General features: G+C 50.7%; 590 protein-coding genes, 8 tRNA genes, 3 pseudogenes and 2 riboswitches. Of the genes and pseudogenes, 275 read left to right on the plus strand and 326 right to left on the minus strand.

Going from position 1 to position 679,493, the window contains the following annotated elements; all coding sequences use genetic code 11:
• Positions 1-477 precede the first annotated feature (477 nt).
• Positions 478-1,122 (minus strand): hypothetical protein, encoded by a 645-nt coding sequence (locus C8E01_RS00005; RefSeq protein ID WP_133242692.1) that lies wholly within the window; start codon positions 1,120-1,122, stop codon positions 478-480.
• Positions 1,123-1,173: 51 nt separating this feature from the next.
• Entirely contained in the window at positions 1,174-1,677 is a 504-nt protein-coding gene (locus C8E01_RS00010) for a helix-turn-helix domain-containing protein (RefSeq protein WP_116541337.1), read from the minus strand.
• Positions 1,678-2,303: 626 nt separating this feature from the next.
• Here C8E01_RS00010 and C8E01_RS00015 point away from each other — a divergent pair.
• From C8E01_RS00015 to C8E01_RS00030, 4 genes are all read left to right on the plus strand, one after another.
• Positions 2,304-2,672, plus strand: a complete 369-nt coding sequence (locus tag C8E01_RS00015) for a hypothetical protein (protein WP_116541338.1) — start codon at positions 2,304-2,306, stop codon at positions 2,670-2,672.
• Positions 2,673-3,163: 491 nt separating this feature from the next.
• Positions 3,164-4,474, plus strand: a complete 1,311-nt coding sequence (locus C8E01_RS00020; RefSeq protein ID WP_116541339.1) for a redoxin domain-containing protein — start codon at positions 3,164-3,166, stop codon at positions 4,472-4,474.
• 29 nt (positions 4,475-4,503) lie between these two features.
• Positions 4,504-7,695 (plus strand): SusC/RagA family TonB-linked outer membrane protein, encoded by a 3,192-nt coding sequence (locus tag C8E01_RS00025; RefSeq protein WP_116541340.1) that lies wholly within the window; start codon positions 4,504-4,506, stop codon positions 7,693-7,695.
• Positions 7,696-7,713: 18 nt separating this feature from the next.
• Positions 7,714-9,069 (plus strand): RagB/SusD family nutrient uptake outer membrane protein, encoded by a 1,356-nt coding sequence (locus C8E01_RS00030; RefSeq protein WP_116541341.1) that lies wholly within the window; start codon positions 7,714-7,716, stop codon positions 9,067-9,069.
• A 66-nt stretch (positions 9,070-9,135) separates the two neighbouring features.
• On the opposite strand, the gene C8E01_RS00035 is transcribed toward C8E01_RS00030, so the two are convergent.
• Both C8E01_RS00035 and C8E01_RS00040 read right to left on the minus strand, forming a co-directional pair.
• Positions 9,136-9,432: a hypothetical protein gene (locus C8E01_RS00035; protein ID WP_116541342.1), complete on the minus strand. Its 297-nt coding sequence runs from the start codon at positions 9,430-9,432 to the stop codon at positions 9,136-9,138.
• 143 nt (positions 9,433-9,575) lie between these two features.
• Positions 9,576-10,055, minus strand: a complete 480-nt coding sequence (locus tag C8E01_RS00040; RefSeq protein ID WP_116541343.1) for a MauE/DoxX family redox-associated membrane protein — start codon at positions 10,053-10,055, stop codon at positions 9,576-9,578.
• Positions 10,056-10,694: 639 nt separating this feature from the next.
• Here C8E01_RS00040 and C8E01_RS00045 point away from each other — a divergent pair.
• Positions 10,695-11,165: a JAB domain-containing protein gene (locus C8E01_RS00045; RefSeq protein ID WP_116541344.1), complete on the plus strand. Its 471-nt coding sequence runs from the start codon at positions 10,695-10,697 to the stop codon at positions 11,163-11,165.
• 116 nt (positions 11,166-11,281) lie between these two features.
• On the opposite strand, the gene C8E01_RS00050 is transcribed toward C8E01_RS00045, so the two are convergent.
• On the minus strand, positions 11,282-12,289 hold the full coding sequence (locus C8E01_RS00050; RefSeq protein ID WP_116541345.1) for a helix-turn-helix transcriptional regulator: 1,008 nt from the start codon (positions 12,287-12,289) through the stop codon (positions 11,282-11,284).
• A gap of 185 nt (positions 12,290-12,474) precedes the next feature.
• Here C8E01_RS00050 and C8E01_RS00055 point away from each other — a divergent pair, with 185 nt between their 5' ends.
• From C8E01_RS00055 to C8E01_RS00065, 3 genes are read left to right on the plus strand one after another with little or no spacing between them, the layout of a single operon-like run.
• A complete protein-coding gene (locus C8E01_RS00055) occupies positions 12,475-12,918 on the plus strand; it encodes a YegP family protein (RefSeq protein WP_116541346.1) in 444 nt (147 codons plus the stop codon).
• An 11-nt stretch (positions 12,919-12,929) separates the two neighbouring features.
• On the plus strand, positions 12,930-14,741 hold the full coding sequence (locus C8E01_RS21805) for a ThiF family adenylyltransferase (RefSeq protein ID WP_116541347.1): 1,812 nt from the start codon (positions 12,930-12,932) through the stop codon (positions 14,739-14,741).
• On the plus strand, positions 14,738-15,223 hold the full coding sequence (locus C8E01_RS00065) for a Mov34/MPN/PAD-1 family protein (RefSeq protein WP_116541348.1): 486 nt from the start codon (positions 14,738-14,740) through the stop codon (positions 15,221-15,223). The genes C8E01_RS21805 and C8E01_RS00065 overlap by 4 nt, the downstream gene beginning before the upstream one ends.
• Before the next feature lie 22 nt (positions 15,224-15,245).
• Here C8E01_RS00065 and C8E01_RS00070 read toward each other — a convergent pair whose 3' ends face one another.
• Positions 15,246-16,853, minus strand: a complete 1,608-nt coding sequence (locus tag C8E01_RS00070; protein WP_116541349.1) for a PDDEXK nuclease domain-containing protein — start codon at positions 16,851-16,853, stop codon at positions 15,246-15,248.
• 633 nt (positions 16,854-17,486) lie between these two features.
• Between C8E01_RS00070 and C8E01_RS21810 the strand changes: the two genes are divergently transcribed.
• The 6 genes from C8E01_RS21810 (at position 17,487) to C8E01_RS00100 (ending at position 21,815) form a co-directional block, all read left to right on the plus strand.
• The gene (locus C8E01_RS21810; protein WP_116541350.1) at positions 17,487-18,440 is read left to right on the plus strand and encodes a hypothetical protein; all 954 of its coding nucleotides are present in this window, start codon (positions 17,487-17,489) and stop codon (positions 18,438-18,440) included.
• A 92-nt stretch (positions 18,441-18,532) separates the two neighbouring features.
• Positions 18,533-18,865, plus strand: a complete 333-nt coding sequence (locus C8E01_RS00080; protein WP_116541351.1) for a helix-turn-helix domain-containing protein — start codon at positions 18,533-18,535, stop codon at positions 18,863-18,865.
• A gap of 86 nt (positions 18,866-18,951) precedes the next feature.
• Entirely contained in the window at positions 18,952-19,908 is a 957-nt protein-coding gene (locus C8E01_RS00085) for a toprim domain-containing protein (protein WP_165820519.1), read from the plus strand.
• Between the two features lie 107 nt (positions 19,909-20,015).
• A complete protein-coding gene (locus C8E01_RS00090) occupies positions 20,016-20,411 on the plus strand; it encodes a plasmid mobilization protein (RefSeq protein WP_116541353.1) in 396 nt (131 codons plus the stop codon).
• Positions 20,386-21,333, plus strand: coding sequence for a relaxase/mobilization nuclease domain-containing protein (locus C8E01_RS00095; protein ID WP_116541354.1), 948 nt, complete (start codon positions 20,386-20,388; stop codon positions 21,331-21,333). Before C8E01_RS00090 ends, C8E01_RS00095 begins: the two co-directional genes overlap by 26 nt.
• Positions 21,330-21,815 (plus strand): hypothetical protein, encoded by a 486-nt coding sequence (locus C8E01_RS00100; RefSeq protein WP_116541355.1) that lies wholly within the window; start codon positions 21,330-21,332, stop codon positions 21,813-21,815. Before C8E01_RS00095 ends, C8E01_RS00100 begins: the two co-directional genes overlap by 4 nt.
• 190 nt (positions 21,816-22,005) lie before the next feature.
• Here C8E01_RS00100 and C8E01_RS00105 read toward each other — a convergent pair whose 3' ends face one another.
• The 9 genes from C8E01_RS00105 to C8E01_RS00145 all read right to left on the minus strand — a co-directional run bounded on the left by C8E01_RS00105 (position 22,006) and on the right by C8E01_RS00145 (position 32,520).
• Positions 22,006-24,018, minus strand: a complete 2,013-nt coding sequence (locus tag C8E01_RS00105) for a heavy metal translocating P-type ATPase (RefSeq protein ID WP_116541356.1) — start codon at positions 24,016-24,018, stop codon at positions 22,006-22,008.
• An 11-nt stretch (positions 24,019-24,029) separates the two neighbouring features.
• Complete coding sequence (locus C8E01_RS00110; RefSeq protein ID WP_116541357.1) at positions 24,030-24,401, minus strand: DUF3703 domain-containing protein; 372 nt, start codon at positions 24,399-24,401, stop codon at positions 24,030-24,032.
• 29 nt (positions 24,402-24,430) lie between these two features.
• Positions 24,431-24,877 (minus strand): Fur family transcriptional regulator, encoded by a 447-nt coding sequence (locus tag C8E01_RS00115; RefSeq protein WP_116541358.1) that lies wholly within the window; start codon positions 24,875-24,877, stop codon positions 24,431-24,433.
• A gap of 10 nt (positions 24,878-24,887) precedes the next feature.
• The gene (locus C8E01_RS00120; protein WP_116541359.1) at positions 24,888-26,072 is read right to left on the minus strand and encodes an efflux RND transporter periplasmic adaptor subunit; all 1,185 of its coding nucleotides are present in this window, start codon (positions 26,070-26,072) and stop codon (positions 24,888-24,890) included.
• Between the two features lie 25 nt (positions 26,073-26,097).
• The gene (locus tag C8E01_RS00125; RefSeq protein WP_116541360.1) at positions 26,098-30,489 is read right to left on the minus strand and encodes a CusA/CzcA family heavy metal efflux RND transporter; all 4,392 of its coding nucleotides are present in this window, start codon (positions 30,487-30,489) and stop codon (positions 26,098-26,100) included.
• Positions 30,490-30,857: 368 nt separating this feature from the next.
• The gene (locus tag C8E01_RS21420; RefSeq protein ID WP_133242694.1) at positions 30,858-31,178 is read right to left on the minus strand and encodes a DUF6660 family protein; all 321 of its coding nucleotides are present in this window, start codon (positions 31,176-31,178) and stop codon (positions 30,858-30,860) included.
• Positions 31,179-31,406: 228 nt separating this feature from the next.
• Positions 31,407-31,616: a GDCCVxC domain-containing (seleno)protein gene (locus C8E01_RS21855; protein WP_116541362.1), complete on the minus strand. Its 210-nt coding sequence runs from the start codon at positions 31,614-31,616 to the stop codon at positions 31,407-31,409.
• A gap of 2 nt (positions 31,617-31,618) precedes the next feature.
• Complete coding sequence (gene merTP / locus C8E01_RS00140; protein ID WP_116541363.1) at positions 31,619-32,224, minus strand: mercuric transport protein MerTP; 606 nt, start codon at positions 32,222-32,224, stop codon at positions 31,619-31,621.
• Positions 32,225-32,229: 5 nt separating this feature from the next.
• On the minus strand, positions 32,230-32,520 hold the full coding sequence (locus tag C8E01_RS00145) for an ArsR/SmtB family transcription factor (RefSeq protein WP_243409352.1): 291 nt from the start codon (positions 32,518-32,520) through the stop codon (positions 32,230-32,232).
• A 267-nt stretch (positions 32,521-32,787) separates the two neighbouring features.
• Here C8E01_RS00145 and C8E01_RS00150 point away from each other — a divergent pair, with 267 nt between their 5' ends.
• The 6 genes from C8E01_RS00150 to C8E01_RS00175 all read left to right on the plus strand — a co-directional run bounded on the left by C8E01_RS00150 (position 32,788) and on the right by C8E01_RS00175 (position 42,768).
• A complete protein-coding gene (locus C8E01_RS00150; protein WP_133242695.1) occupies positions 32,788-34,632 on the plus strand; it encodes a DUF6035 family protein in 1,845 nt (614 codons plus the stop codon).
• 125 nt (positions 34,633-34,757) lie between these two features.
• A complete protein-coding gene (locus C8E01_RS00155; RefSeq protein ID WP_207774842.1) occupies positions 34,758-35,474 on the plus strand; it encodes a type IV toxin-antitoxin system AbiEi family antitoxin domain-containing protein in 717 nt (238 codons plus the stop codon).
• Positions 35,471-36,445, plus strand: coding sequence for a nucleotidyl transferase AbiEii/AbiGii toxin family protein (locus tag C8E01_RS00160; protein ID WP_116541367.1), 975 nt, complete (start codon positions 35,471-35,473; stop codon positions 36,443-36,445). The genes C8E01_RS00155 and C8E01_RS00160 overlap by 4 nt, the downstream gene beginning before the upstream one ends.
• A gap of 317 nt (positions 36,446-36,762) precedes the next feature.
• A complete protein-coding gene (locus C8E01_RS00165; protein ID WP_116541368.1) occupies positions 36,763-39,516 on the plus strand; it encodes a class I SAM-dependent DNA methyltransferase in 2,754 nt (917 codons plus the stop codon).
• Entirely contained in the window at positions 39,513-41,564 is a 2,052-nt protein-coding gene (locus C8E01_RS00170) for a DEAD/DEAH box helicase (RefSeq protein WP_116541369.1), read from the plus strand. The genes C8E01_RS00165 and C8E01_RS00170 overlap by 4 nt, the downstream gene beginning before the upstream one ends.
• Entirely contained in the window at positions 41,557-42,768 is a 1,212-nt protein-coding gene (locus C8E01_RS00175; protein ID WP_116541370.1) for a GIY-YIG nuclease family protein, read from the plus strand. The genes C8E01_RS00170 and C8E01_RS00175 overlap by 8 nt, the downstream gene beginning before the upstream one ends.
• A 102-nt stretch (positions 42,769-42,870) precedes the next feature.
• Here C8E01_RS00175 and C8E01_RS00180 read toward each other — a convergent pair whose 3' ends face one another.
• Positions 42,871-44,439, minus strand: a complete 1,569-nt coding sequence (locus C8E01_RS00180) for an RNA-binding domain-containing protein (RefSeq protein ID WP_116541371.1) — start codon at positions 44,437-44,439, stop codon at positions 42,871-42,873.
• A 385-nt stretch (positions 44,440-44,824) separates the two neighbouring features.
• Here C8E01_RS00180 and C8E01_RS00185 point away from each other — a divergent pair, with 385 nt between their 5' ends.
• On the plus strand, positions 44,825-47,578 hold the full coding sequence (locus C8E01_RS00185) for an ATP-binding protein (RefSeq protein ID WP_116541372.1): 2,754 nt from the start codon (positions 44,825-44,827) through the stop codon (positions 47,576-47,578).
• Positions 47,579-47,602: 24 nt separating this feature from the next.
• A complete protein-coding gene (locus C8E01_RS00190; protein WP_116541373.1) occupies positions 47,603-49,084 on the plus strand; it encodes an argonaute/piwi family protein in 1,482 nt (493 codons plus the stop codon).
• A 633-nt stretch (positions 49,085-49,717) separates the two neighbouring features.
• On the opposite strand, the gene C8E01_RS00195 is transcribed toward C8E01_RS00190, so the two are convergent.
• Entirely contained in the window at positions 49,718-49,927 is a 210-nt protein-coding gene (locus C8E01_RS00195; RefSeq protein ID WP_116541841.1) for a heavy-metal-associated domain-containing protein, read from the minus strand.
• A gap of 113 nt (positions 49,928-50,040) precedes the next feature.
• On the minus strand, positions 50,041-52,308 hold the full coding sequence (locus C8E01_RS00200; RefSeq protein WP_165820520.1) for a heavy metal translocating P-type ATPase: 2,268 nt from the start codon (positions 52,306-52,308) through the stop codon (positions 50,041-50,043).
• Positions 52,309-52,742: 434 nt separating this feature from the next.
• Between C8E01_RS00200 and C8E01_RS00205 the strand changes: the two genes are divergently transcribed.
• The 14 genes and pseudogenes from C8E01_RS00205 to C8E01_RS00280 all read left to right on the plus strand — a co-directional run bounded on the left by C8E01_RS00205 (position 52,743) and on the right by C8E01_RS00280 (position 71,014).
• Positions 52,743-53,147, plus strand: a complete 405-nt coding sequence (locus C8E01_RS00205) for an HYC_CC_PP family protein (protein WP_165820521.1) — start codon at positions 52,743-52,745, stop codon at positions 53,145-53,147.
• A 152-nt stretch (positions 53,148-53,299) separates the two neighbouring features.
• Positions 53,300-56,506 (plus strand): annotated as a pseudogene (locus C8E01_RS21860) (efflux RND transporter permease subunit).
• On the plus strand, positions 56,493-57,755 hold the full coding sequence (locus tag C8E01_RS00220; protein ID WP_116541376.1) for a TolC family protein: 1,263 nt from the start codon (positions 56,493-56,495) through the stop codon (positions 57,753-57,755). The pseudogene C8E01_RS21860 and the gene C8E01_RS00220 overlap by 14 nt, the downstream one beginning before the upstream one ends.
• A gap of 73 nt (positions 57,756-57,828) precedes the next feature.
• On the plus strand, positions 57,829-59,142 hold the full coding sequence (locus tag C8E01_RS00225; protein ID WP_116541377.1) for an efflux RND transporter periplasmic adaptor subunit: 1,314 nt from the start codon (positions 57,829-57,831) through the stop codon (positions 59,140-59,142).
• A 67-nt stretch (positions 59,143-59,209) separates the two neighbouring features.
• Positions 59,210-60,409 carry an efflux RND transporter periplasmic adaptor subunit gene (locus C8E01_RS00230; RefSeq protein WP_116541378.1) on the plus strand — a complete coding sequence of 400 codons (1,200 nt, stop codon included), beginning with the start codon at positions 59,210-59,212 and terminating at the stop codon, positions 60,407-60,409.
• Between the two features lie 153 nt (positions 60,410-60,562).
• Positions 60,563-61,021, plus strand: a complete 459-nt coding sequence (locus C8E01_RS00235; RefSeq protein ID WP_116541379.1) for a hypothetical protein — start codon at positions 60,563-60,565, stop codon at positions 61,019-61,021.
• A 111-nt stretch (positions 61,022-61,132) separates the two neighbouring features.
• Complete coding sequence (locus tag C8E01_RS00240) at positions 61,133-61,762, plus strand: DUF3347 domain-containing protein (RefSeq protein ID WP_116541380.1); 630 nt, start codon at positions 61,133-61,135, stop codon at positions 61,760-61,762.
• 93 nt (positions 61,763-61,855) lie between these two features.
• Positions 61,856-62,905, plus strand: a complete 1,050-nt coding sequence (locus C8E01_RS00245) for a YncE family protein (protein WP_116541381.1) — start codon at positions 61,856-61,858, stop codon at positions 62,903-62,905.
• An 816-nt stretch (positions 62,906-63,721) separates the two neighbouring features.
• Positions 63,722-64,309: a helix-turn-helix domain-containing protein gene (locus tag C8E01_RS00255; protein WP_116541383.1), complete on the plus strand. Its 588-nt coding sequence runs from the start codon at positions 63,722-63,724 to the stop codon at positions 64,307-64,309.
• Between the two features lie 188 nt (positions 64,310-64,497).
• Complete coding sequence (locus C8E01_RS00260) at positions 64,498-65,205, plus strand: hypothetical protein (protein WP_116541384.1); 708 nt, start codon at positions 64,498-64,500, stop codon at positions 65,203-65,205.
• A 791-nt stretch (positions 65,206-65,996) separates the two neighbouring features.
• Positions 65,997-67,055: a hypothetical protein gene (locus C8E01_RS00265; protein ID WP_317046885.1), complete on the plus strand. Its 1,059-nt coding sequence runs from the start codon at positions 65,997-65,999 to the stop codon at positions 67,053-67,055.
• A gap of 95 nt (positions 67,056-67,150) precedes the next feature.
• The gene (locus C8E01_RS00270) at positions 67,151-67,624 is read left to right on the plus strand and encodes a nuclear transport factor 2 family protein (protein ID WP_243409353.1); all 474 of its coding nucleotides are present in this window, start codon (positions 67,151-67,153) and stop codon (positions 67,622-67,624) included.
• Positions 67,625-68,068: 444 nt separating this feature from the next.
• Positions 68,069-70,213: a copper-translocating P-type ATPase gene (locus C8E01_RS00275; RefSeq protein ID WP_394342099.1), complete on the plus strand. Its 2,145-nt coding sequence runs from the start codon at positions 68,069-68,071 to the stop codon at positions 70,211-70,213.
• A 96-nt stretch (positions 70,214-70,309) separates the two neighbouring features.
• Positions 70,310-71,014, plus strand: coding sequence for a DUF305 domain-containing protein (locus tag C8E01_RS00280; RefSeq protein ID WP_116541385.1), 705 nt, complete (start codon positions 70,310-70,312; stop codon positions 71,012-71,014).
• Positions 71,015-71,096: 82 nt separating this feature from the next.
• Here C8E01_RS00280 and C8E01_RS21425 read toward each other — a convergent pair whose 3' ends face one another.
• The 8 genes from C8E01_RS21425 to C8E01_RS00320 all read right to left on the minus strand — a co-directional run bounded on the left by C8E01_RS21425 (position 71,097) and on the right by C8E01_RS00320 (position 80,883).
• Entirely contained in the window at positions 71,097-71,276 is a 180-nt protein-coding gene (locus C8E01_RS21425) for a hypothetical protein (protein WP_133242697.1), read from the minus strand.
• Between the two features lie 91 nt (positions 71,277-71,367).
• Positions 71,368-73,944, minus strand: coding sequence for a multicopper oxidase domain-containing protein (locus C8E01_RS00285; RefSeq protein WP_116541386.1), 2,577 nt, complete (start codon positions 73,942-73,944; stop codon positions 71,368-71,370).
• A 503-nt stretch (positions 73,945-74,447) separates the two neighbouring features.
• On the minus strand, positions 74,448-75,887 hold the full coding sequence (locus C8E01_RS00290; protein ID WP_116541387.1) for an MATE family efflux transporter: 1,440 nt from the start codon (positions 75,885-75,887) through the stop codon (positions 74,448-74,450).
• 39 nt (positions 75,888-75,926) lie between these two features.
• The gene (locus C8E01_RS00295) at positions 75,927-76,568 is read right to left on the minus strand and encodes a hypothetical protein (protein WP_133242698.1); all 642 of its coding nucleotides are present in this window, start codon (positions 76,566-76,568) and stop codon (positions 75,927-75,929) included.
• A 936-nt stretch (positions 76,569-77,504) separates the two neighbouring features.
• Entirely contained in the window at positions 77,505-78,299 is a 795-nt protein-coding gene (locus C8E01_RS00305) for a DsbA family protein (protein WP_116541389.1), read from the minus strand.
• Positions 78,300-78,318: 19 nt separating this feature from the next.
• The gene (locus C8E01_RS00310) at positions 78,319-79,263 is read right to left on the minus strand and encodes a manganese catalase family protein (protein WP_116541390.1); all 945 of its coding nucleotides are present in this window, start codon (positions 79,261-79,263) and stop codon (positions 78,319-78,321) included.
• Between the two features lie 409 nt (positions 79,264-79,672).
• Complete coding sequence (locus C8E01_RS00315; RefSeq protein ID WP_116541391.1) at positions 79,673-80,383, minus strand: DUF305 domain-containing protein; 711 nt, start codon at positions 80,381-80,383, stop codon at positions 79,673-79,675.
• A gap of 185 nt (positions 80,384-80,568) precedes the next feature.
• Positions 80,569-80,883 carry a four-helix bundle copper-binding protein gene (locus C8E01_RS00320; RefSeq protein WP_116541392.1) on the minus strand — a complete coding sequence of 105 codons (315 nt, stop codon included), beginning with the start codon at positions 80,881-80,883 and terminating at the stop codon, positions 80,569-80,571.
• A 210-nt stretch (positions 80,884-81,093) separates the two neighbouring features.
• On the opposite strand from C8E01_RS00320, the gene C8E01_RS00325 reads away from it, so the two are divergent.
• Complete coding sequence (locus C8E01_RS00325) at positions 81,094-82,146, plus strand: potassium channel family protein (RefSeq protein ID WP_243409354.1); 1,053 nt, start codon at positions 81,094-81,096, stop codon at positions 82,144-82,146.
• Between the two features lie 202 nt (positions 82,147-82,348).
• Here C8E01_RS00325 and C8E01_RS00330 read toward each other — a convergent pair whose 3' ends face one another.
• The gene (locus C8E01_RS00330; protein ID WP_116541393.1) at positions 82,349-82,588 is read right to left on the minus strand and encodes a copper chaperone; all 240 of its coding nucleotides are present in this window, start codon (positions 82,586-82,588) and stop codon (positions 82,349-82,351) included.
• Positions 82,589-82,794: 206 nt separating this feature from the next.
• On the opposite strand from C8E01_RS00330, the gene C8E01_RS00335 reads away from it, so the two are divergent.
• Positions 82,795-83,823 carry a hypothetical protein gene (locus C8E01_RS00335; protein ID WP_243409355.1) on the plus strand — a complete coding sequence of 343 codons (1,029 nt, stop codon included), beginning with the start codon at positions 82,795-82,797 and terminating at the stop codon, positions 83,821-83,823.
• Positions 83,824-83,972: 149 nt separating this feature from the next.
• Here the strand turns inward: C8E01_RS00335 and C8E01_RS22085 are convergent, their stop codons facing one another.
• The 7 genes from C8E01_RS22085 to C8E01_RS00370 all read right to left on the minus strand — a co-directional run bounded on the left by C8E01_RS22085 (position 83,973) and on the right by C8E01_RS00370 (position 93,066).
• On the minus strand, positions 83,973-84,167 hold the full coding sequence (locus C8E01_RS22085; RefSeq protein ID WP_317046886.1) for a DUF305 domain-containing protein: 195 nt from the start codon (positions 84,165-84,167) through the stop codon (positions 83,973-83,975).
• A 428-nt stretch (positions 84,168-84,595) separates the two neighbouring features.
• Positions 84,596-85,225 (minus strand): DUF2911 domain-containing protein, encoded by a 630-nt coding sequence (locus C8E01_RS00345; RefSeq protein ID WP_116541394.1) that lies wholly within the window; start codon positions 85,223-85,225, stop codon positions 84,596-84,598.
• Positions 85,226-85,411: 186 nt separating this feature from the next.
• Positions 85,412-85,984, minus strand: a complete 573-nt coding sequence (locus C8E01_RS00350) for a DUF305 domain-containing protein (RefSeq protein ID WP_366915786.1) — start codon at positions 85,982-85,984, stop codon at positions 85,412-85,414.
• Positions 85,985-86,299: 315 nt separating this feature from the next.
• On the minus strand, positions 86,300-86,614 hold the full coding sequence (locus C8E01_RS00355; RefSeq protein WP_229733913.1) for a four-helix bundle copper-binding protein: 315 nt from the start codon (positions 86,612-86,614) through the stop codon (positions 86,300-86,302).
• A gap of 818 nt (positions 86,615-87,432) precedes the next feature.
• The gene (locus tag C8E01_RS00360; RefSeq protein WP_116541397.1) at positions 87,433-88,740 is read right to left on the minus strand and encodes a site-specific integrase; all 1,308 of its coding nucleotides are present in this window, start codon (positions 88,738-88,740) and stop codon (positions 87,433-87,435) included.
• Positions 88,741-89,206: 466 nt separating this feature from the next.
• Positions 89,207-91,597 carry a glycoside hydrolase family 95 protein gene (locus tag C8E01_RS00365; RefSeq protein WP_116541398.1) on the minus strand — a complete coding sequence of 797 codons (2,391 nt, stop codon included), beginning with the start codon at positions 91,595-91,597 and terminating at the stop codon, positions 89,207-89,209.
• A gap of 71 nt (positions 91,598-91,668) precedes the next feature.
• A complete protein-coding gene (locus C8E01_RS00370) occupies positions 91,669-93,066 on the minus strand; it encodes an arylsulfatase (RefSeq protein WP_207774843.1) in 1,398 nt (465 codons plus the stop codon).
• A 328-nt stretch (positions 93,067-93,394) separates the two neighbouring features.
• On the opposite strand from C8E01_RS00370, the gene C8E01_RS00375 reads away from it, so the two are divergent.
• The 7 genes from C8E01_RS00375 (at position 93,395) to C8E01_RS00405 (ending at position 105,054) form a co-directional block, all read left to right on the plus strand.
• Positions 93,395-96,553, plus strand: coding sequence for a glycoside hydrolase family 2 TIM barrel-domain containing protein (locus C8E01_RS00375; RefSeq protein ID WP_116541400.1), 3,159 nt, complete (start codon positions 93,395-93,397; stop codon positions 96,551-96,553).
• Positions 96,554-96,725: 172 nt separating this feature from the next.
• Complete coding sequence (locus tag C8E01_RS00380; RefSeq protein WP_116541401.1) at positions 96,726-97,856, plus strand: formylglycine-generating enzyme family protein; 1,131 nt, start codon at positions 96,726-96,728, stop codon at positions 97,854-97,856.
• Between the two features lie 224 nt (positions 97,857-98,080).
• The gene (locus C8E01_RS00385; protein ID WP_116541402.1) at positions 98,081-99,124 is read left to right on the plus strand and encodes a LacI family DNA-binding transcriptional regulator; all 1,044 of its coding nucleotides are present in this window, start codon (positions 98,081-98,083) and stop codon (positions 99,122-99,124) included.
• Between the two features lie 348 nt (positions 99,125-99,472).
• Positions 99,473-101,548, plus strand: coding sequence for a phosphotransferase (locus C8E01_RS21815; RefSeq protein ID WP_207774844.1), 2,076 nt, complete (start codon positions 99,473-99,475; stop codon positions 101,546-101,548).
• Positions 101,549-101,552: 4 nt separating this feature from the next.
• The gene (locus C8E01_RS00395) at positions 101,553-102,248 is read left to right on the plus strand and encodes a carbohydrate-binding family 9-like protein (RefSeq protein WP_116541403.1); all 696 of its coding nucleotides are present in this window, start codon (positions 101,553-101,555) and stop codon (positions 102,246-102,248) included.
• A 47-nt stretch (positions 102,249-102,295) separates the two neighbouring features.
• On the plus strand, positions 102,296-103,729 hold the full coding sequence (locus C8E01_RS00400; RefSeq protein WP_116541404.1) for a Gfo/Idh/MocA family protein: 1,434 nt from the start codon (positions 102,296-102,298) through the stop codon (positions 103,727-103,729).
• A gap of 257 nt (positions 103,730-103,986) precedes the next feature.
• The gene (locus tag C8E01_RS00405) at positions 103,987-105,054 is read left to right on the plus strand and encodes a LacI family DNA-binding transcriptional regulator (RefSeq protein ID WP_116541847.1); all 1,068 of its coding nucleotides are present in this window, start codon (positions 103,987-103,989) and stop codon (positions 105,052-105,054) included.
• Positions 105,055-105,069: 15 nt separating this feature from the next.
• Here the strand turns inward: C8E01_RS00405 and C8E01_RS00410 are convergent, their stop codons facing one another.
• From C8E01_RS00410 to fucP, 9 genes are all read right to left on the minus strand, one after another.
• Positions 105,070-107,673, minus strand: coding sequence for a family 20 glycosylhydrolase (locus C8E01_RS00410; RefSeq protein WP_116541405.1), 2,604 nt, complete (start codon positions 107,671-107,673; stop codon positions 105,070-105,072).
• Between the two features lie 257 nt (positions 107,674-107,930).
• A complete protein-coding gene (locus C8E01_RS00415; protein ID WP_116541406.1) occupies positions 107,931-110,219 on the minus strand; it encodes a GH92 family glycosyl hydrolase in 2,289 nt (762 codons plus the stop codon).
• A gap of 135 nt (positions 110,220-110,354) precedes the next feature.
• Entirely contained in the window at positions 110,355-111,134 is a 780-nt protein-coding gene (locus C8E01_RS00420; protein ID WP_116541407.1) for an L-fucose dehydrogenase, read from the minus strand.
• A gap of 12 nt (positions 111,135-111,146) precedes the next feature.
• A complete protein-coding gene (locus C8E01_RS00425) occupies positions 111,147-111,980 on the minus strand; it encodes an amidohydrolase family protein (protein WP_116541408.1) in 834 nt (277 codons plus the stop codon).
• Complete coding sequence (locus C8E01_RS00430) at positions 111,973-112,824, minus strand: fumarylacetoacetate hydrolase family protein (protein WP_116541409.1); 852 nt, start codon at positions 112,822-112,824, stop codon at positions 111,973-111,975. The genes C8E01_RS00425 and C8E01_RS00430 overlap by 8 nt, the downstream gene beginning before the upstream one ends.
• Before the next feature lie 326 nt (positions 112,825-113,150).
• The gene (locus C8E01_RS00435) at positions 113,151-113,915 is read right to left on the minus strand and encodes an SDR family NAD(P)-dependent oxidoreductase (protein WP_116541410.1); all 765 of its coding nucleotides are present in this window, start codon (positions 113,913-113,915) and stop codon (positions 113,151-113,153) included.
• A gap of 129 nt (positions 113,916-114,044) precedes the next feature.
• On the minus strand, positions 114,045-115,703 hold the full coding sequence (locus tag C8E01_RS00440; RefSeq protein ID WP_116541411.1) for a UxaA family hydrolase: 1,659 nt from the start codon (positions 115,701-115,703) through the stop codon (positions 114,045-114,047).
• 5 nt (positions 115,704-115,708) lie between these two features.
• On the minus strand, positions 115,709-116,038 hold the full coding sequence (locus tag C8E01_RS00445) for an L-rhamnose mutarotase (protein ID WP_116541412.1): 330 nt from the start codon (positions 116,036-116,038) through the stop codon (positions 115,709-115,711).
• A 29-nt stretch (positions 116,039-116,067) separates the two neighbouring features.
• Positions 116,068-117,396, minus strand: a complete 1,329-nt coding sequence (gene fucP, locus C8E01_RS00450; protein WP_116541413.1) for an L-fucose:H+ symporter permease — start codon at positions 117,394-117,396, stop codon at positions 116,068-116,070.
• Positions 117,397-117,686: 290 nt separating this feature from the next.
• Between fucP and C8E01_RS00455 the strand changes: the two genes are divergently transcribed.
• The 4 genes from C8E01_RS00455 to C8E01_RS00470 all read left to right on the plus strand — a co-directional run bounded on the left by C8E01_RS00455 (position 117,687) and on the right by C8E01_RS00470 (position 126,568).
• A complete protein-coding gene (locus C8E01_RS00455) occupies positions 117,687-118,559 on the plus strand; it encodes an AraC family transcriptional regulator (protein ID WP_116541414.1) in 873 nt (290 codons plus the stop codon).
• Between the two features lie 340 nt (positions 118,560-118,899).
• Positions 118,900-121,254, plus strand: a complete 2,355-nt coding sequence (locus C8E01_RS00460) for a glycoside hydrolase family 20 protein (RefSeq protein ID WP_165820522.1) — start codon at positions 118,900-118,902, stop codon at positions 121,252-121,254.
• Between the two features lie 166 nt (positions 121,255-121,420).
• Positions 121,421-124,102 carry a glycoside hydrolase family 2 protein gene (locus tag C8E01_RS00465; RefSeq protein WP_116541415.1) on the plus strand — a complete coding sequence of 894 codons (2,682 nt, stop codon included), beginning with the start codon at positions 121,421-121,423 and terminating at the stop codon, positions 124,100-124,102.
• Positions 124,103-124,267: 165 nt separating this feature from the next.
• Positions 124,268-126,568, plus strand: coding sequence for a GH92 family glycosyl hydrolase (locus C8E01_RS00470; RefSeq protein ID WP_116541416.1), 2,301 nt, complete (start codon positions 124,268-124,270; stop codon positions 126,566-126,568).
• 83 nt (positions 126,569-126,651) lie between these two features.
• Here the strand turns inward: C8E01_RS00470 and C8E01_RS00475 are convergent, their stop codons facing one another.
• The 33 genes from C8E01_RS00475 to C8E01_RS00635 all read right to left on the minus strand — a co-directional run bounded on the left by C8E01_RS00475 (position 126,652) and on the right by C8E01_RS00635 (position 188,137).
• Positions 126,652-127,749, minus strand: a complete 1,098-nt coding sequence (locus C8E01_RS00475; RefSeq protein ID WP_116541417.1) for a family 10 glycosylhydrolase — start codon at positions 127,747-127,749, stop codon at positions 126,652-126,654.
• Positions 127,746-128,909 (minus strand): carbohydrate-binding family 9-like protein, encoded by a 1,164-nt coding sequence (locus C8E01_RS00480; protein WP_116541418.1) that lies wholly within the window; start codon positions 128,907-128,909, stop codon positions 127,746-127,748. Before C8E01_RS00480 ends, C8E01_RS00475 begins: the two co-directional genes overlap by 4 nt.
• A 55-nt stretch (positions 128,910-128,964) precedes the next feature.
• On the minus strand, positions 128,965-131,271 hold the full coding sequence (locus C8E01_RS00485) for a family 20 glycosylhydrolase (RefSeq protein WP_116541419.1): 2,307 nt from the start codon (positions 131,269-131,271) through the stop codon (positions 128,965-128,967).
• Between the two features lie 58 nt (positions 131,272-131,329).
• On the minus strand, positions 131,330-133,183 hold the full coding sequence (locus C8E01_RS00490; protein ID WP_116541420.1) for an alpha-L-fucosidase: 1,854 nt from the start codon (positions 133,181-133,183) through the stop codon (positions 131,330-131,332).
• Between the two features lie 43 nt (positions 133,184-133,226).
• Positions 133,227-134,003 carry a copper homeostasis protein CutC gene (locus C8E01_RS00495; RefSeq protein WP_207774845.1) on the minus strand — a complete coding sequence of 259 codons (777 nt, stop codon included), beginning with the start codon at positions 134,001-134,003 and terminating at the stop codon, positions 133,227-133,229.
• Positions 133,984-134,958 carry an isoaspartyl peptidase/L-asparaginase family protein gene (locus C8E01_RS00500; protein ID WP_116541422.1) on the minus strand — a complete coding sequence of 325 codons (975 nt, stop codon included), beginning with the start codon at positions 134,956-134,958 and terminating at the stop codon, positions 133,984-133,986. The genes C8E01_RS00495 and C8E01_RS00500 overlap by 20 nt, the downstream gene beginning before the upstream one ends.
• Positions 134,959-135,028: 70 nt before the next feature.
• Positions 135,029-136,465, minus strand: a complete 1,437-nt coding sequence (locus tag C8E01_RS00505) for a glycoside hydrolase family 125 protein (protein WP_116541423.1) — start codon at positions 136,463-136,465, stop codon at positions 135,029-135,031.
• Between the two features lie 70 nt (positions 136,466-136,535).
• Positions 136,536-138,848 (minus strand): glycoside hydrolase family 20 protein, encoded by a 2,313-nt coding sequence (locus tag C8E01_RS00510; RefSeq protein WP_116541424.1) that lies wholly within the window; start codon positions 138,846-138,848, stop codon positions 136,536-136,538.
• Positions 138,849-138,901: 53 nt separating this feature from the next.
• Positions 138,902-140,443, minus strand: coding sequence for an alpha-L-fucosidase (locus tag C8E01_RS00515; RefSeq protein ID WP_243409357.1), 1,542 nt, complete (start codon positions 140,441-140,443; stop codon positions 138,902-138,904).
• Between the two features lie 55 nt (positions 140,444-140,498).
• On the minus strand, positions 140,499-142,022 hold the full coding sequence (locus C8E01_RS00520) for a sulfatase (protein WP_116541425.1): 1,524 nt from the start codon (positions 142,020-142,022) through the stop codon (positions 140,499-140,501).
• A gap of 145 nt (positions 142,023-142,167) precedes the next feature.
• Positions 142,168-143,865, minus strand: coding sequence for a beta-N-acetylhexosaminidase (locus C8E01_RS00525; RefSeq protein ID WP_207774846.1), 1,698 nt, complete (start codon positions 143,863-143,865; stop codon positions 142,168-142,170).
• A 123-nt stretch (positions 143,866-143,988) separates the two neighbouring features.
• The gene (locus tag C8E01_RS00530) at positions 143,989-145,623 is read right to left on the minus strand and encodes a beta-N-acetylhexosaminidase (RefSeq protein WP_116541426.1); all 1,635 of its coding nucleotides are present in this window, start codon (positions 145,621-145,623) and stop codon (positions 143,989-143,991) included.
• 63 nt (positions 145,624-145,686) lie between these two features.
• The gene (locus tag C8E01_RS00535; RefSeq protein ID WP_116541427.1) at positions 145,687-148,227 is read right to left on the minus strand and encodes a beta-N-acetylhexosaminidase family protein; all 2,541 of its coding nucleotides are present in this window, start codon (positions 148,225-148,227) and stop codon (positions 145,687-145,689) included.
• Positions 148,228-148,311: 84 nt separating this feature from the next.
• On the minus strand, positions 148,312-149,853 hold the full coding sequence (locus C8E01_RS00540) for a sulfatase family protein (RefSeq protein ID WP_116541428.1): 1,542 nt from the start codon (positions 149,851-149,853) through the stop codon (positions 148,312-148,314).
• 52 nt (positions 149,854-149,905) lie between these two features.
• Positions 149,906-150,718 (minus strand): glycoside hydrolase family 16 protein, encoded by an 813-nt coding sequence (locus C8E01_RS00545; protein ID WP_116541429.1) that lies wholly within the window; start codon positions 150,716-150,718, stop codon positions 149,906-149,908.
• Positions 150,719-150,928: 210 nt separating this feature from the next.
• Positions 150,929-152,920: a RagB/SusD family nutrient uptake outer membrane protein gene (locus tag C8E01_RS00550; protein WP_116541430.1), complete on the minus strand. Its 1,992-nt coding sequence runs from the start codon at positions 152,918-152,920 to the stop codon at positions 150,929-150,931.
• Between the two features lie 10 nt (positions 152,921-152,930).
• Positions 152,931-156,182 carry a SusC/RagA family TonB-linked outer membrane protein gene (locus tag C8E01_RS00555; protein ID WP_116541431.1) on the minus strand — a complete coding sequence of 1,084 codons (3,252 nt, stop codon included), beginning with the start codon at positions 156,180-156,182 and terminating at the stop codon, positions 152,931-152,933.
• 526 nt (positions 156,183-156,708) lie between these two features.
• Positions 156,709-158,610, minus strand: a complete 1,902-nt coding sequence (locus C8E01_RS00560) for a SusD/RagB family nutrient-binding outer membrane lipoprotein (protein WP_116541432.1) — start codon at positions 158,608-158,610, stop codon at positions 156,709-156,711.
• A gap of 20 nt (positions 158,611-158,630) precedes the next feature.
• On the minus strand, positions 158,631-161,759 hold the full coding sequence (locus C8E01_RS00565; protein WP_116541433.1) for a SusC/RagA family TonB-linked outer membrane protein: 3,129 nt from the start codon (positions 161,757-161,759) through the stop codon (positions 158,631-158,633).
• A 61-nt stretch (positions 161,760-161,820) separates the two neighbouring features.
• Positions 161,821-163,038 carry an ROK family protein gene (locus C8E01_RS00570; protein ID WP_116541434.1) on the minus strand — a complete coding sequence of 406 codons (1,218 nt, stop codon included), beginning with the start codon at positions 163,036-163,038 and terminating at the stop codon, positions 161,821-161,823.
• A 257-nt stretch (positions 163,039-163,295) separates the two neighbouring features.
• Positions 163,296-165,233: a peptide-N-glycosidase F-related protein gene (locus tag C8E01_RS00575; protein ID WP_116541435.1), complete on the minus strand. Its 1,938-nt coding sequence runs from the start codon at positions 165,231-165,233 to the stop codon at positions 163,296-163,298.
• Positions 165,234-165,326: 93 nt separating this feature from the next.
• Entirely contained in the window at positions 165,327-166,562 is a 1,236-nt protein-coding gene (locus C8E01_RS00580) for a glycoside hydrolase family 27 protein (RefSeq protein WP_207774847.1), read from the minus strand.
• A gap of 189 nt (positions 166,563-166,751) precedes the next feature.
• Entirely contained in the window at positions 166,752-169,880 is a 3,129-nt protein-coding gene (locus C8E01_RS00585; protein ID WP_116541437.1) for a glycoside hydrolase family 2 TIM barrel-domain containing protein, read from the minus strand.
• A 109-nt stretch (positions 169,881-169,989) separates the two neighbouring features.
• Positions 169,990-171,198: a glycoside hydrolase family 27 protein gene (locus C8E01_RS00590; protein WP_207774848.1), complete on the minus strand. Its 1,209-nt coding sequence runs from the start codon at positions 171,196-171,198 to the stop codon at positions 169,990-169,992.
• An 87-nt stretch (positions 171,199-171,285) separates the two neighbouring features.
• Positions 171,286-172,962, minus strand: a complete 1,677-nt coding sequence (locus C8E01_RS00595) for a DUF4091 domain-containing protein (RefSeq protein ID WP_207774849.1) — start codon at positions 172,960-172,962, stop codon at positions 171,286-171,288.
• Positions 172,963-173,254: 292 nt separating this feature from the next.
• Positions 173,255-174,418 (minus strand): sialidase family protein, encoded by a 1,164-nt coding sequence (locus tag C8E01_RS00600; protein ID WP_116541439.1) that lies wholly within the window; start codon positions 174,416-174,418, stop codon positions 173,255-173,257.
• Positions 174,419-174,517: 99 nt separating this feature from the next.
• The gene (locus C8E01_RS00605) at positions 174,518-175,720 is read right to left on the minus strand and encodes an AGE family epimerase/isomerase (RefSeq protein ID WP_207774850.1); all 1,203 of its coding nucleotides are present in this window, start codon (positions 175,718-175,720) and stop codon (positions 174,518-174,520) included.
• Positions 175,717-177,804, minus strand: a complete 2,088-nt coding sequence (locus C8E01_RS00610; RefSeq protein WP_116541441.1) for a GDSL-type esterase/lipase family protein — start codon at positions 177,802-177,804, stop codon at positions 175,717-175,719. The genes C8E01_RS00605 and C8E01_RS00610 overlap by 4 nt, the downstream gene beginning before the upstream one ends.
• Before the next feature lie 81 nt (positions 177,805-177,885).
• Complete coding sequence (locus tag C8E01_RS00615) at positions 177,886-179,451, minus strand: sialidase family protein (protein ID WP_207774851.1); 1,566 nt, start codon at positions 179,449-179,451, stop codon at positions 177,886-177,888.
• A gap of 51 nt (positions 179,452-179,502) precedes the next feature.
• Entirely contained in the window at positions 179,503-182,202 is a 2,700-nt protein-coding gene (locus tag C8E01_RS00620) for a sodium:solute symporter family transporter (protein WP_243409358.1), read from the minus strand.
• 9 nt (positions 182,203-182,211) lie between these two features.
• A complete protein-coding gene (locus C8E01_RS00625) occupies positions 182,212-183,153 on the minus strand; it encodes a dihydrodipicolinate synthase family protein (RefSeq protein WP_116541442.1) in 942 nt (313 codons plus the stop codon).
• A 120-nt stretch (positions 183,154-183,273) separates the two neighbouring features.
• Positions 183,274-184,797, minus strand: a complete 1,524-nt coding sequence (locus C8E01_RS00630) for a RagB/SusD family nutrient uptake outer membrane protein (RefSeq protein ID WP_116541443.1) — start codon at positions 184,795-184,797, stop codon at positions 183,274-183,276.
• 22 nt (positions 184,798-184,819) lie between these two features.
• Positions 184,820-188,137, minus strand: a complete 3,318-nt coding sequence (locus tag C8E01_RS00635) for a SusC/RagA family TonB-linked outer membrane protein (RefSeq protein WP_116541444.1) — start codon at positions 188,135-188,137, stop codon at positions 184,820-184,822.
• Positions 188,138-188,299: 162 nt separating this feature from the next.
• On the opposite strand from C8E01_RS00635, the gene C8E01_RS00640 reads away from it, so the two are divergent.
• A complete protein-coding gene (locus C8E01_RS00640; protein WP_116541445.1) occupies positions 188,300-189,001 on the plus strand; it encodes a FadR/GntR family transcriptional regulator in 702 nt (233 codons plus the stop codon).
• A gap of 66 nt (positions 189,002-189,067) precedes the next feature.
• Here the strand turns inward: C8E01_RS00640 and C8E01_RS00645 are convergent, their stop codons facing one another.
• On the minus strand, positions 189,068-189,391 hold the full coding sequence (locus C8E01_RS00645; RefSeq protein ID WP_243409360.1) for a hypothetical protein: 324 nt from the start codon (positions 189,389-189,391) through the stop codon (positions 189,068-189,070).
• Positions 189,392-189,690: 299 nt separating this feature from the next.
• Here C8E01_RS00645 and C8E01_RS00650 point away from each other — a divergent pair, with 299 nt between their 5' ends.
• On the plus strand, positions 189,691-190,107 hold the full coding sequence (locus C8E01_RS00650; protein ID WP_116541447.1) for a BrxA/BrxB family bacilliredoxin: 417 nt from the start codon (positions 189,691-189,693) through the stop codon (positions 190,105-190,107).
• Positions 190,108-190,182: 75 nt separating this feature from the next.
• Here the strand turns inward: C8E01_RS00650 and purD are convergent, their stop codons facing one another.
• Complete coding sequence (gene purD, locus C8E01_RS00655) at positions 190,183-191,475, minus strand: phosphoribosylamine--glycine ligase (RefSeq protein ID WP_116541448.1); 1,293 nt, start codon at positions 191,473-191,475, stop codon at positions 190,183-190,185.
• Positions 191,476-191,708: 233 nt separating this feature from the next.
• Entirely contained in the window at positions 191,709-193,889 is a 2,181-nt protein-coding gene (gene recQ, locus C8E01_RS00660; protein ID WP_116541449.1) for a DNA helicase RecQ, read from the minus strand.
• A 68-nt stretch (positions 193,890-193,957) separates the two neighbouring features.
• Between recQ and C8E01_RS00665 the strand changes: the two genes are divergently transcribed.
• Complete coding sequence (locus tag C8E01_RS00665) at positions 193,958-194,929, plus strand: KpsF/GutQ family sugar-phosphate isomerase (protein WP_116541450.1); 972 nt, start codon at positions 193,958-193,960, stop codon at positions 194,927-194,929.
• A gap of 2 nt (positions 194,930-194,931) precedes the next feature.
• Complete coding sequence (locus C8E01_RS00670) at positions 194,932-196,008, plus strand: mannose-1-phosphate guanylyltransferase (protein WP_116541451.1); 1,077 nt, start codon at positions 194,932-194,934, stop codon at positions 196,006-196,008.
• A gap of 104 nt (positions 196,009-196,112) precedes the next feature.
• On the opposite strand, the gene rlmB is transcribed toward C8E01_RS00670, so the two are convergent.
• From rlmB to C8E01_RS00690, 4 genes are all read right to left on the minus strand, one after another.
• Complete coding sequence (rlmB, locus tag C8E01_RS00675; RefSeq protein ID WP_116541452.1) at positions 196,113-196,958, minus strand: 23S rRNA (guanosine(2251)-2'-O)-methyltransferase RlmB; 846 nt, start codon at positions 196,956-196,958, stop codon at positions 196,113-196,115.
• The gene (locus C8E01_RS00680; protein WP_243409361.1) at positions 196,931-198,193 is read right to left on the minus strand and encodes a GWxTD domain-containing protein; all 1,263 of its coding nucleotides are present in this window, start codon (positions 198,191-198,193) and stop codon (positions 196,931-196,933) included. The genes rlmB and C8E01_RS00680 overlap by 28 nt, the downstream gene beginning before the upstream one ends.
• Positions 198,194-198,283: 90 nt before the next feature.
• On the minus strand, positions 198,284-201,238 hold the full coding sequence (locus C8E01_RS00685) for a glycosyltransferase family 117 protein (protein ID WP_116541453.1): 2,955 nt from the start codon (positions 201,236-201,238) through the stop codon (positions 198,284-198,286).
• A gap of 129 nt (positions 201,239-201,367) precedes the next feature.
• Entirely contained in the window at positions 201,368-201,946 is a 579-nt protein-coding gene (locus C8E01_RS00690) for a T9SS type A sorting domain-containing protein (RefSeq protein ID WP_116541454.1), read from the minus strand.
• A gap of 792 nt (positions 201,947-202,738) precedes the next feature.
• Here C8E01_RS00690 and C8E01_RS00695 point away from each other — a divergent pair.
• Positions 202,739-203,332: a YceI family protein gene (locus tag C8E01_RS00695; protein WP_116541455.1), complete on the plus strand. Its 594-nt coding sequence runs from the start codon at positions 202,739-202,741 to the stop codon at positions 203,330-203,332.
• Here the strand turns inward: C8E01_RS00695 and C8E01_RS00700 are convergent.
• The gene (locus C8E01_RS00700) at positions 203,319-204,074 is read right to left on the minus strand and encodes a biotin--[acetyl-CoA-carboxylase] ligase (RefSeq protein ID WP_116541456.1); all 756 of its coding nucleotides are present in this window, start codon (positions 204,072-204,074) and stop codon (positions 203,319-203,321) included. The two genes, C8E01_RS00695 and C8E01_RS00700, sit on opposite strands and share 14 nt — an antisense overlap.
• Positions 204,075-204,123: 49 nt before the next feature.
• Here C8E01_RS00700 and rsfS point away from each other — a divergent pair, with 49 nt between their 5' ends.
• The 5 genes from rsfS to C8E01_RS00725 all read left to right on the plus strand — a co-directional run bounded on the left by rsfS (position 204,124) and on the right by C8E01_RS00725 (position 208,950).
• Positions 204,124-204,498 (plus strand): ribosome silencing factor, encoded by a 375-nt coding sequence (gene rsfS / locus C8E01_RS00705; protein ID WP_116541457.1) that lies wholly within the window; start codon positions 204,124-204,126, stop codon positions 204,496-204,498.
• Positions 204,499-204,566: 68 nt separating this feature from the next.
• Complete coding sequence (ftsH, locus tag C8E01_RS00710; RefSeq protein WP_116541458.1) at positions 204,567-206,705, plus strand: ATP-dependent zinc metalloprotease FtsH; 2,139 nt, start codon at positions 204,567-204,569, stop codon at positions 206,703-206,705.
• Positions 206,706-206,716: 11 nt separating this feature from the next.
• Positions 206,717-207,367 carry a LutC/YkgG family protein gene (locus tag C8E01_RS00715; protein WP_116541459.1) on the plus strand — a complete coding sequence of 217 codons (651 nt, stop codon included), beginning with the start codon at positions 206,717-206,719 and terminating at the stop codon, positions 207,365-207,367.
• Positions 207,351-208,121 (plus strand): UDP-2,3-diacylglucosamine diphosphatase, encoded by a 771-nt coding sequence (locus C8E01_RS00720; protein ID WP_116541460.1) that lies wholly within the window; start codon positions 207,351-207,353, stop codon positions 208,119-208,121. The genes C8E01_RS00715 and C8E01_RS00720 overlap by 17 nt, the downstream gene beginning before the upstream one ends.
• Complete coding sequence (locus C8E01_RS00725) at positions 208,084-208,950, plus strand: hypothetical protein (protein WP_243409362.1); 867 nt, start codon at positions 208,084-208,086, stop codon at positions 208,948-208,950. Before C8E01_RS00720 ends, C8E01_RS00725 begins: the two co-directional genes overlap by 38 nt.
• Here the strand turns inward: C8E01_RS00725 and C8E01_RS00730 are convergent.
• On the minus strand, positions 208,947-209,276 hold the full coding sequence (locus tag C8E01_RS00730) for a DMT family transporter (RefSeq protein ID WP_116541462.1): 330 nt from the start codon (positions 209,274-209,276) through the stop codon (positions 208,947-208,949). The two genes, C8E01_RS00725 and C8E01_RS00730, sit on opposite strands and share 4 nt — an antisense overlap.
• Before the next feature lie 82 nt (positions 209,277-209,358).
• Entirely contained in the window at positions 209,359-210,237 is an 879-nt protein-coding gene (locus tag C8E01_RS00735) for a GNAT family N-acetyltransferase (protein ID WP_116541463.1), read from the minus strand.
• A 157-nt stretch (positions 210,238-210,394) separates the two neighbouring features.
• Here C8E01_RS00735 and C8E01_RS00740 point away from each other — a divergent pair, with 157 nt between their 5' ends.
• Positions 210,395-211,558: a zinc-dependent alcohol dehydrogenase gene (locus tag C8E01_RS00740; protein ID WP_116541464.1), complete on the plus strand. Its 1,164-nt coding sequence runs from the start codon at positions 210,395-210,397 to the stop codon at positions 211,556-211,558.
• 99 nt (positions 211,559-211,657) lie between these two features.
• Here the strand turns inward: C8E01_RS00740 and C8E01_RS00745 are convergent, their stop codons facing one another.
• On the minus strand, positions 211,658-213,073 hold the full coding sequence (locus tag C8E01_RS00745; protein WP_116541465.1) for a lipopolysaccharide biosynthesis protein: 1,416 nt from the start codon (positions 213,071-213,073) through the stop codon (positions 211,658-211,660).
• A gap of 361 nt (positions 213,074-213,434) precedes the next feature.
• Between C8E01_RS00745 and ricT the strand changes: the two genes are divergently transcribed.
• From ricT to C8E01_RS00760, 3 genes are all read left to right on the plus strand, one after another.
• The gene (ricT, locus tag C8E01_RS00750; RefSeq protein ID WP_243409363.1) at positions 213,435-214,979 is read left to right on the plus strand and encodes a regulatory iron-sulfur-containing complex subunit RicT; all 1,545 of its coding nucleotides are present in this window, start codon (positions 213,435-213,437) and stop codon (positions 214,977-214,979) included.
• On the plus strand, positions 214,972-215,448 hold the full coding sequence (locus C8E01_RS00755) for a gliding motility lipoprotein GldH (RefSeq protein ID WP_116541467.1): 477 nt from the start codon (positions 214,972-214,974) through the stop codon (positions 215,446-215,448). The genes ricT and C8E01_RS00755 overlap by 8 nt, the downstream gene beginning before the upstream one ends.
• A 198-nt stretch (positions 215,449-215,646) precedes the next feature.
• A complete protein-coding gene (locus C8E01_RS00760; RefSeq protein ID WP_116541468.1) occupies positions 215,647-216,732 on the plus strand; it encodes an endonuclease/exonuclease/phosphatase family protein in 1,086 nt (361 codons plus the stop codon).
• A gap of 87 nt (positions 216,733-216,819) precedes the next feature.
• Here the strand turns inward: C8E01_RS00760 and C8E01_RS00765 are convergent, their stop codons facing one another.
• Positions 216,820-217,011: a cold-shock protein gene (locus tag C8E01_RS00765; RefSeq protein ID WP_116541469.1), complete on the minus strand. Its 192-nt coding sequence runs from the start codon at positions 217,009-217,011 to the stop codon at positions 216,820-216,822.
• Positions 217,012-217,415: 404 nt separating this feature from the next.
• On the opposite strand from C8E01_RS00765, the gene C8E01_RS00775 reads away from it, so the two are divergent.
• Positions 217,416-219,305, plus strand: a complete 1,890-nt coding sequence (locus tag C8E01_RS00775; protein WP_243409364.1) for a hypothetical protein — start codon at positions 217,416-217,418, stop codon at positions 219,303-219,305.
• A gap of 84 nt (positions 219,306-219,389) precedes the next feature.
• Here C8E01_RS00775 and C8E01_RS00780 read toward each other — a convergent pair whose 3' ends face one another.
• From C8E01_RS00780 to C8E01_RS00790, 3 genes are all read right to left on the minus strand, one after another.
• Positions 219,390-220,256, minus strand: a complete 867-nt coding sequence (locus tag C8E01_RS00780) for an SDR family oxidoreductase (protein WP_165820523.1) — start codon at positions 220,254-220,256, stop codon at positions 219,390-219,392.
• A 117-nt stretch (positions 220,257-220,373) separates the two neighbouring features.
• Positions 220,374-221,231 carry a hypothetical protein gene (locus tag C8E01_RS00785; protein ID WP_116541472.1) on the minus strand — a complete coding sequence of 286 codons (858 nt, stop codon included), beginning with the start codon at positions 221,229-221,231 and terminating at the stop codon, positions 220,374-220,376.
• 178 nt (positions 221,232-221,409) lie between these two features.
• Positions 221,410-225,366: an AAA domain-containing protein gene (locus C8E01_RS00790; RefSeq protein WP_165820524.1), complete on the minus strand. Its 3,957-nt coding sequence runs from the start codon at positions 225,364-225,366 to the stop codon at positions 221,410-221,412.
• Positions 225,367-225,584: 218 nt separating this feature from the next.
• Between C8E01_RS00790 and C8E01_RS00795 the strand changes: the two genes are divergently transcribed.
• From C8E01_RS00795 to C8E01_RS00805, 3 genes are all read left to right on the plus strand, one after another.
• Positions 225,585-226,322: a hypothetical protein gene (locus C8E01_RS00795; RefSeq protein ID WP_116541474.1), complete on the plus strand. Its 738-nt coding sequence runs from the start codon at positions 225,585-225,587 to the stop codon at positions 226,320-226,322.
• A gap of 202 nt (positions 226,323-226,524) precedes the next feature.
• Entirely contained in the window at positions 226,525-227,616 is a 1,092-nt protein-coding gene (locus C8E01_RS00800; RefSeq protein WP_116541475.1) for an alpha/beta hydrolase family protein, read from the plus strand.
• Positions 227,617-227,643: 27 nt separating this feature from the next.
• Positions 227,644-228,126, plus strand: a complete 483-nt coding sequence (locus C8E01_RS00805; RefSeq protein WP_116541476.1) for an NUDIX hydrolase — start codon at positions 227,644-227,646, stop codon at positions 228,124-228,126.
• A gap of 10 nt (positions 228,127-228,136) precedes the next feature.
• Here C8E01_RS00805 and C8E01_RS00810 read toward each other — a convergent pair whose 3' ends face one another.
• The 5 genes from C8E01_RS00810 to C8E01_RS00825 all read right to left on the minus strand — a co-directional run bounded on the left by C8E01_RS00810 (position 228,137) and on the right by C8E01_RS00825 (position 232,748).
• Complete coding sequence (locus C8E01_RS00810) at positions 228,137-229,096, minus strand: ComEA family DNA-binding protein (RefSeq protein WP_116541477.1); 960 nt, start codon at positions 229,094-229,096, stop codon at positions 228,137-228,139.
• Positions 229,097-229,103: 7 nt separating this feature from the next.
• Positions 229,104-229,265 (minus strand): hypothetical protein, encoded by a 162-nt coding sequence (locus tag C8E01_RS21530; protein ID WP_165820525.1) that lies wholly within the window; start codon positions 229,263-229,265, stop codon positions 229,104-229,106.
• 6 nt (positions 229,266-229,271) lie between these two features.
• Positions 229,272-230,927: a sodium-dependent transporter gene (locus C8E01_RS00815; protein ID WP_116541478.1), complete on the minus strand. Its 1,656-nt coding sequence runs from the start codon at positions 230,925-230,927 to the stop codon at positions 229,272-229,274.
• A gap of 121 nt (positions 230,928-231,048) precedes the next feature.
• Complete coding sequence (locus C8E01_RS00820) at positions 231,049-231,957, minus strand: SDR family oxidoreductase (protein WP_116541479.1); 909 nt, start codon at positions 231,955-231,957, stop codon at positions 231,049-231,051.
• 152 nt (positions 231,958-232,109) lie between these two features.
• Positions 232,110-232,748 carry a peptidylprolyl isomerase gene (locus C8E01_RS00825; protein WP_116541480.1) on the minus strand — a complete coding sequence of 213 codons (639 nt, stop codon included), beginning with the start codon at positions 232,746-232,748 and terminating at the stop codon, positions 232,110-232,112.
• A 294-nt stretch (positions 232,749-233,042) separates the two neighbouring features.
• Here C8E01_RS00825 and C8E01_RS00830 point away from each other — a divergent pair, with 294 nt between their 5' ends.
• Positions 233,043-234,602: an alanine/glycine:cation symporter family protein gene (locus C8E01_RS00830; protein ID WP_116541481.1), complete on the plus strand. Its 1,560-nt coding sequence runs from the start codon at positions 233,043-233,045 to the stop codon at positions 234,600-234,602.
• Between the two features lie 83 nt (positions 234,603-234,685).
• Here C8E01_RS00830 and hemC read toward each other — a convergent pair whose 3' ends face one another.
• From hemC to C8E01_RS00855, 5 genes are all read right to left on the minus strand, one after another.
• On the minus strand, positions 234,686-235,636 hold the full coding sequence (hemC, locus tag C8E01_RS00835; protein ID WP_116541482.1) for a hydroxymethylbilane synthase: 951 nt from the start codon (positions 235,634-235,636) through the stop codon (positions 234,686-234,688).
• A 9-nt stretch (positions 235,637-235,645) separates the two neighbouring features.
• Complete coding sequence (locus C8E01_RS00840; RefSeq protein WP_116541483.1) at positions 235,646-236,773, minus strand: DNA polymerase III subunit; 1,128 nt, start codon at positions 236,771-236,773, stop codon at positions 235,646-235,648.
• Positions 236,774-236,883: 110 nt separating this feature from the next.
• The gene (locus C8E01_RS00845) at positions 236,884-238,089 is read right to left on the minus strand and encodes a GlmU family protein (RefSeq protein WP_116541484.1); all 1,206 of its coding nucleotides are present in this window, start codon (positions 238,087-238,089) and stop codon (positions 236,884-236,886) included.
• 70 nt (positions 238,090-238,159) lie between these two features.
• The gene (locus C8E01_RS00850; protein WP_116541485.1) at positions 238,160-238,603 is read right to left on the minus strand and encodes a hypothetical protein; all 444 of its coding nucleotides are present in this window, start codon (positions 238,601-238,603) and stop codon (positions 238,160-238,162) included.
• Positions 238,604-238,749: 146 nt separating this feature from the next.
• Positions 238,750-238,995 (minus strand): type B 50S ribosomal protein L31, encoded by a 246-nt coding sequence (locus C8E01_RS00855; protein ID WP_101444000.1) that lies wholly within the window; start codon positions 238,993-238,995, stop codon positions 238,750-238,752.
• A 177-nt stretch (positions 238,996-239,172) separates the two neighbouring features.
• On the opposite strand from C8E01_RS00855, the gene C8E01_RS00860 reads away from it, so the two are divergent.
• The 7 genes from C8E01_RS00860 to secDF all read left to right on the plus strand — a co-directional run bounded on the left by C8E01_RS00860 (position 239,173) and on the right by secDF (position 245,771).
• Complete coding sequence (locus tag C8E01_RS00860) at positions 239,173-239,682, plus strand: phosphoribosyltransferase family protein (protein ID WP_116541486.1); 510 nt, start codon at positions 239,173-239,175, stop codon at positions 239,680-239,682.
• A gap of 22 nt (positions 239,683-239,704) precedes the next feature.
• The gene (locus C8E01_RS00865) at positions 239,705-240,061 is read left to right on the plus strand and encodes a hypothetical protein (protein WP_116541487.1); all 357 of its coding nucleotides are present in this window, start codon (positions 239,705-239,707) and stop codon (positions 240,059-240,061) included.
• Between the two features lie 122 nt (positions 240,062-240,183).
• Positions 240,184-240,762 (plus strand): non-canonical purine NTP diphosphatase, encoded by a 579-nt coding sequence (locus tag C8E01_RS00870; RefSeq protein WP_116541856.1) that lies wholly within the window; start codon positions 240,184-240,186, stop codon positions 240,760-240,762.
• An 85-nt stretch (positions 240,763-240,847) separates the two neighbouring features.
• Positions 240,848-241,462, plus strand: coding sequence for a uridine kinase (gene udk / locus C8E01_RS00875; protein ID WP_116541488.1), 615 nt, complete (start codon positions 240,848-240,850; stop codon positions 241,460-241,462).
• A gap of 2 nt (positions 241,463-241,464) precedes the next feature.
• Positions 241,465-242,157 carry a potassium channel family protein gene (locus tag C8E01_RS00880; RefSeq protein ID WP_116541489.1) on the plus strand — a complete coding sequence of 231 codons (693 nt, stop codon included), beginning with the start codon at positions 241,465-241,467 and terminating at the stop codon, positions 242,155-242,157.
• Between the two features lie 88 nt (positions 242,158-242,245).
• The gene (locus C8E01_RS00885) at positions 242,246-242,572 is read left to right on the plus strand and encodes an RNA methyltransferase (RefSeq protein WP_243409365.1); all 327 of its coding nucleotides are present in this window, start codon (positions 242,246-242,248) and stop codon (positions 242,570-242,572) included.
• Between the two features lie 172 nt (positions 242,573-242,744).
• Entirely contained in the window at positions 242,745-245,771 is a 3,027-nt protein-coding gene (gene secDF, locus C8E01_RS00890; protein WP_116541491.1) for a protein translocase subunit SecDF, read from the plus strand.
• A gap of 141 nt (positions 245,772-245,912) precedes the next feature.
• Here secDF and C8E01_RS00895 read toward each other — a convergent pair whose 3' ends face one another.
• A complete protein-coding gene (locus tag C8E01_RS00895) occupies positions 245,913-246,527 on the minus strand; it encodes a NifU family protein (RefSeq protein ID WP_116541492.1) in 615 nt (204 codons plus the stop codon).
• A 263-nt stretch (positions 246,528-246,790) separates the two neighbouring features.
• Between C8E01_RS00895 and C8E01_RS00900 the strand changes: the two genes are divergently transcribed.
• Both C8E01_RS00900 and C8E01_RS00905 read left to right on the plus strand, forming a co-directional pair.
• Positions 246,791-248,182 (plus strand): sodium:proton antiporter, encoded by a 1,392-nt coding sequence (locus C8E01_RS00900; RefSeq protein ID WP_116541493.1) that lies wholly within the window; start codon positions 246,791-246,793, stop codon positions 248,180-248,182.
• A gap of 252 nt (positions 248,183-248,434) precedes the next feature.
• Positions 248,435-249,937: a potassium/proton antiporter gene (locus tag C8E01_RS00905; protein ID WP_116541494.1), complete on the plus strand. Its 1,503-nt coding sequence runs from the start codon at positions 248,435-248,437 to the stop codon at positions 249,935-249,937.
• A 27-nt stretch (positions 249,938-249,964) separates the two neighbouring features.
• Here the strand turns inward: C8E01_RS00905 and C8E01_RS00910 are convergent, their stop codons facing one another.
• The 3 genes from C8E01_RS00910 to C8E01_RS00925 form a co-directional block, all read right to left on the minus strand.
• Entirely contained in the window at positions 249,965-250,723 is a 759-nt protein-coding gene (locus C8E01_RS00910; protein WP_116541495.1) for a hypothetical protein, read from the minus strand.
• 999 nt (positions 250,724-251,722) lie between these two features.
• Positions 251,723-252,808, minus strand: coding sequence for a chorismate synthase (aroC, locus tag C8E01_RS00920; RefSeq protein WP_116541497.1), 1,086 nt, complete (start codon positions 252,806-252,808; stop codon positions 251,723-251,725).
• Positions 252,805-254,244: a BatD family protein gene (locus tag C8E01_RS00925; protein ID WP_116541498.1), complete on the minus strand. Its 1,440-nt coding sequence runs from the start codon at positions 254,242-254,244 to the stop codon at positions 252,805-252,807. The genes aroC and C8E01_RS00925 overlap by 4 nt, the downstream gene beginning before the upstream one ends.
• A gap of 290 nt (positions 254,245-254,534) precedes the next feature.
• On the opposite strand from C8E01_RS00925, the gene C8E01_RS00930 reads away from it, so the two are divergent.
• Complete coding sequence (locus C8E01_RS00930) at positions 254,535-254,726, plus strand: hypothetical protein (protein WP_076669372.1); 192 nt, start codon at positions 254,535-254,537, stop codon at positions 254,724-254,726.
• Here the strand turns inward: C8E01_RS00930 and queG are convergent.
• On the minus strand, positions 254,717-255,676 hold the full coding sequence (queG, locus tag C8E01_RS00935) for a tRNA epoxyqueuosine(34) reductase QueG (protein WP_394342100.1): 960 nt from the start codon (positions 255,674-255,676) through the stop codon (positions 254,717-254,719). The two genes, C8E01_RS00930 and queG, sit on opposite strands and share 10 nt — an antisense overlap.
• 257 nt (positions 255,677-255,933) lie before the next feature.
• Between queG and C8E01_RS21535 the strand changes: the two genes are divergently transcribed.
• Together C8E01_RS21535 and C8E01_RS00945 are read left to right on the plus strand one after the other, a co-directional pair.
• Positions 255,934-256,380, plus strand: coding sequence for a RidA family protein (locus tag C8E01_RS21535; RefSeq protein WP_165820526.1), 447 nt, complete (start codon positions 255,934-255,936; stop codon positions 256,378-256,380).
• A gap of 172 nt (positions 256,381-256,552) precedes the next feature.
• Positions 256,553-257,599 (plus strand): amidohydrolase family protein, encoded by a 1,047-nt coding sequence (locus tag C8E01_RS00945; RefSeq protein ID WP_165820527.1) that lies wholly within the window; start codon positions 256,553-256,555, stop codon positions 257,597-257,599.
• 98 nt (positions 257,600-257,697) lie between these two features.
• Here the strand turns inward: C8E01_RS00945 and ruvB are convergent, their stop codons facing one another.
• The 3 genes from ruvB to C8E01_RS00960 all read right to left on the minus strand — a co-directional run bounded on the left by ruvB (position 257,698) and on the right by C8E01_RS00960 (position 262,833).
• Positions 257,698-258,741: a Holliday junction branch migration DNA helicase RuvB gene (gene ruvB / locus C8E01_RS00950; protein WP_116541501.1), complete on the minus strand. Its 1,044-nt coding sequence runs from the start codon at positions 258,739-258,741 to the stop codon at positions 257,698-257,700.
• A 216-nt stretch (positions 258,742-258,957) separates the two neighbouring features.
• Positions 258,958-260,136 (minus strand): acyl-CoA dehydrogenase family protein, encoded by a 1,179-nt coding sequence (locus C8E01_RS00955; protein WP_116541502.1) that lies wholly within the window; start codon positions 260,134-260,136, stop codon positions 258,958-258,960.
• A gap of 189 nt (positions 260,137-260,325) precedes the next feature.
• Entirely contained in the window at positions 260,326-262,833 is a 2,508-nt protein-coding gene (locus tag C8E01_RS00960) for a TonB-dependent receptor (protein WP_116541858.1), read from the minus strand.
• A 61-nt stretch (positions 262,834-262,894) separates the two neighbouring features.
• A riboswitch (TPP riboswitch) is annotated at positions 262,895-262,992 on the minus strand.
• 236 nt (positions 262,993-263,228) lie between these two features.
• Here C8E01_RS00960 and C8E01_RS00965 point away from each other — a divergent pair.
• The gene (locus C8E01_RS00965; protein ID WP_007654857.1) at positions 263,229-263,477 is read left to right on the plus strand and encodes a hypothetical protein; all 249 of its coding nucleotides are present in this window, start codon (positions 263,229-263,231) and stop codon (positions 263,475-263,477) included.
• 74 nt (positions 263,478-263,551) lie between these two features.
• Here C8E01_RS00965 and C8E01_RS00970 read toward each other — a convergent pair whose 3' ends face one another.
• The 4 genes from C8E01_RS00970 to pnuC all read right to left on the minus strand — a co-directional run bounded on the left by C8E01_RS00970 (position 263,552) and on the right by pnuC (position 266,336).
• Positions 263,552-264,427: an aldose 1-epimerase family protein gene (locus C8E01_RS00970; protein ID WP_116541503.1), complete on the minus strand. Its 876-nt coding sequence runs from the start codon at positions 264,425-264,427 to the stop codon at positions 263,552-263,554.
• 15 nt (positions 264,428-264,442) lie between these two features.
• A complete protein-coding gene (locus C8E01_RS00975) occupies positions 264,443-264,964 on the minus strand; it encodes an AAA family ATPase (protein ID WP_116541504.1) in 522 nt (173 codons plus the stop codon).
• 425 nt (positions 264,965-265,389) lie between these two features.
• Entirely contained in the window at positions 265,390-265,566 is a 177-nt protein-coding gene (locus C8E01_RS21540) for a hypothetical protein (RefSeq protein ID WP_165820528.1), read from the minus strand.
• 146 nt (positions 265,567-265,712) lie between these two features.
• Positions 265,713-266,336, minus strand: a complete 624-nt coding sequence (gene pnuC, locus C8E01_RS00980) for a nicotinamide riboside transporter PnuC (RefSeq protein ID WP_116541505.1) — start codon at positions 266,334-266,336, stop codon at positions 265,713-265,715.
• 107 nt (positions 266,337-266,443) lie between these two features.
• On the opposite strand from pnuC, the gene C8E01_RS00985 reads away from it, so the two are divergent.
• The 9 genes from C8E01_RS00985 to C8E01_RS01030 all read left to right on the plus strand — a co-directional run bounded on the left by C8E01_RS00985 (position 266,444) and on the right by C8E01_RS01030 (position 277,055).
• Complete coding sequence (locus C8E01_RS00985; protein WP_116541506.1) at positions 266,444-266,761, plus strand: rhodanese-like domain-containing protein; 318 nt, start codon at positions 266,444-266,446, stop codon at positions 266,759-266,761.
• Positions 266,762-266,977: 216 nt separating this feature from the next.
• Positions 266,978-268,447, plus strand: coding sequence for an IMP dehydrogenase (gene guaB, locus C8E01_RS00990; protein ID WP_116541507.1), 1,470 nt, complete (start codon positions 266,978-266,980; stop codon positions 268,445-268,447).
• A gap of 204 nt (positions 268,448-268,651) precedes the next feature.
• Positions 268,652-270,727: a GAF domain-containing SpoIIE family protein phosphatase gene (locus tag C8E01_RS00995; protein WP_243409366.1), complete on the plus strand. Its 2,076-nt coding sequence runs from the start codon at positions 268,652-268,654 to the stop codon at positions 270,725-270,727.
• 19 nt (positions 270,728-270,746) lie between these two features.
• Complete coding sequence (locus tag C8E01_RS01000) at positions 270,747-271,085, plus strand: STAS domain-containing protein (protein ID WP_040574303.1); 339 nt, start codon at positions 270,747-270,749, stop codon at positions 271,083-271,085.
• Positions 271,078-271,488 carry an ATP-binding protein gene (locus tag C8E01_RS01005; RefSeq protein ID WP_116541509.1) on the plus strand — a complete coding sequence of 137 codons (411 nt, stop codon included), beginning with the start codon at positions 271,078-271,080 and terminating at the stop codon, positions 271,486-271,488. Before C8E01_RS01000 ends, C8E01_RS01005 begins: the two co-directional genes overlap by 8 nt.
• Positions 271,489-271,652: 164 nt before the next feature.
• The gene (locus C8E01_RS01010) at positions 271,653-273,962 is read left to right on the plus strand and encodes a peptidylprolyl isomerase (protein WP_243409367.1); all 2,310 of its coding nucleotides are present in this window, start codon (positions 271,653-271,655) and stop codon (positions 273,960-273,962) included.
• 36 nt (positions 273,963-273,998) lie between these two features.
• Entirely contained in the window at positions 273,999-275,372 is a 1,374-nt protein-coding gene (locus C8E01_RS01015) for a peptidylprolyl isomerase (protein ID WP_116541510.1), read from the plus strand.
• An 8-nt stretch (positions 275,373-275,380) separates the two neighbouring features.
• Positions 275,381-276,346, plus strand: coding sequence for an AAA family ATPase (locus C8E01_RS01020; RefSeq protein ID WP_116541511.1), 966 nt, complete (start codon positions 275,381-275,383; stop codon positions 276,344-276,346).
• Between the two features lie 277 nt (positions 276,347-276,623).
• Entirely contained in the window at positions 276,624-277,055 is a 432-nt protein-coding gene (locus C8E01_RS01030; RefSeq protein ID WP_116541513.1) for a hypothetical protein, read from the plus strand.
• Between the two features lie 79 nt (positions 277,056-277,134).
• Here the strand turns inward: C8E01_RS01030 and C8E01_RS01035 are convergent, their stop codons facing one another.
• A complete protein-coding gene (locus C8E01_RS01035; RefSeq protein WP_116541514.1) occupies positions 277,135-278,001 on the minus strand; it encodes an SDR family NAD(P)-dependent oxidoreductase in 867 nt (288 codons plus the stop codon).
• Between the two features lie 180 nt (positions 278,002-278,181).
• Here C8E01_RS01035 and C8E01_RS01040 point away from each other — a divergent pair, with 180 nt between their 5' ends.
• Positions 278,182-278,811, plus strand: coding sequence for a GNAT family N-acetyltransferase (locus C8E01_RS01040; RefSeq protein WP_116541515.1), 630 nt, complete (start codon positions 278,182-278,184; stop codon positions 278,809-278,811).
• Between the two features lie 6 nt (positions 278,812-278,817).
• Here the strand turns inward: C8E01_RS01040 and C8E01_RS01045 are convergent, their stop codons facing one another.
• Positions 278,818-279,966 carry a hypothetical protein gene (locus C8E01_RS01045; RefSeq protein WP_243409368.1) on the minus strand — a complete coding sequence of 383 codons (1,149 nt, stop codon included), beginning with the start codon at positions 279,964-279,966 and terminating at the stop codon, positions 278,818-278,820.
• A 160-nt stretch (positions 279,967-280,126) separates the two neighbouring features.
• Here C8E01_RS01045 and recA point away from each other — a divergent pair, with 160 nt between their 5' ends.
• The 5 genes from recA to C8E01_RS01070 all read left to right on the plus strand — a co-directional run bounded on the left by recA (position 280,127) and on the right by C8E01_RS01070 (position 285,093).
• Positions 280,127-281,170 (plus strand): recombinase RecA, encoded by a 1,044-nt coding sequence (gene recA, locus C8E01_RS01050; protein WP_116541516.1) that lies wholly within the window; start codon positions 280,127-280,129, stop codon positions 281,168-281,170.
• A 175-nt stretch (positions 281,171-281,345) separates the two neighbouring features.
• Positions 281,346-282,158: a DUF3108 domain-containing protein gene (locus tag C8E01_RS01055; protein ID WP_116541517.1), complete on the plus strand. Its 813-nt coding sequence runs from the start codon at positions 281,346-281,348 to the stop codon at positions 282,156-282,158.
• A gap of 197 nt (positions 282,159-282,355) precedes the next feature.
• Positions 282,356-283,051, plus strand: a complete 696-nt coding sequence (locus tag C8E01_RS01060; RefSeq protein ID WP_116541518.1) for a response regulator transcription factor — start codon at positions 282,356-282,358, stop codon at positions 283,049-283,051.
• A 3-nt stretch (positions 283,052-283,054) separates the two neighbouring features.
• A complete protein-coding gene (locus tag C8E01_RS01065; protein ID WP_116541519.1) occupies positions 283,055-284,098 on the plus strand; it encodes a sensor histidine kinase in 1,044 nt (347 codons plus the stop codon).
• A gap of 281 nt (positions 284,099-284,379) precedes the next feature.
• Positions 284,380-285,093: an RluA family pseudouridine synthase gene (locus tag C8E01_RS01070; RefSeq protein WP_116541520.1), complete on the plus strand. Its 714-nt coding sequence runs from the start codon at positions 284,380-284,382 to the stop codon at positions 285,091-285,093.
• Between the two features lie 65 nt (positions 285,094-285,158).
• Here C8E01_RS01070 and C8E01_RS01075 read toward each other — a convergent pair whose 3' ends face one another.
• Entirely contained in the window at positions 285,159-286,139 is a 981-nt protein-coding gene (locus C8E01_RS01075; RefSeq protein WP_116541521.1) for an NAD(P)H-quinone oxidoreductase, read from the minus strand.
• Positions 286,140-286,339: 200 nt separating this feature from the next.
• On the opposite strand from C8E01_RS01075, the gene C8E01_RS01080 reads away from it, so the two are divergent.
• The 7 genes from C8E01_RS01080 to tsf all read left to right on the plus strand — a co-directional run bounded on the left by C8E01_RS01080 (position 286,340) and on the right by tsf (position 292,987).
• Entirely contained in the window at positions 286,340-286,705 is a 366-nt protein-coding gene (locus C8E01_RS01080; protein ID WP_116541522.1) for a BlaI/MecI/CopY family transcriptional regulator, read from the plus strand.
• 1 nt (position 286,706) lies between these two features.
• Positions 286,707-289,214, plus strand: a complete 2,508-nt coding sequence (locus C8E01_RS22020) for a M56 family metallopeptidase (protein ID WP_116541523.1) — start codon at positions 286,707-286,709, stop codon at positions 289,212-289,214.
• 33 nt (positions 289,215-289,247) lie between these two features.
• Positions 289,248-290,036: a TlpA family protein disulfide reductase gene (locus C8E01_RS01090; protein ID WP_165820529.1), complete on the plus strand. Its 789-nt coding sequence runs from the start codon at positions 289,248-289,250 to the stop codon at positions 290,034-290,036.
• A gap of 263 nt (positions 290,037-290,299) precedes the next feature.
• Positions 290,300-290,749: a 50S ribosomal protein L13 gene (gene rplM, locus C8E01_RS01095; RefSeq protein WP_116541525.1), complete on the plus strand. Its 450-nt coding sequence runs from the start codon at positions 290,300-290,302 to the stop codon at positions 290,747-290,749.
• A 6-nt stretch (positions 290,750-290,755) separates the two neighbouring features.
• Complete coding sequence (gene rpsI / locus C8E01_RS01100; RefSeq protein ID WP_116541526.1) at positions 290,756-291,142, plus strand: 30S ribosomal protein S9; 387 nt, start codon at positions 290,756-290,758, stop codon at positions 291,140-291,142.
• Positions 291,143-291,163: 21 nt separating this feature from the next.
• Positions 291,164-291,931: a 30S ribosomal protein S2 gene (gene rpsB / locus C8E01_RS01105; protein WP_116541527.1), complete on the plus strand. Its 768-nt coding sequence runs from the start codon at positions 291,164-291,166 to the stop codon at positions 291,929-291,931.
• 222 nt (positions 291,932-292,153) lie between these two features.
• Positions 292,154-292,987 carry a translation elongation factor Ts gene (gene tsf / locus C8E01_RS01110; protein ID WP_116541528.1) on the plus strand — a complete coding sequence of 278 codons (834 nt, stop codon included), beginning with the start codon at positions 292,154-292,156 and terminating at the stop codon, positions 292,985-292,987.
• Between the two features lie 84 nt (positions 292,988-293,071).
• Here tsf and C8E01_RS01115 read toward each other — a convergent pair whose 3' ends face one another.
• The 17 genes from C8E01_RS01115 to dapF form a co-directional block, all read right to left on the minus strand.
• The gene (locus tag C8E01_RS01115; protein ID WP_116541529.1) at positions 293,072-293,389 is read right to left on the minus strand and encodes a hypothetical protein; all 318 of its coding nucleotides are present in this window, start codon (positions 293,387-293,389) and stop codon (positions 293,072-293,074) included.
• A gap of 117 nt (positions 293,390-293,506) precedes the next feature.
• Positions 293,507-293,749, minus strand: a complete 243-nt coding sequence (locus tag C8E01_RS01120; RefSeq protein ID WP_116541530.1) for a hypothetical protein — start codon at positions 293,747-293,749, stop codon at positions 293,507-293,509.
• A 67-nt stretch (positions 293,750-293,816) separates the two neighbouring features.
• Complete coding sequence (locus C8E01_RS01125) at positions 293,817-295,637, minus strand: MutS-related protein (protein WP_116541531.1); 1,821 nt, start codon at positions 295,635-295,637, stop codon at positions 293,817-293,819.
• A gap of 28 nt (positions 295,638-295,665) precedes the next feature.
• Positions 295,666-296,091 carry a RidA family protein gene (locus C8E01_RS01130; protein WP_076669329.1) on the minus strand — a complete coding sequence of 142 codons (426 nt, stop codon included), beginning with the start codon at positions 296,089-296,091 and terminating at the stop codon, positions 295,666-295,668.
• A gap of 158 nt (positions 296,092-296,249) precedes the next feature.
• On the minus strand, positions 296,250-297,371 hold the full coding sequence (locus tag C8E01_RS01135) for a DUF4097 family beta strand repeat-containing protein (RefSeq protein WP_243409369.1): 1,122 nt from the start codon (positions 297,369-297,371) through the stop codon (positions 296,250-296,252).
• A complete protein-coding gene (locus C8E01_RS01140; RefSeq protein ID WP_116541532.1) occupies positions 297,352-298,017 on the minus strand; it encodes a hypothetical protein in 666 nt (221 codons plus the stop codon). Before C8E01_RS01140 ends, C8E01_RS01135 begins: the two co-directional genes overlap by 20 nt.
• Before the next feature lie 27 nt (positions 298,018-298,044).
• A complete protein-coding gene (locus C8E01_RS01145; protein ID WP_116541533.1) occupies positions 298,045-298,602 on the minus strand; it encodes an RNA polymerase sigma factor in 558 nt (185 codons plus the stop codon).
• A gap of 382 nt (positions 298,603-298,984) precedes the next feature.
• On the minus strand, positions 298,985-300,562 hold the full coding sequence (amaB, locus tag C8E01_RS01150; protein WP_207774853.1) for an L-piperidine-6-carboxylate dehydrogenase: 1,578 nt from the start codon (positions 300,560-300,562) through the stop codon (positions 298,985-298,987).
• A 165-nt stretch (positions 300,563-300,727) separates the two neighbouring features.
• On the minus strand, positions 300,728-302,221 hold the full coding sequence (locus tag C8E01_RS01155; protein ID WP_116541534.1) for a Do family serine endopeptidase: 1,494 nt from the start codon (positions 302,219-302,221) through the stop codon (positions 300,728-300,730).
• 184 nt (positions 302,222-302,405) lie between these two features.
• A complete protein-coding gene (locus C8E01_RS01160; protein WP_116541535.1) occupies positions 302,406-302,900 on the minus strand; it encodes an Hsp20/alpha crystallin family protein in 495 nt (164 codons plus the stop codon).
• Positions 302,901-303,044: 144 nt separating this feature from the next.
• Positions 303,045-303,821 (minus strand): DUF2490 domain-containing protein, encoded by a 777-nt coding sequence (locus C8E01_RS01165; RefSeq protein ID WP_116541536.1) that lies wholly within the window; start codon positions 303,819-303,821, stop codon positions 303,045-303,047.
• A gap of 6 nt (positions 303,822-303,827) precedes the next feature.
• Positions 303,828-305,030 (minus strand): M20 metallopeptidase family protein, encoded by a 1,203-nt coding sequence (locus C8E01_RS01170; protein WP_116541537.1) that lies wholly within the window; start codon positions 305,028-305,030, stop codon positions 303,828-303,830.
• Between the two features lie 120 nt (positions 305,031-305,150).
• Entirely contained in the window at positions 305,151-305,657 is a 507-nt protein-coding gene (locus tag C8E01_RS01175; RefSeq protein WP_116541538.1) for a sporulation protein, read from the minus strand.
• Positions 305,641-306,312: a deoxyribose-phosphate aldolase gene (gene deoC, locus C8E01_RS01180; RefSeq protein ID WP_116541539.1), complete on the minus strand. Its 672-nt coding sequence runs from the start codon at positions 306,310-306,312 to the stop codon at positions 305,641-305,643. The genes C8E01_RS01175 and deoC overlap by 17 nt, the downstream gene beginning before the upstream one ends.
• Before the next feature lie 138 nt (positions 306,313-306,450).
• Positions 306,451-309,816 (minus strand): preprotein translocase subunit SecA, encoded by a 3,366-nt coding sequence (secA, locus tag C8E01_RS01185; protein WP_116541540.1) that lies wholly within the window; start codon positions 309,814-309,816, stop codon positions 306,451-306,453.
• A 926-nt stretch (positions 309,817-310,742) separates the two neighbouring features.
• Positions 310,743-311,267: a GNAT family N-acetyltransferase gene (locus C8E01_RS01190; RefSeq protein WP_116541541.1), complete on the minus strand. Its 525-nt coding sequence runs from the start codon at positions 311,265-311,267 to the stop codon at positions 310,743-310,745.
• A gap of 3 nt (positions 311,268-311,270) precedes the next feature.
• Positions 311,271-312,056, minus strand: a complete 786-nt coding sequence (gene dapF, locus C8E01_RS01195) for a diaminopimelate epimerase (protein WP_116541542.1) — start codon at positions 312,054-312,056, stop codon at positions 311,271-311,273.
• Between the two features lie 102 nt (positions 312,057-312,158).
• Between dapF and C8E01_RS01200 the strand changes: the two genes are divergently transcribed.
• From C8E01_RS01200 to C8E01_RS01210, 3 genes are all read left to right on the plus strand, one after another.
• Positions 312,159-313,049 (plus strand): class I SAM-dependent methyltransferase, encoded by an 891-nt coding sequence (locus tag C8E01_RS01200; RefSeq protein WP_116541543.1) that lies wholly within the window; start codon positions 312,159-312,161, stop codon positions 313,047-313,049.
• A 91-nt stretch (positions 313,050-313,140) separates the two neighbouring features.
• The gene (locus tag C8E01_RS01205) at positions 313,141-314,019 is read left to right on the plus strand and encodes a hypothetical protein (RefSeq protein WP_116541544.1); all 879 of its coding nucleotides are present in this window, start codon (positions 313,141-313,143) and stop codon (positions 314,017-314,019) included.
• Between the two features lie 62 nt (positions 314,020-314,081).
• The gene (locus C8E01_RS01210; RefSeq protein WP_116541545.1) at positions 314,082-315,020 is read left to right on the plus strand and encodes a Ppx/GppA phosphatase family protein; all 939 of its coding nucleotides are present in this window, start codon (positions 314,082-314,084) and stop codon (positions 315,018-315,020) included.
• Positions 315,021-315,089: 69 nt separating this feature from the next.
• Here C8E01_RS01210 and C8E01_RS01215 read toward each other — a convergent pair whose 3' ends face one another.
• Positions 315,090-317,477: a hypothetical protein gene (locus C8E01_RS01215; protein WP_243409370.1), complete on the minus strand. Its 2,388-nt coding sequence runs from the start codon at positions 317,475-317,477 to the stop codon at positions 315,090-315,092.
• Between the two features lie 189 nt (positions 317,478-317,666).
• Here C8E01_RS01215 and C8E01_RS01220 point away from each other — a divergent pair, with 189 nt between their 5' ends.
• On the plus strand, positions 317,667-318,734 hold the full coding sequence (locus C8E01_RS01220; RefSeq protein ID WP_116541547.1) for an Ldh family oxidoreductase: 1,068 nt from the start codon (positions 317,667-317,669) through the stop codon (positions 318,732-318,734).
• A gap of 3 nt (positions 318,735-318,737) precedes the next feature.
• Positions 318,738-319,076, plus strand: coding sequence for a hypothetical protein (locus C8E01_RS01225; RefSeq protein ID WP_116541548.1), 339 nt, complete (start codon positions 318,738-318,740; stop codon positions 319,074-319,076).
• Positions 319,077-319,160: 84 nt separating this feature from the next.
• Here the strand turns inward: C8E01_RS01225 and hscA are convergent, their stop codons facing one another.
• The 53 genes from hscA to C8E01_RS01490 all read right to left on the minus strand — a co-directional run bounded on the left by hscA (position 319,161) and on the right by C8E01_RS01490 (position 358,920).
• Complete coding sequence (hscA, locus tag C8E01_RS01230; RefSeq protein ID WP_116541549.1) at positions 319,161-321,023, minus strand: Fe-S protein assembly chaperone HscA; 1,863 nt, start codon at positions 321,021-321,023, stop codon at positions 319,161-319,163.
• Positions 321,024-321,134: 111 nt separating this feature from the next.
• Positions 321,135-321,701 carry a helix-turn-helix domain-containing protein gene (locus tag C8E01_RS01235; protein WP_116541863.1) on the minus strand — a complete coding sequence of 189 codons (567 nt, stop codon included), beginning with the start codon at positions 321,699-321,701 and terminating at the stop codon, positions 321,135-321,137.
• A 172-nt stretch (positions 321,702-321,873) separates the two neighbouring features.
• Positions 321,874-322,173 (minus strand): FtsB family cell division protein, encoded by a 300-nt coding sequence (locus C8E01_RS01240; RefSeq protein WP_116541550.1) that lies wholly within the window; start codon positions 322,171-322,173, stop codon positions 321,874-321,876.
• 101 nt (positions 322,174-322,274) lie between these two features.
• Complete coding sequence (gene eno, locus C8E01_RS01245; protein ID WP_116541551.1) at positions 322,275-323,552, minus strand: phosphopyruvate hydratase; 1,278 nt, start codon at positions 323,550-323,552, stop codon at positions 322,275-322,277.
• A gap of 20 nt (positions 323,553-323,572) precedes the next feature.
• Positions 323,573-324,679, minus strand: coding sequence for a glutamine-hydrolyzing carbamoyl-phosphate synthase small subunit (gene carA / locus C8E01_RS01250; protein WP_116541552.1), 1,107 nt, complete (start codon positions 324,677-324,679; stop codon positions 323,573-323,575).
• A 76-nt stretch (positions 324,680-324,755) separates the two neighbouring features.
• Positions 324,756-325,268 (minus strand): 50S ribosomal protein L17, encoded by a 513-nt coding sequence (rplQ, locus tag C8E01_RS01255; protein ID WP_116541553.1) that lies wholly within the window; start codon positions 325,266-325,268, stop codon positions 324,756-324,758.
• Positions 325,269-325,338: 70 nt separating this feature from the next.
• The gene (locus tag C8E01_RS01260; protein ID WP_116541554.1) at positions 325,339-326,328 is read right to left on the minus strand and encodes a DNA-directed RNA polymerase subunit alpha; all 990 of its coding nucleotides are present in this window, start codon (positions 326,326-326,328) and stop codon (positions 325,339-325,341) included.
• Positions 326,329-326,365: 37 nt separating this feature from the next.
• A complete protein-coding gene (gene rpsD / locus C8E01_RS01265; protein WP_076669294.1) occupies positions 326,366-326,971 on the minus strand; it encodes a 30S ribosomal protein S4 in 606 nt (201 codons plus the stop codon).
• Between the two features lie 22 nt (positions 326,972-326,993).
• Complete coding sequence (gene rpsK / locus C8E01_RS01270) at positions 326,994-327,386, minus strand: 30S ribosomal protein S11 (RefSeq protein ID WP_116541555.1); 393 nt, start codon at positions 327,384-327,386, stop codon at positions 326,994-326,996.
• A gap of 9 nt (positions 327,387-327,395) precedes the next feature.
• The gene (rpsM, locus tag C8E01_RS01275) at positions 327,396-327,773 is read right to left on the minus strand and encodes a 30S ribosomal protein S13 (RefSeq protein ID WP_076669293.1); all 378 of its coding nucleotides are present in this window, start codon (positions 327,771-327,773) and stop codon (positions 327,396-327,398) included.
• A gap of 9 nt (positions 327,774-327,782) precedes the next feature.
• On the minus strand, positions 327,783-327,899 hold the full coding sequence (rpmJ, locus tag C8E01_RS01280) for a 50S ribosomal protein L36 (protein WP_045688470.1): 117 nt from the start codon (positions 327,897-327,899) through the stop codon (positions 327,783-327,785).
• A 5-nt stretch (positions 327,900-327,904) separates the two neighbouring features.
• Positions 327,905-328,123, minus strand: a complete 219-nt coding sequence (gene infA, locus C8E01_RS01285; protein ID WP_007654265.1) for a translation initiation factor IF-1 — start codon at positions 328,121-328,123, stop codon at positions 327,905-327,907.
• Positions 328,124-328,897, minus strand: a complete 774-nt coding sequence (map, locus tag C8E01_RS01290; RefSeq protein ID WP_116541556.1) for a type I methionyl aminopeptidase — start codon at positions 328,895-328,897, stop codon at positions 328,124-328,126. It lies immediately after the preceding gene.
• A 3-nt stretch (positions 328,898-328,900) separates the two neighbouring features.
• Positions 328,901-330,217 (minus strand): preprotein translocase subunit SecY, encoded by a 1,317-nt coding sequence (secY, locus tag C8E01_RS01295; RefSeq protein WP_116541557.1) that lies wholly within the window; start codon positions 330,215-330,217, stop codon positions 328,901-328,903.
• 5 nt (positions 330,218-330,222) lie between these two features.
• Positions 330,223-330,669, minus strand: a complete 447-nt coding sequence (rplO, locus tag C8E01_RS01300) for a 50S ribosomal protein L15 (protein ID WP_116541558.1) — start codon at positions 330,667-330,669, stop codon at positions 330,223-330,225.
• 1 nt (position 330,670) lies between these two features.
• Positions 330,671-330,850: a 50S ribosomal protein L30 gene (rpmD, locus tag C8E01_RS01305; RefSeq protein ID WP_116541559.1), complete on the minus strand. Its 180-nt coding sequence runs from the start codon at positions 330,848-330,850 to the stop codon at positions 330,671-330,673.
• Positions 330,851-330,855: 5 nt separating this feature from the next.
• On the minus strand, positions 330,856-331,374 hold the full coding sequence (gene rpsE / locus C8E01_RS01310; RefSeq protein WP_101444070.1) for a 30S ribosomal protein S5: 519 nt from the start codon (positions 331,372-331,374) through the stop codon (positions 330,856-330,858).
• A 5-nt stretch (positions 331,375-331,379) separates the two neighbouring features.
• Positions 331,380-331,730: a 50S ribosomal protein L18 gene (gene rplR, locus C8E01_RS01315; protein ID WP_076669284.1), complete on the minus strand. Its 351-nt coding sequence runs from the start codon at positions 331,728-331,730 to the stop codon at positions 331,380-331,382.
• 8 nt (positions 331,731-331,738) lie between these two features.
• A complete protein-coding gene (rplF, locus tag C8E01_RS01320) occupies positions 331,739-332,293 on the minus strand; it encodes a 50S ribosomal protein L6 (RefSeq protein WP_116541560.1) in 555 nt (184 codons plus the stop codon).
• Between the two features lie 14 nt (positions 332,294-332,307).
• Entirely contained in the window at positions 332,308-332,706 is a 399-nt protein-coding gene (gene rpsH / locus C8E01_RS01325; RefSeq protein ID WP_101444073.1) for a 30S ribosomal protein S8, read from the minus strand.
• Positions 332,707-332,795: 89 nt separating this feature from the next.
• The gene (rpsN, locus tag C8E01_RS01330) at positions 332,796-333,065 is read right to left on the minus strand and encodes a 30S ribosomal protein S14 (protein ID WP_007654283.1); all 270 of its coding nucleotides are present in this window, start codon (positions 333,063-333,065) and stop codon (positions 332,796-332,798) included.
• 5 nt (positions 333,066-333,070) lie between these two features.
• Entirely contained in the window at positions 333,071-333,625 is a 555-nt protein-coding gene (rplE, locus tag C8E01_RS01335; RefSeq protein ID WP_116541561.1) for a 50S ribosomal protein L5, read from the minus strand.
• 1 nt (position 333,626) lies between these two features.
• Positions 333,627-333,950, minus strand: a complete 324-nt coding sequence (gene rplX, locus C8E01_RS01340; RefSeq protein WP_116541562.1) for a 50S ribosomal protein L24 — start codon at positions 333,948-333,950, stop codon at positions 333,627-333,629.
• A gap of 20 nt (positions 333,951-333,970) precedes the next feature.
• Complete coding sequence (gene rplN, locus C8E01_RS01345) at positions 333,971-334,339, minus strand: 50S ribosomal protein L14 (RefSeq protein ID WP_076420876.1); 369 nt, start codon at positions 334,337-334,339, stop codon at positions 333,971-333,973.
• Position 334,340: 1 nt separating this feature from the next.
• On the minus strand, positions 334,341-334,598 hold the full coding sequence (gene rpsQ / locus C8E01_RS01350; RefSeq protein WP_007654288.1) for a 30S ribosomal protein S17: 258 nt from the start codon (positions 334,596-334,598) through the stop codon (positions 334,341-334,343).
• A 15-nt stretch (positions 334,599-334,613) separates the two neighbouring features.
• A complete protein-coding gene (gene rpmC, locus C8E01_RS01355) occupies positions 334,614-334,814 on the minus strand; it encodes a 50S ribosomal protein L29 (RefSeq protein ID WP_076669271.1) in 201 nt (66 codons plus the stop codon).
• A gap of 3 nt (positions 334,815-334,817) precedes the next feature.
• Entirely contained in the window at positions 334,818-335,240 is a 423-nt protein-coding gene (gene rplP, locus C8E01_RS01360) for a 50S ribosomal protein L16 (RefSeq protein WP_116541563.1), read from the minus strand.
• A 30-nt stretch (positions 335,241-335,270) separates the two neighbouring features.
• The gene (gene rpsC, locus C8E01_RS01365) at positions 335,271-336,047 is read right to left on the minus strand and encodes a 30S ribosomal protein S3 (RefSeq protein ID WP_116541564.1); all 777 of its coding nucleotides are present in this window, start codon (positions 336,045-336,047) and stop codon (positions 335,271-335,273) included.
• Positions 336,048-336,051: 4 nt separating this feature from the next.
• The gene (rplV, locus tag C8E01_RS01370; protein WP_116541565.1) at positions 336,052-336,447 is read right to left on the minus strand and encodes a 50S ribosomal protein L22; all 396 of its coding nucleotides are present in this window, start codon (positions 336,445-336,447) and stop codon (positions 336,052-336,054) included.
• Complete coding sequence (gene rpsS / locus C8E01_RS01375) at positions 336,448-336,726, minus strand: 30S ribosomal protein S19 (RefSeq protein WP_018476843.1); 279 nt, start codon at positions 336,724-336,726, stop codon at positions 336,448-336,450.
• A 3-nt stretch (positions 336,727-336,729) separates the two neighbouring features.
• Complete coding sequence (gene rplB / locus C8E01_RS01380; protein ID WP_116541566.1) at positions 336,730-337,554, minus strand: 50S ribosomal protein L2; 825 nt, start codon at positions 337,552-337,554, stop codon at positions 336,730-336,732.
• Positions 337,555-337,564: 10 nt separating this feature from the next.
• Positions 337,565-337,852 carry a 50S ribosomal protein L23 gene (gene rplW / locus C8E01_RS01385; protein WP_040573765.1) on the minus strand — a complete coding sequence of 96 codons (288 nt, stop codon included), beginning with the start codon at positions 337,850-337,852 and terminating at the stop codon, positions 337,565-337,567.
• A gap of 1 nt (position 337,853) precedes the next feature.
• Entirely contained in the window at positions 337,854-338,480 is a 627-nt protein-coding gene (rplD, locus tag C8E01_RS01390; protein WP_116541567.1) for a 50S ribosomal protein L4, read from the minus strand.
• A 1-nt stretch (position 338,481) separates the two neighbouring features.
• Positions 338,482-339,099, minus strand: coding sequence for a 50S ribosomal protein L3 (gene rplC / locus C8E01_RS01395; RefSeq protein WP_116541568.1), 618 nt, complete (start codon positions 339,097-339,099; stop codon positions 338,482-338,484).
• A 174-nt stretch (positions 339,100-339,273) separates the two neighbouring features.
• Positions 339,274-339,579 carry a 30S ribosomal protein S10 gene (rpsJ, locus tag C8E01_RS01400; RefSeq protein WP_007654312.1) on the minus strand — a complete coding sequence of 102 codons (306 nt, stop codon included), beginning with the start codon at positions 339,577-339,579 and terminating at the stop codon, positions 339,274-339,276.
• Positions 339,580-339,591: 12 nt separating this feature from the next.
• On the minus strand, positions 339,592-341,694 hold the full coding sequence (gene fusA, locus C8E01_RS01405; RefSeq protein ID WP_116541569.1) for an elongation factor G: 2,103 nt from the start codon (positions 341,692-341,694) through the stop codon (positions 339,592-339,594).
• Positions 341,695-341,697: 3 nt separating this feature from the next.
• Complete coding sequence (gene rpsG / locus C8E01_RS01410; protein WP_076669252.1) at positions 341,698-342,165, minus strand: 30S ribosomal protein S7; 468 nt, start codon at positions 342,163-342,165, stop codon at positions 341,698-341,700.
• A gap of 19 nt (positions 342,166-342,184) precedes the next feature.
• Positions 342,185-342,601 (minus strand): 30S ribosomal protein S12, encoded by a 417-nt coding sequence (rpsL, locus tag C8E01_RS01415; protein ID WP_076669251.1) that lies wholly within the window; start codon positions 342,599-342,601, stop codon positions 342,185-342,187.
• 105 nt (positions 342,602-342,706) lie between these two features.
• Positions 342,707-343,024 carry a DUF3467 domain-containing protein gene (locus C8E01_RS01420; protein WP_116541570.1) on the minus strand — a complete coding sequence of 106 codons (318 nt, stop codon included), beginning with the start codon at positions 343,022-343,024 and terminating at the stop codon, positions 342,707-342,709.
• A 6-nt stretch (positions 343,025-343,030) separates the two neighbouring features.
• Positions 343,031-347,356, minus strand: coding sequence for a DNA-directed RNA polymerase subunit beta' (rpoC, locus tag C8E01_RS01425; protein ID WP_116541571.1), 4,326 nt, complete (start codon positions 347,354-347,356; stop codon positions 343,031-343,033).
• Positions 347,357-347,458: 102 nt separating this feature from the next.
• Positions 347,459-351,337, minus strand: a complete 3,879-nt coding sequence (gene rpoB / locus C8E01_RS01430; RefSeq protein ID WP_116541572.1) for a DNA-directed RNA polymerase subunit beta — start codon at positions 351,335-351,337, stop codon at positions 347,459-347,461.
• A gap of 151 nt (positions 351,338-351,488) precedes the next feature.
• Positions 351,489-351,869: a 50S ribosomal protein L7/L12 gene (gene rplL, locus C8E01_RS01435; RefSeq protein ID WP_007654319.1), complete on the minus strand. Its 381-nt coding sequence runs from the start codon at positions 351,867-351,869 to the stop codon at positions 351,489-351,491.
• A 41-nt stretch (positions 351,870-351,910) separates the two neighbouring features.
• Positions 351,911-352,435, minus strand: coding sequence for a 50S ribosomal protein L10 (gene rplJ, locus C8E01_RS01440; protein ID WP_116541573.1), 525 nt, complete (start codon positions 352,433-352,435; stop codon positions 351,911-351,913).
• Positions 352,436-352,439: 4 nt separating this feature from the next.
• Positions 352,440-353,132: a 50S ribosomal protein L1 gene (gene rplA / locus C8E01_RS01445; RefSeq protein ID WP_007654321.1), complete on the minus strand. Its 693-nt coding sequence runs from the start codon at positions 353,130-353,132 to the stop codon at positions 352,440-352,442.
• A gap of 16 nt (positions 353,133-353,148) precedes the next feature.
• A complete protein-coding gene (gene rplK / locus C8E01_RS01450) occupies positions 353,149-353,592 on the minus strand; it encodes a 50S ribosomal protein L11 (protein WP_007654322.1) in 444 nt (147 codons plus the stop codon).
• Between the two features lie 12 nt (positions 353,593-353,604).
• The gene (nusG, locus tag C8E01_RS01455; RefSeq protein WP_116541574.1) at positions 353,605-354,162 is read right to left on the minus strand and encodes a transcription termination/antitermination protein NusG; all 558 of its coding nucleotides are present in this window, start codon (positions 354,160-354,162) and stop codon (positions 353,605-353,607) included.
• Positions 354,163-354,171: 9 nt separating this feature from the next.
• Positions 354,172-354,363 (minus strand): preprotein translocase subunit SecE, encoded by a 192-nt coding sequence (secE, locus tag C8E01_RS01460; protein ID WP_116541575.1) that lies wholly within the window; start codon positions 354,361-354,363, stop codon positions 354,172-354,174.
• Positions 354,364-354,391: 28 nt separating this feature from the next.
• A tRNA-Trp gene (locus tag C8E01_RS01465) sits at positions 354,392-354,464 on the minus strand.
• Positions 354,465-354,572: 108 nt separating this feature from the next.
• Positions 354,573-355,760: an elongation factor Tu gene (gene tuf, locus C8E01_RS01470; RefSeq protein WP_116541576.1), complete on the minus strand. Its 1,188-nt coding sequence runs from the start codon at positions 355,758-355,760 to the stop codon at positions 354,573-354,575.
• A gap of 69 nt (positions 355,761-355,829) precedes the next feature.
• Positions 355,830-355,901: transfer RNA gene (locus tag C8E01_RS01475), tRNA-Thr, on the minus strand.
• 112 nt (positions 355,902-356,013) lie between these two features.
• Positions 356,014-356,086, minus strand: a tRNA-Gly gene (locus C8E01_RS01480).
• Positions 356,087-356,126: 40 nt separating this feature from the next.
• Positions 356,127-356,209, minus strand: a tRNA-Tyr gene (locus tag C8E01_RS01485).
• Positions 356,210-356,364: 155 nt separating this feature from the next.
• Positions 356,365-358,920 carry a M1 family aminopeptidase gene (locus tag C8E01_RS01490; protein ID WP_116541577.1) on the minus strand — a complete coding sequence of 852 codons (2,556 nt, stop codon included), beginning with the start codon at positions 358,918-358,920 and terminating at the stop codon, positions 356,365-356,367.
• Between the two features lie 87 nt (positions 358,921-359,007).
• Between C8E01_RS01490 and C8E01_RS01495 the strand changes: the two genes are divergently transcribed.
• The 3 genes from C8E01_RS01495 (at position 359,008) to frr (ending at position 360,991) form a co-directional block, all read left to right on the plus strand.
• Entirely contained in the window at positions 359,008-359,505 is a 498-nt protein-coding gene (locus C8E01_RS01495; protein WP_116541578.1) for a biotin/lipoyl-containing protein, read from the plus strand.
• Positions 359,506-359,589: 84 nt separating this feature from the next.
• On the plus strand, positions 359,590-360,375 hold the full coding sequence (gene pyrH / locus C8E01_RS01500) for a UMP kinase (protein WP_116541579.1): 786 nt from the start codon (positions 359,590-359,592) through the stop codon (positions 360,373-360,375).
• Positions 360,376-360,427: 52 nt separating this feature from the next.
• A complete protein-coding gene (gene frr, locus C8E01_RS01505) occupies positions 360,428-360,991 on the plus strand; it encodes a ribosome recycling factor (protein ID WP_116541580.1) in 564 nt (187 codons plus the stop codon).
• 86 nt (positions 360,992-361,077) lie between these two features.
• On the opposite strand, the gene nadD is transcribed toward frr, so the two are convergent.
• Genes nadD through C8E01_RS01525 form a run of 4 tightly spaced genes read right to left on the minus strand, consistent with a single transcriptional unit; the run spans position 361,078 to position 363,138 of the window.
• The gene (nadD, locus tag C8E01_RS01510) at positions 361,078-361,650 is read right to left on the minus strand and encodes a nicotinate (nicotinamide) nucleotide adenylyltransferase (protein ID WP_116541581.1); all 573 of its coding nucleotides are present in this window, start codon (positions 361,648-361,650) and stop codon (positions 361,078-361,080) included.
• Positions 361,647-362,231: a guanylate kinase gene (gmk, locus tag C8E01_RS01515; protein WP_116541582.1), complete on the minus strand. Its 585-nt coding sequence runs from the start codon at positions 362,229-362,231 to the stop codon at positions 361,647-361,649. The genes nadD and gmk overlap by 4 nt, the downstream gene beginning before the upstream one ends.
• A 6-nt stretch (positions 362,232-362,237) precedes the next feature.
• Positions 362,238-362,519 (minus strand): zf-HC2 domain-containing protein, encoded by a 282-nt coding sequence (locus tag C8E01_RS01520; RefSeq protein ID WP_116541583.1) that lies wholly within the window; start codon positions 362,517-362,519, stop codon positions 362,238-362,240.
• 25 nt (positions 362,520-362,544) lie between these two features.
• On the minus strand, positions 362,545-363,138 hold the full coding sequence (locus C8E01_RS01525; RefSeq protein WP_007653448.1) for a sigma-70 family RNA polymerase sigma factor: 594 nt from the start codon (positions 363,136-363,138) through the stop codon (positions 362,545-362,547).
• Positions 363,139-363,403: 265 nt separating this feature from the next.
• On the opposite strand from C8E01_RS01525, the gene C8E01_RS01530 reads away from it, so the two are divergent.
• From C8E01_RS01530 to C8E01_RS01545, 4 genes are all read left to right on the plus strand, one after another.
• Entirely contained in the window at positions 363,404-364,942 is a 1,539-nt protein-coding gene (locus C8E01_RS01530) for a glycosyltransferase family 2 protein (RefSeq protein ID WP_116541584.1), read from the plus strand.
• A gap of 228 nt (positions 364,943-365,170) precedes the next feature.
• Positions 365,171-368,143, plus strand: coding sequence for a two-component regulator propeller domain-containing protein (locus C8E01_RS01535; protein WP_116541585.1), 2,973 nt, complete (start codon positions 365,171-365,173; stop codon positions 368,141-368,143).
• 30 nt (positions 368,144-368,173) lie between these two features.
• Complete coding sequence (locus tag C8E01_RS01540; RefSeq protein WP_116541586.1) at positions 368,174-368,914, plus strand: LytR/AlgR family response regulator transcription factor; 741 nt, start codon at positions 368,174-368,176, stop codon at positions 368,912-368,914.
• A gap of 114 nt (positions 368,915-369,028) precedes the next feature.
• Positions 369,029-369,763 (plus strand): glycosyltransferase family 2 protein, encoded by a 735-nt coding sequence (locus C8E01_RS01545; RefSeq protein WP_116541587.1) that lies wholly within the window; start codon positions 369,029-369,031, stop codon positions 369,761-369,763.
• A 54-nt stretch (positions 369,764-369,817) separates the two neighbouring features.
• Here the strand turns inward: C8E01_RS01545 and ahcY are convergent, their stop codons facing one another.
• Both ahcY and C8E01_RS01555 read right to left on the minus strand, forming a co-directional pair.
• Positions 369,818-371,125, minus strand: coding sequence for an adenosylhomocysteinase (gene ahcY, locus C8E01_RS01550; protein WP_116541588.1), 1,308 nt, complete (start codon positions 371,123-371,125; stop codon positions 369,818-369,820).
• A 161-nt stretch (positions 371,126-371,286) separates the two neighbouring features.
• On the minus strand, positions 371,287-371,976 hold the full coding sequence (locus tag C8E01_RS01555) for a DUF4397 domain-containing protein (RefSeq protein WP_116541589.1): 690 nt from the start codon (positions 371,974-371,976) through the stop codon (positions 371,287-371,289).
• Between the two features lie 137 nt (positions 371,977-372,113).
• Here C8E01_RS01555 and C8E01_RS01560 point away from each other — a divergent pair, with 137 nt between their 5' ends.
• From C8E01_RS01560 to C8E01_RS21545, 3 genes are all read left to right on the plus strand, one after another.
• Positions 372,114-373,310: a THUMP-like domain-containing protein gene (locus C8E01_RS01560; RefSeq protein ID WP_116541590.1), complete on the plus strand. Its 1,197-nt coding sequence runs from the start codon at positions 372,114-372,116 to the stop codon at positions 373,308-373,310.
• A 292-nt stretch (positions 373,311-373,602) separates the two neighbouring features.
• A complete protein-coding gene (locus tag C8E01_RS01565; RefSeq protein ID WP_116541591.1) occupies positions 373,603-374,118 on the plus strand; it encodes a hypothetical protein in 516 nt (171 codons plus the stop codon).
• Positions 374,119-374,254: 136 nt separating this feature from the next.
• Entirely contained in the window at positions 374,255-374,428 is a 174-nt protein-coding gene (locus C8E01_RS21545) for a hypothetical protein (protein WP_165820530.1), read from the plus strand.
• Positions 374,429-374,505: 77 nt separating this feature from the next.
• Here the strand turns inward: C8E01_RS21545 and C8E01_RS01570 are convergent, their stop codons facing one another.
• Positions 374,506-375,105, minus strand: coding sequence for a DNA-3-methyladenine glycosylase (locus tag C8E01_RS01570; RefSeq protein ID WP_116541592.1), 600 nt, complete (start codon positions 375,103-375,105; stop codon positions 374,506-374,508).
• Positions 375,106-375,395: 290 nt separating this feature from the next.
• A riboswitch (cobalamin riboswitch) is annotated at positions 375,396-375,598 on the plus strand.
• A gap of 103 nt (positions 375,599-375,701) precedes the next feature.
• Between C8E01_RS01570 and C8E01_RS01575 the strand changes: the two genes are divergently transcribed.
• Both C8E01_RS01575 and C8E01_RS01580 read left to right on the plus strand, forming a co-directional pair.
• The gene (locus tag C8E01_RS01575; RefSeq protein WP_133242700.1) at positions 375,702-377,615 is read left to right on the plus strand and encodes a TonB-dependent receptor plug domain-containing protein; all 1,914 of its coding nucleotides are present in this window, start codon (positions 375,702-375,704) and stop codon (positions 377,613-377,615) included.
• A gap of 23 nt (positions 377,616-377,638) precedes the next feature.
• On the plus strand, positions 377,639-378,766 hold the full coding sequence (locus tag C8E01_RS01580; protein WP_116541594.1) for a YncE family protein: 1,128 nt from the start codon (positions 377,639-377,641) through the stop codon (positions 378,764-378,766).
• An 87-nt stretch (positions 378,767-378,853) separates the two neighbouring features.
• Here C8E01_RS01580 and C8E01_RS01585 read toward each other — a convergent pair whose 3' ends face one another.
• Positions 378,854-379,138, minus strand: a complete 285-nt coding sequence (locus C8E01_RS01585; protein WP_116541595.1) for a hypothetical protein — start codon at positions 379,136-379,138, stop codon at positions 378,854-378,856.
• A gap of 143 nt (positions 379,139-379,281) precedes the next feature.
• On the opposite strand from C8E01_RS01585, the gene C8E01_RS21550 reads away from it, so the two are divergent.
• From C8E01_RS21550 to C8E01_RS01595, 3 genes are all read left to right on the plus strand, one after another.
• Positions 379,282-379,458: a hypothetical protein gene (locus C8E01_RS21550; protein WP_165820531.1), complete on the plus strand. Its 177-nt coding sequence runs from the start codon at positions 379,282-379,284 to the stop codon at positions 379,456-379,458.
• Positions 379,459-379,509: 51 nt separating this feature from the next.
• Positions 379,510-379,743, plus strand: a complete 234-nt coding sequence (locus C8E01_RS01590) for a DUF2798 domain-containing protein (protein ID WP_116541596.1) — start codon at positions 379,510-379,512, stop codon at positions 379,741-379,743.
• A 416-nt stretch (positions 379,744-380,159) separates the two neighbouring features.
• Positions 380,160-382,364, plus strand: coding sequence for a B12-binding domain-containing radical SAM protein (locus C8E01_RS01595; RefSeq protein ID WP_116541597.1), 2,205 nt, complete (start codon positions 380,160-380,162; stop codon positions 382,362-382,364).
• Positions 382,365-382,545: 181 nt separating this feature from the next.
• Here the strand turns inward: C8E01_RS01595 and C8E01_RS01600 are convergent, their stop codons facing one another.
• From C8E01_RS01600 to C8E01_RS01660, 14 genes and pseudogenes are all read right to left on the minus strand, one after another.
• Entirely contained in the window at positions 382,546-384,216 is a 1,671-nt protein-coding gene (locus tag C8E01_RS01600) for a M28 family metallopeptidase (protein ID WP_116541598.1), read from the minus strand.
• 305 nt (positions 384,217-384,521) lie between these two features.
• Entirely contained in the window at positions 384,522-386,549 is a 2,028-nt protein-coding gene (uvrB, locus tag C8E01_RS01605; protein ID WP_116541599.1) for an excinuclease ABC subunit UvrB, read from the minus strand.
• 189 nt (positions 386,550-386,738) lie between these two features.
• Positions 386,739-387,107 (minus strand): hypothetical protein, encoded by a 369-nt coding sequence (locus C8E01_RS01610; RefSeq protein ID WP_116541600.1) that lies wholly within the window; start codon positions 387,105-387,107, stop codon positions 386,739-386,741.
• Between the two features lie 122 nt (positions 387,108-387,229).
• Positions 387,230-387,688 carry a hypothetical protein gene (locus tag C8E01_RS01615; protein ID WP_116541601.1) on the minus strand — a complete coding sequence of 153 codons (459 nt, stop codon included), beginning with the start codon at positions 387,686-387,688 and terminating at the stop codon, positions 387,230-387,232.
• Between the two features lie 17 nt (positions 387,689-387,705).
• Positions 387,706-387,867, minus strand: coding sequence for a hypothetical protein (locus C8E01_RS21555; RefSeq protein WP_165820532.1), 162 nt, complete (start codon positions 387,865-387,867; stop codon positions 387,706-387,708).
• A gap of 99 nt (positions 387,868-387,966) precedes the next feature.
• Complete coding sequence (locus C8E01_RS01620; protein WP_116541602.1) at positions 387,967-389,676, minus strand: outer membrane beta-barrel protein; 1,710 nt, start codon at positions 389,674-389,676, stop codon at positions 387,967-387,969.
• On the minus strand, positions 389,660-390,238 hold the full coding sequence (locus C8E01_RS01625; protein WP_116541603.1) for an RNA polymerase sigma factor: 579 nt from the start codon (positions 390,236-390,238) through the stop codon (positions 389,660-389,662). The genes C8E01_RS01620 and C8E01_RS01625 overlap by 17 nt, the downstream gene beginning before the upstream one ends.
• A 413-nt stretch (positions 390,239-390,651) precedes the next feature.
• Positions 390,652-390,814: pseudogene (locus C8E01_RS22115) on the minus strand (YkvA family protein); the annotation flags it as partial.
• Positions 390,815-390,960: 146 nt separating this feature from the next.
• Positions 390,961-391,707 (minus strand): shikimate dehydrogenase family protein, encoded by a 747-nt coding sequence (locus tag C8E01_RS01635; protein ID WP_116541605.1) that lies wholly within the window; start codon positions 391,705-391,707, stop codon positions 390,961-390,963.
• A gap of 20 nt (positions 391,708-391,727) precedes the next feature.
• Positions 391,728-392,672 (minus strand): DUF368 domain-containing protein, encoded by a 945-nt coding sequence (locus C8E01_RS01640; protein ID WP_243409372.1) that lies wholly within the window; start codon positions 392,670-392,672, stop codon positions 391,728-391,730.
• An 86-nt stretch (positions 392,673-392,758) separates the two neighbouring features.
• Positions 392,759-393,547, minus strand: coding sequence for a phosphosulfolactate synthase (locus tag C8E01_RS01645; protein WP_116541607.1), 789 nt, complete (start codon positions 393,545-393,547; stop codon positions 392,759-392,761).
• A complete protein-coding gene (locus C8E01_RS01650; protein ID WP_116541608.1) occupies positions 393,547-394,944 on the minus strand; it encodes a tetratricopeptide repeat protein in 1,398 nt (465 codons plus the stop codon). Before C8E01_RS01650 ends, C8E01_RS01645 begins: the two co-directional genes overlap by 1 nt.
• A gap of 68 nt (positions 394,945-395,012) precedes the next feature.
• On the minus strand, positions 395,013-396,023 hold the full coding sequence (locus C8E01_RS01655; protein ID WP_243409373.1) for an NAD-dependent epimerase/dehydratase family protein: 1,011 nt from the start codon (positions 396,021-396,023) through the stop codon (positions 395,013-395,015).
• 22 nt (positions 396,024-396,045) lie between these two features.
• Entirely contained in the window at positions 396,046-396,792 is a 747-nt protein-coding gene (locus tag C8E01_RS01660; protein ID WP_116541610.1) for a tyrosine-protein phosphatase, read from the minus strand.
• A gap of 327 nt (positions 396,793-397,119) precedes the next feature.
• On the opposite strand from C8E01_RS01660, the gene C8E01_RS01665 reads away from it, so the two are divergent.
• The 4 genes from C8E01_RS01665 (at position 397,120) to hpf (ending at position 399,894) form a co-directional block, all read left to right on the plus strand.
• Positions 397,120-398,259: an acyl-CoA dehydrogenase gene (locus tag C8E01_RS01665; RefSeq protein WP_116541611.1), complete on the plus strand. Its 1,140-nt coding sequence runs from the start codon at positions 397,120-397,122 to the stop codon at positions 398,257-398,259.
• A gap of 160 nt (positions 398,260-398,419) precedes the next feature.
• Entirely contained in the window at positions 398,420-398,614 is a 195-nt protein-coding gene (gene rpsU, locus C8E01_RS01670) for a 30S ribosomal protein S21 (protein WP_007653500.1), read from the plus strand.
• 74 nt (positions 398,615-398,688) lie between these two features.
• The gene (locus tag C8E01_RS01675; RefSeq protein ID WP_116541612.1) at positions 398,689-399,567 is read left to right on the plus strand and encodes a tyrosine-type recombinase/integrase; all 879 of its coding nucleotides are present in this window, start codon (positions 398,689-398,691) and stop codon (positions 399,565-399,567) included.
• Between the two features lie 24 nt (positions 399,568-399,591).
• On the plus strand, positions 399,592-399,894 hold the full coding sequence (gene hpf / locus C8E01_RS01680; protein ID WP_116541613.1) for a ribosome hibernation-promoting factor, HPF/YfiA family: 303 nt from the start codon (positions 399,592-399,594) through the stop codon (positions 399,892-399,894).
• A 95-nt stretch (positions 399,895-399,989) separates the two neighbouring features.
• Here hpf and metK read toward each other — a convergent pair whose 3' ends face one another.
• A complete protein-coding gene (metK, locus tag C8E01_RS01685; RefSeq protein WP_116541614.1) occupies positions 399,990-401,294 on the minus strand; it encodes a methionine adenosyltransferase in 1,305 nt (434 codons plus the stop codon).
• Between the two features lie 344 nt (positions 401,295-401,638).
• Between metK and C8E01_RS01690 the strand changes: the two genes are divergently transcribed.
• Positions 401,639-402,421, plus strand: coding sequence for a phosphatase PAP2 family protein (locus C8E01_RS01690; RefSeq protein WP_243409374.1), 783 nt, complete (start codon positions 401,639-401,641; stop codon positions 402,419-402,421).
• Between the two features lie 201 nt (positions 402,422-402,622).
• On the opposite strand, the gene C8E01_RS01695 is transcribed toward C8E01_RS01690, so the two are convergent.
• The 6 genes from C8E01_RS01695 to C8E01_RS01720 all read right to left on the minus strand — a co-directional run bounded on the left by C8E01_RS01695 (position 402,623) and on the right by C8E01_RS01720 (position 412,633).
• Positions 402,623-404,995, minus strand: coding sequence for a prolyl oligopeptidase family serine peptidase (locus tag C8E01_RS01695; protein WP_243409375.1), 2,373 nt, complete (start codon positions 404,993-404,995; stop codon positions 402,623-402,625).
• A 133-nt stretch (positions 404,996-405,128) separates the two neighbouring features.
• Positions 405,129-406,799, minus strand: a complete 1,671-nt coding sequence (locus tag C8E01_RS01700) for an amidase (RefSeq protein WP_116541617.1) — start codon at positions 406,797-406,799, stop codon at positions 405,129-405,131.
• 141 nt (positions 406,800-406,940) lie between these two features.
• On the minus strand, positions 406,941-408,416 hold the full coding sequence (locus C8E01_RS01705; protein WP_116541618.1) for a RagB/SusD family nutrient uptake outer membrane protein: 1,476 nt from the start codon (positions 408,414-408,416) through the stop codon (positions 406,941-406,943).
• A 17-nt stretch (positions 408,417-408,433) separates the two neighbouring features.
• On the minus strand, positions 408,434-411,583 hold the full coding sequence (locus tag C8E01_RS01710) for a SusC/RagA family TonB-linked outer membrane protein (protein ID WP_116541619.1): 3,150 nt from the start codon (positions 411,581-411,583) through the stop codon (positions 408,434-408,436).
• 330 nt (positions 411,584-411,913) lie between these two features.
• The gene (locus C8E01_RS01715) at positions 411,914-412,300 is read right to left on the minus strand and encodes a TM2 domain-containing protein (protein ID WP_116541620.1); all 387 of its coding nucleotides are present in this window, start codon (positions 412,298-412,300) and stop codon (positions 411,914-411,916) included.
• 3 nt (positions 412,301-412,303) lie between these two features.
• Positions 412,304-412,633: a DUF2752 domain-containing protein gene (locus C8E01_RS01720; protein WP_243409376.1), complete on the minus strand. Its 330-nt coding sequence runs from the start codon at positions 412,631-412,633 to the stop codon at positions 412,304-412,306.
• A gap of 113 nt (positions 412,634-412,746) precedes the next feature.
• Here C8E01_RS01720 and C8E01_RS01725 point away from each other — a divergent pair, with 113 nt between their 5' ends.
• Entirely contained in the window at positions 412,747-412,962 is a 216-nt protein-coding gene (locus C8E01_RS01725) for a YgaP family membrane protein (protein WP_116541864.1), read from the plus strand.
• Positions 412,963-413,016: 54 nt separating this feature from the next.
• Positions 413,017-413,550 (plus strand): dihydrofolate reductase family protein, encoded by a 534-nt coding sequence (locus C8E01_RS01730; protein ID WP_116541622.1) that lies wholly within the window; start codon positions 413,017-413,019, stop codon positions 413,548-413,550.
• A gap of 118 nt (positions 413,551-413,668) precedes the next feature.
• Here C8E01_RS01730 and C8E01_RS01735 read toward each other — a convergent pair whose 3' ends face one another.
• The gene (locus C8E01_RS01735) at positions 413,669-414,934 is read right to left on the minus strand and encodes a DEAD/DEAH box helicase (protein ID WP_116541623.1); all 1,266 of its coding nucleotides are present in this window, start codon (positions 414,932-414,934) and stop codon (positions 413,669-413,671) included.
• Positions 414,935-415,355: 421 nt separating this feature from the next.
• Between C8E01_RS01735 and C8E01_RS01740 the strand changes: the two genes are divergently transcribed.
• Genes C8E01_RS01740 through C8E01_RS01755 form a run of 4 tightly spaced genes read left to right on the plus strand, consistent with a single transcriptional unit; the run spans position 415,356 to position 420,590 of the window.
• On the plus strand, positions 415,356-416,042 hold the full coding sequence (locus C8E01_RS01740; protein ID WP_116541624.1) for a TetR/AcrR family transcriptional regulator: 687 nt from the start codon (positions 415,356-415,358) through the stop codon (positions 416,040-416,042).
• 9 nt (positions 416,043-416,051) lie between these two features.
• Complete coding sequence (locus C8E01_RS01745; protein WP_243409377.1) at positions 416,052-417,791, plus strand: peptidase domain-containing ABC transporter; 1,740 nt, start codon at positions 416,052-416,054, stop codon at positions 417,789-417,791.
• Between the two features lie 2 nt (positions 417,792-417,793).
• Positions 417,794-419,149 carry an HlyD family secretion protein gene (locus C8E01_RS01750; RefSeq protein WP_116541625.1) on the plus strand — a complete coding sequence of 452 codons (1,356 nt, stop codon included), beginning with the start codon at positions 417,794-417,796 and terminating at the stop codon, positions 419,147-419,149.
• A 4-nt stretch (positions 419,150-419,153) separates the two neighbouring features.
• Positions 419,154-420,590, plus strand: coding sequence for a TolC family protein (locus C8E01_RS01755; RefSeq protein ID WP_165820533.1), 1,437 nt, complete (start codon positions 419,154-419,156; stop codon positions 420,588-420,590).
• A gap of 1 nt (position 420,591) precedes the next feature.
• Here C8E01_RS01755 and C8E01_RS01760 read toward each other — a convergent pair whose 3' ends face one another.
• Both C8E01_RS01760 and C8E01_RS01765 read right to left on the minus strand, forming a co-directional pair.
• Entirely contained in the window at positions 420,592-421,413 is an 822-nt protein-coding gene (locus tag C8E01_RS01760; protein ID WP_116541627.1) for a sulfite exporter TauE/SafE family protein, read from the minus strand.
• A 239-nt stretch (positions 421,414-421,652) separates the two neighbouring features.
• The gene (locus tag C8E01_RS01765) at positions 421,653-424,313 is read right to left on the minus strand and encodes a lamin tail domain-containing protein (protein ID WP_116541866.1); all 2,661 of its coding nucleotides are present in this window, start codon (positions 424,311-424,313) and stop codon (positions 421,653-421,655) included.
• 464 nt (positions 424,314-424,777) lie between these two features.
• On the opposite strand from C8E01_RS01765, the gene C8E01_RS01770 reads away from it, so the two are divergent.
• From C8E01_RS01770 to C8E01_RS01785, 6 genes and pseudogenes are all read left to right on the plus strand, one after another.
• Positions 424,778-425,767 (plus strand): aspartate-semialdehyde dehydrogenase, encoded by a 990-nt coding sequence (locus C8E01_RS01770; protein ID WP_116541628.1) that lies wholly within the window; start codon positions 424,778-424,780, stop codon positions 425,765-425,767.
• A 179-nt stretch (positions 425,768-425,946) separates the two neighbouring features.
• The gene (locus C8E01_RS22025; protein ID WP_262509632.1) at positions 425,947-426,069 is read left to right on the plus strand and encodes a hypothetical protein; all 123 of its coding nucleotides are present in this window, start codon (positions 425,947-425,949) and stop codon (positions 426,067-426,069) included.
• 12 nt (positions 426,070-426,081) lie between these two features.
• Positions 426,082-426,195 (plus strand): annotated as a pseudogene (locus C8E01_RS21870) (restriction endonuclease); the annotation flags it as partial.
• 186 nt (positions 426,196-426,381) lie between these two features.
• Positions 426,382-426,804 (plus strand): restriction endonuclease, encoded by a 423-nt coding sequence (locus tag C8E01_RS21875; protein WP_243409403.1) that lies wholly within the window; start codon positions 426,382-426,384, stop codon positions 426,802-426,804.
• Between the two features lie 55 nt (positions 426,805-426,859).
• Complete coding sequence (locus C8E01_RS01780) at positions 426,860-427,252, plus strand: DUF302 domain-containing protein (protein ID WP_116541629.1); 393 nt, start codon at positions 426,860-426,862, stop codon at positions 427,250-427,252.
• Between the two features lie 98 nt (positions 427,253-427,350).
• Complete coding sequence (locus C8E01_RS01785) at positions 427,351-427,875, plus strand: GNAT family N-acetyltransferase (RefSeq protein WP_116541630.1); 525 nt, start codon at positions 427,351-427,353, stop codon at positions 427,873-427,875.
• A gap of 14 nt (positions 427,876-427,889) precedes the next feature.
• Here the strand turns inward: C8E01_RS01785 and C8E01_RS01790 are convergent, their stop codons facing one another.
• The 3 genes from C8E01_RS01790 to C8E01_RS01800 all read right to left on the minus strand — a co-directional run bounded on the left by C8E01_RS01790 (position 427,890) and on the right by C8E01_RS01800 (position 430,997).
• On the minus strand, positions 427,890-429,032 hold the full coding sequence (locus C8E01_RS01790) for an FAD-dependent monooxygenase (protein ID WP_116541631.1): 1,143 nt from the start codon (positions 429,030-429,032) through the stop codon (positions 427,890-427,892).
• A 13-nt stretch (positions 429,033-429,045) separates the two neighbouring features.
• Positions 429,046-430,107, minus strand: a complete 1,062-nt coding sequence (locus C8E01_RS01795) for a lysylphosphatidylglycerol synthase transmembrane domain-containing protein (RefSeq protein WP_116541632.1) — start codon at positions 430,105-430,107, stop codon at positions 429,046-429,048.
• Positions 430,108-430,226: 119 nt separating this feature from the next.
• Positions 430,227-430,997 carry a segregation and condensation protein A gene (locus tag C8E01_RS01800; RefSeq protein WP_243409378.1) on the minus strand — a complete coding sequence of 257 codons (771 nt, stop codon included), beginning with the start codon at positions 430,995-430,997 and terminating at the stop codon, positions 430,227-430,229.
• 388 nt (positions 430,998-431,385) lie between these two features.
• Between C8E01_RS01800 and dxs the strand changes: the two genes are divergently transcribed.
• The 3 genes from dxs to C8E01_RS01815 all read left to right on the plus strand — a co-directional run bounded on the left by dxs (position 431,386) and on the right by C8E01_RS01815 (position 435,878).
• A complete protein-coding gene (dxs, locus tag C8E01_RS01805) occupies positions 431,386-433,302 on the plus strand; it encodes a 1-deoxy-D-xylulose-5-phosphate synthase (RefSeq protein WP_116541634.1) in 1,917 nt (638 codons plus the stop codon).
• Between the two features lie 309 nt (positions 433,303-433,611).
• Positions 433,612-434,391: an alpha/beta fold hydrolase gene (locus C8E01_RS01810; RefSeq protein WP_116541635.1), complete on the plus strand. Its 780-nt coding sequence runs from the start codon at positions 433,612-433,614 to the stop codon at positions 434,389-434,391.
• Between the two features lie 311 nt (positions 434,392-434,702).
• Positions 434,703-435,878, plus strand: coding sequence for an MFS transporter (locus C8E01_RS01815; protein WP_116541636.1), 1,176 nt, complete (start codon positions 434,703-434,705; stop codon positions 435,876-435,878).
• 129 nt (positions 435,879-436,007) lie between these two features.
• Here C8E01_RS01815 and C8E01_RS01820 read toward each other — a convergent pair whose 3' ends face one another.
• Positions 436,008-436,439 carry a lipocalin-like domain-containing protein gene (locus tag C8E01_RS01820; protein WP_116541637.1) on the minus strand — a complete coding sequence of 144 codons (432 nt, stop codon included), beginning with the start codon at positions 436,437-436,439 and terminating at the stop codon, positions 436,008-436,010.
• Between the two features lie 209 nt (positions 436,440-436,648).
• Between C8E01_RS01820 and C8E01_RS01825 the strand changes: the two genes are divergently transcribed.
• Positions 436,649-436,954, plus strand: a complete 306-nt coding sequence (locus C8E01_RS01825) for a LysM peptidoglycan-binding domain-containing protein (RefSeq protein WP_116541638.1) — start codon at positions 436,649-436,651, stop codon at positions 436,952-436,954.
• 67 nt (positions 436,955-437,021) lie between these two features.
• Here C8E01_RS01825 and C8E01_RS01830 read toward each other — a convergent pair whose 3' ends face one another.
• Positions 437,022-438,278, minus strand: coding sequence for an energy transducer TonB (locus C8E01_RS01830; protein WP_116541639.1), 1,257 nt, complete (start codon positions 438,276-438,278; stop codon positions 437,022-437,024).
• A gap of 99 nt (positions 438,279-438,377) precedes the next feature.
• Positions 438,378-438,797, minus strand: a complete 420-nt coding sequence (locus C8E01_RS01835; protein ID WP_116541640.1) for a nucleoside-diphosphate kinase — start codon at positions 438,795-438,797, stop codon at positions 438,378-438,380.
• Between the two features lie 259 nt (positions 438,798-439,056).
• Here C8E01_RS01835 and C8E01_RS01840 point away from each other — a divergent pair, with 259 nt between their 5' ends.
• The 3 genes from C8E01_RS01840 to C8E01_RS01850 are packed head-to-tail and all read left to right on the plus strand — an operon-like array spanning position 439,057 to position 441,634.
• A complete protein-coding gene (locus tag C8E01_RS01840) occupies positions 439,057-440,073 on the plus strand; it encodes a DHH family phosphoesterase (protein WP_116541641.1) in 1,017 nt (338 codons plus the stop codon).
• 30 nt (positions 440,074-440,103) lie between these two features.
• Positions 440,104-441,066: an FKBP-type peptidyl-prolyl cis-trans isomerase gene (locus C8E01_RS01845; protein ID WP_116541642.1), complete on the plus strand. Its 963-nt coding sequence runs from the start codon at positions 440,104-440,106 to the stop codon at positions 441,064-441,066.
• Positions 441,067-441,094: 28 nt separating this feature from the next.
• A complete protein-coding gene (locus tag C8E01_RS01850; protein ID WP_116541643.1) occupies positions 441,095-441,634 on the plus strand; it encodes an FKBP-type peptidyl-prolyl cis-trans isomerase in 540 nt (179 codons plus the stop codon).
• Positions 441,635-441,691: 57 nt separating this feature from the next.
• Here C8E01_RS01850 and recO read toward each other — a convergent pair whose 3' ends face one another.
• The 4 genes from recO to C8E01_RS01870 form a co-directional block, all read right to left on the minus strand.
• Positions 441,692-442,402 carry a DNA repair protein RecO gene (recO, locus tag C8E01_RS01855; protein WP_116541644.1) on the minus strand — a complete coding sequence of 237 codons (711 nt, stop codon included), beginning with the start codon at positions 442,400-442,402 and terminating at the stop codon, positions 441,692-441,694.
• Positions 442,403-444,709: a type IX secretion system anionic LPS delivery protein PorZ gene (porZ, locus tag C8E01_RS01860; RefSeq protein WP_116541645.1), complete on the minus strand. Its 2,307-nt coding sequence runs from the start codon at positions 444,707-444,709 to the stop codon at positions 442,403-442,405.
• A 95-nt stretch (positions 444,710-444,804) separates the two neighbouring features.
• Positions 444,805-445,398: a thymidine kinase gene (locus C8E01_RS01865; RefSeq protein ID WP_116541646.1), complete on the minus strand. Its 594-nt coding sequence runs from the start codon at positions 445,396-445,398 to the stop codon at positions 444,805-444,807.
• A 294-nt stretch (positions 445,399-445,692) separates the two neighbouring features.
• A complete protein-coding gene (locus C8E01_RS01870) occupies positions 445,693-446,016 on the minus strand; it encodes a 2Fe-2S iron-sulfur cluster-binding protein (RefSeq protein WP_116541647.1) in 324 nt (107 codons plus the stop codon).
• A 35-nt stretch (positions 446,017-446,051) separates the two neighbouring features.
• On the opposite strand from C8E01_RS01870, the gene C8E01_RS01875 reads away from it, so the two are divergent.
• The 40 genes from C8E01_RS01875 to C8E01_RS02075 all read left to right on the plus strand — a co-directional run bounded on the left by C8E01_RS01875 (position 446,052) and on the right by C8E01_RS02075 (position 486,230).
• A complete protein-coding gene (locus tag C8E01_RS01875) occupies positions 446,052-447,188 on the plus strand; it encodes a hypothetical protein (protein WP_116541648.1) in 1,137 nt (378 codons plus the stop codon).
• Between the two features lie 305 nt (positions 447,189-447,493).
• Entirely contained in the window at positions 447,494-447,880 is a 387-nt protein-coding gene (locus tag C8E01_RS01880) for a hypothetical protein (protein ID WP_116541649.1), read from the plus strand.
• Between the two features lie 371 nt (positions 447,881-448,251).
• The gene (locus C8E01_RS01885) at positions 448,252-448,716 is read left to right on the plus strand and encodes a hypothetical protein (protein ID WP_116541650.1); all 465 of its coding nucleotides are present in this window, start codon (positions 448,252-448,254) and stop codon (positions 448,714-448,716) included.
• 111 nt (positions 448,717-448,827) lie between these two features.
• Positions 448,828-449,820: an AAA family ATPase gene (locus tag C8E01_RS01890; protein ID WP_116541651.1), complete on the plus strand. Its 993-nt coding sequence runs from the start codon at positions 448,828-448,830 to the stop codon at positions 449,818-449,820.
• 164 nt (positions 449,821-449,984) lie between these two features.
• Positions 449,985-450,173: a hypothetical protein gene (locus C8E01_RS01895; protein WP_116541652.1), complete on the plus strand. Its 189-nt coding sequence runs from the start codon at positions 449,985-449,987 to the stop codon at positions 450,171-450,173.
• A gap of 449 nt (positions 450,174-450,622) precedes the next feature.
• Positions 450,623-453,346: a TonB-dependent receptor gene (locus tag C8E01_RS01900; RefSeq protein WP_116541653.1), complete on the plus strand. Its 2,724-nt coding sequence runs from the start codon at positions 450,623-450,625 to the stop codon at positions 453,344-453,346.
• A gap of 69 nt (positions 453,347-453,415) precedes the next feature.
• Positions 453,416-454,546, plus strand: a complete 1,131-nt coding sequence (locus C8E01_RS01905) for a hypothetical protein (protein WP_116541654.1) — start codon at positions 453,416-453,418, stop codon at positions 454,544-454,546.
• A 531-nt stretch (positions 454,547-455,077) separates the two neighbouring features.
• Complete coding sequence (locus C8E01_RS01910) at positions 455,078-456,361, plus strand: porin (protein ID WP_116541655.1); 1,284 nt, start codon at positions 455,078-455,080, stop codon at positions 456,359-456,361.
• Between the two features lie 444 nt (positions 456,362-456,805).
• A complete protein-coding gene (locus tag C8E01_RS01920) occupies positions 456,806-457,993 on the plus strand; it encodes a porin (protein ID WP_116541657.1) in 1,188 nt (395 codons plus the stop codon).
• A 95-nt stretch (positions 457,994-458,088) separates the two neighbouring features.
• Entirely contained in the window at positions 458,089-459,069 is a 981-nt protein-coding gene (locus tag C8E01_RS01925; RefSeq protein WP_116541658.1) for a PstS family phosphate ABC transporter substrate-binding protein, read from the plus strand.
• A 72-nt stretch (positions 459,070-459,141) separates the two neighbouring features.
• Positions 459,142-460,017: a phosphate ABC transporter permease subunit PstC gene (gene pstC, locus C8E01_RS01930; RefSeq protein WP_116541659.1), complete on the plus strand. Its 876-nt coding sequence runs from the start codon at positions 459,142-459,144 to the stop codon at positions 460,015-460,017.
• The gene (gene pstA / locus C8E01_RS01935; protein WP_116541660.1) at positions 460,010-460,867 is read left to right on the plus strand and encodes a phosphate ABC transporter permease PstA; all 858 of its coding nucleotides are present in this window, start codon (positions 460,010-460,012) and stop codon (positions 460,865-460,867) included. The genes pstC and pstA overlap by 8 nt, the downstream gene beginning before the upstream one ends.
• A 10-nt stretch (positions 460,868-460,877) precedes the next feature.
• Positions 460,878-461,642: a phosphate ABC transporter ATP-binding protein PstB gene (pstB, locus tag C8E01_RS01940; protein WP_116541661.1), complete on the plus strand. Its 765-nt coding sequence runs from the start codon at positions 460,878-460,880 to the stop codon at positions 461,640-461,642.
• Between the two features lie 60 nt (positions 461,643-461,702).
• A complete protein-coding gene (gene phoU / locus C8E01_RS01945; RefSeq protein ID WP_116541662.1) occupies positions 461,703-462,377 on the plus strand; it encodes a phosphate signaling complex protein PhoU in 675 nt (224 codons plus the stop codon).
• Positions 462,378-463,048: 671 nt separating this feature from the next.
• On the plus strand, positions 463,049-463,690 hold the full coding sequence (locus C8E01_RS01950; protein ID WP_116541867.1) for a heme exporter protein CcmB: 642 nt from the start codon (positions 463,049-463,051) through the stop codon (positions 463,688-463,690).
• 180 nt (positions 463,691-463,870) lie between these two features.
• On the plus strand, positions 463,871-464,536 hold the full coding sequence (locus C8E01_RS01955; RefSeq protein ID WP_116541663.1) for a cytochrome c biogenesis protein: 666 nt from the start codon (positions 463,871-463,873) through the stop codon (positions 464,534-464,536).
• Positions 464,529-464,798, plus strand: coding sequence for a CcmD family protein (locus tag C8E01_RS01960; RefSeq protein ID WP_116541664.1), 270 nt, complete (start codon positions 464,529-464,531; stop codon positions 464,796-464,798). Before C8E01_RS01955 ends, C8E01_RS01960 begins: the two co-directional genes overlap by 8 nt.
• A gap of 106 nt (positions 464,799-464,904) precedes the next feature.
• On the plus strand, positions 464,905-465,330 hold the full coding sequence (locus tag C8E01_RS01965) for a cytochrome c maturation protein CcmE domain-containing protein (RefSeq protein ID WP_116541665.1): 426 nt from the start codon (positions 464,905-464,907) through the stop codon (positions 465,328-465,330).
• Between the two features lie 90 nt (positions 465,331-465,420).
• Positions 465,421-468,018 (plus strand): cytochrome c biogenesis protein CcsA, encoded by a 2,598-nt coding sequence (ccsA, locus tag C8E01_RS01970; RefSeq protein ID WP_116541666.1) that lies wholly within the window; start codon positions 465,421-465,423, stop codon positions 468,016-468,018.
• A gap of 101 nt (positions 468,019-468,119) precedes the next feature.
• The gene (locus C8E01_RS01975; protein WP_116541667.1) at positions 468,120-469,337 is read left to right on the plus strand and encodes a glycosyltransferase family 4 protein; all 1,218 of its coding nucleotides are present in this window, start codon (positions 468,120-468,122) and stop codon (positions 469,335-469,337) included.
• Positions 469,334-470,113 carry a Rossmann-like and DUF2520 domain-containing protein gene (locus tag C8E01_RS01980; RefSeq protein WP_116541668.1) on the plus strand — a complete coding sequence of 260 codons (780 nt, stop codon included), beginning with the start codon at positions 469,334-469,336 and terminating at the stop codon, positions 470,111-470,113. The genes C8E01_RS01975 and C8E01_RS01980 overlap by 4 nt, the downstream gene beginning before the upstream one ends.
• 116 nt (positions 470,114-470,229) lie before the next feature.
• Positions 470,230-470,559, plus strand: coding sequence for a 2Fe-2S iron-sulfur cluster-binding protein (locus tag C8E01_RS01985; RefSeq protein ID WP_116541669.1), 330 nt, complete (start codon positions 470,230-470,232; stop codon positions 470,557-470,559).
• Positions 470,560-470,603: 44 nt separating this feature from the next.
• Complete coding sequence (gene iscX, locus C8E01_RS01990) at positions 470,604-470,846, plus strand: Fe-S cluster assembly protein IscX (RefSeq protein WP_116541670.1); 243 nt, start codon at positions 470,604-470,606, stop codon at positions 470,844-470,846.
• A gap of 91 nt (positions 470,847-470,937) precedes the next feature.
• A complete protein-coding gene (locus C8E01_RS01995; protein WP_116541671.1) occupies positions 470,938-471,435 on the plus strand; it encodes a KdsC family phosphatase in 498 nt (165 codons plus the stop codon).
• A 117-nt stretch (positions 471,436-471,552) separates the two neighbouring features.
• On the plus strand, positions 471,553-471,747 hold the full coding sequence (locus tag C8E01_RS02000) for a cold-shock protein (protein ID WP_076669063.1): 195 nt from the start codon (positions 471,553-471,555) through the stop codon (positions 471,745-471,747).
• A 112-nt stretch (positions 471,748-471,859) separates the two neighbouring features.
• Positions 471,860-472,705, plus strand: a complete 846-nt coding sequence (locus tag C8E01_RS02005) for a geranylgeranylglycerol-phosphate geranylgeranyltransferase (RefSeq protein WP_116541672.1) — start codon at positions 471,860-471,862, stop codon at positions 472,703-472,705.
• A gap of 394 nt (positions 472,706-473,099) precedes the next feature.
• The gene (locus C8E01_RS02010) at positions 473,100-473,543 is read left to right on the plus strand and encodes a Fur family transcriptional regulator (protein WP_116541673.1); all 444 of its coding nucleotides are present in this window, start codon (positions 473,100-473,102) and stop codon (positions 473,541-473,543) included.
• A 60-nt stretch (positions 473,544-473,603) separates the two neighbouring features.
• A complete protein-coding gene (locus tag C8E01_RS02015) occupies positions 473,604-474,107 on the plus strand; it encodes a PaaI family thioesterase (protein ID WP_243409379.1) in 504 nt (167 codons plus the stop codon).
• Between the two features lie 85 nt (positions 474,108-474,192).
• Positions 474,193-474,609, plus strand: a complete 417-nt coding sequence (locus C8E01_RS02020; RefSeq protein ID WP_116541675.1) for a hypothetical protein — start codon at positions 474,193-474,195, stop codon at positions 474,607-474,609.
• Between the two features lie 120 nt (positions 474,610-474,729).
• Entirely contained in the window at positions 474,730-475,269 is a 540-nt protein-coding gene (locus tag C8E01_RS02025) for a DUF1697 domain-containing protein (RefSeq protein WP_116541676.1), read from the plus strand.
• 157 nt (positions 475,270-475,426) lie between these two features.
• Entirely contained in the window at positions 475,427-475,882 is a 456-nt protein-coding gene (locus C8E01_RS02030; protein WP_116541677.1) for a DUF1801 domain-containing protein, read from the plus strand.
• Between the two features lie 303 nt (positions 475,883-476,185).
• Positions 476,186-477,370 carry a hypothetical protein gene (locus tag C8E01_RS02035; protein ID WP_116541678.1) on the plus strand — a complete coding sequence of 395 codons (1,185 nt, stop codon included), beginning with the start codon at positions 476,186-476,188 and terminating at the stop codon, positions 477,368-477,370.
• Between the two features lie 77 nt (positions 477,371-477,447).
• Positions 477,448-478,035: a phosphoribosylglycinamide formyltransferase gene (gene purN / locus C8E01_RS02040; RefSeq protein WP_116541679.1), complete on the plus strand. Its 588-nt coding sequence runs from the start codon at positions 477,448-477,450 to the stop codon at positions 478,033-478,035.
• Between the two features lie 60 nt (positions 478,036-478,095).
• Positions 478,096-479,619 carry a bifunctional phosphoribosylaminoimidazolecarboxamide formyltransferase/IMP cyclohydrolase gene (gene purH / locus C8E01_RS02045; protein WP_116541680.1) on the plus strand — a complete coding sequence of 508 codons (1,524 nt, stop codon included), beginning with the start codon at positions 478,096-478,098 and terminating at the stop codon, positions 479,617-479,619.
• Positions 479,620-480,082: 463 nt separating this feature from the next.
• The gene (locus C8E01_RS02050; protein WP_007652384.1) at positions 480,083-481,108 is read left to right on the plus strand and encodes a rod shape-determining protein; all 1,026 of its coding nucleotides are present in this window, start codon (positions 480,083-480,085) and stop codon (positions 481,106-481,108) included.
• 9 nt (positions 481,109-481,117) lie between these two features.
• Positions 481,118-481,981 carry a rod shape-determining protein MreC gene (gene mreC / locus C8E01_RS02055; protein ID WP_116541681.1) on the plus strand — a complete coding sequence of 288 codons (864 nt, stop codon included), beginning with the start codon at positions 481,118-481,120 and terminating at the stop codon, positions 481,979-481,981.
• Complete coding sequence (locus tag C8E01_RS02060; protein WP_116541682.1) at positions 481,974-482,498, plus strand: hypothetical protein; 525 nt, start codon at positions 481,974-481,976, stop codon at positions 482,496-482,498. The genes mreC and C8E01_RS02060 overlap by 8 nt, the downstream gene beginning before the upstream one ends.
• Positions 482,495-484,324 (plus strand): penicillin-binding protein 2, encoded by a 1,830-nt coding sequence (mrdA, locus tag C8E01_RS02065; protein WP_116541683.1) that lies wholly within the window; start codon positions 482,495-482,497, stop codon positions 484,322-484,324. The genes C8E01_RS02060 and mrdA overlap by 4 nt, the downstream gene beginning before the upstream one ends.
• 3 nt (positions 484,325-484,327) lie before the next feature.
• Complete coding sequence (gene rodA, locus C8E01_RS02070) at positions 484,328-485,653, plus strand: rod shape-determining protein RodA (protein ID WP_116541684.1); 1,326 nt, start codon at positions 484,328-484,330, stop codon at positions 485,651-485,653.
• 295 nt (positions 485,654-485,948) lie between these two features.
• Positions 485,949-486,230 carry a DUF4242 domain-containing protein gene (locus C8E01_RS02075; protein WP_116541685.1) on the plus strand — a complete coding sequence of 94 codons (282 nt, stop codon included), beginning with the start codon at positions 485,949-485,951 and terminating at the stop codon, positions 486,228-486,230.
• 135 nt (positions 486,231-486,365) lie between these two features.
• Here C8E01_RS02075 and C8E01_RS02080 read toward each other — a convergent pair whose 3' ends face one another.
• From C8E01_RS02080 to mutS, 4 genes are all read right to left on the minus strand, one after another.
• Positions 486,366-487,484, minus strand: coding sequence for a class I SAM-dependent methyltransferase (locus tag C8E01_RS02080; RefSeq protein WP_243409380.1), 1,119 nt, complete (start codon positions 487,482-487,484; stop codon positions 486,366-486,368).
• A gap of 138 nt (positions 487,485-487,622) precedes the next feature.
• Positions 487,623-487,706: transfer RNA gene (locus C8E01_RS02085), tRNA-Leu, on the minus strand.
• An 85-nt stretch (positions 487,707-487,791) separates the two neighbouring features.
• Positions 487,792-487,864 (minus strand) — tRNA-Gly (locus C8E01_RS02090).
• A 156-nt stretch (positions 487,865-488,020) separates the two neighbouring features.
• Positions 488,021-490,651, minus strand: coding sequence for a DNA mismatch repair protein MutS (mutS, locus tag C8E01_RS02095; protein ID WP_116541686.1), 2,631 nt, complete (start codon positions 490,649-490,651; stop codon positions 488,021-488,023).
• Positions 490,652-491,278: 627 nt separating this feature from the next.
• Between mutS and C8E01_RS02105 the strand changes: the two genes are divergently transcribed.
• The 5 genes from C8E01_RS02105 (at position 491,279) to C8E01_RS02125 (ending at position 497,052) form a co-directional block, all read left to right on the plus strand.
• A complete protein-coding gene (locus C8E01_RS02105) occupies positions 491,279-491,809 on the plus strand; it encodes an RNA methyltransferase (protein WP_116541688.1) in 531 nt (176 codons plus the stop codon).
• Between the two features lie 245 nt (positions 491,810-492,054).
• Positions 492,055-494,541, plus strand: a complete 2,487-nt coding sequence (locus C8E01_RS02110) for an outer membrane beta-barrel family protein (protein WP_116541689.1) — start codon at positions 492,055-492,057, stop codon at positions 494,539-494,541.
• 397 nt (positions 494,542-494,938) lie between these two features.
• Positions 494,939-495,928: a dipeptidase gene (locus C8E01_RS02115; RefSeq protein WP_243409381.1), complete on the plus strand. Its 990-nt coding sequence runs from the start codon at positions 494,939-494,941 to the stop codon at positions 495,926-495,928.
• 179 nt (positions 495,929-496,107) lie between these two features.
• A complete protein-coding gene (locus tag C8E01_RS02120) occupies positions 496,108-496,293 on the plus strand; it encodes a hypothetical protein (protein WP_116541691.1) in 186 nt (61 codons plus the stop codon).
• A gap of 90 nt (positions 496,294-496,383) precedes the next feature.
• Entirely contained in the window at positions 496,384-497,052 is a 669-nt protein-coding gene (locus C8E01_RS02125) for a hypothetical protein (RefSeq protein WP_116541692.1), read from the plus strand.
• An 18-nt stretch (positions 497,053-497,070) separates the two neighbouring features.
• Here the strand turns inward: C8E01_RS02125 and C8E01_RS02130 are convergent, their stop codons facing one another.
• From C8E01_RS02130 to C8E01_RS02150, 4 genes are all read right to left on the minus strand, one after another.
• On the minus strand, positions 497,071-497,625 hold the full coding sequence (locus tag C8E01_RS02130; RefSeq protein ID WP_116541693.1) for a DUF4142 domain-containing protein: 555 nt from the start codon (positions 497,623-497,625) through the stop codon (positions 497,071-497,073).
• A 103-nt stretch (positions 497,626-497,728) separates the two neighbouring features.
• Positions 497,729-500,044 carry a M20/M25/M40 family metallo-hydrolase gene (locus C8E01_RS02135; RefSeq protein WP_116541694.1) on the minus strand — a complete coding sequence of 772 codons (2,316 nt, stop codon included), beginning with the start codon at positions 500,042-500,044 and terminating at the stop codon, positions 497,729-497,731.
• A gap of 236 nt (positions 500,045-500,280) precedes the next feature.
• Complete coding sequence (locus C8E01_RS02145; protein WP_116541696.1) at positions 500,281-501,060, minus strand: TerC family protein; 780 nt, start codon at positions 501,058-501,060, stop codon at positions 500,281-500,283.
• An 86-nt stretch (positions 501,061-501,146) separates the two neighbouring features.
• Positions 501,147-501,644: a YajQ family cyclic di-GMP-binding protein gene (locus tag C8E01_RS02150; RefSeq protein ID WP_116541697.1), complete on the minus strand. Its 498-nt coding sequence runs from the start codon at positions 501,642-501,644 to the stop codon at positions 501,147-501,149.
• A gap of 774 nt (positions 501,645-502,418) precedes the next feature.
• Here C8E01_RS02150 and C8E01_RS02155 point away from each other — a divergent pair.
• Positions 502,419-502,850: a GNAT family N-acetyltransferase gene (locus C8E01_RS02155; protein WP_116541698.1), complete on the plus strand. Its 432-nt coding sequence runs from the start codon at positions 502,419-502,421 to the stop codon at positions 502,848-502,850.
• A 12-nt stretch (positions 502,851-502,862) separates the two neighbouring features.
• Complete coding sequence (locus C8E01_RS02160) at positions 502,863-503,411, plus strand: lipocalin family protein (RefSeq protein ID WP_116541699.1); 549 nt, start codon at positions 502,863-502,865, stop codon at positions 503,409-503,411.
• A 31-nt stretch (positions 503,412-503,442) separates the two neighbouring features.
• Here C8E01_RS02160 and C8E01_RS02165 read toward each other — a convergent pair whose 3' ends face one another.
• Both C8E01_RS02165 and C8E01_RS02170 read right to left on the minus strand, forming a co-directional pair.
• Positions 503,443-504,066 (minus strand): hypothetical protein, encoded by a 624-nt coding sequence (locus C8E01_RS02165; protein ID WP_116541700.1) that lies wholly within the window; start codon positions 504,064-504,066, stop codon positions 503,443-503,445.
• A gap of 10 nt (positions 504,067-504,076) precedes the next feature.
• A complete protein-coding gene (locus tag C8E01_RS02170; protein ID WP_243409382.1) occupies positions 504,077-504,505 on the minus strand; it encodes a DUF4174 domain-containing protein in 429 nt (142 codons plus the stop codon).
• A gap of 194 nt (positions 504,506-504,699) precedes the next feature.
• On the opposite strand from C8E01_RS02170, the gene C8E01_RS02175 reads away from it, so the two are divergent.
• Positions 504,700-505,224, plus strand: a complete 525-nt coding sequence (locus C8E01_RS02175; RefSeq protein WP_116541701.1) for a YfiT family bacillithiol transferase — start codon at positions 504,700-504,702, stop codon at positions 505,222-505,224.
• 6 nt (positions 505,225-505,230) lie between these two features.
• Here the strand turns inward: C8E01_RS02175 and C8E01_RS02180 are convergent, their stop codons facing one another.
• The 8 genes from C8E01_RS02180 to C8E01_RS02215 form a co-directional block, all read right to left on the minus strand.
• Positions 505,231-505,674, minus strand: a complete 444-nt coding sequence (locus C8E01_RS02180) for a hypothetical protein (protein WP_116541702.1) — start codon at positions 505,672-505,674, stop codon at positions 505,231-505,233.
• Positions 505,675-505,677: 3 nt separating this feature from the next.
• Positions 505,678-506,166, minus strand: a complete 489-nt coding sequence (locus C8E01_RS02185) for a hypothetical protein (RefSeq protein WP_133242701.1) — start codon at positions 506,164-506,166, stop codon at positions 505,678-505,680.
• A 30-nt stretch (positions 506,167-506,196) separates the two neighbouring features.
• The gene (locus tag C8E01_RS02190; protein WP_116541704.1) at positions 506,197-506,712 is read right to left on the minus strand and encodes a GDYXXLXY domain-containing protein; all 516 of its coding nucleotides are present in this window, start codon (positions 506,710-506,712) and stop codon (positions 506,197-506,199) included.
• Positions 506,702-507,778, minus strand: coding sequence for a DUF4401 domain-containing protein (locus C8E01_RS02195; protein WP_116541705.1), 1,077 nt, complete (start codon positions 507,776-507,778; stop codon positions 506,702-506,704). Before C8E01_RS02195 ends, C8E01_RS02190 begins: the two co-directional genes overlap by 11 nt.
• Positions 507,768-508,733: a DUF2157 domain-containing protein gene (locus C8E01_RS02200; protein ID WP_116541706.1), complete on the minus strand. Its 966-nt coding sequence runs from the start codon at positions 508,731-508,733 to the stop codon at positions 507,768-507,770. The genes C8E01_RS02195 and C8E01_RS02200 overlap by 11 nt, the downstream gene beginning before the upstream one ends.
• 72 nt (positions 508,734-508,805) lie before the next feature.
• Positions 508,806-509,228 carry an inner membrane protein YiaA gene (gene yiaA, locus C8E01_RS02205; RefSeq protein WP_116541707.1) on the minus strand — a complete coding sequence of 141 codons (423 nt, stop codon included), beginning with the start codon at positions 509,226-509,228 and terminating at the stop codon, positions 508,806-508,808.
• Positions 509,229-509,310: 82 nt separating this feature from the next.
• Entirely contained in the window at positions 509,311-509,877 is a 567-nt protein-coding gene (locus tag C8E01_RS02210; RefSeq protein ID WP_243409383.1) for a Crp/Fnr family transcriptional regulator, read from the minus strand.
• Between the two features lie 138 nt (positions 509,878-510,015).
• Positions 510,016-510,801 (minus strand): HNH endonuclease, encoded by a 786-nt coding sequence (locus C8E01_RS02215; protein WP_116541708.1) that lies wholly within the window; start codon positions 510,799-510,801, stop codon positions 510,016-510,018.
• A gap of 174 nt (positions 510,802-510,975) precedes the next feature.
• On the opposite strand from C8E01_RS02215, the gene C8E01_RS02220 reads away from it, so the two are divergent.
• Positions 510,976-511,893 (plus strand): glutamate--tRNA ligase family protein, encoded by a 918-nt coding sequence (locus tag C8E01_RS02220; RefSeq protein WP_116541871.1) that lies wholly within the window; start codon positions 510,976-510,978, stop codon positions 511,891-511,893.
• 86 nt (positions 511,894-511,979) lie between these two features.
• Here the strand turns inward: C8E01_RS02220 and C8E01_RS02225 are convergent, their stop codons facing one another.
• Positions 511,980-512,507, minus strand: coding sequence for a DUF2911 domain-containing protein (locus C8E01_RS02225; protein WP_116541709.1), 528 nt, complete (start codon positions 512,505-512,507; stop codon positions 511,980-511,982).
• A 208-nt stretch (positions 512,508-512,715) separates the two neighbouring features.
• Here C8E01_RS02225 and C8E01_RS02230 point away from each other — a divergent pair, with 208 nt between their 5' ends.
• The 5 genes from C8E01_RS02230 to C8E01_RS02250 all read left to right on the plus strand — a co-directional run bounded on the left by C8E01_RS02230 (position 512,716) and on the right by C8E01_RS02250 (position 518,876).
• Positions 512,716-514,062 (plus strand): mechanosensitive ion channel family protein, encoded by a 1,347-nt coding sequence (locus C8E01_RS02230; RefSeq protein ID WP_207774854.1) that lies wholly within the window; start codon positions 512,716-512,718, stop codon positions 514,060-514,062.
• A 117-nt stretch (positions 514,063-514,179) separates the two neighbouring features.
• Positions 514,180-514,626 (plus strand): PepSY-like domain-containing protein, encoded by a 447-nt coding sequence (locus tag C8E01_RS02235; RefSeq protein ID WP_116541711.1) that lies wholly within the window; start codon positions 514,180-514,182, stop codon positions 514,624-514,626.
• 182 nt (positions 514,627-514,808) lie between these two features.
• Positions 514,809-516,566 (plus strand): ABC transporter ATP-binding protein, encoded by a 1,758-nt coding sequence (locus C8E01_RS02240; protein WP_116541712.1) that lies wholly within the window; start codon positions 514,809-514,811, stop codon positions 516,564-516,566.
• A 537-nt stretch (positions 516,567-517,103) separates the two neighbouring features.
• Positions 517,104-517,733, plus strand: a complete 630-nt coding sequence (locus tag C8E01_RS02245) for a hypothetical protein (RefSeq protein WP_116541872.1) — start codon at positions 517,104-517,106, stop codon at positions 517,731-517,733.
• Between the two features lie 66 nt (positions 517,734-517,799).
• Positions 517,800-518,876, plus strand: a complete 1,077-nt coding sequence (locus C8E01_RS02250; RefSeq protein WP_116541713.1) for a J domain-containing protein — start codon at positions 517,800-517,802, stop codon at positions 518,874-518,876.
• Between the two features lie 54 nt (positions 518,877-518,930).
• On the opposite strand, the gene C8E01_RS02255 is transcribed toward C8E01_RS02250, so the two are convergent.
• The 4 genes from C8E01_RS02255 to C8E01_RS02270 form a co-directional block, all read right to left on the minus strand.
• Positions 518,931-520,328 (minus strand): CPBP family glutamic-type intramembrane protease, encoded by a 1,398-nt coding sequence (locus C8E01_RS02255; protein ID WP_116541714.1) that lies wholly within the window; start codon positions 520,326-520,328, stop codon positions 518,931-518,933.
• Positions 520,329-520,430: 102 nt separating this feature from the next.
• Positions 520,431-521,225, minus strand: a complete 795-nt coding sequence (locus C8E01_RS02260) for an alpha/beta fold hydrolase (protein ID WP_116541715.1) — start codon at positions 521,223-521,225, stop codon at positions 520,431-520,433.
• Between the two features lie 243 nt (positions 521,226-521,468).
• A complete protein-coding gene (locus tag C8E01_RS02265; RefSeq protein ID WP_116541716.1) occupies positions 521,469-521,954 on the minus strand; it encodes a hypothetical protein in 486 nt (161 codons plus the stop codon).
• Positions 521,955-522,065: 111 nt separating this feature from the next.
• Positions 522,066-522,863 carry a hypothetical protein gene (locus tag C8E01_RS02270; protein ID WP_116541717.1) on the minus strand — a complete coding sequence of 266 codons (798 nt, stop codon included), beginning with the start codon at positions 522,861-522,863 and terminating at the stop codon, positions 522,066-522,068.
• Positions 522,864-522,958: 95 nt separating this feature from the next.
• Here C8E01_RS02270 and mfd point away from each other — a divergent pair, with 95 nt between their 5' ends.
• The 5 genes from mfd to C8E01_RS02295 all read left to right on the plus strand — a co-directional run bounded on the left by mfd (position 522,959) and on the right by C8E01_RS02295 (position 530,249).
• Positions 522,959-526,330: a transcription-repair coupling factor gene (gene mfd / locus C8E01_RS02275; protein WP_116541718.1), complete on the plus strand. Its 3,372-nt coding sequence runs from the start codon at positions 522,959-522,961 to the stop codon at positions 526,328-526,330.
• A 210-nt stretch (positions 526,331-526,540) separates the two neighbouring features.
• Entirely contained in the window at positions 526,541-528,112 is a 1,572-nt protein-coding gene (locus tag C8E01_RS02280) for a PAS domain-containing protein (RefSeq protein ID WP_116541719.1), read from the plus strand.
• 70 nt (positions 528,113-528,182) lie between these two features.
• On the plus strand, positions 528,183-528,590 hold the full coding sequence (locus C8E01_RS02285; protein WP_116541720.1) for a response regulator: 408 nt from the start codon (positions 528,183-528,185) through the stop codon (positions 528,588-528,590).
• Positions 528,591-528,745: 155 nt separating this feature from the next.
• Positions 528,746-529,573 (plus strand): hypothetical protein, encoded by an 828-nt coding sequence (locus tag C8E01_RS02290; RefSeq protein WP_116541721.1) that lies wholly within the window; start codon positions 528,746-528,748, stop codon positions 529,571-529,573.
• Positions 529,574-529,808: 235 nt separating this feature from the next.
• Positions 529,809-530,249 (plus strand): acyltransferase, encoded by a 441-nt coding sequence (locus C8E01_RS02295; protein ID WP_116541722.1) that lies wholly within the window; start codon positions 529,809-529,811, stop codon positions 530,247-530,249.
• A gap of 18 nt (positions 530,250-530,267) precedes the next feature.
• Here C8E01_RS02295 and C8E01_RS02300 read toward each other — a convergent pair whose 3' ends face one another.
• Positions 530,268-530,855: a hypothetical protein gene (locus tag C8E01_RS02300; RefSeq protein WP_243409384.1), complete on the minus strand. Its 588-nt coding sequence runs from the start codon at positions 530,853-530,855 to the stop codon at positions 530,268-530,270.
• 64 nt (positions 530,856-530,919) lie between these two features.
• On the opposite strand from C8E01_RS02300, the gene C8E01_RS02305 reads away from it, so the two are divergent.
• The 3 genes from C8E01_RS02305 (at position 530,920) to C8E01_RS02315 (ending at position 534,022) form a co-directional block, all read left to right on the plus strand.
• Positions 530,920-531,504 carry a uracil-DNA glycosylase family protein gene (locus C8E01_RS02305; protein WP_116541723.1) on the plus strand — a complete coding sequence of 195 codons (585 nt, stop codon included), beginning with the start codon at positions 530,920-530,922 and terminating at the stop codon, positions 531,502-531,504.
• Positions 531,505-531,564: 60 nt separating this feature from the next.
• Positions 531,565-532,713, plus strand: coding sequence for a methionine aminotransferase (locus C8E01_RS02310; RefSeq protein WP_116541724.1), 1,149 nt, complete (start codon positions 531,565-531,567; stop codon positions 532,711-532,713).
• Positions 532,714-533,245: 532 nt separating this feature from the next.
• The gene (locus tag C8E01_RS02315; protein ID WP_116541725.1) at positions 533,246-534,022 is read left to right on the plus strand and encodes an amidohydrolase; all 777 of its coding nucleotides are present in this window, start codon (positions 533,246-533,248) and stop codon (positions 534,020-534,022) included.
• Here the strand turns inward: C8E01_RS02315 and C8E01_RS02320 are convergent.
• Entirely contained in the window at positions 534,014-534,391 is a 378-nt protein-coding gene (locus C8E01_RS02320; protein ID WP_116541726.1) for a hypothetical protein, read from the minus strand. The genes C8E01_RS02315 and C8E01_RS02320 overlap by 9 nt on opposite strands.
• The gene (locus tag C8E01_RS02325) at positions 534,391-536,649 is read right to left on the minus strand and encodes a T9SS type A sorting domain-containing protein (protein ID WP_165820534.1); all 2,259 of its coding nucleotides are present in this window, start codon (positions 536,647-536,649) and stop codon (positions 534,391-534,393) included. The genes C8E01_RS02320 and C8E01_RS02325 overlap by 1 nt, the downstream gene beginning before the upstream one ends.
• Before the next feature lie 107 nt (positions 536,650-536,756).
• Between C8E01_RS02325 and C8E01_RS02330 the strand changes: the two genes are divergently transcribed.
• Complete coding sequence (locus tag C8E01_RS02330; protein WP_116541728.1) at positions 536,757-538,043, plus strand: UDP-N-acetylmuramoyl-tripeptide--D-alanyl-D-alanine ligase; 1,287 nt, start codon at positions 536,757-536,759, stop codon at positions 538,041-538,043.
• 124 nt (positions 538,044-538,167) lie between these two features.
• Here the strand turns inward: C8E01_RS02330 and rfbC are convergent, their stop codons facing one another.
• Positions 538,168-538,710, minus strand: a complete 543-nt coding sequence (rfbC, locus tag C8E01_RS02335) for a dTDP-4-dehydrorhamnose 3,5-epimerase (protein WP_116541729.1) — start codon at positions 538,708-538,710, stop codon at positions 538,168-538,170.
• A gap of 212 nt (positions 538,711-538,922) precedes the next feature.
• Between rfbC and hflX the strand changes: the two genes are divergently transcribed.
• The 4 genes from hflX (at position 538,923) to ppk1 (ending at position 543,066) form a co-directional block, all read left to right on the plus strand.
• Positions 538,923-540,128: a GTPase HflX gene (gene hflX, locus C8E01_RS02340; RefSeq protein ID WP_116541730.1), complete on the plus strand. Its 1,206-nt coding sequence runs from the start codon at positions 538,923-538,925 to the stop codon at positions 540,126-540,128.
• A gap of 13 nt (positions 540,129-540,141) precedes the next feature.
• Positions 540,142-540,303: a hypothetical protein gene (locus tag C8E01_RS21560; RefSeq protein ID WP_165820535.1), complete on the plus strand. Its 162-nt coding sequence runs from the start codon at positions 540,142-540,144 to the stop codon at positions 540,301-540,303.
• Positions 540,304-540,371: 68 nt separating this feature from the next.
• Positions 540,372-540,866 carry a SixA phosphatase family protein gene (locus C8E01_RS02345; RefSeq protein ID WP_116541731.1) on the plus strand — a complete coding sequence of 165 codons (495 nt, stop codon included), beginning with the start codon at positions 540,372-540,374 and terminating at the stop codon, positions 540,864-540,866.
• A 94-nt stretch (positions 540,867-540,960) separates the two neighbouring features.
• On the plus strand, positions 540,961-543,066 hold the full coding sequence (ppk1, locus tag C8E01_RS02350; RefSeq protein ID WP_116541732.1) for a polyphosphate kinase 1: 2,106 nt from the start codon (positions 540,961-540,963) through the stop codon (positions 543,064-543,066).
• 76 nt (positions 543,067-543,142) lie between these two features.
• Here ppk1 and C8E01_RS02355 read toward each other — a convergent pair whose 3' ends face one another.
• Entirely contained in the window at positions 543,143-544,192 is a 1,050-nt protein-coding gene (locus tag C8E01_RS02355; protein ID WP_133242702.1) for a DUF6268 family outer membrane beta-barrel protein, read from the minus strand.
• 80 nt (positions 544,193-544,272) lie between these two features.
• On the minus strand, positions 544,273-548,082 hold the full coding sequence (locus C8E01_RS02360) for a metallophosphoesterase (RefSeq protein WP_243409385.1): 3,810 nt from the start codon (positions 548,080-548,082) through the stop codon (positions 544,273-544,275).
• Between the two features lie 366 nt (positions 548,083-548,448).
• On the opposite strand from C8E01_RS02360, the gene C8E01_RS02365 reads away from it, so the two are divergent.
• The 3 genes from C8E01_RS02365 (at position 548,449) to C8E01_RS02375 (ending at position 550,359) form a co-directional block, all read left to right on the plus strand.
• Positions 548,449-549,714 carry a Pycsar system effector family protein gene (locus C8E01_RS02365; protein WP_116541873.1) on the plus strand — a complete coding sequence of 422 codons (1,266 nt, stop codon included), beginning with the start codon at positions 548,449-548,451 and terminating at the stop codon, positions 549,712-549,714.
• An 87-nt stretch (positions 549,715-549,801) separates the two neighbouring features.
• Positions 549,802-549,873: transfer RNA gene (locus C8E01_RS02370), tRNA-Arg, on the plus strand.
• Between the two features lie 150 nt (positions 549,874-550,023).
• Positions 550,024-550,359 (plus strand): hypothetical protein, encoded by a 336-nt coding sequence (locus C8E01_RS02375; RefSeq protein WP_116541735.1) that lies wholly within the window; start codon positions 550,024-550,026, stop codon positions 550,357-550,359.
• A gap of 72 nt (positions 550,360-550,431) precedes the next feature.
• On the opposite strand, the gene C8E01_RS02380 is transcribed toward C8E01_RS02375, so the two are convergent.
• Complete coding sequence (locus tag C8E01_RS02380; RefSeq protein ID WP_116541736.1) at positions 550,432-550,767, minus strand: T9SS type A sorting domain-containing protein; 336 nt, start codon at positions 550,765-550,767, stop codon at positions 550,432-550,434.
• Between the two features lie 194 nt (positions 550,768-550,961).
• On the opposite strand from C8E01_RS02380, the gene C8E01_RS02385 reads away from it, so the two are divergent.
• The 5 genes from C8E01_RS02385 to C8E01_RS02400 all read left to right on the plus strand — a co-directional run bounded on the left by C8E01_RS02385 (position 550,962) and on the right by C8E01_RS02400 (position 554,509).
• Complete coding sequence (locus C8E01_RS02385) at positions 550,962-552,071, plus strand: NAD(P)/FAD-dependent oxidoreductase (protein ID WP_116541737.1); 1,110 nt, start codon at positions 550,962-550,964, stop codon at positions 552,069-552,071.
• Positions 552,072-552,253: 182 nt separating this feature from the next.
• Positions 552,254-553,375, plus strand: a complete 1,122-nt coding sequence (locus C8E01_RS02390) for a type III polyketide synthase (RefSeq protein ID WP_116541738.1) — start codon at positions 552,254-552,256, stop codon at positions 553,373-553,375.
• The gene (locus C8E01_RS02395) at positions 553,356-554,057 is read left to right on the plus strand and encodes a methyltransferase domain-containing protein (RefSeq protein ID WP_116541739.1); all 702 of its coding nucleotides are present in this window, start codon (positions 553,356-553,358) and stop codon (positions 554,055-554,057) included. Before C8E01_RS02390 ends, C8E01_RS02395 begins: the two co-directional genes overlap by 20 nt.
• A 39-nt stretch (positions 554,058-554,096) precedes the next feature.
• Positions 554,097-554,273: a hypothetical protein gene (locus tag C8E01_RS21565; protein ID WP_165820536.1), complete on the plus strand. Its 177-nt coding sequence runs from the start codon at positions 554,097-554,099 to the stop codon at positions 554,271-554,273.
• 23 nt (positions 554,274-554,296) lie between these two features.
• The gene (locus C8E01_RS02400) at positions 554,297-554,509 is read left to right on the plus strand and encodes a hypothetical protein (RefSeq protein ID WP_116541740.1); all 213 of its coding nucleotides are present in this window, start codon (positions 554,297-554,299) and stop codon (positions 554,507-554,509) included.
• Positions 554,510-554,511: 2 nt separating this feature from the next.
• On the opposite strand, the gene C8E01_RS02405 is transcribed toward C8E01_RS02400, so the two are convergent.
• Positions 554,512-555,414, minus strand: coding sequence for a histone deacetylase family protein (locus C8E01_RS02405; RefSeq protein ID WP_116541741.1), 903 nt, complete (start codon positions 555,412-555,414; stop codon positions 554,512-554,514).
• Positions 555,415-555,976: 562 nt separating this feature from the next.
• Here C8E01_RS02405 and C8E01_RS02410 point away from each other — a divergent pair.
• From C8E01_RS02410 to C8E01_RS02420, 3 genes are all read left to right on the plus strand, one after another.
• Positions 555,977-556,606, plus strand: coding sequence for a porin family protein (locus C8E01_RS02410; protein ID WP_116541742.1), 630 nt, complete (start codon positions 555,977-555,979; stop codon positions 556,604-556,606).
• Positions 556,607-556,785: 179 nt separating this feature from the next.
• Entirely contained in the window at positions 556,786-557,508 is a 723-nt protein-coding gene (locus C8E01_RS02415) for a YceI family protein (protein WP_165820537.1), read from the plus strand.
• Between the two features lie 124 nt (positions 557,509-557,632).
• Entirely contained in the window at positions 557,633-558,181 is a 549-nt protein-coding gene (locus tag C8E01_RS02420) for a DUF6992 family protein (RefSeq protein WP_243409386.1), read from the plus strand.
• Positions 558,182-558,259: 78 nt separating this feature from the next.
• Here the strand turns inward: C8E01_RS02420 and C8E01_RS02425 are convergent, their stop codons facing one another.
• On the minus strand, positions 558,260-558,817 hold the full coding sequence (locus tag C8E01_RS02425; RefSeq protein ID WP_116541744.1) for a type 1 glutamine amidotransferase domain-containing protein: 558 nt from the start codon (positions 558,815-558,817) through the stop codon (positions 558,260-558,262).
• A gap of 118 nt (positions 558,818-558,935) precedes the next feature.
• On the opposite strand from C8E01_RS02425, the gene C8E01_RS02430 reads away from it, so the two are divergent.
• The gene (locus C8E01_RS02430) at positions 558,936-559,433 is read left to right on the plus strand and encodes a TlpA disulfide reductase family protein (RefSeq protein WP_116541745.1); all 498 of its coding nucleotides are present in this window, start codon (positions 558,936-558,938) and stop codon (positions 559,431-559,433) included.
• Between the two features lie 9 nt (positions 559,434-559,442).
• The gene (locus C8E01_RS02435; protein ID WP_116541746.1) at positions 559,443-560,078 is read left to right on the plus strand and encodes a thioredoxin family protein; all 636 of its coding nucleotides are present in this window, start codon (positions 559,443-559,445) and stop codon (positions 560,076-560,078) included.
• Position 560,079: 1 nt separating this feature from the next.
• On the opposite strand, the gene C8E01_RS02440 is transcribed toward C8E01_RS02435, so the two are convergent.
• Positions 560,080-560,457, minus strand: a complete 378-nt coding sequence (locus tag C8E01_RS02440; protein ID WP_116541747.1) for a hypothetical protein — start codon at positions 560,455-560,457, stop codon at positions 560,080-560,082.
• Positions 560,458-560,735: 278 nt separating this feature from the next.
• Here C8E01_RS02440 and C8E01_RS02445 point away from each other — a divergent pair, with 278 nt between their 5' ends.
• From C8E01_RS02445 to C8E01_RS02455, 3 genes are all read left to right on the plus strand, one after another.
• The gene (locus C8E01_RS02445; RefSeq protein ID WP_165820538.1) at positions 560,736-561,359 is read left to right on the plus strand and encodes a C40 family peptidase; all 624 of its coding nucleotides are present in this window, start codon (positions 560,736-560,738) and stop codon (positions 561,357-561,359) included.
• A 179-nt stretch (positions 561,360-561,538) separates the two neighbouring features.
• Positions 561,539-562,231: a YkvA family protein gene (locus C8E01_RS02450; protein ID WP_116541748.1), complete on the plus strand. Its 693-nt coding sequence runs from the start codon at positions 561,539-561,541 to the stop codon at positions 562,229-562,231.
• A 264-nt stretch (positions 562,232-562,495) separates the two neighbouring features.
• A complete protein-coding gene (locus C8E01_RS02455) occupies positions 562,496-563,236 on the plus strand; it encodes a M48 family metallopeptidase (protein WP_116541749.1) in 741 nt (246 codons plus the stop codon).
• A 168-nt stretch (positions 563,237-563,404) separates the two neighbouring features.
• Here the strand turns inward: C8E01_RS02455 and C8E01_RS02460 are convergent, their stop codons facing one another.
• The 8 genes from C8E01_RS02460 to C8E01_RS02495 form a co-directional block, all read right to left on the minus strand.
• Complete coding sequence (locus C8E01_RS02460) at positions 563,405-563,662, minus strand: acyl carrier protein (RefSeq protein WP_116541750.1); 258 nt, start codon at positions 563,660-563,662, stop codon at positions 563,405-563,407.
• A 3-nt stretch (positions 563,663-563,665) separates the two neighbouring features.
• Positions 563,666-567,100: an efflux RND transporter permease subunit gene (locus C8E01_RS02465; RefSeq protein ID WP_116541751.1), complete on the minus strand. Its 3,435-nt coding sequence runs from the start codon at positions 567,098-567,100 to the stop codon at positions 563,666-563,668.
• A gap of 18 nt (positions 567,101-567,118) precedes the next feature.
• Positions 567,119-568,267, minus strand: a complete 1,149-nt coding sequence (locus tag C8E01_RS02470) for an efflux RND transporter periplasmic adaptor subunit (protein ID WP_116541752.1) — start codon at positions 568,265-568,267, stop codon at positions 567,119-567,121.
• 31 nt (positions 568,268-568,298) lie between these two features.
• On the minus strand, positions 568,299-569,669 hold the full coding sequence (locus C8E01_RS02475) for a TolC family protein (protein WP_116541753.1): 1,371 nt from the start codon (positions 569,667-569,669) through the stop codon (positions 568,299-568,301).
• Between the two features lie 18 nt (positions 569,670-569,687).
• Positions 569,688-570,320: a TetR/AcrR family transcriptional regulator gene (locus tag C8E01_RS02480; RefSeq protein WP_243409387.1), complete on the minus strand. Its 633-nt coding sequence runs from the start codon at positions 570,318-570,320 to the stop codon at positions 569,688-569,690.
• A gap of 267 nt (positions 570,321-570,587) precedes the next feature.
• The gene (locus C8E01_RS02485) at positions 570,588-571,331 is read right to left on the minus strand and encodes a LytR/AlgR family response regulator transcription factor (RefSeq protein WP_116541755.1); all 744 of its coding nucleotides are present in this window, start codon (positions 571,329-571,331) and stop codon (positions 570,588-570,590) included.
• A complete protein-coding gene (locus tag C8E01_RS02490) occupies positions 571,306-572,364 on the minus strand; it encodes a sensor histidine kinase (RefSeq protein WP_116541756.1) in 1,059 nt (352 codons plus the stop codon). Before C8E01_RS02490 ends, C8E01_RS02485 begins: the two co-directional genes overlap by 26 nt.
• Positions 572,364-573,212 carry a LiaF transmembrane domain-containing protein gene (locus tag C8E01_RS02495; protein WP_116541757.1) on the minus strand — a complete coding sequence of 283 codons (849 nt, stop codon included), beginning with the start codon at positions 573,210-573,212 and terminating at the stop codon, positions 572,364-572,366. Before C8E01_RS02495 ends, C8E01_RS02490 begins: the two co-directional genes overlap by 1 nt.
• A gap of 426 nt (positions 573,213-573,638) precedes the next feature.
• On the opposite strand from C8E01_RS02495, the gene pheS reads away from it, so the two are divergent.
• The 5 genes from pheS to C8E01_RS21570 all read left to right on the plus strand — a co-directional run bounded on the left by pheS (position 573,639) and on the right by C8E01_RS21570 (position 576,643).
• Positions 573,639-574,667, plus strand: coding sequence for a phenylalanine--tRNA ligase subunit alpha (gene pheS / locus C8E01_RS02500; protein ID WP_116541758.1), 1,029 nt, complete (start codon positions 573,639-573,641; stop codon positions 574,665-574,667).
• A 126-nt stretch (positions 574,668-574,793) separates the two neighbouring features.
• Positions 574,794-575,651 carry a 3-hydroxyacyl-CoA dehydrogenase family protein gene (locus C8E01_RS02505; protein ID WP_116541759.1) on the plus strand — a complete coding sequence of 286 codons (858 nt, stop codon included), beginning with the start codon at positions 574,794-574,796 and terminating at the stop codon, positions 575,649-575,651.
• Positions 575,554-576,063 (plus strand): Rieske (2Fe-2S) protein, encoded by a 510-nt coding sequence (locus C8E01_RS02510; protein ID WP_243409388.1) that lies wholly within the window; start codon positions 575,554-575,556, stop codon positions 576,061-576,063. Before C8E01_RS02505 ends, C8E01_RS02510 begins: the two co-directional genes overlap by 98 nt.
• Before the next feature lie 133 nt (positions 576,064-576,196).
• Positions 576,197-576,270, plus strand: a tRNA-Asn gene (locus C8E01_RS02515).
• 202 nt (positions 576,271-576,472) lie between these two features.
• A complete protein-coding gene (locus tag C8E01_RS21570) occupies positions 576,473-576,643 on the plus strand; it encodes a hypothetical protein (RefSeq protein WP_165820516.1) in 171 nt (56 codons plus the stop codon).
• A gap of 63 nt (positions 576,644-576,706) precedes the next feature.
• On the opposite strand, the gene C8E01_RS02520 is transcribed toward C8E01_RS21570, so the two are convergent.
• The 5 genes from C8E01_RS02520 to C8E01_RS02540 all read right to left on the minus strand — a co-directional run bounded on the left by C8E01_RS02520 (position 576,707) and on the right by C8E01_RS02540 (position 580,656).
• Complete coding sequence (locus tag C8E01_RS02520; protein ID WP_116541761.1) at positions 576,707-577,321, minus strand: sterol desaturase family protein; 615 nt, start codon at positions 577,319-577,321, stop codon at positions 576,707-576,709.
• Between the two features lie 107 nt (positions 577,322-577,428).
• Positions 577,429-577,944 carry a shikimate kinase gene (locus tag C8E01_RS02525; protein WP_116541762.1) on the minus strand — a complete coding sequence of 172 codons (516 nt, stop codon included), beginning with the start codon at positions 577,942-577,944 and terminating at the stop codon, positions 577,429-577,431.
• A 21-nt stretch (positions 577,945-577,965) separates the two neighbouring features.
• Entirely contained in the window at positions 577,966-579,057 is a 1,092-nt protein-coding gene (locus tag C8E01_RS02530; protein ID WP_116541763.1) for a BT_3928 family protein, read from the minus strand.
• Between the two features lie 103 nt (positions 579,058-579,160).
• Entirely contained in the window at positions 579,161-579,994 is an 834-nt protein-coding gene (locus tag C8E01_RS02535; RefSeq protein ID WP_116541764.1) for an alpha/beta hydrolase family protein, read from the minus strand.
• A 107-nt stretch (positions 579,995-580,101) separates the two neighbouring features.
• Positions 580,102-580,656: a DUF1599 domain-containing protein gene (locus C8E01_RS02540; RefSeq protein ID WP_116541765.1), complete on the minus strand. Its 555-nt coding sequence runs from the start codon at positions 580,654-580,656 to the stop codon at positions 580,102-580,104.
• 42 nt (positions 580,657-580,698) lie between these two features.
• Between C8E01_RS02540 and folP the strand changes: the two genes are divergently transcribed.
• The 3 genes from folP to C8E01_RS02555 all read left to right on the plus strand — a co-directional run bounded on the left by folP (position 580,699) and on the right by C8E01_RS02555 (position 583,038).
• Complete coding sequence (gene folP, locus C8E01_RS02545) at positions 580,699-581,556, plus strand: dihydropteroate synthase (RefSeq protein ID WP_116541766.1); 858 nt, start codon at positions 580,699-580,701, stop codon at positions 581,554-581,556.
• The gene (gene cdaA / locus C8E01_RS02550; protein WP_116541767.1) at positions 581,553-582,401 is read left to right on the plus strand and encodes a diadenylate cyclase CdaA; all 849 of its coding nucleotides are present in this window, start codon (positions 581,553-581,555) and stop codon (positions 582,399-582,401) included. Before folP ends, cdaA begins: the two co-directional genes overlap by 4 nt.
• A gap of 292 nt (positions 582,402-582,693) precedes the next feature.
• Positions 582,694-583,038, plus strand: a complete 345-nt coding sequence (locus tag C8E01_RS02555) for a hypothetical protein (protein WP_116541768.1) — start codon at positions 582,694-582,696, stop codon at positions 583,036-583,038.
• A gap of 69 nt (positions 583,039-583,107) precedes the next feature.
• Here C8E01_RS02555 and C8E01_RS02560 read toward each other — a convergent pair whose 3' ends face one another.
• The 4 genes from C8E01_RS02560 to C8E01_RS02575 form a co-directional block, all read right to left on the minus strand.
• Positions 583,108-583,326 carry a PLDc N-terminal domain-containing protein gene (locus C8E01_RS02560; RefSeq protein ID WP_116541769.1) on the minus strand — a complete coding sequence of 73 codons (219 nt, stop codon included), beginning with the start codon at positions 583,324-583,326 and terminating at the stop codon, positions 583,108-583,110.
• Between the two features lie 25 nt (positions 583,327-583,351).
• Positions 583,352-583,642, minus strand: a complete 291-nt coding sequence (locus tag C8E01_RS02565; protein ID WP_116541770.1) for a hypothetical protein — start codon at positions 583,640-583,642, stop codon at positions 583,352-583,354.
• Positions 583,643-583,745: 103 nt separating this feature from the next.
• Positions 583,746-584,942 (minus strand): glycine C-acetyltransferase, encoded by a 1,197-nt coding sequence (kbl, locus tag C8E01_RS02570; RefSeq protein ID WP_116541771.1) that lies wholly within the window; start codon positions 584,940-584,942, stop codon positions 583,746-583,748.
• 58 nt (positions 584,943-585,000) lie between these two features.
• Positions 585,001-586,431 (minus strand): hypothetical protein, encoded by a 1,431-nt coding sequence (locus tag C8E01_RS02575; protein WP_133242703.1) that lies wholly within the window; start codon positions 586,429-586,431, stop codon positions 585,001-585,003.
• Between the two features lie 346 nt (positions 586,432-586,777).
• Between C8E01_RS02575 and C8E01_RS02580 the strand changes: the two genes are divergently transcribed.
• The 4 genes from C8E01_RS02580 to C8E01_RS02595 all read left to right on the plus strand — a co-directional run bounded on the left by C8E01_RS02580 (position 586,778) and on the right by C8E01_RS02595 (position 590,717).
• Positions 586,778-587,755, plus strand: coding sequence for an NAD-dependent epimerase/dehydratase family protein (locus tag C8E01_RS02580; protein ID WP_116541773.1), 978 nt, complete (start codon positions 586,778-586,780; stop codon positions 587,753-587,755).
• A 268-nt stretch (positions 587,756-588,023) separates the two neighbouring features.
• Positions 588,024-588,695 carry an opacity family porin gene (locus C8E01_RS02585; RefSeq protein ID WP_116541774.1) on the plus strand — a complete coding sequence of 224 codons (672 nt, stop codon included), beginning with the start codon at positions 588,024-588,026 and terminating at the stop codon, positions 588,693-588,695.
• Between the two features lie 153 nt (positions 588,696-588,848).
• On the plus strand, positions 588,849-589,187 hold the full coding sequence (locus tag C8E01_RS02590) for a thioredoxin family protein (protein ID WP_116541775.1): 339 nt from the start codon (positions 588,849-588,851) through the stop codon (positions 589,185-589,187).
• 75 nt (positions 589,188-589,262) lie between these two features.
• Entirely contained in the window at positions 589,263-590,717 is a 1,455-nt protein-coding gene (locus C8E01_RS02595) for a DUF4403 family protein (protein WP_243409389.1), read from the plus strand.
• Between the two features lie 124 nt (positions 590,718-590,841).
• On the opposite strand, the gene C8E01_RS02600 is transcribed toward C8E01_RS02595, so the two are convergent.
• On the minus strand, positions 590,842-591,570 hold the full coding sequence (locus C8E01_RS02600; protein WP_116541776.1) for a hypothetical protein: 729 nt from the start codon (positions 591,568-591,570) through the stop codon (positions 590,842-590,844).
• 25 nt (positions 591,571-591,595) lie between these two features.
• Between C8E01_RS02600 and C8E01_RS21575 the strand changes: the two genes are divergently transcribed.
• The gene (locus tag C8E01_RS21575; protein ID WP_165820539.1) at positions 591,596-591,751 is read left to right on the plus strand and encodes a hypothetical protein; all 156 of its coding nucleotides are present in this window, start codon (positions 591,596-591,598) and stop codon (positions 591,749-591,751) included.
• 62 nt (positions 591,752-591,813) lie between these two features.
• A complete protein-coding gene (locus tag C8E01_RS02605) occupies positions 591,814-592,803 on the plus strand; it encodes a YihY/virulence factor BrkB family protein (protein WP_243409390.1) in 990 nt (329 codons plus the stop codon).
• A 74-nt stretch (positions 592,804-592,877) separates the two neighbouring features.
• On the opposite strand, the gene rlmN is transcribed toward C8E01_RS02605, so the two are convergent.
• Together rlmN and C8E01_RS02615 are read right to left on the minus strand one after the other, a co-directional pair.
• Positions 592,878-593,954, minus strand: coding sequence for a 23S rRNA (adenine(2503)-C(2))-methyltransferase RlmN (gene rlmN, locus C8E01_RS02610; protein WP_116541778.1), 1,077 nt, complete (start codon positions 593,952-593,954; stop codon positions 592,878-592,880).
• A 21-nt stretch (positions 593,955-593,975) separates the two neighbouring features.
• Positions 593,976-594,404 (minus strand): thioesterase family protein, encoded by a 429-nt coding sequence (locus C8E01_RS02615; RefSeq protein ID WP_116541779.1) that lies wholly within the window; start codon positions 594,402-594,404, stop codon positions 593,976-593,978.
• 320 nt (positions 594,405-594,724) lie between these two features.
• Between C8E01_RS02615 and mnmD the strand changes: the two genes are divergently transcribed.
• The 4 genes from mnmD to C8E01_RS02635 all read left to right on the plus strand — a co-directional run bounded on the left by mnmD (position 594,725) and on the right by C8E01_RS02635 (position 597,856).
• The gene (gene mnmD / locus C8E01_RS02620) at positions 594,725-595,402 is read left to right on the plus strand and encodes a tRNA (5-methylaminomethyl-2-thiouridine)(34)-methyltransferase MnmD (protein ID WP_116541780.1); all 678 of its coding nucleotides are present in this window, start codon (positions 594,725-594,727) and stop codon (positions 595,400-595,402) included.
• Between the two features lie 54 nt (positions 595,403-595,456).
• A complete protein-coding gene (locus C8E01_RS02625) occupies positions 595,457-595,996 on the plus strand; it encodes a glutathione peroxidase (RefSeq protein ID WP_116541781.1) in 540 nt (179 codons plus the stop codon).
• 271 nt (positions 595,997-596,267) lie between these two features.
• Positions 596,268-596,585, plus strand: coding sequence for a hypothetical protein (locus C8E01_RS02630; protein WP_116541782.1), 318 nt, complete (start codon positions 596,268-596,270; stop codon positions 596,583-596,585).
• Positions 596,586-596,767: 182 nt separating this feature from the next.
• Complete coding sequence (locus C8E01_RS02635) at positions 596,768-597,856, plus strand: endonuclease/exonuclease/phosphatase family protein (RefSeq protein WP_116541783.1); 1,089 nt, start codon at positions 596,768-596,770, stop codon at positions 597,854-597,856.
• On the opposite strand, the gene C8E01_RS02640 is transcribed toward C8E01_RS02635, so the two are convergent.
• Positions 597,853-598,434, minus strand: a complete 582-nt coding sequence (locus C8E01_RS02640; RefSeq protein ID WP_116541784.1) for a 5-formyltetrahydrofolate cyclo-ligase — start codon at positions 598,432-598,434, stop codon at positions 597,853-597,855. The two genes, C8E01_RS02635 and C8E01_RS02640, sit on opposite strands and share 4 nt — an antisense overlap.
• Positions 598,434-600,011: a bacillithiol biosynthesis cysteine-adding enzyme BshC gene (bshC, locus tag C8E01_RS02645; protein WP_116541785.1), complete on the minus strand. Its 1,578-nt coding sequence runs from the start codon at positions 600,009-600,011 to the stop codon at positions 598,434-598,436. Before bshC ends, C8E01_RS02640 begins: the two co-directional genes overlap by 1 nt.
• Positions 600,012-600,267: 256 nt before the next feature.
• On the opposite strand from bshC, the gene C8E01_RS02650 reads away from it, so the two are divergent.
• Positions 600,268-600,648: a PH domain-containing protein gene (locus C8E01_RS02650; RefSeq protein WP_243409392.1), complete on the plus strand. Its 381-nt coding sequence runs from the start codon at positions 600,268-600,270 to the stop codon at positions 600,646-600,648.
• Position 600,649: 1 nt separating this feature from the next.
• Here the strand turns inward: C8E01_RS02650 and C8E01_RS02655 are convergent, their stop codons facing one another.
• The 11 genes from C8E01_RS02655 to C8E01_RS21580 form a co-directional block, all read right to left on the minus strand.
• A complete protein-coding gene (locus tag C8E01_RS02655) occupies positions 600,650-601,045 on the minus strand; it encodes a hypothetical protein (RefSeq protein WP_116541786.1) in 396 nt (131 codons plus the stop codon).
• Positions 601,046-601,350: 305 nt separating this feature from the next.
• Positions 601,351-602,664: a 30S ribosomal protein S12 methylthiotransferase RimO gene (gene rimO / locus C8E01_RS02660; RefSeq protein ID WP_116541787.1), complete on the minus strand. Its 1,314-nt coding sequence runs from the start codon at positions 602,662-602,664 to the stop codon at positions 601,351-601,353.
• 354 nt (positions 602,665-603,018) lie between these two features.
• On the minus strand, positions 603,019-603,453 hold the full coding sequence (locus tag C8E01_RS02665) for a hypothetical protein (RefSeq protein ID WP_116541788.1): 435 nt from the start codon (positions 603,451-603,453) through the stop codon (positions 603,019-603,021).
• Between the two features lie 163 nt (positions 603,454-603,616).
• Entirely contained in the window at positions 603,617-604,132 is a 516-nt protein-coding gene (locus C8E01_RS02670) for a peptidase associated/transthyretin-like domain-containing protein (RefSeq protein WP_116541789.1), read from the minus strand.
• Positions 604,133-604,150: 18 nt separating this feature from the next.
• A complete protein-coding gene (gene ftsY, locus C8E01_RS02675) occupies positions 604,151-605,110 on the minus strand; it encodes a signal recognition particle-docking protein FtsY (RefSeq protein WP_116541790.1) in 960 nt (319 codons plus the stop codon).
• A gap of 114 nt (positions 605,111-605,224) precedes the next feature.
• Positions 605,225-605,377: a DUF4295 domain-containing protein gene (locus tag C8E01_RS02680; RefSeq protein WP_007652248.1), complete on the minus strand. Its 153-nt coding sequence runs from the start codon at positions 605,375-605,377 to the stop codon at positions 605,225-605,227.
• Positions 605,378-605,379: 2 nt separating this feature from the next.
• The gene (gene rpmG, locus C8E01_RS02685; RefSeq protein WP_007652246.1) at positions 605,380-605,568 is read right to left on the minus strand and encodes a 50S ribosomal protein L33; all 189 of its coding nucleotides are present in this window, start codon (positions 605,566-605,568) and stop codon (positions 605,380-605,382) included.
• Between the two features lie 122 nt (positions 605,569-605,690).
• The gene (locus C8E01_RS02690; RefSeq protein ID WP_116541791.1) at positions 605,691-605,903 is read right to left on the minus strand and encodes a PLDc N-terminal domain-containing protein; all 213 of its coding nucleotides are present in this window, start codon (positions 605,901-605,903) and stop codon (positions 605,691-605,693) included.
• Between the two features lie 53 nt (positions 605,904-605,956).
• On the minus strand, positions 605,957-607,576 hold the full coding sequence (locus C8E01_RS02695) for an aminopeptidase P family protein (protein WP_116541792.1): 1,620 nt from the start codon (positions 607,574-607,576) through the stop codon (positions 605,957-605,959).
• Positions 607,576-607,815: a 50S ribosomal protein L28 gene (gene rpmB, locus C8E01_RS02700; protein WP_018476578.1), complete on the minus strand. Its 240-nt coding sequence runs from the start codon at positions 607,813-607,815 to the stop codon at positions 607,576-607,578. The genes C8E01_RS02695 and rpmB overlap by 1 nt, the downstream gene beginning before the upstream one ends.
• A gap of 133 nt (positions 607,816-607,948) precedes the next feature.
• Positions 607,949-608,122 carry a DUF5522 domain-containing protein gene (locus C8E01_RS21580; RefSeq protein ID WP_317046892.1) on the minus strand — a complete coding sequence of 58 codons (174 nt, stop codon included), beginning with the start codon at positions 608,120-608,122 and terminating at the stop codon, positions 607,949-607,951.
• 144 nt (positions 608,123-608,266) lie between these two features.
• On the opposite strand from C8E01_RS21580, the gene C8E01_RS02705 reads away from it, so the two are divergent.
• The 7 genes from C8E01_RS02705 to C8E01_RS02735 all read left to right on the plus strand — a co-directional run bounded on the left by C8E01_RS02705 (position 608,267) and on the right by C8E01_RS02735 (position 616,762).
• Complete coding sequence (locus C8E01_RS02705; RefSeq protein WP_116541793.1) at positions 608,267-608,581, plus strand: hypothetical protein; 315 nt, start codon at positions 608,267-608,269, stop codon at positions 608,579-608,581.
• A gap of 150 nt (positions 608,582-608,731) precedes the next feature.
• Positions 608,732-609,973 (plus strand): ornithine--oxo-acid transaminase, encoded by a 1,242-nt coding sequence (gene rocD / locus C8E01_RS02710; protein ID WP_116541794.1) that lies wholly within the window; start codon positions 608,732-608,734, stop codon positions 609,971-609,973.
• A gap of 151 nt (positions 609,974-610,124) precedes the next feature.
• Positions 610,125-610,505 carry a hypothetical protein gene (locus C8E01_RS02715; protein WP_116541795.1) on the plus strand — a complete coding sequence of 127 codons (381 nt, stop codon included), beginning with the start codon at positions 610,125-610,127 and terminating at the stop codon, positions 610,503-610,505.
• A gap of 81 nt (positions 610,506-610,586) precedes the next feature.
• Complete coding sequence (locus tag C8E01_RS02720) at positions 610,587-610,850, plus strand: putative signal transducing protein (protein ID WP_116541796.1); 264 nt, start codon at positions 610,587-610,589, stop codon at positions 610,848-610,850.
• 145 nt (positions 610,851-610,995) lie between these two features.
• A complete protein-coding gene (gene hemB, locus C8E01_RS02725; RefSeq protein WP_116541797.1) occupies positions 610,996-611,970 on the plus strand; it encodes a porphobilinogen synthase in 975 nt (324 codons plus the stop codon).
• A 203-nt stretch (positions 611,971-612,173) separates the two neighbouring features.
• On the plus strand, positions 612,174-615,935 hold the full coding sequence (locus C8E01_RS02730; protein ID WP_116541798.1) for a S8 family serine peptidase: 3,762 nt from the start codon (positions 612,174-612,176) through the stop codon (positions 615,933-615,935).
• A 209-nt stretch (positions 615,936-616,144) separates the two neighbouring features.
• Positions 616,145-616,762, plus strand: coding sequence for a SadB/YajI family lipoprotein (locus tag C8E01_RS02735; RefSeq protein WP_116541799.1), 618 nt, complete (start codon positions 616,145-616,147; stop codon positions 616,760-616,762).
• Between the two features lie 80 nt (positions 616,763-616,842).
• Here C8E01_RS02735 and C8E01_RS02740 read toward each other — a convergent pair whose 3' ends face one another.
• From C8E01_RS02740 to C8E01_RS02760, 5 genes are all read right to left on the minus strand, one after another.
• On the minus strand, positions 616,843-619,410 hold the full coding sequence (locus C8E01_RS02740; RefSeq protein WP_133242704.1) for a DUF5916 domain-containing protein: 2,568 nt from the start codon (positions 619,408-619,410) through the stop codon (positions 616,843-616,845).
• A gap of 175 nt (positions 619,411-619,585) precedes the next feature.
• Entirely contained in the window at positions 619,586-619,966 is a 381-nt protein-coding gene (locus tag C8E01_RS02745; RefSeq protein ID WP_116541878.1) for a co-chaperone GroES, read from the minus strand.
• 17 nt (positions 619,967-619,983) lie between these two features.
• Positions 619,984-620,511: a hypothetical protein gene (locus tag C8E01_RS02750; protein ID WP_116541801.1), complete on the minus strand. Its 528-nt coding sequence runs from the start codon at positions 620,509-620,511 to the stop codon at positions 619,984-619,986.
• 143 nt (positions 620,512-620,654) lie between these two features.
• A complete protein-coding gene (locus tag C8E01_RS02755) occupies positions 620,655-621,854 on the minus strand; it encodes a homogentisate 1,2-dioxygenase (protein WP_116541879.1) in 1,200 nt (399 codons plus the stop codon).
• Positions 621,855-621,932: 78 nt separating this feature from the next.
• Positions 621,933-623,618 (minus strand): S41 family peptidase, encoded by a 1,686-nt coding sequence (locus C8E01_RS02760; protein ID WP_116541802.1) that lies wholly within the window; start codon positions 623,616-623,618, stop codon positions 621,933-621,935.
• A gap of 362 nt (positions 623,619-623,980) precedes the next feature.
• Between C8E01_RS02760 and ruvX the strand changes: the two genes are divergently transcribed.
• From ruvX to C8E01_RS02775, 3 genes are all read left to right on the plus strand, one after another.
• Positions 623,981-624,397, plus strand: coding sequence for a Holliday junction resolvase RuvX (gene ruvX / locus C8E01_RS02765; RefSeq protein WP_116541803.1), 417 nt, complete (start codon positions 623,981-623,983; stop codon positions 624,395-624,397).
• Positions 624,394-624,954 carry a peptide deformylase gene (def, locus tag C8E01_RS02770; protein ID WP_116541804.1) on the plus strand — a complete coding sequence of 187 codons (561 nt, stop codon included), beginning with the start codon at positions 624,394-624,396 and terminating at the stop codon, positions 624,952-624,954. Before ruvX ends, def begins: the two co-directional genes overlap by 4 nt.
• A gap of 65 nt (positions 624,955-625,019) precedes the next feature.
• Positions 625,020-625,808 (plus strand): alpha/beta fold hydrolase, encoded by a 789-nt coding sequence (locus tag C8E01_RS02775; RefSeq protein ID WP_116541805.1) that lies wholly within the window; start codon positions 625,020-625,022, stop codon positions 625,806-625,808.
• 527 nt (positions 625,809-626,335) lie between these two features.
• Here C8E01_RS02775 and lepB read toward each other — a convergent pair.
• The 3 genes from lepB to C8E01_RS02795 form a co-directional block, all read right to left on the minus strand.
• Positions 626,336-627,418, minus strand: coding sequence for a signal peptidase I (lepB, locus tag C8E01_RS02785; RefSeq protein WP_116541807.1), 1,083 nt, complete (start codon positions 627,416-627,418; stop codon positions 626,336-626,338).
• 227 nt (positions 627,419-627,645) lie between these two features.
• Entirely contained in the window at positions 627,646-628,071 is a 426-nt protein-coding gene (locus tag C8E01_RS02790) for a DUF1810 domain-containing protein (RefSeq protein ID WP_116541808.1), read from the minus strand.
• Positions 628,072-628,094: 23 nt separating this feature from the next.
• Positions 628,095-629,135: a patatin-like phospholipase family protein gene (locus tag C8E01_RS02795; protein ID WP_116541809.1), complete on the minus strand. Its 1,041-nt coding sequence runs from the start codon at positions 629,133-629,135 to the stop codon at positions 628,095-628,097.
• Positions 629,136-629,304: 169 nt separating this feature from the next.
• On the opposite strand from C8E01_RS02795, the gene C8E01_RS02800 reads away from it, so the two are divergent.
• Complete coding sequence (locus tag C8E01_RS02800; protein WP_116541810.1) at positions 629,305-630,318, plus strand: zinc dependent phospholipase C family protein; 1,014 nt, start codon at positions 629,305-629,307, stop codon at positions 630,316-630,318.
• A gap of 84 nt (positions 630,319-630,402) precedes the next feature.
• Positions 630,403-632,001 (plus strand): serine hydrolase, encoded by a 1,599-nt coding sequence (locus tag C8E01_RS02805; protein ID WP_243409393.1) that lies wholly within the window; start codon positions 630,403-630,405, stop codon positions 631,999-632,001.
• Between the two features lie 991 nt (positions 632,002-632,992).
• Here the strand turns inward: C8E01_RS02805 and ettA are convergent.
• On the minus strand, positions 632,993-634,663 hold the full coding sequence (gene ettA, locus C8E01_RS02810) for an energy-dependent translational throttle protein EttA (protein WP_116541881.1): 1,671 nt from the start codon (positions 634,661-634,663) through the stop codon (positions 632,993-632,995).
• Positions 634,664-635,029: 366 nt separating this feature from the next.
• Between ettA and C8E01_RS02815 the strand changes: the two genes are divergently transcribed.
• The 3 genes from C8E01_RS02815 (at position 635,030) to C8E01_RS02825 (ending at position 637,643) form a co-directional block, all read left to right on the plus strand.
• The gene (locus tag C8E01_RS02815; protein WP_116541811.1) at positions 635,030-636,343 is read left to right on the plus strand and encodes a DUF349 domain-containing protein; all 1,314 of its coding nucleotides are present in this window, start codon (positions 635,030-635,032) and stop codon (positions 636,341-636,343) included.
• A gap of 277 nt (positions 636,344-636,620) precedes the next feature.
• On the plus strand, positions 636,621-636,842 hold the full coding sequence (locus C8E01_RS02820; RefSeq protein WP_007652164.1) for a DUF2795 domain-containing protein: 222 nt from the start codon (positions 636,621-636,623) through the stop codon (positions 636,840-636,842).
• A 72-nt stretch (positions 636,843-636,914) separates the two neighbouring features.
• On the plus strand, positions 636,915-637,643 hold the full coding sequence (locus tag C8E01_RS02825; RefSeq protein WP_116541812.1) for an ABC transporter ATP-binding protein: 729 nt from the start codon (positions 636,915-636,917) through the stop codon (positions 637,641-637,643).
• Here the strand turns inward: C8E01_RS02825 and C8E01_RS02830 are convergent.
• Positions 637,640-638,332 (minus strand): 2-C-methyl-D-erythritol 4-phosphate cytidylyltransferase, encoded by a 693-nt coding sequence (locus C8E01_RS02830; RefSeq protein ID WP_116541813.1) that lies wholly within the window; start codon positions 638,330-638,332, stop codon positions 637,640-637,642. The genes C8E01_RS02825 and C8E01_RS02830 overlap by 4 nt on opposite strands.
• A gap of 152 nt (positions 638,333-638,484) precedes the next feature.
• Positions 638,485-639,531, minus strand: a complete 1,047-nt coding sequence (queA, locus tag C8E01_RS02835; RefSeq protein WP_116541814.1) for a tRNA preQ1(34) S-adenosylmethionine ribosyltransferase-isomerase QueA — start codon at positions 639,529-639,531, stop codon at positions 638,485-638,487.
• Between the two features lie 182 nt (positions 639,532-639,713).
• Between queA and C8E01_RS02840 the strand changes: the two genes are divergently transcribed.
• Both C8E01_RS02840 and C8E01_RS02845 read left to right on the plus strand, forming a co-directional pair.
• On the plus strand, positions 639,714-640,961 hold the full coding sequence (locus C8E01_RS02840) for an ABC transporter permease (protein ID WP_116541815.1): 1,248 nt from the start codon (positions 639,714-639,716) through the stop codon (positions 640,959-640,961).
• Between the two features lie 142 nt (positions 640,962-641,103).
• Positions 641,104-641,967: an LOG family protein gene (locus tag C8E01_RS02845; protein WP_243409394.1), complete on the plus strand. Its 864-nt coding sequence runs from the start codon at positions 641,104-641,106 to the stop codon at positions 641,965-641,967.
• Positions 641,968-642,069: 102 nt separating this feature from the next.
• Here the strand turns inward: C8E01_RS02845 and C8E01_RS02850 are convergent, their stop codons facing one another.
• The 4 genes from C8E01_RS02850 to C8E01_RS02865 are packed head-to-tail and all read right to left on the minus strand — an operon-like array spanning position 642,070 to position 649,011.
• Positions 642,070-644,163 carry a hypothetical protein gene (locus C8E01_RS02850; protein WP_207774855.1) on the minus strand — a complete coding sequence of 698 codons (2,094 nt, stop codon included), beginning with the start codon at positions 644,161-644,163 and terminating at the stop codon, positions 642,070-642,072.
• Positions 644,164-644,177: 14 nt separating this feature from the next.
• Positions 644,178-645,275 carry a DUF4249 domain-containing protein gene (locus tag C8E01_RS02855; protein ID WP_243409395.1) on the minus strand — a complete coding sequence of 366 codons (1,098 nt, stop codon included), beginning with the start codon at positions 645,273-645,275 and terminating at the stop codon, positions 644,178-644,180.
• Positions 645,272-646,330, minus strand: coding sequence for a DUF4249 domain-containing protein (locus C8E01_RS02860; protein WP_116541816.1), 1,059 nt, complete (start codon positions 646,328-646,330; stop codon positions 645,272-645,274). Before C8E01_RS02860 ends, C8E01_RS02855 begins: the two co-directional genes overlap by 4 nt.
• Positions 646,327-649,011, minus strand: coding sequence for a TonB-dependent receptor (locus C8E01_RS02865; protein WP_165820540.1), 2,685 nt, complete (start codon positions 649,009-649,011; stop codon positions 646,327-646,329). Before C8E01_RS02865 ends, C8E01_RS02860 begins: the two co-directional genes overlap by 4 nt.
• A 185-nt stretch (positions 649,012-649,196) precedes the next feature.
• Between C8E01_RS02865 and C8E01_RS02870 the strand changes: the two genes are divergently transcribed.
• From C8E01_RS02870 to uvrA, 3 genes are all read left to right on the plus strand, one after another.
• Entirely contained in the window at positions 649,197-649,592 is a 396-nt protein-coding gene (locus C8E01_RS02870; protein WP_116541818.1) for a DUF202 domain-containing protein, read from the plus strand.
• Between the two features lie 65 nt (positions 649,593-649,657).
• A complete protein-coding gene (locus tag C8E01_RS02875) occupies positions 649,658-650,074 on the plus strand; it encodes a YidH family protein (RefSeq protein WP_243409396.1) in 417 nt (138 codons plus the stop codon).
• Positions 650,075-650,205: 131 nt separating this feature from the next.
• Entirely contained in the window at positions 650,206-653,100 is a 2,895-nt protein-coding gene (gene uvrA / locus C8E01_RS02880) for an excinuclease ABC subunit UvrA (RefSeq protein ID WP_116541820.1), read from the plus strand.
• Between the two features lie 57 nt (positions 653,101-653,157).
• On the opposite strand, the gene C8E01_RS02885 is transcribed toward uvrA, so the two are convergent.
• Both C8E01_RS02885 and C8E01_RS02890 read right to left on the minus strand, forming a co-directional pair.
• Complete coding sequence (locus tag C8E01_RS02885) at positions 653,158-653,730, minus strand: DUF4142 domain-containing protein (RefSeq protein WP_116541821.1); 573 nt, start codon at positions 653,728-653,730, stop codon at positions 653,158-653,160.
• Positions 653,731-653,829: 99 nt separating this feature from the next.
• Positions 653,830-654,411, minus strand: coding sequence for a DUF4142 domain-containing protein (locus C8E01_RS02890; protein ID WP_243409397.1), 582 nt, complete (start codon positions 654,409-654,411; stop codon positions 653,830-653,832).
• 235 nt (positions 654,412-654,646) lie between these two features.
• Here C8E01_RS02890 and C8E01_RS02895 point away from each other — a divergent pair, with 235 nt between their 5' ends.
• The gene (locus tag C8E01_RS02895) at positions 654,647-655,357 is read left to right on the plus strand and encodes an ABC transporter ATP-binding protein (RefSeq protein WP_243409398.1); all 711 of its coding nucleotides are present in this window, start codon (positions 654,647-654,649) and stop codon (positions 655,355-655,357) included.
• On the opposite strand, the gene C8E01_RS02900 is transcribed toward C8E01_RS02895, so the two are convergent.
• From C8E01_RS02900 to rpoN, 4 genes are all read right to left on the minus strand, one after another.
• Positions 655,358-656,083 (minus strand): TapB family protein, encoded by a 726-nt coding sequence (locus C8E01_RS02900; protein ID WP_133242705.1) that lies wholly within the window; start codon positions 656,081-656,083, stop codon positions 655,358-655,360.
• Positions 656,084-656,262: 179 nt separating this feature from the next.
• Positions 656,263-657,045 (minus strand): enoyl-CoA hydratase-related protein, encoded by a 783-nt coding sequence (locus C8E01_RS02905; RefSeq protein ID WP_116541825.1) that lies wholly within the window; start codon positions 657,043-657,045, stop codon positions 656,263-656,265.
• Between the two features lie 67 nt (positions 657,046-657,112).
• On the minus strand, positions 657,113-657,733 hold the full coding sequence (locus C8E01_RS02910) for a hypothetical protein (RefSeq protein ID WP_116541826.1): 621 nt from the start codon (positions 657,731-657,733) through the stop codon (positions 657,113-657,115).
• A gap of 207 nt (positions 657,734-657,940) precedes the next feature.
• Positions 657,941-659,386: an RNA polymerase factor sigma-54 gene (rpoN, locus tag C8E01_RS02915; RefSeq protein WP_116541827.1), complete on the minus strand. Its 1,446-nt coding sequence runs from the start codon at positions 659,384-659,386 to the stop codon at positions 657,941-657,943.
• Positions 659,387-659,673: 287 nt separating this feature from the next.
• Between rpoN and asnS the strand changes: the two genes are divergently transcribed.
• Both asnS and C8E01_RS02925 read left to right on the plus strand, forming a co-directional pair.
• Positions 659,674-661,113: an asparagine--tRNA ligase gene (gene asnS, locus C8E01_RS02920; RefSeq protein WP_116541828.1), complete on the plus strand. Its 1,440-nt coding sequence runs from the start codon at positions 659,674-659,676 to the stop codon at positions 661,111-661,113.
• 108 nt (positions 661,114-661,221) lie between these two features.
• Positions 661,222-662,757 carry a hypothetical protein gene (locus tag C8E01_RS02925; RefSeq protein ID WP_243409399.1) on the plus strand — a complete coding sequence of 512 codons (1,536 nt, stop codon included), beginning with the start codon at positions 661,222-661,224 and terminating at the stop codon, positions 662,755-662,757.
• 62 nt (positions 662,758-662,819) lie between these two features.
• Here C8E01_RS02925 and C8E01_RS02930 read toward each other — a convergent pair whose 3' ends face one another.
• Positions 662,820-663,314, minus strand: a complete 495-nt coding sequence (locus C8E01_RS02930) for a DUF4168 domain-containing protein (protein WP_116541829.1) — start codon at positions 663,312-663,314, stop codon at positions 662,820-662,822.
• A gap of 262 nt (positions 663,315-663,576) precedes the next feature.
• On the opposite strand from C8E01_RS02930, the gene C8E01_RS02935 reads away from it, so the two are divergent.
• Together C8E01_RS02935 and C8E01_RS02940 are read left to right on the plus strand one after the other, a co-directional pair.
• On the plus strand, positions 663,577-664,842 hold the full coding sequence (locus C8E01_RS02935; RefSeq protein ID WP_116541830.1) for an outer membrane beta-barrel protein: 1,266 nt from the start codon (positions 663,577-663,579) through the stop codon (positions 664,840-664,842).
• A gap of 98 nt (positions 664,843-664,940) precedes the next feature.
• Positions 664,941-666,212, plus strand: a complete 1,272-nt coding sequence (locus C8E01_RS02940) for an outer membrane beta-barrel protein (RefSeq protein WP_116541831.1) — start codon at positions 664,941-664,943, stop codon at positions 666,210-666,212.
• A 148-nt stretch (positions 666,213-666,360) separates the two neighbouring features.
• Here C8E01_RS02940 and C8E01_RS02945 read toward each other — a convergent pair whose 3' ends face one another.
• The 3 genes from C8E01_RS02945 to C8E01_RS02955 all read right to left on the minus strand — a co-directional run bounded on the left by C8E01_RS02945 (position 666,361) and on the right by C8E01_RS02955 (position 670,119).
• The gene (locus tag C8E01_RS02945; RefSeq protein ID WP_116541832.1) at positions 666,361-667,746 is read right to left on the minus strand and encodes an FAD-dependent oxidoreductase; all 1,386 of its coding nucleotides are present in this window, start codon (positions 667,744-667,746) and stop codon (positions 666,361-666,363) included.
• Between the two features lie 77 nt (positions 667,747-667,823).
• Complete coding sequence (locus C8E01_RS02950) at positions 667,824-668,417, minus strand: alpha-ketoglutarate-dependent dioxygenase AlkB family protein (RefSeq protein ID WP_116541833.1); 594 nt, start codon at positions 668,415-668,417, stop codon at positions 667,824-667,826.
• Positions 668,407-670,119, minus strand: a complete 1,713-nt coding sequence (locus C8E01_RS02955) for a cation:proton antiporter (RefSeq protein ID WP_116541834.1) — start codon at positions 670,117-670,119, stop codon at positions 668,407-668,409. The genes C8E01_RS02950 and C8E01_RS02955 overlap by 11 nt, the downstream gene beginning before the upstream one ends.
• A gap of 243 nt (positions 670,120-670,362) precedes the next feature.
• Between C8E01_RS02955 and C8E01_RS02960 the strand changes: the two genes are divergently transcribed.
• Positions 670,363-671,751, plus strand: coding sequence for an alanine/glycine:cation symporter family protein (locus C8E01_RS02960; protein WP_116541835.1), 1,389 nt, complete (start codon positions 670,363-670,365; stop codon positions 671,749-671,751).
• Positions 671,752-671,878: 127 nt separating this feature from the next.
• Here the strand turns inward: C8E01_RS02960 and C8E01_RS02965 are convergent, their stop codons facing one another.
• The 6 genes from C8E01_RS02965 to C8E01_RS02990 form a co-directional block, all read right to left on the minus strand.
• Positions 671,879-672,820, minus strand: a complete 942-nt coding sequence (locus tag C8E01_RS02965; protein WP_116541836.1) for a mechanosensitive ion channel family protein — start codon at positions 672,818-672,820, stop codon at positions 671,879-671,881.
• Positions 672,821-673,150: 330 nt separating this feature from the next.
• The gene (locus tag C8E01_RS02970; RefSeq protein ID WP_116541885.1) at positions 673,151-674,476 is read right to left on the minus strand and encodes a mechanosensitive ion channel family protein; all 1,326 of its coding nucleotides are present in this window, start codon (positions 674,474-674,476) and stop codon (positions 673,151-673,153) included.
• 131 nt (positions 674,477-674,607) lie between these two features.
• Positions 674,608-674,994, minus strand: coding sequence for a hypothetical protein (locus tag C8E01_RS02975; RefSeq protein WP_116541837.1), 387 nt, complete (start codon positions 674,992-674,994; stop codon positions 674,608-674,610).
• A gap of 66 nt (positions 674,995-675,060) precedes the next feature.
• Complete coding sequence (locus C8E01_RS02980; RefSeq protein WP_116541838.1) at positions 675,061-676,530, minus strand: potassium/proton antiporter; 1,470 nt, start codon at positions 676,528-676,530, stop codon at positions 675,061-675,063.
• A 215-nt stretch (positions 676,531-676,745) separates the two neighbouring features.
• Positions 676,746-678,023 carry a kynureninase gene (kynU, locus tag C8E01_RS02985; protein WP_116541839.1) on the minus strand — a complete coding sequence of 426 codons (1,278 nt, stop codon included), beginning with the start codon at positions 678,021-678,023 and terminating at the stop codon, positions 676,746-676,748.
• Between the two features lie 118 nt (positions 678,024-678,141).
• On the minus strand, positions 678,142-679,044 hold the full coding sequence (locus tag C8E01_RS02990) for a hypothetical protein (protein ID WP_133242706.1): 903 nt from the start codon (positions 679,042-679,044) through the stop codon (positions 678,142-678,144).
• Positions 679,045-679,493: the final 449 nt, after the last annotated feature.

Genomic DNA, 679,493 nt, shown 5'->3' on the forward strand with positions numbered 1-679,493 from the left:
CCAGGAACTGGCGCTTGATCTTGTCCAGATCCAAGCCGGTGTTTTCTTCCATGTTTTTCTGTGTTAAAGGTAATACTCAATTAACCTTGACACAGGTGACATTACACCCTCCCTAATTATGAATTAAATCCTTACGCAAACAAACAACATTAATGAGCGGGCAGAAATAGTATTAGATGTTTCACCTTTTCACTTAAATTTTTACGTTTTATCGCAGATAGTTACAAAGTCGTAGAAGTATTTTGAGCCAATGACGATTTCTTCCTAGAAGTGTAAGCGTATTTCGCATCCCATCCGCTGTTCGCTGGTATTAAGCCCTGCCACTGCACCCTTTTGAACGCAATGGCCTATATATTATCTCCGAAATCACTGCTTATACATTTCTGAAGCACAACAGCAGATTTAAACTAGCCAGAATTAATACCTAATTCCAAAGTCTACGTTAATTTTATTGAAAGATGAGACTACCTTACCTGTTCACTCTTTTATAAACACCTCCCTCGAACTAACGTTCTTCCTCATTACCAACCTAGGAGCTTTCCGTTTCCCGGTATATAACCTTAATGCGTTAGCAACAAATACAGGCTTCAAAGGAAATCCAAGTTTTTCCTGACACAGCTTGAATACCTCCAGCCCTGTTCGCGGCTTATCAAAATAACCATTCCTAAACAGCCCATCCACAAACTGCTGCACTTCTTCCTGGGTAGCCACACTTTTCAACGGCAATTCAAAACTGGCAGGCTCCTCCTCAAAGGTTAAAAAATGCTCTTTCCCTTCTTCTTTCAGAATGGATATGGTATAGCTCTTGTTATTTGACTTAGGATTATGTCCTTGCTCTATCTGAATCTGGTAAAAAGGCTCCTCGATTTTACCCGGCATCAGGTCAGACAACGGGCAATCAAAAATCTGCCGCAGGTAGTTGGTCTCGGCAGCGTTGTACTTCTTTGTGGAGGTCGGGTCTTCCAGGTTCCTTACATACAAGGGATGATAGCCTAACAGAAACGAAAGCTCTCGGGCGGTGTAGCCCATTGTGAGCCGCTTCTTCCTTACACGGTAGGTTTTATCGAACTCAATCGATGATACAGGCATTGTTAAGATTGCTGTTGGCTTTTCTTTTTTCACATCCCTAATTACGGCATTTCAGGATGTTTTTGAAAGCATAACTTTAAACAGCTATACCTGCTGGTACTGCACGTTACCACTATCGAGCTCCACCTTCTTCAAGCCTCCCTTTTCAACTGCCCTTTCCAAAATAGCGGTGTAGTCCGTCACAGGCCTGCTTTCTTTGTAGTATTCATTACAGTAATCGGTAGTCTCCCTGATTGTCTGCGGTACACTAAAGAACTTACCCTCCTCAAGCAAAGCATTGATGATACCCGTTGGCCCCAGCCCTTTGGGGATTGTCACTCTGGTCTTCACTTGGGGCGTGTCATCCAGAATATTCGCTGGATAGAAATCATAGACCGTACAGCCGAAGTAGTTGGCGATTAGATTGAGTTGATGATCGGTATACTTATTACTTCTTTTAACGCTCTCAATATTGCTAACAATAGAAAGGTCTGAGCTGGGGCTAATGATGTTTGAAAGCTCCCTTTGTGTTATGCCAGCTTCGAGCCTTAACCTTCTGACCGCATCTATTATATACTGTGCTGTGGGTGAAATCTTTATGTCTTCCATCGGAAGACAATAGACTAAAAGCAAATTTTATACATTGAATGTAAAATAATTTGATTTATTATTCAACTTTTACTACCTTAGTGACTGAATCTAATATGAAACACTGATACCTATTAACATACGTTAAAAGGACATATTATTTAGATATCCAAGCATCTGGATTCTGAATCTTGCGCGGAAAATGTAGGAAACTTTCTGTGAACGCAAGATGCAGGAGTCGATGCCCATTTACTATCTTTGTGATGGTGATGGGCCCGCTCTTGTATGTTGTTCACAACCCTCCTACAGGTTTCCGCAATGTACGGAGTGGGCTCCATTGCTATCGTTTCTTTCTGTTAGCGATTCCCCTCTTCTAAGATTCATTATTCAACTGCACTTTATAGCCAGAGTAATGAATCAGAAATTCAACAGCACCATACAGCGCGTATCTGCACTCCGGAGTCCTTCCTCCGGCTGGGTGCTCCTCATTTCACCTCCTGAGTGAGTTGATACCTTCCCGTTGCTGCCTCGCTAACACCAGCTAGCACGTGTTACAGGCCAGCCATTTCCCTTTCCCTCCTCGGCATGACCAGCTCCTGTTTTGCAGCTGGCAGGAACCTTATTCCCCAAACTTTAACCGATGACCTATGGAAACTATGCCCTACACCTTACCTGAATTCAAACTCTCCGAGCCCGACCAGGCCCTGCTGGACTTCTGCGCCCGCTACCCGCAGCACGAGGCGCAGCGCCGCCTCTGGAAATGGTTTATCCTGGCCTTGAAAGACAGCAAGTCCTCCTGTATTCACAACACTGAACTGATTACCTTTTATGAAGATCTTAAAACGCTTGTTTCAGCTCTATATCAACTGCATGACATGCCCAAGAAAACCTGCTCCACGCCGCAGCTAAGCACCACACCTGACTGTCCAGAAAAAGCCTCGCTGGCCGAGGCTCTGAAATCCCTGCACACCAACGTGTCGGCCAACTGGATGTTGCTCGTCTGCCCGCCTGATTAGAAAGTTTCCTACAGATCCACCCGCACTAGCGGCTAACTATTTGTCACATCCTGATCTATACATATATGAAACCAGAAAACTGGCTTCCCAGGCTTCCTTTGCCTATAATTTTCCTGTGTACTGCCTTCCAATCAGTTTCTGGCAGCCTGCAGGCATACCACTTGGTACGGTTTGCTAACTCAGTCGCCGCTTCAGAAGAGGCTATACCCTGCCGCTCCTGTCGCGACCCAATGATATACTAGGAGAGGCCGGGGCGCCCGGCACTGTCCGGCTGTGCAGGGGGCGGCTGCTCCATAAGTTAAAGAATAGTTTTAAGGTGAGTACCTGCAGCCGCCCGTGAGCGAAACTCTCCGTCCCTCGCTCACGCCGGTCGCCCCCGCCTCTCCTCTTCCAGCTCCCTGTCAGCTACCTTCTCTCAGGCCGCTAGGCTGAGAAAAGCCCAGTGGCCACCTGTGACCTTACACATCAATTAAACCTTTAAACACTAATACATGCCGTTAATAAAACAGTTTTTAAATAGGATATCTCTTCATAGCTCGTGTTGCCTGGCTTTCACTTTGATCGCACTGTTGCTATTCCAGACCGTCCGGGGGCAGGCACAGGAGCACCCTGCCGCTGAACTGGAAACAGGGGAGCAGGTACCCGAGGTGGCCCTCAGTACCCTGCTTCACTATCCGTCCGCCACGGCCAGCCTTTCCGACTTCCGAGGCAGGGTCCTGCTGCTGCAGTTCTGGGCCACCACGTGCGGCTCCAGCCTGCTGGCGCTCCCGAAGCTGGAGGCCCTGCAACAAACCTTTGGCGACAGCCTGCAGGTGCTCACCATCACCTCCCAGAAGCGGGAAGAGGTGGAAGCCTTTCTAGCCAGTAACCCCATCGGGCGGCGCATGAAGCTGCCGATCGTGCTCAACAACCGGCAGCTGGAGGAGCTCTTCCCCTACAATGCCGTTCCCCACCTGGTGTGGATCAGCCCGAAGGGCAGGCTGCTTGCCCAGACCGGTCCTTACGACGCAACGCCCGCAACGATACGCCGCCTCCTGCGGGGCCAGGAAGGCAACTTCAAGGACCACAAGAAAGACATCATGGATCATGATCACACGAAACCGCTCTTCCACGAAGGAAATGGCGGCTCCCCTTTCCCCAGCTACCGCTCCATCCTCACTCCCTATGTGCCGGGGCTGGGTGGCGGGTCTGGCAAGGTGAAGACGGACTCTACCCTGCGCCTGCAGATCGTTAACGCCTCCGTGGCGCAACTCCTCCGGGCTTCCTGCGGTCTGCCCTCCTATTTCCCGGAGAAGCAGATTTTCCTGGCCAGCGAAAAGGCCCGCGCCCACCAGGTGCACAACCTGGTAGAGGAGCGCCAGCACAAAAACTATTGCTATGAAATGCTGCTGCCCGCCGCCCTGTCTGACAAGCTCTACACCTTCATGAGGCAGGATCTGGAGCGGCTCTTCGGCCTGCAGGCCAGCGTCCGCAAAAAGCGCATCGACTGTTGGGAACTGACCCTGCTGTACCGCGCGGCGGTGCCGCGGTCTGCGGGGGGTGAGCCCGGCCACAACTTCACCGACGTCAGCGATCCGGACAAGTACATGCGCAATGAGCCGGTCAACAGGCTGGTGGTTTTTCTCAACAAGCATATCCCGGACCTTCTGGTGCTCGACAAAACAGGCATCACCTATCCCCTCGATCTCCAGCTGTCGGAAGGGGACCTGCAGGACATCAGCCGGCTGAACGCCAGACTGGCCGCTTATGGCCTCCAACTGCAGAAGAAAAAGCGCCCGCTCCAGGTGCTCATCATCCAATAAGTATTTCCAAACCTAAAAAACAATCCCGTATGCAACCAAAACTACTCATCGCCTTCCTGCTCTTCTGCAGCACACTCCCCGCTCTGGGGCAGGAGCGGCTGCAGGGCCGTGTGGTCGCCTCTCCCGGCAACCACCCACTACCCGGCGCCACGGTGCGCCTGCTGGGCGCCAACGCCGCCACCGCCACTGACCCCGAGGGGCGCTTTAATCTAGCCCCACCCCAGGCTGCCGACACCCTGGAGATCTCGTTTCTAGGCTACATCACACAGCAGGTACCGCTAAAACAACCTTTACGCGATGAAATAACCATCACCCTGCGTGAAAACACACAGTCCCTCGGGGAGGTGCTTGTCTCCACCGGCTACGAGCGACTGGCTCCCGAGCGGGTGACGGGCTCCTTTACGCAGGTGGACCGGGAACTGCTCGACCGCTCCGTCAGTCCAAGTATCCTGGACCGGCTTAAGGGCGTCACCTCCGGGCTTAATTTTGACGAGCGTGTCCGCAACAACCCGAAGGTCAACATCCGGGGCATCAGCACGATCTACGGCAATGCCGAGCCGCTCATTATCCTGGACAACTTCCCCTACGAGGGCAATCTGGACGCCATCAACCCCAACGACGTGGAGAGCATTACGGTGCTCAAGGACGCAGCGGCAGCTTCGATCTGGGGCGCCCGCGCCGGCAACGGCGTGATCGTGATTACCACGAAAAAAGGACGACTGCAACAGCCCATGCGTGTGAACTTCAACGCTAACGTCAGCATATTGCAGAAGCCGGACTTCAGCCAGGTGCCCATGATGAACCCCGCTGACTTCATTGGGGTGGAGCGCTTTCTCTTCGGAAAAGGCTTTTACAACAGCCAGGAGAACAGTCCCGCCCGCACGCTGCTTTCGCCCGCCGTGGAGTACCTGATCCTTCACCGAAAGGGGCAGCTCACAGACGCGCAGTTGGAAGAGGCCCTGCAGGGCCTGGCCGCCCATGACGTGCGGGACGATTTCCGGCGTTATCTCTACGATACCGGGGTAAACCAGCAGTACGCCCTTAACCTGAGCGGCGGAGGCGAGCGCATGTCCTATTACCTGGCAGGTGGTTATGATGCCGCCACCGGCCAGCTGGGTAATCCCAACCACCGCGTGAGCCTGCGCGCCGACAATAGCTACACCCCCACCAAGCGGTTGACACTGCACACGGGCATCAACCTAACGCAGGGAATCAGGCGGTTCGGGCGTCCCGGCTTCAGTGACATCAGCCTGGACCAGTCCAAAAGACTCTACCCCTACGCCCGCCTGGCGGACGAGGAGGGTAACCCGGCGGTCCTGCCCCGAGACTACCGGCAGGGCTATGCCGCCTCTGCCCCATCCAACGGTCTGCTCAACTGGGAGTATGTACCGCTGCGGGATGCTGACGGGAACGACCACACAATCGAACAGCAGCAGGCCATCGTCACGGCGGGGGTGGACATCGATTTGTTCAAAGGCCTGACTTTTATAGGGAAGTACCAGTATGCCCACAACCAGGACCTGAACACCAACCTGCAGACTACTGAGTCTTACGGGGCGCGTAACCTGATCAACCGGTTCACCCAGGTGAACCCGGACGGAACGCTGAGCTTCCCAGTTCCCCCGGGCAGCATCATCGACACCTGGCACAGCCAGTTCAAGTCCCACAACGGCCGGGGCCAGCTCCGGTACGACCTGTCAGGCGGTCAGCATGAATTGTCGGCCATGGCCGGTGCCGAAGGGCAGGCACAGCGCAGCACCGGCCAGCAGTTCCGGGCCTATGGCTACGATGAACGCGTGGGCACCTCCGTACCCGTTGACTACATGACACAGTTTCCCCTCTCCTTCAACCCGGCCGCCAGGGGGCGCATTCAAAACAACACCGGCTTCTCGGAGCGGAACCTGCGTTTTACCTCTTACTACGCCAACGCCACTTATACCTTCGACGGCCGTTATGTCGCGACCGCGAGCGCCCGCAAGGACGCCTCCAACCTCTTCGGGGTGAACAGCAACCAGCGCGGCGTTCCCCTCTGGTCGGCCGGTTTGGCCTGGAACGCCCACCGGGAGGAATTTTTTTCCCTTCCCTGGCTGGAATACCTGAAAGCCAGGACTTCGTTTGGTTATAACGGCAACCTGGACAACAACCTCACCGCTCTGGCCACCATCAGCTCCGTCTCGGGCAACCTGAACGGCAGCCCTTACGCTGTGGTGCGCACCTACCCTAACCCGGACCTGCGCTGGGAAAAAGCAGCCACTTGGAACTTGGGCTTGGATTTTCGCCTGAAAAATGAACGCCTGCACGGTACACTGGACTATTATGTCAAAAAGGGCACAGACCTGATCGGTGACGCCCTCGTGGACCCGACGGCCGGTGTGATAAGCGGCAGGGTCCGTCGAAACGTCGCCTCCATGAAAGGCAGTGGCGTGGACCTCTCACTGACCGGAAAGCTGCTGGACAGGGGCCTGAACTGGAGCAGCACGCTGCTCTTCAACTACAACAGGAGCGAGGTCACCCGGTATGAAAGCACCACAGCCAGCGGCAGCACCTTCATCAATTCCGGCCTGTCCGTCACGCCGGTTGAGGGGCGCCCCCCGCATAGCATTTACAGCTACGCCTGGCAGGGGCTAGACCCGCAGACGGGGGATCCGCAGGGTCTTGTCGAGGGGGAGCTCAGCAAAGACTACACGGCCATCACCCGGCGTACGCAGTTGGAGGAACTGGTCTACCATGGCCCGGCTCTCCCTCCTGTTTTCGGATCCTTTCTGAACACCTTCCGCTACAAGGGCATCACGCTGTCCGGAAATATCAGCTACCGCTTCGGGTATTACTTCAGGCGCCCCTCCATCCACTACAACAACCTGTTCCTGGGCTGGGTCAGCCACCCGGACTTTGCCCGCCGCTGGCAGCAGCCTGGAGACGAGCGGCACACCTCTGTTCCGTCCATGGTCTACCCGGGCAACGTGAACCGCGACACCTTTTACACCAACTCCGCCGCCCTGGTGGTGAAAGGGGACCATATACGCCTACAGGACATCAACCTGACGGTGGACGTCCTGCAGCCGTCCAGTTCCAGGCGTATGGTGCAGCACGTTCAGCTCTACGCCGTAGCGCGGGACCTGGGCATCCTGTGGCGTGCCAACAAGCACGGCCTTGACCCTGACCATGCCAGTTACATGACACTACCCCCAACCCTGGCCATGGGATTCCGGATTGGATTCTAACTCTAAAAGACCTATACCATGAAAAAGATAAAATGCATTTTCACCCTGCTCCTGGCGGTTTTCCTTTCATCCTGCGAGCATTTCCTGGACGTAAAGCCCGACAAGTCGCTGGCGATCCCGACTGACAGGCTCGAAAACCTCCTGCGCCTACTCGACAACACCTACGTGCTGAACCAGGAAACCCCTTTCACCGGCGAAGTTGCCGCTGACAACCTCTACATCAGGCCTGCAGACTGGAACGCCCTCTCCAGTCTGACGGTCAGGAACGTCTATGCCTGGGAGCGGGATGTCTACAATGACAGTGACCGCAACGACTGGTCTCTTTCTTACAATGCGGTGCTGTATGCCAACCTGGTGCTGGGGGGCACAGAGAAACTGGAGCCTGCCCCTCACCAGCAAAGCGAGTGGGACATGATCAGGGGGAGCGCGCTTTTCTACCGGGCAAACGCCTTCTACAACCTGCTGCAGGTCTATGCGGTGCCATACAGTGAAGCTACGGCAGCCCAGGACCCTGGCATTGTGCTCAAACTGAGCCCTGACATCAACGAGCGAGCTGGCAGGGCATCTGTGCAGGAAAGTTACGACCAGGTGCTGGCAGACCTGAAAACGGCCGCAGAGCTGCTGCCGGAAGTGCCAGCCTACAAGACCCGGCCTTCCAAGCCGGCCGCCTTCGCGCTGCTCGCCCGCATCCTGTTGCAGATGGAGCGCTATGCTGAGGCCCTCTCGTATGCGGACAGGGCCATCAGCTTCCATGACCGGCTCCTGGACTATAACCTGCTGGATCTGAGTGCAGCGAACCCGATCCCGGGCATGAACGAGGAGGTAATTTTCCATACCACCATGTTCATGCTCTCCGGCACTTACTACCCGGCGGGAAAAGTGAACCCCGACCTGTACGCGCTCTATGGGGAGGATGATCTGCGCCGGGAGGTCTTCTACCGCGTGTACGATCCCGGCAATATTGGCTTCCGGGGAAGTTACTCCGGCTCCATTCTCCTCTTCACCGGGCTCGCCACCGACGAGCTGTACCTCATCCGCGCCGAATGCCTTGCCCGGCAGGGTCAGGCGGGACCGGCCATGGCCACGCTCAATGCCCTGTTGGAAAAACGATGGAAGACCGGGGCCTTCAATGCCCGGGAGGCTGCTGATGCCACCCAGGCATTGGACATCATCCTGGAGGAACGCAGAAAAGAACTGGCCTTCCGTAGCCTACGCTGGTCTGACCTGCGCCGCCTCAACCAGGACAGCCGCTACGCCGTTTCCCTGTCCCGGGAGCTGCCGGAGGGTACACGCACGCTTCCCCCGGGGGATCCCCGCTACGTTTTCCCGCTACCGCAGAAAGTGGTTGATATTAGTGGCTTACAGCAGAACTGAGCAGACACCAAAAAGCCTGATGTGTATACGCATCAGGCTTTTTTAATCAGAAAAGCGCCTCCTTACCTATTGTTGGCTGCGGAACACTTCCCTCGCAGGATCATCCACACCATCCTGCGTCGGTTTACCTGGTTTCGTGGCATCCTCCTCCGCTAGAATAGCGCAGCGGTGGTCGCCCACCACGCAGTTGGACGGTGATCCACCGGTGATGGTGTAGTCATTCGGATCGGAGGGATCGCCTCCCATCTGCAGCAGGAACCACTGCTCCTGTTGCGCTTCCGGCTGCGAGTTCCCCTCGACTCCGGCAACCGCCAGTGCTGTCCCCAGCAAAATGGCGAGCATACTTAAATTGATCTTTTTCATGGTATTTAAAATTTAATGTTGCCTGAGATTGGCAGGCCCAGGCCATCACCTGCTCCGACTGGCTCCCGAGCCCATGACCAGTCGGAGAATTTATTCTGTCGCTTCCCTTGCAGCGGGGCTCTCCTGCTGCGCTGTTTCCATGCCTACTCCCTGCCGCTTCCCTCCTTTCCATTAAACAGCCCAGCCGTAGTCTGCACATGCAACGCCTGCTGGTCTGATCGTTTATGTAATATTGTCGCTGTTATCGCTAAAGCCAGAAAAACCACGTTGAAGACCAAGTGCGTCTCCCAGTTCATCCGCTCCAAAACACCCCCGCAACTGCAGGGGATATAGCCGAAAGCGCGCGTAAGGACCAGGGCAACATACAAGGTGAAAACCGACATCAGGAGCGACGCCAGGTAGAGACCCTGCAGCCGCGTCCGCGGAAAGAAAAGCAGGGTGCAGGCCAGTAGCTCCGTCAGGGGCAGCGCCCACAGCAGCACACTTTCCCATCCGGCAGGGAAAGGCTGCAGCACCAGCTGCCCCCGGAAAGCCTGCAAATCCAGCAGTTTGCTCAGCGCCGTGTAAAGAAACAGCAGGATCAGCAGTGCTGTGATGCCCTCTATGACCAGCTTTTTATTCATGTCCCTTTTCCCTTTTGGTGTAGTATAAAGGTAGAGGAAGACTTTTTGGAAAATTCTGTTCCAGAACAGAAGAATGGGCTATTTTCTTGAAACCTGATGCGCTTACTCTCGTAGTTGGGTGGCCTATATGGTATGGCTAGATAAGAGAGGAGGTGGATGACGGTTTAGCATAGCAGCTCTTTCTGAGTGCCAGCACCTGCCTATAACCATCTTGATTGGAGTTAGAAGAGGGCTGATCAGTATTTATCTTGCTATGGAGCCTGACGAAGAACTTGGTAAACTACAGTCAGGAGTTGTTGAGCGACTTAAATACCCGACAAATTCATCTAATTTGTCTTTAAAACAAGACATGAGTTTTCAGAACCTGCAAATAGAAGCAATTGCCTTAGTAGGAAGTCCAAATAAAAGACAATCCTGTAAGAACACTACTTAGGACACTTCAAAGCAAAAGTCCACTGTCATTCATTTCGGCGCAAAGGTAGCCTTGCGGCCCGGACACGGGACAAGGTAGTCCTGAAAAAATGGGTATCCCTGAAAGGAGCCCTCCGCATTTTTACAGGCTCCACCTATGCCCTCAGTCCGATCCCGGAGGCAGTGAGGGCACCATAATCAATTCCTCATACTTAAAAGAACAAGATTATGGAAAAGCTGACTAAAAAATCCGGATTAAACAGAGTAGCAGAAATCAAGCTGACTTACCGCTCCAAAGTAAAACCATCCGAGCGTCCACAGGTAACCAGTTCCACTGACAGCGCAGCGGTGCTCCGCCAAAGCTGGGATACAGGAAAGATAGAGTTTGTGGAGCAGTTCAAGGTAATGCTTCTCAACAGGGCCAACAGGGTGCTGGGCATTTACGAGCTTTCAACCGGAGGCGTGGCAGGCACGGTGGCTGACCCGAAGCTTATCTTCGCTGCAGCGCTTAAAGCTTGCGCCAGCTCCATCATCCTCTGCCACAACCACCCCTCCGGCAACACCAAGCCGAGTGCGGCAGACTTACAATTGACAAAGAAAATGAAGCAAGGCGGAGAACTGCTCGACATTGTTGTACTGGATCACATTATCCTCACCAGCGAGACCTATTATTCCATGGCAGATGAAGGGCTCTTGTAGGGTCCATTTATCACATTAAGAAAATTCATCACTTCAGACAAGCATTAGTTGATACCTAGATTATGTGATTAAGGGTGGTTATAATTAATACTACTAAATCCTAAAATGAGTAGTCTCTAATAAAGTTGAAGACAACTCTTTAAGTTATCGATTACTTTTTGCTTCAAAACTGCAGGTTCAATAACCTTAACAGCCATTCCAAAACTTAGAATAGTAGAAATAAGCTCATAGTTAATCACCACCTTTAGCCTTACTCTTAGCTCTGTTTTGTCATCAATTAGAATTTCCTGAGAGCTATGAAGATACTGTGTCTTTATGTAATTCCCGTCATGTGGAGTAAAAGATAGAGTTACGTCCTCTACTGTTTCTTCTTCCAAAGAAATACCAATGGCATTTTTAAAATGAAGTTGAGGGTTGAACCCATAGTTATCCATAAACACAGTATCCCGAGTAGGCTCAAGACTACAGATTCTGTCTAATGCAAATTTTCTCAGGCTGCCTGTCTCATGTTGTAATCCTACTAAATACCACCTGTTGCGGTACTCCTTGAGCAAATATGGACTAACTGTACGTGGTTTGGGTCTGGCAGCATCAAATTTCTTATATATCAGTCTAACTGGGTATTTATGCCTGGTTGCATCAATAAGTATGTCTAAATGCTCATTGCCTACAGAATACGGAGCTTCCTCAAAGTCCATGAACTTCAAACCGGTTTCCGACCTTTGATATTCTATGTGCTGTACAAGGTTGATTACCTTATCTACTGTTGAGGCAAATTCCCGAAAGACAGATATGTGCTTAAACTGGTTTAGTGTTGCAGCAGCCGTTGCAAGTGCGTTAAACTCAATTTCGTTTAAGGGCAGATTGGCTATGGAGAAGTTAGAATCTGAGTAAAAGTAGCCGTTTTCTTTCTTCGAGTACCCTATTGGAGCATTGTAGTTGAGCTGAGAACAGTTACGCATCAAGTAGATATCATAATCGAGGGTTCTTTCGCTTATCTTAATGTCTTTTGTGTTACTAATTTTTTCAATTAAGTCAGTCTTTGACCAATACTTCCTGATCTTGCTTCTCAAGCAATCATCAATTACCCTCATTCGCACATATGCTTGCTTATTCTGCGGCATACCAAATTATTTTTCAACAATTTACATTTTTTTACTTGAACGCAAATAGGTTGCGTTCAAGAGCTATAGCTTTGTATAGAACAAAAGAGAATAAAGTAAATTAAATAGGCGTCTGAAAATTAATGATAAAAAGAGTCTATCATCAGCTTTTAACATTCCATATTTTATAACATTTAACTCAACACATGAAAGGATTCAATTTTTATCAAGACAAAAGTCTTGAATGGCGCTGGCGCCTAAAGGATGACAACGGCGCAATTGTGGCTGACTCAGGAGAAGGTTACAACGACCGTAAGGACTGCGAGAAAGGAGCGGCCCTGTTCACAACATTGGGGCCAAATGCCCCAGAGCGAAAAGTGTCCCGAGATGAAGAGTCCGGTCACGGGCCGGAATGGGAGTATTTCGAAGACAAAGCAGGTGAGTGGCGCTGGCGCTTCCAGGCTAAGAACAACAAAGTTCTGGCCGACGGCTCGGAAGGCTATGCCAGTGAGTACAATGTAACGCGGGCTATTCAAAACGTTAAGGCCTTGCTTCGCGAGATCGGTAAACAGAACAGCAGCGGCAACAGTGGAGGCGGTTATATTCCTCCAAGCCAAGGCGGGTCTACCGGTGGAGGGCGATTCGCATAATCTTCTGCCTTATGAATGAGCTTGACCAATTGGCTTTGGGCCAAAGCAGTGTCTTGATGTCAGGAATGAGAGGTATTGAGCTCCTGGGAGACTGGGAGCCAATCCCCTCAAGCAATGCTTGGATACTGCGTATCCGCTTAGAGATGCTCGGTACAAAGCCGACGAAGGACGTTTACCGTTTCACAGAGTGGGGAATCATCGTTGACTTCAGCGTTGACCCCTGGGGAAAAGTACAAGTGCATCCTTCCAACGGGCAGGAAGGAGTAACCGCGACTTTTGAGCATCAGCAGTACAATGGAGGAGTACACCCTCTGTGGCCGGTACGCAACGGACATATCTGTAGCCTAAGCGAAACCCATGGGTTTGCCGCTTCACGTAATGCGATGGAGACTGAGCCCACCTCAACCGTGCACCGTGTGGTTTGGCATGCGGCGAGGGCGCTGGAATGGCTGCAATGCGCTGCTACAGACACCTTAGCAGTCGCGGGGGATCACTTTGAGCTACCTGACTTTGACACAGGCTTTAGGTATACAGCAACTGAGTCTAAGAACAAGGTATTTACATTGGCTTATTATGAAGATGAGGTTTCTTTTTCTCACTGGAAGCAGAGTCCTTTTTACGCTGGCACTGCGGCTGTATCCTATTTGAACCATGTTGCCATAGTGCAGGAGTTCAAGGACCATAGAGGTGACAAAACAGTATATGAACCTTCTTGGGGAACAGCTATTGATCAATTGCCTAGCCATCAAGATGCTTTGTGGGTTCGCCTGGATGAGGTCCCAGTAATTAACCGCTGGCAAGTGCCTGCGACCATGAAGGAACTTACTGACGCTGTGGCCAGTCAAGGAAAATCGCTTATCGATTTACTTAGACCTTCCTTGGCTAAGCTCAGGACCCACAACGAGCTTCTTCTTTTTGTAGGCATGCCGATTCCAAGCAAAGTAAAAGAAGAACCCTACAGGTATCACTGGCAAGCCCTTGTTTTGTCGCCAAAAACCAATGCTTCTGCCAAGGCTCGCATTTCTTTGGTAGAAAATACGCTTCGAAGCTCCTCGCCTGTCCGATGGGTGAGCAGAGCAGAAAACTGGCATCCAAATGATTTGCAAAGCAGAGGTAGGATTTCACTCCCTTTACGTAAGGCGAATGTGCTTTTGATAGGGGCAGGGGCTCTGGGCGCTCATTTGGCTGAGCAGTTGGTCCGTATGGGGGTTACTGACATGACCATAGTGGATCCAGACTTACTGGAGGCTGGCAATCTGGTCCGGCACCCGTTGAACCTGCCACAGCTAAACAGGAACAAGGCTATTTCCGTCGCCTACGGTTTGAACCATGCTAACCCCTCGGCCAGCGTGGTGGGGCTTGCGGTTTCAGCTACTTCAAAAGATAAGGCCTTGGAAGAAGCAGTGAATGCTGCCACACTTGTCATTGATGCTACAGCCTCAGACACGGTGTTGCGGGAGCTGCCGTTTCTTGGCATTGCGGGCCAGGTGCCGATTATCAGCCTCTCGCTGGGTCTTCATGCGCAGCGCTTGTTTTTCTATTCGGATTCTGCTTCCAGTTTCGACGCCGATGCTTTTCATGAGTGGTTTGAACCTTTCAGGGTTGAAGAGCACTTGGCTGCTTTAAAAGAAGATATGCCCCGTGGTGTAGGGTGCTGGCATCCATTGACTCCTGCCCGCCTTAATAGAATTACTGGACTTGCTGGTATAGCTGTGGAACTTATCGAGCAGGTGTATGAAAGACAAGTCTCATTGCCTGTCGGACATTGTCACTCATGGCAAGTTCCAAAGCTTGAAAGAGTGATCAGGGGATCTTTGGCATGAACCCTTTATTCTGCTCCTCCGACGGGAAATACTGTGCCCACTTCCTAGATGAGGCACTCGCTGTTATCAAGGATGATATTTCCCGATATCATCCCTTAGAAACGGGTGGTATCCTGATAGGTCGTTACGATGGTAACCTTCGCATGGCAACAATTTCCATCGCGACCGCTGCTCCAGTCGACTCAAAGCACGGTCGCACCTCTTTTTTGAGAGGAACCGAGGGTATATTCAAAGCCTTGGCAGCCGCCAAAAAGAAAGACCCTCTATTGCACTATGTAGGCGAGTGGCACAGTCACCCTGCATCCTCTCCTCAGGCGAGTGCTGTCGATTTAAAGCAAATGCAGGATTTTGCTTTAGGACGCCTACATGGTGCTTGTACGCCTTTGCTTCTGATTATTGGTGGTTCTCCTTTAGAAGGTTTACATGGAGAAGTATATCTTCATCGTGCAAAAAAAGCTCATACTGTTCTGTCGGCATTCTAGAATTTGCAGGGTAATGCTGTCGTTACTGTATGCTTTCAAGCCGCTGCGTAATGTGTTCTACCACTTCCTCGCACCATCTGTCTGACAGATTCTGAAGATCTTCGTCCGTCCAATCCTGATGATATAGCTTTTCCAGCCATGCATGATGCCTGTCGGCCCCTACCTCATACTTATAAGCCTCTAGTGTGAATACCAAGTCTTTTGATAATCCGAATACTTTTGTACCAGCCTTTTTGAAGCCCTCTAGGCGTATTGCTAACCCGATTTGATGAACGTTTTCACGCTGTAGGATCTCTTCCAGCTCCTCTTTGGTATAGTTGACTTTGGAGGTATGATTTATAGACTTCATCAACCAAAAGTCACTGAACAGAGGCGTTACTTCTTTCAGTCCTTTAGTTATTCTGGTAGCTAATTCCGGCAGCACCTTTTCAAACAGCGAAACGACAGACTCCCTGTCCTTGCCTTTCTTTACCTCCTCTCTATCTACTGATTTGAGCAAATCCTTTAGCTTCTTGAGCTTTTGATCCAATGGCCTTTCAGGAGTTTGTATCTCCTTCTCCAGCTCCTGCTCTAGGGCCTCTATGGTTGGCAGCTCTCCCTTCAGGCCCTCCGGAACTGCTTGCAGCACCTGGTATTCGGCCACTCCTAGGGGGGCAGACATATTCTTAAGAGAGTATTCTACCACCACCTTGTTGGGGGTTTTGCAAAGCAAGATGCCGATGCTTGGGTTGTCGGCCGGCTGCCGCAGTTGCGCATCTACCGCATTGAGGTAGAAGTTCAGCTTTCCTGCAAACTCCGGCTGGAACTCCGTCACCTTCAGTTCCACTACAACGTGGCAGCGCAGCTTAGTGTGGTAGAGCAGTATGTCCAGATAGAAATCATCTCCATCGATGTTTAAGCGGTATTGCCTGCCCATGTAGGCAAACCCTTGCCCTAGCTCCAGCAGAAACTTGGTTATCTGGTTGGCCAGCGCATTCTCCAAATCCCTTTCACGTGCTTCCGGCCCCAGGGTTAGGAAATCGAAGTTATAGGGGTTCTTGAGCGTTTCGATGGCTAAATCGGCTTGTGGCTTGGGAAGCGTTAATGCGAAATTGTTCAGGGTCTGGCCCTGCCTCTGATACAGCCTGCTCGCCAACTGGTGCAGCAACATCGCGCGTGACCAGCCATGGCGGATTGTCTCGCTGACGTAAAAGAGCGCTTCCTTGACGCTAGAGCACTTAGTGACGATTTCACGATTATGCCCCCAAGGAATTAGTCCCACAAGTTGTGGGACTAATTCCTGTGTAGCGTCTAGATGAGGAATGTCGCGAAATTGGCCGACAAGTTGGGACACTAAGCCTCGCTCACGGCTGTAGAACAGGTACCACTTCTTGATGTAGAAGAGATTGGTTCGGGAAAATCCTTTCATCTCTGGAAACGCACTGCTAAGATCGCTGGATAGCTGCTCAATCAGGGTGTCTCCCCAGCTGGCCTCCTGCTGCTTCTGCACAATAGCCTCTCCAAGCTGCCAGTATACTAGAATAAGCTCCGTGTTAACTCTTACCGCCGCCTTAAGCTGCGCAGTCTGTATCTTACTCTTCAGCTCAGCAAACCAGGATCGGTAAGTACCGCTAAGTTCAATGTCCTTCATGCTTAATATTACACCGATGCATAGATAGCTGCAAGAAATATTATCAAAATTTCTTGCAGCTACAGAGGGCCCGGCTCCAGTTTCTTTAGGAGTAGAAGGAATCTACTGCCTTTGTTGATGCTTCAGCATCTTTCACCTCTCTGTTATAATATATTGCTGTAAAGGACCGCTGGGTCGATTCTTAATAGTTCGTTCCAACAAACCCTCGGCTATCAAAGGGTCGATATAGCGCCGTACGTTGTCCGTATGAGTTGCCAAGCCTAATACGTCCTCTCTAAAATGTCTTTCCGTTTAGCTGGTTTCAAAGCATACTGTAGGAACTTTATATGCTCTGGTGCCAGTCCCTTCGCAAGTTCTTCTTCAGCTTGGTCGTTAGCCTGGTCGCTGTCGACTAAGCTAGCCTCCAGAAAGGGAGGGAGCCAGAGGCGGCAATACCTTGTGTATATATTTCTAAATGCTTATATTAAATTTCAAAATTCGTGGTGCCCATTTCTTATTATTCGATACTTGCAGGGAGAGCCTTTACTTGTAAGAATGAGGTTAAGCTGAGTCTCCCATAAGTTAATTGTTGAAACAGCAGTCCTCTTAGGAGGCTGAATAATGCCGTACCAAATTACCTAAAAAACTCACGTCATGAAGCACCTGAAGCAATTCCTGACCCGCCTGCAGACCTTTGAGCTTAGGCTTATCCATAGGAAAGAGGCTGTAGGCCCTCTGGGCCTCCGAGAGGTGAGCACCTACGACATCAGGCACGAGACGCCCTACGACGAGGCGGCCGTTTTCGAGAGCGAGCTCAGGCTCCTTGCCCAGATGGCGGCATTGGATCTGCTCCCCCTTCGCCACCCGCAGCTGCAGCTCGTCCTGGAGCAGATCACCGGGATAGAAGACCGCTTCAGGGCCTTCTGGGTCAGCTTCCACAACCATGCCCCGGACTACGGGCGAGCCTACCCGGCCGGCCACCTCCACCAGCTCAGCCTGCCGGAGCTGTTTGTCCTGCGCAACCTGCAGCCCATCGAGGCCGGCATCGCGGTCCGGGAGGAGCTGGTGGATGACCTGGGCGAGTCGGTCAAGCTGCGGGAATCTTTGCTGGCCCATCTCATCCGGCACGTGCAGGCGCTGCTTCCCACCCCGCAGGAGGCAGCCACGGAAAATACCGTTCCTGCCAGGCCTGTCACAGGCCATCCCCGGTTTGTGGACGGGGTGCGGGAGAGGCTCTTTGAAGTCCTAAAGGGCTACTTCACCCCGGGGGATCAGCAGCAGCTGCTGGCCCTCCTCGAGGGAAACCATTCCCCGGCCTCTCCCCTGCTCTTCCACGGGAATGGCAACCAGCTGGCCGACGCCTTCAAGCAGCTCTATGAGGCCAACCTGATCGTGGGCTGCCTGAAAGGCGAACTGGAGTCGTGGATAGCGGCCCACTTTGCCTATGTCTACCGCAAACAGCAAAGAACCCTGCCGCCCAACTACCTAGCCGCCATCATCTCCTCCAACGCCAAGCCCTGCCAGTCCCCTATCCTAGACGTGCGGAAACAACCGGACGGAACTTATGCTGTTTACCCGGTGCTCCGCACACAGAAAAACTATAACTAACGGTAGGAAACAGGCAGGATGCAGGACTACCCACTTGCAGCCTTGCAAACATAGTCATTACCATTGTAGCACAAACCAAACAGAACGCTGCCATGGAAAACCTCACCTTCGACCAACTCCCCCGCGCCGTCAGCCTGCTGCACGAGAAGATGGGCCGCATCGAGCGGCTGCTACTCGAACAACGCCCCCACCAGGAGGCAGCGGCCATCCTCAACGTCCAGGAGGCCGCCACCCTCCTCCACCTCTCCGTGGCCACGCTCTACACTAAGGTCAGCTGCCGGGAGGTGCCCTTCAGCAAGCGGGGCAAGCGCCTGTATTTTCACCGAAGTGAGCTGGAGGAATGGGTCCGACAGGGCCGCAGGAAGACTGTCTCCGAGATCCGCGAGGAGGCGGTCCAGCTTGCAGCCGGCAGAAAAAGAAAATAGCGCCTTCCAGGAAAAAGAATGCCTGCCACGGGAAAAAGCGCTTCCCGCCCCGATCATTTCCACTCTCGCCTCTGAAGGGAAAACCGATGAACATCCAGCAGATCAACAGCGAAATCTCCATCACGGATTACCTGGCCAGCCAGGGCATCCAGCCTGCCTACAGGAGGGGCTGTGACTGGTGGTACATCTCCCCGGTGCGGATGGCCGAGCGCTCGCCCTCCTTCAAGGTCAACACGCGCCTGAACCGCTGGTACGACCACGGCACAGGGGAGGGCGGCAAGGTCATCGACCTGGCGCTGCGCCTCCACCGCACCGCCTCGATCCGGGAGGTCATCCGGCTCCTCTCCGGGCAGACTATTGCTTCAGCAGCAACATCTAGCCACGGTATACAATCAACCGGGAAACAAGCAGAGGGAGAAGTTCCCCCTCTCTCGCCAGCGCCCTTCAATAGTATCAAAGTGCTGGCGGCAAAGCCGCTGGAGGAGAACAGCCCGCTGGCAAACTACCTGCTACAGCGGGGCATCAGCCTTCATACGGCAGGCCCCTTTTGCCAAGAGGTCAGCTTCTCTATCGGCTCCAGGCGCTATGAAGCCATCGGCTTTCAAAATCGCTCGGGCGGCTACGAGCTGCGCAACGCCTGGTTCAAGGGCTCCTCCTCCCCCAAGGACATCACATTCGTGGACAACGGCGCGGGCACCGTCTGCCTGGTGGAGGGCTTCATGGATTTCCTCTCCCTCCTCGAGCTTCGCCCCCGCCTCACAACCAGCTCCAGCTTTCTGGTCCTCAACTCCCTTGCACTGGTTAATAGAAGTCTGGACGTGCTTGGCCGGCACCGGCAAGTGCTGCTTTTCCTGGATCATGATCAGGCGGGCAGGAAGGTGACGGAGCGGCTCCTCAGGTCGGGGCTGAACTGCCGGGACCGCTCCTCCCTTTACCAGAACTACAAGGATGTGAACGAGCTGCTGGTGGCCAGGCGGGGGAAGCCCAAGAAGCTTCGGCCAGGCTTCGGACACCGGAAGGGGGCCAGGGGAAGGAGCCTCTGAAAGTGGGGAGCAAGTTTGTGTTTTTGTCATACAAAAACTCCTGCCGGCACCGCTGCTCCCGGTGGTCGCAGCAGGGGATTCTTCTTACAACGTGAAGCAACAAGAGCATGGAAAAAGAGACAGCACAGCGGCAGCAGAGCCACGAGGGAAAGAAGGGCGGCCGCCCGCTCAAGCGGGTGAAGCGCAGCCATACCCTGGTGGTGCGGGTGACCGATACGGAGCGGCTCCTGATCTCAGGTAAGGCGCGGGAGGCGGGCCTGAGCGTCTCGGCCTGGTTTCGGGCGGCGGCCAAGAAGGCAATAGTCGTGGCGCGCCTCCGGCCCGAGGAGGCGGCCTCGCTGCGCATGCTCTCGGGTATGGCCAACAACCTCAACCAGCTGGTCCGGCTGGCCCACCGCCAGGGGCTGCTGACCCTGCAGGGCAGGTGCCGCCAGCTCCTTAATGACATTCATAACAAACTTCAGCAAATAGGCAGAGATGATCGGAAAGGTGATGACCGGTAAGAGCTTCTCGGGCTGCGTGCGCTACGTGGTCCAGAAAGCAGGAGCGGAGGTGCTGGACTGGGAGGGCGTCCGCACGGACACTGTCGCCTCGATGGCGGCCGACTTCAACCTGCAGCGCAAGCTCAACCCCGGGCTGGAGAAGGCCGTGGGGCACATCGCCCTGAACTGGAGCGTGCATGACAGGTCAAAACTGAGTCCTCAGGTGATGGCAGAGCGGGCAAAAGAGTACATGGCCCAGATGCAGATCCAGAACACGCAGTACCTCATTGTCCTGCACCGGGACCGGGAGCACCCCCACCTGCACATCGTCTACAACCGGGTCAACTATGAAGGGAAAACGATTTCGGACAGGTTCCAGCACCGGCGCAACGCCAGGGTGTGCCGGGAAATCACCCAAAGGCACGGCTACTACCTGGCCCCGGACAAGGGGCAGGTGAACCGCCAGCGATTGAAAGGGGCCGACAAGGCCAAATACGAGCTGCATGACGCGGTCCGACAGGCGCTGCCAAAGGCCAGGACCTGGCAGGAGCTGGAACACTTGCTCCTGGGCAAGGGCATCTTGATCGACTATAAATACAAGAGGGGAACGGAACAGGTGCAGGGAATCAGCTTCCGTATGGGGGAGCTCAGTTTCAAGGGTTCCAGCATCGACAGAAGCCTGAGCTACCGGGCCATCAACAAACAGCTGGAACAGCACAGTAGACTGGCGCAGCTGACGCCACAGGTCTCCGGGCAACACAGCGCACTTGGTCATACAGGGGCATCCTTCCCTGGCATTACCACGGGCAGGGATGCGGCACCCCATCCTGCTACTACCCCGATTGAGGGCCTGCTGGCTCCCACCACCGGGCAGGCAGCGGACACGAATGACTATTCCTTCAGGAAAAGGAAACGCAAAAAGAAAAAGAGAATCCGCTTATGAAAACAGAAGAACTGGAGGAGCGCCTCCTGGACGTGGAGCGCGTGCTGGCCCTGCAGGACAAGCGGCTGGAGAAGCTCGAGGAAGGGACTGCGCCGCATCCCCCGCAGGATGCCCAGGCACCTGACTGCAGCAGCCAGTTTGAGGAGCTGAAGGCGCTCCTCAAGCGGCATGACCTGAGCGTGCAGGCCCTGCAGATCTATGCCCTGATCGCTTCACTTCAGGAAAAGATCACCAAGCTGCCCAAGTTGTTGCCTGTGCGGCATTACCACCATTTCGAGGACAGGTCCAGGGGCTTTTTGATCGGGGGCATGGTGTGTTTGTTGACAACTGCCATCTTCGTAGGGCTGTGCTTCAGCCTGTACCAGGAGAACGGCAGACTGCAGGAGAATAACATGAAGTACAGGATAATCCGGCAGGCTTACCCCGATGCGGCGCACTGGGCAGATTCAACTTATTTGCATGATCCGAATTTACAGTTATGAGCTTGCGCAAAGGCAATAGCCAAGGGTGCCGTTTTGCCGAAGGGGTGTTTGCCGATCCTCCAATTTATTCAGAGACAGTTTCGATCTGAAGAAGATCGAAACTGTCTTTTGCTTCCATTTTGCTGCGCTAAAGGTAATACTCAATTTCCTTTGACACATTTATTTTACAGCCTCAAGCGGGATCCCCGGTTCAGTCAAAATGCATCCGCTGAATGCGCACGGCATTCAGAATAGCTAGCAACGCCACCCCCACATCGGCAAAGACCGCCTCCCACATGGTCGCCAACCCTCCGGCACCGAGAATCAGCACGATGGCTTTGACCCCGAAAGCCAGCGCGATGTTCTGCCACACAATCTGCTTGGTCTTCTCGCCGATGTTGATGGCGGTGGCGATTTTGGAGGGGTGGTCTGTCTGAATCACCACGTCCGCCGTCTCTATGGCCGCGTCTGAACCCAGGCCACCCATGGCCATGCCCACGTCGGCCAGCGTAATCACGGGCGCATCGTTGATACCGTCGCCCACGAATGCAACGGTCCTGCCCTCAGCCTTCAGTTTCTCCACATGGGTCACCTTGTCCTGCGGGAGCAGTCCACCGTAGGCCGCGTCCAACTTCAGTTCAGCTGCCACTTTCTGAACGATGGAGTCTTTGTCGCCGGAGAGCATCACCAGCTGTTTCACCCCCAGCTCCCGCATTTTCCTTACGGCAAGCGGAGCATCCTCCTTCGTCTTGTCAGCGATGGTGATGTAGCCTGCGTAGGTTCCGTCCACGGCCACTATGACAATCGTTTCCACGATTTCCTTGAGGCTAGAGTCATACTGCACATTGTACTTATCCAGCAGCCTGGCATTACCAACCAGTAGAAGCCTGCCGTCGACACTCCCTTTTAGCCCGTGGCCTGAGATTTCCTCCACCTCACTGACCACGTGCTGCTGGTGCGCCTGCCCCGCCTCCGAGACGATGGCCTGTGCGATAGGATGTGTGGACTTGCTCTCCAGCGCAGCCACAGCCGACAGGAACCACTCATTGTCAGGTAGCACCGTCTCCACGCGCTGCACCTGGAACACACCCTCGGTCAACGTGCCCGTCTTATCCATCACCACCGTGTCTACCTGTGTCATCAGGTCCAGGAAATTAGCCCCCTTGAACAGGAGCCCGTTGCGCGAGGCAGCCCCGATGCCGCCGAAGTAGCCGAGCGGGATGGAGATAACCAGGGCGCAGGGACAGGAGATTACCAGAAAAATCAGCGCCCGGTAGAGCCACTGGTTGAAGTCATAGCTCTCTACAAAGAAGTAGGGAATAAAGACAAGGCCAATGGCGAGGAAGAAGACAATCGGCGTATATACTTTGGCAAACTTCGTGATGAACTGCTGCGTCTTGGCCTTGCGGCTGCCTGCTTCCTCTACCAGCTGGAGTATTTTGGAAAGGGCGCTGTTCTCATACGCAGAGGTTACCCTCAGTTCAATGACGCGGTCCAGGTTAATCATGCCTGCCAGTACCGTCTCTCCCTTCTTTTTCGTGTCAGGTTTTGACTCGCCTGTCAGTGCTGCTGTATTGAAGGAGGACTTCTCGGTGAGCAGCTCTCCGTCCAGCGCCACTTTCTCACCCGCCTTCACCTGCACCACATCGCCCATCCGCACCTCTTTCGCCCTCACGGTGACGATGCCGCTCTCGGTTACCAGCCCCACTTCGTCGGGCCTGTTGTCGATGAGCGCCTTGATGGAACGGCGGGAGCGCAGCACGGCCGCCTCCTGAAAATGCTCCCCAACCACATAGAACAGCATCACGGCAACGCCCTCGGCATACTCCCCGATGTAGAAGGCCCCCAGCGTGGCCATGCTCATCAGGAAGAACTCGTTGAAGAAACTGCTCCTAAGGCTCCTAACCGCATGCCATACCACGCGCCAGCCAACCAACACGTAGGCTATGCCATAGGTTATAAGCCGCACATACCCGGAGAACCAGGATGTGTCGAGATTATCCAGCAGAATGCCTCCCAGCAGCAGCACAAGGCTGATGGCCGTAGGAACGTAGGAGGACTTTGCCTCCTCTTCAGCGTGCTCGTGCTCCATAGCACCAGCTTGCCTGGCCTTACCGTCCGCACCGATATTTGGACCGGGAGCCTCCGCAGTTCTAGGCGAGGTAATCTCCAGTGGTTTGAAATCCTCTTCTATGTTTTTGGGTGTAGTCTTGCTCTTATTCATTCTCTTATGTCTTAATGGTTTTCAGCAGGTGCTATGATTCGCTTTAAGTCATCCGGGATTGGCATTGGCCGGAGCGGCGGAACATTGGACCCGCCTGTGTTGCCCACTGGTATCTTTCCGGCCCAGGACTTAACCCCACCTACCAACAGGCGGGGAAGCTGTCCAATCACCTCTTTCGTATTCTTCGTTTTGAACCCGAATCTGAGCATCTTCCAGTGTACGGCCGTATGCTCCAGCGGGTATGGCTGCCCCAGGATATGCGCTCTCTCTAAATGCCTCCAGGCAGCGAGACGGTTGCCCTCTCTCCAGCAGGTATGGTAAGCGGTCAGTTCCTGTTGGTAAAAGGGCCTGAGCTTGGCGGGCATGTTCCAGTTGAGTTTCATATTGTGCTCCTTTGTTCATTTATGTAAAGCTACGCCTCATCCCCCTGCAATCGCATTGCATTTTTGGCGGCGCAACTGCCGCAGAGGCCCTTCACCACCAGGCTAGCCTCCTCCATGGTAAAGTTGTCAGGCAGCGGAATCTTCGGGATGCGGGACATCGGGAGGCAAAACGTTTCCTGGCATTTGCTGCAGGAAAAATGAACATGCAGGTCCTCAGGTGCACATGCACAGCCTTCTTCGCAAAGCGCATACTTCGTAGAACCTGTTCCGTCCTCTATACTATGTACAATCCCCTTATCCTCAAAAGTTTTAAGAGTACGATACAAGGTAATCCGGTCCGAGCGAAGGAAATGGGCCTCCAGGTCATTCAGGCTCACTGCCGAAGACTGGCCTTGCAGGAAGTCAAGCACCAACAGACGCATGGCCGTCGGGCGGACGCCCTTCTCTTGCAGGATACGTTCTAAGTTTTGCAGCATAGGGAATTGTTTAATGATGGCCTTCTTCTTCCGCATTTCGCATCTTGGAAAGCAAAGAGTAAGCACCTTTGGTTACAAAATTGGCGGCAGCGGTATCAATCCCGGCAGGAAGCGCCACCTGCACGTAGCCTCCTTCCTCGGTCCCTCGCTCCACGGGCACCATGCGGAAACGCTTCAGCACCGTCTCGCCCTCTTTTTCATCGCCTGTGTAAAGGAAGATATAGTTGTTGCCATTCTCATGCACCACAGCCGCCTGGGGCAGAGCCAGTACTTCCTGGCCGTTCAGTGCCACCCGCGCCTGCACGTACATGCCCGGCACGAGGTCTTTGTCTTCCTCCTCCATGTGGGCGTGCACCTGCACCGTCCGCTCCGGGCTTATCTCTTTTCCAATCAGGTAGACGGTGGCCTCGTGCCTTGCCTCCGTCTCATTGGGCAGGGAGTACAATACCTTTTGCCCCTTTTTCAGTGTCGGCACGTCCTTCTCAAACACCGTCAGCTCCACGTGCAGGTGGTCGGTATCAGCGATGCGGAACAGTACGTCCGTCGGGTTCACAAACTGCCCAACGCTGGCGTTGATGTAAGTCACGAAGCCCTCAATCGGGGCATGGATGGGGAGGATGCGGCTGATGTTGCCTTCCCGCAAAGAAGCGGGGTTGACGCCAATGATGCGCAGCCGCTCCCCCAGCCCCTCGACCTGTGCCCTTACAGACTTGTACTCGGAAGCAGTCCGCTGATACGTCTTGGCAGAGGTGACCTGCTCAGCGGACAGCTCTTTCTGCCTTTCGTACTCCAGCTCCAAAAACCCAAGGCGGCTTCTGGCATCCAGGTAATCCTGCTGCAGTGTCACAAACTCTGGGTTCTCAATCTTTGCAATCAACTGCCCTCTCTTTACACGCATACCTTCCAACAACACCGTGCTCTTCACATAGCCGCCCAGGGGAGCGCTCACAGCGGCCATGTTCTGGGGCGGCAGGTCCAGCTTGCCTGTCAGCGTCAGGGTATTGCTCAGGTTGCGCATCTCAGGCTTGCCCAAGGCTATGCCCGCCACCTGGTACTGCTGCTCGGTCAGCTCTGCCTCGTTGGGGTTCTCTTCGCCATGCTCCTCCGTAGCCACTTTCGTCGGTTCAGACTCACTGCCGCAGGATAAAAAGAGCAATGCACCTGTTAGGTAAAATATATGGATAATCCTTTTCATATGGGATAGATTCTGCTTTTGTTGGTTACTGTTGGTTTTCTGTCATGTAGTGGAGTTCTATGACAGCCCTGTCATAGGCGTAGAGTGTTTCCAGATAGTTCGCCTGGATGCTCAATGCCCTGCTTAGGCTCAGGATATAGTCCTGGTAGTTGATTTCCCCTACCCGGTAGGCTTTGGTGGCGTGGTCTATGATGAGCCGCGCCTGCGGCAGTGCCGTGCGTTCATAGTAATCCAGGCTGCCCTGCAGCTTGAGCGCCTGCTGAAGCGCGGCCGCTGCATCAGCCCGCAGCTCGTTGCGAGTACCCTCTAGGTCCTTCTGAGCTACGTCCGCCTGTAACTTAGCCGCCTCCATACGGCTCCTCTGTGGCTTTGCCCACAGTGGGATGGCCACGCCGAAGGACACCTCCTGGGGCGCCTCGAACTCCTCTCCCCCCCTTTTTCCATGATTCCCGGCAATGGTTCGGTTCGTATAGCCCAGCTGTAGGTCCGGCAGTAGCCTGGACCGCTCCAATTTGGTTTCCGCCTGCCGCACCTCGACCTGTTGGCGGGCCAGTCGGAGCCGCGGATTCCGCTCCAGCATTTCCTCGGTTATGCCTGGCAGGGGCAAGCGGCTGAGTACCGTGTCTGCCGTGGCTACCAGCGTGTCGGTTGCCAGCAAGGCCTGCAGGCGCTCCTGGAACACGGCCCTGTCGGCCTCCGCCTGAAAGACGCTGTTGCGCACTTCCGACAGCTGCGTCTCGGCCGTCACCTGCTCCAGCAGGTGAGTCTCACCGGTCCGGAGCCTGACCTGGGCGGCCCGGAGGAAAGCTGTGTACAGGCTATCCTGATAGGTGAGCAAGCTGAGTCGGGAGCGTGCATAGACTATTCCGTAGTAGTTGAGCCTCACGTCGCGGACGACTTCCCGCTGGCGCTGGGTCAGGCCGATCCTGCTTGCCTGGGTGAGTTCCCCGGCAAGCTTTGCCTGTCTGGCATAAAGAGTCGGAAAGGCAAACGTCTGCAACACAGAAACCTCAGTGTCATACTCTCCAGACTGTAGCTTACCGGTGGAGTACTGCAGCTGCGTCTTATTGATGTCCCAGGCTGCCCCTTTGAGCGACTGGCTCCTCTTGACGCCAAGCCTGGCGGCCTCTACGGAGGGGTTTCGGTTAATTGCCTTGGCAACGGCCTCATCGAGCGTGTACACTTCTACCGGATGCTGCTGCTGGGCCTGTGCCGGCTGCGCCCTGCCCATAAGCAGGGCAACCGTGGCCAAAACCGTCACTATCGCGGTTGCCGGAAATCCACTGTCACTTGCTTTGCGTTGCTTTCTGCTGGAGAGATACCCTTCGATGAGAATATAAAGCACGGGCAGCACCACCAGCGTCAGCATGGTGGAGGTGATAAGCCCTCCGATCACTACCGTGGCCAGTGGTTTTTGCACCTCAGCCCCTGCCGTGTTGGAGAGCGCCATCGGCAAAAAGCCAAGGGAGGCCACCGCAGCCGTCATCAGCACGGGGCGAAGACGTGTGGAGGTGCCGTTGAGCACCACATCCCGCAGGCTCAGGCTATTGTGCTCCTTGCGCTGTCGGTTGAATTCAGCGATGAGCACAATACCGTTTAACACTGCCACCCCGAACAAGGCAATGAAACCCACACCGGCCGATATGCTGAAGGGCATATCCCTCAGCCACAGGGCCAGTACGCCCCCGATGGCCGACAGCGGTATGGCAGTGAAGATGAGCAGCGAGTGGCGCACGGAGCCGAAGGTGAAATACAACAGTAGGAATATCAGCGCCAAGGCAGCCGGAACAGCCACCGAGAGCCGCTTGTTGGCTTCCTGCAGGTTCTCAAACTGCCCCCCATACGTGACAAAGTAGCCCGTGGGAAGCTGCACCTGCCGGTCTATTTTCTGCTGCACCTCCTCCACCACGCTGGCGACATCCCGCCCCCGGACGTTAAACCCCACGATGATGCGGCGCTTGGCGTCCTCGCGCTGTATCTGGTTTGGCCCTTGCCGAAACACAATGTCTGCCACTTGCTCTAGGGGCACCTGTACCCCATTCGGTGTAGTGACAAAGAGCTGCCGCACATCGGCTATGTCCTGTCTGTTCTCGTGCGTGAGCCGCACGACCAGGTCGAAGCGGCGGTCTCCCTCGTAGACCATCCCGGCGCTTTGGCCGGCAAAGGCCGCGTTGATGGCTTGGTTCACCGTCTCCACGTCCAAGCCGAACCTGGCTATCTGATCCCGTTTGATGTCCACCACGATCTGCGGCAGGCCGGACACCTGCTCCAGGTACAGGTCCTCGGCCCCCTGCACGGTGGACACGATGCTGCCAACCTCTTGGGACAGCCGGGTCAGCTCCTGCAGGTCCTCTCCAAAGATCTTGATGCCCACGTCCTGGCGCACCCCGGAGATCAGCTCGTTGGAGCGCAGCTGGATTGGCTGTGAAACGCCAAAGGTAACTCCCGGTATGGCCTCCAGCGCCTCTGTCATTTTGTTGGCCAGCTCCTCCCGTGTCTCCGCACTGGTCCACTCCTCCTTGTCTTTTAAGGTAATGGTCACGTCGGCGGACTCCATCGGCATGGGGTCTGTCGGTATCTCTGCCGCGCCGATTTTGCTGATCACATCTTTAACCTCAGGAAACTGCTCTTTCAGGATACGGGAAGCCAAGGTTACTTTTTCAATCGTCTCAGACAAAGAGCTCCCGGTCAGCAGCCTTGTCTCCAGCGCAAAATCGCCCTCCTCCAGGGTGGGGATAAACTCGCTGCCCATGCGGGAGAAAAGCACCAGGCTCAGGGCAAACAAACCTACGGCTATGGCCAAAACAAGTGCCTTGAAGCGAAGCGCTCCATGGATGATCGGAGTATAGAGCCGCTGGAAGAAATCCATCATGCGGTCGGAGATGGTGCGCTTGTGTGTAATGTTCTTGTTCAGCAGCAGTGCCGACATCATGGGCACGTAGGTGAGCGAGAGGATGAAGGCCCCGAGTATGGCAAAGGAAACAGTCAGCGCCATGGGCCTAAACATCTTGCCCTCTATACCAACCAGCGCGAGTATCGGCAGGTACACGATCAAAATGATGATCTCGCCAAAAGCAGCGGCGGAGCGGATTTTCCGCGCCGATTCGTACACCTCCTCATCCATTTGCGCCTGCGTCAGCCTGCCTTTGCTGCGCAGCCCCAGGTGGTGCATGGTCGCCTCCACGATGATGACGGCCCCGTCGACGATAAGGCCAAAGTCGATGGCTCCCAGGCTCATCAGGTTACCTGTCACGCCGAACAGGTTCATCAGGATGATGGCAAAGAGCATGGCCAGCGGAATGACAGAGGCTACCACCAACCCTGCGCGGAAGTTTCCCAGGAAGAGCACCAGCACGAAAATTACGATCAATGCCCCTTCAATCAGGTTTTTCTCCACTGTGCCGATGGCGCGCCCGATCAGCTCGCTCCGGTCGAGAAACGCCTGGATCTCCACGCCCTCGGGCAGTGACTTCCTTATCTGTTCGAGCCGCTCTTTGACCCGGTCCACCACCTGGTTGGTGTTCTCGCCCTTGAGCAGCATCACAATACCGCCCACGGCCTCCCCTGTGGCGTCCGTAAGGGCACCGTAGCGGTTGGCACTGCCGAAGCGTACCTGGGCAATGTCAGAGATTAGCACAGGAGTTCCATTGGCAGTGTTAGTGACCACGACCTTCTTGACCTCATCCAGGCTGCTGATAAGCCCCTCGCTGCGGATAAAGTAGGCGTTGGGTTTTTTGTCGATGTAAGCCCCACCCGTGTTCTGGTTGTTGCGCTCCATCGCAGCCAACACGTCACTGATGCTCAGGTTATAGCTGCGGAGCCTGGCAGGGTCGATGGCCACTTCATACTGCTTCACAAAGCCCCCGAAGCTGTTAACCTCCGCCACGCCGGGCGTTCCGAGAAGCTGCCGTCTGATGATCCAGTCCTGGATGGTACGCAGCTCCATCGCGTCATACTGCTTCTCATAACCAGGCTTGGGATGCACGACGTACTGGTAGATCTCGCCCAAGCCTGTGGAAATGGGGGCCATCTCCGGGCTGCCTATGGCTGGGGGTATGATGTTTTTGGCCTCCACGAGCCGCTCGCTCACCTGCTGGCGGGCCCAGTAAATGTCCACATTGTCTTCAAACACAATGGTCACCACCGAGAGGCCGAAGCGGGAAATGGAGCGCACCTCCTCAATATCGGCGATGGTGGACATGGTCTGCTCCACCGGGAAGCTGATGAGGCGCTCTACTTCTTGGGCTGCCAGGGAGGGGCTGGTGGTAATCACCTGCACTTGGTTGTTGGTGATGTCGGGTACGGCATCGATGGGCAGCTGCGTGACGGAATAGCTGCCCCAGACAACAAGCGCAAGGGTGAAGATACCGATGATGAACTTGTTGTAAATGGAGAAATGTATAATGCGGTCAAGCATAATTAAAGTTTTTAAATCAAAATTCTGTTAGGTTATTTTAAATGAACAGAGAAGAAATGGTAAGCCTTGGCGATGACGGCTAAAGCGCCCAGGAGGGTGGCAGCAATCAGGACGGCCATTTTTAGCCGCCTCTGCCACTTAGGTTGCCGCCCCCGCCAGTTGTGTTGCCTATTTCTCTGCCCTGGTTTCCTTCTCTTATTGGCTTTTTTCTTGCTTACTTTTTTCAATTCCGATTGGCAAAATGTTTTAGAATGCTCTCGTCGGGTTACTGCGTTCTGAATTCGAAGGAATAAACAGGAACAGAAGGACACGTACATACCAGTGCCGGTTATGTACAGGTCTGTTCACAAAAAAGAAAGGGAAACGGGTTAGGCTACCTTCGGCGGTTGCCAGATGGAATAGGAAAGGAAGGGGATAAAACTACTCTTGTACAGATCCACCTTCTGAATTGCCTGCTGTGGGGAGGTGTGCTCGATTACGGCTGTGCTTTGTGCCTGAAAATGGGTATGGCAGCAATGGCAGGAGCAAAATGGGGAGCATCCATCCGCAATATTATCCTGATGGTCCTGATGTGTGCCAGCCATAGCCACTGCCTGCCGTTCACTCGAAACCGCACTTGCCCTGTCCATGCATGGTTTCAGGGAAAGCGTGAGCAATAGCAGAATCAATATGGAGAGTATAAACCTCATTCAGTGCAAAGGTAAGAGAAAAAATAATGCAATGGCATTGCGGATGTTGAAATTATTCCTATAATGATCCCTTGAAAGGGCCAATATAATGTTACGTTAGTTTACGCCTTTAAGATGGTACTTGCTAAAAGATTAAGAGTTAGCTGGTGCTAATCTATAGCTCGAGCGTTCTACGCTGCAAATTCTGCTGGTTTACACTATCCAATGATAAAAATAGTGATAAACAACCTAGCAGCAGCTTCTGCTTTGCTGAATAGGCGGGCAAGGGACTGTGCCGTAGGAGCAGTACACGCAGCAGTCCCCTGGCCTCGGTTTCAGAAGCTTCTTGCACTTTTCACACGCATAAAAGTACTGGCAGGCATCTGTGGGCATCTGCTCTTCCTTTCGATGCCCGCACTCCGGACAGGTGATAACTGAGCTTAGACTAGTCTCTCCCATGCTTACTTCTTCTTAGCTACCTCCACTGTATAGCCCGTCTTTTTAGCCGCCTGTAGGATATCCAAGGGCTTCACCCTTGTGCTGTCGTAGGAGATGGTGGCGCTTCCAGCCTTGTACGAGGTGCTCACATGAAAGACTCCCGGCACCTCGCCTATCACCTGGCTCACCTGCGCCTCACAGCCCGCACAGGTCATTCCCTCCACTTTCAGTTCCATTGTCTGCTTAATGTCGCCCTCGGCACCGTTGGCTATCGGATTTGTTTGCCCATAGAAAGCACCTGCATAATTTGGGAAGGTAAGCAGAAGCAACGCAAGGCAACTCACCAATAGCAACACCCTGTTCGACTTCCAGAATGAGAACTTATCATTTTGCTCACAGTCGCAGCTAGAGGCTGACCTGCCCGGTTTCAGACGTTGATACCACGCCAAGCCCAGGACTGCGATGGTAATGCCTATCAGATACGGCCTGAGTGGTTCAACCCAGTCAAAAGAAGAAGCAACCCCTGTGGCACCTACCATTACGGCCAGCAGCGGTGTGATGCAGCAAAGAGAGGCCGTAAATGCAGCCACTATGCTGCTACCCGCAAGCTTAGATGAAGTATTTCTCATATCACTTAGTTTGTTTTTATTTCTATTTCCCTACTGATAAGCTCCAACAGGGGCTTTATTACTTCCTGGCGCTCCTGCTTTAGGGAATAGAACACGGTCTGCCCTACCTTCTTACTTTGGATGATGTTAGCATCCTTGAGCTTGCGCAGGTGCTGCGAGACAGCGGGCATGGTCATTTGCAGCACGTCGCTTAGATCACAGACGCACAGCGATTCCTCCTGCTCCAACAGGTATAGAAGCTTAAGCCTTGTCTCACTCCCTGCCAGGCTAAAGACCTGGCTCAGGGTCTGTATCATACCGGCTGCAGTCTCCAGCCGATCAGAGCATAGTTGCAGTCTTTCTTTATTGGTGTAAACCCGAATACATAACTTCTCTTCTTCCATAGCAATTTCTGTCAAGCAAATTTAATAAATGATAAGTATTTAAGCAAGTACTTAAATACTTGCAAATGTTACTCAATGGTACAACCGCAGATGGTATCAGTATTGCCACTATTTTCAGCACTAGAGGATTTAACACAACTTCATAAATTTTATGTTCTACTCCCTCATCAACTGAGGCTTATGAGACAAGTAGGAAAACTGACCATTGAAGATGTCCTGAATTATGAAACAGGAGAGCAAGTGAGCGCATATATTTTTTTTAAAAAGCCTTTAGATGAAATCACAGAGCACCGCTCAGAGTTACAGAAAGCTATTCAAGGTTACCGGGAGCCGCTGTACGTCTGCTATTACTGCAAGCAGCTGATCAGGATCAGGGGTGGGAATTTTAACAGCGGAAAAAGTAAAAAGGACAGCTTCCACTTCGCTCATCTAAAAGATAGCGCAGCCTGCCATATAAAAACCAACCATGTATACACACGGGAGGAGGTTGACCGCATCAAATACAATGGTGCCAAAGAGAGCGCACTGCACATTCACCTCAAGGAACAGATCGCTGCTTACCTGAACAAAAACAGGTTGTTTAAAAAGGGGGTATCCTCTGTTGAGATAGAAAAGGTTGTTAAAAGCAAGCTCATTGAAAAGGAGTGGCGTAAGCCTGACATCAATGCCTCTTTCCAGGATAAGCGCGTGGCTATTGAGTTGCAGCTTTCCACCACCTGGCTGAGTGTGATTACCGGCAGGCAGCATTTCTATCAGGAAGAGGGCAGCTATATACCCTGGGTGTTTCATAAGTTCAGCCTGGATGATGATGTCAGAAAGCTAACCTATAATGATGTGATCTTTACCAATCACCATAATGCTTATGTTTTCGACGAGGAATGTAGCAGGAAATCAGATCTTGAGAACGATCTGGTGCTGAAGTGCTACTACAAGAAGTATTACCGGCAGGGGCTTGAGATAATGGATACCTGGGAAATGACTTATGTTACCCTTTCCGACCTGACCTTTGATACCGTAAGCTATAAAGTCTACTTTCACGATGCGAAGAAGGAGAAGAGAGAAGTGGAACTCGCCGTTGCCCGGGAAAGAAACAGAAGAGCCCTCCTTGAAAGGGAACAAGAAAATGAAGCCGAAAAACGCAGGGCCGCACAGGCCAGAATCCTGGAGCAAAGAAAGGCTGAAGAGAAAAGAAGAATAGCTGCTCATACCGAGTTAAAAGAAAACCTGTCAAAATTAACCCAGCAGCTTCACGGGCTCCAACAGGAGAAAGATAGTGCGGAGAGGAAAGCACAACGATTACAGGAAAGAGTAGAGAACAGGATGCAAATCCTAACAAATCTTATAGCTTTTGCTGATAAAACTTATGACCTCATAACTGGTAAAAGCCGCTCAAACCCTTTCCACAGGAACTTCGAATACGGCCATTATGAAATGGTGAACACACTGCGTGCAGAGTTCCTGGAGACTGGCAAAGAGTTAGAGGCAAGCTTTGCGCGGGCATTCGTAGAGAAAGGTTACTGGCTGAAGAAGCAGGCCGACCTTCCTACACTGGGGCAAATAACAATAGCGGGAGTAAGTTACCAAATTCTACCTGAGGTAGATCAATACTTCCAGCTGATAAGACCTCATTATGCTCGAGTGAAATATATACCGAAGTCAGCTGTGGGAACGCTTTTCGAGGGGGCTGAGCTTCGGTCTGTGCTTTCTGAAACTAACCTATTGGAGGTCTTTACCAAGAGCAGCTTATTTCTCTTGGTTGAACATGGTCAGGATGTATTGACCTTTTCTGATAAAGTAGAGGCTTGCCAGAGATCTATTTCGCGCATTGACGAGATGCAAGTAGAGTTAAAGATTCAATTGCAAGATAGGATAAAGCAAACTTTTGAAGCGGAGATAGCTGACTCTAAACTCGAAAAATCGAATATTGAAATCAGTAGTGAAGCATTAGATGGTGAGATAAGCGTTTTGCAAGCAGAGGTGGTAAGCTTGAAAAGCGTCCTGGATGATTTAAGAGGCTCCTTTTAAAGCACTTTCTTTTATTTTGTCAAGTTTAATAACAAAAAAACTTGACATGTAATAGCTAAGCTACTACCTTTATAGAACCATTAGGCTAAACCAGTGCACAACTTAGAAAGGAAGTGATGAGCATTATGCAGAAAGTCCGGGAAAGAATCGAGCAGGCACAGCCCGGGCAGCTGCTGACTTACGCCGATTTTCAGGTAAGCGACAGCCAGCTGGAGGCCCTGGCAGCGGCACTCAGCCGCCTGACCAGGCAGGGGGTGATCAACCGGCTGGCGAAAGGCCGTTACTACAAGCCAAAGGAAACTGTTTTCGGGAAAGTGAGACCATCCGAAAAAGAGATCATCAAGAGTCTTAGCACCTCCAAAGGCAAAGTCAAAGGTTACGAGAGCGGTTTGGGGCTTTACAACCAGCTGGGTCTGACCACGCAGGTCCCCCGGGAGGTGACGCTGGTGACCCGCAAGCAGCGGCGGGTGGCCAGCGTCGGGAAGACCAAGATCCGTTATGTCCAAAGCCCCACCAGCTTCAAGGAGTCCGACATAGACAAGCTTCAAATCCTGGACGCCCTGCGCGGTTACAAGAAGATTCCGGACCGTAACAACAAAAAGACCATCCTCATTTTACTGGAGTACATCAGGAAGCTGACTGAGCGTGACACATCACGTCTTATAGAGCTGGCGCTGGACTACAACCCAGCTACCCGTGCCCTGCTGGGAGCCCTGCTGGAGCAGCTGGGATATGCTAAGGAGGCAGACAGGCTAAAGCAGTCACTCAACCCGCTGACTAAATACAAACTGGGCATTAGCGAGAGCATTTTGCCCAACAGAAAAGACTGGAATATTATATGAACCTGCACCAAAACCCGGAGGTATTCCGGGATGCCATTACGGCCACGGCAGAGGCCTTGCAGATCAGGGATGTGTATGTGGAGAAAGACTACTGGGTGACGCTGGTGCTTTACCGCCTGGCCCACTCCCCCTACGTGGAGCAAGCCATCTTCAAGGGCGGCACCTCCCTATCCAAAGCCTACAACCTGATCGAGCGTTTTTCCGAGGACATCGACCTGGCCATCAACGCCGACGAGGGCATGACAAACAACCAGGTCATGCAGCTGATCCGCAAAATCTCAAAAGAGATCACAAAGGACATGGTTGAAGTAGATGACCCGCACCGGACCAGCAAAGGCTCCCGCTTCCGCAAAACACTGCACGACTACGGAGCCTCCGTGCAGGGAGACTACGGACAAGCAACTGACAAGATTCTGGTCGAGATCAACTCCTTTGCCAGCCCTAATCCACACCAGCTGATGCCGATCAAGACCTATATCAGCCAGTTTATGGCTCAACGTGGTTTGCTGGAAATGATCCGCCAGTACGAGCTAGAGCCTTTTGAGGTAAATGTGGTGAGCCTAGAGCGCACCTTCACAGAGAAAGTACTGGCCCTAGTGCGGGCTTCTTATGCCGAAAACCCAGTAGATGAATTAGGTAGCAAGATCCGCCATGTATACGACCTGCACGCCATGCTAAAAGCACCTGCAGTGACCGCCTTTCTGCACAGCGAGGACTTCTCTCAAATGATCAAGGCCGTGCAGGCCGATGATACCCGCAACAGCGAGTTTCAGGGGCACTGGGCTCTGCAGCCGCTGGATGCCTGCCTGCTGTTCGCCGACGTGAGAGGAGCCTGGAATTCTTTAGAGACGGCCTACCAGCAGGAATTCCGTTCCCTCGTGTATGGTACGCTGCCTGACGCGGAGGAGATTGTTACCGTCTTGGGAATAGTCGCTGCACGCCTTAAGGCATTCGGAGACAGGAAGAGTTGATATGGACCTAATGTAGCTGTTAGACCCTGCATAAGAAGTACGGTATATAATCTATTCCTTAAATGTGCTAATCCATGCCCTAATGGATAGAATCACGGTAGTCAAAATGAGAAGTTTTAAGGCCAGTATCTTATGGGATAGCCTTAAAACTTCTCTTAGCACTCATCCATATTGATATATACTTTATCATATTTTAGGTAAATTGCTAACCCTGTTAACAAATAAACCAGTCACTCTAACTCAGATCACGGTAGTTTTAGAATAACAATTCTAAAGCTGTGCCTTCTTCTGTAGTTTGATCATATAAGAAGTAAGAAATGAACGCAGTTGAGATTGAAGAAGCTATTTCATTACTGGCAGAACAGCCTTTTAATCCTGATGAGTTTCCCTATGCTTTTCTGGAAGCTTTTGGTAATAAAGCTACGACTATTAGACGCCTGCAAACCGGTAATAACAACAAATCTGATGTTGAAGGCGGTGTTCTCCAACGCAATAATATCCATATTGCGGTATGCGAGAAAGGCGCGGTTTTGGAAACGCTGAACCGTTTGCGTGAAAGCCCAGCAACCTCAAAAGCTAAGGCCAAATTTATACTGGCTACAGATGGTAAAGAATTTCAGGCCGAAGATATGAGTAGCGGTGAGACTGTTGCTTGCGACTACCAACAATTCAACGAGCATTTTGGCTTCTTTCTGCCTCTGGCAGGTATCAGTACCGTAAAGCAAATACGAGAAAATGCCTTTGATATAAGGGCTACGGCGCGCCTTAATAAACTCTATGTAGAACTCTTGCGCCATAACCCAGACTGGGATACAGAAGAGCGGCGGCACGACATGAACCATTTCCTGGCTCGGCTGATCTTTTGCTTTTTTGCTGAGGATACCGGCATTTTTAGCGGGAACAATCCGTTTGTGGATACCATTCAGCGAACTAGCGCCTCTGATGCTTCCGATACACACGAGGTGATGAGCGAGATCTTTCGGGCAATGGATACGAAGCGCGAAGACCGAAAAGCCAAGAACATACGTAGTTGGGCTATTGGTTTTCCTTACGTTAACGGAGAGCTATTTTCCGGCTCTACCGAATGCCCGAAGTTTACCAAGATTGCTCGTTCTTACCTGCTGCACATTGGAAACTTGGACTGGAAGAAAATCAACCCAGATATTTTCGGCTCCATGATTCAGGCGGTGGCCGATGAAGACGAACGTAGTGCCCTGGGTATGCATTATACTTCCGTACCAAATATCTTGAAAGTACTCAATCCGCTGTTTCTTGATGATCTGCGCGCGCAACTAGAGGAAGCAGGCGATAACGGGCGTAAGTTGCTTAACCTGCGTAAACGCCTGGCTCGCATCCGGGTGTTTGATCCTGCCTGCGGCTCTGGCAATTTTTTAGTGATTGCTTACAAGCAAATGAGGGAGATTGAGGCGGAGATCAACAAACGTCGGGGTGAAGGAGACAGGCCTACGGAAATACCGCTAACCAATTTCCGTGGCATAGAACTTCGCGACTTTTCATGTGAGATAGCACGTCTTGCTCTTATTATTGCTGAGTATCAGTGCGATGTGATTTACCGTGGGCATAAACTGGCAATCGCAGATTTTCTGCCGCTGAGCAAAGAAAACTGGATCACTCGTGGCAATGCCCTGCAGCTAGAGTGGCTCTCTGTTTGTCCACCGACCGGAACAGGTGTAAGGCTTCACAGCAACGATCTCTTTTCTACTCCTTTACATCAATCTGAAATTGATTTTGAAAACGAAGGAGGCGAAACCTATATCTGCGGAAACCCACCTTACCTAGGGTCAACCTGGCAATCCAAAGAACAAAAATCCGATTTACAAGCTATCTTCAAAGACCTAACCAAATCATGGAAGTCGCTTGACTATGTAGCAGGTTGGTTTATGAAAGCTGCCCAATACGGCAGGCATACCAATGCTGCATCGGCTTTTGTGTCTACCAATTCCATTTGCCAAGGCCAACAAGTACCTATTCTCTGGCCGCTCATATTTAACACCAGCCATGAAATAAGTTTTGCTCATACCTCATTTAAATGGAATAATCTTGCCAGCCATAATGCCGGAGTAACTGTTGTAATCGTCGGTATTTCAAATCGCTCAAGTGCAGTCAAACGCTTGTTTTCTGCTGGAGAAAATGGTGAAATAATAGAAAAGAAGGCTAGTAAAGTTAATCCCTATCTAATCGCATCGGAAAATATTATTGTAAACAAAAGCTCTAAACCTAAATGTGATATCTCGGAAATGAAATTTGGTAATAAGTCTGTAGATGGAGGAAATCTGCTTCTTACAATTAGTGAGTTGAATACGTTGAATCTAGACAAAGCACAAAGACAAAAGATTGTAAGGCGTTTTTATGGTTCGTCTGAGTTTATAAGAGGTAATGAAAGATATGCACTCTGGATAGAAGATAAGAATCTTCAAGAGGCTCTCCTTAATAAGGAGATAGAAAAGCGCATTCACAATGTAAAGGATATGCGTCTTTCTAGTACAGACAAGGGTGCAAATGAAATGGCAAAAAAACCTTATCAATTCAGAGAAATGAATTACGGCCACACAAGTACTCTTATTGTACCTCGTGTCAGCTCTGAAACAAGATTTTATTTACCTGTAGGGTTATTGAACAATCAATCTGTTGTTGGAGATAGTGCATTTGCTCTGTTTGATGCTCCACTTTGGAATTTGGCATTAATTGCATCACGTGTTCATCTGGTATGGATCGCAACAGTATGTGGTAAGTTAAAAACAGACTTTAGATATTCTAACACACTTGGCTGGAATACCTTTCCAGTTCCTACCTTAACCGCCAAAAACAAAGAAGACTTAACTCGTAGCGCCGAAGAAATTTTGATAGCACGGGAACGACATTTTCCTGCCACTATCGCCGATCTCTATGATTCGAAGGCCATGCCCGAAGATCTCCGCCATGCCCATGATCGCAACGATGAAGTGCTGGAACGTATTTACATTGGCCGCCGGTTCAAAAACGACACTGAGCGCCTGGAAAAACTTTTCGATCTTTATACACAAATGACTACTAAAGCCAAGAATTCATGAGCGAAAAAAAAGCCGTACCCTCCGTTACTGTTAATTATAAAAGCACGGGAAGTTCTACCAACTCAAATGAACTTGGCATGCGCGCCATGCAAGAGCGCGCCTATGAAAAGCGTGGTGAGCAGTATTTGCTAATCAAATCGCCACCAGCCTCTGGGAAAAGTAGGGCACTTATGTTTATTGCGCTGGATAAGCTGAACAACCAAGGCGTTAAACAAGCTATTATCGCGGTTCCGGAAAAGTCTATTGGCTCAAGCTTTGCCAATGAACCACTTAGCAAATTTGGTTATCATTTTGACTGGCATGTAGAACCAAAATGGAACCTCTGTAATGCCCCAGGGGAAGATGGCAGCAAGGTTAATGCCGTTGGGTCTTTCCTGAGCAGCGAAGACAAGGTACTGGTTTGCACCCATGCCACGTTTCGCTTTGCCGTAGAGCGATTCGGAGTAGAGGCTTTTGACAATCGACTTATTGCCATTGATGAATTCCATCATGTGAGTGCCGATGAAGGTAATGTTCTCGGTTCACAAATCAGGCAACTGGTAGAACGCGATAAGACACATATTGTGGCCATGACAGGCTCCTATTTTCGTGGGGATGCCAATCCTGTTCTACTGCCTGAAGATGAGGCTAAATTCGATACTGTTACTTATACTTACTATGAGCAACTTAACGGCTATGAATACCTTAAAACCTTGCATGTTGGTTATTACTTCTATAGTGAGGCCTATGCTGACGAAATTTTGAATGTTCTCAACCCTAATGAAAAAACGATCATCCATATACCAAACGTTAATTCGCGCGAGAGTATGGGGGATAAGATCAAGGAGGTGGAGCATATTTTGTTTGAGCTTGGCGAGTGGCTGGGTACTGACCCAAGTACCGGCTTTCATTTAGTTAAAACGCCAGAGGGTAAAGTTTTAAAAATTGCTGATCTAGTTGAAGATGATTCTGCAAAGCGCTCAAGAGTACTAGCCGCGCTGAGAATGCCGGAAGCCAAAAAGGATCGCGACCACGTGGATATTATTATCGCGCTGGGAATGGCCAAAGAAGGTTTCGACTGGATATGGTGTGAACATGCACTCACAGTAGGCTACCGCTCTAGCCTAACCGAGATTGTACAAATTATCGGGCGCGCCACACGGGATGCACCCAATAAAACCCAGGCCCGCTTTACCAACCTCATCGCCGAACCCGATGCTGCAGAAGAGGCCGTTACCGATGCGGTTAATGATACACTCAAGGCAATTTCAGCCAGCCTGTTAATGGAGCAGGTGCTGGCCCCTAAGTTTAACTTTGTGCCAAAGCAAAAAGACTCAGGACCAGTTGAAGGAATGCACTATGGGGAAGGCGGCTATGATCCAGATAAAGAGAATATTGGCGTTAATGAGGAGACGGGCCAATACCACATTGAGATAAAAGGCCTTTCTGCGCCCAAAAGCAAAGACGCCCAGCGTATTTGCCAGGAGGATTTGAATGAGGTTATCGCCGCATTTGTTCAGGACAAGCAGACTATCGAACGCGGCCTGTTTGACGAAGAGGTAGTGCCCCAGGAGCTCACCCAAATCCGCATGGGGAAGATAATCAAAGAAAGGTACCCAGAGCTAGACGATGAGGATGTAGAAGCTGTGCGCCAGCATGCTGTTGCTGCGTTGAACCTGACGCAGAAGGCAAAAGAAGCCATCAACAATGACAGTGAATTATCTAGCCGCGCCAATACAGCTTTGATTGACGGGGTGCGTAAATTTGCCATGGATGTGCGCGAGCTGGATGTAGACTGGATTGACAGCATTAACCCATTTAGTGAAGCCTACTCTATATTAGCTAAGGCTATGACGGAGAAAAGCTTGAAGGCTATGGCAGAAGTTATTTCAGCCAAAAAGCCCAATATATCAATAGAAGAAGCACGTGACCTTGCCAAACGGGCTTTGAAATTCAAAAAAGAGCGAGGCAGGTTACCAGATATAAAATCTGCCGACCCCTGGGAGCAACGTATGGCACAAGGAATAGCGTATTTGGCTCGTTTAAAAGCAGAGGAGAGAAATGGCTAAACAACAGAAACTGACCGAAGAAGATGACGCGCTTTTAGCAGAACTCGGCATAGAGGTAGAAGCCAAAAAAGCCGTTAAGTACTCGCCCAGAGAAGAGCGAATTATCGCTGGCTTTGAGGAGATACAAAAGTTCGTGGAAGAGCATAATCGATTGCCCGAACACGGTGAGGACAGAGATATTTTTGAAAGGCTGTATGCCGTAAGGCTTGAACAAATCCGCAGGCAGGAAGAGTGCAGAAATCTTCTTAAAGAGCTGGATCATCAAAATCTTCTGGATAGCGAAAGTAAACCTGGTGCAGACATTTCAGAGGACTTGGATGACGAGGAATTGCTGGCGCAGCTTGGCGTGGATGTTAATAACGAGGATTCAATCACAAACCTAAAACATGTAAAGCCTCGCGTAGAGAAAAAGGCAGCAGAAGAAATTGCCAACCGTACCCGCTGCGAAGATTTCGACAACTTCAAACCATTGTTTGCGGCGGTTAAAAGAGATATCGATACTGGTTTCAGGAAAACTATTCGTTTCAGAAAAGACGCCGGCTTCACCAAGACAAGCCTTAAGAAAGCTCAGTTTATTATTGTAGGGGGGCAAATGGCGTATATAGCCGAGATTGGAGAAACGTTTAAAGCTCCCAATGGTGAAGAAGATGCCCGCTTGCGGGTTATTTATGCCAACGGTACGGAAAGCAATATTTTGCTCAGGTCTCTGATTCGGGCCATGTACAAGGACGAAACCAGTAGGTTTATCACTGACGCCGACTCAGGGCCTCTATTCTCTGGCGAGAACAGTGAAGATGATCAGGAGAGCGGTACAATTTACGTACTGCGTAGCCTATCCAATCATCCTACTATCAAAGAGAACAGAGAGATCGTCCATAAAATTGGAGTGACGGGTGGAGCTGTTGAGAAACGGCTTGTGAACGCCAAAAATGATCCAACCTTTCTTATGGCCGATGTAGAAGTAGTAGCCACTTACAAACTAGCGAACATCAACAGGACGAAACTTGAGAATATAATTCACAAGTTTTTCGGTGCAGCAAAGTTGGATATTGAATTAATGGACCGTTTTGGAAAGCCGGTAAAAGCACGAGAATGGTTTTTGGTTCCGATCTTCATTATTGATGAAATGGTAGAAAAAATCAAAGATGGCACTGTCAGCGCTTATTATTATGATCCCGCTTCTGCAGAGTTAAAGAAGCATTAGGATAGGTAGCCTTTTGAAGTAAAGACTTTCATTGTAATCACTGTCAAACGTTGCTGGGAATGGTAGTTCGGAAGTCAAAATAGTAAGGTGCTGTTAACAGGTCTACTGCTTTAGCTGCTGCTTCAGCAACTCTCGTCCCTTCTCTGTTGTAATATACTGCTGCAAGGGGCTGCTGGGCCGGTCTTTGATAGTCTGGTCTAATAGCCCCTTCTCTAATAAAGGATTTACATAGCGTCTCACGTTGTCTGTGTGGTTAGCCAGGCCCACCCCCTTCTCCAGGATGTCTTTACGCTTAGCTGGTTTAAGCGCATAACTCAGAATCTTCATATGCTCTGGTTCCAATTCCCTTGCCAGCTCTTCTTCAACTTGGTCGCTAACTTGGTCGCTAACTTGGTCGTTATCGACTAAGCTATCTTCTATAAAGGCAGGATGGCAGAAAAGCTCTACTTCGAAAAAGGTGCGGTCTTCATCTGTTCTAAAAGTAGGTGCAGGAGACCCGTTGTTTTCCAGTACCCTTTTGATGGTAGGGATGCCAGTGGCCCTGCCCTCCGTCAAGTCCAGTTCCTTTAGAAAATCGCCCAGGCGGCGGTTACGGTAGCGGCGTGGCCTGATGCGCCCGCTATTCAGATCCTCCTGCCGGATAGAGCGGTCCGGCCCGCCGTAGTTAAGAATCACAATGGAGTCTGGTGTCATCCGAATCTCCACCTGTTCCCGGACTAGGTAGTCCCGGTGGTACAAGGCATTGGCTACGGCTTCCTCCAGGGCCGCGTAAGGGTAATTCCACACGCGCACGGCCTCCGCCTTTCCTGGCTGCTTTATGACCTTTTCCCTTAGGAAATTGGTCTGCAGCAAATCCAGCGTCTTCCGGATCATGTCAGGTACCGGGCCTGTGATTTTGGGAAACTCTGTAAATTCTGAGTGCCCCTCCCCCTTCGGGAAATACACTACGTCTACCCAGGAGGCGGGGAAGAACTTTTCCGGATGCTCATTGAACATCATCAGCGCCACGTTGCGTGGGAATCGGTGCTCTGCAGGGCCCTCCACCAGTAGCATCTGCTCCAGTACTTCCGCTTTGGAACGCTGTTCTGTCCATTCAAACAGTCTACTCTCCACTTTTCGTAGGTGGTCCTGCACCAGTACCATGGACACATCGTCTAAGCTTGCATGGGTGTTTGGGCGGTCATCGAAGGGCACCTGGTTAGCCAGACTGATGAGCTCCTGCTGGGTCTCCTGGTCCGCCTTGACAGAGTTAGCGTAGCGGCGGACGTAGTAGAAGTGTCTTTTCTGATTGGCCGTAATCTGCTCCGGCACCTCATAGGGACGGTTAGAGCCGCCCGGCGCCCAAATCACCAGGATCTGCTGCCCGTCCACCTCTTCAAGAAAGACCTTTGGGCTGTAAAGAGGCCTGATCAGGTTGTTGAAGCCGATCATCTTCCTTTGGATTTCGGCGATCTCTGTTACAGAAAGTCCTTTTACTGGTCGCTTGGCCACTCCATCTTCCTCTATTATACCAACGATGATATATCCACCACCTGTGTTCTCAAAATCATTAGCGAAGGCGCAAATAGATCGATAAATAGCATCAGGGTTCCATCCCTCTTTAAATTCAATCCGATCTGACTCTACGGAACGATGATGTAATAGGTCTTCAATATTAATATGTAGTGGCATAAGGTAAAAATAATACTGCAGGTCGGTACTAACAAAATTGAATAAATATAGAATGATTCTTGGACTGTAACAGTAGCTACTAATTCTTTACAGGCAGCCACTGAAGTAACAGATATGCGTGGGTATTTCAGAGAGAAAAGCCTGTTCTTCCAATGCTGCGAGAATCTTTTCGTAACACCTTTAAGTAAAGTAATCCTTTAATTAAATGTTTAAGAAGCTTTTTTCTATTTCCGCAGTATAAGTATAGAAAATTTCATTCTCTATTTTGTTATTAAAACTTATCTCTAAACATTTATCTTAAAAATTTCACAATTCACTACTATCATAGTATTTTGCTTACGGTCTATCACATTAGCAGGAAACTGTACTACTGTATATTTAAGTTATGGTGAATCTCACTCCCGCCAGCCCAGGTAATATTCTTTCTTTGTTTCATGAACCTGTAAAGCCAGTGTTTCTTTTAGGTGCTGGCGCGTCCAAAACCTCTGGTATACCTCTTGCTGGGGAGGTGACGGAGAAAATTATTCGAACGGCCTACTGTAGAGATCAGGGTTACCCTACTAATTACCCTATGGTGCAAAGAAGCGACTGGGTTCCTTGGGTAAAGGAATTTCCCTGGTATAATACATCTGTATCAGCAACGGAAAACTATCCTATTGTTGTTGATGAACTTCTACGCCCTCAAAGTGTAAGGAGAGAGTTTTTTCTTGAACTCGTTAATCCTTCTGGAATTAGCCCTAGTATTGGATATGATGCTCTAGCAGAAATGCTACAAAACAAGCTTGTTGATATTGTTTTGACAACAAACTTCGACAACTGCCTTGGTAATGCAATGACATATAAAAAACAAATATTAATTCCAATTAAAACGAATAATGACTATGTCCAGTTTTCTTTAACACCAAAATTTCCCTTAGAAATATACCTTCATGGATCGGTAGAACATTATTCTGACAAGAATATAGTAGAAGAAGTACAGTCTCTTTCAGCTGATACTGTTGAAAAAATGCAACCTTTGTTAAGAGACCATCCTTTAGTTGTTGTTGGATACAGAGGCGGCGAACCTTCTATTACTAAAAGTCTTTTAATAGATAGTTTAGAATATACTAATAATTTTAAAAATGGAATATGGTGGTGCTTACTTAAGCAAGAAAAACCAGAGAACTGCCCACCATTGGTATTAGAATTAGCAGAAAAATGCGGCGGAAATTTTCGTTTCGTTCATATAGATGGATTTGATCAATTATTATATAAGGATTTGTGGCAGCGGCTTAAGCCTTCCCTTAATAGGATTGCATTAAAACCAACTTTGATAACTCATAATAGCTCTGGCAACTCATCTCCAACTTTTGATACCCAACCTGTTGTTAAAGCAACTGAAGAGGAGTTGGAGTGGTCATTAATTCAAGAAAGAATAATAGAATACAGCAATAGGCTTGATATCTATTTGCCAAGCTCTTTAGGAAAAGAAAGATTAAGGCAGGAAATGCTTAATAGACATCTTGCTGTGTATCAAGAAGGGGTTTTCAAGCTCACTTCTGCTGGGTGTCTCTTATACACATCCTTACCTCAATATCATTTCCCTGATGCAGTAGTACTTTTTTCTCTAACAGGGCCCGATGGCTGGAAAAGGGAAATCTCGGCAAAGCTTTTAGATGATGATGATTCAGAAGTTCAAAACTTTCAAAGAATGATAAAGGGCAACCTTTGGAGGCAGCTAAATGAAGTGATGGATTCTCTTGCCCTTATTAACAGAGCCTATCGCTTAAAGGGTGAATCATCCGAAACAGTATATCCTTACCCTCCTTTAGCGATTAAGGAAATTATAGTTAATGCTCTAGTTCATAGAGACTATTCAAAGTCAGGTAAAGTAGAAATAGAAGTAACTCCTCATTACATAAAGGTAATTAGCCCTGGAGGATTAACTGAGGAGGTAAAGCTTCAAGTTGCTTCAAATTCCATCGAAGATGAAATTGTAAAGAATGGTCGTAGAGGTATAAAGGGTTATAGGAACCCTATTCTAGCTGATATATTCTATGGCTCTGGAGCGATGGATAAAGCTGGCTCCGGATTATCAGACGTTTATCGTTGGATGAATGAGAATGAAAGTACAGTTACTTTTGGGCCTTCTCAGGATAACGAAACCTTCGAGGTTACACTCTATGGACGCCAAGACATAGTTGATAGTTTAACTAAAACTGCATCCCCACTCAAGACTACTACAGTTAAGTATGCAGCCAATATTTTAGAGTTAGTGAACATACCACAACAAATTTGGTCTGCTTCTAGCACTTGTTCAAGTAAAAAAGAAATATGGAAGGCTCTTTCTGATAAATGGCACCCGCAGTTTGTTTACTACGGTGGCAGAGTTTGGACATTTTTTGATTTAAATCAACGCAATAGTCCTTTGAAGTCTGTTATAGATTTTGGAACAGTTGAAGTTTATGACCTTGAGGATTTTATATCAATTGAAAACGGAAAACTTTTCACTCAACTTGTCAACTTAAATATTGAGGAGCATTTTAGCTCATTAGGTCTTAGAATTGATAAAAAGCGACATAGAGCGTACTTCCCAAGATTGAAGGAGGAAGGATCTCGTACCCAAAGCTATCAAGCAAGGTTTAAAAAAGCGACTAGAACTGTCGCTAAGCCTCGGACATCACTCTCAACAGGAAAAATACTGTATTGGGAGCACCAAGCTATAAGTTATAAGTTTGAAAAATTTGGCCATTCATATGGCCTGTTTATAAACCCTAGCTATGTTTTCACAATAGAAGGTTGGAAAAAACTTCTTGCTTCTGATAAAGTTAACAAACTATCTACAAAAAAAGCCGCCCGGGATTATAATATGACTGTACTTAATGCACTCATATTTTGGTCAAGGTTTATTGCTGGTAATGAAGATTCTTACTCTTTCGAATTAAAGCCTAATATTAGAAGGTTTGGAGATGATTCTTCGAGATATTCTCTTCCTCGTTTAGGATTTTCAGCTATACTACCTGTTACAAGTATTAATGATGTTTCGATTGAAGGCCATGACTTTATAGAACCCGAAGAGAATAGTAACCTCCTAGAAGCGGTAGATCAAGAGCTGGAAAACTTGCTTAAAGAGTTTCTTGACACCGATGATAACCTTTAGCACAAACACTATAACAACTTATCAATGTCTATAAGCGTCCGTTTACACGAGTTGCCAGAACCATTACTAGAGTTTGGTGGCGCAGGTGAGTTTACTGATCCTAAAGTTGGTTTAAGAGAGGCAGGACCATATGACCTAAGATTCGGAAATGCAGCCAGAAATACAAATATAAGATTAGGCTTAGTTGGCCCACAGGCAATGCTTCTGAAAGCTAGGAACTGGTTTAGCACTTGTATGGGGCATATTGAATCAACTATGAAGAATATAGATCAATATCCCCACTATCCTGGCTTTGAATCAGTATTTAGATGTTCTTTATCTCTAAGCTCTAGATGGGAGAATACTATCAGTGAAACATCCCTTAAAGAAGCTATTTCAGAAAAAGTGGATGCGTTAGCTTTTGAAAAAGTTCTGCAGTTATATAGTGACGCCATTAAACGTTTAGCTTCTCAGGAGTTTTCTAAACCTCATGTAATTATTTGCTGCTTACCTGAGGAAGTTATAAACAGATGCTGGAGTATTAAGAATCAAGTTGTTAAACATACTAGCAAAGCAAAAAAAATAAGTCAGCAGCTGAATTTATTTGAAGTATTACCAGAAGTAGAAGAAACAGCAGAAGACTTACTAAATCGAGACTTTAGACGAGCACTAAAAGCAAAGGCAATGGAATGTCAAATTCCAATACAGATTGGAAGGGACAGGCTATTTGTAGGTGTTGAGAGAGGTGGACAGGATGCTGCTACTAGAGCTTGGCATAGCAGCATTGCCATATATTATAAAGCTGGAGGAATACCTTGGCGACTCAGAAGCAATGGGCCAGAAACCTGTTATGTAGGAATAAGTTTTCACCATTTGTACACTACTACAAATCGCCACTTAGTACGATCATGTATTGCTCAGGCTTTTTCATCCGATGGAGAGGGATTTGCTATTAGAGGAGCAAATATTCCTTGGGATGCTAAGCAAGATCGGAATGTTCATTTAACAGAAAAACAAGCATATGAGATGGGAGAGAAAATTCTGGAAAACTATAGTGACAGGACAGGAATGACTCCTCAAAGAGTTGTGATACATAAAACATCAGCATTTAATGAGGACGAGACAGAAGGTTTCAGAACAGCCCTAGCTAATATTCCTATTGTTGAGCTAATCAACCTTGCTCCAACAGATCTAAGACTTGTAAGACATGGGGAGTATCCTCCCAAAAGAGGAACATTATGCATAGTAAATGAAGCAAATTCCTATTTATTTACGACAGGGTTTATGCCTTCTTTGGGAACTTACCCTGGTCCACATATCCCGGCACCGCTACAAATAAAGTCTGACCAGCCTATAGATGTCGAGAAGGTCGCGATAGATGTTTTAAGTTTGGCTAGAATGAACTGGAATACATCCAGTACAACAAGTGGCTTTCCAGTAACTCTTTTTTTTGCAAGGCAAGTTGGCGGAATTATGGCAGAATACGGAGACAGAGAACCTCATACCTCTTTTAGATACTACATTTGAAGCAAGAGGTGCTTACTCTGGGAATTCAGGACTAGAAGGAATTACCCTGTCTCAGAGCCGCTTGAAAGATGGGTATGTAACGTAATCTTTATCTTTTTACATATTTAATAATTGCGGATTCCTGCTTCCTGTCTTCCCTACTTTTTCAATTCGCGCTTCATGGAGCAAAGCATAAGTTAGTGAAGTGGCAGGTATAACTATATGTATATCTAAAGTCAAGGTGCACCTCCTTTGATCTCTTGGTGTTTGCAGGATTGTCGTAACCTTGCTCTTTTGCTAGAACACTGGATGTTCCACGGGCAAAATGCGAGCAATGAAAAAAGCTAGAACGTCCCAGCTAGTATTTTTCACAAAAGCCTCCCTCCTGCTCATCACTTCGCACGAAAAGGGACAATAGTTAGTGAATCAGGAGACAACGCCAGGTGCAGTTTCACACTTTTGTGTACCTATAACGTTTTACAAACGCACCTTTGTAAAAAGAAGCAACAATACCGTTGGACGATTCTGGTACAGGTATTACTAGAGAAAGCACATGCTCTGTTCTATACATCTAAAATTGCTTCAAAAAGGAGAGGCACCTCATTTAAAAGTGCCTCCCCTTACTTACAAGCTAACTATTTGGCTACAGATATGTTAAATAGGCTGTGCTTTAAAGCCAGCTCTCTCTACAGTGGCGATAATCTCACTGGCAGAGAGGGACTCTGTTTTCACGGTTAGAACTTTGTCTTTGTTGGCTGTATCTACATTCCATTCACAAACACCTTCGGCGGCATTAAGTACTGGAGTTACTTTAGAAACACAGCCTCCACAGTTTATGTTAGTTTTAAACTTTAGGTCTTTCATAATCACTCTATTTTTAGTTACACTACTTAAATTGAACATTACAAAAATACGCGCGCTCAAAGCCGCACTTGTTACATAATGTTCCTTATCTATTACATATTTATTGAAGCATGTTACAGCTTCTGTACTTTCAGCCTCAAGCTGTTTGTTACAACCGACACGGAGCTTAAGGCCATGGCCGCGCCTGCGATCATAGGATCCAGCAGGAAGCCATACAGCGGATAAAGCACCCCTGCCGCAATCGGAATACCTATCAGGTTATAGATAAAGGCCCAGAATAAATTCTGTTTGATTGCCCGTACTGTTTGCTTTGACAGCTTTAGTGCTTTAGGAACCTGCTGCAGGTCTGAGGAAATCAAAGTCATCTTAGCCACATCAATGGCTATGTCTGATCCCTTGCCCATCGCAATACTTACATTAGCCTGTGCCAGGGCATGTGAATCATTGATACCATCCCCTACCATGGCTACGATCTTGCCTTGCGCTTGCAATTCTTTTACAAAAGCCGCTTTATCAGATGGCAAAACCTCGGCTCTGTAACTCTTTATACCTACCTGCGCTGCCACACTTGCGGCTGTTTGCTGGTTATCACCAGTGAGCATATACACCTCAACCCCTTGCGCCTGCAATGCCTGTATGGCAGCCGCTGAACTTGGCTTAACTTGGTCTGCAATGGCTATCAAAGCTACAGCATTCTGACTCTCTGTAAAGAAGATAACCGTTTTGGCTTCAGCCCTCAAAGCATCTGCGAGCTGGACCAACTTAGGTTCAACATGTACCCCTTCTTCTTCTAAGAGCTTGTGGTTACCCGCTAAATACTGGGTGCCGTGTAGGGAGGCTTTAACTCCGCGCCCTGTTATACTATCAAACGCATCCAGTTCCAGTGACTTTACCTCCAGGTTTTTCAGATGCCGCACCACTGCCTCAGCAAGCGGGTGCTCTGACTGCATTTCCAACGACAATAGCACGGTTTGTAGGTTTTGTTTGTGGGCACTCGCTTCATCAGCCCACACCACATCCGTCACCACCGGTTTGCCCTCTGTGATGGTGCCTGTCTTATCGAGAACGACAGCATTTACTTTATGTGCCTGCTCCAGGCTTTCCGCATCCTTTATCAGAATGCCGTTTTCAGCACCTTTGCCTACGCCCACCATAATAGCAGTTGGTGTTGCCAAGCCCAGAGCACATGGGCAGGCAATAACAAGGACAGTCACCAGAGCCAGTAGGGCCTGAGTCAGCGCATTGTCGCCGCCGAGTACAAACCAAGCGGTAAAGCTAACCAGCGCTATCACCAGCACTACCGGTACAAATATACCAGCGATCTTATCAACCAGTTTTTGTACGGGAGCCTTAGAGCCTTGTGCTTCCTGTACCATCCTGATGATCTGAGCCAACATGGTCTCACTTCCCACGCGCTCAGCCACAAACTGAAAGCTACCTTTCTGATTGATGGTTCCTGCATACACTTTGTCTCCTTGCTGCTTGGCAACCGGTACGGGTTCCCCTGAAATCATGGATTCGTCAACATAGGAAGTACCCCTCGCCACTTCTCCGTCCACAGGTATCTTCTCTCCGGCGCGTACCAGCAGCAGGTCTCCTTTCTGCACTTCAGAAACAGGCACCTCCCGCTCTTGGTCGCCCTCTACCAACCAAACAGTTTTGGGCTGTAGGCCTATCAGCTTCTTAATGGCGGTGGAGGTATTGGATTTGGCCCTCTCCTCCAACAGCTTGCCCAGCATAATGAACACGATTACGACAGCAGCAGCCTCAAAGTATACGTGCGGATGTAGTCCCCGTGTATGCCAGAACTCAGGGAAGAAGGTGTTAAACATGCTGAAGAGGAAGGCAATGCCTGTGCTCAACGACACCAGCGTGTCCATGTTCGCCTTCCCGTTTTTCGCTTGCTTGAAAGCATTGATAAAGAAGTTTCGGCCAAAGTAAAACAGTACCGGCGCGCTAAGCACCATCATGATCCAGTTTCCGTAAGGCATGTCCATAAAGAACATCCCGATGATAAACACCGGCAGGGTAAGTATTGCCGCTGCGATAGTTCTCTTCTTCAGCGCCTGGTAACGGTTATACTGCTCCTCTTCCTGCTTTTCCTGGGCATTTTCCTGATCAATGATCAAGTCAAAGCCTATTTCCTGCACATTCTTCTGTATATCGGTAAGAGCAATCTGGTCAGGGTCATAAGACACCTGCAGTGTCTGGGAGGCGAAGTTCACTGCCGCTTGTGATACGCCTGGCTGTGCACCCACCATGGACTCCACACTTAAGGCACAGGAGGCACAACTCATACCTGTAACAGGGAGAGACGCCTTCTGCAGCTTTACAGCATGTTGGCTTGCGGATTTATCAGAGATCAGCACTTTATTCTCCATATTCCATTCGTTTTATCTTTCTTGATGGTACAAAGGTACATGCTGCCTTTACCCAGGCTGTTATACAATTTCAGCTAAGATTTACAGATTTTATCAAACAGGCCCTTGGAAAGCCAGTAGAGTTCTAGAAGGTATAGTTGCCCATGCAACACACCATCTTCTGTAAGTTCGACTCACAGCCACGGTACTCATCTGTTGTTTTACGAAGACAGCGTTATTTTATTACTGGAGTAAGGGAACCATAAACCGTTCGTCCTGTTCTACAGGAAGGGTGCAAACCTGTTTTTCCGCTTTCGCGGCTTGGGTAGCTGTAAGGCTTGGCAAGCGTGCACGAAAAATATGTAAAAAAAATAGCTAATTATATAACATACCCAGTTGCCCCTGTTGTACCTTTGTGGTAAGGTACCATTATGAAAACTCTTCACCGGATCATATTGCTAACGTTAGCCCTGCTGGTGCTTGTCTCCTCGACAGGTGTTACAGTAGGTATGCATCTATGTGCCGGGGAGATACGTGATTTAAGTTTCTACGGGCAGGCTGAAGATTGCCCGATGGAGCAGATGAAAGAAACGCTGCCTCCTTGCCACATTCCTCAAGATACCAAAGAAAAAAGCTGCTGTGAAGACCACCAGTTTGTGGTAGAGCGCCTGGATATAGCCTCTGACACAAAGGCGCTTGCGCTCAATAAAACACTGGATCTTAAATTCATCGCCGCTGTGAAAGTGGTGATCCTGCAGCTTTTTGCACTTCAGGATGAGTTAAAACCTGCTTACGCACTTTATACTTCCCCTCCCATTGCCCGGGACATACCTGTTCTGGTGCAGTCCTTCCTTATATAACCTTACAGGCTTGTAAGTACCTTTACAATAGGCGCAGTTGTGACCTTGTGACACTGCGTTGGTAGCAACGCTACCCTGTTCTTTGGTACTGTCCCCCTTTTCAGCCGTTTCAAGCGGCTGCTAGTCATTTCTATTAAGGTTATTTTAATTCCATGATCGAAAAGTTAATTTCCTTTTCGCTCCGCAACCGCATAATGGTGTTGCTCATTGCAGCATCGCTGTTTGGCTGGGGCCTTTATTCTGTACAGACAAACAAAGTGGATGCCATTCCCGATTTGTCTGAAAACCAGGTGATTGTCTTTACTGAGTGGATGGGCCGAAGCCCTCAGCTGGTGGAAGACCAGATTACCTATCCGCTTGTTACGAATTTGCAGGGCCTGCCCGAGGTAAAATATGTGCGGGGAACCTCCATGTTCGGCATGAGTTTTATCTATGTCATCTTTGAGGATGAGACAGACGTGTACTGGGCCCGCACACGGGTATTGGAACGCCTGAATTCTGTGGGTAATATGCTGCCTCAAGATGCCACGCCCACCCTGGGGCCAGATGGCACCGGTGTAGGGCATATCCTGTGGTATACGTTGGAGGCCCCTGGCATGGACCTGGGCGAGCAGCGTGCCGTGCAGGACTGGTATGTGAAATTCGCACTGCAAAACGTGGCAGGGGTCAGTGAGGTGGCTTCTTTCGGTGGCTTCCAAAAGCAGTACCAGCTCACTCTTGACCCTAACAAGTTAACCTATTACAACCTCTCCGTTCCACAGGTGATACAAGCCGTGCGGGCTAATAACAACGAAGCAGGTGGCCGCAAGTTTGAACTATCCGACATCGGCTATATCATAAAAACAACCGGTTACCTGGAGTCTGCCCAAGAGATAGAGAACATTTCTGTTGCTACCAACAATACCATCCCGGTACGGGTGAAAGATGTAGCTTCGGTGCAGATGACAGGCGAGAGCCGCCTGGGCATCTTTGACCTAAATGGGGAAGGTGAGGCCGTTGGTGGTATCATCGTGATGCGCTACGGTGAGAATGCAGAGGAGGTAATCCAGAATGTCAAGGTGAAGATGGAAGAAGTAGCCAAAGGCCTGCCTGAAGGCATGAAGTTCAAGATTGTCTACGACCGCAGCGGGCTTATCAATGAAAGCATAGACTCTGTTCGGAATACCCTGATTGAGGAAATGATTGTAGCCTCGCTCGTGGTGCTCCTTTTTCTCTTCCACTGGCGCAGCGCCCTGGTGATTATGATCCAGTTGCCCCTCTCCGTTGCCATTGGCTTTATCCTGCTCAACGCCTTCGGAATCTCCTCCAACATCATGTCCCTGACAGGCATTGCCCTCTCCATTGGTGTGATTGTGGATGACGCCATCGTGATGGTGGAAAACGCATACCGGCACCTGGCCGATGCGACGAAAGGCAAACCGTGGGAGGATTAATAATCTGCATTCAAAAACAGAATGAACATGAAGTTATCAAAAGAAGATAGAATTCGAATCATAGAGAAGTCCAGCAGGCAGGTTGGGCCCAGCGTGTTCTGGAGCACGGTAATCATCATTGCCTCCTTTTTGCCGGTGTTCCTGCTCACCGGGCAGGAAGGCAAGCTGTTCGGACCACTGGCCTGGACAAAAACCTTTATATTGGTAGTGGACGCCGTGGTGGCCATCACGCTTACGCCCGTCCTGATCTCATTTTTCCTGAAAGGAAAGTTTAAGGAGGAGAGTGCGAACCCTATTAACCGAGGGCTGGAGAAGGTGTATGGCCCTATATTGAAATGGTGCCTGAAGTGGCGTAAAACGACACTAGGTGTTAATATCCTGGCGCTTGCGGTCTCTATTCCGATGTTGTTTAGCTTGGGCACAGAGTTCATGCCGCCGTTGGATGAGGGCTCTATCCTTTTCATGCCCGTCACGCTGCCGGATATTTCCAACGCAGAGGCCAAACGAATCCTGCAGGTACAGGACAAGATCATCAAGTCCGTGCCCGAAGTGGAAAGTGTGTTGGGTAAGGCCGGACGAGCCAGCACCGCTACAGATAACTCCCCTATCAGCATGATTGAGACCATCATCATGCTAAAGCCGGAGTCGGAATGGCGCGAAGGTATCACCAAGCAGGATATCATCCAGGAGCTGGATGCCAAGCTGCAGATACCGGGCGTGGTGAACGGCTGGACCCAGCCCATTATCAACCGCATCAACATGTTGGCTACTGGTATCCGCACCGATGTGGGCGTGAAAGTGTACGGCCAGAACCTGGACTCTATCGCGGCAGTATCTGAAAAGGTGAGGACAGCGCTAAATGGGATCCCGGGTGTAAACGACCTGTACGTGGAGCCGATTACGGGCGGTAAGTACCTGGAGATTGACATTAACCGCGAAGCCCTAGGCCGCTATGGGCTGACGGTGGACGATGTGAACATGATTGTGGAGTCCGCCTTAGGTGGCACGCCTATCGGCAACACCATTGAGGGGCGCGAGCGTTTCTCCATTAACGTGCGGCTGGCACAGGAGTACCGTAACAGTGTAGAGCGGATCGGGCGGATCCCGATCCAGACTTCGTCGGCTGGTACTGTGCCTTTGTCCTCTGTGGCAACTGTCCGGTTTACAGACGGGCCGCCCATGATTAACTCTGAGAATGCACAGCTGCGCGGGGCGGTGTTGTTTAACGTGCGCGACCGTGACCTGGGCAGCACCGTACAGGAAGCCATCGAAAAAATCAATACCGAGGTAACGGGCATACCGGATGGCTACTATCTGGAGTGGAGCGGCCAATGGGAGAACCAGGTGCGCGCTAACAACACGCTCAAGATCATCATTCCGCTGGTGCTGGTGATCATCCTGCTCATTCTCTATTTCTCCTTTAAGTCCATGAAGGAGGCCCTCATCAACCTGGGGACCATTCCGTTTGCCCTGATCGGTGGAGTCTACATCGTCTACTTTTATGGCGTGAACTTGTCGGTGGCCGTGGCCGTGGGCTTTATCGCCCTGTTTGGCTTGGCGATGGAGACCAGCATGCTGATGATCGTGTACCTGAACGAGGCGATGCAACAGCTGGTGGCTATCAAAGGCAACTCTTCAGACACCATCACCAAGCAGGATATCCGTGACTATGTGTTCATGGGGGCCGCCAAGCGTCTTCGTCCGAAGATTATGACGGTGTCGGTGTCCTTGTTCGGCCTTGTTCCAGTGCTCTGGGCCACGGGTGTAGGTTCTGATATCATGCTTCCCATTGTGCTCCCACTGATCGGGGGGGTGTTCACCTCTTCCATCCATATCCTGCTGGTAACGCCGGTAGTGTTTGAGATGACAAAAGAATATGAATTAAGAAAACACGGCAAGTTAGAGATATACGATGTTAAGCATTAAGAAAATAAGTTGGTTGTTTGTGTTTGTAATGCTGTTGGCCAGCACTCCGGTGCTGGCCCAACAGCAGCCAACCATGAACCTGGATAGTGTGCTGCAGCGCATTAGCAACAATAATCCGATGTTGCAGATGTACGAAAGCAGGTCCAAAGCCATGGATGCCTATGCTGAAGGGGCAAAAAGCTGGATGGCTCCTATGGTGGGAGGCGGTGTGTTCATGGCTCCGTATCCTGGTGCTGAAGTAATGGAAGACCGTGATAAAGGCTCTCTTATGGTTTCGGCCGAGCAGGATATTCCAAACCCGATAAAGCTGCGTGCCAAGGAGAAGTACATGAAGTCCAAAGCAGGCATTGAGCAGGCAGCCCGAGATGTGACCTATAATGAGCTGCGTGCGCAGGCCAAGACAGCGTACTACAATTGGGTGGTGCTGGAAAAACAAATGGATGTGCTACAGGAAAATGAGCGTATCATGGAATACATGCTGAAGCTAGCCCGCATACGCTACCCCTATAGCCAAGGTAAACTAGGGGGTGTTTACAAAGCAGAAGCCAGGCTGCATGAAGTGCAGAACATGCAGGTGATGACGGCTTCGCAGATTGAGCAACAGAACGTGCAGCTCAATATCCTCATGAACCTGCCCAAGGACCAGAAGTACAAGATCGACACCACGGTGTTTGTACCTGAGCCTGCCTTACTTGCCGTTGATACCACCTACCTGACTGATGCCCGCAGCGACGTACGTCAGCTCGACAGGACGATTGAATCCATGCAGCTAAATGTGCAAATGGAAAAGCTGGAGCGCCTGCCGGACTTTAAACTGCGCTTCGACCATATGTACCCGCGCGATGCGATGATGCCGCAACAGTTCACAGCGATGGGCATGATCTCGATTCCGATAGCGCCATGGTCGTCGAAAATGTACAAGGCCAACACCAAAGCCATGAACCTGGAGATACAGAGCATGCAGCGCGAGCGCGAAGCTATTCTGAATGAGGCGCAGGGTATGGCCCGTAACATGGCACTAGAGCTGAACACGATGCGACAGCAGGTGGAAAACTACGAGAAAAGGATCATCCCGGCTTTCAAGAAGAACTATGATGTGACCATGCTGGCCTACGAGCAGAATAATGAAGAACTCCCTTTGGTTATTGACGCGTGGGAATCGCTGAACATGGCGCAGATGGAATACCTCAAGATCCTGCAGTCGCTCTTCCAGATGGCAGTGAATTATGAAAAAGAGATAGAGAGATAAATTGTGAATGAGCGAATGTGTGAATCAAAACTCTTACGCACACATTCACTCAATCACGCAATCAAAATTAAACATGAAACGATACCTGAACATACTTTTCCTGGCGCTGGCTGTACTAGTGGCGGCCTGCAAGGGGGAAGACCATAAGCATGCCGAGGGCGATACGGAATATACCTGCCCAATGCACCCGCAGATCGTGCAGAACAAGCCGGGCACCTGCCCTATTTGTGGCATGGACCTGGTGCCTAAATCGGCACACGGCGATGGCGTTGAGATCAACGAAGACCTGGCTTTCCTGCTGAAACCGACCAACAGCACTGTGATAGCCAGCATTGCAACTACCAAACCGGAGCAAAAGACGGCAGAGGCAAGCATAAAAATGGATGGCATTATCACCTACGATCCGCGTCGTGTTTACTCGGTGCCGGCGCGGGTGGGCGGGCGCATTGAGAAGCTGTTCGTGAAGTATAACTTCCAGCCGATCCGCAAAGGCCAAAAGTTGATGGAAGTATACAGCCCAGAGCTGATCACGGCACAGAAGGAACTTCTATACCTGGTGCAGTCAGCTCCGGAGGACAAGCAGCTGGTACAGGCTGCCAGGCAAAAGCTGCAGTACTTGGGTGCTACCAGTGAACAAATCAACCGCCTTATAAGCCGCGGCGAAGAAAGCTATACTTTTGCCCTCTACAGTCCTTACGACGGTTACGTAATCGACCTGAACGCAACCGCTCCGGCAGCCACGGCAAGTATGGCCGCAGCGCCTGCAGCCAGCGCCGGCGGCGGCATGGACGCGATGGGCGGAGGCAGTGCAGCCACAGCCGCTGCACCAGCCACAGCCGCCGCAACTCCGGCCGGACAAGCCATTCAGTTACGCGAAGGCATGTATGTAACAGTTGGACAACCGCTGGTGCGCGTAGTAAACGCAGAGCAGCTTTGGGCGGAGTTTAATGTACCTGCCGGCGAGATGAGCTCACTGGCAAAGGGCTCTCCTGTCCTGATTACTTTCCCGCAGCTTCCCGGCGAAAAACTGAAGGCAAAAGTAGATTTCTTCCAGCCATTTTTTGATGAAGGAGAGAGTTTTGCGAAGGTGCGCGTTTATCTGCCACGAGACAACAGACAGGTGATGGTAGGTCAGCTGGTTAGTGCCGAAGCTACCTATACACCCGAAGCAGCGTTGTGGGTGCCCAAAGCAGCCGTACTCGATATCGGTACAAAAACAGTTGCCTTCAGAAAAGTGAATGGTGTGTTTGAGCCTGTTGCCGTTACCACAGGTGCTGTAGCAGGTGATCAGATCCAGATAAAATCCGGCTTAACACAAGCTGATGTGATCGCCACTAACGCACAGTTTATGGTAGATAGCGAAAGCTTTATCAAAGTCAGTAATTAAAATTGTGACTGAGTGAATCTAAAGCACTTACTCACACATTCACTCAATCACTCATTCAAAAATAGATATGAGACGATATTTGAACATACTATTTCTGCTGACGGCTATACTTGTAGCGGCCTGCTCCGTGGAAGAAAAATCACATGCAGAAGGTGAAAAGGCAACCTATACCTGCCCTATGCACCCGCAGATCGTGCAGGATAAGCCCGGCACCTGCCCTATCTGCTTTATGGACCTGGTACCGGTGTCGCAGTCGGGTAAGGAGAACGGTGAACTTATGCTGAGCGAGAGCCAGATCGCGCTGGGCAACATCAAAACCAAACGCGTTAAGTCGGGCTCGGTGGGCAGCAACGCTATACTTACCGGTAAGCTCGTGCTCGACGAAACCCAGACCGATGTTATCAGCAGCCGTGCCGCCGGGCGAATAGAAAAACTATACCTGAAAGAAAGCGGGCAAACTATAAAGAAAGGCCAGCCGCTGTACGAACTGTATTCCGAAGAACTCCTGACGCTGCAGCGCGAGTACCTGCTGGCCCTGGCGCAAAACCGGGAGCTAGGCCAGGAGAATCCCCGCTTTTCTTCGTTTCTGGAGGCAGCCAAAAAGAAGCTTATACTTTATGGCTTAACAGAAGGCCAGATCCGCAATCTTGCCCAGTCAGGTGAGGTTAGTTCGCGCATTACTTTTGTAGCCCCTGCCGGTGGTGTGGTTACGGAAGTAGCCGCTGCCGAAGGCCAGTATGTGGCAGAAGGTGGCGTGCTGTATCGCTCGGGTAAACTGGGTAAGATATGGGTAGAGGCTGAACTGTACCCGCAGGAAGTTGGCAATGTAAAAGAGGGTGACCCGATACAGGTTAGTATAGAAGGTTTTGGCCGGGAGGCGGTAACGGCAAAAGTAACCTTCATCAGCCCTGAATTCAGGGCAGGTAGCCAGGTCGCTATACTTCGCGCCGAACTCCCTAACGCAAACGACCAGTACCTGCCGGGCATGCAGGCCAACGTTATACTTCCTAACCAGAATAACTCTACCCTGACCCTGCCAACCGACGCTGTTATCCGCGACGAGAAAGGTGCTCACGTGTGGGTGCAGTTGGGTAAAGATACCTTTAAGGCACGCATGGTAAAAGTTGGCGAAGAAAGTGCTGATAATGTAGCTATACTTTCAGGTCTTAAGGAAAACGACAAGGTTGTAGTATCCGGTGCTTACCTGCTTTACAGTGAGTTTGTATTGAAGAAAGGTGCTGACCCGATGGCCGGCCACCAGCATTGATTTAAAAGCAACATGAAAGAGTGTTGCAGAACCGGCGACGAACAGCCGCCTAAAAGAAGGAACACTTGGTTTAAATGGCTCCTTTACCTGGTTATATTACTGGCGCTGGGCTTTGTTATACTTGAACAGATTACTATTTAATTTAACTGAATAATGAAAAAGAACCTGATGTATATTGCCGTATTAGGCACCTTTACACTGGCCTCCTGCTCTTCAGAAAAGGCACCTCAGGCAGAGGCTAACACGACCACAGAAACTACTGCAGAAGCTCCCGCTGCCGACCACATAAGCCACATGGCAAGCACTGCTACACCTGCCGACTTGATGACCGCAGATGGCTTACCAAAAGACCTGGTATGTATGGTAAACAATGCCTACATGGGCGGTAAAAAGCAGTTCCCGGTGGAGTTTGAGGATAAGATGTACTATGGCTGCTGCGAAATGTGTGTTAAAACGATACAAAATGAACGCCAGGTACGTTACGCCGCTGATCCGGTGACAGGTGAAGAAGTAGACAAGTCAAAGGCCTTTATCGCCCTGAAGCCGGGCAGCGCTAATGGCGAAGTTTTATACTTTGCTTCTGAAGAGAACTATAAGAAGTACAAGCTATAATAAAGCGGCAGTACAGCCCAGAACGGGTGTAAAGTCTTACCCATTTTTGCTATCCTGCTCTACAACAAGTTGAATTCAAATTAAAACTATAACCTATAACTATTGAAACCAATGATGAAAAGAACCCTTGTAGCCGCTGCTCTGGCAGCCTTCATGTTTACCTCCTGCTCAGAAAGCAAAAAGGAAACTACTGCCGAAACTGAAAACCATGAACACCACGAAGGAATGGCTCACGGTGATAATATGCCGGCTGAAGGCAAAGTAGTGGTAGAAACGCCGGATTATACTTCGGTGGCTGGCCCGGTAAAAGAACAGATAGCAGCAATAGTAGACAGCTACCTGAATCTGAAGGACAACCTGGTGGCTTCTGACGCTGCTAAGGCACAGGCTGATGCCAAAGCTGTGGTAGCTGCTGCTGAGAAAGTAGACGTATCTGCGCTGCAGGGAGAGCAGAAAGCCTTTGCGGAAGAAAGATTGGGTGAGGTAAAACAAACTGCCTCTAAAATGGCAGCATCTACAGATCTGGCTGCTCAGCGTGCTCAGCTGGAGTTGCTGTCTGAAGCTACTTTTGCTTTGACTAAAGCCTTCGGTACTTCTGATCAAACGCTCTACTACCAGTACTGCCCGATGGCCAACAACGACCAGGGAGCTTACTGGCTGAGCTCTAATGAAGAAATCCGTAACCCGTACTTTGGTGAACAGATGCTCAAATGCGGCAGTACAGAGGAAATCATTATTTAATCCTTATGTGGAAGCAGTATGGCCATACTGCTTCCACAATTGTAACCTCACAGATCAGAAGCTAAATAGGTATAACCTCTAATTTTTAAAATAATGGTAAAATTTAAATCATTTATTTGCGTAGTAGCACTTGCTGTCGGACTGACCTCCTGCAACAAAGATGAAGAGCATGATGAGCATGAAGTGGCTTTGAATATAGACTATCCAGCTGCTTATGTAGTAAATGGGCAGGACAACAATGTTTCTGTTATTAAGCTTGAGGACAATCAGATTACGGAAACAGTAGCACTTAAAGATGCTCTCGCACCCCACCATATTTCCTTGAGCCCTGATAAAAGCTTATTGGCAGTAGCTATTACCTCAACTGACCTAAGTGGTGGGCATGGCGGAGCACATGGAAATGGTTCCAGCTTTAAAGTCACTATCTTAGACGCTGTGACTGGCTTAACTAAGAAAACAATAGATCTGCCAAAAATGCCACATAATGCTGCTTTTAATGCCGAGGGTACGGAGCTATGGATTGGGCAGGCAGAAAGCAATTCGGGTACAGTAGCTGTTTATAGTACATCAGACTGGACGCTTAAAAATACAATCCCTGTAGGAAAGGGCCCTTCAGAGGTGACTTTTTCATCCAATGGTGATTTGGCGTTTGTGGCCAATACCGGGGCAGCAACAGTTTCAGTCATAGATCCTGTTAACAAGCTTGTTAAAAAAACGCTAGGTGTTGGAGAGGATCCTGTGGGCGCCTGGCCTGCAACGAACGGAAAGATGTATGTCGACAACGAAACATCACAAACTGTTAGCGTAATAGATGTGGCAACGGAGTCTGTTACTGAGACGCTTGCACTTGGTTTTAAACCAGGTTATGTTGCTTTCCAGGATAAAACAAACGAACTGTGGGTAAGCGACGCAACAAACGGCAAGGTTATCATATATCAACAAGATGGAGCTACCTGGGCTAAAAAGGCCGAAGTGCTGACAGGAAATGATGCCCATGCCATTGCTTTCAATGCCGAAAGAAGCTTGGCCTATATTACGAATCAGGGAGCCAACACCGTGACAGTATTGGATGCAACAACGTTTGGGAAGATAAAAGAACTGTCTGTGGGCAGAATGCCGAATGGCATAGTCATAAGGCAGTAATTTTTAAATAACCAATCCACTAAGTCTGGCAAATAAGGCACTTGGCATAGGGGCAGGTTTTTCTTATCCTTATGTACATCCAGAGTTTGGTGTATTTTTACTACATTTACCTATTTCGTATTGGTTGGCCTCTAACCGAAATGCTTGTTAGCTTAATGAAAAAAACCACGTGTAACAAGACTGTTAACTTTGCGGGGCTGCTTTTACTGGCAGTCTTCGTAAACCTGTACCTTGTTCAGCTGGTTTGTAATCTGCCGCACCTGGTAGAGCGCCTGCAGCCTACAATTCAAAGCCAACATCACGCAGGGCATAGTGATCATCATCACGGGACAGAGAGTGGGACCTCTACTAGCGGGCATCACCATGGCGAAGAACAGCATGATTCTTCGCCCGAAGATGGCGGCTGTTGTTCGGAGTTCGCTTATGCTCCTTTGTTTAAAAGCTCTCCTTCCGTGGAGTTGTCCTCACTTGTAAAAGAACAACTCAACTTCATGGGTAGCCTGTACCAGGCTGTACTGTGGTTTTTGCACAAAGTTCTAATCCTAGCGGTGTCGCAAGCGCCGCCCGACGTCCCTCCGAAAATACCGGATATCAGAATATTCCTGTGCTCTCTTACAATTTGATACACAAACCTGCTCCTGCCTGCCCCCGGGAAAGCTATGCCCTTTCAGGAGCAGTGTAGTTAACATTGTGCCCCTGCCCTGCATTAATTTCCAAGTATTCAGGTAGGCATAGTGCAAGCTTAAAAGTTTATGTGTCATATTAGGCGGTTTCATACTCATAAAGTACAAATCGCCATAATTCTATTTGTAAAAAATGAGCACAGAGAGCCCGCATCAAAGGGTGCTTCATATTAAAAACATGGTGTGCCCTCGCTGCATCATGGTAGTGCGCGAGGAACTTGAAAAACTGGGCCTGCATGTACTGGAGGTAAAGCTAGGTACGGCTGTTGTAGTTGAAAGCGACGAAGTAGACGAAACAGCTATAAATGCAGCCATGACAAGCAAAGGTTTTGAGCTGCTACACGATAAGCTAGAAGAGCTTGTAGAAAGTATTAAAGTAGCTGTCTTAAACTTAATCTACAGCGACGAGATCTCATCCCTTGCTACTAATTTGTCTACATATCTGGCTGAGAAATTAGGGAAGGATTATTCTACAATCAGCACCGCTTTCAAAGCATCTGAAGGAATAGCCTTAAACAGATACATTGTGCTACAGAAAGTGGAGCGCGTCAAAGAGCTGCTTACTTACAATGAACTTCCTCTCAGCGCGATTGCGACCAAACTAGGATATAAGAGTCTGCAACATTTGTCAAGGCAGTTCAAGGAGGTCACAGGTACAACCCTTAACAAATACAAGAACCAAGGTGGTGCAGACCGCCACCCCATCGATAACCTATACTAAACTGGTTGTATTCCATTGATACATAATTATGCTCCAGAATCCTATAAAGCCTCTTTAATTGCGCATGCCTTTAAAGATTTGTTGCTCACACAATGCAGGCAGCAGGGTTTAAGAGTAGATGTAGTAGTTAGGTGTCGTGGAAATGTACCAGTCCATTACTGTATAACCCTTAACTAATATTTTATAAAATGAAAAACACCTATTTACTAACTCTATTGATGTTGATTTTCTGTGTTGCTACAGTAAGAATCTCCTATGCACACGGTGGCGAGAAGCACGAAAAGAAAAAAACTGAAACCACTGTAGTAAAGGCAGAAACTGCTGATACAGCTCAAGTACCTCAAACAGCACAAGATACCGCCAAGGCACAACCACATGCACCAGCTGCAACCGAGCATACGGAGGCACATGAGCATACCCCCAGCGAAGTGCATGCCTCGCTCAGTGATTTTCCGAACACACACCCGCTGATCGTGCATTTCCCTATCATGCTGCTGATGGTAGCTGCAGCTGTGCTGCTTGTCAACATCCGATTCCTGAGTAAAGAGCTGAATTGGGTTGCCACCGTTGCTACCTTGATAGGGTTTGGCACTGCTTATCTGGCTGCTAATTATAACCACCCCCACACAAGCGGGCTGACAGCACATGCCCAGCTGGTGCTGGACCAGCACGACCTGTATGCTGAGTGGACTGTGTACTTGGGTGCTGTCGGTGTGGTGGTGCAGTTACTGAGCCACTTCCTTTTTAAGGGTAAACGCTGGAGTGTGGCCGTGGCTGCACTTGTTTTAACTGGTTCGGCGTATGCGGTATCTATGGCAGGGCATTATGGCGCGCAGCTTGTGCACATAGAAGGCGTAGGCCCACAAGGCAAGTACCTGGAAGAGCATCACCATTAGTATGCCGCCCTAGAAAGTGAGTAGCTTACTCTGCAACATAAACAAGAGGTTTCTTAATAATGCTTGAAAGCTTTAAGAAGCCTCTTGCTTTTTGACACGTATTGACAGTAGCAGGTAGGACTTAAGGTGAATGTTTGCAGTACCATGTACTCTGCTTCTATAAAGACGCATAAACGATTTGCTCTTTTACCAAGGTGTGCTAAGGAAATTAAGGGTCCTACTCAAAACAGTCACCTAAGTTATTTACTTAATAAATTAGCGCAAGAAGCATACTTGATCCTTATACTATTAGGCACAGTTTCATTAGCATGCACAGATTGTAATAACAGGGGATTTTCAGGTGCATACCGATAAGGAGAATGAAGCAGGTTTCCGCTTTAGGTTCAACCGTTTCTTTTCGTTAAGTACCAGCTATGACAGCAATTACAAAGAGGTGCTGGTTTAACTTGTCATTATTAGTAAAAAATTGTAAATGTTTAATAAGAACATTATAAATTTTATATACTGCTATTATTAATTTAGTATCTAGCTTTTTATAATTTCAGTTAACTCAATAAGTCTTTGTAGTTGTTTCCATGTATCAAGAAAAAATCGCCTCAGAAGAGACCCTCTTACAGCTTGTCAACCGCTATAAAACAGACGCAGAATCTGTCTATAACACGTGGTTTATCAACAACGATGACAGATTAAAAGCTTTCAGGACCATACGCCGGGGCGTCCACCAGGTAATTGCCGACATCAAGGCTGGCACCTTCGGGAACGATTTCAAAGGCTCTTCGCTTGAGTTTGTCTTGAGCTGCATTGCCGAGCAAAAACAGGTCTTTGTAGGGATTGCCCATCCTTTTTATTGGAAACCAAAGCTGAGAATACCTGATATTTATGAAAATGAGGCTAACAAAAGGGCTTTTGGCCAATTCTTGCAAGCTTGTCTAACTGCAACAAAAGAAGAACAGCTTTTACGCGAAATAATCTTACTTGACCAGAAGAAGATTAAAGGGCTCGGGCCTGCTGTAGCAAGCATCCTTTATTTCCTGCATCCTACTCTCATACCTCCTTTTAACACTGCCATTGTCAATGGTTTCAATAAACTGTTTGGAGAGAATATCAAGCTTGGTTCCTGGAAAGAGTATCTCCGCATGCGAGAGCTTATCCTGCAAGTCAATAATAAGTTCCGACCTCACCTGTCTACTGATCTGGGAGCTATCGGGGGATTGTTATTTGATATTGGGGATATGAAAATACTTGCCACTGGGCAGCAGGCTATAGCAACAGAAGATATACTAAAGATAGAGCGGCAGCTCGCCAAAAGGCATAAGGAAGTGATGGATGAACAGCTGGAGGACAATCTTCACACCGAGATGCAGTATCATCTACTGAAAGTTGGGAGAGCCCTTGGCTATGATGTGTCATGCGCAAGCAATGACAAGAGCAAAAAGTTTCAGGATGATGCCTTTTCGTTCCTTTGCATGGGTACTATACCTGATTTGGGTATAGATAAAGAGACACAGACTACAATCGGGCTGATTGACGTGCTTTGGTTTGAAAAGCACACAAATAAAGTTGCGGCTGCCTTTGAGGTGGAAAAAAGCACGTCGATTTACTCGGGTATACTGAGGCTAACAGATTTGCACTATAGCCTCGGACACCACGTTACATCCCTTTACCTGATTGTGCCTGATAATCGGGAGAAAGAAGTTCGTTTACAACTCAGCAGGCCTTCCATTAGGAGCAGCTCTGCCTCATTCCACTACATCCTCTTCTCTGAGTTAAGGACACATTGCGATGCTATTTGTAAGTTTGGAGTAGACAAAGGGAGCCTGGTAAAGATTGCCTCCTCACTTGATTTTTAACTTGGTGAACTGACACTGCACTGCAGTTACTACAAACACATTAGTGGCAGCATGTATGACAACAACTTTTTATTCTTCTAAACCTTAATATTTTAATGATGAGAAAAAATACTTTTACCCTACTTCTGGCATTTGTAATGCTGCTCTTTATTAAACAATCATTTGCCCAGGCTACAGGCAATCCTGAATCTGAACAGGTAAAAAAAGTGCTAAGCTCTTACAAAGCAGCTATTGAGGCCTTGGACGTCTCTAACACTACCCATCTCTTCGCAAAGGACTCTAAAGTATTTGAATCAGGCGGCGTAGAGGGGACCTATTCGCACTACCTGGACCACCACTTAGGACCTGAACTTAAAGTGTTCAAGTCTTTTAACTACAGTGACTACAAGGTAGATGTGCAAGTAGATGGGCTTTACGCTTTTGCAACGGAGACTTACATCTATACTATAGTGTTGGCAAAAGACGGTAGTACCATTAAAAAGAAAGGGGTGGCTACCTCTACGTTAAAAAATAACAATGGAAAATGGGAGATTGTAAGCTTACACAGCTCCTCCAGAAACACAAAATAAATTCTAAAGCATTGTTCTAGTTTCCGATATTTAGCTTAAGCAATGCAAGAGGCGCTCAAAGAAGCTAAGTGGTTTGTCAGAAGTAAATAAAGAAAACTGAGTTTGCACATTTCCGTTACGAACACGAATAGCTCAGATAAGAAAGCAGTCTTCCATTGCGTAAGTCCCTGTCCCATAGCAGGGACTTACTTTTTTATCCATACCAGGAGCAAGTTTGATGAATCAGCCAGCTGAGTAACCGGTTTGGACAATTGACTTGAAGAAACTGCATCTGTGGAAAGGAGCTGCTTATTGTGATATATGTGGGCCTGCTGCTTTGTCACCCAAAATTAAGAAATTGAGCAACAGAACAGCATCTTGAAAACGGAGTGTTACCAATATGAGTATAAATAGAAATGCAAGCCTTGACTGCGCATTCTCATTCAATAATAGCCACGAATCGTTATGAACCTCGACCCTCACTCTAATCAGAATAATAGGCAGAGACACCACCATCACTCGCACCACGGGACACCTCAACGCCAGGAGGCCATGCAGCAAAAAGACCAGATAACGGAACGGCTGGAGGAGAAGACGCTGCACGGGCACGAGCACGCCATGCACGAAGACACCACCGGTCATCCACCGCACGGGGAGCACGGCCACGACCATCATCGCATGATGATCGCTGATTTTCGTAAAAGATTCTGGATATCGCTGGTGTTGTCTATCCCTGTGATCCTCCTGAGCCACATGGTGCAAAACATTCTGGGATATTCATTGCAGGTGCCGTATAGCCTACACATTTCTTTCATTCTTTCTTCCATCATCTACTTCTACGGCGGCTGGCCTTTCCTGACGGGGCTGGCCGAAGAAGTAAAGAAAAGCTCCCCGGGGATGATGACCCTAATCGGCGTCGCCATCACAGTAGCTTACCTCTACAGTACTGCCATTGTGTTTGGGCTGGAGGGCATGGACTTCTTCTGGGAACTGGCCACGCTGATCGTGATCATGTTGCTAGGGCACTGGATCGAGATGCGCTCGGTGCTCGGCGCCTCTAAGGCATTGGAGTTGCTGGTAAGCATGATGCCTGCCGACGCCATGCTCATCAGGGATGGGGAAACCGTGCAGGTGCGGATCGAGGAGTTGCAGAAAGGCGACCTGATCCTGGTGAAGCCCGGCGAAAAGGTACCAGCCGATGGCGTGGTGGAAGACGGCGAAAGCTACCTCAACGAGAGTATGCTCACCGGCGAGAGCAAGCCGGTAAAAAAGAACAACAACGCCAAAGTGATCGGTGGATCCATTAACGGTAACGGGGCGCTACGGGTGCGGGTGGAATACACCGGCAAGGAAAGCTACCTCAACAAGGTGATTAAGCTGGTGCAGGACGCGCAGAAGACCAAATCGGAGACGCAGCGCTTGGCCGACCGCGCGGCCAAATGGCTCACCTACATTGCCCTCTTCGCCGGCTTTGGTACCCTGGCGGTTTGGCTGCTGCTGGGTCAGGAGTTTGCCTTTGCCCTAGAACGAATGGTAACGGTGATGGTGATCTCCTGTCCGCATGCGCTGGGGCTGGCGGTGCCTTTGGTCGTGGCGATCTCCACGGCTGTCTCGGCCAACAACGGCCTGCTCATCCGCAACCGCACAGCATTCGAGAACTCCCGCCTCATCACCACCATCATCTTCGACAAGACCGGCACCCTCACCCAAGGCTCCCACGAGATAGCCTCGGTGGTCACATTCGACAAAGCTGTAGACAAGCAGGAAATGTTACGCTTAGCGGCTGGCGTGGAGCAGAACTCCGAGCACTTCATCTCGCAGAGCATACTCCGGAGAGTGAAAGAAGAAGGTATAGCGGTGCCTCCTTCCCAATCATTCAATTACCTGCCTGGCAAAGGACTCGAAGGTATGGTGGAGGGCAAAGATGTGAAAGTAGTGGGGCCCAACTACATCAAAGAATTTAACATACAAGTACCTTCAAGTGAGGCCGAAGAAGGCGTGGAAACGGTAGTCTATACCTTGGTTGACGGCCAGCCGGTGGGTTATATCACCATGCGCGACCAGATCCGCGAGGAGTCTGCCGAAGCCATACGGGTGCTGAAAGAGAACGGCATTAAAAACCTGCTGCTGACCGGCGACAACGAGCGGGTAGCCAAAAGTGTCAGCGACAAGCTGCAGATGGACGGCTACCTGGCCAACGTACTGCCGCACCAGAAACAGGAAAAAGTAAAAGAGCTGCAGGACAAGGGCGAGTTTGTGGCCATGACGGGCGACGGTGTGAACGATGCCCCTGCCCTGGCCCAGGCCGATGTTGGGATTGCCGTCGGCTCCGGCACCGATGTGGCCGCCGAGACAGCCGACATCATCCTGGTGAACAGTAACCCGCAGGACATCGCCTCGCTCATCCTCTTCGGCAAGGCCACCTATCGCAAAATGATCCAGAATCTGATCTGGGCTACCGGCTACAACGTCATCGCGCTGCCCCTGGCTGCAGGTGTGCTATACCAGCAAGGTATTATGGTTTCACCAGCAGTGGGTGCCGCCCTAATGAGCCTAAGCACGGTGATTGTAGCCATCAACGCGCAGTTACTCAGGAGACAGATAAGATAGAATATGTGAGTTAGTGCACACTACCGATTAAAAACAGCCACATTTATTACTTGTTTCTTTCAACAATCAGATGTAAAACAAAATAAACTCAGAACTATGGAAAAGATAAATAAGCAATTACCAATAAAAATGCTGTTTATAGGAGTAGTCCTCCTTCTTGCAGCCTGTAGCCAGGAAAGCAAGAGAGCAGAGACTGCCACAGCTACCGACGCCAAATCAGATACGAGGCTGGGTGAAGATCACACCCAGCACACTATGCAAGGGGGCGAGATGGCGGGCATGATGGCTCATATGCACCGGAATATGGAGGAAATGCAGGGCATGAGAAGTAAAGTCACAGGCGATCCTGACTATGACTTTGCTCAGATGATGAGCATGCACCACGAGGGAGCCATTCGCATGGCAGAAGAGGAAATAGCGAATGGCACAGATAGTGAGATGAAGGAAATGGCCCAGAAGACCAAAGAAATGAATCAGGCTGATATACAAAAGCTGCAGGACTTTTTAGGAAGACATGCACCTACTGCAGGCGACACCACCACTACTATGCGCATGATGAAGCCGATGAAGTCTATGATGGATGACATGCACCAGAACATGGGGCGCATGAATGGTAAGAACACTGACCAACACTTTGCCCAAATGATGATCTACCACCATGAAATGGGCAATGAGATGGCAAGTGAGTTTCTGAAGATGGGAAAGACTCAGGAAATGAAACAGATGGCTCAGAAAACCATTAACGAACAGGAAAAAGAAATTCAGGAACTAAAGAGTTGGCTGGATCAGAACAAAGAGTAAGTTTTGTGGCTTTCCAGATCATGGTGGTGACCCAGATCATGGTGGTGACGCGGCCTGTTAAAGGAGCAGACGTGCCGTCAACCTATACGTTACTGTCTACGAGCCCATAGCCGCTTTCTATACAATGCCCCATCAGCGCACAGGCTGTACTGTGTTCTTTGGCCGCTTCTCCTGTCTGGGCCGACGGAATGGTGCGGAGACAGGAGATGGCCACCACATTCCCTTCCAACGTTTCTTTTAAATGATCTGGTTTTGTTTCCATAGCTGTTCTTTGTTAATCCTGACTCAATTCTTTTGTTGAAGAAGTGGTGGCTGATAAACGCAGAACTAAGCCACCAATGTAACAACAAGGCTTAGAACCTTACTGTCAGGCCACCGCCTGCCCCGAAGCGATTGTCGTAGCTGCCCATGAGCGAGAAAGCTTTTGACATGAGGTACTCCAGCCCTACGTTCCAAGTCGTTTCGCTTCGGTAGTTGTCTACTCTGCCCGTGCCTTCCTCCGGAGCGAAATCGTTTACCCAGCCGAAGTCCGCCTGGTACTCATACTCCCCGAACAGGAAGGTGCGCGGAAAAATCAGCACCTCGCGGCTTAGGCTGACCTGTGGTCGCAGTTTGTTGTCAAGGCGCACATCGAGGTTGAACATGTAGGGCGTGAGGTATCGGATACCGGCAATGGCTGTCGTTTCCACCTTCTCCATGCTGTCCTCCTTCTCGTTCTCCACGTTCACACCGACAAATACGTTCAGGTAATCGTACAGGAACCTGCCGTAGGTAAACTCTGCCTCCAGGTTCTTGTTCCAGCCATACTCTGTCGACAAGGTAAACTGGTTGCGCAAATTCGACAGCACCATCCTTGTCTCACCCATATGCGAGGCAGCGTCCACGGCACCCCAGAAAAAGAAATGGTTGCTTTTGTTCGTCAGGATGCGGAGCGGGTAGCCTTTCAGCCGTGGGTCGCGGATCGTATCATAGCTGAAGATGCGGGCCATACCGGCATCGAGATGGTAGAGGATGTGGCAATGGAAAAACCAGTCGCCGTACTCGTTGGCGTCAAACTCGATCACCACCTTCTGCATCGGCGCCACGTTCACCGTGTGCTTTAGCGGCGAGTACTCCCCATGCTCGTTTATTACCCGGAAAAAGTGCCCGTGCAGGTGCATGGGGTGGTGCATCATGGTCAGGTTGTTGAGCGTGATGCGAGCCACCTCGCCCTGCCTGATCTTGATCTTATCCGCTTCCTTCAGGGGCACACCGTTCATACTCCAGATGTAGCGCACCATGTTCCCTGTTAGGTTCAGCAGTATCTCCCTGGCAGGCTTTCCTTCGGCAAAGTCAGTTGGCTCGGGGGCTTTCAGGTAGTCATAGTTGTACTCCGCAAACATGTCCATGCCGGGCATTCCCTCATGCTGCATCCCTATCCCCTTGCTGGCCTCCGGCTGATTCATCTGCGGCTTATCAGCAGCTTTATCATGCTTGCTATGGTCCATTTTAGAATGATCCGTTTCCATGGCTGCGGCGGTGTCTTTTGGCATTTCCTTGCCGTGCATGGTTTGGTCCATTTTGGTGTGATCCATACCCTTTGCAGCAGTGGTGTCTTTTGCCATCTGCATCTCCCTTTTCTGCTCTTCCATCTGGTGGTTCATTTTGGAATGATCCATCTTTTCAGCACCCGCCGTATCCTGCTTCATCTCCATGCCATGCGGGTGCATGTTCTGCTCTTCATGCTGTGGCTTGCCTTCTTTACCTTCCCCGTGCTCCGTATGGGTGCTGTCTCCCCCCATCTGCATCTCACCGTCCATCTGCATGCCCCATTCCTTCATCATCTCATGAGGCTCCTCTTCGCTGGGGTTGAACTTGGTGGCCGGTGCACCCATCTTCATATCCATGGCTGCCATCTGTTGCATCATGGCTATCTTATCAGGACGGGGCACATCGGGTGCAGGTATAACAGGTCCCTGGCCAAGCAGAGTAGAAGAATAGCCGGAGCCGTCCTGCGCGGTGGCTTTCATTTCCAGCTTCCCGTTCTGCGGAATGGTTACGATGAAGTCATACGTCTCGGCTACCGCGATAAAGGTCTTGTCGCGCCTGACGGGTACCACGTCCGGTCCATCGGCGGCGACCAGCAGTGGCGTGTCACCGCCAAAGGTCAGCCAGAACTGGCTGGAGGCGGCAGCGTTGATAACCCGCAGCCTTATCTTCTGCCCCGGCTTGAACTCCGGGTACTCCCGGACAGGCTGTCCGTTGCTCAGGAAAGCCGGATAATAGACATCGGCAATGTCGGCACCCTCCATGCGTTGCTTCCAGAAGTTGAGCTGCGCTCCCAGTGCTCCCCTGGCAATGACCCTGTTGAGCGGCACCGAGGTTCCCTTCTGGACATCGTATATTTCCAGCCCCCGCTTCAGCGTCTTCAGCACGTTTGTCGGCTTCTCGTGGGTCCAGTCCGAAAGCACCACCACCAGGTCGAAGTCATAGTCCAACTTTTGCTCCCTGTCCTCCACCACAATCGAGCCGTACACCCCCGACTGCTCCTGCAGGCCGGTATGCGAGTGATACCAGTAGGTACCGGTGTGCTTCATCTCAAACTCATACCTGAAGGTGGTGCCCGGCGCAACGGGCGGCGTGGTCAGGTAAGGCACCCCGTCAAAAAAGTTCGGCAGCAGGATGCCGTGCCAATGGATAGAGGTCTCCTCATCCATGTTGTTGGTCACGTTTATCACCGCGTAGTCGCCCACCTGAAACCGAAGGGTCGGGCCTGGTATGGTGCCGTTGATGGTCATGCCCATGCTTTTCTTCCCGGCTATCTTCACCTGCTCCTGGTCAATGGTAATATTATAAACAACAGTATCGGGTTGTGCTGTAGTCTCATTGGGGAAGTATAAAAGAAGTGCGGTTATGATTAGAATAAGTATGTTGACGTGTGGATTTTTCATAATGTTTATCTCCTATATATTTGTCTTAAACTATTTTAGTACAAGGTTTTCGGAACCTCATAATTATCAAGCGGTCAGGTCAACTTATACTCTTATACTTATTGGACTTACCACATGTTCTGAATCAAAGAAAATGTGGCTGAGGCTACATTCAAGGCTCTACGTCTATAGTAGTACAGTAGTACAGATACAGAACCTCACATAAGGCCTCCTAAGCCTGTCTACCCGTTTATATGAAAAGAAAAATTTTACTCTGTAAACTACCAATACTTGGTTCTGGGAGTTCTGCTTAATATGTTGACTATAATGGATCTGATCAAGATAACCTTTCTCCTCCAAAGACGGCGTCAGGATAACTAGTAGAGTCTCCAAGGTACCTGAGAACTGTTTTCTGTTGCTTGGGTAAGAACGGCAAATCGAGGTAACTTCGCGACACAAGCCCTACTGTGCTGATCTTCATGCTCCTGGTACGGATCACCGGACTTTGGAGGCACTTGAGTTACTCAATAATTGTTAATGCAGTCAGACATGGTCTCTTTAATGGACTGCGGGTGACATTGTGATTCCACCTCTGCTTCCTTTTCCAGATTCATCCATGTACCCTTAGCAAACTTATAGGCCAAGACCCCTGCACGGGTCACAATGTCAATACCAATGGCGATCCAGACACCAATAAGGCCCCAGCCCAGGGTGATTCCAAGGTAGTAGACCAGAACGGTGCGGATGGCCCACATACCAGCCGCCGTCAGGTACATGGGGAACTTCGTATTATTGGCAGCCTGGTACGCGCCTGTAAGCGTTAATAGGGCTGCCAGAAAAGGCTGAAACGCACCCGAAACCTTCAGGGCGTTCCCTATTTTAGAGATTACCTCCGGGTCTTCGGAGAACAGACTGCCTGCCCACTCTCCCAGGAAGAAGAGCAGTAAGCCCAGCACTCCCATAATGCCTACAGCCATCCAGGCCCCTATTTTTGTAAAAGAAATCGCCTCCTCTATTCTTCCTGCACCTATCTGCTGTCCGGCCAGTATAGTAACTGCTGTGGCAAAGCCATAACCTGCCATATAGGAGATTACCTCCACATTACCGGCAATCTGATGGGCGGCGAAGACGTTGGTTCCCAGCGAAACGATGAACCCGAAGTAGACGATCTGCCCTGCCCGCATAATGAGCACCTCACCGGCCGCAGGGCTGCCTAATGTAGCAAGCTCCTTCTGATGGCCCCAGTCAACAGACCAGAAGTCCTTCCGGAAGGCCAGCACCTCCGATCGCTGGATGTAGTAGACCAACAGAAGGGTCCCAAGTACACGGGAAGCAACTGTAGCCAAAGCAGCACCAGTAACTCCCATTTCAGGAAAAATCCAGAAACCGAAAATAAGGGCATAGCCCAGGAGCGCATGGAAAATGTTGATGATAATGCTGACTTTCATGGGGGCCCGTGTATTACCTGAGCCCCGTAAATTGGCACTAAGCGCAAACATGAGCGACATAAATACGGATGGGATACCCACAACCCGGAAATAGTCCTCCCCAATATCCAGCACCTGCTCTTCCAGACCCATGAGCGTGAGCAGGGGGCGTGCAAAAAATAGCGTTACGATACCTGTTAGTATGCCAAAAAGGATGGAGAGGATGATGGCCTGCTGCGCGATATGCCGGGCCCTTTCGACTTGGTTCGCTCCCAAGGCATTTGCCACCCTTACGTTTGCTGCCACCCCGATAGCCATAAAGACGGCAAAGTAGATAGCCAGTACAGCATTAGTGGCCCCTATGGCAGAAACCTCCGCTAGGCCTATCTTTGAGACGAAATAGACATCCACAAAGCCAATGAATGTCTGAAAGAAGTTCTCTACTACTGCCGGAAAAGCAAGGAGCAGGACAATCTTCATTTTATCGCGAAGAGTGGCAGTAACCGGTATGTCTACTTGCTCTTTGTTAGCTTCCATAGGCAACATTGCGGTTTCTAAAGATTTATCCTGTTGCGTCTAGTGATGGTGCCCATGAAGCCCCTGCCCAGGAAGCTCAGCTACTTGCACAACATAATCCAGGGTATACAGTAGCCCGTTCAGCAGGAATTGAATCCACACCCGGTATAATCCCGTGGCAGTAAAAGCAGAGTGCAGCACCAACACCTCCTCGTGCACCATGGGGTGGACATGAAGGTATTCTTTTGTATCCACATTGATCATGACTACATGGGCCTTGGCACCCAGAAAATCACCTAATAAAGAGACCGGTATGGCAGCCTCACCCTGTTTCATAGTAACGCGTATGGCATTAAGGTCCTGCACATCCAGTTGCACGCTTATATTGTCAACCGTTTTACTGAGCACATCCTGCTGGTAGCGCTGCACGTCTCTGCTATCACCGGCAACGTCCACCGATTTTCGGATAACAGCCGGTGCCGTATTCAGGGGCTTTACATCGCAGTAAAGCAGGAATTTGCCCCCAAAGGGAAATATGAAGTCAACAGAGTATTCCTTGCCTGCCTTTTCCGGGTGCTCGTGGGCAAAGAAAGAAAGGTCTTCTGATACTATGATGAGGTGAATGTCCTTGGTATGTACCTCTTCCAGTACAAGGGGAACACCGGAGGCCTCCTGGTTAACAGGTGTGAGAAGTAGTGTCACCTTTTCCTGTGCGCTTATAGCGGAAGGCTGAGAGCTTATTAAAACGTCAAACATCAATTAAGTTATTTAAATTGTTGTGCCCTGTAGGAGTTCATAGCCCCACTACAGCCTCAGAGCTATACGCTACATAAGTGACCACCTACCTCTCCAATATGGAAGGATATACCGTGTGCAGGCCGGCTTTATGAAGCGTACTAGTTACAATCTGCTGCACATACTGCTTAAGCATTTATCAAGGCACTGTTTCTATACTTAATGCTTACATAAGTCTTATGAAAGCGTGCTTGGTTATACCTTTCCGTGCACCCTTCTGTTTTATATATTCATGAGTTGTTTTTATATAAATTAGCTTTTAGCACTAGCTTGAGTCCCTCTAAAACAGGCAACATCTACCCTGACAGTGATTCCAAGTCTAAACTTGCCGGGCTTCCTGACTCTGCCAGCCCTATGCTTTTTAACTCCTTATTTGTTATTGCGTTTAGAAGAACGTGCTAACTATTCGATAGTGTCTGCTTGGCTTTAGATGGTAAGCACTCCTAATGGTAAGCAAGTCTAAAAAATCCCAACAATTCCGACTATCGATTTTCAAGTCCTTGCCACCGATGCCTACAACCCATATGATTTCAGCCTTGAATCCTGCTTGCTGCACCACATTTTCGATCCTGTGGGGATCAAGGTCTGTACCGGATACGCTTAACAGCTTGTCTTTACGTTCCGTATCAACGTGCCAGCGGCTTATACTTTCTTCTTTATCCAAGTAAGAAGCCACCTTTGTCAAGGCCTACTCGCTTTCGATGTTAGTTTTAAACTTGATTATTTCTATACAAATAAGAACTAAGGTCCAAACTCATTGCTCCTTACACTTTTGCACAAAACAGCTGCAGACAACCATGTGAGAGCAGAGAAAGTTACCACCTTTTGCTATTACGTGCGGCTTCAGGATACGGTACCTTTCAGCACTTCCTCCAGTTCGCGCTCCGTTATACTTCCCCAGTACCTCCTGTATTCCGACTCGTCAGTTGTATGCTGCACCGGTTCTAATTCAGGAGCCACCTGATAAAGTGCCGTCCGGAGCGCTACATAAGGTCTGTACCCGATGAGCAGCACGCCGTGGTCCCCTCCCTCGCGCCGGATGGTAAGGGTTGGAAAACGGGTAATACCATGCAAGCGCACCTGTCTGAGGTCTTCCTCAAAAGCCTTACGCGCCTCTTCTCCTCCCAAGTCACGTTCAAACACTTCTGCATTAAACACATCAGGTTGCGCCTCGGCTAAGCTACGTCCCACCTGCCGCAAAACATCCCGCCCGCCAATGTTCTGCCCCTGCAGCATTACAGCTTCACGCACTTTACGCAGGTATGCTTCCGAGGCTACCGGCGACTGCAGCCCGGCAGCCTTAACAGCAATACATGCAGGAAAAGAAGACGCAGGCGGGTTTTCGTACCAGATTTTATCCCGTATGGGCATACCGGAAACATACTTTGCTTCCATCCAGAGCGGCCCCATCTGCAGCGGACGATTAACTACGTTCATCGGGTCGTTAAAGCTTTCCCAGTTGGCAATAAGCCCGCCCATGCGGTAGCGCCATTTTACCTTGCCGCTGTACTCAAAGCGTAGACGCCGCCATTGGGGCTCCAGAGACCAGCTCCAGCAACAAAGAGGGTCGGTGTAGTATTCTATCTCCACCGACCCTGCTTCCTTTTTATTATCTCGTTTGTTTTCTCTTTCAACCATTCTCAATTGTTTCTCCTGCTTACAGGCTAATCTGAGGGTACTTGCACCACTGGTTCTCCCCTTTAGGTACTGCCGCTTTGACTTTTTTGCTTCGTTCCTGGCTCAACGCCTTGTCCATTTTATCAACAGATTTCATTGTACGGTCAGTACCATTTGTTTTGTGGTCAATCATGCCGTTGGTTTCCACCACGTGCCGGAAGGGCTCTTCCACGTACTGCCAGGTCTCCCCAAGGCCGGGGCTCTTGCCTTCGTTCCAGGGCCCTTTTACATCAGGTCCATTCGACATGTTAAAGTAGTTGTTGCTGTAACGCGGATCGCCCTGCAGTACACCTGGCGGGAAGTTTGGCTGTATCGTTTCCAGTGCCGCCTCAAACATCTGGAAGTGCGCCACCTCACGTGTCATCAGAAAACTCAGGGTTTCCTTTACATAAGGGTCATCTGTGAACTGCATCAGGTACTCGTATACAATTTTGGCCCTGGACTCAGCTGCTATGTTAGACCGGAGGTCAACGGTAGGATCTCCATTGGCATCCACATAAGAGCCATTCCACGGCACACCCTGGCTGTTGGTCAAAGTAGGGCCGCCGCCACTCAGCACGAAGAACTGCGGGTTGACCATGGCATTGTGGATGAAATCCTCTTTCTTCGCCTTCCCCTGTAGCAACTGCATGATCTCTGCCTCCTCGGCCGCGTTCTTTAACTCACCGTTGATCGGCCCCAGTAGCATCTGGATAGTAGCTCCGACAATTTCGAGGTGACTGAATTCCTCTGTGGCAATATCCATCAGCATATCATACTGGTCCGGATAGGGTTGACGCACACTAAATGCCTGCACAAAATACTGCATCGCGGCTTTCAGCTCTCCGTTAGCACCCCCAAACTGTTCCAGCAGCAGGCTGGCAAAGGCTGGGTCAGGTTTCGATACACGCGCATTAAACTGTAGCTCCTTTACGTGATAAAACATTTGTCCTCCTTTCTTAAATAAAACAAAAAATTGTCTTTTCTAAAACGGAGAGCAGAAAGGAGAGTTTGTAAAAATAAATTTTAATTATCTAGAATTTAATACTTTAGAAACGAACCTATACTGCCAGATAAGAACAGGTGTACGTAACTGAAGTGTAAAGGCAGGCTAGCAACAGGCACCCGAACTGTATATCAGAAACCTGAAACTTCCTATAGTACGGGTGTAAAACTGATCTTAGTAAAGTGAATATTACCTTTTGTTTCGTGCGGAAAAAACATAAGGCTGCAATGTTTACACTTTTGAAAAAAGGTATTAAGACAGGAAGCCTGGCTGCTAACACTGTTAGCAGCCAGGCTTTTAAATCTTCATTCGGTACAAAGCATACTACTACATATTACAAAGCATATTACTACATATTATGATGTTTGGTAGGTATACCGTGTTCATTCAGGAAAGCTGCCAGTTCCATTATTTCCTGCGACTGCTCTTCAATGATTAATCTGGCTTCTTCTAATGCCATTGCATCATCTCCCCACTTCAGCTCAGTTTCTGACATGGCTATCGCTCCCTGGTGGTGGCAGATCATGAGCTGGGCAAAGTCAACATCCGGATCAGGCGTATCCTTTACAGAACGCATGCAGTGCATCATAGCCATCATGTCTTCCCGCATCTCCATCATAAACATCTTGCACTCTTCTTTTGAGAGCGGCTCTGCGCCCGGGTGTGAAGCTAAAAAAGCCTGCAATCTTTCTTTGCTTTCCATGTTGCCTATCTTCGTTTTCTCGGCCAACGCAAGCGCTTCCGGCTCATGCCCATATTGCAGTTCCAAGTCGGCCATTTTAATTCCCATCTCGTGGTGCATGATCATCATGCTGGCAAAATCGATGTCGGGGTCGCAGGTCATCTCCATCTGGTTCATCATCTTCATCATGGAGTTGATGATATGCTGCATTTCCTTGTCAAAGGCTTTGTCATCTTCCCAGTAAGGACCCTTCGCAGCTTGCTCTGCAGTAGCACTTAATGGGGTTACAACATCCTGGTCCTTTTCGCAGCTACTGAACATAAAGACAGCAACTACCATAAGAGCAAAGCTCTTGATACTGATAAAACTAGTTTTCATACATGATGGATTAAGTGGTTAAAAGTTGTGATCAGAAAAACAACTTACCTGCCTCTTTTTCTTACAGAAGCTTCTTTTTCTGCATTGTAATTGGGCTCAAGCAAAAACCACCCTGACCGCTCTATCAGGTATAGAACAATCAGGGTGGTTCTTAGGTCTTGCATTGGGTCAGCACAGAGTAACAACTACGCCTGCTGGCAAGCCTGCTCGCAACGGCGACAAGCCTCAGCGCACGTACGGCAGTGCTCCATGTGCGAATGCTTCTCACACTCTGCACCACATTCTCTACACACTCTGGCACACAGATCCAGCACTTCTCTGGAGAAGGTAGAATCCCGTGATACATAGTCCAGTGCCATTTTACAGATGGCTGCGCAATCCAAGTCAAGTCGGATGCAGCGTTCCATCATTTTCACATCATCTTCCTGCAGGCAGGAAACTGCACAGTAGTTACAGGCTGCTGCACACTCAGCTAATGCGGTTATTAAGTCTTTATTCATAATTATCTGGATTTTAATGAAACATATGCTTGGTTATACCCATCCGAAGCCCCTTCCGTTTTATATATTCTTGAACTATAATTATATATTTTTGGTGGCGGTACTACCTTAGGTGCTCTTTAAAACAGGTAAAATCAGCCCTAGCAGTGGCTGCAAGCTTACATTTGCCAGGGTCTGTCACCTCTATGCTGTTTAACTCCCTACCTGTTATTGCGTTTAGAAGAACGTGCTAACGATGCGATGTACTTTATGAATTTGCTGTATCTCTTCTTGGGAGCTCTTATTTTTACCTTAATTGCACTGGATATCATTAAGACCACCTTTTCTTCTAGCGGAGGCGGTCGGATTACGGAATTAGTGTCTAGGGCGGTGTGGAAGACTTTCTTCTCTGTCTCAGGTAAAGAGGGGAAATCAAAATTGCTTGAGTATGCGGGACCATCTATCCTTACCTGCACGCTTCTGACCTGGGTCCTTGGGCTATGGGCAGGACTGTTCCTGCTGCTGCTCTCTGATCCAGACTCTGTTATAAACAGCACTACCTTATCCAGTGCCAGCCCTTTGGAGAAGCTCTACTATGCCGGCTTTACACTTTCCACTTTGGGAGTGGGAGACTATGTGGCATCGAATGATGTGTGGCGGATTATTACGAGTGTCACAGCTTTCTCAGGCTTAGCTTTCATCACTGCCTCCCTCACCTATTTTGTACAGGTACTATCTGCCGTAGGCTTGCAGAGCAAGCTCAGTCTTTACATTAACAGCATGGGTAAAACGCCACAGCAGATTCTGGTTAACAGCTGGGACGGGAAAGGCTTCTCCTCCTTTTTTGATAATGTGTCAGATATTTGCCAGATGCTCATGCAGCATACTGTTAACCACCATTCCTTTCCTGTGATTCATTACTTTCATAACTGTCAACCAAAGTTGTCTGTCGCGCCCGCCGTTGTGCTGCTGGATGAGGCACATCAGCTCCTGGAGCAAGCCGTTTCGCAGGATGTTATAAAGAGCGAAGTTAAAATGACAATGCTACAAACGGCACTGGATTCGTATCTGGAGATGGTGAAAGGAAGTTTCCTGAAAAACACTTCTCCCCAGGAAGCTGCTCCTATACCTGATATAGGGAAAATGGAGGAGAAAGGAGTTCCAATTAAAAACAGGGAAGAAGTAGAACAAACTTTTAAACAGAACCTGAAGGACCGCCGGAGACTGCTATCTTCCCTTTTGGAAATGGACGGCTGGCCCTGGAAGGAAGTGTATCAATCGTAAGTCGAGCACTTTCACAACCTTGTGTAAGATTTTAGATTTTAGATGGAGGTGCACTATTATTTATCTCTGCTTGGCTGAATTTAGGTTCCCGGATTAATTTAACACTAGTATCTCTTTCTATCAGCTGGGGTTTTACTAAAATCATTTTAGTGTATGCCTGGTTTTAAATGGTAAGCACTCCTAACAGTTTCTGCTATCGGCTTTACAAGTCCTTGCCACCGATGCCTATAACCCGGATGATTTCAGCTTTGAATCCTGCTTCCTGCTCCACATTTTCAATCCTTTGGGGATCAAGATCTGTACCGGAGACACTTAAAATATTTTCTGTGCTTCCAGTTTCCAGCTTCCACCTGCTGATACTTTCTTCTTTGTCCGGGTAAGGCGCTACCCTGGATATAGCTTCCTCATTCTCCACATTGGTTTTGAACTTGATTACTTCCATAGCAACATGTGTTTTTGCTTAAAATGAACGCGACAGTTTACACCAGGTTGTGCAACGGCTACGCTTTACGGCCTGTATGTATTCATCAGGCATGTTCGCTTACCTGCCTTCAAGCGGAATCTTTCCAAAAATTCTCTTATCTTACAGTATACTTTGTCTTAAACTTGTAAAGAATGAGGGCACCATTACAGCTTCTAACGTTTGTCTTGTTTCTGATTTTAAATACCTCCTGTAGCAAAACAGAACAAGAAACGACAAACACCCTGCTCCTGGCAGGTCGTCAGCCACAGATCGCAGTAGATACAAAAGGGAATACCAGGGTAGTGTATGGCTTGGAAGACAGAATTTATTGCGTCACGTCCAAAGATAACGGACAAACCTTCTCAGAACCTCTACTGGTGGGGCAGCTGAAGGGCTTGTACCTGGGCATGTCCATGGGGCCTCAGATTGCCAGCTCCATGAATTACTCGGTGGTAACCGCCATAGATAAGCAGGGTAATATCCATACCTACAGTCTGGACCATGATACAAATAAGTGGATAAAGGCAGCTGGTGTGAATGACATACCGGGCTCAGTGCCAGAAGGCCTGATGAGTATCGCCTCCGATGAACAAGACACCTTCTATGCTGTGTGGCTGGATGTAAGAAACACCAAACAAAACAAGATCGTGTTTGCCTCCACTACAGGAAACGCCGCCGCATGGTCAGAAAACAAGATAGTATACGTATCGCCAGACAGCACCGTGTGCGAATGCTGTAAGCCAAGTATAGATGTGGAAGGCAAACAGGTAATCCTGATGTTCAGAAACTGGGTAGATGGCTCCAGAGATTTTTACCTGACCAAATCAACTGACAACGGACAACACTTTTCTCAGCCACAGAAACTAGGGAATGGCACCTGGGAACTGGAAGGATGTCCCATGGACGGCGGGGGCATTGTACTGGATAGTAAGAATACGATTCACACTTCCTGGCAACGGGAAGGGAATATCTTCTATGCAAAGCCTGGCCAACAGGAAGTGCAAATTGGCAGAGGCCGGAACTGCCGCATCAGCGGAAAAACAAATCCGGTTATTGCCTGGAAAGATGGTTCAGATCTAAAACTAAAATTCCTGAATGCAGATACGGAAACTGTGGTAGGGAAAGGCAGCTATATTGAAACTGCTGAAATGCCGGATAAAAAAACGCTTTGTGTCTGGGAAGATGAAAACAAGATCCATTTCAGGAAAATATAACAGTAAAAACTTAACAGGTCTAAACTATTCTTTGGTTGTAAAATAGTCCACCTTATTATCAAACGAAGCCGCCCCTCGGTAAAGAGGCGGCTTCGTTTTTATACATGCATCACCAAGAATAAGATCCGGCCATGGATACAGTATAAGATTTACCTCATTCTGGTTAGGATTGCCTTCATTTCTGCTATTTCTTTTTCCTGAGATTCTATGATCTGCTCCGTTAGCCTCTTCACTTCGGGATCTTTTATGTTTGCTTCCTGGCTTACCAGAATGGCTGAAGAGTGATGCGGAATCATGGATTTTAGAAACTGTTTATCATCCACTAAGGCCTGTTTCCTTAGCATGAACAGTGAGCCGGCAAAAGCTACTACACCAACAGCTACAATGATACTTCAGCTTCTTATTTGTATACATTCCCGACATAAACCCTAACATAACAAGCGCCATAGGCGCCACCATCAATAGGGCCATGTACAGCCTGTTCAGGTTCAGGTACACATGATCAAACTTATCGGCATTCAAATACATCACCCCGTACATGATCACAAACGATACGGCTAGCATCAACAAAAACTTCATATAATTTCCCTTTTCCATTTTTTTTAACTGTTAAAGTATAATTGTTTGCCTATAAGTCTTTTCAAGTAAGCAACGTTGCTTCTTGTTCAGGTATATCCATATGGCTATACTCAGGTTCATCTATAAATTCATAAAGCCACTCCAACAGCTGTCGGAGTGGCTTTATGAATAAAAATATGCTTCTTGGCTACACCTAAATAGCAACGGGTACTGTTACTTTCAACTTGTCCCAGCTTATGTTAATGGCTCCTTTGCTATCAGCCTCTGACACGATCTGGTAACGAAGTCGCTCCTGTGGCTGCGCTGCTGCTTCAGGTTTTACGGTAACGCGCAATACGTCTTCCTTCTCCGTGTAATCGTCGGTCAGGTGCTGCTCCCAGTTTTTGTTGATGATGATAGTCCACTCCTCCTTTCCAGGAATGGTGAACAAGGCATACTTGCCTGCTGGCAGTAGCTTTTCTTCTATGGTGATATCTTTATCCGTTGTCAGGCTGGTGGCTGAGTGCGCTCCTGTCACCCATACCTGGTCGTAAGCTACCAGGCCGCCCCAGATGTTGCGTCCGCGCACGGCTGGTGAATGGTAATTGATGGTCAGGTGCGCATTGCCTACCATACCATGGGCTTCTGCTTTCAGACTGCCTCTTAATGTATCAGGTTCCGGTTGATCCTGTATAATGACAGCGCCTTCGCTCATTTTAGGGGTATGATTGGCGTGCTGTGTTTCTTCTGCTGGTACTTCCAGTTCTTTAGCGGTTTGATTGCAATAGGACAGGGAGGCGCAAAATATAAGAGCAAAAAAGCTGTTTGTAATTTTGGGGTTCATGGTGTAAGGGTTGTAGTATGGGTATTAAACCGGCTTTGACAAGGTAAGCAATACCTATTGTTTGATGTAAATGAAGGCTAAAACTACAAATTTTATACTCCGGATGAAACGGCATTTAACTAAAGAGCCCGGCTGACGTTTCCAGTAGCCGGGCTTGTAAATCTTAAGTCAGATCATGCTGACTTACTACATGTTATGGTGCTTGGTCGGTATACCGTGCTCATTTAAGAATGCGGCTAGCTCCATTATTTCCTGCGCTTGCTCTTCAATGATCATTTCAGCCTCCTCCAAGGCCATTTCATCATCCCCCCACTTCAATTCTGTGTTTGACATGGCAAGGGCTCCTTCGTGATGACAGATCATCAGCTGGGCAAAATCAACATCCGGATCAGGTGTGTCCATTACAGAACGCATGCAGTGCATCATAGCCATCATGTCCTCTCGCATCTCCATCATAAACATCTTGCACTCCTCCTTCGAGAGTGGTTCCGCCCCTGGATGCGATGCCAGCAATGCTTCAAGACGTACTTTACTTTCCATGTTGCCTATCTTCGTTTTCTCGGCCAGTTCCAGTGCCTCGGGCTCATGCCCATACTGGAGTTCCAGGTCGGCCATTTTAATACCCATTTCGTGGTGCATGATCATCATGTTGGCAAAATCAATGTCGGGGTCGCAGGTCATCTCCATCTGGTTCATCATCTTCATCATGGAGTTGATGATCTGCTGCATTTCCTTGTCAAATGCTTTGTCGCCCCCCAGTAAGGACCTTTCGTCGCTTTCTCTGCGCTGGTACTTAACGGGCTAACAACATCTTGGTCATTTTCGCAGCTGCTGAACACAAAGACGGCAATTAGCATAAGAGCAAAGCTTCTGATACTGATAAAATTTTTTTCATAGATTATGTGGTTAAAAAATGTGACCAAAATTCACTTACTAAGCCTCTTAATTTTATGGGGACTTCTATCGGTGCACTGTAATTCACGTCCACGCCAAAAAACACCCTGACCGCTCTAGCAGGTATAGAACAATCAGGGTGTTTCTTAGGTCTTGCATTTGACCAACTTGTAATAACAACTACGCCTGCTGGCAAGCCTGCTCGCAACGACGGCAAGCCTCAGCGCACATACGGCAGTGCTCCATGTGCGAATGCTTTTCACATTCCGCACCGCACTCGCGACACACTCTGGCGCACAGGTCCAGCACGTCTCGCTTCATAGTCGAATCACGGGATACATAATCCAGCGCCATTTTACAGATAGCGGCACAGTCCAGATCGAGGCGGATACAGCGCTCCATCATTTTCACATCGTCTTCCTGCAGACAGGAGACAGCACAGTAGTTACAGGCTGCGGCACATTCTGCCAACACTGAAACTAGTTCTCTATTCATCGTTATGTTCATAGTTTGTTTTGTTTGGTTATAAGTCCTTAGTTATACCCATCCCTTACCGTGATAGTTTTATACATTCCCAGCTGATTTTTATATAATTATGAATACCCCTTGTTGGTTGCCTGAGCAATACAGTGTTTTAATAATTATATTTATAGGGTATATTTGCAGGAATATACTAATGCTTGGGCTGCAGGGCGCCATTGTTAGGAAGAGTCTAATGCTCAAGGCTTCTACTCCATTACTGGAACTGCTTCACAAAAACTTTTAATGCGGGGCTCTTAAGTTAGAATGCGCAAAATATTGGCCTTGCCAATATGGGTATATACCTCACATGCCTCTCCGGTATATTCAGTTGTCGCGACAATCATAGAAAATTTTCCAGGACTATGGACCTACACTACAAGTTAAAGGCATAAACACCTCGTGACGATAATAGAGGATTAAAGGCCAATCTCAATTACGCTGTATGTAAATTGGGCTGCTACCATGAAGATGATCTCTTCCTTACATAAAAATGTAAGGAAATAAAAAAAGTCACCTGACGACCTTACTCAAAAGAAGCTGATCCTAAAGCTAGATTACCTGAAATTGAACTAGACTCCTACTCATTATGAGACTTAATGTACCTAAATTTAGAGTATTTGAACCGCCTTTGCCCTGTACTCTACAATAGTAGTCAGCTTATTGTCAAGGCCAGTCAAATACATGACAACCTTCCCTCCAATATTCATCGCTATCTATTATTATAGGCGCATAGTGTATTATGGTCCCTTGTTTATTTCCACAGCAGAATCGTATTAACTATTAATTAAACCTCACTCGCTAATCATATTAAATGCTGTTAACCGTGCAGCGTACTGCTTCTTCACGTCGTTTTCAAAGCTATCCAAGTAGCTTTCGGTCGTCTTCAGGTTAGAGTGCCCAAGGGATTCAGATATAAGCTCTATCGGTGCCCCTGCTCGCTTGAGGACTGTAGAGAAGGAATGCCGGGCCGTGTACGTGCTTATATTCTTTTCAATGCCAACCGCGGAGGCAACACGCTTGATGTACTTGTTTATAGTCTTGGTGGCATGCTGAATCTTTGCCCGTTCTCTTTCCGCAGACAACCCTGGTTCAAGCAAGGGGAACACATAATCTTCACTGTAAGCGGGTTTATTACCCCATCTCTCGATGATCTCATCAATTTCCTGCGTCCGCATGGCCGTAATGACCTTGATATTCTGGCGGCTGGTCCGCTCCGTCTTGGCCCTGACAAAGGTGATCCTCTCCTGGTCAAGCTGCTTGTACTTCAGACGGGCGATGTCCTTCACGTTTATCCCGTTGCACAGGTAGGAGAAGATCCACAGGTCCCGCGCACGCCCTTCGTTCTCGGTGGCAGGCTTATAGGAGAATATCTTTTCAATGTCTGCCAGCGTCAGGGCTTTCTTCACATTCCGGCCGGAGGGTATCTGGTACTTTCTCTTGCCGAACGGGTAGAGGTCGGCGTTCACCTCCCCTGCCGCGATGGCGTTGTTGTAGATGGCGCGAAGCGCCCGCAGGTAGATGCCTATGGTGGTGATCGAGTGGCCGTGCTGAAGCATCCATTTCTCGTACCCCATCAGGAAATCAACAGTTATAGCGGCATAAGCCAGAGGCTTGCGTTTCTTCAGCAGGTTTTCCCTCTTCTCGGTTGCTTTAGCTCTAGATAAGCCCTTATTTCTGGTAAGGGGTTCTTTCTGAATAAAGGATAGCAAGGAGAGGCTGGCGCTCTCGTAGCTGCTGGCCGTGCCTACCCTGCCTTCCTCAACCAGTCTTGTGACTTGCTGCTCAAATGCTGTAAAGACATCGTTCTTAACTGCAGTGTTCAGGTACTTCTTCTCGAACTGCTCAAAAGTGAAGGTTTCAAGGTTACGGATGATGCCTATAGCCTTCTGCTCTATTGCCTGAAAAGCTATCTGAAGCTCTTTGTACTTTCCTTTCGGCTTTTCCGCTTGAACCTTAAAGAATTCTGCCTCGCTCAAAGAGTAGCTCGTATTATAGTATTTGCGCTGTCTTTGGAAGGTGAGCCTCAACCTTACCGGGAATGAGCCATCTTTCAGAGCCCTTCTGGTATCCAGCATGACGGAAGTAAGTACGGGTATCATGTGTGTGCAAATTATTTCCTGTACACACAATTTGCACACAAACCGTCAAAAAGTCAAGTAATATTACTAAACAAGGAGAAACAAAAATTGCTTAATTTGGCTAAAAAGACGGTTTTTACTAATATATAATACTAGCAATAAAGGCTATCGTCATGACTACGAATCAGAAGGTTAGGGGTTCGACTCCCTTCGCGACCACTTAAAAAAAGCCACTTACGAGTAAAATCGTAAAGTGGCTTTTTTGTTTGCATACAATTTGCATTTTTTAGCCGCTTCTTCATTCAAGGAAATACCGCCTTTGCGTGTCTTTAGTCTGGCCTGATACTCACCTTAATGTCTTTTCGAAGTTCAACCTGGCTGTAAAACAATAGAGTGGTTTTTGCTTTGCAGTATTAATAGCCAAGTCGCTTTGTATTAATATCTGTTTAAGAATTGTCAAATCAATGATGTTGGTATGAGGAGTTTGTCATTCCTTGTTCGCGAACTTGCTTATGTTAACAGTAACTGTTTGGCCGGCCACAACGGGGATTGTCCGTATTTCTCCGTTGTAGGAGATAATGCATTCCCCTGTGCTATCTGCTTTGATGATAGCCCTCTTCAGCCTTCCCTCTTTCCATATCACGTCTACCGTGTAGCCTCCTCTGGCACGCAACCCCTTTACCTCTCCCGTCAACCACACCGATGGCAAAGCAGGCAACAGCTCCAGAAAGCCGGCATGTGACTGCAGCAGCATCTCGGCCACTCCTGCGGTAGCTCCCATGTTGCCATCCAACTGAAAGGGCGGGTGCGCGTCCAGCAGATTGGCATAAGAGCCGGAGCCATTGGTGAAGGACTCTGCATTCGATTTTCCTCCAGCTGGCTTTAGCACCATCCTGTAAAGTTTGTGCGCCCGGTCCCCGTCCCGCAAACGTGACCAGAAATTAATTTTCCAGGCCAGTGACCAGCCGGTGCCCTCATCGCCACGAGCCTCAAGACTCACCTGCGCCGCTCTGGCCAGTTCGGGTGTTTCGTGAGGAGAAATTTGACTGCCCGGATGCAGGGCAAACAGGTGAGAAACGTGTCGGTGCCTGCTCTCAGGGTCATCCACGTCTTCTTTCCACTCTTGCAGCTGTCCCCAGCGCCCAATTTGCGGCGGCATGATCTTATCACGAACCTGCCGGGCTTCTGACGCAAAAGCTTCGTCAATCCCCAATACTTCGGCGGCCTTAATACAATTGTTTAGCACGTCCCAGGCAAGCTGGTGGTCCATGGAGCTGCCTCCCGATATGCCACCATGCTCTGGTGAGTACGAGGGAGAGGACACCAGAAAGCCGCTGCTGTCGGGTGTAAGATAGTCCATCCAGAACAGGGCGGCCTCTCTCATGACAGGGTAAGCCTGTAGCGAGAGGTAGCTCTTATCTTGCGAAAAGGCATAATGCTCCCAGAGGTGTTGTGCCAGCCACGCTGCTCCCCCCGGAAAGAAGCCCCAGGGCACCTCCCAGCCGGGCGCTGTATAGCCGTAGGCATTGTTCATGGTATTCACTATCCAGCCACGGGCGTTGAAAAACTCCTTTGCGCTCTGTCTGCCGGGTGCTACCAAAGCGGAAGTATAATCCAATAAGGGCGTATGGCACTCGGACAGATTTGTTACCTCTGCAGGCCAGTAAAGCATTTGCAGGTTGATGTTGGTGTGGTAGTCTGCGGCCCAGGGTGGGCTAGTGCTATTGTTCCATTTGCCCTGCAGGTGCATGGGCAAAGTGCCGGGCCGCGAAGCCGAGATCATCAGGTAGCGGCCATATTGGAAGTAAAGCACCTCCAGCCCCTGGTCCTCTGCGCCCGAGAAGTAATTATGCTGCCGCATGTTGGTTGGCAGGTTGTGTAAGCTGTTCCCAGACAGCTTTAGTGTTACGCGGTTGAATAGTGCAGTATAGTCCCGGGTATGTTCTTTCAGAAGCTTGTTCAAGTTCAGGGGTTTAACCGCTTCAAGGCGCTGGGCGACAATCGCTTTGTAATCATTGCCCCTGTATGTGGGGTAATCCCAAAGATAATCGGTGGCGGCAGTATGCACCAGCTGCACATACGTGGCACCGCTGACCTGCATGGTTCCCCCGCTATACCTGAGTTGGCCATCAGTGCTGATGCGGTAGGCCATTTCAAACTCCTGCCCATTGTCGCTGACATGCCCTCCAAACGAATACACCCCGTTTTCAAAGCGCTCGTAATCTTTTGCGTGAGGCGTTTTGTAGACAATGGTATAATTTTCGGGACGGCTCGAGCTAAAGCTATAGACCATAACCCCTTTGGGGTAATTGCCAAAGTAGAGACGCTTATATTTTGTGCTACCAATCTGATAGCTTACGCTCCCGGTGCCATTGTTTAAGTTTAATTCGCGGCGGTAGTTTTGCGGGGTTACTTCTCCGTGCCCAAGCGCGACATACAGGTCACCCATGGTTTGCTGCGCACCGTAGTCACCCCAATCGGTACTGTTTTCCAGTTTTGCAGGCGCTTTGCCCGTCAGGTGACGCTGCACCAGCCTGTCAGCCTCCCTGAGCTTCCCTTCGCTAATCAACTGCCTGATTTGGGGCAGGTACTGCCAGGCGCCTGCTTTGTTTCCGTAGGTATAGGCCGGAGTTGAATGCGGACCGCCTGACCACAGCGAACCCTCCGAGAACTGCAGCTGCTCCTCCCCCACACCACCGAAAAACATCACGCCCATGTAGCCGTTGCCGATCGGCAGCGCCTCCCGCATCCAGTCAGTTGCCGGCTTGTCATACCACAGGGCCAGCGCCTGGTCCTGTGCTTTTGCGGGCAGCAGCTGTACCAGGAGAAAAAATACCAGGAGAGGATACTTCTTCAGAATCGGGATCGGGCATAACATATCAGTGCGGTGGTTATAGATGGGAATCAGGTATAGGAAAGCCTGGCGCTATGCTCTCTCTCGCAAAATCATTATTGGATACGGAATAAGGGGTGTTCAGACGGGCTGCGCATCCGGTCCATCAACTGCTCCAGCTCCTCCACTTTCGCGGGATCCTCGGCAACCAGATCATTTTTCTCACCGGGGTCTTTGTCAAGCCGGTAAAGCTCTGTGCGTTCAGGCTTCCCTTTCCTGTAAAACCGGATGGCCTTCCAATCCCCTTTTCTGACCGCCTGTTTGAACCCTCCTTCGCCGAACTCCCAGTACAGGGCCTCATGCTGCTCCTGCCCATCCTGGCTGAGCAGGTCGGGTCTGAAGGACAGCCCGTCTATACCTGCAGGTGTGTCAGCTTCGGCCAAAACTGCAAAGGTGGGCAGGATGTCCCAGAAGGCACCGATATGGTTGCTTGTTGTGCCAGGCTTTATCTGCCCTTTCCAATAGGCGATGAACGGCACCCGAATGCCACCCTCATAGAGGTCTCGTTTCACCCCGCGCAATGTTCCACTGCTCTGGTGCACCTCCAGGGCATCGGCAAGTTTTCTGCCGCCCTCTAGGTGCGTGCCATTGTCGCTGGCAAAGATCACAAGGGTGTTTTCAGCCAGCCCCTGCTCCTCCAGTTTTCGCATAATCTGCCCCACATAGTCGTCTATCGCTGTTACCATGCCTGCGTAGGCTGCTTTCGGGTAGGGCTGCGGACGGTACCAGCTGCCATCTGGCTGTGCAGTCTCAGGGGCAAAAATGCTTTCGCCCTCCTCGGTAAGGTATGGCTGCATGTACTTGTCCTGCACTTTCAGATCAGCGTGCGGCAGGGTATAGGACACGTAGAGGAAGAACGGATTCTGCCTTTGATTCTGAATAAAAGACAAGGCTTCCTGTGTAAAGATGTCGTTCAAGAAACTGCCTTGCGGCACCGGCATTCTGGTGCTTTCGCCGTTGGCCAGCCGCCACAAAGAGTCACCCTGTTGCCTGTGCCCTTCCAGATGGTGCAGGTGCCCGGTAAAGAAGTCCCACCCCTGTCTTTCAGGAATACCGGTGGTGCCTTGCAGCCCCAGCCCCCATTTGCCCACCATACCGGTGGTATAGCCGTTCTGCTGCAAGAGCTTCGCCAGCGAGGTATCAGTGGCGCGCATCGGTACTTCGCCATTGCCCCTGATGTAGGTATGGCCCGTGTGCTGACCGGTCATCAGGGCAGCTCTGGAAGGAGCGCAAACTGTGGAACCTGCGTAGAACTGCGTATAGCGCCTCCCCTGCCCTGCCATTGCAGTAAGGTGGGGCGTCTGGATTTTGGTCTGCCCGTATGGCGCAATGTCCCCGTAGCCCAGGTCATCGGCCAGGATAAAGACAATGTTCGGTTTAGCAGCGACTGCATTCCCTTTCTGCTCCCCATCTGTCGCCTTACAGGAGAAGGTGAGGAACAGTAGAAGAAGCATGGTATTCCGTTTCAGTTTCATGGGATAAGGAGACAGAGGTTGAAGAAAAGCTACAGCATGTTGAGCGCAGTAGCTACGGGTAAAATCTTTGAGCAGGTTGGGAGGCTCGCCCAATGATACTGAAATATAGGAAGACTGGGAAAGAGAATAAAATCAGAAAGCAACACAAACGTTTGCACTAAATTATTCTTTAGAAACCATCCCGTTTTTTTATACTTTCATCTGCCAGACAGGAAAAATGATCGCTACAGCTACCTGTTTTCTAATTTTAAACACGACAATTTCCTTCGCATTATTTTAAGAAAGTGCTCTACGCACCCTGAACACCATGCATAAAACCATCGCCCTCATTTACACCCTGCTTCTTGTTTTTTCGGCTCAGGCCCAGCAACTTCCCAGCGAGCTGCTCACACCCCAGGTAGTGGAACTCAATCGCATGCCCATGCGGGCAGTGTCGTTCGCCTACGAAAACAGGGCCCTGGCCGAGCAGCAGCAAAAAGAGAAGTCGCAGTACTTTCTCTCGCTGAACGGCACCTGGAAGTTCAACTGGGTGCAGGACCCGAGAAAGCGCCCGACAGACTTCTACAAAACTGACTTTAACGACACAGGTTGGGACAACTTTAAGGTGCCGGCCAACTGGGAAGTGAACGGCTACGGACTGCCGATCTATGTAAACCACCCCTACGAGTTTACCGGTCACGCCAAGAAAGGCGCCAAACTCAACCCGCCACACGACATTCCGGAGGACAACAACCCGGTGGGTTCTTACCGCAAAAAATTCACCCTGCCTGAGAGCTGGGACGGGCGTCAGGTGTTCATCCACCTGGGCGCGGTAAAGTCTGCCTTCTATATATGGGTGAACGGGGAGAAAGTTGGCTACAACGAGGACAGCAAACTGGCCGCAGAATTTGATATAACACCTTACGTGAAACCGGGCGAGAACCTGGTGGCGCTGCAGGTATACCGCTGGAGCACTGGCAGCTACCTGGAGGCACAGGACATGTGGCGTATCTCGGGCATTGAGCGGGATGTATACCTCTACTCCACGCCCAAGCTCGACATCCGTGACTTTAAGGTAATGGCCACGCTGGACGAGAGTTACACCAACGGTGTGTTTGACCTGACTGCTGAGATCAGCAGCTACAAGATCGACCAGAAAACACTGCACAGCAGGCCCGACACATTCGCCATCGAGATTGAACTGGTAGATGCCGCCGGCAAAACCGTTTTCACCGACAAGACGCAGGACGTGCAACGTGTGCTGGGCAATTACAAAAAGGAGGTGAAGTTCCAGAAGTCCGTCCCGAACGTGAGAACCTGGTCGGCTGAGATACCCTACCTCTATACCCTGTACATCGCCCTGAAAGACAAAGACGGCAAGACGCTGGAAGTGGTGCCGCAACGTGTCGGCTTCCGCTCGGTAGAGATAAACGACAAGAATTTCCTGGTGAACGGCAAGCGGGTGTTTCTGAAAGGAGTGAACCGCCATGAGCACAACGCCACCAAGGGCCACGTGCTGAGCAAGGAAGACATGCGCAAGGATATGGAGATGATGAAGAAGCTGAACGTGAACGCCGTGCGCCACTCCCACTACCCGCCTGACCCCTACTGGCTGGAGCTTTGCGACGAGTATGGCCTGTATGTGGTGGAGGAGGCCAACATTGAGTCGCATGGCCGGGGCTACGACCTGGCCTATACCTTCGGCAACGACAAAGTATGGCGCAACCCACACTTCGACCGCATCCAGCGCATGTATGAGCGCAGCAAAAACTATACATCGGTCGTGACTTGGTCGCTGGGCAACGAGGCTGGTAACGGCACTAACTTCTACGAAGCGTACGACTGGATGAAAACCCAGGACTTCCGCCCGGTGCAGTATGAGCGGGCCGAATGGGACTACAACACCGACATCATCGTACCGCAGTACCCGCACCCTAACTGGCTGAAAAAATATGCAGCGGGCAACCCGGACCGTCCTCTGATTATGAGCGAGTACGCCCACATCATGGGTAACAGCCTGGGCAACTTCCAGGAGTACTGGGATGTGATCGAGACGCAGCCATACCTGCAGGGCGGCTTCATCTGGGAATGGATCGACCAGGCCATCGACACGGTGAAAAACGGCAAGCGCATCATGGCATACGGAGGCGACTTCCCACTGGAAGGACCTGTTGACCACAACATCAGCGACAACAACTTCAACATCAAGGGAGTGGTAACAGCGTACCGCGGTCTGACACCTATGGCCATTGAGGTAAAGAAGGTATACCAGCACATCAAGAGCAGGTATAGCGGCAACAACAACCTGGAGGTGCGCAATGGCTACTTCTTCCGCGACCTGGCCAACTACCAGCTGAACTGGGAAGTACTGGAAAACGGCAAAGTGGTAGAGAAAGGAATTATAAAAGATCTGAACGTGGCGCCACAGCAAAGTATAGCAGTGACCTTACCGATCAAAAAGCAACAAAAAGCGGGCAACGAGTATTTCCTGAACGTGCGCTATACCCTGAAGGAGGCAGAGCCTTTCCTGGCAAAAGGCTACGAGATCGCCAACGAGCAGTTTGCACTGAGTCCGGCAATACAGCCAACCACCGTGGCCGCCGGCGGAAAAGGCTCCCTGAAAGTAAGTGATAACGGAGACAAACTGGTGCTGACCGGCAAGGACTTTACCGTGAGCTTTGACAAGAAGAACGGCATCCTGAGCGGCTATACCCTGAAAGGTGAAATGATGCTGCAGCAGGGCCCTAAACCGAGCTTCTGGCGTGCCCCAACCGACAACGACATCGGGGCAGGCTACAACAAGTCGAAACGCATGTGGCGCGAGGCTTACGACTCTGGCAAACTGACCAATGCCAGGCATAGCCAGACAGCCAACGGCTACGAGGTGAGGTTTGAGAAGGAGCTGGTGAACGGCGACGCTGCCACCTCGCAGGTGTTCACGGTATACAACGACGGCACATTGAAGGTAGACAACAGCATCAAGCCGATCAAAGGTGACCACAAGATACTGTTGCGCGTGGGCAATGACCTGCAACTAAGCAAGTCGCTGGACAACATCGCGTATTATGGCCGTGGTCCCTGGGAAAACTACTGGGACCGCAAGACTGCTTCTTTTATAGGCCTTTACAAGCAGAAGCTGGATGAGCAGTACTTCCCGTACGCCCGTCCGCAGGAAAGCGGCAACAAGTCGGATGTGCGCTGGGTAAACCTGACCAACAGAAAAGGCAAGGGCCTGCGCTTTGAGTTTGCCGACAGCCTGCTAAGCTTCGCTGCCCTGCCTTACAGCCTGGACGACCTGGATCCGGAGCAGGACAAAAAGCAGTACCATTCTGGCGAGCTCGAAGAGCGCGACCGTATTTACCTGCACGTAGACCTGCAGCAAACCGGCATGCAAGGTATGGACAGCTGGGGCAGTCAGCCACTGGAGCAGTACCGTATACCTTACAAAGAGCAGCAGTACAGTTACTGGATCAGGCCGCTCAGATAAGCTCTGAATTGCCTCCAAACAACAAGAGCCGAAGCATGGGACCATGCTTCGGCTCTTGTTGTTTGGAGACCACCTTTTGCCAATACAGCAACCAGATTCAAACGTTTGCGCATGGATTGCACGCAATAAAGTTGTAAGTTCGACTTATCAGCGTCCAGCAAAAAATTCCCGTATGAAGTACCTCTCTTTACCAATACTTACCGTTATAGCAGCGCTATCCTGCTGCACCCAGAAGAACGACGACATTTCCTCAGACGCCAAGAACACTGCAAGGCAAAGCGAAGAACTGGCTTCCTGCTGCACATCAGCTATTCCTTCCCGGTTTGCCGCCACCGATACACAGGCTACAGTGCAGCCATCGGAAAACCTGCAACACGAGGGCATGGTTTGGATAGAGGGCGGAACCTTTATGATGGGGGCGAGCGATCAGCAAGCCCGGCCGGACGAGCTGCCGAAACACAAGGTAACTGTAGATGGCTTTTGGATGGACGCGACAGAGGTAACGAACGCCGAATTTGCCAGATTTGTAGAGGCTACCGGCTATGTGACCACCGCTGAGAAAAAGCCTGACTGGGCGGAGCTAAAAAAACAATTGCCACCTGGCACCCCAAAACCGGACGAGAGTGTACTTGTACCTGCCTCACTGGTATTTCAGCCTCCCGCAGGCCGGGTCAATATACAGGACTTTACCAGTTGGTGGACCTGGAAAGAAGGCGCTAACTGGCGACAGCCTCAAGGCCCTGGCAGCAGCATAGCGGGGAAAGAGGATCACCCGGTGGTGCATATTTCCTGGTACGATGCACAAGCGTATTGTACGTGGGCAGGCAAAAGGCTGCCTACGGAAGCGGAGTGGGAATGGGCCGCACGAGGCGGGCTGGAAGACAAAACCTATCCTTGGGGCAATGAACCCATCAACTCCAGCAAAGCCAACACCTGGCAGGGAAGTTTCCCGACACGAAACACCGAACAGGACGGCTTTTACCGTACCGCCCCGGTCAGGTCTTTTGCTCCGAATGGCTACGGCTTGTATGATATGGCTGGCAATGTGTGGGAATGGTGCTCCGACTTCTACCACAACCGCTACTATAGCATGAGCCATGCTGCTGGGGGTATCAGGAATCCTGCCGGACCAACAGTAAGCCACGATCCGGATGAGCCTCTTGCAAAGAAAAGGGTGATCAGGGGCGGTTCATTCCTCTGCAATGACAGTTACTGCTCTGGTTTCAGGGTATCGAGCAAAATGAAAAGCACCGAAGATAGCGGCATGGAGCACGTGGGATTCAGGTGCTTGAAAAATGAATAAAAAAATTGCCTCTGCAAATGCAGAGGCAATTACTTACCTAAATCAATCTACTATAATCTATTTACAACGCGCTTACTTACTTCAAATATACTAAATGTGTTCGAACACACAAGAAAATTCATCTTTTTTTCTATTTTTGGTATCATAAACCCCTGCACGGTTTGTAATCTTTTAAATATCTGTACATTATCTGTCTTTCTATAAGACATCAATGCTGCTGCCATATGACAGGAAAGCCGATCACCATCAAGGAAATTGCAAAGATCTTAAACATATCCCCATCCACTGTTTCCAGGGCGCTGCATGGCCATCCTAGTATAGGTATAGCTACTAGCCAACGCGTTAAACAGCTGGCAAAGGAATTAAACTACGAGCGAAACCAAACCGCTGTCTTCTTTCAGCAGGGCAAAACCTACACCATAGGGGTTATACTTCCTGAACTTTCAGAAGCTTTCTTCTCCTCAGCCATCAGTGCCATTGAGGACACCGCCTACAAAAGGAATTACACGGTACTTTTGGCACAATCGCATGATGATGAGCAAAAAGAAAGGCAGCTGGTAGAAAAAATGAAGCATCACCGGGTTGACGGCCTGCTGGTCTCCGTGGCCAAAACTACCTCGTCCTTTGAGCATTTCAGCAGTCTCAGCCAATATAATATACCTGTTGTGTTCTTTGACCGCATTCCACACTTGACCGACATCCACTCCGTTTCCTGTACCATGACCACCGGAACCGTGGACGCTGTCACCTATCTTCTCAAAAGGGGGCATCGGGCCATTGGCATGATCAATGGCCCTGAAACGCTCTATGCCAGCACTGAGAGGAGGGAAGGTTACATCAAAGCCATACTGAAAAACAGACTGAAGTTTGACCCTACTCTGGTCGTTAACTGCGATTTAACAGAGGCAGGCTCTCAGGCGGCACTGGAGAAGCTATTGGCCAACAAGCGTAAGGTAACGGCCATCGTCACCTTCAACGACTACGTATGGCTCTATACTTTAAAACACGCCAGGCGCCTTAGAAGTAGTGCCGAAGAAGAGCTAGAGTTTGTAAGCTATGCCAATCTTCCCATGCTGGAATACATGAACCACATGCCGCTGGCTTCTGTCGAGCAGTTTCCTTACGAGCAGGGACAGAAAGCCACTGAGATACTCCTGGACATTTTAAATTCAAGAGACCTGAAAGGCCAGGACAAACAGGCATATTATAAAGTCACAGTAGATTCGCAGCTGATAGAAAATCACCCGAGCTGTAGCAACAGCCATTAAGTGAGGCCGGTTTGGCTGCCCCTACCCCTATACATGTTGGGCTCAGCTGGACGCATACCCCCTCTGATGGTGTATGATTCCGTCGCTTCAAGCAACGCACAAACCTGGAGCATAGTCTCATAAAAGCTTGCGTGTTCGTAAACATTAATACGCTGTTTTCTTGTTTCATAATTTTCATGTCTCTATTTTTAACAACCATTGCCTGCTTTCTGCTTCACTTAACATTGTTTTACAGGGACACATACGTGTTTAACCATCGAAAAACATGTAAAGCTACCTGTGGCAGAAGCTCCACAGCAATTGTGACCATTTTTGATATAAGACGCCATCAGTATCAATATTTAAAGTATGCATAAAAACCCGACCCTTTTGGTCCTGGCAGCAGGCATGGCCACACGCTATGGCAGCCTGAAACAGCTGGATGGCTTTGGCCCTAATGGCGAAACAATTATTGAGTACTCTGTCCACGACGCGGTAAAAGCTGGTTTTGGCAAAGTTGTTTTCGTGGTGCGGGAGGAGATCCTGGCGGACTTTACAGCGGCCATGCAGGGCCGGCTGCCTGACTCTGTGGAAGTTGACTATGTAGCGCAGGAACTGGATATGCTTCCTGCAGGGTATAAAGTACCGGCAGGAAGAACAAAGCCCTGGGGAACAGGGCATGCGGTATGGGTGGCCTCAGCCAAAATAAACGAGCCTTTTGCGGTTATCAATGCCGACGACTTTTACGGGTATGCATCCTTCAAACTGGCAGCTGATTTTTTAAAGTCCAGCTCCGATGACAGTGAATCCGGCCTGGTAGGCTTCGAACTGGCCAATACCCTCTCTGAGCACGGCAGTGTATCCCGCGGTATCTGCGCATTCGACGAGGCACAAACCCTCCTTTCGTTAACAGAACTTACCAAAATTGTGCGTACCGACAGCGGTGACATTCTGGTACAGGATGAAGAGGTGCAGCACACCCACCTCGATGGTAAGGAGGTTGTATCCATGAACCTGATGGCCTTTAAACCAACCGTATTTCCCTACTTTGAGAAGTACCTGAAGGAGTTTCTGTCCAGAAATCAACACGAATTGAAGGCTGAGTTTTATCTGCCAACTGTGGTGAATGAAATGATAGCGGCCGGAGAGACCAGCGTGAAGGTGATGCAGACCCCAGAAAAATGGTTTGGCGTGACATATCCAGAAGACAAAGCAACTGCCATACAACGTATTGATGACCTGATAAAGGGAAATAGTTACCCCAAAAACTTACAAAGCCTGACTGGTCCGGAAGACATTGAAACGACTGCCCACAAGGCGCAGGATATCCAGGAGATTGTCTCGCACTTTGCCATTCAGGGCCATACCGCAGGGGGAACACCATATGGTTCCGGCCACATACATGATACTTACTATATAAAGAACCTGCAGGCGGACTGCCCCGATTACCTGTTGCAGCGCATCAACCACCAGGTTTTCAAAAACGTGCCCCTGCTGATGGAGAATATTGAGCAGGTCACGGCGCACCTTCGCTCCAAGCTGGAAAATATACCCGGAGCTGAACCGGATAAGGAAGTCCTGACTTTAGTGCCAACGCGACACCAGGCCAGCTATTACCAGGACGAAGCGGGCAACTTCTGGCGGCTATACCTGCTGCTGCAAGGCACACGGAGTTACGACCTGGTAGAAAGCCCGCAACAGGCCTATGAAGGCGGAAAAGCCTTTGGCAGATTTCAGGCGCTTCTGGCAGACATGGATGCCTCGCTGCTGCACGAGTCTATACCTGATTTCCATAACGTAGAACACCGCCTGAGGCAATTTACACAGGCGATAAAGCACAACCAGAAGGATAGGGTGAAGCACGTGCAGCCTGAAATAGACTTTGTGATGCAACGCGCTCAACTTATGTCCACGATCTGCCGCTTGGGCCGTGAAGGGAAACTACCGCTCCGGATCACGCACAACGACACAAAGTTCAACAACGTGCTACTCGACAGCCAGGATAAGGCGCAATGCGTGATTGACCTGGACACTGTGATGCCGGGATATGTGGCCTACGACTACGGTGATGCCATTCGCACCACAGCCGCTACCGCAGCCGAAGATGAGAAAGACCTAAGTAAAATAGATATTGACCTGAACTTGTTCAGAGGTTTCACCCAGGGATTTCTGGAAGAGACTTGCGCCTCGCTGACAGATGAGGAGATCGGTTCCCTGTCACTTGGGATTACCCTGCTGCCCTTTATCATGGGACTCCGCTTCCTGACCGATTACATAGACGGCGACCATTACTACAAGATTCATTTCCCGGAGCATAACCTGCAGCGGGCACAGGCCCAGTTCCGGCTGGTAGAAGTGCTTGAAGACAAGCTCGAGTTGCTGCAGGGCATTATCGAAGAGATATCGGCAGCCTGCCATCAAGCTACTACAAAGCAAACAAAATAAAACTATGCGTCATTTAGAACTCCCCCTCCTGCCCCATGTTAAGAAAGACAGTCCTTTCCTGCTTATCGACAGTGAACTGGATAAACTGCCTACGCAGCTGATCAGCAATGCTCCCTGGGCTACAACGCAGGAAAAACCGGAAGTTGAGTTTGTGATGGCACACAGCGGCGACTGCCTGTTTTTGAAATACTATGTCACAGAGCAGCATGTACTGGCCCGGTACCGCCAACCTAATGACCCGGTTTACAAAGACAGTTGCGTAGAGCTTTTTATTTCCTTTCAGAATGACCCAGCTTACTACAATATTGAGTTCAACTGCCTGGGCACCTGCCGCATCGGATTTGGGCCTGAACGACACAACCGGAAACTCCTGCCGCCAGCTACTATAGCCAAGATCAGAAGCTCAGGTACTCTTCGGGCAGGCAACAGTGCGTCTCACAAAAAAGCCTGGCAGCTCACACTGGTCATACCTATCAGTATATTTTCGGAGCATCAGCTCGCAAGCTTAGAATCAGAAGAACACGCCAGGGTAAATTTCTGTAAGTGCGGCGACGAATTGCCGGAGCCCCATTTTCTTACATGGAATATGATCCAGGCTCCTGAGCCCAATTTCCATTTGCCAGAATTCTTTGGAACTGTAAAATTCCTCTCTTCCCGTCCACAGCCAGCAGAGCATGCCTCTGTCGGCCATTCACGCTAAAACCTTGAACTCCATATAACTCACCTTCCAGACTTAACTAATTCGCCATGAGCAACAATCGAAGAGATTTCCTGAAACTTACCGGCCTGGCTGGTATTAGCCTGGCCGGAACCGGGCTCCTGAGCAGCTGCACAACTGCAGCTACGCAAGCCACTACTGACCAAACGCAGAAGCAGGCAGCTCGCTCCTACACACAGCAGTTCAACATGTCAGGCTACCGGGCCCCCAGGCTTGACAAGGTGCGCGTAGGCTACATTGGCCTGGGCATGCGGGGCCCAGGAGCGGTTATGCGCATGAACCGCATAGAGGGTGTTGAAATAAAAGGCCTCTGCGACCTGGTGCCTGCAAAAGCACAGGCAGTAGAAAAGAAGTTGGCTGAAGCCAACCCAGAGCACAAGCCCACCTTGTACACAGACAGTGAGGATGCCTGGAAGAAAATGTGCGAACGCGATGACATTGACCTCATCTACATCGCAACACCATGGTCTACGCATGCCCCTATGGCCATCTATGCCATGGAGCATGGCAAGCATGTTGCCGTTGAGGTGCCGGCCGCCAGTACCATAGAAGAATGCTGGCAGCTGGTCGAGACCTCTGAGCGCACGAAAAAGCATTGCATGATGCTGGAGAACTGCTGCTATGACTTCTTTGAGATGCTCACCCTGAACATGGCACGCCAGGGCTTCTTCGGAGAGATCATTCACGGGGAGGGCGCCTATATACACCAGTTGCTTGACCTGAACTTCGACAAAAACGGCTATGAGGGCATGTGGCGCCTGAAGGAAAACATGACCCGCAATGGCAGCCTGTACCCCACGCACGGTTTGGGCCCTATTTGCCAGATTATGAACATCAACCGGGGCGACCTGATGGATTACCTGGTGTCGGTGTCTACCAACGACTTCCAGATGTACGAAGAAGCCAAGCGACTGGCAGCAACTGATTCCTTCTACAAGCCTTTCGTGCAGGAGACGTACCGCGGCAACATGAACACAACCACCATCCGCACCAAAAAAGGCAAAACCATCATGATCCAGCATGATGTCACTACTCCACGACCTTACTCCCGCATCCACCTGGTGAGCGGCACAAAAGCCATTGCCCGGAAATGGCCGGAAAGAAAGATCGCTACCAGCCACAACGGCTGGCTCAAGCCAGAGGAGTTTAAGGCTGTGGAAGAGCAATACACACCTGAGATCATTAAAAAACTGGGCGAAATGGCCAAGAAGATTGGAGGGCACGGCGGCATGGACTTCCTGATGGAGTGGCGCCTGATCGACTGCCTGCGCAACGGCCTGCCGCTGGACCAGGATGTGTACGACGCAGCCTCCTGGACTTCTGTGGGCCTCCTTAGTGAATGGTCAGTAGCGAACCGATCCAATTCCATCGATGTGCCTGATTTCACAGCGGGTGCGTGGCAAAAGAACGCCCCTGTTGATATCTCACTGCAGGGTGCCGGCACAACCAATGTCAGAATCTAGTATCCTGATGACCCGGTCTGCAGATTAACTCATGCTACAAAATAGATAGACGCCAATGCCCCGCTCTTAAGGAGTCGGGGCATTGGAGTTCTGGGTGCTTTCTTCTCCAAGATTTTTTTAACTATCCCGGCAACCCAACATACACGTAGTATTAGATTTAATTAATATTTTTGGAATCCCCCAGTTACATAGAGCGCCTGGGCATTGTAATACAGAAATTAAGTCGCGGTAGATCGGGCTACGAGATAGAGAACAACGTGAATAAACAGATAGTCAGAATAAAAGATATAGCGGAGAAAGCCAACGTGTCGGCAGGAACAGTGGACAGGGTACTGCATAACCGGGGACGTGTGGCGGAAGACGTGCGCCAACGGGTACTAAAGATTGCGGAAGAGCTGAATTACACCCCCAACATCCTGGCGAGGGCCCTGGTAACCAACAAGGTGTACAATATAGCGGCTTTGATACCGGACCCGACAGCAGACCAGTACTGGCAGGCGCCAAAAGCAGGTATAGAGAAGGCCGAGGCAGAGCTCAGGCAGTACGGCATACGGGTCACCCAGTATATATTCGACCCCTTCCATGCAGCCTCTTTTCAAAAAGAAGCGGACAAGGTGGCGGCTATCAAGTATGATGGTATTCTGATAGCCCCGATCTTTTACCGGCAGTCCTTGTCCTTCTTCACCAAGTGGCGAAGGGATGGCATACCTTTCGTGCTCTTTAACACCCACATACCGGACTACGAACCGCTTATGTACATTGGCCAGGACTCTTACCAGAGTGGCATGCTCGCAGCCAAGCTAATGCACTATGGCTGCAGAGAAGAAGCCACTTTTGTAGTTGCCCACGTGGAGGAAGACATTCAGAACTCCTCTCACCTGATCCACAAAGAGCAGGGCTTTGTAGACTATTTTTCCAGAAATAACCTGGATGGCTACTACAACATCATCCAGAAAGACCTGCAAAGCAGTTCCCAGGTTTCCATGGTGCAGCAACTGGATCAGCTGTTCGAAGAGACACCTGGCATCAAAGGTATTTTTGTCACAAACTCAAAGTCAAACATCATAGCCGAATACATGCAGCAGAAAAAAATGCAGCATATTAACCTGATAGGCTATGACCTCCTGGAGAAGAACCTCCATTACCTCAACAATGGCGTGATCGATTTCCTTATCAACCAGAACCCAAAAGGACAGGGATACTGGGGTATACAGGGCTTGGCAGATCACCTGGTGTTTCAGAAGAAAAACAACCCGATCAAATACCTGCCACTGGACATTATCACGAAAGAAAACCTGCACTACTACATAGAGGCTGACCAGTGATTTGCAGGCGGCGGCCTACTGGAGGGTGCCGCCTGAATCTATCCTGTTGTTGTCCTGGCTTTCCACAGTAATCGGCACAAAGGTGAACATCCATTTTGTCGGGTTCTGCCAGTCTTTCCCTTTGAAGCTACCTACCGGCAGCTTCACCAGAACCGTGTTCCATCCTTTGCGAACGGGCATCGCTACGGGTGTTCTGTACTCGTACCCTTCATCGAGAAGCGGAATCTCGGAATTGCCTTTCTGGCCGGCCCGCTTCCACTTGGGTGGTGCTACCAGCTGCCCGTTCAGGTATACGGCGCTGCCCCTGTCGTCCCAGGTGCCGGGCGCGGGGGAGTCGGAATTGTAAGAACGCGACAGGTTCTGAAAACCGGTCCAGAAATGACCGGTGGTATCCGCATCGCTCCAGAATTGGGTGGTGGCATACCAGGTAGTGTTCTCTTGCGGGTTCGGCAGTACGCCTTTTGCCAGCGGATGCCAGAAGTGGCGTAACACTACGGTGCCGCCCACTACCTCCATGGCCGGTTTGCTGGTTTTGAAGTTTTTCTTCTCAGGTGCAAAGGAAGCCTTCAAATCTCCCTTGTTTTTATACGGACCGAACAGTTTCCATTTTATACCTGCCTGTGCGACATACGGAAAGGGAAGCCCCTCAAAGTCCAGCTTTTGCTGATCCAGCAGGCGGTTCTCAAACTCCTGAAACTCCTGCAGTCGTTCGGGCTGGTTGGCCGGGATGTTCGTGAGCCAGCCATCGTGACCGCCGCCCTTCCAGCTGCGTTCTGCGAAGGCCAGTATACCCGGGTATACCGGATTCATGTGCAGCACGTCCTCCTGCCGCAGCACATTGCGGTCGTGCCACAGGCAAAGGGTAGCACCCATTACGCTACTGTCACCCTTCACCCGGTCACCGATGCGACGGCTGAAAATAGTATTCACAGCCTCCAGCGGATCCATGTGGTTAAGGTACAGGTGCCGCGACTCAATGTATTTGGATTTGGGATTGACAGCCCCGTCTTTCATCCAGAGTTGACGGATCGTGGCTTCATCCAGGTTCCCTCCGGGGTCCCAGCCGATCGTCTTTTTGCCTCTGTCGTGCAGCCACTGGGTAACCTTGGGCAGAAACTTCTCGTTCGTGATCTCCACTTCATCCCCCCCGATATGCACGTAGGGCACATCGTAAGTGTCAGCGAAATCAGACAGGATGTTCTTTAGTATAGCCAGCCCCTCTTCGCTCTGCATATCCACTCCCATGGCCCGGGTGAAAGCGGCGCTGTGCCCCGGCATATCGATCTCAGGCACTAAGGTGATGTGGCGGTCCTTGCAATACTGGATGAGCTCCTGCATTTCGGACACGGTGTAGTAGGCGCCTTTGTTGCGCGTCATGTGCTCTGGCGCCGTCAGTTGCGGGTACCGGGGCACCTCCAGCCGCCAGGCAATGTCTTCGGTCAGGTGGAAATGAAAAATGTTGAGCTTATACTTTGCCATCACATCGATCTGCTGCCTAAGCATGTCCATCGACTGATAATTTCTGCCTACATCCACCATGTAGCCTCTCCAGCCAAAGGCGGGCCAGTCACGGATTTCGCAACCAGGTATAAACACCCCATCGCGCATCAGCTGGTCGAGCGTCTGCACGGCATTGAAGATGCCATGCGCCGTGTTAGCCTTAAGCTGTACTCTGTTCCCGTTCACTGATAAGGTATAGGCTTCGTCGGTATGCTGGGGCGCGTCTGTCTTTTCCAGCGCCAGTGTGAAGTGTGGCTCGTTTTGCGCCGCCTTTTCTTTTATTTGCACCGCCAGCCCTTTCCGGGCAAGTAGCTGCCTGAGGCGTACTGCCTCCGCTCTCAAAGCGGGATCACGTACTACAATTGCTTTTGCCTGGTAAAGCGGGAATGCATCATGCTTCCACTCCAATTGCTGGGGCACAGGCAGGATGGCAGGCTTTTGCTGCAGGTCAAATACTTTGTCGTAGATCAGATGTTTCCAGAAGGTATAGCCGTCTCCGTTCAGGTGCAGGCCATCGTTGGTATACCTGGCGTCGAGCCTGCCGGTATGATCTGAAAAAGGGGTGTGCAGGTCAAGATAGGTATAGGCCTGCTTCGCAGCATTTTCCCGCAGCTGCTCGTTCACTTTTTTGATAAGTTCGGCCTTGCTGGTGTGGCCTCCAAACTTATTGAACTGCTCATTTACCGGCAGAATGCTCTGCACATACAGTTGTGTCGACGGGGACTTTGCCTTCAGATAGGTTGCTATCCAGGACATGTTCTTCAGCAGGCTGTCTGCCGATATGTTTTGGGCCAGGTCATTGGTGCCAATCAGCAGAAAAACCTTTGCTGGCTTCCGCTGCGCCACCTCTTCAATGCGATGCATCACACCAGCAGAAATATCTCCGCTTATGCCCCGATTTTTTAGCCTGCTGTCGGCAAACAGCTCACTCCATTCCCCTCCGTCGCTGATGCTATTGCCCAGAAAGATGATGTCGCCGTTGGTGTGTGGCAAATTCTTAAACAAGCTTGCCCGCTGGTGATAATAGGTAGAAAACAGATTGTCTGCCAGTTGCACCGGCTTTACCTGGGCAGTTGCGGTACTGATCAGGAACATCAACAGGAGCGTGAGTCTTGTCATATCTATAAAGTAAATCTCTTATGCCAAAGCACAAAGTACAGGGTACGGTTAATCACACCCAATGTATTAGGTATGACATATACTTATAAAGATAGCTATTTAAGTCAGGAACAACCAAATCTCTTACCACTAAATATCACCAGTTTTAGGAGGGGAAGGCATAAAATGAGGTAGGTGACCAACTCAGGCTGGCACACCTACCTCCTAAATCCGGTTGATTGATCCTCAGCCGTACATAAACTCAATTGTGTATCAGCTTATTTCTCCCTGGACAGGGAGTAAGGATAGGCTCCTTCTTTTGTACCTCTTTGCTTATTCGGGCTATTCGTCATTTGAAAATCGATTGCTGCTCCTTTTAAGAGCTCACTGTGGCTCAGCCAGTTCTTGTCGTAGGATTTGCCGTTGAGGCGCATGCTGTTAATGTACTTATTATCGGCACTGTTCTCCGGTGCGCTGATGACCAGTTGCTTTCCGTTTTCCAGCTGCAGCGTCGCTTTCTTGAACAAAGGGGCTCCCAGTACATACTGGTCTGTGGCCGGGGTGACCGGATAGAATCCGAGCGCAGAGAATACATACCAGGCGGAGGTCTGCCCATTGTCTTCGTCGCCACAGTAGCCGTCCGGTGCAGGCGTATACATGCGGTCCATGGTTTCGCGCACCCAATACTGCGCCTTCCAGGGCTCTCCGGCATAATTGTAAAGGTAGATCATGTGCTGGATGGGCTGGTTACCGTGTGCATACTGGCCCATGTTGGCAATCTGCATTTCGCGTATCTCATGGATCACGGCGCCATAATAGCTCTCATCATACACAGGAGGCAGGGTAAACACAGAATCCAGCTTGGCAGTGAAGTTGGTTTTGCCGCCCATCAGGTCGATCAGCCCCTGCACATCATGGAACACAGACCAGCTGTAGTGCCAGCTGTTGCCCTCCGTAAAGGCATCGCCCCACTTAAAGGGATTGAACGGCGACTGAAAGGTTCCGTCCTGATTCTTGCCGCGCATCAGTCCGGTGGCAGGGTCGTATAGGTTGCGGTAATTGAGCGCCCGTTTCGCGTACAGGTTAATCTCTTTCTTAGGACGCTTCAGGGCCTTGGCCAGCTGGTAAATGGCAAAGTCATCGTAGGCGTATTCGAGCGTACGGGCGGCATTCTCGTTAATCTTCACATCATAGGGCACATAACCCAGTTTGTTGTAATAGGCTGCACCGGCACGGCCCACTGCCGTCAGCGGCCCTTCGTTGTTGGCCCCCTTGAGCACGCCTTCGTAAAGCGCTTTAATATCCTGCCCCCGCACCCCTTTCAGGTAGGCGTCTGCCACGACCGAGGCAGAGTTGTTGCCCACCATCACGTTGCGATAGCCCGGACTCGCCCACTCCGGCAGCCATCCTCCTTCCTTGTAAGTGTTCGCCAGCCCCTCCTGGATTTCAGCGTTCACGGACGGGTACATCAGGTTCAGGAAAGGAAAGAGCGCCCGGAACGTATCCCAGAAGCCGGTGTCGGTGTACATAAATCCCGGTAACACCTTGCCGTTGTAGGGGCTGTAATGCATCACGTTCCCTGCCGCGTCTAATTCATAGAACTTGCGGGGGAAGAGCAGGGTACGGTAGAGACAGGAGTAGAAAGTGCGCATCTGCTCTGGGGTGCCGCCCTCCACGGCAATGCGGCTTAGCTCTTTATTCCATGCCTGTTTCCCTTTTTCCTTTACCGTTTCAAAGTCATCGTTGCCGATCTCTTTCAGGTTCAATTCGGCTTGTTCGGGGCTGATGAAAGAAGAGGCAACGCGGGCGTGCACCTGCTCTCCCTTGCGGGTCTTAAAACCGACTGCAGCGCCAACGTGATTATCCTGCAGCTCCAGCACCTTTGCCTGCAGCTTATCCCCGCTCCAGGTCGCCGTGCTTGCGAAGGGCTTGTCAAAGACGATCACAAAGTAGTTTTTAAAGTTCTCTGGCACGCCGCCACTGTTTTTGGTGGTGTAGCCGATGATCTTGTTTTCGTTGGGTATGATCTTGATGTATGAGCCTTTGTCAAACGCGTCGATCACCACATAAGCGCTCTCAGTTTCAGGAAACGTAAAGCGGAAACTGGCAGCGCGTTCGGTAGGGGCCAGTTCGGTGGTTACGTCGTGGTCGGCCAGGTATACGCTGTAGTAGTAGGGTTTGGCCACTTCGGATTTGTGGGAAAACCAGCTGGCACGGTCCTCTTCGTTGAACTTCAGCTTTCCTGTCACAGGCATGATGGCAAATTGCCCGTAGTCGTTCATCCAGGGCGAAGGCTGGTGGGTCTGTTTGAAGCCCCGGATCTTGTCGGCGCTGTACAAGTAGCCCCAGCCGTCCCCCATCTTGCCGGTCTGTGGCATCCAGAAGTTCATCCCCCAGGGCAGTGCGACAGCCGGATAGGTATTGCCATTGGAAAGGCTGTGCTTTGAATCAGTGCCCATCAGCGGATTCACCCACTCTACCGGGTCTGTTACTTTATCAACCAGTACGGTTTGCCCGGATACAGAGAGCGTAGCAAAGGCAAAAAAAAGGAGTAAGAGTTTTTTCATAATTGGCTTTGGAACTAGGTGATAGCGTATGCTGCGCTGCTCTATACAGCGGCATTTTTACCATGCTTCAAGTATACAATTTTTTATATAAAGGAAAAGAAAAAACTACTCTCCCCGAACAGGCCATTATACCTGTTACAGCGCCCGATCCAGGTGCACATAGCCTCCATCCACATGCACGAGCTGTCCGGTGGTGTGGCTGGATCTTGGGGAGAGCAGAAACGCCACCGTATTGGCGATCTCGGCGGTAGTGGTCATGCGCTGCTCCAGCGGGATCTTCTGCGTGATGGCTTCCAGCTTGCGCTCCGGTTCTTCAAAGGTACTGATCCAGGAAGCATACAGTGGCGTCCAGGCTTCGGCCACGATCACGGCATTAACCCGAATGCTATAAGGCAGCAACTCGACGGCCCACTCCCGCGTGAGGGCATTGCGTGCTCCGTTGGCGGCAGCATAGGCGGATGTGCCACCCTGCCCGGTTTCGGCTGTTTTGGACCCGATGTTCACAATGGCGCCTTTCGAGGCTTTCAAGGCTGGCAGAGAATGGTGCGCCATCAGGTAATAATGCACCACGTTTTTGTGAAGCGAAGCCATGAATGCTTCGTAGCTACCCTGTTCCAGGCCCACGCCATCGTTCACGCCGGCATTGTTCACCAGGCCATCGATCCGCCCATACTGCTGCATGACCGCCTGCACCGCTTGCTCGCATGCTGCCGGTTCTGTCAGTTCGGCGACTACCTGGAATGCCTGCCCTCCGGCAGCTTCTACCTCTGCCACAGTTTTCTGGTTGTCCTCCCCAGACCTGCCCACAATGACAGGTATAGCACCCTCGGCAGCCAGCACTTTCACGATACCTTCTCCTATACCTTTGGCACCGCCCGTCACAATGATCACTTTATCTCTTAGCTCTAAATCCATTGTAGCTTTGATTTAAGTCAGGTTGTAAAATTTGGCTGCGTTCCCTCCAAAAAAAGCCGCCTGTTCTGTCTTGCTGAAAGAAGAGAAGTACTCCTCCACAATGCCCAGCATGTCGGCATAGCTGGCCGCCACCAGGCACACCGGCCAGTCGGAGCCAAATAGAATGCGGTCTGTTCCGAAGGCTTCTACCGCAGTGTCCAGATAAGGTTTAAAGTCTTCTTTTTTCCAGTTATCCCAGTCTGCTTCCGTCACCATGCCCGATAGTTTGCAGTATGTATTTTCATGAACGGCCAACGCTTTTATATCTTTCTGCCAAGCGTTTAACCCCTGGTTTCGGATATCCGGTTTGGCCAGGTGGTCGAGCACGAAAGGCTGACCCGGAAAACGGGCTACCAGCTGCTCCGCATATGCAAGCTGGTCCGGGTAAATCAGGATATCATAGGTATAGCCATACCGGGCGAGCTTGCCAATACCCCGCATAAAGTCAGGCCGGAGCATCAGGGCCTTGTCTGGCTGCCCCTGCAAAATGTACCGGAAACCCTTTAATTTCGGAAACTGCCTGTAATAATCCAGCCGTTCATCCAGGCTTTCGTCCTGCAGCTCTACCCAGCCCACTACTCCTTTTACAAAGTCATGCGCCTGTGCCTGCTCCAACAGAAACCGGTTCTCCGTTTCAGGTTGCGCCGACTGCACCAGTACACAGCCATCAAAGCCATGCTGCCGTAACGGCGGTTCCAGATCCGATGGCAGAAAATCCCTTCTAATCACTGCCATTTCATCGGTAATCCAGTTGTCACGCTCCGGGCTATACTGCCAGAAGTGCTGGTGCGCGTCTATTTTAAGCATAGGCTCTTACGGTCTGTTTAGACGAGCCCAAGCCGTCTATACCTAACTCCACCACATCGCCTTCCTGCAGGTATACCTGCGGATTCATACCTAAGCCGACACCGGCGGGAGTGCCTGTCGTAATCATATCGCCGGGCAGCAGCGTCATGAATTGGCTCAGGTAAGAGACAAGGAAAGGTATCTTGAAGATCAGGTTGGCTGTGGTACCGTCCTGCATGGTTTTACCGTTCACGGTCAGCCAGAGGCGCAGGTTATTTATGTCGCCCACTTCATCGGTCGTGGCCAGAAATGGGCCGACCGGTGCGAAGGTGTCGTTGCTTTTGCCTTTCACCCACTGTCCGCCACGCTCGAGCTGAAACTCGCGCTCGCTGTAGTCGTTGTGCAAGGTATAGCCCGCCACAAAATCCAGCGCTTCGGACTCCGGCACATAGCTGGCTTTTTTGCCGATCACTACGGCCAGTTCCACTTCCCAGTCCAGTTTTTTTGAGTTCTTCGGTATTACCACGTCATCGTTAGGCCCGCAGAGTGCCGTAGTCGCTTTAAAGAAAACGATCGGTTCCTGCGGTATGGCAGCGTTTGTCTCCCGGGCATGGTCGGCATAGTTCAGGCCAATGCAGACGATCTTGGAGGGACGGGCAATCGCCGAGCCGAACCGCACACCGTCTGGTATCAGGGGCAGTTTCCCCTCGTTCTGCTGTACAAATGCTTTTAACCGTTCAAGGCCATTGCGTTCAAAGAACTGTTCGTTGTAATCTTCTCCAAAGGCGGATACATCATATTTTACATCGTTCAAAATCACGCCGGCTTTCTCCTGGCCCGGCTCTCCGAATCTGAATAGTTTCATGGTAATTGCTTGTAAGTATAAATTTCGCTCCGCGCTTGTGCTGGAGCGGTTCATTTTAGATTTAGAGCGTGTACCCCCGATCGGGGCGGCTCGGTTCTTTTTATTTCTTTGTCATCCTGTAAGGATCCTGGCAGCAAATAAAATGGGCTAATCCTCCCGGGGGTTGGGGCCACTCTTTCTCAACCAGGATCCTTAACAGAATGACAGGGGAATCCCAAACTTATATTCTCGGAATCAATCAGCTCTATCATAGAATGAAAAAGGTCCTCTGTCGAGTATCATGCCCCTACCACCCCCGATGGGGGACTTCTCTCAGAGTTGTTTCTCTAGTTGTTCAGTTTGATAAAACCCCCGTCGATCGGATAGTCGCAGCCGGTAATAAAACCTGCTTCGTCGGAGCACAGGAAAAGGGCGAGCGCCGCTACCTCCTCCGGTCTGGCCATCCGTCCGATAGGCTGGGTTTTGGAGAGTTTCTCAAACATCTCCTCCTCCCTGCCCGGATAGTTCTTCGCTATAAAGCCATCTACAAAAGGGGTATGGACGCGGGCCGGGGATACGCTGTTGCACCTGATGTTGGCACCCAGATAATCCTTTGCGACAGACAAAGTCATGGCATGTACGGCCCCTTTGCTCATGGAATAGGCGAACCGGTCTGGTATGCCGACGTGGGCAACAATAGACGCCAGGTTCAGGATCGCCCCTCCCCCCTTTTTCTTCATCTGGATGACAGCAGCCTGCAGGCAGTTATAAGCACCCTTCACGTTTACCTGGTAGATTCTGTCCAGGTCAGCTTCGGAAGTATTTTCCAGGTTGCCCACATGCGCTATACCTGCATTGTTCACCAGAATGTCTACCTCCCCAATGGCTTCGAATACTTCGTTCACCTGGTCCTGCCGGCTCACATCGCAGCTATGAATAAGGGCGCGACCACCAGCGGCTTCAATTTCTGCTACTGTTTCATGGGCCGCCGCTTCGTGCAGTTCCACCACGTGCACCTCGGCACCTTGTCTTGCAAATACCAGTGCGATGGCTTTCCCGATGCCACTTCCGCCGCCGGTCACAACCGCTTTCTTTCCTGCTAACTTAAACATTTCGTTTGTTGATTGTTAGTTGTTACTTGTTTTGGGTGGTAGATGGTCAGGCTGGCTATGTTAATCGCGATGTTTCAAAAAAAACAGTCATAAAAACAATCGACTTTCAGCAATTAACAACCTACATCTTTAGAGCGATACGCCGCGTTTCCAGAAGATAAAATCATCCTGCCCCAGTTCCATTGCCCGGGTATCGTATTCCCCGCTGGCCAGCCCAATAATGTATTCCAACATCTCCTCGCCCAATTCTTCGATCGTTTTTTCCCCACTGATCACAGGGCCGGCGTCCAGATCAATCATGTCGGGCAGCCTTCTGGCGAGATTGGTATTGCTGGCAATTTTAACCACAGGAGAAACAGGATTTCCGGTTGGAGTGCCCAGGCCTGTGGTGAACAGCTGCACCGTACAGCCTGCCCCTGCCATGGCTGTTGTGCTTTCCACATCATTACCCGGCGTACACAGCAGTGTCAGTCCGCTTTTGCGCACGTACTGCCCATACCCGAGTACATCCCTCACCGGTGAGGTACCACCTTTTTTGGCAGCCCCTGCCGACTTGATGGCGTCTGTGATCAGGCCGTCGCGGATGTTGCCCGGCGAGGGATTCATATCAAAGCCTGAACCTACCGCCTCTGCACGGGCAGCGTAATCCCGCATAAGCCTTACAAAACGCTCCGCTGTTTCTTCGTCTGCACACCTGTTTATCAGTTCCTGTTCTACGCCGCACAGCTCCGGAAATTCGCTCAGCACGATCTTACCGCCCAGAGCCGCTACCAGATCTGCCGTATAGCCCACCACCGGGTTAGCCGATATACCTGAGAAACCATCCGAGCCACCGCATTCCACCCCGATCACCAGTTTGTCAAGCGTGGCCGGCTGTCGTTCGCAGCGGTTGGCCTCAGCCATACCTTTAAAAGTCTGCAAAATGGCCTCCGACAGCATGGCAGACTCTGAGGCGGCTTTCTGTTGTTCGAAAACCAGCAGCGGTTTGGCAAAAGCCGGGTTCCGCTCCCGGATCTTTTCCTGCAAAATGTCGACCTGCGCATGCTGGCAACCTAGGCTCAGCACCGTAATACCGGCCACATTCGGGTTGACACAGTAGCCGGCCAGCAGCGCGCACAGGTTGTCCGAGTCTTCGCGGGTACCGCCGCAGCCACCGTCGTGCGCAATAAACTTGATCCCATCCAAATTGGGGAAGAGGCGGTTTTGAGAAGAATAAACAGGCATCTCGGCCAGGTCAATTTCCCGCAGGTCTTTGCCCTGGCGGTAAAGATTGGCGAGCTCCCGCACCTGCGCCTGGTATCTGTCCGGCGCGGCATAACCCAACTCTTTCAGGAAGGCGTGCTTCAGCGTCTCTATGTTCCGGTTCTCGCAGAACACCAGCGGCAGTACCAGCCAGTAGTTGCGGGTGCCCACCTGCCTGTCGGCGCGGTGGTAGCCCCTGAACGTGCGCTGCTTCCACTTGCTCACATTCGGTCCCTGCCAGGTATACGTCACGTTTTTCTGCGAAAACCCTTCTGCGGCGTGTTTTAAATTTTCGGTCGTAAGCAAACTCCCCACCGGCAGAAAACAGGTCGTTTTACCGACCAGCACACCGTACATGTATATCTCAGCTCCGGCGGCCAAGTCCGTTATGGTGAACTTGTGCTTGGCTGGCACGGGATCTTTCAAGGTAAGCTCCAGCCCATCAAAGAAAATACGGTTGCCCGCCTGCTGGTCCTGCAGGGCCACCAGCACATTGTCTTTGGGGTGGATCCGGAGGTATGTTTGTCTGTTTGTCTTTTTCATCATCGTGCTTACAAAGCAAATAGCTTATTCATCGGCTGCCACTTCTCACCGGCTGCTGCGCCGGGCAATCTCTGCTGGTATTTCCACATTAGTTCTTCCCACTCCTGCACTTTGGGATTGGCAGCATCCATAGCTGCTTTCCGCTCAAAGCAAAACGTATCCTTCACTTCAATGATCATAAACAGCCGGTTCGCCCACCGGTATATCTCCATATGGTCTATACCCGCATACCGGATACTGGCGATGATCTCGGGCCATACTTTCCTATGCCAGGCTTCGTATTCGGCGATTAGGGTTGGGTCATCTTTCAGGTCGAGCGTAAAACAGTGGCGAGGCATAAAATTGGCTTAAGGTTGAATGGGAAAAGCTAAAGGGCACTTGTTACAGGTTGCGTTACCAACGCAGCACCGTCTTTTTTATGGGTTGCTATTTCCGGCTTCTCAGCCACAAAGGCATACAGCGCAATCACCAGAAAACACAGGAGTGGCACATAAAACGCCAGCCCAACATCTCCCGTCAGATCAGAGACATAACCCTGAACGGAAGTCAGGATTGCGCCGCCCAGTATGGCCATGATCAGGCCTGAGCCGCCAATCTTTGCATCTTCTCCCAGGCCCCTTATACCTAATCCGTAAATGGTGGGGAACATCAGGGACATACATCCGGATATACCGATGAGCGCATATACTCCTGCCAGGCCGCTACCGTAGATCACGACAAGGGTAAGCGCCGCTGCGGTTATGGCCGTAACCAACAGCAGGGTCTTCGGCTTAATGTACTTCATCAGGACTGTGAACACGAACCTGCTTGCCATGAAGAGCACCAGTGAGGCCATGTAGTAAGTGGAGGCATCGCTTTCGTTCAGCCTGAGTTCCTGCATGACGTAGCGGATCGTAAAAGACCATACGCCGATCTGCGCCCCCACATAAAAGAACTGCGCCACGACAGCCCAAACATAGTTAGGCGTTTTGGCCAACCTGCTGAACGTTGCAGACAGATCTACCTTCGAATCGGTGTCGGAGGCTTTCGGCATTTTTGTAAAATAGAGTACTCCCCACAGCAGAACCAGGAAAAGGGCGATTCCCACGTAAGGGCCCATCACAGCGGTCAGTTCCTCAGATTGCACAGCCGCCAGCTCGTCGGTGTTCAGCACAGCCCGCTCATCCGCGTTCAGCTGGTTGAGTTGCGACAGGATAAATACTTTGCTGAGCAGCACTCCCGAAATAGACCCGATCGGGTTAAAAGACTGGGCCAGGTTCAGGCGCCTTGTCCCGGATTCCTCTGGCCCCATAGCCACGATATATGGGTTGGCTGCCGTTTCCAGAATGGATAGTCCGCCGGCCAGCACATAGAGCGCCACAAGGAAGTAACCGTAGGACAGCGTGAGGCTGGCCGGATAGAACAGCAGTGCCCCCAGGATAAACAACCCCAATCCTACCAGTATACCTGTCTTATAGGTGTATTTTTTTATCAGGATAGCAGCAGGCAAGGCCAGGCAGAAATAGGCTCCATAAAAAGCCATCTGGATCCAGGAGGTCTGGAAGTCAGACATGCTCATGATTCGCTTGAAGGCAGCCAGCAGGGTGTCTGTCATGTTATTGGCCAGCCCCCATAAGAAAAACAGGCTTGTGACAAGGATAAAGGGTGCTAAAGTGCCCGGTGCTAAAAGAAAACGTTTTTTGGGAGCTGTATGCATGATCTTGGCTAGTTAGACAAAAACGGATGTTCGTAAGAAATTGCAGGTACAGGAACTCTCTGATAGGGTAAGTGACCTTCCCGGAAGCCGCCGCACCACTTATTCACAGGCTAAAACCACGGTGCTATTTCAGGCAACTACTACAAAGTAAATCAATTACACTTACCGGAACAGTCATGAGATTAACCAATTAATAAACTATTTTGGCATAATTACTACCTACTATTGCTAAATTCCAACCAACATAACATATTAGATGTGTCTATACCGCACCTGCTGTTTCCATCACCATGAAGTCACACCTGGTAAAAATTTCGACTACCCCAACGCAGTCCTTCAGCACCCGGCAGGATAAGGTGCCCTTCATCAATAACAGGTGGCACTACCACCCGGAACTGGAATTGATTCACATTAAGCAGGGAGAAGGTTTGCAATTCGTAGGGGATAGTATTCAGCGCTTCTCCTCCGGCGACCTGCTGCTTATTGGCTCAAACTTATCGCACTACTGGCGCTTTGATGATGTTTATTTCGGTGATGCCCCAACAGTAAGAGCGGATGTGCGCGTGACGCACTTCTGTGAAAACTTCTGGGGAGAGACGTTTATCAACCTACCAGAAAACAAGCTTATTAAAGCGACACTGGAGAAAGCGAAGCTGGGGATGCAGATAACAGGCCAGACAAGGCAAACGGTAGGCCACTTGCTGGACGAAAGCCTCCGGGCAGAAGGCGCCAGAAGGATCATTCTGCTTCTGGAAATACTGGATCTGATATCCAGAAGTGACCAAACGCAGGTACTTTCTTCCATAGGCTTCAAGATGAAACATGAAAAGGCAGAAGAGGAACGGATCGGCAGGATATACGAATATTCCCTGGCCAACTTCAGGAGCAAGATAGAACTTCAAGAGATCGCGGCTGTCGCATACCTGAGCCATAACTCCTTCTGCCGCTATTTTAAATCAAAAACCAGAAAGACTTACTCTCAGTTTCTGATTGAAATCAGAGTAGGGCAGGCCTGTAAACTTATCATGGAAAACAGTCTCGACATGAAGCAGGTCTGTTATGAAAGCGGCTTCAACAACTTAACCAGTTTTTATAAATGCTTTAAAAAGATAACCGGTAAAAGCCCCCTGCTCTATCAAAAAGAATTCCTGCATAGCAGGTAACACAGCCAGGTGCTTTCAGAGCGGCTTATACATTTTAAACATAAATAATATTTTGAGTTATCTGAGCGCAAACGTTTGATATGCTTTATCCTGATACCTACCTGCCGGGGGCCGGTTCAGACAAGCATTTTTTTACTAACTTAAGCCTGTTAAATGTAAATCATACGCCTGATCAGGCATCTTTTTTGGGCCATTGGCAGTGTTGAAAGGATCCGGCGCCAGCCTATTACTTATACCTGCAGCACTATAAAATTAACAGCTTGAACTGAATTTGAACCGGCCATGTGTCGTCTAAATAAATAATACATAATACATCTCTAAAGCACTAATACAGTTTGATATGAATCTACGCTTCAGGAAGAAAATTGTCAGTATTGCCGCCGCATGCGCCCTGGCAGGTATGGCTGCCCCGTTTACAGTCGCCCAGGGTCAGCAGAAAACAAGCTCACAACAGACCGTCTCGATCATTCCGCAGCCGGTAAAAATGACTCAACAAAGTGGCAGCTTTGCGCTGGGGAAAGACACCCGAATTTTTGTCGACCCCAAAAATGACGAGCTCCGCAAAATCGGGGAATATCTGGCCAAGAGCCTGCAGGAAACGACTGGCCTACAGCCGGCCGTGCTCCAGAAAGCGCCCGACAAAAACAGTGGCAATCACATCTACCTGACGCTTTCAAGCCCAGTGGACACACTGGGCGCGGAGGGCTATACCCTTAAAGTGCAGCCGACACAGGTGGTGCTGGCTGCCAAAGAACCAAATGGCCTTTTCCTGGGCACGCAAACGATCCGGCAGCTACTCCCGACTTCCAAGACAACCGCTCCGGTTACCCTACCTGCACTGGAGATCGTGGACAAGCCCCGTTACCAATGGCGCGGCATGCACCTCGACATCGCCCGTCACTTCCAGCCCGTGGAGTTTGTGAAGCAGTACATCGACTACCTGGCCATGCACAAGATGAACAACTTTCACTGGCACCTCACCGACGACCAGGGCTGGCGCATCGAGATCAAGAAATACCCAAAATTGACAGAAGAAGGCGCTTGGCGAAACGGTACTCTGATCGGTCACTACAGTGACCAGCCACACCAATTCACCAACGAGCGCCACGGCGGTTACTATACCCAGGAGCAGATCAAAGATGTAGTGAAATACGCGCAGGAGCGCTATATCAACGTGGTGCCGGAAATAGAGATGCCGGGCCATGCGTTAGCCGCACTCACGGCTTATCCGGAGCTCTCCTGCACCGGCGGTCCGTTTGAGGTAGAGAAAAAGTGGGGTGTGTTTGACGATGTGTTCTGTGCCGGCAACGAGCAGACCTTTTCTTTTTTGGAAGACGTGATGACGGAAGTCATGGCTTTGTTTCCGAGCAAAATCCTGCACATTGGTGGCGACGAATCCCCGAAGACCCGCTGGGAAAAATGCCCGAAATGCCAGAAGCGCATTGCCAATGAAGGCCTGAAGGACGAGCACGAGCTTCAGAGCTATTTTATCCAGCGCATGGAGAAATTCCTGAACGCCAAAGGCCGCACCATCATCGGCTGGGACGAAATATTGGAAGGCGGCCTGGCACCGAACGCTTATGTGATGTCATGGCGCGGTACCGAGGGCGGAATTGCGGCAGCCAAGCAGCATCATTACGTAGTGATGACGCCGGGTTCACACGTGTACTTCGACCACTACCAGGGCGAGCCTAGTCTGGAACCAACCGCCATCGGCGGCCTGACCACACTACAAAAAGTGTATTCGTTTGAACCGACGCCAGCAGAGTTGTCGGCTGAAGAGAAAAAATACATTCTGGGAGCGCAGGCCAACGTCTGGACTGAGTACATACACACCACTGAACATATAGAGTACATGGTCTTCCCGCGTATTTCCGCTTTGTCGGAAGTGCTGTGGACACCTGCCGCCCAGAAGGACTGGAACGACTTTCAGGTTCGCATGCAGCAGCAGTACAAGCGCTACGACGCCATGGGCATCAATTACGCCCGCAGCACCTTTAACGTGAAACAGCAGATACAGGTAGACCCAGCCAAAAGCGTGGCTAACGTGAACCTGAGCACCGGCGCCAAAGGCACGCAAATCTTTTACACCCTGGACGGCTCAGAACCGACAACTGCGTCACAGGCTTACCAGGGCCCTGTTCAACTGACCAACTCTGCCGTGATAAAGGCCGCCTCCTTTGACGAAAAAGGAGAGCAGTTGAGTAAGGTAAGTACAAAAGAACTGGACGTACACAAAGCCTTTGCGCAAACTGTGGAGTTGAAGAACCCGTCGCACCGTAACTATACCGCCGCCGGTCCTACCACGCTGGTAGACGGGCAGCTGGCCACCAACAGCTTTACCAATGGGCAGTGGCTTGGCTTCCTGGGTACGGACATGGAAGCGGTGATCGACTTGAAAAAGAAGCAGCGGATCAACAGCATCACCAGCTCTTACCTGCAAACCAAAAACGATGGCATCCATCTGCCGGAACAGGTGGAATTTGCGATCTCAAATGATGGCAAGAAGTACAAAACCGTGAAGGTTGTTACAGAAATAACCGATAAACCAGGTGTGTTTAAAGAAGTGCTGACAGCGGAGGTGCCGAATAAAAAAGCCCGCTATATAAAAGTAACAGCCAAAAATCCCCGTCCGGGATCAAAGCCGGAAGACAGAAGAGCCTGGCTCTTTGCAGACGAAATTATTGTAAAATAGCAGAATTCGCCTGCCGTAAGCTTAAAAGGCAGGCCTTATCATTAGCGCATAAGGCCTGCCTTCTTTATATGCATGGAACGGCTTGCAAATCGCTTATTTCTGCTTTATTTTCATCCACCTGATACGTATGTCCTCACCCGTAAATCCCCTTGAAAGCTTCCCGATCATGAAGTATAGACTACAGTTCCTACTCTCGTTCATCCTCTGTACGCTCCTTAGCCATACGCTGCTTGCTCAAAACCAGTACGAGCTGAACGCCGGGTGGAAGAGCAGGCCCATCTCCGACATAAAAGAAAAAGGCGAGGTCATCTCCACCCCCTCTTACTCTACAGCAGGCTGGGCCGCTGCGGTGGTGCCAGGCACCGTGCTCACCACACAGCTACAGAACAAGCAGATTCCCGACCCCTTCTACGGGATGAACAACGAGCGCATACCTGACATCTACGATACGGGCAGAGAATACTATACCTATTGGTTTGCGAAAGACTTCCAGGAAAGTGCCCCACAAAAAGGAGAACAGGTATGGCTGCACCTGCGCGGCGTCAACTACAGCAGCGATGTATACCTGAACGGCCAGAGGCTGAACGAGAAAACGCACCACGGTATGTTCCTGCGCCAGACCTACAACATCACCCCATACCTGGCCAAAGACGGCAACAACCGTCTGGCTGTGATAGTATACCCGCCGGACCCGGTGGGCAAGCCGAACGGCGGGCAGGGCGGTGACGGAACCATCGCCAAAAACGTAACGCACCAGTATGTGGCCGGCTGGGACTGGATTCAGCCCATACGTGACCGCAACACCGGCATCTGGGACAAGGTAATCATTGAGAAAACAAGACAGGTAAACCTGAAGAACCCGCATGTAGTTACACGCGTGCCGGGCAAGCGCAAGCCGGAAGGGCCACAGCAACCAGCCACTGTTAAGGTATCGGCTGAGTTAGAAAACCCTACTTCAGAAAAAATAAGAGGCGTTCTAAGGTATACCCTCGATGGCCAGACCGTTTCAAAGAAAGTAACGCTAGCGGCCAATAGCACGCAAAAGGTTGCCTTGGATGACTTTGTACTACAAAACCCCAAACTCTGGTGGCCACACATGTACGGTCCGCAGAACCTGTACCAACTCAAACTGCAGTTCCTGGTAAACGGCAAAACTGTGTCAGACGAAGAGAATGTGCAGGTGGGTCTACGTGAGATTCAGACCGTGTGGAACGAGCGTACCCGCAGCATGCAGATAGATGTGAACGGTCAGCCTATTTTTATCAAGGGTGGTAACTGGATTATCTCTGATGCCATGCTTCGTTTTACTGATGCCCGCTACGATGCCGAGGTGCGCTACCATCGCGACATGAACCTGAATCTCATACGTATCTGGGGTGGTGCCCTTGTGGAGCGGCCTGAGTTTTACGAGGCCTGCGACAAGTATGGCCTGCTCGTGATACAGGATTTCTGGATGACCGGCGATGCCAATGGCCGCTGGGTAGACCCGCTGAAAGCAGACGACCAGTGGACGCGCCGCAAGTACCCCGATGACCACGGCTTGTTCCTGCGCTCCGCCGCTGACCAGGTGAAAATGATTCGCAACTACCCGTCGCTGGCCATGTGGTGCGGCGGCAACGAAATCACTCCGCCCGCCGGTATCCTCAATGCCCTCCAGGACTCTATACTTCCGGAGCTGGACGGCACCCGCTGGTTTATCCCTTACTCCAACGCCGACAGCATGTCGTTCAATACTATTGGCGGTAACGGTGACGGACCTTATACCATACAACCGATCAGCCAGTTCTGGGCCTACCGCACCTGGCCATTTAACTCAGAAGTAGGCTCGGTAGGCGTAGGCGATTTGGAATCGCTGGAGCGCTTTATCCCGAAAGAAAACCTGGTGGCCCCGCAGTATCTGGGAAAAGACCACAAGCCGTCGGAAAAAGTGGACTCGGTGTGGACCTACCATACCTACACCGGAGTGGGCTACGAGCAGCACATCCTACCTTACGGAGCCCCTACCGATATCAAAGACTTTACCCGCAAGGCGCAGCTCGTGAACTATGACCAGTACCGGGCTCTGATGGAGGGCTTCAGTTCGCACATGTGGGATTGGTATACCGGCACTATCATCTGGAAAACACAGAACCCCTGGACCTCTATGCGCGGCCAGATGTACGACTACTATCTCGACCCGAACGCTGCTCTCTTTGGTTTGCGCAACGGGGGCGAGCCGCTCCACGTGATGTTCGACCCGGTGGACAGCATGGTGATGGCCGTGAACAACAGTTTTGAGATGAAGCGCGACATGATGCTGGTCGCTACCGCCTACGACATGGCAGGCAAGAGCACGTCGCTGGGGCAGTTGATAGTGGAGATTAACCCATCCACGGCAAAAAAATACTTCCCCCTGAAGGGTAACCTCAGGCGCCTCGGAAGTGACAAAGGCGTCTTCCTCTCCCTTCGTTTGCTCGACCTGGACCAGAACGTAATCAGCAATAACTTTTACTGGCTACCAAACGCAGCAGGCAATTATACTGGCCTGAACGAACTGGCGCAGGCGAAGGTGCAGGTAGAGGCAAAGCAGATCGGTGCCGGGAAAGTGGAGGTGACGCTCAGCAACCCGGCTACCAACACAGTCGCTTTCTTCAACCGCGTTTCGCTGGTGGACCCAAAAACGGACGAGCGCATCCTGCCCGCTTTCTACAGCGACAACTACATCTCTGTGCCCCCGGGAGAGAAGCAGACTATCACAATAGAGTATACCCCTGCCGATGGTGCGGCCACACCGGTCATCACCGTGGAAGGCTGGAACGTGGAAAAGCTGACACAGCCTGTGACTACTACTGGTTCAGCAGGCCGCTGATCCAGTAACCGCTACGCCTTTATACTGCCATCCGGAGAGTCGCAAATGCTGAACTTGTTTGGAGAACTTGTAGAAGAAACGATGGCGGCAATACGTTTCGCCCGCTATACTGCCGGGGTAAAATAAAATTTATACTTTAACGACCTTATCCATAAAACGAACCTGATGTACCTGAAAGCTTTCTCCAAACTCAAAGCAGCGCTCGTGCTGCTGGCGTGCATCTCCGCAGCTTGCACAACCACCCACCAGCAGGACAATCCCGCTGCCACCGCTTCCCTCACCCGGTTCGTGGACCCTTACATTGGCAGCAGTTACCACGGGCACGTGTTTGTGGGCGCCAATGTGCCGTTTGGAGCAGTGCAACTGGGCCCGACCAACATCACACAGGGCTGGGACTGGTGCTCCGGCTACCACTACTCCGACTCCACCATCGTGGGCTTTGCGCACACCCACCTGAGCGGCACCGGCATCGGTGACCTCGGCGACATTGCGGTGATGCCTGTTACCGGGCAGGTGGAGCTGGTAAAGGGAAGCATCAAAAACCCGGGCAGCGGCTACTATTCCCTGTTCTCGCATGACGAGGAAACCGTGCGGCCCGGCTACTACGCCGTTAGGTTGAAGCGCTACGACATTGCCGCCGAACTGACCGCCACCGAGCGTGTGGGATTCCACCAGTATACCTTCCCGGCTTCAGAGGAGGCGGGCATCATCATCGACCTGAAGGAGGGCATTGGCTGGGACGCCCCTACCGAAACTTTTATCGAGCAGATAAACGACAGCACGCTGGCCGGCTACCGTTTTTCCAAAGGCTGGGCCAACGACCAGCGCGTCTACTTCGCTGCTGTGTTCTCCAAGCCAATCGACAAGTTTGAGAGCTTCCAGGTATACGACACGGCTGCTACTTCGCCAACGCCTGCCTCCAAAGGCAACCGCATCAAGGGAATAGCCCGCTTCCAGACGCAACAGGGTGAAAAGATAAAGCTGAAAGTAGGACTCTCACCAGTGAGCGCCGAAAATGCGCTGGCAAACATACAGGCCGAGTTACCGCACTGGAACTTTGATAAGGTCGTGACGGATGCCGATGCCGCCTGGAACAGGGAGCTGCAAAAAGTGCGTATCGAAGCCCTGGATTCAGCGCAGCTCCGCACCTTCTATACCGCTCTCTACCATACTCTGATTGCCCCGTCTATCTTCAACGACCACAACGGCGACTACCGCGGTACCGACAAAAAGGTATACAGAAACGCTGCCTTCACCAACCTCACCACCTTCTCACTTTGGGACACCTACCGTGCCGCGCACCCGCTGTACACTATCCTGCAGGCTGACCGTGTGAACGATATGATTAACTCCATGCTGGCCATCTACCAGCAGCAGGGCAAACTGCCTGTCTGGCACCTGATGGGCAACGAAACCAACACCATGGTGGGCTACAGCGGCGTACAAGTGGTGGCCGATGCCGTCCTGAAGGGCTTCGACGGGTTTGACCACGCCCTCGCCTACGAGGCCATGAAAGCCACCGCCATGGGCGACGAGTTCGGGCTAACCTGGGTAAAGAAGCAGGGCTTTATACCTGCCGATGAGGAGGTGGAGAGCGTGGCTAAGGGGCTGGAATACGCCATCGCTGACTGGAGCATTGCGCAGGTAGCCAAAAAGATGGGTAAAGAAGAGGACTATCAATACTTCAGCAAGCGGGGCAAGTATTACGAGAACTACTTTGACAAGCAGACCGGATTTATGCGCGGCAGAGTATCCCAGAACGAATGGCGCACGCCCTTTGACCCGTTCAGGTCCGAGCACCGGAAAGACGACTACGCAGAAGGCAACGCCTGGCAGTATACCTGGCTGGTACCGCAGGATGTGGAGGGATTAATCAATTTGCTGGGTGGAGAAGAAGCCTTCGCCCACAAACTGGACTCGCTCTTCACGGTAGAGGGCGATATGGGCGAAGAAGCCTCCAGCGACATCACCGGCCTGATTGGGCAGTACGCCCACGGCAACGAGCCGAGCCACCACATTACGTACATGTACCCGTATGTGGGCCAACCCTGGAAAACGGCCGACAAAGTGCGTTTTATTGTAAAGAACATGTACACTGACAAACCGGACGGCCTGATTGGTAACGAGGACGTGGGCCAGATGTCTGCCTGGTACATCTTCTCTACGCTCGGCTTTTATCCGCAGAACCCTGTAAACGGTGCCTACGTGTTTGGGAGTCCGGCTGTGAAGCAGGCGACACTCTCCCTGCCAAACGGAAAGGTGCTGGAAGTAGAGGCTCTCAAAAACAGCCCTGAAAACAAGTATATCCAGAAGGTAACGCTCAACGGCAAACCTTACACCAAAACCTACATTATGCACAAAGACCTGATGCAGGGAGGCAAGCTGGTGTTTGAGATGGGAAGCCAGCCTAGCCCGACCTGGGGAGTAGCCAAAGAAGATTGGCCCCGTTCAACGCCGGTTGAGTAGGTATACCACTAAAAACGAATCCCCTGCTCAGGATTGCCTGGGCAGGGGATTTATATATTCATGGGGGTAGCAGCACCTCTTTGTTACTGCCTCTCCTGCCGTTTAGTCGAAGCCCGTTCCAGCGCCAGCAGCACTTGCTCGTTCACATCCCCGAAGATAGAGATACCCGCCGCACCGTTTGCCAGGGCGAGCGCCATACCTTGCTGCAGCTCTTCGTTGCTTTTGAAATCAGGCAGGTATAAGCCGGCGTAAAGCGGGAACTTTCCGCTCAGAAAATGCATCCCTTCTGCCACGGCGTCCCCAATCCAGCGAACGTCCTCTTTGTAGAAGCCATGGTAAATCATAGGGTATACGGCGTTTAGGTTCCAGTTTGTCCAGTCCTGGCGCACGATACGGCGGGCAACCTCCGGTGTGGGGAAAACGGCTGCGGTAATGGGTTTCTTTTTCTCCTTTGCTACCTCTGCCAGGTGATTCACAATGCTATTGACTGCGTTGTAACGGAAAAGCCGCCAGGAAAGACTAGCCTCCGGGTACTCCAGGTCCTCTATGTCCTGCCCTCGCCAAGCTTTAAATTTGGTGCGGCACACACTACAGTAGCAGTAGTCATACTCAGGAAGCTCTTTCGTCTGCTCTATTTTATAATCGTCCCACAAGTTTACCGGTAGGATCACATCGCAAAACCGAACGTAGTCCAGATGGATGCCGTCGATGTAATCTTTGCTGAGGATGCTGCGCACATCCTCGGCCAAATACTGCTTTACCTCCTCCCGGGATGGGCAAAGCCAGCGGTAGTAATTCACGTACGGTGGCTTGTCGGCGCAGGACTCTCCTTTCCGGTTAATGGCATACCACTCTGGGTGTTTCTGTAGCAGTTCCTTCTCGCCGCGGTTCATGGTCCACATCCAGCGGTGCGCTTCCAACTTGTTGGCCTTCGCTATGCGGTAATGCTTTTCACTGTCGGCTTCGAAGAAAATGCCTCGGATGCCTGCTTCGTAAAACCGCCTGTATTGCTGCTGCAGGTCCGCCTCTTTATCGGACTGGTTCGGCCTGGTCCATACCCAGTGCTTGAGCTGTTTTTTCTTCGCTACAGGAGCAGTCAAATCCGCAAATGCTGTGGCCGGTATACCTGCGGCCAGGCCTGCCAGCGCACCGGCCTTCAGGAAAGTTCGTCTTGTTTTCATCGTAAGCCTTTTATGGTCTGTACCAATCCGTTTTCATTAATGCTCCATACCTTATTATCCGGCCCCTGTATGGTGGCCATGAACTGCAGCGTGCCCGCTTCCAGCTTCAGCTGATTTGGCTGTCCCTCCACCTCTAATGCAGCGTTGCTGAGTCCTAGTTCCTCCAGCGAGTTACTGTAATGCCCGTGTTCCCCGTGGAAAGCCTTCTGCCGGTAATACACCAGCCACAGGTATTGTTTTTGCTTTTCAGAATAAGGCATGGTGAACGCAACACCAGGCCTTGTAACCGGTTGCTTGCTAAAGTATAAATAGCCCCACCTCTCCGGCAAGTGCATGTTAACAACGCCCTGCGGCGACCATACCCAGTTATGCTCCGGCAGTGGTTTTCCGTCTTCGCTTTTGCGTTTCACATACCTGCCATTCACCACGTCCACATCCCATTGCACCCGAGAGAAGTTGATGCGCCACAGGGTCCCCTCTTCGGGTACTTTGGTATGATTCCCAATCGTGACTGAGCGGAAAGGGATCGCCATTTCCACCGTCCAGCCCTCATCGGTATCGGTGGGATCATTTAGCGTGCCCTGCACCTGCACCGCAGACTGTAAGCCATGCAGATCCCAGGCGATCAGGGCGCCGTTGTTGTTGCGGTAGGGCTTTGAGAGGAACAGATCGAATATGGTGTTAAGGGCGTTGACCTCAACCTCAAAATACTGGTGCGTGTCGTTGTCAGGGTCCAAGAATACCTCAAAGTCATTGTCGTGGAAAATAACAGCATCGTGCTGTGTGATGTTTGCCCACACATGCGGCTCTTTCAGTTCGGCAGCGATATAGAGATGCTCGTCGTCCCAGGTCATCTTGACTCTGGTAGGATACAATGGTGCCGGCTTTTTGTCACCTTCAATATCGGTGAACAACTCCGTCCAGGCGACCTGCTGCCATACCTCCTCCTTAATGTTCCCGTCTATCGTAGGTGCTTTCTCTGTAAAATATGTCACGTAATGCCGGGGCTCGGTAAAGAGATGCTCCAGTCCCTCAAAAGAGGGAACCGTTTCACTTTGCTTGCCGGCATCAGTAAATTCATTTGCCGAAACGGAAGAAGTTACCTGTGCGCAGGCCGAAACCATATACATCAGGCACAAGACTAGACCGTATTTTGTCATGTTTCAGGTATTACATGGACAGTTCCTATGCGGATCTGCATCTCTTACATGCGAATTAATGTTTCAGCCAGTTCTGCGGCACTTCCTGCAACTGGCTGCCGTCTTTGCTGTAAAGGAGCTTTAAGGTATAACCTCCGCCGCCCTCTATAAAGTCGAGTTCGAAAGGTTGAAGTCCTTTTTCCAGCGCTACCTGTCCGCTTTTTTCTATAGGCGGATGAAGTCCGTCGTTGTCAACGACCAGGCGATCGGCAATCCGAAGCACACCTCCGTCGTCGCAGGTCAGGAAGAAACTGTAAATACCTGTTTCCGGCACCTCCAGGTAGCCTCTGAACTGGACCCCGAAGCTGGGTGCTTTTGCCTCCTGAGGCACCTGCAGGCGCTCCACCACCGTACTTCCTGCTGGCGTGGCACTCTGCATACCCTTGGTGGTTCGAAAGGCACCCTTGTAGTACATACTCTGCAAACCAGCCTTCGCGTTTGCCACCTTAGCTGGCCTGGCATACGCCTGTTTTTCATAGAGGAGGGTATACGTATCCCCTTTCAAACCTCCCGGCGTGAAGGCTGCCAGTTTGATAGTAGTTGATTCTGTAATTATAAGCGGCTTGTCTAATACCTTGGAGGATGCACCGGGTTGGCTTCCGTCTGTGGTATAGCGGATAATGAGGTTATCGAGCGGCTTTTGCAGGTTCAGCGTGGTCTTGTCAGTAAACACGTTCACATCCATGAAGCCCTCGAGGTCTGGCAAGCGGTAACGCACGTTCAGCGCGTCAAGCCGCTTGTAGTGGCTTTGCAGGCGCTGCAGGTAAGACGCATAATCGCGCTGCTTCGACCACACCACTTCTGACAGTGCCGTCATGCGGGGCATGTACATGTACTCGGCCCTGTTTTCGGAAGGAATGTATTCCGTCCAGATATTTGCCTGGGCACCCAAAATATTCCTGGCTTCAGCGCTGTTCAGCCCCTTCGGTACCACATTGAAGTGGTACACATTATAAACAGCGTTCTTGTCTGGCAGTGCATCAAAGTACAGCGGACTGTTAGGCGTCATAATTACCTCGTTGCCGTTTCTTGCGGCTCGTACAGGTGCATCAGGTACCCAGCTGCGCCAGTACATGACTGTTGCCTCAGGACTGATGCCGCCATCCAGTACTTCATCCCAGCCTATCAGCTTCTTGCCTTTCGACTGGAAAAATTTCTGCATACGGTGTATAAAATAGCTTTGCAGCTCATCCACATCTTTCAAGCCCTCGCGCTGCATCAGTTGCTGACAGGCCGGTGAGTTTGCCCAGGTGGTTTTCTCCACTTCATCGGCTCCGAGGTGTATGTACTGGCTGGGGAACAGGTCTATTATCTCACCGAACACATTCTCGGCAAACTCATAGGTACTCTCGTTGCAGGGGCAAACCGGCACCGAAAAGGTCTCTCCCCACCCCGCTTCACCACAGGTCAGAAACGGATAGGAATCAATGGCCGCTTTCATGTGCCCGGGCATATCAATTTCAGGAATAATCTCTACATGACGGGCCGAGGCATAGGCAATAATATCGCGCATTTCAGCCTGGGTATAGAAACCGCCATACATCGTTTTCCCATTCTTCTGTACAATGTGTCGCTCGTCCAGCGCGAAATCAGGATTCTCCACTGACATTTTGATCGCAACAGAATCGTGGTTGTTGAACGTACGCCATGCTCCCTCTTCGGTCAGCTTTGGGTACTTCTTAATCTCGATGCGCCAGCCCTGATCGTCAGTGAGGTGCAGGTGCAGTTTATTAAACTTGTAGAGTGCCAGCAGGTCAATAAACTTCTTCAGGTAATCAGTCGAGAAAAAATGCCGCGACACATCCAGGTGCATGCCACGCCAGCCAAAAGCCGGTTCGTCCTGAATCTGCAAGGCTGGCAACGCCAACTGCGTATCAGGAGCGCTCTTCTTCTGCTCTATACTTACAGGTAGCAATTGGCGAAGTGTTTGCACCGCCCTGAACATACCTGCTGGCTCCCGAGCTGACAGCTTTACCTGCTGCGGCGTAATGGTCAGGCTATACCCTTCGGCAGCAGTTATACCTTTATCATACTGCAACACAATGGTGTTGGAGGTTCCTTTCTTTGCTTGCTTGAGTGGTTTGCCGAGGCTGCCGGCAAGGAGGTACTGCAGCTGCTCTGCCTCGTTACTGAATACACCGCTCTTTTTTGGCAACACCAGCTTTGTCTGCCTCGTGATGGTGAAACTTCCCTCCCCGCTCGTTAAGGAAGTAGGGTAAGGAATCAAAGCATATTTTGTATCTATCGTCTGGGCCGCCGCTAAAGCAGGAATCCAGAGAAAAATAAGGGCGCAAAGAAAAGTACTGAAATAGTGTTTAAACATAGTTCCGTGTATAAATAGCTCAGCCCTGGTTATGCCAGACTGGTGCAGGTGTAGTGAATTAATTACTCTCGATCGGCTTGATTTCTTCGCGGTACAGTTCTACCGGCTTGTCCAGCAGCACAGCGATCACGGTCAGGTCTTTGTCCAGCTGGTCTTCCGGCACATCTATGTATACAATGCCGGGTATTTCGCTCCAGTACTGCTTGTTAAAGATCTCGTGCCCGAGTAAAGTGCCGTTGCCTACGATCCGGATGCGGTGTAGTTTGTTCTTCAGCCCTTTGATGGCAATAGGTCCTGTTGGTTTGCCCTCCACAAACAGGTACAGCGTCTGCTTGTCTTCCGATAAGGCGGTAGCTCCTTCGTAGTGACCGGCAGGAAGGCCGGGATTGGATTTGTATAGGGTCTCGGCATGCTTTCGCACCCAACGCTCCACACCAACATCAACCAATTTCAGCTGTTTTACATCAGCCCCATCCGGCTGCAGCGCGGTATTCTGGAAAGGATTATACCCTGCCTGCAGGTTGTCGGCCAGTTGACGGATAGTGCGGTTTCGCTGCACGTCATCCAGCTTTCCTGATTTCTGCAGCGATGCCAGCGCTACTTTATCAGGTTCAGCAGAAGTCAGCTTCAAGGGTTCATCAAAATTCAGGGCCAGTACGGTCAGCTGCTCATCGTAAGCATTGGCAGGTACCTGTATGTAAATGGCGTTGCCCTGCTTTTCATACTTGGCTGTGGCGTTGCCACCCACCACTTGTATACTTTTAACCGCTGATGACAGCCCCTGCACGCGTACCGACTCTGCTCCCTGATTCTCTACGAACAGGTATAAGGTTTTGCGGTCTTTGGACAAAGTGGAGTTACCGTAGAAGTGCCCGTCAGGTATACCTGCCACGGTTCCATAGATAGCCCCTGCATGCTTCTTTGTCCAACGGCCCAGCTCTTTCAGGATCGCCACCTGCTCCTCTGGTATGGTGCCGTCCGGCTTGGGGCCGATGTCGAGCAACAGGTTGCCGCCGTTGCTGATGCAGTCGGCAAAAATACGGATGATCTGGTTGGGGCTTTTGTAATGCCGGTCGTGGGGTGTGTAGCCCCATGCGTCGTTCATGGTCAGGCACAGCTCCCAGTAGGGGTCCTGCGGTCTTACTACCGGTACCCCCTGCTCTGGTGTGGCGTAGTCGCCGTAATGGTTGAGGCGGGAGTTGATGATGACGTTCTTGTTATACCCCAGCAGCATGTCCCGCACCTTGGCCGACTCCCACTCTTCGGCATTGTGCTCCCAGTCACCGTCAAACCAGTACAGGTCCGGGTTATACATTTTGGAAAGTTCGCGAAGCTGCCCTTGGTAGTAGTTCAGGTACTTCTTCCAGCGACGCGGCTCTTCGGCCAGGGTATAGCGTTTCTTTGCGCGGGTAAACACGTCGTAGTCTGTATAGCTCCAGTCCGGAAGCGAGAAATAAAGGCCGGTTTTCAAGTCCTCCTTCCGCAACGCCTCTACAAACGGTGTGAGCACATCCCGTTTGGCCGGTGTATGCTTTCTGGTGTTGATGCCACCCATCTTGCTGTCCCAGAGCGCCACCCCGTCGTGGTGCTTGGTGGTGATCACGGCATAACGCGCGCCGGATTCTTTTATGAGTTTTGCCCACTCTTCAGGCTGGTAATTGGCAGCCGTGAAACCATCCAGCTGCTTCATGTAGTCCTCGTGGCTGATGTAGTTGTTAAAGAAAGACCAGGACTCCGGGATTCCATTCACCGCATAGATGCCCCAGTGGATAAAAATACCCAGCTTGGCATCGCCAAACCACTGCATCTTGTCTGCATCCTGCGGTGCTGCTGTTTTTTTGGCTTGCGCAAAACCTGCCGACCCGTGAAGAGCCAGCAGCATCAGAAATAAGAAACTCAATCTGTACGTCATCTTACTTGTCTTTTTTTGTTTTTGAGGTTTGCTGGAGACACGGCTATACCTGAAAAGTCTCCCGCATGGCCCTGATCTGTGACACATCGGCCACCAACTGCTCGAATTCTGAAAGCACTCGGTTGCTGGACATGGGTGGATAGTCTTTGCGAAAGGTCATACCGCTTTCCAAAGATCTACGCACCGAGGCATGTACTTCTCGTGCACCTGTTCTGCTTACCAGCGCCTGCACGTTGGCTGGAGTTACGCCACCGCCGGGCATCACAATCAGCTTCCCGGCAGCCCGTTCGTTTAGCTCCCGGATCAGCTCCACACCCTGTAGGGCCGTTTCCTGCTGACCTGAGGTGAGCAGTCGGTCTACTTTTAGCTGTAGCAGTTCGTCGAGCGCCCTGAGCGGGTCTGGCGTCAGGTCGAAGGCTCTGTGAAAAGTAATGCTGAGCGGTCCGGCCACCTCTATCAGTTCCTGTGTCCGGGCTGTGTCAATGCTCCCCTCTTTGGCCAGCATCCCGATCACTACACCGTCTGCGCCTAGCTCACGGCATACCTGAATGTCACGCTTCATCACTTCGAATTCTGGCTCAGAGTAGAGAAAATCTCCCCGACGGGGACGGATCAACACGTGCAGGCCTATGCTGATCCGCTCTCTGACAAGCGCGATCATACCGGCGCTGGGCGTAGTGCCGCCGCCCGCCAGGTAATCGCACAGTTCCACCCGCTGGGCTCCTCCCTGCTCAGCGGCCAGGGCAGACGCCACCGAATCGATGCAGATCTCCAGCGTAAGTCCACCCGGAGAAAGCATGCTAGAACTTGCTCTTTCCATCGAGTAGTTTTGTGCCTGATTTGTCCTGTATGGCGTAGTTAAAGCCCTTGTGGATACAGTAGCCGCCATACTCTCCGTTCTTATTCAGCGCAATAAAGCCGACCTGCAGGTCCTTCACATCTTTGTGCTTGGCTATGATCCGCTCCACGGCCAACCGGCAGGCATCTTCCGGCGAGTTGCCCTGCCGCATCAGTTCCACTACCAGGTGACTGCCCACCATCCGGATCACGGCTTCGCCCAGTCCGGTGGCTGTGGCGGCTCCTATCTCATTGTCGACAAACAGGCCAGCCCCGATGATAGGCGAATCGCCTACCCGGCCATGCATTTTATAAGCGGCACCACTGGTCGTACAGGCGCCAGCCAGGTCGCCGTTCGCGTCCAGGGCCAGCATACCGATCGTATCGTGGTTCTCGATGTTGATGACCGGCTTGTACTTGGATTCTTTCAGCCAGTTCTTCCAGTCTTTCTCGGAGGCGGGAGTTAGCAGCTTTTCTTTTTTGAATCCTTTTGACAGGGCAAAGCGCAGGGCACCTTCCCCCACCAGCATCACGTGCGGGGTGTCTTCCATTACTTTGCGGGCCACCGAGATCGGGTGTTTGATATGCTGCAGGAAGGCCACCGCACCACAGTTGCTGTCCTTGTCCATGATGCAGGCATCGAGCGTCACTTTACCTTCCCGGTCAGGGTAGCCGCCGTAGCCTACTGTCCGCACATTCAGGTCAGCTTCCGGCACCCGTACGCCGGCTTCCACAGCATCCAGCGCTGTTCCGTTTTTAGACAAAATCTTCCAGGCTGCCTCATTGGCTGCCATGCCATGGTCCCAGGTCGATATCACGACAGGCTTGTTGCTGGCCGGACTCAGGGAACCGCTAAAAGCTTTTACAACCTGGAAACCTCCTCCCAGGAACGTCGCGCCCAGAGCGGATAATTTTATAAATTTACGTCTGCTACTCATTGGTTTTATTTTTGTTATTTTCAGGACTTTCAATCGATCATCCAGTTGAGTCTACTCCCCAATCCTGGCGCTATACATTCCCTTTCAGCAAATGCGGCCGCTCGGCGTGCAGCTTCAGGATCAGTTCGCCAAACAGCGTGTTTGCCCAGGCAAACCACTCCCTTGTAAACTTGGCTGCATCATCCTTGTGAAAGGTTTCGTGCATAAAGCCTGTGCCGGCGTGTGTCGTTTTAAGTATGCGCAGGCAGTCCTTTATCTCCTGGTCAGACTGGCTTGTCATCGCCTGCATGATAATACTCATAGGCCAGATCATCTCCGGGCCAACATGCGGGCCACCTATACCCTGTCCCGCTTTCCCTTTAAAGAACCAGGGGTTGTTATCGCTCAGCACAAATTTTCGGGTATTCTGGTAGACCGGATCGTTTACAGGACAGCACCCCAGGTATGGCAAAGCCAGCAAACTGGGAATGTTGGCATCATCCATAAACAGTTTGTTGCCAAAGCCGTCTACCTCAAAAGGGTGAACTTTTCCAAAATTTAAATGATCGGCAACGGCATATTGCTGCAGGGCTTTCTCTACCTCATCAGCCAGCGCCTTGCATTCAGCGGCGAACTTGGCGTCCTTTCTAATCTGCTGGCTCATCTCGGCTAACTGCCGCAGCGAAACAACGGCAAAATAATTTGAGGGCACCAGGAACAGGTAAATCGTGGCATCATCAGAAGGACGGAAGGTAGAGCAAATTAACCCAACCGGGTTGATCGGGTAGCCGAAGCCCGCACCGGCAACGGTATCTGTCTGCTTGGGCGTAACACGCTGAAACTCGTAAGGGCCTTTGCCCTCCTTGCGCTGCTGCTCTTTAAACGTTTTCAGGACCAGCTTCATGGCTTTGTCCCATTCAGCGTCAAAGGGATCCGTATCGCCGGAGGTCTTCCAGTAATGGTAACCCAGTCTGATCGGGTAGCAGAGTGAGTCTATTTCCCACTTGCGCTCATGCACGCCTGGCTGCATAGCCGTTAGATCGTCTGCCCACTCCCCTTTTCTGTTAGGGTCGTCATAGAAAGCATTGGCGTAAGGATCTTTCAGGATGTAGCTGGTCTGCCGGTTAACCACGCCTGCTACCATCCGCTGCAGCGGCTTGTCACTTTTCATAAGCGGGAGGTAAGGCCATACCTGGGCGGAGCTGTCGCGCAGCCACATGGCGTCAATATCGCCGGTGATCACATACGTGTCAGGTCTGCCGTTTTTTTCCTGGTAGGTAACCGTGGTATCCAATGTGCTGGGTAGGCAGTTCTCAAATATCCAGGCCAGTTCCTTATCTCCTATTGCCTTCTTCACCTCGGCTATTTTTTTCTCAACCGCTTTGCTTGTGAAGTTCCGCTTGCCGGGAACCGGGCGCTGGCTCGTAAAAGCCTGTTTGGAGTTGAATGACATAAAAGAGAACCCGGTGGAGGCAACACCTAAGGCTGCGATACTGCTAGTTTTAACAAAATCTCTGCGTGTGGTCATATTTTTATCTTGTGTGGATCGTCACTAAAAGACTATTCTTCAATATATAAAAAAGAGCTTATATACAGGCTTAATTCACCATAATCTCGTCTGCAAACAGCCAGGCAGGTTGCCCTTCGCCATTATGGCCTTCCGGACAGGCGGGCAGTCTGTTTGCCGTGACACGCACATACTTTGCCTTCTGGGCAGGAAAACTCGCCTTAAAATCGTGGATAGTCGATTGCTGTTCTTGCACGGAAATGGGGTTACACACAGTTTGCACTTCCCTGAAATTCTTTCCGTCAGCCGATACCTCAAACTTCACGGAAACAGGCAGGAATATCCAGTCGCGGTAGTGCTGCAGACAGCCAATGGAAATGCTACTGATCGACTTCTCCTCTCCCAGATCGATCGTTGCGATCAGGTCTTTGCCGTTGAAGCCATGCCAGTATTTCCCTACGGCATGTTTGGCCCGCACACCATCGCTTAACGAGTTGGGTCCATCCGCCATGTAGTGCCTGTTCACCGGATTTTCGTATACCACATCCCGCCCCACGGCTTTGTGCATGCTAAAGGCCTGTTCCGCCGGCCTCAAGCCCATTACCTTGCCGTTTACAACCGTGACCGCCTTCACTACGACAGACGAATCTATCCGGATAGGCTGCTGGTACTTTTTGCTACTGGTAGTCGGCTCCGATCCGTCGGTGGTGTAGTATACCTCTCCGTTTAGTGCCTCGGTAAAGAGACTCACCAACAGTTTTCCGTTCTCAGACGATGGCTTGATATCAACTGTAAAATTGCCGGGAGCGTAATGCAGGCCGCGCTGCTCAAAGCCTCGAAAGTGGCGCTGCAACCTGTTGTTGAAACTTGTCCAGTCTTTGCTTTCCCTGGGTGACCACACCACTTCGGCAAGCGCCAGCATGCGGGGCAGCACCATGTATTCCAGGTGTTCAGCAGTTGTGATATACTCAGTCCACACATTGGCCTGGGCGCCGAGCACATAGCCTGCTTCCTCCTGGCTCAGCTCTTTGGGGATCGGTTCGTAATCATACACCCGCTTCAGGGAGTTGAAACCGCCAATGGCCAATGGCTCGCCTTCCGGGCCGGCCTGGTAGTGGTCGAAGTAGACGGGGTTGCCCGGCGTCATGATCACATTGTGCTTCATCTTTGCCGCTTCTATCCCGCCGGCTTCACCGCGCCAGCTCATCACCGTAGCCTGTGGCGCCAGACCGCCTTCCAATATTTCATCCCAACCAATGATGCTGCGGTTTTTGGTGAGCAGGTACCGCTCCATCCGCTTGATGAAGTAGCTCTGCAACTCCTCCACGTTCTTCAGTCCTTCAGCCGTCATGCGAGCCTGGCAACGCGCACATTTCTTCCAGCCGGATTTATCTACTTCATCGCCCCCAATGTGCACGTACCGGGATGGAAACAGGGCCACCACTTCGTCCAGCACATCTTCCAGAAAGGTATACACTTCCTCATTGCCCGGGCAGTAGTTGGACGACATATCCGTATAATCCCCCCCTGTGAGCGGCAGTTGCGGCTTTTGGGCGCAGCTCAGGTGCGGGTATGCGGCAACGGCAGAGGCTACATGCCCCGGCATCTCGATCTCGGGCACCACTGTCACATTTCGCAGGGCGGCATACGCTACAATATCCTTGATCTGGTCTTGTGTATAATATCCCCCGTAGGTAGGTTTTTCGCCTGCTTTGGCCTGTGGCCGACTGTCCCATGCCTTGTCTGTCTGGTCTACCCGCCAGGCGCCTACCTCGGTCAGCTTCGGATATTTTTTGATCTCGATGCGCCAGCCAGTGTCATCCACCAGGTGCCAGTGAAAGGTATTCATCTTGTAGCTGGCCATCAGGTCGATGTACTGCTTCACTACTTCTGGCGAAAAGAAATGGCGGCTCACATCCAGATGCATGCCGCGCCATTTAAAACGAGGATAATCCGTTATTTTCATACTCGGAACCTCCAGTGCAGCATTGGTGCGCACCTGTGGCAGGGTCTGCATCAGCGACTGCATACCATACACAATGCCCGCCTTGGTGTTGGCCCGGATGCTGATGCCTGCCGGTGTTACTTCCAATTGGTAGCCTTCATCTCCTATACCGTCTATTTCTGCGATAGCCAGTTGTATGCTTTTTCCTTTTCGTTTTTTGATGGGCAGTTCATGCCCTGATACCTGTTTGATATAGGCCGTCAGGAATTCGGCGGCAGGCTTTAGCTCTTTCTTTTCATTGTCAATTCGGATAAATGTCTCTCCGTCAATCACAAAACTCCCATTAGTAAGCTGCAAGCTGACAGGCTGCGGGATGATGCTGATCTTGTGCTGGGCGAACGCCATCAGCGGAAAGAAAAGCATTAAGAGTAGGGCGATCTTTTTTGTTGTGGTATTCATATTGTGACTTTTTAAGTCTGCAGGTATAGTTGGCTCCTTGCAGCACAGGTAAACTATTGGATAGTAGCTGAGGTAAGTGCATTCTTGTAGAGTCCGATCTCCGACAACGTGGGATTAAGCCGTGAGGACTCGATGAGAAGCCTTACTTTACTGGCCGTGACCGGGTCGAAGCGCAGCAGCCTTTTATACCCGACTGTGGTTCCTTCGGTGGCTTTGTGCCATTGGCCATTTTTCCAATATTCGAACGTGAATTTTTCGATACGCTGGCCCACACTAATGTTCTCCTGTAGCAGCAGCACATCAAAGGTATGCTCGCCTTTCAGCTGCAGTTCTACCACGGCGGTGGTGTCTTTTTCTGATTTGGTGGTATAGTGCGTGTCGTATTTGCCATCCAGTATGGCCTGCTTGTTTTTGCCGCCTGACACTTTCACCTTGGCTTTCGCTGCCAGATTTGTGGTGAAGGTATTATCCCGCAGCTTTTTCCATTCCTGCAGAGCCTTCACATCGCTTTCATGGATCAGGCCCCTTTTATCCGGCGGTATGTTGAGCAGCAAGACTCCGTTGCGGCCTACCGAACTGTAGTAAATGTCCAGCAGCTTCTCCGGCGTTTTCACTTTGTCATCTTCTTCCGGATGATAGAACCAGCCCGGCCTGATCGAAACGTCCGTTTCGGCCGGATACCATACCAGCCCGGTTGCATTCCGGATCTTGTCGCGGCTGCCCAGGTCATCGCCCCGCATATCGCCCTGCGGTTTGAAGGCCAGTCCCTGCTGTGAGTTGGCCGCCGTAGCAGACTGGTCCAGGTTGTTGGCCGGCACCACGCTCCATTCCGTCTCGCGACCATATCCTGTTTCGGTGCCTACCCACCGAACATCCGGCCCCATAATGGCAATGGTAGCCGTAGGCTGCAGCTTGCGAATGTGCTGGTACCACCTGTCAAAGTCGTATACCTGCTTTTTGCCGTTCGGACCTTCCCCGTTGGCTCCGTCAAACCATACTTCGTCGATCTGCCCATACTGTGTGAGCAGCTCCGTGAGTTGGTCGATGAAAAGGTCGTTGTAGGCATCGGTACCGTATACCGGCGAGTTCATATCCCAAGGCGATAGGTATACGCCGAAGCCGATCCCGTACTCTTTGCAGGCCTCTGCTACTTCCCGCATCACATCGCCCTGCCCGTTCTTCCAGGGGCTGTTTTTCACCGAGTGTTCCGTAGTAGCAGTGGACCACAGACAGAAACCATCGTGGTGTTTGGCCGTCAGGATCACTTGCTTTATACCTGCCTCTTTGGCCACACGCACCCACTGGCGCGCGTCGAGCTGCGTGGGGTTGAAAATCTTAGGATCTTCCTTGCCGGTGCCCCACTCGCGATTGGTAAAGGTGTTGACACCGATGTGAAAGAAGGCCGTGAGTTCCAGCTGCTGCCACCTGAGTTGCCGAAGCGAGGGCACTACATTGGCAGCCTTCCGGACGATATTCGCCTCAGATTCACCTGGCTGTATGATCACGTAGTTTTTCTGGTCGCTCACCTGCTGGGCAAAAGTGGGGCCTGTTGCTGCCAGGCAAAGGGAAAGAAGGCCTGCGGTTATTTTTTTCATTTTCATGTATGGGTAAAGGGTAGTCAAGATTTTATAGGCGGTATCGGTATACACTTTATAGCACTTCATCCAGTAGCGGAACTGGCTTGCCTGTGTTTTTAAATAATGGCATCGGGGCTTCCCACTGCCGTAGTTGCTGGCTCAATTTCAGCGCCAAAGCTTTCACACGTTTGGGATATCTGGCCGCCAGATCGGTTGTCTCACCAAGGTCGGACTTCAGGTTGTAGAGCTCCATTTTACCGTCGCGCATGTGGTAGATCAGTTTCCAGTCACCTTCTCGGATGGCACTTTTATAGTTAATACCCGGTCCGTCCTGCTCTGTCCATTTGTTAGGCAGGTGCCAGATCAGGGCTCGGTCTGCAATCTTTTTATCTGTGGATTTAAGCAAAGGCACGAAGCTCAGGCCATCTGTTTTTTGTACGGTGTTATACCTCTCTACCCGAGCCATCTCCAGAATCGAGGGGAAGAAATCTTCGATGATGACGGGCGTATGGTTGACCGTGGCAGGCTTCACCACGCCCGGCCATTTCACCAGCATCGGCACCCGGATACCGCCTTCGTATACGGATCCCTTGCCAGCTCTGAGCGGCAGGTTCTGCGTGTGGGCCTCACCCCGTCCGGCATATGCCAGGCTCAGACCGCCGTTGTCGCTCATAAAGATAAACACTGTGTTGTTGGCCACGCCCTTTTTCTCCAGGTAATCTAGGATATCGCCCAGGCTCTTGTCCATCCCCTCCACCATGCTGGCGTAGATCGCGTCAGTCTGTGGTAGGCCGGCATCAAGGTACTTCTGCATATAGCGTTTATCTGGATCGTAAGGGTCGTGCAGGGCAAAGTGCGCCATGTGTAGGAAAAACGGCTGACCGTTTCGGATCGGTGCCTCCAGGGTTTTTAACGCCTCCCTTGTGATGGCTTCCGTGAGGTATGTATCCGAGCCAAAGTACTCGGCCATGTCTGGCACCGCGTGGATATTGTAGGGTTTGCCCTGCATGTTGCCATAGTTCTGCTCGCCCAGGTAACTGAGCGGGCGCCCCGCCACGTGCCCGGCCACGTTCACCACAAAGCCCAGGTTGTACGGATTGGCACCCGGCGTGCCCGGCGTGGCCCAGTGTCCCTTGCCCACGTGGATGGTCATGTAGCCTGCCTCATTGAGGAGTTGCGGAAGCACTGTGGCATGCGCCGTATGCGGCACGCCCTTTACAGGGCTTAACCCATACATGTTCCAGGGGGCAAAGTCGAGCTGCTCATCCGGCGTATCGGAGTTGCGATCCTTAAAGGGCATGGTCCAGTTGGTTACGCCGTGGTGGGCCGCGTTCATCCCCGTCAGCATACTTACCCGCGAAGGGGAGCAGACAGGTGTGGCGTATGCATGGGTGAATTTCATACCTTCACGGGCCAGGCGCTCCATGTGGGGCGTTTGGTAGCGCTTGTTCAGGGGGTATACTTTATCGGCGAAAGGCACGGACGTATCCATCCATCCCATGTCGTCCACCAGGAACACCACGATATTAGGCCGTTGCTGCGCCTGTATGGCCAGGGCAGAAAGTATAAATATGATGAATACGAAGAGTCTCTTCATGTTGATTTGTAAAAGTATAGCCGCAGCATGTTTCACTAACTCAGTTCATCCATTATTCTGTTACCTCGATCTCTCTTTGACTTCGGGGTACATTTCTCCTATCGTTGAGGCAGCAGCTAAAGTATAAATAGGCTCAAGGCCTGTTCTAATTCACTGGTTTCAGCTCTACCTCCCGGTTCCCTTCATGCGAGCGGCTCTGGTAGTATTGCAGGTGGAAACGGAGTCCTCTTGCCTCCCAGCCCTGGAAATGCCCGCTATTGAGGCGGCTTATAAAACTGTTGAAATCCTTTTCCTCCAGCGGTGTCCAGAGAGCTTCGGCCAGGGCAGGCATACGGGGCAGGAGCATGTATTGCAGGTGCGACGGAGATGAAATAAACTCGGTCCAGATATTGGCCTGTGCGCCCAGCACGTGCTTGCGTTCCAACATATTCAGCGCCTCCGGGTGAGGGTTATACTTGTACACACGTTCCAGTGTATTGATCGAGTAACTGGCCGCATAGGGCTCGCCATCCGGGCCAGTCTGGTGCCGGTTAAAGTAAAGCGGATCACCCGGCGTCATCACCACATCGTGCCCCATCTTTGCTGCAGCGATACCGCCCTTCTCGCCACGCCAACTCATGACGGTAGCCGTAGGCGCCAGCCCTCCTTCCAGGATCTCGTCCCAGCCCAGGAGCTTTTTGTTGTGCGCCAGCAGGTATTTTTCCATGCGCCTGATGAAGTAGCTCTGCAGCTCCTCTTCATTCTTTAATCCTTCTGCCGCCATTCTTGCCTGGCAGCGTGGGCACTTCTTCCAGTACGACTTGTCAACCTCGTCGCCGCCGATATGTATGTACTCGGAGGGGAAAATGGCCATGACCTCCTGTAGCACATCCTGCAAAAACAGGAAGGAGCTGTCGTTGCCGGCGCAGTAGATCAGATTAACTTTTGTGGGATCTGTCACGCCGTTCCAGAGGGACGAGCTGGGCGCCTGCTGCTGGTGGCGCTCGCAGGAGAACTCCGGGTATGCCGTCAGTGCCGCGCCGGAGTGGCCGGGAACATCAATCTCAGGCACCACCGTGATATTGCGGGCCCGGGCATAGGCCACTACCTCTCTGGCCTGCTCCTGGGTATAGTAGCCGCCGTAGGTATAGGGCTTACCGGTAAGCGGCTCTTTGTATGTAGAGTCGGGTTTGTAGTACACACTGCCGGGAATTTCCTGGCGCCAGGCCCCAACGGAGGTCAGTTTCGGGTACTTTTTAATTTCCAACCGCCAGCCTTCATTATCAGTCAGGTGCCAGTGAAAGGTATTCATCTTGTAGAGAGCCAATAGGTCGATGAATTCCTTCACGTCCTCTACCGTGTAAAAATGACGGCTTACATCCAGCAACATAGCACGCCAGCCGAAACGTGGCTCATCCTTGATTTCCATCCCCGGCACCAGAAGCACTTGGTTGGTGCGTATGGCAGGCAGCGTCTGAATCAGCGACTGTAAACCGTAAAACACTCCGGCTCTGGTGTTGCCCCGGATACGGATGGCCTCCGGCATAACGCTCAGCCTGTATCCTTCCGGACCCAGGTCTGCCATGCTCTCCAGGGAGAGTTCAATGGTTTTCGCTTTCTTTTTGTTAAGCGGCAAGGTATAGCCTGCTACATTTTTTACATGGTTCGCCAGATACTGTGCCAGGGCAGCCAGCTCTTTGTTAGTGCGTTTAAACTGAATGGAGGTATGCGCATCAAGTACAAAACCTTCCCCTTTCATTTCCAGGCTAACCGGCTGCGGAATAATGGGTGCATGTTGCGCCTGCGCCGGGAGTATAATCCCCAGGAACAAGTATAAAATGAGTAAGTTGTATCTGTTTTTCATGCGATGCACTGTCAAACTAATAAGTGGCAGCAGGGTCCTTTTGAAGTATAAACATCACTGTAAATCATGTTTATACTTCAGATGGCTGCTTTATTCTGCCAAAAAAGCCTTATCAGAATCCCCTTACTGGTTTTTCTTCTGTTCTTCAGCGTCTGAAAGCGGGGCGAAATGAATGTCTCGGTCCTCCCATACCTTCAGTAGCGGCAATAGTCCTTTTCTGAACTGCTCGTAGTTCTTGTTCTCTGGCTGGGTCCAGCCCACTTCGGCGTATGCGGCCAGGCGCGGGAACACCTGGTAGTGCATCTCGCCCCGGGTCGGAATCCACTCGCTCCACATCTGGGAGCCGGTACCAATAATGTTCTGGTGGTATTCTTTTGGTAGCTCCTGCGGCACCGGGTCGAAGCTGTAGGCTTTTTGCAGCGGGATAGAACTGTAATTATAGTCTAGGTAAGTCATCGAGTGCAGCGAGTTTACCAACTGGTAGCCCTTGGAGGCGGCCTGCGTGATCAGCTTCACATCGCCTTTCCAGAAATGCACCACCACGTTTTTGGCCAGCTCGGTCTCGGCATTCGCGTCTGCTTTTTTCTCTTCAAAATCCGGGTGAATGTTGATGCCCATGATCTCATTCCAGCCCATCATGCGGCGTCCGTTCTGCTCGATATACCTGGAGATGTTGTTGGTGAAATGCACCTGCAGGTCGGCATAGGTCTTCAGACCATGCTCCTTCATGTAGGCATTCACTTGCTTTGATTTCTCCCAGGCCTCATAGCCCACTTCATCCCCACCAATGTGGATGACCTGCGATGGGAAAAGTGTGAATACCTCTTGCAACACGTCGTGCAGAAACTCCTGCACTTTCGGGCTGGTCACATCGTAGATGTCGTAGAAGCGGCCGAACTTTACAGGAACCTCAATTTTCTGATTATCAGTGCCCAGCCAGGGGTAAGCGGCGATGGCAGCGCTGGCATGCCCCGGCATCTCGATCTCCGGTACCACATTGATGTGGCGCTCGGCTGCATAAGCTACAAGCTCTTTAATCTCCTCCTGGGTATAAAAACCACTGTGTGGCTCTCCGGACTGTTTGTTGCTGTTCCACTTCTTCTCCCCTACGGCGGTGCTTTTTCTAACCGATCCAATTTCCGTCAGCTTCGGGTATTTCTTGATCTCGATGCGCCAGCCCTGATCATCCACCAGGTGCCAGTGAAAGGTATTCATCTTCAGGCGGGCCATCTCATCGAGGAGCAACTTCACCTCTTCTTTTCCCTTAAAGTGCCGGGCCTCATCCAAATGCAAGCCGCGCCACTCGAAACGCGGCGTATCCTCAATGGCGACCGCTGGCAAGGTATAGCTATCACCCGAAGTATGCACGGCTTGCAGCAAGCTTTGGATACCGTAGTGGATACCTGCTGCCGTAGCTGCCCTGATCGTCACCTGGGTCGGCGTTGAGGTTAATCTATACCCTTCTTTGCCCAGGTCTTTTGCCAGCTTCTTATCCAGCTCCAGACTGATCGTGTTCTTTTTTCCCTTGCCGGCATTAGTCTGAAGTGAGAGGTTGTACCTCTCCTGCAGGGCTTTTTTCAGGAAGGCAGCTTCCTTCTCTGCTTCGGGGGCATACTGGATGGCTTTGGCATCGCCGAGCGCAAACTGCCCTTTCGCCAGCTCTATTTTATTGGGTCTCGGCAAGATGTTTATTTCCTGCGCGACTGCCTCAAAAGCGACCAGGCAAATCAGGAGGAACAGGTATAAGGACTTTTTCATAAGAGATGGTTTAATGTGTATAGCATTGCGTTGATTATGAATCAAGTTCTACCAGTCTATACCTCAGCTGGCAGGCTGCTGCTTCACCAGTTCATAAATCCTTACCGGCTGGTTACTTCCCGTCGAGAATGTTAGCTCGGTAACACCTTTCAACTTGCTGCTGTCAAGCTGGATGTAGCTTTCTCTGCCGCTGTAAAGGGTTTGTCTTTTCCCTTTTGCAGCGGGCGCGGTAATGGAGTAAGAGGCTCCTTCGGTTTTCAGCAAAACCACAAGCCCGGTTCCCTTCAGTTCCTGTGGCAGCGTGACTGTAACTGGCTGCTGACTGGTGAGTGTTTGGTAAGTACTTATGCTTTTGTCATGTGCAAACACCGACTCGTTTTTACCGGCAACCGGCTTTACCTCCAATCGGAATTCTTTCAGGTAAAAGTTCTGTCGTTTGTCAGATGAGTTGCGGAGGCGCACATACTTTATAGCTGGGTCATTGAATACTATGCTTCCTTTGCCGTGCTCGGTGGTTGGGTCTGCTTTTGTCCATACTTGTCCGTCTTTGGAGGTTTCAAAAGCGCCCCAGGTAAGCAGGTTGTTGTTGCTCAAATTAAAGTGTAAAGCCGTAGCCTGTAATGCTTCCGAGGGCTTGAAGCCGATGTACTCCCCGCTGTCGAGAAAGGCTACTTCCAGCATCGGAGAGTAAGCGATGTCTTTGTTATTTTGCAGCAGGGGCTGACTCCCTAGTTTCTGGGATTTGCCGTACGCAGTGCTGATGGCGGTACCTCCGGCTATACCTGCCTGGCTCTGCCTTTCAGCCAGACCCAGAAAGTAGTTGCCTGTCTGTTTAAAGATGTCTTCTATAAAAGGCGTCAGCACCAGCGAGCCTGTTCTCACACCCGGCTGGTATGGGTTCTGGTTGAACGTGGCATTCACAGTGGCCATGCTATCCAACGTTGCCTCCAGTTGCAGGTAATCCGCCCAGGCGGCTGCATGGCTCGCCTTCACACGGTTTTCTGCCATCGCCATAACATGACTCCCGGCTTTGCCCAGGAATTCGAAATGCAGCAACCACGGCGAAATTTGCTCTACCAGGCGCTTGTTCCGGCTCTTACTCCTGATTTCGGCAGGAGCCTTGGCTATACCTGCAAATTCCTCGTTTATTCTGGCTGCTGCCTCTGATTTGTACTTTCCGTTGTTATAAGCTTCCAGGAAAGTATGGATGTAGGGTTTGATCTCTACTGATTCATCGCGGCGGTAGTGGTGCCCGTTCGGACCAGGGTCGCTGTTATGGGCATTGAAGATGCGGAAGGCTTCCGGTGCCTCTGGCATCACATACCTGTTGGCTGCCTCCCAGGCCAGCTGCGGATCGTACGCCTGCATGTTCCAACTGTACAGAGCCACACTGAAGATGGCCGGCTTGGAAGCCTCGGCCTTATCCATCGGGTTTGACACGAAGCCCGACATATCTTGTGCCGCTTTGGTATCGATGCCGTAGGATGGCCCCATGAGCAAGTGGTTGCGCACGTAGTCGCTCACCGGGAAATTCCACCACACATAGGCCGGGCGCTGTATGCGTTTGTTCACCCACTCCAACCCTTCCTTGGTGATGTCGTGCACGACGGTGTTGCCCGTCCACATCACGTGGATAGCCGGGTCGAGCTGCTCACCCAGGATGTCGAGGTAGGTACCCGGTTCCTTGTTCGCCCAGCCCTTGTTGTACTCGGTGGGACACATGATGAGCGGTGCCACGTCTCTTTTCTGGTTGATGAACTGGCGCTGGATGTAGTTGAGTAGGTTAGCCTGCATTTTGGCGTCCGTTCCAACCCCGGTGATGTCATCGAAGAAAACTGCAAAGGCGCGCACACCCAGGTCGTACATTTGGTTAAACTTCGTGATGATGGCGCTGCTGTCGGCTTGGCTCCATTGTATGTCCTTACCAGGGTGGATTGCCCACACGAAGTCCACCTTGTTGTTTTTTGCCTCTTGTGTCAGCTGCCGGATTTGCTGTGCCTCCATGGCAGGGTAAGGATCGCGCCAGTGCGGAGACGAGTGGTAGGGATCGTCCTTCGGACCATAGATATAAGTATTGAGTTTCAGCTTGCCATAAAAGCGCAGCTGCTCCAGCCGATCCTGGTGGCTCCAGGGATCTCCGTAAAAGCCTTCCACCGTGCCCCGGTAGGCCACATCCGGATAGTCAGTGATGCTAGCCTCTGGCAAGGTAATGTTCCCGTTCCGCTCTTTCTGCACTAACTGCGACAACGTCTGCGCGGCATAGAAAACAGAGCGGTTGTCATAAGCTTCTATACCTATCCCTTTGGGTGATATGTCAAGTTTATAAGCACCAGAGCGCTGCAACTTCGCATCACCCTTCTTTAGTTTCTTTATTTTCAGAGGTAGTGTTTTGCCTTTGCTTGCTACCGGCAAAACGGATTGAAACAGGGCATAGGTAGCCTGTTCTCCGGCATCAAGCCCGCTCACTTTATAAGCATGTGCTGGTACAAAGCGCTGCTCACTTATAGTTGCTTCCTGGGGTTGGGGTACCACTACCTGCGCCGAGCTTGTTTGAGGTATAAAAAACAAAAGGGCTACTACACTGCGCTTGAGAAACGTAAACATTTGGTTTGGCTTTTTTTAAAAACTTCGTCCCTTTTAAAGAAAGAGATGATTCTTCATTGTAACTATTGTAAATCAGAAAGTCCGTTACAAACTACCGCCCTCTTTGGCCAGCAACTCCTTTGCCCCATCATCCTCGTACTTCTGGATCAGACCTTCCAGCTGTTTCCTGAGTTTGGCTGTTACTTTCTCGTATCCTTTCCTGCCGTAGAGGTTATGCATCTCTTTGGGATCTTTTTCCAGGTCGTACAGTTCCCACGACTCCACCCGCTTGTAAAAGCGGATCAGTTTGTAGCGTTCAGTCTTGATACCAAAGTGCGGCGACACCGAATGCTCGCCGTTCTCATAGTAATGGTAGTACATGGCCTCGCGCCCCTTTGCTTTCTTATCCCGCAACAAAGGAAGTATGGACTCTCCCTGCATGTCTTTGGGGATAGGTATACCGGCGGCATCCAGCATAGTCGGCGCAATGTCCAGGTTCATCACAAAGTGCTCTGACTTGGTACCCGGCTTTACCATACCCGGATAGCGCATCACCATAGGCGTGCGGAAAGACTCCTCATACATGAAGCGCTTGTCGAACCAACCGTGCTCGCCCATGTAAAAGCCCTGATCTGACACATAAATCACGATGGTATTGTCGGCAAGCCCGTTTTTGTCCAGGTAATCCAGGGTGCGGCCAATGCTGCGATCCAGTGCCGCGGCAGTAGCCAGGTAATCGCGCATGTAGCGCTGGTACTTCCACTCCACGAGTTCCTTGCCCTGCAGATTGCGTGCCATCAGATCATCATAGATCGGCTTGTAGTAGGCTGTGAATCTGGCTTTCTGATCGGCATTCATCCGGGTAATGTTTCCTTCTTTGATGTTATCATAGTCCGGGTACATTTTCAGGTCATAGCCCATGATCATGGTCTGGTCGATGGTCATGTCCTGCACCCTGGCCGCCTCGCGGTTCGTGTAATTGTCGTAGAAGTTGGCCGGCAGCGGGAACGTTTTACCATCAAACATGCCCATATCATCTAGATCCGGCATCCAGGTACGGTGTGTGGCTTTGTGGCCGATCACGAGGGCGAATGGTTTGCTTTTGTCACGCTTATCGAGCCACTCCTCTGCCACGTCCTCGGTCACGTCTGACACATAGCCTTCCACTCTTTCCCGGCTGCCATCCATCATAATAAAATCCGGGTTGTAGTAGTGTCCCTGCCCGGGGAGTATCTGCCAGTAGTCGAAACCCTGTGGATTACTTTCCAGATGCCACTTGCCTACCCAGGCGGTCTGGTAGCCGCCTTCACGCAGTTCCTTGATAAAGCTGTTCTGGCTGCCATCGAAATGTGAATTTTCATTATCCTTGAACCCGTTCTTGTGACTGTACTTACCAGTCAGGATCACGGCCCGGCTTGGTCCGCAAATGGAATTCGTGACATAGGCCTTATTAAAGATAGCCCCTTCGTTGGCAATGCGGTCGATGTTAGGTGTTTGCATCAGGTTGCCATCATAGGCACTAATGGCTTGAAACGCATGGTCATCGGACACAATAATGACAATATTGGGCTGCTTTTTTTTCTGCTGTGCGAGAGCTGAAAGACTTATAACCAGCCCTGCCAGTATCAGATATACAAATTTCTTCATGGTGTTCAGGTATAAGTGAATGATCGTTATATCAGGAGATAGTGGCCTTGCTCTATAAATTTGCTTTCTGCTGGTCCTTTTTCTGGTAAACCCTTACCCAATCTACCAGCATCTGAACAGGCAGGTCTTCGTCCTTGATGGTTCCTACCCAGTTTCCCCCAAGCGCCTGATTCAGGATGATATAGTATTCCTGGTCGAAAGGCCATTGGCGAAAATCAGCATTTTCTATTTTGGGGTAAGAAAAGGTCTTCTTATGGTTTACAAAAAAATCCAGCCGGTCCGGGTACCATTCTAAGCCGAAGATGTTGTATTCACCTTCCTGAAATGGCGCAGTGGCAAAGTATACCGGATCTGTTTTCTGATTCTGTTTGTCAATGTAGTGACTGTGCAGGGTCTGGTAGAAAACGGTATCGTAGTTGAGATGCTCCATGATATCGATCTCGCCGGAATCTGGCCAGCCGCCATACGTAGCATCCTGTGGCATGAGCCAGATGGCGGGCCAGGAACCTTTGCCTTTGGCAAGTTTTGCCCTCACTTCCACTTTCCCATACCTGAAAGCGAACTTGTTTTTGGTGTGGATACAGGCGGTTTGATACCTGGCTGTGTCCGCGGGATCTTCATTTAACTTAGCACGCAGGTATAGCTGACCATCTTTTACAAAGGTGGTGGCGGGGTTGTCAGCACAATAGCAGGCCCAATCCGGAGATCTCCTACCCGCAAAACTCCATTTAGCGGAATCAGGTGCTCCGTCCTTGTCAAATTCTTCCTCCCACAGCAACACCCAGTCAGCGGCCTTTTCTTTCCGGGGTAGAGAAGTGCAGCTCATGCAGATGATCAGCAGGAAAGGGAGGATTTGCTTTATCATTCTTTTAACTGTGTAAAAGGGGTAAAAGGGACTGCACAATCCTAGCGGAATGGCAATCCCTTCTTCACCTAAATCAAACTCAATCTATTTACTCTAATCTAATCCTTACTTAATTGCCGTCATTTATCCTCGTAGCTCCGCCCATACTCTTTTAACACAGCATGGAAGCACCCAATAATCATGACTGGCATTGCGAGTATTGTATCTATTTTACTCTATTGCACCTGCATTAGCCTGAAGTGGCCAGCCTGGGTTCTGGTAGATCGCGGAGGCTCCAGCATCGCCGGCATTACCGGTTATGATAAAGTGCTGAACTGCGATTGGCTCCAGATAATGTGCATAAGCCCAGCTATAACCTTCCCTGATCGGGTTGCTTGTTGTGAGATTAACCTGGTAAGGACGCAGGTACTCGCTGTCTGATCTTTTCGAAACATTGGCTGTTTTTCCTGGTGTTCCAGCTTCAATTAATTTGGAAGTACCATCGCTGTTCTTATACCATTCCTCCATAGGGCCCCAAACTTTGAAACCCTCCACGATATAAGGGTTGGTCTTGAGCTGGTCAAGGGCTCTCCAACGCTTGAGGTCAAAGAATCTCAACCCTTCTGCTACCAGTTCGAGGCGACGTTCGCGGCGAATGTTATACAAGGTCATATCAGACAGCAGATTACCGGCAGAGTAGGCTGCAAAATCATTTTTAGCCTCCTCACGGATATTAGTGGCATTGATGGTTAATTCAAAATCCGGATTAACACCTGCACGTTCCCGGATAGCTCTCCAATACTGGGCAGCCTTACCGTTGATGGCCTTCTCTTTCAGATAAGATGCCTCCATGTAATTCAGATAAGCCTCTACAGCTCTGAAGACGATACTGCCGGTAGAGCCCATGCTCCCCTGGGAATTGGACCACAGGTAAGAGAACCCCTTCTTTATGGCATAGCCGGTCACATAACGTGTCTCTGCCAGGCCTATAATATCCGGATTGCCCTCTAGTATCGGGCTGCCGTCGGAATTTGTTCTGTCCGTATACCTTAGTTCACCTGGAGCTTTCATAAAGAGCTGCAAACGGTTATCACGTTCTGCCTTCACGGTTGCGATGTAATCATCTCCTTGGTATTCTGAACCAGCGGCATAAATAGGAAGACCATTTTTCATCAGGAAATTATCTACCAGACCTCTTGTAAAGCCAGTGTTGCCACCATTCTGGTTGATATAGTGGTTCACGTTATGGTTTATACCCTGACTTGGGTCATACTTGCGCCACAACAGAACTTCAGAGTACTTGGTCATGTCCGCATCCGCAAACATTGTTACATATGGGTTCTGAGAAGAGTTATACCCATTGTCTTTCGTGTTGTTAACCAACGGAACGGCATCTGCCACCTTTTCAGATGCATCCATGGCTTGTGTCAGGAAATAATCAATCTCTGAGTCGATACTGATGTTGAAGTTCTCCACCTTGCCGGCACCCGGCCAGTTCGGGCCGCCCGGCACATGGGCAGTGCCTTTGTGGTATAATAGCCAGGTGGCTTCGTGCAGCGCAACGCGGGACTTAAGAAGCAATGCCGCATGCTGCGATATGCGGTTTTTCCCTCCTGGAGGTGACACTCTTAGCAACTGAATGGCCGAGTCCAGGTCAGCGATGATAAAACGCGCCACTTCGTTTCGCGGTCTGCGTTTTGATGCTGCAACCAGTGCCTCCATCTGATCGGGTAGCGTTTTCTTAATGATCGGGAAATCTCCGAGCGCCTGCACTTTGTTGAAATACTCGTAAGCCCTCAGGAAATAACCTTCGCCAATGTAGTGGGAAACATTGACAGCATTGCCCGTGATCTTATTTTGCTTCCAGCGTGGTACAGCTACCTCCAGGAAGTAGTTTGTCTGTCGGATTTGACCAAAATCCCAGCTTCCACCTGACTGCGGGACACGCCACTCGCCGGGTACCCAGCGGGTAGCAAAACCACTTGACATTTGGTTGTCAGTATGATTGTCGTTGCCGTGTGTGCCTACGTTAAAGCCACCGTGTGTAGGAAAGTTGTAACGACCGATGGTATAGGCCGCCAAGTCTTCCTCACTCCACAGATAATTGGAAGGGGTTACGTTCGACAGCGGCTCCCGGTCCAGGAATTCGTTGCAGCTGGTTATTCCCAGAAATCCCAGGAAGGCGAGTGCTGCATATAGTTTATTGGATAGAGATCTTTTCATCACAAATCAATTAAAAGTTAACACTAAGGCCAAACGAGTACACTTTTGCCAGTGGATAGGTCTTGCCATCATTCCAGCCACTCAAAGCCACTGTTTCTGGATCGAAAATGCTGATCATTTTAGTGAAAGTCAGCAGGTTTTCCCCTGAAACATAGACCCGCGCACGGGAAACACCTGCTATAGAAGTAAATCTATGCGGTATTGTGTAGCCGATCTGGAGGTTTTTCAACCTCATATAGGCTGCATTCTGCAAGTAACGGGTTTGTGTCTGCTGGTTTTTACCAGTGTTGAAGTATGGCTTAGGGAAGTAAGAATCCTTGTTCACTCCAGCCACACCTGCTTCAACCATTCCTGAATTTTCATCTCTAAAGAAATCCATGTGCTCGGTAAAGCCTGCAGACTGCCACATACCACCGCTAGCTCCCCAGAAATAAGGCCCGTTTGGCATATAATCTCTCTTACCTACACCCTGCAGGAAAACCCTTACATCGAATCCTTTCCACTCGCCTGTGAAGTCCATGCTATACCTGTATCTGGCTGCACTGTTACCAATAATAGATCGGTCACCAGTATCTTCCAATATTCCGGCGCCACCATTGATTTTCCCATCTCCGTTCAAATCAGCATACATGATATCACCTGCACCCCAGTTATTACCCATGCCGTTCTGGTTAGCAACGGCCAGGTGGGCCTCCATCTCTTCTTTGGTTTTAGCTATGCCCACTGTCGTGTAGCCCCAGATCTCGCCTACTTTTCTACCAGCATACCACTGTGAGATATTGCCTGTAGGGTTTGGATAGTTGGTTACTCTCTGCTGGTCATCAGATAATACAGCACGGATTCCATACCCGAATTCGCCAATACGGTCCTGCCACTTCGCCTCAATCTCAAAACCGTAGGACTCCATGTCTGCATTGTTGATCTGCGGAACGGCTGTGCCCAAAACAACAGGAAGTTCAGGAGCCGGCCCTACCATATCAAATGTCTTGCGCTCGAAATAATCTGCGTTAATAAACAGTCGGTTACGTAGCAAACTCAGGTCAATACCAGCATTCCAGCTTGTCACCCGCTCCCAGGTTAACAAAGAACTCACTAAACCAGGCGCACTGGCGGTATTGGGTCTCTGCCCATTAACCAGCCAGCCTCCATTGTTAACGCCAACCGGCATAGTCGGATAGAAAGGATACCAGTTCGAGGTATTTTGATTGCCCAGTTCACCATAAGACCCTCTTATTTTGAACATTTGGATAACATCATCAAACACCCAGAAACTCTCTTCTGCTATGTTCCAGCCTGCTGAAACAGACGGGAATAAATTCCAGCGCTTGTCTCTCGTGAAGCGGGAAGTGCCGTCGTAGCGGGCATTCAACTCCAACAGATAGCGCCCCTTATAATCGTAATTCAGGCGACTGAAGAAACCGGCCGTTGCCCAGTGTTGGTACTGACCTTCGGTAGCTCTGCTATCATTGGTTGCTGTACTGATCGTAGGTAGAGAAGGAGTGATCAGACCAGTCCGGGAAGCACCGATCGTACGGTACTTCATTAACTCTGAGTTAAATCCACCCAGAATTTTGAACTGATGGCTATCTCGGATATTAAATTGATAATCTGAATAAATATTGGTCGTCAGGAAGTTATCCTTACGTGCATACTCATACACAGAGCTAAATCCTGCTGAATTCCACCCCACTGATACAGGATATGGATTCTGATTGACATCATAACTATAAGCGGGTGTAACATCGCTATGGTAATTGCTGTTCATGATGCGATAGTTAGCATTCGCTACTACATTCCAACCTTTGGCAGGGGTAATTCTCAACTCGCCCTGCTGATAAAGCCAGTCCGTCTGGTCGTTCACACGCCCCCCATCAACCAGTTGTGCGATCTCGCTCGGATCTGTGAAGTGACCGTTTGGGTCTCTGGCAGGAACTGTAGGCCAGCGGCGGGCCACATTGTGGTAAAATAAGTCCGTCAGGTGAGTCGCTTTGGTATAGTCTTCGCGTATATACCTCGAAGTGTAATTGAATTTAGCATACTTACTCAGTGTAGTACTGATCTTACCGGTAAGCGTGTACCGCTGAAACTCATCACCTCCATAACGGGACAAGCCTTCCTGGTCCAGGTAGCCTGCAGAAGCAAAAAACTGGGTGTTTTCTGTACCGCCGTTCACACTGACAGCATGATCCTGTGAAAAGGCAGAACTCTTGTATTGCTCCTTAAACCAGTCTGTGTTTGCATGCGATCCGGCATAGTACTCATACCTGTCTCCATTTGCATTTGGCACCGTACCATAGCCTATTTCACCCCTCTGAAACTTCACAATCCGGTCAAGCACTTCATCAGAAAACTTTGGTCCTTCCCCGTCATTGGCTGCCGCTTCATTCCAGTACAGGGCAAATGTGTGGGAGTCCATCATGGTAGGCAATCCAATCGGGCTCGTAGAGCGGAAGTTATTTGTGTATCCGACACTCGTTTTACCTGCTTTTCCTTTTTTAGTAGTTATTAGAATAACGCCAAAAGGAGCACGTGATCCATAAATAGAGGCCGCAGCTGCGTCTTTTAGAACTGTAATTGTCTCAATATCCTGTGGGTTGATCGCATTGAGGTTCCCTTCCATTCCATCGATTAAAACCAGTGGACTGGATGTAGAACCTGCTCCGATCGTCCCGGCACCTCTAATATTAAAATTTAAGGTCTGGTTGAGTTCGCCCCCTAAACCGGCAGTCTGCAGATTCAAGCCAGGTACAAGCCCTTGTAGTGCCTGGCCAACATTCTGCACAGGCCGTGAGTCAAGCGCTTTTGAATCTACTGTGGAGACGGCTCCCGTTAGATTTGCTTTCTTTTGTGTGCCGTAGCCTACCACTACCACCTCTTCCAGCGCCTTTGCGTCTTCCTGCAACACTACATTGATCGTGGCCTTCCCTTCTATCGGCACTTCCTGCCTTACATAACCTATATAGGCAAAAACAAGTGTACCTGAAGTATTAGGCAGATTAAGTTTATAGTTGCCGTCCTGGTCTGTAGAGGCACCTATTGAGGTTCCTTTTAAAATTACTGATACTCCAGGTAGTGATTCTCCTTTATCAGATGTTACCTTCCCCTGAACGACAGACGCTTGCCTGTAGGACTTGGGGGTGGTCCGTTCTACCTGTCTCTCCGGATTACTTACCCGAAGGTCAGCCAAAACCTGACCATATACCGGCACGCTCATAGAAGCAGCCAGCAAGAACAGGATGGGTAGTTTTGTAGATCTTTTCATATAGGCACTTTCATTAAGATAATAATAGTTTAAGATTAGTTGATTCCGTTTGACGAAGCCTTATTACACCACCTTCTATGGCAGATATGATGAAGGATAAAGTATATTAATGTGCGCTTTACATTAATCGCTCACATTACATTCTATCTGGGAGAGAATCCAAAAAGGCATCTGAAAAATAAGGACGTACACGCAATGCAACTTTCAGGTATATGCCTATATGACTAGCTAAACATACTATTATATATTTTCAAAAGCAATATAAATGATTTAAAAATGTGCACGTACACACAAATTTATTTTTGTGTACGCGCAGTTTACTTTTTGACTAATAAAGTTTGAGACCGTCAACCTCAATACCAAAGAATCCAATTCAAGAATATAAGTCAGCATCCTGGTAAAATGACGTGGGTAAGCGCAAAAAAAAACCGGCCTCCCACGGAATAATTCTTTATCCCATAGAAAGCCGATTTTAACAAACCTCAATTAAAGCCTTAAATCAACAGAGCTGGTCTGCAGATTTTTATTATTTCTTTGCCCACCAGAGTGGAGTAGTCACTTCGTCTGCACCCCCTAAAAACTCAACAGCCTGCCTGTAGCCATTCGTGTTTGTATTCGGCAAACTGGAAGGGTAACGCAGTCGCTGCGGAAAGAACTCCTTTTTGCTCTCCATATAGTTGGAGGAAGTCAGGGCAGGAAGATTTGGAAGCGGGTTCTCCACAGCAGGGTTTTCGAAGAACGGCAGACCAAGTCTTCTGTGGTCGCTCCAGGCCTCCAGTGGCAGCCAAGGGAACTGTGCAATGTACTTCTGGGTGATGATTTTGGTCAGATGGTCATTTTTTACACTTCCATTTTTGTACTGGTGGTTATCAGGATACTTGATCATAGCCACATCCTGTGCACCTGTATACCCATTCTCGTATTGCATCGGATAGGTGGATGGCGGCTCGGCAGTATGGTCCCAACTGACAGAGGTGCCGTTTCGGTTATACTCATTAGAGCTAAGGTAGGCTCCCATCGGCACGCTCCAGTAAGTAAAGTTACTGGCGATCCCTGCTTCATAAGCTTCCTTCGCTGTCATGGGTGTGTTCCAACCACGCAGAGCCGCTTCTGCTATCAGGAAGTAGGTCTCCCAGGGGCCAAAGAAAATACGCTCGCTCTGACTTGCTCTAAACTGCTGCGACATACGCGGTATGGTACCAGGGTAAGAATAAACCCTGTTTTTTGCTCCTTTGGCACCCCACGAGCCATTGCCAGCTGAGTTCCAGGTATTTGTCGCGTCAATCTCTTTCACCACGCCGCCATTGTCATCCACTAACTGACGCTTTGTGTTTCTGGCATCGGTTGTCCAGGATGGATAGTTGCTGAAATTAGGATTAGTGAAATCACCCGGTATAGTAAACGCCTTGTATGCACGAGGGTCAATCGCATGCGGCAGACCATTGAACCAGTATCCGGCTGACGGGTTATTGGTCAGGGTAGCGAAATGATTCTCAAACTTCTGCCCCATCCAGTTTTTAGGCTTGATAGCAGCATGGTAGGAGCTTCCCAACTGGTTCACGGACTCTACGCCACCCAGGTTAAAGTAGGTATTGAACAGCGTTTGAGACAAATACTGCATGTTCCACTCACGGCTCATCACACCCGTAAGCGCATCCCAGCCCGGCTTTTCCTGCACTTTGAAAATATCGCTCATGTTCAGGAGAAGGTCACTGGAGGCTGCCGCCTCCTCAAATTCGGCTTTGGCCTTAGCGGGGTCAGCTTCAGAAAGCCTCATGGCCAGGCGCAGGCGCAGGGAATTAGCGTACTTCCTCCACTTCGCGTAATCATAAGCGTAAGCAGGGTCCAGCACTTTTAGCCTATCCGGGTTTGTCACCGATGGGTCTAGCTTGGCGCTTGCATCCTTCAACTCCGCCAAAATAAAATAGTAAACGTCTTTTTCACTCGAAAAATCAGGATTCTCCCCCTGAAAGGCATTGATCGGAATAGGGCCAAAGTTATCAGACATCTCACTCATGAGGTAGGCTCTCCAGATACGGGCCACCTGCAGCAGGTTCTCCGTATAGGGCTGCTTTTTATCTGAACTAATGTGTCCGTTAGCCACATCAATAGCTGTGTTAGCGGCATTGAGCCAACTGGCTACCTGATTGTAATAAGCGGTGGTCCAGCCATCGTTGTATCCACCGGCAGACAGGCTCGAACCCTCCTGATAGTGAGCGGCCACTTTCCAGTATAGGATGAAAGATCGCTCCGCTACATCCGGGTTCATTTGTGCGCTGATGATGGAGTTGTTGATGAAATACTCCACCTGCACCTGATCTCCACTGGCCGCTACGGGGTTCACATTTAATTCTTCAAAATCGTTGCATGAGGTTAGCAACAGCCCTGCTGCCAGCAACCCCCATGATTTTCTCAGTATATTTTTCATAATCGTAATGCAGTTGATGGTTAGAAGCCCAGCGTAAGATTGAACAGAATAGAACGGGTCGTCGGCATACTGGCGTTCTCGAAGCCGGTTGCGTTGGTGCCTGTCGCAAAAACAGACTCAGGATCCAGCCCTTTCATGTGGCTGGAAATCAGCCATACGTTGGTGGCGGTCACTCCAACCCGGGCTCTCTGGAGTGGTGTTTTGGATAGCAATCCACCTGGCAATGCGTAGTTGAGCTGCACGTTGCGCAGGCGCACATTGGTGGCATCGTACAAGTTCGCCTCCGTGATACCCAGGTTACCCACACCTGCCACCGCGTTCCAATAGTTCTGAGGCGTTACCTGTGTGGTGTTCACCTCATACGCACCGGTAGTGGGGTTTTCTATCACCCCTTCTACTACGAAACTTTCACGGCCGCCATTTCTGACAGTGCTGGCACCTGTACCGTTCTGCTGCATATCGGCAAGCGTGGCGGAGAATATCTCACCCCCAATGCGGGCGTCCACTTGGAAGGAAAGGCCCAGATTCTTGTATCTTAGTGTATTGGTCACACCTACCAAAGCGTCCGCCTGCTGGTTGCCCAGTTTCACGCCCTGCTCTCCTACAGCCGGCAGACCATCGTTGGTCAGCAACAGCTGCCCATGGTACGGACTCTCAGGTTCGTCCACTCTTCTAAAGGTGCTGCCGTAGATCTCACCGTACTTACCGCCTACCTCTGCATACACGCGCACATTATCAAAACCGCCCAACTGATAGAGCTCAATGTCTTCATACAAGTCCTCAATAGTGTTTCTGTTTCTGGCAAAGTTGCCGCTGATGTTCCAGTTAAAACCGGAAGGGTTTCTGAAAATATCAGCATCTACCATTAACTCCACTCCTTTGTTCTGGATATCACCTGCGTTAATCTTTCTGGAGCTATAACCGCTCAGCGGGTCCATTGGCAGGTTAATGAGCTGGCGTGTGGCATTTGATTTGTACCAGGCCACATCGAAACCAATCCGGTTATCAAAAAAGCGTACCTCTAAGCCCGCCTCATATGCTTTGATAAGTTCGCTGCGCAGGTTCTCATTGTAAAGCACACTATTTCTGCCAGCAGTTGTGTGGTTGTTCGGGTCTTTACCGATCCAGTAGGTATTATACAGCTCGTATGGACCAAGGCTATTGCCTACTTCTGCATAAGAGGCTCTCAATTTACCGAGGCTCAGCCAGGTAGGAACTGTTGCTCCGGTAGTCTCCAGCATATCGGTGAACACATAAGAGGCGCTCACGGACGGATAGAAGAATGAACGGTTCGCCTTACTGAGGGTAGAAGACCAGTCGTTGCGGAAGGTAGCATCCAGAAACAGGTACCCATCCCAGTTAAACTGCACGGAGCCATACACCGAATTGATCTTATGCTCCCGTAAGTCCTGCCCTATAGTTGGGTTCGAGATACTGTTGTTGATAGAGAAAAGGTTGGGAACTTCCAGTTCGCCGGCATTGCCGCTGAGAGAGCTGAACTTCTGCGCCATCAGATTACCGCCCAGTGTCACCATACCTCCCAGTCTTCCAATCACGTTGTCTTGTCTCGCCGTGATAAGCGAACTGAAGTTAGTCTCTGAAAAGTTTTGTTTGCCCAGGCCGTATCTGCCGGAAGGTGTCTGCGGGCTACCGCCGTAAAGTTTACTCTCGGAGTTGGTACTGTGCAGGTCTGCACCACCCTTCACCTCAGCACTCAGCCAGTTTGTAAAGTCATATTTCACTGAGCCGTTCATAATGAACCTGTCCCGAACATCCTGGTTGAGGTTATACCTGCTGTTCCAGTAGGGGTTCATCTGGCTACCGGTCCCATACCAGGTCATTTTACCCTCAACATCTACCGGCGGATTAAAATCACGGACGTCTATGGAGCGGGGTAGCATAAACAGCGTACCAAAAGAGTTGTTGGGGTTGTTACCGCCAATCGGTCTGTTTCGGGCATCTGACTGGGTGTATTGCACTTTGGTGTCTGTAGTCCAGCGATCAGATTTGCCGAAAGTTGTAATGGCTCTGGCCATCAGGTTCGTTCTGCTCAGCTTCACCCCTGGCGCTACACCTTCATTATCAAACCGGTTGAACGAGGTATAAACCGAGGTTGAGTTGAACTGCTGCTGGAACGAGATGTTCTGACTCGAGTGCAGACCTTTGCGGAAGAAGTTCTCTATGTTGTCATTGGTACGAAGCGGCACGTTCTCGCCGTTCCAGTTCACCACTGACTGCCCCTCAGCTCTTGGGCCCCAGCTCAAACCAGACTGTGGATCAAAACTCCCTTCAGAACCTTGCCCGAAACTGTTTTGCAGTTCCGGATAGGTGAATATCTCGTCATAGCCAAGGGTAGAGGAGATCGTGATTCCCAAGCCCTCCTGTGGCCTCCCGGATTTTGTAGTGATCAGGATAACGCCATTGCCTGCTCTCGACCCATAAAGTGCCGCAGCAGAAGGTCCTTTCAGTACTGATATGCTTTCGATATCCTCGGCATTTATGTCTGCCAAGCCATTACCCATGTCCAGACCGGGGTTCCAGTAGTCGTTGTTGTTTCTGCCGGTAAAGTTGTCGATCGGGATACCATCCACCACAATCAGCGGTTGGTTGTCGCCGACCAGCGAGTTATTACCGCGAAGCACAATTTTGGAAGAGCCCGCCGGACCGTTGCTGGAGCGTGTGATCTGCAGGCCTGCCACCTTACCGGTAAGTGCATTGGCCAGGTTGGCCTCACGCGCCTCCACCAGGCTTTCGCCTTTCACTTCCTGCACGGCATAGCCAAGTGACTTTTTCTCACGCTCAATGCCCAGGGCTGTCACGACCACCTCACCAAGCGCTTTGCTACTGCTCTCCAGCACTACCTGTATGGAATTGCCTTCTCCAACAGTTACTTCTTTGGGATTAAAACCAAGGGAGTTAACCCGCAGCACAGTTCCTGTACCATCCACGGCTATGGTGAAGGCTCCCTCCATATCGGTTGTACTGCCGGTAGTTGTTCCTTTTACCTGAACTGACGCAAAGGGTATGGGAGCACCCTTCTCATCCTTTACAGTCCCGGAAATGGTTCGCTTTTGCTGTGCGTATGCCAAGCCTGTGAGTAAGCTAAGCAGCATACAAAGCACGAACTGCTTCGTAAACAAGTTTTTCATAGAAATTTAATTTATAGTACAATTTTAGAATACACAATTTTTGCTTGCCGAGGCCAATCGGCTACGAGACGATAAGACTGCTTTTTGCCTTTCCGCTTATTGGCTTAATCGTATCATAGTGCTCCATCACCAGCGCTGCCGCACCGATTATTTCCGCCAGATAACCAAAAGAGGAGATTTCAATCTCTGTATTTTCCGCAATCTTAGGAATACAATGTTCATTGAGGGCCTGCTGAATGGGCGCCAGCCAAAGCCGCCCTGCCAGGGAACCTCTGCCGCTTAGTACAATCAGCTCAGGATTAAGTAAATGAATCAGAATTGCTACCCCGCGACCAATGTTATAGGCAGTCTCATGGAATAATTCTACAGCAAACCTGTCGCCCTTCAGGGCCGCCTCCATGATGGCGTTCGACGCTTCCTCTACATTATCCAGCGACAGGCCTTGCAGCATGGACAGCTTCCCCTCCTGCATTCCCCTGATAGCTTTCTCCACCACAACCAGTAACGATGTTTCGGTTTCCAGACAGCCGCTCTTACCGCAGCTGCACAATTTATTATTCGTAAAGAGCGGGATGTGACTAAACTCCCCTGCAAACCCATTATGCCCCCGGAACAGGGTGCCGTTCAGAATCATACCAAGGCCTATCCCCCAGCCAATGCTCAACACCATCACGTTCTGCTTATCGCTCGCTGCACCCAATTTCTGTTCAGCCAGGGCAACCAGGCTTGAGTCGTTATCTATCAACACCGGAATACCCAGGGCCGACTCGACATAGCTCACAATACTTCCCTGATCTGTTTTCAGGAAGGAATGGTTAACGCCTTTAATCACATCCACGAAACCGGGCATTCCTATACCTATTCCCACAATATTTTCTATAGGGATAGCCGTTCTGCTTATAAAATCAGCTATGTGATGAGTCAACTGCTGGAGCGCTTCAGGATTATTACCCAGAGGCAGCTCAACCCTTTCGATCTCGCCTACATAATTGTTGTGCATATCCAGTAGGGTGATCCGGGTGATTAGCTGGTCCATTGCTACTGACACTACATACATTAGGTCAGGTTTTAGGGAAAACACCTGCGGCCTTCTTCCACCAGTCGACAGGGCATACCCCTTTTCGATGACAACTCCTTCTGCAATCAGTTCATTCAGCACCCTTGAGGTAAGAGGTACGCTCTTTTGGGTAAGAGCACTCAAATCAGCACAAGATAGTTCCCGAGCAAAGTATAGATGCTTTACAATACTTCTCTTGTACCTTGTCTGTTTATCAAACATCAAGTATTAATTTGGATTATACTCAACTAATGTTACGTAATTATTAACAAGTTGATTAATCTTTTTAATAATTAAAAATACTTTATTAATTATTTTAAAAAGTATTTCAAACTTTTAGAATATCTTGATCCTAATTACTACGGTTGTCTGTAATTTTCGGCACACAACAAAAAGGGTTAAACTGCCTCGGTATTAAAAAAAACACCCGTTAACTGCCTTGTTCAGGCAATCAACGGGTGTTTTTTTCTACTAGGCTTTTATTCTTTCAACCTGATCCGCTTTTTAAACTTTTCTTCTCCATCAATCAACACTTTAAAGTAGAAACGTCCTTTCGGATGATGGCTTAGGTCGTAGGTAAATACGCCTTCCTTCAATTGTTTATAAGTTTGCTCTTCCACCACGGTGTCACCCGGATCAGTTACGATCTGAACCACGACATCTTGCGGAAAATTGGAATAGTAGTCAAAAGTAGTCTTGTCATTGGTACGGGTGGGGTATAGGCCCAAAGACGTGAGGTCCGATACTGGCGCCGCCTGCCCGCCAACCTCGAAGGCGTAGCGCACCGAAGAGCCAAAGTCAGACTCAAAATCCTGGAGCATGGCACCATCCTTATTGAGCAGCCGCACCTTTCCCCTGCCACCACGTGGATTGGCCCAGAACTCCAGCCCGTTGCCGCCGCTGTCGGAGAGCACAAACTCGTAATTGCCTTTTGCCAATTGTATGGTGTCCCGGTACAGGGTGTTTGCTTTCAGCGACCCGGATGTTCGCTCCTTTATCACCTTTCCTTCGCTGTTTTTCAACAAATAGCTGTTTTGCTCCGGCTGGCTATTGGTCATTAGGTATACAACCAGTATACTGTCCTGCCGGGGAACAGCTTCAAACGAGCTACTCATTTTATTATCTGCCCTATACTCGTCCTTCTTTCCATTTGGTTTCAGCAGTTCCACTTCAAACTGGTTTATTCCGGCCTGGCTCTCTATGGTACTCGGCAGGGCAATGGAAGTAGTTACTGCAGGCTGCAGCATTCCTTTCCAGCTATACTCCTTTTCAAGAAAACCTTTGGTACCATAGCGGATAGTCAGGTGCGAGAGTGGTTTGGCCCCCATATTCCTGACGAGGATCTGCGGCTGCATACCGGCAGGGTTCAGGCGTCGGTGGGCGTCTTTTGCAGAAGGAGCGACAATTTCTACTACAGCTACATCGTGTTTTGCGGCGGGCTTTTTGTATTGGACCAGGTAGGCGGTAATATAGGCATCAGCGCTTGGGTTGGAGGAAACATAATGCTCCATGTTAATGTCTACTGTATGCTGCCTGCCGGGCTGCACTTTCAGGTCGTAGAGGTCGGGCTGCATCAGGTCTCCCGGGCACCAGTTGGCCCGGTCATACACCCAGGTACCTGCCTGTGGGTATAGCGGGTTGTCTCCGCACTTCTTCCAGATATCCTTTTTATCGATCAGTTTTCCGTCATACCAGATCTCCCGGTACTTGCTGCAGAACTCGGCGCAGTTGTCCGGCTTGTCCATACCATGGCCGGTCTGTACCACGCGCAGCCGCGCAAAAGCTGCCTGTTTGCCTGCCTTGAAAGAAACCGGTTTCAGCGCCTGCTCAATACTGTTGGTACTGTCACCGTAGCGGTAAGCCCCGTCATAAATCTTGTGAATGGAGACAGGCTCCCAGGCCGGCTTTCCTTTCACGATCTCAAATTCCAGGGTCACGGTCCAGCCGCGATCCTCGTTAGGCTCCCAGCCGGTGTGGTTATACTCTATCTCCACACTGTCGCGCAGCAGCAAGCTGAAGTCCGTCACGTCTACCTCCCAGTCAAAAGTCCAGTCCTTCCCGAAAGCGCCACCATAGGGCGTCAGCATACGCCCGACTTCGAAATCCTGGGAGGCGCCTTTCATTCCGCCGGTACGCCGGATGGTGATATGGTCTTTGTAGTCCCAATCAGCGCAGCGCATATCATCGGGGCACCCCATACGCACCTTCAGCTTTATACTCCGGATATCCTCTTTCACGGAAGGGAACACTCCCCAGGCCTTGTACAGGTTTATACCCTGGCTCGGGTCTGTTACCACCGTCACACGATTGTGGGTCACAACGCGCAGTGTGTCGGAGGCGTGGGTTTTAAGGGTGATGAGGGCAAGGATAGCGATGAGGCTATAGCGCCATCCTTTACTTATAATCTTATGCTTCATAATTGGCAGATATATACTTTATCTCTTTTGTCTTATGTCAAATATTCTTTTGTAAAGCAGTCCCCACTTTTCCCTATACTTCAGACTACTATCTTACTTGTACTGGAAAACATTATAAGGCCTGGAAACACCCTGTAGCTTCAGCACGACCACACCGTGCGGCGGAACGTGAAAGCTTACTTCTTTCTTTGTCGAGATGGCATACTCTTTCTTCGCCCATAAATCGCGCATCGTGTAGCCTTTAGCGGCATCCAACCCCACAGAATCAGGGTTAAAAGCGATAGCGGCTGTTTTCTCTGACCTGTTCAGCAGGGCCACGGCCACCTGTCCGCTCATGGTCGTCTGCAGCGGCTTTGCCCATACTTCCACGTCGCCTTTATCCACCAGGCGGCGGGCCTGATACACCAACTTATCCTGGTTAATGGCAATCAGTTCTTTGTTGGTTAGGATGCTGATGGTTTCCGGGCTCATCTGGCGCAGGTCGTTGCCAGCCAGCAGCGGGGAGCTCATCATGCACCACATCGAGAAGTGTGTCTTGTCTTCTTCGTAGCTCATGCCTCGCCCTACCTGCAGCATGTCCATGTCGTTTACGTGGCCCGGTGAGGCATGCCGCCACAGGTCGGCGTTCAGGTCCACGATGTGCATCACCGAGGCAAAGTTGTTGTCGATGTCGCCGGAGATGCGCCAGGAGTCCGCCAGCGGAACAACCCACTCGCCGGGAAACTTCCAGCGGCATACGTTGTACACCGCATCAGGCCGTAACTGACGGATCAGGTGGCCGATCTGGGTATAGCGGGCCTGCTCGTCGAGGCCCAGCCAGTCGCCGCCACACCAGTCTACTTTAATAAAATCGTAGTTCCACTCCTGCAGCATCAACTGCAGGTCCTGCGCATCGTGCCCGTAAAGGCCCATACCTACGCCCACGGTGTCTTTGTCCCAGTACGAGGCACAGGTGTTGATGCCGGCGTCCGAGTAAATTCCCGCCTTCAAGCCCTTGGAGTGAAGGTAGTCGCTTAGGGCCCGCATGCCGTTTGGGAACCGTTCCGGATGGGCCATTATACCTCCATCCTCATTGCGACCGCCGAAAAAGCCGTCATCGATGTTGATATAAGTATAACCAGCCTCCTGCATCCCCGTCGACACCATGTAATTGGCCTGCGCCTTGATGATGTCCTCGTTGATGTTGGCCCGAAAGTTATTCCAGCTCGACCAGCCCATGATCGGCGTTCGGGGGCGCTCTGCCACCGCTGCCGTTTTACTTGCCGCTGGTGCGGAGCTGGTCACTACACTGTTCGGCTGGCTACGGCAGGCAAGCAGCGCAAGAAGCAAAAAACAGGGAATGAGCTTTCTTAACATGAAGTACGTATGAACATAAAGTTTAACCCCTCTCCACAGGCAGAACACCATCGCTTCCCCTACCTTTGCTTTTACCACTATACCTTGGCAACAGGTGCTCAAGAGCAAACGGAGCGACACAAGAATGTACTTGTTGCCGCTCCGTTAAAAAACCAATCAAATCTACTTTTTCACCGGCACGATGCGGTACTCGTAATAGTAAGGCTTGTTGAGGAACAGTTTATACTTGTCCATTGGCAGCAAGCCCCAGCTGTTGTTGCCGCCTATGCCGAGTTGCTGTAGGTCCACATGCAGGTGAATGTTTTTATCCGGCTCCAGCGAACCCGAGTGCGTCTGGTGCTTGTCGAAGCCGGGGAACAACTGGTCCGGGCTATACGGCAGGGCACTCACGTTCAGCAGCGTATCGATGTGCTGGATGATGATACCGGAGCCGTCTTTGCGGCTGATCTTTGCCCAGCGCACATCCGATTTGTTGCCGCTCTCCTGCGGACGCACGTACGGGTGGTACTGCTCGGAAATGCTGCCTTTGTACTGGCCCACAAGGGCGGAGGTCTTTCTGTCCCAGTAGCTCTCCCACGGGCCACGGCCATACCATTCGATGTTTTTGAAGTCGGTCGGAAGCGTCATGTGGTTGCCCACTTTAAAGGTCATCATCTTCAGCTCCTTCAGTGGCTGCACGTTGTTTTTCACCGTCAGGGCGCCTTTTCCGTCGGCAATCAGGGTCTGCTCATACTTCAGGCCCCCATCCAGCAGCTCCTTTTCGATGCTTACCTGCACCTGCCCGTCAGCCAGCGTTTCTACGCTTACCTTTTTCACCACGGCCTTGTCGTCAGCGTCTTTCAAAGCTCTTAAGCGCTTCTGCAGGTTAGCCCCAAAGTCGTTGTCGGTGCCGGGACGCCAGAAGTTGATGCGCGGGCCGCTCTCCAGGATCGTCTTGCCGTTGGCTTTGTAGGAAGTGATGTTGCCGGTTTTCTTATCCACTGCCAGGCTGAAGCTCTTGTTGCCCAGCTCAATAGCGGAGGCTCCGTTCGTTACGTTGATCTTGTCGTTGCTCGCGGCATAGGCAGGGGGCACAGGCTTGCTCAGGGCAAACTCCTCAAAGGCCAGCTCGGTGCCGGCTTTCAGCACGCCCTCATCGGTTTTAAGTACCGCTTTTACCTGCAGGTAGTATTCGTTGGTAGTATCCGTTTTAATAGCCTCATCCGGCAGGGTAAGCCTTACGGATTGCCCTGGCTGCACGGTCAGCTCATTAATTGTCCCGGATTTGACTGCTTTGCCATCGCGCAGCAGCGTCCAGTTGAGCTTGAAGTTATCCAGGGTACGGAAGAAGTACTTACTGCGCACGCCCAGCTGGTTTTTGTTCAGCGTGAAGGCGATCTCCTGGTATACCTTGCGCACCTCGTAAGAGTGCGGGTGGAAAGTACGGTCCGCGCCAATCACGCCATTGATCAGGAAGTTGTTATCACTCGGCGTGTTCTTGTCGCCCCAGTCGCCGCCGTAGCCCAGGATCTTCTTACCATCCTTCATGCGGTACACGCCCTGGTCTACCCAATCCCAGATAAAGCCGCCCTGCAGCACCGGGTAGGATTCGAAAATATCCCAGTACTCTTTAAAGTTACCGATGCTGTTGCCCATGGCGTGGGCGTACTCGCACAGCAGGTAGGGCTGCGTCGGGTTGCTCTGCGCATAGGCGATCACCTCCTCCGGCGTGCGGTACATTTTAGAGTAGATGTCGGTATTCCAGTCGCCGGAGGCCAGCTCATAATGCACCGGGATGGAAGGGTCCAGGCTCTTGGCCAGCTCGTAGCCACGGTAGAAGTTCCAGCCGTTGCCGGCCTCGTTGCCCAGGCTCCAGGAGAAGATGCTCGGGTGGTTGCGGTCGCGGCGGATCATGCGGCCGATGCGCGTCAGGTGCGCCAGCTCCCACTCCGGCTCGTTGGCCAGCGTGCGACCCAGATCATAGTGCATGCCGTGCGACTCCACGTTGGCTTCGTCCATCACGTACAGGCCGTATAAATCGCACAGCTCATAGAAGTAGGAATCGTTCGGGTAGTGGCTGGTGCGCACGGCATTCACGTTCAGCTGCTTCATCAGCTTCACTTCCTCCAGCATGGCCTCGCGACTCACCACCTGGCCTGTTTCCGGGTGCGTCTCGTGGCGGTTCACACCCTTGAACATCACCGGCTTCCCGTTTACCAGGATCTGCGTGTTCTTGATCTCCACGGTTCGGAAGCCCATGTTGCGGCTGATCACTTCCTGCACTTTGCCGTCGGCGTCAGATAACGTGACCTCCAGACGGTAGAGGTGCGGGGTTTCAGCGCTCCAGGCTTTGGCGTTGGCAACGGTGGCATTAAAGCGAAGCTCGGTTTTGCCCTGCTTCATCTTCAGGCCCCATGCGTTCTGCTGGGCGCTCCATACTTTCCTGCCGTCGGCATCGTAAAGAGCCGCCCCTACACTGTATCGTTCCTTATTTTCGTCGGTGTTGTTCCAGGCGGTTACGTGCAGGTTCATCACCCCGTCGCGGTAGCCATTGGCCAGCGAGGCGTTGGTTACATAATCATAGAGGTGCACGTTGGGGCGGGTGTAAAGGTAGGTATCTCTGCTGATGCCCGACACGCGCCACATGTCCTGCGCCTCCAGGTAGCTACCGTCGTTCCAGCGGCGCACCTCCAGGGCAATCAGGTTCTGGCCCGGCTGCACATAAGGCGTGATATCGAACTCCGACTCCAGTTTGCTGTCTTTACCTAGGCCTACGTACTTGCCGTTCACATACAGTTTAAAGGCTGATTTCACGGCACCCAGGTGGATGAATACGCGCTGGTTGTTCCAGTTGGCGGGCAGGGTCACCACCCGGCGGTAGGCACCGGCCGGCTGGTCGATGTGATCGGGAATGTCCGGCGGCTGTGGGTTCTTCATGTTGAACTCGTAGAACGGGTTCACATAGATCGGCACGCCATAGCCGTTAAACTCCCAGTTAGCCGGCACCGGAAACTCCTTCCAGCTCTTGTCGCTGAAGTTGGTGGCATAGAAGTTCTGCGGCAGCTGCTTGTAGTCCTCTACCCAGTGGAACTTCCACATCCCGTTCAGCGACATAAAGCGCGAGGACTTGGCCTTGTCGCCGGCAGCGGCTTTGGCGGCATCCTCAAAAGGGAAATAGGAGGCCCGCATGGGCAGGCGGTTTTCTTCCTGTATCGCCGGGTTCTCGTAAACAGGGTCCAGGTAGGGCTGCTGGGCAAGCGCCGGGGATAGGGCCGCCGCCAGCAGGCACAAAAGCAATAAGAGTTTATTCATGACGTAAGGTATGTATTGAATCGCATTTAGCGCTATCCCGCAAGACAGGCTACTGGCAGACAGGATAGCTGTTTTGACCGGCTCAGGTATAAGGCCTATACCTGCCGCGCTAGATTTTCCGGAGGCGGAAAAGTTTGGTCTCGTGAGACTGCACACGTCCCTTCCAGCCTTTTCCTTTGCCTGCGGTTTTGTGTTCCCACAGGTCCCGCACCTCATACCTGCCGCCAAGGCCCAGCGCTGACCAATCTATACTGTAGTTCTGCGTTTTGTCCGCTCTGTTCAGGATCGCCACGGCATAGTCTCCGTTTTCCAGCGCCTTCACAAACACGTTCCAGGTACCGTCGTTTATTTTCCGTTCGGCTTGCTTGCCCAGCGGGTCCTGGTTCACAGCAATCACTTCTTTGTTGAGCAGAATGCGTCTGGTGGCCTCGTTCATGTTGCGCACATCGTTTGTAGCGATCAGCGGAGAGGCCATGATACTCCACAGGCTCATCTGGCTCTGGTACTCGGTGTCTGTCATACCTACGCCTCCCATGTCTCCTGATGGACCGGGCTTGCCATAAAGCCCCACTACCAGCATGTCGGCATCGTTCCAGCGTCCCGGTCCGGCATAGGCATGTAGGTCGGCATTAATATCCAGGATGTCTATGATCCCTTCGGCATTTTCCTGGTCGCCCAGGTTTTTCCATTTGTCGCGCACATCATAGGTGGTGCGCCACAGCTGCCCGCCTGCCTCCGCTGCCCAGTGCCAGGGCTTCAGCTGTCCCCACTCACAAACGCCGTACACGATCTCGCGGCCGCTCTTGCGCAGGGCTTCACCCATTTTGGTATACCGGGCCACTGCCGTGGCCGAGTCTTTGGGTGCATGGCAGTAGTCATACTTGAGGTAGTCGATTCCCCATGAGGCAAAGGTCTTTGCATCCTGCTCCTCAAAACCAAGACTGGCCGTGTAGCCCGCACAGGTCAGCGGCGCAGCGTCGGAGTAAATACCGAGTTTCATGCCCTTGCTGTGCACGTAATCAGCCAGGGCTTTTATGCCAGAGGGAAACTTCGCCGGGTCGGGAATCATGTTGTTTCGGTTGTCGCGACCGCCCTGCCAGCCATCATCGATGAAGATGTAATTATAGCCGGCCTCTACCATTCCCAAGGCTACCATCGCGTCCGCCATCTCGCGGATGTCCTTTTCATGTATATTGTCAGCAAAGAAGTTCCATGTCATCCAGCCCATAGGAGGCGTGGGCGCCAAATCCTTCTGCTGCTGCCCGGAAGCAGAAGCCACAGAAAGGCCAAAAAAGAAAAGCAGGAATAATTTTCTCATAAGGTTGATAGAGCTCAGTTAAACAGGTATCAGTATTCAGTATGACTAATTTTCAGCGCATGGTCTGGAAAGTAGTGCTTGCATTTCTCACAGCTGGTGAAGGGAAGCTTTCGCCCTGCTGACCATCGTTGCAGCTGACGTGTTATCTAACTTCTCCAGCTCAAAGGCACTAAGTATGGCATCCAGCTCTTGCAGCCCGGCATGGTTGCCGGTACGCGAGAACTCCTCTCGCAGCAGGCGGATCTTTTCAAAATCCTGTATACCCTCTATCAGTTTTTCAAAACGAATGGAAGAGAGCGGTCCGGGATATACCTGGTAGGTGTCCCCTGCCGGCCAGGTTCTGAACCGGCTGTCCTGCGCGGGGTTTTCCACCCAGCTGTTGTAAGCCCAGCGCAGGTAGCCTGTGAAGCCCTGCGCCGCGGCATACCACCCGATCCAGGTATGCTCAGCCGGGGGCGAAAAAGTGAAGCCGTTCGGACGGGCCTCCTCACAGCTGGTATAGAACGTGCTGGGCATGCTGTTAGCCCTGCGACGCTGCAGCACCTGCTCTCCAAACTTCCATTTAGAGGCAATGCTGTAGTCATAAATATCCTCCTCGATCTCAGGGTGATAAATACCGGCCAAGGTAATCTTCCAATCCGGATCTGTTTCTTTCAGAAGGCTGATTACGGCCTGCATGTCGGCCAACGGGCGCTCGTCCATGGCGATGGCGGTGATAGAAAACCAGCCCTTCTTTTTCAAATGCCCTGCAAAATCACGAAGGAAGGTCCCCCAAAAGGCGTTATAAGCCGGAGTACCAGCCTTACCTGTAAACACGGTGTCCTTACCGGTACTTTCGTCGAAGTAGGTGAAGGCCATCTTCCAGGGCACCATCGTGTAGCAGTTGATCCGTGCCGTAATTCCGCAAGACATGACAAAGGAGACATACTTGTCGAAGAGACTGTAGTCGTAGGCCCAGGCCCCGTCCTTTTTCCGGGTCCATTTTATCAGGCTGGGGAAATCGTCGTAGGTCTGGTGGTTCCAGGGCTCATCAATGATACTGGCGGTGATACTTTTCTGGCCTGCAGCAGCCAACATAGTGTAATAAGGCCTCATGCGGGCATAATGCTCCTCGCTCCAGAGCGGCACCTGGTGTACCCGTGCAATAGCGGCAGGGTGCTGCCACAGGTCTAGGTCGAAGGCCCACTGATCAGGAGCAGGCAGTTCGCGCTCCTGCACTGTTACGGTGATCCGCAGTTTGTAAAGCTTTCCGGCATGCACCGTTACATTCCCATTGTAAGTACCGGCAGGAGTGCCACGGGGCACAGCCATGCTTAACCAGATAGGCTGTACGGTTTGGGGAGCGACAGAAGTCTCTGCGGCTGCGTCAATAAGGTCCGCTACCAGCGAGGAGTCAAAATCCATTGGCTTGCGATGACCGCAGCCCTGCCCGAACTCATCCGTAATCACATAGCGCACAAAACCGATTGAGATGTTATCGCTTGGGATACGGTTTCCTTTTCTGTCCTTTAATTCTGATAAGCTGATGCGGAGCCGCGGAATCTCACGGCTCGACCATACCAGCAGTTGCGTGTGCACCTTTTCGCCTTTCCAGGCTACTGCCTCCCACCTGGACTGCATGGGCACTTGTGGCACCTGGTCCTGCGCATAACGTGTATCACTGTTGGCAAAGCTTACGTTTACAGGCTTTTTCACACTACCCCAAGCCGCTTGCTCCTGCTGCTGGGCGCAAAGGGGGAGTGTAGTCAGTAGCAAGCTCAGCATGGTTAATGCGAATAAAAATACTCTCATCCCAATTATATTACAAGTCAAAGGCGATCACTAGGTTACTTCTCTATCGGACTTTTGCTATTGCGTTAACGTAAACGCACATATTTACTCCTATTATCCTCCGAGAACATTCCATTACTACTCTTGCTTTAACTGGGATAATTCATCTGGCCCGTAGTACCTTCTATTGGCATGGGCTCTAGGAGTAATTATGGGGTAAGATACATAACGTTTTCGTAAACGCAAACAGAAGAATAGGCTTTTAGGATTTAGTAGAGTGGGGATACTACCGCCATTTTACCACCTTGAACACGATTTCCTGGTATCCGTTCTTTTCATACAGCACGCCAACATCCTTCTTTCCTACCTTTACCAGGTCGGAGTACGCCGCATAGTCTTTTTCATTGTTCGGGCTTTTGGCAACCAGATGCTGCTCGGCCCAGGTCTTTCCTTCGTCGTAACTGATGCGCAGGGTCAGGTTATCACGGCGTTGCGGGTCGGCGGCATTGCAGAAAGCCAGGATGGTTTTGCCTCTCTTCTTACCAAGCGCCAGAATACTACCCTGGTTCACAGGGTCAGGCAATTGTTTGTCGAAGTAGGTGGTGTCCCAGGTAGCTCCGCCGTCGCTGCTGATACTAATGATGCGCGCACGCACATCGCCCTGCTGATTGCGGATATTCATCATCAATCTGCCATTTGTGAGTTCCACAGCCATCGCCTCATTGCCTCCCGGTTCTGGCACCGTCTGGCTTATTTTGAAAGTTTTGCCGTGGTCATCTGTATAATAGCCGTGCGCGAAATAGTCCTCTGCTGTATTTTTAGGCTTGCCTTCGGAGTGGTTGGCGGCTACGTAAATGCGGCCTTTATACTTTCCATTCGCAAACTGGATAGCGTGTCCCGGTGTGTTCGCATAGGCGCGCCAGTCTTCTTTAAAGGTATAGGCCGGATTTGCGGCCGGCATGTTCGGGCGATGCACTTGCATGGTGATGTTCACAGGCTCTGACCAGGTCTGCCCGTTATCGGTGGAGGTAATGTACCAGGCTTCACGATAGCCTTTGGCACTGCGCACTTCGTACTCGTGGGCGTTGCCGGTGTTATAAAAAAGGAAGATTCTTCCTTTCGGGTAAGCCGGGTCCGTCAGGTCTACCACAGGGGCGGCGTTGCCGGCCTGCAGCGTATCATAATCCACCACCGTCTGCAGCAGAGACCAGGTTTTGCCTTTGTCGGAGCTGCGTTTCATCACAATATTCACATCGCCAAAATCCGCTGCACCGTGTACCCTGCCCTCAGCAAAGGCCAGCAGGTCGCCGTTTGGCAAATCAATAATGGCAGGTATACGGTAGGATTTGTGCCCCTCAGCACCGGAACTGAATACTGGCACATCTGCCGTTTGGGCCTGCACTTGCAAAGCAGCGCAGAAAAGGGTGAAGGTAAGTAGTAGACGAAACATAATTAAGTTAGAAAGTTAGAGAATTAGAAAGTTAGAAAGTTGAGTGGGTTACGTAAGTCAAAATCGCGCAGTATCTTTTTCACACATTCAACAATTGGATTAAGCACTGTGGTCCTCCAGCGCCTGCCAGCAATACCACTCCTGGCGTGGCAGGTGGAATGGGCCCTTGAACAGGTTGCCTTTGATGGTGGAGGACAGGCGGCCATCGCGGTGCAGGTAACCGAACCATTCGCCGTTTTCCTTGTCATGAAAGTGGCCATAGGCATAATCGTGTACTTGCTTATGCCAGTCGGCGTACTTCTGGTTTCCCGTCATCAGGTAGGCCAGCAGGGTCGCTATAATGGTCTCATTTTGCGGCCACCAGAACTTCATGTCGTGCCAGTACTCCTGCACCGGCTTGCCATACACATCCCGGAAGTATAAAATGCCACCGTATTTTTTATCCCAGCCCCGCTCCCACATGTAGTCGAGCATGCGGCAGCCGAGGTCGATCAGTTTGGGGTCGTTGTGGCGGTACCTGGCTTCGTGGAGTATAAACCAAGCTCCTTCTATGGCATGGCCGGGGTTGAGGGTTCTACCGTCAAAATGGTCGATGATGCTCCCGTCCGGGCTCACCTGCTCCATCACGCAACGGATGTCATCCTTTACAAAATCCCTTTCTATTTCGGCGATCCATTTCGCTATCCATTCGTCACAGCGATCATCCCCGATGGTCTCACGCAATTGCTGCGCCGTGTTCATCATGATCATCGGCACACCAATGCCTTTAGCCGGGCGCGTGCCCGTAAATTTGGGAGGCAGCAGCCCAGGGGTGGTAGCATATTCAATACACTTCCCGAATAATCTTCTGGCTTCGCCGGCCACTTCTTCGTCGCCGCTGGCCTTGGCGTAGGCGGCAAAGGCGATCACGGCAAAGGTTTCGGAGAAAAAGTAGCGGCGCTTGCGGATCGGTTTGCCGTCGCGGGTTACGTGGAAAAACATCTGCCCGTCTTCATCAAAGCAATGGCGACGCAGAAACTCTATTCCTTTTCGTGCACCCTCCAGCCACTCCGGTTTCTGCTCAACCGTGTTGTAAAGGGTGGCCAGCAGCCAGGCGGCCCTGCCCTGAATCCAAACGGCCTTGTCATCGTCGAGCAGGCTCCCATCGGCATCCCGCATCAGGAGATATCCGCCGTGTTCTTCGTCTATGGAGCGCGGAAACCAAAAAGGCACCGTGTCCTGCAGCAACTGCTTTTTATAAAAATCTTTGTAATAAGGTAGCGTTGAGGTGTAATCTGTCTCCATGTCGGATGGTAATTTCAATTAGTGGAAGTGGTATAGCTTGTAAATGTAGAAGCAGGGAGTCCCGCTGCATTGGTCAGGTTGGCGCGGGTATAAGGTTCCCAGGCATAGCGCACATACTTCGGCTCGGGAACCTGTTCTGAAGATACCAGCACTTTGCTGCCGCGTATCCTGGCCGAGGCCTTTCTAAAAATCAGGTCGCTGCCCGCTATTTCGAAGCCCCGCAGCACTTGCTTGTCGCTGGTTTGCAACCCCTTACCAGCGTAAAAAGTACAGACAGCCTGGTTGCCGGAAAACTGAGCACCCCGGAACAAGGGGCCGCTGTGCTCCTGCCGTTGCCGGTATGTTTTGGCCAGAGCCCAGGCAGCCAGCCGTTCTCCCACCTGCCGTTTCTGGGTCGGGTGTACATCCAGCGAATCACCCAGGTCACTGGTTACGGCCATGCCCACATTCTCCAGTTGCGAGAGCATCCTGCGCTGACTGTCCCGGAAGTGCGGCCAGCTCGGACGGTTTATGCTGGATAGCTGGGTATAGTAGAACGGGAAATCATACCCCCACTTTTCGCGCCAGCTGCTCACCAGCGTTCTAAACAGTTCTTCGTGCAGCTCGATGTTGTGCGCATTGCTCTCTCCCTGATACCAGATCACACCTTTGATGGGAAACAAGGTGAGCGGCGCAAGGCCCGCCTCGTAATTATAGGCCGGCTCATAGGGATGGCGTTGCTTTGCCACCTTCGAATCAAGGATGTTTACCCCGGCCCGCTCCCGGGCCCAGCCCATTACCAGGTCGGAACTGCGCCAATTGTGCAGGATGTCCACCAACTGCGGATGGTGCTCCAAGGTATGGCGGTCAATCCATGACTCGGTTGTAGACCCTCCAACGGCCACTTGTATCAGCCCAATAGGTACCTTGAGTTGCTGCTGCAGTTGTTTCCCAAAGTAGTAGGCCACGGCAGAAAAATCTTTCGCAGAGGCGGAATCACAGCGCTGCCAGGAACCCGTATAATACTGCAGTTGATTTACTTCTTGCAGCGTGACTGAGTCCCAGGCGGCATTAGCGGTTTCTGCTATTGGCTTCAGTTGCATCAGCCGGATATCAGCAGCCTGCTGGGCGAACTGCATTTCGTTTTTAGCACCCTGCTCTGCCTTCAGCGGAAATTCCATGTTCGACTGCCCGGAGCACAGCCATACTTCGCCTACCAGGATGTCCTGCACTTTTATATTTTTTACAGTTGTGCTCACCTCCAGTTCGTAGGGGCCTCCCGCCTTCTTGGGAGAAAGTGTGGCTTCCCAGCGCCCCTGAGTGTTTGCTTTTGTCTTTATGCTTTCACCTCCCAGGCTTACCGTCACCTCTTCGCCAGCATCGGCTGTACCCTGCACCGGGATGGGCATCTTCTGCTGTAGCACCATGTGATTTGAGAAAACAGGGGCTAATCGGAGCCCGCCATACCTGCCAGTCAATTGCCCGGCAACAGTAGCCGCGATAATACCGGCTCCTTCGGCTGTCGGGTGCAGCTCGTCCGGAAACAGGTCAGGCCGATTGTACAAGGGCGTGTGCAGGTCTATCAGCTCCACGTTTCTGTTCGCTGCAATCACAGGTATAAGCGCCTGGATCTGCCAGTACCAGTCGCGGGTGCCGGACTTGAAGCGGGGATGTCCTGAAAAAATGGGCGTCAGCCGGGAGATCAGGATGCGCACCTTCGGGTTAACGGCTCGCAGGGTGTCGATCAGATGGTAATAATCCGCGGCAAACTCATCGCGGAAATTCGGCCAGTTGCGCGGATCGGTGTCATTGAGCCCCAGATGGATGATGGCAATATCCGGCCTGTAGGCGATCGCATCCCGGTACTGCTGTGTTTTCGTGTAGGGCCGGTGGCCTTTGCGCAATAGCGTAGCCCCGCTCAGCCCGAAATTGGCCACTTCATACGTTGAGCCGATCAGATGTTGGAGCTGCGCCGGATAGGCGTGTTTTTCCCGGTCCGCTATACCATAGCCGTAGGTAACTGAGTTTCCGATACAGGCCACCTTTAGCTTTACCTGACCTTGTTGGGACCAGGCAGGTATAGCAAGCAGACAGGTAAACAGCAGCAGGAATAATCGGGTCATGGTAAAAGAAATAAAGCGCGCCCCAGGCTCAGATACCTATTGAGCGTGGCGCTTTAACTATTTATGTGTCACTTCAGCTATTTATTGAATAACCTCCTGTACAGGTACACGCACAAAATACAGGTCTTTCACACCCTCATACAGAATGCCGATGGTGTTGTCGTCGATCTTTGTCAGAGCGGAATAACCATAAGTGCCGCGCTCATCCAGGAGCAATTGCCTGGCAGGCTGCCAGGTTTCCCCCAAATCCATACTGGCTTTCAGTGTGATGTCGTAGCGGCCGGAGGGGGTATTGGGGTTGCTGAAAAAGAGTACTTCATGCTGTCCGTCTTTGGTGTTCACCTTCGCCTTGATCAGACTGCCCATGCACACCGGATCAGGCAAGGCGCTGTAGGAGGTATGGTGCTCTACCCAACTGCTTCCCAGATCAGTGGTGGTGGCTACAGAACGGAAGCGCCCACGGTTATCGCGCATGTTGAGCATCAGTGTACCGGGGGTGGTTTCCACGACCTGGCTTTCAGTGGTGTTGGCCTTGGCCCCAATGCCGCTCTTCCAGGTAGCACCCCGGTCATCGCTGTAAATGATGGAGGAGTGCGGCATCCCTTTATCATCCCAGTACTGCGAGGGGAATACAAGGGTACCATTCTGCATGACAATGCCATTACCGGGCCCGTTGAAGTAGATGTTCCAGGCCGGGTTCTTGATCTGCTCCGTGATGCTGTATGGTTCAGTCCAGGTTTGCCCGTCGTCGTCGCTGCTCACCAGCACAAACTGCCCCGTTTCGTCAGGCGAAAGCCCGGGCTTTGAGCCGGCGATGGACCGGTTTCCCTTGCTCCACAGCGCCGCTACCCATATCTTCTTGGTCACCGGGTCGAACAGGACTGAAGGATCGCCGACACCGTTGTTTTTATGTGGTTCCCCCATGTCCATGATGATCTTCATGGGCTCCCAGGTTTTGCCGCCATCCGTGCTGCGGCTCATGCCCACGTCAATGTTTCCAGGCAAGTCCCGGGAATTATCATAGCGGATATCATACACAGCTATCAGCGTGCCCTTGTCAGTTGTGGCAATGCCCGGAATGCGATAGGTGTCCACGCCATCGTCTCCGGCTTTGCGCAGGGCAATTCCTATCCGTTTGGCATACACGGAGTTGTCTTCTGTTATAGCCCAGGCTTTGCCGTCTGCATCCACCAGTTGCGAGCAGTGCAGCGCTATCCTGTTATCGGGATTGGCGCTCTCTTTTAAAGTCACGCTCAGCCAGATGTACTGCTTGCCGGGTTTCATCCGGATGTTGACAGGTATGGTAAAGGTTTCTGCAGCAGGGCGAATGGTAGCAACAGGGGCTTCTGCCTTGAACAAAGGCTCCGAGCCAGTAAAGTATACCTCCAGCTTCTCGACATCCTGCAGCGCCGTTTTATTCAGCCTGCTCTGTATACCCTGATACGTCACAGCGTCCCCACCTGCCGGCACATAGACCGTAATGCGGAGCAGCGGGTTAGCCGCCACCCCTTTGAGCACAGGTATAGCCGGAGCAGTACTGGAGATCTGTGCCCCATCATGAGCTGCTGTGTATACCTTACTGGCACAACCCATACTGGTGAGCATCACCAGCAACAAGCAGTACAGTAAATATGGATTTTTCTTCATGTTTCTATCTTTTCCACAAAAGTCAATTAAGATTCTTCCGAAGTACTGTTATCAGAATACCTCTTCGCCGACCTTGTTCTTATTCGTGTTTTTACTTTTCAGGTGATCTTCCCGGTACATGGTTAGATCATCGATATCTTTTTTGTCCTTGCCAAACAGCAGGCTGAACACATAGCCGAACACAACGCAGGAAACCAGCCCGGTGAAGGCGTAGAGGAGCAGGTTGATGTTCGTGTACTGGCTGATGTAAAACTGCACCATACCACTGAGCAAAAGGCCAGTGATCGCTCCCTTCGAATTGGCGCGTTTCGTAAAGATGCCAAGCACAAACAAACCGCCCAGGCCACCCGTGAAAAGACCCAGGATCATATTAAACTGGTCCCAGAGTGAAGAGATGCCCCACTGCGCCATGACCAGTGCCAGAGATGTGCCGAGGATTCCGATCGTCATGGTGAGCGCCTTTGCTGCCGTCAGGTAGTTCTTCTCCGACTTGCGTGGGTAGAACCTTCTGTAGAAATCTGTGATCAAAGCGGTAGTCACGGAGTTCATGCTGCTGCTCAGTGTAGACATGGCCGCGGCAAAAACAGCCGCAATCAACAAGCCTGTAATACCGGCGGGCAGTTCCCGCACGATATACCACGGGAAAATAGCATCCTGGCTTTGCAGCTGATAATTTACTTTTTCAGGGTGCTCCTTGAAGAACAGGTATAGCAAGGTCCCGATCGAAAAGAAGATCAAGGCAGAGGGCAGTGCCATCCAGGCGCCCAGGCGCATGCTTCGCTTGGCTCCTGCTTCGTCGCGGGTAGTGATGTAGCGCTGCACCACCGACTGATCGGTGCCGTATGAGATCACATTGATGGCTAATCCGCCCAGCAGTACTACCCAAAGCGTCGGCTCGTTGAAGGTGAAGGTCGTGTTCAGGATATCCAGTTTATCGTTGTCCTGGATCGTCTGCCAGATAGTGGCCGCATCGCCTTCCAGCTGCAGCGGGATCATGACCAGGCAAACCAGTGCGCCACCCAGCAGGATGACCACCTGCGCTACGTCGGTCCAGATCACGGCTTCAATTCCGCCTTTCATGGTATAAAAGATCGTGATTGCGCCCATCAGTACAATGCAGAGGTTCACGTTAATTCCAGTTACCAGTGTCAGCGCCAGGCTTGGTAGCAGCAGCACAATAGCCAGTCTCCCCATCTGCAACATAATGTACAGGAGTGACGCCATCGCACGGGCCGCGTAGTTAAAGCGCTGCTCGAGGTACTCATAAGCCGAGGTTATCTGCAACCTCCGGTAGAAAGGTATAAAATAGGTTGTAATGACCGGGATTACCAGGATGATGGTGATCTGCAGGATGAAGTAGTTCCAGTTGGTAGCGTAGGTTTTGGCCGGAATCGACATAAAGGTGATGGCGCTCAGCTGTGTACCGTAAATACTTAGCCCTGCCGCCCAGGCCGGAATGCGCTGCCCGCCCCGGAAATAGTCATCGGTGGTATCCTGGTGCCTGGAAGTCCAGAGGCCGATACCAACCATCAGCAGCAGGTATAGCACTACCACCACATAATCCAGCCAGCCGAAATACTGTTGCGACTCCAGGCTTCCCTTCAGAATATCTGGCGTGCGAACACCTGGCCTGATCTCACCGGATGGGATCAGTACATCGTTATCCCACCTGGCTGCAAACGTGGTGACCGGCGCATAAGGGAGCTGGTCAGTTTTTGTCCAGGAGTCGGTAACGGTATTGTAGAGGTATACGTCTCTGCTGAAACCATCGTGCACTGTCTGCAGCCTGAGCTTGCTCGCCTGTAACTGCTGCTTTTCGGCTTCATCGGTCGCTTTGGGGATGGCCGCATTCAGTTGCTCGATCTGAGTGAAAATATTCCCTTTGTCGCCCCCGAGTACCAGAATGTAGTTGGCCCCGGTAGGCAAGCCGGTTGCAGCAGATAGCGTAGTTTCATTCCCTTTGCCATCTGATAGGGTGCTGAGCTGTTTCCACTCGTTTTTCTTAGGATCAAAGCGAAAAGTAGTGCCATGCAGCTCGCTGACGCCAGTCGGGGATTGGGCCCTGCCGCCAATCAGGTATAGCACCGGATACTCTCCGTTGGACTGCGCCACTGCTACCGCATGCGACAGCGCGGTTGGCAGGTCCGGCAGTTTCTCCCAGCCCCTGGCTGGGACTGCCATGTCCAGCCGGTACAATGCCTTGGAAGCTTGGCCTGTGGTTTCGCCGCCGGCTACGTATACCTGGTTCCCAATCAGGGTCGCCGCCGCATTGGTAAGCGGCAGTGGCAGGTCAGGCATTGGCGTCACGGTTACTTCTTTACTTCCGGGGTTCCACTGCAGCAGCTGTACGGTACTCTGGATGCCCTGTTCGTTTTCTCCCCCTATGCTCAGGATGCCTTTGCCGGTGGTAACGCTGGCGCTGTAGCCCAAAGGCTCGGGCAGTTTGAACGACTGAGAATGCCAGGCATAGTCCCCTTTTTCATCTTTGAGCAAAACGAATATATCCTGCCAATACTTCTTTCTGCCTCCCTCCCAGGGCAAGCCTTCCGGGAAATTGGCACCGCCGGCTATTAGCAGGGCGCTGTTATGTACGCCCCCTGCTGCTCCGGCCAATCCGGGTTGCAGAGGCTGCCCCGTCGCTGCTGGCAAGCTGGCTGCCACGGACCATTTCATGCTGTTCTGCATTGGCTGCCAGGCTTTGCTCTCTGTCACAGCCAATAGGGCCAGAAGTAGGGTCAGGATACGCTTCATCAGACTATATTATACTTTTTTCAACTCAGTGGACCGCGAACAATACTCACGGAATCCCAACGCAGCTACATCCTCGCTAAAAGCCTGAAACTGTGCCTTACTCATATTGCGTACCGGCAGGCGGAATTCACCGCAGTCCAGCCCTATCAATTTCATATAAGCCTTGCCGGTGGCGATGCCGCCATACTTACCCAGCAACCGGATCATATCGATTGACTGCTGCTGCAGACTGCGGGCAGCTTCCTGATTTCCCAGGTTATAGGCCTCGATAAGGGCCGTGTACAAGGGGGCCGCGTAGTTATAGGTACTCCCTACGCCGCCTTTCGCTCCCAGCACCAGCGCAGAAAGCAGGTTCTCGTCCCTTCCCCACAGCATATCATACCGGCCGTTCTCAAACTGGAGGCAGGACAGAAAATCCATAAAATCCTCGTGTGTATATTTGATCCCGGCAAAATTCGGGATCTGCCCGCTCACTTCGCGCAGCAGGTCGGTCATCTGGAAGTTAACCCCCGTCAGCACCGGGATGTGGTAGTAGTAAAAAGGCATACCAGGCACAGCATTTGCCACTACCTGACAGCACGCGGCCAGCACCTGCACACTGGCCGGCTTGAAGTAAGACGGGGCCGTGAACGAGACGGCGTGCAAGCCAATGTGCTGCGCATGCTGTGCCAGTTCAATGGCATCCTGCAGGCAGGTGCCTCCCACGAGCGTAATTACCTTAAAGTCTGTATCTCCTTTGGTAGCGGCGGCCCAGGCCTCTGCTACCTTTTTCTTTTCCTCAATAGTTAGCGACACCCCCTCTCCTGTTGACCCGCAGATAAAGGCGCCGGTATTCCCGTTTGTTTTCAACAAGCTGTAGTAAGATGGTATCACCGCCAGGTTCAGGCTCCCATCTGGGTGCATCGGAGTAAAAGGAGCTGCTATAAGCCCCTGTATGTGTTCGATGTTCATTCAGGTAAATTTAAGCAAATGTATGTTGTAAGGTATATTCGATTAGCTCAAAAAAATCCAGTTCTTCCGGGTGGGCCAGACCACCCGGAAGAACTGAACAATTTGACAGAAAATGATTTATTAATATCCTGGTGTCTGCGTCAACTTCGGATCGGAGTTCAGCATGCCAACTGAGATAGGCAGCAGGAATTTATACTCCTGACCAGGCGCCAGGTATACAGGGTCCACGTAGTTAAACACCCATTCGTTGCCTGCTCTTCTGAGCGACCACCAGCGCTTGCCTTCACCCACGAACTCTCTCAGGTCCTCTTCGAGAATTGCGCGCATATCTTCCTGCTGGCTACCCTTGGTATAAGGTGTATAGTCATTGCCGTAGGCTCTCTGGCGAATCAGGTTTATTTCAGCTGACGGATCGCCCCCTAGCTTGGTCTTAGCCTCGGCCAGCATCAATAGCACATCGGCAAACCGGTAAATCGGAAAATCGACGTCATAGAGTTGCATTCCCGCGTCCACTCTGCCCACAAACTTAGTTAACAGCACCGCGGCAATCGGGTATGTCGGGGGGGTGTTGCGGTACATTACTTGAAAGGTAGCGGCTGCACGCGTATCATTCGGGTCATTGAGTTTTTCAATCATTGCGGCCGACATGCCGACTCTGCTGGCACCAGCTACAAAAGGATACACCTGCGATACAGGTCTGGGATTCGTAAACGGATCCAGTACCAGCGTGCTGGCCTGGGTAGTATTGACCATAAAACTGCCATACACCCCCATGGTCGCTTCGTTCTTCTCGTAGCTGATCGCAAATATCTTCTCTTTGTTATTTGCCTCCATGGTTGCGTTGAAGATGTCAGCGTAGTTCTCCCGTAGCCCCAGGCCGGCTATCATGGTCACTTCCTCCAGCGACTGTTGCGCAATGGCCAGATCGGCACTGCCGCCTCCCATATGCGTTCCTGACCAGATGTGAACATCGCCTTTCAGCGTTAGTGTAGCCGCCCTGTTCCAGAAAATGCGCTTTGCTGACATGTTGTTATCACTTCCAAACAATGTCAGCGACTGCTCAAGATCAGCCTTGATCTGTGCCATTACCGCTTCCGGCGTAGCCCGCTCTTTATACAAGTCGGCCAGGTTCTTTACTTCTGTCACAGGCTCTGTAGTCAGCGGAACACCTCCCCAGGTTTTGAGCATGGTATAGTAGATATAAGCACGCAAACCGTATGCCTCAGCCAGCGCGCGGTTACGCTGTTCCTCTGGCACAAGTGTCATCGGGAATAGTGTAATTACGGTATTCACTTTGTCCAGCAGACCGTAGAACCCTGCCCAGTTACCGAACGGTACTACGTTGGCGCTTATATTATGGGCATGAAGGTTTCTTAACCCACCATCTTCCGATTCTGTAAAGAGGCCGTCGGCCCATATTTCAGAGCGCATTTCCCCGAGTTGGAAAAAGGTGCCATGGTAATTCCTGAATGAACTGTAGACTCCATAGTACAAGGTCATGGCTGCATTCGGGTCTTTCAGGATCAAATCCCTGTTCAGGGCTGTCTGCGGCTGTACCTCATCCAGCTTGTCAGAACACCCCGTTGCACTCAGCGCCAGTGAAAGTACCAGTACATATTTTAGTTTAGATAGATAACGTTTCATATCTGATATTTTAAAATTCTGCTTAGAGTGTCACATTTAATCCTGTTGTAACGGTGCGGGCCAGCGGAAATCTTCCGACATCGTTGCCACCCACTTCAGGGAAAGTACCGCTATACCCTGTAAAATACATCAGGTTTGTACCTGTCAGGTGCAGGCGGAGTCCCTGAATCTTGTCTTTCAGGATGTTCTGCAAGAAGGACTCAGGCACCTGGTAGCTAAGTGTCATTTCCCTTACAGCCAGATAATCACCCTTTTCATAGAAATTAGCAAAAGATGTAGTACCGCCACCAGCATCCTGGAAATAGTTTCTGCCATAGTTGGCCCAGTAGTAGCGTGGCAGCGTACCCTCCGGATTGTCAGGGTGCCAGGTATTTTTCACATCCACCGGACCATTCTGCGATCCCTGCACCTGTGACAGGCCTCTGAGTTTGGCTTGGTTCAGGATCATGAACCCGAGTGCGTAGTCGAACTGTGCGTAAAGGTTGAAGCCCTTCCAGCCAAAATTGGTGGCAAAGCCGCCCTGCACAGTAGGAATTGTTCTGCCCACATATACTCTATCACGGAAATCGATTGTGTCATTTCCGTCAACATCGCGCCAGCGGGCATCACCCAGCAGCTTCACTCTCTTATCCCGATATGGCAGGTAGGCGTTATACAGGTTAGCATCCTTGTCCAGGTCACCCTGGTTTAAGTAAATACCATCATAAATCGGAGCCCAGATTTCATCGATCCCTACACGCTTGCCCTCCTGCAGGCCACCCACGTGCACGAGTCTTCCTGTCACCGGATCCCATACCTGGAATGTGCCCTGTCTGTTTCCTTCCAGGCCATTATCAGGTAGCCGCTTCACATAATTCTTCACATGGTAGAAGCTGCCGCTTACGTCCCAGCTAAGGCCACTCGGCCCTGATGGTCGCAGCACACTTGCTTTAAGCTCCAATTCCACCCCTCGGTTCTGCAGCTGTCCCAGGTTTGTGGTAAAGCTGCTGTAACCTGTCCATACAGGTATATTCAAAGAAGTGATCTTATCATAGATATCACGGACGAAGTAATCACCGATCAACGTGATCCTATTGTTAAACAGGCCCAGGTCCAAACCGAAGTTCAGAGAAGAAGCGCGCTCCCATTTAAGTGCCGTGTTCAGCAGAAAGTTAGGTGCAAAGCCGGCATTACCGCCATAGATACCAGCACCGCCATAGGTGGCAGCGGTGGCAAAGTCGCCAAGCGGATCAATGCTGCCGTTCTGCCCCCAGCTCAATCTTGGTTTGAATGTGCTGACATACTGGCTTATGCCCGTTTCCGTAAAGAAGGCTTCATTGTGCATATTCCAGCCTGCCGAAATACCGGGGAACAGACCATAGCGGTTATCAGCCAGTCGGGAAGTACCGTCGTAGCGCATGTTCACATTCAGCAGGAAGCGTGAGTCATAATCATAGGTAAAGCGCCCGATACCAGACACCAGACGGTGCCAGGATGAGAAAGCAGACCAAGGTATACCCACCGCCTCTGTTGAAGCAGAGAGGTAAGGAATGAAGTCGGTTGGCGCATTTCTGCCGGCGCCGTAGTAGCCAGAGCCGCGCGACTCAAAAAACTCGCCACCGCCCATCACACTGATCGTGTGCTTGTCAAAGCTGTTGTCATAGCGAAGGAAGCCATTGTAAGAATGCTGATTGGCCTGAGGCAGCGAGAATGATGCATTCCGGGTTGTAATAAATGCTCCTCCGGTGCCATTCTGGTAGGCCTTTGTAAAGCTCTCTGAAGCAGTATAGCGCATAAAGCCGGATGCAGAACCCATAAATCTCAGGGTAGGCAGTATGGTGTATTCCAGGTTCAGTCCACCAGAGTAGCGCTGCTCCCGCGTCTCATTGACAAACTTGTCTTGCAGGTATAGCGGATTACCCAGGGTGCCGCCATCTACGCCGGGTAGGATATCCCCCGTATTGTCATGTGTCAGTCGTACAGTAGGTGCGATGGCTCCGAATCGCTGGATCAAACCTCCGGTTAAGCCACCCCCTGCGTCTGCTGTGAGGTAGGTAGGAGTATTCTTATCATTATATGTCGCCAGGTTCAGGTTGACTCTCAGGTTTTCGTTCACGTTCAGCCCCCCGTTGAAGTTCAGGTTATACCGCTTCAGGGAAGATCCGACTACCATACCTACATCTTTAACTGTACCCACGCCCAGAGAGAAGGTGCCTTTGTCACTCCCGCCAGAAAAATTAATGTAATGTTCCTGCAAGGTACTCTCCTGCAGGATCAGATCCTCCAGTTCACGCTGTGACATGGAACGGTACAGGATACTATCCTGCTTTGTAGGATCGAAAGGGTTCTTATCGACCAGAAGATTCCACTGCGGATCGTTGATCAGGCTTCTGTTATTGCTATTTACAAGCTGGGTAGAGTATTTGCCATCAGGCGACGCCCAGGCAGAATTCAGTCCCCAGCCCCAGGCACCGGTCAGCTGGTTGCGTGTGTTGTTGGCCTCAGCGATATTGTTGTCTTTCAGAGCCGCCTCATACCTGCTTGCAAGCCCTCTTCTGTTCCAGATAATATAATCCTCAGCACCCATGTACTCCATCGGATTTCTACGAACAAAATTCCGGGCAGTCTTCATACTGTAAGTTACCTGTGAGCGGCCTTTCTTACCCTTTTTCGTGGTAATCAGGATGACACCGTTTGCAGCCCTGGCACCATAGATAGCTGTAGAGGCAGCATCCTTCAGCACGTTAATGGTTTCAACATCCTCGGAGTTGATGCCGTACATTGAAGGCAGTATCACACCGTCTACGATTACTAGCGGAGAGCCGCTTCCGTTGAAGTTTGTACCCCCGCGAAAGGAAATTGCAGGCGTAGCGCCAGGCTGACCTGTCGTCTGCTGCACTCGCAGACCGGCTACCGTACCCTGCAATGCCGTAGCCACGTTAGTTCGTGGAGCGGACTGTAGCACCTTCTCGTCCACCGTTGATACAGCCCCTGTTAAGGTATGCCTGCTTTGCTCGCCATACCCAACCACTACTACCTCATTAAGCTTTGCAGTAGCAGGCTCCAAGGCTATCACCAGTTCATTTGCCACATCGGTTATGGCAACTTCCCGGGTTTCAAAGCCCAGATACCGCACAAGCAGTATATCGCCCGGAGCTGCCCTCAGGGAGAACTTACCCTCCACATCGGTTTGGGTACCGCGGTCCGTACCTTTAACATTCAGACTCACACCAATAAGTGGTTGTTTGTTCTCAGCCGAGGTAACATACCCATTGACGTTTGTTGTCTGCGCATAGAGTGCATGGCTTGGCAACAAGCACAGCCATAGAAAAATAAAGGTGAGTAAACATTTACATTTCATAAAGGATACATTAAGAGTTGCATTATGTATGACATAATAAATGTATCAAACGCTTTTATTATTTCCTAACATATTCTTAATATTTGCTATTTACTTGCTGAGTATTAAATAATAATTTTGTATATTAAACTATTATAGCCCTATAGGTCATACATAATAAGAATGGAAAATCTCTTCGATAAGATAAAGACAATAGACACGAGCTCTCTGGTGGACCGGGTGGAGACAAATCTGATTGAGCTGCTGCTTCACCAGAACTTTAAGGTGGGAGACGCAATCCCCAAGGAGGTGGAACTGGCAAGCAGTTTAGGCGTTAGCCGCACCGTGGTGCGGGAAGCACTGCTCAGACTCCGAATGATTGGTCTGATCGAGTCTAAGAGGCATAGGGGCGCCGTGATTACTAATCCGGACTTGCTGGCATTGCTTGAAAAACGGATGATTCCGCAGGTGCTGGATAATGCGACGTTACGCGAAGTTTTTGAATTGCGTCTGGTCTTGGAGATCGGGATGGCCGACTTTATTATGGAGCGGGTAACAAAAGAAGATATCGAGGAGCTTAAAGCCATAGTGGCCAATGAGCCTGACCTGTCCGACACCATGCATTTCCAGATTCAGCATGAGATTAATTTTCATGGCAAATTATACGACATCTCTGGAAACACAACGCTTAGAAAATTCCAGAACATGCTCCTGCCTGTGTTTGACTATGCCCATAGCAGCGGCATCCTGAAAAAAGATGTCGCCGTCAAAAAGTTTGTCTCACATAAAGGGTTGGTCGACATCATTGAGCACGGCTCTGCTGAGATGTTTCGAAATGGCATGCGCAACCACCTCGACAACCATTTTGCCAGAATCTTAGCTTAGGACTGAAGGGGATTACCGGCAGCCTCACTTGGTTGAGGGGATTAAGCCTTGGTAAGTGGGGACTTGCTACGCCGCTATACTTTCTGATAATGGGAACCTTTGCTTAAACCGCTCTAGTTCCTTCATTACTTTTCCACTCGCTTTGTAGCGCACATGGTCTTCGTAGAGTTCGTCCCAGTGCACGAAAATTTGCCATACCTGACCGTTACCAAAGCTCTGGATTTCTGCCTCTGACATGTTGCGCACAAAAAAGGCATCCAGCGTGACATCCTCTTCCCGCATGGGCACGTGGATAAAGGTTGTGTCGCAATTCAGTATCTGGATAAGCTCAGCAGGCCGCTCATCGCTGGCGGGCATGTAAAAGTAAGCTACCCGATGGAGCGTTTTCATGCTTAAAGGTTGTGGGTGAGGGCGTGCTTGCATAGTCAGGTCTTAAGCCAGGATACCGCAAAATCTCTGTTTGCCATGTATGCCGCATCAGGTCATAAACACAGCAAACCGGAATAAGGGTATATACCCTACTTCTGCCCCTTCTGTTTAGCTAAAACGCATATTCTCAAAACTATACAAATAGATATATTTTAAGTTAACTATTCAATGTTGCCTCTATGATCTTTAGCCTTTCTGCAGAATTATGATTAATTTTGCAGTGTCAATTATCTTTTAATTTTAAGCTGATAATCATGGGAATGTATCCTGAATATATGGTCGCCCCGATCCGCGAAGACCTCACCTCTGCAGGCTTCGAACAACTGATGACCGCTGAAGAAGTAGAGCAGGCGCTTTCGTCTAAAGAAGGCACTGTGCTGGTTGCGGTAAACTCTGTTTGCGGTTGCGCTGCTTCCAAGGCGCGCCCTGCTCTTAAGATGGCTGTTGCCTCTTCTGAGAAGCGTCCTTCTAAAATGATCACTGTGTTTGCAGGTATGGAGCAGGACGCTGTGGCCAAGGCGCGTGAATACATGCTGCCTTACCCGCCATCGTCTCCTTCCATCGCTTTGTTTAAGGACGGCGAACTGGTGCACATGATCGAGCGCTACCACATCGAGGGCAACGAGCTTAACCGCATTGTAGACAACCTGCAAGGCGCTTTCGAAGCCTACTGCTAAGCTTCAGGCTTACAGCAACAAAAAGGCCGGTGTTTTTCGAAACACCGGCCTTTTTTCTTTAAAGGTATAGTCAGCTTAGCGCATCGGCTGTTTCTTCAAATCAAAACCAATGTCACGGCGATAGTAACGGTCGGTCCAGGTAATCGCTTCGGCTGCTTTGTTGGCCTTGGCCAGTGCTTCTTCCATGGTATCGCCTAACCCGGTTACCGCAATCACGCGGCCGCCATTGTTCACAATTTTATCGTCCACACGCTTTGTACCGGCATGGAACACCAGGGTATCAGCGTTCACCTGCTCCAAGCCTGCTATCTCCTTGCCTTTGTCAAAGCCTTCGGGGTAGCCGCCAGACACCAGGAACACCGTAGCAGCAGTGCGCGGGTCTATGTCGAGTTTGAAATCGCCGAGTTTGTGGTCGTGCAGGGCCAGGAACAGCTCAAACAGATCTGACTTAATGCGTGGCAGGATAGCCTCTGTTTCCGGATCGCCCAGGCGCACGTTGTATTCGATCACATAAGGGTCGCCGTTTACGTTCATCAGACCGATGAACAGGAAGCCGGTATAATCCAGGCTGTCAGCTTGCATACCCCGTATGGTTGGTTCAATCACTCGCTCGCGTACCTTCTCCATAAAGACGTCATCCGCAAAAGGCACTGGTGAAATAGCGCCCATACCTCCTGTGTTCAGACCTGCATCGCCTTCGCCTATGCGCTTGTAGTCTTTTGCCTCCGGCAGCAGCACATACTCTTTGCCGTCTGTCAAAATAAACACCGACACCTCTATACCTTGTAGGTACTCCTCGATTACCACTTTGCTGCCTGCCTTGCCAAACTTGTGGTTCCGCAGCATGGCCTCGAGGCTGTCGATGGCCTCTTCGAACGTTTGTGCGATGATCACACCTTTGCCGGCAGCCAAACCATCGGCTTTGAGAACCACAGGGTAACTGTGGGTGCGCAGGTACTCTACGGCATCACGGTAGTTTGCTTCGGTAAACGTCTCGTAGCGTGCCGTCGGGATATTGTTCTTCTGCAGAAAGGCCTTGCAGAAATCTTTGCTGCCCTCCAGCATCGCACCCAGCTTTTTAGGGCCTACCACCAGCACGTCGCGCAGAAAATCTTTCTCCTGGAAGTAATCATGTATACCCTCTACCAGGGTGTTTTCGGGGCCGACTACTACCATCATGATATTGAAGTCTGTCACGAACTTGGCAACCTCATCGAAATTGTGGATATCGATGGCACAGCTTGTATGAAATTCGTCTGTGCCTGCGTTTCCGGGTGCGACAAATATCTGCTGGGCATAGGGGCTCTGGCTTAGTTTCCAGGCAAGCGCATGCTCTCTCGCGCCAGAACCTATTATCAGTACGTTCATAATCTAATTTGCTTATTGCTGATTGTTGTTCCGTGCTCTCAGCGTTACCAAAAGCGTCGTTGCGAAGTTATAAATTTATAATCCTCAGTGCAGCAAAAATCACAGTTTTTACTTTTAGGCCAGGTATGGTTTCAAAACAAAAAGAGACCGCTGCACTGTTACAACGGTCTCTCCATACTAATTATTCCTATTGCTGATCGCCACCAAAAATTCCTCAATGGGCAATCAACAATTTAATTTGCATACTCCGACAGGAACTTGATACGCATCAGGCGCACGTCCTCTTCACTATAGTCATCCGTGCCGAGTTCTTTGAGGGCCACCGCAATGTTATCAGTACTGGCGCTCATGAAGTAATCGTATATCTCGTCCTGGCGCTCATCATCCAGTATGTTGTCGATGTAGTAATTCAGGTTCAGCTTCGTGCCCGAGTAGCAAATGTGCTCAATCTCTTCGATCAGCTCCTGCATGGTCAGGTCTTTGGAGGATGCGATCTCCTCCAAATCTACTTTCTTGTCGATCTGCTGAATGATGTAGATCTTGATCTTGGACTTGTTGACAGTGGTCTTTACCACCACATCAGCAGCCGTTACAATGTCATTCTCCTCTACGTACTTGCTGATCAGGTCCAGGAAAGGCTTACCGAATTTCTGCACCTTGCCCATACCTACACCGGCTATGTGGGCCAGCTCTTCGCGGGTAGTAGGGTATACAGTAGCCATCTCCTTTAAGGACGGATCCTGGAACAGCACGTAAGGCGGCAGGTTTTTCTCCTTCGCCAACTTCTTGCGCAGGTTTTTGAGCAAGTCAAAAAGCACTTCATCGTGGCCGGCAGAGGCTTGTGTCTCCTCTTTCTCCTCGTCCGCCTTTACCTCCTGCTCATAATCATGGTCTTTGGTTAGCTGGATCGGATGCGGATTAGCTATAAAGTCAAGCCCTTTTTGTGTAAGCTTCACAATGCCAAACTGCTCGATGTCCTTCTCCAGGTACTCTGATAACAACACCTGCCGCAGCACCGAGCTCCAGAACTGAGCGTCATACGCTTTGCCGGCGCCAAACACTTCCAGCTGATCGTGCTCGTAGCTTGTAACGTGCTGGTTGCGCAGGCCTGTCAGCACCGCTGTGTTGTGCTCGATGCTGAAGCGCTCCCCTGTCTGCTGAATTGTTTTAAGGGCCAGCTGTACCTCGTTCTGTGCCTCAAAACGCTCTTTCGGATGCAGACAGTTGTCGCAGAAGCCGCAGTCTTTCTCGTAAGCCTCACCAAAGTAGTGCAGTAGCTGCTTGCGTCGGCACACGGCCGAGTCAGCATAGGCGGCCATCTCCTGCAGCAGCAGTTTGGAGTTGTCACGCTCTGTTACCGGCTTGTCCTTGTTGAACTTCTCCAGCTTGATAATGTCATCGTAGCTGTAGAACATGATGCAGTTGCCTTCCAGGCCATCACGACCGGCGCGGCCTGTTTCCTGGTAATAGCCCTCTATGGACTTCGGTGTGTCGTAGTGGATCACAAAACGCACATCCGGCTTGTCGATGCCCATCCCGAAGGCAATGGTTGCCACAATCACGTCGGCCTCTTCGTTCAGGAAGGCATCCTGGTTGGCCATGCGGATGTTGGAGTCCAGACCGGCGTGGTAAGGCAGTGCTTTGATATCGTTCACGCGGAGCAGTTCCGCAATCTCTTCTACTTTTTTGCGGCTCAGGCAGTAGATAACACCGCTTTTGCCTTTGTGCTTCTTCACATACTGGATTACCTGCTTCTTGGTGTTGTGCTTGGGGCGCACCTCGTAGTACAGGTTCGTACGGTTAAAGGACGACTTAAACACAGAGGCCTCGTCCATCTGCAGGTTGCGCTGGATGTCGAGCTGTACCTTGGGCGTGGCTGTGGCTGTAAGCGCGATGATGGGCAGGTTGCCGATCTGATCAATGATGCCACGAATACGACGGTACTCCGGACGGAAGTCATGCCCCCACTCCGAGATACAGTGTGCCTCGTCTATGGCCACAAAGGAGATATTAGACGCACGCATAAACTCAACCGTTTCCTCTTTGGTCAGCGATTCCGGTGCTACGTAGAGCAGCTTCACTTCCCCGGCCAAGGTTTCCTTTTTCACTTTGTTGATCTCCGACTTAGAAAGCGTGGAGTTCAGGAACTGGGCGTTTACTCCAAAAGCGTTCAGTTGGTCCACCTGATTTTTCATCAGGGCGATAAGCGGTGAAATAACGATGGCAGTTCCCGGCAGCGACAGGGCAGGCAGTTGGTAGCACAACGACTTGCCAGCTCCGGTAGGCATAATCACAAAGGTGTTCTTTCCGTTGATAATGTTGTTTATTATCAACTCCTGATTCCCCCTAAATTGATTATACCCAAAAACTTCCTTTAATTTGTTTTTGAGATTGATCTCCTGTTTGGTAGACATGTAATAAATCAGAAATTTAACTGTACAGCAACGTATCCCTCATAGGATACCTTTAACACAAATTTAAATTGAATCTTCTTAATAATATAGCCCTTACGGCAAAAAAAGTATTAACCGACGAAGCCGAGGCAATCGCCAGACTGGCCGATTTTATCGACGAAAGCTTCGAAGATTGTGTCAAAGCTATTTTGAACATCAAAGGCCGGGTCGTGGTGACAGGTATAGGCAAGAGCGCTAACATCGCCACCAAAATTGTCGCCACCCTCAACTCGACGGGAACGCCTGCCCTTTTTATGCACGCGGCCGACGCCATCCACGGCGACCTTGGCATGATCCAGCCCGAGGATTTTGTGATCTGCATTTCCAAGAGTGGTAACACGCCTGAGATAAAGGTACTTGTTCCTTTGCTCAAACGCAAAGGCGCCCAGCTGGCGGCACTGGTCTCGAGCACTGACTCATACCTGGCCCAGAGCGCAGACTTTGTCCTCAATGCCTCGATAGAGCGCGAAGCTTGTCCGCATAACCTGGCCCCTACCACCAGCACCACGGCTGCCCTGGCGCTCGGCGACGCCCTGGCTGTCAGCCTGCTGGAGGCACGCGGCTTCAGCAGCGCCGACTTTGCCACGCTGCATCCGGGCGGCTCGCTGGGTAAGCGCCTATACCTGAAGGTGGATGATATCTTCCGCCAGAACATGGCTCCTCGTGTTTCGGAAAACGCCGCGCTGAAGGATATTATTATCGAAATCTCCTCTAAAAGGCTGGGCGCTACCGCCGTGGTGAAGGATGGAACAGAAGAATTGGTGGGAATTATAACTGATGGCGATTTACGCCGTATGCTGAACAAATATGACTCAATAGACAGCATACGCGCTTCAGATATCATGACGGCATCTCCTCTCTCCATAGAGCCCGAAACCTATGCAGCTGAAGCACTGGCTATTATGCAGCAGAAAAACATCACCCAACTTATTGTCACCAAAGCAGGCAAATTTGAGGGCTTTGTTCACCTCCACGATTTGCTGAAAGAAGGACTTATATAGACATGAACGAAAACACCTATGTGGTAATTATGGCCGGCGGCATCGGAAGCCGCTTCTGGCCATTCAGCCGTACTGATTTCCCGAAGCAGTTTCATGATGTACTGGGCGTAGGCGAGAGCATGCTCCAGATGACCATGAATCGTTTTAAGGACATCTGCCCACCCGAGAACGTATATGTGGTGACCAACCGCGACTACGAAAACCTGGTAAAAGAGCAACTGCCGCAGCTGAGCGACAACCAGATCCTGCTGGAGCCGATCGGTCGCAACACAGCGCCCTGTATTGCCTACGCGTCATACAAGATCGCACAGATCAACCCGAACGCCAACTTGATCGTGACGCCTTCCGACCACGTGGTGCTGAAGCAGGACGCCTTCACCCAGGTTATCAAAAAAGCGGTGGAAGCTGCCGATAGCGACGATGTGCTGATCACGCTCGGCATCACCCCAAGCCGCCCTGACACGGGTTATGGGTACATCCAGTACATCGACGACGAGTCAAACACGATTAAGAAGGTTAAGACATTTACTGAGAAGCCGAACCTGGAACTGGCACAGATGTTCCTCAACAGCGGCGACTTCGTGTGGAACTCCGGCATTTTCATCTGGAATGTACAGAGCATCACGAGGGCCTTCAAGCAGTACCTGCCTGAAATAAGCGAGATCTTTGAGGAGGGCGCTTCCAGCATGCACACGCCTCAAGAGTCGAACTTTATTGTGAAAGCTTACTCCCACTGCCGCAACATTTCCATCGACTATGGCATTATGGAGAAGGTGGACAACGTGTACGTGGTGCTGGCTGACATTGGCTGGTCTGACCTGGGTACCTGGAATTCGCTCTACACCATCAACCAAAAAGACGAAGCCGGTAACGTGGTAGGTGGCAATGTGATGCTGTACGACACCAAAGACTGCATTATCAAGACCCCGAAAGAACGTTTAGTGGTTGTGCAGGGGCTCGAAGGGTACATTGTGGCCGAGCACGACAACGTACTGATGATCTGCCGCCTGGACGAGGAGCAAAAAGTGAAAGAGTTTATGTCGGATGCCAAGTCTAAAAAAGGCGCTGAATACATATAGTACACCTACTGCTATACCTGTTGAGGTATAGTTTATAGAACAAAAAAGGGGGAACGCTGCTGTCAGCGTTCCCCCTTTTCTATTGCCTTCGGGTAAGTTATACCTTATCTCGGTTCAAAAGTATTCAGGCTGGAGTAACCGCTCTCGCGCAGACGGTGGCTCATGGCTTCATACAGGATGATGCCGGTGGCCACTGACACATTGAGTGATCCAATCTGGCCTATTAGCGGAATACGCAGCGTGGCATCGGCTCGCTTGAGGTACTCCGGAGAAATGCCGTCTTCCTCACTGCCCATGATAATGGCAGTCGGGCCGACGAAATCCACAGTATTGTCATTCAGGTTATGCTCTGTCTTTTCGGTACAGGCTACAATCTGCACACCATAGTCCTTCAGATAATCGATCGTATTTTTCAAATTCGGCTCGCGGCAAACAGGCACCAGGTGCAGGGCCCCGGCCGAGGTTTTAATCGCATCCGCATTGATCTGGGCACCGCCTCTGCTTGGTATAACGATGGCGTCTACGCCCATACACTCCGCGTTACGCGCAATCGAACCAAAGTTGCGCACGTCTGTGATGCGGTCAAGTATAAGCAGCAGCGGACTCTTGCCTTTCTCAAAAAGTGAGGTTACAATCTCATCCAGCGGCATGTAGGTGATCGCTGAGATCAAGGCAACAGCACCCTGGTGATTTTTGCGGGTCAGGTTATTAAGCTTCTCAATCGGTACGCTGGCAACAGGCACGTCATGCTTTTTAGCCAGGTCAAGCAGTTCATCCACACTGGCGTTGCGGGCGCCCTTCTGTACAAAGATCTTCTCCAGCACCTTGCCAGCCAGCATAGCCTCTATGATCGGTCTGAGGCCGAAGATCATTTCCATTTTATCCTCCTTCGGAGTTCTGGGGCCGCTATAGCGGTTACCGCCTACAAATTTGTTATTCCTGCTCTCCATCTTGCTACAGTGCTGTACCAGTTTTCCTCGTATTCACGATTCCGTACCAGCTCAAAGTGATTTTCGGTAAAGGTATTCTCTTTTTTCGTAAATACGAACTTGACATAGGGCGTCGACTCGGATTCACGGTAGATCCAGGTTTCAGCATCGGGGCTGACGCTCACATTGTGCGGCTTGCCATAGATGATGTGGATCATGCCGCGATCGGTGGCCCAGCCAGGTTTAAATGAGGTATACAGTTTGTTCGCCGTCTCGACGCGGGTATAGTAGGTCCGGATCAGCTCACGGGCCAGTTTCTTGTCTTTGGCTATTTTCAACCAGAAGCCGTCAACGGCTGCCTTCTGATCCTGTGTATTGTATAGTGCCTCCCGCTCAGCCGAAGTAGTTAAATAAATCAGCGGGGTAATCATATCCTGCACGCGGGTGATGAGTGGAAACGTACCGCCTTGCACCACCAAACCCTGCGTGGCGCCTGATGCGGTGCGCAACAGGTATAGCCCCTCCTGCTCTAAACGAAAGGTATCCAAAACGGCCAGAGACAGCGTGTCCCCGGTAGCTTGCGGCACTTCAGGCAAACTCTCCTGCCGCGTTGACATTGGGGGCAAGGCGGGCTGCAACGTGTAGTCTACCTGCTTCATTCTGAAATTGGTGGTACCGCTGGTGTCGCTTGGCTGCCACAGGTATAGGCTGTCAGTAGTGGTCGCAAAACCACGTAGTACCGGCGCATTTGTGCGCACATGCAGCAGCATAAAGTCCTTCCGCAGCATGTTGGGGCTTAGTGCCAGTCGATGGGACACGCCGAGTCGTTCCTGCCCGGCCAGTTTCATCCAGAGCCTTACCTGCATGGTATTGCCAGCCGCTACATACCTGGCTGGTACTGTCACGGGTATTTCCAGTGTACCGTTCGATGCTACCCTGTACTGGGGCAGTACCTGCACGGTGTCGCGCAGCAGGAGCATGTCCCGCTCGGTGCTACCCGACCGGATAGTAAAGTCCACACGGTCGGCGGCCTGTGTCAGGTCGAGCAGTTGCCGGAGCTCTTCAAAGCGGAGGATCAGGTGCAGACTGTCGGGTGTGCTGTAGAAGCCGTGCTGCAACACCACCTCGGGCTGCTCCGATCTGGTGGCAACAGGCGCAGTGTCGCGGTACATTGGCGCATAGGCAATGTCTGAACTACCGCATGACGAAAGCAGTAGCAGTATTGACAGGCAGGTAAGAAGGCTTATCTGTTTCATTAGATTGAAGATATAGCAGGCACCCGAAAATAGCAAAAGCCGAACACAGAAACGGGTTCGGCTTTTGTACTGTTTAACTCTCTATTTTGTTTAACGCCGCATGCGCTGCAGATATTGCACAAACACATCCTGCAGTTCTTTTGCCTTCTGCTCTTCGCCGATGGCCTGCGCCTCACCGATCAGCTGCTGCATGATAAACAGGTTCGTTTGTATCTCCATGTCAAACAGGGCGCCTTTTTCCAGGTAGTAGTCTACTGCCTCTCGTGAGTTTCTGGCCATATCCTCCCACAGGTTTTTGGCACGCTCCTCTTCCCCTAAATCAGCCATAATAGATATAAACTGTGGCGTATAGTAGTCGTAAGGCACAGTGCTTGGCGGCAGTTGCTCAAAGCAGTGGTCCACAATCTCCTTGGCACGGGCATTGTCACCACTCATCAGGTACTCAGCAGCCAGCTTGCCAAACTTGTCGCGAGCATTGGCGGCGAAACGGAAGTAGTTTTCGTCGTAGAAAATGCTCGGGTCGTTGAAGTTGCGGAAGCTGAAGTTCATCATGTTCTTGTACATCAGCTCCTTGTTCAGGAAGCCCGGCGCCTCCTCGCTGCTTACCTTCACAGGCACTACGCGGTAGGCAAGTCCCTCAAGCTGGAAATACTCTGACAACCCCATAAAGTCGGCGCTGTTCACGGTAGTGGAGAAGTACACCGGACGGTCCCACTCGTTTGTGGCCAGCAGGTCGAGGATGATCATGTGCTTCTTCTCGAGCATCGATTTGTTGATGGTCCACTGCATCCGGCCCGCGATCTGGTCCTGGTAGTCGCTGGCAACAAAGCCTGCCTGCGCTACTTTGGCCTGGTCAACATCCAGGAAGAAGTTCTTGGTCGGGAAACTTAGTAGGGTAGTGCCGCTTCCCGCCTGCACTTGCAACGCCGGATGGTTCTGGCGGATCAGACTGACAAACTGCTTCAGGTCTATACCTGCTGCCACCTGCTGACGCTCTACGTAAGGCAGGTAGTCGTTGGTTCCCTGGCGGTAGTTTTCATTCTCAAGTGTCAGCGGCCACGGATCGGACTCGTAAGCCTGTCGCTTCATTTGGTCGATGTACCAGTCAGTGTTCAAGTAGCTGAGTACGGCTACGCGCACATCCGTCCGGTAACCTTCTACCTCTTGCGCATACCACAGCGGGAAAGTATCGTTATCGCCGTTGGTGAACAGGATGCCGTTTGGCGCCACTGAATCCAGCAGGTTTTTAGCGGAGTCTACAGAGTGGTAGCGGTTAGAGCGGTCGTGGTCGTCCCAGCCTTCAGCAGCCAGTATACCTGGCACGGCCAGACCAATAACGGTAGCAATGGCCCCACTGGTCGTGACGTTGCGCAGGCCGCGGTTGAGCAGCTCGGCTATACCCAGCACGCCCAAGCCAATCCAGATAGAGAAGGCGTAGAAGGACCCCGCGAAGGTATAGTCACGCTCGCGCGGCTCTATTGGGGGCTGGTTCAGGTATAGGGCAATGGCTATACCTGTAAAGAAGAAGAGCAGACCCACAATAAAGGCATCACGCTCGTTCTTGCGTATTTGGAAGATCAATCCGATGATACCGAAAACAAGTGGCAGCAGGTAGAAGGTGTTACGGGCTTTGCTGTTGGCCACCCGGTCAGGGACGCCGTCGGTTGGTTTGCCAAACCATAGCACGCCTGCCTGTTGCACGTCGCTCTCACGGCCTGCAAAGTTCCAGAGGAAATAGCGCCAGTACATGTGGCCCAGCTGGTAGCGGAGCAGGAAGCTCAGGTTCTGGCCGAACGTCGGCGCCTGCCCTTCCCGTAAGTCTACCCATTTTTTGTACTCCTGCAGGTGCTGCGGATTGTCACTGTAGATGCGCGGCAGCAGGGTTTTGTCCTTGCTATCGTATATCGTTTCCAGCTTGCGGCCTGTCATGACGTATTTATCCTTGCCTTTCACGTAGCGGGGTGCTCCCTCTTCCTGCGCTACTGGCTGCGCATTGTATTGCGGCCCGTAAAGCAGCGGGCGGTCACCGTACTGCTCGCGCTTCAGGTATGACACAAAGCTCAGGATATCATCCGGATTGTTTTCGTCGATGGTTGGGTTGTAAGAAGAGCGGATCGGGATAATCATGTAAGAAGAGTAACCGATCAGGATGAAGGTAAAGCACAGAACAGCCGTGTTCAGCACCCGGAGGTTGCGCTGGATAGAGTAACGTATACCATAGATGATGGCTACCACCAGCAGGATCACGAAGAAAATGATACCCGAACCGAAAGGCAGACCCAGTGAATTCACGAAGAACACCTCTACATTGCCGGCAAGCGACGGCAGGCCAGGTATAATGCCCCACAGAATGGCGACCACGATGACAGCACTGATCAGGAACGCGATCAGGCCGCCTTTCCAGCTTGGTCTGTATAGACGGAAATAGTAGATAAAAGCCAGCGCAGGTATGGACACGAGGTTCAGCAAGTGGGCACCAATCGAAAGGCCGATAAGGTAGGCGATCAAGATCAGCCACTTGTCTGACAGCGACTCCCCTACCTTAGACTCCCAGCGCAGCATGGCCCAGAACACAATGGCGGTGAAGAAAGACGACATGGCGTATACCTCAGCCTCTACTGCTGAGAACCAGGCCGAGTCTGTGAAGGTATAGGCGAGTGCACCCACGGCACCGGCTCCCATGATTAGTACAGTCTGGCCTTTGGTAGGCGCTACACCCTCCTCCTTCACCAGCAGGCGACGGGACAGGATGGTAACCGACCAGAACAGGAACAATACCGTAAATGAGCTACAGAGCGCAGAAAGAAGGTTCACCCACCAGGCCACCTGGGTTGGATCGCCTGCAAACATGGAGAACATACGGCCTACCAGCAGGTAGAACGGTGCCCCCGGAGGGTGTGGCACCAGGAGCTTGTAAGAACAGGCGATGAATTCGCCCGCGTCCCAAAAGCTGGCGGTAGGTTCCAGCGTCAATACATACACGGCGGTCGCGATCAAAAACACGAGCCAGCCTACGAGGTTGTTTATCTTGCGATAATCCGTCATAGCAATTTACAAATATTCAGCGTCGAAAATACTAAATAAATCGGTGCCTGCGCACCTTTGGCGAGTCAGTCATAAAAAAAAGCCAGTCTCTCAACTGGCTTTCGCTCTAGTAACGGGTATAGCTCCCTATTATTTCTGAAGGATCAAACGCTTTGTTTCCACGGTCTTATCGTTCACCAGCAGGCTGTAAAAATACACGCCGGCCGGGTATCCCGTCATATCGAGGATAAACACGTTAGAATGCGTTACCGGCAGTTCATGTGTCTCCATCACCTTGCCGATCGTGTTCGATATCTTCAGCTTATAGTTCTCGGTCATACCCACCTGCGACAGCGACACGCGGGTAATACCACGCGAAGGGTTCGGATAGGCATTGATAGACGGTGTCTGGCGCTCCGGCGCTGGCATAAAAGCCATGTAAGAGCTGATCACGAACTGTGAAGAACCGGCATAAGCCGTCTCGGTCAGGTATAAGCCTCTGTTCTTGTTTGCAGTGTAATTTTTAACCCAGGAAGCTGTTCTGGCATTTTCGGCACGCACATTGGCTTCTGCTTTCTTTTCAGGCACGGCTTTCCAGGCTGAGCTACCGCCGGCATTTGGGGGAATTACGCCGGCCTCCTTTAAGCGACCATCGGCCATAACACTGTATGCCGCCAAATGCGAAACCGCAAACGCAGCCACTAATATCATTCTTGTAAAAGTTCTCATATATCACACCTCGCTTTTCTAAAGGTCCTGGCCACTAGTTAGGCAGGAATTCAAAGATATACCAAAATATAGTAAATAGAAAAAATCTAATTAAAAATACAGGATACTATAGTAATAGCCATACCTGCAATTTTTACTGTTTCTGGCCACGTCCAGACTTTATCAAGAACCATGCCTGTCAGCACCCTTTGCACAACCATGACCCTATGCTGCTGAAAAGGGTTGCATTCAATCGAGCCAGATTGCCTTAAGTAACCCTATGTTATAATCCCGAAAATTGAACTCAGCCTTCAAATCCAGAAGACCAGAAACACTTCTTCAATATTAGTTTCATTCTATGTACAACACTCCATTTACATAACCTGCGACTTCCTGTTTTGTTTTCACAACATCCTCAAACAAATCCAATAGAGGCTAAACTGAATTTATAAGGATAAAAAGAATGTAATTGAACTATAGCGCTATATATAAAAATTGTGCAACTCATAAAAGAGCACCCCGTTACATTGAAAACAAGCAGTTTATTGGACTAAACTTTTGGACAGGAATGCACACGTTAGACCAATATTTAAAAAAAAATAGTTTGAGGCAACAACGTTTCTGCCAGGGGCTAGGCCAAATTGATGCCTATACCTGCACTGATAGCATAAAGAATGCGCAGCGATTGGGCTTGCTAAAGAGCGAAATATTCTGAAGCGGCTTATTATTTTTAGTAAACGGATTCAACTATCTCTGCTTAAATGAGTTAAATAAATAGAAGGAAAGCTTAACCGTAGAGAAGGCGAGGCATGTATGAAAAAGCTACTCCTATTCGTATGCAGCCTTTACTGGCTAATCCCACAGGCCCAGGCCCAGACAGGCACCTATAAGGGCATCGGCACCATTGTGTTTGAGGCCGGTGCACCGCTTAGCCTGATCAAGGGCACTTCGGAGTCCGCTAACGGGATGATTGATCTGGAGACAGGCAAATTCCGGTTTGATGTTCCCATCACTTCTTTCCAGTTCCTAAACTCCCTCATGCAGGAGCGCTTCAACGACAAGTACATGCAGAGCAGCCGCTTCCAAAAAGCGACTTTCGTAGGCAAAATCACTGAAAAAGGGCCGGTCTCGGCAAAGGGAGAGGCAAAAGTGACAGCTTCAGGTATACTGACCATCCACGGCGTTGCTAAGAAGAGAACCATTTCGGGCATTCTTGTGAAGAAAGGAAACACCTGGCAACTTGTAACCGACTTCCCGGTCGAACTGGCTGACCACCACATCCAAGCGCCCCGGCTGAGCTCGGGCTATGGCGCCAGCACCATGCACGTTTCACTCAAAATGCCGCTTACGCCCACTGACCCCGAACCGCAGCAGATCGTGGCCGCCAAAAAGTTCAGCTTCCGATAAGGTATGAGATTTCTTTAAATGCGAAGTAACGCAATCCACCATCAATTTCTAGAGCCAGCCTGCCGCCTTCGTCCACTCCCATAATGCGCCCCCGTACCTGTTCCGAACCAATCTGGTACCCATGCTCCTCCTGATAACGGTACAGCGCCTGCAGGTATTCATACTTCAACTTATCGATTCTTCCGCTGCGAAGCTCCAGATAGCGTTTTTCGAGCAGCTCCAGCAGCCTGTTCACCAATCTTTTCACGTCGAGTTGCGTACCTACCTCGGTTGCCAGCGAAGTGGCCGTGCCGATTCCGAAATGAAGCTGATTTACGTTTAAACCAATCCCCACGATACTGTGTTGTATGGATTGACTGGTAACTGTGTTTTCTATCAGAATCCCGCCAAGCTTCCTGTCCCCGAAATAAAGGTCGTTGGGCCACTTGACACGGGCCTGCCCCAGCCCCTGTTCGCGCAACAGGTCATGCACCGCCAATGAAACCGCCATATTGAGGTGAAACTGGTGCCTGACAGCCAGAAAAACAGGTGACAGAATTACAGAAAGGGTGATGTTTTTACCGGGCGCCGCCTCCCACGTATTGCCCCGCTGACCACGGCCATGCGTCTGCTCGTCAGTAAGCACCACACAGCCCTCTGTGGCTTCATTTTTGAGGAGTAGCTGCTGGGCCTCTGAGTTGGTGGATTTACAAACCGGCAGAAAAAACAGCTGCTGGCCCATAAACAGCGTATTAGGCAACATAGATTAAACAGAATTTAGTACTTTTGTAAATCAAATTTAAGTAGTACAAATGAAAGAAACCAAGGCTGAGGCCAATTCAGACATATTGGCAGAGCTTGTAGTAAAAGGCATGCAGGAAAAGAAAGCCAGCAATATTGTCGTTCTTAACCTGAAGTCACTCAAAAATGCCGTATCTGATTACTTCGTGATCGCATCTGCATCATCCGACTCGCAGCTTGATGCGATTGCGTCTTCCATAGAAGAAGAAATATTCAAAGCCGTCCGCCAGAATCCCTGGCAGAGCGAAGGCCGCACCAACAAGGAGTGGGTGCTGCTCGACTACGTAGACGTAGTGGCGCACGTGTTTCTGAAAGACAAGCGCGAATTCTATGCGCTTGAGGAACTATGGGGTGATGCCAACATCAAGCGTATAGAGGATGCTTAACCCAAAGAGGGAATCCTGAACAAAGCGGGGTTCCTTCCTGTATTTCATGTATCTGAAACAACACATTCATGGCTGAAAAGAATAATAAAGGAAATAATAATAACAAAAAGAAGAAGCCGATGATACCGGCTACGCCACCGCGCCCTACGATGCAGCTGTGGATGCTGGCGGTACTCATCCTACTTATTTTCGGACTCACCTGGCTTAACAAGAGCAATGCTTCTGTAGAAACCACCCAGCAGAACTTTGAAGAGATGCTGGTCAGTAACGATGTGAAGAAACTGACCATCGTGAACGGCAAAATCGTGGAGGTATACCTGAAGGATGAAGCCCTGAAGAATGAAAAGTATAGCCGCGAGCTGTCAAGCCGTGGCACTTTGGGCAGTGTAGACCAGGGTCCGCACTACCACTTCACGATCATCACAGCAGAGTCTTTTAAGGAAGACTACGAAAAGCTGCAGGCAGAAATCCCGCGCGAGAACCGGGTGCCTTACACCATTGAGACACGCACTGGCTTTGCTGACTTCTTTTTCCAGTGGGGCTTCCTGATCTTGTTGCTGTTTGGTTTCTGGTTCCTGATGCGCCGCGTAACAGCGGGTGGTGCAGGCGGTCAGATCTTCAACATCGGCAAGTCCAAAGCTGCTCTGTTCGACGCTGAAAACAAGGTAAAGATCACGTTTAAAGATGTGGCTGGCCTGGAAGAGGCAAAAGAAGAGATTCAGGAGATTGTAGAATTCCTCAAAAACCCAAGCAAATTCACGATCCTGGGAGGTAAGATCCCGAAAGGCGCTCTCCTGGTAGGCCCTCCGGGCACGGGTAAAACCTTGCTTGCCAAGGCTGTAGCCGGTGAAGCCGACGTGCCGTTCTTCTCGCTGTCAGGTTCTGACTTCGTGGAGATGTTCGTAGGTGTGGGTGCCGCCCGTGTGCGTGACCTGTTTAAGCAGGCCAAAGCTAAAGCACCTTGTATCATCTTTATTGACGAGATCGACGCCATTGGCCGTCACCGTAGCCGTGGCGCTACGCCGGGTGGCAATGACGAACGTGAGAACACCCTGAACTCCCTGCTGGTAGAAATGGACGGTTTCGCAACTGACTCAGGTGTGATTATCCTGGCAGCCACCAACCGCCCTGACACACTGGACTCAGCCTTACTTCGTCCGGGACGGTTCGACCGTCAGATCAGTATCGACAAGCCGGACATTAACGGCCGTACCGAAATATTTGATGTGCACTTGAAGCCACTGACCCTGGCTCCTGATGTGGATGCCCGTAAGCTGGCAGCCCAGACGCCAGGCTTTGCCGGTGCCGAAATTGCCAACGTGTGCAACGAGGCCGCCCTGATCGCTGCCCGCCGTAACAAGAAGGCAGTTGACCAACAGGACTTCAATGACGCGATTGACCGTGTGATTGGTGGTCTGGAGAAGAAGAACAAGATCATCTCCCCTGGAGAGAAGAAGATCGTGGCTTACCACGAAGCTGGTCACGCCATAGCAGGCTGGTTCCTGGAGCACGCCGATCCGTTGGTAAAAGTGAGTATTGTTCCACGTGGCGTTGCCGCGCTGGGTTATGCGCAGTACCTCCCGAAGGAGCAGTTCCTGTACACCACCGAGCAGCTGATCGACGAGATGTGCATGGCCCTTGGTGGACGTGCCGCTGAGGAGCTGGTATTTGGAAAGATCTCAACAGGCGCTTTGAGTGACCTGGAGCGGATCACTAAAATGGCTTACAGCATCGTGACGATGTATGGTATGAATGCGAAAATCGGCAATGTGTCGTTCTACGATTCGAAGCAGACGGATATGACCTTCAACAAGCCTTACTCTGAAGCCACCGCCGAAACCATCGATAACGAAGTGCGCAACATCATCGAGACTGCTTATATCCGCACCAAGCAATTGCTAACCGATAAGTCAAGAGAACTGGAGATAGTAGCGCAGGAGTTGCTGCAGAAAGAGATTCTGTTCCAGAGTGATCTGGAGCGACTGGTTGGCAAACGTCCTTTTGATGAGCTCACGACTTACCAGGCACACACGGCCGGTACGGATCGCAGCAAAACGAAGAGCGAAGTAAGCCAGGAGCAGCATCCGGTAGAAATTGGACAGACAGAGCACCCTGAACAAAATGGACAGGGCAGCGCGCCAGGCACACCCATTCAGAACGATGCGTCTGCTGACCCGAACGATACTATAAATACCAGAACAGCTTGATAAACCCAGGCATGTACGAAGCAAAATCGAAAGAAATTGTATTGAGAAGAGTAAGAGAGGCGCTGGCTAAGTCAGCGCCTTTTCTGCCTCCCACCCCTGACTTCAGCTCCCCGATCCATTTGCCAATGGCTGAAGATCAATCCATTGCCTTTGCACAGGCGTTTATCGCCAACAGCGGCCTGTTTGTGTACTGCGAAGATGAGGAGGACTTCTTTGATCAGCTTTTCAATTTGAAAAGAGAGCAGCAGATCGAGTTCCTGCACGTCTGGGAGCCTACCCTGCAGAACATCCTCTACCAGGCAGGTATAGATTTCACTTCTACAGAAGAGGACTTCATTCAAAAAGCACAGGCCAGCCTCACCACCTGCGAAGCGCTGGTGACACGCACCGGCAGTATCCTGGTGAGCTCTGGCAATGCCGGCGGTAGACGCTTGAGCATCTATCCTGAAACGCACATGGTGGTGGCAAAGGCCAGCCAGTTGGTGCCTGACATAAAAGACGGTCTGCAGCGGGTACGCGACAAGTATAAGGAGAACTTCCCTTCCATGGTATCGCTGGTGAGTGGCCCGAGCCGCACGGCCGATATCGAAAAAACATTGGTAATGGGCGCTCACGGCCCAAAACAGCTTGTACTTTTCCTGATAGATGACCTTCCGCATTGACCAACTGGCTCCCGGCCAAAAAGTGTATTTTGCCTCTGATTTTCACTTGGGTGTGCCCAACGCCGAGCAGAGCCGCGCCCGCGAGAAAAAGATCGTGCGCTGGCTCGACACCGTAAAGCACAACGCGGCGGCCATTCTGCTGCTGGGCGACATATTCGACTTCTGGTTCGAGTACCGGCATGCTATACCTAAAGGATTTATCCGGCTTCAGGGCAAACTGGCCGAACTAACCGATGCAGGTATACCGGTGCTCTTTTTCACGGGGAACCACGACATGTGGATGTTCGACTACTTTCCGGAAGAGCTCAACATCCCCATCATTCGGGAGCCCATTTCGACCAATTTCGGTGGGCATAAATTCTACATTGGGCACGGCGATGGCTTGGGCCCGGGCGACCACACCTACAAAGTTCTCAAGAAGGTGTTCAATAACAAAGCCTGTCAGTGGATGTTTGGCTGGCTGCACCCCAACGCAGGTATAGGCATCGCCAACATGTGGTCGCGAAGGAGCCGCATCAGCAATACCAAGGACGATGAAAAGTTTTTTGGGGAGGATGAGTGGCTGGTGCAGTACTGCAAAGAAGTGGAAAATGAGCAGCACCACGATTTCTACGTGTTTGGTCACCGTCACCTGCCCCTTGACATGCCGATTAACGGGGACAGCAGGTATTTGAACCTGGGAGAATGGGTCAATTTTTGCTCTTACGGCGTATACGATGGCAAAGACCTTAAACTCGAGTATTTTGAACAGTAGGCTATACCTGCGCGCAGTGCTATACCTGCTCCTGGCGGTGCTGGCTATACCTGCATCCGCGCAGCAGCCGGACTCCTCAGTTACGCTCACTTTTAGCCACAGCTTTGCCATCTCCTCTCCTGCCACAGTCTCTATTGCCCGAAACGGCAGCGTATACCTGATGGATACGGGCCAGAACCTGTTCGTGCTCGACACACTGGGCAAGCCTATTAACACTTTTTCGCCGCCCAGCCGCGGCCGTATTACAGCGGTAGAAGCCTGGAACCCGATGAAGGTCTTTATTTTTTACGAGGACCGTCAGGAGCTCACCTTGCTCGATCGTTTTATGCGCCCCATTGCCAACACCCGCCTGACGGACCTGGGCTACATGGGCAACGTGCAGGCAGCCACCCTCACCTCCGACGATAGCTTCTGGCTCTTCAACGAATCGGATTTTACACTTAGCAAACTGGATCTTCGTTACCAGAAGCCCATCATTGAAACCCCGCTCAACCTCATTCTGGACAAGGCCCGATTTGATGTGCGCTTTATCCGGGAGTACCAGAACATGGTATACCTATTGGACTATAACAGTGGCATCTACGTGTTCGATAACCTGGGCAACTACAAGAAGAAGCTGCCTTTTACGGGTGTATCCTATATCGCTTTCAAGGGGAACGAACTATACTTTGTGAAAGACAACGCGCTGCACTTTTTCGATCTGTACAAGCTGCAAGAGCGTACCCTGCCCCTTCCGGCCGACAAAAACTACCTCTCCGCCCTGATCAGCAACAACACGCTATACCTGTTTTCCAGAGAGCAGGCCGATGTGTTCCGGCTGAGCCGCTAATTGCTCTCGGCAAAGAATTTCAGCCCCACCACACCGGCCACGATCATCAGCAGACACAGAATTCGCATCAGGTCTTTGGGCTCGTTTAGGAAGACCATACCCAGAATGGCGGTGCCCGCAGCGCCTATACCTGTCCAGATGGCATAAGCAGTGCCCAGCGGCAGCGTTTTCATGGCCTGCGCCAACAGTATAAAGCTCAGGATCATAACGATAACCGTCACAATGCTTATCAACGGTTTCGAAAAGCCCTCGCTGTATTTCAGCCCAAAGGCCCATCCAATTTCGCATATACCTGCCAATATCAGGTAAAACCACGCAGTGCTCATATGATAAAGTTTTGAAGAGCTTTGAACCCCAATTGATAAAATACAGGCTGCAAATTAGGCAGATTAAAGTGGATCGCCATACCTACTGCAGGCTTAGGAGCATCTCGTGCTGTGTCAGAAAATGTTTGAGATGAATACGCTCTATAAAAGTCGCCACCGTAGTGTTTGTTTGATCGACGTTCAGGAGCAAGAGCGCCGGCACCTGGGCCCGCTTTATCGCTTCTTTCAACAGGGTCTTCGCTATACCTCGGTTGCGGTTTTCCCCATGCACCGCCAGCTGTGCAATAGCGCCCGTACGAGGGAAGAAAGCCACATATCCCACCGGCACTTCTTCTACAAGGGCTTCCAGCACCAGTTTCTGATCGGGACTTTTGCAAAAAGCTTCCTTGGTATTTTGCCAGCTCGGCCTGACATCGCAAAAATCGGCATAGGCTTTCCAATTTGGCTTAGCTACCTGCCGGATTTCCACCGTGTGCTCGGGCTCTTTGCTTGAGAGCACCAACTCCCCAACCGGACTCCTGTAGCACTTCAGCGTGCGGACTACCCCGAAGCCTATGGAACGGTATACCTTAAAGGCAGCCGCATTGCCGTTGATGACCTCCAGCAAACATTGTTCAATACCACTTTCGCGCAACTTGGGTAGCAGAAACGCATAGAGCCGTTTGGTTAGCTGATGCCCCCGATGCTCGGGTAAAACCCCCGTACCCGCGTTGTATGCGGTGGGTATGCCCTGCCACTCCCCCAATCCCGTCAATATGAAGCCGACCAACTGCCCGCCGTGGAAAGCGCCTGCACAAAAGCTCGGCTCTACCCCCTCCCGCCTGATCTTTATGGCGAACTCCTCCCTGCTTATTTTGATAGGGATGACATAGTCATCGAAGGCGGCCACGAAGGTATCGTAAAGAGCAGGAATATCGTGTTCGCGCAAAAACGAGAAAGTATAAGAAGCCTGGGTTTGCATGAGGTATAGATTTGAAACACACGAACTAAGCACAGCCGGCATGGAGGTTAATAACACGCTTCCTTAAATAACCCACCTTCACTGCTTGCCGTTAAACTGAAGTACTGAAAAATACAAAAGCTTATAGAAGCTAATACGAAAACCTAAAAAATAAACTATGAAAGCAGCAGTATTCCACAAAATGAAAGACATACAGGTAGAGACCATCAATGACCCCAGAATAGAGGACGCGCGCGACTGTATACTACGCGTAACCTCCACGGCCATTTGCGGCTCCGACCTGCACATTTACAACGGCATGGTGCCCCAGGCCCGCGACATGGTCATGGGGCACGAGTTTATGGGCATTGTTGAGGAAGTGGGCGCCGGCGTGAAAAACCTGAAGAAAGGTGATCGTGTGGTGGTGCCCTTCCCCATCTCTTGCGGCACCTGCCATTACTGCAACATGCAGCTGCCCACGCACTGCGAAAACTCCAATCCAGAAAACTATGGTCCTGAAGGCGAGATTGTGATGGCAAAGGGAGCCGGTGCCGGCATTTTTGGCTATACTGACATTTACGGAGGGTATAACGGCGGACAGGCAGAGTTCGTGCGCGTGCCTTACGCCGACTACGGCCCGCGCAAGGTGCCTGATAACTTCACTGACGAACAGGTCCTTTTCCTGACAGATATCTTCCCGACCGGCTGGGCCGCCATTGACTGGGCCGAGCTGAAAGGCGGTGAGACCGTGGCCGTATGGGGTTGCGGACCGGTAGGCATCATGGCCATGAAATCGGCCTGGCTGCAGGGCGCCAAACGGGTAATAGGTATAGACATACAGCCTTACCGCCTCGAAAAAGCCCGCACCACGGCGAATGCCGAAGTAATAAACGCTTCGGAAGTAGATGCCGTGCAGGTAATACGCGATATGACAGGTGGCTATGGCGCCGATGTATGTGTGGACGCCGTGGGGATGGAGGCCGACCGTACCGTACTGGAAAAAGCCATGAATGTGGTGCAGATGGAGAAGGGCTCCATGAAAGTACTCGAAAAGTGCATGGATTCTGTGCGACGAGCCGGTACTGTGACGGTGGTGGGTGTATACGGTTCGCCTTACAACAACTTTCCGCTCTACAAGTGGTTCGACAAGGGCCTGACCCTGCGTGGCGGCCAGGCCTGGGTGCACCGCTACATCGATCACCTTATCTCACTGGTGCAGGATGGCAAAGTCAAGCTGGAAGACATCATTACCCATACCGTGCCGCTGGCAGAAGCCTCCCGCATGTACGACATCTTCAACAAAAAAGAAGACAACTGCCTGAAGGTAGTAATGAAGCCATAACCTGGAGACCACTTAAGCAGAAAACCAGCAGCAGGCCTATACCTTGCTGCTGGTTTTTTGCTTTATGAATATCTGCACACGTTTGCTATAGTTATAATCTTAAAACGGCGACTTGCTCCTGTATTTCCAGAAAGCAGCCATACCTGCACCCAGGCTCAGAAGCGTAATCACAGTTTTTTGCCATACCTCCACTTCCCGCAACTGGTAGGCCAGCACTAACAACGCAACTGTTGCCAGCAGCCACCAAATGGCATGGTAGCGCACCAGAGTCAATTCTTTATATGCCTTTAAGTAAAACCCCGCGTAGCCCATGTACATCAGTGCAGCGAAAGTGGTGTAGGCAGCCATCTCAAAACCGTAGAGCGGCACCAAAATCAGGTTAAGCACTATGTTGCCTATACCTGCCACGGTGGAAATGCGCCAGAGCTTGTTTGTTTTTTCATGGAAAGTGAGCAGGTTAATCACAGCCATGTACATCGGCCTGAAATTGTACCCCATCAGAATGACGATAGCCAGCGGATATGCCTGTTGCAGTTCCTCGTTGCGGATTAAGAAACCAAAAATTTCCTTCATCCAAAGACTTGCAGTAAACGTGCCGATAAAAAAAAGCAGTTGCAGGGTATAAGTCATATAGCGGGCCTGGGCCGCTGCTTCTATGCTTTTTGTCTGCGCATAGAGCTTCATGTACAATGGTGTTGCCGCCTGCACCACCGCGAAACTGGCCGATGAGAAATAAATTCCGAAGTTCGACGCCACATTGTAAAGGCCTATCCGCCCGACAGGCGTACCAAGCACATCCAGCACCAGGCGGTCAGAAGTGTCGAGCATGAAAAAGGAAAAACCGTGCGGCACAGCGGGTAGTGAAACTTTGAGACTGTGCCTGATCCGATGCCATTTAAAATTAAAGATAGGCCAGAGTTTCTGACTGGCTATAATGTAGATGCTCACTACAAAGCCCACCGCCGCCGAAATAGTACTGGCATAAAACCAACCCATATACCCCATCTTAAGCTCAGCAATAAAATAGATGGTCAGGATAACGTTTACGCCCCCCATCAGGAAGGATCGCAGCGCAATAGGCAAAGGCCGTTGCGTGTGCAGGCAAAACATACCACCAAATAAATCGGTGACAACAAAAAAAAGCATGGGAATCCCGACAAGCAGCGCAATCTGCACCCGATCCTCCTGTGCATCGGCAGGTACCGCCAAATAGATTATACCCATACACAGCAGCCCATAAAGCACTGACCAGCTGGTCAGAAAACCATAGAGCTGGCGCCAGATCCATTGGAAGCGGCTGGGATGCCGTGCAAAGCTGTTCTCCATCACCACTGTGAAGCCCAGCGACATCAATACCAAAAGGGCACTGTAATAAGCTGTTACCACTCCCGCCACCCCATAGTCAACCGGGGAGAGGTGCTGCGTGATCAGCGGCAGGGCTAGCACACCCGCCAAACGAGGTATCTGAGCTGAAAAGCCATAGATCGCAGCATGTGACAGGAGTTTCCGAAGCATCCTCTAAAATTAGGTGATAATACCTTCACAGCCATACCCGCCAGATTGCATTTTCAAAAATCGCTTTGTCCCACGCTGTCTAAACTCCCGTAAAAGCACTAATTTATGCCCCGTACTGTTAAAGACCGCGGTCACAAAAGCTGACATTTGAGCAAAAGCTCAAAAAATTAGTATATTTGTTAATTCAGACAATAAGAAAACAAGAAGCCTCACGGCTATATAGGAGATATAAATAGTGGGATGTAGTTCATGTTCTAGTGGCGGATGCAGCACCGGCGAAAAACCAGGCGGCTGCAAAAGCAACGGCGGTTGTAGCACAGGAGGCTGCAATCGTTTAAACGTGTTCGACTGGCTCAGCGATATGGAAATACCAACCGCGTTTGAGGAGTTCGACATCGTAGAAATAAGATTCAAGGGAGGACGCAAAGATTTCTTCCGCAACATAAACAGACTCGACCTGACCACCGGCGACCCAGTGGTAGTAGACGTACCGAACGGGCATCACATCGGCACCGTATCGCTGAAAGGTGAACTCGTACGCCTGCAGATGCTCAAGAAAAAGGTAGACAACAACGAGGAGATCCGCACCATCTACCGCATCGCCAATGAGCGTGATCTGGAGAAACTGCGCGAAGTGCAGGAGCAGGAAGCTGCCACCATGTACCGTTCCCGCGAGATCATCCAGCAGACAGGACTTCGCATGAAACTCTCGGACGTAGAGTTCCAGGCTGACCGCTCCAAAGCAACGTTCTACTACTCTGCCGATGACCGCGTGGATTTCCGTGACCTGATCAAGAAGCTGGCCGAGGAGTTTAAGGTACGCATCGAGATGCGTCAGATCAGTCTGCGCCACGAGGCCGGCCGCCTAGGCGGCATAGGTTCCTGCGGGCGTGAATTGTGCTGCTCAACCTGGCTCACCGATTTCAAGAGCGTGTCGACTACAGCGGCCCGCTACCAGAACCTGTCGCTTAACCCGAGCAAGCTGTCAGGACAGTGCGGACGCCTAAAGTGCTGCCTCAACTACGAGCTGGAAACTTATATGGAGGCACTCAAGGATATACCTACTGTGTCACGCCCATTGCAGACCAAGCAGGGCGATGCTATGCTGCAAAAAACCGACATCTTTAAAAAAATGATGTGGTTTGGCTACAGAGGCGACAACAACTGGTACCCGGTGCCGGTAGAGCGTGTGCACGAGATCCTGAAAATGAACAGCCAGGGCTTTGTTCCTGAGACACTGGTAGAGGAGCCTGTACAGGAGACGAAGCAGAATGAATTTGTAGCGCAGGTGGAGGGTAGCCTGGAACGACTCGACGACAAATACAAGAGCAAGAAAAAGAAGAAAAAGAAGAAAAAGTCAGCTGGCGACAAGGCAGAAGGCTCACTTGGAAATCGCACGCAGGAAACGGAAGCACGTGAGCAACGGGAGCCGCGTGCGCCTCGGGAAGATAGAGGGCCACGTGAAGACCGAGGTCCTCGCGAAGACAGGGGACCGCGCGAAGGCAGAGGCCAGCGGGACGGCCGTGGTCGTGACAGAGGTCCACGTGAAGCAAGAGCTGTTGATCAGCAGCAGGCGAAAGCGGCAATGCCTGATGCAGGAATTGACGGAGCAGCAGCTGAACAGGGCCAGCGCCCCAAAAAGCAGCGCCCGCCACGCAACCGTGGCAACCGCGAAGGACGTGAAAACAGGGAGGATAGACTGCCAAGAGGAGACGAACGGCAGCCACGCGAGCCCAGACCCGAACGGGAAGCTGGAGCGCCTAGGCCGCCACGTGGAGAGGGAAAGTCGGATGCCCAGCAACCGCAGGGCGATGGCGCCCCGCAGCAGCCCAGACGACAGAAGTCACGCAGACCGAACCGAGGCCAAAAACCAAACCAACCTAAATCACCTTCGCCTGATGCGTAACCTGATGCTAACGCTGGCAGTAGCGGGCACCCTGCTACTGTCGGCTTGCGACCCCTCGCGGGTATATGAGCAGAACGTAGAGCTGCCCGAAAAAAACTGGACAGTGGACAATGCGCCTGTTTTTGAGTTTGCCATTGAGGATACCACCAAGCGGTTCAATGTGTACTTCAATGTGCGCTACTCTTTGGCTTACGACTACTATAACCTATATCTGCAGCACCGCCTGACGGCTCCGGATAGCAGCCAGGTATCGTCGTCGCTACACGAACTGCATTTGATGGATGCCAAAACAGGTAAGCCTGAAGGAAAAGGATCGAGTGACATTTACGATATGCAGTCGCTTGCGCTGGAGGGTGTTGCCTTCCCACAGGTGGGCACTTACCGCCTGCAGTTAACGCAGTACATGCGCCGCGACCCGCTTCCAAATATTCTGGCAGTGGGGGTGCGAGTGGAAGAAGTTGCCAATTAGAAAGAATCACAATCAAGGAAAAAACGGCCGGAGCTAGAACATAGCCTCGGCCGTTTTTCTTTTTAGCACGTTTCAGCTCTATACTTTACAACGAACGCATTATACCCTGACAAGAAACCACAGGCTCCTACAACAAAAAATTAGTGTTGAAAGTATGCAGTATATCTTACTGTCCTATACCTAATTGCTTGCAATTACATGAAGCTCACCCTCCAGATAGCCGGATTCGTTCTGACGCTATTTTCTTTCCTGCCACTCATCAAGTCCCCCCTATGGTGGATCCGGGTACTTGACTTTCCCCGCCTGCACGTGGCGATACTGCTAACGGGCGTACTGGTGGCATACACTGTGCTTTATGGTGTTACTGGTGAAGCAGGCGAGATGACGATGCTCTCGCTTTGGGTGCTGGCTATTGTGAATGAATTGCGCTATGTGTATTTCTTTACGCCACTTGCTCCGATAGAAGCCCTGCGAACGGAAGTAGAAGCGCCGGCCAACTGTGTCACGCTGATGGTTTCGAACGTGCGCATGACCAACAAGAAGTATGAGAAGTTCCTGCAGCTCGTCCTGCGCACCGACCCCGACATCGTGCTGATCAACGAACCTAACCAGGCATGGCACGATCACTTGCAGCCCGAACTGGACAAACGCTTCCCCTATGCCATCAAAAAGCCATTGGAGAATACCTATGGCATGTTGCTCTACAGCAAATTCAAGCTTCTGGACAGTGAGGTTCGCTTTATGGTGGAAGACGATATACCTTCGTTTTTCACGGTTGTGGAACTGCCGAGCGGTCTCAAGTTCGACTTGTATACGGTGCATCCACAGCCCCCCCGGCTAATGCAAAACACCGAAACCCGCGAAGCGGAACTTCTGATCGCGGCAAAAGTCGTGAAGAAATCACCGCACCCTTCCATAGTAGCCGGCGACCTGAACGATGTAGCCTGGTCAAGCACCACCAAACTGTTCAAGCAGATAAGCGGCATGCTGGACCCACGGGTAGGGCGCGGCTTTTACAACACATACAATGCCTACATACCACTGTTCCGCTACCCCCTGGACCATATCTTTTATGATCCCTCATTCCGGTTGGTGCACATGGAGCGACTGCCAAAGTTCGGATCCGATCACTTTCCTATTCTGATCACGCTGAACTACGAGCCTAAGCGCGAACAAGAGCAGCAGCCTCCTAAGGCCGATGTAGAGGATCATCAGGAGGCCAATGAGTTGATACAGGAAGGGCTGGAAAAGGGCGAGGAACGCAACGGGGAAAAGAAGACCTAGAACGGTATTAAATAAAAAACCCGCTCAGAAAACTGAGCGGGTCAAAATAGATGAATGCCCTGCCTAAAGGGCTATATGTTCGTTAACTTAGATACGCTCTACGTTAATTGCATTCAATCCTTTTTTGCCATCTTTCACTTCGAAAGAAACACGGTCATTCTCACGGATTTCGTGAACTAGACCAGTCTGGTGAACGAAGATGTCTTGGTTTGTATCGTCAGCTACGATGAAGCCGAAGCCCTTAGATACGTTGTAGAATTTTACTTTACCTGTTTGCATGATAAATAATTGTTAATAATAGAAGCAAAGGTAAAAAATAAGTTCTTATAAATAACCAAATTCACAAAAATATAATGTGACATTCTGAATCAGAAAAAGGTCATCTAAATCAGAGACATAGCCTCCATTCCGCATCTCCTTTAAGCATCATGTTGTGAACGGTTCCGGCACTTACCATCACGCTGTTTCCTGATGTGTGCTTAATAACCCTCCAACGTGAGGTTCGTATAGCTAAAACGTTCAGTTACACTAACTAAATGGGTATAATCACCATTTTTTGATGTGGCTTGAACAGGTCATTGCCAGTGTTCCGGCACATTGTGCTGCGCAGTGGCGATGTCACATTTAAACGGACCTTTACTATTCCAATTAATCTATAACTATAAACTGAGGAGATCAGAACTATGAAAGAAAACGAAAAAAATCAGTCATCCAATCAGTCTGGAAACATGTCGAGTGGGTCATCATCGGGTAGCTCCAACCAAAGCGGTTCTAACCCAAGTGGCTCTAGCCAAAGTGGTTCCAGTCTAAGTGGTTCAAATATGGGCTCTATGAGCCAGGGAAGTTCCGGCATCGGATCATCATCTTCTTCCAGCTCTACTCCTTCCTCGAAGAGTAGCAGCAAATCAACTTCTTCTGATAGCAAGTCGACAGGCACAAAAGCAAAGTCAGGTACTAAAACCTCTGCTAAGTCTTCTGATTCGAAATCAGGCAAATCTTCTACTTCTTCCAGAGGCAGCAAAGACAAAGACTCTGATAGCAACCTAATGGGCAGCAGCGACCAGAACTATGGCAGCCAGAGCGGCTCACAGGGATACGGAAGCCAGCAACAAGGTGGCATGGGCGGCTACGGCTCGCAGCTGGGTGGCCAGGGTTACGGTGACAGCCAGCAGGGCTATGGCTCGCAGGGCGGCTATGGTTATGGCTCGCAGAACAGCGGTGGCTACGGCGGCCAGAGTGGCTATGGTTATCAGGGCGACTATGGTTCCTCGCAGCAGGGCGGTGGCATGCAGCGTGGCTACGGCGACAGCAGCGGTTACAGCTCATCTTCTCAAGGTGGTTACGGTTCGTCTTCACAAGGCAACTACGGTGGCTCGCAGGGAGGCTATAACTATGGCAACCAGGGCGGCATGGAAGGCAACCGCACCCGCCACCAGGATCAGGACTACGGTGCCTCGAGAGGTGGTATGCAGGGCGGCATGCAGGACAGAGAAGGCGATAACATCGGTGGCCAGAGCTACGGTGGATCTCAAGGCTCTTTCGGTATGCAGGGCAGCGGCTCTAACCAGGGCGGCTACGGCAGCTACGACAGTGGCCGTGGTGGCTACGAACAAGGCGGCTATCGCAGCAGCGGCAGCCAAGGCAACTATGGCGGCTCATCTCAGGGTGGTTACGGTAGCCAGGGCAGCTATCAGCAGGGATACGGACAAGGCGATTATGGCCAGCGTGGTTCCCAGGGTAGCTACGGTTCATCGCAAGGCAGCGGCATGCAGCGTGGCTATGGCGACAGCAGCGGCTATGGCTCTTCCTCACAGGGAGGTTACGGCTCTATGAGCGGCCGCAGTGGCTCGCAGGGTGGCTACGGTTCTTCTTCCCAAGGAGGTTATGGCTCACAAGGCAGTTACGGCGACCGTGACCGCTACGGCTCCATGGGCTATGGTTCATCCAGAGGTATGAGTGAGTACGATCGCGATGACTATGGTTCACAAAGAGGCTACAGCTCACAGAGCTCTATGCAGGGTGGCTATGGTTCGCAGGGCGGCTATGGCTCACGCGGTGGTTCTTACAACGATGAGTACCGTTCGTCTCAGGACCGCGGCCGCGGCGGAAGCTCTTACGGCGACAACTACGGCTCACAGAGCAGCTACGGCGGTTCTTCCCGCCAGGGCTCACAAGGTAGCGGCTATGGCTCTTCCTCACAAGGTGATTATGGCTCTATGAGCAGCCGCAGTGGCTCGCAAGGGGGCTATGGTTCATCTCAAGGTGGCTACGGCTCTATGAGTAGTGGCGGCTATGGCGGATCCGAAAGAAGCGGCGGCATGAGTGGCTACGGCCAGAGTGGTTACCGTGAAGGTGGCTACGGCCAGGGCGGAAGAGGAGGCGACCAGAGTCGTTATGGCTCTATGGACAGCGGCACCTCTTACTACAGTGATAACCAGGGTTCGTCTTCCCGCGAAAATTACCGCAGTGGCATGGGCGACCAGGACTATTCACAGCGCGGACGCTCCAGCTATGGTGACGATAGCAGCAGCTTCGAAACAAGACGAAGCGATCGCTACCGCGACCTGGACTAATCTGAATTGATCTAAAGCAAGAGGGCCTTTCCTGAATCAGGAAAGGCCCTCTTTTTTGTATATCTCCTGGCTATACCTGACGGTTCAAAAGCACTCGTGGTAATCGCTGGCGAACTGCCGGAAACTATGGGGCGGACGACCAGTCAGCTCCTGTACCGCCTCCGTTACCTCGGCAGATTTTCCAGCTTTGTAAGCAGCATACAGTTCCAGGATTGCCTCAACTATTGGCGCTGGTGTGTGATGCGCTAACAGAGACTCCCGGGCTGCATCTTCCGGCACATCCACAAAGTCTATTTTCTTGCCGGTTGCCTCACCCAACTGCATGGCCATTTCCTGATGCGAAAGCGCCTCCGGGCCGGTCAGTTCGTAGGTCTTTCCCTGATGCTCCTCAGACAAAAGCACCTCTACGGCTACAGCTGCAATATCACGGGTGTCGATGTAGCTGACCTCGCCCTCTCCCACTGGCATATAGAATTTGCTTTCCTGCTTAATGGATTCAGCACAGTAGTTCACGATGTTTTGCATAAAGCCTGCAGGTCGTAAGATAGTATAAGGGATGCCGCTCTCCTCCACATATTTTTCCATCTCCCGATGCCAGCGTCCCAGCTGTATACCTGGCTCCGCTCCGGCCCCCAGTGCTGATAGCCTTACAATGTACTTTACCCTTTGCTTCTTTGCCTCTTCCACTAGGTTGCGGGCCATCTGCAATTGATTCTCGGAGAGTGGCGTGATGAGCACAAGCCGGTCTACGTGCGTGAAGGCGGCATGCAGTGAATCAGGATCATTGAAGTCGATCTCCACTATCTCCACACCGGGTAGTCGTTTCAGGTTTTCACCAGTGATGACAGAATGCACACCTGCCCGCACCGTGACATCCTGCATAGAAAGCTGTTTTACAATCTCTCGGCCTACGTTACCCGTAGCACCCGTTACCAATATCGTTTGTCGCATAGTTTTATCTGTTATGGGGTCTGTTAGCCATACGTGCACAGCATCGATGCTGTGTCGTACAACGGCTATACCTATAAACTGATAAGTCCGGAGATAGGTTAAGGGAGAGGGTAAGCGTTACTGTTTTAATTCAAAGCTGACCAGGTATAGTTTCCCTTTTTCGTTGCTAATGAGCAGTTCTGTGGGTGACAGGTATAGCATTGCCTCCGCCTGACCGGTGCGGCCCAATGGCAGGCAGTAGCGCTTGCCGGAAAAATGCACCTGCTCGTTTTCAGGTTCGAACAGGTATAGTCGCCCATACCCGAGCAGGGCAAAATCTTTCCCGTTCGGTGCGCTGTCGGCGGCCGTGATGGCGGAGCTGACGCGCAGCTCTTCCTGCGGCGGCAAGGTATAGGCACCCGCTTTGGCAGGTAAGGTATAGCGACGGGTGATGCCTTTGCGGGCGCGGCTTTTCGTGAATAGATGCAGGCTGTCGGAGCGGTAAAAGAACGCTTCCAGGTCAAAGTGCTTGTCAGATGCTGGCGGTGGAAAATCCTGCTGATCGGCAAAGTTGAATAGTATGGTATCCTGCACGATCATCCTCTCCTCCTGTACCTTGAAGACCCGCAGGTCGCGACGGGCGTTGACGTTGTTGCCGAAGTCGCCAATGTAAAGATTACCTTTATCGTCCTGCGCCAGTTCTTCCCAGTCACGGTTAGGTATAGGCAGTGGCACGGTTCGCAACAGTTCGCCATTCAGGTTGAACAGGTATAGCTCGGCGGGCAAGCCACTGTCGGGGTGCGTCCAGAAAGTGCTATCGGAGGCATGGGCGAGTCCGGAACTTTCCCTGATGCGGGTGTCCAGGCGGCCGATGCGCTGTACCTTCACCTCATAGTCCTTGCGCAGTCGCTCAAAGTCGCTGTTGCGCCTGTCCGGTCCGCAGCCACACAAAGCCGTTTGCAGGTATACATACAGGGTGAAGAGTTTGATGAGCATTTTTGGGTTGAATGGTTAAATTGTTGAATGGTTAAATTGTTGGGTGCACTATTCAGACAGGTCTGCAGCTGTTTACCACCCCTACACAACGTTACGGTGTAACGTCGCTACATACCAACTTTCTGACCTTCCACTTTTCAACTTTCTACCTTCTCAAACTCCTAAATTCTCAAACCCATTAATTCCCCAACTCTCTAACTCCCAACCCTTTTAACTTTCTCACCAACGCATCTTTGTTGGCCCAAAACTGTCGGCTGTAGATTCTTTGGAAAGGCCAGTTCCGCTGATTGAGCAATTTGGGGATGTCGGCGTGGGCGTGGCGCACAGAAAGGTTGTTGAAGTACAGATCATCATCCGTCAGCACGACGCTGCTATAGTTCCCCTCCTCCACTACGGTCAGGTCAGCAAAAGGCACTGCGGCTTGCAGAGCAGGCACTAGCTTGGTCAGCTGCTCTTTTAGCATCGGCACCTGCGTCGGCATGGGCAGCACCTGCGGCTCGTATTTGAAATAGCGACGGCTGACTTGCTGAGCGTAGTGCAGGTAATCGCGCAGCAGCTTCGGGCCGGCATGCTGGGAGTTCTCTACCTGCAACTGCTCACTCCGGATACTGCTCACCACGATCACCATTTGCCGGGCACGGGTGATGGCCACATTCAATCGGTTCTCGCCACCGGCCTGGTTCAGGCTGCCGAACTGCATCACCATTTTTCCTTTCGCATCCGGCGCATACCCTACCGATAAGATTACTACTTCTTTTTCATCGCCCTGCATGTTCTCGATGTTTTTGACCGTTACGGTTGGCGGCAATGCTATACCTTGTACTTGGGCTTTTTCTTCCATCAGGTCCTGCACCAGCATTTGCTGGTTATAGTTGAAGGTGATCACGCCTACATCCTCTACCCCGTTCTGCACAAGCTGCCATACCTGTTCCACCACTTTTTCAGCTTCGGGGAGGTTGCTGTTTTGCTGCCACAGGCCCTGCACTTTCACAAACTGGATGGCGGGTTGGCGGGCATTCACGTCCTGCAACTCAGGTATAAGCTCCAGCCGGTTACGGTAGAAGTGGCGGTTCGAGAAATCGATTAACTCCGGGAAGCGGCTGCGATAGTGTTGGGTGAGCATGGTCTGCGGCAGGTATAGCACACAAAGTTGCAGCAGCGATTCCGCAGTCAGTTCCTCCGGCTCTTCGTTGCCGTTGCCGCCCCAGCGGGAACGGTACAGGTCCGATGGACGCAGCTGCTGTTCGTCGCCGGCCACAACCACCTGCTGACCGCGCAGCATGGCGGGTATACCTGTCTCAGCGAAGCACTGGCTGGCCTCGTCGAAAATCACCAGATCAAAGCAGCGCTCCAGCGGGAACACCGCCGACACTGTTTCAGGTGAGGCCAGCCAGCAAGGTGCCAGGTTCAGAATCTCTTCACTGAAAAGCTCAAACAATTTGCGGATCGGGTACAGACTACGCTTTTTACTCACCTGCGCATGCAATCGTCGATACGTCACAGCATTACCGAGTCGATTAAACTCCATGTCACGGTAAGTTTGCTCCCGCAGTCGCGACAGCACGATCTCCTGACTCAGGTCCTGCTTTTGCTGCAGCAGGTTCTGGAGGTCGGTTTCTACCCGGTCCAACTCGCCGCTGTCGGGCATGCGCAGTTCGGGCCACTGGCTTTCGATTCCGTGCAGCCAGGCCAGGTATAGACTGTTTAAAAACAGCGCCTCGCCTAGCTGGGCGCTGGCTATACCTTCGCGCAGCACCTGCTTGCATACTTCCTGCTCAGCTACCGTGAGCGTGCTGCGCAACTCATCATACGCCACGAGCTGCTCAAAATATTGCCGCAGGCCTTCCAGCAAACCTTTGCTGTAGCCTTCCTGTTCTGCCAGTTTTTCGATGTGTGTTTTTGGAAGCCATTGCTCCCACTCCCCGTAACGCTGCTCAAACACCTGCAGGGCCTGCGCCAGGGCTTGCAAGTGGCTTGGCAGGTTGGTCTCCAGCCACATTTTTTCGTGCAGCACCCGCTCCCGGTGCAGCTGTTTCAGCAGTTGGTGCGCCTCCAGGGTTTGCTCCACTACCTCCAGCTTTTGCAGCATCGGGGTTGGGTTGTCTTCGAGGCGCAAGGTATAGCTGATGCTCTTGTTGATGGCTTTAATCAATTCCTGTGCCTGCTCCCGCAGTTCAATGCGCCGCTGCAGTTCGCCCACTCCCTTAGGAGTCAGCTCGAGCTTGTACTTAGCCAGTGCTTGCTGCAGTACCTTCTTGTCCTGCGAAAAGTACCAGCCTAGCCCTTTAAAGAAATCCTGTTTCTTCGCCTCAAAGGCCGTGATCGCTGACTTTACCAGCGTCAGTTGCTCGACAGGTATGGCGGCGTCCGGGGCGGGACACACCAGGTATAGTCCTTTGAGTTGGCGCACCAGTTTTTTCAGCTCTGATGCCTTGGCCTCTTTGCGAAGCAGTGGTCGCAGCACTTCGGCTACGCCTTCCCGCTCAAGCAGATGCTGCAGTTCGTCCAGGGTGTCGTAGGCCGTGCGAAAATGCTCCAGGCTACTCAGTTCGAAATCGGCACCGCTCAATTGGCTGATCCCGTGCTGCATGTCCTGATACTGCTCAGGCAGTGCCTCGATGGTACGCTCCATTTCCTGCCGTTGCGGCCACCCGAAGCCCCGCATGGTGTGTCGCTCTTTCCAGATAAAATCGGGTTGCTCCAGCACAATGCCCTGCTGCAGACAGGCACGCAAGCGAGGCAAAAAATCATTAACGGTATCCGCTTTAAACTGCTTAAACACTTCTGACAGCTGCACATGGGGCTGCTGCAGGCTGCTGCGCAGGTACAGCTCTTTGGGTGACCAGCCACAGCGGCTACTGTCGAAGAGGGCGGTACGGAAACTCTCCAGCTTTTGCAGGCACTGGTTGATGCCACGGCTCACTTCCAGGAAAGTGCGGTCGGTGTAAATGCTGTTGAGGGCGTGGTTCTGCTTCTTGTATTCTTCCAGTTGGTCTATCTGCAGGAGCAGTTGCTGGTAGATGCTTTTGCGGTCGGCGTTGATGTCGTGCACCAAGGCAGCAAACGGACCGAGACCTGCTGAAGCCAGGCGCTGGTGCACCACGTCGAGGGCGGCACGTTTCTGACTCACCACCAGCACCCGTTTGCCCCGGGCCGTAAAGTCCGACACGAGGTTACAGATTAGCTGCGATTTGCCAGTGCCCGGAGGCCCCTGCACCACGAGCGAACGCCCCTGCTTTACCTGCTGCAGGGCCGCCTCCTGCGACGCATCCATGGCGAAAGCGGTGAAGGTATGTTGCGCCTGCGGGGTTGCCTGTGGTATACCTGCATCAGGTCCTGTGAACAGGTCTTCCATCTCCTGCAAGCCGCTACGCTGTAGCAGTTCGTCGTAGTCATTCAGCAAATAAGACGCAGCCTGCGGGTATAGCCCCAGCACGGCTTCCTGCTCCAGGTATAGCTGTCCGGGCTTCAGGTCGGCTTCGTAATCGGCTTTGCGGAAATCGTGGAACGGCTTGAGTTTATCGGTAAAGAATTCACGGCCGGCGTGCACCGTCAGCTGGCTCTCTTTCAGTAACTCGTATACCTGCGTGCGAAACTCCAGCGGGTGGGTGGGCAATGTGCCCAGGTCGAGCTCCAGCAAGGGCTCTGCCAGCGGTGTGCCCATGTAGTGGGCGTAGGCCAGCACAAAACTCTGGTTGAACTGCGCCGGCTGTGATGTGTCAGGTAGAAGCTCCCACTCCTGCCTGCCGTTAACCTGCAGCTGCACCGGGAAAAACAGCAGCGGGCAGCGCACCGTGGTGCCATCGGCGAACTGGCCATGCACAAAAGGCCAACCCAGGTATAGCTCCCGGCTGCCGCGCTCCTCCACAATCATGTCGGCTTTGCGGCGGATCAGGCGCAGTCGCTGGCTGACGGGCGTTACCGGGGCATAGCGACTGTCGGCGAAAGGCGCCAGCACAGCGGTTTTGCCGCTGATCACCTTCTCCAGCACATGGAAAGCAGGCTTGTTGTTGATAAAATCCAGCTCGTTTACATCCAGGTGCAGCTCACGCGAAAGCCGCAACAGCAACAGGGCCCTGTTGCCGGCGCTCAGGTTAAGCAGACGATGGCGGTAGCTTTTTAGAATGGATTTCATAAAGTGCGTTGTTCCGAAAACGGATGGAATTGCAGAATAGTCTGTAGCTATACGGCAAGTCGGCAGCATTACGGCAAGTTAACATGAATTTAGTGGACTTGGAAATGACAAGACGGCCATCGTTCTGATACACCATCCGTAAAATTATCTGTAAAGTATTGTTTTTTAACCAGATACAACATCAGCAAGATCTATACCTGCGCACAGCTCCTTTATCGATGAATCCGATCAGAAAATTAAGATCACTCAGTTTATTTCTTCCTGCTGCCGGGGAGCGCATAGGAACTGTCACCATAGGTAAAATTGCTTTGTTGGGTACTTTTTTCTATACCCTAACCCTGGTGCACGTTTTAATCGGTATCGCGTTCTATTTTCAGGACAAAGCCCGCTTCTACCAATACACCACAGAAGACGGGTATATCGAATACTTTACTTCCTTTTTTTTACTGGCCACTTCGCTGTATTGCCTTTACAAGGCGCCCAGAATGTACGGTAAATGGGCAAGGGCTTTTCACTATGTGGCGGCGGCTGTTTTTCTCTTTGGCTTTGGCGAGGAGATTTCCTGGGGACAACGCATCCTGGGCTTTGAAGTACCGGATAACCTGGAGAAGATCAATCCGCAAAGCGAGCTCACCTTACACAACATCCACCTGAATGGGGTAAACCTGAACAAGCTTATTTTCGGCAAAATGCTATACCTGGGGGTGTTCGTTTACTTTTTGGGCTTCCCGGTACTCTACCAGCGCAAGCAGTGGTTCAGGCAGCTGGTCGATAAAAGCGGGCTTCCATTGCCAACCCCGTTGCAAGCGCTGCTCTATGTGCTGTTCTTCATCAGCCTGTTGCTCATCAGCGATGGAAAAAAATGGGAGATACAGGAATTTGTGCTCGTTAGCTTTATTTTTTACGCCTTCTTGATGCCCTACAACAAGAGCAGTTCACACCCGGCTCAGGTATAGCCCTCCTTTTTACCTGAAGGCTGTGTAACCCCAAAAGGCACGCCGACAGTCTAACCTATCGGGCCTGTTTAATCGTATGGAGTAAAAATTTCCTGTCAAGCTTTATTGTGCTCCGCTATACCTGACAACATTTTAAGCCGTACAGCAGTTGTATTATCACGCACACGCTGTAGCTTGCATCCTGTTTGCACCGACGTTTACTATGAAAAAGCCTATCAATCTGATCCTTTTCCTTGGGCTGATCCTCACCCTGCTAGCCTCCTGCCGCAAAGAGCGTGTAGAGAAAGAAGTAGAACGCATGGACGAGTTCACCACCTCCAAAAAGTACCCCTTTAAGTTTACGGACGAGAGCCTGGAGAAATGGAAAGAGCAAGTTCCGGAGATACAGAAAGTCAGCATTAAGTCCACGGTTGACGGCGCCAGGCAGCCGGCCCTGTTCTATACCTCTAAAACTACCGGCCCAAGACCGCTGCTGGTCATGCTGCACAGCTGGAGCAGCGAGTACCTGCAGGTAAAAAGCATCCCGTACGCACTATGGAGTGAGGAATACGACTGGGCTTTCATCCACCCTAACTACCGCGGCAAGTTCGACAACCCGGACGCCATGGCCTCTGACCTGGCCATACAGGACATAGTAGATGCCGTGAATTACGCCAAACAGCACACAGAGATTGACACGAACCGCATCTATATCCTCGGTTCTTCTGGCGGAGCCATGACGGCCCTGGTGGCAGCCGGTCGTCACCCCGAGATCTGGGCTGGCGTGGTCGCCTGGGTTCCCGTTTTCGATCTGGTGGACTGGTACGCCTTCAGCCAGAACTACCCGCACCGCGACTACAACCGCCACGTGGTGGCTGCCTGTGGGGGCGAGCCATTGCCGGGCACTCCCGCCGCCGAAGAATGCAAACGCCGCAGCCCCAGCACCTACATCCACCAAGCCAAAGACGTCCCGATTTACCTGGCACATGGCACCGTAGATGTGCTGGTTCCGCCGGACCACTCCATCCGGGCCTACAACATACTGGCCAGCCCAGGCGATACCATTTCGCAGCAGGACATCGATTACCTTCTGGAGGAACAGGTGTTGCCCGAGGAGTTGGCCAAAACTTCCGAAGAGAACAAGTACTTCAGCGCTTCAGATCCGGAGGTCGTGTTTGTGCGGCAGTCTGATAATGTTCGCCTGGTGCTTTTTGTGGGGCAGCACGACATGGCCTACAACCCCGGCCTGTTATGGCTGAACGAACAGCGGAGGAAAACCGCAGCTCCTATCCCTGAACCTGTCGCGGGGCAATAATTAATCTTCCTCTTGTAGATTGAGCCTATGCCTGAAGCTTCCAAAAACGATGAGCACGCCAAACCCGCTATACCTACGCTGGAGCAGGTATCCTCCGGCGGCGTGGTGTTCCGGCAGGGCGTTTCAGGTATTGAAGTCGCACTGATATCGGTTGGCAAACCCGAGCGTTGGCAACTGCCCAAAGGTATAGTAGACCCCGGCGAGACACCCGAGGTAACGGCGTTGCGTGAAGTGCAGGAAGAGACTGGCGTAACCGCTCGTCTGGTCGAAAAAATAGACACGATTGAGTACTGGTACGTGGGTAACAAGGCGGGGCAGCGGGTCCGTTTCCACAAGTTTGTGCACTTCTTTTTGCTCGCTTACCAGTCAGGCACGATTGGCCAGCATGACTGGGAGGTGAACGAAGCCCGCTGGGTTGATTTGCATGCAGCCAAAGAGTTGCTGTCGTTTAAGAGCGAACGGCAGGCGCTGGAAAAGGCAGAACAGTTTATCAAAGCCCTCAAAAAGTAACCCACTATACCTACAACTCCAGGTATGGACTGATCTTCTCAAACAGCTCTGCCGTTACGATCTTTATCTGCCGGATATCCTCTACTTTCCTGAAATCACCATGCTGCTCCCGGTAGGCCACAATGGCGCGTGCTACATTAGAGCTGATGTAAGGGTGCGCTCTCAACTGCTCGGCATTGGCCTGATTTAGTGACAGCTGTTGCAAGGTGTTGGCTTTCGGCACGAAGGTATACTTGTGCAGACTGTCGACTACGGCTGGCGGCAGGGCGTATACCTCCTGTACCTGTGCCATGCTATGGAAGCCACCCAGGCCATCTCTGTACTTCACAATTCTTGCCGAAAGCTTGCTGCCAATCCCCCTGATCTGCTTCAGGGCGGTGGTATCGGCGGTGTTGATGTTGAATGGTGCGAGGATGAAACGCTCACGCGGTCGCGGGTTGCTGGCCCAGTTTGGATTGGGTGTCGTCCGGGAATTGGCGGCTATACCTTGGTTGCGGCTATACCTGTCGGGTTTGGTTTCGGGGAGTTGGATGTAAGGGTATAGCGTCTGGAAAACCGAATCGGGGAGACCGTAGATTGTGCCGAGCTGTGCTTTGTAAGTAAAGTCGCCGACTTTTTTGCGGTAGTTGAGAATGCGCTGTGCCATGTATTTAGGCATGCCCAGCTCCTGCCACTGTGCTTCTGTCAGGTGGTTGGGATTGAAAGGCTGCAGCGCCACCGGTATTTGGTATACCTGTTTTCGGCCTGTTGGCTCTGGCTGCCTGGCCTCGAGCTGCGCTACCAGGCTGTCGAGCAACTGCTTGTCGGCTATGCTGCTCTCTATGGGATCAGTTTCAGGTTTCGTAAACCATTTAAACAGCAATGGTGCTGCCGTCAGCAGCACCATTGCTCCTATCAGTACCAGAAACCCGTTTACCTCGCGCTGCGAAAAGCCAAAGTTGCGTCGAATCCAGTACCTCAGTTTCTTCATAAATCGTTTAAGCCCGTGGCGCCTGTCGCTCTATTTCGTCGTCATTGTCGAGAAAAGAGTCTGGCTCCGGTTTGGGGGGCGTGTTAAGCACCCTGTAAAAAAAGTAACCCATAGCGCCAGTTACCAATAACATGGTGCTGAGCATGACAACAAGTGCAGATGTATTCATAGTTTCCTAAATTCTTCCTTCTCTAACTCTTTTTTTATACGCTATATACACCAGCGCTGCAATACTCAGGAACACCACTACTAACAAAATGCGGGAAGCGTTCACAAAGAACAGGGTGTCTTGCAGCTGCTCAATCACCGCCGGGTCAGTGGCTTCGGCCAGCTGGCGCTTCAGGTTCGAGTTCTTTATCTTGTTGATGATGGAGCTGTCGTCCAGTTCCCAGCCGTTGCTGAGCGCGCCTGCCCAATCGCCGCCCTTCGGTGTGATAAGCGAGCCGATGAACACCCACAGCAACAGCAGCGGGGTTACGAATTTGATGATGAATTTGTAAATGCCCGGCACCTTGATGTCAGCACCAGAAGTGATTTCTCTCCAGCCTTTGTTCATACCGAATACCCAGGCAAATAGGATGGACTCAAACAAGGCGAACACCACCAGCGATACGGTGCCTGCCCAGTAGTCATACTCGTCGAATACGCCATACTTAAAGAACAGTACCGTTGGCATACCCAGCACCAGCACGATAAGGCCAAAAGACCAGGCAGCCGGTCTGCGGCGCCAGTTAAACTCGTCCTGCAGGAAACCGATCCACGGCGTACCCATGGCCAGCGACGAGGTGATGCCTGCAAAGAACAGCAAGCCAAACCACATCACACCGGCTACAGCACCCAGCACATCACCCCACTGGTAGAACAGGTATGGCAACGTACGGAAGCCGAGCCCAAGGCCACCTTGCTTGTTTACGAGGTCCACCACGCCATCTATACCCAGGTAACCAATCGAAATCGGGATAAGGATAGAAGCACCCAGCACCACTTCCACGAACTCGTTCATCCAACCGGCCGACATGGCATTGAGGGCAATATCGTCCTTGGAGCGCACATAGGAAGCATAGCAGTGGATGGTACCCATACCTACTGAAAGCGTGAAGAAGATCTGACCGGCAGCAGCCAGCCATACTGTAGGCGACCAAAGCTCATCGAAGTTCGGCGTCCACAGGAAGTTAAGGCCAACCGAGCTGTCGTTGATGGCACCGTTCTCGCCGGCTGTGATGGTAAAGCCTTTGTAGGCCAGGAACATACCGAAAACAATTAGGAGCGGCATACCGATTTTGGCTACACGCTCCACCCCTTTTGCAAGCCCCTGGGAGAGAATCCAGGTGTTGAGCAGCAAGCAGATGACAAAGAAGAAGATAGGCTCGTAAGGAATGCCAAAGGTTGACTCACCCAGGCTCACATACTCGTCAAAGAAGTTTGAGACACCAATCTGATCAAGCCCACTGAAAGTGCCGCCCAGTGAGTGGAATACGTAAGAAAGTGTCCAGGACTCCAGGTAGCAGTAATAAGAAGCCACCGCGATGTTGGTCCAGATACCGAACACGCCGATGTACTTCCAAAGGCGGTTTTTGTGCATGGTATCCACGATAAAAGGTGTGGAGTGGTGACCGAACTTACCACCGAAGCGGCCCATAGACCATTCGATCCAGAGGAGCGGGATACCCATTACAAGAAAGCAGATCAGGTATGGAATAATGAAGGCTCCACCGCCGTTCTGCACCGCCTGCACCGGGAAACGGAGGAAGTTCCCCAGGCCCACCGCGTTGCCGGCCATGGCCAGAATGAGACCCACCCGGGAGCCCCATGATTCTTTGTTAGCACTCATAAAAAGGGTAAAGGTTGGTTAGTTTAGATTAGTTGGTTTAGTGTAAAGGCACGGATAATCAGGATTTAAAGCTTACAATTTAAACAATGGTTCTGATTGCACCATATTAAATTCAATATTTTTAATACATATCAGCCTGTTCTGCCACCATCGCAATGCCCTCCTCAAAAGTATGCGGCTTGTAGCCCAACTCTTTTTCGGCTTTGGTGATGATAAAGCCCGTGCGCGCCGGGCGCCGGGCCGGCTGCGTAAAGGTGCTGCCGTCAGCTTTATCGATCAGCGATTTGTCCAGCTCAAAATAGTCGGCCACCAGCAGAGCCATGTCGTATGGTGTGTACATCTCCTTACCTGAAATGTTGTAAATGCCCTCGGCGTCGTGCTGCACGGCCAGCCAGCAGCCCATGGCCAGGTCTTCGGCCAATGTTGGGGTGCGGAACTGGTCCGTTACCACCTTGATCACTTTACCGGCCCGCAGGCTATCGCGCACCCACAGCACAATGTTGGTGCGGCCGTAGTCGTGCACCACGCCATATACCAACACGGTTCGAAGTATGGCCCACTTACACTTAGCTTGTTTCACGATCTCCTCGGCCATCAGTTTGGTTTCGCCATAAAAGCTGATCGGGTTGCCTGCTGCCTCCTCGTCATAAGGACCGTCTTCGCCATCAAAAATAAAGTCGGTGGAGAGGTGAACCAGGTGTACGTTGTGCTTTTCGCAGGCCGCTACCACGTAGGCCACCGCATCGCGGTTAAGCTTCAGTGCGCCTTCGCGGTCCGATTCGCACTGGTCCACGTTGGTCATGGCAGCGGTATGGATCAGGTGCGTCGGTTTAAAGTCGGCAACTACCTTTTCTACTTCTTCGCGGTTGGTCACATCCATCGAAGCAAAGGCAAGCGTCGGGAAGACCTCAGCCAGTTTGTTTTCGCCACGGCTGGTCGCCAGCAGTTCCACATCAGTACGGGGAAGTAATAAAGCAGCCAGTTTCTGGCCCAGCAGACCATTGGAGCCTGTAATCAGTATTTTTTTCATTTGTGTTGTAATGAGTTCAGGTATAAGTTCGGGCGGCGCCAGGTTTCCGTGAGCATTCCTAAGCACATCAGTACTTGCCGCCCGGATATAAAATCAGATTTGCTATACCTGTGTCAGGCAGCAGGTATAGCTTGAGCATATGTTGCAATGCCTTACTCCTGCGGGTAAGTATACTTGTACTTTTTGGCTATTTTCTTCTTTTTCACATCCTCTACCTTCACCGTCATTTTCACATCAGAAAGCGGGCGGTTGCGGCCGTCTACAGCCTGCTCGGCTATCTTATCGATCACATCCAGGCCATCAACTACCTGACCGAACACGGTATAGGCTTCATCTAACTGAGGCGTGCCCTGGTGGTTTTCCACGATATAGAACTGTGAGCCGCTAGATTCTTTTTTGGGATTTACCTGGTCGCCCATACGCGCGGCAGCAAGGGCACCCCGCACATGCTTGTATTTCGGCTTGATTTCGGCCGGAATGGTATAGCCGGGGTTGCCCGAGCCATCGTTGCGCGGGTCGTCGTCTTTACTATTGGGATCACCGCCCTGTATCATAAAACCATCGATAACCCGGTGAAACGTGGTGCCATCGTAATAACCATCTCGGGTCAGTTTCAGGAAGTTTTCCTTATGCAGGGGTGTGTCGTTGTAAAGTACCAGTTTCATGTCCCCATGAGGTGTGGAGATAGTGACCAATTGATCTTTGCCTTTGGGTGCCTTTTGAGCCATTACGGCCATCGGGCAAAAGGCCAGCACTATCATAAAAGCAGTTATCTTTCTAAGCAGATTCATGTTAAAGAGGTAAATTTTGGGTTTAAATTCAGGTCCAGATGTCAAATTTAAGCCTTTTTAGTTCCTTTTCACGATCTGGGTGCATTTTCTGTCAGCTTCAGCAAATTCTCCTATTTCAACATAATGTCTACAGGTATAGCGGCATGTGAAGAAGGCCCCTGCGTATAACAGGTATAGCTTGCACTTTAAGAACTTTATGCTGTACCTGTAGAAGCAATTTAAAGGTTAATTTCCTATTCCCGTCAAATAAAATTATATTCATGCATGCTGACTAAATTTACCTACCCTTATTTAATGAAAAAAACACTACTCATGACAGGCATTGGCCTTGCTGTTTCGGCTAACGTACAGGCACAAATGCTGGAGCCCACCATTGATGAAAAAATTGAGGCAGCCGTAGCACCTACCGCCCAGTTTATTTCCGATATCATCTTTTATGAAGTGCAGGTCGCCGGCGCAGGTATACCGCTTATCCTGGTTTGGCTGCTGGTAGGAGCCCTTTTCTTTACCGTATATTTGGGCTTTATCAACGTCAGAGGCTTTAAGTATGCGCTTGACATTGTGCGCGGCAAGTATAACCAGCCTGGTGCCCCTGGCGAGTTGTCACATTTTCAGGCGCTGACGGCGGCCGTGTCGGGCACAGTAGGCCTCGGAAACATTGCAGGCGTGGCCATTGCCATTTCGCTCGGCGGACCAGGCGCTACCTTCTGGATGATCATGGCAGGCCTGCTGGGTATGTCGACTAAGTTTGTATCCTGCACCCTTGGCGTGAAATACCGCGACGTGCATGCTGACGGCACGGTTTCAGGCGGCCCGATGCACTACCTGAAAAAGGGCCTGGCAGAGCGTGGCATGACAGGTTTAGGCAAGTTTCTGGCGGCATTTTTTGCCGTGATGTGCATCGGTGGAGCCTTGGGAGCGGGAAATATGTTCCAAATCAATCAGGCTACGCAGCAGTTTATATCCGTTACTGGCGGTGCAGAGGCTTCTTTCTTTGGGGGCGGCAATGCCTGGCTGTTCGGCTTGATCATGGCTGTACTGGTGGCGCTGGTTATTTTGGGCGGCGTGAAGAGCATTGCCCGTGTAACCGAGAAAATAGTGCCCCTGATGTGTGGCATCTACATCATGGCTGGCATTATAGTGCTGACCGTCAACTTCTCGCAAATACCGGCTGCATTCGGGGCCATCATTGAAGGCGCTTTCAGTACGACGGCCATTGGCGGCGGTTTGGTTGGGGTTATGATCCAGGGTTTGCGCCGCGGTATTTTCTCCAACGAAGCAGGTATAGGATCCGCTTCCATTGCCCACTCCGCCGTAAAAACCAACATGCCCGTAACGGAAGGTTTCGTGGCCTCGCTTGAGCCATTTATCGATACCGTGATCGTATGCACGATGACAGCCCTGGTGATTGTGGTGACAGGCGCCTATACCCAGGACACAGGCGACGGGATAGCGCTTACCTCCTCTGCCTTCGCTACGGTAATCGACTGGTTCCCGCTCGTTCTGGCAGCAGCCGTTATCCTATTTGCCTTCTCTACCATGATCACCTGGTCTTACTACGGCCTCAAGTCCTGGACTTACCTGTTTGGCAATTCCAATTCATCCAAAATTTCTTTCAAAGTAATGTTCTGCGCTTTCGTGGTGCTGGGCGCTCCCATTCAGCTTATTAGTGTGGTTGCCTTTTCTGATGCCATGCTGTTTGCCATGAGTATACCCAATCTGATCGGTTTGTTTATTTTGGCTCCGGTGGTAAAAAGCGAGATGCAGGCTTTCCTGACGTACGCACGCTCCAGCACAAAACGACCGCTCACGCAGAAGTCAGTAGAAGCTGCGCAATTAGAAGCGGAGGTATAGGTATAGCTATAACAGCAACGGGCCGCTTGCTTTGCGCAGGCGGCCCGTTTTTGTTTGCTTAATACTGAATCCCTTGCAGGTTGTTAGCCTCTTTCAGATCTGATATCCTTCAGGATTTGGTCTCCTCCCTGCTCCAGGATGGTTTGGGCCAGTCGAACACCCAGCGCTTCCGCTTCCTCTCTGCCTCCTTCAAATATCTCTGAAAGGTGCTGTTGCCCGTCGAGACTCACGATACCGCCCTGGATGCGCACGTTTCCCTCTGCTGTTAGTTTGGCCAGCGCAAAGGAAGGGATGCTGCAACCGCCTTCCATGGTGCGTAGGAAAGCGCGTTCTGCTATCAGACACACATGGGTATCAGCGTGGTCGATCGCATCCTTCAGTAGCTGCTTTAGCTCCGGATCCAGGTCGCGGGCACACTCCACAGCCACACTGCCCTGGCCGGCGGCAGGCACAAATTCATTGTCCGGAAAGGTATGCACGATCAGGTCGTCGTAGCCCATGCGGGTCACACCGGCATAGGCCAGAATGAGCGCTTCAAATGGACCGTCCTTAAGTTTCTGCAGACGCGTTTGCAAGTTGCCGCGCGACTCGGCGGTACTCACGTTCGGGTAGTATTTTCGGAGCAAAGCCCTGCGGCGGGTAGAAGACGTACCGATCATCACCTTGCTGTCACGCTCGAGTTTGAAATCCGGGTTGAAGGACAGAACCACATCATTCACCACTTCGCGCTCCATGAAGGCCACTAGTTCCAGGTCTTCAGGTATAGACGACTGCACATCTTTGGCACTGTGCACGGCAATCTCAATGCTACCTTCCCGCAGGCCCACTTCCAATTCTTCAGTAAACACGCCCTTCGAACCCAATTTGTCAAGGGAGCGGTCGAGGATCTGGTCGCCTTTGGTACTGATGATGACGATTTCGGTATCGAGGCCGGCAGCCTGCAGTTTGTCGGCCACGGCGTTTGCCTGCCAAAGGGCCAGCTTGCTGCCGCGTGTTCCGATTCGGATGGTTTTTACTATTGTAATATTTTCCATGATATCTTCTTAATTAGCATTGCGCAGGTACTGGGCAATCTGAATCGAGCTGTCCACGAACACCATTTTCGGGTTGGCATTCCGCTCTATGTGGTAATGCGCCTCGTTCAGTTCCTGCGCCAGTTTACCGGCATTGTTTTCAGTAATCAATTTCGAGAACTTCTGTACGAAATCAAGTTCGTTTGGGGGCAGGTAGGCAATCAGCGACTCATCCACGCCATAGAGCATCACCTTCCGGAACAGGTTGAGCGCATAGAGCAAAAAGTTCTTCTGGTTCTCGCGGCCCAGCTTCTGGAAGTCCTCACTGGCATCCACCACCTTGTCAAACTTGTAGCTGTAGCAGTTGCGCATCCAGTCGGTGAAGAAGGTGAAGTAGTCGCTGCTGACCTCGCTGGTGAGTTTGGTCGCGGCATTGAGACTTCCTTCTGCCAGCTGCGCCACCTGGTAGGCGGCCGTGTTGTCGAGTCCGTGCTTTTCCTGCAGGTAGCTGATCACTTCCTCTTCGGTAAAAGCCCGTACCTGCACAATCTGGGTACGCGAGGTGATGGTGGCCAGCAGCTTCTCGGCCGACTGCGACACCAAGAGGAAAAGCGTTTTGGCGGGCGGTTCTTCGAGCAGTTTGAGCAGGGCATTGGCCGCAAAGGGGTGCATCAATTCCGGCAGCCAGATCAGCACGATCTTGTAATCGCCCTCAAAGGCTTTGAGCGAGACCAGCTTCACCAGTTGGCGACTTTCTTCTTTGGAGATATTGCCCTGCTTGTTCTCGGCGCCAATGTGTTGCATCCACTCGTTGAGTCCCTGGTATGGGTTAGCCAGCACAAACTCGCGCCAATCAGTCAGAAACTTCTGGCTCAGCACGTCCTTGGTGATGGACTTGGTGCTCGTCACAGGCATCACGAAGTTGAAGTCGGGGTGCACCAGCTTGTTCATTTTCACGCAGCTGCTGCACGTTCCACATGAATCATCAGCTTGCCTGTCCTCGCAGTTGATGTACGTGGCATAGGCCAGGGCCAAAGCCAGATTGGCACTCCCCTCCTGCCCCAGAAACAGCTGGGCATGCGCCACATGGTTCTGCCGCACCGAGTTAACGAGCAAGGCTTTCGTCTCCTGATGCCCTATTATTTGAGAGAAATGCAATTTGATGAATTGTTAAATGGTTGGATGGCTGAAGTGTTAAACTGTTATAAAGCACTCAAAGAATTCACATTCCACGAAGTTAACAATTTAACCATTAAACAATTTAGCCATTACCCCTTCCTATCCCACACCCTGTATTCCTGGGTCTGATCGAATACTTCTGCGAAGATAGCCTTTTCTGTGTCATCGAAGGGCAAATTGCGCCGTCCCATTACTTTTTCGGCTACTTCACTGGCCTTGCGTAGCTGAAAGGTCTCGAAACCGGAGGCGCCCCCCCAGGCAAAGGAAGGTATAAAGTTGCGCGGATAGCCGGCCCCAAAGATGTTGGCGCTCACGCCGACCACCGTGCCCGTGTTGAACATGGTGTTAATGCCGCTTTTGCTATGGTCGCCCATGATGAGCCCACAGAACTGCTGCCCTGTGCTCTTGAAGCCGCCTTTGGCATAGCTCCATATCTTTACCTCTGCGTAGTTGTTTTTCAGATTCGAGGTGTTGGTGTCGGCACCCAGGTTGCACCACTCGCCCAGCACCGAATTTCCGAGGTAGCCTTCGTGGCCTTTGTTAGTGTGGCCGAATATCACGGAAGCCGCCACTTCACCGCCTACTTTGCAGAAAGGGCCGATGGTTACGTCGCCGCGCATTTTGCCGCCAACATTTACGTTGCTGCCCTCACAGATCGCAAACGGCCCTTTAATAATGGCGCCTTCGTGTATCTGAGCGTTTTTACCAATGTAGATCGGTCCGTTTTCAGCGTTGAGGATGGCTGCGCGTATTTTCACTCCCGCTTCCAGGAAGATATTCTCCTCATTATACACCATGGTGTACTTATCATCAATGGGCTGGCTCTTGCGTCCGGCAGTCAGCACTTCAAAATCGCGCCGGATCTGGTCTCCGTTCTGCACAAAGATTTCCCACACTTCCCGAATGATGTTCTCAGGCAGGCACTCTATCTTTTTAGAAGAGGAGTGCATCACCAACTCGGCAGCGTCGTGCAGGTCTAAATTGTCGGCATTGAGCGCAATCAGCGTGCCTTCGCAGTACAGTCCTTCTCCTACCTTCAGGCTTCTCACCTGCTCTACTAGTTTAGCATCAGGACACACCGCACCATTTACAAACACGTTGTGCGTCTCGTAATTCGCCGGGTACTTGTGCTGGAGGTATTTTTCAGTCAGGAACGACACGCTGGCTCCTGCATAGGTTTGCCATTTTTCGGCAATGGTCATTATACCTACCCGTATGCAGGCCACTGGTCTGGTAAATGTCAGCGGCAACAGCGACTGACGAATGACCGGTTCATCGAAGAGAATGATATTCATAGCTACAAAAATAGAAAAGTCTTCCCGAAATAATTCAGGAAGACTTGGATAATTAGGTATAATCTTTTCACTAATAAATGGTCAGCTGGAACGTCTTCTCCACCTGGTCAGTTGGAAAGGTTTGGTTTTTGCCGAAAGACTCCTGCCTATAGCTATAACTTGTGCCGATATACACGTCCTCTTGAGCATCACGCACCGCGGGCACTGTTTTGTGAATGGCCATGCTGTTTGCCCGCACAGGAACATCCTTTAAGGCCATGGTAAAGGTGCTGTCGAACACTGTGGTCTCTATCGCATCAACTGCTTCCTTGTTCTTACGGGTGATCACCAACTGTATGGTGACCTCCTCCTCGCCATAGCGGCTGTAAGAGAAATCCTGATTGCCAAACACCTGGAATGCGACCGTTTTGTCGACTGCCTCTGGCTCAGGTATAACTTCTTCGGTTTTGTCGCATGACGTGAAAGCAAAAAGCGACAACAAGGCGAAGGGCAGGTAAACGGCTTTTAATTTCATAGTGGTGGGGGTTGGTGAGCGTCTATATAAGTTTTGGCTATAACATAAACCGAGCCAGCAACTTGATGGGCCAGAAACAAAAAAGTCTTCCAGATTTCTCGGGAAGACTTTTTTGTTCAAACGTTTTAACCAGGTAGTATACCTGACTATTTTTTCTTGTAACGTGTGTTGAAACGCTCCACACGACCCGCAGTATCCACGAAGATGTTTTTACCAGTGTAGAAAGGGTGTGACGCAGAAGAAACTTCCACTTTGATTACTGGATATTCTTTGCCGTCTTCCATGGTGATTGTCTCGCTAGAGTTCATCGTAGAACGTGTGATGAATTTGAAATCACTCGTCATATCCTGGAAAACCACCTCTCTGTATTCTGGGTGAATGCCTTTTTTCATTATTATAAACGTTAATTAACCTTAATTTCTGAATCGGACTGCAAATTTAAGAAGTATTTTTGAATTTAAAATGCTACTAACCAAATTATTTTACTCGTTTACCATAGTGTGCTGTAGCTATCGATATTTATTTAAATTTGTCTCAGGCACAGCGCCCTACCTTATACCTATACCTAGATGACACACCCACAACAAAACCTGATACTCGACCAAGGCCAGATCCAGCAGAAGATCACCCGCATGGCTTACGAGGTATACGAGCAAAACTTTGAGGAACAGACGCTTGTGCTGGCAGGTATACACCGCAACGGCTACACCCTGGCAGGCATGCTGGCGCAGGAATTGGAGAAGATTTCTCCGATCAAAATAACGCTGCTGCAGGTCACGCTCGACAAAACGGCGCCGCTGCAGACCCCTGTCGTTATCTCCCCCGAAACCGCCTCCATTGAGAAAGCCGTGGTGATTATTGTGGACGATGTGCTGAACACGGGCAAAACGCTCGCCTATACCTTGAACGCCTTATTGCCGCAAAACCCCAAAAAAGTGGAGATCGCGACGTTGGTGAACCGCCACCATACCTTGTTCCCGGTATCGGCCACCTATACCGGCTACTCCCTGGCCACTACTTTGCGCGAGCGCGTGGACGTGGTGCTGCAGGAAAATGAAGTAGCGGCCTATCTGCATTAAGAGTATAACCCCATCTTAAAATATGCACCTTAACAAAGAAGAGACAAAATTCATCAGCAGATGGGCCCGGACCAAAGAGCGCGGCCAGTGGCACTACTACCTGACACGCGGTTTGCTGTGGGGCGCACTGGTTAGTATCTTTTCCAATCTTTTTCAGTCATGGGATGCGCTAAAGGATGGGGATACTGTTGCGCTTTCCGACGCCTTTATCACTTCCGACTTCTTGGTCAGGTTGCTTATTTACAGCGCGATTGGCGTTGGCCTGCATGCCTACCACTGGAATTTCAATACCAAAAGGTATAACCAGCTGAAAAACATCGAGCGCCGCTCACAAGCCACAGCAAATGCCTCTAAAGGCTATTCTGAGACCACCAACTAATCCTATTATACCTCAGTTCGTACTATTCAGCCTGGGACCGGGACATTACTTATGTGTTCCATTTCAATCCTTTAGGAATCCTGAATATGCTTTTTAATCCTGAGAATCCTGATTCAGACAACATGAAAGAACTCTGCTTCGCCACTAACAACAAGAATAAAGTAGCCGAGGTAAGCCGCATGCTCGAAGGCAAGTATAAACTACTCACTTTGGGGGACATTGGCTGCCACGAAGAACTGGCTGAGGACCAGGACACGCTGGAGGGCAATTCCCGTCAGAAGGCCCAGTACGTGTGGGAAAAGTTTAAGGTCAACTGCTTCGCAGACGACACCGGGCTGGAGGTGGACGCCATCTGTGGGGAGCCTGGGGTATACTCCGCCCGCTATGCCGGGCCACAGCGCAACGATGCCGATAACATACGCCACCTCCTCAAGAACCTCGAAGGCCACGACATTCGCCGTGCCCGCTTTCGCACCTCTATCACGTTATACCTGGATGGGCAGGAGTACCAGTTCGAAGGCATCGTGAACGGACAGATCACTACCGAATGGAAAGGCGACAAGGGCTTTGGCTACGATCCTGTGTTCGTACCGGATAGCCACGACCGCACCTTTGCCGAGATGACGCCGGAAGAAAAAAATGCCATCAGTCATCGTGGGGAGGCCATCCGCAAGCTGGTGGAATTTTTGAAGGCACAGTAGCGTTTGGGAGGTAAAATAATTAGCTCAGGCTGTAGCCACATTGCCCTTAAAAGACTAATTTTGTAGCCTGAAACTATAATCTCCAATGCAAAAGCCATTTATCGTCGGAATTACAGGAGGTAGTGCTTCAGGGAAAACCACTTTTTTGAATAGACTACTTGCTTCTTTCTCTCCTGAGCACATCTGTCTTATCTCTCAGGACAACTACTACAAAGACCGCGAGCACCAGACCCGCGACCTCAACGGGGTCGTCAACTTCGACCTCCCCTCCTGCATCGACGACGAAGCTTACGCACAGGACATCCTGAAGCTAAGCCGGGGCGAAACCGTTTACCGCAAAGAGTACACCTTCAACAACCCCAACGTAGTACCCAGGCAACTGGAGTTTAAACCGGCTCCTATTGTGGTGGTAGAGGGTATTTTCGTTTTCTACTTTGAGGAAATTGCCAAACTGCTCGATCTCAAGGTATACATTGACGCCAAAGAGTACATTAAGCTGCAGCGCCGCATCGTACGTGACAAAGTAGAGCGCGGCTACGACCTCGATGATGTGCTGTACCGCTACACGCACCATGTGGCACCCACTTACGAGAAATACATCAAGCCATATAAAAACGACGCAGACATCATCATCCCGAACAACGAGAAGTTTGACCGCGGACTGGAGGTGCTGACTACATTTCTTAACTCCAAAATATAAGGATGCGACACAAGTTTGCAGTAATAGGATTGGGTAGGTTCGGCAACTCCATCGCCCGCACGCTCGCAGAACGCGGCGCAGAGGTGCTCGCCGTCGACAACAACGAAGACCATGTAGAGGACATAAAGGAGGACGTGGCCTACGCCGTAGCCCTGGACGCAACGGATATCCGGGCACTGGAGGCGCAAAACGTACAGGACATGGACGCGGCCATCGTGGCCATCGGCGAGGACTTTGAGGCCTTGCTCATAACAACGGCCAACCTGCAGGAACTCAACATCAAGCGAATCATCACACGTGCCGCCAATAAGCAGCAGCGCCGCATTCTGGAGAAAATGGGGATACAGGAAATTCTGTCACCGGAGGGGGAAGTTGGCAAAACGGTGGCCGAGCGCCTGCTGCAGCCGAACATCCGCACCTTCCTGCCGCTGCCCGACAACTACGAGATCGTGGAAATCAATACCCCGCGTGGTATCGCTAATAAGAGCCTGGCCAAGATATCGCTGCGTGAGAAGTATAACCTCAACATGATCACGATCAAGCGCTTTTTCGAGGAGATACAGGACGGCAAACCGACCCAGGTAGAGCACATCATCGGTGTACCGAAGGCCGACACCATTATCTATCCTTCTGACATTCTGATTCTTATCGGAAAAAAGCACGACATCAAACGATTTATTGATATAAACCGCTAACAGGTTTTAATTTTTCATAGAAAGCCTTACATTTGCTTTCTGTATGCCACACGCAGCCAACATATTGCCACACTTACGTCATCTTCTGATGACTGTAACCCTGCTTTGGGCGCTTATGCTCAATGGGCAGGAGGTCGTGGCGTATACCTACACGGCGCAAGGCACTCCTGTGAAGTCGGCCTCGCAACTGGCCACGGCCCCACAGGAAAAAACGGTTGTCAAGCAAAAGGTGATGTTGGAGGCAACGACCTCCTTTGTGGTACTCAATCTGGAGCAGAACGCACTGGAGCCAACACCTATACCTGCTTTTGCCAAAGCCACTGACGAAGCGCTGCCTGCCTATGCGGCCAGAGCGCCCGGAGCCGGCTTTGTCGCCCGCTTCTTCCCTATTTCCATTCAACCCAACGCTCCCTAAGCGTATTCCTTTCCCCGCAGGCCCACACTCGGGCCTGATCCGTTGCGCATACCTAAATTTCAAGGTATAGCGGAACAGCTTCACAGCATTTCTTGGTTTACTTAAGATGACACCGCTGTGATTTCCAGAGTATTACCATTATTTCAACTATACTTTTTTTATCAACCAACCCATGCGGAATAAGAATTTCATCATCATTATGACCGTGATAGTATCGGCACTCTGCCTGTACTACCTGTCATTCTCGTTCGTTGCCCGCAGTGTGCAAAAAGACGCTGAGGCCTACGCCACAGATGCACAAGGCAACGTAGACCACGCCAAGCAGCAGTCGTACCTCGACTCGGTGTGGAGAGAGCCTGTTTACAATTTTCTTGGTGCTGAGTATACCTACCAGGAAGTAAAAGAGAACGAATTGGGCCTCGGCCTTGACCTTCGTGGCGGTATGCACGTGGTGCTGGAGGTATCTCCGGTAGAGATTGTGAAGTCGCTTGCCGGCAACAGCAAAGACCCTAACTTCCTCAAAGCCCTTGCCCGCGCGCAGGAAATGCAGCGCAACAGCCAGGAGCGTTTCCCGAATTTGTTTGCCGAGGCTTACCGCGAAATCGAGCCGGATGGACGTCTGAGCCGTATCTTCTCGAACACCGTTACCCGTGGCAAGATCAGCTACGAGTCTAGCAACGCCGAGGTGGTGGACGTGATTAACCAGGAAGTAGAGGAAGCCATTGAGCGCTCGTTCAACATCCTGCGTACCCGCGTTGACAAATTCGGTGTGAACCAGCCAAACATTCAGCGCCTGGGCCGCAGTGGTCGTATCCAGATCGAATTGCCAGGCGTAGACAACCCTGACCGTGTGCGCAAGCTCCTGCAAGGTATGGCTAACCTGGAGTTCTGGGAAGTATGGACACCGGAAGAAGTATCACCTTATTTCACACAGCTGAGCGACCACCTTAACAAAGAAGAAAAAGCCGGTCGTCTGAACATTCGCAGTTCTTCTGCACAAGCAGCTCCAACAACTGCCGGAACTACGCCGTCTGCCGTACAGGATGCCGCCGCTGACGACGTGCTGGCGCAGGCTGCCGCTACTTCTAACGACACAGCTGCCGCTGCTAACGACACCACAGCACTTGCTTCTGCTGATCAGGCCAAGGCTGACTCTGCTGATGCGCTTCAGGCGCTGCAGGAAGAGCAGATGGGCGTAATGGGCCGTTTGTTCACCATGATGCCAGGTGGTATCGGTGCCAACGTGCGCGACACCGCCAAAATCAACGAGATTTTCAACAGACCTGACGTACGTGCTATCTTCCCTCCTAACATGAAGTTCCTGTGGGGTGTGAAGCCGCTGCAAGGCGAAAACCGTCAGGAGTTTGTAGAGTTCTACTCTGTGAAGAAAGGTCGTGACGGCAAAGCGCCAATGACCGGTGATGCCGTGAACGACGCTCGTCAGGACTTTGACCAGAACGGTCGCCCTGAGATCAACATGACCATGACGCCAACCGGTGCCAAGCGCTGGGCAAACCTGACAGGCAACAACGTCGGCCGCCAGGTGGCGATTGTGCTTGACAACTATGTATACTCTGCGCCAGTAGTGCAGGGCGAGATTACAGGCGGTAACTCTTCTATCACAGGTAACTTTACCATTGAAGAAGCAAAAGACCTTGCCAACATCCTGAAGGCCGGTAAAATGCCAGCTCCTACCCGTATCGTGGAAGAAGCCATCGTGGGTCCTTCATTGGGTCAGGAGGCCATCAACCAGGGTCTGATCTCTACTGTGGCTGGTCTGGTACTGGTTATCCTCTTCATGATTGCCTACTATGCGCGCGGCGGCTTTATCGCTGACCTTGCCTTGTTGTTCAACGTGTTCTTTATCCTGGGCGTGCTGGCTCAGTTTGGAGCGGCACTCACCTTGCCTGGTATCGCCGGTATCGTGCTCACACTGGGTATGGCCGTGGATGCGAACGTACTGATATTTGAACGTATGCGCGAGGAAGCCGCTAAAGGCCTGAGCATTCGGGATGTTATCAATAAGGGTTACGAGAAGGCGTTCAGCTCTATTTTGGATGCGAACGTGACAACGTTCCTGGTTGGCTTCATTCTTTACTTCTTCGGTTCTGGTCCGGTAAAAGGCTTTGCCATTACCCTGATGATAGGTATTGTTACGTCGTTCTTCACATCGGTATTTATCTCCAGAATCCTGGTTGAGCGTAGCTTCAAGAGAAGCGGAAAGCTTTCCTTCTCGACTTCGATTGCAGACAGAATGTTCCGCAACGTGAAGTTTGATGTAATGAAGATCAGAAAACCTGCCTACGCCTTCTCGCTGAGCGTAATTGTGCTCGGATTTGTAGCCATGTTCATCAACGGTGGCCCTAACCTGGGCGTTGACTTCAAAGGTGGCCGCTCTTACGTAGTGGAGTTTGACCAGGCTATACCTGCACCAGACCTGCGCTCTGCCCTGTTAGACGATTTTGAGTCTGCTGGTACGGAAGTGAAGACATTTGGTGCCTCTAACCGTGTGAAGATCACCACCAGCTGGCTGGCGGAAGATGAAAGCACACAGGCCGATGGGCGTGTAATGGATGCCCTGATGCAGGGACTTGACCAGTACGGCAACCAAAATCCGGAAATTCTGAGCTCTTCTAAAGTAGGTGCTACGATGGCCGACGATATCCAGAAAACAGCTCTCTTGGCTGTGCTGCTTTCATTGGCAGGTATCTTTATCTACGTGATGCTCCGCTTCAGCAAGTGGCAGTTCTCACTGGGTGGTGTTATCGCCTTGCTGCACGACGCACTCATGATTATTGCGGTGTTCTCTATTCTGGAGCTAATGGGCATTTCTTATGAAATTGACCAGGTGTTTGTAGCCGCTATCCTGACCATCATAGGTTTCTCCATCAACGATACCGTGGTAATCTTTGACCGTGTGCGTGAGTATATCAACGATAATCCGAACAAGCACATCAGAGACCTGGTTAACCCGGCGCTGATCAGCACCTTCAGCCGTACTATGATCACCTCACTCACCTTGCTGGTTGTGGTAGTAGTACTGTTCATCTTTGGTGGTGAAGTACTGCGCGGCTTCTCACTGGCCATGATCATTGGTGTACTGGCAGGTAGCTACTCCTCCCTGTTCATTGCGACACCAATCGTAATCGACACCATGAAAAAGAAGGAAACTCCGGTAGCTTCCGCTAAAATGGCCTAATCGACGGTTAGGTATAAACTAAAAACTCCCGCCTCTGCAAAGGGCGGGAGTTTTTTATTGAGAAAGGTATAGCTATACCTAAAAACAAAAGGGCCGGCTCTCCATTCAGAGCCGGCCCTTTTATTTATTGATAATGATAGCTTAGATGGTCACACCGTCGGCAACTACTTCTGTTACTTCAGGCACCATACGCTTCAACAGGTTCTCGATACCGGCTTTTAGCGTTACAGTAGCCGATGGGCAGCCACTGCAAGAACCCTGCAGGTGCACAGTCACCACACCATCTTTGTAAGACTTAAAGCTGATGTTACCACCATCCTGCTCAACGGCCGGGCGTACATAGTTTTCCAACAGGTCAGTTACTTTCTTCGCGATGGCAGCATCGTCTGCAGACACCTCACCGTTCGCTTCGGTGTTCGGAGCTGGTTTATTCGCCTGGAAACCTTCTACAAAAATCGGCCCGCCCGCCTCTACATACGACTTCAGGAAAGTGCGCAGCTCAGGTATAAGCTTCACCCACTCGATGTTGGCAGCTTTTGTCACTGTCACGAAGTTGCTGGCAATAAACACACGCGTAACGTAATCGAAGTTAAAGAGCTCCTGCGCCAAAGGCGAATCAGCGGCACTCTCTAAGTTCGGGTAGTCTACGCTCTGGCCGTCTGGCAGAAGGCCTACGTTCATCACAAACTTCATGGACTCGGGGTTCGGGTTGGCCTCGGCGTATACCGAAACCGTCTTTTCTCTATTTTCTAACATGGATATCAGCGTTTTAAATTAAAACCTAGGCCTTCGCCTTAAAGTTTCCAAAATTACTCAATTATTCTGACAAGTGATAGTGCTCTACAGGTGGTGTTAATCTTCAGAAGCGCATAAAGCTTACTTTCTTTTCAGGTAGTTGGGCGGGCAAAGTGACAAATCAGTGGTGTCTATACAACAATTTGGCTAGCTATTTAGCCCAGAAAATGTATCTTTGTAACGCAGTTAAATTTTTGACCTGAAAAACACTCCGCACATTTAACATGCTTTATAACTACATTCTGCTGGCGCAAGCGCAGCAAGCCGTTCCTGGTTTCCTGATTATTCCCTTCTTACTCCTGATTGGCCTTATCGCCAGTGGTCCTATTTTCTTCGGCCATTTTTGGGAGCATAATTACAAAAAAATAGCTGTCATCCTGGGGCTTACCGTACTGGCCTACTACCTGTTTGTGTTAGGCGATGTGCACATGCCAGCCCATACCCTGGCAGAGTACTTCACTTTTGCTGTGTTGCTCAGCTCCCTTTACATTGCGGCCGGCGGCATCTACCTGAACGTGAATGCCAAAGCTACCCCACTGATAAACGTAGCGCTGGTGGCCGTTGGCGCCATTTTAGCCAACTTTATCGGTACCACAGGTGCCTCTTTGCTATTGATTCGCCCGTTCATGCGCCTGAATGCGCACCGGCTTCAGCCTTATCAGATCGTATTCTTCATTTTTATCGTGAGTAATGCGGGAGGCCTGTTAACCCCGCTGGGCGATCCGCCGCTGTTCATCGGTTTCATTAAAGGAGTGCCATTCTTCTGGACATTGCAGCATCTGTTTATTCCATGGGTGCTATCTATCGGACTGCTTTGCTTCCTGTTCTACTTCGTGGATAGACGCAACAAGGGCAACGACATTGTAGCTGAGCTCGATGTAGTGGAGCCGAGCTCCGGCAAAACAGAATTCAGCTTCAGCGGCCGTCGCAACCTGTTCTGGCTGGCCATCATCATTGGTGCCGTGTTCCTCGACCCGAACGTAATCGATGCGCTGCCACACATTTACTATGACGGCAACAAGTTCTCATACCTGCGCGAAATCATACAGTTGGGTGCCGCCTTTATGTGTTTCCGCTTTTCAAACAAAGAAGCCTTGGCAGGCAACCAATTCAACTTCCACCCGATTCTGGAAGTCGTGTTCCTGTTCTTCGGTATCTTCTTTACCATGATGCCTGCCCTGCAGCTATCTGCCGAAATCGCTTCTTCACCAGCTTACGCTCACTTCATTACGCCTAACTTCCTTTACTGGGCCACGGGTTCGCTTTCAGGCTTCCTGGACAATGCACCTACCTATGCGAACTTCCTGTCGCTGGCGATGGCTAAGTTTGACCTGGCCCAGAACAACGTGGAAGATGTAAGGCAATTTGCCGCCGGCACCTCTGCTGCAGGTATGGAGACATTGATACAGCTCGAAGCCATCTCTCTGGCTGCCGTACTGTTTGGAGCCTTTACCTACATCGGCAACGGACCAAACTTTATGGTGAAGGCGATTGCAGAAAGCGCCGGTGTGAAAATGCCTTCTTTCTTCGGTTACGTACTGCGTTACTCTATCCCGTTCCTGTTGCCGATCTTCCTGCTGATCTGGTTCCTGGTCGTGCATCTGAGGCTATTCTAGACCGTATGCTATAACAATATGAGAAGAGCCGTTCCTTTCAGTAAGGAACGGCTCTTTTTCTTTTGTGTCCTGGTTTATTCATTAAGATGAAATCTATCTGTTTCTCTAATCAGGATATGAAAATAAAGGTGTTTGACTGCCCCATAAGCACTTTAAGCGCCTTAAAACTAGGTTTTTTCGTTATATTTGTCTTAAGCTGAAATCAAGCTGCACAAATCCTTATATACCTACCTTATCCCATAATCTTAGTGTATGGAGAATATAAATGTCGAATTAATATTATTTTCTATTGCTATCCTATTTTTCCTGAGTATCCTGGCCGGTAAAGCAGGACATAGATTCGGTGTTCCAGCCTTATTGCTATTTCTGTCGGTGGGTATGATCTCGGGCACCGATGGCATCGGCATTCAATTCGAAAATATACAAATTGCACAAATCATCGGTACGGTGGCCCTCTGTATCATTCTGTTCTCGGGCGGTATGGACACCAAAATTGCCGACATCCGGCCGGTCATGGCGCAGGGGGTTGTATTGGCGACCGTGGGTGTGTTTCTCACCGCTGTATTGACGGGTTTTGCCATTTGGTGGGTGCTGGGCATGACGGTTGAGTCCGCAGGTATAGGCCTGACAACTTCATTGCTTTTAGCGGCCACCATGTCCTCCACCGACTCCGCGTCCGTTTTCTCGATTCTCCGGTCTAAAAGAATGCAGCTCAAAAACAACCTCCGCCCTATGCTGGAGTTGGAAAGCGGCAGTAACGACCCGATGGCTTACATTCTGACTATTACGCTCATTGAAATTGTGCTGATGGAAAGCGGGGTGAATTACTGGGCCGCAGGAGGCATGCTGGTAATGCAGCTTGTTGTTGGAGGTGCTGCAGGCTTCATTTTTGGCAAGCTGGCTGTGCGCCTGATTAACCGGGTTGACATCGACAACGGCTCCCTTTACCCGATACTGGTTTTCACTTGCTGTATCTTCATCTTCTCGGCCACCTACTTTATCAAGGGCAACGGTTTTCTGGCAGTATACATTGGCGGCCTCGTTATCGGCAACTCTAAGTTTGTGCACAAGCGCTCGTCCCTCAACTTCTTCGATGGCATGGCCTGGATGAGCCAGTTGCTGATGTTCCTTACCCTGGGCCTATTAGTGAATCCGCGCGAACTGGTTCCCATTATTATCCCAGGTCTGATCATCAGCTTCCTGATGATTTTCATCACCCGTCCGCTGAGTGTATTCCTATGCCTGATGCCCTTCCGCAAAATGGGTGTCAAAGACAAAGCCTACATTTCGTGGGTAGGCTTGCGGGGAGCAGTGCCTATTATCTTTGCCATTTTGCCGCTGGCTGCAGACGTACCACATGCCCGCCTCATGTTTAACATCGTGTTTTTCTGTACGCTGGTTTCGCTGGTGGTGCAGGGTACGTCACTTTCAAGGATGGCCGTTTGGTTGGGGCTGGCAGAGCAACCGCGTGAGCTTGAAAAACTAAAAGATTTCGACATTGAGTTTTCTGATGAAATTAAATCCATTACGACAGAGATCAACATCACGGCGCACGCGCTTATTAATGGGAACCACCTGATGGATTTGCCACTGCCAGACAAGACACTTGCCGTTATGGTGAAACGCGATGACAAGTATTTTGTACCGAAAGGCAAAACGGTTTTGCAGGAAGATGACAAGCTCCTCATTATTACAGACGACCACGAAGCCCTGATGCAAACCATGCAAAACCTGGGAGCTGCAAGCAAACTGTAACCTACCCGTAAAGGGAAGCCCTGTTATTTACGTGTACTGCAACTGCTCCCTGACCTCTAAAATATTTTCTGCAGGTATAGCTGTCTGAATTGATAGCTCTCCCCTAATTGGGCGGACATCATAACCATTAGCCTCATCCAGCATTTGGTCTAGCATGAATTTGGCCAGTTCCGCCACCTGGCTGTCAGTTGCATCTGCTATTTGAACGCGGCAGGTTATGACAACAGGTATTCCCAAACGTTTGAGAGGCGGATAGAATTTATAGCGTTTCCTAACTAAGGCGGCCCGCAATGCACGGCCTCCATAAAAATCTACCAGATCCTGGCAATCATACTGCTCTGTTTCTGCCTCTGTCAGGTATACCCACACAAACCCCTGCCTGTTTTTGAAAGCATCACTTCTCACAAAATCCTTTAGCTCCTCTTCCGCTTCTATCCTATCCTCAGGCATTTCGAGGAAAGTGGCAAGATTTGATAGCCCTGCCGTCAGTGTTTTTTTACCCAGTAGCAACAAGCCTGTCTTGTAAATCTTTTCGGGGGTAAGTAGCCTGGTGCAGTGATACGATTTAATGGCATAACTCCGCAGCATAATAGCCAGCTGTTTCTGGGCCTGCACATAGAGAGAGTCAGGTATAGCCGAAAGCCAGCTTTTTCCCTCCAAATTTTTAGTAAGTTCCAACTCCCGCTCCTGGCCGATTCGGGCGATGTTTGGGGCTACATAGTCAATGATATCCTGTGGCCAAGTTGTTTTGTCTTCTAGTATGATTAAAGTTGCGTTGTTACTCATGTTATCAAGAGCATTAAGAATTTTTAAAATAATACAGTCGCTTCACAGCGGATGAGCAGGACATATGGAGAACCTATTAGCTAGCCCACGATCTTCATATCTTCTTTAGAACATGTGTAACTAACCAATTAGCAATCCTCCTTGTCTTTGATTTCACAGATGCCACCCCGGGCCCCCTGGCTAGCTCATGTATGTGGCTGGTTTTGAAAGAAAGTGGAATGTCAAAAATGGAAAGCAACTTGGCTTATCCGAGCCTCCCTGCTTAAAAACAGATGAAGTAGCCATGGGGGAAAGCAGTATTCCTTAGTAGCCAATGGTATGCAAAGACAGAGAACTTGCTTGGGCAAGTCACAAACAGGGCTACTCAGGATCGGTATTTCCCGGCGCATACAAATCCACAAATTATAAGTCAGACCACATGCCTGAAATTGGATAATTTCAGGCATGTGCGTTAGCAGAACCTAATAAGGACGCTTTTTAGCTGGTTGCGCGCAAGACAGCAAAGGGCACAGCCCTGACCGATGAGGGGAGCTTGCTTTTGTAGAAATCGGGTACAAGTTGCTGGGGTAGCCTACTAAGGGGCCTGGGGTCGAATGGAGAGGTAAAAGTACTTGATAAAGCAGCCCCTGCCGGAAGCTTTGTCCGCATAAGGTGGAATGACCTCATCACTGGGGGCAATAAAAGTAAAGTGCTTAAGTGGAATTTCAGCTTTCTGTAAGCCGTAATAAACACCGGAAGGCGGAGCAGCATCCTGAGCAAGACGCTGCTTCCCCTGTGAGAGGGTGGAACCCGTTTCGTCTGGTGCGTGCGTAACAGATTCGGATAGAACAGGGATTTGAAATGTAGTGCCATAGCCTGATGCCGCATACCCGTGACAAAGCAAGATGACCAGCAACAGGACGGCCATCCTTAAAGGCCTGATACAGTTCGATATGTTTACGCCGCTTAACATCACTACTAACAAATATAAGCATTTTAAGCGAGAGTGGCCCTATCATTTCAGGGCGTCAGCCTATTCATGCGCTGCCGGAGCAGGAAATCGGCCAGCACGAGCGCAGCCATGGCGTCGACAATAGGTACGGCACGCGGCAGTACGCAAGGGTCGTGGCGACCTTTGCCCTGCAGGGTAATCTCCTCACCGGTATCGTTTATCGTTTGCTGCGGCTGCAGGATAGTAGCAACGGGCTTAAAGGCTACACTGAAATAGATGTCCTGCCCGTTGCTGATGCCGCCCTGTATACCGCCTGAGTAGTTCGTGCGGGTGCGTACGTTGCCCTGTTCATCAGTATAGAACTGGTCGTTGTGCTCCGAGCCGCGTAGTTTTACTCCTTCGAAACCACTGCCGTACTCAAATCCCTTCACGGCATTGATGCTCAGCATGGCTTTGCCCAACTCCGCATGCAGCTTGTCGAAAACCGGCTCGCCCAGCCCCACTGGTACACCCTGCACCACGCAGCTCACTACGCCACCAATGGTATCCAGACTGTCACGTGCATCTTCTATCAGGCCGATCATGCGGGCGGCTGTTGTACCATCAGGGCAGCGAACTTTGTTGCTGTCGATCTGCGACAGGTCGAGTTTGGAGTAATGCTTACGCACTTTTAAGCCTCCCACCTGCGACACATATGAGCGCACCGTAATGCCATGGTGCTGCAACAACTTGGCTGCCAAAGCACCCGCTGCCACACGGGCCACTGTTTCGCGGGCAGAGCTGCGGCCGCCGCCGCGGTGGTCGCGCAAACCATACTTTACAGTGTAGGTATAGTCGGCGTGCGAAGGCCGGAAGGCTTGCGCTACATGCGAGTAGTCGTGGCTTGCCTGGTCTTTGTTGCCGACAACCATCGCAATGGGCGTGCCTGTGGTCTTGCCTTCAAACACACCAGAGAGTATCGTTACCCTGTCCTCTTCCTTGCGGGGAGTCGTGATATCGGACTGTCCGGGCCGGCGGCGGTCCAAGGCAAGCTGTATCTCCTCTCTTGTGATTTCCAGTCCTGCAGGGCAGCCATCCACAATCACGCCCACTGCCACGCCATGGGACTCGCCAAAGGTGGTTATTTTGAAAATCTTACCGTATGTGTTGCTCATTTGATGTTCCGATATTTTAAAAAGATAAACCCTGACAAGGCCAGCAGCACCAGCAGGATGATATTAGTATAGCGCTTAATGACTTTTTCCTGTGATAGGCTGACCAGAGTATGGTCCTCGTTTTCGATGATCTTGTAGAAAGGGCCCAGATCGCGGGCCAGCACCATGGTACCCGCTTCGGCTATACCTGTCACCGTCACGCTCAGCTCTGACCGAAGCGTGTCATACGTGGCAGTAACCGGATTGAAGTAGATCCACTGGAAGTCATTGGCCATGTTGTAGGTGCCCGGCACACGGCCCAGCACGGAATAGGTGAAGCGCTTCACTCCTTGCACACGACCGGCACGCAACGTAATATCCTGCCGCATATCGGGCGGATAGAAGTCGAGTGTACCGGTAGTAGTCGGGCTTGGAGGCATGATTGCGGCCAGGTTGCCCTCTCCTTCCAGCTCAAACATGTACCGGAAACTTCTGTTAAGCGGCACTGACTGGCTTGACAGGCCCTCCCGCAGGGTATATTCTCCAACTGGCACCATATCGCGCAATGGGTGGGGTGGCAACTCTTTGACAGGTATAATGTGCTCCCGGGCAAAAAAGGTTTTATACCCTTCCAGCCTGTCTTCGAGCAGCGTCGGGTTAACGGCCACTTTGTACTTGAGCATGCGCAGCGACAGCTTCGGAAAGTGCAGCGGCTCGGTGGTGAGGGGGTATAGTACGGCTTCATACAACCTGAAGCGCAGGTATGGCTCCCCCTGCACTACCACCTGCTCAGGGGTTACTTCGTCTATCTCGAATACTTCCTCCCAGGCATTGGGTTGTTTCAGCTGGCGTAGGATGCCTGTTATCTGGTTGCCGAAGTCATGAAAGTCCAGCAGCCGCTGGTCTGCCTCGGCCAGGTAAAAGTACAGCACAATGTTGAGGCCTTCGCCTACGTATACTTCCTTCTTATCGGTGTAGAGTGTCAGGAATGCATTGTCTTCCTGATCCACGTACTCCTGGGGCTGCGCTTCGCCCTGTTCGGGCTGCTGCGGAATGACCAGATCCGGTGCCTGGGGACTGACGGTAGCCATTGGCCCCACTTTGATCTTCATGCCGGCCGACTTCAAGACCTGTCCGTTTACAGTCATGTTGAATGGCTTGAGCTCGAAGTCTCCTTCGGCCAAGGCGGCATAATTCTGGGTAACGGTGAGTACGGTGGTAGTTTTGCCTCCTGCTATAACCGTTTTGGTGGACGAAAAACGATTGCTTTTTTTGAAGCCCTCTATCTCCGGAAAAGGAGAATAATCCTTGAGTTGCTGATCCTGCAGCCGTATGGAAACCGTGAAGTAGGTGTTGATGGACAGTGGACTTTTCCCCAGCTCAATGCGGGCCTGCTGCCCAAAAGCGGGCACCAACACCAACAGGTATAGCAGCACAAGTAGAAAAGTCAGGCGCATAATTCTGGTATAATAGCAAATTTACAAATTCTTGTCGCTATACCCCCGAATATTATAGTCCAATTTTCAGGAATCTGCCCTTTTACTCTGCCTCAGGTTGATTAGCCGTTTCTATAAAATAGAGGCCTTTCTTAAGCGTTCTACCACTAGATGATTTACAGAAAATGGCTCAGGATTAACGTTCATAATCAGTTAATTAAATAAGAATTTTACAAATTAATCAAACCTGAATGAACTTTTTAGACTATTTTCGTATATCAGAATAGAATACCAAAATACCACAAACGATAATGCTGGAGTACGTTAAAACGATCTTGTTGAAGGTGAGCTTTGACAAAATGCTGTTTGAAAAAGAATTGAGAAAAGCCTTTAAAGTGCTGATTCCCGAAGAACTCAAGCAGCTGAAACAATGGTGCTATGAAAAATTTTCGGAGATGTACCTTTATGTGCTCAACAAGGTATTCTCCAGGGCTCAGGTCTGAGGATCGGGGCTTTGCTCAACAAAGCGGATATTACGCAGTAGGCCATTGTAACCTGTTCGTTTCACAGCTGATTTCTTGAACAGCTGCGCAAAGACCTCCTGTGTGATTTCCTCCCAGTCCGACTTCTTCATTTCCTTCAGCTGCGGTTGCGGCTCAAAGGTCGGCTCCTGGTGCGGCTTGCTAAACCGGTTCCAGGGGCACACATCCTGGCAGATGTCGCAGCCAAAAATCCAGTTACCGAACTTCCCGTTCATTTCCTGCGGCAGTTGGTCTTTCAGCTCGATGGTGAAGTAGGAGATGCATTTGCTCCCGTCTACCACATAAGGCGCCACGATCGCATCCGTCGGGCAGGCGTCCAGGCAGCGGGTACAGGAGCCGCAGTAGTCTTTGATCGGGCCATCATATTCCAGTTCCAGATCGATGATCAGTTCGGCGACAAAATGAAAACTTCCTGCTTGCGGCGTGATCAGGAGGGTATGTTTACCAACCCAGCCCAGTCCGCTTTTCGAGGCCCAGGCCTTGTCCAGCACCGGGGCCGAATCCACGAAGCAGCGACCGCCTACCTCCCCTATTTCCTCATTTATGTAATTGAGCAGCGTCTTCAGCTTGTCTTTGATGACAAAGTGATAGTCGGTACCGTAGGCATACTTCGACACTTTATAGGTATCCTCGCCGGCCTGCTGATTTTCTTTTTCGGGGTAGTAGTTGAGCAGCAGCGATACCACCGATTTTGCCCCTTCCACCAACAGACGCGGGTCGAGCCGCTTGTCGAAGTGGTTTTCCATGTAGTGCATCTGCCCGTGCATATTCTGCTTCAGCCAGTTCTCCAGCCGCGGCGCCTCCTCCTCTAGAAATTCCGCTTTAGAAATGCCGCAGTACATGAAGCCCAGTTCCTGTGCCTTCTGCTTGATGAGGTATGTGTAGTCGGATTTGTTCAAAATAAATGTCACTCAGGTATAGCTATACCTGGAGAAGAACAAATTTACGGAGAAATAAGTCCGGATTCGAACCTAAGTTTGCTTCGTTATACCTGAGTTCTACAATCCTCACTCCCCAGGTTGTCCGTTTGTGGACAGAGTTGTACTATTTAGAACACATTCAGAACTTGACCACAGCTCTGAAAATGCCTTTAAACCTATTTGAAGGCGCTTTATGGATTTGGCATACGCTTGGGTATAGAACCAGTAACTATAATAACCTCACAACTATGAAAAATCACTGCATTCTACTCATCGCCTTTCTGATCGGCTTCACCTTTAACGTGCAGGCACAAGGACAAAAATTACAGAACGGGAAAATCTTTCATCTGCACCCAGCAGGGGAACAGGACTGGAATTACGCGCAGGCTTACCGGAGTGGCAATATGCTATACCTGTCAGGCACCGTCGGGAAAGGCGACATGGACCAGGCGATGGAACGCGTCTACAAAACCATTGAACTAACGCTGAAGCAATACGGACTCGACTTGACACATGCAGTTAAAGAGAACCTGTATGCCACAGACATTGAGGCAGCCAAGAAAAGCCAGCCCATACGCAAGAAATATTATGGCACCCACACACCAGCTGCCACCTGGGTTCAGGTCTCGAGGCTGTTTGAAGAAGATACTGTTCTGGAAGTGGAGGTGATCGCAGAGATTAAGAAGACGGAGTAGCATTTGTATGCAGCTATTCTCAGAATAGTATACATTTGTCTTGTTCTGTCAGTTATCTACCATGCTTTTCCGAGCCCTCGTGCATACCTTCAAAATTACAGCGCTCCTCTGCTGCCTATTATTTTATGGATGTGGCAACAGCAGTCAGCTTGTGCTGATAAAGCAGGTTAGATTGTATGACGGCTCAACAATCAGGGAGCAGGTGGATGTACTGATTTCGGATGGCGTAATTATATCGATTGGGGAACATATAACTGATGCGGCCGCTACCATAGTGGATGGGAAAGGCAAAACCATCATACCGCTATTGGTAAACGCGCACGCTCATGTGCATGAACCGCTACATCTAAAAGAAAGCCTGTCGCAGGGTATAGGCACTGTACTCGACCTCTATACATCCAGTGAAAAGGCAAGGCAACTCCGAATCTACAACGATTCAACACTTTACGCTACTTACTATACCTCTGGACCAGGCGCTACAGCTCCGGGTGGACACGGCACGCAACTAGGTTATGCTGTACCCACTGTCTCCCATCCTAGTGAGGCAAGCCTGTTTATTAGGAATAGGGTCGATGATGGAGTCGATTATATCAAAATAATCAGGGAGCCCTTGCGAACTACACTAGACTTTAAAACTATTGGAGCACTTATAGAAGCCGCTCATCAAAACGACAAATTAGCCCTGGCGCATATTTCTACTTTGGACGATGCGCTTGCAGTCAGCGAGTTAAAGGTTGATGGATTTGCGCATATTTGGTTTGACAGCGCAATGGATGAAGAGCAACTGGCTCAACTGGCCACACAAAAACCTTTCGTCATACCAACTTTATATGTCACGAAGAAACTCCTGCAATACGTTGACCAAAAGGAGCTGGCCCTGCAACACCTGCACTTTGATGAGCTACAGCAGGAAGTGTATAGATTACACCAAAAACAAATACTCTTACTAGCCGGAACAGATGCGCCTAATCTAGGTATAAACTACCATGATGGCTTGTTGGAGGAATTGAGGTTACTAAAGGCATCTGGCCTTAGCGATTTTGAAGTACTGAAAACTGCCACCATCAACCCGGCAATCGCTTTCAATTTTTTGGAGAACCAGCTTATCAAAGAGAATAATAAAGCTAACTTTTTACTGATTAATGGCGACCCAACTAGTGACATTGAGTCCATTACCAAAATCATGGGAATTTGGAAAAGCGGGACGAGGATAAAATAAAGCTCTTCTGGTAAAACAAGGTATCAGAGAGGTTATACCTGCTAAAGCAAAAACGGCAGGCCTAAGGCCTGCCCTTTTCAAAATATCACAAACAATTATTACTCAGCCTGATCAAACAACCCGCCAGCCACTACCTGCTGCGGAGGAATTTTACCTAAGTGGCGGTACGCAGCTTCTGTCGCTTCACGTCCACGGGCGGTGCGCTTGATGTAGCCTTCCTGGATCAGGAACGGTTCGTATACCTCCTCAATCGTCTCGGCTTCTTCGCCGCAGGCTGTCGCAATGGTAGATAGGCCTACCGGACCGCCCTTGTACTTGTCGATGATGCAGGACAGGATACGCTTGTCCATGTCATCGAGACCGTTATGATCTACATCCAGAGCAGCCAGGGCGAAACGCGCGATCTCCACATCGATGGTACCGTTACTTTTTACCTGCGCAAAGTCGCGGGTACGGCGCAACAGGTTGTTAGCGATACGCGGTGTACCACGGCTACGACGGGCAATCTCGAAAGCGGCATCCTCATGTATAGGAGCACCCAATAAAGCAGAGGAGCGCTTCACAATCGAAGTCAGCAACTCGGCATCATAGTACTCCAGGCGTGAGTTAATACTGAAACGGGCCCGCAGCGGAGCCGTCAGCAAGCCGGAACGCGTCGTGGCACCGATCAGCGTAAACGGATTCAGGCTGATCTGCACTGAGCGGGCATTCGGACCAGAGTCGAGCATAATGTCGATCTTGTAATCCTCCATCGCCGAGTACAGGTACTCTTCCACAATCGGGTTAAGGCGGTGGATCTCGTCGATGAAGAGCACATCGTTCGGATCGAGGTTGGTGAGCAAACCTGCCAGATCGCTGGGCTTGTCCAGTACCGGTCCGGAGGTCATTTTTATACCTGCGTCCAGCTCTGAGGCGATAATGTGCGACAGTGTGGTTTTACCCAGGCCGGGAGGTCCGTGCAGCAGCACGTGGTCTAACGCCTCGCCACGGTTCTTGGCCGCCAGCACAAATATTTTGAGGTTCTCCACCACTTTGGCCTGCCCTGTAAAGTCGGCAAAGCTCAGCGGGCGAAGCGCCTTGTCTATGTCTTTTTCGACCGGCGACATGTAGTCGTTACTGCCAGTCAGGTAATCTTCTCTCATAAAATGCTATCTGATTTAGCGCTTTCTGCTATACCTAAAGGTAACAGTTTCAGCGTTGCTTTCGCTCCATTTCTGCAGACGAATTTACTAAATTTTGCTAATTATATTATAGCAATTCACCATAAATCTAATCTGATTAGCAAAACAAAAGGCAGCCACTCCTGCAGCTGCCTTTCTTATACATATGGCCTGCCCTGTTTCTAGGCAGAGTTGGGTCTATTTAAACGCAGGTATACCTGTGATATCAGCACCTGTGATAAGCAAGTGAATATCGTGGGTACCCTCGTAGGTGATCACTGATTCCAGGTTCATCATGTGGCGCATGATCGGATAATCGCCCGTAATGCCCATGCCGCCGTGAATCTGGCGTGCTTCGCGAGCGATGTGTAGGGCCATGTCCACGTTGTTGCGCTTGGCCATCGAGATTTGCTGCGTGGTAGCTTTGCCTTCGTTTTTCAAGGTACCCAGTCTCCAGGCCAACAGCTGCGCCTTCGTAATCTCGGTCAGCATCTCAGCCAGTTTCTTCTGCGTGAGCTGGAAAGCGCCGATCGGCTTATCGAACTGGATGCGTTCCATGGCGTACTTGCGCGCCGACTCGTAGCAGTCGATGGCCACACCAATCGCACCCCAGGCAATGCCGTAGCGGGCAGAATCGAGGCAACCGAGCGGACCGCGCAGACCTTCTATATTTGGAAGCAGGTTCTCTTTCGGCACTTTTACATTGTCGAATACCAGCTCGCCGGTGCAGCTGGCGCGCAGGCTCCACTTGTTATGTATCTCCGGTGTAGAGAAGCCTTCCATGCCGCGCTCCACGATCAGGCCTTTGATACGGCCTTCTTCGTTTTTAGCCCACACCACTGCCACCTGACTCTCCGGTGAGTTGGAAATCCACATCTTAGCGCCATTGAGCAGGTAATGGTCGCCCATGTCTTTGATGTTGGTCGTCATACCCCCCGGGTTTGAACCATGGTCAGGCTCGGTTAAGCCGAAGCAGCCCAGCCACTCCCCGCTTGCCAGTTTCGGCAGGTACTTTTTACGCTGCTCTTCCGAGCCGTAGGCATAGATCGGGTACATTACCAGCGAGCCCTGCACAGAAGCCGTAGAGCGCATACCGGAGTCACCACGCTCGATCTCCTGCATGATGATGCCGTAGCTAATGTAGTCCAGTCCGCCGCCGCCGTACTCGGCAGGTATAGTCGGGCCGAAAGCACCCACATCACCGAATTTCTTCACGATCTCAGAAGGGAAATGCGCGTCCTGCGTCCACTGCTCGATGTTCGGAGAAATCTCGCGCTTCACAAATTCACGCAAGGACTGGCGTATGAGGATATGCTCCTCAGTCAGTAAGTCGTCAATGTTATAGTAGTCAGGAGCTCCTGATGATTCGTAGGCCATAGCTTATTTCGTTGTTTTAAGGAAAGGGTAATACGCAAATATAACAAGTTTTCTGAATCAGGGTTTGTTGGGTGGTGAAATTGCTAAACGGCTGAATAGTTAGATGGCTAAATGGGTCGATATAAACCCAGATCATAAAAAAGCCCCACCTATTGGCGGGGCCTTTCCAAAAAAAAATCTCAATCTATGTTAAAATCTTAAACCTACTGAGGCCAGGAAATTGCGTGTGGCCTGCGGGTAGTAGAAGTTCTCTGTCACCTGTTCGCCACCCGCTATGTAGCTATAGGTATAGCCATTGGCAGCGTAGCGTTCGTTGAAGATGTTATTGACCAGCAAGCCGAGCTCCAGCCCTTTCAACACACCGGTAAAACCGGTGGTGTAGCGCAGCCGCAGGTCGCCCACCTGGTAGGCAGGTATAATGCGGCTTTCATTTTGGGTATTGTCCAGGTACTGCTTGCTCACCGTTTTGTAAAGAAAGGCAGCTTTCAGGCCTTTCAGTACTTCCACCTCCAGCTGCGTAGCCGACACAAAATCTGGGGAGAAGGCAATAGTGGCTTCGTTATAGGTGTTTTTGGCCTGTCCACCTTCGTCATAGTCGTCGATGTACTCTTCGAAGTCACGCACCTTGTTCTGGCTGTAGCTCAGGTTGCTGCTCAGGCTTGCAAAAGTGCCCAAACGCAACGCTCCGGCCAGCTCTATACCCTGGCGGTAGCTGCGATCAATGTTGGTACGGGTATAAGCACCCACATCGTTTATCTCGCCAGTCAGCACCAATTGGTTTTGGTAGTCCATAAAGAAGTAGTTCGCTTCCAGACTTGCACCCAGTTCACGACCAACCAACTCACCCAGCGCCAGCTGACCGCGGTAGCCAGCCTCCAGATTGCGCAGCGTTTCGTGCTTCGGACGGCTATCAGCGGTAGACTCCGTAAAGTCTTTGCGCACAGGCTCCCGGTTGCCAATGGCATAAGAAGCGTATAGCTGATGGCCCGGCTTAAACTCGTAGCTTATACCTGCCTTGGGATTGTAGAAGGTATAATCCACCTCCTGCTCCAGGTTTTCAAAATTTCTGTCTATCCCCTCGAAGGTATAATTGATCGCACGCACCTGCATGTCTCCAAACAGGTTCAGCTGCTCTGTCAGACTGTAAGTCACCTTACCAAAGACATTGAAGTCCGTCTTCACTGCATTGTTGTCGTAATAGCGGTCGCGGATGTTGGACGTGGAGGCATAGCGGGCCCAGATAACCTCACCGAAGTGGTCGCCGTCATACCGGTTCCAGGCGCCACCCAATGTCGCATTGAGGCGTGGCGTCGGGTTGTATTGCAAGGCATAAGTGGCGCCAAAAAAATGGTTGTCGAGCCAGCGGCGGCGGATCAGGTCAGTTCTGCTGATTACCTCGTCACCAATCTGCACGTTCGGCAGCGCGTAGTTCGACAGGCGGTCGTTCTTTCTGAACTGCTCGTAGTAACCGCGGCCATAGGTATAGTGGAGTGCGCCAGAGAAAGTAAGCTCCGGAGAGAAATCATGCGACAGGTGCAACTGGTAGTGATCCTGCTGGTAGTTGTCGGTTTCGTTGTCGTAGGTATAGTAGTTGTACCGGCGACCGGCGGTGCGCAGGTTCTGGATCTGCTCTATGTCATTTGCACTATACTGGCCATAATCGTCCGGGTAATAATTGCGGTCGATGTAGGCCTGCAGGTCGGCGTCGTTGCCGTACACCAGCGCCTCTGGGGTGCCATACCAGGCCTGGTAGGTCTGCTCCTGGCCCGAGAAGGTCACAAATTTCACTGTTGTTTTGTCGCCATAATAGCCACCCGAGAAATACATGGATTTCAGGTCGGAGAAGGCACGGTCGATGTAGCCGTCGGACTTGATGCGCGACAAACGGCCGTCGAAAGCGAATTTGCCGTTTATCAGACCAGTGCCGAAGCGCACGTTGTTTTTCCAGGTGTTGAATGAGCCGTAGCTGTTGTCAGTTTCGGCATAGGCCTCGCGGCGTACTTTTTGGGTCTGGATGTTAATACTTGCTCCAAAAGCACCGGCTCCGTTAGTCGACGTGCCCACACCGCGTTGCACCTGCATGTCTTCTACTGAAGAGGCAAAATCCGGCATGTTCACAAAAAAAGTACCATGACTTTCGGAGTCGTTAACAGGTATACCGTTCACGGTCACGTTGATGCGGGTGATATCGGAGCCACGAATGCGGATACCGGTATAGCCCACGCCAGCGCCGGCATCAGAGTTTACCACCACCGAGGGCGTTTGCTCCAGCAGGTATGGCAGGTCCTGCCCGAAATTGCGCTCGGCGATCTCTTCGCGCGTCACGTTCGTGAAAGTCGTGCCGGTTCGTTCGTTGGCACGGGTAGACGATATCAATACCTCTTCTGTGCTCACACTGACAGGCTGCAGCACCAGGCGCAGTTCGGTATCGGCGTTGAGTTGTACCTGTCTGCTCAACTGGCCGTAGCCCAGGTAAGACACCCGCAAGGTATAGCTGCCAGCCGACAGGTTCTGGAATTGAAAGCGGCCATCTGGGCCAGATACGGTGGCTTGGTTGCTGCCAGCAAGTACTACGGTGGCTCCCGCCAGCGCTTCGTTCTGGACTGCATCGGTTACGTAGCCGCTCAGACTGTACTGAGCGAGCAACTGCAATGGCAACAGTACAACGACCGCCATCACAATCAGTAATTTTTTCATGGAAGTGTAAAAAAGAATAAGTTGAAACATACAGACCTGCCTGGGGCCGGCAGCCTGCTACATTGTTTCCCCGCGTTTTTCCCTTCGCCGGCATTACCCGGATCAGGTTCAATGGGTATGATCTCAGCCCGTTGTTATAAGGCACCCCTAAACTGCTACAAAGGTAGACCCGTTTTTTGATCAAAACAAAGTCCTATGGTGCAAAGAATGGCTAATCCACTGTATCAAGCAGTTAAGTGCAATTTTATTTTAACAAAAGCCGATAACCACTTACGGGCAAACTACGTTGAAAACAATACAAGGCATGTTTTCAGGCATCCGCTCTGACAAAGCAGTGTTTGCTGGGAGAACAGGCTGGCTGAACTAATTTTAGAGAGAGTTTAAGAAGAAATGTGATGATGATCAGCTTACTGTATACTTTAGCACTGCTAACGATACTGGCATATTACGCTTTCGCTCCACGCAAAAAATTCAGAGGGTCTTCCTCTACTGATAACGATGACGATGGAGGCGAGCCACTAGGCGACGATCTGCCAGATCTGGACCTGCCACCCGGCATATCATTGCCCATCAATGACTATGAACCGCAATATGACCTGAGACGCATCAAGGTTCCCAAGTTTCCAGAGCCTTCCCTGCAATGAAACACAATGAAACCAAAAAGTCCCCTGCTCGACCATTCGACAGGGGACTTTTTGGTTTAAAGGCTATACTTCTGCTATAGCACTTCCATGGTAAAGGTGCGTTCGAACACATGCATCGGACTGAGCAGGTTGATTCCCTCCTTTTTTTCCAACTCGCCGGACTCCCCGTCACGACCCGCTATACCACACCAGGGCTCAATGCATACGTAAGGCGATGGTCCCGGCTTTGCCCAGATGCCCAGGTATGGAAAACCCGGAAAGGTCATTTCAATGCGGCGTTGGTTAGTGCGGCTGCCCAACGAGAGTTTGTCTGAGTTCAGGTTTTTGAACACCAGGGCATCCTTGTCGAAATAACTGTGCTTCAGGGGCAACACCCGATCGTGTTCCAGCACCTTTTCCGTGTCGCCGCTTTGCAGCCCTTCGTCCGTGAGCAGGTAGCGGTGAAGGGTTTCCTCTTTCTCAAACTCGATGAAATAGTCTTCGTAGTGCTCGCCTCCATAAAACGGCACGTTAAAGCCCGGATGGCCCCCGATGGAAAAGTACATGCCCTTCTTGTCGCGGTTGAGTACCTGGTAAGTCACCGACAGCTTGTTGTTCTCGAGTTTGTACGCAACCAGGAGCCTGAACTTAAACGGGTATACCTGCAGGGTTTCTTCGTCGTCCTCTAGCTCAAATACCAGTTTGTCATCTTCCTCCTCTATTAGCTTAAACTCCTTGTGCCGTGCAAAACCATGGCGTTTCAGAGCAAATATTTCGTCTTCGTAGGTATAGGTTCCCTCAGGCAGTTCCCCTACAATCGGGAAAAGGTTGGGCGCATGGCTTGCCCATATCTCCGGGTTAGCCTGCCAAATAAACTCCAGCCCCTCGTCTAGCTTTACGAAGTGCTGCAACTCGGCGCCTTTGCTCTCGACGCCCACCTTAAAGTTATAGTTCTGTAAATGGTATAGCATAGCAAGGTTATGGTTTTAGGTATGTTGCAGGAGCATCGCGTCGATGTACGCAGTGGCCTTACTGAAACGGTCTTCGTGCTGTCCGCTGATCTCCAGATAGGGCACCTGCAGCGCTTCCAGTTCACGCTTGTACCAGTCATAAAAGTACTGGCGCAAGTGCGGATGCTCCCGTTGCGGATCAGGCTCCCACGGCAAATCAACGCCCATCAGCAGGTAAAGGTTGTAGTCCTGTTGCTTTAGTTTTTGCAGCACCCAGTCGGGGCATTCACCGAAGGCATGCTCACTCCATATTTTGATCACCAGCAGGTCGGTGTCTGAGAAGAGTAAGCGCTCAGCCTGTGACTCCATCTGGGCTTCCAGTGCCAGTTGTCCTCTGGCAATCTGCTCTAGGTCCTGCAAGGTATAGGGCCTGTCGAGCGTTTCGATATAGGTGCGGGCATACTCGGGTACCCACACCGTGTTATAGTGCACGGCCAACTGCTGCGACAGCGTGGATTTGCCCGTGGATTCAGGCCCTGTGATGGCGACTTTCAACATATCGCAAAGGTAGGTCAATTCTGCTGAAAGTCGCCATCACAGGGAGAGCCAAAAAAAGCTGCCGTCAGCAGGTTTCCCCACCAGCGGCAGCCTTATTTAACAGCCTCCTACTGTTTATACCAACACATTTCTTCGCAACCGATGCACCTAGCTGCATTCAATAAAGGTAACGTCAGTTTGTTAGGGCACCACCCTACTGCTATACTTAATTTCAAAATGAACCTGCTGCAATTAATTATACCTGATCTAATATAATTAATCTAACAAATTTTCAGATATACAGCAGATAAACACTATGCCTTGGCAAACGCTACCTGATAGTGGGTAAAGCAATGCGGTGGTCTAGAAAAAAGCGGGGACACATTCCTTAAAATGTGTCCCCGCTGTACTTTCGTCTCCGTCAGGTTGGTTGAGACGGGCATTTCTTAATTCTCGGTGAAGCTATAATCATAAAAATTATAGACTTCTACTTCTTTGGGGTGCCGGTCGCCATACTGACAGAGCAGCAGGCGTTTGGGGCTTTCGTCCGGGGACTCATAGCCCCATTTCATACGGTTCTCGTACTTTAGTTCATCTGGCAATTCAATCTTGCGGTTCATCATACATAGTGTCGTTGTAGCGTGGAACATAGGTACTCGCATACTTTGGCGCACTAAAATTCAACGATTGCCTCAGTTACACTCATGTACGGCACATACCATGCCACGACTGCATAAGATAGAAACATAAAACAGGATATTTCCAATAATCACTTTGTAACAGGAGATACAGCTTCCTTTTCCATATCCCGTTTCCAGTCCAGGTAGCCCATGGTAGCCAGTATGAGGAAGATAAAATACAGAAGAGCCGTCAGGTATAACTCCTTATAAGTGAACACCCCGATGTATACCACATCCACGGCCAGCCATACCAGCCAGTTTTCAAGGCGCTTCTTAGCCATCATCCAGTAGGCCATCAGACTCACAGCGGTGGTAGCCGAGTCGGTATACGACAGGTCGGCATCGGTGTAGTTGTCCAGGAAATAGCCGAGACTAGCCGAGAACACCGCTACAAGCGCAATCATGACCCATAACTCCCGCTGCCCCACTCTGGTGACTTTCCGCTCGGTGTGTCCTTTCCCACCGTACAGCCACTCATACCAGCCATAAAAACTCGTGATGATATAAAAGGCGTTCAGCCCCATGTCGGCATACAGGCGGGCGTCGTAGAACACAAACACGTAAGCCGTCACGCTCACCACACTGATGGGCCAGGTCCAGATGTGCTGCCGGGCTGCCAGCCATACCCCGGCTATACCCGTAATCACGCCAACTACCTCGACCAGGCTCATGGCCTGCAGCGCCTCTGTTATGCTATTGTAAAAATCTGTCATCTATACCTGTGCAAGCCCATGCTTCGGACTAATTTTGTTGCTAAGTTTGTAAATCGAAACCAAAACACCAAAGCCTAAGGTATAGCACAGGCAGGAGCTCTACAACTATGGACGAGATTACAGCGCAGGAACTGAAAGAGAGACTAGGCAACAGCGCCGAACTGCAGATTGTGGATGTGCGCGAACCGGAGGAGTTTGCGATCTGCAACCTGGGCGGCGAACTTATACCTTTGGATGATCTCCCTAAGCAGGTCAACCGCATTCGCCGCGACGTACCCGTGGTCATGGTATGCCACCACGGCTTCCGCAGCGCACAGGCCATCCTCTACCTCAGCCAGCGCCTCGGTTACGACAACCTCCTCAACCTGAAGGGAGGCATCCACGCCTGGGCCACGCAAGTTGACCCTACGATGCGGGTATACTAGGTATACAGCCCCTGGTTCATTCCTGAATCGTAAGCTTTCATCCCCTTTTTATAATATTTCGCCTCATGCAATCCTAAAGGACATTTAAGGCTAATAATTGCTAGTAACAGAAGCTCCGTAGCATTGTCCGAATAATTTTCTCACACCTCTTGCTATATTATCCGGATTAATTTATGTAATTTTACGCGGCAAATAAGGACCCCTAATTTATTTGCCATGATCGCAGATCAATCCAAAATAGTATTTGAGGCACTCACCTACGACGACGTGCTTCTGCTCCCGGCCTACTCCGAGGTGCTCCCCCACAACACTGATACTTCCACACAGCTTACACGCAATATCCGCATTAACATTCCGCTGCTTTCTGCGGCTATGGACACTGTAACCGAGACCGAACTGGCCATTTCGATGGCACAGGAAGGGGGCATCGGCATCATCCATAAAAACATGTCGATCAAGAAGCAGGCGGAGCAGGTGCGCAAAGTGAAACGCTCCGAAAGTGGCATGATCCTCGATCCGATCACCCTGCAGGAAGACGCCACGCTCGGCGATGCCATTCGCATTATGTCCGAGAATAAGATTGGTGGTATACCTATTACCAACGGACACGGCAAGCTTACCGGCATCCTCACCAACCGCGACCTGCGTTTCGAGAAGAACATGTCCCTGCCTGTAAGAGACGTGATGACGACCGAAAACCTGATCACGGCCGCGAAAGGAACCGACCTGGCCAAAGCCGAAGACATCCTGCAGGAGTACAAGATCGAGAAACTGCCCGTGGTGGATGAAGAAGGCAACCTGGTAGGTTTGATCACTTACAAAGACATCCTCAAAAAGAAAGACCGCCCGAACGCCTGCAAAGATGAGTACGGCCGTCTGCGTGTAGGTGCTGCCGTGGGCGTGACGCCTGACGTGATGGACCGCATCAAGGCGCTGGTAGAAGCCGGCGTGGACGTGATCAGCGTGGACACAGCGCACGGCCATTCCAAAGGCGTGCTCGACGTGGTGCGCAAGATTAAAGAGAACTTCCCGAACCTGGAGGTGATCGCCGGCAACGTAGCCACTGCCGATGGCGCAAAGGCCCTGGCAGATGCGGGTGCCGATGCCGTGAAAGTGGGCGTTGGTCCAGGCAGTATCTGCACTACCCGCGTGATTGCAGGTATAGGCATGCCCCAGCTATCTGCCGTAATGGAAGCCGCCAGAGGTCTGCAGGGCACCGGCGTACCGGTTATTGCCGATGGTGGTATCAAATTCTCAGGCGACATTGTGAAGGCACTGGCCGGAGGGGCAAGCACTGTGATGGTGGGTTCGCTGCTGGCTGGTACTGAAGAGGCGCCTGGTGAGATGATCATTTACGAAGGCCGTAAGTTCAAGACGTACCGCGGCATGGGTTCTATTGAGGCGATGGAGGAAGGCTCGAAAGACCGTTACTTCCAGGGCAACGAAAAAGACAGCAAGAAACTGGTACCGGAAGGTATAGTGGGTCGCGTGGCTTACAAAGGTCTGGTGTCGGAAGTGATCTACCAACTGGTAGGCGGTATTCGTGCCGGCATGGGCTATTGCGGCACGCCGACTATACCTACACTGCAGGAAGCCAAGATGGTGAAGATAACAGGGGCTGGCCTGCGCGAAAGTCACCCGCACGATGTACACATCATGCGTGAGGCGCCGAACTACAGCCGCTAGTCATTCCATTGATAGCGTGAAAGAAGAAGTAGGTTGGCCTTTTGTTAACCTACTTCTTCTTTTTTACGTTATGCAAGTTGTTCTTTCAAAACTCACCTCGACAACTTGGCCAAAGAGCAAAAATTTTTCTTACCTTACAAACTGATAAAGTCTCGGGCAAGCCATTTTGTGTCGCCAATAAAACTAAGCACGGTTTTCCGTTTTATGCTTTATAGAACCAACGCCAAATCCCTATTTATTACCGCGGCCCTGATCAGCTGGTCACTCCTGCTGGCTAACGTGTTGTTGGCGGCCGAGAGTATGCACCGGGAAAGCTCCAATGCACTGGACCTGCCTTTCGTCAACAACTTCCTGATCGTTGTATTCATCATTTCGGTGTTCGGCTTCCAACGCCTGAGCGCTGAAAATCTCAAAGGAATAGACTTTATTGGCTACCTCTGGAACATCTTTGCCAAAGGAGGTGTAGCCGCTTACCTGAGCGTAGCGCTATACATGGTGTATCGCATGGTCACTAACTACTCCAGCGTACAGTCGCCGCTGCTGCTACACATGGTCTACCAGGTAAACTTTGGTCTGCTGGTGCTGTTCCTGGCTAAAGCCTTTTATGTGTGGCGCCAGCTGCTGCTCTACCATAAGAACAAGTTTCTTCAGATCGCCTGGGACTGGTACGAGATCCTGCTTTTTGCCACACTGATTCTCACGCTGCTCAACTTCAATTACAGTAGCCTTATTTTCATGCCCTTGCTGGGCCTTATTGGCCTCTACACCTTATTCCTATGCACTAACCTGAAGTGGGTTGCTTACCTCACGTTCAACAAGAAAGGCCGGTCGCTTATTCTGCTTGTGGCCATTCTGCTGGCCTGCTACATCTTCTTTGACTTCTTTTACGACTTTGCGGACAGCCCGCTGTTGGTGATCGACTATTCTGACGTGGGCTTCCTGTTGCTGGCCATGTTCTTTGTGGCCCTGTATACCCTGGCATCTTTTCTGGTGGCGCTCTTCAGTCTCCCTACTTCCAGCGTGTTTGAGCAGAAGAGCGAGGACCTGCTCAACTTCCAGCGTCTGAGCCAGTCCATACAGCAGGGACAGAGCGAGAAACAGGTATACGACATGCTTTTCGAGAGTACCGTGAAGGCATCGGATGCAAGCGCCGCCTGGCTGGAGATATTCAAGGGCGAGAAAAAGGATGAAATAGAACTGTGCCACCAGCTTACTATAGAAGAAGAGCAGATCAAACGCATCCGCCACCTGCTGCTGGCCTACAACATCCAGCACATCGACTACATCAACAACAACCTCGACCGCAACCCCGGCTTCCGTGACCTCACGCTGCCCTGGAAGTCGCTCATCATCCTGCCCATCAAATCCAAGAAGCACCTGTTTGGCGTGCTATACCTGTTGAAGGACATTGAGCAGGGATTTGACAGGGAAACAGTGAACGTACTGCGCACTTTCACCAACCAGACCATCCTCACGATCGAGAACCTGCGTCTGGTGCACGAGTCGCTGCAGAACGAGCGCTACAAAGAGGAACTCAAGATCGCCTCGGTGGTGCAGGACAGCCTGATCCCGAAAAAATTCCCGAGCGACAGCTGGTTCGAGATCTCGACCTATGCCAAAGCCGCCAAAGAAGTGGGCGGTGACTTCTACGACTTCTTGCAACTGAGCGAGTCGCGCATTGCCATCATCATCGGCGACGTGTCGGGCAAAGGTATTTCGGCGGCCTTCCACATGGCGCAGATGAAGGGCATTTTCCACGGCCTGATGCAGCAGGATATGCCACCAAGCGAATTCATGAAACAGGCCAACAGTGCCCTGAGCCGCTGCCTTGAGAAAACCTCTTTTATCACTTCTGCGCTATACATCATTGATTATCGCATGAAGGGCTTTATGTTTGCACGTGCGGGCCATTGCCATACCCTGTATTACAACTCCATGATGGATGACACCTTCTATTTTCAGACGGATGGACTGGGGCTAGGCATTATTCGAGACAAGAGCTACAACAACCATGTGCGGGAGATGTACTACGACTACAACCCGACCGACGTAATGGTGATCTACACGGATGGCATTGTAGAGGCCCGCAATCCGCAGAATGACGAGTATGGGGAGGAAAGGCTGCGCTACATGCTCACCCAAACCTACCATCTGGAGGCAGAGGATATAAAATACGCCATTATCAACGATCTGGAGGATTTTACCGGTCCGACAGAAAACATATACGATGACCAGACGCTGCTTGTCATCAAATTTAAGCCGACCCAACCTAGTGAATAGTTATACGTAAAGGATGCCGATGAAAATTACAAACCAAATCAAAGACACAACGATCATCATCACCCTAGATGGTGAACTGGATGCAAGCTCATCAGTAATGCTCGATGAAGCGCTTTCCGACCCTGAGATCATGACTTACAGCAAGATACTGGTAGACTGCAAGGACCTGAACTACATTTCGTCTGCCGGCCTCGGGGTATTTATTTCGCACCTGCAGCGCTTTGAGGATGCACAGATCAAACTCATTTTTTACAACATGCAGGACAAAGTGCGCAACGTATTCGAAATCCTGGGCCTCGACCTGCTCATGACCATCGTTTCGGATTACGAGGAAGCCATGACCATTGCTGATGAATAATAAAATTACAGTTAGCTGTACTAAAAAAAATCTGAAGCAAATACGGGACTTCGTCACGGAGTATCTGGCAGCTTATACACTGACAGACATCCAGATGAACCAGATCGTATTGGCCGTGGATGAGATATGCGCCAACCTCATCATCCACGCCAACAGCGAAGACCCGTCCAAAAGCATTTCCCTCTCCATCACAGAGAAGGCCGGCATGCTCAAATTTGAGATCGTCGACAACGGGGTGGCCTTCCGCCGCTCTGAGTATAAAGAGCCAAATATCGAAGAGCACATCCGGGTCGGTAAAAAAGGGGGTGTCGGCATCGCCCTGGTCAACCGCATCATGGACCGGGTGGAATTTGAGACAAGCGACAGGCAGAACACCTGCTTCCTGTACAAAAAAATTAAATAGGGCTGAACTGCACACTTTTAGCGCCCCGCGTCCGTTATCCGGAACGAAATCGCATGCAATAGGATTATAGTGGTACTTTTTGACTAATCTGTCAGAAAAATTAACTAAAATTGCATGATCTGACCTCGTCAGGGCAAAACCAAGCGTTAGTTTATCATCTATTTATGCGCAGCAATCAACTACTTGTTGCGGCAGCGGCCCTCCTTATGGCTGGCTGTACCGCAACTAAGAAGAATGACAAGCAGGAACCTATCATTGCGACCATTGGATCTCAACCTATCTACACATCCGAGTTTCAGTATGTGTATGAGAAGAACAACGGGGGCAATGAAGACGCCTATACCCGCCAGAGTGTAAGCGAGTACCTCGACCTTTATACCCGATTCAAACTGAAGGTGATGGAAGGCGAGAGCCGTGGCCTGGACACCACCGCCGCTTTTAAGCGCGAACTGGAAGGCTACAAAGAACAGCTTGCACAACCATACCTCACAGAAAAGAGTGTAACCGACCAGCTGGTGCGGGAAGCTTACGAGCGCCTGAAACAGGAGGTGAACGCATCGCACATCCTGCTGGGTCTGCCGAACGACCCAAGCCCGCAAGACACCCTGGCTGCCTACAACCAGGCACTGGAGCTGCGCAAGCGACTCGAGGCAGGTGAGGCGTTCGATAAGCTGGCCAGAGAGTTCTCACAAGACCCCTCCGCGAGCGAAAACGGCGGTAACCTCGGCTATTTCACGGCCATGCAGATGGTATACCGCTTCGAAGATGCCGCCTACAAAACACCAGTCGGCCAGATCTCGCCGCCGGTTCGCTCCCGTTTTGGCTATCACCTGATCAAAGTAAACGACAAGCGTACTGCGCAGGGCGAAGTGAAAGTAGCCCATATCATGGTGCGCGCTACGCCGGGCATGCCGAAAGCAGATTCGCTTGCAGCCAAGCAGCGCGTGGACGCTATTTACAAGCGTGTGCAGCGCAACGAGAACTGGGATCGCCTGGCTGCCGAGTTTTCAGAGGACGCCAACTCTGCTGCCAATGGTGGTGAACTGCCTTGGTTTGGCACCGGCCGTATGATCCCTTCGTTTGAGGAAGTAGCGTTTGGCCTAAAGAAAGAGGGCGAAGTAGCCCCTCCTGTCCTGACGCCTTATGGCTGGCATATCATTAAACTGATAGGCAAGCAACCGCTTCCTTCGTTCGAGGACATGGAGCAAAACCTGCGCAACAAGATCGCAAAAGACTCCCGTTCTGAGCTTAACAAAGCAGCCTTCCTGAAGCGCATCAAATCTGAAAACAACTTCACCGAAGACGCTACTGTCAAAGCAGCTGCTTTGGGCAAAGGAACAGATGACCTGCTGCAAGGCAAGTGGGATTTCGATGCTGCAGACAAAACACTGAAGAATACCCTGTTCACGATACAAGGCAAGCCTTATACCGTAGCCGACTTCTATACCTACGTGAAGGCTGAGCAGCGCCCACGTATGGCCGGCACTCCGCAACACCACATGAACTCGCTTTACGACAACTTTGTGCAGAAAAGCCTGCTGGCGTATGAGCGTGCGAACCTGGAAAACAAGTACCCCGACTACCGCATGCTGGTACGCGAGTACCACGACGGTATCCTGCTGTTCCAGTTGATGGACGAGAAGGTATGGTCGAAGGCGGTGGAAGATACAGTTGGCTTGAAGGCTTTCTTTGATCAGAACCGCGACAAGTACCAGTGGAAAGAGCGTGCACACGCCACCGTGATCAGCGCTGCCAATGCGGAGTTACTCGCTAAGGCCCAGCAGCAGCTGAGCGAGCGCCGTTACGAAGTACGCAACGGCAAACCAGCCGATATCACATTTGAAACAAACAGCGCCACGCCAGACCAGGCAAGCATAGCCCGGCTAAGCGAACTGGCAGACCGCCTGAGCAACAACCCGAATCTGACCCTGGAAGTGAACGGCCATGCCGACGCACGTGAGGCAGCCGGCAAGCGTGACCTTTCGGCAGAGCGTTCCAAAGCCATTGTAGCCTTCCTGACAGGCCGTGGAGTAGCAACCGACCAACTTAGCGCTAAAGCTCTGGGCAAAACCAAGCAGGCTGCCGCTGACAACACCGAAACCGGTCGCCGCCGCAACAGACGCGTATCCTTCACGCTTTACTCATCTGAACTAAGCGCACTGGCCGAAAACCTGAATGCCGGCAACCCACTGGGTGTGCAGATCACAGAGAAGCGGTTCCAGAAAGGCGAAAACAAAGCTGTAGACGCTGTGAAGTGGGAAAAGGGCACTTACAACACTGAACTGAACGGACGCCAGTACCTGGTGATCGTGCACGACGTGCTGGCTCCCGCTCCGAAGCAGCTTTCAGAAGTAAGAGGCCAGGTAACAGCCGACTACCAGAACTACCTGGATGAGCAATGGGTAAAGCAGCTGCAGGAAAAAAATCCGGTTAGCGTTAATCAGACAGAGGTCGATAAAATCATCAGAAAATAAAGCGGGTCCAAAACAAGAGAACCGATAGAAGCCAACATGCACAACACAATCTATAAAACGAAAACCCTGGCCCTGCTGCTGCTCTGCCTGATCACAGCCTTTACAGCTACGGCACAGGCACCCACCCAGAAGAAACTGGATGGCATCATAGCCAAGGTAGACAACCACGTGATCCTGCGCTCAGAGCTTGAGTTCAGCTACCTGCAGTTCCTGGCACAGAACAAACAGCAGCCAAGCGCCCAGACAGAGCCAATGAAGTGCGAGATACTGAAGTCGATGGTGCAGGAAAAGCTGTTGCTGGCCCGCGCCGAGATTGACTCTGTTGTAGTGGAAGAAGCTGCCGTAACCGGCGAACTGAACCGCAGGATTGATTACCTGGCTTCGCAGGTAGGTGGCACGGAGCGATTGGAGCAATACTATAATAAGAGCGTGAAGCAGCTGCGCGACGAACTGCGCCGCTCTGTTCGCAACCAGATGGTATCTGAAAAGATGCAGCGCGAGATTACCGATAAAGTAACCGTAACCCCGAAAGAGGTGCGCCGCTATTTCAACCAGATTCCTGCCGACAGCTTGCCTTACTTTTCAAGCGAGGTGCAGTTGAGCCACATTGTAAAGTATGCCGAGGTAAGCCGCCAGCAGAAGCAGGCCGCCCGCCAGAAACTGGAAGCATTGCGTGAGCGCATTGTAGCCGGCGAAGACTTCGCCACACTGGCCCGTGAGCACTCACAAGATCCCGGCTCTGCAGAAGCAGGCGGAGAACTTGGTTTCTTCAAAAAGAAAGAACTGGTACCGGAATACGAAGCTGCAGCACTGCGCCTCGAGCCTGGACAGATGTCGAATGTAGTAGAGTCAATGTTCGGCTTTCACCTGATCCAGCTGATCGAGCGCAAAGGACAGGAATTCAATACACGTCATATCCTCATCAAGCCTGCCACTGCCCGTGTGGATGTGCAGGATGCTATCGCCGCACTGGACAGTGTGCGCACCCTTATTGTGAACGACAGCATCAGCTTTGCAAAGGCCGCTAAAGATTTTTCGGATGATAAGAACACAAAGGACAACGGTGGTACCATCATCAGTCGTATGACTGGTAATTCATACATCCCGATGGATGAAGTGGAGCCAGGCATTTTCTTTGTGATCGACACCATGAAAGTGGGCGACGTATCGAAGCCGGTTAACTTTACCACACCTGACGGCAGGGAGGCAGCCCGTATTATCCAGCTTCGCTACAAATCGTCTCCTCACATGGCCAACATGCGCGACGACTACCAGAAAATAGCCGCTGCCGCTCTGGCGCAGAAAAGAGACAAAGCTGTGGATGAGTGGTTCCGAAAAAACATAGACACCGTATTCATTGAGATCGACCCCGAGTACGACCAATGCAAAGTGCTTGACTTAACGCAATAGACATACACATGAAGCAGTATACCTCTGACAAAGAAGCAGCCGACGCGCTGTACCGCTCTTACCAGGACCTCACTTCCGAAATCTCAAAAGTGATTGTGGGGCAGGAAGAAGTCGTGCGACTGGTGCTCACAGCCGTTTTTTGTCAAGGGCACTGCCTCCTGGTAGGTGTTCCGGGACTTGCCAAAACCCTCCTCATCCAGACCATCGCCTCATCGCTCGACATGTCTTTTAGCCGGGTGCAGTTTACCCCGGACCTGATGCCGAGCGATATTGTGGGAGCCGAGACACTGGACAAGGACCGTAATTTCAACTTCGTGACGGGCCCTATCTTCGCCAACATTATTCTGGCCGATGAGATCAACCGCACACCACCGAAAACACAGGCAGCACTGCTGGAGGCTATGCAGGAGTATGCGGTAACTGTTGCCGGCAAGCGCTACGAACTGCCACGACCTTTCTTTGTGCTCGCCACCCAAAACCCGATTGAACAGGAAGGCACCTATCCCCTGCCCGAAGCACAGCTCGACCGCTTTATGTTCAACATCACGCTGGGCTATCCAAGCTACGAGTCGGAACTGCAGATCGTTAAGAACACAACGGGCGCCGCCCGTGTAGCGCTCGACAAGATCCTGCACGCAGATGACATCCTGGCTTTCCAGCAACTGGTGCGCCGCGTACCCGTGGTAGATAATGTGGTGGAGTATGCCGTAAAGCTGGTGCACAAAACCCGCCCCAATACAGCGATGGGTTCTGAGCGGGCCAGCCAATACCTGGAGTGGGGTGCCGGGCCGCGTGCTTCGCAGCACCTGATCATCGGGGCGAAATGCAACGCCTTACTCAATGGCAAGTATTCTCCTGATATAGAAGACGTACAAGCCGTCGCACTGCCCATCCTCCGTCACCGCATTGTGCGCAACTTCAAAGCCGAGGCCGAGGGTATAACGGTAGAGCAACTGATCGGGGAATTACTATAAATTGCTAAATTGTTGATGGTTAAATTGTTTAGAGCTGATAAGGTATAGCTTCAGTTAGCTGAATACAGTTGAAGTTTAAACAGAGACCTGCCTTATTCAATTTTTCGGATACACAGAGTTTCAACAATTTAGCAATTGAATAATTTAACCATCCAACAGTCAACAATTTAACAATGCAGCCATTTAGCAATTTAACCTCCAAACAATTTAGCAATCTAAGCTTATTGGTGTAATTTTGCGGCTGTATTGATTTTTTTGACACATTACCCTGAAACATATGGAAGCGGCAGCGCTATACGTTCGCTTTAAAGACAACCTGGCCACGATCATCGGAGCCCTGAACAGCAAACTGGAGGTTCGCTCCATGCCTTACAATGTATCTATTCCACTGGAGGTAGACCTGCTGGCAGATATTCTGCGTCTGCATGGCCTGGAGTTCAAATCTGAAACAGCCGGGGCAGCCCGTCTGGAGGATTTCACCCGCTGGTTTGAACAGAACGAAAATGCGGTGATGGACACTTTACAGCGTGTCATGGAAGACAAGAGAGCATACATGAAAACGGCAGGTGGTGTCATCTTGCAGAAAGAAATGCTGATCCGTCGATTGGAGTATTTCAACGAAACGGCCCATACCCTGCAGGTAATGATGCGCCAACAGCAGCTCAACAGCCCAAAACACTTCAGATATCCTTTCCTCCTGAATCAATAGCCAACGGCTATACCTGATAAAAACAAAGCGCCCGCAGTCTTATACCTGCGGGCGCTTTGTTTATTATACCCGAGAGAGCTTACTTATTCCGGATGGAGGTATGGCCCTCCTTTGAATGCTCCAGGTCCAATTCACCTTGGGGCTCTTTCTTCATACTGGAGTCGGCCTCCTCACCTACCGGGCCTTTTGCCACCGTGATGCCGCCATCTACCATATAGAGCGCACCTGTCACATATGAGGCTTCGTCTGAGGCCAGGAAGCAGTAAACGTTCGCCACCTCTTCCGGGCTTCCTCTACGTCCCATAGGTGTGGCAGCCTTCATGGTCTTCACCATTTTGCCATCCATCGGACCGGTGCTTGCATGCGTCCAGGCGGTGTCAATTGGTCCCGGGCCTACAATGTTCACCCGCACCCCGAACTGCGCCTGCTCCACGGCTAGTCCTTTCATGAAGGCATGTATAAAACCTTTCGTACCGCCATAAGGTGTGTTTTGCGCTATACCGATCACACCAGCCTCTGATCCGGCGGACACGATGTTTCCCTTGGTTTTGTGCAGCTCAGGCAGCGCGGCCTTGCTCATGGCAAAGGCCGTTTTGATGTTGTTCTTGATCATGTAGTCCAGGGCTTCTTCGGAGTAGTCCTGCAATAGGTTTACCTCCGGAAATACGCCCGCATTGTTGACCAGAATGTCGAGCTGACCATATTGCTTTACGGCTAATTCCACACATGCCTTTGCATTGGCTTCTGTCGAAAGATCGCCGCTATAGGCAATCGCTTCTCCTCCCTGCTTTTGGATTTCCTTTACTACATCTTCCACGGGGTCTTCCGGGAAGCCGGCAACCACTACGCGTGCTCCTTCCTGCGCAAATTTCTTGCAGATGGCCTCTCCTATACCTGTTGCGCCGCCTGTCACGACGGCGACTTTGCCTTCCAGTCTGTTTTTCATAGATCAATGGTTAAAATTTTTAGCACTCATACTGTACTAACATTTAACGTCCGAAACTCCTGGTCGGTTAGTGCCTGGCAGAGCCCTGAAGATTATACTTACATTTTCAGCTGAATAGCGTATGACAGACAAAGCAGGAAAGCGACGATCCATCTGTTCCATTAAAACGACATTATACCTATGAGTTTTTTATACAATACCCTGCCCGATGCTTTTGATGAACAACTGAAGACAGACCACCTGGTGCTTAGGCCCTATGCAGAGGGAGACGAACAGGAGTTCATGCGCGTTATCCAGGAGGACACATCTGCCTTGAGTCCCGCCTTTACAGGAAGAGTGGCCCGTGTACGTGCCCTGGAAGACGCCCGCATACAGCTGGCTCAATTGCGCAGTGACTGGGATAACCGAAAGCAGTTCGATTTTGGCGTATGGCTGCGCGAAAGCAACACCTACATTGGCGACATCACACTCAAGAACATAGACCGGTCCGTGCCAAAAGCGGAGGCGGCTTTGTACTTCACCAGTTGGTCCGATGTGCCGGACCTGGCGCAGGAGGCCTTTAGAGCAGTGCTGCACTTTGCATTTGAGGACGTGAAACTCAACAAGGTATACATGCGCTGCACGCAGTATAATAATGCGTGTGCCCAGCTAGCCGAGAACTGCGGCTTTGTGAAAGAAGGGGTGCTGCGAAGTGATTTCCGGGGCGTCGACTCAGAAGAGCTGCTGGACCTAAGTTATTACGGCATGACGCGCGACGATTATGAACAGGCCACTCAGCTCAAAGAGCGCGACTCCCAGGCAGCGGTATAAGCAGTTTTACTTGCGCGGCTTTGCGACAAAAAAGTCTGTATCGAATGTCAGGTAGAGCGCGTTCGAAAACTCCAGCTTCGGATCATCCAGATCGATCACGGGCTCCAGGCGCAGCGTCAGGTATAGGTCGTCGAGTATCTCAATATCCTTCATCAGGCGAAGAATCAGCAGGTGTCGGTCTTCCTGCACGTAATCCGGGTTTTTGTAGGTTGTGGAAGCCGACTGAAATAGTTTGCCGCCCAGTTCTGTGATGTACCCGTCACCACGCCAATAGCTGAGCATCACATCCTGGTACTTGGTGTCTATACCCGCATTCAGGTATACGGCACCACCTTTTGTGAAAGGCAGTTGAAACGTATTAGAGAAGTCATTGAATCCCAGCAGATAGTTTTTTGTGTATACCCGGTGGAGTATACGATTTGGCAGCTGTCGCTCTAATTCAAAGCCTACGGCGGCATTAAACACGGTAAGCAAGGGCAAAGGCGAACTATCGATCTGCCCTCCTTTGTGCTGCGCCGTGAACTGCACAGGTATAGCCAGGCGCAAGGTATCACCCTCCACCTTGCCGGGTTTGTTAAGCATGCGTATGGCGGAACTGATGCCACCGGCCACTTCCTCCCGCACCGGGTCAGCCGGGTAGATCATTTTGCTCCAGTCAATCCAGGCATCCAGTTTAACACGGTGGGTATTGAGCAAAAACTGCAGGCCATTTTCGAGTCGGTCGTTGATCACCCGCTCAAAATCGTACAGCGGCTCTACATAGCCATGGCTGAGATTACCTTCCAAAGTACCGAACACAAAAGCCCAGTTTTCCTGTTGCCACTTCACGGTAAAGGTCGGTTGGAAGTCCTGGTAACCTGCGCTGCCAAAGTCCTTCCAGAGGAACGCACCCGCATCGATTCGCACGGAGGCAGACGGATAATAACTCACGCGTGGTAGCAGATGGTAGCCAAACAAGGTATAGCCATCGGCTATCTTGTTGAAGTACTCGTTGTTTTTAGAGAAGCCAAAGGCATGCAGGCCAATTCTAATCTGGTTAGCATTTTCAGGTTTGACAGGTATAGCCAGCTTCAGTGCGTCGTTGTTTAGCTGGCCATAGGCTAAATGGCTGTACAGCACGGCAAACACACAAAATAAAAGCCTGAAATATCTCATAAAAAAGCACGTAAGATGGCACAAAACCCTGTCCGTATATGTTGTAACAAGACGGCCATAATCAACTAAAATATTTAGCAAAATACCTGCTACTTTTTTTGCAAATTGATTTTGAACGTCGTAATTTCACATCAATATAAAGCTATTTAATTAAACACACATGAGCGTAAGCAACGAAAAACTAAAAGCCCTGCAGCTGACGATAGACAAGCTTGACAAGACTTACGGTAAAGGTACTGTAATGAAGTTGAGCGATAACAAAGTGGAAGACATTCCGGCTATCTCTACCGGCTCGCTTGGACTTGACATTGCTTTAGGAATTGGCGGCTTACCGCGCGGCCGTGTCATTGAGATCTACGGCCCTGAATCGTCTGGTAAAACCACGCTTACCATGCATGCTATCGCAGAGGCGCAGCGTGCCGGTGGCCTGGCCGCCTTTATTGACGCAGAGCACGCATTTGACAAGGCATACGCCGAAAAACTTGGAATAGACACTGAAAACCTTTTGATCTCACAGCCTGACAACGGTGAGCAGGCCCTGGAGATCGCTGATCACCTGATCCGTTCAGGCGCGATCGATATTATTGTAATTGACTCTGTGGCCGCCCTCGTACCGAAAGGTGAACTGGAAGGCGACATGGGTGACAGCAAAATGGGTCTTCAGGCTCGTTTGATGTCGCAGGCATTGCGTAAACTGACCGGCACGATCAACAAAACCGGCTGCTGCTGTATCTTCATCAACCAGCTTCGTGAGAAGATCGGTGTGATGTTCGGTAACCCGGAAACAACTACAGGTGGTAACGCGCTGAAGTTCTACGCCTCTGTGCGTCTGGACATCCGTCGTATTGGCCAGATCAAGGAGTCTGCCGACAACATCACAGGTAACCGTACCCGTGTGAAGGTGGTGAAAAACAAAGTGGCGCCTCCGTTCAAAGTGGTAGAGTTCGACATCATGTATGGTGAGGGCATCTCCAAAGTAGGCGAAATCCTGGACCTTGGCGTTGAGCTGGGTGTGGTGCAGAAGTCTGGCTCTTGGTTCTCTTACAACGGCGACAAGCTGGGTCAGGGCCGCGACGGTGTGAAGCAGATTCTGCTTGACAACCCGGAGCTGCAGGAGGAGATCGAAGCTAAGATCAGAGCGATCGTGAAAGGTGAGCCTGAAAAAGTGGCCGCTGCATTGGAAGACCTAAGCGGTGCGGAATGAACATTGTTCCCATCTAACAAGTAATCAAAAAGGTGCTATGCTACATAGCACCTTTTTGCATTTTAAGTTGTTGGTAGTGTGAAGACAACCTATTATCTTTAGAGTAAAGACCCGCAGTTGGTATAATAGTTGATATTGGAGATGCTATAAAAACACTGTAAGTCTGAAACTGCATATGAAGAAGATTTTTCCAGCGATAATATTGGCCATTTTGGTGCTCTCTGGCTTTGCGGCAAAAGAAAGCCTGCGCACCATACCTAACGAAAGCTTTAGTGCAGGCGAACTGCTCAAGTATAAAGTGCATTATGGCCCTATAACAGCAGCAGAAGCCGTGATTGACATCGCTCCCAACCTGCACCGCATCAACGACAGGCCAACTTATAAAGCCACCGTGTATGGCAAGACCAGCAATTCGTTCGATCTCTTCATCAAGATTCGCGATACCTGGCAGTCATACATTGACACAGCTGCTATACTGCCGCAGCGCTCTTTCCGCAACATTGAGGAGGGTAGCTACCGCAAGCGCGAAACCGTGGACTTTAACCACTTCACGAATACCGCCCAGGTGGAGATGAAGAAAAAGAACAGGGATAAGAAGAAAAGCACCCATAAGATACCTTCCGGCGCTCAGGATATTGTGAGCGGGTTTTATTATCTGCGCACCCTCGATTACGATCGCTATAAGCCGGGCGACAAGTTTACGATCAAGGGATTTTTCGACGAGGAGGCATTCGACATGGTGGTCACCTACCAGGGCCGCGAAACGGTCAGCACCAAAGCCGGCTCATTTAGAGCAATTAAGCTGGTACCACGTATGCCGAAAAACAAGCTGTTTAATGGTGAGGATGCCATTACCGTATACCTGTCTGATGACAAAAACAAGATACCGGTACTGATCTCAGCTAATATGTTTGTGGGGTCTGTGAAAGTTGACTTGTACGAACACAGGAATCTGAAACATAAACCTGCCCTTGTGGCACAGAAATAAAAGAAAAGCCAGCCCACACCGCTGGTTTTTTCTTTTGCTGAAAAGCCAATGTTAAGAAACTATTATGATTTGACTACCTACTCCTTCCATACCTTGCGAAGTGGTATATTTGTATTGAAATGGATGCCATGAAAAGGCTCCTGACAATACCTATACCTGCCTGTTAACTGCCGGTAGGAAAACCTAATCATAGACACGTGCAGACACCAAATCAAGCCCATTACAAAATACTGGTAGTTGACGACGATCCGGATATCCTGGAGCTGCTACAGTATAATCTGGTACGCGAAGGCTACGATGTAGCCCAGGCCGAGAACGGCAAAAAAGCGATAGAGGTAGCGCATACCTTTAAGCCGAATGTGATTCTGATGGACGTGATGATGCCGGTGCTGGATGGAATAGCTGCCTGCCGCCAACTGCGCGAAGAGCAGGATTTCCGTCATACGCACATCATTTTCCTGACTGCCCGATCAGAGGAGTTCTCAGAAGTGGCCGCTTTCGACGCCGGCGCTGACGACTTCATCACAAAGCCCATTAAGCCCCGCGCTCTCCTTAGCCGTTTGGCCGCCTATGCCCGCCGTGATGCACAGCAGGAAGAACAGGAGCAGGTAACTGAAATCGGAGGACTGCGAATAGACCGCACCAGCTTTGCCGTGTACAAGGGCGAAGAGAAAATCACGCTCCCGAAAAAAGAATTCGAACTACTGGCCTTTCTGGCAGCTACCCCCAACAAAGTGTTCACTCGTGAAGAGCTGCTCAACAACGTATGGGGCAGCGACGTGTATGTGATCGCCCGCACGGTGGATGTGCACATCCGGAAGGTGCGTGAGAAGATAGGGGAAGACCAGATCAGGACAATCAAGGGTGTAGGCTACAAGTTTAACACCGACTAAAACATGAATTTAAACTCCCGTACGCTTGCCCTCTTAGTATCCCTGGCAGTGGCCCTTGTGCTCACTGCCTTTTTGGCTTTAGCCAGCTACTTTTCCTCCAGGGGATTGATGGCAGCACTTGTACTGGTATTTATATGTTGCTTTCTGCTGATCTATTTCTCCTACGAGGCACTGGTGTTTCGCGAGATCAAAAACGTGTACTCCAGCCTCGAGAAAATAAAGAAGCAGGAGTACCGCAAAGCAGAGGGCCGCTCTATGTTCACGGCCGACCCACTCCGAAAAATAAAAGACGACATCTTCCTGATTGCCGAGCGCAAGCAGCAGGAAATCGACGAACTAAGACACCTGCAGGTAATGCGTCGCGAGTTTCTGGCCGACGTATCTCACGAGCTTAAGACCCCGATCTTCGCCGCGCAGGGCTTCATCCATACCTTGCTGGACGGCGCCATGGACGACCCCAATGTGCGAGACAAGTTTTTACAGAAAGCGGCCAACAGCCTCGACGGCCTTGACACCCTGGTGCAGGACCTGATCAGCATCTCGCAGTTTGAGAAAGGCGTTGTAAGAATGGAGAAGCAGGACTTTGACGCTGTGCAGCTGGTGCAGGAAGTTTTTGAGCAGCTGGAGCAAAAAGCCAATAGCAGCCAGACAAAACTGCACCTGGTGGATGTGAATCCTGGCGAGAAAGTGATGCTCCACGCCGACCCTAATCGTATCCGTCAGGTGTTCATCAACCTGGTGGACAATGCCATCAAATACGGCCATACGGGCGGCAACATCTGGGTTTCGTTCACGGAAGGCCGTAAGCGCTATACCATCACGGTGAAAGACGATGGCCCAGGTATAGCACAAGAGCACATCAACCGCATATTCGAGCGCTTCTACCGCATCGACAAAAGCCGCTCCCGCGACAAAGGCGGCTCAGGTCTCGGCCTTGCCATCTCCAAGCACATCGTCGAGGCCCATCGCTCCTTCATCGCCGTCAAAAGCGAACTCGACAAGGGCACCATGTTGCGTTTTAAATTGCTAAAGGCGAAGGTTAGTTGATGGCTGAATTGTTAAATTGTTGATGGTTGAATTGTTGTTATCCCAAAACGATTAGGGGAGTATAACTTTGGATAATGTGCTTGATTGAAAAGAAAAGCGAAGACTATACCTTAATTACGGTCAAACAATCAACAACCAGCAATCAACAATTCACCAAACAATTTAACCATTTAACAATTCAACCATTTAGATTCCCAACAATTAACACCCCACCAAAAATGCGTATCTTTGCGGGCTGTGTGGCTAAGGTATAGCTGCGCGCATTAACGATACAGTACAGCATGAAATACCCGGTTTTTAAAGACCTGATTATATTTGAGAACGAGGACTTTCTGGTGGTGAACAAGCCTCCTTTTCTGGCTACGCTCGAAGACCGCACTCCGAACACTACCAACCTGCTCAAACTCGCCAAGCAGCACGACCCGAATCTGCAAGCCTGCCACCGCCTCGACAAAGACACATCGGGCTGCCTGGTGTTTGCCAAAAACCCGGAGGCCTACCGCCACGTGTCGATGCAATTTGAGCACCGCGAGGTATACAAGGTATACCATGCGGTGGCCTGGGGCACACACAAGTTCGAAGACCAACTGGTAAACCGCTCGATATTGGCCGGCGCAAAGGGCGTGGCTAAACTTACACCACAGGGCAAACCGGCCGAAACCTATTTCACGACGCTGGAGAACTACAGTCGCCATACCTTGCTGGAGTGTATGCCCGTAACGGGCCGTTTGCATCAGATTCGCATACATTTGGCGTTTTTGGGCGCTCCGATAGTGGGCGACGAGCTGTATGGCGGAGAGCCGCTATACCTGAGCACTTTAAAGCGCAAGTTCAACCTGAAGCAGCAGACCGAAGAGCAACCGCTGATCAAGCGCTTTGCGCTGCACTCGCATACGATCGGCTTTAAACTCATGGACGAGGAGCCAGTTAAAATTGAAGCGCCTTACCCGAAAGACATGGCCGTGCTGATCAAGCAACTTCGCCAATACAACTAGCGTAAAAAACAAAGGGGCCTGATGCGACATCAGTCCCCTTTTTGCTTTTTTAAGGTATAGCCATTCTAGCTTACACGCAGCACAATCTTCCCAATGTTTTTGTTGGCCTCCATGTAACGGTGTGCCTCGGCGGCATCGGCCCAATCGAACACCGAATCGATAACAGGCTTTATCGTGCCGTTTGTAAACAAAGGCATGGCAAAGCTGGCCATATCTTGCGTGAGTTTCATCTGGTAGTCGCGGGTGCGCGAGCGTAACGTGGAGCCGATTACCTGCAGACGCTTAACAAGTATTTGGCGGAGGTCAAAGTCTCCCACCTTGCCACCACCTAAACTCGCCAGCAGCACCATCCTGCCATCCAGACGCAGGCACTCAATATTCTGCTTGAAATAAGGCCCCGCGATAAAGTCCACAATCACATCCACGCCCTCGGAATTGGTATAAGCCAACACCTCGTCCTCAAAAGGCACTTCTTTGTAATTGATGGCTTTGTGGGCTCCGAGATCAAGACAGGCTTGCACCTTTTTCTCAGAAGCTGTTACCAACACCTCGGCTTTGAGGGCGCGGGCCAGCTGTATACCTGCTGTGCCTACACCACTGGCGCCGGCGTGGATAAGTATACGCTCACCAGGCTGCAGTTTGCCCAGCCAGGAGATCGCCTGCCAGGCCGTCAGGAACACCTCAGGTATGGCGGCGGCCTCTTCCATGCTTAGGTTTTCAGGTATAGCCATGGCCATCTCTTCGTGTATCACGGCATACTCGGCGTAGCCACCGCCCGGCAACAGGCCCATCACTTTGTCACCTTTCTTGAAACGGGTGCAGGCTATACCTGCCTCCACTACCTCCCCGGCCATCTCCAGGCCCAACAGCGGACTTTCGCCTTTGGGTGGTGGGTATTTGCCTTGCCGCTGCAAGGTGTCGGCACGGTTGAGCGCAGTGGCCTGCACACGCACCAGCAGTTCGTACGGTTTGGGCAGCGGCTGTTCGTATTCGCCCAGCACCAGTTGCTCTGGTCCGCCGGGTTGCTTTACAAGTATGGCTTTCATATCAGTCGGCTAGGAATTGTCTGTGGCTATACCTTTAGACGCCAGCTAAAATTAGATGTTTCCGCATTATTGCCAAAACCGCTTCTATTGGCAGCATTCGCATTTTTCGGCCCTGTGAGAAAAAATATTCAAAGAATTATTACACAAACACTTGACCTTATTACGAAAATTTCGTAACTATACGAAAACATCGTAGAAATATGGAAAAGCTCACACAACAAGAAGAGGAAGCTATGCAGGCAATTTGGTCGCTGGATGGCGGCTTCATCAAAGAATTTCTAGAGCGACTGGATGAGCCAAAACCGCCCTATACCACGCTGGCCTCTACGGTGAAGAACCTGGAGAAGAAAGGCTTTCTGCAGAGTGAAAAGTTTGGCAACACCTACCGCTATACGCCGCTCATCAAAGAAGAGGACTACAAAAAGCGCTTCATGAAAGGTTTTGTGGGCGACTACTTCAAGAACTCTTACAAAGAGCTGGTAGCCTTTTTTGCAAAGGAAAAGCAGATCAGCGCCGAGGAACTGAAGGAGATTATTGATATGATCGAGAACAAAAAATCAAAATAGTATGCCTGAGCTGCTCCTATACCTGCTGAAAGCGAACGTGGCCCTGGTGCTGTTTTACCTGGCTTACCACCTGGTGCTGCGCAAGCTCACGTTCTACCACCTCAACCGGCTTTTCCTGGTGTTCGGCATCGTGTTCTCCACGGTATACCCCCTGGTAGACCTCACCGAACTATTTAGCCGGCACGAAGAGTTGGCTGCTGTGCAAATCTACGCCGTGGTTATACCTGCCTGGACACCAACGGCTATACCTGAACAGACTGTATTCGATTACTGGCTTATACCTGTTGGGCTGTTCTGGCTCGGCTGCGGATTGATGCTGCTTCGGCTGGTCATGCAGTTTGCCTCGCTCTATAGGATACATCGCGCCTCGGTGCCCGCCTCTTACCAGGGAGTGGACTTCCGCAAGGTACAAGGCATCAGCGAAGCCTTTTCATTCTGGAAGACTATCTACCTGAACCCGGCACAGCATCAATCGCCCGAGTTGGAGTCGATACTGCGGCACGAGCAGATTCACGTAAACGGCTGGCATACCCTGGATGTGCTGCTGGCTGAGTTGAGCACCGTGTTTTACTGGTTCAACCCGGGTGTTTGGCTCATGAAAAAGGCCATGAAAGAAAACCTTGAATTTATAGCCGACCAGCATGTTGTAAATGCTGGCGTCGACCGAGTAGCATACCAATACCTCTTACTGAAAGTTGTAGGCGCCACACAACCTCAGATTGCCAATCAGTTTAATTTCCCCTCACTTAAACGACGAATTGCCATGATGAATAAAATGCCCACAAGCAAAGCAAACCGGCTCCGACTGCTGGTTGTGCTGCCCCTCGTAACGGTACTGCTGGTTGCTTTCCGGAGCGCCTCGCAGGATAATATAACCACCTTAGCAGAAACTATACTCCCAGGAGAATTAACTCAGAACCCTGCCTATTCAGCAGAAGAATATGAACAATTTTTGAAGCGAAACCCAAGTGTTAAACGCGTGTACTGGGTACCAGCCGAAGAATCAGGCAAAGAAAACCAAGGTGACCGCATGGTATTTGAGCTTAAGTCGGGCGGCCTTGAAAGTTACAGGATCGCTTATAATAACGAAGTAGCCGCTGCGGAGAAAAAGTATGGCAAACTGCCTGTGAAGCCTACAAGTCCGCCGATGTTTGACGATTCAGATTTACCTGCTCCTCCAGCGCCTTATAATCCGGATCAGGATGAAAGAGCTAAGAAGGTAGCTGAAGAGCACAAAGCTTTCTATGCCCGCAACCCACAGGTAAGAAAGATCGAATGGATGTCCGGCAATGAGATCAGAGTGCGCCTTGAATCAACAGAGGAGATTTACAACATGGCTGACAAGAAAAGTCGTGCTGCGGCTGAGAAGAAGTATGGTCCCTTTCCATCAAGTCCTGGTGCTGCACAAGTTGTATCCAGAGCAGAATTTGAATCTCAGAAAAATAATGCTGTACAACAACAGAACGGGGAGCGCATCTTCTCACCAACGGATATTGGCTACTACCAGGACCGCAACAACCTGCCAGTGGAGTATACCAACTTCCTCAAAAGAAACCCGACCATTGACAAAGTTGGCTGGAAAGTCCATCCGGAAAAAGGCCCGCAAGCCGTCGTGCTTTTCCTAAAATCAGGTACCACCGAAATGTATAACCTGAATGATCAAAAGAGTCTGGCGAAAGCCAAGAGCAAGTATGGCGAGTTTCCTGGCTTGTTACCTCCCCCACCGCCTGTTATGATACAGGATACGACAACCAAACGCTTTTCACCTCCGCTTATCATAAACAGAGAACAGTCAAGTCTTCCAGACGCTGCATTATATTACATTGATGGGGTAAAGTCCAGTAAAGCGTCTGTGCAGAAAATCGACCCAAAGACCATCCATAGCATAAATATAGTTAAAGGAGAGACCGCAGAAGAGACATTTGGCAAAGAAGGTACTGAAGGCGTAATCTCTATTATTACGATACAGAATAAGGACTCCCGCCAGGTACGGGAGTTCAATAAAAGACTGCAACTTCCGCCGCCGCCAGCACCACCTGCCCCAGAAGCGCCAGGCACACCACCCCCACCTCCTGTGCCTGGTAAAGAAGCAATGCCTCCCGTACCCCCTGCACCAGCGGGAGAACAGCTTCCTCCACCACCACCGCCTGGCAAATACGAAGGCCCGGCTATACCTAAGGCAGGCGGTGCTCGCTTGGTAGAGAATGAAGATTACGTAGTGTATACCTTATGGCCTGAGGAAATAACTAAGCGGGAACTTGAAGTGGCACAGCAGGCATTTAAGTCCAGCGGCTTCGATCTGAAATTCACAGAAAAGTACGACGGCGGCAAAATAAACAGCTTGAGCATTGACTTGGCGTCTAAAAAGAACGGCAACAATGCCCGCGCTACTCATACTTACAGTGCCGAAGCATTGAAAAGTGTGCGAGACGCTGACAACATCGTGATGGTGATCGGCAACAAGAAAACCGGAGAAGTCAGGATTGCCACTACGCTTGCACCGAGATAGCAAATGGTTTTGTACATCATAAAGAAACCTCATATGAAGCTTAAACTGTTGGTACTACTGTTTTTGTCATTCGTTAGCCTGGCACAAGCACAAGAAAGTAAAGAGATACAAAAGCCACAAAGAGTCTATATCTTAAATGACAGCAGCATAGTTACGGAAAGTGAGGTAAAAGAAATTGCGCAGAGCGGATACGTGAAAAACTTGGTTTCTGGAGCTACTGACGAGGAAAGGAAAAGGTACCAGGAAAAATTCGGTGATGTTATTGGAGATAATTTTATAGCCAGAATCTATACCTTGACGGAGGCAGAAAAAAAGGAGAAGGAAGGGAGAAGCAAGGAGGCGATAGTTGAAAAACCTGCTGGAGCTTCAAAGAATTCGCATGCCCTTAAAGTAAATGACAAGGCAAAGGAATTTAAAGTAGAGTTAGTGGACGGGACCTTCGTAAAGATGTCTGATTTGAAAGGCAAGGTTGTCATGCTGAACTTCTGGGCCACCTGGTGCCAACCCTGTATCATGGAGTTTTATGAATTGCCTGAAAAAATCCTGCAAAAGTACGACCCGAAGGATTTCGTCTTCCTGACCATTTCAAGAGGGGAACCCAAGGAGAAAGTGCAGAAAACATTAGCTAAGCTGAAAGAAAAAGGCATTGACTTTAACTCAGGCATTGACCCCAACGAAGAGATTTGGAAACTGTATGGGGAGGAAGGAATTCCGCTGAACTTTATCATTGACAGACAAGGCGTAATCAGACATGTGTCTATTGGGTATGGTGAAACACAGCTAGATGAGATGTCGGAGAAAATCAGAAAGCTGATAAATTAAAACGCCGAAAAGATATGAGGCATCCGCAGAACGCTCTCCCTGCCTTCTATCTTACTACCTGAAAGGTTTGATAATAGATTAGCTTACAGGCAGCGGCGCAGCTTTGTGCCGCTGCCTGTCTTTTTACACTATTCCCCTGTGTCACAGCATATTTCTGCACCAAGTATTGCATATCAAATAAAGAGTTTCTATCTTTGTGACCATTTTTCAAGAACCCTCGAGAAGAAATTAATTGTTAAATAAATCGCTTACAACCACCAAAAATGGATCATTTAAGTTATAAGACCCTTACTGTCAATAAGAAGACAGCCAACAAAGGCTGGGTGATTATTGATGCAGGGCAAGGAAGCTTGGGTCGCGTGGCGTCTGAAATCGCCAAGATCCTGAGAGGCAAGAACAAGCCTTCGTACACGCCAAACGCTGACTGCGGCGACAACGTGATCGTTATCAATGCTGATGACACGCGTTTCACTGGTCGCAAGTGGGATCAGAAGTACTACCTGTCGCACACTGGTTACCCAGGTGGTCAGCGCAAGACTTCTCCACGTGAGCTGAAGGCTAAATCATCAACGCTGCTCGTAGAGCGCGCTGTTCGTGGCATGTTGCCTAAGGGCCCACTAGGCCGCGAGCTATTCCGTAATCTTCATGTTTTTGCAGGAAGCGAGCATCCTTTCGGAGCTCAGCAGCCTAAAGAATTAACCCTCAACATCTAATAATTAATGGAAGTTATCAATACATCTGGTAGAAGAAAAACCTCGGTGGCTCGTATCTACATGACGGCCGGGCAAGGGAATATCACTATTAACGGTAAAGATATCAAGGCGTACTTCCCTGACGAAGTACTGCAAACTATTGTGAATCAGCCGTTTCAAACCTTAGAGCTAATTGGCAAGTACGATGTTACTGCTAATCTAAAAGGTGGTGGTGTAAGCGGCCAGGCTGAAGCACTTAGACTTGCTATATCTAAAGCACTGGTAGTAGAAAACGCCGAGACAAAATCTGCACTCCGCAAAGAAGGATTCGTAACCAGAGATCCTCGCATGGTGGAGCGTAAGAAGTTCGGTAAGCGCAAAGCGCGTCGTTCATTCCAGTTCAGTAAACGTTAATATTAAAGGTGTATCAACAACATGGCAAGTACTAATTATAAAGAATTACTTGAGGCAGGTGTTCACTTCGGTCACCTTACCCGCAAGTGGGATCCGAAAATGGCTCCGTACATCTTCATGGAGAAGAACGGAATCCACATCATTGACCTGAACAAGACACTGGTTGCGCTTGACGAAGCTACTTCAGCTATCAAGAACATCGCCAAGTCTGGTCGTAAAATCCTTTTCGTAGCTACCAAGAAGCAGGCCCAGGACATCGTTGCAGAAGAAGCACGTCGTCTGAAAATGCCTTATGTAACCGACCGTTGGTTGGGTGGTATGCTGACGAACTTCGCCACTGTGCGTAAGTCGCTTAAGAAAATGTCTACTATCGACAAGATGGTGAAGGACAACACCGCTTATGCAGCTATTGCAAAGCGTGAGCGTTTGATGCTTTCTCGTGAGCGTGAGAAACTGGAGCGTGTACTGGGTGGTATTGCCGACCTGTCTCGCCTGCCAGCTGCTCTGTTCATTGTGGACGTGAAGCGTGAGCACATTGCCGTGAAGGAAGCACAGAAGTTGAACCTGCCTGTATTCGCAGTTTGCGATACAAACTCTAACCCAGAGACGGTTGACTTCCCAATTCCAGCAAACGACGATGCTTCTAAGTCTATCGCACTTATCGTGTCTATCATTGGTAAGGCAATCGAAGAAGGTCTGTCTGAGCGTAAAGTAGACAAAGAAGAGACTGAGCGTAAGCGTTCTGAAGAAGAAGGCATCAAAGCCAAGCAGGAAGCTGACGAGCAATAATCTCGCATGCATATAGCATAGTCAATAAACTGAACATTGGGCCCTTAAGCTTCAATGTTCAGTTTGTTTTAGGGCAAATCGGAAGGAAACAGGCTTTTTGACAAAAGCAATTTTGAAAAAAGACAAAGACGGAAATACTACGTTGCCGTTCTATACCTTCCTACAAGGCCCTTCCCAAACTGAATACAACATTTATAATTCTTAATTCTTAATTATAAAAAGATGGCTATTACAGCACAAGACGTTAACAGACTTCGCCAGGAAACTGGTGCAGGTATGATGGATTGCAAAAAAGCACTTACGGAAGCCAACGGTGACTTCGAAGCTGCTAAAGATATTCTGCGTAAGCAAGGCCAGAAGATTGCCAGCAAGCGTGCTGACAATGCTACTTCTGAAGGTATCGTATTGACAGACGTGAGCGCAGACGGTTCAACTGGCCGCGTAGTGGCGTTGGCTTGCGAAACTGAGCCAGTATCTAAAGTGGAAGACTTCAAGAACCTGGCTAACACTGTTCTGGAGACTGCTGTTTCTACTAACGCTTCTTCAAAAGAAGAATTGCTGGCCGCTCCTCAGGCTGACGGTCGTTCACTTCAGGACCACATCACAGACCTGATGGGTAAAATCGGTGAGAAAATCGACGTGGTTTCTTACGAAACTGTGAAGGCTGAGAAAGTTGTAGCTTACAACCACTCTAATGGTAAGTTGGGTGTACTGGTAGGTATGAACAACACCAGCGGTACAGACGTGACGGAAGTTGGTAAGGACATTGCGATGCAGATTGCTGCCATGAAGCCAATCGCGCTGGACAAAGACGGCGTTGATGCTGCTACTATCGAGCGTGAGATCGAGATCGGCAAAGAGCAAGCGCGTCAGGAAGGCAAACCAGAGCAAATGCTGGAGAAAATCGCTCAAGGTAAACTGAACAAGTTCTACAAAGAAAGCACGCTGTTGAACCAGGAGTTCGTAAAAGACTCTTCTCTTACAATATCTCAGTTGCTTGAGAAAACAAGCAAAGGTTTGACTGTAACTGAGTTCAAGCGTGTAGCTATCGGCTAGTTCGCTTTGCGACTATAATAGAAAAGGCTCTGAGGAATCAGAGCCTTTTTTGTTTGTTATACCTGCAGGTATAAGCGCATATCACTAAAACAGATTTTGCAAAAAAGCTGGTGTTTTGATGATACCTGTCACCATCATAATAGCAACAATGGCTAAAGCTACTGCTACCCGAAACAGATAACCTTCAAAAACTGGCTCTCCAGCCCGTTGCTCGTGATAGATACGCAGGGCACCGCCAATAAGCATTAAACTCAGCCCTGCATACAAAAAAACAGGGCTGAAATCATTTTCAAAATTAACAATACCCACTATTCGCAGCGCGGCAGGCCACATAATGAGCGCCATCCCACCATAAATCAGCAGTTGGGTCGCCAAGGTGTTTTGTAGGATTAGTTTTTTCATCGAGCGGTTAAGGTTAACTAATGTGTCAGGTATAGCCGAAGAATACGCTTTCGTGAATATACTTTTAATGCAGTTAATTTCAAACCTATAGGGTACAGTTCTCATCCTTGCTATACCTTAGCCATTCCTCCTCACCGTGCTTACAAAAGCGTCTCGCATATCCTGAAAGCGGTTGACAACTGCCTCGATAAAATCCTCGTCCAGCAGGGCAATCGCCCCTTCGTCTCCTGACACTTCGGTTTCCTCTATTTTATAAATCTGCTCCAGGTTTGCTTTCTCTAACTTCAGGATATACTTGCCGTTATAGGAATGCAGCGTGATTTTCACGTGTGGGTTAGGGATGTCGGCTACTACTCTCATAAGTTTATTTGCTGATTGTTTATGTGTGTTGCTATACTAACGTAAATCTGGGGCTTAGGTAAATACCCTATCCTGCCGCATCAGTCCGCTCCATCTCAATCCCCATCAGCTGCATCAGCTTGCTGGCGTTGAAACTGCGGCAGATGCCCCGGTGCAAGGTATAATCGAACAATATCCTGTCGCCCTCGATGGTGCTGTTGAAGCTGAAGTTCTCTACGCTACTGGGCAACTCCTGCTCCATAGCGCCCAGCTCCAGGTCGTGCGTGGAGATAAGGCCGGAGGCATTGCGGCGGTGTAGTTGCCGGATCAGGGCCATGGCACCGGCGTGACGGTCGCGGGAGTTGGTGCCTTTGAGTATCTCGTCTAGGAGGTAGAAAACCGGTTCCTCCCCTTCTGTCATGTTGAGGAGAATGCGCAGGCGTTTGAGCTCAGCGTAGAAGGAAGAGGTGTTCTCGGCCAGGTTATCAGCGGTGCGCATGGCAGTGTATACCTGTGTCGGGGCTACTTTCAGGCGACGGGCACATACAGGAGCCCCCATAAAGGCCAGCACCATGTTGATGCCCACCGTGCGCAGGAAGGTCGTTTTGCCGGACATATTGGAGCCCGTTACCACGATGGTCTTACCCGCTCCCTGCATCTGGAAATCGTTGGCGATGCGCTCCACCGAGAAAATCAGCGGATGCGCCAATTGCTCAGCATCAAACTCGAAAGGTATAGCGCTTATCTCAGGTATAGCATAATGCGGTTGGGCATATTGGAAAGCCGCCATACTGGCCAGTGCTTCGAAATCAGCCAGCAAAACGAGGCTGTTCTCTACCTGTTCCAGATGATCCGCTTTCCAGGACTCGATCCGGTAGATCCATACGAAATCCCACATCAGGATGGTGTTCAGGAAAAAGCTCATCAGGGTGCTGAGTCGCCAGGAGAAATAATCGATGATGGTGGCTACTTTGCCGATGGCTGTAGAAGCAGGTGTGTTGCCTTTGAAGAGTTGCGTCCTGATCTCATCCAGAAGCGGTGCTTTAAAGGTATGTGCTTCCAGGTGCCGCAGCTGGTCGGTATAGCTTTGCGTGGCCTCATACATGCCGATGCTTTTCTCGTAGTAATCGTCGCGTTGCTTCTGGAACTTGAGGCCCAGCAGGTATTGGATAGCCAAAAAGCCGACCGCGATGTAGCCGGAGTAGCCATACAACCAGGCCGCAATCGACGCTAAGGTCAGAACAGGCAGCACAAACACCAGGAGCTTCAGCCAGGGATGCGCTTTGTACAAATCCTGTGCACGTAGCCAATCAAAGAACTCCTGTGTATTTGCCTCGGTGTGCTTGTAGTGCATGGGCTTCACGATTGCCTGCTGCAGCCATTCCTGCTGGTCGGGCTGCGCCAGTTCTGCCACTGCCACCTGTCTGCGCAATACTTCCGGAGTTGGTGCTGCCTGCCGGAACCACTGGGCCAGCCGCAGCTTGCCAATGCTCGTCACAGAGCGGTTCATCAGTTGGAAGAGCGAGTCCGGGCCGAAAATATCCAGGTCGGAGGTATAGGGATGCTGATCGTCTTTGAAGGCGACGTCTCCGTCGAAGGTATGGAGTTTACCCTGCAGCCTATCGATCTCCTGCAGGTTGAGCTTGCTGAGCAACTGCAGCTGCTTATACCTGTAATCGAGCCGGCTGTGCCAGCGCATCACCAATATGAAAAGGATGTAAAACCCAACGATGCTGATGATGCCTGCGCTGATGTTACCGTCCCTGAAAAAGAGCCAGGCCGTAATAGCACCTGCAACAAACACCACCACTCTTAACCACGACACCGACTTCGATTTGCCGGCTGCTTTTTGTTCCTGTTCAGCATAGGCCGCTGCCCGCTGCTTAAATTCGTTTTCTCTGCTGTTCACGTATAGCTGTTCTGTTTGCAGGTATAGCCTAGTCGATCGTGGCAATGCACTTCAACTCGATGGCAATGGGCGTTGGTAATTTATTTATCTCCACGGTGGTGCGACAAGGCTGGTTGTCCTTGAAGTACTCGGCATAGATGCGGTTGTAGGTCGCAAAGTCGTCTTTCATATTCGTCAGGTATACGGTCACGTCTACCAGGTTTGCCCAGCTCGAGCCGGCGTCTTCCAGTATGTAACGCACATTCTGGAATACGGAGCGGCACTGCGTCTCAATGTCGTACGAGGTGATGTTGCCTGCCTCGTCCAGTTCCACACCCGGGATCTTTTTGGTGCCCCGCTCCCTTGGTCCAACGCCAGACAGGAACAAAAGATTGCCCACGCGACGGGCATGCGGGTATAGCCCCACGGGCTCCGGGGCTTTCGATGAATTGAGAAGCTCTTTATCGTTTGTCATACTCAAATATAAAACATTCTGGCCAGCATTGTGCTTTGAGTCCTGCCATCTATCTCACCATAACAGAGAAGCCGGCCCTAAAACAGGCCGGCTTCTCTTACCTTAAACAAACTCTATTATTTAACCCGATCGGGGCTAATATGTTTAAACACAAAGGATTATTTTGTGAACCTCACATCGTTATACTTTGAAGTGATGCTGAGAGTGCCTTTAGATGAAGCATTTCCATACCTGCCTTTATACTCCGCCGAGGTATGGCCTTTCTCCAGTGTCGTGAACTTCACGAGGTTTCGGTCCACTTTAAAGTCGGCGAATTGCACGTTGACGTCGAAGTCAAAGGCCGAATCGCTCTCGAAGTTGAGCAGGATTGGAGCGTAGCCTCCGGTTACATTTATAGACTTGAAATTCTTCTTCACGTTATCTACACTAAATGTGCCGTACTTCACATCCATCTGCAGTGCTTCGGAAAGATTTCCTATTTTAATATCAGTATATTTTGACGTGCCATTCACACCATTTGTCCCGCCTAGATTTAAATTTGAATACGCCAACTCTATATTGCCCTTGTTCAGGAAGCCGATGGTATTGGAAGTTCTGTCACAGAACGAAGCTTTGATGTTGTTGGAGGCGTTCGCCAGATTACCCACTTTAAAAGCACCATGGCGCACGTTCAAATCCACTTTGCCCTTCATGTCTGGCAGGTATACGTTACCGAAGCTGTTCTTCACGATCAAGTGGTTATCTTCGGGCATATTGATGGTATAGTTGATCTCAAAACTCTGGTGACCACTCTTGGAGTTCATAGAACCCATTTCGGTCTTAACGGAGATGGTGCTGCCGCTTCGGCTGTCGGCCACGTTGATCTTATTCAGCATTTCCTGCGCCACTTGCTCTGAGTTGGCGCGGCTGATGATGTCGACTTTTACCTGTATCTCGTTGCGGTTCCAGGTGTTCACATGCACGTTGCCGAACTTGTTGTCGATGTTCAGCACATCCGACTTGCTTACTTTGTAAGTCTTGTCGAAGGTCTTGCGCTTCTCTGAACTGTAGGTATAAACTTCGGCTTCCTTACAATCCGTCTGGTGTGGCAGCACAGGAGGCGCCGGTGGAATCGGAGGGGCGGGCGGTTGTGTCTGCTGCACGACAGGGGTTGGTGGTGCAGGGAGCGTTTGGCTTGGGCAAGGCTCCGGCGCATAAGGCTGTGCCAGGGCCAGGGCGGGCAGTATAACCAAAAGCGTGGCTATGTGGTAGCGCAGTGTTTTAAATAGTAGTAGTTTCATTGTTCTGTGGTTCAGTAGTATCCTGTTCTTTAATAGCTTCTATTTTCTTAAGCACTTCCAGCTGGCGGTTCAGCACTTCGATCCGGATCTGCAGGTTCCTGATCATGGCCGCCATCACCTGGTCGGTATTCGGAGTAGTTTGTAATTGATCTTTGAGTCGGGTATAGCTGCTGTCGAGTCGGGCCAGTTCGCTGTCTATCTCGCGCGTTTCGTCCAGACCGAGCACCTTCAGGTCGTATTCGCTCAGCTCTTCGCGTTTGCTGTTGATCTGGCTGGTATAGTATACCTCCACCTCAGCAAGTTCGGGCGCCATTTGGTACACCGATGCCTGTTCTCCTGTCTCGGTAGTAGCGGCAAGGGTGTTGGTGACTGCCGGGTTGTTTTTTTTCACCGTCCAGAGCGTGATGCCACATGCCAGCAGGAGCACGATGGTAGCGGCCACGCGCATAAACATGAAGTCGGCGGCGAAGTTGAGGCGATCCCCGAAGTTGATGCTGATCACCTTGGCTTCTTTGCGTGGCTTCTCTTTCTGTGCCTGCTGCGTCTTCAGCTCGGTACAGATCTCCTGCCACAGCTCCGGTCTGGGTTCGAACATGTCGAAGTCTTCCCGGTTTTCACTCACAAAATCCTTTAATCTGTCTTTCATCTTTCTCTTCTTTATCATTGACCACGGCTAGGCCATGGAATGTGTGTCTTTCATAATCTCCAGGAGCTTCTTGCGGGCCCTGCTGTACTGCGACTTCGAAGTAGACTCGCTTATACCCAACACCTCTCCTATTTCAGCATGGTCGAGGCCTTCCAGCAGGTATAGGCTGAGCACTACTCTGTAGCCGTCAGGCAAGCGCTGTATGGCGCGGCGCACCTGCTCTACCTGCCATTCGGTATCATCGTCGTAGTCCTCGTCTGCTATGTCGCCTGCCATCCGGTCTTCGAGCGGCACCAGTTCTGAGCGGCGCTTGCGCACGGCGTTAACCGATGCATTGATCACGATCCGTTTGAGCCAGCTCCCGAATGAAGCTTCTGCTTTGTAAGAATGTAAGTTTTTAAAGGCGCTGATGAAGGCTTCCTGCAGCACGTCCTCGGACTCGGCATAGTCGTTGGTGATGCGCATGCTCACGTTAAACATGGCTTTGGAGTATAGCTTATACAGCTCGTACTGGGCACGGTTATCCCCTTCCCTGCAGCGCTGCACTACCTGTGCGTTTACATCCTGAAAAGTGCCTTTTTCCAAAATCGCCTCGTTTATCGTTCTATTAGCCTCGTTAGTCGACCTATTCTCTTACTTCATCTTAATTTCACTCCTCCCTTCATTCTATCTGCACTAAAGACACAGGCAAAAGCGTTGGGTTGCATCAAGTTGCAAAATATTTTTAAAAATTATCCGTTGCTCACTGCGCCCGGGTGCCGTTTTACTCATTTATCAGGTATAGCCACAAAAAAAAGCCAGCCCCGGGTGGAGCTGGCTTTGCCTGAATCAGGATTTTCGGATTATGAAATAAACAGGATAAAGGATACCAGGCAGGATGTGCGCTTTAAAATTTTGAGTGTGCTATACCTACTGGAAAAGGTAATCAAAACTTATAAAACCTTTCTCATCCTGAAAGTCCAGTTCTTTAATCCATAATATCAAACTTGATGCCCTGTGCCAATGGCAGTTCGCGGCTGTAGTTGATGGTGTTGGTCTGGCGACGCATGTAGATCCTCCAGGCATCGGAACCGGACTCGCGGCCTCCGCCTGTATCTTTCTCACCCCCAAAGGCACCACCGATCTCGGCACCGGACGTACCGATGTTCACGTTGGCTATACCACAGTCTGAGCCCCAGTGGGTCAGGAAGGCTTCTGTTTCGAGCAGATTTGTTGAGAAGATGGACGAAGACAAACCTTGCTTCACCCCGTTCTGAATGTCGATGGCGTTCTCCACGTCACCGCTATACCTGATCAGGTATAGGATTGGAGCAAAGGTCTCTTCCTGCACCATGTGGTAATGGTTCTCGGCCTCCACGATGGCTGGCGTCACGTAGGTACCGGTTGCGTATTGCTCGCCTTCCAGCACCTCACCACCGATCAACAGCTTGCCACCTTCGCCCTGTACCTCTTCCAGCGCGTTCTGGAAAGCCTTCACAGCATCCTTATCGATCAGCGGACCAACCAGTGTGGTGTCGCTCAGCGGGTGACCGATCGGCAGGTTCGGGTAGATCTTGAGCAAGCGGTCGCGCACCTGATCGAATACATTCTCGTGCACGATCAGGCGGCGGGTAGAGGTACAGCGCTGTCCGCAGGTACCTACGGCGCCGAATACCACGGCACGAAGCGCCATTTCGATGTCAGCATTTTCGGTGATGATGATGGCATTGTTGCCGCCCAGTTCCAACAAGGACTTGCCCAGACGGGCACCAACGGCCTCGCCTACTTTCTTGCCCATGCGGGTAGAGCCTGTAGCGGACACAAGAGGCACACGGGTGTCATGCGCCATCAGGCTGCCGATCTCGGCATCACCGATGATTACGTTGAAAATCCCCTCCGGCAGCTCGTTGTCGGCCAGCACGTCGCGGATAATGTGCTGACAGGCGATGGCCGTGAGCGGTGTTTTTTCAGATGGCTTCCAGATGGTCACGTCGCCGCAAACGGCTGCCAGCATGGCGTTCCAACTCCAAACCGCCACCGGGAAGTTAAAGGCTGAGATAACACCCACAATGCCCAACGGATGGTACTGCTCGTACATGCGGTGCTGTGGACGCTCGGAGTGCATGGTATACCCGTGCAACTGACGCGACAGGCCTACTGCAAAGTCGCAGATATCGATCATCTCCTGCACTTCGCCTAGGCCCTCCTGCAGGATCTTGCCCATTTCGTAGCTCACCAGTTTGCCCAGAGCCTCTTTGTTCTCACGCAGCTTGTTGCCGATCTGACGCACGATCTCGCCACGCTTTGGAGCCGGCACGGTGCGCCATACCTTAAACGCATCCTGGGCGGTCTTCACCACTTGCTCATAATCCTCGGCAGAAGCCATACTTACGCCGGCAATCAGGTTGCCATCGGCTGGTGAATAGATCTCGCGGGTTGTTTTGTTGTTTTCGCCGCCCCAGTTCAGACCGGTGCTGTAGGATGGGTTTTGTTCTTTTATACCTAGTTGCTGCAATACATCGGCAATCGCTTTTGTCATTGGCATTTCATCTATGGCTTGTTTCATAATTCTATCTGTATTTTTCGGATTTTGGGTGTTTAAACATCTTCTGAGCAATGTACCTGCACGCAGGAAGCTATGCAGCATGAAGTTAACCCTTTTTTCTCTTCTATTAAAACAAAAAAGCTCCTGCCGTGTGTGGCAGAAGCTTTTCTGTTGAATGTTTAATAACTAGCGTTTCCCGATCGGGTAGTAAGCCTTCAGACCGTCAGGATAAACACCTTCGATGTAAACGATGCCGGTTTCGAAGTTCTTCAGGTGGCGCTCCACATCGGCTGGCACATTCACCGCATACTTGTCTATGCGTGTGATGATGAATCCATCTTTCATACCGGTGTCACGGAACTTGCTCTTGTCCACATTGGAGATCTTAGCGCCGCCGTCTATACCTAGTTTGTTCATTTCCTGTTTGCTTACCGCTTCAAAAGAAGCACCGTCAAACGTCACCGAGCTGGCATTGCTACGCTTCGAAATCTCGGTGCTGTTGTTCAGGTTTTTGAGCGTTACGTTGGCATTTCGTGTCTTGCCATCGCGCAGGTACTCTACCTTTACCTTATCGCCAGGGCGGTAGCGTGCCACCTGCTCCAGCAACTGCGAAGAGCGGGCTACTTTCACATCGTTGATAGCTGTGATCACGTCGCCAGTACGAAGGCCGGCCTCTTTCGCACCACCTTCTTCCACTTCGGCCAGGTACACACCATTCAGCGTACTCAGATTTTTCTCTTTTGCCAGGGCAGCATCAATTTCCTGGATGCGGGCACCCAGCAAAGCACGCTGCACTTCACCGTACTTCAGCAAGTCGTCTACCACCTTGCTCACAATGGCAGATGGCACGGCAAAAGAATAGCCGGCAAAAGATCCTGTTTGTGAAGCGATGGCTGTGTTGATGCCTACGAGGTCACCGTTCAGGTTTACCAGGGCGCCACCACTGTTACCAGGGTTTACGGCCGCATCTGTCTGAATGAACGACTCAATGCTAAGATCGCGGTTCTGGCTGGTGCGCAAAATGTTGATGTTACGGCCTTTGGCGCTCACGATACCCGCTGTTACCGTAGAGGTCAGGTTCATCGGGTTACCCACGGCCAGCACCCACTCCCCTACCTGCAGGTCATCGGAGTTGCCGTAGCGGATTACAGGCAGTTTATCGGCGTTGATTTTTAGCAGGGCCAGGTCAGTGGTAGGGTCGGTGCCTACGAGCGTAGCTTCAAACTTGCGCTTATCGTCCAGTGTCACTTCTATCTTGTCGGCACGGTCGATCACGTGGTTGTTGGTAACGATGTAGCCGTTAGAGGCGATGATCACACCCGAGCCGGAGCCCATCTGCGGACCGCGTGGTACACGTTCTCCAAAGCCATCGCCAAAGAATTCGCGCAGGAACGGATCCATGGGTGTGTTGGATCGCTGCGCCGAGCGCACGCTATACTCTGTCATCACGTGCACAACGGCAGGCGTGGTTACCTGTGCGGCCTTTATAAAATTAAGCCCTTCCGGCACAATCACGTTGCTGCTGCGCATGTCGCTTGTGTAGCGTACGGTCGGGTACTGCTGTTGAGCCTCTACTCCCTGCGGACTATCATTCTCCAGCAACTTATAGCTGCCTACTGCCACACCGCCGCCCATTAGCGCCGAAAGTGTGAGGCCAACAATAAACTGTTTCGTCTTCATGTATTGAACTCCTTCTGATTGATGGGTTTTAAATATTAAGAATTATATATATAACAAACCTTTAACGCTAATATACTATACGACAGTATACCTAGTCAAGGCAATTTGCACTCTTTAACATTTTTATAACAAAAAGGAGGCCAGTTTTGGTGGCCTCCTTTTTGTCAATTTACATTCCTAATTGTTATTTACCATTCTCAGAAGCAGTCACGCGTTTTTGCTTGGCGTTCTGTTTGGCTTCCTCGCCACCTGCAATCGTGATCTGACGCTTCATGGTTTTGTGCTCGTCTTTTGGCACGTTTACCAACAGCACGCCGTCCTGCAATTGGGCCGAGATCTTGTCCGGGTTTACGTTGTCAGGCAGGTAGAAAGAGCGGGAGAATGTACCGTACTGGGTTTCCAGCATCTGGTAGCGGCGACCTTCCTCTTTCTTCTCGAAACGGCGCTCACCTGAAATGGTCAGCTTGCCTTCCTGAAAATCGATGGCAACGTCCTCTTTGCGAATGCCGGGCAGGGCTACTTCGATCTCGTAACCATTTTCGGTTTCGCAGGCATCCACATGTGGCGTAAAGCCGGAGAAACCTCTTGAGTTTACAGACTCGTTGAAGAACCTGTCCAGCATGGAGCTGAAAGTCTGCGGCACGTCATTCTGCATGCCATTATATTTTCTGAGTACCATAGCTACCTCCTTTTTTAAGTTGTTGTTTTCAATACAAAAAGGGTAAAGCGAATAGCCTGCCAGTCGGATTATTTTATCGAATCATGAAATAATGTCATTTATAACCATGGTATAAACCGGCCTTTCCTGTCAATTTTTCAGGAATTAGTAGGTATAGCTGGCTGTAGAGATGGCTCTGTTGAAGGTATACTTCAGTTCGAGGCCAAATACAGGCGAGATGCGGTTGCGCTTCGTGGTATAGCCCTGTTCAAGCAGCACCCCGTCTTCATCATATTTCGGACTCACTTCCACAAAATAGTAGTCGGTCTGGCGCAGGAAGTAGGGGGTGATACGGATCTTGTCGCTGATCTCGTAAGTGGCTTCCACTCTGAGGCGGGTGCGGTCGATGGTGCGTACCAGCAGCTCGTTCGTTTCTTCCCCAAAATCCTTAACCACCAGCAGCTCATACGACAGGGACGGTGTGATAAAGCGTTCCCCTAACGGTATACGCTTGCCTAGTTCCGCCCCTAGTCTGAACCGCGCAAATGGATCGCGGCGCTCCTGGTTCACGTAATCGAGCGTCAGCTGTTTGTTGAAGTATAAGCCTTTGATGGTGCCGGCATGGCGGAGGAAAGCCGACGTGAAATTGCTCGAAGGCATGTCTTCCTTGGCGTAGCGGAACATAGCACCTGCTACCCAGTGCTCCGTAAAGGTGTGCTCGTAGCCCAGCGTGAACTCGATGCGCTCGAAGCTGCCCACCCCATTGTAGCGGCCGTCGGTGTTGATGCGGTACTGATTCTGCAGAAACAACAGGCCACTTTCGCCCAGGCCGTAGCTCAGTTGCAGTTCGGGCCAGAGGGCGGTCGGTGCACTCACTTTGCTCTGGGCGTGGCTCAAAAGCGGCAACACAGCCAGTAAGAGAATCAGGTATAGTTTTTTCATTTTCGGTTATCCTACTGTTTGAGCTTCCAATTCCTGTACGGCAATCCAGGCCATCAGCCCGCTGCCGGTTTCCAGCGCGGCTTCGTCAATGTCGAACGTTGGGGTATGCACACCAGAGGTGATGCCGCGCGCCTCGTTGCGGGTACCCAAGCGATAGAAGCAGGCAGCCACTTCCTGCGAGTAATAGGCAAAATCCTCGGCTCCCATCCACAGGTCAAGGTCCACTACATTCTCCTCCCCAAGGTATAGCGCTGCCGCCTCGCGGGCACGGCCGGTCAGGTCAGGGTCGTTCTTCAGGAAAGGGTAGCCAAACTTGATGTCGATGTCGCAGCTGCCGCCCATGCTCTCACAGAGTCCTTCAGCCAGTTTGCGTATACGGCGGTGCGCCTCTTTACGCCATACCTCATCCATGGTCCGGAAAGTGCCTTCCACCTTCACTTCATTCGGGATCACATTGGTGGCACCCAAGGCTTCTACTTTTCCAAAGGAGAGCACCGTGGGCACTTTTGGGCTGGCATGCCGGCTCACGATCTGCTGCAGCGCCACGATCAGATGCGATGTGATCAGCACCGGATCTACGTTAAGCTCCGGCAGGGCAGCGTGACCGCCTTTGCCTTTTACTGTAATGTAGATCTCGTCGGCGCTGGCCATGTACATACCTGACCGGAAACCGACCTTGCCGGCTGGCAGCATCGGAAACACATGCTGGCCGATGATACTTGATGGGGCCGGTTGCTGCAGCACCCCCTCTTTTATCATAATGGAAGCACCACCCGGAAACTTCTCCTCCCCTGGCTGGAACACCAGTTTCACGGTGCCTTCAAACTCTCCGCGCACTTCCTGCAGAATGCGCGCCGCGCCCAGCAAAGAGGCTGTATGCACATCGTGCCCGCAGGCATGCATTACACCCTCGTTCTTCGACTTGTAGTCTACAGCGTTTTGCTCTGTAATCGGCAGGGCATCCAGGTCGGCACGCAGTGCGATGGTCTGACTTTCCGGGTTTCGTCCTTTAACCAGGGCTACCACACCTGTATTGGCCATACGCACTGTTTCCAAGCCATAGCTTTGCAGCACCTGCTCTACATAAGCAGCCGTGTTATGCTCTTCGAAGGAAAGCTCCGGATTGGCGTGCAAATGCCGGCGTATACCTATTGAATCCTGGGTGTAGGTCTTGGCCAACTCTTTTATTCTCTGCGCTAATTGATTCATGTAAGTATTTAAATGACAAGGCACTACGCACCTTATTAAAAGCTGTCAAATATAAAAAGAAAAACGTTGCAGCCGCCTGAGCAACTGCAACGCTGTATACCTATAGCGGACTGCTATACCTTATTGCTTTGGTATGTTGATCTGCTCCTGCACAATATGGGCGTTGGGGATCAGGTCGCTGATCTGGTTTAGCACCTGCTGCGCCTCTATGCGGCTGAAATAGTCACCTATCTTCAGGCGGAAGTTTGGCTGCTGGTAAGTCAGGTAATCCTTTTGCTCTGGCACGCGGGCAATGATGGCTTTTCGCAGGTCCATTACGGTTTGGCGCTCCGAGCCATTATAGGCCAGTATGCGGTAGCCTTGCGCATACCGAATGTTCTTGTTGACGCGAGCCACCGAATCCATCAGCACAGCTACCCTGGCATTTGCGTGGTTTGTGGGCTCTACTCTGGCAGTTGCCGGTGCATTGGCATCATCGGCTGGGTAAGTGGGTCGGTATACGCTGATGTCGTCCACTACGCGGGCACTGGTTCTGTCTGGCGAACTGGTGCGTGCTTCTGCCGCGGGCTTGCAGGCCGACGACACCACCAAAGCTAAAATAAAAAGAAAACTAAGCGCTCTGTTCATGCTTTACAATTTGAATACTGGCAGAGCAACCTAAGCGGTCGGCTCCCGCCTCAATTAACGCGAGGGCATCGGCGTATGTTTTAATGCCACCAGACGCTTTTATTTTGATGTGGCTTGGCAGTACGCGGCGCATTAGCAGCACATCTTCCACCCGGGCTCCACCTGAAGCAAAACCCGTCGACGTTTTGGCAAAGTCTACTCCGGCATCACTGCAGATTTCACATGCTTTGGCTATCTCATCCTGCGAAAGCAGCGCCGTCTCGATGATCACCTTCAGTTCCGCCTCTTTCAGGTGACAGAAGTTCGCCAAATCACTCAGCTCTTTTTTTATCTCGCTGTACCTGCCCGACTTGAAGAACGAAACATTCATGACCACGTCAATTTCGTTGGCCCCGTCGGCTATGGCCTGGTGCGTTTCCAGAATCTTTACCTTGGGGTGCTGGTAACCCAGTGGGAAACCAATGACAGTGGCCACTTTTACCATAGCTCCCGGCCCCAAGCGCTCTGTAGCTGCCTGCACGTAGCAAGGTGGCACGCACACTGCCGCAAAGCCGTAGTCACGGGCCTCATCACACAGTTGCATCACCTGCTCAGCTGTCGCATCTGGGCGCAGGATGGTGTGGTCTATATAGGAAGCAAGTTCTTCTCCTGACATATTTTTTAACAAAAGATGTTTTAAACAAAAGGAAAGGATATAAAGACTGGCTTTGGCACCCGCTTTTATATCCTTTGCTTTTAGATGATCATATAAAAAGTATAACCGCCAGGCTTTTCAGAAGGCGGCTATCTGGTATTAGTCTTCAATCAGTACGCAACGGTTGTGGAGCAAATCGTCTTCCACCGTCTTGAATTTCACGTCTTTCAACACGCGGCCATCGTTGTACTGCACACTTACGCGATCGTTGCGTCCGGCCACTTTCTGTGAGTGGGCAGGCATGATCTTTTCCGGCTCCGGGGCATGCATCGGGCCACTGTTATGTTCCAGCGATGAATGCACTTCCTCTTTCTGCTCGTGCAATACGGGCGGCTTTGGCATTTGCGGCACACGCGGCTCCTGCACCTGCTCTGGCGCCTGCACCGGAATGAAGGCATGGAACAGGAACGAAACCGTTTCCTCGTTCACCTTGCCAATCATACGTTTAAACAGCTCAAATGACTCAAACTTGTAGATCAAGAGCGGGTCTTTCTGCTCGTATACCGCATTTTGCACCACTTGCTTCAGGTCGTCCATTTGGCGCAGGTGATCGGTCCATGCTTGGTCGATCGTGCCCAGCGTAATGATCTTCTCCATGGCACGGATCAGCTCCATACCGTGACTCTCATACGTCTTGGTCAGGTTGGCTACGGCGGCCAATTGGCGCTTGCCATCTGTGAACGGCACGGCCACGTTCTCGATCATCGGTCCACGGTTCAGGTGGATGTTCTCGATAATCGGGTACGCCTGTTCCGCGATTTGCTTGTTCTTGGCCAGGTAGTGGTTCAGTGCCTCGTTGTACAGACGTTCTACCAATGCATTAGGCTGACCAGATTTAAACTCGTCTTCCGTGATCGTGGTATTGATACCGAATACACGGATGATGTTCAGCTGGAAGTTATCGTAGTCAACCGTGTTTTTGTAGTTCACCACCATGTCCTCGCTGATATCATAGATCATGTTCCAGATATCAAGCTCCAGACGCTCGCCATACAGGGCGTTGCGGCGGCGCTTGTACACCACTTCACGCTGGGCGTTCATCACGTCGTCGTACTCGAGCAGGCGCTTACGCTGTCCGAAGTTGTTTTCCTCCACTTTCTTCTGCGCACGCTCAATCGAGTTCGTAATCATCGAGTGCTGAATCACCTCGCCTTCTTCCAGACCCATGCGGTCCATCAGACGGGCGATACGGTCAGAACCAAACAGACGCATCAGGTTATCCTCAAGCGACACGAAGAACTGTGAAGAACCCGGGTCACCCTGACGACCGGCACGACCACGCAACTGGCGGTCCACACGGCGGGACTCGTGGCGTTCCGTACCAATGATGGCTAGACCACCTGAACCCTTCGACTCTGGTGTCAGCTTAATGTCGGTACCACGACCGGCCATGTTTGTCGCGATGGTCACTGTGCCCGGCTTACCAGCTTCAGCCACAATTTCGGCTTCTTTCTGGTGCATTTTGGCGTTCAGTACCTGGTGCTTGATCTTACGCAACGTCAGCATGCGGCTTAGGAGCTCCGAGATCTCTACCGAAGTAGTACCTACCAGCACCGGACGGCCTTTCTCTGTTAGCTGCACAATTTCGTCGGCCACAGCATTGTATTTCTCACGCGTGGTTTTGTATACCTTGTCGTGCTCATCTCGTCTCGAGATTGGACGGTTGGTAGGTATAACCACCACATCCAGTTTGTAGATATCCCAGAATTCGCCCGCTTCAGTCTCGGCTGTACCCGTCATACCTGACAACTTGTGGTACATACGGAAGTAGTTCTGCAGTGTAACTGTGGCGTAAGTCTGCGTGGCATCCTCCACTTTCACGTTCTCTTTCGCCTCGATGGCCTGGTGCAGACCGTCCGAATAGCGGCGGCCTTCCATCACACGACCCGTTTGCTCATCCACGATCTTCACTTTGTTGTCCGGGGTCACGATGTACTCGGTGTCCTTCTCGAACAAGGTATAGGCCTTGAGCAACTGGTTGATGGTGTGCACACGCTTGGTCTTCTCTTGGAAGTCAGCGATCAGTTTCTCCTTGGCGTGAAGCGTCTCCTCTTCGTTAAGGGATGTGTTGTTTTCGATGTTGGCGATCTCTGTGCCGATATCTGGCAAGATAAACAGCTGCGGATCTTCACCCTGTCCCGTGATCAGGTCAATGCCTTTTTCGGTCAGTTCGATCTGGTTGTGCTTTTCGTCGATGGTAAAGTAAAGTGGCTCATCGGCCTCCGGCATCATGCGTGAGTTATCCTGCAGGTAGTGGTTTTCCACCTTCTGCATGATGGCGCGGTTACCCGTCTCACTCAGGAACTTGATCAACGGCTTGCTCTTTGGCAAACCACGGTAGGCTCTGAAAAGCGATAGACCGCCCTCTTGTGTGTTTCCTTCCTTGATCAGGCGTTTGGCCTCTGTCAGGAAGTTCATCACCACTTTGCGCTGCGCATCCACCAGCATGGCAATGCGTGGCTTCAGTTGGTAGAACTCGTGCTCATCGCCACGGGGCACCGGACCAGAGATGATCAGTGGCGTACGGGCGTCGTCGATCAACACGGAGTCCACTTCATCAACCATGGCGTAATGATGCTTGCGCTGTACCAGGTCCTTGGTTTCGCGTGACATGTTGTCGCGCAGGTAGTCGAAGCCGAACTCGTTGTTGGTACCATAGGTGATATCCGCACGATAGGCATTGCGACGGCCCTCGGAGTTAGGCTGGTGCTTGTCGATGCAGTCGATGGTGATGCCGTGGAACTCGAACAACGGCGCCATCCATTCGGAGTCACGTCGGGCGAGGTAGTCGTTTACGGTTACCACATGCACGCCGCGCTTCGAAAGGGCGTTCAGGAAGGCAGGCAGCGTTGCCACCAAGGTCTTACCCTCACCTGTGGCCATCTCCGCAATCTTGCCCTGGTGCAGCACAACACCACCGATCAGCTGCACATCGTAGTGCAACATGTCCCAGGTGATTTCGTTGCCTGCAGCCATCCACTTGTTCGCCCAAATGGCTTTATCACCATCAATTTGAACGTTTGGTTTGCGGGCAGCCAGCTGGCGGTCCATGTCGTTGGCCGTTACGACCAGCTGACCGTTCTCTTTCCATCGGCGGGCTGTTTCTTTTACAACTGCAAAACCTACAGGCAGCACTTCCATCAGCACGACCTCCAGCTCTTTGTTGCGTTCTTTCTCCAGTTCATCGATCTCTGAGAAGATGTTCTCTTTCTGAACGATGTTCAGTTCCGGCTCATCGACTACACGCTGGTGCAGGGCGGCTATTTTTTCGTCAGTAGGCTTCAGGCGCTCATCAATGATGCCTTTTATTTCGATTGTTTTCTGACGAAGCTGGTCATCAGTCAGGCTGGTAAGCCTCGCGTATTCCTCGTTAATTTTGGATACGTAAGGCACTACCTCCTTTATATCTCTGTCGGACTTGGTTCCGAATAGTTTCGCAACGGTTTTACCGAAAAAATCAAACATCTGTATTGGTTGTTCTTAAATGAAATTCTGCGTTCGCAATATCGTCAAAAATAAAGTGTTTTTCTGACATATCTAAGGCAATGCACTAAAACAATACCAGAATGATAGCTGCATAGGCTATCTGCCATATTTGCCGATAGGCTGAACTTATTTTCTCAACAAAGCTTAGGCTGCGTAAATTCCTGTGTCATAAAGGGAAAACCTGGGGATGGGCTGTGGCATTGTGACATAGTGGGGTTGTTTGTTCCTGTGGGCTGAATTTGGTGTACAGGTATAGCACAAATGGCGCGAGCGTCCTCGCTCGTGTCTGGTATAGAGGGGCTTCTGGCCCAAGTATAGGTATCGCTTGCTTTGCTTTATAGCAATTGCTATTGTAGCAACTTGCTTTGCCTTGTGGCTTGCCCTGGCCGGGCGGGCCTCACTTTTTTCCTTGATGAAAAAAGTGAGCAAAAAAATCAAGACGCTCCAAACTCGCTGAACGCTCGAACAGTGGAGCGTCATTTGGTGCACCTGGCTGATGTAATCAATTCCATAGCTTACGGGGCAAGTTAGTCTTGCTATACCTGCCAGCAGTAGTTCGCAACAGTGCTTATACCTACTGAATGGTAGTTACAGGTTCCCCGCCTTAGAAAAGGAGGGGTTAGGGGTGGTTGGACCCGGTAGAGCCAATGAACTGCAGCAACCACATAGCCTATACTACAAATTAACCAATGACAGAAAATCCACTCTTGAGAGGGGCAGGAGTGTGTTATAGCGACTGCCTGACCTCCCTTCGACCAAGATCCTTTTAGGATGACAGAACGGGAAAGCATAAGCTGAAAGTCCCCCTTGGGGATAGGGGGCCTCGACAAGGAAGGGGGCAGGGGATGACAATCGTGCACGTGAATCCTGTAAATCCTTGGAGGTAGGGACCCTATATTGAAGACTCAGACAGAGAACACCCGCTGCATCTCCACTACATCATCCCAACCGCCATCAGACTTGCGCAGCCATTCGCGGCGCATACCGACTTCCTCGAAGCCGGTATTTTTGAAAAGCCTGATGCTGGTGTGGTTGGTGGCCGTGATGCTGCAGTATACCTGGTGTAGTTGCAAGGTATGCTGACAGTAATTTAGCAGAAGATGCAGCGCCTCGGCTGCGTGCCCCTGGCCACGGTATGCGGCTGAAACAACAATGCCTATACCTGCGCGACGGTGCAACGGGTCGAAGTCAAAAAGGTCGATGGCGCCGATGGCTTCTTGTGCCTGGTTGCAGATGACCAGGCGGAGTTGCTTGATGGTGTAGATATCGAGGACGGCGTTCTCGAGGTACTGCTCCAGCACAAACCTGGAATAAGGTGTGAGCGTGTTGCCGACATGCCACACTGAGGTATCATTCTCTAAGGTGTACAGAAAGTCCAGATCAGTGGGCTCGAGGGCCCGCAGGTAGGTATGGTCGCCTTTCAGGAACATGGGCTATACCTTCTCCGGGAGTGGCACTGTGCCCGTAAACACCAGTCTGGCAGGGCCCGTCAGGTATACGTACCGGAAGCCGTCACCGTGCTGTTCGAAGCTTACCTGCAGGTTGCCTCCGGGGGTTTTTACGCGCACCGGGCTTTCCATGCCGCGCATACCTGCTACCAGGGCGCAAGCCGTCACGCCGGTTCCGCACGATAGCGTTTCGTCTTCCACGCCGCGCTCGTAGGTGCGCACGTAAATGGTGTCTTCAGAGAGGCGCTCCACAAAATTCACATTGGTTCCTTTGGCCACGAAGCGGTCGTTGTAGCGCACCGCACGGCCCTCGGCGTACACATCCAGGTCGCGCACATTGTCTACAAAGCGCACGTAGTGAGGCGAGCCGGTATTCAGGTAGAAGTCCTGCCCGATACGCTCCACACCCGCCACATCACCCATTTTCAGCTGGATTTCCTCGCGCTCGATGGTGGCCTGGTGCTCGCCGTCGGCTGCCAGAAAGTAGGCCACATCTTCGATCACGCCGAGTTGCTTGGCGAAACGTACCGTGCAGCGGGCCCCGTTTCCGCACATAGAGCCCAAGCGGCCGTCTGCGTTAAAGTATACCATCTCGAAGTCGTAATCGTCATGGTCCTGCAACAGAATAAGGCCATCAGCACCGATGCCGGTCCGGCGGTCGCACAAATGTTTGATCATCTGCTCGTCCTCTGCCGGGAAGTTCAACTTCCGGTTGTCGATCATGACGAAGTCGTTGCCTGTACCCTGGTATTTATAGAAGCTTAGTGGCATACTTTAGAAACATTTAAAACAGCTGATACGTGCAATTTTCAGGCACGGCATATAATTCGTAATTTGCCGCTATTACGCAAGCCGGATATAAACAGCAAATATATGTATTCCTTTTTAACAACAGAAAACTGGGCTGACTACGAACTCGTTGACTCTGGAGATTTTGAAAAACTGGAGCGCTTCGGGCAGTACTATGTGGCCCGACCTGAGCCGCAGGCCATTTGGGACAAGCATTTGCCCGAATCGGAGTGGCAGCGCATGGCCAACGCCGTGTTCACCCGCGACAAAGGCAGCCAGGAAAGAGGCCAGTGGAAACTTCAAAAAGGAATGCCGGAGCAATGGTTTATAAACTACCAGTACAACGACCTGAAACTGCGCTTCCGCTTGGGTCTGTCTTCGTTCAAACATGTGGGCCTGTTCCCGGAGCAGGACAGCAACTGGAAATTCATCTTCGACAAAACCCGCTCGCTCAAGACTAAAACGCCGAAGGTACTCAACATGTTTGCCTATACCGGTGCTGCCACCCTGGCCGCCAAAGCCGCTGGAGCAGACGTAACGCACCTCGACTCGGTGAAGCAAGTCAACTTCTGGGCGCGCGACAACATGGAAGCCAGTGGTCTGGACAATGTGCGCTGGATCGTGGAAGACGCCATGAAATACGCCCGCCGCGAAGTGAAGCGCGGCAACACCTACAACGGCATCATCCTGGACCCTCCCGCCTACGGCCGTGGCCCGAACGGTGAGAAATGGCAACTGGAAAACGAGCTGAACGAACTCATCAAGCTCTGCCACCAGATGCTCGATAAAACCGACTACTTCCTGGTAATCAACCTCTATTCCCTCGGCTTCTCTGCCCTGATTCTGGACAATTTGATGCGCCTGACCTTTGGGGAGCAGATCAGGAATGAGGAGTTAGGTGAGATATACCTGCACGACCGTGGTGAGCGGAAGTTGCCGTTGGGTACTTTCTTTCGGTTTAGTTCGAAGGGCTAGGTAGTAGCTTGAATTTATTTTATAATCTCACTGTTCAGCAGTCTAAATTCAACCAAATCTTAGCCACAGCTAAGTAAATCCTTAAAAATAAATGGGACGGAAAATGGGGATGTTATTAATGGTAATTGGAGTGTTATGCTTCATAACAGGATTTGTATTCTATTCTAAATCGCAGAATGCTACTGATACAGCAAACCAATTTGTAGAGAAAGATAGCGCGATTTACCCTTCAAAAGATACAGATTATCCTTCAATAGAAGTAGACGACGTCCCACCTTCTTCTTCTATAGCAGGCACAGATAACACATTAAGCTCCTCCAATTCTAGCAATTCATCACCTAACTCAAATGAGCTAGCTAGAGTAGTTGATATGGCTATTGCTGATGGTGTGCTTACTCCTAATGAGCGAAGTCTTATCAAGGAAATAGCAAACTCAAATGACCTCGATTATAATGCTATCATACAAGATGTTGAGAAAAGGATTGCGGAATCAGGAACATCTGAAACTGAGATTATAGATGTTAATAAAAGGAGCGGTGATAATTTTGAAAAATATGTTGTGCAGAAGTTCAGTAATAAATACTATAGAATCAAAGAGTGGGCTGGAGATAAATACGTCAAAGGTACTTATGCTGAAACCACACAGAATCCTGATCTATTAATAGAACTTAAATCTCCAGTTACTGAATTTTCAGTGGAATGTAAGTGGAAGAGCAATCTTTTCAAAGGAGGAGTAGAATTTGCTAGCCTAGAGCAATTAAAACGTTATAAAGATTTTGAAAAGACCCGAAAAATTCCTGTTTTTATAGCTATTGGACTTGGTGGAACTGGCGAAAACCCTGAGCAACTTTTCATATTACCTCTAAATAAAGTTACTTCAAACTTTATACATATTAATGAATTGAAAAACTTCAAAAAAGACATTAGCAAAAAGTTCTACTTCCATGCTGAATCTAATTCGTTAAGGTAAACGCAAAGAGCAAACTCCCTATCCAGACCATATTTAACTATAATTTTGTTAGATACTCCCCTATGACCGAACGCCTTGCACTCATCGACATGGGCACCAACACCTTCCACCTCCTTATCACGGAAGTAGATGAAAAGGGCCAGCGCACCGACTTCGTAAAAACCAAGTTGCCGGTTCGGCTCGGACAGGGTGGCATCAGCAAGGGGGCTATTGCGCCGGAGGCTTACGAACGGGCACTGAAAACACTGAAAGATTTCCGCAGACAGATCGATGAATACGATGTGGAGACGGTGCGGGCCATGGCAACCAGTATGGTGCGCAACGCCAGCAACGGCGAGGACTTCATTAAAGACATTTACAAGCAAACTGACATTCAGGTAGAGATTATCGACGGCGATCGTGAAGCAGAGCTAATCTATTACGGCGTGCGTTCTGCCGGTGTGCTCGATCAGCAGACGTCCCTGATCATGGACATTGGTGGGGGAAGTGTGGAGTTTATCCTGTGTAACAATCGGGAGATTTTCTGGAAACGTAGCTTTGAAGTGGGTGCCCAACGCCTGATGGACAGGTTCTTTTCCACCGACCCTATACCTGATGCAGAGGTATCGGCCGAAAAAAGCTTCCTGGCAGAGCAACTGCAGCCGCTCACTGAAGCTGTGGAAAGGTATAAGCCCGTTCGACTAATAGGCGCATCTGGCACCTTCGATACCCTCTGCGACATTGACGCCCTGAGCCGTGGAGACAATTCACGCCAACTTTCACAGCCTGCCGCTTCTGCCCTGGAGGTAGCAGACTATTACAAAATACACCAGGAATTGCTGCACAAAACGCACGATGAACGCCTGGCTATACCTGGCATGCTGGAGATGCGGGTCGATATGATCGTGCTGGCGAGTATACTGGTGGACTTCGTACTGGATACTTATCAACTGCAGGAGATTCGGGTGTCGGCTTATGCGCTGAAAGAAGGTGTGCTGGCGCAGGCGCTTGAAAAAATGTAGTCGCTATACTACCTTAAGTAAACATAAAAGCCTGTCCCAACGGATAGGCTTTTATGTTTGTAGGGGTTCTTATCCTTTCGCCAATTTCTTACGCTCCTTTTCGTAGGCTTTGCCCAGATGCTTCAGTTTCTTATCGCCCTGGGTATAGCTGGCCACCATTACCTTGGCAGTTTCAGTCTGGCCGCTACTCACATCTTTTATAGCCAGCTGTATACCTAGCTGTTGCTGCGCCTTCTTGGTTTTGCCCTTGGCATAGCCCTTGTTGAGCAAGTTGGTCAGAAGTTGCAGGGCGGCTTTCTCCTGATGAATGCTGGTGAAGTGATCTACCACAGTCGCTGTAAAGGCTAGCTTGCTTTGCGCGTGGGCGAAGTTATAAAGCGAAATATGATCCAGCCCAAAGCGAGCGATCGACTTGCTAAGGTAGTGCTGCTCGGCATCGTTGTAGCGTTGTATGGCATCCGTATAACGGCCAGTCGCCACCATGCGGTTGGCCTCTTCCAGCATGCGCTGGTAGGCAGTGGCGTCGGCAATGGTAGCACGTCCGTCTTCTGCTGTGAACGTAGCGATGGTGCAAGTCGCTTTTGATCCTGCCGCATTTAAGGCAGCCTGATAGGCCTGGTCGGCGGCGATGAATTTCTTCTCCTTTACAAGCAACTGCGCAGCGGCATAATGGCGGTCGTAGTCAGCTTGCACATTCAGGCACTCCTGCGTGAAGATGCGATCACGTAACTCGATATACTTGGCTAGCACCTCGTTGTCACGCTCCAGGGCATAACGACTGCGCATGTTCTCAGCTGAACTGGCTACTGCTCTGGCATCGGCGAGCCTGTTGCTCATGGCCAGGGTATAACCCTCTGCAAGCTTACTCAGCAGCACCGGTTTGGCAGCCTGCTGTAGCAAGTTGCTCAGTTCACGCACGGGCTGGAAGGTATAGCCTTGCTCCAAGGCTAATGCCGACTCAAACTGCTCCAGCGCATAGCGGTAATCTTTTACCTTCATGGCCTGGCGCCCTTTGTCGATGTGCTGCACATAGTACTGGTACTTCACTTGCCCCTGCAGCTCGGCCGCCTCCGGCGCGTCATGCAACAGGTAGTCGTACTGGCGCTGGAAGGTATAGGCTTCGTCGGCCATTTGCTCAGCCTGTGCCAGATCGCCTCTGCTCAAAGAACGCTTGCCCTCCTCTACCATGCTGCGATAATAGCCATACACGGCACGTCCTTCGCCATCGTTCAGGGCTGGCATGTTGCAACGCAATCCGCCCAGGGTGCTGCACAGGGCGCGGGCATCGGCATAGGCGGCTACGGCACTGCGGTAGTCACCGCGGCTGTTGTGGGCATGTCCTTCTGCCATGAATGAACTGTAAATGTCATGCGCCAGCCCCAAAGCCATCTGCTGGGTTTCAGGGTCTACACGCATTTGGGTGAGGATGTCGCGCGTACGGCCGGCCGCTTCGTGCACATTGCCGCTCATAAAATCCAGACGGGCTAACTGCAAATGCGCAGGTGCAAAACGAGGGTTCACTTCCAGCGATTTCACAAAGTATGTGCTGGCAGCCGCCAGGTTGTTGCGGGCCATCAAGTTGATACCACGGTTATAAAACTGCTGGTCGAGTGTAGCCAGGGTATGGTTCACGGCTTTGCGGCGCTCTTTCAGTAGCTGGTTCAGTTGGTTGGACTTGGCTACATAGCGCTGCGGGTCGTACTGATTCAGGCTCAGCTTGTCAGAGAATTGTTTATCCTGCAGCTTCTTCAGCATTTCTTCCATATCGCGCAGGCGCTGGTTCTGCTGTTTGATGCGGTCCACATCGTCATGCTTGATCAGCACCACGTCCTGCAACATCTTGTTCAGGGTGGCATCGGCGGCATAGTAGTCTTTGATCAGGCCGATACGCTCCTCCAGTTCCTGCACATCAGCCTGGGTATACACCAGTTCCAAACCATCCACTTTCAGGGTATAGCCCTCGCTTTTGGCGGTGTCTGGCACGGTGGTTTCCAGCGCCACGATGCCGTTCGGTTTCAGGTTCATGGCAGGCAGGCTAAAGCGCTTCACTTCTTTCTGCTGGCTGTTGAGCAAACGTACCGTCATTTTGGCCTGCTCTGGCAGGAGTACACTGCCCAGGTCGAAGCCGCGGTAATGCACATCGCCGCTCACGCCAATTTGCTGCAACTGCACTTTGATCTGCAACTGATCGCCGGCTTTGGCAATGCGGGCCTGCTGTTCCAGGCGCACCACAAACTCAGACTTGCGGCTCGGACGACCGCCGGTTTTGCTAGTAGTCGTGCCGCTTTCGGTTAGCAACTGTATCAGCTTGTTGCTGTTTACCTGACTGCTGTTGCCAGCCGCTTCCTGCTTGATCAGGAAAGAAACAGGTATAGCTTCGTTAAACACAAGCCGGCTCTGTGCCTGTACCGCGACAGCCGCTGTGAGTATCCAGGTCAGAAGTAATGCTCTCTTCATAGTCGTATCGTTTAAGCCTGCTTTGGCCAAGTCAAATTCTATTCCAGTTTTCTACCAAACTCCGAAAGTATAGAAAAAAGGGTATATAAATGGTAATCAGCGGCATTATTTCCGTGGAAGACAATCGCTTTAGGAATTGCAAGGCATTGGTTTGATAATTTTTTAATTTGCGGCCCTAACCCGATTACTATGTACCCATACCGACACCTCTTTGACTTCACCCGCGAGATATTCCTTAACATAGGCTGCTCCCTGGAAGATGCCCAGCTAGCGACCCAGGTTTTGTTGGAGGCCGACCTGCGCGGCGTAGACTCCCACGGCGTGGCCCGGTTAAGCGGCTATATTCGCCTATATGAAGCAGGACGCATCAACCCAAAGCCTACCATTACAATAGTGCACGAAACGCCTAGCACTGCCACAGTGGACGGCGACGGCGGACTTGGCCTGGTAGTAGCGCCACGCGCTATGGAGATTGCCATGGAGAAAGCAGAAAACGTAGGCTCAGGCTGGGTGTCGGTGCGGAACTCGAATCACTTCGGTATAGCCGGTTACCACGCTATGCAGGCTCTGCAGCGCGACATGATCGGGATGGCCATGACCAACGCCAGTCCGTTGGTGGCACCAACCCACTCGACGCAGCGCATGCTGGGCACCAATCCAATTGCGGTAGCCGTACCTGCTAACGAGCAGCCGCCTTTTGTGGCCGACCTGGCCACTACCACTGCCGCTAACGGCAAGCTGGAAATCCTGCAGCGCAAGCAAAAGAAGACCCCGAGCGGCTGGGTGCAAACGGCCACTGGCCTGGGTTCAACCAACGCTTTCGAAGTACAGTCCGGTGGTGCCTTGCTTCCGCTGGGTAGTACCAAAAACCGCGGCAGCCACAAAGGCTATGCACTCGGCTCTATTGTCGATATTTTCTCGGGTGTGCTGTCGGGTGCCAACTATGGCCCGTGGGTGCCGCCTTTCGTGAGCTTCCTGGCTCCTCCCGCCGACCCGGTGGGGCAAGGTATAGGGCACTTCTTCGGCGCTATGCGTATCGATGCCTTCCGCCCTGCCGATGAGTTCAAGCACCACATGGATAACTGGATCACTGCTTTCCGCAACGCCCATGTAAAACGCGGAGAAAAAGCTGTGCTAATACCGGGTGACCCGGAACGCATCATGACGGCCAAGCGCCTGCAGAAAGGTATACCGCTGTTGCCGCCGGTTGAGAAAGACCTCGCAGAAGTTGGCAAGAAGTTCGGTGTGAAATTCTAAGGTATGGCGACGGACAAAGGTATAACCCTTTTACGGCTTTTAGGCCTGGGCTCCACACGGCGCAGCATTATGATGCTGGTGCTTTCCTGGATCCTGAATGTGGCCTGGCTCGGATTCAACTATTTCTGGAGGCTCGTTCCGGAGTCGGTGCTGATTGCTATACCTGTGCTCCTGCTGCTCTACGGTCTGCTCGCCCTGGTTGCCTATGTATACTGGGGAGTGAGAGGCGTGCGCGAACAGGACGAGCCTTACACCAACATCATGGTCGGGGTGATCGTCGCGATCACCCTGCTATACCTGAACTATACCTTGCTCGACGCGCTGCTTTCCCTTAGTCGCTAACATCTTTTTAGCATCTCGTAAAAGAGAAGAGCTGACCCTGATGGCCAGCTCTTCTCTTTTTTAGGTATAAGCAGCAGGCGTACCCTACTCGATTTTCTTGCCTGCCATCGCCTGCTTGATGGAGATCTGCATGACACGCTCCGCAAACGGGCTGGTCTGCTCTTCCAGATTATCCACCGCTTTCAGGATCTGGTCTTTGTCGCCGCTCGGCAGCACGTCGCGCAGCTTCTGCAAATTCTCACGCGTCAGGTTTACTTCGTCCTCGGTCAGGTGCTGGCCGTTTTTCTCCAGAAAGCGCTCCACCTGGTAGAGCATCTGCTCAGCCGTGGTGCGAGCTTCGATCACCATACGCGCCGACACGTCTTCGCGGGCGTGGGTAATGGAGTCCATCAGCATCTGCTCTACCTGCGAATCGGTCAGGCCGTACTGTGGCTTCACCTCTACCTCCTGGCGCACGCCGGAGCGCAGTTCAATCGCCTCTACTTTCAGAATGCCGTCGGCGTTCAGGATAAAGTTCACGTCCACTTTCGGGAAACCGGCAGGCATAGCAGGTATACCTTTCAGGTCGAACTCTGCCAATTTGCGGTTCTCTTGCACCAAATCTCGCTCACCCTGGTAAACGGAGATCTTCATGTTCACCTGTCCGTCGATGGAGGTCGTGTATTGGCGGCCGGCTTTGGTGGGTATCTTTGAGTTGCGCGGGATGATCGAGTCCATCAGTCCGCCCATGGTTTCGATGCCTAGCGTGAGCGGTGTCACGTCCAACAAGAGGATGTCTTTGCGGTTGCCCGATAGGATATCGGCCTGAATAGCCGCGCCCAGGGAAACCACTTCATCAGGGTTGAGGGAGATGTTCGCGGGCTTTCCGAAGAACTCCGATACCGTTTCGTATACCAGCGGCACACGGGTAGAGCCACCTACCATGATCACGGCATCAATCTGCTCCGGCTTCAGTTTGGCATCGCCCATCGCCTGTCGGCAGCTTTCGATGGTCTTGGCCACGATCGGGGCAATGAGTTCCTCGAACTTGTGCCGCGTAATGCCGCATTCTATTGTGTCGTTCACTCTGCTGGTATAGATCTGCTGCTGGCTCAGCGCCTTTTTGGCCTCTTCGGCTTTCAGGCGCAGTGCCTGCTGCAGTTTCTTATCCTCGTTGATGGTATCGGCCACCAGTTGGTTTTCCTGTATCCAGTAGTTGATAATGGCGCGGTCCATGTCGTCGCCGCCCAGGTAGGTGTCGCCGTGCGTGGAGAGCACCTCAAAAATCCCCTGGTGCAGGCTCAGGATAGAGATATCGAACGTACCGCCGCCAAGGTCGTACACGGCAATCGTTTTTTCTTCGGAGGGGTCTATACCTATACCGTAGGCAAGGGAGGCCGCCGTTGGTTCGTTTACGATGCGCAGCACTTCGAGTCCGGCCAGTTTGCCGGCATCGCGGGTGGCCTGGCGCTGGGAGTCGTTGAAGTAAGCGGGCACCGTGATCACGGCTCTGTTCACCGGCGTTTTCAGGGCATGCTCGGCTCGCTCGCGCAACTCTTTCAATATCTCCGCCGACAGTTCGATTGGCGAGTAGAACCTGTCCCCTACCCTGATCTTCACCAGGCCTTCGCTGTCGTCATCGATGATCTTGTAGCCGAAGTAGTCTTTGTGCTCGCCCAGGTCTTTGTAGGATTTGCCCAGCAGGCGCTTGACAGAGTAAATGGTGTTGGCAGGGTCGGTGGTCAGGTAGTCTTTCGCCTCCGTGCCGACAATTGTCTCACCGCTCTGCGTGAAATGCACAATAGACGGCACAATGGTACCACGACCCAGGTCGTTGATGGCTACCGGCTTTTTGGTTTCGGGATGTATGTAGGCTACCAAGCTGTTGGTAGTCCCAAGATCTATACCCACAATCACCTCTTCCTGCTGAAGGGCTCCTGTAGAAAGGTTTATCGCAACTTTTGCCATGTTTGTATACGTTAGTGAGTCCACCCTATACGTGGGCAGCGCTATACGCAAAGTTACGAAAAAATCAGGGGAGGTGTCGGGATGTCGGCGCTTTATACCTGATCCCCGGGCTTATGCCTTCAATAAGTTGAACGAAACCGGGTATGGATCGTGCGACGCGTCTTTGCTGACCAGCCAACACACTCTGATGACGTAGAGCGCATTGAGGAAGTAAAGCACCAGATAGGCGGCGAACACATACCACGAACCCGGGTAGTGCATGATCTTCATCCAGGCAAAAAGCATAACCAGCGGATAAGTAACCAGAGACCAGGTGATCTGAAAGTTCAACAGGCTGATACCTTGCTCGTGCACATGGAGCACTTTCTTTTTCTGCGTTATCCAGATGATCAGCGGGAAAACGAGGTTGCCGAGCGGCATCAGCAAATACGAAAGCACGGACAGGTGCATCAGCAACAGAACACTTTTGTCTGGCTCCTTGCCATAGTCGTATACCTCCTCCACGTCCACTCCCAGTGCCTGGCAGATTGATTTTAAGGTATAGCCCCGCGGCTCTGTGTCCCCTTTCTCTATCCGTTGCAAAGTCCGCAAGCTTATACCTGCCATCTCTGACAGTTCTTCCTGGCTCAAGCCTTTTCTCTTTCTTATCTCGAGAATCCTGTTTCCTAACTCATTCATGGTGTTGTCTTTAGGTTCGTTTCTCAATACTACAGTAAAAGTGTCATCCAGGCTTGCGGTATTTCTACGTAATTCCTATGACTTTGATGACTTTTGGGCTTTGAGAGGCTATAAATGCAGAAAGCTGTTCTTATAAAACAGCTTTCTGCACATCCATCTATGGACTTATACCTTACTTTTCTTTTTTTGGCACAACGATGAACACATCCTCACCCGGACGCTTCATCAGGTATTTTTCCCTAGCGAACTTCTCGAGCAGTTCCGGATTGCCCATCAGTTCCTCGCGGTCCTGCTGCACCTCGGCCATTTTCTCGAGGTAGTACTCCTTGTCTTTCTCTTTATTGCTCAGCTCCCTGCTCATGCGGTACTGCGTGATAAAGTCGTTGGAGTCAAAAAATAACATCCAAACCAAAAACAGCATACCTGTTACGAAATAGAAACTGCGAACAAACTTAGGTATACGGTTGAGCATATATAGAAAACTATAGATATTATTCTGAGGGCTTTACACAAAAATAAGGCTGTGAGTCATAAACCCACAGCCTTATGCCTAAAATATTTTCAGGATACTCGTTAGAACTTCTTTCCAGGATAATAAGCCACTTCTCCGAGCTCCTCCTCAATGCGGAGCAGCTGGTTGTACTTGGCCATACGGTCAGAGCGGGAAGCCGAACCTGTCTTGATCTGGCCTGTGTTAAGGGCAACTGCCAGGTCAGCGATCGTATTGTCTTCTGTCTCACCCGAGCGGTGCGACATCACACTCTTATACCCGTGGCGCAAGCCCAGGTTAATCGCATTGATCGTCTCCGTCAGCGTACCTATCTGGTTCACTTTGATCAGGATGGAGTTGGCTACACCTTGGTCTATACCTTGCTGCAGACGCTTCACGTTCGTCACGAACAAGTCGTCGCCTACCAACTGTACTTTGTGGCCAATGGTTTCAGTCAGTTCTTTCCAGCCTTTCCAGTCGTCTTCGTCCATACCGTCTTCAATCGAAGCTATCGGGTACTTCTCCGTCCACTCTTTCCAGTAGCTTACCATTTCTGAAGACGTCAGCTTATCGCCAGTAGACTTCTTAAAGGTATACAGACCAGTAGACTTGTCATAGAACTCAGAGCTGGCTGCGTCCATGGCGATCATCATGTCGTCGCCTGGCTTGTAGCCAGCTGCCTCAATCGCCTGGAGTACCACCTCAATTGCCTCTACGTTAGAGGCAATGTTCGGAGCGAAACCACCCTCGTCGCCTACGTTCGTAGAAAGCCCCTTCTTCTTGAGTACATTCTTCAGGTGATGGAACACTTCAGAGCCCATACGCAGCGCTTCAGAGAAAGAAGGCGCTCCTACCGGCATGATCATAAACTCCTGGAAGTCGATAGCGTTGTCAGCATGGCTACCACCGTTCAGGATGTTCATCATCGGTACAGGCAAGGTATTAGCATTGACACCACCTACGTAGCGGTACAGTGGCATACCCAGTTCCTGCGCAGCAGCACGTGCAATTGCCAGAGAAACACCCAGTATTGCGTTCGCACCCAGGTTGCCTTTGTTCTCCGTGCCGTCAAGCTCAATCATAATCTTGTCAAGCAGATTCTGCTCGAACACCGGGAATCCGACAAGCTCTTCCGCTATTTTCTCGTTTACATTTTGAACGGCCTGCAGTACACCTTTACCCATGTACTTGCCTTTGTCACCGTCGCGAAGTTCTACCGCCTCGTGCACACCGGTGGAAGCACCAGAAGGCACAGCAGCACGGCCTAGTACGCCACTCTCTGTAAACACATCAACTTCTACTGTTGGGTTGCCTCTTGAATCGAAGATCTGGCGTGCTTTAATATCTGTAATTAAGCTCATCGGTTTGTTTTTATATAGTTTTACTTGTTTTGCTCTAACAGGGCAATAAAATCGTCGAACAGGTAAACGGAATCATGTGGGCCCGGAGAAGACTCAGGGTGATACTGTACCGAGAATGCAGGCTTCGTCTTCATACGTATACCTTCCACCGTGTTATCATTCAGGTTGATATGCGTCACTTCTACGTCCGGGTGGTTCTTCAGTTGTTCTGAATCAACTACAAAGCCGTGGTTTTGGGAAGTGATCTCGCTTAGACCTGTTAGGAGGTTCTTCACAGGATGGTTTAGGCCTCTGTGGCCATTGTGCATTTTATAGGTAGCAATACCATTGGCCTGCGCCAGCATTTGATGCCCCATGCAGATACCAAACATCGGTCTGCTCTTATCCAGTATTTGTTTTACACTGTTAATGGCAACGGTGGTGGCCGCAGGATCACCAGGGCCATTCGATATGAAGTAACCATCCGGGTTCCACTTCTCCATCTCTTCAAATGGTGTATCGTACGGGAACACCTTCACTTCACAACCACGGGCAACCAGGTTATTCAAACTGTTACGTTTCACTCCGAGGTCCAATACAGCCACTTTATACTTCACTTCTTCAGGCTTCATGCCATATACCTCTGAAGTACTCACATGCGACGAAAGCTCAAGACCAGCCATAGATGGCACTTCGCCAAGCTTGCGCTTCAGCTCAACCACATCAGCTGTTTCAGAAGAGATAATACCGTTCATAGCGCCTTTGTCGCGGATATGACGCACCAGGGCACGCGTGTCAATTTCACAGATACCCACTATAGCTGCTTTTTCAAAGTAATCCTGTAGAGAACCCTCCGCTTGCTTACGGGAAAAGAAATGTGAAAACTCCTTACATACAAGACCATTGATCTGTACTTTATTCGATTCTACTTCATCAGCCAGCACACCATAATTGCCTATGTGCGAAAACGTAGTGACAACTAACTGACCATAATAAGATGGATCCGTGAAGATCTCCTGATAGCCTGTCATACCTGTGTTAAAGCATAACTCACCGCCTGTCGTGCCAATGCGCCCCAGACTCTTGCCTGTGAATACGGTACCATCCTGTAATAAAAGAATAGCTTCGGAAGTTGTGTGTTTCTTCATCTTGATAATTTAATACAAAAATAAAAAAGGGACACGACTAATGTCATGTCCCTTTACAATATTTCACAAATGAAGCTTATTCAGCATCTTTTGTTTCATCTTTAGTACCTTCTGCTTCTGGAGCTGCAGGAGTTGAAGCCTCAGTAGACTCAGCACCTTTTTTCTTAGAAGAAGTACGACGACGAGTCTTCTTAGCACCACCGGCAGTACCAGTTGTAGTCAGCATGTCCTCGTTGTAGTCAACAAGCTCGATAACACACATTTCAGCGTTGTCACCAAGTCTGTAACCAGTCTTCAGGATACGCGTGTAACCACCAGGTCTGTTAGCGATCTTTACAGATACTTCGTCAAACAACTCTTTCACAGATTCCTTGTCTTGCAGGTAAGCAAAAACTGTTCTTCTGGAGTGAGTTGTGTCGTTTTTGGATTTTGTCAGTAGAGGCTCCACATACTTGCGTAGTGCTTTTGCTTTGGCTACTGTAGTAGAAAGACGCTTGTGCAGGATAAGCGAAGCAGCCATGTTAGACAGCATTGCTTTACGGTGCGAAGCGGTTCTTCCTAAGTGATTAAATTTTTTACCGTGTCTCATTATTTTGAATTGTGCACGTGCATACCGTCGATCAACCCACTCGGGGATCGGGAATTATGCCGCAGGATGATTAATCTTCTTCTAATTTATACTTAGAAAGGTCCATGCCAAAAGTCAGGCCTTTCTCTTGCACCAGGTTCTCAAGCTCTGTCAAAGACTTCTTGCCAAAGTTACGGAACTTCATCATGTCAGAAATGTCAAGCTGCACCAGGTCACCAAGTGTTTTAATGTCGGCGGCCTTAAGGCAATTGTAAGCTCTAACAGAGAGGTCCATATCCTGAAGCGAAGTCTTCAGTACTTTACGCATATGCAACAGCTCTTCGTCCACTGCTTCTTCTTCTTCAGGCTTAGCTGTTTCAAAAGTCATCGTGTTATCAGAGAAGAGCATGAAGTGCTGAATCAGAATGTTGGCAGCACCTTTCAAAGCGTCTTCCGGATGAATAGAACCATCAGTCTGTAAGTCAAGCACTAACTTTTCATAGTCAGTTTTCTGCTCAACACGTGTATTTTCTACACTGAACTTTACATTTTTGATTGGCGTGAAGATGGCGTCGATCGGAATAAGGCCAAATACTTGGTCTGCCGGCTTGTTCTCCTCAGCAGGAACGTATCCACGTCCCTTTTGAATAGTCAGCTCAACTTCCAGTGTCATGTTCTTATCCAGGTTGCAGATAACCAACTCTGGGTTTAGTACCTCAAAGCTTGTAGAAAACTTGCTAATATCGCCAGCTACAAACTTATCCTGTCCTGAAATAGATACAGTAACCTTATCATCGATAACTTCACTGATCTTCTTAAAACGAACCATCTTCAGGTTGAGGATAATATCAGATACATCCTCCACTACGCCTTCAACAGACGAGAACTCATGCAGTACACCAGGTATGCGAACGCTAGTTATTGCGTATCCTTCAAGAGAAGAAAGCAAAATTCTTCGCAGAGCATTACCGATGGTTACTCCGTAACCTTTTTCAAGCGGCTTGAATTCAAATAAACCATGAAAGTCGTCGGCTTTTTCCATCACAACTTTCTCTGGCATTTGAAATGCTAATATTGACATACTTGCAGTGTTAAAGGTTAAAATTTGATTAAGCGGCTTACTTAGAATAGAACTCGACGATCAGCTGCTCCTGAATTTTCTCAGGGATCTGGTCACGCTGAGGCGCAGACACAAATTTACCAACCATCTCAGCTCCATCCCACTCTAACCAGCTGAAAGCACGCGCATTGCGAACGCTCAAGCTAGTAGTAATTGCTTCTAGAGATTTAGACTTCTCTCTAACAGCTACCGTATCACCAACTTTTAAGCTATATGAAGGTATGTTTACAATCTCACCGTTAACAGTGATGTGCTTGTGCAATACTAGCTGACGAGCAGCTCTTCTTGTCGGAGCGATTCCTAATCTGTAAACTGTGTTGTCAAGTCTAGACTCGAGGAGAGTCAGGAATTGTTCACCAGTAACACCGCCTTTACGGGCAGCCTTCTCGAACAGATTTGCGAACTGCTTTTCAAGCATGCCATAGATAAACTTGGCTTTCTGCTTTTCAGTTAACTGCAGTGCATACTCAGACTGCTTTTTACGACGGCCACGGCCGTGCTGTCCCGGAGGATAGCTTTTCTTTTTTAATGCTTTGCTTGGGCCGAAAATCTCCTCGTTGAACTTTCTGGAGATTTTGCTTTTAGGACCAGTATATCTTGCCATTGTATTTAATCTGAATTACTAATTAAACTCTTCTGCGTTTAGGAGGACGACATCCGTTGTGAGGAAGTGGCGTAACATCTTTGATAGTTGTTACTTCGATGCCAGTGTTCTGTACAGTACGGATGGCGGACTCTCTACCTGCACCAGGACCTTTAACGAAAACCTCAGCTTTACGCATACCCAGGTCATAAGCAACCTTTGCGCAATCTGAAGCTGCCATTTGTGCAGCGTAAGGAGTGTTCTTTTTAGAACCTTTAAAACCCATTTTACCAGCAGAAGCCCAAGAGATAACTTGTCCTGCGTTATTGGTTACTGAGATAATGATATTGTTGAAAGAAGCTTTGATGTGTACCTGGCCTGTTGATTCAACAATTACAACACGCTTCTTAGCTTTGTCTTTTCTTTTCTGAGCCATGATCAAAAATTATTTAGAAGCTTTCTTCTTGTTTGCTACTGTCTTACGCTTACCTTTTCTTGTGCGCGAGTTATTCTTCGTGCGCTGACCTCGTACAGGTAGACCTTTACGGTGTCTCAAACCACGGTAGCAGCCAATATCAAGAAGACGCTTAATATGCAATTGCACTTCTGATCTCAGAACACCTTCTGTTTTGATCTCAGCCGCAATGATATTTCTGATCTCATTAGCTTCATCTTCGGTCCAATCTTTAACCTTTTTGTCAAGATCCACCCCGGCTTTGTTAAGGATTTGCACAGAGAGATTACGACCTATACCAAAAATGTAAGTCAAAGAGATCTCTCCTCTTTTGTTGTCCGGAATATCAACTCCTGCTATTCTTGCCATAATTAATAATTATCCTTGTCTTTGTTTATATCTTGGATTCTTTTTGTTGATAACGTAGAGCTTACCCTTTCTTCGGATAATCTTACAGTCAACACTTCTCTTTTTTACTGATGCTTTGACTTTCATTGTAGTTATTTATAACGATAAACAATTCTTCCTTTAGTTAAATCATATGGAGACATCTCCAACTTAACACGGTCACCTGGTAATATCTTGATGTAGTTCATTCTCATTTTACCTGAGATATGTGCGATCACCTGATGACCATTTTCTAACTCTACCCGGAACATTGCATTTGATAATGCTTCGATGATAGTACCGTCTTGCTCGATAGAGGACTGCTTCGCCATTTATTGTTGTTTAGCTTTATCTATATAATCAAAAGTTGTTAATACTTCTGCTTTATTATTTCTTATGACTACTGTATGCTCAAAGTGAGCAGAAGGTTTATTATCACGGGTGCGGATCGTCCATCCATCCTCTTCCTGAATAATATACCTGGTACCGAGATTAACCATAGGCTCAATCGCAAGTACCAAACCATTCTGAAGCTTCAAACCCTGACCACGCTTTCCGTAATTAGGGACTTCAGGAGCTTCATGCAAATTCCGACCTATACCATGTCCCACTAACTCTCGTACAACGCCATACTTAGCGGTTTCGGCATGGGACTGTATGGCATGGCTCACATCACCAAGTCTGTTGCCAACAACTGCCTTCTCAATACCCTTATATAAGGACTCCTTTGTAACTTCTAGCAGCTGTGCTACCTCTTCCGTAACATTTCCTACAGCATGTGTATAAGCACAGTCGCTATGGAAGCCATTGTAATAGACACCACAGTCAACAGAAATTACGTCTCCATCGTTCAAAACGTAATTGCTTGGCATCCCATGCACTACAGTTGAGTTTACCGAGATACAAAGGCTAAAAGGAAACCCATTATAGTTTTTAAAAGATGGGACAGCACCATGATCTTTGATGAACTCTTCAGCTCTTTTATCCAGTGTAAGGGTGGATACCCCTGCTTTTATAAGAAGAGCTATTTCGCCATGTGCTTTACTTAATATGAAAGCACTCTGGCGAATTAGCTCTATTTCTTCTTCAGTCTTGTAAAAAACCATTTATTAGGACACCATGGCGATATTTTCTGTTCGGCCTCTGAGCTTTCCAGATTTCATCATGCCATCGTAATGACGCATTAGTAAATAACTTTCAATTTGCTGCAGCGTGTCAAGCACTACACCCACCATAATGATAAGTGATGTGCCACCATAGAACTGAGCGAATTCTCTTGTCACGCCAAATAACATGGCAATGGCAGGAAAGATTGCAACAAGGGCCAAATAAATAGCGCCAGGAAGCGTAATCTTGGTGAGAATATTGTCGATGTACTCAGAAGTAGCACGACCAGGTTTAACACCGGGCACAAAGCCACCGCTACGCTTCAGATCATCAGCTATCTGGTTTGGATTAACAGTGATCGCAGTGTAGAAATAGGTGAACACCAAGATCATTAACCCAAATACCACATTGTACTGCCAAGACGTAAAGTCAGAGAAAGTAGCTCCAATATAGCTTGCTGTTTCATTTGAATCAGCCCAGATGGAGGCAATCATAGACGGCAAAAACATCAGTGACTGAGCAAATATGATTGGCATTACACCTGCAGCGTTCACTTTCAATGGAATGAATTGACGTTGCCCACTGTATAAAGAGCTGCCACCTACTTGCTTAGCATATTGAACTGGAATTCTTCTAATAGCCTGTGTAAGCATTACAACAGACATTACTACAAAGAATAGCACAATTAATTCGAAGATAAACAGCAAGGCACCATTCAACTCTTTCGACAGTGCTTCTGCAACAATGGCTCCAGGAAAACGAGAGATAATGCCTATCATGATAAGCATCGATATACCGTTACCTATACCTTTGTCTGTAATCCTTTCTCCCAGCCACATACAGAATATGGTACCAGATGTCAGGACAATCATTGAACTGATTGTAAACAACGTTGTATTCACAACAATCGCCTCGCTGTTAATGGTGGCGACAAAGCCAACCGCCTGCGCAAGGGTAATGATAATGGTAAGAACTCGGGTGATTTGGTTGATTTTCTTTCTACCAGACTCACCCTCCTTCTGCATTTTCTGAAAATAGGGTACGGCTATAGTAAGTAGCTGTAATACGATAGAAGCTGAAATATATGGCATGATACCTAACGCAAAGATGGAAGCATTGCTAAATGCTCCACCTAAGAACGTATCCAACAGGCCGAATATACCTTCCGTGTTGGCCTTAAGCTGGTTAGGATCTATACCAGGAAGAACAACATAAGAACCTAATCTAAAAATAGCTATAAAACCCAAGGTATTGAGTATGCGTACCCTTAGATCATCAATAGCAAAAATGTTCTTAATTGTTGTTATAAACTTCTTCATAAAAATTAAAGGGCTACTGTTTTACCGCCTGCTTTTTCGATGGATGAAATGGCAGTCTGAGAAAAAGCGTGAGCATGTACTTCTACAGCCTTCGAGATCTCTCCTCTACCTAAGATTTTAACTTTGTCATTCTTGGACACTAAACCGTGTGCCTTGAAGAAATCAAAGTTAAAAACTTTTTCATTAGTATCTGCAGCCAATGACTCCAGAACATCTAAATTAATTCCTTTATACTCTACTCTGTTGAAGTTTTTGAAACCAAACTTAGGAACACGTCTCTGAAGTGGCATCTGTCCACCTTCAAAACCAGACTTCTGCGAGTAGCCTGAACGAGACTTGGCACCTTTGTGACCTCTTGTAGAAGTTCCACCTCTACCTGAGCCAGTTCCTCTGCCTATTCTCTTTCTAGTCTTAACAGACCCTTCTGCAGGTTTTAATGAATTCAAATACATATTAAATGTCCTTTACTTCTACTAAATTGTGAATCTTGTTAATCATACCAGCAATCTGAGGTGTCTTCTCAACAGTTACTGATCTATTGATCTTACCAAGACCTAAAGCTTGCATTGTAAGCTTCTGGCTTTTTGGTCGGTCAATAATGCTTTTAACTTGTGTGATTGTAACTTTCGCCATCTCAATTAACCGTTAAATACTTTCTGCAAATTAACACCACGCTGCTGAGCCACGGCCAAAGGATCACGCATTTTTGACAGAGCGTCAAATGTTGCTTTTACCACGTTGTGTGGGTTAGAAGAACCTTTAGACTTGCATAGTACGTCTTTGATACCAGCACTTTCCAATACAGCACGCATCGCACCACCGGCAATTACACCAGTACCTGGAGCAGCTGGTTTCACAAGCACGAAACCGCCTGAGTACTTTCCTTCCATTGCATGTGGCACAGTGTGATGGTAAAGAGGAACCTTCACCAGATTCTTCTTGGCGTCATCTATACCTTTAGCAATAGCATCAGTCACCTCATTTGCTTTTCCAAGGCCGTATCCAACTACACCGTTACCATCACCTACTACGACGATGGCAGCGAAGCTAAATCTTCTACCACCTTTAACAACTTTAGCTACACGATTGATCGCTACAACTCTTTCTTTAAGTTCGATCTCGCTAGCCTTTACACTACGAATATTATTTTTCAACATAATTCTTAGAATTTTAGGCCTGCTTCGCGAGCGCCTTCAGCCAATGATTTTACGTTACCATGGTAAAGGTATCCAGATCGGTCAAACACCACCTGTGAGATACCCATCTCGAGAGCTTTAGCTCCTATTTCTTTTCCAACCTGATTGGACACTGAAATATTAGCGTTGGTTACACCATCAAGCTTCGTAGAAGAGGCAGCCGCCAAAGTTTTTCCTGTAGTGTCATCGATCAACTGTGCATAGATAGCCTTGTTGCTTCTAAAAACAGATAATCTTGGTCTGGCAGAAGTACCAGAAATCTTGTTTCTGATACTTCTTTTAATTCTAAGTCTTCTTGATACTTTATTAACAGACATGATGATGATTATTTAGACGCTGTCTTACCAGCTTTTCTTCTTACAACTTCACCTACAAAACGGATACCTTTACCTTTGTAAGGCTCAACTTTGCGCAGTGATCTGATTTTAGCAGCTACCTGACCAATCAATTGCTTGTCATTGCTTTCAAGCGTAATAACTGGTGCCTTACCTTTTTCTGTAACAGCAGTAGCTGTTACTTCTGTAGGCATCGCCATAAAGATATTGTGTGAGTAGCCTAGAGCAAGCTCCAGAATATTACCCTGTACAGTCGCTTTATAACCTACACCTACAAGCTCCAACTGCTCTTTGTAACCTTCACTTACTCCAACAACCATGTTGTTGATCAGTGAGCGGTATAGACCGTGCATAGCTTTGTGACGCTTTTGCTCTGTAGGACGCTCAACCACAATCTGGTTTTCTTCCTGCTTAACAATAATATCCTTATCTATTGGAGTAGTAAGTGAGCCTTTAGGACCTTTTACTGTAACAACATTATCTTTCGCAACAGCGAATTCAACATTATTTGGTAGAGTGATTGGCAATTTTCCTATACGTGACATTGTCTATCCTCCTATTAGTAAACGTAACACAATACCTCACCACCTACATTAAGTGATTTGGCTTCTTTTTCAGTCATTACACCTTTGGAAGTTGACAAGATTGCAATGCCCAGCCCGTTTAATACGCGTGGCAAGTTGTCATTTCCTGTGTACTTACGAAGCCCCGGTTTACTAATCCTCTCAAGTTTCACAATAGCAGATTGCTTAGTGGTTGGATTGTATTTCAGAGCGATCTTAATAGTACCTTGTACTGAAGAATCATCAAATTTATAGCTTTGAATGTATCCTTTGTCGTACAATACTTTTGTAATCTCTTTTTTGATATTGCTAGATGGTATTTCAACTACTCTGTGGTTTGCCTTGATGGCATTACGCACTCTAGTTAAATAATCTGCTATTGGATCTGAGTTCATTATGAATCACTTAAATCTTGAACGCTTTTTCTAAGCGAGCGGCAAAGATAAGAATATCTTTTCGTCTTTCTTAATATGTTAAGAAAAAATTACCAGCTCGATTTTGTTACACCAGGAATTTTACCCATAACAGCTAGTTCTCTGAAAACTACACGTGAGATACCGAATTTTCTCATGTAACCACGTGGTCTTCCAGACAGCTTGCAACGGTTATGTAACCTTACTGGAGATGAATTCTTAGGAAGCTTGTCAAGTCCTTCGTAATCTCCTTTAGCTTTCAGTTCAGCACGCTTCGCAGCGTACTTTGCTACTAACTTCTGTCTTTTAAGCTCTCTCGCTTTTACTGCTTCTTTAGCCATTTTTCTTATTTCTTAATATTAGTGAAAGGCATACCAAACGCTTTAAGCAATTCGTAGCTCTCCTCATCTGTTTGAGCAGTTGTTACGAAGGTGATATCCATCCCACTAATGGCTTTAATTTTATCAATGCTGATCTCAGGGAAAATGATCTGCTCTTTAACACCAAGTGTGTAATTTCCGCGACCATCAAATCCTTTGTCATTCACGCCTCTAAAGTCACGTACACGTGGCAGAGCGATTGTCAAAAGGCGATCCATGAATTCGTACATACGCTGACCTCTAAGCGTCACGCGGGCGCCAATTGGCATTCCTTCGCGGAGTTTGAAGTTCGAAACTGATTTCTTGGCGATGGTAGCAACAGCTTTTTGACCAGAAATGGTTGTAAGCTCTTCTACCCCGATGTCAACCAGTTTTTTATCAGCTACTGCAGCGCCGATGCCTTTGTTGATAGAGATCTTAGTGATCTTGGGCACCTGCATAACGTTCTTATACTGGAACTTCTCTAGCAGAGCAGGTACAACCTCCTTCTGATATTTTTCTTTAAATCTTGCAGTTGCCATATTAGATTACTTCTCCTGATTTTTTAGAATAACGCTCTGTTTTACCTTCGCTGTTTTTTCTTCTGCCAGCTTTAGTGGTTCCACCCGATTTAGGGTCTACCAAAGCTACATTACTGGCATGAATAGGAGCTTCCATTTTAGAGATTCCACCTTGAGGATTTTTGGCGCTAGGCTTAGCATGCTTTGTCACCATGTTAATTCCCTCTATAGTTACTCTTTGCTTCTCTATGTTAACAGCTGTAATGCGGCCTGTTTTTCCGCGGTCGTCACCGGCAATTACTTTCACTGTATCGCCAGTTTTTACATGAAGTTTTTTCTTATTCATCTTGATGTCTGAATTAATGATTAAAGAACTTCAGGTGCCAACGAAACAATTTTCATGAATTGCTTTTCACGAAGCTCACGCGCTACCGGTCCAAAAATACGTGTACCACGTGGCTCGTTGTTAGCGTTTAGAAGAACAGCGGCATTGTCATCGAAACGAATATATGAACCGTCTTTTCTTCTAATTTCTTTCTTTGTTCTTACAATAACTGCCTTCGAAACAGTTCCCTTTTTAACGTTTCCAGATGAAAGGGCTGATTTAACAGTAACAACGATTCTATCTCCAATAGAAGCGTATTTCTTGCCTGTACCACCTAAAACACGGATACAAAGAACTTCTTTGGCTCCACTGTTGTCGGCTACGTTCAATCTTGATTCCTGCTGTATCATTTTATTTAGCCCTTTCTATAATTTCCACTAAACGCCAGTTCTTGTTCTTGCTAAGAGGACGTGTCTCCTGAATGCGTACGGTATCACCGATGTTGCACTCGTTTTTCTCGTCATGAGCCATGAATTTGGTGGACTTGCTAACGAATTTACCGTAGATCGGGTGCTTCATTCTGCTTTCCACTAACACAGTGATAGACTTGTCCATCTTGTTGCTAACAACCTTACCACTTCTTTCTTTTCTAAGATTTCTCTCTTCCATGATTTCTATTAAGTATTAAGAGTTAGCTTCAATTTCACGGCGACGAATCTCAGTATTCAGACGAGCGATAGATTTCTTCGTCTCACGGATTTTCATCGGATTTTCCAACGGAGAGATAGCATGTGCGAAACGTAGGTTCTGCATGGTTGTTTGCTCCGTATTAAGCTTCTCTTTCAGCTCTTCTAAAGACAAAGCTTTAATCTCTGAATTTTTCATATACTATTTCTCAACGTAATCTCTACGTACTACAAACTTTGTTTTAACTGGCAGCTTCTGTGCAGCTAGTCTCAGTGATTCCTGAGCTACTTCCAGAGGTACACCGTCGGATTCGAACATTATGGTACCTGGCTTAACAACGGCTACCCAATATTCAGGCGAACCTTTACCCTTACCCATACGAACCTCTGCAGGCTTCTTCGTAATAGGTTTGTCAGGGAAAATACGGATCCATACCTGACCCTCACGTTTCATGGCTCTTGTCATGGCGATACGAGCGGCTTCAATCTGACGGCTCGTAATCCAAGATGCTTCAAGAGATTTGATGGCAAAAGAACCAAATGAAATAGTACTGCCTCTATGAGCCAGACCTTTCACGCGGCCTTTTTGCATTTTTCTATATTTAGTCCTTTTAGGCTGTAACATTTTCTAAAACTTAATAATGTTATCAATCAATTATTGACGACGCTTACGCGGCTTAGCTGCTCCGTCCGTTTTCTTACGGTCGCCACGCTCACCACCACGGCTTCTTCTGTCACCACTTCCACCACCTTGGGCACCTGGTCCACCTTTGGTCTCAAGGCCAGCGTTTGGAGTAAGATCTTTCTTACCATACACTTCACCTTTGAAGATCCAAACCTTGATACCAAGCTTGCCATATACTGTTTGAGCTTCAGACAGTGCATAGTCAATGTCCGCACGAAGTGTGTGCAAAGGAGTTCTGCCTTCTTTGTAGTGCTCAGTACGTGCCATTTCAGCGCCGCCTAGACGACCTGAAACCTGTACCTTGATACCTTCAGCACCAACTCGCAGCGCAGAAGCGATAGCCTGCTTCATAGCACGGCGGAAAGAGATACGGGCCTGCAGCTGCTGAGCGATTGACTCGCCTACCAGTTTCGCATCAAGCTCAGGGCGCTTAATCTCAAAGATGTTAATCTGAACATCTTTGTTTGTAAGCTTCTTAAGCTCTTCCTTGATCTTATCTACTTCCTGACCACCTTTACCAATCACTACGCCTGGGCGGGCAGTGTTAACAGTAATCGTGATGCGCTTAAGTGTTCTCTCAATAATGATTTTAGAAATACCACCTTTAGGGATACGCGCTAAAATATATTTTCTGATTTTCTCGTCTTCAACCAGCTTCTCAGCGAAATCTTTGCCACCATACCAGTTAGAATCCCAACCTTTGATAACTCCTAGGCGAAAACCGATCGGATTTACTTTCTGTCCCATATTCTTACTTGTTGGCTTTTTTAGATTTCTTAGTTTGCTGTTGCTCCAGTTGCTCTTCAGTCATGCTATCGATCACGAGTGTCACGTGATTAGATCTCTTTCTGATGCGGTATCCACGTCCTTGTGGAGCTGGGCGAAGACGCTTCAGCATTTTACCTTCATCTACAAAGATTTCTTTGATGAAGAGATTAGCATCTTCGATGCGAGAATCTTCGTTCTTCTGTTGCCAGTTAGATAAGGCAGATAAAAGAAGTTTTTCGATTCTGGCAGCACCTGAGTTTGCTTCGAATTTCAATAAGCCTAAAGCTTTATTCACGCTTTTACCGCGTACCAAACCTGCTACTAATCGCATTTTGCGAGGAGAAGTAGGCACGTTCTTAAGTTTTGCTACTGCTTCCATTTATCGCTTGCCTTTATCTTTTTTAGCTATGTGACCTCTAAAGTTTCTGGTTGGCGCAAACTCACCTAGTTTGTGTCCTACCATGTTTTCAGTCACATATACTGGTATGAATTTGTTGCCGTTATGAACTGCAAATGTATGTCCAACGAAATCCGGAGAAATCATGGATCTGCGTGACCAAGTCTTGATAACAGTTTTCTTACCAGCCTCGTTCATCACGTCTACTTTCTTCTCGAGCCTATAGTCAATATAAGGCCCTTTTTTTAGTGATCTAGCCATTTACTATTTCTTTCCTCTATTTACTATAAGTTTCTCAGAATGCTTCTTCTTGCTGCGAGTCTTAAGACCCTTAGACAGTAAGCCTTTGCGTGAACGTGGGTGACCACCTGAAGACTTACCTTCACCACCACCCATAGGGTGATCGACTGGGTTCATTGCTACACCACGTACTCTTGGACGCTTACCCAACCATCTGTTACGACCGGCTTTACCGATTTTCACGTTCATGTGGTCAGAGTTAGATACTGTTCCTACTGTTGCATAACAGTTTACCAGTACCATGCGAAGTTCACCTGAAGGTAACTTAATTGTTGCATAACGACCTTCTCTTGCTACAAGCTGGGCATAAGAACCTGCACTTCTTGCAAGTGTTGCGCCTTGGCCAGGCTGCAACTCGATGTTATGAATAATTGTACCTAGCGGAATATCAGATAAAGGAAGGCAGTTGCCTACTTCAGGAGCTACTCCAGGACCAGAAACGATTTCCAGTCCAACCTGCACACCTGATGGAGCTATGATGTAGCTCTTCTCACCATCTGCGTAGTAAAGCAGAGCGATGCGTGCTGTTCTGTTTGGATCGTACTCAATAGTCTTCACTGTAGCTGGCACACCGTGCTTCGTACGCTTGAAGTCTATTACTCTGTACTTCTGCTTATGACCACCGCCTACATAGCGCATTGTCATTTTGCCTGAGTTGTTGCGTCCACCAGATTTTTTACTCGGTGCCAACAAAGATTTCTCTGGAGTAGCTGTTGTGATCTCATCGAACGCAGGCGCTACGCGGAATCTTTGACCTGGTGTTGTTGGTCTTAACTTCTTTAAAGCCATTGTTATTTAATTAAATGCTGCTGTAAAAGTCTATCACTTCGCCCTCTTTCAAGGTAACGATTGCTTTTTTCTTAGAAGACGTGCGGCCAGTTACAGCACCAGACTTGGTGTATTTGCTCTTAACTTTGCCCTGCGTTTTCATGGTAGCTACTTTCTCAACAGTAACTCCATAAAGTTTCTCAACTGCCTTTTTGATTTCTACTTTGTTGGCTTTGATATTCACCTCGAAAGCATACTTTCCAACCTCATTCATGGCAGCGAATTTTTCCGTCAGAAGCGGTTTCTTCAGTATCATAATATTATGCTCTTAGGAGGTTTTCAATGATGTTTACAGAATCTTCCACCAGCAACACGCGGTCTGTGTTCAACAGATCGTAAGTGTTCAGATCGCTAGCAGTTGAGATTTTCAGTTTGTTCAGGTTTCTTCCTGAAAGAACAACATTCTTGTCAACTGCAGGAAGAACAAGCAAAGTCTTGCCGCTCACCTGAAGGTTGCTAAGTATGTCTTTAAATTCTTTCGTCTTAGGAGATTCAAATGTGAATGACTCCAGTAGAGAAACTTTGTTGTCTTTAGCCAAAAGGGAAAGTGCAGACACTCTAGCAACTTCTTTTAGTTTCTTGTTCAACTTAAAGCTATAGTTTCTAGGCTTAGGTCCGAATACTCTACCTCCACCTACAAAAAGAGGAGCTTTCAAGCTGCCCGCACGAGCACCACCAGTACCTTTTTGCTTTTTGATCTTTTTGGTAGATCCTGCAACTTCGTTTCTTTCTTTGGACTTGTGCGTACCCTGTCTCTGATTAGCCAGGTACTGCTTCACGTCAAGATACATCGCATGCTCATTTGGCTCAACGCCAAATACAGCATCAGAAAGTGTTACCTTTCTACCTGTATCCTCACCTTTAATATTCAATACAGAAAGTTCCATTTTATTTCTCAATTAACACGTAAGAATTTTTGGCACCTGGAACAGAGCCACTAACTACTAACAGATTTTTGTCTGCGATAACACGCACTACCGTCAAGTTCTGGATCTTCACGCGGTTTCCGCCCATACGGCCGGCCATGCGCATACCTTTAAATACTCTTGATGGCCAAGAGCATGCACCGATTGAACCAGGGTGTCTTGCTCTGTTGTGCTGACCGTGCGTTTGACCACCAACACCAGCAAAGTTGTGGCGCTTTACAACACCCTGAAAACCTTTACCTTTTGATGTGCCAACCACGTCAATAAACTCTCCTTCTTCGAACAGATTCACATCTACTGTATCTCCAAGATTCAGTGACACTCCTTCTGTATCGAATTCAGCAACTTTTTTCTTAGCTGACGTATTAGCTTTTTTGTAATGACCAGCTTCTGCTTTCGTTACTCTCTTAAGCTTTTTGTCGCCATAGCCAAGCTGCACAGCTGCGTAGCCATCAGTCTCAACCGTCTTCACCTGAGTAACTACACATGGGCCTGCTTGAATAAGCGTAACTGGCGTGTATTTACCATCTGCTGTGAAGAGGCTTGTCATTCCGATTTTTTTACCGATAATTCCAGGCATTCAACTTGTTTTTTAAAAGATGGATATAATAATTTTACCCCTCAGCTTTTGCTAAGGGAGTGCAAAGTTAATGAATTTTAAAATTCTTTAACAACATTTGTCTAAAATATTATTAATCAGCACATAAAAAAAGAGAACCCGAAGGTTCTCTTTTCCTTATCATGTGTGATCCTATTAAACTTTGATCTCAACATCTACACCACTTGGAAGCTCAAGCTTCATCAGTGCGTCAACTGTTTTAGAACTAGTAGAGTAGATATCAACCAGGCGCTTGTAAGTGCAAAGTTGGAACTGCTCTCTTGACTTCTTGTTAACGTGTGGTGAACGTAGTACAGTGAACTTATCCTTCTCTGTTGGCAGAGGAATAGGACCGCTTACGATAGCTCCAGTAGCCTTTACAGCTTTTACAATCTTCTCTGAAGACTTGTCTACCAGGTTGTGGTCGTAAGACTTAAGTTTAATTCTAATTTTCTGATTCATTATCTTTTACGACTATTTAGCTGCAGTTCCTTTTAATTTAGCAATGATGCCGTCGGCCAGGTTTTGTGGTACTTGCTCGTAGTGTGCGAAAGTAAGCGATGCCGTGGCTCTACCTGAAGTGATGGTACGAAGGTCTGTTACGTAACCGAACAGTTCAGAAAGTGGAACGTCTGCTTTCACTACTGTTGAAGTTCCTTTTGTATCCATACCTTTCATGATACCTCTTCTTCTGTTCAAGTCTCCTGTTACCGGACCAGTGTATTCATCTGGAGTAACAACATCTACTGCCATGATTGGCTCAAGTAGTTTTGGAGCACACTGCTTACCTGCTTCTTTGAAGCCCTGACGTGCAGCCAGTTCAAAGGAAAGTGAGTCAGAGTCAACGTCGTGGAATGAACCATGGAATAGACGAACTTTCATAGAGTCGATTGGGAAGCCTGCCAGAATACCATTCTTCATTGCTTCTTCGAAACCTTTCTGAATTGCTGGGATGAATTCTCTTGGAATTACACCACCTACAATTGCGTTTTCGAACTCTAACCCTTGCTTGCCATCTTCACGTGGACCCATTGTGAACACGATATCAGCAAACTTACCACGACCACCAGACTGCTTCTTGAATACTTCTCTGTGTTCTACTGACTTAGTGATTGTCTCTTTGTAAGCTACCTGTGGAGCGCCTTGGTTCAATTCAACCTTGAATTCACGCTTCATGCGGTCGATGATGATCTCCAGGTGAAGCTCACCCATTCCTCTCAGGATAGTCTGACCTGTTTCTTCGTCAGTATTAACCTGCAGGGTAGGATCTTCTTCAACAAGCTTGGCAATTGCCATACCCATCTTATCAGAGTCAGCCTGCGTCTTAGGCTCAATAGCATATCCGATAACTGGCTCTGGGAATTCCATTGACTCAAGAACGATTTTAGCACCTTGATCACAAAGTGTGTCACCTGTCTTGATATCTTTGAAACCAACTACTGCAGCGATATCTCCAGCCTCTAATCTTTCGATTTGATTCTGCTTATTAGCATGCATCTGGAAGATACGAGAAATACGTTCTTTGTTATTTGAACGTGTGTTGAATACGTATGAACCAGACTCAAGTATACCTGAATAAGCACGCACAAAGCAAAGACGGCCTACATAAGGGTCTGTAGCGATTTTAAAGGCCAGGCCTGCAAATGGATCGGTCGCAGATGGTTTTCTTGCTACTTCTTCACCTGTGTCAGGATTCGTACCTATGATGCTTTCCTTATCCATTGGAGATGGAAGAAGCGCCATTACATAGTCAAGCATTGTTTGAACACCTTTGTTTTTGAAAGATGATCCACAAAGCATTGGCACAATAGCCATGTCGATAGTCGCAGCACGAAGGGCGGCTAGTATTTCGGCTTCTGTGATAGAGTTTGGATCTTCGAAGTATTTCTCCATCAAAGATTCATCGTACTCTGCTACTGCTTCCAAAAGCTTCTCTCTATACTCTTCAGCCTCTTCAATCATATCATCTGGAATTGGCACTTCGGTAAAGGTCATGCCTTTATCTTCCGTGTTCCAAACAATGGCTTTGAAGTTTACTAGGTCAACAACACCTTTGAAGTCGTCTTCTGCACCGATTGGCAACTGCAGTGCTACGGCATTGCTACCCAGCATTTCTTTCACCTGCTTACATACAGCAAGGAAGTCTGCACCAGAGCGGTCCATTTTGTTTACGAAACCAAGACGAGCTACTTTATAGTTGTCAGCCAGTCTCCAGTTTGTCTCTGACTGTGGCTCAACACCATCAACAGCACTGAAAAGAAAAACCAAGCCGTCTAGTACACGCAGTGAGCGGTTTACTTCTACAGTGAAGTCTACGTGACCTGGCGTATCAATAATGTTGATATGGTAGTCATTTCCTCTGTATGGCCAGTTAACAGTTACTGCTGCAGAAGTGATCGTAATACCACGCTCCTGCTCCTGTTCCATCCAGTCAGTGGTAGCACCGCCTTCGTGAACCTCACCTAACTTGTGAGATTTACCTGTGTAATAAAGTATACGCTCTGTTGTGGTTGTTTTACCAGCATCGATGTGAGCGGCAATACCAATATTACGTGTGTATTTTAAGTCTCTTGCCATTAATTAGAATCTAAAGTGTGAGAATGCTTTGTTTGCCTCGGCCATTCTGTGCGTGTCGTCTTTCTTCTTCACGGCAGCACCTTCACCTTTTGCAGCTGCGATAATCTCGCCAGCCAATTTGTCTTTCATTGTCTTCTCACCTCTTCTGCGAGCGTAAGAAATCATCCACTTGATACCAAGAGATACTCTGCGGTCCGGACGAACCTCAGTCGGCACTTGGAAAGTAGCACCACCTACACGGCGGCTTTTTACCTCTACGCTTGGCATCACATTGTTCAATGCTTTTTTCCAAGTCTCAAGGCCGTTCTCTTTCGTTCTTTGCTCTACTAATTCTACAGCATCATAGAAGATACCATAAGCAATACTTTTCTTACCATCTTCCATCAGATAGTTTACGAAACGTGTTACTAAGGTCTCTTTGAACTTTGGATCTGGAAGGAGAACTCTACTTTTAGGCTTTGCTTTTCTCATTATATTATAACTCTATCAATTATTTTTTCTTACCACCTTTACCTGCGGCAGCGGCTGGCTGTCCTGGCTTAGGTCTCTTAGCACCGTACTTAGAACGCGACTGCAGACGGCCGTTTACACCGGCAGTATCCAATGCACCACGAACGATGTGATAACGAACACCTGGAAGGTCTTTTACTCTACCACCTCTTATCAGCACAATAGAGTGCTCCTGAAGGTTGTGTCCTTCACCAGGGATGTAGGCGTTCACTTCTTTACCGTTTGTAAGTCTTACCCTTGCTACCTTACGCATAGCTGAGTTTGGCTTCTTTGGAGTGGTTGTGTACACTCTTGTGCATACGCCACGACGTTGTGGGCATGAATCTAAGGCTGGAGACTTTGAGTTATAAGTCAACTTCTCTCTTCCTTTTCTTACTAATTGCTGTATAGTAGGCATTATAATTTGTTAATTATAAGATATTTTTCCCTTTAAAATTTGGTCTGCAAAGGTAGGAAATTCACTTTGCAAATTCAAAATTTTAATCCATTAATTATTAGCACCTTAGGCTTCGCCCACTGTCCCCCCAAAGTTCATTGGGAAAGAAGGTGCCTCATTTGCCGGTTTAATTTCCCCAAAGCTATTCTCAAATTTTTGAATGTTATCAGCCAGAGCTGCCAACAATCTTTTGGCATGCTCTGGCGTAATAACGATTCTTGATTTCACTTTCGCTTTAGGTAATCCTGGCATCAGTCTTATAAAATCAATCACAAATTCTCCACTGGAGTGAGCTATCATGGCCAGGTTGGCATACTCACCCTCCGCTATCTCTTCAGAAAGCTCTATGTTAATTTGATTCTGATTCTTTAGTTCCTCTGCCATACCTGCTTATCTGTTATTCTGTAATTCTTGTTGTTTAGCGCGGCTTCCTACTCCAGACTTTTTCGACTCCACTAATGAATCGTACTCTTCCTGGCTTCCAACAATCAGGTTCTGGTATTCGCGCAATCCTGTACCTGCTGGGATCAAGTGACCTACAATCACGTTTTCTTTTAGTCCCAACAGTTCATCTGCCTTACCTTTAATTGCTGCTTCGCTCAGTACCTTAGTGGTTTCCTGGAACGATGCTGCTGATATAAAGCTTTGTGTACCCAAAGAGGCTTGCGTAATACCTTGTAGAGTTGGACGCGAAACGGCTGGCGATGCATCACGCACGGTCACCAATCTCAGGTCTCTACGCTTCAAGCTTGAATTCTCGTCACGCAGCCTTCTGGCTGTCACGATCTGCCCAGGCTTCATGTTTGTAGAGTCACCAGCTTCTTCAACTACTTTCATGTCGATGATGCGGTCGTTCTCTTCCATGAAGTTAACTTTATCTACCACTTGATGCTCCAGGAAGCTTGTATCACCTGCATCAATGATCACCACTTTCTGCATCATCTGGCGAACTACCACCTCAATGTGCTTGTCGTTGATTTTCACACCCTGCAGACGGTATACTTCCTGAATCTCATTTACCAGGTATTCTTGCACTGCACCAGGTCCCTGAATGTTTAGGATATCAGTTGGCGTAATAGCACCATCTGAAAGTGGCATACCTGCACGAACGAAGTCATTGTCCTGTACCAGGATGTGCTTGGAAAGTGGCACCATGTATTTCTTCTTCACACCGTCTTTAGACTCGATGAAGATTTCACGGTTACCACGCTTCACACTACCATAGGTCACTACACCATCGATCTCAGAAACAACCGCTGGGTTAGACGGGTTACGGGCTTCGAACAATTCAGTCACACGTGGAAGACCACCTGTAATGTCTCGTGTCTTACCGATAGCACGTGGGATTTTCACCAGAATCTGACCAGCTTTGATCTTCTCACCGTTCTCTACTGTCAAGTGAGCTCCTACCGGAATGTTGTAGCCTTTCGGCTCTCCACTCTTCGGATTCACCAGGATAGCAGGGTTCTGCGTCTTATCCTTTGTATCAATAATTACTTTCTCACGGTAACCTGTCTGCTCATCTGACTCTTCACGGTAGGTTATACCTTCGATAATCGACTCGTAAGCAATTTCACCGTCAAATTCAGAAAGAATAACTGCGTTGTATGGATCCCACATACACAGCTGATCATTCTTCTCAACTTCCTGGCCTTCATTCACTGTAATGAATGAACCGTACGGCACGTGGTTACTGATCAGCAGTTTTCCAGTAGCTGGATCAACTATCTTAATCTCACCTGAACGTCCCATTACTACCTTTACCGGCTCACCTTCGTTATTGATCGTGTCGATTGTACGAACGTCTTCAAATTCGATCTTACCAGCGAATTTTGCACGGATCATAGCATCTACCGCAATGTTAGAGGCAGTACCACCCACGTGGAAAGTACGGAGTGTCAACTGTGTACCTGGCTCACCGATGGACTGTGCGGCAATTACTCCAACAGCTTCACCTTTCTGCACCATAAATCCTGTTGCCAGGTTACGGCCATAGCACTTCGCACAGATACCACGCTTCGACTCGCAAGTCAACACGGAACGAATCTCTACTGTTTCTATCGCTGTGTTTTCGATTGCCCGAGCAACCTCCTCCGTCACTTCAGAGCCCGACTCTACAATCAGGTCATTTGTGATCGGATCATATACATCGTGTACTGTTACACGACCAAGGATACGCTCAGAAAGAGACTCCACGATATCTTCGTTGTCTTTCAGTGCGCTCACTTCCAGACCTCTCAATGTACCACAGTCTTCTTCATTCACAATTACGTCCTGTGATACGTCTACCAAACGACGAGTCAGGTAACCAGCATCCGCAGTCTTAAGGGCCGTATCGGCAAGACCTTTACGAGCACCGTGTGTAGAAATGAAGTACTCAATTACATCCAGACCTTCCTTAAAGTTAGAAAGGATCGGGTTTTCGATAATTTCACCTACTGAGCCTTGCAGTGATTTCTGAGGCTTTGCCATCAGACCACGCATACCACCCAACTGACGGATCTGCTCTCTCGAACCACGTGCACCGGAGTGCATCATCATGAAAATCGAGTTAAAGCCCTGGTCATCATTCTCCAGACGGCGCATCAACGTTTCAGTGATTTGGTTGTTGATACGGGTCCAGATATCGATTACCTGGTTGTAACGCTCGTTGTCTGTGATCAGACCCATTGAGTAGTTCTGCCAAACGGCATCCACATCCTTCTTCGCCTGCGCAACGAGGATGTCCTTCTCTTTTGGAATCTGAATATCGCCTAGACCCATGGATAGACCGCCTTTGTAGGCAGACTGGAATCCTAGTGTTTTGATATCGTCCAGGAAGTGGGCGGTGCGAGCCATACCCGTTTCCTTGAATACTCTTGAGATGATTTGCTGAAGTTTCTTCTTCGTCAACAACTCATCAATGTACCCAACCTCTTCCGGAACAAATTGGTTGAAGATTACACGACCGGCAACTGTCTCGATAGACTTTGTTACCAGTTCGCCTTTCTCATCTCTTATTCTTGTTCTTACCTTGATATAGGCTTGCTTAGAAAGACGACCTTCGTTGATGGCGATAATCACTTCCTCCGCAGAGTAGAAGCTCATGCCTTCACCAAGTATCGTTTCGTTTTCTGTGCTTCGCTTTCCTTTAGATACATAGTATAAACCAAGTACCATGTCCTGAGAAGGCACCGCAATAGGAGCACCGTTAGCAGGGTTCAGGATGTTGTGCGAAGCAAGCATCAGCATAGAGGCTTCCAGTACCGCTGCAGGTCCGAGTGGAACGTGCACTGCCATCTGGTCACCGTCAAAGTCGGCGTTGAATGCCGTACACACCAACGGGTGCAGCTGGATTGCCTTACCCTCGATCAGTTTTGGCTGGAATGCCTGTATACCTAGTCTGTGGAGCGTAGGAGCACGGTTAAGGAGTACTGGGTGGCCTTTCAGCACATTCTCCAGGATATCCCAAACAACTGGGTCCTTGCGGTCTACTATTTTCTTCGCTGACTTTACAGTTTTTACAATACCTCTTTCGATCAGCTTGCGGATGATGAACGGCTTGAAAAGTTCAGCTGCCATGTTCTTAGGCAGACCGCACTCATGCAGCTTCAGTTCAGGACCAACCACAATTACCGAACGGCCGGAGTAGTCAACACGCTTACCAAGCAAGTTCTGACGGAAACGTCCTTGCTTACCTTTCAGCATGTCAGAAAGTGACTTCAGCGCACGGTTACCTTCTGCACGAACAGCATTCACTTTACGTGAGTTGTCGAACAGGGAGTCAACCGCTTCCTGTAGCATACGCTTCTCGTTACGAAGGATTACTTCAGGAGCCTTGATCTCGATCAGACGCTTCAGACGGTTGTTACGGATAATAACTCGACGGTAAAGGTCATTCAAGTCAGACGTAGCGAAACGGCCACCATCCAACGGAACAAGCGGACGAAGCTCTGGTGGAATAACAGGAACCATGCGGATGATCATCCACTCTGGTCTGTTCTCTATTCTGGTTGTCGCATCACGGAATGCTTCCACCACACGAAGACGCTTCAGAGCATCAGCTTTACGCTGCTGCGATGTCTCGTGTGCGGCAGCGTGACGAAGCTCGTAAGACAGGTCGTCCAGGTTCGTACGCTCCAACAGCATCTGCAATGCCTCAGCACCCATTTTCGCTATGAACTTGTTTGGATCGTTGTTGTCCAACATTTGGTTCTCGCGTGGGAGCTTGTCTATCATATCCAGGTATTCATCTTCTGTCAGGAAGTCCAATGTATTTACACCGTCTTCTGCCAGGATACCTGGTTGGATAACTACGTATCTTTCGTAGTAGATAATCTGGTCAAGCTTCTTAGTTGGTAAGCCTAACAGATAACCGATTTTATTCGGAAGCGACTTGAAGTACCAGATATGTGCTACAGGAACTACCAGTTCGATGTGGCCCATGCGCTCACGGCGCACTTTCTTTTCAGTAACTTCTACACCGCAACGGTCGCAGATGATACCTTTATATCTGATTCTCTTATACTTTCCGCAGTGGCATTCCCAGTCCTTTACAGGTCCGAATATTCTTTCGCAGAATAGACCACCCATCTCAGGCTTATAGGTTCTATAGTTGATTGTCTCAGGCTTTGTAACCTCGCCATTTGATCTCTCCAGAATCGACTCTGGGGAAGCCAAGCTGATCGTTACTTTGGAGAAGTCCTGAGTTAGCTTTTTATTTTTTGCAAATGCCATATTATTACAATAATGTCGATACAATGAATATGCCTTACAGCTAAACTGTATAAAGTGCGCTAAGCGCCCCGACTTTTGCCAGGACGCTCAGCTTATACTTTATTACTCTAAGGTGATCTCGAGTGCCAGGCCTCTTAACTCGTGAATCAATACGTTGAATGATTCAGGGATATTTGGTTTCGGCAACACGTCGCCCTTCACGATTGCCTCGTAAGCTTTCGCACGGCCTATCACGTCGTCAGATTTCACTGTAAGTATTTCCTGCAGTACGTTTGAAGCACCAAATGCCTCAAGAGCCCACACCTCCATCTCACCGAAACGCTGACCACCAAACTGAGCTTTACCGCCTAGTGGCTGCTGTGTGATGAGTGAGTATGGTCCGATTGAACGGGCGTGCATCTTATCGTCAACCAAGTGACCCAGTTTCAGCATATAGATAACTCCCACTGTAACCGGCTGGTCAAAGCGATCGCCAGAAAGACCATCATACAGGTATGTACGGCCGAAGCTAGGCAGACCTGCCTCTTTCAATTCGGCTTGTACCTGGTCTTCTGTGGCACCGTCAAAGATTGGAGTAGCATATGTTCTACCCAGTTTCTTTCCAGCCCATCCAAGTACAGTTTCGTAAATCTGACCGATGTTCATCCTTGAAGGTACACCCAGCGGGTTCAGAACGATATCCATTGGTTCACCTGTTTCCAGGAATGGCATATCCTCTTCACGCACGATACGGGCAACTACACCCTTGTTACCGTGACGGCCGGCCATCTTATCACCCACTTTCAGCTTGCGCTTCTTAGCGATGTATACCTTGGCTAGCTGCACGATACCTGCTGGCAACTCATCTCCTACCTCTAGTGTGAATCGCTCACGCTTGAAGTGTGCAGATGTGATGTTACGGCGCTTGTTGTAATTCTTCACAAGCTCCACCAGCATACTGTTGGTTTTCTCGTCGGCTGTCCAGTTTTCCAGAATCAAATCTTTGAACATGTTCACTTCTTCCGGAACCGCATAGTTACTTTCGTCCTTATATGGGTTCTTCTCCGGGAACAGGGCCTCAATGATGTTCTTTCTGGAGAACTTCACACCTTTCGTCAGGATCTCGTCACCGAACTTGTGCTTGATACCCTGGGATGTTTTGCCTTCCAGCAATGCCACCAGTTTATCAACCATCACGCTCTTAATAGCGTTCAGATCCTTTGAGTATTTCACTTTTAGCTCTTCCACCTCTTTCTTAGACTTAGCCCGAAGGTTTTTGTCTTTCTTAGGTCTGGAGAAAAGTTTCGTTTCAATAACAACACCATTCAGTGATGGCGGCGCCTTAAGCGATGCATCCTTCACGTCACCAGCTTTGTCACCGAAGATCGCACGCAGAAGTTTTTCTTCCGGAGTCGGGTCGGTCTCTCCTTTTGGAGTAATCTTACCGATCAGGATATCGCCTTCACGAACCTCAGCACCGATACGGATGATACCGTTCTCGTCCAGGTTCTTCACGGCTTCCTCGCTTACGTTCGGAATCTCAGAAGTTAACTCTTCCTCACCACGCTTCGTCTCACGAACCTCAAGCTCGAATTCCTCAATGTGGATAGAAGTGAAGATGTCATCTCTTACTACCTTTTCAGAGATAACAATAGCATCCTCGAAGTTGTAACCCTGCCATGGCATGAACGCCACCTGCATGTTACGACCAATCGCTAGCTCGCCATTGTTGGTAGCATAACCCTCGCAAAGTGGCTGACCTTTTGTTACGCGCTGACCGGTATAAACAATCGGTGTCAGGTTGATGCAGGTATCCTGGTTTGTTCTTCTGAACTTGATCAGGTTGTATGTTACATACTCTGCATCAAAAGCAACCAACTTCTCTTCTTCCGTCAGATCGTACTTTACCACGATCTTGTTAGCGTCTACAAAGTCAATCAATCCGTCGCCTTCAGCGATCACGAGTGCTCTTGAGTCAATAGCAGCTCTTTTTTCAAGACCAGTACCTACAATTGGTGCCTCAGCTTTCAGCAAAGGAACAGCTTGGCGCTGCATGTTCGAACCCATCAGGGCACGGTTTGCATCATCATGCTCCAGGAATGGAATCAACGAAGCTGCAACCGATACGATTTGGTTCGGCGCAACGTCCATATAGGTATAGGTATTAGGTTCCTCCACTGGGAAGTCACCCTCAAAACGACCTTTTACTCTATCGTTAATGAAGTTACCCTTTTCATCGATGATGGCATTAGCCTGAGCGATGTGGTGAGTATCTTCCTCTTCAGCTGTCAGGTATTCTACCGTACCGTTCATCTCCACGACACCTTCATTCACTTTGCGGTAAGGTGTTTCAATAAAGCCCATGTGGTTTACGCGAGCGTGCACGCAAAGAGATGAAATCAGACCGATGTTCGGACCTTCCGGCGTTTCGATTGTACAAAGACGACCATAGTGTGTGTAGTGAACGTCACGAACTTCGAAACCTGCACGCTCTCTGGAAAGACCTCCTGGTCCGAGTGCAGATACACGACGCTTGTGCGTCACTTCCGCCAACGGGTTGGTCTGGTCCATGAACTGAGACAGCTGGTTTGTACCGAAGAACGAGTTGATCACAGAAGACAGCGTACGCGCGTTGATCAGATCAACAGGCTTAAAGTCCTCGTTGTCACGCACGTTCATACGCTCCTTGATAGTTCTCGCCATACGGGCAAGACCTACACCGAACTGTGCATAAAGCTGCTCCCCTACCGTTCTTACACGGCGGTTGCTTAAGTGGTCAATATCATCCACTACAGCTCTGGAGTTAATCAGACCGATCAGGTATTTCACGATCAGGACGATGTCCTCATTTGTCAGAACTTTTGCATCCCAGTTCGTGTCAAGACCCAGCTTCTTATTGATTCTATAGCGACCAACTTCACCCAAATCATAACGTTTGTCAGAGAAGAACAGCTTCTGGATAATATCACGTGCCGTTTCTTCATCTGGCGCTTCTGTGTTACGAAGCTGACGATAGATTTGCTCTACCGCTTCTTTTTCAGAGTTAGAGTTATCTTTCTGAAGCGTATTGTAGATAATAGCATAGTCAGCGATGTTTACATTCTCACGGTGGAGAATGATCGACTTCGTACCAGAGCTAACAATTACATCGATGTCATCCTGCGTGATTTCAGAGTCACGCTCAAGAAGGACTTCGTTACGGTCTATTGAAACTACTTCACCTGTATCCTCGTCCACAAAGTCTTCTGTCCAGGTGCGAAGTACACGTGCAGCCAGTTTTCTGCCGATGGCATTTTTCAGATTTGTCTTGTTTGCAGGCAGTTCTTCAGAAAGACCAAACAAGTCAAGTATATCTTTATCTGTTCCATAACCGATTGCACGAAGCAGTGTGGTAACCGGGAACTTCTTCTTACGGTCAATGTAGGCATACATCACGTTGTTCACGTCTGTTGCAAACTCAACCCAAGATCCTTTAAAAGGAATAATTCTGGCAGAATAAAGCTTAGTTCCGTTTGTATGCTTACTTTGTGCAAAGAATACACCTGGCGATCTGTGCAATTGGGAAACAATAACACGTTCAGCACCATTGATCACAAACGAGCCTTTTTCGGTCATGTATGGGATATTTCCCAAGAACACTTCCTGCTCGATGGTTTCAAAGTCCTCGTTGTCTTCGTCGTTACAAATCAGACGAAGCTTTGCCTTAAGTGGAACCGAGTAAGTAAGGCCCCTGTCAATACACTCATCAACAGAGTATTTTGGAGGGTCTATGTGATAGTCGATAAATTCGAGAACAAAGTTTTCTCGAGAATCAGAAATAGGGAAGTTCTCAGCAAATACCTTGAACAATCCTTCCTGTGCCCTATTTTCTGCTGGTGTTTCCAGCTGAAAGAAATCCTGAAACGACTGCAACTGAACATCTAGGAAGTCAGGATAGTCGATTACTGGATTAATTGAGGCAAAATTGATTCGCTCTGTCGTTTTATTCTTAGCCAAAGCCATGGAATTTTAACGTTTACAATATGATTCCAGCACATAACCTTTGAACCGGTTACGGGCAAAAAAAGGATTCAAATTTGAATCCGTATACAAACAGGAAAAGACCTGACGAATCTGCCAGGTCTACCTGTTGTCGGTATGTTGGTAAGTGAGATTATTTAACCTCTACTTCAGCACCAGCTTCTTCCAAAGATTTCTTCAGTGATTCAGCTTCGTTCTTGTCCACACCTTCTTTCAAAGGCTTAGGAGCGCCGTCTACCAATTCTTTAGCTTCTTTCAGGCCAAGACCAGTCAATTCTTTTACAAGCTTAACAACTGCAAGCTTAGATGCACCAGCTGACTTAAGGATTACGTCAAAAGAAGTCTTCTCTTCTGCAGCAGCTCCTCCTTCAGCAGCACCACCACCAGCCATCATAACTGGAGCAGCAGCAGCTGGCTCGATACCATACTCATCCTTAAGAATTGTAGCTAGTTCATTAACCTCTTTCACAGTTAAGTTAACTAACTGCTCAGCGAATGCTTTCAAATCTGCCATTTTATTGAAATTAAAAGTTACTTATTGATTACGTTTTTAAATTATTCTTTTTCAGATAGGGTCTTCAGGATACCGGCTAGTTTGCCGCCGCTGCTCTGAAGAGCAGAAACAACATTCTTAGCTGGAGACTGAAGCAAGCCGATGATATCACCGATAAGCTCTTGCTTAGACTTGATGCTGGCCAGTGTGTCCAGTTGGTTTTCACCAACATAGATTCCGCCATCAATATAGGCACCTTTCAACAATGGAAGTTGGTTGCCCTTCTTTCTGAAGTCTTTCAGCAGCTTACCAGGTGCATTTCCTGATTCAGCAGAAAACACGATGCCAGATGAACCCTTCAGTACTTCTTCTAGAGTAGTAGTGTCAGCCTCTAAGGTATCTAATGCTTTCTTAATGAAAGTGTTTTTGTAAACTCTGTACTCCAAGCCTCTCTCAAAGGCCATTCTCCTGAACTGATTGATACCGGCTACACTCATGGTAGACGCATCTGTGATATAGAAATAGTTAGTGTTCGCTAACTTCTCGCTCAGGTCTTTAACAATTATCTCTTTTTCTTCCCTGGTCATGTTCTTAGATAGTTGCGTTCTTGTCAACGATTACGGCCGGGCTCATTGTGCTAGACAATGTTATGCTCTTAATGTAAGTACCCTTTGCTGAAGATGGCTTCAGGCGGTTCAGTGTAGCAATCACTTCAGCAGCGTTAGCAGCTAGTTGCTCTGGAGAGAAGGAAACTTTGCCAACACTTGTATGGATGATACCGTACTTGTCAACTTTAAAGTCAATCTTACCAGCTTTTACTTCCTTTACTGCTTTAGCAACGTCCTGTGTAACTGTACCAGACTTAGGGTTTGGCATCAGGTTACGGGGACCCAGAATTCTACCTAAACGACCAACTTTAGCCATTACAGCTGGCATCGTGATGATCACGTCTACATCTGTCCAACCTTTTTCGATCTTTTGGATATAATCATCCAGTCCGACGAAGTCAGCTCCTGCATCTTTGGCTTCCTGCTCTTTGTCAGGTGTAACCAGTGCCAGTACTTTTACGTCTTTACCGGTGCCATGTGGAAGGGTAACAATACCACGAACCATCTGGTCGGCTTTGCGAGGGTCAACGCCTAAGCGTACATCAATATCAACAGAGGCATCAAACTTGGTAAAAGTAATATCTTTTACTACTGAAGCCGCATCTGTTAAAGAATACTCTTTTGTCAGGTCAGCCTTTTCTAAAGCTGCTTTCCTGTTCTTTGAAATCTTCGCCATTATCCTTTAACTCTTATTATTCGTTCCACGGAGCGTTTCCAGATACTGTAATACCCATGCTTCTCGCTGTGCCAGCTACCATTTTCATGGCGGCCTCCAGTTTGAAAGCATTTAAGTCAGGCATTTTCAGCTCTGCAATCTCTCTTACCTGATCCCATGTAACTGAACCTACTTTGTTACGGTTTGGCTCTTTAGAACCTCCCTTAATTTTAGCAGCATCCATTAACAATACCGGAGCAGGGGGCGTCTTAATAACGAAGTCGAAGGACTTATCTGCGTATATTGTAATCAACACTGGTAACACTTGTCCTGGCTTATCTTGTGTTCTAGCATTAAACTGCTTACAGAACTCCATGATGTTAAGACCTTTAGAACCAAGTGCAGGTCCAATCGGTGGCGATGGGTTCGCGGCACCTCCCTTTACCTGAAGTTTCAGGTAACCTTTTATTTCCTTTGCCATTATTTGTATTTACTACGATTCTTTTTCTACCTGCATGTAATTCAACTCAACTGGTGTGTTACGGCCAAATATCTTCACCATAACATTGAGTTTCTTACGTTCTTCGAATACCTCCTCCACAGTACCTGAGAATCCACTGAAAGGACCGTCCATCACTTTCACCATTTCTCCAACTAAGAATGGAGTATCCAATACTTCTGCTTGTTCTTCTGCGTCGTCAACTGTGCCCAGGATCCTGTTCACTTCTGTCTGGCGGAGCGGAACCGGCTTTTTATTCTGGCCTCCCTCATTTGATCCAAGGAAGCCAATAACTCCTGGCGTACTGATGATGATGTGCTCTGCTTCACCATGTGAAAGATCAGCCTGTACTAGCACATATCCTGGAAAGAAATTTCTCTCTCTGATCTTTTTCTTTCCACCTCGCATCTCATACACTTTCTCTGCTGGTATGAGCACCTGAGGAACGTATTCTCCAAGATTTTGTCTTAAAACTTCGTTCTCAAGATACGCCTTTGCCTTTTTCTCCTGTCCGCTTACAGCGCGAACCACATACCATTTTAAATCAGCCATGGACTTAAATTAAAACTGGTTGTAAAACCAAGACAGCGATGAGTCGAAAACAAAATCCATAGCTCCAACAACTAAAGCAAATATCAAAGACCCGATCAACACTAATACAGAGCTATTCTGCAAATCAGAATAAGAAGGCCATGAAACTTTGTTTTTCATTTCCTCCACTGTCTCGTCTATGTAGCCTTTTACTTTGCTCATTGCCTTCGCTTTAATAGATTTATAATTGCACGGGTGGAGAGACTCGAACTCCCAGCCAATGGTTTTGGAGACCACTACTCTACCAATTGAGCTACACCCGTAAAAAAATGCACACCAATTTTAATTGGAGTGCAAATTTATTTAAAAGAATATTAAAAACAAACCCGTTCCCGAAAAAGATTTCAGAAACGGGTTAGTTTTATATATTATTAGCTAAGGATCTCAGTTACCTGACCGGCACCTACTGTTCTACCACCCTCACGGATAGCGAAACGAAGACCTTTTTCCATCGCTACAGCGTTGATCAAAGTTACGTCGATAGTGATGTTATCACCAGGCATAACCATTTCTACGCCTTCTGGCAGCATGATCTCACCAGTAACGTCTGTCGTTCTGAAGTAGAACTGTGGACGGTACTTGTTGAAGAATGGCGTGTGACGGCCACCTTCTTCTTTAGAAAGAACGTAAACCTCAGCTTTGAATTTCGTGTGAGGCTTCACTGAACCTGGCTTACAGATAACCATACCACGACGGATATCAGTTTTCTCAATACCACGGAGCAGAAGACCTACGTTGTCACCAGCTTCACCTCTGTCAAGGATCTTACGGAACATCTCAACACCAGTAACTACTGACTTCAGGTTTTCAGCACCCATGCCCAGGATTTCAACCTGCTCACCAGAGTTGATTACACCACGCTCGATACGGCCTGTTGCTACAGTACCACGACCAGTGATTGAGAACACGTCCTCAACTGGCATCAAGAATGGAAGGTCTGTCAAACGAGCAGGGATTGGAATCCAGCTATCTACTGCAGCCATCAACTCTTCGATAGTCTTCACCCACTTGTCATCACCGTTCAAGCCACCAAGTGCTGAACCCTGAATCACTGGAATGTTGTCACCGTCGAAGTCATAGAAAGAAAGAAGCTCACGGATTTCCATCTCAACAAGCTCAAGAAGCTCCGGATCGTCCACCATGTCCACTTTATTCATGAATACTACCAGCTGAGGTACACCTACCTGACGAGCAAGAAGGATGTGCTCACGTGTCTGTGGCATTGGGCCATCAGTTGCAGCAACCACCAGGATAGCACCGTCCATCTGGGCAGCACCAGTAACCATGTTCTTCACGTAGTCAGCGTGACCTGGGCAGTCAACGTGAGCGTAGTGACGGTTCTCAGTTGCGTATTCTACGTGAGAAGTATTGATAGTAATACCTCTTTCTTTTTCTTCTGGAGCGTTATCAATAGAAGAGAAGTCGCGAAGTGCAGCAAGACCTTTCTTAGCCAAAACTGTTGTAATGGCAGCAGTCAAAGTTGTTTTGCCGTGGTCAACGTGACCGATAGTACCGATGTTTACGTGCGGTTTGGAACGGTCAAATGTTTCTTTAGCCATTGTATGATAATTAAATTAAGGTTAAAACGTTTAAGTATGTTGCGTTAATTATACACGTAACGGACTTTGAGCCAACGATGGGAATTGAACCCACGACCCCTTCCTTACCAAGGAAGTACTCTACCCCTGAGCTACGTCGGCTTTTGCCATCACTTATCTTAAAAATGAGTTTATACTAAAAAGGAAATCCATCTTCATGAAATTCCTTACAAAGCAACCCATATTTGATAAGCAGCACGCTGTTTGCTTATTGAGCGGGAGACGAGGGTCGAACTCGCGGCCTATAGCTTGGAAGGCTATCGCTCTACCAACTGAGCTACTCCCGCTTTTAATGAAGCAAACCATTAAATAGCGTGGTCTTAATTGTGGGGAGAGCAGGATTCGAACCTGCGAAGTATCACTACAACGGAGTTACAGTCCGTCCCATTTGGCCGCTCTGGAATCTCCCCTAAATATTTAACCTGACTGACTTATTCAGCCTTTCCTTAGCTCTTCAAAACTGCTTTTCAGCCCGCTGTTCGTTCTAAGGAGATGCAAAATTAAGCGCTTTTTCTTTCCAGTCAAATATTCTCTGAAATTTTATTCACTTTTTTTTCCTGACCTTCTACAATGAGACTTGATTATACAGTTCTAGCAGCCTTTTATCTTGTTCATTCGCCCTTATTTCTTTAAGCAACTCTACTATCTCGGGCCGCTCTGAATGCACCATAAGTGTCTGAAATGCAGCCATGCGCACAAAATACAATGAGTGGTTTTGGGCCAGTTCCGATAGCATGTTAATAGCCTCTGGTCTATAGGCTTCCGGGTTCACAGCCATATAGGCGCCATAGCTCTGCAATAAATAGTACAGTCCCGTTCCTTTGGCGCTCTTCATCTGCTTCATGAACCAATCATACTTTCCCGGGCCTCCTTTTACTGCATAGTAAGATGCCAGAGCTAGTACGATTTCCTCGTTTGTCTCTTTCTCAAAAGTAGCCAGCTGCTTAGTCACATCAGGCGCCTCCGTCATGGCGTAACTCAGTATTCCTGCCGCTGCCACCTTGTATGAACTATCCTGCATCGCTGATTTATACAGAGCACTATATTCATCGTCACCCCATTCTGACAGCAACATAATGGCACCAGCCCTCACTTCTCCCTTCCTGTCGCTTTCAGCTATTCGCTTCACTAACGGTTCCAGGGATTCAGCATGTTTTGCTGGCAAGCGCCCTGCCACATCCAAGGCCAGGTTTCGAATCGCCCAGAAGTTGTCTTTCAGAGCACCTTGTAGCAATGTTACCATTTCCTGCTGGCTCAGCTCCTTTTCTAACTCCTCCAATGCCTGTAATCGTGCAGCTAATGCTTCTGCGCTTTCAAACTGGAATACCAGCTCTTCTGCCGTCTTCGCGTGTTCTATGGTACCGAGCAGCTGCTGCTCGCTGTCAAACAGCACAAGCTGAGGCTCAGTACTCGCTGGCAAAGTAATAACCTGGTTGGCTTTTGTGATCTCGATGGCATGCTCTTTCTTCTTTCCGTTTTCCCATATGGCCACTTTCAGGGGCAGCCTGTATACCGGTTGGTAGAGGGTGTCCTGCTGCTGCCATACCTGTAGCTTGAGCGCACCATCCTGATAGGTATGGCTTACTTTAAGCTCTGGATGGCCGGCACGCATAAACCACTGGTCGAAGAACCACATCAGGTCTTCTCCGGTAGTGTCTTCAAAGGCCATGCGCAATTCTGCCACCTCCACATCCGAAAATTTATTCTGCGTCAGGTAGCGGTTAAGCGATGCGAAGAAGGCCTCGTCGCCCACATACTTGCGCAGCATATGCAGTACCCGTCCTCCTTTGGCATAAGAGTGGCTGTCGAACATGTCTTCGCGGTCGGCGTAGCGGTACCGAATCAGCGGTTCGCGTTTGCTTTCGGACTCATCGAGGTACTGTTCCAGTTCTCCCAGGTGATGAAAGGCTGCTTCGTCAGCACCGTACTTATGCTCTGTCCACAGGTATTCGGAGTAGTTGGCAAACGCTTCGTTAAGCGGTAGATTGGCCCACGACTCAGTGGTGACATAGTTGCCAAACCACTGGTGGAAGAGCTCATGCGCAATGATGCCATCCCAATTCTTATCAAGCAGTTCCCGTTCGTTCAGCTGCAGATCCTCCATAAAGGTAGACGCCGAAGTGTTTTCCATAGCGCCAGATACAAAGTCACGCACTACTACCTGCGAGTACTTTGCCCAAGGATAGTCTACTCCCAGCTTTTTGGTGAAGAACTCGAGCATTTCAGGTGTATTGCCAAATATCTTCATGGCGGTTTTCTCATAGGCCGGCTCCACGTAGTAATCAACTTCCAGGTCGCGCCACTTATCTTTCACCACAGCATACTCACCGATGGCCATCATGGTCAGGTATGGCGCATGCGGCTGCTCCATTTTCCAGTAATCGGTCTTGGTACCATTCGCGTTTTTGCGTGAGTAAATGAAGGTGCCGTTGGAGAGCGTGGTATATTTCTGGTCCACTGTAATGTAAATTTCCTGCGTCATACGCTCGTTGGGCGAGTCAATGGTTGGAAACCAGGCGGAGTTAGCTTCTGTCTCGCCCTGTGTCCAGATCTGGCGCGGCTTGTTTGGCTCCTCTCCTTTCGGGTTGATGAAGTATAGGCCTTTGTCCTGGGTGATGGCGTCGCTGCCGCCTACTGCCAGTTCATTCGGCTTGGCTGTATAATCTATCTTCAGGGTATAGCTATCGTTCCGGGTATAGGACTTACCCAGGTCGATCGTCAGTTTCATCCCATCGTAGGTATACTGCAGCTCCTTTGCTTCAGAATCATTCATCATCAGATTCACGCTATGGATATCGAAGCCTTTGGCGTCGAGTACAAGCTGGTTCTGCGGATAGAAGTAAGGCTTGAGGGTGAGCTCTGCAAGGCCATGCAGGTACTGCTTGTCCCAATCGAAGCTGACCCGCAATTTGGTGTGCAGCAGGTCGTGCAACCGGGTTCTGGAAGGATTGAAGGCATGGTTCTTAGGTGCCCAAACAGGAGGCTCGGCAACCTCCAGAGTCGGTTTGCCCGTTACTGGCTCAACCGCAGCAGTCGCCTTAGTTTGTTTATTCACACTGCAACCGCCTGTAAAAGCCATAGCGGCAGCAAGGCCAACTATGCTCAGAAACCTATGATTCATGATGGAATGTTTTAATTTTGAGCTCAATTTCTAAAAATACTCTGATAAATCAATTATCTTTAAGCTTCCAAAATCTGATTTATAAAGATGCTCCAGATCAAAACCGCTAACGACAAGACATGGCAGGTTGATATTCAAAAAGACGCTATTCTCATTAATGGATCACCTTTCAACTGGGACATTTCGCCCCTTGGCCCTAACAGATACCACATCATAAAAGACGATAAGTCGTATACCGCTGAGCTGGTAGAGGCTGACTATCAGGCTAAAACATTCACCTTCAAGATAAACGGCGTAAAGCAGACCGTGAGCGCAAAAGACCGCTTCGACCTGCTGCTTGATAAGCTAGGCATGAGCAATGCCAATGCCCAGAAGGTGAACGATGTGAAAGCTCCAATGCCAGGTTTGATACTTGAAATAAAAGTGCAGCCCGGACAGGAAGTAAAAAAAGGAGACCCGATCATGATTTTGGAGGCCATGAAGATGGAAAACATCCTCAAGTCGCCTGGAGACGGCATTGTGAAGGAGATAAAGGTAGCCGTGAAGCAGAATGTGGAAAAAAACCAGATCTTGATTCTATTTTAATTTTTTTGTGTTGCCAGATGGGCAGCACGTACTGCCTTGCCGCAACATGAGCACCATAAACTTTAACATTACTATAAAACGACCGTGAAGTATAAAAGAATATTGCTGAAGTTAAGCGGCGAAGCGCTGATGGGAGAACAGCAGTACGGCATCGATTCAGACAGACTCATGCAGTACTCGCAGGAGATTAAGGAAGTGGCCGCACTCGGTGTGGAGGTAGCAGTTGTGATCGGCGGGGGCAACATCTTCAGAGGTGTTCAGGCTGAACAGGTGGGACTTGACCGCGTACAAGGTGACTACATGGGTATGCTCGCTACCGTTATCAACAGCATGGCCTTGCAGAGTGCGCTCGAAAAGCTGGGCGTTTACACCCGTTTGCTGTCCGGCCTGAACATTCAGCAGGTATGCGAACCGTACATTCGCCGTCGCGCCGTACGCCACCTCGAAAAAGGACGTGTCGTGATCTTCGGCGCTGGTACTGGTAACCCGTACTTCACGACAGACTCAGCAGCCAGTCTTCGCGCTATCGAGATCGAGGCGGATGTGGTACTGAAGGGGACCCGTGTTGACGGTATTTACTCAGCTGACCCAGAGAAAGACCCGAACGCTATCTTCTATTCGAGCATCTCCTTTAAGGATGTATTTGAAAAAGGTTTGAATGTAATGGATATGACCGCCTTTACTCTTTGTAAGGAAAACGGCCTGCCAATCATCGTCTTCGACATGAACACAGCCGGTAATCTGAAGCGATTGGTACAAGGTGAGAAAATAGGTACGCTTGTAACCATGGATGATCTGGTGGAATCAATAGAGGAAGCCGTAGACAAAATCCAGAATTCTGAGAGTGCCAGATCAACTGAAAGAAATTAGTAAATCACAGTATATAAGATAACAGGAAGAACCTTATAAAGCTAAAATTGATATGACGGAAGAAATTCAGTTTTACCTCAGCGAAGCCGAGGAGTCTATGCAGAAAGCGTTGCAGCACACCAATTCGGAGTTGCTCAAAATCAGAGCTGGCAAAGCATCTCCTGCCATGGTAGAAGGCCTGCGCGTAGATTACTACGGTACCCCAACGCCTATCTCCCAGGTAGCTAACATCACGGTGCCGGACGCCCGTACCCTGATGATCAAGCCATGGGAGAAGCAGATGGTGGCAGAAGTCGGCAAGGCTATCAAGAACAGTGACCTGAACCTGAACCCACTTGTAGAGGCTGACGGCGTTCGTTTGAACATTCCTCCGCTTACGGAAGAGCGTCGCCGTGACCTGGTAAAGCAGGCAAAAAACGAAACTGAAGGTGGTAAGATCGCTATCCGCAACATCCGCAAAGATGTGAACGACTCGCTGCGCAAGCTGCAGAAAGAAGGAACCTCTGAAGATGCTGTGCGTGACGCAGAAGCCAAAGTGCAGAAGTTGACTGATGGTTATATCGTGAAGATTGACGAACTTCTGTCTAAGAAGGAAGCTGAAATCATGACCGTGTAAGCAATACAGTTATACCTTATTATATAAAAGGAGAAGCCCGCTGAGCAATCAGCGGGCTTCTCCTTTTATAAGGCCTCAACCCATACTTATAGGTATAGCTTATGTACCTTAATGTATTCTGCCACTTCGTCGGGCACCATATATTTAATGGACTTCTCTTCTTTGATGCACTGCCTGATAAATGTGGCGGAGATATCCAGCACAGGGGCTTTGATAAAGGTGACGTTGGACATGGGAGGCAGTTCAGTAGTATTGGAGCCAGACCGTGGGTATACGTATACCCGGTGGTATTCCAAAATCTTCTCTGAGTTCTTCCACTTTGGGAAGAGCGGCAGATTGTCCTCCCCCATAATCAGCACAAACTCGTAGCTCGGGTATTTCTCCTGCAGGTAAGTGAGCGTGTCGATAGTGTAGCTGGGTTTAGGCATGTTGAACTCAATGTTCGATACCCCAAGATCCGGGTTGTCGGCAACAGCCAGCGACACCATGTGCAACCGGTCGAACTCGTGCAGCAGTGTATTGCTTGGTTTAAAAGGGTTCTGCGGCGACACGACCAGCCACACCGTATCCAGGTCTGTGTTGTTGGCCATATAATTGGCCAGTATCAGGTGCCCGATGTGAATGGGGTTGAACGAGCCAAACAGCAACCCTACTTTCATACGATAGCGGGTTCAGCGTTCAGAAACTCATTTACCAGTTTTTCTGCCTTCACGCAGGCTTCTTCCAGGTTATCGTTCACGATCACCTTGTCAAACTGGTCTTCAAATTTCATCTCAAACTCAGCTTTAAAAACACGGCTCGATATGCTGGACGCAGAGTCGGTGTTGCGGGCCTGCAAACGCTTGGCCAGTTCCTGTATGGAAGGCGGCTTTACGAAAACCGCCAGTGCTCTCTCTTTGTAAAAATGCTTTATGCTTAATCCTCCTTTTACATCCACGTCCAGTATCACGTGTTTGCCACTTTTCCAGATGCGCTCTATTTCAGATTTCAAAGTGCCGTAGAAGGCGCCTTCGTAAACCTCTTCCCACTCCACGAATTCATCTTTCGCGATCTTCTGCTTAAATTCTTCTGGTGTTATGAAGTAGTAGTCTTTTCCGTTTTCTTCAGTGCGGCCGCGCTTATCGCGTGTACAGGCCGATATAGAGAAGGCAAGCGATGGGTTTACCTGTAAGAGGTGCTTTACAATAGTAGTTTTGCCGGCGCCGGAGGGAGCCGAAAAAATGATGATCTTTCCTTGCATCAGGGGTTATACAGTTTCTTGAATTCTGGCTTTAATGGACAAAGCTAAGCTTTCCGGCACAATTACGCGCTTAAGATGACCACATACAAGCCCTTTGAGGAGTTTTTGCTTTTGATGGCTTTCGAAGCAGGGAACGCACTCTTCGATATGGGTATTAAAATAAGACTGTTCTTCGACGGAGGCTTCTCCATCAATCATCAGGTCCAATAACTTGACAATCTTGTCGCATTCCGACTCATGCCCGTCATCGGAAAGTTTCTGGTGCGTTTCTGTAAATCTTGATTCCATCTTAACTCAAAGTCTTTAGGTTATTCTAACTGTTATATCCCATGCTCTTCGCATACTTTTCCAACTTCTCTTTCAAAGAGTTACGGGCACGGTGCAACCTGGAACGCACGGTACCGATCGGTATATCCAGAATTTTAGCCATTTCCTCGTAGGTGAAACCTTCAAGATCGCAAAGGATGATCACGGTCCTGAAGTCGACCGGCAATGCGTTTAAGGCACTGGCCACCTCGTCGCCAATCAGGTCCTGCACGCTTTCGGTGCGCATGTCGGTCGTGGAGGCTACGCCGCCCTCGCCTTCTACGTCGTCCGAATTGTAGTACCCTTCGACCTCACTATAGTCTACTTTGGCCGGCTGTTTGCTCTTCTTCCGGAACTCATTGATGAAAGAGTTCTTCAGGATTCGGAACAGCCAGGCTTTTGCATTAGTTCCTTGCTCAAAGTAATCGAAAAAGCGGTAAGCCTTCAGGTACGTCTCCTGCACCAGGTCATTGGCATCATCTTCATCGAGGGTGAGCCTGTAGGCAAAATTGTACAGAGGATCCAGCACAGGCAGTAGCTCCGCCTCGAATCGGGCGTCTTTTTCCTCTTTACTCAACTGTTTACCTGTTTGCTCGCTCATTTGACTTGATTTTGTAATTTATAAAGTCGTAATCGCGTAATTATACGCAAATATAGAAATTTTAATTACATACCCCCCTAGCCGCATTTGGGTTGCACGGATCTGCATTGGCATGTACGGAACAGGGCAATTAACCACTATAGTCCCTTTCTTTATTAGAAACATACGGAATTTCCGTACTTTCAGTAGTTGCTGAGCTTTTTTTAATTGATTTAAGCGTTAAAACTTAATTTTGCAGTTCGAACCACTCAGGGGATTCCCAAGCATGAGCCAAGCCATATCCGTTACCATCCTGACCAAAAACAGCCAGCAGTACCTCGCGGACTGCCTGCACTCATTGCACTGCTTTCCAGAAGTAATTGTGCTGGACAATGGTTCTACGGATGATACCCTGGCTATAGCTGGCCGCTTTCCGAATGTGCGTATTGTGGAACACCCTTTTATCGGATTTGGACCGATGAAAAACCTGGCTGCGCAGCATGCCACCCATTCCTGGGTTCTTTCCGTTGACAGCGACGAGGTGCTTTCCACTCAGCTCGCAGAAGAGATCCTGCAGCTTGACCTGGGCGCCACCCGCAACGTATACAGCTTCCTGCGCCATAACTTTTACGGCAAGAAGCACATCAAAGCCTGCGGTTGGGGCAACGACTATGTGCTGCGCCTCTACCACAAAGACACCACCCGCTTCGCAGACCTGCCTGTGCACGAGTACATCCTGACGGACGGCTTGCAGGTGCAACCCCTGCGAGGCACCATAGATCACTTCTCTTTCAACAGCATATCGCAGCTGATCGCTAAGATGGACCAGTATACGACCCTCTTTGCCAAAGAGAAACGATTCCGGAAAAGCTCTTCCCCTGCTAAAAGCTATTTCAAGTGGACTTTCTCGCTTTTCAGGAACTATGTGCTTCAGCGCGGGTTTTTGTATGGGTATGAAGGTATGGCTATCTCCTTTTCCAACGCTAATGGCACATTTTACAAATACATGAAACTGCACGAAGAGAACCAGCGCCTCGGCATCAGTTTGGTCATCACCACCTACAACTGGAAAGAAGCCTTAGGTACGGTGTTGCGTAGTGCCTTTACACAAAGTGAGTTGCCACGCGAGATTATTGTGGCCGACGACGGCTCCCGTGACGACACACGTGCCCTTGTGGAGAGCCTGGCAAAGGAATCGCCGGTGCCGCTGCTGCACAGTTGGCAGGAAGACCTGGGCTTCAAGGCAGCTGAGAGCCGCAACAAGGCCATTGCGATGGCGACAGGCGAGTATGTGGTGATCATTGATGGCGATATGGTGCTGCACCCTGATTTCTTGAAGGGTCACCGCCGGGCTGCCCGCAAAGGCTATTTCACGCAAGGGAAACGGGTGCTTTTGAGTCCTGAGTTGAGTCAGAAACTGATCACCCGCGGCCCTGCTCCTATCTCCCCTCTTTCGTCAGGTATAAAGAACAGGTTTAACGCCACCAACTCCCCTTTCCTATCCAGGCTTTTCAGCAAAGACAAAGCAGGCATTACCTCTATCAAAAGCTGTAACATGGGCTTCTGGATGGAGGACATCATCCGGGTGAACGGCTTTAATGAGGACTTCGTAGGTTGGGGCCGTGAAGACAGTGAGTTTGCCATCCGGTTGCTCAACAGCGGTACCAAACGACAGAACCTTGCCTTTGGGGGCGTGGCCTATCACTTGCACCACCAGGAAAACTCGCGCCAGAGTCTAGCCGCTAACGATGCCATACTGGAGAGGGCCATTTCTGAGAAAAGCACCTTCTGCCCCAACGGCATCAACAAGCATCTCCAAGAATAGTAAGAGTACTTTATTTTGCTGATGCCTATACCTGCTATCTGGTTGAATCCGCATCAGGTATAGGCATGGTATTTTTATAGCTTAGTCTGTATTAAAGACAATGGCATAACATCGGGTATAGCCTGGAGGCAACAAAAGTTCGGCTTTGCAGTAATATAAATATTAAGATATTTTTTATTACAAAATATATTAGCTTCATATTATACCCTCTAACGCTCTTGCATCCAGATGCGCCTTCTCGCTCTTATATTTTTACTGGTCGTTTCGCTCAGCTTACAGGCGCAGCAGTTCAATTTCAGAAACTGGTCGCTTGAGCAGGGCTTGCCACAGTCGCAGGTAAACGACATTCTGCAGGACCACAAAGGGCAACTCTGGGTGGCCACTCTTGGTGGCCTTAGCCGCTTTGATGGCTCAACCTTCCACACTTACACGAAGCGCGACGGTATGAGCAGCAACAGTATAAACTGCCTTTTACTCGACAGCCGGCACCGCATCTGGATCGGTACAACCGATCAGGGACTGATGCTGCTCAGCAGGAATAGTTTTTATGTGTATGACCAAAAGGCCGGGCTCCCTCTCGGAGGCGTTCACAGCATTACGGAAGACAACGAGGGCACTATCTGGGCGGCTACAGACAGCGGCGTGTACTCTCTGGTCAAAAATAAGCTTGCACGGCGCACTGATTTGCCGCGTATCCGCTACAACGACATTCTCTTTTCTGCCACAAATGAGCTTTGGGCAGGAAGCGATTGGCAAGGTGTGTACAGAATCAACGCAAAGGGGGCAAACAACTATACCTCTGCTAACAGTACCTTGCCTCACAACAGTATCAATGTACTGAACCAGTCACCTGACGGCACTATCTGGATCGGCACAGCTAACGGAGCGGCCACTTTCAAGCTAAACAAACTGGAAAATTTTGAGCTCCCTCCAGGTATAGAAAGCCCGAACATACGAGATTTCACGACTGACAACTACGGCCATCAGTGGCTAAGCCTGCGTCTCAATGGTGTGCTCAAATACGACGGCAAAAAATTCCAGCACCTGACCCGCTATAGTGGTTTGCGCACAGACAAGGTCAATTGCATTACAACAGACCGTGAGGGCAACATCTGGATTGGGACGTCCGGTCAAGGGCTGATGCAGTACCGAAACCCCTGGTTCGTTCACTTCTTTGATATGGGAGAGGTAAAGGAACCCATGATATCGGCCCTGGCGCAGGATACCCGGGGCAGAGTGTGGCTCGGCACCGATGACGGTTATGCAGCCTTTATGGAAGGGGGCGTACTGAACTGGCTGCAAACCGACCTCTGGCCAAAAGGCACCACGCTACACGGCATGTGGGTGGCGCACGAAAACGATGTTTGGGTCTGCACCAGCAACGGCCTGTACCGGTTAGGGCCTGGGAAGGTAGCACATTATGGTATAGCGCAGGGACTACCCTCGGCAGAGGTATACCAGGCCATGCCCCTGCAAAATGGCAAGCTGCTGCTTGCCACAGCGGCCGGATTAGCCATCCTGTCTCCCGATCAGCAGGGCATCAAACCTCTGCACGCATCAAAGTTCACGGGGAAAGTGTATGCGCTGCACCGTGACAGTAACGGCAGGGTGTGGGTCGGTGCCGAGAAAGGTGTGTTCCGGTATGAAAATAACACTGTAACTGCTGTAAATGATCTGGAAGAACAAGGTTTCCGCGAGATCTTAACCATTGCTGAGGATGAGTCAGGTACGCTATATTTTGGCGGCTTCAACTACGGCATCATGGCCTGGCACGACAAATGGAAGGCTCCGAAGGTGTTCAGCGCCCGCAACGGACTTCCAAATGAAGGTATAAAAAGCCTGTTTGTCGACAACACCAACCATCTATGGGTGGGCACTAGTCGTGGGGTCCTGAAGGTGCAGCTCGATCAGCTCCATACCAGGGGTCGTCTCAGCATTCGGGCCTATGCGAACCAGGAAGGGTTCAGGGGCCTCGAAGTCAGTAACAAGGGAATTACGCAGACGCCCGACGGTACGGTGTGGTTTGCCACGGCCAAAGGATTGACCATGTACCTGCCGGACATGGATCGTCGCAACCAGGTATACCCCAACACGCTCCTGACCAACATCATGCTTTTCCAGAAGCCAACCGACTGGGAGAGCATGGGCTACAGTACAGACTCCTCCACCGGGCTTCCGGTAAACCTGCGGCTTGCACACAACCGAAACCACCTGACGTTTGACTTTCATGGCATCTCGCTCACTGCCCCTGACCGGGTGCGTTACCGTTATCGTCTTAAGGGGCACGACGACCATTGGTCGGCCGTCACAGACTATTCTTTTGCCACCTACGCCAGCCTCGATCCAGGCACCTATACCTTTGAACTCCTGGCCGCCAACAGCGACGGCTACTGGACCCCGAGCCCACTTTCCTATACCTTCACCATTGTGCCACCGGTGTGGCGCCGGGAGTGGTTCATAGTGCTACTGGTGCTCCTGGCCACCGGAGCCACCATCAGTGTGGTCAGGCTACGCGAAAGAAGCCTGGTCAAGCTCAACACCTTGCTCGAACAAAAGGTACAGCACCGAACGCAGCTACTAGAGGAAAAAAACCGGGAAAAGGAGATTCTTTTGAAAGAGATCCATCACCGTGTCAAGAATAACCTACAGATCATCATGAGTATGCTCAACTTGCAGACCCGGCGTGTGCAGGACCTCAAGGCCCTTGAAGTGATGCAGTCTGTACGGGGACGGGTTAGGTCGATGGCTATTTTGCATGAGCGCCTTTACCAGCACGAAGACCTGGCTTCGATCGATCTGAATGCCTACATCGAGGCTATATGTGAAGGCTTAGGCGCCACGTATGGCATAAGGGAGCGTCATATCAAAATCAAAATTGCCATCCCTACCATCATGGTAGAGGCCGATACGGCGCTTTCGCTGGGCTTGATTGTCAATGAGCTCGTTTCTAATTCCATTAAATATGCCTTCCCTAACAGGTACGGGCAGATCGCTATCTACTTAAAACCAGAACAGGAAAACGCCTATACCCTGACTGTGCATGACGATGGCATAGGCTTGCCTCCAGACTTTGAAGAGCGACGCAAGAAGTCGTTTGGCCTGCAGCTGGTTTCGTCACTGGCCAAAAAGCTGGGCGGTAATATCGAGTTCCAAAACAATAATGGTACAAAATCAATATTACATTTTGTTTTGGCATCGTAAGTTGTTATTTTTACGTATGAGATTAATGCTATGACAAAACCGAAGATTCTTATTTCAGAAGACGAAATTATAATCGCAGAAGACTTGGCTGCCTGTTTAGAGGAGCTAGGCTATCAGACGTGTGCCATCGACTCCGGTGAGAACACTCTTGACATGATCAGGACCATGCGGCCAGACCTGGTTCTGCTTGATGTGAACCTGAAGGGCGATATTGACGGCATTGAAGTCGGCTCTAAAATTCGGCAGGAATTCGACATTCCTTTCATCTACCTGACCGCCTATGCAGACAAGGATACGCTGGACAGGGCAAAGAAGACAGAGCCTGATGGCTTTCTGGCCAAACCATTCGACGAAAAGAACCTGCGCTCTGCTATTGAGCTCGCTCTCTACAAGCACGACTCCGGGCATAAAGCAGCGGAAAATGGCGTGGGCAAAGTTCCCAAAGAGTCAGATACGCAAACCGACTACATTTTTGTAAAGGTAAAGCATCGCATCATTAAGGTCCAGTACAGTGACATTTTGTGGGTAGAGGCCTATGACAACTACTCCTTTATCGTTACTGGGGATCAGAAGTACCTGGTGAGTTCTACCTTGAAAGACATGGAGCATAAGCTGCCTTCCAGCAATTTTGTGCGTGTGCACCGCTCTTACATCGCCAACCTCGACAAAGTAGAGGCCCTGGAAGAAAACGCGGTCGTATTCTCCAAAGGCGATGTCCCGATCGGCAAGTCTTACAAGAAGGCGCTGATGTCGCGTTTCAACATTATATAACACATACCTATCTTCCGACAAAGGACATTATTTGCCCTGACTCCTAAATAATTGTGGGGTCAGGGCAATTATTTTCGGTGTCACGCTATCTTTGTGCTTCGTCAAAGCATTTTTATGTCTAAAAGAATCACTGTCGTTTTTACCAGCTGCAATCGCTTCGACCTGTTGGAGGCCACATTGAAGACCTTCTTCAAGTTCAATACCTACCCTGTTGAAAAGATCCTGGTGATTGAGGACAGCGGAAACCGGAAAGGCCTCGAGAAGGTGCTGCAAAAATTCGACTACGACAAGTTCGAGACGATTGTGAACCCGGAACAGCTGGGCCAGCGCCGAAGCATTGAGATTGCCTATAGCCAGGTAGACACAGAGTATATCTTTCACTGCGAAGATGACTGGGTATTCCTTCGGGAGGGTTTTATAGAGGACTCGCTTACTCTCATGGAAGCTTTCCCGAAACTGATCACCGTTTGGGGCAGAATTGCCAAAGAGCTACCTACTGATTTCTTCGCTGAAGAAGTGCAGGAGTACCAGGGCATCAGGTATAGAGAAGTGAAGAAGGAAATTTTTATCCTGAACCCGAGCCTGAAGCGCATGAGCGATTACAAGGTGATGGGTGGTTTCACACAGTTCAGCCTTGGGCAGTTCGAGCGTGAGATTTCAGACTTCTTTAGTGATTTGGGGTATACAGCCGTCATTTTGGACAGACCTTATACCACGCATTTGGGCTTGCATCGCCGTGTCCACTATCGTGACAAAGCCAACAAGTATCTCAAACTTGACAACAAGTTCAAGCAGGTGAAAGCCTCGGTATACAAGTTCTTTAAACTGGGAAAATACAAGCAGCAATAACAGAAAAGCCGGAGCTAATGCCCCGGCTTTTCTGTTTATACCTAGTTCTTAAGCTTAGTATCTGTAATATTCCGGCTTGTAAGGACCTTCTACTTCCACACCAATGTAGGCAGCCTGATCCGGACGAAGCTCGTCCAGTTCTACGCCGATCTTGCTCAGGTGCAGGCGAGCCACTTTCTCGTCCAGGTGCTTCGGCAGGGTGTATACCTTGTTCTCGTACGCATCTGCGTTTGTCCAAAGCTCTAGCTGCGCCAGTGTTTGGTTAGAGAAAGAGTTAGACATTACAAACGAAGGGTGACCAGTTGCGCAACCCAGGTTTACCAGGCGGCCTTCAGCCAGAATGATGATGTCTTTGCCTTCGATGTTGTACAGGTCAACCTGCGGCTTAATGGTATCTTTTGTATGACCGTAAGCACCGTTTAACCAGGCCATGTCGATCTCGTTGTCGAAGTGACCGATGTTACAAACGATGGCCTTGTCTTTCAGGCTGCGGAAATGCTGCTCTGAAATGATGTCTTTGTTACCAGTGGCAGTTACCACAATGTCGGCTTCTTTTACGGCATCAACCATTTTCTTCACAGCAAAGCCATCCATGGCAGCCTGCAGGGCGCAGATCGGGTCAATTTCGGTTACAATAACACGGGCACCGGCACCACGAAGTGAAGCGGCAGAACCTTTACCCACGTCACCATAACCCGCTACTACTGCTACTTTACCGGCCATCATCACATCCGTAGCACGACGGATCGCGTCTACCAGAGACTCTTTACAGCCGTACTTGTTATCGAACTTCGACTTCGTAACAGAGTCGTTTACGTTGATGGCAGGCATTGGCAATGTACCGTTTTTCACACGCTCGTACAGACGGTGAACACCAGTAGTTGTTTCTTCAGATAGGCCTTTGATGCCAGGAGCCAGTTCCGGGTATTTGTCCAGCACCATGTTGGTCAGGTCACCACCGTCGTCCAGAATCATGTTCAGTGGCTTGCTTTCGTCACCGAAGAACAAAGTTTGCTCGATGCACCAGTCAAATTCCTCGGCTGTCATTCCTTTCCAGGCATACACTGAAATACCGGCTGCGGCAATTGCGGCAGCCGCATGATCCTGCGTAGAGAAGATGTTGCACGACGACCAGGTAACTTCAGCACCCAGTTCCACCAATGTTTCGATCAGCACGGCAGTCTGGATAGTCATGTGCAGACAGCCAGCGATGCGGGCTCCGGCAAGTGGCTTGCTTGGGCCATACTCCTCGCGAATAGCCATCAGGCCAGGCATTTCGGCCTCAGCCAATCTGATCTCTTTGCGGCCCCACTCGGCCAGCGAAATATCTTTTACTTTGTACTTGAGTGTTGTATCAATCATATTCTACTTTTTTCTTAAGGAAGCACAAAATTACAAAATTTATCCTTCATCTTCAACAGAATTGCACTACTCAACTGTAAATCAAGAAGTTTAGTTTCCCGCTAAATACAGAAGCCCGTGCCAATGGCACAGGCCTCTAATAAGTATAGTCTCCTTCGCGTTTATCGGTTTATGATAATCTCAGCACCAAGTGAGTTCGTATTGTCAGCAGGTGGTGTTACAAAGCCTCTTGCAAAAACGGTATAGATACGACCACTGGCTAGCTGCACGTTTGGCACGGCCAGCACAACAGTTTCTGTTCCGGCCAGGCGCACTTCCAGGTTATAAGAGCCTGCCGCCACTGGAGCAAAGGTAGAAGCTTCTTTGAACTCACTGTTGCTGAACAGCACCGGACCACCCGTTACAGCCACGTCCACTGCAGGGGCATCTGGCGAGAGGTGTACAAAACGCACATGCGCATTACCAGAGGCTGGAGCCGTCAGGTCATCCATCAGCACCAGTGGCTCAATGTTGCTCAAAGTGTTGATCGCGAACACTGAGTAGTTCATGTTACGCTCCAAGTCCAGGTCGGCATTGATTACGGAAGTGTTGGTGCCGGCTGCATTTACTTTTATGTTGCGACGACCCGCTGGCACTTCGAGGTAGCCTGTGTTGTTCGGGAATGTAAGGGCAGCTGTGTTTACCTTCTCATTGTCCACCAGCAGGTCGACGCCCGGTGCGTCAGGCGAGGCGTGCACCACCAGCACATTGGCATTCTCGATGGCCGTCATGTCATCGTCGTCGTCATCGCAGCTTGTAAGTACCATGGCCGGCAGCACTGCCAGCATCATGATTTTCATCCATTTCTTCATAGTAGTCTAATAAATTATTTATTAAAAAATTTCTTTTAGCTGTGAATACAACCAGCAGGTATAAGGATTGTTTGTGGTAGCTAAACTTTTATGGAAAAAAAACGAGGCTGATTAAATTTGTACCTTTGCAGCGGTCCATGAAACACTATACTCCGGAAGAGAAAGATTTTATACAACTGCACCAGCACCGCAATCCCGCTGAGCTGATGCTTCAGGCAAGCCGTTACCCACATTTGCCGGTTGCTGAGTTGGTTAAACAGATACAGGCGCGGCAGAAAGCGGCGGACAAGCTTCCAACATGGGTGGCGCACCCGGATGTGGTTTTTCCGACGTCATTGTCTGTAGAGCAAACGTCTTCAGAGGCAACCGCAGCCTACAAAGCGTCAGTTGTGGAGGGCAAACTGCTCATCGACCTGACAGGTGGGTTTGGGGTGGACAGCTTCTTTTTCGCAAAACGGTTTGAGGAAGTGGTACATGTGGAGCAGAATAGCGAGCTATCAGAAATAGCCGCCTATAATTTTAAACTGCTGGGCGCTGGGAACATCGATGCTGTAAACACGACTGCTGAAGATTTCCTGCAAAACTTTACCGGTCGTGCCGATGTGCTATACCTGGACCCGGCACGGCGTGGCGATAGGCACGAGAAAGTACACCTGCTACAAGACTGCGAACCGGATGTGTTGCAGCTACTGCCTCTGCTATTTGAAAAAGCGGATGCGGTGCTGCTTAAAACCTCACCTATGCTCGATATTGAGCTGGCCCTGGAGCAACTGGGCTCCACAGCACAGGTATGGGTGATCGCGCTGCACAACGAATGTAAGGAAGTGCTCTACCTGCTTCAGCCCCATGCGGCCACCAACCCTGCGCGCCATGCGGTCAACTTACTACCGGACGGTAGCTTACAGTCGCTCACCTTTCATAGAGAGCAGGAAGAGCAGACATCTGTCAGCTTTGCCGACCCGAAAGCATATCTTTACGAGCCCAACTCGGCTATACTTAAATCAGGAGCCTACCGCAGTGTGGCTGGCCAATATGGTCTACACAAGCTGCATCCCAACAGTCACCTCTATACCTCCGACCAGCTTATAACTGATTTTCCCGGCCGCGCTTTTGTCTGCCAAGGTATAGGGCGCTATAATAAGAAAGAGCTCCTGGCCAGACTGCCGCAGCGCAAGGCCAATATCACGGTGCGCAATTTTCCGGACTCGGTAGCCGAAATTCGTAAGAAGACAGGTATAAAAGAAGGCGGTGAGGACTATCTCTTCTTTTCAACAGACATGCACCAGAAGCCAATTGTGATATACTGCCGGAAAGTGCCAGCTCCCATAAAGTAATTTTTTCATATTTATTTAAGGCACTTTAATTTTCCGGCCTCTTCCCAAAGTACAACCCGTCTTTTGGCCATCTATCGCCATTTAGTTGCTCAATAAGCTCACTAATAAGCACATACACCCACTGTTATACTTGCATAACGCTATATAAACATACTGTTTATAGCCGGTTTTATTGCTATACCTGTTCTAACACGGATAACTCTAAATTACTAACTGTTAAAAACTTAACTCGTAAAATAGAGAGTCCCGTCCGAAACGGAGACATCATGTTCAATTTAAATACACGAAAGCTATGAAACGTAATAATGAGGAAAATCAGAATCAGAATATGAAACGCGGTAATGAGGATAACCTGAACCAAAATCAGGGTCAGAATCAAAATCGTAACAGTAATCAAAATCAACCAAGAAACCAATCCGGCGAGTTTGAGAGCACTTCCCGTTCTCAGAACAATCCTTCCGGCCAGAGCGGTCGAGGTTCGCAGGCAAGTAACAGCAACCAGGGCCAGGGCTGGCACGGTGACTCAGAAGGCCATGCACAGGCCGGCCGTCAGAGCCATAAGAACGACAGTTCATCGTCTTCTATAAGTAACAGTTCATCTCAAAGTGGACAGTCACAGGCCAGAAGTGGCAGTCAGTCCCAAGGCAGAACAAGCGATCAGACGCAGGCCAAGAGCAGTAACCAGTCTCAGGGCAGAAGCCAGAACCAAGGCAAAGGTTGGCACGGCGACTCAGAGGGCCATGCCGAAGCAGGACGCCAGAGCAACAAGAATAACAGCAATTCAGGCTCCAGCAACGACAATTCTTAATATAGTTTAGCTGAATATAAGACAGAAAAGCCCGTGGCAGATGCTGCGGGCTTCTCTGTTCGCACAAACCAGTGCGGTAAGGCTTCGTAAACCGAGCATAAGACACATTTTATAACCAAACTAAAAATTCAAAGCTATGAAAAACGAGAAAGAGAATAAGAACATGCCGAAAAACCAGCAGTCCAACACGGGCAAGTCTGGTTCCAAAAAAGACATAGGCAACGACCTGCACAAGGATGCAGTAGGGAAAATGGGATCCAACAACCCAACACCACAGGCCCGTACCGACAACGAGCAGAAAAAGAAGTAAAGCAACAGGTATGATTTTCTTTTCAAAAGCTCCTGCTTTGCTGATTTCAATCAGCAAAGCAGGAGCTTTTGTGCATTCTACTTCTTACGGCTGACCCACTTATTGCCCTTCAGCCAGAAGCGCCAGGGCAAAAGCGCGTCTTCGCCGGCATAGTCTATACCGATGCGGGGGCCGACGGCTATACCTTCGGCGGACAAGGCTATCCCTTTGTCTTCTATCCAGATGGTGTCGCCGGTAAGCGGTGCCCCGTAATGGCTGCGGTCTATACCCAGGGCGATGCTCATCACGCCTGGTCCGGCTGTCAGGTTAGGCTTGGGAGTGACCATGTTGCGACGCAGCAGCATTTCCTCTATCCCTTCTGTCGGTTCGATGGCCCGGACGAGCACGGCATCGGCGCTTCCTTCCACATTGGTAATGATGTTGAATAGGTTGTACATGCCATACACCAGGTATACATACGCTACGCCACCTTCATGGTACATGATCTCGGTGCGCCGGGTTCGTCGGTTCATATGGGCATGGCAGGCCTTGTCATTTGTGCCGGAGTAAGCCTCCGTTTCCACGATCATACCTCCCGTCAGCAGGCCATCATGGTTCGTGTAGAGGTATTTCCCCAGCAGGTCCTGCGCCACCTGCACCACATCGGTTCGGGTATAAAAGTCTTTCTTGAGTTTCACGGGTGTAATGAGTAATTAATAATGATGAATGAATAATGGCGAATGAATAGGTAATGGCTATACACTATGCGCTATACCTGCCTGTAAGCGAATGATTAACAGGTATACGAAAAACAAGCTCATTGGCCAATCCCTTCTCATTAGCCTCATATCATGGTTCGTCATCAAATGCTGCTCACCAAGTTCTAATTACTAATACCTCATTAACCACTATTCATTGTTCCCTACTCATTCACCATTACTCACTCATCATTCGCCATTATTCATTCGTCATTATTCATTAAAACAATTACCTTTGCCCTCAGATTGGTGGCCTTGTTGTAGCAACGACAAAGCCTTAATAGGGAAATAGGTGTAAAACCTATGCTGTTCCCGCAACTGTAATCTTCTTAAAAAGGGTAAGCCAAAACCACCGCCACTGTGCCGCACGACGCATGGGAAGGCTGGCTGACCTGAAGAGAGCCAGGAGACCTGCCAGTCCGACAATCATTAGTCGTATGCTTTCGGGTAAAAAGCTGCACGGCCTTCGCTATACCTGCGCGCGCTGTTCCTGCCCATACCTGCCTGCATGCTTCGGGATCTAAGCAAGCGTATACGTGGCAAAGTTTCTTTACCGTCTTTTCTCGTGCCTGGCCCTTTTGCCAGGTATAGCACCGGTTGCCATGGCGCAGCAGGATACTACGTTGTACCACCTACGCACCGTCGAAATCTTCGGCAAGCCCGCGGAGGTCTTTGCCTCCGGCAGCCGCGTAAGCACCCTCGACAGCAGCTTCATCAGTACGTATGCCTCCGGCTCGGTAGCAGATGCCCTACTGGCCCGCACGCCGGTATTCCTGAAAACGAACGGTCCAAGCGGTATTGCTGTGCCCGCCTTCCGCGGCACGAGCCCTACCCATACCGCTGTGCTTTGGAACGGACTCAACATCAGTCAACCCGCCCTGGGGCAAAACGATATGGCCTTGTTGCCTTTGAGCAGTATAGGAAGCATAGCGGTGCAGCACGGTGCGGCGGGCGCCACGTATGGCAGTGGGGCGATCGGCGGGGCTGTTTTGCTCAACTCTGCTTCTCGGCAAGAGCCCGGCTTTGGTGCGGATGTGATGCAGGAAGTCGGCAGCTTCGGGCGGTACTTCTCCAGCGCCAGCGCCCGTTACAGTGGCCAGAAAGTATCTGTTGCCTTCAGCGGCTACCATTTGGCGGCAGAGAATGACTTTACGTTCCGTGACTACGGTCGCATCGGGGCGCCCACCCGCCGGCAGGACCAGGCCCAGGTGGCACAGCATGGTTTTACGCAGGATCTTAGCTGGCAGCTTTCCCCCAATACCCGGCTGGCACTGCATGGCTGGTATACCTATGCCAACCGCGAAGTGCCGCCAGCCTTAGGTGCAGCCAACACCAACGCTGAGCAACTGGACCGGAACCTGCGCCTGATGACCGAACTGAATCACAGCAGCAACTGGGGTGAAACCTCTGTGAAAGCTGCCGTTTTCAACGATTACCTCCACTTCACTGACAACAGCAACCACTCCACTACCGATATCAACACCTACCAGGCACAGGTTGAGCAGACCTATACCTATGCCCGCCGCTGGAGCTTGCGGGGAGGCCTTAACCTGCAGCATTTCGAAGCCGATGTGCAGGGCTATGGCCGGCAGGTCACAGAAGATCGCGCTTCTGCTTTCCTACTCTTCCGCTACGACCCCAGCAAACGACTCGACCTGAGCCTAAACCTGCGCCAGGCCTTTGTGAAAGGCTACAACCCCACTCCTGCCCCTACCCTGGGTGGCAACTGGCTCATGCTGGAGCACAAGGAGCACAAGCTATACCTGAAGGGCAATGTGTCGGGCAGCTACCGGGTGCCGACGCTGAACGAGCGCTTCTGGCAACCGGGCGGCAATCCGGATATTAAGCCGGAGCAGGGCTGGAGTTTCGAAACCGGCCTGCGCCACCGCTATACCCTGGGCCCTGTTCACCTCGACTCTGAAGTATCGGTCTACCGTATGCTGGTGGATAACTGGATACAGTGGATGCCTGTCACGTCTGGCTACTGGTCTCCCCGCAACCTGCAGAAAGTGCGCACCCAAGGTATAGAGCTTAGCAGCCGCGCCAGCACCACACTGGGCAGTTGGCAACTCGCTGCCACGGGCGCCTATACCTATACTGCGGCAGAGCAGGTAAAAGCCTACGAAGGAAACCAGGAACTGAACCGGCAGCTCGCCCACGTACCGCTGCATAAAGCCCAGCTGAGTACCGACCTCTCCTTCCGCGCCTGGACGCTGCTCGGCCACCTGACACACACCGGCTTCCGCTATACAGACAACAGCAACGTCAGCAGCCTGCCCGGCTATACCTTGCTCAACCTCGCCCTGCAAAAGAAATTCACCCTCGGTCAGTATCCACTCGTTGCGTCACTGCGCAGCGACAATGTGACCGACCGCACTTATACCGTGCTCGAAAATATGCCGATGCCGCCACGAAGTCTGGCTGTCGGCTTACGCTTTGTCATACCTTAGTTTCACACCCATACCTTAATAACATGAAAAAAATTACCCGTTTCCGCAGCTATCTTTTGTCAGCTGCTTTTGCCTTTGGCGCTATCGCCCTTTCCGGCTGCGACGACGAGACCGACAGCCCTGCCGGAGAATATGCCCGCAATGGCGTCTTTATCTCCAATGAAGGCGCTTTTACAAAATCAAATGCTTCGGTGAGTTTTTACAGCCACGACAGCAAATTGGTGGAGAATGAATCGTTCAAGAAAGTGAACGCGCCACTGGTGCTCGGCGACGTGCTGCAGCACATGGTACAACAGGGCGACAGGCTATACCTGGTGATGAACAACAGCGGCAAGGTAGTGGCGACTAATGCGAATACCCTCAAAGCCGAAGGCGAAATTGCCGGGCTGGAGGCTCCCCGTTACTTCGCCGCCCTTAACGATGACAAGGCTTACGTGACCGAGTGGCTGGGTTATGACCCCGCTACTTATTTGTACGGCAACGGCCGTGTAGCTGTGGTGGACCTCAAGACGCTGACTGTTACCAAAACTGTCACGGTAGGCGTGCAGCCGGAGCAGCTCGTTATAGCCGGAAGCAAACTGTACGTAGCCAACAGCGGCGGCAACACGGTAACGGTCATCAACACAGCAACTGACGCCATTGAAACAACTATAACGGTAAACGATGGACCGAACAGCCTGGCCCTGGACCGCAATAATGTGCTTTGGGTGAGCAGCCAGGGTATTAAGGCTTACGACCCGGTCGACTGGTCAGTGAGCGAAGAGAACAGCACGCCCGGCTCTCTTGCTAAAATCAACACAGGCAGTAATGCGGTGATGAGCACCCTTACGTTTAGCCGGAACGCACCGGCTCCGGGCAAGCTTACGCCAAATCCAAACGGCGACAAGCTATACTATGTATTCAACAACAAGGTATGGGTGCAGGACGTCAACTCTAGCTCCCTGCCCACGAAACCTCTTATTGACCGCGGCACTTACGTTCCTTACGGCTTCAATGGCTTAGGTATAGAACCCGCAAGCGGCACCATCTATGCCGGCAAAGCTACCGACTATGCCTCCAACGGCTGGGTAGTGCGCTACAACCCGCAGAGCGGTGCTGCAGTCGATTCGTTCCGGGTAGGTATAGCCCCGAACGGCTTTGTTTTCCGTTAACAGTTTCTGGACTATAAAAAGCACAATGCCCGGCGCTCACTAAACAGAGCGCCGGGCATTGTGTTTTATTTCCTGAGTCAGGTTACATTACTGGTTCGGATTGGGCTTCAGATCTTTGTCGTAGCGTTTATCGCGCTTGCCTTCCTGGTTAAAGGCGCTGTCGCCGATGGCGGTGCCTTCACGGCCTTCGTAAACGTCCTCGTAGTTTTCGGTAGTATCGCCATAGGTGCCGCTGCGGTCCACTTCTTCGGTTCGCTCATAATCGCTGCGCTCGGTATTAGTCTCGCCGGGGTCGGTGCCGGTATTACAGGATGCCATACCTATACCTAGCAGTACGCCCAGCACAGCAGCCGTTGTCTTTATCGATTTCATAGTTTTTCCGTTTTAGATTTTCAAAGCACCATACCGCATCAGGGGATGGCTCTTTAATGTACGACCACCCTACAATTAGAGTTAAAAAAAGCTACACACGCCGCGTATTTGCCGTATGACCTAGAATACTAAACCATAAAGCTATGATGAACGGGAAAAGCAAGTCTGATCAGGAAAAGAGCTCAAAGGAAATGTCGTCGGACAAGAAGAAGGTAACAGCCGACAAGCAAACGCCGCCACCGCAGGGCAAGGGCACAAACAATCCGGGCCATACCAAAGACGACAGTTCGGACGCAGAGGCACAAAAAGGACATGCCTGATAACGCAGCTATCGGTCTAACGCTTAACTTTGCGGCTATACCTGGTCTGCCATGAAAAAGAACTTTTTGAATCCGGCGCTTAAACGCAAACTGCTGGTTATCTCCTTGCTGTGCCTGCTGATAGCCTCCGCCCTGCAACTCTATACCTTTGGCTTTGCCGATAACTTCTTCATAAACTGGCTGCGTATGTTTGTGGTGCTGTTTGTGCTGGTGGCAGGCACGGTGCTGGCCATTGTGCCCGGAGCCAATTACCTTGTCAATAAAACATCGCAGCTGCTTAGATAGACGCTGCTATGCCTCAGATAAACGAAAAGCCCGCGATAGCATCACGGGCCTTTTGTTTTAGGGAACAATTGAAACACTTACACCATCACAAGCCATTGCTCCAGGTTTTATGCATGAATCTAAATTCACCGATTTAACCCTAGCTTTTACGCCCAGAAGCATTCAACTATAGATGATAATAATGCAAATATAAGTATATTAAAATAGATTTATATAATTAAATACAGCATTAGTGCATAAATATTTCAGCCTTATTTCGCATTGTCTCTAAACCCCTCATTCCCAAGGCCTCTACACTGAACCCTGATTGCAGCAGAACTGTTAACCTGAAAGCATGTGTTCATAAAGCGCAGCATAATCAGTAGTTTTGCAACCCGCGCCCTGTTGGGCGTTTGTTATTTAAAGATTCCCGAGACTTGAAGAAACCATCTATCCTGCTCATAACACCGCCGCTCACGCAGCTGAACACGCCATACCCTGCCACTGCCTACATCAAAGGCTTTCTCACAAGCCAGGGCTATTCTGTTACGCAGGCGGATTTTGGCATTGAACTGGTCTTGCGCATGTTCACTAAAGATGGTTTAACCCGGATCTTCCAGGCGGTGGAAGCAGGCGAATTCGAGCTGTCTGACAACAGCCGGCGCATCGTGCGACTGAAGCGGGAGTACCTCAACACCGTTGAGCCGGTTATCCGCTTTTTGCAGAACAAGGACAACACACTGGCCCAGCAGATCAGCTATAGCCGCTATCTGCCCGAAGCCTCGCGCTTCGATCAGGTGGAAGACATCGAATGGGCTTTTGGCAGCATGGGTATAACGGACCGGGCCCGCTACCTGGCTACGCTATACCTGGAGGACCTGGGTGACCTGATCAAAGAAACGATCTGCCCTTATTTCGCCTTTAGCCGCTATGCCGAAAAACTGGCTTTGTCGGCTACCTCCTTTGATCCATTAGAAGAGTCGCTGCAGACGGAACCGAACCTGGTGGACCAGATGCTGCTGGAGCTGCTGGAAGAGCGTCTGCAGGAAGTGCAGCCGGATGTGGTGGGCTTCTCCATACCTTTCCCGGGCAACCTGTACGGCGGGCTGCGACTTGCTCAATATGTAAAGCAAAAGTATCCGCACATCCATACCCTGATGGGCGGTGGCTACCCGAACACCGAGCTACGCACGCTCCGAGAGCCGCGTCTGTTCAAGTACATCGATTTTGTGACGCTGGATGACGGCGAAGGTCCTTGGCTGAAACTGCTCGAGTACCTACGAGGCGAGCGTCAGGTGGACTTGCTACAACGCACCTTCATGCTGCAGGACGGCCAGGTCGACTACGTCAACGGCTGTCTTGATAAAGATATTCCGCATACCGAAGTCGGCACGCCTGACTACAGCGACCTGCCACTGCACGATTACCTGTCGGTGATAGACGTGATTAATCCGATGCACCGCCTTTGGAGCGACGGCCGCTGGAACAAGCTCACCGTCGCCCATGGCTGCTACTGGAAGCGCTGCTCGTTCTGCGACATCACCCTAGACTATATCTCCCGCTACGAAACGGCCCCGGCCACTTTGCTGGTCGACCGCATTGAGCAGATCATTGCCCAAACCGGCCAGACGGGCTTTCACTTCGTAGACGAGGCTGCGCCGCCTGCCGCCCTGCGCGACCTGGCTATCGAACTCATTCGCCGTGGCGTGAAAATTACCTGGTGGGGAAACATACGCTTCGAAAAGACCTTTTCGCCTGACCTCTGTCGCCTGCTGGCTGCCTCGGGTTGTATTGCGGTGTCGGGTGGGCTGGAAGTAGCCTCCGACCGTTTGCTCGACCTGATGAAAAAAGGCGTTAGTATTGCCCAGGTGGCACGTGTAACTGACGGCTTTACGCAGGCCGGCATCATGGTGCACGCCTACCTCATGTATGGTTTCCCGACCCAAACGGCTCAGGAAACCATCGATTCGCTGGAAGTTGTGCGGCAGCTGTTCCTGCACGGTGTGATCCAGTCTGGTTACTGGCACCGCTTCAGCATGACGGCGCACAGCCCCGTAGGCAAGCACCCAGAGAAATTTGGTGTGGTAAAAGTTGGTCCGCCGGCGGGAGACTTCGCCAACAACGACCTCTGGCACGACGACCCGCAGGGCACCGACCACGAGCTGTTCGGCCCTGGACTGGCTAAGGCGCTCTACAACTTCATGCATGGGGTAGGGCTGGAGGAGCCGCTCTCTTTCTGGTTCGATTTCAAAGTACCACGTGTGACCACCGACCGCAACCTGATCGCCAAAGCCATACAGGAACCTGCCAAACCGGACAGCGAGCGCAAGTTGGCGCGTGTGTTCTGGCTGGGCAATGTGCCGGAAATCGACTTTATGATGTACGCCAAGAAAGGCCAGACCATTGAGCGCTGCGTACTCACTTTCTACGAAAAAGCGGAGGACTTCGAGATCAAAACCACGGCGAACATCGGACAGTGGCTGCTGGAGCAGTTGACCCTACTGGCCGCTGAAGATGCGCCAGCTATGACGCTGAAGCAACTGGAAGAAACGTATCCACAAGACGCGCATCTGAACTTCGCGGAGTTTCTGGCCTCGCCGGTTTGGTTTGAGCTGCGGGAAAAGGGGCTGCTTTTACTGTAGGCCGATAATAAAGGAGTTGGTAAATTCTGATTCGCTGGGTATACCTCAAACGGGCAGTATAACTTTTTAGCATAAAAACAGAAATGGCGCCTTATCAGCGCCTTTTCTGTTTTTAAACGGATCCACCGTTTCGAGTTTATTGCATCTGAATGAAAGGGCTATACCTGTGCAGTACGCCTCTTTAGTTCTTCATATAGCTATCCCGCACCGCCTTGAACTCAGAGCCGGCCTTCCACTGGGGCCACTCCGAAGAACCAGCCAAACGCTGACCTACCTGGTAAAGTAGCTTCAGATCTTCGACTACCCCGTCCATTTTGTAATCAGAGTGCAGCTGATCGGTTGCTTTGTGGTAATAGTTGGCGTAATACTCGTCGAGTTTCTTCTTGCCTGCCTCTTTGCCGCCTTCCACCAGGTCCACACCCGGCCCGATAAAGAGCGCAGGTATACCTATTTTGGCAAAGTTGAAGTGGTCAGATCGGTAGTACAGGCCCGCCTCCGGATTTTCTTCCGGCGCAATGTAACGCCCTGCCGCCTCAGCCTCCGCTGTGATATAGTCCTCCAATTCTGACTGACCTATACCATATAATACCACATCTTTGGTTTTACCGTAGGGGTTCATCATGTCCATGTTGATGTTGGCCACCGTCTTCTCTTTTGCGAATACCGGATTCTCAGCGTAGTAGGCCGATCCCCACAGCCCCTGCTCCTCTGCCGTTACGGCCAAAAAGACTACCGTACGCTCCGGCTGCACCGACTGGGCTTTGAACGCTTTGGCAATCTCCAGCAGGCCGGCTACACCACTGGCATTGTCTACGGCTCCGTTATAGATGCTGTCTCCTGCCGCGTCGGCCTTGCCTATACCTAAGTGGTCCCAGTGACCGGTGTAGATGATGGTTTCGTCAGGGCGCGTGCTGCCGGTGATTTTGGCAATGAAGTTAGAGGTTTTGTCGTAGCGGGTCTTCACTTTCATGGAGGTACTAGCCTGCAGGTTCAGCGCGAAAGGCTTGTTGCCGGGTTTAGCTGCTTTGCTAAGCACAGACTTATAATCCATACCTGCGGCAGCAAAAAGTTTTTCGGCGATCGGTGTCGTTACCCAACCTTCCATGGCGCAGCGATAGGTTTCTTTGCCACGGCTGTCGAGGTACATTTTGGACGTGTTCCAGTTGTTCTGCACCACCTGAAAGCCATAGCCAGCCGGCTCTGTATCGTGAATGATCAAGGCGCCTTTCGCTCCCTGACGGGCGGCCTCTTCAAATTTGTATGTCCAGCGACCGTAATAGGTCATGGCTTTGCCCTTGAACACCGCCGGGTCCTGGGTATAGAAGCCGGGGTCGTTGACCAACATCACCACAATTTTGTCTTTCACATCCAACCCTGCATAGTCGTTCCAATTGTACTCCGGCGCCACAATACCAAACCCGACAAACACCATCTCCGTGGGGTCGATGTTGACAGCCTCATCTGTACGGCGGGTCCAGATCACGTAGTCGTTGCGGCCCTCCAGCTGCATGCTTTGCTTGCCTTTGATGGTCATGTTTGGGCTGGCAGTGGTGTTTACCTCCACCATCGGCACCTCCTGGAAATAACTATCGCCATTGCCCGGCTCCACTCCCAGTGCTTTGAACTCCCGCTCCAGGTAGTCCAGCGTTTTCTGCTCGCCGGAGGTAAACGGCTTGCGTCCTTCCATATCATCAGCGGCCAGTGCAGTCAGGTAATGGCTATAGCTTTCCGTTGTAAGCGCAGCCACGGTTTCGGCACCGGCTTCTCCTGTCTCAGGGCTGGAAGACTGGCAGGCGGAAAACATACCGGCCATGAGGACAGGCAGCACAAGGGGTCTGATCTTTTTCATCATAGTGAATGTAGATTGATTGAATTGGCAGTAGCTGCTAAGGTATAGCAGCTACTGAAGTGTTAAAGTACATAAAGCTAATCAAGAAAAAAAGAAACTCGGTTTGGGCCATACCTTATACCTTATTGCTGCGTAGCCAGCTCCTACTCATACCTCTCAAGAAAATCACCAGGTATAGCAACAGCCTTTGGAATAGACACACGTGGCTGGAACACAACGCGAGGTCAGGTAGAGTCACAGCATCACTAAAAGCAAAAAGCACCCACAACTTATCGCCGTGGGTGCTTCTCCATTTGTAATCCTATACCTTAATCACGCTTTGATTTGAGCAACTGCCGTAATTCCGCCAGTTCGTCGCGGTACTTGGCGGCTTGCAGGAAGTCGAGGTCTTTGGCAGCGGCTTCCATTTGCTTCTCAGTTTTCTTGATCAGCTTTTCGAGTTCGTCGCGCTTCATCATCTGAATCACCGGTTCTGCTGCAAGCGACACTTCATCCGGACCAGCGTACATCTTCACTTCCTTCTTCTTAGAGTCCGCTACGGATGTCTGCTCAAAGATCTCATCCTTCGTTTTGAGGATGGTGCGCGGCGTGATGCCGTGCTCTTCGTTGTAGGCCATCTGCGTCGCGCGACGGCGGGTGGTTTCGTCAATCGCTCGTTGCATGGAGCCGGTGATGCGGTCGGCATACATAATCACACGTCCACGCTCGTTACGGGCGGCGCGTCCCATGGTCTGGATCAGGGAGCGCTGGTCACGCAGGAAGCCTTCTTTATCGGCATCGAGGATGGCTACCAAACTTACCTCCGGCAAGTCAAGACCTTCACGCAGGAGGTTCACCCCTACCAGCACATCGATCTCACCTAGGCGCAGTTCACGCAGGATTTCCACCCGGTCCAGTGTCTTCACCTCCGAGTGCAGGTATTTTACTTTTATGTTGAGGCGATCCATGTACTTGGTCAGCTCCTCAGACATCCGCTTGGTCAGGGTTGTCACCAGCACGCGCTCATTGCGCTTGATGCGCTCGTCTACCTCATCCAGCAGGTCATCCACCTGGTTAGCACTTGGCCGTATCTCGATCTCCGGATCCAGCAAGCCGGTCGGACGGATGATCTGCTCTACAATCACTCCTTCGGATTTCTGTATTTCGTAGTCGCCTGGGGTAGCGCTCACAAACACCACCTGGTGCATCAGGCTCTCGAACTCGTTGAAGGTGAGAGGGCGGTTGTCCATGGCGGCCGGCAAACGGAAGCCATACTCTACCAGTGCCACTTTGCGGGAGCGGTCACCGCCCCACATGGCGCGTACCTGCGGCACGGTTACGTGGCTCTCGTCTATCACCATCAGGAAATCGTCGGGGAAGTAGTCGAGCAAACAGAAGGGACGTGCGCCCGGGGAGCGGCGGTCGAAATAGCGGGAGTAGTTTTCTATACCGGAGCAGTAGCCCAGTTCACGGATCATCTCCAGGTCAAACTCGGTGCGCTCCTTGATACGCTTGGCCTCCACCGGACGGTCCTCTTTCAGGAAGTAGTCGTGCTGCGCCACCATGTCGTACTGTATCTCGTGAATAGCCTGCTGCAGCGTGTCCTTGCCTGTCACGAAGAGGTTAGCCGGGTAGAGCGTCACAGCCTTTTCATCGGCTATCTTCTTGCCCGACACCGGATCGATGCGGTGGATTTGCTCCAACTCGTCGCCGAAGAAGTAGAGTCGGTAGGCAAAGTCGGCATAGGCCGGAAAGATATCCACCGTGTCGCCCTTCACGCGAAATGTTCCACGTGTGAACTCTGCCTCGGTGCGGCTGTAGAGGATCTGCACAAAGGTATAGAGCAGGTTATTGCGGCTATACTTCTGGCCCGGCGCCAGGTAGATCACGTTCTTGCCGAACTCCTCCGGGTTACCGATACCGTAGATACACGACACCGATGCCACCACAATCACATCGCGACGCCCCGAAAGCAAAGCGGAAGTAGTGTGCAGACGCAGCTTTTCGATTTCCTCATTGATTTGCAGATCCTTCTCGATGAATACATCCGAAGAGGCAATGTAGGCCTCCGGCTGGTAGTAGTCGTAGTACGAAATAAAGTATTCGACCGCATTGTCGGGAAAGAACTGCTTAAACTCACCGTACAGCTGCGCGGCCAGTGTTTTGTTGTGGCAAAGTACCAGCGTTGGCTTGCCGGTATTCTTTATCACGTTGGCCATGGTAAAGGTCTTGCCCGTACCTGTGGCACCCAGCAGCACCTGTACCGGCTCTCCGTTGTTGATGCCCTGCGTAAGTTGGTCGATCGCTTTTGGCTGGTCGCCGGTTGGTTGAAATTCTGATGTTAGCTTAAAATCCATTCGTTGGTTTTAGGACTTGTAAAGATATACTATAACATGAAAAATGGACTGTAAGTTTAGCCTTTGTCAATATAATAGTAGTCACGACACGCATACCCCGGAAACAAAAAACCTGCTCTGAGAGCAGGTCTTTGCATGTTTAACTATTCCTAACAATTAATATAAATTAGGCACTCTGTAAAAACTGTTTTACTCATCTGAACAAACCTGTTTTACCCGCACCGGCGGAAACATCATGTAGATAGCGGTACACAATGGTCCGTACTCAGTGTTGCGCTCAAGGGAAAGATACGCTACTTTACCGGAGTGCCTTAATGACTCGGGCAGGTTGTCGGTGGTTACAAAACCGCTCTGCAATTGCCCTATGTACTGGTTGCTGCGTTGCTCACCTGTACCGTCGGTATCCATAATCTGGAGAACATACCATCCGGCTTCGCAATCGGGGCCCACCACCTCTACCTGCAGGCAGGCCGGAACTACCTCTTCCTGATCAGCGCAGCTTACAAGCAGCAGCGCCAGCAGCAGGTATAGCACAACAAGGGACAGGACACTTTTCATAGTTTTATGTTGTACTAACGGCGTTGGTGAGCAGGGCTACCCAACGCGGGCATCGATTGCCGGACTGTTGGATGTTTAGTCTTCTTCATCTGCCAGCACCTTTGCGCTGCATTGGGAGCCCCCTATCTGTATAAATAATAAGTATCTGTAAAAATGGCACTTGGGTCAGAACCGTAATATGTTCCCTCGAGCACCAGCATGCGCTGGTCGCGATGCAGGACATTGAACCGGGCTGACCACCCAAAATTGCTCAGCACAAACGAATTGGGCTGGGAGTAGTCGGCTTTAAAACTGTCGCGGTACACGCTCTTGGTACCTTGCTGGCTTGCCCGCTGCAGAAAAGCACTGTCAGCCTTGAATTCAAAGTAGTCATTCGCAGTGCCTGTGTACATCACCGAGGTGCAGTTACCGCTTCGGCACAGTTTGTTGTTCACGCGCTCAATACGCCACTTGCCCTGAACCGACTCGCGCAGCCCGCTTTCAATTATAACTGGTTGCATGTCTTCATCTGATTTTGCGCAGCCTGTCGCCAGCCCCAACAGGACGATGGCCATAGCCGCAAGTCCCAACATCTTTTTCATAGTATAGAAGGCGCTGCTTAGTAGGCGCCCAATAAGGAATTGTCTGGCATCGCGCAGCCCGAGAGCAGCACAGAAAGTAGTAAAAGCGCCAGCAATACATACCACCCTGACATATTTTCACGGCCGGCAGCCACCAGGGCAACCAGGGTCTGTAGAACGGATCTCATGAGCAGCATCATTTGCATAGCGCTTTTATCTAAAATCAACCAATCACTTTACACTTACATGATTCCGATAGGCGCCAAATGGTTGCAAGGCATTTTAAAAAAAATCAGAAATTATTTTCGGGAGCTGCTCAACTGGTAGTTAAGGCTCATGTTCATGCCGATTGTATAGGGTTTTCCCTGCGGTGCGGCGGCTTTGTCCGGATCCGCTACCAAGGTGTTGAAGTAATTGCGTACTTCCGGTCCGAGTGCCAGTGTCAGGTTGGGAGAAATGCGCTTGCCAACGCCCACAGAGCCATTACCTGAGAACTGTACCTGGCGGAAAGGAGAGTCGTTGTCGCTGGCCGTATAACTTACAGACTGCACCTCCGGGTTAGTGGTCTTCACGCTCGACTCCAGCAGGAAGTTGGCGGCCACGCCCGCTGCTGCATACACAAACCAGTCTTTGCTGAGGTCATGTTCATACTGCAAGCCTACCGGCACGGTCAGGTGGCGGTACTGGTACTCCGTGTTGAACGAGTCGCCGGTGCGGGCTACGCTCACGGAGTCAGACGAAAAACCATCGTTGAGCGACGACACAAAGAAGGTGGATGGGCTGAGCTCGTAACGTTCATTGGAGCGAGGCTTCACCCAGAACTGGCGCACGATAAAGTTGGACTTCGAGCGTGACCTGCTCTCGCTATAGCCTATACCTGTCAGCAGCTTAAACTTCTCCTTCAGCTTAAAGCCGGCTTTCGCCTCCACTGCATAGGAGTAGGCCGGTTGCGTGCTCTCCTCAAACTCTTCGCGGGCAGCTGATATATTCTGAAAAGACTCCTGCGAAGCATTAACGCTCGGTCCTGACGCTGCAATGCTGAACATATTTCTGTTGTTGGAGCTTGGCATCGCAAGTGGGTCTGGCAAACCAATGTTCTGTTCGAACACAGCAGGCACATAAGCCAAGTTCAGGCTCCAGCGGCTGTCTCCTTTCATTGCTGCTTCCACGGTCTTCGATTGCTGGGCTGCCAATGTGCTCTGAGCCGTCTCCGATGACTGTTGTGCCTGCTGGCGGCTGGCCTGGTGCGCCTCGCTCATCTCGGCAAACGACTGCGGCTTGGCTGCTAACGACCGGTTACCTAATGGATATTGCTGCTTTGTTGTTGGCGTGTTGCTTCCGAACGTGACAGTTATGCTCTCCCAGGTAATGATTTGAGTATAGCGGGTACCTGGCGCAAAGAGATTGCCCTGCGTAGAAGCTGGACCATTGCCTGGGAAGCCACCCGACACATAGCCTCGGCTACGGCCCGGCATTGGCGTGTAGCCCAGGTATGGACTGTAGCCCGGCGACACGTTGTAATAATCACCTGCCTGTGGGCCATCGTTAAGTGCAGTTGAAGCGGCAGCAACCGGGCCTTTGCTCTGGCGCATACCTGATGCACGAGCCACCCGTTGGGTGCCTGCGGTTTCTTTCGGGCTATAAGCCATGGCGGCTGACTCCTCTTGCTGTGTGGCATAGGCTTTCATGGCTTCCTCTACGGTTACAGGCGCTGTAGCTTGTTTGGTTACTGGCAGGGCGGCCATACCTGGCTGCGCTCCAGGCTGGTTCATGCTATCGCTGTAGTTATAGGCTAACAGCGCACCGGTAAGGGCAAACAGCACAAAGCAGGCGGCGGCCAGCTGCCGGTAAAACAGCGCCCGCTTTTTGTAGTCCTTGTTTTCCTGCACGGTCAGGTCATGGTCGATACGGGCCCATAGGTCCGGGGCAGGCCTGGCCTCAGCATCGAACAGGCGGCGCTGGAATTCGTCTTCCAGGGAGTTTCGCTTATGGTTATTGGCTGATGACATGCTCTTGATATGTTTTATCCTGGCGCTCGAGCATACCTTGCAGTATGGCGCGGGCACGGGAGTATTGTGACTTTGATGTACCTTCGGAGATGCCGAGCATCTCCCCTATCTCTTTGTGATTGTAACCCTCAATGGCGTACAGGTTGAACACCATGCGGTAGCGTGGAGCGAGGCTTTGGATCATAGCCAGCAGCTCATCCATGGAGTAGCCCGTCAGGTTAACGTCCTCCGAAGCGATGTTGCCCACCTCTTCCGTTTCATGTGAAACGGTCATGAGCGATTTCTGCCGCAGTTGCTTCAGGGCTGTGTTAATCATGATGCGGCGCACCCAAAACTCCAGCGGACAATCCTGCTTGAAATTCTGTATGTTGGCAAACACTTTCACAAACCCTTCCTGCATCATATCCTCTGCCTCAAAGCTTGTCGGGGCGTAGCGCATACAAACCGCCATCATCTTGCGCGAGTAAAGGTCATAAAGCAGTCGCTGCATGTCCCGCTTGCCGGCAATGCAACCCTCTATGAGTTTCTCCTCGTCTGACTTAGGTTTGGTAAAAAGCTTCAAACGCCTCTTCTTTTAGCTTCACTCCTATGATTCCCATAGCGAGGCAATGGTTGCAAGCACAAAAAAATTTTTTTACACCTTAGGCGGCTGTCACAAAAAACGCACCCATAACAATTGCACAGTAAATATATTAAAATTAAATATTCTTACAACAGAAAAACTGTGTATAAACAGCAAAGGCCTCTTCGAGATGGAAAAGGCCTTCACTGGTTTTGTTTAAGGTGAGAGTGTTTAGAGGACTGTTAAGAACAAAATTTTGTAGAACATCATAGAGAAAAGCGCAGCGATCAATACCCAGGTATAGCCGATGATCTGGTAAGCACCGGAAGCCCCTTCCCCATCCCGGCTCAATTCTTCGTAGGCCTGCAGGCGGGCCTGGCCCAGTATGTTTTTGGTAACCAATTGATAGGCCGTATGTATACCCAGCACCACTAATACCACATCATCCAGGAAGCCGAACACCGGCACCAGATCAGGAATCAGATCGATAGGTGAAATGGCATAACCGATGACCACGGCGAGCAGAAGCGGCACATACCATCTTACCTCCGGGTGGCGGGCAGATAGGTATAAAGCGTATATCTCCGCATTTATCTCATGCGCTTTCTGGCGAAGGTATGTCAACTGCATCATGGGTATAAGGGTAAGAGGGTGGTCTTATTTCTCCTTACGCAGCAGCCCTACCAGAAAGTTTCATGATAACATAAAATAAACGCAATATTTTATCCGCAATTTTCGTTTGCCCAGATTCCCCAGGCGGCATCAGCCTGTGCGTGGAGCATTGGCAAACCATTAAGGATACGCGCGCCGGCCAGGCGGCCTTTCTGCAGAAACAGGGTTTCCTCGGGGTTATAGACCAGGTCGTAGAGATAATGACCCGGCCTGAGCGCTTCGTAAGGTATAGCAGGAGCACGGTCGGTATCAGGTGCCATGCCGAGCGGTGTCGTATTGATAATCAAGGGATAAGCCTGCAGTACCTCCGATGTTATGGCCTCGTAATGCAGCTGATTTTGAGTGGGATTCCGCGAGACGGAGGTATAGGGTATAGCCAGTTCCTCCAGGGCAGCCCAAACGGCTTTGGCCGCGCCGCCCGTTCCGAGCACCAGCGCTCTGGCACCTTCACCCGCCGGGTAAAACTGCCGCAGCGTATCCCTGAAACCAAGGAAATCCGTGTTGTAGCCTTTGGACCTGCCACCCTCTAGTTTGATAGTATTCACGGCACCTATACAGGCAGCGCTGCTGTCCAATTCGTGTAGGTATGGGATAACAACCTCTTTGTAAGGTACTGTCACGTTCAGTCCAACCAACTCAGGTTCGCGTGCCAGCAAATTTGGGAGCTCAGCGATATCGGACAGTTCATATAGTTCGTAAGCAGCGTCGGCTATACCTTCCTGCTTAAATTTTGCAGTAAAGTACCGTTTTGAAAACGAGTGCCCGAGCTTTTTGCCGATCAGTCCAAATTTGCGCATCCTGTTTGTTCTTCAAAAACCTATACTTTTCCGGCTGGTTGATCAGCCATGCGGTCGAGCAGGTACACCAGCAGGAAACCAAAAGCAGCAAGCAGCACCGTGTAAAGCAAGTATGAACTCTCACCAGTCAGCTGAGCATAATGTCCTGGGAGGATGTTTTCCTGCAGGAGTGGCTTCACTTCGCCATGCCGGTCTGTATACGTCTCGAGCGTTTTTTTCCAAGGCCATACCTTGTTCAGGGAACCAAGCATAAAGCCTGTCAGCAACGCCACCGTGATGTTATGGTACTTGGTCAGCATCCAGTTGAGCACATGCGAAAAAGCCAGTAGACCAGTTACGCAACCCACCCCGAATACCAGAATGATGTCAATTTTAAACTCCTTCAGCGCATTCATGATGAACTCGTACTTGGCCATCAGCAGCAACAGGAAACTCCCTGAAATGCCTGGCAAAATCATGGCGCAAATGGCGATAGCACCCGCTATAAAAACAAACCAATGTGCTTCGGGCGTCTGCATCGGCACAGCCACCGTAATGTAATATGCCAAAGCCACCCCAATAAGCCCAAACAGTACTGTAGCAGGCCGCCAGCGGGTTATCTTTTTGGACACCACCACGACCGATGCTACAATAAGCCCAAAGAAGAAACCCCAGACCATAATTGGGTAAGTGGCCAGCAGAAATACCACTAAATTGGAAAGTGTCACGATAGACGTGAAAATGCCTGCCAGCAACACTAATAGAAAGTTGCCGTTGATGTGCTGCCAGAACCCCTTGATATCAAACTTTGAAATCAAGCGCAGAGCCTCACCATCAACAGAACGTATAGAATCAAGCAGTTCTTCGTAAATGCCCGATATAAAGGCAATCGTACCTCCCGATACCCCTGGTACCACGTCGGCAGCTCCCATGCCCATACCTTTCGAAAACAGTAGCAGGTATTCTTTTAAAGATCGTCGTTTCATGCTTTTAAAAAATCTGGATTTGGCTAAGCACAAAAAAATTGCCCGTCGGGGTCGCCGATGGGCAATTTTCCATTATCTGCCTGGTATTAAGCGTCTATGATCGGCTGTCCGTTGTTGATGAAGTGGTTGAACGTATCGCCGCGCAGTCCCAGTCGGATCGTCTCAAGCGGAATTACCTCGTTTGGCGCGATGTTACCCAGGTTCACGTTAGCGCCCAGCAGTTTGATAAACCATACCTGCTGCGCTTTCTGAGGCGCTTCCCACAGGATCTTCTCAAACGGAATTTTGGTCAGGATTTCTTCTACCAGACCGCTGCGCACCTCGCCCGTTGAGCGGAATAACCCTACGTTGCCACCCTCACGGGCCTCGCCGATTACCTTCCAGGCTCCAGCTTCCAGTTCAGCTTCCATCAGCCTAATCCACATGTAAGGCGGGATGATCTTCTCAGCATCTTTTGAGCCAACTTCTGAAAGTACCGTCACCTGCTCAGCCAGCGTCCGAATGTAACCACACTTTTTCTCGTGGGCCATCTCGAGCGATCCGTCCGACACTTCCGCAAATGTCATATCATACTTGTCCAGCACCCGGCGGTAGTCTTCGAACTGGTTGCGGGCGATAAACGCCTCGAACAAAGTACCACCGAAGTAAACGGGTATACCGGCTGCGCGGTAAACATCCAGCTTCCGCTGCAGGTTAGGCACTACATACGAGGTAGCCCAGCCCAGTTTCACGATGTCTACATACTCACCGGCTACGTCCAGAAAGTCTTCTACTTCACGGATACTCAGGCCTTTGTCCATAGCCATGGTAAAGCCACGCTCACGCGGCTTCGCCTCGCGCTCTGGCAGGCCGCTCAAAATATAATTACTGTTCATTATTTGCGATATTGGTCAATTAATCGGGATAATGCGCGCTGAGACTCAAGCTCAGGGAAGAACTCGAACAACAGCTTATGTTTTTCGAAGTCCAAAATTAATGCATTTTCCAGATAATTGTATGCTTCGCGGTATTTTCCTGCCGAAAGCATGTAGGCGCAAGCTCTATAATACAGCTCAGCCTCGTCAGGTTGCAGCTCTATCGCATTCAGAATTATTTCGGTCGCTTCCTCAAAATTGCCCTGCTCGTACAGGATGATCGACCAGTTAAGGTAGATGTCTTTGTCTTCCGGTTGTATCTCAGCGGCACGTGCGTAGCTTTCCAGCGCCGACACCACATGACCCACATGGTACTCCGCCGATGCCAGCGCCACCCAGTAGTCCACGCTGTCGTCATAAAGCGTGACGGCCTTCTTAAAGAAGTGCACCGACTCATACCACTTGCCCTGCGCATCCAGCACCACGCCTATGCCAAACCAGGCCTCGTCCATCTCCGGATCCAGGTCAATGGCTTTCTGGTAATAGCGACGCGACAGGTCCCACTGCTGCATTTTTTCGTAACACTCGCCTATGTTGCAGAACACTTCCGCGGACGGCGAACCGTGCTCCAGCATGCCGTTAAAGGCCTCGATGGCTTTGGTATACTCCCCGATAAACACATAGGCGTTGGCCATGTTGTTGTAAGCCGTGATAAAATCGGGCTTGATGATGGTGGAGTAGTCGTAAGCGGCGATGGCCTTTTCGTAAGAACCCAATTTGTTGTAGACGTTGCCCAGGTTAAACCAGGCCACATACGAGTATGGGTCTTTGTCGATGAAAGCCTGAAAGAATGGCAGCTCCTCGCGCATAGAGCCCGTGATCTCCATACAGTAGATAATCTCCTGCATGGCGGCCTCGTTCTCCACGTTCAGTTCGATGCACTTCTTGTAGTACTTGATGGCCGAGCTGAATTTGCCCCAGCTCTGGTAAGTGAGGCCAATGTTGAAATAGATATCGTCGCGGTCCTCGGCAAAGGCCAGCGCTTTCTTGAAATGGTCTACGGCATTGCGGTACTCGCCGCGCTGCGTAAAAATGATGCCCCGGGTCAGGAGTACATCGGGGTTCTGCGGCTCTACTTCGGCCACCTGGTCGATGAGCACCATGGCGTCTTCGAAGTTGCCGGACATTGCCAGCAGCTGCGCCTTGTCTATTTGAAGCCCGGTCGAGAAAGGATACTGTGCTATAGCGGACTCACAGGCCAGCAGCGCCTTCTTATAGTCAAAGTTAGCGGTATAATGGTCTATGATATATTCAAAGTCGGTCAGGTCAAAAAAAACGGTTTCGTTTGTTCCCAGCATCTGCTCGAACCGGATGATCAGCTCAGAGTCCTCGCTGTGCTCGTCAAAATTCTCTTTCATCTCCTATATCCCACAAACTGCAAAAGGCAGTTCTTGTCTTTTAACTACATTTATAAACTGCAAATAGTTTAGTTTGCGCGGGTCAGCTCCGGACCTCTCTGATTCTCTGCTATTTGCAGTAAACCCTGGCATGTCCAGGCGATGGATTCGGTCAGTAGCCTGAACTCCATACCTGTTGTTTTCCGAACTTTCTGATTGTCAAACACGTGGCTTTTAGCCGTCACGCGGGCGGTGTCTTTTGTGATCAGCGGGCGCCCACCCGTCAGCCAGGCGCGGGCATGCTCCAGTCGCCACACCACTTCGGCCAGCGCTGGAGAAACCCTGATGGAGGGAGCCTTTTTACCAAAGCACCGGGCGGCCTCCGCAAAAAACTCTTTATAAGTAAGCTGCCCGGCATTTAAGATAAATCTTTCGCCGGAGATATCCGAAAACGTCAAACGCAGCATCGCCTCCACCACATCACGCACATCCACAAAATTGGCGCTGCCCGGGGTATAGAACGGTCGTTGCTGGTATACATACTTGAACAGGCGGGTGCTGCTGCGGTTCCAGTCGGCCGGCCCCAGCACCACGGATGGATTCACGATCACGGCCTGCAGTCCTTCGGCTATACCCCGCCATACCTCCAACTCACCGTAGTGCTTCGACTCAGCGTAGGCTGACTGCTTCTCCCCCGCATCCCACTTGCTGGTTTCATTCAGCAAGGTTGCCTCCTTGTTGCGGCCTATGGCAGCAATCGAGCTGACATGGCACAGCTTAACCTCCTCGTCCGCATCCAGACAGGCATCTACTATATTGGCAGTACCATCCACATTTACTTGCTGCAGCAACTCGGTGTCCTGTGGGGCATATGATACCAGACCGGCGCTGTGAAACACATATGCTACTCCTTGCAGGGCTTTTCGCAGTAAGGCTATGTCCAATATATCGCCCTCCACCCACTCTACCTGGTCTTCCTGAGCAATAGCGGGCACCTGGCCCCGGTATAGCGCACGCACACTATGGCCTTGCGCGACTAGTGCCGGAATAAGATAGCTGCCAATCAGGCCGCTGCCGCCTGTCACGAAAACCATCGACATGGGTATAGGAGGAGTTAAGGGATTATAGTTTACTGTTGAGTAGCGGAAGCTCCAGGGCCTTTACCAGATATTTCGAGCAAAGCACTTTCTGCAGGTTGGCAATGTGCTTCAGGCTGTGCGTATCGGAGCCCAGAAAATCAACCAGACCGGCGTCTATAAGTTTTTCGATGATCATTTTGGCACCAGGCGAGTAATAGCCTGTGAGGGAGTTGAGGTTTGGCTGCAACAGTACACCCTGCTCCCGAAGCCCTACCAGATCATCGAACTTGCCATAAAAATAGGTATAGCGCTCGGGGTGGGCCAGCACCGGCTTGTAGCCCAACGATTGCATCCGAAAAATGGCTTCACGCAGGTTGAGCGGCTCGTTCAGGAAAGAGGTCTCGAACAGCAGGTAGTTGTCGCCAAACGTGAGCAGTTCCTCGTTGTCTTCCAGCTTTTGCAGCAGGGCCTCATCAAGGTAGTGCTCGGCGGCGCAGGCCAGTTCCATCTCTATACCTTCAGCCGTAACGGCATCCTGCAGCACTTTCAACTGCATGCGAATGATCTCGGGCGTGTTGCGGTAGAAATCGCTCATGATGTGCGGCGTCATGATCAGCTTGCGGTAGCCCATCTCCTTCATGCCGCGCACGAGTTCCAGCGACTGCTCCACTGTGGCGGCGCCGTCGTCTATACCTGGCAGTATGTGCGAGTGCATGTCCACGCCGAGTATACCCAGCGACTCAACCTGCACATCCTCCTTGCCAAACAGATTCTGGAAAAACTTTATCATTTGCTCGATTCAACCGTATGTACACGGCACAAAACACAAACGTTGCCAAACACGGCAACGCAACATCAAAATAACGCAAATATTATACGCTATCAAAATAAACGAAGTACGTTTAGGTTTAATATAAGATGATGGGGAAACTACCAGATCACAGACTCTCGTGCAATGCCCAAAACTATCAGGAAGCAGCGTTCCAATTAGCGTTCACACATCAACTAAATCAAACTAAAACCCCGAATTTGCCAATAAGCCTAATTTAGTTAGCTTTGTAAACCCTTTATTCATTTACCAGTTTAATACACGCGACTTTAACACAAAAAAACTTAAATGGAATTTAACTACACAGAAAACCAGCGCATGATTGCCGACATGATCCGGGACTTCGGAGCCAAACACATCAAACCAAAAATGATGGAATGGGACGAGAGCCAGGAATTTCCGGTGGAAGTGTTTAAGAAGCTGGGCGAACTGGGCCTGATGGGCGTGCTGGTGCCAACCGAGTACGGCGGTTCCGGCTTTGGCTACCTGGAATATGTAACGGCTATCGCGGAGCTTTCTAAGATTGATGGCTCTATTGGTCTTTCCATGGCGGCGCATAACTCGCTTTGCACCGGCCATATCCTGCAATTTGGTAATGAGGCGCAGAAAAAACAGTATCTCCCAAAATTGGCCACTGCCGAGTGGATCGGCGCCTGGGGCCTGACGGAGCCTAACACAGGTTCTGATGCGGGCAACATGCGCACGGTGGCCGTGCAGGACGGCGATTACTGGGTGATCAACGGTGCCAAAAACTTCATTACGCACGGCAAAAGCGGCAATGTGGCGGTGGTGATCGTACGCACCGGCCAAGTGGGTGACTCCCACGGCATGACGGCCTTCATCATCGAGAAAGGCACTCCGGGCTTCAGCGCGGGTCGCAAGGAAGACAAACTGGGCATGCGTGCCTCTGAAACGACGGAATTGATCTTCGAAGACTGCCGTGTGCACAAAGACCAGATGCTGGGCAAGGTGGGCGAAGGCTTTATTCAGGCCATGAAAGTGCTGGACGGCGGTCGTATCTCGATCGCAGCGCTTTCGCTAGGTATAGCACAGGGCGCTTTCGAGGCGGCGTTGGCTTACTCGCAGGAACGCAGCCAGTTCAACAAGCCGATCTCCAGCTTCCAGGGCATTTCCTTCAAACTGGCCGACATGGCCACCGAGATCGAAGCAGCTTCTCTCCTCACCTACCAGGCAGCCGATATGAAAAACCGCGGCCTGAACGTGAACAAAGAATCGGCCATGGCAAAACTGTATGCCTCTGAGGTATCGGTGAGAGTAGCGAACGAGGGCGTACAGATTTTTGGTGGCTACGGCTTCACGAAAGACTATCCGGCCGAAAAGTATTACCGCGACGCCAAACTGTGCACCATCGGCGAGGGAACAAGCGAGATACAAAAGCTCGTTATCTCCAGAGCCATCCTGAAATAGGTTGACGATCAAAAGTTTTTTAACTTGCGCCAAGCTGGTTTTAGCTGAGTGAGCAGCACTTTTAAATAAGTTGCTGAATTATTTTCGTCAAACTATTGATTTTTAAGTAAAACATTAACTAAATTTGCATCCCTAAATATCAGAAGAAGCGAGGAAAAACATGATTATTGTAAACGTAAAAGATAACGAGTCTGTAGACCGTGCCCTGAAGAGATTCAAGAAGAAATTTGAGAGAACTGGTGTTCTGAAAGAACTGAGAGCGAGAACGTTCTTCGAGAAACCATCTGTTTCTAAGAGAAAGCAAAAAGAAAGAGCGAAGTACAAGCAGCAGCTTTTCGCTAACGAAAACTACTAGTCTTTCTTTAAAGATATTTTATTTTTCCATACCTTGGTATAAATGGCAGGCACCCCTGTCTTTTACACCAAGGTATGGAATTATTTTTTAAGTATCTCGAATACGAGAAGCGGTACAGTCCGCACACGCTCACTTCTTACCACACCGATCTGGGGCAGTTCGCGCAGTACCTGCAGGACACTTACCAGATCACCGATCCCGCCGAGGCAGACCATACCATCATCCGGTCGTGGATCCTGACCCTTGTGCACAAAAATCTGGAGGCCCGTTCTGTTAACCGCAAAATCGCTTGCCTCCGCTCCTACTATAAATTCCTGTTAGGCCAGCAGCGCATCAGCGCCAACCCCATGCTGCGCATCAAGGCACCTAAAGTTTCGAAGAAACTGCCTGCCTTTGTGCCGGAAGAGCCTTTCAATAGTTTTCTGGATACCTTTACCTTCGAGGACACCTTTGAAGGGCAGCGCGACCGCCTGATACTCGAGTTCCTGTATGGCACCGGCATGCGACTGGCCGAACTCATAGGAATAGCGCATGAAGACGTGGACCTGCACGCCAAAACGGTGCGGGTACTGGGCAAGGGGAACAAGGTCCGCATCATCCCGCTGAACGATACACTGGTAGCTTCCATCAGGCAATATCTGGAGCACAAGAAAAGCGCGTTTGGCAATAACAATTCGGAAAGGCTGCTCGTTACTAATAAAGAACGACCACTCTATCCGAAGTTCGTTTATCGTGTCGCTAAAAAGTACATCAGCTTGGTTACCACTTCTGAACATAACAGCCCACATGTGCTGCGACACTCCTTCGCTACTCACCTGCTAAATAACGGCGCTGATCTCAATGCCATCAAAGACCTATTGGGGCACGCCAGCCTGGCCGCCACACAGGTATACACGCACAATTCAATAGAGAAGCTGAAATCGATTTTCGAGAAGGCTCATCCAAAAGCATAAGTTTAACCATAAAATGTTACGATTATGAAGCTACAGATGCATTCAATCCACTTCGAGGCTGACAGACAGCTGACCGATTTCATCCAGCAGAAAGTAGACAAACTGGAAACATTCTACGACCGCGTGGTAGAGGGCGAGGTGTTTCTTAAACATAACAACAATGACGGAACAGATAATAAGACTGTTGAGATAAAACTTTACGTACCAGGCTCCACCCTATTCTCAAAAGAAGACGCAGCCTCTTTCGAAGCAGCCGCTGATGCAGCTGTTGAAGCGATGCGCAGACAACTGAAAAAATTCAAGGAGAAACAAATGGCCCATCATTAAGCCATTCTGATACGTGCCATACCTGATCCAGGTATAAAGTAAAAGGCCTGCTGATCGCTCAGCAGGCCTTTTTTATGGTCTAAGGTATAAGCCGGTTACAAACCGAACTCTGCCTTGATCTTATCTACATAGTCGAGCTTCTCCCAAGTAAAGGTCTCGAACTCTTTTACTTCCTTGGTGCCGTTCACAGAAACTTCCACGGTCTTTTTGCCGGGCGTTCTGCCCATGTGGCCATAAGCGGCTGTTTCAGAGAAAATCGGGTTTTGCAATCCAAAGCGCTGTACAATGGCATAAGGACGCATGTCGAACAGCTTGTTCACCTTTTCAGCAATCTCACCATCGCTCATCAAGTTTCCGCTCGCGTCTTTCGCTTTGGTTGAGCCATAGGTTGTCACGTACAGCCCCACAGGTTTCGCTACACCAATAGCATAAGCCACCTGCACCAGCGCCTGATCGGCTACGCCAGCAGCAACTAAATTCTTAGCAATGTGACGCGTTGCATAAGCGGCAGAACGGTCCACTTTAGAAGAATCCTTGCCCGAGAAGGCACCACCACCGTGCGCACCCTTGCCACCGTAGGTATCTACGATGATCTTACGACCAGTCAGGCCGGTGTCGCCGTGCGGACCACCGATCACGAACTTGCCGGTTGGGTTGATGTGGTAGGTAATTTTGTTATTGAACAGCTTCTGGATACGCTCCGGTAACTGCTTTAGCACACGTGGAATCAGGATGCTATCCACATCGGCTTTGATCTTGGCCACCATCTGCTTCTCAGCTGATAGCTTCGCGTCATTGCTGTCGGTTTCCGGCAACACAAACTCGTCGTGCTGGGTCGAGATCACGATCGTATCGATTTCCTCAGGCACGTGGTTGTCGCTGTAGCGGATGGTCACCTGCGATTTGGCATCCGGGCGCAGGTACGTCATCTCCTTGCCTTCTTTGCGAATAGCGGAAAGCTCCTCCAACAGCAAATGCGAGATGCTCAAGGCCAAAGGCATGTAGTTGTCGGTTTCATTGGTGGCATAGCCAAACATCATGCCCTGGTCACCAGCGCCCTGGTCTTCAGGCTTAGTGCGCTCCACCCCCTGGTTGATGTCCGGAGACTGCTCGTGTATTGCCGATATCACACCACAGGCGTCGGCGTCGAACATATATTCTGATTTTGTATAGCCGATTCGCTTTATCACATCGCGGGCGATCTTCTGCACATCTACGTATGCTTCTGTTTTCACTTCACCGCTCAGTACAACAAGACCTGTTGTAACCAGTGTTTCGCAAGCCACTTTCGACTGTGGGTCCTGCTTTAAAAATGCATCTAAGAGGGCATCAGAAATCTGATCCGCTACTTTATCCGGGTGTCCTTCTGATACGGACTCGGAGGTGAACAAATATGGCATCTCGATGATGGGTTTAGGTACAAAGTATAAACCAACTGCCAGAAATGACAGCGATTGCAAAGCTACGGCAATTCCGGCACAATAAAAACGATCATTTACACAAGGTTACCAGCTTTTAAAAGCTATTTGCCCAGCTAAACATTATCCATGCAGAATTGTATCTAACACATAAAAACTATTTACCAGCTAGCGTGTATGCAGATAGGTCAAGCATGGCCAAAAGGCACTGCAACTAATTAAAATCTATACAAAACCTTTTATATATAGCCCCGTTTCAATCATTAAAATTGCACATTTAAGACTCAACGATGAAAAAGTATATTCTAATAATATGGTGTATGGTTATGACAGCACAAGTCAGCCTGGCACAAAATGATTCTCCTTACAGAACCAAATTTGCAGTGGATGCCCCCATAACCGCGGCAGGTATGGGCCTCAGTTATTATGGCCTCACCCGCATGCAGGACAAGGATGGGCTCACAGAAGAACAGATTGCCAACCTTAATAGAAACGAGGTCAACAGTTTCGACCGCTTTTCTGCCGGCTACGACTCGGAGCAGGCAAAAAAAATCAGCGACATCCCTTTTTACGGCTCTTTTGCACTTCCTTTCTTACTAGCTTTCAACGACGATGTGCGCAGCAATGCAGGCCAGGTGTTTGGAATGTATGTGCAAACTATGGCCATAACAGGCGCCCTATTCACCATGTCAAGTGCTTACAATCCGCGTACGAGGCCCCTGGTGTATAGTCCGGATGTGGAAATAGGAGAAAAAACACGCGCCAATGCCCGAAACTCTTTTTATGCCGGCCACACGACGGCGGCGGCGGCAGCTTCTTTCTTCTTTGCCAAGGTTTTTCACGATTTCAACCCCGACTCGCCTGCCCGTACCTACGTGTGGTTAGGAGCAGCCACTGTGCCTGCAGCTGTAGGCTACCTGCGCCTGAGAGCCGGAAAGCATTTCCTGAGTGATAACTTACTAGGGTACGCAGTGGGTGCTGCTGTAGGTGTGGTGGTACCGCAACTACACAAAAAGACTAACAATAGCGGTTTTTCACTAAGCCCAACCATCATACCGACCTTTGCCGGTACAGCTTCGCAAGGGGCTAACCTCAGCTATACCTTCTAATAGAAAGTATAGGCACGCCTCGACTTCCATACCTTCCCCGTTTCAAGAAACCCTGGCAATTTAGCTCCAGATGAAGAAATCGAAATAGGGTGGTCCGGCTAATTCGCAGCTTCCAGTAACACGCTGCTTCTTATAAGAAACAACATAAAAAAAGGGCCTGGCTTAGCTGCCAGGCCCTTTTTCTGTTATCTGCAAATCATTTTACTTTTTGAGATTCTCTTCAAAGAGTTTGTAGATACGCTTGTATTCGTCGGTCCAACTGGCTGGCTCTGTAAAGCCGTGGTCCTCTACCGGGTAAACGGCCAGTTCCCAGTTGTCTTTGCCCAGCTCAATCAGGCGCTGGGTCAGGCGTACCACGTCCTGGAAGTGCACGTTGGTATCTACCATGCCATGGCAGATCAGGAGCGCGCCTTTCAGTCCCTCCGCATAGTAGATCGGCGAGCTTTTGGCATAGGCCAGGCTATCGAGCTGCGGTACGTTCAGAATATTGGAGGTATAGCCGTGGTTGTAATGCGCCCAGTCTGTAACGGATCGCAGGGCTGCGCCGGCTGCAAACACATCCGGTTCTGTGAACATGGCCATCAGTGTAATAAAACCTCCGTAAGAACCGCCGTAGATACCGATACGTTTTGGGTCCACATTATACTTGTCCACAAGCAGCTTGGCGCCGTCTACGTGATCGCTCAGATCTTTTCCGCCCATGAACTGATAGATGCCGGTGCGTACGTCACGGCCATAGCCGGCACTGCCGCGGTAATCGATATCCAGCACAGTATAGCCGTTATCTGCCAGGAAATTGTGGAACATATACTCTCTAAAGTAAGAGCTCCACCATTTGTGCGCATTCTGCAGGTAGCCGGCACCGTGCACAAAGATCACAGCAGGCCCATTTGCCACTGTCTTCTCCGGACGATACAGTCGGGCGTACACGTCTTCTCCGTCACTTGCCTTGAAGCTGATCACCTCTGGCTCGCGCCAGTTGTAGGACTTGAACTCGTCGGTGAGCGATTGCGTCACCTGGCGCGGCTTCGCTCCCTTTTTGTTATCCTGCACAAACAGTTCCCATGGCTTGTTGCTGTAAGAATAACGTATGGCCAGCTTCTTCTCATCCGGCGACAGGGTTACTTCATGTGCACCAGTACCAGAAGTCAGTTGGGTCATTTCCCCGCCATTGATCGGCATTCTGTAAAAATGCTTCTCACCTGGGTGTACCTTGTTTGCCGTGAAATACCAGTTCTTCTTGTCTCTAGATATCTGAGGACCGGAAACCTCAAACTTACCGCTCGTCAGTGCTTTCTTGCTGCCATTGCTCAGGTTCACGGCATACAAATGGGAGTAACCGCTCTCTTCTGACTGGAACCATACGTGCTCATTGTCTGGCATGAAACCAATGTCACCGGTGCCATAACCTATACCTGGTCCATTGATCCAGGCTTCGTCGCGCTGGCGATCGAGTGTGCTCAGTTTGCCGGAAGCCGGGTCGAGCTTCAGTATCCAGCGGTCTTTGTTATCGGCTGCCCGGGCTACCATCACGGCATGCTTGCCATTGTCTGACCACACGGGTCCAAACATGGTCACGGCGCGGGTTTCTGGTTTAGCAGTTTTTGTGGCAGGCTCTTTTGCTGTACTAGCCTTCGTGTCGCGGTCTCGGAGGTAGGCTGGTTGGTCGTTTATACCTTCAATGCTTCCTGCCTGCAGCGCATAAGTCGTATCCCGGCGGATATCATACACGAATGACTCGAAAGTTGCCTGCGCATCGCCTACTTTGGTGCGGGTGTTGATGTCCTCGGTATAACCTGTTGAGGTAACGAAATCAGGGACGATGGCTACTTTGGCATTTTTAGGGCGCGTCACCATGCGGTAGCTGATGTAGCGCTCATCCGGACTAAGCACAATGTTGTCAACTGACTTATCGCCGATGTAAATCTCTTTTGGACGGCTCGGAGAGTCGGCTTTTTGTTGTTTCTGGGCTGCTTTGCTGTCTGCTTCGCGGTCGCGAACGATCTGCAGGAGAGCCAGCTGCTGCTCCTTTAGCCAGTCACGCTGTGGGTTTTTGCCCTCTTCAGCTGGTTTGTTTCCTTTTTTGAAATCAGTTAGCTGCGCTAATTGGCCATTGGCGATCGTCCACAGGTATAGGTTACCGTCCTTTACGAATGCCACCTTCTTCTCATCATGGCTAAATGAGGGGCTGTTCTCACGCTCCACCGTATTGGTGATTTGCTGTGTCTTCTCGCTCTTAACGTCGAGCAGGTAGAGGTCGCCGTTCTTTTCGTATACCTTCTGGGTTTTGGCTCTGTTATAACGGGCATTCCAGGTTCCAGGCAAGGCACGACGCTCCTGCGCGCTCACCTTTTGCAGATTTGTGCCGTTCGCTGACACACTATAAAGCGAATCTCTGCGGTTCGCATCCGGGTTCCAGTTAAAGTAGATCTTTCTGCCGTCCTCTGACCAGAACACGTTGCTAGGCGAAGTGCCAATCCAGGTCGGGTCGCGCATGATCTTCTCAACACTCAGCTTGCTGCTGTTTTCCTGTGCCTGCACGGTAGCACCGCCGGCCAGTACGAGCCAAGACATCAGGAGAAGGGCTTTCTTCTTAAGAAGCATAATAAATGAATTGATTAGATTGTTGTTTGAGATAAAATTAAGCTATAAAATCCAAACTTGCCAAATCGGGGCTTCTACCTCTTGGCACTTGAGGGACTATACCTTACTTATTGCTGCTTAGCGCCATAGGCGGGCGCTGTTCGTCATGGTTCGTCAGGTCCTGGTATAGCTTGGCCAAAGCCAGCACTTTCGCTTCACCATAGAGTTGCCCCATAAAGGTGATCGTGGTAGGCATGCCGTTCTTTTGGAAACCATTTGGCAACACCACACAAGGGTGGCCGCTAAGGTTCGTCATGACTAAGTTACTACCGGCATACGATGGGCTCAGGTATACATCTATACCTTTGAGTTTTTCGTGCATCTGCTGGATAATGAGCGAGCGTACACGTTGAGCCTGCAAATATTCTACGGCAGTAACAAAGCGGCCTGCCCGGAAAATGTTTGGCCAGGCATTCTTATGCTGCTGCACCATCAGGCTGTCGCGGCCGCTTCGGGTCAGTTCGTCGAAGGCGGCTGCTCCCTCCACCGAAATGGTCATGGTCAGATCGCGGGCGGGCAGGTTTGGCAATTCAAATGGCACGAGTTCTATACCTGCTTTCCGAAGTGCTTCCAGCGTGGCCTTATCGTTCTCTTTGAAAGGATAGTCCCGCTCAAAGTCTTTTTGCAGGTAGCCAACCCGCAGCTTTCGCACATCAATGTTCTTGTTGTAATTAAAAGGAGCATCCACGAGAGACAAATCCTTGCCATCTGCGCCATAAATCGCATTGAACACAATGGCACAGTCTTCTGCAGAACGAGCAATGGGCCCAATCTTATCCATTGACCAGCTCAAAGCCATAGCGCCATGCCTGCTCACCCGACCGAAAGTAGGACGCAGCCCTGTTGTTCCACAAGCTGTGGAAGGCGATACGATAGAGCCAAGTGTTTCGGTTCCAATAGCAAAAGGCAACAAACCTGCTGAAACAGCTGCAGCCGATCCGGCTGAGGAGCCACTGGAACCCTTGGTCGTGTCCCACGGCGAACGGGTCTTGCCGCCATACCATACATCGCCCATCGCCAGCTCGCCCAGCGTCAGCTTGGCAACCAGTACGGCGCCCGCTTGCTCCAGTCGTTCTACCACCGTGGCATCCAGGTCAAGTTGTTGCTCTTTGTAAGGCATAGAGCCCCATGTCGTTTTGTACCGCTTTGTAGCCAGCAGGTCCTTCACGCCATAAGGTATACCATGGAGCATCCCTTTATACTTTCCGGCTTTTATCTCCTGGTCAGCGCGTCGTGCCTGCTCCAGGGCAAGCTCCTCTGTCAGACTGGTCACGCATTGCAAGGTAGGCCCATGCTGCTTCAGCCGAGCAAGGAAAAATTTGGTGAGTTCCTCTGAGCTGATCTGCTTTGTCCGTACCAGTTCGGCCAGTTGCGGAACACTATAAAATGCGAGCTCTTCTCTGTTGGCAGGCAGCTTTATACCTTTTTTGCGCTCCACTTCAAACTTCTCCCGCTTCTGCTCAAACGCAAACCCTACAGGTATAGGGTTAAACTGCAGAGCCGGTGCTACATCATTCGTCAATGGCTGCTTTCTGATGCGCTGGTAACTTTCTCTGAACTCAGCTACACTTGCCGTGGCTGAATCCAGCTGTGCATCCGTAAAGTTCAGCCCGATCATCTGCTGCGCACTCCGAAGCACATCCACTGTAATCTTGTCATCAGCCAGCTTCATAGCGAAAGCACCCGACAGGAAGCATGCGGTACCCAGTACGGTATAGGTATAAGATTTTTTCATGTAAACGTTTATCAATATTTCAGACCCATAAGTTAATAATTATGGCTCACTTATAGCTTTGGCTGCTCTAATATTAGTTACAAAAAAACCGCCCCCTGCAAAGCAAGGGGCGGTTTGTAATTCTAAGTATTTCAGAATCTGTTATGGGTTCTGATCACCAGCGGACAAAGCCTTGTTGTTGTTGATCTCATCCTGAGGTATTCTATAAAGAATCTGTGGATCCGTGATAGAACGCTCTGTTACAAGGATAAGGGCTGCAACGTGCTCGCCGTTAGGAGCAGTACCAACATTTCGCTTAATTGGTCTGTTCAGACGCTTCAGATCCAGGATAGAGAAGCCTTCACCCCACAGTTCGATTCTTCTCTGGATCAGGATCTCTTCGATCAGGTCTGTGCCGGAAGTAACCGGAGCTACATACTGTGGATCTCTTGCTTTCACAAGTGTCTCTAGTACTGCTACTGCTTCTGCTTCTCTACCAAGTCTGGCAAGTGCCTCAGCCTCGATCAGGAACATTTCAGAAGCTCTCATTAGCACGTAGTCAGCTGCCCATGATCCAGCACCTGGCAGACGGAACTTCAGAGAAGAGTAGTTGTAGTAGGTACCTTTGTTGTCGGCAGAAGGAGCCTGAACAATTTCTCTACGTACGTCAGTTGCAGACATTTTCTCGTAAAGCTCTCTTGTAACCAGCTTCGTGCTACCCAAACCGGCATAACCGGCGGCTGTATTCGCCATGTGCGAGAAGAAAGAAGCGTAGATCGTAGACTGGTCGTTAGGAATCTGAAGACCCCACATCCATTCGCTGTTAGCAGTGCCGAAGCCAGCTTTGTAAGTAGCTGCGTTCATCAGCGTATAACCCTGACGAGCTTCGTTCGCTTTAGTAGCAGCTCTTTCCCAGTTCTCCATCTGCAAGGCTACACGAGCCTGAAGACCTTTAACAGTCTTTTGGTTGATGTGAGAAACGTGATCTTTGGTTTTGCCTTCGAGCAATGCTTCAGCAGCATCCAGGTCAGCAAGGATCTGGTTGTATACTTCTTGTACAGTACCGCGGCCTTTGCCTTCGGTAGTTGGCTCTGTGTATACCGGCACACCTGGGGCATTCTCGTTGCCCTTGTATGTATGCTGGAACAGGTTCACCAGATAGAAGTAAGAGTGTGCTCTCAGGAACAGGGCGTTGCCTTTGATATAATCTCTGCGTTCTTGCGTACCAACAGCTTCATCCACGTTTGCGATAATCAGGTTCGCATTGTTGATGGTTCTGTAGTAGTATCTCCAGGTTCCCCCAGAACGAGACGTCCGTGTAGCTGTTCCGTAAGCTGAGTGGTTATACTCCGCTACGAACCAACCGTAACCGCGCACAGGTGTGATGATGTCGTTACCCATCATGTCCATGGTCAGGTCGTAAGACTTCTGACCGAAGTGTCCGTGGCTGCCATCCATTGATGTCCACATAGAACGGTAGATGCCGTTCAAGGCTACCGTAGCGCCCTCCGTTGTGCCAAACACCATTTCGTTTGGCACTGAAGATGCTGGAGTTGTATCCAGATACTCTTTCTCGCAACCCGTCAGCACTAAAACTGCCAGTGCCAGCGGAGCTAGTTTTTTAACTATATTCTTCATACTGATAATATTCCTAATTAAAAGTTAGCGTTTAGACCAAGCGTGAAAGTACGCATCACTGGGTAAGTGAAGTCTGATGTACCAGTGAAGCTACGCTGTGGGTCCATACCTTCGTTCTTCGTGAAGATCTTGGCATTGTCAACAGATACGAATGCACGCATGTTGTTTACACCTACTCTTGAAGTCAACGTGTTAGGCAGTGTATAGCCCAGGTTGATGTTCTTGATGTTCAGGTATGAAGCATCGTACAACCAACGAGTAGAGATACCGTCCTGAGTTGCCAGACCCTGCTGCAGTCTTGGAACATCTGAAGTAGTGTTCTCTGGAGTCCAACGGTTCAGCATTTCTTTAGCGAAGTGTGTACCGTATGTACCTCTGTGCATCAGACCTGCATAGTTACCATCGTAGAACTTACCACCAGCCTGGAATGTCAACAGTACCGCAAGGTCGAAACCTTTGTAGCGGAATGAGTTAGTGAAACCACCGATCAGATCAGGGATAGCAGAACCATGGTAAGCATAAGAGGCGTTGTTGATGTTGTTCGTCACTGTATCCTGACCGATGATCTGGTAAGCAGCATTGTCCGGCTTGTAAAGGGTGCGGTCAGTGCGGTACAGGGCATCACCATTGCTAGGATCTACACCGTAGTACTCACGCAGCCAGAAAGCGTAGATGTCTTTACCTTCAGCTAGACGCTTCGTGCCACTGATGATCGGGTCACCGTTAGGCATCGTTTTGATCTTGTTCTTGTAGCTTGTCAGGTTAACATCCATTCTCCAGTCGAAGTCGCCAGTTGAAACAGCGTTGTAACCCAATTGCAATTCCCAACCGTTGTTAGACATTGTACCGATGTTCTGCCACATATCCAGACCACCAGTTGAGTAAGGAGTAGGAACGGCGAATAACAGGTTGCTAGAGATACGCTGGAAGTATTCCACTGTACCTTCTACTTTGTTGAAGAATCTGAAGTCAGCACCAACGTTGAAGTTAGCGTTAGATTCCCAGATCAACTCAGGAGCAGGAAGTGAGCTTACGATAGCACCAGGAGCGTTTACGTTGTTCCAACCCAGTGAGTAAAGACCTTGCCACTGGTAATAGCTATCAGTTGCTTCGTTACCTTGCTCACCGTAGCTACCTCTTAGTTTCAACTCGTCAACCCACTCAGCAGAAAGGAAGTCTTCTTCTGAAATTCTCCAGCCTGCACCGATAGAGTAGAAGTTACCCCAACGAGAGTCTTTGTAGAAACGGGAAGAACCGTCTCTTCTGAAGCTGGCAGAAGCCAGGTATTTGTCAGAAAGGCTGTAGTTCAACTGAGAGAAGTAAGACTCGATCTTGTGATCAGCGAAGCTAGATGTACCACCAGTGATTGTTGCAGCAGCACCAAGCTCAGTAGTACCAGGGAAAGCGAAACCAGTTCTGGTAGCAGACACGTTTCTAGACTCGTACTCGTAGTTTTCGTGACCAGCCAATGCACGCAGGCTGTGGCTGCCGAACTGCTTATTCCAAGTCAACACCTGGTTGAAAGTATAAGAAGTAGTTCTGGTGTCAGATTTGGTTGAACGACCGCTTACGTTTTGCGCATCACCGAACTGTGAGTTCTGATAGCCTGTGCTGAAACCGTTGTAGTAGTTACCACCGAAAGTAGTTTTGAAAGTAAAGTCCTCCAAGAATTTCACTTCAGCATAAGTGTTAACAGTTGCTTCGCTTCTTCTTATAGAGTTTTCGTCAAGGGCCAGTGTACCTAACAGGTTAGAGTTTGGTGCATATGGTCTGGCGCCCATCTGGTTAGCATTACCCCAGTCAAGCGCATTACCGCCACGAATAGGATCTGTTACGAAGTTACCTTCGCCATCACGCTGCCATACCGGATAGATAGGGCCCATGTAACGAGAGTAGTAGAATGGGTTAGATGTAGCAGTCCCAGTTGCAAAGCTACCCTGGTTTTCAGACATGTTACCAGCAATGTTGATACCTGACTTCAACCAGTCAGTTACCTGAGTATTGATGCTGGCACGTGCGTTCACACGGTCATAGCCAGAGAACTTAGCGATACCGTCTTCTTTGATATAACCAACAGACAGGTAGTAGTCGCTCTTCTCAGCACCGCCAGACACGTTCATGTTCACGTCAGTACGGTTAGACTGCTGGAACAACTCGTCAGCCCAAGAGTCGTTGTAAAGCAAACGAGCATTTGGGTTCAGACGGCCAGTAGCCGCGTCGATCACCTGGTTACCAGCTACGTTGAATGGGTTGTAAACAAGACCGTTACCGCCTGCGATGTTGTCAGAAGCGAATTGGTTAGCGCCTGCTACATCTTTATCAGCAGAAGGTGCTCCTCCAAGTTTTGCGTTACGCATGGCTTCCCACATCAACTCGTAGTACTCCTGTGCGTTTACACGCTCGTACTCTTTGATAGCGCGGTCAGAAACACCTCTTCTCAGGTTAACGGCAATGCTAGGCTTACCAGTTTTACCTCTCTTGGTGGTAATCATGATCACACCGTTCGCAGCACGTGAACCGTAAAGAGCCGCCGCAGCAGCATCTTTCAATACTGTCACAGATGCGATGTCGTCAGTTGAAATAGACTGAAGCGTACCGCTGAAAGGAACACCGTCTACTACGTAAAGTGGCTCGCTGCTTGAGTTGATAGAACCAATACCACGGATACGCACGGATGCGTTAGAACCAGGAGTACCACCACCGTTGGTAGTCTGGATACCTGGTACAAGACCCTCAAGTACGCGTGTAACAGATGTTACCTGCTGTCTCTCGATTGCTCTTGTCGTGATAGTTGACTCAGCACCAGTAAAGGCAGTTTTCGCTACAGTACCGTAAGGCACCTGGATTACAACCTCTGACAGCTGCTGGCTATCAATATCTAATGTCACGTTAATAGAAGTATTTGCGCCAATCGCCACCTCTTTTGCCACGTATCCGATGTAACGGAACACCAAAGTGTTCGCATTGTCCGGTACGTTTACGCTGAATGAACCGTCTGCATTAGTTGCAGTACCAGTAGTGGTACCTTTTACAACTACAGACACACCTGGTAGAGGTGCTCCGTCCCCTGCCCCTGTAACTTTACCTGTTATTGTCCGACTTTGTGCCGCTACTTGGCCCAAAAGCGCAAACAAAAACAAGAAGTTAAGTAGTAATACTTTCTTCATAAACTACACTTGTTTTGTTAGGTTGTTGATAAATAGATTAGATAATAGAATAGTTTTATCTCCAAATATAGGCATTAAAAACATTTAACAAAACCTTAACAAAGATTCTTCGTAATATTTTTTTATGCCCTTTAAAATCCCTCTGACAGTGTCTAAAGCCACAAAATGTTGTTTGCAACGCACTGAAGGCCAAACCATTCAATAAAACATATATTTTATTGGAGAAAATCTAAGACAAGGCTTTGGCTAAAACCTCATTTGTTTTTAGTAAGAAATGCTGGTACTGTACACAAGGTGTTATAACAGCGTTAGCAGTATCCGTAACAAAAGCTACACGCCATAGTCACCCGGATTTCCGTAAGCACCCGACTGGGCCATTACGATCGCATGTGCCTGCTGCGCCTCCTTGATGTTGTATTCAAATGCAAGTCGCTTGTAGTTTATCAGATCTATGATGGTGCCCACAAAGCATAATCCAGCTGTAAAGAGGTATAGCAGCCCCATGCCAATATGCCCCAACACAAAACGGTGCACGCCGGCTACTCCAAAAAATCCTATGCCAGCCGTTATGAGCACGAGCAGTGGCTCGCGCCGACGCGCTCTGTAAACAGACACGAATTGCTGCGCCTCATAGTCCGACATAGAGTTGAGCAAACCTTGTACATAAGCCATCTCATCGGGCTCAAGCTCAGGCATTAAATTAAATACATTGGCCATAGTTTATAGTTTAGAGTGATGCAGGTATAATTTGCGCGATTGTGCCAACAGGCCCGTCACACGCCAGCTTAGCAGCAACAACGCAGGCACGCCCAGCGGATGCGCCTGCCAAGAGGACAACAGCTCTCCCCTGAACAGGTAAGCGATGCTATGACCAAGGCCACAACCCGGGCAACCACCCTCCCAAAACCAACTCACCGGGCACAAACTGAACAGGTGGTCGCCTGCAGGTTCCAGTCCCGCAAGCAGCAGCAGGCCCAGTATCCAGGCACTGGCCTCTGGCATTACGTTCCGTGCCGCATAAAAGGCGCTATTTCTGCTATTCGCTTGCATTGCCCCTATAAGGTATACTTAATATCATGATTGTCCAAATTATAACACAATCAATTTAGAACATCTCCCTGCAAATCTCTCGTATGACAGTAAGGGACATAATAAATAACAGTATGGAATGTAACGTAGGATTGACTGAGCAAAAGATTCGTGTGTTAACCGGTCTTGCTATTATCGGGGTGGGAGCATATTATAATATAAAAGTTTTGTCTGCTGTTGGAGTCATACCTATTGTGACAGGTATGCTGCGCTATTGCCCCGTAAACCAGGCGCTTGGCTACAACGGTTGCGTAGGCGAACAGCATCGGGTGAAAAGTGCTGTGCTTTAATAATAGTATTTCACCTGCTATACCTGAGCGCCGGTTTTACGTACCTATAGCGCTATGAGAAAGATCATCCTATACATTGCAGCCAGCACCGATGGGCACATAGCCCGGCCTGACGGAAACATTGACTGGCTGCACGACAAGAAGTACAACATACCGGACGAAGACTTCGGGTACAGCGCTTTTCTGCAGACCATCGATACGACCCTGATGGGGCACGCCACCTACAGGCAGATCCTGGGTTTCGACATGCCTTTCCCCTACCCTGATCTGAAAAACTATGTCTTCAGCCACTCGCAGCAGCAGGATACGGAACATGTTACTTTTGTGAAGAACAATGTGGTGGACTTCATAGAACAGCTGAAGGAGCAGCCGGGAAAGGACATCTGGCTCATCGGAGGCGGGCAGCTAAACGCTACAGTGCTCAATGCGGGCTTATTGGACGAAATCATCCTGACCTATATTCCAATCATACTAGGCAAAGGCATCCCGCTCTTTTCTAAAGACACACAAGAGCATAAACTGAAACTGATCCCAACAGAAAACAAATTATACCGCAACGGTTTCCTGCAGGTCAGGTATAGCTGCTGAGATTTATCATCCTAAGGTGGCTGCCCCTCTGCTCTTATACCTCTATACCCCACTCATTAAAGAAGCCTGCCAGCAATTTTAGCTGGCAGGCTTCTTTATATAGGATGCATACTTTAGGTTATTTTTTCTTTTTAGCCTTTGCCTTTGCCTTCTTTGCTTTAGCTGCTTTCACTTTCGACTCTGTCTCCTCTGCCTCTTTCATGAGGGCTTTCCAGTCAAACTTGGCTTCGGGGCTGAAGTCGATGGTGGCTTCGCGGTCCTCCGGATCGAGCTGCAGCACTTTGATGTCTTTGGTCAGGTAGGTCTGTATCTCATCCAGGATCGGTTTCTCCTCTTCGCTGCAGAATGACACCGCTATACCTTTGGCAGTGCCGCGGCCCGTACGACCCACGCGGTGCACGTAGTTCTCGGGCTGGTCGGGCAGGTCGTAGTTCACCACGTAGTCCACGTTCGGAATATCAATGCCGCGGGCACTCACATCCGTGGCGATCAGAAGTTTTACCTCCCCTTTTTTGAAGCGCTTCATCACATCAGTACGGTCTTTTTGCTCCTTGCCACCGTGCATACTTACCGAATCTATCCCTACGCGCTCCATCGCCGCCACTACACGCTCGGCCCGAACCTGTGTGCGCACAAAGGCCAAAATCTTCTTATCAGGATTCTCTTTGACGACACGCTCCAGAAAAAACCGCTTCTCATCCATCTCCACATACATCACCGAGTGGTCCACATTTTTAGACACGGGGTCTTTCGGAGAGATCTGGATGCGCACGGGCTTGTTCACGAGTGAATAGGCCAGCTCCTTGATCTTCTCGTTGATGGTGGCAGAGAAAAATAGCGTCTGGCGCTTGCGTGGCAGTTTGGTGATCAGTTGGCGGATGTCGTGGATGAAACCGAGGTCGAGCATATGGTCGGCCTCATCGAGCACCAAGGTTTCTACCCGTTCGAGGCGGATGTATCCCTGGCTCACAAGGTCGAACAAACGACCGGGTGTGGCAACCAGTATGTCTATACCTGCCTCCAGTTTGGCGATCTGCGGCCCTTGCTCCACGCCACCGAACACGCAAAAAGTCTTCACACGGGTATGGCGACCCAGTTCATCAAAAACCTCTGTAATCTGCAAAGCCAGCTCGCGGGTAGGCACCATCACGACGCATTTGATGCCATCGGAGCGGCGACGGTTGATCGCGTACTGCAACTTATCCAGCACAGGTATAGCAAAGGCAGCGGTCTTGCCTGTGCCTGTCTGGGCAATGGCCAGCACGTCTTCCCCTTTCATGATCGGGGGAATCGCTTTGTACTGGATATCGGTTGGCTTCCGGAAACCAAGCTTGTCCAGGCTTTTCTTGATCTCGTCGGATATGCGGTAATCTTCAAACTTCATGGCAATGGGTTGCTGGTTGGCTATTGGTCTTTACGTAAGGCCGTCGCGAATTGCAAAGGTACAGCTTCTTTTTCTGATTCGCGTCAGGTATAGAATATGCTCATTTCACCAATTACCGCTTCACTATTGTGCCACATCATCACTCCACAGTCAATAGGGTATCACAATGCATCAGGTCACCTAAAAATCAAAGCTTCGGTTCCATAACTACCGGGGCGCTATACCTGTACCCACTCAGTATTTTTAGAAAGATGAAAGCAGGCTGAAGCAAAGAAGCAAAATAAACTTTTATGATAGTAAAACTATTAAATAAGAAAGTTGTTATAACTTTGCAGCAGGGAATTCCGAATAAAAGTTAACTGAAAGGCATAGAGGGCTAGCTACAATTCTAAAATGCGTCCTCTCACAGCGTCAATCTGAAATGAACACAACAAGCATTAAGATAAACTTAAGCCACAAGGCATACTTGCGTGATCCGGAGCTAACCGAACTGGGGCAACGCATCATCAAAGAAAGCATCCGGCTGATAGATGAGCTGGGCTTTGAGCAATTTACCTTCCGAAAGCTGGCGACAGAGATAAACTCAACGGAGGCTTCCATTTATCGTTATTTCGAAAACAAGCACAAGCTGCTGGTTTACCTGGTATCGTGGCATTGGGCCTGGCTCGATCACTTTGTGCTGTTCCAGACCAACAACATAGCTGACCCGCGGGAGCGCCTGAGCCGGGCCATCGACGTGATTACGGCCTCCGGCACCGACAACCCGGCCACGCTGCACATCAACGAGAGCGCTCTTTACCGGATCGTGATCAGTGAGGCATCCAAGGTATACCTGACCAAAGAAGTGGATGATGATAACAAGGACGGTTATTTTCTGGAGTACAAGCGCCTGTGCCACCACCTGTCCGAAATGGTACTGGACATCAATCCGGACTACCCCTATCCGCACGCCCTTATCAGCACGATCATGGAAGCCGCCCACCAGCAGGTGTTTTTTGCCGAGCACCTGCCTTCCCTTACCGAGATCAGAGGCACACAGCGTAGCCCTGTGGAAACGGCCACTTTTTTAAAACATCTTGTTTTTGCGGCAGTTGACCAAAAGAGATAAAGCAGACACATGAACAAAGCTTATAAACACAGACCACAGTTCACTCCGATGCAGCGCTTCTGGCAGCTGCTTGCCGCCGAAAAACGGGAGATCGTATACCTGTACATCTATGCGATTGTGGCTGGCCTGATCAGTCTTTCGCTACCGCTGGGCATCCAGAGCATCATCGCTTTTGTTTCGAGTGGGCAGATCACGGTGTCGGTGGTGGTGCTGATCACCCTGATCGTGCTGGGCCTGCTTATTGTGGGCGGTATGCAGATCATGCAGCTCTGGCTGGTGGAGTACATACAGCAGCGTATTTTCGCACGAACGGCTTTCGACTTTGCTTACCGCGTGCCGCGATTGCAGTCTGAGGCGCTGCATCGCTATTACCCACCCGAGCTCATGAACCGTTTTTTCGACACGGTTTCGTTGCAGAAGTCTATGGCCAAGCTGCTAACAGACTTCACGACTTCTGCCATTCAGATCATCTTCGGCCTTATTCTGCTGTCCTTCTACCACCCCTACTTCATTGTGTTCGGCATGATCCTGGTCATCGTGCTGGTCGGCGTCCTATACCTGACAAGCCCCCGCGGCATCGATACCAGCATCACCGAGTCGAAGTACAAGTACAAACTGGTTGCCTGGCTCCAGGAGATGGCCCGCTCCATGAACACCTTTAAACTGGGTGGCCAGTCGGAGCTGCCCACCGAGAAGACCAATGGCTTTGTGACCAGCTATCTGAAGGCGCGCAAGCAGCACTTCCGGGTACTGATGACACAGTACTTCAGCTTTGTGGGTTTCAAGACCGTGATCACGGGAGGCCTGCTGGTACTGGGTGCTGTGCTTGTGATTCAGCGTGAAATCAACATCGGGCAGTTTGTGGCTTCCGAGATCGTGATCATCCTCATCATGACAGCCGTAGAGAAGATCATCATCAAGCTCGACACGATTTACGACCTGCTCACCAGCCTCGACAAGCTCGGGCAGGTAACCGACATGCCGCTGGAAGAAGAGCGCGGCGTTCCTGTACCAGCCAGCGGGCAGGGGCTTTCGATCCAGGTGAATAACTTACGCTACCAGTACCCGAACGTGGAGGAACGCGCAATCAACGGCATCTCGTTTGATGTGCTGGCCTCAGAGCGAGTGTGCATTGCGGGCTTCAACCGGTCGGGCAAGTCAACACTCAGCCAGCTGCTGCTTGGTTTGTACGAGAACTACGAAGGCAGCATCGCCTACAACAACCTCTCGATGCGCGACCTCGACAAGAACAGCCTGCGCCGACTCATTGGTGACAACACGTCCAAGGAGCAGGTTTTTAACGGGACCATCCTGGAGAACATCACGCTGGGTATACCCAACGTACCGATCGAAGACGTGATCTGGGCGACCGACAACGTGGGCCTGACCGACTTTATACATGAGCTGCCCGATGGTCTGCAGACCGAGCTGACCGGTGGCAGTATTCGCCTGCCGGCTAGTGTTTCGCGCAAGATCATCATGGCTCGCTGCCTGGTGCTGCGCCCTAAAATGCTGCTACTCGACGACTTTTGGGGAGGGATGGAAAAGCACGAAAAGCTAAGGCTGATCCAAATGCTTTCGTCGCAGGAGTTCAACTGGACGCTCCTAATTATCTCCAACGACCCGGAAGTAATGGCCATCTGTGACCGCACCCTGCTCCTGAAGGATGGGCAGCTCGTAGCAAACGGCAATTTTGAAGAGATCCGCCACAGCCTCCCCTATCAGCAACTGGCCAACCTGACTGTATAACCATGAAAGAGAAAGATCCTTATACCCCATCGCGGGAACACGGGGCCAGGGAGGCAATGGAAATGGTGCGCACGCCGTCGCTCGGACGCACGCTGGCTTACTGGATTGTAGGCATTGTGCTTTTCCTGATTCTGATCCTGTTTTTGCCCTGGACGCAGAATATCTCCTCTCGCGGCGCACTCACCGCTCTTAACCCGGAGGACCGCCCCCAAACTGTGCAGAGTACCATAGCCGGCCGCATCGAGCGCTGGCATGTGCAGGAAGGCCAACTGGTGCAGAAAGGCGACACGATCGTGAGCTTGTCGGAAGTGAAGGAGAAATTCTTTGACCCGCAGCTGCTCGACCGCCTGGATGAACAGGTACAGGCCAAAGAGGGAGCCGCCACGGCCACAAGAGCCAAAACCGAAGCTTTGCAGGACCAGATACAGGCTTTGCGGGAAGGCCTACAGTTTAGCCTGACCAAGGGCCGCAACAAAATAGACCAGACCCAACTGAAGGTGCAAAGTGATAGTGCGGACCTGGTAGCCCAGCGTGTAGAAGTGGAAATAGCCCGTAACCAGTACGAACGACAGGAAGCACTGTACAAGCAGGGACTGAAGTCGCTGACCGAGCTCGAAGCCCGCCGCCTGAAGCTGCAGGAAGCGGAAGCCAAGCTGATCGCCAACGAAAACAAGCTGGGCAGCGCCCGGGCCGAATTGCGGAACGCGTATACGGAGCTCAACTCACTGCAGGCCGAGTATGCAGATAAGCTGGCCAAAGCAGAATCGGAGCTTAACTCTAACCAAGCCTACCTGTACAGCACAATTGGGGACGTATCGAAGCTGCGGAGCGAGTATAGCAGCACACTGGTGCGGAGTAGCTTTTACCAGGTAGTAGCCCCGCAAACAGGCTACCTCGTGCGGACACTCCGGGCAGGTATAGGCGAGAACATCAAAGAAGGGGAAGCCATCGCCACCATCATGCCTGATGATCCGCGGCTCGCTGTGGAGCTGTACGTGCAACCGATGGACCTGCCGCTTCTCTATCGCGGCGCTCCGGTGCGCCTGCAGTTCGATGGCTGGCCGGCGCTTGTGTTCTCAGGTTGGCCAAACCTGGGCTTTGGTACCTTTGGTGGCAAAGTGGCTGTTATTGACAACACCGCCACCAACGGCCTGTACCGTATGCTCGTGGTGCAGGATCCGGAGCAGGAGAAATGGCCGGAGGCTATTCGGATTGGCTCTGGCGTACAAGGCTGGGCCATGCTGCGCAATGTACCGATCTGGTACGAACTGTGGCGTCAGCTCAACGGCTTCCCGCCCGACTATACCGGCACACTGCCTGTGGATGGTGCCAACACCCAGACCAAAGAAGAGAAGTAAGTACATGAAGCGATATCGTTTTTTAGTCTTTTTGCTGTTGCTGCTTTGCCTGACAGGTATAGACCGACCGGGTATGGCCCAGACGGCGGACTCGGTGAAGGTGCTCACCATGCATGCGCTGTACGAACAAGTGCTGGCGCATCATCCGCTGGCGGCGCAGGCGGCGCTGTTGGCGCGCCAGGCGGATCAGGAGTTGCGTATGGCCCGTGGCGGCTTCGACCCCGTGCTGAACAGCAAGTATGGCGAAAAGCAGTTTTCGGACAAGGAGTACTATACCTACTGGAACAACAGCCTGCGGGTACCGCTGTGGTTTGGTCCGCAATTGCTGGCAGGCTACGAGCGCAACAGTGGCCCCTACCTGAATCCCGAAAAATACACCCCCTCCAACGGCCTGAGCTACGCAGGTATAGCCGTGCCGCTTGGTCAGGGCTTGTTCATGGATGAGCGCCGCTCCCTTGTGCGTCAGGCGCAACTGCTTCCCCAGATGGCCGAAGCCGACCGCCTCAAATTGGTGAATAAACTGCTGCTCGACGTGGCCAAAGACTACTGGGACTGGCTCTATTATTATAATGAGGTGCAGGTATACCGCGAGGCCCTGGAACTGGCTGAAGTCCGTACCCGGGCCGTGAACGAACGAGCCCGCCAGGGCGACCTGGCTGCTATCGACACGGTAGAAGCCCGCACCGAGGCCCTCAACCGCCGGGTACTGCTCAGCGCTGCCCTGCAGCAGTACAACAACAGCAAGCTGCGGGTTGAGATGCACCTGTGGGATGAGGGCAATCAGCCGCTGGGGCTTGCCGCCAATGCCGTACCGTCTGCGGCGGGCACCGAACTGGACCCGCTCAGCCCCGATGATCTGCAGGAACTGGTGGCACTGGCCAAGGTCAACCACCCCGACATCGTCAAACTCGACCTGAAAGGGCAGCAACTGGAAGTAGAGCGCCGCTTTGCCGCTGATAAGCTTAAGCCAAAGCTGGATGTGGAATACAACCTGCTGCAGAGCGACTTTTTCATGAACGGCGAAGCTTTCCAATCACCCTATATGCGCAACAACTATAAAGTAGGCATCAGCTTTAGCCAACCACTGTTTTTGCGACAGGAACGAGGCAAATTACAACTCACCAAAATAAAGCAGCAGGAAGTAGGCTTTCAGCAGTCCTTTACCTTGCGGGCCATCGAGAACGCAGTGCAGATGGTATACAACGAATGGTTGGCGCTGGAAGAGCAGCTTGCGCTGCAGGAGCAGATGGTAACGAATGCCCGTATCCTGCAGGAAGGCGAAATCATTAAATTCCAGAGCGGCGAAAGCTCCATCTTTCTGATCAACGCCCGCGAGCAGAAGCTACTGGAGTCACAGATAAAGCTCTACGACCTGCGCAGCAAGTACGCCAAAATCAAAGCCCAACTCTACTGGACGGCTGGCAACATGCAGCAGGATTAAGCTAGCCCTTCTTCCCGACCCACTCTAACACGGCGGTACTCAAGCGGGCAAAGTCTTCTCCATCCACGCCGTAAGTATCATAAGCCAGTTTGAGGATGATGCCGCTTACGACCACCAGAAACAGCGCCCGCACGAAGCCAGTGCCGCGCTTGAGGGCGGTGCGGGTGCCCAACTGCGAGCCAATAATACTGCAGATCGCCATGGGTACAGCCACTTCATAGAGCACATGGCCTTTCCAGATGAAGTAGAGCAGTGCCGACAGGTTAGTGGCCACGTTCACCACCTTACCCGCCGCAGAAGCCGCAAGAAAATTAAAACCAAACAGGCCGATGAAAATGAAGATCAGGAAGCTGCCTGTACCCGGTCCGAAGAAGCCGTCATAGAATCCGATGGCTGCGCCTATCAGAATCCCGTATACCTTCTCCTTTGCGTCTGTGAGTTTTGGTGCATGCAGCGAGCCAAAGTCCTTTTTGATGAAAGTATAGATGGCGACGAGGATGAGTAACAGCAGAATGAGCGGTTTGAGCAGGTTAGCATCCAGATGGCTCAGGGCTCTCGCTCCTAAAAAAGAAAACACAAAAGCCGCCGCAGCAGCCGGAAGAATGGCCATGTAGTTGATCTTCACTGTCCGTACATAGCGCACCATGGCCGAAGTAGTACCGGCTATACCCGCAAACTTGCCCGTACCAAACAAGGTCGGCAAAGGCACACCGGGCAAAAAGATCATCAGGGCCGGCAGCTGTATCAACCCTCCCCCACCTACCACCGAATCGATAAATCCCGCCAGAAAGGCGAAAAAGCACAGGTATACAATTTCTTCCACCGCTTAAGTTACTAATGCTGAATTTAAAAAGCCGCGCAAGTTAAGCGATTGTTGCTGTAATTTAAGCGGAGATACAGGGGTATATTTCAGCAAGGCATAGCTAACTGGTAGTCAGCTTCATAACTAAAGTATAGCAGAACTTATAATAAAGTGTTGCTTGGACACTGTTGTTAATAACATGGGTTATCCACAAAAGTTACTAACATTTTTAGTTAGATTCTAAAAATATTAGCTACACGCTATAACTGTCCCCCAATCACGACCCGCTCTTTGTGCACACTCTTTTGCCCATCCAGGTCGAAGAGCTCAATATAGAATAGGTAGTAACCAATAGCCGCTTTAGAGCCGTCCTGTCGGGTGCCATCCCAGCGGAAGAAACCGCTGGTGGCCAGCAGTTCGTTTCGCACCAGTTTGCGGACTTCGCGTCCCTGTGCATCAAACACGGTGATACTGGCGACAAGACCACTTTGATCAGCGCTGTAGTTAATGGTCGTAAAATCCTCGTAGCCATCACCATCCGGGGAGAACACCTTTGGTTCGATCGTGAACATCCGCTGCGCCGCTATACCTGGCTGCGACTGCGAGTTGAGGTAGCCGGGCGTGGCCCCTACTGAAGTGGCCGCCGAGTGGAAATTGTCTGCCGTAGTCGGACCATCCAGTCGGATGCGTTCCAGCGAAATGCCGTTGCGGTCGTCGATCAGGCTGAAGTGCATCCGCTCGGTATAGTCGAAGCGGTCGGCAATGCGGTTGTCAGCCTGCAATACAACCACTGAGCCGGCAGCATCCGGATAGGACGGCAGCGAAGCCATCTGCAGAAAAGTTTCTTCCCGACCTGCGGGATAATTGTTCTTAATGTTCTCAGGATTGATAGTGAGCACCACATATTGGCCGGGTGCCAGTACAAAATGAGCTGTAGTGATCCCCCGACGGTTTGCAATGCTGTCGTTGCTGGTATTGGCCAACTGCCAGTTCCGCAGGTTGATGTACTTGTCGCTGCGGTTGACGAGTTCCACAAAATCCACGCCGCCGGGTCTGGGGTTGGACAGCACCTCGTTGATGACCACATCGCCAGGTTCCGGTGCAGAGGGCAAGGCAAAGGTAGCTGTAAGCGGTTGCGGGCTCAGGTTACCGGCACAGTCGCGTATACCTAAAGCGGTCAAGGTATAGAGCTGCCGCTCCTGCAGTGGCGCATTGAGTTGTAACACGACCTCCTCAAACAGCGGAGAAACAACCTGCACGGCGGCAATACCTATACCTGCCGGACTTAAGGTATAGCGGTTCACTTCCGCGACTTGTGCACTGTCCAGTCGCTCGTTGAAACGGAGTAGCAGCCGATCAGGGGCCAGTGCCGTCACACTGAGCAAGGTTGGTGGTGTGTTGTCAGGTATGGAGGCTGTTACGGAATTGGGTTGAGCGGGTGTGCCACCGCGCGGGTCATTGGAGGCAGTCCAGTTTTCAGCACCGGCACAGGGATTTGTCACGTCGATCATCTCCAGGCTCCAACCGCCGTTGCGCTTGGCATTGTCGCGGTACCAGGTATCGTTGTAATTCACGGCATAGATCAGGCGACCATTGGGCTGGCGCAGTTGCAGGATTTCACCGGTGTTGTTGAGGCTTGGGAAATTGCTGATGCCGATGACGCGGCCATATTCAGTAAAATTACTCACCTGCACATTAGGCACCAACACGGCGTATTCAGCTGGCTGCAGGAGCACGTTGGGCAGGATGGTAGTAGAAGTGGCATCAGAGAAGCGTATACCTTGTAGCGTAAGTACTTTATCGGTTGGGTTGTGCAGCTCGATGTATTCCACTGCCGGCAAGCCCAGTGCCGGTGTTTCTCGGGCCATGATTTCGGTGATGAGCAACTCGTTGTAACCGGGCAGCACTGCTGGCAACGCATACTGAAAAGTCAGTTCTACTGGGCCTGGCAGGGCATTGCCATAAAGGTCGGCTATACCTGTCACTGCTATTGTGTTTGCCCCATTTCGCAAAGACTGCGCAAAGGTGAGCAGTACAGTGCCGCTCTCGGTCAGCTCAGTGGAAGTCGGTTTGAAGTTCCCGTTCAAGGTATAGTTATCAAGGTTTTGGGCTTGCTCCCTGGCAAGCGGCTCATTAAAGCGCAGCTCTATTGTTTGCGTACTAAGCGGCTGAGCGCTTTCCAGCACCGGCGGAGTGGTGTCCGTTATCCGGAAATCATCAAAGTAAAAGCGCTGTCTGTTGGTAGAGCTATACCTGACCAGCACCCCAAGATAAGCCGAGCGTTTGTGTGTAGCATCTGTTACCGAACCCTGGCTTTTGTAGCTCTCCCCCGTTCCGGTCACGTCGATCTCCAGCTGCCAGGTATAATCGAGGTTTCGCGTTACCCGTACCCGCACGATATTGTTGGAAGTCGCTACTGTCTTGTCCTCGCCATTGATGATGATAACGGGTGGTTTACCAGCGTCTTTCCGGAAGAGGCTTACCTCGTCTGGCGTACCACCGATGCGCACAAAATACCCATTCACATCGGCGGCTTTAAGCTCTTCTTTATCAGCCATCAGAAAGACATCCGCATAGTTGCTGGAGGAGGTAGCCAGCCGCAGGTTGGCCCAGAACTCCCACACTGTTCCCACTGCTGCCTGCGAAGGTGTTGCCAGGTTCAACACGGTGCCCGTTACGGCTGGCCCATTGCTTTGCAGTTGGTTTTGGGGGTTTATGATAAAGCTGTTTACATCACCCGTCCAGGTTGGATTCTGGGTGAAGTCGCCGTCAGAAAAATTTTCCTGTAGCTGAGCGGTAGCCAGGTATGGGAGAAATAGCAAAAGCCCTGCAGCCAGCGCTCTTTGCGTGAAACCTGCTTTGAAGAGACTAGTGATAAAGTAGTTTATACCTATTACGAGTACCAGCACCAATTTTGTCATTCTGCAAGAATCTTGGTGGCTAGCGTAATAGGCATCGAGCTTAGAATCTATAATAGCCTGGCGTAAAGTTTGTTTCATGCGCAGATGTTTCGGTGAAAACTTACGAACTTCGCAGCCGCGAAAGGAAAAGGCGGGTCACAAGACCACAAAAAACAAGTCCTCACAGGTATCTGAGGAAGCTGTGAAGTCAGGAAACCAGCCACTTTTATAAAATTTAGAACTTTTACGCGAGCTAAGAGAGTTAGTTAGAGGAAGTTGACGAGTCGGGAAGATAAGGGTTGTATAGGGACAGGTAGCGACCTGTCTGAATCGTGCACATTTATAATTTGTCAGAATCAGGATTTACAGGATTACAGGATTGAAGGGATTCTTATTATTGATTGTTTTTTTTAAATCAATCCTGAAAATCTTGAATCTGACAATAAGCAATCAACCATCAACAATTAAATAATATACCCTAAACAATGAAAGTAGCAGTAGTAGGCGCCACCGGATTGGTAGGCGGCGAGATTTTAAAAGTACTGGCGGAGCGCGACTTCCCAGTAACGGAATTATTGTTGGTTGCTTCTGAGAGATCTGTTGGTAAACAGATGGAGTTTAAGGGTAAACAGATAAAGGTGATCGGGATGCAGGAAGCGATCGCGGCTGCCCCGCAAATCGCCATTTTCTCAGCAGGCGGCAGCACCTCTACCGAGTGGGCCCCGAGGTTTGCCGAAGCAGGCATTGTGGTAGTAGACAATTCCTCGGCCTGGCGCATGGACCCTAGCAAAAAGCTGGTGGTACCCGAGATCAACGCCAAAGAGCTGACTAAAGAAGATAAGATCATAGCCAACCCGAACTGCTCAACCATCCAGATGGTAGTGGCCCTGAACAAGCTGCACGAAGAGCTGCAGGCGAAGCGCATTGTCGTGAGCACTTACCAGTCAGTGACAGGTACGGGCGTGAAAGCGGTGGAGCAGCTGATGAACGAGCGTGCAGGCAAAGAAGGTGAGAAAGCTTATCCGTATACCATCGACCTGAACGTTCTGCCACATATCGACGTGTTTCAGGACAACGGCTATACCAAAGAGGAAATGAAAATGATCCTCGAAACCAAGAAGATCATGGGCGACGACTCGATCCGGGTAACGGCGACTGCGGTGCGTATACCTGTAATGGGTGGTCACTCCGAGTCAGTGAACGTGGAGTTCGAGAAGGATTTTACGCTGGATGAGGTATACCGCATTCTCAACGAAACGGAAGGTGTCAAGGTAGTAGATGACGTGAAAAACCTGGTTTACCCAATGCCAAAAGATGCCCACGGTAAAGACGAAGTGCTCGTTGGCCGTGTGCGCCTGGACGAAACGCAGCCACGCACGCTAAACATGTGGATCGTGGCGGACAACTTGCGCAAAGGCGCTGCGACCAATGCCGTGCAGATTGCGGAGTATTTGGTGAAAGAGGGGTTGGTGTAGTTGTTTGAAAGACACGAAACACAGCGAAATAGAAACAAGGATGGGGGCTTCAGTAGCCCCCATTTTTTATTATGTGCAAGTAATAAAAACGGTATATACAAAAAGAATAAGCTCTCTATTCTATATAAAATGCCATATATTTAAGTCAATAGCGAAACGCATCTTTACCGAGACCCCTGATGAGCGAAATCTTTAAGTACAAGTACGATGATTTGTTTAACCCAACTCTCCAAGCCTTAAAAAGCCTAGGCGGCTCAGGTGCTGTAAGAGAAATAGAGGAGCAGGTTAGTGAAATTATGTAGCTCTCCGAGGAAGAGATAAATGATATTCACCGCGAAAGCACCACCAAACTTACCTATCGTTTAGCTTGGTCTAGAAATTACTTAAAGCGGTATGGGTTACTGGAGAATTCCTCGAAAGGTGTATGAGCTCTGACTGAAAAAGGCAAGCATACAACGTCCGTTGATAAAGCTCAGGTAAAAAAAGCAGTAACCAAACTTGATAGAGAAGAAAGCCAAAGAGCTACTAAACCATCTTCGACAGAACTTCCTACTATAAGTGAGGAACTAATCGAGTTCTCCTGGCAAGAAGAACTAATAGATTCTGTAAAGAAAATATCTCCAGAAAACTTCGAGAGGTTATGTCAGAGAGTTCTTCGTGAACTAGGCTTCCTGAATGTAGAAGTAACGCAACGCTCTAATGATGGAGGTATTGACGGACAAGGTCTTATCAGGCTTGGAGGTGTTTTATCCTTTCATGTTGTCTTTCAGGCCAAACGTTATCAGGGAAGCGTGGGCTCAAGCATTGTAAGAGACTTTAGGGGTGCTATGATAGGCCGAGCAGACAAAGGCCTTATCCTTACAACAGGCAGCTTTACAAGAGAGGCGAGAAGAGAAGCAAACAGAGATGGTGCACCTCCTATCGATTTGATAGATGGAAATGAATTCGCTGAAAAGCTGAAAGAACTTAAACTTGGTGTAGAAATAGAACTAATAGAAAAAGTTAAAGTTAAGAAAGAGTGGTTCGTTAATTTTTAATCCACCCCTTCCCCTTCCCGTTCGTAGTTAAACTAAACAACCTAACCCAAAAGCTATGAACTACTATTTCAATAAAACATTGGCAGGCTCGAACTTCGAGGAAGCGGTGCAGCAGGTAACCGACGAATTGAAGAAAGAAGGATTTGGCGTACTCACCGAAATTGACGTAAGGGACACGCTGAAGAAGAAGATCGATGTTGACTTTAAGAAGTACAAGATCCTCGGCGCTTGCAATCCGCATTTCGCGCATAAAGCTTTGCAAAGTGAAGACAAAATAGGTGTGTTTCTACCTTGCAACGTAGTGGTGGAAGAGCATGAGAACGGAGAGATTGAAGTATCGGCCGTCGATCCCATCGCCTCGATGGCTGCCGCCAAAAACAAATCGCTGGAAGGTATAGCCACAGAAGTGCAGCAGAAACTAAAGCGGGTAATCGACAACTTACAATAAGTCAGAACAGGATTTAAAACTCCTGCCGCCTATTCAGTACAATAGCTATGGGTGTATCTTTGCGTGAATAGCAGTATTGTATTTTCAACAAACGTGACATGCGCACCCAACCCATTCACACCGAGAGGCTTGTACTGATCCCCTTCACCCTTGAGGCAGCCAGAACACTCTATGCCGGTAATAATGCTGTACTCACCTATCTTGGCTTGCAACCCACCCGCTTCTGGCCAGATCAGGAAAGCATGGATACCCTGCCCCGCATCATCAAAAGACTGGAGAAATTACCCGAACCGACCGGTTTTGAATCGTGGATGATCGTGCTCAAACACAACGCCACTGTAATTGGCGATGCTGGTTTTAAAGGCGGTCCTAATCAGGAAGGAACTGTGGACATCGGCTACTCCATTATCGAGCAGGAGCAACAGCGCGGCTACGGCCTGGAAACAGCACAGGCGCTGGTAAACTGGGCATTCCAACATCCGGATGTGAAAGCTGTGACAGCGAATTGCCTGCTGGAGAATACGGCATCTGCACGCATACTCCAGAAAATAGGAATGGAAGAACTGGTCCGGGATGATGAATTGGTTTATTATAGACTCCTCCGCACAGAAACTGTCAGGTGAATACCCAGGTATGATCAGAAATCAACCCGATACAAGTCCTCCATCTGCCGCTGGGTAATGAACCGGGGCATGGCACGGAAAAGCGTGTTCCGGAGTTTGCTTAGGAGCGGATTCCGCCAGTGCGCGACTTCACCCAGTGCTCTGGATAGCTTGATTACTTTGGCGGTGCGGGCCTTGCGGCGCTTTTCGTAGCACTTCAGTGCGTTGGCCAGCACTGGCTCCTGCTTCAGACACTGTGCCAGTACCACGGCATCTTCTATAGCCTGGCAGGCGCCCTGCCCCATGTTAGGTGTGGTAGCATGGGCAGCATCGCCGAGGAGCACAATGCGGCCGTACACAAAATGCTTGAGTGGCTCCAGGTCGGCTATGTCGTTCCAGATGAGCTGTTCCTGCGAGGTGGAGGCCAGCACCATCTCCACTGGCGAATGCACCTTCTCGAAGTGCCGGGCCAGCTTTTCGGGCGTCATTCTTCGCATCTTCTCATCGCGCTGCGGGGCGTTGATGCAGGCATACCAGTAAATTTTGTCGCCCTGCAGCGGCGCTATACCTACCCGGCCTTCCGGTGCCCAGGTCTCAGCCGAAATCATGTTGTTTATGTCAACGCCCGGGTTGTCGATCACGGCGCGCCAACAGGTATAGCCAGCGTAGCGCGGTATGCTGTCGGGCACCAGTTGCTGGCGTACTACCGAGCTGATGCCGTCGGCGGCGATGAGCAGATCGGCTGTGGCATGGCTTCCATCGGCAAACATGATCTGCACCTGATCACCACGCTGCACTATTTCTTCGCAGCGCTTTCCGAGCACAACGGAGTCGGGCGCCAGGTGGCTCAGCAGCACTTCGTGCAGGTCTGCGCGGTGAATCACAAAATTGTTGATGCCATACTTGTTACTCAGGCGGCGGGTGTCCATGTTGCTGATCTCGCGGCCGTGCTCGTCGAAGATCACCAGCGCCTCGAGTTGCTTCCCTCTTGCCACCACGTCGTCCATCACGCCGAGCCGTTGCAGCCCCTGCATGGCGTTAGCGGCCAGTCCCACACCTGCTCCAAGCCCTTTGAATTTGGGCGCGGCCTCGTAAACGGTGGCTTCTATACCTGCCTGCTGCAGCGCGAGTGCGGCACACAGTCCTCCGATTCCGCCTCCAACAATTATGGCTTTCATACCTGTTCCTGTTTTATACCTTAACTTCATCCTCCACCGAAGACCTGCCAAATACTTTCGCTATCCACTTCGGCAGGAAGATAGAACCCAGTACCAGGTATGGGTAGTACGTAATCAGGCGGTAGAGTACCACCACAATGTTGCTGAAACGACCCAGGAACAAGCCAAAGAAGCTCGGGAAAGCCATTTCCACGATGCCGGCACCACCCGGTGTTATCGCCACCAGCATCACGATCCAGAAAATAAGGTTGCGTGAAATGATGAGCATATGCTCGGCGAGGGTGACGTCAGTAAAGGCCGCGATCAGGCAGTTGAGCAGGAAGTAGCGGGCGCTCCATACGAATATGGTCGAGATGATGGCCCGGGCCCAGTAGTTGAAATCCTTGTCACGCAGCTGCTGCGACGCCCACACGATCTCGTTACCGTGCTGAAAAGCGTTGATGCGCCACTTGCGCAGTAATTTCCAGCTAGTCAGTTTCAGCAAAATCCACTTGAAAGCACGCGGTCGCACGAACAGCGCGTAGATCATAATGAAGGTATAGACGGCTATGAGCGAGTAGCTGATGTAAAAGGCTGTTTTGAGGGCGTTGATATCAGTGGCTGACAGGCCAAAATCAGGGAACACCTCACCTTGGACGGCCAGCAGTGCAATGGGCGCTGCGATGATGAAGAACATGTTATCGAGCACGGCCGTGAGCATCACATAAGCCAGCGACTTGCCCAGCGGTATACCTTCTTTGTTGAGCACGATGGTCGCAATGGTCGTGCCGCCCACTACAGATGGTGTGATCGCAGAGGCGAATTCCCAGAGCATGATCACGTCGAGACTGTTGCGCCAGGTCAGGAATTTGTCGGTAAGGCTGCGGATGCGGTACATGTAACCCAGATCGCGGATTACGAGCACGAGCAGCGCCGCGGCCAGCCACCACCAGTTGGCCTCCGCTATACCTTTCAGGTCGCCTAGCTTATCGTCTTTGATAAACAGCCATGCCGTAGCGCCCAGACCCAGCAGTACCGGGATCAGGATCTTGATCGGACTGAAATTCTTAAGTATGGTCTTCTTGTTCTGGTCCATGCAGGCTATTATATCCCAATTCTGCGGCGCGTGCTCTTAAATAGCTGACGTGCAAAACTACTTAACTATTCGGCAACTCTGTGGAAACGGTTCGGCTTTTTAAGTGTTTTAGGGGATTGCTACTCGAGTATGAGCTGCGTCACCTGGGCTGCCTGCCCTTCGGCTCTGGTAATGACAAAGTCGTTGAAGCCATCGCCTACCTCGATCCCGATCAGGTTGAGCTGCAGCATATCGAGAATCGCCAGGAAATTGAAGATCATCCCTATTTTGTCCGGGAAGGCCGAAATTATCTCCGAAAAAGCAATCTGTTCCTTCTCCTCCATCACCCGGATAATGTAGTCCCGCTGCTCCTCTATGGTATAGGGGTACGTGAGCACGGTGTGCTTCGGGCGGCTCTGCTCCTCCTCAAAGCGGTGCATTACCTTATCGAACACGCGCATGAGCTTGTAGAGACTCAGGTCCTGCAACTCATACTCAAAATGGTTGGAGTTGGCGATCTGCTGCAGTTCCTCGTGTATGTTGCCCCGATTTTCCTGTGCCAGGCGGGTGTCTTCCATCTGTCCAAGGTCGCCCAACACAGCTTTGTATTTCTTGTATTCCAACAGGTGCTGCACCAGTTCTTGGCGCGGGTCTATCTCATTTCCGTCTTCATCTTTCTCGGTGCGGGGCAGCAGCATTTTGGCCTTGATGCGCATCAGGGTGGCGGCTGTCAGGATAAAATCGCTGGCCACCTCGATATTGAGCTGCTCCAACTCCCGCAGGTAACCCATGAACTCGTTGGTGATCTGAAAGATCGGAATGTCGTGGATGTCTAGCTCGTCACGCTCAATAAAGAAGAGCAGGAGATCAAACGGCCCCTCAAACAACGGTAATTTAATTTCGAAACTCACTTCTCTGGCCTTTGGTTAATGCGCTATTCGCGGTAGATGTACAAAAATACTAATTTATTCGTATGAAATACCAGTCCGATTGCCACGTTATAGAGGCCGTACCTGCACGATTTCTGAACAAATAAAGCTCACAACTGTATAAGTGTAGCATTATCAAGGAGGGTGTTTGATATAAAGTTCCGCACAGCAACCTACTTGCTGACAGTCAACCAATTACCACATTTACCCCATACACCGCCGTCGGCTGCCCTGACAGGATAGGGAGGAGAAATAGCAGCTTGTGTTCTGATTTTTGCTAACTTTACGTTTTGTCCGGCAGACTGTATTTTGCACAATGCAAACTTTTGCCTGAAAAATTTGTTGGAAGTCTATTAATAAAGACATTTCTATGATCATCAAACCAGGAGATCTTCTTGCCTCCATTGACTCGCCTGCCGACCTCCGCGCCCTTAAGCCAGAGCAACTTTTGCAGGTATGCCAGGAGTTAAGGCAATACATTATCGATGTGGTATCGATCCACGGCGGTCATTTTGGGGCTAGCCTTGGGGTGGTGGAACTGACTACGGCACTGCACTATGTGTTCCAGACGCCTTACGATCAACTGGTATGGGATGTGGGTCACCAGGCATACGGACACAAGATCCTGACCGGCCGCCGCGACAACTTCCACACCAACCGCAAGTATGGTGGACTCTCTGGTTTTCCTAAAAGAAAAGAAAGCGAATACGATACCTTCGGCGTAGGCCACTCGAGCACCTCCATTTCGGCCGCGCTGGGTATGGCGGTTGCCTCGCAGTATAAAAACGAAGAAGACCGCCAGCACATTGCCGTGATCGGTGATGGCGCCCTGACAGGCGGCATGGCCTTCGAGGCCCTCAACCACGGTGGTGCCACCAACGCCAACCTGCTGGTAGTCCTCAACGACAACTGCATGAGCATCGACCCGAATGTGGGCGCTCTGAAAGAATATTTAACCGACATTACCACTTCCCGCACCTACAACAAGCTGCGCGACGAACTGTGGAATGTACTCGGCAAGATCAGCAAGTTTGGTCCGAACGCACAGCACATTGCCTCCAAGGTCGAGAGCGGCATCAAAGCCACGCTTTCCAAGCAAAGCAATCTGTTCGAAGGCCTGAACTTCCGTTATTTCGGCCCGATCGACGGGCACGACATCAACCACCTCGTGTCGGTGATGGAAGACCTGAAGCGTATACCGGGTCCAAAAATCCTGCACGTGCTCACCACCAAAGGCAAAGGCTTTGCCCTCGCCGAAAAAGACCAGACCAAATGGCATGCGCCAGGACTGTTCGATAAGATAACAGGCGAAATCTACAAGAAGCACCACGATACGCCACAGCCTCCGAAGTACCAGGATGTGTTTGGCCATACGATTGTGGAGCTCGCTGAAAAGAACGAAAAGATCATGGGTGTGACGCCAGCTATGCCGTCTGGCTGCTCGCTCAACATCATGATGAAGGCCATGCCCGACCGTGCTTTTGACGTAGGTATAGCCGAGCAGCATGCGGTCACTTTCTCTGCCGGCCTGGCCACGCAGGGCCTGGTGCCGTTCTGTAACATCTATAGCACGTTCATGCAGCGCGGTTACGACCAGGTGGTGCACGATGTGTGCCTCCAGAACCTGCACGTCGTGTTTTGCCTTGACCGTGCCGGTTTCGCCGGTGCCGATGGCCCGACGCACCACGGTGCTTATGACATTGCCTACATGCGCTGCATCCCGAACATGGTGGTTGCCGCCCCGATGAACGAACAGGAACTTCGCAACATGATGTATACCGCTTCGCAGGAAGGTGCTGGTCCGTTCACGATCCGCTACCCACGTGGCGAAGGTGTTATGCCTGAGTGGAGAACACCACTGGAATTGCAGCAAATCGGTAAAGGCCGCACGGTGCAGGAAGGCGAAGAAGTAGCGATTCTGACATTCGGCCACATCGGCAACTACGCTGTAGATGTTTGCCAGAAACTGAGCTACGACGGCATCAATCCGGGCCACTACGACATGCGCTATTGCAAGCCGCTGGACGAGGAGTTGCTGCACCACATCTTCAGCAAGTACAGCAAAGTGATCACCGTAGAAGACGGCTGCCTGCAAGGCGGTTTCGGAAGCGCGATACTGGAGTTCATGGTCGACAACGGCTATACCTCGCAGGTGAAGCGCCTCGGCATGCCTGACCAGATTTTCGAGCACGGCTCACAGTTAGAGCTCCACCGCGACGCTGGCTTCGACCCGACTGCCATTGAGAACACCGTGAGAGAGATAATCGGTGTGACGGTGAAGGTATAAGCACAAAAGAAAAGACTTCTTTGCAAAGATTAAAACCTCACAGCTTCTTCAATTGCTGTGAGGTTTTTTGTTTTTCACCTACACATATTGTGCAGTAGCTTCGGTTTATATAGGTATAGCAAACTGTATTGTTGAGATCCTTTCAGGATGACAGGTGGAAATCGGCAGCAAAATGGTCACCTTGCCTTCAACAGAGAATGGAACACGAGATTATCAACCGTGCACAAGAATCCTGTAAATCATTTAATCCTGTGAATCCTGATTCAGACATTTAGCTATCTTTACATACTAACACCACAATCATAAACTATGAAAAATAAGACTACCTATACCTCTGCCGGCTCTGGCGATCCAATCGTATTTTTGCATGGCTTCTGCGAGAGTAAAGAAGTCTGGACAGATTTCAGCAAACCACTGCAGCAGAAGTTTAGCACCATTGCGCTGGACCTACCCGGTTTCGGGGACAATGCCCAAGGTATAGCCGACTACAGCATGGAAGGGATGGCAGTTTATGTAAAGTCGAAGCTAGACGAGCTTGGCATTAAGAAGTGCATCCTGGTGGGCCACTCCATGGGTGGTTATGTAGGTATGGCCTTCGCCGAAAAGTATGCCAGTATGCTCAGCGGCCTCTGCCTCTTTCATTCCTCCGCCCTGCCCGACACTGACGAGAAAAAAGACAACCGCAACAAGACCATCGAGTTTGTGGAAAAGCATGGCGTGGAGAAGTTCATGCAATCATTCATTGAACCCCTCTTCTACAGCGAAAACCGCGACCGACTTCAAAAGGAAATTGCGCTGATGAAAGAGATCGGCACCAGCACACCCAAGGCGAGCGTAACTGGTGGCCTGGCCGCCATGCGCGACAGAAATGACAGAACGAATGTGCTAAAAGCAGTTAAATTCCCAGTGCTGTTTATCTTCGGAAAAGAAGACGGCGCCGTGCCATTAGACAAAGCCCTGGAGCAATGCCACCTGCCTGACAACAGTATGGTGTACTTCCTCGGTAAAACCGGTCACATGGGTATGTTCGAGCGCACCTACGAGACCCGTAAGGCACTGGAGAAATTCGCCGAAACGATTTATGGGTAATGATAGAATTGTTGATTGTTGATTGTCCATTGTTGGGTGCACGATTAACCCCTCGTATGTTGAGGAGGCCTACGCCTTGATGGGAATTCGATGCATGACTCGGACAGGTATACCGATGAGAATTTAGCAAGAGTGCGAATGTCTACTATAGGCTTACATAATTTACACCTATACCTAAAGCCATTACACATCGCGGCATAATAGTGTAACGTCGCCACATTTCAACTTTTCAGCTTTTAAATTTTCTAACTTCTGCAATTCCTCAACTCTCAAACTCCTCAACCCGCTAACTCTTAAACTCCCAAACTTCCTTGCTCCATCAAACCTTAGCCCCGCCCGCCCGAATCTTGCCTACGCTTGTGTTTTCGCAGTTTGCGGGCACTTCGCTTTGGTTTGCCGGTAACGCGGTGCTGCCAGAGTTGCAGGCTTCGTTGCAGTTGCAGGAAGGGGCATTAACTTTGCTCACATCCGCGGTGCAGCTCGGTTTTATAGCGGGCACACTGGTATTTGCTTTTCTCTCGTTGGCCGACCGCGTATCTCCACGACTGCTGTTTATGCTATGTGCTTTGCTGGGTGCTGTGGCCAATGCCTTGGTGGTATTTGCTGCCAGAGATCTTTACGCCGTGCTATTGCTCCGGGCGCTTACTGGTTTTCTGCTGGCGGGTATTTATCCGGTAGGTATGAAAATAGCGGCCAGTTGGTACAGCACGGGGCTGGGGAAGGCCATCGGTTATTTGGTGGGTGCTTTGGTACTGGGCACAGCATTTCCGCACCTGATCCGGGCATTGGGGGCTACGCTTCCCTGGCAGCAGGTAATGGTGGCGGTTAGTGCACTGGCGGCAGTAGGCGGTTTGCTCCTATACCTGCTCGTGCCCGATGGACCATACCTGAAAAAAGGAGCTACTTTTAGGATCGGAAATATGCTGCAGGCTTTTCGTGATCGCGGTTTCAGATCGGCTGCTTTCGGCTACTTTGGCCATATGTGGGAGCTCTATACCTTGTGGGCTTTTACGCCACTGATCCTTACTTTAACGCTCCCACAACTTTCCATGGGCGAAGTGTCGGCTTACAGCTTTGCAGTAATTGCGGCAGGGGCAATTGGCTGTGTCGGCGGGGGGTACTTATCGTGGGTATGGGGAAGCGCCCGGGTGGCTTTTTTGCAACTATTGCTTTCGGGCTTCTGCTGCCTGCTTTCGCTGCTTGTGCTGCAATTGGATACACCGCAACTAGTTATACCTTTTCTGCTCTTCTGGGGCATCGTAGTAGCCGGGGATTCTCCCCAGTTCTCAGCCCTAACCGCTCAAACTGCCCCTCCGCAATTGGTTGGCACCGCACTTACCATCGTGGTGGCCATTGGGTTCGCCATTACGGTGGTCAGCATCCAGCTTACAGACTTCTTATTCACGCAATTGCCGCTGCACTATACGCTGGCGCTATTGGCTATAGGCCCTGCACTTGGTTTGCTGGCGCTGCGCCGCCTGGTATAGCGGTTTGCGTCACTCAGCTATACCTTTCGCAGTCACTTCTACTCAAAACCGTGTTGGCCTGAACATTAAAAAAAGCCGACCCAATTTTGGACCGGCTTTTCTGCTCAAAATATACTTTTCACTTGTACCTTATTCGGCTTCCATCTGCATCTTGGAACCATCAGCTGCCACAAGGTCCATTTCTTTATCAGTCAGCTTTTCTACGGTGAAGTTCATCGACTCATTAGCCCCTTCAAAAGTGAGCGATAAACGTTTGCCTGCCTGGTCGTAGGTCCAGGTTCCGGTTTGGAGGGAGCCACCACCGCCCATGGCGAAGCGACCGTCTGAGTAGAACTGCATCGTCTCCTGCTTTTCCTCTGCCGTCAGTTTGTCTTTGTCACCGGAGGCGGTTAACTCTTTCTCGGCTTTCCAGGTTTTGCTGCTGCCGCCCGAGATCATGTTGGCATTGCCGGCATTGTCTTTGTCGCCCCCGCAACTTGTCATAAAGGCCATCAGCACGAAGGCCATTACAAATGTAAAGTAGGCTTTCACCTGTTTCAGATTCATGTTCATTTTATTCATAGTTTAATGGTTATACATACCTGCGCCTAATTACCTAATGAGGCGTGCATAGAGTACGGTTAAAACTTTTTTAAAGTTGATTAAAGCTATATAATCTACCAAGAATACAAGGCGTTACAACCATGCGAACCATTTGGCGTATCTATTTAAGCAGCTGTGTTTTTAAGCAGCTCAAAATCTATTTACTGACATCATAAAAAATTTGAAATATGGGATTGCGTGATTTTTTCAAGAAAGGGGAAAAGGAACCCGCTAAGGCTCCAAACCCAACCAACCGCCAGCCAGGCGATGGCTCATTTTTTAACCAGCAATCGCCTCAGCAACCTGGGGCGCAGCCTGCAACGGGACAGGACACTTATACTGTAAAAAGTGGTGATTCGCTTTCTAAAATTGCCAAGCAGTATTACGGCGATGCCAATGCCTGGAAGCGAATTTATGAAGCAAACAAAGCTACCATCGGCAGCAACCCTGACCTGATCAAACCAGGTCAGCAGTTTGTTATTCCGAAGCAGTAGGTTACTTTGAAACAGAAAGAGCCGGCTATCACTAGCCGGCTCTTTCTGTTTTAAAGCAATGTCATTACTACCACAAAAACATATTGGAATACTGTTTTGGCATGTATTGCCTGCTATCCATAGACATTGATCCGCTGTAAAATCTAATCGGAAGCGTCATAGAGGTTGCCACTGGCTTCCCTAACCTTGTAGCTGGTTTCCATGCTGGCATGCTGTTCACAAATCGAATAGCTTCTTCATCTATTTTGGGATGCACGCTCCTGATCACCTCTGCATCTCCTATTTTTCCTGCCTCGGTCACATTAAAGCGCACCACGAGCAATCCTGATATCGGGCTGTTGTAGAGCGACCTCGGCATTCTAAAGTTTCGGTAGATGTACTGTTGCAACTCTCCAGAAAAAACCGGCTCTATAAGCGGCACACCATACAGGGCTGTGTCAGCCAGGCCGCTGCTTCGCTGTTGCACTACATAATAGTAGTGATCTGCGGGTCGGTCTTTGGTTGGCGCCACATCCACTTTTATCGTTTTAAAGTTTAGCAGTTCTGCTATCACCGGAAACTTAGGCTCGTAATACTTGTGGTCTACCCCCCATGCCTCTGCAAGCAGCAAATAGTCAGGCAGCGCGATCAGCTTCATCTTGTCGCTCTCACTGATAGCTGGCTTTCCTTTTTCATACTTGGTTCCACTCAAAAACCGGCCTTTGCTATCATACATCTGCTCTAGCTCCATCTTACCCGACGGATCGGTTAGTCGCCACCAGCCTGTCTTGTAGCCATCTACAAACTCTCCTTCCAGCATTGAAACTCCCTTTGTCGCAACAGACGGAAAGGGAGCCTTGTAAACACCATGGCCATCCTTCACGAGCTGCTCTCCGGATGCACCCCATAGGCTATGCACCCGCACAGATTCTTCTTCCACTGTGATATCCATTATCGGCTCACCTGCCGGGGTCCAAAACTTCCAATTCCCAGTAGGGGCGTCTTCATTAAAGCTGCCTTCACAATCGAGTTGTCCGTTCGGATGGTAAAACAGCCATTTCCCCCACTTCTTACCTTGCGCGTTGTAATACCCTCTGGCCATCACAGAGTTGTCAGCGTAGTAGTCTGTAATGGCATGCTGAAAGGTGGGCGCCTCCAGGTTGTGTATATCTTTCATATTAGCTGGCAGGTAAGCCAGCCGCTTTACGACGGCTGCTTCCGGCTTAGTAACTTGCCAGTTGGCGTTGTAGTGAATCACAACAGGCTTATACTCTGGCTCCTCGCTTTGAGCAAAAGCCAGTGCTGATGAGAAAAGAAGTAAAACAGCGAGTAAAGTATGTTTCATAAAAAGTGTGGTGTTACTAATTCAAACATAATCAAAAAAGCCCGCCGAGCCATAAGGTCCTGCGGGCTTTTGAGAAATCAATAAGTAGTCTTTAATAGCTTAGAAACGCTCGTCGGCAGCGAAAAAGAAGTCGCCTTCGATCTGTGCGTTTTCGTCAGAGTCAGAGCCGTGTACGGCATTTGCCTCGATAGACTTAGCGTATACCTTACGGATCGTGCCTTCCTCAGCCTGGGCCGGGTTGGTAGCGCCGATCAGCTTACGGAAATCCTCAACTGCGTTGTCTTTCTCCAGGATCATAGCTACGATTGGGCCAGATGACATGTACTTCACCAGGTCACCGTAGAAAGGACGCTCCTTGTGCACTTCGTAGAACTTACCGGCACGCTCCTCAGTCAGTCTTGTCTTCTTCATCGCCACGATGCGGAAGCCGCCTTCCTCGATCATTTTGGTAATGCCACCGATGTTGTTATCTGCAACCGCATCCGGCTTAATCATGGTAAATGTGATGTTTCCAGCCATGTCTATTCTGTTAATGTGTGTATGTTTCGTTTTGAAGGTGCAAAATTAGCGCATTTAGCTTAATTATAGCAGCACTTTGCCCATACTTTCTACAAATATTTATGCTGGTATGCACCCAGCTATACCTACAACGAGGCCCTATGCATGCTCGCAGAACAGCCTAGAGCGTCTTAAAACGCTATTTTATTGCATTAGAAGTTATTTCTTCAGAAATTCGCGCCTTATATCCCTATTAATCAGCGGATTTATAACAAGCTTTATGCACGACATTAATGCTCTCAAAGAGCTCCTGAGAGAACCTAAAGAGGTGATGATCACCACACACCACAAACCAGACGCCGATGCGTTGGGTTCGTCACTGGGTCTGGCCGGCTATCTCAAGAAGCTCGGACACCGGGTTACGGTTATCACACCTTCCGACTATCCGAGCTTTCTTACCTGGATGGAGGGCAATGATGATGTGCTCGTTTACTCTGAGAAGAACGACGCCCTGGTGCAGCGCATCATCAGCGAGTCGCAGATGATCTTCTGCCTTGACTTCTCTAACCTGTCGCGCATCCACGACATGGGTGACTACATCCGCAACGCCAAAGGCACCAAGGTGTTGATAGACCACCACCTGCAGCCAGAGGATTTCGCTGATTTGGATTTCTCTAACCCGCAGGCCGCCGCCACAGCTGAACTGGTGTATGACCTGATCAAAGCCTTAGGCGATGGCGACAAGATCGACACAGGTATAGGCGAGTGCCTTTATGCCGGCATCATGACCGACACGGGCTCTTTCCGCCATCCGAGCACTTCTAAAAACGTGCACCTGATCATCGCGGACCTGCTGCACATTGGGGTGAACACCTCCAACATTCACCGCCTCATCTACGACAGCTCCACGGAACTGCGTTTGCGCTTTCTGGGTTATGCCCTGAAGGACAAATTGGTCGTACGCCCCGAGTACAGAACAGCTTATATTGCCATTACAGCGGAGGAACTGAAAGCTTACGATTCCAAAACAGGTGACACGGAAGGCCTGGTGAACTTTGCGCTTTCTATTGAGGGCATTGTTTTTGCAGCCGTGATCATCGACCGCGTGCAGGCCGTTAAAATGTCGTTCCGCTCTGTGGGCAACTTCTCAGTGAACGAATTTGCCCGCGCCAACTTTAACGGCGGCGGACACAAAAACGCAGCTGGCGGTATGTCGCTCGATACGCTGGAGAACACCGTGGCCAAGTTTGAAAGCCTGCTGCCACAGTACGAAGAGCAACTGCAGGCTTCTTGTTAAGTAACAAACATTTTATCCAACCTATAACACATGCTATTTAAATCAAAGTTCTTATTGCCGGTGCTAGCCGGTGCCATGTTGCTGCAGTCTTGTGGCGACAAAAACAAAAGCGACGAATTTCGCACTACGGCTGACGGCCTGGCTTATAAGATATATGAGCAAAAAGACGGTGAGTATGTGAACCGTGGCGAGATAGATGCCAACGATACCACCGGTGCCCGTCTGGGCCAGGTGATCACCATGCACATGTCGTACCGCACGGCTAACGACTCTGTGCTGTTCGACTCACGCCAGCAGGGCCAGCCGGTGATGCTCCCGGTAATGGAGCCTACCTTCAAAGGCAGCCTTGAGAACGCCCTGACCATGATGCGCGCTGGAGACAGCGGTGTGTTCAAAATCAGTGTAGACTCACTTTTCGCGAACACATTCAACCAGCCGATGCCTCCGTTTGTGAAACCAGGCACACACTTCACTTTCTATCTGAAAGCTGATAAAATACAGTCTGAAGAGGAAGCAGTAGCGGATCAGCAGAAGATGTTCGAAGAGCAGATGCTGGCCCAGCAGGAGCGCGCTAAAGAGCAGATCAAAGTTGACGACGCTAAAATTCAGGAGTACATCAAAGAAAAAGGCCTGAAGAATGTACAGAAGACGGATGCAGGCGTGTACTACGTGATAACAGAACAAGGCAAAGGCCCGAAAGCCAAAGCCGGTGACAACGTATCGGTGCACTACAAACTGTCTTTCCTGGATGGCAAAGAGCTGGAATCTTCTTACGACAACCCCATGAGTGGCGGTCAGCCGTTCACTTTCCCGCTTGGCCAGGGCCAGGTGATACCGGGTTGGGATGATGGCATTGCGCAACTGAACAAAGGCAGCAAGGCGATCCTACTGATTCCTTCTCCGCTGGCATACGGCGAGCAGGCACGTGGCGAGCAGATGCCGGCCAACTCGATCCTGCGTTTCGACGTGGAGCTTGTTGACATCAAAAACTAATTTCCGAATACCTATTAACCCCATTACCATGACCCCAACACATAAAAAGCAGTATCTGAGCACATGGCTTGCGAAGGTCCTCTTCTTTTTGGTTGTGCTGGTTTCTTTTTCGTCATGCAAAGAAGAAACTAACCCTTACTATATCACGCCTGAGCAGATTGAAGCCCAGAAAAAGATAGACGAGGAAACGATCAGAAAGTACTTCAGGGCCAATAATGTAGACACAACCAAAGTGGTGCGCCTGAACAGCGGCCTTTACATCTTGACCAAAAAAGCAGGTGAAGGCGATGTGATTAAGGCTGGACAGTATGCGGAGGTAAACTACATTGGCCGCAACGTGAGCAACGACGTGTTTGATAGTTCTTTCAGAAGCGGCAAGCCGTTTTCGGTGCTGGTAGGTGCTGGCCAGGTGATCAAGGGATGGGACGAGGGGCTGCAGCAAATGCGCAAAGGCGAGGAAGCGAACCTCTACATTCCTTCCTACTTAGGCTACGGCATGTATGGTAGCGGCAGTATTCCGCCAAACTCTGTGCTAATCTTCGAAATAGATGTACTGCAAGTGCGCTAACAGCTAGTTTCACATAAACAGAAAAGGCGATGCTCGATGCATCGCCTTTTCTGTTTATCAGCTCAGCACTTCCGACAGGATGGCCAGCGATTTGATCTCGCCCAGGCGCTCTACATGTAGCTGGTAATAGCGGATCAGGATGGAGAGCATTTCGCGGCGCACCTTGCCGTTGGGTATAGCGGCCTCAGCGGGTGTGCGCAGCAACTGGTCGAAAAGCTGTTCGTAAGCCTGCAGTGCTAAAACCGGCGGGGCATCGGTGAGCGACTGTGCATTGGGGGAGAAGGCTACCTGCTCTACAATCTCTGTTCCGCTGCTTGGTCCAAAGCCCAGGTGGTGGCTCAGGTGCAGTAGAAAGATCAGGTGGAAGTTCTCAAAATGATCCTGCAGCTCGTCAAACTCGATGATGGCGTTGAACAGGAAGTGAAAGAGCGTCGGGTTCTCCTCCTCTTCTTTAATAGTGCGCGACACCATCTCAGACAGAAAAAGCAGAATGCTGCTCTTGCGGATGTCAAAAGGTATGGTAGCGTAAGGATAGGCGCTCTTGTACTCTGAAATGCGGGTGATGCCTCCCCTTTGCGAGGTATAGACCACCATATCGAGCAGCGTGAAAGGCTGAAACAGGGCAATGCGGGAACCCGGGCCTTTTTTGCGCACGCTGTTCACGATGTACGACTGCACGCCCAGTTGCTCGGTGTATACTTTGGCGATGATCGACGACTCGCGAAACTTGATATAGTTGAGTACGATGCCTCTTGTCTTGACTAACATTTACTCCAGTACGGCTATTTTAGTGATACAGGTTTGGCGTGCTTCGCGGTCTGCTGCGAAGACCAGGTATACGCCAGCTTTTATACGCTTGCCGTTATACCCGCGGGCATCCCACGTGAGGGTGCCGCCAGTGGCCCTGGCCTTGTGTACCAGGGTACCGTTGATATCAGTGATGCGCACATCGGCATTGTTCGGCAAGCCAGACACACCAATAAGGCCGGCAAAGTCGGGCCGCACCGGGTTTGGATATACCTGGGCGCAGTCAGGCTCTCCTTCCGTGATTGTGGCCTCCGCGCGATAAGAGGCTATACCTTCATCAGTCATCACAAACACTTCGCCGGAGCCGTGTTCAATGGCCACTGATAAAACTTTATTGGAAGGCAATGGGCTGTTCTGGGTAGTGAAGTGCTGCAGCATTCGGTCTCCATCCGGGCTGAAAAGCCACAAACCATTATCTGTGGCCATCCACTTGCGATTGGCGCCGTCCACGGCAATGTCGCGTACCAACTGCCCACCGAGCAGCGGCCGCCCTTCAATGATCGGGATCCGGGCATCGTATACCTGACCAGAAAACACAGCGGCGGTACTGTAAAACACACCCACACCCGCTGCCGTTCCGACCCACATGTCGCCGTTCCTATCTTTGGTGATGCTGTATACGGCACTGCTGGGCAGGTTGCCACTGCCAATTCCGGCCCTGAGTTCCCGTACCTGCTGCCTTACCTCGTCATACACGACTAAGCCACTGTGCACATTGCCTTCTCGGCTAATGCTCAACCATTTATACCCATTGTCATCGATCGCCAGTCGTTCCAGGTTACTGTTATCGGCTATACCTAGCAGGCTATACCCCTTCCATTCCCCGTCAGGCCGCAACACATGCAGGCCCGGCGCACCAGACACCCGATGGCGGTTTACGGTCCATACCTGTCCGGCAGCATCGACGGCCACATCGGTCAGGCGTATCTGCTCGGTACGGTCGGTGGCTGGTTGTGTGCTGAGCAGCGTGCTGTTGGTGCCATTGTAGAGGATAGGCTGCTCCTCTCCTTTCCAGACCAGCAGTCCTTGCCCGTAGGTAGCCATGTAAACACGTCCCGTCACCGGATTGTAGGCTGCACTTACAAAGTCACGAAGTGGCTTCCCATCAGCTGGCGACAAAGCAGGGCTGTTGTTATACCATTGCCTAGCACGGTGACTGTAGTAGCCATTGGCGCGGTGCAGCGGCTCGTAGCTTTCACTGTAGCCTCCACTCAGCACATAGACCACACCATTACCGGCAGCTACCCGAAAGCTATTACTGGACCCAGGCCCCGGTGGCGCAAAAGCCTTCGGCTCGCTCCCAAGTCCCCAGGCAATCAGGCCACTCTGCTCGTCTGCTATCCAGGTTGTGCCCTCGGCATCTCGTACGGCCATGCGCGGTGCCCTTATACCTGGGTACTGCAGCATAGAGGCTACGTCATGGTTGTCGAGCAGCAGAATGCCCAGCTCTGTAGTACCCAGCAGGTAATTGGCAGAGGACTGTAAGTGTGTGATAGTGCTGCCGTAAGGTATAGGCACCTGCTCCCAGCTTCCTTGCCGTAGCACACGCAACCCAAAGCCTTCCGCCGCCAGGTATACCTGATTTTGAAAAGTGGCCAGTGCTGTCAGGAGAGTAGCAGCTGGCAGACCAGTTTCCACAAGTTGCCAGCTGCGAAAATCTTTAAGATTGCTTGTTAGTCGGTTGGCGCGCCATACCTGTTGGCCCGATAGCAGGTATAGCCAGTCGCCCTGCACAGTGCTCGCTTTTATAGCCAGCCGCTCGCCCTTAGGCCCCAGGTTGGTATAGGTATCCTTTATCTCCTGCCGGGCCAGGTCCACTACCACCAGGCCAAAAGCCGTGGAGAGATACGCTATCTTGTGATGGATGTGGATGTGGTGGGTGGTTTTGTCACCGTCGACGGCCAGGCGCAGGATAGCGGTGAGGTTGATGACGCGGCCTTTCTGCAGCAGGTCGATGTTGGCGTTGGCATAGGCGATGACCAGGGTATTCGTTTCCGGATCGTAACCGATGGTGCTGATGCGCTGTTCGCTCAACCCATCGATGCGGGTAATGGGCTGCACGTTCCGGAACTCCTTGTCATAGTAGAAAAGGCCCTGTTCTGCGGCCAGGTACACGCGGTCGCCTGCATCGGCCACAGCCCTGCCCTGTGTGTAGGGCACGTGCAACTGCCATTGTCCTATACCTACTGCACTTTGCGCCTGCACCAGCGTTGGCAGCCAGAGCAGCACTACAGACAGGTATAATAAACGCAAAAGCAGCTTCGACACGGGTATGATCGTTAGGTATAGATAAGTCTTGTCTTATCAGGAACGACGTAAAGTAAGTCGCGGTGGGCAAGTCACAGGTATAGCATCAGCTGCTGTTATTTCTTTTGCTTCATGCCTTCCTGAAAGCAGTGGCGACAGCGAGCCTCGTAGGATTCCGTCTCGCCCAACAGCACCTGCTGCTCCGATAATGCGTTGCGATAAGAATAAGTCGCAATATCGCCGCACTGCACACAGATGGCATGCACTTTGGTCACGTACTCAGCCACCGCCATCAAGGCCGGCATCGGCCCAAAGGGCTTGCCCAGGTAGTCCATGTCCAGACCAGCGGCTATGACACGCACACCGCTGTTGGCCAGCTTCACACATACCTCGGCCAGGCCATCGTCAAAGAACTGCGCCTCGTCTATACCTACCACATCGCAGCTGCCGCCCAGCAACAGCATGTCCTGCGCAAAGTCTATCGGGGTAGAGCGTATGGCATTGGCGTTGTGCGACACCACGTCCTCCTCGTGATAGCGCTTGTCGATGGTCGGCTTAAAAATCTCCACTTTCTGCTTGGCAATCTTGGCTCTGTTCAGTCTACGGATCAGTTCTTCTGTCTTTCCCGAAAACATCGATCCGCAGATCACCTCTATCCACCCTCTTCTGATTGCGTGGTTATCGTTACCAACGCGCGGCTCTATAAACATGTACTATTTTGTAGTTACTAAATTGTTAAATTGTTGACGGTTAAATTGTTGTATGCACGATTACTGGTGTATGATTACCTCGCCTCTCCCCTTTGCCGGAGGCCGCTGCCCCAAGTTAAGGACTTCATAAGATCCGAGATGATGTGAAGATCAACCTTACTAATCCTGATTCAGACAATCATATCTGCCTTTGAAGCCGTTTATCATCCCACACGACGTAACAGTGTAACGACGCTACATCCAACCTCTAATTTTAATTTCCTACCTTCCTAAACTCTCAAACTCCCAAACTCTTTAACTACTGTACTTCATGTGCGGGAGCATGGTCTGCCGGGGCACGCGGCCCTGAGCATCTCCGCTCACTAATGTACATTGGCAGGTCAGTCTTTCGTTAGTTTGTAGGCGGCCTCTGCTACGGTAGCGTTCTTCGCTGTCGGTGAGCGGCCCGAAGTGCTCCAGCCCCTCCTGCACCACAATGCGACAGGTGGTGCAGCGCCCTTTGGCTCCGCAGGCGTGCATCCAGTCGATGCCGTCGGCCTGCAGGGCCTGCAGCAGCGTTTGGCCGGGTGCCACCTCTACCTGCCGATCGAACAGGTTTTGCACCGTTAAATTTGGCATATTATTTATTAACTTTACGAAAGAAAGGTATACCAATGGAAGACAAATATAATCAATTAAGGCTTGAACGTTACAGCAAAGAACTGGCAAATGTGCTTTGCGACCGCCATTTTGCTGCACACGACACAATTAACGGACCCCAACTGATTGGCTTTACGCCCATCAAACAGGTCAATTTGTTTGTGATTAAAGAGCTCCTGCTCAGGTGGCACCACGAAATGGCCAACCTACGCAGCCCTTACTTCGACTATGAACATGAAGAGGTAAAGGAGGCGCTGCTCAACTTTATGAATGTACTATCGCGCAAGATCCTGATCAAGCGCGACGCTTTTGAGGCACTGCTTCAGAAAGCGATCCTCGACACTTTTCTGCTTAAACTGGCACCGGTGGCTACTTTTGAAGAGAAGTTCCTGCGCATTCAGGAGGACATCACCCTGCCCAAACTGCAGGAAAACCTCAAATACATCGACCTGGACAAGGCCCTGTTTTCGGGCTTTGTAAATACGCTCTCTCCCTCAAACCGTGACCGCGACTATATTCTGAGCCGGTTTAAGCTATACCTGAACGCCAACCGCGACAGCATTGCGCCGCTAACTGAGGTGCTGGAAGCGTTTAACAGCCTGCTGCCGATTACAGAAGAAGAGATCAGACAACAGCAGATCTCGCCTTTGGCCGCCTACGCTGCATCAATAGCCAAGCCAACGCCAGCTGCCCCAATTGAGGAGAAAGATGTGGTGGCGCCTATCCATAGCGCGCAGCGCGAGGCTTCTGTACCAGTAGCAACTCCTGCTCCGGCACCGGTAGCAACTGCACCCAGAACTGCTGCCATTGCGGACAACAACCTGAACGAGCGCTTCAAGGCGGAGCGACCTACTATGAACGAAAAGTTCAGCAAGCCAGCCTCCGCCTCTATCGGCGATTCGTTAAGCAACCGCAAGATAGAGTCGCTTAAAAACTCCATCTCCATCAACCAGCGCTTCAGCTTCATCAACGAGCTGTTCGATGGCGACAACATGACCTATTACAACACGATTCAGCAACTGGACCAGTTCAGGAGCCCGGATGAGGCCATGCACTTTGTGACCAATGACCTGGCCCGCAAGTATGACTGGAGCAAGAAGCAGGATAGCGTGAACAAACTACTCCGCCTGATCGAGCGCAAATTTGCCTGATCAGACACCATGCGCATCAAAAAGAAGACCTCTCCTCCGGGAGCCGGTCTTTTTTTATGCCTATCGGCTTTAGCCTCAAACCGCTACCCTGCCACATATTTTGCCAAAGCAAAATAATTCAATCCAGGTATACCTCAGGCATTGCAATTACCGATTCGAAACATTATTTATGCATTTTCTTTGGGAGGAAAAGCAGGCGCTAGCCCGGTTTTTGTGCTGCTGCCAGGAAAGAAAACTTGAACTTTATGCAACACCCTGAGAACAACCGTGCGTACTAACAATTCAAAATAACCTTATTATCAGCCATGAGAGACGATTTCGATTACGATGACGACTTAGATTACAGCTTCGATGATGAAGAGGAGGATGATGACTTCGGGATGACCTTCGAAGAGGATTTGTACCTGATGATACGGGAGAAACTCCGCGACACCATTCAAGAATTTAAGGGCGAGCACCCTGGCTTGAAAAAGCTGGAGACGCACGTGAGCAGCTTTAAAGTGAACGCCAAGAACACGGACGACTCAAAGTTTTATCCGTTGGCGGCTAAATTGCTGCTGGAGCATATAAAACCGCTTACACAGGACTCAGAGGAAATTTTGGAAATTTACGAGAACATGCAAACTGATATTGGTCGCTTCAAAAACCAGCGAGCCCATGGCTTTGAGGGAGAGTTTTACCTGACCGCTTAATACATAGCCCAAAAGCACTTATAGAAAAAGCCGCCCTAGTAATTCAGGGTGGCTTTTTCTATATATAAATATAATTTATTTTTAATATTTATACCTACTTCGTTAAACAGGCAAACTTTTTGCAGATTAATTTACAATCCTATAAATCTAATTGCCGTAGGTATAGTACCAATTACTCCGAATTATAATAAAACCGATATGGGACGGATTGGCTTCGTATAAGAATTAATATTTATTTAACTTTGCACCGGACTTACATGCAACCTTTTGGTGCCTCCGGGAATCCTGGATATAGTTAACACCAATTATTAGCTGTGATACACTCGCTACGACTCAATACGAAAATAAACAAACTTAATACTCCATCAGGAATGGCAGTAACACGACTTCTTGGTGGTGAAAGGCACCTTATCCAGACGGTGGATAAAAAACTGACCCTGACGACGCACCGCGTCATCATGCGGCATTACAACTGGCTTTTCAGAAGCTACCAGTCTGTCATGCTCGAAGATATCACCTCCTGGCAGATCAAAGCCACAGGCAAACCCCTATACCTTGCTTTTAGTGTTATCTCGGCCTTCTTCGTTTACTTCAACGATGTATTTGCGCTCCTCAGCGGTTTTTTCCTGATGCTGTACCTGATGACGCGGCAGCACCGCATTCACATCGAAGCGCCCCATACCACGATGGTTCTGCCCATCGAAGATGTGGAGGAGAACAGGCTCAACAGCATGATAGAGCTGGTGCGGCAAGCCAAGCGCGAGCGTATGGAAACGCTGAAGCAACAGGCAGACAATCCCATTGCATTTGAGACAGAACATAAAAAGAGCGCCTAAGGCGCTCTTTTCTTTTGAGCTCTATTTTCACACAGCTGCATAGCTATAGGCAATTAATTGCGCCCCTCCCTTAGAATTGCTATATTTAGGCCCTTTAAATGCCATTGAGCCATGCCAGCAGAAGAATTAGTATATCAGGACCAGGTAAAAGACCACCAGCAAAAGATTAAGCAAGTGTTTCAGGAGGTGGGCAAAGTGGTTGTAGGGCAGACCTACATGGTCAACCGCTTGCTCATTGGTTTGTTTACCGGTGGCCACATTTTGCTGGAAGGCGTACCCGGTCTGGCCAAGACACTTACCATCAACTCGCTTGCCCGTGCCCTGCGACTCGATTTTCAGCGTATCCAGTTCACCCCCGATCTTCTGCCATCCGACCTCATCGGCACCATGATCTACAACCAGAACGCTTCGCAGTTTGAGGTAAAGAAAGGCCCGATCTTCGCCAACCTGATTCTGGCCGACGAAGTGAACCGCTCCCCTGCCAAGGTGCAGTCAGCCTTGCTGGAGGCCATGCAAGAGAAGCAGGTGACTATTGGTGAGACTACCTATAAACTGGACCTGCCCTTCTTGGTACTGGCTACACAAAACCCGGTAGAGCACGAAGGCACCTATCCGCTGCCCGAAGCACAGGTTGACCGTTTCATGATGAAGGTATACATTGACTACCCCAAGAAATCGGATGAGCTGGAGATTATGCGCCGCATGGCCAACATGGCCTTCAACGACAACGTGAACAAGGTACTCTCGAAGGAGGACATCTTCGCCATCCGCAGCGAGATAAACCAGGTGCAGATATCCGAGACGCTGGAGAAGTACATTATTGAGCTGGTGTTCGCGACCCGCCGCCCTGCCGAGTACGACCTCAACGAATTTGCCGACTACATCCAGTTTGGCGTGTCGCCACGTGCCAGCATTGCCCTGAACCGCGCCGCAAAGGCCATCGCCTTTTTTGATGACCGCGACTACGTGCTACCCGAAGACATAAAGGAAGTAGCCCACGATGTGATGAACCACCGCATCATCCTCAATTACGAAGCAGAAGCCGATGGCATCCGCACCAAAGACTTTATCGAAGCCATCCTGCGAAAAGTACCGATTAGCTAAGGATTATACCAACCTATACCTGCAGGTAGAAGGGCTCGCGCCTTGCTGTAGCAGCATCCCCTTTCATAACTACCTCCTATACCTTTCCGTAAGTTTTAGCCCCGACTGTTTTGTGTAAATGCACAGCACAGCCGGGGTTATGTGTTCTATTCAAGGTATAAACTATGCTAAGAGGCTTATTTAAATTCTGGATGCTGAGTAAACTGTTCGGTGGCCGGGGTGGCGCTGGCGGCGGGAGAGGCCGTGGCGGTTGTGGTGGTATCGGCTGCCTGGGCATCATCGTGCTGGCGATACTGGCATACTTCCTGTTTCAGTACCTGGGTGGAGACGCAGGCACAACTACTGACTTTTGAGGAATAGCTTTTTAAAGAAGGTATACCTTCAGCCTCCACAGGTATAGCAACAAAAGAAGGGCCCGCTCTTTCGAGACGGGCCCTGTGCGTAGTGTGGGAGACTAAGCCACACTACTATTGATTGCTGCAATTGATCTCACCCATAATGCGCAATCAGTTTCTTATGAAGGCAGGATTGATGCAGCAAAACTATACCTACAATATTAGCTGTAGATTACTGTAAGGTTACTATATTGTTAAACCCAGTCCCGGCAGCCGCTGAGCAACCTTCAGAACGGCAGCTTTTCCCTCCTGCAATTGACAAAACCAACACAGTCAATCTAATATTACTTGTATATCAACAACTTACAAACTAATATTAGGTTTTATTAATAGAAACTTAACTCCCCATTAATATTGAGGTAATATAGTCCGTCTACTTTTGTCGCATCAATAAGACTACAAATACAATGCGACAGAATCTCACCACAGTTCTATTTATCCTGTTATCCGCTTTCCTTTCGGTGCATGCGCAGACTGGCAGCATACAGGGGGCCATCAAAGACGCTACGAACGGCGAAGAGCTGATTGGCGCTATCATCAAAGTGCAGGGAACGGGGCTGGGCGCTCCTTCGGATGCCTTCGGTAATTTCCGCATCGACAATGTGAAAGAAGGCACCTATACCTTAGAAGTCAACAGCCTATCCTACGCGCCTAAAACAATTGCCGATGTGATCGTGACGGCAGGTAAAACCGCTACGGTTAATGTGGCGATGGAGCAGAACACGTCGCAATTGGCGGAGGTGACCATAACAGCAAAAGGCAACAGGGAAACCGAGCATATTCTGCTATTAGATCAAAAGAAAGCCGTTATTGCGACACAGGCCATTGGCGCACAGGAACTCTCCAGAAAAGGGGTTAGTGATGCCGAAGGCGCAGTTGCAAAAATTTCAGGCATTTCAAAAAGCGACGGTTTAAAGAATGTATTCGTTCGCGGCTTGGGCGACCGCTATAACACGACCACCCTGAACGGCTTTGCCATCCCCTCTGAAGACCCTCAATTCAAGAATATTTCGCTCGATTTTTTCACGAGCGATATGATCAAGTCGGTTGATGTGAACAAGGTATTCTCGGCGTCTATGAATGGCGATGTGGGAGGCGCTTTAATCAATATCAACTCAAAAGAACTTGTTGATGACAATGCCTTTCAAATCGGAATCTCAACCGGTATAAACAGCCAGGTGCCAGGCAGCAACTTCTTGCTTCCAAGTGGCATGAACAAATTTGGTTACGCCACTGCAGCTGGCATACCGGCAAGCCAGAACGGCGAGGAGTATGTAACAAATCACTCCTTTAACAACTCGCTTGACCCGGCACAGAAAAGCCCGCTCCTCAACGGAGGCGTCTCCTTTTCGGGAGGCAGCAGGTTCCTGAACAAACACCGCTTTTCCATAATAGGCTCCATAGATAACAAGTACCATTACCAGGAAGGCGTTGCCCGCTTGATTACAGCAACCAACCCAGAGAACCCTTTCCGCGATTTTGACTACCAGCAATCCATGCGCAGCGCCTCCCACATGCTGGCGGGCAACCTGGAGTTTAACCTCAACAGCAGCCAACTGAATTTCAATTCCCTGTACCTGCACACCGCCACGGCTGCCGCTTACGACTTTTATGGCAAGGAAACAGAAATATTCCAGAAGGCAGAGGATTATAATTCCGAAGGTCATCAAAGGCGCTTGCAGGTCAACGACAACTCGGTTTTCATAAACCAGCTCATCTGGAAAGGAGACCTCTCGGACAAGATAACCTATAACGTAGGGGCTACGGTAAACCACGTGATCGGCCAGGAGCCTGACCGCAGAATCTTCATGCTGCCATCTATCGGAAACGGCATGGTGGAACTGGGTATGGGGGAAGGGAGAAACCAACGCTTCAACAGCAAATTAAAAGAAACTGCTTTCATCCCTAAAGTTAACCTGCAATACGCGCTTTCGGCAGACCCGGAAAAACTGTCTTACATTGAAGTAGGCTATAATGGCAAGGTAAGTTCCAAAAACTTCTCAGCCCCTATTTACAACCTTATCTGGTCTGGCGGGCAAGGTACGCTCCCCACTTTCAGATTAGATGATATCCACCTCGACCCATACTTTAACCAGGAGAGTCTGGCTAACGGCAATTTCCGGGTTGAACACTTCAATGACACCTACGATGTTAGATGGAATAACCATGGCGCCTATGTTGACATGGTACACAAGGTTGGAAACAAGCTTACTTTAAATACAGGGGTAAGGGCAGATGATGTTAACATGAGGATTAACTATAATGTTAACCGCGGTGCTGACCAAGGGTCTAATACGATAGACGAACTCTTTCTATCGCCCAGTTTTAACGCTAAATACGAGCTCGACGATAAAAACCATTTAAGAACAGGCATCAGCCGCACCTATACCCTGCCTCAGGACAGAGAAGTATCACCCTTCATTTACCAGGGAATTTTCGGCCCGGAGAATGGTAACCCGAATCTGAATCCTTCCACCAATTACAACTTCGACCTGAAGTGGGACTTTTATACGTCAGTGGGTGAGCAGGTTTCGGTGAATGCCTTTTACAAACATATACTCAACCCAATCGCGCGGGTAGACCAGGGCAACTCAGCAGGTCTGAGAACCTATGACAACGTTTCGGACCATGCAGTGGCAGCCGGTCTTGAGATAGAAGTAAGAAAATCGCTGATGAACCTTGCCGAGAAACATCGTCTGAATGCCGGCCTGAATGCGTCCTACATCCACACGAACGTAAATCTCCCAAGCTTTTTTACTGAAACCTCCTCTACCCTGGAAGGCGCCGCACCCTACATACTGAATGCGGACCTGACTTATAATCTGGTAACTGACAGAAATGTGGACGTAACCTCTGCGCTGGTGCTAAACTACCTGAGCGACAAAGTGCACACTCTGGGTACACGTGGCTTCAACAACCTGATCGAGAAGAGCATCACAACCTTAGACTTTGTTACCTCAGTGGGCCTTAACGAGCACCTTAAACTCAATCTGAAAGCCAAAAACCTCTTAAACCCTGCCTATAAGCTCACAAGAGAAGGTGCCGGCTCCGATACGAATGCGCAGAGCGTTACAATCGGCAGCTATAAGAGAGGCGTTCAGTTTGATTTCGGAGTGGCCTATCAGTTTTAACAATTCGATAACGCTCCGGTCACATTCAGTTGATCTTCCAATTTTAAATTTGTATAAACAATCAGAAAAATGAAAAAGACATTCCTTTACCTGTTATTCATTCCGCTGGGACTGTTCTCATGCAAAGACGACGACACTACAAACCCGGAACCAGGACCTGCGGCCACAAAAGAGCTAAGCGGTGATATTTCTAGCGATGTAACGCTTGACCCAAGCACAGAATACAAACTGACAGGGTCGCTGCTTGTAGTTAATGGAGGTAAACTCAGAATACCTGCGGGCACAGTTATCAAAGCTGACAAGGGTTTCAATAAGTACATCCTTGTGGAGCAGGGTGGCCAGATCTTTGTGAATGGCACGGCCGAAAAACCGGTAAAAATAACATCTGCAGCGGCCGATCCGAAGCAAGGCGACTGGGGTGGTTTGATCATCAACGGCAAAGCAAAACTTTCCGGCCCGGCTGGCAAAGTTACCACCAGCACCACAGAAGTTAACCCGGCTGTTATCTACGGCGGCGAGAATAATACCGACAACTCGGGCGTAATAGAGTATCTTATCCTAGAGTATACCGGAGCGAAATCCTCTGCTGATATCGAGCACAATGGCCTAACGCTAAATGGCGTGGGAAGCGGCACCAAGATCGAGAATGTTTACATCCCATATGCTGCTGACGACGCTATCGAGTTTTTCGGCGGTTCCGTAAATGTAAAGAACCTGTTAGTGGTGGATTCTGACGACGACATGTTCGACGTAACGCAGGGCTGGACGGGCACACTGGATAACGCCTACGGTGTTTGGAAGGCCGGCTACACCAGTGCAGAGTCTGACCCAAGAGGCGCTGAACTGGATGGCAACCTGGACGGCAACACCCCTGGCGACGTGAACCAGTCTGATTTCATCTTCAAGAACATCACGATCGTGAACGAGTCTACTTTCGAGATGCAGGATGCCGTAAAAGTGCGCAGAGGCGCTAAGGTTACTATTTCTAACCTCCTTGTTAAAGGCACTACCGCCACCGATCTGATCGACTTGACTGACGGCAAGGGCAATGGACATGCAGGAACTGTAATCGAATACAAAAACGATGGCATGGTAGTGAAGCAGGAAGTTAAAAACCCTGACAATGCTGACATCAAATCTAACAGCGCTATTACAGGGGCTAATACTTCTGCATTCGGCTGGACTGGCTACAAATTTTAGGTAAGATTTTAAATATAAAACGGGCTGTCACAGATTTACTTTGTGACAGCCCGATTTGTTTTTGGACTCTTTCCGCTGCTGCCTTCAGTGCCAAAGACAAAACAGCGGGCAAGGCGAGACGGAATGCTACTAATGAGCAATGTTTCCGATGAGTATTTGATTATAAGTGTTGCATTAAGAGTCAGAGGTCTCCTCTGACTCTTGGTGTTTACAAGCAGTTCGGCTACAGGTATAGCATACATAAATAGTAATCAGCATATAGTGACTAATACAGAAGAGCATTTAGCCGACTACCCGCTTATACCTATACCTGCCTCTCGCTCCAAACCTGACCGTGCTTTGGTAACATAAACTTAACACTGGCATAACAGACGAGTAACATTACCATCCGACCTTTGTGCCGTTGAAAATGAAAGCCACGCTAATTCAATTGATTAGCGCATTTCAGATTCGACACTGCCCCCCTGTAGCGAGTAGACTCCGCTGAAGGAATGGACTGGGGCAGCAAGTAAAACCATACTCACCCAAACAATGAAGGTAACAACCGCAACGCGTACTCTCCTAGCGGCAGGTATAGCTGCAGGCTTTTTGTTTTCAAAAGACGTAAAGGCCCAATCAACAGATTCTATTCAGACAACCTCTGTTGTGCTACAGCCAGCCCCTGCCACGGCAAAGGAAACCCCTAAAAAGAAGGCGTGGTACGACAGAATCTCGCTACGGGGTTACGCACAGGTACGCTACAACCGCCTCCTTGAAACCAACCCCAACCTCAAGTGCGACCAGTGCGACAAGTCCCTTGGCGAAGGTGGCGGAGTGTTCCTGCGTCGTGGCCGTCTTATTTTCAGCGGGGACGTGAGTGACCGCCTTTCTATCTACATCCAACCTGACTTCGCCTCTTCGGCCTCATCCAATGCCCTGCATTTCTTCCAGCTTCGCGACGCCTACTTCGACGTGTCGCTCGACAAAGCCAAGGTGTACCGCTTCCGGGTGGGCCAAAGCAAAATTCCTTACGGCTTCGAGAACCTGCAGTCGAGCAGCAACCGTCTGGCCCTGGACCGTAACGACGGTCTGAACAGTGCTATCACCAATGAGCGTGATTTGGGTATCTTCTTCTATTGGACGCCAGAGGCTATACAGGAGCGTTTCAAAATGCTGACTGACGCAGGTCTGAAAGGCACGGGCAATTACGGTGTGTTTGGCATTGGTATCTATAATGGTCAGACCGCGAACCGCCCCGAAGCCAACAACACGCAGCACGTGGTAACCCGCCTCTCATATCCAATACTGGTAGGCAGCAAGCAAATCATAGAGCCAGGTATACAGGCCTACAAAGGCAAGTATGTCATCACGCCAGACCAACTTTCGTCGGGTGTAGGTATAGCTGAAAAATATTTGAAAGACGGATTTGATGACGAGCGTATAGCCGCCTCATTTGTGGTATACCCGCAGCCTTTCGGTTTTCAGGCGGAGTACAATATTGGTCGCGGCCCTGAGTTTAATACAGAAACTAACGCGATTGAAGTACAGAATCTGCACGGCGGTTACGCGCAGGCCATGTACCGCAAGGAAGTTGGATCGCAAGTGCTTATACCTTTCGTTAAAGTGCAACACTACGAAGGTGGCAAGAAGCACGAGCGCGACGCCCCAGGCTATAGCGTGTATGAGACAGAGATTGGCGTGGAGTGGCTGGTGCACAAGAGTGTGGAACTGACGGCCGACTACAGCATCGGTGACCGCACCATCCGCAACGCCCAGAACTTCGACAACCGCCAGCACGGCAGCCGCCTCAGACTACAGGCACAGTTTAATTTTTAAGTAGAAGTCTATAATTTGATTAGCTGTATCTGGTGCAGCCGCTGGTTCTTTGGAGCCAGCGGCTGTTTTTTTGTTAATACACGTGAATCTCAAACTGGCTTCATGTATAAACACCTGTAGCCGATTCGCTGAAACTGTAGGCATAAAAAGAAGCAGCATATCCTTCATGCTTTGCCTTAAATCTCTTCGCCTAAAGCCTATCCCAGTGCTTCTCCTTCCTCTCCTATACCCAAAGCTTAACATAACCGTAATATGGCCATAACCTTCAGGTAACACTGGGGTGGTTATTTTGTACCGTGATTCAGAAACAACACCGATGGCCTGACTAACCATTTGTAAAACTCTGAAACACGCATAAAAAGGCGCAGCCAAGACTACTGCGACTTAAGTCAAAACATAATAGCATGGCATTAGCTTAATTCTCACCCTAAACTAATACAGCGCGTGAACCATAACCTTAAAGGAGTCCTTTTAGCACTCTTGTTCAGCCTCTTCTATACCTCCAGCACACAAGCCCAGACCGTTAACGACACCAAGTTCGGCAAAGGCCTCCAATTTGTGGCCGCCGACTCCTCATTCAGCCTCAAATTCGGCACCCGCTTTCAGTTGCTATACCAGGGTGGCAACACGCCCACAACCGGCAACTGGGACGACCGCTTCCTGATTCGAAGAGCCCGCCTGAAGTTCGATGGCTTTGCCTTCTCTCCAAGATTAGAATACAAGATAGAGCTCGGCCTGAGCAACAGCGACATCGGCAGCGACGTGCCCGACCTGACCAACAACGCCGACAACATCATACTCGACGCGGTGGCCAAATGGCACCTCACCCCGAACCTGCAACTGTGGGTGGGCCAGACCAAACTGCCGGGTAACCGTGAGCGTGTGGTCTCTTCGCAGAAACTCCAGTTCGTGGACCGCAGCTTGCTCAACTCCCGCTTCAACCTCGACCGCGATGCTGGCCTGCAACTGCACCACGAGCACCAACTTGGGCAGGTTGTGTTCAGAGAGATCGGCTCCATCTCGATGGGCGAAGGCCGCGACATTACCGTGAACAACACGGGCGGCTACGACTATACGGGGAGGTTTGAAATACTGCCTTTCGGGGCGTTCGAAGGCAGTGGGGACTATGTGGGCAGCGATATCGAGCGCGAACAAACACCGAAGCTTTCGCTGGCTACTTCTTTCGACTACAATAGCAACGCCGCCCGGGAGCAGGCGCAGCTCGGTGACTTCCTGAGCGACACACGCGACCTGCGCACCTGGTTCGTGGATGCCATGTTCAAGTACCGCGGCTTTTCGGCCATGGGCGAGTACGCCGACCGAAAGGCCCCCGATGGCCCGGTAGTGCTGCGTGACGAACTGGGCGGCGTGGCGGAAACCTTCGTGACGGGTACGGCCCTAAACCTGCAGGCAGGCTACCTGTTGCCGAGTAACTGGGAAGTAGCCGGCCGCTTTACCGACTTCAACCCGACAGCCGAGACAGGCATGCGCCAACAAGACCAGTACACCGTAGGCGTATCAAAATACATTGTAGGGCATTCGCTGAAGGTGCAGAGCGATGTGACGCTGATACAGGAAGCGGGCCGCGAAGACCGTACCCAGTTCAGACTGCAGATGGAATTGGCCTTATAACAAAACCAACTGATTACCAAACAAGTACACCCGCTTAGTAATTCAACACAAACAGACCAAACCTACTCAACTTATACATCCTAAAATCGAATTGTATGCTACAACTTAGCTTTTCCCGATTTAAACTTAGTGCAGCCATCGTATTGGGTGCTTCGCTTGCTTTCACATCGTGCGGCGGCAATTCCCAGGAAGGCGGCAGCGACATGTCGGGTTCTATCGCGATTGACGGCTCCTCTACGGTATACCCTGTGACGGAAGCCGTGGCTGAAGAGTATCGTGCCGAGGCCCCGGACGTGAAAGTCACCGTAGGCGTGTCCGGTACAGGCGGCGGTATGAAGAAATTTACACGCGGCGAAATAGACATCGTAAATGCCTCCCGCTCCATGAATGCTTCGGAAGCACAGACGGCGAGCGAAAACGGCATTTCGTATGTGCAGCTTTCGGTGGCATACGACGGCCTGACAGTAGTGGTGCACCCTTCCAACGACTGGGTGAAAGACATCACCGTAGCCGAGCTGAAGAAGATGTGGGAGCCTGAAGCGCAGGGCACCATCACACACTGGAACCAGATTCGCCCCGAGTGGCCTGACCAGGAGATTCACCTCTATGGCGCAGGCGTGGAGTCAGGCACGTACGATTACTTCACCGAAGCCATTGTAGGCAAAAGCCACTCAAGCCGCGGTGATTTTACTGCCAGCGAGGACGACAACGTGCTGGTACAGGGCGTGTCTACTGACCCGCTGGCACTGGGCTTTTTCGGATACGCTTACTACGAAGAGAACAAGAACAAGCTGAAGGCTATACCTGTAGACAACGGTACAGGCCCTGTCCTGCCGTCGCTGGAGACAGTGAAAGACGGTTCTTACGCCCCGCTTTCGCGCGCGCTGTTTCTGTACATCAGCTCAAAGGCCGTGGCCAAACCAGAAGTTGTGGACTTCATCAACTTCTACCTAGACAACGCAGGTGATTTAAGTGAAGAGGTAGGCTATATCCGCATGCCAGATAACATCTATAACGAGCAAAAGCAGAAGTTCGAGCAGTTTGCCACTGGCGCCGCCACGGCCAATCAACAATAATATCCTGAAATAACCAGCGCAGGTATAGCCCACGGAAACAAAGGCTATACCTGCGCTTCAATCAAAAGCACCTTGAGAGTACAGGAGAAAATCATAGAGGGCTTGCTGTGGCTGTCGGCCGCCATCACGATACTGATCACGGTCAGCATCATCTGGGTGTTGCTGTCGGAGTCCATCAAGTTTTTCAGCGAAGTGTCCATTGTGCGTTTCCTAACGGAGAAGGAATGGACGCCCCTTTTTGCTGAGAAGAAGTTCGGCATTATGCCGCTTGTTGCGGGCACCTTCCTCACCACAGCTATTGCCATTGCTGTGGCGCTGCCCATCGGGCTCACCATCGCCATTTACCTGAACGAGTACGCCCACGCCCGTTTCAAAACCTTTATCAAACCTTTGCTGGAAGTGCTGGCCACCATACCTACGGTAGTCTACGGCTTCTTCGCCCTGACCGTGGTAACACCTTTCCTGCAGTCGTTTATACCTGGGCTGGCGGGTTTCAACGCGCTGTCGGCAGGTATTGTGATGGGCATCATGATAATCCCGATGATCTCCTCGCTGAGTGAAGACGCCATCAGCGCCGTGCCCCGCTCCTTGCGCGAAGCCGCCTACGGCATGGGCTCTACCCGTCTGCAGACCGCGTTCGGGGTTATGGTGCCCGCCTCCTCGTCAGGTATACTGGTGTCGATCATTCTGGCAATTTCGAGAGCGGTGGGTGAGACCATGATTGTGGCCATTGCGGCAGGTCAGCAACCGCGCCTCACGCTCAACCCGCTGGTGCCGATCGAAACGATTACCACTTACATTGTGCAGGTAAGTATGGGCGATGTGCCGCACGGCTCCCTGGAATACCGCACCATTTTCGCGGCAGGTATGACGCTGTTCGTGTTCACGTTTTTGCTGAACAACCTCAGCTTCTGGATTAAAAAGAAATATCAGGAAAAGTATGACTAACTCCGAGAAAAACCGCCTCAAAGACAAGGCCTTTCAGGTGTTCGGCATTTTCTGTACCTTCATCGGACTGGTGGTACTGGCCATCTTCCTGATCGATATCATAATAGAAGGAGTAGGTCGCATCGACTGGGACTTCCTGACCAGCCTGCCCTCGCGCCGTGCCGGCCGCGCAGGTATACTGACCGCATGGGCAGGCACTATCTGGATTCTGGTGCTGTCCGCTCTGATTGCCTTCCCGCTAGGTATAGCCGCCGGCATTTACTTGGAAGAGTACGCGAAAAAGACGAAGCTCTCGAATTTTTTGGAGATTAACATTGCCAACCTGGCCGGTGTACCGTCCATTATCTACGGTTTGCTGGGTCTGGAGCTTTTTGTGCGTATGATGAATCTGGGCGGCATTTTGCTGGCGGGTGCACTTACACTCTCACTCCTTATTCTGCCTATTGTGATAGTAACGACCCGCGAAGCCATCAAGGCCGTGCCACGTACCATCCGCGACGGTTCTTTTGCGCTGGGCGCCTCTAAATGGCAAACAGTGTGGAACCAGGTGCTGCCCGCCTCGATTGGTGGTATCCTGACGGGCGTGATCCTGGCACTTTCACGGGCAGTGGGCGAAGCGGCTCCGCTGATCGTGATCGGGGCGCTGGCCTACGTGCCTTTCGTGCCAAGCTCACCAATGGACGAGTTCACCGTGCTGCCAATCCAGATTTTCAACTGGACCTCGCGTCCGCAAGCGGCCTTTTTGACCAATGCGGCAGCGGCTATTATTATCCTGTTACTGATTACCTTCTTGCTCAACGGCATTGCGGTATACCTGCGCCACCGTCAGCAAAAGAAAATAAAATGGTAAGTTTTCACCCATGACCAAAAAACAAAGTAAGTTAGAAGCGATTAACCTAGACGCCTATTACGGCGACTTCCAGGCGCTCAAGAATATCAACATCGCCATGGAGGAGAAAGCTGTGACCGCCTTTATCGGTCCGTCGGGCTGCGGCAAGTCCACGTTTCTGCGCACCTTCAACCGCATGAACGACTACATCGACGGCTTCCGCACCGAAGGGCAGATTCTGCTGGACGGCCGCGATATCTATGCAGATGATGTCCGGGTGGATGAACTGCGGAAGGAAGTGGGCATGGTGTTCCAGAAGCCCAATCCCTTCCCGAAAACCATTTACGAAAACGTGGTCTACGGCCTCAAAATACAGGGTATAAAGGACAAGAAGCTCCTGCAGGAAACCTGTGAGAAATCGCTTCAGCAAGCTGCCCTCTGGAACGAGGTGAAAGACAAGCTCGATAAGTCGGCCCTGGCGCTTTCGGGTGGTCAGCAACAGCGCCTGTGCATTGCCCGCGCCCTAGCCATACAGCCTTCGGTTATTCTGATGGACGAGCCCGCCTCGGCCCTCGACCCGATTTCCACGGCCAAAATAGAAGACCTGATTCACGAGCTGAAAAAGGACTATACCATCGTGATTGTGACGCACAACATGCAACAGGCAGGCCGAGTGAGTGACCATACCGCCTTCTTTTACATGGGCGAGCTAGTGGAGCATGCCAAAACCAAAACCATGTTTACGAGTCCGAAAGACACCCGCACCCAAAACTACATCACGGGCCGCTTTGGTTGACAGGCACTCACCACTGATTCACGTATAGGAATTTAATCTCACTCAAAAAATGACACACGAATGCAACACATAGATGAAGAACTTAACCGCTTGCGGGAAAAGCTGCTGGAGATGTGGGACCTGGTAGACCACCAGCTCGCCAGCGGGCGCGAAGCCGTGATGAACGCCGACCAAGAATTAGCGGAGCGCATCATTAAGCTCGAACGCAAGGTTAATAACTACGACATCAAAATCGACCGGATGTGCGAAAACTTTTTCGCACTGTATACTCCTGTGGCGGTGGACCTGCGTACTGTGCTGGCCGTGCTGAAGATAAACTCCAACCTGGAGCGTATCGGCGACACTGCTGAGAGTATGGCCCATTTCGTCAGTAAGCTCGAGCGCCCCTTCGACCCCGAACTGGTAGAACTCACAAGTATGATGGTGATGTATGACCAGGCGATCGCCATGTTCCGCGAATGCCGTGCAGCGCTCGTACAAGACGACACCAAACTCGCCAAGCAAGTCATCAAACTCGACAAGGCCCTCAACAAAATATACCGCAAGTCCGACCAGGTCATTACCAAATACCTGCAAGCCAACCCTGACCGCATACAAGAAAGCCTTGCCTTATTTTCTATCATTAAAAAGCTGGAAAGAGTAGGCGATCAGGTATCCAACATGGCCGAAGAAATCATCTTCTACCGTGAGGCGAAAATAGTGAAGCACAAGGGCAAGAAGAAAAAGAAGGATTAGGTTGAATTGTTAAATTGTTGAACGGTTAAATTGTTGGATTCGCAGGGAGAAAACGCAACAAGTAAAGACATTTTGCTGGCGCAGGTTTTCGAACTTGCGCCTTTTTATTGACTTCGTGTTTGTGATGGATGGGCGCAGCTACTCCTACCATGTCGAACTTGATCGCAGAGGCCTGGCTATATCTAGCGCCCTCGCTCGCGTCCCGTGAGTGTGAGCTATCTGACGGACTGTGGCCGCTTGTGTTTGTGCTCTGACGCCGTACCGAATGCTATTTCGGATTTCTCAATCCGAAATCTACCTGCTGCAGATTTGAAATCCGCATTTTACGTGGAACGGGGATTAGGGAATCCCCGACAGTGGGGGTTGGGGCCATTGATAAAACTTCCGGATTCGGAAATCCGGAAGAGCGATATATAAGTGGCGAGACGCCACTGTAAATCTCACACTCGCGGGACGCGGGCGAGGGCATTACTTTAATGTACATCTGCTATACCTCGCCATAACTAAGCTTGCCTCCTACGGCATTTAGCAGTTTAAAACTTCGAGCTCTATACCCTGCCGCTGGAATTATACCCTCGCCAAGGCATATACCGCCCTTTAGCAATTATACAATTTGTGTCGTACCTTTGCGCAAAATTAAGAAGGTGCTGTTTAAAGAAGTCATATACTTAATGCAGAAGGATTTCCTGCTGGAGTGGCGGCAGAAGTATGCTTTCAACGGCATGCTCCTCTACGTCAGTAGCACGGTGTTCGTCTGCTACCTCAGCTTCGGGCTCCGCTCGAACGCCCTGCAAGTGCCAGTCTGGAACGCCCTGTTCTGGATAATCCTACTCTTCACGTCGGTCAACGCCATTGCCAAGAGCTTTATGCAGGAGAACCGCGGCCGGCTGCTCTATTTCTACTCCATCGTGAGTCCGCAGGGGATTATACTAGCTAAGATCTTGTACAACGCCTGCCTGATGCTGGTGCTGGCACTAATCTGCTTTGTGTTTTACGCCTTTGTGCTGGGCAATCCGGTGGAAGATATTCCGATGTTTTTGCTCAGCATTCTGCTTGGGGCCATCGGTTTTGCAACTTCCCTAACCATGATTTCAGGTATAGCTTCCAAAGCCGCCAATAGTAGTACGCTCATGGCTGTGCTTAGCTTTCCAGTGATAGTGCCCATGCTGCTCATGCTGATTAAAATGTCCAAAAACGCCATGGACGGTCTGGAGCGGGCTGCCAGTCTCGACGAACTACTTACTTTGCTTGCCATAAACATGATCGTTGTCACTGTTTCTTATATTTTGTTCCCGTACCTTTGGCGTTCGTAAGGTATGGCTCCGCAAGTAAGGTATAGCCGACACATTACAAGGTATAAGTAGCTGACTTATCTAAAATTACACACAGTTTCAGTACAGATTTGCGACAATTTGATCTGCGGAACTGTTAGAAATAAAAGAAGAATGGGAAACGGCTGAGACTGGCCCCATCAAAATAAGAGAAGAAGGAACATGAAGAAGAACTGGTGGAAAATACTGACTGTGCTGCTGCTGGTGTTTACCGTGGCGGTGGGTATGCTGTCGGATGTTCCCCGACTGGCCATCCTCAACGAGACGATCCGCAACCTGTACTTTCACGTTCCCATGTGGTTTGGCATGATCCTGATACTGCTGGTATCAGTGGTATACTCTATCAAATACCTCCGCAAGCCAAGCATCAAAAACGACATTATCGCGCACGAAGCCGCCAAGGTGGGAATTCTTTTTGGCGTGTTAGGCATCGTGACAGGTATGGAGTGGGCTAAATTTACGTGGGGTGAGTACTGGAGCAACGACCCGAAGCAGAATGGCGCGGCCATCGGCCTGCTGATTTACTTCGCCTACCTCGTGCTGCGCAGTTCTTTTGCCGAGCAGCAGCAACGTGCCCGTATCAGTGCCGTGTACAATATCTTCGCTTTTGCGGCCCTTATCCCATTGCTGTTCATCCTGCCCCGCCTCACGGATTCGCTTCACCCGGGCAACGGCGGCAACCCCGGCTTTAACGCTTACGACCTCGACAGTAGCCTGCGACTGGTTTTTTACCCGGCTGTACTGGGCTGGACGCTGCTGGGTGTCTGGATTATAAACGTGAAATCAAGATTGGAATTACTGAGACAACGCATATATGAAAATGTTTAGAATACTGGCCATTTGCTGCTTGATGCTGGGCATGCTGCTTGCCTTTGAGCCAGCCATGGCCCAGGACCAGATGGTAGAGTTTTCGTCGGCTCCGCAGCAAAATATAGAAATGGCAGACGCCCTGCGGCAGGACGGCAAAATTTATGTGGTAGTAGTCGTACTGCTGACCGTGCTGATAGGAGTGTTGTTTTACTTGATTGCCCTCGACCGCAAGGTGGGCCGACTGGAAAAACAGCTGAAAGACGAGTACGTGAACCGCTAACGCTTTTTTGTCAAAAAATGACAAATATCCCTATCTGCGATGGATTTAAAACTTTCTATCGTGTGTTAGGCTATCAGAAAAAGGAGAATCTATACCTCAGATAAAGATGAAAAAATCGCACATCATCGGCATTATCGTTATCGCCATGGCCATCGGCATCATCATGACCACGGCTGGCGACGCTAGTACTTACGTTTCATTTGGCGATGCCATTGAGCTGGCCAAAGACGGTAACTCCACAAAAGTACATGTGGTAGGCCGCCTCAAGAAGGATAACCAGGGCCACATTGTGGGCATGCAGTATGAACCCATGAAGGACCCGAACTACTTCGCTTTTACGCTGGTGGACACCAACCGCTTCGAACAGCGCGTAGTCTACTTCAATCCTAAACCACAGGACTTTGAGCGCTCAGAGCAGGTTGTAATTACTGGCAATATGCAGAATGATGTGTTCGTGGCTGACAAGATACTCCTCAAGTGCCCGTCTAAGTACACGGAGAACGAAATGCAAACCAACACCGCAGGTATATAAATTTAGTTAAAAGTTAAAAGTGAAGAGTTAAAAGCCTTTTTATACTTCTTCAACTCTTAACCCATAACTCTCAACTCTTAACTATATAAGATGATTAATACGCTAATCGGAGACTTTGGCCACGCGAGTGTGATTGTGGCTTTTGTAGCGGCCATTGTAGCCTCCTATGCTTATTTTATGGCCGCGCGCCAGAAAACCGAAGAGAGCGGCGATACCAGCTGGCGCAAACTGGCACGCATTGCCTTTTATGTGCACAGTATAGCGGTCGTGGCCATTATCTTCAGCCTTTTCAACATCATTTACGAACACCGCTACGAGTACTATTACGCCTGGAGCCACTCGTCTAACCACCTGCCGGTGCACTACATGATCTCCTGTTTCTGGGAAGGTCAGGAAGGCTCTTTCCTGCTTTGGATGTTCTGGCACGTAGCCTTGGGCGTGGTGCTGATGAACGCTGGCAAGAAGAACAAACAGTGGGAAGCGCCCGTGATGGCCATCTTCTCTTTCGTACAGATCTTTATCTCGTCCATGATTCTGGGTGTGGTGATCGGCGACTTCAAGCTGGGTTCCTCTCCTTTTATCCTGATGCGCGACTTCATGGCCGACGCCCCGGTGTTTGCCATGGACCCGAACTTTAGGCCAGCTGACGGCACGGGCCTCAACCCGCTATTGCAGAACTATTGGATGGTAATTCACCCGCCAACCTTGTTCCTGGGCTATGCCGCTTCGCTTGTTCCGTTTGCGTTCGCCATTGCCGGTCTTTGGAAAGGCAAATTCAGTGAGTGGATTCGTCCTGCAATGCCATGGTCACATTTCGCGGCAGTGTCGCTGGGTATCGGTATCATGATGGGTGCTTATTGGGCTTATGAAACCCTGAACTTCGGTGGTTACTGGAACTGGGACCCGGTGGAGAACGCGGTCTACATTCCGTGGCTCGTGCTGGTGGGTGGCATCCATACCATGATTGCCTACCGCCGCAGTAAGCAAGGCCTGCGCGCTTCCTTCATCCTGGTAATCACCTCTTTCATTCTGATTTTATACGCGACCTTCCTGACGCGAAGCGGTATTCTGGGCAACGCCTCCGTGCACTCCTTCACAGACTTAGGTCTGTCAGGGCAGTTGTTCACCTACATGATGGTATTCACCGTGCTCGCCATCGGACTGCTGGTGTATAACTGGAAGAAAATCCCGACAACAGAGAAGGAGTTATCCACTTACAGTGCCGAGTTCTGGGTATTTATTGGTGCAGCCGTGCTTTGCCTGGCCGCCTTCCAAGTGCTTGTAACGACCTCTATACCTGTATACAATTCCTTCCTTGGCTTCATCGGGATAGAGTCGAACGCAGCCCTGCCAGCCGACCAGATTGAACACTACACCAAGTTCCAGTTGTGGGCGGGTGTAGCCATCGCCATCCTGACAGGTGTTGGCCAGTTGCTGTGGTGGAAAAAAGCAAATAAGAAGAGCTTCAAAGACGCCATCACCATGCCGCTGATGCTCACGCTGTTGTTTGCCAGCTTAGTGATTATCCTGTCTAACAAGTTTGATGTTTTCACTTTCAAACTCGACAACCCGGTATACATCCTGTTGTTTGTGGTATCACTCTTCGCGGTATTCGCCAATTTCAGCATTATACTTGGCCTGCTGCAGAAAAAGATCACGCTGTCGGGAGGTGCCGTTGCACACATCGGTATAGCGCTGATGCTGATTGGTATCCTGTTCTCTTCGGGTTACTCCAACATCATCTCACAAAACAACTCAGGCCTGCTCTACTCTCGTGAGTTCCCTGACGAGATTAACCGTGACAACGTGCTCCTGTGGCGCAACACGCCTGTGCAGATGGACCGCTTCAAGGTAAGTTACCACGGTCAGTTTCAGGAAGTGGAAGGCGTGCCTGGTTACGTGAACAAGGAGCTCTTGTACCAAACTGATGATATGTACAAGGCCATTGCCCGTGGTAATATCCAGGTAAAAGACAAGGTATACTTCCAGACAGGCGACACGCTGGATCTGGTTTCTCCGGAGAACACGTACTATGAAGTGAGCTACGCAAGCGACAAGGAAAACTTCGTGCTATATCCAAGAGCGCAGGTAAACCCGAACATGGGCCTCCTCGCCTCTCCTGACATCAAGCACTTCGCAGACAAGGACTTGTATACTCACGTGTCCACTGTTCCGGATCCGAACGAGGAAAAGGATTGGGGCGAACTGCAGGAGTATGAACTCTCCGCCGGCGACACCATCGTGATCAACGACTACATCGCCATTTTCAACGGCATTGAGCAAATAGAGCAAGTGCCGGGCGTAAAGTTAGCTGAAGGCGACGTGGCGGTTCAGGCGGCCATGAAAATCATGGGCGAGCGCAAGAACTACCACGCCCACCCCGTGCTGATGATCAAGGATCAGATGATGGGCCGTGTACCGGAAGTAATCGAAGACCTCGGTATTCGCATCACGTTCCTGAATATTGACACGGAAAATCATCGCTTCAAAATTGGCGTGAATGTGACACAAAAGGACTACATCATCCTGAAAGCAATGGAGAAGCCATTCGTTAATATCCTTTGGATAGGCACTATCATTATGTCTATCGGCTTTGTAATGGCAATTATGCGTCGTAATAAAGAAGGGGGTACTGGTGAGGGCAAAGCTCCAAAGCTGAAGGAGGAGCGGAAAGCGCAGGTGGCGTAGATTGCTTAATTGTATTAGATTTGTAAGGCAGGCTTGTAAAGGCCTGCCTTATTTTATTGTTAACGTATCTTTCCAGAATTATTGAGTGAGGTCTTTTACGTATGAACGTATTCGTTATTCCATCATGGTACCCTAGTAAAGACTTTCCATTTACAGGTATAATGATATCTGAACAGTATGAAGCTATTGCCAAAATGAACCCCCATGTTAACATAGGGATAAGCCTTTGGGGACAAATGGATAATAGTTTGCTTTTACATTTTAGGGATCATATTAAAAATATACACAAGTTAATTAAGAAACATAAAGTATTTACTGTAACTAAAACAATTAATCTAAAAGAATACCATACTCCTGCCTTTACTTGGACTAGAAAGCTGCTTGAAGGCAATTTTAAACAAATAGTAAGTGCCAACCTTGAAAATATAAAATCCTTTGAAAAAGACTTTGGCCCTATTGACCTTATCCATGCACAAGTAGGTCATCCTGCCGGAAACATTGCACTTGAAATTTCTAAGCGATTTAATTTACCTTTCTGTATCACAGAACGTATGGGGCCTTTCCCAAGCTCTTACACTACCAACAAAGATGGGACTTTAACTTATTTTCATAAACTGCCTTATTTGGCTTCAGCTATAAATATTTCTGTAAGTCCATTCCAAAAAAACATGATGGAAAAACAGGAGATTCCTAATACTTCGGTCATACCAGATTTTATTGATGAAGATTTTTTCAAACCTGCAGAGCAACTCAACTACAATAATAAAAGTTTTACATTTTTCTCTTTTGCGCGTCTAGTTAATGGAAAAGGAATAGAAGACCTACTTATTGCAATTAAAGCTATAACCTTGACTGGGGTTAAGCTTAAACTCCGTTTAGCTGGAACAGGTCCGGAGACAAAAGAGCTGTTAAAATTAGCGAACAAACTAAATGTCTCTCATAGTGTAGATTGGCTAGGAGATCTCAGTAGATTAAAAGCTGTTCAAGAATATCAGAAGTGTGATTCTTTTGTATTACCAAGTTATTATGAATCTTTCGGGATCGTTTACATTGAAGCGCTTGCGTGTGGAAAACCTATTATTGCTACTCGGTGTGGTGGGCCAGAAACAATAGTTAACGAGACAAATGGCTTATTAGTAGATAAAAATAATCCACAGGAGCTCGCAAATGCTATGATTAAGATGATGAATTGCTATAAGCAGTATGACAGCAAAGCAATAAGACAAGACTTTTTAAATAGGTTTTCTAAAAAGGCTGTTATACCTCAGCTTATGGACTTATACGAACAAGTCATCGCCCAACACAGGTCCACCTCATGAAAACCACCCTTATAGGCTCTGGCAACATAGCCTGGCACTTAGGCAAAGCCTTGCAGCGAGCTGGGCATGAGATAGTAGCGGTATATAGCCTAACCGCGGCACATCGAGAAGAGTTGGCAGAGGTCCTGCCCCCTGCAAAGGCGGTTGACTCACTAGATCTGCGAGCTACTGGTGCCGAACTGTTTGTGATTGCCGTACCGGATGCAGCCATTGCCTCAGTAGCAGCAACGGTACAAGTTCCAAATGGTGCTATGATCGTGCATACTTCCGGCTCACAGCCACTGGCAGTGCTGCAAGGTATAGCGGGTGCCCGGCCCGGCGTATTTTATCCCCTACAGACTTTCTCAAAATTTAAACCTGTAGACTTTAGCACTATACCAATCCTGTTAGAGGCTGAAGATGAACAGACCTTGCAGGCTTTACAGGAAGTAGCTTCCACAATCTCCAAGGAAGTGCATCAGGTAGACTCTCATAAAAGAAAGCAACTGCACCTGGCTGCTGTATTTGCCTGTAACTTCACGAACCACCTGCTAGGTATAAGCCGTCAACTCCTCCAAGAGGCAGCATTGCCCGACACGCTGCTGCAACCGCTTATTCAGGAAACGATTGCTAAGGCAATGCAAAGCCACCCCTTTCAGGTACAAACTGGTCCTGCGGTACGCCACGACCAGAATGTAATAGAGGAGCACCTGAGACTGCTGCAAGACCAGCCGCTTTACCAGCAGGTATACCAACTACTCACGCAGAGTATAAAGGACCATTCTCCAAAGCAGTAAGCTTTCCGCACGTAACCTGTTCATCTCCCTATTGTTATATTCGGCAAAGGTATAAAGCGCCCGGCTTTGAAACGGGGGGCATGTTTCATAACTTTGCACCGTAAATAGCAAGACTCATGAAAATTGTAAATATAACTTTCAAATTCGCTGACGGCTCACCGGATCAGGTCCTCCCAGCTGTGGAGGGCGAATCGGTGCTGGACGTGGCGCTTAACAACGACATCAAGCTGCAGCACAACTGCGGAGGCGTGTGCGGCTGTAGTACCTGCCATGTATACATAGAGTCCGGAATGAACGACCTGCCCGAGATCTCCGACAAAGAGGAAGACTACATTGACCGTGCCATCGACCCGCGCATTAACTCCCGTCTAGGCTGCCAGTGCGTTGTACAGGGCAACGAAGACATTGTGGTCACTATCCCGTCGCAGGACTTCCTGGGGCACTAAGAGGAAGTGAATAAATTTAAGTCAACATAGAAATTAGAATAGACATGGATAAGAATTATGAACCGCCAATTCACTGGAATGACTATGAGGACATTGCCATGGCCCTGTATGAGAAATTCGGCGATGACTTTAATGAGTCAAAAATTTACCGCGTTCGCTTTACAGAGCTGCTAGAGTGGATACTGACGCTGCCGAACTTTGCCGGAAAGCGTGAAGAGTCCAACGAGGGGCATCTGGAGCAAATTCAGGCGGCCTGGGTATACGAGTGGCGCGATAACCAAGACTAAGCTGATATTCAGCCTGAAAAATTCGTTATATTAAATTAAATATATATTTTTAAAGGTCCTTTCAACAGAGAGGACCTTTTTCTTTTAACTTATGTCTATCACACAACCTGACCTTACACACATCAACACCTTTGTTTTCGATGTGGACGGCGTATTGACGGATGGTTCCCTCTACGTTTTTGCTGATGGCGAGAAAGTACGCGCTTTTAACATCAAAGACGGTTTTGCCATCAAACATGCTATACGCCAGGGATACAACGTAGCCATTATCTCTGCTAAAAACGAGCCCGGGGTACGCGTGCGGTTGGAGGAGCTTGAAATTGAGCATATCTTCCTGGGTGCAGAAGACAAAGTGGAAGAGCTTGAAAATTACCTGTATATGCAGGGAGTCCACCCCGCTACAGTTGCCTACATGGGTGATGACATGCCAGATATGGAAGCCATGCAACGCTGCGGCCTTCGTGCCTGCCCTGCTGATGCAGCCGATGATATACGCGAAATCTGCACCTTTATTTCAACGAAAGACGGAGGCAAGGGTGCTGTGCGTGAACTGATTGAAAAAATCATGAAGGTGCAGGACACCTGGTAAGCGCATTATACTTTTCTCAAATCAAATAGCAAATTTCTTTTACATAAATATTTGCATATATATAATTATTTTTTAATCTTACAGTCAGTTTATTCAAAATTATTTATTTTCATTTTTATGAAGACAGGAAAAGTAAAGTTCTTTATTGAATCAAAAGGATTCGGGTTCATCACCGAAGACGAAACGAATGAAGATTTCTTCGTGCATGTAACTGGCCTGAACGGCTTGCAAATTCAGCAGCACGACAGAGTGGCTTTCGACACGCAGGAAGGCAAAAAAGGAATCAATGCGGTAAACGTACAGCGTCTCTAACAGCTCTACACCGACAAAAAAACCCCTTCCAGCAAGGGGTTTTTTTATGCCCTTTGTTTGAGGTGCCACATCCTGACCTTAACTTTACAAGGGCTATACCTGTTATCCAGTCTTGAAAGAATTTTTATCGCTTATACGCTTCCCCAACCTCCTGCTCATACTACTGAGCCAGGCGCTGGTGCAGGCTAGTTTGCTGAGTACCGGCGTAAATTTTTCAGGAATAGCCCTGCCTGGTTTTCTCATATTGACGCTATCTACGATGTGCATCGCCGCAGCAGGTTACATCATCAACGACTATTACGATGTCAAGATTGACGCCATCAACAAACCTGACCGGGTGGTGGTTGGCAAAAGCATACGCCGCAGGCCGGCCATGTTTACACACATGGTGCTTTCACTTACAGGAATGGTACTCGGCTTTATGCTTTCGTTACCGGTGGGCCTTATTAATGTAGGCGCTGTTTTACTGCTGTGGGGCTATTCCGCCAGGTTAAAGAAACTGCCTCTAGTGGGCAACCTGGTTATTGCACTTTTGTCAGCATCCATGCTACTGGTTGTAGCCGTATACGCAGGCAAGCTCAACAAAATCACCATTAGTTATGCAGTTTTTGCTTTCCTGATTTCGCTTATCCGGGAGATCGTAAAAGACATGGAGGATGTGCGGGGCGATGCTTCTTTTGACTGCCGTACACTTCCAATCGTACTGGGTATACGGCGTGCCAAGTTTGTGCTATACCCGATTATCGCGCTCTTCCAGGCTTTCCTGCTGGTGGTCATTTTTCACCCTGTAACAGGTATAGGTTTTGATATTTACATGCTACTGCTAGTGATGATTCCAAGCATCTGGATGACAGTAAAATTGGTGTGGGCCGACCGCAAACGTGACTTCACCTTCCTGAGCAACCTGGGCAAGTTCATCATGCTGACAGGCATCTTGTCGATGCTCTTGATCAATTAAAAACCACATTAACCAGGTATACCGAATAACCCATTCCCTTTTAATTCATACTTCCTGAACGCTGACGTTCGATAAGGCTGCCATTCGCTATTTCATTTTCTTTTAGCTCTTTTGAAAATACAGACACTACGCTATACCTAACGTGAGGCGATAGCAAGCATCACTTTAAACGTCTATCACTATAACCGTTCGAGCGGGAGCATCCGAAACTAATACCTGTACCTGCGCACAATTGCCGGACCCCAGCACCGCATAGCCATTGGTGGAAAAGGTGAGGGTTGCAGCACCGGGACAACCAGCAGTTTAGGGCTTGCATTTTACCTGCGCATTTTGTTATTTACATAGTCCGTGTGCTCGCGCATCGGATGTCCGTACCCAAACCTACCTTAACCTTATGAACAAACTTCAACAGTTACTCGAAGCCTATGGGCTTCGGAAGACGAAGTGCCGTATTGAGGTGCTTCGTTTGTTTTTTGAACACCGCCATGCCCTGGCCCATGCCGCCATTGAGCAGCACCTTAGCCCGCAGTTTGACCGTGTAACGCTGTACCGGACCCTGCACGCCTTCGAGGAGCATGGTCTGCTGCACAGCATCCCTAGCACAGACGGTATTACCCGTTATGCACTTTGCCAGCAGGCCTGCAATAAACACCGGCACCAGCATGATCACATTCACTTCAGCTGCACTGCCTGCGGACATACCTATTGCTTGAACGAGGTGTACGTGCCGACACTGCGCCTGCCGGAGGGCTACCAGGTTAAGGAGTTCCGGTTTTGCGCACAGGGCGTTTGCGATAGATGCGTACTGCGGCCAGCAAACCATTTGGCACACGTATAGGCAATTGCAATACCTGATAGTTTTCGATTCGTAAGCAAAACCTGTAAACAACTCCTTGTTATGCCCGCAACTACTTTGACTTCTGCTGACCAGTTTCGGCAGCTTGCCGCATCTCCAACTAAGCTCCGGCTCTTTATGCTGTCGAAGCTGCCGATGGCCTATATGGCCGGCCTGCGGGTTGACTCTATTTCAGAAGAGCGGGCTACGGTGACTATACCCTATAAGTACCTCAACAAAAATCCGTTCAACTCAATCTATTTCGCCAGCCTGAGCATGGCGGCCGAGCTTTCGACAGGTTTGCTGTGCATGGCCCAGACTTATAAGTCAGACCCGGCTGTGTCGATGCTGGTGGTGCACATGGAGGCGGATTTCACGAAAAAGGCAGTAGGAAAAATTACGTTTAGCTGCGAAGACGGCCCCACTATTAAAGCTGCTGCAGACCAGACCAAACTTACCGGGGAAGGCGTGACAGTGGTAGCTACTAGCACAGGTATAGACGAGGCTGGCGACAAAGTAGCGGTGTTTCGGTTTACCTGGTCGCTAAAGGCGAAGCTCAGGAAATAAGTGATGCACTTGGCAGCGCTCAGCTGGTTTGTAAAATATTTGCTATATTTAAAAATACAGCTGCTTCATCAGCTTATACACTGCGATGGAAAAATCTCTACCCTTGGGAAAAGGCACCGTGCAATTGCTTGAAGACAAAATCCTTATTCAGGACAATGCCAAACGGGAGCACATTATCAGTATGGTTTCGTCAGCCCTCTGGACGTTCTACGGAATCATATCTGTGCTCCGTTACTTCAAAACACGGGATGAGTTCCTGCTCTGGACCGGATTATTGATTGGAACTGCCCATTTTGTGCTCTTTATTCTATCCTTGTTTAGAACAACAAAAGCAGAAATAGATTTAGCTGAAGTGCAGCAGGTAGCTTTCAAAACGAGAAACGGCAACAAGTTCCTGGACCTGAAACTAAGCAGTGGCAGGAAAAGGCGTATTAGCAGGATAGCTCCGGTTGCCGAAGAGCTACGCACTTTCTTTGAGGAGAAGCAAATCCAGGTAAAATAGTGACTACAGCCGAGCCAAGACTCGCCGTTCTGCCTTTGACTACACCTTATACCCACGCATAATCAACTGCGCTAATTTTCAACCTATGTACAAGTCCAATACATATCTTACCCTTCCATCATGAAGACATATGTTGTTCTGCTACGAGGTGTGATGCCCACTGGGAAAAACAGGGTGCCGATGGCACAGCTGCGGCAGGTGCTGAGTGATGCCGGCTTTCAACAGGTACGCACCTGGATTCAGAGCGGCAATGTTGTGCTCCGAAGCGGTTTATCAACCAAAGAATTGGAGTTGCGGGTACATCAATTGATAAAAGAGCACATCGGCGCGGAGTTGGCCATCGTGGCAAGGACCGGCGACGAACTCAGGCAAATGATTGACAACAACCCCTTTCAGGGAGATGAGCACCTGGTAGCACGGGTATTCTATGTGTCCTTTCAGGAATTGCCGCCTGAGGACAAGGTGCAGGAACTACTGTCTCAGGATTTTCCTCCAGAGAAACTCTATATCGACGGTATGGCAGGCTATATGTACATACCCCAGGCCTTCAGCAACAGCAAGCTCAGCAATAATTTCCTGGAGCGGAAATTGGGAGTAGCTGCCACTACACGAAACTTTAACACCATCACCAAAATGATTGCCTGGGCTGAGGAAGAATAAGTTATAGCCCCTCCCTATAAAGTCAGCTAATGAAGAATACCGCCATCCATTATCTCGTCAGTGCTGGCAAATGCCCGAGATATTGACACGAAACATACGCTGGCACCACAGGCACAGACAACAGTAGGTAACCACCTCCCTGACTAAGACAACCAAGATGCAATCAACCGCCACAACACCCGAGCTATACCTGACTGAGCTACCCGAAGAGCGCCAGCAAATTATGCATGACTTGAGAGAAGTCATTCGCAAAGGCCTACCCCTTGGTTTTGAAGAAGAGATGAGTTATGGCATGATGGGTTATGTAGTGCCCCATACCTTATATCCATCCGGTTACCACTGCGACCCGAAGCAGCCACTGCCCTTCATGGGCATTGCTTCACAGAAGAATCACATTGCCGTCTACCACATGGGCATTTACGCCAATGAAGACTTGCTGAACTGGTTTAAAGAAGAATACCCTAAGCATAGCAAAACCAAACTCGACATGGGCAAAAGCTGCATTCGTTTTAAGAAGCCAGAGCATGTGCCGTTGGCGCTGATCGGAGAGCTGGCCTCAAAGATGACACCGCAGGAGTGGGTCGACCTCTATACTCGCGCCTTCAAAAGATAAAGGCTCCTTTTCTTGTATATTAATAGAGGCTTTAGCAGCGTAATATAGTTTAGTTATTAAGGACTAGAAGTAATGGTCTTACGCTTTATGTCGCTTACAATAGTTAGGACTATAGCCCCCAAGTCAATACTTTTGCGTGCAACCTGTAAACAACCGCCTTCTACTGCCTAACTATGGGTATAGGTAAAATGTATTCTCCAGTGTAACACAAACCAGATGAAAGATTTCTTTTTAGCATCAATGGTGAGCTTAATCTGTGTGTTACTGAGTTTTTTCATACACGTCATGCCTTCGTCTAATAGCATGATCAACCTGAAGGCGGCAGGTGCGGGTATTGAGAAACCTTTTATTTCTGATGAATACCTGACGAGGGTAATTACCTATCACAAAGAACACCCTGCATTTGCCAAGCGGCCCCTTACAACTTATTTAACCGAACAATTAAGCCATAATACTACCTTAAGTATAGGTGAATCATTTACACTGATCAACTTCTTCCTGCTTTTCCTCTGCGGACTGGCTATTTATTATTGCGCTATTCTAATAGGTAGCTGTACTTCGGAAGCCCTCCTGAGTGTGGCCCTGTATTATCTCAGTTTCAGCACATTATTTGCCTTTTTCCCTCCGATATACAGCTATGATGAGCCCCTTCAATATTTACTGATTTACTTAGGATTAATGGCCGCTTTACGTAACAAGTGGACTCTTTACATCCTTATGTTTAGCCTGGCTATCATTGCCAGAGAAAGCACCTTGATTCTGTTGCCCGGCCTCGCGCTCTTAACCGTTCATACTCCGGCCCTATCTGTAGCCTTTTTCAAAAAGGTAGCAATATTACTGATACCAGCTGTTGTTTATGTGATCTACCTATACTTCTTTATCACACTAAATGAAATCGGGGCAGCTTCCAAGCAGGATTTTCAGGAACGGTTGAAACACTTTTACGGCAACTTCCGGGATCTGAAATTTGCGATTGAGTCTGTGGCCTCTTTTTTCTTAGCTAGTGGCCTGCAGACCTATCTATTATACAGTTATGCTTCCAGAAAATCGCTTAGCCCAATAGAGAAAAAATACGTCAAGGCATTTGTTTTTACGCTCCTGATTAATACCGTGATCGTGATCCTGACTACGTATGTAAGAGAAACACGCCTTTTCGCTTTGCCCTTAATTTTCCTGTTCCCGCTAATGGGCAGAATCGTCCTAAGGGAGCTAAATTATATCCGGTGGAAGCTTTCTGTCATAACTCGCCGAGAGCTTATCAAATACTTACCACTGTTCCTCATTCTGTCAGCTGTATGTATTACGGTGACTTACAAGTACTATTTCCAGACAATCGGAAGCCAAGCCGAGAACCTGTTCAATGAATACACCGCAATTGTTTTGCTGGTGACGATAGTGCACTTCCTCTTGAGGTTTGTCCTGAAACCTGAAAAGCCGCACCTCTATACCTCCATGGCCGAAAATCAGGATAAGATCGGGAGGAAATAACCTTGTAAAATGAGCGTTTCCTTATCTATACCTAAAAATATCAACTATATTTGCGGATTCAATCCTTAGCTATACCTTTGACACCAGCAGATAAAAAGAATATAGTCATTTTCGCGTCGGGGTCGGGCAGCAACGCACAGCGCCTGATGGAGTACTTCGAGCATCATCCAAGTATCCGTGTGGCCGCCCTGTTTGCCAACAATCCGAAAGCGCATGCCCTAAAACGAGCCGAGACCTTCCACGTCCCGGCTTTTTTATTTTCCCGCGACGAGTTTTATAACTCCGGCAAAGTATTGGAGCAGGTACAGGCCTTCGAGCCTGACCTGATCGTGCTGGCCGGTTTCCTGTGGCTCGTGCCCCAGAATTTCCTGCAGGCTTTCCCGGACCGCATCATCAACATCCACCCTGCCCTGCTGCCCAAGTACGGCGGCAAAGGCATGCACGGCCTCAACGTACACACAGCCGTGGTATCGGCCGGCGATAAAGAGTCAGGCATCACCATCCACCGCGTGAATGAGGAATACGACAAGGGGGAGTTTGTGCTGCAGGAGCGTTGCCCCGTGCATCCCGATGACACGCCTGAGGATCTGGCTGCCCGGGTATTACAACTCGAGCACAAGTATTTGCCAGAAGTGGTCGAGAAGTTGCTCCTTGAAAAGGCATAACACACGCAGCAACAACACATCAGCACGTTAAAAAATCAGCACATTATATAGCCCATACCTATGCAATCTGTCAAAATCAAATCCGCACTTATTTCGGTTTACTACAAAGACCGCTTGGAGCCACTGGTAGAGCTCCTGAAGCAGCACAACGTGACCATCTACTCCACCGGCGGCACGCAGGCTTTCCTGGAAGAGCAGGGCGCTGACGTTGTAGCCGTAGAAGACCTGACTGCCTACCCGTCTATTTTCGGTGGTCGTGTAAAGACCCTGCACCCGAAAGTGTTTGGTGGCATCCTGCACCGCCGTGCCAACGAGAGCGACCTGGCCGAGCGTGAGCAGTACGAGATCCCGCCGATCGACCTGGTGGTGGTAGACCTATACCCATTCGAGGAGACTGTGGCATCGGGCGCGTCAGAAGCGGATGTGATCGAGAAGATTGACATTGGCGGCATTTCACTGATCAGAGCAGCAGCCAAAAACTTCCAGGATGTGCTCATCGTGTCGTCGCGCGAGCAGTACGACGAAGTGGTGGACTTGCTGAAAGCCAAAGACGGTGCCACGGAGTTGGCAGACCGTAAGCGCTTTGCAGCCAAAGCCTTTGATATCTCTTCTAACTACGACACGCACATTTTCAACTACCTGAGCAAAGAGCAGGACATCAACGTGTTCAAGCAGAGCGTGCGTGAGGCGACTCCGCTGCGTTACGGCGAGAACCCGCACCAGCAGGGCACTTTCTATGGCAAGCTAGAGGATCTGTTTGAGCAGCTCAACGGCAAGCAGCTTTCCTACAACAACCTCGTGGACGTGGATGCGGCCGTAGCATTGGGCGCCGAATTCGAAGAGCCGGCCGTGGCTATTTTGAAGCACACCAACGCCTGCGGTTGCGCTACTGGTGAGAACATCAAAGAAGCTTACTTGTCTGCATTGTCAACCGATCCAGTGTCTGCATTCGGTGGCGTGATCATCGCCAACCGCACCATCGACATGGGCGCTGCTGAGGAACTCAACAAACTGTTCTTCGAAGTTCTGATTGCTCCCGATTTTGACGGGGATGCACTGGAACTGCTGCGCACGAAGAAAAACCGCATTTTGCTTAAGCAAAAACCAGTGGAGTTACCAGCTAAGCAGTTCAAAACGCTGCTCAACGGCGTGATTGAGCAGGACAAGGACCTGAAGACAGAGACAGAAGCTGATTTCAAAACAGCCACCAAGCGTGCCCCTTCGGCTGAAGAGGAAAAAGCACTGGTGTTCGCAGCCAAAGTTTGCAAGCACACCAAGTCCAACACCATCGTGCTGGCCACTGACAAAATGATGATTTCCAGCGGCGTAGGCCAGACTTCTCGTGTAGACGCCCTGCGTCAGGCTATCGAGAAGGCAAAGGGCTTTGGATTCGACATCAGCAACACGGTGATGGCTTCTGATGCTTTCTTCCCTTTCCCGGACTGCGTTGAAATCGCTGACCAGGCAGGTATAAAGGCGGTCGTGCAGCCAGGTGGCTCCATCAAAGATCAGGATTCAATCGACTACTGTGATGCCCACAACATGGCCATGGTGATGACCGGTGTGCGACACTTCAAACACTAAGGTATAGCGCCTCGTGCAGGCATCGTTTTTCAAACCCCCATCCTTCGCAGGATGGGGGTTTTTGTTTCGCTTCATGCGGGCTGGGCCTCTTGTTAATATACACCGCAAGTTATAGCCACAATCAAAAATTCGGTATATGGGTCTGACAGGTATAGGTGTTTACAAGTGCCTCACTTTCATGATTACCAGTAACGTAAGCACTCTACTACATGCGCCAGCGTCCATACCCGCCTCATAAAATCAAACTCCAAGGCCTATCCAATTTTATACCTGCAAATGCGTTATGAAAGACGGCATAGAGAATTGTATGGAAAATGGGAAAGAAAAACTTTGAAAACTTTGACCTCTTCTGCATCAGCATTATTAATTCCGCTGAAAATCACTAATTTTGCGGCTAGTTTTTAATTAGAAATATTGTATATTAAACATATAACGGGCAGCCGCACGCCTTCAAAAAATAAGAATGGGACTATTTAACTTTCTTACCAGCGATATAGCCATTGATTTGGGTACCGCCAATACTCTTATCATTCATAACGATAAAATTGTGGTGGACGAGCCGTCTATCATCGCCGTGGATCGCACCACGGGCCGTGTACTTGCCATTGGCCGCAACGCCATGCAGATGCACGAAAAAACCCACGAAAACATCAAGACCATTCGTCCGCTGAAGGACGGTGTGATCGCTGACTTTCACGCCGCTGAGGAGATGATTCGTGGTATGATCAAGATGATCGACACGGGCCGTCGCCTGTTCCAGCCTTCGCACCGCATGGTAATCTGTATACCTTCAGGTATAACCGAAGTGGAGAAACGTGCCGTGCGCGACTCTGCTCAGCATGCCGGTGCCAAAGAGGTATGGATGATCCAGGAGCCCATGGCTGCTGCCATAGGTATAGGCATCGACGTAGAGCAGCCGATCGGTTCCATGATCGTGGACATCGGGGGTGGTACCACAGAGATTGCCGTAGTGGCACTTTCCGGCATCGTATGCGACCAGTCTATCCGCATTGCCGGCGACGTGTTCACTAAAGATATTCTGGACTACATGCGCCGCCAGCACAACCTGCTGATCGGAGAGCGTTCTGCTGAGAAGATCAAGATCGAAGTTGGCTCGGCTCTGACCGAGTTGGAAAACCCACCTGCCGATTACGAGATCCGTGGCCGTGACCTGATGACAGGTATACCGAAGGTGATCAAAGTAACCTATCAGGAAATCGCCATTGCGCTGGACAAGTCAGTGTCGAAGATCGAAGAAGCGGTACTAAAGGCGCTGGAAATCGCACCGCCAGAGCTGTCTGCTGACATTTACGACAACGGCATCCACCTGACAGGTGGCGGTGCTTTATTACGCGGCTTCGACAAGCGTCTGGCTGCCAAAACCAAACTGCCAATCCACATTGCCGAAGATCCGCTGAGAGCGGTGGTGCGTGGCACGGGTGCGGCTATCAAAAATCTGGAAGGTTTTAAGAACGTCCTCCTGACTTAAAAGTGCCGCATGCGGAATCTATTTGCATTTATTTATCGGTTCCGTGCATTCCTTCTCTTCGTGTTGCTGGAGGCACTCTGCATCTTCCTGATTGTGCGCTACAACACGTACCAGGGAGCCGCTATGTTTAACTCCGCCAACACCTATGTGGGGCGTGTGCTGGAGTTTCAAAGTGGCGTAACCGACTACTTCAGGCTGGCGTCTGTGAACAGTACGCTTGCCCAGGAGAATGCCGTGCTGCGCCAGCAACTCATGTCTTACAGGCAGGATGCCGATGCAGACAGCACCGATCAGCTCGACACGACCTTCTTTGCGTCTACCGATTCTGCCAAATCAGAGCCTTTTATTCTGCATGCCGGCCGTGTTATCAATAACTCGATCCGCCGCACGAACAATTACCTGACACTGGCAGCGGGCAGCCTGGATGGCGTGAAGCCGGGCATGGGCGTTATCTCCCCGAACGGGGCCGTAGGGCGCGTGAAAACCGTTTCGCGACACTATGCTACAGTTACCTCACTGTTGCACTCGCAGATGCTGATTTCGGCCAAGATCAAGAAGGACAACACCTTTGGCACCATTAAGTGGACGGGTGGCGACTACCGCACGGCCCTGCTCGATTACATACCGCTTCACGTGAAGCCCGAGCCCGGTGACACCGTGGTGACGAGCGGCTTTAATACGGTGTTCCCGGAAGGAATCATGATCGGCACGATCAGTGAGGTGGAGCGCGAGCTGGACAAGAGTTTTTATACCATTAGGGTGCAACTCTCCGTTGACTTCGCCCAACTCTCCTACGTGTATGTCGTGGAAAATCCGCAGCGTCCGGAGCAGGACACCCTTGAAACAGAAGCAGGAATACTCCCCCATGAATAACAGCCTAGGTATAAGACATATCGTGCAGTTTGTGGTATTTGTAGCCTTGCAAATACTGCTGATGGACAATCTGGTGCTTTTCGGCACCGGTTTCAGCTTTATCTACATTGCCTTTCTGCTTTTCCTGCCAATTGAGATGAACCGGGTCCTGCTCCTGTTCCTGGGCTTTACAGCGGGTTTTGCGGTCGACATTTTCTACGACACGATGGGTATACATGCGGCCGCCAGTGTGCTGCTGGCTTATTTAAGACCCATGATATTGAACCTTCTCACACCACGTGATGGTTACGATACGAATGATTCTGTGAACATACACATCATGGGTTGGCGCTGGTTTCTGGCTTACGCACTCACCCTGATCCTGGCGCACCACACGGCAGTGTTTCTCCTCGAGATTTTCAGCCTGGAGGGCTTGTCGGCAGCAGTGCCTAAAATCCTGCTGAGCGTGTTGTTCACAGGCGTTGTCATGGTCATTTTACAATTACTGTTCTTCTCCCTTAAGAGAGCGAATAGATGAACTACCTCGAAAACAGAAAATACGTCATACAAGCAATATTCCTGGTGGTGGGGGTGGTATACGCCTTGCGCCTTTTTTACATCCAGGTAGTGGATAGCAGCTATAAGCAGGCCGCTGAGACCAACGCGATCAAGACAGTCATCCAGTATCCTTTCCGGGGATTGATCTACGACCGCAACGGCGAGTTACTGGTACAAAACACACCCGTTTACGACCTGATGATCGTGCCCAAAGAGGCCCGGAACATCGACACACTGCGCCTGGCCAGCATGCTCGACATCACGCTGGAAGATGCCCGCGAGCGCTTCAAAAAAGCCCGTGCCTACTCCTGGGTAAAGCCCTCTATCTTTCAGCAGATGCTGAGCACACAGGATTTTGCCCACATACAGGACAATCTGATCGACTTTCCCGGCTTTTACATCAACGCCCGTACAGCTCGCGGATATCCGCACCAGAGTCTGGGGCATGCGCTGGGCTATATCGCTGAAATCAGCCCGAAGCAGCTCGAAGACAGCACCTACGCAGGCTACCGCCCAGGCGACTACATCGGCAAAGCAGGTATAGAGATGGCTTACGAAAAGTACCTGATGGGCAAGCGAGGCGTCAAATACAAGATGGTGAACGTGCGCGGTATCGACAAGGGCTCTTTTAAAGACGGCGCTTACGATACGCTCTCCATAGCCGGCCAGAACATGGTGAGCACCATCGACCTGGACCTGCAGGCCTATGGCGAACACCTTATGAATGGGGCTAAAGGCAGTATTGTGGCCATCGAACCGAAAACCGGCGAGATACTGGCTTACATTTCTGCTCCATTCTATGACCCGAACCTGTTTACGGGCAAAGACTACGGCAAAAACTACATGCAATTGCTGCAGGACCCGGACAAGACCATGTTCAACCGCCCGATCATGGCCGACCGCAACCCGCCGGGCTCTATTTTTAAACTGACGCAGGCTTTGATCGCACTGGAAGATGGCGTGATAAACCCGAACACAAGGTATGCCTGTAACAAATCGTTGGTGAATTGCCACCCGCACCCCTCGCCGCTCGATTTGCGCGGTGCCGTGCAGCACTCCTGCAATCCGTGGTTCTTCCAGGCTTACAAGGCGCTCATTAATCAGGGCAAGTCCAAAAATACGTTTACCGACACATCGATTGGCCTGAGAGACTGGCGCGAGCATGTGCTGACTTTCGGCTTCGGCAAGAAACTGGGCATCGATATACCGGGCGAGAAGTCAGGCATTATCGCCTCCACTGACCTGTACGATCGCGTGTATGGCAAAGATCGCTGGAAATACTCCACCATTTATTCCCTCAGTATCGGTCAGGGCGAACTGGGTGTAACACCGTTGCAGATGGCGAACTTTATGGCCGTAGTCGCCAATAAGGGTTATTATGTAACCCCACACCTCATCCGCTCGATCGGCGAGGACGGCAAGCCGCTGGCAGAGAACTACGAACGTCATTATACCTCTGTGAAGCCACATCACTTTGATCCGATCATAGAGGGTATGGCCGAGGTGGTGCGCGCGGGTACAGGACGTAAGGCTAGCCTCGGGAAAGTAGGTATAACCGTTTGCGGCAAAACCGGAACGGCCCAGAATCCGCAGGGCCCTGACCATGCCGTGTTTGTGGCTTTTGCCCCTATGGAAGACCCGAAGATTGCCATCGCGGTGTATGTGGAGCACGGTAAGTGGGGCGGACAGTCAGCGGCTCCAATTGCGGGCCTGATGATTGAGCAGTACCTGACGGACACGGTGACGATCAAAGAGCAGGAGAAGTGGGTATTGAGCCGTGAGTATTTGAATATTAAATCGAAGTAAGGTATGTCAACAACGCAACATCGTGTACTTGGAGGAAAGATCGTGCAGCCCAGCAGCCGCCGCCAGTCAACCAGCGTATTTGGCAACTTGGACTGGTTCACGGTGCTCATCTACTTTGTGTTGGTGGCGCTGGGCTGGATGAATATCTACGCCGTAGTGTACAGCCCCGACAACGTGGTGAACATCTTCAGCTTCGACATCAACTCTGGAAAACAACTTGTCTGGATAGGTACTGGCGTTATTTTGATGATCGTCCTCCTGGTTGTTGATAACAAGGTGTACGAGCACCTCGCCTACCCTATTTATGGCGCCATTATCCTGCTGCTGCTCTTTACGCTTGCCGTGGCCAACCCCGTGGCAGGCTCCCGCTCCTGGCTCGACCTGGGTGGAGGTATACGCCTGCAGCCCGCCGAGTTAGCCAAATTCGCCACGGCATTGGCCATCTCTAAATTCCTGAGTCAGGTTAGCTTGCGCCAACAACGCATGAAGGACCAAATGATCCTGGCGGCCATTACTTTCTTGCCTGCTGTCATTATCATCTTACAAAACGAAACGGGTTCGGCCCTTGTCTTCGGCGCCTTCATTTTGGCTTTCTTCCGGGAGGGCATGTCGCCTCTGATCCTGATCATTGGGGGTTCTGCGGCGGCCATCTTCATCCTGACCCTGCTCGTACCCAAGTTGTACCTGCTCATCGGGATCGCGGCACTCATGGGCCTGGCCATGTTCCTGGATTACCGTCTCATGCGCCGCTTTAAAACCATGATCGCGCTGTTTGTTTTGGTGTTAGGCATGGTTTTCAGTGTGGATTATTTTGTGAATGACATCCTGCAACCGCACCAGCAGAACCGTATCAAAGCACTCATCAACCCCGAGGCAGATCCGCTGGGCTATGGCTGGAACGTGACGCAATCGAAGATCGCGATTGGTTCGGGTGGATTCTGGGGCAAGGGTTTCCTGGAGGGGACGCAGACCAAGTTCGACTTCGTGCCCGAGCAAAGCACCGACTTCATCTTCTGTACCATTGGCGAGGAACACGGCTGGGTAGGCAGCACCATTCTGATTGCCCTCTTCCTGCTGCTGATGATGCGCATTGTCTACATTGCTGAACGGCAGAAGTCCGTATTCGGCCGCACCTATGGCTATTGCGTGGTTTCGGTCATCTTCTTCCACTTCGTCATTAACGTGGGCATGACCATTGGTCTGGCGCCTGTGGTAGGTATACCGCTGCCTTTCTTCAGCTACGGCGGTTCTTCGCTGTGGTCGTTTACCATCCTGCTCTTCATCCTGCTAGCCATCGATGCGAACAGGAACAGGGAATTAGTGCGATAAAGTATACACTCTATTTTCACAGGTAGTAAAAACTAAGCCCATGTAGAATTCCTGCATGGGCTTAGTTTTTAAAAGGCTCAACCACTTTCTACTATTGAAACGACCGGAAGCCTCTTTAACTGATAACCCCAGGTCAACTTGGTCCTATAAAACAGGTCATTCACCAAATTGCTCCTGTTAAGCTCAGCCTATTGAAGACACAAAACGTTACGATTAGGTAGCCACCTACCCTTCTACTGCTGCAGTCAGAGATCACCTACAGCAAAAATCAAATAGACAAACTAAATAAAATAAGATGCCTAAGTATGTAATTGAAAGAGAAGTTCCGGGCGCCGGTAATTTAACGCAGGAACAGTTACAGTCCATTTCACAGACTTCCTGTGGCGTACTGGATAACATGGGCCCAAAAATACAATGGGTACACAGCTATGTGACGGATGACAAAATCTATTGTATATACAATGCACCAGACGAGCAAATGGTGCGGGAGCATGCGAAGCAAGGTGGCTTTCCGGCAAACTCTGTAAAGAGAGTGTATGCCATGATAGATCCGGTCACCGCAGAGCAACCGGTTTAGAAACTTCGGGTGTGAGCTTTAAACTCAACTAGTGCGGCAACGAACCGCTGCTTCTCTATCGAAGGATGAAGTAACAGATGCAGGCTGGCTAAAGCCAGTAGCAGGTATGGCTTTATCTTTTCTACCTAATACAATTCAGGCGTTATACCTGATTTTCGAAGTATAGGTCGGTTTACTGATGGCCTGTCCGGTCTTAGGATTGATAAAGCGCACTTTGTTTTGTCTAAGCAGCCGCTCATAAGCCTGCTTATAGTTCTCTAAAATGTAGTGGGTGCCGATACTGTGCTTCTCGTATACCTGCTGCAATGCCATGTTATTGTACTCCCGCGCATTTTGCAGCAAATCCTTCATTAAGCTTTCAATTGAAAATTTGTAATGCTCATGAAACAAGGACATCTGCTGCGCTTGCAGGTTTGCCCCAAACAAAGGGACTCCGTCTTCCTGGTAGTCGCTATACCCTCCCAGCAGCTCTTTGACCTTAGTATAAATCTGTGCTGACATAGAAGCCAGCACAAGGTATTGATTGGTCTGTCTCCTGTCCGGATAGTTTATTCTGAAGCTTAAGGTATAGAAGCCTTTGCTGCTGAAGATCTCTTCAAAGCAGCTTAGCAAATACTCTTCCCGTCTCTCAGCGTTCCTGTTTTGCTTGTAAAAGCCCCTAATCCGCTCCAGCCGCTCCCCAAAGATTTCCTGAAGCAAACTATTAGCCTTGGCTTTCCTCACCGCAGCCTCCAAAGCTTTCGGGCAGAAAAGCATCAGCAAGTCTGAGGTCCCAGCCTGGACAGCCTGAAGCAGGAGTTGTTGTGAAAAACCTTCACTGACAGGATTAAGAAAAGTGAGAGCCGGTTGCCCCGTATCCAGAATCTGTGCTGCCAGCATCTCCTCGCGCTCCTCAAGCAGCATGACCGGCGAGTGCACTAAGTCCTGATAAAACGGAAGTTGCTCTATCTTCTTCTCCAGCTCTGCCAAGGCAGACTGGTCGGCGTCATAAAAGATCGTTTTTATTCCCTGGTTCAGATCAAGTCGGGAGCCAGTGCTTTTGTATACCTGCCGTAGCAGTTGCAAGGTAGCTGGCGCCGGCTCGCCACTATCCAGACCAGCCACTAAGTCAATGAAGGGTATTGGGGGAGGCGGATTAGATGGTTGCTGCAGCTTAGTGGCCGCCCATACCTCGAAAAAGCGGGGCAATAGCTCAGCTTTGATTTCTGAGGCTGTCCTTTCAATCTTGAAGAAGTCGCTAGGTACTGTGGGCATTTAGTGTGATAATGACTACTGTTTAGGCAAATTGCAACTGCCTAATAGGGCTATATTCTAAAATCGCTAGATTAGCACATTGTATAAATGTAAAAGCCCTTGCAACATGTGTTACAAGGGCTTTCTCAGTTTATTCAGTACCAGGAGCGGGAATCGAACCCGCACGAGCTTGCGCTCACAAGATTTTAAGTCTTGCGTGTCTACCAGTTCCACCATCCCGGCGCCTTCCGAAACGTTTTTCGGAGGGGTGACTTTAAAAAACAAAGACGTTGCTTATCACAACGTCTTTATCAATTTGCCTTTTTTGAGCGGGAGACGAGGTTCGAACTCGCGACCTCGACCTTGGCAAGGTCGCGCTCTACCAACTGAGCTACTCCCGCTTTTAGTCATTCCCTAAACCCCCTTAGCGATTTAGTGATACAAAGATATAGACAAAATTTCAGAAGTCAAGAGGCAGCGTTAAAATTTTCCATCACTTTTTCACTTTACACTGATTTTCAGAGAGAAAATTTTCATACCCAGCCCGGCTATACCATTCAGCGCACCGGTTCGCCTTTATCTTTTAACAATAATTTGAGCTCATTGAGTTTCAAAAGTGCCTCTACAGGCGTGATCGTGTTAATATCGAGCTGTTCCATCAGCTCTTTCACACGCTGCAGTTGCGGGTCCTGCAGCTCGAACATGCTCAGCTGGTAGTTGTTTTTAGGCGCTGACTTCATTCGCTGCTTCGGTGCCTGCTCCGATACTTTCTCTTTTTCCAGGTGGTGCATGATCTCATCGGCACGCAATACAACACTATTTGGCATACCAGCCATCTGGGCCACGTGTATACCAAAGCTATGCTCGCTACCACCTTCTACCAGTTTGCGCATGAACAAAATCTTCCCCCCCGTCTCCTTCACCGACACGTTGAAGTTCTTCACGCGTGTCAGGTCCTCGGCCAGTTGGTTGAGCTCGTGGTAGTGTGTGGCGAAAAGCGTTTTTGCCCGGTATTTCGGGTGGTTGTGCAGGTGCTCCACAATGGCCCAGGCAATCGAAATTCCGTCGTAGGTACTCGTCCCGCGCCCGATCTCGTCCATCAGTACCAAGCTGCGGTCCGAGAGGTTGTTCAAAATGCTGGCTGTCTCGGTCATCTCCACCATAAAGGTCGACTCGCCCTTCGAGAGGTTATCAGATGCTCCCACACGGGTAAAGATCTTGTCGATAATACCGATGTTGGCAGCCTCTGCCGGCACAAAGCAACCGATCTGCGCCATCAGCACGATCAGGGCTGTCTGGCGTAACAGGGCACTTTTACCGGCCATGTTCGGACCCGTGATGATGATGACCTGCTGCTCTTCGTTGTCAAGGTAAATGTCGTTGGGCACATACTCCTCTCCCAGCGGCAATTGTTTTTCGATGACCGGATGGCGGCCTTTCCGGATATTCAGCACATGACTCTCGCTCACCTCCGGCTTCACGTAGTTGCCGGCCACGGCTATACCTGCAAAAGCGCTTAGGCAGTCAATCACGGCGATTACTTTGGCGTTTTGTTGTATCTGCCCCACATAGTCCATGGCCTGCAGCACCAGTTCGTTGAAGAGGCCAAACTCGATGGTATAGATGCGCTCCTCCGCATTGAGAATCTTCTCCTCGTAAGTCTTGAGCTCCTCGGTGATGTAACGCTCGGCATTCACCAGGGTCTGCTTGCGGATCCAGCTGGCCGGCACCTTATCTTTATGCGCGTGCGTCACCTCCAGGTAATAGCCAAATACCTTATTATAGGCAATTTTAAGGGAGCTTATACCTGTGTTCTTCACCTCCCGCTGTTGCAGTTGGGCCAGGTAGTCCTTGCCCGAAAAGGCGATACTGCGCAGTTCGTCCAGCTCCTCGTTCACCCCATCATTGATCATGTTGCCTTGGTTGGTGAGCATCGGGGCATCCGGCTTCAGGATGTTCTTGATTTCCTCCCGCAGCCCGTCGCAAGGCGCCAGTTGGTCGGCCAGCTTTACGAGCGCAGGTATACCGCTGGCAGCCAGCATTTTCTTGATAGGCTGAATGGCGTCCAGTGCTTTGGCCAGTTGCATCAGTTCCCTTGGGTTCACGCGGCGCACGGCCACTTTGGAGATGAGTCGCTCAAGGTCGTTGATCTGCTTGAGGTGCAGGTATAGCTCATCCAATAGTTCCGTATGCTGGGTGAGCGCCTCCACTGTGTCAAGGCGGCGCCTGATCTGCACCACATCCTTTAGTGGCAGCACGACCCACTTCTTGAGCAAACGGGCCCCCATCGGCGTTGTGGTCTGATCGAGTATCTGTATCAGCGGCACACCATCCTGATTCTGCGGGTATACCAGTTCGAGGTTGCGCACCGTGAAGCGGTCGAGCCAAACGTACTTATCCTCCTCCAGTCGGGAGATAGTGGCGATGTGGCTGATCTCGTGGTGGTGCGTTTCTGAGAGGTAATGCAAAATAGCTCCCGCCGACGTAATCGCCTCCTGCATACCTTCTATCCCGAAGCCTTTTAGCGAGGTGGTATTAAAATGCCGTGTCAGGGACTCGTAAGCAAAGTCGTGACTGAACACCCACTCCTCTAAGGCATAATAGCGAAAGTCAGGTCCATAACTCTGGAAGAAGGTTTCTTTCTCGCGCTTGCAAAATAGCACCTCCGCTGGCGCCAGGCTCTGCAGCAATTTACCCACGTAGTTTTTGTCGCCCTGCGCCGTGATGAACTCCCCTGTGGAGATGTCCAGAAAAGAAACACCTGCCTCGGTTTTGCCGAAATGCACGGCCGCCAGGTAGTTGTTGCTGCGTCGCTCGAGCACTTGGTCATTAAAAGACACACCAGGTGTTACCAGTTCGGTCACACCTCGCTTAACGATGCCTTTCACCGATTTCGGGTCCTCGAGCTGGTCGCAGATGGCCACGCGCTCCCCAGCACGTACCAGTTTGGGCAGGTAGGTGTCGAGGGAGTGATGCGGGAATCCGGCCAGCGCTGTCTCAGAACTTGAGCCAGCACCGCGCTTGGTCAGCACGATGTCCAATATCTTGCTGGCCCTGATGGCGTCCTCACCAAAGGTTTCGTAGAAGTCCCCTACCCTGAATAGCAGCAGCGCCCCCGGATGCTTCGCCTTGATGGCGTTGTATTGTTTCATCAGTGGGGTAACTGTGCCGTTATCTCCTCCTTTCATACCTGTATATCTTTGTTGGGATGGTTATCCCGATTAAACTAAATTAAGTTGTACTGCATGGCGCGAGCATCCTCGCTCGTTATTTTGGGGCCTTTGGCCCAAGGATAGCTTACTTTGCTTTGAAGCAACCGCTCTTACAGGTATAACAACTTGCATTGTGCTATAGCTTCGCCTGTGCGGCGGGCACCTACTTTTTTTCTTGACAAAAAAATCGAGGGGCCCTACCCCCAGTAGGCAAAAAAGTCAAGACGATTTTAAACTCGCTGACCGCTCAAACACAAAATCGTCGCTGGTGCACCTGGCTAGTGTTATTTATTTCATAGCTTCCGGGGCAAGTTACTTTTGCTATACCTGCCAGTGGTTCGTGCTACGGAGGCTATATCTACAAACTGGCAGTAACAGCAATCCCCTCTTGAACGGAGCAGGGGTGTGTTAAATCAGTAAGAGTACCAATATGCGACACCTAAGAAGCTATACCTGGAAGATGGCAGAACAGAATCCTGTCAATCCTAAAATCCTGTAAACCCTGATTCAGACAACCCTTCTTCGTACCTTTGCACCCAGGTATATACAGTGCTATACCTTCGTCAGAAACAATTTAACCCAACACCCTTTACCAACAACCCAATGCGCAAGCTCTCCATGGACGACCTCAACCGCGACTCGGTTGAAGAATTCAAAAATAAGAAAAAAATACCGTTAGTCTTGGTGCTCGACAATGTGCGCAGCCTCAATAACGTGGGCTCGGTTTTCCGTACGGCCGACGCCTTTATGGTCGAGAAGGTATACCTGTGTGGCATCACTGGCACACCGCCGCATCGTGATATTGAGAAAACAGCGCTGGGCGCTACAGAGTCTGTAGAATGGGAACATGTGCCGGATACTCTGGAACTGGTGAAGCATTTGAAAACGCAGGGCTATCAGATTGGCTCGGTGGAGCAGGCGGTGAACAGCGTAAAGCTGAACAAGTTTATACCTGAACCGGAGCAGCATTATGTCCTGGTGCTCGGCAATGAGGTGTTTGGGGTGGAGCAGGACGTGATCAACGAGTCTGATTTTGTGCTGGAAATTCCTCAATTCGGAACCAAGCACTCGCTCAATATTTCTGTGGCTACAGGTGTGGTGGTGTGGGATTTTCTGAGCAAAATCACTAGCTAACCAACTGTCACCTAGACCCTTTCTACTATATCTATATTTTTTCGGGATTTTTACCCGCTCTCTTTAAACCTTTGCAGCCGAAGCCTGTCTTACCTACGGCTAAAAGTTGAGCCGGGGGAAACCGCCATTTCCGTTAAAAGAACAGCGGCGTACCCCGGTTATTACCTTTCCCTTCCAACCCCATCTGCTGCCCATACACCCTGAGGCGACAAAAGCACCTTCTTTGAATACCCGTATAAGACACTATGAGAACCTATACATTACAATTCCCTTTCGTTCTTTTTCTACTATTTATCTCCAGTACCACGCTTCTGGCTCAGGCACAACCGCAAGCTACCACACAGGGCCGAATCTCAGGTACTGTGCAGGACGAAGAAACCAAATCCCCACTCGGATTTGCCAATATTGTGCTCCTTACCGCCCGCGACTCCAGCCTGGTAACCGGCGCCACCTCTGATATAGAGGGAAAATTTGAGCTGGCCCGCGTGCCACAAGGGAATTTCATTTTGCGCATTTCCTCGGTAGGCTATCCTACTAAATTCATACCCAACATCGCCATCTCGGCAACTAGCACTAATTTGCAACTAGGCGCTATACCTGTGCGAGGAGGCGCTACGCGGCTGAAAGAAGTGCAGATTGTGACGGAGCGGCCCATCGTATCATTCGAACTGGACAAACGGGTGGTCAACGTAAGCCAGGACATCAATGCTGAAAGCGGCTCGGTGGCCGAGGTGATGCAAAATCTTCCATCAGTAACTGTGGACGTGGATGGCAACGTGAGCATGCGTGGAAGCTCCAACGTCACCATCCTCGTGGACGGCAAGCGCTCCGCCCTCTCTAACCTTACCCTCGACCAGATTCCCGCTAACCTGATCGAAAGCATCGAACTGATCACGAATCCATCCTCCAAGTATAACCCGGAAGGAACATCGGGCATTATCAACCTGGTGCTGAAGAAGGAGAAAAAGCCTGGCTTCAATGGTTCTGCCTCTGTTACGGCTGGCACCTATGACAACTACAACACCTCGCTCAACCTGAACTACCGCTACTACAAGTGGTCTCTGAATTCGGGCTACGACTTCAGGCAGCGCTCCAGACCGGGGTGGAACAACAGCACTACCACCAACTTCCATCTCAACGACCTCGGCCAGCAGGACAGTACCAGCTACCGCCTGCAGGAAGGCACGCGCAACAGCAAGGACATCTCGCACAGTTTCCGGTTGGGTGCCGACTACTTCCTCACACCCAAGCACACGCTGTCGGCCTCCGGTATCTACCGCTTCGGCCGCGACACGGGGTATAACAACATCTTGTACCGCTTCGAGGATGAGAACCGCCGTTTGGTGAGCACCCGGACACGCGACACCAACGAGGAGGAAAACGAGAACGCCGTCGATGTGACGCTGGGCTACCGCCAGACCTTCGAACGAAAAGGGCAGGAACTGACAGCCGACATTGTCTACAACACCAACATAGACGACGAAGTGGCACTATTCAATGAGAGGAATGGCTTGCAGGACGCTTTCCCGGAGATGCAGCAAACATTGGTGGACGATGCCAACCGGGAGATAGTTGCCAAAGCCGATTACGTGCACCCCATCTCAGAGAACAGCCGTTTTGAGGCCGGCTTCCGAAGTTCCTTTGAGCGCCTGGATGAGGATTCCCGTTTCTTTAACCGGAACAACGAGACCGGCGAAATGGTGTACAGCACCGATCAGAGCAACCACTTTGTCTTCGACCAGAACATCTACTCTGTCTATTCCAACTACAGCAACAAATATAAGTCCATCAGTTACCAGGTCGGGTTGCGGGCTGAGCAGACCGTGACCAAGACAGACCTGCGCACCGAGGACAGAAAGAGTGACAATAACTACTTCAGCCTCTTTCCGACCTTCTTCATCACCAAGGACTTCAACCCCGAAAACAAGCTCCAGTTCAGCTACAGCCGCCGCATCAACCGGCCACGAAGCCGTTTCCTGAATCCATTTGTGGACCGCTCAGACCGCTTCAGTGTAAACTACGGCAACCCAGAGCTGAAGCCGGAGTTCGTTAATTCCCTGGAGTTGGGCTATCTGAAGTACTGGGGCGAGGCCTCTATTAATGCGACTGTTTTTTATCGCCATACCTTGGATGAGATTGAGCGTTTCCGGATGGGGACCAACGTCATCGTCGGCAACGACACCATACCTGCCACCGAAACTACTTTCCTGAATATCTCCGATAACCGGGCCTACGGGGCAGAACTTGGATTCAATTACCCCGCTACAAATTGGTGGCGCATTAACGGCAGCATCTCCGGTTTCCGGACGCAGCTCAACACCACACAGGGCGATACGGAACTGAGCAACGCGCAATTCAGCTGGAACTCGAAGGTGAACTCTACCTTTACCGTCTGGGAAGACCTAAACATCCAGTTGTCTGGTTTCTACCGCGCTCCGACGGCTGACATCCAGGGCCGCATGGAGCAGATGTTTAGCGCTGATGTGGCTATGAAGAAAGACGTGCTCAAAAAGAACGGCACCATCTCGCTTCGGGTGTCGGATGTGTTCAACACGCGGCAGTTCAACTTCCTGAGCTTTGGCCCTGAGTTCAGAACCGAAAGCGAGAACCGTCGCCAGAGCCGCATCATTTACCTGGGCTTTACCTACCGCCTCAACAGCGAGGGCAACAACCGCGAACGTCGCCGGCCAAACGAGCAGAACGGCGGAGACGACGATGGTTTTGACAACTAATAAAACTGAATTTAATAAGAGGCCGGGGAGAAATCTCCGGCCTCTTTGTTTGTCTGCCTTTCCCACTAGTCATTCCTTCTTTCGTCGTAATAACAAGTGAGAGAGGCATTTCTCCGCCTGGGAGCAGGGACGTTTCATTCTAGGAAAACGAGTTCAAAATATATTGTCATTCTGCTAAGAAACTTGGTTGAAGGGAGTTTAAGCCTATACTACTGGCGGGGGTAGGGGCCCTCTTTACCAATATCCTTTCAGGATGACAATAAACGGCCCTGCTCCTGGGAGTAGCAGGTTAATCAATGGCACGATAATATTGTAGAACACACAGCTATACCTTCTGCCTTGCTTCTCCGTATCTTAGACCGAATAAAAAATCAACTCCATGACTGCCCCTGCCCGAATGCCTATTATAGACCTGCACTGCGACCTACTGGTATACCTGTCGGATGTACCTGATTCAGCCATTGACAACGTAGCTGAGATCGGGTGCTCGTTGCCAGCCCTCACGCAGGGCAACGTGCGGTTGCAGACGATGGCCATTTATTGCGCCACTGCGCCGGGAAGCACCAATTATGCTCACCTGCAGGCCGAAATATTCCGCAAGCTGGCCACAGACGAACGCAGCTGCCTGACGGCGGTAACGGATACAGAATCATTAAAGAATGCTCTAAGTGGCAATGGAGACATCGGCATGATTGCCTCCATCGAAAACGCCTCCGGCTTTTGCGAAGAGGACGAACCGCTGGAAGATGGTTTTAAGAAACTGGAGAAAATCATCGAAGCGGTGGAGCGGCTTTTGTACATCAGTTTCACCCACCACCTGGGCAACCGCTTTGGGGGCGGCAACATGACGGACAGGGGCATCTCCCGCGACGGCAAAATGCTGCTCGACTACCTGCACGGCCGCCGCATCGCCGTGGACTTTTCACACACCAGCGACGCTCTGGCGTACGACATCCTCGAGCACATCGACCGCGAAAGGCTCGACATACCCATTATGGCCAGTCACTCTAATTTCCGGCCGGTATGGGAGCACAACCGCAACCTGCCTGACGAGATTGCACAGGAGATCGTACGCCGGCAGGGGCTAATCGGTATAAATTTTCTGCGGGCCTTTGTGAACAATGAGCAGCCCGAGGCCTTGCTGCAGCACATACTGTATGGCTTTGAGAAAGGAGCTGAAAACAGCATCTGCTTCGGAGCCGACTATTTCTATACCCTCGATTCGCCAGACTTGAGCCGTGTGCCTTACTATTTTAAAGAGCACGCGCACGCGGGCACCAGCTATACCTACCTGCTGGAGCAGTTGCAGAAAACGCTCTCACAGCCACAGCTCGAGAAACTCGCCTTCGGGAATGCACAGCGCTTCATGGAGCGCATCTGGTCTTGATTCAGGCTTTAATCCTATACCTTATAGTAGCTGGCTTAGCTATTTTCGGTTTGAAATCTTGTGCTGAAAATAATATTTATTATATTTAGAGTGGACTATATAGAGGTTGTCCAAAACAGTCTATTCACTGTTACAACACGTTCCTCTTTTTCAGGTCTTTCACCTTACAAAAAGCCACTATGAAATTCATCGGACTGTTTCTCCTTCTTGCTGGGCTGGTTTCGCTCGTTATCGGTTTCACAGGCGCCAACTCGCTGGTATTGAACTGGGTCAACCAGTGGGGAGAAGGTATCGGCTGGGCCATACGGGCGGGCGTTACGGCGCTCGGTGGGGTATTGTACTATATTTACCGACACGAAGATTAAGGCCATTCGCTTATTTTCTATATAGAAACTTTGCCATGTGCAAACAAACTCCGTATACGCAAATAATGTACACTAAATGCCGAATCAGCCATGGACTCTCCGCAGTACGCACCATATTATGTTCAGATAAATGAGCTCTACATAGACACGGTTGTAATAGACGACACGGAGTTTATCACCCTATGGTGTTTTACTGTGCTCGATGATGAGTACAAGTTCATTTACCTGGGCTGCGACTTCACACAGTTCAACCAGATCCTGATCGGTGCCGGTGACAAAGGCAAGGAGATTGCCCTGCACATGGCCAACGTGCTCAACAGTGAGCACGACTCTCCTACCCTGGTGCCTATAAAAGAGCAGTTTGATGACTACCTGGAGCTCACTGGTTTCGATTTGATTGTGTATGAGCCATTAGCGGTGGATGATGAACTGGAGGATGAGTATGACGACGACGATGACCTCCCGCTGGAGCAACTTTTGGGCGGTGGCAGCAAGCGCTCCGACAATACCTCGCAGAAGTACCTGATCTACCAACTCGACAAGCTATACCCTTCCAAGATCTTCGAGCCCGAGAAGCTGCAACGCGAAAACTTGACAGAACAGTTTGAGGATGACTCGCTGGAACTGGCGCAGCTCTACTACGATTACCTGAACGCCTCAGAAAATGGCTACTCCGAATGCGAAGCCCGCCAAGTGGCAGGTCTGGAGAAAGACCTCTTCTTCCGGATGGCCCGCAAGGCGGCCGATCTCTGGAGCTAAGTTTATACCCTGCTATACCTACCTGACGCTGTCGTACTGCGCAGCCAATTGCAGGCGTGCCCGCAGCTGAAGCTGCATCTCGTTTACCCAATTCCGGACTTCTTCTTCCTCTGCTATTAATAGCATTTCGCTGTAGTTATCCAGTTGTGCTTGCTGCGCTGTATAAACGTGTTCCTTGTAGCGTTCTTCAAAAGCGGCACCGGTCAGTTCCCCAAACTCTTCTACAGTGGCCCTGTCAGCCGACCCCAGCGAGTCGGGCAGGCTGTTATTCAGTCCTTCTGCTCTGGCAACTTGTTGCAATTGCTTCATAGCCTGGTTGTAAAAGTCCAGCATGTCGGTACTCAGTGCTTTAACTTCTTCGGATTGCGCACGCTCCGTAGCAAGTCGTGCCAACTCGGCCTGCAGCATAGTCGTGCTGGCGGCATAGTCTATGAAGGCGGCGCTGCGGCTCATTTCTTTTACGACAGGAGGCGCGTCCGTTTTAGTATATTCGGTTTTGGGACTTTCGTCGCAGGCGATCATCAGCAAAAGCACAAGCCCGAAGGCCAGGGTGAGTAGTTTATCGGTGAGCATATATCAGGGTGCACAGGGTGTCTTCTATAGCTATACCGTATACTCAGCATCACAAGTTATGCCCTATCCCTAAAATCATTCAAAAGTGCAGCAATGCCTTGGTTTAGAACCGGTACGTCTTCCGCACCAACGTCAGATTGCTCTCACGGCCCTGCTCCGGAATAACGTGAGCTGGCATTGGTTTGCGTACCAGTTGCTGCGGCAGGCCAATGCTCACATCGTACAGGTATAGCTGCAGACTGCTGCTTTGTTTCAGGCGCACTTCCAACTCTACTTCCTTGGAGTCCGGTAGTCCGTGCACTTTCGCAAAGTACACCGCTCCTTGCGCCGTTTTCATAGGCCCCAGGGTGAGTGCCTCACCGTTGATGGCGGCTCCCAGCATACCTCCTTCCTCTGAGGGCTGCAGCACCAGGTCCAGGTGGGCGGCTCCGCGCGGCGACTGCAGCCGGATGGTCAGCACACGCTCGCCGGGGGCTATCGCTTCGTTCACCAAGCTAGCGACAGGTGCTTGCACAGGTATAACTTCTGCGTTGTTTTTCAGGTATTCCCGTGCAGCCATCGGGTATATTTCGGTCAGTGCTCCGGTCGTGGGGCTAGGGAAAAATTGCTGGTTCCACTCATCGGTGCGCTTGAAAGCAGAGGCCCAGACGGCCACATGCTCATCAGCATTGAGGTAGTAGCTCACGTGGCTATGCAAAGGTTGCCCGGCACTCGGCTTTTCCGCATCAATAGCCCGGAACAGCTGTATACCACCCACAAAAAGCAACAACGCGGGCAAGAGGGGCAGTGCGCGCCAACCGAAGCTCCGCTCTATGGTGACCAGCAAAGGTATAGACAGTCCGGCTAGCAGAAGCAGCGTGGCCACCGTGGCTACGGGCATCTGCAGGGCAAATACCACAAACAGGAACCTGACGAGCGGCATCAGCATAAAAATAGCGGGCACTATACCTACCAGCAACACCAGCGCATACCCCCAGCCAACCGGCTGCAGGTGCAGGTCTTTCAGGAAAAGCACCAGCATGGCTAGCAGGCAGAAAAGCAGCGGAAACATGAACAGATAAGCAGCAGCAGGTACCAACACCAAGGCGGCCACCATCAGGGCAAACCAGACCAGGCAAACACCCATGGCAAGTGCAAACACTGACATCCAGCGCAACAACAACCAACCCAGCAACAGCATCAGCCCCAGCGCCAGCAACAGGTAGCCCATAAAGAACCGCCCCTCTCCGTATACACCGTTCATCTCGTGGCTGTAAGGCAGCATGGCTTTTATAAAGTTCGTTACCGGGAAGGTTAGCCCAACCACAATGCCCACCAACAGCAGGAAGCCTAAAAAACCGCCCACTAGTTGGGGCACCGAAAAAGCTTTCCGGCGAACACCTACCACCAGGCAGGCCAGCAGCAGCACTGTGGTTAGTGTTGCCCACAGCAGATTCCAACCAGCCGGGTACTGCACCAGCCAGCTGCTTACCGGGTTAAAGAAAATCTTGTCCTGCGCCTTGGTATTGTCGAGCGACACGTTGCCCAGATGCCGTACCAGCGCCAGCATGTTGCTGCCATGGTGCTGCAGGCTGTTGCGGTCCAGGTTCTCGGGTGAATCGGTCATTTTATGGTAGTGCACGAATCCGTCGATGAAGGCAGAATTCACGCCCGTATACCCGGCATCGCGAAACACGGTGAAGTCGGTGTTGTTGGGCAGGTTGCGGTATACCTCGTACATCATGGAACTGGCAAATGGGTAGGGCGCCGCTGCGGCAAACTGCTCCACGATCCAGCCGTTTTCGGGGCTTATCTCAAAGGTCATGCTCGGGCCGGCGTTGCCGCGCGCCTCCACATTAATCACGACACCCACCTCTTCCGCCCAGGGGTGTTTCAGGAAAGCCTTGGCCCCGTACAAGCCATACTCCTCGCCATCCGTCATCAGGAAAATAACGTCGTGCTGCAACGGCTCGCCTAGCTGCAGGGCGCGGGCTGTTTCCAGCATGGCGGCTATACCTGCGCCATCGTCACCAGCACCGGGGGTGTTGGGTTGCGAATCGTAGTGCGCCATTACCAGCACGGCTTTGCCGCCTGGTTGTGTGCCTTTCAGGCGGCCCAGGAGGTTGTACACGTAGCCCACATTGCTGCTTTCACCCAGGGGGTTTACAATTACTTGTTCCTGTACCTGAGGCTGCAGCCCCAGCATCTCCATTTGTTTTAGCAGATACCGCCTTGCCTCTGCATGGCCTGCCGTGCCCATCGCATGAGGTTGGCTGGCCACTTTCCGCACATGCGCCATGGCTCGCTCCGCCGAGAATTCGGTGTCAGGCGCATCGGCCGGTAGCGCCTCCGGTGGACTCATCAGGCTGACGCTGTACACACTCAAGCCCACAAGGGCGATCAGCAGAAAGAGGGCTACGAGATAAGGTCTTTTAGACATGGCCAGGTATACGGTGGTTCTGTACGGTTAATATAGCAAATTCCTATGTATGTCTTTTACTTTCTCCTGTCTGCCATGATGGTTGATGCGGGGCAACGCCCATACCTTTCTCACCCTGCTTTCCATATTTTGTTTATGCCAGTACCAGATGCCTTTGGGACAACTACTAATTCACAAAAAGCAAAAATCCCCGACAGGTATACTGCCGGGGATTTTGCAAAGAGCTCTAAACAGATTTAGCGTGACGGATCACCTTCGGCCAGAACTTCGTTCTGACGCAGATGCACAGGCTCGGTTTTCTTGCGCAGCTTCAGGTTGAGCATTTCCACCATCAGCGAGAAGAACATGGCGAAGTAAATGTAGCCTTTCGGGATGTGCTGGTGCAGCGCCTCCACCACCAGCATAAAGCCGATGAGTAGCAGGAAGGAAAGCGCCAGCATCTTCACGGTCGGGTGCTTGTTCACAAATTCACTCACGTACTTGGCGAAGACCAGCATGATGCCCATCGCGATGATCACGGCAATCACCATCACCAGGATCTCCTGCGCCAAACCAACAGCGGTCAGAATGGAGTCGAAAGAGAACACAATGTCGATCAGGATGATCTGGATGAGCACTTTGCCCAGCGTTGCTGTTCCCTGACCGGCATCGTGGCCTTCTACTTCGCCCTCGAGTTTGTTGTGGATCTCGGTCACGGATTTAGCCAACAGGAACAAGCCCCCGGCAAACAGAATAATGTCGCGCCAAGACACCGGGAAGTCCTCGTCTGTGAACGGCAGGTTGATCGAGAAGATTGGGTTGCTGGCACTCACGATCCAGGCGATGAACATCAGGAGGATGATCCGGAAAACCAATGCCAGCGTCAAGCCGATGTTGCGCCCCTTAGCCTGTTGCTCTTTAGGCAATCGGCTTACAATGATCGAGATGAACACAATGTTGTCGATGCCAAGCACCACCTCCATGAAGGTCAGCGTCAGCAAACTTATCCAGGTGTCCGGATTAGCGAATATTTCCATAAGGTGAGTGTTAAATTGTTACATGGCTAAATTGTTAAATGGTTGCCGTCAGCTAAAAACAATTTAACCATTCAACAATGTAACCATTAAGATTTCATGTTGACATACTGAAGCGGCATACCTATTTCTTCGGCGTTTGTACGCAAAACGGCGATCACTTGCTGCAAGTCGTCTATTTTTTTGCCAGTCACCCGGATGGTTTCATCCATGATGGCAGGAGACACTTTCACCTTGCTGTCTTTGATCAGCTTCATGATCTTTTTGGAAGTCTCTTTGTCGATGCCGGCTTTCACCTTGATGTCTTTCTTCACCATGGCGCCAGATGCATAGGCCTCTTTGGAGAAGTCGAGGGCAGTGGCGTCTAGGCCTTGTTTCACCATTTTGCTGATGAGCACATCCTCGGTATGCTGCAGGCGCATGTCGTTCTCCATGCTGATGTGCACTTCGTTGTTCTTCTTGTCGAACTCCAGCGAACCTTTGGTGTCGCGGAAGTCGTAGCGGTTCATGATTTCCTTGCGGGCCACGTTCACCGCATTGTCCATAATCTGCGGATCTACTTTGCTGATGATATCGAAAGATGCCATAGTTTTTCGGGTTAGGTTAAATGATAAGATTTACACGGTTTATAAGCTGCAAAGTTATTTATTGAATTGTTGATTGCTAATTGTTGGTTGCTGATTGTTTTTGTTGGAAGGTTGATTTTAGATTGTTAATGGTTGAATTGCTAAATGGTTAAATTGTTGAATGGTTAATTGTTGATTGTTGAATGAATGCAACGCGCGGGATTTTCTGTCTGAATCAGGATTTTCAGGATTAAAGGATCTTTAGGATTTTCATGCACGATTAAACACACCCCTACCCCTTCTTTGTCGAGGGCCCCTACCCCTAAGAAGACTTTGCCGACTTTTGCTTTCCTGGTTGTCATCCTGAAAGGATCTTGGTTGAAGGGAGGTTAAGCAGTTGCTATAACATACTCCTGCACCCCTCGATAGGGGATTTTCTACTACCCAATCACAGGTATAAGCGCTGTAGTTTCAGTTACAGACCACTGGCAGGTATAGCAAGACTAACTTGCACCTCAGCTATGGAATAGATAACATCAGCCAGGTGCACCACACGACGCTCCACTGTTCGAGCGGTCAGCGAGTTTGGAGCGTCTTGATTTTTTTGCTTACTTTTTTCATCAAGGAAAAAAGTAAGGCCCCGCCGGCCAGGCGAAGCTACAAAGCAATTAAGGTTGCTATATCTGCGAAAGCGGTAACTATATCACTCGCCCGCTGCCAAGCGAAAACCTAAATCCCCGCTATACCTACAACACCACATTTTATACTAAACTTGCAGTATAAAATCACTACCACATGAGAGTCATAGAACCTGCTACACCCGAACAATTGAAACAATACTACCAACTGCGCTACGACACGCTGCGCAAGCCCTGGGACCAACCCGAGGGCAGCGAACGTGCCGATGATGATGAGCAGGCTATACATGCCATGCTGGTGGATGATAACAACGAGGCAGTAGGCGTTTGCCGTCTGCACCTGAACACGCCGCAGGAAGGACAGATCCGCTTTATAGGTGTGCGGGCAGACAAGCAGGGCCTTCGCCTCGGCGACCAACTGCTCAGCTACCTCGATGCCCGCGCGCGACAGCTTGGGGCTACCGACATGACCTTACAGGCCCGCGAAAATGCCGTAAACTTTTACCGTCGCAATGGGTATGAAGTAGTAGAAAAAACATACCTGTTGTTTGGCTCTATCCAGCACTACAAAATGGCCAAGCAACTCTAACACGTTGCAAGTATGGCTTTAGACAAAAACAAAAAACTTATCCTGACAGCCGGGGCCGTGCTGATCGGCGCTGCCATTATAAGCAGCTGCAGCAGCACAAACGCTCCGCTCGAAACGGTGCCCAGCGTGGACCTGGAACGCTACGTAGGCAAGTGGTATGAAATCGCTTCCATCCCACAGCGCTTCACCAAAGGCTGCCGCTGCACCACCGCCGACTATAAACTAAATGCTGAGAAAGGCTATGTGGAGGTATATAACTCCTGCCTGAAAGAAGGCAAAACAAGTGATGTGAAGGGAAAGGCTTTTCCGGTAGAGGGCAGCAATAACAGCAAGCTCAGGGTGCAGTTCTTCTGGCCTTTTAAGGGTGATTATTGGATACTGGAGCTCGATCCGGAATATCGCTATGTAATGGTGGGTGCTCCAGACCGTGAAAGCCTCTGGTTCCTCTCCCGCACTCCTACCATGGATGATGCCACCTACGCCAGACTAGAGCAGATGGCCAATGCCAAGGGCTTCCCGGTAGAACAGTTGCAAATGACGGATCAGCAGTGCGCTGAGTAGTTTTCCCTGAATCTATACCTGCGCCTGGTGATTAATACGCCCGCCACAACCCTGTCGTATCTTCTGCGGCGGCACCGTCAATAGGTATAGGAGATTCCTGCAACACCGGGTCCTCTTCCTGGTTAAAGCGATCAGCGCTGGATACAAAAGCTACGATGCCCAACAGGAGCAGAAAAACAAAAGGGATGACCAGATTGCCATAAAAGAAATTGCGCAGCGGCTCGTGCAGTTTCTGGAAGCGCTTCAGGTATAGGAAAAGCAGCACGCCCACCAAAATGTAGAGCGGAATGACCGCATAGAAAATCACCTGCCAGCCAAACCAGTTTTGGTAGCGAAAGATAAGCGCCAGCAACCCCGTCACCAGCGAAAAACTACAGAAAGCACCCAACAGTGCGAGCCAAACGTTCGATACGATGTAGAAAAAAGACAGGCCGACCTGCACCAGCAATAGCAGCATGAGCACGGCCATGGCAAATACGAACACAAAACTGCCGCCCGTCAGTCCCAAAAATTTCATGGCTACACCCACCACTGCCATACCCATCGCGATGTAGAGCAACAGCGTGAACGAACGGATGAACGAAATCAACTGATGTCGTACATCTGCTATCAGTGATGGTTCCTCGCGTCTAAGAGGGCGTTGGTCAAAGTTCATGACAGTAGCTTTAGTCCTGTTTACGCATTTCCTGTCGGCGCATCGGCATCTGGTCGATTATTTTAAAGACCTCCTCTATGGGCACTGCTTTCTGGGTGCGGTATTTTTCCAGTCCGTCTTTCCCCAGCAAAAGCAAGGTATAACTGCCTGCTTCCACTTTGAATTTCTTTAGCAGGTCCTTGCGCATACGTGCCGCATTGCTACCGGGCGCCAGTTCCAGCACCACGAGTTGTCGCTCTGTTATACCTTGCTGGCTATTACTAACTATCTCTTTCTGCCTGATCAGTTGTGGATCATCTGCCGAGGGTGCAAAGAGCAGCAAAAGTCTGTTTTCCCATTTGTAATCCTCCAGATTCATCTCTTTTTTCTTTTGCGCCTGTGCCACCAATGGCAGCAGCATCAGGCAAAGTACAGTCACACTTAACAATTGCTTTCCCATACTCTTTTCCTACGAGTGTTGTAATCAGCAGGGTGTAATACCATGAGTCATAACCGCGATAGCTCTATATCATATGCAAAGCGCCACCTTCATCAACCGGAAGTGGCGCTTTGCATTATGGCAACAGTAGTATCTGCAGAAAACAGGTATAAGGTTGACAGTATTCTCTATATTTATCACTTCGAAGACAAATTATGGACAAACTTCGCTACCCCATCGGTCAGTTCGACCTTGACGCAAGCATTTCAGAGGATCAACTTAACCTGTACATTCTCTCTATTGGCAGCCTTCCTACCAGAGTGGCACAGGTCGTTGCCCACCTCTCAGATGAGCAACTGGATACGCCTTACCGCCCCGGTGGGTGGACTGTGCGCCAGGTTGTGCACCACCTGCCAGACAGCCACCTAAATGGCTATACCCGCCAAAAACTGGCCCTGACTGAGGAGAATCCTACTATCCGTCCTTATGATGAAGTAGCCTGGACTGAGCTTCCGGAGGCCAAGACAGCAGACCCGGGTGTTTCGCTCACACTGCTCCATGCCTTGCACCAGCGCTGGGTCCTGATGCTGCACCAACTTTCTGCCGAGCAGTTGGACCGCACGTTTGTGCACCCGACTTCTGGCCAGCAGACCATTCGGCAGCACATCGGCCTCTATGCCTGGCATGGCGAGCATCACCTGGCACATATTACTGAATTGAAGAAAAGAATGGATTGGTAAAAGCAGCTATTGCAGGTTCTTCACATAAACTGAATCCGCTGATTGATAATAGAGGGTATCCTGCCGCTTGTTCGTGAGCAGCACAGTCTGGGCTTTGTGATCCAGTGACAAGGCTTCGGAAGTTTCGAAGTCGCCGGTGTCGCGTTTGAGGGCTCCGTTCAGAATGATGAGCTTGAAGAAAAGAATAAATCCGACCACCGCCAGGGTATGCACAAGGAGGGCTCCTTTGTTATGCGCGTCGGCTGGTGTCGTAAATACACTGATCAACCGCCTGATTAGCAGCACAGCGCCTATTACTAGCACCAGTAACCCCACCAGGTGGTATGCTGCAGGTGCATGTGCGTATTCCCAGCCAAACAGCAGGTAAGTGAGCCAGACCAGTGCAGTACCGCCTGCATAGTACGCAAGCCCACGTGCTATACCTGCTATAAACTTCTTCTCGGTGCGCATATCCTATCCCCGTAATTCCATTTCAGTCAGGTCGCGCAGTTCTGCCTGCAGGTCCTGTGCGATTTGTTGCATTTCCTGCATGGCCAGCTCTTTTGTTTTGCGTTGGAGCAGGTGCAGTTTCACATTATCCGACAGCTTGATGTAGCCATCGTATTTCACAAATTGGAAGACACTCATCGACGCCCTCGACTCGCTCACTTGCTTGTAGTTTTTCTTTTTCAGGTATAGGAAATCGATGCCAGCCAGGGGTAACATTTTACCAAATGTTATACCTGCAAAACGTACCCCTTCGCGATAGGTCCTATTTGCCAGGTCAAACTCTGTGCGGTAGTGCGTAAGCTGCGTAACGATGGCAGTTGGAAGAAAAGCGTAAGCTGCTACCGAGCCGTTAATAATCATCGTGATGGCAAGGGCAGTGGTAATCCAGCCGAACGCGCGGGCGCTCGCACTGAAGTAGTGGCCTGTGTTATAGCTGTGTGAAGTTGCTGCCATGCGCATCTGAAATCATGGTTAAGATAGCGCTTATTTCTGAGATTCCTGCTCCCGACTCGGCACGATGAGCTGCCTATTTTCATCATACAATCCTACCAGTACGCTGTTGCCTGTATCGTCCACTCTGAGTCCACCATAGGCCGCTTTTTCAAAGGTTTCGGCCTGGCCTTCTTCAAAAAAGTAAGACTCTGCGCCCAGGTTGAGCGACCAACCCCCTTTGCTATACCTGAGCAGGATTTCTCCGGGGTGCAGCGGTTCTTTTTCGCTTTGGTACCGCACCAGTTGCGCCACATTCTGCGAGTCCAGCTGCACGACGGCATAGCCGCGGTTGGGGAGTTTCTCCAGTTCCTGCGTTTGGCTGATGGCATAGCTGAGTGTCATGTAATCGCCCTGCATCAGTGAGCGCGGGTCTACCGGTGCCAGGCTGAGCAGCACCAGTTGGCCGTCTTTTAAAACGTCCTCCTTCTCCACCACTGACAGGTTGAAAAAGGCCAGCACCGCCACCAGGTTGACCAGCACGATGATACTTTTCAGGTTACGCTTCATGGCTTCGCAGATAACGGTTTAACAGGTATAGACCAGCAAGAAAAAGGCTGCCCGTGAGCACCAGCACCCCGGACTTGGCCAGAAGCGTCATGTTGAGGTCGTAATAGTAGAGCACCAGAAAATAGGCCAGCGCCAGCAGCCCCACCCAAAAGCCTGTTCTGTGCCCGATGTAAAAACTGGATAGCACCACCAGCAAAGTGCCCGGCACTGATGGCGCCAGCACAGTCGGCAGCAACACCACCGCGCAACAGGTATAGAAAACAGCCAGCGTTTTCTGATCCTTAACTTCACTCTCGCGCAGTACGCGGTGTAGCAACAGCAGCAAACAGCCAATCAAAAATAAACCCGACAGCCAGAAATGGGTGATGTTGGTGGAGAGCAATTTCTGGTGCACAAACAGTCCAAGCGTGTTGATCAGGGAGAAGATCAGCCCCATGCGGACGGGCCCAAAAACCAGCGCAAAGCGCCGTGACAAGGCCAGTAGCTTTGCTTCATAGAGACTGATGAGAGTCAGCATACCTGCCAGCACCACGATCAGGGCATGCGACAGGTTGTATACCTTGTGTATGAAGATCAGGCTCAGCAGACTACCGTTGAGCACCATCATCGAGATAAACACACAGACAGCACTCTTCGAGAAAATCAGCACCAGTGCTGAAGCTATACCTAATGTGAGAGCTGCTACTGAGGCGCTATCTGTTATTCTACCCAAACCAAAAACGAGTAAAACATAGCCTGAAACATTCATGGCTACTCCGAGCGCGTCAGTAGTTGTATCCTTTTGCATACGAATTACTATTTCAGCAACTATCAAAAAAATCACGCCCAGCATTAGCGTAACTATACCTGAATCTAATAATCCAAAAGATGCAATTCCAGCTAGCAGGGTAACCATAGCCAGCAAACCACCCAGTATCGTGAGCACCTTCACAGGCCAGCGCTCGAGCAGCGATGTAGCTTGATCAATTTCTGCAGCTATCGCTAGCTCGTCGTATTGGAAGTCGGGTTGCTCCTGATCAATTTGCTCCAGCACATTGCTCAAACGCGGATATTCTTTATCTGCCATGCCACTGTCGGTTAAGTTTGCTTAGGTACTGAATCAGCAAAGTAATGCTGCCCACCACAAAGAGTGTCGCCAGCAACAGCATAATCTCCGGCACATTCTCCCCAATCCGCACCAGAATGGCCGTTACCACTGCTATCCCGCTGAACGGAACGGCTGTCAGGTAAAAGATATCGCGCACCTTTAAGCCGTAGGCTATACCTGCGCCATACATAGCCGCGCCGAGCACATAAGCCAGGCCATAGTCGTGATCTATACTTTCGAAAAGTGCTGAGATCATGCTGACGGTGATGACGGTGATTGCCGCCAGCCCCACCAGGCGTGGGAACCAGCGGTGCTGTATACCTACGCGGCCTTTTGCGGCCAAGGCTTCCCAAATGACAACAGCCGCTGCATTGAGGATGAACATCGCATCCAGCACCACCGCAAAGCTCCAATGTGTGGCCACCTGCTGGGTATAGAGCACGAAGGTGGTATTGAGCAGCAAGAGAAAGATGAACCACAGCGGCTGAAAACGTGCCACAATCACCCACAATACCACACACATCGTCCAGCCCAGGAAGAAATCGTAGGCGTTGGCGCCGGTCTGGTAGATCTGCCCAAACACAGCGAAGAGTACGCCTACCAGCATGGTGCTGGCCGTGAGCAGCACGTTCTTCACGCTGCTACTGAGTTTGGTAAACACCGCCGCGAACGTTACCCCCAGTACGAGCACTTCGATCAGCCCCAGCTTCACGAACTTGTGCATGTCGGCCCAGTTGTAGGCGAAGAAAAAGATAATGCCCGAGATCAGGAAACTCCCTCCGAGGCCGAGCAGAAACAGCCGAACAAACTTGATCCAGTCCTGCGGCCCGGCGTATACCTGCTCTTTGCGCAGCCGGTCGGCTATACCTGACTCGCGCCAGTTGCTGTGCCTGGCGATGCTGTAGAGGATTTCGCGGGAAAGGTGTGGTTTCATAGAATCATTTGAACAAGTACTGTCATTTCAAAATGGTGGTTGATGCGTAATGAGTATGCTACTCAGTGCATTTTAATAATACAGCTCCCCATCATTCTTTGCGGGTAGTTCTCTGCCTAAGCTGTCACGGGTATTTTTCTGCACCGCAATGGCAGCGAAGAGGCTTAGTAAAAACGACATGCCATAGAACCCTTTTTCGCTCAGGAGCAAGTCAGCATTCCAAAGCCCCACTGTCAGCAGCACGACCGCCAAAATGGTAGAAAACCAGCTGAGTCCGTAATAGATGTTGGTTACCGGTATGCCCTCCAGTTGGTCGCGCACGCTTTTCTGGAGCGAGATGGCGGAGAAAAGACCAAACATAAGTATGGCAAAATAATAGCCCTTTTCGTTCAGCAGCATGTCGGCATTCCAAAGCCCGATGATGTAGGCTGTTATACCTGTAAGTAAAGTAGCCCAGGAGGCTGCTACAAATGCGTTGGATGGTTTCTGATTCATTTTCGTCTTTCGTTAAGTGATGAATCAAAGGTATAGCAGCCCTAAAAACTTTCTTTTGACAATTGTCAAAAAAGGAAAAACATCAAACCTGGCTCCGGATCCTGCTCAGCGTTTCCTGACTGATACCTAAGTAAGAAGCGATTTGCCCAAGCGGGATTCGCTGCAGAATATGCGGCGAGGTCCCCAGTAGCTGTTCGTACCGCTCCCGGGCCGTCTTGAACTGCATGGCCATCAACCGCTCTTCTAATCTGATGTAGTACTGCTCGTTTATAATCCGCACCAGGCGCTCCAGGTCATGGTGCTGATCAAACAACTGGTTCAGGGTTTCGAAACTAATCCCCCACAAGGTGGAGTCTTCCAAGACCTGTATGTTTTCTATGCCCGGCTTTCGGGAAATGAAGCTGTAAAAAGAGGTAATGAAGTTATTCTCGAAGCCAAACCAATACGTCACTTCTTTGCCGTCTTGGTTATTGTAGTATCCGCGCAAACAACCTCGCTCTAAAAAGTACAGGTTATTGCACACCATTCCTTCCCGAACCAAAAACGAATTTTTTGGCAATTCCACTTGTGTCAGGGCCTCAGAAAGCACCTCCCATGCAGGTATAGAGATTGGGTGGTATTGGGAGATGCAATTGAATAATGCATTCATTTTGAGGCGCTCTTAATTTGGGGGTGGGGCTAGAATTTGTTTTGTTTAGGAAAAGAGAAAGATGGTTTTATAGTAGAGTCGAACGGGTTTATAGGCGTTGAGTTAAGGAGTATTCTGTCCTACTGATACTGCACTGATTTACTGCTTGAGTATTTTCGTCCTATGATACTCTAAGTATTTTATATTCATTTCCTTTAGCCTTGGAGGGCGAAGTTGCTTACCCTTTAGCATTTCAAGCTTCTCTTGAAGTTGTTTGGAAAACTTTGATGCTTGCAATGTAACAATTACGAATAGATCATTTGTGAAAGAAATAAATCCTTTGTCAAAAAGCGAATCTACTTCAGTATAGAGGCAAATTCCATTAGAAATGTCCCCTCTACAATCTTTGTCATGAGACCAAGGAACAATATGACTTGCTGTCAATAATGAGGGTTCAGATATTTCTGTCAATGCACACTTATTTCCAAAATTCTTCAAAACACCTTTTCTAAATTTTGACTGCCCTAGTCTGATATTAATTTCAGCTTTCGCATTTTCTATGAAGAAATCATCTTCAATGTCAAAGGAAGTTTCTTGAATTAATGGCAATGAATAATAAGGTGATATATCTACAGCTAGCTCTGAATTACTATGCATTAAAAAATGGTGATTCAGAATTACAGCAGTCCACCGATTAGGATACTTCCCTGTTGTCTTATGTTCTGGAATAAATAAATGCTTGAGAACCTCGAAAGGAATGCAATAGTAGTCATCATCATTCTGTTGGTCTGACCAAATTACAATATTGAATTTATCTCCAAATGAAGTAATTAGTTTGTAAATCACGGAATCTTGAAAGCCACACCATTTATTTTCAGCCCCAGCTTTTAAAACATAATTATTTCCTCCGTCAGACCAATTCTTTATATCAAGAGCTCGATTCATAATTGTTGCCGTTAGCTAATCGAAAAGCATATGCATTTACTAAAACACCCTCTAACAAACATAGCGAAATCCAGTTATTTCTCAACCTAATCGTCATCCTTTTCTAAGGCTACACAGATTTGATTATTGACGCGTCAGCTATACCTTGCAGCCTTTACCTGCATTACTACACCTGTGGAAACGAAGCAGCAAATAAAAACCCGCATCGCCCCGACCCCCAGCGGCTACCTGCACCTGGGCAATGCGCTGTCGTTTGCCATAACCTGGGCGTTGGCTCGCCAGCAGCAAGGTATAGTCGCACTCCGCATCGACGACCTCGACAATGCCCGTTTCCGGCCCGAGTACCTGCAGGACATCTTCGACACGCTCGACTTTATGGGTCTCGACTACGACGAGGGACCGCGCAACCCACAGGATTTTCAGGAGAACTACTCGCAGCTTCTGAGGCTGCCGACATACCAAATGCAACTCGACAAACTGGTGCAGCAAGGTATGGTGTATGCCTGTCCCTGCTCCCGCAGCCAGATAGCGGCGCTGTCGCTCCAAGGGCTATACCCGCTCACCTGCCGCGATGAGCACTTGCCGCTCGACACACCCAATGCCGCTTGGCGGGTGCGTATACCTGAGGACACAACCATTTCTTTCCAAGACCAGCTTTTAGGCCACTGCACGGTGGCGCTGGCCCTCGAAATGCCCGACTTCGTGGTGCGCCGCAAAGACGGTATACCTGCCTACCAAATTGCCTCGATCGTGGATGACCTGGCCATGGGCGTGAACCTGATCGTGCGGGGCGAGGACCTGATGCTTTCCACGGCGGCGCAGCTTTTCCTGGCGCAGCACACCGGCGCCACCGCCTTCACCGATGCAGCTTTTGTGCACCATCCGCTTATCGTGAGCGGGGGAAACAAGCTCTCCAAATCGCACGACGCCCTCTCGCTCACCGAAATGCGCAAGGCCGGGCTCACCCCCAAGCAACTCTGGCAAAAACTGGCGGAGCTGCTCGGCTGGCAGGACGCAGGTATAGCAGACGCGCAAAGTTTCCTGAGCAGGTTCCGGCTCCAGGACCTTCCGCGGCACATCGCACACGTATAGCCGCTTGCAGGCGGGCACAAAAAAGCCCTGCTGTTTTCAAGGCTATACCTGAATCCACAGCAGGGCTTCTCGTTTAATGTCAGACTTTACTTTGCCGCCTGTATCTTAACTGGCACTTCCAGGTTCTCCCAGCGCAATACCATGCCTTCGCCAGTGACATCATACACCAGTCGCTCGCTCATCGAAGCTGCCTGGCGGGGCTTGGCTTTAACACGCAGCGCGTCTTGTTTCTCGTCGTACTGTGTGCCCCATTGCTTGGCTGTTTTGTTGAAGATCAGGGTCCACTCGTCTTCGCCAGGTATAGCATAGAAGCTGTAAGTACCAGCCGGCAACTCCTGGCCTTCCACCATCACGGCACGGTCAGTGGTAACAGTAGTGGCCTCGTTTGCACCCGCACGCCATACCTCGCCATAAGGCACAAGCTCACCCCAAATGGTACGGCCTTTCACAGACGGACTGCTATAGTTAATAGTAATGTTAGCGTCGCCGATCTTACCAGTGGCTGTGGCCGGCGGACTGGCTTTTGGCTTCGCATCCTGTGCCCATACGGTGGAGGACATTAATATGCCCATAAACAACATGGCAAGTACATTTGTGAATCGTAGGTTTTTCATAGTGTTTTATTTTGGTTTTGATTGAAAGATAGGCAATTAACCTGTATTCTACTACAAGATTATCAGCCAATTAGCTAACGAACACTAACCGCTTTGGATTGTGTAGGGCGCGCAAAGGTTGCTAGAGCCCTCAAGCCAGCCTTTGCAGCACCATGGCTTTTCTTCCGTATAGAAAGGAAAACTCAAAAAAGAGAAAGCCGCGGAACCTATGCCTTCTTATAACCGAAACAGGAGAATTTCTAAGCGAAACCTACGCGTCTCCACATCATACGACGGTACGCAACGTATTGGTCAGCCGCAAAGCTATACCACTACGCCAACACGCAGAAAGCTCAGTTCCAAATTTCGGAGAAGAAAGCGCACCCGCAGCTCAGCCGTGAAAGGAGCTCAGAACCGACTGCGCAATTTCCGGCAAGCCTCTATTTTGGCCGTAGCCATTACAGGTTTGATTTTGATGATGTTTGCTCCAAGCGAGGCAGGTCTGGCACAGGACAATTACCCCGACACCGTTGCTGTAGTGGAAGACGTGGCGGTGCAAGACCTTGTGCCCCGCGATACCGTCACAGAGGAGGTGGTAGCTAAGAATGGCTCCACCAAAGAGGCAGCAGAGGAGGCGATCGGGGCGCTGCAGGGCCTTTGGGAAAGCTTCGTTTTCAATCTGCCTAAAATACTTATCGCCCTCTTTACCCTTGTTTTAGCCTGGCTGACCGTCCGCGGGCTGCGGGCCATTCTGCGTCGCTCTATAGGCAAGTGGCAAAGTTCAAGCGCCATCATCTCCTTGGTTTCCATTGCTGTTTGGTTACTGGCCATTGGGGTGGCGCTGAGCGTGGTGGCTGGCGACATACGGGCATTGGTCGGCTCTTTTGGCCTGATCGGCCTGGCCCTGTCGTGGTCGCTGCAAACACCCATCGAAAGCTTCACCGGCTGGCTCATGAACTCTTACCAGGGCTACTACCGCGTGGGCGACCGCATCCGGGTGGGTGAAGTATTCGGCGACGTCTACCGCATCGACTTCTTAACGACCACGGTTTGGGAGATCGGAGCGCCTTACCAGCCGGGCTTTGTGCGGGCCGAGCAGCCGACAGGCCGACTGGTCACTTTCCCCAACAACGAAGTTTTGACGGGCACTGTCATCAACCTGACTGGTGACTTCCCCTACGTGTGGGACGAACTGGATGTGGGTGTGGCCAACGAGTCGGATATGCCGCTTGCCATGCAGGTGGTCGAAAGCGTGGCGCTGGGGCTACTGGGCGATTATATGAAGACACCTGCCGCCATGTACTCGCAGCTACTGCAACAGGCAGGCCTGGACGACACCGTGCCAGACAAGCCGCAGGTTTTTATCTCCATGGATGAGTCCTGGACTAATATTACTATCCGCTACCTGGTAGGTGCACGTGAGCGACGCAAGTGGAAGAGCGAGCTCACCATGCGCATCACAATGGAGTTGAACAAGTCCGAGTATATAAAGAAAATCATACCGGTGTACCCACGGCAGCAGGTACAGTTCATCAACGCCGATGGCACTCCTACACAAGCCAATGAAAAAAGCTGAGCCAGCTATTGAGACACAACTATTTTACTATCAATAGAATCCAAAGTTCAGATTTGCTTCAGATTTGCACTGTAAACTTGTACCATACCAATTTTTAAAACTTAAAATATACAAGTTATGAAAAAGATACTAGTTGGATTTGCCTTCGTAATAGGTTCAGCTGTAGCAGTACAGGCGCAGGACGTAGCCGAAAAGGATGTTCCGGAAGCCGTAAAAAGCGCTTTGTCGCAGAAGTATGCCAATGCCACTGACCTGGAGTGGGAAAAGCACGGTGAGAACTACGAAGCTGATTTTGATGTAGACCGCATCGACCATGCCGCCATGATTGACCCATCAGGCAAAATACTGATGACCAGACATGATTTGATGGAGAAAGACCTGCCAGAGGCTGTACGTACCGCCATCAGCCAGAATTATAAAGGCATGCGTGTGGATGATATCGAGCAGGTGGAAAAAGACGGAAATACTTTCTACCAAATGGAACTTGACCAAAAAGGACAGGATAAGAAAGTTGTACTGTCAAAAGACGGAAAAGAGGTAACTGACCCTGCGTATTGGGACTAACCGTTTGTCTTTTAAATACTACATGGAATGCCCGGAGCCAAGCTTCGGGCATTTTTTTGACCCTTACCCAAAGGCCTATACCTGTCATCGTACTGCATGGGTCGCGATAAGGAGAACAGGCAGGCTGTATACCTGCACTGAGTACGCCCGTAGGAAGAGAATTCGAACTCACTTCATCTTGCATGCGCGTACTCTTAAACTACCTGCAGCCTCACCGGGGGCTGGTTATACTCTCGCTTCTGCTGGCCGGCATCAGTCAGGTACTGGCTTTGGTCGACCCGATCATTTTCGGCAAGATCATCGACAACTACGCCACACCGCCTTTTACCATGACGAGCGAAGAACGCGTGAAAGGCGCCCTGTGGCTGATGTTGCTGGCTGTTGTGGTAGCGCTGCTCTCGCGTCTGGCAAAGGCTTTTCAGGAATATTTCACTAACCTGGTGGTGCAGAAATTCGGGGTGCAGATCTTCAACGACGGCCTCAAGCAAACGCTCAAACTCTCTTACCAGGAATATGCTGACCAGAACAGCGGCGAGACGCTTTCTATTCTGCAACGGGTACGCCGCGACACGGAGCGCTTCATCAACTCGTTCATCAACATCCTTTTTTCGTCTTTGGTGGGCGTGGGTTTCCTGGTCTGGTATGCCATCACGAAGCACTGGGCACTGGTGCCTATTTTCCTGATCGGGATGGTGGTGCTCGGGGGGCTCACCAGTATATTGAGTGCTAAGATCAAGACCATGCAACGGTCCATCAACCGGGCCACCAACAAAATGTCGGGGGTGATCACAGAGTCGCTGCGCAACATTGAGCTGGTTAAGAGTTTGGGCCTCACCTATCCTGAAATACGGCGTTTACGAGAGCACACCGAGCGGATTTTTTCGCTGGAAATGGCCAAGGTAAAGCGGGTGCGCACGCTCTCTTTTCTGCAGGGTACGGCGCTCAACCTGCTCAGGCAGTCCATTTTGTTCACTCTGCTCTGGCTTATTTTCCGGGATGTGCTCACTACGGGCGAGCTGATCTCGATGCAGTTTATTTCGGTCAGCATCTTCGGCCCGCTACAGGAAATGGGCACCATCATCCTGACCTACCGCGAAGCCGAGGCCTCGCTCCATAACTTTGACGAACTAATGAACAAGCCTGTGGAGACCCGGCCCGAGTCGGCGATTGATGTGGGACCGCTGCAGCAACTCCGTTTCGAGGACGTGGTGTTCCGGCACAAGGGTGCGCCGCAGAACTCCGTCGACGGTATTTCCTTCGAGGCCAACACCGGCGACACCGTTGCTTTTGTGGGGCCGTCGGGTTCGGGCAAGTCGACGCTAGTGAAGTTGCTGGTCGGGTTATACCTGCCAGCCAGCGGAGAAATACTCTATAACGGCACGCCCGTAAAAGAAATATGGCTGAACGAAGCGCGCCGGCAGTTGGGCTTCGTGACGCAGGAAACGAACCTGTTTTCGGGCACGATCAAAGAAAACCTGCAGTATGTAAAACCGGACGCCACGGATGAGGAAGTGATCAGAGCGATGGAGAAGGCTTCAGCCACCCACCTGCTCACCCGCTCCGAGCAAGGTATACACACCCAGATAGGCGAAGGTGGCCTGAAAATGTCGGGTGGCGAGAAGCAGCGCCTTTCCATTGCCCGTGCCCTCATCCGCAACCCGCGCCTGCTCATTTTCGACGAAGCCACCTCCGCCCTCGACTCCCTCACGGAGGAGGAAATTACCGCCACCGTGAAAGAAATCTCGGCTTTGCGCGAGCAAATCACCATCTTGATTGCCCACCGCCTCAGCACCATCATGCACGCCGACACCATTTATGTGCTGGAAAAAGGAAAGATCGTAGAGCAGGGCAACCACGCCGGGTTGGTAGAGCAAAAAGGCCTGTACTACGCCATGTGGCGCCAGCAGATCGGCGAACGCAAAGTGGAGTTGATCCGGTAGATTGCGCAGCGCCTGCTATACCTGCAAGCGTCCCTGAATCAAGTTCGGGACAGGCTCCCAGACCTGTGAAAGTCTTAGTGGAACTTTGAGGACATTGCAGCAACTTGAGCTTGCTGCTATTGTGACAGTCCTTTCCTGCAACCGACTCACTACGGGTGCTTAAAGCACTAACTTGTCTTCCTGGGAAATTCTCTGCGCTTATACCTAGGGTCGTTAAGTTCTAACGAAATCTCCCCTTGAGGACGGGGCGGTTTCATTCTCTTTTTTTGTCATCCTGGAAGGATCTTGGTAACAAGTAGTATAAGCTTCACCTCCCGGGGGAAGGGGCCCTCTATTTCAACCAAGTTTCTTTACAGAATGACAATAAGTTTTAAGAGCATTCTTTTAGAATGAAACGGCCCGGCCTTTGAAGGTAGAGTTCCCAACAGAACTTAACAATTCCGCCTCTACCTATACCCACCGCAATGCGATGTACTGCAACTTTATACCTGTAGCTCAGGTATGCAAAGCAACAAATTAAAACTGAAGCTTATACCTATGAAACGATACCTACTAGCCATAGCCGGTCTGCTGGCCCTCGCCTCCTGCGGCTCCGACTCCGCCGACGGCAATTACAACCGCGCTGCAGACGATGACCTGATTGAAAGCCAGATCGATACCGAAACGAAAGCCTCTATCGACAGCGTGGCCCGTGCCACCGACGAAGGCGCTATTCTGCACCCGCTTCCCGACACGCTGACCACCCTGTTGCAACAGCGCCAGCCGCAGGCAGGGGTGGCCGTTCTCACCGACCAGACCATGTCCAACCGCACTCGGCAAGTCGACAATCCGGTATACCTGCGCGGCAACCTCAACGGCAACCGAAACCCCGACTATGCCGTGCAGGTGCTGCAGAACGACTCCATCCACATCCTGGCTTTTCTGGATTACGGCACTCCGCAGGTCCGCGAAATGAAAGTAGCAGCCTACCCGTCGCAGCAGCTGAACGACCGCAGGTATAGCAACCTCCAGCTTAAACTAGCCCCGCAGGACTCACTTGTGCGCAACCCGCGTCAGCAACAGTTCACCAATCTAAAGACCGACGGCGTGTCCGTGCTCGACGGCAATCGCACCACGCTATACCTGTTGCAGAACAACCGCTTTATACCTTTCGACGCGCAGCAGTAAGGTATAGCGCCGGCTAATCCGTAAATTGCAGGCGCTATACCTCTTTCTTATACCTGTTACCTGTTTATGCCCGCTTTTAAGTCTGACAAACCTGTTCCATCGCTCACGCCACAGATCACCTCTTCGGACCATCGTAGGCTGAGCCAACTGCAGCAGGAATTCAACCAGAAAGTGGCGCAGATAGAGCAGCTGAAGCAGGAGCTGGCCACACGGCGCGACAGCATGGACCTTGCGCAGAAGCGTATCGAGAAGGAACTGCGCCCCATCATTATGCAACAAGTGGCACAGCGGGTAGCGTTGGCCCACCTGCTTGACGAAGCTTTTGCCTTACCGCTGTTCAGTTTCAGGGAGAAAGAAAAGCTGGCCCAACTGATTGCCAGCATCAGCCTGGACCTGATTCAGAATTACGAGCGCAAAGACTTAATCTCCCTGCACGATCGGTATGCTGAGGTGCCGTATGCCGAGCATGATACCTACCTGTATGAGGAGGAAAATTTTCCAGAGGAAGGTATAACCGACCAGGAAGAGGAAGCTATACCTGACAACTGGGATGAGCTTGATGAGTTTGAGCGCATACAGGCTCAGCTGGACCGTGAAGAGGAAGAGCGGGAACGGGCCAGGCAGAACCGCCAGAAAGGCCGCAAAACCAAAGCCCAGCAGGAAAAAGAGGCGAAAGCGAAGGCCGAACTCAGCAACATCAGTAAAGCCAGTCGCCGCGTGTACACCGACCTGGCCAAGCAACTGCACCCCGACAAAGAACGCGACGAAACCAAGTGGGCCTGGAAGGAAGAGGCCATGAAGCGCGTGACGCAAGCCTACCACCACGATGACTTTTTCGAGCTGCTGCGCCTGCAGATGGAGTTTTTGCAAGAGCAAGGCCAGGCACTCGATAAGCTGCCCGACGAACAGCTAGCTTACTATCTCAAAATCCTGAACGACCAGCTAAGCGAATTGCAGGCCGATCTCAATAGTTTCATCTCCGGACCCAACGCCAGCTTTTACGACCGCTTCTGCGGCAGCCCCAAGCAGATGAACCAGAAGTTTAAGCAGGCGAAGGAAGGCCTAGCCTACGAACTGGAACAGCTGAAGCAGAACCTCAAAGTGCTGCAGGACCCGGTGCAGATCAAGGTGATTTTAAAATAAAACAGCCGCTCACTTGTCTCTCTGACCTGTGAGCGGCTGCTTCAAAATTCCTTACTACTTAAAAGATACCACTGCCAGGTCAGCCAGCTCCATCCGCGACTTCAGCAAGATTCCGTATTTCGTTTTCAGGTCTTCTTTTGCTTTCTCAAAATCACCTTTGGGCAGCTTAAAGTTATACTTGCCTGATTCCAGAAGCTCTCTTTCCGCAATAAGCCCTACCTCAAAATTTGTTTCGATAGCGCCTACCAACTCGCCCAGCGTTACGTTTTCGAATGTGATAGCATCTTCGTTATAGCTAACGGTAGACTTCCCCATGTCTGCCACAGCGTTTGTCGCCAGCAGGCTGGAGTCAGCAATGGCCACGTCCCAGGCATCCATTTGCTGCGAGCGATAGACCACATCAAATTTATAAACCTCCTGCAGTTGCTCCAGCACCAGTTGCTTGTTTTGCTTTATGTCTTTAGGGGCAGCATGGGCTTTAAAATGCAGGTCAATGGCTGTGTACTGATGCTTCTTTTTATCAAGTTCTACCAAAGATTCTTCCCTATCCAGTAAGGCCAAAATAACATCGTGCAGCTTTTGATTCTCAAAACCAACGGAATCGACGCCGATAAATCTTGAGGAAAGGGCAGTCTTATCATGGAGCATGTGCTCCTCCACCTGCAAGGTATAATTTTCGTTTTGGATATGGAGTTTTTCATCTAACATACCCATCGTTGCAAATGCCAGCCCAAACAACAGCGCATTGTGTCCTGCGTGCATAAAATAGCCCCAGCGGAAGCCATGCTTCACCCGCATATACCCCATTAGCATGCCTCCTATAACTTGAGGCGCGACCAGAATCGGGATAAGCAGAACAGCTGCTGATGCGTAGTCAAAGTCAGTAAAATTGGCAATGTGAATAAGACCGAAGCCCAAAGCCATGAAGTAAAAGAACACCCCGTATACCTTCCCCCAAACTTTCTTCAAAAAGCCAGTTATTTTGTCGGCGTTTAGAGCATAAAGCACAAGTGCTATGCCTAGTATACCCCATACAGCCATAGCCCCTACTAACGGCAAATTCGAGTAGGCCAAATTGCTTAGCACAATAGCTGCTGCCACCGCAAGCAGGGCTATGTAGCCGCTCTTAAATCGCAATCCATAGCGGAAGATCAGCTCTTCCAGCAGCGGGACTGCCAACACACCCAATAGCAGAAAAGCCCAGATTGGAAAAGACCGCATCATTTCCAGCACAGAGTGGCTACTATTCACATGCCAGCCCATCAGTTTCAAAAGCTGCATCACGCCCATGAAAGCAAAAGTGAGCGTCATATTGAGCAGAAGCACAAGCAACAGAATACGCAGCTTGTCAGCGGTACTTTTATGCGCTTCAGGCTGGTCTTTCGGGTTTTTCAGGAAAAGCCAGATGTCGGAGGCAGTTTGTTTTAGCTGGAGGGTGAACGAATGGAGCATATATAAAATTTAATACTGCAAGTTGGTTACAGCTTAAATATAATTAAAATATAGGTATATCCTATTACTTCGTCTAAAGGCTGTCCTTTTGTTTCCAAAGAGCTATACCTTCAAGTAGTCTTCCATAATGGCAATAGTTTCGAGCGGGGAGCTTAGGTTAGGACAGTGACCGGTGGCCTTCATCTGCACTAGTGTAGAGTTACGGATAGCGTGATGCACATAGTTCCCGACCTCCGCCGGGGCAATGATATCCTCAGCGCACTGCATGATCAGGGCCTCGGTCTGCAGTTTGGGAAGGTCCCGGCGGTTGTCTGACAGGAAGGTAACCTGTGCGAAGTGTCGGGCAATGTCAGGGTCGGTATTGCAGAAACTCTGCGCCAGTTCTTCTCCCAGCGATGGCTTATCTGGATTACCCATGATCAGGGGTGCAAACGTATCGGCCCAAAGCGGGTAGTCGTGCTCCATATACGCCAGCATCGACAGCACATCGGCTCTGTCAAATCCGCCCACGTAGTTTTCGTCGTTTATATAACAGGGCGAAGGGCCGATCAGAATCAGTTTCTTGAATTGTGTGGGCTCTTTGATGGCGCTAAGCACCCCCATCATGGCACTAACAGAATGTCCGACAAAGATTACTTCCTGTAAATCCATCTCTTCGCATATTTCCAGTATGTCAGAGGCGTAGCCTTGAAGAGTGCCATACTTGTCGATATCATAAGCCTTGAGGTCGGAGTTACCAGCTCCCACATGGTCGAACAACACGACCCTGTACTGCTGCTGAAAAGCAGGCGTGACAAAGCGCCACATGTTCTGGTCACATCCAAAGCCATGGCCGAACATGAGCGCCTGTTCGCCTTTCCCGGAGATATTGATATTATTTCGTTTGATCACATCCATCGCATCCGACTACAAGCTTCTCCTGACTATTCTGCAGGTATGGCAGACTTCTCTATACATAACGCCACTAGTGTAGCTATACGTATTTAAAATAGGATAAAACCATAATGCAGTAAGGGAATTTATTCAGTCAGTTGTGCTTCTGCTTAGGTCTTCTAAAGGAGACAGGAAATACTTTGAGGGGTTAAGTCCCTCCTCTGCTTAGGTTAGCTCTTTTGGATTTGAGATCAGAAAAAGCGGAAACTAAATTTGGGAAAGGGGCGCTGTCAGATCCTTTATTTCTGTTTGTAATTCCTGGGCTAGTGGCTGTATTCGTGCCATAGCGTCTTCTTTGTTACCGTCACGCGACAGCAAAATCTTGGTGCCGTCCTCTAACCACAGGAAGCTATCGAACGAAGTGGAAGCGGTAGGGCGCCAGGAACGGCGCGAGTTGGAAGAGAAGTACCTGTTCTTCTTGAGAAAAATGCACTTTGTGCCGGGGTATGGTTCTCTGGTGCCAACAGTGCGGCCTAGTATATTTATGCCCATGCAATAAGTACCGCTGTAGAGGTCTATTTCGAGGCATTTATACTGCACCAATGGAAAGATCCCAAACAAGATCATGATGACACCAACCACGGGATAGGTCATGCAAACCCAAACGCCTCCAGCGATAATGATGGTAGCGTACACCTTCGTCGTGAAGCCTGCGGGGTCAGTCAGTCTGTAGCGCAGTAGAGGTGTTTCCATCGGTATATAAGATATCGTTTTCGGAATTAAATTAGCTATGCTGATAATTTGGTTGATGTTTGATCACATCAGCAATCTGAGTTAACACTTAGGTTCACCGTTACATTGACGCTAAACTTGCGATATGGATGAATTCCGTTCCTTCCAAGCATAGATTAGCGGAGGTACAATAAAAACGATTGTTACGAGGGAGATATTCATAAAATAGTTTATCCATACCTTATCAGCAAAAAATATAGGTATGTAACTGGTTATTTTGGATAACCCTAACCCAACTAAAAAGAGGAACAGTTCAAGTAAGATTAAAACCACTATGTTATACCATATAGAATGTTTTTTATCTGAGAATGCAGTGAATGGAATTATTAACATCAATAAAACAAAAACCCATGAAGAAGATATAAAATGCCAGAAAGTGCTTACTTTGAGGCTTTCTTGAGCAATTTCACTTTGATTATTGATAGTACTAAAATCCAAGCTTGTCAAGAAGTCAAATGTTTTATCTTGAAGGGATTTTCGTTGTACTATATCCTCTTTTAGTTTCAGTAAGTAATGTCTATATTTTGCTTTGTTATCACCTTCATTGGATAATATTCTATTTATCTGTTCAATTTGACTCAATTTCTTCTCATTTTGATAGTAGAATGTAAACCCAAACACATTATCAATAAACAAAACTGATAAGACTACACCGATTACTACGATAGCTTTCGCTGATAGCTTGTGAGTTTTATCAGTTAGGAATGATATGAACGCATTGATTGATTCACCCATAGGAAAATAAAATGTGCATAAAAGGATTAAAGTATAAATATATTTAAATAATACCAGCTTATTTATTACAAGGGACACTTTTTCTCCTACCTCTCCCGCAACTTTCTCCCCCTTCAACCAGTTCTGATAAAACATTAGTTTGTAGTACCTTTGTAGATAACAACCAGCAGAACACGACTATCGAAAAGTCCTGTGTTCTGCCTTTGCTGTTTTGTGACTTTTTGAACTGAATGAAAGTAACTGATTTTTTAGAGCTGTACCGACTTGATGGCGTGGTGCAGACCATTGCCGAGCGACTCAAAGCCGATAAACCCTATCGCCTGCAACTGAAAGGTATGGCGGGCAGCCTCGATGCCGTGATGGCCTCGGCAGTCTATACCCTGCACCCGCAGCACCAACTCTTCGTTTTGCACGACAAAGAGGAGGCGGCTTATTTCTATACCGACCTGAAAAACCTGCTCGGCGACGAGAAGGAGGTCATGCTGTTCCCGACTTCCTACAAGCGGCCCTACAGCTTCGACGACACCGAGAACGCCAACATCCTGATGCGGGCCGAGGTGCTCAACCGCCTCAACACCAAATCCGACAAAGGCGAGCTGATCGTGACCTACCCCGAGGCGCTGACCGAGAAAGTGATCAACAAAAAATCGCTGGTGGAGAACACGCTGGGTGCCAAGGTGGGCGAAAAACTGGACGTGAATTTCCTGAGCGAGATGCTGGCCGAGTATGGTTTTGAGCGCACGGAGTTTGTGTATGAGGCGGGTCAATATGCTGTGCGCGGCGGCATCGTGGACGTATTTTCTTACGCCAACGACCTGCCCTATCGCATCGAGCTTTTCGGTGACGAGATCGAGAGTATCCGCTCCTTCGACCCCGACACGCAGCTGAGCGTGGAGACGAAGAAAAGCATCTCCATTATACCGAACGTGCAGACCAAACTGCTGCAGGAAACCCGCGAGGCTTTTCTTGACTTCGTACCGAAGAATACCGCCATCTGGTTCAAGGATGTGCGCCAGACGCTGGATGTGATCGACGAGTACTTCGACAAGGCATCGCAGGCTTTTGAGAAGCTGATGGCCGGCAGCGGCGGTACCCAAATCGTGTCGGATCCGGAGCAGCTCTTCCAGACACAGAAGCAGTTCAAGAAGCTGCTCGAGAAATTCAGCATCGTGGAGTTTGGCAAGCGCTTCAATTACAAAGACACGGAGGTGCTGCAGTTCCAGTCCAAGCCGCAGCCCTCCTTCAACAAAGATTTCAACCGGCTGGTAAAAGACCTGCACGAGCAGCAGAGCAAGGGCTTTGTTAACGTCATCGCCACCGATTCGCCACGCCAGATCAACCGCCTCACCACCATCTTCGACGAGCTGGACCACGACATGCGTTTCCAGCATCTGGGCATCTCGCTGCGTGAGGGCTTCATAGACGAGCAGCTCAAGATCACCTGCTATACCGACCACCAGCTCTTCGATCGTTTCTACCAGCACAAAGCCAAAGAAGGCCGCTCCAAGTCCAAGGCCATGACCCTGAAAGAGCTGCGCACCCTGCAGCCCGGCGACTACATCACGCACATGGACTACGGTGTGGGCCGCTTCGCTGGTCTGGAGAAAGTAGAGGTGGGCGGCCGTCTTCAGGAAGCCATCCGACTGGTATACCGCGACGACGATCTGCTATACGTTTCCATTCACTCCCTGCACAAGATCAGCAAGTATAGCGGCAAAGAGGGTGGTCCGCCGACCATGAGTAAGCTGGGTTCGCCGGAGTGGGAGAACAAGAAGAAGAAAGTAAAGAGCAAGGTAAAGGACATTGCCGCCGAGCTCATACAGCTCTACGCCAAGCGCAAGGCCGCACCGGGCTACGCCTATACCCGCGACGGCTTTTTGCAGGCCGAGCTGGAGTCATCGTTCATTTACGAAGACACCCCTGACCAGGGCAAGGCCACCGAAGACGTGAAAACCGACATGGAGCAGCCCCACCCGATGGACCGCCTCGTGTGCGGCGACGTGGGCTTTGGCAAAACGGAGGTGGCCATACGTGCTGCCTTCAAAGCAGCCTGCGACGGCAAGCAGGTAGCCGTGCTCGTTCCGACTACGGTGCTGGCCATGCAGCACTTTAAAACCTTCCGCGACCGGCTCGAGCAGTTTCCGGTTACGGTTGACTACATCAATCGCTTCAAGACAACGAAGGATATCAAGAACACGCTCAAGCGTGTGGCTGAAGGCAAAGTGGATATCCTAATCGGCACACACCGCATCGCCAGCAAAGATGTCAAATTCAAAGACCTTGGCCTTTTGGTGATAGACGAAGAGCAGAAGTTTGGCGTAAAGACCAAAGAGAAGCTGAAGGAGATGCGCGTGAATGTGGATACGCTCACCCTTACCGCCACGCCTATACCGCGTACCCTGCACTTCTCGCTGATGGGCGCCCGCGACCTGAGCGTGATTGCCACGCCGCCGCCAAACCGCCAGCCGGTAAAAACGGAGCTGCATGTGTTCGATGAGATTCTGATCCGGGACGCTGTGGCCACAGAGTTGAAGCGGGGCGGACAGGTATTTTTCGTGCACAACCGTGTGAAGGATATCGAAGAAATGGCCAACATGATTCTGAAGCTGGTGCCGGACGCCCGCATCACCTTCGCCCACGGGCAGATGGACGGCGAGACACTGGAAAAACGGATGATGAAGTTCGTGGAAGGCGAATACGACGTGCTCGTATCGACCAACATCATCGAGTCCGGTCTGGATATACCAAATGCCAACACTATCATCATCAACCGGGCGCACATGTTTGGCCTGTCGGACCTCCACCAGATGCGGGGCCGTGTAGGCCGTTCTAACAAGAAAGCCTATTGCTACCTGCTCACGCCGCCGGTGGCTGGTCTTCCAACCGATGCCCGCAAGCGCCTGAGCGTGCTCGAGGAGTTCTCTGACCTCGGCGAGGGTTTCAAAATCGCTATGCGTGACCTCGACATACGGGGGGCGGGCAACCTGCTGGGTGGCGAGCAGAGCGGCTTCATCAACGACCTGGGTTTTGAAATGTACCACCAGGTGCTCGACGATGCCATCAAGGAGCTGAAAGAAACCGAATTCCGTGACCTGTTCCTGAAAGACAACCTGGCCGAGTTTGTAGAGCCGGTGCGCGACTGTAACATCGAAACCGACATGGAAGTGCTTATACCTGACTGGTATGTGGGCAATATTTCGGAGCGCCTCAACCTGTACAGCAAACTCGACAGCACCAAAGACCTTCAGAGCCTGGAGAAGCTGCGCGATAGCATTGTGGACCGCTTTGGTCCGCTGCCAGAGGAGGTACAGAAACTCGTAGAAATCGTGAAGCTGCGCTGGCAGGCTCAGCAACTGGGTTTCGAGAAGCTCACCATCAAAAAAGAGGTGATGAAAGGCTACCTGCCAAGCGAGAACAACGATGCCTACTTCCAGTCCGAGACCTTCGGCAATATTCTCAAATACGTGCAGCAGCATTCGCGCCGCTCCCGTCTCAAAGAGGCCAAGGACAAGCTGATCGTGATCGTGGAAGACATCCAGAGCATTGCCGACGCCCGTGACGTATTTGACAGTCTCGACGTGAAAGCCACCGTGAAGGGATAGTACCACCAGGGTAAGCCTCGAAAAGTAAATCATATTATATCAGCTGCACATACCACAAAGACCCTTTGGCATGTGCAGCTGATATATTTTTAGCCGTATCAATAATTAAGGCAACAATTCGATTAAATTTTGCTATTTTAGTGCTCACACGTTACAAAAAACGAGCTCAAGCTTATACCTGTGCATTCTAAAACCGCGACATCTCCACTTATGCTAGAGACTATTTTCAGGTCCCTGACAGGGCTATACCTTGTCCTGACGCCTGAACTTGTTATTGTGGAGGCGACAGATACTTTGCTTCGGCATACACATTTGAAGCGCGACGAGATCATGGGCCAGAACGTGTTTCAAATTTTCCCAAACAACCCCGATAATCCGCAGGTAGACTCCGAGAGCCTGGTACTCCACTCATTGCAGTCTGCCCTGACCCATAAAACGCCCTATAACACCGAAATACTCCGTTACGACATCCCGACAGAAAACGGCTTTGAGGAACGCTACTGGAACGCAACCAGCATACCGATCTTAGATGAAAGTGGGGAGGTACAATACCTGGTGCATGAAATACGCGACATAACCGGCAAAATACTGGCCGAGCGCCTGCAACAGCAGAGCCAGGAACAGTTGAACCTGATCAGCTGCGCGACCAAGGCAATTGCCTGGGAATACGACATTGTAAACAACCGCATGATCTGGGGCGAAGGGCTTCAGGAAATACTGGGCTACAGGCCCGAGGAAATGGGGCCGGGCGGCGAATCCTGGGACTCGCGGGTACACCCCGATGATTTTGAGGAGGTGCAGCGCGGCATACAAATGGCGCTGGCCAGCAAACAGAGCACCTGGAAAGGCGAGTACCGTTTCCAGAAAGCGGATGGCAGTTATGCCTATATTCTGGACCAGGGCTATACCACCTATAATCCTGAGGGCGAACCCGTTCGCACCATAGGCTCTATTATCGACATCACGCAGAACAGAGACACAAAGGAGGCGCTTCGGGAAAGCGATGCCCGTTTCCACCACCTGCTGGAGGTGCTCCCACACATGGCCTGGACAGCCTCGCCAAAGGGCAAAGTGCTCTTCTTCAACGAAAACTGGTACAGCTATACCGGTATGCGCCCAGGCCAGACGGATGGCTGGATTAGCGTGGTACATCCGGACGACTCGGCCATGGTACTCACCAGTTGGCACAATGCGCTGGCTTCAGGCACTAGCTTTGAGGTGGAGTACCGCATACGCCACCACATAGATGGCAGCTACCGCTGGTTTCTGGACCGTGGCCTGCCTATGCGCGACGCCAACGGAAACATTACGCTCTGGATTGGCACCTACACCGATATAGATGATCAGAAGAAACAGGTAGATGAGCGTGAAGACGAGCGCCTGGAGAGCATGCTGCGCCTGTCGCCGGTGCACCTGTGCATGCTGCAGGGTCCGGACCATGTGTGCCAGTATGTAACGCCCGGTGTGTACAAACTCTACGGCAACCGCAACTACGTTGGCCGCACTGCCCGTGAGCTTTGGCCGGAACTCGAAACACTGGGTTTCTTCGATTTGCTACACGAGGTATACACCAAAGGGCGCACCGTATACATCAACGAGTTCTGCACACAAATTGACGACTACCTCAATGGCACCCTGCGCGATGCCTATTTTAACTTTAAATACCAGCCGCTATTCGACAGCACATCCAACGTGGAGGGTATCATGATATCGGCCATAGAGGTAACCAACCTGGTAAAGGCCAGGCAGAGAGCAGAGGCACTCGCCAGAGGAGAATCCTGATTCTTAAGTTTTTTAACTTTGTTTAAAACAAAAAAGGACATAAGTTGTAAAAGAACTCAAAATACCAACTATGAAATCTGTAAAGACTATCCTGCTGATAGACGACGACGATACAACTAATTACCTGAACCAGCGCCTGCTCTCCCGTATGGAAGCGGCATCGGACATCAGGGTGGTAACCAATGGTGAAGAAGCCCTCGACTACCTCAACAGAGCTTTCAACAGTGAGGAAAACTACCCGAAGCCGGACCTTATCTTTGTTGACATCAAAATGTCGGTAATGGATGGCTTTGAGTTTCTGGATGAGTATCAGCGTTTTGAAGAGGAGAAAAAGCTACGAACCGTTATGCTCATGCTTACTTCCTCGGCCAGCTTTTACGATCTGGAGCGACTCAAAAAATACCCCGAGGTACGCAGGCATTACTCGAAGCCCCTGGCCGAGGCCGATGTGCGCGAGATCATGGAAACTTATTTTTAACCGGACCCCATTTTATAGTTTAAGAGGCGCCCTCAACAGGGGCGCCTCTTTTTTTATACCTGCACCTGCGCCAACAATAGCCCCCGTAAGCCGTAAAAAATAACACCACCGCAAGGTTATACACATACACTACTTATTAAAATCAAACTAAGATTATGGAAAACAGAGGAGAAAACCACGGGCGGCCAGGTGCTGAGAACCAGCGCATCGGTCGTGAGCTATACAACAAGGACATAGAACAGCACCCGCAGCGCTACAGCTACAGAGGCCAGGACCCACGTGAAAAGAAATGGGATGAAGGCAACTTCTTCCATACCGGCCCTAGCCCGCGTGGAGCGCAGGACCGCGACCGACAAATTGAAAGCGGACGTCACTACACAGGCAGCAGACCGGCTCCCTACCAGAGCGACCAGGGCACTCACCAGACCGGCCACTATGGTAGCCGCAGCGAAAGCCCTTACCGCAACGAGAGTCATTACCTCAACCATGGCAACAGAGGCCTGGGTAGCAGCAGTCAGCAGCCTTACCGCTCACAAATGAGCAGTGGCTCACAGCCGGGCAACTACAACGAGCCCCCTACCTCGCAGGACAGCCTGTGGCGCGAAGGGCCTGGCTCCCGAAGCCGCTACAAGGAAACCGACTATCGCTACGGTAGTGGCTCGCACAACTGGTACAGCGAAGGCCGCTACTCGCCAGACGTTGAGCCGGAGAACCGGGACAAGCGCGGATTCTTTGAGCGCATGCGCGACACCTGGGATGATATCATGCAGTCTGACAACCCAGACCACGAGCCGCGCCACACCTACGACCCTGAGCGCCGCGCCGAGCAGTTGAGCACGCGCCAGCGTTATAGCGGAGAGTCGTACCGCGACCGTAATTTTGACCATGGCTACGAAGGCGGACCGCGCTGGGCTGATGAAACAGACTCCGGCAGCGATGATTATTACAAAGATTATAACAGAAACCAACGCAACCGCCGCTAATGCGTATAGCAGACAGATTAGGTTACTTTGGTAGTAGATTAGTAAAAAGGCAGCCCACCGGCAACGGCGGGCTGCCTTTTTTTGTGACGAAATTATACACTGATAAACATCAGGCCCGTGCGCCCGTACATAAAACCCGGTGCTGTGCCATACCTGACTGTAGCCCTTTCGAACTGCAGCCTCCTGCAGCACCGGTGCTTTGTTTTAGATATCGTTGGACATTAAAAGAAAAGATATGCATCACGAGGAAGAAGAGAGACGACATGAGCGGCACGAACGCCCACATCGTTCGCACCCACGCCACGAAATGGGGCAGCAGAACTTTCGCAGCCGTTGGGAAGAACCCAGACCTTTTATGAACGATCATGAGAGAAGGCATTACGAAGAAATGCGTACGCGGGAAGAGCGGGAGCGGCATGAGTACAGACAGCAGCAAAGCGAACGTCAGCAGCAGGAAAGCATAAATCGACACCAGCACGGCTTTTCGGACGACCACCACACACCCCACAGAAGAGACGAACACCGCGATTGGCGCGATAGCAACGACCACTACAGTGCCGAAAACCAGCACGCCCGCGACAGATGGCAGCAGCACGAACAACTCCCTCCGTTGCGTGAGCAGCGCCGCCGGCAGCAGAGCCGTCGCGACGAAGACTGGGATGAGCGCGGCTGGTAGCGGTATGCCCCGTAAAATTTAGAAACGCTTCCTGAACCCGGCTCCAAACGACACTAGTTCTGGTATGCCGGGTACCAGGTTAAGCGACAAATCATACTGCCCCTTCAACTGATAGTTGTACTCAAACTCACCGCCGTACCAGTAAAACTTGTACTGCCAGTCGCCGCTGCGGTCAAAGTAACCATCGTCTTCGTAGCCACGCAGCCGGTTCCAGTCGCGGCGGTATACCAGAGTGGGGCCAAAGCCGCCATTTAGCGAGTGGCGCCCTGTCCTGAAAATCTGGCCACGCCAACCCAGGTGCGTGAAGCCGGCCAGCGACGAGGCACAGTCGGAGTAAAGCCCCTGCTCTACCCGCACACTAATAACTTCGCGCACCACAAACCGGTCATAGCCCACGATGCCTCCAAAATTCAGCACGGCTATACCTTTCTGGTCGAGCCTGTTTTTAAACAGCTCGGGGTACGGCGTTTGGCGCAGGTGCATCGACAAGCCGAAAAATTTAATAGTGAAGGCATTTTTATAGGCAGGGGGCGACTGTGCCCAGCCATAAGAGATCAGCGTAAGACACAAAAACAGAAGAAATACAAAACGTATAAAATGCTGCATATAACCTGATTATACAGGTTGAAAAAACATTTTGTTAGCAGATCGCTATACCTTTGCACGCCAAATGACCGCTACACTAAACATATTGCTTGAGCAGGTACGTGCCTGTCGCCTTTGCGCCGAACATTTGCCACATGGGCCAAGGCCAGTGCTGCGAGCATCTCCTTCCGCACGCCTGCTGATAGTAGGGCAGGCGCCGGGGACCAGGGTACACGCCAGTGGCATCCCATGGGACGACCAGAGCGGCAAACGCCTCAGGCAGTGGATGGGCATAGACCCGGAGGTATTTTATGACGAGCAACAGGTGGCGATCATCCCGATGGGTTTCTGTTACCCCGGCAAAGGCAAGAGCGGTGACCTGCCTCCCCGCCCCGAGTGTGCCCGGCACTGGCACCAGCAACTTTTACCCCTGCTGCCCCATGTTCAGCTCACGCTGCTGGTTGGCAAGTATGCGCAAGACTACTTTCTGGGTGAAAGGGCCAGACCTACCCTTACCGAAACCGTAACGAACTGGGCCGAATATCTGCCTGCGTACATGCCCCTGCCCCACCCCTCGCCGCGCAATCAGTTTTGGCTGCAGCGCAACCCCTGGTTTGAGCAGGAAGCTATACCTGTGCTGCAACAACTCGTGGAGCAGTCCCTTAGCTAATTTATACTTGGTATATTCCCTATAACTTCTATCTTCGTCTATCAGCACAAAACCTTCCTTATGATCAACTACCCAAGCAGCAAACTACCCGATGTCGGCACCAGTATTTTCGCTGTGATGTCGGCGCTCGCCAATGAGCATGGTGCCATCAACCTGTCGCAGGGCTTCCCTGATTTTAACTGCCCTGATGAGTTGATAGCACTTGTGACCAAGTACATGCAGGAAGGCTACAACCAGTATGCCCCGATGCCCGGCATGCCGGCTTTGCGCCACAAGATAAGCGAAAAAACAGAGAAGGTATACGGTTACCGCCCGGACCCGGACCAGGAAGTAACGGTTACGTCCGGCGCTACGGAGGCGTTGTTCGCTGCCATCACGGCCGTGGTAAAATCAGGCGACGAAGTGGTGGTGCTGGAGCCCTGCTACGACAGCTACGCACCGGCCATCCGGCTGGCAGGCGGCATCCCGATCTATGTGCCCCTGGCCTTGCCTGACTTCAGCATCGACTGGGACTTACTGAAGAAGAACATCTCAAGCCGCACCCGCCTGATCATCATCAACACGCCACACAACCCGACCGGCGCCGTGATTCCGAGAGAAGACCTGGAAAAGCTAGCCAACCTGACCGACGGCACTGACATCCTGATCCTGAGCGATGAGGTATATGAGCACATGGTATTTGACGGGAAGGAGCACGTGAGCGCCTTACAGATCGAGTCGTTGCGGCAGCGGGCCTTTGTGGTCTCCTCTTTCGGGAAAACCTACCACACCACCGGCTGGAAGATCGGCTATGTAGTAGCGCCACCAGCGCTTACAGCCGAGCTGCGCAAGATGCACCAGTTCATTACTTTCAGCACGGTTACGCCACTACAACTAGCCATCGCCGACTACATGGACAACGAAGCCCACTACCACTCCCTGCCCGACTTCTACCAGGCCAAACGCGACTTGTTCTGTGAGTTGGTGCAGCCATCGCGGTTTGAGCTTATACCTTCGGCCGGCACTTATTTTCAGCTGCTGAAGTATGACACTATTTCTCAAGAGCACGACCTGGGCTTTGCCAAGCGCCTCACGCAGGAAATCGGCGTAGCCTCTGTCCCTGTCTCAGCCTTCTACCACAACAAAACCGACCACCACTACCTACGCTTCTGCTTCGCCAAAAGTGAGGAGACCTTGAGACAGGCCGCGGAGCGGCTGGTGAAGTTGTGATGGTTGATGGCTAAATTATTGATGGTTAAATTGTTGATGGTTTATAAATCTATATATACAGGACAACAACTTCAGCCAGGTTTACGAAGCGAATCTCAACTCTTCGAGATGAAAGGGACCTTTGTCAAGAGCATTTAGCTAATGTGATGGAAGGCTTAGGTATAAGTCTTATATTACACAACCACTGGCAGGTATGGCAAGACATCCTTGCCCCATAAGCGATGAAACATACCAAAATGGCCAGGTGCACTTTACGGCGCTCCACTGTTCGAGCGTTCAGCGAGTTTGGAGCGTCTTGATTTTTTTGCCTACTGGGGGGAGGGGCCCTCTATTTTTTCATCAAGGAAAAAAGTAGGTGCCCGCCGCACAGGCGAAGCAATGAAACATAGTAAGTTAACCTAAGCAACAGTAGAAGACTCGAAGCAAGAGCTTACCTCCCTTTTAACCAAGATTCTTTCAGAATGACAAAAGGGTTAGCTTGGGATAAAGTGTCAGTACAATCATAAAGCGTTTTTGTTTATACCTATCACCCATGCAAGACTTACGCATCACCATCATCCAAACCGCACTGCATTGGCAGGACGCCACCGCAAACCGAGCCATGTTCTCGGAAAAACTGGCTGCTGTAGCACCTGCAACAGACCTGATTGTGCTGCCTGAAATGTTTACGACTGGTTTTAGTATGCAGGCGAGTGAGCTGGCTGAGGAAGCAGAGGGACCTACGCTGCAATGGATGAAGGTGGAAGCGGCCAGGTATAACGCCGTGCTGACGGGCAGTGTGATTGTGAAAGAAGGAGAGAATTATTACAACAGACTGTACTGGGTGCGTGCTGACGGTACTCACGAGCACTACAACAAACGCCACCTCTTCCGGATGGCAAAAGAGCATCACAGCTATACCGCGGGCAAAGAAAAGCTATTGGTGGAACTGAAAGGCTGGAACATTTGCCCACTGGTGTGCTACGATTTACGTTTCCCGGTATGGAGCCGCAACATGAATAGCCAGTACGATTTGTTGCTCTACGTCGCCAACTGGCCCAAACCACGCAACTATGCCTGGAGCACGCTTTTGCAGGCCCGCGCCATCGAGAACCTGAGCTATGTGGTGGGCGTGAACCGCGTTGGAACAGACGGCAACGGGCACCCCTATACTGGCGACTCCGCCATCATCCATCCTAAAGGACACAAGCTGCTCGAGACAGCCGAAGCGGAAGGTGTACACACCATCACCTTGACCAAACAGGAGTTGACCGATTTCCGGGAGGCTTTCCCGGCGCACCTCGATGCGGATGATTTTACACTAAACTGATTTTGTCAGAAACTGACGCAGCGCCTCTTCGTCGGACAGTAAGGTATAGGCTATACCTGTCCGGGCCTGCAGCATCCGCAGCAGGCGGGGCTGCTGACCGATGAGCAGAATGTGCCGCTGTGCATGTGGCAAAAGCAACTCCTCGAGTAGCGGCATCAGCCGGTTTAAATCCCCGGACCCACCCTTTATACACACCACCGTTTCCTGATTTTCCTGCAGCAGGCGCACCCCGTACTGCTGCAGGGTGGTATCAGACCTGGCGTCTACATCAAATACAGGTATAGCAGGCGCGTGCTGCCGCACCATTCTGAGGATGGGTTTATCGAATGAGGTTTCCTCCGAGAGATCAATAAGCAGAAAGGCCTGCATTAGTGAATTACCAGTCTACGGGTTTCATGGCGGCCGTCGCGAGAGGTGGCACGTAGCAGGTATACGCCTGCCTTCAGGTGATCCACATTTAAGGTATGGCGGCGGTTAAAGCTATCGGCTCCGTCGTATACTTTGCGCCCGATCATGTCGTGTAGCACGATAGAAACTGCCTCGCCCGCCCGTACCTGCACAGGCTGCTGGGCGCCTGCTACCGGATTCGGGTATACCTTCAGTTCCAGGCCGCTCGACTTGTCATTCGGATTTCCGTAATTGCCTCCAGTCTGCTGCAATAGGTTTACGCCCCCTCCTTGGGTACCAATGGCCAGGTATAGCTTGTAGGGTCCGCCCAGTTCGGCCACTGCCAGGCTTAGTCCGCGACCAAAGCGGGAAGTTTGCGCCTCTCCTATCAGCTCGTTTTCCAGCACCTCGGTTGTTTCGGTAAAGTCCCCTTCCAGATTTTCCAGGAAGTCGTTGTAAATACGCAGTGCTCCGCTATCGTCCACGGTGAGCAGATCAAGCTTGGCATTACCGTCAATGTCCACTACCACTGGTGCCAGGTTGCGGCGGTAAAAATCGAATTTGATGCCCCCGATGCTTTGCTTCTCCAGCACAAAGCCGTTTCCGGAAGAGCGGTAGTAATCCAGCGTGCCGCCGGCTTTCCCGACCAGCATTTCCACGCGCTGCCCATCCACTCTAAACAGGTGTGGGGTGTCGCCATTTGCCAGTGTATGGAGGTGCAATAGGCGGGTAGTGTTATAAGCATAAGGCTGACCGACTTTTGCATTGTTGACGTAATAGCCTATGTGCGTGGCACCCGCATGGTTATGGTCATGGCCTGAACCGGACTGCGTTGTGAAGGTCAGGACGAGATCCGGCACGCCATCCTGGTTGATGTCGAAGAAAGACGGCTTCAGCGAAAGCATGTTCTGGTTAGACAGGGCCAGGTAATCGTCGGTCACGAACGTGAAAGCGGGTTCTGCCAAGGTACCGGTGTTGAGGTAGAGGCTGAGCGTTGCCACAACGCGGCCATTGCGGTTCGCCCGACCATTGCCGACTAACAGGTCGAGCAGGCCGTCGCCGTTGATGTCGGCAAAAGCGGGGTAGGCGTTTTCGCCCAGGTCGATCATCTGGCTTTGCAGAAAGTTATCCTGCGCAAACTCAAAGTTCGGCTGGCTGGCGGTGCCCGTGTTGCGATAGAGCCAGGATGAGCGCTGCAACTCCAGGTCGCCTCCGTTCTCGCCGCTGTTCGGTGCCACGAGCAGGTCAGGTACACCATCAAAAGTCACATCTTCGGAGTAGGCCGCCGGAAAAAGTTTGAAACTGGCAGCACGGTTGCCTGCCGGAAAAACCGTCTCGAAGCTTTCCATCCGGGCCTGCGTCTTAGTGCCCACGTTATCCATCTTCACAAGGCTCTCGCACTCCACGCTGCCCATCAGCAGGTCTTTATCTCCGTCGCCGTCCAGGTCAATGGCCAGCAGCGCGGAGCCGTCGTGGCCCGAGTGCAGGGGACCTGCCATACGGCACTGTATGCCGAAGCCAAAATTGTTGCAGCCATGGCACTCCGTAATCTGCCCCCACCAGTCGGAGGAGAGCGCAAACTCCAGCGATCCGCATGGTTTGCTTTCCTCCACCTGCATGTTCTGGTAATACTCCAGGGTATAGCCCCCCGAAAATTCTGAGAGCAGGATATCCAGGTCGCCGTCGCCGTCCATGTCCACGATGGCAGGTATATCGGAAATATTCATTTGCATATTGATGGTGTTCACGCCATTGCGGCTCCGGTAAAAGAGGGCATCCTGTGCCAGCACAAAAGTCGGATACTTGTTGCTGGTGGCCTCCTGCCGGTATACCCGTATACCGAGTGGTGTGCTGGTAAAGATATCTTTCAGACCGTCGCAATTATAGTCGCGCAGCAGCACCCAGTTTTCGAGTTCGGCCGGGAACATAGCCTCGTACTCGGGAGCATACTTATACTGCCACTGGCCTCCCTCCTGCACGGCCAGGTAGGTATAGACTTTGCGCAACATACGGTCGAAGACAAACAGGTCGTCGCGCCCGTCTTTGTTCAGGTCGATGGTGGAGAATTGCGGCGTGTTGAGTCCACCGCCCCAGGGGTTGCGTAGTTCAGTTTCACCGACCTTTACAGGTATATCCGTGCGTTGCTGGAATCGCAGCGGCTCCTGCGCCACAACGTCAGGTATAAGTAAAAGGAAAAAGAGGAGTGACAACAGATAGCGCATAGACAGTTTGTTAGGCAATCGGGCTGTTGCTTTTGCCGTTTTGGATGTATATTGCCAAGGCAGCAGCTTGTTATACCTTATCTTGGGCAGCTTCTACCAAATTACAGACTAAAAATACGCATTTCATGCCGAACAGCATCGACTTTCTTTACCAAAAATACCTGGAGTGCCGCCACGTCAGCACCGACTCCCGTGCCCCGCAGGACCAAAGCCTGTTTTTCGCCCTGAATGGTCCTAATTTCAAGGGAGCCAAGTTCGCACAGGGCGCCCTGGACAAAGGTGCCAAATACGCCGTGGTAGACGATCCGGCGCTGGCCTCTGACCATGTATTTGTAGTGGAAGATACCCTACAGGCGCTGCAGGACCTGGCCCGTTACCACCGACAGCAGCTGAGTATACCTGTGATCGGCATCACGGGCAGCAACGGCAAAACTACGACCAAAGAGTTGATCTATGCGGTGCTGAGCCAGCAGTTCAACACGCTTTATACCCAGGGCAACCTCAACAACCACATTGGGGTGCCGCTCACTTTGCTGCGCCTCAAGCCCGAGCACGAAATGGCGATCATCGAGATGGGCGCCAACCACATCGGGGAAATTGCTCTGCTCAGCAGCATTGCGATGCCAACACATGGGATGATCACCAACATCGGCAAGGCGCACCTGGAGGGCTTTGGAAGTCTGGAGGGTGTGGCACGCGGCAAGAGCGAGCTCTACGTACACCTGTTGGAGCATGGCGGAACCGTATTTGTGAACACCGGCAATGAGCACCTGATGCGCATGAGCCGCCGCATCGAAAGCAAAGTCACCTACCCTGCCGCTGGCGATTTTTATCACAGCGAATTGCTGGAGGCTTCTCCTTACGTGGTGTACAAGGACGAAGAAGGCCACGTGGTGAACACCCAACTGGTGGGCAGCTACAACTACGAGAACATGGCCGCTGCGGCTTGCATTGGTAAGTACTTTGGCGTGCCGCTGGAGAAAGCCAACATGGCCATCGCCAACTACAGTCCCGTGAATAACCGCTCACAGGTGATGCAGAAAGGCTCCAACACCCTCATCCTCGACGCCTACAACGCCAACCCAACTTCCATGGCTGCGGCAATCCGCAATTTCGGCGGCATGAACGCGCCACACAAGGTCGTAATTGTGGGTGATATGCTGGAGATGGGCACTGAAAGCGCCACGGAACACAAGGCCATCGGTGAGATTATCGCAGCGCAGAACTTTGACACGGTGCTGCTTTGCGGCCCGGAAATGAAGCACGCTGCTGAAACTGACAGTCGCTTCCATTACTTTGCTACCAAGGCTGAGCTGCAAAGCTGGCTGGAGGCTAATCCGGTTGCAGAGAGTTATGTGCTCGTGAAGGGCTCAAGAGGGATGGGTCTGGAGACGCTGGTGGAGGTCTTGTAGATTTAAAAGTACGCTGGTTCTAGCCACTCCTATACCTAAGAACAAGGCCCGCGATTCAGATGATCGCGGGCCTTGTTCTTTTGCTTTCATGCAGAAGCCTTGTCTTCTACTGCTTGTATCTTCTTTAAAACGGCGAATCAAAATCCTTTAACAGCGGCAGCACTTCGTCTTTGGGCGATACAAGCGGCTCGGCCACACCCCAGTCTATACCCAGCGCGGGGTCGTTCCACAGGATGCCGCCTTCAGATGGCTGATGGTAGAGATTGGTGCATTTGTAGAGGAAGCTGGAATTGTCCTCCAGCGCCACAAAGCCGTGCGCAAAGCCTTCCGGTATGTAGAGCATGTTGTGCTGCTCGGCATCGAGTATGCAAGTGGCATGCTGTCCGTATGTTGGGGAGTTTTTGCGTAAATCAAGCGCTACGTCCAGCACGCGACCTGAGGTAACCCGCACCAGCTTGCCCTGCGCATACGGCGGCTTCTGGAAATGCAGGCCGCGCAGCACGCCTTTCTTCGACACCGATTCGTTGTCCTGCACAAAGACCGGGTTGATGCCAAAGGGCGCAAACATGCTGGCATTATAGGTTTCCATGAACCAGCCCCGCTCGTCGCGGAACACCCGTGGTATAAATTCGATCAGGCCTTCAATGTGATGGGTCTTGTGCTCCATGCTGGTATTAGTGGAAGTAGGATGGCTCTTTTAGATGGGTAGCAAGTTAGGCTTTTTCCCCTTTCTTCTGAAATTTTTCACCTAACTTGCGCCTGTTCCGCCAGTTTGCAAGTTGCTATACCTGCTAATCTTGACCAGGGCTGGAACCAATTACGTACAAGGAGGCATGCCGAAAAACAAGGCTGCCAAACCGCTACGCTTAACATCTGAAAATGGGTAAACAAAAATACTACGAAACCGCCAAGCCACAGGAAACTGCCGTGCTGGTGGCCGTGCCCGGTTACAAACAAACCGACGAACAAACCAACGAGTACCTCGACGAACTGGCCTTCCTGACCGAGACTGCCGGTGCCGTGACCCTGAAACGCTTCGTGCAGAAGCTGGACAAACCCGACACCCGCACCTTTGTGGGCAGCGGCAAACTGGACGAGATCAAAGCCTACGTAACCGAACACAGCATCGACATGGTGATCTTTGACGATGACCTGAGTCCTTCGCAGGTGCGCAACATCGAGCGTGAGTTGCAGGTCAAGATCGTGGACAGAAGTTTACTGATCCTTGACATCTTCGCGCTTCGTGCCAAAACTGCCCAGGCTCACACCCAGGTGGAACTGGCCCAGTACCAGTACCTGCTACCACGCCTGACCAACCTCTGGACCCACCTTTCCAAGCAAAAGGGTGGTATCGGCATGAAGGGCCCGGGTGAAACCGAGATCGAGACCGACCGTCGTATTGTACGCGACAAAATTTCCTTGCTGCGTGACCGGTTGGAGAAGTTTGAAAAGCAAAATTTTGAGCAGCGCAAATCGCGGTCAGGTATGGTGCGCGTGGCGCTGGTGGGTTATACCAACGTGGGCAAGTCCACGCTTATGAACCTGCTCTCCAAGTCCGATGTGTTTGCCGAAAACAAACTCTTCGCGACCGTAGACGCCACGGTGCGCAAGGTGGTACTCGACAACATTCCGTTTCTGCTGTCCGACACGGTAGGGTTCATCCGCAAGCTGCCCACCAAGCTGATCGAGGCCTTTAAGTCCACGCTCGACGAGATCCGCGAAGCCGACCTGCTGGTGCACGTGGTAGATGTGTCGCACCCATCATTTGAAGACCAGATTGCGGTGGTAAACAACACGCTGCTCGACATCAACTCGGCAGACAAACCCGTAATGTTGGTGTTCAACAAAATAGACCAATACCTGGAGCAACGGGAGCAGGAACTGCGAGAAGAAGGCGGAAATAATGAAGAGGGCCACGAAGTGCGCCCTTCCATCGAAGACCTCAAAGCTACCTACATGGCCAAGGTGCATGCGCCTGCCCTGTTTATTTCGGCCACCAACCGCATCAACATCGATGAGCTGCGTGCCGAGTTGCAACGACGTGTGGCGGAAATCCACTTTGAGAGGTATCCGAATAACGTGTAAGCTTCTTTTTTTGATGAACCAGAAAAGGGAACCGTCCGGCATGGACGGTTCCCTTTTTGTTTTTGCCCCTGTTCTGCTTCTGCTATACCTGTCACGTATCCTGCTATACCTGCCAAACCTCACCAAAGCCAATCCAACTGCTCCCCTCACAACTATTTTCGCTTCCTTTCAGTAAACAGCATGTATAGCGGGCGCACTATGTAACAGGTGCTCTGTTATACCTTTCTGAAAGTGAATCATCTTATGAAAACGTTATATATCATGCGTCATGCTAAGTCCAGCTGGAAATTTGAAGAGCTGAGCGACCATGACCGACCTCTCAACAAACGAGGCCGAACGGATGCTCCGCTTATGGGGCAGGAACTGGTGGCCAACAATGCCAAGATCCAGCTCATTCTGTCGAGCCCTGCCGTGCGGGCGCTCACCACGGCCACCCTGGTAGCCCGCGAGCTCGATTACGATGCCGATAACATTGCAGTGGACGACCGCATCTATGGCGCCAGCGCTGCCGAACTACTGGAGATAGTCCGCGAGGCACCCGCTGACGTGGATAGTATGCTGATGGTGGGCCATAATGAGGCCATCTCGGAGTTTGCCAACATGCTATCACCGAAGCATGTCTCCAGTATACCTACTGCCGGAGTGGTTGCGCTTCGCTTCGACTGTGATAGCTGGTCCGACATAAACCGCAGTAATGCCGGGCTTTTGTTTTACGACGTGCCCAATAATCACAAATAACACAGCACAACAGGGCAGCCAGGTATAACCCCGTACCTGACTGCCCTTCTTATACCTTTACATAATTGCTCCGCACCGGGCAACAAACCAAATCATGGAAACTAATACCGAAGATAAAAAACCAACCACCACGCCGCTCATCAACCGTGAGCTCAGCTGGCTGGCCTTTAACTACCGCGTGCTGCAGGAGGCGAAAGACCGCACTGTGCCGCTACTGGAGCGCATCAAGTTCATGGCCATCTTCTCGTCGAACCTCGACGAGTACTTTAAAGTGCGCGTGGCCACGCTCAAGCGCCTCATCAAACTTAAAAAGAAGACCCGCGACAAGCTGTCCGAAGATCCTGCTGATACCTTTGGGCAGGTGATGCAGGAGGTAAAGCGCCAACAGGAAGAATTTGGAGAGGTTTTCAGAGAAGGCATCCTGGCCGACCTGCGCCAGCATAGCATCAACCTGCTCACCGAAAACGAACTGAGCGAAGAACAGCAGAAGTGGGTACAGACCTACTTTGCGGAGCATATACAGCCCCATATCCTGCCACTTTTGCTTGACGACACCGAAACGCATTTTTTCCTGAAAGACCAGACCGTATACCTGGGCGTTCACCTTTTCGACCCTAAAAAGAAGGACCTGAAGGCAGAGCGATTTTCCATGCTCGAGATACCCACTAAAAAACATGGTGGACGCTTTGTGAAATTACCTACGGTCGATGAGCAGCGCTATGTGATGTTCATCGACGATGTGATCCGCTTCTGCCTGCCTGCCCTATACCCGAATTATACCCGCTTTGAAGCGCATGCTGTGAAGGTGTCGCGCGACGCAGAGCTGGATATTGAGGAAGAGGTATCGGGCAGTTTGATGGCCAAGATCCAGAAGAGTCTGAAGAAGCGTGAAACCGGCTATCCGGCCCGTCTGCTGTTCGATCCGGGTACACCTAAGCCCATGCTGGAGGCCATCATGGCTCATACCGGTATCTCGGAAGATGAACTGGTGGAAGGGAGCAAGTACCACAACTTCCGCGATTTCTTTCAGTTCCCTGACTTTAACCTGCCTGAGCTGAAGTACTCACCACAGCCTACCCTGGTGCACCCGCTTTTGGAGAAAGAAGAAAGCCTGATAGAGGCTATGAAAAAGCAGGATTACCTGGTGCATTATCCTTACCAGTCCTTCGACTACGTGCTGCGCCTCTTTGAAGAAGCGGCCAACGACCCGAAGGTAACTGCCATGAGCGCCACGTTATACCGTGTAGCCGATGACTCGGCCATTGCCAAATCGCTGGTAAAGGCTGCCAAAAGCGGGAAACTGGTAACGGTGGTAGTGGAGCTCAAAGCCCGTTTCGATGAAGAGTCGAATATTTTTTGGGCAGGCAAGCTGCAGAAGGCTGGCGCCAATGTGATTCTGGGTCTGCCTGATCTCAAGGTGCACACCAAGCTAGGCCTGATCACCCGCAACGAGGACGGCCAACTGGTGAACTACGCCTACCTGAGCACGGGCAACTACAACGAAGACACTTCCAGGATCTACGCCGACCATGCCGTGTTCACTTCTCACAAAGACATCACACAGGATGTGGAGCAGGTGTTCAACTTTTTCATCGATCGCCAGCACGATAAAAAGTTCAAGAAACTGCTGATGGCCCCGATCAACATGCGGGACCGCTTTATGGATCTGATCAACCGGGAAATAAAAAATGCCAGCAAAGGCAAGCCCGCGTCCATGATCCTCAAGATGAATGCCCTGCAGGACGAGCGTATGATCAGGAAGCTGTACGCCGCCAGCCAGGCCGGTGTGAAGATCGAATTGCTGGTGCGCGGCATTTGCTGCCTTGTGCCGGGCGTGGAGGGACTGAGCGAGAACATCCGGGTGCGCAGCATTGTGGACCGCTACCTGGAGCACGCCCGGGTATACATCTTCCACAACGATGGCAAAGAAGAATACTTCGTGGCCTCCGCCGACTGGATGACACGCAACCTGAGTCGCCGCGTGGAAGTGGCTTTCCCAATTCTGCAGAAAGACCTTGTGGAGCAGCTGCGCGCGATCATTGACCTGCAGCTTGCCGATGACACCAAGGCTCGCGACGTAGACAATAACTATGTAGAGCAGCAGGTAAGCCCCACCCACATCCGGTCACAGTACGCTACCTATGAGTATCTGCGCGAGCTAATACCCGAAGGGATGGAACCGATTCGAAAATCGAAATAACTGTACCTGACATAAAAGCAAAGCCCGGCTCGCTATACCTGCAAGTCGGGCTTTGTTCTTTCTATACCTTCGTTTCTTAGCGGTTCTGGCTGCGCTCCAACAGTTTGCGGGGTGGCACTGCGTAAAGCTCTATCCCAATATAGCCTGCTCCTTTCAGTGTGTTGGTGATCAGTTCGTCGCGTGAGCCCACCACGTCGAAAGCGCGATGGCGGTAGTACTGCCGGAAGCCACCCTCCACGGCAAACCACAGGAAATCGTAGATCTCCTGCTCCAATCGCAGGAGACCTTTAATATCGGTACGCCGCAGTTCGATGTCGTTGAACTGCGAGAGCGGCGGCTCACTAGCGTAAAGGTTGTAGCTGGCCCCCTCAATGCGGTAGCCGGTGTAAAGCAGCGTCTTTTCAGATACATTATAGCGCACCCGCAGGTTGGCCGGGAAGATAGACTCCACACCCCAGCGATCATTGAAGGTGCGGTTGTACATAATGCCCGGGTAGATGCGCTGCCGCCCAAAGGTATAGCCGAGTTGCAGGCCCACTCCCCAGGCAAAGTCAGGCGTTCTCTTCCAGCCATAGGCCATGTCCACGGTTGTTTTCAGGTAGTCTGATACGTTGACATTGTCGCGGGTATAGTCGCCGTTGAGCTCGCCCTTGGCGCGCACCAGCATAAAACGCACCTCGTCGAAAGAGTGCAGGAAAGCCAGCTGCAGGCCCAGGCTCTTCAGGTTTTTATCCTCCAGATTGCGGTACAGGCTGTATGAGGCGGGCGATACATTCTCGAAGTTGAACTCCTCAAACTTGTGGTCTATACCCAGGATCAGCTTGCTATTGGGCTTGTTCATGACAGGAGCCAGTGCCCGTACGAAAAATTTATTGTGCCGCCGCACCCGTGCCCGTCCGTTGCCCACCTCCGGGTTGTCCGACTCTGATTCCATGTCGAACTGTGGCAGGCGCTCGTAACCGATCACGATGCCCCGGCTCTTGCCCATGCCCCTTACGCCCGGGCTGGCGTACTCTTTGGTTTGTTTTTGCACATCGGTCAGGTCCTGTTCCGTTTCCTGGGCCAGTGCCTGTTCTCCTAGCAGGAGCAAAGGTATAAGAAGTAGTTTAGGTAAGGCTAGTTTCATAGTTGGTGGCTAATTACAAGGCAGTAAATGCAAAAAGTGCCAAAACTGAGGCACTTTTTGCTATACGTCGTTAGATTTTTTTAGAATAAAAAGCCGAAGCTTAATGTCCAGAGCCGCTCCACATCGCCTTTGGCGTACGTCAGCACGACTACGTTCTTCTGCATGATATCGGCCCAAACACCGCCGCCAATGCTCGTATGCAGGCTTCTGAAGAAGGCTGATTCGCGTTCGCCATCGTGGTATACACGGCCCACATCATACAAACCCAATACCCCCAGCCTACCCGGCGTCAGGTATAGGTTAAAGTCGAAGAGGGACAGGCGGGCTTCGGCATTGCCGAAGATTGCGCTGCGGCCGGCAAAACGGGTACGGCGGTAGCCGCGCATGTTATCCATGCCACCCAGCGTGTTGGCCTGGTAGAAGCGGAAGTCGCCAAAGTTGTGCGCTGCCCCCAGACGGCCCGCCCAGGTGAGTTGGAACGGAAAGTTAGGCGTCAGGTAGAAGGCGAACTCTGAGCTTACGTGGGTGTAGCTGAGGCCCTCGCCGTCGGTTTGCTTGTTATAGCTGATGCGGTTGTGCGAGCGCATGCCAATGCGCGGGTTTTTCTGGTTTCCCTCTCCCAGTATGTCCAGATCCGCAAATGCCATTATACCCGCATAGTGATGCGATTCGAAGCGGTCCTGCTCAAAGTCATAGGTGCCCGGCTCCATACGTCCGCTCAGCGCCTCGTTTACCAGGTAGGTGTCCTGCTCAGAATTCACCACCCGGAAACGGTCGTAAGTTGGCCCTATACCTATTTTGAAGAAAGGCGCCAGGTTGTTGTTGAGCGTTGCGCCTACGTTCACACGCTTAAACCGGACACGGTAAAAGGAGTCATCCTCCCCGTCCTGCTGGCGGGTGTCGTTGCCGTAGCCGTAGAAATTGCGCTGGTACTGCGGCCCCTGTATGGCAGCGTTCACACCGATGTTCCAGTTGCCGAACACCTGCCGCACATCGCCGGTATAGCGCACGTTAAAGGAGTTTGTGTAGAAGGCGTAATTGCCCTCCAGCAGGTGCTCCGAAGCATAAGGCGACTTGCGGAACTTATGCGTACGGGCGAGTATGCCGGCTCCCACAAACAAGCCGTCGTCCACGTTGTACTCCAGCGACAGACGAGGCCCCAGGTAAGGCAGTTTGTAATTGTCCCGGTCATAGAAATTCACATCCGGGCTAATACTGGTACGGACTTTTGTCTCAGGCCCGAAATTGAACACGTTGCCCTCTTCTGTATCGTACACAATCGTGTGCCGTTTAATGCCGGCTACACGTGAGTTATCGGTGATCACATCTTCGTCATTGCCTCCGATGATGCGCACTACGATGCCTTTGTTCACATCCCCGTTCACTTCAAATATATCTTTGCCTCGCTGCCCGTACAGGCGCAACTCCTTCGTTTCAGAGGTATAGAAAGTACGCTTGTAAAGTGTGTCGCGCAGTTCGCCTTCTTTGTTGATCTTGTATACTGTCAGGTGTGTTTCCTCATCGTTCAAACGGTTCACCACAAAGTGCTCGTGCTTGTCGCTACCAGCCACGTCCACCATTTCGGAGAGGTGCTCGTAGTAGGCTTCGGCCGCCTGTGGCAGTTTGTCACGGCGCGACCTCAGTTTGGCTTTGATCTCCTCCCCTGATATGGCCCGCACCTCTTCCGGCCACTGGTTGATGGCCTCTTCGATCACCTGGTCCGTCACACCGGCCTTTACCTCTTCGGCAATGCGAATCCAGTCCTGCCGGGTGATGGCTGGTGTGAAGGAGCGGTCGATGGTGAGCGCGCTCAGGTTGAGCCCTACGATGTCGTTGAAGTCATGGCCAAAGTTCTGAACGTTGCGCACACCCCACTTGCGGGTGGCCAGCCAGGGTATAACACCGTCCGCCTTAAAGAACACTTGGTCGCGGTCTTCGGGCACGGGTATGTATACCTTGCCACTGTCGGTCTTCTCCTCTTTCCAGCGCCACTGCCCCTCGTGGCGGTCCCAGTCGCCTACCAGCATGTCGAACAGGCGGGCGCGCACAAACTCCTGCTGGTTTATTTTGTTATCGTTGTCCTGCCGCAGTTCTTTCAGCACTTTGTCAGTGCCCACCAGGTTTTCGGCAAAACCCAGGCTCTCCACATCCTCGTGGTTTTCGTCGGCATCCTCTTCCAGAAAAGCCAGCGTGTTGCTGAACTCATCCATGTACTGGCGCAGGTATGGCGTCTGCGGAATGTACACTAGTTTCGGATTGGTATGGAACACGCCGGCACCATCTGCCAACCTGGGTATAGCCAGTGCGCCATAAGGGTGCTGCGCTGAGATCTGGTCCTGCAGCAGGGCTCTGGCTGCGGTCTGGCGCAGGTACTCCGGCAGTGCCATGGTCGGGTCTTTGTCGACGGTGCGCAGGGTGTACTCGCGGGCGTCGGGGTTGCGTACTTTCAGGGATGCCGTTTGTTTGCCGCCCCCCTTCTGGTAGGGGGTGAGTCCGCCCAACTCGTTGCGCATATCCAGCAAGGGCACTTCCACCGGTGTTGCCCACTCGCGGCGGTAGTGGTCGCCCAGCATGGTGCGGCGCAGTCCCCTGGCAGTATAGTTATCGTTGGCAGCCACCACAATGGTGCTGTCTGCGTAGTTGGTTTCATCTACTATCGCTGATCGCTTGCGTCGCGGCTCCTTGGCGTAGAGCGGCGTCCGGAAGGTCATCCTGCCCTCCGAGCCATCGCCTTCCGGCGTCCAGTACTCTACCCAGGCTTCGCCGTTTTCATAGTACATCAACTTGGCAAAGCCCTTCACCTGGTGGGTGTACATGGCGTTGCCGCCTGGCTTTACGTGCTGTATCTTACAGCCCGAACCGCTGACAATGTGCGTCAGTTTGTTATGCTTGTAGTGCTGCAGCGAGTGTTCGTGCCCGGCTGCGTAGACGATGTTATCATACTTATCGAAGATGTTGAGTAAGCCCTCGATGTAAGCGTTGTAGCGCGGGTGCGGAATGTCCTGCAGAATGCCGCCGTACTTGCGGGCAAATGGATAGATGGACCCGATGACAGGCAACGGCAGGTAGATCCAGTCGCGAAGCATGGTGAGCGGGAATAAGTGGTCTTTCAGGGTGAAGAACCCGCCATGGTTACCGCGCGTGAACAGCGGATGATGCGCCACCACCACGATGTTGGAGCCCTGGTGCTTTTCTATAATGTCTTCCAGCTTCACCAGGAAGTCGGCCTCCGTAGATGCCCAGCAGTTGCTCCCGGCACCGTAAGGGCGCTCCCAGGGGTGCAGCCACCATTCCGAGTCCAGGGCAATCAGCACAACGTCGTCGCTGATCTTCACTTCGTAAGGACCCGGACAACCATCGCCCGGCACATAGAAGTCACCGCCCACCACAATGCCTTCCTCCGTCAGGTACTCGTTCACATAGTTCTGCTGGCGCACCACAAACTCGAGTCCGCCGCGGCCGCTGTGGTTCCAGTCGTGGTTACCCGGAATCATGTATTTTTCGCCTTGATAGCCACGAAGCACATCGAGCTGGGCGTTGAGGCGCTGCTCCGATACCTCCCGGTCGTAACGCCCCGGCTCGGGCAGGCCGTTGTGGTACACGTTGTCACCCAGAAAAACGGTCGTGCTTTGCGCACCCGCTTCGTTCATCTGCTTTTGCATGAGCTTGAGCGAGGGCTCCTGCTGCTTCAGATCAGGCGCACCCACGTCGCCAATCAGGAACACGGTGTAGTTTAGCTTGTTTTCAGCCTTGGGCTCGGTTTGTTGCCAGTTGAGCACATCGCGGCTGTAGTAGGGTTTTTTGGTAGCGCAGGCCTGCAAAAGCACCAGGAAGAAGCCCACAGCCAAAGGACGCAGGATAAGAGGTATAAGGTGAAGACGGTTTTTCATAAGGTTCTGTGTGTACGGGGTGTCCTGTCTAGCGAAAGCAAGTGTGCCGACGACAACACTTCGTTTGGAGATGCGCTTGCTGTCGTGCGGCAAGGACTGAAAGCGATGGTTGGGTTTGGTAGTGCATGGTTGGTATCAGTGCCTGAAAGTAGCGTCGGGGTTGCGACCAGGCTGAGATAAATAACGTAGGGCAGCTGCATTAAGTTTTTGCTTTACTATATAGAGCATTGTGTGCATCGCGGTCTGCCCTTTCAACAAAAAGCGGTATTCACCGTAACGGCAAAAGAATACAAGCACCACCTTCAACCGCCGCTCACAACTGTGCACCTATTGCAGAGCTCCCTGACCATGGCGGCAGACATCGTTATGAAAGAACAAGATATCGTCAAGCAAGCCAGTGAGTACGTTTTCAGGCTGTTTAAGGAGCAGCTGTCTAAAAAGCTAGTTTACCATAATTATAAACACACCTTTGAGACTGCCAACGAAGCCCGGCAACTGGGCGAACTGCACGGTCTGAGCCCTGAGGAACTGCAGGATCTGGAACTGGCCGCCTGGTTCCATGACACAGGCTATATAAAAGCCTACGATGGGCACGAGGAAGAAAGCGTACGCTATGCCACTTCATGGCTACAGGAAAAGAATTATCCGCCCGAGCGCATTGCCCGGATAACGGACTGCATTATAGCCACCAGACACGGCACCAAACCCGAGACGCTGCTGCAGGAGGTGATCGTGGATGCCGACATGGCTAACATCGGAAAGGAAACCTTTTTTGCCACAGCCGAGCTGCTGCGCGTAGAGTGGGAAATCTTCAAAGACAAGTTTTTCACGGATCAGGAGTGGGCGCAGTTCCAGATGGATTTTTTGCTTTCCACCACCTTCTATACCGCAAAGGCCCAGCACAAGTACGCCGAGCAGCTTGGCCTGAACATTCAGGAGCAGCGCAACCAGCTACAAAAGGAGTCGAAGAAGCTGAAAAAGGAGGAGAAGGAGCAGCGTGAGACGCTGGCACAGCCTAAACGTGGCATCGAAACCATGTTCCGCAACACTTACCGCACGCACCTGAACCTAAGCGCCATCGCTGATAACAAGGCCAACATGATGATTAGCCTCAACGCCATCATCATGTCTGTGATCATCACCTACCTGAGTACCAAAACCTCCATTACGGGGGCTGAGTTTGCCCAGCACCGTTCGCTGCTTATACCGGTGGGCACGTTATTGCTCACCACACTTGGCTCGGTGATCTTCGCCATTATTTCGGCGCAGCCGGAGGTGACGAGTTTTACTTTCAACCGGAAACAGATTAACAGCAAGAAGGTGAACCTGCTCTTCTTTGGAAACTTCACCAACATTCCGCTGGAGGATTTCCAGAACGGCATGCACGAGATCATGCGCGACAAACAATCTCTTTACACGAACATGATCACCGACATCTATTATTTGGGTGAGGTGCTGAGCCGCAAGTATAAGATCCTGCGCATTTCCTACTCCATCTTCATGGTGGGGTTGATATTGACCGTGATAGCCTTTGGCATCTCCATTGCCCTGTATGACGAACCTATGATAGAACCAACACCACAGGAGCAGATCTCTCCAGAACAAGGCACGCAGGAGCAGCCCCCGCAATAACATGGCCCGCAGGAGCAAACTAGCTTGTAAATAGGGGGAATTAAACTAAATTTGTACAGGTTAATGAAAGAAGAATTCCCGACCGCCGGCCCTGTAGTTCAATGGATAGAATAGGAGTTTCCTAAACTTTAGATAGCAGTTCGATTCTGCTCAGGGCCACTATTTTAAGAGCTTGTTTCAGCATAATCCGGGAACTAAACCCCGCCAGTTCGTCTTAATAAGAAGAGTCTGAGTTACTTTGCCAAGTCACTCTATTTTCGATTTTATAGTTTATTCGCTATATTTGAGCAGAAGCCACTCTCAAACACCATGAAAACAACTTTAACTGTATGCATGTTGGCCCTCTTTGCCAGCCTTGCTGCCTGCAATAGCGAACAGAGGAGCATGGAAGTGGACGGTTCTGAAGCTACCGTCGCCAGCGAAACCGGAGAGCTTCCGGCAGACGTGCTGTATGCGACCAGACCCCTGATGGGTGGCGAGGTATACAGAACAGCCAGCTTTCAGGCCAGCAGCCTGCTCCACTTTGACACTACGCAGCTTATCCAGGTGCTCGACACTTCGGACGTGATGTTTGTGAAAGCCCGTGTGCACCGCGACACCGCTGCTTATACCGGTTTTGTTTCCAAGGCTATCCTGCCGGAATAATTCCCTTATACATAAAAACAACAAAGGCCGCTCTGTGTGCAGAGCGGCCTTTGTTGTTTTTATGCATGTTTCTTACTTCACTACAACCCGTCTAACAGAACTGTAGCCATCGGCTTCTATCTTAACATAGTACAGCCCCTTGGCCAGCCGGGTCAGGTCTACGGTCTTAGTTGTGTGGATGTCCGGGCGGCTAATCACCTCCTGATACACCTCGTTCCCAATCACATTCAAAATGCGCAACTCCACCTGCTGGGTATTAAGCTGGGCAAACGAAATTGTAAAAACCCCGTTGTTGGGGTTAGGATAAATAGCAACCTCTTTTTCCTGTTGCTCCAGGCTCTTGTTCTTTGTATCGGTTTGTCCCTGTGCAGGCTCGCGTACCTGGGCCTGTGCCAGTAAAACTGCCATAGAGAAAAAGAGAGTAAGTATAATTTGTTTCATATTGAAAATTAAGATCTTGTCCTTGTAAGTATATACAAAAGTTGTTCCATATTGTTAACGTTTGGAGCAATAATTTGTTCTTGCATTTTACGCGCTAAATCAGATGCTTTCACCAACTAACAGAAAGTTTTTTAGGACTTAAACCATACAGCCTGTCAATTATGCAGATAGCCGTTATCGGAGGTGGGCTTGCGGGGCTGACCAGTGCCATCGCGCTGGCCGGCCAGGGACTTTCTGTGACGCTGATCGAAAAAAAGTCCTACCCCTTGCATAAGGTATGCGGCGAGTACGTTTCAAACGAAGTGCTGCCTTATCTGCGTAGCATCGGAGCCGACCCGGCGGCACTTCAACCGGCCACAATTTCCCGCTTTATGCTCACCTCCCCCAAGGGCGTTATGCTGGAGTCGCCGCTCGACTTGGGCGGATTCGGAGTGAGCCGCTATACCTTTGATCAGTATCTTTACCAGGTGGCCCTGGCAAAGGGGGTGCAGGTACGGTTACATACAACGGTGCAGGATGTGCAGTTTGCAGACGATCATTTTGTACTAAAATTATCTGATGGCGATACGCTTTCTGCTGAGGTGGCGCTGGGCACCTACGGCAAGCGCAGCACCCTCGACCGACAACTCAGTCGCTCCTTCTTTGCAAAGCGCTCCGCTTACATTGGCGTGAAGTACCACCTGCGCCTCGACATGCCCCCCGACCTGATCGCGCTTCATAATTTTCAGGATGGCTATGCCGGCATATCAGCCATAGAAGACGGGCGCTACTGTTTCTGTTACCTGACCACCCGGGAGAATCTGCGCCGGCATGGGTCTATACCTGCCATGGAGCGGGCTGTTTTGCAGCAGAATCCGCACCTGCGCCGCATTTTTTCAGAAGCAGAGTTCCTGTACGATCATCCTGAAGTCATAAACGAAATATCTTTTGCCACCAAAACCTGCGTGGAAAACCACATGCTCATGTGCGGCGATGCAGCCGGCATGATCACACCGCTTTGTGGCAACGGCATGGCCATGGCCATCCATGCGGGCAAGCTGGCGGCAGAGCAGGCGGTGCATTACTTCGAAAACGGCCGCAACCGCCAAGCCTTGGAAAGAGGCTATACCCTGACCTGGAAAAAGCAGTTTGAGCAGCGCCTGCAGGTAGGCCGTGCAGTGCAGCGACTGTTTGGAAACCCGCTGCTCTCGGAGGTGGCGGTGGGCACGCTGCGTTACCTGCCGGCAGCCGTACGCCTGATCATGCGCCAGACCCACGGGCAGCCTTTCTAATCCTCTACATCTTAAAACGGCCGCTTTCGTACTTATCCAAACCTGTGGCTGCATCTTTTTATAGGAAAAGCACAAACATAGTGTTTGCCCGCCTGTTGCTGCTATGCTTCCATCAGTCAGGCAAGACGCAGGTATAGCAACCCTATTGCTTTGAAACGAATTCTTAGAACACACACCAGCTTATGAAAAGCTATATATGCGGTATCGGCACGGCTAATCCCCCAAACAAAATCCCGCAGATGCAGGTAGCTGACTTTATGGCCGCGGCCCACCAACTCGATGAACAAGGTAGTCGCAAACTTAAGGCACTTTACCGTGTGTCAGGTATAGGGCAGCGCTACAGCGTGCTCGAAGACTTTACCCGCCAGAACGGTGACTTCACTTTCTTCCCCAACACCCACGACCTGGAGCCTTTCCCCACGGTGCAGAAACGCATGGAGGTATACCGCAAGCATGCCCTCGACCTGTCGGAGCAGGCCGTGCGCAATTGCCTGGATCAGGTGAGCGATACTTCCCTGCAGAGCCTGACGCACCTGATCACGGTGAGCTGCACCGGCATGTATGCCCCTGGCCTCGACATTGAGCTCGTAGAGCGGCTGGGACTGAACTCATGCGTGCAGCGCACTGCCGTTAATTTCATGGGCTGCTACGCCGCCTTCAATGCCATCAAACTGGCCGACGCCATCTGCAAAGCCGATCCGAGCGCAAGGGTCATGCTGGTGTGCACCGAGATCTGCACCATCCATTTCCAGAAGAACCCGGAGCAGGACCACCTGGTGTCGAACGCGCTGTTTGGCGATGGCGCGGCGGCGGTGCTGATGCAGGGTCAACCCTGCCAGGAGGTGAGCCTCGAGCTGCAGTCCTTCCACTGCGACCTGGCACCGGCCGGCAAGCGCGAAATGGCCTGGCACATCGGCGACACGGGCTTCGAGATGACCCTCTCCTCCTACGTGCCCGACCTGATCAAAAGCGGCATCAAACAACTGACTGAGCGTTTGCTGCAAGGGCTCCGTACCACGGTGTCGGAAATCAAGCTGTTTGCCATACATCCCGGTGGGCGCCGCATACTGGAGGTGATAGAACAGGAGCTGGGTATGACGCGCGACGACAACCGATTCGCCTACCGCGTGCTGCACGAGTTCGGCAACATGTCGTCGGCCACTGTGCTCTTTGTGCTCAAGGAACTGATGGCGAGCCTGACCATGCAGGAAAAAGACGAGCCGGTGCTGAGTTTTGCCTTTGGCCCCGGCCTGACATTGGAATCGATGTTACTGAAGGTGCACTATGCTGAAGCAAAGGTCTAACCAAGCCGAACTGATGGACGACCTCAGCTTGTCAGGTGACGAGCTGCGGCGCAACCTCGAAGAACTGGAAGTGATCAACACCTGGCTGGGTGGGTATAAAGTAGTGCTTGATGCGCTGGAGCAGCTGCTTGCTGGATATAAGGGTCCGCCCTTGCGCCTGGCCGACATTGGCTGCGGCGGCGGTGACACGCTTCGACACATTGCCAAGTGGGCCCGCCGAAAGAATATCCCGCTGCAGCTTACAGGTATAGACGCCAACGACTTTATGGTGCGGTACGCCCGGCAGCGCTGCGGTGGCTTCCCTGAAATAGAACTGGTGCAGCATGATGTGTTTTCGGAGAGTTTTCAACGGCAGCAGTACGACATAATCGTCTGCAGCCTCTTCTGCCATCACTTTACTGATGAGCAACTCGTGAGTATGTTCCGGCAACTGCACCAACAGGCGGGTACAGCCGTCATCGTCAACGACCTGCACCGGCACTGGCTGGCTTACCATTCCATCAAGTGGCTCACAAAAGCTTTTTCTGATTCGCACCTGGTCAGGCACGATGCGCCCCTCTCGGTGTGGCGGGCATTCCGGCGGGAGGAACTGGGCCGTTTGGTGCAGGAGGCAGGTATAGACAGGTATAGTCTGCGCTGGATGTGGGCATTCCGGTGGCAGCTCCTTTTGAAAAAAGCCTAACAATTAGTATCTTAACTGGGTATACAAACCTACTCCCTTATGATGCGACGGATCAACATGCCTTACCTGCTTTCGGTGCTGCTGGCTGCAGTGGCGTTTTATTTCGCCTGGTCGCGCGAGTTTGTGACGAATGCATGGCTGGCACTGGCCCTTATTGCTACGCTGCAACCGGCTATTTACCTGGTGCTGCGGCACGCCCGCAACAGGTATAGCTGAATCGCTCACTTAACCCTTTTAACATGAACAAAAGCACGCTTAATTTCTGGATACTATTCATTGTCTCCATCATCGTCTCAGCCCTGATCATCTCTATTTTTGTCAAGGTGCTCAAGATTACACTGTTTGTGATTTTGGTGCTTGTACTGGCTCCGATCATTTACATAGCGCTCAAGCTGCTGCTCCCCGGTGCCAAAGGCAAGAGCGAAGACGATAAGCTCAAGTCCAGACCCTAGTCTTAGAAAAAGAGCTGCTGCGCCAGCCGGAAGGTGTTGGCGTGCGCTTCTACAATGTGCGCGATCTGTTTGGAGTAGCCCCCGCCCATGCTTACTGTGACAGGTATACGGTGGCGTGCGCAGGACTCCAGCACCATGCGGTCGCGCTCTTTGCAGCCGGCTATGCTCATACCCAGCTTCCCAAGCTTGTCAGTGGCCACCACATCCACCCCCGACTGAAAGAATACAAACTCCGGCTCCTGCTCGTCCAGCAGCCGCGGCAGGTGCTCCCTTAGTAGTTTCAGGTAAGTTTTGTCGTCTGTGCCCTCCGCCAGCGGTACATCCAGGTCCGACTGCTCTTTGTGGAAAGGGTAGTTGTGCCCACCGTGCATGCTGAAAGTAAATACCCGCGGCTCGTTTCGGAAGATCTGCGCTGTGCCGTTTCCCTGGTGCACGTCTAGATCCACTACCAGCACTTTTTTGATGCCCTTATACCGGAGCAAGTGATTGGCGGCGATGGCAATGTCGTTGAGCAAACAGAAACCCTCTCCCCGATCCGTAAACGCGTGGTGCGTGCCGCCCGCTATGTTCATCCCAACACCAAACTCCAGCGCAAACAGGGATGCCTGCAACGTGCCGTTCATGATCACCACCTCCCGCTGCACCAGTTGCTCTGAAAGTGGAAAGCCTGTTTTGCGGATTTCCGACGGACTCAGCTCGAGGTTGCGCAGGCGCTGCCAGTACGTGGCATCGTGGGTATCGAGGATGTACTGCTCTTCGAGCGGCTCGGGGGCAAAGAGGTTGTCTTGCGTGATGGTACCTTCGTAGAGCAGTTGCTCAGGCAGCAGGTCATATTTAGCCATTGGGAAGCGATGCCCTTCAGGCAGGGAATGGGCGAATATCTCAGACCAGGCAATTTTAAGCATAATGTAAAATTAACATTTATCCACCGTGTCTGGTTTATCCACCCACGCATTTTTCCTTTCACACTGGCACCTGTAGCTGCATCCAAAGTCAAATTAAAGTTTCCCCCCTAACACACTTTTTGCTGCTTACTCCTGATTTTCAGTGCAATTATGTGCACACAACATTATGTAAAACACCCTATGCACACAGGTGCATAAATTCTTGAAACCCTATATAATTGCCCATAAAAGGCGATTCAGAATGTGAAAAAATGTGGATAACCATGTTGATTAAGGTGAATTATCCACCATTTCATGTTAACTCTATGTTAATTTCAGGTAAATTTTAATCAAACTACCTCCTGTGAAGTCACCTCCTCAGTGGCGGCTACCCACCGAGAAGTCCAATAAACGAGCGGCGTTCCTTGCAACTCAGCAAGCTAAAGGCTATACCTGTAAGCCTCGTCTGAAGTAACAGGCAACCTTTGTTATTTAAAAACGATATATAGTAATTCATATATAAAATCTTGTGCCTGACCCCGGGCCGCCAAAGACCCTAATAAAAAACCAACCAGTCAAAACAATGAAAAAACACATACTACTTTTAATGGCTCTTATGTTCTCTTTTGGCGCCTTCGCTCAATCTGAGTACGGCCCCTCAACAGGACAGCAGAACCACAATCTGTTTAGCGGCACCGGCACCAATGCAGGCTTCGGCATAAAGGGCGGTGTCAACTTCGCCACCCTCCGCGGCAGCGACAAAGACGTGCTGGGTAACTTCAGCGGCCTCACCACTTTCCATGCCGGTGTGTATACCCAGTTTTCGCTGGGCAATACTTTCTCTATACAGCCAGAGGCGCTTTACTCCCGCAAAGGCATCGAGCGCAACGACTCCACCTTCCGTTTCGACTACCTGGAAGTTCCGGTTCTGGCCGTGTTTAACATCACGGAGACGGTGAGTGTACACTTTGGTCCACAGGTAGGCATCCTGATGTCGGCTAAAGAAGACGACACGGAAGTGAACATAGAGCCGCTCAACACTTTTGCCTACGGTATAGCGGCCGGTGCTGAGGCGCGTTTGAGTATCTTCAGACTGGGTGCCCGCTACAACCTGGGGCTGGAGGACCTTCGCAAAGAAAATAACCAGGGACAGAAAATAAACCAGGACATCAAGCACGGTGTGTTCCAGGTATACCTGGGCCTTGGCTTTTAGGGCATCACACCTCTCATAATCTCCTCTTAACTCAGGGACCTGGCAACGGGTCCCTGTTTTGTTTGAAGCGCAGGTATAGGGCACGCTGTTTTATCCCTTTGTTTATGGATGTCGTATTTTATAATGCCGGGATGACGCGAGAAAACACCCCTGTTTCGCCCGTCACAGCGCTTATACTTATGAACACATATAAACTGCAACCGCTCTATGCCCTGCTCTGGACCTTACTGGCATTTGCCGGTACGGCCTGCGACACCACTGTGAAAACGGACGAAGCCGAGATAGGCGCAGCCGTGCGCTTCCTGGCTCCGGCCAACCCCGACGAGACATTTAGGATCGATACCGCCAGGAGCACCGTCACGTGGATAGGCGCTAAAGTGACAGGCCGCCACAATGGCCTCATACCTATCAGGGAGGGCACAGTCACGTGGCACAGCGGCACACCGCGTGGCGGAAAGGTGGTCTTCGATATGACAAAAGCGCGATCGGAGGACAAGACCATTGACGAGGCGGGGAACACGAAGCTCACAAACCATCTGCGCTCTGCAGATTTTTTTGCCGTGGAGCAGCATCCCATTTCTTCTTTTGTGATCACCTCCATTGTCCCGTATGACAGCACGGAGCGCCAGGAGGCACTTTCCCATGCAGGAAATACAAAACAGATGCGCATCAAAGATCCTAATCACAAAGTGACAGGCAACCTCACGCTAAAAGATATCACCAGGAGCATCAGCTTTCCGGCTAAAATAGAGCTGGAGGACTCCGTTCTGCGCGCCAAGGCCAACTTCAACATCGACCGCACACACTGGAAGCTCACCTACGGGTCTGACCAATCACTCGGAAACAGGACGATCTACCCTGCCGTTAATATTGGACTTGACATAGTAGCATATCGCCAATAAGCTAACCAGCAAACACTTGCAGCTGCAATTGCGTTACAGCAATTGTACTGTTCCCACATTTATTGCAGTACGTCTATGCTAAACTCACCCGTGATACGTTCCTACACAAACCATTTGTGAACATATGATGAAAAAATACCTTTGCCTGTTGCCGCTTTTGCTCCTTTGCCTTACGGCCAACGCCCAGGGTAGTGCCATAGCGGCATTTAATTTAAAACAGGCAGAGACGCTGAAGTTCGGAATGCTGGCCCTGGGAATCTGGGCGCTTATCAACATTCTGATTAGCAGCATCAAACTGACTAAGTCGTCGCGCAACAAGCGTTTCTTTTTTCAAATGAACATCTACTGGAACATTGTGAACGTAATCATTGCAGGCGGCTCGCTCTATTACATCCTGTCAGTAGACCCCGGCGCACGCACCTTGCCTGAATCCGTGGAATTTCATTTCTGGACCCTGAAGCTCCTATACCTGAGCATTGGCCTGGACCTGGCTTTTCTGATGCTGGCTGCCTATCTGAAAGAACGTTCGCTGAGTTCGCCAAAAGCGGAGCAGTACCTGGGCTATGGGCAATCGATCACGCTGCAAGCGCTGTTTCTGCTGGTGCTCGATATTACGTTGGTTGCGCTGTTGGAAGGCCGCGCCGATCAGTTGCTGCCCCTCATACAAGGCTAAAGTATATGAAAATAGAAACCGCCGCGCTATACCTGAACAGGTATAGCGCGGCGGTTTCTATTTTCCAGTTAAGTACGTCTAGCGCGGTTCGTGGCGGCCTTCGGCAAATTCCTCCACCATCTTTTTGTTGAAGGCAGGTATATCGTCCGGTTTACGGCTCGTAATTAAGCCATTGTCCACCACTACTTCCTGATCCACCCACTCGGCGCCGGCGTTTTTTAAATCGGTCTTTAAGGTATGGTAGCTGGTCATTTTTTTGCCCTGCAGTTTGCCTGTTTCGATCAGCGTCCAGGGACCGTGGCAGATGGCAGCTACGGGTTTGCCGCTTTCCATGAACTGGCTCACGAAGTTCACCACTTGCTCGTTAGCGCGCAGCTTGTCAGGGCTCATCACGCCGCCTGGCAGCAGGAGGGCGTTGTAGTCATCGGCGTTTACATTACCGATGGTTTTGTCTACCTTAAATTTATCTCCCCAGTCAGTGTGGTTCCAGCCTTTCACCTCCCCCTCTTTCAGAGCGATGAGGTGGGTTTCGGCGCCGGCTTCTTCCAGGGCTTTTTTCGGTTCCGTCAGTTCTACCTGTTCAAAGCCATCAGTTACTACTATTGCTATCTTTTTTCCTTGCAGGTTATTAGCCATTCTAAGTTCGTTTTTATAGTTTAACATTCATATCGATGTTTATTCAAAACGATTTAGAAGACAAATTGTTAGAAAGGAGCAACCGCAATAGGGCAGTTCTCCGTTTCGTTATAGAGCTATGACCGTATACCTGAAGCAACTTACCTTACTTTTAACCCTGGGCCTCCTGACCAGCACGGCCACGCTGGCGCAAGAAGTCACCACCATCAAGTTCGATCAGCTGCAGGAGCTGCGCCAGTCGCCGCACGACACGCTGTATGTGGTCAACTTCTGGGCTACGTGGTGCAAGCCCTGCATCAAGGAGATGCCTTATTTTGAGGCCGCTCACACCAAATACAAAGACCAGCCCGTGCGCGTGATTCTGGTGAGTATGGATGCTGTGCAGGACATGGAGAAGCGCGTGCTGCCTTTTGTGCAGAAGCGAAAGCTGCAGTCGCGGCTATACCTGCTCGACGAGCCAGACGGCAACACGTGGATCGACCGCATCGAGCCGAAGTGGTCGGGGGCTATACCTGCCACCATGTTTTTTAACAACAAGCGCGGGCAGTACGAGTTTATTGAGCGCGAAATCTCTGAAAAGGAGTTACATGAATTGATCAACAAGTATAAACCATAATCAATTACTATGAAGAATACCCGAATACCGTTCCTTTACATGGCCTGCCTGCTATTGGTGGGCGTGCTGATGGCAGCTATACCTGCCGCCGACAATACTGGCTACCAGGTGGGTGACACGGCCCGCGACTTCAAACTGAAGAACGTGGATGGCAAGATGGTGTCGATGGCCGACTACAAAGACGCCAAAGGTTTTATTGTGACCTTTACCTGCAACACCTGCCCTTACTCGGTGGCCTACGAGGATCGCCTGATCGAGCTGCACAACAAGTATGCGCCGCAGGGCTACCCGATCATCGCCATAAACCCGAACGACGTGAAGGTGTCGCCAAAAGACTCGTACAAAGACATGCAAGTGCGTGCCAAAGAGAAAAACTTCCCGTTCCCTTATGTGTATGACGAAACGCAGGAAATCACCAAAGCCTACGGTGCCACACGCACGCCGCACCTCTATGTAGTGCAGAAGCAAAAGGATGGCAGCTTCAAGGTAGCCTACATCGGCACAATAGACGATAACTCACGCGAACCAGAGAAGGTGCAGAAGAAATACGCCGAGGCCGCGCTAGACGAGTTGGTTGCCGGCAAAGCCGTGAGCCAGCCAACTACCAAGGCGATCGGTTGCACCATTAAATGGCGCGAAGCATAGGCTAGACTTCTTTTTTCACGTCAGCAGGTATAGGCAGCTCGGTCGGATTGATCGAGCTGTCTGCTTTTTCAGCGATCAACATATCACGCTCTCCTTTCAGGCCGGCGATGCGGGCCTCCACTTCATACTTGTTATTCCAGTAGCCCACCCGCATCGACTCGCGCAGGTATAGCCAAAGGAAGCGCAGGTAGCCGTGCTCCTGAAACTGCCGGATGTGGCATAGCTCGTGCGCCACCCAACCCCGGTCTTTCAGAAAGCCGTCACGTTTCACACCGCTCAGGTGTATCGTTTTGCCCAGTACCATGGCCACATTGCTGCTTTTGAGCACCAGGCGTGCAATGCGCGCAAAGGGCGAGTTCTCCACAATCTTGTACTTCATTTTTGTAAACTTATACCTGTATTCCAGCACTGATAAATACGTCTCAAAACACTTTATCGTGTGAATGCACCCTTCTTAAGGGTGTACCCTATACCTGTTCCCTGTGAGCATCAGCAACTTACTATATTGCCAGTTTAGGAAATTGTACGTATTTTTACCACCTTGTTCGCCGTTCTTTGTATCAGGCGAACAGGTTGCAGGGTATAAAACCTATACCGCTCTACAACCATAAGGTGACAAAGTTTGCTGCTCCGGCAGTGCGAAACATGCTAAACCCTATGACAAAAACGATCATACTGAGCGTGCTGGCTATCATATCCATCGCTCTTTCTTTCTTCTACGATGTAAAAAAGCCGGAGTCGACGCCAGCCGAAACGGCAACCGCCAGCCTCATGCTATACCCGATCCAGACCGGAGAGGACATTGCCAGGGCACTTGAGCTACCCCCGCTGCCACTGGACCTGAGCGAACCGGTAGACTCGGCCTTCTACAAACGCCACTCCCGCAAACTAGGCCTCAAGCTCGACTACAACGAGGACAAGGACCTGCTCGAAACCATCACCAAGTGGCTGGGCACGCCTTACAGCTATGGGAGCAGTACGAAAAGCGGAACGGATTGCTCCGGCTTTGTGACCCGCATCTACAGTGACGTATACGGCATCGACCTGAGCCGAAGCTCCCGTTCTATGTTCGACGACGTGACCCGCATCCGCAAAGACAGCATACGCACCGGCGATCTGGTGTTCTTCCGCCGCGGACCCAAACAGCCAATCTTTCATGTGGGCATTTACCTGAAAGACAACAAGTTTGTGCACTCTGCCACCAGCGGTGGCGTAATGGTGAGTTCTCTGAAAGAGCCTTACTACCGCAACTACTATTATGCGGCGGGCCGTGTAAATTAGGGCTATACCTGTACCAACAGAATTTAAAGACGGGCTGCAGCATAAGGCACCCGTTTTTCGTTTACAGAATAGAACAAAATTACTTGTAGCAAGGTATAGGAAGCTTGTTAGGAGTTGAGCAACTTGCGCCCGATTCGCATAACCCCTGGACAAGGGCCATACAAAATCACAGACACCTTATGACAGATCAGAATACGCAAAACCAGCAGCGACAAAGCCCGGACGGAAAGACCATCTCCCAAAGCACGCTCTTCAAAAACATACTCAAGAAAGCTGAGAAATACCTGGAGCACCCCTCGCAGGTTATCAAGCTTTTGAACGATGCCTTTAAGAAGGCAACAGCCAAGAAAAGCCTGGGGTCCATCGCGGCCGAGGTATGGGAAAGCTTCCAGGTACTTTCGCATATGATCAGATCGGCGGTGAACGGCGAGTACAAAGGTATACCGAACACGACGCTGGTAGGAGGCGTGGCGGTGATCCTTTACTTCCTGATGCCAATCGATCTTATACCTGACTTTATACCTGTCATCGGCCTGCTGGACGACGCAACACTGCTCGCCTGGTTTATGACCAGCATTAAGTCAGAGCTTGACAAATTTAAGGAGTGGGACGAGGATCGCCTGGCTCGTGAGCGGTCGGTGCATACCATGGAGCCGCACCATGCCGACAGCTCGTTTGGTACCCCGAAGTATAGCGACCAACCTGCTGGCACTACTGAGGTAGGTCAGGAGGGCACAACTCACGCATCGCAGGGGCACGGCTCAGAGGAAACCGGCCATCACGAACCTATAGTGCGCTCTTCCACTACCGATAGCAGCCGTATGCCAAAAGACCCGCACGACGACATTCCGGACGGTGGCAATATCCGCTAGCCCGATCTACAAAAGAACTGTAGAAGAAGCTGCCCTCAAAGGCAGCTTTTTTTATGCCTTTTTACCACGTTCCGGAGGGGCTGCGAACTGCCAAACCTGCGCATAACACAGCTTAAAAAAATACATAACGGCTGCACAATATAGTACTATTCAAATACTGAAATCTGAAAAAATTTAGAAAAAAGCCGCCTGGCTATTAGTTTCTTAAGGAATTAATTTTCTATATTTGGACTGATGATTGTGTATTTTTAACTTTTAGCCAAGGTGTCTTCATCATTTCTACGACTAACATCCGTTAATCTTCACATCGACGGAATCGGGAAGGTTCTGATCGAACGAAGCGACAAGGCCAAGCGCCTTAGCATCAGTGTGCGCCCGATCAAAGGCATACGTGTGGCCGTGCCGCCGCATATCAGCTTTGAGAAAGCCGAACAGCTTATTTATACCAAAAGCGATTGGATAAAGGAGCATCAGGCCCGCATGAAGCAACAGGAAGCCCGCGTGACCATGTACGATGGCAACACCGACTTCAAGACTCGCAACCATACCCTGCGCCTGCTCACGCACGCCCAGTATACCATGCGCTGTGTAATCGAGAACGGCTACATCAACGTGTTCTACCCGGCCTACAAAGATGCGCGCGACAACGACGTGCAGAAGTTCATCCGCAAGTCGATTGAGGAGGCTTACCGCAAGGAGGCCAAAGCGTATTTGCCGGAGCGCGTGAAGTTCTTTGCCGACAAGTTTGGCTTCGACTACCAGAATGTGTTCATTAAGAACGCCAAGTCGCGTTGGGGAAGCTGCTCGCATACCAACAACATCAACCTGAATCTGCATTTGATGCGCCTGCCTGACTCGCTTTGTGATTATGTGATCCTGCACGAGCTGGCGCATACCATCGAGAAAAACCACGGCCCGGGTTTCTGGTCGCTGCTCGACAAGGTTTGCCCTAACTCAAAAGTACTCGATCAAAAGCTAAAAGCTTATCGCATTTCCATTTACTAAACCGATTGCTTATTGATAACACGCTTACTATACCTGAATTTTGAAAACATACGCATAACGACAGTTCCACAAGAGTGAATTTTTACCTCAGATGCTGTTGTTTTACCAAATAAAAAGCGGCCAGGGTTCACCCCCTGGCCGCTTCTGTTTATAGCGTTAAAAATTCGATTAACTGGCTTTCTGCATCGCATGTGATGACACATAGTCCACGAAGTCGCCCACCGTGTTGATAGGGACTTCATCCGGAATCGTAATGTGGAAATTTTTCTCCAACTCCAGGATGATATCCACTACATCCACTACATCAAAGCCGAAATCTTTTTCCAGACGGGCATTTGCCTGCAAACGGGCAGGCCTGATTTCCTTGGTTTTGCTAATGATACGGATCACCTCGCGCTCAATAGTCTTGTCTGTTGTTGCAATCATATATTATAGGGTGTATTCTCTAACTACTTTTCCGTTTACAGGCACCTCTGTTTCATCCTGAGGTATAATTTTCACGCCCCCTACGGGCTTTCTTTCTCCTTTTATCTTGGCTCTCAGCCGCTCGTTGAGCAGGTACATCACCGGCACGATCAGCAGCGTGATGATGGTGGCAAATCCCAGGCCAAAAATGATGGTCCATGCCAGTGGCCCCCAGAACGCAGCACTATCGCCTCCCATGAATAAGTTCGCTTTGAACTCGGTAAACAGGGTGTAAAAGTTCAGGTTTATACCTAACGCCAGGGGTATCAGGCCTAGTATAGTTGCCGTTGCCGTTAATAGTACCGGGTTCAGACGCGTCTTGCCTGCTTCCACAATCGCCTCTTTCAGGTCGCGGCCTTCTTCCACCAGTAAGTCCGTGAATTCCACGATCAGGATACCGTTTTTCACCACGATACCGGCCAAGGCTACGATGCCCACACCAGTCATCACAATCGACACATCCATCCCGAAAATCGAAAAGCCCAGCAACACGCCGATGATGCTGAACAGCACCTCCGACAGTATGATAAACGGCTTCGAGACGGAGTTGAACTGCGTCACCAGCACCAGGAAGATGATCAGGAAGGCTGCTACCAAAGCGATCATCAGGAAGTTGGCTGTTTCCTCCTGCTCCTCCTGCTGTCCGCCCATGCTGATCTCGAAGCCCTCGGGCGTTTGGAAGTTCTGCAGCGCGCTTCCGATGCTCTGCACCACCTCGTTGGCGTTATACCCATCCAGCACGTTCGACTCCAGCGTCACGACCCGTTTCAGGTCCTTGCGCTTGATACCTCCGTATGAAGTACCGTACTCAATGCTCGCCAAAGACGAGAGCGGAATCTGCCGCACCAAGCCGCTGTTCATGTCGCGGTAGGTAATGCGCATATCTAGCAAGGCATCAATGTTCTTTCGGTAAGGCTCTGCATAGCGCACCTGAATCGGGTACTCTTCCTCGTCCAGCTTGAACTTAGAAGCTTCGTCGCCGAAGATGGCTGTGCGCAGTTCCATACCAATCTGCCCGGTGCTGATGCCTTCGCGGTTGGCACGCTCCCGGTCGATGTTGATGATGATCTCCGGCTTGCTGTCTTCCAGGTCACTGCGAAGCTCTTCTATACCGCCTATCTGCTGCTGCTCAATATAAGTCTGCACCTGCTTCGACAAAGCCACCAGCCCCTCAAAGTCCTCACCGGCAATTTCAATACTGACCGGTTTGCCTACCGGCGGCCCGTTCTGCTCTTTGTCAACTGTGATGTTAGCGCCCGGTATACCGCGCACCACATCGCGTATTTCGTTCATGTACTCCTGCGTGCTGCGCTCGCCGGTCCGGTATTGATACTCAACAAAGGCTACGGTAACCTTACCTAAGTGAGATTGTGCCGTCACACTGCGGTCGTTCTGGTCGCCGGCACCGATCGCCACATTAGAAATAACCGATTCCACGTCGGCGTTCTCGTCACCAATCACGCGGTAGATGCGCTTCTCTGCTTCTTTCGTAACCGAGTCTGTCACAAGCTGATCGGTACCGACCGGCATGCTGATGTAGGTGTAGACGAAGTTCGGATCGGAATCCGGGAAGAATACTATTTTAGGAGCGCGCAGGCTTGTCAGGAAAATAGAGAAAAAAAGTAGCCCAAACATGCCCACCAGCATCCAGACAGGGCGTCTGCCTACCAGCATCCAGCGCAGGAGGCGCTCGTAGCCCCGCATGAAACGTGGCAGCGTCGTATTCTGGAAACCGTGGATCATGCGGCGGAACACAAAGCGGTTGAGCAGCACTAGTACCACAACCAGCATGATCAGGTTGGCCGTGCCATACCAGCCAGCCAAATAGCCCACAATGGCCACCAGCGTGGCGCCACCAATCAGCAGCCAGAAGTTGCGTCGGGCACGCGGGGCGATGTCAGCCTCCTGCTCGTGCTCTTTCTTCATGAAAGAAACCGCAAACACCGGGTTGATAATAAAGGCGACCAGCAACGAAGCCATCAGTGTTACGATGAGTGTAATGGGCAGGAAGAACATGAACTTACCTACCACGCCGGGCCAGAAGGCAAGCGGCAGAAAGGGTGCCACAGTGGTAAGTGTACCTGCCAACACCGGCACAAATACTTCACCTGCTGCCAGCTTAGCCGATTTAATCACCCCCAGATTGGACTGGTGCAGGATCCGGTGCGTGTTTTCGATCACCACAATGGCGTCGTCCACTACTATACCCAGGGCCAGCAGGAACGAGAAGAGCACGATCATGTTGAGCGAAAAGCCCAGCACCGGCATCAGCATAAAAGCGATGAACATGGAGATCGGCACCGACAAGCCCACAAAAATGGCGTTGGTCGTGCCCATGAAGAACATCAGAATCAGGGTCACCAGCACGAAGCCGATGATAATTGTGTTGATCAGGTCGTTCAGGGTATGGCGCGTCATGGTGGACTGGTCGCCGGTGATGGTGATCTTGAGATCGCCTGGCAGTACGCTCGCCTGCATATCCTCCACCAAGGCATGGATGTTGTCAGATGCCTCGATCAGGTTTTCGCCGCTTCGCTTGATCACGTTGAGCGTGATAACGGGGGAGTTGTCCAAACGGGCAAAGCTTTCCTGCTCTTCAAAACCTTCTTTTATCTCCGCAATTTCTTTCAGCTGGATGTTGGCGCCAGACAGCGACTGCACCACAATATCACCGATCTTGTTCGGGTCAGTATACTGGCCTACCACCCGCACCGAGCGCTTCATCTCTCCTACCGAAATGTTACCACCCGACACCGTGATGTTTTCAGAAGAAATGGCCCGGCTGATATCTGCAAAGGTCACCTGCGCAACCTGCATTTTGTAAAGGTCCACGTTTACCTGCACCTCCTTGTCAAGGGCGCCTACCATGTCCACGCGGGTAATCTCCGGCTGCGCCTCGATCTGGTCCTGAATGTCTTCGGCGTACTTTTTCAAACGATCGAGGCTGTAGTTGCCCGACACGTTGAGGTACATGATCGGGAACTCAGAGAAGTTCACCTCCTGCACGTCCGGATCCTGATCGAGGTCGGTGGGCAGATCGGTGCGGGCTTTGTCCACGGCATCCTTCACCAGTTGCTTGGCCTCCACCACATCCACATCGGTGTTAAACTCTACCGTGATCATGGAGAAGTCCTGAATGGAATTGGAGGTCACTTCTTTCACCCCCGAGATGGATTTCAGCTGCTTTTCAATGGGGCGTGTCACCAGGTTCTCGATATCGGAGGGCGAGGTGCCCGGGTATACCGTGCCCACAAACACCGTTGGGATCACGATGTCGGGAAAGTTCTCCTTTTGCAGCGTGATGTACGAGAAAATACCCCATACCGCGATGATCAAGGTAATGATGTAGATGCTCGTCCTATTATCAATAGACCAGTTGGTCGGCTTGAATTGTTTCATAGTCTTGGGCTTAAAAGGTTATTGCTGCGCGATACTTTCCTGGCTGAAAACAACCGGCTGCCCCTCGTTCACACTCTGATATCCTGCTGTAATAATGTAGTCCTGCGCTGTCAGTCCTTTCAGCACTTCTACCTTTCCCTGGTAGTTCACGCCTGTTTCCACCTCTCTGCGGGTAGCCACATAACGCTCGCCCTGCTTCTGGGCCACGTACACATACTGTGACTTCTCGTCGCGCTGCACCAGGTTAACGGGTATAATGATGGCGTCTTCTTTGCGGTAGTCCTGTATGCGCACCACCGCCACCAGGTTCGGACGCAGCGCTACGTTCACGTTTTTAGGGCGAAGCTCGATGGTGAAGGTGCGGCTGCCGGGGTTGATAAAGCTGCTCACCACATCCACAGTGGCTGTTATCTCCTGGTTCAGGTCTGGAAAGCGCACCAGCGCCTCATCGCCTTTGTTGATCTTGGTCAGGTAAGCTTCTGACACTTCGGCCACGATTTTAGAGCCATTGGTGTTGACCACCCGGATAATGCCCACGCCCGGCGCCACGGCCTCACCTGCATTTGGAATCACGTTGTCTATCACACCACTCACAGGGGCTTTCACGTTGTACTGGTCGCGCTGCTGCTGCAGGGTAGCCAGACTGCGCTCCAAAGCCTCTTTGTTATTTTTAGCGGTCAGGAACTGCATCTCGGTGCCGATCTTCTGATCCCAGAGGTTTTTCTGGCGCTCGTAGGCCACGTTGGCCAATTCCAGACGAGTGCGCACCTCGGCGAGGTTCTGCTCCAGCACCTGCGCGTCGATCGTAGCCATGGTCTGCCCCTTGCTTACTTTGTCACCGCGCTTCACCCGCATACTTGTGAGCACACCTGGCACTTTGGCACTCACCAGCACGTTCTGGTCAAAGTCTACACGGCCCTGCACCTCCAGGTAGTGGCGAAAGGTATCCTGCTGCACCTGCAGCACGGTTACTGGTACGGTCTTCTTCTCAGCCGGCCCTCCTTTGCCCTCCTCCTTCAGCTCTGCTTCCAGTTGTGCGATCTGTTCCTGCAGCTCGGTCTGTTGCTGCTTCAGTTCCGCCAGTTGTGCCTCCTTGTCGTTGCCTTGGTTGCAGGCGGCCAAGCTCAGGAACAGAGCCAGCGATGAAACTCCAAATATCTTCTTCATAGTAAGTCTTGTGTAGATTTTTTCAGGTGTTTTATTTTGTCAAAAGGGTGCCGGTGGCTTTGTCAAGGTTCACTTTCGCGATGAGCGCATCGTACATGGCGGCATAGTAATTTGTCTGTGCCTGCCGCAGGTCGGTTTCGGCGGTTACCACCTCCAGGTTAGAGCCCACGCCCTCCTGAAACTTGATCTTTGACACACGGGCAATCTCTTCGGCCAGCTCCAGGTTCTCGCGCTGCGATGCCAGCACGTCGAGCGAGTTGGTCAGGTCGGTAGAGGCCTGCTCCAGTTCCAGGTCTATGCCCTGCTCCAGACTCTCAAAACCAAGTTTGGCGTTCTCCAGCGTCAGGCGCGACTGCTGCACCTGGTAGTGTTTGCGCAGACCGTCGAAGATCGGCACCTGCAGACCCAGGCCCACATAGGCGAAGTCGAACCAATTGCGGCTGCGGGTCATTTCGCTGAAGTCGTTGTTAGCGGCCACGTAGCCGTAGCGGCCGTTCAGGTATAGTTTTGGCAGGTAACCGGAGCGGATGTTGCGCAGGTTCAGCATGGCGAGGTCGCGCTGCGTTTCCAGCACAGAATACTCAATGCGGTTACTATAATTAAAGCCATTGCGACTGGCCTTGGCCATGTCAACCTGCACTTCACTCAGGCTGTCCGTTAGGGCGATCTGCTCTTTCTGGGGCATTCCCATCTGAAACTTGAGCAGGTCTTCGCCTAAAGTGAGCAGGCGCTCTGTCTTCTGCTTTTCTACTTTCAGGTTGTTGTAAGTTACCCGCAGACGGTCCACGTCCAGCTTTTCGGCCACCCCGTTGTCGAACATCACCTGCGTTTGCTTTAAAAGTGTGTCGAGGCGGTTGAGGTTCTGGTTGAGGAGTGCCATGCGCTCGCGGCTCACCAGCACACTGTAGTAGGCTTTGGTCACTTGCTCCACCACGTCAATCTCGTTCTGCTCGGTGGTTTTGCGCGAGAGCTCCGTATAGGTTTTGGCGGCCTTCAAACCGATGAGATAGGAGCCGTCGAACAGGAGCTGGCTGGCCGTGATGGCGGCATTGCCGGTATACTGCGGCGTGAACACCACAGGCACAAAGGTGCCTGGCTCCGGCGCGTTCGGGTTGTCCGGGTCCTGAAAGAATTCGGCTGGCAAAAAGCTCTTCTGCTGGATCACATTCTTGCCCAAATCTGCGGCGGCATCGATCTGCGGCAAACCCATCGCCCGAATCTCTCCTACCTTGGCTTTGTCGATGTCCTGCTGGTTGCGGGCAATTTTCAGGCTCGCGCGGTTCTGCAGGGCATAGTCGATGCTCTGCTGCAGACTAAAGGCCTGCGGTGCCCCTTGCGCCATTACCCCGAGCGGGCTTAACAAGAAGAAAAATGCCAGTAACAGGTTGCTTTGTTTTTTCATAGTTGCAGGTATATTCGGTTATTCTTCTTCCGTAATTTGCTTGTAGTCGTTGATCATTTTATGGCCTTTGAGCGTGGCAATGCCGAGCATAAAGTACTCGAGGCTGGCCGTCTGCACATGCAGCAATTCAAATTGAAAGCGCGGGAACAGGGTTTCATCAAAAGGCACTTCGATTTGGGCGAGACGAAGGCGGGCGATGACCTCCACATCCAGGTCCTGCCTGAACAAACCCTCTGAAATGCCGCGCTCGAGGTTATCCTTTATCCGATGAAGAAAGTCGTGGTTTTTGTATTCCTGCCATTTCTGCCAGGCATTGGCATGATACTTCTGCAGGTCGTAAAAAATGCTGGGGTGAATGCTGGCGAAGACCTGGCGGGTGGTCTTCATGATGGCAAAAAGCTCTTCGATGGCATTGGGTGCCTCTTGCCTGCATCGCTCACAGTCCGTGTCCACAGAGGTCAGGTATGAATTGATGGCCCAAAACACGATCTCATCTTTGTTACTAAACCACTTGTAGATGGTCTTCTTCGACATCGAAAGGTGCTGCGCAATATCATCGACTGAAGTGCCCTTGATGCCGCGCCGACAGAAAAGCCTGAATGCCTCTGCTGCGATCTTATCTTTTACCGATGGTTGGAGTGACGTTTCCATTTTCATAATTCCGGACAAAACTACGGAAACGTTTTTTATCCCGAAAGTTTCCGCAAGTGATTAACAGAATTATTTAGTAAATGTTCAGCATGACAGGGCAAGCCGGGATATGCCTTGGACAAGGCAAAGTTGACAGGATTTTAGGACGGAGAAAAACTATTTAGACAAACAGTGCAAAAGCTGATTCAGACACTAGCATTTTGCCTCTGAACGCTAAAAAGTAATTTATAATCAGATAAATGCAAATATAACCAAGGGGGAATATGTCTATATACCCAGTACTCCCCTCAGTCGGGTATAGCCACTTTTGCTTAGCGGAATGCGCTCGCCGTTCCGTAACAGGGCCACGTGACTGTCTTTCTCGAAAGGCTCAATGCGGGTGAGTTGCGACAGGGCCATGATGTAGGAGCGATGCACGCGCACGAATTGAGACGGGCTAAGCGCCTTCTCGTAGTAACCCATGGTCTTCTTTTTCAGGAAAACGCCGTCGCGGGTATGAATCTTCACATAGTCATCGTAGGCCTCCAGGTATAGCACCTCTCCCACAGGTATAATCCGGATATTGTTGCCGGCACGCACCACAATGCGGTGCTGTTCCTCAGGTTGCTTGCCGGTTGCCTCCTCCAGCGTTTCAGTTACAGGTATAGCCTGTGCTGCCGCCCGGCTCTGCAACCACTTGCGTATGGCCGCATCGAAGCGCTCCTTGCTGAAAGGCTTGAGCAGGTAATCCACCGCATTGGCCTCGAAAGCTTTGATGGCGTACTCGTCGAAAGCAGTGGTAAAGATAACGCCGGGGGCCTGCTCTACGAGCTCCAGCATCTCGAAGCCGTTGATCTTGGGCATCTGGATGTCGAGGAAGACCAGGTCGGGCTGGTGCTGCAGAATGGCCTTCACACCCTCAAAACCGTCGCCGCACTCCTGCACCACTTCCAGCTCGGGATAGGCTTGCAGGTACTCGGCCACAATGCTGCGGGCCAGTGGTTCATCATCTATTATCAGGCATTTTTTCATAGTGCTGGGGTATCTTAATGGTGGTTGTGAACTGATGGTCTTGCTGTATGGTGCGCAGCAGGTCCTGCCGGGCATAGAGCAGGTATAGCCTGCGCTGAATCGAATCGAGCCCAAAGCCGGTACCTTTGCGGGGCTGGCTGGTGGCGGGGTCGTATGGGTTTTGGGTCGTGATAGTCAGGTAGCCGTCGGCGGCAGAGGCCTCTACCTTGATAGCCGTCTCTCCTACCGTGTCGTAAAGTCCGAACTTGATGGCGTTTTCCACGACCGGCTGCAAGAGCAAAGCGGGCATTTTTAGAGTCTGGCTTTCTTCGGTCGCTTCCACCTCCACCTGCAGCCTGTGCCCGAAGCGCACTTTCTCGATGTCCAGGTACAGCTGCAGTTGCTTCAGTTCCTCGGCCAGCGGTATCAACTGGTTGTTGTCCTGACGCAGGGTGCCGCGCAGAAAATCCGATAGCTGCTGCACCATGGTACGCGCCTGTTCCGGCCGGCTCACGGCCAGCGCGCTGATGGAGTTGAGGCTGTTGAACAGAAAGTGCGGCTGCAGCTGCTGGCGCAGGTTGTAGAGCTCTGCCTCCCGGGCCAGCTTTTCGGTGGCGGCTTTTCGGTTCTCGGCTTCCTGTAGCTCGCGGGTATAGAACCAGAGCCAAGTCAACAGCAGCATCAGCAGGAGCATCAGCCAGTTAAAAGCCACCCGAACGGCCAGAGTACCATCCACGAAACGCAGGTATAGCGCGTTCTCTTCAAACAAAGTATGGGTGCTCCAGTAAAAGATGGTGGCGCTTATACCTGCCAAGCCCAGGCTCCAACCCAGCAGGTAGCCCGCCTGCCGTAAGCTGGGCTGGTAGTAACGCAAACCCGTCCCCATCGCAAAGCCACCAATGGCAAGCAACAGATTGGTCAGCAAGGCATCCGGCACGATGATGCGCCACCCGAAGCCCGTCTGCCAAAGCACCAGCACCTGCACCAGCGACCAGAGCAAAGCCCAGCCAAGGTATAGCAGCACCAGACGCACCTGTGAGGCCACCCCCTCCATTAGTAACTCTTAATGCTTAGTCCGCCAAAGAGGGTAACACCTTTCAGGATCAGCACCTTGTTCGGGTCGTAGCCCTGCGGCATGGCCGGGCGCTTGTCGTCTATGCCTCCCAGTATGGCCACCATCTCGTCGGATTTAACATGCCAGTGCGGCGGTATGATCAGGGTAGTGCCCCCGAATATCTGCGTAGCCTCCAACTCGATCGGGTGCTGTATGTCAGCCTGCATCAGGTTCAACTCCGTACCCCCGAACACACTCACCACTTCGCCTCCCTTGAAGTTCTTAGAGACGATGTTTTTTTTTATGCCGCCCAGTATAGCGGCGCTGTCGATGCGGTCTTCGGGTCCGTACGCTGCCTGGTCGGGTGATCCGGTATAGGCACCTGAGGTATAAGCCTCTTCCCCCGTGTAGTCGGTATAGGCACCGGGGTAGGCTCCGTTCACCGGGTCGGTATAGTAACCGGGGTCATCTTCGGGTCTTGCCGGGTTGCCTGTGCCAACCAGGTTTTCCCAGGGGTTTCGCTTCTTAGGTTTGAGGATCAGCCACAAACCCAGCCCGATGATCAGAATAGGCCAGAAGTAAAGTTTCAGGTTAATGTCGAGGAAGAAGTGCCGGTCGAGCAGAAAGACGCCGCCGATCACGATCAGCACCAGCCAGCTCGGTTTCTGGAAGGAGTGCTTGAAGCCCAGGTAAACGCCCAACGCGATCAGGAACATCGGCCAGGAGAACACCCAGCCCGGCAGAAAGAAAATGCCCATTTTAGCGGTAAGCAGTAGTACGCCCACCATCAGCAGGAAAACACCGGCCATTTTGCCGGAACCGCCGCTTTTATAATCTTGATTTTTCATGGCTTTATTTCGTTTTAGTTTTAAGATCTGTACCAAAGGTATAAGATGCCTGCGCTCAGCTCAATGGCTATTAGGCTACCCTTGGACAGAAGTCGGTAAACGGCCGGTTGGCGTCGGTAAAGCAAATTAGGATTTTAATTTGAAACATTTACCTACTGTGATTTCATCCCCACGCCCCCTTCAAAGGAGAGTCGTTTCATTCTAAAAGAATGTCCTTAAAACCTATTGTCATTCTGTAAAGAAACTTGGTTGAAATAGAGGGCCCCTTCCCCCGGGAGGTTAAGCCTATACTACTTGCCACCAAGATCCTTACAGGATGACAAAAAAGGAGAATGAAACGGCCTTGCTTTGAAGGGAGCAGGGGGCGCCCTGATTTATAAAATCAAAACAACCGCTAAATTTCGCAAATTATTATCTTTGCATACTATGGTTGAGAATATACAGAGAGTAGCACAAGAGATAGAGGCCGCGCAGCTTGGGAGCGCTGCCGAGTTGGAGCAATTCAGAATCGCTTACATTGGCCGCAAAGGCGCTATTGCCGCCCTTTTTGATGACCTGAAATCTGTGGCGCCGGAGCAGCGCCGCCAGGTGGGTCAGGAGCTGAACCAGCTCAAAAACCGTGCACAGGCCCGCTTCGACGACGCGCAGGAGCAACTGGCTAATGCCAAGGCAGGCTCTGAAGCCGAGAACGCTTTTGATTTTTCGCTACCTCCTATACCTAACACACTGGGCACCCGTCACCCACTTTCGCTGGTGCGCGCCGAGATCGTACGCATCTTCGAGCGCATCGGCTTCAACGTGGCCGACGGTCCGGAGATCGAGGACGACTGGCATAACTTCACGGCCCTGAACTTCCCGGAGAACCACCCGGCCCGTGAAATGCAGGACACCTTCTTTTTAAGCGAAGACCGCGACAAACTCCTCCGCACCCATACCTCCAACGTGCAGGTGCGTCTGATGGAAAACAACCAGCCGCCGCTGCGCAGCATCATGCCGGGCCGCGTGTACCGCAACGAGGCCATCTCGGCCCGTGCGCACATGGTGTTTCAGCAGGTAGAGGGCCTGTACGTGAACAAAGGCGTAAGCTTCAAAGACCTGAAAGAAACCCTGTATTACTTTGCCAAAGAGATGTTCGGGCAGGAGACCAAGATCCGTTTCCGTCCGTCGTTCTTCCCCTTCACAGAACCGAGCGCCGAGATCGACATTTCGTGCCTGATCTGCAAAGGCGAAGGCTGCAACATCTGTAAGCAGTCGGGTTGGGTAGAGATTGGTGGCGCAGGCATGGTTGACCCGAACGTGCTCAGTAACTGCGGCATCGATCCGGAGGTATACTCCGGTTTCGCTTTCGGCATGGGTATCGAGCGCATCACCATGCTCCGCTACCAGATCCGCGATCTGCGCCTGTTCACCGAAAACGACGTACGCTTCCTGCGGCAGTTTAAAGGAGTGTTGTAAATTGTTGAATTGCTGCATTGTTAAATTGTTGGGCTTTGCCAATAGCTTATTTTCAGGTATAGCACAGCCAATCAACAATTTAACTTTATAACAATTTAACCATTCAACCATTTAGCAATTCAACAAATGAACTTCGAGGCGATTAAAACCATAGGTATAATAGGTGCGGGCACCATGGGCCAAGGTATTGCGCAGATATGTGCGCAGGCCGGGTATAAGACCATCCTGTTCGACATCAATACGCAGGTGCTCAAAAAAGCCGAAGCCACTACCATAAAGAACCTCGATAAAGGGATAGAGCGCGGCAAACTGACCGAGGCTGAGAAACAGACCGCTCTGGCGAACTTAACCTATACCGGCGATACGCTGCAGCTGAGCTGCGACGTTATCATTGAAGCCGTGGTAGAGCGCCTGGAGGTGAAGCAGAGCATTTTCAAGGACCTGGATGCGGTGAACACGCCGGATACTATTTTCGCCTCCAACACCTCGTCTATACCTATCACGCGCATTGCGGCAGGTATACCGCATCCGGAGCGGGTGGTGGGCATGCACTTCTTCAATCCGGCCCACATCATGAAGCTGGTGGAGGTGATCTCAGGAGCCGCCACGTCGCCGGAAGTAGCCGAGACGATAAAACAACTGGCTTTAAAATTGGACAAGAAGCCGGTGATGGCCAAAGACGCACCGGGCTTTATCGTGAACCGGGTGGCCCGTCACTTCTATGTAGAGGGGCTCAAGCTGCTCGAAGAAGGGGTGGCCGACGCCAAAGGGATAGACCGACTCATGCAGGCCAGTGGCTTCAAGATGGGACCTTTCGAACTGATGGACCTCATCGGCGTAGACACCAATTATTCTGTTACTTCCTCTATGTTTGAGGCTTTCCATTATGACCCGAAATTCAGACCGAGCCGCATACAGCAGCAGAAAGTGGACGCCGGCTACCACGGCCGCAAGTCTGGCAAAGGCTTCTACGACTATCAGTAAGCTCCTCTGCCTGCTGGCATTGGTACTGCTTGCCTCCTGTGGTAGCGACAACCAGGGCCCGGGCATACCGAATGTACCGGTGAGCGAGCAGATAAACGTGAACAGCCAATTGTACACCCGCCTGCGCCAGGATGGGGGCTACGTATACCTGAACTCTGGCTACAAAGGCATCATCGTGGTCCGGCAGAACGCCAACCTATACCTGGCTTTTGAACGCGCCTGTCCCTACGACCCGACTGCGAGTGCACCCTGTGGCCAGGTAGAAGCAGACCAGTCTAACCTGTTTATGGTAGACACCTGCTGCGGATCGCAGTTCAATTTTCAGGGTGGTGTAATGGCGGGTCCTGCCGTGTACGGACTCAGGCAATACCGCACCGCGCTAAACGGCTCTCTGCTCTCCATTTTTAATTGAAATTTTCAGATTGATTCACAACCATTTACAATTCACTCAAAATATTTTTTAGCCCAGCACTTGCGTAGTAAGCTTCGGCGCCGTAATATTGCACCATCATTCGACGGTAGAGGCCGTCACTGAACATAAACATTCCTCCTTAGCTCAGTTGGTTAGAGCACCTGACTGTTAATCAGGGGGTCCCTGGTTCGAGCCCAGGAGGGGGAGCAAAAAGCCACTCAATCGAGTGGCTTTTTTGTTTTATACCCTTTCGGTTGACTATCCCTACGACTTGTTACCTCCCAAAAGCCAACCTTTTCCCTGAAAAGTAAGTATCTGATATATATATGACAAGTTCGTCATATTAACCGCGGCTGCGCACTTTATAAGTGCCCATTGTGCTGTGCTACAACTTAAACTAAATAAGACTATGAAGAATATAAGAGCATACTTATCCGTATTATTCGTCCTGATGGCGGTTACGCTGAGCAGCTGCGAACTAATAGGAGACATTTTTGAGGCGGGCATGTGGACCGCGCTGATCATCATCGTTCTGATCGTAGCCCTGGTAGGCTGGCTGTTTAGCCGATTCAGACGATAAGCTTAATGCCTAACACAAAAGAAAAGGGAGCCAAATGGCTCCCTTTTTGATTTTATGCTCTCTTTATTTTGCGTTTGTGCGTTTCGGCATGGTGCCCAGTATGTAGTCCCAGAGCGGAGACGATACGCCATAGGCCACGTTCGGGTCCTTGTAGTGGTGAATGCTATGGTGGATCCAGAGTTGCTTCAGAAAGTTCTTGGGCGGCGCATAGGCGTGCACCGCATAGTGCACAAACAGGTATAGCGCATAGCCAAACAGCATACCGGCTACCACCCCGAACACAAACTGGCCGAAGATCAACTTAAACACAAAGAAAAGGAACGAAGCGATGAACAAGCTCACGATCGGAGGCATGGCCAGGCGCTCTTTGTCCTTGGGGAACTCGTGGTGGTTGCCATGGAAGGTATACTGGATGCGTTCCTTCATAGGCGTGTCGGTATCCATATGGAATACGAAACGGTGTGCACAGTACTCGATCAGCGAGAAGATAAGCCAGCCCAGCAGAAAGAAGCTGATCGCCTCCAGCACGTTGATGAAGCTGTACGTGATCCCATAATAAATCAACCCGATGGCGATGACAATAAAGATGGAAATAGGTAGTGCGATGTGTGTACGTGTCAGTCTTTCCAGCACAGGGTTCTGGAATATCTGCGCTTGTCCTTTGTGATTGGGTTTCATAGTCAGGTTTTGCTAAAAACGGATTTTAACTGCAAAATTAGTTAAATATTAGGTATACCGTATGTATTTATCCGCTGCAATACACAAGCGGTAACGAGAAGATTTTGTTATGGTTTAACTAACGATTCTAACCGTTCAATGTTATACCTTTTTCCCGATAGCGTATACCTGGCCTGCCTGTAATAGGCAATGCGTTCAGCTAATGTTTTGACAATGAAATCCTTTAGCTCGGCTTCATTTTTCTGAGCCAGCAGAGGCCGCTGGCTTAAATCTGTTAAAAGTAACCGCTTGGCAAGTTCCTCGGCTGGCGCATCCAGAAAAATGCTGATGCCATGCTGGTTAATAAAATTCATGTTGTCGAAGAAACAGGGAGTGCCGCCGCCAGTAGCAACCACTGCTTGCTCAAATTCCTGCACCACTGCCTCCAGCGCCTGCCGTTCTTTCTGCCGGAACAGTTCCTGCCCTCCTGCCTCAAACAGTTGCGCAATGCTGTGGCCTTCCCTATGCTCAATGTACTCGTCGAGGTCTACAAAGGCATAGCCGAGCCGCTCAGCCAGCTGCCTGCCCAGTGTGGTCTTGCCGGCCCCCATCATACCGATCAGGAAAATGCGCTGTGTGTTCAAAGTTAAGGTATAGCTTTTCTCTTAGAGCAAACTCACCAACTCCGACACTTCAGGTGTGTCGTTGTGGTGCCACAGGCCTTTTACGGTGCCGTCCTGCAGCAGCATGGTGCCGGGGTTGGAGCGCATCATGGTTTTGAGCACCGTGCCGTCGCCGAAGTAGTACGGAGCGGCCAAACCAACCTCGTGGCGGAAAGCCTCAAACTCCTGTCGGCCGGACGAGGTGATAATCACCGGTGTTATACCTTGCTGTTCAGCCTCCTGCACCAGTTTGCTTATCTTATCGATGTTGCTGCGGTTGGCTTTCTCTACACTATGCACGATTACCAGCAGTTTGTTGCCGCTCAGGATCTCCTGCGTGAAATCGCCCTGGTCGTTCCACACGTTAAAGTCGGTAATCTTCGGGCCATCCTCCGGGTTCACGGCCACCATCTCCTTGAAGGTGTAGGCCTCGTCCATCGGATACTCCTCAAACTCTTCCTCCTGGCCGTCTTTCACCATTACATACTTGTAGCGCAGCGGTGCCGAGGGCTTCATCAGAGCCGGAATGTTGTTGCCTATCTTATAGGCGCGGAAGTCGACATAAGGCAGGTGCTCGTAGGCGTACCAGCCAATGCCTACCGATATCAAGGCGGTGAGCGCTGTTACGGCCGCTCCTACTTTGGACTGCACCAGCGGCTGTAAATGCCTGCGGTAAAGCAGCAGCCAAACGATCATCACCAGCAGCACAATATCTTTGGTGAACGACTCCCATGGTGTGAGTTTAATGGCATCGCCGAAGCAGCCGCAGTCGGTTACTTTGTTGAAGTAGGCCGAGTAGAAGGTCAGGAAGGTGAAGAACACGATCATGGCCAGCAGCAGCCACAGCACTTCTTTCAGTTTCCAGCGAATAAGCAGGGCCACCCCAAGCACGATCTCGGCCGCACTCAGGAAGATGGACAGAAACAGCGCCGCCGGCACCAGCGACAAAAACACAGGAGAAATATCATGGGCGAATACCTCGAAGTACTCCTCCAGTTTGATAGCCGTGCCCACCGGGTCGTTAATCTTGATCAGCCCCGAGAAGATGAACAGCACCCCTACAAAGAGCCAGAAAAATTTGGTGATGTATTTCATGATTGACCTCCCCCCTGTCCCCTCCTAAAAACAGGAGGGGGTGGGAATTATGTTTGTGGTTTTTAGTAAAAGTATCGGCCTAGCTAATGCAAGTTTATGTGCATTAGATCTTGTTACCGTTTATTGCTTTTTGTTTTTGGGTGAACTTGGTTAGTTCGTTTATATACAAATCACCGAAGCTGTCTTGGGTCATTGTTATAAAGCCTTCAGTATGATTACCGCTATGTGTTAAGGTTGCTCTGTTATTCCTTTGCTGGGCAATCTTAATACTGTCTTCTATTGTAGTGAATTTATCTTTCTCACCCGCCACGAGTAGCATATTGCACTTTATTTTTTTCAACTTAGCGCTATACCTGTCGGCACCCTTCGGCAGGACAATATCCCTGTCTTTCAACAACTTTATTTTTGAAGCATAAGTGTTAGGTTCATAGACGTATCCTTCTCCTATCAAAAAGTCAACTTTCTCGTCCTGCAGGGCAAGCGTCGCGACGATTGTTCCCATCGAGAATGCCAGCACTCCTGTTTTATTCCCCTTGATGTTCTTTTTTGTCCACCCCAACACAGCTACTAGGTCGGTGGCAAACTCATTGTAGTAGAGGTTAAGTGGGTTAATTTCAAAGTCAGAGCTTTTTCCAAACCCCCTATAATCATAGGCTACCACAGTGAAGCCATTATCTGTGAGAGCTTTGATATGGTAGAGCCAATAGGACATGTTGCCGCTATCAGCATAAGTCAACACCAAAGTGATCTTCTTGTCTTTGCCCGCAGTTGGCTTAATTACCCATGTGTTGATGGAGTAACCATCCATGGTTTTGATCCTCAGCTGCTCATAACTCATTCCCAGACTGTCTGGCGTAGTTACATATTCTCTGACTGGTTTTATTGCATAGCAGTCGAAGGAAAACAGTAAGAAAAAAACTAATAGTATATTTTTCATTATATGCTTTTTAGTAAAGTCTCTCCTGTTAATTAAACAGCTCTAACCAATAAAGCTCCAGATCTCTCCCAAAGGTCGAGATGACATGTTTGTATTTAGCTTATACCTTACTTCACCTTCTCCGCAAAGCCCGACTTGATCAGCGCGAACACAGCATAGTTGATCATATCGCGGTAATTGGCTTCTACACCCTCAGAAATCAGGGTATGGCCTTCGTTGTCTTCGATCTGCTTGGTGCGGTAGAGCTTCATCAGGATGATGTCGGTGATGGAGCTCACGCGCATGTCGCGCCAGGCCTCGCCGTAATCGTGGTTCTTGGCATTGAGCAGTTTGATGTTCTCCTCGATGTGGGCGGTATACATGCGCTCCACCTCCTCTGCCGAAAGCGTCAGTTCGTCGCTCTCCTGAAGGCCAAGCTGCATCAGGGCGATCACGCAGTAATTGATGATGCCCACAAACTCGTCGCGGATGTCGTCTTCCACCATTTGCTTCCCCTTCTCCTGAATGGAGCGGATGCGCTGGGCCTTGATAAAGATCTGGTCGGTGATGGACGGCAAACGCAGCACGCGCCAGGCGGTGCCGTAATCTTTGGTCTTCTTGACGAAGGTGTCTTTGCAGCGGTTTACTACCTGATTATATTCCTGGAGTGTTTGACTAATCAACTTTTTAGCTTTAATTTTAAACGATTGACAGATACGCCAACATTGGAATCGAAAGATAAGTTTTTTCGAAGGAAAAGCACACTTAACTGCCGCGGAAAAATCCTTTCGCTGGACACGCCGCTCGTCATGGGCATCCTCAACGTTACCCCTGACTCCTTTTATGCGGGCAGTCGCCTCAGCTCTCTCGATGACGTGTTGCACCGCGCCGAAGCCATGCTGCGCGACGGCGCCGACATCCTTGACCTGGGAGGTTACTCTTCCCGACCGGGCGCTGCGGAGGTATCCGTAGCCGAAGAGTTGGACAGAGTTATACCTGCCGTGGAGGCGATTATGCAGCGTTTTCCAGAGGCTATTATTTCCGTGGATACTTTCCGGGCTGAAGTGGCAGAGGCAGGTATACAGGCGGGCGCATCTATCATCAACGACATTTCGGGCGGTACCCTCGACGAGGCCATGTTCGAAACCGTGGCGCGACTGCAGGTGCCGTACATCCTGATGCACATGCGCGGCACACCGCAGACCATGAGCAGCCTGACGGACTACAACGATTTGGTGCTGGAGGTGATAGACGAGCTGCAGGTTAAAGTGGCGCAGCTGAAAAACCTGGGCGTGAACGACATCATACTGGACCCGGGTTTTGGTTTTGCCAAGACCGTGGACCAGAACTTTGAGCTAATGCGCCGCCTTGAGGAACTTCGCATACTCGAGCTGCCGTTACTAGTGGGAGTATCCCGTAAGTCCATGACCTACAAATACCTTGGTATTGACCAATCTGAAGCACTGGCTGGCACAATAGCACTTAACACCATCGCGTTAACAAAAGGCGCCGACATTTTGCGGGTGCACGACGTAAAAGAAACTAAACAGACTATCCAACTATACACGAAAGTAGCGCATTGATTCCTTTATTTACAGTAGGCTTTTTGGAGATTGAGTTGCTGGATGTGCTCGACATCCTGCTTGTTACAGTATTGCTCTACCAGCTCTACAAACTCCTGACCGGTAGCGTGGCCCTCAAAATTTTCCTGGGGCTCCTCTCCGTATACCTGCTATACCTGGTAGTAAGAGCAGCAGGCATGGAGTTGCTCAGCATCATTCTCGGTCAGTTTATGGGTGTGGGTGTGCTCGCAGCTATCATCGTATTCCAGCCTGAGATTCGTCGCTTCCTTCTGCTTATTGGCAAAACTACTGCCTTTAACAACGACCGTCTTTTCCGGGGTTTCCCATGGCGCCGCGATCAGGTTGAGAAACTCAGCCTCACTCCTTTTATTGAAGCCGCCAAATCGCTAGCCGCTAAAAACACAGGCGCATTGATCGTGTTTGCCAAGAGCTCTGAACTGAAGTACTACGCTGAGTCCGGTGACCTGATCGATGCCGTGATCTCGAAGCGGTTGCTGATGTCGATCTTTAACAAGACGAGTCCGCTACACGACGGTGCCGTGATCATATCAGGTAATCGCATCAAAGCGGCCCGCTGTATATTGCCGGTAACAGAGAACAACGACATACCTGCTTCGATGGGCCTGCGCCACCGCGCGGCTATTGGCCTGAGTGAAGTGACCGACAGTGTGGTGCTGGTGGTATCGGAAGAAACAGGACAGATCGCGCTGGTGCGCAATGCCGAGGTATACCGTAATCTTTCTTCAGCTGACTTGCGCGTGAAGCTCAACCAGTTCTTATTCGACACAGACCAGAAACCCGCCGCTACACCCGCTCCTACCGAGAAGACGGTGAGTGCTGCGTAAGGTATAAGTCATAAGCTAACAGTAAAGCCAGCCTCTCAGGGTTGGCTTTTTTGTTTGACCTGGCACAAACTTAGTGTCTATACTGTATTTTGACACCACCTCATTGGGGTCTCACACCACAATGTGTGGAAGCGGTTCCCCACCCTTCTATGCGCTTCCACAGTTTAGGGAAAGCACCAAAAAATATACAATTCTGATTATCAGTCAGTTGATTAAAAAATGAACTTGTGGCACGGTTATGCCAATAGGGATATCCGAAATCAAATGTTAATCAGAACTAAATAAGCATAACATGAAAAAAGCAACTTTTTTAGCAGCCGCCATCGCCCTTCTTGGATTTACATCAATCGATGCAAACGCACAAGCTACACAGGCTGCTGAGCAAGCCCAGACGCAAACTCAGAACGACAATAAAGAGAAAGTTACTAAAGACCAGCTTCCTGCTCCTGTAAAGGCGGTTTTGGATCACGAAACTTATAAAGAGTGGACTGTAGGCGACATTTACAAAGTGAAGCCAGCTGAAGGTGCAGCTGACGCAAAAGTTGTTTACGAGATCAACCTGACCAACAAAGAAGGTCAGTCTGGCACGATCACCCTTGACGAACAAGGCCAGGACGCTTCTAAAGAGCAAGAATAGCCACAGCGCATTTAAGATAATACTTAGAACTATGGAAAGGGCCTCCGCTAAGCGGAGGCTTTTTTGCGTCTATACCCTATTTCTCCTGCTCCAGAATACCCAATACGCCAGCAACCCGAACACCGGCACAACCCACAGCACGACCATCCAAAGCAGACGCTCCGTTAGGGTATAATTTGTTCTGAAAATTAGGTGCAGCAGCGAAAGCACCACCAGTAAGTAGTGAGCCACCACCAACAGCACGATGGAGCTGAAGAAAGGATCGTTTTGGATAAAACAGAATAGCATAGAATGGGTTTAAGGATGAACAGATTTATCCAAACAGAATCTGGCTGACAAACCACGCCAGGTATGCTAAGGCCGGAGCACAAAGCAGCAGCACCATGCCCAGGTTCACACGCACCCACTGCGGGTTGAGCATCATGCTCAGGTAAGCTTCAGCTGAAAGTAGAATAGAGAAGTAAAAGGTAATTTGCAGTAGCGTACCCGTCAGGTTGACCTCGCCCCGTATACCTGCCGTGGCATAGGCTAGAAACGAGATTACTAACCAGGCCAGCACGGTACCGAGTAGCAACTGACCAGCCTTTACTTTTATGTTGTTCATAGGTATGGCGGGTATAGGTATAACTGATGAGTACAAAGTAATAAAAAAAACAGCCACTCCCCAATGGAAGCGGCTGTTTCTATACCTTGATGGATTTGCAATCTTACTTGATCACGCCAAGCTCTTTACCTACCTCCACGAAAGCGGCGATACATTTGTCCAGGTGCACACGGTCGTGCACGGCGGAGAGTTGTACCCGGATGCGGGCCTGGCCTTTTGGCACTACCGGGTAGTAGAAACCGATCACGTAGATGCCATTGTCGAGCATGCGGGCCGCGAACTCCTGCGCCAGCGGGGCGTCGTAGAGCATAACCGGCACAATTGGGTGGTCGCCTGGTTTGATATCGAAACCGGCGGCTGTGATCTGCTCACGGAAATACTTGGTGTTCCACTCCAGCTTGTCACGCAGCTCGGTTGTGGAGCTCAGCAGGTCGAGCACGGCGATGGAAGCGCCCACAATAGACGGAGCCAGTGAGTTAGAGAACAGGTATGGCCGCGAGCGCTGACGCAGCATGTCGATGATCTCTTTTTTACCTGACGTGAAACCACCCATGGCACCACCCAAGGCCTTGCCGAGTGTGCCCGTGATGATGTCGATCTGACCCATAACGTTGTGGTACTCGTGCGTGCCTCGGCCGGTCTTGCCCATAAAGCCAGAGCTATGGCACTCGTCCACCATGATCAGGGCCTTATACTTGTCGGCCAACTCTACAATTTTATCAAGTTGAGCCACTGTGCCGTCCATAGAGAAAGCGCCGTCGGTTACGATGATGCGGTGCTTGGTGCCGGCATTCACGGCTTCCTGTAACTTGGCCTCCAGGTCTTCCATGTTGTTGTGCTCGTAACGGAAACGCTGCGCTTTGCACAGACGGATACCGTCGATGATCGAAGCATGGTTCAGGGCATCTGAAATGATCGCTGACTCCGCATCAAACAAAGGCTCGAACACACCGCCGTTTGCGTCGAAGGCCGCTGCGTAAAGGATGGTGTCTTCAGTGCCCAGAAATTCGGAGATTTTGCGCTCCAGCTCTTTGTGGATATCCTGCGTGCCGCAGATAAAGCGCACCGAGCTCATGCCGTAGCCGTGTGTGTCGATGGCGTGCTTGGCTGCTTCAATCACCTTCGGGTGAGCCGACAGGCCCAGGTAGTTGTTGGCACAGAAGTTAAGCACGTGCTGCATTTGGGTCGTATCAATGTCAGCACCCTGCGGCGTGGTAATGATGCGCTCCTGCTTATACAAACCAGCTTCCTTGATCTCGGCAAGCTGCTTTTCTAAATCTGGTTTTAAGGTTTCGTACATGGGTTATCTTCGTTAGGCTGTTACTTTTTTACTTTGGTCGGGCAGGTATAGCGCCTGCTTATTCTTCAGTTTTGGGCGGAGGACGGCGGATGATGGGCCGTGGCCGTGGTGGTTTCGGTTTTTCCGTCTGTTCCTCAGGTATAGGCGCCTCTCCAGTTGGTGCTACCTCAGTTTTGTCTATTGCTGTAGAATTCTCCTGCTGTTCTGTTGCGCTCGGATCCGTCTCTGGTACAGCCGCTGCGGGCGGTGTCGGTCGCTTGATGATGGGCCGTGGTCTTGGCGGCTTGGCTTGCGACAAAGTACCTGGCTCAGTATCCGGCGTATTTTCCAGCGGCTTTTCCCCTGCTGGCTGCGTTTCTGAAATCGGTGCAACAGTTAACGTTTTCCCTTCAGATGCATTTGATGGAGCCTTGTTCCCCAGAGATACGTTGGCATTAGACTCAGGCATAATAACCTCACCCTCAGCAGGTTTTTCCTCTTCTGGCCTCTCTTCCGAAGCAGCAGGTTTGGATAAAGCAGCCGGGCGCTTCATGACAGGCCGTGGTCTGGGCGGCTTTGGAGCACCTTCGTCGATAGGCTGTGTCGAGTTGCCTATACCTGCTGGCGTTGTTTCTGCAGCAGGCTTGTCTTCTATACCTGAATCCAACTGTTGCTCTTCCACAGGCTTCTGTAAGACGGTTGGCCTTTTGATGACGGGCCTTGGGCGAGGCGCTTTTCGTGCTTCTGCGGTAGTATCGCTGGCTGGCGCTATACCTTCGGCTGGCTGTTCCGCCGCGGGTTGCTCCTCACCTTGCGGAGGCTTTTGCAGTGCGGCAGGTCGTTTGATCACCGGTCGCAGACGGGCTGGCTTAGTTGCTTCGGCTTCCAAAGCAGCTGCCTGATCAGGTATAGCGTTAGCATCTAGCTCCTGTTTAGCTGTTTGATCTTCTGATTTTGCCAAGGCAGCCGGACGTTTGATCACAGGCCTGGCTCGTGGTACGGCTGGTTTTGTGGCCTCTTCTGCAGATTTATCCACTGATGTGGTTTCCTCTCCTTCTACGGGTGGTTTCAAGGCGGCAGGCCTACGCACCACAGGTCTTGGTTTAGGCGCTGCAGCTGGTGTAACCGGCTTTTCCTCAGATGTTTCCTGTGGAACATCGGGGAAAACAGGTATAGCAGTCGGGGTCTCAGGCACGGCCGTTGGTGGTACTGCTTCAGTTCTACCGGCAGGGGCAGCAGCGCGTCGGGCCGCTGGTCGAGGAGCCGCTGTGGTGGCTGGCCTTGGTACGTCCTCTTCGCGCAGGTGGTAGCGCAGCCGCACGTTGTTGAGCACCATCTTCACGGCCACATAAAAGCTATTGGGATGCATTTGCGCATACATGCTTTCCCAGGCCTGGTACCGGGCCGGGTCTTCTGCCGCAAAGGCTTCCCTGTTTATCCGCTTCTTTATGAGGTACTCTTCAAACGTCATAGTGCGCTGACCGTGTGCTATACCTACAAAGGTACGCAAACAGGCCTGAATCGTGTTTATATTCACCTAATTGGCCTGCCATGCTAGCTAAACCGGCCTTTTGCTCAACAAATATAAGAAAAACGCACTCCTGAAACAGGATGGCATTATTTCTATTTTACCATTGCGTTACTTAATCATTAAATCTATCCTACGTCCTTTCAGTACCCGATTCGCCGCTATACCTTTGGTTCATGGTGAAAATAATATAGGTTAAGATTAAGTTAGTGAGCTTGAAGCGCTTGCCTTTGGCAGGCGTTTTCTATTTACGCCCCCTAGGATTCTTGCGGTCACACTTTCAGGATTGACCTGAAATCGGTTACTTTGTGCAAATAATTTAAAGACTATGGCAAACACAAGTGACACGGTATTGGTGATTGGCGCCTGCGGACAACTTGGCTCTGAACTCACCCTGGAGCTACGCAACATGTACGGCGGGTCTAATGTAGTGGCAGCCGACATTGCGGCTCCCAAGCAGGCAGACCTCCGCGACTCGGGCCCATTTGAGAAAGTGGATGTGCTGGACACAAACGTGCTGGCCGAACTGGCTTCTAAATATAAATTCAAGCAGATTTACCACCTGGCCGCCGTGCTGTCGGCCACCGGTGAGCGCAACCCCAAGTTTGCCTGGAAGCTGAACATGGAAGGGCTCTTCAATGTGCTGGACCTGTCGCTGGAGCACAAGGTGCAGAAGGTATACTGGCCCAGCTCCATTGCCGTTTTCGGCCCGAACACCCCGCGCCAGAACACCCCGCAGCACACTGTTATGGATCCGAACACGGTCTATGGCATCAGCAAGCAGGCTGGTGAGCGCTGGTGCGAGTACTATTTCCAGAAGTATGGCCTCGATGTGCGTAGCCTCCGATACCCGGGTCTGATTGGCTACAAAGCCCTGCCAGGCGGCGGCACCACCGATTACGCCGTAGATATCTACCACAAAGCGTTGGAGGTCGAAACCTTTGAGTGCTTCCTGAGCGAGGACACCTACCTGCCGATGATGTATATGCCGGATGCGCTGAAAGCGACGCTAGACCTGATGCACGCACCGGCCGAACAGGTGAAGATCCGTGACTCTTACAACCTGAGCGCGATGAGCTTCTCGCCAAAGGAAATCACCGAGTCTATCCGAAAGTTTATACCTGACTTCAAGATCACCTACAAGCCCGACTACCGTCAGCAAATTGCCGACTCGTGGCCGCAGAGCATCGACGACAGCGCCGCCCAACAGGACTGGGGCTGGAAGCCAGGCTACGACCTCGACGCCATGACCGAGGACATGCTACTTAATCTGAAGAAGATGAAGGAGGAGCAGACGCTGGCTTAAGTTGTTTGATTATCTTGACAAAGGACTTATAGGGTAAAACACATCATCTGATTATCTTCCAAGGCCTTAATTTTACAAAGTATAAAGCAGAAAGCGGATGGTGCGAAAGCATCATCCGCTTTCTTATTTTCAGAAAACTCACTGTATGCCTGATACTTATAAAACACAAGATCTAATTAGAACAATTTTAATCCATACTTACACCTCAAATTATTCAACATGGCATAGTATTTGGTTTTCACTATATATACTTAACCAAACCATCTAGATGAAACTAAAACTACTAGCCCTTTCCTGCTGCCTGGCCGCAGCTTTCACCGCGCAGGCGCAAACCGCAGAGGTAGTGCAACCTGAAAACAAAGCTTATAAGCCAACTAATGGCGACATTACTACTGAAGTAAGTGTCAATTTGGAATATGGCACATTCCTGAACGGTGGCCAGCTGCGTGTCCGTAAGTTTACTGCCGAACATAAGGCCCTGCGTCTAGGCACCAGTCTAGACTATACCTATAGCAAAATGGACGCTGATGTCTATAGCTCTACTTTCGGAATTAGCCTGGCACCAGGTATAGAAAGGCACTTTGGTGGTACTAACAGGCTTTCACCTTATATCGGAGTTGAGTTGCCGATTGGTTTCAGAACATCGAAGTATGAAACGGATTACTTCACTGTAAAGGGATCGACAGCTTATAACAGTTCAGCGGATCGAGCCAATTTCAATATAGGCTTGAACGGCCTGGCAGGTGTCGATTATTATTTTGCGCCACGTTTTTACATGGGGTTCGAAGTTGGTGCAGGCGTGCGCTATAATAAATACAATGACATTGAAACTACCTTCAAAAGAGATTTACCTAACTCTTCTCAAGACCTGGAAGGCTACCACTCTATTCGCTTCTCTCCCTTTGCCAATGGAGGCCTCCGGGTTGGATTTGTATTTTAATAAAAATTAAAGATTAGCTACACTTGTACAATCAGCCGCCTGCATCTTGTTGGCGGCTGTTTTCTTATTCAGCAGTTAACCTATATTTTGCACAAAACGTCTATAAGTTACAACGGTGCCGCGGCAGGTTCACCGACTTCAAAATAATGAAACATGACTGTAACTGATATAAATGACGATAAGCTGCGCAAGCTGATTTTTGAAAAAGAAAGAGTGATCGTAAAATTCACTGATCCGGGATGCCCCGTCTGCAAGCAGTTATCCCCTTTTTTCCGGAAGCTCTCCACTGAACCTCAATACAACAGTATCACCTTCACGCGCATGAGCGCCAGCGAGAACCCTGTGTCCAGCCAGGAAGTCAAACTATCAGGCACGCCTTTTTTTGCTACTTACCTGAAAGGAACAATTCAGGAGTGCGGCATTGTTGACACCGAAGAAGGCATTCGCGCCATGCTGACCCGGCTCCTGCAACCTGCTGGTCAGGAAACCTGATACATACGCCTCGTGCTGCGTACGGGTAATGGGCAGAAGCCGTAACTTGCGCCATTATTTAGAAGGCTATACTTCGTGTTCAGACTCACTACCCTACAGTTGATTTTTATTTTGTTCGTACTGGCCAGCGTGCTTGCGTTTCAGGCCTGCTCCAGTACTGCCCGTCTGAACACCATAGCCCCACCGGCTACCGTGGCGCATGCACCTGTGTACCAGCCGAAACTCTCTTCTATCACCATACCTGTCTCCATTCCATTGTCTGCTATCGAAGACAAGCTCAACCACGAGTTGCGGGGCACCCTGTACAAAGACGATAACCTGGAGGATGACGACCTGATGGTGACAGTGCTCAAGAAGGGGCGCATGACTATCCGGGCTGAGAAGGACAAACTCTACTTCAATGTGCCGCTGCAGGTACACGCCAAAGGACGCTGGCAGTGGGGGCCTTGCAAAACCTGCCCTTCGTTTAGCAAAACTGAGGCCACCTCTTTTGACATGGTGGTGCAAACCGAAAGCCGCTTCGGCCTGACCAACGATTACAAGGTGAACACCATCACGAGTAGCAGTTTTGAGTGGGGCAACACCAAGCCTTACATCCATCTGGGTCCGCTCAAGATCGGGCTGGCGCGCTTTATAGAGCCTGCCATGAAGCAGCAGATGAACACGATTGCCCGCCAGTTGGACAAAGAAATACAGAACCGTCTGAACCTGCGCCAGTACGTGACCGACACCTGGGTGCAGCTGCAGCAGCCCGTGAAGCTGGATGACAACCTCAACGCCTGGCTCACCGTGAAGCCGCAGGAGGTGCGTATGGCGCCGCTCTACGCCCACAACGGCAGCTTGCACACCCGCCTGGGCATTAACTCTTTTATACAGGTGAGCACCGACGGCAAGCCACAGACACAGGTAAACAGAACCTTGCCCCGCCTGATCATCGACAGCCGCCTGAGCGATGACATCCAGATCGGACTAACCGCTACCGTGCCCTATACCCAGGCCAGCACCCTTTTACAGCAACAGGTGGCTAACCAGACCTACACCTTTGACGACGGCAAGAGCCAGTTGACGGTGAGAGACGCCGCCATCACTCCAAGTGGCGAGCAGCTGATTCTGATGCTGGACGTAGACGGCAAAACCAAGGCAGGCCTCTTTACTAAGAAATTAGTCGGCAAGATCTACCTCCGTGGCACCCCCTACTACGATGCACAAACCGCCTCTATCAAACTGCGTGACGTGGACTATGATCTCGATACCAAAGACATGTTGCTGAGCACCGCCAACTGGCTCGCCAAAAACAAGTTCAAAGAAATGATTCAAAGCCAAGTGAACATACCGGTGCAGAGCCAGCTGACCGATGTACGCGATATGCTGCAGCAGACGTTAAACAAGTCGGGGCGCCTACACGAGTCTGTGCTGTTGCATGGTGCTGTTAGCGATCTGGCACTTGAAAACATTTACCTGAGCCCAATAGGTATACAGGCTGTTGTGAATGCGCGTGGCAGCCTGACCGCAACCATCGATAAGCTGTAGCGCTGGACGCAGGACTTAAGACTTTTTAGCAAGGGGAAGGGCCGCCATACCTGGCGGCCCTTCCCCTTGCTTCTATTCCATACCGGATCGGCATACAATGATCCTGTGTCTTGTATTCTAAGAACTAAAGTTTCTCGATTGGGGTGGGGCTATTGAACACGGTATCCGGCACCTCGGCTGGAGCGGCTATGTCGGTCAGCTTGAATTCACCCTGGGCATTGCTGCGGTCGGAGGCCAGTTTTATACTTCCGTAGTCTTCGTAATCACTCCAGCGCCGGGTAAAAGTGGGCTCGTCATCCTCTGCGCTTCGGAAGAAGGCCCACTGCGTTACTAGCCCTTGCTCTTTATCCACCCATAGTTTATACTTGTTTTGCGGCGTGAGGCCCACTTGGGCAAAGGTCATCTCCAGCACATCGGCCGGAGCCCCATCTATGGTTTGCTCCTCGCCCACATACCGGAGCGTTACGCCCTCGTCCTGCAGCTTAAAGGGCATCACGAGCCAATAGGAGTTGTTTATCCAGAGGGCATAGGCGCGCTCCAACAGCTTCTGTTTCTCCTCCGGGTTCTGCAGTTCCTGACCCTCTACGTATACTTTGCCGTCCTTGGTGTCGGTGTTGATAATGGCCACGAGGCTGTCCTGCTCCCAACGGAAGCGGTTCTGGTGTTTGTCCCACACCTGGTACTGGTTGTTGAAGGTCCAGGCAAGGTAACGGGTGTCGTTCCAGCCTTTCTCCCCGCCCATGTTTTCCAACACCTCTTTGGCTATACTTTTGGCTTTGTCTTCGGGGTTTTGGGCGCAGCCGGACAGCAGCAGGAACAACAACAGCAGTTGGAGGAGGTTTCGTAGCGACATCGGGCCATACTTTAAGTTCGCTCCCGTGTACGGATTTATACCCACGCAAGATGCCGCCATGGTGCTGCTGCGTGGGGCCATCAGCGAGGTGGCGCTTGAGAACATCTATCTGAGTTCGGCAGGTATACAGGCCGTCGTGCATGCACGTGGCTCCCTGACTGCCACCACTGATAAGCTATAGCATTTCCAACCTAACATTTAGAGCCGCCGTATCAAAAAGCTATTCTGATACTGACAAACGATATGGCGAAATCTATAACCGATATTATATTCCCGCTCACAAAGAACACCTTCAACGGGTTTCTGGACAATGGCTCTCTGATGCTCGCGGCAGCGCTGGCCTTCAATGCTATTTTCTCCATTCCTCCCCTACTAGTCATCATCATACAGGCAGCTGGGTTCTTTTTTGGGGAAAAGGCCGTTTCCGGTGAGCTTTCCAGCCAGATTTCGGGGGCGATAGGCCCTAACGCGGCTGAGTCCATTGAAACCATTGTGCAGAATGCGGCTTTGAGCGAAGGAGGCGGTATAGCGTTCTGGATAGGTATAGGCACGCTTATTTTTGCGTCTACCACGTTTTTCGCCACGTTGCAGGAGTCGCTGAACCGGGTGTGGAACGTAAAACCAAAACCGACGAACGGCATCGTGAAGATGCTCAAAGTGCGCCTGTTCTCGTTTGGCATCGTGCTGAGCATCGCCCTGCTGATGCTGGTGTCACTCTTGTTGAGTGCCGTCATCTCTATTCTGAGCGATTACCTCCGTGAGATATTTGACAGCTATCTGCAGTTCATCTCGCCCGATGTGCTGTACTACCTCATCAAGGCCATGGACTTCATCTTGTCAGTTGCCATTATCACGGCGCTGTTCTCTCTTATTTTCAAATATCTGCCCGATGCCTATATCAAATGGAAAGATGTGTGGGTGGGCGCTTTGATTACGGCTTTGCTGTTCACCATTGGCAAATTCCTGATCAGTTGGTTTATCAGCACCAGCGATCCGGGCTCGGCCTACGGGGCAGCCGGCTCTATTATCGTGATTTTGGTGTGGATCTATTACTCGTCGCTGATCGTGCTTTTCGGTGCGGAGTTCACGCAGCAGTATGCCGCAGAGTTTGGCCAGGAGATACGACCCAAGGAGCATGCGGTGCTGTTCAGAGAGCAGGAGATCACCAATAACCCGCACGACATATCCAGCGGCAGACCAAGGCCGGAAGGCAGGTTCAACAAAGCCAGCTGACATAAACCCAAGTAAAGCAAAAGGCCCCTGCTACAGGTATAGCAGAAGCCTTTTGCTTTATCGTTAGCCTAAACTTAAGCAGCGGGCTGTTTCTCTTTTACGGCAAGTTGTCCGCAGGCAGCGTCGATGTCTTTGCCACGGCTGCGGCGCACGTTCACCTGCACGCCACGGTCGGCGAGGTAGTAAATGAAGTTCTGCCAGCGGTCTTCGTCAGTATTTTTAAAGTCAGCGTTCTCGATCGGATTATACTCGATCAAGTTGATCTTGCAAGGTATAACCTTAGAGAAACGGTATAGCTCTTCGGCATCCTGCAGGGTGTCATTGAAGTTCTGGAACACGATGTACTCGTAAGTCACTTTGCGACCCGTCACCTCGTGGAAATGCTTCAGGGCATCCGTCAGCGCCTCCAGCGAGTTCGTTTCGTTGATCGGCATGATCTGGTTGCGCTTCTCGTCGTTGGCGGCGTGCAGCGATAGGGCCAGGTTGGCTTTCACGCCATCGTCGGCCATCTTCTTTATCATTTTGGCGATACCTGCCGTGCTCACCGTAATACGGCGTGCAGCCATACCCAAGCCGTCGTGCGCGGTGATGCGCTCGATGCTCTTCATCACGTTGGCATAGTTCAGCATCGGCTCTCCCATACCCATGTACACGATGTTGGAAAGCGGCTGACCATACTGCTCCAGACTTTGCTGGTTGATGCGCACTACCTGGTCGTAGATCTCGGCGGCATCGAGGTTACGCACGCGGTCCATGTAGCCGGTAGCGCAAAACTTGCAGGTAAGCGAACACCCTACCTGACTACTCACACAGGCGGTCTTGCGCTCTTCGTGGGGTATCAGCACACCCTCCACAATGTTGTTATCGTGCAACTTGAAAGCAGACTTGATGGTGCCGTCGTTGCTGATCTGCTTGGTGGCCACCTGCACCGCGTTAATGGCAAAGTGCTGGTCCAGCTTTTCGCGAAGGGCCAGGCTCACGTTGTTCATCTCGTCAAACGACTGCGCCGAGTGCTTCCAGATCCACTCATAGACTTGCTTGGCACGGAACGCTTTCTCGCCCTGCTCCACCAGCCATGCCTTTAAGTCGTCGAGCGACAGCTTACGGATGTCTTTTTTATTTAAAACGGGTATATCTGCAATCAAATTCATACCACAAAATTACAAAAATACTTAGGCTTTAGTTTCAATCCGGGCTTTTACTTCGTTGGGCAGTGCCATTAATTTTCGTTCCTGGTAGTTAAAGCACAGCATACCGGTTTTGGCGCGGGCCACTTCTTTGCCATTTTGGTTGAGCACGTGGTAGGTAATATCGAAGCCATACTTGTGCACATCGTCGAAAGCCAGCCGCAGCCTGAGCACATCCCCGTAGAAACCCTCGCCCTTGTACTCGATGGCCACGTCGGCCATGATCAGGCTGGCGCCGCCCAGGTCGAGCTCGGTATAGCCGAAGTGCTGGAGCAACTGCAGACGGGCTTCGTGCAGAATGGAGAGCAACGCGTCGTTGCCGAGGTGCGCGCCATAGTTCAGGTCGGTGATGCGCACAGGTATAGATGCCTCGAAAGAGACGTGTGCAGGTATAGCTACTTTGATGCGGGGCATGTTTTAAATTGTTGTGGGTTAAATTGTTGATGGTTTTATCATCCCAATTGAGATAGGCCGCTATCCAAAGCCACCTATCCAAAAAGACGAAAATGCTCTTCGGGGTATCCATGTCCCGAAGCTTCATGAGGGCAAGGATGTCCGGATCAGCTGCGTAGTTTGAGAGTTGGGCCGTGGAATGGTTTAGCGCGTCAATCATTCTTCATCAACCATTAACCACTATTGATTCCAAATTAGTCATTCCTCACTATTCATTAATCATTATTCATTCCTCATTATTCCCCAACCATTGCTTACATTTGTAAAGTAAACAAATAATCATGCATCTCGAAATCAGGCAGACCAAAGACGGCTCCAACACCCTGTACGTGCCCGAACTGAACGAGCACTACCACTCGGTGCATGGCGCTTTGCAGGAGTCGCAGCATGTCTTCATTAAGCACGGCCTGGAGCATGTGCTTAATCTTCGCAAAGACATCAAAATACTGGAGGTGGGTTTTGGTACCGGCCTCAACGCCATCCTCACTTACCCCTTTGCGCTGGCTCAGAAAGCCTTTGTGCAGTACGACACGCTGGAGAAGTTTCCGCTGACCATGGAGGTGGTAGAACAGCTTCAGTTTGAGAAAGCCATCCTGAACCCGGAGCTGCACGATGCGTTTCTGGACCTGCACCAGGCACCCTGGAATGAGCCAGTCGACGTAATCCCTTACTTCACGCTGCAAAAGATCCACGAAACACTCGAGGAGTTCGTGCCTCCACGCGCCTACTACGACCTGATTTACTTCGATGCCTTCGCTCCCGAAAAACAGCCCGAGCTGTGGTCTGACGACATGTTTGCCAAGCTGTTCCAGGCTACGCGCCCTGGCGGCGTGCTGGTGACCTACTGCGCAAAGGGTTCGTTTAAGCGTAGCCTCAAAGCTGCCGGTTACGAAGTAGAAGCCCTGCCAGGACCTCCGGGCAAAAGGGAAATGACACGCGGCATCAGACCTGTGGAATAAAACCTTTTGATCGAATTTCGGTTGAGGTATAGCATATACCTTACAAAAGAATCAATGAGCACATCTCGAAACAAAAGCGAATTCTATAACCTATCGGCTACTTCTTTGCAGGGCAAGGAAGTAAACATGGAAGATTTTAAGGGGAAGGTCGTGCTGGTCGTAAACACAGCCAGCCACTGCGGTTTCACGCCACAGTACGAAGGCCTTGAAAATCTTTACAAGAAATACAAAGACGAAGGGTTGGTTATTCTCGGCTTCCCTTGCAACCAATTCGGCAACCAGGAGCCGGGCGGCAAAGAAGAGATTGAGCAGGGCTGTCTGATCAATTATGGCGTGAGTTTTCCGATGATGGAAAAAGTGGACGTAAACGGCAATAACGCCCATCCGGTGTTTCAGTACCTGAAGTCAGAACTGGGCGGATTGCTGGGAAGCCGCGTGAAATGGAACTTCACCAAATTTCTGATCGACGCCAGTGGAAAGCCGGTAAAACGCTACGCCCCTATCACCAAACCCGAGAAAATAACACCGGACATAGAGCGCCTGCTGCAAAAGACTGAGGTAACGCCGGACACCCTCGAACAGGCTAACAAATAGTATATCAGCAAGTTGCACACTTCGCCATAATGGTCTGTTAAGCAAGATGCAAAGGTATAGCAGGTATACTTTGTACCTATGTTTTATCCCAAGCTTCCTATCAATGCCCTTCTGCAGCATAGTTTTATCTTAACAAAGTATAAAGCAGCCACTTACATTTTTGTTTCTCAGATTTTTTTTCGCCCTGTGTTACAAAAATTGTTTTATTTCTGGAATTAAGTCTTATTTTGCATTGTCTTAGAGCAATGAAAGCAAATCAACAGGAAGCAAAATGAAGAAATTATTACAGAAAGTGGTGAAGCCTTTGGTAACCCCATTCAAGGCGAAGTACGAAGTAGTGTGCACGACTTACCAGGTGATCCCTGGCCTGCCCGTTAACAAAAACGAGTCGAGACATCAGTTTGAGCGCGGTGCAGTTTTGGAGGCCCGCGAGTTTTACACCAAAGTGGTGAGTTCAGATATGACCCGCACCATGGCACCTGTTGAAGTGCAGCTGCGCAAAATTTACCTGGGTGGCAGAACAATTGAGCAGGCTGAATTTGGCCCTGTTGCTCAACTCCGCCAGGTGGTAAATGGCAAAAAGAAATAAACGCTGTTGGCGTTCCTCACTCAAAGCCCTGTTGCATACCTGCAGCGGGGCTTTTTGTTGCTACCCCCTTCAGTCAGACTAACCCTCTCCTAACATCTGCACGGAGCTTGCGTAATACTGCAAACCAACTATATAGAAAAATTCACCCTTCCTAAACAGACGCTGCAAAACACTCCTAACCTATGCACAACGCTACAGTCATTGCACTGAGAACTGTGGCTACCATACTCATCCTAGCGACCTTTGTGCCGCTATTGCCTTTTGAAGCATGGTACATCCGCATTTTTGATTTTCCAAGAAGTCAAATATTTGTACTGGCCGCCTTCACCCTGCTCATCTTTTTGGTTTTGCGCTGGTGGCGCTACGGCATAGATAAGATCTTAATTCCTGGGCTCGTCGCCTCTCTTGTGTTTGAGGCTGTCAACATCTATCCGTATACCTTTCTTTCGCCAGTTCAGGTACAGCAGGCGCCTGCCGATGCCCCCGCGGATGGGCAGTTGAGCATCCTGGTTTCCAATGTATACCAGCACAATGTGGAGCACCAGCTGCTTATCGACCTGATACAGGAACACAGCCCCGATATCCTGCTCACTCTGGAAACGGATAGCATTTGGCAGAAAGGTTTGCGCCCCGCTACCGATTCTTTTCCGGAGCGCGTTGCCATTCCCCTGTCGAATACTTATGGGATGCACTTGTACAGCAAGCTGCCCCTGCGACAGACACGCACCCGGTATTTGCTCGAAGAAGAAGTGCCTTCCATTAAAACCTATGTGCAACTACGAAACGGGGTATGGGTAGAACTGCACGCGGTCCATCCCAAGCCGCCCGTCCCCACAGAAGATGACGACTCCAAAACACGTGATGCTGAGATCGTACTGGTCGGCAAAGAAGTGAAGGGTTCTGATTACCCTGTGATTGTGGCGGGCGATTTCAACGATGTGGCTTGGTCACACACGACCACCCTGTTTCAGAAAGTAAGCGGATTACTGGATCCTCGTATTGGACGGGGCTTCTACAACACATTCAACGCAAAGTATAAGCTGCTGCGATGGCCCCTGGATCACGTCTTTCACTCCGATCACTTCAAGCTGGTGAAAATGGAACGCCTGCCGCACATCAACTCCGATCACTTCCCGATATTGGCCATCTTAAGCTTTGCGCCTGAGAACAAGTATGAGCAGGAAGAACCGCAGCCCGATGAAGACACAGCAGAAGAAGCGGCCGAAACCATAGAAGAGGGCAAAGAAGAAGCGCAGGAAGAAGATGATTAAGGTATAACCTCCGGCCAAATTCCTTCGGGTGTAATGGCATAATCAAGCGGCACGTCGTACTCGTTGGGGTCGGCAATGCGCTCCACAGGCGGCTCCAGCGACAGCCCCACCTTCACCACATCAGGCCGACAGTCGGCCAGGAATCGGTCGTAGAAGCCTTTGCCATACCCTACACGATGGCCTTGCCTGTCAAAAGCCAGTAAAGGGATCAGCACGAGATCCACCTCGTTAGCATGCACGATCAGGGCGTCTTTCGGCTCCGGTATACCCCAGGCATTTTCTATGAGCACCGACTCCTCTGTCAGGTGATGATGGGTGAGCACATTTTGTGCGGCATCGGTTACAGGCACCACTACCCGTACCTCGGGGTACTCCAGCCGCAGCCGCTCAATAATGGCCCAGGTGTTCACTTCTTTGTTTTTCAAGATAGGCAGAAACACGTGCACCGTCTGCCCCGCCTGAAGCGGAAAGTGCTGAAAAAACAAATCGGCTATGCACTGGCTCCGCACCGCCACCACGTCGACGGAGAGGGCCCGGCGGCGTTGCAGCATGGTTTTTCGCAGCTCAGCTTTGCGCATTATTCCTCCTCCAGTATCGTGAATTTAAACTCCAGTGGGTCAAAGGCTTCTACCAGGGCAGGTATAAAGTTCGGGTGATTGGTCTGGTAAGAGAGTAAATTATCCTGGCGCTCCTGCAGACTGCCGTTCGGGAAGAGCTTGTCTTTCAGGTTCTCGAGTTGCTTGAAGGTCTGCTCGTGCTTGCTGTCGCGGGCTTTGGAGAGCTTCTTCTCGAGCATTTGCAGCGAGTTGGTGGCCTTCTGCTGTTCGGCCGCCACGGCTTTTACCAAAGTCGGGTCTATACCTGTGGCCAGTTCCTCTACCTGCTTAAATGCCTGCGCCACGGCCTCCCGCTGCGCTTCTAAGTCGATCTCCGCTTCGTGCAGCTGCGACGAGAGTTTCTTTTTGAGCTCCTGGTAATCCCGGAACAAATCAAGTGGCTGCAGACCCAGTTTGTGCATACGCGTCACATTGGGCTTGCTGATGTAGAGCGCCGAGTTGCGCAGCATGATCAGTGGGAAGGTTACCTGATGGGCCTCAAACACCTTCCCTAGCTGGAACCAGTATGCCACCTCGGCACCGCCACCAATGTAAGCCAGGTTCGGCAGCACCATTTCTTCGTACAGCGGGCGCAGAATCACGTTCGGGCTGATGCGCTCCGGATGCTGCTGTGCCTCCTGCACAATCTCCTGCAGCGTAAAGCTGAGGTCGGTGTTGAGCACCTTATACTGGTCGCCTTCCTGCACAATGCGTTCGCGCACCCCGTCCCGCAGGTAAAACAGGTTGATCTCGCGGGAGAACACCTGTGGCCTATACCCCAGCTGCTCTAGTTGCGCGTTCGTTTCTTCTACTAACTTATTCGAAAGCTGCTCGGTCAGCTCTTTTTCTACGACCGGTATGAGCGCCTTCTTCAGTCCTTTATGATCCCCGTCAATGCTCACCAAACCAGACTCTCCAAACAGGGCATGTGTCATGGCACGGGTTGCGTCGGCCAGTGTTTTGCTGTTGCGGTAGGCCTCCTCAAAAACCGGGAAAGCCTCTGGCAGTTCTTCCAGTACTTTGTCGAGTCCTGCTGTGGAGAAACGACCCACCGCACCTGCCTGCTCCGACTCCCAGGTATAGCGCTTGCCAAACAGGTTAAAGTGGTTGATCTCCGCGAAGTCGTGGTCCTCGGTGGCCATCCAGTACACGGGCACAAAGTTGTAGTCCGGATACTTCTCCTTCAACTGGCGACAGGTGTTGATGGCCGTTACAATCTTATACACGAAGTAAAGTGGCCCCGTGAAGATATTGAGCTGGTGCCCTGTGGTAACGGTATAGGTGTTGGGCTGCTGCAACAGCTCCAGGTTTTGCTGCACAGCGGGGTGGATATCAGCTACGGAGCTATACTGCTCCTGCAGTGCCTGAAACAAGGTTTGGCGCTGGGCTTCCGTGAACTGCTTCTCCCTGATTTGCTCGCCAAAAGCCTCCAGTGTCGGGAAGCGGTGGTAGAAAGCCTGCAGCCTTTCGCTCTGGGCAAGGTAATCGGCTATTGTCTGGGAGAAGGCGCCTGTGTCGGCATAGTCTACCTTCGTTATTTTCATATCGGTTACTTCCATCTGCTCTGTTTTGTGGCCTTGCGCACGTGTGGCTACTTGCCCGGTACAACAAGGCGCCTTTGCCAATGTTCTGCCACAAAGTACGTTTTTTTATTTCTGATATACAGCTGATACGATAGAAAACAGGTATAGGCGGATGGAATCAGAAGTTTATGCGTATACGCTTTAGGGAAAACCTGCAGCGCACTTTCTTTTGAGCCTATACCTGCATTGGCCTTTTACCCCTTGTCAAATAATCTTTTATCAAATCAACTACATGGGACTACTAAACGGATTACTGGGACATGCCTCGGCGGTGCCTGTCGAGAAACTCACCAAAGAATTTCAGCCCATCCTGCTCGATGACGAGCAAATAGAAAAAGCTTTCCGACTCATCCGCGACATGCTCGTGTTCACGAACAAGCGATTGATCGTGGTGAACAAGCAGGGCTTGACTGGTTCTAAAATCGAGTACCAGAGTGTGCCGTATGCCAGCATCAAAATGTTCTCGAAGGAGAGTGCCGGCATGATGGATTTTGATGCCGAGCTTAAGATTTGGCTGACCGGAGAAGCCTCTCCCACTATTAAACAGGAGTTTCGCAAAGGTGACAATGTGAATGAGGCTTACAAGGTGCTGAGCAAATACGTGCTAAAATAAGCTAGAGCGAAATGAGCCAGTTCTCAGCATTTTCAACCGTTTCGAAGCCCTTGGTAATGCCATTCCGCACCATATTAATGGCCCTGTCCGTGGAGAGTCGGCTGAAGTAATCCTGTGAGTACACAGCGGCATGAAACTCTAAGCCCGCCTGTTCTGCACGCGGATGCCAGTCATCGGCCAGCCAATCGGTTAGCTCCACCCAAAGGCCCTGTACGTCGTAGTGGTTGTCGAGCAGTTTATGGCAGCGCTCTTTTTGCAGGAAAAACAGGATCTGTTCGTAGCCTTGTTTGATGACATGGCTGGTGAAGGTGCCGTGCCAGGTGGCGGCAATGTAATCTTCCACAGCATTGTATTCAAGGGTGAGCGAATCTGTAGTAAGTAGTTTAATGTGCCGCATCTGGGAGAGATGGCTTTCTAATGCAAAAGCCTGCGTTTGGTGCAATACTTAGGTTCAAAAGTCCATAATACATAATTCCGGGCTATAATCAAAAAAAGGGAACCCCCTGTTCGCCGAAGCAAACATGGAATTCCCTTTGATATTGGTTATTGCAGACCATACAAAGAAGCTTCAGGCAAAGTACAAAAGACTTCTGGGGAAGTCGCAGCCCAGTAGCATTCTGCTTGGTTTGTTGGCTAAATGTTCTTGATCCAACTCCTCGCTTAGGTTATACCTGATTTGCGAACGCTCGACCCAGAAATCACCTATAGCACTACATCGCCATACAGGTCGAAGTCGGAGGCATCGGTGATTTTCACGTTGGCGAAATCGCCTATGCGTACATACTGGCTGTCGGCTGGCACGAGTACCTCGTTGTCTACCTCCGGCGAGTCGTACTGGGTACGCCCCACAAAGTAGCCGCTTTCTTTGCGGTCAAAGAGCACTTTGTAAGTCTTGCCTATTTTCTCCTCGTTCAGCTCCACCGATATGCCTTGCTGCAACTCCATGATGGCGTCAGCTCGCTCCTGCTTCACCTCATCCGGCACGCTGTCCTCTAAGGTATAGGCATGCGTGTTGTCTTCGTGAGAGTAGGTGAAAATACCCAGGCGCTCAAAGCGTGTCTCTTCTACCCAATCATACATCTCCTGGAAGTCCTGGTCGGTTTCACCCGGGTGACCAGCGATCAGTGTGGTACGCAGGGCTATACCTGGCACGCGCTGACGAATCTGGTCTACGAGCTCAATCGTGCGTCGCTTGCTGATGCCGCGGCGCATGGTCTTGAGCATGTTATCCGATACGTGTTGCAGCGGCATGTCGAGGTACTTGCAGATGTTCTCGCGCTCGTTCATCACATCGAACACCTCCATCGGGAACTGCGACGGGTAGGCGTACTGCATGCGGATCCAGTCTATACCCTCCACATCAGACAGGTTGCGGAGCAGGTCAGCCAGCTTACGCTCACCGTAGTGCTGCAGACCGTAATACGTCAGGTCCTGAGCGATCAGAATCAATTCTTTGGTACCCATGCTGGCCAGTCGTTTCGCCTCCTTCACCAGGTCCTCGATCGGACGGTCCACGTGCTTGCCGCGCATCAAAGGGATAGCACAGAAAGAGCAGGGACGGTTGCAGCCCTCAGCAATTTTGAAATAAGCGAAGTGCGAAGGCGTCGTAAGCAAACGCTCCCCAATCAGCTCGTGCTTGTAGTCGGCCTCCAGCTTTTTGAGAAGCTGTGGCATTTCCAGCGTACCGAAGTAGGCATCCACCTGCGGAATCTCTGCTTCCAAAGAATCCTTGTAGCGCTGCGACAGACAGCCCGTTACGTATAGCTTATCGATCTGCCCTGCCTCCTTGGCTTCTGCGTAGCGCAGAATGGTATCGATGGACTCCTGCTTGGCGTTGTCTATAAAGCCGCAGGTGTTCACGATGATGATATTCGAATCGTCGTTTGCAGACTCGTGCGCCACATCAAACTCGTTGGCGCGCAGCTGCCCCATCAGCACTTCCGAATCCACCAGGTTTTTAGAACAACCCAGTGTGATCACGTTTACCTTGTCTTTCTTTAAACTTCTTACTTTCACTTATTTCTGTGGTTAGAGCATGTTCAAACTTCATACTTTGCGCTGCAAATTGCCCATAACGGAACCTGACTTCGTTCTTTCTTCGTCACGTAGCGGTGCTATGCGACTCATAAACTACTTCATCAGAACCCATTCTGACCAATTTTCGCTTGCAAAAATAAAATTTAAACAAGCTCTTGCGCGGTAATTCCCAATCACTCAAAACCATTGCGACTGCGCATTAGTTCGATTGGGCAAATGAACTGCAAAAGTACAACATGTTTGCGTAATAAAAGAACAGCAACGGGTATAGCGAATTGAACTCTCCGTGTTATACCTGCTTAAGAGCGCCGCGTGGTAGCTTCTGGTTATACCTTATACCTTGCCTACGCTCGACTTTTCAGCATTTACCGGTTGGTGGAACCATTTCCGGGCAGCAGCTTCGTCTTTCACTACTTCGATTGCAATCGGCAAATGATGGTTAACTATCAAAAGCTTGATTACCTGGTAGAGGTTTGCGTCCCAGAGGTAATCGGATGACTCCAGAATGGCGATGCGCTGTAGAGGGGTATCGGGAATGTTGCGAACGATGTGGTGGATGATGTCTTCGGTGAGTACGCCACCCGCAGGCTTGCCAGAGGCCACCATCAGGTTAGCGACCTGCTTTTCGTGTATCGCAGTGAACAGCGTTACGATGGTTTGGAAAAACCGGGCAGACTCAACGCTCAGCTCATCCGACCACCTCACACTTAGGATGTTTGGCACAGCTTCATATACCATATCCATCATGCTGTCTTCTCCTTCAGTCATAGTGCACCTTCATTTAAAAGTGAATCTTTGTAGGTAAGCTTGTTTATAGCTGTAGTCGAAGTAGCGGCACTAACCGTTCAGTCTGCACGACTAGCACGGTAACTTTCTGAAGGATAATCCTTTTACAAGTGTATGGCAAAACGGCCGATAACTGCAGGGTAAACTAATAAAAGGCGCTATGGTTTACCAAAAACTCAACTTCGGTTACTTCGCCCTCCTTTACCTCTACCGGAGAGATGTTCATATCTCCGTCGAAAAGGTTGGCATATAGGCCCTGTTCTTCTTTGGTGAAGAGGCTATACCTGCCGGGCTCCAGATTAACTGCGAAGTTGCCGTTGGCATCTGTCTTAACCTGCGTAACTAGTTTGGTTTGGATGTTGGTGTGGAAAACACCGTCTGTTGTGGTGGCTTGTCTGCTGTTGGTCAGCTCGTAGATGTATACGGTGCGCTCTACGCCACGAGGGCCTTTGGAAGGGGGTGCGTCCGGAGAAGGCATTCGGTTGCCCGATTCCCAGAGTATTTGTCCCCGTATACCTTGTTTTATCTGCATCTGCTGGCCTGTTTGCGTTTTCAGTTCCTGCTGCGTGTCCTGCGCTTCGCCTTCTTGTCCCGACGTACCTTGGGTACCGTTACACATGGTCAGCAAAAGCGACAGCCCTATCAACAGCAATTTCCCCATACAGGCAACAGCTAAAATCTATTTGCGGGAGAAGAACGACTCCACAAACTGGTTCTTGTCGAACAGTTGCAGGTCTTCTATCTTCTCGCCTACCCCGATGTATTTCACCGGAATCTTGAACTCATCTGATATGCCGATCACCACACCGCCTTTAGCCGTACCATCGAGCTTAGTAATAGCCAGCGCCGTTACGTCGGTAGCCTTGGTAAACTCTCGCGCCTGCAGCAGGGCATTCTGGCCTGTGCTGCCGTCGAGCACCAGCAGCACCTCGTGTGGGGTGTCTACCGTGATCTTCTGCATCACACGCTTGATCTTCGAGAGCTCGTTCATCAAGCCCACTTTGTTGTGCAGTCGGCCGGCCGTGTCGATGATCACCACATCGGCTCCTATCTCCACCCCTTTCTTTACGGCATCATAGGCCACAGAGGCCGGATCCGTGTTCATGCCGTGCGAAATAACCGGTACACCCACACGCTCACCCCAGATGATCAGCTGATCCACGGCCGCGGCACGGAACGTATCCGCAGCACCCAGCACGACTTTTTTGCCGGCTTTGTGGAACTGCGAGGCTAGTTTACCGATAGTGGTGGTTTTGCCCACGCCATTCACGCCCACGACCATGATCACATAAGGTTTTATACCTGCCGGCAGATCGAAGTTGGCGCCGTCGCCGGCCCGGTTCTCCTCAAGCAGGGCAGCAATCTCTTCACGCAGGATCCTGTCGAGCTCGCTTGTACTCACATACTTGTCGCGGGCCACGCGCTTCTCAATGCGGTCGATGATCTTTACCGTCGTCTCTACCCCCACGTCCGCATGCACCAGAATTTCCTCCAGTTCGTCGAGCACCTCCACGTCTACCGTGGATTTGCCCACGACTGCTTTGCTCAATTGCCCGAAAAAGCTGGTTTTGGTTTTCTCTAGACCTTTGTCGAGCGATTCTTTCTTCTGCTCTTTGCTGAAAAAGTCAAAAATTCCCATTTGCGTGTGTTGTAGGGTGAGACTATCTCGGTGTGATACGGTAATATACTAAAAAAGTCCCAATAAAGGGACTTCTTCATGTATTCTATCTATGTATAAGTAGAGTAGGCTTAATTACTTCTTAAGGAACTCCTGCACTTTGTCAACAGGCACCATCTCTTCTTTAAAGCTGTAAGCACCAGTTTTTGGAGACTTAACGGCTTTGATCACTTTCGCCCAATCTTTACCTGTAGCGGTTTTTAGGGTTGCAACTACCTTCTTAGCCATGGTTATTTAATTTCTTTATGTACAGTTACTTTTTTCAACACAGGGTTATACTTCTTAAGCTCTAAACGCTCAGCCGTATTCTTTCTGTTTTTGGTAGTGATGTACCTTGAAGTTCCAGGCATGCCAGTCGCTTTATGCTCTGTGCACTCCATAATTACCTGGATTCTATTACCTTTTGCTTTTTTAGCCATCTCAACAGTAAATTTTTATTTAGGACTGCAAATATACAAGCTTAAATCTCTAATTACAAACAAAGTATAAATTTTTCTAAAGAAGCGTTTTCAAGTCCCCTGAAGCCCTGCTTTATACCTCGCTATACCTCTTGTTCTTTCAGAAATCTGTGGGAAAAAACGGCGTAAATCACCATCCCCAGAAGGGGCATCAGCATCACAGCCGCCAGAAACAGCGTTCTGCTCCACTCATCCCGAAAGTCCTTCCGGTAGATGTCCCACACGATGTACATCTGTAAGATAAGCGCAGCACCAACAATGTAGTAGAGTGCTGAGTCCTGAAAGTTTGCATCCATCTTCTTTATACCTGAACCGGAATGCAATATACCTTAATACTTCCCGGCACCAACTACTTTCCCAAAGCAGGCAGTGTAAAGCCATCCAGCGCGCTCGGCTGCGCCATGGTCTTTTCAATCTCCTCTACTGTGCGCGGTGCCTGCTTCGACAAATTCTCCCATCCTTTTTCAGTGATCAGAATATCGTCTTCGATGCGCACGCCTATACCCCACCACTTCTTGTCACAGGGACTGCCCTCGGGTATGTAAATACCCGGCTCTACCGTAATAACTGTGTTTGCCTGGAAAGGCCCAAAGCTACCGCGGTCGTGCACGTCGAGGCCCAGGTAGTGGGAAGTGCCATGCGGAAAGTAGCGCTGCACGTCTTCTCTTTTCTTGATAATGCCCAGCTTTACCAGCCCGTCAGCAATCACAGCTTCGGCGGCCTGGTGTGGCGCGTTAAAAGCGTTGCCCATCTTGCACTGCTGAAAACCCGCCTCCTGCGCCTTCAGTACCAGTTCGTAAATGGCTTTCTGTTCTTTGGTAAACTTGCCGTTGGCAGGTATGGTACGGGTCACGTCAGCGGTATAGCCCAGGTATTCGGCCCCTACGTCCATCAGCACCAACTCCTGTCCAGGTATAGCAGGCTTGGCGCTGGAGGTATAATGCAGCACACAGCCGTTGTTGCCGGCCCCAACAATGCTGGGGTAACCCACATGCTGCGCCCCGTATTTTTTGAACACAAATTCGTGTATGCCCTGCACCTCCATTTCGGACATGCCCGGCTTCATGGCTTTCATCACTTCGATCTGCCCGATAGCCGACATACCTGCCGCCTTGCGAAGCAATCTGATTTCTGCTTCCGTTTTTACTTCGCGCAGCTGATCCAGCACCTGATCGAGCGTAAAGGCGTCAAGCTTCTGCTCAGGTATAGCGGCCACGGCTTTGGTGCGGGCACGCATGTCTTTTGCCTGCAAATAGCCCTGGAGCGCTTGATCGTTTTTCAACGTCGGCTCCTGTTGCATAGCCTCCTGAATGTAAACAGAGACACCTTCCGCCTGCCCCAGCCCATGCTCCCGCACAATGCCATACAGCATACTGCGGGTGGCACTGAAATTAGCCGGGTACTTCACTTTTGCCTTGAACTGGCTCAGCAGACTATACAAATCGGCTTCGTCAGCCGTATCATCGCGCACGTCGTGTGGCAGTTCCTTGATCAGGATGTGCTGCAGGTTGGCCGTGTCGAGTGTAAAGCTGGAGAAGTCAGTGTTAGCCAACGTGGCTATACCTATCGCTTTTTCAGCTCCCTGCACCCCTAACCTGCCACCGTTCCAGAGCTCCTGCATTTCGTCGTTGGGCTGCACGAAGAGCAGTTCCTGCACCTGCTTGCCGTTCACGTGCTGCGGACTCTGGAAAAGCAGCAGCACCGCATTCGGCTCGGTATACCCGGTCAGGTAGTAGAAGTCGGGGTCGGGATGGTAGTAGTAGTCCACGTCGTTGGCGCGGTTGCGCACGGGACTGGCAAAAAGAACGGCAACGGAGCGAGGGGGCAGCTGTTGCCGCACCACCTCTCTCCGTTGCCGGTGAAACTCTTTATCTAAAGTATCAGATGGCTTTTCCGAGCTTACGTGCGGTTGCGCTACTGCCGCAAAGGACAGCCAGCATAACAGTGCACACAGCCGGAAGGCTGCCATTAGTACATAATGTAGCCTTGCTCAACAGCCTTCTTCAGCACTGCTGAGATGCCGTTCTTGTTGATTGTTCTCAATGCTGAAGTAGAAACTTTAAGGGTTACCCAAGCATCTTCCTCAGGGATGTAGAAACGCTTCTTCTGAAGGTTCGGATAGAACTTACGCTTTGTCTTGTTATTAGCGTGAGAAACGTTATTTCCTACTTGTACTCTCTTTCCGGTTAAATCGCAAACTCGTGCCATCTTGTATTTTCTTCTAAATTATTTCAATAGGGGTGCAAATATCTATAAAAAGATACACAATGTCAAAGGCATAGCAGATAATTTTAACTAAACATACTCTAAAACAGCTACAAAGGCCTTTTAATTGTGTCGCCTATACCTTGCCTGAACCTTTCTCTTCGGCTTCTTTCTTCTTTTTGGTGAAACCGTATGGGCAGTTCCGGCAGGCGTTCTTACAGCAGTAGCCACGCTTAAGCAGGTACTTGGCCGTCAGCACCATCAGTCCCCGCTCAAAGTAAAAGTCTTCTCCTTCTTTCAGATCACTCACCGCTATACTTGTTTTTAAACGTCAAATATCAGCAAATCCGGGCCGTTCACCAAATAATGCCTGCTCGCCCTCCCTCTTTCACTAAATATGCGTTAAATAATATATTGCTCCTTGCCACGAATTCAACACCTAAATTATAAAACCATGTCCCGTTTCAACAATTTAAGTGAGGCCGTGTCCGTCATGCGTGCCCGTGGCTTCGTGAACACCTTTAGCATACAGCACCAGCAGGTCTACTGTTCTGAACTGAGCAAGGCTATCTCTCCTACACAGCTTACCCTGCTCGAGCGGCATGCCGTGCCTTCGCCTTCCGCGCATAATGGCGAAGAGGAGGTATACGGTTTCCGGACCGATGACAACCAGTTCGGCATCATGACCAACATCTACGCCGAGTACGACCCGGAGGGCTTTTACACGGTGTTCAGACAGTGCTTGAAGGGGCAGGCCGGGCACGCCTAGCCTGCCATAAGGGTAAAGGTATAATTCAGGCCGATTTCACTATATTTACAACAATTCATCAAAATCCCTGTAAATATAGGTCCGGAGTTGCAGCCTGTGGCGCAGCTCTGTCCCCAGTTTCAGACAACAGCTTTTTTTAACAAATAAACTATGAGCACGCTATCCATCACCTCCAGCCAGCAGGCTATCGAAACCGAAGAAAAATACGGCGCCCACAACTACCACCCACTGCCGGTGGTGCTGAACAAAGGCGAGGGCGTATACCTGTGGGACGTGGAAGGCAAACGCTATTACGACTTCCTGTCGGCCTACAGCGCCGTGAACCAGGGACACTGCCACCCACACATCATCAACGCCCTGATTGAGCAGGCGCAGCAACTCACGCTCACTTCCCGCGCTTTTTACAACGACAAACTGGGTATAGCCGAGAAATACATCTGCGAGCTGTTCGGCTACGACAAGGCGCTTTACATGAACTCTGGCGCCGAGGCTGTGGAGACGGCCATCAAACTGGCCCGCAAGTGGGGCTACCTAAAGAAGGGCATCGCCTCGCACAATGCCGAGATCATTGTGGTGGAGCGCAACTTCCACGGCCGCACGACAGGCATCATTTCTTTCTCTACTGATCCGGATTCCACCAAAGGCTTCGGTCCGTACATGCCGGGCTTTAAAGTAATACCTTACAACGACCTCGATGCGCTGGAAACAGCTCTGAAAGACAACCCGAACGTGTGCGGTTTCCTAGTCGAGCCAATTCAAGGCGAAGCCGGCGTGGTAGTTCCGCAGGAAGGCTATTTGGCCAAGGCGCATGCGCTTTGCAAAGAGTACAACGTGTTGCTCATGGCCGATGAAATTCAGACAGGTATAGCCCGCACGGGTAAGCTGCTGGCCAGCTACTATGATGATGTGAAAGCCGACATCCTGATCCTGGGCAAGGCGCTTTCGGGTGGTGTGTTGCCAGTGTCTTGTGTACTGGCCGACGATGATATCATGCTTTGTATTCAGCCGGGCGAGCACGGCTCTACTTTTGGCGGCAACCCGATGGCGGCTGCAGTGGCCATTGCCGCTTTGGAGGTAATCAAAGAAGAGAACCTGGTGGAGAATGCCTATAGGCTGGGCGAAGTGTTCCGGGACCGCATGAACCAACTGATGGCCAAGCGTCCGGAAGTGGTAACACTGGTACGTGGCCGCGGATTGCTGAACGCCATCGTGATCAAGCCAGCAGTTGACGGCCGCACCGCCTGGGATGTGTGCGTGGAGCTGAAGGAGAACGGCCTGCTGGCCAAACCGACCCACGGCGACATCATCCGCTTCGCGCCGCCTTTGGTAATGACCGAGGAACAGCTGCACGAGTGCTGTGATATCATTGAAAGAGTGATCATGAACTTCTAAGTCAGGTATACCTGAGTAAAGTATAAAGGCGAGGCTGTTTGGCTTCGCCTTTTGTTTTTTTAAGCGAAAACAAAAAAATCACTAGCTTTAAGAAACAATAGTTTTTGATTAAAAGAAGCACAAACTGTAAGTCTTGGATTAACTTAGATTAATGAGAAAGTATCTGTTTATTTCTGCTTTGTTCCTGTTTTCCTGTTCACCCGCAAACGTAACGACACCAGAAAACAATGTTTCTGTAGAAGAAAAACTTCAATGGAGGAAGGACTATGCTTTTTGTGCTTGCTTGCACCACGCTTTGGGAGAAGAAATTGCAAATGAGATTAGAGAAGCAGATTTCTCAAGAGGAATGCTACACGACATAGCAGACCTTGGAGGCATTTCCCGTTCGCTGGATAGCATGGCCCTAGAGGCTGCCAACAAGATAACAGTGAGCCGTATAAAAGATTTTGGAGACTCTCGACCTATCGTTTTTGAATGCTTACAATTCCATCGTTCGAAAGAGCTGGATGTATACTTAAAATCTATAAAGTAAGAATATTTTCTACAGCAATAGCGAAAGCATGATAACGTCTAAACACGGGACTTCGCCTTGCTTCTATTTTAAATTGAAAACATGACACAACCAGAACAAACCAAACCCATCGTTATTTTCTCCGGCGATTTTCACCGGGCAGCCGTCATCAAAAACATGCTCGAGAACCATGGCATTTATGTGTTCATGCAAAACGAGCACATGGGCAGCATCGCTCCTTTTCAAGTGGCTTCCGGTGGCTTCAACCCGGTTAAGCTTATTATTTCGGGTCATGATGAAGAGGAGGCCAAAAGGCTTCTGGAAGGGTTTAATGATGCCGCTTTTGACAACGAAGACAACTTGTAAGGAAACGTCCGCAAAACAGGTATAGCATCAAATCAATTCAGGCATAACGCCTGCCAATTTCCAAGGTATACCTTCGCTTTGCCGCGCATAAGCCGTACCTTTGCCGTATACTTATGTTGAAGCATTTTAGAGCAAGCGCTATACTATGATCACGAAAAGACCAAGACGAAACCGCTATAACGAAGTCATCCGCAGCATGGTGCAGGAAACAGCACTGGAGCTGAACGACTTCATTTTCCCCCTTTTTATTATTGAAGGTCAAAACCAGAAAGTGGAAGTAGGCTCCATGCCGGGCATCAACCGCTACTCCGTGGACACCCTGCTCGACGAGGTGGCCTCCTGCGTGGACCTGGGCATCAAAGCCTTCGCCCCTTTCCCGAGCATCCCCGAAAACCTGAAAGACAAGTACGCCAAAGAGAGCGCGAACCCGGAGGGTTTGTTCCCTAGGGCCATCCGCGAGATCAAGAAGAACTTTCCGGACGTGGTGCTGATGACCGACGTCGCTATGGACCCTTATAGCTCCGACGGGCACGACGGCATTGTGATCAACGGTGAGATCGTGAACGACGAAACGCTGGAGGTACTGGGCAACATGGCCCTCACGCAGGCGCAAGCCGGCGCCGACATCGTGGGCCCTTCGGATATGATGGACGGCCGCGTAGGGCACATTCGCCGTGTACTGGATGAGAACGGCTTCCATAAAGTGGGCATCATGAGCTATACCGCCAAGTATGCGAGCGCCTTCTACGGTCCGTTCCGCGACGCCCTGGACTCTGCCCCTAAAATGGGTGACAAGAAAACCTACCAGATGAACCCGGCCAACAGCCGCGAGGCCTTGATTGAAGCCGCCCTGGATACGGAAGAGGGAGCCGACTACCTGATGGTGAAGCCCGCTTTGGCCTACCTGGACATCATTAAGCTGCTGCGCGACAACTCGCACCTGCCGATAGCCGCCTACAACGTGAGCGGAGAATACGCCATGGTGAAAGCCGCCGGACTGAAAGGCTGGATCGACGGGGAGAAAGCGATGCTGGAAAGTTTGCTGAGCATCAAGCGTGCCGGGGCAGATATCATCCTGTCCTATTTTGCCAAGGACTTTGCTAAGTACCTCCAAAAATAATCGAGTAAGATCTTTAAGACTGAGAAAGCGCCCTGTACTAAAAGTTCAGGGCGCTTTCTTTTTATAAGAGGTATGATAAGCACAGGGTGTAAGCCACTCCTATGTCAACGTCTGGCAAATTATTCTATTCATTCTGAACCAGTTTGACGTTCGAGCACTTTTAGTTATATTGTTGGTTCTAAACTTCTACCTACTACTACTTTATGAGAGGATTGAGCCTTTGGCTGATGGCTGCGGCACTCACAACGACTTCTGTTGGCTTAGCGCAGCAGGGCGGTTCGTTGCCTGTGCGCGCAAATGTGCAGGAACTGGGCCGCATTGCGGCAGCTGAAGATAAAGACTACCGGATAAAACGTGCCGAAGCCATCGCGCTCGCCAAACAGAATGGCTGGGAAATCGAGAAGACCTATCAGGACGGCACGCACATTTCGCTGCAGCACCTCGACGAGCTGGGTATGCCCGTCTACTACATCACATATAACAACGCAGCTGCCATCACTACCCGCACGAACCAACTTTGGGCAGGCGGCCAGCTAGGCCTCAACTTGAGCGGAGCGAGTAATAGCGTAACCGATAAAATGGGTATCTGGGACGGCGGTCTGGTCCGCGAATCACATGTGGAACTACGCGGCCGGGTAGAGCAGAAAGACAATCCTTCAAAACTGAATGACCATGCCACACACGTGGCCGGCACGCTCATCGCCAGCGGTCAGAGTAGCCTGGCCAAAGGAATGGCCCATGGGGTAAAGAAACTCCACGCCTACGACTTTAACAACAGCGCTACCGAGATGGCCGAAGCTGCGCAGGCTAACATGCTGGTGTCTAACCACTCGTATGGCACTATAGCCGGCTGGCGCTATAACAGTGAGCGCAAAGGCACCGACGATGATCCATACTGGGAGTGGTGGGGCACGCCGCAAGTGAGCGAGACAGAAGACTACAAGTTTGGCTACTACGACGAGACCTCCGTTAGCTGGGACCGCATTGCCTACAACGCGCCCTACTTTCTGATCGTGAAGTCGGGTGGAAACAACCGGCAGGAACCTGGCCCTGCTGTGGGCAAGCCTTACATGCAGCGCAACTCCAACGGTAATTTTACGCTGGTGGCACAGCGCCCGGACAACATCAGCAACAATGATGGCTACGACGCCATTGCCACTTACGGCACTGCCAAAAACATCTTGACGGTGGGCGCGGTGAGCAACATACCGGGCGGCTACAACCAGCCGTCCGACGTAAAGGTCACGGGTTTCAGCAGCTTTGGCCCCACCGATGATGGCCGCATCAAACCTGACCTGGTAGGCGGCGGAGAAAAGATACTTTCCACGACCAGCGTTAACGATAAGTCTTACAAAGTGTTGAGCGGCACCTCCATGGCGGCGCCCAATGTTTCGGGCTCCATGCTGCTTTTGCAAGAGCACTACGCCAATGTAAACAGCGGACAGTTTATGCGTGCCGCCACGCTCAAGGGTTTGGCCATCCATACGGCTGACGAGGCGGGCGAAGCTCCAGGCCCCGATTACAAACATGGTTGGGGGCTTTTGAACGCCAGTCGTGCCGCTTCCATGATCACCAACGCCCGAGGCACGCACCTGATGCAGGAGCGCAGTCTGGAGCAAGGCAAAACCTATACCTTCGAGGTAATAGCATCCGGTGCGGGACCACTCGTGTCCACCATTTCCTGGACCGATCCGGAAGGGGCCGCTCACCCGATGTACAGCTCCCTGAACAACCGCAGCCCCCGCCTGGTCAATGACCTGGACGTGCGCATCACGCACCGCGGCAACACGATTATGCCCTGGGTACTGAACCCGAATGCACCCGAACTTCCTGCCACCCGCGGCGATAACGTAGTGGACAATGTAGAGCAGGTGCTTATATCGAATCCTATACCTGGTGAAACCTATACCATTACCGTGTCGCATAAGAGGACGCTCCAGAAAGGCCCTCAGGAATACTCTGTTTTGGTGAGCGGCGTGGGAGGCACCGCCTACTGTGCAAGCACTCCTACCTCGGAGGCTGGTTCACGCATCAGCAAAATCACTTTTGATGACCTAACGACCTCTTTTGGGGGGTGTGCCACCTATCGCCTGCAAGAAGAGATGCTGCTGACCTTTGAGCCAGGGCAGACCAAAGTCGCGACCTTTGAGCTCGGCACCTGTGGTGCCAACGCCAGCAAGGCAGCCAAGGTATACGTGGACTGGAATGGCAACGGCAGCTTTGAAGATGAAGGCGAAGAAGCAGCTGTTTCGACCGTCATGAACGGTGTTGGTGTTTTCAATGCCAGCATCTCCGCTCCTTCTTTTCTGCAACCCGGCCACATCACCCGAATGCGCATTGTGTTAGTCGAGACATCTGACCCGGCAGGTATAAGTCCATGTGGCACTTATACCCGCGGTGAGACACAGGACTACATTATTCAGGTGGCAAGACCTGCTTCGGACATTGTACTACAACAGGTAGTGCCGGTTGGCGCTTCGCTTTGCGCTGGCACTACGCAACAGTTCATCGTTACACTCCGCAACAATGGGATGCGGGATCAAAAAGACATACCTGTTTCGCTGGAGGTATACCGTAGCGGTTCCAAAGTAGCCACCCTGACGGCGGTGTATGCTAAAGTCTTAAAATCCTTTGATTCCGACGATATCTTACTAACAGCTGATTTTCAGACAGAAGCCGGTGCTACTTATGAACTAATAGCCTCGGCAGGCGCTGGCAACGATGCCGTGCCGGAGAATAACACACTGAGTAAGACTTACGGCGTGGGGGGCAACACGGCTGCGCCACAAGCTGTGGCGACTCACTGCGGCGACCAGCTTAGCTATACCCTGACTGGCACGGGCGACGGCACCGTGTTCTGGTACAACACGGCAAGCGGTGGCATGCCTTTGGCCGCTGGCAACGCAACCACTATCCCGACAAGCAGCCTAAACGGAACACTCTACGCATCCCTCAACGATTTCTCGGCTACGGTTGGCCCGGCAACGAAGAAATTTGCAAGTGGTGGCGGCTACAACCAGTTCACGCCAGATGTGATTGTTGACACAAAAGCTCCTATGCTGCTGGAGAGCGCCCGCCTCTACATCGGCAACTCAGGCAAGATCACTTTTACAGCCTATAACAGCAATGGATCTCCTGTTTCGACCCGCACAATCACAGTAAAAGCGACACGCTCCAACCCCGCCCCTGGCGTGCAGGAAGATGATCCGAATGATCAGGGAGAGGTATACTACCTGGGCCTGGAGCTTCCTGAGGCAGACACTTACAACATTGCGATCAGCTATGACCACAAAGATGGCGCTACCGTCTACCGCAACAATGCCGGCGTAACAGGCTATCCGTTTGGTGTCAGCAATGTGTTCACCATCACGGGAACCACGGCTAGCCCGGGTGCGCTTAGCTATTACTATTACTTCTACGACCTGAAGGTGCGTGCGCTCGGCTGTGTTAGCCCAAGGGTGGCGGTACCAGTGGAAAAAGGCACTCCCATTCCAACCCCACTTATCACACGCCAGGGCCTCAGCCTGCAGTCAAGTGTAGCAGATGGCAACCAGTGGTACCTGAACAGCCAGCCTATACCTGGTGCAACGGAGCAAACCTTTACCCCGACGGAAAGCGGCGACTACAGCGTGCAGGCCCAGTGGAAAGGCTGTGTTTCTACACGATCGCAGATCTATACCTTCGCTTACCAGGCTAATGGCCGTGAACTAAAGAAGGAACTGGTAGCCTCGCCTAACCCAAGCAATGGCGTATTTAAGGTGCAGTTTGAAACAACGCAACAGGAGGATTTATTCCTCAACGTGACGGATATGCTAGGCAACCTGATCTACACCCGCAAGGTGATTGGTTTCAATGGCTTCTACGAAGCTGACATCGACCTTTCGGGCAGGAGCTCTGGCATTTACCTCCTGCGGGTTAAGTTCGGTGACCAGTCCTTTACCCAGAAACTGGTGCTGCAGCGCTAAGAAGCCCTAAACAATATGAAGAGCCCCGGCCCATTGGTTGGGGCTTTTTTATGACCCGGTGCCGGCACTGTCGTCAGGTATAAGGCCGTGCCCAGCGAATAGGTATAGGAGCACAACTCATTTCTATACCGGCCGCTGGCCTGCTGCTCTATTTTGCCAAATCGCCTGTTATACCTATCTTCATCAAAACAAAAGATAAAACAGAGACTATGAAGAAATTACTACTCGCCATGGGTGTAGCATTTATGTTCGCCTCCTGCGCCCAGCAGCCACAGGTTAGCAATACCAGCACCCAAACCGAAGAGCTTGAGCAGGTTCCTGAGGCACAGCAGCTAGCCTCGCCGGTAACAGCTACGCAACAGGCCTTCTATTCGCAGCTAAGCAAGCTGTGTGGCAAAAGCTTCAGGGGTGTGGCTGTGTTTCCGGCTGATGGCAAAGACCCGTTTGCAGGCAAGGAACTGACCATGCACGTGCAGGCTTGCTCCGACACCACCATCCGTATTCCTTTTCATGTCGGGGAGGACAAGTCCAGAACCTGGGTGATCCGCCAAATGGAAGAAGGCCTGCAGTTGAAGCATGACCACCGCCACGAGGACGGCACTCCCGATGAAGTAACCATGTACGGCGGCATTGCCATGGACACAGACGATGCCAGCACCATGCGCTTCCCAGCCGACGCCTTTACCGCCCAGTTGATACCTGCCGCCTCCACCAACGAGTGGAACCTGGTGCTGAGCCCCGACGGTCGCACGTTCAGCTACATCCTCAAGCGCGACAACCAGCTCCGCTTTCAGGCTGATTTTGACCTGACCAAACCGATTAATTAGGTTATACCTGCTATACCTTAAAACAGGAAGGCCCGGAGCTGCTATAGCTCCGGGCCTTCTCTTTGAGGCAAACTTTTAATCTACGACTTCGAAAACCGCTTCTTTAGTACCTGGTAGTCGATAAAGTAGAGCACGCGCACCGACAGGCTGTTGGTCTGCGGCCCGGTTATGGTGCGGGTAAAGTTTTCGTGGTAGCGCGGCACGATGTCTCCCTGGCTTTCCAGAATGGCGTTCTTCCACATGATGCTGATCTCGCTGCCTGGCGCAAACCACCACGAGTAAATCATGTCGATGTTGAAAGCATTGTAGTTGATGTCGTGGTTCGGCAGCTCGTTTTCGGGGAAGTAGCCACCAAGCGGGTAGCTGCTGGTTAGCAACTCTCCTTTATCACCAAGCTGGAAGAAGCGGTTGTACTCGGCTTTGGACCAATAGTGCCGCGCCCGCAACGACAGCGACATGCGGTTGTTGAAAATATATGAACTGGTGAGTGTATTGTCCACTGTGTTCACGTCGCGCAGACCAAAGATAATGTCTTGCTGCCTACCCATTTCAGTGTTCCGGGTAAAATGGTTAGCATAGCCTATGTCGTCGCGGTTGCTGTTGCGGCTATAGCTGTAGACGAACATCAGCTTGTCGTTTACCCGGAAGCGTGGCGAAAGCTCGTAGCCAAAATTCTGACGCTCGTGCTCGTCGAAATTACGGTAATCCAGTCTTATGTCAAGTGCGAGTCGCTTGCGGTAGTCCGACGATATCCAGCCACCTATACTGCGGTTCACCGGAAAGGTATAGTAACGGCCCGCTACACGTGGCTCGAAGAAGTCGTAGGTCTTCACCGGCTCCAGGTTAAAGTTGGTGCCCACGCTCAGGAAGTTGCGGAACGTACCGCTCACCCTACCGTAAATCACGAAGTTCTGAAAATCATCAGGCTTATACCGGCGGCTGTAGGTAGCGCCCAGTTGGGTATTCATGTTGAGGAGCTTCCAGAAAGGCTGGTAGATGTTATACCTAAGGTTCAGGTCCTCGTCCACGGTGTTGCGGATGAAGTTGATGCCCATGTCATTCGGGTCATAGGTGTCGGACTTCATGGAGTGGGTAAACCGGTACTGGAAATTACCGCTCACCTTGCCCCCGCCGATGCTGTACATGTGCCCCAGCTGCGCGTCGCCGGGGTAGTACTTCTGGCTCAGGGCGGCGCTGCCTTCCACGGCATATCGGTTGCCCTTATTCGCCACCCGGAACAGCATACCGGTCAGGTTGGCGTCGTAGGTGCTTCCTTCGCGCAGCACGTTGGTGTTCACCAGCGTTACGTAGGAGTTGTTTTTAAGCGACTGATCGAGCACCAGAATGTTGTAGTTGGTGAGCGGCTGCGTTTCTTTCTGGAAGCGGTTGCCTTCGCTGTCTTCGAGTGTGGCAAACTGCCGGCCCACCACGGCATTGAACAAACCGATGCCTAAGCCCGACTGCGTGCGGCCTGATATTTTGGTACCGTTCAACATCTTGGTTTCACGCGGATTCTCGATGATGATGTTGCCCTGCTCGCGCTCCTCGCGCGCGTTCAGAAAGTTGATGGGTGTGCCACCAATGCGGCGCGAGTACAGGAAACCCCCTTTGTTGAACAGTTCAGTCCCCTCCATAAAGAAAGGCCGGTACTCGTTGAACTGCACCTCGAAAGGCGACAGGTTGAGCACCTGGTTATCGGACTGCACCTGGCTGAAGTCAGGTATAAGCGTCATGTCGAGTGTGAAGGCGTCGCTGATGCCGTACTTCACGTCCATACCGCCGCTGAAGTTGACGTTGTTTTCGTAGTTCGTTGAGCCATCCTCGTTGTGCACCGGGTACTTCTCCACATAACCAGATACATAGGGCGAGAGCGACAAACGTAGCGGTGCCTCCACATCTTTGAGCCCCCTCAACCTGCCAAACTGGTTGGTGAACCCGCTGATGGCCGGGTCTACGTGGTTCCAGAAAAATGTTTCGCGCGATGATTGGCGGTGACGCTGGAAGTTAAGTCCCCAGAGTTGCTCCGGCTTTTTGCTGAAACGGATGGCCGAGTAAGGTATACGCATCTCCACCACCCAGCTATTCCCCTCTGCTTTGGCGCTACTCTCCCACACCGCATTCCAGGTAAAATCTTCGCCGTTAGAGGAGTAGCGGGCGTCGAGCTGCACGCCGGCTGGTGTCACGAAAAAACCAAAACCGTTGATTTGGTCGTTGTACGTATCGAAGAACACCCCGAAATAATCCGTATTGCCCAGGTCGTCGCGTTTGCCCAACTGCCTGAAGATACTGTCCTGCGACACGTCTTGCATGTAGGCTCCGATGTAGATGGCCATATCGTCATAGAGCACGCGCACCTGCGTCGGGTGCACTTCCTTTAAACCGGGCTTGGGCTTATTCTGAATGAAATCTGTAGCAACTTCGGCCTGTTGCCATACGGCCTCGTCCAGAGAGCCGTCAATCTTGATCGGCTCCGAGACGCGCGATGCCTGCATTTGTTTTACATTCGCGAAGACGGGCGTTCTCCTCTCCTGCGCCCCTACCTGTTGCCACGCCAGCACAGCCAACAAGAGTACAAGCATCCGCACGAAAACAGGTATAGGTATAGAGCAATTCATAAAGTAAGAGGAGAATCTGGGTACGTATGACACAAAGGTATAGAATAGATGCCCTTGAGGCCACAATACCTGCTATTTCCTGGCAACAAAACGCTTAACCGAAGCATAAAACGGGCAAACGCGGCTTTTTACCTGATCAAGGGCCAGAAACAGAAAGCGCCACACCCGGCTGACAGGTATGGCGCTTTAGCAAAGGCTGAGACAAGGCTTACAAATCCTCTTCGCGTACCAGCATCAGCACAGCCGACTGCGGCACTATAAAGTATTTTTCACCTATGTAGTTGATTTCGATGGCATCGCGCTGCAGGTAGATGGCCAGGTCGCCCTCTTTTATCTGAAGCGGCAGGTAGCGCACCTGCTCCTGTTCCTCGTCGCTGAGCACCTCTTCATCAAAGCCATAGTCGGCAGGCATCGGGTAGCCGGGGCCCACCCGCATCACATAGCCTTCCTGTACCTTTTCTTTTTCCTGCACGCCCGGTGGCAGGTATAGACCGCTTTTGGTTTGCTCCCGCGAGCTTTTCGGCTTGATTAGCACACGGTCGCCTACAATGATAATCTTCTCGAGTTTGTTGCTTTCTGAAATTCTCATGGATAAGGTATGCATGATTAAATAGGATCTGCAGTTACTTTAAAGCGCATGGCCGCCTTGATCTCAACGTCACGCGTGATGGGCTTGGCAATAGCAGCTCTCGTTTTTACCGTATACGTTTCTCCTTTGATATACTTGTCCAGCTTGGCATTGGTCGATTTTAACTCAATGGCTTTCACGCCCTTCGGCACTTCATTCAGGTAAGCAATCTTCGTCTCCTCTCCTTTGTCGTTGCTCAGGTAAATCTCGATGCTACGCAAAAAGTCAAAATTCTCGTCCGATGGATTTGCGATGGTGAGCGCGAGTTTGTTCAGGCTCACGTCCTTTACCAGCTCGGCGCGGGTCTTGTTGTTCTTAAAGGTTTCCGAAGAGTTCGTCTTCACTGGTATAGGCGATAGTGGTGTAACTACGCCTATTGGGAAAGTTGATTCGATGCGAATGGTTTCTTCCTGGTTGATATAGAAAGTAAGCAGATCGTCTACCTTGTCGCAGGATGTTGCTATAAACGCAAACAACATCAGCGTTGCCAGTAATAGGTTTTTCATAAAAAGGGTGAAATTTAAAGTACTCTCTGTTAATTGTTTTAACCTTGCAAAGGCTTAAAAAAGGAGAGCAGCCTTGCGGGCTGCCCTTGTTATAATGCCTGCACAGAGTGCAAAATTAATCAAAATGATTGAGAGTAACGCGATTAGTCAAACATGTCGGCGGCGCGGGTTGTGTCCGGGCCGTTTTCAAGCCAACTCATCGGGTAGTTTTTGTCCATCAGGCTCACCGCCTCCTCGGTCAGGTATAGCGGCTTAAAGGTGTCGATCATCACGGCGTACTCGTGCGTTTCTTTCTTGCCGATGCTCGCCTCCACTGTGCCTGGGTGCGGACCATGTGGTATACCGCCCGGGTGCACCGTAAACGAAGCCCTGTCCACGCCCTTGCGTGACATAAAGTCGCCGGCCACGTAGTAAAGCACCTCATCGGAGTCTACGTTGGAGTGGTTATAAGGCGCAGGTATAGCCTGTGGATGGTAGTCGAACAGGCGCGGCACAAAGGAACAGATCACGAAGTTGTTTGCCTCGAAAGTCTGGTGCACGGGAGGTGGCTGGTGGATGCGGCCGGTTATGGGCTCAAAGTCGTAAATGGACAGCGCATACGGGTAGAAGTAGCCGTCCCAACCCACCACGTCAAACGGGCTGAAGTCATAGTAGTACTGGTGCAGCAGGCCGTCTTTTTTGATTTGCACCAAGTGCTCACCACCCTCTGTGTACTCGATCAACTCATGTGGGGCCCGGATGTCGCGCTCACAGAACGGCGAGTGCTCCAGCAGCTGCCCGAAGTGGTTGCGGTAGCGACGCGGCGTCTCTATTGGGCTGAACGATTCGGTGATCAGCAAACGGACCGGGCCGTCGTTGAAATGAAACTGGTGGATGATGGTGCGGGGAATGACGATGTAATCACCCTCACGGAACTCCAGCTTACCCATCTGCGACAACAGTACACCGCTGCCCTCGTGCACAAACACCACCTCATCGGCCTGGCCGTTCTTGTAGTAGTAGTCCATTTTCAGCTCCGACGGATTGCAGATGCTGATGGCCACATCGCTGTTGAGCATCATGGTCTTGCGGGCATTCAGGTAGTCAGTACCGGTGTTGGTCTGGTCGAGTGTTTTCAGGTGATGCGGCGCCAGCTTTATACCTTCGGCAATTTTGGGGGCGTAAGGTATAGGCTCCCCGATGCGGGTAATGCGGGTCGGCGGATTCTTGTGGTACAGCAACGACGACAGACCGCTGAAGCCCAGCGTGCCCACGAGCTGCTCGGCATACAGACTGCCATCTTCCTGCCTGAACTGCGTGTGTCGCTTCTGAGGGAAGGTACCCAATTTGTGATAGTAAGCCATTCCTTTCTCTTTGGTTATGGTTTTCAAAAGCGATCCTACCGGGCGCTCTTGCTTATACAAATATACTATTCTGGTTGGTTATACGCCTCCTTTGGCCAAACGCTGCGCCTTACCAAATTGGCGGAGCGCCTCCTGAAACTCCTCGTCCTTTTCGTGCAGGATCGGGAAGAAACCCGGGTTGCCGTATACGCTACGGCCGATGAAAGCTTTTATGTTATTGCGAAGCAAGGCCTGCGAGCGCTTGTACTGCGCCTCGTCATACGTTACCTCCGACTGCGCCGCTAGTTTCAGCAAATCCTTCATCATCTTGTCCGAGACGTTGAAAGTCTTGATGAATTTCTCCATTTGCATCTTCTCCAGGTCCTTGCGGTTGTCGTTGTAGTAAGTCAATGCGTACTCGCGAATGACGTTCTTGCTGTACAGTTGACTTAGCAGTTCCGATATCTCGGTGGTGTCGCGCGCCACGAACACATCCGGCATAATGCCACCGCCTCCGTATACCACACGGCCTTTGCCCGTCTTATACTTGAGCGAGTCCACAAACAAACTGCTGTCAGGATGGAAGTACTCGCCGTTTTCGAAGCGCTGCAGCATGTCTTTCTGGTAATCGTCGGTGCCGGCCACATAGGGCTTCTGGATAGAGCGGCCGCTTGGCGTGTAGTAGCGCGAAATGGTGAGGCGCAGCTCCGAACCGTCGTTTAAGGGAATCGGCATTTGCACCAGCCCTTTGCCAAACGAGCGACGACCCACGATCAGGGCGCGGTCATTGTCCTGCAGGGCGCCTGCCACAATTTCAGAAGCCGAGGCGCTGCCTTCGTCCAAAAGCACGATCACAGGACCATTCTCAAAGTCGCCTTTGGTGCGGGCAAATGATTTGGAGTCGTAGCGGGTGCCTTTCCCGTCGGTATACACGATCATCTTATCGCCGGCGATGAACTCGTCCGCCATACGGGTAGCGTGGTCCATGTAACCGCCCGGGTTGCCGCGCAAATCCAGGATCAGCTGTTGCATGCCTTTCTTTTTCAGTCCGGAAAGCGCCACTTTAAATTCATCGAAGGTATTGGAGGCGAAGCGACTCACTTTGATGTAGCCCGTATTGTTGTTCACCATGTAGTTCACGTCCACCGACACGGTTGGAATCTTGTTGCGGGTGATCGTAAAGTCGAATGGCTTCTTGTTGGCCTTGCGCAGCACCTGTATTTCCACATCCGTGCCCTTTGGACCGCGCAGGCGCTTGAACACCCCCTCGTTGGTTATCCCGGTGCCCGCCACATTCTCGCCGTTCACGCTTACTATCTTATCACCTGACTGTATGCCTGCCGCCTCCGACGGACCGCCGCTCAAGGGAGTAATCACATAAATGGTGTCTTTAAAGATATTGAACTCCACGCCGATACCTTCAAAATCGCCTTCGAGGTAAGAACGGGCCATGGCCAGGTCAGCAGACGGGATGTAAGAGGTATGCGGATCGAGCTTTTCGAGCATTTTGGTGATGGCGTGGTCGGTCAGTTTCTCGGTATCCACGGTATCCACGTAATCGCGGTCGATGTAGCTCAGAACGTCGCGAAACTTCAGGTAAGCCTTGGCCGTGCTCTGCGGGTTGTTATCGGAAGGGGAAAAAGTGTTGGCGCCAATCAGTACCCCAACCACCAGGGCCAGTGCAATGTATAGCGGCAGGCGCACTTGAAAAGGCGTGTTCCGGGGTTTCTTTTGCCCCGGTGTTTCCGGCTCCTCCTGTGGGTTATATTTGGTTTCTTCGCTCATCTCAATCTCTAAAAACGGTTAAATATAAAGCTTAGCGGGCGCTTTTGTGCAGCTTTATAGAGATAAATATTCACGCTTCTCTATGCAAGGCTCCTATAGAAGTATACCCGCATGCTGCGTAGCTTGTTATTCTTTCAACAAAGCTTTGGTCGGGTTTTATTCCATTTTAGTATAAAATAATACTGCGGTTGTGTTTGTCCTTCAGTCTCTCCCATCTTTCCAAAACAGTAAAATCCTTGGGATAGGGGCTCTATAGGGAGATTCAGACAAGTCACTATAAATCCCGATTAAATCCCTTAACTTTGTATTTTTAAGCGCAGATGCCCGGTTAAGGCAGGCAGCAAACGCTACACAAGGGTATTATGGCGAGAATTTTAGGTATAGATTATGGCAACAAGCGGGTGGGACTGGCAGCGACAGACACGCTCCAGATCATTGCCTCACCACTAGAGACCATACACGCCAAAGACGTGCTGACTTATCTGAAAGCTTATACCCAGCGCGAGCCTGTGGAGGCCATGGTGGTGGGTATGCCCCGCCGCCTGACGGGAGAGGCCACCGATGCAACGCCACACGTTATCGGGTTTGTGCGTAAGCTGCAAAAGGAGTTTCCAGGTATACCGGTGCACACCGTGGACGAGCGCTTTACTTCCAGCATGGCCCAGAAAGCAATGCTGGCGGGCGGGCTTAAAAAGAAGGACCGGCAGGACAAAGGCACGGTGGACCGCGTAAGCGCCGCCATTATATTACAGTCGTATTTAGAAAGCAGAACGATATGATTTACCCAATCACCGCCTATGGCGACCCGGTGCTGAAAGAACCGGCGCAGGACATCCCAAAAGACTACGAAGGTCTGAACGAACTGATTGAAGACATGTATACCACCATGTATCATGCGCATGGCGTAGGTCTGGCCGCCCCGCAGATCAGCAAGGGCATTCGCCTGTTTGTGATCGACTCGGAGCCGATGATGGATGAGGGCGACGAAGGCAAGGGCGTAAAGAAGGCATTCATCAACCCGGAGATAATCGAGGAAGACGGCGAGGAGTGGGGCTTTGAAGAAGGCTGCCTGAGCATACCGGGTGTTCGTGAAGTGGTATACCGCCCGGAGCGCATCGTGATTCATTATTACGACCAGGACTGGAACGAGCACACCGACACCTACGACGGCATGACGGCCCGCGTGATCCAGCACGAGTACGACCACATTGAGGGCATTCTGTTCACGGACCACCTGTCTGGCCTGACGAAGCGCCTGATCAAGAACAAGCTGAACAAGATATCGAAAGGCGAAGTAGACGCCGACTACCGCATGAAGTTCCCGGTGAAGCGATAGGCTTAGTGAATACAGCTATTTGATTGCCAACATTTTTGTCTACTGCACCTGCTAAAACCAATCCTATGAATGCGATAAAGCGAAACAATGTAACAGTAACCGGAAAAGGTGAAAAACCCATGCTATTTGCCCATGGCTACGGCTGTGACCAGACGATGTGGCGCTATATTACACCCGCTTTTCAGGATGATTACAAGCTAGTTCTTTTCGATCATATCGGTTTTGGTCATTCTGATGCTTCCGCCTACACAAAGGAGCAGTATGCTTCATTGCACGGTTATGCAGCTGATGTGTTGGAGATATGCGAGGAACTGAATCTGCAGGATGTCATCTATGTAGGCCATTCCGTTAGTGCCATGATAGGTGTACTAGCCGCCATAAAAGAGCCGGGACGTTTCTCTAAATTAGTACTTGTGAGCCCGTCTCCCAGCTTTATCAATGATGGCGACTACCATGGTGGCTTTTCACGGGAGGAAATAGATGGTCTGCTGTTGGCTTTGGATGGTGACTACCTTGGCTGGTCTAACAATATAGCCCCTGTGATAATGGGTAACGCTGATCGCCCTGAACTGGCACAGGAACTGGCGCAAAGCTTCTGCACGAGCAACCCTGCCATTGCAAATGATTTTGCACACATCACGTTCTTGTCGGACAACCGAAAGGACCTGCCTCAGGTCAAAACCGATACCCTGATTTTGCAGTGCTCGGAAGATGCGATCGCACCTATTTCAGTTGGCGAGTTTACACACCGAAGCATTGCAAATAGTGAGCTCGTGGTCCTGGAAGCAACAGGTCACTGCCCTAACCTGAGCGCTCCTGAAGAGACGATCGCAGCCATTCAGAATTTTTTGTAGAAATACCGTACATGTATCTGTACAGTTAATAGTCAGCAGGGCTGCGACTATTGAGCTTTCAGGAAACAGGTAAAGCTTTTTTATTATTGATAGAGCATATAGAATATAAAGAATTAAAGAAGGCTAACGGAGATGTATTCCTGGAGATTAGGAGATCGCCAGTTCATGGCTTTATATCCATGAACTGGATCGGAATACAATCTCTTGAAACCATTGTAATGGGCAGTAACTTAGTTCTATCGATGTTGCGACGGGACCCGTGTGAGGGCATTCTGAATAGTAACCGTGAGTTGATAGGCCCCTGGGAATCCGCAACTAATTGGTTAGCCTTCAAATGGGCTCCTCAAGCCAAGAGTTTGGGGCTGCGCTACTTTGCACATGTGCTATCCCCTGGCATTTACGGGCAGCGCTCTTTTAAATCACTCTACCCTAATCTCAGAAAGGTATTCGAGGTAAAATCATTTGATGACGAAGAGGGAGCTGAAGAGTGGCTCAGCTCACAACATAACAAGTGAGCTTACATACGCTTACTCTATCCAGCTGAATAATCTGCCCCAACGCACCTTATCCAGTAAGCCTGCCTTCTCATCCACCGAAAACCAGGTGAACAGAGGTTTCCCGACAATATGATCCTCCGGCACAAAACCCCAGTAGCGGGAGTCGAGGGAGTTGTGACGGTTGTCGCCCATCATGAAGTAATAGTTCTGTTTAAAGGTATAGCTTTTCACTTCCTGCCCGTTCAGGTATAGCTTGCCGTTGCGCACTTCGGCATTTTCGTTTTGCTCATGACTTAGGATGATCTTCTCGTAAAGCGACAGCGTCTCCGGTGTGATGTCGATTGTAGCACCCTGCTCCGGAATGTAGAGCGGACCATAATTATCACGGTTCCAGCCGGGGTTGCCGAAAATGCCCGGCTCCGCTTCGCCAGCTTGCATTTGCTGTAGCTCTACCCGCCGTATAAAATCGAGCGAGGCCAGCGCATCTGCCTTGGTAGGCGAAGTGTGCAGCACGTAGCCGCCCGGCACCGAGTATAGGTCGGTTATGTCTCGCTCTTTAAAGAACCTCTCCTGCAGCACCTTGTCGGTGGCCACAAAGTAGGCGTACTGCATCTGCTCCGGGTTGTCTTGTGGCTGACCGTTCAGGTATAGCTGCCCGTCGCGAATCTCGAGCACATCGCCGGCTATACCTACACAGCGCTTTACGTAGTGCGTACGCAGGTCGACTGGATGCTCCGGCTCCACTGGCAGGTTAAACACCACCGGGTCGTTGCGCTTGATTTCGGAAAAGGCTGGCAGCCGCAGCGACGGAAGCTGCAACGCATCAGAGTAGGCAGGTATGTCCGTGCCCCAAATGGTCTGGTGCGTGAGCGGCACCTGCAACGGCGTCATGGGGGTGCGGGGGCCGTAGTGCAGCTTGCTCACAAACAGCCGGTCGCCCACCAGCATCGATTTCTCCATCGAAGAAGTAGGTATGGCATAGGCCTCAAACGTGGCCCAGCGAAAAAACGTGGAGACTAAAACAGCAAACATCAGGGCATTTCCCCATTCGCGCAGGGCGCTTTTTTTAGCTGACTTTTCGGCCGCTTTTTTCTTCCAGAATTTTAGCTGCATTTTCTAAGCATAGTAGGTTTACTATACTTTAACTGTATTCAGGTTCAGTAAATTATACCTGCTGCAAAGAAAATTATCGCGCTATACCTTTTGTTGGCACACAAACGGATCGAACAGGCTTCACCGGACTTTACTCCATCAGCCAAGTTCCTCCTTTGTTGCGCTTCAGGTATAAGCATTGGGGCATCCAACGTTCGTTCATAATATATGGTAGACCTGCGCACTCATCAATCCTGCAAAAGTTGCAGCGTTTTCTTATCCTTTTCGCCATTAAAATATTTGTCGAGCACGGCCTGAAACACCGGATCAGCACCCGGCACTGCCGCAAACAATGTCATGCTGGAGCGCAACTTCAGGTCATCGGGGTTTCCCAGTGCTTGGGTGGCTGTTTTGCTCTCCAGTGCCAGCATGGCTTTTGATATTTCGACCAGCCGCGGACCCAGCACCGGGTGCTGTAGGTATAGTTGGGCCTCCTGCAAGTCTTTGATGGCGTAAAAGCGGGCGGTCTCGCTATAGCCCAAGCCCTGCAGCTGCGGAAAGATAAACCACATCCAGTGGCTGCGCTTGCGGCCGCTTTTTATTTCGGAAAGCGCCTGCTCATAGCTGCTGGCCTGCGCATCGAGGAAGCGGTTTAGGGGGTCGGAGTTTTTCATACCGGGCAGTACGGGGTTAATGGTTACTTCGGTTCGTGGATACTGCAGGTACGCAGCAAATAACTTGCGGTAAACTCCCTGCCACTTTGAATCAGGCTGTTTTTCTCGTCTTTTGACATTTTCCTGATGCGGGGACTGATACCGACTGACGAAACAGAGATCGTTCTGGCCCAGTCTTCTTCAGTTAGCTCATTCCGGTTCAAATTCTCGATAACCAGGGTATAGAGCGCCGCCACATAATCGTTCAGGCTCTTAATTTCGATTGGCACCAGTTCTTTTGTAAGGGCGTCGTTCTCAATCTGCAAATCGGAGTCTATCCTTATACCCACAGTACCGAGATTGGGCAACCTTTGTTTTTTCCCCGTTGAGTCCGTCACCTCGGTGTCGAACATAGTAATCGGGAAGTTTCCAATGATGCCACCGTCCACCACCACATCCAGATTTTGGCCAGCATCCGGCTTTCTGTATACCGCCCCATCGCTGTCAATAAACACAGCTTTAAAGTACAACGGTATTGAAACCGATATTCTGACCGCATCCTTCACTTTCATGTTCGGGTAATGCTCCCTGGAGAAGACAAGCAGCTTCTGCCTGTTTAAGCTCGTTGCGGTAATGTACAGATCCTTGTATCCCAAAGCATTCAGCTCTTCAAAAGTTATGTTTGGGTTTCCCGTTTTGTTTTCGATCAGTCTGGCGGTCCAGTCCGTAAACCGATCCCCGCGATACCACCCATACACGCTGTTCATGCGCGCAAATCCGCCGATGAACATAAAGCGGCCGTCATTGAATTTCCTAAACTGCGTCGAGGAGATGATGTCCGCTATTTCCTGGGCGGAATAACCTAACGAAAGCATCATGGCCGTAATAGCCCCTGCCGATGTGCCACCAACTTTCTCTATCCCTTTCAACTTGCCATGCCGCTCCAATTCATCGATCACGCCAGCATAGGCAATGCCCCGTATACCTGCTCCTTCAAAAGCCAGGTTCCTGATGTCGCAGTTCTGGCTGTATACCTGTGTGGAAAGCAGACAGAAGAGGACGGCGAGTTTAATGTAATGCTTCATGAGGAAGTATGGTGTTTCATAAGCTAGTAGATATTTTTAGCGCCTCGGAAGTGCTAATGGAAAACGGGTATGCAGGGCTGGTGCTACCGCCCATTAGGTGGAAACTACAGATTACCCGGCTTTCCTACTCACAATATACAAATTCCCTAATTCTCCGTACACCGCAGGTATGGCTTTCCGACAAATCGCTATCTTGCTCCTCCTTGCCTCCCTGTTCCCCCTCACCGGGTATAGCTGGGGCTTTTTTGCGCACCAGCGCATCAACCGGCTGGCCGTGTATACCTTGCCACCCGAGATGGTGGGCTTCTACAAGAAACACATCCGCTACATCACCGAGAATGCCGTGAACCCCGACCGTCGCCGGTATGCCGTGGCCGGCGAGGCGCCCCGCCATTACATCGACCTGGATGTGTATGGCGACAGTGCCCTCTATAAAATGCCCCGCTACTGGCAGCAGGCCGTCGAGAAGTACGGCGAAGACACTCTCATGGCGCATGGCATCATTCCCTGGCACATCAACCGCATGAAGTTTCAGCTCACGCAGGCGTTCAAAGATCGCAACGTAGACCAGATTCTTCGCCTCTCCGCCGACTTAGGTCATTACATAGCCGATGCCAGCGTGCCGCTGCACACCACCCGCAACTACAACGGACAACTGTCGGGCCAGCGCGGCATCCACGCTTTCTGGGAGAGCCGCCTGCCTGAGATGCTCTCCGACAACTACGACTTCTTTGTGGGGCAGGCCCGATACATTGAGCAGCCGCAGCTCAAAGCCTGGGATATTGTCGCCAGCGCACACCTGGCCCTTGACTCGGTGCTTGGTTTTGAGCAGGAACTGACGCTGGAGTTCGACGAAGAAAAAAAGTACAGTTACGAAGTGCGCGGCAACCTGACCACACGGGTATACTCAAGGGAGTTCTCAGAGGCCTACCACCGCCGGCTGAACGGACAGGTGGAGCGGCAAATGCGCCTCGCCATTCATAGCGTGGCCAGTTACTGGTTTACAGCTTGGGTGGATGCGGGCCAGCCCGATCTGCGCCAGTTCGCCTCCACACTGTCAGCAGAAGAACAGGAACGCCTGCGCATGGAGCTGAAAGAATACGAGCAAGGACCGCACCTGCCACGTGAAGAAGGCGAAAGTCACCTGCACCAAAACACGTGGATTCCAGGGCGAAGAGAGTAATTTGGCATTCCTAACTTATTCATAGCGGGCTTTACTGGCATCTGAACAGGCACGGACAAGTGGCATTATAAAAAGGATACAAAAATGCCTAACTTGCTTGTGCAACCCATTTATTCGTCCATGAGCTATACCTTCTTAAAGCGCTTTGCGCTATTCTTCACCTTAGCAACTATCGTCAGCTTACAGGCCTCGGCACAGCAAAACACGGCCGCCACCCTCCAGAAGCTCGACGCCTATTATCAAAAGGCTCTGAAAGACTGGGATGTGCCCGGTATGGCCATCGCCATTGTTCGGAACGACTCTGTGATTTTCGCCAAAGGCTATGGTGTGCGCGACCTCAAGGCAGGCGGGCAGGTGGATGCCAACACGGTGTTCGGCATTGCCTCCAACTCCAAAGCCTATACCTCCGCAGCCCTCGGCATACTCGTGGACGAAGGTAAGCTCAACTGGAACGACAAGGTGACCAAACATCTGCCCTGGCTGCAGCTCTACGACCCGTATGTAACGCAGGAACTTAACATCAAAGACCTGCTGAGTCACCGCGTCGGCTACCGCACTTTCAGCGGGGACCTGCTCTGGTATAACACCACCTACAGCCGCCGCGAGATTCTGGAGCGTGCCCGTCACCTTCAGCCCGTCTACAGCTTCCGCGACGGGTATGGCTACTCCAACCTGATGTTCCTTGCCGCTGGTGAAGTGATTGAAGCTGTGTCTGGTCAGACTTGGGAGGATTTTATCAAACAGCGCTTCTTCGCGCCGCTTGGTATGAACCGCTCCTATACCTCCGTGAACGAGCTGGCGGGCAAAGACAACGTCGCCTCCCCGCACGGATCCGACGAAAAGCACAAACCCTACCCGACCACTTTTATGGCCTGGGACAACTGGAATCCTGCAGCAGGTATATTTACGAGTGTGAATCAGCAGGCACAGTGGATGCGTCTGCAGCTTAACCGCGGCACATACAAAGGCCAGAAAATCTTTAGTGAGGACGCTAATCGCATGATGTGGACCGCCCACAACGCCATGCCTGTTTCCAAGCAGGCAGAAGCCAATGTGCCCTCCACGCACTTTTCGGCAGCTGGCCTGGGCTGGATGATGAACGACTACGAAGGCCGCAAAATACTGGCGCATGGCGGCGGGCACGAAGGGATGAATAGCCGCACGGTACTGGTACCCGAAGAGAACCTGGGCATCGTGATCCTGACCAACAGCATGAGTAGCATCATGTCACCGCTGGCCAACTATACCCTGGACCAATTCTTCGGCGTGCAAAACGGTCGCGACTGGAGCCAGTTCTCGCTCGACAACATCGCCAAAGGACGCAAGGCTCAGGAAGAGGCTGCCGCCAAGGCCGCCAAAGAAAAAACGCGCAAGAGCAAACCGACGATGGACCTGGAAGCCTACGCTGGCACTTACAACAGTCCGCTTTACGGCGATGCCACCATCACGGTACAGAACAAGCAACTGGTGTTAGATTTAGCCCCTGCCCCTGCCTTAGGTGGTAAGCTCACGCACTGGCAGCACGATATCTTTGACCTGGAGTGGAAAAACAACTTCGCCCTGCTCACGCCCACCAAAGTGCGTTTCATAGTAGGCGCTGATGGTAAAATTGCAGAAATGCGGCTGGATGCCAATAACCCTGACTTCCATTTTAGTGAACTAGAGTTCAAAAAGGTCAGGTAAGCAGTATAGTTAATAAGCAAATCGGGCCATACCTTGTACAAGGTATGGCCCGATTATTTTTTGAGTTAACCTAACTTAGTATGCTACAACCACTGATATAATGCTAGCAACAGCAAAATATCCAGCGATCACAATGTAAGCAAGTGCATCCTCGTCGTAGTAGAGTTTTTTCATGAGTGACAACCTTTAAAATTGAGAAAATTTTTAAATTACCTTTGGCTGCCGTTGTTTCTATTTACGGAGTATGAGCAGAAATGTTGTACTATTCACAAAAAAGATATTATTTTATATATACAAATATAGAGATATTCATACATAGCTTACTTTCAAGCGATTAAGAATACAATTTATTGTCTTTGCTATGTAACGTAACCTGCCGTTTACTGGATGTTTTATCTGAGATTTAAATATTTTATAAACAAAAGGGGCGATGCTGATCAGCATCGCCCCTTTTGTTTAATATGGTTGTAAGCTAAGTTATGCTACTGCTACTAGCAAGCTACTGATTGCACCACCAAGCACAAAATAAGCAGCAACAATTACATTAGCTAGGGATTCGTTAAGAGTAAATTTTTTCATGGCAATATAATGTTTTAAGGTTTAGGTTATACTTTATTATTTCAAGCATAAAAAAATTCACTTCTAGTAAAATATATTCATATTATTTCCAGAAGACATTGCAAATAAATATCAAATAATTATTATAAACAAATGTTTGAATGAATTTTCTATATAATTGAACAATATCATCAACACTTAAGCCCAATGCGTCTTCTTTTATTACAACTAATTAAGTATCAGAACAGTATGTAAAGTAAATTTTAAAGCGAAAAAGTACAATTAAAAAAATATTTAAAATTTTATATCAAAAACACAATTATAAGCAACAGAATACTAACGTTTTAACAAAAAAGACCCTTCTAACCGTAAGGTCAACAGGGTCTTTTAACAAATTTTAGAAAAGGGTTACAGCGAACAACCCATGCAATTCTTATACAAGCTTCTTATAGCGTATACGCTTTGGCTCTACATCACCCAGGCGCTTCTTCTTATTCTCTTCGTAGTCTGTGTAATTGCCTTCAAACCAGTATACCTGTGAGTCGCCTTCGAATGCCAGGATGTGTGTACAGATACGGTCCAGGAACCATCGGTCGTGCGAGATAATCACGGCGCAACCGGCAAAGCTCTCCAGCGCGTCCTCTAGCGCACGGATGGCGTTCACGTCCAGGTCGTTGGTTGGTTCGTCGAGCAGCAAGAGGTTACCGCCTTCTTTCAGTGTCATGGCCAGGTGCACACGGTTGCGCTCGCCACCCGACAGCTTATCCACTTTCTTCTCCTGATCACCGCCCGAGAAGTTGAACTTGCTCACGTATGCGCGGGAGTTAACCTGGCGGCCGGCCATCATCATGTGTTCTGTACCTCCTGAGATCACCTCAAACACGGATTTGTTCGGGTCCAGCTGCGTGTGCTCCTGGTCTACGTAAGATATCTGCACGGTAGAGCCTACTGTAAAGTCACCTGCATCCGGTTTCTCCTGTCCAGTGATCAGTTTAAACAAGGTAGTCTTACCGGCGCCGTTCGGACCGATGATGCCTACAATGCCACCCTGCGGCAATGAGAAGTTCAGGTTCTCAAACAACAACTTGTCGCCATAGGCCTTGCTGATATTGTGTGCCTCAATTACCTGCGCACCCAAACGTGGGCCATCAGGTATAAAGAGCTCCAGTTTTTCTTCTTTCTTAGAGGCTTCTTCGCTGGCCAGTTTATCATACTGGCTGATACGGGCCTTCGACTTGGCGTGGCGGGCCTTCGGCGCCATGCGCACCCACTCCAACTCGCGCTGCAGGGTTTTCTGACGCTTGCTTTCCGTCTTCTCTTCTTTTGCCAGTCGGGCGGCTTTCTGCTCCAGCCAGCTGCTGTAGTTGCCTTTCCACGGAATTCCCTCACCACGGTCGAGCTCCAGGATCCAGCCGGCCACGTTGTCGAGGAAGTAGCGGTCGTGGGTTACGGCGATCACGGTGCCTTTGTAATGCTGCAAGTGCTGCTCCAGCCAGTCCACCGACTCAGCATCCAGGTGGTTGGTAGGTTCATCCAGCAACAGCACGTCCGGCTCCTGCAACAGTAGGCGGCATAGGGCCACACGGCGCTTCTCACCACCCGACAGGTTGCCGATCACGGCATCTTCCGGCGGTGTGCGCAGGGCGTCCATCGCGCGCTCCAGGCGGTTGTCCAATTCCCATGCATTCAACTGGTCCAGTTTTTCCTGCACTTCTCCCTGACGCTCGATGAGCTTGTTCATCTCATCATCCGTCATTTCCTCGGCGAACTTCATGTTGATCTCGTCGAACTCCTTCAACAAGCCTACCACTTCGCTCACGCCTTCTTCTACCACTTCGCGCACGGTTTTGGCCGGGTCCAGTTGCGGCTCCTGCTCCAGGTAGCCAACCGAGTAACCCGGCGACCAAACTACTTCACCGCGAATCTCCTTGTCCGCGCCGGCAATGATTTTGAGCAGGCTTGACTTACCTGAGCCGTTGAGGCCCAGCACGCCTATTTTGGCGCCGTAGAAAAAGGAGAGGTAAATATTCTTAAGTACTTGCTTCTGTGGCGGGTAGATCTTGCTCACCCCGGCCATTGAGAAAATAATAGTTTCGTTGCTCATTTTACTGTATATCAGTTTAGTACTGCCCGCAGGCAGCAAGTTTAATTTAAACCAGAATGGCATTTACAGCGCCCTACCCGACAAATGTGTCCGGTTTAGCCATTTTTTAAGCCGACAAATACAAATATCGTAAAAATTCATGTGTTTATGGTTCACAAAAGTGCTTTGAAATCACTAAACTTGTAGAAAAACTGTATGGGAGAAGTCCGCACAGACTTATCGTGGCACCAAGTCAGGTTATTACCGGAACACTTCTGTAGCTAAGCTGCAGACTGTCAACGCTACAACCTGACTTGCGTATGCTAAGGTTAGTCTAAATTTTGGACCCTTTGCCCTTTTATGTTCCGATTCTAACCCGATCCTTAAATGGAAAACAACGACCTATTGGAAGAAGCCAAAAAGTATGGCTTTATTCAGGACCAGCAAGTATGGCTGAAGGCTTTTATGACCTACCCCGACAGAAAGGTGGGCGAAGTGAAAGAATCAGAGGAGGACTCGCTGGTTTATTTTGCCAAGCGCTTTCACATGTTTAGCGACAAAGTAAACGCCCTGCTCGAGCGCATTGCAACTTCCGAGAACAAAGGCTCTTTCCTGATGAAGGTACTACACATGAAAGACCAGGTAGGTAACTATGATGCGCTAGGTGACTTTGAGTCCATTTACCATACGCTGAGCAAGGCTGAGGAGGACATAAACGAGACCATCAAGCAAAACCGCGAGAAGAACCTGAGCATCAAGATTGGGCTTATACAGGAGGCAGAGGCGCTGCAGGACAGCGTAGAGTGGAAAGAGACATCCGATAAGATGAAGGAGCTCCGCACCACCTGGATCAAGACCGGCCCGGTTGAGAAAGATCTTACCGACGAAATAGAGGAACGCTTTAAAACAGTCCTGGAGGCATTCTTTGAGCGCAAAAAATCCTTCTTCAACGATAAGAAGCAAATGCAAAACCGCACCTACGACAGGTATAGAGACCTGATCGCGAGGTCGGTGGCGCTGCAAAACTCTGAGGACTGGGAGGCCACAACAGCTAAACTGAAAGACCTGCAAACACAGTGGAAGCAAATCGGCGGATCGTTGCCGCGTGCCACCACCAACAAGCTGTGGACTGACTTTAGAAAAGCCCATAACCACTTCTTTGAGCGCCTCAAGGTGAAGATCACCAACGAGAAGACCGATTCAAAAGAGAAATACTACGAAACCAACCTGGAGCGCAAGCAGGAACTGGTGGGCCAGGCCGAGCAACTGCTCCAGCACAACAGCTTGAACGACGCTGTGAAGCGCGCCAAGGAACTGCAGGCAGAGTGGAAGAAAGTAGGTCCTGTTCGCCCGGATGTTTCAGATGCCATCTGGGAGCGCTTTATCAAGGCTTGCGACCGCGTGTTTGAGATGAGCAGCCTGGAGCACTACATCCGCAAGCGCCAGCAGAACGCCAACGAAACCTATGGCCACGAGGAAGGGCTTCATGCCCGCATCAACGCCCTGCGCGACTTTATCAAGTCTGACCGCCAGGAGTTGGAGGTGCTCGAAACGAACCTGGGCAAGCTGAGCGAGGCACCGAGCAACGACTCGTTCCGCAATATGCTGCTGGGCAAGATCCGTAACTTCAACCGTAAGATTACGACGAAGCAAGCCCTGATCGAGATGTTCCAGGAGCAGTTGAGCACGATCAATAAATAGGAAGATCAAGATTTAACTATATCTTTTAAAGAGGCGTCTGTTGCGAATGCGGCAGACGCTTTTTATATTTACATACAACCCAATCAAGGTAGATTGCAGTAAAAAATGGAGTCCAAAAAAATTTGACTCAAAATGAACATTTACTGTGTATTTGCGTTGTTTTGGTAAAAACAATCACAAAAAGCAATAAATATTTCAAAAAAATTTTAGTTTGTGAATTAATTCATACTTTTGCGGACTTATTTTTCAAACGCCATTATTTAAGGAGACACATACTATGTATTGGACACTGGAATTAGCATCATACCTGGAGGACGCACCCTGGCCCGCCACGAAGGACGAGCTGATCGACTATTCTATCCGCTCAGGCGCCCCTATGGAGGTGGTAGAAAACCTGCAGGCACTTGAAGATGACGGACAGCCTTACGAGAACATCGAGGAGATCTGGCCTGATTACCCTACCAAGGAAGACTTCATGTTCAACGAAGACGAGTACTAATTAATGACTAATTAGATAATGGATAATGAGTAATTGACTTTATATTATTCATTCTTCACTATTCATTACTCGTTGAAAAACATCGTTGAAGTAAAAAATCTGGTTGCGGGTTATGAGCATCGGACTCTGATCCGCAACCTTTCTTTTTCTGTGCCTGCGCAGGCATTTGTGGCTATTGTGGGCCATAATGGTGCCGGCAAAACAACCCTTTTCCGGGCTTTTCAGCAGAAAATACCCTACCAGGGGCAACTCCTGCTGCAGGGCCGGGACTTGCGCAACACCAAAGACGCAGCGGCGTCGGGCCTCCTCTCCTATCTCCCCCAAAAGAATATCGTCTCTTTCTCAATCAGCGTGCTTGACCTGGTGGTGATGGGACTGTTCCGAAAAAAAAGTTTTTTTGAGAATTACACAGCCCAGGATTATGACCGAGCTCGCGCTATACTGGCACAACTCGAACTGACGCACCTGCAGGAGCAGGACTTTACAACCCTTTCTGGAGGGGAGCAGCAAATGGTATGGCTGGCACAACTGATGCTGCAGGATGCCGGTGTTGTATTGCTGGACGAGCCGACTCAGCAGCTGGACGTGTATTATAAGAAGCAGGTCTTCCAACTCCTGCAAGAGTGGGTGCAGCAGAAAGGCAAAACGGTGTTCTGCATAACACATGACCTATACAACCTGCAACCCATGCAAGGCTATCTCCTTAACCTTTCCAAACCCGATCCCATACTTGAGCCGCTCTCTCCTGAAACTGTGCAGCAGAACCAGGAATATTTGGAAGCGCAGCGGATTGTCCGCTAAGGCACTGCCTCAAACTGCTTCACCAGCACTTCGGCCAACAGCAAATCTTCCGGCGTAGTGATCTTGATATTGCTGTAGCTGCCTTCTACCAGTGCTATACCTGCGCCCAACTGCTCTACTACCGAAGCATCGTCGGTGAAGTGCTCCTGCTCGGGCTGCTCGTAGGCTGCCCGCAACAAATCGGCCCTAAAGCACTGGGGGGTCTGCACCAGTTTATACCTGACGCGTGGCACAGCCTGGCTCCCGCTCTCGGTAAGCTCCCGGATAGAGTCTTTTGGGGACACGGCCACCACGGCAGCCCCCGACTCTGCTGCCTGCTCAAAGGCCGCTTTGATTATACCTGTACTTACAAATGGGCGCACGCCATCATGCACAGCCACCAGCGCCTCGCCATGGATTGTCGCCAGGCCATTCTTCACAGACCCAAAGCGAGTCTTTCCGCCTGGCACCGCCATATGGAAAACAGGAAACTTATGCTGCTTGCACAGGGTTCGCCATGCCTGCAGTTGATCCTCTGGCAACACGACCACGATCCGTATATCCTTGTTGTAGGTATAGAACCGCTCAATCGTGTGCATCAGGATAGGTTTTCCGGCGAGCTCAATGAACTGCTTGGGTAGACTGTGCTGCATGCGGCTTCCCGTGCCTCCGGCCACGATAATGGCATATTGTTGCAAAGATTCCTTCATAGGATAGGTATATGTCCTGTAGCAACTTGTTCGGATTAGCAATTGGCCTGTTTCGCTACATGTAAATCCGTTATGCTGACAGTGAGTTACAAATAAAGCAAAAAGCCCCGACTTTAGAGAGTCGAGGCTTTTCAAAAGCTTTATACCTGTTCCTACAGGATCAGCATCACGTCGCCGTAGCTAAAGAAGCGGTACTTCTCCTTTACGGCCTCCTCGTAAGCTTTCATCACCAGTTCGTACCCACCGAAAGCAGCCGTCATCATCAGCAGGGTGCTCTCCGGCATGTGGAAGTTCGTAACCAGTGCATTGGCGATCTTGAAGTCATATGGAGGGAAGATAAAACGGTCCGTCCAGCCCTCGTTTGGCTTCAGGCGGTTGCTGGCCGACACCGACGACTCCAATGCACGCATGGTGGTTGTACCAATGGCACACACGCGCTTCTTGTTGTCCAGCGCTTTGTTCACCATCTCGGACGTTTCGGATGGCACCATGAAATTCTCAGAATCCATTTTGTGCTTGGTCAGGTCTTCTACATCCACGGGGCGGAAGGTACCCAGACCAACGTGCAGAGTAAGCGGTGTTACGTCCACCCCTTTTATCTCGAGGCGCTTGAGTACTTCTTTGGTAAAGTGCAGCCCAGCGGTCGGAGCGGCTACGGCACCTACGTTTTTGGCGTATACGGTTTGGTAACGCTCCTTGTCCTCCGGCTCAGCTTCGCGCTTGATGTACTTTGGCAGTGGCGTTTCGCCCAGTTCGTTAATGGTCTTGTAGAACTCCTCGTCCGGACCATCGAACAGAAACTTGATCGTGCGGCCGCGGGAAGTCGTGTTGTCAATCACTTCTGCTACCAGGTCGCTGTCGCCGAAGTAGAGTTTGTTGCCTACGCGGATCTTACGGGCCGGGTCTACCAGCACGTCCCACAGGTGGATGTCTTTGTTGAGCTCACGAAGCAGAAACACTTCGATCTTGGCACCGGTTTTTTCTTTGTTGCCATAAAGGCGGGCCGGAAATACTTTGGTGTCGTTTACCACCATCACATCGCCTTCATCAAAGTACTCCAGGATGTCTTTGAACACACGGTGCTCGATCTTACCTGAGTCGCGGTGTAGCACCATCATGCGCGATTCGTCGCGGTTAGCGGATGGATGTGTTGCTAGCAGGCTTTCAGGTAGCTCAAACTTAAATTCTGATAACTTCATACTTTTTATATTACGGTATAAATCGTGCTGCCTTAGACTGGCCTGTATCGGGAAATTTGCCGGCTCCCTGAGAATACAGGACAGCTTACCCATGATACAATTAAAAAATCAAACCGCAAATTTACTTAGTTTGCCCGAAATATTCTTACTTTTAAGAAAATTACTTTGCTATAAACCAAACTATGATCTACCTGCGCCTAATAGCCGAAAGTTTCCGCTTTGCATGGCAGGCCTTACGTGCTAACCTGCTGCGCACGATTCTCTCTCTGCTAGGCGTCACAATAGGCATTTTCGCCATCATATCCGTTTTTACGCTAGTGGATTCGCTCGAGCGCAACGTACGTGACAGCATGAGTTTTATCGGCGACAAAGTGCTGTACGTGCAGAAGTGGCCCTGGAGCTTTGGCGGGGAATACCCGTGGTGGAAGTACTTTAATCGCCCGGAAGCCAACGTGCATGAGTTCCGCCTGCTCGACCGTAACCTGACCAACGATGCAGGGGTGGCCATATTTGCAAATAAAGGGCGCAACCTATTCAAGTACCGCAACAACAATTTCCGTGATGCTGGCTTAATTGGTGTATCGTACGACTACAACAAAGTAGCCGAAGTACCCGTGGCAGAAGGACGTTACTTTATACCGCAGGAGGTAGACGCCGCTCGCAATGTCATGATCATCGGCGATGAAGTAGCCAATACGCTATACCCCGGTCAGCCGGCCATCGGGCAGGAACTTCGGGTTAGCGGGCATAAGTTCACGGTGATTGGAGTAATAGAGAGGCAAGGCGAGAGCCTGTTTGGCATGCCCAACTTCGACCAGGTGGGTATTATCCCTTATGCCACGTTCAGCAAGATGTATGCGACCGGTCCTAACGGCATTGGCTCGACGCTGGCTATTAAAGGGCGTGAAGAAGACCCGGGCTTGCAGGAACTGGAGTATGAGGTGCGGGGCATGATGCGCAACATCAGGGGCCTGAAACCACGCGACGAGGATAGCTTTGCCATTAACCGCCCTGAAATGGCTTCACAGGCTGTGACAGGTTTGTTTCAGGTGATTGGCCTGGCTGGCTGGGTGATCGGCGGCTTCGCGATCCTGGTAGGCGGCTTTGGTATTGCCAACATCATGTTCGTGTCTGTCAAGGAAAGAACCAACATTATCGGCATACAAAAATCACTGGGCGCAAAAAACTATTTCATCCTGTTCCAGTTCTTATTCGAGTCCGTATTTTTGAGCGTTATTGGCGGCGGCATAGGTATCTTGCTGGTGTTTCTGCTCACGCTCATACCGCAGGACATGATGAAGATTTCGCTTTCAGCAGGCAACATTATACTAGGCCTGGGCGTATCGGCGGTCATAGGCATGCTGTCGGGTATCATACCCGCAGTGCTCGCCTCAAACCTGGATCCGGTGATTGCAATTCGCTCCAAATAGGAAAAGACACTACCGTGTCTGCAAAGTTTTCTTCTCCACGCTGCAGACACAAACCCTTAAAATTGTTTATTTAATGAAGACGGCCCCTCTTGGTGAGTGCGCCGCAGGAGGCCTGCCTCCTGAAGAAGATGAAGAAAGATTTATGACAAAGCTTAGAAAGACAAGCAAAACAAAACTCAACGACGAGTCACACAACACTGGTAGCGGACAAACGATCCTAAACCCGGACGTAAACGAAAATAAAGCCAAATCTATTACCGACCTGCGCGAGTCGGGCCAGGTACAGGCACCGCCTGCCTCCGAACAGGACATTAAAATCAGAAAGGCCTTTGTAGACAAAGACTGGAACGAGATCAAGATCGCCGACTCATGGCAGATCTTCAAAGTGATGTCTGAATTCGTGGAAGGCTTCGAGAAACTGGCCAAGATTGGCCCCTGCGTCTCGATTTTCGGATCAGCCCGCACCAAGAACACACACAAATACTACGTCATGGCCGAGGAGATCGCCGCTAAGCTGGTGCGCCACGGGTATGGAGTTATCACAGGCGGTGGGCCCGGCATCATGGAGGCTGGTAACAAAGGCGCGCACTCAGAGGGTGGCAAGTCGGTAGGTCTGAACATTCACCTGCCATTCGAGCAGTTCAACAACATCTACATCGACTCTGACAAGCTCATCAACTTCGACTATTTCTTTGTGCGCAAAGTGATGTTTGTGAAGTATGCACAGGGCTTTATCGTGATGCCGGGTGGCTTTGGTACACTCGACGAGCTGTTTGAGGCGATCACCCTGATCCAAACCAAGAAGATCGGCGCGTTCCCGATCGTGCTGGTGGGCCGCGAATTCTGGGGGGGCCTGTTTAAGTGGGTAGAAGATGTGATGCTGAACATGGAAAGCAACATCAGCCCGGAAGATATGGACCTGATCCACATTGTAGACGACGCCACCGAAGCGGTGAAAGTGATCGACGATTTCTACAGCAAATACCTGCTGTCTCCAAACTTCTAAGACAAAAGCAATTCCACAAAAAACGCCCTGCTGCAGAACAGCGGGGCGTTTTTTTAGTATCTAATTTTAGAAGCTTTTCTGTTTTGAAGCCTGCCTTTGGCTTTAGTTTATCAGCTTCACTTCAAATGTGGTACTCCCGCTTACAGGCATTCCTTCTGCTGTCTGGCCCTGCACATTTACCTCAAACACACCGGTTTCGTCGGAGGTATAGAATATGAAGGAGGCACTCCCGTCAGGTCCGGTTTGCAGGAATGGTTGCCAATACAGCTGTTGCCGGAAGTCAGGGAACTGGGACTGCGCAGCATCACCGGGAGCCGGCGCTGGCACTACGAAGTTGCGGGGCAGGTTGTACTGCTCATAGAGTACAGGCAGGCCCTTTTCCTTGAGCCTTTCCCGGGCCTCTCCGCTTTTGGTGTAGATGGCAAACATGCCGTTGTCTACCAAACGGCCCAGGTTGCCGGCGTATAGCTTCTCCTCTGACCAGGCAATCTCAATAGAGGCGATGTCGTTCAGGTCCAGCTCCATGATCTCATCCATATTCTCCAGTATAACACCGTCCAGCAGGTATAGCGGCTCCCCCTTCATCATACGCTTGGTTTCGGAGGACACGTAAAGCAGCCGCACGGTTTGTCTTCCTTTTTTCTTGCGCATGCGCAGGTTGGTGGTTACCTCTCGTATGGCTTCCTCCACATCCTGAAAAGCGACATAATCATCCAGTTTGAATACCCGGTCGGCTGGCAAACGCGGAAGTGGCGCAGCGGCATGCGGTTCTGTGAGGCCGTAAATTTCATGGATGTTAGTACGGGTATAGTGTTGCTGCGCGACACTTACTACATGCGGCGGCAGTGCCTGCACAAAGGCCGTGTCTATATTTCTGCCAAAGGCTTCCTGCTGAAAGGGGGCCTTTACCGTTTCCTGCCGCATGGGCTCTACCAGGGTCTCCCTTTGAAAACGGGCTTCTGTTTCACTTTTTGCAATGGCCTCCCAAAGCTCCAGATCTGTCTCGTACCCCTGTTGCGCTCCGCTTACCGCAACGAAGCCTCCGGGCTGCTGAAGAGTGGCACGGCGCTCCGCTACAGAGGCTGCAAGCCAGGTGCTGGGCTGCACCCCCTTGACGGTGACAGTGACCTGCTGGCGGGTGCCATACTGCTGGTGCTCGGCCTGTACCTCTATACCTGCTGTATGGGGTAGCATGACCCGCCGCTCCGCCTCTACCAAACCGCCCGTGTTGAGCAGCAGTAAGCGGCATTCGGGTTGCGCTGCATTAAGCCATGGCACGATAACCTGATCCTCTCCGGTAATACGGTGCGCGAAGTACACTGTCCCGCCTGAGGTCGCTACCAATACATGGCCTATTCCTGACTTGCCCTGCACGCTCACTGGTATACCTGTGCCGCTTACTTTACCAACCGCCAGGGCTATACCTTGCTGCTTTGGTTTTGGAATACTCACCAGTTGCTGTGCATAGCCCTCTGCCTGCAGTTGCGCAACCAGTTCCCGTTGTTCTGTAACGTTCAGCTCAAACACGGCTATACCTGCGTCATTGCTCTTGAAAGTGGTGATGACTTGCCCGGCCGTATCAGTCACTGTACCTTGGGCGACTATACCTATACCGGCAGCGTTGGTCACGGTCGCTACCATTTTGGTAGGTACCCCGACTGACCAAACACCAGACTCCGGAAAGAAGCGTACCTGCAGCGGTTTGGCCTTGACTGGTTGTGCCTGCAGCGCCCTGACTTCGTCCGGGTTCACAATCGTGAGTTGCTGCTGCCAGCGCTGTCGTGCACTGAAGTTTTTCATCCAGTTGGTGGCAGCCTGTAGCGTATACCTGCCCGATGGCAGATCCTTAGGCAGCAGAAAATCACCCTGCGCTTTCCCATCCTCTATCACCAATCGCTGGCTGGTCAGGGTGCTGCCTTGCGCATCCAGCAACTCTACGTAAAGTACCCGACTTGCCGGAGCGGTCGAGTTCTTCCGCACCGCAGCGCTGTACCAGAGCCGCTCCCCTGCCATGTACCAGGGCTGGCTGTGCACCAATTGCACCTGTTCGTCGGAGAGCTGCCGCTGCACCTGGGCGGCGGCGACTTTGGTAACCTGCTCATGCTGCGCAAAGGCGGGCAAACAAAGCCAGGTGGATGCCAACAGCCAACAGGCAGCTCCCAAGATCCTGCTACCTTTTATTTCGGATTTGCTCATAGTTGTGGAGTTTATCAAAAGCCAATTGGCCGTTGGTCAGTTACGTTCGGGTATAGATAGGTGAAGCGGCAATCTCCCATGGGCTGCACGTAAGGCAGGCCTGGGAATGGCGCGTAAAACTGTCGCTGGATCACGATAAAATCTTCCGTTACAGCCGATGCGCTAAAATAGCCGATCACCTGCTCTTCCGGGTCTGTGAGGCTGTAGAGGTTGCCGTTGATGCGTGCCGGAGGCGGATCGAAAATGCTGCCAACACTTGCTTGCTGCTGACTGAAAAGCCGCTGAAACTCATACGCCCCGGCCGTGAGCGAAAACTGCCTGATCTTGATGCGGTATTTGGTTGGGATATCGGCAGGCACCACCACCACGGGCTGCTCAAAATAACGGCCGTTCACCAGCCTGTCATCGTTCGTTACCACTTTGGTGTTGATGCTCCCCATATTGGCCCAGCACACCGAGGGCACCGGCGCATCGCCTGTATTGGAGTAAAATTCAAACACGCCCTCTGTATCCCAGCAGTAGTAATTGCCCCGCTCTGCCGGATCCTGTACCTGCGCCTTCACCTCAAAACCCACCGACCTGCGCTCGATCAACACGCCCGCTGAGTTCCGGACCACGTCTACAAACTGCTTAAACTCATAGCTTATCCCCTGGATAGCCGGCACCGGGCGCAGCAGTTCCGGACGCGAAGCAAACTCCCGGCCGTCGGGCAGCCTGATGTGCAAGGTATAGCTCCTGCCCTGCTCTACCTGGTAGTCCTCTGGGAGCAACTGGTACATGCCTCTCGCCCCAGGAGTCAGCGGCATGATGTTCGCCTGATCATCCTGCAGCGTTACTGTAGCATCCAATACAGGATGCACCAGTACCTGTTGGTTTTCGCTGTTAAAAGGGGCAGTCCAGGTCAGCGTCACCTTGTTCAGTTCCGGGTCGTTTTGGTCTGTCACCATACCGCTCACCACGAGTTTCGGCTCCTCCGCCTCGATCTGGAGTTCTAAGGGATCAATGCAAGCTGGCAGACAAACCACAATCAGCAGCATAATCCACCGCCAGGTTTTATAATAGGTAGTTGCTCGCTGCATGTTAAGTAAAGTCATCATTTCTACAGCTCTCAAAAGCCCTCTGGTTTTACAATGGTGCTGTTCGGGAACAGGATCCGGCAATCCTGGGGCGGTGCTACAAAAGGAGGATCGTAAACCCCACTTCGGAAGGGGGCATGCACCGCTCTGTTAATCAACAAGCCCTTTTCAGTAACGCCCGACGCTCCAAAAAATCCAATCACTTCCTCTTCAGGATTGCTCAGGCTGTAGAGGTTACCCCGTATTTTGGCCGGAGGCGGATCGAAAACACTCCCTACGCTGGATTGCTGCTGGTTGAAGAGCCGCCAGAACTCGTGCGCCTGGGCTGTTAGCGCATACTGTCGCACTCTAACGAGGTACTTAGTGGGCATATCGGCAGGGAGTACCACAACCGCCTGCTTGTAGGTATTTCCATTAAACAGCCTGTCTTCAGCGGTGACAACTTTTGCAGTGATGCGCCCTACAAATGACCAGCACTGGGTGGGAGGTATAGGCAACACATCAGGGGCACGGCTGAAGTACTCGAACACACCTGTCGCATCCCAGCGGTAGTAATTAGCGGTGCCTGCAGGGTCTTGCAGGTTGGCGTATACCTCAAAGCCCTCTGTTGTCTGTTCTACCAGTTCGCCGCTGCCATTTCGGACCACTTCTGTAAACTCTTTGAAGGTATAGGTTATGTCCTCTATCTGTGGGGAGGGCTGCAGCAGTTCGGGGGCCGACTCATACTCACGGCCGTCGGGCAACTTGATGTACAATCTGTAGTGCTGACCAACTTCACCTGCCAGGTACTGAGGCAGGAAATAAACCCCACGCTCCCCTTCTATCAATTGAAATCCTGTACCTTGGTTATCCAGAATTTTCACATAGGCTCCCAATACCGGACGGTTATACACGATATTGTTTTTACCGTCAAAAGGCTCAGACCAGGAAAGGCTTACTTTGTTCATCCCCTCGTCTGGGCGGTCTGTTATCAGCCCGCTCACTACTAGTTTAGGCTCGTTCTCCCCTGTCTGTATCGCAATCGGATCGATGCAGGCATTTAAAGAAAGGCAGATCACAGCCACTAGCCAACTCAAAAACTGCCTTCTCATCTTGTGATCTTGAAATTGTAAGTAATAGCCGGTACTGCCGAGCCAATCACTGACAGTCGGTAGGCCTGCGGAATGGTACCACCATAGGCTGGTTTGAAGAACACGGAGTAAGGATTTTTACGCCCGTACACGTTGTATACCGAGAAAGCCCAGCTGCTTACCCAGTTGGCGTTCCGCTTGTTGGTGCCGTCTATCACCAAAGCCAGGTCCAGGCGGTGGTAGTCCGGTATGCGGTGCTGGTTGCGGTCGCTGTAGTTCACGATCAGCAGCCCGTCGATGTAGCCCACAGATTCCGGATAGGTAATCGGTCGGCCTGTGCTGTAAGTGAAGTTAGCTGACAGACTAATCAACCTGCTCATCTGATGGTTTAGAACCAGGCTGAGGTCGTGCGGTTTGTCGAAGTTGGCCGGAAAGAAATTGCCGTTGTTGATGCGCTCTTCGGGAGTGGGGCCGTTCACACGGCGCAGCGATCTGGAGTAGGTATAACTCGCCCAACCCGTCAGTTTTTTGCCTTGTCGACGCAGCATCAGTTCCAGTCCGTAAGCCTTGCCCTCGCCTGGCAGCAGGTCGGCATCGAGGGTACTGTTGAGCAGGAGCCGGGCGCCGTCTTTGTACTCCACCAGGTCGTGCAGCTTTTTATAGTAGGCCTCTGCCGAAAGCTCGATGGTATTGTCCTGCAGGTTTTTGAAAAAGCCGAGCGCCACCTGGTCCCCGATCTGCGGGCGCAGGTTCGGGTTACTCGTTTTCCAGATATCTACCGGGGAGGCCGCTGTGGTGTTGGAGATCAAATGGATGTACTGCGCCATGCGGTTATAGCCCAACTTTACCGAGCTGTTCTCGCCCAGGCTTATTTTAAGCGAGGCGCGCGGCTCAAAATTGCCATACTGCTGTATCACTCCGCCATTGCTGTAGCTAAGCGTATCAATGATCGTCGACTCGCGGCGGGGCGACTCCGGATCGTACACATACACATCGCCTGGCCCCAGGTTGTAGTAAGAAGAGTAGCGCAATCCGTAGCTGACTGATATCCTGGGGCTGAGTGTGTATTCGTGGTCCAGGTATAGGGCGGCTTCAACAGAACGCTCGCGAGGCATGTTCACGGGCAGCAAGCTGGACATCTCTGAACCGGGCGTCAGAACACCGGGGCTGAACTGATACCAGGAGGACGAGGCACCCAGCCCCAGCTTATGCCGCACAGAAGGCTCAAAGTTGAGGTCCGCCTTGATCTGCTTGTACTTGATCTCTGAGTCGAGGGTATAGCTGTAGGGCTCTGTTTCGGCTTCCACGCCATAGTCATAATCGCCTACCACACCGGTTATGCTTGATAGGAATTTGTCGCTGAAAGCATGATTCCAGCGGGCGGTAGCGGTGGCTGTGCTCCAGGTATAGGTCGTGTCTGCGCCAAAGCGGAAGCCGTCGCGGCTCAGGTAGCCGGACAACATCAGCTGGTCTTTGGCGCTGATCGTGTAATCTACCTTGCCGTTGAAGTCATAGAAGTAGCCGTCGCTGTCACGCACGGCTTTGTCAGGCACGTAGCGCATGGCCAGGCTGGGGTAGGCGCCCCGTCCTCCCAGCACAAAAGAGGCCTTGTCTTTCAGTAACGGTGCTTCAACTATCAGGCGACTGGCCAGCAACCCGATGCCACCGCTCAGGATAGGGGCTTTCTTGTTACCCTCTTTCAGCTCCACATCCAGCACCGACGAGATGCGCCCGCCATACCGGGCAGGTATACCGCCACGGTACAAGGTGACATCCTGCACCATATCCGAATTGAAGACCGAAAAGAAACCGAACAAGTGAGAGGCACTGAAAAGCGGCGCCTGGTCCTGTAAGATCAGGTTCTGGTCGATGCTGCCGCCACGTACGTTGAAGCCGCTGGCTCCTTCCCCGACGGTGGTTACGCCCGGCAGCGCAATAATACTGCGCACCACGTCCACTTCCCCCAGGAAATTGGGCATTTTGCGCACCTCTTTTATCGACAGGCGGGCCACTCCCATCTCGAGGCTCTCCACATTATGGTCAGGCGCTTTGGCAGACACCTCCACTTCACGCAGTTGGTTACTCACTTCGAACAGCTCAACGTGCATGGTGCGGCTTTGCTGCAGACCCACCCGCCGCTGGTCCTCTACCATGCCAATGGCCCGCACGCGCAGGGTATAGTTACCCGCCGGCGCTGACAAGGTATACCTGCCTTGCTCATCGGCTACAGTGCCTTTTCCAATTTCCACCAGCAGCACGGTGGCCCCAATGAATGGCTCGCCTGTTTTGGCATTGCGCACCTGTCCGCTCAGGGTCACAATGCGCTCTGCGGCCTGCCCTGCAGCCACTGCCCCCGACGGCACCGTGTCGGAGCGAAACCTATAGGCGGCAGACAAGGGCACCAGCACGACGGTGCGGGCGTCATACAGCACAAACGAAAGGTTGGCTTTTCCCAGAAGCTTTTGCATAGCGCTGGTAAGCGGCTCCTGGTTAAATACCTGTGTGATCTGTACTCCGTCTACCCACTCTGGCTGGTAAAACACGCGCAGTTTGTGCGTCTGTTGCAAGTCCTGCAGCACGGCCTGCAGGGGCTGATTCTGGTAGCTGGCTGTAATGCGCAGCTGCCCGGTGTCCTGTGCCCAGGTATAGCCTGAAAGCAGCAGCAGGACAGCAAGCAGCAAGTAATGGTAGCGTCTTCTCATAAAATGGAGGTGCGGTAGGCGTAGGTGCGTAGCAGGCATAAAAAGGGACTTCTTTGCACCTTAGCAATATATAGTTTTAACATTGAATTTGAAAATTTTGAACCGACCGTCACTCAAAACCTTTGCGCATTTACTTTTTACCTAAGTCTAACAGAATCGTACATACTAGCAGGAGAGCAAAGCCTATGTCGGAGACAGACAAAGAGTTAATAAAGAAGCTCAAGAAGAAGCTCAGAGTGCAGGAGCAAAAGAACGCCGAGATACGCGATCACATGGCAGCCGAGCGTACGATCTTCGCCAACGAACGCACCCTGATGGCCTACCTGCGCACAGCCATGACGATCTCTGTCGGTGGGTTCGTCGCCATCAAGCTTTCCGATGATCTGTACTTGGAGATCATTGGTGTCATTTTGATCCCGATTGGTATTATACTGGGCGTTTACAGCTTTGTCAGGTATAAGCACAAGCAGCGTATCATTGAGAATCATCACCAGGGCTACTGCCCTACCAGTCATGAACACGAGCGGGCACACAGCGAAATGCTCGAACCCGGCGAGAATGGTAAACAAACCTCTGCCTAATGCGCACCTGCTTATGCCCGCCGTTATAAAGACAAGGCACGCTGCTGCTACCCCTTTCCTTCTGTTTGTTTCGTATATTTCTCAAAAAAATAGAATCGATGCCTGTGCAGGAGCAAGACGAAATCAAGAAACTGCGTAAGAAGATCAAAAAGCTGGAAAAGAAGAACGCTGAGATCCGTGACGAGATGGCTATACAACGTACCATCTTTGCCAATGAGCGTACCCTGATGGCTTATTTCCGAACGGCTATTGCACTTATTGCGGGGGGCTTTGCTGCCATTAAGTTCTCTCAGCATGTTTACATGGAGCTGATCGGCTTAACGCTATTGCCTATTGGTATACTGCTGGCAGTGTATAGCTTCGTGCGCTACCTCAATAAGCAGAAGCTGATCCAGCGCCATCGGCAGAATTACGAACCTGTCAGCCATCACCACGAAGAACTTTACGAAAAACAGGTTTCACGCTACGGCAACGTAGATTAAGGTATACGCTAAGGATAATTGCTAAAAGCTAAACCATTTAGCGCGGATCGCTGTTAAGAAGGGTTAGCATCTCCGAGTCCGGAGACGCTGATATTTTTGTACCTTTGCTATTTAAAATCAAGCATTCCTGAATGGCTTTTAACCAAGCGCAAGAAACAGCAAATGGCACCGACACTGCCTTTTCGCAAAATGGCGAAACACAGCAGATAGAAGTATACGGTGCCCGCGAACATAACCTCAAAAACATTTCCATCAAGCTGCCCCGCTACAAGCTGGTAGTCTTCACCGGCATCAGTGGCTCGGGCAAGTCCTCACTGGCTTTCGACACGATTTATGCCGAAGGGCAGCGCCGCTACATGGAAACCTTCTCAGCTTACGCCCGCTCGTTTATGGGCGGACTGGAGCGCCCCGATGTGGACAAGATCGAAGGTCTTTCGCCGGTGATTTCCATCGAGCAGAAAACCACGAGCCGCAACCCACGCTCCACCGTGGGCACCATCACCGAGATCTACGACTTTATGCGATTGCTTTGGGCCCGAACGGCCGAGGCGTACAGCTATGTGACCGGCGAGAAAATGGTGCGCCAAAGCGACGACCAGATCGTGAACCACATCCTGGAGAACTTTGACGGCAAGCGCATTATCGTGCTGGCACCGGTAGTAAAGGGCCGTAAAGGCCATTACCGCGAGCTTTTCCAGCAGATACGCAAGATGGGCTTCATCCGCGCCCGTGTGGATGGCGAATTGTTGGAGATCGCGCCGAAGATGCAGGTCGACCGCTACAAGATTCACGACATCGAAATCGTGATCGATAAGGTGGTGGTGAAAGAAGAAGATCGCTTCCGTTTGTCGGGCTCTATCCAGAATGCACTGACTCACGGTAAAGGCATGGTGCTGATACTGGATGCGGACGCTGACAAGACGCACTTCTTCTCCCGCCACCTCATGGACCCGGCCACCGGCATCGCCTACGACGATCCAGCTCCGAACTCCTTCTCGTTTAACTCGCCTTACGGCGCCTGCCCGGTGTGTAACGGCTTGGGTGAGATACAGGAGATCACGGAAGAATCGGTTATACCGGACAAAAGCCTGAGCATCCGCCGCGGAGGTATAGCACCGCTCGGCGAGTACCGCGACATCTGGATTTTCAAACAGATCGAAGCCCTGTTCAAACACTTCAAGGTATCAGTTTCGACCCCGATCAAAGACCTGCCGGAGGATGTGCTGAAGGTGCTGCTCTATGGTCTGGACGAAGACCTGGAGGTGAATACCAAAAAAGGCAACTATGTAGTGGAGTTTGAAGGCATCGTGAACTTCCTGAAAGGGCAGATGGAATCGGACTCCGACAACATCCGCTCCTGGGTGGAGGATTTTGCGCAAACCACGACTTGTCCTGAATGTAACGGCTACCGACTCAAGAAAGAATCGCTGCACTTCAAGATTGCCAACACCAACATCGGGGAACTCTCGGTGCTTGACATCAACAAACTGGCCGCCTGGTTTGAGGGTGTGGAAGAACGCATGAGCGAGCGCCAGAACGTGATTGCACGTGAGCTTTTGAAAGAGATTCGCAAGCGCATCGGCTTTTTGCTGGATGTGGGTTTGGACTACCTGAGTCTGCACCGCCCTGTGAAAACACTTTCGGGTGGTGAGAGCCAGCGTATACGCCTGGCCACTCAGATTGGTACGCAGCTGGTGGGTGTGCTTTACATCATGGACGAACCGAGCATCGGACTGCACCAGCGCGACAACGAGCGCCTAATCAAAGCCCTGCAGGATCTCCGCGACCTGGGCAACTCCATTATTGTAGTGGAGCACGACAAGGACATGATCCTGCAGGCCGACTACGTGGTGGACATCGGTCCGGGCGCAGGTATACACGGTGGGCAGGTAGTAACGGCTGGTACGCCGGAAGACATGATGAACGCCGGCACGACCACCGCCGACTTCCTGAGCAACCGCAGAGGTATAGCCGTGCCGCGCGTGAAACGTCCGGGAACAGGCCAGGTACTGAAATTGAAAGGCGCTACCGGCAACAACCTGAAGAACGTAACCCTGGAACTGCCGCTTGGCAAGATGGTGTGCGTGACGGGCGTGTCGGGCAGTGGCAAGTCCTCGCTCATACACGACACGCTCTACCCTATCCTGAACACGCACTTTTTCCGGGCCAAGCGCGATCCGCTACCCTACAAGAAAATAGAAGGACTGGAGCATATTGATAAAGTGATCGAAGTGGACCAGTCACCGATCGGACGTACGCCGCGCTCTAACCCGGCTACTTATACCGGCGTGTTCACCGACATCCGTACACTATTTGCGCAACTGCCCGAAGCTAAGATCAGGGGGTATACGCCGGGTCGCTTCTCTTTTAACGTGAAGGGCGGACGCTGCGAGGCTTGCGAAGGTGCAGGTATGCGCACGATTGAGATGAATTTCCTGCCGGACGTATACGTGCCGTGTGAGGTCTGCAAAGGCAAGCGCTACAACCGCGAAACGCTGGAGGTACGCTTCAAAGGCAAGAGCATCACCGACGTGCTGGATATGACCGTAGAGCAGGCAGTAGACTTTTTCGAGAGTCAGCCGCGTATCCTGCGCAAGATCCAAACACTGAACGAAGTAGGCCTGGGCTACATTACACTGGGCCAGCAGGCCACTACCCTATCGGGCGGCGAGGCGCAGCGTGTGAAACTGGCGACGGAGCTTTCCAAGAAAGACACCGGCCAGACGCTCTACATTCTGGACGAACCAACCACGGGTCTGCACTTCCAGGATATTGAGCATCTAAGCGAAGTGCTGCACAAGCTAACTGACAAAGGCAACTCGGTGCTCATCATCGAGCATAACCTGGATTTGATCAAGATCGCCGACTGGATCATCGACATCGGGCCGGAAGGTGGCGAGGGCGGTGGTACCATTGTGGCAGCCGGCACACCGGAGGATATTGTCAAAAAAGGCAAAGGCTATACCGCCCGCTTCCTCAAAGAGGAGTTGAAAACGAGCCACTACCGTGAGAACGGTCAGGCTTAGCAGGCATAGCAGCTTATAAAAAAATGCCGCTCCCAGGTATGGGGCGGCATTTTTGTTTTAGATATCTCCGAGCCTGTCTTCGAGTGCCTCTGTTTGTTGCAAGTGCTGACGCAGGAGTGGGAGCTGCTTGGAAGCAAACTGCTTTACTTCCATCACCTGGGCGTTCTCGGCCATGTCTTCGTAGCGTTTCAGTAAACGGTCATGCTCTTCGCGGGTCCGCTTGATATAGGCCAGGTCAAAACCTATACCTGTTTCGCTACTCACGTCGTCGTATACCTTTTGGTGCGCCCTGCCCAACTGATTCGGCACTACGAATTCACGCTCTATGGCAATTTGCTGCAGGTCTTCCAGCACACGGGTGTGGCCAGTGCTCATGTCCTGGGCCATCTCTTTTACCTCTGGGCTCACGGCTTTTTCCAAAGCCAACTCGCCCAATTGCATATGCAGCATGTTGGCACTAGTGGCCTCGGCTACAAAGAGCGCATCGTTTTTCATGCCTGGCATGCCCATGGCTTCAAACTGCTCCACACTTTGGGCAGCAGCCTGTTCAATGCTGTCGTCGGCGCCACAGCTGGCAGTGCCCAGTAGCAGCACGGCGCTGGCAAGGTATAGGGTAATTTTTCGGATCATACACGTGGGTTTAAAATAGGAACATCTGCAGCCATACAAGGTGCAGATGCCCAAGATAATTAGTTTTAAGGAAATGCCCAGTGTTTGGGTTAACGCTTATTACTTAAGACCATCTTTGATCTGCTGTGCCCGCTTGTGGTGCTCACGCAGTTTAGGAAGCGTTTTGGTGGCAAAGGCTTTCACCTCCGCATCGGTGTAGTCGTTATCTTCCACTACATCTTCGAACAGGCTGATGTCGCTGTCATGCGCGCTTACCATTTTATCCATGTATTCTCTGTCGAATTCGGCTCCCTGCTTTTCACGCAAGTCACGCATCTGGCTCATGTGCTCATTGCTCATGCTGTCGGGCAGTGTAATGTTTTTGCTGAGCGCCAGGTCACGCATTTCTTTGTTAGCCGCCGTGTGATCCTTCACCATCATGGCGGCAAACTCTTTTACCTGCGGATTTGTGGCACGCTCCTGCGCCAGCTTACCTGCTTCCAATTCCATCATGCTGCTGCTGGCCGCTTGGGTCATAAATTCAGCCTGATCATCGCGCTCCTCTTCCACGGCAGTGTCCTCAAAACGCTCTTCTGTAGCATCCTGCGCCTGATCCACGCTGTCGTTGCCGGATCCGCCGCAAGCCATTGTGCCAAATAAAAAGGCACAGGCCATTAGTCCTGTTGTTGCAATTCTTTTCATAGTGTTATTTCGTGTTAATAGTAAAATAGTTTGAACAAATTGGTATACGCCCCTAAAGCGATGGAGTTATATAATGGGCGTCTAATATTGAGGAGACTGGTAAAATGCGCTGATTTGGGCACAACTTAGGGCAGAATGCATACGGGCAATGTTTAAGCGAAAACGCCACAACTATCTAAGAGATAAAACGATATATAACTGAAGCAGGCCATACACTCTCCCTAAGCCATATCCCATGACACGACTTTTCGCTATGCGCACCTTCCCTGTTTTGTTATTCAACTGTTGCCTTTTGATTTGCTCTGCAGCCTTTGCGCAGGAAACGGAAGAGGAACGGGAAGACCGCACTATTATGATGAACATAGATCGTGATCATGACAAGACGATCAAGTTACACCCGCTGCATTATGGGGAGGTGTTTGTGTCGTATGAGAAGGTGCGCTCTCCTAACATCAGCAATGAGTTTGGGCTGAGCTATTTTTACAGACTGCACATGAAAGGCGATGGCTGGACTACCAATGCAAAAGACGTGATGGGCATCGGCATCCGGATGAGCCAGCGTTACTATACCTCTAAAAAGAAAACCGCTCCTTTTGGCTTTTTTCACGGGCCCATGTTCAGCTACCGCTTTATTGTGTTTGAGCGCAACGTGTTCGACCTACCCGACCTGCCTCCCAGCGACCCCGAATTCAGGTATGTGGGCCGGCTCTACCAGAACGCGCTGGACCTGAGTTATCATCTGGGCTATCAGTTCCGGTTAGGGCGCTACTTCACTACAGAGTTTTCGGGCGGACTTGGAGGCCGCGTCAAAATCGTCAATGCCACCAATGGCGGAGACCTCATCAAAGAGAACATCATCGGGCATGTGGTACACTCCGACGAGGGGGCTGTGATAACAGTGGGCCCCTCTCCGCAGCTTAATTTCTCGATCGGCTACTCTTTCTGATTACTTGTTAATCTTGCTGAGCACGCTGTAGGCCATCAGCTTGCCGTTGCGGTAGGTCTCTGATTTTATCCAGCCAGTGCCAGGCACAAACCACTCTACGGTTTGCATGCGGGTACCAGGCATTTTCAGCCCCATGGCACGGGTCTGCACTTCCATGTCTTGGTTTATCTTGAAGCCCTCATAGGTACCGGCAGGCACCTCCAGGCTTTCTTTGTTGCCCACGGTGCGCCCGGTCACCTGCATGGTGATGGTGCTCATATTCTGGCCGCTGCCTTTGTCGATCACATTGATGGTGAAGCTGCCGTCTTTTAGCTGTTGCCCTGGACTAAGGGAAGCCGGATAGTCCATGTGGTCGCCTTCCATCTTGATCTCCATATTTTTGTAGGCCTCCATCATGTCCGGATTCATCAGTGAGCGCATGTCTACCCAAATCGAACCGCTTTCGCAACCTACCTGGTAACTACCCTCGTTGGCCATCTTTCCTTTCTCGTCATACATTTGGGTATGCACCGTCGCCTCCGACTTGTTCCCATCGCGACGCACATCAGTTACCTTGTAAAGCACCCGCCCTGTGAGCTTGTTGCGCTGGTTGTAGTTGAGTATTTCGTACTCGGCGTTTTCAGTTAGCAGCATATAGCCATTACAATCCTGCGCCTGTGTGCCGACAGGTATAGACAGCATGACCCAAAATAGAACGATAGCGGGAAGGAAGAACAGATTTTTCATAATTTTGAGGCATTTTGTTCACGAAATATTACTATAAATATACTTAATATGATGGTTGTGTGCCTATTATGATGCAGGATATGTGTGAAGGGACATTTATTAGGTGGGAATAGCTTAAAACAACGGGTATAAAAAAAGCCGGACAGTAGTCCGGCTTTGTAAGTAGTAAGTATAGCAATCTATGCTCCTTTGAATTGCGGCTTTCGTTTCTCGTTGAAGGCTGTTACTCCTTCTTTGTAGTCAGCGGAGTTTCCGGCTATTTTCTGACAGTGGGCCTCGTAGTCCAGCATTTCGTCCAGCGTAGAACTGAAGGACTTATTGAGCATCTTTTTCATCAACCCGATGGCTTTGGTCGGGGCCACGGCATAGCGGGCAGCCAGTTCGGCAACCGCAGCATCCAACTCTTCCGGAGCCACCACACGGTTCACCATACCCAACTGCAGCGCTTCTTCAGCGCTCACCTTGGAGCCCAGCGTGCTCAGCTCAAACGCCTTGAGCGAGCCCACTACACGCGGCAAGAAGAAGGAAGAACCCGAGTCGAGCACCAGGCCCACGTTCACGAACACCTCGATCATGCTGGCGGCCGTAGAGGCTACCACCAGGTCACAGGCGAGCGCAAGTGAGCAACCGGCACCGGCGGCTACCCCGTTCAGCTTGCAGATGATGGGCTTTGGCAGGTTGCGCATGGCCCGGATGATCGGGTTATACCTCTTCTCCAGCGATTCCGACAGATCGCGCTTGTCGGCACTGGCGATGGCTTTGAGGTCCTGCCCGGAGCAGAAGGCTTTGCCGGCACCCGTCAGGATAACCACCCGTACGCTGTCGTCGCGGGTCACCTGCTTGAGGGCGTCCTGCAGTTCGTAGCTCTGCTTGTCGTTAAAAGCGTTGAAGACATCAGGGCGGTTCAGCGTGATGGTCGCAATACCATCCTGCACATCATATAGCAAGCATTCGTAGTTCATGTTGTTGTTTGTTTAGAAGAAAGAGATAACCAAAGGTATAGATAATCACCCTGAAGAGCAAAAGCGGTTACAAGGCCACAAACCCGGCTATGAGCACCAGCAAAAGCCCCGTCAGAAAGCCCGCGTAGGCTTGCGCCGGGGTATGGGCATGCAGTGCCAACCTCGCCGACAGCACAGCGCCTGACACCAGAACTGTCAGTACGATCGGTATAAGCAACCCTGATTCGGGCATTAGTCTATTCACGAGCAAAAGCACACCCAAGGCTCCTCCCAATCCGATGCCATGCGCACTGATCTTCCAGAAAAATGAAACGCACCAGGCCACAAAAACAGAGGCCGTGACCACACCCATCACAAAATAAAAAAGTTGATCAAACACAGACTCCGTGTAAAACAGATAGGTCGTGACGCCGTAGCAAAGTGCCGTGAATAAGAGTGGTCTGCTGCGCTGCTCCCGCCGGTCGATCTCATATGAGTCGATGAATCCGGTTTTGAACATGGCAAAAGCCCCCAGCCCGGGTACCATAAACGTGGTGAAGAAGATCATGCTCAGCACGATCCAGCGGCTTTGCAGCGGAAGCGAGATAGCAGAAACCGGTAAGAAATAAAGGATGATGGCAAACAGATACGTCGGCATCAGCAGTGGGTGAAACGCAACAGACAAAAAGCGGGCGAGGGAGCGGTTCAAGAGGGAGGTAGTGATTGAGTGGTTGAGTGAGTTAGTGAATTAGAAAAGTTCGCTTGCAGGGACAGGTCGCGACTTGTCCGAATCGTGCACTGGTCATTCTTTGGGCTATACCTGTCTTGGTCATCAACAAATAATCCTGCAGGCTATACCTGCCCGAATCGTGCACCAAACAACAATTTAACCATCAACAATTTAACAATTCAAAATTTACAACTCCTTCCGCAGGCGGGCAACAGGTATGTTGAGCTGCTCACGGTATTTGGCCACGGTGCGGCGCGCAATGTTGTAGCCTTTCTCGTTGAGCATCTTCTCGATCTTCTCATCAGAGAGTGGCTTGCGCTTGCTTTCCTTGTCGATGATTTCTTTCAGGATGTGCTTTACCTCACGGCTACTGGCGTCCTCGCCTGAGTCGGTGGCTATACCTTCGGAGAAGAAATACTTGAGCGGGTAGATGCCGAACTCCGTCTGCACGGCTTTGCTGTTGGCCACGCGGCTCACGGTACTGATGTCCATGCCAATGTCCTCGGCGATGTCCTTTAGGATCATCGGACGCAGCTTGCTCTCATCCCCCTCCAGGAAAAATTCGTGCTGGTACTTGATGATGGACTCCATGGTGCGCAGCAGCGTGTTCTGGCGCTGGCGGATGGCATCGATAAACCACTTAGCCGCGTCCAGTTTCTGCTTCACAAAAGTCACCGTCTCCTTCAGCTTCTTGTCCTTCTTGTCCGACTTGTCGTAGGCGTCGAACATGTCGGCGTAAGAGCGGCTGATGCGCAGGTCCGGGGCGTTGCGGGAGTTGAGCGATAGCTGCAGCTGCCCGTTTTCGTTGGTCAGGATAAAGTCAGGTATAATGTACTGCACCCGCGCCATGCCGGCCCCGCTTCCGCCCGGTTTCGGGTTGAGTTTAATGATCACGTCGATGGCTTTTTTCAGCTCATCTTCCGAAACGTTAAATTTCGACTGTATCTTCTGGTAATGCTTCTTGGTAAATTCGTCAAACGACTCCTTGATGATGCGCTCAGCCAGGCGGGTGGTCTCATCCTGCTCACGGCGCTCTAGTTGCAGCAGCAGACACTCCGGCAAATCGCGGGCGCCTATACCTGCCGGGTCAAAGGTCTGGATCATGTGCAGCACCTGCTCAATCTCCTCTTCGGTCGTCATCACGTTCTGCGAAAAAGCCAGGTCGTTAGCAATGGAGCTCAACTCGCGGCGAATGTAGCCGTCGCTGTCGATGCTGCCGATGAGCTGCATCCCGATGGTGTACTGCTTGTCATCGAGCGCCAGGAAGCCGAGCTGGTCCATCAGGTTGTCGTTGAGCGAGCTGGACATAGCGATCGGCATTTCGCGGTCTTCTTCATCGCCGCCGCGGTCGCCCTGCATCTTGTAGCCGCTTATCTCGTCGTCGTTTAGGTAGTCGTTGATGTCGACTTCGTCTTTGCCGTAGTCATCATCGCTGTCATAGTCCTCCGAATCTGAGTCGCTGTATTCGGTATCGGCCTCTTCACGGCCTTCTTCCAGGGCGGGGTTCACTTCCATCTCCTCCTTAATGCGCGCTTCGAGCTCAACAGTAGGAATCTGCAGCAGCTTGATAAATTGTATCTGCTGCGGCGATAACTTCTGGGATAAGAGTTGTCTTAAATCGAGTCGCTGCATAGTAAGAAAAATGGATACTGGCGCCTGTTAGTGCACCTTCAAATTTAGGATAATTTTACTTGCATTTACAAAAAAGGTTAAAATATCGTTACTTTGAGGGATTATTGGAAAAGGGGCTGGCCCAGGGTGCCGGCTATGGTTATCCTGCCCGCTACAGGACTTTCCCTAAGTCAGTTAGGACGTTCGGCTTAGGGGTAGCAGGGTATCTTTTCGGTCCTCCACTGGGAGGACGAAAATTATACCTTAACCCATAATATGTTCAGACACATTACGCTATTAGAAATAACATGCAACGCACAAAAGTAAAAGAGCTACTGACGGGTGCCGGTGTAGGCAACGAGGTTTTATTGAAGGGCTGGGTACGCACCAAGCGCGGCAACAAGTTTGTGAATTTCATTGCCGTGAACGACGGCTCCACCATACAGAACCTGCAGGTAGTGGCCGATGCCGAGAAGTTTGGCGAAGAGTCCCTGAAAGACGTAACAACCGGTGCTGCCGTGGCCATTACAGGCCAGTTGGTAGCCTCGCAGGGCAAAGGACAGGCTTTTGAGGTGATGGCCAACACGATCGAAGTGCTGGGCAAAGCTGATCCGGAGACGTACCCACTGCAGAAGAAGGCGCACTCGCTGGAGTTTTTGCGTGAGATCGCGCACCTGCGCTTCCGCACCAACACGTTCGGCGCTATTTTCCGTGTGCGTAACTCGCTGGCTTTCGCCGTGCACAGGTTTTTCAACGAGAAGGGCTTCGTATACATGCACACGCCGATCATTACAGCATCTGACGCAGAGGGCGCCGGCGAGATGTTCCGCGTAACCACGCTGGACCCTATCAACCCACCGCTTGCCGAAAACGGGCAGGTAGACTACACAGAGGATTTCTTCGGCAAAGCGACCAACCTGACCGTATCTGGTCAGTTGGAAGGTGAGTTGGCGGCCATGGCTTTCAGCGATATCTATACCTTCGGCCCGACTTTCCGCGCCGAGAACTCCAACACTGCCCGCCACCTGGCCGAGTTCTGGATGATCGAGCCGGAGATGGCTTTCTACGACCTCAAAATGAACGCCGACCTTGCCGAGGAATTCATCAAATACATCATTCGCTACGCACTGGAGCACAACCGTGAGGACATTGAGTTCCTGGGCCAGCGTTTAGTGGAAGAGGATAAGAGCAAGCCACAGAACGAGCGCCAGGAAATGACCCTGCTCGAGAAACTGGAGTTTGTGGTGAACAACGACTTTGAGCGTGTGACCTATACCGAGGCCATCGACATCCTGCTGAACTCAAACCATTACAAGAAGAAGAAATTCCAGTACGATGTGTCGTGGGGCATCGACCTGCAGAGCGAGCACGAGCGCTACCTGGTGGAGAAGCACTTCAAGAAACCGGTGATCGTAACGGATTACCCGAAAGATATCAAGGCCTTCTACATGCGCCTCAACGACGACGGCAAGACCGTAGCCGCCATGGACATTCTGGCGCCAGGTATAGGCGAGATCGTGGGTGGTTCGCAGCGTGAAGAGCGCATGGAGATACTGGTGGAACGCATGAAGGGCGTAGGAATACACGAGGAGGACCTGTGGTGGTATCTGGACACCCGCCGTTTCGGTGGCTGTCCGCACGCCGGCTTCGGTCTGGGCTTCGAGCGCATGGTGCAGTTCGTAACCGGTATGGGCAACATCCGCGACGTGATCCCCTTCCCACGTACGCCGGGAAACGCAGAGTTTTAACAGCGGCTATACCTTATACCTACAAAAGCCGGGCTATACCTTAGCCCGGCTTTCTTTTTGGCCAGAAATTTGCTATCTTAACTAGGTAAATCCCTAATAAATAGTCCTATGCGATATATATTTTTAGTCTTGCTCCTGCTCGGTTTCGCGGCCCCCGAGGTGCGTGCGCAGCAGGAGTTTGCCAGTCTGGAGCTGCCCTTGCGCCGGGCTGAAGACCTGGTGTCGGTAGCGGATGGCGATGGCAATGTTTGCCTTTACTTCTTTCAGGGCGGCAAGCTGCACTTTAGCCTGGTGGATGCCAAAGGCCAGACCGTAGCGACACAAGAAATCCCCTACCGTAATAGCCAGCAGCCACAGGTGCTGGGGACCCGCGTAACCGATACAGAGTTCGTGTTTTACAGCCGCCATGTAAATGGCAACAAGGAGTTTGTTCGTCCGTTTGCCATGAACAGGTATAGTGGCGCCTTCCGCAGTCTGCCCGATGTGCCGGTACGCCGCGACAGAAACGAAACGTTTGTCGGGGCTTTTGCAGACGCATCCCATTTTTACATGATCTACACAGACAGAAAGGACAACCTGATTCTGCACCGTGAGCTGGATGAAAGCTATTATGAGAAGAAGACGTTTCAGCTGGCGGACTTGCCACGCACCCGCACCCGAAACGAGCGACAGAATGAACTGATCTTTGTGCACCCTGACCTGGAGCGCACCGTGTTTGCCGGTCAGCACCGCAGCAAGATCTATACCCGCGGCGACAAGCTATACCTGGTGTTCGACGGCTTTTCGCTGCGTGGCAAGAAAAACGAACTGACTACCGAGATTCTGACGATCGACTGGCCAAGTGGGCAAACCGAATACCGCACCCTGCCGTCGCTGTCTGTTAAAAACGAGGCAAACTTCAACTCCTTCCTGCATGACAACACCCTGTTCCGGGTTCAGCTCGAAAAGGATGAGTTTACACTGACTGCCTATGACTTCAGCAGTCTGCAGCCAATCAAGGAATACAGGTATACAGCCGATCAGGACATCGATATCAAAGCCACGCCCGTGCACCAGCGGGGAGCTGGCGCCTTGTTTTCGTCCGGCAACAGCGTGATCGAGAAGACTTCTAAAGTGATGCGCAGCCTTTCGACCGGCAAACCCGCCATTACGGTTGATGCCTTCAATGACAGCACGTTGCAGCTTACCATCGGTTCGTACCAGCCGCCAAGCCGCCGCAACCCTAATGGAGACCCGACCAGATTGGTGCGCACACCGGATCGTTATATACAGACCTCCCGCGGGCTATACCTGATGCCGGGCCGTTGGGTGCCAGCCTATTCGCTGCCGTATAGCTACAGCATGTTCCCGTACAACCGCTACTATTACGACCCGTTTTACAGCCGCTCCGGCGAGGCGGTAGGGCCGGGCACCAGCACTTACTTCAGAGCTGTGCTCGATAGCCAAACACTCGACAAGGCGATGGTCGCATCAGACGATAGCACAGCCGCGACTGTGCAGGACAAGATAGAAGCCTACGAGGAAGAGCTGAAGCAAACGCCTGAGTACAAAACCCTGTACCGCTATGGCAACAACAAGCTGCACTACGGCTACTTCGACAAGCGCAGCAAAACCTTTAAGATACTGGAGTTCACACAGAACTAAACTCAATAAAAAAAGCTTCGCCGGATTCGACGAAGCTTTTTTGCTTTACTCAGGATCTTGTTTTACAAGCCCATCAGTTTCTGGATTTTGGCCTGCACGGCTGGGTCCTGCTGGTAAGCCAGCATGATCTGTTCGTAACGTTCCATCGTCATGCCGTCTTTCTGGATAGCCGTCTGCATGTTCTTCTCAATGTCAGGCTGCATTTCCATCATGCGCCCGATCGCTTTGTTAAAAGCAGCTTTTTCTGCGGCTGTGCCTTCTGCGTCGGCGAGTTTCTGCTGCTGGTGCGCCTGCGCCAGGGCATTAAACTTATCCACGCTCAGTTTTTCCTCTTCCAGAATCACCAGCATGGCTTTTTCACTTTCCTGCTGCAGCTCCATCAGGCGCGTGCTAGCATCTACAAAAAGTTTGATATCCTGATCAGAAATAGTTTGCGCTTGCTGCTGCGGGGCTTTCTGGGGAGTGGCCTGCTGCGCTGTAGCACTTCCGTTGATTGATACTAAACCTACAACAAGTCCTGCCACAGCAGTGACCTTCAGTTTATGGAGAATGTTCATAAGACTCGGGGTTAAAGATTTTGAAATGATTGATAAAGAAAGGCAGGTTGACTTAATTACCATTTAAACTATACATTATTTGAGAAAAATAGTTTTCAACTACCTGCTTCCGGATGCCCCTGGTCCCAAAAACCCTGCCACAAACTCCTTCCGACTATTTATATAACATGGGGTACCCTTACTCAGGCTTCAACCAAGATTTATATACAGGCAGCAGTTTTATATAGATATATTCTACTATATTTATTGCTCGATCCTTTTTATGAAAAACCTATACAAACTTATCTCGCTGTGCGTTGTGGCATTGCTTTCAATACCAGCGGCAGCACAAAGCGATTATAAACCGGGCTATGTCGTAATGCCCCAGGGTGACACACTGCAGGGGCAGGTGAGCTACCGCACCGATGCACTTGGCAAAACGATCGGCTTCAAAAAAACTAGCCAGTCAGCAACTACATCTTACACGGCTAATGATATAGCAGGTTACGGCTTCCCGGGCGACAGGAACTTCCGCACCCGCACACTCGACCATGCCGATACCCTGGCTGCTGAGTATGTGTTCATGCAGGAACTTGTTCGGGGCACCATGAGCCTTTATTTGTATAGGGGCACATTCTTCGTCGAGAAGAACGACAACTCAAGCAAACTGCACAAGCTCTATATCACAAAGGAAACCTACGTCAACAACTACGGTGTGACAGCCCAAAGAGACATAAACCACCACGTGCGTGTTCTGAACACCCTGATGCTCGATTGCTTTGCAATGCTCAGCAAAATAGAGCGCGTAAAGCTCGCTGAAAAGAACCTGGTGGACCTGGTAAAAGAGTATAACAGTTGCGCTGGTGGGGCAGAAGAGCAGACCACCTTTAAGGAGTCAAAAAAGTGGTTTGCCATCAAACCGGGTTTTGTGGGAGCTATCAGTCATACCTCACTTAACTTCTCGGCCTCTGATGAGACGTACCTGCACCTCGAGCATGCTGAGTTCAATACAAACACCTACCCTACTTTTGGCATTGCCTTGTTGCTCAACTCGCCCCGCATCAACGAGCTTGCATCCTTGCTAGTAGAGGGACGCTACTTCACCAACAGTTACCAGGCAGACCCCAGCTATGTGTGGTTTGATTCGTACTACGATAACCAGATCGAAATTGAGCTTTCTGCCATAAAACTCACCACGGCGCTGCGTTACGATTTTGCTGGCAAAACCCTGCAACCCTTCGTGAACGCCGGTGGTTTTGTCAACCTCTTCAATCAGCGTGATTACAAGCATACCCAGTATGTGCGAAGAACACAAAGCAGCACACCTACGGAAAGGAACCGCGATAATGCAGAGTTTATCAGCAAGGTGCAGCAAGGACTGATGCTGGGCGCCGGCTCATACCTGCACATAAACAAACACCGCCTGTCGCTGGAGGCCCGCTACGAGTTTGGCCTGGACCTGCATGAGCACAACGCTGTCAACAAGATCAACAATTCGCTGGATTCTGACACCAGAACGGTCTCGCTATTGCTTGGGTTCTACTTCTAGGCAGCCATTCTTCATACTACTCTATACCTTCCGGATCAGGGCCGAAGCTATGATCAACTCCGCCCCTACTTATCATCACTACTTCTACCCAATCTTTTATGAAACACTTTTTACTCGTTAGCCTGGCGCTGGCAGCCCTTCTTACTCCCTTTGATGGCGCCGCCCAGACGTTCCGCCCTGGCTTTATAGTGCAGGCCGCCGGCGACACAACCAAGGGCCTGGTGCGATACCGTGAAGGCAAGCAGAACTACAAAAGCTGCCACTTTAAAACAGCCGATCATGCCGAGGCGACAGAGTATTTTCCTGCCGATATCCAGGCTTATGGTATTGTGGGTGAAGCTCCTTTTATGAGTAAAGAAGTGCCTGGTATTGAGGGAGCACCAAGCCGCATGTTTATAGAAGTACTGGAGCAAGGAAAACTCATGCTTTATACCCAAGACAATCTGCTATACCTGGAGAAGGAGAACAGCGGATTGAAGCATTTATACCTGCAGACCGATGACCAGGATATAACAATGCACATCGGCGAAAGAAAGGTTGTGAACACTTCTACCCAGCACCTGATCCTGATCAATTCGCTCACGCTGGACTGCCCAGTACCGGATAAGTTGATGCTGAAAGTACGGCAGCGCCTGCATGTACCCAATGTGACAGCCATTGTCAGAAGCTATAACAACTGCGCAGCCCCCACCAGCACTATCTCCTACAAAGAAAACCAATCATGGCTCAAAACAGAGTTGGGCGTATTTGCGGGAGGCTACTCAACAGCGCTTCAATTCAATCACAACACCACGATTCACTGGTTTAAAGGGGCGAAGATGCCTTCTTCAAGCAACTTTGTGTTCGGGGCTGTATTCAATTTTACCTCTCCGAAGAAAAGTGAACGCCTATCTGTGCAGATTGAACCTATGTATAGCAAGGAACATCACGCTGGCACCTTTGAATATCCAAGAGAGTCTTATGTAATCCATGGAGACTATACCATAGATTTAGAACGTCTGTCATTGCCTATCATGCTTCGCTACACGATCACCACAAATGGCAGGTTCAGTCCTTATGTTGGTGCAGGTATAACGAATGATTATATCCTGAGTGGTGATGCGGGGGGATCTCAAAAAACCGTATACCATAACGGTCTGACACAGGAGAGTGCTGTTAAGAGGACAGAAATCGGCACCACGTTTTCACATGCATTCACAAGTGCGCTGGGCGTTAAGGCGCGGATAAATGACAGGCATTCTGCTTTACTGCAGTTTAGGTATGAGTATGGGCGTTACCTGGCTTCAGACCTCAGCAATTCAGATTCCAGAGCTTTCCTGAATGAGAACCATCAGGGCTTTTACCTGACCGCCGCTTATCTGTTTAAATAAGTCACACCAGCTATACCTCTCCTGCCATTGTTGGTTGGGTTTTGATTATATCACCCCGAATGCCTGTGCACCTTTGAGTCGAAGTTTAACGACTATGATAAAGGGTTGCATGGGCACTCTGGTTTTAAGCTGGCCAGTTGTGTAGACTTTACACCTCTTGCGCCTGGTAGCCTTTTAGTTTTTCCTTCTCTACCAGCTGCTTCTCCAGCAGTTTTTGCACCTCGGGTTTGTCGTAATCTTCCACGGTTTTGATGTGCTTCATCACCTTTTTCATGATGCCGTCCTGCAGGCGTCCGGTCTCTAAGGCGTAGGAATAAGGCAGGTCTGTAAAGGTGACCATGGAGTAGAGCGGGATCCACTTGTCGGGGTATTGTTGGTTGATCTTGCCTTCGATCTTTTTGCGGAGCAGGAAGCGCGGGTCGGCCACTTTGTCGCGCATCTCGATGAAGTTTAGCACGGCCAGGTCAGCGATGGCGTCGGCGTCGGGTTTGCGTATGCGCTCAAATTTCTTGAACAGGCCTTCCCAATCTCCGTTGAAGTTTTCCAGCATCTGGTCCAGCACTGTAATATCCTCGAAGCCGGCGTTCATCCCCTGTCCGTAGAACGGCACCACCGCATGGCTGGCGTCACCTATCAGCAAGGCCTTGTCTTCAAATGACCACGGGAAGCACTTCACCGTCACCAACGAACCGATGGGGTTAGAGAAATAGTCCTCGGCCAGGTCAGGCATCAAAGGCACGGCATCCGGGAACGTTTGCAGGAAGAAGTTGAGCAGGTCGTCGTCGGTTTTGATGCTCTCGAAAGAAAGCGCGCCCTCGTAAGGAAAAAACAAGGTACAGGTAAAGCTGCCGTCGATGTTGGGCAGGGCGATCATCATGTAGTTGCCGCGCGGCCAGATGTGCAGGGCGCTCTTCTCCAGTGCCCAACCGCCTTCTGCCGTAGCAGGTATAGCAAGTTCTTTGTAGCCGTACTCGAGGTAGCTTTGGGAATAGTTGTAGCGCTCGGTCTTCTGCATGGCATTACGCACCATCGAGAAAGCCCCGTCAGCCCCGAACAGCAGTTCGGTGTGTAGCTCTTCCAAATCGCCTGTTTCGTGGTTGCGCAGCGTGGCTTTGCTCCGGTGCAGGTCCAGGTCTAGGAGTTGGCGGTTGAAGTGGTAGGTGATATTCGGGTTCGGCTCCGACAAATCCATCAGAGCAGCGTTCAATCCCGCACGCGATACCGAGTAGATGGACTGCCCCTCTTTGCCGTAGGGTTGAAACGTGAGGTTGCCTTGCTCATCGTGCATCATACGGCCGTGCATGGGTATAGCCACTTTGCGCACGGCTTCTTCTATACCTATGCCTCTCAGCGCCTTGAAACCGCGGTCGCTCAGGGCGAGGTTGATCGAACGGCCACCATCGAGCAGGGTCTTGCGCATGTCGGGTCGGCGCTCGTAGATGTCCACTTTGTGGCCACGCTTGGCCAGGTATAGCGACAACAGCGAACCAACCAGTCCGGCTCCCATGATGGTGATGTTCTTTCTCTCGGCCATAATGCAAGGGTATAGAATTCCTGTTCGTAAAGAAACGTTTTCCAATCGGGAAAGGCAATACTCGGCGGCAATATACCTCAGCCCATAATAGTACGGAAAGTCAGGTTGATACGGGGTGCGATAGGGCGGCTTGTTTTGGGCAACTGATGGTGCCAGTGTTGCTGCGTGGTGCCCTGCATCAACAGCAGACTGCCATGCTGCAAGGTGAGTTTGACTGTGGGCAAATCTTTGCGTTTGCGGTGCCGGAAGGCGAAGCCACGCTCTCCGCCAAAACTGACAGAGGCTATACCTGGCCCGAGCGATTTCTCGTCGTCGGCGTGCCAGCCCATGCTGTCCTGCCCGTGGCGGTAGTAGTTGAGGAGCACACTGTTATACCTGTCGCCCGACGCAGCCTCTATCCGCTTCTTCAATTCCAACAGTATGGGCAGCCAGGGCTGGGGCGCGTTGTACAGGCCGGAGTAGGTATAGCCTTTGTCGCCGTACCAGGCCGTGAGCCGGGGCAGCGGCAGCTGTTTGCCGAACATTTTGATCTCCTCCTGTTGCCAGGCTACCTCCTCGGTCAGCTGCTGCAGGTATAGGTTGCTTTCATCTTTGCTGAAAAAGTTTGGAGCATAGTATACCTCCGCCTCTGGCATATCGAGCTGTATGAAGCCCTGCTTGTCAGTTTTCATCCTGTTGTTCTATACCTTCCCCCTTCACGTTGCTGTCCAACTGCACCACTTCTTCGCCTTTATGCAAATATTCGCTGAACATGTCAGCTACATGATGTGCAGAATCTTTATAAGGCTCCAGAATAAAGGGAGCACCGGCCTCTTGCAGTGCCGCTACAGCCCTATCGCTGGTGGCAGTTACGGCTATCTGGCCATAAAATTCCTGATGCCACAGCAGCCTTATCAAAGCGATGTTCACATTTACTTCCGAAATGGTGCTGATCACATTCGAGACCTTTTTGATAGGCAACACCTCTGACAAATCCGGATCTTCGGCATCGCAGTACATGGCTTTCAGCCCCCGCTCTTTCCAGTCATTGACAATAACCGGATTGATATCGACACCGATATAGGTTAGTCCTTTCTCGTCAAGGGCATCTGCAATGCGCTGCCCATAACGACCGAGGCCGAAAATAAGCACATCTATTTTTTCTTCATCTGCGTCCAGTTCCTCAGACTGTGTGGGTTTCTTCTTTTCAAATACACCCAGCATTGGCGAAAGCATACTGTACAACTGGTCCGAGAACATGATCATGTAAGTGGAGAGCGTGATTGTAATCAGACCTACTAGCGTCACTAGTCCCAGGGTTCCTTCGTCGATGTGCCCCACGCCCATACCCATGTTAATGAGGATCAGGGAGAACTCGCTGATCTGCGCCACTGTAAGTCCTGCCTTAAAAGAAGTGCGCTTGTGGTAGCCCATGATGCCCATGATGATAAGTACAATGATGGGGTTGCCAATCAGCACGAACAGGGAGAAGATAATTGACGACATAATCTGCCCTCCCATCAGGCTCAGGTTTAACTGAGAGCCGAGGTTTAGGAAGAAGAACAGCAGCAGAAAGTCGCGAATGCTGGTCAGACGCCCGCTGATGACCTCGCGGTACTGGGTAGAGGCCAGCGATATACCTGCCAGAAAGGCGCCTACCTCCTTGCTGAAGCCCAGGAAATCGCCTAAAGCGGCCAGTAGTATGGCCCAGCCTATCGCGAAAAGCACCAGCAGTTCCTGCGAGTCGGCCAGCTGCCTGGTGAGCCTGGGTATAACGTACTTCGTAAGCACAGCCACAACCGCAAACATACCTATACCTTTGCCGAACACATATATTAAGTCCATCCCCACCGATCGCTCCGACTCCGCGCCGAGCGCCGACAGCACAACCATCACAACAACAACCACAATGTCCTGCACGATCAGGAAGCCAAGCGCGATCTGCCCGTGCAGCATATCGATCTCCTTCTTGTCAGAAAGCAGCTTTACGATGATGATGGTACTTGAGAAAGTAAGTGCCACCGCCACGTAGAGCGACTCCAGCCAGTCGAACCCCAGGGCCATGGCAATCCCAAAGCCAAAGAACGATGTGAATATGACCTGCCCGAGACCGGTCATCAAGGCTACTTTACCTGTTGACTTGATCAGGTTCACGTCCAGCTTGAGCCCCACCACGAACAATAGAATAGCGATGCCCATCTCGGCCAGCAGATCTACCTCGTGCTCAGAATTCAGGATATTGAGCACCGACGGCCCTACGATAATGCCTACCGCGATGAAAGACACGATAAGCGGCTGCCGCAGCACGCGGCCAATGGCACCGGCTACGGTAGCCAGGAAAATGATGAGGGCGAATTCGTAAAATTGTTCACTAATCAGTTCGCCAAGGTTCATATAGGTGGGTTAAATTCAGGATTGCACATATGTTGCGCCCCAAATATAGTACATCAGTTTACCTGTCAGGGTTGTTGACGAAAATACCTGAAGGGGCCTCACCAGCCTCTTTTAGCCGAGGTATGCAGACAGGCTGCTGGGGTAATGGATCTTAATTTCATAAAAAATGCGTGCTTTGTCAAGGGGAATCGGTTGCCATTCTGGGTGTATCTTTGTAGCTTTCTACTTAAGCACACACTTGTATTGAAAACTTTAGAAGAATTTTTTGTAGCGTTTAGCGACGCCGCCTGGGGCATGCCTTTGCTGGTACTCCTGATGGGCGGGGGCCTTTACTTTATGCTTTACTCGGGCTTTCTGCCTTTCCGCTACCTGCGCCACACCATAAATGTGCTGCGCGGCAGATACGACGACCCCAACGACCCTGGCGACATAAACCACTACGAGGCGCTGTCGGCTACGCTGGCGGCCACAGTAGGCATGGGCAATATCAGTGGCGTGGCCGTGGCCATTGCCATTGGCGGGCCTGGCGTACTGTTCTGGATGTGGGTGAGCGCCTTTGTGGGCATGGCTACCAAGTTTTTTACCTGTACACTTGCCGTGATGTACCGCGGCCGCGACAGCGTTGGGCACCTCGAAGGCGGCCCCATGTACGTAATTGAAACAGGTCTGGGCAAAAAATGGAAACCGCTGGCTGTGGTCTTCGCCATAGCTGGTATGTTTGGTACGCTGCCCATTTTCCAGGCTAACCAGCTCACGCAGGTAATCCGCGAAGTGTTCCTGGTGCCTAACGGCTTTACTACCGCCGACCTGTTTTACACTAACCTCATTATAGGGCTCGGGCTTGTGTTCATCACTTCTCTGGTGATTTTCGGAGGGATACAGCGCATTGGCCACGTGGCGGGCAAAATGGTGCCAAGTATGGTCATCCTTTACATGCTGGCGGTGTTCTACATCATGTTCGTTAACTATACGGCTATTCCTGCAGCTTTCGCACTTATTTTCAAAGACGCATTCACGGCCCAAACCGTGCTGGGCGGTGCGGTGGGGGCCATCATTATAGCAGGTGCGCGCAGGGCGGCTTTCTCGAACGAGGCAGGTATAGGAACAGCCTCCATGATGCACGGCGCGGCCAAAACTGACGAGCCCATCCGCGAAGGCCTGGTAGCCATGCTCGGCCCCTTCATCGACACCATCATCGTGTGTACGCTTACGGGCTTGGCTATCATTATAACGGGCACGTGGCAGACTTCGGATGCCAGCGGCGTAACCCTCACGGCTACCGCTTTTAACAATGCCATGCCAGGCTTCGGAAGCTACGTGCTGTTGGTGTGCGTCCTGATTTTCGCTTTCACGTCGCTTTTTTCCTACTCCTACTACGGTACTAAGTGCTTCAGCTACCTCTTCGGCGCGAAGTACAAGCACCTCTACAACTACTTCTATGTTGTTACTATCGTGTTTGGCGCCATGGCTACCATCACAGCCGTCATCGCCCTCATCGACGGCCTGTTCGCCATTATGGCCATCCCTACTATGGTGTCTGCGCTGCTGCTGTCGCCGAAGGTAATGGCTGCCGCAAGGGACTACTTTAAGAGGATGAAGGAGTTTAAGAAAATGGAAGGGCAGAAAGTTTAGAAGGGCAGTAAAGCTTGATATTTCACTCACCCGGCATTAAAATGATGGAGCCAGCCCTTTAAGGGGGCTGGCTCCATCATTTTATACTTCAAAACGTTACCAACTTTGGCTGGTTCTATTCTATACCTTACTCCATTCCCCTTCTCCCACTCTCCATATGTTGTATTTCACTCTCCTGTCCTTCGGCGGCGCTGTAGAAGCGGGTGGTTGGGTAGGCGAAACGAATGTCTGGAGAAGCGAGGAACTCCTTCAGTACGTCCTCCCAGATCTTGTTTTCGCTTTCGCGTCGGCCGTTGAGGTTACAGAGGTAGCGCACCGTGAGCTGTATGCCATTCTCCCTTACTTTGGTGAACACCTTCGGCTCGAAGCTCCGGTAAAAAATCAGGTGCTGCTGGGCCTCGATGCGCACGCGCTGTTCCTGCTCTTCGTTTAGCCGCTCGGAATGGCGCAAGGCAATGTCCTGTAAAGTGCCCTTGGCTTTTTGCCAGTTGCTCTCGAAGGTAATGCGCACCTGCAGCTCGTGCCACAGAAATGGGAAACCGTAGTTGTAGTTGATCTGCCCCTGCGTGAAAACCTGGCTGTTGGGGATATGGACCACGCGACCCGTCGCCTGTTCAGAATCCACCCACTCGCCCAGTTCGTTAAGGGTAAACTGAAAGAAACCAATGTCGATGACGTCGCCGGTGTAGAGGCCTATTTTGATGCGGTCGCCTACTTTAAAAGGGCGCTTCCAGATAAGGAATACCCAACCCATCATGTTCAGGATGGGGTCGCGGAGTACCACGACCAGACCTACCGAGAAGATACCCAGGAACGTGGTGATGGACTTGAACCCTTCGAACCAGATATTGGCCAGAAAGATAATGCCCAGCCCCGTTACCACGTAATTGGTCGTTTTCTTCCACTGGTACAGCTTGCGCGTGTCGGTTTGCTGACGCGAGGCCAGCCGCAACAGCACCCTACTGATAATCCAGAGCACAAGCAGTGCCACCAGCGACTTGACGATGTTTTCCTGTACCTGGGTTGACAGATGAAAATTCTCTTCTATCCAGAATTCGATCTTACGCATGCAGCTTAATTTTTAGTCAACTTCTGCCCTTTTTAGGCTGAGTCCTTCGGTTGCCTCAAGCGCCAGGGACTATCCGCGTCGCCTTTTTCCAGCACCGAATCAACTTCGTGCTGTGTATACGCTCCCGATGCTTTTCTATACCTATAACCAGGCCTTTGGTTTTTTCTGACCTGCTCTTTCATACCAGACAAACTGCAAGTTTGCAGACAACAGGCTCCCAGCCTTGCAATATTATCAAAAAATTGCCTCCATAAATTCATAGCAGACATATTTCTCGAATGTTACCTATTCTGCAACTAAGCTACTGAGCAACAAATGAGCTTCATGCACTTAGTTCTGCATCGCCTCTGCCATTGGATAGCGTATAGGAGCTGAGGCAACCGGGTTGAACTGCAGACTCCGCACATCGTCCGCCGCAGGCATTTCGAATACCTCCAGGTCAAAGTATTTCACTGCTGCCAGCAAGTGGTCAAAAATGTCGGCCATGATTCCTTCGTACTCTGTCCAGACGATGCTATTGGCAAACAGGTATAGTTCGATTGGCATACCGGTGGTGGTTGGCTCGAGCTGGCGCACCATCATGGTCATCCCTTTGTGGGTTTTCGGATGGGCCTTCAGGTAAGCGTCCACGTACTGCCGGAAAACCCCCACATTGGTCAGACTGCGCCCATTAATCAAAAGGCTCTTGTCGATTCCGTTGGCGGCGTTGAACTGATCTATTTCAAGCTGCCGCTCCTGCAGGTAGTCTTTCAGTAGCTGGATCTTACTCAAGCGGCTCACCTCCTCGTCGGACAGGTAGCGGATACTGGATATTTTGATGTATACGGAGCGCTTGATGCGTCTGCCGCCCGATCGCTGCATGCCGCGCCAGTTTTTGAACGAGTCCGAGATCAGGTAGTAAGTAGGTATAGTGGTGATGGTTTTGTCGAAGTTCTGCACTTTTACCGTGTTCAGGTTGATCTCGATCACATCGCCGTCGGCGCCATACTTCTCCATGGTTACCCAATCGCCGATGCGCACCATGTCGTTGGACGACACCTGGATGCTGGCCACAAAACCCATGATGGTATCTTTGAAAACCAGCATCAGAATAGCCGAAGCCGCACCCATTGCCGTGATGAAGGTCCAGGCGTCTTTGCCGGTGAGGGTGGAGAATATGAGCAGACCGGCTACGAAGTACAGGAAAATAGTGAGCACCTGCAGAAAGCTCTCGACCGGTTTGTCCTTAAAAGTTTCGGTGGTTTTGAGGAAGTCCTTACTAGTGCGCAGCAAGGCACGTGCCACCCAGATCCACAGCATAATCAGGTAGATATCGGTGAGCTTGAGTAGCGGTGAGACCCATGTTGGAAAATCAGCAAATACGATCGGTATGGCCTGTACCACAATAATGAGCGGGGCAATTTGGGCCAGGTATACGATCACTTTGTTGCGCACCAGGTACTCGACCAGTTTGGTGCTGGACTTTGCCGCAAACTTATGCAGCGTGCCTACCAGGATCTTTCTGGAGAAGAAGTCAGCCAGGTATACCAAAAGGGCTGTAACCGTGATCAGGGCCAGCATGTTGATGTACATGGCCGCCTGCTCGGGCACACCCAGGCTTAATAATTGGTCAGATGTCCAGCTACTGATTTGATCATCCGAATAAGTAGTGTTCATGGCAAAAGGTGAAAGGTTAAAAATGATTTGGAAGTAAATGAAATGCTGCTGCCTGATTGGGGAAGGCAAGCACGCGAACTACTGACATGGGTGTATACCCGCAGGCCAGTTGAGGATTTGGAGGCTTGTGCCTAGGGAGCGTTCCGCAGGATAGAAACCGGCAGGATATGGGCAAGCAACACAGCTACTTGCAGGTATTGCCTACGGATAGGCTGATCTTTTTCAACCGGTGTTAAGCGAAACAGTGAAAAGAAATCTCGGAAGGCTTTTTGCGGACTCAGCATGATGCCTGACACAGGCGTAGCATCAGCAAAAACTTGGATGGTTTGCTTCTTTACAGAAGAATCGTTTTGCTCGGTTGTTGCTGTTGGCAGGCCCGACGCTATACCTGCCACTGAGCCTTTTATCAGGTAACTGTACACTGCCAGCTCATGGCCGGGCAGCGTAAACGCCCATAGCAGCATCACCCACATGAGCGGAAGGGTAAGGTAGCGTGTTATGTTACTGGTAAATGCCATCGCCCTGCAAAAGTAAGGCTTTTGCACTTAAGATACGGTTTAAACATCAACTACAGTGCTATTTACCTAATCCACTTCGTAGCCAAGCAGTTCATTTATCCTAACAAGTTCCTCGTCGTTGTCGGTCATTACAAAGAGTTTGTCATTGGGTTCCAGTACGGTGGCGCCGTTTGGTGTCACAAACTTTTTGTTCCGGTTGATCAGTACAATCAACGCTCCCCTGGGAAATCGAAGATCTACCAGCGTCTTGCCGACAGCAGGACTGGATTCCGGAACTTCAATTTCGGTGAGCTCATTTTTAAGGTCGTACTCCATTTCTAGGTCGAACTGGTGCTTTTTGAGTTTTTTGTCTTTCTCACTCAGGTTCAACCAATCGGCCACAACTGCAAGGGTGGTCCCCTGCAGCATAACAGAGGTGAGCACGATAAAGAACACGATGTTGAAAATCATGCCGGAGCGCTCTACACCGGCCAGCATCGGGTAGGTGGCAAACACAATAGGCACCGCACCGCGCAACCCCACCCACGATACGTAGAGCTTGTCCTGGATCGTGTTCTTGAAGAAAGCCAGGCTCAGGAACACGCTCAGCGGACGCGCCACGATTATCAGGAATAGCGAAATCAGAAGTCCCACTCCCAGGACGGGCACCATTTGCGATGGGAATACCAGCAAGCCCAGCGTGAGGAACATCAGGATCTGCATGAGCCAAGCCACGCCATCGTAAAACTTGGTAAGGCTGCGCTTGTGGATAAAGTTGCGGTTACCGAGTATAACTGCTGCCACGTATACCGCCAGGAACCCATTGCCGTTAATCAGATTTGTGAAGGCGTAAGTAAAAATCACCATCGCCATGGTCAGCGCCGGGTATAGGCCTTCCTGCTCCAGCTTGATCCGGTTAATCACCCATACCATAATCCGACCCATGGCTATACCTGACACAGCGCCAATGCTCATCTGCGTGAAAAACATCGGGACAAGCTGCCAGATGCTCGCTTCTGGGTTCAGTATCAGAAAGGTGAAGCTTATCGTCAGGAAGTAAGCCATCGGGTCGTTACTACCCGACTCCAGTTCCAGCGTGGGTCGCAGGTTGTTTTTGAGCGCAATGTTTTTCGAACGAAGAATCGAAAACACCGCCGCCGCATCGGTAGACGATACAATGGAGCCCAGGAGCAGACTTTCTAGGATGGTAAAATCAGTGACAAGGTATACGAAGCCACCAAGCGTGACGGCTGTAATGAAAACCCCGATGGTGGCCAAAACCACGCCCCGCCACAAAACAGGTTTCGTGCTCTCCCAGCGTGTGTCCAGACCACCGGAGAAAAGAATGAATGTGAGTGCTACAGTACCGAGCGACTGTGCGGTTTGGGGGTCATTATAGTAGATTTTACCAAGTCCTTCGGACCCGGCCAACATACCTACAGCAAGAAACAGCAACAGTGCCGGCACCCCAAACCGGCCAAGGCTCTTACTAATCAGAATACTGATGAAGAGCAGTATAGAGGAGGCTAAAAGTATATCTTCAAACGCAACACCCATTTATTAGCCTAAAGGATACAAAATATTATCAAACTGGATTTGTCTTACTTGTCCTCAGCATATCTTATCTTTTTGAAACCACCCGAAAATTCCTTTCTGCGTGCAGAACTGCAGAATTGGGCCGCAAAAGTAGCACATGCTCTCGCGTAACTTATTACTCTGAGCAGTAGAGAGTGGTTACAAAGTCACTTTCCGGCAGCAGGATATGCTTGTATTTAGCTATGCCCTTCCAGGCAGGTGTGCAGTATTTCGGAGAAGCGGTATACCTCCTCGAAGCTGTTGTAAAGCGGTGTTGGCGCCACACGAATCACGCTCGGTTCGCGGAAGTCCACGATAATGCCGGCCTCCATCAGTTTGTCGAACAATTCACGGGCATTTTGTTTCACGAGAAGCGATATCTGGCAGCCGCGTGCCTGCGGGTCGCGTGGGGTAATCATTTCGAGCACATCCTTGCCCACCTGTACATCATTGATCAGGAACTCGAGATAACCCGTAAGCTTTTCGCTCTTGGTACGCAGGTTGGCCATACCTGCCTCGTCGAATAGCTCCAGCGACGCGCGGTGCAGGGCAAAGGGAAGTATCTGTCCGTTGCTTAGCTGCCAACCTTCGGCGCCGGGCATCGGTATAAAGCCTTTCTTCATCTGGAAGCGCACGCTGGCGTCGTGCCCCCACCAGCCGGCAAAGCGCGGTAAATCCGGGTTGTTGGCGTGGCGCTCGTGCACAAACACGCCCGACGTGCCGCCCGGTCCGGAGTTGAGGTATTTGTAAGTACACCACACGGCAAAGTCCACATCCCAGTCGTGCAGCTGCATGGGCACGTTGCCGGCGGCATGCGCCAGGTCGAAGCCCACCACAGCACCCACTTCGTGCCCAATTTGGGTGATGGCCTGCATGTCGTATACCTGGCCAGTGTAGTAGTTAATGCCGCCCATCAGCACGAGCGCCAGTTCGTCGCCGTGCTCGCGAATGCTCTGCAGGATGTCCTCGGTGCGCAGGGTATGCTCGCCCTCGCGCGGGAACAGCTCCACAATGGCCTCCTCCGGGGTATAGCCATGGAACTTCACCTGCGTCTCGAGCGCATACTGGTCCGACGGGAAAGCCCCGCCCTCCATGATGATCTTGATGCGCTTGCCTTCGGGTCTGTAAAACGACACCAGCATTAGGTGCAGGTTTACGGTAAGCTGGTTCATAATCACCACCTCCTGCGGCCTGGCTCCCACTATACGGGCAGCGCCGTCGGTGAGTAACTTATGGTAGTTGAACCAAGGCTCTTCGCCTTTGAAGTGACCCTCTACGGCGTAGTTGGCCCACTTATACATCTCATTGTCGATGTACATCTGCGCCGACCTCGGCTGCAAACCGAGCGAGTTGCCACAGAAGTAAATGGCGTCCTGCCCGTTTACCTGTGGGAAGTAAAAGCGGTTTTTAAAATGCTTAAGCGGGTCTAGGTTATCTTGTTCCTGCGCAAAGGCAAGGCTATTTTGGTAGTTCATTTTATTGGTGCGGATAGTTTATGATCAAACTGGCAGCATTAGCCCCTCAGTTAATCTCCCGCGAAGATAGAAAATAACTGTGCAAAGTTTATGCAGACTTGCCTCAGCAACTTCTGTGTTATTTCCAGCTTGTCTTACCAAAGTCATACTTCAAGCCCAGACTGAAGGACCTTGGTAATTGTTCGATAATGAGAAGATTATTGATCTCTGCATAAACCGCCACTCTTGGCAATGGTTTTGATTCTAGTCCAATGCCGGGGCTAAATCGGAGTAAAGGCAGGACCCCATTCTCATTATACCCCTCCTCTGGATGGTTAAAGGACACATAGGCAATATCCATAAGGTGAACGAGCATGTAAGCGCTGAATTTTTCTGCTTTCTTGAACGCCATCTCGTAGCGTAGTCCCAGACCAAACGTATTAGCCTTCTCTTCGCCAAACCGAAAGAAAGAGTAATCCATGGAAGCCTTAAAAGAATGGCGGCTATGCTTGGAGAAGTAATACTGCAAACCGGCCATATTCCCGTACCCATGTGCTTCTATAGGGCTCGACTTACTGAGGCCATACTGACTATACTGCGTAAAGAACACCCAGTTTGGTTCTTTTGCAGCTTTCTTGTCACCTTGCCATTCGTAGCCGACCTCCCCCTGATTGTATTCCTGTATTACCTTGGTCAGGCTATTCTCCCTCAAACTTGTTTTCTCCAACTGCTGCACAATGTCTAAGCGGTCGTACATCATCGCGCTAAGTGTGCCGATATACTTATGGTCTTTCCGCATATACTTCTTGTTCCCCTGCGTTTCGTACACATTGTTGTTCTCAAGTCTATACAGCACATCGTCCTTGGATACGTAGTAGTATTCTGTTGTATTATCTTCTCTCACGTAAAGGGAAATCTTAGATGATTCGATCAACACCTTAAACACTAAAGAGGCACTACCGGAGTTCGTTTTATAGCGTTTTGCCACAAACTTCTCTCCATTATCGAGCTTTATCTCCGATATCTGATCTGCAGTAAACACCTCCCTGGCTCCCTGATCATTGTAGAAGCGTATTTCATTTGGCTGATCATAAAAATAAGTGATAGACCCTGTTAAATTATCTCCACTTTTAAGGGTTATTGAGCCCTTTTGACTTTGGATTTGTGCATACAGAGCCGCCGGAAAGCATAGAAGAAAAAATAGAAGTTTGAATTTCATATGAAGGGGAAGGCTATAATTGTCAGGTGTAATATAATCTAAAGCCCAAATACTTGCACTATACAAACCGCATATCTTTTGTTACAAAGAAGACACGCCAAATACACGTAAACAAGACTTTATTGATGGGGCGCTCCAAAACAGATATTGGAAGGAAATTAGAGGGTGTAATGTCAACTGTGTCAAGGTTAATTGAGTATTACCTTTAACACAGAAAAACATGGAAGAAAACACCGGCTTGGATCTGGACAAGATCAAGCGCCAGTTCCTGG

The organism is Pontibacter virosus, assembly GCF_003096355.1.
In the GTDB taxonomy this organism is placed as follows: Bacteria; Bacteroidota; Bacteroidia; order Cytophagales; family Hymenobacteraceae; genus Pontibacter; species Pontibacter virosus.

Bases quoted from the DNA above. Each gene is read 5' to 3' on its own strand.
- C8E01_RS00010 (WP_116541337.1), bottom strand. From the start codon at position 1,677: ATGGAAGACATAAAGATTTCACCCACAGCACAGTATATAATAGATGCG.
- C8E01_RS00015 (WP_116541338.1), top strand. From the start codon at position 2,304: ATGGAAACTATGCCCTACACCTTACCTGAATTCAAACTCTCCGAGCCC.
- C8E01_RS00020 (WP_116541339.1), top strand. From the start codon at position 3,164: ATGCCGTTAATAAAACAGTTTTTAAATAGGATATCTCTTCATAGCTCG.
- C8E01_RS00025 (WP_116541340.1), top strand. From the start codon at position 4,504: ATGCAACCAAAACTACTCATCGCCTTCCTGCTCTTCTGCAGCACACTC.
- C8E01_RS00030 (WP_116541341.1), top strand. From the start codon at position 7,714: ATGAAAAAGATAAAATGCATTTTCACCCTGCTCCTGGCGGTTTTCCTT.
- C8E01_RS00035 (WP_116541342.1), bottom strand. From the start codon at position 9,432: ATGAAAAAGATCAATTTAAGTATGCTCGCCATTTTGCTGGGGACAGCA.
- C8E01_RS00040 (WP_116541343.1), bottom strand. From the start codon at position 10,055: ATGAATAAAAAGCTGGTCATAGAGGGCATCACAGCACTGCTGATCCTG.
- C8E01_RS00045 (WP_116541344.1), top strand. From the start codon at position 10,695: ATGGAAAAGCTGACTAAAAAATCCGGATTAAACAGAGTAGCAGAAATC.
- C8E01_RS00050 (WP_116541345.1), bottom strand. From the start codon at position 12,289: ATGCCGCAGAATAAGCAAGCATATGTGCGAATGAGGGTAATTGATGAT.
- C8E01_RS00055 (WP_116541346.1), top strand. From the start codon at position 12,475: ATGAAAGGATTCAATTTTTATCAAGACAAAAGTCTTGAATGGCGCTGG.
- C8E01_RS21805 (WP_116541347.1), top strand. From the start codon at position 12,930: ATGAATGAGCTTGACCAATTGGCTTTGGGCCAAAGCAGTGTCTTGATG.
- C8E01_RS00065 (WP_116541348.1), top strand. From the start codon at position 14,738: ATGAACCCTTTATTCTGCTCCTCCGACGGGAAATACTGTGCCCACTTC.
- C8E01_RS00070 (WP_116541349.1), bottom strand. From the start codon at position 16,853: ATGAAGGACATTGAACTTAGCGGTACTTACCGATCCTGGTTTGCTGAG.
- C8E01_RS21810 (WP_116541350.1), top strand. From the start codon at position 17,487: ATGAAGCACCTGAAGCAATTCCTGACCCGCCTGCAGACCTTTGAGCTT.
- C8E01_RS00080 (WP_116541351.1), top strand. From the start codon at position 18,533: ATGGAAAACCTCACCTTCGACCAACTCCCCCGCGCCGTCAGCCTGCTG.
- C8E01_RS00085 (WP_165820519.1), top strand. From the start codon at position 18,952: ATGAACATCCAGCAGATCAACAGCGAAATCTCCATCACGGATTACCTG.
- C8E01_RS00090 (WP_116541353.1), top strand. From the start codon at position 20,016: ATGGAAAAAGAGACAGCACAGCGGCAGCAGAGCCACGAGGGAAAGAAG.
- C8E01_RS00095 (WP_116541354.1), top strand. From the start codon at position 20,386: ATGATCGGAAAGGTGATGACCGGTAAGAGCTTCTCGGGCTGCGTGCGC.
- C8E01_RS00100 (WP_116541355.1), top strand. From the start codon at position 21,330: ATGAAAACAGAAGAACTGGAGGAGCGCCTCCTGGACGTGGAGCGCGTG.
- C8E01_RS00105 (WP_116541356.1), bottom strand. From the start codon at position 24,018: ATGAATAAGAGCAAGACTACACCCAAAAACATAGAAGAGGATTTCAAA.
- C8E01_RS00110 (WP_116541357.1), bottom strand. From the start codon at position 24,401: ATGAAACTCAACTGGAACATGCCCGCCAAGCTCAGGCCCTTTTACCAA.
- C8E01_RS00115 (WP_116541358.1), bottom strand. From the start codon at position 24,877: ATGCTGCAAAACTTAGAACGTATCCTGCAAGAGAAGGGCGTCCGCCCG.
- C8E01_RS00120 (WP_116541359.1), bottom strand. From the start codon at position 26,072: ATGAAAAGGATTATCCATATATTTTACCTAACAGGTGCATTGCTCTTT.
- C8E01_RS00125 (WP_116541360.1), bottom strand. From the start codon at position 30,489: ATGCTTGACCGCATTATACATTTCTCCATTTACAACAAGTTCATCATC.
- C8E01_RS21420 (WP_133242694.1), bottom strand. From the start codon at position 31,178: ATGAGGTTTATACTCTCCATATTGATTCTGCTATTGCTCACGCTTTCC.
- C8E01_RS21855 (WP_116541362.1), bottom strand. From the start codon at position 31,616: ATGGGAGAGACTAGTCTAAGCTCAGTTATCACCTGTCCGGAGTGCGGG.
- merTP (WP_116541363.1), bottom strand. From the start codon at position 32,224: ATGAGAAATACTTCATCTAAGCTTGCGGGTAGCAGCATAGTGGCTGCA.
- C8E01_RS00145 (WP_243409352.1), bottom strand. From the start codon at position 32,520: ATGATACAGACCCTGAGCCAGGTCTTTAGCCTGGCAGGGAGTGAGACA.
- C8E01_RS00150 (WP_133242695.1), top strand. From the start codon at position 32,788: ATGAGACAAGTAGGAAAACTGACCATTGAAGATGTCCTGAATTATGAA.
- C8E01_RS00155 (WP_207774842.1), top strand. From the start codon at position 34,758: ATGCAGAAAGTCCGGGAAAGAATCGAGCAGGCACAGCCCGGGCAGCTG.
- C8E01_RS00160 (WP_116541367.1), top strand. From the start codon at position 35,471: ATGAACCTGCACCAAAACCCGGAGGTATTCCGGGATGCCATTACGGCC.
- C8E01_RS00165 (WP_116541368.1), top strand. From the start codon at position 36,763: ATGAACGCAGTTGAGATTGAAGAAGCTATTTCATTACTGGCAGAACAG.
- C8E01_RS00170 (WP_116541369.1), top strand. From the start codon at position 39,513: ATGAGCGAAAAAAAAGCCGTACCCTCCGTTACTGTTAATTATAAAAGC.
- C8E01_RS00175 (WP_116541370.1), top strand. From the start codon at position 41,557: ATGGCTAAACAACAGAAACTGACCGAAGAAGATGACGCGCTTTTAGCA.
- C8E01_RS00180 (WP_116541371.1), bottom strand. From the start codon at position 44,439: ATGCCACTACATATTAATATTGAAGACCTATTACATCATCGTTCCGTA.
- C8E01_RS00185 (WP_116541372.1), top strand. From the start codon at position 44,825: ATGGTGAATCTCACTCCCGCCAGCCCAGGTAATATTCTTTCTTTGTTT.
- C8E01_RS00190 (WP_116541373.1), top strand. From the start codon at position 47,603: ATGTCTATAAGCGTCCGTTTACACGAGTTGCCAGAACCATTACTAGAG.
- C8E01_RS00195 (WP_116541841.1), bottom strand. From the start codon at position 49,927: ATGAAAGACCTAAAGTTTAAAACTAACATAAACTGTGGAGGCTGTGTT.
- C8E01_RS00200 (WP_165820520.1), bottom strand. From the start codon at position 52,308: ATGGAGAATAAAGTGCTGATCTCTGATAAATCCGCAAGCCAACATGCT.
- C8E01_RS00220 (WP_116541376.1), top strand. From the start codon at position 56,493: ATGTTAAGCATTAAGAAAATAAGTTGGTTGTTTGTGTTTGTAATGCTG.
- C8E01_RS00225 (WP_116541377.1), top strand. From the start codon at position 57,829: ATGAAACGATACCTGAACATACTTTTCCTGGCGCTGGCTGTACTAGTG.
- C8E01_RS00230 (WP_116541378.1), top strand. From the start codon at position 59,210: ATGAGACGATATTTGAACATACTATTTCTGCTGACGGCTATACTTGTA.
- C8E01_RS00235 (WP_116541379.1), top strand. From the start codon at position 60,563: ATGAAAAAGAACCTGATGTATATTGCCGTATTAGGCACCTTTACACTG.
- C8E01_RS00240 (WP_116541380.1), top strand. From the start codon at position 61,133: ATGATGAAAAGAACCCTTGTAGCCGCTGCTCTGGCAGCCTTCATGTTT.
- C8E01_RS00245 (WP_116541381.1), top strand. From the start codon at position 61,856: ATGGTAAAATTTAAATCATTTATTTGCGTAGTAGCACTTGCTGTCGGA.
- C8E01_RS00255 (WP_116541383.1), top strand. From the start codon at position 63,722: ATGAGCACAGAGAGCCCGCATCAAAGGGTGCTTCATATTAAAAACATG.
- C8E01_RS00260 (WP_116541384.1), top strand. From the start codon at position 64,498: ATGAAAAACACCTATTTACTAACTCTATTGATGTTGATTTTCTGTGTT.
- C8E01_RS00270 (WP_243409353.1), top strand. From the start codon at position 67,151: ATGATGAGAAAAAATACTTTTACCCTACTTCTGGCATTTGTAATGCTG.
- C8E01_RS00275 (WP_394342099.1), top strand. From the start codon at position 68,069: ATGAACCTCGACCCTCACTCTAATCAGAATAATAGGCAGAGACACCAC.
- C8E01_RS00280 (WP_116541385.1), top strand. From the start codon at position 70,310: ATGGAAAAGATAAATAAGCAATTACCAATAAAAATGCTGTTTATAGGA.
- C8E01_RS21425 (WP_133242697.1), bottom strand. From the start codon at position 71,276: ATGGAAACAAAACCAGATCATTTAAAAGAAACGTTGGAAGGGAATGTG.
- C8E01_RS00285 (WP_116541386.1), bottom strand. From the start codon at position 73,944: ATGAAAAATCCACACGTCAACATACTTATTCTAATCATAACCGCACTT.
- C8E01_RS00290 (WP_116541387.1), bottom strand. From the start codon at position 75,887: ATGGAAGCTAACAAAGAGCAAGTAGACATACCGGTTACTGCCACTCTT.
- C8E01_RS00305 (WP_116541389.1), bottom strand. From the start codon at position 78,299: ATGGTTGAAAGAGAAAACAAACGAGATAATAAAAAGGAAGCAGGGTCG.
- C8E01_RS00310 (WP_116541390.1), bottom strand. From the start codon at position 79,263: ATGTTTTATCACGTAAAGGAGCTACAGTTTAATGCGCGTGTATCGAAA.
- C8E01_RS00315 (WP_116541391.1), bottom strand. From the start codon at position 80,383: ATGAAAACTAGTTTTATCAGTATCAAGAGCTTTGCTCTTATGGTAGTT.
- C8E01_RS00320 (WP_116541392.1), bottom strand. From the start codon at position 80,883: ATGAATAAAGACTTAATAACCGCATTAGCTGAGTGTGCAGCAGCCTGT.
- C8E01_RS00330 (WP_116541393.1), bottom strand. From the start codon at position 82,588: ATGGAAGTAATCAAGTTCAAAACCAATGTGGAGAATGAGGAAGCTATA.
- C8E01_RS22085 (WP_317046886.1), bottom strand. From the start codon at position 84,167: ATGCTAAGGAAACAGGCCTTAGTGGATGATAAACAGTTTCTAAAATCC.
- C8E01_RS00345 (WP_116541394.1), bottom strand. From the start codon at position 85,225: ATGAACCCCAAAATTACAAACAGCTTTTTTGCTCTTATATTTTGCGCC.
- C8E01_RS00355 (WP_229733913.1), bottom strand. From the start codon at position 86,614: ATGAATAGAGAACTAGTTTCAGTGTTGGCAGAATGTGCCGCAGCCTGT.
- C8E01_RS00360 (WP_116541397.1), bottom strand. From the start codon at position 88,740: ATGATACCCGTACTTACTTCCGTCATGCTGGATACCAGAAGGGCTCTG.
- C8E01_RS00365 (WP_116541398.1), bottom strand. From the start codon at position 91,597: ATGTTATGCCCGATCCCGATTCTGAAGAAGTATCCTCTCCTGGTATTT.
- C8E01_RS00370 (WP_207774843.1), bottom strand. From the start codon at position 93,066: ATGCTTCTTCTACTGTTCCTCACCTTCTCCTGTAAGGCGACAGATGGG.
- C8E01_RS00375 (WP_116541400.1), top strand. From the start codon at position 93,395: ATGCATAAAACCATCGCCCTCATTTACACCCTGCTTCTTGTTTTTTCG.
- C8E01_RS00380 (WP_116541401.1), top strand. From the start codon at position 96,726: ATGAAGTACCTCTCTTTACCAATACTTACCGTTATAGCAGCGCTATCC.
- C8E01_RS00385 (WP_116541402.1), top strand. From the start codon at position 98,081: ATGACAGGAAAGCCGATCACCATCAAGGAAATTGCAAAGATCTTAAAC.
- C8E01_RS21815 (WP_207774844.1), top strand. From the start codon at position 99,473: ATGCATAAAAACCCGACCCTTTTGGTCCTGGCAGCAGGCATGGCCACA.
- C8E01_RS00395 (WP_116541403.1), top strand. From the start codon at position 101,553: ATGCGTCATTTAGAACTCCCCCTCCTGCCCCATGTTAAGAAAGACAGT.
- C8E01_RS00400 (WP_116541404.1), top strand. From the start codon at position 102,296: ATGAGCAACAATCGAAGAGATTTCCTGAAACTTACCGGCCTGGCTGGT.
- C8E01_RS00410 (WP_116541405.1), bottom strand. From the start codon at position 107,673: ATGACAAGACTCACGCTCCTGTTGATGTTCCTGATCAGTACCGCAACT.
- C8E01_RS00415 (WP_116541406.1), bottom strand. From the start codon at position 110,219: ATGAAAAAACTCTTACTCCTTTTTTTTGCCTTTGCTACGCTCTCTGTA.
- C8E01_RS00420 (WP_116541407.1), bottom strand. From the start codon at position 111,134: ATGGATTTAGAGCTAAGAGATAAAGTGATCATTGTGACGGGCGGTGCC.
- C8E01_RS00425 (WP_116541408.1), bottom strand. From the start codon at position 111,980: ATGCTTAAAATAGACGCGCACCAGCACTTCTGGCAGTATAGCCCGGAG.
- C8E01_RS00430 (WP_116541409.1), bottom strand. From the start codon at position 112,824: ATGAAACTATTCAGATTCGGAGAGCCGGGCCAGGAGAAAGCCGGCGTG.
- C8E01_RS00435 (WP_116541410.1), bottom strand. From the start codon at position 113,915: ATGTTTAAGTTAGCAGGAAAGAAAGCGGTTGTGACCGGCGGCGGAAGT.
- C8E01_RS00440 (WP_116541411.1), bottom strand. From the start codon at position 115,703: ATGATGAAAAAGACAAACAGACAAACATACCTCCGGATCCACCCCAAA.
- C8E01_RS00445 (WP_116541412.1), bottom strand. From the start codon at position 116,038: ATGCCTCGCCACTGTTTTACGCTCGACCTGAAAGATGACCCAACCCTA.
- fucP (WP_116541413.1), bottom strand. From the start codon at position 117,396: ATGCATACAGCTCCCAAAAAACGTTTTCTTTTAGCACCGGGCACTTTA.
- C8E01_RS00455 (WP_116541414.1), top strand. From the start codon at position 117,687: ATGAAGTCACACCTGGTAAAAATTTCGACTACCCCAACGCAGTCCTTC.
- C8E01_RS00460 (WP_165820522.1), top strand. From the start codon at position 118,900: ATGAATCTACGCTTCAGGAAGAAAATTGTCAGTATTGCCGCCGCATGC.
- C8E01_RS00465 (WP_116541415.1), top strand. From the start codon at position 121,421: ATGAAGTATAGACTACAGTTCCTACTCTCGTTCATCCTCTGTACGCTC.
- C8E01_RS00470 (WP_116541416.1), top strand. From the start codon at position 124,268: ATGTACCTGAAAGCTTTCTCCAAACTCAAAGCAGCGCTCGTGCTGCTG.
- C8E01_RS00475 (WP_116541417.1), bottom strand. From the start codon at position 127,749: ATGAAAACAAGACGAACTTTCCTGAAGGCCGGTGCGCTGGCAGGCCTG.
- C8E01_RS00480 (WP_116541418.1), bottom strand. From the start codon at position 128,909: ATGACAAAATACGGTCTAGTCTTGTGCCTGATGTATATGGTTTCGGCC.
- C8E01_RS00485 (WP_116541419.1), bottom strand. From the start codon at position 131,271: ATGTTTAAACACTATTTCAGTACTTTTCTTTGCGCCCTTATTTTTCTC.
- C8E01_RS00490 (WP_116541420.1), bottom strand. From the start codon at position 133,183: ATGACGTACAGATTGAGTTTCTTATTTCTGATGCTGCTGGCTCTTCAC.
- C8E01_RS00495 (WP_207774845.1), bottom strand. From the start codon at position 134,003: ATGGAAAGAGCAAGTTCTAGCATGCTTTCTCCGGGTGGACTTACGCTG.
- C8E01_RS00500 (WP_116541422.1), bottom strand. From the start codon at position 134,958: ATGAGTAGCAGACGTAAATTTATAAAATTATCCGCTCTGGGCGCGACG.
- C8E01_RS00505 (WP_116541423.1), bottom strand. From the start codon at position 136,465: ATGACCACACGCAGAGATTTTGTTAAAACTAGCAGTATCGCAGCCTTA.
- C8E01_RS00510 (WP_116541424.1), bottom strand. From the start codon at position 138,848: ATGAATACCACAACAAAAAAGATCGCCCTACTCTTAATGCTTTTCTTT.
- C8E01_RS00515 (WP_243409357.1), bottom strand. From the start codon at position 140,443: ATGAAAAAAATAACCGCAGGCCTTCTTTCCCTTTGCCTGGCAGCAACA.
- C8E01_RS00520 (WP_116541425.1), bottom strand. From the start codon at position 142,022: ATGAAGAGACTCTTCGTATTCATCATATTTATACTTTCTGCCCTGGCC.
- C8E01_RS00525 (WP_207774846.1), bottom strand. From the start codon at position 143,865: ATGAAAAACAGATACAACTTACTCATTTTATACTTGTTCCTGGGGATT.
- C8E01_RS00530 (WP_116541426.1), bottom strand. From the start codon at position 145,623: ATGAAAAAGTCCTTATACCTGTTCCTCCTGATTTGCCTGGTCGCTTTT.
- C8E01_RS00535 (WP_116541427.1), bottom strand. From the start codon at position 148,227: ATGTTTACGTTTCTCAAGCGCAGTGTAGTAGCCCTTTTGTTTTTTATA.
- C8E01_RS00540 (WP_116541428.1), bottom strand. From the start codon at position 149,853: ATGAAGAAATTTGTATATCTGATACTGGCAGGGCTGGTTATAAGTCTT.
- C8E01_RS00545 (WP_116541429.1), bottom strand. From the start codon at position 150,718: ATGATAAAGCAAATCCTCCCTTTCCTGCTGATCATCTGCATGAGCTGC.
- C8E01_RS00550 (WP_116541430.1), bottom strand. From the start codon at position 152,920: ATGAAAAGATCTCTATCCAATAAACTATATGCAGCACTCGCCTTCCTG.
- C8E01_RS00555 (WP_116541431.1), bottom strand. From the start codon at position 156,182: ATGAAAAGATCTACAAAACTACCCATCCTGTTCTTGCTGGCTGCTTCT.
- C8E01_RS00560 (WP_116541432.1), bottom strand. From the start codon at position 158,610: ATGAAAAATATACTGAGAAAATCATGGGGGTTGCTGGCAGCAGGGCTG.
- C8E01_RS00565 (WP_116541433.1), bottom strand. From the start codon at position 161,759: ATGAAAAACTTGTTTACGAAGCAGTTCGTGCTTTGTATGCTGCTTAGC.
- C8E01_RS00570 (WP_116541434.1), bottom strand. From the start codon at position 163,038: ATGTTTGATAAACAGACAAGGTACAAGAGAAGTATTGTAAAGCATCTA.
- C8E01_RS00575 (WP_116541435.1), bottom strand. From the start codon at position 165,233: ATGAAGCATAAGATTATAAGTAAAGGATGGCGCTATAGCCTCATCGCT.
- C8E01_RS00585 (WP_116541437.1), bottom strand. From the start codon at position 169,880: ATGAATAAACTCTTATTGCTTTTGTGCCTGCTGGCGGCGGCCCTATCC.
- C8E01_RS00590 (WP_207774848.1), bottom strand. From the start codon at position 171,198: ATGAGAAAATTATTCCTGCTTTTCTTTTTTGGCCTTTCTGTGGCTTCT.
- C8E01_RS00595 (WP_207774849.1), bottom strand. From the start codon at position 172,962: ATGCTGAGCTTGCTACTGACTACACTCCCCCTTTGCGCCCAGCAGCAG.
- C8E01_RS00600 (WP_116541439.1), bottom strand. From the start codon at position 174,418: ATGTTTCGTCTACTACTTACCTTCACCCTTTTCTGCGCTGCTTTGCAA.
- C8E01_RS00610 (WP_116541441.1), bottom strand. From the start codon at position 177,804: ATGACCCGATTATTCCTGCTGCTGTTTACCTGTCTGCTTGCTATACCT.
- C8E01_RS00615 (WP_207774851.1), bottom strand. From the start codon at position 179,451: ATGAAGAAAAATCCATATTTACTGTACTGCTTGTTGCTGGTGATGCTC.
- C8E01_RS00620 (WP_243409358.1), bottom strand. From the start codon at position 182,202: ATGAAGCGTATCCTGACCCTACTTCTGGCCCTATTGGCTGTGACAGAG.
- C8E01_RS00625 (WP_116541442.1), bottom strand. From the start codon at position 183,153: ATGAACATCGAACACATACAGGGGCTTATAGCAGCTCCTTTTACTCCG.
- C8E01_RS00630 (WP_116541443.1), bottom strand. From the start codon at position 184,797: ATGAAACGTTATCTATCTAAACTAAAATATGTACTGGTACTTTCACTG.
- C8E01_RS00635 (WP_116541444.1), bottom strand. From the start codon at position 188,137: ATGAAATGTAAATGTTTACTCACCTTTATTTTTCTATGGCTGTGCTTG.
- C8E01_RS00640 (WP_116541445.1), top strand. From the start codon at position 188,300: ATGGAAAATCTCTTCGATAAGATAAAGACAATAGACACGAGCTCTCTG.
- C8E01_RS00645 (WP_243409360.1), bottom strand. From the start codon at position 189,391: ATGAAAACGCTCCATCGGGTAGCTTACTTTTACATGCCCGCCAGCGAT.
- C8E01_RS00650 (WP_116541447.1), top strand. From the start codon at position 189,691: ATGTATCCTGAATATATGGTCGCCCCGATCCGCGAAGACCTCACCTCT.
- purD (WP_116541448.1), bottom strand. From the start codon at position 191,475: ATGAACGTACTGATAATAGGTTCTGGCGCGAGAGAGCATGCGCTTGCC.
- recQ (WP_116541449.1), bottom strand. From the start codon at position 193,889: ATGTCTACCAAACAGGAGATCAATCTCAAAAACAAATTAAAGGAAGTT.
- C8E01_RS00670 (WP_116541451.1), top strand. From the start codon at position 194,932: ATGAACGAAAACACCTATGTGGTAATTATGGCCGGCGGCATCGGAAGC.
- rlmB (WP_116541452.1), bottom strand. From the start codon at position 196,958: ATGGAGAGCAGGAATAACAAATTTGTAGGCGGTAACCGCTATAGCGGC.
- C8E01_RS00680 (WP_243409361.1), bottom strand. From the start codon at position 198,193: ATGAAACAGATAAGCCTTCTTACCTGCCTGTCAATACTGCTACTGCTT.
- C8E01_RS00685 (WP_116541453.1), bottom strand. From the start codon at position 201,238: ATGACGGATTATCGCAAGATAAACAACCTCGTAGGCTGGCTCGTGTTT.
- C8E01_RS00690 (WP_116541454.1), bottom strand. From the start codon at position 201,946: ATGAGAACTTTTACAAGAATGATATTAGTGGCTGCGTTTGCGGTTTCG.
- C8E01_RS00695 (WP_116541455.1), top strand. From the start codon at position 202,739: ATGAAAAAGCTACTCCTATTCGTATGCAGCCTTTACTGGCTAATCCCA.
- C8E01_RS00700 (WP_116541456.1), bottom strand. From the start codon at position 204,074: ATGTTGCCTAATACGCTGTTTATGGGCCAGCAGCTGTTTTTTCTGCCG.
- rsfS (WP_116541457.1), top strand. From the start codon at position 204,124: ATGAAAGAAACCAAGGCTGAGGCCAATTCAGACATATTGGCAGAGCTT.
- ftsH (WP_116541458.1), top strand. From the start codon at position 204,567: ATGGCTGAAAAGAATAATAAAGGAAATAATAATAACAAAAAGAAGAAG.
- C8E01_RS00715 (WP_116541459.1), top strand. From the start codon at position 206,717: ATGTACGAAGCAAAATCGAAAGAAATTGTATTGAGAAGAGTAAGAGAG.
- C8E01_RS00720 (WP_116541460.1), top strand. From the start codon at position 207,351: ATGACCTTCCGCATTGACCAACTGGCTCCCGGCCAAAAAGTGTATTTT.
- C8E01_RS00725 (WP_243409362.1), top strand. From the start codon at position 208,084: ATGGCAAAGACCTTAAACTCGAGTATTTTGAACAGTAGGCTATACCTG.
- C8E01_RS00730 (WP_116541462.1), bottom strand. From the start codon at position 209,276: ATGAGCACTGCGTGGTTTTACCTGATATTGGCAGGTATATGCGAAATT.
- C8E01_RS00735 (WP_116541463.1), bottom strand. From the start codon at position 210,237: ATGCAAACCCAGGCTTCTTATACTTTCTCGTTTTTGCGCGAACACGAT.
- C8E01_RS00740 (WP_116541464.1), top strand. From the start codon at position 210,395: ATGAAAGCAGCAGTATTCCACAAAATGAAAGACATACAGGTAGAGACC.
- C8E01_RS00745 (WP_116541465.1), bottom strand. From the start codon at position 213,073: ATGCTTCGGAAACTCCTGTCACATGCTGCGATCTATGGCTTTTCAGCT.
- ricT (WP_243409363.1), top strand. From the start codon at position 213,435: ATGGAAATACCAACCGCGTTTGAGGAGTTCGACATCGTAGAAATAAGA.
- C8E01_RS00755 (WP_116541467.1), top strand. From the start codon at position 214,972: ATGCGTAACCTGATGCTAACGCTGGCAGTAGCGGGCACCCTGCTACTG.
- C8E01_RS00760 (WP_116541468.1), top strand. From the start codon at position 215,647: ATGAAGCTCACCCTCCAGATAGCCGGATTCGTTCTGACGCTATTTTCT.
- C8E01_RS00765 (WP_116541469.1), bottom strand. From the start codon at position 217,011: ATGCAAACAGGTAAAGTAAAATTCTACAACGTATCTAAGGGCTTCGGC.
- C8E01_RS00775 (WP_243409364.1), top strand. From the start codon at position 217,416: ATGAAAGAAAACGAAAAAAATCAGTCATCCAATCAGTCTGGAAACATG.
- C8E01_RS00780 (WP_165820523.1), bottom strand. From the start codon at position 220,256: ATGCGACAAACGATATTGGTAACGGGTGCTACGGGTAACGTAGGCCGA.
- C8E01_RS00785 (WP_116541472.1), bottom strand. From the start codon at position 221,231: ATGCTCATCAAACTCTTCACCCTGTATGTATACCTGCAAACGGCTTTG.
- C8E01_RS00790 (WP_165820524.1), bottom strand. From the start codon at position 225,366: ATGAAATCCATTCTAAAAAGCTACCGCCATCGTCTGCTTAACCTGAGC.
- C8E01_RS00795 (WP_116541474.1), top strand. From the start codon at position 225,585: ATGAATCCGATCAGAAAATTAAGATCACTCAGTTTATTTCTTCCTGCT.
- C8E01_RS00800 (WP_116541475.1), top strand. From the start codon at position 226,525: ATGAAAAAGCCTATCAATCTGATCCTTTTCCTTGGGCTGATCCTCACC.
- C8E01_RS00805 (WP_116541476.1), top strand. From the start codon at position 227,644: ATGCCTGAAGCTTCCAAAAACGATGAGCACGCCAAACCCGCTATACCT.
- C8E01_RS00810 (WP_116541477.1), bottom strand. From the start codon at position 229,096: ATGAAGAAACTGAGGTACTGGATTCGACGCAACTTTGGCTTTTCGCAG.
- C8E01_RS21530 (WP_165820525.1), bottom strand. From the start codon at position 229,265: ATGAATACATCTGCACTTGTTGTCATGCTCAGCACCATGTTATTGGTA.
- C8E01_RS00815 (WP_116541478.1), bottom strand. From the start codon at position 230,927: ATGAGTGCTAACAAAGAATCATGGGGCTCCCGGGTGGGTCTCATTCTG.
- C8E01_RS00820 (WP_116541479.1), bottom strand. From the start codon at position 231,957: ATGAAAAAAATACTGATTACAGGCTCCAATGGTCTGCTGGGCCAGAAA.
- C8E01_RS00825 (WP_116541480.1), bottom strand. From the start codon at position 232,748: ATGAATCTGCTTAGAAAGATAACTGCTTTTATGATAGTGCTGGCCTTT.
- C8E01_RS00830 (WP_116541481.1), top strand. From the start codon at position 233,043: ATGAAAAAAACACTACTCATGACAGGCATTGGCCTTGCTGTTTCGGCT.
- hemC (WP_116541482.1), bottom strand. From the start codon at position 235,636: ATGGAAAATATTACAATAGTAAAAACCATCCGAATCGGAACACGCGGC.
- C8E01_RS00845 (WP_116541484.1), bottom strand. From the start codon at position 238,089: ATGAATATCATTCTCTTCGATGAACCGGTCATTCGTCAGTCGCTGTTG.
- C8E01_RS00850 (WP_116541485.1), bottom strand. From the start codon at position 238,603: ATGAAATTAAAAGCCGTTTACCTGCCCTTCGCCTTGTTGTCGCTTTTT.
- C8E01_RS00855 (WP_101444000.1), bottom strand. From the start codon at position 238,995: ATGAAAAAAGGCATTCACCCAGAATACAGAGAGGTGGTTTTCCAGGAT.
- C8E01_RS00860 (WP_116541486.1), top strand. From the start codon at position 239,173: ATGACACACCCACAACAAAACCTGATACTCGACCAAGGCCAGATCCAG.
- C8E01_RS00865 (WP_116541487.1), top strand. From the start codon at position 239,705: ATGCACCTTAACAAAGAAGAGACAAAATTCATCAGCAGATGGGCCCGG.
- C8E01_RS00870 (WP_116541856.1), top strand. From the start codon at position 240,184: ATGAAAGAACTCTGCTTCGCCACTAACAACAAGAATAAAGTAGCCGAG.
- udk (WP_116541488.1), top strand. From the start codon at position 240,848: ATGCAAAAGCCATTTATCGTCGGAATTACAGGAGGTAGTGCTTCAGGG.
- C8E01_RS00880 (WP_116541489.1), top strand. From the start codon at position 241,465: ATGCGACACAAGTTTGCAGTAATAGGATTGGGTAGGTTCGGCAACTCC.
- C8E01_RS00885 (WP_243409365.1), top strand. From the start codon at position 242,246: ATGACTGTAACCCTGCTTTGGGCGCTTATGCTCAATGGGCAGGAGGTC.
- secDF (WP_116541491.1), top strand. From the start codon at position 242,745: ATGCGGAATAAGAATTTCATCATCATTATGACCGTGATAGTATCGGCA.
- C8E01_RS00895 (WP_116541492.1), bottom strand. From the start codon at position 246,527: ATGTTAGAAAATAGAGAAAAGACGGTTTCGGTATACGCCGAGGCCAAC.
- C8E01_RS00900 (WP_116541493.1), top strand. From the start codon at position 246,791: ATGCTTTATAACTACATTCTGCTGGCGCAAGCGCAGCAAGCCGTTCCT.
- C8E01_RS00905 (WP_116541494.1), top strand. From the start codon at position 248,435: ATGGAGAATATAAATGTCGAATTAATATTATTTTCTATTGCTATCCTA.
- C8E01_RS00910 (WP_116541495.1), bottom strand. From the start codon at position 250,723: ATGAGTAACAACGCAACTTTAATCATACTAGAAGACAAAACAACTTGG.
- aroC (WP_116541497.1), bottom strand. From the start codon at position 252,808: ATGAGCAACACATACGGTAAGATTTTCAAAATAACCACCTTTGGCGAG.
- C8E01_RS00925 (WP_116541498.1), bottom strand. From the start codon at position 254,244: ATGCGCCTGACTTTTCTACTTGTGCTGCTATACCTGTTGGTGTTGGTG.
- C8E01_RS00930 (WP_076669372.1), top strand. From the start codon at position 254,535: ATGCTGGAGTACGTTAAAACGATCTTGTTGAAGGTGAGCTTTGACAAA.
- C8E01_RS21535 (WP_165820526.1), top strand. From the start codon at position 255,934: ATGAAAAATCACTGCATTCTACTCATCGCCTTTCTGATCGGCTTCACC.
- ruvB (WP_116541501.1), bottom strand. From the start codon at position 258,741: ATGAGAGAAGATTACCTGACTGGCAGTAACGACTACATGTCGCCGGTC.
- C8E01_RS00955 (WP_116541502.1), bottom strand. From the start codon at position 260,136: ATGGCCTACGAATCATCAGGAGCTCCTGACTACTATAACATTGACGAC.
- C8E01_RS00960 (WP_116541858.1), bottom strand. From the start codon at position 262,833: ATGAAAAAATTACTGATTGTGATGGCGGTCGTTGTACTGTTGCCATTG.
- C8E01_RS00965 (WP_007654857.1), top strand. From the start codon at position 263,229: ATGATGATCAGCTTACTGTATACTTTAGCACTGCTAACGATACTGGCA.
- C8E01_RS00970 (WP_116541503.1), bottom strand. From the start codon at position 264,427: ATGCTATACCATTTACAGAACTATAACTTTAAGGTGGGCGTCGAGAGC.
- C8E01_RS00975 (WP_116541504.1), bottom strand. From the start codon at position 264,964: ATGTTGAAAGTCGCCATCACAGGGCCTGAATCCACGGGCAAATCCACG.
- C8E01_RS21540 (WP_165820528.1), bottom strand. From the start codon at position 265,566: ATGATGAACCGCAAGATTGAATTGCCAGATGAACTAAAGTACGAGAAC.
- pnuC (WP_116541505.1), bottom strand. From the start codon at position 266,336: ATGACAGATTTTTACAATAGCATAACAGAGGCGCTGCAGGCCATGAGC.
- C8E01_RS00985 (WP_116541506.1), top strand. From the start codon at position 266,444: ATGGACGAGATTACAGCGCAGGAACTGAAAGAGAGACTAGGCAACAGC.
- guaB (WP_116541507.1), top strand. From the start codon at position 266,978: ATGATCGCAGATCAATCCAAAATAGTATTTGAGGCACTCACCTACGAC.
- C8E01_RS00995 (WP_243409366.1), top strand. From the start codon at position 268,652: ATGCTTTATAGAACCAACGCCAAATCCCTATTTATTACCGCGGCCCTG.
- C8E01_RS01000 (WP_040574303.1), top strand. From the start codon at position 270,747: ATGAAAATTACAAACCAAATCAAAGACACAACGATCATCATCACCCTA.
- C8E01_RS01005 (WP_116541509.1), top strand. From the start codon at position 271,078: ATGAATAATAAAATTACAGTTAGCTGTACTAAAAAAAATCTGAAGCAA.
- C8E01_RS01010 (WP_243409367.1), top strand. From the start codon at position 271,653: ATGCGCAGCAATCAACTACTTGTTGCGGCAGCGGCCCTCCTTATGGCT.
- C8E01_RS01015 (WP_116541510.1), top strand. From the start codon at position 273,999: ATGCACAACACAATCTATAAAACGAAAACCCTGGCCCTGCTGCTGCTC.
- C8E01_RS01020 (WP_116541511.1), top strand. From the start codon at position 275,381: ATGAAGCAGTATACCTCTGACAAAGAAGCAGCCGACGCGCTGTACCGC.
- C8E01_RS01030 (WP_116541513.1), top strand. From the start codon at position 276,624: ATGGAAGCGGCAGCGCTATACGTTCGCTTTAAAGACAACCTGGCCACG.
- C8E01_RS01035 (WP_116541514.1), bottom strand. From the start codon at position 278,001: ATGAAAAACAGACTGGAAGGCAAAGTCGCCGTCGTGACAGGCGGCGCA.
- C8E01_RS01040 (WP_116541515.1), top strand. From the start codon at position 278,182: ATGAGTTTTTTATACAATACCCTGCCCGATGCTTTTGATGAACAACTG.
- C8E01_RS01045 (WP_243409368.1), bottom strand. From the start codon at position 279,966: ATGAGATATTTCAGGCTTTTATTTTGTGTGTTTGCCGTGCTGTACAGC.
- recA (WP_116541516.1), top strand. From the start codon at position 280,127: ATGAGCGTAAGCAACGAAAAACTAAAAGCCCTGCAGCTGACGATAGAC.
- C8E01_RS01055 (WP_116541517.1), top strand. From the start codon at position 281,346: ATGAAGAAGATTTTTCCAGCGATAATATTGGCCATTTTGGTGCTCTCT.
- C8E01_RS01065 (WP_116541519.1), top strand. From the start codon at position 283,055: ATGAATTTAAACTCCCGTACGCTTGCCCTCTTAGTATCCCTGGCAGTG.
- C8E01_RS01070 (WP_116541520.1), top strand. From the start codon at position 284,380: ATGAAATACCCGGTTTTTAAAGACCTGATTATATTTGAGAACGAGGAC.
- C8E01_RS01075 (WP_116541521.1), bottom strand. From the start codon at position 286,139: ATGAAAGCCATACTTGTAAAGCAACCCGGCGGACCAGAGCAACTGGTG.
- C8E01_RS01080 (WP_116541522.1), top strand. From the start codon at position 286,340: ATGGAAAAGCTCACACAACAAGAAGAGGAAGCTATGCAGGCAATTTGG.
- C8E01_RS22020 (WP_116541523.1), top strand. From the start codon at position 286,707: ATGCCTGAGCTGCTCCTATACCTGCTGAAAGCGAACGTGGCCCTGGTG.
- C8E01_RS01090 (WP_165820529.1), top strand. From the start codon at position 289,248: ATGAAGCTTAAACTGTTGGTACTACTGTTTTTGTCATTCGTTAGCCTG.
- rplM (WP_116541525.1), top strand. From the start codon at position 290,300: ATGGATCATTTAAGTTATAAGACCCTTACTGTCAATAAGAAGACAGCC.
- rpsI (WP_116541526.1), top strand. From the start codon at position 290,756: ATGGAAGTTATCAATACATCTGGTAGAAGAAAAACCTCGGTGGCTCGT.
- rpsB (WP_116541527.1), top strand. From the start codon at position 291,164: ATGGCAAGTACTAATTATAAAGAATTACTTGAGGCAGGTGTTCACTTC.
- tsf (WP_116541528.1), top strand. From the start codon at position 292,154: ATGGCTATTACAGCACAAGACGTTAACAGACTTCGCCAGGAAACTGGT.
- C8E01_RS01115 (WP_116541529.1), bottom strand. From the start codon at position 293,389: ATGAAAAAACTAATCCTACAAAACACCTTGGCGACCCAACTGCTGATT.
- C8E01_RS01120 (WP_116541530.1), bottom strand. From the start codon at position 293,749: ATGAGAGTAGTAGCCGACATCCCTAACCCACACGTGAAAATCACGCTG.
- C8E01_RS01130 (WP_076669329.1), bottom strand. From the start codon at position 296,091: ATGACAAACGATAAAGAGCTTCTCAATTCATCGAAAGCCCCGGAGCCC.
- C8E01_RS01135 (WP_243409369.1), bottom strand. From the start codon at position 297,371: ATGAAACTACTACTATTTAAAACACTGCGCTACCACATAGCCACGCTT.
- C8E01_RS01140 (WP_116541532.1), bottom strand. From the start codon at position 298,017: ATGAAAGACAGATTAAAGGATTTTGTGAGTGAAAACCGGGAAGACTTC.
- amaB (WP_207774853.1), bottom strand. From the start codon at position 300,562: ATGAAACAAGCCATAGATGAAATGCCAATGACAAAAGCGATTGCCGAT.
- C8E01_RS01155 (WP_116541534.1), bottom strand. From the start codon at position 302,221: ATGAAGACGAAACAGTTTATTGTTGGCCTCACACTTTCGGCGCTAATG.
- C8E01_RS01160 (WP_116541535.1), bottom strand. From the start codon at position 302,900: ATGGTACTCAGAAAATATAATGGCATGCAGAATGACGTGCCGCAGACT.
- C8E01_RS01165 (WP_116541536.1), bottom strand. From the start codon at position 303,821: ATGAAAAAACTATACCTGATTCTCTTACTGGCTGTGTTGCCGCTTTTG.
- C8E01_RS01170 (WP_116541537.1), bottom strand. From the start codon at position 305,030: ATGAATCAATTAGCGCAGAGAATAAAAGAGTTGGCCAAGACCTACACC.
- C8E01_RS01175 (WP_116541538.1), bottom strand. From the start codon at position 305,657: ATGAACAGAGCGCTTAGTTTTCTTTTTATTTTAGCTTTGGTGGTGTCG.
- deoC (WP_116541539.1), bottom strand. From the start codon at position 306,312: ATGTCAGGAGAAGAACTTGCTTCCTATATAGACCACACCATCCTGCGC.
- secA (WP_116541540.1), bottom strand. From the start codon at position 309,816: ATGTTTGATTTTTTCGGTAAAACCGTTGCGAAACTATTCGGAACCAAG.
- C8E01_RS01190 (WP_116541541.1), bottom strand. From the start codon at position 311,267: ATGTTCCTGAAAGGCGACCATACCTACCTGCGGGCCCTCGAGCCCACT.
- dapF (WP_116541542.1), bottom strand. From the start codon at position 312,056: ATGCCACTAAGCTTCTATAAATACCAGGGTACAGGCAACGACTTCGTC.
- C8E01_RS01200 (WP_116541543.1), top strand. From the start codon at position 312,159: ATGTATTCCTTTTTAACAACAGAAAACTGGGCTGACTACGAACTCGTT.
- C8E01_RS01205 (WP_116541544.1), top strand. From the start codon at position 313,141: ATGGGACGGAAAATGGGGATGTTATTAATGGTAATTGGAGTGTTATGC.
- C8E01_RS01210 (WP_116541545.1), top strand. From the start codon at position 314,082: ATGACCGAACGCCTTGCACTCATCGACATGGGCACCAACACCTTCCAC.
- C8E01_RS01215 (WP_243409370.1), bottom strand. From the start codon at position 317,477: ATGAAGAGAGCATTACTTCTGACCTGGATACTCACAGCGGCTGTCGCG.
- C8E01_RS01220 (WP_116541547.1), top strand. From the start codon at position 317,667: ATGTACCCATACCGACACCTCTTTGACTTCACCCGCGAGATATTCCTT.
- C8E01_RS01225 (WP_116541548.1), top strand. From the start codon at position 318,738: ATGGCGACGGACAAAGGTATAACCCTTTTACGGCTTTTAGGCCTGGGC.
- hscA (WP_116541549.1), bottom strand. From the start codon at position 321,023: ATGGCAAAAGTTGCGATAAACCTTTCTACAGGAGCCCTTCAGCAGGAA.
- C8E01_RS01235 (WP_116541863.1), bottom strand. From the start codon at position 321,701: ATGAATGAGTTAGGAAACAGGATTCTCGAGATAAGAAAGAGAAAAGGC.
- C8E01_RS01240 (WP_116541550.1), bottom strand. From the start codon at position 322,173: ATGCTCAACCGTATACCTAAGTTTGTTCGCAGTTTCTATTTCGTAACA.
- eno (WP_116541551.1), bottom strand. From the start codon at position 323,552: ATGAGCTTAATTACAGATATTAAAGCACGCCAGATCTTCGATTCAAGA.
- carA (WP_116541552.1), bottom strand. From the start codon at position 324,679: ATGAAGAAACACACAACTTCCGAAGCTATTCTTTTATTACAGGATGGT.
- rplQ (WP_116541553.1), bottom strand. From the start codon at position 325,268: ATGAGACACGGTAAAAAATTTAATCACTTAGGAAGAACCGCTTCGCAC.
- C8E01_RS01260 (WP_116541554.1), bottom strand. From the start codon at position 326,328: ATGTCAATATTAGCATTTCAAATGCCAGAGAAAGTTGTGATGGAAAAA.
- rpsD (WP_076669294.1), bottom strand. From the start codon at position 326,971: ATGGCAAGATATACTGGTCCTAAAAGCAAAATCTCCAGAAAGTTCAAC.
- rpsK (WP_116541555.1), bottom strand. From the start codon at position 327,386: ATGGCTCAGAAAAGAAAAGACAAAGCTAAGAAGCGTGTTGTAATTGTT.
- rpsM (WP_076669293.1), bottom strand. From the start codon at position 327,773: ATGGCAAGAATAGCAGGAGTTGATATTCCGGACAACAAAAGAGGAGAG.
- rpmJ (WP_045688470.1), bottom strand. From the start codon at position 327,899: ATGAAAGTCAAAGCATCAGTAAAAAAGAGAAGTGTTGACTGTAAGATT.
- infA (WP_007654265.1), bottom strand. From the start codon at position 328,123: ATGGCGAAGCAGTCCTCTATCGAGCAAGACGGTACTATCATCGAAGCA.
- map (WP_116541556.1), bottom strand. From the start codon at position 328,897: ATGGTTTTTTACAAGACTGAAGAAGAAATAGAGCTAATTCGCCAGAGT.
- secY (WP_116541557.1), bottom strand. From the start codon at position 330,217: ATGAAGAAGTTTATAACAACAATTAAGAACATTTTTGCTATTGATGAT.
- rplO (WP_116541558.1), bottom strand. From the start codon at position 330,669: ATGTATTTGAATTCATTAAAACCTGCAGAAGGGTCTGTTAAGACTAGA.
- rpmD (WP_116541559.1), bottom strand. From the start codon at position 330,850: ATGGCGAAAGTTACAATCACACAAGTTAAAAGCATTATTGACCGACCA.
- rpsE (WP_101444070.1), bottom strand. From the start codon at position 331,374: ATGTTGAAAAATAATATTCGTAGTGTAAAGGCTAGCGAGATCGAACTT.
- rplR (WP_076669284.1), bottom strand. From the start codon at position 331,730: ATGTCTGTTAATAAAGTATCAAGAAGACTTAGAATTAAAAGAAGTATC.
- rplF (WP_116541560.1), bottom strand. From the start codon at position 332,293: ATGTCACGTATAGGAAAATTGCCAATCACTCTACCAAATAATGTTGAA.
- rpsH (WP_101444073.1), bottom strand. From the start codon at position 332,706: ATGAACTCAGATCCAATAGCAGATTATTTAACTAGAGTGCGTAATGCC.
- rpsN (WP_007654283.1), bottom strand. From the start codon at position 333,065: ATGGCTAAAGAAGCAGTAAAAGCGAGAGAGCTTAAAAGACAGAAGTTA.
- rplE (WP_116541561.1), bottom strand. From the start codon at position 333,625: ATGGCAACTGCAAGATTTAAAGAAAAATATCAGAAGGAGGTTGTACCT.
- rplX (WP_116541562.1), bottom strand. From the start codon at position 333,950: ATGAATAAGAAAAAACTTCATGTAAAAACTGGCGATACAGTGAAAGTA.
- rplN (WP_076420876.1), bottom strand. From the start codon at position 334,339: ATGATACAGCAGGAATCAAGATTGAACGTAGCCGACAACAGTGGAGCC.
- rpsQ (WP_007654288.1), bottom strand. From the start codon at position 334,598: ATGGAAGAGAGAAATCTTAGAAAAGAAAGAAGTGGTAAGGTTGTTAGC.
- rpmC (WP_076669271.1), bottom strand. From the start codon at position 334,814: ATGAAAAATTCAGAGATTAAAGCTTTGTCTTTAGAAGAGCTGAAAGAG.
- rplP (WP_116541563.1), bottom strand. From the start codon at position 335,240: ATGTTACAGCCTAAAAGGACTAAATATAGAAAAATGCAAAAAGGCCGC.
- rpsC (WP_116541564.1), bottom strand. From the start codon at position 336,047: ATGGGACAGAAAGTAAATCCGATCGGTTTTCGCCTAGGAGTTATCAAA.
- rplV (WP_116541565.1), bottom strand. From the start codon at position 336,447: ATGGAAGCAGTAGCAAAACTTAAGAACGTGCCTACTTCTCCTCGCAAA.
- rpsS (WP_018476843.1), bottom strand. From the start codon at position 336,726: ATGGCTAGATCACTAAAAAAAGGGCCTTATATTGACTATAGGCTCGAG.
- rplB (WP_116541566.1), bottom strand. From the start codon at position 337,554: ATGGCTTTAAAGAAGTTAAGACCAACAACACCAGGTCAAAGATTCCGC.
- rplD (WP_116541567.1), bottom strand. From the start codon at position 338,480: ATGGAACTTTCTGTATTGAATATTAAAGGTGAGGATACAGGTAGAAAG.
- rplC (WP_116541568.1), bottom strand. From the start codon at position 339,099: ATGCCTGGAATTATCGGTAAAAAAATCGGAATGACAAGCCTCTTCACA.
- rpsJ (WP_007654312.1), bottom strand. From the start codon at position 339,579: ATGAATCAGAAAATTAGAATTAAACTTAAGTCTTACGACCACAACCTG.
- fusA (WP_116541569.1), bottom strand. From the start codon at position 341,694: ATGGCAAGAGACTTAAAATACACACGTAATATTGGTATTGCCGCTCAC.
- rpsG (WP_076669252.1), bottom strand. From the start codon at position 342,165: ATGAGAAAAGCAAAGCCTAAAAGTAGAGTTCTCCTTCCAGATCCAAAG.
- rpsL (WP_076669251.1), bottom strand. From the start codon at position 342,601: ATGCCTACTATACAGCAATTAGTAAGAAAAGGAAGAGAGAAGTTGACT.
- C8E01_RS01420 (WP_116541570.1), bottom strand. From the start codon at position 343,024: ATGGCAGAGGAACTAAAGAATCAGAATCAAATTAACATAGAGCTTTCT.
- rpoC (WP_116541571.1), bottom strand. From the start codon at position 347,356: ATGGCATTTGCAAAAAATAAAAAGCTAACTCAGGACTTCTCCAAAGTA.
- rpoB (WP_116541572.1), bottom strand. From the start codon at position 351,337: ATGGCTTTGGCTAAGAATAAAACGACAGAGCGAATCAATTTTGCCTCA.
- rplL (WP_007654319.1), bottom strand. From the start codon at position 351,869: ATGGCAGATTTGAAAGCATTCGCTGAGCAGTTAGTTAACTTAACTGTG.
- rplJ (WP_116541573.1), bottom strand. From the start codon at position 352,435: ATGACCAGGGAAGAAAAAGAGATAATTGTTAAAGACCTGAGCGAGAAG.
- rplA (WP_007654321.1), bottom strand. From the start codon at position 353,132: ATGGCGAAGATTTCAAAGAACAGGAAAGCAGCTTTAGAAAAGGCTGAC.
- rplK (WP_007654322.1), bottom strand. From the start codon at position 353,592: ATGGCAAAGGAAATAAAAGGTTACCTGAAACTTCAGGTAAAGGGAGGT.
- nusG (WP_116541574.1), bottom strand. From the start codon at position 354,162: ATGGCTGATTTAAAATGGTATGTGGTTCGCGCTGTAAGCGGACAGGAG.
- secE (WP_116541575.1), bottom strand. From the start codon at position 354,363: ATGAGCAAAGTAAAAGGCTACATAGACGAGACAGTGGAGGAAATGAAA.
- tuf (WP_116541576.1), bottom strand. From the start codon at position 355,760: ATGGCTAAAGAAACATTTGACCGTTCCAAACCGCACGTAAACATCGGT.
- C8E01_RS01490 (WP_116541577.1), bottom strand. From the start codon at position 358,920: ATGAATCATAGGTTTCTGAGCATAGTTGGCCTTGCTGCCGCTATGGCT.
- C8E01_RS01495 (WP_116541578.1), top strand. From the start codon at position 359,008: ATGCTCCAGATCAAAACCGCTAACGACAAGACATGGCAGGTTGATATT.
- frr (WP_116541580.1), top strand. From the start codon at position 360,428: ATGACGGAAGAAATTCAGTTTTACCTCAGCGAAGCCGAGGAGTCTATG.
- nadD (WP_116541581.1), bottom strand. From the start codon at position 361,650: ATGAAAGTAGGGTTGCTGTTTGGCTCGTTCAACCCCATTCACATCGGG.
- gmk (WP_116541582.1), bottom strand. From the start codon at position 362,231: ATGCAAGGAAAGATCATCATTTTTTCGGCTCCCTCCGGCGCCGGCAAA.
- C8E01_RS01520 (WP_116541583.1), bottom strand. From the start codon at position 362,519: ATGGAATCAAGATTTACAGAAACGCACCAGAAACTTTCCGATGACGGG.
- C8E01_RS01525 (WP_007653448.1), bottom strand. From the start codon at position 363,138: ATGAGCGAGCAAACAGGTAAACAGTTGAGTAAAGAGGAAAAAGACGCC.
- C8E01_RS01530 (WP_116541584.1), top strand. From the start codon at position 363,404: ATGAGCCAAGCCATATCCGTTACCATCCTGACCAAAAACAGCCAGCAG.
- C8E01_RS01535 (WP_116541585.1), top strand. From the start codon at position 365,171: ATGCGCCTTCTCGCTCTTATATTTTTACTGGTCGTTTCGCTCAGCTTA.
- C8E01_RS01540 (WP_116541586.1), top strand. From the start codon at position 368,174: ATGACAAAACCGAAGATTCTTATTTCAGAAGACGAAATTATAATCGCA.
- C8E01_RS01545 (WP_116541587.1), top strand. From the start codon at position 369,029: ATGTCTAAAAGAATCACTGTCGTTTTTACCAGCTGCAATCGCTTCGAC.
- ahcY (WP_116541588.1), bottom strand. From the start codon at position 371,125: ATGATTGATACAACACTCAAGTACAAAGTAAAAGATATTTCGCTGGCC.
- C8E01_RS01555 (WP_116541589.1), bottom strand. From the start codon at position 371,976: ATGAAGAAATGGATGAAAATCATGATGCTGGCAGTGCTGCCGGCCATG.
- C8E01_RS01560 (WP_116541590.1), top strand. From the start codon at position 372,114: ATGAAACACTATACTCCGGAAGAGAAAGATTTTATACAACTGCACCAG.
- C8E01_RS01565 (WP_116541591.1), top strand. From the start codon at position 373,603: ATGAAACGTAATAATGAGGAAAATCAGAATCAGAATATGAAACGCGGT.
- C8E01_RS21545 (WP_165820530.1), top strand. From the start codon at position 374,255: ATGAAAAACGAGAAAGAGAATAAGAACATGCCGAAAAACCAGCAGTCC.
- C8E01_RS01580 (WP_116541594.1), top strand. From the start codon at position 377,639: ATGAAAAAAATTACCCGTTTCCGCAGCTATCTTTTGTCAGCTGCTTTT.
- C8E01_RS01585 (WP_116541595.1), bottom strand. From the start codon at position 379,138: ATGAAATCGATAAAGACAACGGCTGCTGTGCTGGGCGTACTGCTAGGT.
- C8E01_RS21550 (WP_165820531.1), top strand. From the start codon at position 379,282: ATGATGAACGGGAAAAGCAAGTCTGATCAGGAAAAGAGCTCAAAGGAA.
- C8E01_RS01590 (WP_116541596.1), top strand. From the start codon at position 379,510: ATGAAAAAGAACTTTTTGAATCCGGCGCTTAAACGCAAACTGCTGGTT.
- C8E01_RS01600 (WP_116541598.1), bottom strand. From the start codon at position 384,216: ATGATGAAAAAGATCAGACCCCTTGTGCTGCCTGTCCTCATGGCCGGT.
- uvrB (WP_116541599.1), bottom strand. From the start codon at position 386,549: ATGGATTTTAAGCTAACATCAGAATTTCAACCAACCGGCGACCAGCCA.
- C8E01_RS01610 (WP_116541600.1), bottom strand. From the start codon at position 387,107: ATGAAAAGTGTCCTGTCCCTTGTTGTGCTATACCTGCTGCTGGCGCTG.
- C8E01_RS01615 (WP_116541601.1), bottom strand. From the start codon at position 387,688: ATGAAAAAGATGTTGGGACTTGCGGCTATGGCCATCGTCCTGTTGGGG.
- C8E01_RS21555 (WP_165820532.1), bottom strand. From the start codon at position 387,867: ATGATGCTGCTCATGAGATCCGTTCTACAGACCCTGGTTGCCCTGGTG.
- C8E01_RS01620 (WP_116541602.1), bottom strand. From the start codon at position 389,676: ATGTCATCAGCCAATAACCATAAGCGAAACTCCCTGGAAGACGAATTC.
- C8E01_RS01635 (WP_116541605.1), bottom strand. From the start codon at position 391,707: ATGCGCAAATTTGGACTGATCGGCAAAAAGCTCGGGCACTCGTTTTCA.
- C8E01_RS01640 (WP_243409372.1), bottom strand. From the start codon at position 392,672: ATGAAACGACGATCTTTAAAAGAATACCTGCTACTGTTTTCGAAAGGT.
- C8E01_RS01645 (WP_116541607.1), bottom strand. From the start codon at position 393,547: ATGAACAGTAATTATATTTTGAGCGGCCTGCCAGAGCGCGAGGCGAAG.
- C8E01_RS01650 (WP_116541608.1), bottom strand. From the start codon at position 394,944: ATGAAAGAGAATTTTGACGAGCACAGCGAGGACTCTGAGCTGATCATC.
- C8E01_RS01655 (WP_243409373.1), bottom strand. From the start codon at position 396,023: ATGTCGATGGTTTTCGTGACAGGCGGCAGCGGCCTGATTGGCAGCTAT.
- C8E01_RS01660 (WP_116541610.1), bottom strand. From the start codon at position 396,792: ATGATAAAGTTTTTCCAGAATCTGTTTGGCAAGGAGGATGTGCAGGTT.
- C8E01_RS01665 (WP_116541611.1), top strand. From the start codon at position 397,120: ATGGAATTTAACTACACAGAAAACCAGCGCATGATTGCCGACATGATC.
- rpsU (WP_007653500.1), top strand. From the start codon at position 398,420: ATGATTATTGTAAACGTAAAAGATAACGAGTCTGTAGACCGTGCCCTG.
- C8E01_RS01675 (WP_116541612.1), top strand. From the start codon at position 398,689: ATGGAATTATTTTTTAAGTATCTCGAATACGAGAAGCGGTACAGTCCG.
- hpf (WP_116541613.1), top strand. From the start codon at position 399,592: ATGAAGCTACAGATGCATTCAATCCACTTCGAGGCTGACAGACAGCTG.
- metK (WP_116541614.1), bottom strand. From the start codon at position 401,294: ATGCCATATTTGTTCACCTCCGAGTCCGTATCAGAAGGACACCCGGAT.
- C8E01_RS01690 (WP_243409374.1), top strand. From the start codon at position 401,639: ATGACAGCACAAGTCAGCCTGGCACAAAATGATTCTCCTTACAGAACC.
- C8E01_RS01695 (WP_243409375.1), bottom strand. From the start codon at position 404,995: ATGTCTTGGCTCGTACTGGCCGGCGGTGCTACCGTGCAGGCACAGGAA.
- C8E01_RS01700 (WP_116541617.1), bottom strand. From the start codon at position 406,799: ATGAAAAAATCTTATACCTATACCGTACTGGGTACCGCATGCTTCCTG.
- C8E01_RS01705 (WP_116541618.1), bottom strand. From the start codon at position 408,416: ATGAAGAATATAGTTAAAAAACTAGCTCCGCTGGCACTGGCAGTTTTA.
- C8E01_RS01710 (WP_116541619.1), bottom strand. From the start codon at position 411,583: ATGAAGAAAGTATTACTACTTAACTTCTTGTTTTTGTTTGCGCTTTTG.
- C8E01_RS01715 (WP_116541620.1), bottom strand. From the start codon at position 412,300: ATGGCCAATGTATTTAATTTAATGCCTGAGCTTGAGCCCGATGAGATG.
- C8E01_RS01720 (WP_243409376.1), bottom strand. From the start codon at position 412,633: ATGCAAGCGAATAGCAGAAATAGCGCCTTTTATGCGGCACGGAACGTA.
- C8E01_RS01725 (WP_116541864.1), top strand. From the start codon at position 412,747: ATGGAATGTAACGTAGGATTGACTGAGCAAAAGATTCGTGTGTTAACC.
- C8E01_RS01730 (WP_116541622.1), top strand. From the start codon at position 413,017: ATGAGAAAGATCATCCTATACATTGCAGCCAGCACCGATGGGCACATA.
- C8E01_RS01735 (WP_116541623.1), bottom strand. From the start codon at position 414,934: ATGAAGTTTGAAGATTACCGCATATCCGACGAGATCAAGAAAAGCCTG.
- C8E01_RS01740 (WP_116541624.1), top strand. From the start codon at position 415,356: ATGAACACAACAAGCATTAAGATAAACTTAAGCCACAAGGCATACTTG.
- C8E01_RS01745 (WP_243409377.1), top strand. From the start codon at position 416,052: ATGAACAAAGCTTATAAACACAGACCACAGTTCACTCCGATGCAGCGC.
- C8E01_RS01750 (WP_116541625.1), top strand. From the start codon at position 417,794: ATGAAAGAGAAAGATCCTTATACCCCATCGCGGGAACACGGGGCCAGG.
- C8E01_RS01755 (WP_165820533.1), top strand. From the start codon at position 419,154: ATGAAGCGATATCGTTTTTTAGTCTTTTTGCTGTTGCTGCTTTGCCTG.
- C8E01_RS01765 (WP_116541866.1), bottom strand. From the start codon at position 424,313: ATGACAAAATTGGTGCTGGTACTCGTAATAGGTATAAACTACTTTATC.
- C8E01_RS01770 (WP_116541628.1), top strand. From the start codon at position 424,778: ATGAAAGTAGCAGTAGTAGGCGCCACCGGATTGGTAGGCGGCGAGATT.
- C8E01_RS22025 (WP_262509632.1), top strand. From the start codon at position 425,947: ATGAGCGAAATCTTTAAGTACAAGTACGATGATTTGTTTAACCCAACT.
- C8E01_RS01780 (WP_116541629.1), top strand. From the start codon at position 426,860: ATGAACTACTATTTCAATAAAACATTGGCAGGCTCGAACTTCGAGGAA.
- C8E01_RS01785 (WP_116541630.1), top strand. From the start codon at position 427,351: ATGCGCACCCAACCCATTCACACCGAGAGGCTTGTACTGATCCCCTTC.
- C8E01_RS01790 (WP_116541631.1), bottom strand. From the start codon at position 429,032: ATGAAAGCCATAATTGTTGGAGGCGGAATCGGAGGACTGTGTGCCGCA.
- C8E01_RS01795 (WP_116541632.1), bottom strand. From the start codon at position 430,107: ATGGACCAGAACAAGAAGACCATACTTAAGAATTTCAGTCCGATCAAG.
- dxs (WP_116541634.1), top strand. From the start codon at position 431,386: ATGATCATCAAACCAGGAGATCTTCTTGCCTCCATTGACTCGCCTGCC.
- C8E01_RS01810 (WP_116541635.1), top strand. From the start codon at position 433,612: ATGAAAAATAAGACTACCTATACCTCTGCCGGCTCTGGCGATCCAATC.
- C8E01_RS01820 (WP_116541637.1), bottom strand. From the start codon at position 436,439: ATGAATAAAATGAACATGAATCTGAAACAGGTGAAAGCCTACTTTACA.
- C8E01_RS01825 (WP_116541638.1), top strand. From the start codon at position 436,649: ATGGGATTGCGTGATTTTTTCAAGAAAGGGGAAAAGGAACCCGCTAAG.
- C8E01_RS01830 (WP_116541639.1), bottom strand. From the start codon at position 438,278: ATGAAACATACTTTACTCGCTGTTTTACTTCTTTTCTCATCAGCACTG.
- C8E01_RS01835 (WP_116541640.1), bottom strand. From the start codon at position 438,797: ATGGCTGGAAACATCACATTTACCATGATTAAGCCGGATGCGGTTGCA.
- C8E01_RS01840 (WP_116541641.1), top strand. From the start codon at position 439,057: ATGCACGACATTAATGCTCTCAAAGAGCTCCTGAGAGAACCTAAAGAG.
- C8E01_RS01845 (WP_116541642.1), top strand. From the start codon at position 440,104: ATGCTATTTAAATCAAAGTTCTTATTGCCGGTGCTAGCCGGTGCCATG.
- C8E01_RS01850 (WP_116541643.1), top strand. From the start codon at position 441,095: ATGACCCCAACACATAAAAAGCAGTATCTGAGCACATGGCTTGCGAAG.
- recO (WP_116541644.1), bottom strand. From the start codon at position 442,402: ATGTTAGTCAAGACAAGAGGCATCGTACTCAACTATATCAAGTTTCGC.
- C8E01_RS01865 (WP_116541646.1), bottom strand. From the start codon at position 445,398: ATGTTTATAGAGCCGCGCGTTGGTAACGATAACCACGCAATCAGAAGA.
- C8E01_RS01870 (WP_116541647.1), bottom strand. From the start codon at position 446,016: ATGCCAAATTTAACGGTGCAAAACCTGTTCGATCGGCAGGTAGAGGTG.
- C8E01_RS01875 (WP_116541648.1), top strand. From the start codon at position 446,052: ATGGAAGACAAATATAATCAATTAAGGCTTGAACGTTACAGCAAAGAA.
- C8E01_RS01880 (WP_116541649.1), top strand. From the start codon at position 447,494: ATGAGAGACGATTTCGATTACGATGACGACTTAGATTACAGCTTCGAT.
- C8E01_RS01885 (WP_116541650.1), top strand. From the start codon at position 448,252: ATGGCAGTAACACGACTTCTTGGTGGTGAAAGGCACCTTATCCAGACG.
- C8E01_RS01890 (WP_116541651.1), top strand. From the start codon at position 448,828: ATGCCAGCAGAAGAATTAGTATATCAGGACCAGGTAAAAGACCACCAG.
- C8E01_RS01895 (WP_116541652.1), top strand. From the start codon at position 449,985: ATGCTAAGAGGCTTATTTAAATTCTGGATGCTGAGTAAACTGTTCGGT.
- C8E01_RS01900 (WP_116541653.1), top strand. From the start codon at position 450,623: ATGCGACAGAATCTCACCACAGTTCTATTTATCCTGTTATCCGCTTTC.
- C8E01_RS01905 (WP_116541654.1), top strand. From the start codon at position 453,416: ATGAAAAAGACATTCCTTTACCTGTTATTCATTCCGCTGGGACTGTTC.
- C8E01_RS01910 (WP_116541655.1), top strand. From the start codon at position 455,078: ATGAAGGTAACAACCGCAACGCGTACTCTCCTAGCGGCAGGTATAGCT.
- C8E01_RS01925 (WP_116541658.1), top strand. From the start codon at position 458,089: ATGCTACAACTTAGCTTTTCCCGATTTAAACTTAGTGCAGCCATCGTA.
- pstA (WP_116541660.1), top strand. From the start codon at position 460,010: ATGACTAACTCCGAGAAAAACCGCCTCAAAGACAAGGCCTTTCAGGTG.
- pstB (WP_116541661.1), top strand. From the start codon at position 460,878: ATGACCAAAAAACAAAGTAAGTTAGAAGCGATTAACCTAGACGCCTAT.
- phoU (WP_116541662.1), top strand. From the start codon at position 461,703: ATGCAACACATAGATGAAGAACTTAACCGCTTGCGGGAAAAGCTGCTG.
- C8E01_RS01950 (WP_116541867.1), top strand. From the start codon at position 463,049: ATGCAGAAGGATTTCCTGCTGGAGTGGCGGCAGAAGTATGCTTTCAAC.
- C8E01_RS01955 (WP_116541663.1), top strand. From the start codon at position 463,871: ATGAAGAAGAACTGGTGGAAAATACTGACTGTGCTGCTGCTGGTGTTT.
- C8E01_RS01960 (WP_116541664.1), top strand. From the start codon at position 464,529: ATGTTTAGAATACTGGCCATTTGCTGCTTGATGCTGGGCATGCTGCTT.
- C8E01_RS01965 (WP_116541665.1), top strand. From the start codon at position 464,905: ATGAAAAAATCGCACATCATCGGCATTATCGTTATCGCCATGGCCATC.
- ccsA (WP_116541666.1), top strand. From the start codon at position 465,421: ATGATTAATACGCTAATCGGAGACTTTGGCCACGCGAGTGTGATTGTG.
- C8E01_RS01975 (WP_116541667.1), top strand. From the start codon at position 468,120: ATGAACGTATTCGTTATTCCATCATGGTACCCTAGTAAAGACTTTCCA.
- C8E01_RS01980 (WP_116541668.1), top strand. From the start codon at position 469,334: ATGAAAACCACCCTTATAGGCTCTGGCAACATAGCCTGGCACTTAGGC.
- C8E01_RS01985 (WP_116541669.1), top strand. From the start codon at position 470,230: ATGAAAATTGTAAATATAACTTTCAAATTCGCTGACGGCTCACCGGAT.
- iscX (WP_116541670.1), top strand. From the start codon at position 470,604: ATGGATAAGAATTATGAACCGCCAATTCACTGGAATGACTATGAGGAC.
- C8E01_RS01995 (WP_116541671.1), top strand. From the start codon at position 470,938: ATGTCTATCACACAACCTGACCTTACACACATCAACACCTTTGTTTTC.
- C8E01_RS02000 (WP_076669063.1), top strand. From the start codon at position 471,553: ATGAAGACAGGAAAAGTAAAGTTCTTTATTGAATCAAAAGGATTCGGG.
- C8E01_RS02010 (WP_116541673.1), top strand. From the start codon at position 473,100: ATGAACAAACTTCAACAGTTACTCGAAGCCTATGGGCTTCGGAAGACG.
- C8E01_RS02015 (WP_243409379.1), top strand. From the start codon at position 473,604: ATGCCCGCAACTACTTTGACTTCTGCTGACCAGTTTCGGCAGCTTGCC.
- C8E01_RS02020 (WP_116541675.1), top strand. From the start codon at position 474,193: ATGGAAAAATCTCTACCCTTGGGAAAAGGCACCGTGCAATTGCTTGAA.
- C8E01_RS02025 (WP_116541676.1), top strand. From the start codon at position 474,730: ATGAAGACATATGTTGTTCTGCTACGAGGTGTGATGCCCACTGGGAAA.
- C8E01_RS02030 (WP_116541677.1), top strand. From the start codon at position 475,427: ATGCAATCAACCGCCACAACACCCGAGCTATACCTGACTGAGCTACCC.
- C8E01_RS02035 (WP_116541678.1), top strand. From the start codon at position 476,186: ATGATCAACCTGAAGGCGGCAGGTGCGGGTATTGAGAAACCTTTTATT.
- purH (WP_116541680.1), top strand. From the start codon at position 478,096: ATGCAATCTGTCAAAATCAAATCCGCACTTATTTCGGTTTACTACAAA.
- C8E01_RS02050 (WP_007652384.1), top strand. From the start codon at position 480,083: ATGGGACTATTTAACTTTCTTACCAGCGATATAGCCATTGATTTGGGT.
- mreC (WP_116541681.1), top strand. From the start codon at position 481,118: ATGCGGAATCTATTTGCATTTATTTATCGGTTCCGTGCATTCCTTCTC.
- C8E01_RS02060 (WP_116541682.1), top strand. From the start codon at position 481,974: ATGAATAACAGCCTAGGTATAAGACATATCGTGCAGTTTGTGGTATTT.
- mrdA (WP_116541683.1), top strand. From the start codon at position 482,495: ATGAACTACCTCGAAAACAGAAAATACGTCATACAAGCAATATTCCTG.
- rodA (WP_116541684.1), top strand. From the start codon at position 484,328: ATGTCAACAACGCAACATCGTGTACTTGGAGGAAAGATCGTGCAGCCC.
- C8E01_RS02075 (WP_116541685.1), top strand. From the start codon at position 485,949: ATGCCTAAGTATGTAATTGAAAGAGAAGTTCCGGGCGCCGGTAATTTA.
- C8E01_RS02080 (WP_243409380.1), bottom strand. From the start codon at position 487,484: ATGCCCACAGTACCTAGCGACTTCTTCAAGATTGAAAGGACAGCCTCA.
- mutS (WP_116541686.1), bottom strand. From the start codon at position 490,651: ATGAAAGGAGGAGATAACGGCACAGTTACCCCACTGATGAAACAATAC.
- C8E01_RS02105 (WP_116541688.1), top strand. From the start codon at position 491,279: ATGCGCAAGCTCTCCATGGACGACCTCAACCGCGACTCGGTTGAAGAA.
- C8E01_RS02110 (WP_116541689.1), top strand. From the start codon at position 492,055: ATGAGAACCTATACATTACAATTCCCTTTCGTTCTTTTTCTACTATTT.
- C8E01_RS02115 (WP_243409381.1), top strand. From the start codon at position 494,939: ATGCCTATTATAGACCTGCACTGCGACCTACTGGTATACCTGTCGGAT.
- C8E01_RS02120 (WP_116541691.1), top strand. From the start codon at position 496,108: ATGAAATTCATCGGACTGTTTCTCCTTCTTGCTGGGCTGGTTTCGCTC.
- C8E01_RS02125 (WP_116541692.1), top strand. From the start codon at position 496,384: ATGGACTCTCCGCAGTACGCACCATATTATGTTCAGATAAATGAGCTC.
- C8E01_RS02130 (WP_116541693.1), bottom strand. From the start codon at position 497,625: ATGCTCACCGATAAACTACTCACCCTGGCCTTCGGGCTTGTGCTTTTG.
- C8E01_RS02135 (WP_116541694.1), bottom strand. From the start codon at position 500,044: ATGTCTAAAAGACCTTATCTCGTAGCCCTCTTTCTGCTGATCGCCCTT.
- C8E01_RS02145 (WP_116541696.1), bottom strand. From the start codon at position 501,060: ATGGAAATATTCGCTAATCCGGACACCTGGATAAGTTTGCTGACGCTG.
- C8E01_RS02150 (WP_116541697.1), bottom strand. From the start codon at position 501,644: ATGGCATCTTTCGATATCATCAGCAAAGTAGATCCGCAGATTATGGAC.
- C8E01_RS02155 (WP_116541698.1), top strand. From the start codon at position 502,419: ATGAGAGTCATAGAACCTGCTACACCCGAACAATTGAAACAATACTAC.
- C8E01_RS02160 (WP_116541699.1), top strand. From the start codon at position 502,863: ATGGCTTTAGACAAAAACAAAAAACTTATCCTGACAGCCGGGGCCGTG.
- C8E01_RS02165 (WP_116541700.1), bottom strand. From the start codon at position 504,066: ATGAACTTTGACCAACGCCCTCTTAGACGCGAGGAACCATCACTGATA.
- C8E01_RS02170 (WP_243409382.1), bottom strand. From the start codon at position 504,505: ATGGGAAAGCAATTGTTAAGTGTGACTGTACTTTGCCTGATGCTGCTG.
- C8E01_RS02175 (WP_116541701.1), top strand. From the start codon at position 504,700: ATGGACAAACTTCGCTACCCCATCGGTCAGTTCGACCTTGACGCAAGC.
- C8E01_RS02180 (WP_116541702.1), bottom strand. From the start codon at position 505,674: ATGCGCACCGAGAAGAAGTTTATAGCAGGTATAGCACGTGGGCTTGCG.
- C8E01_RS02185 (WP_133242701.1), bottom strand. From the start codon at position 506,166: ATGGCAGCAACTTCACACAGCTATAACACAGGCCACTACTTCAGTGCG.
- C8E01_RS02190 (WP_116541704.1), bottom strand. From the start codon at position 506,712: ATGAAGCGTAACCTGAAAAGTATCATCGTGCTGGTCAACCTGGTGGCG.
- C8E01_RS02195 (WP_116541705.1), bottom strand. From the start codon at position 507,778: ATGGCAGATAAAGAATATCCGCGTTTGAGCAATGTGCTGGAGCAAATT.
- C8E01_RS02200 (WP_116541706.1), bottom strand. From the start codon at position 508,733: ATGAAACCACACCTTTCCCGCGAAATCCTCTACAGCATCGCCAGGCAC.
- yiaA (WP_116541707.1), bottom strand. From the start codon at position 509,228: ATGAATCAGAAACCATCCAACGCATTTGTAGCAGCCTCCTGGGCTACT.
- C8E01_RS02210 (WP_243409383.1), bottom strand. From the start codon at position 509,877: ATGAATGCATTATTCAATTGCATCTCCCAATACCACCCAATCTCTATA.
- C8E01_RS02215 (WP_116541708.1), bottom strand. From the start codon at position 510,801: ATGAATCGAGCTCTTGATATAAAGAATTGGTCTGACGGAGGAAATAAT.
- C8E01_RS02225 (WP_116541709.1), bottom strand. From the start codon at position 512,507: ATGAAAAACCTACGATTCACAAATGTACTTGCCATGTTGTTTATGGGC.
- C8E01_RS02230 (WP_207774854.1), top strand. From the start codon at position 512,716: ATGCCTTCTTATAACCGAAACAGGAGAATTTCTAAGCGAAACCTACGC.
- C8E01_RS02235 (WP_116541711.1), top strand. From the start codon at position 514,180: ATGAAAAAGATACTAGTTGGATTTGCCTTCGTAATAGGTTCAGCTGTA.
- C8E01_RS02240 (WP_116541712.1), top strand. From the start codon at position 514,809: ATGCGCGTACTCTTAAACTACCTGCAGCCTCACCGGGGGCTGGTTATA.
- C8E01_RS02245 (WP_116541872.1), top strand. From the start codon at position 517,104: ATGAAACGATACCTACTAGCCATAGCCGGTCTGCTGGCCCTCGCCTCC.
- C8E01_RS02250 (WP_116541713.1), top strand. From the start codon at position 517,800: ATGCCCGCTTTTAAGTCTGACAAACCTGTTCCATCGCTCACGCCACAG.
- C8E01_RS02255 (WP_116541714.1), bottom strand. From the start codon at position 520,328: ATGCTCCATTCGTTCACCCTCCAGCTAAAACAAACTGCCTCCGACATC.
- C8E01_RS02260 (WP_116541715.1), bottom strand. From the start codon at position 521,225: ATGGATGTGATCAAACGAAATAATATCAATATCTCCGGGAAAGGCGAA.
- C8E01_RS02265 (WP_116541716.1), bottom strand. From the start codon at position 521,954: ATGGAAACACCTCTACTGCGCTACAGACTGACTGACCCCGCAGGCTTC.
- C8E01_RS02270 (WP_116541717.1), bottom strand. From the start codon at position 522,863: ATGTTTTATCAGAACTGGTTGAAGGGGGAGAAAGTTGCGGGAGAGGTA.
- mfd (WP_116541718.1), top strand. From the start codon at position 522,959: ATGAAAGTAACTGATTTTTTAGAGCTGTACCGACTTGATGGCGTGGTG.
- C8E01_RS02280 (WP_116541719.1), top strand. From the start codon at position 526,541: ATGCTAGAGACTATTTTCAGGTCCCTGACAGGGCTATACCTTGTCCTG.
- C8E01_RS02285 (WP_116541720.1), top strand. From the start codon at position 528,183: ATGAAATCTGTAAAGACTATCCTGCTGATAGACGACGACGATACAACT.
- C8E01_RS02290 (WP_116541721.1), top strand. From the start codon at position 528,746: ATGGAAAACAGAGGAGAAAACCACGGGCGGCCAGGTGCTGAGAACCAG.
- C8E01_RS02295 (WP_116541722.1), top strand. From the start codon at position 529,809: ATGCATCACGAGGAAGAAGAGAGACGACATGAGCGGCACGAACGCCCA.
- C8E01_RS02300 (WP_243409384.1), bottom strand. From the start codon at position 530,855: ATGCAGCATTTTATACGTTTTGTATTTCTTCTGTTTTTGTGTCTTACG.
- C8E01_RS02305 (WP_116541723.1), top strand. From the start codon at position 530,920: ATGACCGCTACACTAAACATATTGCTTGAGCAGGTACGTGCCTGTCGC.
- C8E01_RS02310 (WP_116541724.1), top strand. From the start codon at position 531,565: ATGATCAACTACCCAAGCAGCAAACTACCCGATGTCGGCACCAGTATT.
- C8E01_RS02315 (WP_116541725.1), top strand. From the start codon at position 533,246: ATGCAAGACTTACGCATCACCATCATCCAAACCGCACTGCATTGGCAG.
- C8E01_RS02320 (WP_116541726.1), bottom strand. From the start codon at position 534,391: ATGCAGGCCTTTCTGCTTATTGATCTCTCGGAGGAAACCTCATTCGAT.
- C8E01_RS02330 (WP_116541728.1), top strand. From the start codon at position 536,757: ATGCCGAACAGCATCGACTTTCTTTACCAAAAATACCTGGAGTGCCGC.
- rfbC (WP_116541729.1), bottom strand. From the start codon at position 538,710: ATGGAGCACAAGACCCATCACATTGAAGGCCTGATCGAATTTATACCA.
- hflX (WP_116541730.1), top strand. From the start codon at position 538,923: ATGGGTAAACAAAAATACTACGAAACCGCCAAGCCACAGGAAACTGCC.
- C8E01_RS21560 (WP_165820535.1), top strand. From the start codon at position 540,142: ATGAACCAGAAAAGGGAACCGTCCGGCATGGACGGTTCCCTTTTTGTT.
- C8E01_RS02345 (WP_116541731.1), top strand. From the start codon at position 540,372: ATGAAAACGTTATATATCATGCGTCATGCTAAGTCCAGCTGGAAATTT.
- ppk1 (WP_116541732.1), top strand. From the start codon at position 540,961: ATGGAAACTAATACCGAAGATAAAAAACCAACCACCACGCCGCTCATC.
- C8E01_RS02355 (WP_133242702.1), bottom strand. From the start codon at position 544,192: ATGAAACTAGCCTTACCTAAACTACTTCTTATACCTTTGCTCCTGCTA.
- C8E01_RS02360 (WP_243409385.1), bottom strand. From the start codon at position 548,082: ATGAAAAACCGTCTTCACCTTATACCTCTTATCCTGCGTCCTTTGGCT.
- C8E01_RS02365 (WP_116541873.1), top strand. From the start codon at position 548,449: ATGAAAGAACAAGATATCGTCAAGCAAGCCAGTGAGTACGTTTTCAGG.
- C8E01_RS02375 (WP_116541735.1), top strand. From the start codon at position 550,024: ATGAAAACAACTTTAACTGTATGCATGTTGGCCCTCTTTGCCAGCCTT.
- C8E01_RS02380 (WP_116541736.1), bottom strand. From the start codon at position 550,767: ATGGCAGTTTTACTGGCACAGGCCCAGGTACGCGAGCCTGCACAGGGA.
- C8E01_RS02385 (WP_116541737.1), top strand. From the start codon at position 550,962: ATGCAGATAGCCGTTATCGGAGGTGGGCTTGCGGGGCTGACCAGTGCC.
- C8E01_RS02390 (WP_116541738.1), top strand. From the start codon at position 552,254: ATGAAAAGCTATATATGCGGTATCGGCACGGCTAATCCCCCAAACAAA.
- C8E01_RS02395 (WP_116541739.1), top strand. From the start codon at position 553,356: ATGCTGAAGCAAAGGTCTAACCAAGCCGAACTGATGGACGACCTCAGC.
- C8E01_RS21565 (WP_165820536.1), top strand. From the start codon at position 554,097: ATGATGCGACGGATCAACATGCCTTACCTGCTTTCGGTGCTGCTGGCT.
- C8E01_RS02400 (WP_116541740.1), top strand. From the start codon at position 554,297: ATGAACAAAAGCACGCTTAATTTCTGGATACTATTCATTGTCTCCATC.
- C8E01_RS02405 (WP_116541741.1), bottom strand. From the start codon at position 555,414: ATGCTTAAAATTGCCTGGTCTGAGATATTCGCCCATTCCCTGCCTGAA.
- C8E01_RS02410 (WP_116541742.1), top strand. From the start codon at position 555,977: ATGAAAAAACACATACTACTTTTAATGGCTCTTATGTTCTCTTTTGGC.
- C8E01_RS02415 (WP_165820537.1), top strand. From the start codon at position 556,786: ATGAACACATATAAACTGCAACCGCTCTATGCCCTGCTCTGGACCTTA.
- C8E01_RS02420 (WP_243409386.1), top strand. From the start codon at position 557,633: ATGATGAAAAAATACCTTTGCCTGTTGCCGCTTTTGCTCCTTTGCCTT.
- C8E01_RS02425 (WP_116541744.1), bottom strand. From the start codon at position 558,817: ATGGCTAATAACCTGCAAGGAAAAAAGATAGCAATAGTAGTAACTGAT.
- C8E01_RS02430 (WP_116541745.1), top strand. From the start codon at position 558,936: ATGACCGTATACCTGAAGCAACTTACCTTACTTTTAACCCTGGGCCTC.
- C8E01_RS02435 (WP_116541746.1), top strand. From the start codon at position 559,443: ATGAAGAATACCCGAATACCGTTCCTTTACATGGCCTGCCTGCTATTG.
- C8E01_RS02440 (WP_116541747.1), bottom strand. From the start codon at position 560,457: ATGAAGTACAAGATTGTGGAGAACTCGCCCTTTGCGCGCATTGCACGC.
- C8E01_RS02445 (WP_165820538.1), top strand. From the start codon at position 560,736: ATGACAAAAACGATCATACTGAGCGTGCTGGCTATCATATCCATCGCT.
- C8E01_RS02450 (WP_116541748.1), top strand. From the start codon at position 561,539: ATGACAGATCAGAATACGCAAAACCAGCAGCGACAAAGCCCGGACGGA.
- C8E01_RS02460 (WP_116541750.1), bottom strand. From the start codon at position 563,662: ATGATTGCAACAACAGACAAGACTATTGAGCGCGAGGTGATCCGTATC.
- C8E01_RS02465 (WP_116541751.1), bottom strand. From the start codon at position 567,100: ATGAAACAATTCAAGCCGACCAACTGGTCTATTGATAATAGGACGAGC.
- C8E01_RS02470 (WP_116541752.1), bottom strand. From the start codon at position 568,267: ATGAAGAAGATATTTGGAGTTTCATCGCTGGCTCTGTTCCTGAGCTTG.
- C8E01_RS02475 (WP_116541753.1), bottom strand. From the start codon at position 569,669: ATGAAAAAACAAAGCAACCTGTTACTGGCATTTTTCTTCTTGTTAAGC.
- C8E01_RS02480 (WP_243409387.1), bottom strand. From the start codon at position 570,320: ATGGAAACGTCACTCCAACCATCGGTAAAAGATAAGATCGCAGCAGAG.
- C8E01_RS02485 (WP_116541755.1), bottom strand. From the start codon at position 571,331: ATGAAAAAATGCCTGATAATAGATGATGAACCACTGGCCCGCAGCATT.
- C8E01_RS02490 (WP_116541756.1), bottom strand. From the start codon at position 572,364: ATGGAGGGGGTGGCCTCACAGGTGCGTCTGGTGCTGCTATACCTTGGC.
- C8E01_RS02495 (WP_116541757.1), bottom strand. From the start codon at position 573,212: ATGAAAAATCAAGATTATAAAAGCGGCGGTTCCGGCAAAATGGCCGGT.
- pheS (WP_116541758.1), top strand. From the start codon at position 573,639: ATGGTTGAGAATATACAGAGAGTAGCACAAGAGATAGAGGCCGCGCAG.
- C8E01_RS02505 (WP_116541759.1), top strand. From the start codon at position 574,794: ATGAACTTCGAGGCGATTAAAACCATAGGTATAATAGGTGCGGGCACC.
- C8E01_RS02510 (WP_243409388.1), top strand. From the start codon at position 575,554: ATGACCCGAAATTCAGACCGAGCCGCATACAGCAGCAGAAAGTGGACG.
- C8E01_RS21570 (WP_165820516.1), top strand. From the start codon at position 576,473: ATGAAGAATATAAGAGCATACTTATCCGTATTATTCGTCCTGATGGCG.
- C8E01_RS02520 (WP_116541761.1), bottom strand. From the start codon at position 577,321: ATGAAACCCAATCACAAAGGACAAGCGCAGATATTCCAGAACCCTGTG.
- C8E01_RS02530 (WP_116541763.1), bottom strand. From the start codon at position 579,057: ATGAAATACATCACCAAATTTTTCTGGCTCTTTGTAGGGGTGCTGTTC.
- C8E01_RS02535 (WP_116541764.1), bottom strand. From the start codon at position 579,994: ATGAAAAATATACTATTAGTTTTTTTCTTACTGTTTTCCTTCGACTGC.
- C8E01_RS02555 (WP_116541768.1), top strand. From the start codon at position 582,694: ATGAAAAAAGCAACTTTTTTAGCAGCCGCCATCGCCCTTCTTGGATTT.
- C8E01_RS02560 (WP_116541769.1), bottom strand. From the start codon at position 583,326: ATGCTATTCTGTTTTATCCAAAACGATCCTTTCTTCAGCTCCATCGTG.
- C8E01_RS02565 (WP_116541770.1), bottom strand. From the start codon at position 583,642: ATGAACAACATAAAAGTAAAGGCTGGTCAGTTGCTACTCGGTACCGTG.
- kbl (WP_116541771.1), bottom strand. From the start codon at position 584,942: ATGTACGAAACCTTAAAACCAGATTTAGAAAAGCAGCTTGCCGAGATC.
- C8E01_RS02580 (WP_116541773.1), top strand. From the start codon at position 586,778: ATGGCAAACACAAGTGACACGGTATTGGTGATTGGCGCCTGCGGACAA.
- C8E01_RS02585 (WP_116541774.1), top strand. From the start codon at position 588,024: ATGAAACTAAAACTACTAGCCCTTTCCTGCTGCCTGGCCGCAGCTTTC.
- C8E01_RS02590 (WP_116541775.1), top strand. From the start codon at position 588,849: ATGACTGTAACTGATATAAATGACGATAAGCTGCGCAAGCTGATTTTT.
- C8E01_RS02600 (WP_116541776.1), bottom strand. From the start codon at position 591,570: ATGTCGCTACGAAACCTCCTCCAACTGCTGTTGTTGTTCCTGCTGCTG.
- C8E01_RS02605 (WP_243409390.1), top strand. From the start codon at position 591,814: ATGGCGAAATCTATAACCGATATTATATTCCCGCTCACAAAGAACACC.
- rlmN (WP_116541778.1), bottom strand. From the start codon at position 593,954: ATGAATTTGATTGCAGATATACCCGTTTTAAATAAAAAAGACATCCGT.
- C8E01_RS02615 (WP_116541779.1), bottom strand. From the start codon at position 594,404: ATGCCCCGCATCAAAGTAGCTATACCTGCACACGTCTCTTTCGAGGCA.
- mnmD (WP_116541780.1), top strand. From the start codon at position 594,725: ATGCATCTCGAAATCAGGCAGACCAAAGACGGCTCCAACACCCTGTAC.
- C8E01_RS02625 (WP_116541781.1), top strand. From the start codon at position 595,457: ATGAGCACATCTCGAAACAAAAGCGAATTCTATAACCTATCGGCTACT.
- C8E01_RS02630 (WP_116541782.1), top strand. From the start codon at position 596,268: ATGAAGAAATTATTACAGAAAGTGGTGAAGCCTTTGGTAACCCCATTC.
- C8E01_RS02635 (WP_116541783.1), top strand. From the start codon at position 596,768: ATGCACAACGCTACAGTCATTGCACTGAGAACTGTGGCTACCATACTC.
- C8E01_RS02640 (WP_116541784.1), bottom strand. From the start codon at position 598,434: ATGCGCAAAGCTGAGCTGCGAAAAACCATGCTGCAACGCCGCCGGGCC.
- bshC (WP_116541785.1), bottom strand. From the start codon at position 600,011: ATGGAAGTAACCGATATGAAAATAACGAAGGTAGACTATGCCGACACA.
- C8E01_RS02650 (WP_243409392.1), top strand. From the start codon at position 600,268: ATGGGACTACTAAACGGATTACTGGGACATGCCTCGGCGGTGCCTGTC.
- C8E01_RS02655 (WP_116541786.1), bottom strand. From the start codon at position 601,045: ATGCGGCACATTAAACTACTTACTACAGATTCGCTCACCCTTGAATAC.
- C8E01_RS02665 (WP_116541788.1), bottom strand. From the start codon at position 603,453: ATGACTGAAGGAGAAGACAGCATGATGGATATGGTATATGAAGCTGTG.
- C8E01_RS02670 (WP_116541789.1), bottom strand. From the start codon at position 604,132: ATGGGGAAATTGCTGTTGATAGGGCTGTCGCTTTTGCTGACCATGTGT.
- ftsY (WP_116541790.1), bottom strand. From the start codon at position 605,110: ATGGGAATTTTTGACTTTTTCAGCAAAGAGCAGAAGAAAGAATCGCTC.
- C8E01_RS02680 (WP_007652248.1), bottom strand. From the start codon at position 605,377: ATGGCTAAGAAGGTAGTTGCAACCCTAAAAACCGCTACAGGTAAAGAT.
- rpmG (WP_007652246.1), bottom strand. From the start codon at position 605,568: ATGGCTAAAAAAGCAAAAGGTAATAGAATCCAGGTAATTATGGAGTGC.
- C8E01_RS02690 (WP_116541791.1), bottom strand. From the start codon at position 605,903: ATGGATGCAAACTTTCAGGACTCAGCACTCTACTACATTGTTGGTGCT.
- C8E01_RS02695 (WP_116541792.1), bottom strand. From the start codon at position 607,576: ATGGCAGCCTTCCGGCTGTGTGCACTGTTATGCTGGCTGTCCTTTGCG.
- rpmB (WP_018476578.1), bottom strand. From the start codon at position 607,815: ATGGCACGAGTTTGCGATTTAACCGGAAAGAGAGTACAAGTAGGAAAT.
- C8E01_RS02705 (WP_116541793.1), top strand. From the start codon at position 608,267: ATGTCCCGTTTCAACAATTTAAGTGAGGCCGTGTCCGTCATGCGTGCC.
- rocD (WP_116541794.1), top strand. From the start codon at position 608,732: ATGAGCACGCTATCCATCACCTCCAGCCAGCAGGCTATCGAAACCGAA.
- C8E01_RS02715 (WP_116541795.1), top strand. From the start codon at position 610,125: ATGAGAAAGTATCTGTTTATTTCTGCTTTGTTCCTGTTTTCCTGTTCA.
- C8E01_RS02720 (WP_116541796.1), top strand. From the start codon at position 610,587: ATGACACAACCAGAACAAACCAAACCCATCGTTATTTTCTCCGGCGAT.
- hemB (WP_116541797.1), top strand. From the start codon at position 610,996: ATGATCACGAAAAGACCAAGACGAAACCGCTATAACGAAGTCATCCGC.
- C8E01_RS02730 (WP_116541798.1), top strand. From the start codon at position 612,174: ATGAGAGGATTGAGCCTTTGGCTGATGGCTGCGGCACTCACAACGACT.
- C8E01_RS02735 (WP_116541799.1), top strand. From the start codon at position 616,145: ATGAAGAAATTACTACTCGCCATGGGTGTAGCATTTATGTTCGCCTCC.
- C8E01_RS02745 (WP_116541878.1), bottom strand. From the start codon at position 619,966: ATGAGAATTTCAGAAAGCAACAAACTCGAGAAGATTATCATTGTAGGC.
- C8E01_RS02750 (WP_116541801.1), bottom strand. From the start codon at position 620,511: ATGAAAAACCTATTACTGGCAACGCTGATGTTGTTTGCGTTTATAGCA.
- C8E01_RS02755 (WP_116541879.1), bottom strand. From the start codon at position 621,854: ATGGCTTACTATCACAAATTGGGTACCTTCCCTCAGAAGCGACACACG.
- C8E01_RS02760 (WP_116541802.1), bottom strand. From the start codon at position 623,618: ATGAGCGAAGAAACCAAATATAACCCACAGGAGGAGCCGGAAACACCG.
- ruvX (WP_116541803.1), top strand. From the start codon at position 623,981: ATGGCGAGAATTTTAGGTATAGATTATGGCAACAAGCGGGTGGGACTG.
- def (WP_116541804.1), top strand. From the start codon at position 624,394: ATGATTTACCCAATCACCGCCTATGGCGACCCGGTGCTGAAAGAACCG.
- C8E01_RS02775 (WP_116541805.1), top strand. From the start codon at position 625,020: ATGAATGCGATAAAGCGAAACAATGTAACAGTAACCGGAAAAGGTGAA.
- lepB (WP_116541807.1), bottom strand. From the start codon at position 627,418: ATGCAGCTAAAATTCTGGAAGAAAAAAGCGGCCGAAAAGTCAGCTAAA.
- C8E01_RS02790 (WP_116541808.1), bottom strand. From the start codon at position 628,071: ATGAAAAACTCCGACCCCCTAAACCGCTTCCTCGATGCGCAGGCCAGC.
- C8E01_RS02795 (WP_116541809.1), bottom strand. From the start codon at position 629,135: ATGAAGCATTACATTAAACTCGCCGTCCTCTTCTGTCTGCTTTCCACA.
- C8E01_RS02800 (WP_116541810.1), top strand. From the start codon at position 629,305: ATGGCTTTCCGACAAATCGCTATCTTGCTCCTCCTTGCCTCCCTGTTC.
- C8E01_RS02805 (WP_243409393.1), top strand. From the start codon at position 630,403: ATGCCTAACTTGCTTGTGCAACCCATTTATTCGTCCATGAGCTATACC.
- ettA (WP_116541881.1), bottom strand. From the start codon at position 634,663: ATGAGCAACGAAACTATTATTTTCTCAATGGCCGGGGTGAGCAAGATC.
- C8E01_RS02815 (WP_116541811.1), top strand. From the start codon at position 635,030: ATGGAAAACAACGACCTATTGGAAGAAGCCAAAAAGTATGGCTTTATT.
- C8E01_RS02820 (WP_007652164.1), top strand. From the start codon at position 636,621: ATGTATTGGACACTGGAATTAGCATCATACCTGGAGGACGCACCCTGG.
- C8E01_RS02830 (WP_116541813.1), bottom strand. From the start codon at position 638,332: ATGAAGGAATCTTTGCAACAATATGCCATTATCGTGGCCGGAGGCACG.
- queA (WP_116541814.1), bottom strand. From the start codon at position 639,531: ATGAAGTTATCAGAATTTAAGTTTGAGCTACCTGAAAGCCTGCTAGCA.
- C8E01_RS02840 (WP_116541815.1), top strand. From the start codon at position 639,714: ATGATCTACCTGCGCCTAATAGCCGAAAGTTTCCGCTTTGCATGGCAG.
- C8E01_RS02845 (WP_243409394.1), top strand. From the start codon at position 641,104: ATGACAAAGCTTAGAAAGACAAGCAAAACAAAACTCAACGACGAGTCA.
- C8E01_RS02850 (WP_207774855.1), bottom strand. From the start codon at position 644,163: ATGAGCAAATCCGAAATAAAAGGTAGCAGGATCTTGGGAGCTGCCTGT.
- C8E01_RS02860 (WP_116541816.1), bottom strand. From the start codon at position 646,330: ATGAGAAGGCAGTTTTTGAGTTGGCTAGTGGCTGTGATCTGCCTTTCT.
- C8E01_RS02865 (WP_165820540.1), bottom strand. From the start codon at position 649,011: ATGAGAAGACGCTACCATTACTTGCTGCTTGCTGTCCTGCTGCTGCTT.
- C8E01_RS02870 (WP_116541818.1), top strand. From the start codon at position 649,197: ATGTCGGAGACAGACAAAGAGTTAATAAAGAAGCTCAAGAAGAAGCTC.
- uvrA (WP_116541820.1), top strand. From the start codon at position 650,206: ATGGCTTTTAACCAAGCGCAAGAAACAGCAAATGGCACCGACACTGCC.
- C8E01_RS02885 (WP_116541821.1), bottom strand. From the start codon at position 653,730: ATGATCCGAAAAATTACCCTATACCTTGCCAGCGCCGTGCTGCTACTG.
- C8E01_RS02890 (WP_243409397.1), bottom strand. From the start codon at position 654,411: ATGAAAAGAATTGCAACAACAGGACTAATGGCCTGTGCCTTTTTATTT.
- C8E01_RS02895 (WP_243409398.1), top strand. From the start codon at position 654,647: ATGACACGACTTTTCGCTATGCGCACCTTCCCTGTTTTGTTATTCAAC.
- C8E01_RS02900 (WP_133242705.1), bottom strand. From the start codon at position 656,083: ATGAAAAATCTGTTCTTCCTTCCCGCTATCGTTCTATTTTGGGTCATG.
- C8E01_RS02905 (WP_116541825.1), bottom strand. From the start codon at position 657,045: ATGAACTACGAATGCTTGCTATATGATGTGCAGGATGGTATTGCGACC.
- rpoN (WP_116541827.1), bottom strand. From the start codon at position 659,386: ATGCAGCGACTCGATTTAAGACAACTCTTATCCCAGAAGTTATCGCCG.
- asnS (WP_116541828.1), top strand. From the start codon at position 659,674: ATGCAACGCACAAAAGTAAAAGAGCTACTGACGGGTGCCGGTGTAGGC.
- C8E01_RS02925 (WP_243409399.1), top strand. From the start codon at position 661,222: ATGCGATATATATTTTTAGTCTTGCTCCTGCTCGGTTTCGCGGCCCCC.
- C8E01_RS02930 (WP_116541829.1), bottom strand. From the start codon at position 663,314: ATGAACATTCTCCATAAACTGAAGGTCACTGCTGTGGCAGGACTTGTT.
- C8E01_RS02935 (WP_116541830.1), top strand. From the start codon at position 663,577: ATGAAAAACCTATACAAACTTATCTCGCTGTGCGTTGTGGCATTGCTT.
- C8E01_RS02940 (WP_116541831.1), top strand. From the start codon at position 664,941: ATGAAACACTTTTTACTCGTTAGCCTGGCGCTGGCAGCCCTTCTTACT.
- C8E01_RS02945 (WP_116541832.1), bottom strand. From the start codon at position 667,746: ATGGCCGAGAGAAAGAACATCACCATCATGGGAGCCGGACTGGTTGGT.
- C8E01_RS02950 (WP_116541833.1), bottom strand. From the start codon at position 668,417: ATGAAAACTGACAAGCAGGGCTTCATACAGCTCGATATGCCAGAGGCG.
- C8E01_RS02955 (WP_116541834.1), bottom strand. From the start codon at position 670,119: ATGAACCTTGGCGAACTGATTAGTGAACAATTTTACGAATTCGCCCTC.
- C8E01_RS02965 (WP_116541836.1), bottom strand. From the start codon at position 672,820: ATGCGTAAGATCGAATTCTGGATAGAAGAGAATTTTCATCTGTCAACC.
- C8E01_RS02970 (WP_116541885.1), bottom strand. From the start codon at position 674,476: ATGAACACTACTTATTCGGATGATCAAATCAGTAGCTGGACATCTGAC.
- C8E01_RS02975 (WP_116541837.1), bottom strand. From the start codon at position 674,994: ATGGCATTTACCAGTAACATAACACGCTACCTTACCCTTCCGCTCATG.
- C8E01_RS02980 (WP_116541838.1), bottom strand. From the start codon at position 676,530: ATGGGTGTTGCGTTTGAAGATATACTTTTAGCCTCCTCTATACTGCTC.
- kynU (WP_116541839.1), bottom strand. From the start codon at position 678,023: ATGAACTACCAAAATAGCCTTGCCTTTGCGCAGGAACAAGATAACCTA.